This window comes from Bradyrhizobium sp. 956_D2_N1_4 (genome assembly GCF_052076025.1).
Taxonomy (GTDB): domain Bacteria; phylum Pseudomonadota; class Alphaproteobacteria; order Rhizobiales; family Xanthobacteraceae; genus Bradyrhizobium; species Bradyrhizobium barranii.
Genome location: NZ_CP197237.1, coordinates 2070594 through 2973590, shown reverse-complemented (window position 1 = coordinate 2973590; position 902997 = coordinate 2070594). Strand labels below are relative to the sequence as shown.

The 902997-nt window shown below is 63.7% G+C and carries 857 protein-coding genes, 1 tRNA gene and 10 pseudogenes; 390 read left to right on the top strand and 478 right to left on the bottom strand.

Annotated elements, in window-relative coordinates; all coding sequences use genetic code 11:
• Positions 1-9 precede the first annotated feature (9 nt).
• The 4 genes from AB7535_RS13625 to AB7535_RS13610 all read right to left on the bottom strand — a co-directional run bounded on the left by AB7535_RS13625 (position 10) and on the right by AB7535_RS13610 (position 3406).
• On the bottom strand, positions 10-597 hold the full coding sequence (locus tag AB7535_RS13625; protein WP_085401209.1) for a class I SAM-dependent methyltransferase: 588 nt from the start codon (positions 595-597) through the stop codon (positions 10-12).
• A 14-nt stretch (positions 598-611) separates the two neighbouring features.
• Positions 612-1658: an N-acetyl-gamma-glutamyl-phosphate reductase gene (argC, locus tag AB7535_RS13620; protein WP_208071604.1), complete on the bottom strand. Its 1047-nt coding sequence runs from the start codon at positions 1656-1658 to the stop codon at positions 612-614.
• Between the two features lie 96 nt (positions 1659-1754).
• Positions 1755-2741, bottom strand: coding sequence for an N-acetyl-gamma-glutamyl-phosphate reductase (argC, locus tag AB7535_RS13615; protein ID WP_208071606.1), 987 nt, complete (start codon positions 2739-2741; stop codon positions 1755-1757).
• Positions 2738-3406 carry an FMN-binding negative transcriptional regulator gene (locus AB7535_RS13610; RefSeq protein WP_063983505.1) on the bottom strand — a complete coding sequence of 223 codons (669 nt, stop codon included), beginning with the start codon at positions 3404-3406 and terminating at the stop codon, positions 2738-2740. The genes argC (AB7535_RS13615) and AB7535_RS13610 overlap by 4 nt, the downstream gene beginning before the upstream one ends.
• A 388-nt stretch (positions 3407-3794) precedes the next feature.
• On the opposite strand from AB7535_RS13610, the gene AB7535_RS13605 reads away from it, so the two are divergent.
• Positions 3795-4796: an MBL fold metallo-hydrolase gene (locus AB7535_RS13605; protein WP_085401206.1), complete on the top strand. Its 1002-nt coding sequence runs from the start codon at positions 3795-3797 to the stop codon at positions 4794-4796.
• A 40-nt stretch (positions 4797-4836) separates the two neighbouring features.
• On the opposite strand, the gene AB7535_RS13600 is transcribed toward AB7535_RS13605, so the two are convergent.
• Positions 4837-5367 carry a DedA family protein gene (locus tag AB7535_RS13600; protein WP_354113167.1) on the bottom strand — a complete coding sequence of 177 codons (531 nt, stop codon included), beginning with the start codon at positions 5365-5367 and terminating at the stop codon, positions 4837-4839.
• Positions 5368-5638: 271 nt separating this feature from the next.
• Between AB7535_RS13600 and parE the strand changes: the two genes are divergently transcribed.
• From parE to AB7535_RS13585, 3 genes are all read left to right on the top strand, one after another.
• Positions 5639-7684, top strand: coding sequence for a DNA topoisomerase IV subunit B (gene parE / locus AB7535_RS13595; protein WP_071914292.1), 2046 nt, complete (start codon positions 5639-5641; stop codon positions 7682-7684).
• Between the two features lie 428 nt (positions 7685-8112).
• A complete protein-coding gene (locus AB7535_RS13590; RefSeq protein WP_085401054.1) occupies positions 8113-8895 on the top strand; it encodes an outer membrane protein in 783 nt (260 codons plus the stop codon).
• Positions 8896-9173: 278 nt separating this feature from the next.
• Complete coding sequence (locus tag AB7535_RS13585) at positions 9174-9998, top strand: outer membrane protein (RefSeq protein ID WP_439036469.1); 825 nt, start codon at positions 9174-9176, stop codon at positions 9996-9998.
• Between the two features lie 92 nt (positions 9999-10090).
• Here the strand turns inward: AB7535_RS13585 and AB7535_RS13580 are convergent, their stop codons facing one another.
• Positions 10091-10741 (bottom strand): hypothetical protein, encoded by a 651-nt coding sequence (locus AB7535_RS13580; RefSeq protein ID WP_439036468.1) that lies wholly within the window; start codon positions 10739-10741, stop codon positions 10091-10093.
• A gap of 139 nt (positions 10742-10880) precedes the next feature.
• On the opposite strand from AB7535_RS13580, the gene AB7535_RS13575 reads away from it, so the two are divergent.
• Together AB7535_RS13575 and AB7535_RS13570 are read left to right on the top strand one after the other, a co-directional pair.
• Complete coding sequence (locus tag AB7535_RS13575) at positions 10881-11066, top strand: hypothetical protein (protein WP_007609848.1); 186 nt, start codon at positions 10881-10883, stop codon at positions 11064-11066.
• Between the two features lie 21 nt (positions 11067-11087).
• Positions 11088-11858, top strand: coding sequence for an SDR family NAD(P)-dependent oxidoreductase (locus tag AB7535_RS13570; protein WP_063983511.1), 771 nt, complete (start codon positions 11088-11090; stop codon positions 11856-11858).
• 366 nt (positions 11859-12224) lie between these two features.
• On the opposite strand, the gene AB7535_RS13565 is transcribed toward AB7535_RS13570, so the two are convergent.
• Together AB7535_RS13565 and AB7535_RS13560 are read right to left on the bottom strand one after the other, a co-directional pair.
• The gene (locus AB7535_RS13565; protein WP_071914298.1) at positions 12225-12992 is read right to left on the bottom strand and encodes an outer membrane protein; all 768 of its coding nucleotides are present in this window, start codon (positions 12990-12992) and stop codon (positions 12225-12227) included.
• Between the two features lie 179 nt (positions 12993-13171).
• Positions 13172-14431, bottom strand: coding sequence for an FAD-dependent oxidoreductase (locus AB7535_RS13560; RefSeq protein WP_439036467.1), 1260 nt, complete (start codon positions 14429-14431; stop codon positions 13172-13174).
• 121 nt (positions 14432-14552) lie between these two features.
• Here AB7535_RS13560 and AB7535_RS13555 point away from each other — a divergent pair, with 121 nt between their 5' ends.
• On the top strand, positions 14553-14837 hold the full coding sequence (locus AB7535_RS13555; RefSeq protein WP_028148780.1) for a hypothetical protein: 285 nt from the start codon (positions 14553-14555) through the stop codon (positions 14835-14837).
• 48 nt (positions 14838-14885) lie between these two features.
• Here the strand turns inward: AB7535_RS13555 and AB7535_RS13550 are convergent, their stop codons facing one another.
• On the bottom strand, positions 14886-16406 hold the full coding sequence (locus AB7535_RS13550; RefSeq protein WP_439036466.1) for a caspase family protein: 1521 nt from the start codon (positions 16404-16406) through the stop codon (positions 14886-14888).
• A 202-nt stretch (positions 16407-16608) separates the two neighbouring features.
• On the opposite strand from AB7535_RS13550, the gene AB7535_RS13545 reads away from it, so the two are divergent.
• The 4 genes from AB7535_RS13545 (at position 16609) to fabA (ending at position 21326) form a co-directional block, all read left to right on the top strand.
• Positions 16609-17619 (top strand): helix-turn-helix transcriptional regulator, encoded by a 1011-nt coding sequence (locus tag AB7535_RS13545; RefSeq protein ID WP_439036465.1) that lies wholly within the window; start codon positions 16609-16611, stop codon positions 17617-17619.
• Positions 17620-17919: 300 nt separating this feature from the next.
• Positions 17920-19458, top strand: coding sequence for a DEAD/DEAH box helicase (locus tag AB7535_RS13540; protein WP_063983517.1), 1539 nt, complete (start codon positions 17920-17922; stop codon positions 19456-19458).
• Between the two features lie 165 nt (positions 19459-19623).
• Positions 19624-20691 carry a GGDEF domain-containing protein gene (locus AB7535_RS13535; RefSeq protein WP_439036464.1) on the top strand — a complete coding sequence of 356 codons (1068 nt, stop codon included), beginning with the start codon at positions 19624-19626 and terminating at the stop codon, positions 20689-20691.
• A 104-nt stretch (positions 20692-20795) separates the two neighbouring features.
• Positions 20796-21326, top strand: coding sequence for a bifunctional 3-hydroxydecanoyl-ACP dehydratase/trans-2-decenoyl-ACP isomerase (gene fabA, locus AB7535_RS13530; RefSeq protein ID WP_439036463.1), 531 nt, complete (start codon positions 20796-20798; stop codon positions 21324-21326).
• 97 nt (positions 21327-21423) lie between these two features.
• Here fabA and AB7535_RS13525 read toward each other — a convergent pair whose 3' ends face one another.
• The 8 genes from AB7535_RS13525 to AB7535_RS13490 all read right to left on the bottom strand — a co-directional run bounded on the left by AB7535_RS13525 (position 21424) and on the right by AB7535_RS13490 (position 28985).
• Positions 21424-21861, bottom strand: a complete 438-nt coding sequence (locus tag AB7535_RS13525; protein WP_439036462.1) for a TfoX/Sxy family protein — start codon at positions 21859-21861, stop codon at positions 21424-21426.
• A gap of 181 nt (positions 21862-22042) precedes the next feature.
• The gene (locus AB7535_RS13520; protein WP_080586712.1) at positions 22043-22441 is read right to left on the bottom strand and encodes a HesB/IscA family protein; all 399 of its coding nucleotides are present in this window, start codon (positions 22439-22441) and stop codon (positions 22043-22045) included.
• A gap of 49 nt (positions 22442-22490) precedes the next feature.
• Complete coding sequence (locus AB7535_RS13515; RefSeq protein ID WP_063683732.1) at positions 22491-22862, bottom strand: SUF system Fe-S cluster assembly protein; 372 nt, start codon at positions 22860-22862, stop codon at positions 22491-22493.
• Positions 22859-24106 (bottom strand): cysteine desulfurase, encoded by a 1248-nt coding sequence (locus AB7535_RS13510; protein ID WP_439036461.1) that lies wholly within the window; start codon positions 24104-24106, stop codon positions 22859-22861. Before AB7535_RS13510 ends, AB7535_RS13515 begins: the two co-directional genes overlap by 4 nt.
• A complete protein-coding gene (sufD, locus tag AB7535_RS13505; protein WP_439036460.1) occupies positions 24103-25407 on the bottom strand; it encodes a Fe-S cluster assembly protein SufD in 1305 nt (434 codons plus the stop codon). Before sufD ends, AB7535_RS13510 begins: the two co-directional genes overlap by 4 nt.
• Positions 25408-25418: 11 nt before the next feature.
• Positions 25419-26171: a Fe-S cluster assembly ATPase SufC gene (gene sufC, locus AB7535_RS13500; RefSeq protein ID WP_439036459.1), complete on the bottom strand. Its 753-nt coding sequence runs from the start codon at positions 26169-26171 to the stop codon at positions 25419-25421.
• A 62-nt stretch (positions 26172-26233) separates the two neighbouring features.
• Positions 26234-27730, bottom strand: coding sequence for a Fe-S cluster assembly protein SufB (gene sufB, locus AB7535_RS13495; protein WP_063983522.1), 1497 nt, complete (start codon positions 27728-27730; stop codon positions 26234-26236).
• Positions 27731-27845: 115 nt separating this feature from the next.
• Positions 27846-28985 (bottom strand): cysteine desulfurase family protein, encoded by a 1140-nt coding sequence (locus tag AB7535_RS13490; RefSeq protein WP_439036458.1) that lies wholly within the window; start codon positions 28983-28985, stop codon positions 27846-27848.
• A gap of 345 nt (positions 28986-29330) precedes the next feature.
• Here AB7535_RS13490 and AB7535_RS13485 point away from each other — a divergent pair, with 345 nt between their 5' ends.
• Both AB7535_RS13485 and AB7535_RS13480 read left to right on the top strand, forming a co-directional pair.
• A complete protein-coding gene (locus AB7535_RS13485) occupies positions 29331-29978 on the top strand; it encodes an alpha/beta hydrolase (protein ID WP_014495555.1) in 648 nt (215 codons plus the stop codon).
• 8 nt (positions 29979-29986) lie between these two features.
• Entirely contained in the window at positions 29987-30499 is a 513-nt protein-coding gene (locus AB7535_RS13480; RefSeq protein WP_439036457.1) for a DUF1697 domain-containing protein, read from the top strand.
• Here the strand turns inward: AB7535_RS13480 and AB7535_RS13475 are convergent.
• The 3 genes from AB7535_RS13475 to AB7535_RS13465 form a co-directional block, all read right to left on the bottom strand.
• The gene (locus tag AB7535_RS13475; protein WP_028148768.1) at positions 30496-30819 is read right to left on the bottom strand and encodes a DMT family transporter; all 324 of its coding nucleotides are present in this window, start codon (positions 30817-30819) and stop codon (positions 30496-30498) included. The genes AB7535_RS13480 and AB7535_RS13475 overlap by 4 nt on opposite strands.
• A 10-nt stretch (positions 30820-30829) precedes the next feature.
• Positions 30830-31507 (bottom strand): glutathione S-transferase family protein, encoded by a 678-nt coding sequence (locus AB7535_RS13470; RefSeq protein ID WP_439036456.1) that lies wholly within the window; start codon positions 31505-31507, stop codon positions 30830-30832.
• Between the two features lie 111 nt (positions 31508-31618).
• Positions 31619-32722: an anhydro-N-acetylmuramic acid kinase gene (locus AB7535_RS13465; protein WP_439036455.1), complete on the bottom strand. Its 1104-nt coding sequence runs from the start codon at positions 32720-32722 to the stop codon at positions 31619-31621.
• Positions 32723-32886: 164 nt separating this feature from the next.
• On the opposite strand from AB7535_RS13465, the gene tyrS reads away from it, so the two are divergent.
• From tyrS to AB7535_RS13450, 3 genes are all read left to right on the top strand, one after another.
• Positions 32887-34140 carry a tyrosine--tRNA ligase gene (gene tyrS / locus AB7535_RS13460; protein WP_439036454.1) on the top strand — a complete coding sequence of 418 codons (1254 nt, stop codon included), beginning with the start codon at positions 32887-32889 and terminating at the stop codon, positions 34138-34140.
• A 56-nt stretch (positions 34141-34196) separates the two neighbouring features.
• Positions 34197-35456 (top strand): MFS transporter, encoded by a 1260-nt coding sequence (locus AB7535_RS13455; protein ID WP_071914326.1) that lies wholly within the window; start codon positions 34197-34199, stop codon positions 35454-35456.
• Between the two features lie 219 nt (positions 35457-35675).
• Positions 35676-36119 (top strand): DoxX family protein, encoded by a 444-nt coding sequence (locus AB7535_RS13450; RefSeq protein ID WP_439036453.1) that lies wholly within the window; start codon positions 35676-35678, stop codon positions 36117-36119.
• Between the two features lie 55 nt (positions 36120-36174).
• On the opposite strand, the gene AB7535_RS13445 is transcribed toward AB7535_RS13450, so the two are convergent.
• Complete coding sequence (locus tag AB7535_RS13445) at positions 36175-36318, bottom strand: hypothetical protein (protein ID WP_354121625.1); 144 nt, start codon at positions 36316-36318, stop codon at positions 36175-36177.
• Positions 36319-36479: 161 nt separating this feature from the next.
• On the opposite strand from AB7535_RS13445, the gene AB7535_RS13440 reads away from it, so the two are divergent.
• Complete coding sequence (locus tag AB7535_RS13440; protein WP_085401071.1) at positions 36480-38171, top strand: methyl-accepting chemotaxis protein; 1692 nt, start codon at positions 36480-36482, stop codon at positions 38169-38171.
• A gap of 159 nt (positions 38172-38330) precedes the next feature.
• On the opposite strand, the gene AB7535_RS13435 is transcribed toward AB7535_RS13440, so the two are convergent.
• On the bottom strand, positions 38331-42131 hold the full coding sequence (locus AB7535_RS13435) for an AsmA-like C-terminal region-containing protein (protein ID WP_247311539.1): 3801 nt from the start codon (positions 42129-42131) through the stop codon (positions 38331-38333).
• A 202-nt stretch (positions 42132-42333) separates the two neighbouring features.
• On the opposite strand from AB7535_RS13435, the gene AB7535_RS13430 reads away from it, so the two are divergent.
• Together AB7535_RS13430 and AB7535_RS13425 are read left to right on the top strand one after the other, a co-directional pair.
• Positions 42334-43023, top strand: coding sequence for a peroxiredoxin (locus AB7535_RS13430; protein WP_166096410.1), 690 nt, complete (start codon positions 42334-42336; stop codon positions 43021-43023).
• Between the two features lie 110 nt (positions 43024-43133).
• Positions 43134-44501, top strand: coding sequence for a peptidoglycan DD-metalloendopeptidase family protein (locus tag AB7535_RS13425; protein WP_439036452.1), 1368 nt, complete (start codon positions 43134-43136; stop codon positions 44499-44501).
• 32 nt (positions 44502-44533) lie between these two features.
• Here the strand turns inward: AB7535_RS13425 and AB7535_RS13420 are convergent, their stop codons facing one another.
• Positions 44534-45742 (bottom strand): DUF5666 domain-containing protein, encoded by a 1209-nt coding sequence (locus AB7535_RS13420; protein ID WP_439036451.1) that lies wholly within the window; start codon positions 45740-45742, stop codon positions 44534-44536.
• Positions 45739-46638, bottom strand: a complete 900-nt coding sequence (locus AB7535_RS13415; RefSeq protein ID WP_208086610.1) for a DUF6502 family protein — start codon at positions 46636-46638, stop codon at positions 45739-45741. The genes AB7535_RS13420 and AB7535_RS13415 overlap by 4 nt, the downstream gene beginning before the upstream one ends.
• A 126-nt stretch (positions 46639-46764) precedes the next feature.
• On the opposite strand from AB7535_RS13415, the gene AB7535_RS13410 reads away from it, so the two are divergent.
• Genes AB7535_RS13410 through AB7535_RS13390 form a run of 5 tightly spaced genes read left to right on the top strand, consistent with a single transcriptional unit; the run spans position 46765 to position 52353 of the window.
• Positions 46765-46926 carry a hypothetical protein gene (locus tag AB7535_RS13410; RefSeq protein WP_193375689.1) on the top strand — a complete coding sequence of 54 codons (162 nt, stop codon included), beginning with the start codon at positions 46765-46767 and terminating at the stop codon, positions 46924-46926.
• A gap of 7 nt (positions 46927-46933) precedes the next feature.
• Positions 46934-48862: a glycosyltransferase gene (locus AB7535_RS13405; protein ID WP_354123647.1), complete on the top strand. Its 1929-nt coding sequence runs from the start codon at positions 46934-46936 to the stop codon at positions 48860-48862.
• Positions 48863-48865: 3 nt separating this feature from the next.
• Positions 48866-49606, top strand: a complete 741-nt coding sequence (locus AB7535_RS13400; protein WP_354123646.1) for an ABC transporter ATP-binding protein — start codon at positions 48866-48868, stop codon at positions 49604-49606.
• A complete protein-coding gene (locus AB7535_RS13395) occupies positions 49603-50982 on the top strand; it encodes a glycosyltransferase family 4 protein (protein WP_354123645.1) in 1380 nt (459 codons plus the stop codon). Before AB7535_RS13400 ends, AB7535_RS13395 begins: the two co-directional genes overlap by 4 nt.
• Before the next feature lie 12 nt (positions 50983-50994).
• Entirely contained in the window at positions 50995-52353 is a 1359-nt protein-coding gene (locus AB7535_RS13390) for an O-antigen ligase family protein (protein ID WP_439036450.1), read from the top strand.
• Between the two features lie 5 nt (positions 52354-52358).
• On the opposite strand, the gene AB7535_RS13385 is transcribed toward AB7535_RS13390, so the two are convergent.
• From AB7535_RS13385 to AB7535_RS13350, 8 genes are all read right to left on the bottom strand, one after another.
• Positions 52359-54542 carry a hypothetical protein gene (locus AB7535_RS13385; RefSeq protein WP_354123643.1) on the bottom strand — a complete coding sequence of 728 codons (2184 nt, stop codon included), beginning with the start codon at positions 54540-54542 and terminating at the stop codon, positions 52359-52361.
• A gap of 237 nt (positions 54543-54779) precedes the next feature.
• Positions 54780-56015 carry an ABC transporter substrate-binding protein gene (locus AB7535_RS13380; RefSeq protein ID WP_354123642.1) on the bottom strand — a complete coding sequence of 412 codons (1236 nt, stop codon included), beginning with the start codon at positions 56013-56015 and terminating at the stop codon, positions 54780-54782.
• 109 nt (positions 56016-56124) lie between these two features.
• Positions 56125-57030, bottom strand: a complete 906-nt coding sequence (locus AB7535_RS13375) for a DMT family transporter (RefSeq protein WP_354113156.1) — start codon at positions 57028-57030, stop codon at positions 56125-56127.
• Positions 57031-57108: 78 nt separating this feature from the next.
• Complete coding sequence (locus tag AB7535_RS13370) at positions 57109-57828, bottom strand: DMT family transporter (protein ID WP_439036449.1); 720 nt, start codon at positions 57826-57828, stop codon at positions 57109-57111.
• Positions 57829-57997: 169 nt separating this feature from the next.
• The gene (locus AB7535_RS13365; RefSeq protein WP_283018754.1) at positions 57998-58879 is read right to left on the bottom strand and encodes an NAD(P)-dependent oxidoreductase; all 882 of its coding nucleotides are present in this window, start codon (positions 58877-58879) and stop codon (positions 57998-58000) included.
• Positions 58879-60010, bottom strand: a protein-coding gene (prfB, locus tag AB7535_RS13360; RefSeq protein WP_166341001.1) for a peptide chain release factor 2 whose coding sequence is annotated in 2 segments (ribosomal slippage) — positions 58879-59940 and positions 59942-60010 — 1131 coding nt in all. Because the reading frame shifts where the segments join, the coding sequence is not laid out codon by codon here. The genes AB7535_RS13365 and prfB overlap by 1 nt, the downstream gene beginning before the upstream one ends.
• 104 nt (positions 60011-60114) lie before the next feature.
• On the bottom strand, positions 60115-62625 hold the full coding sequence (locus AB7535_RS13355; RefSeq protein WP_071914354.1) for a penicillin-binding protein 1A: 2511 nt from the start codon (positions 62623-62625) through the stop codon (positions 60115-60117).
• A 263-nt stretch (positions 62626-62888) separates the two neighbouring features.
• Positions 62889-64184, bottom strand: coding sequence for an N-acetylmuramoyl-L-alanine amidase (locus AB7535_RS13350; RefSeq protein ID WP_354113154.1), 1296 nt, complete (start codon positions 64182-64184; stop codon positions 62889-62891).
• A 705-nt stretch (positions 64185-64889) separates the two neighbouring features.
• On the opposite strand from AB7535_RS13350, the gene AB7535_RS13345 reads away from it, so the two are divergent.
• Both AB7535_RS13345 and AB7535_RS13340 read left to right on the top strand, forming a co-directional pair.
• Positions 64890-67985: an Rne/Rng family ribonuclease gene (locus AB7535_RS13345; RefSeq protein WP_439036448.1), complete on the top strand. Its 3096-nt coding sequence runs from the start codon at positions 64890-64892 to the stop codon at positions 67983-67985.
• A 66-nt stretch (positions 67986-68051) separates the two neighbouring features.
• Entirely contained in the window at positions 68052-69284 is a 1233-nt protein-coding gene (locus tag AB7535_RS13340; RefSeq protein ID WP_085401089.1) for an NAD(P)/FAD-dependent oxidoreductase, read from the top strand.
• On the opposite strand, the gene AB7535_RS13335 is transcribed toward AB7535_RS13340, so the two are convergent.
• Entirely contained in the window at positions 69281-70120 is an 840-nt protein-coding gene (locus AB7535_RS13335) for a helix-turn-helix transcriptional regulator (protein WP_439036447.1), read from the bottom strand. The two genes, AB7535_RS13340 and AB7535_RS13335, sit on opposite strands and share 4 nt — an antisense overlap.
• A 91-nt stretch (positions 70121-70211) precedes the next feature.
• Here AB7535_RS13335 and AB7535_RS13330 point away from each other — a divergent pair, with 91 nt between their 5' ends.
• Positions 70212-71096, top strand: coding sequence for an SDR family oxidoreductase (locus AB7535_RS13330; protein WP_439036446.1), 885 nt, complete (start codon positions 70212-70214; stop codon positions 71094-71096).
• Positions 71097-71131: 35 nt separating this feature from the next.
• Here the strand turns inward: AB7535_RS13330 and AB7535_RS13325 are convergent, their stop codons facing one another.
• From AB7535_RS13325 to AB7535_RS13315, 3 genes are all read right to left on the bottom strand, one after another.
• On the bottom strand, positions 71132-72466 hold the full coding sequence (locus tag AB7535_RS13325; protein WP_135213481.1) for a dicarboxylate/amino acid:cation symporter: 1335 nt from the start codon (positions 72464-72466) through the stop codon (positions 71132-71134).
• An 83-nt stretch (positions 72467-72549) separates the two neighbouring features.
• Entirely contained in the window at positions 72550-73107 is a 558-nt protein-coding gene (locus AB7535_RS13320) for a biotin transporter BioY (RefSeq protein WP_439037342.1), read from the bottom strand.
• Positions 73108-73213: 106 nt separating this feature from the next.
• Positions 73214-74401, bottom strand: coding sequence for a pyridoxal phosphate-dependent aminotransferase (locus tag AB7535_RS13315; RefSeq protein WP_439036445.1), 1188 nt, complete (start codon positions 74399-74401; stop codon positions 73214-73216).
• A gap of 178 nt (positions 74402-74579) precedes the next feature.
• On the opposite strand from AB7535_RS13315, the gene AB7535_RS13310 reads away from it, so the two are divergent.
• The 10 genes from AB7535_RS13310 to aat all read left to right on the top strand — a co-directional run bounded on the left by AB7535_RS13310 (position 74580) and on the right by aat (position 84431).
• On the top strand, positions 74580-75983 hold the full coding sequence (locus tag AB7535_RS13310) for a M48 family metalloprotease (RefSeq protein ID WP_439036444.1): 1404 nt from the start codon (positions 74580-74582) through the stop codon (positions 75981-75983).
• 98 nt (positions 75984-76081) lie between these two features.
• Positions 76082-76849, top strand: a complete 768-nt coding sequence (locus tag AB7535_RS13305) for a DsbA family protein (RefSeq protein WP_439036443.1) — start codon at positions 76082-76084, stop codon at positions 76847-76849.
• 237 nt (positions 76850-77086) lie between these two features.
• Positions 77087-77881, top strand: a complete 795-nt coding sequence (locus tag AB7535_RS13300) for a DUF1236 domain-containing protein (protein WP_063983551.1) — start codon at positions 77087-77089, stop codon at positions 77879-77881.
• A gap of 257 nt (positions 77882-78138) precedes the next feature.
• Positions 78139-78606, top strand: coding sequence for a type II 3-dehydroquinate dehydratase (gene aroQ / locus AB7535_RS13295; RefSeq protein ID WP_135213477.1), 468 nt, complete (start codon positions 78139-78141; stop codon positions 78604-78606).
• A 35-nt stretch (positions 78607-78641) separates the two neighbouring features.
• Positions 78642-79130 (top strand): acetyl-CoA carboxylase biotin carboxyl carrier protein, encoded by a 489-nt coding sequence (accB, locus tag AB7535_RS13290; RefSeq protein WP_085401096.1) that lies wholly within the window; start codon positions 78642-78644, stop codon positions 79128-79130.
• A 59-nt stretch (positions 79131-79189) separates the two neighbouring features.
• Positions 79190-80545, top strand: coding sequence for an acetyl-CoA carboxylase biotin carboxylase subunit (gene accC, locus AB7535_RS13285; protein WP_354123637.1), 1356 nt, complete (start codon positions 79190-79192; stop codon positions 80543-80545).
• Between the two features lie 103 nt (positions 80546-80648).
• The gene (locus AB7535_RS13280) at positions 80649-82166 is read left to right on the top strand and encodes a sensor histidine kinase (protein ID WP_439036442.1); all 1518 of its coding nucleotides are present in this window, start codon (positions 80649-80651) and stop codon (positions 82164-82166) included.
• A complete protein-coding gene (locus AB7535_RS13275; RefSeq protein WP_063983554.1) occupies positions 82163-82603 on the top strand; it encodes a response regulator in 441 nt (146 codons plus the stop codon). The genes AB7535_RS13280 and AB7535_RS13275 overlap by 4 nt, the downstream gene beginning before the upstream one ends.
• On the top strand, positions 82600-83703 hold the full coding sequence (locus AB7535_RS13270; RefSeq protein WP_208086587.1) for a sensor histidine kinase: 1104 nt from the start codon (positions 82600-82602) through the stop codon (positions 83701-83703). The genes AB7535_RS13275 and AB7535_RS13270 overlap by 4 nt, the downstream gene beginning before the upstream one ends.
• A gap of 47 nt (positions 83704-83750) precedes the next feature.
• Positions 83751-84431: a leucyl/phenylalanyl-tRNA--protein transferase gene (gene aat, locus AB7535_RS13265; RefSeq protein WP_135213473.1), complete on the top strand. Its 681-nt coding sequence runs from the start codon at positions 83751-83753 to the stop codon at positions 84429-84431.
• A gap of 40 nt (positions 84432-84471) precedes the next feature.
• Here the strand turns inward: aat and AB7535_RS13260 are convergent, their stop codons facing one another.
• The gene (locus AB7535_RS13260; protein ID WP_439036441.1) at positions 84472-85521 is read right to left on the bottom strand and encodes a DUF2155 domain-containing protein; all 1050 of its coding nucleotides are present in this window, start codon (positions 85519-85521) and stop codon (positions 84472-84474) included.
• Between the two features lie 203 nt (positions 85522-85724).
• Between AB7535_RS13260 and AB7535_RS13255 the strand changes: the two genes are divergently transcribed.
• Together AB7535_RS13255 and AB7535_RS13250 are read left to right on the top strand one after the other, a co-directional pair.
• Positions 85725-86672 carry an alpha/beta hydrolase gene (locus AB7535_RS13255; protein WP_439036440.1) on the top strand — a complete coding sequence of 316 codons (948 nt, stop codon included), beginning with the start codon at positions 85725-85727 and terminating at the stop codon, positions 86670-86672.
• Between the two features lie 8 nt (positions 86673-86680).
• On the top strand, positions 86681-87688 hold the full coding sequence (locus tag AB7535_RS13250) for a Na+-dependent transporter (protein WP_439036439.1): 1008 nt from the start codon (positions 86681-86683) through the stop codon (positions 87686-87688).
• A 7-nt stretch (positions 87689-87695) separates the two neighbouring features.
• On the opposite strand, the gene AB7535_RS13245 is transcribed toward AB7535_RS13250, so the two are convergent.
• Together AB7535_RS13245 and AB7535_RS13240 are read right to left on the bottom strand one after the other, a co-directional pair.
• Positions 87696-88490: a methyltransferase domain-containing protein gene (locus tag AB7535_RS13245; protein ID WP_439036438.1), complete on the bottom strand. Its 795-nt coding sequence runs from the start codon at positions 88488-88490 to the stop codon at positions 87696-87698.
• Between the two features lie 35 nt (positions 88491-88525).
• The gene (locus AB7535_RS13240; protein WP_166096382.1) at positions 88526-89467 is read right to left on the bottom strand and encodes a GlxA family transcriptional regulator; all 942 of its coding nucleotides are present in this window, start codon (positions 89465-89467) and stop codon (positions 88526-88528) included.
• Between the two features lie 94 nt (positions 89468-89561).
• Here AB7535_RS13240 and AB7535_RS13235 point away from each other — a divergent pair.
• A pseudogene (locus AB7535_RS13235) lies at positions 89562-90244 on the top strand (DJ-1/PfpI family protein).
• A 178-nt stretch (positions 90245-90422) separates the two neighbouring features.
• Positions 90423-91070, top strand: a complete 648-nt coding sequence (locus AB7535_RS13230; protein WP_166096380.1) for a glutathione S-transferase family protein — start codon at positions 90423-90425, stop codon at positions 91068-91070.
• Between the two features lie 355 nt (positions 91071-91425).
• Here the strand turns inward: AB7535_RS13230 and AB7535_RS13225 are convergent, their stop codons facing one another.
• The gene (locus AB7535_RS13225; protein ID WP_028148726.1) at positions 91426-91833 is read right to left on the bottom strand and encodes an NADH:ubiquinone oxidoreductase subunit NDUFA12; all 408 of its coding nucleotides are present in this window, start codon (positions 91831-91833) and stop codon (positions 91426-91428) included.
• A 246-nt stretch (positions 91834-92079) separates the two neighbouring features.
• Between AB7535_RS13225 and AB7535_RS13220 the strand changes: the two genes are divergently transcribed.
• The 3 genes from AB7535_RS13220 (at position 92080) to AB7535_RS13210 (ending at position 95616) form a co-directional block, all read left to right on the top strand.
• Complete coding sequence (locus AB7535_RS13220) at positions 92080-92700, top strand: BA14K family protein (RefSeq protein WP_166096379.1); 621 nt, start codon at positions 92080-92082, stop codon at positions 92698-92700.
• A gap of 247 nt (positions 92701-92947) precedes the next feature.
• Positions 92948-93361: a response regulator gene (locus AB7535_RS13215; RefSeq protein WP_028148724.1), complete on the top strand. Its 414-nt coding sequence runs from the start codon at positions 92948-92950 to the stop codon at positions 93359-93361.
• Entirely contained in the window at positions 93358-95616 is a 2259-nt protein-coding gene (locus tag AB7535_RS13210) for a CHASE3 domain-containing protein (protein ID WP_439036437.1), read from the top strand. The genes AB7535_RS13215 and AB7535_RS13210 overlap by 4 nt, the downstream gene beginning before the upstream one ends.
• Position 95617: 1 nt before the next feature.
• Here the strand turns inward: AB7535_RS13210 and AB7535_RS13205 are convergent, their stop codons facing one another.
• Together AB7535_RS13205 and AB7535_RS13200 are read right to left on the bottom strand one after the other, a co-directional pair.
• Positions 95618-96793 (bottom strand): tetratricopeptide repeat protein, encoded by a 1176-nt coding sequence (locus AB7535_RS13205; RefSeq protein WP_439036436.1) that lies wholly within the window; start codon positions 96791-96793, stop codon positions 95618-95620.
• 76 nt (positions 96794-96869) lie between these two features.
• A pseudogene (locus tag AB7535_RS13200) lies at positions 96870-97091 on the bottom strand (EamA family transporter); the annotation flags it as partial.
• A 363-nt stretch (positions 97092-97454) separates the two neighbouring features.
• On the opposite strand from AB7535_RS13200, the gene AB7535_RS13195 reads away from it, so the two are divergent.
• Entirely contained in the window at positions 97455-101816 is a 4362-nt protein-coding gene (locus tag AB7535_RS13195; protein WP_439036435.1) for an autotransporter domain-containing protein, read from the top strand.
• Positions 101817-101831: 15 nt separating this feature from the next.
• Here the strand turns inward: AB7535_RS13195 and AB7535_RS13190 are convergent, their stop codons facing one another.
• On the bottom strand, positions 101832-102728 hold the full coding sequence (locus AB7535_RS13190; RefSeq protein ID WP_135216155.1) for a DMT family transporter: 897 nt from the start codon (positions 102726-102728) through the stop codon (positions 101832-101834).
• 745 nt (positions 102729-103473) lie between these two features.
• On the opposite strand from AB7535_RS13190, the gene AB7535_RS13185 reads away from it, so the two are divergent.
• From AB7535_RS13185 to AB7535_RS13160, 6 genes are all read left to right on the top strand, one after another.
• The gene (locus AB7535_RS13185; protein WP_354113141.1) at positions 103474-107238 is read left to right on the top strand and encodes a vitamin B12-dependent ribonucleotide reductase; all 3765 of its coding nucleotides are present in this window, start codon (positions 103474-103476) and stop codon (positions 107236-107238) included.
• Positions 107239-107360: 122 nt separating this feature from the next.
• Positions 107361-107588, top strand: coding sequence for a hypothetical protein (locus tag AB7535_RS13180; RefSeq protein WP_439036434.1), 228 nt, complete (start codon positions 107361-107363; stop codon positions 107586-107588).
• 321 nt (positions 107589-107909) lie between these two features.
• Positions 107910-108545 (top strand): DUF5343 domain-containing protein, encoded by a 636-nt coding sequence (locus AB7535_RS13175; protein ID WP_354130244.1) that lies wholly within the window; start codon positions 107910-107912, stop codon positions 108543-108545.
• Positions 108542-109120 carry a hypothetical protein gene (locus AB7535_RS13170; protein WP_439036433.1) on the top strand — a complete coding sequence of 193 codons (579 nt, stop codon included), beginning with the start codon at positions 108542-108544 and terminating at the stop codon, positions 109118-109120. Before AB7535_RS13175 ends, AB7535_RS13170 begins: the two co-directional genes overlap by 4 nt.
• Before the next feature lie 331 nt (positions 109121-109451).
• Complete coding sequence (locus tag AB7535_RS13165) at positions 109452-109967, top strand: ParB N-terminal domain-containing protein (RefSeq protein ID WP_354113137.1); 516 nt, start codon at positions 109452-109454, stop codon at positions 109965-109967.
• A 140-nt stretch (positions 109968-110107) separates the two neighbouring features.
• Positions 110108-110842, top strand: a complete 735-nt coding sequence (locus AB7535_RS13160) for a transglycosylase SLT domain-containing protein (protein ID WP_354113136.1) — start codon at positions 110108-110110, stop codon at positions 110840-110842.
• Positions 110843-110924: 82 nt separating this feature from the next.
• On the opposite strand, the gene AB7535_RS13155 is transcribed toward AB7535_RS13160, so the two are convergent.
• The gene (locus AB7535_RS13155) at positions 110925-111128 is read right to left on the bottom strand and encodes a hypothetical protein (protein ID WP_354113135.1); all 204 of its coding nucleotides are present in this window, start codon (positions 111126-111128) and stop codon (positions 110925-110927) included.
• Positions 111129-111516: 388 nt separating this feature from the next.
• On the opposite strand from AB7535_RS13155, the gene AB7535_RS13150 reads away from it, so the two are divergent.
• Both AB7535_RS13150 and AB7535_RS13145 read left to right on the top strand, forming a co-directional pair.
• Entirely contained in the window at positions 111517-111690 is a 174-nt protein-coding gene (locus AB7535_RS13150; protein ID WP_198518601.1) for a hypothetical protein, read from the top strand.
• Between the two features lie 143 nt (positions 111691-111833).
• The gene (locus AB7535_RS13145; RefSeq protein ID WP_354113134.1) at positions 111834-112526 is read left to right on the top strand and encodes a phasin family protein; all 693 of its coding nucleotides are present in this window, start codon (positions 111834-111836) and stop codon (positions 112524-112526) included.
• Between the two features lie 228 nt (positions 112527-112754).
• Here the strand turns inward: AB7535_RS13145 and AB7535_RS13140 are convergent, their stop codons facing one another.
• Positions 112755-112952, bottom strand: a complete 198-nt coding sequence (locus AB7535_RS13140) for a hypothetical protein (protein WP_014495617.1) — start codon at positions 112950-112952, stop codon at positions 112755-112757.
• A gap of 100 nt (positions 112953-113052) precedes the next feature.
• Positions 113053-113349, bottom strand: a complete 297-nt coding sequence (locus AB7535_RS13135) for a hypothetical protein (protein WP_014495618.1) — start codon at positions 113347-113349, stop codon at positions 113053-113055.
• A gap of 489 nt (positions 113350-113838) precedes the next feature.
• Between AB7535_RS13135 and AB7535_RS13130 the strand changes: the two genes are divergently transcribed.
• A complete protein-coding gene (locus tag AB7535_RS13130; protein ID WP_439037341.1) occupies positions 113839-114882 on the top strand; it encodes a hypothetical protein in 1044 nt (347 codons plus the stop codon).
• 161 nt (positions 114883-115043) lie between these two features.
• The gene (locus tag AB7535_RS13125) at positions 115044-115307 is read left to right on the top strand and encodes a GCG_CRPN prefix-to-repeats domain-containing protein (protein ID WP_071914415.1); all 264 of its coding nucleotides are present in this window, start codon (positions 115044-115046) and stop codon (positions 115305-115307) included.
• A gap of 68 nt (positions 115308-115375) precedes the next feature.
• On the opposite strand, the gene AB7535_RS13120 is transcribed toward AB7535_RS13125, so the two are convergent.
• Positions 115376-115882 carry a hypothetical protein gene (locus tag AB7535_RS13120; protein WP_071914417.1) on the bottom strand — a complete coding sequence of 169 codons (507 nt, stop codon included), beginning with the start codon at positions 115880-115882 and terminating at the stop codon, positions 115376-115378.
• A 347-nt stretch (positions 115883-116229) separates the two neighbouring features.
• Here AB7535_RS13120 and AB7535_RS13115 point away from each other — a divergent pair, with 347 nt between their 5' ends.
• Complete coding sequence (locus AB7535_RS13115) at positions 116230-117024, top strand: transglycosylase SLT domain-containing protein (RefSeq protein WP_439036432.1); 795 nt, start codon at positions 116230-116232, stop codon at positions 117022-117024.
• A 261-nt stretch (positions 117025-117285) separates the two neighbouring features.
• Here the strand turns inward: AB7535_RS13115 and AB7535_RS13110 are convergent, their stop codons facing one another.
• From AB7535_RS13110 to AB7535_RS13095, 4 genes are all read right to left on the bottom strand, one after another.
• Positions 117286-117573, bottom strand: a complete 288-nt coding sequence (locus tag AB7535_RS13110; protein WP_063983572.1) for a hypothetical protein — start codon at positions 117571-117573, stop codon at positions 117286-117288.
• A gap of 183 nt (positions 117574-117756) precedes the next feature.
• On the bottom strand, positions 117757-118038 hold the full coding sequence (locus AB7535_RS13105) for a hypothetical protein (protein ID WP_071914421.1): 282 nt from the start codon (positions 118036-118038) through the stop codon (positions 117757-117759).
• Positions 118039-118104: 66 nt separating this feature from the next.
• Entirely contained in the window at positions 118105-118752 is a 648-nt protein-coding gene (locus AB7535_RS13100; RefSeq protein ID WP_439036431.1) for a cell envelope biogenesis protein TolA, read from the bottom strand.
• Positions 118753-119006: 254 nt separating this feature from the next.
• Positions 119007-119540 carry a helix-turn-helix domain-containing protein gene (locus tag AB7535_RS13095; protein ID WP_439036430.1) on the bottom strand — a complete coding sequence of 178 codons (534 nt, stop codon included), beginning with the start codon at positions 119538-119540 and terminating at the stop codon, positions 119007-119009.
• Between the two features lie 287 nt (positions 119541-119827).
• Between AB7535_RS13095 and AB7535_RS13090 the strand changes: the two genes are divergently transcribed.
• On the top strand, positions 119828-120178 hold the full coding sequence (locus AB7535_RS13090) for a zinc ribbon domain-containing protein YjdM (RefSeq protein WP_439036429.1): 351 nt from the start codon (positions 119828-119830) through the stop codon (positions 120176-120178).
• Between the two features lie 20 nt (positions 120179-120198).
• Here the strand turns inward: AB7535_RS13090 and AB7535_RS13085 are convergent, their stop codons facing one another.
• The 3 genes from AB7535_RS13085 to AB7535_RS13075 all read right to left on the bottom strand — a co-directional run bounded on the left by AB7535_RS13085 (position 120199) and on the right by AB7535_RS13075 (position 122128).
• On the bottom strand, positions 120199-120600 hold the full coding sequence (locus AB7535_RS13085; protein ID WP_439036428.1) for a VOC family protein: 402 nt from the start codon (positions 120598-120600) through the stop codon (positions 120199-120201).
• Between the two features lie 98 nt (positions 120601-120698).
• On the bottom strand, positions 120699-121619 hold the full coding sequence (locus AB7535_RS13080; RefSeq protein ID WP_439036427.1) for a DMT family transporter: 921 nt from the start codon (positions 121617-121619) through the stop codon (positions 120699-120701).
• A 92-nt stretch (positions 121620-121711) separates the two neighbouring features.
• Complete coding sequence (locus AB7535_RS13075; RefSeq protein WP_439036426.1) at positions 121712-122128, bottom strand: nuclear transport factor 2 family protein; 417 nt, start codon at positions 122126-122128, stop codon at positions 121712-121714.
• A gap of 122 nt (positions 122129-122250) precedes the next feature.
• Here AB7535_RS13075 and AB7535_RS13070 point away from each other — a divergent pair, with 122 nt between their 5' ends.
• Complete coding sequence (locus AB7535_RS13070) at positions 122251-122832, top strand: bifunctional transcriptional activator/DNA repair enzyme AdaA (RefSeq protein ID WP_028151760.1); 582 nt, start codon at positions 122251-122253, stop codon at positions 122830-122832.
• A 25-nt stretch (positions 122833-122857) separates the two neighbouring features.
• Here the strand turns inward: AB7535_RS13070 and AB7535_RS13065 are convergent, their stop codons facing one another.
• The 3 genes from AB7535_RS13065 to AB7535_RS13055 form a co-directional block, all read right to left on the bottom strand.
• On the bottom strand, positions 122858-123004 hold the full coding sequence (locus AB7535_RS13065) for a hypothetical protein (RefSeq protein ID WP_166096368.1): 147 nt from the start codon (positions 123002-123004) through the stop codon (positions 122858-122860).
• Positions 123005-123286: 282 nt separating this feature from the next.
• Positions 123287-123541, bottom strand: a complete 255-nt coding sequence (locus AB7535_RS13060; RefSeq protein WP_028161188.1) for a hypothetical protein — start codon at positions 123539-123541, stop codon at positions 123287-123289.
• Positions 123542-123749: 208 nt separating this feature from the next.
• The gene (locus tag AB7535_RS13055; protein ID WP_439037340.1) at positions 123750-123914 is read right to left on the bottom strand and encodes a Flp family type IVb pilin; all 165 of its coding nucleotides are present in this window, start codon (positions 123912-123914) and stop codon (positions 123750-123752) included.
• A gap of 305 nt (positions 123915-124219) precedes the next feature.
• Here AB7535_RS13055 and AB7535_RS13050 point away from each other — a divergent pair, with 305 nt between their 5' ends.
• Positions 124220-125539 carry a hypothetical protein gene (locus AB7535_RS13050; RefSeq protein WP_439036425.1) on the top strand — a complete coding sequence of 440 codons (1320 nt, stop codon included), beginning with the start codon at positions 124220-124222 and terminating at the stop codon, positions 125537-125539.
• Positions 125540-125544: 5 nt separating this feature from the next.
• Here the strand turns inward: AB7535_RS13050 and pdxY are convergent, their stop codons facing one another.
• The 3 genes from pdxY to AB7535_RS13035 all read right to left on the bottom strand — a co-directional run bounded on the left by pdxY (position 125545) and on the right by AB7535_RS13035 (position 127889).
• Positions 125545-126363: a pyridoxal kinase gene (gene pdxY, locus AB7535_RS13045; protein ID WP_439036424.1), complete on the bottom strand. Its 819-nt coding sequence runs from the start codon at positions 126361-126363 to the stop codon at positions 125545-125547.
• Between the two features lie 144 nt (positions 126364-126507).
• Positions 126508-127149 (bottom strand): FMN-binding negative transcriptional regulator, encoded by a 642-nt coding sequence (locus tag AB7535_RS13040; protein ID WP_439036423.1) that lies wholly within the window; start codon positions 127147-127149, stop codon positions 126508-126510.
• Positions 127150-127256: 107 nt separating this feature from the next.
• A complete protein-coding gene (locus tag AB7535_RS13035) occupies positions 127257-127889 on the bottom strand; it encodes a TetR family transcriptional regulator (protein ID WP_085399039.1) in 633 nt (210 codons plus the stop codon).
• Between the two features lie 97 nt (positions 127890-127986).
• Between AB7535_RS13035 and AB7535_RS13030 the strand changes: the two genes are divergently transcribed.
• From AB7535_RS13030 to AB7535_RS13020, 3 genes are all read left to right on the top strand, one after another.
• On the top strand, positions 127987-128652 hold the full coding sequence (locus AB7535_RS13030) for an O-methyltransferase (protein WP_439036422.1): 666 nt from the start codon (positions 127987-127989) through the stop codon (positions 128650-128652).
• 222 nt (positions 128653-128874) lie between these two features.
• The gene (locus AB7535_RS13025; protein WP_014495640.1) at positions 128875-129219 is read left to right on the top strand and encodes a DMT family transporter; all 345 of its coding nucleotides are present in this window, start codon (positions 128875-128877) and stop codon (positions 129217-129219) included.
• Positions 129219-129788, top strand: coding sequence for a TetR/AcrR family transcriptional regulator (locus tag AB7535_RS13020; protein ID WP_071914440.1), 570 nt, complete (start codon positions 129219-129221; stop codon positions 129786-129788). Before AB7535_RS13025 ends, AB7535_RS13020 begins: the two co-directional genes overlap by 1 nt.
• Before the next feature lie 12 nt (positions 129789-129800).
• Here AB7535_RS13020 and AB7535_RS13015 read toward each other — a convergent pair whose 3' ends face one another.
• On the bottom strand, positions 129801-130163 hold the full coding sequence (locus AB7535_RS13015; RefSeq protein WP_208086558.1) for a hypothetical protein: 363 nt from the start codon (positions 130161-130163) through the stop codon (positions 129801-129803).
• An 88-nt stretch (positions 130164-130251) separates the two neighbouring features.
• Complete coding sequence (locus AB7535_RS13010; protein ID WP_439036421.1) at positions 130252-130458, bottom strand: hypothetical protein; 207 nt, start codon at positions 130456-130458, stop codon at positions 130252-130254.
• A gap of 112 nt (positions 130459-130570) precedes the next feature.
• On the opposite strand from AB7535_RS13010, the gene AB7535_RS13005 reads away from it, so the two are divergent.
• Positions 130571-130849 carry a DUF3551 domain-containing protein gene (locus tag AB7535_RS13005; protein WP_439036420.1) on the top strand — a complete coding sequence of 93 codons (279 nt, stop codon included), beginning with the start codon at positions 130571-130573 and terminating at the stop codon, positions 130847-130849.
• Between the two features lie 15 nt (positions 130850-130864).
• On the opposite strand, the gene AB7535_RS13000 is transcribed toward AB7535_RS13005, so the two are convergent.
• Together AB7535_RS13000 and AB7535_RS12995 are read right to left on the bottom strand one after the other, a co-directional pair.
• Positions 130865-131092: a hypothetical protein gene (locus AB7535_RS13000; protein ID WP_224580733.1), complete on the bottom strand. Its 228-nt coding sequence runs from the start codon at positions 131090-131092 to the stop codon at positions 130865-130867.
• Between the two features lie 239 nt (positions 131093-131331).
• Entirely contained in the window at positions 131332-133254 is a 1923-nt protein-coding gene (locus AB7535_RS12995; RefSeq protein WP_439036419.1) for an FAD-binding monooxygenase, read from the bottom strand.
• 102 nt (positions 133255-133356) lie between these two features.
• On the opposite strand from AB7535_RS12995, the gene AB7535_RS12990 reads away from it, so the two are divergent.
• A complete protein-coding gene (locus AB7535_RS12990; RefSeq protein WP_014495648.1) occupies positions 133357-133821 on the top strand; it encodes a MarR family winged helix-turn-helix transcriptional regulator in 465 nt (154 codons plus the stop codon).
• A gap of 121 nt (positions 133822-133942) precedes the next feature.
• Entirely contained in the window at positions 133943-134374 is a 432-nt protein-coding gene (locus AB7535_RS12985; RefSeq protein ID WP_085399034.1) for a COG4315 family predicted lipoprotein, read from the top strand.
• A gap of 67 nt (positions 134375-134441) precedes the next feature.
• On the opposite strand, the gene AB7535_RS12980 is transcribed toward AB7535_RS12985, so the two are convergent.
• Positions 134442-135059: a L,D-transpeptidase gene (locus AB7535_RS12980; RefSeq protein WP_166105773.1), complete on the bottom strand. Its 618-nt coding sequence runs from the start codon at positions 135057-135059 to the stop codon at positions 134442-134444.
• Between the two features lie 335 nt (positions 135060-135394).
• Between AB7535_RS12980 and AB7535_RS12975 the strand changes: the two genes are divergently transcribed.
• The gene (locus tag AB7535_RS12975; RefSeq protein WP_439036418.1) at positions 135395-136423 is read left to right on the top strand and encodes a hypothetical protein; all 1029 of its coding nucleotides are present in this window, start codon (positions 135395-135397) and stop codon (positions 136421-136423) included.
• A gap of 377 nt (positions 136424-136800) precedes the next feature.
• Positions 136801-137031 carry a DUF6894 family protein gene (locus AB7535_RS12970; RefSeq protein WP_027530842.1) on the top strand — a complete coding sequence of 77 codons (231 nt, stop codon included), beginning with the start codon at positions 136801-136803 and terminating at the stop codon, positions 137029-137031.
• 95 nt (positions 137032-137126) lie between these two features.
• Here the strand turns inward: AB7535_RS12970 and AB7535_RS12965 are convergent, their stop codons facing one another.
• The gene (locus tag AB7535_RS12965) at positions 137127-137909 is read right to left on the bottom strand and encodes an SDR family NAD(P)-dependent oxidoreductase (RefSeq protein WP_439036417.1); all 783 of its coding nucleotides are present in this window, start codon (positions 137907-137909) and stop codon (positions 137127-137129) included.
• Between the two features lie 129 nt (positions 137910-138038).
• Between AB7535_RS12965 and AB7535_RS12960 the strand changes: the two genes are divergently transcribed.
• Positions 138039-138428, top strand: a complete 390-nt coding sequence (locus AB7535_RS12960; RefSeq protein ID WP_063983589.1) for a hypothetical protein — start codon at positions 138039-138041, stop codon at positions 138426-138428.
• A gap of 110 nt (positions 138429-138538) precedes the next feature.
• On the top strand, positions 138539-138787 hold the full coding sequence (locus AB7535_RS12955) for a hypothetical protein (protein ID WP_231144930.1): 249 nt from the start codon (positions 138539-138541) through the stop codon (positions 138785-138787).
• A 16-nt stretch (positions 138788-138803) separates the two neighbouring features.
• Here the strand turns inward: AB7535_RS12955 and AB7535_RS12950 are convergent, their stop codons facing one another.
• The 4 genes from AB7535_RS12950 to minC form a co-directional block, all read right to left on the bottom strand.
• Positions 138804-138989 carry a hypothetical protein gene (locus tag AB7535_RS12950; protein WP_028161169.1) on the bottom strand — a complete coding sequence of 62 codons (186 nt, stop codon included), beginning with the start codon at positions 138987-138989 and terminating at the stop codon, positions 138804-138806.
• 212 nt (positions 138990-139201) lie between these two features.
• The gene (gene minE / locus AB7535_RS12945) at positions 139202-139483 is read right to left on the bottom strand and encodes a cell division topological specificity factor MinE (RefSeq protein ID WP_063983590.1); all 282 of its coding nucleotides are present in this window, start codon (positions 139481-139483) and stop codon (positions 139202-139204) included.
• Positions 139480-140295 carry a septum site-determining protein MinD gene (minD, locus tag AB7535_RS12940; protein WP_063983591.1) on the bottom strand — a complete coding sequence of 272 codons (816 nt, stop codon included), beginning with the start codon at positions 140293-140295 and terminating at the stop codon, positions 139480-139482. Before minD ends, minE begins: the two co-directional genes overlap by 4 nt.
• A gap of 21 nt (positions 140296-140316) precedes the next feature.
• Positions 140317-141015: a septum site-determining protein MinC gene (gene minC / locus AB7535_RS12935; protein WP_063983592.1), complete on the bottom strand. Its 699-nt coding sequence runs from the start codon at positions 141013-141015 to the stop codon at positions 140317-140319.
• Positions 141016-141385: 370 nt separating this feature from the next.
• Here minC and panB point away from each other — a divergent pair, with 370 nt between their 5' ends.
• Positions 141386-142207, top strand: a complete 822-nt coding sequence (panB, locus tag AB7535_RS12930) for a 3-methyl-2-oxobutanoate hydroxymethyltransferase (protein WP_135216169.1) — start codon at positions 141386-141388, stop codon at positions 142205-142207.
• Positions 142208-142326: 119 nt separating this feature from the next.
• Here panB and AB7535_RS12925 read toward each other — a convergent pair whose 3' ends face one another.
• Entirely contained in the window at positions 142327-143343 is a 1017-nt protein-coding gene (locus AB7535_RS12925; protein ID WP_439036416.1) for an ABC transporter substrate-binding protein, read from the bottom strand.
• Positions 143344-143442: 99 nt separating this feature from the next.
• Between AB7535_RS12925 and AB7535_RS12920 the strand changes: the two genes are divergently transcribed.
• From AB7535_RS12920 to AB7535_RS12895, 6 genes are all read left to right on the top strand, one after another.
• A complete protein-coding gene (locus AB7535_RS12920; protein WP_063983595.1) occupies positions 143443-144090 on the top strand; it encodes a TetR/AcrR family transcriptional regulator in 648 nt (215 codons plus the stop codon).
• 84 nt (positions 144091-144174) lie between these two features.
• Positions 144175-144945 (top strand): ABC transporter permease, encoded by a 771-nt coding sequence (locus AB7535_RS12915; protein ID WP_439036415.1) that lies wholly within the window; start codon positions 144175-144177, stop codon positions 144943-144945.
• Positions 144946-144961: 16 nt separating this feature from the next.
• Positions 144962-145999, top strand: a complete 1038-nt coding sequence (locus AB7535_RS12910; RefSeq protein WP_439036414.1) for an NAD-dependent epimerase/dehydratase family protein — start codon at positions 144962-144964, stop codon at positions 145997-145999.
• On the top strand, positions 145986-146807 hold the full coding sequence (locus AB7535_RS12905; protein ID WP_439036413.1) for a GNAT family N-acetyltransferase: 822 nt from the start codon (positions 145986-145988) through the stop codon (positions 146805-146807). Before AB7535_RS12910 ends, AB7535_RS12905 begins: the two co-directional genes overlap by 14 nt.
• Before the next feature lie 6 nt (positions 146808-146813).
• Positions 146814-147869 (top strand): dihydrodipicolinate synthase family protein, encoded by a 1056-nt coding sequence (locus tag AB7535_RS12900; protein WP_439036412.1) that lies wholly within the window; start codon positions 146814-146816, stop codon positions 147867-147869.
• Positions 147857-148639, top strand: coding sequence for an ABC transporter ATP-binding protein (locus tag AB7535_RS12895; protein WP_028151793.1), 783 nt, complete (start codon positions 147857-147859; stop codon positions 148637-148639). Before AB7535_RS12900 ends, AB7535_RS12895 begins: the two co-directional genes overlap by 13 nt.
• Positions 148640-148819: 180 nt before the next feature.
• On the opposite strand, the gene AB7535_RS12890 is transcribed toward AB7535_RS12895, so the two are convergent.
• The 3 genes from AB7535_RS12890 to AB7535_RS12880 form a co-directional block, all read right to left on the bottom strand.
• Complete coding sequence (locus AB7535_RS12890) at positions 148820-149911, bottom strand: TRAP transporter substrate-binding protein (RefSeq protein ID WP_063983601.1); 1092 nt, start codon at positions 149909-149911, stop codon at positions 148820-148822.
• Positions 149912-150088: 177 nt separating this feature from the next.
• Positions 150089-150346: a hypothetical protein gene (locus AB7535_RS12885; RefSeq protein WP_014495671.1), complete on the bottom strand. Its 258-nt coding sequence runs from the start codon at positions 150344-150346 to the stop codon at positions 150089-150091.
• Between the two features lie 64 nt (positions 150347-150410).
• On the bottom strand, positions 150411-151394 hold the full coding sequence (locus AB7535_RS12880; RefSeq protein WP_063986406.1) for a DUF2778 domain-containing protein: 984 nt from the start codon (positions 151392-151394) through the stop codon (positions 150411-150413).
• Between the two features lie 192 nt (positions 151395-151586).
• Between AB7535_RS12880 and AB7535_RS12875 the strand changes: the two genes are divergently transcribed.
• Entirely contained in the window at positions 151587-152027 is a 441-nt protein-coding gene (locus AB7535_RS12875; protein WP_063983602.1) for a DUF1810 domain-containing protein, read from the top strand.
• 134 nt (positions 152028-152161) lie between these two features.
• Entirely contained in the window at positions 152162-154243 is a 2082-nt protein-coding gene (locus AB7535_RS12870) for a methyl-accepting chemotaxis protein (protein WP_231144926.1), read from the top strand.
• A gap of 15 nt (positions 154244-154258) precedes the next feature.
• Here AB7535_RS12870 and AB7535_RS12865 read toward each other — a convergent pair whose 3' ends face one another.
• The 3 genes from AB7535_RS12865 to AB7535_RS12855 all read right to left on the bottom strand — a co-directional run bounded on the left by AB7535_RS12865 (position 154259) and on the right by AB7535_RS12855 (position 156909).
• Positions 154259-155224 carry an acyltransferase family protein gene (locus tag AB7535_RS12865; protein WP_161495764.1) on the bottom strand — a complete coding sequence of 322 codons (966 nt, stop codon included), beginning with the start codon at positions 155222-155224 and terminating at the stop codon, positions 154259-154261.
• 113 nt (positions 155225-155337) lie between these two features.
• Positions 155338-155928 (bottom strand): NADPH-dependent FMN reductase, encoded by a 591-nt coding sequence (locus AB7535_RS12860; protein WP_439036411.1) that lies wholly within the window; start codon positions 155926-155928, stop codon positions 155338-155340.
• A gap of 51 nt (positions 155929-155979) precedes the next feature.
• Positions 155980-156909 carry a helix-turn-helix domain-containing protein gene (locus tag AB7535_RS12855; RefSeq protein ID WP_439036410.1) on the bottom strand — a complete coding sequence of 310 codons (930 nt, stop codon included), beginning with the start codon at positions 156907-156909 and terminating at the stop codon, positions 155980-155982.
• 303 nt (positions 156910-157212) lie between these two features.
• Here AB7535_RS12855 and AB7535_RS12850 point away from each other — a divergent pair, with 303 nt between their 5' ends.
• From AB7535_RS12850 to AB7535_RS12840, 3 genes are read left to right on the top strand one after another with little or no spacing between them, the layout of a single operon-like run.
• Positions 157213-158319 carry a DUF2336 domain-containing protein gene (locus AB7535_RS12850; protein WP_439036409.1) on the top strand — a complete coding sequence of 369 codons (1107 nt, stop codon included), beginning with the start codon at positions 157213-157215 and terminating at the stop codon, positions 158317-158319.
• The gene (locus AB7535_RS12845) at positions 158316-158648 is read left to right on the top strand and encodes a PilZ domain-containing protein (protein ID WP_028152715.1); all 333 of its coding nucleotides are present in this window, start codon (positions 158316-158318) and stop codon (positions 158646-158648) included. The genes AB7535_RS12850 and AB7535_RS12845 overlap by 4 nt, the downstream gene beginning before the upstream one ends.
• Before the next feature lie 49 nt (positions 158649-158697).
• Entirely contained in the window at positions 158698-159819 is a 1122-nt protein-coding gene (locus AB7535_RS12840) for an HD-GYP domain-containing protein (protein WP_439036408.1), read from the top strand.
• Positions 159820-160271: 452 nt separating this feature from the next.
• Here the strand turns inward: AB7535_RS12840 and AB7535_RS12835 are convergent, their stop codons facing one another.
• Positions 160272-160949: a nitroreductase gene (locus AB7535_RS12835; RefSeq protein WP_208086504.1), complete on the bottom strand. Its 678-nt coding sequence runs from the start codon at positions 160947-160949 to the stop codon at positions 160272-160274.
• Between the two features lie 125 nt (positions 160950-161074).
• On the opposite strand from AB7535_RS12835, the gene AB7535_RS12830 reads away from it, so the two are divergent.
• The 4 genes from AB7535_RS12830 to AB7535_RS12815 all read left to right on the top strand — a co-directional run bounded on the left by AB7535_RS12830 (position 161075) and on the right by AB7535_RS12815 (position 164110).
• On the top strand, positions 161075-162037 hold the full coding sequence (locus AB7535_RS12830) for an alpha/beta hydrolase (protein ID WP_439036407.1): 963 nt from the start codon (positions 161075-161077) through the stop codon (positions 162035-162037).
• 116 nt (positions 162038-162153) lie between these two features.
• Positions 162154-162402 carry a hypothetical protein gene (locus tag AB7535_RS12825; RefSeq protein WP_135216116.1) on the top strand — a complete coding sequence of 83 codons (249 nt, stop codon included), beginning with the start codon at positions 162154-162156 and terminating at the stop codon, positions 162400-162402.
• 322 nt (positions 162403-162724) lie between these two features.
• Entirely contained in the window at positions 162725-163081 is a 357-nt protein-coding gene (locus AB7535_RS12820; protein ID WP_085399213.1) for a PilZ domain-containing protein, read from the top strand.
• A 54-nt stretch (positions 163082-163135) separates the two neighbouring features.
• On the top strand, positions 163136-164110 hold the full coding sequence (locus AB7535_RS12815; protein WP_439036406.1) for an ABC transporter substrate-binding protein: 975 nt from the start codon (positions 163136-163138) through the stop codon (positions 164108-164110).
• Between the two features lie 53 nt (positions 164111-164163).
• On the opposite strand, the gene AB7535_RS12810 is transcribed toward AB7535_RS12815, so the two are convergent.
• Positions 164164-164430, bottom strand: coding sequence for a DUF3551 domain-containing protein (locus AB7535_RS12810; RefSeq protein ID WP_439036405.1), 267 nt, complete (start codon positions 164428-164430; stop codon positions 164164-164166).
• 878 nt (positions 164431-165308) lie between these two features.
• Between AB7535_RS12810 and AB7535_RS12805 the strand changes: the two genes are divergently transcribed.
• The 3 genes from AB7535_RS12805 (at position 165309) to AB7535_RS12795 (ending at position 167995) form a co-directional block, all read left to right on the top strand.
• Positions 165309-166418, top strand: a complete 1110-nt coding sequence (locus tag AB7535_RS12805) for a DUF937 domain-containing protein (protein ID WP_439036404.1) — start codon at positions 165309-165311, stop codon at positions 166416-166418.
• A 94-nt stretch (positions 166419-166512) separates the two neighbouring features.
• The gene (locus tag AB7535_RS12800) at positions 166513-167007 is read left to right on the top strand and encodes a hypothetical protein (RefSeq protein ID WP_439036403.1); all 495 of its coding nucleotides are present in this window, start codon (positions 166513-166515) and stop codon (positions 167005-167007) included.
• Between the two features lie 364 nt (positions 167008-167371).
• Positions 167372-167995 carry a septal ring lytic transglycosylase RlpA family protein gene (locus AB7535_RS12795; RefSeq protein ID WP_439036402.1) on the top strand — a complete coding sequence of 208 codons (624 nt, stop codon included), beginning with the start codon at positions 167372-167374 and terminating at the stop codon, positions 167993-167995.
• Positions 167996-168074: 79 nt separating this feature from the next.
• Here the strand turns inward: AB7535_RS12795 and AB7535_RS12790 are convergent.
• A pseudogene (locus tag AB7535_RS12790) lies at positions 168075-168949 on the bottom strand (MBL fold metallo-hydrolase).
• Between the two features lie 149 nt (positions 168950-169098).
• Between AB7535_RS12790 and AB7535_RS12785 the strand changes: the two are divergent.
• Positions 169099-170082: a glycerophosphodiester phosphodiesterase family protein gene (locus tag AB7535_RS12785; protein ID WP_354179673.1), complete on the top strand. Its 984-nt coding sequence runs from the start codon at positions 169099-169101 to the stop codon at positions 170080-170082.
• On the opposite strand, the gene AB7535_RS12780 is transcribed toward AB7535_RS12785, so the two are convergent.
• Together AB7535_RS12780 and AB7535_RS12775 are read right to left on the bottom strand one after the other, a co-directional pair.
• The gene (locus AB7535_RS12780; protein WP_063983614.1) at positions 170079-171701 is read right to left on the bottom strand and encodes an ABC-F family ATP-binding cassette domain-containing protein; all 1623 of its coding nucleotides are present in this window, start codon (positions 171699-171701) and stop codon (positions 170079-170081) included. The two genes, AB7535_RS12785 and AB7535_RS12780, sit on opposite strands and share 4 nt — an antisense overlap.
• 346 nt (positions 171702-172047) lie before the next feature.
• Entirely contained in the window at positions 172048-172998 is a 951-nt protein-coding gene (locus AB7535_RS12775; RefSeq protein ID WP_439036401.1) for a helix-turn-helix transcriptional regulator, read from the bottom strand.
• Positions 172999-173235: 237 nt separating this feature from the next.
• Here AB7535_RS12775 and AB7535_RS12770 point away from each other — a divergent pair, with 237 nt between their 5' ends.
• The 5 genes from AB7535_RS12770 (at position 173236) to AB7535_RS12750 (ending at position 177136) form a co-directional block, all read left to right on the top strand.
• Positions 173236-174912: a winged helix-turn-helix domain-containing tetratricopeptide repeat protein gene (locus AB7535_RS12770; RefSeq protein WP_439036400.1), complete on the top strand. Its 1677-nt coding sequence runs from the start codon at positions 173236-173238 to the stop codon at positions 174910-174912.
• 59 nt (positions 174913-174971) lie between these two features.
• Positions 174972-175520, top strand: a complete 549-nt coding sequence (locus AB7535_RS12765) for an MBL fold metallo-hydrolase (RefSeq protein WP_439036399.1) — start codon at positions 174972-174974, stop codon at positions 175518-175520.
• The gene (locus AB7535_RS12760) at positions 175517-175954 is read left to right on the top strand and encodes a hypothetical protein (protein WP_439036398.1); all 438 of its coding nucleotides are present in this window, start codon (positions 175517-175519) and stop codon (positions 175952-175954) included. The genes AB7535_RS12765 and AB7535_RS12760 overlap by 4 nt, the downstream gene beginning before the upstream one ends.
• 197 nt (positions 175955-176151) lie before the next feature.
• Positions 176152-176577 (top strand): hypothetical protein, encoded by a 426-nt coding sequence (locus AB7535_RS12755; RefSeq protein WP_439036397.1) that lies wholly within the window; start codon positions 176152-176154, stop codon positions 176575-176577.
• Between the two features lie 364 nt (positions 176578-176941).
• On the top strand, positions 176942-177136 hold the full coding sequence (locus AB7535_RS12750) for a hypothetical protein (protein WP_439036396.1): 195 nt from the start codon (positions 176942-176944) through the stop codon (positions 177134-177136).
• Positions 177137-177252: 116 nt separating this feature from the next.
• Here the strand turns inward: AB7535_RS12750 and AB7535_RS12745 are convergent, their stop codons facing one another.
• The 3 genes from AB7535_RS12745 to AB7535_RS12735 form a co-directional block, all read right to left on the bottom strand.
• Positions 177253-177957, bottom strand: a complete 705-nt coding sequence (locus tag AB7535_RS12745) for a GrlR family regulatory protein (RefSeq protein WP_439036395.1) — start codon at positions 177955-177957, stop codon at positions 177253-177255.
• A gap of 164 nt (positions 177958-178121) precedes the next feature.
• Positions 178122-181619 carry an autotransporter domain-containing protein gene (locus AB7535_RS12740; RefSeq protein WP_441279792.1) on the bottom strand — a complete coding sequence of 1166 codons (3498 nt, stop codon included), beginning with the start codon at positions 181617-181619 and terminating at the stop codon, positions 178122-178124.
• Positions 181620-181878: 259 nt separating this feature from the next.
• The gene (locus AB7535_RS12735; protein ID WP_439036391.1) at positions 181879-185235 is read right to left on the bottom strand and encodes an autotransporter outer membrane beta-barrel domain-containing protein; all 3357 of its coding nucleotides are present in this window, start codon (positions 185233-185235) and stop codon (positions 181879-181881) included.
• A gap of 663 nt (positions 185236-185898) precedes the next feature.
• Between AB7535_RS12735 and AB7535_RS12730 the strand changes: the two genes are divergently transcribed.
• The gene (locus AB7535_RS12730; protein ID WP_439036390.1) at positions 185899-186357 is read left to right on the top strand and encodes a hypothetical protein; all 459 of its coding nucleotides are present in this window, start codon (positions 185899-185901) and stop codon (positions 186355-186357) included.
• Position 186358: 1 nt separating this feature from the next.
• Here AB7535_RS12730 and AB7535_RS12725 read toward each other — a convergent pair whose 3' ends face one another.
• The 4 genes and pseudogenes from AB7535_RS12725 to AB7535_RS12710 all read right to left on the bottom strand — a co-directional run bounded on the left by AB7535_RS12725 (position 186359) and on the right by AB7535_RS12710 (position 189847).
• Positions 186359-187180, bottom strand: a complete 822-nt coding sequence (locus AB7535_RS12725; protein ID WP_354179704.1) for a tetratricopeptide repeat protein — start codon at positions 187178-187180, stop codon at positions 186359-186361.
• A gap of 32 nt (positions 187181-187212) precedes the next feature.
• The gene (locus AB7535_RS12720; RefSeq protein WP_439036389.1) at positions 187213-187896 is read right to left on the bottom strand and encodes a substrate-binding domain-containing protein; all 684 of its coding nucleotides are present in this window, start codon (positions 187894-187896) and stop codon (positions 187213-187215) included.
• A gap of 18 nt (positions 187897-187914) precedes the next feature.
• Positions 187915-188615: pseudogene (locus tag AB7535_RS12715) on the bottom strand (GrlR family regulatory protein).
• 197 nt (positions 188616-188812) lie between these two features.
• Positions 188813-189847 carry a glutamine synthetase beta-grasp domain-containing protein gene (locus tag AB7535_RS12710; RefSeq protein WP_038943077.1) on the bottom strand — a complete coding sequence of 345 codons (1035 nt, stop codon included), beginning with the start codon at positions 189845-189847 and terminating at the stop codon, positions 188813-188815.
• Between the two features lie 535 nt (positions 189848-190382).
• Here AB7535_RS12710 and AB7535_RS12705 point away from each other — a divergent pair.
• The gene (locus tag AB7535_RS12705; protein ID WP_028147811.1) at positions 190383-190586 is read left to right on the top strand and encodes a DUF2735 domain-containing protein; all 204 of its coding nucleotides are present in this window, start codon (positions 190383-190385) and stop codon (positions 190584-190586) included.
• Between the two features lie 111 nt (positions 190587-190697).
• On the opposite strand, the gene AB7535_RS12700 is transcribed toward AB7535_RS12705, so the two are convergent.
• Positions 190698-191024: an MliC family protein gene (locus tag AB7535_RS12700; protein ID WP_166105761.1), complete on the bottom strand. Its 327-nt coding sequence runs from the start codon at positions 191022-191024 to the stop codon at positions 190698-190700.
• Between the two features lie 69 nt (positions 191025-191093).
• Between AB7535_RS12700 and AB7535_RS12695 the strand changes: the two genes are divergently transcribed.
• Together AB7535_RS12695 and AB7535_RS12690 are read left to right on the top strand one after the other, a co-directional pair.
• Entirely contained in the window at positions 191094-191837 is a 744-nt protein-coding gene (locus AB7535_RS12695) for a tyrosine-protein phosphatase (protein WP_439036388.1), read from the top strand.
• Between the two features lie 23 nt (positions 191838-191860).
• Complete coding sequence (locus AB7535_RS12690; protein WP_166096238.1) at positions 191861-192541, top strand: SDR family oxidoreductase; 681 nt, start codon at positions 191861-191863, stop codon at positions 192539-192541.
• On the opposite strand, the gene AB7535_RS12685 is transcribed toward AB7535_RS12690, so the two are convergent.
• Positions 192538-192885, bottom strand: a complete 348-nt coding sequence (locus AB7535_RS12685; RefSeq protein WP_354131230.1) for a GrlR family regulatory protein — start codon at positions 192883-192885, stop codon at positions 192538-192540. The genes AB7535_RS12690 and AB7535_RS12685 overlap by 4 nt on opposite strands.
• 143 nt (positions 192886-193028) lie before the next feature.
• Between AB7535_RS12685 and AB7535_RS12680 the strand changes: the two genes are divergently transcribed.
• The 3 genes from AB7535_RS12680 to AB7535_RS12670 all read left to right on the top strand — a co-directional run bounded on the left by AB7535_RS12680 (position 193029) and on the right by AB7535_RS12670 (position 194431).
• Positions 193029-193715, top strand: a complete 687-nt coding sequence (locus tag AB7535_RS12680) for a DUF2161 domain-containing phosphodiesterase (RefSeq protein ID WP_135216872.1) — start codon at positions 193029-193031, stop codon at positions 193713-193715.
• 25 nt (positions 193716-193740) lie between these two features.
• The gene (locus AB7535_RS12675; RefSeq protein ID WP_135216871.1) at positions 193741-194040 is read left to right on the top strand and encodes a putative quinol monooxygenase; all 300 of its coding nucleotides are present in this window, start codon (positions 193741-193743) and stop codon (positions 194038-194040) included.
• Positions 194041-194125: 85 nt separating this feature from the next.
• Entirely contained in the window at positions 194126-194431 is a 306-nt protein-coding gene (locus AB7535_RS12670) for a hypothetical protein (RefSeq protein ID WP_135216870.1), read from the top strand.
• Between the two features lie 78 nt (positions 194432-194509).
• On the opposite strand, the gene AB7535_RS12665 is transcribed toward AB7535_RS12670, so the two are convergent.
• Positions 194510-195121, bottom strand: a complete 612-nt coding sequence (locus AB7535_RS12665) for a GNAT family N-acetyltransferase (RefSeq protein WP_028147806.1) — start codon at positions 195119-195121, stop codon at positions 194510-194512.
• A 162-nt stretch (positions 195122-195283) separates the two neighbouring features.
• Positions 195284-195685, bottom strand: coding sequence for a PaaI family thioesterase (locus tag AB7535_RS12660; protein ID WP_028157491.1), 402 nt, complete (start codon positions 195683-195685; stop codon positions 195284-195286).
• 119 nt (positions 195686-195804) lie between these two features.
• Between AB7535_RS12660 and AB7535_RS12655 the strand changes: the two genes are divergently transcribed.
• A complete protein-coding gene (locus AB7535_RS12655; protein WP_439036387.1) occupies positions 195805-196593 on the top strand; it encodes a cobalamin-binding protein in 789 nt (262 codons plus the stop codon).
• A gap of 99 nt (positions 196594-196692) precedes the next feature.
• Here the strand turns inward: AB7535_RS12655 and kynU are convergent, their stop codons facing one another.
• The 5 genes from kynU to AB7535_RS12630 form a co-directional block, all read right to left on the bottom strand.
• A complete protein-coding gene (gene kynU / locus AB7535_RS12650) occupies positions 196693-197895 on the bottom strand; it encodes a kynureninase (protein ID WP_439036386.1) in 1203 nt (400 codons plus the stop codon).
• A 7-nt stretch (positions 197896-197902) separates the two neighbouring features.
• Complete coding sequence (kynA, locus tag AB7535_RS12645) at positions 197903-198742, bottom strand: tryptophan 2,3-dioxygenase (protein ID WP_014495717.1); 840 nt, start codon at positions 198740-198742, stop codon at positions 197903-197905.
• A 34-nt stretch (positions 198743-198776) separates the two neighbouring features.
• A complete protein-coding gene (locus tag AB7535_RS12640) occupies positions 198777-199586 on the bottom strand; it encodes an alpha/beta hydrolase (protein WP_439036385.1) in 810 nt (269 codons plus the stop codon).
• A 370-nt stretch (positions 199587-199956) separates the two neighbouring features.
• Positions 199957-201234 (bottom strand): ArgE/DapE family deacylase, encoded by a 1278-nt coding sequence (locus AB7535_RS12635; RefSeq protein ID WP_439036384.1) that lies wholly within the window; start codon positions 201232-201234, stop codon positions 199957-199959.
• Positions 201235-201286: 52 nt separating this feature from the next.
• On the bottom strand, positions 201287-202012 hold the full coding sequence (locus AB7535_RS12630; RefSeq protein ID WP_439036383.1) for a pyridoxamine 5'-phosphate oxidase family protein: 726 nt from the start codon (positions 202010-202012) through the stop codon (positions 201287-201289).
• Between the two features lie 75 nt (positions 202013-202087).
• Between AB7535_RS12630 and pdxR (AB7535_RS12625) the strand changes: the two genes are divergently transcribed.
• Both pdxR (AB7535_RS12625) and AB7535_RS12620 read left to right on the top strand, forming a co-directional pair.
• Positions 202088-203560 carry a MocR-like pyridoxine biosynthesis transcription factor PdxR gene (gene pdxR / locus AB7535_RS12625; protein WP_439036382.1) on the top strand — a complete coding sequence of 491 codons (1473 nt, stop codon included), beginning with the start codon at positions 202088-202090 and terminating at the stop codon, positions 203558-203560.
• A gap of 83 nt (positions 203561-203643) precedes the next feature.
• Positions 203644-203889 (top strand): DUF6719 family protein, encoded by a 246-nt coding sequence (locus AB7535_RS12620; protein WP_071914551.1) that lies wholly within the window; start codon positions 203644-203646, stop codon positions 203887-203889.
• Positions 203890-203892: 3 nt separating this feature from the next.
• On the opposite strand, the gene AB7535_RS12615 is transcribed toward AB7535_RS12620, so the two are convergent.
• Both AB7535_RS12615 and AB7535_RS12610 read right to left on the bottom strand, forming a co-directional pair.
• A complete protein-coding gene (locus AB7535_RS12615; protein ID WP_439036381.1) occupies positions 203893-204258 on the bottom strand; it encodes a hypothetical protein in 366 nt (121 codons plus the stop codon).
• 58 nt (positions 204259-204316) lie between these two features.
• On the bottom strand, positions 204317-204481 hold the full coding sequence (locus AB7535_RS12610; RefSeq protein ID WP_166096179.1) for a hypothetical protein: 165 nt from the start codon (positions 204479-204481) through the stop codon (positions 204317-204319).
• 413 nt (positions 204482-204894) lie between these two features.
• On the opposite strand from AB7535_RS12610, the gene AB7535_RS12605 reads away from it, so the two are divergent.
• On the top strand, positions 204895-205098 hold the full coding sequence (locus tag AB7535_RS12605; protein WP_071914555.1) for a hypothetical protein: 204 nt from the start codon (positions 204895-204897) through the stop codon (positions 205096-205098).
• 33 nt (positions 205099-205131) lie between these two features.
• Here the strand turns inward: AB7535_RS12605 and AB7535_RS12600 are convergent, their stop codons facing one another.
• Positions 205132-205680 (bottom strand): CreA family protein, encoded by a 549-nt coding sequence (locus AB7535_RS12600; RefSeq protein ID WP_439036380.1) that lies wholly within the window; start codon positions 205678-205680, stop codon positions 205132-205134.
• 208 nt (positions 205681-205888) lie between these two features.
• Here AB7535_RS12600 and AB7535_RS12595 point away from each other — a divergent pair, with 208 nt between their 5' ends.
• The 4 genes from AB7535_RS12595 (at position 205889) to AB7535_RS12580 (ending at position 209923) form a co-directional block, all read left to right on the top strand.
• On the top strand, positions 205889-207508 hold the full coding sequence (locus AB7535_RS12595) for a L,D-transpeptidase (RefSeq protein ID WP_439036379.1): 1620 nt from the start codon (positions 205889-205891) through the stop codon (positions 207506-207508).
• Positions 207509-207618: 110 nt separating this feature from the next.
• Entirely contained in the window at positions 207619-208185 is a 567-nt protein-coding gene (locus AB7535_RS12590; protein ID WP_439036378.1) for a glutathione peroxidase, read from the top strand.
• A gap of 165 nt (positions 208186-208350) precedes the next feature.
• Positions 208351-209364, top strand: a complete 1014-nt coding sequence (locus AB7535_RS12585; protein WP_354122109.1) for a polysaccharide deacetylase family protein — start codon at positions 208351-208353, stop codon at positions 209362-209364.
• A gap of 7 nt (positions 209365-209371) precedes the next feature.
• Positions 209372-209923, top strand: coding sequence for a dihydrofolate reductase (locus tag AB7535_RS12580; protein ID WP_028147792.1), 552 nt, complete (start codon positions 209372-209374; stop codon positions 209921-209923).
• A 182-nt stretch (positions 209924-210105) separates the two neighbouring features.
• On the opposite strand, the gene AB7535_RS12575 is transcribed toward AB7535_RS12580, so the two are convergent.
• The gene (locus tag AB7535_RS12575; protein WP_063983645.1) at positions 210106-210558 is read right to left on the bottom strand and encodes a DoxX family protein; all 453 of its coding nucleotides are present in this window, start codon (positions 210556-210558) and stop codon (positions 210106-210108) included.
• Positions 210559-210908: 350 nt separating this feature from the next.
• A complete protein-coding gene (locus AB7535_RS12570) occupies positions 210909-213218 on the bottom strand; it encodes an NADP-dependent malic enzyme (RefSeq protein ID WP_063983646.1) in 2310 nt (769 codons plus the stop codon).
• A 246-nt stretch (positions 213219-213464) separates the two neighbouring features.
• Here AB7535_RS12570 and AB7535_RS12565 point away from each other — a divergent pair, with 246 nt between their 5' ends.
• Positions 213465-215435, top strand: coding sequence for a hypothetical protein (locus AB7535_RS12565; RefSeq protein ID WP_439036377.1), 1971 nt, complete (start codon positions 213465-213467; stop codon positions 215433-215435).
• A 93-nt stretch (positions 215436-215528) separates the two neighbouring features.
• Here the strand turns inward: AB7535_RS12565 and aspS are convergent, their stop codons facing one another.
• Positions 215529-217301 (bottom strand): aspartate--tRNA ligase, encoded by a 1773-nt coding sequence (gene aspS / locus AB7535_RS12560; RefSeq protein ID WP_439036376.1) that lies wholly within the window; start codon positions 217299-217301, stop codon positions 215529-215531.
• Positions 217302-217498: 197 nt separating this feature from the next.
• On the opposite strand from aspS, the gene AB7535_RS12555 reads away from it, so the two are divergent.
• A complete protein-coding gene (locus AB7535_RS12555; RefSeq protein WP_439036375.1) occupies positions 217499-218977 on the top strand; it encodes a protein adenylyltransferase SelO in 1479 nt (492 codons plus the stop codon).
• Between the two features lie 120 nt (positions 218978-219097).
• Here AB7535_RS12555 and AB7535_RS12550 read toward each other — a convergent pair whose 3' ends face one another.
• Positions 219098-219631 (bottom strand): REP-associated tyrosine transposase, encoded by a 534-nt coding sequence (locus AB7535_RS12550; protein ID WP_135215315.1) that lies wholly within the window; start codon positions 219629-219631, stop codon positions 219098-219100.
• Between the two features lie 75 nt (positions 219632-219706).
• On the bottom strand, positions 219707-220717 hold the full coding sequence (locus AB7535_RS12545) for a M23 family metallopeptidase (RefSeq protein WP_439036374.1): 1011 nt from the start codon (positions 220715-220717) through the stop codon (positions 219707-219709).
• A gap of 260 nt (positions 220718-220977) precedes the next feature.
• Between AB7535_RS12545 and AB7535_RS12540 the strand changes: the two genes are divergently transcribed.
• Genes AB7535_RS12540 through AB7535_RS12525 form a run of 4 tightly spaced genes read left to right on the top strand, consistent with a single transcriptional unit; the run spans position 220978 to position 224990 of the window.
• Positions 220978-221829, top strand: coding sequence for a phosphodiesterase (locus AB7535_RS12540; RefSeq protein WP_135215313.1), 852 nt, complete (start codon positions 220978-220980; stop codon positions 221827-221829).
• 1 nt (position 221830) lies between these two features.
• Entirely contained in the window at positions 221831-222781 is a 951-nt protein-coding gene (locus AB7535_RS12535) for a carbohydrate ABC transporter permease (RefSeq protein ID WP_167768106.1), read from the top strand.
• A complete protein-coding gene (locus AB7535_RS12530) occupies positions 222778-223647 on the top strand; it encodes a carbohydrate ABC transporter permease (protein WP_135215311.1) in 870 nt (289 codons plus the stop codon). The genes AB7535_RS12535 and AB7535_RS12530 overlap by 4 nt, the downstream gene beginning before the upstream one ends.
• Before the next feature lie 11 nt (positions 223648-223658).
• Entirely contained in the window at positions 223659-224990 is a 1332-nt protein-coding gene (locus AB7535_RS12525; RefSeq protein ID WP_439036373.1) for an ABC transporter substrate-binding protein, read from the top strand.
• 75 nt (positions 224991-225065) lie between these two features.
• Here the strand turns inward: AB7535_RS12525 and AB7535_RS12520 are convergent, their stop codons facing one another.
• From AB7535_RS12520 to AB7535_RS12505, 4 genes are all read right to left on the bottom strand, one after another.
• Positions 225066-225887 (bottom strand): ABC transporter permease, encoded by an 822-nt coding sequence (locus AB7535_RS12520; protein WP_014495741.1) that lies wholly within the window; start codon positions 225885-225887, stop codon positions 225066-225068.
• 10 nt (positions 225888-225897) lie between these two features.
• Positions 225898-226782 (bottom strand): ABC transporter permease, encoded by an 885-nt coding sequence (locus AB7535_RS12515; protein ID WP_063983656.1) that lies wholly within the window; start codon positions 226780-226782, stop codon positions 225898-225900.
• Between the two features lie 11 nt (positions 226783-226793).
• Positions 226794-227858 carry an ABC transporter ATP-binding protein gene (locus tag AB7535_RS12510; protein WP_063983657.1) on the bottom strand — a complete coding sequence of 355 codons (1065 nt, stop codon included), beginning with the start codon at positions 227856-227858 and terminating at the stop codon, positions 226794-226796.
• A 66-nt stretch (positions 227859-227924) separates the two neighbouring features.
• On the bottom strand, positions 227925-229064 hold the full coding sequence (locus AB7535_RS12505) for an ABC transporter substrate-binding protein (protein WP_231144904.1): 1140 nt from the start codon (positions 229062-229064) through the stop codon (positions 227925-227927).
• 193 nt (positions 229065-229257) lie between these two features.
• On the opposite strand from AB7535_RS12505, the gene AB7535_RS12500 reads away from it, so the two are divergent.
• Positions 229258-229992, top strand: coding sequence for a FadR/GntR family transcriptional regulator (locus AB7535_RS12500; protein WP_199877100.1), 735 nt, complete (start codon positions 229258-229260; stop codon positions 229990-229992).
• A 32-nt stretch (positions 229993-230024) separates the two neighbouring features.
• On the opposite strand, the gene AB7535_RS12495 is transcribed toward AB7535_RS12500, so the two are convergent.
• Positions 230025-231014 carry a zinc-dependent alcohol dehydrogenase family protein gene (locus tag AB7535_RS12495; RefSeq protein WP_063983658.1) on the bottom strand — a complete coding sequence of 330 codons (990 nt, stop codon included), beginning with the start codon at positions 231012-231014 and terminating at the stop codon, positions 230025-230027.
• Positions 231015-231117: 103 nt separating this feature from the next.
• Here AB7535_RS12495 and AB7535_RS12490 point away from each other — a divergent pair, with 103 nt between their 5' ends.
• A complete protein-coding gene (locus AB7535_RS12490) occupies positions 231118-232014 on the top strand; it encodes a LysR family transcriptional regulator (RefSeq protein ID WP_439036372.1) in 897 nt (298 codons plus the stop codon).
• Between the two features lie 353 nt (positions 232015-232367).
• Positions 232368-233537 (top strand): ribonuclease D, encoded by a 1170-nt coding sequence (gene rnd, locus AB7535_RS12485; protein ID WP_063983660.1) that lies wholly within the window; start codon positions 232368-232370, stop codon positions 233535-233537.
• Positions 233538-233792: 255 nt separating this feature from the next.
• On the opposite strand, the gene AB7535_RS12480 is transcribed toward rnd, so the two are convergent.
• Both AB7535_RS12480 and AB7535_RS12475 read right to left on the bottom strand, forming a co-directional pair.
• A complete protein-coding gene (locus tag AB7535_RS12480) occupies positions 233793-235175 on the bottom strand; it encodes an aspartate aminotransferase family protein (protein WP_439036371.1) in 1383 nt (460 codons plus the stop codon).
• 197 nt (positions 235176-235372) lie between these two features.
• Entirely contained in the window at positions 235373-236704 is a 1332-nt protein-coding gene (locus AB7535_RS12475) for an MFS transporter (RefSeq protein WP_439036370.1), read from the bottom strand.
• Positions 236705-236859: 155 nt separating this feature from the next.
• On the opposite strand from AB7535_RS12475, the gene AB7535_RS12470 reads away from it, so the two are divergent.
• A complete protein-coding gene (locus AB7535_RS12470; protein WP_439036369.1) occupies positions 236860-237606 on the top strand; it encodes an IclR family transcriptional regulator in 747 nt (248 codons plus the stop codon).
• A 95-nt stretch (positions 237607-237701) separates the two neighbouring features.
• The gene (locus AB7535_RS12465) at positions 237702-239294 is read left to right on the top strand and encodes an FAD-dependent monooxygenase (protein ID WP_439036368.1); all 1593 of its coding nucleotides are present in this window, start codon (positions 237702-237704) and stop codon (positions 239292-239294) included.
• Positions 239295-239324: 30 nt separating this feature from the next.
• Here AB7535_RS12465 and AB7535_RS12460 read toward each other — a convergent pair whose 3' ends face one another.
• Genes AB7535_RS12460 through AB7535_RS12445 form a run of 4 tightly spaced genes read right to left on the bottom strand, consistent with a single transcriptional unit; the run spans position 239325 to position 241342 of the window.
• A complete protein-coding gene (locus tag AB7535_RS12460) occupies positions 239325-239495 on the bottom strand; it encodes a hypothetical protein (RefSeq protein WP_014495754.1) in 171 nt (56 codons plus the stop codon).
• 34 nt (positions 239496-239529) lie between these two features.
• The gene (locus tag AB7535_RS12455) at positions 239530-240093 is read right to left on the bottom strand and encodes an isochorismatase family protein (RefSeq protein ID WP_439036367.1); all 564 of its coding nucleotides are present in this window, start codon (positions 240091-240093) and stop codon (positions 239530-239532) included.
• 24 nt (positions 240094-240117) lie between these two features.
• On the bottom strand, positions 240118-240738 hold the full coding sequence (locus AB7535_RS12450) for a GNAT family N-acetyltransferase (protein WP_439036366.1): 621 nt from the start codon (positions 240736-240738) through the stop codon (positions 240118-240120).
• On the bottom strand, positions 240725-241342 hold the full coding sequence (locus AB7535_RS12445) for a hypothetical protein (protein ID WP_063983665.1): 618 nt from the start codon (positions 241340-241342) through the stop codon (positions 240725-240727). The genes AB7535_RS12450 and AB7535_RS12445 overlap by 14 nt, the downstream gene beginning before the upstream one ends.
• A 71-nt stretch (positions 241343-241413) precedes the next feature.
• Between AB7535_RS12445 and AB7535_RS12440 the strand changes: the two genes are divergently transcribed.
• Positions 241414-242454: a LysR family transcriptional regulator gene (locus AB7535_RS12440; RefSeq protein WP_071914600.1), complete on the top strand. Its 1041-nt coding sequence runs from the start codon at positions 241414-241416 to the stop codon at positions 242452-242454.
• A gap of 20 nt (positions 242455-242474) precedes the next feature.
• On the opposite strand, the gene AB7535_RS12435 is transcribed toward AB7535_RS12440, so the two are convergent.
• Positions 242475-243629 carry an autotransporter outer membrane beta-barrel domain-containing protein gene (locus tag AB7535_RS12435; protein ID WP_135215302.1) on the bottom strand — a complete coding sequence of 385 codons (1155 nt, stop codon included), beginning with the start codon at positions 243627-243629 and terminating at the stop codon, positions 242475-242477.
• A gap of 372 nt (positions 243630-244001) precedes the next feature.
• On the opposite strand from AB7535_RS12435, the gene AB7535_RS12430 reads away from it, so the two are divergent.
• Positions 244002-244208 carry a cold-shock protein gene (locus AB7535_RS12430; RefSeq protein ID WP_007591938.1) on the top strand — a complete coding sequence of 69 codons (207 nt, stop codon included), beginning with the start codon at positions 244002-244004 and terminating at the stop codon, positions 244206-244208.
• A 94-nt stretch (positions 244209-244302) separates the two neighbouring features.
• Here AB7535_RS12430 and purN read toward each other — a convergent pair whose 3' ends face one another.
• Positions 244303-244956 (bottom strand): phosphoribosylglycinamide formyltransferase, encoded by a 654-nt coding sequence (gene purN, locus AB7535_RS12425; RefSeq protein WP_166105757.1) that lies wholly within the window; start codon positions 244954-244956, stop codon positions 244303-244305.
• A gap of 29 nt (positions 244957-244985) precedes the next feature.
• On the bottom strand, positions 244986-246059 hold the full coding sequence (gene purM / locus AB7535_RS12420) for a phosphoribosylformylglycinamidine cyclo-ligase (RefSeq protein ID WP_166096086.1): 1074 nt from the start codon (positions 246057-246059) through the stop codon (positions 244986-244988).
• A gap of 154 nt (positions 246060-246213) precedes the next feature.
• On the opposite strand from purM, the gene AB7535_RS12415 reads away from it, so the two are divergent.
• From AB7535_RS12415 to ppx, 4 genes are all read left to right on the top strand, one after another.
• A complete protein-coding gene (locus tag AB7535_RS12415) occupies positions 246214-246756 on the top strand; it encodes a CDP-alcohol phosphatidyltransferase family protein (protein ID WP_063983669.1) in 543 nt (180 codons plus the stop codon).
• A gap of 112 nt (positions 246757-246868) precedes the next feature.
• On the top strand, positions 246869-247546 hold the full coding sequence (locus AB7535_RS12410; protein ID WP_439036365.1) for a chromosomal replication initiator DnaA: 678 nt from the start codon (positions 246869-246871) through the stop codon (positions 247544-247546).
• Positions 247547-247690: 144 nt separating this feature from the next.
• On the top strand, positions 247691-249883 hold the full coding sequence (locus AB7535_RS12405) for an RNA degradosome polyphosphate kinase (protein ID WP_439037339.1): 2193 nt from the start codon (positions 247691-247693) through the stop codon (positions 249881-249883).
• A 15-nt stretch (positions 249884-249898) separates the two neighbouring features.
• The gene (ppx, locus tag AB7535_RS12400; protein ID WP_439036364.1) at positions 249899-251401 is read left to right on the top strand and encodes an exopolyphosphatase; all 1503 of its coding nucleotides are present in this window, start codon (positions 249899-249901) and stop codon (positions 251399-251401) included.
• Here the strand turns inward: ppx and AB7535_RS12395 are convergent.
• The 4 genes from AB7535_RS12395 to ndk all read right to left on the bottom strand — a co-directional run bounded on the left by AB7535_RS12395 (position 251398) and on the right by ndk (position 256580).
• Complete coding sequence (locus AB7535_RS12395; RefSeq protein ID WP_439037338.1) at positions 251398-252546, bottom strand: PepSY-associated TM helix domain-containing protein; 1149 nt, start codon at positions 252544-252546, stop codon at positions 251398-251400. The two genes, ppx and AB7535_RS12395, sit on opposite strands and share 4 nt — an antisense overlap.
• A 30-nt stretch (positions 252547-252576) precedes the next feature.
• Positions 252577-254910 carry a TonB-dependent receptor gene (locus AB7535_RS12390; RefSeq protein WP_439036363.1) on the bottom strand — a complete coding sequence of 778 codons (2334 nt, stop codon included), beginning with the start codon at positions 254908-254910 and terminating at the stop codon, positions 252577-252579.
• A gap of 345 nt (positions 254911-255255) precedes the next feature.
• The gene (locus AB7535_RS12385) at positions 255256-256116 is read right to left on the bottom strand and encodes a TerC family protein (RefSeq protein WP_439036362.1); all 861 of its coding nucleotides are present in this window, start codon (positions 256114-256116) and stop codon (positions 255256-255258) included.
• 41 nt (positions 256117-256157) lie between these two features.
• The gene (gene ndk / locus AB7535_RS12380) at positions 256158-256580 is read right to left on the bottom strand and encodes a nucleoside-diphosphate kinase (RefSeq protein ID WP_027535388.1); all 423 of its coding nucleotides are present in this window, start codon (positions 256578-256580) and stop codon (positions 256158-256160) included.
• Between the two features lie 311 nt (positions 256581-256891).
• Between ndk and AB7535_RS12375 the strand changes: the two genes are divergently transcribed.
• The 3 genes from AB7535_RS12375 to AB7535_RS12365 all read left to right on the top strand — a co-directional run bounded on the left by AB7535_RS12375 (position 256892) and on the right by AB7535_RS12365 (position 259456).
• Positions 256892-257146: a hypothetical protein gene (locus AB7535_RS12375; protein WP_014495771.1), complete on the top strand. Its 255-nt coding sequence runs from the start codon at positions 256892-256894 to the stop codon at positions 257144-257146.
• A gap of 216 nt (positions 257147-257362) precedes the next feature.
• On the top strand, positions 257363-257536 hold the full coding sequence (locus AB7535_RS12370) for a hypothetical protein (RefSeq protein WP_166096073.1): 174 nt from the start codon (positions 257363-257365) through the stop codon (positions 257534-257536).
• Between the two features lie 57 nt (positions 257537-257593).
• A complete protein-coding gene (locus AB7535_RS12365) occupies positions 257594-259456 on the top strand; it encodes an ABC-F family ATP-binding cassette domain-containing protein (RefSeq protein WP_439036361.1) in 1863 nt (620 codons plus the stop codon).
• A gap of 83 nt (positions 259457-259539) precedes the next feature.
• Here AB7535_RS12365 and AB7535_RS12360 read toward each other — a convergent pair whose 3' ends face one another.
• The 7 genes from AB7535_RS12360 to AB7535_RS12330 form a co-directional block, all read right to left on the bottom strand.
• Positions 259540-260505, bottom strand: coding sequence for a tripartite tricarboxylate transporter substrate-binding protein (locus AB7535_RS12360; protein WP_071917504.1), 966 nt, complete (start codon positions 260503-260505; stop codon positions 259540-259542).
• A 177-nt stretch (positions 260506-260682) separates the two neighbouring features.
• Complete coding sequence (locus AB7535_RS12355; protein ID WP_166352775.1) at positions 260683-262131, bottom strand: HlyD family type I secretion periplasmic adaptor subunit; 1449 nt, start codon at positions 262129-262131, stop codon at positions 260683-260685.
• Positions 262118-264250: a type I secretion system permease/ATPase gene (locus tag AB7535_RS12350; protein WP_166352773.1), complete on the bottom strand. Its 2133-nt coding sequence runs from the start codon at positions 264248-264250 to the stop codon at positions 262118-262120. Before AB7535_RS12350 ends, AB7535_RS12355 begins: the two co-directional genes overlap by 14 nt.
• Positions 264251-264277: 27 nt before the next feature.
• Complete coding sequence (locus AB7535_RS12345) at positions 264278-267127, bottom strand: beta strand repeat-containing protein (RefSeq protein ID WP_439036360.1); 2850 nt, start codon at positions 267125-267127, stop codon at positions 264278-264280.
• A gap of 483 nt (positions 267128-267610) precedes the next feature.
• Positions 267611-268099, bottom strand: a complete 489-nt coding sequence (locus tag AB7535_RS12340; RefSeq protein WP_028147753.1) for a hypothetical protein — start codon at positions 268097-268099, stop codon at positions 267611-267613.
• A gap of 166 nt (positions 268100-268265) precedes the next feature.
• The gene (locus tag AB7535_RS12335; protein WP_014495779.1) at positions 268266-268718 is read right to left on the bottom strand and encodes a DNA polymerase III subunit chi; all 453 of its coding nucleotides are present in this window, start codon (positions 268716-268718) and stop codon (positions 268266-268268) included.
• Between the two features lie 6 nt (positions 268719-268724).
• Positions 268725-270224, bottom strand: coding sequence for a leucyl aminopeptidase (locus AB7535_RS12330; RefSeq protein ID WP_166352769.1), 1500 nt, complete (start codon positions 270222-270224; stop codon positions 268725-268727).
• A gap of 341 nt (positions 270225-270565) precedes the next feature.
• Here AB7535_RS12330 and lptF point away from each other — a divergent pair, with 341 nt between their 5' ends.
• The 17 genes and pseudogenes from lptF (at position 270566) to AB7535_RS12245 (ending at position 285404) form a co-directional block, all read left to right on the top strand.
• Positions 270566-271735 carry an LPS export ABC transporter permease LptF gene (lptF, locus tag AB7535_RS12325; protein WP_063983679.1) on the top strand — a complete coding sequence of 390 codons (1170 nt, stop codon included), beginning with the start codon at positions 270566-270568 and terminating at the stop codon, positions 271733-271735.
• Positions 271732-272829 (top strand): LPS export ABC transporter permease LptG, encoded by a 1098-nt coding sequence (gene lptG, locus AB7535_RS12320; protein ID WP_063983680.1) that lies wholly within the window; start codon positions 271732-271734, stop codon positions 272827-272829. Before lptF ends, lptG begins: the two co-directional genes overlap by 4 nt.
• Positions 272829-275315, top strand: a complete 2487-nt coding sequence (locus AB7535_RS12315) for an LPS-assembly protein LptD (RefSeq protein ID WP_166096043.1) — start codon at positions 272829-272831, stop codon at positions 275313-275315. The genes lptG and AB7535_RS12315 overlap by 1 nt, the downstream gene beginning before the upstream one ends.
• A 68-nt stretch (positions 275316-275383) precedes the next feature.
• Positions 275384-276319, top strand: a complete 936-nt coding sequence (locus tag AB7535_RS12310) for a peptidylprolyl isomerase (RefSeq protein ID WP_439034779.1) — start codon at positions 275384-275386, stop codon at positions 276317-276319.
• Positions 276319-277353, top strand: coding sequence for a 4-hydroxythreonine-4-phosphate dehydrogenase PdxA (pdxA, locus tag AB7535_RS12305; protein WP_439036359.1), 1035 nt, complete (start codon positions 276319-276321; stop codon positions 277351-277353). The genes AB7535_RS12310 and pdxA (AB7535_RS12305) overlap by 1 nt, the downstream gene beginning before the upstream one ends.
• The gene (gene rsmA, locus AB7535_RS12300; protein ID WP_085402860.1) at positions 277353-278210 is read left to right on the top strand and encodes a 16S rRNA (adenine(1518)-N(6)/adenine(1519)-N(6))-dimethyltransferase RsmA; all 858 of its coding nucleotides are present in this window, start codon (positions 277353-277355) and stop codon (positions 278208-278210) included. Before pdxA (AB7535_RS12305) ends, rsmA begins: the two co-directional genes overlap by 1 nt.
• Positions 278211-278232: 22 nt before the next feature.
• Complete coding sequence (locus AB7535_RS12295) at positions 278233-279291, top strand: alcohol dehydrogenase (RefSeq protein ID WP_063983685.1); 1059 nt, start codon at positions 278233-278235, stop codon at positions 279289-279291.
• A gap of 168 nt (positions 279292-279459) precedes the next feature.
• Positions 279460-279623: pseudogene (locus AB7535_RS12290) on the top strand (Flp family type IVb pilin).
• Between the two features lie 71 nt (positions 279624-279694).
• Entirely contained in the window at positions 279695-279931 is a 237-nt protein-coding gene (locus AB7535_RS12285) for a hypothetical protein (RefSeq protein ID WP_028157550.1), read from the top strand.
• A gap of 242 nt (positions 279932-280173) precedes the next feature.
• Positions 280174-280884: a Crp/Fnr family transcriptional regulator gene (locus AB7535_RS12280; RefSeq protein ID WP_439036358.1), complete on the top strand. Its 711-nt coding sequence runs from the start codon at positions 280174-280176 to the stop codon at positions 280882-280884.
• Between the two features lie 48 nt (positions 280885-280932).
• A complete protein-coding gene (locus tag AB7535_RS12275; protein WP_063983687.1) occupies positions 280933-281148 on the top strand; it encodes a DUF6894 family protein in 216 nt (71 codons plus the stop codon).
• Between the two features lie 106 nt (positions 281149-281254).
• Positions 281255-281446, top strand: a complete 192-nt coding sequence (locus tag AB7535_RS12270; RefSeq protein ID WP_439036357.1) for a hypothetical protein — start codon at positions 281255-281257, stop codon at positions 281444-281446.
• Positions 281447-281480: 34 nt separating this feature from the next.
• Entirely contained in the window at positions 281481-281657 is a 177-nt protein-coding gene (locus AB7535_RS12265; RefSeq protein WP_166095994.1) for a hypothetical protein, read from the top strand.
• Between the two features lie 61 nt (positions 281658-281718).
• On the top strand, positions 281719-281940 hold the full coding sequence (locus AB7535_RS12260; RefSeq protein ID WP_063983690.1) for a hypothetical protein: 222 nt from the start codon (positions 281719-281721) through the stop codon (positions 281938-281940).
• A 189-nt stretch (positions 281941-282129) separates the two neighbouring features.
• Positions 282130-283476 (top strand): caspase family protein, encoded by a 1347-nt coding sequence (locus tag AB7535_RS12255; RefSeq protein WP_439036356.1) that lies wholly within the window; start codon positions 282130-282132, stop codon positions 283474-283476.
• 28 nt (positions 283477-283504) lie between these two features.
• Positions 283505-284005 (top strand): hypothetical protein, encoded by a 501-nt coding sequence (locus tag AB7535_RS12250; protein WP_439036355.1) that lies wholly within the window; start codon positions 283505-283507, stop codon positions 284003-284005.
• Between the two features lie 151 nt (positions 284006-284156).
• Positions 284157-285404, top strand: coding sequence for a hypothetical protein (locus AB7535_RS12245; protein WP_439036354.1), 1248 nt, complete (start codon positions 284157-284159; stop codon positions 285402-285404).
• Here the strand turns inward: AB7535_RS12245 and gmk are convergent.
• The 9 genes from gmk to AB7535_RS12200 form a co-directional block, all read right to left on the bottom strand.
• Positions 285337-285996, bottom strand: coding sequence for a guanylate kinase (gmk, locus tag AB7535_RS12240; RefSeq protein WP_166352747.1), 660 nt, complete (start codon positions 285994-285996; stop codon positions 285337-285339). The two genes, AB7535_RS12245 and gmk, sit on opposite strands and share 68 nt — an antisense overlap.
• A 3-nt stretch (positions 285997-285999) precedes the next feature.
• The gene (locus AB7535_RS12235; RefSeq protein ID WP_439036353.1) at positions 286000-286887 is read right to left on the bottom strand and encodes a YicC/YloC family endoribonuclease; all 888 of its coding nucleotides are present in this window, start codon (positions 286885-286887) and stop codon (positions 286000-286002) included.
• A gap of 115 nt (positions 286888-287002) precedes the next feature.
• A complete protein-coding gene (mltG, locus tag AB7535_RS12230; RefSeq protein ID WP_071914663.1) occupies positions 287003-288280 on the bottom strand; it encodes an endolytic transglycosylase MltG in 1278 nt (425 codons plus the stop codon).
• A 125-nt stretch (positions 288281-288405) separates the two neighbouring features.
• Positions 288406-289671 (bottom strand): beta-ketoacyl-ACP synthase II, encoded by a 1266-nt coding sequence (fabF, locus tag AB7535_RS12225; protein WP_166095975.1) that lies wholly within the window; start codon positions 289669-289671, stop codon positions 288406-288408.
• A 108-nt stretch (positions 289672-289779) separates the two neighbouring features.
• Entirely contained in the window at positions 289780-290019 is a 240-nt protein-coding gene (locus tag AB7535_RS12220) for an acyl carrier protein (protein WP_008130699.1), read from the bottom strand.
• Positions 290020-290326: 307 nt separating this feature from the next.
• Positions 290327-291064, bottom strand: a complete 738-nt coding sequence (gene fabG / locus AB7535_RS12215; protein WP_028147729.1) for a 3-oxoacyl-[acyl-carrier-protein] reductase — start codon at positions 291062-291064, stop codon at positions 290327-290329.
• A 12-nt stretch (positions 291065-291076) separates the two neighbouring features.
• A complete protein-coding gene (gene fabD, locus AB7535_RS12210) occupies positions 291077-292036 on the bottom strand; it encodes an ACP S-malonyltransferase (protein ID WP_135215282.1) in 960 nt (319 codons plus the stop codon).
• Between the two features lie 172 nt (positions 292037-292208).
• A complete protein-coding gene (locus tag AB7535_RS12205) occupies positions 292209-293234 on the bottom strand; it encodes a fatty acid desaturase family protein (protein WP_439036352.1) in 1026 nt (341 codons plus the stop codon).
• A gap of 3 nt (positions 293235-293237) precedes the next feature.
• Positions 293238-293942 (bottom strand): TetR/AcrR family transcriptional regulator C-terminal domain-containing protein, encoded by a 705-nt coding sequence (locus AB7535_RS12200; protein ID WP_166095966.1) that lies wholly within the window; start codon positions 293940-293942, stop codon positions 293238-293240.
• 346 nt (positions 293943-294288) lie between these two features.
• On the opposite strand from AB7535_RS12200, the gene rpsF reads away from it, so the two are divergent.
• From rpsF to rplI, 4 genes are all read left to right on the top strand, one after another.
• Positions 294289-294795 (top strand): 30S ribosomal protein S6, encoded by a 507-nt coding sequence (rpsF, locus tag AB7535_RS12195; RefSeq protein ID WP_014495806.1) that lies wholly within the window; start codon positions 294289-294291, stop codon positions 294793-294795.
• A 5-nt stretch (positions 294796-294800) separates the two neighbouring features.
• Positions 294801-295040: a 30S ribosomal protein S18 gene (gene rpsR / locus AB7535_RS12190; protein WP_007592020.1), complete on the top strand. Its 240-nt coding sequence runs from the start codon at positions 294801-294803 to the stop codon at positions 295038-295040.
• Positions 295041-295167: 127 nt separating this feature from the next.
• On the top strand, positions 295168-296145 hold the full coding sequence (locus tag AB7535_RS12185) for a hypothetical protein (protein WP_166095958.1): 978 nt from the start codon (positions 295168-295170) through the stop codon (positions 296143-296145).
• 48 nt (positions 296146-296193) lie between these two features.
• Positions 296194-296796 carry a 50S ribosomal protein L9 gene (rplI, locus tag AB7535_RS12180; protein ID WP_439036351.1) on the top strand — a complete coding sequence of 201 codons (603 nt, stop codon included), beginning with the start codon at positions 296194-296196 and terminating at the stop codon, positions 296794-296796.
• 36 nt (positions 296797-296832) lie between these two features.
• On the opposite strand, the gene AB7535_RS12175 is transcribed toward rplI, so the two are convergent.
• The 4 genes from AB7535_RS12175 to AB7535_RS12160 form a co-directional block, all read right to left on the bottom strand.
• On the bottom strand, positions 296833-297300 hold the full coding sequence (locus AB7535_RS12175; protein ID WP_085402845.1) for a PaaI family thioesterase: 468 nt from the start codon (positions 297298-297300) through the stop codon (positions 296833-296835).
• 11 nt (positions 297301-297311) lie between these two features.
• A complete protein-coding gene (locus AB7535_RS12170; RefSeq protein WP_439036350.1) occupies positions 297312-297908 on the bottom strand; it encodes a TetR/AcrR family transcriptional regulator in 597 nt (198 codons plus the stop codon).
• 108 nt (positions 297909-298016) lie between these two features.
• A complete protein-coding gene (locus tag AB7535_RS12165) occupies positions 298017-298979 on the bottom strand; it encodes a hypothetical protein (RefSeq protein ID WP_439036349.1) in 963 nt (320 codons plus the stop codon).
• Positions 298980-299291: 312 nt separating this feature from the next.
• The gene (locus AB7535_RS12160; protein WP_223153592.1) at positions 299292-299594 is read right to left on the bottom strand and encodes a hypothetical protein; all 303 of its coding nucleotides are present in this window, start codon (positions 299592-299594) and stop codon (positions 299292-299294) included.
• 442 nt (positions 299595-300036) lie between these two features.
• On the opposite strand from AB7535_RS12160, the gene AB7535_RS12155 reads away from it, so the two are divergent.
• Both AB7535_RS12155 and alr read left to right on the top strand, forming a co-directional pair.
• On the top strand, positions 300037-301545 hold the full coding sequence (locus AB7535_RS12155) for a replicative DNA helicase (RefSeq protein ID WP_063983703.1): 1509 nt from the start codon (positions 300037-300039) through the stop codon (positions 301543-301545).
• 46 nt (positions 301546-301591) lie between these two features.
• The gene (gene alr / locus AB7535_RS12150; protein ID WP_439037337.1) at positions 301592-302869 is read left to right on the top strand and encodes an alanine racemase; all 1278 of its coding nucleotides are present in this window, start codon (positions 301592-301594) and stop codon (positions 302867-302869) included.
• 150 nt (positions 302870-303019) lie between these two features.
• On the opposite strand, the gene AB7535_RS12145 is transcribed toward alr, so the two are convergent.
• The gene (locus AB7535_RS12145) at positions 303020-303244 is read right to left on the bottom strand and encodes a cysteine rich repeat-containing protein (RefSeq protein ID WP_071914679.1); all 225 of its coding nucleotides are present in this window, start codon (positions 303242-303244) and stop codon (positions 303020-303022) included.
• 50 nt (positions 303245-303294) lie between these two features.
• Here AB7535_RS12145 and AB7535_RS12140 point away from each other — a divergent pair, with 50 nt between their 5' ends.
• Positions 303295-303675 (top strand): hypothetical protein, encoded by a 381-nt coding sequence (locus AB7535_RS12140; protein ID WP_439036348.1) that lies wholly within the window; start codon positions 303295-303297, stop codon positions 303673-303675.
• A gap of 68 nt (positions 303676-303743) precedes the next feature.
• Positions 303744-304520, top strand: a complete 777-nt coding sequence (locus AB7535_RS12135) for an exodeoxyribonuclease III (protein WP_439036347.1) — start codon at positions 303744-303746, stop codon at positions 304518-304520.
• A gap of 104 nt (positions 304521-304624) precedes the next feature.
• On the opposite strand, the gene AB7535_RS12130 is transcribed toward AB7535_RS12135, so the two are convergent.
• The 3 genes from AB7535_RS12130 to AB7535_RS12120 all read right to left on the bottom strand — a co-directional run bounded on the left by AB7535_RS12130 (position 304625) and on the right by AB7535_RS12120 (position 306303).
• Positions 304625-305440 carry a hypothetical protein gene (locus AB7535_RS12130; protein WP_439036346.1) on the bottom strand — a complete coding sequence of 272 codons (816 nt, stop codon included), beginning with the start codon at positions 305438-305440 and terminating at the stop codon, positions 304625-304627.
• Positions 305441-305539: 99 nt separating this feature from the next.
• Positions 305540-305908 (bottom strand): GFA family protein, encoded by a 369-nt coding sequence (locus tag AB7535_RS12125; protein WP_439036345.1) that lies wholly within the window; start codon positions 305906-305908, stop codon positions 305540-305542.
• 77 nt (positions 305909-305985) lie between these two features.
• Positions 305986-306303 (bottom strand): hypothetical protein, encoded by a 318-nt coding sequence (locus AB7535_RS12120; protein WP_354179828.1) that lies wholly within the window; start codon positions 306301-306303, stop codon positions 305986-305988.
• 180 nt (positions 306304-306483) lie between these two features.
• Here AB7535_RS12120 and AB7535_RS12115 point away from each other — a divergent pair, with 180 nt between their 5' ends.
• The 8 genes from AB7535_RS12115 to AB7535_RS12080 all read left to right on the top strand — a co-directional run bounded on the left by AB7535_RS12115 (position 306484) and on the right by AB7535_RS12080 (position 312466).
• Positions 306484-307224 (top strand): FadR/GntR family transcriptional regulator, encoded by a 741-nt coding sequence (locus AB7535_RS12115; protein ID WP_038942928.1) that lies wholly within the window; start codon positions 306484-306486, stop codon positions 307222-307224.
• Positions 307224-308177, top strand: a complete 954-nt coding sequence (locus AB7535_RS12110) for an NAD(P)-dependent oxidoreductase (RefSeq protein ID WP_439037336.1) — start codon at positions 307224-307226, stop codon at positions 308175-308177. Before AB7535_RS12115 ends, AB7535_RS12110 begins: the two co-directional genes overlap by 1 nt.
• 10 nt (positions 308178-308187) lie before the next feature.
• Positions 308188-308871 (top strand): amino acid ABC transporter permease, encoded by a 684-nt coding sequence (locus AB7535_RS12105; protein ID WP_071914692.1) that lies wholly within the window; start codon positions 308188-308190, stop codon positions 308869-308871.
• 7 nt (positions 308872-308878) lie between these two features.
• Entirely contained in the window at positions 308879-309547 is a 669-nt protein-coding gene (locus tag AB7535_RS12100; RefSeq protein ID WP_028169586.1) for an amino acid ABC transporter permease, read from the top strand.
• A 1-nt stretch (position 309548) separates the two neighbouring features.
• Positions 309549-310307, top strand: a complete 759-nt coding sequence (locus AB7535_RS12095) for an amino acid ABC transporter ATP-binding protein (RefSeq protein ID WP_439037335.1) — start codon at positions 309549-309551, stop codon at positions 310305-310307.
• Positions 310308-310326: 19 nt separating this feature from the next.
• Positions 310327-311121, top strand: coding sequence for a transporter substrate-binding domain-containing protein (locus tag AB7535_RS12090; RefSeq protein ID WP_439036344.1), 795 nt, complete (start codon positions 310327-310329; stop codon positions 311119-311121).
• 68 nt (positions 311122-311189) lie between these two features.
• Complete coding sequence (gene rpiB / locus AB7535_RS12085) at positions 311190-311636, top strand: ribose 5-phosphate isomerase B (protein ID WP_085402833.1); 447 nt, start codon at positions 311190-311192, stop codon at positions 311634-311636.
• A gap of 104 nt (positions 311637-311740) precedes the next feature.
• Positions 311741-312466 (top strand): sulfite exporter TauE/SafE family protein, encoded by a 726-nt coding sequence (locus tag AB7535_RS12080; protein ID WP_063986422.1) that lies wholly within the window; start codon positions 311741-311743, stop codon positions 312464-312466.
• 6 nt (positions 312467-312472) lie between these two features.
• On the opposite strand, the gene AB7535_RS12075 is transcribed toward AB7535_RS12080, so the two are convergent.
• Together AB7535_RS12075 and AB7535_RS12070 are read right to left on the bottom strand one after the other, a co-directional pair.
• A complete protein-coding gene (locus AB7535_RS12075; protein WP_439036343.1) occupies positions 312473-314551 on the bottom strand; it encodes a putative bifunctional diguanylate cyclase/phosphodiesterase in 2079 nt (692 codons plus the stop codon).
• Complete coding sequence (locus tag AB7535_RS12070; protein ID WP_439036342.1) at positions 314551-315708, bottom strand: ABC transporter substrate-binding protein; 1158 nt, start codon at positions 315706-315708, stop codon at positions 314551-314553. Before AB7535_RS12070 ends, AB7535_RS12075 begins: the two co-directional genes overlap by 1 nt.
• A gap of 201 nt (positions 315709-315909) precedes the next feature.
• Here AB7535_RS12070 and radA point away from each other — a divergent pair, with 201 nt between their 5' ends.
• The 7 genes from radA to AB7535_RS12035 all read left to right on the top strand — a co-directional run bounded on the left by radA (position 315910) and on the right by AB7535_RS12035 (position 323282).
• Entirely contained in the window at positions 315910-317358 is a 1449-nt protein-coding gene (gene radA / locus AB7535_RS12065) for a DNA repair protein RadA (RefSeq protein WP_439036341.1), read from the top strand.
• 166 nt (positions 317359-317524) lie between these two features.
• Complete coding sequence (locus AB7535_RS12060) at positions 317525-318154, top strand: CvpA family protein (RefSeq protein WP_071914705.1); 630 nt, start codon at positions 317525-317527, stop codon at positions 318152-318154.
• Between the two features lie 29 nt (positions 318155-318183).
• Positions 318184-319689: an amidophosphoribosyltransferase gene (purF, locus tag AB7535_RS12055; protein ID WP_063983721.1), complete on the top strand. Its 1506-nt coding sequence runs from the start codon at positions 318184-318186 to the stop codon at positions 319687-319689.
• Between the two features lie 15 nt (positions 319690-319704).
• On the top strand, positions 319705-319836 hold the full coding sequence (locus AB7535_RS12050; RefSeq protein WP_439036340.1) for a hypothetical protein: 132 nt from the start codon (positions 319705-319707) through the stop codon (positions 319834-319836).
• A 70-nt stretch (positions 319837-319906) separates the two neighbouring features.
• Positions 319907-320647, top strand: a complete 741-nt coding sequence (locus tag AB7535_RS12045) for an SDR family NAD(P)-dependent oxidoreductase (RefSeq protein ID WP_439036339.1) — start codon at positions 319907-319909, stop codon at positions 320645-320647.
• Between the two features lie 78 nt (positions 320648-320725).
• Positions 320726-321889 carry a hypothetical protein gene (locus AB7535_RS12040; protein ID WP_439036338.1) on the top strand — a complete coding sequence of 388 codons (1164 nt, stop codon included), beginning with the start codon at positions 320726-320728 and terminating at the stop codon, positions 321887-321889.
• A 166-nt stretch (positions 321890-322055) separates the two neighbouring features.
• A complete protein-coding gene (locus AB7535_RS12035) occupies positions 322056-323282 on the top strand; it encodes an ABC transporter substrate-binding protein (protein ID WP_063983724.1) in 1227 nt (408 codons plus the stop codon).
• A 172-nt stretch (positions 323283-323454) separates the two neighbouring features.
• On the opposite strand, the gene AB7535_RS12030 is transcribed toward AB7535_RS12035, so the two are convergent.
• The 8 genes from AB7535_RS12030 to AB7535_RS11995 form a co-directional block, all read right to left on the bottom strand.
• A complete protein-coding gene (locus tag AB7535_RS12030) occupies positions 323455-324711 on the bottom strand; it encodes a TCR/Tet family MFS transporter (protein WP_439036337.1) in 1257 nt (418 codons plus the stop codon).
• A complete protein-coding gene (gene der / locus AB7535_RS12025; RefSeq protein ID WP_439036336.1) occupies positions 324708-326090 on the bottom strand; it encodes a ribosome biogenesis GTPase Der in 1383 nt (460 codons plus the stop codon). The genes AB7535_RS12030 and der overlap by 4 nt, the downstream gene beginning before the upstream one ends.
• A gap of 49 nt (positions 326091-326139) precedes the next feature.
• Positions 326140-326694 carry a hypothetical protein gene (locus tag AB7535_RS12020; protein ID WP_439036335.1) on the bottom strand — a complete coding sequence of 185 codons (555 nt, stop codon included), beginning with the start codon at positions 326692-326694 and terminating at the stop codon, positions 326140-326142.
• A 44-nt stretch (positions 326695-326738) separates the two neighbouring features.
• A complete protein-coding gene (locus tag AB7535_RS12015) occupies positions 326739-327392 on the bottom strand; it encodes a tetratricopeptide repeat protein (protein WP_439036334.1) in 654 nt (217 codons plus the stop codon).
• A gap of 167 nt (positions 327393-327559) precedes the next feature.
• Positions 327560-329152, bottom strand: a complete 1593-nt coding sequence (locus AB7535_RS12010) for a class I adenylate-forming enzyme family protein (protein WP_439037334.1) — start codon at positions 329150-329152, stop codon at positions 327560-327562.
• Between the two features lie 77 nt (positions 329153-329229).
• Positions 329230-329814, bottom strand: coding sequence for an NnrU family protein (locus AB7535_RS12005; RefSeq protein WP_063983728.1), 585 nt, complete (start codon positions 329812-329814; stop codon positions 329230-329232).
• A gap of 168 nt (positions 329815-329982) precedes the next feature.
• Positions 329983-330561, bottom strand: a complete 579-nt coding sequence (locus AB7535_RS12000) for a hypothetical protein (RefSeq protein ID WP_166095795.1) — start codon at positions 330559-330561, stop codon at positions 329983-329985.
• Between the two features lie 232 nt (positions 330562-330793).
• Entirely contained in the window at positions 330794-332413 is a 1620-nt protein-coding gene (locus AB7535_RS11995; protein ID WP_439036333.1) for a peptide chain release factor 3, read from the bottom strand.
• A 158-nt stretch (positions 332414-332571) separates the two neighbouring features.
• Here AB7535_RS11995 and sugE point away from each other — a divergent pair, with 158 nt between their 5' ends.
• Positions 332572-332886: a quaternary ammonium compound efflux SMR transporter SugE gene (gene sugE, locus AB7535_RS11990; protein WP_439036332.1), complete on the top strand. Its 315-nt coding sequence runs from the start codon at positions 332572-332574 to the stop codon at positions 332884-332886.
• Here sugE and AB7535_RS11985 read toward each other — a convergent pair.
• From AB7535_RS11985 to AB7535_RS11955, 7 genes are all read right to left on the bottom strand, one after another.
• A complete protein-coding gene (locus AB7535_RS11985; protein WP_439036331.1) occupies positions 332879-333886 on the bottom strand; it encodes an inorganic phosphate transporter in 1008 nt (335 codons plus the stop codon). The genes sugE and AB7535_RS11985 overlap by 8 nt on opposite strands.
• Positions 333887-333901: 15 nt before the next feature.
• A complete protein-coding gene (locus AB7535_RS11980; RefSeq protein ID WP_014495845.1) occupies positions 333902-334546 on the bottom strand; it encodes a DUF47 domain-containing protein in 645 nt (214 codons plus the stop codon).
• A gap of 156 nt (positions 334547-334702) precedes the next feature.
• On the bottom strand, positions 334703-335671 hold the full coding sequence (locus AB7535_RS11975) for a branched-chain amino acid ABC transporter permease (protein WP_071914733.1): 969 nt from the start codon (positions 335669-335671) through the stop codon (positions 334703-334705).
• 1 nt (position 335672) lies between these two features.
• The gene (locus tag AB7535_RS11970) at positions 335673-336536 is read right to left on the bottom strand and encodes a branched-chain amino acid ABC transporter permease (protein ID WP_063983732.1); all 864 of its coding nucleotides are present in this window, start codon (positions 336534-336536) and stop codon (positions 335673-335675) included.
• Between the two features lie 72 nt (positions 336537-336608).
• Positions 336609-337829, bottom strand: coding sequence for an ABC transporter substrate-binding protein (locus AB7535_RS11965; RefSeq protein ID WP_071914736.1), 1221 nt, complete (start codon positions 337827-337829; stop codon positions 336609-336611).
• A 48-nt stretch (positions 337830-337877) separates the two neighbouring features.
• Entirely contained in the window at positions 337878-338624 is a 747-nt protein-coding gene (locus AB7535_RS11960) for an ABC transporter ATP-binding protein (protein WP_014495849.1), read from the bottom strand.
• Positions 338617-339372, bottom strand: coding sequence for an ABC transporter ATP-binding protein (locus AB7535_RS11955; RefSeq protein ID WP_063983735.1), 756 nt, complete (start codon positions 339370-339372; stop codon positions 338617-338619). Before AB7535_RS11955 ends, AB7535_RS11960 begins: the two co-directional genes overlap by 8 nt.
• Positions 339373-339674: 302 nt before the next feature.
• On the opposite strand from AB7535_RS11955, the gene AB7535_RS11950 reads away from it, so the two are divergent.
• Positions 339675-340367 carry a hypothetical protein gene (locus AB7535_RS11950; RefSeq protein WP_439036330.1) on the top strand — a complete coding sequence of 231 codons (693 nt, stop codon included), beginning with the start codon at positions 339675-339677 and terminating at the stop codon, positions 340365-340367.
• 24 nt (positions 340368-340391) lie between these two features.
• Here the strand turns inward: AB7535_RS11950 and AB7535_RS11945 are convergent, their stop codons facing one another.
• Positions 340392-340745 carry an ArsC family reductase gene (locus tag AB7535_RS11945; protein WP_014495852.1) on the bottom strand — a complete coding sequence of 118 codons (354 nt, stop codon included), beginning with the start codon at positions 340743-340745 and terminating at the stop codon, positions 340392-340394.
• 104 nt (positions 340746-340849) lie between these two features.
• On the opposite strand from AB7535_RS11945, the gene AB7535_RS11940 reads away from it, so the two are divergent.
• The 3 genes from AB7535_RS11940 to AB7535_RS11930 all read left to right on the top strand — a co-directional run bounded on the left by AB7535_RS11940 (position 340850) and on the right by AB7535_RS11930 (position 342853).
• Positions 340850-341221: a tRNA-binding protein gene (locus AB7535_RS11940; RefSeq protein ID WP_354117574.1), complete on the top strand. Its 372-nt coding sequence runs from the start codon at positions 340850-340852 to the stop codon at positions 341219-341221.
• Positions 341222-341434: 213 nt separating this feature from the next.
• Positions 341435-342067 (top strand): TetR/AcrR family transcriptional regulator, encoded by a 633-nt coding sequence (locus AB7535_RS11935; RefSeq protein WP_085402817.1) that lies wholly within the window; start codon positions 341435-341437, stop codon positions 342065-342067.
• A 3-nt stretch (positions 342068-342070) separates the two neighbouring features.
• Positions 342071-342853, top strand: coding sequence for a sulfite exporter TauE/SafE family protein (locus tag AB7535_RS11930; protein WP_439036329.1), 783 nt, complete (start codon positions 342071-342073; stop codon positions 342851-342853).
• A gap of 2 nt (positions 342854-342855) precedes the next feature.
• Here AB7535_RS11930 and AB7535_RS11925 read toward each other — a convergent pair whose 3' ends face one another.
• The 3 genes from AB7535_RS11925 to AB7535_RS11915 all read right to left on the bottom strand — a co-directional run bounded on the left by AB7535_RS11925 (position 342856) and on the right by AB7535_RS11915 (position 344580).
• Entirely contained in the window at positions 342856-343560 is a 705-nt protein-coding gene (locus AB7535_RS11925; RefSeq protein WP_439036328.1) for a glutathione S-transferase family protein, read from the bottom strand.
• Positions 343561-343652: 92 nt separating this feature from the next.
• A complete protein-coding gene (locus tag AB7535_RS11920; RefSeq protein WP_166095729.1) occupies positions 343653-343796 on the bottom strand; it encodes a hypothetical protein in 144 nt (47 codons plus the stop codon).
• Positions 343797-343914: 118 nt separating this feature from the next.
• Positions 343915-344580 (bottom strand): DUF429 domain-containing protein, encoded by a 666-nt coding sequence (locus tag AB7535_RS11915; RefSeq protein ID WP_439036327.1) that lies wholly within the window; start codon positions 344578-344580, stop codon positions 343915-343917.
• Between the two features lie 311 nt (positions 344581-344891).
• Here AB7535_RS11915 and AB7535_RS11910 point away from each other — a divergent pair, with 311 nt between their 5' ends.
• Positions 344892-346232: an RtcB family protein gene (locus tag AB7535_RS11910; protein ID WP_135215243.1), complete on the top strand. Its 1341-nt coding sequence runs from the start codon at positions 344892-344894 to the stop codon at positions 346230-346232.
• A gap of 42 nt (positions 346233-346274) precedes the next feature.
• Here the strand turns inward: AB7535_RS11910 and AB7535_RS11905 are convergent, their stop codons facing one another.
• The 8 genes from AB7535_RS11905 to AB7535_RS11870 form a co-directional block, all read right to left on the bottom strand.
• Entirely contained in the window at positions 346275-346622 is a 348-nt protein-coding gene (locus tag AB7535_RS11905; protein ID WP_135215242.1) for a carboxymuconolactone decarboxylase family protein, read from the bottom strand.
• 3 nt (positions 346623-346625) lie between these two features.
• On the bottom strand, positions 346626-347147 hold the full coding sequence (locus AB7535_RS11900) for an RNA polymerase sigma factor (RefSeq protein WP_135215241.1): 522 nt from the start codon (positions 347145-347147) through the stop codon (positions 346626-346628).
• On the bottom strand, positions 347144-347353 hold the full coding sequence (locus AB7535_RS11895) for a YgaP family membrane protein (RefSeq protein ID WP_166095708.1): 210 nt from the start codon (positions 347351-347353) through the stop codon (positions 347144-347146). Before AB7535_RS11895 ends, AB7535_RS11900 begins: the two co-directional genes overlap by 4 nt.
• Before the next feature lie 95 nt (positions 347354-347448).
• The gene (locus AB7535_RS11890) at positions 347449-348633 is read right to left on the bottom strand and encodes a serine hydrolase domain-containing protein (RefSeq protein ID WP_439036326.1); all 1185 of its coding nucleotides are present in this window, start codon (positions 348631-348633) and stop codon (positions 347449-347451) included.
• Positions 348634-348706: 73 nt separating this feature from the next.
• The gene (locus tag AB7535_RS11885) at positions 348707-349396 is read right to left on the bottom strand and encodes a GNAT family N-acetyltransferase (RefSeq protein ID WP_166095706.1); all 690 of its coding nucleotides are present in this window, start codon (positions 349394-349396) and stop codon (positions 348707-348709) included.
• A 4-nt stretch (positions 349397-349400) separates the two neighbouring features.
• Positions 349401-349748 carry a Lin0512 family protein gene (locus tag AB7535_RS11880; protein ID WP_063983745.1) on the bottom strand — a complete coding sequence of 116 codons (348 nt, stop codon included), beginning with the start codon at positions 349746-349748 and terminating at the stop codon, positions 349401-349403.
• Between the two features lie 180 nt (positions 349749-349928).
• On the bottom strand, positions 349929-351593 hold the full coding sequence (locus AB7535_RS11875; protein WP_135215238.1) for an acetolactate synthase large subunit: 1665 nt from the start codon (positions 351591-351593) through the stop codon (positions 349929-349931).
• A 250-nt stretch (positions 351594-351843) separates the two neighbouring features.
• On the bottom strand, positions 351844-352737 hold the full coding sequence (locus tag AB7535_RS11870) for a LysR family transcriptional regulator (protein WP_259257858.1): 894 nt from the start codon (positions 352735-352737) through the stop codon (positions 351844-351846).
• 117 nt (positions 352738-352854) lie between these two features.
• On the opposite strand from AB7535_RS11870, the gene AB7535_RS11865 reads away from it, so the two are divergent.
• Entirely contained in the window at positions 352855-353082 is a 228-nt protein-coding gene (locus AB7535_RS11865; RefSeq protein ID WP_014495867.1) for a tautomerase family protein, read from the top strand.
• Here AB7535_RS11865 and AB7535_RS11860 read toward each other — a convergent pair.
• From AB7535_RS11860 to AB7535_RS11850, 3 genes are all read right to left on the bottom strand, one after another.
• A complete protein-coding gene (locus tag AB7535_RS11860) occupies positions 353069-353713 on the bottom strand; it encodes an O-methyltransferase (RefSeq protein ID WP_354179888.1) in 645 nt (214 codons plus the stop codon). The genes AB7535_RS11865 and AB7535_RS11860 overlap by 14 nt on opposite strands.
• Before the next feature lie 19 nt (positions 353714-353732).
• On the bottom strand, positions 353733-354359 hold the full coding sequence (locus AB7535_RS11855; protein ID WP_439036325.1) for a PadR family transcriptional regulator: 627 nt from the start codon (positions 354357-354359) through the stop codon (positions 353733-353735).
• A gap of 127 nt (positions 354360-354486) precedes the next feature.
• Positions 354487-355038, bottom strand: coding sequence for a carboxymuconolactone decarboxylase family protein (locus AB7535_RS11850; protein WP_439036324.1), 552 nt, complete (start codon positions 355036-355038; stop codon positions 354487-354489).
• A 70-nt stretch (positions 355039-355108) separates the two neighbouring features.
• On the opposite strand from AB7535_RS11850, the gene AB7535_RS11845 reads away from it, so the two are divergent.
• Both AB7535_RS11845 and AB7535_RS11840 read left to right on the top strand, forming a co-directional pair.
• Positions 355109-355462: an MmcQ/YjbR family DNA-binding protein gene (locus AB7535_RS11845; RefSeq protein WP_071914769.1), complete on the top strand. Its 354-nt coding sequence runs from the start codon at positions 355109-355111 to the stop codon at positions 355460-355462.
• A gap of 100 nt (positions 355463-355562) precedes the next feature.
• On the top strand, positions 355563-355718 hold the full coding sequence (locus tag AB7535_RS11840; RefSeq protein ID WP_439036323.1) for a hypothetical protein: 156 nt from the start codon (positions 355563-355565) through the stop codon (positions 355716-355718).
• A gap of 78 nt (positions 355719-355796) precedes the next feature.
• On the opposite strand, the gene AB7535_RS11835 is transcribed toward AB7535_RS11840, so the two are convergent.
• On the bottom strand, positions 355797-356267 hold the full coding sequence (locus AB7535_RS11835; RefSeq protein WP_439036322.1) for a MarR family winged helix-turn-helix transcriptional regulator: 471 nt from the start codon (positions 356265-356267) through the stop codon (positions 355797-355799).
• A gap of 147 nt (positions 356268-356414) precedes the next feature.
• Here AB7535_RS11835 and AB7535_RS11830 point away from each other — a divergent pair, with 147 nt between their 5' ends.
• The 3 genes from AB7535_RS11830 to AB7535_RS11820 are packed head-to-tail and all read left to right on the top strand — an operon-like array spanning position 356415 to position 358192.
• Positions 356415-356816: an Ohr family peroxiredoxin gene (locus AB7535_RS11830; RefSeq protein WP_439036321.1), complete on the top strand. Its 402-nt coding sequence runs from the start codon at positions 356415-356417 to the stop codon at positions 356814-356816.
• Positions 356817-356847: 31 nt separating this feature from the next.
• A complete protein-coding gene (locus tag AB7535_RS11825) occupies positions 356848-357261 on the top strand; it encodes a cupin domain-containing protein (protein ID WP_439036320.1) in 414 nt (137 codons plus the stop codon).
• Between the two features lie 52 nt (positions 357262-357313).
• A complete protein-coding gene (locus AB7535_RS11820; RefSeq protein ID WP_439036319.1) occupies positions 357314-358192 on the top strand; it encodes a bifunctional helix-turn-helix transcriptional regulator/GNAT family N-acetyltransferase in 879 nt (292 codons plus the stop codon).
• 6 nt (positions 358193-358198) lie between these two features.
• Here the strand turns inward: AB7535_RS11820 and AB7535_RS11815 are convergent, their stop codons facing one another.
• The gene (locus tag AB7535_RS11815) at positions 358199-359419 is read right to left on the bottom strand and encodes an MFS transporter (RefSeq protein WP_439036318.1); all 1221 of its coding nucleotides are present in this window, start codon (positions 359417-359419) and stop codon (positions 358199-358201) included.
• A gap of 324 nt (positions 359420-359743) precedes the next feature.
• On the opposite strand from AB7535_RS11815, the gene AB7535_RS11810 reads away from it, so the two are divergent.
• A complete protein-coding gene (locus tag AB7535_RS11810) occupies positions 359744-360205 on the top strand; it encodes a cupin domain-containing protein (protein ID WP_439036317.1) in 462 nt (153 codons plus the stop codon).
• A 16-nt stretch (positions 360206-360221) separates the two neighbouring features.
• Here the strand turns inward: AB7535_RS11810 and AB7535_RS11805 are convergent, their stop codons facing one another.
• Positions 360222-360800 carry a DUF308 domain-containing protein gene (locus AB7535_RS11805; protein WP_439036316.1) on the bottom strand — a complete coding sequence of 193 codons (579 nt, stop codon included), beginning with the start codon at positions 360798-360800 and terminating at the stop codon, positions 360222-360224.
• 103 nt (positions 360801-360903) lie between these two features.
• Positions 360904-361488, bottom strand: a complete 585-nt coding sequence (locus tag AB7535_RS11800) for a TetR/AcrR family transcriptional regulator (RefSeq protein ID WP_063983759.1) — start codon at positions 361486-361488, stop codon at positions 360904-360906.
• Positions 361489-361566: 78 nt separating this feature from the next.
• On the opposite strand from AB7535_RS11800, the gene AB7535_RS11795 reads away from it, so the two are divergent.
• The 8 genes from AB7535_RS11795 (at position 361567) to AB7535_RS11760 (ending at position 372329) form a co-directional block, all read left to right on the top strand.
• The gene (locus AB7535_RS11795) at positions 361567-362064 is read left to right on the top strand and encodes a peptide deformylase (protein ID WP_231144870.1); all 498 of its coding nucleotides are present in this window, start codon (positions 361567-361569) and stop codon (positions 362062-362064) included.
• Between the two features lie 450 nt (positions 362065-362514).
• Positions 362515-364257: an adenylate/guanylate cyclase domain-containing protein gene (locus tag AB7535_RS11790; RefSeq protein WP_439036315.1), complete on the top strand. Its 1743-nt coding sequence runs from the start codon at positions 362515-362517 to the stop codon at positions 364255-364257.
• Positions 364258-364897: 640 nt separating this feature from the next.
• On the top strand, positions 364898-365959 hold the full coding sequence (locus AB7535_RS11785) for a transglycosylase SLT domain-containing protein (protein WP_439036314.1): 1062 nt from the start codon (positions 364898-364900) through the stop codon (positions 365957-365959).
• A 397-nt stretch (positions 365960-366356) separates the two neighbouring features.
• The gene (locus AB7535_RS11780; protein ID WP_135217354.1) at positions 366357-367358 is read left to right on the top strand and encodes an ABC transporter substrate-binding protein; all 1002 of its coding nucleotides are present in this window, start codon (positions 366357-366359) and stop codon (positions 367356-367358) included.
• Positions 367359-367654: 296 nt separating this feature from the next.
• Positions 367655-369328, top strand: a complete 1674-nt coding sequence (locus tag AB7535_RS11775; RefSeq protein ID WP_063983765.1) for an arylsulfatase — start codon at positions 367655-367657, stop codon at positions 369326-369328.
• 359 nt (positions 369329-369687) lie between these two features.
• Positions 369688-369951: a hypothetical protein gene (locus AB7535_RS11770; RefSeq protein WP_028157629.1), complete on the top strand. Its 264-nt coding sequence runs from the start codon at positions 369688-369690 to the stop codon at positions 369949-369951.
• Positions 369952-370253: 302 nt separating this feature from the next.
• Positions 370254-371582, top strand: coding sequence for a H(+)/Cl(-) exchange transporter ClcA (gene clcA / locus AB7535_RS11765; RefSeq protein ID WP_439036313.1), 1329 nt, complete (start codon positions 370254-370256; stop codon positions 371580-371582).
• A 360-nt stretch (positions 371583-371942) separates the two neighbouring features.
• The gene (locus tag AB7535_RS11760) at positions 371943-372329 is read left to right on the top strand and encodes a hypothetical protein (RefSeq protein ID WP_439036312.1); all 387 of its coding nucleotides are present in this window, start codon (positions 371943-371945) and stop codon (positions 372327-372329) included.
• 147 nt (positions 372330-372476) lie between these two features.
• Here the strand turns inward: AB7535_RS11760 and AB7535_RS11755 are convergent, their stop codons facing one another.
• The 3 genes from AB7535_RS11755 to AB7535_RS11745 are packed head-to-tail and all read right to left on the bottom strand — an operon-like array spanning position 372477 to position 373583.
• Entirely contained in the window at positions 372477-372995 is a 519-nt protein-coding gene (locus AB7535_RS11755) for a hypothetical protein (RefSeq protein WP_439036311.1), read from the bottom strand.
• A gap of 12 nt (positions 372996-373007) precedes the next feature.
• The gene (locus tag AB7535_RS11750; RefSeq protein ID WP_439036310.1) at positions 373008-373130 is read right to left on the bottom strand and encodes a hypothetical protein; all 123 of its coding nucleotides are present in this window, start codon (positions 373128-373130) and stop codon (positions 373008-373010) included.
• A gap of 27 nt (positions 373131-373157) precedes the next feature.
• Positions 373158-373583, bottom strand: coding sequence for a hypothetical protein (locus tag AB7535_RS11745; RefSeq protein ID WP_187387727.1), 426 nt, complete (start codon positions 373581-373583; stop codon positions 373158-373160).
• Positions 373584-373733: 150 nt separating this feature from the next.
• On the opposite strand from AB7535_RS11745, the gene AB7535_RS11740 reads away from it, so the two are divergent.
• Together AB7535_RS11740 and AB7535_RS11735 are read left to right on the top strand one after the other, a co-directional pair.
• The gene (locus tag AB7535_RS11740) at positions 373734-374705 is read left to right on the top strand and encodes a LysR family transcriptional regulator (RefSeq protein WP_439036309.1); all 972 of its coding nucleotides are present in this window, start codon (positions 373734-373736) and stop codon (positions 374703-374705) included.
• A 194-nt stretch (positions 374706-374899) separates the two neighbouring features.
• The gene (locus AB7535_RS11735) at positions 374900-375409 is read left to right on the top strand and encodes a GFA family protein (RefSeq protein ID WP_439036308.1); all 510 of its coding nucleotides are present in this window, start codon (positions 374900-374902) and stop codon (positions 375407-375409) included.
• Positions 375410-375504: 95 nt separating this feature from the next.
• Here the strand turns inward: AB7535_RS11735 and AB7535_RS11730 are convergent, their stop codons facing one another.
• From AB7535_RS11730 to AB7535_RS11690, 9 genes are all read right to left on the bottom strand, one after another.
• A complete protein-coding gene (locus AB7535_RS11730) occupies positions 375505-375867 on the bottom strand; it encodes an ArsR/SmtB family transcription factor (protein ID WP_135214285.1) in 363 nt (120 codons plus the stop codon).
• The gene (locus AB7535_RS11725; RefSeq protein WP_135214286.1) at positions 375867-376529 is read right to left on the bottom strand and encodes an SRPBCC family protein; all 663 of its coding nucleotides are present in this window, start codon (positions 376527-376529) and stop codon (positions 375867-375869) included. The genes AB7535_RS11730 and AB7535_RS11725 overlap by 1 nt, the downstream gene beginning before the upstream one ends.
• A gap of 169 nt (positions 376530-376698) precedes the next feature.
• Positions 376699-377577 carry an AraC family transcriptional regulator gene (locus tag AB7535_RS11720; protein ID WP_135214287.1) on the bottom strand — a complete coding sequence of 293 codons (879 nt, stop codon included), beginning with the start codon at positions 377575-377577 and terminating at the stop codon, positions 376699-376701.
• Positions 377578-377782: 205 nt separating this feature from the next.
• Positions 377783-379042 carry a serine hydrolase domain-containing protein gene (locus AB7535_RS11715; RefSeq protein WP_439037333.1) on the bottom strand — a complete coding sequence of 420 codons (1260 nt, stop codon included), beginning with the start codon at positions 379040-379042 and terminating at the stop codon, positions 377783-377785.
• Between the two features lie 192 nt (positions 379043-379234).
• The gene (locus AB7535_RS11710) at positions 379235-381154 is read right to left on the bottom strand and encodes a Vps62-related protein (protein ID WP_208071832.1); all 1920 of its coding nucleotides are present in this window, start codon (positions 381152-381154) and stop codon (positions 379235-379237) included.
• 256 nt (positions 381155-381410) lie between these two features.
• The gene (locus AB7535_RS11705; RefSeq protein WP_439036307.1) at positions 381411-382247 is read right to left on the bottom strand and encodes an APH(6)-I family aminoglycoside O-phosphotransferase; all 837 of its coding nucleotides are present in this window, start codon (positions 382245-382247) and stop codon (positions 381411-381413) included.
• Between the two features lie 241 nt (positions 382248-382488).
• Positions 382489-384774: a hypothetical protein gene (locus AB7535_RS11700; protein ID WP_439036306.1), complete on the bottom strand. Its 2286-nt coding sequence runs from the start codon at positions 384772-384774 to the stop codon at positions 382489-382491.
• A 101-nt stretch (positions 384775-384875) separates the two neighbouring features.
• Positions 384876-385172: a hypothetical protein gene (locus AB7535_RS11695; RefSeq protein ID WP_028150930.1), complete on the bottom strand. Its 297-nt coding sequence runs from the start codon at positions 385170-385172 to the stop codon at positions 384876-384878.
• 396 nt (positions 385173-385568) lie between these two features.
• Positions 385569-386528 (bottom strand): cupin domain-containing protein, encoded by a 960-nt coding sequence (locus tag AB7535_RS11690; RefSeq protein WP_439037332.1) that lies wholly within the window; start codon positions 386526-386528, stop codon positions 385569-385571.
• Here AB7535_RS11690 and AB7535_RS11685 point away from each other — a divergent pair.
• From AB7535_RS11685 to AB7535_RS11665, 5 genes are all read left to right on the top strand, one after another.
• On the top strand, positions 386472-386597 hold the full coding sequence (locus AB7535_RS11685) for a hypothetical protein (RefSeq protein WP_354117641.1): 126 nt from the start codon (positions 386472-386474) through the stop codon (positions 386595-386597). The two genes, AB7535_RS11690 and AB7535_RS11685, sit on opposite strands and share 57 nt — an antisense overlap.
• Before the next feature lie 166 nt (positions 386598-386763).
• Positions 386764-387534: an alpha/beta hydrolase gene (locus tag AB7535_RS11680; protein ID WP_063983778.1), complete on the top strand. Its 771-nt coding sequence runs from the start codon at positions 386764-386766 to the stop codon at positions 387532-387534.
• 175 nt (positions 387535-387709) lie between these two features.
• On the top strand, positions 387710-388585 hold the full coding sequence (locus tag AB7535_RS11675; RefSeq protein ID WP_439036305.1) for an alpha/beta fold hydrolase: 876 nt from the start codon (positions 387710-387712) through the stop codon (positions 388583-388585).
• 63 nt (positions 388586-388648) lie between these two features.
• Positions 388649-389143, top strand: a complete 495-nt coding sequence (locus AB7535_RS11670) for a DUF302 domain-containing protein (RefSeq protein ID WP_354237992.1) — start codon at positions 388649-388651, stop codon at positions 389141-389143.
• 355 nt (positions 389144-389498) lie between these two features.
• Positions 389499-390569 (top strand): phosphatase PAP2 family protein, encoded by a 1071-nt coding sequence (locus AB7535_RS11665; protein WP_439036304.1) that lies wholly within the window; start codon positions 389499-389501, stop codon positions 390567-390569.
• Between the two features lie 254 nt (positions 390570-390823).
• Here the strand turns inward: AB7535_RS11665 and AB7535_RS11660 are convergent, their stop codons facing one another.
• Positions 390824-391720, bottom strand: coding sequence for a LysR family transcriptional regulator (locus AB7535_RS11660; RefSeq protein ID WP_439036303.1), 897 nt, complete (start codon positions 391718-391720; stop codon positions 390824-390826).
• Positions 391721-392011: 291 nt separating this feature from the next.
• Here AB7535_RS11660 and AB7535_RS11655 point away from each other — a divergent pair, with 291 nt between their 5' ends.
• Together AB7535_RS11655 and AB7535_RS11650 are read left to right on the top strand one after the other, a co-directional pair.
• Entirely contained in the window at positions 392012-392746 is a 735-nt protein-coding gene (locus tag AB7535_RS11655) for an SDR family NAD(P)-dependent oxidoreductase (RefSeq protein ID WP_439037331.1), read from the top strand.
• A gap of 17 nt (positions 392747-392763) precedes the next feature.
• Positions 392764-393357, top strand: coding sequence for an NADPH-dependent F420 reductase (locus AB7535_RS11650; RefSeq protein ID WP_439036302.1), 594 nt, complete (start codon positions 392764-392766; stop codon positions 393355-393357).
• A gap of 440 nt (positions 393358-393797) precedes the next feature.
• On the opposite strand, the gene AB7535_RS11645 is transcribed toward AB7535_RS11650, so the two are convergent.
• From AB7535_RS11645 to guaA, 4 genes are all read right to left on the bottom strand, one after another.
• Complete coding sequence (locus AB7535_RS11645; protein WP_439036301.1) at positions 393798-394664, bottom strand: hypothetical protein; 867 nt, start codon at positions 394662-394664, stop codon at positions 393798-393800.
• A complete protein-coding gene (locus AB7535_RS11640; protein ID WP_439036300.1) occupies positions 394657-395238 on the bottom strand; it encodes an AAA family ATPase in 582 nt (193 codons plus the stop codon). The genes AB7535_RS11645 and AB7535_RS11640 overlap by 8 nt, the downstream gene beginning before the upstream one ends.
• 368 nt (positions 395239-395606) lie before the next feature.
• Entirely contained in the window at positions 395607-396311 is a 705-nt protein-coding gene (locus tag AB7535_RS11635; protein ID WP_439036299.1) for a hypothetical protein, read from the bottom strand.
• Between the two features lie 147 nt (positions 396312-396458).
• Entirely contained in the window at positions 396459-398057 is a 1599-nt protein-coding gene (guaA, locus tag AB7535_RS11630; protein ID WP_028150935.1) for a glutamine-hydrolyzing GMP synthase, read from the bottom strand.
• A 148-nt stretch (positions 398058-398205) separates the two neighbouring features.
• On the opposite strand from guaA, the gene AB7535_RS11625 reads away from it, so the two are divergent.
• The 3 genes from AB7535_RS11625 (at position 398206) to AB7535_RS11615 (ending at position 399638) form a co-directional block, all read left to right on the top strand.
• The gene (locus AB7535_RS11625) at positions 398206-398577 is read left to right on the top strand and encodes a nuclear transport factor 2 family protein (RefSeq protein WP_439036298.1); all 372 of its coding nucleotides are present in this window, start codon (positions 398206-398208) and stop codon (positions 398575-398577) included.
• Between the two features lie 253 nt (positions 398578-398830).
• Entirely contained in the window at positions 398831-399163 is a 333-nt protein-coding gene (locus tag AB7535_RS11620) for a DHCW motif cupin fold protein (RefSeq protein WP_063983785.1), read from the top strand.
• A 265-nt stretch (positions 399164-399428) separates the two neighbouring features.
• Positions 399429-399638 carry a cold-shock protein gene (locus AB7535_RS11615; protein ID WP_008141931.1) on the top strand — a complete coding sequence of 70 codons (210 nt, stop codon included), beginning with the start codon at positions 399429-399431 and terminating at the stop codon, positions 399636-399638.
• A 226-nt stretch (positions 399639-399864) separates the two neighbouring features.
• Here AB7535_RS11615 and AB7535_RS11610 read toward each other — a convergent pair whose 3' ends face one another.
• Both AB7535_RS11610 and AB7535_RS11605 read right to left on the bottom strand, forming a co-directional pair.
• Positions 399865-401163 carry an RsmB/NOP family class I SAM-dependent RNA methyltransferase gene (locus AB7535_RS11610; protein WP_166352603.1) on the bottom strand — a complete coding sequence of 433 codons (1299 nt, stop codon included), beginning with the start codon at positions 401161-401163 and terminating at the stop codon, positions 399865-399867.
• A 110-nt stretch (positions 401164-401273) separates the two neighbouring features.
• Positions 401274-401648 (bottom strand): MAPEG family protein, encoded by a 375-nt coding sequence (locus AB7535_RS11605; RefSeq protein WP_282522164.1) that lies wholly within the window; start codon positions 401646-401648, stop codon positions 401274-401276.
• A 166-nt stretch (positions 401649-401814) separates the two neighbouring features.
• On the opposite strand from AB7535_RS11605, the gene AB7535_RS11600 reads away from it, so the two are divergent.
• The 10 genes from AB7535_RS11600 (at position 401815) to AB7535_RS11555 (ending at position 410240) form a co-directional block, all read left to right on the top strand.
• The gene (locus AB7535_RS11600) at positions 401815-402417 is read left to right on the top strand and encodes an acriflavin resistance protein (RefSeq protein ID WP_439036297.1); all 603 of its coding nucleotides are present in this window, start codon (positions 401815-401817) and stop codon (positions 402415-402417) included.
• A 70-nt stretch (positions 402418-402487) separates the two neighbouring features.
• Positions 402488-403327, top strand: a complete 840-nt coding sequence (locus AB7535_RS11595) for a metallophosphoesterase family protein (RefSeq protein ID WP_439036296.1) — start codon at positions 402488-402490, stop codon at positions 403325-403327.
• Positions 403328-403468: 141 nt separating this feature from the next.
• A complete protein-coding gene (locus AB7535_RS11590; RefSeq protein ID WP_439036295.1) occupies positions 403469-404764 on the top strand; it encodes an amino acid deaminase in 1296 nt (431 codons plus the stop codon).
• An 11-nt stretch (positions 404765-404775) separates the two neighbouring features.
• Complete coding sequence (locus AB7535_RS11585) at positions 404776-405435, top strand: amino acid ABC transporter permease (RefSeq protein WP_063983789.1); 660 nt, start codon at positions 404776-404778, stop codon at positions 405433-405435.
• An 11-nt stretch (positions 405436-405446) separates the two neighbouring features.
• On the top strand, positions 405447-406097 hold the full coding sequence (locus AB7535_RS11580; RefSeq protein ID WP_071914840.1) for an amino acid ABC transporter permease: 651 nt from the start codon (positions 405447-405449) through the stop codon (positions 406095-406097).
• Positions 406084-406812, top strand: coding sequence for an amino acid ABC transporter ATP-binding protein (locus tag AB7535_RS11575; protein ID WP_071914842.1), 729 nt, complete (start codon positions 406084-406086; stop codon positions 406810-406812). Before AB7535_RS11580 ends, AB7535_RS11575 begins: the two co-directional genes overlap by 14 nt.
• Positions 406813-406843: 31 nt before the next feature.
• Positions 406844-407641, top strand: a complete 798-nt coding sequence (locus tag AB7535_RS11570) for a transporter substrate-binding domain-containing protein (protein WP_439036294.1) — start codon at positions 406844-406846, stop codon at positions 407639-407641.
• 58 nt (positions 407642-407699) lie between these two features.
• Positions 407700-408044, top strand: coding sequence for a RidA family protein (locus AB7535_RS11565; protein WP_018645782.1), 345 nt, complete (start codon positions 407700-407702; stop codon positions 408042-408044).
• Between the two features lie 61 nt (positions 408045-408105).
• On the top strand, positions 408106-409134 hold the full coding sequence (locus AB7535_RS11560; RefSeq protein ID WP_166352587.1) for a succinylglutamate desuccinylase/aspartoacylase family protein: 1029 nt from the start codon (positions 408106-408108) through the stop codon (positions 409132-409134).
• A 41-nt stretch (positions 409135-409175) separates the two neighbouring features.
• Complete coding sequence (locus AB7535_RS11555; protein WP_166352585.1) at positions 409176-410240, top strand: LacI family DNA-binding transcriptional regulator; 1065 nt, start codon at positions 409176-409178, stop codon at positions 410238-410240.
• 10 nt (positions 410241-410250) lie between these two features.
• Here the strand turns inward: AB7535_RS11555 and AB7535_RS11550 are convergent, their stop codons facing one another.
• The 3 genes from AB7535_RS11550 to guaB form a co-directional block, all read right to left on the bottom strand.
• Positions 410251-410547: a hypothetical protein gene (locus tag AB7535_RS11550; protein ID WP_085402226.1), complete on the bottom strand. Its 297-nt coding sequence runs from the start codon at positions 410545-410547 to the stop codon at positions 410251-410253.
• A 243-nt stretch (positions 410548-410790) separates the two neighbouring features.
• Positions 410791-411813 (bottom strand): NADP-dependent oxidoreductase, encoded by a 1023-nt coding sequence (locus AB7535_RS11545; RefSeq protein WP_166352583.1) that lies wholly within the window; start codon positions 411811-411813, stop codon positions 410791-410793.
• 225 nt (positions 411814-412038) lie between these two features.
• Entirely contained in the window at positions 412039-413532 is a 1494-nt protein-coding gene (guaB, locus tag AB7535_RS11540) for an IMP dehydrogenase (RefSeq protein ID WP_028150953.1), read from the bottom strand.
• A gap of 471 nt (positions 413533-414003) precedes the next feature.
• Between guaB and AB7535_RS11535 the strand changes: the two genes are divergently transcribed.
• The 3 genes from AB7535_RS11535 (at position 414004) to AB7535_RS11525 (ending at position 417290) form a co-directional block, all read left to right on the top strand.
• Positions 414004-415494, top strand: a complete 1491-nt coding sequence (locus AB7535_RS11535; protein ID WP_071914852.1) for an MFS transporter — start codon at positions 414004-414006, stop codon at positions 415492-415494.
• A gap of 173 nt (positions 415495-415667) precedes the next feature.
• Positions 415668-416351 carry a VIT1/CCC1 transporter family protein gene (locus tag AB7535_RS11530; protein WP_439036293.1) on the top strand — a complete coding sequence of 228 codons (684 nt, stop codon included), beginning with the start codon at positions 415668-415670 and terminating at the stop codon, positions 416349-416351.
• Positions 416352-416435: 84 nt separating this feature from the next.
• Entirely contained in the window at positions 416436-417290 is an 855-nt protein-coding gene (locus AB7535_RS11525) for a TorF family putative porin (RefSeq protein ID WP_439036292.1), read from the top strand.
• A gap of 1 nt (position 417291) precedes the next feature.
• On the opposite strand, the gene AB7535_RS11520 is transcribed toward AB7535_RS11525, so the two are convergent.
• From AB7535_RS11520 to AB7535_RS11510, 3 genes are all read right to left on the bottom strand, one after another.
• Positions 417292-419148, bottom strand: coding sequence for a hypothetical protein (locus tag AB7535_RS11520; protein WP_439036291.1), 1857 nt, complete (start codon positions 419146-419148; stop codon positions 417292-417294).
• Positions 419149-419264: 116 nt separating this feature from the next.
• Positions 419265-419957: an RlmE family RNA methyltransferase gene (locus AB7535_RS11515; RefSeq protein WP_439036290.1), complete on the bottom strand. Its 693-nt coding sequence runs from the start codon at positions 419955-419957 to the stop codon at positions 419265-419267.
• Position 419958: 1 nt separating this feature from the next.
• Positions 419959-421032: a Ppx/GppA phosphatase family protein gene (locus AB7535_RS11510; protein ID WP_439036289.1), complete on the bottom strand. Its 1074-nt coding sequence runs from the start codon at positions 421030-421032 to the stop codon at positions 419959-419961.
• A gap of 212 nt (positions 421033-421244) precedes the next feature.
• Between AB7535_RS11510 and AB7535_RS11505 the strand changes: the two genes are divergently transcribed.
• On the top strand, positions 421245-423617 hold the full coding sequence (locus AB7535_RS11505; protein ID WP_439036288.1) for a xanthine dehydrogenase family protein molybdopterin-binding subunit: 2373 nt from the start codon (positions 421245-421247) through the stop codon (positions 423615-423617).
• 55 nt (positions 423618-423672) lie between these two features.
• On the opposite strand, the gene AB7535_RS11500 is transcribed toward AB7535_RS11505, so the two are convergent.
• On the bottom strand, positions 423673-425097 hold the full coding sequence (locus tag AB7535_RS11500; RefSeq protein ID WP_439036287.1) for a DUF5107 domain-containing protein: 1425 nt from the start codon (positions 425095-425097) through the stop codon (positions 423673-423675).
• A gap of 18 nt (positions 425098-425115) precedes the next feature.
• Entirely contained in the window at positions 425116-425916 is an 801-nt protein-coding gene (locus AB7535_RS11495; RefSeq protein ID WP_439036286.1) for a hypothetical protein, read from the bottom strand.
• A 107-nt stretch (positions 425917-426023) separates the two neighbouring features.
• On the opposite strand from AB7535_RS11495, the gene AB7535_RS11490 reads away from it, so the two are divergent.
• From AB7535_RS11490 to AB7535_RS11480, 3 genes are read left to right on the top strand one after another with little or no spacing between them, the layout of a single operon-like run.
• On the top strand, positions 426024-426527 hold the full coding sequence (locus tag AB7535_RS11490; protein WP_439036285.1) for a YaiI/YqxD family protein: 504 nt from the start codon (positions 426024-426026) through the stop codon (positions 426525-426527).
• Between the two features lie 2 nt (positions 426528-426529).
• Complete coding sequence (locus AB7535_RS11485; protein WP_439036284.1) at positions 426530-428341, top strand: ABC-F family ATP-binding cassette domain-containing protein; 1812 nt, start codon at positions 426530-426532, stop codon at positions 428339-428341.
• 3 nt (positions 428342-428344) lie between these two features.
• Positions 428345-429424, top strand: coding sequence for a D-TA family PLP-dependent enzyme (locus tag AB7535_RS11480; RefSeq protein ID WP_439036283.1), 1080 nt, complete (start codon positions 428345-428347; stop codon positions 429422-429424).
• Here AB7535_RS11480 and AB7535_RS11475 read toward each other — a convergent pair.
• Positions 429421-430323 (bottom strand): LysR family transcriptional regulator, encoded by a 903-nt coding sequence (locus tag AB7535_RS11475; protein WP_135214319.1) that lies wholly within the window; start codon positions 430321-430323, stop codon positions 429421-429423. The genes AB7535_RS11480 and AB7535_RS11475 overlap by 4 nt on opposite strands.
• A 93-nt stretch (positions 430324-430416) precedes the next feature.
• Here AB7535_RS11475 and AB7535_RS11470 point away from each other — a divergent pair, with 93 nt between their 5' ends.
• Positions 430417-431634 (top strand): MFS transporter, encoded by a 1218-nt coding sequence (locus tag AB7535_RS11470; protein ID WP_439036282.1) that lies wholly within the window; start codon positions 430417-430419, stop codon positions 431632-431634.
• Here the strand turns inward: AB7535_RS11470 and AB7535_RS11465 are convergent, their stop codons facing one another.
• The 8 genes from AB7535_RS11465 to AB7535_RS11430 form a co-directional block, all read right to left on the bottom strand.
• Positions 431635-432855: an NAD(P)/FAD-dependent oxidoreductase gene (locus tag AB7535_RS11465; RefSeq protein ID WP_167767999.1), complete on the bottom strand. Its 1221-nt coding sequence runs from the start codon at positions 432853-432855 to the stop codon at positions 431635-431637.
• Positions 432852-433769, bottom strand: a complete 918-nt coding sequence (locus tag AB7535_RS11460) for an SDR family NAD(P)-dependent oxidoreductase (protein ID WP_071914878.1) — start codon at positions 433767-433769, stop codon at positions 432852-432854. Before AB7535_RS11460 ends, AB7535_RS11465 begins: the two co-directional genes overlap by 4 nt.
• Before the next feature lie 238 nt (positions 433770-434007).
• A complete protein-coding gene (locus AB7535_RS11455; protein ID WP_014495943.1) occupies positions 434008-434487 on the bottom strand; it encodes a MaoC family dehydratase in 480 nt (159 codons plus the stop codon).
• Positions 434488-436203, bottom strand: a complete 1716-nt coding sequence (locus AB7535_RS11450) for an AMP-binding protein (protein WP_135214322.1) — start codon at positions 436201-436203, stop codon at positions 434488-434490.
• Complete coding sequence (gene mmsB, locus AB7535_RS11445) at positions 436203-437099, bottom strand: 3-hydroxyisobutyrate dehydrogenase (RefSeq protein WP_275552104.1); 897 nt, start codon at positions 437097-437099, stop codon at positions 436203-436205. Before mmsB ends, AB7535_RS11450 begins: the two co-directional genes overlap by 1 nt.
• Before the next feature lie 24 nt (positions 437100-437123).
• The gene (locus tag AB7535_RS11440; protein WP_135214324.1) at positions 437124-438191 is read right to left on the bottom strand and encodes an enoyl-CoA hydratase/isomerase family protein; all 1068 of its coding nucleotides are present in this window, start codon (positions 438189-438191) and stop codon (positions 437124-437126) included.
• The gene (locus tag AB7535_RS11435) at positions 438188-439333 is read right to left on the bottom strand and encodes an isobutyryl-CoA dehydrogenase (protein WP_135214325.1); all 1146 of its coding nucleotides are present in this window, start codon (positions 439331-439333) and stop codon (positions 438188-438190) included. The genes AB7535_RS11440 and AB7535_RS11435 overlap by 4 nt, the downstream gene beginning before the upstream one ends.
• Positions 439334-439356: 23 nt before the next feature.
• Positions 439357-440853 (bottom strand): CoA-acylating methylmalonate-semialdehyde dehydrogenase, encoded by a 1497-nt coding sequence (locus AB7535_RS11430; protein WP_135214326.1) that lies wholly within the window; start codon positions 440851-440853, stop codon positions 439357-439359.
• A 101-nt stretch (positions 440854-440954) separates the two neighbouring features.
• Here AB7535_RS11430 and AB7535_RS11425 point away from each other — a divergent pair, with 101 nt between their 5' ends.
• Positions 440955-441863: a LysR family transcriptional regulator gene (locus tag AB7535_RS11425; protein WP_028157678.1), complete on the top strand. Its 909-nt coding sequence runs from the start codon at positions 440955-440957 to the stop codon at positions 441861-441863.
• Between the two features lie 238 nt (positions 441864-442101).
• Here the strand turns inward: AB7535_RS11425 and AB7535_RS11420 are convergent, their stop codons facing one another.
• Both AB7535_RS11420 and AB7535_RS11415 read right to left on the bottom strand, forming a co-directional pair.
• Positions 442102-442722: a TetR/AcrR family transcriptional regulator gene (locus AB7535_RS11420; RefSeq protein ID WP_135214327.1), complete on the bottom strand. Its 621-nt coding sequence runs from the start codon at positions 442720-442722 to the stop codon at positions 442102-442104.
• A gap of 69 nt (positions 442723-442791) precedes the next feature.
• Positions 442792-443322 carry a PaaI family thioesterase gene (locus AB7535_RS11415; protein WP_085402205.1) on the bottom strand — a complete coding sequence of 177 codons (531 nt, stop codon included), beginning with the start codon at positions 443320-443322 and terminating at the stop codon, positions 442792-442794.
• 153 nt (positions 443323-443475) lie between these two features.
• Here AB7535_RS11415 and AB7535_RS11410 point away from each other — a divergent pair, with 153 nt between their 5' ends.
• The 3 genes from AB7535_RS11410 (at position 443476) to AB7535_RS11400 (ending at position 447141) form a co-directional block, all read left to right on the top strand.
• Positions 443476-444246 carry an enoyl-CoA hydratase gene (locus tag AB7535_RS11410; RefSeq protein WP_135214329.1) on the top strand — a complete coding sequence of 257 codons (771 nt, stop codon included), beginning with the start codon at positions 443476-443478 and terminating at the stop codon, positions 444244-444246.
• Positions 444247-444535: 289 nt separating this feature from the next.
• Positions 444536-445732, top strand: a complete 1197-nt coding sequence (locus tag AB7535_RS11405; RefSeq protein ID WP_135214330.1) for an acetyl-CoA C-acyltransferase — start codon at positions 444536-444538, stop codon at positions 445730-445732.
• Positions 445733-445845: 113 nt separating this feature from the next.
• Entirely contained in the window at positions 445846-447141 is a 1296-nt protein-coding gene (locus AB7535_RS11400) for an MFS transporter (protein WP_354176746.1), read from the top strand.
• Here AB7535_RS11400 and AB7535_RS11395 read toward each other — a convergent pair.
• The 3 genes from AB7535_RS11395 to AB7535_RS11385 form a co-directional block, all read right to left on the bottom strand.
• Positions 447138-448541 (bottom strand): carbohydrate porin, encoded by a 1404-nt coding sequence (locus tag AB7535_RS11395; protein ID WP_439036281.1) that lies wholly within the window; start codon positions 448539-448541, stop codon positions 447138-447140. The genes AB7535_RS11400 and AB7535_RS11395 overlap by 4 nt on opposite strands.
• A gap of 21 nt (positions 448542-448562) precedes the next feature.
• Positions 448563-449579, bottom strand: a complete 1017-nt coding sequence (locus tag AB7535_RS11390) for a transporter (protein ID WP_028157684.1) — start codon at positions 449577-449579, stop codon at positions 448563-448565.
• A 113-nt stretch (positions 449580-449692) separates the two neighbouring features.
• Positions 449693-450475, bottom strand: coding sequence for an acetoacetate decarboxylase (locus AB7535_RS11385; RefSeq protein WP_063983825.1), 783 nt, complete (start codon positions 450473-450475; stop codon positions 449693-449695).
• 219 nt (positions 450476-450694) lie between these two features.
• Here AB7535_RS11385 and AB7535_RS11380 point away from each other — a divergent pair, with 219 nt between their 5' ends.
• Together AB7535_RS11380 and AB7535_RS11375 are read left to right on the top strand one after the other, a co-directional pair.
• Positions 450695-451870, top strand: coding sequence for a patatin-like phospholipase family protein (locus tag AB7535_RS11380; RefSeq protein WP_439036280.1), 1176 nt, complete (start codon positions 450695-450697; stop codon positions 451868-451870).
• Between the two features lie 467 nt (positions 451871-452337).
• Positions 452338-453138, top strand: coding sequence for a type 1 glutamine amidotransferase domain-containing protein (locus AB7535_RS11375; RefSeq protein ID WP_439036279.1), 801 nt, complete (start codon positions 452338-452340; stop codon positions 453136-453138).
• Positions 453139-453250: 112 nt separating this feature from the next.
• Here AB7535_RS11375 and AB7535_RS11370 read toward each other — a convergent pair whose 3' ends face one another.
• The 4 genes from AB7535_RS11370 to AB7535_RS11355 all read right to left on the bottom strand — a co-directional run bounded on the left by AB7535_RS11370 (position 453251) and on the right by AB7535_RS11355 (position 457071).
• On the bottom strand, positions 453251-453904 hold the full coding sequence (locus AB7535_RS11370) for a TadE/TadG family type IV pilus assembly protein (protein ID WP_028157690.1): 654 nt from the start codon (positions 453902-453904) through the stop codon (positions 453251-453253).
• Entirely contained in the window at positions 453904-454461 is a 558-nt protein-coding gene (locus AB7535_RS11365) for a TadE/TadG family type IV pilus assembly protein (protein WP_063983829.1), read from the bottom strand. Before AB7535_RS11365 ends, AB7535_RS11370 begins: the two co-directional genes overlap by 1 nt.
• A gap of 10 nt (positions 454462-454471) precedes the next feature.
• Positions 454472-455896: a TadE/TadG family type IV pilus assembly protein gene (locus AB7535_RS11360; protein WP_071917521.1), complete on the bottom strand. Its 1425-nt coding sequence runs from the start codon at positions 455894-455896 to the stop codon at positions 454472-454474.
• A 380-nt stretch (positions 455897-456276) separates the two neighbouring features.
• On the bottom strand, positions 456277-457071 hold the full coding sequence (locus AB7535_RS11355) for an IclR family transcriptional regulator (protein WP_063983830.1): 795 nt from the start codon (positions 457069-457071) through the stop codon (positions 456277-456279).
• 237 nt (positions 457072-457308) lie between these two features.
• Here AB7535_RS11355 and AB7535_RS11350 point away from each other — a divergent pair, with 237 nt between their 5' ends.
• The 7 genes from AB7535_RS11350 (at position 457309) to AB7535_RS11320 (ending at position 463889) form a co-directional block, all read left to right on the top strand.
• Positions 457309-458469: an aminotransferase class V-fold PLP-dependent enzyme gene (locus tag AB7535_RS11350; protein ID WP_175618070.1), complete on the top strand. Its 1161-nt coding sequence runs from the start codon at positions 457309-457311 to the stop codon at positions 458467-458469.
• 29 nt (positions 458470-458498) lie between these two features.
• Positions 458499-459395, top strand: coding sequence for an amino acid ABC transporter substrate-binding protein (locus AB7535_RS11345; protein ID WP_354117496.1), 897 nt, complete (start codon positions 458499-458501; stop codon positions 459393-459395).
• A 62-nt stretch (positions 459396-459457) separates the two neighbouring features.
• On the top strand, positions 459458-460252 hold the full coding sequence (locus AB7535_RS11340; RefSeq protein WP_439036278.1) for an amino acid ABC transporter permease: 795 nt from the start codon (positions 459458-459460) through the stop codon (positions 460250-460252).
• A complete protein-coding gene (locus AB7535_RS11335) occupies positions 460249-460941 on the top strand; it encodes an amino acid ABC transporter permease (protein WP_063983834.1) in 693 nt (230 codons plus the stop codon). Before AB7535_RS11340 ends, AB7535_RS11335 begins: the two co-directional genes overlap by 4 nt.
• Positions 460942-460981: 40 nt before the next feature.
• Positions 460982-461749 (top strand): amino acid ABC transporter ATP-binding protein, encoded by a 768-nt coding sequence (locus tag AB7535_RS11330; RefSeq protein ID WP_439036277.1) that lies wholly within the window; start codon positions 460982-460984, stop codon positions 461747-461749.
• Positions 461750-461918: 169 nt separating this feature from the next.
• A complete protein-coding gene (locus AB7535_RS11325; protein WP_208086274.1) occupies positions 461919-463394 on the top strand; it encodes an FAD-binding oxidoreductase in 1476 nt (491 codons plus the stop codon).
• Between the two features lie 219 nt (positions 463395-463613).
• On the top strand, positions 463614-463889 hold the full coding sequence (locus AB7535_RS11320; RefSeq protein WP_038941960.1) for a DUF3303 domain-containing protein: 276 nt from the start codon (positions 463614-463616) through the stop codon (positions 463887-463889).
• A gap of 477 nt (positions 463890-464366) precedes the next feature.
• On the opposite strand, the gene AB7535_RS11315 is transcribed toward AB7535_RS11320, so the two are convergent.
• Together AB7535_RS11315 and AB7535_RS11310 are read right to left on the bottom strand one after the other, a co-directional pair.
• Entirely contained in the window at positions 464367-465926 is a 1560-nt protein-coding gene (locus tag AB7535_RS11315) for an acyl-CoA carboxylase subunit beta (RefSeq protein WP_439036276.1), read from the bottom strand.
• Positions 465856-466830, bottom strand: coding sequence for an IclR family transcriptional regulator (locus AB7535_RS11310; RefSeq protein ID WP_208086270.1), 975 nt, complete (start codon positions 466828-466830; stop codon positions 465856-465858). Before AB7535_RS11310 ends, AB7535_RS11315 begins: the two co-directional genes overlap by 71 nt.
• 94 nt (positions 466831-466924) lie before the next feature.
• Between AB7535_RS11310 and AB7535_RS11305 the strand changes: the two genes are divergently transcribed.
• The 4 genes from AB7535_RS11305 (at position 466925) to glsA (ending at position 472588) form a co-directional block, all read left to right on the top strand.
• A complete protein-coding gene (locus AB7535_RS11305; protein ID WP_014495968.1) occupies positions 466925-467146 on the top strand; it encodes a biotin/lipoyl-containing protein in 222 nt (73 codons plus the stop codon).
• A 167-nt stretch (positions 467147-467313) separates the two neighbouring features.
• On the top strand, positions 467314-468477 hold the full coding sequence (locus AB7535_RS11300) for a TAXI family TRAP transporter solute-binding subunit (protein ID WP_166352510.1): 1164 nt from the start codon (positions 467314-467316) through the stop codon (positions 468475-468477).
• A gap of 42 nt (positions 468478-468519) precedes the next feature.
• Positions 468520-470718, top strand: coding sequence for a TRAP transporter permease (locus AB7535_RS11295; RefSeq protein WP_439036275.1), 2199 nt, complete (start codon positions 468520-468522; stop codon positions 470716-470718).
• Positions 470719-470740: 22 nt separating this feature from the next.
• Positions 470741-472588: a glutaminase A gene (gene glsA, locus AB7535_RS11290; protein ID WP_439036274.1), complete on the top strand. Its 1848-nt coding sequence runs from the start codon at positions 470741-470743 to the stop codon at positions 472586-472588.
• Between the two features lie 15 nt (positions 472589-472603).
• Here glsA and AB7535_RS11285 read toward each other — a convergent pair whose 3' ends face one another.
• From AB7535_RS11285 to AB7535_RS11265, 5 genes are read right to left on the bottom strand one after another with little or no spacing between them, the layout of a single operon-like run.
• A complete protein-coding gene (locus tag AB7535_RS11285; RefSeq protein ID WP_014495972.1) occupies positions 472604-472906 on the bottom strand; it encodes a nucleoside triphosphate pyrophosphohydrolase family protein in 303 nt (100 codons plus the stop codon).
• Between the two features lie 26 nt (positions 472907-472932).
• On the bottom strand, positions 472933-473460 hold the full coding sequence (locus AB7535_RS11280) for a carboxymuconolactone decarboxylase family protein (protein ID WP_028146557.1): 528 nt from the start codon (positions 473458-473460) through the stop codon (positions 472933-472935).
• Positions 473460-475793 carry a N,N-dimethylformamidase beta subunit family domain-containing protein gene (locus AB7535_RS11275; RefSeq protein ID WP_439036273.1) on the bottom strand — a complete coding sequence of 778 codons (2334 nt, stop codon included), beginning with the start codon at positions 475791-475793 and terminating at the stop codon, positions 473460-473462. Before AB7535_RS11275 ends, AB7535_RS11280 begins: the two co-directional genes overlap by 1 nt.
• A gap of 13 nt (positions 475794-475806) precedes the next feature.
• The gene (locus AB7535_RS11270; protein WP_439036272.1) at positions 475807-477411 is read right to left on the bottom strand and encodes an ABC transporter substrate-binding protein; all 1605 of its coding nucleotides are present in this window, start codon (positions 477409-477411) and stop codon (positions 475807-475809) included.
• A 20-nt stretch (positions 477412-477431) separates the two neighbouring features.
• Positions 477432-478823: an aspartate aminotransferase family protein gene (locus AB7535_RS11265; protein WP_439036271.1), complete on the bottom strand. Its 1392-nt coding sequence runs from the start codon at positions 478821-478823 to the stop codon at positions 477432-477434.
• A 127-nt stretch (positions 478824-478950) separates the two neighbouring features.
• Between AB7535_RS11265 and AB7535_RS11260 the strand changes: the two genes are divergently transcribed.
• Complete coding sequence (locus AB7535_RS11260; RefSeq protein ID WP_166095193.1) at positions 478951-479706, top strand: FadR/GntR family transcriptional regulator; 756 nt, start codon at positions 478951-478953, stop codon at positions 479704-479706.
• A 448-nt stretch (positions 479707-480154) separates the two neighbouring features.
• Here the strand turns inward: AB7535_RS11260 and AB7535_RS11255 are convergent, their stop codons facing one another.
• From AB7535_RS11255 to AB7535_RS11195, 13 genes are all read right to left on the bottom strand, one after another.
• On the bottom strand, positions 480155-480514 hold the full coding sequence (locus tag AB7535_RS11255) for a Zn-ribbon domain-containing OB-fold protein (RefSeq protein ID WP_166095188.1): 360 nt from the start codon (positions 480512-480514) through the stop codon (positions 480155-480157).
• Complete coding sequence (locus AB7535_RS11250) at positions 480511-481647, bottom strand: thiolase family protein (RefSeq protein WP_208071921.1); 1137 nt, start codon at positions 481645-481647, stop codon at positions 480511-480513. The genes AB7535_RS11255 and AB7535_RS11250 overlap by 4 nt, the downstream gene beginning before the upstream one ends.
• Positions 481648-481684: 37 nt before the next feature.
• Entirely contained in the window at positions 481685-482677 is a 993-nt protein-coding gene (locus AB7535_RS11245; RefSeq protein WP_166095172.1) for an OmpA family protein, read from the bottom strand.
• 122 nt (positions 482678-482799) lie between these two features.
• On the bottom strand, positions 482800-484002 hold the full coding sequence (locus AB7535_RS11240; RefSeq protein ID WP_208086259.1) for a CaiB/BaiF CoA transferase family protein: 1203 nt from the start codon (positions 484000-484002) through the stop codon (positions 482800-482802).
• A 119-nt stretch (positions 484003-484121) separates the two neighbouring features.
• Complete coding sequence (locus AB7535_RS11235; RefSeq protein ID WP_014495977.1) at positions 484122-484328, bottom strand: hypothetical protein; 207 nt, start codon at positions 484326-484328, stop codon at positions 484122-484124.
• Between the two features lie 123 nt (positions 484329-484451).
• Entirely contained in the window at positions 484452-485621 is a 1170-nt protein-coding gene (locus AB7535_RS11230) for an acetyl-CoA acetyltransferase (protein ID WP_439036270.1), read from the bottom strand.
• A 57-nt stretch (positions 485622-485678) separates the two neighbouring features.
• The gene (eda, locus tag AB7535_RS11225; RefSeq protein WP_028146563.1) at positions 485679-486329 is read right to left on the bottom strand and encodes a bifunctional 4-hydroxy-2-oxoglutarate aldolase/2-dehydro-3-deoxy-phosphogluconate aldolase; all 651 of its coding nucleotides are present in this window, start codon (positions 486327-486329) and stop codon (positions 485679-485681) included.
• Between the two features lie 13 nt (positions 486330-486342).
• The gene (locus tag AB7535_RS11220) at positions 486343-487329 is read right to left on the bottom strand and encodes a sugar kinase (RefSeq protein ID WP_439036269.1); all 987 of its coding nucleotides are present in this window, start codon (positions 487327-487329) and stop codon (positions 486343-486345) included.
• Between the two features lie 29 nt (positions 487330-487358).
• Positions 487359-488345, bottom strand: coding sequence for a D-erythronate dehydrogenase (denD, locus tag AB7535_RS11215; protein WP_071914932.1), 987 nt, complete (start codon positions 488343-488345; stop codon positions 487359-487361).
• A 79-nt stretch (positions 488346-488424) separates the two neighbouring features.
• A complete protein-coding gene (locus AB7535_RS11210; protein ID WP_014495982.1) occupies positions 488425-489300 on the bottom strand; it encodes a carbohydrate ABC transporter permease in 876 nt (291 codons plus the stop codon).
• 2 nt (positions 489301-489302) lie between these two features.
• The gene (locus AB7535_RS11205) at positions 489303-490250 is read right to left on the bottom strand and encodes a carbohydrate ABC transporter permease (RefSeq protein ID WP_063983847.1); all 948 of its coding nucleotides are present in this window, start codon (positions 490248-490250) and stop codon (positions 489303-489305) included.
• 67 nt (positions 490251-490317) lie between these two features.
• The gene (locus AB7535_RS11200) at positions 490318-491631 is read right to left on the bottom strand and encodes an ABC transporter substrate-binding protein (RefSeq protein ID WP_071914934.1); all 1314 of its coding nucleotides are present in this window, start codon (positions 491629-491631) and stop codon (positions 490318-490320) included.
• Between the two features lie 71 nt (positions 491632-491702).
• Positions 491703-492764, bottom strand: coding sequence for an ABC transporter ATP-binding protein (locus AB7535_RS11195; protein ID WP_063983849.1), 1062 nt, complete (start codon positions 492762-492764; stop codon positions 491703-491705).
• A 201-nt stretch (positions 492765-492965) separates the two neighbouring features.
• On the opposite strand from AB7535_RS11195, the gene AB7535_RS11190 reads away from it, so the two are divergent.
• From AB7535_RS11190 to AB7535_RS11165, 6 genes are all read left to right on the top strand, one after another.
• The gene (locus AB7535_RS11190) at positions 492966-494066 is read left to right on the top strand and encodes a LacI family DNA-binding transcriptional regulator (RefSeq protein ID WP_439036268.1); all 1101 of its coding nucleotides are present in this window, start codon (positions 492966-492968) and stop codon (positions 494064-494066) included.
• Between the two features lie 122 nt (positions 494067-494188).
• Entirely contained in the window at positions 494189-496018 is a 1830-nt protein-coding gene (locus tag AB7535_RS11185; protein ID WP_439036267.1) for an IlvD/Edd family dehydratase, read from the top strand.
• A 164-nt stretch (positions 496019-496182) separates the two neighbouring features.
• Positions 496183-496914, top strand: a complete 732-nt coding sequence (locus AB7535_RS11180; protein ID WP_014495988.1) for an SDR family oxidoreductase — start codon at positions 496183-496185, stop codon at positions 496912-496914.
• Between the two features lie 120 nt (positions 496915-497034).
• On the top strand, positions 497035-497781 hold the full coding sequence (locus AB7535_RS11175; protein WP_014495989.1) for an SDR family NAD(P)-dependent oxidoreductase: 747 nt from the start codon (positions 497035-497037) through the stop codon (positions 497779-497781).
• 69 nt (positions 497782-497850) lie between these two features.
• On the top strand, positions 497851-498984 hold the full coding sequence (locus AB7535_RS11170; protein WP_439036266.1) for a serine hydrolase domain-containing protein: 1134 nt from the start codon (positions 497851-497853) through the stop codon (positions 498982-498984).
• A gap of 3 nt (positions 498985-498987) precedes the next feature.
• Positions 498988-499380 carry a GFA family protein gene (locus AB7535_RS11165; RefSeq protein ID WP_014495990.1) on the top strand — a complete coding sequence of 131 codons (393 nt, stop codon included), beginning with the start codon at positions 498988-498990 and terminating at the stop codon, positions 499378-499380.
• 2 nt (positions 499381-499382) lie between these two features.
• Here the strand turns inward: AB7535_RS11165 and AB7535_RS11160 are convergent, their stop codons facing one another.
• Complete coding sequence (locus AB7535_RS11160; RefSeq protein WP_085401993.1) at positions 499383-500294, bottom strand: DMT family transporter; 912 nt, start codon at positions 500292-500294, stop codon at positions 499383-499385.
• Between the two features lie 90 nt (positions 500295-500384).
• Between AB7535_RS11160 and AB7535_RS11155 the strand changes: the two genes are divergently transcribed.
• The 4 genes from AB7535_RS11155 to AB7535_RS11140 all read left to right on the top strand — a co-directional run bounded on the left by AB7535_RS11155 (position 500385) and on the right by AB7535_RS11140 (position 502480).
• On the top strand, positions 500385-500810 hold the full coding sequence (locus AB7535_RS11155) for a LysR family transcriptional regulator (protein ID WP_439036265.1): 426 nt from the start codon (positions 500385-500387) through the stop codon (positions 500808-500810).
• Positions 500811-500823: 13 nt separating this feature from the next.
• Positions 500824-501246 (top strand): LysR substrate-binding domain-containing protein, encoded by a 423-nt coding sequence (locus AB7535_RS11150; protein ID WP_439036264.1) that lies wholly within the window; start codon positions 500824-500826, stop codon positions 501244-501246.
• A gap of 71 nt (positions 501247-501317) precedes the next feature.
• Entirely contained in the window at positions 501318-501998 is a 681-nt protein-coding gene (locus AB7535_RS11145; protein WP_063983857.1) for a site-2 protease family protein, read from the top strand.
• A gap of 62 nt (positions 501999-502060) precedes the next feature.
• Complete coding sequence (locus AB7535_RS11140; RefSeq protein ID WP_028146575.1) at positions 502061-502480, top strand: hypothetical protein; 420 nt, start codon at positions 502061-502063, stop codon at positions 502478-502480.
• Here AB7535_RS11140 and AB7535_RS11135 read toward each other — a convergent pair.
• The 6 genes from AB7535_RS11135 to AB7535_RS11110 form a co-directional block, all read right to left on the bottom strand.
• Positions 502468-503283, bottom strand: coding sequence for an energy transducer TonB family protein (locus AB7535_RS11135; RefSeq protein WP_071914947.1), 816 nt, complete (start codon positions 503281-503283; stop codon positions 502468-502470). The genes AB7535_RS11140 and AB7535_RS11135 overlap by 13 nt on opposite strands.
• Positions 503284-503292: 9 nt before the next feature.
• A complete protein-coding gene (gene exbD, locus AB7535_RS11130) occupies positions 503293-503748 on the bottom strand; it encodes a TonB system transport protein ExbD (RefSeq protein WP_014495997.1) in 456 nt (151 codons plus the stop codon).
• Positions 503749-503751: 3 nt separating this feature from the next.
• On the bottom strand, positions 503752-504660 hold the full coding sequence (gene exbB, locus AB7535_RS11125; protein WP_085401996.1) for a tonB-system energizer ExbB: 909 nt from the start codon (positions 504658-504660) through the stop codon (positions 503752-503754).
• On the bottom strand, positions 504657-505346 hold the full coding sequence (locus AB7535_RS11120) for a Fe2+-dependent dioxygenase (RefSeq protein WP_028146578.1): 690 nt from the start codon (positions 505344-505346) through the stop codon (positions 504657-504659). Before AB7535_RS11120 ends, exbB begins: the two co-directional genes overlap by 4 nt.
• Before the next feature lie 20 nt (positions 505347-505366).
• On the bottom strand, positions 505367-507916 hold the full coding sequence (locus tag AB7535_RS11115) for a TonB-dependent receptor (protein WP_354117475.1): 2550 nt from the start codon (positions 507914-507916) through the stop codon (positions 505367-505369).
• Positions 507917-508338: 422 nt separating this feature from the next.
• Complete coding sequence (locus AB7535_RS11110; protein ID WP_071914955.1) at positions 508339-508578, bottom strand: hypothetical protein; 240 nt, start codon at positions 508576-508578, stop codon at positions 508339-508341.
• Positions 508579-508975: 397 nt separating this feature from the next.
• Between AB7535_RS11110 and AB7535_RS11105 the strand changes: the two genes are divergently transcribed.
• The 3 genes from AB7535_RS11105 (at position 508976) to AB7535_RS11095 (ending at position 513922) form a co-directional block, all read left to right on the top strand.
• The gene (locus tag AB7535_RS11105) at positions 508976-510148 is read left to right on the top strand and encodes an efflux RND transporter periplasmic adaptor subunit (RefSeq protein ID WP_071914957.1); all 1173 of its coding nucleotides are present in this window, start codon (positions 508976-508978) and stop codon (positions 510146-510148) included.
• Complete coding sequence (locus AB7535_RS11100; protein ID WP_071914959.1) at positions 510145-513291, top strand: multidrug efflux RND transporter permease subunit; 3147 nt, start codon at positions 510145-510147, stop codon at positions 513289-513291. Before AB7535_RS11105 ends, AB7535_RS11100 begins: the two co-directional genes overlap by 4 nt.
• A 64-nt stretch (positions 513292-513355) precedes the next feature.
• Positions 513356-513922, top strand: coding sequence for an invasion associated locus B family protein (locus tag AB7535_RS11095; RefSeq protein ID WP_063983864.1), 567 nt, complete (start codon positions 513356-513358; stop codon positions 513920-513922).
• A gap of 85 nt (positions 513923-514007) precedes the next feature.
• On the opposite strand, the gene AB7535_RS11090 is transcribed toward AB7535_RS11095, so the two are convergent.
• Complete coding sequence (locus AB7535_RS11090) at positions 514008-516296, bottom strand: arylsulfatase (RefSeq protein ID WP_439036263.1); 2289 nt, start codon at positions 516294-516296, stop codon at positions 514008-514010.
• 105 nt (positions 516297-516401) lie between these two features.
• Between AB7535_RS11090 and AB7535_RS11085 the strand changes: the two genes are divergently transcribed.
• Positions 516402-517067 (top strand): TetR/AcrR family transcriptional regulator, encoded by a 666-nt coding sequence (locus tag AB7535_RS11085; RefSeq protein ID WP_439036262.1) that lies wholly within the window; start codon positions 516402-516404, stop codon positions 517065-517067.
• Here the strand turns inward: AB7535_RS11085 and AB7535_RS11080 are convergent.
• The 6 genes from AB7535_RS11080 to AB7535_RS11055 form a co-directional block, all read right to left on the bottom strand.
• Positions 517049-517768 (bottom strand): ABC transporter ATP-binding protein, encoded by a 720-nt coding sequence (locus AB7535_RS11080; RefSeq protein ID WP_166352472.1) that lies wholly within the window; start codon positions 517766-517768, stop codon positions 517049-517051. The genes AB7535_RS11085 and AB7535_RS11080 overlap by 19 nt on opposite strands.
• A complete protein-coding gene (locus AB7535_RS11075) occupies positions 517765-518532 on the bottom strand; it encodes an ABC transporter ATP-binding protein (protein ID WP_071914964.1) in 768 nt (255 codons plus the stop codon). The genes AB7535_RS11080 and AB7535_RS11075 overlap by 4 nt, the downstream gene beginning before the upstream one ends.
• Complete coding sequence (locus tag AB7535_RS11070; RefSeq protein WP_063983868.1) at positions 518522-519493, bottom strand: branched-chain amino acid ABC transporter permease; 972 nt, start codon at positions 519491-519493, stop codon at positions 518522-518524. The genes AB7535_RS11075 and AB7535_RS11070 overlap by 11 nt, the downstream gene beginning before the upstream one ends.
• Positions 519494-519506: 13 nt before the next feature.
• A complete protein-coding gene (locus AB7535_RS11065; protein WP_439036261.1) occupies positions 519507-520370 on the bottom strand; it encodes a branched-chain amino acid ABC transporter permease in 864 nt (287 codons plus the stop codon).
• Positions 520371-520433: 63 nt separating this feature from the next.
• Positions 520434-521687, bottom strand: coding sequence for an ABC transporter substrate-binding protein (locus tag AB7535_RS11060; RefSeq protein WP_439036260.1), 1254 nt, complete (start codon positions 521685-521687; stop codon positions 520434-520436).
• A gap of 368 nt (positions 521688-522055) precedes the next feature.
• Positions 522056-522418 (bottom strand): DUF1428 domain-containing protein, encoded by a 363-nt coding sequence (locus tag AB7535_RS11055; RefSeq protein ID WP_439034653.1) that lies wholly within the window; start codon positions 522416-522418, stop codon positions 522056-522058.
• Between the two features lie 205 nt (positions 522419-522623).
• Between AB7535_RS11055 and AB7535_RS11050 the strand changes: the two genes are divergently transcribed.
• On the top strand, positions 522624-524447 hold the full coding sequence (locus tag AB7535_RS11050) for a caspase family protein (protein ID WP_439036259.1): 1824 nt from the start codon (positions 522624-522626) through the stop codon (positions 524445-524447).
• Between the two features lie 162 nt (positions 524448-524609).
• Here AB7535_RS11050 and AB7535_RS11045 read toward each other — a convergent pair.
• The 11 genes from AB7535_RS11045 to AB7535_RS10995 all read right to left on the bottom strand — a co-directional run bounded on the left by AB7535_RS11045 (position 524610) and on the right by AB7535_RS10995 (position 534181).
• Positions 524610-524683 (bottom strand) — tRNA-Gln (locus tag AB7535_RS11045).
• A 403-nt stretch (positions 524684-525086) separates the two neighbouring features.
• On the bottom strand, positions 525087-525458 hold the full coding sequence (locus AB7535_RS11040; RefSeq protein ID WP_167767991.1) for a hypothetical protein: 372 nt from the start codon (positions 525456-525458) through the stop codon (positions 525087-525089).
• A 4-nt stretch (positions 525459-525462) separates the two neighbouring features.
• On the bottom strand, positions 525463-526476 hold the full coding sequence (locus tag AB7535_RS11035) for a DUF6056 family protein (protein ID WP_439036258.1): 1014 nt from the start codon (positions 526474-526476) through the stop codon (positions 525463-525465).
• Positions 526477-526619: 143 nt separating this feature from the next.
• Positions 526620-526940, bottom strand: coding sequence for a hypothetical protein (locus tag AB7535_RS11030; RefSeq protein WP_439036257.1), 321 nt, complete (start codon positions 526938-526940; stop codon positions 526620-526622).
• 152 nt (positions 526941-527092) lie between these two features.
• Positions 527093-527374, bottom strand: coding sequence for a hypothetical protein (locus AB7535_RS11025; protein ID WP_439036256.1), 282 nt, complete (start codon positions 527372-527374; stop codon positions 527093-527095).
• A gap of 102 nt (positions 527375-527476) precedes the next feature.
• Entirely contained in the window at positions 527477-528448 is a 972-nt protein-coding gene (locus AB7535_RS11020) for a Bug family tripartite tricarboxylate transporter substrate binding protein (RefSeq protein ID WP_439036255.1), read from the bottom strand.
• Positions 528449-528506: 58 nt separating this feature from the next.
• Complete coding sequence (locus AB7535_RS11015; protein WP_439036254.1) at positions 528507-529637, bottom strand: iron-containing alcohol dehydrogenase; 1131 nt, start codon at positions 529635-529637, stop codon at positions 528507-528509.
• 13 nt (positions 529638-529650) lie between these two features.
• Positions 529651-530688: a 4-hydroxythreonine-4-phosphate dehydrogenase PdxA gene (gene pdxA / locus AB7535_RS11010; protein ID WP_439036253.1), complete on the bottom strand. Its 1038-nt coding sequence runs from the start codon at positions 530686-530688 to the stop codon at positions 529651-529653.
• The gene (locus AB7535_RS11005; protein WP_439037330.1) at positions 530685-531791 is read right to left on the bottom strand and encodes a four-carbon acid sugar kinase family protein; all 1107 of its coding nucleotides are present in this window, start codon (positions 531789-531791) and stop codon (positions 530685-530687) included. The genes pdxA (AB7535_RS11010) and AB7535_RS11005 overlap by 4 nt, the downstream gene beginning before the upstream one ends.
• Positions 531792-531793: 2 nt before the next feature.
• On the bottom strand, positions 531794-533233 hold the full coding sequence (locus tag AB7535_RS11000; protein WP_439036252.1) for an FAD-binding oxidoreductase: 1440 nt from the start codon (positions 533231-533233) through the stop codon (positions 531794-531796).
• A gap of 27 nt (positions 533234-533260) precedes the next feature.
• Positions 533261-534181: a dihydrodipicolinate synthase family protein gene (locus AB7535_RS10995; protein ID WP_439036251.1), complete on the bottom strand. Its 921-nt coding sequence runs from the start codon at positions 534179-534181 to the stop codon at positions 533261-533263.
• Positions 534182-534304: 123 nt separating this feature from the next.
• On the opposite strand from AB7535_RS10995, the gene AB7535_RS10990 reads away from it, so the two are divergent.
• Positions 534305-535138 (top strand): IclR family transcriptional regulator, encoded by an 834-nt coding sequence (locus tag AB7535_RS10990; RefSeq protein ID WP_439036250.1) that lies wholly within the window; start codon positions 534305-534307, stop codon positions 535136-535138.
• Between the two features lie 15 nt (positions 535139-535153).
• Here AB7535_RS10990 and rnz read toward each other — a convergent pair whose 3' ends face one another.
• From rnz to AB7535_RS10965, 5 genes are all read right to left on the bottom strand, one after another.
• A complete protein-coding gene (gene rnz, locus AB7535_RS10985; protein WP_439036249.1) occupies positions 535154-536056 on the bottom strand; it encodes a ribonuclease Z in 903 nt (300 codons plus the stop codon).
• Positions 536057-536122: 66 nt separating this feature from the next.
• Entirely contained in the window at positions 536123-537106 is a 984-nt protein-coding gene (locus tag AB7535_RS10980) for an antibiotic biosynthesis monooxygenase (protein WP_439036248.1), read from the bottom strand.
• Between the two features lie 14 nt (positions 537107-537120).
• Complete coding sequence (gene guaD / locus AB7535_RS10975; RefSeq protein WP_439036247.1) at positions 537121-538518, bottom strand: guanine deaminase; 1398 nt, start codon at positions 538516-538518, stop codon at positions 537121-537123.
• Positions 538519-538533: 15 nt separating this feature from the next.
• The gene (locus AB7535_RS10970; RefSeq protein ID WP_354237913.1) at positions 538534-539751 is read right to left on the bottom strand and encodes a multidrug effflux MFS transporter; all 1218 of its coding nucleotides are present in this window, start codon (positions 539749-539751) and stop codon (positions 538534-538536) included.
• 398 nt (positions 539752-540149) lie between these two features.
• Positions 540150-540923, bottom strand: coding sequence for an alpha/beta fold hydrolase (locus AB7535_RS10965; RefSeq protein ID WP_166352435.1), 774 nt, complete (start codon positions 540921-540923; stop codon positions 540150-540152).
• A gap of 156 nt (positions 540924-541079) precedes the next feature.
• On the opposite strand from AB7535_RS10965, the gene AB7535_RS10960 reads away from it, so the two are divergent.
• The 4 genes from AB7535_RS10960 to AB7535_RS10945 all read left to right on the top strand — a co-directional run bounded on the left by AB7535_RS10960 (position 541080) and on the right by AB7535_RS10945 (position 546423).
• Entirely contained in the window at positions 541080-541730 is a 651-nt protein-coding gene (locus AB7535_RS10960) for a GntR family transcriptional regulator (RefSeq protein ID WP_028146609.1), read from the top strand.
• On the top strand, positions 541727-543256 hold the full coding sequence (locus AB7535_RS10955; RefSeq protein WP_166352433.1) for an aldehyde dehydrogenase: 1530 nt from the start codon (positions 541727-541729) through the stop codon (positions 543254-543256). Before AB7535_RS10960 ends, AB7535_RS10955 begins: the two co-directional genes overlap by 4 nt.
• A 76-nt stretch (positions 543257-543332) precedes the next feature.
• A complete protein-coding gene (locus AB7535_RS10950; protein WP_071915003.1) occupies positions 543333-544700 on the top strand; it encodes an MFS transporter in 1368 nt (455 codons plus the stop codon).
• A 235-nt stretch (positions 544701-544935) separates the two neighbouring features.
• A complete protein-coding gene (locus tag AB7535_RS10945; protein ID WP_224580710.1) occupies positions 544936-546423 on the top strand; it encodes an amidase in 1488 nt (495 codons plus the stop codon).
• 16 nt (positions 546424-546439) lie between these two features.
• Here the strand turns inward: AB7535_RS10945 and AB7535_RS10940 are convergent, their stop codons facing one another.
• Positions 546440-547045 (bottom strand): TetR/AcrR family transcriptional regulator, encoded by a 606-nt coding sequence (locus AB7535_RS10940; RefSeq protein WP_135214384.1) that lies wholly within the window; start codon positions 547043-547045, stop codon positions 546440-546442.
• A 201-nt stretch (positions 547046-547246) separates the two neighbouring features.
• Between AB7535_RS10940 and AB7535_RS10935 the strand changes: the two genes are divergently transcribed.
• Both AB7535_RS10935 and AB7535_RS10930 read left to right on the top strand, forming a co-directional pair.
• Positions 547247-548491 (top strand): efflux RND transporter periplasmic adaptor subunit, encoded by a 1245-nt coding sequence (locus AB7535_RS10935; RefSeq protein ID WP_071915009.1) that lies wholly within the window; start codon positions 547247-547249, stop codon positions 548489-548491.
• A 135-nt stretch (positions 548492-548626) separates the two neighbouring features.
• A complete protein-coding gene (locus AB7535_RS10930; RefSeq protein WP_439036246.1) occupies positions 548627-551830 on the top strand; it encodes an efflux RND transporter permease subunit in 3204 nt (1067 codons plus the stop codon).
• Here AB7535_RS10930 and AB7535_RS10925 read toward each other — a convergent pair.
• The 15 genes from AB7535_RS10925 to AB7535_RS10855 form a co-directional block, all read right to left on the bottom strand.
• Positions 551827-552555, bottom strand: coding sequence for a sulfite exporter TauE/SafE family protein (locus tag AB7535_RS10925; protein WP_063983902.1), 729 nt, complete (start codon positions 552553-552555; stop codon positions 551827-551829). The genes AB7535_RS10930 and AB7535_RS10925 overlap by 4 nt on opposite strands.
• Positions 552556-552748: 193 nt before the next feature.
• Complete coding sequence (locus AB7535_RS10920) at positions 552749-553003, bottom strand: hypothetical protein (protein ID WP_439036245.1); 255 nt, start codon at positions 553001-553003, stop codon at positions 552749-552751.
• A gap of 231 nt (positions 553004-553234) precedes the next feature.
• Positions 553235-554353 (bottom strand): helix-turn-helix transcriptional regulator, encoded by a 1119-nt coding sequence (locus AB7535_RS10915; RefSeq protein ID WP_439036244.1) that lies wholly within the window; start codon positions 554351-554353, stop codon positions 553235-553237.
• A gap of 108 nt (positions 554354-554461) precedes the next feature.
• On the bottom strand, positions 554462-555580 hold the full coding sequence (locus tag AB7535_RS10910; RefSeq protein WP_439036243.1) for a helix-turn-helix transcriptional regulator: 1119 nt from the start codon (positions 555578-555580) through the stop codon (positions 554462-554464).
• A 144-nt stretch (positions 555581-555724) separates the two neighbouring features.
• Positions 555725-555871 carry a hypothetical protein gene (locus AB7535_RS10905; protein WP_231144601.1) on the bottom strand — a complete coding sequence of 49 codons (147 nt, stop codon included), beginning with the start codon at positions 555869-555871 and terminating at the stop codon, positions 555725-555727.
• A 55-nt stretch (positions 555872-555926) separates the two neighbouring features.
• The gene (locus AB7535_RS10900) at positions 555927-556175 is read right to left on the bottom strand and encodes a DUF6894 family protein (protein WP_439036242.1); all 249 of its coding nucleotides are present in this window, start codon (positions 556173-556175) and stop codon (positions 555927-555929) included.
• A 134-nt stretch (positions 556176-556309) separates the two neighbouring features.
• On the bottom strand, positions 556310-557284 hold the full coding sequence (locus AB7535_RS10895) for an AraC family transcriptional regulator (protein WP_439036241.1): 975 nt from the start codon (positions 557282-557284) through the stop codon (positions 556310-556312).
• Positions 557285-557506: 222 nt separating this feature from the next.
• Positions 557507-558664: a helix-turn-helix transcriptional regulator gene (locus AB7535_RS10890; protein WP_439037329.1), complete on the bottom strand. Its 1158-nt coding sequence runs from the start codon at positions 558662-558664 to the stop codon at positions 557507-557509.
• A gap of 289 nt (positions 558665-558953) precedes the next feature.
• Positions 558954-559466 carry a hypothetical protein gene (locus AB7535_RS10885; RefSeq protein WP_439036240.1) on the bottom strand — a complete coding sequence of 171 codons (513 nt, stop codon included), beginning with the start codon at positions 559464-559466 and terminating at the stop codon, positions 558954-558956.
• A 100-nt stretch (positions 559467-559566) separates the two neighbouring features.
• Positions 559567-560013, bottom strand: coding sequence for a MaoC family dehydratase (locus AB7535_RS10880; protein ID WP_014496047.1), 447 nt, complete (start codon positions 560011-560013; stop codon positions 559567-559569).
• Between the two features lie 387 nt (positions 560014-560400).
• Positions 560401-560823, bottom strand: coding sequence for a hypothetical protein (locus AB7535_RS10875; RefSeq protein ID WP_063983909.1), 423 nt, complete (start codon positions 560821-560823; stop codon positions 560401-560403).
• Positions 560824-560835: 12 nt separating this feature from the next.
• Positions 560836-561057, bottom strand: coding sequence for a hypothetical protein (locus AB7535_RS10870; protein ID WP_028146622.1), 222 nt, complete (start codon positions 561055-561057; stop codon positions 560836-560838).
• A gap of 105 nt (positions 561058-561162) precedes the next feature.
• A complete protein-coding gene (locus AB7535_RS10865; protein WP_439036239.1) occupies positions 561163-561996 on the bottom strand; it encodes a lytic murein transglycosylase in 834 nt (277 codons plus the stop codon).
• A 119-nt stretch (positions 561997-562115) separates the two neighbouring features.
• A complete protein-coding gene (locus AB7535_RS10860) occupies positions 562116-562922 on the bottom strand; it encodes a shikimate dehydrogenase family protein (RefSeq protein WP_439036238.1) in 807 nt (268 codons plus the stop codon).
• Positions 562919-564781: a flavin-containing monooxygenase gene (locus AB7535_RS10855; RefSeq protein ID WP_439036237.1), complete on the bottom strand. Its 1863-nt coding sequence runs from the start codon at positions 564779-564781 to the stop codon at positions 562919-562921. Before AB7535_RS10855 ends, AB7535_RS10860 begins: the two co-directional genes overlap by 4 nt.
• Positions 564782-564945: 164 nt before the next feature.
• Here AB7535_RS10855 and AB7535_RS10850 point away from each other — a divergent pair, with 164 nt between their 5' ends.
• Positions 564946-566571, top strand: a complete 1626-nt coding sequence (locus tag AB7535_RS10850; protein WP_439036236.1) for a long-chain fatty acid--CoA ligase — start codon at positions 564946-564948, stop codon at positions 566569-566571.
• Positions 566572-566663: 92 nt separating this feature from the next.
• Positions 566664-567773 (top strand): glycoside hydrolase family 172 protein, encoded by a 1110-nt coding sequence (locus AB7535_RS10845; RefSeq protein ID WP_439036235.1) that lies wholly within the window; start codon positions 566664-566666, stop codon positions 567771-567773.
• Positions 567774-567856: 83 nt separating this feature from the next.
• Here AB7535_RS10845 and AB7535_RS10840 read toward each other — a convergent pair whose 3' ends face one another.
• The 4 genes from AB7535_RS10840 to AB7535_RS10825 are packed head-to-tail and all read right to left on the bottom strand — an operon-like array spanning position 567857 to position 570522.
• A complete protein-coding gene (locus AB7535_RS10840) occupies positions 567857-568390 on the bottom strand; it encodes a porin (RefSeq protein WP_245344258.1) in 534 nt (177 codons plus the stop codon).
• Positions 568391-568421: 31 nt separating this feature from the next.
• Positions 568422-569180: an outer membrane protein gene (locus AB7535_RS10835; RefSeq protein ID WP_135214398.1), complete on the bottom strand. Its 759-nt coding sequence runs from the start codon at positions 569178-569180 to the stop codon at positions 568422-568424.
• 52 nt (positions 569181-569232) lie between these two features.
• Positions 569233-569742 carry a porin gene (locus AB7535_RS10830; RefSeq protein WP_063983916.1) on the bottom strand — a complete coding sequence of 170 codons (510 nt, stop codon included), beginning with the start codon at positions 569740-569742 and terminating at the stop codon, positions 569233-569235.
• 51 nt (positions 569743-569793) lie between these two features.
• Positions 569794-570522, bottom strand: coding sequence for an outer membrane protein (locus AB7535_RS10825; RefSeq protein ID WP_167767995.1), 729 nt, complete (start codon positions 570520-570522; stop codon positions 569794-569796).
• Between the two features lie 568 nt (positions 570523-571090).
• Here AB7535_RS10825 and AB7535_RS10820 point away from each other — a divergent pair.
• Positions 571091-572302, top strand: a complete 1212-nt coding sequence (locus tag AB7535_RS10820; protein ID WP_135214400.1) for an acyl-CoA dehydrogenase family protein — start codon at positions 571091-571093, stop codon at positions 572300-572302.
• A gap of 659 nt (positions 572303-572961) precedes the next feature.
• Here the strand turns inward: AB7535_RS10820 and AB7535_RS10815 are convergent.
• The 4 genes from AB7535_RS10815 to AB7535_RS10800 are packed head-to-tail and all read right to left on the bottom strand — an operon-like array spanning position 572962 to position 576554.
• Positions 572962-573828, bottom strand: coding sequence for an efflux RND transporter periplasmic adaptor subunit (locus tag AB7535_RS10815; protein ID WP_439036234.1), 867 nt, complete (start codon positions 573826-573828; stop codon positions 572962-572964).
• Positions 573825-574031, bottom strand: coding sequence for a DUF1656 domain-containing protein (locus AB7535_RS10810; RefSeq protein WP_028146630.1), 207 nt, complete (start codon positions 574029-574031; stop codon positions 573825-573827). Before AB7535_RS10810 ends, AB7535_RS10815 begins: the two co-directional genes overlap by 4 nt.
• Positions 574028-576079, bottom strand: coding sequence for an FUSC family protein (locus AB7535_RS10805; RefSeq protein WP_439036233.1), 2052 nt, complete (start codon positions 576077-576079; stop codon positions 574028-574030). Before AB7535_RS10805 ends, AB7535_RS10810 begins: the two co-directional genes overlap by 4 nt.
• Position 576080: 1 nt before the next feature.
• The gene (locus AB7535_RS10800; protein WP_439036232.1) at positions 576081-576554 is read right to left on the bottom strand and encodes a MarR family winged helix-turn-helix transcriptional regulator; all 474 of its coding nucleotides are present in this window, start codon (positions 576552-576554) and stop codon (positions 576081-576083) included.
• Positions 576555-576646: 92 nt separating this feature from the next.
• On the opposite strand from AB7535_RS10800, the gene AB7535_RS10795 reads away from it, so the two are divergent.
• Entirely contained in the window at positions 576647-577873 is a 1227-nt protein-coding gene (locus AB7535_RS10795; protein ID WP_439036231.1) for an MFS transporter, read from the top strand.
• A gap of 9 nt (positions 577874-577882) precedes the next feature.
• Here the strand turns inward: AB7535_RS10795 and AB7535_RS10790 are convergent, their stop codons facing one another.
• A complete protein-coding gene (locus AB7535_RS10790; protein ID WP_439036230.1) occupies positions 577883-578791 on the bottom strand; it encodes an amino acid ABC transporter substrate-binding protein in 909 nt (302 codons plus the stop codon).
• 355 nt (positions 578792-579146) lie between these two features.
• Here AB7535_RS10790 and AB7535_RS10785 point away from each other — a divergent pair, with 355 nt between their 5' ends.
• From AB7535_RS10785 to AB7535_RS10765, 5 genes are read left to right on the top strand one after another with little or no spacing between them, the layout of a single operon-like run.
• Positions 579147-579941, top strand: a complete 795-nt coding sequence (locus tag AB7535_RS10785) for an ABC transporter ATP-binding protein (RefSeq protein ID WP_223153603.1) — start codon at positions 579147-579149, stop codon at positions 579939-579941.
• Complete coding sequence (locus AB7535_RS10780; RefSeq protein WP_439036229.1) at positions 579938-580681, top strand: ABC transporter ATP-binding protein; 744 nt, start codon at positions 579938-579940, stop codon at positions 580679-580681. Before AB7535_RS10785 ends, AB7535_RS10780 begins: the two co-directional genes overlap by 4 nt.
• Positions 580678-581532: a branched-chain amino acid ABC transporter permease gene (locus AB7535_RS10775; RefSeq protein ID WP_439036228.1), complete on the top strand. Its 855-nt coding sequence runs from the start codon at positions 580678-580680 to the stop codon at positions 581530-581532. The genes AB7535_RS10780 and AB7535_RS10775 overlap by 4 nt, the downstream gene beginning before the upstream one ends.
• Positions 581529-582506 carry a branched-chain amino acid ABC transporter permease gene (locus tag AB7535_RS10770; protein WP_439036227.1) on the top strand — a complete coding sequence of 326 codons (978 nt, stop codon included), beginning with the start codon at positions 581529-581531 and terminating at the stop codon, positions 582504-582506. Before AB7535_RS10775 ends, AB7535_RS10770 begins: the two co-directional genes overlap by 4 nt.
• A 20-nt stretch (positions 582507-582526) precedes the next feature.
• Positions 582527-583666 (top strand): ABC transporter substrate-binding protein, encoded by a 1140-nt coding sequence (locus AB7535_RS10765; RefSeq protein ID WP_041957648.1) that lies wholly within the window; start codon positions 582527-582529, stop codon positions 583664-583666.
• Between the two features lie 65 nt (positions 583667-583731).
• On the opposite strand, the gene AB7535_RS10760 is transcribed toward AB7535_RS10765, so the two are convergent.
• Genes AB7535_RS10760 through AB7535_RS10745 form a run of 4 tightly spaced genes read right to left on the bottom strand, consistent with a single transcriptional unit; the run spans position 583732 to position 587898 of the window.
• Complete coding sequence (locus AB7535_RS10760) at positions 583732-585171, bottom strand: amidohydrolase family protein (protein WP_439036226.1); 1440 nt, start codon at positions 585169-585171, stop codon at positions 583732-583734.
• A 27-nt stretch (positions 585172-585198) separates the two neighbouring features.
• Positions 585199-586224: an ABC transporter substrate-binding protein gene (locus tag AB7535_RS10755; protein ID WP_028146640.1), complete on the bottom strand. Its 1026-nt coding sequence runs from the start codon at positions 586222-586224 to the stop codon at positions 585199-585201.
• Between the two features lie 40 nt (positions 586225-586264).
• The gene (locus AB7535_RS10750) at positions 586265-587041 is read right to left on the bottom strand and encodes an ABC transporter permease (protein ID WP_439036225.1); all 777 of its coding nucleotides are present in this window, start codon (positions 587039-587041) and stop codon (positions 586265-586267) included.
• A complete protein-coding gene (locus tag AB7535_RS10745; RefSeq protein ID WP_439036224.1) occupies positions 587041-587898 on the bottom strand; it encodes an ABC transporter ATP-binding protein in 858 nt (285 codons plus the stop codon). Before AB7535_RS10745 ends, AB7535_RS10750 begins: the two co-directional genes overlap by 1 nt.
• 196 nt (positions 587899-588094) lie before the next feature.
• Here AB7535_RS10745 and AB7535_RS10740 point away from each other — a divergent pair, with 196 nt between their 5' ends.
• Positions 588095-588853: a GntR family transcriptional regulator gene (locus AB7535_RS10740; protein ID WP_439036223.1), complete on the top strand. Its 759-nt coding sequence runs from the start codon at positions 588095-588097 to the stop codon at positions 588851-588853.
• On the opposite strand, the gene AB7535_RS10735 is transcribed toward AB7535_RS10740, so the two are convergent.
• Entirely contained in the window at positions 588850-589266 is a 417-nt protein-coding gene (locus tag AB7535_RS10735) for a nuclear transport factor 2 family protein (protein WP_166352371.1), read from the bottom strand. The two genes, AB7535_RS10740 and AB7535_RS10735, sit on opposite strands and share 4 nt — an antisense overlap.
• Positions 589267-589414: 148 nt before the next feature.
• Between AB7535_RS10735 and AB7535_RS10730 the strand changes: the two genes are divergently transcribed.
• The 3 genes from AB7535_RS10730 to AB7535_RS10720 all read left to right on the top strand — a co-directional run bounded on the left by AB7535_RS10730 (position 589415) and on the right by AB7535_RS10720 (position 592397).
• Entirely contained in the window at positions 589415-590653 is a 1239-nt protein-coding gene (locus tag AB7535_RS10730; protein WP_439036222.1) for an amidohydrolase family protein, read from the top strand.
• Between the two features lie 73 nt (positions 590654-590726).
• The gene (locus AB7535_RS10725; protein ID WP_439037328.1) at positions 590727-591935 is read left to right on the top strand and encodes an amidohydrolase family protein; all 1209 of its coding nucleotides are present in this window, start codon (positions 590727-590729) and stop codon (positions 591933-591935) included.
• Between the two features lie 150 nt (positions 591936-592085).
• Positions 592086-592397, top strand: coding sequence for a hypothetical protein (locus AB7535_RS10720; RefSeq protein WP_439036221.1), 312 nt, complete (start codon positions 592086-592088; stop codon positions 592395-592397).
• Positions 592398-592416: 19 nt separating this feature from the next.
• Here the strand turns inward: AB7535_RS10720 and AB7535_RS10715 are convergent, their stop codons facing one another.
• The 6 genes from AB7535_RS10715 to AB7535_RS10690 are packed head-to-tail and all read right to left on the bottom strand — an operon-like array spanning position 592417 to position 597296.
• Complete coding sequence (locus AB7535_RS10715) at positions 592417-593334, bottom strand: DUF1932 domain-containing protein (RefSeq protein ID WP_439036220.1); 918 nt, start codon at positions 593332-593334, stop codon at positions 592417-592419.
• On the bottom strand, positions 593334-594203 hold the full coding sequence (locus AB7535_RS10710) for a hypothetical protein (RefSeq protein WP_439036219.1): 870 nt from the start codon (positions 594201-594203) through the stop codon (positions 593334-593336). The genes AB7535_RS10715 and AB7535_RS10710 overlap by 1 nt, the downstream gene beginning before the upstream one ends.
• Positions 594204-594224: 21 nt before the next feature.
• Positions 594225-594908, bottom strand: a complete 684-nt coding sequence (locus AB7535_RS10705; RefSeq protein WP_439036218.1) for a 4-carboxy-4-hydroxy-2-oxoadipate aldolase/oxaloacetate decarboxylase — start codon at positions 594906-594908, stop codon at positions 594225-594227.
• Positions 594905-595618 (bottom strand): PIG-L deacetylase family protein, encoded by a 714-nt coding sequence (locus AB7535_RS10700; protein ID WP_027517331.1) that lies wholly within the window; start codon positions 595616-595618, stop codon positions 594905-594907. Before AB7535_RS10700 ends, AB7535_RS10705 begins: the two co-directional genes overlap by 4 nt.
• Positions 595619-595670: 52 nt before the next feature.
• Positions 595671-596555: an amidohydrolase family protein gene (locus tag AB7535_RS10695; RefSeq protein WP_439036217.1), complete on the bottom strand. Its 885-nt coding sequence runs from the start codon at positions 596553-596555 to the stop codon at positions 595671-595673.
• Positions 596556-596585: 30 nt separating this feature from the next.
• Positions 596586-597296, bottom strand: a complete 711-nt coding sequence (locus AB7535_RS10690) for a TetR/AcrR family transcriptional regulator (RefSeq protein WP_166094647.1) — start codon at positions 597294-597296, stop codon at positions 596586-596588.
• Positions 597297-597410: 114 nt separating this feature from the next.
• Between AB7535_RS10690 and AB7535_RS10685 the strand changes: the two genes are divergently transcribed.
• From AB7535_RS10685 to AB7535_RS10675, 3 genes are all read left to right on the top strand, one after another.
• Positions 597411-598388: a tripartite tricarboxylate transporter substrate binding protein gene (locus AB7535_RS10685; RefSeq protein WP_439036216.1), complete on the top strand. Its 978-nt coding sequence runs from the start codon at positions 597411-597413 to the stop codon at positions 598386-598388.
• A 10-nt stretch (positions 598389-598398) separates the two neighbouring features.
• Positions 598399-599199, top strand: a complete 801-nt coding sequence (locus AB7535_RS10680) for an ABC transporter substrate-binding protein (protein ID WP_439036215.1) — start codon at positions 598399-598401, stop codon at positions 599197-599199.
• Positions 599200-599303: 104 nt separating this feature from the next.
• Complete coding sequence (locus tag AB7535_RS10675) at positions 599304-600554, top strand: DUF763 domain-containing protein (RefSeq protein ID WP_439036214.1); 1251 nt, start codon at positions 599304-599306, stop codon at positions 600552-600554.
• Here the strand turns inward: AB7535_RS10675 and AB7535_RS10670 are convergent.
• From AB7535_RS10670 to AB7535_RS10660, 3 genes are all read right to left on the bottom strand, one after another.
• Entirely contained in the window at positions 600455-601762 is a 1308-nt protein-coding gene (locus AB7535_RS10670) for a cytochrome P450 family protein (RefSeq protein WP_439036213.1), read from the bottom strand. The genes AB7535_RS10675 and AB7535_RS10670 overlap by 100 nt on opposite strands.
• Positions 601763-601851: 89 nt before the next feature.
• A complete protein-coding gene (locus tag AB7535_RS10665) occupies positions 601852-602178 on the bottom strand; it encodes a hypothetical protein (protein ID WP_439036212.1) in 327 nt (108 codons plus the stop codon).
• Positions 602179-602284: 106 nt separating this feature from the next.
• Positions 602285-603058 carry a ferredoxin--NADP reductase gene (locus AB7535_RS10660; protein WP_063983946.1) on the bottom strand — a complete coding sequence of 258 codons (774 nt, stop codon included), beginning with the start codon at positions 603056-603058 and terminating at the stop codon, positions 602285-602287.
• A gap of 157 nt (positions 603059-603215) precedes the next feature.
• Between AB7535_RS10660 and AB7535_RS10655 the strand changes: the two genes are divergently transcribed.
• Positions 603216-604412, top strand: coding sequence for an amidohydrolase family protein (locus AB7535_RS10655; RefSeq protein WP_439036211.1), 1197 nt, complete (start codon positions 603216-603218; stop codon positions 604410-604412).
• Between the two features lie 125 nt (positions 604413-604537).
• On the top strand, positions 604538-605221 hold the full coding sequence (locus AB7535_RS10650) for a hypothetical protein (RefSeq protein ID WP_439036210.1): 684 nt from the start codon (positions 604538-604540) through the stop codon (positions 605219-605221).
• Positions 605222-605225: 4 nt separating this feature from the next.
• Here AB7535_RS10650 and AB7535_RS10645 read toward each other — a convergent pair whose 3' ends face one another.
• The 9 genes from AB7535_RS10645 to AB7535_RS10605 form a co-directional block, all read right to left on the bottom strand.
• Complete coding sequence (locus AB7535_RS10645) at positions 605226-605615, bottom strand: hypothetical protein (RefSeq protein ID WP_439036209.1); 390 nt, start codon at positions 605613-605615, stop codon at positions 605226-605228.
• Positions 605616-605782: 167 nt separating this feature from the next.
• A complete protein-coding gene (locus AB7535_RS10640) occupies positions 605783-606238 on the bottom strand; it encodes a MarR family winged helix-turn-helix transcriptional regulator (protein ID WP_208086152.1) in 456 nt (151 codons plus the stop codon).
• A gap of 14 nt (positions 606239-606252) precedes the next feature.
• On the bottom strand, positions 606253-606957 hold the full coding sequence (locus AB7535_RS10635; RefSeq protein WP_085404805.1) for an ABC transporter ATP-binding protein: 705 nt from the start codon (positions 606955-606957) through the stop codon (positions 606253-606255).
• Complete coding sequence (locus tag AB7535_RS10630; protein ID WP_166352338.1) at positions 606954-607739, bottom strand: ABC transporter ATP-binding protein; 786 nt, start codon at positions 607737-607739, stop codon at positions 606954-606956. The genes AB7535_RS10635 and AB7535_RS10630 overlap by 4 nt, the downstream gene beginning before the upstream one ends.
• Entirely contained in the window at positions 607736-609625 is a 1890-nt protein-coding gene (locus AB7535_RS10625; protein ID WP_439036208.1) for an ABC transporter permease, read from the bottom strand. The genes AB7535_RS10630 and AB7535_RS10625 overlap by 4 nt, the downstream gene beginning before the upstream one ends.
• A gap of 152 nt (positions 609626-609777) precedes the next feature.
• The gene (locus AB7535_RS10620) at positions 609778-610980 is read right to left on the bottom strand and encodes an ABC transporter substrate-binding protein (RefSeq protein WP_439036207.1); all 1203 of its coding nucleotides are present in this window, start codon (positions 610978-610980) and stop codon (positions 609778-609780) included.
• A gap of 80 nt (positions 610981-611060) precedes the next feature.
• Positions 611061-611645 (bottom strand): amino acid synthesis family protein, encoded by a 585-nt coding sequence (locus AB7535_RS10615; protein ID WP_085404807.1) that lies wholly within the window; start codon positions 611643-611645, stop codon positions 611061-611063.
• Between the two features lie 15 nt (positions 611646-611660).
• Positions 611661-612557, bottom strand: a complete 897-nt coding sequence (locus AB7535_RS10610) for a UPF0280 family protein (RefSeq protein ID WP_439036206.1) — start codon at positions 612555-612557, stop codon at positions 611661-611663.
• Positions 612554-614011: a 6-hydroxynicotinate reductase gene (locus tag AB7535_RS10605; protein ID WP_439036205.1), complete on the bottom strand. Its 1458-nt coding sequence runs from the start codon at positions 614009-614011 to the stop codon at positions 612554-612556. Before AB7535_RS10605 ends, AB7535_RS10610 begins: the two co-directional genes overlap by 4 nt.
• A gap of 250 nt (positions 614012-614261) precedes the next feature.
• Between AB7535_RS10605 and AB7535_RS10600 the strand changes: the two genes are divergently transcribed.
• Together AB7535_RS10600 and AB7535_RS10595 are read left to right on the top strand one after the other, a co-directional pair.
• A complete protein-coding gene (locus AB7535_RS10600; protein ID WP_439036204.1) occupies positions 614262-614744 on the top strand; it encodes a (2Fe-2S)-binding protein in 483 nt (160 codons plus the stop codon).
• Positions 614744-618271 (top strand): molybdopterin cofactor-binding domain-containing protein, encoded by a 3528-nt coding sequence (locus tag AB7535_RS10595; protein WP_439036203.1) that lies wholly within the window; start codon positions 614744-614746, stop codon positions 618269-618271. Before AB7535_RS10600 ends, AB7535_RS10595 begins: the two co-directional genes overlap by 1 nt.
• 71 nt (positions 618272-618342) lie before the next feature.
• Here the strand turns inward: AB7535_RS10595 and AB7535_RS10590 are convergent, their stop codons facing one another.
• Complete coding sequence (locus AB7535_RS10590; protein ID WP_439036202.1) at positions 618343-619311, bottom strand: catechol 2,3-dioxygenase; 969 nt, start codon at positions 619309-619311, stop codon at positions 618343-618345.
• A gap of 419 nt (positions 619312-619730) precedes the next feature.
• Here AB7535_RS10590 and AB7535_RS10585 point away from each other — a divergent pair, with 419 nt between their 5' ends.
• The 5 genes from AB7535_RS10585 (at position 619731) to AB7535_RS10565 (ending at position 627867) form a co-directional block, all read left to right on the top strand.
• Entirely contained in the window at positions 619731-621485 is a 1755-nt protein-coding gene (locus AB7535_RS10585; protein WP_166352327.1) for an ATP-binding protein, read from the top strand.
• Positions 621486-621735: 250 nt separating this feature from the next.
• Positions 621736-624630, top strand: coding sequence for an ATP-binding protein (locus AB7535_RS10580; RefSeq protein WP_439036201.1), 2895 nt, complete (start codon positions 621736-621738; stop codon positions 624628-624630).
• A 274-nt stretch (positions 624631-624904) separates the two neighbouring features.
• The gene (locus AB7535_RS10575; protein WP_439036200.1) at positions 624905-626677 is read left to right on the top strand and encodes a di-heme-cytochrome C peroxidase; all 1773 of its coding nucleotides are present in this window, start codon (positions 624905-624907) and stop codon (positions 626675-626677) included.
• 114 nt (positions 626678-626791) lie between these two features.
• A complete protein-coding gene (locus tag AB7535_RS10570) occupies positions 626792-627373 on the top strand; it encodes a peroxidase-related enzyme (RefSeq protein ID WP_439036199.1) in 582 nt (193 codons plus the stop codon).
• On the top strand, positions 627370-627867 hold the full coding sequence (locus AB7535_RS10565) for an MgtC/SapB family protein (RefSeq protein WP_247307148.1): 498 nt from the start codon (positions 627370-627372) through the stop codon (positions 627865-627867). Before AB7535_RS10570 ends, AB7535_RS10565 begins: the two co-directional genes overlap by 4 nt.
• 32 nt (positions 627868-627899) lie before the next feature.
• Here AB7535_RS10565 and AB7535_RS10560 read toward each other — a convergent pair whose 3' ends face one another.
• Complete coding sequence (locus AB7535_RS10560) at positions 627900-628067, bottom strand: hypothetical protein (protein WP_247307146.1); 168 nt, start codon at positions 628065-628067, stop codon at positions 627900-627902.
• Positions 628068-628206: 139 nt separating this feature from the next.
• On the bottom strand, positions 628207-628938 hold the full coding sequence (locus tag AB7535_RS10555) for a Crp/Fnr family transcriptional regulator (protein WP_439036198.1): 732 nt from the start codon (positions 628936-628938) through the stop codon (positions 628207-628209).
• A gap of 162 nt (positions 628939-629100) precedes the next feature.
• Here AB7535_RS10555 and AB7535_RS10550 point away from each other — a divergent pair, with 162 nt between their 5' ends.
• A complete protein-coding gene (locus tag AB7535_RS10550; RefSeq protein WP_439036197.1) occupies positions 629101-629304 on the top strand; it encodes a hypothetical protein in 204 nt (67 codons plus the stop codon).
• 43 nt (positions 629305-629347) lie between these two features.
• Here the strand turns inward: AB7535_RS10550 and AB7535_RS10545 are convergent, their stop codons facing one another.
• Positions 629348-629491, bottom strand: a complete 144-nt coding sequence (locus AB7535_RS10545; protein ID WP_166094525.1) for a hypothetical protein — start codon at positions 629489-629491, stop codon at positions 629348-629350.
• Positions 629492-629767: 276 nt separating this feature from the next.
• Between AB7535_RS10545 and AB7535_RS10540 the strand changes: the two genes are divergently transcribed.
• Positions 629768-629923: a hypothetical protein gene (locus tag AB7535_RS10540; protein ID WP_166352319.1), complete on the top strand. Its 156-nt coding sequence runs from the start codon at positions 629768-629770 to the stop codon at positions 629921-629923.
• A gap of 15 nt (positions 629924-629938) precedes the next feature.
• Here AB7535_RS10540 and AB7535_RS10535 read toward each other — a convergent pair whose 3' ends face one another.
• A complete protein-coding gene (locus AB7535_RS10535) occupies positions 629939-630568 on the bottom strand; it encodes a ParB-like protein (protein ID WP_063983964.1) in 630 nt (209 codons plus the stop codon).
• Positions 630569-630904: 336 nt separating this feature from the next.
• On the opposite strand from AB7535_RS10535, the gene AB7535_RS10530 reads away from it, so the two are divergent.
• From AB7535_RS10530 to AB7535_RS10505, 6 genes are all read left to right on the top strand, one after another.
• Positions 630905-631246 carry a hypothetical protein gene (locus AB7535_RS10530; RefSeq protein WP_063983965.1) on the top strand — a complete coding sequence of 114 codons (342 nt, stop codon included), beginning with the start codon at positions 630905-630907 and terminating at the stop codon, positions 631244-631246.
• A 208-nt stretch (positions 631247-631454) separates the two neighbouring features.
• On the top strand, positions 631455-631742 hold the full coding sequence (locus AB7535_RS10525) for an acyl carrier protein (protein ID WP_007592476.1): 288 nt from the start codon (positions 631455-631457) through the stop codon (positions 631740-631742).
• A 10-nt stretch (positions 631743-631752) separates the two neighbouring features.
• A complete protein-coding gene (locus AB7535_RS10520; RefSeq protein WP_063983966.1) occupies positions 631753-632223 on the top strand; it encodes a 3-hydroxyacyl-ACP dehydratase FabZ family protein in 471 nt (156 codons plus the stop codon).
• Positions 632220-633425: a beta-ketoacyl-ACP synthase gene (locus tag AB7535_RS10515; RefSeq protein WP_063983967.1), complete on the top strand. Its 1206-nt coding sequence runs from the start codon at positions 632220-632222 to the stop codon at positions 633423-633425. The genes AB7535_RS10520 and AB7535_RS10515 overlap by 4 nt, the downstream gene beginning before the upstream one ends.
• A 47-nt stretch (positions 633426-633472) precedes the next feature.
• On the top strand, positions 633473-634750 hold the full coding sequence (locus tag AB7535_RS10510; protein WP_439036196.1) for a beta-ketoacyl-ACP synthase: 1278 nt from the start codon (positions 633473-633475) through the stop codon (positions 634748-634750).
• Between the two features lie 8 nt (positions 634751-634758).
• Positions 634759-635691, top strand: a complete 933-nt coding sequence (locus tag AB7535_RS10505) for a lipid A biosynthesis lauroyl acyltransferase (RefSeq protein WP_439036195.1) — start codon at positions 634759-634761, stop codon at positions 635689-635691.
• 226 nt (positions 635692-635917) lie between these two features.
• Here the strand turns inward: AB7535_RS10505 and AB7535_RS10500 are convergent, their stop codons facing one another.
• The 9 genes from AB7535_RS10500 to AB7535_RS10460 form a co-directional block, all read right to left on the bottom strand.
• On the bottom strand, positions 635918-636724 hold the full coding sequence (locus tag AB7535_RS10500) for an outer membrane protein (protein ID WP_439036194.1): 807 nt from the start codon (positions 636722-636724) through the stop codon (positions 635918-635920).
• 298 nt (positions 636725-637022) lie between these two features.
• On the bottom strand, positions 637023-638135 hold the full coding sequence (locus tag AB7535_RS10495; RefSeq protein WP_439036193.1) for a polyamine ABC transporter substrate-binding protein: 1113 nt from the start codon (positions 638133-638135) through the stop codon (positions 637023-637025).
• 5 nt (positions 638136-638140) lie between these two features.
• Positions 638141-639322, bottom strand: a complete 1182-nt coding sequence (locus tag AB7535_RS10490) for an aminotransferase (RefSeq protein ID WP_063986450.1) — start codon at positions 639320-639322, stop codon at positions 638141-638143.
• Between the two features lie 7 nt (positions 639323-639329).
• Positions 639330-639656, bottom strand: a complete 327-nt coding sequence (locus AB7535_RS10485; RefSeq protein WP_028170872.1) for a rhodanese-like domain-containing protein — start codon at positions 639654-639656, stop codon at positions 639330-639332.
• Positions 639657-639828: 172 nt separating this feature from the next.
• The gene (locus AB7535_RS10480; RefSeq protein WP_028146684.1) at positions 639829-641757 is read right to left on the bottom strand and encodes a potassium transporter Kup; all 1929 of its coding nucleotides are present in this window, start codon (positions 641755-641757) and stop codon (positions 639829-639831) included.
• A 140-nt stretch (positions 641758-641897) separates the two neighbouring features.
• Positions 641898-643796 (bottom strand): potassium transporter Kup, encoded by a 1899-nt coding sequence (locus AB7535_RS10475; RefSeq protein WP_439036192.1) that lies wholly within the window; start codon positions 643794-643796, stop codon positions 641898-641900.
• 273 nt (positions 643797-644069) lie between these two features.
• Positions 644070-644900: an OmpA/MotB family protein gene (locus tag AB7535_RS10470; protein WP_014496126.1), complete on the bottom strand. Its 831-nt coding sequence runs from the start codon at positions 644898-644900 to the stop codon at positions 644070-644072.
• A 24-nt stretch (positions 644901-644924) separates the two neighbouring features.
• Positions 644925-645698, bottom strand: coding sequence for a motility protein A (locus AB7535_RS10465; protein WP_439036191.1), 774 nt, complete (start codon positions 645696-645698; stop codon positions 644925-644927).
• Between the two features lie 226 nt (positions 645699-645924).
• Positions 645925-646749: an SDR family NAD(P)-dependent oxidoreductase gene (locus AB7535_RS10460; protein ID WP_166094418.1), complete on the bottom strand. Its 825-nt coding sequence runs from the start codon at positions 646747-646749 to the stop codon at positions 645925-645927.
• A 100-nt stretch (positions 646750-646849) separates the two neighbouring features.
• Between AB7535_RS10460 and AB7535_RS10455 the strand changes: the two genes are divergently transcribed.
• Positions 646850-647143, top strand: a complete 294-nt coding sequence (locus AB7535_RS10455) for a hypothetical protein (protein ID WP_166094405.1) — start codon at positions 646850-646852, stop codon at positions 647141-647143.
• Between the two features lie 16 nt (positions 647144-647159).
• Here the strand turns inward: AB7535_RS10455 and AB7535_RS10450 are convergent, their stop codons facing one another.
• From AB7535_RS10450 to AB7535_RS10435, 4 genes and pseudogenes are all read right to left on the bottom strand, one after another.
• Positions 647160-647879: an RraA family protein gene (locus AB7535_RS10450; RefSeq protein ID WP_166094401.1), complete on the bottom strand. Its 720-nt coding sequence runs from the start codon at positions 647877-647879 to the stop codon at positions 647160-647162.
• 222 nt (positions 647880-648101) lie between these two features.
• Entirely contained in the window at positions 648102-648986 is an 885-nt protein-coding gene (locus AB7535_RS10445) for a CDP-alcohol phosphatidyltransferase family protein (RefSeq protein WP_166094396.1), read from the bottom strand.
• A gap of 86 nt (positions 648987-649072) precedes the next feature.
• Positions 649073-649780, bottom strand: a pseudogene (locus tag AB7535_RS10440) (phosphatidylserine decarboxylase); the annotation flags it as partial.
• Between the two features lie 77 nt (positions 649781-649857).
• Complete coding sequence (locus AB7535_RS10435) at positions 649858-651816, bottom strand: ABCB family ABC transporter ATP-binding protein/permease (RefSeq protein ID WP_166094388.1); 1959 nt, start codon at positions 651814-651816, stop codon at positions 649858-649860.
• 201 nt (positions 651817-652017) lie between these two features.
• Here AB7535_RS10435 and AB7535_RS10430 point away from each other — a divergent pair, with 201 nt between their 5' ends.
• A complete protein-coding gene (locus AB7535_RS10430; RefSeq protein WP_071915130.1) occupies positions 652018-652623 on the top strand; it encodes a TIGR00730 family Rossman fold protein in 606 nt (201 codons plus the stop codon).
• A 4-nt stretch (positions 652624-652627) separates the two neighbouring features.
• Here the strand turns inward: AB7535_RS10430 and AB7535_RS10425 are convergent, their stop codons facing one another.
• From AB7535_RS10425 to cysS, 4 genes are all read right to left on the bottom strand, one after another.
• The gene (locus tag AB7535_RS10425) at positions 652628-653005 is read right to left on the bottom strand and encodes a VOC family protein (protein ID WP_247307112.1); all 378 of its coding nucleotides are present in this window, start codon (positions 653003-653005) and stop codon (positions 652628-652630) included.
• Positions 653006-653147: 142 nt separating this feature from the next.
• Complete coding sequence (cimA, locus tag AB7535_RS10420) at positions 653148-654746, bottom strand: citramalate synthase (RefSeq protein ID WP_439036190.1); 1599 nt, start codon at positions 654744-654746, stop codon at positions 653148-653150.
• Positions 654743-655234, bottom strand: coding sequence for a GNAT family N-acetyltransferase (locus AB7535_RS10415; RefSeq protein WP_063986451.1), 492 nt, complete (start codon positions 655232-655234; stop codon positions 654743-654745). The genes cimA and AB7535_RS10415 overlap by 4 nt, the downstream gene beginning before the upstream one ends.
• A 115-nt stretch (positions 655235-655349) precedes the next feature.
• Complete coding sequence (gene cysS / locus AB7535_RS10410; protein WP_439036189.1) at positions 655350-656732, bottom strand: cysteine--tRNA ligase; 1383 nt, start codon at positions 656730-656732, stop codon at positions 655350-655352.
• Between the two features lie 289 nt (positions 656733-657021).
• Between cysS and AB7535_RS10405 the strand changes: the two genes are divergently transcribed.
• Complete coding sequence (locus tag AB7535_RS10405; RefSeq protein WP_439036188.1) at positions 657022-657327, top strand: hypothetical protein; 306 nt, start codon at positions 657022-657024, stop codon at positions 657325-657327.
• Positions 657328-657457: 130 nt separating this feature from the next.
• Positions 657458-658645 carry a DUF2865 domain-containing protein gene (locus tag AB7535_RS10400; RefSeq protein ID WP_439036187.1) on the top strand — a complete coding sequence of 396 codons (1188 nt, stop codon included), beginning with the start codon at positions 657458-657460 and terminating at the stop codon, positions 658643-658645.
• Between the two features lie 54 nt (positions 658646-658699).
• Here AB7535_RS10400 and AB7535_RS10395 read toward each other — a convergent pair whose 3' ends face one another.
• The gene (locus AB7535_RS10395; RefSeq protein ID WP_063983984.1) at positions 658700-659608 is read right to left on the bottom strand and encodes a DUF2189 domain-containing protein; all 909 of its coding nucleotides are present in this window, start codon (positions 659606-659608) and stop codon (positions 658700-658702) included.
• A 545-nt stretch (positions 659609-660153) separates the two neighbouring features.
• On the opposite strand from AB7535_RS10395, the gene AB7535_RS10390 reads away from it, so the two are divergent.
• The 5 genes from AB7535_RS10390 to AB7535_RS10370 all read left to right on the top strand — a co-directional run bounded on the left by AB7535_RS10390 (position 660154) and on the right by AB7535_RS10370 (position 664680).
• On the top strand, positions 660154-660987 hold the full coding sequence (locus tag AB7535_RS10390; protein ID WP_071915136.1) for a cytochrome c oxidase subunit II: 834 nt from the start codon (positions 660154-660156) through the stop codon (positions 660985-660987).
• 74 nt (positions 660988-661061) lie between these two features.
• The gene (locus AB7535_RS10385; RefSeq protein WP_166094331.1) at positions 661062-662840 is read left to right on the top strand and encodes a cbb3-type cytochrome c oxidase subunit I; all 1779 of its coding nucleotides are present in this window, start codon (positions 661062-661064) and stop codon (positions 662838-662840) included.
• Complete coding sequence (locus tag AB7535_RS10380) at positions 662837-663541, top strand: cytochrome c oxidase subunit 3 (protein WP_085404835.1); 705 nt, start codon at positions 662837-662839, stop codon at positions 663539-663541. The genes AB7535_RS10385 and AB7535_RS10380 overlap by 4 nt, the downstream gene beginning before the upstream one ends.
• Before the next feature lie 14 nt (positions 663542-663555).
• Positions 663556-664278, top strand: coding sequence for a heme-copper oxidase subunit III family protein (locus AB7535_RS10375; protein ID WP_439036186.1), 723 nt, complete (start codon positions 663556-663558; stop codon positions 664276-664278).
• Positions 664279-664287: 9 nt separating this feature from the next.
• Positions 664288-664680, top strand: a complete 393-nt coding sequence (locus AB7535_RS10370) for a cytochrome C oxidase subunit IV family protein (protein WP_085404837.1) — start codon at positions 664288-664290, stop codon at positions 664678-664680.
• 163 nt (positions 664681-664843) lie between these two features.
• Here the strand turns inward: AB7535_RS10370 and AB7535_RS10365 are convergent, their stop codons facing one another.
• From AB7535_RS10365 to AB7535_RS10355, 3 genes are read right to left on the bottom strand one after another with little or no spacing between them, the layout of a single operon-like run.
• Positions 664844-666601, bottom strand: a complete 1758-nt coding sequence (locus AB7535_RS10365; protein WP_439036185.1) for an NAD+ synthase — start codon at positions 666599-666601, stop codon at positions 664844-664846.
• A gap of 17 nt (positions 666602-666618) precedes the next feature.
• Positions 666619-666972, bottom strand: a complete 354-nt coding sequence (locus AB7535_RS10360; RefSeq protein ID WP_014496149.1) for a diacylglycerol kinase — start codon at positions 666970-666972, stop codon at positions 666619-666621.
• A 4-nt stretch (positions 666973-666976) separates the two neighbouring features.
• Positions 666977-668365, bottom strand: coding sequence for a class II 3-deoxy-7-phosphoheptulonate synthase (locus AB7535_RS10355; RefSeq protein ID WP_439036184.1), 1389 nt, complete (start codon positions 668363-668365; stop codon positions 666977-666979).
• 182 nt (positions 668366-668547) lie between these two features.
• On the opposite strand from AB7535_RS10355, the gene AB7535_RS10350 reads away from it, so the two are divergent.
• Positions 668548-669471, top strand: a complete 924-nt coding sequence (locus AB7535_RS10350) for an alpha/beta hydrolase family protein (RefSeq protein WP_439036183.1) — start codon at positions 668548-668550, stop codon at positions 669469-669471.
• On the opposite strand, the gene AB7535_RS10345 is transcribed toward AB7535_RS10350, so the two are convergent.
• Together AB7535_RS10345 and AB7535_RS10340 are read right to left on the bottom strand one after the other, a co-directional pair.
• Positions 669446-670756: an ATP-binding protein gene (locus tag AB7535_RS10345; RefSeq protein WP_439036182.1), complete on the bottom strand. Its 1311-nt coding sequence runs from the start codon at positions 670754-670756 to the stop codon at positions 669446-669448. The two genes, AB7535_RS10350 and AB7535_RS10345, sit on opposite strands and share 26 nt — an antisense overlap.
• On the bottom strand, positions 670753-671415 hold the full coding sequence (locus AB7535_RS10340; RefSeq protein ID WP_439037327.1) for a response regulator transcription factor: 663 nt from the start codon (positions 671413-671415) through the stop codon (positions 670753-670755). Before AB7535_RS10340 ends, AB7535_RS10345 begins: the two co-directional genes overlap by 4 nt.
• A gap of 227 nt (positions 671416-671642) precedes the next feature.
• Between AB7535_RS10340 and AB7535_RS10335 the strand changes: the two genes are divergently transcribed.
• The 3 genes from AB7535_RS10335 to AB7535_RS10325 all read left to right on the top strand — a co-directional run bounded on the left by AB7535_RS10335 (position 671643) and on the right by AB7535_RS10325 (position 673713).
• Positions 671643-672392, top strand: a complete 750-nt coding sequence (locus AB7535_RS10335) for a COG4705 family protein (protein ID WP_247307291.1) — start codon at positions 671643-671645, stop codon at positions 672390-672392.
• Between the two features lie 121 nt (positions 672393-672513).
• Positions 672514-672852 carry a hypothetical protein gene (locus AB7535_RS10330; protein ID WP_439037326.1) on the top strand — a complete coding sequence of 113 codons (339 nt, stop codon included), beginning with the start codon at positions 672514-672516 and terminating at the stop codon, positions 672850-672852.
• Between the two features lie 69 nt (positions 672853-672921).
• On the top strand, positions 672922-673713 hold the full coding sequence (locus AB7535_RS10325) for a COG4705 family protein (RefSeq protein ID WP_439036181.1): 792 nt from the start codon (positions 672922-672924) through the stop codon (positions 673711-673713).
• An 11-nt stretch (positions 673714-673724) separates the two neighbouring features.
• Here the strand turns inward: AB7535_RS10325 and AB7535_RS10320 are convergent, their stop codons facing one another.
• Positions 673725-673988: a hypothetical protein gene (locus AB7535_RS10320; RefSeq protein ID WP_439036180.1), complete on the bottom strand. Its 264-nt coding sequence runs from the start codon at positions 673986-673988 to the stop codon at positions 673725-673727.
• 187 nt (positions 673989-674175) lie between these two features.
• The gene (locus AB7535_RS10315) at positions 674176-675660 is read right to left on the bottom strand and encodes an aldehyde dehydrogenase family protein (protein ID WP_071917543.1); all 1485 of its coding nucleotides are present in this window, start codon (positions 675658-675660) and stop codon (positions 674176-674178) included.
• 112 nt (positions 675661-675772) lie between these two features.
• On the opposite strand from AB7535_RS10315, the gene AB7535_RS10310 reads away from it, so the two are divergent.
• Positions 675773-676855, top strand: coding sequence for a substrate-binding domain-containing protein (locus AB7535_RS10310; protein ID WP_439036179.1), 1083 nt, complete (start codon positions 675773-675775; stop codon positions 676853-676855).
• A gap of 126 nt (positions 676856-676981) precedes the next feature.
• Here the strand turns inward: AB7535_RS10310 and AB7535_RS10305 are convergent, their stop codons facing one another.
• Positions 676982-677773 (bottom strand): response regulator transcription factor, encoded by a 792-nt coding sequence (locus AB7535_RS10305; RefSeq protein WP_155795275.1) that lies wholly within the window; start codon positions 677771-677773, stop codon positions 676982-676984.
• A 417-nt stretch (positions 677774-678190) separates the two neighbouring features.
• Here AB7535_RS10305 and AB7535_RS10300 point away from each other — a divergent pair, with 417 nt between their 5' ends.
• The 6 genes from AB7535_RS10300 to AB7535_RS10275 all read left to right on the top strand — a co-directional run bounded on the left by AB7535_RS10300 (position 678191) and on the right by AB7535_RS10275 (position 683162).
• Complete coding sequence (locus AB7535_RS10300) at positions 678191-679423, top strand: acyl-CoA dehydrogenase family protein (protein WP_439036178.1); 1233 nt, start codon at positions 678191-678193, stop codon at positions 679421-679423.
• Between the two features lie 28 nt (positions 679424-679451).
• The gene (locus AB7535_RS10295) at positions 679452-680000 is read left to right on the top strand and encodes an NAD(P)H-dependent oxidoreductase (RefSeq protein WP_354176906.1); all 549 of its coding nucleotides are present in this window, start codon (positions 679452-679454) and stop codon (positions 679998-680000) included.
• Positions 680001-680042: 42 nt separating this feature from the next.
• Positions 680043-680843, top strand: coding sequence for an alpha/beta fold hydrolase (locus AB7535_RS10290; protein WP_439034568.1), 801 nt, complete (start codon positions 680043-680045; stop codon positions 680841-680843).
• A 25-nt stretch (positions 680844-680868) separates the two neighbouring features.
• Positions 680869-681312, top strand: coding sequence for a cupin domain-containing protein (locus AB7535_RS10285; RefSeq protein WP_028159377.1), 444 nt, complete (start codon positions 680869-680871; stop codon positions 681310-681312).
• Between the two features lie 118 nt (positions 681313-681430).
• Positions 681431-682642 (top strand): MFS transporter, encoded by a 1212-nt coding sequence (locus tag AB7535_RS10280; RefSeq protein WP_166094212.1) that lies wholly within the window; start codon positions 681431-681433, stop codon positions 682640-682642.
• 145 nt (positions 682643-682787) lie between these two features.
• Entirely contained in the window at positions 682788-683162 is a 375-nt protein-coding gene (locus AB7535_RS10275) for a winged helix-turn-helix domain-containing protein (RefSeq protein ID WP_354117372.1), read from the top strand.
• A 28-nt stretch (positions 683163-683190) separates the two neighbouring features.
• On the opposite strand, the gene AB7535_RS10270 is transcribed toward AB7535_RS10275, so the two are convergent.
• Both AB7535_RS10270 and AB7535_RS10265 read right to left on the bottom strand, forming a co-directional pair.
• Positions 683191-684177 carry a cysteine synthase A gene (locus AB7535_RS10270; RefSeq protein ID WP_439037325.1) on the bottom strand — a complete coding sequence of 329 codons (987 nt, stop codon included), beginning with the start codon at positions 684175-684177 and terminating at the stop codon, positions 683191-683193.
• A 156-nt stretch (positions 684178-684333) separates the two neighbouring features.
• A complete protein-coding gene (locus AB7535_RS10265) occupies positions 684334-684711 on the bottom strand; it encodes a hypothetical protein (RefSeq protein ID WP_028159380.1) in 378 nt (125 codons plus the stop codon).
• 183 nt (positions 684712-684894) lie between these two features.
• Here AB7535_RS10265 and AB7535_RS10260 point away from each other — a divergent pair, with 183 nt between their 5' ends.
• The 3 genes from AB7535_RS10260 (at position 684895) to AB7535_RS10250 (ending at position 688077) form a co-directional block, all read left to right on the top strand.
• Positions 684895-686304 carry an aldehyde dehydrogenase family protein gene (locus tag AB7535_RS10260; RefSeq protein ID WP_085404849.1) on the top strand — a complete coding sequence of 470 codons (1410 nt, stop codon included), beginning with the start codon at positions 684895-684897 and terminating at the stop codon, positions 686302-686304.
• Between the two features lie 67 nt (positions 686305-686371).
• The gene (locus AB7535_RS10255; RefSeq protein WP_439036177.1) at positions 686372-686932 is read left to right on the top strand and encodes a DUF2478 domain-containing protein; all 561 of its coding nucleotides are present in this window, start codon (positions 686372-686374) and stop codon (positions 686930-686932) included.
• Positions 686933-687108: 176 nt separating this feature from the next.
• A complete protein-coding gene (locus AB7535_RS10250; protein WP_439036176.1) occupies positions 687109-688077 on the top strand; it encodes a helix-turn-helix domain-containing protein in 969 nt (322 codons plus the stop codon).
• Between the two features lie 16 nt (positions 688078-688093).
• On the opposite strand, the gene AB7535_RS10245 is transcribed toward AB7535_RS10250, so the two are convergent.
• The 5 genes from AB7535_RS10245 to AB7535_RS10225 form a co-directional block, all read right to left on the bottom strand.
• Positions 688094-688678, bottom strand: coding sequence for a TIGR00645 family protein (locus AB7535_RS10245; RefSeq protein WP_354117368.1), 585 nt, complete (start codon positions 688676-688678; stop codon positions 688094-688096).
• 34 nt (positions 688679-688712) lie between these two features.
• Positions 688713-689348, bottom strand: coding sequence for a TerC family protein (locus tag AB7535_RS10240; RefSeq protein ID WP_247307055.1), 636 nt, complete (start codon positions 689346-689348; stop codon positions 688713-688715).
• Positions 689345-689707, bottom strand: a complete 363-nt coding sequence (locus AB7535_RS10235) for a hypothetical protein (protein ID WP_028146728.1) — start codon at positions 689705-689707, stop codon at positions 689345-689347. Before AB7535_RS10235 ends, AB7535_RS10240 begins: the two co-directional genes overlap by 4 nt.
• A 2-nt stretch (positions 689708-689709) precedes the next feature.
• On the bottom strand, positions 689710-690183 hold the full coding sequence (locus AB7535_RS10230; protein WP_439036175.1) for a TerB family tellurite resistance protein: 474 nt from the start codon (positions 690181-690183) through the stop codon (positions 689710-689712).
• Positions 690184-690722: 539 nt separating this feature from the next.
• Positions 690723-691103: a nuclear transport factor 2 family protein gene (locus AB7535_RS10225; RefSeq protein WP_439036174.1), complete on the bottom strand. Its 381-nt coding sequence runs from the start codon at positions 691101-691103 to the stop codon at positions 690723-690725.
• A gap of 177 nt (positions 691104-691280) precedes the next feature.
• On the opposite strand from AB7535_RS10225, the gene AB7535_RS10220 reads away from it, so the two are divergent.
• The 4 genes from AB7535_RS10220 to AB7535_RS10205 all read left to right on the top strand — a co-directional run bounded on the left by AB7535_RS10220 (position 691281) and on the right by AB7535_RS10205 (position 695921).
• Complete coding sequence (locus tag AB7535_RS10220) at positions 691281-693038, top strand: MOSC domain-containing protein (RefSeq protein WP_439036173.1); 1758 nt, start codon at positions 691281-691283, stop codon at positions 693036-693038.
• A gap of 64 nt (positions 693039-693102) precedes the next feature.
• A complete protein-coding gene (locus tag AB7535_RS10215; RefSeq protein WP_439036172.1) occupies positions 693103-693699 on the top strand; it encodes a redoxin domain-containing protein in 597 nt (198 codons plus the stop codon).
• 51 nt (positions 693700-693750) lie between these two features.
• Positions 693751-695220 carry a MocR-like pyridoxine biosynthesis transcription factor PdxR gene (gene pdxR / locus AB7535_RS10210; protein ID WP_354112991.1) on the top strand — a complete coding sequence of 490 codons (1470 nt, stop codon included), beginning with the start codon at positions 693751-693753 and terminating at the stop codon, positions 695218-695220.
• 71 nt (positions 695221-695291) lie between these two features.
• Entirely contained in the window at positions 695292-695921 is a 630-nt protein-coding gene (locus tag AB7535_RS10205) for an FMN-binding negative transcriptional regulator (RefSeq protein WP_439036171.1), read from the top strand.
• A gap of 1 nt (position 695922) precedes the next feature.
• Here the strand turns inward: AB7535_RS10205 and AB7535_RS10200 are convergent, their stop codons facing one another.
• Together AB7535_RS10200 and AB7535_RS10195 are read right to left on the bottom strand one after the other, a co-directional pair.
• Positions 695923-696408 (bottom strand): hypothetical protein, encoded by a 486-nt coding sequence (locus AB7535_RS10200; protein WP_354112993.1) that lies wholly within the window; start codon positions 696406-696408, stop codon positions 695923-695925.
• The gene (locus tag AB7535_RS10195) at positions 696405-697001 is read right to left on the bottom strand and encodes a hypothetical protein (RefSeq protein WP_224581006.1); all 597 of its coding nucleotides are present in this window, start codon (positions 696999-697001) and stop codon (positions 696405-696407) included. Before AB7535_RS10195 ends, AB7535_RS10200 begins: the two co-directional genes overlap by 4 nt.
• Positions 697002-697203: 202 nt before the next feature.
• Between AB7535_RS10195 and AB7535_RS10190 the strand changes: the two genes are divergently transcribed.
• The 4 genes from AB7535_RS10190 (at position 697204) to AB7535_RS10175 (ending at position 701016) form a co-directional block, all read left to right on the top strand.
• A complete protein-coding gene (locus AB7535_RS10190; protein ID WP_354112995.1) occupies positions 697204-698034 on the top strand; it encodes a class II glutamine amidotransferase in 831 nt (276 codons plus the stop codon).
• A gap of 20 nt (positions 698035-698054) precedes the next feature.
• Positions 698055-699281 carry a carboxylate-amine ligase gene (locus AB7535_RS10185; RefSeq protein ID WP_354112996.1) on the top strand — a complete coding sequence of 409 codons (1227 nt, stop codon included), beginning with the start codon at positions 698055-698057 and terminating at the stop codon, positions 699279-699281.
• A 26-nt stretch (positions 699282-699307) separates the two neighbouring features.
• Positions 699308-699529 (top strand): hypothetical protein, encoded by a 222-nt coding sequence (locus tag AB7535_RS10180; RefSeq protein ID WP_175618061.1) that lies wholly within the window; start codon positions 699308-699310, stop codon positions 699527-699529.
• Positions 699530-699876: 347 nt separating this feature from the next.
• Positions 699877-701016, top strand: coding sequence for a hypothetical protein (locus AB7535_RS10175; RefSeq protein ID WP_354112997.1), 1140 nt, complete (start codon positions 699877-699879; stop codon positions 701014-701016).
• 59 nt (positions 701017-701075) lie between these two features.
• Here AB7535_RS10175 and AB7535_RS10170 read toward each other — a convergent pair whose 3' ends face one another.
• The 5 genes from AB7535_RS10170 to AB7535_RS10150 all read right to left on the bottom strand — a co-directional run bounded on the left by AB7535_RS10170 (position 701076) and on the right by AB7535_RS10150 (position 703136).
• Positions 701076-701696, bottom strand: a complete 621-nt coding sequence (locus AB7535_RS10170) for a hypothetical protein (protein WP_166094146.1) — start codon at positions 701694-701696, stop codon at positions 701076-701078.
• Positions 701697-701724: 28 nt separating this feature from the next.
• Complete coding sequence (locus AB7535_RS10165) at positions 701725-702060, bottom strand: hypothetical protein (RefSeq protein WP_063984016.1); 336 nt, start codon at positions 702058-702060, stop codon at positions 701725-701727.
• A gap of 85 nt (positions 702061-702145) precedes the next feature.
• Positions 702146-702382 carry a hypothetical protein gene (locus AB7535_RS10160; protein ID WP_166049614.1) on the bottom strand — a complete coding sequence of 79 codons (237 nt, stop codon included), beginning with the start codon at positions 702380-702382 and terminating at the stop codon, positions 702146-702148.
• 74 nt (positions 702383-702456) lie between these two features.
• A complete protein-coding gene (locus AB7535_RS10155; protein WP_063984017.1) occupies positions 702457-702660 on the bottom strand; it encodes a hypothetical protein in 204 nt (67 codons plus the stop codon).
• The gene (locus AB7535_RS10150; protein WP_155795277.1) at positions 702657-703136 is read right to left on the bottom strand and encodes a hypothetical protein; all 480 of its coding nucleotides are present in this window, start codon (positions 703134-703136) and stop codon (positions 702657-702659) included. The genes AB7535_RS10155 and AB7535_RS10150 overlap by 4 nt, the downstream gene beginning before the upstream one ends.
• 463 nt (positions 703137-703599) lie before the next feature.
• Here AB7535_RS10150 and AB7535_RS10145 point away from each other — a divergent pair, with 463 nt between their 5' ends.
• From AB7535_RS10145 to AB7535_RS10135, 3 genes are all read left to right on the top strand, one after another.
• Positions 703600-704607, top strand: a complete 1008-nt coding sequence (locus tag AB7535_RS10145; protein ID WP_063984018.1) for an alpha/beta fold hydrolase — start codon at positions 703600-703602, stop codon at positions 704605-704607.
• Positions 704608-704715: 108 nt separating this feature from the next.
• Positions 704716-706011: a DUF892 family protein gene (locus tag AB7535_RS10140; RefSeq protein WP_063984019.1), complete on the top strand. Its 1296-nt coding sequence runs from the start codon at positions 704716-704718 to the stop codon at positions 706009-706011.
• An 80-nt stretch (positions 706012-706091) separates the two neighbouring features.
• Positions 706092-706241 (top strand): hypothetical protein, encoded by a 150-nt coding sequence (locus tag AB7535_RS10135; protein ID WP_155255931.1) that lies wholly within the window; start codon positions 706092-706094, stop codon positions 706239-706241.
• Between the two features lie 39 nt (positions 706242-706280).
• On the opposite strand, the gene gor is transcribed toward AB7535_RS10135, so the two are convergent.
• From gor to rpiA, 3 genes are all read right to left on the bottom strand, one after another.
• Positions 706281-707669: a glutathione-disulfide reductase gene (gor, locus tag AB7535_RS10130; protein ID WP_439036170.1), complete on the bottom strand. Its 1389-nt coding sequence runs from the start codon at positions 707667-707669 to the stop codon at positions 706281-706283.
• 131 nt (positions 707670-707800) lie between these two features.
• Positions 707801-708349: a DUF2059 domain-containing protein gene (locus tag AB7535_RS10125; RefSeq protein ID WP_071915171.1), complete on the bottom strand. Its 549-nt coding sequence runs from the start codon at positions 708347-708349 to the stop codon at positions 707801-707803.
• A 2-nt stretch (positions 708350-708351) separates the two neighbouring features.
• On the bottom strand, positions 708352-709077 hold the full coding sequence (gene rpiA / locus AB7535_RS10120; protein ID WP_028146742.1) for a ribose-5-phosphate isomerase RpiA: 726 nt from the start codon (positions 709075-709077) through the stop codon (positions 708352-708354).
• Positions 709078-709242: 165 nt separating this feature from the next.
• Here rpiA and AB7535_RS10115 point away from each other — a divergent pair, with 165 nt between their 5' ends.
• The 6 genes from AB7535_RS10115 to AB7535_RS10090 all read left to right on the top strand — a co-directional run bounded on the left by AB7535_RS10115 (position 709243) and on the right by AB7535_RS10090 (position 715613).
• Complete coding sequence (locus AB7535_RS10115; RefSeq protein WP_354176930.1) at positions 709243-709917, top strand: HAD family hydrolase; 675 nt, start codon at positions 709243-709245, stop codon at positions 709915-709917.
• 153 nt (positions 709918-710070) lie between these two features.
• Entirely contained in the window at positions 710071-710583 is a 513-nt protein-coding gene (locus AB7535_RS10110; RefSeq protein ID WP_439036169.1) for a hypothetical protein, read from the top strand.
• A gap of 131 nt (positions 710584-710714) precedes the next feature.
• Entirely contained in the window at positions 710715-711767 is a 1053-nt protein-coding gene (moaA, locus tag AB7535_RS10105; RefSeq protein WP_085404869.1) for a GTP 3',8-cyclase MoaA, read from the top strand.
• A gap of 300 nt (positions 711768-712067) precedes the next feature.
• Positions 712068-712607, top strand: coding sequence for a TRAP transporter small permease subunit (locus tag AB7535_RS10100; protein ID WP_014496195.1), 540 nt, complete (start codon positions 712068-712070; stop codon positions 712605-712607).
• Positions 712604-714205 (top strand): TRAP transporter large permease, encoded by a 1602-nt coding sequence (locus AB7535_RS10095; protein ID WP_166352235.1) that lies wholly within the window; start codon positions 712604-712606, stop codon positions 714203-714205. The genes AB7535_RS10100 and AB7535_RS10095 overlap by 4 nt, the downstream gene beginning before the upstream one ends.
• 121 nt (positions 714206-714326) lie before the next feature.
• The gene (locus AB7535_RS10090) at positions 714327-715613 is read left to right on the top strand and encodes a M20/M25/M40 family metallo-hydrolase (RefSeq protein ID WP_439036168.1); all 1287 of its coding nucleotides are present in this window, start codon (positions 714327-714329) and stop codon (positions 715611-715613) included.
• A gap of 124 nt (positions 715614-715737) precedes the next feature.
• Here the strand turns inward: AB7535_RS10090 and AB7535_RS10085 are convergent, their stop codons facing one another.
• The 4 genes and pseudogenes from AB7535_RS10085 to AB7535_RS10070 form a co-directional block, all read right to left on the bottom strand.
• A complete protein-coding gene (locus AB7535_RS10085) occupies positions 715738-717138 on the bottom strand; it encodes a sensor histidine kinase (RefSeq protein WP_439036167.1) in 1401 nt (466 codons plus the stop codon).
• 1 nt (position 717139) lies between these two features.
• Positions 717140-717814, bottom strand: coding sequence for a response regulator transcription factor (locus AB7535_RS10080; protein WP_028146749.1), 675 nt, complete (start codon positions 717812-717814; stop codon positions 717140-717142).
• A gap of 161 nt (positions 717815-717975) precedes the next feature.
• A pseudogene (locus tag AB7535_RS10075) lies at positions 717976-718928 on the bottom strand (ABC transporter substrate-binding protein).
• 131 nt (positions 718929-719059) lie between these two features.
• Positions 719060-720823, bottom strand: a complete 1764-nt coding sequence (locus AB7535_RS10070; RefSeq protein ID WP_354112999.1) for a cache domain-containing protein — start codon at positions 720821-720823, stop codon at positions 719060-719062.
• A gap of 465 nt (positions 720824-721288) precedes the next feature.
• On the opposite strand from AB7535_RS10070, the gene AB7535_RS10065 reads away from it, so the two are divergent.
• The 3 genes from AB7535_RS10065 (at position 721289) to AB7535_RS10055 (ending at position 723332) form a co-directional block, all read left to right on the top strand.
• The gene (locus AB7535_RS10065) at positions 721289-722146 is read left to right on the top strand and encodes a hypothetical protein (protein ID WP_063984030.1); all 858 of its coding nucleotides are present in this window, start codon (positions 721289-721291) and stop codon (positions 722144-722146) included.
• A 296-nt stretch (positions 722147-722442) separates the two neighbouring features.
• Complete coding sequence (locus AB7535_RS10060; protein ID WP_354113000.1) at positions 722443-723048, top strand: hypothetical protein; 606 nt, start codon at positions 722443-722445, stop codon at positions 723046-723048.
• A complete protein-coding gene (locus AB7535_RS10055; protein WP_208086091.1) occupies positions 723045-723332 on the top strand; it encodes a hypothetical protein in 288 nt (95 codons plus the stop codon). Before AB7535_RS10060 ends, AB7535_RS10055 begins: the two co-directional genes overlap by 4 nt.
• Here AB7535_RS10055 and AB7535_RS10050 read toward each other — a convergent pair.
• The 4 genes from AB7535_RS10050 to AB7535_RS10035 all read right to left on the bottom strand — a co-directional run bounded on the left by AB7535_RS10050 (position 723281) and on the right by AB7535_RS10035 (position 727212).
• Positions 723281-723715, bottom strand: a complete 435-nt coding sequence (locus AB7535_RS10050) for a YunG family protein (RefSeq protein ID WP_354113001.1) — start codon at positions 723713-723715, stop codon at positions 723281-723283. The two genes, AB7535_RS10055 and AB7535_RS10050, sit on opposite strands and share 52 nt — an antisense overlap.
• A 523-nt stretch (positions 723716-724238) precedes the next feature.
• Entirely contained in the window at positions 724239-725330 is a 1092-nt protein-coding gene (locus AB7535_RS10045) for a TRAP transporter substrate-binding protein (RefSeq protein WP_014496209.1), read from the bottom strand.
• A 193-nt stretch (positions 725331-725523) separates the two neighbouring features.
• Positions 725524-726666, bottom strand: coding sequence for an Mrp/NBP35 family ATP-binding protein (locus AB7535_RS10040; protein ID WP_071915181.1), 1143 nt, complete (start codon positions 726664-726666; stop codon positions 725524-725526).
• A gap of 108 nt (positions 726667-726774) precedes the next feature.
• The gene (locus AB7535_RS10035; protein ID WP_028159844.1) at positions 726775-727212 is read right to left on the bottom strand and encodes a VOC family protein; all 438 of its coding nucleotides are present in this window, start codon (positions 727210-727212) and stop codon (positions 726775-726777) included.
• A gap of 188 nt (positions 727213-727400) precedes the next feature.
• On the opposite strand from AB7535_RS10035, the gene AB7535_RS10030 reads away from it, so the two are divergent.
• From AB7535_RS10030 to AB7535_RS10010, 5 genes are all read left to right on the top strand, one after another.
• Positions 727401-728273, top strand: a complete 873-nt coding sequence (locus AB7535_RS10030) for an NAD(P)-dependent oxidoreductase (RefSeq protein WP_259257962.1) — start codon at positions 727401-727403, stop codon at positions 728271-728273.
• Positions 728274-728295: 22 nt separating this feature from the next.
• Positions 728296-729573, top strand: coding sequence for a sodium:proton antiporter NhaD (nhaD, locus tag AB7535_RS10025; protein WP_354113002.1), 1278 nt, complete (start codon positions 728296-728298; stop codon positions 729571-729573).
• A 137-nt stretch (positions 729574-729710) separates the two neighbouring features.
• On the top strand, positions 729711-731306 hold the full coding sequence (locus AB7535_RS10020; protein WP_354113003.1) for a sensor histidine kinase: 1596 nt from the start codon (positions 729711-729713) through the stop codon (positions 731304-731306).
• 44 nt (positions 731307-731350) lie between these two features.
• On the top strand, positions 731351-731554 hold the full coding sequence (locus AB7535_RS10015) for a DUF1289 domain-containing protein (RefSeq protein ID WP_028146760.1): 204 nt from the start codon (positions 731351-731353) through the stop codon (positions 731552-731554).
• Positions 731555-731582: 28 nt separating this feature from the next.
• A complete protein-coding gene (locus AB7535_RS10010; RefSeq protein ID WP_063984038.1) occupies positions 731583-732122 on the top strand; it encodes a TIGR02281 family clan AA aspartic protease in 540 nt (179 codons plus the stop codon).
• A gap of 113 nt (positions 732123-732235) precedes the next feature.
• Here the strand turns inward: AB7535_RS10010 and AB7535_RS10005 are convergent, their stop codons facing one another.
• Positions 732236-732598: a hypothetical protein gene (locus AB7535_RS10005; RefSeq protein ID WP_354113004.1), complete on the bottom strand. Its 363-nt coding sequence runs from the start codon at positions 732596-732598 to the stop codon at positions 732236-732238.
• Between the two features lie 45 nt (positions 732599-732643).
• Positions 732644-734107 (bottom strand): hypothetical protein, encoded by a 1464-nt coding sequence (locus tag AB7535_RS10000; RefSeq protein ID WP_354113005.1) that lies wholly within the window; start codon positions 734105-734107, stop codon positions 732644-732646.
• A 488-nt stretch (positions 734108-734595) separates the two neighbouring features.
• Between AB7535_RS10000 and AB7535_RS09995 the strand changes: the two genes are divergently transcribed.
• A complete protein-coding gene (locus AB7535_RS09995) occupies positions 734596-735264 on the top strand; it encodes an outer membrane protein (RefSeq protein ID WP_038943855.1) in 669 nt (222 codons plus the stop codon).
• Positions 735265-735316: 52 nt separating this feature from the next.
• On the opposite strand, the gene dusA is transcribed toward AB7535_RS09995, so the two are convergent.
• On the bottom strand, positions 735317-736312 hold the full coding sequence (dusA, locus tag AB7535_RS09990; protein ID WP_354113006.1) for a tRNA dihydrouridine(20/20a) synthase DusA: 996 nt from the start codon (positions 736310-736312) through the stop codon (positions 735317-735319).
• A 134-nt stretch (positions 736313-736446) separates the two neighbouring features.
• Between dusA and AB7535_RS09985 the strand changes: the two genes are divergently transcribed.
• Entirely contained in the window at positions 736447-737574 is a 1128-nt protein-coding gene (locus tag AB7535_RS09985; protein WP_049826482.1) for a site-specific integrase, read from the top strand.
• A gap of 493 nt (positions 737575-738067) precedes the next feature.
• On the opposite strand, the gene AB7535_RS09980 is transcribed toward AB7535_RS09985, so the two are convergent.
• On the bottom strand, positions 738068-738520 hold the full coding sequence (locus AB7535_RS09980) for a hypothetical protein (RefSeq protein ID WP_155256144.1): 453 nt from the start codon (positions 738518-738520) through the stop codon (positions 738068-738070).
• Positions 738521-738972: 452 nt separating this feature from the next.
• On the opposite strand from AB7535_RS09980, the gene AB7535_RS09975 reads away from it, so the two are divergent.
• Positions 738973-740385, top strand: a complete 1413-nt coding sequence (locus AB7535_RS09975; RefSeq protein WP_196236581.1) for a sigma-54-dependent transcriptional regulator — start codon at positions 738973-738975, stop codon at positions 740383-740385.
• Here AB7535_RS09975 and AB7535_RS09970 read toward each other — a convergent pair.
• From AB7535_RS09970 to AB7535_RS09880, 19 genes are all read right to left on the bottom strand, one after another.
• Positions 740364-741131: an amidohydrolase family protein gene (locus AB7535_RS09970; protein ID WP_354113007.1), complete on the bottom strand. Its 768-nt coding sequence runs from the start codon at positions 741129-741131 to the stop codon at positions 740364-740366. The two genes, AB7535_RS09975 and AB7535_RS09970, sit on opposite strands and share 22 nt — an antisense overlap.
• 61 nt (positions 741132-741192) lie before the next feature.
• Complete coding sequence (locus tag AB7535_RS09965) at positions 741193-741822, bottom strand: hypothetical protein (protein WP_155256145.1); 630 nt, start codon at positions 741820-741822, stop codon at positions 741193-741195.
• Between the two features lie 80 nt (positions 741823-741902).
• The gene (locus tag AB7535_RS09960; protein ID WP_080669658.1) at positions 741903-742733 is read right to left on the bottom strand and encodes a peptidoglycan-binding protein; all 831 of its coding nucleotides are present in this window, start codon (positions 742731-742733) and stop codon (positions 741903-741905) included.
• Entirely contained in the window at positions 742730-743830 is a 1101-nt protein-coding gene (locus AB7535_RS09955; protein WP_049826461.1) for an aminotransferase class I/II-fold pyridoxal phosphate-dependent enzyme, read from the bottom strand. Before AB7535_RS09955 ends, AB7535_RS09960 begins: the two co-directional genes overlap by 4 nt.
• A gap of 15 nt (positions 743831-743845) precedes the next feature.
• Positions 743846-745978 carry a carboxypeptidase-like regulatory domain-containing protein gene (locus AB7535_RS09950; RefSeq protein ID WP_354113008.1) on the bottom strand — a complete coding sequence of 711 codons (2133 nt, stop codon included), beginning with the start codon at positions 745976-745978 and terminating at the stop codon, positions 743846-743848.
• 9 nt (positions 745979-745987) lie between these two features.
• Positions 745988-747334, bottom strand: a complete 1347-nt coding sequence (locus AB7535_RS09945) for a hypothetical protein (RefSeq protein ID WP_028159853.1) — start codon at positions 747332-747334, stop codon at positions 745988-745990.
• Positions 747335-747340: 6 nt separating this feature from the next.
• On the bottom strand, positions 747341-748024 hold the full coding sequence (locus AB7535_RS09940) for a hypothetical protein (RefSeq protein ID WP_028159854.1): 684 nt from the start codon (positions 748022-748024) through the stop codon (positions 747341-747343).
• 20 nt (positions 748025-748044) lie between these two features.
• The gene (locus AB7535_RS09935) at positions 748045-748647 is read right to left on the bottom strand and encodes a hypothetical protein (RefSeq protein ID WP_028159855.1); all 603 of its coding nucleotides are present in this window, start codon (positions 748645-748647) and stop codon (positions 748045-748047) included.
• 423 nt (positions 748648-749070) lie between these two features.
• A complete protein-coding gene (locus AB7535_RS09930) occupies positions 749071-749271 on the bottom strand; it encodes a DUF2274 domain-containing protein (protein WP_441279791.1) in 201 nt (66 codons plus the stop codon).
• Positions 749272-749556: 285 nt separating this feature from the next.
• Positions 749557-750516: an ArdC family protein gene (locus AB7535_RS09925; RefSeq protein ID WP_028159862.1), complete on the bottom strand. Its 960-nt coding sequence runs from the start codon at positions 750514-750516 to the stop codon at positions 749557-749559.
• 841 nt (positions 750517-751357) lie between these two features.
• On the bottom strand, positions 751358-751849 hold the full coding sequence (locus AB7535_RS09920; RefSeq protein WP_063624861.1) for a GlcG/HbpS family heme-binding protein: 492 nt from the start codon (positions 751847-751849) through the stop codon (positions 751358-751360).
• Complete coding sequence (locus tag AB7535_RS09915) at positions 751846-753033, bottom strand: amidase (RefSeq protein ID WP_354113021.1); 1188 nt, start codon at positions 753031-753033, stop codon at positions 751846-751848. The genes AB7535_RS09920 and AB7535_RS09915 overlap by 4 nt, the downstream gene beginning before the upstream one ends.
• Before the next feature lie 54 nt (positions 753034-753087).
• Positions 753088-754701, bottom strand: a complete 1614-nt coding sequence (locus tag AB7535_RS09910) for an ABC transporter substrate-binding protein (protein WP_028159863.1) — start codon at positions 754699-754701, stop codon at positions 753088-753090.
• A gap of 45 nt (positions 754702-754746) precedes the next feature.
• Positions 754747-756201, bottom strand: a complete 1455-nt coding sequence (locus AB7535_RS09905; RefSeq protein WP_354113022.1) for an amidase — start codon at positions 756199-756201, stop codon at positions 754747-754749.
• Positions 756191-757183, bottom strand: a complete 993-nt coding sequence (locus AB7535_RS09900) for an ABC transporter ATP-binding protein (protein ID WP_354113023.1) — start codon at positions 757181-757183, stop codon at positions 756191-756193. The genes AB7535_RS09905 and AB7535_RS09900 overlap by 11 nt, the downstream gene beginning before the upstream one ends.
• Positions 757180-758142 (bottom strand): ABC transporter ATP-binding protein, encoded by a 963-nt coding sequence (locus AB7535_RS09895; protein WP_354113024.1) that lies wholly within the window; start codon positions 758140-758142, stop codon positions 757180-757182. Before AB7535_RS09895 ends, AB7535_RS09900 begins: the two co-directional genes overlap by 4 nt.
• The gene (locus AB7535_RS09890; RefSeq protein WP_028159866.1) at positions 758142-758993 is read right to left on the bottom strand and encodes an ABC transporter permease; all 852 of its coding nucleotides are present in this window, start codon (positions 758991-758993) and stop codon (positions 758142-758144) included. Before AB7535_RS09890 ends, AB7535_RS09895 begins: the two co-directional genes overlap by 1 nt.
• 3 nt (positions 758994-758996) lie before the next feature.
• Positions 758997-760013: an ABC transporter permease gene (locus AB7535_RS09885; protein WP_049826468.1), complete on the bottom strand. Its 1017-nt coding sequence runs from the start codon at positions 760011-760013 to the stop codon at positions 758997-758999.
• 301 nt (positions 760014-760314) lie between these two features.
• Complete coding sequence (locus AB7535_RS09880; RefSeq protein WP_196236582.1) at positions 760315-760890, bottom strand: cupin domain-containing protein; 576 nt, start codon at positions 760888-760890, stop codon at positions 760315-760317.
• A 188-nt stretch (positions 760891-761078) separates the two neighbouring features.
• Here AB7535_RS09880 and AB7535_RS09875 point away from each other — a divergent pair.
• Positions 761079-761660, top strand: a pseudogene (locus tag AB7535_RS09875) (TonB-dependent receptor domain-containing protein); the annotation flags it as partial.
• Between the two features lie 231 nt (positions 761661-761891).
• Here AB7535_RS09875 and AB7535_RS09870 read toward each other — a convergent pair.
• From AB7535_RS09870 to AB7535_RS09860, 3 genes and pseudogenes are all read right to left on the bottom strand, one after another.
• A complete protein-coding gene (locus AB7535_RS09870) occupies positions 761892-762515 on the bottom strand; it encodes a Crp/Fnr family transcriptional regulator (RefSeq protein ID WP_049826470.1) in 624 nt (207 codons plus the stop codon).
• A gap of 197 nt (positions 762516-762712) precedes the next feature.
• On the bottom strand, positions 762713-764503 hold the full coding sequence (locus tag AB7535_RS09865; RefSeq protein WP_439036165.1) for an adenylate/guanylate cyclase domain-containing protein: 1791 nt from the start codon (positions 764501-764503) through the stop codon (positions 762713-762715).
• 619 nt (positions 764504-765122) lie between these two features.
• Positions 765123-766246 (bottom strand): annotated as a pseudogene (locus AB7535_RS09860) (metallophosphoesterase).
• Positions 766247-766437: 191 nt separating this feature from the next.
• On the opposite strand from AB7535_RS09860, the gene AB7535_RS09855 reads away from it, so the two are divergent.
• On the top strand, positions 766438-767574 hold the full coding sequence (locus AB7535_RS09855; protein ID WP_439036164.1) for a Bug family tripartite tricarboxylate transporter substrate binding protein: 1137 nt from the start codon (positions 766438-766440) through the stop codon (positions 767572-767574).
• Positions 767575-767802: 228 nt separating this feature from the next.
• On the opposite strand, the gene AB7535_RS09850 is transcribed toward AB7535_RS09855, so the two are convergent.
• From AB7535_RS09850 to AB7535_RS09835, 4 genes are all read right to left on the bottom strand, one after another.
• The gene (locus tag AB7535_RS09850) at positions 767803-768339 is read right to left on the bottom strand and encodes a hypothetical protein (RefSeq protein WP_354113026.1); all 537 of its coding nucleotides are present in this window, start codon (positions 768337-768339) and stop codon (positions 767803-767805) included.
• 34 nt (positions 768340-768373) lie between these two features.
• On the bottom strand, positions 768374-769012 hold the full coding sequence (locus AB7535_RS09845) for an acyl-homoserine-lactone synthase (RefSeq protein ID WP_063984057.1): 639 nt from the start codon (positions 769010-769012) through the stop codon (positions 768374-768376).
• Between the two features lie 192 nt (positions 769013-769204).
• Positions 769205-769933, bottom strand: coding sequence for an autoinducer binding domain-containing protein (locus AB7535_RS09840; RefSeq protein ID WP_063984058.1), 729 nt, complete (start codon positions 769931-769933; stop codon positions 769205-769207).
• Positions 769934-770094: 161 nt separating this feature from the next.
• Positions 770095-771618 (bottom strand): aldehyde dehydrogenase family protein, encoded by a 1524-nt coding sequence (locus AB7535_RS09835; protein WP_063984059.1) that lies wholly within the window; start codon positions 771616-771618, stop codon positions 770095-770097.
• 185 nt (positions 771619-771803) lie between these two features.
• Here AB7535_RS09835 and AB7535_RS09830 point away from each other — a divergent pair, with 185 nt between their 5' ends.
• The gene (locus AB7535_RS09830) at positions 771804-772868 is read left to right on the top strand and encodes an alcohol dehydrogenase (RefSeq protein WP_354113027.1); all 1065 of its coding nucleotides are present in this window, start codon (positions 771804-771806) and stop codon (positions 772866-772868) included.
• A 47-nt stretch (positions 772869-772915) separates the two neighbouring features.
• On the opposite strand, the gene AB7535_RS09825 is transcribed toward AB7535_RS09830, so the two are convergent.
• The 6 genes from AB7535_RS09825 to AB7535_RS09800 all read right to left on the bottom strand — a co-directional run bounded on the left by AB7535_RS09825 (position 772916) and on the right by AB7535_RS09800 (position 778372).
• Positions 772916-774091: an ABC transporter substrate-binding protein gene (locus tag AB7535_RS09825; protein ID WP_354113028.1), complete on the bottom strand. Its 1176-nt coding sequence runs from the start codon at positions 774089-774091 to the stop codon at positions 772916-772918.
• On the bottom strand, positions 774088-774861 hold the full coding sequence (locus AB7535_RS09820) for an ABC transporter ATP-binding protein (protein WP_439036163.1): 774 nt from the start codon (positions 774859-774861) through the stop codon (positions 774088-774090). The genes AB7535_RS09825 and AB7535_RS09820 overlap by 4 nt, the downstream gene beginning before the upstream one ends.
• The gene (locus AB7535_RS09815) at positions 774858-775619 is read right to left on the bottom strand and encodes an ABC transporter ATP-binding protein (protein ID WP_085404922.1); all 762 of its coding nucleotides are present in this window, start codon (positions 775617-775619) and stop codon (positions 774858-774860) included. The genes AB7535_RS09820 and AB7535_RS09815 overlap by 4 nt, the downstream gene beginning before the upstream one ends.
• Complete coding sequence (locus tag AB7535_RS09810; protein WP_354113029.1) at positions 775616-776467, bottom strand: branched-chain amino acid ABC transporter permease; 852 nt, start codon at positions 776465-776467, stop codon at positions 775616-775618. The genes AB7535_RS09815 and AB7535_RS09810 overlap by 4 nt, the downstream gene beginning before the upstream one ends.
• Positions 776467-777339: a branched-chain amino acid ABC transporter permease gene (locus AB7535_RS09805; protein WP_085404924.1), complete on the bottom strand. Its 873-nt coding sequence runs from the start codon at positions 777337-777339 to the stop codon at positions 776467-776469. Before AB7535_RS09805 ends, AB7535_RS09810 begins: the two co-directional genes overlap by 1 nt.
• 73 nt (positions 777340-777412) lie before the next feature.
• A complete protein-coding gene (locus AB7535_RS09800) occupies positions 777413-778372 on the bottom strand; it encodes a polysaccharide deacetylase family protein (protein WP_354113030.1) in 960 nt (319 codons plus the stop codon).
• Between the two features lie 84 nt (positions 778373-778456).
• Here AB7535_RS09800 and AB7535_RS09795 point away from each other — a divergent pair, with 84 nt between their 5' ends.
• From AB7535_RS09795 to AB7535_RS09770, 6 genes are all read left to right on the top strand, one after another.
• Positions 778457-779152, top strand: a complete 696-nt coding sequence (locus tag AB7535_RS09795; protein ID WP_028159881.1) for an isochorismatase family protein — start codon at positions 778457-778459, stop codon at positions 779150-779152.
• Positions 779142-779906: a maleate cis-trans isomerase family protein gene (locus AB7535_RS09790; protein WP_135216850.1), complete on the top strand. Its 765-nt coding sequence runs from the start codon at positions 779142-779144 to the stop codon at positions 779904-779906. Before AB7535_RS09795 ends, AB7535_RS09790 begins: the two co-directional genes overlap by 11 nt.
• Before the next feature lie 37 nt (positions 779907-779943).
• Positions 779944-780582, top strand: a complete 639-nt coding sequence (locus AB7535_RS09785; RefSeq protein WP_135216851.1) for a MarR family winged helix-turn-helix transcriptional regulator — start codon at positions 779944-779946, stop codon at positions 780580-780582.
• Between the two features lie 75 nt (positions 780583-780657).
• Positions 780658-782169 carry a 4-hydroxyphenylacetate 3-hydroxylase family protein gene (locus AB7535_RS09780; RefSeq protein ID WP_354113031.1) on the top strand — a complete coding sequence of 504 codons (1512 nt, stop codon included), beginning with the start codon at positions 780658-780660 and terminating at the stop codon, positions 782167-782169.
• A 101-nt stretch (positions 782170-782270) separates the two neighbouring features.
• Positions 782271-782768: a flavin reductase family protein gene (locus AB7535_RS09775; protein ID WP_354113032.1), complete on the top strand. Its 498-nt coding sequence runs from the start codon at positions 782271-782273 to the stop codon at positions 782766-782768.
• A gap of 12 nt (positions 782769-782780) precedes the next feature.
• Entirely contained in the window at positions 782781-783218 is a 438-nt protein-coding gene (locus AB7535_RS09770; RefSeq protein ID WP_354113033.1) for a site-2 protease family protein, read from the top strand.
• A 51-nt stretch (positions 783219-783269) separates the two neighbouring features.
• Here AB7535_RS09770 and AB7535_RS09765 read toward each other — a convergent pair whose 3' ends face one another.
• On the bottom strand, positions 783270-783536 hold the full coding sequence (locus tag AB7535_RS09765; protein WP_354113034.1) for a metal-sensing transcriptional repressor: 267 nt from the start codon (positions 783534-783536) through the stop codon (positions 783270-783272).
• Between the two features lie 829 nt (positions 783537-784365).
• Between AB7535_RS09765 and AB7535_RS09760 the strand changes: the two genes are divergently transcribed.
• The 8 genes from AB7535_RS09760 (at position 784366) to AB7535_RS09725 (ending at position 794364) form a co-directional block, all read left to right on the top strand.
• Positions 784366-786345, top strand: a complete 1980-nt coding sequence (locus AB7535_RS09760) for a carbohydrate porin (protein ID WP_354113035.1) — start codon at positions 784366-784368, stop codon at positions 786343-786345.
• A gap of 16 nt (positions 786346-786361) precedes the next feature.
• The gene (locus tag AB7535_RS09755) at positions 786362-788095 is read left to right on the top strand and encodes an ABC transporter permease (protein WP_441279790.1); all 1734 of its coding nucleotides are present in this window, start codon (positions 786362-786364) and stop codon (positions 788093-788095) included.
• 27 nt (positions 788096-788122) lie between these two features.
• The gene (locus tag AB7535_RS09750; protein WP_354113037.1) at positions 788123-789427 is read left to right on the top strand and encodes an ABC transporter ATP-binding protein; all 1305 of its coding nucleotides are present in this window, start codon (positions 788123-788125) and stop codon (positions 789425-789427) included.
• Between the two features lie 275 nt (positions 789428-789702).
• On the top strand, positions 789703-789975 hold the full coding sequence (locus AB7535_RS09745) for a hypothetical protein (protein ID WP_354237445.1): 273 nt from the start codon (positions 789703-789705) through the stop codon (positions 789973-789975).
• A gap of 147 nt (positions 789976-790122) precedes the next feature.
• Entirely contained in the window at positions 790123-790305 is a 183-nt protein-coding gene (locus AB7535_RS09740; RefSeq protein WP_439037377.1) for a hypothetical protein, read from the top strand.
• On the top strand, positions 790302-790598 hold the full coding sequence (locus AB7535_RS09735) for a hypothetical protein (RefSeq protein WP_354113040.1): 297 nt from the start codon (positions 790302-790304) through the stop codon (positions 790596-790598). The genes AB7535_RS09740 and AB7535_RS09735 overlap by 4 nt, the downstream gene beginning before the upstream one ends.
• An 898-nt stretch (positions 790599-791496) precedes the next feature.
• A complete protein-coding gene (locus AB7535_RS09730; RefSeq protein WP_354237447.1) occupies positions 791497-792813 on the top strand; it encodes an O-antigen ligase family protein in 1317 nt (438 codons plus the stop codon).
• A 216-nt stretch (positions 792814-793029) separates the two neighbouring features.
• Positions 793030-794364 carry a cellulase family glycosylhydrolase gene (locus AB7535_RS09725; protein WP_354113042.1) on the top strand — a complete coding sequence of 445 codons (1335 nt, stop codon included), beginning with the start codon at positions 793030-793032 and terminating at the stop codon, positions 794362-794364.
• 80 nt (positions 794365-794444) lie between these two features.
• On the opposite strand, the gene AB7535_RS09720 is transcribed toward AB7535_RS09725, so the two are convergent.
• The 4 genes from AB7535_RS09720 to AB7535_RS09705 form a co-directional block, all read right to left on the bottom strand.
• Complete coding sequence (locus tag AB7535_RS09720) at positions 794445-795998, bottom strand: hypothetical protein (RefSeq protein WP_354113043.1); 1554 nt, start codon at positions 795996-795998, stop codon at positions 794445-794447.
• Positions 795999-796521: 523 nt separating this feature from the next.
• Complete coding sequence (locus AB7535_RS09715; RefSeq protein WP_354113044.1) at positions 796522-797523, bottom strand: glycosyltransferase family 2 protein; 1002 nt, start codon at positions 797521-797523, stop codon at positions 796522-796524.
• A 152-nt stretch (positions 797524-797675) separates the two neighbouring features.
• Positions 797676-799154 carry an undecaprenyl-phosphate glucose phosphotransferase gene (locus tag AB7535_RS09710; protein WP_439037322.1) on the bottom strand — a complete coding sequence of 493 codons (1479 nt, stop codon included), beginning with the start codon at positions 799152-799154 and terminating at the stop codon, positions 797676-797678.
• A gap of 323 nt (positions 799155-799477) precedes the next feature.
• Positions 799478-800143: a transglutaminase-like cysteine peptidase gene (locus AB7535_RS09705; RefSeq protein WP_354113046.1), complete on the bottom strand. Its 666-nt coding sequence runs from the start codon at positions 800141-800143 to the stop codon at positions 799478-799480.
• A 437-nt stretch (positions 800144-800580) separates the two neighbouring features.
• Here AB7535_RS09705 and gmd point away from each other — a divergent pair, with 437 nt between their 5' ends.
• The 8 genes from gmd (at position 800581) to AB7535_RS09665 (ending at position 810277) form a co-directional block, all read left to right on the top strand.
• Positions 800581-801678 carry a GDP-mannose 4,6-dehydratase gene (gene gmd / locus AB7535_RS09700; RefSeq protein WP_354113047.1) on the top strand — a complete coding sequence of 366 codons (1098 nt, stop codon included), beginning with the start codon at positions 800581-800583 and terminating at the stop codon, positions 801676-801678.
• Positions 801659-802597, top strand: a complete 939-nt coding sequence (locus AB7535_RS09695; protein WP_439037321.1) for a GDP-L-fucose synthase family protein — start codon at positions 801659-801661, stop codon at positions 802595-802597. The genes gmd and AB7535_RS09695 overlap by 20 nt, the downstream gene beginning before the upstream one ends.
• 202 nt (positions 802598-802799) lie before the next feature.
• Entirely contained in the window at positions 802800-804098 is a 1299-nt protein-coding gene (locus AB7535_RS09690; RefSeq protein WP_354113049.1) for an O-antigen ligase family protein, read from the top strand.
• Between the two features lie 159 nt (positions 804099-804257).
• Complete coding sequence (locus AB7535_RS09685) at positions 804258-804902, top strand: hypothetical protein (protein ID WP_354113050.1); 645 nt, start codon at positions 804258-804260, stop codon at positions 804900-804902.
• 96 nt (positions 804903-804998) lie between these two features.
• A complete protein-coding gene (locus AB7535_RS09680) occupies positions 804999-807323 on the top strand; it encodes an AAA family ATPase (protein ID WP_439037320.1) in 2325 nt (774 codons plus the stop codon).
• 8 nt (positions 807324-807331) lie between these two features.
• Entirely contained in the window at positions 807332-808093 is a 762-nt protein-coding gene (locus AB7535_RS09675) for a hypothetical protein (protein WP_439037319.1), read from the top strand.
• A 66-nt stretch (positions 808094-808159) separates the two neighbouring features.
• Positions 808160-809296 (top strand): glycosyltransferase family 4 protein, encoded by a 1137-nt coding sequence (locus tag AB7535_RS09670; protein WP_085404110.1) that lies wholly within the window; start codon positions 808160-808162, stop codon positions 809294-809296.
• A gap of 177 nt (positions 809297-809473) precedes the next feature.
• Positions 809474-810277: a WecB/TagA/CpsF family glycosyltransferase gene (locus tag AB7535_RS09665; RefSeq protein ID WP_144030834.1), complete on the top strand. Its 804-nt coding sequence runs from the start codon at positions 809474-809476 to the stop codon at positions 810275-810277.
• 205 nt (positions 810278-810482) lie between these two features.
• Here the strand turns inward: AB7535_RS09665 and AB7535_RS09660 are convergent, their stop codons facing one another.
• Entirely contained in the window at positions 810483-810860 is a 378-nt protein-coding gene (locus AB7535_RS09660) for an H-NS histone family protein (protein WP_084795188.1), read from the bottom strand.
• A 1454-nt stretch (positions 810861-812314) separates the two neighbouring features.
• Between AB7535_RS09660 and AB7535_RS09655 the strand changes: the two genes are divergently transcribed.
• Entirely contained in the window at positions 812315-812527 is a 213-nt protein-coding gene (locus AB7535_RS09655) for a hypothetical protein (protein ID WP_144030835.1), read from the top strand.
• 173 nt (positions 812528-812700) lie between these two features.
• Here AB7535_RS09655 and AB7535_RS09650 read toward each other — a convergent pair whose 3' ends face one another.
• The 3 genes from AB7535_RS09650 to AB7535_RS09640 all read right to left on the bottom strand — a co-directional run bounded on the left by AB7535_RS09650 (position 812701) and on the right by AB7535_RS09640 (position 819427).
• The gene (locus tag AB7535_RS09650; RefSeq protein ID WP_063986471.1) at positions 812701-813852 is read right to left on the bottom strand and encodes an OpgC domain-containing protein; all 1152 of its coding nucleotides are present in this window, start codon (positions 813850-813852) and stop codon (positions 812701-812703) included.
• Between the two features lie 865 nt (positions 813853-814717).
• Positions 814718-816430 carry a thiamine pyrophosphate-dependent enzyme gene (locus AB7535_RS09645; RefSeq protein WP_063984090.1) on the bottom strand — a complete coding sequence of 571 codons (1713 nt, stop codon included), beginning with the start codon at positions 816428-816430 and terminating at the stop codon, positions 814718-814720.
• Positions 816431-816559: 129 nt separating this feature from the next.
• A complete protein-coding gene (locus tag AB7535_RS09640) occupies positions 816560-819427 on the bottom strand; it encodes an ATP-binding protein (RefSeq protein WP_354113054.1) in 2868 nt (955 codons plus the stop codon).
• Positions 819428-819686: 259 nt separating this feature from the next.
• Here AB7535_RS09640 and AB7535_RS09635 point away from each other — a divergent pair, with 259 nt between their 5' ends.
• Positions 819687-822437, top strand: a complete 2751-nt coding sequence (locus AB7535_RS09635) for a LuxR C-terminal-related transcriptional regulator (RefSeq protein WP_084795189.1) — start codon at positions 819687-819689, stop codon at positions 822435-822437.
• A 12-nt stretch (positions 822438-822449) separates the two neighbouring features.
• Here the strand turns inward: AB7535_RS09635 and AB7535_RS09630 are convergent, their stop codons facing one another.
• The 10 genes from AB7535_RS09630 to AB7535_RS09585 form a co-directional block, all read right to left on the bottom strand.
• Positions 822450-825329 carry an ATP-binding protein gene (locus AB7535_RS09630; RefSeq protein ID WP_354113055.1) on the bottom strand — a complete coding sequence of 960 codons (2880 nt, stop codon included), beginning with the start codon at positions 825327-825329 and terminating at the stop codon, positions 822450-822452.
• 111 nt (positions 825330-825440) lie between these two features.
• Positions 825441-828287: an ATP-binding protein gene (locus tag AB7535_RS09625; RefSeq protein WP_354113056.1), complete on the bottom strand. Its 2847-nt coding sequence runs from the start codon at positions 828285-828287 to the stop codon at positions 825441-825443.
• On the bottom strand, positions 828284-828871 hold the full coding sequence (locus tag AB7535_RS09620; protein ID WP_063984094.1) for a helix-turn-helix domain-containing protein: 588 nt from the start codon (positions 828869-828871) through the stop codon (positions 828284-828286). The genes AB7535_RS09625 and AB7535_RS09620 overlap by 4 nt, the downstream gene beginning before the upstream one ends.
• Positions 828872-829118: 247 nt before the next feature.
• Positions 829119-829919 carry an acetoacetate decarboxylase family protein gene (locus tag AB7535_RS09615; RefSeq protein ID WP_063986473.1) on the bottom strand — a complete coding sequence of 267 codons (801 nt, stop codon included), beginning with the start codon at positions 829917-829919 and terminating at the stop codon, positions 829119-829121.
• A gap of 129 nt (positions 829920-830048) precedes the next feature.
• Positions 830049-830849 carry an acetoacetate decarboxylase family protein gene (locus AB7535_RS09610; RefSeq protein WP_063984095.1) on the bottom strand — a complete coding sequence of 267 codons (801 nt, stop codon included), beginning with the start codon at positions 830847-830849 and terminating at the stop codon, positions 830049-830051.
• 777 nt (positions 830850-831626) lie between these two features.
• A complete protein-coding gene (gene cyoD, locus AB7535_RS09605; protein ID WP_439037318.1) occupies positions 831627-832022 on the bottom strand; it encodes a cytochrome o ubiquinol oxidase subunit IV in 396 nt (131 codons plus the stop codon).
• Positions 832019-832651 (bottom strand): cytochrome o ubiquinol oxidase subunit III, encoded by a 633-nt coding sequence (gene cyoC, locus AB7535_RS09600; RefSeq protein ID WP_231144552.1) that lies wholly within the window; start codon positions 832649-832651, stop codon positions 832019-832021. Before cyoC ends, cyoD begins: the two co-directional genes overlap by 4 nt.
• Complete coding sequence (cyoB, locus tag AB7535_RS09595; protein ID WP_354113058.1) at positions 832648-834636, bottom strand: cytochrome o ubiquinol oxidase subunit I; 1989 nt, start codon at positions 834634-834636, stop codon at positions 832648-832650. The genes cyoC and cyoB overlap by 4 nt, the downstream gene beginning before the upstream one ends.
• A complete protein-coding gene (cyoA, locus tag AB7535_RS09590) occupies positions 834633-835523 on the bottom strand; it encodes a ubiquinol oxidase subunit II (RefSeq protein WP_354113059.1) in 891 nt (296 codons plus the stop codon). Before cyoA ends, cyoB begins: the two co-directional genes overlap by 4 nt.
• Before the next feature lies 1 nt (position 835524).
• On the bottom strand, positions 835525-836568 hold the full coding sequence (locus AB7535_RS09585; RefSeq protein WP_354113060.1) for a heme o synthase: 1044 nt from the start codon (positions 836566-836568) through the stop codon (positions 835525-835527).
• A gap of 452 nt (positions 836569-837020) precedes the next feature.
• On the opposite strand from AB7535_RS09585, the gene AB7535_RS09580 reads away from it, so the two are divergent.
• The 3 genes from AB7535_RS09580 (at position 837021) to AB7535_RS09570 (ending at position 840469) form a co-directional block, all read left to right on the top strand.
• Positions 837021-838526 (top strand): threonine/serine ThrE exporter family protein, encoded by a 1506-nt coding sequence (locus tag AB7535_RS09580; protein WP_354113061.1) that lies wholly within the window; start codon positions 837021-837023, stop codon positions 838524-838526.
• A 105-nt stretch (positions 838527-838631) separates the two neighbouring features.
• Positions 838632-839963 (top strand): NAD(P)/FAD-dependent oxidoreductase, encoded by a 1332-nt coding sequence (locus AB7535_RS09575; RefSeq protein ID WP_084795194.1) that lies wholly within the window; start codon positions 838632-838634, stop codon positions 839961-839963.
• Positions 839888-840469: a hypothetical protein gene (locus AB7535_RS09570; protein WP_441254216.1), complete on the top strand. Its 582-nt coding sequence runs from the start codon at positions 839888-839890 to the stop codon at positions 840467-840469. The genes AB7535_RS09575 and AB7535_RS09570 overlap by 76 nt, the downstream gene beginning before the upstream one ends.
• Positions 840470-840535: 66 nt before the next feature.
• On the opposite strand, the gene AB7535_RS09565 is transcribed toward AB7535_RS09570, so the two are convergent.
• From AB7535_RS09565 to AB7535_RS09535, 7 genes are all read right to left on the bottom strand, one after another.
• The gene (locus AB7535_RS09565) at positions 840536-841087 is read right to left on the bottom strand and encodes an NADPH-dependent FMN reductase (RefSeq protein ID WP_063986477.1); all 552 of its coding nucleotides are present in this window, start codon (positions 841085-841087) and stop codon (positions 840536-840538) included.
• A 14-nt stretch (positions 841088-841101) separates the two neighbouring features.
• Positions 841102-841887 carry an enoyl-CoA hydratase gene (locus tag AB7535_RS09560; protein WP_063984103.1) on the bottom strand — a complete coding sequence of 262 codons (786 nt, stop codon included), beginning with the start codon at positions 841885-841887 and terminating at the stop codon, positions 841102-841104.
• An 83-nt stretch (positions 841888-841970) separates the two neighbouring features.
• Positions 841971-843197: a CaiB/BaiF CoA transferase family protein gene (locus AB7535_RS09555; RefSeq protein ID WP_354113062.1), complete on the bottom strand. Its 1227-nt coding sequence runs from the start codon at positions 843195-843197 to the stop codon at positions 841971-841973.
• 39 nt (positions 843198-843236) lie between these two features.
• Positions 843237-844088 carry an enoyl-CoA hydratase-related protein gene (locus AB7535_RS09550; protein WP_084795195.1) on the bottom strand — a complete coding sequence of 284 codons (852 nt, stop codon included), beginning with the start codon at positions 844086-844088 and terminating at the stop codon, positions 843237-843239.
• 55 nt (positions 844089-844143) lie between these two features.
• Complete coding sequence (locus AB7535_RS09545; protein WP_085404123.1) at positions 844144-845364, bottom strand: acyl-CoA dehydrogenase family protein; 1221 nt, start codon at positions 845362-845364, stop codon at positions 844144-844146.
• An 85-nt stretch (positions 845365-845449) separates the two neighbouring features.
• A complete protein-coding gene (locus AB7535_RS09540; protein ID WP_063986479.1) occupies positions 845450-846400 on the bottom strand; it encodes a 3-hydroxyacyl-CoA dehydrogenase NAD-binding domain-containing protein in 951 nt (316 codons plus the stop codon).
• A 22-nt stretch (positions 846401-846422) separates the two neighbouring features.
• On the bottom strand, positions 846423-847322 hold the full coding sequence (locus tag AB7535_RS09535) for a 3-hydroxyacyl-CoA dehydrogenase (RefSeq protein ID WP_085404124.1): 900 nt from the start codon (positions 847320-847322) through the stop codon (positions 846423-846425).
• 322 nt (positions 847323-847644) lie between these two features.
• Here AB7535_RS09535 and AB7535_RS09530 point away from each other — a divergent pair, with 322 nt between their 5' ends.
• From AB7535_RS09530 to AB7535_RS09520, 3 genes are read left to right on the top strand one after another with little or no spacing between them, the layout of a single operon-like run.
• Positions 847645-848706, top strand: a complete 1062-nt coding sequence (locus AB7535_RS09530; protein WP_439037317.1) for an HlyD family secretion protein — start codon at positions 847645-847647, stop codon at positions 848704-848706.
• Entirely contained in the window at positions 848703-851033 is a 2331-nt protein-coding gene (locus AB7535_RS09525; RefSeq protein ID WP_439037316.1) for an ABC transporter permease, read from the top strand. The genes AB7535_RS09530 and AB7535_RS09525 overlap by 4 nt, the downstream gene beginning before the upstream one ends.
• Positions 851020-851994, top strand: a complete 975-nt coding sequence (locus AB7535_RS09520) for an HlyD family secretion protein (RefSeq protein ID WP_354114259.1) — start codon at positions 851020-851022, stop codon at positions 851992-851994. Before AB7535_RS09525 ends, AB7535_RS09520 begins: the two co-directional genes overlap by 14 nt.
• A gap of 1012 nt (positions 851995-853006) precedes the next feature.
• On the opposite strand, the gene AB7535_RS09515 is transcribed toward AB7535_RS09520, so the two are convergent.
• From AB7535_RS09515 to AB7535_RS09480, 8 genes are all read right to left on the bottom strand, one after another.
• Positions 853007-853789: a creatininase family protein gene (locus AB7535_RS09515; protein ID WP_256376503.1), complete on the bottom strand. Its 783-nt coding sequence runs from the start codon at positions 853787-853789 to the stop codon at positions 853007-853009.
• 68 nt (positions 853790-853857) lie between these two features.
• Entirely contained in the window at positions 853858-854556 is a 699-nt protein-coding gene (locus tag AB7535_RS09510) for an ABC transporter ATP-binding protein (protein ID WP_063984112.1), read from the bottom strand.
• On the bottom strand, positions 854543-855301 hold the full coding sequence (locus AB7535_RS09505) for an ABC transporter ATP-binding protein (RefSeq protein ID WP_063984113.1): 759 nt from the start codon (positions 855299-855301) through the stop codon (positions 854543-854545). The genes AB7535_RS09510 and AB7535_RS09505 overlap by 14 nt, the downstream gene beginning before the upstream one ends.
• Positions 855298-856236: a branched-chain amino acid ABC transporter permease gene (locus tag AB7535_RS09500; RefSeq protein ID WP_084795382.1), complete on the bottom strand. Its 939-nt coding sequence runs from the start codon at positions 856234-856236 to the stop codon at positions 855298-855300. The genes AB7535_RS09505 and AB7535_RS09500 overlap by 4 nt, the downstream gene beginning before the upstream one ends.
• 8 nt (positions 856237-856244) lie before the next feature.
• The gene (locus AB7535_RS09495; protein ID WP_063984115.1) at positions 856245-857108 is read right to left on the bottom strand and encodes a branched-chain amino acid ABC transporter permease; all 864 of its coding nucleotides are present in this window, start codon (positions 857106-857108) and stop codon (positions 856245-856247) included.
• Positions 857109-857111: 3 nt separating this feature from the next.
• Positions 857112-858311, bottom strand: a complete 1200-nt coding sequence (locus AB7535_RS09490) for an ABC transporter substrate-binding protein (RefSeq protein ID WP_439037315.1) — start codon at positions 858309-858311, stop codon at positions 857112-857114.
• Positions 858312-858355: 44 nt separating this feature from the next.
• Complete coding sequence (locus tag AB7535_RS09485; protein WP_063984117.1) at positions 858356-859582, bottom strand: gallate dioxygenase; 1227 nt, start codon at positions 859580-859582, stop codon at positions 858356-858358.
• A gap of 53 nt (positions 859583-859635) precedes the next feature.
• A complete protein-coding gene (locus AB7535_RS09480; protein ID WP_063986481.1) occupies positions 859636-860328 on the bottom strand; it encodes an isochorismatase family protein in 693 nt (230 codons plus the stop codon).
• A 159-nt stretch (positions 860329-860487) separates the two neighbouring features.
• Here AB7535_RS09480 and AB7535_RS09475 point away from each other — a divergent pair, with 159 nt between their 5' ends.
• Positions 860488-861690 (top strand): LysR family transcriptional regulator, encoded by a 1203-nt coding sequence (locus AB7535_RS09475; RefSeq protein ID WP_084795197.1) that lies wholly within the window; start codon positions 860488-860490, stop codon positions 861688-861690.
• A 4-nt stretch (positions 861691-861694) separates the two neighbouring features.
• On the opposite strand, the gene AB7535_RS09470 is transcribed toward AB7535_RS09475, so the two are convergent.
• On the bottom strand, positions 861695-863038 hold the full coding sequence (locus tag AB7535_RS09470; protein WP_439037314.1) for a 4-hydroxybenzoate 3-monooxygenase: 1344 nt from the start codon (positions 863036-863038) through the stop codon (positions 861695-861697).
• Positions 863039-863115: 77 nt separating this feature from the next.
• Entirely contained in the window at positions 863116-864009 is an 894-nt protein-coding gene (locus AB7535_RS09465; RefSeq protein ID WP_439037313.1) for a LysR substrate-binding domain-containing protein, read from the bottom strand.
• A 103-nt stretch (positions 864010-864112) separates the two neighbouring features.
• Here AB7535_RS09465 and AB7535_RS09460 point away from each other — a divergent pair, with 103 nt between their 5' ends.
• Together AB7535_RS09460 and AB7535_RS09455 are read left to right on the top strand one after the other, a co-directional pair.
• Positions 864113-865015, top strand: a complete 903-nt coding sequence (locus AB7535_RS09460; protein WP_439037312.1) for an NmrA/HSCARG family protein — start codon at positions 864113-864115, stop codon at positions 865013-865015.
• Positions 865008-865277 carry a DUF2798 domain-containing protein gene (locus tag AB7535_RS09455; protein WP_084795198.1) on the top strand — a complete coding sequence of 90 codons (270 nt, stop codon included), beginning with the start codon at positions 865008-865010 and terminating at the stop codon, positions 865275-865277. The genes AB7535_RS09460 and AB7535_RS09455 overlap by 8 nt, the downstream gene beginning before the upstream one ends.
• Positions 865278-866165: 888 nt before the next feature.
• On the opposite strand, the gene AB7535_RS09450 is transcribed toward AB7535_RS09455, so the two are convergent.
• From AB7535_RS09450 to AB7535_RS09375, 16 genes and pseudogenes are all read right to left on the bottom strand, one after another.
• Positions 866166-866867, bottom strand: a complete 702-nt coding sequence (locus AB7535_RS09450) for an HpcH/HpaI aldolase family protein (protein WP_085404127.1) — start codon at positions 866865-866867, stop codon at positions 866166-866168.
• A gap of 16 nt (positions 866868-866883) precedes the next feature.
• Positions 866884-867687 (bottom strand): SDR family NAD(P)-dependent oxidoreductase, encoded by an 804-nt coding sequence (locus AB7535_RS09445; RefSeq protein WP_439037311.1) that lies wholly within the window; start codon positions 867685-867687, stop codon positions 866884-866886.
• A 7-nt stretch (positions 867688-867694) separates the two neighbouring features.
• Positions 867695-869377, bottom strand: a complete 1683-nt coding sequence (locus AB7535_RS09440; protein WP_439037310.1) for a hydantoinase B/oxoprolinase family protein — start codon at positions 869375-869377, stop codon at positions 867695-867697.
• Positions 869378-869390: 13 nt separating this feature from the next.
• A complete protein-coding gene (locus AB7535_RS09435) occupies positions 869391-871451 on the bottom strand; it encodes a hydantoinase/oxoprolinase family protein (RefSeq protein WP_439037309.1) in 2061 nt (686 codons plus the stop codon).
• A gap of 163 nt (positions 871452-871614) precedes the next feature.
• The gene (nac, locus tag AB7535_RS09430; RefSeq protein WP_231145246.1) at positions 871615-872553 is read right to left on the bottom strand and encodes a nitrogen assimilation transcriptional regulator NAC; all 939 of its coding nucleotides are present in this window, start codon (positions 872551-872553) and stop codon (positions 871615-871617) included.
• A 144-nt stretch (positions 872554-872697) separates the two neighbouring features.
• Positions 872698-873906 carry an aspartate transaminase gene (locus AB7535_RS09425; RefSeq protein ID WP_439037376.1) on the bottom strand — a complete coding sequence of 403 codons (1209 nt, stop codon included), beginning with the start codon at positions 873904-873906 and terminating at the stop codon, positions 872698-872700.
• Positions 873907-873961: 55 nt separating this feature from the next.
• Positions 873962-874702, bottom strand: coding sequence for a branched-chain amino acid ABC transporter ATP-binding protein (locus AB7535_RS09420; RefSeq protein ID WP_085404131.1), 741 nt, complete (start codon positions 874700-874702; stop codon positions 873962-873964).
• Positions 874695-875465, bottom strand: coding sequence for an ABC transporter ATP-binding protein (locus AB7535_RS09415; protein WP_085404132.1), 771 nt, complete (start codon positions 875463-875465; stop codon positions 874695-874697). Before AB7535_RS09415 ends, AB7535_RS09420 begins: the two co-directional genes overlap by 8 nt.
• A complete protein-coding gene (locus AB7535_RS09410) occupies positions 875462-876448 on the bottom strand; it encodes a branched-chain amino acid ABC transporter permease (RefSeq protein WP_439037375.1) in 987 nt (328 codons plus the stop codon). Before AB7535_RS09410 ends, AB7535_RS09415 begins: the two co-directional genes overlap by 4 nt.
• Before the next feature lie 43 nt (positions 876449-876491).
• Positions 876492-877364, bottom strand: a complete 873-nt coding sequence (locus AB7535_RS09405) for a branched-chain amino acid ABC transporter permease (RefSeq protein WP_439037308.1) — start codon at positions 877362-877364, stop codon at positions 876492-876494.
• 21 nt (positions 877365-877385) lie between these two features.
• A complete protein-coding gene (locus AB7535_RS09400) occupies positions 877386-878573 on the bottom strand; it encodes an ABC transporter substrate-binding protein (RefSeq protein WP_439037307.1) in 1188 nt (395 codons plus the stop codon).
• Between the two features lie 607 nt (positions 878574-879180).
• Positions 879181-879924 (bottom strand): SDR family NAD(P)-dependent oxidoreductase, encoded by a 744-nt coding sequence (locus AB7535_RS09395; protein ID WP_439037306.1) that lies wholly within the window; start codon positions 879922-879924, stop codon positions 879181-879183.
• Positions 879925-879966: 42 nt separating this feature from the next.
• On the bottom strand, positions 879967-880761 hold the full coding sequence (locus tag AB7535_RS09390) for an SDR family NAD(P)-dependent oxidoreductase (RefSeq protein WP_439037305.1): 795 nt from the start codon (positions 880759-880761) through the stop codon (positions 879967-879969).
• Between the two features lie 37 nt (positions 880762-880798).
• Positions 880799-881137, bottom strand: a complete 339-nt coding sequence (locus AB7535_RS09385) for an NIPSNAP family protein (protein WP_439037304.1) — start codon at positions 881135-881137, stop codon at positions 880799-880801.
• 24 nt (positions 881138-881161) lie between these two features.
• A pseudogene (locus tag AB7535_RS09380) lies at positions 881162-882393 on the bottom strand (ABC transporter substrate-binding protein).
• A 66-nt stretch (positions 882394-882459) separates the two neighbouring features.
• Entirely contained in the window at positions 882460-884163 is a 1704-nt protein-coding gene (locus tag AB7535_RS09375) for an FAD-dependent oxidoreductase (RefSeq protein WP_439037303.1), read from the bottom strand.
• Between the two features lie 183 nt (positions 884164-884346).
• Here AB7535_RS09375 and AB7535_RS09370 point away from each other — a divergent pair, with 183 nt between their 5' ends.
• Complete coding sequence (locus AB7535_RS09370) at positions 884347-885234, top strand: helix-turn-helix domain-containing protein (protein ID WP_439037302.1); 888 nt, start codon at positions 884347-884349, stop codon at positions 885232-885234.
• A gap of 29 nt (positions 885235-885263) precedes the next feature.
• On the opposite strand, the gene AB7535_RS09365 is transcribed toward AB7535_RS09370, so the two are convergent.
• The 4 genes from AB7535_RS09365 to AB7535_RS09350 are packed head-to-tail and all read right to left on the bottom strand — an operon-like array spanning position 885264 to position 888923.
• Positions 885264-886094 carry a sugar phosphate isomerase/epimerase family protein gene (locus tag AB7535_RS09365; RefSeq protein ID WP_439037301.1) on the bottom strand — a complete coding sequence of 277 codons (831 nt, stop codon included), beginning with the start codon at positions 886092-886094 and terminating at the stop codon, positions 885264-885266.
• Positions 886091-886984: an NAD-dependent epimerase/dehydratase family protein gene (locus AB7535_RS09360; RefSeq protein ID WP_439037300.1), complete on the bottom strand. Its 894-nt coding sequence runs from the start codon at positions 886982-886984 to the stop codon at positions 886091-886093. The genes AB7535_RS09365 and AB7535_RS09360 overlap by 4 nt, the downstream gene beginning before the upstream one ends.
• A 20-nt stretch (positions 886985-887004) precedes the next feature.
• The gene (locus AB7535_RS09355) at positions 887005-887871 is read right to left on the bottom strand and encodes an IclR family transcriptional regulator (protein ID WP_439037299.1); all 867 of its coding nucleotides are present in this window, start codon (positions 887869-887871) and stop codon (positions 887005-887007) included.
• A complete protein-coding gene (locus tag AB7535_RS09350) occupies positions 887868-888923 on the bottom strand; it encodes a Gfo/Idh/MocA family protein (protein ID WP_439037298.1) in 1056 nt (351 codons plus the stop codon). The genes AB7535_RS09355 and AB7535_RS09350 overlap by 4 nt, the downstream gene beginning before the upstream one ends.
• A gap of 194 nt (positions 888924-889117) precedes the next feature.
• On the opposite strand from AB7535_RS09350, the gene AB7535_RS09345 reads away from it, so the two are divergent.
• The 9 genes from AB7535_RS09345 to AB7535_RS09305 all read left to right on the top strand — a co-directional run bounded on the left by AB7535_RS09345 (position 889118) and on the right by AB7535_RS09305 (position 900336).
• Complete coding sequence (locus AB7535_RS09345) at positions 889118-890380, top strand: ABC transporter substrate-binding protein (protein WP_439037297.1); 1263 nt, start codon at positions 889118-889120, stop codon at positions 890378-890380.
• A gap of 78 nt (positions 890381-890458) precedes the next feature.
• Complete coding sequence (locus tag AB7535_RS09340; protein ID WP_439037296.1) at positions 890459-891328, top strand: branched-chain amino acid ABC transporter permease; 870 nt, start codon at positions 890459-890461, stop codon at positions 891326-891328.
• Complete coding sequence (locus AB7535_RS09335; RefSeq protein WP_439037295.1) at positions 891325-893856, top strand: branched-chain amino acid ABC transporter ATP-binding protein/permease; 2532 nt, start codon at positions 891325-891327, stop codon at positions 893854-893856. The genes AB7535_RS09340 and AB7535_RS09335 overlap by 4 nt, the downstream gene beginning before the upstream one ends.
• A gap of 16 nt (positions 893857-893872) precedes the next feature.
• Positions 893873-894682: a shikimate dehydrogenase family protein gene (locus AB7535_RS09330; RefSeq protein WP_439037294.1), complete on the top strand. Its 810-nt coding sequence runs from the start codon at positions 893873-893875 to the stop codon at positions 894680-894682.
• Between the two features lie 5 nt (positions 894683-894687).
• On the top strand, positions 894688-896412 hold the full coding sequence (locus tag AB7535_RS09325) for an FAD-dependent oxidoreductase (protein WP_439037293.1): 1725 nt from the start codon (positions 894688-894690) through the stop codon (positions 896410-896412).
• Positions 896413-896425: 13 nt separating this feature from the next.
• Positions 896426-898153 carry an FAD-dependent oxidoreductase gene (locus AB7535_RS09320; protein WP_439037292.1) on the top strand — a complete coding sequence of 576 codons (1728 nt, stop codon included), beginning with the start codon at positions 896426-896428 and terminating at the stop codon, positions 898151-898153.
• Between the two features lie 17 nt (positions 898154-898170).
• Positions 898171-898785 (top strand): NIPSNAP family protein, encoded by a 615-nt coding sequence (locus AB7535_RS09315; protein WP_439037291.1) that lies wholly within the window; start codon positions 898171-898173, stop codon positions 898783-898785.
• Positions 898786-898843: 58 nt separating this feature from the next.
• Positions 898844-899632 (top strand): sugar phosphate isomerase/epimerase family protein, encoded by a 789-nt coding sequence (locus AB7535_RS09310; protein ID WP_439037290.1) that lies wholly within the window; start codon positions 898844-898846, stop codon positions 899630-899632.
• Entirely contained in the window at positions 899629-900336 is a 708-nt protein-coding gene (locus tag AB7535_RS09305; RefSeq protein ID WP_439037289.1) for an SDR family oxidoreductase, read from the top strand. The genes AB7535_RS09310 and AB7535_RS09305 overlap by 4 nt, the downstream gene beginning before the upstream one ends.
• Before the next feature lie 721 nt (positions 900337-901057).
• Here the strand turns inward: AB7535_RS09305 and AB7535_RS09300 are convergent.
• From AB7535_RS09300 to AB7535_RS09290, 3 genes are read right to left on the bottom strand one after another with little or no spacing between them, the layout of a single operon-like run.
• Entirely contained in the window at positions 901058-902395 is a 1338-nt protein-coding gene (locus tag AB7535_RS09300; protein WP_439037288.1) for a TAXI family TRAP transporter solute-binding subunit, read from the bottom strand.
• Positions 902396-902399: 4 nt separating this feature from the next.
• The gene (locus tag AB7535_RS09295; RefSeq protein ID WP_439037287.1) at positions 902400-902549 is read right to left on the bottom strand and encodes a DUF992 domain-containing protein; all 150 of its coding nucleotides are present in this window, start codon (positions 902547-902549) and stop codon (positions 902400-902402) included.
• 51 nt (positions 902550-902600) lie between these two features.
• Complete coding sequence (locus AB7535_RS09290) at positions 902601-902927, bottom strand: HdeA/HdeB family chaperone (RefSeq protein ID WP_245344133.1); 327 nt, start codon at positions 902925-902927, stop codon at positions 902601-902603.
• Between the last annotated feature and the right edge of the window lie 70 nt (positions 902928-902997).

Here is a 902997-nt window from a genome sequence, read left to right as displayed (position 1 = left end):
TCTTAGGGATCAGGCCCTGCGTACGACGAGGTTCAGCATGTTGGCTGGCGTCTCGTCGAAACTCTGGATCACGTTGGTGTCCGACGACAGCGTGATCCACGAACCTGCGCTGGCGTAAGTCATCTCGAGCCACTCCCGCGAGACGTAGCTGTAGTACCGCCCGAGGCTGTCTCGCGCGTCGCCCTCGCCCATCTTGTAGCTGGCGTAGAACACGCCTGATGGCTTGAGTGCACGGTGGATCTTTCCAAGGATGCCGGCGAGCTCGTCGCGTGGCACATGCAGCAGACAGGCGCTCGCCCAGACGCCGTCATAGGCCTCGTGCCCATCCAGCTGGTCGAACCGCATCGCCTCGACGGGATGACCAAGCCGGCGCGAGGCGATCCCGGCCATTTCGGGCGAGCCATCGGTCGCACGCACTGAAAAACCTTCGGCGAGCATCACTGCGGAATGATTGCCGGCACCGCAACCGAGCTCGAGGATCGCGCCTCCCGGCGGCAGCAGGGCGAGAAAGCCCCGCAACCGCGTCGATGCGGCCTTCGCCCAGCCGGCATAGGCCTCGGCGTTCTGCCGGTAGAATTGCAAGGTCGCTTCGTCCACCGCAGTACCTCGTGTCATGGAAACAGCGCGATCTGCTCCAACCCCGCCGTCTCGGGCAGCCCGAACATCAGGTTCATGTTCTGGATCGCCTGCCCGGCCGACCCCTTCACCAGATTGTCGAGCGTGGAAATCACGATCGCCCGGTTCTTGATGCGGTCGGCGACGACGCCGATCTGCACATAGTTGGAGCCGCGCACATTCTGGGTCTGCGGCAGCACGCCCTTCCTGGCGACATGCACGAAGGGCTCGTTGGCATAAGCCTGCTCCAGCGCGCTTCGCAGATCGTCCGGCGTCGCGCCGTTGAGCTTGACGTAGGAGGTGCAGAGTTCGCCGCGCGCCATCGGAATAAGATGCGGCGTGAAGTTGATCGTCACTGCGGAACCGGCGGCGACGCCGACCTCCTGCTCGATCTCGGGCGCGTGCCGGTGGGTGCCGACCGAATAGGGCGACAGCCCCTCGCCCGCCTCGCTGAACAACGTGTTCTGTTTCAGCCCGCGGCCGGCGCCGGTGACGCCCGATTTCGCGTCGATGACGATGTCGTCGACGTCGATCAGCTTGGCTTTCGCAAGCGGCACCAGCGCGAGCAGCGCCGCCGTGGGATAGCAGCCGGGACAGGCGACCAGCCGCGCCGACGTGATCTTCTCGCGATAGAATTCGGTGAGACCGTAGACCGCTTCGCCCTGCAGTTCGAGCGCCCGGTGCTCATGGCCGTACCACTGCGCATAGGTGCTCTTGTCCCGCAGCCTGAAATCGGCGGACATGTCGAGGACCTTGATTTTGGGATTTGCCTTGAGGACCGCGGCGATGATTTCCTGCGTGGTGCCGTGCGGCAGTCCGCAGAACACCGCATCGAGCTTGCTCCAGTCGACCTTTTCCCATTCCACGAGTTTCGGCAGGTCCAGCATGAAACAATGCGGAAACACGTCGCCCATCGACTTGCCGGCATGGGTGTTGGCGGTGAGCGCGACGATCTCGGCATTCGGATGCCGGGCCAACAGGCGCACCGCATCGGCCCCGGTGTAACCGGAGGCGCCGAGAATGCCGATCTTCTTCGAGCTCATCACGCGTACCTTTCAGGCGTCATTTGATCGTCTTGCCGGGGTCGAAAGTCGCAGCGTCGCTTCGTCCACCGGGCTGGCCTCCCGAGCAACGTTCGATCAGCTATTGTCGGCAAGGCCCAGCATCAGCCGCATGTTCTGCACGGCCGCACCCGAGGCGCCCTTGCCGAGATTGTCGAGCCGGGCGACCAGTACCGCCTGGTGATATTTGTCGCTGGCGAAGACGTGGAGCTCGAGCGTGTTGGTCTCGTTGAGCGCCTCCGGCTCGAGCTTGCCGCCCTTGGTCGCCTCGTTCTGGAGCGGCATCACCGAGACATATTTCGAGCCGGCGTAACGCTTGGCCAGCGCGGCCTGGAGGTCCGCACCGCCAAGCTTGCCCGGCAGCGCGTCGAGCTGGAGCGGCACCGAGACCAGCATGCCCTGCCGGTAGTTGGCGACCGAGGGAATGAAGATCGGCCGCCGCGTCAGTTTCGAATAGAGCTGCATCTCCGGAAGATGCTTGTGCTCGAAGCCAAGGCCGTAGAGCTCGAAGGACGGCGCGCTGCCGTCTTCGAAGCTCGCGATCATCGACTTGCCGCCGCCGGAATAGCCGCTCACCGCGTTGACGGTGACGGGATAATCGGGCGGCAACAGACCGGCATCGACGATCGGCCGCAGCAGCGCGATCGCACCGGTCGGATAGCAGCCGGGATTGGAGACCTTCTTCGCGGCCTTGATCTTTGCGGCCTGGTCCGACGTCAGCTCCGGAAAGCCGTAGGCCCAGTCGGGCGCGACCCGGTACGCGGTGGAAGCGTCCAGCACCTTCGGCGCCGAAGCGCCCATGCTGTCGACCAGCGCCACTGTTTCCTTCGCGGCCTCGTCAGGCAGGCAGAGGATGACGAGATCGACCTCCTCCATCAGCGCCTTCTTGGCCGCGGGATCCTTGCGCTTGTCGTCGGAGATCGTCTTCACGGTGACGTCGCTCTGGAGCTTCAGCCGCTCGTTGATGCCGAGCCCGGTGGTGCCGGAGCCGCCGTCGACGAAGACGGTGGCGGGCTTCTTGGCGGCGCCGGTGGTCGGGGCCTTGGTGGTTTCCGTGAGGCTCATGGCGCGCTCCTTTCGAGCATGTTGGTTTCGTTCGCGAAGGCCTCCGGCCTCACGTCCTGCATCAATTGTGCAATCTCTCTGGCGTCGGCTGCGGGTTGCGCCCCGAGCGCGTTGGCGATCGCGGTATAGTCGGCGTCCGATTTGTGCTGGTTGAGCTTGAAGCTGCCTTCGACCTCTTCAACCGTCATGACCAGGCCCACGATCCCCTTCTTCAACGCTTCCAGCCGGCCTGCCGTCATCTTCGCCGATGTCCACGGCGCTTTCGGCAACAGCCAGCTCTCGAACTTGTCGCTCAGCGTGTCGATCTGCACCGCCAGCTGATCGTCCGACAAGAGGCGCACCGGCCCGCTCAGATGCACCGACTGGTAGAGCCAGGTCGGCACCTGATCCGGCGAGACGTACCAGTCGGGCGATACATAGGCATCGGGGCCGTTGACCGCGAGCAGCCAGGAGGTCGTCCCATCCGCCAGCTTTAGCAGCGGATTGTGACGGGCGACATGAAAGGCGGCCTGCGGCGTGCCGTCAGCGGCGTAAGTCAGGTAGAACGGCAGCGGCGAGGCGACCGGCTTGTGGCCGTCGAAGGCGCACATCGTGCCGAAGCCGCGCTCCTCGGCGAATTTCAGGCTCGCGGCGCGGTCCTGCTTGAAAAAGGGTGGCGTGTACATCGTGGTCTCCTGCTGGGCCTCCTTGAGGGGCCGCCGGATCAGATCGCGCTGACAGGAGAGAGAATGCCGCGGATAGGATCCAGCGGCAAAGACGATGATCTCAAACGCGATCGACCGCCCAAACCGCTAAAGAGCGGCGGCGGCGACGGGCGAACAGGATGGTCGCGGCGTTGATCATGGCGCGCGGCTATAAGGCCAGAGGGTTCCAGGGTCAAGTCCAAATCGATGGGGCGCGACGGCTGCCGCACCACGTGACGGCAGGATGCCGCACGGATGTCATCGGGTCGCAGCGGAATTTCTCCTAAGCTTGGGGGTTCCCGAGAAAGAAAGGCGCCACAACCCCGCCGGTTCGTGCCTTTCGTTCGCAACCCAGCCCCAGGACATCGCCATGACCGAGATCACCCGTCGCGCAACGCTAGCCGGCGCCGCCGCCTCGGCGCTCCTGCCCTTCGTGAAGACCTCGCCCGCGAGCGCCGCCGCGCCCCAGGCAGCGACCCAGAATGCGAGCTTCTACCGCTACAATGTCGGCACCCACCAGATCACCGTGGTCTGCGACGGCGTCGCGACCGTCAACCTGACGGACAATTACGCGGCCGGCGCCAGCAAGGACGACATCAACAAGATCTTCGCCGAGAACCATCTGCCGACCGACAAGGTCACCCACACCTTCAATCCGGTCGTCGTCAACACCGGGCCGAAGCTCGTCGTGATCGATACCGGTCTCGGGCCCGACCAGTTCACGCAGACCAAGGGCAAGGTCGGCCAGTTCCACAACAACCTTGCAGCGGCCAGCATCGACCGCGCGGCAGTCGACACCGTCATCATCTCGCACTTCCACGGCGACCACATCAACGGCCTGCTCGCGGCCGAGAACAAGCCGGCCTTCCCCAACGCCGAGATCATGGTTCCGGCAGTGGAATGGAAGTTCTGGATGGATGACGGCGAGATGAGCAAGGGTACCGGCAATCCGATCCTTGAGAGCAACTTCAAGAATATCCGCCGCGTGTTCGATGCGCTCGGCCGCAAGGTCACGCAATACGAGTCCGGCAAGGAAGTCGCGCCCGGCATCACCTCGGTGGCGAGCCCGGGCCACACGCCGGGACACAACTCCTTCATCGTCGCGTCCGGCGCGGAAAAGGTACTTGTGCAGGTCGACATCACCGCAGGCGCAGCGTTCCTGTTCGTGAAGCATCCTGAATGGAACATTGCCTCCGACGTCGACAAGCCGCTGGCGCAAGAGACGCGGCGGAAGCTCTACGACATGGCGATTGCCGAGAAGATGCCGATCCAGGCCTTCCATGCCGCCTTCCCCGGTCTCGTCCGCGTCGAGAAGGAGAAGGATGGTTCGGGCTATCGCTGGATTCCGTCGATCTGGAACGCCTCGCTTTAGGCTCTGCCGTATCCGCTGACCGGGCGGCCGAGCTGCCCGGTCAGATCACGCGCCAGATCCATTCCATGATCTTCGCGATCACGTCGCCAAAAAGCAGCAGCGCCGCGGACCAGACTAGCGCCGAGATGAAATTGGCGGCCTGAAAACTCCAATAGGGCATCTCGAAAATGCCAGCTGCGAGCGGCACCGAGGCGCGCAAAGGGCCGAAGAAGCGGCCGATGAAGATGCTGGGCACGCCCCAGCTCCGCACGAAGGCTTCGCCCCTGGGCAGCAGTTCCGGGTAACGCGACAGCGGCCACATCTGGGCGACCTGCTCCTTGTAGCGATAGCCGAACCAGTAGGAGACCCAGTCGCCGAGCGCAGCACCGATGCCGCCGGCGATCCAGACCGGATAGAAGCTGATGCCGCTCGCCCCGATCAGCGCGCCGATCGCAACCAGCGCTCCCCAGGCCGGGATCAGCAGCGAGACGAACGCCAGCGACTCCCCGAAGGCGAGCAGGAACACGATCGGGGCCGCCCAAGCCTGGTGAGCGCGCACGAAATCGGCCAGCGCGTGCGCGTACTGCTCCATTCCAGATTGCCTTCCCGCCCCGTCACGGTCCTGTCAGATAAAAGGACTGGTAAGCCAAGGACTTGTGTGACATCAAGTCACAAAGCCGGGCCTGAGCCGGGCCCAGGTGTCAAATTGCCGGGAATTGGTGGGGCCTGCGGCGTAAAATCGCCGGGATTGGCTCCCACCCACACCCGCCGGGCGGACCTGCGGTGACCTTTGCAGGCCAGCCGTGGCATAGTCGGCCCAACCGATTCGCCGCCATCGCGGCCATCAAAGTGCATCAAAATATATGTCCAAGCAGTTGAAGCCAAAAGCAAAAGACGATTTTTTCGGCGGCGATGAGCCGAAGTCGCGTGCGCCCGCCAAGGCGGCTTCGCGCGGAACGGGCGGCGAAGCCGACTACACTGCGGCCGATATCGAGGTGCTCGAAGGCCTGGAACCGGTGCGCCGCCGGCCCGGCATGTATATCGGCGGCACCGATGAGAAGGCGCTGCATCACCTCTTCGCCGAAGTCATCGACAACTCGATGGACGAGGCGCTGGCCGGGCACGCGACCTTCATCGGAGTCGAGCTCAGCGCCGACGGGTTCCTGACCGTCACCGACAACGGCCGCGGCATCCCGATCGATCCACATCCGAAGTTTCCGAAAAAGTCGGCGCTCGAAGTCATCATGTGCACGCTGCATTCGGGCGGCAAGTTCGACTCCAAGGTCTACGAGACTTCCGGCGGTCTGCACGGTGTCGGCATCTCCGTGGTGAACGCCCTATCCTCGCTGCTCGAGGTCGAGGTCGCACGCAGCCAGAAACTCTACCGCATGACGTTCGAGCGCGGGCACCCGAAGGGCAAGCTCGAGGATCTCGGCAAGATCAACAACCGCCGCGGCACCCGCGTGCGCTTCAAGCCCGACACCGACATTTTCGGCGCCAAGGCCGCGTTCAAGCCGCAGCGCCTGTTCAAGATGACGCGCTCGAAGGCGTATCTGTTCGGCGGCGTCGAGATCCGCTGGAACTGCGCGCCCGAGCTCCTGAAGGGCGTCGAGGACGTGCCGGCGGAAGCAACGTTCCATTTCCCCGGCGGACTCAAGGATTACCTCGCCGCTGCGATCCACGCCGACACGCTGGTGCATCCCGACATCTTCTCTGGCAAATCAGGCCGCAACGGCGCGCACGGCGCCTGCGAATGGGCTGTCGCCTGGACCGCGGATGCCGACGGCTTCCTGTCGTCCTACACCAACACCGTGCCGACGCCCGATGGCGGCACGCACGAATCCGGCCTGCGCAGCGCGCTGCTGCGCGGCCTGAAGGATCACGCCGAGCGCGTCGGTCAGGGCAAGCGCGCGTCATCCATTACGTCGGAAGACGTCATGGTGGGCGCGGCCGTGATGCTGTCGGTGTTCGTGCGCGAGCCTGAATTCCAGGGCCAGACCAAGGATCGTCTCGCCACCGCAGAAGCGCAGCGCATCGTCGAACAGGCGATGAAGGATCCGTTCGACCACTGGCTATCGGGCAATCCGAACATGGCCAACCGGCTGCTCGACTTCGTGATCGACCGCGCCGAGGAGCGGCTGCGCCGTCGCCAGGAAAAGGAAACGGCACGCAAGACCGCCGGCAAGAAGCTGCGCCTGCCCGGCAAGCTCGCCGACTGCACCGATGCCGGCACCGAGGGCTCCGAGCTCTTCATCGTCGAGGGTGACTCGGCAGGCGGCAGCGCCAAGCAGGCCCGTGATCGCAAGACGCAAGCGGTGCTGCCGCTGCGCGGCAAGATCCTCAACGTCGCCTCGGCCGGCAAGGACAAGCTGACGGCGAACGCGCAGCTCTCCGACCTCGTGCAGGCGATCGGCTGCGGCCAGCTTTTGCAATATCGCGAAGAGGATCTGCGCTATCAGCGCATCATCATCATGACCGACGCCGACGTCGACGGCGCCCACATCGCCTCGCTCCTGATCACCTTCTTCTACCGGCAGATGCCGCGGCTGATCGACGAGGGCCACCTCTTCCTCGCGGTGCCGCCGCTCTACAAGCTGACCCATGGCTCGAAGTCCGTCTACGCACGCGACGACAAGCACAAGGAGACGCTGCTCAAGAGCGAGTTCAACGCCAACGCCAAGGTCGAGGTGAACCGCTTCAAAGGTCTCGGTGAGATGATGCCGGCGCAGCTCAAGGAAACCACCATGGATCCGCGCAAGCGGACGTTGCTAAAGGTGGTGCTGCTTGCCGACGACCGCGACACCACGGCGGATTCGGTGGAGCGTCTGATGGGCACCAAGGCCGAGGCGCGCTTCGCGTTCATCTCGGACAAGGCGGAGTTTGCGAGCGAGGAGCTGCTGGACGTCTGAGGCAGTCTTCCGACGTCACGCACAAAGTCCCGGCCTCGGCCGGGGCTTTTTTGTTTGCGGCTGCTCGCGGAGGCGCCCGACCCAGACCGCGTCCGCTACCCGACTCATCTTGGGGCGGAACGACTCGGCCAACGACTCACCGGCGCCAAGGCTGAGGCAGGATTGCTACCATTTCGGACAGAGCCGGATTTGCTAACGAGAAGTTACCGGAATTCGATCTTCGGAAAATGACGCAACATATTGTAATAATAGAGATATTTTTGATTTCGGCGATCACGCCCGGAATCCTCGCCGAGCGGCGTTTCCCGGCGACTGTGCCTGTCCGGGAACAGCATTTCGGTGGAAAGCGGCTATAGTCCGGGCATCAGATCACTCGGACTTCAGTGCGCTCGCGCCTGCCGGACAGACCAAAGCTTGGGGATTTTAAGATGAAGAAGATTTTGCTCGCACTCACCGCGGTTGCCGCGATGACCGGCTCGGCGTCGGCGGCCGATCTGGCTGCCCGTCCCTACGTGAAGGCCCCGCTTCCGGCGCCCGTCGCCAACTGGACCGGCTTCTACATCTTCGGCGGTGGTGGTGGTGGCCTCTCGAACTCCGATCAGTCCGTCCAGACCACGGTCGGCGCGGTTCCGCTGACGATCGGCCAGCGCCAGGGTGGCTCGGGCTGGTTCGGCACCGTCGGTCTCGGCTACGACTGGCAGTTCAACAGCACTTGGGTCGCCGGCGTGTTCGCTGACGGTCAGTTCGGCAGCATCCGTGGCACGGTTCAGGATCCCTTCTTCGGCATCACCGGCTCGCAGAAGCTGGAAGACTCCTGGGCCGCTGGTGTGCGCCTCGGCTATCTGGTTGCTCCGAACGTTCTCTCCTACGTCAACGGCGGTTATTCCGGCGCTCACTTCGGCCAGACCAACTTCCTGACGCTGGCCGGCGTTCCCGCTGGTGCCCACCTCAACAGCTACAACCGCAATGGTTGGTTCGTTGGCGGCGGCGTCGAGAACAGCCTGAACATCTTCGGCATCTCTTCGCCCGGCTGGTTCATGAAGACCGAATATCGTTCGGCCTTCTACAACGCCAAGACCCAGGACGAACTGATCGACGGCACCAACCTCCCGACCGGCAACAGCATCCGCGCCAACAGCTGGAACCAGACGATCTCGACCTCGCTGGTCTACCGCTTCAACTGGACCGGTCCGGTCGTCGCGAAGTACTGATCTGTTCTGAAATTCAGACGTCAAAGCCCCGGCATTGTCCGGGGCTTTTTCGTTGCGGCTTCTGTTTTGCGGAGTTCAAGGCTCGATACATCGAGAGCTCCGGTGCGCGGTGCCCCAGCGGGTCGTGCCAGTCCGGAGGCGTCGCCCCAAGCTCTGCGTTCCCAATTCATATGTACCTGACCGGCAACAGCTTTTTGGCTGGAACCGCCTATAGCTTGGTCATCCGATGACTCGAAGTTCAGCGCGCTCGCCGAACAGACCAAGGTTGGGGTTTTATCATGAAGAAGTTTTTGCTCGCTCTGACGGCAGTGGCGGCGATGACCGGTTCGACCGCGGCGGCCGACCTTGGGGCCCGCCCCTATGTGAAGGCTCTGGCGCCCGCGCCAGTCCAAAGCTGGACCGGCTTCTACATCTTCGGCGGTGGCGGCGGCGGTCTGTGGTCCGCTGACAGCAACATCCAGAGCACCGGTGTTGCCGGAGGGTTCGGTGCCTTCGGACCTGCTGGCACCGCGATAACCCGCGATACGCGCCTGGGCGGCAGCGGCTGGTTTGGAACCGTCGGCGCCGGTTACGATTGGCAATTCAACGGCCGCTGGGTGGCCGGCGTCTTTGCTGACGGACAGTTCGGTGACATCAGTGGCTCGCTGACCGACCCCGCCTTCTGGCAAACTGAAGGCCGCCAAAAGCTCCGCACCAGCTACACGGCCGGCGCGCGGTTAGGCTATCTCGTTGCGCCCAATGTCCTGTCCTACGTCAACGCCGGTTACTCGGGTTCGGAATGGTCAGGTACGTCTCAGACGTTTCTGGGTGTGGGACCGGGCGCCAGTACCGCGACGCAGACGACCACTGGCTCCTTCCACCGCGATGGCTTTTTCGTTGGCGGTGGCGTCGAGAACAACCTCGACATTTTCGGAATTGCTGCGCCCGGCTGGTTCATGAAAACCGAATACCGTTCGGCGTACTATGACCGCATTTCCCGGCCCACGACGTTTGCTCCGGGCAATAATTTCGGCGCGCCGGCGGTGGGTCTGACGGGCACCGCAATTACCTTCAAGCCCTGGGTCCAGACCATCAGCACGTCGCTGGTCTACCGCTTCAACTGAAGCGGCCCAACTCCTGAGACAAATCCCGATCCAGTCTGGATATCAGACGTCAAAGCCCCGGCATCATCCGGGGCTTTTTCGTTGCCGGATTGTCAGCGGCCGACGCTCGCCTTCAGAGATCGGTATGCCTCTTCAAGCCGGTTCTCGATTCCCGCCCAGTCGGCCTCGGTGATCGCCTCGCCCCGCGCATCGCGAAACGCCATGGCCTCTGCCCGCGCGATGCCGAACTGCCTGATGCCGGAATCGTCCGCACTCTTGCCGTAGGTCAGCGCCGCCACGCGTGCGATGGTGAGGCCATAGTCGCGCGGGTCCACCGCCTCGCGCCGCGCCCGCCACCAGTCAAGCTCGAGACGGGCGGCCTCGTGCGCGTCGAATGCCGCGGGCGCGGCCGATGCAAGATCCCGGTAGTATCCAACGAGCGCTGGCAGGGCCGCATCGGCCTCCCGGCGTGACCGCGTCGGCTGGAACGTCCTGGCGGCCCCGGCGGCGCCGAACGCGATCTGCAAGCTTCCTAGCGGCGAAAAGCCGAACTGCGTCCGCGTCGATTCGTAGAGATGGTAGAACAGCGCGGCATAGCGCTTGTCGTAATAGTCGCGCCACATCGCTGTCTCGAGCCGCGCCATCTCGGCCGGATCGAACGCCCGCAGATCCGCACGACGCGGAATGACGGCATAGGCCGCCACCAGTGCGGCCGCAGCAGCGATGCCAAGGGTGCTACCAAGGATCATCTTCCGCACGGACATGGATCCTCCCAGCGGCCCTGCATCCGCAGCCATTGTATCCAAACCGAAGCTACGGCTAGTCTGGCGGGAAGTTTTCGTGACAAGCGGCGATCGTTGATGCCGTAGGCCACGACAGAGGCAAACCAACGGGGAGGAATGCATGCGCAGATTTCTGCTGATCGCAGGCCTGTTTGCCCTCGCCGTCGGGCTGCTCTGGATCGGACAGGGAACGGGCACCGTCGCCTGGCCGCGGTCGAGCTTCATGGTCAACCAGTTGCAATGGGCCGGCTATGGCGCAGCCATGGCCGGCTTCGGACTGGTCCTGATCTGGCAGAGCAACCAATAGAAGAAACCAGGGAATACAAATATGACATCCAACCGGTTCGATCTCCGCGGCAAAGTCGCGATCGTCACAGGGGGCAATGGCGGCATCGGTCTTGGCCTCGCCCACGGACTCGCCGATGCCGGCGCCGATATCGCCGTGGTCGCACGTAACGAAACCAAGTCGGCCGCTGCCGTTGCCGATCTCAGAGAGCGCGGCGTGAAGGCGATTGCCGTCACCACCGACGTCACCGACAAGGCGGCGGTCGCGGCCATGATCGACCGCGTCGTCAAGGAGCTCGGCCGGATCGACATCCTCATCAACAATGCCGGCATGAGCATCCGCAAGCCGCCGCACGAGCTCGAGCTCGACGAGTGGAACAAGGTGATCGACACCAACCTAACCAGCGCTTTCGTGTGCTCGAAGCTGGCCTATCCGGCGCTGAAGGCGTCGGGCAACGGCAAGGTGATCAATATCGGCTCGATGATGTCGATCTTCGGTGCGAGCTTCGCCACCGCCTATGCGGCAAGCAAGGGCGGCATCGTGCAGTACACGCGCGCGTGCGCCAATGCGTGGGCGCCCGACAACATCCAGGTCAACGCCATCCTGCCGGGCTGGATCGACACCGACCTCACCCGCGGCGCGCGGCAGCAGGTCTCGGGACTGCATGAGCGCGTGCTGGCGCGCACGCCCGCGGGACGCTGGGGCGATATCGACGACTTCGCCGGCATCGCCGTGTTCCTCGCCTCGCCCGCCTCGAACTTCGTCACGGGCACTGCGATCCCCGTCGACGGTGGATTCTCCGTGATGGCGTAAGCTTGCCCCGCGGTCGACGAAAAGGCCCCGGCAGATGCCGGGGCTTTGAAAGCTCTCACGTTCGGAGAGATCAGTACCTTGCGACGACGGCCGAGGGACCGAAGCGGTAGTTCACGCCGACGCGCACCGCATCAACGACATGGCTGAACGATACGTCGCTGAGTACGTGGGGCAGAAATAGGCAAGTGCTATTTACCTACTGCACCCTTATGCACCGTCACGGTCAGTTTCCGGAGATGACCATCCGCTGCGCCGTCCCGCCCGTGGCGACAACGACGCGCGAATCGGCAGAAGAAAGCCCCGGACGGAGCCGGGGCTTTCAGTTGTTGGCAGTACTTTTTTAGCTTCGGTCGTTCGTTGACGTGCTCAGTAGCGCGCGATGACCGGTGCGTCGAACTTGTAGCTCGCGCGCACGACGGCCCACTGGATGTCGCGCGGCTTGGCATCAAAGGTGTAGTTACCCGAGGTGCCGCCGAGCTGATAGGTCTGGCTGCCGAAGGCCGCGTAATTGTACTCGAGGCCGACGATCCAGTTGCGGGTGATGCCGTATTCCCAGCCGGCGCCGACGGTCCAGCCGTTGGCCCAGTGGGTCTGACCGCCCGAGCCGGTCGAGGGCGCAACGGTGTCGCTGACGTTGAGACGGTTGTTCACGCCGGCATAGCCGCCCTTGATGTAGAACAAATTGTTCTGCACGGCGAAGCCGGCGCGGCCGACGACGGTCGCGAGCACGTTGGCGCGCCAGGTGAAGATGTCGTCAGCGGCGCCGAAGGCGGTGTTGACGACCGTGCCCTTGTTGTCGAGGCCGGAGATCGTGCCTTCCATGCCGAACACGTAGTTGTTGGCCTGCCAGTTGTAGCCGATCTGGGCGCCGCCCATGATGCCGGCGCCACGCTGGCGATAGCCCTGGCCCGGAACGAGATCGCCGAACGGCGCGCCGGTCCCGTTGTTGATGAACTGCTCGTTGGTCCATGCGCCACCGATGTGGCCGCCGACATAGAAACCGGTCCAGTTGAACAGCGGCTCCGCATAGGCGGGCGCCTTCATGTAGCGCGCACCGAGATCGGCGGCTGAAGCGGCGCCGGTCGAAACCAGAGCGGTCGTGCAGGCGAAGGCGGCAATCAATTTGTTACGCATGGTACACCCCGTGTCCTTTGATGGGTGCACGGTCACACGCAGGTCTTACTCAAATTTGAATCAAGAAAGTTAAGACGCCGGATTGGCAAGCGGCGCGACGTGAATCCGTTTGCGCTGTTGCGCGCACGCAACGCGCGGCGCGCGATTTAACGCCGCGTTATCCCTACCGACCTCCTGCACTACGACGCCGGCGCGGCCTTGGATTGCACGTGCTCGGGCCGCACGCCGAGCGCAATCAGGCGCGCCGGAATACCCTGAAGCCATGGCAGCGCAGTGATCAGGCGCACGACCAGCGGCACCTTCAGCGGCCGATCGGCGCCCTGCAGGGCGCCGCTGATGATGTTGTTCTGCACGATCATCTGCATGCGCTGCGTCATCCTCACCGGGAATTCGCGGCGTCGGCGCACGGCATCGAGTTCAGTCTCGGTTGGGCAGCCGTGCCGAAGCTTGTCGGCCAGCAAATTGGCGGTCGCAACTGCATCCTGCACGGCGAGATTGACGCCGACGCCGCCGACCGGCGACATCGCATGCGCGGCATCGCCGATGAGAAGCAGGCCCGGCCGCGTCCAGCGCGCCAGGCGGTTGATCGCGACGGTGAGCAGCTTGACGTCGTCAAAGGTTTTCACATCGGCAATGCCGGATCGAAGGATCGGCGCCATGCGCACGACGTCGTCGAGCAGCGCCTGCAATCCCCTCGCCTTCACCGCCTCGTATTGTCCTTTCGCGATGACATAGGCGCACTGCCAATAGTCGCCGCGGTCGAACGTGACCATCATCTTTCCGGGCTCGACGCGCGCGAACAGGTTCTCGGTCTCGTCCGCCTTGCGGCCGACGCGGAACCACAGCACGTCCATCGGCGCGCCGATCTCCTCGACGCGGAGCCCCGCACGCTCGCGCACCGTCGAATGCCGGCCATCGCAGGCAATGGTGAGATCGGCTTCGATGTCGATCGGCCCCTCCGGCGTCATCGCACGCACGCCGGCGACGGTCTCGCCGCGGCGGATCAGATCGACGGCTTCCGTATTCATCATCACCTTGAGCGAGGCGAAGCGCTGGCCGGCCTCGCGCAGGAAATTCAGGAAGTCCCATTGCGGCATGAAGGCAATGAACGGGTACTTGGTGCGGAGCCGGCGGAGATCGGCAATCCGCACGGGCGTGCCGCCAAACAGGCCGTCCATCATCTGCAGGCGCTGGTGCGGCAGCTTCAGGAACCCATCGATCAGGCCGAGCTCGTCCATCACCTGGAGCGTCGAGGGATGCACGGTGTCGCCGCGAAAGTCGCGGAAGAAATCCGCATGCTTCTCCAGCACCACGACGTCGATGCCGGCGCGTCCCAGGAGATAGCCGAGCATCATGCCGGCCGGCCCGCCGCCGACGATGCAACATCGGGCTCTCACGGAGTGACGAACGGTGTGCTCTGGGGTATCAGATTCCGTCATCAACTCCTCGCTTACAACTTTAGTACTCTGTGCGGTGCAACAAGCCGGAATTGGTTTGCCGCAATGCCGAATGGCCGGTAGCGTTGCTGATAATTTCGATTGATTTCAGGATGATCCCGCGTTGCGCACCATACTGATAGTGCTTGGCATCTGGCTGCTGATCAACGTGCTTTTCGTCGTGATCATGCTGCCGCCGCGCAAGCCGCGGAAGCCGGATCCTCAGGAGGCGGGCACGCTCGCGCCGGCACGGATCGACCAGAACGGCTATCCGTTCGAGGAACAGGAGAAGGTCCTGCTTCGCCATGTCGTCATCTCGATCGCCATGGGGACGTTCTTCTCGCTTGCGCCGCCCTTGATGGAAGCAATCGACTCCATCAAGCGCTACATCGGAAAGCGTCGCGGCTAGTTCCGTGCGCCAACTGCGCTCGCCGCCCAACAATGGAACCGCAGACGCTCAGTTGTTGCTGCGGTTCGCGGCCCGAAAACTCTTGATCTCCGACACGCTGCCATCGCGGTAGGTCAGTTCCACCGAGACGAATTGCGTCGCCGGGGCAAGCTTCATGTAGAGCGGCATGCCGGCGCTGATCGCACTGGGATCGCGCATGTCGCAGCCCGGCATCTTCAACACCTGGTTCGGAACGGCGGTGTCGATGCCGATGCGCACCTCGCGGATGGCGCAGCGGTAGGACACGAGGTGCGTGTAGTAGACGAGCAGCCCGTTGAACTCGCGGAATGACAGCCAGCTCGTCGCGGTCATGTCGAGGATCTTGCGCTGGTCGCGGATCAGCGCGGCCTCGGGATCGAACCGGATCGGGAATGGCCCCTGCATGTCGCCGGACTGATCGACATAGCGGACCTCGATGGTGCCGGCCTGCGCATCCGGCGGCAATTCGATCGACGGGTTCGGCATCCGCTTGCGCGTGCGCGGATCGAGCGTGTCGATGAAGCCGGTTTCGCGGAAATCGCCATTGCCGGCCATGCGCCAGGAAATGCCGAGCGTCGGATCGGCGAAGGAGAACACCACGCTCCAGCCGCCATTGTGCCGCGAGAAGCTGGCGATCGGCGCGTTGGTGGTTTCCTCCTTCGGCACGCGCGGTACCGACACCGGCGGGAGGGCCGCGAGCTTCTGCGGCGCCGGATCGGCCGGGCGCGCAGCGGCGGTGGTGTCCTTGGCAACGCCGCTGAGAAAGACGTCGTCGACCATCTGGTCGAAATAGACCGGCACCTGCCTGTGCTTGACGGTGTCGGCCATCTCGCTGACGAGACGGCGGGTCCGCTGCGCCACCTGCACCAGATTCTCGCCGGGCTGGAGAAGCTCCTTGGCGAAGGTGCGTGTAAACACCGAATTGGGATTGGCGTCGTCGTTGGAGAGACGATCGAGTGCGGTCTGGCGGGGACCTGCGGAGAACACCGAGAACACGCCTTCGGGCAGCTGCACCATCGGCGCGAGGCCGCCGCCGCCGGCGACCGCGCGGGTGCCTTTGCGCTCGAACGGGTTGTTGCGGCAGGCGTCGAACACCAGGATCGACGTGCGCGCCTTCTTGTTCTGAAGGCGCTCGACGATGCGGTCGGCCAGGATGGAAGCGTCGCGCACCAGCTCTTCCTGCCCTTCGGTCGCGGCGGGCACGTCAGTCGGCAGCAGGTAGTTCTGGCCCGCGATCTCGAAGCCGTGGCCGGCGTAGAAGAAGAATGCGGTGTCGCCGGGCTCGATCGTCCTGTCGAACGCGAGCAGCGTCTCGGAGAATTGCTGCCGGCTCTGGTTCTCGGCGACCATCACCGAGAAGCCGAGCTGCTTCAGTGTATCGCCCATGGTACGGGCATCGTTGACCGCCTTGAGGAGCTTGGGGACGTTCCTGTAGTCGTTGTTGCCGACGACGAGCGCAACGCGTTTCTCGGCTTGTGCGGGCAGCGCGAAGCCGCTCAGGCTCACCGCAAGGCCAAGGGCCGCCAGAATTCTGAAAAGCCGACGCGTCATCGTAAAATTCCCGTTGCAGAACGGCGCTCCGCCGGCCCCCTCGAACAGCGATTCATTGGAACCCTCTGCCGTTGAGGATAGTCGGTCCAGCCATGTCGACGGTTCAACGCCGAGAGCCCACGTGTTCCGTCATCAGGACTATGGCAGATTCCTCCGGAATCTGCTTTTTCTAGGTAGCTGCGCGCTGCAAGCGGGGGCTGCCGTGTATCGATGGTGTACTGACGAGGTCGAGCCGCATGACCGGTTCGACTATTGGCGCGAGGTCCGGTCCAAGGGCCTGTTCGGCGTCACCGCCGAACTCGAGCGCGAGCGCCGCGCGGACTTCTACGGCGAATTCTCGCTGCGCCAGCTCGGCGGCGGTGGCCTCGTCGAGCTGAAGGCGTCGCACTACACGGTCGAGCGCAGCAACTCCGACATCGCCTACGCGCCCGGCGACAGCATCTGCGTCTACCAGCAGCTCGGCAGCGGCGGCTGGTTCGGCGGCATGCGCACCGGCGACTTTGCGATCGCCAACGGCAGCTTCGCCACCAGCCATACCGACCAGCCCTATCGCACCGCGCCGCTCGGCGCAGGCGGCTTCCACCTGCGCATCCTGAAGATCCCCGTGAGCAGGCTCTCCACGCAGGACAGGCGCATGCGCGAGCTTGCGCCCCGGACGTTCAACGATCCCGGCCTGGCGCCCCTGCTCGGCGCCTGCTTCGCCGACCTCGATGAGGCCGCCGCAGGCGATAACGGCGCCACTGATGCGACCTCAGTCGCCCAGACCTCCTTGGATCAGGCCTCCTTGGATCAAGTCTCGCTCGTCCAGGCCTTGGCCCATCTGGCCCTGATCGAGCGCGGCATCGTGCGGCCCGGCAGCCGCCGTGGGCAGGCCGCGCTGCGGACCGCCCGGCTCTCGCAGGCGCGTCGCCTGATCGCGCGCTATCTGCAAGACCCCGATCTGGCGCCGACGATGGTGGCCGACCAGCTCGGTGTGTCCGTGCGTCACCTGCACATGCTGTTCGAAACCGCGGCGAAGAGCTTTTCGCAGACCGTGACGGACGAACGCCTGAAACAGAGCCGCCGCCTGATGCGTGAGGCGCCGGATCGGCTGATCGCTGATATCGCGACCTCCTGCGGCTTTGAGAGCCTGGCGACCTACTACCGGGTCTTCAACGCCGCCTACGGAATGGCCCCCGGCGATTTCCGGGCCCGGGGCCCGGAAGGGCGTTAGCCGTCCCTCCGGCAGCTATCGCCCGGTTAACGGTGGAGGCGGAAAAGCCCAGCTGGGCCCGCTATTTGAGCAAAAACCTCAGGTTTTTTAGGATCTTCCCGCGCCCGCTCCATTGACTTTGGCCGATTCCCGCCTATGTTCCGGGGCGACGCGGCTCAGATCGAAGACCGATTCTTGAGCCTTGCGCTTTGTTCGCGTGAGTCAGCACCCCCAGCTTCTTTGAGAGCGCGCCGTTTCGGGGTGGAACGCGACAGCCTTAATTACCCTCGATTCCGAACGGCGGTTTCGACCAGAGGCTCAATGTCCTTTTCAAATCTCGGACTGTCCGAAAAAGTCCTCGCCGCAGTGGCGGCCACCGGTTACACCACCCCCACCCCCATTCAGGAACAGGCGATCCCCCACGTCCTCGCACGCAAGGATGTGCTCGGCATCGCCCAGACCGGCACCGGCAAGACCGCGGCCTTCGTGCTGCCGATGCTCACCATCCTCGAAAAGGGTCGCGCCCGCGCGCGCATGCCGCGCACGCTGATCCTGGAGCCGACCCGCGAGCTCGCGGCGCAGGTGAAGGAAAACTTCGACCGCTACGGCGCCGGCCAGAAGCTCAACGTCGCCCTGCTGATCGGCGGCGTCTCCTTCGGCGACCAGGATGCCAAGCTGACGCGCGGCGTCGACGTGCTGATCGCCACCCCCGGCCGCCTGCTCGACCACACCGAGCGCGGCGGCCTCCTGCTCACCGGCGTCGAGCTGCTCGTCATCGACGAAGCCGACCGCATGCTGGACATGGGCTTCATTCCCGACATCGAGCGCGTGTGCAAGCTCGTCCCGTTCACGCGGCAGACCCTGTTCTTCACCGCGACCATGCCGCCGGAAATCCGGCGCATCACCGAGACCTTCCTGCATAATCCGCAGAAGGTCGAGGTCTCCAAGCCCGCCACCACCGCCGTGACCGTCACGCAGTGTCAGGTCCCGGCCGGGCGCGAGGCGCATGAGAAGCGTGAATTGCTGCGACGCCTGCTGCGCGAGGCCAAGGATCTCCAGAACGCGATCATCTTCTGCAATCGCAAGCGCGAGGTCGCCGTCGTTCACAAATCACTGCAAAAGCATGGTTTCAGCGTCGGCGCCCTGCATGGCGACATGGACCAGTCGGCCCGCACGGCGGCGCTCGAACAGTTCCGCAAGGGCGAACTGCCGCTGCTGGTCGCCTCCGATGTTGCCGCCCGCGGCCTCGACATCCCTGAGGTCAGCCACGTCTTCAATTTCGACGTCCCCCACCACCCCGACGACTATGTTCACCGCGTCGGCCGCACCGGCCGCGCCGGCCGGTCCGGGATGGCGATCTCGCTCGTGACGCCGCTCGACCAGAAGTCGATGGTGGCGATCGAGAAGCTGATCGGCCAGAGCATTCCGCGCGCCGAGGGCGATTTCGAAGTGCCCGCGGACGCAGGCGAGCAGAGCGCACGTTCGCGCGAACCGCGCGGGCGCGACCGTGAACGTTCCCGCGGCGGACGCGGCAAGCCGCAGCGTGGCCGCGATCGTGAGCGCAGCCACGAGCCCCGCGAACCGCGCGGCGAGGCGAGGCCTTCCGCAGAGACACAGCCCGCTCCTGAAGCGAGACCTGCACGTGAGCCGAGGCCCGCACGGGAGGCGAGGCCTCCGCGTGAAGCGAAGCAATCATCCGAGCCGCGCGGTGGATCGCGCCAGCAAGCCAATCCATCGCATGTGCCGTCGATCGGCCGCCCCGAGCCGCGCCGCCAGCGCGAGGCCGATACCGAGCCCGGCGATCACTCGCACCTTCCGGCGTTTCTGCTCCGGCCAGTGCGTTCTCCCGCCGGCGCCTGACGCGCCGGCGCGACTCAGGTTCGGTTGAGCAGAGCCGCTTCACACTTATTCTGATGCATTCGCGAACGTCTGTTTACAGAGCGTTCACGATCGTCCGTTAGCCTGCGAACATAATTTAAGTATTGCTGCGGTCGATGGCGCGCCGACCGCTGTGGGGTATGTTCCGTGGTCAAGGTGCTCGACGAACACGAACGCACGATGGCGTTCGCCGAAGTGGCTCTCGGTCAGATCCGCTCGCTTCGACAGACTGCAATTCCCCGCAATTACGAGATCTGGTACGTCTACGCCACCGGCTATAACGCTCCGCTCAACAAGATCATCAACGAGACGCTGGCGCGCCACGGCAAGCTGACCGAAGGCGATCTCGAGCAGATCTACGAGACCTATCTTTCCCACATCAAGACCACCGACCGCATCGACAAGGTCGGCGCACGCGTCATCGGCGAGATCGACGACGTGATGACGGTGCTGAGCGAAGCGCTCGGGATGACCGGCTCCTACGATGCCAGCCTGTCGGGCGCGACCGAGCAACTGTCGTCGGCCAAGAGCCGCGACCAGATCAAGTCAGTCGTAGAGACGCTGCTGCGTTCGACCAGCGAGATGCGTGAGACCAACAAGGCGCTGGAAGACCGGCTGACCCTGTCCAAGAACGAGATCAGCAATCTCCAGCAGAGCCTGGAGGCGATCCGCGCCGAGAGCCTGACCGATCCGCTGACGGGGTTGGGCAATCGCAAATATTTCGATCGCATGATCGGCATGGCCGTGCAGAGCGCGCTCGCCTCGGGCGAGCCGCTGTCGCTGCTGCTGTTCGACATCGATCATTTCAAATCGTTCAACGATTCCTACGGCCATCTCACCGGCGACCAAGTGTTGCGGCTGGTCGGCCTGTCCATGAAGCAGACCATCAAGGGACAGGACATCACCGCGCGCTATGGCGGCGAGGAATTCGCGGTCCTGCTGCCCAACACGGCGCTGCGCCAGGCCCTCACCGTTGCGGATCACATCCGCCGCGCCGTGATGGCGAAGGAATTGAAGAAGAAATCGACCGGCGAGATCCTCGGCCGCGTCACCATCTCCGTCGGCGTCTCCATGCTCAAGCAGGGCGACGACCCCGACGCGTTGATCGAGCGTGCGGATGCCTGCCTCTACGCTGCCAAGCGCAACGGCCGAAACCGCGTCATCTGCGAAGCCGATCCGGAATTCGCGATCGAGTCACACAGCCGGGTGGCCTGACGCCGAAGCAGCGCGCCGAAGAGACGGCCGGCGCTTGACATTCCAATCCGCCGAACGACATCTTCCCCGCCGCCCGACTGCGAGCGTCGAGAGGACTTGTCGTCTTGCCCAATCCCCATGACTTTCACACACCGCAACCGTCCTACACCAGGGACGAACTGCTGAGATCGAGCGACGGCGGCTATTTCGGCCCGGGCAACGCGCAATTGCCGGCCCCGCCGATGCTCATGATGGATCGCATCACCGAGATCAGCCTGGACGGCGGCGAGTTCGGCAAGGGCCACATCGTCGGCGAGCTCGATATTTTGCCCGGCCATTGGTTCTTCGATTGCCACTATCGCGGTGACGCGATGATGCCGGGAAGTCTCGGCCTGGATGCGATGTGGCAGATGATCGGCTACTGGCTCGGCTGGTCGGGCTCACCAGGCAAGGGCCGCGCCATTGGCGTCGGCGAGGTCGAAGCTACGGGATTGGTCACATCGGAGACGCGACGCGTGCGCTACGAGGTCGCCATGCGCATGGTCCGCCGCGGCAAGCTGGTGCTCGGAATTGCCGACGGTCGCGTGCTGGCCGACGGCGTCTGCTTGTTCACGGCGAAGGATATGCGGGTCGGCCTGACCAAGGCCGTAGATTAATCCTCAGGTCCCGTAGGGTGGGCAAGGGCGCGCAGCGTCGTGCCCACCATCTCGGCATAACTATCTCTTGGGCACGCTTCCGCCTTCGCTCTACGAGCTACGGCGGACGAGTCGCTTTGCCCACCCTACGAACCGCTTTCTTGGCTGCTCGCTTCTTCACAGTCTTCTTCGCCGGCGTTTTCTTCGCCACCGCCTTCTTCGCCTTCGGCCGCTTCTTCACCTTGGCGCGCTGGGCGGCGGCGAGCGCTGCCCTCGCCCATTGCGCAAGCTCCTCGGAATCGTCGAACAGGCGCGCCGGCAATTCCCAATAGGAATTCACCAGCACGGTTTTGGCGCGGGTCGAATACTGGAACGGCTTCGAGCCTTCCGCTTCAAAGTCCGGGATGGTGACCTCGTCGGCGCGGAAGAACAGGCCCGCGCGCAAGGCGAGTGCGAAGTTGATGCCGTCGGCGGAGATGCCGTAGCCGGAGAACATTTTTCGGATGGCGACGGGGCCGAAATCGGCGAACAGGTCGATCAGGAATTCGCGGTCCATGGCCAAACTCTCTCCCAGCGTCGTCCCCGCGAACGCGGGGACCCATAACCACAGGGAAGAGTTTAGCGAAGACTGGCAGCCAAGAAAGCGTGGTACCGATACCGCACTTCACCGCCGGATCACGCGGTATGGGTCCCGGCGTGCGCCGGGACGACAAAGGAGTGTTTGGCGCGAACCCGACTTACCCGTCGATCTTCGCGGGCCGCAGCTCGACCGACTCGCCGCAGCCGCAGGCGGAGACCTGGTTGGGGTTGTTGAAGACGAACTGGGCCTGCATCTTGTCGGCCTTGTAGTCCATCTCGGTGCCGAGCAGGAACAGCACGGCCTTGGGATCGACCAGGATCTTGACGCCCTTGTCCTCGACGACCTCGTCGGTCGGGCGGACATCATGGGCGTATTCGACCGTATAGGACTGGCCGGCGCAGCCGCCGTTCTTCACGCCGACGCGCAGACCCACGATCTCGGAATCGGCGCGGCTCGTCAGCTCGCTGATGCGCTGGGCCGCGGCATCCGTCAGCCGCATCACCTGCGGGCGTGGCCGCCGGGGCTTTGGTGTCGAAGCTGGTGTTGCCTGGGTCATGTTATCTATGTGGTCCGTTGCGGAGCGAATTCAATGCGAGCTGAGACCGTCACCACATGTTGAGCACGAGGCGGGCCTCGTCGCTCATGCGTTCCGGCGACCACGGCGGCTCCCAGACGACTTTGACGTCGACCACGCCGACGCCGGGGACGCTGGCGACCGCGTTCTCGACCATGGTCGGGAGCTCGCCGGCAGCCGGGCAGTTCGGCGTCGTCAGCGTCATCTGGACGTCAACCGAGCGGTCGTCCTTGATCTCGACCTTGTAGATCAAGCCGAGTTCGTAGATGTCGGCCGGGATCTCCGGATCGAACACGGTCTTGAGGCCCGCGATGATCTCGGTGGTGAGACGCTCGGTCTCCTCCGGCGGCAACGCCGAATGGGTCTCCATCGGATTGGCTTTGATTTCGGCCGTGTCACTCATGAGAACAAATCCCGCGCCTTCAAAAGCGCCTGAGCCAGATGATCGACTTCTTCCCGCGTATTATACATGCCGAACGACGCCCGGCATGTGGCCGTCACGTTGAACCGCTCTAAAAGCGGCATCACGCAATGGGTGCCGGCGCGCACCGCGATGCCCTGGCGGTCGATCACGGTGGCGACGTCGTGGGCGTGTGCGCCCTTGAGCTCGAAGGAGATCACCGGGCCCTTGCCCCGGGCGGTGCCGATCAGCCGCAGCGAATTGATCTCGCGCAGCCGGTCCTGGGCATAGGTGGTGAGATCGTGCTCGTGGGCGGCGATGCGCTCCTTGCCGATCGAATTGACGTAGTCGATGGCCGCGCCAAGGCCCACGGCCTCGACGATCGCGGGCGTGCCGGCCTCGAACTTGTGCGGGGGATCGCCATAGGTGACGATGTCGCGCGAGACCTCGCGGATCATCTCGCCGCCGCCGTTATAGGGACGCATCGCGACGAGGTGGTCGTACTTGGCCCAGAGGATGCCGATGCCGGTCGGCCCGTAGACCTTGTGGCCGGTAAAGACATAGAAATCGCAGCCGAGATCCTGGACGTCGACAGGCAGATGCACTGCACCCTGGCTGCCGTCGACGAGCACGGGAATGCCGCGGGCGTGGGCGATTTTCACGACGTCCTTGATCGGCACAATGGTGCCGAGCGCGTTCGACATCTGCGTGATCGCGACCAGCTTGGTCTTCGACGTCAGCAGCTTCTCGAACTCGTCGATGAGGAAGTTACCCTCGTCGTCGACCGGCGCCCACTTGATCACGGCGCCATGGCGTTCCCTGAGGAAATGCCACGGCACGATGTTGGAGTGGTGCTCCATGATCGAGATGACGATCTCGTCGCCCTCTTTGATGTTCGGTTCGCCCCAGGACGACGCGACGAGGTTGATCGCCTCCGTCGCGTTGCGGGTGAAGATGACCTCTTCGGTCCGCGGCGCGTTGATGAACTGCGCAACCCTGCTGCGACCGCCCTCATAAGCCTCGGTGGCGGCATTGGCGAGGTAATGCAGGCCGCGATGCACGTTGGCGTATTCGGACGTATAGGCCTGCGTCATGCGGTCGAGCACGGCGCTCGGCTTCTGCGCCGAGGCGGCGTTGTCGAGATAGACCAGCGGCTTGCCGTAGACCTGCATGGCGAGCGCCGGAAAATCCTGGCGCACGCGTGCGACGTCGTAGGCACCGTTCTTGACTGCGGGATGCGTGCTCATTGGCGCCGCTCCAGCCAGCGCTCGGCGATACCGATCACGTGCTCGCGCAAACCGTCATCGGCGATCTGCTCGATCGCCTCACCCACGAAAGCCTGGATCAGCAGCGCCTGGGCCTGCTTCTCCGGGAGGCCGCGCGCCTTCAGGTAGAACAGCAGGCTGTCGTCGAGCGCGCCGGCAGTGGCGCCGTGGCCGCAGGAGACGTCATCGGCGAAGATCTCGAGCTCCGGCTTGTTGTCGGCCTCGGCTTCGTCCGAAAGCAGCAGCGCGCGGGTCATCATCTTGCCGTCGGTCTTCTGCGCGTCGGGACGGACGATGATGCGGCCCTGGAACACCGAATGGGCGCGATCGTCGATCACCGCGCGGAAGACCTCGCGGCTGACGCAGTTCGGCACGGCATGATCGACCACCAGCGTGGTGTCGCCGTGCTCGGTCTTCTGGAGCAGGTTCACGCCGTTGACGGAGAGGTCGCTGCCCTCGCCCGCCATCGTGATGAAGCCCTGGAGGCGGCTGACGGCAGCGCCAGTCGTCATGTTGAAGAAATTGAGCTTCGTGTTCGCGCCGACCGTGACGAACTGCGAGGTCACGTTCACTGCGTCGGGTGCATCGTCCAACAGGCGGATATGCGCGACGTCGGCATTGTCGCCGACCGAGAGGATGACGGCGTCGTTGACCTGGTAGGCCTTGGCACCGGCCGCAACAAAGCTCTCGATGATGGTGGCGCGAGCGCCGTTCCCGACCGCGATCCGCGAACGGCTGAAAGCCGACGCGGACGAAGCGGTCGCGATGTGGAAGATCTGGATCGGCGCGGACAGCTGCGCGCCGTCGGCGATCGACAACACGACGCCGTCGGTTGCCAGCGCCGCATTCAGCGCGATCACGGCATCGGTGGCCGCGGTCTTCAGGAGACCTGCGTCCTTCTCCAGCGCTTCCCGCAACGTCTTGAGGCCCGCCTCAGAGGCAAGCGCCTTGACGTCGGAGAGATCGGCCGCGAACACGCCGTCGACCAGCACCAGCTTGCGAGCACCGGCAATCGCGTGCGCCTTGACGGCATCCGCGGCACGCTTCAATGCGGCCGCATCGGGGCTGGCCGCAAGCGGCAGCACCTCGCCGACCAGCGCACGCAGGTCGGTGTATTTCCATTCCTCGATCCGGCGATGCGGCAGGCCGAGACGCTCATAGCTCTCGAACGCCTCGCGGCGTACCGCGATCACAGAAGGCGGACCCGGCAGGCGGCCTTCGGCGCTGGCGAAGAGATCGCTCACCGCGCGGCCGTTTCCGGTCTTTGCCACAGCAACGTTCATCCTAAAATTCCTTACGCGGCATCCTCGAACTGGGCGTAGCCGGACGCTTCCAGCTCCTGCGCCAAGTCCTTGCCGCCGCTCTTCACGACACGGCCCTTCGACATCACGTGCACGACGTCGGGCACGATGTAGTTCAGCAGCCGCTGATAATGGGTGATGACGACCATCGCGCGCTTCGGCGAGCGCAGCGCGTTGACGCCGTCGGCCGCAATGCGCAGCGCGTCGATGTCGAGGCCGGAATCCATCTCGTCGAGGATGCACAGGCTCGGCTCGAACAGCGCCATCTGCAGCACCTCGTTGCGCTTCTTCTCGCCGCCGGAGAAGCCGACATTGACGCCGCGCTTGAGCATGTCCTGCGGGATGTTCAGCGACTTCGAGACCTCGCGGACCTTCCTCAGGAAGTCCGGGGTCGAATATTCGCTCTCGCCGCGCGCCTTGCGCTGTGCGTTCAGTGCGGTGCGCAGGAAGGTCATGGTGGCGACGCCGGGGATCTCGACCGGATACTGGAACGCCAGGAACACGCCCTTCGCGGCGCGCTCGTTCGGATCCATCTCCAGCAGGTCCTCGCCCTTGAACAGGATCTGGCCGTCGGTGACCTCATAGCCGGGCTTGCCGGCGATGACATGGGAGAGCGTCGATTTTCCGGAGCCGTTCGGCCCCATGATTGCGTGAACCTCGCCCTCGTTCACAGTCAGCGTCAGCCCGTGGAGGATCTCACGCTCCTCGACACGAACCTTCAAATCCTTCACTTCAAGCAAAGCCATCTTGGTGTCCAGTCCATTCAAATGATGCATGGAGCGCCGTAGCGCACCGCGAGGGTCGGCGATTAGCCGACCGACCCTTCAAGCGAGATCGAGATCAGCTTCTGCGCTTCCACCGCGAATTCCATCGGCAGCTGCTGAAGCACGTCCTTGACGAAACCGTTGACGACGAGGCCGACGGCTTCTTCCTGGCTGAGGCCGCGCTGGATGCAATAGAACAGCACGTCCTCGGAGATTTTCGAGGTCGTCGCCTCGTGCTCGAACGTCGCCGAGGAGTTCTTGGCCTCGATGTACGGCACGGTGTGCGCGCCGCATTTGTCGCCGATCAACAGGGAATCGCACGCCGTGAAGTTGCGCGCGCCGGTCGCTTTCCGGTGCGCGGTGACGAGCCCGCGATAGGTGTTCTGCGACTTGCCGGCGGCGATGCCCTTCGAGATGATCCGGCTCGACGTGTTCTTGCCGAGGTGGATCATCTTGGTGCCCGAATCGACCTGCTGGAAACCGTTCGAGATCGCGATCGAGTAGAACTCACCGCTGGAATTGTCGCCACGCAGGATGCAGCTCGGGTACTTCCAGGTGATGGCGGAGCCAGTCTCGACCTGGGTCCAGGAAATCTTGGACCGGTCGCCACGGCAGTCGCCACGCTTGGTGACGAAATTGTAGATGCCGCCCTTGCCTTCCGAATTGCCGGGATACCAGTTCTGCACCGTCGAGTATTTGATCTCGGCATCATCGTGCGCAACGAGCTCGACCACGGCGGCGTGCAGCTGGTTCTCGTCGCGCTGCGGCGCGGTGCAGCCTTCGAGATAGGAGACGTAGGAGCCCTTGTCGGCGATGATCAGCGTGCGCTCGAACTGGCCGGTGTTCCGCTCGTTGATGCGGAAATAGGTCGACAGCTCCATCGGGCAGCGCACGCCCGGCGGCACGTAGACGAACGAGCCATCGGAGAACACCGCCGAGTTCAGCGTCGCGTAGAAATTGTCCGAGGTCGGAACCACCGATCCCAGATATTTCTGCACCAGCTCGGGATGCTCGCGGATCGCCTCCGAGATCGGCATGAAGATCACGCCGGCCTTCTTCAGCTCGGCCTTGAAGGTCGTCGCAACCGAGACCGAATCGAACACCGCGTCGACCGCGATCTTGCGCCGGGCCGGATCCTGATCGCCGGGCTTCGGCTCGACGCCCTCGAGCATCGCGACTTCCCGCAGGGGAATGCCGAGCTTCTCGTAGGTCTTCAGAATTTCGGGGTCGATCTCGTCGAGCGAGGTGACCGTCTTCTTCGGCTTCGGCGCCGCGTAATAATAGAGGTCCTGGAAGTCGATCTTGGGATAGTCGACGCGCGCCCAGGTCGGCTCAGTCATGGTCAGCCAGCGCCGATAGGCCTCGAGCCGCCACTGGAGCATCCAGGCGGGTTCGTTCTTCTTCTCGGAGATGAACTTGACGGTCTCTTCCGACAGTCCCTTGGGGGCCTTGTCGGACTCGATCAGGGTCTCAAACCCATAACGATACTGATCGACGTCGATGCGCTTCACGCGCTCGACCGTCTCTTGCACGGCTGGCATTCTATCCTCCGCTCGCGGTTTCAAGGACCGCGGTGGATCACAAACTTGGACGAGTATTACGATGTTTTTCCGCAGAAAGCACGCGCTTAGAACCGTTCAAGCCGTGTTTCGTCGCTTAGGCTCTAAGTAGGGTATTACCAAGCTTTCGCCAAGCCTCTAACGCCCTGTTGATGTCATCTGGTTCCGTGGACCAGCCCAGACTGAGACGCACCGCTCCCTGGGCGACGGTGGCATCATACCCCATCGCCGACAGCACGTGAGACGGCTGCACTTTGCCTGATGAACAGGCCGAGCCCGACGACACAGCCACGCCTTCGAGATCGAAGCCGATCACAGCGGTTTCGGCCTTCAGACCGGGGGCAGTGAAGAGGATGGTATTTGGCAACCGCTTGATGTCATCCGCGAAGACCATCGCCCCGGCAATCCCGCGGATACCATTTTCCAAGGAATCTCTGAGGGTTGCCATCCGCTCCGCATCCTCCGGCAGAGCCTGAAGGGCCGCTCTCACCGCCGCCCCGAAGCCGGCGATGCCGGCGACATTCTCGGTTCCCGCACGGCGGCTCAGCTCCTGTCCGCCGCCCCGCAGCACGGGTTCCAGTCCAGTAATCCCCTCCGCCAGGACCAGCGCGCCGACGCCCTTCGGGCCGCCGATCTTATGCGCGGAAAAGGTCGCAAGGTCTGCGTCCACAGCCTTGATATCGAACGGGATTTTCCCCAGCGCCTGGATTGCATCGACGTGCAGGAGCCCCCCCGCCTCGTGGATGATCCCCGCGGCCTCTGCGATCGGCTGAATTGCGCCGGTCTCGTTGTTCGCAGCCATGATGGAGGCCAGAGCCGGCGGGCCGTCGCCGAGCAACGCCTTCAGGCGGTCGAGGTCGATGACGCCGGAGCGTGTGACCGGGATCTGGCTGACCTTGTTCGCAGGGAACCGGCCGCCCGACAGCACCGACGCATGCTCGACGGCCGAGACCAACAGGCGCTCGACGGGGCCGCCGCACGCTCCCCGCAGACCGGGCGACAGCGCCAGCGCATTGGCCTCGGTTCCGGCTGAGGTGAAGACGACGTTCCGCGGCAATGCACCGACGGCGGCCGCGAGCGTGGCACGCGCTTCCTCGACCAGCCGGCGCGCCTCGCGCCCCTCGGCATGAACCGAGGACGGATTGCCGATCAGCTCCCAAGCTGCAAGCATTGCGGTTCGCACCTCGGCGCGGAGCGGCGTGGTCGCATTCCAGTCGAGATAGACGCGGATCGGCATGAGGTATTATATTACTCCGCGGATCGGACTGGCGTGCCCGTCCTGGAGCCCGACATGGGCCCCCATGGAGCGCTTGGCAACTCGATTCCGAATCCCCACCGCTCAATGACGCCTCCATGACGCGCTAACATCTTGAGCCCATTGCCGGATGTTCAAGATGCTTGCTTTTTGACCCTCGCCTCATGTTAGAACGCCCGCGTCAGTTCACCGCGCGCCGCTCGCGCACCATCCGAGGGCGCCGCTCCACTCTTCCATTCGCGGTTTGATCGGCACAGCAGTCGATGGAGTCCGCACAATCGGTTGATTGCTGAAGAGCGTCTTCAAGGGATCAATCAAGAGATCATCATGCCTGAAGTCATTTTCACCGGCCCTGCTGGCCGTCTCGAAGGCCGCTATCACCCGGCCAAGCAGAAGAACGCGCCGATCGCGATGATCCTGCATCCGCATCCGCAGTTTCACGGCACGATGAACCATCAGATCGTGTACCAGTGCTACTACGCCTTCGCGCATCGCGGCTTCTCAGTGCTGCGCTTCAACTTCCGCGGCGTCGGCCGCAGCCAGGGCTCGTTCGACCACGGCACCGGCGAATTGTCGGATGCGGCTGCAGCCCTCGACTGGGCGCAGACCATCAATCCCGAAGCACGCGCCTGCTGGGTCGCCGGCTTCTCGTTCGGCGCCTGGATCGGCATGCAGCTTTTGATGCGCCGTCCCGAGGTCGAGGGTTTCATCTCGATCGCGCCGCCGGCCAACCTCTACGACTTCTCGTTCCTGGCGCCCTGCCCGTCGTCGGGCCTGATCGTGCATGGCGAGAAGGATGCGGTGGTGCCGCCCAAGGACGTCAACACGCTGGTCGAGAAGCTGAAGACGCAGAAGGGCATCGTGATCGACCAGCAGGTCATCCCCGGCGCCAACCACTTCTTCGACGCCAAGCTCGAGCCGCTGATGGAAACCATCACGGCCTATCTCGACATGCGCCTCGCCAACGTGCGCTAAGGCCTCAAATGGGCTCCTTCGTCGCCTTGCTGCGTGCCGTCAATGTCGGCGGCACCGGCAAGCTGCCGATGAGCGAGCTCAAGGCCATGTGCGAGGAGCTCGGCTTCGCCGCCGTGCGCACCTATATTGCGAGCGGCAACGTCGTCTTCACGGGCCGCAAGTCGGAAGCTGCAATCAAGACCGCCCTCGAAAAGCGCCTGCACGCCTACGCCGGCGCGCCGGTCGGGGTGCTCGTGCGTAGCGCCGCCGAGATGGCGCAAGTCTCGGCCGACAATCCTTTTCCAAAGGCAGCGCCCAATCGCACCGTCGCGATCTTCCTCGACAGGGCGCCACCTGAAGACGCGCTTGCCAGCATCCGCGGCCAGAACAACGAAGAGCTCCGCCTCGGCCGCCGCGAGATTTACGTGCACTATGGCGACGGCATGGGGACATCGAAGCTCGTCATCCCCGCCGCCAAGACCGGCACCGCGCGCAACATGAATACCGTCGCAACGCTCGCGAAGATGGCCGCGGAGATCTAGGCCAGCTTGAGCGCGGCGATCCCCATCAGCACGAGCGCGATGCCGGCAAGCTTCATCGCACTCAAGGTCTCGCCGAACAGCACGACGCCCAGCAGGAAGGTGCCGGCCGCGCCGATGCCCGTCCACACCGAATAGGCGACGCCGACCTCCAGCACCTGCAAAGCGCGTCCGAGCAGGAAGACGAAGGCGGCGAGCAGCACGAGCGAGGCGATGCTCCAGCCTGCCCGCGTGTAGCCTTCCGCATATTTCATCGAGATCGCCCAGCCGACATCGAGCGCACCGGCGATCACCAGCATCAGCCAGGCCATGGATTGCGACATCGGCGTGCGCTCAGGCCGCAAGCTTCAGCAGATGCGCATCGTGGCGCACCAGGAAGGCACGCAGCAATTGCGGATAGTCCGCGCCAACCGCGGTGCGCACGCTCGGACGTCTCGCAAGCTCCGCTCGCCACGCGCGGACCTTCGGCAGATCGCTGAAGATGCCGTGCTCGGTCAATTCGTCGAACAGGTCGAAATAGCGGAAGATCGGGGCGAAGACCGCATCCACGAGGCTGAACGCATCACCTGTGAAGTAAGGCCCTGCACCTAGCGCCGCCTCCACGCGCGCGAATTTCGCCGCAACCGCCTGGCGCTTGCTTTCGAACGTCGCCGGATCGGTCGTGGTCTCCAGACCCCAGAGGTCACCGAGGATCGCCGAGCCGAACTCCATCCAGGCGCGATGTTCGGCGCGCTTCAACGGATCCGCCGGGTGCAGCTTGAGGCCCGCCTGCGTCTCCTCGATGTATTCGCAGATCACGTTGCTCTCGAACAGCGCGACCTCGCCCTTCTCCGTCGTCACCACCAGGACCGGCACCTTGCCGAGCGGCGAGAGTTTCAGAAACCAGTCGGGCTTGTTGGCGAGATCGATGTCGATCCGCTCGAACGGCACGCCCTTCTCGTTGAGCGCGATCACCGCGCGCTGCACATACGGGCAAAGCTTGTGGCTGATGAGTTTCAGTGAAGCGGTCATGGCAATGATCCCGGCGGTTTGATGCAACTGCATCCAATATAGATGCAATTGCATTCACTCGTCAAGATCGATGCATTTGCATCAACCGTCCCGGATCTTAAGGCCCGGACCTCAGGGCCGCGCCATTACGCCGCCCGTCATCGGCATCGGCACGCCCGTGGTGGCGGGGTAGGACAGCGGCAGCCCCTTGAGGCCGCGGGCGGCAAGGAAGCCAAAGGCCTGCGCCTCGATGGCGTCGGAGGCCCAGCCGAGCGTCTCGGCGGCTTCGACGGTGGCCGAGCCCACCCGCTCCCGCAGCATCCGCAGCATGGTGAGGTTGCGGGCGCCGCCGCCGCAGACGATCCAGCTCCGCGGCCGGCGCGGCAGGAGCGAGATGATCCGGGCGATCGCGGCCGCGGTGAAGGCGGTCAGGGTCGCGGCGCCGTCGGCCGGCGGGACGTCGCCGAGCTTCAGCGCGGCAAAGTCGTTGCGGTCGAGCGATTTCGGCGGCAGAGCCGCGAAGAACGGCAGTTCCAGTGCCCGCGCGATCCAGGCTTCGTCCGCCTTGCCGAGCGCTGCGAACTTTCCTTCCGCATCGAAGGACTGGTTCATGGTGCGGTACATGAAATCGTCGAGCAGCGCGTTGCCCGGTCCGGTGTCGCAGGCGATCAGCGTGTCGTTGCCGTCGATATAGGTGATGTTGGAGACGCCGCCGATATTGACGACGACGATCGGCCCTTCGCGCTCCAGCGAATGGACGAGCGCCCGGTGGTAGACCGGCACGAACGGCGCGCCCTGCCCGCCGGCCTCGACGTCGGCGGCGCGGAAGTCGTGCATCACGGGGATATGGATCGCCCTGGCCAGCGCCGGCGCATCGCCGATCTGGACCGTCAGCCGCTTCTCGGGGCGATGCAGCACCGTCTGGCCGTGGAAGCCGACGATGTCGACGTCCTCCGGCTTCATCCGGTTCTGGGCGATGAAGGCGGCCACGGCCTCGGCATGGGCCAGCGTCACCGCGCGCTCGGCCTCGGCCAGAACGCCCGGGCGGGCGTCGCGTCGCGGCAGGTGCACGGCCTCGCTCAGCGCCTGGCGCAGCAGATTGCGCTCCGCCGGGCTGTAGGCCCGGTAACCGGACGGCCCGAACGCCTTCACTTGCTTTCCGTCGGTTTCGATCAGCGCGACGTCCACCCCGTCCAGCGAGGTGCCGCTCATCAAACCGAGTGCCGTCAACATCATGGATCAGCGTCCTCAAGAGACCCCCTCCGGCATGCCGATCTTGTGCCAGAGGGACACATCTTATAATGCCACAGGCAAAGTGGCGGGTGGCAATCAAGTTCCCACGGGAGACCCTTAAATTGCACCCGAAACAGTAAACCAAGAATTGTCAGGCTCGCCGACAGATGACTGCATTTAAATCGGATTTCCTCAACACCCTGCAGCAACGTGGTTTCATCCATCAGTGCTCCGATTTCGAGGGGCTGGACGCGCTCGCCGCCAAGGGCGAAGCGACCACCTATGTCGGCTACGATTGCACCGCCCGCTCGCTGCACATCGGCAACTACCTGACCATGATGATGCTGCACTGGCTCCAGCAGTCCGGCAACAAGCCGATCACGCTGATGGGCGGCGGCACCACCATGGTCGGCGATCCCTCCGGCAAGGACGAGACCCGTGCCATGCGCACCGTCGCCGAGATCGAGGCGAACAAGGAATCGATCCGCGGCGTGTTCGCAAAGGTGCTGCGCTACGGCGACGGCAAGAGCGACGCAATCATGCTCGACAATGCGGAGTGGCTGACAAAACTCAACTGGATCGAGATGCTGCGTGACGTCGGCCGGCATTTCTCGGTCAACCGCATGCTGACCATGGACTCCGTGCGGCTGCGCCTCGAGCGCGAGCAGGAGATGAGCTTCATCGAGTTCAACTACATGGTCTGTCAGGCCTACGACTTCGTCGAACTCGCCAAGCGCACCGGTTGCAAATTGCAGATGGGCGGCTCGGACCAGTGGGGCAACATCATCATGGGCGTCGATCTCGGCCGCCGCATGGGCACCCACCAGCTGTTCGCGCTGACGACGCCGCTGCTGACGACCGCATCCGGTGCCAAGATGGGCAAGACCGCGCAGGGCGCGGTGTGGCTGAACGCCGACCAGTTCTCGCCGTATGACTTCTGGCAATACTGGCGCAACACCGAGGACGCCGACGTCGGCAAATTCCTGAAGCTGTTCACGACGCTGCCGATGAGCGAGATCAGGAAGCTCGAGGCGCTCGGCGGCTCCGAGATCAACGAGGCCAAGAAGGTGCTTGCGACCGAGGCGACCGCGCTCTTGCACGGCCGCGACGCGGCAAACCAAGCGGCTGAAACCGCGCGCCGCACCTTCGAGGAAGGCGCGCTGGCCGAAAGCCTGCCGACGGTGGAAATTCCGCGCGGCGAGCTGGACGCCGGCCTCGGCGTGCTCAACGCCTTCGTCAAGGCAGGCCTGGTTGCCTCCAATGGCGAGGCACGGCGCCAAATCAAGGGCGGCGGCCTGCGCGTCAACGACGAGTCCGTCAGCGACGAGAAGATGGCGCTGTCGGCGGCCAATCTGACGCCCGAGGGCGTGATCAAGCTGTCCTTCGGCAAGAAGAAGCACGTCCTGATCCGGCCTGCATAGGCTTATGAGCTTTTGATGCTTGTCAGGGCGCGCCGAAGCGCGCTCCCTGACCGGCAATGGATCAGAACACGCCCAGGGAAGCTTCGAGGGAACAAGACGAACGCACGCAGCGAGATGCGGTGCGCACCGCACTCGTCGTGCTCGCGCTGTGCTTCACGCTCGCCGTCCTCGGCCGCGGCCTCAGCGAGAGCTTCACTGTCTTCCTCAAGCCGATCTCCGAAAACTTCGGCTGGGACCGTGCGCAGGTCGTCTCGATCTACTCACTGACCTGGCTGATCAGCGGGCTGACCGCGCCACTGGTCGGGCGCCTGTTCGACCATTCCGGACCGCGCATCGTCTACGCACTCGGGCTTTTCCTGCTCGGCTCGGCCTTCCTGATCGCGGCGCACGCGCAGGCGCTCTGGCAATTTCAGCTCTCGATCGGCCTCTGCGTCGGCATTGGCGTCGCCTTCATCGGCATTGTGCCGAACTCGATCCTGCTCGGCCGCTGGTTCGGGCCACGGCTGCCGACCGCGATGGCGGTGGTCTATTCGGCAATGGGTGGCGGCGTGCTGGCGCTGCTCCCGACTTCGCAGCTCTTGATCGATCATCTCGGCTGGCGTGAAGCCTATCAGGTATACGGCTTCGCCGCGCTCGGCCTGCTCGTGCCGCTGCTGCTTCTGCCCTGGCGCATGTTCGCGCTCGGCTCGCCGCGTGTCAGCAAGAAGACCGATCCTGATTTCATCGACAACGGCTGGACGCTTGCGAGCGCGATGCGCCACCACGCCTTCTGGGCGCTGTTCTCGACCTTCTTCTTCACCGCGGTCGGCATGTATTCGATCGCCGCGCAGATCGTGGCCTATCTCATCGACGCCGGCTTTCCGCCGCTCCAGGCCGCGACCGCCTGGGGTTTTTCGGGCGTGGTGCTGGTGTTCGGCATGCTCGGCGTATCCGCGCTCGACGGGCTGATCGGGCGCCGGCCCTCGGTGCTGCTCAGCTACGCGATCTCGATCATCGGCATCGTCCTGCTCTGGCTCTTGCAGTATTATCCGAACATCATCCTGCTCACCGGCTTCGTCGTCTGTTTCGGCAGCATGATGGGCTCGCGCGGCCCGCTGATCACAGCGACCGCCATGAAGATTTTTCGCGGCAAGCGCGTCGGCACGATCTTCGGCACCATCTCGATCGGCAGCGGATTGGGTTCGGCGTTCGGCTCATGGAGCGGCGGCCTCATCCACGACTTCACGCACGGCTACAATCTCCTACTCGTCTTCGCACTTGCGAGCGTGATCCTCGGAATGATTCCATTTCTGATTGTCCCTGCCTTGCGGGAGTAGGTCTCCCCGACGTAACCTGCACCCCTCCGCGTCACCGGGAAATTACGGGCGACACACGCTGCACCGCGTGCGAAACCGTCGGGCGCAACCGGAGTTAAGGGACGAACTGCGATATTTTGTCCACATGACAAAAATGTCAGCGCCGAATTGACCTCGGGTGGCTTGCGAGGCCGAACTGAATACGGTCCAAGTCGCCCATTGGATGGAGGGCACAAACCAATGAACTTTTCCTATCTCACTCGCTTTGAACCGGTTCTCCTGAGCCTGTTCCGCTTCATCACCGGCCTGCTGCTGTTTCAGTTCGGCGTGGCCAAGCTTTTCAAGTTTCCGCCTTTGCCGATGTTCGCGAAAGTCGAACTGATGTCGCTTTACGGCGCGGCCGGCACGCTTGAACTGGTGCTTGGCGCGCTGCTGATCCTCGGCCTGTTCACCCGCCTCGCCGCTTTCATCCTCTCCGGTGAAATGGCCTTCGCCTACTTCATGGGACATATGCTCAAGGGCGAGACGCCGGTGCTCCTGCCGCTGCTCAACAACGGCACGCTCGCCATCCTGTTCTGCTTCGCCTGCCTCTATCTCTCGGCGGCCGGCAGCGGCCCGATCAGCGTCGATGCGGCGCTGGGCAACGAACGCGCCTCGACCGGCGGCGCATTTGCGCGACGCTGACGCGCGCAATTGACGCTCAAGTCACGGATGGCACCGGCAGCTTTGCCGGTGTCATCTACCGCGAGCCCAGCACGTTCCAGATCAGGACGAGGGCCGCGACGAGCAGCGCGGACATGATGAGGCGGTGAACGAATCGGTTCATTGCCGCTCCCGCCAGGCTCGATGACCACCGAAGTCCAGGATCGATCTTCTCCAGCATACGCGCTGACGTGCGCCGACGCATGTCGCTTTGCCTGCACGGTTGCGCATCAGGCTGCGAACGGTCACGCGCGCGGCCGGCGGCCGCATGCCTATGTTCATGATTGGTAAGAACTTCATGCTACCGATGCGAGCAATAACAACCATTTCGTAGAGGCTGCGATGAAGCTGCTGAGCCATCTGAAGATCCGCACCAAGCTTACCAGCATGGTCTGTCTTGCGGCTCTCACAGTCACAGCCATCATCGCGGTATCGGCCTTCCTCAGCAAGAGCCGCATGATGGAGGACCGGGTCCAGCAGATGAAGACCGCGGTCGACATGCTCTACAATCTCGCCCAGTCGGTCCAGGACGACGTCACCGCCGGCAAGCTGACGCAGGCCGAGGCCAAGGCCCAGTTCCACATGCGCGGACGGCGCATGACCTTCAACGGCAACCAGGGCTATCCGGTCGTCTACAACGCCGACACGTCCCTCCTCGTCAACGGCGCCAACCAGCAGCTCGAAGGCAAGATCACCGGCGCGATCGACGCCAACGGCGTCCTCATTGCCGACGCGATCCTCAAGGCCGGCGAACAGAATGGCGGCGGCGTGGCCTCCTATCTCTATCCCCGCCCCGGCCAGACCGAAGCGGTGCGCAAGACCGTGTTCGCGCGCAAGTTCGCCCCCTGGAACGCGACGATCAGCTATGGCCTCTATGTCGACGACATCGACGCCGATGTGCGCGCGCTGACGCTCGAGCTTGCCGCGGTCGGCTTCGGCCTGATGCTGCTGATGGCGACGTTGTCGTGGCTGATCGCCCGCGACGTGCTCGGCGCGCTCGATCGCCAGAAGACCCGCATGCAGGAGATTGCCGACGGTGCCATCGACAAGCCGGTCGAGGAGACCGGCCGCGGTGACGAGATCGGCCGCATGGCCGAGACCCTCGAAATGCTCAGGCAGACCGCTTTGACGGCGCGCACGCTGGAGTCCGAACAGGTCGCCGCCAAGAGCCGCAGCGAGCAGGAGAAGCGTGACGCGCTGATCTCGCTCGCCGACCGCTTCGATGCCTCGGTCGGCCAGCTCGTCGGCCTGATGGCCTCGGGCTCCGGCGAGCTCGAGACCACCGCCAAGTCGATGTCGTCCACGGCCGAGGGCACCAATCGCCGTGCCGCTGTGGTCGGCTCGGCCGCCACCGAAGCCAGCCAGCGCGTCCAGACAGTCGCGGCTGCCGCCGAAGAGCTCTCCTCTTCCATCACCGAGATCAGCCGCCAGGTCGCGCAATCCGCCGAAGTGACCGGCCGCGCCGTGGACAGCGCACGCCGCACCGACACCATCGTCCGCGCGCTCTCGGACGGCGCCCAGCAGATCGAGCATGTGGCCGAGCTGATCTCCAGCATCGCGGCACAGACCAATCTGCTCGCGCTCAACGCCACCATCGAGGCCGCGCGCGCCGGTGAAGCCGGCCGCGGCTTTGCCGTCGTCGCCTCCGAGGTGAAATCGCTCGCCAGCCAGACAGCGGAAGCCACCCGCGAGATCGGCGACAAGATTGCGCAGATCCAGGGCGCGACCAAGGAGGCCGTGGACGCCATCGGCGGCATCACCGCCACCATCGAGGAAGTCAGCCGTATCGCCACCTCGATCGGCGCGGCCATCGAGGAGCAAGGTGCCGCCACCGCCGAGATCGCCCGCAGCGTCTCGCAGACCGCGGAGGCGACCAAGGAAGTCACCACCAATATCGGCGGCGTCAGCACCGCAGCGAACGAAACCGGCAACGCCGCCGGCATGGTGCTCGCGGCCGCCAGCAATCTCTCCAAGCAGGCCGAGCAGCTCTCAGGCGAAGTCGGGACGTTCCTGGCGGGCGTGCGCGCGGCGTAAGCTTCCCGACGCCAATCCCTCCACATGCGTCATGGCCGGGCTTGTCCCGGCCATTCACGTTTTGCCGCGCGGCACGAAGGACGGTGGATGCCCAGGCCTTCGCCGCGCCGAAGCGGCTTCGGCCGCGCAGCCTGACGAGCACCTGCGAATTTTAGTGGGTTATCGCCGCGCGAGGGTGCAGCCGCTCGAGAGCTGGCGCGTCGATCCGGTCGAGCCGTCGTTCGACTGCGACGGGAATTCCTCGAACGGCGTGTTCTGCTTGCCGGTGTTGAATTCGAAGATCTTGCGGAACACACCCGGCACCATGGCCGAAACCGGATTGACGCGCATCACCGGCGCGGCCGGCGTGCCGACGACCTCGTAGGTCACGCCGATCAGGCCTTCCTTGTCGCCACCGCCCAGGAACAACCCGAGCACCGGAATCTGTCCGAACATGTTGTTCAAGCCGTACATCGGCACGAAGGTGCCGCTCATGCAGACCTGGTTGCCGGGATAGTCGATCGAGCCCTCGATGGTGGCGCCGATCATCGGGCCCTTGACGACGCCATCGCGGATCGTCAGCGCGCCGTTCTGGCGCGTGAACTCGGCGCGCAGCGCGCTGAAGGAGACGCCGTTCCCGGTGCCGTTGGGCGCGCCGGCGGCAACGCGTTCGAGTTGCGCCTCGCCCTTCACCGTGAAGTCGCGGACGTTGATGAGGCCCTCGCGCGTGGTGTTCGGCTCCGACGTCGGCGGCTCCATCGCCACCACCATCTGGCCGCCGCTCGCCTTGGTGTAGGTGTCGGTGAAGCGCAGCAACGCGCCGGCATCGTTGGTCTGGAGGTAGATCACCTCGCGATTGCCCTGGGCGCGGCCGCCGCGCAAATCGGCTGCCACCGGCGTGTCGCGGCCGATCTTCCCGTTCAGCGTGAAGGCTTTGACGGTGCCGTTGCGCCGCGACATCTTGCCGTCGACGCTGCGCATCGCCTCGCCGTTGAAGCCCGCGACGGCACCGAGCTTCACGTCGATGTCGAAATCGACGTTCTTCATCTTGTTCTTGGCGTCGTCCTTGGAATTGCCCGAGATCGCCGACTTCAGGAAACCGCGGCCGTCGAACACATCCCCGCGCATCGTGCCCCGCACCACCCCGTCCTGGCCACGCTCCACCTTCAACGAGGCCTTGTCGCCGTCGGACGGAGCGTAGGTCGGGAAGTTCGCGTTCATGAGGTCGCCGTTCGGATCGACCTCGAGCGAGCCCTTGATCGAGGCGCCGCCGCCTTCGACGACGATGTCCTCCAGACGCGTTGATTGCGCCGTCGGCACCACCTTGAAGCTGGCCTTGGCCGACTTGCCCGGCAGCTTGACCCAGCCGGGCAGGATGTTGTCGAGCTTGACCGAGGTCAGGTCCGCCTCGACACCGAGCTTCGTCGTCTGGTCGGGACCTCCGGCGATCTTGCCCGACAGCTTGATCGGCAGCGATCCGCTCACGGCAGGGCTGAGGTCGAACCCGAGACGCGCGCGGCTCGCATCGTCGAGCGTGGCCTGCAATTTGACGTCAGCGTCGCCCTCGGTCGGCTTGCGGTAGTCCAGCGAAGCCGCCTGCCCGTTGATCTTGACGTCGCCCTTGACCTGATAGCCCTGGTTGTTGGCTGATATCTTGAGGTTGTTGGCCTCCAGCTTCTGATTCATCACCAGCTTGTCGGCGGCAAAGCCGTTGAGGTCGGCGCTGACGGCGTAGCTGGTGTCGCCCTTGGTCAGCGCGCCCTTGACCGGCAAGCCGAGCTGGATGTTCGCCGAGAACGTTCCCTTGCTGGTGTTGGGATCGACGAACGTCGCCGACAGATCGCTGAGCCGATCATTGGAAAGGATTTCGGCGGCTGCCGCCACGGGGCCGTCGGCGCGGAACCTGGTCCGCGATGGCGACGGCTTGGGCGCCATATCCGGCACCTCGAAGACGAAGTCGGAGATCGTGACCTTGCGGCCCGCCGGCGTATCGGCAATGCCCTGCCCGATATTCACGGTCGCGGTGCGCCCGGTCACACGCGCCTTCAAATCGGCATCGTGCACCACCGGCATGCCATCCACGGGGCGGACCGCGACGCCACTCGCGACGATGTTGACCGACAGGCCATCGTCGGGAATGGGCGGGCCCTTGCGCGGGAGGTTCTTCGTCGGCGAATTGACGCCGATCTCGATGCGCTGGAGCGTGCCGCGCTCGATCCGCTCGATCACCCATTCGCGCAACTCGGGAACGACGAGCGTCGGCCACATCCGCTTGAGCGCGGAGGCCGACATCGGCGTTCCCGCAAAGCCCAGCGTCAACCGCGGCTCGCCCGAATAGTCGATGGCACCGGTGCCGGCGACGCCGATCTCGCCATTGCTGATATCGGCTTGCGTCAGCAGCATGCGCTTGTGGTCAGTATCGAAGCGGAAGCCGATCGCGATGCGGTTGAAGACCAGCGGGGGCTCGTTGTCGATGCCGCCCAGCAGGATCGAGCCGCCGCTGAAGCCAAGCTGCCAGTCGTTGGTGGTGCCGTTGGGCGGCTCGAGATGGGCCAGAAGCGTCAGGCGGTTCGCGCCCGAGAGAATCTTGAACGGAGCGACCAGCACCCGCCGGTTCGAATCCCACTCGACGTTGATCTCGGCCGAGTCGATCGCCATCGGATAGTCAGGCGTGTCGGTGTCGATGATGTTGCCCGCACCGACCGCGATCTTGCCGCGGAAGAAGGTCGGCACGCCGTCGCGGCCGAGCTCGCCCTTGAGCTCGCCGGTCAGCGGCAGGTCGGCGGTGTAGGTGAAGTCCTTCACCCGGAGCGCCAGCAGGATGTTGGCGGTGGAAAGCTTATCGGCGCGGATGTCGACCGAACGCACACCATTCTCGGCAGGGCCGATCGTGGCGCGCAGCGACCACGGGCGCGCGCCCTCCTCGCCTAGGCTGAGCGCGACGCCGCCATGGCTCGGCCGGCGCAGGCTGAGCGTGATGTTCTCAAAGCTCCATTTGCTGCCGCGCTGTTGATCGTCGACGATCAGATTGCCGTTCTTCAGACCGATCTCGTTGAGGTTCTGGCCGTCGAGGCCGGTCATGCTCAGACTGTCGAGCCAGTCGAGGCCCTGAAGAATGCCGCTCGGGGCAGCGGCCTGGGGAGCGGCCTGCGATGCGTCCGGGCTTGCAGGTCCGGTGGCGAATGGCGGCGGCGGGACACCGTTGCGCGGGAATGTCGGCGGCAGGCCCGCTTCCTTCTTGGATGCGACGCCGGTTGCCAGCGGCTTGGCGGTGTCGCCGGCGGATACGGTGACGGTGCCGTCGGGCGCGATGCGGATCGCGAGCTCCGCGTCCACGAGATTGAGGCTCTCGGCGCGCAGGTGCCCCATCAGGAGACCTGCCCCCGACAGCTTCACTTCGGCCTTCGGCGCGGTGGCGACGATGGCGTGGTCGTGGTCGCGGACGACGATGTCGCGGATGCGCACGGCGATGCGGATCCGCCCGGCCCGCTCGATCTGGGTGCCGCCGACCTCCACAGTGTTGCCGTGGCCGATATTGTCCTCGATGGCAGCAGCGAGCCAGGGTGTCGCGATGTCGAGATTGATGGGACCTGCACCAAGCCGCCACCACAGCGCGCCGAAACAGCCGATGAAAATGACGGCAAGGGCTCCGACCACGATGGCCAACCGTTTCAGCCAGCGATCAGCCGCCAGCCAGCGGCGCATTGACGCAAACCCGTCACCGAAACGATGGAAGCCTGAATTGGAACGCGACAACAGCCGGCGCGCCCGATAGCCCGCCGCTGCTTCCTGATCCGGATCCCAGTCGGCGTCGTCCCATTCCTGCGGCTGCTGTTGACCGCCGCGCCGATCGAAATCCCGATTGTAATCCTGGGGCGACGTATTCCTTGCCATTGCCTCTCGATACAGGCGCCCATCGTAGGATTGAGCACCGCCGGGACCGCAGCCGTCCGCGGGAAGCGAAGCTCCCCGCGCCGGCATTGCCGCCATACCTCGAATGTTCCTGCTGTTCGTCATTTCGCCCCGGGCGCGCGTTCAACGAGCAGTGGGGTGGTGCGTGGAATTCCTTGTAACCATACCCCGGCGTCGCCAGACTTGCCCAGACGAGGGCGATTCCGGCACACCGGACGAGAGCTGCAATACCGCTTTGGTTGACCCGCCGAAAGCGACGAAAGGAAGGCGTATGTCCAAGAAATCCCGAAAGAAATCGTCCAAAACGCCCTCCGGCATCGCAACGGCTAAAAAGAAGACCCCGACCAAGCGGGCAACGACTCAAACAAAGTCCGCAAAAACACAGCGGACGCAGGCGAGCAAATCAACCAGGACCGTAGCAAAAGCAGGATCACATAAGGCCGCATCGAAACAGTTAAATTCCTCCAAATCGGCCTCCGCGCCCGCGAAGGCGAAGCCGGCCCTGACCGAAGGCCAGAAGGCGCCCGCCTTCCGGCTGCCCCGCGACGGCGGCGATGTGGTCTCGCTCGCCGACTATGCCGGTCGGAAGCTCGTCCTGTTCTTCTACCCCCGCGCCGACACGCCCGGCTGCACCCGGGAGGCGATCGATTTCACGCGGCTGGCGGACGCTTTCAGCGCTGCCGGCACGGCCCTGCTCGGCATCTCCGCCGATCCGTTAAGGGCCCAGGAGAAGTTCCGCGACAAGCACAGCCTCGGCATGCCCCTCATCTCGGATGAGAAACACGAGATGCTGGAGGCGTACGGCGCGTGGGGCGAAAAATCCATGTATGGCAAGAGCTTCCTCGGAGTTCTTCGCACCACGATACTGCTTGGTGCCGACAGCAAGGTAGCCAGGGTCTGGCGCAATGTCCGCGTCGACGGCCACGCCGACGAGGTGCTGGAAGCGGCAAGAGGCCTTTAACCAATCCGTTAAATTCGAGTGGTTCCATTTCCGGAAAATTAACCATGACTGGCCCAGATTGCTGCGGCAATTAGGCCGTACGGACTCATCCGACCGGCGCGGGAGTGCCGATGTCGAAAAGTTCTGCCCAATATTCGCAGTACCCCCAACATCACGCGCACGACCACGGACGGCCCCTCCATCGCCGTACTGCCGCCGCCGTGGCTGCAGCCGCGATCCCCCTTCCCTCGACCGACGACGCCTACACCATCGTGCACCACGGCAAGCAGGTCCGCCTCGGACCTGTGGTGTTCTGGATCGTGGTCGGCACCGTCGTGCTGCTCGGACTCTGGTCGGCCGCGACCGCGACCTATTTCGCCTTCCGCGACGACGTCCTGACCCGGCTGATCGCGCGCCAGGCGGAGATGCAGTACGCCTACGAGGATCGCATTGCCGAGCTCCGTGCCAAGGTCGACCGCACCACCAGCCGGCAGCTACTCGACCAGGAACAGTTCGACCAGAAGCTCGACCAGATCATGAAGCGCCAGACGGCGCTGGAGTCCCGCGCCACGGCGCTCGGGGCCATGCCCGACGTGACCGGATCAATCCCCCGCACGGCTCCGCAGCGCGGCGATTCGAGCCAGGGCGCGACGCAGGGCACGCCGAAGCCGTCGCCGATCAGCGACACCGTGATCTTCGTGGCACCACCCGATCGCGAAGCGCGGCTTGAGTCGCGCGCGCCGACCGTCGCGGCGCCGCCGACCAGCCAATTCGCCAAGAACCAGGGTTTCGACAACGTCCTGGTCCGGCTCACGACCTCGCTTGACCAGGTCGAGCGTCGCCAGATGGCGACGCTCAGCGCCGTCGAGGAAGGCATGGATTCACGCATGCGCCGGATGCGCGGCGTCGTCAGCGACCTCGGCCTCAATCTCGCCAGCCTCGAAGCCGCCGTGCCGCGCTCCGCGATGGGCGGTCCTTTCGTGCCCGTCAAGCTGACGGCCAATGCCGGGCCGTTCGAGAAGCAGCTCAACCGCATCAATGTCACCCGCGCCGAGATGGACCGGCTCAATCGCACGCTGGCGCTGGTGCCCTATCGCAAGCCCGTCATCGGCGAGGTCGAATTCACCTCCGGCTTCGGCGTGCGCAGCGATCCCTTCCTCGGCCGGCCCGCGATGCATACCGGTCTCGATTTCCGCGCCGCGACCGGCGATCCCGCCCGCGTCACCGCCAACGGCAAGGTGGTCTCGGCCGGCTGGTCCGGTGGTTACGGCCGCATGGTCGAAGTCGATCACGGCAACGGGCTGTCGACCCGCTACGGCCATCTCTCCGAGATCAACGTCAAGGTCGGCGAGATCGTGAAGCTCGGCCAGGTCATCGGCCTCGTCGGCTCGACCGGCCGTTCCACCGGCCCGCACCTCCATTACGAAACCCGCATCGACGGCGAAGCGGTCGATCCGCAGAAGTTCTTGCGCGCCGGCGTGCGGCTCAGCGCGGGCTAAGCCCGCACCACGCGCTTTCAGCGTGGCCGCGCCTACCGCCGGCCGCCGCCCATCCCGCCTCCGGGACCTCCAAAGCCGCCACCGCCCATTCCACCGCCGGGTCCCATGGGCCCACCGCCGGGCGAACCAAATCCACCGGGGCCTGACGGGCCGCTCGGGCCCGTCGGCGCGGAGCCAGGATTCGCACTTGGGCCAGGTCCAGGGCCAGATCCCGGCGCAGGTCCACCACCGGGCGCGCCGGGCTGGCCGCCGCTCGGAGTGGTGGCGCTGCGGTTCGGATGCAGGATCGAGCCGCCGGGCGACCGATTGGGATTGCCGCCACCGGATGGAGGGGCTCCCGGCCCCTGGCCTATGGCCTGAGCCGACTCCACCTGGAAGCCGCGCGAGCGATCGAACACGCCGTTGACCACCATGCGGGCCTCGCCGGCCGCCGGGCCGAAGCGTGAACCGTCACGAGCCACGAAGCCGGAGCCGAGCTGGAGGTTCGATCCCACACGCTGCACATAGGCCTCGATCGAGAGGCGGCTTGCGCCGACGAGATCCGAGAAGTCGTCGATGCGCGTGCGCGCGGCCTGCATCGTGCCCTGGCTCGAACGGCCCTCGATCTGGGCGCGCTGGCCAACCAGCAGTGGATCGACCCCGCTCAGCCTCAGCCCGCCAATATGCAAGCCGTCAGGCCCGCGCTCGACGAGACCGGTGACACGCTCGGTCGCCTCGCGCCGCGGCTCGATCAGGCTTGCGACGATCACGCCGTCGGTCCGGCGCAGGCCATAGACGGCCACCTGCGTGCCCGCACGAAGCTTGCTCTCCTTGTCGCTTGTGACGATCTTCTGGCCGAGCACCGTCAGCTCGTTACCCTTCACGGCTTCGATCGGACCTGCGACCTCGCTCGCGATCGTGATGTTGCGCGTCACGAGCGTGCCGTCGGCCTGACGGGTCGCGACCACGCGCGCAAGCTGACCGATGCGCAGAGCCTTGGGGCTCGCGGCCTCGCCGTCGATCCGGACCGGCACGTCGCTCGCATAAGTGACGCGCTCGCCGTTGACATAGATGCTGCCAAAACGCTGGATCACGCCGACGATGCCGGTGCCGCCGATGCCGTGGTCGTCACCGCGCCTGATTCCGGTGCCGCCTATGCCCTGATCAGTGCCGCGCTTGACCTGCGCGTAGGCCATCGCCGTACCGGCGAGCCAAAATCCTGTCAGCAGCAGACGGCGGGAGATCAGCGGCGGCCGGCTCATGAAGAACCACCCTCCTTGCCGCTTTCCTTGCTGCTGTCCTTGCCGCCTTCCTTGGCCTCTGCCTCGCCATCTGCATCTTCGCTGTAGATGTAGATGCCGAAATTCCAGCGGGCGTCGCCGCCCTTGTCCTTGCCGAGCGCGCGGTTGGCCTCGCGGTTAGCGGTCTTCAGCGCGTCCATCGCGAGCTCGCGCGAGCGTGCCTCGAGGCGCCGCGCCAGCTTGGGCGAAATGTTGTTGTAGTGCACCGCGCGTTCGAGGAAGCGCGGCGCCGCGCCTGAGACGTTCTGCGCGGCGGCCGCGATATGGTCGTGCAGATTGCGGCCGAGATAGTGCCACTTGCTGTCGTCCTCGCCGCTCGGGACGAAGGCCGCCTCGACCAGCTCGATCTCGTCGGAATCGTTGATGGTGACGAGCTTGCGGTCGACCCATTCGTCGAGCACCGCGCGCGGCCGCACGTCCTTGGTCACCGAGGCGACCAGCTGCTCGAACGACGGCGCATCGCCCTCGGCCGTGCGCGGCAACGCCAGCGGCTCGCCCTTCGCATCGGTGAATTCGGGCGCAGCAAGCCAGCGCGCAATCACAGCGCTCGTCAGCGACACCGCGGCCGGCGCCTCGTGCACCGGCGCGCCGGCACCGCGCAGCCGCGCCACCTCCTTGCGATGGATTCCGGTGAGCAGGCTGACACGGCTGTCGGTCTGCTCCTTCCCCTCCAGCGCAAAATCGTGCTCGGCGACGTTGACGAACAGCTCGCGGAGCAATTGCGCCAATGCAGGAAAGGTCATGCCGCTGCGAATGCAGAGCCGCACGAGCGGGCGCAGCAGCCGCGCCAGCGGCGCGTGCAGCTTCGCGGCAGTCGGCTGCGGAGCCGCTGCTTTGGACCCGGACTTGGCATTCATGTCTGAATTGTACCCGCGCCCCACGTGGGACACAATCCCACTTTTTTCTCCCTTCCGATTGACGTGGTAAATTTTCCCACGTAAATGAGACGCCACTGAGGGCGCGACGTAAAGGGACTCACACCCATGGCTGACCGTTTGGTCCGCAATTCCAACTCACTGCGTGCTGTGCCGGCTCCTGACTGGGGGCGCGGCGCAATCGAGCCGATGCTGCCGGCGCTGTTGCGCGGCGTGATCTTCATCTCGGTGCTGGCCGCACCGTTCGTCGCGGCCCTTCTCGCAGGCTGACACCATCATGCATCACACCAGCGAAACTCAGCGCCGCCCGTCGGTGCTGCACATCTTCAAGATCTATTATCCCGATCTGTTCGGCGGCACGCTGACGGTGATCCGCGACATCTGCGCCAGCCTGAAGGACAGCTTCGCCTCCGCCGTGCTGGTCTGCTCGCAATCGGCCGAGCGGCGCGAGATCGTCGTCAATGACGTGCCGGTCGAGCGCGTTCGCTCCTTCGGCAATGTCCTGTCGCTTCCCACCGCTCCCACCTATCCCTGGCGGCTCTGGCGCAAGATTGCCGAGCACGATTTGCTCGCGCTCCATGCCCCCTTCCCGCTCGCCGACCTCGTTTTCGCCTTCGGCTTCGGCGCCAATCGCCCGCTGGTGGTGCACTGGCATGCCGACATCGTCACCCATGCCGGCCTTCGCTGGTTCATCGAACCGTTGATGCGGCGGACACTGCGCCGGGCGAAAGCGATCATCGTCTCGGACCACGCGCTGATCGAGAACACGCCGTTGCTGCGGGAATTCGTCGACAAATGCCACGTCGTGCCGTTCGGCATCGACACCTCGGGTTACGACTGGCCGAAGATCGAGCCTCACCACGTGAACGATCGCGGCCGGCTCGTGCTCGCCTGCGGCCGGCTCGTGCCCTACAAGGGCTTTGACGTCCTGATCCGCGCCGCCGTCAACCGCAAGTTCGAGGTCTGGATCATCGGCGAAGGCACCGAGCGTCCGCGGCTCGAGCAGCTGATCCGCGAGCTCGGCCTCGGTGACCGCGTCCGCCTGCTCGGTTCGGTGAACGACAGCGAGCGCATCAAGCTGATGTGCCTGTCCGACGTCTTCGTCATGCCGTCGGTGACCAATGCCGAGACCTTTGGCCTGGTCCAGCTCGAGGCCATGGCCGCCGGCCGCCCTGTTGTGAACACGGCGCTCGACACCGCGGTGCCGCGCGTCGCCCGCCATGGCATGGAGGCGATCACGGTGCCGCCTGGCGATGCCGAAAAGCTCGGCGATGCCATCGACACGCTGATCAGCGATCCCGAGCGCCGCCGCCGCATGGGACTGTCAGCCCGGACGCGCGCCCTCACCCGCTATTCCGCCCCAGCCTTCAGGGAAGGCATGCAGGCCGTCTACCGCGACGCCGTCACCGCGTCGTGCAGGGAACCCGCAACCGCCGCCGAGCTGCCGCAGGCGACCGGCTGGCTGGACACCGTCCGGATTGCGGCGGCACTGGCCTGGTCGGACATGCGCCACCGCTACGTGCGTTCGCTGCTCGGCCCGTTCTGGATGTCGCTTCAGATGGCGATCATGGTCGCCGTATTGGGCTCGGTGATCGGCCAGATGTCGAACGCCGACATGCTGGCGCGCCTGCCGATGCTGGCGCTGTCGATGACGGCCTGGACCTTCCTCAACAGCGTCGTGCTCGATGCGACCACGGCGCTTCAGAATTCCGCGAGCCTGATCCGCGACCGGGCGCTGCCGCCGGTGATCTTCCTGCTGCAATGCACCTTCCGCCAGGCGCTGTTCGCGCTGCATAACGCCTGCGTGCCGCTGGTGCTGTGGCTGATCCTCTCGCCCCACGACCTCTCTCACGCGCTGGCGGCGCTGCCCGGCCTCCTGCTGTTCATAGCCTGTACCTTCGCCCTGAGCCTCGTCCTCGGCGCGACGGCAACGCGCTATCGCGACCTCAAGCCGATCATCGAATCCACGCTGATGCTCGCCTTCCTCGCCTCGCCCGTGATCTGGTCGGCCGAGATGATCAATCACCGCTCGACGGTGATGCGGCTCAATCCGCTGACGCATCTGTTCGCGGTATGGCGCGAGCCACTTGCAGGCGGCCATATCGATCCCGCCAGCATCGTCTACGTCCTCATCACGCTGGCGCTGCTGATCTTTGCGAGCGTGCTGACGCTGGTCCACCTGCGCAAAGCCGCATTCTGGATTTGACGCATGGTCTCGATCAGCCTGCACGACGTCTGTCTCGACTATCCGCTCTACGGCGCCTACGACTTCTCGCTGAAGCGGCGGCTGCTCGGCCACCTCATCCGCGAACCGGGCAAGATGCGGATCATCCGCGCCGTCGACAACGTCTCGATCGAGGCCGAAGCCGGCGCCCGTATCGGGCTTGCCGGGCCTAACGGCTCCGGCAAGTCGACGCTGCTGCGCCTGATCGCCGGTGTCTATCCGCCGAGCAGTGGCCGCGTCACGGTCCGGGGCAACGTCGTGCCCCTGCTCGGCCTGAACGCCGGGGTCAATCTGGACTTCGTGGCGGAGGACAACATCGCGCTGCTGCTGCGGATCAGCGGTCGCAAGCCCACACGCAGCGTGATCGACGAGATATGGGCTTTCACCGAGCTCGAAGCGCGCATGCAGCGCCTGCCCCTGCGGATGTTCTCCTCGGGCATGCTGATGCGGGTGTTGTTCGCGACCGCCACCGCTTTCCCGGCCGACATCCTGCTGCTCGACGAATGGCTCAGCGTCGTCGACGAGCATTTTGCCGAGAAGGCCGAGAGACGGCTGCAAAACCTGGTCTCGCAGGCGGCGATCGTGATCATCGCCTCGCACGACCTGCCGCTGCTGCGCCGCACCTGCTCCAGCATCATCAACCTCGATCACGGCCGCATCGCCTCGACCATCGCGGTCGAGCCGCCCGTCACGCACACCTTTGAGCTCCGAGAGAAACGCGCATGAAACAGAACATCCTGGTCGTGTCCGAGTCGCTCGGACAACCCAATCACAAGCGCGGCATCTTCCACTTCACCCGGGAATTGGTACGGTCGCTCGCGTCGGAAGGTCACGAACTCACGTTGCTGGTGGAAACCTCAAAGCGTTACCGCAAGCTATGTCGGCGCGAGCGACGCACGAAGCTGTTTCCGGCGCAGTCACGCAACATCGAGCTGCTCGCTCTTTATCGCTTCCTCGACGAGGTCAACGTGAGCGGGCCGGTGATGCTCAGCGGCGCGCGTCGCAGGTTCGACTGGTTCCGCCACAAGGCCACCATGCTGCTGTCGCGGGACAATATCCTCTGCCTCCTGCGCGCGATCGGCCTGCTTGGCCTGCACGCCCGGCTGATCGAGAACCGGACCGCCGCGCTCGAATACATTCCGCCGGATATGCGCCATCTCGAACTGTTCAGCGAATTCCAGCTCGAGCCCGGATTCTTCAACTATCAGGACTCCTCGGCCTTCTTCCTGCTGCCGCCGCCGCGGATCGACGCGCGTGACTATGATCTCATCGTCGTGGACACCCCGACGCGGGTCGCGATCAGGCGCAAGCCGAACGCCAAGGTGATCTGCGTCGTCCACGATTTGCTGCCGCTCACCGACCTCAAGCTCAGCGACATCGCCACGCGGCAGTTCCTGGCGCGGATCGGCACCAGCCTGCGCCAGGCTGACGAGCTCGCCTTCGTTTCAAACTATAGCATGATGCGGTTCAGGGAACTGTTGCCGCAATTTGCGCACCTGCCGGCGCGGGTCGTGTATCCCCGCACCCGGTTCGACGCCCCGGATGTCCTCCACCTCCCAGCCCTGTCGGGGCGTCCGGGGCGGCCGAACTTCGTCATCATCGTGTCGAACGAGCCGCGCAAGAACGTCGCCACCGTCATTCGTGCCTTCCGCAACGTCCCTCAGGCCGATCTCGTGGTGATCGGTCATGCGGGCCAGATCAGCCGGATGCGCAACCTGCCGCCAAATGTCCGCTTCGCCGGCTATGTCGACGAGCATGAAAAGGCCGCCATGATCGCGGAGGCGCACGGGCTGATCATGCCGAGCCTGGCCGAAGGCTTCGGCATACCGATCATCGAGGCGCTGGCCGCGAACACACCGGTGCTATGCTCCGATATCGCGGTGTTCCGTGAGGTCGCAGGCGAGCTCGCCGACTATTTCGATCCGTTCTCGACCGATGCGATCGCAGCTTCAATCACCCGCGTGCTGACGCGGCAGGAGGAATGCCGCGGCCGCATCCGCGCGCGGCGACACGAGCTCGCCGAGCGCTTCGGCTACGAGACCCAGGCGCGCGACTTCCTCGGGCATGAGATGCCCCGGGAAAGCCTGGCCGCCGCGCAATAAGCGTCGTTGCACATGACTGCTGAAACCGCGGAATGGTCCGGCCCGGCCGGTCGACAAGCCTTGCGCGCCCGATGGCAGGCCATGGGCAAATCGCGCGCTCTGATCGGGGCCGCCGATGTGCTCGCTGTGTTGATCGCGGCGTCCCTGCCCTGGTCGACCACAGCGCCTTCGATCTTCGTCGGGCTCTGGCTGCTGGTGGTGACACCGACCATCGACTGGCGCGACTATGGACGCCAGCTCGCACGGCCTGCGTTCGCCCTGCCCTTTGTCTTGCTGCTGCTCGCGCTTCTCGGCACGCTCTGGTCGGACGGCGCGTGGGCCGACCGGGTGCATGCGATCAAGCCGGTCGCAAAGCTCGTGCTCATTCCAGCACTGCTCTATCACTTCAGCCGATCCGAACGCGGTTTCTGGGTTTTCCTTGGCTTTCTCGTATCCTGCGCGCTGCTTGCAGTCTACTCCTGGATCGTGCTGCACGATCCCGCCTGGAAGCTCACCGCGACCGCGTCGGCGGGCGTTCCTGTCAAGAACTACATCGACCAGAGCCAGGAATTCACGCTGTGCGCCTTTGCGCTCGCGCTGCCGGCGTTGACTTTTTGGCGCGGCGGAAACGTGGTCGCGACAGCCGTCTGTCTGGCATTGATCCTGCTGTTCGTCACCAACATGGTGTTCGTCGCCTTCGCGCGCACGGCGCTGCTGTGCATCGCGGTGCTGCTTGGACTGCTCGCCTGGAGGCATTTGAGCCGACGCGCGGCGCTGGTCCTGCTCGCAGGCACGATAGCCGCGAGCGCGCTGGCCTGGACGACATCGCCCTATCTGCGCCACCGCATTGCGGACATCGCCGTGGAATACCGCCACGGCCACGAGGACATCAGCCGAGCCTCGACCGCCCAACGCCTGACCTATTGGCGCAAGGCGCTTCACGCCATTGCCGAGGCGCCCCTGACCGGTCACGGCACCGGGTCGATCAAGCGCCAGTTCGAGCGCGCCGCCACCGGTGGAAGCCGCCTCGATGCGGAGATCGTCAGCAATCCCCACAACCAGACCCTCAATGTCGCAATGCAATGGGGCGTACTCGGCGTCGCCCTGCTCTACGCCATGTGGATCGCCCACCTTCGCCTGTTCCTTGACGAAGGCCTTGCGGCCTGGATCGGGCTCGTGGCCGTCGTACAGAACATCGCGAGCTCGCTTCTGAACTCGCATTTGTTCGATTTCCACGAAGGCTGGATGTATGTGCTGGGCGTTGGCGTCGCCGGCGGTATGGCGCTGAAGGCAAGAGCCGGACCGCATCTGCATTATGAGACCCGCATCGGGGGTGAAGCGGTCGATCCGCAGAGATTTCTGCGCGCCCGCGTGCGGCTCAGCGCCGACTAGGCCTTTTACTCCGCCGCCACGCAAGCCACCTGGGGGGGAGCCAACGCAAAGACGCCGAAATCGGGCACGACCATTTCGAGTTCGCGGCGATAGCTTTCGTAGCTGAGCGCTCCCGGCCGAATGAAGCCGAGTTGAAGCGTGTGATCGACCACACGCCTGAGAACGATCGGAGCGCTCGCCGGTGTAAACTGGGCGCCACCGGGATTGGACAGCGTCGTGATCAGACCGCGTGCGGGCTCGTTTCTCTTATCGGGACGTGACACCATGATCAGACGTATCGCTCCCTTTTCGAGGGTGACGAAGTTCAGGAACGGGCGTCCATCCGGGATGTAGACACGGCCCCTCTGCGTGTGCCCGGCATCAACACGCTCGCGTTCCTCGAACATGAGACAGGACTCGGTTTCGTCCCAATGAATGCCGATGATGTAGGCACTGATGATCTCGGGGTTGGAGAACGCGGGCCTGAAGCAGACGTAGTCCCCCTCGAAGGCCTCCACTCCCGCGCGATCGCGGTAACCAAGATCATCGGCGACGTCGAACCTAGACGTCGCTGGCGGAGGTTCGAGTCCGCCGGCAATCGACGGCGCATCATGCAATGGAAACTCCTTGTGCGGACTGGTGGCTATCCGCTCAGCAGTGACGTTGCGTATGCGCTCGGACTCATTGAAGACCGCGAGGACCATGCCGCCGACGATGAAGCCGGTTAAGCCAGTGCTTAACGCCACCAGTTGGATCGCATCCTGCGGATGTACATAGAACAGAGCCAGTACTTGCTGGCCGATCATATGCGCGACCAGCCACCCCGCACAGGTCAGCGCGGCGCCGTTCGCGAGAGCCCCGAGGGCCGCCACGCGGTACCAGCTCATCCGCGAACATCCCATGTAGGAACAAATGAGCCCGAGGGAAATCGTACAGATGAAAGGCGTGATGACGCCGTATAGCCGCTCGATGAACTGCCTAAGAACGTCCTGATATCCTCCTCCCTGCATCAGGGCGGACACTAGTGGAATGCCGATCCGGAGCCCAATCGACAGCCCCACGACGACGAGACCGGCGACAACCAACTCGGCGATAGGCGGATATCCGGGTGTGTTGCCTTCCTTGCGTCCGATGAAGCGTTGCGCCACGACGATCGCGCCCAGGACTGCGAAGCCGATCGAAGCGCCGAACGTGACCGCAATCGTCAGCACCTTGCCGACGTCGATCGGAAGTGTTCCCGGCATGAACACCATCATGCCAATGCTCCAGGCCGTCACGAGGAAGATCGTTGTCGCCCATTGATCCAGCCCAAAGGTCGGCCCCGGACTGTAGGCGAAGCCCATCCTCGCTAGCCGCTGCAATCGGCCGCTATGGGTCCGTTCGCAAAACAGGACATAGCGAGACACGAGGCCGCAAGTGAGGTTGGTGACCTCAGCAATGTTGCGGTTCAAAGCGTCCTTCAATTCCGGGGTTGGAAGCGACGACGTGAAAAAGGCAAGACCGGCGTGCATCATCTCTTCGTAACGGGCATCCGCACGAGCCGCCACCGCGTCGCCCAATTGCATGATCATGGCGTAGGCGGATCGGCCATAGCCATTTCCGGTGAAGTCGAGTGCCGCGGCATTCTGCCGGGGTCCGACGAACAGGTTGTAAAGGCCGATGGCTCTTGTGAAGCGGTCGGGAAGAGTACCGTCCCTGCTGAAACTCAACGCTTGCGGACCGATATTCTCCGAAACGATTTTGGTCACCTTGCTTCGAAGGTCGTCGCGCGGGACGAAACCCGTGGTTTGCGCGAGTTCAAATGCGAGTCGGTCGGCTTCACGCGGAATGGCGGCCAATCTGACACAAAATGCGCGCGCGGCCCGGTCGATCCGTGCCACCTGCCGGAATTGCGAAGCGACGACGATGATGAGCACGGCCACGATCGGAGCATATTGAGCCAGTTGCGCCTGCGCCTTTGGATCTACCGCCTTCACCTGGCCGACGATGAAGTCGAACCCGATGCTGCCCTGGACGAGTCCGATCATGACGACCAGCCAGAGCGGTATCATCAGGGCATAGTAGAATATCACCCCCCAAAAGAACAGCGCGAAGGTCGTACCGGACCGATTGGTGGGCGGAGAGTTGAAGCGAGCCCAGGCAACGACAAAGAGTGCCAAGATCGCAATAATCCATTGGCTCTTCGTAACGATCGCTTCAATGATGTCCATGTTACGCGCTCCCACATAGCAGGCGACGCTTGCATGAATGGCTCTGCCCTCGCCGAGGCAGGGCACAATTCAGATCAGGGACATCGTGGAGACGCAGCGCGCGTCGACACAGGTGCCCGAACAATAGGGAAGACTACGCTGGGCCGACCCGGCTGCAATGTGAAGTAGAACACACCCGGGAGGACATTTCTTTAGCGGAGTTGGACACCGCGACCGCTGTTGGCACATACAACCGAACTACGGACTCCGCTCGTGGCCGACCTCGCCGGTGATGACGTCGCCGAACAGCTCCCAGGCCTGCCCGTTGAAGCGCATCAACTGCATCTGCTCGATCGGGAAATAGTCGTCGGTGGAGGTGTTGACCATGATGCCTGGCAGCATCAGATCAGTGTGGAAATTCTTCAGGCTAGTGGCCTGCTTCATCACGTTCTCACGGGTGAGATTGTCACCGCACTGCTTCAACACCTGCGCCATCGCCTCGGCCTGCACATAGCCGTAGATGTTGTTGGCGTTGGCCTTGTCGCCATCGGGATAATATTTGTCCATGAATTCGCGCCACTTCACCACCGCCGGGTCCTTGTCCCAGGTCGGGTCGGTCGGATCCTTCAGATAGACGGTCGAGATGATATCCTTGGAATAGTCGAGCCCGGCGGGCTTGAGCACCGAGGCGACCGAGGTCGCGGTATTGGCGAGGAAGAATTTTGGTTTCCAGCCGAGCTCTCCGACCTTCCGGATTGCCTGCGCCGATCCCTTCGGGGCGGCCCATGAGAAGAAGATGTCGGCGCCCGAGTCATGCAGCGCCACGATCTGCGAGTCGATCGAGGGATCGCTGACCTCATAGGACTTGTCGGCGATGATCATGCCGGCCTTGTCGCCGAGCCCGTCCTTCAGGCCCTTGAACTGGTCCTTGCCGGCGTCGTCGTTCTGCCAGAACACGGCGATCTTGCTGTTGGGGAAATGATCGCGGATGTACTTTGCGTAGATCCGCCCCTCGCTCTGGTAGTTCGGCTGGAAACCCATGGTCCACGGGAAATTCTTGGGGTCCCCGAACTTGGTACCGCCGGAGGCGACGAACAGCTGCGGCACCTTCTTGGCGTTCATGTATTTCATGATCGCCGAGTTCGAGGGCGTGCCGAGCGGCTGGAAGATCAGCAGCACCTCGTCGCTCTCGACCAGCTTGCGCGCCTGCTCGATCGCCTTCGGCGGCGAATAGGCGTCGTCATAGCTGATGAAGTTGATCTTGCGGCCGTTGATTCCGCCCTGGTCGTTGATCATCCTGAAATAGGCGGCCTCGGTTTTGCCGATCACGCCATAGGACGACGCCGGCCCGCTATAGGGCATAATGTTGCCGATCTTGACTTCGGTGTCGGTGGCGCCGGGATCGTATTTCTTCTGCGCCAGAGCCGGTGCCGTGACGAGCACGCCGGCAGCAAGAATGGCGAGGGCAGCAAGGCTTTCGCGACGACCCGGCATCGTTCTCTCCCCTATGTTTTGTAGTCTTGTTTTGCGGAGAGTGTCGCAAGGCCGTTCGCCGCTGGCAAGCGCCGCGATTTTCCGCGCCGTGAAACGACGGACCCGGAACTTACGCGGTGCGCCGCAGCAGTCTCAGCGCGCGCCCGTCGATCACGAGCAATGCGCTACCGATGACGATGGCGCCCGCGATCTCGCGCGCGGAGATCGGCTCACCCAGCACCAGCCATCCCAGCAGGATGGCGGTGACGGGAATGAGCAGAGTCACCAGCATCACGTTGGTCGCGCCCGAACGCCGAATGATCTGAAAGAAGACGATGTAGGCGAGCGCCGTCGACAGGGCGGCAAGGCCAAGCACCGCGAGCCAGGTCGTCAGGCCCGGCATCGAAAGATGCCACGGCTGCTCCATGGCGCCGGCGACGATCGCCATCATCACAGTCGATGCCATCAGCTGAAACGTCGCCGTTCCCAGCGGAGGCGTGTCCTTCAGCAGCCGCCGCGCGGCCAGCGCCGCAAAGCCATAGCTGAATGCGCCGCCCAGGCAGAGCAGGATGCCGAGCCCCTGCCCCGGCCTCGTTTCCCATCCGCGCAGGATGATGACGCCGGCGAGCCCGAGCGCCACGCCGGCCACCCGACGCATCTGCAGGGCCTCTTCGCCGGCCGCCGCCATCACCATCACCGTGAACAGCGGCGTGGTCGCATTCAGGATCGAGGCCAGCCCACTCGGAATGTAGGTCTGGCCGAGCACGATCAGCGAGAACGGGATGACGTTGTTGAGCAGCCCAATCGCGACGAACGGCTTCCAGCCCGCCATGCCCTTGGGAAGACCGATACCCTGCATCCGCAGCAACGGCAGCAGAATGGCCGCCCCAAGCGCGACGCGCAGCAGCACCAGCGTCAGCGGCGGCAATTCCCGCAGCGCCGCGCCATTGAAGAAGAACGATCCGCCCCAGAGAACCGAGAGCACCGCGAGCAGCGACCAGTCTCGCGCGTCGATCCTGTTATCGTTCGGGGACATGTTGCTTCACCTCGGCGGCCGAGCCTGCCGCCTAGAACGGCGCGAGACAGGCCGCCACCCGATTTCCGACAAATTTGCTCAGGAGGGGCGCCGCGAGCGAGCGTCACCGGCAATATCGGCGACAACCGCTCCGATCACCAGCGCGCCGCCAATGAGCGCATGCACGGCGGGCAGTTCGCGAAAAGCGACCCAGATCCAGAACGGCATTAGCGGCGTTTCCAGCGTCGCGATCAGGGAAGCCTGCCCCGAAGGCAACAAGCGCGAGCCGAGCATGTAGAAGGTCAGGCCGAGCGCGACCTGGAGGCAGCCGAACATCGCGAGGATCGCAAGGCTGTTGCCGCCGACATGGGCGATGTCGTGGGCAAAGGGAAGACTGACGAGGCTCCCCATGAAGTTCGACAGCGCGGCCGCGGCCACCATCGACGTCTCGCGATGACGCCGGACCACGACCGTCATGGCGGAGATGGCGAGCACCATCAGGCAGCTCAGCGCGACGCCGCCGAGATCGGCGCCGGCCCGAACGCCGCCGACCGTGATCACCACGCCGGCAAAGGCGATCAGGCTCGCGGTCAGCGTACGCCACGTCGCGGCTTCGCCGAGCCACAGCCACGCCAGCGCAGCCGCAACGAAGGGCTGGGTGGCGATCAGCACCGCCACGTTCATGACCTTGGTCATCTGAAGCGCGGGAATGAACGAGACCATGCCGACCGCGGACAAGGACGCGACGAGCAGGCCGCCCTTCCCCGGCACTACCAATTGCCACAGTGCAGCGCGGCCCTGCATCACGACAAGAAACACGCTGATCAGGCTGCCCGCGAACAGGCCGCGCCAGAACAGGATGGTCAGGGATCGAACGGCAAGAGGCGCGTGAAGAACGGCGCCGTGCTCCAGGCAACTGCGGCAGCGATGACGAGGGCAATGCCGAGACCGCGATCCGAACGAGGCTGCCCCATGTTGATGCGTCCAGCTAGGTCGGCTTCTTCGGCCGCGACACCAGCTCGATCATCTTGCCTTCATCGTCGTCGGGCATTGCGGCCTTCGCCTGCGCGTAGGACTCGACCGCAGCGCGCGAGACCAGCGGCTTGTCGGCGAGCAGGCTTTCGGCGAGCTTCACGGCGTAGGCGGCATCCTTGTGCCGCAGCGCCGCCGTAAACGTCGCGCCGCTGAAATCGCGGGCGACCATGCGCTTGGAATGACGCTGCACCTGCGGGCTTGCCGCGACACCGGCCTGGATCGATTCCAGCACCAGGTTCATGTCGAGCCCGGCCTGTTCGGCGATGGCGAGGCCTTCGGCAAGGCCCGCGATCTGGATCGCACCCAGGAGATTGTTGATGAGCTTGTAGACGGTGCCGGAGCCGACCGCGCCGAAATGGCGGATGGTCGAGCCGATCGGTTCGAGGAACGGCCGCGCACGTTCGAGATCAGCTGCGTCAGCGCCGGCGAGCAGCGTCAGCTTTCCGGCCGCTGCCGCATCCGGCAATCCCGTCACGGGGCAGTCGATGTAGATCAGCCCGCGCGCGTTCAGTTCGCGGCCCATCTCGCGGGCGTGGTCATAGGAGACGGTGGAGCACTCGATCGCAATGGTGCCGGCCTTTGCCGTCTTGGCCGCGCCCTCAGGCCCGAGCCAGACCGCGCGCGAGGCTTCGTCGTCGGCGACCATGGTCACGACCGCATCGGCATCGATCGCGGCATCCTCAGGCGACGTCGCCCAATGCGCACCGCGCGCGATCAGGTCGTCCGCCTTTGCCTTGCTGCGATTCCACAACGTCACCGTGAAGCCGGCATCGAGATAGCGACCGGCCATGCCGTGGCCCATCCGCCCCAACCCGATGAAGGCGACGCGGGACATCAGTCGACGTCCTCGATGTCGGCGCCGGTGGTGCCGAAGGCGCGCTGCGCCAGGGTTGCGGCCATGAAGTCGTCGAGCTCGCCGTTCAGCACGCCCGACGTGTCGGACGTCTGCACGCCGGTGCGCAAATCCTTCACCATCTGGTAGGGCTGCAGCACGTAGGAGCGAATCTGGTGACCCCAGCCGATATCGGTCTTGGCGGCCTGGTCGGCGGCAGCCTTCTCCTCGCGCTTCTTCAGCTCGATCTCGTAAAGCCGCGCGCGCAGCATGTCCCACGCCTGCGCCCGGTTCTTGTGCTGGGACCGGCCGGCCTGGCAGACCACGGCAACGCCGGTCGGAATATGCGTCAGGCGCACCGCGGATTCGGTCTTGTTGACGTGCTGGCCGCCGGCGCCGCCCGAGCGCATGGTGTCGACGCGGACGTCGGCTTCCTTGATGTCGATCTTGATGCTGTCGTCGATGACGGGGAACACCTGCACGCTCGAAAACGAGGTGTGCCGCCGCGCGTTGGAATCGAACGGCGAGATGCGCACCAGCCGGTGCACGCCCGCCTCCGTCTTCAGCCAGCCATAGGCGTTGTGGCCCGAGACCTGGATCGTCGCGGACTTGATGCCGGCCTCTTCGCCCTCGGACTCTTCGAGGAATTCGACCTTGAAGCCGTGCGTCTCGGCCCAGCGCGTGTACATGCGCAGCAGCATCTGCGCCCAGTCCTGGCTCTCGGTGCCGCCGGCGCCGGCATGGACTTCGAGATAGGAATCGAAACGATCGGCCTCGCCCGACAGCAGCGCCTCGAGCTCGCGCCGTGCGACTTCCTTCTTGAGGTTCTTCAGCGCGGTTTCAGCCTCAGCGACGACGCCAGCATCGCCCTCGGCCTCGCCGAGCTCGATCATGCCGATGTCGTCTTCGAGCTCCTGCTCGACCTTGCCGATGCCCGAGAGCGAATCCTCAAGCGAGGTGCGCTCCTGCATCAGCTTCTGGGCTTTCTGGGGATCGTTCCAGAGGTTGGGATCTTCTGCGAGCTTGTTCAGCTCAGCGAGGCGCGCCGTCGATTTCTCGACGTCAAAGATGCCTCCTCAGCAGCCCGACTGACTGCTTGATCTCTTCTACCAACCGTTCGATTTCGGCGCGCATGTTGTTCTCTGATCTCGCGGAATCCCGCGTGCAATTCAGATCGGGATGTAGCGGCGGCGGCTGCAAAGCGCAACCGCCGGAACCGCGATCGTCCGTCTTATCCGCTAGTACAGCCCGCCGGTGCCCGGCCGCATGAAGAAGCCGGAATCCGGCTGCTGCTGCTGCGACGCCGGCACGCCGCCGCGCCCGTCGGCATCAGCAACGCCGATCACCGAATAGTTGTCCGGCGGCGCCGTGCCCGGCTTGAAGGCTTCCAAAATGGTTCCGCCGGTCTCGCCGGGACCGGCGCGCATGCCGGTCTTGGAGACGACGCGCACGAGCTTGATGCCGGCCGGCACCTTGAACGGAACGGCGGGCTTGTCGGCGAGCGCAAGCTTGAGGAAGTCGCGCGCGATGGGTGCGGCCAGATGGCCGCCGGTCGCGGCGTTGCCCCTACCGAGCGCGCGCGGCTTGTCGTAGCCCATATAGATCGCGACGGCGACGTCGGGCGAGAAGCCGACGAACCAGGCGTCCTTGGCCTCGTTGGTGGTGCCGGTCTTGCCGGCGATCGGCTTGCCGACCTCCTTGACCACGGTTGCGGTACCGGCCTGGACCACGCCTTCCATCAGCTCGGTGATCTGATAGGCGGTCATGGAATCCAGCACCTGCTCGCGGCGGTCGATCAGCTGCGGCTCGACCTGATTCTTCCAGCCGCCCGGCGCGTCGCAGCCGCGGCATTCACGCTGGTCGTGCTTGAAGATGGTGCGGCCGTAACGGTCCTGGATGCGGTCGATCAAGGTCGGCTTCACCCGGCGACCGCCATTGGCGAGCATCGAATAGGCCGTGACCATGCGCATCGCCGTGGTCTCGCCGGCGCCGAGCGCGTAGGACAGATAGTTCGGCAGTTCGTCATAGACGCCGAAGCGGCGCGCATATTCGCCGATCAGGGGCATGCCGATGTCCTGCGCGAGGCGCACCGTCACGGTGTTCAGCGACTGCCGCAGCGCGTTGCGCAGCGTGACGGGTCCCTGGAATTTGCCGGACGAGAAGTTTTCGGGCCGCCACACGCCGGCGCCCTGGCCCTGGTCGATTTCGATGGGCGCGTCGAGCACCACGGTCGAGGGCGTATAACCGTTGTCGAGCGCGGCCGAATAGACGATCGGCTTGAACGACGAGCCCGGCTGCCGGTAGGCCTGCGTGGCGCGGTTGAACTGGCTCTGGTCGAACGAGAAGCCGCCGACCATCGCGAGCACGCGGCCGGTCCAGGGATCCATCGCCACCATCGCACCGGACACTTCGGGGATCTGGCGCAGGCGGTACTGGCCTTCGACCGGCTGTCCCTCCTTGGTGTAGAGCGGATCGGCATAGATTACGTCGCCGGGCTGCAACACCTGCGCCACCGACGTCGGGGTCTTGCCCTTGGCATTGCCCTGGGCCGCCCTCGCCCAGCGCACGCCGTCGACCGTGACGATGCCGGTCTCGCGCTGCTTGCTGATGGCGCCGCCGAGCTCGCGGTTCGGCTGGAAGCCGATGCGCGCCGACTGGTCGCTGGTCTCCAGCACCACCGCCATGCGCCATGGCGAGATGTCGGAAAGCGACTTGATCTCGGCGAGCTTCACGCCCCAATCGCCCGAAATATCGAGCTTGCTCATCGCACCGCGATAGCCCTGCTGCTCATCATAGTTCACGAGGCCGGCGACCATGGCCTTGCGCGCCATGACCTGGATCTTCGGATCGAGCGTGGTGCGGACGGACAGACCGCCTTCGTAGAGCTTCTTCTCGCCGTAGCGCTCGAAGATGTCGCGGCGGACTTCCTCGGCGAAATATTCGCCGGCGAAGGTGTGGGCACCGTTGGAACGGTTGGTGACGGCCAGCGGCTCCTTGCGCGCCTTGTCGGCGTCGGCCTGCTTGATCCAGCCGTTCTCCAGCAGACGGTCGATGACGTAGTTGCGGCGCTCGATGGCGCGGTCGCGGTTGCGCACCGGATGCAGCGTCGCGGGCATCTTCGGCAACGCGGCCAGATAGGACGCTTCAGCGACCGTCAGCTCGTTCACCGACTTGTCGAAATACACCAGCGAAGCGGCCGCGATGCCGTAGGCGCCGAGGCCGAGATAGATCTCGTTCAGGTACAGCTCGAGGATCTTGTCCTTCGAGTAGGTCTTCTCGATGCGCATCGCCAGCAAGGCTTCCTTGATCTTGCGGGCGAAGGAGACCTCGTTGGTCAGAAGGAAGTTCTTGGCGACCTGCTGGGTGATCGTGGAGGCGCCCTGCGGACGCCGGTTCGAGCCGTAGTTCTGGATGAAGAGCACGCCGGCGCGCGCCATGCCGGTGTAGTCGATGCCGCCATGCTCGTAGAAATTCTTGTCCTCGGCCGCGAGGAAGGCGTTGATCACGAGCTTCGGCACCGCCTGGATCGGCAGGTACAGCCGGCGCTCCTTGGCGTATTCGCCGAGCAGCGAGCCGTCGACCGCGTGCACGCGGGTCATCACCGGCGGCTCGTAATCCTGAAGCTGAGAGTAGTCCGGCAAGTCCTTGGAGAAATGCCAGATCAGGCCTGCCACGGCCCCGACACCGACAAGGAACACCACCGTTCCCGCGGCGAACAGGAAGCCCATGAACCGCACCAGCAAGCGCATTATATGTTTATCCGTTCAAACTCTGGATCAGCTCAAGGCACCCAAAACAGGCGCCAACTCCACGTCGCGAATTTACCGGCCTACTCAATTACATCAGTGCCGGACCCAAGACGCTTGCCGAACGGGATTCTCGCCGATTCCGGAACCCCCTGCGGCATTTTTATAAAGCGCCCGCTGTGGCCAAACTAGGGCTTTTGCAACGGGACGGAAAATCCCTCTCAATTCGACGCCTCCCGGTCGTCAATTCGACGATCCCCCGGTCGTCAATTTGACGATCCGGCCGTGGCCATCCGCTTGGTCAGAAACCCGTCGATCGCCTGCGCCATCGAGCCCACGGCCTTGGACCGCCAGCCCTCGGAGACCAGATGCTCGAGGTCGCCCTTGTTGGAGACATAGCCGATCTCGACCAGCACCGACGGCACGTCCGGCGCCTTGAGGACCCGGAAGCCGGCCGACTTCAGGGGATGCTTGTGCATCCGCACCGACGACTTCATTTCGCCCATCAACAGGCGGGCAAAACGGCTTGAAAAGGTACGAGTTTCCCGCTGGGTGAGGTCGATCAGGATGTCCGCGACGTCGGTCGGCTCCTCCGCGAGATTGAAACCGGCGATCGCGTCCGCCCGGTTTTCCGCGTCCGCCAGTCGCTGCGCCTCGGCGTCGGAGGCCTTGTCGGACAGCGTATAGATAGTCGCGCCCTGCGCATCGCCCTCGGCCTTCGGCAGCGCGTCGGCGTGGATCGAGACGAACAAGGCGGCCTTGAGCCCGCGAGCGACTTTGACCCGGTCGTTGAGCGGAATGAAGGTATCGTCGTCCCGTGTCATCACCACGCGGAATTTGCCGGCCTTGTCCAGCCGGTCGCGCAGCGCCAGGCCGAAGGCCAGCACCAGGTTCTTCTCGCTCTCGCCGCCCGACTGCGTGCCGTTGTCGATGCCGCCATGGCCGGGATCGATCACGACGATCGGGCGTCCGTCGACCTTTTGCTGCCCGGCTTCCGGAGTTGCGGCGGCCGGAACCGTTGCCGGCGGCGCGTCGGCGATTGCCGGCCGCAGTTCGGGGCGTTTCTCGGGGACGAGCGACTGCACGAAGGCGGTCCGGTCGACCTCCTCCAGCTCAAGCACGAGCCGGGCCGGCTGGCCATTGGCGGCCTCCAGCACGTAGGACTTGGCGATCTTGGCCGGGCCTGTCAGGTCGAACACGATTCGCGAGCCGCCGGGCATGACCAGCCCGTAGCGGAAGGCCTTGACCAGTCCCCGCCCCTCGACCCCGGTGCCCGCAGGCAGTTGAAAATTGACTTGAGGCACATCGACCACCACCCGATACGGGTCGGCGAGCGTCACGGCGCGGAAGGTGACGGCCTGATCGATGTCGAGGATGAAGCGGGTCTGCTTGCCATCGCCGGCCAGCCGGGCGGCGGAGGCGGTGGGAAAATTCGCTACCGCAACAGAGGGTTGCGGCTGGCTTTCCGCCGCGCTCAGGCGCCAGGAATCAGCGCATACCAATGCTGCGGCGCACAGAAGCGCGCATCCCAGCAAAACCCTTTGATTTGTGCGGCTCGTCACCGATTCAGTGCCTCCGAGCGGCCCTTCTAACGCAATAGAACCACAGGGTTAATCGTCGCCTAATGACAGATATACGAAACTCCCCGACTGTGACCGCCGTGCGACGCTCCCTTGCACGGTTGGTCCATTCCACGTATGTACGGAGTGCTGACGGCCGATATTTCCGGTTGTGTCGCGTTCAGCCTCCCGGTGCAGCGCCGGAACTCTCAAGGTTTGGGAATTCCAGCGTTTTTCCGTTCCCCTCAAAGACCAGCGCGGTGCGCGGCAGCGAGGTGGAGCGGGTCAAGCCCCGGTGGCGGACGGTCCCTGGTTACCACCGCGTTTCCGGGACGGTTTTGACAGCGACGTGACTCGTTACCCGGTCCCTTAATCCCAAGGGAGCGGTTCGTAATCCCCAAGGCGAGCGCGCTCGCGCCATGCCTGGCCAGCAGCAACTGATTGAGGGGCGGCCCCGCCGCCCAATGTTTCATACGGGCCGACGCTTGATGCGCCAGACTGTGCCGACGAATTCTGAAGGACCGTTCGCGACGCTGCGGAGTGACAATCCCGCGCGCCGCTTCGGCCCTCCAGCTTCCGTTTCGGCAAGGCGCGAGAGACGGCGTTTCGGCCTTCCCCTCACCCCCGAATCAGGTGGACCGTCGCGGCACCCGGCAGCGCTAATCGCGCCCACGGTGAATCGCGCCCGCCGCCGCCAAGAGTTAAGACATGCCCAACAAGATGTTGATCGATGCCACCCACCCGGAGGAGACCCGGGTCGTCGTGGTCCGCGGCAATCGCGTCGAAGAGTTTGATTTCGAGACCGCACAACGCAAGCAACTGCGCGGGAATATCTACCTCGCCAAGGTCACCCGGGTGGAGCCTTCGCTCCAGGCCGCCTTTGTCGAATATGGCGGCAACCGCCACGGCTTCCTCGCCTTCAGCGAAATCCATCCCGATTACTACCAGATCCCGGTCGCCGACCGGCAGGCACTGATCGAGGCCGAGGAACAGGCCCATCGCGAGGCCGAGGAAGAGAGCGAGAACCGCTCCCACGGCCGCCGCCGCTCGCGCCACCGCAACTCCCGCCGCCGCAGTCAAGGCGAACGCGTCCGCAGCGACATCGTCGAGGGCCTCGAGGCCGGCGCCGATCCAGCGGCCCAGCCGGTCGAGAGCGACGCCCTGCACACCGAGGGTGCGTCGCACGAGGGCGAGCACCTGCACGCCGAGACGGAGCATCACGGCGAGCACGAAGGCCACGAGCATCAAGACCACGAACATGGCGATCATGATCACCACGATCATGACCACGAAGGCCATGATCATCTCGATCATGGGCACGACGACCATCATCACGATCATGACCACGGCCACGACGGCCAGCACGATCATCACGACCATGATCATGCCGACGAGACGCCCGCGCCTGTCGCAGCCTTCGGCGCCGAGCCCGTGGTCGCGACCGAGACCGCTGCCGAACCGCAGGAGGCTATCGCATCCGAGGCCCATGCCGAGGCTCTCGCCGAAGCCGTGACCGCCTCCGCCGAACCGGCCGACGCCGTCTACGCTGCCGGCGAAAGCACTGATGCTCGCCATCAGGAGTCCGAGGAGGAAGACGACGAGGACGAGGACGGCGAGGAAGCCGAAGAGGAACACGTCGAATCCGTCGGCGGCGACGACGTGATGGAGGAGGTGCCGGAGCGCACCTTCCGCCCGCGCCGCCAGTACAAGATCCAGGAAGTCATCAAGCGCCGCCAGGTGATGCTGGTGCAGGTCGTCAAGGAAGAGCGCGGCAACAAGGGCGCGGCGCTGACCACCTATCTCTCGCTCGCCGGCCGCTATGCCGTGTTGATGCCGAACACCGCGCGCGGCGGCGGCATCAGCCGCAAGATCACCAGCGCCCAGGATCGTTCCCGCCTGAAGGAAGTTGTGCAGGATCTCGACGTGCCCGAGGGCATGGGCATCATCCTGCGCACCGCCGGCGCCGCCCGTACCAAGCCCGAGATCAAGCGCGACTTCGAATACCTGATCCGGATGTGGGAGACGGTGCGCGACCTGACGCTGAAGTCGCAGGCCCCGACCCTGGTCTACGAGGAAGGCTCGCTGATCAAGCGCTCGCTGCGCGACCTCTACAACAAGGAGATCGACGAGATCTCGGTTGCCGGTGAGTCCGGCTACCGCGAAGCGCGCGACTTCATGAAGATGCTGATGCCCGCCAATGTCAGCGCGGTGAAGCAGTATCGCGACGGCCAGCCGCTGTTCTCGCGCATGGGCGTCGAGAGCCAGCTGGACGCGATGTTCTCTCCGACCGTGCAGTTGCGCTCCGGCGGCTACATCGTGATCAACCAGACCGAGGCGCTGGTCTCGATCGACGTCAACTCCGGACGATCGACCCGCGAGCACCATATCGAGGACACCGCGCTCAAGACCAATCTGGAAGCGGCCGAAGAGGTCGCCCGCCAGCTCCGCCTGCGCGACCTCGCCGGCCTGATCGTCATCGACTTCATCGACATGGACGAGAAGCGCAACAACCGCGCGGTCGAGCGCAAGCTGTCCGATTGCCTGCGGCAGGACCGCGCCCGCATCCAGGTCGGCCGCATCTCGCATTTCGGCCTGCTCGAGATGTCGCGCCAGCGCATCCGCGCCAGCGTGCTGGAATCCTCGACCGATCCATGCCCGCATTGCGGCGGCACCGGCCATGTCCGCTCGGTCTCCTCGGTTGCGCTCCAGCTGCTGCGCGGCCTCGAAGAGATCCTGATGAAGGGCGCGACCCACAATCTCGTGGTCCGCACCCGCACCGACGTCGCGCTCTATGTGCTGAACCACAAGCGCGGCCATCTGCGCGACCTCGAGAACGGCTTCAAGGTCACGCTGGCCGTCATCGCCGACCCCAGCGTCAGCGGACCGCAGGCCTATCTCATCGACCGCGGCGAGCAGGTGCATACGCTGGAAGCAGCGAAGGCGCTGCTGGCGGCACAGGCCGCCGCAAGCCCGCCGCCCGTAGCCGAAGAAGTCTATGACGACGAGGAATTCGATCCGGAGCTGGAATCCGAGGTCGAGACCGAAGAAACCGAAGGCCTCGCCGAGGAGCAGGCTGGCGGCGAAGCGGCTTCCGACCAGGATGGCCAGCGCCGCAAGCGCCGCCGGCGTCGGCGCGGCCGCGGTGCCCCGCGCGACGGCGAGTTGCGCGAGGATGGCGCTCCGGCGTCTTCCGAAGCGGCCGTGGCGGCCAGCGAAGGTGAAGAGGATTCCGAGTCCGAACAGGACGGCGAGGAAGGTGAGGACCAGGCGGCCCGCAGCGAGCAGCAGGGCAACGGCGATCGCCGTCGCCGGCGTGGTCGTCGCGGTGGACGCCGCCGTCGCGGTGGCAACGAGGAAGGTCTCGCCGGCTCCATCGGCGACGAGCTCGCAGCCAATGCGCCGTCGGAAGCGACCGATGCCGTCGCCGATTTCGACAGCTTTGGCGGCGAGGCTGCGCCCTCGATCGCGCAGGCCGAACACACCACCGCCGAGCCTCAGGTCAGCGAGCCCGAGCCGCGCGCCGAGGTGCAGATTGAGGCGCCGGCCCAGCCTGAGCCCGCTCCTGCCGCCGCGGACGAAGAGCCGGCCGACGACAAGGCTGCGCGTCGCCGCTCCACGGTCCGGGAAAAGGTGAGCTTCCTGTCGAGCAGCGCGAGCGAGCCGGCAACACCGGTTGCGGCAGCGCCTGAGCCGGTTGCCCCGCCCGCACCAGCCGCTGAACCCACGCCGGAAGCGGCAACCGAAACCCCGGCCGCCCCGCGTCGCGCCGGCTGGTGGTCTCGCCGGTTCGGCGGCGGCGAGTAGAGCGAACAAAGCAGTTGAAACCGCCCGGCCAAACCGGGCGGTTTTGATTTAGCGAGGTCAGTTTCGATGCAAAGCGCAATTGTTCTCGGCGGCGGCATGATCGGCGTGAGCGCGGCGCTGCACCTCCGGCAGCGCGGCTGGTCGGTCACGCTCGTCGACCGCAGGGAGCCGGGCCGCGAGACCAGCTATGGCAATGCCGGGATGATCCAGGCCGAAGCCGTGCGCCCCTATCCGATGCCGCGCGACCTCGCTTCGCTCCTGAAGATCGCGACCGGCCGCACCAACGACGTGCGCTACAGCCTGTCGTCGCTTCATCTCCATATCGAGCCCCTGCTCCGCTACTGGTGGCATTCGGCGCCGAAGCGGCATCGCGAGGCGATCGACGCCTGGGCGCGGCTGATCGCCTACGCGACGGCGGAGCACGACATCCTCATTCGCGAAGCCCATGCCGACAATCTAATCCGCCGCGCGGGCTACCGGCATCTGCATCGCGACGCAGCCTCCTTCGATCTCGCCGTCAAGGCGGCGGAACAAGACCAGCGCGAATTCGGCGTGAGGTTTCGCGCGCTCTCGGGGGCCGAGCTCGCCAAGGCCGAACCGATTCTGCGCGACGACCTGCCCGGCGCGATCCATTGGCTCGACACCTGGACCGTGTCCGATCCCGGCGCACTGGTCACGGCGTATGCCGAGCTGTTCGAGCGCCTCGGCGGCACCATCGTGCTCGGCGATGCCCAGACCTTGCGGCAGACCGCGACCGGCTGGTCGGTCGATACGGACCAGGGAACCATAGACGCTGCGGCCGCCGTCGTGACGCTCGGGCCCTGGTCGCCCAATCTGCTACACAAATTCGGCTATCGCATTCCGCTGGTGCGCAAGCGCGGCTACCACATGCATTACAGCGGCGGCGCATCACTCGATCTGCCGCTGGTCGACAAGGCCGGCGGCTACGCCATGGGTCCGATGGCGAAGGGCATCCGCATCACCACGGGTGCGGAATTGACCGGCATGGACGCGCTCGCAACGCCCGTGCAGCTCGCCAGTGCCGAAGCTTCCGCGCGAGAGCTGATCGACCTCGGCAAGCGGGTCGAGCCCGACCCGTGGTTCGGCACCCGCCCCTGCACGCCCGACATGCTGCCGGTGCTCGGGCAAGCGCCGCGTCACCCGGGCCTCTGGATGAATTTCGGCCACGGCCACCAGGGCTTTACGCTCGGGCCCGCGACCGGCCGCCTGCTCGCCGAGATGATGAGCGGCGAGACGCCGGCGATCGATCCGACGCCATACCGGCCTGAGCGCTTTTAGCTGTCGGCGCGCTCGGCCAGCATCTTCCTGATGCGGTCGGCGTCTTCAGGCGTCGCCGGATTGTAGACGATCATGCTGAGATCGGAGCGGCCCTCGACATTGAAGCTCGAATATTCGAACGACATCGTGCCGTGAACGGGATGCCGGAGCCGCTTGGTGCCGTCGCCATGATGGCGCACGTCGTTGTCGCGCCAGAGCGCCGCGAATTCCGGACTTGTCCGACAGAGCTCGTCGACGAAATCGGCGACATGCGAGACGGCGCCTGCCCGCGCTGCGTCTGCCCTGAATGCGGCCACCACGAAGCGTGCCACACTGTTCCAGTCGTATTGCGCGGCGCGCACGCGCGGATCGCAGAAGATGAAGCGCAGGATGTTGCGCTGTCCCGGCGGGATCGCACCGTAGTCGGTCAGCACGACGCTTGCGGCGCGATTCCAGGCGACGACGTCCCAGGTCGCGGTGCGTACCAGCGCCGGGCTGAATGAGAGCGCATCGAGCACGCGTTGCAGCCGCGGCGAGACGCCTTCGCTCGCCTGGTAGCGCACCTCGGGCGGGCGGCCGAGGCCGATCAGGAACAGGTGCTCGCGCTCGACATCGGTCAGCATCAACGCGCGCGCGATCCGGTCGAGCACGTCGGCCGATGGCGCCCCGCCGCGGCCCTGCTCCAGCCAAGTGTACCAGGTCGAGCTGATATTGGCGCGCTGGGCCACTTCCTCCCGGCGCAGACCCGGCGTGCGCCTGCGGCTGCCGGAGAAGCCGAACGCGGCTGCATCGAGCCGGGTGCGACGGTCCTTCAGATAGGCCCCCAGCAAGTTCTCGGCGGCAGCGCTCTCGCTCATCCTGTTAGCTATTATACCCTGATAAGGTCACTACTTTACCCGGATAACTGTAGCGCAGATGGTTCTCTCCACCAACACCAGGAGATTTCGCATGCGTGTTTTCGTTACCGGTGCCACCGGCTTCGTCGGTTCCGCCGTCGTTCGAGACCTGATGGCCGCCGGCCATAGCGTACTCGGCCTCGCCCGCTCCGATGCCGGCGCCGCAGCGCTCACCGCGATGGGCGCCGAGGTCCATCGTGGGTCGCTGGAGGATCATGCCTCCTTACGCGGCGGCGCCGCCGCTTCGGACGGTGTGCTGCATCTCGGCTTCAACCACGACTTCTCGAAATTCGCCGACAATTGCGAGCTCGACCGCCGCGCGATCCTCGCGCTCGGTGAGGAGCTCAAAGGCTCCGACCGCCCTCTCATCGTCACATCAGGTGTGGCGCTGCTGGCGCCCGGACGGCTCGCGACCGAAGACGATGCGGCGGCCCGCCACTTTCCGCGCGTCTCGGAAGCCAGTGCCGAAGACCTCGCAGAGCGCGGCGTCCGCACCGGCATCGTGCGGCTGCCGCCCACGACCCATGGCGAGGGCGACCACGGCTTCGTGCCGCGCCTGATCGCGCTCGCCCGGGAGAAAGGCGCCGCGGCCTATATCGGCGAAGGCCAAAACCGCTGGCCGGCCGCGCACCGCCTCGACGCCGCGCGCGTCTATCGTCTCGCGCTGGAGCAAGGTGCGACCGCGCGGCGCTATCATGCGATCGCCGAGGAATGCGTGCCGTTCAAGGCGATTGCAGAGGTGATCGGCCGACGGCTCGGCGTCCCCGTCGTGTCCAAATCGCCCGAGGAAGCGGCCGCGCATTTCGGCTGGTTCGCACAGTTCGCCGGCATCGACGTTCCGACCTCAAGCGCCAAGACGCGCGCTTTGCTCGGCTGGGCGCCGAAAGAAAAAGGGCTGATCGACGATCTCGACCAGCCCCATTATTTCGAGGTCTGACGGCGCCGCCCGCGCCGTCAGATTCCGCTTGCAGATCAGTCCGTCGTGACGGCCGTTTCCAAGTCGGTCGGATCGATCTGTCTGGCGAGGTTGGCGTTGAGCTTGTCGCGGTCGAGCTCACCCTCCCACCAGGCGACGATCACGCAGGCCACGCCGTTGCCACAGAGGTTGGTCAGCGCGCGGCACTCGCTCATGAACTTGTCGATGCCGAGCACGATCGCCATGCCCGGCACGAGGCGCGGATCGACCACGGCGAGCGTCGCGGCCAGCGTGATGAAGCCCGCGCCGGTGATGCCGGAGGCACCCTTCGAGGTCAGCATCGCCACCACCAGGATGGTGAGCTGCTGGCCGAAGGTGAGATCGAAGCCAAGCGCCTGCGCGATGAATAGCGTCGCCAGCGTCATATAGATGTTGGTGCCGTCGAGATTGAACGAATAGCCCGTGGGCACCACGAGGCCGACCACCGACTTCGAGCAGCCGAGGCGCTCGAGTTTCTCCATCAAGGACGGCAGCGCGCTTTCCGAGGACGAGGTGCCGAGCACGATCAGCAGCTCGTCCTTGATGTAGGCGAGGAACTTGAAGATGGAGAAGCCGGCGAGGCGCGCGATGGTTCCGAGCACGACGAATACGAACAGCGCCGCGGTGACGTAGAACGTCGCGATCAGGCCGACCAGGTTGAGGATCGCCCCGGTGCCGAACTTGCCGATGGTGTAGGCCATTGCGCCGAAGGCGCCGATCGGCGCCGCGCGCATCACGATGGAGATGACTCCGAACACCGCATGCGCGGCGTCATCGATGAAGCTGCGGATGGTATGGCCGCGCTCGCCGAGGCCCATGATGGCGAAGCCGAACAGCACCGAGAACAGCAACACCTGCAGGATCTCGCCTTGCGCGAAGGCGCCGACCACGGTGTCGGGGATGATGTGCAGGATGAAGTCGACCGACCTCTGGCCCTCGGCCTGCTTGGCGTAGTTGGCGACGGCCTGCGCGTTGGCGGCGGCGCTGCCGAAGCCCGCACCCGGCTTCACCAGGTTGCCGATGATGAGTCCGATCACCAGCGCGAAGGTCGAGACGACCTCGAAATAGACCAGCGCCTTGACGCCGATGCGGCCGACCTTCTTTGCGTCCTGGATATGCGCGATGCCGGAGACCACGGTGCAGAAGATGATCGGCGCAATCACCATCTTGATCAGCTTGATGAAGCCGTCGCCCATCGCCTTGATCCACTCGTTGGTGGCGAGCGACGGCCACAGCCAGCCGACCAAGGCGCCGAGCACGATGGCGATCAGCACCTGGACGTAGAGAACCTTGTACCAAGGCTTGGCGGCGGCCGGCGCGACCGGCGCCCCCGCCATCGTTGTCGTCGTCATTGTTTCACTCCCCCTCAAACTCAGAGCCAGCCAAGATCAACTTGGCCGGCTCTGTCAATCGGAACTGCTCGGAATGGTGCGCTTTACCCGCGTCGATCGACGATCCGACGGGCCGCCGGCATCAGCGCGGCGCCCAGCGCGTTCTTGACCACCGATGCCGCAATGAACGGCGCGACGCCGACCGCCCAAGCCTTGGTTGCGCCAAGGCCGATGACGTAGGCCAGCCAGCCGAAGCCGGCGATGAAGATGACGACATGGGCGAGCGCCATTGCTCCAAACAGGAACACGACGTTGCGATCCCAGCCGCGCTCGGCCAGCCAGCCGGTGATGAAGGCAGCCAGCACGAAGCCATACAGATAGCCGGCAGTCGGGCCGAGCAGCGGTGCAATTCCACCGACCGGACCGGCGAACACCGGCAGCCCCATCGCGCCTTCGGCGAGGTAGGCGATCATGGTTGCGCTGCCAAGGCGCCAGCCATAGGCGGCGCCGATCATCAGCACGACCAGCGTCTGCAGGGTCATGGGCACGTAAGGCAGTGGCAGATTCACCTTGGCTGATAGCGCCATCAAAGCGGTGCCGAGCGCAATCAGCACGACGGCGCGAAGTGCGCCGACGGTTTCACCCGGACGGGTCGGCCACATCAATGCGGCGAGAGGAGAATGCGGCGTGGCGACGGACGGGAGGGAACGGTCAGACAAAGTTGAACTCCGCAGGGCTGGTGTCGAAACGGCTGTCGAAAACTCGCGGCTATTTAAGCCAGTGAGCGATCCGGTCAACTGCCTCCCGCATCTCCGCTGCCGAACGCGCATAGGAAAGCCGTATGAACGAACGACCATGGATCGGATCGAAATCGAGACCCGGCGTGGCCGCAACGTGCGCCTGCTCCAGCATCTGCTTGGCAAACTCGAAACTGTCCGAGGTGAAGTCCGAGACGTCGGCATAGAGATAGAAGGCGCCGTCGGCAGGCAGGAACTTGCTGAGGCCCGCATTGGGCAATCCCTCGATCAGGATGCGCCGGTTTTCCTGATAGCCGTGCTTGATCTCCTCCATCTCGGCCGCGCCGTCGAAGGCCGCTTCGGCCGCGATTTGCGACAATGACGGCACCGAGATCGACAGGTTCTGCTGCAGCCGCTCGATCGGCCGCACCAGGATCTCGGGCACGACCATCCAGCCGACGCGCCAGCCCGTCATGCAAAAATATTTCGAGAACGAGTTGATCACGAGTGCGTGCTCCGACAGCGCCGCCGCCGTTGCCGCCGGAAACGCGTAGTCGAGCCCGTGATAGATTTCGTCCGAGATGAAGCAGATGCCGGCGTCTTCCGCCGCAGCGATCAGGCCGGCGAGCGCCTCGCGGGACATCATCGTCCCGGTCGGATTGGCCGGACTGCCGACCAGCACACCCTTCAGCGGCGCCTTGCGATGCGCCGCCAGCAGCGCCTCGCCGGTCAGCGCGTGGCGCGTGTCATTGGTGGTCTCGATCAGCACCGGCTCGCAACCGAGCGCGGTGAGGATGTGACGATAGGGCGGATAGCCCGGCACCGTCACGGCGACGCGGTCGCCGGGCGCGAACATCGACAGGAAGGCCAGGATGAAACCGCCGGAGGAGCCTGTCGTCACCACGATCCGCTCGGGGCTGACATCACAGCCATAGGCATCCCGATAGTGGCGCGCGATGCGTTCGCGCAATGAGGGGATGCCGAGCGCGGAGGTGTAATCGATCCGCCCCGCCTCGAGCGCCGCATGGGCGGCCGCGATCGCGGTCTTTGGGGCGCCGGTTGCGGGCTGGCCGACCTCCATGTGGATGACATGGCCGCCTGCCGCCTCGATTCGGGCCGCGGCGGCCATCACGTCCATCACCATGAACGGGGGAACATCGCTGCGGCGGGAGGGCTCGAGCCACTGCCCCACCCGGTTCCTCAATGTCGCATCGTGCATCGAATTCTGCTATTTCGCTGGCGAACCGGTTGGTTCGGTCCGGGAAACGGGGCGCTTGCGCCCCAGACTGGCCGCATTGTACGGCTCATAAGGGCATATCTCGTATCCGGTCCGCCGCCAATCGCCAAAAACCAATCACGAAACTGCTTGATCAAGACCGTTTGACCCAGACCGCCTGATGTTGCTCCAGATCGCATTGCGCAAGAAGGCCTCCTCCCTCACCGCCCTCGTCACTGCCGCGGCGATCGCGCTGTTGCCGACGCCGGCCGCGCATGCGCAGGCCAAGGGGCCGCCGATCCTGCGCGACACCGAAACCGAGCAGCTGCTGCGCGAATACACGCGCCCGATCCTGCGCGTTGCCGGTCTGGAAAAGCAGAACATCCAGATGGTGATCATCAACGAAAGCTCGTTCAACGCGTTCGTCGCGGACGGCCGCCGCATCTTCGTCAATTACGGCGCGATCATGCAGTCGGAGACGCCGAACCAGATCATCGGCGTGCTCGCGCACGAGACCGGGCATCTGGCCGGCGGCCATCTGTCCAAGCTGCGCGAACAGCTCGCCAACGCACAGACCCAGATGATCATCGCCATGCTGCTCGGGGCCGGCGCGATTGCCGTGGGTAGCACCCGAGGCAGCAACAGCGCCGGCAACAACGGCCTCGCCAATGCCGGTGCCGCCGCCATCGCCGGACCGCAGGAGATGATCCGCCGCACGCTGCTGTCCTATCAGCGCCAGCAGGAGGAGAACGCCGACCGCGCCGGCGTGAAATTCCTGACCGCGACCCAGCAGTCGCCGAAGGGCATGTACGAGACCTTCAAGCGCTTCACCAGCGAGAGCCTGTTCGCATCCCGCGGCGCCGATCCCTATCTCCAGTCGCATCCGATGCCCGCCGAGCGTGTCGCATCGCTTCAGGAGTTCGCCAGTTCCAGCCCCTATTGGGACAAGAAGGACGATCCCGCGCTCCAGCTCCGCCACGACATGGCGCGCGCCAAGATCTCCGCGTTCATGGAGCGGCCGGAGACGGTCTACCGCCGCTACCCCCAGACGAACGACAGCATGCCGGCGCGCTATGCCCGCGCCATCAGCACCTATCTACACGGCGATCTACGCAGCGCCCTGGCCCAGATCGACGCGCTGATCCAGGTCCAGCCGAACAACCCGTATTTCTACGAGGTGCGCGGCCAGGCACTGCTCGAGGGCGGCAAGCCGGCCGAGGCGATCCCTGCCCTGCGCAAGGCGGTGCAGCTGTCCAACAACGCGCCCCTCATCGAGATGTTACTTGGGCAGGCTCTGGTTGGATCGGATAATAAGGCCTACACCGATGATGCCGTTCGGATTCTCCGGGCCGCGGTGGCACGGGAACCGGAGGCTGCGCTCGGCTATATGCAACTCGCGATGGCTTATGGCCGGAAGGGCGACTATGCCGAGGCGGATCTGGCGTCGGCGCAGGCCGCTTATCTGCGCGGCGACAACAAGACCGCCCGCGAGCTCGCCACGCGCGCGAAAACCCGTTTCGCCGTCGGCACGCCCGGATGGGTCAAGGCCGACGATATCGTGGCGGCCAAGCCGCCGCGCAACTAACGCGACCAAGACGACGCCTGACACCACGACGTCACGACACCGAGCTTAAGTCCGCCGGGACGTTTTCCGAAACCAGCTTTCGATAAGAGGATTTGCCCATGCCTTCGCTGCGCCTGCTTGCTCCCGCGCTGTTCGCGCTCGCCCTGTTCGGCGCAGCCGCGCCCGCGTCGGCCGACAGCTTCTCCGATGCCCAGCGCACCGACATCGAGGCGATCATCAAGAACTATCTCGTCACCCATCCCGAGGTGCTCGAGGAAGCGATGACCGAGCTCACCAAGCGCCAGGCCGCGGCCGAAACGCAGAAGCACGAAGCCAGCATCGCGCAGAATTCGGATGCGATCTTCAACTCGCCGCGCCAGGTCGTGCTCGGCAACAAGGACGGCGACGTCACCTTCGTCGAGTTCTTCGATTACAATTGCGGCTACTGCAAGCGCGCGATGGGCGACATGCTCGACCTCATGAAGGCCGATCCGAAGCTGAAGGTCGTGCTGAAGGAGTTTCCGGTGCTGAGCCAGGGCTCGGTCGAAGCGGCGCAGGTCGCGGTCGCCGTGCGCATGCAGGATCCCACCGGCAAGAAGTATCTCGACTTCCACCAGAAGCTGCTCGGCGGCCGTGGCGCCGCCGACAAGGCGCGCGCGCTGCAGGCGGCCAAGGAAGCCGGCCTCGACACAGCGAAGATCGAGAAGGACATCGGCAGCCCCGAGGTGCGCGCCACCATCGAGGAGAATTTCAAGCTCGCCGAAGCGATGGGCATGAACGGCACGCCGAGCTACGTGATCGGCAAGCAGATCGTGATCGGCGCCGTCGGCCTCGAAGGCCTGAAGGAAAAGATCGGCGTTGCCCGTTGCGGCAAGGCGACTTGCTAACAAGGCGACCTGCTGATCCCGCATTTCACAATCTGCGCATGCGACGAGGCCGGCTGAACAGCCGGCCTTTTTCGTTGACCGCAGCTTTGCGTGAATTCTGGCGCGAATCCGGCGCGCGCATTCATCTCGCGTTTAAGAAACAAATACCCTGGAACCGCCGATGTTCCGGAACAACTCAAATCTCCTTTCGTTGGTGGCGCGGGCAATGACGCAAAGAAACACGTGAGGAGAAATTTGATGTCTAACCGCTTTATGATCTCGGTTGCCGCACTCGCGCTCGTGGCGGGCACCGGACTGGCGAACGCACAGGGCACCATGAACCGCGATAGCGGTGGCGGGGCCGGCGCGCAGCCGACGCAACATTCGCAACCCGCCGGCGGCGCAGCTGAGCGTGGCGCGATGGGCAAGGAAGCCGCTCCCGAGAGGGGCACCGTCGGCCAGGCTGGCGGCGCCATGAAGCCCGGCGGAGCAGCCGAGGAGAAGTCGTCTGGCGCGACGGAGAAATCCGGTGCGATGGAAAAGTCAGGCGGGATGGAAAAATCCGGCACGATGAACAAGAACGCGGCTGACGAGAAGGCCGGCGCGACGAAGGGTGAGCACGCCCAGGGCGCGCAGGACAAGTCCAAGAGCACGATGGACAAGTCCCAGATGGACAAGTCCAAGAGCACCGAGACTGACACCAAGAGCGGCAACATGAACGCCCAGACCAAGGGCGCGGACAGCAAGGCTGCCGACACCAAGTCTCAGACCACGACCGGCGCCGCGCCTGCGACCGCTGCGGCACCGCCTGCCGAGAAGCGGACCGAGATCTCAACGGCGATCAAGTCGACCAAGATCGAAGAGACCACCAACGTCAACTTCAACATCTCGGTCGGCGCCGCGATCCCGGCGTCCGTTCGCTTCCATCCGCTGCCGCCCCGGATCGTGGAAATCTATCCGGAGTGGCGCGGCTATGACGTGATCTACGTCCGCGGACAGTACATCATCGTCCGTCCGCAGACGCGCGAGATCGTGTACATCATCGAAGGCTAAGCCGCCTGGCTGACGCCCGATAAGCCCTTGCCGAGAGATCGGCAGGGGCTTTTGGCCTATTGGGCGGCCTCCCCTGCCTATCCCGCCCGGCAGCCACGATTAGAACTGGTTAACAAGCAATTTCCGTAACTTCCGCACAGGTTTTTGCACCCCGGATGAGCTGTTTGAAGCCCCCTGGGAGGTCCTTCAAGGCTTCCCCTAGGGCGCTTTGTTACCTATAACCCCCGCCACGCCGAAGCACCTCTTGCGGGATTGGAATGGCCGAACCAGCAACCGACACGATCCTCGTTCTCAACGGGCCGAACCTCAACATGTTGGGGACGCGCGAGCCCGAGAAGTATGGCCATGCGACGCTGGCCGACGTCGAAACGCTGTGCCGTGAAGCGGCGGCGGCATACGGCCTCAAGGCCGACTGCCGGCAGTCGAACCGCGAAGGCGAACTGATCGACTTCATCCACGAGGCGCATGCCCGCAAGATGAAGGGCATCATCATCAATGCCGGCGGCTATTCGCACACCTCGATCGCGCTGCACGACGCGCTGCTCGCGGTGCAGATCCCGACCGTCGAAGTGCACGTGACCAACATCCACGCCCGCGAGAGCTTCCGTCACCATTCCTACACCGCGCGCGCGGCCTTCGCCTCGCTCTGCGGTTTCGGCATCGAGGGCTACCGCCTCGCGATCCAGGGCCTTGCCGCCAAGCTCGGCATCAAGCCCAAAGCCTGACGCTCCCTCTTCACACAGAACATTCGGATCAGAACATGGCGCGCCAGCCAGACGACAAAGCAGCCGTAAAGTTTTCCAGCGAGGATTCCGCGCTCGTCCGCGAGCTCGCACTTCTGCTCGATGAGACCAGCCTCACCGAGATCGAGATCGAACGGGCCGGCCTTCGCCTGCGCGTCGCCCGCAACATCAGCGTCGCCGCCACCATGCCGATGCAGATGGCGGCCGCTCCCGCCATCCTGCCGGCGGCCGCAGCTGCCGCCGCGCCGGCCGCGGCCGACCTGTCGAAGCATCCGGGCGCGGTGATCTCGCCGATGGTCGGCACCGCCTATTGGGCGCCGGAGCCCGGCGCCAAGCCGTTCATCGAGGTCGGCAGCAAGGTCTCGGTCGGCCAGACGCTGCTGATCATCGAAGCCATGAAGACCATGAACCAGATCCCCTCGCCGCGCGCCGGCACGGTGACGCAGATCCTGGTCGAAGACGGCCAGCCGGTCGAGTACGGCGAGCCGCTCGTCATCATTGAGTAATGGTCGTGGGCGGTCAGCCGCCCTAGCCGCTTCCCGCGCGCCAGTCCCTTAAGGACACCATGTTCGACAAGATCCTCATAGCCAATCGCGGCGAGATCGCCCTTCGCATCCTGCGCGCCTGCAAGGAGCTCGGCATCGCGACCGTGGCCGTGCACTCCACTGCCGACGCCGACGCCATGCATGTGCGCCTGTCGGACGAGAGCGTCTGCATCGGGCCGCCGCCGTCCAAGGACAGCTATCTCAACGTGCCCGCGCTGCTCGCGGCCTGCGAGATCACCGGCGCGGATGCCGTGCATCCCGGCTACGGCTTCCTCTCCGAGAACGCGCGCTTCGCCGAAATCCTTGGCGAGCACAATCTGCATTTCATCGGCCCCAAGGCCGAGCACATCCGCCTGATGGGCGACAAGATCGAGGCCAAGAAAACGGCCAGGAAGCTCGGCATTCCCGTGGTGCCCGGCTCGGACGGCGCGGTCGGCCCCGAGGACGACGCGATGGCGATCGCCAGGAAGATCGGCTTCCCCGTGCTGGTCAAGGCAGCCGCCGGCGGCGGCGGCCGAGGCATGAAGGTCGCGCAGAGCGAGGCCGACCTCCAGGTGGCGCTGTCGACGGCAGCCAACGAGGCCAAGTCCGCCTTCGGTGACGCGTCCGTCTATCTCGAAAAATACCTCCAGAAGCCGCGTCACATAGAGATCCAGATCCTCGGTGACGGCCGCGGCGGCGCGATCCATCTCGGCGAGCGCGATTGCTCGCTGCAGCGCCGCCACCAGAAGGTCTGGGAGGAAGGTCCCTCGCCCGTCCTTGCCGCCGCTGCACGCGCCAAGATCGGCGAGACCTGCGCCAAGGCGATGCGCGAGATGAAATATCTCGGCGTCGGCACCATCGAATTCCTGTTCGAGGACGGCGAGTTCTACTTCATCGAGATGAATACCCGCATCCAGGTCGAGCATCCCGTCACCGAGAGCATCACCGACATCGACCTCGTGCTGGAGCAGATCCGCATCGCTGCCGGCGGCGATCTGCCGGCCAAGCAAAGCGAGATTCAGATCATCGGCCACGCGATCGAGTGCCGTATCAACGCCGAGAACCCGCAGAGCTTCCGTCCCTCGCCGGGCCGCATCACGCAATATCACCAGCCCGGCGGGCTCGGCGTGCGCATCGATTCTGCGGTCTATCAGGGCTACACCATCCCGCCCTATTACGACTCCCTCGTCGGCAAGCTCATCGTCCACGGCAAGACCCGCGCCGAATGCCTGATGCGGCTGCGCCGGGCACTGGACGAGATGGTGGTCGAGGGTATCGAGACGACGCTGCCGCTGTTCCGCGACCTGGTGCGCCAGGACGACATCATCAACGGCGACTATCATATCCACTGGCTGGAACAGTACCTCGCGGGCAAGGAACCGGTCGCGGGGTGACCCCTCTCCTCCCGTGGAACCCTTTGGCCCCCATCGCGTTCTGGACGGGGACAGTTCCGAGGGGGCCTTTTGAGTTCCGTTGACGTGACGAAGCGAGACCGTCGTGACGACTGAAGCGCAACGACGGCGCTCCATGTGGCAGATCCTGCTGTTCTCGGCGGGTCTTCTGGTGCTGACCGTGATCAGCGCCGGCTCCGTCTACCTGGTCAACAAGGCCAGAGACGATAGCAAATGGGTGATCCACACCATCGAGGCGGAGAATCAGATCAACGCCCTGCTGCTGGAAATCCGGCGTGCCGAGAGCGCCGCCCGCGGCTATCTCCTGACCCAAGGGACGGATTTCAAGGCCGACCATGAGAAAGCCGTGGCAGCGATCATACCTGCCCTCGACAAGCTCACGCGCCTGACCCGCGATAATCCGGACCAACGCGGCAACATCGAGAAGCTGAGCGCGGCCATCGAAATCCGGCTGGGACAATTCAAGCAGGAGCTGGACTTCATCGGCCAGAATCGGCCGGACAAGGCCATAGCGCAGGTCCGCGAGGCCGCCTCCACCGACACCACGGCCGAGATCAGCAAAGTCGCCGTCTCCATGATCCAGGAGGAGGAGCGTCTGTTCCGGCTCCGATCGGCCAATTCCGACCGCAGCCAGACGCTGGCGGCCTCGATGACCGGCATCGGTTCGGGCCTCGTGGTGCTGCTGACCCTGATCTCGATCTGGCTGGTGCGGCGCTCGGTGCTGGCCCGCGACGAGGCCGAGACGCGCCTGCGCGACGCCTACGCCAACCTCGAGACCGTGGTCGACGAACGCACGGCAGACCTGCGCGAGGCCAACAACGAGATTCAGCGCTTTGCCTATATCGTCAGTCACGATCTTCGCTCGCCACTCGTCAACATCATGGGCTTCACCAGCGAACTCGAAGAGCTCAGCGGCGACATTTTCCGCCGTATCGGCGGCCTTACCCATGTCCCGGCCGATGGCCCGCCGCTAGCTGACGGCGAGGTCACGCTCGAAGGCCCCGACAAGCAGCTTTCAACGGATTTTTCCGAAGCGCTCGGCTTCATCAAATCGTCGATCGCCAAGATGGACCGCCTGATCTCGGCGATCCTCAACCTCACCCGCGAGGGCCGGCGCGAATTCGTGCCCGAGAAGATCGACACCCGCGAGCTGATCGAAGCCATCGTCTCGACGCTGGCGCATCAGTCCGCCGAAGCGCAGGCCGAGATCCATGTCGCGCCGCTGCCGGATCTCGTCAGCGACCGCCTTGCGCTGGAGCAGATCTTCTCCAATCTGATCGACAACGCCATCAAATATCTCAAGGCCGGCGCCCCCGGCGAGATCAGAATCCGCGGGCGCACCAAGCTTGGCTACGCTATCTTCGAGATCAGCGATAATGGCCGCGGGATCGATCCGAAAGATCACCAGCGGATTTTCGACCTGTTTCGCCGGGCGGGAACCCAGGACAAGCCTGGTCAGGGCATCGGTCTTGCGCATGTGCGCGCACTTGTGCGCCGCCTCGGCGGTACCATGTCGGTATCATCGGAACTGAATACGGGCAGCACCTTCACCATCACGCTGCCCATCACCTGGAACGCAAGCAACCGGAACGCCGACCAATGACTCAACCCGTCACCATCATCATGATCGAGGACGACGAGGGCCACGCCCGGCTGATCGAGCGCAACATCCGCCGATCCGGCGTCAACAACGAGATCATCCCCTTCGCCAACGGCACGGACGCGGTGAAGCACCTGTTCGGCTCCGACGGCAGCGGGCTCGTGCAGAAGGGCAATGCGCTCCTGATCCTGCTCGATCTCAATCTCCCCGACATGACCGGGATCGACATCCTGAAGCAGATCAAGGAGAACAAATACCTGAAGGCCTCGCCCGTGGTGGTGCTGACCACCACCGACGACAGCCAGGAAATCAAGCGCTGCTACGAACTCGGCTGCAACGTCTACATCACCAAGCCCGTGAACTACGAGAATTTCGCCAATGCCATCCGGCAGCTCGGCCTGTTCTTCTCGGTCATCCAGGTCCCGCCCGCCGCCTCATGAACCAGCACCCGCCTACACTGCTCTACATCGACGACGACGCGGCCTTGGCCCGCCTGGTCGAGCGCGGCCTGACGCGACGCGGCTACAAGGTCATTCATGCCGCGAGCGGCGAGGAAGGCCTGGAGCGTATCCGCCGCGCGGAGACCGACGGCTGCATCGACGTCGTGGCGCTCGACCAGTACATGCCCGGCCTCGACGGGCTGGAGACGCTCGAGCAGATCATGGCGATACCAGGCGCGCCGCCCGTGGTGTTCGTCACCGCGTCGCAGGATTCCAGCATCGCGGTCACCGCGCTGAAGGCGGGCGCGGCCGATTATCTCGTCAAGGACGTCAAGGGCGATTTCATCCCCCTGCTCCACGTCGCCGCCGACGGCGCACTGCGCCAGGCCGAATTGCAGAAGGCGCGCGAGGAAGCCGAAGCCGAGATCCACGCATCGCGCGACCGCTACGCCGCACTCGCCGCCGAACGCGAGCTGCTGCTGCGCGAGGTCAATCACCGCGTCGGCAACTCGCTCCAGATCATCGCTTCGCTGCTGCATCTGCAGGCGAACTCCGCAGGCCAGGAAGAGGTCAAGGCGGCGCTGACCAACGCGATGGGCCGCGTCGCCGCGGTCGCGCAGGTGCACCGCCGGCTCTACACCTCGCAGGACCTGAAGAGCGTGGTGCTGAACCAGTATCTGGATTCGCTGCTCGAGGATCTCAGGCGCTCGGCCGAAGGCAACCGGATGTCGCGGCTGACGGTGAAGGCCGAGCCGATCGAGATCGATCCGGACCGCGCCGTCGCCGTCGGCATCATCGTCAACGAGCTGGTGATGAACGCGGTGAAATACGCCTATCCGGACGGCGCCGGCCCCATCCATGTCGAGCTGACCTCGCAGGGCGAGGATCTGTTGCTGGCGATCACCGACGACGGCGTCGGCGACAAGGTCAAGGCGGATCCGCGCTCGACCGGCATGGGCCAGCGCATCGTCGCGGCGATGGCCACCAAGCTCGACGCCACCGTCGAGCGCGACCCCGCCCATTCCGGAACTCGCGTCATGCTGAGGTTCCGCCGCACGCCCGCGGCCCCCGACAAGACCAACAACGCCGCCGCAGGCTGACCCTCGCCCCCTTCGCAACACCTCCACGATCCTGCTATTGTTGCGCCATGACTTCGCGCGACTCCGCTTCGTCTGAAATCACGCCGGCCGTGCTGTTGCGTGCCTATGCCTGCGGCATTTTTCCGATGGCCGAGAGCGCCGACGATCCGACCCTGTTCTGGGTCGAGCCGGAATTGCGCGGCGTGATCCCGCTCGAGGGATTTCGCGTGGCCTCGCGGCTCGCGCGCACCGTCCGTACGGACGCCTTTCGCGTCACCGTCAACACGGCGTTCAAGGCAACGATCGCCGGCTGCGCCGCGCCGCAGGCGGGGCGCGAGGACACCTGGATCAACAAGCGGATTCGCGACCTCTATGGCGGCCTCTACGAGCTCGGCCATTGCCACAGCGTCGAGGCCTGGCAGGGCGACGACCTCGTCGGCGGGCTCTACGGCGTCAGCCTCGGACGCGCCTTCTTCGGCGAGAGCATGTTTCACACCGCGCGCGATGCCTCGAAGGTCGCGCTGGTGCACCTGGTCGCGCGGCTGATCCATGGCGGCTTCGAGCTGCTCGACACGCAATACGTCACTGATCATTTGAAGAGTTTTGGCGCGGTCGAGATTTCGCGTCGGCGCTACACCGCACTGCTCGACAAGGCCCTCGCCGGCGACCCCGGCGATTTCCTGAGGCTGTCAGCCGGTGACGCGATCCCGGGCGCGCGCGCGCTCGACATCGTCGCCTCGCGGCCATAATCGGTGATGGGGCCTAGCGCCCGAACCCGGGGGATTTGGTCTAACGCCCAAACCCCGGGATACCGAACAGGCCCGGCCGCTGCTCCGGCGGCGGTGGCGGCGCCGGCTGCTGCTGGATCGGCGGCAAGGGCTGCGGCGGGCGCTGCTGCACGGCCTGCTTGGGTGGCGCCGCCTTCTTCTGCGCGGGCGGCGGAGCCGGCGGCTTTGCCGCGGTCGGATCGGGCGCCGCGGTCGCAATGGTCTGCTGCGGCTCTTTGCAGTCGGTGAGCCAGATGTCGTAGATCGGATGCTCGACGCCGTGCAGGCCGGGGCTCGCCGCATACATCCAGCCCGAGAAGATGCGCTTCACCTCGCCCTGCAAGGTGATCTCGTCGACCTCGACGAAGGCGTCGGTATTGGTGGCTTCCGTCGCCGGCCGCGTATAGCAGGCGTCGGTTTTGACCCGCAGCGCGCCGAACTGGACGGTCTCGCCGATGTCCTCGTCGAAATTGATGATGCGCCCGGTGATCTTGTCGAGGCCGGAGAAGGTCGCCTTCTTGTTCACGATCTTCTGGGCCGGCGGCTCGGTCACGACCTCGTCGCCCGGCTGGAGGCTCGCCGGGGTCTGCGGGACAGGGCCGCCCGGCCCGCCCTTCTGCTGGGGCTGGCGCTGACCGGGCGCACCCGGGGCGGCTTGCGGATTGGGCGGAGCGACCGCCACGGACGGCGGCTGGTTTGGCGGAGCGACGGTTGAGCCCGGCGGCGGCGCCAGGGGCTGGGATTCGACCGGCCCCGGCATCACGTTACCTTGCCGGCCCGGCGGCGGCGCCATCGGGCGCGATGGCAGCACGCGGCCCTGCGGCGGCAGCTCGGGGACCTCTTCATCGTCATCGGGGATCTGAGGCTGCGGCTGACCACGCGGAATCGAACCCGGCGGCCGCGGCGGCGGGTCGGAGAAGATCGTGCCGATCTGCGCCTGCGCGGGCGTCGCAACCGTCAATGCGGTGGCGGCCAGAAGCGCCGCAAGACCTGGCAGGGCAAGTCTTGTAAGGGTAAAGGTTCGAACCATCTTCTCGCGCGGCTTCAACAGCGAATCGGGCTTGCTGGACATTCTACAGGGGATACCGCCGCTCGCAGGCCATCCGGTTAACACGGCGAATACGGCGGGGGAAGGGCGGCATCCCTGCCCTGCCCGTCGCCCGCTGGCCAGACCGGCGGCCGGATGGGATAGTTGACCGGCCCCTCCCCGGGGCCGAGGCGGGCAGCGCCCCCGAAACGACGTCCAACGACAACAGAAAGCCCAAGGTCGCTCCCATGTCCGTCGTGCTCGATCCCGATGCCGCCGCCGTTTACAAGGCCTTCCAGGAGGCCGGCCGCCCCGCCTACGAGACCCTGACCGCGCCGGAAGCCCGCGCCTATTACGGGCAGGCCCGCTTTGCCACCAACCCCGAGCCGCCGGAACTGGCGCGCGTCGCGGCGCTGGCGATCCCGGCGCCGCACGGCGCGATCCCCGCCCGCATCTACGTGCCAAAGGAGCCGCGCCTTCAGGACGGGTTGTCGCCGGCGCTGGTGTTCTTCCATGGCGGCGGGTGGGTGATCGGCGATCTCGACTCCCACGACGTCGTCTGCCGCCAGCTCGCCGTTTCAGGCGCGCTGATCGCGATCTCGGTCGATTACCGCCTCGCGCCCGAGCACAAGTTTCCCGCCGCCGCCGATGACGCGATCGCCGCCACAAAATGGATTGCCGCGAATGCGCGCGAGCTCGGCATCGACGCTGCGCGCCTTTCGATCGGCGGCGACAGCGCCGGCGGCAATCTCGCCGCTGTGGTCGCACTCACCGCACGCGACGGCAACGGTCCGAAGATCGCGGGTCAGGTCCTGATCTACCCCGCGACCGATTTCGCCATGACGCACGGCTCGCACAGCGAGCCCGAGACCAGCGTGCTGCTGACGCATTCGGTGATCCGCTGGTTCCGCGATCACTATCTCAACGGTACCGCCGACATCCACGACTGGCGCGCCTCGCCGGCGCGCGCGAAGAGCCTTGCCGGTCTGCCGCCGGCCTATGTGCTCACGGCCGGGGCCGATCCGCTGCGCGACGAAGGCGACGACTATGCCGAGCGCCTCAGGCAGGCCGGCGTGCCCGTCGCGTACAAGCACTATCCCGGCCAGTTCCACGGCTTCTTCACGATGGGCAAATTGCTCCAGCAGGCCAATGTCGCGGTGCGCGAGATCGGCGCCTGGTTGAAGGAGCTGGGCTGACGCCTCCCATGCCCTTCGTTCTTCAAACCGTCTTCGCCCTCCCCCTGCGCGCGCTGACATGGCTCGGCAGCCAGGGCACCCGCGGGGTCGCGGCGGTCGTGTTCGTCGCCGCCGCCGTGCCGCCGCTCGGCGCGCTGCTGCGGCCCTACATCACCGAAGCGATCCTCGTCCTGCTCTGCATCTCCTTCATGCGAGTCGATCTCGCGGCGCTGTACGGTCACCTACGCCGCCCGGCGCTGATTGCGACCGCAACCGCCTGGACTACGATGGGCGTGCCGCTGATCGTCGGACTGATCATCTACGCAACAGGGCTCAACGACCGCTCGCCCGGCCTTTCCGTTGCCCTGATGCTCCAGAGCATGGCCTCGCCCATGATGGCGTCTCCGGCGCTCGCCGCGCTGATGGGCCTCGATGCCACGCTCGTGCTGGTCACGCTGGTGACCTCCACCGCGCTGGTCCCCTTCACAGCGTCGCTGTTCGCAAGCCTGTTCCTCGACGGCATGCTCAGCGTCACGCCGGCGACGCTCGGCCTGAAGCTGCTCGGCATCCTCGCGGCGTCGCTGCTGGCCGCAACCATCATCCGTTGGGTGTTCGGCGCAGAAGCGATCCAGCGCCACAGGAAGCCGATCGACGGCTTCAACATCATCATCCTCCTGATCTTCGCAGCCGCGATCATGGGCGATGTCGTGAGCGACCTCGTGGCCCAGCCGCTCTTCACGATCGGCCTGGCGGCTCTGTCCTTCGCGAGCTATTTCACGCTGCTCGCCGTGACCACGCTGCTGTTCCGCCGCATCGGCTATGAGCGCGCGCTGGCGCTCGGGCTGATGGTGTCACAGCGCAATCTGGGCCTGATGCTGGCCGCGACCGCTGGCGCGCTGCCGCCCACCACCTGGCTCTATTTCGCGATGACGCAATTTCCGATCCACCTCGCGCCCTACATGCTGACGCCGATCGCGCGCCGCCTGGTGGCCCGCGCGGATGGCGCCGGCGAGGCAGCTGCAGGCAAGGCGACCTAGGACGCAGTCATAGCGACGTCGCAGCCGGCTTCGAGGCCCTGAAGAGATAGCGGTTGGTGCTGAAGAAGTATTGTCCCGCTCCGCTGAGACGCCCGAACTCGCTGTGCCATGCTTCGAGATCATCGGCTGAAACGTCGTTCCTGCGGGCCACGAAGTCCCGAATGCCCTGGGCCAGCCCCTTGCTGTAGCTATCGTCATCGTACTGCAAATTCAGGATTGGAAAGACCGACGCTCCGTCCAGGTGAAGTCCCGCATTCGCCAATCTGCGGGCCATCGACCTTGGGAGACGCGGGTGAGCGCAATGCGCTTCCCATGATTTCATGACCGCGGCCATACGTTCCGGGTTTTCGGAATGCCACACCACCGCGTCCCAGTCCGTTGCGACAAAAATCGTGCGGCCCCCTGGCTTGAGCACGCGAAATGTCTCTGCGAGGACGCGGTCAACATCAGGCACGTACTCGGCAACCTGTGTGCACACGACGACATCGAACGACGCATCGGATTGACCCAATTCCGTGGCGTTGCCGATCGCATATGAAATCCAGGCGGAAGCCTTCTGCCGGTTGCAGACCTCGATCAGGTCAGTCGACACATCGATACCGACGACAGCACCGTCGGGCCCAACGATCTGCGCCATGCTCTCGCAGAGATAGCCAGGACCACATCCGATATCGAGAACGCTCTCGCCGGCAGACAGATTGAGCTGCCGAATTGTCTCCGCGCGCTGGGCGGTCACGTCCCCTGTGAGATAAAGTCTTTGGAGCCGTTTCGCGTTCTCGTTGCTGTACTCCATCCCGCCCATCTTCGCCTCCACGCTCGAGTGCCAGGTCAGATTGCCTAGCCCGCCCGCGCCGCGCGCCGCAGCGCCTGGGGCGGCTGGCCGAAGGCGCGGATGAAGGCGCGCCGCATGCGCTCGGGGTCGCCAAATCCGGTCGCCTCCGCGACGAGCTCGATCGCCTCCCGCGAGGACTGCACGCGCTCGCGCGCGACCTCGATCCGTAAGCGCTCGATCGCCTTCGACGGCGTCGTGCCGGTCTCGGCGGCAAAGGCGCGGGCAAAATGCCGTGCGCTCATGCCGGCACGATCGGCGAGATCTTCGACCGTCAGCCGGGCATCGAGGTTCTCGCGCGCCCAGGACAGCAGCGCGCCGAACCGGCCGTTCGGTGTCTTCAATTCCAGCAGTGAGGAGAACTGCGACTGGCCGCCGCTGCGGCGATGATACAGCACGAGCTGGCGGGCGGCCTGTTGCGCGATCTCCTCGCCATGGTCCTCGGTGACCATCGCGAGCGCGAGGTCGATGCCCGCCGTGATGCCCGCCGACGTCCACACATTGCCGTCATGCGTGAAGATCTGGTCCGGCTCGAACTTCACCTTGGGATAGCGCGCGACGAAATCCCGTGTGCGGCCCCAATGCGTGGTGGCGCGTCGTCCATCGAGCAGGCCCGCCTCGGCCAGCACATAGGCGCCCGAGCAGACGCTGGCGACCCGCACACCGCGTCGCGCCAGCCGCTGCACGAAGGCGCGCGTGACCTCGCAGCGTGCGGCGTCCGTTACGCCTGCGCCACCTGCGATGACCAGGGTGGTGATCGCGTTCGCCGACTTGAAGTCGCGCGCCATCATTTCCACGCCGGACGAGCTGCGCACGGGCCCCGCGTTCAGTGCCAGCACGCGGATTCCGGTGCTCGTCTTGCCGGTGGCGCGCGCCGCGATCTCGAACACCGAGATCGGGCCGGCCGCATCGAGCAACTGGAAATCGGGGAAGATCAGGATGCCGATCATGGTTATGTCCGAAAGCGAGGGAATTACGCCATTTTGGACAGAAGGGCATCATGAGAGGCTGCGTCCGTCAAGCTCATCTTTGGAGGACCTGCCCATGTCGTCACCGCTCCAGATCGGTCTTTTGGTGTTTCCGCGCGTCACCCAGCTCGACTTCACCGGTCCCTTGCAGGTGTTCTCCTCCGTCCCCGGCGCGAAGCTGCACCTGATCTGGAAACGGATCGAGCCGGTGCCGAGCGATTCCGTGCTGACGCTGACGCCGACCACGACATTCGCCGACTGTCCGCAGCTCGACGTGATCTGCGTGCCCGGCGGCGGCGGCACCAACGACCTGCTCAATGACGAAGAGGTGCTGGATTTCCTGCGCAGGCAGGCCGAAGGCGCCAAGTACGTCACCTCGGTCTGCACGGGGGCGCTGGCGCTCGGCGCTGCCGGCCTGCTCAAGGGCTACCGCGCTGCCACCATTGGAGCGCGATGGAGATGCTCGGCCAGTTCGGCGCGACGCCGACCAAGACGCGCGTCTGCATCGACCGCAACCGCGTCACCGGCGGCGGCGTCACCGCCGGGATCGATTTCGCGCTGACGCTGGTGTCGATCCTGGTCGACCGCACCACGGCGGAAGCGATCCAGCTCCAGATCGAATACAACCCGGCCCCGCCGTTCAATTCAGGCTCGCCCGACACCGCGCCGGCCGAAGTGCTGGCCTTGCTGAGAGAGCGCGGCGCCGCAAACCAGGCCCGCCGCCTCGAGGCGGTCAAGCGCGCGGCTGAGCGGGTGTAGAGCAGAGGCTTTGCTCACGCGCCCCGAACGCAGCGCAGCACTTCCCGGGCAATGCAAAGCATCGTCCGGAAGCTCCGCACTGCTGACATGACGCTGTCAGGAGCCTGTCGCGACAATCTGGATCGCGCCCAACGCCCACGGACGCTTCCCGGTCGAGTGCGCACAGGAGGATCTGACCATGGCGCGATACCGGCTGCACTGCATCGGAGCTTCGGGCAATTCGTTCAAGGTCGCGCTATTCCTCAACTGCGCCGGGCTCGACTGGGAGCCGGTCGGCCTCGACTTCGCCGGCGGCGAGACCCGCACGCCTGACTGGCGGGCCGCCACCAATGTCATGGGCGAAGTCCCTGTCCTCGAGGTCGATGGCCGGCACATGAGCCAGTCCGGTGCGATCCTGCTGTGGCTCGCCGGGACCCACGGCGTGTTCGGTCCGACGCCCGAGGAGACGTTCGAAGCCACGCGCTGGCTGCTGTTCGACAACCACAAGTTCACCGCGAACTTTGCCCAGCACCGGTTTCAACGCTGCTTCATGCCGGAGCCCGCCCATCCCGCTGTGCTCGCTTACTTGCGCGCGCGGACCGACAGCGCCTTCTCGATCGTCGACAGACACCTCTCCCACCGCAGCTTCATGCTGGGCGATCGGCCGACGATCGTCGATTTCTCAATGTTGGGCTATCTGTACTATCCGACCGAGGAGACGGGCTTTGATCTTGCCGCGACTTTCCCGGCGATTGATGCCTGGCGCCGGCGTGTCGCCGAACTGCCGGGCTGGAAGCCGCCCTATGAGATGATGCCGGTCGGCAACTCACCGACGCTCCATCTCTGAGAAGCGAGCAGAGCAACAGATCAAAGAAAAAGGCCGCTCGGTTTCCCAAGCGGCTTTTCCTGTCTTACGGTGGCTGCACATTCCATCGGGCGATTTCGAACTTCCAGACCGGGGGCCTATCTCCCGATCGAGTCCTCGTCGGCGGCCGCTGCATCTCGGGACAGTCGCGAACTGTTGCCCGAACCGAACGCGATGGTCTCCCATCTCCGTAAGATGGGACCATTGAGCCGCATCGCTCGCGTAGCTGCAACGCCCGCGCAGGCGCTGTCCCCGCTGTTCCCGTTGTCCACAGCAAGGTGAGGCGGATGCTGATGCATCCACCCCCACGGCAAGGATTCGGACGGAGATCGGAAAGCTAGCCGGGCGTCCAGGGCTGGTAGTCGCCGGTCGCCTTGGGACGCTTGCCGCTGGCAAGCGTCGAGCCGGAGGGCCGATAGGCGTTCGGCGTGCCGGTGGGGTTCGGCTGGTGCGGTTTTTGCCACTCGCGCGGCTGGTAGTTCTCTTCGGTCGGCGGCACATCGACGACGTGATGCATCCAGCCGTGCCAACCCGTCGGGATGCGGCTTGCCTCGGCGTAGCCGTTATAAATGACCCAGCGCCGCTCGAATCCGAGCGTCGGATCAATCGCCCCGCCGCGGGTCCGATAATAGCGGTTTCCCTGCTCGTCCTGGCCGACCAGCTCGCCGTACCGCTTGGTCCAGAGCTGGGTGCCAAAGGTCTGGCCACTCCACCAGGTGAAGAACTTGAGGAAGAACTGTTTCATACGGCTAGGGCCCTGCTTCGTGAGGCCCTGATGCCATCCGGGCGGCGAAATGTCCAGTTCCGCGGGGGCGGCGGTGCCCCCCGCAAAATGTGGTGCCCGGCGCAAGCACTGCCGCAAATCGGACGCGATCCGTTCATGCCGGGTACAGCGGCCGCATGGAAACCTGCGCCACACGCGCACACCGGCGTGAACCCTGGAACCGCGGGCCCTTCAAGAGGTTTGCTTCAGGGAATAAGGAGTTTGAACATGAAAAGTCTGAGAATTTTGAGCGTCGCGGCAGCGGTCGCGTTGGTCCTTCCGTTGGCGACGCCGAGCTTCGCCCAGGGCCGTGGCGGCCACGGCGGTGGCGGCGGTGGTCATTTTGGCGGTGGTGGCGGCGCCCATTTCGGCGGTGGCGGCGCCCGCATGGGCGGCGGCAGCTTTGGCGGCGCGCGGTTCGGTGGCGGCGGCGGCAATTTCGCTGCCGGAGCCATGCGCCCGAGCGCCGGCCTAGCCATGCGTCCGACCGCAGGAGCCACGTTTAGTGGTGGCGGCGGCCGTCCCCTCGCAGTCGCGGGTAACAACTGGCGCGGCGGCGGTGGCAACTGGCACGGTGGCGGCTGGCGTCGTCATGGTGGCGGTTTCTGGCCGGGCGTCGCAGCCGGTGCTGCGATCGGCGGGCTCGGCTCCTACGCCTACTACGGTGGCGGGTACTACAACGATCCCTACTACTATGGCGACGACAGCTATTATGACGAACCGTCGGTCGCGGTGGTGCCGGATAGCGGTGGTGACTCGTCGGCTTATTGCGCGCAGCGATACAGATCATACGATCCGGGTTCGGGCACGTATCTTGGCTATGACGGCCAGCGTCATCCCTGCCCGTAAGCAGATCGACAACGCTTGATGGAAGAGGCGTCGCATCGGTGCGGCGCCTCTTTCGTTTGTCGCGCGCTCATCGCCAGTTTCGCGCGCAGCCCGCGCATCGCGTGCGACGATCTATACATGCGAGGCGCGAGGGACCTCTATTCACCGCACCGTGCATATCTACAATGATCCAATCCCAAATTGACCCGTCCCGCGATTCGCCTATATCACCGATGAATGTTGGGACTTCGATCTACTGGGAAATGTCATGCCGCGTATCCTCGTGGTAGATGACGATCCGATGGTCGGCGCGACCATCGAGGTCCTGCTCCAACGTCAGGGCTTCGATGTCACGATGGCTGACGGCGGCGAAACGGGACTGGCTGCGCTCGAAGCGCAGACGTTTGACGTGATGCTGGTCGACATCTTCATGCCGCACATGCGCGGCTTCGAATCCATCCGCATCTTTCACGAGCGCGCGCCGGCGATCCCTCTGATCGCGATGTCCGGCTACGCCTTCGCCTCGTCCGCCTCGCCCTCCCCCGATTTCCTCCGCATGGCACTGGAACTCGGCGCGACACGCTGCCTGCGCAAGCCGTTCACGCCGGACGCACTCCTGACCACGATCCGGGAATGCCTTGGCGAGGCCGCGCAGCCGAAGGACAAGAAAGAAGCCCCTTGATCCCAACGCAGCGCGTCATTCTCGGTGCTGGACTTGCAATCCTCCTGATCATCACCGCCGCCTCGATCGGACTCGACGTCAAGTCGCGGTACGATGCCGCCTGGGTCAATCACACCATCGAGACGCAGAAGAAGATCTCCGATCTGCGCGTGCTGATGCGGCGCGCCGAGAGCGCCGCGCGCGGCTACGAGATCTATCGCAACCCGAGCTTCAGCGACGAGTTTCAGGCGGTGCACGCCCAGATCGCGCCGGCGCTCGCTGATCTCAAGCGCAGCCTGCGTGACAATCCCGATCAGGTCGCGCTCATCGAGGGCACCGAGCCGCTGGCGCTGCGCCGGGTCGAGATCGCCGCAGAGGTGATGCGCCTCCGCGCCGAGAACGACCAGGCCGGCGTTGCCGCGCTCCAGGGCAAGGGCGAGGGTCGCGGCCTGATGGACACGGTGATGGGCAATCTCGATCAGCTGAGCGCGGAGGAAGAGCGATTGCTCGCCGCCCGCGCCCAGAGTTCCCGGCGCACCGGCATCGTCCTGCTCGGCATCGACGTGATCGGCGCGCTGGTGATCCTGCTGCTGGTCGCAATGCTGATGCGCGAGAGCCAGCGCACCACGGTCGCGCTGAAGAGCACGCTGCTGGAGACCACGGCGGCGAAGGAGCAACTCGAGGCGGCCGTCGCCGAGCGCACCGAGCATCTCGTCAACGCGCATGACGAGCTGCGGCTGTCGGTCAACGTGCTCCAGAGCACGTTCCACAGCATGGCCGAGGCTGTGCTGGTGATCGACGCCGAGGGCACTGTCCTTCTGTCCAATCCGGCCGCGGAGCGCATCTTGCTGCATCGCGCCGGCATGAGCCTGCGCAATCTGCGCGCCCTGTCCGACGTGTTTCACGGCGACGGCGTCACGCCGCTCAGGGCGGACGAACTGCCCTCGACGCGCGTGCTGCGCGGCGAGCAGTTCGAGAATCTGGAGATGATCGTCCGCCCGCATAACGGCAACGATCCCCGCCATCTGATGATCAGCGGCCGGCCGATGCGCGACGGACAAGGCAACGTCTCCGGCGCCGTGCTGGTCTATCACGACGCGACCACGTCGCGCGAAACCGAGCGGCAGCTGCACCAGTCGCAGAAGCTGGATGCGATCGGCAAGCTGACCGGCGGCGTCGCGCACGACTTCAACAACATGCTCACGGTGATATCAGGCAATACCGAGACGCTGGTGGCGAGCCTGAAGCAGCAGCCCGAGCTCCAGCGCGTGGCGCGGCTGATCGACGATGCCGCCGAGCGCTGCGCCGAGCTGATCCAGCATCTGCTCGCCTTCGCGCGCCGGCAGCCGCTCCAGCCGCGCAATGTCGAGATCAACGGCGCGATCGCCGATATCGCCAAGCTGCTGCGCCCCACCCTCGGCGAGCAGATCCAGATCGAGACCGTGCTGGAACAGGGACCGATGACCGCGCACATCGATCCGTCCCGCCTCACCAATGCCGTGCTCAACATGGCGATCAACGCCCGCGACGCCATGCCGAACGGCGGCAAGCTGCTGCTCGAGACCCACCACGTCGTGCTCGACGAGGCCTATGCACAGGCCCACGCGGAGGTGCAGCCCGGTCCCTACGTGATGCTCGCGGTCAGCGACACCGGCACCGGCATGACGGCGGACATCCAGCAGAAGGCCTTCGAGCCGTTCTTCACCACCAAGGAGGTCGGCGAGGGCTCGGGCCTCGGCCTCTCCATGGTCTACGGGTTCGTCAAGCAGTCCGGCGGCCACATCAAGATCTACAGCGAGGAAGGCCACGGCACCACGATCAAGCTCTATCTGCCGCCGGGCGACGGCATGACGGACGCGGCGGCCCCAGTGGCGCCGCAGGCCGAAGGCGGCGCCGAGACAATTTTCGTGGTCGAGGACGACACGCTGGTGCGCAACTTCGTCACCGCGCAGCTGCAGAGCCTCGGCTACGACACGGTCGCCGCGCCCGACAGCCGGGCCGCGCTGGACATGATCGAGGCAGGCCAGGACTTCGACCTCCTGTTCACCGACGTCGTCATCCCCGGCGGCATGAGCGGCCGCGAGCTCGCCGAAGAGGTGGCCAAGCGCCGGCCGGGCGTGAGGGTGCTCTACACCTCCGGCTACACCGACAACGCCATCGTCCATCACGGCAAGCTCGACGACGGGGTGCTGCTGCTGACAAAACCCTACCGCCGCAACCAGCTCGCCGAGATGATCAGGAAGGCGCTGAACGGCGGCGGTATGACGGCGGGCTAGTTCAAGGATTGTTCTGCGGCGGCTTCCGCCGCTTTGTTTCGAACACCTTCGCAACATCCGGAGGCATCGCCCCAGGCGCACGCGATCGCGCGCCTTCTATCGCCCATGCCTTTTCGAAATCGGCGCTCGCAGCGGCAGCGTCCTGCTTCTTCTCGTAGGCCGCGCTGCGTGCGCGATAGGCTTGTTCATTGTCCGGATCGAGCTCGATCTGCTTTGTGAAGTCGGCAATGGCCCGGTCCTGATCGTCCTCGAGCGCGTAGGCGCGGCCGCGAAGCCCGTAGACGTATCCGATCCTGGCGTCGGCTGCGATGCTGGCGTCGAAATCGGCGATGGCTGCGTCGAGATCGCGCGTGTGCAGATAGGCCGAGCCACGGATGCTGAACGGATACGAACGCTTCGGATTCAGCTCGAGCGCCTTGCTGGCGTCGGCAATCGCATGCGCGAAGTCATCCTGGCGTAAACGAGCGTCGGCGCGACTCTCGTAAGCCGCCGCACTGCCCGGATTCATGCTGATCCAGCGATCGATGTCGGCAATGGCGTGGCCGTAGTTCTTCTTTCGCCTGAACGCCACAGCCCGGTATCGATATCCATCGAAACCGCCGTCCGGTTCGATGCCAAGCGCGCTGGCAAGATCGGATGACGCGCCGGCGCGGTCGCCGATGTGATTGCGGCTGTCTTGCCGGGCAAGATAGGCCGCGATCCATCTCGGGTTGATCTCGATCGCCCTGGATTCGTCCGCGATGGCACCGCGCCGATCGCCCTTCTTCGCGCGGGCGATACCCCGGTTGGTGTAGGCGCGAAAATTCTGCGGATCGATCTCGATGGCTTTCGCCGAGTCGGCGATCGACTGATCGACATTGCCGTCGTCGAAATTGGCTGCACCCCGCCTCATATAGGCGTCGGCGAAGGCTGGATTGATGGCGATGGCCTCGCTCTCATCGGCGACGGCCGCCTTGTAGTCGCCGCTGCGCCAGTGGGCGTTGCCCCGATCATGAAAAAAGCCCGCACGTTCATCGTGGCCTGGCGTGCCGGCCTCGATCAGGCGCGTGCAGGCCGAAATCACGGCCGCTTCCGGAGCATCGTTGGATGCATTGCAAGATAACCGGTCCTGATCGGCTTGAGCCAATCCAAGGGACGAGATCAGGCCGAGCACGACGGCCAGCGCGATGACTCTCATGCGTTGCCCCTGGAGCGAGGTGAATTGCGGGAGACTATCTAGAGGTGCAGCGCAGCTTCGCGCAAGAGACCGCTGTCTAGCGCGTCGCCAGCACCACGGCCGCCAGCGTGAAGACCAGCGCGGCGATCTGCCCCGGGCCCAACGGCTCGTGCAGCGCCAGTGCCAAGGCGACGACGCCGATCACGGGTACCGCCATGGTGCCGATCGCGGCGACCGAGGCCGGCAGGCGCGCTAACGCTGCGAACCAGCTGACATAGGCGATGCAGAACTGCACCACGGTCGAATAGACGGCTGCCCAGCCGAGCGTCGTCACCTGCTCCGGATGCGAGGCCTGGCACGGCTTCGAAAGCGCGCAGATTGTGTGTGCGCTCGGCTGAGAACTGCACTGAATTACGAATGCTCACTGACGTCATCGGCGGTCTCGCAGCGGGCGTCGATGTTGTTTCCGGGTGACAGGCGACCGAAATCAAACGGTATTCCTGGCAGGCAAGACCATTCTCGTTGAGCCGCTTCGGCGAGCGAATATGTTGCGGTCTGTTTCTGAGGATTTCACCTCGGAATGGCCTGCGGGTCGGTGCCAAGGCTGACGGTAATACAATTGATAATTGAATCGAGAATTGGTTCTTGTCCGACCCGGCGCCGTCTCAGGCTCCCCACATTGTTGGCGAGCACGGCTGTCGCACTGGCGCTGACGATCATGTCGGCGCGCGCCGACGGCGGCGCTGGCGGAGCCGGTGGCAATGGCACGGGCGGCGGCGGTGGCGCTGCGGGTACCAGCGCCTCTGCTAACGGTGGAAATGGCGGTGACAACGCGATCGGACAAGGCGCGGGCGGCGGCGGCGGCGCTGCCGCAGGCGGCACCGGAGGCTCCGGGGGCGCGGCGACCTCAGGCGGCAACGGCGGACTTGGCGGTGACGGCGGCAACGTTGTCGGTGGCAGCGGCGGCAATGGCGGCAACGGCAACTCAGCTCTGACTACGGGTAGTGGCGGTGGCGGCGGTGGAGGCGGCGAAGGTGCGCTCGGTGCCGGCTCCGGTGGAGCGGGTGGCGCTGGCGGTCACGGCGGCGCCAGTGCGAGCGGCGCCGATGGTTCTGCTGTCATTGGCGGCCTTGATGCGAGCGCCGGAGGGGGCAGCGGCGGCATCGGTGGCGGCGGCGGTGCGGGTGGCACCGGCGTAGAGGTCAGCGTCGGCGGCAGCACGCTTTCGATAGCGGTGACCGGCGGCGCGGGTGGGGTTGGTGGCAGTGGCGGCGCCGGCGGGAACGGCGGCAATGGAGCCAGTGCTCTCTCCCTGGGCGTCGCTGGTGTGACCGGCGGGACCGGTGGCGACGTCCTCGGCAGCGGGGGCGCTGCCGGCGGCGGCGGCAATGGCGGCACCGCCGTGCACGTCACCAGCGCAGGCACCACGACGGTCCAGCAAACGGTCGCCGGCGGCGATGGCGGCAGCGGCGGGCGCGGCGGTACAGCGGGTCACGGCGGGAGCGGTGGTGCGGGCGCTTCCGGCGCCAATGTTCTCGGCGCGCTCGATGGCGGGACCGGTGGAAACGGCGGCAATAGCGGGGTTGGTGTCGGCGGCAATGGTGCGATCGGCGGCAGCGGTGGCGACGGCATCCAGGTCACGGGTGGCGGCACCGTGACGATTTTGCAAAGCGTCACGGCAGGTACCGGCGGCAGCGGTGGCGCTGGCGGTGCAGGCAGCGCCGGCGGCATGGCCGGCAACGGCGGCAACGCGGGATCCAGCATCGGGCTCGGCGTAGCCGGCGGGCGCGGTGGCAATGGTGGCACCGGCGGCAGCGCCAGCGCCCACGCAGGCGATGGCGCCAATGGTGCCGACGGTGGCGTTGGTCTGCAGGTGACGAGCGGTGGCACGCTCTCAATTTCCCAAACGATCATGGGAGGCGCCGGTGGCAATGGCGGCGCTGGCGGCAACGGCGCCAATGGCGGCGCAAGCGGGATCGGCGGCGCCGGCGGCACAGGCGACAATGGCGCCAACGGGTCCTCCGGCTCCGGCTTTCTCAATGGCAACAACGGTCTGGTTGGTGGCGCTGGCGGCAACGGCGGGAATGGTGGCGCCGGCGGAAATGGCGGCATTGGCGGTAGCGGATCCAGCGGCGGCGATGGTGTCCAGCTCACGAACGGCGGGACCGTTACAGTTTCGGGCAACATCGCTGGTGGCGCCGGCGGGATTGGCGGCTCCGGCGGCAATGCCGGCAACGGCGCCGCCGGGGGCAACGGCAGTGACGCCGGCACAGCGGGCACCGGCGGTGCTGGCGCGAGTGCCCTTCTCCCGGCCGTCGCTGGCGGCAGCGGCGGCAGCGGCGCCGCCGGCGGAATGGGTGGCAACGGCGGGAGCGGAGGAAGCGCCGGCGATGCCGGCGTAGGTGGTCATGGCGGCGCCGGCGGCGCCGGCGCGACCATTTCAAACGGTGGCACGCTGACCAATCAAGGCATCATCACCGGCGGCGATGGCGGCCGCGGCGGCACCGCAGGCAGTGGCGGCAACGGCGGCACCGGTGGCAACGCGGGCAACGGCGGTGTCGGCGGCGTTGGCGGCGCTGGCGGCAACGGCACCGCTGGCGTCAACGTGGTCGGCTCGACCGATGGCGGCAATGGCGGCAACGGCGGGACCGGCGGATTTGGCGGTGCCGGCGGCAATGCCGGCAACGGTGGCAGCGCCTCGAGCCGCGGCGGCGATGGCGGCTATGGTGGCACCGGCGGCGTTGGCGCCGCCTTCTCCAACGGCGGCACGCTGATCAATCGCGGCACGATCACCGGCGGCAATGGCGGCATCGCCGGGGCCGCGGGCGTGGGTGGCCTCGGCGGCACCGCGGGCAGCGCCGGCAGCGGTGGTGTCGGCGGCTCCGGCGGCGTCGGCGGCGCCGGGGCCTTGGCCGCCAGCGGCGGCACGAACGGCACCACGGGGACGAACGGCTTCTCCGGCGTGAGCGGCAGCGCCGGCGCGAGCGGTAGCTCCGGCAGCAGCACCGTCACCGCCGGGGTCTCCGGCGCGGTCGGTGCAGGCGGCGCCGGCGTCATCGGCACCAATCTCAGCATCATCAACAGCGGATCGATTTCAGGCGGTCTCGCCGGCGACGGCGTCACGCGTGCCAACGCCATCACCTTCACCGGCGGCGCGAACACGCTGCAGCTTCAGGCCGGCTACAGCTTCAGCGGCAACGTCGTCGATCAGACGGGCAACGGCGCCTTGCAGTTCGGCGGCAACACCAACCCCACTGCGTCTTTCGACGTTTCGCTGATCGGCGCCGCTGCGCAGTATCGGGGCTTCGCGAGCTTCGAGAAGACGGGCGCTTCGACCTGGACGCTAAGCGGCACCAATAGCGCTGCATTGCCGTGGTCGATCGCCGCCGGCACGCTGCTGGTGAACGGCTCGCTGGCCAATTCGACCATGACCGTGAACGCCGGCGGCACGCTTGGCGGCACGGGCACTATCGGCGCAACGACGATCAATGCCGGTGGCACGTTCATGCCTGGAGCCGTCAACACGCCGGGGACGTCGACGACGGTCGCCGGCAATCTGGCCTTCCAATCGGGCGCGCTCTACGTCGTTGCGGTCAATCCATCGACGTCGAGCTTCGCCAATGTCACGGGCGCGGCGACGTTGACAGGCGCGACCGTGGTCGCGAATTTCCTGCCCGGCAGCTATGTCTCGAAGACATACACGATCCTGACCGCGGCCGGCGGACGTGGCGGCACGACGTTCGCGGGCATCACCAATGTCGGACTGCCGACGGGCGCGAGCGATACACTGAGCTATGACGCCAACAACGCCTATCTGAACCTGACGGCCGCCTTCACCAATTACACCGGCCTCAACGTCAACCAGCAGAACGTCGCCAACGCGCTGACCTACGCCTTCAACAATAACGGCGGCCTTCCGATGGGCTTCTTCGGGCTCGATCCCGCCGACTTGACCCAGGTCTCCGGCGAGAGCGCCACCGGCTCTCAGCAGACGACGTTCAACGCGATGAACCAGTTCATCGGCGTGATGACGGATCCATTCATCTCCGGTCGCGGAGGTCCCGTCAGCGCCGGCGGCCCGCCGAATGGGTATGCCGAGGACAGCTCGGCCTACGCGGCACGCGGTCGAACTGTTGGCGAGCGCGACGCTTATGCGGCGATGTCCACCAAGGCGCTGGCAGTCCCGACCTTCGAACAGCGCTGGAGCGTGTGGGCCGCCGGCTTCGGCGGGTCGCAGACCACGGCCGGCAACGCCATCATCGGCTCGAACAACAGCGCGAGCAGCATCTACGGCATCGCGGTCGGTGCGGACTATCGGGTCTCGCCGGACACGCTCGCGGGGTTTGCGCTGGCGGGCGGCCGCACTGGCTTCAACGTCAACGGCCTCGGCTATGGCGGCTCCGACCTGTTCCAGGCCGGCGCCTTCGTTCGCCATAATATCGGTGCGGCCTACATCACTGCTGCGCTGGCTTATGGCTGGCAGGACATCACGACCAACCGCATCGTCACGGTCGCCGGCATCGACCACCTGCGCGCCGAGTTCAATGCGAACGCGTATTCGGGTCGCGTGGAGAGTGGCTACCGCTTCGTCATGCCGACGCTGGCCGGTCTCGGCATCACCCCTTACGCCGCAGGGCAATTCACCACATTTGACCTGCCGGCCTATGCCGAAAGTGTCGTCGCCGGTTCGCTGTTGTTTGCACAGACCTATGCCGCCAAGAGCGTGACCGACACGCGCAGCGAGCTCGGCATTCGCACCGACAAATCATTCGCCATGCAGAACGGCATCGTCACGCTGCACGGCCGCCTTGCGTGGGCGCATGATTTTAATCCGGATCGTTCGATTGCCCCGACCTTCCAGTCGCTGCCGGGCGCAAGCTTCGTCGTCAACGGTGCAGCGCAGGCGACCGACTCCGCGCTGACCACAGCCTCGGCCGAATGGCAGTGGACTAACGGCTGGTCTGCCGCCGCGACGTTCGAGAGCGAGTTCTCGAATGTCACGCAAGGCTATGCCGGCAAGGGCGCGATCCGCTACGCATGGTGATGCCTGGTTCTCGAGCTAGCGCGTCGCCAGCACCACGGCCGCCAGCGTGAAGATCAGCGCGGCGATTTGGCCCGGCCCCAGCGGCTCGCCCAGCGCGAGCGCGGAGGCGACCACGCCGATGACAGGCACGGCCATGGTGCCGATCGCGGCCACTGACGCCGGCAGCCGCGCCAATGCTGCGAACCAGCTGACATAGGCAATGCAGAACTGCACCACGGTGGAATAGACCAGCAGCCACCAGCCGACCGGCGTCACCAGCGAAAGATGCGTGGTCTCGACCAAGAGGCCGATGATCGAGATCGGCAGGCAGCCGATCCCGATCTGCCAGGCCGCAGCCGTGATCGGCGGCAGATGGATCGGGTACTTCTTCGAGAACACCGTGCCGATGGCGAAGCCGAGCGCGCCGGCCAGCGCCATGATGATGCCAGGCAGCTTCTCCACGCTCGCGGCAAAGCCGTTGCCGCCCATGATCGAGGCCAGGCCGACGAAAGCCATCACCAGCCCCAGCGTGCGCAGCACGGTCGGCCGCTCGCCCAGCACCGGCCAGGCGATCAGCGAGGCCCAGACCGGCATGGTGTAGGCGATCAGCGCCGCCTCGCTGGCCGGCAGCCAGAGCAGCGCCAGGCCCATCAGCACCATCCAGCCGGTGACGTTGAGGACGGCGGCGGTCAGTAAGCGCGGCCAGATCCCCGGCCCCACCTTGAGGCTCTGCCGGCGGATCAGCGCGAGGGCGGCGAGCAGCACCGCGCCCAGCACGCCGGTCACCCCGCGCAGCGTCAGCGGCGGCAGCTCGGACAGCAGGAACTTCGTCACCGGCCAGTTGAAGCCCCAGCCGATCGAGGTGATGGCGAGGAACATCAGGCCGGCCGGGGCGATGCGCGGTCGCGCATCCCGGCGAGTCGAATCAAGCATGTGGGGTACCCGGCGAAATCGCGGTCAGCTTGGCGCGGATTCGCACGCACCACCACCACCCCGGCGGGCATGCCTGCCCTCACCTTCCGTAGCCCTACGTGAGTCCCGCTGAGGCAACCCCGGTCCCGAAAAATATACCTGCCCTGTGAACAGCGGGGTGAAGGGTCCGTATCGTCACGGGATGCAAATTTTTTTGGTTGGGAATCCCTGAGGACTCACTGATACTTGGCTCAACAACAGGCGCGGGCTTGCCCCCTGTTATCCCCCGCAATCCACCATATTTAGTATTTGATTCAGGAACTCGCACTAGTTCTTGACGGGCGCAACGGAGAGTCCTAGCTTTCGGTCCGTTCGGCGCGAGTGAGTTTGCGTCCCGCCGGCACTCCCCCAAAGGGTCTCGCAAATCGCCACTCCGCCAAGCCAGCCAAAGGCCGCGGATGAGGGCTTGTCTGCCCTCGAAATGCAGACCTTCGGGCGCCAGAACGGGCCGGCAACAGGCTCGGATGGCATTGGTTGAAGTGGCGTGTGGGGCGTTGAACGCATGTCGCGCACATCCCCTTGGGGGCGGATGGGTGTGGACATGCCGGCGGATGAGAACCATCGCGCCGGGAGAAACTGGGCCGGATCCACCGGCTGAACTGCGAAGCCTTTGGGCCGATGAGGCCCTCGGAGGAATCGCGAACCGAAATAGCGACCCGGGCGCCTTGCGGAGGCAGTCCGGCAGATAAAAGGACGGGGCAAGACCATGCGGATTGAGCGGCGCCACACCACTTCGGGACAGTCACCTTACGCCGGGATCGATTTCCGGCTGACCACGTCGGAGATCCGGAATCCCGACGGCTCGGTCGTGTTCAAGCTTGAGAACGTCGAGGTGCCGACCGAGTGGTCGCAGGTCGCCTCCGACGTGCTCGCCCAGAAGTACTTTCGCAAAGCGGGAGTCGCCGCGCGCCTGAAGAAGGTCGAGGAGGAATCCGTCCCCTCCTTCCTGTGGCGCTCCGTGCCCGACACCGAGGCGCTCGCCGCTCTCCCTGAGAAAGAGCGCTTCGTCAGCGAGCTCAGCGCAAAGCAGGTGTTCGACCGGCTGGCCGGCTGCTGGACCTATTGGGGCTGGAAGGGCAACTACTTCTCCTCCGACGAGGACGCCCAGACCTTCTATGACGAGATCCGCTACATGCTCGCCATGCAGATGGTCGCGCCGAACTCGCCGCAATGGTTCAACACCGGTCTGCACTGGGCCTATGGCATCGACGGCCCCGGCCAGGGCCACTATTACGTCGACCCCTTCACCGGCAAGCTGACCAAGTCCAAGTCGGCCTACGAGCACCCGCAGCCGCACGCCTGCTTCATCCAGGGCGTCGGTGACGACCTCGTCAACGAGGGCGGCATCATGGACCTCTGGGTCCGCGAAGCGCGCCTGTTCAAGTATGGCTCCGGCACCGGCTCCAACTTCTCCCGCCTGCGCGGCGAAGGCGAAAAGCTCTCCGGCGGCGGCCGCTCGTCCGGCCTGATGAGCTTCCTCAAGATCGGCGACCGGGCAGCCGGCGCGATCAAGTCGGGCGGCACCACGCGCCGCGCGGCCAAGATGGTCGTGGTCGACGTCGATCACCCCGACATCGAGACCTATATCGACTGGAAGGTGAAGGAGGAGCAGAAGGTCGCCGCTCTCGTCACCGGCTCCAAGATCAACCAGAAGCACCTCAAGGCGGTGCTGAAGGCCTGCGTGAACTGCGAAGGTTCGGGCGACGATTGCTTCGACCCCGAGAAGAACCCGGCGCTCCGCCGCGAGATCAAGCTCGCGCGCCGCAGCCTCGTGCCTGACAATTACATCAAGCGCGTGATGCAGTTCGCCAAGCAGGGCTACAAGGACATCCAGTTCGACGTCTATGACACCGACTGGGATTCGGAAGCCTACCTCACGGTATCAGGCCAGAACTCCAACAACTCGGTCTCGCTGAAGGACGACTTCCTCCGCGCCGTGGAAACGGATGGCGACTGGAATCTCGTCGGACGCACCACCAAGAAGATCACCAAGACGCTGAAGGCGCGCGACCTCTGGGAGAAGATCGGCTACGCCGCCTGGGCGTCGGCCGATCCCGGCCTGCACTTCAACACCACCATGAACGACTGGCACACCTGCAAGGCGTCCGGCGACATCCGCGCGTCCAATCCGTGCTCGGAATACATGTTCCTGGACGACACCGCCTGTAACCTGGCGTCTGCGAACCTGCTGACGTTCTACAACACCGAGACCAAGCAGTTCGACGTCGCCGGCTACGAGCACCTCTGCCAGCTCTGGACCATCGTGCTCGAAATCTCCGTGATGATGGCGCAGTTCCCGTCGCGCGCGATCGCCGAACTCTCCTACGAGTTCCGCACGCTCGGCCTCGGCTATGCCAACATCGGCGGCCTCTTGATGACCATGGGCCTGTCCTATGACAGCAAGGAAGGCCGCGCGCTCTGCGGCGCCCTCACCGCTGTGATGACCGGCATCACCTACAAGACCTCCGCGGAAATGGCTGCTGAACTGGGCACCTTCCCGGGCTACAAGAAGAACGCCGCGCACATGCTGCGCGTGATCCGCAACCACCGCCGCGCCGCCCACGGCCAGTCCAACGGCTACGAGGCGCTCTCGGTGAACCCGGTGCCGATGGACCTCGTGTCCTGCCCGCAGGCTGACATCGTCAGCCACGCGCAGGCAGCCTGGGATGCGGCGCTCGAGCTCGGCGAGAAGCACGGCTATCGCAATGCCCAGACCACGGTGATCGCGCCGACCGGCACCATCGGCCTCGTCATGGATTGCGACACCACCGGCATCGAGCCCGACTTCGCCCTGGTGAAGTTCAAGAAGCTCGCCGGCGGCGGCTACTTCAAGATCATCAACCGCGCGGTCCCCGCGGCGCTGCGCGCGCTCGGCTATCGCGAGAGCGAGATCGCGGAGATCGAAGCCTACGCCGTCGGCCACGGCTCGCTCTCCAACGCGCCGGCCATCAACGCCTCGACGCTGAAGGCCAAGGGCTTCACCGATGAAGCCATCGCCAAGGTCGAAAAGGCCCTGCCGACCGCCTTCGACATCAAGTTCGCCTTCAACAAGTGGACCTTTGGCGAAGATTTCATCCGCGACCAGCTCGGCATCGGTGCCGAGGCGATCGCCGCCCCCGGCTTCGACCTGCTCCAGGCCGTGGGCTTCACCAAGCGCGAGATCGAGGCGGCCAACGTCCACATCTGCGGCGCGATGACGGTGGAAGGTGCCCCGCACCTCAAGGCCGAGCACTATTCGGTGTTCGACTGCGCCAACCCCTGCGGCAAGATCGGCAAGCGCTATCTGTCGGTCGAGAGCCACATCCGCATGATGGCGGCGGCCCAGCCCTTCATCTCGGGTGCGATCTCCAAGACCATCAACATGCCGAACGACGCCACGGTGGAGGACTGCAAGTCCGCCTACATGCTGTCGTGGAAGCTGGCGCTGAAGGCCAACGCACTCTATCGCGACGGCTCCAAGCTCTCCCAGCCGCTCAACTCGCAGCTCATCGCCGACGATGAGGACGAGGAGGATGCGGTCGAGTCACTCTACGAGAAGCCGATGGCGGCGCGTGCCACCCAGGTCTCGGAAAAGATCGTCGAGAAGCTGGTCGAGCGCATCATCGTGATGCGCGAGCGCGAGAAGATGCCGGATCGCCGCAAGGGCTACACCCAGAAGGCAGTCGTCGGCGGCCACAAGGTTTACCTGCGCACCGGCGAGTATGACGACGGCCGTCTCGGCGAGATCTTCATCGACATGCACAAGGAAGGCGCGGCGCTCCGCTCCTTCATCAACAACTTCGCCATCGCGGTGTCGCTGGGCCTCCAGTACGGCGTGCCGCTCGACGAATATGTCGACGCCTTCACCTTCACCCGCTTCGAGCCGGCGGGACCCGTGCAGGGCAACGACAGCATCAAGTACGCGACCTCGATCCTCGACTACGTCTTCCGCGAGCTCGCGGTGAGCTACATGTCGCGCTTCGATCTCGCCCATGTCGATCCGACCGAGTCGAACTTCGACGCACTCGGCAAGGGCGTCGAGGAAGGCAAGGAGCCGGACGAGACCCAGCACGCGACCAAGCTGGTCTCGCGCGGCCTCACCCGCTCCCGCACCGACAACCTCGTCGTGATGCGCGGCGGCTCCGCCGCGGTCGCCCAGGGCAACGACAGCGCCCCGACCGGTGGCAGCAAGGTCACGGCGCTGGCCTCGCACGGCGCAAGCGCGCGGGTCGGCGATGCCCTGGAAGGCGCGGTCGCGCTGAAGCAGGAAGTAAGCCACGACCTCTCGCCGACCGAGAAGCTCGAGCAGCTCCAGTGGAGCAAATCCGGCACCGCGCAGACCCTGGTCCCCTCCAAGGCCGAGCGCCGCGCGGAAGCGAAGGCCAAGGGCTACGAAGGCGAGATGTGCTCGGAGTGCGGCAACTTCACGCTGGTGCGGAATGGCACGTGCATGAAGTGCGATACTTGCGGGTCCACGACGGGGTGTTCGTAACCTAGAGGAGCAGATTGCGGTGGCGGGAAAATTTCTTGGCGTGGATGGAAAGTATCACCCCATGGGGTCATTCCTTGGGGTCGATGGCAAGTATCATCCCAAGGGATATTTTCTCGGCGCCGATGGCAGATATCATCCAGCAGGGTCGTTTCTTGGCTCGGATGGTCGATACCATCGCAGAGGAGAATTTGTCGGCGGCGATGGACGCTACCATCCCGCCGGCCAATTCCAGGGGACCGACGGAAAGTATCATCCAGCAGGCTCGTTCCTTGGGACAGATGGACGATATCACGCGCAAGGAGCGTTTCTCGGTCGAGACGGCCAATATCATCCTCACGGATCGTTCTTAGGCTCTGACGGTCGATACCATCTCCCCGGATCATTCCTGGGATCCGATGGCGTCTATCATCTACCCGGCTCCTTCCTTGGCTCTGATGGCCAATATCATCCCCGAGGATCGTTCTTGGGGGTATATGGTCGTTATGAGGAACCCGAAGATGCTGCCGGAGAAGAAAAGAGCAATCGGGGCAACGTAACCGCCTGATTAGCCGCCTGTTAACGAGCCAGAATAGATCCAGTCTTATCGGCCTTTAGTTGTGGATATAAAGACCACTGCTGTTGATTGAAAAGAACAGATCATGCACATCTCTACTTTCAATTAGGGGTAGAGTATGGCGCTTCCTCGCAGCTATTTAACTTCGGCAAAAAACCTCGGTGCGATTTTGGAGGCAATGAAGGCCGCTCAAGCACCCTCCAAATTCACGATCAAATTCCTAGAGTCACTGGACTTCAAATCCACCGCGGACCGGTTGATTGTTGGCGTACTTAAGTCGGTCGGTTTGATTGGACCAGACGGATCACCCACAGAGCGCTATTTTCGTTTTCTAGACCAAACACAGTCTGCCGTGGTGCTCGCAGAAGGTATCCGAGATGCCTATCGTGACCTGTTTCAGGTCAATACAAGCGCCCAGAACATGACGAAAACTGACGTCATGAATAAAATGAAAACCCTAGGCCAAGGGCAATTTTCGGAATCTGTCATCGATAAGATGGCGATGACGTTTTTAGAACTCTGCAAGCTTGCTGACTTCAAAAAACAAGCGTCCCTCTCGGACGCCGTTTTGAGTGCGCAAGTGGATGAGCGACCCCAGAGTTTACCGACGATGCCACAAGCAAATGGCGCAACGGCCTCCCCTCCGAGTTTTGGCGGCCTCAACTACGTAATCCAAGTCGTCTTACCTGAAACCAGAGATCCGAAGATTTACGACAGCATCTTCCGAAGTCTGCGGGAGCATCTCATCGGATGACCCCCTCGGATAGAATCTACAGCTTTGTCTTTAGAGGCCTGCTCGCCAAAGAGGCGATCGATTCCGTAATTGCGGAATCTTCTGAGCCTAACGACCAAGCCACGGAAGACGTCGAAGCATTGCTAGCTCTTGATGCCCTTGACGAGCGGTTCGTTCAGGAGGCACGCCAGATGGCACAAGTTTACGTTCTGATTGCGGCCTTTGAAAACTCCGTCAGGGAGTTGATCTCTTCGACGCTCAAGGAGGAAGTCGGAGAAAATTGGTGGGCTACGTGTGTGTCAGACAAAATTCGTCAGCAAGCTGCTCAGCGCATGGAGGAGGAAGAGAAGATACGCTGGCACACGCCGAGGGGTAACGATCCTATCAATTTTACGATGCTTCCGAACCTCTTAAATATCATTCGCCAGAATCAGGATCGCTTTCCTTTGCTCCCCAATATCGAATGGGCATCAAACATTTTCGAAGTAATCGAACGTTCTCGCAACGTGATCATGCATTCTGGACGAGTCTCGAAACGCGACATGGCAAGACTTGGGACGTTCATTCGCGACTGGGCTGCACAAGTATATTCTTAAGGTACCGCCCCACTGATGAAATGCAGCAATCCGTAGAGTTACGGTGACAGTGCACAAAACCCATGATGCACGATGGCTTGGCGGCAAGAGCTGATCATGGAATTACGGTGACAGCGCACTAAATTCACTCGCTCCGATCTGCGGGTTCGGATCGCTTTTAGTGCGCGACCTCGATTGATTGCACTGTCACCGTCATCGCAGATTGGTTCCGGCTTCGATGCTCATCAACACCCTGCCGCCGAAATTGCCTTTGCCGTCGAACCCTTCTCTCCTAAACTCCCAACACCACCGGCATGGGTTCCGACGGGCCCGGTAGAAGCGGAGTCGAGTTATGCCCACATCGGAAAGCTTCCCGATCGAGAAGATTTTCGTTCCCACGAAAATGAAGAAGGCCATCAAGCCCGAGATCGTCGGGGAGATCGCCGAAAGTATTCTGGACATCGGACAACAGGCCCCCATTTTCGTTCGGCCCGACGGAGACCGCCTCGTTCTGGTCGAGGGACTGCATCGGCTCGAAGCCTGCAAGGCGCTCGGCGAGACAACCATTATCGGTGTCATGGTCCCGGCGGAGTTGGCTCAACACAAGCCGCTGCTGTCCGACGGACCCGAAGTCGAGGCAGAGCGCATCAAGATGGCGCGATTGAAACAGTTGCGGCTCGAGAAGGAAGCCGCAGAGGCATCGACGGCTGCCTTGAAGAGCGTCAACGCAACGGAATCGCCGCGCACCCGTTCGACGAAAGGCGTCCGCGACAATCCGAAGGCATCACCGGGCCGGACTGCGGGATCGACACCGAAAACATTGTCGGACTGGATCACGCAGCAAAAGGGCACCGGCGGCCGCTATTGATGGCCGGCTCCAGCTCTTGAGATTTCAGCGTCTTGAGATCACAGCTCGAATTGCGGTGACAGTGCTGCGCAAGCGCAATGTCAGGAAAACGCAGCCACCCTCTCCCTCGCTTTCGCAACCTCCGAAGAGGCGCTCGGCGGATGCGAAAGGCGTTCGCCCACGCACCGCGGATCGTCCGGATCGCGCTCAGCGTAACAGTCTTGCTTGCGGCCCTCGCCCTCCTCGACATCGCCTATCAAATCATCCGCAAACCAACCGAGCTCTTCGCCTTTGTCGGCCACTCCCTCGACAAGGACCCCGCCGAGATCTGGCGCCAATACGGCCCCCTCTTCCGCACCTATTCCACCGCGACGATCACGCCCGAATTGCTGGCCGCGCTGGCGCAGGTCGAGAGCTCTGGCAATCCGGTGGCGCGCACCTATTGGCGCTGGCGATGGAGCCTCAATCCGCTCGCGATTTACCGGCCCGCCTCCAGCGCCGTCGGCCTCTACCAGATGACCGATCCGGCCCTCAGCGACGCCGCACGGTTCTGTGTCCGCGGCAACGCGGTCACGGAGACCGGCTGCGGGTCGACCTTCCTCTACACCCGCGCGATCCCGAGCCTCGCCATCGAGCTGGCATCGGTGTATCTGGACCGCAATGTGGCCGACGTTCTCGCCCGCGCGGGCGATGTGAAGGCAAGCCGCGAGCAGAAGCAGGATCTGGCCGCCTTCATCCATCTCTGCGGCGCCGGTCCCGCCACGGCCTACGCACGCCGCCACTTTCAGCTGACGGCCGGCGAGCGCTGCGGCGATCATCTCGTCGCAAGCTATATCTCTGGGGTCAATGCGATGAAGCGGCAATTTCAGCGCCTGGCGGCGGATGACGGCGGTTAGCTTGTCCGTAGGATGGGTAGAGCACTTGCGAAACCCATCGTGCCATGACGGCTGTTGATGGGTTTCGCTTCGCCCAGAGACCTCACGGCTCATCATTCGCCGGCGCGTTGCGGCGTGCTTGCCTTGCGGCTTGTCTTTCGTCTTTTCTGGCAACCCAGTGCGCGCGAAATCGCTTCGCGGCATGAAACGCCCGCGGCGCCACGACCTGAAACGCCATGGAGGCAACGCCAGCGACAAATCCCTTCACCACGTCAAAAGCGAAATCGGGTCCAAAATACTCCCACATGACCCTGCATCCTTCTTCGCGAAGGCACCGCCGGGCAGTCGTGGGCTGACATGAAAAATGGAAAGGCCCCGTCCGTCACCGGCGGGGCCTCAAGAAAAATCCCTGCACGCGCCGTTGCGCGCACGCGAAACTCTCTCGGTTCACCCGCTCATGGTGGACTCGATGAAAGAGCTGCAAAGCATGGCCGTGCGATTGAAAACGCCCATAGCGATCATCCCGAAATTGCCAAATGCCGACCCGCCGGTGCGCATCGCCGAGCAAGCGCACGAGGTGTAGTGTCGGCGCCACAGAAGCAGACCCGAGGGCTGCCGTCTGTGTGCCATTTCACAATTACCGGAAGACTTTTATAAGGCATGATGAGCAAGCGTGGCCCGCAGGAAGGACCGCCATGAACGGCAATCGCTACTACGGGGTTCGGGTCGAGGGCGCCAAATACGGCGTGGGTTTTGGCTCCGCACTCGCCATCGCAATCTCGTACACCAACAATCATTCGATCCTGTGGGCGATCATCCACGGCATCTTAGGCTGGCTCTACGTGATCTATGTCGCCCTGTTCGGGTGACGACGAACGCGCGAGGACCGGGACGCCCGTCATTGCGAGCCACCGGGTCCGCGCGGAGCGCGGCCCGATGACAGGCTCCGCGAAGCAGTCGAGGCCGTCACCCGCGAATTGCGCCTTGCCGATGCCCGGCAAAATCTCACCACATGGCCGCCACGCAAGCGACAACCCACAATCGCGATTTCAGCGCAAACACGACGGAGGCTTGCGGCTTCAGCGATATTCAGGAGTTATTTGCAATGTTGAGTGCGGGCGAAAATAAGACAACGGGAAAATCCGGCCGGCGCGGCGCGAAGAAGAAGGCCGGGCAACGGACCAGGGCCGGCGAGCAACACGCAACTGCGGCCCATCAATTGCCGGATGCCTCGGCGGAGATCAGCCAAGAGAACAAGCAAGAGAGCACCCAAGAGAACAGGCAAGAGGCCGAGCAAGAGATAAGGCAAGAGACGAGCCGAGAGATCAGTGCCCAGATACCCTCGGCTGCAGCCTTGCCAGGCGAGGCTTCCGGGATGGAGATCGCTGCAAGCGCGCCCGTCGCACCGGTGGAACCCTCCCAGGCCAGCCCGCAGGCGATTGCCGATGCCTATAGCGACTACACGAGGACGTCGCTTGAGCACGCCTGGAACTTCCTGGGAAAGCTCGCGGCGGCGCGCTCACCCGTCGAGGCCTTTGAGCTTCAGATGGAGTACGCGAAACAGGTGTGCGGATCGTTGATCGCCGAATCCCAGAAGATCGCCGAGTTGCATGGACAATTGACCAGACAAAGGGTCATGCATTTTGAGGGATTCGTGGCCAAGCTCACCCAGACGACGCTCGAAATCCGCGCGACACGTCACTAATGACAACTGCGTATTCCGACACAGCGGGGGGAGCGAGCGTAGCCCGGATGGAGCGACTTGTCCGCCGTAGCTCGAAGAGCGAAGGCGGAAGCGAAATCCGGGCTACCTGCCGCGGTCTCGGCATCGGCTAACGCATGATCCGGAAAAGTGCGAAGCGGTTTTCCGAAAAGATCATGCTCAAACAACAACCTAAAGCGCGATGACGATTCATCTCAATCTCATCGCGCTTTAGCCGGTTGTCTTGGCCCGCTGCACTTCGTGCGGGTGGCGACGATCGCCGCGCCGATTTGACTTGCGAACGTAGGTGACGAGTGCCTCGGGGTTCTCGAGCTTGATCTTCAGCGCCGCGACCAATGCGTCCTCGGCTTCGATCGTGAGCACCTTGGCACGCACCCCGAGCTTCAACCCGACAGTATATGACGTCATGGCAGACTCCACGGGTCCAGGCTTCCACCGTACCTCAATCGGCGTCTCTTCGGAACAGCCCTGCTCAACACATCCCCTTTCGCCGCCGAATAAAGCCGGATCACGACCGCTCTATCAGGATCGGTGAACCGAGCTCTTCGAAATGAAAGAGCTGAAAGACCCGCTGGCCGTTGAAGTCGAGCACTCTCAAATCATCGGTCTCGTGCAGATTGCTTTCGACCGCGTGAAAGTGCCCGCCGTAGCGCTCTCTGGCGAGCGACAAGGGAACCTCGAACGCGACGAACTTGCCGATGCCTTTTTGCCTGAGCACCCCAAGGAGCTTCTGGTCGTCCAGGGACTGGTGCGAGGTGAGAATGAGCAGCGGACCGCTCGCCGTGAGCAGCAGAAGCGATTTCATTGGATCCTCCTTTGCGCCCCTCCCTACCTGATCTTCGCCGGGACTCCTTCAGGCGCTCCAGCTCCGTACGAACCTGCGCCTCCATGGCGTCTTGCAATGCGAGTATGCCCCTGCTGGACAATTCTGCGGAGGCCTTTCTGTCCAGATTCTGCTTCCAATCCCGGATGGCTTGCTTGGTGGCCTTTTGGGCCTCCGACGTCGTCTTAACGTACTCCATCATGCAGGCGTCGGCCATTGAGCATGTCTGGCACTCCTGGGGCCGCGGCCGGACCTGAAAGAAGCAGAGCGAGTGTCGCGGTGGAGACCCTCATGGCGCTTCCTCCCGCTATAGCACAGCACGTCGCAGGGATGCCCCGGGGAGCAGCGCCCGGCTGCTTCAGCAACCGTAGCCCGCCATAATTTCTCCTTCGCTCGCGCGTTGTGTTGGACAACGGTGAGGCCTATCCTTCCGACGATCGGACTGCCGCACTCCCATTGACGCCCGACTGGATGGAGCGCGCATCGGTGCCTGAAGCGAACGACCCCAAGCCTGATACCGACAAGCCTGAGGCCCAAAAGCCTGAGGCCGCCAAGCCGGACGAGGTGCGCGCCGATGGCGGGCTGGCGCGGGCCTATGACCAGATCAAGAGCGCAGAGCAAGACCTTGCGCGGCTGGACCGGCTGGTTTCCGGAATGGAACGCGGCAACGAAGCCCCGCGGACCTCGCAGGCCAGCGCCGGAGCGAAGGCAGCCGAGGGTCCCAAGGACAAGGTGCCGGCACCGGTTAGCAAGGTGGGCAATCGAGGCCTGAAGGGAGATCGGACCATGCTGCGTGCCCTGGTTGGCCTCGTGTTGGCGATCGGCCTTCTCGGCGCCGCCTTCGCTTCGCAATATCGCGATGAGGCCAAGTCGATGACCAGGTCCATCATGGCGCGATGGGCTCCGCCGGCCGCGAGCGAGCCCGCGAAAGCGTCCGCGGTCGAAAGTCCGGCGCCGCCGCCGGCCGTGCAACTGGCTGCCGCGGATGGGCCTAGTCCGGTGCCGCCGCCGCTCGGCAAGGAAACGGAAAGCGCTCCAAGAACTGACTCTCCAAGAGCTGAGGCTCCAAAACCTGACGCTGCAAGACCTGACGCGCCAAGAACCGGCGCCACGGCGCCTGATCCGTCATCGTCCGATCTCGCGCAATCGCTCAAGACCATCACCAGCGAGCTTGCGAGCATCAACGGAAAGCTCGAGCAACTGAAAAGCCGCAACGAGCAGACGCTGCGCGAGCAGGCCGACACCATTCAACAGCTCAAGGCGGCGCAGGAGAAGGATGCCGCGGACAATGCGCGCCTCGCCGCACAGGTCCAGGCGCTGCAAACGCAACTGACGACGTCAGCCGCGCCTGCACCCGCGAAACCGGTCGTGCGGAGCGCGACGAGCAACGAGACGGCTGCGCCTGCACGGCCGCACGTGCAAGCGACCGCCCCCCGGCGGCCCAGGCCACCGCCGCCGCGAGGACGCTGGATGCCCCCGCCCTATATGGCCGACCCCTACGATCCGGATTGGTAAGCCGTCAGCGTTCTCGGCCAAGAGGCTTGGTGCCAAGAGCCTTGGTGCCAAGAACCTTGGTGCCAAGAACCTTGGTGCTATGCTGCGCGGTGATCGGCCGGCAGGCCCTCGGCCAAATCTGTGCGACGTCACGACGGGCCTCGGCATGAAGGAGCAAGCCCATGACCAGGCACCTTTCACGCGTCCTGTTGACCCCAATGATGCTTCTGTTTGCAGTCTGCGCGGCCAGCGCCGCAGACGGCTGCGGCACCGGTTGCCACGCCACCGTTTCCGGCGCGTGCGTGGTCGATGGCTGGGCAACGGGTGCGCGGGTCTGGAATCAATGTCCGGCCACGTCGCGTGCGCGTCCGCCTTGCGGCGGTTCGGATTACGTCTGGGACTCTCGCAAACGGGCTTGTTTCCCGTCGACGCGCGATTGGCTTTGAAGCCCAGCCCGCAGGATGGGGGCGCGCGAGCGCTCACCCCATCCTGCGAACGACGCTCTACGCCCGCCTCACCGTACCTCGCACACCGACACCTTGGCTTCGATCCCGGTCGGCTCGAGCTCTTCGGTCGCAAGCTCCTCGCTGCAGTACTCGCCGACCGAGACGTCCTTCATCCTGCGCTTGACCTGCTCGCACGTCTTGCGGACGTCTTCCGTGAAGAGCGCGCATTCCTCGATGCGCTTGAAGATCTTCCGCCCCTCGTCGCGATACCCCGCTGCCGTCTCGCGCATGAAGGCGATCGCATCATGGACCTGGGCTGTCAGCGCCTCGCATTTTCGCGCGGCATCGATCAGCTCGGCGCCCATGGCCTCGATCTCTTTCGCAGCGGACTCATAGTCACGAATGACCGCCTCTGCACTGAGCGCGCCCACGCGCGTGACCCCCTCGGTGTGCTCGACGTAATCGGGCAGCGCAATTGAAGCAATCGAGCTTCCCGTGCGCACCGATGCAATGTCCGCCTCGAGCTGGACCAAGTTTACGCCTTCACGTCTGCGCAATTGTTCGACACTTGCCATGATTGACCCTCCCAATACGCTCCCCGTACCCCAAACGGCGCTGAGTGTATTACGTGGATAAGCGACCTTACTAATCAGATATATCGTTGACAGTCGCAGCTTTGCCATTTTTGTGCAGTTTCCGCCGCGGCACGCAGCGATGATGGATGTCATCAACGCTCAACCTCTCATAGTTGCGGTTCGAATTGCGGTGACGGTGCACCCAACTCTCAGAGGACAGGGACGAATCGTTGCAGTGATACCCCCACACGATCCATAGGATGGGTGGAGCGAGTCGATCCCCATCGACCCCGTCGGGTGATGGATTTCGCAAAGCCTCAACTCATCCACGCGCTCCCACCAGACCCATGCCACGAAAAAGCAAACGCCTCCTCCCCCGCCTTCGCAGCGTCCGGCGAGGCGCCCGGTGGATGCGAAAGAGGTTCGCGCGCGCACCGCGGATGGTTCGGATCGCAGGCAGCGTGGCGATCCTGCTTGCGGTCGCAGCGTTTGTGAACATCGTCTATCACGTCATCCGCAAGCCGACCGAGCTGTTCGTCCTTGTCGGCAACGCGCTCGACAAGGAGCCGGCCGAGAACTGGCGGCAATACGGGCCGCTGTTCCGAAGCTTTTCCACCGCGACGATCACGCCCGAATTGCTGGCGGCGCTGGCACAAGTCGAGAGTTCGGGCAATCCGGTGGCGCGCACCTACTGGCGCTGGCGATTGAGCCTCAATCCGCTCGCGATCTACCGGCCCGCCTCCAGCGCCGTCGGCCTCTACCAGATGACCGATCCCGCCTACGCCGACGCCGCACGGTTCTGTGTCCGCGGCAACGCGGTCACGGAGACCGGTTGCGGGTTCACTGGCCTCTATAGCCGCGCGATCCCGAGCCACGCCATCGAGCTGGCATCGGTGTATCTGGACCGCAACGTGGCTGACGTTCTCGCCCGCGCGGGCGATGTGAAGGCAAGCCGCGAGCAGAAGCAGGATCTGGCCGCCTTCATCCATCTCTGCGGCGCCGGTCCCGCCACAGCCTACGCGCGCCGCAAGTTTCAGATGATCGCCGACGAACGCTGCGGCGATCACTCGGTTGCAAGCTATGTCGCCAGGGTCAACGCGATGAAGCGGCAGTTCCTGCGACTATCGGCGGATGACCCGTAGGGTGGGTTTGCCTGCGGCCGCGAAGCGCAGTGCACCAGCCTAGACATTCATAGTCGCGAGGGCGCGTGCTTCAGCGGGCTGGCCGGCGCTTTGAGGCGCGTTGATATCCTTCCAACACTCATCGCTTTCCTAACGCGCGCTTATGCGAGGCTTGCCGCGAAGAAGGCGCAACCAGTGCCTTGCCAGCCACGAAGATCATGCGTTTTGGCAAAGGCTCAACCCGTCCCTATATGCGGGTGCTTTCCGCCGCGCGCTTGCGCCCTACCTGATCTTCGCCAGGCACTCCTTCAGCCGCTCCAGCTCGGAACGAACCTGCGCCTCCATCGCGTCCTGCAATGCGAGTATGCCCCTGCTGGACAGTTCGGCGGAGGCCTTTCTGTCCAGATTCTGCTTCCAGTCCCGGATTGCTTGCTTCGTGGCCCTTTGGGCCTCCAACGTCGCCTTAGAGTACTCCTTCATGCAGGCGTCGGCCATTGAGCATGTCTGGCACTCCTGGGCGGCGGCCGGGCTCGAAAGAAGCAGGGCGAGTATCGCGGTAGGGACTCTCATGCTGATTCCTCCCGCCCAGGAGCATAGCACGTCTCGGGGATGCCTCGAGGAGCAGCACGTAGGATGGGAGGAGCGCTTGCGAAACCCATCGTGCCGCGACAGCTATCGATGGGTTTCGCTTCCGCCTTCGCTCTTCGAGCTACGGCGGACAAGTCGCTCTACCCATCCTACGCATCTATTCTTCTACCACCAGTACGGCCACCGCCATCCCTCATAGCGGACCCATGACGACACATAGGGCGGGCCGTTCGGATCGACTCGGTCGTCTTCAGGGCGATAACGATATCGTGGAACAATGTAGTAATCCCACGGCGTCGGCCTGAGCACGGGCGCCGTGACGATAAGCCTCTGCTGTGGTTCGCGAACCACCTGGGCCTTCCGCGTCCGGGCTTCAGCGCCTGATATCCCGAGGTTGCACAGCACCAGGGCCGTTCCGAGCGCACACGCGGCGGTGATGATCTTCATGCGTTGGTCTCCTTCCCTGGAAGAGTGCAAAAGGACGCAAGGCAAGGCAAGCTAAATTCGCTCGCGCTACGTGCGCGCGCGGCGCAGAGCCTCCTCGAGCTTTTTCCTTTGCTTGTCCCACCGGCCCTGCTCGGCCTCGGCGCGTTCGTAGAGCGCGGCCCGCTCGGCTTCGATCGCCTCCGCCTTCGCATCGTACTGCCGCCTCGCATTGTCCAACGCCGCCTGGGCCGTGGCGACCGCCTTGTCGCGGCGCGCGCGCTGCTTAGCGTGGGCGGCCTCTTCCTTGCGTCGCTCGGCGTCTCGCCGCCGCTCTTCCTTCTCGAACGCCGCGGCGGCTTTGCGCGCGTCCTGATCGTCAATCTTGCGTGACTGTTTTGTTACGCCCTCGGCCGGACGCTGCTTCGACTCGGATTTGGACTTGGATTTGGATTTTGGCTTGGCCTCATCGTCGGCGAGATCGGTCGGCAGCGCGGCGCTCTCGGTGAACGGGCCGCCGGAGCCGACCGGGCGCCGGAGCACGACGCCCGGGCTTGCCATGGTCGCCGCGACGATGTCGGGGTCGTTGGTCTCCTTCGCGGCGCCCTGATGGAAGAGGTTGGAGCTGGCGCCCCAGGCCTCCAGCGCCGCCTTCATCGAGGGTGCGGCGACCGCCTGGTCGTAGAAGCCGAGCGAGGTCTGGTAGGTCTTCAGTCTTCTCGTCAGGTTTTTCGGCATGTCGCCCCGCGGCCCCGGCGACGCACCTCTCCCTCGCACCGGCGCCACCACGCCATAGTGTCCCTGTTTTGCCCGACGAGTCAAATTTTATTCGGGATCACCGAAATTTATCCGAGGCAAGCAACGACCGGCATTGCCGACGGAGCAGCACAATATTCGGTCCCGCAGACCCCTGAAATCACGCGAGTTTTCTACGGTGCATGGGGTTGTTTTCGACATTTTTGTTGGCCGAACGGTTCCGCGAGGTGTGCCCCCTACGCGTCGACGTCCTCAGGCGCCGGACCTGCCACGAGCCCGTCGAGGCCGACCATCAGCAAATCGGCGATGTGCATCAGCTGGTAGAGCGGAATGTCGGCCTCGCCGTTCTCGGCCAGCGCCAGGAAGGCGGGCGTGACGCCGATGCGCTCGGCGAGCTGGACTTCGGTGTAGCCGCGGGTCTCGCGCGCCGCTCTGACGCGCGCACCGATCCCGAGCCGGTGCCGGGACTGCTCGTCCGCGGTCATCATGACGGCCTGTTCGTCCGGGCTCGCATAACCGTCGGCGAACGCGGTGCCGATCAGTCTCCCCTTGCACCAGGCGACCCGGCAGTTCTTGCGCAGTCCGCTGCTGAAGACCAGCGTGAACTGCTCGGCGACCCATAGTGACGAGTTGAGCTGCAGGCGGGCGCCGGTGCCGGAGACATCGCGGATCGTGCAGGGCACGCTGATGAGGCTGCCGGTGCCGTTGTCGAACTCGACAATCCCGGTTCGCAACGTCTGATGTCTGGCAGCGGCACGATGCTCGCTCATGACCTGGACTCCCAAAGCTTGCGGCAGCGTCGAACGGCGTAGCCGACGCATCCGTATGATCAGGACATGGATACCGCGGAATTTTTCCCGAACTCCTAAGGCTCCGGCACTTCAACCGGGACCGGACGCCATGGTAAAGGATTTGCTCCCAATCCATCTTTTCCGGCGGAATGCGTGCGGCGCGCCCGTGAGAGCGTTTTCGAGCGAAGTGGATACCGGTTCGCGTAAAGAAAACGCGCCAAAACAAAAACCTGGAGCAAAGGCTCTAGGGGGTGACGAGGCAAGCAATGACCGAACCGATGAAATGCCCGAACTGCCAGTCCGAGCACGCCTATCAGGACCGCGATCTCTGGGTCTGTCCGGAATGCGCCCATGAATGGCGCGCTGGGGGCGATGCGGCCACTCCGGTCGCGCAGGAGGCCGGCGTGTGCGATGCGCATGGCAATGCGCTCGCCGATGGCGACAGCGTCATCGTGATGAAGGACCTCAAGGTCAAGGGGTCGTCGTCGGTCGTCAAGGGCGGCACCAAGGTCAGGAACATCCGCCTCCAGGAGGCCACCGACGGCCACAACATCGCCTGCAAGATCGACGGCATCGGCGCGATGAATTTGAAATCGGAGTTCGTGAAGAAGGCCTGAGCCGCCCGCGTCCGCTCGCGCTATTCCTCCAGCAGCGCCTCATACCCTTTCGCGCTGAATGCCAGCAGACAAAACCCGTGCCCGAACGGATCGGCCAGCATAGCGATCCGGCCATAGGACGCATCGCGCGCGGGCGCCTCGAGGATCGCACCGGCGGCAAGTGCGCGCGCGACGGCGGCATCGACATCGTCGACGACGACGTCGACATGCAGCGGCGTCCAGTGCCGCTCGTAGCGGCGGCGGTCGCTGCCCGCGCCCGGTGTGCCGGACTGCTTGGTCAGAAGATACACCGGCGCCGGCCAGCCCAGCAGCTCGACGAAGTCGGTGCCGAAGCGGCGGCCGACCGTCAGGCCGAAGGCGGCGGTGTAGAAGGTGGTCGCTTGCGCTGCGTCGGGAACGTCGATGTTGAGCAGGATGGTCATGACGGGCAGCGTAACCCGGACGGAGCGGACGCATAATCCGGAATGTTGCCGCACCTTTCGATCCCGGATTTCGGTTCCGCTCCATCCGGGCTACGCGATCACCGCTGCCGTTGCGCCAGATAAAAACCGCACAGCACCGTGACCAGACCCGCCACCTGCAACATCGTCGGCGGCTCGCCGAGCAGCAGCCAGCCGACCAGGAGCGTCAGCGCCGGCACGCAGGCCGGGATCACGGCGGCGCGGGCGACGCCGAGGCGCTGGACCGAGACGGCGAACAGATAAAGCGCGGCGGGGCCGGCGAGCACGCCCTGCGCCAGCGCCTGAATGGCATTCTCGGTCACACCGATCGCCGCGACATGGGCGAGACCGACGGTGGCGAGATAGATCGGCAACAGCAGCAGCGACAGCACGTTGATGACGAGCGCGGCCGACACGGCGGAGACGCGCCAGTGCCGCAGCAGCGCGCCAAAACCGGCGAACATGAATCCGGTGAGCACGAAGATCAGATCGCCGAGCACGCCGTCGGCTCCGATATGCCCGATCGATTCCGCGCCGATCACGCAGAGGCCGCCGACGATGACCAGAGCGCCGGCAAGGCGCGAAGCGGAGATGTGCTCCTTCAGCACGACTGCCGCGAGCAGGAGGCCGCCGAGCGTCGCGCAGGACGGCTGGATCACGCTGCCGTGGCCGAGCGGCACGAACAGGAATCCGGTGTAGGAGATCAGCGACATCACGGGACCGCCGAGCACCATCAGCACAAGGCCCCTGCCCCAGCCGATGCCGCAGAGATCACCGATGCCGGCGCGCGCGACCAGCGGCAGGAACGCGATGCCCGACCAGACATAGCGATGCACGAGCAGATCGACCGGGGTGAAACCGATCTTGAGGCCGTGCCGCGTCCCCGCAAAGCCCAGCGCCCAGAACAGCGCAGCCGACAGGCCGCAGACGACGCCGAGCAACGCCGGCGCCGCATCGTTCTTCTGAATGAGAGCGTCAGCGCCGCTCGTTCGCTGATCCATGGGCAAGCCTTATGTCAGCGCGTGAGCCGCCTCAACCCACGCCGTTGCAGGTCTGGCACGCGGCGAGATTCCGTAGCCCGGATATCCAACCATCATGCCTCCTCGCCGAACACCATCCGCCATCCCTTGCGCGTATCCATGTATTCCCGCACCTCGCGAATACGGTCCCCGGCCACCGTGAACACGAAGCAATAGTCGTTCTCGTAGGGCTTGCCGCCAGGGAGCGTGGCACGCATCCGCTCTTCCACGATCACGACATCGCCGTCGGCGTAGACGCCGCGGAAGGCGATATCGACCTCGGAAAACATCCTGTGCATCTCCTGCGCGATGAAGCGCGCGATCGCTTGCGCGCCCACCATGTGATCGGTGTGATCGAGCGCGACGGCGGTGGCGTTGCCCTTCGGCGCGATCCATTCGGCATCGTCGGTAAAGAGCGCGGCGATGCGATCGGCATCGCGAGACGAAAAGGTCTTCCAGGCGTTGAGAACGATGTCTTTCGGGCTGGTCACGGCGCGCTCCAGAACTGGCATTGAGGGGGCTTGCATCAAGGGCCGCCTTCTAGGCCGCCATGCGCGTTGCGGCTCGCCACAATCGGACTCGGTCATCCCGCGGCCCTTCCGCCCGCGCGGGCATGCGCTATCATCCGGCCATGCTGAGTTTTGACGACTGCAACGCCGCGCGCCTGCGCAGGGATCCCCGCTATGACGGCCGCTTCTTCACGGCAGTGAAGACCACGGGCATCTATTGCCGCCCGGTCTGTCCGGCCAAGCAGCCGTTGACGCGCAACGTCGTCTATTACCCGACGGCGGCTGCGGCCGAAGCCTCGGGGTTCCGGCCCTGCCTGCGCTGCCGCCCCGAAACCGCACCGTTCTGCCCGGCCTGGAACGGCACGCGTTCGACGGTTGCGCGCGCGGTGAAGCTGATCAACGAGGGCGCGCTCGATGAAGATTCGGTGGTGACGCTCGCGATGCGGCTCGGCATCTCCTCGCGTCACCTGGCGCGCTTGTTCGAGCGCCATGTCGGCGCGACGCCGCAGCAGCTTGCCAAGACGCTGCGCGTCCAGCGCGCAAAACGCCTGCTCGATGCCGGCGAACACACCATGACCGACATCGCGTTCCAGGCCGGCTTCGGCAGCCTGCGGAGATTCAACGCCGCGTTCGCCGAGCTCTATGGAAGATCGCCGTCCAGTCTGCGCTCATCGAAGCATGCGTAGCACGAATCGAGCTGCGCAAGTTCGCTCAGAAAAATCCGGGGCTGAGATCGAGTCCATAGGTCAGGCTCAGCACGAACACGAACAGCGCGGCGGCTGCGAACAATGCAATATGTCTGAGAATAAACGCGCGCGGCGAGGTGGTGGCAATAACTGCTTTTTGCGCAACGGGCATGACGGCTCCATTATGAAAACGGTTTTTGGCCGCCACTAAGCGGCGCCCGCATCAGGCGCCGCGATCTGCAAAGCAACTATTAAAGAGATCACACTCGTCTTGAACGGCCGTACACAACCGGCGCGCGACGGCGATTTTTCTTGCCGCAACTTTCTCAACCCGCGCACGGCCGCGCCAGAACGTGGCTCGCTTCTCAAAAAAAGACCGCGCTCCTGAACGGGAACGCGGTCCATGCAGGCTCGGGAGGAGACGAGCCTGTTTCATGTCTTCAAGCGATTGAGATCAGCGGGCCGTGCCCGTCGTGACGTCCGCGGTCTTGACCTTGCGCGGCGTCAGCACGCGGGCCTGGTGGACCGAAGCGACCGTGGTCGGCACGGTTGCCTGCTGCTCGACATGCGCGGCACCAAGCACGCGCACCTGCAGGGGGGAGACCGGAAAACCGTTGGCCTCATAGGTCGGCAGCTCGGCGGCGAAGGCCGCGGTGCTGCCCGCGATCGTCAGGATGGCGGCGGCGATCGACAGAGTCTTCTTGTTCATTGGTGATGCTCCTGAGTGGAAGGTTCGGAGCACATTTAAGCGCGTTTTGCTGCATTGCGACATACTCTGTTGCATTGCAACAGCGCGCCCGCTGCATGGCAATATGTTTAATGCGCACAAGCGCTTGGTCGAAGCCGCGCCAGACGCGACATGACACTTTTATGGGCGGCGGTCAGGCACCGAGCACATGCCCCCGCGTCCACGCGGCTTATTTCAACGCCGTCGCCAGCGATTGCAGCTTTGCGACGAGATTGGTGCCGAGCGCATAGATGATCTCGATGATCGCCAGCGCGATACCGGCTGCAATCAGACCGTATTCGATCGCGGTGGCGCCGGATTCATCGGCGGCAAATTCGATCAACAGGTATTTCAATTTCACAACTCGCATCCTTCCAACTCTACCGCACGTTGCCGGCACGGGAGAGATACCAAGTCGCAATCCAAGATTGAGTAAATTCAATCCCTTCAATTTGATGACAATGAATGGCTGCCGCTTTTCAGCCACTTGCCGCCCTAAACCGCAGGGAACTCGCGTTGCACCTCGGCAACACCCGCCCGAAAAGCCCCATTTCGCCCATTTGCGCCATTGCGCCGCCACACCATCCTCCGAACAATTGACGCGTCGCGTGCCTGGCTGTGCAAGATTGGTTCAAATAGAACCGTTTGGAGGCAGGGATCATGAATGATCGGCGGTCTCTTCTGGTGGCGGTCTCGTGCCCCTCGGCCGTTCTCGCCGGCTGGCTGGCGCTCTCCCTGTCGGCCTACGCTCCGGCCCTCATCGAGAAAAGCAGCGCCAATGCTTCCGCGGTGTCGCGCGCGAAAGATCTTGGCCGGCTCGAGCTCGCCGACGTCCCGCATGCTGCGGCCATCGAGGATGGCGTCGCCCTGACCGCCGATATCGCGGCCGCTGTCGCTGTGACACCGAATCCGGATCCGGCCCCCGAGGCCGCAACAGCCGAGATGCCCGCCGCCGTCAAGCTCGCCTCGGCCGATTCGGCGCTGATCTTGCCGGCGGAAGCGCCGCCGGCGCTACAGATTTCGCCTGAACCGGCGCCCGTCCTCAGCGAGGCTGCACCAGCAGAAGCCGCACCGGCGCCGGAGCCCGTGATCAAACTCGCATCCGCCGATCCCACCGAGATCGTGACGACAGATGAGCTGTCGCCCGCGGCGATCGCGACCGGCCCAGCGCCTGCCGCGAGCAAGCCGTCGCCGCCGGCCGACACCGTCGCCGTGCTCGATGAGTGCTTTGTCATGGACGCCTGCATCGACCGCTACCTCTGGGCGCTCTACCAGCGCACGGCCAAGGAGGACTCGATCAAGGTCGAGGACCGCCGCGCCGTTACCGTCAAGCGTAGGGGCAAGATGGTCACGGTGATGCGCAGCTTCACAAAGCTGGTCGATCAGGATTTTGGCTGGAAGGATCCGAAAGCGGCCGAGCGCGCCAGCATGCCGATGATGGATTACGTCATCGGCGGCATGGACAAGAGCTTCAAGCGAAAGCTGTTTCGCATGCTGCTCGCAGCCGAGGCCGCCGGCCTGTCGCCGGGCATCACCAGCGCGTTCCGCGACGACTACCGCCAGTCGATCGCGAGCGGCCTGAAGGCCGCCTCCGACCGCTCCTATCATGGCGGCAGCACGCGCGGTGGCTACGGCCACGGCATGGCGGCCGACATCGTCAGCACCCAGGGCAACAACCGCGCGCAGCGCTGGGTCTCGACCGAAATCCTGTGGAAGTGGGTTGACGCCAACGGCAAGGCATTCGGCATTGGCCGGCCCTATCTCGGCCGCGATCCGCCGCATGTCGGCCCGGTCGACGGCCAGGAATACATCTCGAAGCGTGGCACGGGAGACCGCAAGGAAGCGACCAACGTGAGGTCCAAGAAGGTGATGCGGGCCGCGGCCCACGCAAAGCTGCGAAAGACACACGCCGCACGCGAGCAGAAGAGTTTGGCCAAGCCGCAGAAGTCGGCCCAATCGGCCGGCAAGCGCGCGACCTGACCCTGTTACGGCTTCCGCCCGGGGATCGGCAGCGGTACGAGGCGCATCTCGGCGGTGCCTGCGTCTTGCGTGCGCACCAGCACCGCAAAGATGGTTTCGACCGCGAGCCGTACGGCCGCCTGCATCGCCTTGCCCTTGGCCAGATGCGCCGCAATCAGGCCGGTAAGGAGATCGCCGGTGCCTGAGGGGCGGATCGGCAACCGCGGCGTCGCAAAGCGCGACAGCTGGCCGTCGGCGCACAGGATCGTCTCCACCTGCCCTTCTGCCGTGTCAGCGAGCGTGCAGCCGGTAGCGACGACATCGATGCGACGTTGCCCCGCCAGCGCCGCGCAGGCCGTGCGCAGGCTCTGAGTGTCCGCGATCGTGACGCCCGACAGCAGCTCGAGCTCGAACTGGTTCGGCGTGGTCAGGTTGGCGGCCGGCAGCAGCTGGTGCTGCACCACGTCCAGAATGCCGTCGGCAACATAGACGCGGCCGTCATCGCCGATCACGGGATCGCAGAGATAGACCAGCTTCGAATTCCGCGTCAGCGCCCGCTCGACGAAGTCGGCGATCACAGCCGCGTTGCCCGGCGAGCCGAGATAGCCGGTGACCAGCACCGCGGCCTCGTCGACGAGGTCGCGCTCCTCGACGCCTTTCAGGAGATCGGCGACGAGCTCGGTCTCCAGCACCCGCCCGCGCAACGTCGGATAACGCGGATGGTTCGACAGCAGCGTCGTCGGCACCGCCGCGACGTTCACGCCCTCCGCTTGCATGGCATAGGCGGCCGCGCTGTTGCCGACATGGCCGTGGACCACCTGGCTTTGAATGGAGATGACGAGCATTGAGAGGTCCGTAAGATCAAATGCTGAGCGAAGCAAGCGTAGCAGGAACGGCTGGCGTAGCCCGGATGGAGCGAAGCGCAATCCGGGGTTCTCAGATCGCGGCATGAATCCCGGATTACGCTGCGCTCCATCCGGGCTACAAGTTTAGAGCATCTCATACCCCAGCCCCGGCCGCAGCGCCTGCATCTTCCGCGCCAGCCGCCGGTGCCCCGTCTCCTCCGACCGCGCCAGCCGGTCGGCGATCGCGACATGGTCCGTATCGCTCTTGTGCTGATTGAGCTTGGCCTGCCCCTCGACGGTGTCGACCACGAGATCGACGACCCGGATCGCAGCCAGCATGCTCTCGCGCTTGCCCGGCTCCATTTGCGCGAGGTCCCAGGGCTGCTTCGGCAACCGCGCCTCGGACACCGCAAGCAGCGCATCGCCATGCCCGCGGTTCTCGTCCAGTCCGCGCAGATGCGCCACGCCCGACAGGTGCACGGCCTCGTAGAGCCAGGTCGAGACATTGTCGCGCGAAGAGTACCAGTCGTTGGAGATGTAGGCGTCGTCGCCGGCAACGATCAGCAGGAAGCGCCGCGTGCCGTCCGCAAGCGACACGAGCGGATTCTTGGCGGTGAAATGGATCTGCACGATCACCTGCCCGTTGCGCCAGTCCAGCACGAACGGCACGTGCGAGGCCCGCGGACCGTGCTCGTCCGCCGCGACGATCATGCCGAAGCCGCGCTGCCCCGCAAATTCCAGCGCACGCTGCTCCTCGATGCGAAACTGGGGGCGAAGCACATGCATGGCACGGGTCTCAATGGCTCGAATAGGGAACGGCGAGCGAAGGCTAACCCATGACCCGGCAAACTCTGAAGAATAATCGGCCCGCAAACGCCGATGTCAGCAATGCCTCAGCGCCGCGCCAGCGTCGCAAGATAGGCGCAGAACATGTCGGCCATGGCATCGGCATAGGCTGCGATCTCCGTCTCGCTCCGCGTCTCTTCCGAAAAACTCTTGCCGACCTCGCTCAGCGTCGCCGTGATCAGCTCGCCGGCAAGGATACGCGTCGCATCCGAGGCTTTCGGCAGCGCCTCCCGCATGAACGCGGCGACGATCCCCTCGCCGGCTGCCCGGGCGTCCTGCGCCTCGGGCGCGTCGCGATACAGCGGTGCAGCGTCACTGAGTGCGACGCGGATCGCGGCCTCCTCGCACTCGGAACGAATGAAGGCGTGGACCAGCGCGCGCAGCCGCGCCGGTGGCGGCTTCGCCGCATCCGCGAGGATCCCGCGCAACAGCTCGCTCGTGCGCCGCCACTCGTCGCTCTGGAGGCGGAACAGGATCGCCGCCTTGTTCGGAAAATATTGGTAGAGCGATCCGACGCTCACACCGGCCCGCTCCGCCACCCGCGCCGTAGTGAAACGCTGCGCTCCCTCCTTGGCCAGGACCTGAACAGCGGCATCCAGAATCGCGGCCACCAGCCCGCTCGATCGGGCCTGTTGCGGCTGTTTTCGTGAGGAAATTGAACGGCTTCGGCGGTCGGCCATGGCGTGCTCGGGCAATGCGAATAGGAAATGCGACGAATTAGTCGTATTTCAATCCCTGCGCAAGCACGCGCTTCTTCGCGAACTCCGGAGACATAAAATGACCACCCCGACCATCACAACGCTTGCGCCGCTGCTGGATCGCCTGTTTGACGAGGCCGAAGCAACCAGGGGTGCAACACACGCCGCCGTCGCCGATTTGTCCGACGCAGACCGGGCGCGGATGATGCGGAGCAAAACCGATTACCGCGACCTCTACGCACGCTTGAAGGACGCACCGCTGGCGGTCTCTCGCGAGACAGGTCACCTGCTCTACATGCTGGCGCGCAGTTCGCGCGCCAAGGCGATCGTCGAGTTCGGGACCTCGTTCGGCATCTCGACCCTGCACCTTGCCGCAGGCTTGCGCGACAATGGCGGCGGCCGTCTCATCACCAGCGAGTTCGAGCCGTCCAAGGCGGCACGGGCACGGGACAATCTTTCGGCTGGTGGGCTGATCGATCTCGTCGAAATCCGCGAGGGCGATGCGCTGAAGACGCTCAGCGCCGATCTGCCCGACACGATCGACCTCGTGCTGCTCGACGGCGCCAAGGCGCTCTACCCGGAGATCCTGGATCTGGTCGAAGGCCATCTCAAGCCGGGCGCGATCATCGTCGCCGACAATGCCGACGACAGCCCCGACTATCTCGCGCGCGTACGCAGGCCCGCAAGCGGTTACATGTCCACGCCCTTCGCCGAAGACGTCGAGCTCTCCGTGCGGATCAGCTGACGTTGCATAAAATCGACACTCCGAGCTGTCGTGCGATCTGTCGCGCGGCGGCTTCGTCTTTTCGGCGAAACAGCCAAAACTCCGGCAAACCGCCGCGAACAGGCTCCGGCCTGTCGCAGGCTCGTCACTCACACGTGATACCTCCACCCGCCAAAAGCCATGTTCCGCGTGCTAAACATACCTACCGCGCGGTATCTTTCGCGCGCCACATCTGAGCTCGCCATGACCTCCGCCTTCAATGCCTACGCAGCGCTTGCCCTCGCCATCGTCTTCGAGGTGACCGCGTCCGCCTTCCTGCAGCAGTCCGCGCAGTTCACGCGGCCATGGCCGACGCTGGCCATGGTGCTGTTCTACGTCGCCTCGTTCTACGCGCTGTCGGTGGCGATCCGGGTCATTCCGCTCAGCATCGCCTACGCGATCTGGGGCGGCGTCGGCATTATTCTGACCGCGACCGTCTCCTTCGTGCTGTTCCGCCAGATGCTGGACGCCGCAGCCTTCGTCGGCATCGGACTGATCGTGTCAGGGGTCGTGGTCATCAACCTGTTCTCGCAGACGACGGCGCATTGATGCCGGCCAGCGCCTACACCCGCGCCAAGCAGCCCGAGCAGGTCCGGCGCGCCCTGCTCGACCATGCCGCGGCGATCGCCATGGATCACGGCGTATCGGGGATCACGGTGCAGGCGGTGGCGGCGGCGGCCGGCGTCACCAAGGGCGGGCTGTTCCATCATTTCGGCAGCAAGCAGGCGCTGATCGAGGGCCTGTTCGCCGATCTTCTCGCCCGCGTCGATGCCGAGATCGACGCCGCTATCGAAGCGGACCCGAAGCCGCGCGGCAGCTTTACGCGGGCCTATGTCAATGCGGTCTTCACCGGCAAGGCCTTCGGCTTTGCGACGCCCTGGGCGGCGCTGAGCATGGTCGTGGTCACCGATCCGTCCCTGCGCCGGCTCTGGAACGACTGGATGAAGGCGCGCCTGAAGCGTCACCGTACGACCGACGCGGCGCCCGAACTCCACGTCGTGCGCCTCGCCGCCGACGGCGCCTGGCTGTCATACATCACGACGGGACAGACGCGCATGGGCGCGGACTTGCGTGCCGTGCACGACCGCCTGATCGCACAGACCTATCGGCGCGGATAGCCGGAACGACGGCTATTGGCTCTGCACCGCCTTGGGCGGACGCGGCGCGGATTTGGCCGGCTTTGCACCGGACTTGGCCGCCGCGCGCGGCGGCGGTTCGTCGACGGACACCAGATAGGCGGCGAGCGCCTTGGCGGAGTCGGGGCTGGTTACGTAATGGTCCTTCAGGAACCAGGCGAGCGTCAGGCTAAAGCGCCCTTTCGCCAATCCCCGCGGGCTGCGATGGCAGGTCGCGCAGCCGTCCGCGAAGAGCTTTGCGGCCGGCTTGCCGGCATCGAGATTTTGCGCGGACGCGACCGTCACCGTCAGCGCCGCGGCTGCGAGAGTCACCAGGGGCGCGATCACGTCGCGCCCCGGTCGAAACAGCGAAATCAATGTCGCCCCCTAGAGCGTTTTCGAGCGAAGTGGATTCCGGTTCGCGTAAAGAAAACGCGTCAAAAGAAGAATCGGCCCCGTCGCGCGGTCACGCCGCCAACAGCTGATCGAATTCGGGCGGAGTGTAGGCCTTGCCGTCCGGGTCGGTGATGACGACCTTCCATCCCTCGCTCGCCCATACTTTTGCCTTCGCCACGATGAGCAACCGGCTCTCGCGGGCAAAACTGCACTTCTCATTGTCGCGTTCTGCGACCATTTTATAGGCCAATGCGCATCCCCTTGCCTCGCCCTGCACCAGCTCCCCTCGTGGCAGCGGGCTTTGGCGGCAATTCGCCGGGAGCGTGGCAATTTGGTGCCATCGACGGCAGCATTGTGCCCTGGTTCCAACTGAGCGACGGAGATTGATCGTGCGCAGCATCAAAAATGCGATTCTGCTTGCCGCGGGCTTGCCTGGCGTGGCGCTGCTTGCCACCGGACCTGCGCGGGCGCAGACTTACGATCCGCGCTATCCCGTCTGCATCGAAATCTACACCATCGACGGCAGCAGCATCGATTGCAGCTTCACGTCGATCGCGCAGTGCGCCGCGACTGCTTCCGGGCAGTCTGCCCAGTGCTACGCCAACCCTTATGCCCTGCGGAGCCGGCCACCGGGCCCTGGTCCATCGCCGCCGCGACGGAACCGTTAGGGGATCGCGATCCGCTTAGTGGACGCGGATGATATGGGGACGGCCGAGATCGATCAGCCCCTGCACCGCCGAGAGACGGTCGTCCAACGCTGCGATGGTCAGCAACAGGTTGTTGCGGCGCTCGTCGAGCATGCCCATCTCGGCACCGGTGAGCTTCGTGCTCGTCCGCTCCTTGTGAATTCCGTCGAGGGATTTGCGCAGCCCGGCGATCAGGCTGGACAGCTGTTTGGCCTCCTTGGTCATCGACCGCTTCGCGACATTTTGGCGGCGTGTCTCCGCCTGGCTCTGTCTCATCGTCATCCTCCCGTTGCCCCGCTGCCCCGAGTGGATGCTTACAGCTTTGAGTACACATATTACGATCGATGAAATCTGCCCGCGAAGAACTTTCTTAAATTGGACAAGCCGGGAACCTGACTCGAACCAAACGGAAAGCCCGGCGCGAGGACCGGGCTTTCGTTGGCAACGCCAGGGCTGTTTGAGCGTCAGCTCGCTTGCAGCATGAACCCGTCGAAGTACGCCGCGAGCGCAGAAAAAGCGTCGATCGGAAGGACCTGCGCGACATATTGGTCGGGGCGCACCACGACGATGCAGCCAGCCCTCCGATCGATACCGCGCATGGTGAAAACGTCCTGGCCGCTCTTGAGGTCCGGACAGAACATCTTCTCGTAGTCGATCAAGCCGTGTCGCCCCTTGCGCGGCAGCAGCAGCGCCGGCATCGCCTCCACGGCGAGCGCGCGATGATCCTGCTGGAAGACGGCACGCAGGTCGATCACGCTGTCGATGTCGGCTCCAGCGGGCGTATGGCGACGGACCGGCGATTCACGGGCCTCTGCGAGAAAATCACACAGCGCGCGGATCGCCGATCCCGCGGCGGCGGGATCCTCCGCGGGCGAAAACGCGTAGACGCGGAAGCGGCCATCGGCCTGCGCGGCATGGCCGAGATGCACCGGCTTGGCGTCCGCAAGCCGGATCACCGGCGCGGAATGGAAGCGCGTGCCGATGACGAGGCCTTCGGCAAGATGCTGGTGTGATGTCGCGCCAGTGAGGGGCGACGGCCGGTAATGCGTCGCCGTGCCCGCGGTATAGCGCCCGTGCCTGACGAAATAGTCCTGCGTCCTGGCCGCATCGGCACCACCGGCCTTGGCGGCGGAGGCGAGAATGCCCGCCCATTCGCGGTCGAAATCGATCAGCTCCTTCGCCACCGCCTGGCGCTCGGCCGAATAGGAATGCAAGAGGCCCGATGCACACTGCCCCCGGAGGACGGCGGCGAGCTTCCAGCCGAGATTGAAAGCGTCCTGCATCGAGACGTTCATGCCCTGCCCCGCCTTCGGGCTGTGGGTATGGCAGGCATCGCCGGCGATGAAGATGCGCGGGAGGCGCGAGGCGATCTCGGCCTCCGGAACGTCGTCGAACTTGTCGGTCAGGCGCTGGCCGATCTCGTAGACCGACCACCAGGCGATCTCCTTCACATCCAACGTGTGCGGCTTCAGGATCCGCCGCGCTTTCGCGATCACGTCATCGGCGGTGATGTTTCGATTGGCGACGCGCTCGCCGACATCGAGCTTTGCGAGCTCGACATAGAGGCGGACCATGTAGCCGCCTTCGCGCGGAATGATCAGCAGGCTGCCGTCCTTCGCCGACTGGATCAGGGCCTTGAAGCGGATGTCGGGAAAATCGGTCACCGCCAGCACGTCCATCACGCCCCAGGCGTGGTTGGCGGAATCGCCATGCAGCTCGCGGCCGATCGATTTGCGCACCGTGCTGCGCGCGCCGTCGCAGCCGACGACGTAGCGCGCCCTGATCGTCTCCACCTTCCCCTCATTGCCGGCATCGGCACGTTCGAGGCGCACCGTCACGGCATGGTTGGCGGGACCTGCCGCCGGATCGACCTCGAGGTCGAGCAGGCGCCGGTTGTAATGCGGTTCGAGCTTGGCCGGCGATTTGCGCATGAGATCGAGAAAGCCGTCATGGATGCGCGCCTGGTTGAGGATGACATGCGGGAATTCAGACAGCCCGTCCTCGACATCCTGCACACGCCCGCTGCGGACGATCGTCTCGGGCTTCCGTTCGTCCGGCTTCCAGAACGTGGTCTCGTTAACCCAATAGGCTTCCTTCAGCACGCGCTCGCTAAACCCATAGGCGTGGAACATCTCCATGGTGCGGCAGGCGATGCCGTCGGCCTGCCCGACCAGCAAACGGCCCGGCTTCTGCTCGACGATGCAGGTCTTGATGTCGCCGAATTGCGCAAGCTGGGCCGCGAGCGTCAGGCCCGCAGGGCCGCAGCCGACGATGAGGACATCGACCTCTTCAGGCACGGCCCCGGCTGCGCCCGAAGCCTGAATACGTTCGGCGGGATCGGCGATTTCAGGATCGCCCGGCTGAAATCCATTGAGATGGAATTGCATGAGCACCTCTCCCGTCAACGTCTTCTTCGATATTGCTCAGTATGCTGACTATCAGTATACTTGTCAACGATCCGCGCATTCCCTGCCGCAACGGAGAATTCGGTGAAAGACAACAACGACATGCCCGGGCACCTGGCGCGCCGGTTCCAGCAGATCGCGGTGGCGGTGTTTCTGGCCGAAGTCGGCGAAGCCGGCTTCGACCTCACGCCGGTGCAATACGCGGCCCTTGCGACCATCAAGGCCAATCCGGGGCTCGACCAGGTGACGCTCGCAGGATTGATCGCCTACGACCGCACCACCATCACCGGGGTCATCGACCGCCTCGTCCAGAAAGGCCTTGCCGAGCGCCGCGCCTCCAGCCGCGACCGCCGCGCCCGCGAGCTCGAAATCACCGACGAGGGCCGACGCACGCTGCGCAAGATCACTCCGGCGGTGGAGTCCGCCCAGCGCGTCATGCTGCGCGGCCTCAGCGCGAAGGAAGGTGAAGAGCTGATGCGGCTGCTGCGCAAGGCCATTGCCGCCGGCAATGAGCTCAGTCGCGCCCCGCTGCGCGAGCTGGAGGCATGAACCCCGTATTTCCATCCGTAATTGTCGCAGTGCCGCGAAACCTGGAACTAACCTTCGGCTGCTAGGGTCGGCAACATTCGGCGTTTAACGCGCGATTTACTTTGCCGCTCGGGAGTTTCGGATGTTCAGGTTCCTCATTGCGGCGACGGCCATCGCGCTCTCGGCCGGCCCAGCGCTTGCTAACGGCCATGGCGGCGGCGACCCTGCTCCGCCGAAGCCCGAGGCCACGACCGCACCGGCAAAGGTGGTCCTGACCAAGCAGGGCCCCACGCTCGTCGACCTCAAGGGCATGACGCTCTACACTTACGAGCGCGACACCACCGGCAAGACGTCGAACTGCAACGGCAAGTGTACCGAAAGCTGGGTCCCGCTATCCGCTACGGTCGACGCCAAGGCCATCGGCGACTTCACCGTGATCAGCCGCAACGACGGCAGCAAGATGTGGGCGTACCGCTATCGTCCGCTCTACACCTCGCCGGCCGACAAGGCGCCAGGCGATGCCAACGGCAATGCCACGACGCTGCAATGGCGCGTCGCCCGGCCTGAGAACTAGGTCTCAACCGGCAGCCCTGCCCACGACGAAAGCCTCGTGAGCAGTGGAATAACCGATCGCACCGCGCTTAGCCGCGCCAGCTAGACCCCGCGTCGACCCGTGCATTCTGCCCGGGCGGCAGCACCACCACCGTGGCATTCAGCTTCACCCGGTCGAACAGATCGATCACGTCCTCGTTGCGCATCCGGATGCAGCCGGACGAGATCGCCTGCCCGATATATTCCGGCTGGTTGGTGCCGTGGATACGGTAGAGCGTGTCCTTGTTGCCGAGGTAGAGGTAGATGCCCCGCGCGCCCAGCGGATTGGCGGGGCCACCGGCGACGCGCGCCGGATACGGTCCGAGCCGCGCCTGGATCTCCGCTGTCGGAACCCAGTCGGGCCATTCCGCCAGACGGCCAACGCGCGCGACGCCGGAGAAGGCCATGGCTTCCTCGCCGACCGCGACGCCGTAGCGGATCGCCTTGCCTTCGGGCAGCACGAAATAGAGGTAGCGCGCATCGGTATCGACCAGGATCGTGCCCGGCTGCTCCTTGCGCGGGTAGTCGACGATATGACGGAGATATTGCTCAGGCACGTTCGCCTGCGCGTAGGGCGTGTGCGCAAGCAACTGCCGGTCGCGCGGCGTCATGCTCGCGTCCGTCGATGGAGAAAGCGTCGTCTGCATGCAGCCGGCGAGCGGAAGCATGGCAATGACGAACAATACGATTCGAGATTTTGGCACCACCGGCCCCCCGATAGCGGATAGCAGCACCCCCAGCGCCGCTAGATGCTGCCCAAATCGTGCTGAAAAAAAGGCAATGCGGAACACGTGCACGTGTTTGGCCGCCCCGGTTCCATCACCACAAACGGCGAAGAAGCGTCGCACAGTCTCCATCCCCTCGCCTTGCTTTGGTCAAACCCGGCTGGACTCGTGGGTCATCGTGCGGACTCATCGGATTTGGGATGGGTTCACCTCGACAGATCGGCTCGCGCCAATGCGGACGCCCATACTTTAAACACTCGGACTTCAAAGGAGCTGCGATGCTCGCGACGCTGAACTCTAGGCAAATCGTCGATGAGATCGTGAAGGACACGGTCAAGGACAACGATCCGCACGACGCCGTTGAGATTTCACCCGACATGGTGCTGGCTTCGCGCCCCATCAGTGGTGCGCCCGCGTTGGCCCCTGAGATCGCAACCCGTCCAGAGCCGAAAATAGATCCGAAGTTCACGCCGGAGCGCACCGTCAATCCGGAGCCGAAGTTCAGTCCCGTCCTGGAGCCGCAGACGGCAGCCCCCTCGGTCGACACCGCCGTGCGCGTCGCGGCCAGCGATGGTCGCAACCGGCAGAAGCGATCCTCCGCCGGCAAATGGCTGCGCGGCGCGTTCATCATGATCTTGTTTGCGGGCGGAAGCGCGGCCGTCGCCTGGGAGAAACATGGCGACACGGCCAGGCAGATGCTCGACGAATGGAAACCAGCATTGACTGCGTTGACCTCGCTGCTGCCTTCGACATCGCGAACGGCGGCACCGGTGACCGCCGCGCCCGTCACCGCCGCGCAGGCCGCGCCGCCCGCGGAGCCAGCCGTAACGGATCAAGCGACCGATCAATCTGCTCAACCTGCGCCGCCGCCTCCGGTTCAGGTTGCAGCAGCAGCACCTGTCGCAACACAGCCCGATCCCGCGCAATCGGTCCAATCGATGACGCGCGATCTCGCAGCGATGGCGCAGCAGATCGAAGCGCTCAAGGCCAACATTGCCGAGTTGAAGGCCGGGCAGGAGCAGATCGCGCGCGAGATGGCGAAACCGCCCGCGCCAAAGCCGGTGGCTGAGGCCAAGCGGGTCGATTCGCGCGCGCGCGTGTCCACGCTCCCGCCGCGATCTCCGGCGCCTCCGGTTCGCAAGCCGAAGCCTGTCGTGTCGCAAACCTACATGCCGGCCTATTCGCCCGCGCCGCCTGCACCTTCGCAGGCTGCCGCGGTCGCGCCGACGGCAGCACCGGTCGCCACGACGCAAGCCGTTGCCGATGACGACGGACCTGTCGTGCGTCCGCCGATGCCGCTGCGCTAGATCAGGCGCCGACGCAGCGTCGCTGTCGCGACGTCGTCCAAGCTGTCCGAGTCGATGCGACGCGTTGAGTCCGGGCAATTACGGAGACCGATATTTCGATCGTCTTCCGTCAAGAGAAAAGGCCGTCGGGATTTATGCCGCCGGCCTTCTCTTGCAGCTGCCGGTTCCCGGAGCCCGGTTCTGCTGCAATTTCATGCCTTATGATCACGTCGACATATTTAATAAAATCTTAACGCCCGCGAATGCTGCACATGATTTCTGCGCCATAAGCACAGAGATTGCGCGACCCGTTCATTCGAAAATATCGACTCAGTGGTATCATCCGAGCTGTGTTGAGACTTCCACTGAAGCTCACGTCGTCACACCGGGGAAATCGAATGCCCTACTATTCCTTCGATCTCGTGGTTGGTGAAGAGTTCAAGAACCAGGGTGGAATCATCCTCGAAGACATCGAGGTCGCTTCCGATCGCGCCGTTCAATTGGCTACCGAGCTGTCGCAGGTGAAGCCGGAGCTGCAACGGAAGGGTTGCGCGGTGCGCGTCACCGATCGCGATCACAACGAGGTCTATCGCACGCCGCTCGATCCCGTGCCGGCCTGGCGACGCTAGGCCACAGCGTTTTCGAGCGATTTGGAAACCGGTTCGCGTAAAAGCGCGTCGAACCGTGACTCAAAAGCATCGTTCCTATTCATCGGAACGGGGCCTTAGTCGTCCAGCTCCGGCGGCTCGAACCAGTTCGTCAGCGACAATCCGCCGTCGACGACGAAGGCTGCGCCGGTGACGTAACCCGAGAGCTTGTTCGACAGCACCGCAAGCGCCATCGGCGCGAGGTCCTTGGCCTCGCCGAGACGCCCGAGCGGAATGTGCTTCGCCAGCGAGGCATCGGCAACGAACCCGCCCGCCGCGATCGCGCCGGGCACCAGCGCGTTGACGCGGATGTCGTGACGCCCGAGCGTCTTCGCGAGCTCCTTCACCAGCATCGCCATTCCCGCCTTCGCCGTCGAATAATGCGGCAGGTTGCGCGGCGTGCCCGCGTGCAGCGAGGTGAGAAACAGGAACGAGCCCGGCCGTTTCGCCGCGATCAGCCGTTTTGCCAGCCCGCGCGCCAGATGGAATCCGGCATCGAGATTGACGGCATGCATCTCCTGCCAGGTCTTGCGATCGACCGCGAGCGCATGATCGGCCTCGCGCCGCGGCGGCGATGCACTGTGCACGAAATGCGAGACCTCGCCGAGCCCCTCTGCGGCGGCCAGCAGGGCATCGCAAGCGTCTGACCTGGCGAGATCGCCGACCCACGGCACCGCCAGTTCAGGCCTGCAGCTCGCGCTGATCGCCGCGCTCACCCGTTCCAGGCTCACATCGGCGAACACGGTCCGAACGCCCTCGCCGACCAGCGCCTGCGCAATCGCGCGGCCGATGCCGTTGCCTGCGCCGGTGACGAGGGCCGTATCGCGTGCGGGGTCGAACGGCGTGCTCAACAGGCTCATGTCGCTCTCCGTGGCCAGGACGGGCTGACGATAGCGCACCGCACCGGGGAGCGACAAATACGTCCCGGCACCATTGCGGAGTGGCTTGCCGGACGCTAGCCTCCCAAAAAAACGGAGGAGATACCAAGGATGCGCACCGGTTTCCTGATCGCAGGTCTGTTACTGCTCGCCGCGCCGGCCCAAGCGGCGGACCGTGCACGCTCGACCTATGTGACGATGGTCTTGCAGGCCTTCGCCGCCAAGGTGGAATGTCCGAACACCGATCTCGTCTATCAGGACCTCGTGCAGAAGGCGCAGCAGATGCAGCTGCCGGACGGCACCACCGAGAAGGTGCGCAAGGCGATCGCCTGGATGCACACCGGCGGCAAGATGGGCGAGAAGCAGGACGATGATTTGATGGCCGAGGTCGCGGTCGCGACGCAGGCGACCGACATGGACCAGCGCCGCCTCGGCATGCCCGGCTGGTGCGAGGCCCAGAAGACCAACCTCGCCGGCCTGATCCGCAGCAAGGGCGGCTAGGCGCTCTCTCGCGGCGTTAAGCACGCCGTGGCGGAACCGTCGCGGCGGCCAACTATCGTCATAATCCTCGACACCATGCGGCCTCTTCGAATTCGGACAGGAGAGCCCACATGCGGAGTATCCATTTTGTTTTCGCCGGCGCATTTGCGGCCGCCGCTGTGCTGACCGCGCCCGCCCTGGCGAAGAACTCCGATGCCCAGAAAGGCGAGGAAAAATCCACCTCGTCATCCTGCAGTGCTTACCAGCAGGCACCCGACGGCTCGTGGGAACCGCTGCCCTGCAAAGAGACAGGCGAGCGTCCCCAGCCGCAGACACAAAATCGCACTACGCAGCCGGGCGCCGACCGCGGGGAGCGCTGAGCGCGCTGGCCGCGGATCAGCTCTGGTGCGGGCCGCGGATGATCTTCATGGCGTCCTCGATGTGACGCCACTCCTTGGCCTCATCGGCCTCGCCGCGGCCCTCACAGGCCTGCGCCTGCTCGGCGGCCTTCGCAATCGCAGCGAAACCATGTTTTTCCAGCATCTGGCGCGCGATGGTGTGGACCTGGATCTCGGATATCATGGGCGCTCTCCTGTTCAGGAAACCGCAGCGCCTGGCTTGGCGCTCCGCGGCCTCTGACAACGATTTCGCCGCAGGTCCCGTTCCGCCCACGACCGATCACATCGGCAGGCCTGGAATTTGACGTGACGAGCAAGCAAGACAAAGGCGGTCCGCTATGCCCAGCGGACCGCCTTCTCACCCACCCCAAATTTGCAGTGTACCGGCCGGATCCCCTACCCGACCGCCGCGCGCTTGCGCTCCAAATCGTTCGGCACCTCGATATCGACCTCCAGGGTCGATACCTCGTCGCCGCGCTCGAGCCGGACGATAACCTTGGTCGGGTCCAGCGTGACGTGCCTGGACACGACAGCAAGAATTTCCTCGCGCAGCACGCCGAGCAGATCGGGCTGGCCGCGCAATCCGCGTTCATGGGCAAGCAGGATCTGCAGCCGTTCGCGTGCGACGGGTGCCGAGGCCTTCTTGCCGCGGAGAAGCCGAAGCAGACCCATGCTCATGCAGCCCTCCGTCGCAGCAGACGATCCATGAAGCGCCTGCGCTCGGCCGGAACCTGCATCGCAACGGTGTCGCCGCACAGCCGCCGCGCCGCGTCGATATAGGCCCGTGCGGGTGCGCCGTCCACATTCGACAGCGTCACCGGCGTGCCGACATTGGAGGCCTTCAACACGTCCTGGCTCTCGGGGATGATGCCGAGCAAGGGCGTTGCGAGGATTTCGAGGATGTCGTCGATGGTCAGCATCTCGCCGCGCGCGGCGCGCGAGGCATCGTAGCGGGTGATGAGAATGTGCTTCTGGACATGCTCGCCCTTCTCGGCCCGCACCGTCTTGGAATCGAGCATGCCGATGATGCGGTCGGAATCGCGCACCGAGGAGACTTCCGGATTGGTGACGATCACGGCCTCGTCCGCAAAGCGCATCGCCATGGAGGCGCCGCGCTCGATGCCGGCCGGGCTGTCGCAGATCACCCAGTCGAAGCGGTCGCGCAAATCGTCGATGACCTTGCCGACGCCCTCTTCCGTCAGCGCGTCCTTGTCGCGGGTTTGCGAGGCCGGCAGCAGCCAGAGATTCTCCAGCCGCTTGTCGCGGATCAGCGCCTGCGGGAGCTTTGCAACGCCCTGCACCACGTTGATGAGGTCGAACACGACGCGGCGTTCGGCGCCCATGACGAGATCGAGGTTGCGCAGGCCGACGTCGAAATCGACGACGACGACCTTGTCGCCGCGTTGCGCCAGCGCAGCCCCCAACGCGGCGGTCGTCGTGGTCTTGCCGACCCCGCCCTTGCCTGATGTCACGACCAGTACCTTACTCATCTGAAATGTCTCCTTTGCTGGTCAGTTCAGTGCTGTAATTCGCATGGTATTCCCCTGCAGCCAGGCCTGCGCCGGCTTGCCGCGCAAAGCGGCGTCGATGTCGTCCGCAGTCTGGTAAAATCCATCAATTGCAAGCAGTTCAGCCTCGATCTTCTGACAATAGATGCGGGCGCTCGTGTGCCCATTGACCCCCGCCATGGCACGGCCGCGGAGCGCGCCGTAGATGTGGATGGAACCGCCGGCGACGACTTCGGCGCCGGAGCCGACCGAGCCCAGAATGGTGACGTCGCCCTCCGGGAAGATCACGGTCTGGCCCGAGCGCACCGGGCTATCGAGCAGGAGCGAGGTCGGCTTGGTTACGGCCTTCGCCTCGGCCTTCTTCGGCGCGCTCGGCTCGACCACGCAGCTGCGCCCTCCCGAGAGCAGCGGCGGCATGGTCGGCGTCAGCCGGCCCTCCTCCACCCCCTCGATCCCGAGCACCCGGATGTTGCGATCCTGGAGGCTCGTGAGCAGATGGGCGATGCCGGACTGGCTGAGATCGACCGAGGACAGATCGATCACCACGGGCCGGCCGGCGAAGAAACCCGGCGAGCGCGCAATCGTGGCGTCGATCTCCTGCAGCCAGTCCTGGATCGGAACCGTCGGCACGAACACGAAGGCCACGTAGGAGCGCCCGCGCAGGCGAACCATTTGGCGTTGGACTTTTGCTGCAGCCTCCATAGCGGCCGACTCGATCCCTGTTATTGAATGGTTAACGATGCGGCGAATTTGGTTAATGGCTGGTTAATTTATCCTGGGGCACGTGGGGGTGTGGACGGGCTGGGCCTGCGGAAGGGCTTGGGCGAGCGCTTCCGCGCAACACACCGCTGTCATGCCCCGGCTTGACCGGGGCATCCAGTACGCCGCGGCTTATCCGCATCATGGCACGGCCTCTGGAATACTGGATCGCCCGCCTACGCGGGCGATGACACTGAGAATGTCGAGACAGTGGGCCCTCACGCCGTCCATTGTGATCGCAGGCCCGACCATCCGGATTGACATGCTCATGGCATCTGGTTTCGATCCGCCTCCCCCGTGGACGGAGCCGATCATGTCAATTCAGTCTTCCATCAGGCGCAAGACCGCGCCGGACATCCGTGCACGCAAGCGGGGCGAACCGATCGTGATGCTGACCTCCTATCACGCGCATACGGCCGCACTGGTGGATCGGCATTGCGACGTCATTCTGGTCGGCGATTCCCTTGGTAACGTCATGCACGGCTTCGAGACGACGGTGCCTGTTACGCTCGACATGATGATCCTTCAGGGCGCCGCGGTGATGCGGGGCTCGAAGCAGGCGCTGGTCGTCGTCGACATGCCGTTCGGCTCGTATGAAGCTTCCAGGGAGCAGGCGTTCAACTCCGCGGTGCGGATCATGAAGGAAACGCAATGCGGCGCGGTGAAGCTCGAAGGCGGCGTTCGCATGGCGGAGACGATTGCATTCCTGTCCGGGCGCGGCATCCCGGTGATGGGCCACATTGGTCTGACACCGCAATCCATCAACACGCTCGGTTCGTTTCGTGCCCAGGGGCGCAACGAGGTGGACTGGGGCCCGATCGAGGACGATGCGAAGGCCGTCGCCGATGCCGGTGCATTCTCGGTCGTCGTCGAAGCCGTGGCCGAACCGTTGGCGCGCAGGATTACGGAGACGATTGCGATCCCCACCATAGGCATCGGCGCGAGCGCTGCCTGCGACGGTCAGGTGCTCGTGCTCGAGGACATGCTCGGGCTGTCGCCGCGAACCCCGAAATTCGTCCGGCGGTACGGCAATCTTGGTCCGGCCATCGAAGCGGCGATCGAAGGCTATGCCGCCGACGTGCGGTCACGCACCTTTCCCGGGCCCGAACACGTCTACGAGATGAAAAAGAGCTGAGGGTGGCACCGTAGCCCGGATGGAGCGCAGCGAAATCCGGGACAGCGCATCCTCAGCGGCAGGTTTCCCGGATTGCGCTTCGCTCCATCCGGGCTACAAGCGGAAGCGTACCGCTCCCCCTACTTCTTCACCTTGCTCGCATCCATCTTGACGGCGGGATCCAGCATCTTCGTCGTGAACGCCGTCGTCACGTCGAACGGCTTCTCCATACCGAGATAGGTCTGGACCAGCTCATAGTCCTTCTTCATCCGCTCGCCGTCGATCCAGCCGAGACCCTTGGTGGTCGTGAACTCGTCGGTCATCAAATACTTGATGCGCTCCCACTGCCGCTCCTGGTTCTCCCTGTCGTGGCCGGAGACCTGGTCGAGCAGCGCCTTCAGGCACGGCGTGACGTCGGCGACACAGGCCGCAAAGGCCTTCTGCGAGATGCGGACGAACTCCTCGACCAGCTTCGGGTTCTTCTGCAGATAGGCGCCGTTGACGATCAGCGAATTGCCGTAGGGGTTGAGCCCGATGTCCTTCCAGTTGACGAAGCCGAGATCGCTTCCGAACTCCGTCACCTTCAGATCGTGCTCGTTGTAGAAATCGCTGATGATGTCGACGGTATGGCTCTTCAGCGCGGCGATCTTCGCGGTCGGGCCGATATTGACGAAGCTGACGGCATCAGGCGCGATGCCTGCGGCCTTGGCAAAGGCCGGCCACATCACGCGCGAGGCGTCGCCGGGCGGGTTGCCGATCTTGTGGCTCGGAAAATCCTTGACGCCATTCACGCCGTAGCTCTTCAGCCAATAAAACGTCTGGCCGGTGTTGGCGTAGATGCTCATCAGCGCGACATCGTCCGCGCCCTTGCTTTTCGCGACCAGCATCGTGGCGAGATCGGCGATGCCGAAGGCTGAGCCGCCCGAGCCGACCTTGGCGGCGGAGACGCCGGAGCCCTTGCCGACCTCGATGGTGAGGTCGATGCCGGCCTTCTCGAACCAGCCCTGCGCCTTGGCGTAATAGAACGGCGAATGGTCGGCCGTCGGCGTCCAGTTCAGGATCAGATTGACCGCCTCGCCCGCGCTCGCCGGCACCGCCGGCACACCGAGCATCAGGGCCAAAGCCAAAGCCGAGCCCGCAGCCTGCAAACGCTTCATCGCATCCCTCCTCATTGCCGCGACCCGGCTTGTCGCTCTCCCCATGTGAGGATACCAATGCAACAAGCCGCCCTCGACTTGTCAACTGTCTGGTTGGAAATGCCCGCAAAACGTTCAGGCGACACCGTGCCGCAGCGGCGCGATCCCGTCGCCACCCGCAAGAAGCTGCTCACCGCGGCGCGCCTGGAGTTCGCCCGGCACGGCTTTGCCGGCGCCCGCGTCGACGAGATCGCGGAGCGCGCCGGCGTCAACAAGCAGCTCGTCTACCACTACTTCGGCGACAAGGACGCGCTCTATCTCGCCGTGCTCGAATGGGTCTACGCCGACATCCGCGAGCAGGAGCGCCAGCTCAACCTCGAAGGCCTGCCGCCGGAAAAGGCGATCCGGAAGCTGATCGAGGCCTCGTTCGATTACCTCGCGACAAACCCCGATTTCATCGTGCTTCTGAACGACGAGAACCGCGGCGGCGCCCGCCATGTCCGCGGCTCGACCCGGCTAGAGGCGATGCATTCGCCGCTGGTGAAGAGCGTGTCCCACATCCTCCACGAGGGCGTCCGCACCGGCGTGTTCCGCAAGGGGATCGATCCGATCCAGCTCTATATCTCGATCGCGGGCCTCAGCTATTTCTATCTCTCCAACACGCCGACGCTGTCGGCGATCTTCGGCAAGGACCTGTCGAGCCGGGCGGCAAGGCGCGCCCGCCGCAGGCATGTCGTCGACCTCTTGCTGCATTCGCTCCGACCCTAATCAACCAACTGGTTGAAACTTACCGCAAGGCCGGTTAGGCTGACGGACGGCGGCAAGGTGGCCGCTGGCAACAGGGAGCAACCGGTGACCGGAGACGGCGCACGCACCTCGCGCAGCTTTGCGATCATCCTGATCGTGCATCTCGCCGTGCTCGTGCTCTGGCAGGTCGCGGTCGATGCTTTCCACGTGCCGAAATTCATCCTGCCCTCCCCGCTCGCGACGGTGCAGACGCTGGGCACCGCGAGCTATGCCTGGGGCGCCAACACGCTGGTCACGGCGATCGAGATCCTCGGCGGTTTCGCGCTCGGCGCGTTCGTCGGCGTCGCGCTGGCGGTGATTTTCAGCTGGGCACCGCTGCTGAGCCTCGTGCTGCTGCCACTGTTCGTGACGATGAACATGATCCCGAAGGTCGCGCTCGGCCCGCTCTTCATCGTCTGGTTCTCCTACGGCATCGTGCCGAACATCTTGATCGCCTTCAGCATCTGCTTCTTCCCGATCCTGCTGACCACCGCGCGCGGCCTGCGCGAGGTCGAGCCTGACCTGCTCGACCTCGTCAAATCGCTGCGCGGCTCGCGCTGGACGCTGTTCCGCAAGATCCAGTTGCCGGGATCGCTGCCTTACGTGTTCTCCGGCATGAAGGTCGGCGCCATCCTCGCGGTGGCCGGCGCCATCGTCGGCGAGTTCATCGCCTCCGAGCGCGGGCTCGGCTATCTCATGATCCAGGTTCAGTCGTCGCTCGACACGCCCGCGATGGTGATGGCCGTCGTGCTGCTGACCCTGCTCGGCGTCGCTCTCTACGGCCTGGTCCTCGCCCTCGAACGCAGGTTCGTGGTCGGCGATGCCAGGCAGAACTAACGACAAGGACCGATCCATGCTGCTCACCCGCCAGACGCTGCCGAAGACGATCCCGGATATCGCAGCCCTCGACGATCTCCTGTGCCGGCCGACCCAGGCGCTGATCGACGACCTCAAGAAGGTCGAGGGCGACATCATGATCCTCGGCGTCGCCGGCAAGATGGGACCGACGCTGGCGGGGCTCGCGAAAGCCGCCGCCCCCGATCGCCGCGTCATCGGCGTCGCCCGCTTCAGCGACGCGAGCGTTAAGGACTGGCTGCACGCGCGCGGCGTCGAGACGATCAATTGCGACCTGATGGACGAGAGCGCGATTCACGCATTGCCGAAGGCGCCGAACATCGTCTTCATGGCCGGCCGCAAGTTCGGCGCCGAGGGCGACCTGTCGCTGACCTGGGCGATGAACGCGCATGTCCCGGCGCTGGTCGCACAGGCCTTCCCGACGTCGCGTATCGTGGCGTTCTCGACCGGCTGCATCTATCCCTTCGTCCCCGTCGACGGCAAAGGCGCGACCGAGGACATGGCCCCGAACCCGCCCGGCGAATACGCCCAGTCCTGCGTCGGCCGCGAGCGCATGTTTGAGTATTTTTCGCGCAAGTTCGGAACCCCGGGCCGGCTGTTCCGGCTCAATTACGCGATCGACATGCGCTATGGCGTGCTGCACGACATCGCGACAAAGGTGCTCACGGGCACCCCGATCGACGTCAGTCTCGGCCACGTCAATTTCATCTGGCAGGGCGATGCGTCCGCGCAGGCGCTGCGCTGCCTTGCGCATTGCACCGCGCCGACCTCGCCGATCAATGTCAGCGGCCACGAGATCTTGGCGGTGCGAGATCTCGCAGCAAAATTCGGCGCGCGCTTCGGCCGCGCGCCGGTGCTGACAGGCAAGGAAGAGCCGACGGCCTGGCTGACCGACACGTCCAGGGCGGTCGAGCTGTTCGGCCTGTCGGTGGTCGACACCGAGCAGTTGATCGCCTGGACCGCGGACTGGGTCTCGCGTTCCATGCCAAGCCTCGGCAAGCCCACCAAATACGAGGTGCGCGATGGACGCTACTGACGGTCCGCCCATCCTCAAGCTCGCCGTCGACGACGCGATCGCCGGGCTGGTGCTGTCGACGGAAGCGCACTGGAACCAGACCGAGGAGGACTGGCGAATCTTCCTGCACGAGGGCGTGGTGTTCGGTATTCGCGACGGCCTACGGCTGGTCGCGACCGCGGCGCTGCTGCCCTATTCCGGCAACAACGCCTGGATCAGCATGGTGCTGGTATCGGGCACGCATCGCCGCCGCGGCCTCGCCACCCGTCTCGTCGATGCCTGCCTGGAAACCGCGCGCAAGAACGGGCTGACGAGCTGGCTCGACGCGACGCCCGACGGCGCCGCCGTCTACGGCCCGCTCGGCTTCACGCCGACGCTGCAATTGCGCCGGCTGAAGCTGGTGAAATCCGGGCGAGCCGAAGCCCCACCGCCTTCATCGGCGACCATCGATGCGCTGCGAGCGCGGGACCGGCGCGCCTCCGGTTTCGACCGCACCGCGCTCCTCGCCGCCATCGCCCTGCGCTCCGGCTCGCGCATCGTCGCCGCGCATGGCGCCATCGCGCTGGTTCGCGACGGCCGAACCGCGCGCCATATCGGACCGTTGCTTGCCAACAATGCCGCGCCAGCGCTGGCCCTGGTTCATGCGATCGTGCGCTCCGAGACCGGCCCGATTCTGATCGATGCCGTTGCGCCGCAAGCCGCGTTCCTGGACGGATTGACCGCCTCGGGCTGGACCATCGAGCGGCCGTTCCAGCGCATGCGGTTCGGCCCCGCCACCACCGCTGCCAAGGATACGCCGTTCGCCGTCGCCGGCCCTGAATTCGGATAGGACATCATGCACCACAGCCAGATCAACAGCGACGTCCGCAAGCTGATCGCCGACGGCACCGTGCTGCCGGCGCACCCCCTCGCGCTCACGGCGGAGCGCCAGCTCGACAAGAAGCATCAGCGTGCGCTGACGCGCTACTACATCGACGCCGGCTCGGGCGGCCTTGCGGTCGGCGTGCACACCACGCAGTTCGCGATCCGTGACGTCGGTCTCTATCGCCCGGTGCTCGAACTCGCCGCCGAGACCGCAGCCAACTGGACCAGGCGACCGCTTGCGATGGTCGCGGGGCTCGCCGGTCCAACAAGCCAGGCAACGGCTGAGGCCCGCACCGCGCGCGATATCGGCTATCACGCAGGGCTTCTCAGCCTCGCCGCGATGAAGAGCGCCTCCGAGGATGAGATCATTGCGCATTGCACGGCGGTCGCCGCCGAGATCCCGCTGGTCGGCTTCTATCTCCAGCCGGCCGTCGGTGGGGTCATCCTGTCCAGCCGGTTCTGGCAGCGCTTCGCCGCGATCGACAATGTGATCGCGATCAAGATCGCGCCGTTCAACCGCTATCGCACGCTCGACGTGCTGCGCGGCGTCGCAGCCGCCGGTGCGCTCGACCGCGTCGCGCTCTACACCGGCAACGACGACCACATCCTGCTCGACCTGATGCTGCCGTTCGATCTGCGCGACAACGGCATCACCACGCGCACCTACTTCAAAGGCGGTCTGCTCGGCCATTGGTCGGTATGGACCGCGAGCGCCATCAAACAGTTCGAGAGATGCAAGGCGGCGCGGCACAAGGAGGCCGTGCCGGCCGATCTGCTCGCCCTCGATGCCCGCGTCACCGATTGCAACAGCGCCTTCTTCGACGTCGCCAACAATTTTCACGGCTGCATCGCCGGTTGCCACGAAGTGCTGCGGCGTCAGGGCCTGATGCAGGGCCTGTGGTGCCTCGACCCGAACGAGGGCCTCAGCCCCGGCCAGAAAGAGGAGATCGACCGCGTCACTCGCGAGCACGCCGACCTCGGCGACGATGCGTTCGTCGCCTCCAATCTGGACAAATGGCTGGCATGAGCGCCGAGCCCTTCATCAGCCTGAGCGGCGTCCGAAAGGTCTATCGCAGCGGCGGCGCCGAGTTCCTGGCGGTGTCCGACGTCACGATGGACGTGCAGGAAGGTGAGCTCGTCTCGCTGGTCGGCCCCTCCGGCTGCGGCAAGACCACGGTGATGAAGATCCTGGCCGGCCTGCACGGCGCCGACGGCGGCACCGTCAGAATTGGCAATGCCAAAAGCCCGTTCGATCCGACCCGCGACATCGGCATGGTGTTCCAGCAGGCGCTGCTGCTGAAGTGGCGCACCATCCTGGACAACGTACTCTTGCCGGCCGAGATCGTTGGCCTGCCGATCAAGGCCGCACGCGAGCGGGCGCGCGATCTGCTCAACCTGGTCGGGCTTGCCGGCTACGAGCAGAAATATCCGCGAGAGCTCTCAGGCGGCATGCAGCAGCGCACCGCGATCGCGCGGGCCTTCATTCACGATCCAAAACTGATCCTGATGGACGAGCCGTTCGGGGCGCTGGACGCCTTGACGCGCGAGCAGATGAATCTGGAGATGCTGCGGATCTGGCGCGAGAGCGGCAAGACCATCATCTTCGTCACGCACTCGATCCAGGAAGCCGTGTTCCTGTCCTCGCACTGCGCCGTGCTGACGGCGGGCCCTGCGAAGATGGCCGACTACTTCCCGATCGACCTGCCCTTCCCGCGCGACCTTCCGCTCAAGACGACCGACGCGTTCGGCGCCTATGCAAGGCGGATCTATGCGAAGCTGGGGCTGGGTGCGGCGTAAGGCGCCACACGACAGGTGCCGTAGGGTGGGCAAAGCGACTTGTCCGCCGTAGCTCGAAGAGCGAAGGCGGAAGCGTGCCCACCATTGCACGTGACGCAAAGAACGTGGGCACGGCGCAAGTGCGCCTTTGCCCACCCTACGAGAGCGGGGCGCGGCGTAGTCATCGCGCCCCGCTCGTCATCAAGTCTTATTCCGCATCTTGCTGAGCAGATAGTTGTCGTAGAAGTTTTCCGCGATCTGCGTGTAGAACAGCAGCTCCTTCATATAGGCGTCGTGGCTTTCCTTGGTGCGCTTGAACAAATCGCTCTTGGCGGCGAGCTCGTTCAGATGCTCCTGGGTCGCGTTGTAGCAGGCTTCCAGCACCGGCTGCGGGAACGCCTTCAGCTCCGCGCCGTTGGCGATCAGCCGCTTCAGCGCTGCCGGATTCACGCTGTCGTATTTCTCCAGCATCCAGGCACCGGCCGCCGAGGCAGCCTGATTGACGATCGCCTGGTACTGCTTCGGCAAGCTCGCCCACTTCTCGTCATTGACGATCATGTGCAGCATCGCGCCGCCTTCCCACCAGCCGGGGAAGTAATAGTACTTGGCGACCTTCTGGAAACCGAGCTTCTCGTCGTCATAGGGACCGACGAATTCAGCGGCGTCGATCGAGCCCTTCTCCAGCGCCGCATAGACGTCGCCGCCGGCGAGTTGCTGCGGCACGATGCCGAGTCTGGCCAGCACGTGGCCGCCCATGCCGGCGATGCGGAATTTGAGGCCCTTGAGATCGTCGACGGTCTTGATCTCCTTGCGGAACCAGCCGCCCATCTGGGTGCCGGAATTGCCGCAGAGGATGGCGTGCGTCTTGAACGGCTTCAGCGCCTCGTTGGTGAGTTCGGCGCCGCCGCCGAAATACCACCAGGATTCCTGGTGGCGATGGTTCATGCCGAACGGCGCGCCGGTGGCGTAGGCCAGCGCCGGCTCCTTGCCGATGTAGAAATACAGCGGCGTCTGCGCCATCTCGACGGACGCGACGCTGACGGCATCGAGCGCCTGGAGGCCGGGGACGAGCTCGCCGGCCGCAAAGGTCTGGATCTGGAATTTGTTGTCGGTGGCTTCCGCGACGTATTTCGCAAAGGTCTGCGCCGTGCCGTAGATGGTGTCGAGCGACTTGGGGAAGCTCGAGGTCAGGCGCCATTTGATCTCGGGCGCGCCTTGCGCAATCGCAGGTGCAGCAACCAGCGTCGTCGCGCCGGCGACCGCGCCGCCCTTGAGGAATGTACGGCGTTTCATGTTGGGGTCTCTCCCTGCAGGTAAGTTTCAAACATATCGGGGTCTGGCCACGGTCTTCGCGGACCGTTTGCCCGTTCCTATAGCGGAGTTCAAGCTGAGAGCGGAAGGCCTGCCGGCGTCCATAGCCCGGATGGAGCGCAGCGCAATCCGGGCTACGAGAGCGCGTTGAAAGGCCGCTCAGAGCAGCTTCGCGCTCACGAACAGCGCGCGCACGGCGTTGGTCGCCTGCACCGCGAGCATGGCGTTGTCGGCGGCGCCCTCGAGCGCCGCGACCGCCTCTTCATGGAGCGAGCGGAATTCCATCCACTCGACCGATTTGAAGTTGGTGAGGAATTGATAGGCCTGGCCGACGGTCGCAATCGCCAGCGTGTCGCCGTTCAGCTTGATCTTGAACGTCGTACGCAGCGGGGTCTCGGAACTTTGGGGATCACTCATGGGCTGCTTCTGGACGAGGTCGGCTTAACGAAGGGGAAACGGCAGCCCCGCCGTCCAGCAAATATCAGGAGTCGGTGCTCGCGCGCTGCGAGACGGTCGCCGATCCGCGCAGGCTAGGCACGACGACCAGGCGGTTGAACTCGCCATTGTCCCAGGACTTCAGGAAGCGATCATAGTCCTTGATCGAGACGCAGCCATTGGAGTCGCCGCGTGGCCCGAGCATGTAGTTATGGGTGAGCAGGCCGACGCGGCCGAGCGCACTGGTGCCGTCAGTGGGCGTCAAGCGCAGGGCACGGACGCCGTGGAACAGCTTTTCGCGCGGCTTCAAATCGTAAGTCGCCGGCGGGGTCGCGCCAACCATGCGCTGGTCGACATGGTCGGGGTCGTCCATTAGCGCGCCCATGCCCGAATGCGCTTCCAGCGCGATGCCGCTCGGCAGGTAAAGCGCCTTGGCCTTGATGTCATAGACCGCCGTGCGTGAATCGTAGCCGAGCGCGGCGAGATCAGGCGCCCTGCTGAGCAGGCCGTCGCCGGGAGTCAGCGAGGCCAGCTTGATCTTGTCGGTGAATTTTTCGAAGAAATTGCGGTTGTCGACCCTGGGATTGGTCTCGGCGTAGGCCTGGCTCGAGGCGATCTGGGACGCGAGGTCTGCCTGGGCCGGGCGCGAGCGCGGCACCGGGATGGCGTCGGCGCGCTGCGACGGCCTCGTCTCGTCAACCACGTGCCGGTCGTCATCGGTCAGGGTCGAGCCGGTCAGGGTCGAGCGCCAGTCGTCGCCCTGGAGTTTTTGGGCCAGCATCGCCTTGGCGTCGCGCAGCTTGAGCTGGACCACGCTCACCGCGGAGCGCTCCAGCGTCCGCAGGCCGAAGTCACGGGCCGGCGGGCTGCTGGATACTGAAGCGAAACGGTCGTCAAACGAAGGGCCATTGGCCGGAGGCAGTGCGGTGGCCGGAGGCAGTGAGGCGGTGACCAGCGGCGTCGAATCGCCCATGTCAGCGACCCAGGCGGCCGCTCCCAGTGCCAGCGCGACGGCTGCCAAAGACAGCAGTATCGTCTCCGCTCGCCCAATACGGCGGCGCGACAACAGCCTTTCGGCGCTTGCGCGGTCGGAAACCATCAGATCCCCAAATCAACCCCCGGAGGGGCCCAACCCCCGTCCGGAGACTCTATACCAGCTATCGCATTGGGAGCCAAAACTTAGGCATAATCGCGGCCGGCAAGCCCCCCCTTGAGGTATCCAATGACCGATCCTTTCGACCTAGAGCGCTTTGTCGGGGCCCAGGACCCGGTTTTTCACGACGTCCAGGGGGAGCTGGCCCGGGGCCGGAAACAGACTCACTGGATGTGGTTCGTCTTCCCGCAGATCGCCGGCCTCGGCTTCAGCACCATGTCGCAGCGCTACGCCATCGGCTCGCGCGCCGAGGCCAGAGCCTACCTCGCCCACCCCGTACTCGGTCCGCGACTCATTGAATGCACCACGCTCGTGCTTGCCGTCGAGGGACGAACCATCAACGCGATCCTCGGCGCGCCCGATGACGCCAAATTCCGCTCGTCGATGACGTTGTTCGGCGCGGTCTCCGACGAACCCGTCTTCGACCAGGCGCTTGCCCGATATTTCGCAGGCGAGCGCGACGGTGCCACGCTGGAGATGCTCGCCAGGCTCGATCGGCCGGCGCGCTAGCGCGACCTACGCCTAGACGAATGGACGCATGCAGGCGGAGCATGGCGGCCGGCAGCGTAAACTCCGGATTAACACCGGCTGCCTATCGTTTGCGCAGAATAATTTTCTTCCCCGCGCCAATTGCCGGACAGATCATGAAAATCGGTACGCTGCTGACCACCGCCATCGTCTCGCTCTCGACAGTCGGCGGCGGCCTCGCCGTCTACGTCGCCGTGACGAAGTACCAGACGATGGACAGGATCGCTGAAGCGCAGGGACGACTCGCGATCGTCCGCGCCGCCAGCGACATCCCGCGCTACCTCAACCCCGAGCGCGGCTTCGCCACCAACATCCTCTACGGGCCAGCGACGGTCGATCCGGCGCAGCTCACCGAGCACGACAAGCTGCGCAAGCAGACCGACGGCGCCCGCGACCGGATGAACGCGCTGCGCAAGGAGCTGCCTGGCCCGTTCGACGACGGTGCCACCATCGGCAGCAACATCGACGCGATCAATTCGAAATTCACCGCGCTCCGCGAGGCCATCGACAAGGCGATCGCAGGACCTGCGGATGCCCGCAAGGACGCCGCCAAAAAGGTCGTCGCCGACAATGCCGTGCTCAATGCCGGCGTCACCGCGCTGCTCAACGAGCAGGTCCGCCGCATGGCGATCCTGAATGGGGACGCCTACCGCCAGTCCAACTACGCCAACATCGCCATGACGCTGCGCGACGTCGGCGGCCTCAATTCCAGCGTGCACAAGAACCTCGTCGGCGCGAAGAAAGTGGCCAACGACGCCGAGAAGGCCGACATGGCCCGCATGCAGGGCCGCAACGACCAGATCGTGATGTCGCTGATGGAATTGCGTGGCAATGCGGCAACCCCGGCTAACGTCGCCGCGGCGCTGGAGACGATGAACTCGAACTATGTCGAGGAATTCGGCCGCGAGATGAAGCTCGTCAAGGACGGCGCCGTCAGCGGCAAATACGAACACGATGTCGAGACCTTCTACGTAGCGTCCCAGAAGGGCCTCGGGTCCATTATCGGCGTCCGCGACGCCTTCTACGACAACGCCGAGCAGATCCTCGCCGGCGCTTCCTCCGCCGCGCGCACCAGCTTCACCATCGCGCTGGCCGGCCTCCTCGCCGTGCTGATCGCCAGCGCCGGCCTGATCGTGATGGTCCGCCGCCGCGTCTGCGCTCCGATCGTCAGCCTGACGACGCGGATGTCGCGCCTTGCCGACGGCGACGTTGCGGACGAGATCCCCGGTGCCGAGCGTTCCGACGAGATCGGGGCGATGGCTTCCGCCGTCCAGGTGTTCAAGGACAACATGATCCGGGCCGACCGGCTCGCGGCGGAGAAGCAGGCCGAGAACGACGGCAAGATGCGCCGCGCCCAGGCGCTCGACGGGCTCACCCGTGCATTCGAGGCCAAGGTCACCGAGCTCGTCGGCGGCCTCTCCCGCGCCTCCTCCACCATGGAAAGCACGGCGCAGTCGATGACCTCGACGGCGGCCCAGACCAACAGCCAGGCCGCGGTCGTTGCCGCCGCCTCGCAGCAGACCTCGACCAACGTGCAGACGGTCGCTAGCGCGACCGAAGAGCTGACCTCCTCGATCTCCGAGATCGGCCGGCAGGTGGCACAAAGCACCGAGATCGCGGCCCGCGCCGTCGACAACGCCCGCCGCACCGGCGACACGGCGCGCGCGCTCGCCGAGGGCGCCCAGAAGATCGGCGACGTCGTCACGCTGATCCAGAGCATCGCCGAGCAGACCAATCTGCTGGCGCTCAACGCGACCATCGAAGCCGCCCGCGCCGGCGACGCCGGCCGCGGCTTTGCGGTCGTCGCATCCGAGGTGAAGTCGCTGGCGGGCCAGACCGCCAAGGCCACCACCGAAATCTCCGAGCAGATCACCGCGATCCAGTCCGCAAGCGACGAGACCGTGAACGCGATCCGCAACGTCGCCGACGTCATCGCCGAGATCGACCAGATCGGCACCGCGATTGCGGCTGCGATCGAAGAACAGGGCTCGGCAACCCGGGAGATCTCCCGCAGCGTGCAGGAGGCCGCGCGCGGCACCCAGGAGGTCAACACCAACATATCGGGCGTGCAGCGCGCCGCCGACGACACCGGTGCGGCCGCGAGGGAAGTGCTGGGCGCCGCCGAGCAGCTCTCGACCCAGTCGCGCGATCTCGCCGGCCAGTTCGACCGCTTCCTCGGTGAGGTCAGGGCCGCCTAAGAGCGGCCGGCGGCATCAGGCCGCTCTTGTCACGATCCGCCTGCGTCCCAGGTCAATGAATGGCACTTCGACGAAGCGACACATCAGCCAGGCCGCCGGCGTCGTGATCAGCAACGCTGCCAGGAACAGGACCGCTGCGCGGATGACCGGATCCAGCTCGACCGGCAGCAGACGAGTCGCGATCGCAAGCCCGATCATGTGCAGCAGATAGAAGCTGTACGATATTCGTCCAAAGAACCGGGCGATATCGAGATCCAGCGGCCGCAGTGCGACGAGCTTGCCGGGGCTGAAGGCGGCAAGCCAAATCAGAACGGACGCGCAGAGCGTTTCAAACGCGATCGTTACGGCGGTCTGCTTGCGAACCGCCACTATGACCAGGACAACAAGAGCGATGGCTGCGATCGTCGCTGCCCAAGGTGGTTGCGATCCCCTGGTCAGCGTGGTCCGGCTTGATTGTACGAGCAAGCCAACGACGAACGCGTAGAGCGGCGCAAGATTGGTGAAGCCGCCCAGCAAGTGAACATAGGGTCCCCAGAACGCAATTGCGAAGAGAAAGGTGACCAGGAGCCACACCGGGGTCGTGCCATGACGCCTCAGCAGAGCGTGGGATATCAGGATCACCGGAACTGCGACGCACTCCACGGTCAGGGACCACATCACGCCGTTGATGTCGCTCTTGATGAGGAGCGCATTGAGGACGACGTTGAACGGGTCGAACGAGGGCAGAAAGCCGATATAGAAGCCGAAGGTTTGATAGGCTAGCGTCAGCAGGAGCACCGTCGCGACAGCGGCAGGGAGCAGCCTGAACAGGCGATGACGCACGAAGGTGACCGGATCGGGATCTCGATCCAGCGATCGCGCGAGAAGGAAGCCGCTGAGCACGAAGAAGACGACGACCGGCGCCATTCCGGTCGCGACCATGTCCCAAGACAGCATGCAGGCGTGAAACGCAAGCACCGACAGGGCCGCATAGCCACGCATGGCCTCAAGTCGCGGCAGAAACGCCGAATTCTCACGCAATTCCATTGGGCTGAATGGTTGGCGCGGCAGATCGCTGACGGCAACCGTCCCCCTGCGCGGAACAGCATACGGCATCAGTACGGCGGCGCCTTGCGCGTCCGCTGCGCCTTGGCGGCCTCGATCCACCACAGCAGGTCGTCGGCAAAGCGCGGGAACGAGCGCTCCAGTGCCTTGCCGCCCTCGCCGATCGGCTCGCTCTCGGCCGACAGCGTCTGCGCGATCGGGCCGACGCCGATGGTGCTCGACACCACGACCATGCCCATCTCCGACAGCGTGCCATGCCAGGCGGTCGAGGCGCGTGCGCCGGACAGTCGGCCGGCCGAATAGCTCACGATCGCGGCCGGGCGCCAGAACCACTCTTCCAGGAAGTGATCGGTGAGGTTCTTCAGGCCAGGCTGGATGCCCCAATTGTATTCGCCGGTGACGAAGACGAAGCCGTCGGCGCCGCGGATCTGCCCCGCCAGCTTCTCGAGCGCCTCGGGTGCCGTCCCCTTGGGATATTCCTTGTACATGCGGTCGAGCATCGGCAGGCCGATCGCCTTGGCGTCGATGAACTCGACCTCCTCGCCGCGCTGGCGCAGGCGATCGATGACGAAATTCGCAAGGCGGACGCCCATGCGGTCGGAACGGTAGGAGCCGTAGAGGACGAGGATGCGATTGCTCATGGCCGGGACGCTAGCACGAAACGGCGGTACGGCCTCAACCGATTTGCCGCGCTACCGTTGTCGTCCGAGCTCCAGCGTTTGCGACGGCGTCTCGCCGAACTGGTCGCGATAGCTTCTGGAGAAGTCGCTGAGATGCCAGAAGCCGAACGCCAGTGCGACGGCCTTGACGCTGTCGGCACCGGCGAGCAGGCGCTGACGCACCAGCCACAACCGGCGCAGGCGCAAATAGCGATGCAGGCTCATGCCGCGATAGCGGCGGACGACGTCGTGCAGGGTGCGGACGGACAGGTTGAGCTTGCGCGCGATCTCCTCGCTGTAGATCGGCTGCGAGAGGTCGTCGGACAGAAGCGCGCGGATCTCCCGGAAGATCCTGAAATTGCGTTCGTCATTGGGACGCAGGGTCCATCGCGCGGCAACGACGCTTTCGAATGCGTCGTCGACGGCGCCAAGCAGGGACTCCTTCATGGCTGCAGCCTTCAGCGGCACGTCCGCGGCTCCGATCGGCTCCGACGCAGCAGCCAGCACCTCCTGGACCAGGCTGCGCAGCCGGTTCAGGCTCGCGGCCGTCGTTTCAAATATTTTGAAGCTGGATGTCGCGTGCGGCCAGCCGCGATCCGTCACCCCCGGCCTGAACACCACCGAGGCAATTTGCCGCTCCACCTCCTCGATGGTGGTGTAGGCGGCGCCGCCGCTGCCGATGACGATGACCGGTCGGGCCCGCTGCGAGCCGTTGAAGCGGATGGGCACGTTGAGCTCATCCATCGTGAATCCGATGGCGGTGCAATTCTCGACGAGCTGCGCGTCGACGACGCGGGGAAACGCCCGCGTGAAATTCACGTCGCAACCGGGCAGCGACAGAATGGTCTGCTCGGCCGAAATCCTCCGTACGAAGGGCGTGAACTCGAAATTCAGGCCTCGTATGGCATTTCGAAATTCATCGACGTCGGAGAAGCGAAATACCCTGGGCGCAATATCGTTCATGGCAATGTGAAACGTCGCGTCGTAACCAACGCGCGTCCGGCGGCGATGCCGGCCCGAGTTTCCCCCTTTCGGTTGTCCCGTTCGACCGAAAGAATCATCCTAATTCGTCTCGTTCAGTTGGCGAGGGTCCCGTTCAAAGGACAAGTCGCCGCATCGAGTCTCGCCGAATTTCGATAGCGTTTCCAGCGCCGCCAGCGGTGCGCTGATACCCCGTCGATCAAGCTCTAAATTTCAAATTAACGCATGTCAGGCGGAATGAAGGTCATTGGATAGTCGCGATTTTTTTTGAGTCAGGCCCCTGCCATGATGGCAAATTTGCCTGCTGATATTCTGGTTGAGCTGGAACAGGCGGTCGCTAGTTGCCCGCCGGACCGCTGTGCACGCATCCTATCCGGCATTGTGCAGTTGCTCACCGGTAGCCGCGACCGGCCTCAGGAATTGCTCGCCGGCGTGGTTGACGGCGTTCTGCTGCGATTGACGGAACGCGTCGAGGCCAAGGCGCTCGTCCAACTCAGCACGGCGCTTGCCGAGCTCAAGGTGGCCCCGCCCGAGACATTGCAGCGCCTTGCCTCGCACGACGACCCGGACGTGGCCTGTCCTGTCCTCCTCAAATCGCAGGCAGTCTCCGCCGCCGATCTCGCGGCGATCGCGGCCTCGTGCGGCGAGCGGCACCAACGCGCGATCGCCGCGCGCAACTCGATCGAGCCTGAAGTGGCCGAGGCGCTGATCAAGCGCGGCGGCCCGATCTGCCTTGCGCTGATCGAGAACCCGGGAACCCAATTCTCCGAGGCAGCTTACACCGCGTTGATCGCCAGGGCCGATCCGGACGGCGAGATTGCAAAGGCGCTGGTGCTGCGGCCCGGCACGCCCGACCTGGTCGTCCGGAAACTGCTCTCCGTGTCACCTGCCCCGAAGGCGCCGGCCAAGGCCAACGCATCCGCCATTCCACCCGCACGACAAGCCGCGCCGGTTCCGCCCAAGCTGCCCTGCCCGGCCGACTATGCGAGCGCGAGGCCGGAGATCGTCGCCCTCAGCCGAGTCGGCAAGCTCAACGATTCCACCGTCAACCGCTTCACGATCCGCGGCGAGACGGCCAATCTGTTCACGGCGCTCTCGGTGCTCTCCGGCGCGCCGATCGAGATCGTGGAGCATGTCATGACCGATGACGATTGCGAGGGCCTCGTCATGGCCTGCCGGGCCGCACGGCTGAACTGGGCCACCACGCTTGCGATCCTGAGCAACCGCAGCGGCTCACGGCTCTCCTTCGTCGAGCGCGAACGGGCGCAGCAGATTTTCGAAGCGCTTCTCTTGTCGACCAGCCAATGGACAGTGCGCTGGGGGGAAATTGCAGCGAGTGCCAACCCAAGCGATGCGGGACATCGCGGCACAAAAATGGGGGTTAACCGATGAGGTTCGACGGTCGAAAGGCGCTTCGCGTACGGATGGATCACAAGCAGGCTGTCAATCTGATGGGCTCCGACGGCACCTGGCGACGCAGTTGCTTCCTGCTCGACGTGTCGCAAAGTGGCGCCAAGATCGAGGTCGAAGGGACGCTCGACGTACTCCAGGCCAAGGAGTTCTTCATGCTGCTGTCATCGACGGGTCTTGCCTACCGGCGGTGCGAACTGGTGTGGATCGACGGCACCATGGCCGGCGTGCACTTCATCACCGCAGACGGCAAGAAGAAGCCGGCGAGCGCGAAAGCGGCTGCCGCGCCAAACTCCACGCCGAGCAAATAGGCTCCAGAATTCATCGAGCTCATTCAATGTCATCATAGTCCGGTCCGCCGTGCAGAGTGCCCGAACCATATCCAGCCCCGCCAAAAACGACGGCGGCGTCCGAACGACGGAAGCGGTTCGCCCGTTTGTGCATGTGCTGGCCGATTCGTCCGACAAGCTGGCGGGCGTCTGCTCGGCCCTCGAACGGCAATTTACCGTCGCTGGCGAACGACTCGATGCGGAAGCCAGGCTGTCACAAGTGCCATTCGCGGTCGTCGTTCGCGCGGAGCTGCGTGACGTCGGCACCATCGCGGCCATCAAGAAGCGCGCCGGCAAGCTGGCGAAAGCCACGAAGCGCATCTTCCTCGTCGAGCACTCGTCTCACGTCGGCATTTCGCAGGCCTACGCACTCGGCGCCACCCTCGTTCTTCCCGGGGCGCTCAACAAGAGCAAGCTGCTGGCAGCGCTGGCTGACCCGGCCGAGCTGGCCTCTGCTGGCTCAAGTGACGCACCGCAACCGGACAACGCCGTCGAAGCCGCGGCAACCGCCATCGCTTCGATGTTCACGGCCGTCACGCTCGGCGAGCCCCTCGACGTCGACGGCACGAAGGAAGCGGGCCGCAGGATCGCCGACCGCATCACCGAGCACGGCCTGTCCGAATGGCTTGCCACGGTGCGGCGTCACCATGAGGGAACCTACCAGCATTGCCTGCTCGTGACCGGCGTGGCGATCGACTTCGGACTGAGCCTCGGCGTCGGGCGAGCCGATCTTGAGCGGCTGTATTCCGCAGCAATGTTCCACGACATCGGCAAGGCGCAGATTCCGCTTGCGATCCTCGACAAGCCCGGCCGCCTCGACACCGACGAACGCGTCATGATCGAGAAGCATCCGGCAGCGGGTTACGAGTTTCTGAAGGATCACGAGAAAATCTCGCCCGAGATTCTCGACGCCGTGCGGCATCATCACGAATATCTCGACGGAAGCGGTTATCCCGACGCGCTGTGCGGCGAGAGCATCAACGACATCGTCCGCATTCTGACGATCTCGGACATCTTCGCCGCGCTGATCGAACACCGGCACTACAAGCCGACGATGCCGCGCACCGAGGCCTACAACATTCTTTGCGGGATGACCGGAAAACTCGAGAAGGCCCTCGTAACCTCGTTCAAGGAGGTTGCGCTCACGCGATGACCGCGCAGGCTGGGCGATCCCGCAGCGAGGACCTCGTCACGAACCGCGCTTAGTGCGTGGCCCGGTATTTGGCGCGGTGCGAAATCGACCGGGAGGCCAGTCCTTCCGCAAGCAGCTTCATGTCCTCGCGTCTGCCACTCCGGATCAGCTTGCCGAGCTCATCGGGTGTGAAGGGCAGATTTGGATCATCATCAATCGGATACCGCGGTCGCGGACCGAAGAACCGTCGAACCAGGCTAGCCAGCCGCCGCATGTCGATTCCCTCGCGCCAGCAACAAACCTTTCACTCCGCGTATTGTTCCTCCCGCGCGATCGAGATTGCAAGAGGCCACCAACGGCTCAGCATCAAAAAAATCGACGAGAGAATAATCTCCTCTCCTCCACCTCAGCCGGCTCTCCGCGTTAGTCGGCTCGCAGCGTCAGCCGGCTCTGCGCATCAGTGACTTCCCGCACTAGTCGGCAAAGCCGACATAACGCACGAAATCGTCGTTGCCCTCGCGATCGGAGCGAACGGCGTTCGCGGCGAAGCTGTCGTCGGGATACCCCATCGCCACACATGTCATGATGACTTCGTCCTCCGGAATCTTCGCGACCTCGCGCACGATGTCGGAGCGCATGATGCCCTGCCCGTTGATCACCGAACCGAGACCGCGGTCCCAGGCCGCGAGCACGATGCCGTAGCAGAGCGCGCCGAGATCGAAATGGCAGACCGCGCCGGGATCCAGCACGCGGTCATAGGTCAGCACCAGCGAGACCGGCGCGTCGAACTGGCGGAAGCCGCGCAGCACCCAGTCCTGCCGCATCGGCTTGTCGTCGCGCGCGATCCCCATCGCGCCGAACAGCTTCTTGGCGATGTCGACCTGCCGGGTGCGATGAATGCCCTGGTATTCGCCGTGGCTGATGATGTCGCGCTTGACCTTGGCGCCGCCGACCATCTCCTCCATGTTGCGGCGGCGCAGCTCTTCAAGCGGAGGGCCTGTGAGCACATGCACATGCCAGGGCTGGGTGTTCATCGACGACGGCGCGCGCTTGGCGCTCCCGATGATCGCCTCGATCACCGCGCGCGGCACCGGCTGCTGCTTGAAACCGCGCACGCTGCGGCGCGACTGGACCAGCGTTTCGAATTCCAACTCTTGACCTCCCTGACCGTTCATTCCGCGGCATTGCAATTGTAACGCGTAACCGGTTGCCGATGCGGTACGCCAAATCTATGCTACCCCGCAAGCAAGACCAAGAACCCAGCGAGGACCCGCAAATGCCCGCACCGCTCGATCCCGTCATCGCCCAGATCATTCCGCTGCTGCCGCTGCGCGATCCCACCACGATGACGCCACAGAGCGCGCGCGATGCCTTGCGCGCACTGGCTGCCTCGCGTGCGGATGTGCCGCCGCCCCCCGTCGACACGGTGCAGGATATCAAGGTGAAAGGCGGCGCCGGGCCGCTCGATGCACGTGTCTATCGCGTCGGCCCCAATCCTGCGCCAACCGTAGTCTTCTTCCACGGCGGCGGCTGGGTCGCGGGCGATCTCGAAACCCACGACCGGCAGGCGCGCAATCTCGCGATCGAAACCGGCGCGGTCGTCGTCTCCGTCGATTATCGGCGCCCGCCGGAAACGCGCTTTCCCGGCGCCTTCGAGGACGCGTTCGCCGCCGCAAGTGACATCTTCAACCGCGTCGCGGAATTTGGCGGCGATGCAAAGCGTCTCGGCGTTGCCGGCGACAGCGCCGGCGGCAATCTCGCAGCCGCCACCGCGATCGCCTGCCGCGATGCCGGCATCAAGCTGGCCGCACAATTGCTGGTCTATCCCGTGGCCGACGTCGTCGGGGGCTACGCGGATGCGCGCGAGAACGCGCCCTATCCGTCACGCACCGAGAATGCCGACGGCTATTTTCTGACACGCGCGACGATGGAATGGTTTTGCGGCCACTATCTCGCCGATCCCAAGGATGCCGCCGACTGGCGGGTCTCGCCGCTCCGCGCCGCTTCGCTCAAAGGGCTCGCGCCCGCGATCGTCACCACCGCATGGTTCGATCCGTTGCGCGACGAAGGCGCGGCCTATGCACGGGCGCTGGAAGCCGCCGGCGTCCGCGTCAAGCACCATGAGGGCCCCGGCCTGATCCACGGCTATTTCGGCCTTGGCGATGCTTCCGCGGCCGCGAAGGCCGAGGCGCAGCGCGCGCGAGCCGATTTCAAGACACTGCTCGCGCGCGGAATCTGAACCGCAGATGAATGGAAAAATCCGCGACATCGGTCGTGGCGCGCATCGATCTTGCTTGATTGCGCCACGATTCGCGGTTCCAATCCGCTTGGTAATTTTGTCCTAGGGAGACACCCATGATGAAGCGGATTTTTCTCGCAGCGATCGTCGCCACCTTTGCAGCGGGCTCGGCCCTCGCGGACGACACCTGCGAGAGCAAGGCGGTCGGCAAGGACGGCAAGGCGCTCGCCGGCGCCGCCAAGACCTCGTTCATGAAGAAGTGCAAGGCCGACGCTTGCACGCCCAAGGCCGTCAGCGCCGACGGCAAGCCGCTTGCCGGTGCCGCCAAGAACAGCTTCATGAAGAAGTGCGAGGTCGGCGCCTGATCGCTGCTGGTTCACCACTGCTGCACGGACACTCTGCAACTCCGTCGTGCCCGGGCCTGTCCCGGGCATCCGCATATGTGTGTCCGTGCGGCACAGATCAGATGGCCGGGCCAAGTCGAAAGCACGAACGTCCTCTAGTAAAATCGTCGTCAAGCCGTTCGAATTAACCACCAATTCGATCCAATTTTAATAAGACAACAACGCTGCTTGTTAGCGTGAGCCGCACAGATCAACGTGCGGGAATTGCCGTTTTCCGGATATCGGCGGGACCGGGAAAGTGACTTCGTCGAGTGCGATCGTCTTTCATTGGGAGCATCTCGCCATGATCGAACGTCGTGCAATGAAGCGCATACCGATCAACCGGGCCGCGCGGCTATCGTTTGGTGAAATTCACGGGACTCATCCGTGCCTGGTGCGCGATATCAACGCCTTGGGTGCCCGCATTTCCACGCCTTACTACATATTTGCCGACGAGTTTGTGTTGTCGTTCGACGGCCATTCCGGAATTTTCTACTGCCGCGTCGTATGGAAAAAGGAGACGCTCTGCGGCGTTTTATTCCTCCTGCGTCGTCGCGCGCCAAAGGCAGCGAACGATTCCGGCGCGCCCGCAAATGTGGTGCGACTTGATCGCCGGCTCGTGTGCCGCGGCGGGGTCTTTAGCCCGGAAGTATCGACCTGACTCCTCGCCCGCGCGGGTGCATATTGCAGCGGTAGGGCGTCGCGAGGTGACCGAATGAAACGCCGCAATTTTGTCGCGCTTCTCGGCGCTGCGGTGACCGTCATGCCCCTCGCGGCCCACGCGCAGCAACCCGCGGTGCCGCGGGTTGGCTATGTCTGGGGTGGCGTCCGCGGGACGGACTTGTACTACCAGACCGGCTTCCGTCAGGGACTTGCGGACCTGGGATATGTCGTGGGGCGCAACCTGCTGCTCGAAGAACGCTACGCCGACGGAGAGCCGGAGCGCGTTCCCGCATTGATCGCTGAACTCCTCACGCTCAACGTCGATGTTCTCGTGACTCCAGGCACACCAATTTCGCAGGCTGCGCAACGTGCAACGTCCACGGTGCCGATCGTCTGCATGAGCGGAGATCCGGTCAGAGCCGGTCTTGTGGCAAGCCTTGCCCGACCAGGCGGCAATATCACCGGGCTGTCGCAGCTCTCGGGCGAATACGGTGTCAAGTGGGTGGAACTGCTGAAGGAGGCGGCACCGAAAGTGCACCGTGTCGCAGTGTTGTGGAATCCTGACAATCCGACGACCGCCAACCAAGTCGAACTCATGCAGAAGGCGGCGCCCGGTCTCGGTATCGAGCTGACGGCTCTCTCGATACGGCGCGCGGACATCGACAACAGCTTCGCCGCGCTTGGGGAGAGAGGCTTCGATGGTCTCGTCGTCACCGACGATCCATCGCTGATACCCCTCGTTCCCCGCCTAATCGAGTTCACTGCAGAGCGGCGCTTGCCGGCGATCTATCCATTCCGCGACTCGGCTCAGAGAGGAGGATTGATGTCGTACTCGGCCAACCTTTTCAAACTATGGCAACGCGCTGCAGGCTATGTTGATCGCATTCTGAAAGGGGCCCGTCCGGCGGAGCTTCCCGTCCAGCAGACGACGGATGTGATCCTGAATATCAACCTCAAGACCGCCAAGGCTCTTGGTCTCGACATTCCCATGACGCTGTCCGCCCGAGCCGACGAGGTGATCGAATAGCAACGGAAATGCTGCGCGCGAAAATTGCGCTTGGGAGACTGTCGCCGGGCGCATCAGTATGGGGTTGATGAACGCAAGCGGCCGCCTGATAGCCTCGCCTGCGGTCGCTGCCAATACGGGTTGTCCACGCACATCGCGGAAAGTCCGATCGCAGACGCTCGGCATTGATCCCATGACGTATAAGCGCATTCGAAATAGGTGCTGCCTCCCCACTCCCATCTCTGAAGGCAGACGGGTGGCTGGGATCGTAGGTTTGGGCTGTAGCCGAGGCGATCGCCAGGATCGCCGCACCGCCCAGGATTAGCCAACGGAGCATCCACATCGCCGTCTCCTCCAAATGGATCATCCAAGCTTTCCGGTTTGACCGCCGCTCATGTGGAGACAGGAGATGCCTTGCGACGCTTCATAGCTCCTGCGTCGTCGCTCGACGAAAGCGGGGAACGATTCCGTCGCGCCCATATCGGCACCTCAGCGCTCGCCCCGGGCCGGCGGACATAGCTCATCCGATAAGTGGCCCTGAGCCTTGCTCGGAAAGCCCCTGCAGCCGCCATCCTGCAATATCACTGGTCTTTCCGCATTGCTCGCAAATCAGGTGAGAGCATCCCCTAGCTCGTCCCCGCTGAACGTTCTCGCGGGAGGCTTCACATCCGCAGCGCGGGCAAGCTAGCGCCGCGCGCCCGCATCCAGGGCTTGCGAGCAAGAAACTGGCGAAGTTCGATACGCGGTCGACGATCCTTCTGATCAATTTGGATGATCCAAACGACGGCCCCGGACTTGGGTTGAGTGTGAGGTTCCGGGACCGTCATCGAGGCGCGGACCGCAGCCCACCCGCGCACTGCCAGTAACGTAGATGTCCGTGCGACGGACAATTGTCTTCTGGTACAATCCCACTGCGTGTCATCATGCCCGCTAGCGGGCATTGCGGTGCTCGGAGCCGATAGCCAATCCTGGCCCGTCAGCGAAACATCGATGCCTCTCAACCAGGTCCGCCTGATGGGCCGCAGCGCACTGGATATCTCGCGCCGAACTCTTCGCATTTGCCCTGTACCGAAGACCTTTGATCTGGATCAAGGAGTCGAACTATCGATGCAATCTCAACTTGGGCGATAGGCGACGTTCGGAACCATCGACGCCTGTCACATCAAATTCGCGAATTAGGGGGCAACCAACAGACCTGCAACGTAGTGGAGAGACCGCCATGGCCGTCAATCTCATTTCAGCTGCACAACAGCTCCTGACCCCTGAAGTCATTGCGCAGATTTCCTCCTTTCTTGGGATGGACCGAAGCGCGACGCAGAAGGCCGCAATAGCGGCCATCCCGACCATACTGGCCAGCCTGTCGGATCTGGTCGGAACCCCGGCCGGTGCCAATCAACTGTCAAAACTGCTGTCACAACAGCAAGGCACCAATCCCATGGATATATTGCGCAACGCCGGCGCCCCGGACCTGGCTCAGACGGGTTCGAGCATGTTGTCCGGACTGCTTGGAGGCCGAACCTTGGATACCATGGCCCAGGCGATCGGCAGTTTCGCGGGAATGGGCGCTGGCGGCGGCAAGTCGTTACTCGCCGTGGTCGGGCCGCTGGTCCTGGGTATGCTCGGCAAGCAGCAGAATGACGCCGGGATGGATGCAAACGGACTGGCGTCGCTTCTGCGCTCGCAGAAAGATCAGATCATGGCGGCGATTCCATCGGGCCTCAGTGATCAACTCGGCGCCGCGGGCCTGATCGACAAGGCACGCAGTGGAATGGCCACGGCCGCCGCCACAGGGAGCCGGATCGCCGGCGTTTCCGGCGCTACTGGCGCGAGCCAGGCCGCCATGGCCGCCGGCCGGACGCAATGGCCATATTGGCTCGCCGCGCTCGTTATCGTTGCCGGACTTGCCATATATGCGCTTCAGCGTCCGACCGAGCCGACGGTCGCTCAGAGTACAAACATTACGCGGCCCTCAACCGGAACTGTGGGCATGGCGCCCGCGGACCTGACCGTTGACGGCGTGAATCTGGCGAACCAGGTCAATTCGTCCCTTGGTACGCTGCAGGCTCAACTGCCGACCATCACCGATGAAGCCAGCGCGCAGGCGGCCCTGCCGAAGATCAACGACGCCATCTCACAGCTGGATGGCGTTACGGCGCGAGCCGCCAAGCTTTCTCCGGAAGCACGACGCACGCTTGCCAAGCTGATCGTCGCGGCGGCGCCGGCCATCAATCAGATGTGCGACAAGGTCTCGGCGACACCGGCCGGCACGATCGCAAAGCCAGTGATCGACAATCTTCGTGCCAAGCTCGACCAGTTGGCGAAAGCCTGAAAGCCAGAGACGTCACACGCAATAAACTCGCCACACTTCAGGACGGGACGTGTTTCCCAGCCTCCCGTCCTGCAAGATGAAAGGAGAAGACTCCATGGCCGACAAGACCAATTTCACCAAGGATGAATGGGCGCTCCTCCTGAGAAGCCCGATGAATGCTGGAATGGCCATTACGGCTGCCGAACCGAGCGGATTGTTCGGCCTTCTGAAGGAATCATTTGCTGGCGGCACCGCGCTCGCCCAGGCGGCCACCGATCCCAATGCCAACCCCTTGGTCAGGGCTGTGGTCGCCGACTTCCAGACGAGCGACGGCCGGGCGGCGGCTCATGACGGGTTGAAGGCAGAGCTCGGCAAGAGCACGCCGGCCGAGATCAAGACCAAGACGATCGCATCGTTGCATGAAGTCACGGCGCTGCTTGCTGCGAAAGCACCGGGTGATGCCGCGGCTTTCAAGGGCTGGCTGCGTCAGATTAGTCAAAAGACGGCTGAGGCTGCATCGGAAGGCGGAGGGTTGTTCGGCGGGGGTGTTCAGGTCAGTGACGCCGAGAAAGCAACCCTCGGCGAAATCTCCAGCGCGCTTGGCGTCTGATCTCGGTGGGCTGCACGGCCCACCTCTACGCGCCCTGCACCATTGGTTGCTGGATGACGGACCCGTCGAATGACGGATTGTCCAGGTTTGATCTGAATCAGACGCGTACCTTGGCCTGGATTGAGAGTTTGCATAGCACCCACTATGCACAATGCCCCTACCAGAGCCGCTGGCTTCCCCCCAAGGCCAGCGGCTCTTCTTTGCGACGATGTGCGGGCAGTTGGGCAAATTCTCGTTGCGCGTCGGCTGGGCGCTGACCGAAATGGCAACTCCGCTGCCTTCCACGGCAACGTTGACATATGTCAAAGCCGGCAATTCCTGGAACCGAACTACTCCAACCAGCTGAGGCGCTGGGGGGGCCATCATGAAACGATGGAGCGGTCAACCTGCACTGCTCGCTGCTACCGCGATTGCTGCATCATGCATCGCACTCGATGGTGGAATTGAATTTGCGCATGCGAAGTTCAGTCGAATGACGAAGTCGGCGATTGTCCCTGGCGCAACGCCGCGGGACGTGCATGACCATACCCGCGACGCAAACGGTTCGCCAAACGCCAACGACCTCTCCTCGCTCGCCACGAAATCACCCCGACGGCGTCAGCGCGCAGCAGGGCAAGGCCCGAAAGCGCACGGCGACATTCGGCGCGCAACGCATCGGAAGAGCAACCATCAGCATGCATTTCATAAAAAACATCCTAGAAGGGAAACCCCACTGTTTGGGCTTGCGAGTTTCTACTCGGAAGATCGGATGACCGCGAGCGGCGAGAGGTTCAACAAGCATGCGCTGCATGCGGCGCATCCGTCCTTGCCTTTCGGAACGCGCCTGCGCGTGACTAATGTCTTGAACAAAAAGTCCGTGATCGTGAGAGTCAACGACCGTGGTCCATTTGTTCATGGACGCATCATCGACGTTACATCGGGTGCGGCCCAGGCCCTTGGAATGATCAAGATCGGCGTGGTCAATGATACGCTTGAAATCGTTCGATGATGGCCGCCCATTTCATATATCGACGGCGGCCAGGCCGTGATCAATACGGCGGGAAAGGACTGATTTGGGCGTACACGGCCTAGTCCCGCTTGAACCGATAGTCGAACGCCCCACCCAGCGGCTTGATCAGCCCGACCGTCGGCGCCGGAAAATGGATCGGCAGGATCAGCGTGTCGGTGTCCGCAACGGAGGCGAAGAACTTTCGCCGCGAGACCGCCGATTGCTTGGCATCCCAATCCGGCTTCGCCGACCAGTCCGGCTCGCGGCACTGGATCTGGTGATGCATGAGATCGCCCGCGACCACTGCGCGGCGCCCGTTCGAAAAGATATTCACGCAGCAATGACAGGGTGAGTGCCCCGGCGTCGGCGTCAGCGTGACGGTGTCATCGAGCGCGTAGTCGTCGTCGACCAGCAGCGCCTGCCCGGCCTCGACGATCGGCAGGCAATTGTCGCGGAAGACGGTGCCGGGCGGATTGTTGCCTTTGGCATTCTCCGCCTCCCAGGCAGCGTACTCGCCCTTGTGAAAGACGTACTTTGCATTCGGAAACGTCGGCACCCAGCGGCCGTCGCGCAAGGTCGTATTCCAGCCGGTGTGGTCGATGTGCAGATGCGTGCAGAAGACGTAGTCGATCTGCTCGAAAGAGATGCCGAGCGCGAACAATTCGTTGCGCCAGCGCTCCTTGCCGGGAAAGTCGAACGGCGGCGGATGGCCCTTGTCCTCGCCGGTACAGGTGTCGACGAGAATGGTGTAGCGCGGCGTGCGCACGACAAATGTCTGGTAGGTGATGACCATCATGCCGCGCGCGGCATCGAACACCTCCGCTCCATCGTCGGCAGATGACGGGCGAACACGCCCTCGTCATAGGCCGGGAAGAAATCCTGCGGCCGCCGCCACGGCCCTTCCCGCTCGATCACCGCATCGATGGTGATGTCGCCGATCCGCAGTTGCTTCATGGTTGTTCGCTCCCTTTTTTTTGGGAGGGAACGTAGCGGGCGACATAGGACCGTTCAAGCCGCGAGGCGTACAGGCCTCCCATGCACCCCGATTGCCGCAAATCAACCTCAAACGCCGCCGACGATAACCCTGGAATGGGGAATATCTGGTGGGCAGGAAACTCAGAGTCGTCACGGCAGTCCTGATTGCCGTGGCCGCGGGCGTCTACATCAACAACACCGATCTGCTGGCGCCGCATCGCGACGGCAAACCGGTGCTGCTCGCGCATCGCGGTATGGCACAACGGTTTGACGAGCGCGATGTGAGGAACGACACCTGCACCGCCGCGCGAATGTTGCCGCCGGCGCATGACTACCTCGAGAACACCCTCCGTTCGATGCATGCGAGCTTCGACGCCGGCGCCGATGCGGTCGAGCTCGACGTGCACCCGACGACCGACGGCGAATTCGCCGTTTTCCATGACTGGACTCTCGACTGCCGTACCGACGGCCAAGGCGTCACGCGCGAACAGAGCATGGCGAAACTGAAAATGCTTGACATCGGCTACGGCTACACGGCCGACGGCGGCAAGACATTCCCGTTTCGCGGTAAAGGCATCGGGATGATGCCGACATTGTCGGAGGTGTTCGCCGCCTTCCCTGACAAGAAACTCCTGATCAACGTGAAGAGCCGAGACCCAAACGAAGGCGAGAAACTTGCCGCCGTGCTGAACGCGCTCCCGGCCGAGCGGCGCCGGACGATCATGGTCTATGGCGGCGACGAGCCCATAGACGTGATCCGTGGCCTCACCCCTGATGTCCGCACCATTTCGCGCGGGGCCATCCGGAGCTGCCTGATCCGCTATATCGGCTATGGCTGGACCGGCCTGATGCCAGCCGCCTGCCGCAACGCGATGGTGCTGGTACCGATCAACGCCGCGCCCTGGCTATGGGGCTGGCCCGATCGCTTCCTCAATCGCATGACCGACGCCAACAGCGCGGTCTTCGTGCTCGGCCCCTACAGCGGCGGCGAGTTCTCCACCGGCATCGATACGCCCGAATTGTTCGCCCGGCTGCCGCAAGCCTATTCCGGCGGGATCTGGACCAACGAGATCGAGGCGATCGCCACGATCTCGCGCAAGAGCAAAAACTAGCTCCGCAGCCCCGGCGCTTCCTGCCCGGTGCGCGCGACATATTCCGTGTAGCCGCCACCGAACTGGTGGATGCCTTCCGGCGTCAGTTCCAGCACGCGGTTCGACAGCGTCGCCAGGAAGTGGCGGTCATGCGAGACGAACAGCATGGTGCCCTCGAAATCCGCCAGCGCCGTGATCAGCATCTCCTTGGTGGCGAGGTCGAGATGGTTGGTCGGCTCGTCCAGCACCAGGAAGTTCGGCGGGTCGAACAGCATCTTGGCCATCACGAGGCGCGCCTTCTCGCCGCCCGACAGCACGCGGCAGCGCTTCTCGACATCGTCGCCGGAGAAGCCGAAACAGCCGGCGAGCGCGCGCAACGACCCCTGCCCCGCGGTCGGAAACTGGTCTTCGAGCGACTGAAACACGGTGCGCTCACCGTCGAGCAGATCCATCGCGTGCTGAGCGAAATAGCCCATCTTGACGCTGCCGCCGACTGCCACCGTGCCCTCGTCCGGCTCGCTCGCACCGGCGATGAGCTTGAGCAGCGTCGACTTGCCGGCGCCGTTGACGCCCATCACGCACCAGCGCTCCCTGCGGCGGATCATGAAATCGAGGCCGTCATAGATGCGCTTGCTGCCGTACCCCTTGTAGACGTTCTTGAGCGCCACGACGTCCTCGCCCGAGCGCGGCGCCGGCGGAAAATCGAATGCCACGGTCTGGCGGCGGCGCGGCGGCTCGACCCGCTCGATCTTGTCGAGCTTCTTCACCCGGCTCTGCACCTGGGCGGCATGAGACGCGCGCGCCTTGAAACGCTCGATGAACTTGATCTCCTTGGCGAGCATGGCCTGCTGGCGCTCGAACTGCGCCTGCTGCTGCTTCTCGTTCTGCGCCCGCTGCTGCTCGTAGAACTCGTAATCGCCGGTATAGGTCGTGAGCGATCCGGAATCGATCTCGATCACCTTGGAGATCACGCGGTTGATGAACTCGCGATCATGCGAGGTCATCAGCAGCGTGCCTTCGAAATCGTGCAGGAATTTTTCCAGCCAGATCAGGCTTTCGAGATCGAGATGGTTGCTCGGCTCGTCGAGCAGCATGACGTCGGGGCGCATCAAAAGAATACGCGCCAGCGCCACGCGCATCTTCCAGCCGCCGGAAAGCTTGCCGACGTCGCCGTCCATCATCTCCTGGCTGAAGCCGAGGCCGGACAGCGCCTCGCGCGCGCGGCCGTCGAGCGCGTAGCCGTCGAGCTCCTCGAACGCGTGCTGCACCTCGCCATAGCGCGCGATGATCTCGTCCATCTGGTCGGCCTTGTCGGGGTCGGCCATCGCGGCCTCGAGCTCGCGCAACTCGGCTGCGACCTCGCTCACGGGACCTGCGCCATCCATCACCTCGGCCACGGCGCTGCGGCCGCTCATTTCGCCGACGTCCTGGTTGAAATAGCCGATGGTAATGCCACGATCGGTCGAAACCTGCCCTTCATCGGGCAGTTCCTCACCGGCGATCATCCGGAACAGCGTGGTCTTTCCCGCGCCGTTCGGGCCGACGAGGCCGATCTTCTCGCCCTTGTTGAGGGCGGCGGAGGCTTCGATGAACAGGATCTGGTGGCCGGCTTGCTTGCTGACGTTGTCGAGGCGGATCATGGGGTCTTTTTGGGGGGAATGTTGCGTTGCAGCGTCATAGGCCATACGGGCCGCCAGGGGAAGCCCGGCCGGGCCCGGATTCCACCCCGCCAGACGCCGGCTTCCTGTAATTCATCCCGACGCGACGCTTCGCGCCCGCTGCCTGCCGTCTCGCTGTCCGCTTCCAGCCGAAGCGCGCTGTCCGAGCGGCAAGGCGTGACGTCCGCCAATGTCCCATCTAGCGGACTTGCCGCTACCGCCCGTCAGGCGTCGGCTTGTGACCCATAGCGGTCATGGGACCTTCTTTGCCCGCCTGCATCCGGGAGCCTTTCTCGCAATGATGCTGTTCCCCGCATAGGCGATGCTGTCAACGTGCACGCCGTCGCCAATTGCTCGGGGTATCCCCGGTCAGCTTCCTGAAGGCGGCGGCGAACGCGGTCTGGGAAGAATAGCCGAGCGCGACCGCGATCGAGATGACCGACGCGTCGGTGTCGCGCAGCATGTTTTTGGCCTCCTCGAGCCGTTGCTGGCGCCGCCAGGCATGTGGGGAAAGCCCGGTGCTCTTCTTGAAAGCGCGGCAGAAGTGGAAGCGCGACAGACCGGCATCCGAGGCGAGCGTGGCCAGGGAGACGTCAGCGTCGATGTCCGAGTGCAGGCGCTCGATGGCGCGGCGCAATACGACCGGTGAGAGGCCGCCCCGCGTCGGCTGGAACGTGGACGGCGCGCCGACATGCGCCGCCAGCAGGCGCGTGGCCAAGAGGTCCATCAGCTGATGCCTGAACAGTGTATCCACGACGACATTGCCCACCACGGCGTCGGTCGCGGTCAGGAGCAATCGGGATGTAATGGGGTCGGGATGCGCCGTTCGCTCCAGCAGATCGGTCGAGGTGGCGCTGTCGACCTCGCCTGCAACCCGCTCGAGCGTGGCGTGCGGAAGATAGAGTTGGATGACATCGACAGGTTTCGGAATATCCCACCCGGAGCTCGATCCTTCGGGGATGATGATCACGACTCCGGGACGAAACGTACCGATCGCAACCGCGCTTCCCATCCGCCGCTCCATCCGCTGCACCGTGCCGTTGTAAGCCATGATGACGTGATGGCTCATGGGCGCGACGACGTCGTGCAGCGGGTCATGCTTCCAGTGGGCGATTCCGGCGCCGGAGGAATCCAAAGCCATGTGAAATGGCGTGGTCCCGAGCACCCGCGCCATTTCTGCACCGGCGGGAGGGCGCTCGGCATGAGCCGGAGTGACCTGGCACGCCTCAGGCGCAACTGACGCGTCCTCCAGGGAAGCGCGCAAGATATGCTTGTTCATGAACGTATCCTCGCACTCGGGAGGCGATGCAGGTGGTAAGCCGTGCCTCGGCTCGGCCAGGTTTGTTGCGTTGATTGCGAACGTCAGTGCGCGTCGAGTGCAGGCGGGCCAACCATTTCTCGAACCCTCGTTCCCGAAGGGTGAGAAAATGTGTACTGTTTCGAACGGAAAAGACCTTGCAGCCGGCCTGAATTGCGATCGAGTTTTCCTTGGCTTCTTGTCCAGGAAGGATCACAAGTGTCGTTTCTATTCGAAGATTATTGTCTCGATGCCAACCGGCGCGAGCTCAAGCGAGGCTCCGAGCTCATCCCCATCGGACCGAAGGTGTTCGACCTGCTGCTCTTCCTGGTCCGAAACCGGGAACAGGTCGTGACAAGGGACGATCTTCTGAAGGCGGTGTGGGAAGGACGGATCGTGTCCGAATCCACGCTGACCAGCCACGTCAATGCCGTGCGCAAGGCAATCGGGGATACCGGCAAGGAGCAACGCCTGATCCGGACGGTTTCTCGCAGAGGCTTCCGGTTTGTTGGCGAGATCACCGAGGAAGAATTGCCCGCGCGAGCCTCGGTCACAGACCCAGGTCCGGATCTTGGCGTTCAACATGTAAAGAACATTCAGGAGCCAATCAGGGCCTTTGAGGTCGATGCGCCGACGGAAACGCGAGAGGCTGCGCCAGTTTTTGCTGCCGAGGCCGGGAGTCCGCCTCCGCTGCCCGACAAGCCTTCCATTGCGGTGCTTCCGTTTCAGAATATGTCTGGCGATGTCGAACAGGAATACTTTGCCGATGGAATGGCCGAGGACATCATCACGGCGCTGTCCCGTTTCAAGGCGCCATTTGTCATCGCCCGAAACTCCAGCTTCACCTACAAGGCGCGCGCTGTCGACGTGAAGCAGGTGGGGCGCGAGCTTGGGGTGCGCTACGTGTTGGAAGGGAGCGTTCGCAAGGCGGCAAACCGAGTGCGCATTACGGGACAACTCGTCGATACCGCTACTGGAGCACATATTTGGGCCGATCGGTTTGATGGCGAGCTCGGCGACATCTTCGATTTGCAGGACCAGGTGACTGAAAGCGTTGTCGGGGCGATCGCGCCTGCGGTGGAGAAAGCTGAGATCGAGCGCGCCAAACGCAAGCCGACCGCTAGTCTCGACGCCTATGCCCACTATTTGCGCGGTCTGGCCCGGCTTCATCAGTTTGGTAACCGGCAAGCGAACGACGAGGCATTGCGTCTGTTCAACCGCGCGATCGAGCTCGACCCGGAATTTGCCACCGCCTACGGTCGCGCAGCCTTTTGCTACCTCATTGCCAGGATCAATGGCTGGATTCCGGACACGGCGAACGCGATTGCCGAAGTGAAGAAGCTCACCCAACGGGCAGTTGAGTTGGGCAAGGATGACGCGAACGCGCTCTCCGCTGGCGGGAATGCGTTAGCGTTTGTTGTTGGGGATCTCGGGGTAGGTGCCGGCTTAGTTGATCGCGCGATCGCGCTTAATTCCAATTTGGCTGAGGCATGGAATTTCGGCGGCTGGGTAAAACTCTGGCTCGGCGAGCCGGAATCGGCGATCGAGCGCTTCGCACGAGCCATTCGCCTGAGCCCACTTGATCCGTGGCTGATGGGCATGCGAGCCGGGACCGCGTATGCACATTTCTTTTTGGACCGCTATGACGAAGCGGCATCATGGGCGGCAATGGCATTGCAGTGCAGCCCGGACTATCGGCCTGGATTACGGATCACCGCCGCAAGCAACGCAATGGCCGGTCGGCCGGAGCAAGCACACAAGGCCGTGGCTCGGCTGCGAGAACTCAGCCCCACGCTGCGCGTTTCCAATCTCAAAGATGTGCTTGGCCCTTATCGACGTGCTGAGGACGTCGCGCGATATGAGGAAGGATTGCGGCAAGCAGGGCTGCCCGAATGACCATCTCGGCCCTGTCGTGAAATTTGCAAGACCGATTTGATAGACTCTGTTTGAACAACATGGGTGTCTTCATGGTTCGGCTTCCGGTTATTTTCTTGCTGGGAATTTTCTGTGCGTCACTGAGCAGTTTGAGCGCTTTCGGACAGAGTTGCGGTACAACGCCGCTCGACGTGCAAATCCTCGGTTCCGGTGGCCCCAGAATGAATCCCACTCGGGCATCGACGAGTTATCTGGTCTGGATCGAGGGGCGCGCAAGAATACTCATCGACATGGGCGGTGGTGCTCAACACCGCTTTGGTGAATCGCAAGCCAAACTCGAAGACTTGTGGATGGTCGGAATAAGCCATCTTCATCCAGATCACGTTTCCGACTTGCCAGCGTTCCTTTGGCTGAGCCACGAGGTCCGCAAGGAACCTCTCAAGGTTTTCGGTCCTACAGGCAACGATGCGGCCCCTGACTTTGCGATTTTCCTCAACAGGCTTTTTGACGAGAAGACTGGCGCATTTCCAGTGCTCGGATCGGCGTTAGGCGGCTCATACGGGGGCAGCGGCGTGCGGCCCGATATGGGCGCGTTGTGGCGGGTGGCGTTCGACTTGATGTCGGAGTGATTGACGCTGTCAAAAGCGATCCATCCGTGGTTTTGCAGCGCGAGGGAACGACAGTCACGGCACGGAAAATCCCGCATGGAAATATGCCAACCTTGGCCTATCGCGTGCAGACCGGAAATGTGTCGATCGTGTTTAGCTCCGACCAAAACGGCACCGATCCAGGCTTCGTCGAATTCGCAAAGGGCGCGAACCTCCTGATCATGCATCTTGCGATCGCGCCCGGTGCGAATGTTCCCTTGCACGCAACACCGGCAGTCGTCGGACGCGTTGCCCAAGAGGCTGCGGTCAAGCAGCTCATCGTCAGTCATTTCGGTCTGTTTGAACTCGATGCGGCCATCGCTGATTTGCGAACTGCCTACAACGGGCCGCTCATCGTCGGAGCAGACATGCAGTGTACGCCAGTGCTGCGAGACCCACGGTCCTTCGCCGGTTGATGTCCGGTTATGGCCCACAGCGGACCTGCCGCTGCCACCCGTCAGGCGTCAGCCTGCGCCCCCTTGGTTGACTTTGCTCAGTGTGTTTCCCGCACCGGCAACTGCCCCCTTGAGCAAAACCAGCTGCGGCTCTTCCACCGGTTGTTGAAAATCGCGGGAGCAACCAATTTACAGATTGTTAGTAGATTCTATCGTAAATGGTTCAAGAAGATAACAACAACCATACCGGGTTCCATTACCCGACCAAATCCATGAATGCATCTGCTTTCCTGATCGCGACGGCCTTTGGCGCAGCATTCCTTGCTGTGGAGTACAAGTGGTACTACCAGCCCGACATGTTCAATCCGGATGTCGTGCTCAGCATCTTCTCTAACGAGCACATGAAAGCTCGCGCAGCAGTTCGGCACGTGCTGATCGATCCGGACTCGGCCAAATTCAGCGCATTGCGTTCAGTCGAGGCCGACGCGGCGCGATATGTCTGCGGCGCCGTCAACGCCAGAGACAAATCCGGCCAATCCATCGATGCCGCTTTCGTCTACACTGTGGCCGTTGACTTTGCCCGCATCGACGACGACGGCCGGATCACGCAGCTGCGCTCGGGATTTCGGCCTTTGCCCCACTGAAAATGACAAGCTCGCGCAGCAGAAGCCTGCTCTTTCGCCTGGCATGCTGTCCGTTGCGCAAACCGTTCAGAAGGTTGCTCCGCAGGCCGGCACCTCAACTGTGTCAGGTCTGACGACGCGTGCACCTGCGGCAGGCGCAACGGCGTCCGGCGGGACCATGGAGCAGCAGCTCCGCGAGCTGGGCGCACGGACTGTCCCGCCTCAATCGGCCAATGGAGCCCAGGCAAACTTGCCGGGAGAGCGTGGGACCGGCAAGGAGAGTGAGTGGCGAGCCGATCAGCCTCCCGTCGCATGGCCCAAATTCCCTCCGGATCACCCTTTGGCGAGGTCAACCCGGAAACGGAGCCCCTCCGAAGCACTCGCCTTGGCGAACGGCGTCGAGGAACGCTGGAACCAAGCCAAGTTGTCCGGAAACGTCGCGATGCGTCCCTCGTCGGAAGAAATCAAAGAGGCGTGTCGCGCCTTGCTTGGGATCGATCCCACAGACAGCGAATATCGAAAAGCCTGGGCGACTTTCGTGCACCTGCAAGACATCGACCGCGATGTCGCGATGAAATGAAGCGGGAACGGTAGAAAGAACTGGCCTTCCCGCCTCTGGCCCAAGGACGACATCCGTCCAGACCACTTCGATGTCACTTTTGGCGCAAGCCGGCGCGGCTTCTATGAGGATACGTCCTAGGCCCGCCGCATCAGCTTGAGCGAGGCTGCAAGGCGCAGGCTGCGCTTGCCGGCGAGCGCGATGCCTTCGAGCTCGCCGGCAAGCGCAGTGCAGGTTCCGGAGAAGCCGATCCCGACCTCATAGCCGCCAAACACGGGGTTTTCGCCCTTCGCCGGCGTGTGCTCCTGGTTCAGCATCTCGCCCTTCCAGCGGCCGTCCGCCGAGGAATAGGAGCCGAGATAGTAGAAGAACGCATCGCCGCCGAGGATGCGGCCGTCGATCAGGAGCATCACGCCCGATAATCCGGCATCGACACCGTCAAGCGCGCGCAGGCTCATCCCATAGAGTCCGTTGGCGATGCCGCCCGGACCGACCGCACCACTCGGAGGCAACCCCTCGTCGTCGAGCCGGGTGAGATTGGCCCAGAATTTCGCGCCCGGCATGGTGTCCGCGCCACCCTCGAGACGGATCTGGTTGCCGTGCAGCCGCCCGCGCGCACCGATCGAGGCGATATCGGCTCCCATCAGCGGCTTGTGATTGGGATCCTCGTTGTGCCGTTCGGTGATCACCTCGGCGACGATCTCGCCGTCGCGCTCGACATAGGTTCCAAGGTGCGCGAAGGCCGAATTGCCGCCCAGCATCTTACCGTCATGCAGGCACATGATGCTGCGGCCGAACGCATCGTTGACGCCGTATTCAACCTTGTAGAGTCCATCCAGCAACGTCTTGAGCCCACAAAATCAGAAAAGAATCGCGGGCTACCTAGGCCGTGATCCCATAAATCAGCCGATCGGTCGGCTTGCCAGAGTCCGCTATGCCCCCGATAGCTACCAAATTCCGCAGCACAGCGAAATGATGCGAAGGGCCAAAACCGGAAATCGTCAACTTACCAGGAATACCGCACCACGCCCTTGCCGGCGTAGCTGGTGGTGAGTTGAGAGAACTCGCCTTCGAAGGTGGCGGCGGCGGACCAGCCGTTCAGCCATTTCTTCTCGACGGAGACGGTGACGAGCGCGGAGTCGCTGGCTTGCGCGGCGCCGCCAACGACAAAGGATGCGCCCGGCAATGTCTGGAACGTCGCACCGATATTGCGGCCGGGGTTGAAATCATGCGCCCATGCCAGGCGCCCTCGCAGCGTGAAGATTCCGTCCGCCATCGCATATGATTTGTCGCTGCGAAGGCCGAGCTCGCTGCGCGTATCAGTGACACTCTTCGAGGCGTAGGCGAGCGCAAAGGTATTGACGCCGGTTACCGCCTGCTCGGCATAGGCAGGCAGGTCGAAGGTGGTGAACTGTCCTGCGGCATAAGGCGTGATGCCCACCCCGCCCATCCATGGGCTGACAAAACGATAGCCGCCTTCGACGCGACCGGACCACGCATTGGCGTTGAACTGCGCGCGCAACTGGTCGATGCCGGCCACCGTCACGGTGCGGTTGGTGGTGATGTCCTGCCAGCCATAGGCCAGTGCGCCGGAGAGATACGCCGCACCGGCATTGTGCCGGATGAAGGCGCCGGCCTGGAACATATCGGATCGGCCAGAGCCGCTATTGACGACGCTGAAGTTCGTACCACCGCCGGCCAGCGCAAAGCCTGCCAGCGTATTCGGCGAGATACGGTAATCGGCGCCGACCGCGGTGCCTGCGATGCGGCTGGTCGTGTTGTTGGAGCCGAGTGTCGTGTTGCCGTCGGTGGTCTGCGAGCCGCCATAGCCCGCCGCCCACACGCTCCAGCGCTGCGCGAACGGATCGGCCATGACGACCGCCTTGGTGAACATCGCATGGGCGTCCCGCGCCGCACCGGAGCGTGGCATGTCCGGTGAGGCGTAGGCCGATGCGCCCGCCGATGATCCCGCTGAAACGCCATCGCCGCGACCGTCGATGAAGGGATCGGTCAGCAATCCCATGAACTGGTTCATCGCGTTGAAGGTCGTCTGCTGCGAGCCGGTCGCGGTCTCGCCCGAGATCTGGATCAGTCCCGCCGGCGTCAGCCCGCCGAACGCCAGCGGAATACCGCCGTTGGAGTTGAAGAAATTGACGATCGGGTCGGCGATGTTCCGTTGGTTGTTGTTGAGACCCGTCCCGGGCGGCGGCACGAAACTGAGAACGAGATTGAGATACGCATTGTTGGCGTCATAGCTCAGGCTCGACGCGAATCCACCCGGCAAGTTGGTGTTGACGATCGAGCCGAACGTGCTGGTGCCGATACCGCCGGTGGCGTTGAGGATGGTGTATTGCTTTGCGACATAGGCCCCGGCTGCGAAAGATGCTTTGACGGTGGCGCCGCCGAACGTCGCCACGCCGGTGACGTTGGTGCGGTCGGCCGCCGAAGGCGACACCTCGACCATGTAGCTCGATGCGGCCGTCAACACGAGATTGCCCTGCACGGTCAACGTACCGATCGAATTGCCGGGCGCCAGCGTGCCGCCATTGATGGTCGTGTTGCCGACCGTGCCGTTGCCGCCGAGCGTGCCGCCGGCATTCACCGTCACCGCGCTGGCCGTGCTCGTGCCGTTGACCGAGAGCAGGCCGCCGTTGACCGTGGTCGCGCCTGTGAAGGTGTTGGTGCCCGTCACATTGGTCGCGCCACTATTCGCCGTCAGCGTCATGCCGCCGCCGAGGCTGTTCAGCGTGCCGCCGCTTGAGGTCACTGCGCCGGTCAACGCGCCGTTGGCCAACGTGCCGCCCGATAGCGAAACGATATTGATCGTTTGTCCCAGCAAACCGAGATCGAGCGTGCCACCGGTGTTGATTGTCGTCGCACTCGTAGCGCTGAATGTGTTCGCCGCAGCGCCCCTTAGCGTGCCGGCATTGATCGTCGTAGCTCCAGTATAAGTGTTGGCGCCAGAAAAGCTGAGCGTGCCGATGCCGCTCTTGGTAATGGCGCTCGATCCACCGGTGCCGCCGAGGCCGTCCGAGGCCGCGGAGCCGCCGGAACCGTTCTGATCGGCGATGGCGTCCGACACCGTGTAGCTGCCGCTGCCACCGAAGGTCAGCGTCGAGCCCTGCACAAAGAAGCCCGTGCCTAAGGCCGAGCCCGCACCGCCGCCGTTGGAGCCGGTGCCGCCGGCTACGCTGCCGCCCGAGGTCGAGCCGTTGCCGTTGATGGTGAGCGAGCCGCCCTTGACCACGAACACCGCCCCGCCCATGCCGCCGCCGCCGCCGTTCCCGCCACTGGTGCCGTCGCCGCCGCCAAAGCCACCCGCACCGCCGGCCCCCCCGCCGCCGCCCCCACCGCCAAACCCACCCGCGCCGCCGCCGCCGCCACCGCCGCCGCCAAAGCCGCCCGCACCGCCGCCACCGCCGCCGCCGCCACCGAAGCCACCGGCGCCGCCAGGGCCGCTGAAACCACCGCCGCCGCCGCCGAAACCACCGCCGCCGCCGCCGTTCAAGCCGGTGCCGCCGCCGCCGCCGAAACCACCCGCCCCGCCGGTCGAGCCGGAACTGCTTGCGCCGCCGAAGCCGCCACCCCCGCCCGCATTTCCGATACCGCCGCCGCCGCCGCCATTCGCACCACCGGTGGTGCCACCACCAAATCCGGCGCCGCCGGCGCCGTTGAGGCCAGCAATCGACAGGAGGCCCGCGGTGCCGTTCGCGCCGCTTCCACCGGCGCCGCTATAGCCGCCGCCGCCGGCGCCAGCGGAACCGCCGAAAATGCCGCCGCCGGCGCCGGAGGAGCCGCTGCCGAAAATGCCGCCGGCGCCGCTGCCGCCGCTGCTGCCGCCGAGGCCGCCGCCGCCGCGAAACGTGTTGATTGTTGCGTTGCCGCCCTTCGCGTTGTTGTTGGCGAAGCTGACGTTGCTCAGCGTCACGTCGGCCGACTGGTTGACGAACAGTGCGCCGCCCGCCCCCATGCCGCCGCCGGCGCCGTTGCCGCCGCCCTGGGCGAGGCCCGCGGACAGGATGACGTTGCTGATCGCCACCTGAGGGCGGTCCGCGATGATCGAGCCCGCCACCCCCGCGCTGGTCTGCGTCGCGGTGTCGACGCCGACCATGAAGATGCGCTGCGAATTGTTGCCGCTGATGGTGAAGCCGTTGCCGTTGATGCTCACCGAGTTGAAGATCGGCGACAGCGGCCCCGACAGCGTGACATTGGTCTGCAGGTTGATGATGAAGCCGCCGGGGGGCGTGGAAGCATTGATCTGCGCGAGCGCGGCGCTAAGCGTGCCGGCGCCGCCAGTCGAGCCCCCCGAGGTGGTGCCGGTGTCGTTGGCGACCGTGACGTTGATCACCGTCTGGGCCCGCGCTCCGGTCACGAGCGCGCCGAGCAAGACGCCGGCGAACAGCGCCGCGCGCATGGTCGCCGCAAAGCGGCTAATCGATCGCTTGCGCCCAACAACGGCCGCGCCGGTTCCCAGCGCGCCTTCAGACGCTACAAAATAAGACAACCCAAACCTCCCCGCAGCCCAAATAGCGACCGTTGAAATACCATTGCGCCGTTGCGGCGCCGGTCGCGCATGGACCCGTTAAGCGGGGCTCTGTGGAATCAGGTTTAGCGGGGGAACATCGCGGTGTCCGACCAATATCGGTCATCCGACAAAGCGCGCCGCCCTATTTGGCCGACTGCGTGATTAATATCACAGGAGGAACGCGGATATCGACATCACCAGTTGGCATTGGAGAGGCGTCGTTCGGGAAGTCGCCACCTCACCACGCATACCGCACGACGCCCTTGCCGGCGTAGCTCCTGGTGAGCTGAGAGAACTCGCCTTCGAAAGTGCCGGCGGCGGACCAGCCGTTCAGCCATTTCTTTTCGGCAGAAGCGGTGACGAGCGCGGAGTCGCTGGCTTGCGCGGCGCCGCCAACGACAAAGGATGCGCCCGGCAGCGTCTGGAACGTCGCGCCGATATTGCGGTCGGGATTGAAATCATGCGCCCATGCCAGGCGCCCTCGCAGCGTGAAGATTCCGTCCGCCATCGCATATGATTTGTCGCTGCGAAGGCCGAGCTCGCTGCGCGTATCAGTGACACTCTTCGAGGCGTAGGCGAGCGCAAAGGTGTTGACGCCGGTTACCGCCTGCTCGGCATAGGCCGGCAGGTCGAAGGTGGTGAACTGTCCTGCCGCGTAGGGCGTGATGCCGATGCCGCCCATCCACGGGCTGACAAAGCGATAGCCGCCTTCGACGCGACCCGAGAAGGCATTGGCGTTGAACTGCGCGCGCAACTGGTCGATGCCGGCCACCGTCACGGTGCGGTTGGTGGTGATGTCCTGCCAGCCATAGGCCAGCGCGCCGGAGAGATACGCCGCACCCGCATTGTGCCGGACGAAGGCGCCGGCCTGGAACAGGTCAGATCGGCCAGAGCCGCCATTGACGACGCTGAAGTTCGTACCACCGCCGGCGAGCGCAAAGCCCGCCAGCGTATTCGGCGAGATACGGTAATCGGCGCCGACCGCGATGCCTGCGATGCGGCTGGTCGTGTTGTTGGAGCCGAGTGTCGTGTTGCCGTCCGTGGTCTGCGAGCCGCCATAGCCTGCCGCCCACACGCTCCAGCGCTGCGCGAACGGATCGGCCATGACGGGCGCCTTGGTGAACATCGCATTGGCGTCCCGCGCCGCACCGGAACGCGGTCTGTCCGGCGAGGCGTAGGCCGACGCGCCCGCGGATGATCCCGCTGAAACGCCATCGCCGCGACCGTCGATGAAGGGATCGGTCAGCACCCCCATGAACTGGTTCATTGCGTTGAAGGTCGTCTGCTGCGAGCCGGTCGCGGTCTCGCCGGAGGTTTGCGACAGCGCGGCTGAAAGATTGCTGCCGGTGAGACCAAACAGCGCGACAAAGCCCGGCGGCAGCGCGCCGCCATTGTTGAAGAAGTTGTTGAGCGTGGATGTGACGGTCTGCCCATTGCCCGGCAGCGAGGTGCCGGCGCCGAGCGAGGCCGTGAGGTTCAGCAACACATCGGACAGCGTGTAGCTCAGGCCGACAGTGAAACCGGGCAGGCTGCTGCTCACGCCGCTGAAGGTGGTGCCGCCGAGGCCGCCGGCCGCCGACAGGATGGTGTAGCTCTTGCGGACATAGGTTCCGGGCAGGAAGCTCGTCTGCACGGTGCCGCCGGTCAGGCTCGCGATGCCCGTGACATTGGCGCGGTCGGCGGCCGATGGCGAGACCTCGACGCGGTAGATGCTGCCGGCGCCGAACGCCAGATCGCCGCCGACCGTCAGCGTGCCGATCGAATTGCCGGGCGCGAGCACGCCGCCGGCGTTGACGGTGGTATTGCCGACGGTGCCGTTGCCGCCGAGCGTGCCACCGGCATTGACCGTCACCGCCGAATTGGCGATGGAGCCGTTGACCGCCAGCGTGCCGCCATTGACCGTGGTCGGCCCGCTATAGGTGTTGGTCGCGGTCAGGATGGTGGTGCCGTTCTCCACCGTCACCGACCCCGCGCCAGAAATGACCGGGGCGAATGTGTAGTTCGAGGCGGTGTGGTTGAAGACGATGCTGCCGGTGCCTGCCCCGAACACGACCGAGGGCGTGGTCAGCGTGCCCGGCGCGGCCGCGGCCTGACCGGAGGCGGCGCCGATATTGAGCGTGCCGGTCGAGCCGAGGTTAAGGGCGATTTGCATGGCCGAAGCCGCCGAGACGGCGCCGCCATTGGCGATCGTCAGCGTGCCGGTGCCGGAATAGCCAACAAAGAGCGAGCCGGAATTGGTCCAGGACGAGCCGGCGCCATCAACCGTCACGGTGCCGGTCGAATAGTAGCCGAGGAAGCCGTAGTTGTTGCTCACCGTGCCGCCGTTCTGGATCGTCAGCGTGCCGGCGCCGGAATAGCCAACAAAGAGCGAGCCGGAATTGGTCCAGGCCGAGCCGACGCCATCAACCGTCGCTGCGCCGGTCGAGCCGGCATTGAAGCCGAGAACGCCGGTGACGTTGCTCACCTTGCCGCCGTTCCGGATCGCCAGCGTGCCGGTGCCGGACCCGCCGACCACGAGGCCGGAATTGGTCCAGGAGGAGCCGGCACCGTCAACCGTCACGGTTCCGGTCGAGCCGACATTGTTGCCGAGATAGCCGGTGTTGCTGCTCACCGTGCCGCCGTTCCGGATCGTCAGCGTGCCGGTGCCGGAATTGCCGACAGAAAGATCGCCGGAATTGGTCCAGGACGAGCCGACGCCATCGACCGTCACGGTGCCGGTCGAGCCGGTATTGATGCCGAGACCGCCGGTGACGTTGCTCACCTTGCCGCCGTTCCGGATCGTCAGCGTGCCGGCGCCGACATAGCCGACCTCGAGGTCGCTGGAATTGGTCCAGGACGAGCCGGCGCCATCCACCGTTACGGTACCGGTCGAACCGAAATTTTGGCCGAGAACGCCGGAGGCGCTGCTCACCGTGCCGCCGTTCCGGATCGTCAGCGTGCCGGTGCCGGAATTGCCGACAGCGAGGTTGGTGGAATTGGTCCAGGCCGAGCCAGCGCCATCGACCGTCACGGTACCGGTCGAGCCGACATTGGACCCGATCAAGCCGATGTTGGTGTTGCTTACCGTGCCGCCGTTCTGGATCGTCAGCGTGCCGGTGCCGTAATAGCCGACAGCGAACAAGTTGGAGGCGGTCCAGGCCGAGCCGGCGCCATCAATCGTCGCGGTGCCGGTCGAGCCGGCATTGAAGCCGACATAGCCGTTGAAGTCGCTCAAGTTGCCGCCGCTCTGGATTGTCAGCGTGCCGGTGCCGGAAATGCCGACAAAGACAGTGTTCGCTTGCGCGCCGGCCGCTCCGACCACTGTGGCATTGGGCGCGACCGTGTCGATATTCGCGTCGACCGCGCTGGTTGGAACGCCGGCCGACCAGTTGGTGGCGGTGAACCAGTCGGTTGAGGTGCCGCCGGTCCAGTCGATGGCGCGCGATGGCGTCGATGTTGCCAGGACCAGTCCGAGCGCCACCATGGAGCTGGTGCCCAGCAGGCGGCGGGACAACGCGGCCAAGGTCAGCGCCGCAAAGCGGCTAATCGATCGCTTGCGCGCAACAACGGCCGCGCCGGTTTCCAGCGCGCCTTCAGACGCTTCAAAATAAGACAAACAAATCTCCCCGCAGCCCAAATAGCGACGTTTGAAATTCCGTTGCGCCTTTGTGGCGCCGGTCGCGCATGGACCCGTTAAGCGGGGCTCTGCGGTATCAGGTCTAGCGGGGGAACATCGCGGAGTCCGACGAATATCGGTCATCCGACAAAGCGCGCGCCATATTTGGCCGATTGCGTCATTAATATCACAGGAGGAACGCGGACAGGAATATGACCGTCACCAGTTGCCTAAGAGGCGAGGTCCGTTGCGGGTCATTCGCGACCGGGTCGAACAAGTTAGCGGCGCCTCGCAGGGCCAATGCGGCTTGATGGTATCACCGCGGACATGATTCAAGCTCCGAAACTGGAGCCTCGAATCATGCACTACGAACTCAGACGCACCGAGGTCATCCGGCTTTTCAGCGCAGGGCCGGGAGCGGAGCCCACTCGCCGCATGATGCCATCATGCCCCTGTTTTGCCCGACGGGTCAATTGATTTTCGTAAAATACGAACTTAGTGATTTCGACGACTTGGCTACTGTGCATGGGGTTGTTTTTGACTTTTTTGTTTCGTGCGATCCCGGGCGGCCCTCCTCATGTTGTGATTCAACGGCCCGTGCCGGAGCTGGTTCATCCTTGAGGCCCCTTCGAACCCGCCGGAGTGAGCGCACGACAAAGCGGCATGAACCAGACAGAGCCTTCAGCCGAAGCGCAGATCGCAGCGATCATCGCCAGCGCTGCAAAGCAGCCGCTGCTCGATGCGGCCTTCGAGCTGTGGTGCCGGCGCTACCGGCTCGACACGCTCGACGGACGCCCGAGCGACGAAGAGGTTCGCGTCAATCGCACGCTCACGCCGGAGCAGTTCCGCGCGAAGTACCGCTACGACCGCGACCACGCCCATGAAGGGCCGATGTTCGGTTATGTGAAGCGCGCCCATCCACGCGCCGATGACGCAGCAATCCGGCAGGCCATCATCACCGCCGTGAAGTTCGAAGATGCCACCTTCGAGCACTTCAACTGGAATGGCGATTTCTGGGAGTGCGTCGTGCGCGCCGTCGCGCGCGCGGCCGCTCAATATCCGGACTTTCTCGATACGACTTATCGCGACGCCCGCAACAACGTCGCCTACTACTACAAGTGAGCTAGAAGCACAGCGTGGTGACGAGCTTGCCCTGCTTGTCCTTGATCGCATAGGGGCAGCGCAGCCGCTCCAGCGCCTTCTTGGCGTCCTCGTCGCCGAGCGCGGCGGCACGTTCGTAGTAGGTCTTTGCGGCGTCCTTGTCCTTGGCACCGCCGCGGCCTTCCTGCGCGAAGGCGCCCATCCGCTCCAGCGCGCCGGGATGGTTTTGCGCCGCCGCCTTCTCGAACATCGCGCGCGCCGCGACGTCGTCCCGCTCGCCGCCGTTGCCGTTGGACAGCATCAGGCCAAGCTGGTACTGCGCCTCCGCATTGGTCTCGGCCGCCCTGCCGAGCAGCGCGCGCGCCTGTGCGGGGTCGGCCGGCGCAGCACCGCCGGCGCCGCCGAGCGCAGCAAGATTGCTGACACCGCGAGGATTGCCGGCCTGCGCCGCGCGCTCGAACAGCTTGCGCGCTTGTGCTTCGTCCTTCGCGACACCGGAGCCGGTGCCGTAGGCGACGCCGAGTTCGACCATCGCCGCGCTCGATCCCTTGTCGGCCGCCTTGCGCCAGGCGGCGATCGCCTCCGCCGTCTGCCGGTTGGCGGCATAGGCACGACCAAGCGCGAACATCGCGCGCCGCGACGACGGTGCGGCCTGCTTGCAGAATTTGACGGCGGTCGCAATGTCGGATGCAGCAAGCTCCGTCACGCCCTTCACATCCGCCGGCTTGTCGGGATCGCTGGGATCGGCGGCCAGCCGGTCGCACAGGACGAGATCGGCCGATTGGGCATGCGCCGATAACGGCGCGGCAAGCGAGAGGAGAATGGCAAGGAGACAAGTCCGCATGGGCACCACGTTGCGTCTCTGCTCCGGCAAATTCAAGGCTCGAGTCCCGATTGGCGCAGCACCGGGACGACCTCCGGCGATGCCAGATAGCGCAGCAGCCGATCGGCCGCTTCGGCATGTCTGGCGTTGGCCATGCGGCCGGCGGAAAACACGGCCGGTGTCTGCAAATCGTGCGGGATCGGGCCGACGACCTCGATGCCCTCGACCTGCTTCAGCTCGCTGATCTGCTGCACGGCGAGGTCGGCCTCGCCGCTGACGAGCCGCTCCGCCGTAAAGCCCTGCTCGACGATGGTGGCCTTGGCGTTGATCTCGGCTGCGATGCCCCATCGCTGGATCAATTGGGCGAAATAGACACCGCTCGCGCCCAGCCGCGAATAGGCGACGGATCGCGCCGCGAGCAGCGTCTTGCGCAATGCAGCTTCGCTGGAGATGTCGGGATGCGCCTGCCCTGCCCGCACGGCCACGCCGACGAAGGAGCGCGCCAGATCGGCTGCGCTACCTGCGGCCACGCGGCCATCGCCGATCATCTCGTCGAGCCCCTCACGGGTCAGGATGACGAGATCGGCGGGCTCGCCGTCGCGCAGACGTTTCAGCAGTGCCAGGGTTGGCGCGAAGTCGGCATCGACATGGATGCCGTGAGCGGCCTCGAAGGCGGAGGACAGGCTGCGCATCGCGCCCATCAGGCCGAGCGTCGAGAGCATGCGAATGTTTTCCATGGGCTATTCCTGTCGCGATCAGGCGCGGTGCATCAGCTTGAGCGCGGCGGTCAGGCGCAGGCTGCGCTTGCCGGCGAGCGCCGTTGCCTCCAGCACTGCCTGCTCCGCGTCATAGGTGCCGGAGAAACCGATGCCGACCTCATGGCCGCCGAAGATCGGATCGTCCTTGGCCGGCGTGTGCTCCTGGTTGAGGATCTGACCCTTCCAGCGCCCCTTGGCCGCGGTGTAGCTGCCGAGATAGTAGAACGAGGCATCGCCGCCGAGGATGCGGCCTGGTTGAGCAACATCACGCCGGTCAGGCCGCCATCGACGCCGTCGAGCATGCGAAGGTGGATCGAATAGAGCCCGTCGGCGATGCCGGCCTCCCCGACGCCGCCCGCGATCGGCACCTCGTCTTCGGTGATCGGCGTCATCACCGACTGGAAGGGCACGCCGGGCAGCTCTTTCAGCTCGCCCTTGAAGCGATAGAGATCGCCGTCGGCCCAGCCTTTCGCAAGCAAGGTCGCATCGTCGGTGCCGGCCATGGCGCGGTAGTTCGGGTCCGGGTTGTGGCGGACCGTCTTGATGACGATGTCGACGCCGGCTTCGGTCCTCTCATAGGTGCCGATATGAGCGAAGGCCGAATTGCCGCTGAGCATCTTGCCATTGCCGACATGCATCACGCTCCGGCCGACCGCGTCGCCGAGCTGAAATCGCACCTTGTAGAAGCCTTCAAACACCAGCCGTGTCCCCGGCCCCGCGCATCCCGGGGCATTCTATCCCGGTTTCGCCGGCGATGGACAGACTTCAAGCCGGCATGGCCGGCAGACCCACAACAACGGCTGTCATCGGAATGCAAAAATCCGCCGGAGCCTTTTCGGCTCCGGCGGATTGAAGACCAACCCGGGCCAGCCCCCCGGCCCGGGCCGGGAGGATCTTAGGCCGCGGCCTTCTTGTCGGCCGGCACGGACGCGATCGTCTTCAGGATCTGCGAAGCGATCTGGTATGGGTCGCCCTGCGAGTTCGGACGGCGGTCTTCCAGATAGCCCTTGTAGCCGTTGTTGACGAAGGAGTGCGGAACGCGGATCGACGCGCCGCGATCGGCAACGCCGTAGCTGAACTTGTTCCACGGCGCGGTCTCGTGCTTGCCGGTCAGACGCTTGTCGTTGTCCGGGCCGTAGACGGCGATGTGGTCCATCAGGTTCTTGTCGAAGGCCGCCATCAGCGCCTCGAAGTACTCCTTGCCGCCGACCGTACGCATGTACTCGGTGGAGAAGTTGGCGTGCATGCCCGAGCCGTTCCAGTCGGTGTCGCCGAGCGGCTTGCAGTGGAACTCGATGTCGATGCCGTACTTTTCGGTCAGGCGCAGCATCAGGTAGCGGGCCATCCACATTTCGTCAGCGGCCTTCTTGGAGCCCTTGCCGAAGATCTGGAATTCCCACTGGCCCTTCGCGACTTCCGCGTTGATGCCTTCATGGTTGATGCCGGCAGCCAGGCAGAGGTCGAGATGCTCTTCGACGATCTTGCGGGCGACGTCGCCGACGTTCGAGAAGCCGACGCCGGTGTAGTACGGGCCCTGCGGCGCCGGATAGCCGGAGGCCGGGAAGCCGAGCGGACGGCCGTCCTTGTAGAAGAAGTATTCCTGCTCGAAGCCGAACCATGCGCCGGCGTCATCGAGGATGGTGGCGCGCTTGTTGGAGGCGTGCGGGGTCTTGCCATCGGGCATCATGACTTCGCACATCACGAGCACGCCGTTGGTGCGCGCGGCGTCCGGGAACACGGCGACCGGCTTCAGCACGCAATCGGAGCTGTGGCCTTCGGCCTGCTGCGTGGAGGAGCCATCGAAGCCCCAGAGCGGAAGCTGCTCGAGCGTCGGGAACGACGCGAATTCCTTGATCTGTGTTTTGCCGCGCAAGTTCGGAGTCGGCGTATATCCGTCGAGCCAAATGTACTCGAGCTTATACTTGGTCATTGAGCCTCTCTGTAGATGATGCGAAAGGTGGGGTTGAGAGCCCCCGCACGTTTGTACCCGGCCATCATCGGCCGACCCTCTACAAGCATTTTGCGTGCCAAAAGGCCGCAGCGCGGGAGGTTTTCCACCGCGGCCGGGATCGGCCCCCGACGGCAAACCGTCCCCGGCGGCGTGCGTCATAGCCGCGCACCTTCGCGTGAAGCTGCACTGCAAAAATCCCGCGGAAAACGCCTGATTCTGGAGCAGACGCACCGTTGCCGGAGGTTGCCGATGAAACGCGCATCAACGTCCAGCAACTTTCGCAAAGTCCTGCGCCTCTGCCTAGCAACCTTTGGAATGGCCCAGGCGTTAGCCACCGACACGGTGCCTTAGGGGGTGCAGAGGGTCACCTGCCTACAGATTGGGCAGCAACTGATTTCCTTTTCAGCACTTTCCAATTCGGGATGCGCGGCCGATATGGGGAATCCAGTAACCACAATCGAACGAGTCGGGCGCACCATGGAGGCCAAGGCGCTTCGACCCAGGAGCAATCGCAATGATGAATAATGGTCTGAATCACGGATCTGCAACGATCTACCAATTCCCTGTCGGGGGCCGCGCGGCTCTCGCCGGACGCCGCTATGGCGACACCCGTCTTCCCGCCGATCATGCTTCGCTTCCTGCGAACGTCTCGATCTGCAGCGACAGCTGGTACCACCAGGATGCGGTCGACGAAGCAAAGCCCAAATGGGAACGCTAATGTTTGTGTTTGGTATGATACCGCCGCGCGCGCGCAAGCGTCCGACGGAAGTTTGAAAAAGGGTCGAAACAACGAGGTTTCGGCCCTTTTTGATTCCTGCTGGACTTCCGGTTAGAGCGCGGGCTTTTCGATCACCGTGCAGGAAGTGACCGGCCGCTTCAGATGCTGGACCGTGGTCGCTCCGGTCTTGCCGATCCTCAGTGTGATCCCTGCCCCCGAATAGCGGGTGCCAGAAAGCGCCAGCCGCTTCTTCAGCGTGACAGGTTCGCCGTCGATCTGGAGGAAGGCGCGTTTGTCATCGTCATAAAATCCCACGATGAACTGCGTACCATCGGCGCAGCGATAGGTCCGGAACGTCTGCGCGTCCGCCTGTCCCGCACCGATAATTCCGCCCGACAGCATGGTGATCGCCAAAACAATGGCCTTGTGCCGGCTCATGATTGCCCCCTTGAATGCACTCAAGGACGCCGTAGTGCGTCCAGTGGAAACATAACCCAAGCTGATCTCATGCCAGATTCCCCTGCCCGCCACCTCGCCCTGCAAGGCGCCAGCAATTTTCGCGACCTCGGCGGCTATCCGACTTCGGATGGCCGCACCACGCGCTGGCGCCACATCTTCCGCTCCAACCATCTCGGCCAGCTCACGCCCGCCGACGTCGAGATCGTCTGTGCGCTGGGCGTGCGCAGCGCCTTCGATTTTCGCGGCGTCGAGGAGCGCGCGGCCGGCGTCTGCGTCGTGAACGAGATCACCGTGCATTCGCTGCCGATCGAGCCGACGGTCGTCGCCGCGCTGCGCGCCGAGCTTGCTGAGGGCAGGCTCACCGCGCCGGTCGCGCTCGAGCTCATGCGGGAGTCCTACCGCAACTATGTCCGCCACAACACGCACAGTTTTCGCGCGCTGTTCGGCCATCTCCTGGAAGACCGCGCGCCGCTGGTGATCCACTGCACCGCCGGCAAGGACCGCACCGGCTTTGCAAGCGCGCTGATCCTGCATGCGCTCGGCGTGACCGACGAGGTCATTGCCGAGGACTACCTGTTGACCAACCAGCACTACAAGCGGGACGCATCGAACGCTTCCGATCTTCCCGCCGACGTCCTCGATGCGATCGGCAGCGTCGAAGCCTCATATCTTGGTGCTGCCTTCGAGGCCGTCTCCAACGAATATGGCGATCTCGAAACCTACTTGCGCGACGGCCTCAAGCTCGGCACACCGGAGCAAACGGCGCTGAAGGCGCGCTATCTGCAATCGTAAGCGGCCGTGCCGGGAGAACGACGATGCAAGGCAAGGTTCTGATCGTGACGGGCGCGCTCGGCGCACTTGGCAAGGTTGTCGCCGAGACAGCGTTGGCGCGCGGCGCGCGTGTGGCCGGCATCGATCACGCACCCTCGCAGATGTCGGCAACGCCCGAGCGCATCGAGATCGGCGGCGTCGATCTGTCCGACCCAGCGCAAGCGAAGACGGCGGTCGAGGCGGCGGCAAAGCAGTTCGGCAGGCTGGATGCGCTGATCAACATCGCCGGCGGCTTCGCGTTCGAGACCGTGGGCGACGGCGACATCAAGACGTGGCAGCGCATGCATGCGCTCAACGTGCTGACGGCCCTCAACACCTCGCACGCGGCGCTGCCGCATCTCGCCGCATCCGGGGCCGGCCGCATCGTCAATATCGGCGCCATGGGCGCGCTTCAGGCAGGTTCCGGCATGGGCCCCTATGCGGCGTCGAAAGCCGGCGTGCATCGCCTCACCGAGGCGCTTGCCAACGAGTGGAAGGGCAAGGTGACCGTGAATGCGGTGCTGCCGTCGATCATCGACACCAAGGCCAACCGCGCCGACATGCCGAAAGCGGATTTCTCCAAATGGGTGACACCGCAGGAACTCGCCGAGGTGATCCTCTTCCTCGCCAGCGAGGCCGCGAGCGGCGTCACCGGCGCGCTGATCCCGGTGAGCGGCCGCGTCTAGTCCGGCACTAATAGCCGCAGATTGCCTTTGAAGCGGATGCTCTGCTTGCCGGCGAGCGCAATGCCTTCGCCATAGGCGGTCTCGTCGGCGTAGGTGCCGCTGAATCCGATGGTCACGACCTTGCGGCCCCACACCGGGCGCTCGTCGAACGAAGGCGAATGCTCCTCGTTGGTCAGCTCGCCCTTCCACTTGCCGTCGGCCGAGGTGTAGGTGCCGTAAGCGAAAAAGAATGAATCGCCACCTCGCATGGTGCCGTCGCGCAGGACCATGACGCCCTGGTTGCCGCCCTGGACGGCATCCAGCATCTCGATGCGAATGTGATAGAGGCCATTCCTGATCGTCATCTTCGTAAAGCGCCCGACTGTCCCGGTCGCAGGATAACCGCACCATCGGTTCCCGATCAAATGGCGCAGAGCCACAACTGCGTTCCGGGCTAGACTGGCCGCGACTGATTCTCGGATCGGAACGCAAGACCCGGACGCTTTCCTTGGAAACCGCGCTTTATCTACCCGTCAAACGCTTCCTCGAAGAGCTCGGCTTCACGGTCAAGGGCGAGATCGGCGGCTGCGACCTCGTCGGTCTCAGCGCCGGTGATCCGCCTGTGGTGGTGATCGGCGAGCTCAAGCTCGCCTTCAATCTCGAGCTGATCCTCCAGGCGGTCGATCGTGCATCGGCAGCCGACGAGGTCTGGATCGCCGCAAAAATGTCGATCCGCGGCAAGGGGCGCGAGAGCGATGCGCGTTATCGCAATCTCTGCCGCCGCCTCGGCTTCGGTATGCTTGGGGTGACTGACCGCGGCCAGGTCGAGGTGCTGGTGAAGCCGCCGACGGCAGCGCCGCGCCGCGAGCCGAAGGTCCGTTCGCGCTTGGTCGCCGAACATCAGCGCCGCCAGGGCGATCCCGTGCTCGGTGGCAGCACCCGCGCGCCGATCATGACGGCCTATCGCCAGCAGGCGCTGGCCTGCGCCTCGGCGCTCGCGGGAGGTCCGCGGCGCGTGAGCGAACTGCGCGAACGCTGTCCCGATGCCGGCAAGATCTTGCTTAGCAATGTGTATGGCTGGTTCGAACGCGTTGAGCGGGGAATCTACGGGCTGACCGAGGCCGGACACGCGGCGCTGACACGCTGGCCGCAGGCACCGATGAAAGAGACGCCCCGCGAGGCATCGCCGCCCTAGCGGAAATCACGTCGGGAGACATCGCATGATCGTTGTGACTGGCAGCGTAACGGTCCGCACCGAAACGTTCGACGAGGCGCGCCGCCTGAGCCTCGAGCATGTTCATCGGTCGCGACAGGAACCCGGCTGCATCTCACATGCAGTGCATGTCGACTGCGAGAACCCGCTCAGGCTGGTGTTCTTCGAGCAATGGGCCGACCGCACCGCGCTCGCCGCCCACTTTGCGGTACCTGCATCCGGCGAGTTCGTGCGCACCTTGCGCTCGCTGGCCACGGGGCCGACCACGCTCGACCTCTATGAGGCCGACAGGCTCGAAAAGCTGTGAGCGCATAGCTGTGATGCCACACCAAATTCATATTGCAATGCAACATCTCCGGCACTAGGTATCCCGGCATCAAACCGAGGCCGTTATGAGCGCAGACTGGAACACCAAATATGGCACGCGGCGCGTGCGCCACGATCCGCCGACCCTGGACGAGGCGATCTTCGCCGCCGTCGGCATCACCGACGATCACGAGCAGCAGGCGGAGATCGCGGCAGCGCTGATGGGGATGCCGCTCGAAATCGTGCAGGCCGAGGTGAAGAAGCAGGCCCGCACCAACGGCCGCATCACCGCCACGCGCGTGATCGCAGGCGAACAGGGTGCGCAGCGCTCGGTGGTGGTCGAACGCCGTGTCGTCCGCCGCTTCGGCAACGACAAGCGCACCGGTACCTGAGCGCTCAATTCCCCATCTCAAATACGAAAGCGGACCGGTTTTGCCGGTCCGCTTTTTGATTCCAGTCCGCTTTTAGATTTAGGCGGCGCGATTGCCGTACATGCTGGAGATGATCTTCCAGCAGGTCGAGTTGAAGCTGAGAAGAGCGCGGCCGGCCGTGAAGGGCGAGGCCGCGAGTTCAGCGAGCTCGGCCTCGGGCGTCTTGGCGAGATCGATCGTGCCGGTCGATTCGCCATGACGGAATTGCAGATTCGCCCCGAACTTCCTGGCGAGCGCCCGCATGGCGTGATTCTCGGCGCCGGTCGTGATGCGCAGGCGCTTGTAGCCTTTCCAGCGCGCTTCCGCGATCAGCCGGCTGAACAAGATGGTGCCGACATTCTGGCGCCGTGCCGAGGCTTCCACGCTGAAGGCGACCTCCGGCAACGAATCGTCCTCCGGCGGATGCAGCTCGGCCGCACCGCGGACCACGCCGTCGACGATGTAGGCGACAATCACGGTGCCGTCCTCGGCGCAGCGGGCGGCGTAACGCTCGATGAAGCTGTCGTCGAGAAAGCCGTTGAAACGGTCGTGCCGGCTTGCGGAATCAAGCCTCAGGAGGTGATCGCGCAGAAGCGGCAATTCTTCCTGCTGGCTCAAGGTCCGCACATAGCCCGGAACGGGCGTCGTGCGGGTCGTGTCTTCAAGTACCACGTCAAGTACCACGTCAAAACTCCTCTTGGTGTCCCTCGAGGAGGCGTTCGAATCCCTAGGCCCCCAATATTGTGCGTCGCAGCATATTTTTCAAGACGGGAACCTGCCCAAGTTTCAGGCATCGAAAGCGACCAATTCGTTAATAAAATCAAGCCCCCGTAGTCATACGAGGACCAGCTGGGTCTGGGTCACCACGGCAACCAGCTTGCCGTCCTCGGTCTCCAGCCGGGTGCTCCAGACCTGGGTCCGCCGTCCCCGATGGACCGGTGTAGCCGTGGCGATAACAGTGGTTCCCTCCTTCGCCCCGCCGATGAAGTTGGTCTTGCTCTCGAGCGTCGTGGTGCCCTTGGCATCCTCCGGGAGATTGATCACGGTCGCGGCGGCACCGACGGAATCGGCGAGCGCCATCACCGCCCCGCCGTGGATGGTGTGGTGGAGTGTGCAGAGGTCGGGCCTGACCGTCATCCGCGCCACCACGCGGTCCTTCTCGGCCTCGACGAATTCGACGCCCTTGAGCTCGGCAAACGGCATCTTCATCGCTTTAAGTTTCTCGAGCGGCGTCATCGGATCTCCTCCCAATTCTTTGTTGTTTCAGCGTGAATTGCTTCGGGCGGCAAAGCAATGACGTCCGAGGTAATGGCCCTGCTGACATCGGCGGCGGCATTTGCGCATATGCTCTTCCCATGCGCCACTTCCCGCCCCGCCGCATCGTCTGCCTGACCGAAGAGACGGTCGAAACGCTGTACCTGCTCGGCGAGCAGGACCGCATCGTCGGTGTCTCCGGTTACGCCGTCCGCCCGCCCCAGGTGCGGCGGGAGAAGCCGCGGGTGTCGGCCTTCGTCTCCGCAGACATCCCGAAGATCCTCGCGCTGGAACCGGAGCTGGTGTTGGCCTTCTCCGACCTCCAGGCCGGCATCGTCGCCGACCTCGTGCGCGCGGGCGTCGACGTCCATGTTTTCAACCAGCGCGACATCGCCGGAATCCTGGCGATGGTCCGCACACTCGGCGCGCTGGTCGGCGCAGCTCAGCCCGCCGAGGTACTCGCTCACGGGCTTGAACGGCGCCTCGCAGAGATAGCGGCAACACCTCGCCCATCGGCGCGGCCAAAGGTCTATTTCGAGGAATGGGACGATCCGTTGATCTCCGGCATCGGCTGGGTGTCCGAGTTGATCGAGATCGCCGGCGGTCAGGATGTGTTTCAGGAATTGCGACATCGGCAGGCGGCAAAGGATCGCATCGTCTCGGCGGAGGCGGTGCGCGAGGCAGCGCCCGACGTGATCCTTGCCTCCTGGTGCGGCAAGAAGGTCGTCCCTGCCCGCATCCGCGCGCGCGATTGCTGGAACGAGATCCCCGCCGTGCGCGACGACCGCATCGTCGAGATCAAGTCGCCGATCATCTTGCAGCCGGGGCCGGCGGCGCTGACGGATGGGCTCGATGCGATCGTGACGGCGTTGTGGGGTAGACTCAAATAGCTTGATCGCGGCTCTCGTGTCCCGGGCGCGCTGCAACGCGTCAGCGTTGCTGCGCAGAGCCAAGAGGCGCTGCGCCGCGTCCGGGGCACGAGACCTTCTTCAGGTCACCGCGTTCACGACCTGATATTCCGGCCGACGCCAGACCTCGCCTGCAATCACCTCCTCGATGATCTCGGCTGCTCGCATGATCTCGCTGTCCCCAATGTAGAGCGGTGTAATCCCGAACCTCATAATGTCGGGCGCGCGGAAATCGCCGATGAGGCCACGGGCGATCAGGGCCTGCATGGCGGCGTAGCCGCCGTCGAAGGCGAAGGAGACTTGTGAGCCGCGGTGCTCGTGCGCGCGCGGGGTGACGAGCTTGAGCTCGGGGCAGCGGCGTTCGACCTCGGCGATCAGGAGATCGCCGAGCGCCAGTGAACGCGCACGGACCTCACGAATGTCGACCCTGTCCCAGATGTCGAGCGAGGCCTCCAGCGCCGCCATTGCAAGCACCGGCGGGGTGCCGACGCGCATGCGCTCGACGCCGCCGGCCGCCGCGTAGGCAAGCTCGAACGCAAACGGCTTGGCGTGGCCCATCCACCCCGACAGCGCGGCGCGCACGCCGTCGGCGTGGCGCGGCGCGACGTAGAGGAAGGCCGGCGCCCCGGGTCCGGCGTTGATGTATTTGTAGGTGCAGCCGGCGGCGAAATCGGCGCCGCAGCCAGCGAGATCGACCGGCAGCGCGCCGGCCGAATGCGCGAGGTCCCAGACTGTGACGATGCCGAGCGCATGCGCCTTCGCCGTCAGCGTCGCCATGTCGTGGCGCCGTCCGGTGCGATAGTCGACCTCGGTGATGTAGAGGACCGCAATCTCCTCCGACAACGCGGCCTCGATCTCCTCCGGCGCCACCAGGCGCAACTGATGGCCGCGGCCGAGCGTCGCGATCAGGCCCTCGGCCATGTAGAGATCGGTCGGAAAGTTTCCGGTGTCCGATAGCACCACCTTGCGCGATGCGTTCATGTCGAGCGCGGCCGCGAGGGCCTGGTAGACCTTGAGCGACAGCGTGTCTCCGACCATCACGGAGCCGGCTTCCGCACCGACCAATCGCGCGATGCGATCGCCGACATGGCGCGGCTGGGCATACCAGCCCGCACTATTCCAGGCGCGGATCAGCTCGTTGCCCCACTCGGCCGTGATGACGTTGCCGACGCGCTCGGCGACGCCCAGCGGCAACGCGCCGAGCGAATTGCCGTCGAGATAGATCACGTCCTCAGGCAAATGGAACAAGGCCCTGGTGTCGTCATAGACGCGAAGCTTGGTCATGGGATCTCTACAGAATCGTGCGGACGCGCCACAGCTCGGGGAACAGCTCGACCTCCAGCATGCGCTTGAGATAGCTGACGCCGCCGGTGCCGCCGGTGCCGCGCTTGAAGCCGATGACGCGCTCGACCGTCGTGACATGGTTGAAGCGCCAGCGCCGGAAGTAGTCCTCGAAGTCGACCAGCTTCTCGGCAAGCTCGTAGAGCATCCAATGCGTCTCCGGCGCTTCGTAGACGATCCGCCAGGCCTGGAGCACGCCCTCGTTGAAGCTGTGGGTCTCGCGAACGTCGCGCGCCAGCACGGACGCGGGCATCTTGAGCCCGTTGCGGTCGGCGAGCCGCAGCACCTCGTCGTACAGGCTCGGCGTGGCAAGCTCGCCTTCGAGCAGCCTGGTCGTTTCCACATCATGCGCGTGCGGCTTGAGCATGGCGTGGTTGCGGTTGCCGACCAGAAATTCGATCAGCCGGTACTGACGCGACTGGAAGCCCGAGGACTGGCCAAGCTGCGAGCGGAAACGCGTATACTCGCTGGGCGTCATGGTGCGCAGCACGTCCCAGGCACCGTTGAGCTGCTCGAAGATGCGCGACATCCGCGCCAGCATCTTCATCGCGGGCTGCACCTCGTCCCTGGCGATGGCGCGGCGCGCGGCGCTGAGCTCGTGGATAGCCAGCCGCATCCACAGCTCCGTGGTCTGATGCTGGATGATGAACAGCATCTCGTCATGGGCTTCCGAGAGCGGATGCTGCGCGCCGAGGATCGCATCCAGCGCCAGATAGTCGCCGTAGGACATGCGCCGGGCGAAATCGGTCTCGGCGCCTTCGCTCGTGGGATCGTAATCGCTGGACGTCATGGCAGGCCCTTTCGATCGATCAATCCTCGCCGCGTCAGTCGAGGCCGATCAGGCGCGCGGTGATCGGGGACGACGGATCCTTCAGTCCGTCGACCACCGTAAAATGGTTGAGCCCGGGATCGACGACGAGGCGCGTCGGCACGTCGAAGCCGGTCCAGACATTGGCGATCAGATCGGACTGACGCATGAATTCGGGCCGTTCGCCGCCGCCGACCCACGCCGTGACCGGCGAATGTCCCCGCGGCAGGTGCAGCGCCGCGCTTTCAAGCGTCGCCTCCTCCATGGTCATGCGCAGCGTCTCGTTCATCTTCGTCTTCAGCAGCGGTCGCAGATCATGCAGCCCGCTGATCGAGAGCGTGCCGGCGATGCGGTTGTAGACGGCAGGCTCGAGCCGGCTGTCGTTGCACAGCATGCGCGTGACGAGATGGCCGCCCGCGGAATGGCCGGCGAGCCGGATCGGGCCGGAGACGAGCGAAGCCGCCTTGGCGACCGCGGCGGTGATCTCTGCGGTGATGTCGGAGATGCGCGCGGCCGGCGTCAGCGTGTAGCTCGGCAGCGCCACCGTCCAGCCGTGATGCCGCGCGCCTTCGGCAAGATCGGTCCAGGTCGACTTGTCGAAGCGCATCCAGTAGCCGCCGTGGACGAAGACGACGAGGCCCTTGCTGTCGCCGTCAGGCAGGATCAGGTCGAGACGCTGGCGTTCGCCCGGGCCGTAGGCGACGTCCGCGCGGAAGTCTTTCAGGCCGGCGCGGTAAGCCGCCGCCCGCTCCGCCCATTGGGCCGGCATCTTGTCCGAGCCCGGGATATGGGCCGAATTGGCATAAGCATCATCCCAATCTCGCATCGTGACACCCAAGGATTCGGCCGTCGAACTGGGGCCAGTCTGCCACCAGTAAGGACGGCGTCCTAGTCTTTCTTTTAAGCTTAAAGTATTTGATCGCGCCCGTGTTTCGGGCAGCGGTCGCCTCAGCCGAGATGCCGTAGGGTGGGCCAAGCGACTTGTCCGCCGTAGCTCGAAGAGCGAAGGCGGAAGCGTGCCCACCACTTCGTTCGGGGTAGAAGAGAGATGGTGGGCACGGCGCAAGGGCGCCTTTGCCCACCCTACAGGACCGTCCGCCCGCGCTGCGAGCGCAGCGAAGCAATCCAGTCTGCTTCCGCAGCGACGGTCTGGATTGCTTCGTCGCAAGGGCTCCTCGCAATGACGGCGGAGAGACCTACGCCTTCTCCACCCCGCACCAATCCGCGATGAACAGGGCCATCGCCTTGGTCGACTTCTTCAGCGACTCCAGGTCGACGAATTCGTTGAAGCCGTGCATCTCGCCGCCGCTCGCGCCGAAGCAGAGGCTCGGGATACCGTGATTGAGACCGTAGAAGCGGGTGTCGGTGAGCGCGGTGAAGACGAGGTCTTGGATTTCGCCGCCATAGACGGTGTTGAAGGCCTTGCCGAACGCGGCCTCGGGCGCCGCGGAGTCGGTCAGTTCATATCCCTCCGACAGGAAGCCCGACCATTCGACCTCCGGCGGATTGTTGGCGAGGAAGCGGTGGTTGCGCGCGGCAGCCGCAACGCAGGCCATGATCTCCTTCTGGTGATCGGCGATCGACCAGCCCGGCAGGACCGCGATACGGCAATCGACGTCGCACCAGGCCGGCACGCTGGAGGCCCAGTCGCCGCCCTTGATGATGCCGGGGTTGAAGTTGATGGGATGGTTCAGCGTCTTGAAGTGCCGATCGGCTTTCGCGCGCTCGTTCCACTCGACCTCGAGTTTTTGCAGCGCCTGGATCAAATGATAGGCCGCCATGATTGCGTTGGCGCCGGAGCCGGCGAAGGCAACGTGGGTCGGATGGCCCTTCACGCGCAGGCGAAACCAGATCACGCCGACCTGCGAGCGCACCATCTTGCCGCCGGTCGGCTCCGGGATGAAGCATGCGTCGGCACGATAGCCGCGCTGCAATGTCGAGAGCGCGCCGACGCCGGTGCTCTCCTCCTCGATCACGGACTGGAAGTGGATCCGCGCCGTCGGCTTGAAACCCGCCGCCTTGATCGCGTCCAGCGCGTAGAGCGCGCCGATCGTGCCCGACTTCATGTCGCAGGCGCCGCGGCCGAACATCTTCCCGTCCTTGATGACGGGCGAGAATGGCGGCGTGTCCCACAGTTCCAGCGGCCCCGCGGGCACCACGTCGCAGTGCCCCTGGAGGATCAGCGATTTGCCGCGATTCGTTTGCGGGCGGTAGGTGCCCACCACCGTGCGCGCCTTGGAGAAATCGTGCTCGATCGGACCGAAACCGCGCAGATCCTTGAGGTCATCGACATCGATGTGCCAGTCGTCGACCTCGTAGCCGCGTTCGCGCAGGAGGTCGCCGATCATGTCCTGGCACGGCCCCTCGGCCCCGCGGGTCGAAGGGATCGCAACGAAATCGCTTGTGGTCGCAAGCTGGGCTTCGAAGCCGACATCGACGGCGTCAAGAATCCTCTGCTGCGTTTCGGCATTCATCGGGCAACTCCAGGCATCCAATTGGTCAATGGTGCGCGCAAGCTAGCCGATTTCAGCCGTTCGGGTACTCCACAAAATAAGCATCCCGCAATGCATCTTCGAGCAGCCGGCCTTCCGAATAGCCATTCAGCGTCGCAGGCCGGGTTACACCATCCAGCAGGCGCGGGCACGGCTCCGGCGCGCCCAAGACGGTGCGCACGGGGATGCGCTCGGCATAGATCGGCAATTCGTAGTCCTCGTCGTCATCGGCGACACCCTTGGCGCGGACTTTGGCCGAGGCTTCCTCGATCTCCATCGCGATGAAGGAGGTCGCCTTGATCTCCTGCGCGCTGCTCTGACGCAGGCTCGCGGTGCGGTCCGGGAAGAAGCGATCGACCATGGCGATCACCGCCCGCTCCTTCTCCTCGGGGTCGGTGACGAGATAGGCGGTGCCGAACGCCATCACCGCGCGGTAGTCGGCGGAATGATTGAAGCCGCAGCGCGCCAGTACGAGGCTGTCGAGATGGGCGACCGTGAGGCAGACGCGCTCGCCCCTGGTCTGGTTGCGCAGCATGCGGCTCGCGCTCGAGCCGTGCCAATAGAGTTTTGTCCCTTCGCGCCAGAAGAAGGTCGGCGTGCAATAGGGCTGGCCGTCGATGACATAGGAGACGTGACAGAGCATCGAGGAATCCAGGATGCGGTGAACCGTCCCGTGATCGTAGAAGCCGCGGTCGTGACGGCGCTTGACCTGATTGCGCGCTGACGTCGGATAGGAATTCTGGCTTTCAGTCTGGCTCACGGCCGCTCCTGTCGGGCTTGGAACAATTCCAGGAGAGTTGTAGCCGCGGATTTGGTCTGCGATAGTGCCAATTCCATGCGAAAAATTCCGACCAATTTAGTCCCCTCGCCCGCCAAGGCCGAACTGCCGCTCGACCTGACCGGCCCGCACATCACCGCGGGCGCGTCATCGGCGCACCGGCTGTACCAGGCGCTGTGCGAGATGATTGTCGGCGGCCTGGTCAAACCCGGTGAGCCGCTGCCGCCGTCGCGGACACTGGCCAAGCAGACCGGCTTCCGCCGCAACGCCGTCGTCACTGCCTATGAACGGCTGATCGCCGACGGCTTTGCCGACGCGACCGTTGGCTCCGGCACTTTCGTCGCCGCGCGTATTCCGGCGCCTGCGGCCGAACCGAAGAAGCCGAAGGCCGTGGTCGAAGCGCCGCGGCAGGGCGCGTTCTCGCTCGGCTGTACCCATATCGACGAGCGCGCGCTGCAGCGCTTCCGTGCCTTCGTCGGGCGGCGCATGCGCGCGTTCGGGCCCGTGCATCTGCACTATGGCGATCCGCGCGGTAGCCGCGAGCTGCGCGCCGCGATCGCCGATCATCTGCTGTCGGCACGTGGACTGCGCTGCGACCCGGATCAGATCATGCTGACCTCGGGCACGCTGCACGCGTTGCGCATCGTGCTGAGCGCGATCCTGAAGCCCAACGACCAGGTCTGGTGCGAGGACCCGGGTTACCCCGCCGCGCGAAACACCATTTCGCATTGCGGTTATCGCGCCGTGCCCGTCCCCGTCGACGAGCACGGGATACGTGTCGCCAAGGGCCGCACCGCCGCATCGTCCGCACGCGCGGCCTATGTGACGCCATCGCACCAGTTTCCGCTGGGCGTGCAGATGTCGATGCCGCGACGGCTGGAGCTGCTGGATTGGGCGAGGCAGGCCGGCGCCTTCGTGCTGGAGGACGATTACGACAGCGAGTTCCGCTATGACGGCGCGCCGTTGATGTCGCTTGCCGGCATCGATCATCTCCAGCGCGTGATCTACATGGGCACGTTCGCCAAGACGCTGTTTCCGGGCCTGCGCATCGGCTATTGCGCGCTGCCCGAGCGCCTGATCGCGGACGTCACGGCCGCGCGCGCCGCGCTCGACCGCTTTCCCGGCACGCTGATGGAGGGCGCGGTGGCCGACATGCTCAATTCCGGCGCGTTCGCCGCCAACCTGAAGCGGGTACGAAAGCTTTATCGCGAGGCGCGCGATGCGCTGGCTGAGACGCTGGAAGCAGCATCCGACGGCGCGCTGTCGGTGCCGGTACCGTCGCAAGGACTGCACCTCGTCGCCCGGTTCGATCCGTCGGTCGAGCTTACGGTCGCGGCGCAGGCGAAGCAGGCGGCAGGCGCGGAAGGCTGGCTACTGGCCGACACCTATTCGCGCGCGCGTCCCCTGCCCGGGTTCGTGCTGGGATTTTCCGGCCACGCGGTTCCGCAACTCGTGGCCTCCGCCGAACGGCTCGCGCTGGCGTCGCGCGGCGCCTTGCGCGCGAGGAGCAAATCGGCCCGGCGGGCGTGACGAACGTTCACTATGAGAAACGTTCGCTATGAGAATCGCCTGCCGCTCCCTACATTGCGGCATCGATGCTGGGACCTCACATCATGCTGCTGCGCCGCGCGACCTGCCTCTCGCTGCTGATCTCGGTCGCCCTCGCGACGGCGGCGCATGCCGTCACTGTCGGACGTGAACAGGACATCACCGATCTCAAGCTCGGCCAGCGCGTGCAAGTGGATGACGGAACCTGCCCCGCCGGGCAGGTCAAGGAAGTGCGCGGTGCGAGAATGACCGACAAGGGCGTGGCGCGGACCATCGCCTGCGTTCCGCGCTTCGGTCCGAAATCGAAGTGATGGTTACGACTTCGCCGGGTCGAACATGCACTGCAAGGTCGGTTTGGCGATCTTGGTGAAGGTCGAGCCGATCTCACCCTGCTTGGACGCGGGCACCCAATCAGTCTCGATCGTTGGCACGCCGGTCTCGCTGATGCCGCGCAACAGCGCCTCGCGCAGATCGCGGTCCTCGACGGCAGCAACGGCGTGATCATGCAGGCAGCCGCAGACCTCCTCGGGATGCTCCCAGCGCCCGAGCATCCGCGGCGCACACTGACGCATGAACTCGCTGCGGGGATCCGGTAGCCTCGAAGGAGCGCGAACCTGCGCGTAGGCAGCGCTGATCGTCAGAACGGAAACGAACGCTGCGGCGCAGAACCGGACAATCATGATGGCCTTTACCGGCTGGTTTTTCTTGTGATTTTCTTGTGATTTTCTTGGCTGTCGATCAGAAACGCGCAGCGACCACGATCGGCTGCGGCGCCGTGGTGGTGACCGGCGAGCCGCTGTACTGGAAGGTGCCGACACCCGGGAGATTGCCGTCCGGCGCCCCCGCGAACGAAGAGCCGGCGAGCACGAAAGCGAAGGCAAGGATGAAGCTGAGCGTGCGCATGATCTCGTGTCCCAATTCCGTGGCCGGCGGTGCGTCGTCGTTGTGAAGCTGATAACCATGCGTCGTTTCGCGCGTGATGCGCCAAAAGCGGAAAATGGTTTCGTCTTTGTGAGAATTGTTTCGTCACGCGCCAGGCGACGAAACATTCAGCGGAAAATCCCAGTCTTTTCAGAGGGGTCGCGCGGCGCCTGAAAGTGGTCTTGCAGGCTCTGTTCGCGCTTGGAAGCGGGCCCACACTGCGCGCCGTCACACGCGCGCCTTCCGCACTTCACATGCATTTTACGTTTTTCTGCTGAAGAGAAGCCCGAACGAGGGCTGGGTTCCGTCGAACCGGCGGCGATTCGACTGCGACCCAAGCCATCGAAACCGAGAAGTCCGGAACCACCGGGCGCGTTCAGTTGAGGGATGCCATCATGACGGCGCAAGATCGCGCGACGCCGCGCGACGCGGACCTGCGGACGGACCGCGCCGACCAGCAACCCAGCCGCGTCGCTTCAATCGGGGCAATGTCGCTGCAGTCGGACCGCGGCCACGAGGCCGCACCACAAGCATTCGTGCGGCTGACCGGCTCGCATCTCGCAAAGCCGCGCGCCAGCCGCACTCTCGTCACTGAGTGAACGCAAGAGCGTCACTGAGTGAACGCACGCGCGTCACTGAGTGAAGAACTCGCCGCACTTCTGGACGTTTGCGTCAGCCGGTCCCCACGGCATGACCGGTACCGTCGAGGTCGAGTTCTTCGGTGAGCCCTCGATCAGCCGGTCCGAATAGACCATGTAGACCAGCACATTGCGTTTGGCGTCACAGCCGCGCACGATCTGCATCTTCTTGAAGAACAGCGAGCGGCGCTGGCGGAACATGTCGTCGCCCTGCTCCATCTTGTTCTTGAACTTGATCGGACCGACCTGGCGGCAGGCCAGCGAGATATCCGAGACCTCCTCGGCAAGGCCGAGCCAGCCCTTGAAGCCGCCCTTCTCCGGCACCGTGAAATGACAGGCCACGCCCTCGACCTCGGGGTCGTCGAGGCCGTAGGTCGCGAGCTTGTCATTCGGGCTCATCCATTTGAATACCGTCGAGCGGCGGAAGATCAGATCCGGCTCGTCGGCGGCGATTGCAGAACTCGCTGGGACAGCCAGCAACAGGAGGAATAAAGCAAGGTCTTTCAAGCGGATGCCGGAAAGACCGGGGAAACGAGATGACATGAAGTTCTCCGGTAACAAGTCCCGGCAATGTAGGCATGCGACAGCCGGTCAGGAAGACGACCGGCAGCCGTCGCGGCCGCCGTTTACCGCTCCGTGAGGCTTTTTTGCTACGTCATGGACAAAATTCGCTGACGGCAGAACTGCCGTGCTAGTGAACGCGTATCCCCTCTGCGAGACTAATTTCTGAGTTGGATTGTGGATTCGAGGAATGAATAGCGTGAACGGGGCCAGTTTTTCTGCCAGGCCGGCCCGGCTGTGGCAGGTCGCCATTTTGACGGCGGCGGGTGCGATTGGCTTGACCAGCCAGGCGGACGCGGCGTTCTACTACTGGAGCGACTACTCCGACGGGTCCTACGCCGCCCGGCAGGAGCGCTATCCCGACATTCCCCGACAGAAGCCCCAGAAGCGCAGTACGGCTGGCAAGAAAGCGGTCGTCGCCGAGAAGGAAGCCGGCACGAAGCCGCAAGGTCCGCTCGTGATCGTCGTGTCGATCGATCGGCAGAAGGTGACGGTCTACGACACCAACGGCGTGTTCGCGGAATCCGCGGTGTCGACAGGCATGAAGGGCCACTCGACGCCGATGGGCGTGTTCAGCGTGATCCAGAAGCACAAATTCCACCAGTCCAACATCTATAGCGGCGCGCCGATGCCATACATGCAGCGGATCACCTGGTCCGGCATCGCCATGCATGCCGGCGTGCTGCCGGGCTATCCGGCGTCGCACGGTTGCATCCGCATGCCGATGGCGTTCGCGGTGAAGATGTGGAACTGGACCAGGATGGGCGCGCGCGTGATCGTCTCGCCCGGCCAGATGTCGCCGCAAAATTTCTCGCATCCCCTGCTCGCCTCGGTGCGCGTGCCGCCGCAGCCCGCCGCCAGCCTGGAGCCGCAGACCAATGTCGGCGACAAGGCCGACAAGGGCGCCGCACCAACCAAAGTCAGCGAAGCAAAACCCGTCGAGACGAAGACCGCCAGCGCGGAGAGCGCGCTCGAGCTGCGTTCGTCGCTCGGCCATACCGTGATGTCGGATGCGACCACCGGCAATGCACCGGCGCGCGCGGAAGCAGCCGCACCAGCCGACAAGGTTGAGGCCAAGTCTGAAAAGAGCGCCGAGGCATCTGCCCCGGTCAAGCCGCAGTCGGAAGAAGCAGCCAAGCCCGCAAGCACCGACGCAAAGCCCGTCGAGGCCGCAGAAGCGCCCAAGACTGCAGAAGCGCCCAAGGCTGAAGCCGCCGAGCCCGCGAAGAAACCCGATGCGCCCGCTGCCGCACCGGCGCTCACCGCCTCGCCCGACGCCAAGAAAGACGAGACCCGCGTCGCTGATCCTGCGCCTGCCGCGAAGCCGGAGACGCCCAAACGGGCCGGCCAGATCGCGGTGTTCATCAGCCGCAAGGATTCCAAGCTCTACGTACGGCAGAACTTTGCGCCGCTGTTCGAGGTTCCCGTCACGATCGCTGCGAGCGAGCGGTCGCTCGGCACCCACGTCTTCACCGCCGAGGTCGACAAGACCGACACCAACGCGCTGCATTGGTCGGTGGTATCGCTGCCGGTCTCCGCCCGCGCCGCCGCGCGCGAGGATGACAGCCGCGTGACACTCCGCCAGCGCGGCGCCGCCGTGATCCCCGTCGCCGCCAAGCCCGTTACAGCCAAGCCCGTGGTCATGCCGGACAGCCCGGCCGAGGCACTCGACCGTATCTCGATCCCGGCCGACACCATGGCCAAGATCAACGAGATGCTGACATCGGGCGGCTCGATCATCGTCTCCGACCAGGGCATCAACCAGGGCGAGACCGGCGAAGGCACCGACTTCATCGTCCGCCTCTACTAGAGCGCTTTCGAGCAAAGCGGCGCCTTGCCGCGTCCGATAACGCGGTGTTGACCAGGCGCGTCGCGCCGACGCAGTAAGGTGCGTCCCGGATCACGTCGGGGGACGTTGCCATGCTGAACCGCAGGACCATGCTCGCCGCGCTTGTCGCGACGACCGCGTCTGCTGGACGCAGCCGTGCTGATGGCGGCATGAGCCGGATCTCAGCCTATGCGTTCTCCTTCCCTGCATTGTCCGGCGACGACATCCGCCTTGCCGCGTTCACGGGCAAGCCGCTGCTGGTGGTCAACACCGCTTCGCTGTGCGGTTACACTCCGCAATATGCCGGCCTGCAGGAGCTCTGGAGCGAGTTTCGCGAGCGCGGGCTCACCGTGATCGGCGTGCCCTCCAACGATTTCGGCGGCCAGGAGCCCGGCGGCACCAGCGAGATCACGGAGACCGCGCATCACCAATACGGCGTTACCTTCCCGATCGCGGCCAAGGCCGTGGTGGTCGGCGCCAAGGCGCATCCGTTCTACAAATGGGCGGCCGAGGCGCGCCCACGCGACGTTCTGCGCTGGAACTTCCACAAATACCTGATCGGGCGCGACGGCTACATTGCCGAGGTGTATCCGTCTGCGGTCGATCCGACGGACACACGGGTCAAGACGGCGATTGCGAAGGCGCTGGCCGACAGCTGACACCCGCAGCCCGCATCCGGTTGGGCACAATTGTGGCGGGGTGCCAAACAGCCGTTGCAATGACGAGGGCCCACCATCTAGGCTAGGACTATCAAGGGGCAGGATGGTTTTGCCAGAGGCGAAAAGCTGCGGCGGAACAACGGGATCAATCTCGAGGACAACACCATGCGTGTGGCGGCAGGACTGATTTTGGCAAGCGCGATGTCGGTTGCGATGGCAGGCGCAGCGTGGTCGCAGACCCCGGCCGCAAAGCCCGCAGCCGCCACCCAAGCGGCACCGGCTGCAGCCCCCGCCGCAGCACCGGCGCCCGCTCCCGCGGCGGCAGCCGCTGCGCCGACGCAACCGGCCTTCCCGCCCCCGCCGAAACAGGCGCCCCAGCCCGCCCGCGCGGCCTGCAACACGCCCGGCGCGCTCGGCGTCGCCCGCACCGTCGAGATCGACACCACGGGTGGTCCGGGCTTCGGCTTCGAGCATTTCAAGGAGCTCGACTTCCTGCGCGACAAGGAGGTCGTGCTGACCTTCGACGACGGCCCCTGGCCGAAGAACACGCCCGCGGTGCTGAAGGCGCTCGCCGACGAATGCACCACCGGCATCTTCTTCTCGATCGGCAAGCACGCGACCTATGAGCCGGAGATCCTGAAGCAGGTCTATGCGGCCGGCCACACCGTCGGCGCCCACACCTGGTCGCACGCCAACCTCAACAACAAGAAGCTCACGGAAGCGCAGCGCAAGGAAGAGATCGAGAAGGGATTCTCGGCGGTGAAGTGGGCGCTCGGCGGCATCTCGCCCTCGCCGTTCTTCCGCTTCCCGGCGCTCCAGCACCCGCCGGAGATGGTCACCTATCTCGGCAACCGCAACGTCGCGATCTTCTCCTGCGATATCGACTCCTTCGACTTCAAGGCGTCGAAGCCCGAGAAGGTGATCGAGACCGTGATGAAGAAGCTCGACACCAAGGGCAAGGGCATCATCCTGATGCACGATTTCCAGAAGCACACGGCGGAAGCCCTGCCCGAGCTGCTCAAGCGCCTGAAGGCCGGCGGCTACAAGGTGGTGGCGATGCGCGCCAAATTCCCGGCCTCAACGCTGCCGGAATACGACCAGGAGCTACTCAAGGACGTCAAACTGCCGACGGTGAGCACACGCCCGGTCAACAGCGTCGTAACGACGGTCTCGGAATAGACCGCAATTGTCTTTCCGGTTTGAAGGTTACGTCATCATATCGGCGGACGGCATGCTTGCCGATCCGTCGCACATCATGCCCTCAACGCTGGTGTTCGAAGGCGACAAGCGCTTTTTCGAGCAAGCGCTCGATCGAGCCGCGGTCGTCGTGCACGGCGGACACTCGCACGAGCAGCAGCCGAATTCGCCGAAGCGCAAGCGGCTGATCCTCACGCGCAAGATCAAGGCGCTCACCGTCGACCCGGAGATGCCGAACGCGACGTTGTGGAATCCCGAGCATGCGAGCTTCGAGGAGGCCTGCGCTTTCGCCGATGTCGCCTCCGGCACGGTCGCAATCATCGGCGGCCCCGTCGTGTTCGACATGTTCATGGACCGCTACGACACGTTCTGGCTGTCGGAAGCCCCGCATGTGCGGCTGCCCGGCGGCGAAGGCTGTTTCGTCGGCGTGCCGGAGCGGACGCCGCATGAGGTGCTGGCGTCACACGGGATGAAGCCTGGGGCGCCGTATCTGCTCGACGCGGCGCATGACGTCACGGTGACGCCGTGGCGTCGAGTCTAGCACAGGCGATCTGCGCTACGGCGCCGGAAGGTGATAGGCCAGCACACCGCGCAGCGTGTGCACCGTGCCGCCCGCGCTCAGGCTGGTCATGAAATCAGACGCCAGATCGTCTCGCGCCCCGAGATGCGTGACGCGATATTCGGCGCGGGCGGAGATGCTGTCGAACGAGCCATCAACTCGCTTTACACGTCCCCGTAGGCCGTCTCGGCCGAGCGCGTAGCGCGGCCGTAGCCCATGATCATGAACAGCGCGCCGATGATCGAGAGATTCTTCAGCGCGTCGACCACCATCCTGGCGTTGTCGGGCGCGGCCTGATTCCAGAAATCGGAGAACAGGACGGTCGAGACCGCGATGTAGATGATCATGAGCAATGCGAAAAAGCGCGCGCCGAAGTTCAGCGCAATCATCAGGCCTGCAATGATCTCGAGCCCGCCGCCCGCGATCGCCAGCAGTTGCGGCGTGGTCATGGCGGTCGCCGTCTCGATCTGCTTGGTGTAGGACTCGATGACCTCAGGCACCACCACCTTGGTGGCGATGAAATCGGCCGTCGCCTGGAGGGGAAAGAACTTGGTCGCGCCCGTGTAGATGAACAGCACGGCGAACAGGATTCGCCCGAAAGTCACGAACGCTGGCATGATCGGCCTCTTGGCTCAGGCTTTTTGAAAAAGGCGTCTTGACGAGAGTACCGGGCGATTATGAAGAGTCGTGCGCCGGTTTACAAACGGGGAAATGGCGAACTGCGAGCAATTCAAAGTTGGCGACGCGGGCGGTGCACCTTCTCCCCTTGCGGAAGAAGGTGGCATAGGCGGCCTGCGGCCGCCGTTCTTAAGAACGCCGAAGCGAAGCTTCGGCTATGGCGCCGGATGAGGGGTATCTCTCCGCGAGCTCAATAGCGGTGGGACTCGTGGATAGAGACCCCTCACCCGTCTCGCCGCTAACGCCGCGATCCACCCTCTCCCACAGGGGGAGAGGGTAAGACGGCATCTTACGTAAACAACGTCGGCTGCTGCCGTGCAGCGCGCTCCTGCGCTTCCACGACCGCAACGGCCGTCATGTTGAGGATGCCGCGCGCGGTCACCGAGGGCGTGAGGATATGGGCGGGGCGCGCCGGGCCGATCAGGATCGGGCCGACAGGGAGCGCATCCGCCAGCGACTTGATCATCTGATAGGCGACGTTGGCGGTGTCGAGGCTCGGCATGATCATGATGTTGGCCTCGCCCTCGAGCTTGGAGTGCGGCAGCACCATTTTCCGCGCAGCAGCTGAAAGTGCCGTGTCGCCCTGCATCTCGCCGTCGGCCTCGATCTCCGGATGCTTCTCCTTCAACAGCTGGGTCGCCCGACGCATCTTGCGCGAGGACTCGGTGTCGTAGCTGCCGAAATCCGAGTGCGAGACGAAGGCGATCTTCGGCTTGATGTTGAAGCGCTGGACGTGGACCGCCGCCAGCGAGGCGATCTCGGCGAGCTCCTCGGCGCTCGGATTGGGCCGAACCTGCGTGTCGGCGATGAAGAAGGCGCCCTTGCTGGTGATCAGCAGCGCCAGTGCCGCATAGTCGATGATCCCCGCGGAGAAGCCGATGATCTCGCGGACATGGCGGAGGTGGTGCATGTAGCGGCCTTCGACGCCGCAAAGCATGGCATCCGCCTCCCCGCGCATGACCGCGAGCGCGGCGATCACCGTGTTGTTGGTGCGCACCACCGTGCGCGCCGCATCCGGCGTCACGCCGCGGCGGCCGGCGACCTCGACATAGGACTGGACATAGGAGCGGTAGCGCGGATCGTCCTCGGGATTGACGAGGTCGAAATCCTTGCCTGCCTTGATCGACAGGCCGAAGCGCTTGATGCGCGCCTCGACGACCGACGGACGCCCGACCAGGATCGGCGTCGCCAGCTTCTCCTCCAGCACCACTTGCGTGGCGCGCAGCACGCGCTCGTCCTCGCCTTCGGCGTAGATCACGCGCACCGGCTGGGTCTTGGCCTTGGCGAACATCGGCTTCATGACGAGGCCGGAGCGGAAGGCGAAGCGCTCGAGCAGCGCGGTGTATTCGTCAAAGTTGGTGATGGGGCGCGTCGCGACGCCCGACTCCATCGCCGCCTTGGCGACGGCGGGCGCGATGCGCAGAATCAACCTGGGATCAAAGGGGCTCGGGATCAGCGAGCCCGGGCCAAAGCCCTGCGTTTCGCCGGTGTCAAAGCCCTGCGCGACCGCATCCGACGGCGCCTCGCGCGCGAGCTGCGCGATGGCCTCGACGGCGGCGTGCTTCATCTCCTCGTTGATGGCGCTGGCGCCGACGTCGAGCGCGCCGCGGAAGATGAAGGGGAAGCAGAGGACGTTGTTGACCTGGTTCGGATAGTCGGAGCGGCCGGTGCAGATCATGGCGTCGGGGCGCACCTTGCGCGCCTCCTCCGGCATGATCTCCGGGGTCGGATTGGCGAGCGCCATGATCAGGGGCTTGTCGCCCATCGCCTTGGCCATCTCCGGCTTGAGCACCCCTGGTGCCGACAGCCCGATGAAGATGTCGGCGCCGCCGATGACGTCGCCCAGCGTGCGCTTGTCGGTCTTCTGCGCGTAGACCGCCTTCCAGCGGTCCATCGTGGTGTTGCGGCCTTCATGCACGAGACCGTCGATGTCGCAGACCCAGATGTTCTTGCGCTGCGCGCCCATCGACACCAGAAGGTTGAGCGTCGCGATCGCGGCGGCCCCTGCCCCCGACGCGACGATCTTGACGTCGGACAGCTTCTTGCCGTTCAGCCTGAGACCATTGGTGATGGCGGCGGCGACGATGATGGCGGTGCCGTGCTGGTCGTCATGAAAAACCGGGATCTTCATGCGCTCCTTCAGCTGCGCCTCGATCTCAAAACATTCCGGTCCGCGGATGTCCTCGAGATTGATGCCGCCGAAGGTCGGCTCGAGCGCCGCCACGGTCTCGACCACGCGCTCGATGGTGTCGGCGGCGATCTCGATGTCGAACACGTCGATGCCGGCGAATTTCTTGAACAGGACGGCCTTGCCCTCCATCACCGGCTTGGAGGCCAGCGGGCCGATATTGCCGAGGCCGAGCACCGCGGTGCCGTTCGAGACCACCGCGACCAGATTGGCGCGGGTGGTGAGCGTGGCGGCCTCCGCCGGGTTCTTGGCGATCTCGGTACAGGCGGCGGCAACGCCCGGAGAATAGGCAAGCGCGAGGTCGCGCTGGTTGGCGAGCGGCTTGCTCGCCTGGATCTCGAGCTTTCCGGGGCGCGGCAAACGGTGATAGGCCAGCGCCGCCTGGTGGAGATCATCAGAATAAGACGACATGCGGTGTCTCGCCTCGCGTTACCGGCTTCAAAATGCCTCATCCGGAGCCGCCGCCCAAGCGGACGGTATTTCCGGGTCATGGAAACGGGATGAAGCACGGCGGGCGCCCCGGTGGCAACATCCGATTACGGCCCCATCAACAGGGCGCATGGTCAAATACCTGATAGCGCTAGCTTTCCCTGGACCGCGCGGCATTTCCCGAATATGGCAGGTTGCGCAGTGCAAAACGGGCAACTGGAGCTGGGAATGAAGCGGATCCTGATCGGCCCGATCGTGGCAGCCGTGCTTGCCGCGGGCGGATGGTTCGGCTTCAACTTCTATGTCCAGCACCGCGCGACCAGCGAGGTCGAGGCGGCGTTCGAGCAGATGCGCCAACAGGGCGGCAAGGCGAGCCACGGCAAGATCACGTTCGAGCTCGCGACCCGGACGCTGACGATCGAGGATATCGCGGTCACTCCCGGCAACCTGCCGCAGGCGCAGATCAAGATCGCCGGCATCAAAGGGACGGGCGTTCGCCTGGTCGACGATATCAGGTTTTCGGCCGACAGCATCGACATCACCGGTGTTGAGGTCGCACTGGACCAGGCTCCCCCGGCAAAACTGAAAGTCTCCTACAAGATCCCGCAATTGACGATGCGCGACTACGCCGGTCCCGTTCACGCCGCGGCTGCGCCAGCGGACAACTCCCTGATCGAGATGTACCGCTATGCGCTCAGCCAGTACACGGGCGTCACGGCCTCGTCGCTTACGGCCCCGACACTGACGATGAGCTTCGATTCCGGCAACGCTGCCGCCGGCAGCGGCGAGTTCACCTATACCGGGCTGGCGATCCAGAACCTCAAGCACGGCAAGATCGATGCGATGAAGGCCGACCGCGCCGTCATCTCGGTCGAGGTGAAGCAGCCAGGCAAGCCGGACAAGCTGACAGGCGAGCTGTCGAACATCATCGTCAACGATTTCGATGCCACCGCGATCCTCGCGGCGCTCGATCCGCAGACGAGCGGCGACGACAACTATCGCCGGGTCTACCGGCAAGTCTCGGCAGGCCCGTACACGCTCAAATCGGCACAGGCGATTCGCGTCGATATCGACGGCTTCGCCATCGAGGACATCGCCGTGCAGCCGTCGAAATTCCGGCTGGCCGACGTGCTCGCCGCGCTGCCGCAGGATCAATCGGCGCCCCAGACGCCGGCGCAGGCGCGCGAGCTGCTGGAGAAGCTCGCCGGGGTCTACGAGGGTGTTCGCATCGGCAAGGCCGAGATGGGCAAGACGTCGATCGGGACGCCGCAGGGAACAGCCAAGATCAATGCGGTCAGGTACCGCGAGGGCGAGTTCGCCGTCGAGGGCGTCGATACGCCGTCGCCGCAAGGGCAGTTCAAGATGGAGCGCTTCGCGCTCAAATCGTTCAGCATTACGAACCTGATGCGCTGGGCCGCTGGCCTTAGCAATCCCGGGCAGGCGCCCTCGCCCGACCAGATGCTGGGCTTGTTCCGGGTGCTCGAAGGCGCCGAGATCAAGGGCGTGGTCTCGCCCTACAAGAACACGCGGCAGCTCATCACCGTCGACACGATCAGCCTGAATTGGGGCCAGCTAATCGGATCGATCCCGAGCAAGGCCAATCTGGTCGTGAAGATGGTCACGCCGACCGATCCCTCCAATCCGGCGCAGCGGCCGCTGATCATGGCGGGCGTGGACAAGCTCGCGATCGACCTCGATCTCGGTGCCGCCTGGACGGAGTCCTCGGGCGCGTTTGCGCTCGCGCCTGCCACGATCGATCTCGGCAACCTTGCGAAAGCTCAGGCCCGCTTCGCGCTCACCAACGTGCCGCGCGGTCTGTTCACGACCGACCCGGCGCAGGCCATGGGCCAGGCCGCGCAGGTCGAGACCGGTACGATCGAGCTCTCCTTGCGCGACAGCGGCGTCGTCGATCTCGTCGTGGCGCAGTTCTCGCGCATGCAGAATGTCAGCCGCGACGCCGCCCGCAGTACCATCGCCGAGATGATCCGCGCGCAGGGCGAGAAGGTCACCGCCGCCAATCTCGATGCCAAAGCGGCGGTCGATGCACTCGCCGGCTTCGTCGAGACCTCAGGTCAGACGCTCACCATCAAGCTCACGCCGCTCGGCAAGCTGCCCGTGCTTCAGCTCGTGGACGCGCTGAACAGCGAGCCGATCGTCGCGCTGGCGCAGTTCAGGATCGAGGCGTCGACGGGGCTGTAGGGGCGAGCGGTGGTCTTCTGTCTCGGACGCTCTGCGCGCACCGCTGAAGTCGCGCTGCGCTGCGTCCGGCACGAGACCGAAAACCGGCTCAGATCACTTCTGCGGCAGGTTCACCCGCACATGCAGCTCGCGGAGTTGCTTGGTGCTGGGCTCCGACGGTGCACCCATCAGCAGATCCATGGCCTGCTGGTTCATCGGGAACAGCGAGATCTCGCGCAGATTGTTGGTGCCGCACAGAAGCATCACGATGCGGTCGACGCCCGCGGCCATGCCGCCATGCGGCGGCGCGCCGTACTGGAAGGCGCGGTACATGCCGCCGAACCGGTCGACCACTTCCTGCTCGCCGTAACCTGCGATCTCGAACGCCTTCACCATCGCTTCCGGCACGTGGTTGCGGATGCCGCCCGAGGCGATCTCGTAGCCGTTGCAGGTGATGTCGTACTGGAACGCCTTGATGGTCAGCGGGTCCTGGCCCTTCAGCGCGTCGAGACCGCCCTGCGGCATCGAGAACGGGTTGTGCGAGAAGTCGACCTTCTTGTCGTCCTCGTTGTACTCGTACATCGGGAAGTCGACGATCCAGGCGAGCTCGAACCGCTCCTTGTCGGTGAGGTTCAATTCCTCGCCGACCTTGTTGCGGGCAAGACCTGAGAATTTCCAGAACTTGTCGGGGTCGCCGGCGACGAAGAAGGCGGCATCGCCTTCCTTGACGCCGATCTGCGCGCGGATCGCAGCGGTGCGCTCTGGCCCGATGTTGTTCGCGAGCGGACCGGCACCCTCGCCGCCCTCGCGCCACATGATGTAGCCGAGACCGGGCTGGCCTTCGCCCTGCGCCCACGAGTTCATGCGGTCGCAGAAGGCGCGGCTGCCGCCGCCCGGTGCCGGGATCGCCCAGACCTGGTTCTTGGGGTCTTCGAGCATGCGCGCGAACACCTTGAAACCGGAGCCGCGGAAATGCTCGGAGACGTCCTGCATCTCGATCGGGTTGCGCAGGTCCGGCTTGTCGCTGCCGTATTTGCGCAGCGCTTCGGCGAACGGGATGCGGCGCCAGTTCTTGCTCACCGGCTTGCCCTTGGCGAACTCCTCGAACACGCCGGTGATGACCGGCTCCATCGCCGCGAAGACGTCTTCCTGCGTGACGAAGCTCATCTCGACGTCGAGCTGGTAGAACTCGCCCGGCAGACGGTCGGCGCGCGGATCCTCGTCGCGGAAGCAGGGCGCGATCTGGAAATAGCGGTCGAAGCCCGACATCATCAACAGCTGCTTGTACTGCTGCGGTGCCTGCGGCAGCGCATAGAACTTGCCGGGGTGGATGCGCGACGGCACCAGGAAGTCACGCGCGCCTTCCGGCGAGGACGCGGTCAGAATCGGGGTGTTGAACTCGAAGAAGCCCTGCCCCTCCATCCGCCGACGCATCGACTTGATGATGTCGACGCGCGTCATGATGTTCTGGTGCAGCTTCTCGCGACGCAAATCGAGGAAGCGATACTTCAGGCGGATGTCTTCGGGATATTCCTGATCGCCGAACACCGGCAGCGGCAGGTCGCCGGACGGACCGAGCACCTCGATCTCGCTGACATAGATCTCGATCTTGCCGGTCGGCAGATCGTCATTGTCGGTCCCCTCGGGGCGGCGGCGGACCTTGCCGTCCATCTTGACCACGAATTCCGAGCGCAGCTTTTCGGCCAGCGCGAACGCCGGCGAGTCCGGATCAACCACGCACTGGGTCAGGCCGTAATGGTCGCGCAGGTCGATGAACAGCACGCCGCCATGGTCGCGAACGCGATGGACCCAGCCCGAGAGGCGAACTGTTTCGCCGATGTTGCTCTCGCGGAGCGCGCCGCATGTATGTGACCGGTAGCGATGCATGGTCGTCCCAAAATCAATGTCGGAGGGGTCGAATCGGACGGCCTGAAACGACCGGTCCGAAGTTGCGGCAGGGTTTACCCGACGAGGCCGGAGGCGGCAACCAAGGGAACGGGCTGTTTTGGGGCCGAAGCGCCCATTTTTGGCCGATTGGGCCTCAAGCCTTTGCCATCAGGCGTTCCCCGCCTATCTTTACCTCCATGACCGTCCATTTCCCCTTCCAGAACTCGTATTCGGCACTGCCGGACAGCTTCTTTGCCCGGGTCGCGCCAACTCCTGTGGCCGCCCCCCGGCTGATCAAGCTGAACCGCCCGCTGGCGGTCCAGCTCGGGCTCGACCCGGACCTGCTGGAGACCCCTGAGGGTGCCGAAATCCTGGCCGGCAAGACGGTTCCCGTCGGCGCCGATCCCATCGCCATGGCCTATGCCGGCCACCAGTTCGGGCAATTCGTGCCCCAGCTCGGCGACGGCCGGGCGATCCTGCTCGGCGAGGTCATCGACAGAGACGGCACCCGCCGCGACATCCAGCTCAAGGGCTCGGGCCCCACCCCGTTCTCCCGCCGCGGCGACGGCCGCGCCGCGCTCGGGCCGGTGCTGCGCGAATACATCGTCAGCGAAGCCATGTTCGCGCTGGGCATCCCGACCACGCGCTCGCTCGCCGCGGTCGTCACCGGCGAGCACGTCATCCGCGAGACCGCGCTGCCCGGCGCCGTGCTGACGCGCGTCGCCGCGAGCCACATCCGCGTCGGCACCTTCCAGTTCTTCGCCGTCCGCCGCGACACCGGCGCGATCCGCCGGCTCGCCGATCACGTCATCGCCCGCCACTATCCGGATCTGCTCCAGGCAGAGCGCCCCTATCACGCCCTGCTCGCCGGCGTCGTCGCGCGTCAGGCCGATCTCATCGCGCGCTGGCTGCTGGTCGGCTTCATCCACGGCGTGATGAACACCGACAACAGCTCCATCTCCGGCGAGACCATCGATTACGGCCCCTGCGCCTTCATGGACGCCTACAACCCCGCGCAGGTGTTTTCGTCGATCGACGAGATGGGCCGCTACGCCTATGCCAACCAGCCACGCATCGCGCTGTGGAATCTGACCCGGCTCGCCGAATGCCTTTTGCCGCTGTTCTCCGACGACCAGGAAAAGGCAGTCGCCGAAGCCCAGGACATTCTTGGCGCCTTCGCCGAGACGTTCAGCAACGCCTATCAAGCAGGCCTGCGCAAGAAGGTCGGCCTGTTCACGGAACGCGACGGCGACGAGGCGCTGATCCAGGACCTGCTGGACGCCATGGCCAAGAACCAGGCCGACTTCACCCTCACCTTCCGCAAGCTCGGTGACGCCGCAGGCGACGAGGCCGCCGCTGCCGACGTCCGCGCGCAGTTCATGGACCCCTCAGCCCTCGACGACTGGGCCAGACGCTGGCGCGAGCGCACCGCGCTGGAGCCGCAGGCCGCAGCCGAGCGGCAGGCCGCCATGCACGCCGTCAACCCGATCTTCATCCCGCGCAACCACCGCGTCGAGGCCGTGATCCAGGCCGCGGTGAACAACGACGACTACGCGCCGTTCGAAGAGCTGGTGAAGGTGCTGGCCAAGCCGTTCGAGGAGCAGCCGGACTATGCCGCCTACGCCGATCCGCCGCTGCCGGACCAGCGAGTGCTGCAGACGTTCTGCGGGACATAGCAACAAACTCGGTGCGTAGGGTGGATTAGCCGAAGGCGTAATCCACCGCTTCTCTCAACCAGACGAGAGTACAGAGGTGGATTACGCTTCGCTAATCCACCCTACGAGCTAACGCGATCGTCACGCCCGCTCACCGAATTCGCCCGCGATCTTGGCGTCACCGCCCGAATCCTCGGGAAATAATCCAGCCCGCACATCGCGGTGAAATGACGAGTACCGCCAATCGCAAACCTTCGAGACATGACCGTGCTTGACGGGATTGTAATAGCAATATTCGACGTGGCGGGCGTAGTCGGCCTCGTCACGGATCAGATGCTCCCAGAACCGGCGTTGCCAGATGCCGCGTTCGTTCCGCGCCGCACGGACAACGCTCAGCCGCTCATTCGCTGGGAGTGCTTTGGCAAATCGCGTCTTGATCAGCCTCCAGCGGACCGAAAAATTGGCATCGTCCGGTGGCAGCTTCCAGATCGCGTGGAGATGATCCGGTAAAACTACGAAAGCATCGATCTCGAAAGGATGGCTCCGGCGCGTTGCGGCGACCGCGTCCCGTAAGATTTCGATGTGGTGGGTCAAAAGAGCTTTCCGCCGATCGAGCAGGTTCACGGTGAAGAACCAGCCCCCTCCGGGGATGAATGCGCGGCGGTAGTCGGACATATCACCGATAACACAACTTGAAGTTGGCTCACAGTGGTGGATTACGCCTTCGGCTAATCCACCCTACGCACCTTCTTACTTCGTCGCCTTCCTGATCCCGCCGAACGACGCCGCGTCGAACTTCTGCGGATCGACGGGATCGTAGCGGGACCACTCCATGTCGGGCACGTTGGCATACCGCTCGGCCCAGGCCTTGTTCGTCGTCGTCGTTCCGGGCGCGACGGGGCGGATCTCGAAATGCAGCACCTTGTTCGGGTCGATCTCGCCGATCGTGTCCTTTGCCTTGACGCTCGCGCCCACCGCAAGCGCCTCTCCCTTCGGCCCGACAATGCGGCCAAGCTGGACGTAGCGCGTGTAGATGACGCCGCCGTTGGGATAGGTGTGCTTGAGCACGACATAGCGGCCGCAACCGCCGATCACGGGCAGGTCGGCCGGCGCCTGCTCGCTGGTCTCGATCTTGACGACGACGCCGTCCGCCATCGCCGCCACCGGACCGCCTGCCTTGTCGGAGGTGAAATCGACGCCGGGATGCTCGTCCTGGGTCCAGCATCCACAGGAGGTCATCGTCTTGTCTGCCGGCTTGTCGGCGCGCGGAAAGCTGCGCTGGGTGAGGAATTCATTGACCAGCAGCCCCGGCCCTTCGGGGGACGTGAAGGCATGGATCGCATAGAGCGAGAGCTTGTCCCCGACCGGCACCTCCGCCGGCAAGAAGCCGTAGACCACATCCTGGATGAAGACCTTGAGCTCGCGCCCCTTGGCGGAGCGGACCGTGATGCAGTTGGTCGCCTGCAAGGCGTCGGCGTCGGTCTTGGGCATGCCGCTCATGATCAGCGATCGCTTGAGCGCGCCGCTTGCGCACGGCTCGCCGTGGGAGGCCAGCGTGACGTCGAGCTTCAGCGGCGACATCGGGTAGACGTCGAGGCCGGTGGCCGGTCGCCGCCGTGCCAGGAACTCGTCGAGATCGGTCTCCTTGTAACGGGCGAAATTGAATTCGGCGCGCGCCGCATCGGGGACGGCGGAGAGGACGACAAGCAGCAGGGAGACGGCAAGCAAACCCAGCTTGGGGAGGCCACGCGGCGGCAACATTCGGAGGTCTCGTGATGCAAATTCGGTGAGCAGCATGAGCAAACCACGACCGCATCTTCGCGGCAAGGTAGACCGCATCTTGCGCCTCAATCGTGAGAGGTCATTCGGCCCCAGAGTACGCTCGCCCGGTCGTCCCAAGCATGTCCACATCTTCCACGCGCCGCAGGAACCGCTGTCATCAAACTGAAACACTGGCACTCTAACGGCCTATCAGGGACGTCCTGCCGGAGGCGCCCATCCTCCAACAGTCCTGACGCGCCATGCCCTTCAAATTCATCCACATCACCGACACGCATCTCGCGAACCCCGGACTGAAGCTCTATGGCCTCGATCCGCGCGCCCGGCTGGACGCGGCGGTTGCCAACATCAACAAGCACCAGTCCGACGCTGCCTTCGCAGTCGTGACCGGCGACCTCACCCATTGGGGCGAGCCTGAATCCTACATCAATTTCGCCGAGGCGATGGGCGCGCTGAAAATCCCTTATATCGCCATGGTCGGCAATCACGACAAGCGCGTGGCCTGCCTCGACGGCCTGAAGGCCGCGCCGCGCGACCCGAACGGCTTCGTCCAGGGCACCCGCACCACCGAGCACGGCCTGTTCGTCTTCCTCGACACGCTGGACGAGACCAGCCACGCCGGCGAGATGTGCGCCAAGCGCCTCGGCTGGCTCGCGAGCACGCTGGCCGCAGCGCCCGCCGACATGCCGTTCGTCGTCTTCATGCATCATCCGCCCTTCCCGGTCGGCGTCCACGCGATGGACGAGATCGCACTGGCGCAGAGCGCCGAATTCGCCGAGGTGATCGCGCCCTATCGCGCACGCATCCGCCACCTCTTCTTCGGCCACGTGCACCGGCCGATCTTCGGCAGCTACGGCAAGATCCCGTTCTCGACGCTCCGCGGCACCAACCACCAGGTCTGGTTCGAGCTCGACGCTGCCGCGACCGACCATCTCGCCAGCCATGAGCCGCCGGCCTATGGCGTGGTGCTCATCGACAGCGAGAACCTGGTCGTGCACAGCCACGACTTCCTCGACACCAGTCTGCGCTTTCCATTCGCCGCACCGACGGGAATGAACGACCGCGACTATGCGCTCAATTTCCCGGCGCGATGAGATGAGCCTCGCTGAACCCGCGGCTCTCCCGGTCGCGACTTCGGCGGCACCGCGTCTGCACGTCCTGAAGCGGTTTGTAGGCCGCTTCAACGCCTCGCTGCCTGCCTATCTGTTGCTTCTGCCATCACTGGTCTTCCTCGCACTGTTCACCTATGGCGCGATGGGCCGCGTGCTGATCGACGCGCTCTACCAGCGCGCGACGCCGAAGGCACCGGTCCGCTTCGTCGGCCTCGACAATGTCAGTGCCGTGCTTGCCGATCCCGCCTTCACCGGCGCGGTCGTCAACAATCTCGTCTACGCCATCGGCACGGCGATCCCGAGCATCGGACTTGCACTGCTGTTCGCGCTGGCGCTGTCGCGCACCAATGCGGTGAGCAGCGCGCTGCGCGCGGCGCTGTTCCTGCCGGTGCTGATCCCGATGGTCGCGGCCTCCGCGCTGTTCCTGTTCATCTTCCTGCCCAATGTCGGCCTGCTCGACTACTACATCGGCCGCCTGCTTCCGGTGGTGCCGAACTGGCTCGGCGACCCCGACATCGCGCTCTATGCGATCATGGTGATCACCATCTGGAAGAACGCCGGCTACTACATGCTGTTCTTCCTCGCTGGCCTCCAGGCCGTGCCCGAGGATGTCATGGAAGCCGCGCATCTCGATGGCGCCGGCCCGTTCATGCGGCTGCGCTACATCATCCTGCCCGAGCTCAAGCCGACCTTCCTGTTCGTCATTGTCATCGCCACGCTCAACGCGGTCACGCAGGTCGACCACGTCTTCGTCATGACCAAGGGCGGGCCGTCCAACTCGACCAATCTTGTGCTGTTCTACATCTACCAGCAGGCGGTCGAGCATTACGACATCGGCAAGGCCTCGGCAGCGACACTGCTGACGCTTGCGGCGCTGATGGGCCTCACCGCGCTCTCCTTCCGGACGATGGCAAACCGCGAGGGCGGGCCATGACGCTGATCGACCGCCTGCTCAAGGATGCCCCGCTCGCCACCCGCCGCGAGATCACGCCCAAGCTCGGCTTCGTGTTGACGATCTTGCTCGCCATCGTCTGGCTGATCCCGTTCCTGTGGATGGGCGTGGCGACGCTGCGCCCGGCGTCCGACGGCATCAACGTGATGGCCGAGCTGATGCCGAGCCTGAAGCCGACCCTCGACAATGTCAGGGATGCCTGGGAGATCGGCGATTTCCCGCGCTACACCCTCAACACCACGATCATCTGCACCGGCATTCTGCTGGTGCAGTTCGTCACGATCACGCTGGCGGGCTTTGCCTTTGCGCGGCTCGAATTCGCCGGCAAGACGCTGATCTTCTATTTGTTCCTGATGCAGCTGATGCTGGTGCCGGTGCTGCTGATCGTGCCGAATTTGAGCCTGGTGGCGCAGCTCGGGCTCTACGACACGCTCGCCGGCGTGATGATGCCGTTCTTCGCCTCGGCCTTCGGCACCTTCCTGATGCGGCAGGCTTTTGAAGCCATTCCGACCGAGCTGGAAGACGCCGCCCTGATCGACGGCGCCAGCCTTCTCCAGCGCATCCGCCACATCTACGTGCCGCTGTCGATGCCGAGCTTCTCGGCCTTCGCCATCATCTCCGTCACCAGCCACTGGAACGACTTCCTGTGGCCGCTGATGGTGATCAATTCGCCGGACAAGCGGCCGCTCACGGTCGGTCTGTCCGTCTTCACCGCGACCGCCGAAGGCACGCAGGCCTGGGGCACGATTGCCGCCGGCACGCTGATGGTGATCGCGCCGCTGCTCATCACCTTCCTGATCTTCCAGAAACGCTTCATCAGCTCTTTCGTCACCTCAGGCATCAAATAGGAGATTTTTCGATGCTGTTTACCCGCAGGCTCATGCTTGGCCTCGCCATGGCAGGCTCTATGGCAGGCGCCCTCGCCTTCCCGGCAATGGCCGAAGGTCCGACCGAGATCGACCTGTTCTTCCCCGTTCCCGTCGACGGCAAGCTCGCCCGCGACATGGGCACCTTGATCAAGGAGTTCAACGAGACCCATCCCGCCATCAAGGCGACCGCGGTCTACACCGGCTCCTATGACGACACGCTGATCAAGACGCGCGCGGCCATCAAGGCCGGCAAGCCGCCGGCCGCCGTGATCATGTCCGCGAACTTCCTGCTCGACATGCAGATCGAGAACGAGCTCACCAATCTCGACAGCCTGATCGCCGCCGACGGCTCCACCAAGGAAAAGTTCTTGGGCCAGTTCTTCCCGGCGCTGCAGGGCAACGCGGTGATCGACCGCTCGGTCTACGGCGTGCCGTTCCACAATTCGACGCCGCTGCTCTACATCAACGCCGACAAGGCCAAGGAAGCCGGCCTTGATCCGAGCAAGCCGCCGCAGACCTGGGCCGAGCTCACCGACTGGGCCAAGAAGCTCACCAAGCGCGAGGGCGACAAGGTGACCCAATGGGGCATCGCGATCCCCTGCGCCTATGACTATTGCGGCTGGATGATGGAAACGCTCACCATGACCAATGGCGGGCGCTACTACAACGAGGAATTCGGCGGCGAAGTCTATTACGACACGCCCTCGATGCTGGGCGCGCTGACCTGGTGGAACGACCTCGTCTACAAGCACAAGGTCCACGCCCCGGGCGCCACGCCCGGCCCGGCCGTCAGCACCTCCTTCATCTCCGGCAATGCCGCGATGATGATGCTCTCGACGGGCTCGCTGACCTATGTGCGCGACAACGCCAAGTTCAACTACAAGGTCGCGTTCATCCCGCGCAACGTCCGCAACGCCGTGCCGATCGGCGGCGCCTCGCTGATCGTTCCGGCCGGTCTCGAAGCCGACAAGCAGAAGGCCGCCTGGACGTTGATCAAGTGGATGACCTCGCCTGAGAAGAGCGCCTGGTGGAGCCGCGCCACCGGCTATTTCGCGCCCAACATGGCCGCCTACAAGACGCCTGACATGGTCGACTTCCTCAACAAGAACCCGGACGCCAAGACCGCCGTCGAGCAGCTCGACGTCGCAAAACCCTGGTTCGCGACCTACAAGACCGTGCCGGTCCGCAAGACGCTGGAGGACGAGGTCATGCTGGTCCTCAACGGCAAGAAGCAGCCGAAGGAAGCACTGGTCGCCGCCCAGAAGGCCGCCGACGAGACGCTGAAGCCTTACAACGCGGAGACCTCGCTGAAGCTGCCGTAAGGCCAACGATCAGCCAAACAACCTCGGCGCTCCACGGTGTGGGGCGCCGAAATCATTTCAGGGGCCGTGATTGCGTCAGTTGCGCCTGCCATCGAGCCTGAACACCATCTGCGTCGGACGCACGAACCGCAATGCGACCAGCAGCACCGCCATGACGGTGCACATGTAGATCACAGCCATCGCATCGATCGAATAGACCGGCCGCACACCGCCAGCAAAGACGTTGTAATAGAGCGCCACGACCAGGGTCTGCGATCCCCCGCCCGCAAGCAGAAACGCCAGCTCGAAGTTCGAGATCGTATTTACGAGAACCAGCAGGCCCGCTGTCAAAATGCCGGGCAGCATCAGCGGCAACAGGATGCGGCGGAATATCTGCAGCCGGCTCGCGCCGAGCATCTGCGCCGACCATTCAAGGTTCAAGCTGATCTGCTCGAAGAACGGCAACAGGATGAAGACGGCAAGAGGAACCATCGGGACGAGCACGGCGAGAATGACGCCAATGACCGTCCCGCCAACACCAAACCCATAAAGCGTCGTGGCAAGCGGAATGCCGTAGGTCATCTGCGGGATCAGCAGCGGCAGGAAGTAGAGCAGCAGCAGGACCGGCTTGGCGTTGAAATTCCGCCGCGCCAGCACGTAGGCGGCCGGAAATCCGATCGCGAGCGCGATGAACACCACGGCCAGCGCGATGAACAGCGTGATGAAGAGCACATGGGAGAGCTCGAACTCCCGCCAGGCGTAGGTAAACCAATCCGTCGTGAACGCCGGCGGCAACGGCTTGCCGAACCAGCGTTTTGCGAACGAGCTGACCACGACATGCGTCACGATGCCGAGCAGGTTCAGGATGAACCCCAGCAGGAACAGGTAGATCGCCAATTTCCACATCCGTCCGCGCATCTGCTTCCCCTCAGCGTTTGCCGACGCCCATGGTTGTTGCAATCGTCATGCGGCGGCGCACCAGCACGATGACCACCAGCGCCGCGAGCTGGCAGAGCCCCATGATGACCGCGATCGCGGATGCGTAGGACATGTCATATTGCTCGAAGGCCTGCTGGTAGGCCGCGATCGAGATCGTCCGCGTCGAACCGGCCGGCTGGCCAACCATCACCGCGGATGGAAACACGGCAAAGCTCATCACGAAGACGAGGGCAAACGCGATGATCAGGCCCGGTGCGATCAACGGGAACATGACGCGCCGGAAGATGGTCCAGGGACCGGCGCCCAGCATGCGTGCGGAGCTTTCCAGGCTCGGGTCGATGCCGGAGATGTAACCGAGCAACATCAGGAAGCAGAACGGAAAGTTCTGCATGAACAGCGAGAAGGTGACGCCGATCGAATTATGCGTCAGCTCGAGCGGATTCTGGATCAATCCGACCGCAAGCAGCAACTGGTTGAGCCAGCCATTGTGGCCGTAGAAGCCGAGGATCCCTTCCGACAGGAAGACGACACCGAGCGAGATCGGAAGCACGAGAATGGTCGTGATGGTGCGCTCGAACCAGATGCCGCGCCGCATGCCGTATGCGAGGAACAGCGCAACCAACACGACCGCGACCGTCGTCGGCAACGCCAACATGAAGGTCGTCTTGATCGTATTGTACTGGTAGGCGTCGTTGAAGAACGCGACATAGTTCGAGAATATCCCGGCGTCGCGCTTCTTCGGCTGCAAGCTGATGTAGATCCCGTAGAGGAACGGGTAGACGAACATCGCGAGCACGTAGAGCAGCGACGGCGCAAGACAGAGGATCGCGACGAGGTCCAGTTCGCTGCGAGAATCAGAGCGGATGCGAGCCACGATCTGTCCCCTCACTCGCGACGCAGCAGGACGAATTTGTCCGCCGGCAAGGTCAGATCCAGCATCTCGCCCAATACGAGCTTCTCGTGCGAGCGGACCCAGAGCCTTGCGTCGCCATTGAGCGCGATCTCGGCCTCCTGCTCGCGTCCGAGATACTCGACCAGCTCGACCTTGCCGCGCAGCACATTGACGCCATCACCAGACTTGCCGAGACGCACATCTTCCGGCCGGATGGCCAGAACGGCGTGCTCGCCCGGGCGGAAGCTATCCCTGGCCCTGGCCTGCAGGATTTGCCCCTTGAAACCGGCTTCGATCATACCGCCCGCTTCCTTGCCGAGCGTCACATCGAGGAAATTTCGGAAGCCCATGAAATCCGCCACGAAGACGTTCTTGGGACGGTCGTGGATTTCCTGCGGCGTCCCGACCTGCATGAGCACACCTTCGCGCAGCACGACGATGCGGTCGGAGAGCGAGAGAGCTTCGGCCTGGTCGTGGGTGACGTAGATGGAGGTCAGGCCGAGCTGTGCGTGCAGCTGCTTGATCTCGGCGCGCATCTCGACGCGGAGCTTTGCGTCAAGGTTGGACAACGGCTCGTCGAACAGCATCAACCGAGGGTGCAGCACAAGCGCGCGCGCGATGGCGACACGCTGCTGCTGTCCGCCCGAGAGCTGACCGGGATAGCGGTCTTCATAACCGGCAAGACGTACCAGACCGAGCATGCCCCGCACGCGCTGCTCGATTTCCGCAGACGGCCGCTTCTGGAGAGAGAGGCCGAAGGCGACGTTGCCGAACACAGTCAGATGCGGAAACAGCGCGTAGTTCTGGAACACCATGCCGAACCCGCGCTTTTCGGGCGAGACATCGTCAATCCGTCGTCCATTGAGATGGATCTCGCCGTCGCTCGGCGGCACGAGGCCCGCGATGATGCCGAGCGCCGTAGACTTTCCGCAGCCGCTCGGCCCCAGGAAGGTGACGAACTCGCGGCCGCCGACCTCCAGCGGAAAGTGGTCGAGCACCACCTTGCCGCCATAACGCTTGGTGATCGACATCTGCAGCTTATCGATAGAGTCGGCCATTCCCCGCCCCGCATACGCGCGCGAGGGCCGCACCTGCGCGCCCTCGCATCTTGGTCCCGGTTCTTGTTATTTCTTGACCTGATCGGCGCCGACCTCACGGTCCCACCGTTCCATCGCGTAGCTCAGCTCGGTCACGCCCAGCGGAGGCGATACTTTCCATTTGGTCCCGATCTGATCATATTCAGGACGCCAGAATTCCTTCACCTCGTCCTGGATTTCCTTGGGCGCCGATGCGAGGGCTGCGGCCTTCACGACCGGCCCGATGAAGGCTTTCCAGGTGAGCGCCTGCTGCTCCGGCTTCCACATGAACTTCATGAGGTCGACGATGACATCGACCTGTTCCTGCGGCACGCCCTTCGGGATGCACCAATAGTGACCGTCCACCACGAACGTGGTGTTCTCCAAGATTGCGATCTTCGAGTCCGGCGGGATTACGCTCTGCGCGCGCGGCTTCATGTCCCATTCCATGATCCCGGCGATCATCCAGCGCTGCCCCTGGGCGAATTCCTTCAACGTGATCGCGGTACCGGTCGGATAATATTCGACGGACTTGCCGAGCTCTTTCAGGAAATCCCAGCTCTTGTCCCAGCCCTTTTCGGGGTCGAGCGGCTTGGAGTCCCCGAGAATGAAGGCAAAGCCCTGGAGGATCGCGCGGCCCGGCCCGCTGTTCGCCGGACGCGCATACATGAATTTGCCCGGGTTCGCCTTCACCCAAGTCAGCAATTCCTGCGCGGTCTTCGGCGGGCTCGGCACCTTCGCCGGATTGTAGATCAGCACCGGTCCACCGGCATTGCCGACTGACGGAATGAGGACGCCCTTGCCCTCGTCGTAAAGCGCCTTGCCCGCATCGGTGAGGCCGTCGCGCGGAAAGCTCTTCTGATAATCGGGGATGGCGATGAGCTGGCCGTTCTGGGCCAGCAGTGCGCCGCCATCCTGCCCGGTCAGCACCAGATTGATATCGAGGCGTCCGGCGTCCTGCTGCGCCTTGATCTTGGCCGGAAGCTCCGGCGCGGGCGCGCGTTGGATTCTGATCTCGCTGACCTTGTCCGGATTCGCCTTCTTGTAGTTCTCGATGATGGTCTGCACCGAGGCCAGGTCACCGCCGGTATCGATGATCGAAAGACTGATCGGAGCGGCAAGGGCTCCGCTGCATAGACACGCCCCCAGCAGGACGGCGACCATTGGGGTTGCTGACCTCGGTTTCATTCTCGCCTCCCACGCGCTTTATTTTTTGCGCAACTTGTTATTTATTTGTAAGGCAAGCATCGACGAAATCTTCGCTGGTTGTCAAGCGGTCTGTTCTGTAGCTGTTTTGAGCTGGCGGCCGAGCGCCTTGTGCACGGACTGAAATGTCAAAAACTTGTTTGGAAGCCGAACGCAAAACCGGACGGAGCCGGACTTGAAAAAGCCTGCGATGAAATCCGCGGAGTTGCCGCTGTCGTCCTCGACGGGACGATTGAGCGACCGGATCTACGACCATGTGCTGGGTCAGATCGCGATCGGCATCCTTCCCGTGAACTGCCGGTTACCGCCCGAGAATGGCCTTGCCGAACTCCTGGGCGTTTCGCGGCCCGTCGTTCGCGAGGCGCTGACGCGATTGCGCGACGACGGGCTGATTGCATCACGCCAGGGCGCGGGCTGGTTCGTGACCCGGCGTCCGGCCGCCAATGCCTTCGACTTCGCGCCTGTCAGTAGCATCCCCGACATCCAGCGCTGCTTCGTGTTCCGGATGGCCGTCGAGGGCGATGCCGCGGCCCTCGCCGCCCGCAACCGGGACAGGCAAAGCCTGCGCCGCATTCAGCAGGTGCTGACCAGGCTGGATACGATGGTCGCCCAAGGGCGCGAGGGCGGCCTTGGTGTCGAGGAAGATCTCCTCTTCCACCGCACGATTGCGGAGGCGAGCGGCAACCGGTTCTTTGTCGAGACGCTGACCTCGTTGAGGGAGCAGATCGCCATTGGCGTCAATCTCAACCGCAACCTGTCGCTCATTCAGCCGCGCGGCCGCATTCTCAGGGGACAGCAGGAGCATCGCCGCGTGTTCGAGGCCATCGAGGCACAAGACGAGGACGGCGCCCGCCGCGCCATGCGCACGCATGTCGAAAATGCCCGCAAGAGAATATTCGAGGGGGGCTGATCGCCGCGACGTGAGCCACGCGCCGCGCGCGGTTAGATCGTCACAACGATCTTGCCGAACTGATTGTTCGACTCCAGGAAGCGATGCGCCTCGACGATCTCCTCGAACGGGAACGTTCTGGCGATCACCGGCTTCAAGCTGCCGTCTGACAACCCGTCGAGGATGAACGCCTTTGCTTTCGCAAGGCGCACGGGATCGCGGATGATCTCGTGCACGAGGTAGCCGCGCAGGACCAGGCTCTTGGTCAACACGTTGAAGAGCGGGAACGGCGTCGGCGCGGGGCTCAGCCCACCATACTCGATCAGGATTCCGCCCCGTGACATCGCCGCGGTCAGCGGCTCGAATGCGGGACCGCCGACGGCGTCAAACACCACGCGGACGCCGCTCGCACCGGCGATCACTGCCAGCCGCGCTTCGATGTCCTCCTCGTCCAAGGCGATCACGTGGGCGGCGCCGGCCTCGCGCAAGGCGCGCTGCTTGGCCGAGGTCCGCGTCAGGGCGACCGGGAAAGCGCCGATCCGGTTCGCGATCTGGATGGCCGCAAGCCCGACACTGCTCGATGCCGCCGTGATGGCGACGACGTCCCCTCGCCCAAGTCCGGCGATGTCGACCAGCGCGCCGTAGGCCGTCAGATACTGCATCCACACCGCGGCCGCCGCCTCGAAGCCAAGCTCGGGCGGATGCTTCACGACGAGCTCGGCCGGAAACGTCGCGAGCTCGGCATAGGCCGGCCATCGCACCATCGACAGCGGCGGCACGATGCTGACCGCCTCTCCCGGTGCAAAGCCGGCCACGCCTTCGCCGATGGCCTCGACGATACCTCCCGCCTCCAGACCAAGGCCGGACGGAAATGTCGCGGTCTCGATATAGGTGCCCGTCCGCAACAGCGCCTCCGCACGGTTGAGACCGAGCGCCCTGACCCGGATCTGCACCTCGCCCTTTGCCGGCGGTGGAACGTCGACGGTCTCGATGCACAGCACTTCGGGACCGCCATGCCGGTGAAAGCGAACGACGCGGGTCATGGATACACTCCAAAACAATTGAACTGAATGGAGCTATGCCGATCCCACCGAAGTGGATAAATGGCCCGAATACGCGAACAGTCGAAACCAGGAGTTTTCAATCATGGACCGCCTGACCAGCATGGCCGTATTCGTCCGGGCCGTCGATCTCGGTTCGTTCGCGGCCGCGGCCGACGCCCTGGAGATGTCGGGGCCGATGGTCGGCAAGCATGTGCGCTTCCTCGAAGAACGTCTCGGCGTCCGCCTCCTCAACCGCACCACGCGGCGCCAGAGCCTGACCGAGGCTGGCCAGGCCTACTACGAGCGCTGCCGCGCGGTACTCAGCGAGGCCGAAGCCGCCGACGCCGTCGTGGCCGATGAACTCTCCGCGCCGCGCGGCAGGCTGCGCGTGACCATGCCTGCCCTGCTCGGACGGCACTGCATCGCCCCTCTGTTGATGAAGCTCGCGCGAAAATATCCGCATCTCGAGCTCGACCTCTCCTTCGGCGATCCCATCGCTGACATCATCGAGGCCGGCTACGATCTTGCGATCCGGACCGGCGATCTCGACGACCAGTCCGGTCTGATCACGCGGCGCATCGCAAGCCAGCGCATGGTGGTGTGCGGCGCGCGGTCCTATTTACGCGCCAACGGCAAACCAAAATCGCTCGACGATCTCGCCGCGCATCAGGCGATCATCTATCGCCGCTCTGGACGCGTCCGGCCATGGCTGTTTCCACAAGCCGACCAGCCGGCACGCGAGATCATGCCGTCAGGCAGGCTGAGGCTCGACGATATGGAGGCGATCGCGGACGCCGCCGCACAGGGCATGGGGCTCGCCTGGCTGCCTTATTGGCTGGTCCGCGAGCGTCTCAACAGCGGCGCGCTGGTCGGCCTCCTCGAAGGCCAGCCCGAATTCCTCTACGACTGCCACGCGCTGTGGCCCCGTTCGCCCTGGATTCCGCCAAAAGTGCGTGCCGCCGTGGACGCGCTCGCCGCCTTGCCGAAGCTCATGGGGTGATGGTCGAGCCCGCCCCCGTTAACTCCCCGTCCACCATCCGGCTTGCCGGGCGGCCGGTAACCACGAGCATTAACAGACCCTCAACGTACCCCCGACAAATCTATCAATGTTTCTGGAGATTTCGCCGTGGATCTGTTGGTTTTCGAGTTCCTGGGGCTGGCGCTGGTCGCCATGTGCGTGGTCGTGGTGGCGCTGCCCTGCCCGCGCAAATCCTCGCACCGGATCCGTTACGAATAGGAATTTCGTCGGAAAGAGACGATTCCGGCCCGATGCAATGCTCGAATTCGCTTAGAGCCCCTTGACATCACAGCGCTTTCGGCAGAACGGCTGATACCAAGTGTCATGGGCCGTTCATGGATTTGATTACCACCACCGCTGACCTCGCGGCTGCCTGCAGCCGGCTGGCCAAGCACCCCGTTATTACAGTCGATACCGAGTTCCTGCGCGAAACCACCTACTACCCGCTGCTGTGCGTGGTGCAGATGGCCAGCCCCGAGGAAGCGATCGTCATCGACACCCTGGCCGAGGGGATCGACCTCAAGCCGTTCTTCGACCTGATGGGCAACGAGGGCGTGCTGAAGGTATTCCATGCCGCCCGCCAGGACATCGAGATCATCTGGCACCAGGCCAACATCATCCCGCACCCGGTGTTCGACACCCAGGTCGCGGCCATGGTGCTCGGCTACGGCGACAGCATCGCCTATGACGCGCTGGTCGAGAAGGTCACGGGCCACCGGCCCGACAAGACCCACCGCTTCACCGACTGGTCGCGCCGGCCGCTGACGAAAGAGCAGATGCACTACGCGGTGTCCGACGTCACGCACCTGCGCGACGTGTTCGCCGCGCTCGATGCCGATCTCAAGAAGCGGCGCCGCAGCGAATGGGTCTCCATCGAGATGGAGGTCCTGACCTCGCCCAGGACCTACGACTTCCATCCCGAGCGCGCCTGGGAACGGCTGAAGACGCGGGTCCGCAAGCCCAAGGATCTCGCGGTCCTGATGGAGGTCGCGGCCTGGCGCGAGCAGGAAGCGCAGAGCCGCGACGTGCCGCGCGGCCGCGTGCTGCGCGATGAAGCCATCAGCGACATCGCGACCCACGCGCCGAACACGCTGGAGAAGCTCGCCCATCTGCGCTCGGTGCCGAAGGGGTTCGAGAAATCCAAATGGGGCGCGGACATCGTCGCCGCGGTCGAGCGCGGGCTGGCGCGGGATTTTGCGACGCTGCCGAAGCTGGAGAAGCCGCGCAACAACAACAATGGCGCCGCCATCGTCGAGCTGTTGAAGGTCCTGCTGCGCATGACCGCGGAGCGCCACGCGGTCGCCAGCAAGGTGATCGCCACCGTCGACGATCTCGAAGAGATCGCAGCCGACGACGAGGCCGACGTCCCGGCCTTGCGCGGCTGGCGCCGCGAGTTGTTCGGCGACGCCGCCTTGAAGCTCAAGCGCGGCGAGCTGGCGCTCGCGATCGAGAAAGGCCGCGTGATCGGGGTCCAACGGGTGGAGCCGGTTAAACCGTCATCCTGAGGCGCGAGGCGTGAGCCTCGAAGGATGAGCGGCCCCCGCTGCGGCCAGTCGGCCGTCGCCCTTCGAGGCTCGCCGAAGAGGCGAGCACCTCAGGGTGACGGTGATAAATCGAGGCTCACTGCATCAACGCCGTCATTGCGAGCGAAGCGAAGCAATCCAGAATCTTTCCGCGGAGACGGTCTGGATTGCTTCGTCGCCAGCGCAAAATTGCTTCGCAATTTTGTTGCGGGCTTCTCGCAATGACGAGGAGAGAGCCTACGCCGGCGTCAGCTTCGCCACTTCCGGCTTCATGTCGTTCAGCACGCCCGTGATCGCCGCGACCAGCTCGTCGATCTGGGCCTTGGTGACGATCAGCGGCGGGCAGATGGCGATGGCATCCAGCATGTTGCGCGAGATCACGCCGCGCTCCTGGAGCATGCGGCTGGCGATGCCGCCGACGGCGCCGGGCGTGCTGGCGGCCGTCTTGCGTCCCTTGTCGAGCACGAGCTCGATCGCCGCGATCATGCCGACGCCGCGGACCTCGCCGACCAGCGGATCGCTGGTGAGCTCGCGCAGCTTGCCCTGCATGTAGCCGCCGAGCTCGGCGGCGTGCGCGACCAGGCCGCGCTCCTCGATGATCTTGAGGTTCTCCAGCGCAATGGCCGAGCCGACGGGATGGCCGCCCGCGGTGAAACCGTGGCCGAGCACGCCGATCTTGTTGCTCTCGTCCGCGATCGGCTCGAACATGCGATCGTTCAGGATGATCGCCGACAGCGGGAAATAGCTCGAGGTGATCTGCTTGGAGACCACCATCACGTCCGGCTTGATGCCGTAGGTCTCGCAGCCGAACATCTTGCCGGTGCGGCCGAAGCCGCAGATGACCTCATCTGCGACCAGCAGGATGTCGTACTTCTTCAGGACGGCCTGGATCTTCTCCCAATAGGTCGCCGGCGGCACGACGACGCCGCCCGCGCCCATCACCGGCTCGCCGAAGAAGGCCGCGATCGTATCCGGGCCTTCCTTCTGGATCAGCGCGTCGAGTTCCTCGGCCCGGCGCGTCGCGAACGCCTCCTCGCTCTCACCGGGGGCGCCGTCCTTGTAGAAATGCGGCGAGCCCGTGTGCAGGATGTTGGGCAGCGGCAGATCGAACGAGCGGTGGTTGTTCGGCAGGCCGGTGAGGCTGGCGGACGCAATGGTGACGCCGTGATAGGCGCGCATCCGGCTGATGATCTTCTTGCGCTGCGGCTGGCCAAGCGAATTGGAGCGATAGGCGATCAGCTTGAGGACGGTGTCGTTCGCCTCCGAGCCGGAATTGGTGAAGAACACCTTGCTCATCGGCACCGGCGCGAGCGCCACCAGCTTCTCGGCGAGGTCGATCGAGGGCCCGTGCGATTTGGCGGAGAACGTATGGTAGAATGGCAGCGCCAGCATCTGCTTGTGCGCCGCCTCGACCAGCCGCTTCTCGTTGAAGCCGAGCCCGACGCTCCACAGGCCGGCCATGGCCTCGAAATAGCGCTTGCCCGACGCGTCGAACACGTAAGGGCCCTCGCCGCGCTCGATCACCAGCGGACCGGCCTGCTGATGCGCGCGCGCGTTGGTATAGGAATGGAGCTGGTAGGCCACATCCCGGGCCTCTTGCGAATTGGGCAGCATGGACATTGCGGGATTCCTCAACGGTGCGTCATTGGAGGTCATGACGCAGACCTGTCCAAACGACGAGCTTGTCCAAAGAAAACGTCGACATCTTGGCTATTGCGGCAGGCCGCAACTTGCAACGTCATTTCGTTGGCAACAAGCGCACACGAGCGTTGCAGGAAAGCAGCGCTGGCACTTCGGCACAGGAGATATCGCCTCGGCTAGCCTCGCCGTGCCAGCACGAAGGCCGCCGCCGCGGCGATCAATGCCGGGACGGCCGCAGCGCCAAACAGCGGCTGCGGTCCCATGTCGCGGGCCAGCATGACGCCGCCGATCAGAGGCCCCACGATCGAGCCGATGCGGCCGATGCCCAGCGCCCAGCCCACGCCGGTCGACCTGATCGCCGTCGGATAGAAGGTCGCCGTCAGCGCGTTCGAGGCGATCTGTCCCCCGACGATGCAAAATCCCGACGCGAAGATCGCGATCGTGACCAGGACGATCGAATGGCTGGCCATGCCGACGGCCGCAACCGCGACCGCCGCCACGAGATAGGTCAGCGACAACGCGCGAAACGAGAAACGGTCGATGAACTGGCCGAGCGTGAAGGTGCCGACCACGCCGCCGACCTGGAGCATCGCACCAATCGCGGCCGCGCCCGAAACCGAGACGCCGAGATCGTTCAGCACGGTGGGCAGCCAGTTCGACAGCAAATAGAGGTCGAGCAGGCTCATGAAGAACACGACCCAGAGCAGGACCGTCACCGGTGCGCGGCCCTCCGCAAACAAATGCGCGACGGGCAATCCCGACAATTTGGGCTCCTGGACTACGAATTTGGCGTTGCCGGCGATGGATACCCCCGGGGCTAGCTTTTGCAGGAGGTTCGCCACCTCGCGGTCGCGGCCGCCCATCATCGCCAGGAACCGGATCGACTCCGGCAACGCCTTGAAGAGCAAAGGCAGAAGCAGCAGCGGCACGAGGCCGCCGACGAGGAACACCGAGCGCCAGCCGAAAGCCGGGATCATGGCGGCCGCCAGCAACCCGCCCAGGGCCGCACCGATCGAAAAGCCTGCGAACATGATCATGACCATGGTAGCGCGGCGGCGATGCGGGCTGAACTCGGAGGTCAGCGCAATCGCATTGGGCATTGCACCGCCGAGACCAAGGCCGGTCAGAACGCGCAACGCGATCAGCCAGGTCGTATCCACCGCGAACACGGTGAGCAGCGTCCCGATGCCGAACACCAGCGTGCTTGCGAGGATGATACGGCGGCGACCGATCCTGTCGGCCATCGGACCGAAGATCAGGGCGCCGATCATGAGGCCCAGAAGCCCCGCGCTGAACACCGGACCGAGGCTGCCACGCGCCAGCTTCCATTCCTGCGCGACTGCAGGCGCGACATAACCGATGGCCTGGGTGTCGAAGCCGTCGATGAACAGCACCGCGGCGCAGACGAGCAGAACCCGGATCTGAAAGGCGCCAACCGGCTGACGATCGACATAGGCGGGAACGTCGACCGTGCCCGACACGATCTCATCCGTAGCTGTGACAGCCATGCCCAACCTCTCCCCGGCAGCTCATGCACTATTATTCTTCTTAAAATCTCTTATAGTGAGATTATAACGAAGGCAAGCCGCTACCGTGCTGCCGTTTTGCGGCCGGCGCGAATGCGGGTATCACGGCGAATACGCGAAGCTGGATCGAATCTCACTTGGTCAAAGCAAACAGTCAGGATCGGGTCCTTGCCGTGCTCGATCTCTTCACCGAGGCACGGCCGCAATGGTCGCCCGAAGAGCTCATGAAGGAGCTCGGCTACACGAGGCCGACGCTGTATCGCTATCTGAAGAGCTTGAAGGACAGCGGCTTCGTGATGCCGACGCGCGGCGGCCGGTTCGCGCTTGGCCCGCGCGTGGTCGAGATGGACTATCTCAGCCGCCGTTCCGATCCGCTGATCGCAGCAGCCACCCCGCATCTGGAGCGGCTGTCGGCCGCGCACCCCTGCACGGCCCTGGTCGTGCGCTGGTACGGCGAAAAGATGCTGTGCGTGGCTTCAATCGCCTCCGTCGTGAATCCCGTCAGCAGCTATCCGCGCGGCCGACCGATGCCGATGGGCCGCGGCGCAATCGCGCGCTCGATCATGGCCTTTCTTCCTAAGCAACGCGTGATGCCACTGGTGACGCGCTATGCCGCCGATCTGCGTAGTGTCGGCGTCGGCGACACGTCCGACGAAATCCTGGCAGCGCTGAAACGCGTGCGGCGCGCCGGCGTCGCCGTTGCCTTTGGCGAAGTGACACCGGGTGCGGTCGGGATCGCCGCGCCGATCCTCGATGCGGGCTACCCGATCGCAAGCCTCTGCATCACGATCGCCGGACCACATGCCAAGGGCGAGTTGATCGATCGCATCAGCGCGGAGGTCAGCGAAGCGGCCCGGCAAATCTCCGAGGTAACGACATCATAATCTCATTATTTGAGATTTTACTTGACGAAATCCGTGCGACATCTCATGAGGACGAGCGATCGCGCCTCGCGCGATGACAATCGTGGGGAAGCGATGTGAGGCAGGCTTCAGCGGATAGCGACGCGCCCGTCGTGATCGTCGGCGGCGGACCGGTCGGGATGGGTCTGGCGATCGGCCTTGGCCAGCGCGGCATCAAGACCATCGTCGTGGAACGCCACGAACAGCCGCAGCCGATCCCCAAGGGACAGAACCTCACGCAGCGGACGATGGAGCATTTCCATTTCTGGGGCGCGGAGGCAGCGCTGCGCGCGGCCCGCACCATTCCTCCCGACTACGGCATCGGCGGAATGACCAGCTACGGGACGCTGCTCAGCGGCTACAATTACAACTGGCTGCAGCGCGAACTCGTCCGCCCCTTCTATTTCACCGACAACGAACGCCTGCCGCAATACGCGACCGAAGCCGTGTTGCGGCAACGGGCGGCACAGCTTCCCTCCATTGACCTGCGATACGGCTGGACCTGCCGGGATGTCCGGCCTGACGCCGAGGGCGTGGGCCTCGACATCGAAAATCGCGACGGGATGATACAGAGCCTTCGCGCCGACTACGTGATCGGCTGCGATGGCAGCCGATCGATCGTGCGCGAACGCGCCGGCATCACCCAGACCCGCTCCGACCACGACCGGCTGATGGTGCTGCTGGTGTTTCGTTCCGTCGAATTGCATCGGCTGCTCGAGGCCTTTCCAGGCAAGTCGTTCTACAGCGTGTTGCATCCGGACCTCGAGGGCTATTGGAAGTTCTTCGGCCGGGTCGATCTCGGCAGCACCTGGTTCTTCCATGCCCCCGTTCCCGCTGACACCACCGCCGACAATTTCGATTTCCGACGCTTGCTGCACGATGCCGCCGGCGCACAATTCGACATCGAATTCGAGCACATCGGATTCTGGGATCTTCGCTTCACGGTCGCGGACAGCTACCGCGCAGGCCGCGTCTTCGTCGCCGGAGATGCCGCGCACAGCCATCCGCCCTATGGCGGCTATGGCATCAACACCGGCTTCGAGGACGCCGCAAATCTGGCGTGGAAGCTCGCCGCGACGCTGCAAGGCTGGGCGCCAGCCGGTCTGCTCGACAGCTACGATGCCGAGCGGCGTCCGGTGTTTGCGTCCACTGCGCGCGATTTCATCGAGACGCCGATCTTCCGCGACCGCGATTTTCTTCGCCGGCACGATCCGGCGCGCGATCGGGCGGATTTCGAGGCCGCCTGGCACGAGCGGCACTCCGGCGCGCGCGCCGAGGTCAACGCCTTCGAGCCGAATTACGAGGGGTCACCAATCGTCTTTGGTCCGGCCGGCGCTGTCTGCAGCGCGATCGGCTCGCACGCCTATCCGGCGCGCGCAGGTCATCATCTCACGCCGCAACCTCTGTCGTCAGGCAAAAACGTGTTCGAGGAATTGGGCGACGGCTTCACCTTGATCGATCTGACGGACGGCGGCGCGGCTACAGCTCTTGAGCAAGCCGCCGCGCGGCTTGGCATCCCGCTGAGGGTGATCAGGGACACCGCATCAGGCGGCCGCGAGAAATACGAGGCGCGACTGATCCTGGTGCGGCCCGATCAATTCGTTGCCTACGCGGGCGACAGCGCTGATGACGCATCCGATATCCTGATGCGCGCCATCGGCCGATCCTGAGAGAAACGCCTTCGCCGCAGGCCCGAAACCCTACGCCGCGCCGTCGTCATCCTCTTCGGCGGCAGCGCGAGCGGCTTCCTTCACCTCCACCAGCGCCATCGAGAGCAGATAGACGGTCGTGGGCAAGCCGACGCGGCGCGCCATCTCTACGGCACGCGACAAATCGCTCGCCAGCTCCTTGAGCTCGTCCCCCCGTGACAATGTCCCACCCCATCCATCCGCCGACCACGGCCGCCTAGACCGCGATGGCGCCGCTGGTTCTGATCAGTTCGGCGCTGGCATGGACTGTAGCAAAATTCCCGATCACATTCACCACCGACTGTTTGTAGACGGCGGCATCGCCCGTGCCCGGCTGCCGGCAGGCGACGGCGTCAGTGACGATCTGGTAGCGATGGCTGCGGTGAAACCCGTCGACGGCGGTAGCCAGGATGGTTTCGTCGAGGGAAAAGCCGACCAGAATGCAGCGTACATTGCGGATATTGGACATGTAGTCCACGAACCGCGCGGAGCTGTAGGCCGACGGCAGCGGGTGCTCGAACGTCATTTCACCCGGCCGCGGCTTCGCCTCCGCGATCCAGTCGGTCAGCCTGGATGCCGGATTGAACCAGGCCGCCTGGGCGATGCGCTTCAGATGCATCACCGGCCAGAGATTGGTGCGCCACAGCGTCAAGAGCTCCATGCAGCGCACGGTGGCGGCTTCGCCGTCGAGGATGACATGGCGACGCCCGGGGGTCAGATATTCGACCTGGAGATCCGCACAGACCAGGATCGGCGGATCATCGGTAATGGAAGCCAGCATTGTCTTGGCAGAGCTGCACCAGTTTCAGTGATCGGCGAGTGCGAGGTCCCGTAGCGGCGCGGTCACCGCCCGCCCCGCGGATGCGTCGAGCACGCCGGGCCGGTCCCAATCGCCCTCGGGGCGAATGATCACATAGGGATCGCTGTCCAGCGTGATGGCGTCCGGCCCCGGCTCGATCTCCAGCAGCATCTCCGTGTAGGAGAAATCCGAGAAGGTGATCTTGCGGTTGTGACCGAGCGGCTTGGCGCCGAAATGAGCCCAGAAATCGACCAGCCGGTCCTGTGCCTGGCCGTAGATCTTGCGAAAGCCCTTGCGCTTCACATAGTCGACGCTCGCCTGGACCAGCTTGAACGAGACGCGCGAGCGCCGATATTGATGACGCACCGCGAGCCGCTCCACCTTGGCGAAATCCCCGAAGAAGCGTACCCGCAGGCAACCCGCAGGCTCGTTGCCGACGTAACCGATGAAGTGCGCTGCGACCATGTCGTTGCCGTCGAACTCCTCGTCGAACGGACAATCCTGCTCGGCGAGATAGACCGCCGCGCGAATGGCGGTGACCAGCATGAGGTCGTTGGGATCGCGCGCGAGGCGAATGGTGATGGCGCGGGAGTCGGGCTTGGCGAGGGGAATCCTAGTGCCGTGCATCTGCAAAACTCCTTGTTTGGATGATCGCGCCCGGCATCCGCATCGGCTGCCGATGCCAGGGCCGCTCGTAACACCAGAGATCGGGCTGGAAGCTCGGGACGGGGTCGAATCCCGTCGCCTTCATGATGTCGCGTCCGGCCACGGTTGACGGCTGCGCATAGCAATCCGCGCCGCGAAACCTTACCTGACGTAGATGAGCCGCGGCCTTGCCGAGACCGGCGATACCGCGGCCCGTCGCCGCGATCGCCCAGATGTAGATCGCTGCAACGTCTTCCTTCGCGGAAGCGAGATAGCGCGTCTCGGGTGCGGTCAGGCAGATCTCGTCGAGCAGCAGCGCATCATGTCCGCGGTCGTTGAGGAACAAGAAGGCCATGCCGCCGACCAGATTGCCCTTGCGACTGAACGTCAGGATGCTCTGAGGATCGAACGTGAAATATCGTGCAAGCTCTGCCGTTCCGATCTGCACACCCGGCACCAGCCGGTGCGCCATGTCGGAAAGCGCAGCAATTTCGGAAGATTGCGCACATCGGACATCGACGTCCGGACTGAGCGGCAATGCATCGAAATCATGCCTTGCGGCAAAGGAGCCCCTTTCCATACTCATGTCACCCCTCTATCGTCCGAGGATTTAGTGCCCCGCTATGACGATGACCTTAGCGGTTGGGGATCTGGCGTATGCAGCAGTTATTGCACCGGGGTGCTGCTTTGATGCAGCACCGTGAAGAAGCCCTGGACGCGTCCTGGGACGATTTGAAACTCTTTTTAGCGTGCGCAAAATATAAAAGTTTCCGCAACGCGGCCGAAGAACTCGGCCTCACCTCCACCACGCTGATGCGCAGGATCGACCGGCTCGAAGAGAGCATCGACTGCAAGCTGTTCCTGCGCGACCAGAGCGGACTGACGCTCAGCGATGAAGGCGCCGCGATGATCGCCGACGTCGCGCATATGGAGCGTCATGCCTTCAACGTCTTCCGGCGTGCCTCGCGATCGTCGAACGACACGTCAGGCACCGTGCGCGTCGCGGTGACGGAAGGCCCCGGCAATTTCTGGATCCTGCCGCGGCTGATCGATTTCCAGAAGACCTATCGCAAGATCACCGTCGATCTGCGCTGCGCGATGGAGCAGGCCGACGTCGCCCGGCTTGAATCCGACATCGCGATCCAGCTCGAGCCGCCGACCAATCCCGACCTGATCGTCGCCAAGCTCGGCCGCCTGCACATCTATCCCTTCGTCTCCAGGGAATACGAGAACCTCTACGGCGTGCCGGCGTCCCTCGCCGAGTTGAAGAACCATCGCATCATCAAGCAGAGCGCGCCGCAGGTCGACGACGGCGCCTACGCCCGCGTGCTTGGACTGAAGTCGCTCGAAGGCATCGTCGGGATCAAGACCAACTCCTCGGTCGGCGTGCTCTATGCGGTGGAGCGCGGCGCCGGCATCGGCTTCCTGCCGACCGTGTCGATCGCGCTCGGCGCACCGCTCGTTGCCGTCGATCTCGGTGTCAGCCACCACGCCGATCTCTGGCTCACCTATCACAAGGAATTCCGCAACTCCGAGCGCCACAAGATCGTGGTCGACTGGCTGAAGAAGATCTTCGATGCCAAGACCTATCCCTGCTTCCGCGACGAGTTCATCCATCCGAATGCGCTGGTGCCAATGATGACGGCCGCGCGCGAGGGCTTTGGGCTAACGGGTTATGTCGCGGCAACGCCAACTTAGGCGAAGGGGGCACTTCGCCCTCACCATCTGTATTCGAAGCCGACCGTGCCTTGGTGCGACGTCAGCTCGTTGCGGAACTTACCATCATAGTTGATGTAGAGCCGCGCGACGCTGGTGAGGCTGAGCGAGGCCGAGGCGCCGGCATCCATGCCGTAACGGCTCTCCCCGATGCCGGGAACGACGATGCTCTGGGTGCCCAGGCTGACCTGCACCGATCCCAGGTTCTGGTAGAAATTGTCGACGAACTTGCCGTAGGCCGACAGGTCCAGGATCTTCTGGTCGTAGATGAAGTAGCGCCCGATCTCCGCGCCGATCATTACGCGTGCGCGTGAGAGTGCCGAGGAGCCGACGTTCAATGGATCGAGCCCTCCGGCCTCCTGGAACGCAGCGCTGGTGGCGCGCACATATTCGAGCGCGCCCTTGGGCACGATGCGCATCTGGTCCTTGGTCCAGTAGTAGCTGATCTCGGTCAGGCCACCGTCGATCGCAGCACGATAACCCGCGGTCGCAAGACCAACGCCGGTGTCCCTGCTGGAACGGACCTTGCCGAAACCGTGCACCACCGCGAACGCCCAGGTCCACGGTCCCTTGTCGACCGAGCCGTTGAAACCGATTTGCGTCAGGTCGAGCGTCGCCGATTGGAGCGCCAGCGGCACGTCGATGTCGGTATGGCTCTGGTCGAAGGAGAAGCCGAGATTGACGCCCGGCGCGACCCGCGCGCCGAAGCCGGCGACACCGCCAAACGTCTTGCGCTTGTCGCCAAGGAAATCGCCCTGCGCGTCGGTCCGGACCGAGATGCCATAGCCTTCGAACCAGGTGCGGTAGAGCGGATCCTCCGTGCTCGCCGAGGCGCCGCCCCCACCGGGATTGGTGCGCGATGCACGGTTGACGCCGCTAGAGGCCTGGTTGCCGAGCCGCTCCAGGAAATTGGAGCCAAGATTGAGCGCACTGTTGCCGGCCGACTGGTCGTAATTGGTCGCGGTCGGCATGGGGGTCGGTGACGGCGCGGGTGTCGGGGTCGGGGTCGGCGTGGGCGTCGGGCTCTGCGCAAACGCTGATGTCGCCGACATCATCACGACGAGTCCAAACGCCATGACGAGCGCAGCCGCGATCCGGCGGACACGGCCCAGCCCGACCGTCTGCCGTGTCCCGGAGAGCTGCAGGGCGCAGCGCATAACGACCAATCCCGAAGCAAAGTGGCGGAGCGCAAAAATGCAACACGAACGGCGCGCGCTTGCGGCGATTTGTGCCGAACTGCCACGCAGGGTCAACCGGTTGGCGCGCTGGAGCGGGGCTATTGCCTCGATTGTGGTTCCCTTGCCACAGGTCGCAAATAGCAGACAGCGACACCCGCCGCGATCTTGAAAGCCGTGCACCGCTTGCTAACGCGCGAATTTCATGTTGCAATATTGGACACAATCGGAATTGGCCGCTCGGCTGTGCGTTTCGCGACATTGAGACTCGAACAGACTACCGGAAGCCCGTTTGTGGCGTGGCACGCGAAACTGCGGCTGCGTCTTTTTTGTATCTAGTGGAGGAGATGAGCGATGCCGCAAAAGGGCACCGTCAAATGGTTCAACCCGACCAAGGGCTATGGGTTCATCAAGCCGAACGGCAGCGATAAGGACGTGTTCGTCCATATCTCGGCCGTCGAGCGTGCCGGACTCTCGACCCTTAATGAGAACCAGGTGGTTGAATACGACCTCGTGGAGAACCGCGGCAAAGCATCCGCGGAGAACCTCAAGGTCTCCTGATTTCTCTCAAAGCCTCGCGCGAGAGATCATGACGATGCCCCCGGCTCTGCCGGGGGATTTTGTTTGCGAAGACGAAACACGGTGCGACGGCGCTTCAGCGCACCACCGGCGATACCAGGAAATTCTCCGAGGGCCCGCTTCCGTCCGTCCTGCACACATCGCCCTCGATCCGAACCTTGCCGGTCGCAAGCAGCCGCAGCGCTTCGGGATAGATGCGATGCTCCACCTCGAGAATGCGCTCCGACAGCGTAGCGCCCGTGTCGTGGTCGCTGACGGGAACCGCGCCCTGCATCACGATCGGGCCGGCATCGGTCTCGGGGATGACGAAGTGCACTGTCGCACCAGACAGTTTGACGCCGGCGCGCAAAGCCTGACCGTGCGGGTCCAAACCCGGGAACGACGGCAGCAGCGAGGGATGGATGTTGAGCATCCGACCGTACCAGGCCTTGGTGAACTCGGCCGTGAACAGGCGCATGAAGCCACCGAGACAGATCAGCTCGATGCCGTGCTGGTCGAGCGCGGCCTGCAGCAGCTTTTCGAAGCCGGCCCGGTCCTTGCCGAACGGTTTGCTCTCGATCACCAGCGTGTTCACGCCGCTCGCCTTGGCGCGTTCGAGCCCTAGAGCGTCGGCCTTGTTCGAGATGACGAGCGAGATTTCCGCCGGAAAATCCGGTGCAGCAGCGGCCCTGATCAGCGCGGACATGTTGGAGCCGCGGCCGGAGATCAGGATGGCGACGCGGCGCTTCATCACAGCGCCAGTCATCACGGTGCCAGTCATCACTGTGCCAGGTCGAGGTGGCCGTTATAGACGACGCGGTGCTCGCCCTCGACCGGAATCACGGTACCGAGCTGCGCCACCGTCTCACCGGCATCGCTGAAGACCTGCACGACCTGATCGACCTTGTCGGGCTCGACGATCGCGATCATGCCGATGCCGCAGTTGAAGGTGCGCAGCATCTCGAGCTCGGCGATGCCGGCTTGGGCAGCCAGCCATTTGAACACCGGCAGCAGCGGCAGGCGCGCCAGATCGATGCCGACGCCGAGATCTTTCGGCAGGACGCGCGGAATGTTGTCGGTGAAACCGCCGCCGGTGATGTGGGCAAGCCCCTTCACCGCGCCGGTCTCGCGGATCGCACGCAGGCAGGATTTGACGTAGAGCCGCGTCGGCGTCAGCAGCGCGCCGCCGAGCGTCATGACCGGCGCGAACGGGGCCGGCGCCTCGAAGCTGAGGCCGGACTGCTCGACGATCTTGCGCACCAGCGAGAAGCCGTTGGAGTGCACGCCAGACGAGGCAAGGCCGATCACTGCATCGCCCGCGGCGATGTCCTTCCGCGGCAACAAGGTACCGCGCTCGGCGGCGCCGACGGCAAAGCCGCCGAGGTCGTAGTCGCCGTCCTTGTAGAGGCCGGGCATCTCGGCGGTCTCGCCCCCGATCAGGGCGCAGCCGGATTCGCGGCAGCCTTCGGCGACACCGGCGACGATCGAGGCGGTCGCCTCCGGGTCGAGCTTGCCGCAGGCGAAATAGTCGAGGAAGAACAACGGCTCGGCGCCCTGCACCACGAGGTCGTTGACGCTCATGGCGACGAGGTCGATGCCGATCCCGCCATGCAGGCCGGTCTCGATCGCGATCTTGACCTTGGTGCCGACCCCGTCGGTGGCGGCAACCAGGACGGGGTCCTTGAAACCGGCCGCCTTGAGGTCGAACAGGCCGCCGAATCCGCCTATCTCGGCGTCGGCGCCTGGCCGCGCGGTGGCGCGCACCATCGGCTTGATCAGATCGACCAGGCGGTTGCCCGCGTCGATATCGACGCCTGAATCGGCGTAAGTGAGGCCGTTTTTGCGGTCGGTCATGCCCGATTTCCAGTGGGTTTGCGGCTGGTTACGTCGAATTCCGGGGACGCGCAATGGCAAGCGTGGCGCCCCGCCCTATACTATGTAGATATCAACCGGTTCAGCCTTCAAACGGGCCGGATTCGAGATCAGGCCGGGTGCCAGGAAGCGCCGCGTGAGTATTCCGAATATCATTACCCTGGGCCGCATCATGCTGGTCCCAATCATCGTCTGGGCCATCGTGTCGAGCCAAATGGAGGTTGCGTTCGCCGTCTTCCTCATTGCCGGCGTGAGCGACGCGGTCGACGGCTTCCTCGCCAAGCGCTTCAACATGACGAGCGAGCTCGGCGCCCTGCTCGATCCGCTCGCGGACAAGGCGCTGCTGGTCTCGATCTATCTGGCACTGGGGATCTGGGGCGACATCCCGCGCTGGATCGTGATCCTGGTGGTGTCGCGCGACATCATGATCGTCGCCGCCGTGATCGTGTCCTGGCTGTTCGACAAGCCGGTCGAGATGAAGCCGTCGAAGGTGTCGAAGCTCAACACCGCCGCCCAGGTGGCCTACGCGGCGCTGGTGCTGGCCTCCCTCGCTTTCGGCTTCAAACCGGCGCCCTATGATATGATCCTGATGGGCCTCGTCACGGTCTTCACGCTCTCTTCCGTGTCGCTCTATCTCGTCGAGTGGCTGCGGCACATGAGCACGATCGAGGCCAAGTAGCACGATCGAGGCCAAATGAGCCGGGATGCGGCCCCGCAAAAGGCCAACTCCCGCTCGATGACGTCGAATCTCTTCAAACGAAGCCGGCGCGCCGGCACGGAGCACAGCAAGCGTGGCAGGCCGCGTTCATCCCCGACAATTGGCATTCTCGCTTCCGCACGCGGAAAGCCTCAGCCGGGACAATTTTCTCGAAGGCCCCGCCAACGAAGCCGGTCTTGCCCTCATCGATGCCTGGCCTGAATGGCCGAACCGGATCATGTGGCTGGCCGGCCCGGAAGGAAGCGGCAAGAGCCATCTCGCCGCGATCTGGGCCGAGGCTTCCGGCGCCCGCTCGACCACAGCCAATGGGTTGACCGCCGAAAACGTCCCGGGCGCGCTCGCCACCGGCGCGCTGGTGGTCGAGGATCTCAGGGCAAAACAGTTCGACGAGCGGGCCCTGTTTCATCTGATGAACCTCGCGCGCGAGGATGGGGCCTACCTGCTCTTCACCGGCCGCGAGGTACCGGCGTCGATCGAGATCGAGCTGCGCGACCTGCGCTCGCGGCTGCGCGCGGTGCCTGTGATCTCGCTGCTGCCGCCCGACGACCAGCTCTTCCGCGGCCTGATCGTCAAGTTCTGCGCCGACCGCCAGCTCACCGTGGATGAGAGCGTGGTCAGCTACCTCGCTACCCGCCTGGAGCGGTCCTCGGCGGCCGCGCGGGAGGCCGTGCAGCTGCTCGACAGCGAGGCCCTGCGCCTCGGTCGCCCCGTCACGCGGGCGCTGGCCGCCGAGCTGCTTCGGGACGCCTGACCCTTCCGCCTTGGCTCCAAGGCCGCTTGACGCGGCGCAGCGGCGGAACATCAATGTCATCGAAACGTCATCGGACTAACACATGCTCCCGCCGGTTTTGCGCATAAGTCGCAAATTGAGGCGAACTGGATGGATCGACTTCTGATGGACTCTGCGCAAGCTGTTGAAATTAAAGAAAAAGCCCCGGAGACCGAGGGCCTGCCGGCGATTGCCTCAAGTCCCGAGCGCTTCATCAATCGCGAGCTCTCCTGGCTGCACTTCAACCGCCGCGTCCTCGAGGAAGCGGTCAATCCCAGCCACCCCATGCTGGAGCGGGTGCGTTTCTTGTCGATTTCAGCGAATAACCTCGACGAATTCTTCATGGTCCGCGTCGCCGGCATCAAGGCCCAGATCCGCGAGGGCATCGCCGAGCGCAGCCCCGACGGCCTGACGCCGTCCGAGCAGCTCGCGCTGATCAACCGCACCGTCTCGCAGCTTGCCTCTGACCAGCAGGCGATCTGGCGCGACCTGCGCGGCACGCTGGCCGACGTCGGCATCGTGCTGGTCGACGGCAAGGACGTCACCAAGGCGGAACGAACCTGGGTCGAGGACTACTTCCTCAACAACGTGTTTCCGCTGTTGACCCCGCTCGCGATCGACCCGGCTCACCCCTTCCCGTTCATTCCGAGCCTCGGCTTCACCATCGCGCTCCAGCTCACGCGCGCCGCCGACGGCAAGCAGATGAACGCGCTGATTCGTATGCCCGGCAAGATCGACCGCTTCATCCGGTTGCCGGCCGAGGGCAAGGTCGTGCGGCTGATCTCGCTCGAGCAGGCGACCGGGCTGTTCATCAACCGCCTGTTCCCCGGCTACAATCTCCACGGCCAGGGCGCCTTCCGCATCATCCGCGACTCCGAGCTCGAAATCGAGGAAGAGGCCGAAGACCTCGTCCGCCTGTTCGAGACCGCTCTGAAGCGCCGCCGCCGCGGGTCCGTGATCCGGCTCGAGATCGACGGCAAGATGCCGGAGGAGCTGCGCAGCTTCGTGCAGCATGCGCTGTCGGCCGCCGACGACGAGGTCTTCCTGGTCGACGGCGTGCTCGCCATGAACGAGCTCTCGCAGCTCACCCGCCTCGACCGGCCCGATCTCGAATTCACCCCTTACGTACCGCGCCATCCCGAGCGCGTGCGCGAGCATGGCGGCGACATCTTTGCCGCGATCCGGCAGAAGGACCTCGTCGTCCATCATCCCTACGAATCCTTCGACGTGGTGGTGCAGTTCCTGCAGCAGGCCGCCCGCGATCCCGATGTCGTCGCGATCAAGCAGACGCTCTACCGCACCTCCAACAACTCCCCGATTGTGCGCACGCTGGCGGAAGCCGCCGAAGCCGGCAAGTCCGTCACCGCGCTGATCGAATTGAAGGCGCGCTTCGACGAGGAGGCCAACATCCGCTGGGCCCGCGACCTCGAACGCGCCGGCGTGCAGGTCGTCTACGGCTTCCTCGAACTGAAGACGCACGCGAAGCTCTCGATGGTGGTGCGCCGCGAGGGCGGCGGCCTCACCACTTACGTCCACACCGGCACCGGCAATTATCACCCCGTCACCGCACGCATCTACACCGACCTCTCCTACTTCACCTCGGATCCGACCATCGGCCGCGACGCCGCGCGCGTGTTCAACTTCATCACCGGTTATGCCGCGCCGAGCGATCTGGAAAAGATGGCGGTGTCGCCGCTGACGTTGCGCAAGCGCATCATCGAGCACATCCAGGGCGAGACCGCGCATGCGCGGCATGGCCGCCCCGGCGCGGTCTGGATGAAGATGAATGCGCTGGTCGACCCCGACATCATCGACGCGCTCTACGAGGCCTCACAAGCCGGCGTCCAGGTCGAGCTCGTGGTGCGCGGCATCTGCTGCCTCAGGCCCGGCATTCCAGGCCTGTCGGAGAACATCCGCGTCAAGTCGATCATCGGGCGCTTCCTGGAACACGGCCGAATCTACTGTTTCGGCATGGGCCAGGGCCTGCCGAGCGCGAAAGCGGCTGTGTATATCTCCTCGGCCGACATGATGCCGCGCAACCTCGACCGCCGCGTCGAGGTGCTGTGTCCGCTGCAAAATCCCACGGTGCATCAGCAGGTTCTCGAACAGATCATGGTCGCGAATCTGAAGGACAATGAGCAGAGCTGGCAATTGTTGCCGGACGGGTCCTCGACGCGTATGAAGACCGCGAAGGGCGAGGAGCCTTTCAACGTCCACAACTACTTCATGACAAATCCGAGTCTATCTGGCCGTGGAAAGTCGCTCAAGGAATCCTCGCCGCGCCGTCTCACGCGCCGTAATGAACGTCATCAATCTTGATCCGGGATCGAGGACGTGAAGCGGCCGCGTAAGCGCGGCCCGAGCGTCGCGGTCATCGATATCGGTTCCAACTCGGTCCGTCTCGTCGTCTACGAGGGACTGACGCGGAGCCTCATTCCGATCTTCAACGAGAAGACGCTGTGCGGCCTCGGGCGCGAGGTGCAGAGCACGGGCCTGCTTGCGCCCGACGCCGTCGACAAGGCGCTGACCTCGCTGAAGCGGTTCCGGGCCCTGTGCCGCGTCATGCAGGTCGGTCGCGTGTTTGCGATTGCGACCGCAGCCTGCCGTGACGCCTCCAACGGCCCCGACTTCATCGCGAAAGCCGAGCGCATCTGCGCCGTGAAAATCGAGATCCTGTCGGGCCCGCGCGAGGCACGGCTGTCGGCGCTCGGCGTGATCTCCGGCATCCATCATCCCGACGGCATCGTCGGCGATCTCGGCGGAGGCTCGCTCGAGCTGATCGACGTGCGCAAGAACAGCGTGCGCAGCGGCGTGACGCTGCCGCTCGGTGGCCTCGCGCTCCAGGACCTCGCGCACAAATCGCTCAAGCGCGCCGACCGCATCGTGCGCGAGGAGCTCGACGAGGTGCCGCAGCTCACCGCCGGCCGCGGCCGCACCTTCTACGCCGTCGGCGGCACCTGGCGCGCGCTCGCGCGCATCCACATCATCCAGAGCGGCTATCCGCTCCAGGTAATGCACGGCTACTCCATTTCCGCAGCTGAAGCGCTCGACTTTTCGCGTCGGCTCCGCCGGCTTGCGGCCGCCGACATGCTGGCCGACATCGAGATCGTCGCGGATGCCAGGCGCCCGCTCCTCACCTATGCGGCGCTGGTGCTCGAGCACATCATCCGCGTGGCGAAACCCAAGTCCATCGTGTTCTCGACCTTCGGCGTGCGCGAGGGCCTCTTGCACGAGAAGCTGTCGGAATCCGAGCGCAACAAGGACGGGCTGATCTGCGCCGCGGAAGAGCTCAATCAGCTGCTGTCGCGTTCGGCAAAGCACGCCCGCGAGCTGATCGCCTGGACCGACCGCCTCGCGCGCGTGGTGAAGCTGCGCGAGACCGAAGAGGACCGCCGCTTGCGCCACACCGCGTGCCTGCTCTCCGACATCGGCTGGCGCGTGCATCCCGACCATCGCGGCGAGCAGACGCTGAGCCTGGTCGTCAACGGCAATTTCGGCGCAATCACCCACACCGAGCGCGCCTTCGTCGGCCTGTCCGTGTTCTACCGCTATGCCGGCCTGAGCGAGGAGAACCAGCCGCCGGTGACCATGCAGGAACTGCTGACACCGGCCCAGCTCGAACGTGCCCGTCTGCTGGGCGCGGCGTTCCGCGTCGCCCATCTGATCTCGGCAGCACGCCCGGGTGTGCTGCCGGCTACGCATTTCCGCAGCCAGGGCCGCAATCTGATGCTGGTGTTCGAGCACCGGCTCGTCGACCTCGTCGCCGACCGCGTCGGCAGCCGCTTCCGCGCCCTCGCCCGCCTGATCGGCCGCTCCGGCTCGATCGTGCGGCGCTAGACTCGCCGGCCGGTCCTGATCCTTCCCGGACGCTTCTTGAGCCACATGATCGCGCCGCTGATGAACAGGGCGAGAGGTGCGAAGCCGGTTGCGAACACGAACAGGCGCCCGATCAGCCCGAACGTCGCGCCGTTATGGATCCAGAGCTGTTCGGCCAGATAGCGATCCCCCATCGACATCGCGGCCGAAGTGCGATCGTGCACCACTGCGCCACTCCATGGATCGAGCCAGATCGCCCCCCGGGCACGTACCGCGGGATCAACACCCGCGGCCCGGAACTGCACCCGCCACGTGTTGCGCGTTTCGGTGGGCGGGCTCAGCATGGCAACCGCCATGCCCGGCTTGGCCGCTTGCGCGCTCCGCATGATCGCATCGGGTGATAGCGGCGGTGTCCCCGTGGGGGGCGGCGCTTCGATCCGCGGCGACGGATCGGCTGTCGGTTGCGACACAAGGCCAACGATGGGACGCACGACGTCGGGAAAAATGATCCCGACGCCGGTCATCGAGATCACCGTGAGCGCGAGCAGCGCCCAAAAGCCGGCCGTGCCGTGGAGGTCGAAAACAAATCGAAGCAGCGAAACGTCCTTCCGGACCGACACCGATCGCCAGAATCGACCCGGCCTCGGCCACCACAAGATGAGGCCTGACATGGCCAGGCCGAGCAGCATGAACCCGACAACGCCGACCAGCTCTTTGCCCCACCACTCGTAGAGCAGCAGCGTGTAGTGCAGACGATAAACCTTGAGGGAAAACGCGTTGATGTAGTCACGCCGCCCGAGCACCTTCCCGTTCGAAGGATCGACCATGGTCGTCCAGCGATTCGGGTAGCGGCCTTTCGCAGTTTCATGCGCATGTATCACGACCCAGACCGGCCAGGTCCGATCCGGCGCGAGGATCGTGGCTATCGGCGCGGGATCCGCTGCCGCGGCGGCGCGCATCACCTCGCTCAGCGTAGCCTCTCGTTCCCGACCGGCGGGAGTGTAAAGCGCCGGGTTCAGGGCGGCGTCGATTTCCCGATAGAAGACGATGAAGCTACCCGTGAGGCCGATCAGCACCACGACGATGCCGCCGAGCAATCCGAGCCATCGATGAGCCCACAGAAGCCCGCGCCGTGCGCGTCCGGTGAGGTTCGGGGCCGGCAACATCGCCGTTGCACGCGTCAAAGCCGACCCGCCTCAGAAATCCGTCGACATCGACAATAGCAGGGTTCGCGGTACACCTTGCGACAATGCGGAGAAGCTCGCCACGCCAGCCCAGTAATTGGTATCGAACACGTTCTGAACCAGGGCCCGAAGCGTCACCGGCCGGTTGTTGATCCGCGTGTTGAAGCGGGCACCCAGGTCGAGCCTCGTCCAGGCCGGAACGACCTGCGTGTTCGCCGCATCCAGATATTGGTGTCCCGTATAGATGGTATTGGCGACCAGCGTCAGTCCAGGTGCGAACGGCGTGTCCCATTCGGCGGACAGGTTTGCCTGCACCTGAGGCACACCGATCGGCGTCTTGCCGAGATTGGTTGGCGTGCTTGTCTTTGTCAGTTCTGCATCGATCAACGTCACGCCGCCAAGGACTCGTATGCCCGGCTGCACCTCTCCGAATACGGTGAACTCCAGGCCGCGATTGCGCTGTTCGGCGTCGGCCCGGAAGATCTTGTCGACACCCAATTGTCCCGACGGCTTGGTGATCTGGAACACGCTGATCGTGGTGGCCAGCATTCCGAAGTCGACCTTGACGCCTGCCTCGTGCTGCTTGCTGAAGTAAGGCGCAAGAACTTCCCCCTGATTGCTCGCGGTCGTCGGTGCGACGTCGCCCTTGCTGAGCCCTTCGATGTAGTTGGTGTAGAGCGAAACGTTGCTCCAGGGCTTGACGACGAGGCCGACCATCGGCGTGAGCGCCGTCTGGTCATAGGAGGACGTGACCGCTCCCGTGGTGGTATTGAAGTTGTTGGACTTCACCCCCTGCTGGCGCACGCCGACGGTCAGCTGAAGGCGCTCCTGAAAAACCGACAAAGTGTCAGCCAGCGCCAGGCCGGTCAATTCGGTATCCGAAAGCTTCGGAACAGTCGCGGGAGCAGCAACGAGCTGCTCAGGACGGGCGATCGGCGCATAGATGTTGGACAGAACCGACGTTCCGGACACAGAGCCCCGTGAGATCTGATCCGTGTAGTAGCTGCCCTGGAAACTCACGGCGTGACTGATCGCGCCGGTTTCAAACCGGGCGCGCACACCGGCGTCGGCGACATTCCTGTCGATATCGAATTTGAATCGTCCCGGTGTCGACGTGGTGTTGCCGGCAGCGTTCAGGATCGTCGGCGTGCCGAACAAGCGATCGACCTGGGTCCTGCCGCCACCGCCGTCGGCGAACACCGTCACGGACTCCGTCACATCGTATTCGGCGCGCGCCAGCAGCGAGTTGTCGTGAACCTTGGCCCATTCCCAGGCCTGCGTGACGTTGCGCCTCCCGACCGGCGCGGTCGGGACAGCTACGCCTGTTGCGACCAGAAACGGTCTCGTGGGCGCGTCGAACTTTTCTTCCTGATCGATGAAGTCGAGCGATGCTCTGAATTTCTCACCGCGATAATCGAATGCGGCGGCGCCGACATGCGCCTCCCGGTTCTGGTTGTCCAGCGGCGTATCACCATTGTGATAGCTGCCATTGACGCGAATTCCGAATTCGCGGTTCTCGCCGAACCGTCGGCTGACGTCGAGATGCGTGCCGAACTGGCTGTTCGTCGCGTAGTCGGTCGTAACCCGTGTGAGATCGACATCAGAGGCACGCTTCGGGACGATATTGATGGTGCCCCCGACGCTGCTGTTCGGGGCCATCCCGTAAAGTAGCGCGGTCGGGCCCTTGATGATCTCGATCCGTTCGACGTAGTCGGTGAAGACACGGTAGTTCGGTGCAACACCGTAGACACCGTTGAAGGCAATTTCTCCGACATTCCCCTCGCCGATAGGAAAGCCGCGGATGAAGAAGGAGTCGAGAATGCCGCCGGTCTGGCCGGTGAAACGGACCGAAGGGTCGTTGCTGACAACGTCGGCTATCGTGCTGGCCTGTTGATCTTCGATTTTCTTCGCCGTGTAACTGGTGATGTTGAACGGCGTGTCCATGAAATCCCTGTTGCCCAGCAAGCCGATCTGGCCTCCGCGGGCGACCTGCCCACCTGAGTAGGAGGGCGGGAGTGCGCCGGGCCTTGCGGCAGCGGGCTTCGCTTCCGCCTGCATCCTGGCCCGCTCACTCGCGGGCGCGCTTTGACGGCCCCCCCTTCGACTTGGGTTCAAACGCGGGCGTGCACGCTGCTTCGGCACGTCGGCGGTGACGGTCACCGCCGGCAAGGCCGTCGCCGTCTCCGGCGCAGCGCCTTGCGCGCTGGTGCGGTGAAGGAAGCCGTCGCCGAACAAGGCGATGGAGACCAGAGAGGCCGCGAAGGCCGTCGGTCTGGAGAACTTCGGATGGGATTTGACGGTAGCGGCAAGAATAGCAACAGGGCGGCAGGTGGCTCTCGAAGACATTTCTCAACAGCTTCCGGTTTGACAGGAATAAATACCGGAGCGACGTGCCGCGGCATGAGCCGCCAAGTCAATAAAAACGCCTTTATTTTCAGTAGTTTATAATAAGTCAAAGTCTAAATCGCGCAGAGGTTGAGAGCGCTGTGGGTCACCCACGAAGTGCCGGACCGCACTGTGCGTGACCGCCTGACGCGCGAGTTCGCCATAAGGCGGCAATGCTCCCGGCGTGCGGACTATGATGACCGGTTCAGTGGGGAAGGCGACCGTCGGAACCCCTGTCAGAATGATCGCGCGCAAGACCTCTCCCCGCCGGGAAGAGGCAAGCAAAACCAGATCATGCCGTAGAGATTACTCCGCCGAGGCCTTGGCGTGGCGCTCTGAGGACTCCAGCGCGGCCGCGCTCAGGCTGCGCCGGCGCCAGATGCTGCCGACGACCAGCACGACGACGACACCGAGAGCTGCGCAGAGATATTCGCCGCCTCCGCCACCATGGGCGAATTGGGGCGGGATGCGAAGTGCGCCGAGCATGCTGTCCAGCGAGGCACCGAGCGGGCCGTCGAACAGCGTGTGCAGCTTCGGCGCGATGCCGGGATCGGTCGCGATCACCTCGCCCGAGATCCAGCCGAGCAGTGCTGCACCCGCCCAGACCAGGACCGGCAGCTTTGCGAGCAGCGCCATGATCAGGGCCGCACCGGCGACGATCAGCGGCACGCTGATGGCAAGGCCGAGGATCAGCAGCGGCACGCTGCCATTGGCGGCGGCGGCCACCGCAATGACGTTGTCGAGACTCATGACGATGTCGGCGACGACGACGATCTGCACCGCCTGCCACAGATGCGAAGCGGACTCGACGCCCTCCTCGTCCTCGTTCTCCGGCACCAGGAGCTTCGCCGCGATCACGATCAGCGCGAGACCGCCGACGAGCTTGAGATACGGCAGCTCCATCAAGCTCGCGACGATGCCGGTGAAGATGATCCGCAGCAGCACGGCTGCGCCGGCGCCGAAGATCATGCCCCACAGCCGGTGTCGCGGCTTGAGGCCGCGGCAGGCGAGCGCGATCACCAGCGCGTTGTCGCCGGAGAGCAGGATGTTGATCCAGATGATCTTGGCGACCGCAACCCAGAAGGTCGGTTCGGCCATCTCGTTGCGAAACTGGGTGAAGAATGCCCCGATCGTAGCGGGATCGAAGATCTGCCAGAGCCAGTTCACAATACGTCCTTTCGCCCCGTCGATATTAACCTATCGGCTGATCAGCCGACGATCTCGTTGCCCGAGAAGAACTGCGCGATTTCGATCGCAGCGGTCTCCGGCGCATCCGACCCGTGAGCGGAATTCTCGCCGATCGACTTTGCGTAGAGCTTGCGGATGGTGCCGTCGGCGGCCTTGGACGGATCGGTCGCACCCATCGCGTCGCGGTACTTGGCAATGGCGCCCTCGGCTTCCAGCACCTGGACCACCACCGGGCCCGAGGTCATGAACTCGACGAGCTCGCCGAAGAACGGGCGCGCCTTGTGCACGGCATAAAAGGTCTCGGCCTGTTCCTTGGTCATGCGGATGCGCTTCTGCGCGACGATGCGCAGGCCCGCCTTCTCGATCACGGCGTTGACCGCACCGGTCAGGTTACGCGCGGTCGCATCGGGCTTGATGATCGAGAAAGTGCGTTCGATGGCCATAATCTTGTCCTTGAGAAGAAAGCGGTGGTTCGGAGTTGCCGGGCTTATATCGGCGCCTTTGCCGGACGGCAAGCGACCGCCAAAACCGCCCCCGGACGCTTCGCCGCAGGCTGCCCCGCCGGATCTAGTCATGGATTACCGAGATTTCACCCAGATGAACCCAATCTGAAGGCTCCGTTCAGGGCTTGGTTCAGCTTCGCCAGCGTAAGGTCGGGCCTATCGAAACCGAAAGCCCGATCATCAGGCAGACCGTTTCGGCGGCCTTTCCATCGACGCGATAGCCCCGCGCCGGCAGTCTTTAGGAGATCACCATGTTGAGGAAACTTTCGCTTGCCGCTGTCGCCGCGGTTGCGCTGGGTGCCGCGCTGGCGCCGACCTCCGCCTCCGCTCACTGGCATGGCGGCTGGGGCTGGCACGGCGGTGGCGGTGGCTGGCACCACGGCTGGGGTGGACCGCGCTTCTATGCCGGCGGCCCCGTCTCCTACGGTTATGGCGGCTGCTACGTGCGCCGGCTGGTCCCGACCCCCTGGGGACCCCGCTGGCGGCTGATCAACCGCTGCTACTGAGCCCGTCAGCACCTTCCTGAGGTACCTAGGCCCCCCAGGTACCTTCCAAGCGAAGCCCCGGCGTTCCCCTGCGCCGGGGCTTTGTACTTGGGCGGCTATTGCCCGACTTCATGCAATTTTTACTGGAGAGCCGGGCAATGTCCGCGAGCGGCGAAACCATTTGGGGGGCCAAGGACTTGGTACCGTGTCATCACCTTGAGAACACGGAACCCCACAATGGCTGGCCTTTTTGCCAATGACAGCGAACAGATCGACCGGCGCACCAGCCGCTCGATTTGCGATGCGGTGGGCGAACGGCTTCAGCAGAGCCTGCGCCCCGAACCACGGCTCCCGACGCATCTCGAACAGCTCCTCGACGAGTTGAAGCAGCGCGACCGCGATTCGCACTGACGTGAGGCTCACGCAAAAACGGGTTGCGTTCGACGCGCCTTGCGGTGACAAGGCCGCATGCTTGCTATCACCGACCTCTCCATCCGCCTTGCCGGACGCCTTCTGATTGACCAGAGTTCCGTGCAGATCACGCCCGGCGCGCGCGTCGGCATGGTCGGGCGCAACGGCACCGGCAAGTCGACCCTGTTCAAGGTGATCCGCGGCGAGCTGGCGGCCGAGCACGGCACGGTCACCCTGCCGCCACGCTGGCGCGTCGGCAGCCTCGCGCAGGAGGCCCCTAACGGCCCCGAAAGCCTGATCTCCGTCGTGCTCAAGGCCGACCTCGAACGCGACGCGCTGCTTCACGAAGCGGAGAGCGCGACCGACCCGCACCGGATCGCCGAGATCCAGACCCGCCTCGTCGACATCGACGCCCATTCGGCGCCGAGCCGCGCGGCCGCGATCCTGTCCGGCCTCGGCTTCTCCGCCACCGACCAGCTCCGCCCTTGCGCCGAATTCTCCGGCGGCTGGCGCATGCGCGTTGCGCTCGCAGCCACGCTGTTCGCCGCGCCTGACCTCCTGCTGCTCGACGAGCCCACCAACTATCTCGACCTCGAAGGCACGCTGTGGCTCGAGGATCACCTTGCGCATTATCCGCGCACGGTGATCGTGATCAGCCATGACCGCGACCTGCTGGAAAGCTCGGTCGACCAGATCCTGCATCTGGAGCGCGGCAAGCTCACTCTCTACAAAGGCACCTATTCCTCCTTCGAGGAGCAACGGGCCATGCGCGAGCTGCTCGATGCCAAGGCGGTCAAGCGCCAGGAAGCCGAACGCGCGCGGCTGCAGGCCTTCGTCGACCGCTTCAAGGCGAAAGCCTCGAAAGCCCGCCAGGCGCAATCTCGTGTAAAAATGCTGGAGCGGCTGAAGCCGATCACGGCGCTGGTCACCCAGGACGTGCGCGAAATCAGCTTTCCCGCGCCGGAGAAAATCCTGTCGCCGCCGATCATCGCCGCCGACAACGTCGTGGTCGGCTACGATCCGAACACGCCCGTGCTTAACCGCGTCACCTTGCGCGTCGACAATGACGACCGCATCGCGCTCCTTGGTTCCAACGGCAACGGCAAGTCGACGCTGGTGAAACTGCTCGCGGGCCGCCTCGCACCGTTCTCGGGCAAGGTGACGCGTGCCGACAAGCTCTCGATTGCCTATTTCGCCCAGCACCAGCTCGACGAATTGAACGAGGATGCCTCGATCTACGACCACGTCCGCAAGCTTATGGGTGAAGCGCCCGAGGCCAAGGTGCGCGCACGCGCCGGCGCGATCGGCTTCTCCGGCAAGGCGGCCGACACCAAGGTCGCAAAGCTCTCGGGCGGCGAGAAGGCGCGCTTGCTGCTGGGGCTGGCGACCTTCTTCGGCCCCAACATGATCATTCTGGACGAGCCGACCAACCATCTCGACATCGACAGCCGCGCTGCGCTTGCGGAGGCGATCAACGAATTCCCCGGCGCCGTCATCATGGTTTCGCACGACCGCTATCTGATTGAGTCCTGCGCCGACCAACTCTGGATCGTCGCCGACCGGACCGTGACCAATTACGACGGCGACCTCGACGAGTACCGCCGCCTGGTGCTGTCGGCGCGCAACGGCGAGCCCGCCCCGCGCGAGCGTAGCGCTGCGAGCGAGAAGCCGCAGCGCCCGAGATCGGACAATCGCGGCTCGCTGAAGAAGCGCATCGCGGAAGCCGAGAGCGAGATCGCCCGCGTCAGCGAGATCATCACCAAGATCGACACCGCACTCGCCCTGCCCGACATCTTCACCAGGGATCCCAAGCAGGCCGCGCAACTGTCGAAGGCCCGCGCCAACGCTGCCGACGCGCTGGCGCGTGCGGAGGAACAGTGGCTGGAGGCGAGCACGCAGTTCGACGAAGCGGCGGGCTAGACTCAAAATCTGAAAAACAACCCCATGCACAGTACGGGTAACAAATTACCTACCTGCAAGCCACTGAGCAGTTGGCCCTTTACTCAATCGGCATACTGCCCCGCCGCCTTGATGATCGGGGCCCAGCGATCGACCTCGCTCGTCAGCATCGCACCGAGCGCCTCCGGCGTCGCCTTGTCCTGCGGGACCGGCTCGGTGTTGATGTCGTTGAACCGGGCGATCAATGTGGAATCCGTCAGCGCGGCCTGAAGCGCCGCCGTCAGCTTCTGAACGACCGCGGGCGGCGTGCCCTTGGGGGCATAGAGGCCGTGCCAGACGCCGAGCTCGAAACCCTTCAGGCCGGCCTCGTCGGCGGTCGGCAGATCAGGCAGGCTCTTCAGCCGCTCCTTGGTCGTGATCGCGTAGGCCTTGACCTGCTTGGCGGTGATCGGGCCGGTGGTGTTCGTTGCCTGGTCGCAGGTGAGATCGATCTGCTTGCCGAGCAGATCGTTCATGATCGGACCGTTGCCCTTGTAGGGCACCGTGGTGAGCTGCTTCTGGATCGCCGTCATGAACAGCATGCCGCACAGATGCGATGCCGCGCCTAACCCGGCATTGGCATAGGTCAGCTTGTCCCCCTGCTGCTGGGCGTAGGCGACCAGTTCCTTGAGCGTGTCGGCCGGGAAATCGGAACGCGCGATGATGGTCATCGGCGCGTTGGTCACAAGCCCGATCGGCGCAAAGGCGGTCTTCGTGTCGTAGCTCAGATTGCGATACAGCGTGGCCGCGGTCGAGATGCCGACATGATGGACCAGCAGCGTGTAGCCGTCCGGCTGGGCGCGCGCGGCGCGGGTCGTGCCGATCGTACCGCCGGCGCCGGTCGCGTTCTCGACGATCATCTGCTGCCCGAGGGATTTCGCCATGCTTGCTGCGGTCAGGCGCGCGATGGTGTCGGTCGGTCCGCCGGCGGCGTATGGCACCAGCACGGTGATGGGCCTCGTCGGATAGTCTTGGGCGACAGCCGGGCCGAGCGACAGAAGCAGAGCCGACACGATCGTGATGAAACGCATGTTCCCTCCAAGATTCTTTATCGCGCCATAAAAGCGCATCCCCGGCCGCACGGCCATCAGGAAAGCGACCTCTGCAAAAGTGTCGCAATCACGATGATCCGCGCCGAGAATGGCGACGTCGCCGGCGAGACGAATGGTGGGCAGGCGTGATACGGCTCCGCTGGAGCAAAATGGGATCTACCGCTCCCGCATGATCTCCTGTCGGTAGCGCTGAAGCGGAGATAACAGGTAGCTCAAAATGGTGCGCGAGCCAGTCCTGATCTCCACTGTCACGGCCATTCCCGGTGACAGGCTGACGAGGCGATCGTCCACCTGCATTTGCGTGCGATCGAGCGAGATGCGTGCGCTGTAGCTCAACTCCTGCCCGTTAGGCTCGCTGCTGTCGCGCGGCGTCCCGAGCGCGCGGTCGCTTCCCGGCGGACGGTCGCGGATGATGGCGTCCTGCGAGACGCTCAGCACCCGCCCCTCCAGCAGGCCGTAGCGGGTGAAGTTGAAGGTGTCGATCTTGACGGCGGCATCCTGCCCGACCTCGACGAAGCCGATGTCGCGGTTGGAGATCATCGCCTCGACCTCGAGCCGCGTATCTGATGGCACGATCACCAGCAGCGATTGCGCGGGCGTGACCACACCGCCCACGGTGTGGACTGCAAGCTGCTGTACCACGCCGTCGACCGGCGAGGTCAGCTGCTGCAGCCGGGTCCGCTGCTGCGCCTTGATCAGATCCCGCGCGACGCCATTGGCTTTCTGCTCGCTCTTGGCGAGTTCGTCGGACAGGCTCTTGCGATACTCCGCCACGGCCTGGGTGCGGGTCTCCCGGATCGCGGCGACGGCCGCCTCGGCTTCCTTCAGATGGCTGCTCTGGACGCGAAGCTCCTCCTGCTGCTCGATCAGAAGCTGAAGGGTCTCGTAATAGGTCAGCTTCGAGCCGATTTCCTTCTCCATCAGAATCTTGCGGATATCGACGCGCTGCTGGGTGACGGGGAGCAACGCATCCAGCTTGTGGATCGTCGCCGCAATGGTCTGATGCTCGGCCTCCTTCTGCGCCTGCTGGCGCGCAAGCGACGCCAATTTGGCGCGATGCTCGCTGACCTGATTGGCAAGAAGCTGCCGCTGTGTCGCGACCAGCGAGGGATCGGCATCCGCAGGCGGGACGAGATCGGTGGAGGCATCTTCGCCGCTTGCCAATGCGGCGCGGAGACGCGCCATATTGAGCCGTTCGGCCATGAGATCGTCATGCAGGTGATCGCGCTCCGCGGCATTCACGGTCGGATCGAGCTCGATCAGCACGTCGCCCGATTTGACCGCCTGCCCGTCCTGCACGTGGATGGCGCGCACCACCCCGGTCTCGAACGGCTGGACCACCTTGCTTCGCCCGCTCGACACCACCTTCCCGGTTGCGGACGCCACGATGTCGATCGTGCCCCATGCCGCCCACGCGAGTGCCGCGCAGACAAGGAGCATCAGGGCGATCGCGATGGCCCGGCCGATCGGTGACGGTGGCGCCTCGGCAATCTCCAGCGCCGCGGGCAGGAAGGCGATCTCTTCAGTGCGCCGCCCCTTCGCTTTCCGGAAGGGAACGACGGTCTGCTCCGGCCGCGGGGCCGGCACCGCGCTAGCCGACCTCATAGATCCCTCCCTGGAGACGATGCAGGGCCGCGTATCGGCCACCGGTCTTGATCAACGCGTCATGCGTGCCGTCCTCGACCAGACGGCCGCGCTCGAGCGTGAAGATGCGATCGGCGCCGCGAACGGTGGACAGCCGATGCGCGATGATCAGAACGGTGCGGCCCCTCGCGATCTCCTTCATATTCTCATGGATGATCCGCTCGCTTTCATAGTCGAGCGCGCTGGTCGCTTCATCGAAGATCAAGATGCGGGGATTGGTCACCAACGCGCGGGCGATCGCGATGCGCTGACGCTGCCCGCCCGAGAGCGTCGAGCCGCGCTCGCCGACGACAGTGTCGTAGCCTTCGGGAAGCTCCAGAATGAAATCATGCGCGCCAGCAAGTTTTGCTGCGTCCATGACGCGGTCCATCGGCAGGGTCGGATCGGCCAGCGCGATGTTGTCGCGCACCGAGCGGTTGAACAGCATGTTGTCCTGGAGCACCACGCCGATCTGACGGCGGAGCCAGGCCGGATCGGTCATCACAAGATCCATTCCGTCGATCAGCACGCGGCCGCCTTGCGGAACGTAGAGCCGCTGCACCAGCTTGGCGAACGTGCTCTTGCCCGAGCCCGACGATCCGACGATGCCGACGGTTTGCCCGGCCGGAACATCGAACGAGACGTCATGCAGGATTTCCGGCCCATCGAGCCGGTAGCGGAACAACACGTGCTCGAACCGGATATTGCCCCGGATCGGCGGCAGCCCCGCACGCGCCGCCGAATAAGCCGGCTCTGCCGCGCTGTTGAGGATGTCGCCAAGCCGCGCGATCGAGAGCCGCGCCTGATGAAAATCCTGCCAGACCTGGGCCAGCCGCAGCACGGGCGCCGAAACGCGCCCCGCAAAAATGTTGAAGGCTACGAGCTCGCCGACGGTCAATGCGTCGCCGATCACGAGGCGCGCGCCGACATAGAGAATGGCGGCGGTCACGACCTTGCTGACGAACTGGACGAGCTGGCTTGCGGTGTTGCCAAGGCTGGTGACACCAAAACTCGCCGAGACATAGCCGGCGAGCTGTTCTTCCCACCGGCGCTGCATCTGCGGCTCGACCGCCATCGCCTTCAGCGTCTCGATGCCGCTGACGCTCTCGACCAGAAAAGCCTGGTTCTCGGCGCCACGGCGGAATTTCTCGTCCAGCCTGCGGCGAAACAGCGGCGTCGCCACCGCCGAGATCGCGATGTAGAACGGGAACGATGCCAGCACGATGCAGCTCATCAGCGGCGAATAGGCGAACATCACCGCCAGGAATACCGAGGTGAAGAACAGGTCGATGAGCAGCGTCAGCGACGAGCTGGTGATGAAATTGCGGATGTTCTCGAGCTCGCGAACCCGCGCCACGGAATCGCCGACGCGCCGCGCCTGAAACCAGGCCATCGGCAATGCCAGAAGGTGGTGGAACAGCCGCGCCCCCAGCTCCACGTCGATGCGGTTGGTCGTATGCGCAAACAGATAATTACGCAGGATACCCAGCACCGTGTCGAACAGCGAGACGACGACGAGACCGATGACGAGCACGTCGAGCGTGGACAGCGAGCGGTGGACCAGCACCTTGTCGATCACGACCTGGAAGAACAGCGGTGAGACCAGCGCGAAGAGCTGGAGGAAGAACGAGGCGGCCAGCACCTCGCCGAACAGCCGCCGGTATTTGCCGATCGCGCCGATGAACCAGGTGATATCGAAATGGCGCCCGAGGTCGGAGAGCCCGGCGCGCCGGGCCATCAGGATCAGTCCGCCGTCCCAGATCGCGCACAGCTCGTCGCGCTCCATCAGCACCGGGCGCTGGGCCTGCGGCGATTGCACCAGCACCTTGTCAGCGGAGGCCTTTGCGATGACCATGAAGCTGCCGTCGCGCAGCACTGCGATCGCCGGCAGCGGGCTGCCTGACAGACGACTCCACTGCGTTCGATAGGTTCGTGCCTTGAGGCCGAGAGATTTGGCGCAGCGGATGATCTCCGCTGCGCCAAAGATAGCCGTTCCGGTCCGGTGCCTGAGCTGGTCGCGGTCGGCCGCAACACCCTGCAAATGCAGCAGGGTGAGCAGCGCGTCCAACCCCGTATCGGTCGAGACCGCGTTCGTGGTCATGGGCGTTCTCCGGGCCGGAGTTAAGCGTCAGGCGTGCTGCGGCGGTGCGAGGGTCTGGCTCTGTGCCGCGTGCGGATCGGGCAATGGCATCTCGCCGTGACCGTCACCTGCCGGAACGAGGTTTGCCGCCATGGCCTGGTTGAGCAGCATCGCGGCCGCCATCGCCCCGCCCCCGTTGATGACGACGTTGTTGCCGGGGCCACCGTCGAGGACGTCCTGTCCGCCGCCACCGATCAGCACGTCGTCACCCGCACCGCCCGCGAGCGTGTCGTTGCCGGGGCTGCCGATCAGGACGTCATCGCCATTGCCGCCATTGGCGACGAGCTGGATGCCTCCGTGCAGACCGGAGGCCGTGATGACGTCGTCGCCATCGAGGCCGTTGATCACGATCCTGTCGCCTGTGCCGGCATCGGTGATGTTGATGTCCTGGCCAAGCCCCGACACCGTAATGATGCCGTCGTGCTCGGTCACCGTGATGACGTCGCTGCCGCTGGTTCCGTTGATCGTCACCGTATCCGCGGCGCCGTCATTGGCGCCGAGGTCGAGGTTGACCTGATTCACGCCGGTCCCGGAGAGGTCGCCAACCGTGATGTTGTCGGCACCACCGAGGGCGTTGAAGTTGATATGCTCGACGCCGTTCAGGTCCATCGCGATGGCAGCAACATCGCGGGTGAACAGCACCCGGCCGCCATTGGCCGAGATGTTGATGTTCTCGTTGATGTTGGCGCCGTTGAACAACAGCGTATCGGTGCCCTTGCCGCCTTCGACAATGTCGCTGCCGTCGCCGGGATTCCAGACGAAGGTATCATCGCCGGCGCCGAGATTGGCAACGTCGTTGCCACGGCCGCCGTTCACAATGTCATTGCCGGCACTGCCGGTGATGGTGTCGTTGCCGTCACCGCCGTTGATGTTGAGGCTGAACGGCTGCCCCGCCTTGATGGACGAGGCATTGATGACGTCGTTACCGCCTCCGCCGTTGACGGTCAGGACGTCACCGGCATCGGCGTGAGCGATGGTCACCTGCGCCGCAAGGCCGTTGACAACGATCGATCCGCCAGAGGTCGTGATCGAGATGTTGTCATCGCCTGCGGTGCCGTTCACGGTCACACGATCTGCCGCACCGTCACCACTCTGGCTGCCGGGGCCGGCACTGAGGTCGATCGCCACCTGCGTGACGCCGGTGCCGGAGAGATCGTTGACGGTGATGTTGTCGGCGCCGCCGGCGGCAGCGATCTGCACATGCTCGACGCCGTTGAGATCCATGGTGATGGCGCCGACGTCGCGGGTGAGAAGCGCGCGGCCGCCATTCGCCGAGATCGACATGTTCTCGGCGACGTTGGAGCCGTTGAACACCAGCGTATCCGTTCCCGCGCCACCTTCGACGGTGTCGCTACCATCACCGGGATTCCACGTGAAGAGGTCGTCGCCTGCGCCGAGAAGAGCGACGTCGTTGCCGCGGCCACCGGTGACCTTATCGTTTCCGTCGCCGCCGATCAGGGTGTCGGCGCCCTGACTGCCGGTGATGGTATCGTTGCCCGCGCCGCCGTCGATGGTCAGCCCAATCGCCGCAGCAAGTAGCGATGCATCGATGACGTCGTTGCCGCCGAGCGCCTGGATCACCAGCCGGTCGTTGGCAGCTTCCGCATTCGCGATCGTCACGACTTCGGGCAGGCCCGTCACCGTCACGGTCGTCCCGTTGGACGTGACCTCGATGTGCTGGCCGCCGTTAGTGCCGTTGACGGTCACCGTGTCGGCCGCGCCGTCGCCTTGCGTGCCGCCGGGAACGGCTCCGAGATCGACCAGCACCTGCTTGACGCCGGTCCCGGAGAGATCGCCGACGGTGATGTTGTCGGCGCCGCCGCGTGCATCGAATTCGATCTGCTCGATGCTGTTGAGGTCCATCGTGATGTTGGCGACGTCGCGGGTGAAGCGCACCCGGCCACCATTGGCCGAGATGTCGATGGTCTCGTTGATGTTGGCTCCGTTGAACAGCAGCTTGTCGTTGCCCGATCCGCCTTCGACCGTGTCGCTGCCGTCGCCGGGATTCCAGATGAAGGTGTCGTCGCCCGTCCCTAATTGCGCGACGTCGTTGCCGCGTCCGCCATTGACGATGTCGTCGCCGCTGCCGCCGATCAGGAGGTCGTTGCCGTCGCCCCCGGTGATCCTGTCGTTGCCGGCGCCGCCGTCGAGCGTCAGCGAGATCAGGCTGGCGAGTCCATTGCTTGCGGTGATGACGTCGTCGCCGCCGCCGGCGTGCAGCACAAGATTCTCCGTCGTGCCGATGTCGAGCGAAAATGGCGCGGCGCCTGTCCCGTCGAATCGCACGCGCGTGCCGTTCGCCGTGATCGTGAACGTCTCCGGGTCATTGCTTCCGTTGACCTGCGCGGTGTCGTTGCCGTCACCGCCCTCGAACAGGTTGGTGCCGCCCCCCGGATTCCAGATCATGAGGTCGTTGCCCGCTTCGCCGAACAACTGGTTGTCGCCGCTGCCGCCGTCCAGCGTGTCGTTCCCCGCGCCGCCAAACAGCAGATCGTTGCCGCCGCCGCCCTTGATCGTGTCGTCGCCGGCCTGCCCAAACAGCAAATCGGCACCTGAGCCGCCCGTGATCCTGTCATTGCCGTCGCCGCCGAAAATGTGCACCGCGGGCATCGGGCCGTTGGATTCGTTAACGGTGATCGTGTCGTCGCCGCCCTGACCGAAGATGTCGATCTCATTGGTGTTGGCCACAGTGGGATCGCCACCGATCGTCTTCACCTGCCCGTTATTGATGAGAACGCGGCCCGACTTGTCGCGGCTGATCACGACGCCGTTATTGGCGCTATCGCCGAAAATGGTGAGCTGGCCCGTAACCGGGGAGAAAACAGAGGTAGTAGACATCCAAATATTCCTTCGATCGATCTAGCCCCTCCTCTCGATGCGTAGCAGTGGTGCGGATGTCTTACTTGAAGCACTGCTTTAGACACGCGTGATTATTCTGGAGATTTCCTCCAGTTTTCCTCCGGGCTGATTTCGACAGCGGATGCAAACGCTCTCACATCACGAATTGCCGATCACGTATAACGGCAGCGTGACTTTCGAAGGCGCGCGCGAGTCCCACCAACACATTGATGCGCGCGCAGAAGCCACAGCTCGAAGTGACGACGCATTCGTTTTGATGAGATGGCGAATTCGATCGTTGCTCTCGTGCCCCGGACACAGCGCAGCACGATAGTGGTGCGCTGTTGAGCCGGGGCTCATGATCGAGAGAGACTGGATCGAGAGAGACCAGGTCCCGGCTCTGCGCAGCAGCGCATAGCGCGCCGAAGACGCGTGTGGACGCGCTGATGGCGCTGCAGCGCGTCCGGGACGCGAGAGTTCGGCTTACGCCGACTTCTTCTTCGGCTTCGGCTTGGTCGCCTTCGGCATGACAGGCGCTTCCGGCGTGCCCTCGATCGAGGACAGACGGCCGGACGTGAAGGTGTAGATGCCCGCGCGCGGACCGGTGCTCCAGGTGACCACGGCAACGCGCCGACCGGCGGCATCACTGGAGAGGTTGACGGTCGAGGGCGCCCCGATGCCGCGCACCACATCGCATTCGGTGTGACCGAGGGCGACCGTGCCGCCCATGGGCGCCGGCGCCGTCGTCGAAGCATTGGCGTCAGCCGGCCCGGGGGGCGGCGTCATGCCGGGACAGGCGCCGTCGGCGCTGACCAGATCCTCGGCCGTCACGGGCTTGTCGGGGGTCAATGGTGGTGATTCGATTGAGATGCTCTTGATGAACAGGCGGCTCGGCGTGTTGAACCACTGGGCATCCTTGGACAACAGGTCGGTCCCCGAGCAGCCCGCGAGCAGCGGTGCTACGGCAGCCAACGCAACTATGAGCGAGCTGGGAAGCTTTTGATGTCGCACGATAAACTAAATTCCCCGCATGAAGGACCGGCCCTAAGCGATTGTCCCAACATCACTTTGCGGCACGAAGGTGACAAAAGCCAGCATCGCCCGAAAAGTGCAAATTATCATTAATTGCAAACGACCGCTAATTTCGGCGCTGCCAACGGCCCCGTTCGTCGGCCTGCCAATAGGTGACATCAAATCCCCGCGCCTTGCAATCCGTCCAGGCGCTCCGGGCAAACGCCAGCGCATCCGGATCGTCGCCGTTGAACAGCAGCACCATGCGTTCATAGCCCTGCGCGTCCTGCGGCAGCGCGGCGTTGTCGACCAGGAAGCGGACATTGGCGCCGTTGGGATTGTCCTCCTCGATCGCCAGCACGATCGGCTGATCGGCGGCATCGTTCACGCGCCATGTCGCGTGCGGCAGGAAGGAATCGTCGCGGTAGGTCCATAAGTGCGCGTCGAGCGCGTCGGCGCGCTCCGGCGAGGTCGACTGCACCACGACGCGCCAGCCGCGCTCGAGCGATTTCTCGAGAAGCGGCGGCAACACGTTCTCCACCGTCATGTTTTGCAGATGGTAGAAAAGGACTTCGGTCATCTCAGATCATTTGCGCTCGTAGTGGTCGGCGACCAGACGGTCGAGCAAACGCACACCGTAACCGCTTCCCCAGCTCTGGTTGATGTCGGTCTTCGGCGCGCCCATCGCGGTGCCGGCGATGTCGAGATGCGCCCAGGGCGTGCCGTCGACGAAGCGCTGCAGGAACTGCGCCGCGGTGATCGAGCCGCCATGGCGGCCGCCGGTGTTCTTCATGTCGGCGAACTGGGAATCGATCAGCTTGTCGTATTCGGGGCCGAGCGGCATGCGCCAGACCTTCTCCCCGCTCTCGATGCCGGCCGCGAGCAGACGGTCGGCGAGTTCGTCATTGTTGGAGAACATGCCGGCATGCTCGGTGCCGAGCGCGACCATGATCGCGCCGGTCAGCGTCGCCAGATCCACCATGAATTTCGGCTTGGTCTTTTTCGCGACGTACCAGAGCACGTCGGCCAGCACGAGGCGGCCTTCGGCGTCGGTGTTGATGATCTCGATGGTCTGGCCCGACATCGAGGTGACGATGTCACCCGGCCGCTGCGCATTGCCGTCGGGCATGTTCTCGACGAGGCCGATGGCGCCGACGACGTTGGCCTTGGCCTTTCGCGCGGCGAGCGCGTGCATCAGGCCGACGACGCAGGCGGCACCGCCCATGTCGCCCTTCATATCTTCCATGCTGCCGGCCGGCTTGATCGAAATGCCGCCGGTGTCGAAGCAGACGCCCTTGCCGACGAAGGCGACCGGCGCCTCGCCCTTCTTGCCGCCGTCCCAGCGCATGATCACGGTGCGGCTCGGCCGCGACGAGCCCTGGCCGACACCGAGCAGCGCGCCCATGCCGAGCTTGTCCATCGCCTTGACGTCGAGCACCTCGACCTTGACGCCGAGCTTGCGGAGCTGACTGGCGCGGCGTGCGAACTCCTCGGGGAAAAGCACGTTCGGCGGCTCGTTGACGAGGTCGCGCGCGATGATCACGCCGTCGACGACATGGCCGGCCGAGGCAAACGCCTTCTTCGCCGCGGTGGCATCGCCGACCGCAAGCGAGACGTCGGCGCGCAAGCCGCCCTCCTCGCCGTCTTTCTTTTTCGTCTTGTAGCGATCGAACTTGTAGGCGCGCAGCCGCAGGCCAGAGGCGATCGCAACCGCCTGCTCGCTGGTCATGGCGCCATCGGGAAGTTCCGCCATGATGGTCATGGCAGCGGCCGCGGCCGAAAGCTTGCTCGCCGCCACGCCGCCGAATTTGAGGAAGTCGTTCGCCTTCAGGCTCGCCGCCTTGCCGGCGCCGATCACGACCAGGCGGGTGGCCTTCAGCCCCTCCGGTGCCAGGACGTCCAGCGCGGCGCCGCTTTTGCCCTTGAAGCCGGCGGCGGAGGCCGCCCGCTTGACCAGCTCAGTGGCGCCGCCGAGTGCCTTGGCCGTCGCCGGACCGAGCTTCAGAGTGTCGTCGCAGAACACGACCAGGATGCCACGGGCGGCAGCAGACAGCGGGACAAAGCCGACCTTGATGGCATCGGACATGGGTAACTCCTTCAAAACATCGGGCTTTTCGTCGCTGGGCGGACCCGGCCACGGGCCGGAGCTGAACGACGATTCACTGGACTTTCCCCACTATGGGCCACCGGCGCGGTGGCTGCCAAGCACCCCCGTGGCCGCCGGGCCACAACGAGGGAAATATTAACCATATATTGACGGCGCCACGGGGCAGCCATTTTGTTGATGGATCAAAGGGATGGTAGTGAGAGAGTAAGCCGGTGGAAGAGGTGGTTGGCCGACCTTGGGGATCCCCTGATCGGGGATTGGTTGGGCAGCCGGACTTCCGGCCTGGATTGGGGTGCTGGTGGGGATTCGTGCGGTAGCGCATGGGGTCAATCGATAGGTATATCTTCCGCACGACGCTGGCGTCGTTTGCGCTGGTCCTGGTCAGCCTCACCGGCGTGATCTGGATTACGCAGGCGTTGCGCGGCATCGACCTGATGACGAGCCAGGGTCAGACCATCCTGACCTTCCTCGGCATCACCAGCCTCGTCGTGCCGGCACTGGTCCTGATCATCTCGCCGATCGCGCTGATGATCGCGATCTCGCACACGCTGAACAAGCTCGCGACCGATTCCGAGATCATCGTGATGAATGCCGCCGGCTTCTCGCCGTTCCGGCTGTTCTATCCGTTCTTCTACGCCACCTGTGTCGTGGCGCTGCTGGTCGCCTTCATCGCGGCCTATCTCGCCCCCGACGGCATGCGGCGGATCAAGCAGTGGGACGCCGAGATCACCGCCGACGTGCTCACCAACATCCTCCAGCCCGGCCGCTTCGCCCAGCTCGACAAGAACCTGACGATCCGGATCCGCGAACGCCAGCCCGGCGGCATCCTCGCCGGGATCTTCATCGACGATCGCCGCGATCCCAACGAGCGCGTCTCGATCGTCGCCGAGCATGGCGAGGTCGTGAAGAACGACAACGGCTCGTTCCTGGTGCTCAAGGACGGCAATCTCCAGCGCTTCGAGGCCGGCAAGCGCGATCCCGCGCTGGTGGCGTTCGGCCGCTACGGCTTCGACATGTCGAAATTCTCGGGCCAGGGTCACGACGTCACCCTCGGCATCCGCGAGCGCTATCTCTGGGAGCTGTTCTCGCCGTCCGAGGACGATCCGGTCTACAAGCAGATTCCCGGACAGTTCCGCTCGGCTCTGCACGACAGCCTGCTGGCGCCGATCTATCCCTTCGCCTTTGCCGTGCTGACCTTCGCCTTCCTCGGCGCGCCGCGCACCACGCGCCAAAGCCGCAACTTCTCGATCGGCGGCTCGGTGATCGCCGTGTTCGGCCTGCGCATGGCAGGATTCGCCTGCTCGGTGATGGCGGTAAAGTCGCCTGGCCCGGTGCTGTTCCAGTACGCGATGGTCCTTGGCGCCATCGGCGTCGGGCTGTGGTTGATCATCGGCGGCATCGTGGTCGAGCCGCCGCCCCGCCTCATGGAGGCCATCAACAGGTCGAACGCGCGCATCGCGCGGCTGTTCGGACGGCCGGCCGCCGCATGAGCATGCTCACCAACACCCTCGGGCGCTATTTCGCCGGACGCTTCGTCGTCGCGGCGCTCGGCGTGTTCGCGGGCATCTTCCTGCTGCTGGTGCTGGTCGACTACATCGAGATGGTGCGCAAGACCTCAGGGCTCGCATCCGCCTCCGCGATCATGGTGGCCGAGACCTCGCTGTTCCGGGTCCCGCAATTGCTGGAGAAGCTGACGCCGTTCTGCATGCTGATCGGCGCCATGACCTGCTATCTCGCCCTCTCCCGCCGGCTCGAGCTCGTGGTCGCGCGCGCCGCCGGAATCTCCGCGTGGCAATTCATCTCGCCGGCCCTCGGCAGCGCGCTCCTGATCGGGGTGATCGCCACCGTCGCCTACAATCCGATGTCGGCGAACCTGCGCGAGCTGTCCAAGCGCATGGAAGCCGAGCTGTTCGGCTCGGCCCCCGGCGGCGGCATCCAGGACGCCTCCGGCTTCTGGCTCAACCAGGTCACCAATGACGGCCAGGTCATCATCAACGCGGCGCGCAGCGAGCAGCAGGGCGTCCGGCTGACCGGCCTGACCCTGTTCCGATTCGATACGGACTGGCATTTCAAGGAGCGGATCGAGGCGCGCGAGGCGGCGCTGGAGTCCGGTCACTGGCTGTTCAAATCGGTGCGCCGCTTCTCGCTGGATTCGCCGCCGATCGACCAGGCGACGTTGGAGATTCCGACGACGCTGACGGAAGCCCAGATCCGCAACAGCTTTTCCACACCCGAGACTGTGTCCTTTTGGCAACTACCGAGCTACATCCGCTCCTCGGAGAGCTCGGGCTTCGCGACAGCCGGCTATCGACTCCAGTATCACAAGCTCCTGGCACAGCCGTTTTTGCTGGCCGCCATGGTGATGCTGGCGGCTTCCGTGTCGTTGCGTTTCTTCCGGATGGGCGGCGTGCAGAAGATGGTTTTGAGTGGCGTGGGCGCAGGCTTTCTGCTCTACGTTTTGTCGAAAGTGACTGAAGACTTGAGCAAGGCTGAGTTGATGCATCCGATCGCTGCGGCGTGGTTGCCCGCGGTGGTGGGCGGCCTCACCGGCTTTTTGGCCTTGTTGTATCAGGAGGACGGTTAGTGACTGCCGTCCATCGAGGGCTCGTGTCTCGTTTGACGCAGCGTACTGTGGTGCGCGCGAACGGATACGGCTTGTCCATTCGCAGGCTCCTGCTGGCTGTCGCCGCCGTGGCGTCGCTCGGCGGGCTGATGGACGTTGCCGCCGTGACGCCGGCCTCCGCTCAGAGCTTCACCTACAATCCGCTGCCGCCGCGTGCGAAGCCGCCGAAGGTCGCCAACGACAACCAGATGCTGGTTCAGGCGACCGAGGTCGACTACGACTACAACAATTCGCGCGTCTCCGCGGTCGGTAACGTCCAGCTGTTCTACAACGGCACGAGCGTCGAGGCCGACAAGGTCATCTACGACCAGAAGACCAAGCGGCTGCATGCCGAAGGCAACGTCCGCATGACGGACGCCGACGGCAAGATCACCTATGCCGAGATCCTGGATCTCTCCGACGACTACCGCGACGGTTTCGTCGATTCGCTGCGCGTCGACACCGCCGACCAGACCCGCATGGCCGCGAGCCGCGCCGACCGCTCCAGCGGCAACTACACGGTGTTCGAGAACGGCGTCTACACGGCCTGCGCGCCGTGTAAGGACGATCCGAAGAAGCCGCCGCTGTGGCAGGTCAAGGGTGCGCGCATCATCCACGACCAGCAGGAGAAGATGCTGTATTTCGAGACGGCGCAGCTCGAATTCTTCGGCGTGCCGATCGCCTACATGCCCTATTTCTCGACGCCCGACCCGACCGTGAAGCGCAAGACCGGCTTCCTGATGCCGGGCTTCACGTCGAACACGCCGTTCGGCTACGGTGTCGAAGTTCCGTTCTACTGGGCGATCGCGCCCGATATGGACATGACCTTCAGCCCGCGCATCACCTCCAAGCAGGGCGTGCTGTTCCAGGCCGAGTACCGCCAGCGCCTGATGGACGGCGCCTACCAGATCCGAGTCTACGGCATCGACCAACTCGACCCCGGCGCACTCGCCGGCCAGCCCGGCGACCGCCAGTTCCGCGGCGCCGTCGACACCAAGGGTCAGTTCGCGCTGAACGACAAGTGGGTCTGGGGCTGGGACGGCGTCGTCATGTCCGACTACTACTTCTTCTCGGACTACCGCTTGTCGCAATACCGCGATCCGCTGGGCTCGTTCCTGTATCTGCCGACCGACGCATTGTCGCAGCTCTATCTGACCGGCGTCGGCAATCGCAGCTTCTTCGATGCGCGCACGATGTACTGGCTGAGCTACTCGGGCAACCAGAGCCAGGTGCCGATCGTCTATCCCGTGATCGACTATTCGAACGTGCTCAACTATCCGGTGTTCGGCGGCGAGTTCAGCTACAAGACCAACTTCACCAACCTGTCGCGTGACACGGCGGTGTTCGATCCGATCACCACGCTCGCCAATACCGCCAGCCTGTGCACGACGACGTCGGCCGATCCGCTCGCGCGCACGCCGTCGCAGTGCTTGCTGCGCGGCGTCCCCGGCACCTACACCCGCCTCACGGCGGAAGCGCAGTGGCGCAAGTCCTACACCGACCCGTTCGGCGAGATCTGGACACCGTTCGCCAGCCTCCGCGCCGACGCGATCAACGCCTCGATCTCCAACCAGCCGGGCGTGTCGAACTACCTGCCGGTCGGCGACACCCAGGCGTTCCGCCTGATGCCGACCGTCGGCCTCGAATACCGCTATCCCTTCATCAACGTTCAGCCCTGGGGCTCGACCACCATCGAGCCGATCGCGCAGGTCATCATCCGGCCGAACGAGCCCTATGCCGGCAAGTTCCCGAACGAGGACGCCCAGAGCATGGTGTTCGACACCTCGAACCTGTTCAGCGTCGACAAGTTCTCCGGTTACGACCGCGTCGAGGGCGGCGGCCGCGCCAATGTCGGCGTGCAGTCCACCACGCAGTTCGACAAGGGCGGCGCCGTCAAGGTGCTGTTCGGCCAGTCCTACCAGCTGTTCGGCCTGAACTCCTACACGGTCCAGGACACCATCAACACCGGCCTTGATTCCGGCCTCGACAAGCCGCGCTCGGATTACGTGGCGAGCGCCAGCTACTCACCCAACAGCACCTACACGTTCAGCGTCCGCTCCCGCATGGACGAGCAGACCTGGAACGTTCAGCGCTTCGAGGCGGAAGGCCGCGCCAACTTCAATCGCTGGTCGGTCAGCATGATGTACGGCAATTACGCCGAGCAGCCGGAGCTCGGCTATCTGACGCGGCGCGAGGGCATCCTGACCTCGGGCTCGATCAAGGTCGCGGCCAATTGGGTGGTGACCGGCTCGGCGCGCTGGGACCTCGAGGCCAACAAGATCAACCAGTATGTGCTCGGAGCGGGCTATGTCGACGATTGCTTCGTGCTCGGCGTGAACTATGTAACTTCGTATAGTTACTCTGCGGGCACGGCGCCGCCCGTGCTGAACCACGCGTTCATGTTCCAGATCGGCCTGCGCACGCTGGCGACCTCGACGGGGTCCAGCTCGTCCGCCGGCTACCAATGAACCGTCTGAAATGACGGCCGGGCTCTCCCGAGAGCGAGCTCATCCCGGCTGACATGCGAGCGATAATCATGACGACCCAATTGCCTGTTTTTCGCCTCCTCCTCGCCATCGGTGCCGGGTTGATCCTCACCGGCCTGCCCGCGCCGTCGCGCGCGCAGAACATCGTCGTGATGGTCAACGGCGACCCGATCACCGATTTCGACATCGAGCAGCGCTCCAAGCTCGACCAGCTGACCACGCAGAAGACCCCGAGCCGGCAGGAGGTCATCAACGAGCTGATCGACGACAAGGTGAAGCTCAAGGAAGGCAAGAAATACGGCGTCGACCCCGGCATCTCCGACATCAACCAGTCCTACGAGGGCATGGCGCAGCGCATGCGCATCACGCCGGATCAGCTCACCAAGTCGCTCGAGGTCAAGGGCGTCCGCCCCGAGACGCTGAAGGGCCGCATGAAGGCCGAGATGGTCTGGACCAGCCTCGTACGCGGCCGCTTCAAGGAGAAGCTGATGGTCGGCGAGCGCGACGTCGCGCAGGCCGTGCAGGCCCAGACCGGCGACAAGCTCCAGATCGAGGGCACCGAGTACAAGATGCAGCCGATCGTGCTGATCGTGCCGCGCGGCTCCTCCCCGGCGTTCCTGGAGACGCGGCAGAAGGAAGCCGAGACCTATCGCTCGCGTGTCGGAAGCTGCGAGGAAGCCAATTCGCTGTTCCGCTCAACGCCGAACGCCACCATCCGCGACACCGTCACCAAGACCACCGCGGAACTGCCCGAGGCGCTTCGCAAGGTGCTCGACGACACCCAGATCGGCCACCTGACCGCGCCGGAGGTCACCAAGGCGGGCATCGAGATGGTCGTGCTGTGCTCGCGCAAGCCGACCATGATCGACACGCCGAAAAAGCGCGAGGTCCGCGAGAAGATGTATTCGGAGAAGTACGAGAAGACCCAGAAGGCCTATCTCGATGATCTCCGGAAAGCGGCGATGATCGAATATCGCAACCGCTGATGGCCAACTTCGCCTTAGAACCTTCCATCAAGCCTTCGAAGCCCCTCGCCCTGACCCTGGGAGAGCCCGCCGGCATCGGCCCCGACATCACGATCGCAGCCTGGCTCAGACGCCGCGAACTGAACCTGCCCGCCTTCTATCTGCTCGGCGACGAGGCCTTCGTCGCTCGCCGCGCCAAGGCCCTCGGCGCCGATATCCGGATTGCCTCGGTAAGCGCCGGCGAGGCCGCAGCCGCGTTCACCGAGGCCCTGCCCGTGGTCGCAACGGGCGAGAGTGCAACAGCCGAGCCCGGCAAGCCCGATGAAGCGAGCGCGCCGGCCGCGCTCGCTTCGATCCGGCAGGCGGTCGCCGACGTCCGTGAAGGCCGCGCCGGCGCCGTCGTCACCAACCCGATCGCCAAGAGCGTGCTCTACCGCTCAGGCTTCCGCCATCCCGGCCACACCGAATACCTCGCCGAGCTTGCCGCAGAGAACGGCCGCGTGCCGCAGCCGGTGATGATGCTGTGGTCGCCGCGGCTCGCCGTGGTGCCCGTGACCATCCACGTCTCCTTGCGCGATGCGCTGGCCCAGCTCACCAGCGAGCTCATTGTCTCGACCGTGCGCATCGTCGCGACCGAGCTAAAATCCCGCTTCGGCATCGAAAGGCCGCGCATCGCGATCTCCGGCCTCAACCCGCATGCCGGAGAGGACGGCTCGCTCGGCCACGAGGAGCAGACCGTGATTGCACCAGCGCTCAAGGCGTTGCGTAGCGACGGCATCGAGGCGAAGGGACCGCTCCCTGCCGACACCATGTTCCACGAGGCCGCACGCAACACCTATGACTGCGCCGTCTGCATGTACCACGACCAGGCGCTGATCCCAATCAAGACGGTCGCCTTCGACGACGCGGTCAATGTCACGCTCGGCCTGCCCTTCATCCGCACCTCGCCCGATCACGGCACCGCCTTCGACATCGCCGGCACGGCCAAGGCCAATCCGGCAAGCCTGATCGCGGCGCTCAAGCTCGCAAGCCGCATGGCGGCTGCGCAAAGCTGATGAGCGCGATCGACGACCTCCCGCCGCTTCGCGAGGTCATTCGCCAGCACGCGCTGTCGGCACGCAAATCGCTGGGCCAGAACTTCCTGCTCGACCTCAATCTCACCGCGCGCATCGCGCGTGCCGCCGCGCCGCTCGAGGACTCCACCATCGTCGAGATCGGTCCCGGCCCGGGCGGGTTGACGCGCGCGTTGCTCGCGCTCGGCGCCAAACGCGTCATCGCCATCGAGCATGACGAGCGCGCGATCCCTGCCTTGCAGGATATTTCCGCGCGCTACCCTGATAGGCTCGAGATTGTGCATGGCGATGCCATGACCTTCGACCCGCGTCCGCTGCTCAATGGCGAACGAGCCAAGATCGTCGCGAACCTGCCTTACAACATCGCGACCCAGCTCCTGATCGGCTGGCTCACGACCGACCCCTGGCCGCCCTGGTACGACATGATGGTGCTGATGTTCCAGCGCGAGGTCGGTGAGCGCATCGTGGCACGCGAGGACGAGGAGGCCTATGGCCGCCTCGGCGTGCTCGCCAACTGGCGCTGCGAGACGAAGATCCTGTTCGACATTTCGCCCTCGGCCTTCGTGCCGCCGCCGAAGGTCACCTCCTCCGTCGTGCGGCTGGTGCCGCGCGCAGAGCCTCTGCCTTGCGATCGCAAGCTGCTCGAACAGGTCGCAGCCGCCGCTTTCGGGCAGCGCCGAAAAATGCTGCGGCAAAGCCTGAAATCGCTTCAAGCGGATCCCGCTCGCCTTGCCGCGGCCGCAGGTGTCGATGCGACGCGCCGTGCCGAGACCATTCCGATATCAGGCTTTGTTGCCATGGCACGTGAATTGGCGGATATACGAAAGCAAGCTGGATAACAGGAATTTCGGAGGAAGGAATATGGCGTTGATGCGTCGGCAGTCCCTGGTCAAGTTCGATGCGCCATTGTGCGAGACCATCGTCGACACGCCGAAGCCGAAAGGCGCCGAGGTGCTGGTGCGCATCGAGCGCTGCGGCCTCTGCCATTCCGACTTGCACATCCAGGACGGCTATGCCGATCTCGGCGGCGGCAAGAAGCTCGACACCACGCGCGGCATGACGCTGCCGTTTACGCTCGGCCACGAGATCGCGGGCGTGGTCGACGAAGTCGGCTCGGACGTGCCGGCGAACCTCGTCGGAGCCAAGAAGGCGGTGTTCCCGTGGATCGGCTGCGGCCAGTGCCGCGACTGCGCCAATGGCGACGAAAACCTTTGCGCGAAGCAGCGCTTCCTCGGCGTCTCCATCGATGGCGGCTTCGCCACCCACGTACTGGTGCCCGACGCGAAGTACCTGCTCGACTACGATCCCCTGCCCGTCAACCAGGCCGCGACGCTGATGTGCTCCGGCGTGACCGCCTACGGCGCGCTCAAGCGCCTGGTCGACCGTCCGCGCCAGCGCAATCTGCTGCTGATCGGCCTTGGCGGCGTCGGCATGATGGGCCTGTCGTTTGCGCAGGCGATGTTCAAGCAGCCGATCACGGTGGCCGATCTCTCGCCGGCCGCACGCGAGACCGCGCTGAAGAACGGCGCAGCCGTCGCCTACGATCCGTCCGAGCCCGACGTGATCAAGCGCATCCTGAAGGAAACCGAGGGCGGCTTCGACGAGGTGGTCGATTTCGCCGGCAATGAGAAGTCGATGGCCTTTGCCGTGGCGGTCGCCGCGCGCGGCGGCAAGGTCGTCGTCTCCGGCCTGATGGGCGGCCAGTTCACCCTACCGATGGTGCAATGGGTCTACAAGCGCCTGACCGTCGAGGGCTTCATGGTCGGCACGCTCGCGGAAGCCCAGGAGCTGATGGCGCTCGCCCGCGCCGGCAAGATCAAGCCGACGCCGATGCGCGAGGAGCCGATGGGCGACGTCCAGAAATGGATCGACGAGTTGCGCGCCGGCAAGGTCGTCGGCCGCATCGTGCTGAAGAACTGATGCGCAGGAAAATCTGGACAGGCTTGGCGGCGGGATGAGATCTCGCCGCCGCGTTTTCCTCCGTCGAATTAACCCGGAATTGACGCAAGCCCCGGTTCCAAATAGGGGAACCGGCAAGCCGCGAACTAAAGTCCTCACCAGCTTTCTCTTTGGAATTCTGGTGAGGCCATGCAGACCATCCGCCGCTTCCTGGTCGATGAAACCCCGCAGCCACTGCGATCGAATACGGCCTGATCGCAGCCGGCATCGCGCTCGCGATCATCGCCGTGGTCAACAATCTCGGCTCGTCGTTGAAGTTGAAGTTCGGCTCGATCAGCACCTCGCTGAAGTAGCGCGAAAACCTGCGCGCGCTGAAGGCACGTCGCCGCGCGGAACGGCTGCGGCCACACCGCGTTGGCAGCGCATGTCCATTCGTTGCACCGTCGAAAGCGCATTCTTCATCGCCTGGAGCTTCCTGGAGCAGAGCGGCGAGCTCGGGCCTCCGGACGAGACCGCGAACACCATTCTGGATGCCATCGAAGCGCAACTCAGGACCGGAGAGCGCCGGCAGTTGATGCTCGCCAACAAGGCGATCGGTGCCTACCGCAAGCAGGTCGCCCAAAGCCGCCTCCTGGCCGAACGCCAGATCCGTCTCGGATAAGAGCCCGCGGCGCCCCACAAGCGCTGGCTCATTTGGAATTTCCGTAGTTCTCCGGATGAGAACAAAGTTCGCAGCGTGTCCTGCGGGCAACGCCGGACGGCGCGACGCCTCGCTGCTGCGAACTTTTCGGTTTCCCGCAAACATTTGTGTTCACTTTGGAACTGTCGGTTCCTGCGCGGAAACGTAGGGTTTTTCCTGGAGACGCCGATTCCCGGCCAACGAAGAGCCCAGAGACAAGAAGCGTGACCGGCCGGCCCAGGAACGATCTGCTGCGAAGGCTCAGCGCCCAGGATTTCGAGCTGCTCGCGCCGCACCTGCAATCGGTCGAGGTCGCCGCGAACCACGTTCTGCATCACGCCGGCGACGGCATCTCCGTGGTCCACTTCCCCTGCGGCCCTGCGTTCGTGTCGTTCGCGGTGCCGGTTGAGGATGACCGCGAGGTCGAAAGTCTCCTGGTGGGCCGCGAGGGCGGGGTCGGTCTTTCCGCAGGCCGCAGCCCGTCGCTGGCCTTTTCCCGCGTCGTCGTGAAGGTCGGCGGCACGCTGGTCCGCCTGCCGCTGCGCGCGCTCGAGCAGGCGCAGCAGCGATCGCCCGGCATGCATGAGCTTTTTTCGCGCTACGCAGCCTGCCAGTTCGCACAGCTGCTCCAGACCGCGGCCTGCAACGCGGCGCATTCGATCGAGCAACGCGCGGCCAAATGGATCATCGCGGCCCGAGAGCATATCGGCAGCGACGAAATCCGCCTCACCCATGAGCAGCTCGCCGGCATGCTCGGCGTCTCCCGCAGCTATGCCAGCCGCGTCATCCAGACGTTCAAGGCCAGGCGCATCCTCGCGACCCGCCGCGGCGCCATCCTGATTCTCGATGCGCCGGCACTCGAGACAAGCGCCTGCACCTGCAACGGCGCGGTGAAGAAGCACTTTCGCGAAGGGCTGGGACGCGCGGCGGGCTAGAACGATCCGCGCAGCCGGAACATATTCGCGTGGCCCGCATTGCCCGACATGGCGCGGTACTTCTTTCATTTCGAGGGCCAGCAACCTCACACCGACACGACCGGTGAAACGCTCCTCGACGACGATGCCGCCTGGCGCGAAGCCGTCCGCCTCTCCCGCGACGTCGAGCATGCGCTGCGCCCCGGCGACAGCTGGACGCTCAGCGTGTTTGACGGAAGCGAGCCTGTCTTCGTGCTTGCAATGGTGACACGGCGGTTTCGCTGACAGCCCTTCCCGTCGCCTCCGCACCGATCACATCAGACCACCAATTGGAACGCCGCGAATGTCCCATGCGTTGGCATCTCGTGAGGCAACGACGGAGTCAAAGCCCATGACGAAGCCGCTGACGAAAACGGTCAAGCCTGTTCCCGCGGAGAACCAGAGCCACAAGGGTCCCGGCAGCACGCCGTCAATTCCGCTCGACACCACCGAGGGCCATCGCGACGACGAGAAGCAGAACATTCGCGAACAGGCCGAGCACGGCAACATCACCCAGAACACCACGAACAGGCGCATGGGCTAAAAGACCAGGGGGATCGAAGAGAGGAGACACGAACTTGGTCGATCTCGGCAAATGGTACGATCCGATATCCGAGCGCTGGATCGCACCACGTGAATCACGATTGGAAGAAAAATCCTCTCATGCAAGCGAGAACCACGTCCTTGAGCTGCAGCGGACCATCGAAGTTCAGCGCATCTGGCGCGCACTTGTCGATTGCTGCGCCCGCGACTGATGATCTTGCGCGCACGCCGCGGCGGATCGACCCGCCGCCGGCCGCGCCGTTGTAACCCTGCATGAACGATCCTGCTTCATCCGCAAGGCCCGTCGCAACCGCGATATGCTATCTGTCTATCATCGTTGGCTGCGCCTGCCTGCTGCTGGCCGCAATCTGCATCGCCATCGCCTGCCAGGTCTTTATCCAGACCGGCGTGTTCGCCCAGTCCTACGCGCTGGTGGGACTCATCAGCACTGCGCTGGGATGTCTGGCGCTGACGCTGGCGCGGGTGTGGAAGTAAACACCGATCCATCCCTCATCATTCCGGCGTGCGTGGCCCGGGGTGGATGCCCGGGATAAGCCCGGGCATGACGGCCTGTAACGCTCCCATGCGATTGCCCTGCACAGAATGTCGCACCGCTTTTCGCCGGCGCGCCGGGCTGGTAGATTGGCGTCATTGCCTTGAAGAATTTTCGCTTTGGGGGTTTTCATGCGCGCGAGGATTTTCAATCGCGTCGTGGGGCTGGCGGCGCTGGCCGCAGCCCTGCTTATCGCCGGGGCGGCGCCGGCCTCGGCCGAGAAGCGCATTGCGCTGGTCGTCGGCAACTCCGCCTACAAGAACATCACGCCGCTCGACAACCCGTCCAAGGACGCGAGCCTGATGGCGGAGACGCTTGCCGCGCTCGGCTTCACACTGGTCGGCGGGCGCGCCCAGCTCGATCTCGACAAGGGCGCGATGGACATCGCGGTGCAGAGCTTTGGCCGGCAGGTCCAGGGCGCCGACGTCGCGCTGTTCTATTATGCCGGTCACGGCGTGCAGGTCGCCGGCTCCAACTATCTCGTGCCTGTCGGCGCCAATCCGACGCGCGAGGCCGATGTCGATTTCCAGATGACCGACGTCAACCTCGTGCTGCGGCAGATGCAGGGATCGGGTACGCGCCTCAACCTCGTGATCCTCGACGCCTGCCGCAACAACCCGTTTGGCTCGCGCGGCCTTCGATCCTCCGACGGCGGCCTTGCGCAGATGCGCGCGCCGGAGGGCACGCTGATCTCCTACGCGACGCAGCCCGGCAACGTCGCGCAGGACGGCAGCGACGGCCACAGCCCCTACACCAAGGCGCTGGCGGCGACGGTCCGGACCGCGGGCCTCGACGTGTTCCAGACCTTCAACCAGGTCGGCCTCGCCGTGAAGCGCGCCACATCAGGCACGCAGCAGCCCTGGGTGTCGTCCTCGCCGATCGACGGCACCTTCTATTTCGTGCCGCCGACGCAAAGCCCGCCGCCGCAGGTCGCCGCGATGCAGCCCGATCCGCTGCCGGCGGATCGGCTGCGCGCCGATCCCGATCGCGTGCCGCTGCGCGATGCCGCGCTGCTGAGCGAATTGAGCGAGCGGCTCTACGAGCTCAATTTCGATCCTGACACGCCCGATGGACTGACCCGTGCGATCACCAAGCTCCAGCAGCGGATCTCGATGGCGCCGACGGGCGAGGCAACCGAAGGCCTGCTGCTGCGGATGCGCAAGATGGAGGATCTGAAGCCGTGGGGCTCGATCGTGTACGGTCCCGACAGCAGCAAATGGGGCATATCGTGGAACCACGCCTCGCGGCGCGCGGCGGTGGCGGATGCGCGCGGCAATTGCGCCGGCGCCAAATGTCCGATCGAGCTCTCCTTCTACGGCAACCGCTGCGGCGCGTTCGCGATATCAGACAAATCCTGGTCGCTGGTCCAGCGCGACAGCATCCAGCACGCCAGGGATGCCGCGCTTGACGAATGCGGCAAGGCTGGCAAAGCTTGCCGCATTATCGGATCCGTCTGCGCCGACGGCTCCGGCCGCTGATACCTTTTTCATTTCGGATTGTTTCCTCATGCCCAATGCCGTCGTCCGTACGATCGCCCTTGCGTCCCTCCTCAACCTCGCCCTCGCCTCGTCGTCCGCCTTCGCGCAGTCCGGCAGCGCCGGCGGCTCGATCGGCAACGACGAAAAGTCGCTGTCCGGCTCGCGCCAGGATACTTCTTCAGGCCGCTCGGCCGAACCGGCCGCGCCCTCACGCCGGAGCAAGCCGGCGACCGAGGAACGCTCGTCGCCTCGGCGAAGCGGAGGTGGCGGCGGTGGTTTCGACGGTGCCTGGGCGGTCGTCAGCGTTGGTTGCGGCGGCAGCACGAGCGGCGCTGTCGTCGTGAGCTCGGGCAAGATCATCGGCGAAGGCGTTCGCGGAACCGTCAGCACGGGCGGCTCGGTCAGCACGTTCGGCCAGGGCCAAGGCGTGACCTTTACCAGCACGGGCCGGCTCTCGGGCCGCAGTGGTTCCGGAACGTGGCGCCGCTCCGACGGCTGCGGCGGAACCTGGAGTTCGGCGAAGCAATAGCCCTCGAAAACGCCTGAATTCGCGGCGGAACGAACACCGCGCAGGCCCGATTCAAGCCACATCCTCTCCGGATTTGCGGCTCATTGCCACCCAAGTCTTTGATGACAAAGGGAACGTAAAGAGTTGCGTTATGCGTAATCGGGAGACCAGGATGGGCAACCGCACCGCGAAGTTCATATCTGCGCTTGTCGGCAGCATCATCGCCGGCGCACCACTGGCCGCCGTGTCGCAGAATGCGCCGGAGGCAACGAGCTCGGCAAATGCCGCCAGCGACTGCCTCGCCTCGCCAAAGGGCGTCGCGCCGCAGGGGCAGCATTGGTACTATCGCCTGGAGCGCGGGAGCAAGCGGCAATGCTGGTATCTGCGCGCCGAAGGCAGCAAGGACAGCGCCAAGGCCGTGCAGACCGCGCAGGCTGCGCCCGATGCACCGACGGCAGATTCAGCAGCGCCGCAGCAGCAGCACCCAGTGCAGGACGCACGCGCCGAATATCTGACGCCGCAGGGCAATACCGCGCCGACGACGCCGAATGCGCCCGCACCAGCGAAACCGGCGCCGATGCAACAAGCTGCCACTCCCTCCGCCGACAGCAACGCGCAGCAGCCCCCGGTCGCCACGCGCTGGCCCGATGCCTCCGCCGCGGCTCCGTCGCCCGCACCGCAGGCTGCGCCCGCTCCTGTCGCCTCGCCCGCACCGCCGAGCGCGAAGCCGTCAAAATCCCCTGCCCCGGTCGCGCTTGCCGCAGCAGATGCCACCACCGATAAAGCGACCGGCTCGCTCCAGACGCTGCTGCTCGTGATCGGTGGCGCGCTGGCGCTCGCCGGCCTCCTCGCCAGCATCATCTATCGCTTCGCAGGCGGACGACGCGTCCGCGTCCAGGATCGTCGCGTCAATTGGGACAATCGGGAGCCGCACGACGACGGTCGCGCGCCCTGGCTCGAGGCGATGCCGACTGCCGCGCCGCGTGCGCAGCAGCCGCGCCCGGTGGATTTCGATGCCGCCCGTCCCCAGGCGGCCGCGCGTCGCCAAGCCCCCCAACGCGAAGCCACTCAGCGCGAAGCCGCGCAGCTCGAGGCGATCGATCACGCAATCGATGCCGTCGATCAGCGGGCGCCCCAAGCCCGCCACGAGGTCGCAGAGCTCGACGAGGCCAACATGTTCAACGGAGAGTTCGAGATCGAGGCATCGGCCCCCCGGCTCGCGGCCAACGACATCAATGGCAAAGAGTCGGCCAATCGCGATGACGATGTGCAGATCGAGGACGCCGTCGACGTCGACGTGATCACGGCGATGCTGGAACGGCTGGCGCAGGAAGGACCGCGTCTCGCGAATCCTAACCTTGAAGCTGGCCTTGCAAACCTCGTACGAAACCAACGAGGCCAGTCCGCCGCTCGCGCTTGAGGCGCTCGGCCTTCAGGATCGACTGCACTTCGGCAAACGCCTCGTCGACCGCGTGGTTGATGACGATGTAGTCGTACTCGGCCCAGTGGCTCATCTCGTGGCTGGCGCGGCTCATGCGCTTGCGGATCACCTCGTCGGAATCCTGCGCGCGCGAATGCAGCCGCTTCTCGAGATCGGCGGCCGAGGGCGGTAAAATGAACACGCTGACGACGTCCGCGCGCGCCTTCTCGCGGAGCTGCTGCGTGCCCTGCCAATCGATGTCGAACAGCACGTCCTGCCCGGCCGACAGCGCCGCCTCGACCGGCGCACGCGGCGTGCCGTAGCTGTTGTCGAACACCGTCGCCCATTCCAGCAGTTCGTCGCCCTTCACCATCGCGTCGAACCTGGCCTTGTCGACGAACAGGTAGTCGCGGCCGTCGACCTCGCCGGGCCGCATCGCCCGCGTGGTCGCGGAGACCGACATCCGCAGGCCGGGCATGCGGTCGATCAGCAGACGCGACAGCGTCGTCTTGCCCGCGCCCGACGGCGAGGACAGCACGAACATCAAACCACGCCGCTCGACACCGTCAGTTCCGTGACCGCCCGTCGTCATCGATCACTCCAAATTCTGGACCTGTTCGCGGAATTGCTCGACCACGTTCTTCATGGCCAGGCCCGTATTGGTCAGATCGATGTCGTTCGACTTCGAGCAGCAGGTGTTGACCTCGCGATGAAACTCCTGCGCCAGGAAGTCGAGCTTGCGGCCGATCGGGCCGCCCTTGCCGATCAGCTCGCGCGCCTGCGCGATGTGGGAGGCGATGCGGTCGAGCTCCTCGCGGATGTCGGCCCTGGTGGCGATCAGGATCGCCTCCTGCATCAGGCGGTCGGAATCGAAACGGTCGGAGGTGTCGAGCAGGGTTGCGATCTGCTCGGCGAGTCTCGCCTTGATCGCCTCGGGCTTGCGGCCCGGCGCAGCTTCCGCCTTCCTCGCCAGCACCTCGACCTCGGCGACCCGCTGGGTCAGGATCTGCCCGAGCGACGTGCCCTCGCGCTTGCGCATCTCGACGAGATCGGCGAGCGCCTTGTCGAAGGCCTCCGCGGCGGCGGCACGCGCGGCCTTGTCCTCCTCCTCGTCACCCTCGGGCTCGGCGACCTCGACGACGCCCTTGATGGCGAGCAGGCCGTCGACGCTCGGCGCGACCGCATCGACCTTGCCGGCGATCATCGCGGCCGCCTTCAGGACAGCATTGAGCACGTCCTCGTTGACGCGGACGGAAGCTGCGGCGTTGGCGCGCTTGACGTTGAGATTGGCGTAGACGGTGCCGCGCGACAAAAGCTCGCCGGCGCGCTTCTTGGCGTGGGCCTCGAGCTCGTCGAACCCCTGCGGCAACCGCACCCTGAGGTCAAAGCCCTTGGCGTTGACCGACTTCAATTCCCATTCGAACGTATACGGCCCGCTAGCGCCGTGGCTTCGGGCAAAGCCGGTCATGGACGACAGCGCCATCAGGTCAATTTCTCCGGAAACTCAGGATTCGCGAGGCCCATCAGGCCACGCGAATCTTAAGACTATTTTGCAGGAAAGTGGAATCCGCAAAGTCCCGCAGGCAGGTCTGCGCGAACTAGCGCTGGACCACCGGCGGCGACGGCTGCACCGCGCCCTGGCGGGCGGGCGCGGGACCAGCGGGGCGAGCGGCTGGCGGCTTTTTCTGCTGATTGGGCCGCGTCGGCGTGGTCGCGGTCGGCGGATCCGCGGCAGCGCCGGGCGCGGCGGCCGCCGGCGGCTGCGCATCCTCGGCCGGCTCGACCGTGTCGTTCTGGATCTGCTTCTCCATCGCGCGCAGCTTGGCGACGTTCTTCTGGTGCGCGTCGTAGGTTTCGGTGAAGGCATGCCCGCCGGTGCCGTCGGCGACGAAATAGAGGTCGCGGGTGCGGGCCGGGTTGGCGGTGGCTTCCAGCGAGGCGCGGCCGGGGTTGGAGATCGGGCCGGGCGGCAGTCCCTCGATCACATAGGTGTTGTAGGGCGAAGGCTGCGTGATCTCGCTGCGCTTGATCGGACGGCCGAGCGTACCCTTGCCGCCGACAAGGCCGTAGATGATGGTCGGATCGGACTGCAGCTTGATTTTCTGCTTGAGCCGGTTGGCGAATACGGCAGCGACACGGCTGCGCTCGTCCGGCTTGCCGGTTTCCTTCTCGACGATCGAGGCCAGCGTCACCAGTTGCTCCGGCGATTTCACCGGAATGTCCTGGCTGCGGCGCTCCCAGATCTCGGCCAGCACGCGCTTGTGGGCCTGTTGCATGCGCTGGATCACCTGATCGCGCGGGGTCCCGCGCGGGAACTTGTAGGTCTCGGGCAGCAGCGTGCCTTCACGCGGCAATTCGCGGACGCTGCCGGTGAAGATGTCGTTGTCGGACAGCCGCGCCACGATCTGCTCGGAAGTGAGGCCTTCCGGGATCGTAACGGAATGCTGCACCACCTTGCCCTCGACGATAGTGGCGATGACGTCGCGCAAGGAGGCGTTCTTCTGGAACGAATATTCACCTGGCTTCAGGTCCGAGCTCGCCTTCAGCGCGGCGACGCTGGCGATGAACACCCAGGGATTGACGTCGGCCACGCCTTCCCGGTTCAGCGTCTCGGCGATGTCGCGCTTGCCGGCCCGCTGCGGGATGTTGACGATCTTGTCTTCCTTCAGCGGCCCCGGCGCCTCGAGCAATTGCCGGCCGTAATAGTAGACGCCGCCGGCGCCGAGCATGGCGATCAGCAGAAGGGTGATGATGGCGTTGCCGACGATCACGAAGGGATTGCGCGCCCGGTCCGATCGCCTCGGCGGCGGCGGAACCTGCTCGGGCTCCAGCGCTGCCCGCGGACTCCGGGGCGAAATGGGCGGCCTTTCACTCATCGAAGCAACCTGAATCCTGCCGGTTCAATCGCGGCCAGACAATCGCTTGTCGAGCCAATGCACGCGCCCACGGGGTATGACTATCGCCGAATACGGCAAAACGGTGGATTCGTTTCAAACGCAAACTAATGAACCAGGCGGCGGAAGATCACCGACGCGTTGGTACCGCCAAAACCGAAAGAATTCGACAACGCGACGTTGACCTCGCGCTTCTTCGCAATGTGCGGCACGAGATCGATCGCAGTCTCGACCGACGGATTGTCCAGGTTGATGGTCGGCGGCACGACATTATCGCGAATCGCGAGAATGGCGAAGATTGCCTCGATCGCGCCGGCGGCACCGAGGAGATGGCCGGTCGAGGATTTGGTCGAGGACATCGCGACCTTGGAAGCGGTGTTGCCGAGCAGCCGCTCGACCGCACCGAGCTCGATCTCGTCGCCGAGCGGTGTCGAGGTGCCGTGGGCGTTGATGTAGTCGAGATCGGATGCCGTGAGGCCGGCGCGCTTGAGCGCTGCCGCCATGCTGCGGAAGCCGCCATCGCCATCGGGCGACGGCGAGGTGATGTGATAGGCATCGCCCGAAAGGCCGTAGCCGATCACCTCGGCGTAGATCTTGGCGCCGCGGCGCTGAGCGTGCTCGAGTTCTTCCAGGACGAGGACACCGGCGCCCTCGCCCATCACGAAGCCGTCGCGGTCCTTGTCGTAGGGACGCGATGCCTTCTCGGGCGTTTCGTTGAAGCCGGTCGAGAGCGCGCGCGCGGCGTTGAAGCCGGCAATGCCGATACGGCTGATCGGCGACTCGGCGCCACCGGCAACCATGACGTCGGCATCGGCCAGCGCAATCAGACGGGCGGCGTCGCCCACCGCATGTGCACCGGTCGAGCAGGCCGTGACCACCGAATGGTTCGGCCCCTTCAGGCCGTGCGCGATCGAGACGTAGCCGGAGGCAAGATTGATGAGGCGGCCCGGAATGAAGAACGGCGACACCCGGCGCGGTCCGCGCTCCTTCAGGAGGATCGCGGTTTCGGCAATGCCGGTGAGGCCGCCGATGCCGGAACCGATCATGGTGCCGGTCGCACACTTGTCCTCTTCGGTCTCGGGATGCCAGTTGGCATCATCGAGCGCCTGGCCGGCTGCGGCCATGCCGAAGATGATGAAGTCGTCGACCTTGCGCTGGTCCTTCGGCTCCATCCAGGTATCGGGATTGAAAGTATCGTTCGTGCCGTCGCCGCGCACGACGGTGCAGGCGTATTTGGTCTGAAGATCGGAGACATCGAAGCTCTCGATCCTGCGTGCGCCGCTTTCGCCGTTGAGGATGCGTTTCCAGGTCGGTTCGACGCCGCAGCCGAGCGGCGACACCATGCCGAGACCAGTGACGACAACCCGCCTCATGTTCGAAAACTCCGCATCGAAAGATTCACGGCCAATAACAAGAAACCGGCTGACCGCTGGTCAGCGGCCCGTCCGGTTTCAATGTTGTCCCCGCGAAAATGAAGAGCCTTAGCTCTTCGCGTTCTTCTCGAGAAACTTCGTGGCGTCGCCGACGGTGAGAATCGTCTCCGCGGCGTCGTCCGGAATCTCGCAACCGAATTCTTCTTCGAACGCCATCACCAGCTCGACGGTGTCCAGACTGTCGGCGCCGAGGTCGTCGATGAAGCTCGCAGCGTCGACAACCTTCTCGGGTTCAACACCAAGGTGTTCGACCACGATCTTCTTAACCCGCTCGCCAATGTCACTCATTGCATAACCTCGTGTTGTTCCCTGTAGACCCGACCCCCCGGGACGATACGAGCCGTCGTGGTCGTTGACTGCCTTCGCTTACGAACTTTGATTGGCCCCATCTTAACCGATGCAGGCCCGGCGAGACGGCCAAGGCTCCGCATCGCCAATATACAGGGTTTCAAAAACCTGCAATGGCGTTCTTTGCCCATCCGTTGAGCGTCCGGTTATCATACTTCAACTGCCTTGACTACAAGCCTCATTTCGCACCGGAAACGGCCGTTTGCCGCATCCCGCACCGCCCTTGTGGGCAGTGCGGAAGGAGACGTCAGATCATGGCCATGCCGCCGTTGACGTGGATGGTTTGTCCCGTGACGTAGGCCGCTTCGTTCGAACTCAGGTAGACGGCGGCGGCTGCGATGTCCTCCGGCGTCCCCAGGCGGGCAGCCGGAACCTTGGCCAGAATCGTCTCGCGCTGCTTGTCGTTGAGCGCATCGGTCATCGGCGTCTTGATGAAGCCCGGCGCGATGCAGTTCGCGGTCACGCCGCGCTTGGCGTATTCGGCACCGAGCGTCTTGATCATGCCGATCAGGCCGGCCTTCGATGCCGTGTAGTTGCCCTGCCCGGGATTGCCGGTGACGCCGACGATCGACGTGATGGCAATGATACGGCCGAAGCGCTTGCGCATCATCAGCTTGGTCGCGGCGCGCGCCAGGCGGAAGGTCGAGGTCAGATTGATGTTGATGACCTCCTCCCAGTCCTCGTCACGGAGCTGGACGAAGAGATTGTCGCGGGTGATGCCGGCATTGGCGACGAGAATGTCGACCTGCCCCATCGCGGCTTCCGCGGCGGGCACCAGCGCCTCGACCTCGTCGGCCTTGGAGAGATTGCAGGGCAGCACGTGGGTACGCTCGCCGAGCTTGCCGGCGAGCTCATCCAGCACTTCCTTGCGCGTTCCGGAGATCGCAACGGTAGCACCCTGCGCGTGCAGCGCCTGCGCGATCGCGCCGCCGATGCCGCCGGTCGCGCCGGTGACGAGCGCCTTTTTGCCAGTCAGATCGAACATTGAAAAACTCCTTCAGGCCTGCTTCGCAGCGGCCAATGCATCCTTGGCGGCGGCAATGTCGTTGGGACCACCGACCGACACGCCGACGGCGCCATCCGCAATGCGCTTGACGAGACCAGACAGCACCTTGCCAGCGCCGATCTCGAAGAAGCGGTTGACGCCCTGCCCTGCCATATAGGCAACCGACTCGCGCCAGCGCACCGTGCCGGTGACCTGCTCGACCAGGCGGCGACGGATCTCGTCGGGATCGCTGATGGCGCTCGCCAGCACGTTCGACACCAGCGGCGCCGCCGGCGCCCTGATCGTGACCTTCGCCAGCGCCTCCGCCATGGCGTCGGCGGCGGGCTGCATCAACTTGCAATGGAACGGTGCGGACACCGGCAGCAGCATTGCGCGCTTAGCGCCCTTGGTCTTGGCAATCTCGACGGCGCGATCGACCGCAGCCTTGTCGCCGGAGACGACCACCTGCCCGCCGCCATTGTCGTTGGCGGCCTGGCAGACCTGGCCCTGTGCCGCCTCGCCTGCGACCTCCATGGCGGCCTCGTAGTCGAGACCAAGGAGAGCGGCCATCGCGCCGGCGCCGACCGGCACGGCTTTTTGCATTGCGAGACCGCGGGTGCGAAGCAACCGCGCGGTATCCGAGATCGTCAGGCTGCCGGCCGCAGCCAGCGCCGAATATTCACCGAGCGAGTGGCCGGCGACGAAGGCCGCATCCCGTCCCACGGAAAACCCGGCTTCGGCCTCCAGCACGCGCAGGGTGGCGACAGAGACCGCCATCAGCGCCGGCTGGGCGTTTTGGGTGAGCTGGAGAGTTTCTGCCGGACCATCCCAGATGATCGCCGTCAGCTTCTCCCCAAGCGCGGCATCGACCTCGTCGAACACGGCGCGCGCCACCGGAAAGGCGTCGGCCAGGGCCTTGCCCATGCCAACCGCCTGGGACCCCTGCCCTGGAAATGTGAATGCTGCCGTCATCGGCGCTCCCTGCTTGTCGGGCGTGATCCCTGCGAGAACCGGCAGCCGATGACGCACGGCCTTAGGCCATGGTTCCGGATCATGCTCCAAAGGGGGCCGTAGACACTGTCCGGGGCCGGAATGTCAAGCCAAGATAGGAACTTCGCCCGGGATTCAACGGGGAATGCTGGCCCTAGAATCCACCATTGGTCTGATTGGCGTCGACCGCCGCCCCTGCCTGCGCGCGGCGCGCGCTGTTCACGAGTTGCCCCGGCCGGTCATCCCGGTCCGGTTTCGCGGTCGCCAACCGCAGCACCGCGGCGTAGCCCGGCTGCACCTCCATGCGATCTGCGTGCCGGCTCGCACTCAGCAGCCGATGCACCTTCGGCAGATTGTAGCAGGGCACGTAGAACAAGAGATGATGCTCGAGGTGATAGTTCACGTAGTACGGCGCGATGAACAGCCGCTCGAGGAAATTCGCATGCGTGGTGCGGGTGTTGCGCAAGGGATCGCTGCTGTCGGGCACGACAGCGTGCTCGGCGATGTTGCGGATGCGGGTGATGACCATCATCCAGGTCAACAGCGGCACCAGCCATAGCAGCGGATAGGCCCACCACACGCCGGCTGCCGCGAGCGCTGCGAACATCGCGGCATTGGCGAGGCATTGCGGGCCGAGTTTCTCCCAGAAATGCGCCGCGCGCTGCCGCAACGTCCAGTCCTTCGGCCCGAGCGCATTGAGCAGTTGCGCCTTGCGCTGCTGGTAGCCGGTCTGCCCGGTGATGTCGCGAATGAACTTGCGGCGATAGCTCAGCCTGGTGATCGGAAACGGCGCCGACAGTACGAGATCGGGGTCGTCCTCCTGCTGGGTGCGCGCGTGATGCTGAAGGTGATAGCGCCGATAGCTGCGCGTCTCCGCGAAGAGAGGATAGGCGCAGAACCATTGGCTCAGGGTCAGATTGGTCTTCTCGTCAGCGGACAGGCAGCCATGCGCGCCGTCATGCATCAGGATCGCGAGCCCGAGCTGGCGCGAACCGATGATGGCAACGGCGAGAATGTAGGTGATCGGGTTGGGCCACCACGCCACCAAAGCGATCGCTGCGACAATGAGTGCCCAGGCGTGGGCGATCAGCGCGACGCCTTTCCAGGTCACGCGCTGGCGCACGTCGGCGAGCTGGTCGTCGGTCAGGAAATCGCGGGCACGCATGCGAAGTGCGATCATGGCCTAACCCTCCTCATTCGAACTGCCAGATGCGTCGCGCTCGTCGACCAGACGGAGCCGCGCCGTGTCGCTGGTTGATTTCGCCTGCTCGCCGAGCACACGCAGCATCTCGGCGCACAATTCATCCGGCGACCGGCCCATCGCGTACCCCTCGAGAATGACGCCGATGGCGACGGCCCAAAACCGCCGCGAGCTTTCGTCGGGCGCACGCAGGGAGCGCCAGCCGTGCCGCGCGACCTGGCTCGCATAGGCGCGCGCGCCTTCACCGTGCAGGCGCTCGATGGTGCGCTCGACCAGCGGCGCAAGATCCTGGCGCCGCCGGGTCAGCGTCAGCGCCTCTGCGAAGAACGCGACCGAATCGCTCGCCGTCACGGTCTCGGCCAGCGCGCGGGTATAGTCCCGCGGCGTGCGCGCTTTGAGCGCTGCCTGCTCCGTCGCCCGCGCCAGATACAGCAGCTCGCGGCAGGCGCATTCGACGAACAGCGCCTCCTTGGTGCGGAAGTAATAGGTGATCTGGCTCGGGAACGCGTCCGCGGCGGCGGCGATGTCGGTGATGGCCGTGCCGGACAGCCCCCGCTCCCTGAACAGCGGGCTCGCCGCATCCAGCAGCAGCGACCGCATCTTGCGGCCGGCCGAACGTGTAGCCCGGGCAGCATGCTTGGGGTCGCCAGCCGCCTCTAACGGCTCATGGACCGACTTTTCCGCCATTGGGGTCCTCTGCGTTGATTTATTTGTATGCTATACAAACAAATAAATCAAGCTGGTATGGTCCGTAAGGACCAGTCCGGCTGCCCCCACCGGAACCATCCGGGGCCGAAAACACGGCCCTCCAACCTTGCAAAGCCGGCCAAAATCCGTATAAGCGCGCCATCCGCAGACCCCGGCCGGGAGCTGAACGGACGGTCTCAGCAAATCATTCGTGATTTTGGTGTGCCAGGGCCAGTCGGCCCGTCGTCCCGTGTTTCCGCCTTCTGAGCTTAATCCCAGAGTCCTTTCCGAAGGCCTCTTAAGGGCTTGACGCCGGGCGATGCGCCAACATGAGGAAAGGACGATTATGGCTCTCTATGAGCATGTTTTTCTCGCGCGCCAAGACGCGAGCACGCAGCAGGTCGAAGAGCTGACTGCGCAGATGACCGGCATCGTCGAGGGTCTCGGCGGCAAGGTCACCAAGACCGAGAATTGGGGCGTTCGCTCCCTCACCTACCGCATGAACAAGAACCGCAAGGCGCACTTCGTGCTGCTCAACATCGACGCGCCGTCCGCGGCGATCGCCGAGATCGAGCGCCAGGAGCGCATCAGCGAAGACGTGATCCGCTATCTCAGCGTCCGCGTCGAGGAGCTCGAGGAAGGCCCGTCGGCGATGATGCGCAAGGCCGACCGCGACCGCGAGCGTGACGACCGTGGCGGCGGCTTCCGCGGCGATCGCGAAGGCGGTGGCTTCCGTGGCGACCGCGAGGGTGGTTTCCGTGGCGGCGATCGCGACGGTGGTGGCTTCCGCGGTGACCGCGGTCCGCGCCGTCCGCGCGACGAAGCTGAAACGACAACGCCGGATGCGGAGTAAGATCAATGGCTGAAGCTGGTGCACGCCGTCCGTTTTTCCGTCGTCGCAAGAGCTGCCCGTTCACGGGCGCAAACGCTCCGAAGATCGACTACAAGGACTCCAAGCTCTTGATGCGCTACGTCTCCGAGCGCGGCAAGATCGTGCCGAGCCGCATCACCGCGGTGTCGGCCAAGAAGCAGCGTGAGCTTGCCCGCGCCATCAAGCGCGCGCGCTTCCTGGGCCTGCTGCCCTACGTCATTCGCTAAGACGAATTCGGCCGGCGGCGACATCGCCGCCGGCCGCGCTTTTTGGTTTCATAAGGCTTCCGGGTCGTCCGGTCGCCGATGGTTGGGGCGAGATGCCTCTAACCGCTCGAAGGGAGCGGGACAGCTGATGATGACTCTTGGACTGATAGCCCTGATCGCCGGCGCTGCGTCGGCCCTGATGTTCGCCTCGATCGTATCGGGCGCGCTGATCTCGCTCGTCCTGTTCTATCTCGCGCCGCTGCCGCTGATGGTCGCCTCGATCGGCTGGGGCCCGCTTTGCGCGAGCCTCGGCGGCATCGCCGCTGCGATCGGCCTCGGGGCCCTGTTCGGCCTGCCCTACTGCATCGCCTTTGCCGTCACCGTCGCGCTGCCCGCGTGGTGGCTCGGCCATCTCGTCCTGCTCAGCCGGCGCCTTGGACCCGTCGCGCCGGAAGCCGCCACCGAGCCGCCGGCCGAGCCCGAGCTCGAATGGTATCCGGTCGGCCGCATCCTGCTGTGGATCGCGGGCTTCGCCGCGCTGACCACGATCGCCGCCCTGCTCACGCTCGGCACCGATGCCGAGACCATCACCGGCACGCTGCGGCGCGGCTTGATGCGCCTGCTCCGCACCGCCGACCCGCAGACGTCAGGCGAAGCCGGTCAGTTCGTCGACGCACTGGTGCTGATCGCCCCGGCCGCCGCCACCATCGTCGCGATGATGACGCTCACCCTCAATCTCTGGCTCAGCGGCAAGATAACGGCGACATCGGGCCGCCTGCTGCGTCCGTGGCCGGACATGATGACGGCCGAGCTGCCGCCGATGACGCTGGTGGCGCTCTGCATCGCGCTCGCGTTCTGCTTCACCGGCGGGTTGCTCGCGATGGTCGCGCAGATCACGACGGCAGCGCTGATGATGGGCTATGCGCTGACCGGTTTTGCCGTTCTGCACACGCTGACGCTGGCGCTGAAGAGCCGCACCTTCTGGCTCGGCTCGACCTATGCCGTCGTCGTGGTGTTCGGCTGGCCCGTCATCGCGATGGTGATCCTCGGCCTTGCGGATGCCGTGTTCGGCTTCCGCGAGCGCTTCCTGCGCAGCCGCCAGCCACCGCCGCTGCCGACCTCTTAAGTTCAACCCCAAAACCCAACTCACTCAACACTTCAAAGGAGAACGAATATGGAAGTCATTTTGCTGGAACGCGTGAGCAAGCTCGGCCAGATGGGCGAAGTCGTGAAGGTTCGCGACGGCTATGCCCGCAATTTCCTGCTCAAGCGCGGCAAGGCGCTGCGCGCCACCGCCGACAACCGCGCCAAGTACGACGGCATGAAGGCCGATCTCGAGGCTCGCAACCTCCAGTCCAAGGGCGAGGCGTCCAAGGTCGCCGAGAAGATCCAAGGCAAGAACATCATCGTGATCCGTCAGGCTTCCGAAGCCGGCCAGCTGTTCGGCTCGGTCACGGTGCGCGACGTCGTCATTGCGTTCGAAGCCGACGGTGTCTCGCTTGAGCGCCCGCAAGTGCAGCTCGACGCGCCGATCAAGACCATCGGCAAGCACACCATCACCGTCGCCGTTCACCCCGAGGTCGAGGTCGAGGTTTCCGTCACGGTTGCGCGCAGCCAGGACGAGGCCGAGCGCATCAACCGCGGCGAGGACATCTCGACCCGCAACGAGGACCGCGATGCGGCCGCCGAAGCGATCGCCGCCGCCGGCGAGTTCTTCGATCCGGAAGCCCAGCAGGACGACGAGCCGGCGCCGGCTGTGGACGAGACCGAGAAGTAAGACCCGCGTTCGCGCAGGTTGCGACGCCCGGCCGCCTCAGGCGGCCGGGCTTTTCGTTTTCGCGGCGACGTCCTCGCTCAGCATCGCGATCGAGGCGAGCGCAGTTGCCGTGTGCTTCTCGACACCGTCGTTGACGCAAAACACGTCGGCCGCGACCACCGAGACCTGGCGGCCCGGCTTGATCACCCTGGCCCGGCAGATCAGCTTCTCGCCGACCGCCGGCGACAACAGATTGAGCTTGTATTCCGCCGTCAACGCCGGCTGGCCGCGCGAGGTGGCCGCTGCGATCGTCGTGGCGTTGTCGACCAGGAAGGCGGTGACGCCGCCATGGAAGAAGCCGTGCTGCTGGAGCAGCTCGGGCCGGCGCGCGACCGCAATCGTGCAGGTGCCGCGCGACAATTCCGAGAGCTCGGCGCCCACCAGGTTCATAAAACCCTGCCGGCCGACATTGGCGTGGATGCGCTCGGCGATCGGACCGAATTCGGGATCTGCTTCGGCTCGCATGCGGCTTCTCCTTATTGCGTGTGGATGCGATCGGGCGGGCGCAGCGCACGGTTGGCGCAGGTGACAAGCGTGTCGGCTTCGCTGCGCGGATCGGCGCGGTCACGTCCCGAGAGAAAGGCGCGGCAGAAGATCTGGGCAGGGCCGATGAGCTGGCTGACGAACATCACAGGCGTCATCGGCAAAAGCTCGCCGCCGGCAACCAACGGCGCGCGCCAGCGCTCGATGCCTTCGGCAAGGCGCGCGTTCTGCGCGCGCTGGGCGTCGCGGACGTCCTCGCCCCATTCGCTGCGCGAGATCTCGAAGAGATAGCGGGCCTCGCGCCGGCTCGACACCACCCAGTCGAGATGGGCCCGGATCAGCCGATCGATGCCCTGCCCGGCATTGGGCATCGGATCGAGCGCGGCCAGCACTGCGGCGTGATAGTGCCGCAGCACCTCCAGGAACAGCGCACCGGCCAGTTCCTTCTTCGATCCGAAGACATGAAAGAAGCTGCCGTTGGAGGCGCGTGCCCGGGCGCGGATCGCGGCCACCGTCGCAGCTTCGAAGCCGACCCGGTCGAATACGAAAAGCCCGGCCGCCAACAGGTCGTCACGCACGCTCGTCGTCATCGACGCCTCCTGGAGCATCACTCTAGAGTAACGCTCTAATTGCGGTCAAGACGATGCGAAGGCCGCGATGCGTGCGGCCTTCGCAAATCGACGGAAAATCTGGCTCGCTTAGCGCGAAATCGGCGGTGTGGGCGGACCGGACGAGTCGGCTGGCGCCGCGGGCGGGGCCGCAGCGGTCGCGGGCGGTGCAGGCTCCTGCGGCTTGGCTGCCGGTTCGGAGCTCGCGGCCGGCTTGGGAGCAGCCTCCTCCGCCGGCTTGGCCTCGGCGGGCTTCGCGGCGGCAGACGGTGCAGCAGGCGTGACCTGCGGTACCGGATCGGGCCGCAGCGCCGGAGTATCGCTGCCGCGCGGCTCGACCTTGGCACTATCCGGCCTGGCCTCAGCCGGCTTCTCCGCCGGCTTGTTCTCGGGCTTCGCCTCGTCACGGCCGGGCTCGACCTTGGCCGCGTCGGGCTTGGTCTCGGCCTTCGGCTCGCTCTTCTTGTCTTCAATGGCCGGCGCGGCGGCGTCGACCTTCGGGGCTTCCTCGGTCCCGGGCTTGCCGCGACGCTTAGCTTTGCGTCCATCGGGCGCTGCCTGGCCCTCGGGCCTCGCACCTTCCTTCGATCCCTCCTCGGGTGGCCGTGCCACGCGCTTCTGACGCGCGCCCTCGGACGCGGGAGCGGCAGCCTCGCCGTCCGGCTTGGCGGCGTCTTGGGAGCGCTGACGGCGCCCCTGATGGTCCGGCGCGGTATTGGCTTCCTTCTCCTTGGCGCCGTCCTTTTTGTCCTTGCCGTCCTTGGCCTGGTAGCGGGTGTCGGTGGCACCGTTGGAGACGAGATAGGACGCGAGCACGCCGGCCATGTCGGAGCTGGTCGTGTAGTGCTGACGCAGGAAGCCCGGCAGCGAGCCCGGCGCCACCGTCTTCAACAGACCGCGCGGGCTCTTGTGGCAGGCACTGCAGGTCTGCGCGAAAAGCTGGGATGGGGCCTTGCCGGCCTCGAGGTTCGTCGCCTGCGCAAGGACGGTATCGGTCGCGCCGAAGCCGATCAGAAGCAATACCGTCGCGAGGCTGAGCGCTCGGCTCGACATTCCCATCATCTCCATTGAATTTACGCGAATGCAGCCGGCATAAGGCGCGGCGGCGGGTCACCTTTTAGCGGATTGAGCCGCGAATGGAAGCAGCCTCCACACGCAAGGATGTGATTAAGCGCTTTTGGAATATCGGCTGTGATCACAGCGCAATAGCGCTGCAGCTTGTTCGAGTGCCGGAGGCCTCGTGAGACGACGCGTCGCCTGTCGGAAGCGGCACATCGTCGCAAAGTCACGACGCCGCAGACACCCGTCATCGTGCGCGCGAAGGCGGCGCCGGACCCGGGCCTGACGCTGGTTGGTGAATGAATCCTAATGACGCAGGGTCGAGATCTGGGACGATCGGAAAGAGGCTGTTAACGCCAGTTGCGCCCGCAGGTCCGCGAGAGTCTCGGGCGAGACCGGCTCGCGCCGCACTTCGGGCCGCTCGGCGTGCTGCATGGCCGCGATGAGGCCCGACAGCCAAAGCCGGCTGGCCGCCTCGCTTCGCCAATTCTGCTGCCGTTCTGGCCGCATCGCTCGCCTCGTTCCCTGGTGGCGGGAGACAACCCCCCGCCCGCCTTCCTGTTCCGGGTCGTACCCCGAAAGAATCCGGGGAGATGTGATCTGTTTCACATAAGTCTCGTCGGGCCCGGCTTAGACCGTCGCCATGAGCAAGCGGACCCAAACCTCATTCGACGTGCAGGACGACCTCCGCACCGATTACGCCCTGATCGCCACCGGCGTCGGAGCGGCCCTGGTTGCGCTGGTCTACCTCCTGCTGGTCTGAATCCGAGCCCAAAGCTCCCGGCGTGCGTCATTTCGCGCGCTTCTTGATACGTCTGCGCGCCAATCCATTAGGTTCATGTCACCCGGAGTTTTCCGTGGCGCGGTCACGGCCGCTTCCGGGACGGGCGAGTTCCGCAAAAACCGTCAAGCGCGGCGCGTGCCGCGGCTGCCAGTCATCCACCATTTTAACTGAGCGGTTGATAGCGGTCAGCTTTTGCTTCCGCTTTGGCCTGAGGCGGCGCTTTATCCCGGCCCCGTATCCGCCCCAGAAAATTGCTAACGCTCGACCATGGCCCTGACTGATTCGAACGTCCTCAAACTCGCGCCCGAGCCCGGAACTCCGGCGTATCGGAGCGCGCCGCATAATATCGAGGCGGAACAGAGCCTTCTCGGCGCGATCCTGGTCAACAACGACGCCTTCTACCGCGTCTCCGACTTCCTCGAGCCGAAGCATTATTTCGAGCCGCTGCATCAGACCATCTACGAGACGGCCAGCAGCCTGATCCGGATGGGCAAGATCGCCACGCCCGTCACGCTGAAGACGTTCCTCCCGGCCGACACCGATGTCGGCGGCATGACCATCGGGCAATATCTGGCGCGGCTCGCGGCGGAAGCGACCACCATCATCAACGCCCAGGACTACGGCCGCACCATCTATGATCTGGCGCTGCGACGCGACCTGATCGGCATCGGCGAGGACATGGTCAATGTCGCCTATGACGCGCCGGTCGACTTCGCGCCGCGGGCGCAGATCGAGGACGCCGAGCGCCGCCTGTACGAACTCGCCGAATCCGGCCGTTATGACGGCGGCTTCCAGAAATTCTCGCAGGCGTTGGCGGTCGCGGTCGATCTCGCGGCCAAAGCGTTCCAGCGCGATGGAAAGCTGTCCGGCATCTCGACCGGCATGCGCGACCTCGACACCAAGATGGGCGGCCTCCAGCACTCCGACCTCATCATTGTGGCCGGACGCCCGGGCATGGGCAAGACTTCGCTGGCGACCAACGTCGCCTACAACGTCGCCAAGGCCTATGTCGGCGAGGTCCAGGCTGACGGTACCATGAAGGCCGCCAATGGCGGCGTGATCGGCTTCTTCTCCTGCGAAATGTCGGCCGACCAGCTCGCCACGCGTATCGTCGCCGAGCGCACCGGCATTCCCTCCTCCCACATCCGCCGCGGCGGCATCTCGGAAGCCGATTTCGACAAGATCCGGGAAGTCTCGATCGAGCTGCAGTCGCTGCCGTTCTATGTCGACGCGACCGGCGGCCTGTCGATCGCGCAGCTGATGGCACGCGCGCGCCGGCTGAAGCGGCAGAAGGGCCTCGATCTCCTCGTGATCGACTACATCCAGTTGCTCTCCGGATCCGGCAAGCGGAGTGACAACCGAGTACAGGAAATCACGGAGATCACGACCAGCCTGAAGGCGCTGGCCAAGGAGCTCAACGTTCCCGTGATCGCGCTGTCCCAGCTCTCACGCCAAGTCGAATCCCGCGACGACAAACGGCCGCAGCTCTCCGACTTGCGTGAATCCGGATCAATCGAGCAGGACGCCGACGTCGTCCTGTTCGTTTACCGCGAGGAATATTACCTCGCGATGAAGGAGCCCCGCCCAGGCACGCCTGAACACGAGAAGTGGCAGCTTGACATGAGTCTTGCGCACGGAAAAGCCGAGGTCATCATCGGCAAGCAGCGCCACGGCCCGACCGGCACCGTCGATTTGGCGTTCGAAGCCTCGGTCACTAGGTTCGGCGACCTCGCGCCTGACAGTCAGTTGCCGGTTCGCAGCGGCAACGACTACTGAGTTCCTTGAACCAGACCGGCCTCTTGCGTAAAACGGCGCCATGACAATGGCGTCCGACCCGAAAATGATCCCGCAATCCGGCCTCCTCTCCGCGGAGGCCAATCAGGCTGCCGCGCTCGCAGCCTATGGCGGCGTGCTCACCGTCGATCTCGACGCCATCATCGCCAATTGGCGCAAGCTCGAGAAGACGGCCGTGCCGGCCGAATGCTCGGCCGTCATCAAGGCCGATGCCTATGGCTGCGGCGCCGCGCAGGTCTCGCGGGCCCTTAGCAAGGCCGGTTGCAAGACCTTCTTCGTCGCCACCATCGAGGAAGCGCGCACTGTGCGCGAAGCCGTGCCGGAAGCCGCGATCTACGTGCTCGGCGGCTATTTCCAGAACACCGGCGAGCACTACGCCAGGATCAATTGCCGGCCGGTGATCGGCGATCTCAATGAGCTTGCCGAATGGGACGTGTTCTGCCGCCGCACCGGCTGGACCGGAGGCGCCGCTGTTCACATCGACACCGGCATGAACCGGCTCGGGCTGACGCTTGCGGACGCGCAGGCCATCATCCCCCGCATCAACGCCGGCGATCACGGCATCACGCTGGTGATGAGCCATCTGGTCTCGGCCGAGCAGCTCAACAGTCCCGTGAATGCAAAACAGCTGGCAACCTTCCGCAGTATCGCCAGCGAATTTTCCGGCGTGCCGGCTGCGCTTGCCAATTCCTCCGGAATCTTCCTCGGCGCGCCCTTCCAGTTCGACCTGGTGCGGCCGGGCGCAGCGCTCTACGGCGTCAACCCGACGCCTGAGGCCGACAACCCGATGCAGCCCGTGGTCGACCTCAAGGCGCGCATCGTGCAGACCCGCAATGTCGAGCGCGGCGAGAGCGTCGGCTATGGCGGCACCTGGACCGCGCGGCGGCCGACAAAACTCGCGATCATCGCGGTCGGCTATGCCGACGGCTATTTCCGCGCCGCCAGCTCCAATGACGGCACCCGCGGCGCCGAGGTCGTTGTCGCCGGCAAGCGCTGCCCGGTCGCGGGCCGCGTTTCGATGGACCTGATCGCGATCGACATCACCGATTTGGCCCCGAATGCGGCGCGGCGCGGCCACATGGTGACGCTGCTCGGCGAGGGCATCACCGTCGACGAGCTCGCGCATCATTTCGGCACCATTGGCTACGAGGTGCTGACCAGCCTCGGCCACCGCTACGCCCGCGTCTACAAGGGCGGCAATGAGGTGGAGCCGCTGGTCAAGCCGGAGCCCGCGCCGACGGCCGAGCAGTCGCCCTCCCCGCCGCCGATCGAGCAGCCCGCGAGCCCGCCGCCGCTGCCGAGTTAGGGACGCGCCCGTTCTTCGGGCGCGGCGCAGCGCTCCTTCAGCAATGCGCTGCAGAGCCGGGGCCATCTCCCCGCACCGTACTGTGTCGCTTTCTGGGTCCCGGCTCTGCGGAGCAGCGTCACACGCTGCGCCGCGTCCGGGACACGAGACTTACTTCTTCCGGCTGTCGAGCGCCGTCTTGCAGGACGCGCTGAGCTGATCGCGCTTGGCGTTGAGGCAGGCGATGATCTTGCCACCACCGGGCGCGATGCCGGCGCAGAATTTGTCATAGTCCGCCTTGCACGCGCCGCGTGGATCGGACGATTGTGCCGACGAGACACCGGAGAACGCGACGACGAATGCGACGATGGCGAGGCTCAGACTGGACTTCAACATGGATTTGGATCTCCGGTGGCGGCGCAAACGACCGCGGCCGCAATCTCTACATGAAGATTGCGGCACTCAACGTCAACCGAATCTGTCCGACGACCGCGCGGCGAAGCCTGATGTCGCTAGGGGCGATGACGCTTCGTCGATCTCATCGCGCTCGATTATCCGCGCACCTTGTTATCGATAACCCACGCATCCATGCTCTCTTTGCACGCGTTGCCGATATGGCTCCTGTACCTGTTCAGGCAAGCAACAATGCGCCCGCCCCCCGGCACGACACTGGGGCAGTATTTGAAATATTCCACCCTACAGGCGATTTCCATTTTCTCGGCAGCAAGAGCCACTCCGGAAAATGCGGTTGCGGCCACGACTACGGCAAGGCAAAGCTTGGTCATCGTCAAACCTCCATCGTGTCGATCGGCAATTTTTGGTTGTAAGCATACATCGTGGAACGCCGATGACAACGGTTGCGAGTCATTTCTGAAGATTTCCAGTCGTTGGGCCCATGAGGATCGCGACGTTCAACATCAACAATGTCAACCGCCGCCTGCCCAACCTGTTGCGTTGGCTGAGCGCGGCGAAGCCTGATGTCGTCGCGCTCCAGGAACTGAAGGCAGCCGACGGCGAATTTCCGGCGGCAGCCATCGAAAAGGCCGGCTACGGCGCGGTGTGGCGTGGACAGAAGACCTGGAACGGCGTCGCCATCCTCGCCCGCAATGCCGAGCCCATTCTCACGCGCGACCGCTTGCCGGGAAAACCAGGCGATCACGAGGCCCGCTATATCGAGGCCGCCGTGCGCGGAATCATCGTTACCAGCATTTATCTGCCGAACGGCAATCCGCAGCCGGGGCCGAAATTCGACTTCAAGCTCGACTGGTTCGCGCGCCTCAGGCGCCACGCCAAGACCTTCATCAAGCAGGATCTGCCCGTGGTGCTCGCCGGCGACTACAACGTCGCGCCTGATGAGATCGACATCTATCCGACGCGGTCATGGGACAAGGATGCGCTGATCCAGCCGAAGAGCCGCGCGGCGTTTGCCTCGCTCATTGAACAGGGTTGGTGTGATGCGATCCGCGAACTGAATCCGGAGAAACGCATCTACACGTTCTGGGACTACAAGCGAAACCGCTGGCCGCGCGATGCGGGTCTCAGACTCGATCATCTCCTGCTCAGCCCTGCCCTCGTCTCGCGGCTGGCCAAGGTGGGTGTCGACAAGAAGGTGCGCGGCGAAGATGGGGCGAGCGATCACGCGCCGGCGTGGGTGGTTCTGAAGGAGCGATGAAGGTGCCGTAGGGTGGGCAAAGCGAAGCGTGCCCACCAAAGCCGCTTGAACTTGGGGAGAAATGGTGGGCACGGCGCGAGCGCGCCTTTGCCCACCCTACGAGATCAGCGCCCGTAATAGTCCTGCACCGTATCCCACGCCGCCTTTTGCAGCAGCTGGGTCGTCTCCGCATCCAGTCCCATGTTGTAGGAACTGCCGACCGGCGAGCGCCCGGTCAGCGCGGCGAGCGTCACGCAGGTTGCCAGGTACGTGCCCGCCGGACTCGGGTGTCGCTTGTCCGGCGCATACAGATTGAGCTCCGGCTGGAGCTTGCGCACGCGCGCGAAGGCGAGGCCTGCGGGGATCACGAGCGCATCATTGGCATTGCCCGCGGTCGTATAGGCCTCGGCCAGAGCCTCGGTCATCTCCGGCTTGTCGGCATAGGCCCAGGACATAAAGAACACCGGCCGCATGCCGTGGGCACGGACGATCTCGCTGTCCTTCTTGGCGAAGGTCGCGAACGCGTCCTTCAATTGCGGATGGATCGGGCACTGGCTGCAATCCATCATGACGACGGCATCGAACTGCCTGCCCGGCTTGTTGAAGACGACGTTGTTCTGCTCGTCGAAGGAATAGGCGCCGATGCCGCCCGGCCGCAGCAGATTGTCCATGTCATGCCAATCGAGGCCGGAGCCGCCGATCGTGGCCATGGTGTTGCGGTACGCCGCCTTGTTGTCAGCATCAGCCGCGCGCTCCATGAAGGAGAGATGCCCGGGCATGCCGTTGTTGTAGTAGAAGAAGCTGTTGCCGACGAACAGCGCGGCCTTGGGGAAGTCAGGTCCCGATGTCGTGACCTTCGGTTTGGTCTGCGCCTGCGCATTGAAGCCGGCTGCAACGGCCAGACACATTGCGAGCATCACTCGCGCAAAAAGACGCATCATGGCTTCCCCCCTTTTTCTCTGGGGCCGGACCAAATCAGCTTTTCAAAAACGCCTCAAGAGCACCGGCCTGCAGCGGAGACATGCGTGAACCTTGCATGCTCACCACAAATTCCTGCCGTCGATCATGTTCACCGGCACGGCATCGAGATCGAAATCGTCGAACAGGCGCGCATTCACGGCAACCCTGGGATTGTCGAAATCGGGCTTGCCGGTCGACCAGTCCGGCGACTCTGAATAGGTGCCGCAGCCGCAGCTCGCGCAGAAATGATGTTTGACCGTGCGGCTGCCCCAGAGATAGGTCGTGACATTTTCCGGCGGCGACAGCAGGCGAAATTGCGCCGGCGTGTAATAGGCCCACAACGCGCCCCGCTTGGCGCAGAGTGAGCAGGTGCAGCGCGTCACGCTCGCCGGCACCTCCGTCACCTCGAACACCGTCTCACCGCAATGACAGCTTGCCTCGATCGGCATGGACCCGCTCCCCGTTTTGTCAGGAGATGGTCGTAGCCTGCCCCTGCTGCCAACATGCTGTCAGCAGCGCAACTCCGTCACGGAGCCTCGTTCGCGGACAGCCGCCTGGCGTTCGCGGCCACGTGCTCACGATAGCGCTGCACGATCGCGGCCGGCGTTGCTCCCGCAAGCAGGCTCGCGGCCGCCTCGAAAGCCGCGGCGATCTTCTCGCTGACCATCAGCACCGCCTCCTGCCCGGCGGCCTCGTCGCCGTGGCTGAGCTTCTCGCAGCGCAGCCGCACCACTTCGCTTGCTTCGACCGCGAGCATCGCGCCCGCATACCAGGGAAAGCCGTTATCGGATCCGCTGAGCGCCGCATGGCGGTCGAGGGCGGAGAAAGAATGATGATCGGGCATCGCGGACCTCAAGTTCTTTGAGTGAACGCTCCGATCAATACGCCTCAAATTTGAAGGATCCGGCCGGGGAACTGATCGGATTGGCCGCGCCTGCGACACCCGCAATTAACCAAGGCTCTTGACGCCGACGCTCTGGTTAGCCTACTGGTCTGACCAAGATCAGACCAAGAAGAGACCGGGATGGAAGTGAAGCGGGCCACTGAGGGCGAAAAAGGGTTCGAGAAGGTGTTCGCCTTCCTGCGCGAACGCCTGCTTGCGGGCTCGCTCAAGCCCGGCGACCGCCTGATTTCCGAGCGCGAGCTGGCGACCCTCCTTGGCGTCAGCCGGCCGATCGTCCGCGAGGCGCTGCGCGCCCTCACCGTGCTCGGCATCGTCGAAATCCGCGACCGCATCGGCACCGTGGTGACGCAGCCGGACGTCTCGGTGCTGAACGACTTCTTCACCTTCGCGCTCGCTCAGCAGGCGGACATGCTCGATGACGTCATGCAGGCGCGCGTCGCGATCGAGTGTCAGGCGATCCGGCTCGCCTGCGAGCGCGCCAACATCGCCGATTTCGAACGCCTGCAGCGTGCGCTCGCGAAGATCGGAGAGACGATCGACGAGGCGGATGCCGGCGGCATGGCCGACTTCGAATTCCATCGCGCCATCGTCGTGGCCTCGCATTCGGAAACATTGACGGTCTTGCACGGTTCGCTGGCGGGACTGCTGACGCATTCGCATCGCAGCCGCCGCGAGCTGGTGCAGGCCTTCCCGTCGATGAAGACGTACCTGATCGACGACCATCGGCGCATCTTCGACGCGATCATCGCGCGCGACCCCGAGCGAGCGGATGCGACGCTGCGCAAGCATTTTGCCATTGGCGACGAATACCGCAGGCGCGCCGTCGTCGGCGACATCGACAAGACCAGCGCCTCAGGCTGATCGCGGCAGGCCAACAAGCAAGAAACCAATCAACCAAGAAACGGACGACTGACATGGGACGGAACGACAAGGGCAATGTCGGCTTCATCGGCATCGGTACGATGGGCCGCGAGATGGTGCGCAACCTCCTGGTGGCCGGGCATGCGGTTCGCGTCTTCGATCTCAACGAAGCCGCCTTGGCCGACAGCGTCAAGGAAGGCGCGGCCGGCGCCAACAGCCCCGCTGACGCAGCGCAAGGCGCCGACATCGTCATCACCATGCTGCCCGATACACCCCACGTCGAGGCGACCGTTTACGGAGAGCACGGCCTGCTGAAATCTCCCCCGCCCGGCAAGCTCATCGTCGACATGAGCACGATCTCCCCGGTCGCGGTCCGCCGCATCCACGCCGACCTGCAGAAGGTCGGCGTCAGCTTCATCGACGCGCCGGTCTCGGGTGGACCAGTGGGCGCCAAGAACGCCGCGCTCTCGATCATGGCGGGCGGTGATGCGGCCGCTTTCGCCCAGGCCGAGCCGTTCTTCCGCGCGATGGGCACGACCATCACGCATGTCGGCGCATCCGGCGCCGGTCAGACCATCAAGCTCTGCAATCAGCTGATCTGCGGTATCAACATCCAGGCGATCTGCGAGGCGCTGGCGCTCGGGCGCGCGTCTGGCATCGATCTCAATCTGCTGCGTCGCGTTCTGCTCGGTGGCTCCGCCGCCTCCTGGATGCTCGACAAGCTCGGCCCCGCAATGATCGCGGGCGACGTCTCCGCCGGCTTCCGGATCGATCTCCAGCTCAAGGATCTCCGCCTGGTGCAGGAGCACGCACAGGCGCTGAGCGTGCCGCTGCCCGGCACCGCGCTCGTCACCAGCCAGTATGTGGACGCACGCGCGCATGGCGAAGGTAGCAACGGCAACCAGGCGCTATTCCGCGTCTATGACCGCATGACCAACCAGGTGACGGGCTGAAGCCGATACGATGAGCCTCCAACTCGACTTTCCCGCGGTGCTGGAGCGTTGGCCGAATTTTCTGGCCGGCGCGGCGCTGACGCTGGAGTTGGCGGCCTTTGCGACGGTGCTCGGCGCCCTGTTCGGCACGCTCGCGGCCGTCGGCCGCGGCTCACGAAGCCCGCTGATCGCGGGCGCCTGCAAAGTCTATGTCGAGACCATCCGCAACACGCCGCTGCTGGTCCAGATCTTCCTGGTCTATTTCGGCCTCGCCAGCCTCGGCCTGAAATTCTCCGCCTTCACCGTGGCGGTGGCCGCGTTGACGATCAATGTCGGCGCCTACACCGCCGAGATCATGCGCGCCGGCTTCGAAGCCATCCCGCGCGGACAGATCGAGGCCGCCGAGGGGCTGGCGCTGTCGCGACTGCAGATCTACTGGCACATCATCCTGCTGCCGGCGATCGAGAAGGTCTATCCGGCGCTGACCAGCCAGTTCGTGCTGTTGATGCTGGCCTCCTCGGTCTGCTCGCAAATCTCGGCGGAAGAACTCACCGCCGTCGCCAACTACATCCAGTCGGACACCTATCGCGCGTTCGAGACCTACATCATCGTCGCCGTGCTCTACGTCATCCTGTCGCTGGTGATGCGCGCGGGCTTCTGGGGCCTCGGCCTCGTGCTGTTTCCGCGCCGGCGCCGGCTCGGCACGCCGTTGTGAGATGACCATGGGCGGACATCTCAACATCAATCATCTGATGTTCCTCGGCCAGGGCGCGCTGTGGACCATTGGCCTGTCCGTGATCGCGCTGATCGGCGGCGGCATCGTCGGCTTCGTGATCGCGCTTGCGCGCATCTCGCCGCTCAAATCGGTGCGGATCGCCAGCGGCGTCTACGTCCAGCTGATCCAGGGCACGCCGCTGCTCGTCATCCTGTTCCTCGGCTATTTCGGCCTCGCCGCGATCGGCCTCAAGGTCTCGCCGTTAGCTGCCGCCGGCGCTTCGCTCACGCTCTATGTCTCGGCCTATCTCGGCGAGATCTGGCGCGGCTGCATCCAGTCGGTGCCGAAGCCGCAATGGGAGGCCGCCGAAGGCCTCGCGCTGAGCCGGACCCAGCGCATGATGAAGGTGATCCTGCCGCAGGCGATCCGCATCGCGACGCCGCCGACCGTCGGCTTCATGGTGCAGATCATCAAGAACACCTCGCTCGCCTCCGTGGTCGGCTTCGTCGAGCTGATGCGGTCGGGCCAGATCGTCAACAACTCGCTGTTCGAGCCGTTCGCCATCTACGCGATCATCGCCGTCGTCTATTTCGCCATGTGCTATCCCCTGTCCCTGTTCAGCCAGAAGCTGGAACGGCGGATGGGGCGTGGCAGGTCCAACCTCGCACCAGCCTGACATGCAGCAAAACCCCTCCTCCTCCGAACCGATCGTGTCGCTCCGCGACGTGCAGAAGAGCTTTGGCCCGCTCCGGGTGCTCGATGGCGTCTCCTTTGCCGTCGAACGCGGCGAGGTGCTGGCACTGATCGGCCGCTCCGGCTCCGGCAAGAGCACCGCGCTGCGCTGCATCGACCGCTTCGAGAAGGTCGACGGCGGCGAGATCGTCGTGTGCGGACATCGCGTCGACCGCCCTGATGTCGATCTGCGCGCGCTGCGCCAGGACGTCGGCATCGTGTTCCAGAGCTACAATCTGTTTCCTCACCTCACGATCGAACAGAACATCACGCTCGCCCCCTGCGCCGTGAAGGGCATGGCGACCTCGCAGGCCAGGGACCTCGCCCGAAAAGTGCTCGCGCAGGTCGGGCTCGAGGAGAAGCTGCACGCCTATCCCGAGCAGCTCTCGGGCGGACAGCAGCAGCGCGCGGCCATCGCCCGCTCGCTCGCGATGCAGCCGAAAGTGATGCTGTTCGACGAGGTCACCTCCGCGCTCGATCCCGAACTTACCGGCGAGGTGCTGAAGGTGATCGAGCAATTGGCGGCGGACGGCATGACCATGGTGATGGTCACCCATGAGATGGGTTTTGCCAAAGGCATCGCCGACCGGATCGTCTTCATGCATCGCGGCAAGGTCCACGAGACCGGCCCCGCCTCGATCCTGACGTCGCCGGGGACGCCCGAACTCACGCAATTCGTGGGCACTGGAAACTTAAAATCATAACAGGAGAGGAGAACCAAGGATGACAAACAAGACATTGCTGGGGACCGCCACCGCGCTGTTCGGCCTCGTCATGATATCAGCCACGCCGGCATCGGCCGACCTGCTCGACGACATCACGCAGGCCAAGAAGATCCGCATCTCGACGGACGTCGCCATTCCGCCCTCGGGCATGATGGACAGCAGCATGAAGCCGACCGGCTCCGACGTCGAAGTGGCGCAACTGCTCGCCAAGGATTGGGGGCTCGAGCTCGAATTCATCCAGACCACCGGCGCGACACGCATCCCCAACGTCCTGACCGGCAAGGCCGACATCATCATCTCGACCTTGTCGGTGACGCCCGATCGCGCCAAGGTCATCGACTTCACCAAGCGCTATGCGACGCTGCAGTCCGACGTCGGCTGCCTCAAATCCTCGACCGTCAAGGACTGGCCCGACCTGAAGGACAAGTCGATCGGCGTCTCCCGCGGCACCACGCAGGACACCACCCTGTCCAACATGAAGGACAAGGACCTCAAGATCTCGCGCTACGACGACGACGCCACGATGGTGACGGCGGCCGTCTCCGGCCAGGTCGACTGCGTCGCCTCGTCGGCGACGATCATCAACCAGATCGGGGTGAAGAACCCGTCGCGCGTGTTCGAATCCCGGATCCCGCTGGCGACCTTCGACCTCGCGATCGGCCTGAAGAAGGGCGAGCAGCGCCTGATGGACAAGCTCAACGGCTGGATCACCGAGAACGTCAAGAACGGCAAGCTCAACGCGATCTACAAGAAATTCCACGGGGTCGAGCTGCCGCCCGACATGCGCAGCTGAAACCAGGGAAAATCGTGGCAGCCGCGAAGCGGCTGTCACGACCAACATAAAATCAAGAAGGACATCACATGCGTCTCGTCATCGGATCCGACCACGCCGGCTGGCCGCTCAAGCAGACCGTTATCGATCACATCCGCAGCCTCGGCCACGACATCGTCGATGTCGGCTCCCATGACGACAAGCCGGTGGACTTCCCCGACATCGCGCGGGCCGTGGCTCAGAAGGTGACGTCGGGCGAAGCCGCACGCGGCATCATGGTGTGCGGCACCGGCGTCGGCGCCTCGATCGCGGCCAACAAGATGAAGGGCATCCGCGCCGCGGTCTGCCACGACGTTCATTCCGCCCATCAGAGCGTCGAGCATGACGACGTCAACGTCATGTGCATCGGCGCGCAGATCGTCGGCGCCTGGCTCGCCGTGGATCTGGTCTCGTCCTACCTTTCCGCCGAATTCTCGACGGACGAGGATTTTCGCCGCCGCGTCGAGAAGCTGCGCATCATGGACGAGCAAGGCTGACGGCCGGCCCGGACCGCATGCGCTGAGCGATCGGTTCCCTCGCCTGGAATGGATCGCCCACATCGCCGGCCACGGCTAAACTCTCCCGATTCGTGGAGAGCACCTTGGCCTTTCTCTTCGTCCTCATCGTCGGCCTGATCGCCGGCACCGTCTCAGGCATCGTCGGCACGGGGTCGTCGATCATGCTGATGCCGGTGCTGGTCTATGCCTATGGGCCGAAGGAAGCCGTGCCGATCATGGCGGTCGCCTCCGTGATGGCGAATTTCTCGCGGATCCTGGCCTGGTGGCGCGAGGTCGACTGGCGGGCCTGCGCGGCCTATTCGGTGACGGGCATTCCGGCCGCCGTGCTGGGCGCGCGCACGCTGCTCGCGCTCCCCTCGCACGCCGTCGATCTCGCCATCGGCGTCTTCCTGATCGCGATGGTGCCGGTGCGGCACTGGCTGGCGCGGCACGACCTCAAGGCCAATCTCTGGCACCTCGCGATCGGCGGGGCGATCATCGGCTATCTCACCGGCATCGTGGTCTCGACCGGCCCGCTCAGCGTGCCGCTGTTCCTGTTCTACGGCCTGTCCAAGGGCGCCTTCCTCGCCACCGAGGCGGCCTCCTCACTCGGCCTCTATTTCGCGAAGTCCGTGACCTTCGAACGTTTCGGCGCGCTGACGCAGGACGTCTTCATCAAGGGCCTGGTCGCAGGCTCCTCGCTGATGTCGGGCGCCTTCATCGCAAAACGCTTCGTGCTGCATCTCAAGCCGGAGATGTTCCGCCTGGTGATGGACGCGATCATGATCGCTGCGGGCCTCTCCATGCTCTGGAACGCAACGCAGTCGTAATCGCGCTCAGGCGGCGAATTCGGGCGCGATCGACGGGCTGCCGGCGAGGACGCGGCTTGTCTCAGTGGGTACCGCCTGCTTTTCGAGCCATTGCAGCACGGCGTCGAGCGGCTGCGGCCGATGGTAGTGATAACCCTGCCCGAGCATCACGCCCATCTCGCGCATGGCGTCGGCCTGCTCGGGCCGCTCGATGCCCTCCGCGACGAGCGTCAGCCCCAGCGTGCCGGCGAGCGAGGCGATGACGCCGACGATCGCCTTGTCTTCCGCGCTGTCAGGGATCTCGCTGATGAAGGCTTTGTCGATCTTGACCTTGTCGAGCGGGAAACGCCGGAGATGAGCGAGCGAGCTATAGCCGGTGCCGAAATCGTCGAGCGCGATGGTTGCGCCCAGGCGCCGCAGGCGGTGCAGCGTCTCGGAGGCGCTGGCGATGTTGTTGATCAGCGAGCCCTCGGTGATCTCGAGTTCCAGCAATGATGCCGCGACATCGAAACGCGCGCAGGTCGCGCGCAGCTCGGCAGCCAGCGAATGGTCGGCAAGCTCGGACGGTGGCAGGTTGATCGCGATCCGGATCTGCGGCCTGCCGGCGGATGCCAGTCGCTGCAGCGCGCGACAGGCATCGGTCAGCACGTAGCGCGTCAGCCGCGCATTGTTGCCGCTGCGCTCAATCAGCGGCAGGAATTCGCCGGGACCGATCAAGCCAAGCTCGGGATGGCGCCAGCGGATCAGCGCCTCGAGGCCGACAACGGCCTGGCTCTCGAGGTCGACCTGGCTTTGATACCAGACCTCGAACTGCCCCTCGGCGAAGCCTGCGGGGATGGCGAGCTCGAGATCCCGGCGGCGGCGATAGTCGCGCTGAAGCGCTTCGTCGAGCACGGCGACCGTGCCGGGAGCCTTGCTCTTGGCATGGTAGAGCGCGATGTCGGCAAGCGCCGGCAAATGCGACAGCTCGGGATCGCCGGCGCGGCGCACGGCAAGGCCGATGCTGGCGCGCGGCACGACCTGCTTGTCGTGCAGCCGGATCGGCTCGGAAATCGCATCGAGCAGCTGGCGCGCGAACGCCTGGGCGGTCGCCTCATTGCTGACCTCGGGGCGGATGACGACGAATTCGTCGCCGCCGAGCCGGGCGACCCAATCCTGCGGTTCGACCGCATCACGAAGGCGCTCGGAGATGTGCACCAGGAACTTGTCGCCGGCATCATGGCCGAAGGTGTCGTTGATGCCCTTGAAGTCGTCGAGATCGATGAAGCAGAAGGCGATCAGCGAGTCCGGCGAACCGGCATCGCCGCTCAGGGTCACCAGATGCTCGGACAGCGAGCGACGATTGGGCAGGCCCGTGAGCGGATCGTGCGCGGCCATGTGCCCAAGCCGGTCGAGCGCCCCCGACGTCGTGTGCTGCATGGCGTTGAAGGCACGCGCGAGCTGGCCGAATTCGTTCGTCGATTTGATGTCGGCCGGATAGGCTCGCCCGTCCTGCTTGCTGCGCTGGATCGCCGACATGATCGCGGTCAGCGGCTTGCCGATGAAGATGTTGGCCGAGATCCGCATCGCGATCAGGGTGGCAAATGTTGCGAGCAGGCCGACCACCAGCAGCAGCATCAGCCGGCTGCCCGTGTCCGTGTAGACCGTCGCATAGGAATAGGCGATCGCGATACGACCGGCCTGCACGGCGATGTTGCCGTTGCTGTAGCGGATCGGACGCGAGACTTCCGATACCGCCTGGTCCGCCGGCCGCGCCACCACCCGCGCGATCGCGACGCCGGTGTCGTCATAAACGGCCGCCGCGGCAATGGTCTCGTCGTGCATGATCTCGTTGAGGACGCTCGTGACCTGATCGTAGCGCATCTTCCAGAGCGGCTCGGCGATCAGCTCGGCGCGGCTCTCGGCCGTACGGGCAATGCGCGCGTCGAGCTGCCTGATCTGCGACCAGAAGCTCGATGCCTCGACGCCGGCGGAGGCGAGCAGCTGCACCACGAGCAGCACCGGCACGGTGGCCCAGATCATCGCACGGACCACCGAGCGCGAGCGCGACGGCGCCGTCGCCTGCTGCTTGCGATCCCGATCGGTCATGTCGTCACCGTTTCGCATCAGTCAGCAGCGCCTTCCGGAAGCGTCAGCGAAGAGATGAGCGCATCGATGGAGAAATCGTACTGGCCGCAGCGCCCTGCCCTCGCCCTGAAGCGCGCGAAATCGATCCGATCGAAGGCGCGCGTCTTGATGAGGTCTCCGACCGAAGCGAGATTGTCGCGCGTGATCGCAGACGTCCTGGCCTCGACGCGGGGCGATGCGGTCGCGAAGTCGCAGCCGTCGGCGTAGTCGCGCAGGAGGACGACCGACCAGCCGCCGAGCAGGAAATGTCCGCCATCGGTCATGAGCAGACGGCCCGCCTTGATCTCGCGCAGCGCGTCCTCCGACCAGTTGAGGCCGACCAGCTGGATGTTCCGGCCGGGCGTGAGGCCGGCCGCGACCACCGCGCGAAGCGCGCCGAGCGCCATCGGATCGTTTCCGGCCCAGATGCCGGCAGGCCGGATCTCCTTGCGCGCGGCCCAGCTCAGATAATTCCTGGTGACCTGCTCCGCCTCCGACTGGGTCCAGTTGGCGAACAGCATCCGGTCCACCACCACGTCGGGCGCGGCGTCCACCGCGAGCTTGAGACCGGCGTTGCGGGCGATCGAGGCCGGCGTGATCTCGTCGCCGCCGATGCCGAGAATGTGGATCTTGCCGTCCGGGCTCTGCCATTTCTCGGCGCGCGCCACTTTGATCAAGGCATTGGCCATCCTCGCACCCGCGGTCTGGAGATCCGTCGTGATGTCGCCGAGCCAGGTCTTGAGCTTTTGCCGGGGCGGTCCGAGGCGCGCGGCGTCGTCGCCGATCAGCGTGTTCGAGAGCAGCAGCGTCTTGACCCCGGCGGCCTCGGCCGCTTCCAGGATGGGAACGGCAGCGGATTCCTCGTTCGACAGGATGAGGAAGTCCGGCTTGTCGGCGCGTGCCACCACGCCGAAGCCAAGCTCCTGCATGGTGCGGTAATTTCGTTCGCTGGTCAGCACCTCGACATGCGCGTCGAGCTTGCGGCCCGCGGCCTGCATGGTCTGCGCGACCATGTCCCAGTAGACCTCGCCGGTCTTGCCGGGGTTGACGAAAACGATGTTGAGACGCCCGGCGTCGGCCGCAACGGCGCCGCCTACCGGCAGAAGAAGGCCGCAGGCCATGCCCACGGCGAGCATTATCCGCAAGACTACCGTCATTCGTTTCGCCATCCCGTATCGGTTTCGAAACTGGACCCGCGTCCGCTAACATTTGGCAAAGTCCGGAACGGCGCGGCGGCGTAGAGCTAACAAAGGGTGTATCGGCTGCGGTGAATTGGGCTAATGGGGGTGCCGGCGATCGCCGTCTCGCCCGTCATTCCGTGCTATCAGCAAACCTGAAAACCCCGACTCGCTGTCCCCATGGCCAAGAACACGCTTTCCTTCGTCTGCCAGAACTGCGGCGCGGCCTATAACCGCTGGCAGGGCAAGTGCGAGTCTTGCGGCGAGTGGAACACGCTTGCCGAGGAGGACACGACCGGCAGCGTGCCGGTCTCGATCCGCTCCAAGCGCAAGGGACGGACGTTTGCGCTGGAGAGCCTGTCGGGGAAGACCCAGGACGCTCCTCGCCTGTCCTCGGGCATGACCGAGCTCGACCGCGTCACCGGTGGCGGCTTCGTCCGCGGCTCGGTGCTGCTGGTCGGCGGCGATCCCGGCATCGGCAAGTCGACGCTGCTGACGCAGGCCACCAGCATGATGGCGCGCGCCGGCCACCGCATCGTCTACATCTCCGGTGAAGAGGCGGTCGCCCAGGTGCGGCTGCGCGCCGAGCGGCTCGGCCTGTCGGACGCGCCGGTGCAGCTCGCGGCCGAGACCTCTGTCGAGGATATCGTCTCGACGCTGTCGGAAGGCGCGGTGCCGCGGCTGATCGTGATCGATTCGATCCAGACCATGTGGACCGACACGGTGGAATCCGCGCCCGGCACGGTCACTCAGGTGCGCGCCTCGGCGCAGGCGCTGATCCGCTTCGCCAAGAAGACCGGTGCGGCCATCATCCTGGTCGGCCATGTCACCAAGGACGGCCAGATCGCCGGCCCCCGCGTGGTCGAGCACATGGTCGATGCGGTGCTGTCCTTCGAGGGCGAAGGCTCGCAGCAATTCCGCATCCTGCGCGCCGTGAAAAACCGATTCGGCCCGACCGACGAGATCGGCGTGTTCGAGATGACCGGCCTTGGCCTGCGCGAGGTCACCAATCCGTCCGAGCTGTTCCTGTCCGAGCGCGATCTGGGCACGCCGGGCACCGCAGTCTTTGCGGGCATCGAGGGCACAAGGCCCGTTCTGGTCGAATTGCAGGCCTTGGTGGCCCCCACCTCGCTCGGCACCCCGCGCCGGGCCGTGGTCGGCTGGGATCAGAGCAGGCTCTCCATGGTGCTGGCGGTGCTGGAGGCCCATTGCGGGGTCAAGCTGTCCGGCCACGACGTCTATCTGAACGTCGCGGGCGGCCTGCGCATCCACGAGCCGGCGGCCGATATGGCCGCCGCGGCCGCACTGGTTTCATCCCTGGTTAATGCGCAGTTACCTACCGATGCTGTCTATTTCGGCGAGATTTCGCTCTCCGGCGTCATCCGCCCGGTGGCGCAGACCCCGGCCCGGCTCAAGGAAGCGGTCAAGCTCGGCTTCAAGCGCGCCGTGCTGCCCGAATCGGCCCGGGGCGGCGATGCTGGCGGCGACGCCGCACTGTCCCTGAACGCAATCAACAGCCTGACGACACTGGTGGCCGAGATCGCGGCCCGGGGCTCCCGCCGCGGCGACTCGAGCCCGCCGGCGGAGAAAAATGCCACACCGGCAAGATTCCGCCGTGGAGAGGGTTAGGTGGAGGTGACGTCCTCCGCCCCCACCGCTATACAGCCGTCACAAAAGCAGCATGGGATTGCGTGGTTGCGGCCTTGCCGGGAACGCCGTCTGGCCCTCACTTAGGGCCACGGCCAAGCACCGATTCGCTGAGCACCTTTGAAGTACGAGCGGACCCGACCAGCCGATGCCAGTAACACTCCTCGACCTGATCCTGCTCGGTGTGATGCTGATCTCGGGCCTGCTCGCCATGGTCCGCGGCTTCATGCGCGAAATCCTGTCGATCGCGGCCTGGGGCGCAGCGGCGATCGTGACGCTGTACTCGTTCTCGAAGCTGCTGCCGACCGCAAAGACCTATTTCAACAACGACACGGTGGCGAGCGTCGTCGTGGTCGCCGGTGTGTTCGTCGGCACCCTGGTCGTGGTTTCCGTGATCACGGTCCGGATCTCCGACATGATCCTGGATTCGCGCATCGGCGCGCTGGACCGCACCCTGGGCTTCCTGTTTGGCCTCGCTCGCGGGCTTTTGATCGTCGTGGTCGCGTTCCTGTTCTTCACCTGGCTGGTGCCGGACAAGCAGCGCCCGGACTGGGTCACGGGGGCCAAATCTCGCGTGGTGCTCCAGGGAACCGGGGATTGGCTGATGGCCCTCTTGCCTGACGACCCCGAGAACACCATCTTGAAGAGATTCAAGAAAAACAAACCAGATGATGATCAAGCTGATTCCGAACAGCAGCCTTCGGGCACTGGCGACGGATACAGCAAACCGGCTCGTGACAGCCTCAAGAAGCTGATCGAGAAACCTGCGGCGCGTTGATTAGGCCCTAAAAGAGAGGCGCGGACGAGATGCGACACCCTGACCAGGACGCCCAACTTGATCTCGGCCCAGCCGCGCTAGAGCTTCAGGACGACCTGGAGGGCGATACGCTCCGCGAGGAATGCGGCGTCTTCGGCATCTATGGCCACCCTGACGCCGCCGCCATTACCGCGCTCGGCCTCCACGCCCTCCAGCATCGCGGCCAGGAGGCCGCCGGCATCGTCTCCTACGACGGCAGCCGCTTTCACTCGGAACGCCGCCTCGGCCTCGTCGGCGACACCTTCTCCCGCCGCGAGGTGATCGACCGCCTGCCCGGCAACATGGCCGTCGGCCATGTCCGCTACTCCACCACCGGCGCCACCATCCTGCGCAACGTGCAGCCGCTGTTCGCCGAGCTCAATGCCGGCGGCCTTGCGGTCGCCCACAACGGCAACCTCACCAACGGCCTGACGCTGCGCCGCGAGCTCGTGAAGAACGGCGCGATGATGCAGTCGACCACCGACACCGAGGTGATCCTGCATCTCGTCGCGCGCTCCAGGCGCAGCCGCTTCATCGAGCGCTACATCGACGCCTTGCGCGAGATCGAGGGCGCCTATGCGCTGGTTTCGCTGACCAACAAGAAGCTGGTCGGCGCGCGCGATCCACGCGGCATCCGCCCGCTGGTGCTCGGCGAGCTCGACGGTTGTCCGATCCTGACCTCGGAGACCTGCGCGCTCGACATCATCGGCGCGCGCTTCATTCGCGACATCGAGCCCGGCGAAGTCATCGTGTTCGACGAGAACGGCCAGGACATCCACAAGCCGTTCCCGCCGATGGCGCCACGCCCCTGCATCTTCGAATACATCTATTTCTCTCGTCCGGACTCCATCGTTCACGGCCGCTCGGTCTACGAGGTGCGCAAGGCCTTTGGTGCGCAGCTCGCGCGCGAGAGCCATGTGCCGATCGACGTCGTCGTCCCGGTGCCGGATTCCGGCGTGCCCGCCGCGGTCGGCTACAGCCAGCATTCCGGCGTGCCGTTCGAGCTCGGCATCATCCGCAACCACTATGTCGGCCGCACCTTCATCCAGCCGACGCAGGCGATCCGCGAGTCCGGCGTGCGCATGAAGCATTCGGCCAACCGCGCCGCGATCGAAGGCAAGCGCATCATCCTGATCGACGACTCGCTGGTGCGCGGCACCACCTCGAAGAAGATCGTGCGCATGATGCGCGATGCGGGCGCCAAGGAAGTGCATTTCCGCCTCGCCTCGCCGCCGATCCTCTATCCCGATTATTACGGCATCGACCTGCCGGATCGGGGCGGCCTCCTGGCCGCGACGCATTCGCTGGAGGAGATGCGCGAGATCATCGGCGCCGACTCGCTCGCCTTCCTGTCGATCGACGGCATGTATCGCGCCATGGGCGAGCCCGGCCGCGACCCCGCCAATCCGAAATTCTCGGATCATTGCTTCACCGGGGCGTATCCGACCCATCTCACCGACCAGACCCAGACCGAGCAGCAGCCGCGGCAATTGTCGTTGCTGGCGGAGGCGAGCTGACGAAAGACCGCGACGATGCAGCTGGCCATCGCCATTCTCTGCGGAGGGCTTTTGGTCGGCTTCATCGTCTTCGCCTTCAGGCAGGGCATGAAGGTGCCGCCTGACAGCTCGGCGAACGGCCCGAACAATAGTACCAATATCCAGTAGGGCTGCGGCGGGAGCTCGAGGGCAGAAATTCCGGGCTTGTCCCGGCCATCCACGCCTGTAAAACCCCGCCATGACAAATCCCCTCGCCAACCGCATCGCTCTCGTCACCGGCGCCTCGCGCGGCATCGGCTTCGCCACGGCCAGGGCGCTGGCCAAGGCCGGCGCGCATATCGTTGCGACGGCGCGCACGCAGGGCGGGCTGGAAGAGCTCGATGACGAGATCCGGAAAGACGGCGGCAGCGCCACGCTGGTGCCGCTCAATCTCACCGATTCCGACGGCATCGCGCGGCTCGGGGCCGGCCTGCACGAACGTTATGGCAAGCTCGACATCCTCGTCGGCAATGCCGGCGTGCTCGGCCCCTCCTCGCCGGTCGGCCACATCGAACTGAAAACTTTCACCGACGTGATGGCCGTCAACGTCTCGGCGAACTTCCAGCTGATCCGCTGCATGGAGCCGCTGCTGCGGCAGTCCGATGCCGGCCGCGCCGTGTTCATCACCTCAGGCGCCGCCAACAAGGCCACCGCCTATGTCAGCCCCTATGCCGCCTCCAAGGCCGCGCTGGAAACACTGGCCCGCGCCTGGGCGCAGGAAACCACGAACACGCCGCTCCGTGTCAACCTGTTCAACCCGGGCCCGATCCGCACCCGGATGCGCGCCACATTGATGCCGGGCGAAGATCCGGCGACGCTGGAGACACCCGAGCAGGTCGCCGAATTCATCGTGCCGATGTGCGCGCCGGACTGGACCGAAACCGGCAAGTTCTACGACTACAAGACCCGCACGCTGATGAGCTTCCGCTCGCCGGCCTGATTGACTCGCGTGCCTCCCCGCGATTGACTGCCCGTGCTCAAGCGGCAGCAAGCCGCAAGCCAAAAAAGGGAGGTTGCCATGGCGCCGTGGCATGATCGCGCAGGGCTTGTCTGTACAAGGCTCGGCCGTGCGCTCGTACGAGTCTCTCACGCCTTCTCCATCCTGATTGCAGCCATCGCGTTCGTGCTTCCAGGCACGGCGACTGCGGGTGACGTCCCGACCTTCGCGGTCGATGCCTCCTGGCCAAAACAGCTGCCGAACAACTGGATCCTCGGCCAGGTCGGCGGCATCACCGTCGACTGGCAGGGCCATATCTGGGTGATCCATCGCCCGCGCTCGCTCACCGATGACGAGAAAGGCGCGAGCCTCAACCCGCCGCGCTCGAAGTGCTGCGTCTCGGCGCCGCCCGTGCTCGAATTCGACACCGACGGCAATCTGCTGCGGTCGTGGGGCGGTCCGGGCGAAGGCTATGAATGGGTCGGCCGCGAGCACGGCATCGAGGTCGACGAGCGCGGCTTCGTCTGGGTCGGCGGCAACGCCGACAACGACAATGCCATTTTGAAATTCACGCTCGACGGCAAGTTCGTCGCCCAGATCGGAAAGATCGCGCCGAGCCTCGGCAGCAACGACACCACGCAGCTCGGCAAGCCCGCCGAAACCGCGATCGACAGGGCGGCGAACGAAATCTACGTCGCCGACGGTTATGGCAACCGCCGCGTCATCGTGTTCGATGCGACGACGCTCGCTTACAAGCGGCACTGGGGCGCCTATGGCAACAAGCCCGATGACAACAAGCAGGCGGCGTATGATCCCAAGGCGCCCGTCTCCCAACAATTCGGAAATCCCGTCCATTGCGTGAAGCTCGCCAATGACGGTCTCGTCTACGTCTGCGACCGCATCAACAATCGCATCCAGGTGTTCAAAAAGGATGGCACCTTCGTGAAGGAGTTCTTCTTCGAGAAGAACACCCTCGGCAACGGCGCGGTGTGGGACATCGCGATCTGGCCCGATCCGAAGCAGACCTATTTGCTCAGCGCCGACGGCGAGAACAACGAGATCCGGGTGATCAAGCGCGAGGACGGCAGCGTGGCCGGCAGCTTCGGCCACAACGGCCGCAATGCCGGGCAGTTCCACTGGGTGCATGCCATGGCGATAGACGCCAAGGGTAACGTCTATACCGCCGAGGTCGACACCGGTAAGCGCATCCAGAAATTCAAGCTGACCTCGGACGCGCTCAAATAGCGTCTCAACACACTTTGCCCAAAGGTTAACCGACGGATGACGCTACGCCGCAGCGTCATCCGGCTTTAGGCGCATTGCCGCCAGCCGTGGGACACGGTAGAGCGATCAGCCGGAACAAGGCTCCGCAAGAGAGCCGTCCGCATATTGAAAATGGAGGAGACCTTTTATGACGACGACGCTCGCGCGCCGCTATGCGGCCCTTCTGGCCTGTGCCGCCTTCGGTTTTGCAACATCCGCTTACGCGCAGGACAAGACCGTCAAGATCGGCGTCTTGAATGACATGTCGAGCCTTTATGCCGATATCGGCGGCCCGAACTCCGTGGTCGCGATCAAGATGGCCGTCGAGGATTCCGGCCTGCTCAAGAAGGGCTGGAAGATCGACGTTCTGAGCGGCGATCACCAGAACAAGCCGGACGTCGGCGTCAATATCGCTCGGCAGTGGATCGACAACGAGAAGGTCGATGCGATCGCTGATACGCCGAACTCCGGCGTCGCGCTTGCGGTCAGCAACCTCGTCAAGGAAAAGAATTCGGTGTTGCTGAATTCCGGCGCCGCCTCTGCCGACTTGACCGGCAAGGCCTGCACGCCGAACACGATCTCCTACACTTACGACACCTACATGCTCGCCAACGGCACCGGCAAGGCGCTGACCAAGGCCGGCGGCGACACCTGGTTCTTTCTTACCGCGGATTATGCATTCGGCCACGCGCTGGAACGCGACACCACGGCCGTCGTGACGGCAAACGGCGGCAAGGTGCTGGGCAGCGTCAAGCACCCGATCAACAGCTCGGACTTCTCGTCCTTCCTGCTGCAGGCCCAATCGTCCAAGGCCAAGGTGGTCGGCCTCGCCAATGCCGGCGGCGACACCACGAACTCGATCAAGCAGGCGGCCGAATTCGGCATCGTATCGGGCGGCCAGAAGCTCGCGGCGCTGCTGCTGTTCATCAACGACGTGCATTCGCTGGGGTTAAAGACCGCGCACGGCCTGACCTTCACCGAGTCCTTCTACTGGGACATGAACGAGCAGACCCGCGCCTGGTCGAAGCGCTTCGCTGCCCTGGCCAGCAAGAACGCGATGCCGTCGATGACCCAGGCCGGCAACTACGCGATGGTGCTGCACTATCTCAAGGCGATGGAAGCGCTCGGCGGCAACCCGCATGACGGCGCCAAGGTCGTCGCCAAGATGAAGGAGCTGCCGACCGACGATCCGCTGTTCGGCAATGGCCCGCTGCGCCAGGACGGACGCCGTCTCATCCCGGCCTATCTGTTCGAGGTGAAGAAGCCCGAGGAGTCGAAGGGTCCGTGGGACTACTACAAGCAGATCGCCACGATCGCGGCGGAGGACGCGGCCAAGCCGCTCAAGGACAGCGAGTGCCCGCTGGTGAAGAAGTAAGCGCGTAGCGGTCATACACAACCTCCACGACGTCATGCCCGGGCTTGTCCCGGGCATTCTCGTTCTTAGCCTAGGAAAAGGCTGCCGTAGGGTGGGCAAAGCGGAGCGTGCCCACCGTTTCTTGAAATCGTGGAGAGATGGTGGGCACGGCGCTTACGCGCCTTTGCCCACCCTACGAGACCGTCTTTGTAGTCGCCAGCGACCGCATCGCGATCGCCACGCACACCACCATTAGCACCGCCGCAAGCAGGAATGGCGCGCCGGGCAAATGCCACGGCGCGCTGGCGCCGATGAAATAGGAAAACGTCAGCGTGAACAGGAACGGCCCGACGAGCTGCGAGACGCTCTGCACACTCGCGGTCGCGCCCTGCAACTGGCCCTGCTGATCGGGCGCGACCAGTCGCGTCATCAGCGATTGCATGGCGGCGCCCGAGATGCCCCACAGCGACATCACGGGAATGCCGATCCAGAACAGCGGGCCGGTCGGCGCCGCGCCGAAGATCACGAAGCCGATCGCGCCACAGCACAGACCGAGCACCAGCGCATTCCGCTCGCCGAGCACGCGCACGATCGGGCCGATCGCGAGCCCCTGCACCACCATGGCGCAGATACCGACCATCGCGAGCGTCAGACCCACGGTCTTGGAATCCCAGCCGTAGCGATAGGTCGCATAGAGCACGAAGGTCGAGGGCAGCACGACATGCGCGACCTGTGCGATGAAGTTGACGATGGATAACGCGGCCAGCGCCGCGTTGGAACGCAGCAAGTGCAGCGCTCCGACCGGATTGGCGCTGGTCCAGCGGAACGGCGCGCGCCGCTCCGGCGCCAGCGATTCCGGCAGGACGAAGAGCCCATAGAGCGCATTGGCAAAGCTCAAAGCCGCCGACGCCCAGAACGGCAGCCGCGGATCGATGTCGCCGAGCAGGCCGCCGAGCGCCGGGCCCAGGATGAAGCCGGCGCCGAAGGCAGCTCCAATCCTGCCGAAGACGGCCGCGCGCCGCTCCGGCGGCGTGATGTCGGCGATATAGGCAAAGGCGGTCGAAATGCTCGCCGAGGTGATGCCCGAGATCACGCGGCCGATGAACAACCAGACGAGCGACGGCGCGAGCGCCATCAACACATAGTCGGCGGCGAGCCCGAAATTCGACAGCAGCACCACCGGCCGCCGTCCGAAGCGATCCGACAGCGCGCCGAGCACCGGCGAGAACACGAACTGCATCAGCGCCCAGGCGGTGCCGAACAGGCCGAAGATACGGGCCGCATGCGCGGTGTCGTTGTCGACGAAGCTGTCGATCAGCTTCGGCAGGATCGGCATGATCACGCCGAGCGCGAGCATGTCGAGCAGGATGGTGACGAAGATGAAGGCGACGGCACCACGCCGGACCGGCGCAGCGCTTCGCGCCGTCGCCTCGCCGGCATCGTTGCTCACGACGGCCGCTTGCGCTTGTGGGCGAAGGGGTTGGCCTTTTCGCGCAAGGTGATGCGCACCGGCGTACCCGGCAGCTCAAAGGTCTCGCGCATGGAATTGGTCAGGTAGCGCAAATAGGACTGCGGCACCGCGTCCGCGCGCGAGCAGAACAGCACGAAGCTCGGCGGACGCGCCTTGTTCTGCGTGATGTAATTGAGCTTGAGCCGTCGGCCGGACACCGCCGGCGGCGGATTGGCCTGCACGGCCTGCTCGAACCAGCGATTGAGCGCGGATGTCGGCACACGCCTGTTCCAGACCGCGTAGGCGTCCTGGATCGCCTGCATCAGACGATCGATGCCCTCGCCCATCAGACCTGATACGGCGACGATCGGCACGCCCTTGATCTGCGGCAGCCAATGGTCGGCATCCCGGCGCAGGCCCGAGACGGCGCCGCCGCCCTTGGTCTCCATCAGATCCCATTTGTTGACGGCGAGCACGACCGCGCGGCCTTCGCGCTCGATCAGATCGGCGATGCGCAGATCCTGCTCCTCGAAGCGGTTCTGCGTATCCATCATCATCACGACGACTTCGGCAAAGCGGACCGCACGCAACGCGTCGGCGACCGAGAGCTTCTCCAGCTTTTCCTCGATGCGCGAGCGACGGCGCAGGCCGGCGGTATCGAACACGCGAAAATCGCGGCCCTTCCAGTTGATCTCGACCGCGATGGAATCGCGCGTGGTGCCGGCCTCCGGGCTCGTCAGCAGGCGCTCCTCGCCGAGCAGATGATTGATCAGCGTCGACTTGCCGGCATTGGGCCGGCCGACGATGGCGACGCGGATCGGACGCGTCGCGGCCTCCTCCTCCGTCAGCGGCTCGTCGTCCTCGGCTTCATCTTCGTCGACAGGCTCCGGCATCAACTCGCGGAGCGCGTCATACAGCTCGCCCATGCCCTCGCCGTGCTCGGCCGAGACCTGGATCGGATCGCCGAGGCCGAGCGCAAAGGCCTCCATCGCGCCGGCATCGCCATGCTTGCCTTCGCTCTTGTTGGCGACCAGCAGCACCGGCTTGTCGGCCTTGCGGGCGAAATCGGCGAAGGCGCGGTCGGTGGGCGTGAGGCCGATGCGGGCATCGATGACGAAGAACAGCGCGTCGGCCTGTGCGATTGCGGCCTCGGTCTGCTCCTGCATGCGCGCGGTCAGCGAGCCCTTGGCGCCCTCGTCGAGGCCGGCGGTGTCGATGATGGTGAATTCGAGATCGCCGAGCCTGGCCTCACCTTCGCGGCGGTCGCGGGTGACGCCCGGCAGGTCATCGACGAGCGCGAGCTTCTGCCCAACCAGGCGGTTGAACAGCGTCGATTTGCCGACATTGGGCCGGCCGATAATAGCAATCGTGAAGGACATCGGTCATTCGTGCGCTGCGAAGGCCGCGCCTGTCAATGTAATGAAGTGATCAGCGCGAAAAGCTGCCGCTCGGCATCGGTGCCGGGAAAGCTCCCTGCGATTGCTGCTGGGTGGTCTGGGTCGGTTGCGCCTGCTGGACGGGTTGATCCGGCGGCGGCGGGGCGGTGGTGCGCTTGCGCACGATCTTCTGCTTGGGCGGCGGAGCGGCCGTGGGCGGCGCGGCCTCGGGCTGGGCCTCGCCGTCAACCTCGCCCGCCGGCGCCTCAGCGGGCGCGGTGGCGGCGCTGGCAGGCTGTTTGGTCTTCTTCGCCTTGGCACCCTTTGCCGGCTTGGCCTCGGGCGGCGGCTCGGCGGGCAGAGCCGCGACGGCCGGTGCGTTCGGATCCGGCTGCTGCTGTGCTGCGCCCTTGTACATCTCCCGCGGCACGCCCTGCTCGAGGCCCGGAACGCCCTCCGGGAAGACCGGCTTGCGGTCGCCCGGCAGCTTCTTCTTGGTGTCGAGGAAGTCGAGCATGTCGCTTGGATCGAAGCTGGAGCAGCCGCCCAGGATGCCCGTGAAGGCGATCAGGACGGCGGCTGCGATCAAGCGTGGCGTGCGGCGCATCTTGTGTCTCGTCTACGTCAGAGAGCCCGAAGGTCAGCTCTTGGTCAGCTTTTGGCGACGGGCGGCAGCAGGGCCTGGAGCGCCTCGGCGCGTGAGCGCAAACCGGGCGGCGTTTCGCCGTCCTCGGCAATCGCGTCGAGCCATTTGCGGGCCGCGGTCATGTCGTTGTTGCGCCAGGCCGATAGCGCCAGCAACTCGCGGGCGCTGTGGCGGAACGTGGATTTGGGCGCGGCGGAGGACTCCAGCCGCTGCTGCATGTCGGCATAGGACGCGCTGTCGACCAGCAATCCGGCGGCGCGGAGCTTCGCCAGATCCTGCCACTCGCCACCGATGCTGCGATCGGCGGCGATGTCGTCAAACATCTTGGCGGCCGCCTTGGGATCGCGGGGCGCCGCCTCGGCCGCGGCACGCAGCCGCGCCAGGGTGCGATAGCCCGAGGGAGCCTTGGCGGCGAGCGCGGTGAAAGCGGCCTCGGCCTCCGCGTGCTTGTCCTGGTCGGACAGCTCAGCGGCCTTCTCGAAGGCGGCGCCGGCCTCGGCGGCCTTCTTGCCCTCCAGGTACTGGTAGCCGCGCCAGCCGCCCACAGCAGCCACGATCAGCACAATCAGGGCAATGAAGACGATCGAATACTTGTCCCACAGCTTCTTGAGCTGTTCGCGACGTACTTCCTCGTCGACTTCGTCAAATAATTCAGACACTTATGTTAATCCCATGCCCGTCCGGGTGCGCGCGCCAATGCGTTCGCGTCAGGAATCCCCGTCCCCCACGTGGCGGCGGGGTACCCTAACGATATGGCGGTGGCAAGGCAAAGCGAGCCCAATCAAGGCGTTAACCACCCGGAACAGCCCGGACCGGCCTGTCCGGCTCAGGTTCCCAGGAGCTCCCGCAGCTGCCGCTTCAGCACCTTGCCGTTGGCATTGCGCGGCAGCGGCTCGGGGGTGATCGCCATGGTTTCGGGGACCTTGTAGTCGGACAGCCGCTCCGCGCACCAGGCGCGCAAGGCCTCGCCGGTCACCGGGGCGCGCGTCACCACCACGGCGTGGACGCGCTCACCCAGCACCGGGCAGGCCTTGGCAATGATCGCGCTCTCGACCACGGCGGGGTGGCCGGCCAGCACGGACTCGACCTCGGCCGAATAGATCTTCAGGCCGCCGCGATTGATCATGTCTTTCTGCCGGTCGAACACGCGGGCAAACCCCTCCGCGTCGACCGAGCCGAGATCGCCGGAATGCCAGAAGCCACCCGTGAAGCTTTCGGCCGTGGCCTTCGGGTTATTCCAGTAGCCCTTGATGACGGAGGCGCTCTGGATCCAGAGCTCGCCGATCTCGCCAGGGGGCAGCTCGCGCCCGTCCGCCCCCATCGCGACGATGCGGGCACCAGGACACGGCAGGCCGACACTGTCGATGTGGCTCGCGGTCAGCTCGCCCGGCATGATCGTCGAGGGCGACGTCGTCTCGGTCGAGCCGTAGCAGTTCGCGAGCTTCAGGCCGGGAATCGTCGCCTTGAGCTTCTCGATGGTCGCGACCGGCATCGGCGCGCCGCCAAAGCCGCCGATGCGCCAGCTCGAGAGATCGTAGCTCTCGAAATCGGGCTGGAGCAGGCACAGATTGTACATCGTCGGCACCATCACCGTGTAAGTGACGCGCTCGCGCGCGGCGAGCTTGAGATAATCGGCGGCCTTGAACTCCGGCATGATGATCAGCGCGCCGCCGCAGCGGATCATCGTCGTGATGTTGGCGACGACGCCGGTAACGTGGCCGAGCGGCACCGCCGCGATCGAGCGGTCTGCTTCCGTCAATTGCAGGCAGGAGACGAACACCATCGAGGAATGGACGATGTTGCAATGGGCGAGCATCGCGCCCTTCGGCTTGCCCGTCGTGCCCGAGGTGTAGAGGATCATCGCGGTGTCCTCCTCGTCGATCTCGACCGGCGCCGATGCCGGGACGTTGTCGGCGAGCACGGCGAAACGCGACAGGGCCTGATTGCTGTCGACGGCGATGCGGTGGATGACAGCGGGGACATCAAGCGCATCGGGCAGCCGCCCGGTGAGCCCCGCTTCATGGATAAGGATCTTGGCGCCGCAATCGGCGAGGACATAGGCGATCTCGGGCTTCTGCTGGCGCGTGCCGAGCAGCACCGTCACCAGCCCCTCATGCGCGGCGGCAAACAGCAGCAGCGGAAATTCGATACGATTGCCGAGCAGGATCGCGACGCGATCGCCGCGCTGCAGGCCGAGCTTGCGAAAGCCGGCCGCGATCCGCGCGGCCTGCTCCACCGCCTGCCGCCAGCTCAACCGGACATCGCCTGCGACCAGCGCTTCGCCATCCGGATTGCGGGCGCAGGCGTCCGCGATCATCGCCCACAGGCTCGCCGGCCGGTCGCAGAAGGCCGGCACCACCCGATCACCAAAACGCGCCTCGAATCGCATCGGAGGGATCTGAGATTGCGACCAGTCCATCGGAATGCCCTCGGCTTGTTGCCTTGTCACGTTCCGCGCACGGCTGCGCGGAACGGTCTTGCGCTGATCGGCTGTCGTCAGCCTCCCATGACGGGAACGCCGATCACAACCGGGTGGAATGCGAAGGCCAGCGCGAGATAAGCGACGACACCGACTGCAACGGCGATCAGATCATTGGTGACCCCGCCCACCGGAATCGGCGGGCCGCCGCCATCGGTGCGATGCTTCAGCGAGATGCGGTCATACACGGCCCAGCCCAGGAACGAGCCAAACAGGATGATGGAGCCGAGATCGCCATTGGCGAGCAGATGCGCGGCCGCCCACAATTTGATGCCCGCCAGCATCGGATGCTTCAGCGTCGCATAGATGCGCCCGCGCAAGTAGGAGGCCACCACCAGGATGACAGCGGGCAGCATCAGCGCCACTGTAATGTGCTTGAATGCGACCGGCGGCTCCCAAACCGGGATCATTCCGGCAGCGCGATAATGGGCAAAGCCCCAGATGATCAGCGCCAGTCCCGCAAGCGAGACGGCCGCATAGAGGATCTTGTAGGTCCCCTCGCCCAGTCTCGCGATCGCTTGCGCGCGCGCCTCTCGTTTCGTTGTGAAAACATGGGCCGCAAAAAACAGCATCAGCCCCAGGATCATGACCAGCAGACCCACGACATCCTCCCCTCAACCAGCGCCCCCGCCCATGGCGTATCATCGATTGGGCGCGGGTCGCAACTCTCGCGCCTCATGGTCAGGCGTGAAGGCCCGGCCGCTGCAACGGCCGCAGCCTTCATCCTGCGAGACGCGCGCAAGCGCGGTCCTCAAGATGCAGGGATAGAACTATTTTCCAAGCTCGCGATTATCGACATAGCGGATCGCGATCGGACGCCCAGCCAGCGCGCCCCCGAGGCCGCTGGTGAATTTGAGCGGCAGGCAGGCTTTCAGCGATGAATTGATCGCATTGAGATAGGTCGTTCGGGTATCGGCCGGGACGCCCGCGGTCGCATAGGTCAGCTGCGGCGGACCGATCATGCCGCCCGCCTTGTTGAAGCTGAAGCGCACCGCCATCTGCATGCCCGCGCGCGCATTGTCCGATGGCGGCGACCAGCAAGTGCGCAGCTCGGCGAAGAGATCGCCGATCGTATCGAGATCGTGATCCGGCCTCTGATATTTCGAGCGATCTGCCTCCGCCGGCACGGTTTCGATCGTGAGCTGGAGATTCTGGCCGTAGGGGTAGTCGATCTCGGGAATGCAGGGGCCGGGCTCGAGCGGGCTGCAATAGTACGGCGTGCAGGGCCGGCCGGCGAGCACGCTGCACGGCTCATGCGAAAACGGGATCGGATTGATCTGGCGGCGCTGCGCATCGGCGGCAACCGTCGATATCGCCAACAGGAGGAAAACGAGGATGCCGCGCCACATGATGCGAGCTCACAATGTCACACGCACAAACGTGGCATTGCCAACGAACGCGTCAAGCCTGCCGCTGTTCACATGCTCGCGTTTAGCTCCGGTGTCGTCGCCCGGCGCGACCGGGCGACCCAGTAATCCGAGACGGCGGTGATGGAATCGAGAGGCTGCGGCGTACTGGATTCCCCGCCTTCGCGGGGAATGACAGCGGAGTGTGGCCACGCAGCAGTGCGCGGAGAGCACCCTACCCCTTCTTCTTGACGTCCTTGACGTTCGTGAACTCGATGCCCTCGGCGCGCTCCCTGGCGTAGCCGAGATAGAACTCGTTTCTCGCCAGATACACGGGATCGCCGTCGACATCGTCGGCGATGCTCGAGGTGTTGGCGGCGATGAAAGTGTCGAGCTTCTTGCGATCTTCGGATGAGACCCAGCGGGCGAGCTGGAACTCGCTGACCTCGAACTCGACGGGCAGCGAATATTCCGCCTCGAGCCGTGCCTTCAGCACGTCAAGCTGCAGCGCCCCGACCACGCCGACCAGCGCCGGTGCGCCGTCGCGCGGGCGGAACACCTGCACCACGCCCTCTTCCGACATCTGCTGAAGCGCTTCCTTCAGCTTCTTCGCCTTCATCGCGTCGGTGAGACGCACGCGGCGGACGATTTCCGGCGCGAAGCTCGGCACGCCAACGAAGGTGAAATCCTCGCCCTCGGTCAGGGTGTCGCCGATGCGCAGCGTGCCGTGATTGGGAATACCGACGACGTCGCCGGCGAAGGCTTCGTCCGCCACCGACCGGTCCTGCGCGAAGAAGAATTGCGGGCTCGACAGCGGCATGCTCTTGCCGGTGCGCACCAGCTTCGCCTTCATGCCGCGGCTGAGCTTGCCGGAGCACAGGCGCGCAAAAGCAATGCGGTCGCGGTGGTTCGGATCCATGTTCGCCTGGATCTTGAACACGAAGGCGCTCATGCGCGGGTCGGTCGCCTCGATCTTGCGCTGGTCGCTCTCCTGCGCGCGCGGCTCCGGCGCGAACTTGCCGAGACCTTCCAGGAGGTCGCCGACGCCGAAATTGCGCAGCGCGCTGCCGAAATAGACCGGCGTCAGATGGCCCTCGCGAAAGGCGGCGAGCTCGAACGGTTTTGAAGCCTCGGTGACGAGCTCGAGCTCGTCCTTCACCGCGGAGACGTCGAGATTGGCGTTGAGCTTGGCCAGTTCCGCAATCTCGATCTGCTGGGCCGCGCCGGTCTTGGCGCCGCCGCCTTCGAGCAGGCGTACGCCGCCATTGGCGACGTCATAGGTGCCGAGGAAATCGCGGCCGCGGCCGACCGGCCAAGTCATCGGCGTGGTGTCGAGCGCCAGCGTCTTCTCGATCTCGTCGAGCAGCTCGAAGACGTCGCGGCTCTCGCGGTCCATCTTGTTGATGAAGGTGATGATCGGAATGTCGCGCAGGCGGCAGACCTCGAACAGCTTTCGGGTGCGCGCCTCGATGCCCTTGGCGGCGTCGATCACCATGACGGCGGAGTCGACCGCCGTGAGCGTACGGTAGGTGTCCTCCGAAAAGTCCTCATGGCCCGGCGTGTCCAGCAGATTGAACACAAGACCCTCGAACTCGAAGGTCATGACCGAGGTCACGACCGAGATGCCGCGCTCGCGCTCGATCTTCATCCAGTCCGAACGGGTGTTGCGCCGCTCGCCCTTGGCCTTGACCTGGCCGGCGAGATTGATGGCACCGCCGAACAGCAGCAGCTTCTCGGTCAGCGTGGTTTTGCCCGCGTCCGGGTGGGAGATGATCGCGAAGGTGCGCCGCCGCGCCACCTCGATGGCAAGCGGGGAACGGGCCGGCGAGTCGGCTGATATGGCGATGTCGGACATGGCGGGAGCGTTTGGCAGGGAAAATGGGCCTGATCAAGCCTCATGTGGTGATTGCGGAGCCCCTCGGCCAGCCCCATATCCGCTCCCGGGGAGGACGGCCTCCCCCCTCATCAGCATATCCGCCGCGGGGACGACCCTGCCTTGAATGGAGGGTCGTCATGGCCTGGAGCATCCTGTTCGTCGCCGGTCTTCTCGAGATTACCTGGGCGATCGGCTTAAAATACACCGAGGGCTTTACCAAGCTTGTTCCGTCCGTCATCACGCTCGTGGCGATGGCCGGCAGCGTCATCCTGCTCGGAATGGCGCTCAAATCGCTGCCCGTCGGAACCGCCTATGCGGTCTGGACCGGCATCGGCGCGGTCGGTACCGCCACGCTTGGCATCATCCTGTTCGGCGAGCCGGCCACCGCGTTCCGTCTCGCCAGCATCGGGCTGATCGTCGCCGGCATCGCCGGGCTGAAATTCGTCACCTGACGAAAATCTGGACCGCCCACCAGGTCAGCGCCGCGACAATGGCCGAGGCCGGGATCGTGATCACCCAGGCATAAACGATCGAGCTCGCGACGTTCCAGCGGACCGCCGAGACGCGGCGGGCCGCGCCGACGCCGACGATCGCGCCGGTAATGGTGTGGGTGGTCGAGACGGGAACGCCGAGGAAGGTCGCCATGAACAGCGTCGCGGCGCCGCCGGTTTCGGCGCAAAAGCCCTGCATGGGCGTCAGCTTGGTGATGCGCAGGCCCATGGTGCGGACGATACGCCAGCCGCCCATCAGCGTGCCCAGCGCCATCGCGGCCTGACAGGACAGCACCACCCAGAACGGCACCGAGAACTCGCCGCCGAGATGCCCCTGCGAATAGAGCAGCACGGCGATGATGCCCATGGTCTTCTGGGCGTCATTGCCGCCATGGCCGAGCGAATAGAGCGAGGCGGAGGCGAATTGCAGGATGCGGAAGGCGCGATCGACCGCGAACGGCGTCGAGCGCACCGAGAGCCAGGACACGATCGCGACCAGCATCATCGCGAGCAGGAAACCGACCAGCGGCGACAGCACGATCGCCAGCACCGCCTTGGACAGGCCGCTCCACACCGCCGCCGAGATCCCCGCCTTGGCCATGCCGCCGCCGACAAGGCCACCGATCAGCGCATGCGAGGAGGAGGATGGGATGCCGAGCCACCAGGTCACCAGGTTCCAGACGATCGCGCCGACGAGCGCCGCGAAGATCACCTGGGCGTCGACCACCGCGGGATCGATGATGCCGGTGCCGATGGTCTGGGCAACATGCAGCCCGAACACCATGAAGGCGATGAAATTGAAGAACGCGGCCCAGAGCACCGCGAATTGCGGCCGCAGCACGCGGGTCGAAACGATGGTCGCGATCGAATTGGCGGCGTCGTGCAGGCCGTTCAGGAAGTCGAACAGCAGCGCGACGGCGATCAAGCCGACGAGGACAGGAAGTCCGAGCGCAGCATCCACGGCGCGACCCCTGCCCTAAACTTGCTCGATGACGATGCTGTTGATCTCGTTCGCGACGTCGTCGAAACGGTCGGCCACCTTTTCGAGATGGTCGTAGATCTCGACGCCGACGATGAAATCCATCGCGCTGCCATCACGGTGCTTGAGAAACAGCTCCTTCAGCCCGATGTCATGGAGATCGTCGACCCGTCCCTCCAGCTTGCCCAGCTCCTCCGTGATCGCGGTCAGCATCGCGACGTTCGGGCCGATCGACTGCATCAGCGGCAACGCGCGCCCCACGAGATTGGCGCATTCGATCAGGAGCCCGCCAATCTCCCGCATCGGCGGCTCGAAGGTGCGGACCTCGAACAGCATCACGGCCTTGGCCGTCTGCTGCATCTGGTCGATGGCATCGTCCATCGAGGTGATGAGATTTTTGATGTCGCCACGGTCAAAGGGGGTGATGAAGGTACGGCGCACCGCCGTCAGCACCTCACGGGTGATGTTGTCGGCGTCGTTCTCGAACTGGTTGACACGCTGGCAGTAGACCGGCGTCTCCTCGCCCCCGTTGAGCATGCCCTGGAGTGCGATCGAGCCCTGGATCACGGTCTGTGCATGGCGGTCGAACAGGTCGAAGAACCGTTCTTCCTTGGGCAGGAAAGCGCGAAACCATCGCATCATGGGGATAGGCTACCGGTTGGAAATGGCCCGGCCCGAACGGACCGTCATGAAACTGTCATAGACCATTTCCACCCCGCGCGCGTGTCATCTCACGCCCGCGAAGCAGGATCATCCACCGGATTATCGCGCCAATGAAATTGACGCGATATCAATGGCTTAGAGCGAGCGCCGGAAGTAATGAGCGATTTCGCCGATGACGCCGCGGCGGAAGGTGAGCACGCAGACCACGAAGATCGAGCCCTGGATCACTGTCACCCATTGGCCAAAACCCGCCAGATATTGCTGCATGGCGATGATCGCGAAGGCACCAACCACGGGGCCGAAGATGGTGCCGAGACCGCCAACCAGCGTCATCAGCACGACCTCGCCCGACATCGTCCAGTGCACGTCGGTGAGCGAGGCATTCTGCGCCACGAACACCTTCAGCGATCCGGCAAAGCCGGCCAGCGTGCCGGACAGGACGAAAGCCAGGAATTTATATTGGTCGGTCCGGTAGCCGAGCGAGATCGCGCGCGGCTCGTTCTCGCGGATCGACTTCAGCACTTCACCGAACGGCGAGTTGATGATGCGGTAGATCAGCAGGAAGCCGGCGAGGAAGCCGGCCAGCACGACGTAATAAAGCACCGTCGGCTTGGAGAGATCGAGCAAGCCGAACATCCGCCCCTGCGGAATGCCCTGAATGCCGTCCTCACCATGGGTGAACGGCGCCTGGAGGTAGATGAAGTACAGGAGCTGCGACAGCGCCAGCGTGATCATCGAGAAATAGATGCCCTGGCGGCGGATCGAGATATAGCCGGTGATGAGCGACAGCCCGAACGCCGCGACGATTCCAACGAGGATGCCGAGCTCCGGCGGCAACGCCCACACTTTCAGCGCGTGCGCGCTGCAATAGCCGGCGGTGCCCATGAACATTGCGTGGCCGAACGACAACAGGCCGCCATAGCCGATCAGCAGGTTGAAGGCGCAGGCAAGCAGCGCAAAGCACAGCGCCTGCATCACGAAGAACGGATAGACGCCCGTGAAGGGCACCGACGCCAGCAGCAGCGCCATCACCACGAACACGACCATCTCGTCACGCATCGCGCGCGGGGTTACCGGCAGCGTGTCGTCCGTCAAGGCTGTCATATCAGGCCGCCCTTCCCGTCAGTCCCGTTGGCTTCACCAAGAGCACCAGCACCATCAGCACGAACACGACGGTGTTGGAGGCCTCGGGGTAGAAATACTTGGTCAGGCCCTCGATCACACCGAGCGCAAAGCCGGTGATGATGGAGCCCATGATCGATCCCATGCCGCCGATCACGACCACCGCGAACACGACGATGATGAGGTCGGCGCCCATCAACGGCCGCACCTGGTTGATCGGCGCCGAGAGCACACCGGCGAGCGCGGCAAGGCCGACGCCAAGACCGTAGGTCAGCGTAATCATGCGCGGCACGTTGATGCCGAAAGCGCGCACCAGCGTCGGATTTTCAGTGGCAGCGCGCAGGTTAGCACCGAGCCGCGTCTTCTCGATCAGGAACCAGGTGGCGATACACACCACCAGCGAGAAGATGACGACCCAGCCGCGATAGATCGGCAGGAACATGAAGCCGAGATTCATGCCGCCCTTGAGCTGGTCCGGAATCGCATAAGGCAGACCGGAGGAGCCGAAATAGTTCTGGAACACGCCCTGCACGATCAGCGCGATGCCGAAGGTCAGGAGCAGGCCGTAGAGGTGGTCGAGCCCCGTCAGCCATTGCAGCATGGTCCGTTCCAGGATCATGCCGAAGATGCCGACGATAACAGGCGCGATCAGCAGCGCCCACCAGTAGTTGATGCCGCCGAGGCTCAGCAGGAAATAGGCAACGAACGCGCCCATCATGTAGAGCGCGCCGTGGGCGAAATTGATGATGTTGAGCATGCCGAAGATCACGGCAAGCCCGAGACTGAGCAGCGCGTAGAACGAGCCGTTGATCAATCCCACCAGTAGCTGAGCGTAAAGAGCCTGCATCGATCCCGCACCCGGTCCCTTCGGCGTTGCCTGAAAATCGCCCGCAGGCCTGACGGCCTGCGGGCGGTTATCTTACTTCTTCAAGAGCGCGCACTTGCTCTCGGACAGCGGCGTGAAAGCCTGGTCTCCCGGCACGGTGCCGACCAGCTTGTAGAAGTCCCACGGCCCCTTGGACTCCGAGGGCTTCTTCACCTCGAACAGGTAGGCGCTGTGGATGGTGCGGCCGTTCGGCTGGATCTCGCCCTTGCCGAACAGGTCGTCCTCCGTCGGCAACGACTTCATCTTCTCGACGACCTTGACGCCGTCATGGGGATTGCCGCCGAGCGCTTCCAGCGTCTTGAGATAGTGACGCACGCCCGCATAGACGCCGGCCTGCACCATGGTGGGCGGCGCGTTGTTCTTCATCTTGTCGGAGAAGCGCTTGGAGAAGGCCCGGGTCTTGTCGTCCATGTCCCAATAGAACGTCTCGGTGAAGTTGAGGCCTTGCGCGGTCTCGAGACCGATCGCCTTGACGTCGGTCAGGAACAGCAGCAGCGCCGCGAGCTTCTGTCCGCCCTTGACGATGCCGAACTCGGCCGCCTGCTTGATCGAGTTGGTGGTGTCGCCGCCGGCATTGGCAAGGCCGATGATCTTGGCCTTGGACGCCTGCGCCTGCAGCAGGAACGAGGAGAAGTCCGGCGTGTTGAGCGGATGCTTGACGCCGCCGACCACCTTGCCGCCGTTGGCGGTGACCACGGCCGTGGTGTCGCGCTCGAGCGCCGCACCGAAGGCGTAGTCCGCGGTCAGGAAGAACCAGCTGTCGCCACCGGCCTTCACCAGCGCCTGCCCCGTGGTGTGGGCCAGCATGTAGGTGTCGTAGGTCCAGTGCACCGTGTTGGGCGAGCACTGCGCGTTGGTGAGGTCCGAGGTCGCGGCGCCCGAGTTGATGTAGACGCCATTCTTTTCCTTGATGACGTTGTTGACGGCGAGCGCCACGCCGGAGTTCGGCACGTCGACGATGATGTCGACCTTGTCGACGTCGAACCATTGCCGCGCGATCGCGGTGCCGATGTCGGGCTTGTTCTGGTGATCGCCGGAGATGATGTCGATCTTCCAGCCCTTCGCCGCAAGGCCGGAATCTTCGACGGCCATCTGGGCGGCGAGCGTCGAGCCGGGACCGCCGAGGTCGGCGTAGAGGCCGGACTGATCGGACAGCGCGCCGATCTTGACGGTCTTGTCCTGCGCAAAGGCTACGCCAGCCGTGGTGACGGCCAACGCCGTGCCGAGCAGAAACGACGCAATCGACTTTTTCATGCTACTTCCCTCGTGAATTTTCTCGTGGCCGTTTGACGCTTGGCCGTCTTAGACGCCGAGATAGGTGTGGAGCTTGTCCATGTTGGCGGCAAGCTCCGAATTGGAAAATCCGTCAATGATCTTGCCGTGCTCGACCACGTAGTAGCGGTCGGCGACGGTGGATGCGAACCGGAAGTTCTGCTCGACCAGGAGGATGGTAAAACCCTCCTTCTTGAGCCGTGCAATGGTGTGGCCGATCTGCTGGATAATGACAGGCGCAAGACCTTCGGTCGGCTCGTCCAGCATCAGGAAGCTCGCGCCGGTACGCAGGATGCGCGCGATCGCGAGCATCTGCTGCTCACCGCCGGAGAGCTTGGTGCCCTGGCTGTTGAGACGTTCCTTCAGATTCGGAAACAGATCGAAGATCTGCTCGAGCGGCAATCCGCCCGGGCGAACCACCGGCGGCAGCAGCAAATTCTCCCGCACGTCGAGACTGGAGAAAATGCCGCGTTCCTCCGGGCAGAACGCGATGCCCATCCGCGCGATCTTGTCGGAGGTTGCGCGGATGATGTCCTGGTTGTTGAACTTCACCGAGCCGGTCCGCTTGCCGATGATGCCCATGATCGACTTCAGCGTGGTCGTCTTGCCGGCGCCGTTGCGGCCGAGCAGCGTAACCACCTCGCCCGCGTTCACGTCGAAATTGATCCCGTGCAGGATGTGGGACTCGCCGTACCATGCTTCCAGGTTGCGGACCTGGAGGATGTTGCCGCCGGTTGCGGCTTTTGCGGGAGCGTCCGCGGTTGCAGTCTCAGGCATGACCGGCTCCCAGATAGGCTTCCTTGACGCGCTCGTCCTTGGTGAGCTCGCTGTAATGGCCTTGCGCCAACACCTGCCCGCGCGTCAGCACGGTGATGATGTCGGAGAGATTGGCCACGACGCTTAGATTATGCTCGACCATCAGGATGGTGTACTTGGCGGAGATGCGCTTGATCAGCGCCGCGATCTTGTCGATGTCCTCGTGGCCCATGCCGGCCATCGGCTCGTCCAGCAACATCATCTCGGGGTCGAGCGCGAGCGTCGTTGCGATCTCGAGCGCGCGCTTGCGGCCGTAGGCCATCTCGACCGCGGGCGTATTGGCAAACTCGCTGAGGCCGACATCGTTCAACAGTTCACGCGCGCGATCGTTGAAGCGGTTGAGCACGGACTTGGAGCGCCAGAAATCGAAGGAACTGCCGTGCTGGCGCTGAAGCGCGACGCGGACGTTTTCCAGCGCGGTGAGATGCGGAAATACCGCCGAGATCTGGAATGAACGGACCAGTCCCAGGCGCGCCACATCGGCCGGCGCCATCGCCGTGATGTCCTGCCCCTTGTACAGAATTTTGCCGGCGGACGGTTTGAGGAACTTGGTCAAAAGATTGAAGCACGTCGTCTTGCCCGCCCCGTTCGGGCCGATCAACGCGTGAATGCTCCCACGGCGAACCTTGAGCGCAACGTCGCGGACGGCGAAGAAGCCCGCGAACTCCTTGGTCAAGCCTTCCGTTTCGAGAATGAACTCATCGGCCAAACAGATTTCCCCCTGCCCGCACAATACGCGTGGCTGTCCTTAGTTACTTCGGCTTTCCGGGGGCCTTGGAGCCTGTCCCGGAACGTCGCCTCCGGGCGCGGAATATGCCGGAGGTGACGGGGGTTAGGCAAGGCGGAAAGCTGAGCAGATCAGGTCTCCGGCCGGGAGGCTTATGCTCCCTTAGTCGGACGCGTTTTGATGTCGCCTGCCCGGCCTCCCGGTTCGCAAGGCACCGGTCATCAAGCCGTCGTTAACGGTCTTTCATCCCGCGCGCCAGCCTTCATAGAAAATTTTCCCGCCGCATGGATCATGCGCGGGTTTTATGCGTCGGGAATATTGTCTTGGAAATTGTCTTGGATTTTGCAAGCGCCGCTCCTTCTGTCGTCAAGTCGATCAGGCAGCGTGATCTCCTGAACACGTGGCTGCGACTTTATGCGCGCGGGCAGATGGTGCCGGCGATCTGGGAGTATCAGCCCGCGCGGCTCGAGGAAGAGCTGTCCGATCTCATCTATTATACCGTTGACATCTCGGCGCCGACGCCGCGCCTCATCATCCAGAGCGAAGGCACGCGCATCTCGCGCGCCTATGGACAGACCGGCAAAGGCGTTCTGCTCGACGACTACATCGGGCCGCGCCTCGCACCCTTCGTGATGCCAATCTATCATGAATGCGTGGCGCGCGGCCTTCCGGTCTACAGCGTGGCCGACGTCGACGACATCTACGGCCGCGTGGTTGCCTATGAACGGCTGCTGCTGCCGTTCCAGACCGACGGCAAGGTCTGCCACGTCATCGCGTCGCTCAAGACATTCTGCGAGGACGGCGGCTTCGAGATCAAGAATCTGATGCGCGGAAATGACGCGCTGCCGCGCCCGAAACTGCGCGCGGTGATCGACCGCGATCTCTTCCATCGCGCCCCCGGCCGGATCGCTGCCGCCGACGTCGTCGAGTTCGCCGATCAGCTTGGCGTCACCACCGAGATCGTCGAGCTGAATTAGAGGCCAGCGCGATCTGGCGCCGACCTACTTGGCCTTGACTTCCTTGGCATAGATGTCCGGCTTGAAGCCGACCAGAAGCTTGCCGCCGACTTCGAGCACCGGCCGCTTGATCATCGATGGTTGCGCTAGCATCAGCGCTAGCGCCTTCTTCTCGGTGAGACCTTCCTTGTCGGAATCCGGCAGCTTCTTGAAGGTCGTGCCGGCGCGATTGAGCAGCGTCTCCCAGCCAGCCTTGTCGCTCCACTGCTTGAGCTTGTCCTTCTCGACGCCCGCCGCCTTGTAGTCGTGGAACTCGTAGGCGACGCCATGGGTGTCGAGCCAGGCGCGCGCCTTCTTCATGGTGTCGCAGTTCTTGATGCCGTAGATGATGTTGGGCAAGACCTTCCTCGCGCATGCGTCATTGGATGACTGCAGCGTTGTACGAAACTCCGGTTCGCTCGACAACATTGCGAACGAACCTCGCTCTCCGAACGGATACATCAATGCACGTCACTCACGATCCCGCCGCGGCCGTGTCGCCAACCATCGACTTCAACAGCTTCCTCGCGGTCGATATCCGCGTCGGCACCATCGTCGATGCAAAACCGTTCCCGGAGGCGCGCAAGCCGGCCTGGCGGCTGTGGATCGACTTCGGTCCCGCGATCGGCGTGCGCAAGAGCTCGGCCCAGATCACCGAAAATCATCCGCTCGAGACGCTGGTGGGGCAGCAGGTCGCGGCCGTCGTGAACTTCCCGCCGCGACAGATCGGCCCGGTCGTCTCCGAGGTGTTGACGCTCGGCTTCCCCGATGCCGAGGGCAAGGTCGTGCTGGTGCAGCCGAGCAAGCCTGTGCCGAACGGCGGACGGCTGTTCTAGCCGCGCGATTGCCGGCCGGGCCGCCGTCACCTCCGCCATAGCCCCCGGTAACGGTTGATCCTCCTGTTCCCGGACCGCCTGGGCTTGACCAAGGTCGCCGTTGAGAATAAAAATGACTGACTGATCGTTTTTTATTATTGCCCGGCTTTATAGGGGCCGCATCAGGCAAATGGTCAAAACGACCGATCTGTCAGTTATTTATGGACGGCCAGAATGCCCAAGATCAGCGACAAGCAACGCGAAGGAAGGCGGCAGCAGATCCTCGAAGCGGCCCTCGCCTGCTTCGCCGAGCAAGGCTTCCACCAGACCGGCATGGCCGACATCGTCAAACGGTCGGGCTTGAGCCACGGCGCGGTCTATCTCTACTTCCAGAGCAAGGACGATTTGATCGAGGCGCTCGCCGACGACCGGCATCGTCGCGAGGCCGTGCTCAACTCGGTTGCGCAGGGATCGGGTGATCCGATCGAAGGACTTCACGCGCTGATCCGCGTCTACGCGCAATGGCTCACCGATCCCGCCGGCGAAGCGCGGCGTCGCGTCGGCATCCACGGCTGGGCGGAGGCCTTGCGCAACCGCCGCGTCCGCACCAGCGTCGTCGAAGGCATCGACATGCCGCGCGCGCTGATCGTGGCGCTGGTCGAGCGCGGCCAGCATGACGGCCTGATCAAGCGCGACCTCGGCGCCGATGCGATCGCGCGCGTGCTCATCGCGATCTTCCAGGGCTTCGTGCTGCAGAAATGCTGGGGTGAGGATTTTGACGTTGAGGCCTGCATGATGGCCGTGGGCGGCGTGATCGAGGGATTTCGCACGACCAGGCCTGACATCAAGCGACGGACCAGGACGTAAGCGATGTCCTGGATTCACGATCTCCTCGCAGGCATCGGCGTCGGTCTCGTCGGCGGGCTGACATCGGGCTTCATGGGAACGAGCCCGGGCGGCGGGCTTGTCGTCTTCACCGTGCTGCTGCTCGGCGCGGAGCAGCATGTCGCCCAGGGGACGTCGCTGATCACGCAGGTCCCTCCCACTGGCCTCGCCGGCGTACGCCGCTACTGGCAGAGCGGCAATCGCAGCCCGCTGCAATGGATCGCCTGGATCGGCCTCGGATTTCTCATCGGCGGTGCGGGCGGCGGTTACGCCGCGGCGGCGGTCTCCGACTCGGTGCTGCAATGGACCTACGTCGTCTATCTCGTCGCGCTGATCGCCCTCCTGATCCTGCGCCGCGACCGCAAGGACGGGAGCCACGCGGCCGTTGACCGAGACGAACTGCCTTGGCTCCCCCTGCTCCTTATCGGTGCGCTTGCCGGATTTTCCTCCGGCTTCATGGGCATCGGCGGCGGGCTCGCGATCACCGTCGGCCTCGCCGCGGGCCTACGCGTCCCGCAGCATCAGGCGCAACTCGTCAGCCTCATCTTCTCGGTCATCCCGACCAACATTCCGGCGGCCTGGATCTACTGGAGCAAGGGGCTCATGGTCGGCTGGCCGGCCATCATCGGGATTCTCGCCGGCCTCTGGATCGGAACCGATCTCGGCGCACGCGCGGCCAACGGCGTCAGCAAAGCGGTGCTGCACAGGGTCATGATCGCCCTCATCTCCGTGATGGCGCTCTACATGACGCATAAGGCGCTGACCTGATTCTACGGCCGCTTCGGAATGTTCAGGCCGCGCTGCACGGCAGGACGCGCCAGCCCCCGTTCGAGCCAGGCACCGACCGACTTGAACTGGCTGAACTCGACGAGATCGCCGGCGCCGTAGAAGCCGATGAGATTGCGCACCCAACCGAGCATGGAGATATCGGCGATGGTGTAGTCGTCATCCAAGAACCACTGCCGGCCGGAAAGATGCGCTTCCATCACGCCGAGCAGACGCTTGGCCTCGCTGACATAGCGGTCGAGCGGACGCTTGTCCTCGAAATCCTTGCCGGCGAATTTGTGGAAGAAGCCGACCTGGCCGAACATCGGCCCGATGCCGCCCATCTGGAAATGCACCCACTGGATGGCCTGGTAGCGGCGCGCGGCGTCCTCCGGCAGAAGCTTGCCGGTCTTCTCGGCGAGGTATTGCAGGATCGCCCCGGACTCGAACAGCGGCAGCGGCCGGCCGCCGGGACCGTTGGGATCGAGGATCGCCGGGATCTTGCCGTTCGGATTGAGCGAGAGGAATTCCGCCGTCTTCTGGTCGTCCTTGCCGAAGTCGACGAGGTGGACCTCGTAAGGCAGACCGATCTCCTCCAGCATGATCGACACCTTGACGCCGTTCGGCGTCGGCAGCGAATAAAGCTGAAGCAACTCCGGATGCCTGGCAGGCCAGCGCTTGGTGATGGGAAAGGCGGACAGATCAGGCATCGGGACCCCGGCTTCGTTCGTGAGATGCCGCCTAATCTAGGCGAGCCGTCGAACGGCGCAAGGCCGAGCAGTGATCATGCATCGAAGCCGGACTACAGGGGCCGCAGCAGATGCCTGGCCGCGTACGCGATATCGCGCTGCGCGCGTTGCTCGATGAAGAGCTGCCCGGTGACGAGCAGCGCCCCGGTGAAAACGAGCGCGAGCATCGCGGTCGCGAACTGACTGGCATCCTTCATCGCACGAGCTTCTCCGTCATCGGTTCGCACGGGGAACGCGGGCCGACCGTCGACAGTTCCTGCACGCTTCAAATAAATTGCCACTTTATCCCGAATCGAGACGCGCGAGGCCGCGACCTCAATAATTGATCTCCATCCGCAGCCCGCGCGGATCGACCTCCTCGCCGCCGACACGCTGTGTGCTGTCGCGGGCCGCGACCGCGCAGGCACAGGCATCGATGAGATCGTCGCGGCCGATGCCGGTGCCATGACGCTGCGTCAGCCATGTCTCCAAACGCGTGAAGCCGCGATGCGCCAGCAGCGAGATGCGCTGCTCACGACCTTGCGCCGACGTCTTCTTCGGAAGAAGGACTTGCCCTGCCAGATTCCAGAAAATCAACTCCGGATGCGCTTCGCCAATTGTCGTCTGCCGCGCCGGCGTCATGATCTCGTCGACGTCCCTGATCTTGTCCCTGATGTTCCAGAGCTGCGCCGACACGCCCCTGCCCTTGCCTTCCCGCTCCCAATAGTGGCGATTGGCCGTCGCCATGTCAGGAAATGTCCAGAGATCGCGGCGCGCGCCAAGAAACACGGCAGGGCCGGCCAGCTCGCGTGCACGCAAGTCGCAGACTCGATAGCCGCTCGGATTCAATCCGATCGGCATGTCGATCATCGCACGCGCATGCGGCAACGCAAGCAAGCGCGTCAGGCCCGGCGAATAATCGAAGCCGTGATCGCCGCGCTCGTCGATCCAGGCTGCGACCCAGCCGAAGCGAAACCCATCGAGACCGAGATAGTTTGGCAAATCATGCGTCCATCATTTTCAATCTTCACACGCGCGTCGCTTGACATCCGTAAGTTGCGAGAGTATTTCCCGCGCCCTCACGAACACTTCCGTTCGTGACACACATCATGAACCGAGCAATGCCGCACCGCTACGCAATCCTGGTCCGCCCGTCGAATGACCTACGGTCAATCGATTGCGCACGCTTGGCTCATGGGAGAGGTCTTGCCTGATAGCGAGATCAAAAGTCCAGGTATCACGGACCCTCCCGAGCCAACGCTCCGGAGGGTTTTTTGTTGTTCAAAGCAATATGTTAAGCAGGACACATGACCATGCGACGATCTGATCCCTACATGGAACGCGCCCGAGAGCTCTGCCTCGCCGCCGGCGTCGATCCGGACTCGCGCGTCGGTGAAGGACGCGGCCAGCCGGCCTGGTGCCTGTACAAGGACGCCGCGCGCAAGGAGCATCTGGCACGCGAGGCCAATGCGACGGCCGACGCGATCGCGCAGCTCCATCCGCAGGAGGCCCGCTTTCAGAATGCGCCGCTGAAGATTTTTGGCCCGCATGAGGAAGCGACCATCGCGCAGATGCGCAACTGCATGGCGGTCGGCAATGTCGTGTCCGGCGTGATCTGCGCCGACGGCCATCTCGGCTACGCCCAGCCGGTCGGCGGGGTCATCGCCTACGAGAAGCAGATCAGCATCTCCGGCGTCGGCTTCGACATCGGCTGCGGCAACATGGCCGCACGGCTCGACACGCGCTTCGACGACATTGCGGCGATCGTGCCCACGATCATCCGCGACGTCGCCAAGGTCATCTCGTTCGGTGTTGGTCGCGCCAACGCCGAACGGGCCGAGCACGAGCTGTTCGACGACGGTGACGCCTGGCGCGAGAGCGACATGGAAGCCTACCGTCAGAAGGCGGTGGCGCAGCTCGGCACGGTCGGGTCGGGCAACCACTATGTCGACCTCATGCGCGACGAGGAAGGTTTTGTCTGGATCGGCGTCCACTTCGGAAGCCGTGGTCTCGGGCATACTTCCGCGACGCGCTACCTCAAGGCCGCCGGCGGCAAGGACGGCATGAACGTCCCGCCCGCCGTCGTCGACGAGGAGTCCGAGCTCGGCCGCCGCTACATCGCGGCGATGCAGCTCGCCGGGCGTTATGCCTATGCGGGCCGGGAGTGGGTTGTCGAACGCGTCCGCCAGATCATCGGCGGCAGCGTGACCGAGAGCGTGCACAACCACCACAACTACGCCTGGCGTGAGACCCACGACGGGCGTGATCTGTGGGTGGTGCGCAAGGGCGCGACGCCGGCGTTTCCCGGCCAGAAGGGATTCGTCGGCGGCTCGATGGGCGACGACGCCGTCATTCTCGAAGGCGTCGACAGTCCGGAAGCCAGGGCTTCGCTCTACTCGACAGTACACGGCGCCGGCCGCATGTTCGGACGAAAGGAGGCGAAGCGGCGCTTCTCGCGTGCGGAGATGGACCACTGGCTCAACGAGCGTGGTGTCACCTTGATCGGTGCCGACCTCGACGAGAGCCCGATGGCCTATCGCCGCCTGCCCGACGTGCTCGCGCAGCACGCCGGCACCGTGCGGGTGCTGCACACGCTGCGGCCGTTCGCCGTCGCCATGGCTGGCGAAGGCGAGTTCGACCCCTGGAAGGACTGACGCGAACCGCAGGCGGGAGGCATCACCTCCCGCCTGCATCATCTATGTTTTCGTTTCACTACGATGCTGCTCGAATAGCCGCTGCGCCAGCAGCGCATGGCCGAGCGTGCCGCCGGCGCGCACAGCGGCCGCGATCAACGCGGCTTCGGCGACTTCCTCGCGCGTCGCGCCGGCTTTCGCTGCCTGCGCCGTATGCACGTCCAGGCAATAGGCGCATTGCGTGGTGAGTGCCACCGCGAGCGAGATCAGCTCGCGGTATTTCGGCGGGATCGAACCGTCCTTGCGCTCGACCGCGTGGTTGAACGCAAGGAACGCGTTGGCCTCCACCGGCGCCAACGCCACGAAAGCGGGGACAGACTTCAGATCGTCAGGCGTTTGATAATTGGTCATGTCTCACCTCGTCAAATACTCGCGCATCAAGGCGCGGGCGCGATGCAGGCGCGCCTTCACGGTCTGCCTGGACGCTCCGAGCGCGGCGGCGATTTCGTCGATGGTCATTTCCTTGACGTCCCGCATCAGCGCGACATCGCGATAGTGCGCTGGCAACGCTTCAAACGCAGCCGCCACGTCAAGACGCAAATCCACTTCGGAGCGCGACAGCAGCAGAGCCTCCGCCTCGCCGTCGTCGATCGATGGCGCAAGGCCCGCCTTGCGCGCGAGCCGCAGACATTCGCGGCGGACCACGCTGAACAGCCACGCGGAAAACGCGACGAGCGAGCGGATCGTACCGACATGGCGGAACAGGATCCACATCGCCTCCTGGGTTGCATCCTCGGCATCCGCCGAGCTGCGGCAGGTGGCGCGTGCGTAGCGGCGGATATCCGGCTGCGCCGTCTCGAGCAGAGACGCGATCGCCTGGGGATCGCCGAGCCGGGCCGCCTCGAACAGGCTTGACGAGATCGCCGCCGCACTCACGACACGCCTCCTCGTCCGATCCCGGCCATCGCGCACATCGGGCAATAGCCGACGAGCCCCGTCAATGCGAAGCCTGCGCCCCCGAGCGCCACCAGCCACGCCGCGACGCCGGCGAGATACACGAATGCGGCAATCGCAACCGCAATTCCGAGCGCAACCCGCACCGCCTGATGCAGACCGCCGATATTCTTCCTGTAGAATGCCATCACATCCTCCGACATGAGCCGAAGCAAAATGCCTCGACCATCAAGAGGGCGCGAAGGCCGGAAAGGATTCGCGGACGCCGGCAATTTCTTCGCGATCAGCCCCCGACCGCCTGGTAGGCCAGGCGCTTGAACTCGAAGAAGAACGGGTTCCAGAAGCCCATATGGCGCTGGGCCATCAGCACGCCGGCGGTGTTGGCCTGCGGACAAATCCACCAATGGGTGCCGGCAAGCCCGCCCCACTGGAATTCGCCGGTCGAATTCGGGGGATCGAACGGCGTCGGCGCAAAGGTGACGGCGCCGCCGAGACCAAAGCCCTTGCCGGGAATCGGCCCGAGATTGGCAAATCGGATGGTCTGGCCCGCGGGCAACTGGTTCGTCATCATCTGCTGCAGCGTGTCCGGCTTCAGCAGCGCATCCGGACCGGGTCGCAGCGCGCGTACCAGCGCGAGCATGTCGGGCAAGGTCGAGACCAGACCGCCGCCGCCCGAGAGCCGCGGAAACGGCCGCCGATAGGCCTGCGGATAAGGCAGATTGTCGGCCCGCGTCAGGCCCGGCTTCATCGGATCAAGCACGTCGGCGCCGGTGTAGAGCGCAACCAGCCTGCCCTGCTGCGCCTCGGGCACTGAGAAGCCCGTATCGACCATGCCGAGGCGATCGAAGATGCGCGCCTTGAGGAAGGTGTCGAGCGCATGGCCGGAGACAACCTCGACCACGCGGCCGAGCACGTCGGTCGCGACCGAATATTCCCAGCCCGCGCCGGGATGATAGGACAGCGGCAGATCGGCGAGCTTGTCGATCATGTCGGAGAGCGGCGTCAACGGATTGAGCACGCGCGCCTCGTTATAGCCTTTGAACAGCACAGTGCCGGGATCGAAGATGCCGTAGCTGAGGCCCGAGCTGTGGGTCAGCAGCTGGCGGATCGTGATCGAGCTCTTCGCCGGCTCGACATCGGCAAGGCTCGCGGCACCCTGCTTCAGCACCTTGCGATTGCCGAGCTGCGGCAGGAATTTTTCGACGGGATCATCAAGCCCGATGCGGCCCTCCTCGACCAGCAGCATGATCGAGCACGTCACGAAGATCTTGGTATTGGAAAACGCGCGGAAAATATGGTCAGACCGGAGCGCCGTCTTCGCCTCGCGATCGGCAAAGCCGACGCATTGCTGGTCAACCACCTCATGACCACGGAGCACGGCCCAGGACACACCCGGAATGATCTCCTGATCGACATAGCGTTCCATCGCCGTCCGTGCGGCGGAAAAATCCGTTGTCCTGACGTCCATGTGTTTCCCCCAAATTATGGTTGGGATGGATATAGCGCGCTTTCGCGGGAAATGAAGACCGTCCGATCGGCCCTCAAATCTTCATCAGCGCCGTGACGTGCAGCCGGCGACGGATCTTCATGCCCTGCCGTTCGTACAGCGCAATCGCCGAGGCGTTATGAGAAAACACGTGCAGGAACGGAATTTCGCCGCGCGCCTCGATCCGGCGCGCGACCGCCGCGAGCAGCGCCTGCGCGTAGCCGCGCCCACGATAGTCCGGATGCACGCAGACGGCCGTCATCTCGACGAACTTTCCCGGCTTCATCCGCTCGCCCGTCATCGCAACCAATTCTCCACCAACGCGAATGCCAAGGAAGGTGCCGAGCTCATGGGTGCGCAACGCGAACGGACCAGGCTTGGTCAGCTCCGTCAGCGCCATCATGGCGGCGACGTCGGCCGCGCCCAATTTGACGATCTCGGCATCGCGAAGCGGACTGTCGGCCGGCGAGCCGATCATCTGCTCGCCGGTCTCGGCGAGCACGACCTTGAAGCCGGCGGGAACGTCGACCGGCTCCGGCGTGAACAGCGCGGCGACCTGCGAGCCCGCCAGGAGATCACCGAGCGCGGCGAAGCTTGCCTCAGACATGTCGACCATGTCGGCAAACGGCGTCATGTCCACGGGATAGCGCCGCGCGCGCGGGCCGCCCTCCGCCAGATGCTTCTGGCTCGTCGTCAGCGCACTCCAGATCGGACGATCCAGTAGCCGCTCATCGCCGTCGGACACCGGCCTAGTCCTTGTCGAAGCTGACGATGACGGCGGCGTTGGCGATGAGGATGGGATCGTTGGCCACTTCCGTGGCCGAGGGAATCTCCAGCCCGCCCTTGACCGCAGTCACGGTCACCGTGCCGTAAGGCAGCTCCTTCGCAACGGCGTCCTTGTCCACCGCCTCAGGGTTGGGCACCGCAATCGTGACGTCGACGAACATATCGTTCGCGGTCTTGCCGATCATCCGGAAGAATCCGAGGCTCGAATGCCTGATGGCATCCGATACGGCACGCTTCGCCGCCTTGGTGGCGTCCCTGCCGTGAACGTCGACGCCCATGCCCATCTCGGTGATACAGCGAACGCGAGTCATGTCTTATTCCTGTGGTTGGTTGAGCTACGTTGATGCAGGTTGTTATCGGATTTTGGCTGATCAGCATACTCCGTCATTGTGAGGAGCAAAGCGACGAAGCAATCCAGACTGCCTCCGCGGAAAGATTCTGGATTGCTTCGCTGCGCTCGCAATGACGATGTGGCGAGAGCATCGACCACATCACGCCTTCGACTTCTCGTGCGCCCGCAGTTCATCTACCAGCACGCGCACATTCTCCGAATAGTCGATCGGGATCACGACCAGATGCACGCCACCCTCCTTGAAGGCCGCATCGAGCGTCGGGCCGAAGCTGTCGATGCTCTCGATGCGATGTCCCTTGGCACCGTAGGCCTTCGCGTAAAGGACGAAATCGGGATTGCCAAAGGTCATGCCGTAATCGGCGAAGTGATCGACGGCCTGCTTCCAGCGGATCATGCCGTAGGCGTTGTCCTCGAGCACCAGCACGACCAAATTGAGCTTGAGGCGGACGGCGGTCTCCATCTCCTGGCTGTTCATCATGAAGCCGCCGTCGCCGGCAACCGCGAGCACGCGGCGCTCGGGATAGAGCATCGCAGCCATCATGGCCGACGGCAGGCCGGCTCCCATCGTCGCCAGCGCATTGTCGAGCAGCAGCGTGTTGGCGACGCGGGTTCGGTAGTTGCGCGCGAACCAGATCTTGTACATGCCGTTGTCGAGCGCGACGATGCCGTTCTCCGGGATCACCTGCCGGATGTCGTGCACGATGCGCTGCGGTGTCGGCGGCCAGCGCGCCTCGGTCGCGCGGTCGGCGAGGTGCCTGAGGATCTCCTCGCGCAACGGCAAGAGTGCTGGCGCCTGCGGCAGCTTGCCTTCGAGCCGGTCGGCGAGCAGCTCCAGGCTCGGGCCGACGTCGCCGACGACCTCGGCATCGGGGAAATAGACCAGCTCGACGCTCGCCGGCGTGTAGCTGACGTGAATGACCTTCGGTCCCGACGGCCCCATGATGAAGGGCGGCTTCTCGATCGGATCATGGCCGATCGCCACGATCAAATCGGCTGCATCGATCGCATCATGGACGTAGTCGCGCTCGGACAGCGCCGCCGTGCCCATGTAGAGATTGGTGCCGCCGGGCACCGTGCCCTTCCCCATCTGTGTCGTGAAAAACGGAATGCCGGTTCGCCGAACGAAGCTGGCGATGCCGTGGGTCGAGCTCGGCCGGCTGGTCGCAGCTCCCATCATCACCAAGGGACGTTTTGCGGCCAAGATCATCTCGGCCGCGCGGTCGAGCGCGGCGCGATGGGCGACCGGAATTTCAATCGGATGGACCGGGATCACGGGGACGGCCGGCACTTCGTCGCCCGCGATGTCCTCGGGCAGCTCGAGATGCACCGGCCCCGGCCGTTCCTCCATCGCCACGCGAAAGGCATCGCGCACCACGGTCGGAATGCTGGAGGCGCTGATGATCTGCCGAGAGAGCTTCGTCAGCGGCTTCATGGTCGCAACCACGTCCACGATCTGGAAGCGCGCCTGCCGGCTGCTCATGATCGGTTTCTGGCCGGTGATCAAGATCATCGGCATCGCGCCGAGATGTGCATAGGCGGCGCCCGTGGACAGGTTGAGCGCGCCCGGGCCGAGCGTCGAGAGACACACTCCCGGCTTGCCGGTGAGCCGACCGTGCGTGGCGGCCATGAAGGCCGCGGCCTGCTCGTGACGGGTCAGGACCAGCTCGATCTTGGAGGTGCGCAGTGATTCGACCAGGTCGAGATTTTCCTCTCCGGGGATACCGAAGATGCGATCGACGCCCTCGTTCTCCAGCGCCGCGACAAACAGGTCCGATCCTTTTGCCTTGCGTTCCTGCCCGCTCATGTCGCCTCCGCTCGCTGTGCGTCCCGTGGTCGGGAGCGGTCACATGGTAGCGGCTCGTGGCGCAGGCACAACTCACAAAGAGGCGGGCGATTGTTCCAACATCGTCAATACGATCGCAGCGAAGCAATCCAGAATCTTTCCGCGGATATTTCTGGATTGCTCCGCCGCGCTCGCAACGACGCCGTTTCCGAATTCCGGTAGAGTGGATTGACCGACTGTTCGGGTGTTTTGCCTGTCGGGCTACGAAGCTCTACAACTTCGCCTCAGCAAAGATGCCTGATATCCAGTCGAGGAAGACGCGCAGGCGGAGCGCGAGCTGGCGGTTTTGCGGATAGAGCGCGGAGAGCGGCGTCGGCGACGGTGGATAGCCAGCCAGTACCTCGACCAGCGCACCGCTGGCGAGATCCGCCGCGAAGCGATAGCGGGGCGCCTGCGTCAGGCCGAAGCCGAGCCGCGCGAGATCTGCCATGGTGTCGGAATTATTGACGCGAACCCGGCTCGGCAACACGACATTGCGCAGCGCGCCGGCGACGGAAAACTCCAGCGGCAAAACATCGCCGGTGCGCGAGGAGATGAACGCGACCATCTGATGGCCGTCGAGCGCATCCGGCGTCGCGGGCATGCCGTGGCTGGCGAGATAGGCCGGGCTCGCCACCGTGATTTCCTCGACCGTCCCGAGACGGCGCAAAATCATCCCGCTGTCCTCGGGCTCTCCCGACCGGATCGCGCAATCGATGCCCTCGCGCACGAGATCGACCAGCCGATCGCCCTGCCCGATCTGCAAGTCGAGTTGCGGATGGCGCGCCAGGAATTCCGGCAGGTGCGGCAAGATGAAGGTGCGGGTCAGCAAAGGATGTGCGTCGATGCGCAGCAAGCCACGCGGTCGCGCATCGCGCATCGTGGTTTCGGCTTCCTCGACCTCCGCGAGGATGGCGACGCAGCGGCGGTAATAGTCCTCGCCGTCGAGCGTCGGCGTGACATGCCGTGTCGTCCGTTCGAGCAGGCGCGCGCCCAGCCGCGCCTCGAGCCCGCGCAAAACCTCGCTCGCCGTCGAGCGGGGAATGCCGAGGTCGGCAGCCGCAGCCGTAAAGCTCTGCCGTTCGACGAGGCGGACGAACAGGCGCATGGCGTCAAACCGGTCCATAGCCGATTGTTCACCACAGCCGACAAGTGATGACAAGTTTTTCGCGATTATCCGGTCGCGGCGATCGGGCATTCTCGAACAGGAGCAACCACACCCCATCACACGGAGAGACCCATCATGCCTTTCGCCAATATCAAGATCCCCCAGGCCGCCTTATCGCGGGCGCAGAAGGCGGAGATCGTGCACAACCTCACCGCGTTGTTCGCGCACTATTTCGGCGAAGCGGCGCGGACGCACACCATGGTGCTGATCGAGGAAGTGCCTGATGGCGGTTATGGCCGCGCCGACGAGGTGTTCGTGGTTCCCGACGCCTATCGCGCAAGCGACGCCGCTACCTCACCTTGAGGCTGAGCTCGGTGCCGCCCTTGAGCGGCAGCGTCATCGATACGAAGCCGTTGTCGGGATCGCGGATGAAATCGAGATAGTCGGGCTCGGCATTGTCGTTCATGACGTAGCCGCCGACGCGAAGCTGCGGCGCGACGATCCCGATCACCTCGCGCGCCAGCGAGGGACCGCTCTCACCCGGCCAGCCGTCGATCAGAACGAAGTCGACGGGACCGCCGAGATCGCGCAAGGTTTTTCGCGCATCGCCCTCGCGGATCTCGGCATAGTCGGCAAGGCCGGCCTCGGCGAGATTGCGTTTGGCGGTCTCGACCTTGGCCGGCACGATCTCCGAGCCGATCACGGTGCCGCCGCCATTGTCGCGGATAGCGGCCGCGAAATAGAGCGTGGACATGCCGACCGAGGTGGCGAACTCGGCCACGCGCGTAGCACGCAAGCCACGGCACAGCAGGTAGATCAGTTCGCCCTGCTCGGAATGAATCGAAAAGCCCTGCTCGGCATAGGCGTGGGGATCACGGCTGTTGAAGGAGCCGCGCGGCCCGCCGCCGGCCGGCCGCTGCCGCGCGCCTTGGAGGCGCGCGAGGACGGCGTTGACGCGTGGGTCTTGAATCGGGCTGTGGGGCCGATCATTCATGTGTTGCTTCGCCTCTTAGTTATTTGCCGAGGATTTCCGCGGCGGCACGATCCAGGATCGCCGCGATGCGGCGCGCCTCGGCGGGGTCGCTGCCAAGCCTGGAACGCAGCGCGCGCTTGAGGTTGTGGCGGGCACTGTGCAATTCGTCGGAGGCGTCGGCATCGAGATCGCTGACGCCGGCAAAGGCCTCGCGCACCTCGTCCATGCGGCGTCCGATCCGCGACAGCGCTTGCAGGATTGCATCCGCAGTGGCGCGGTTCTCGGCGAGATGCGCCTCGCCCTGCGGCGTGATGCTGTAGAGCTTTCGACCGCCATCCTGCTCGACGCTGCTGTGGCCGACCTCTTCCAGATAGGTCAGCGCCGGATAAATCACGCCCGGGCTCGGCGTGTAGAAGCCGTCGGACCGCTCCTCGATAATCTTGATCAGCTCGTATCCATGAGCCGGCTTTTCGGCGAGCAACGCCAGGATCACGAGTTGGAGGTCCTGCGAGGACAGCCGCCTCGCGCCGGGGAAATCGCCCCCTGGGCCGCGCCCGAAGAAGCCATGCCCGCCGCGGCCGAAGCGCCGTCCGCCGCCGTGCCGGCCCATGACGAAATGGGCGAAATGCCCAAAATGGAAGTCTTTGTGGTCTCGTCCGTGGTGCATATCGTACGTCCTTCTGTAAAACATATCTTACGATATAGCTTGCGATAGACGACCCGCAACCCACAAGTCTGTGATCGGCGCCTTGGCGCTGGTCCCGGCTCGGGGGACCAGCACCGCCGGCGACCGATTACTCCGCGGCTTCGCTGTGAGGAACGCCCTGCTCGACCTCGAGCTGAAGGATGTCGTTGAAGCGGTTGAAGGCACCGCAGAGCGCGATGCGCCAGGTCAGCTCGACGATCTGGGCTTCCGAGAAATGCGCGCGCAGGCGGGCGAAGAGCTCGTCGCGGGTCTTGTTCCAATTGTTGGTGACGGCGATGGAATATTCGACGACGAGCTTGTCGAGCTCATCGAGCTCGGGGTGGTCCTTGTAATCGACGAGGCGCGCGGCGCCCTCCTCCGACACGCCCTGCACCGCCAACTTCGGCGCATGATGCGAGACGCAATAGTCGCATTTGTTGAGCAGCGAGACCGTGACCAGCGCGAGCTCCAGATGGCGCTTCGAGACATTGGCTTCTTCAGCAAGATCGACCAGCAGCGACCACATATGCTTGAAGATCGGCAGGCGGTGCGCCATGACACCGGCCTGGTTCTCGAACGCGCCGTAGGTCGTCATCTTGTCCCACAACGGCCTCAGCGCCTCCGGCAGATCGTCCCTGGTCTTGATCGAAACGCGCGACATCGCAAATTCATCCCTTGTTGGAAGATGCATGTTGCCATAACGGCAGGGCTTTCGTCTCAATTGCGAGCGCATGACACCCAAGACATTCGAAGCCCGCTGTTTGCGCCTGCCCGCAGCCACCAAGGTGGTGCAGTGGGAAGGCACCTCCGTGTTCAAGGTCGGCGGCAAGATGTTCGCGCTCGGCGGCGGCTTTGCCGCGGGCTCCGGCGGCTACATGTTCAAGGTCTCGGATATGGCCTATGCGATGCTGATCGAGCATGGCGTGGCACGACCGGCGCCTTATCTGGCGCGCGCCAAATGGGTGCAGCTCACCAGCAACAACGCACTTCCCGATGCGGAACTCACCGCCTATCTGGCGCAGGCCCATGCCCTGATCGTCGCAAAGCTCACGCGCAAATTGCGCAAGGCGCTCGGGCTGGACTGAGCACTCTCCACAACGTGATGAGCTGATCATCATACTCCCATTGGACTTTTGTTGCACCGCACCTAGCTCGAAGCAAAGCCCATTCGAGATGGAGTGCTCCATGAGCAAGCCCAACACCACTGCAGCCAACACTTATCGCTATGAACTCGTGCATGATGATGATGACGCCGACTTCGTCGCTTACCAGCGCCGTCGCGAAGACGGGTTCTGGCAGACTTTTGCGACTTGGATGATTCCGCGCACGATCTGCAACTAGAGCCGCGCGCTTTTCCTTCGTGCTTGTATCGGAGGCGGACGCCGCCTCCGACTTTCCCAGCGGGACGACGCTGCCCGCTCAGCGTTTCTTCTCTCCGTCCGCCTGGGTCGCGCGCAGCAGATTGTCGCGCAGCCGGCTCACCGTCTTCTGCACCACCGGGAATTCGTCGCCGAGGCCGGTCGCCTCGATCACGGACTCGCCGAGATCCTGTTCGATCAGTTTTCGGCCGCCCGGCGTCAGGCTTACCCGCACCTGCCGCTCGTCGGCGGGATCGCGGTGGCGCTTGATGTAACCGATCCGCTCGAGCTTCTTCAGGATCGGCGTCAGCGTGTTGGATTCCAGGAACAGCTTTTCGCCGAGCGCGCTGACGGTCTGCTCATCCTCGTCCAACAGCGCCACCATGGCGATGTACTGGGTGTAGGTCAGCCCGACCTTGTCCAGCAGGGGCTTGTAGGCGCGGCCGAAGGCCAGATTGGCCGAATAGACGGCAAAGCACAGGAAATTCGACAGTTTTCGGCCTTTGCCGGCGGCTTTGGCGGGACGGGACACGTGAACCTCCGCAATTCGTGATCTCCGCGTCAATATAAATCGCATCCGATTAAATCGGAAGAGCTTGACCGGACAGAGCGACGGGTTTATTTCAGAACGCATCCGATTAGATCGGATACGATCTAAGTCGAGCCAAAAGGATCTGCCATGACCACCGCTGCAAAGCTTCTCTTCACCGGCACGACCCACGTCACCTCCGGCCCCGACGGCGCCGCGCACGCGAAGGACGGCTCTCTCGATATCAAGCTGGCCCAGCCGCACCCGGCCGCCGAGAACCTGTTCGCCGCCGCCTGGTCGGCCTGCTACCTCGGCGCGATCGGCCTCGCCGCCGCCCAACGCAAGGTCAAGTTGCCGAGCGAACCGTCGGTCGACACCACGATCGACCTGAGCAACGCCAACGGCGCCTACTTCCTGCGCGCCCGTCTCGACGTCAGCGTTCCCGGCGTCGATCGCTCGGTCGCCCAGGAGTTGATCGAGGCGGCGCACGGCATCTGCCCCTACTCCAAGGCCGTCCACGGCAACATCGAGGTGACCACCACCCTCGTCTGACCCGCCATCAAGCGAACATCAGGAGCCGACCATGAGCGCCTATCCATTACGAACCCTGCGCGTGCTTGCGAGCGCTGCCGTGCTCGCCACCAACCTTCTCACCCTGCCGGCGGCAGCCCAACCGGCCGGCGTCGCGCGCACCGACCTCCAGCGCCATGATCTCAGCGCGCCCGGTCGCGAGGCGGTCCAGGTCCGCGTCGACCTCGCGCCCGGAGTTGCGTTCGGCCGGCACACGCATCCAGGCGAGGAGATTATCTATGTGCTGACAGGCGCCATCGAATACGACGTCGAAGGCAAGCCCCCGGTGACGCTTAGGGCAGGCGACGTGCTGTTCATTCCAGCGGGAGCGGTTCATGCGGCGAAGAACGTCGGCCCGGACACCGCAAGCGAGCTTGCAACCTATATCGTCGCCAAGGACAAGCCGCTGCTGACGCTGGTGAAGTGAGACCGGCCGTCTCGATTGACCCGCACACAATACCTGACTAAAGTCAGGTATCATGCTCGATCCCGTCTCCCGCGTCCGCCGCTTCAATCGCGCCGTGACTTCCGCCGTCGGCGCGCTCGACACTTCGTTCCTCGGGCGCGGCCGGCCGCTTGGGGCGGCGCGCGTGCTCAATGCGATCGGACATGGGCGCTCGGACGTGGCGGAGATTCGCGACTATCTCGGACTCGATTCCGGATTGATGAGCCGGCTGCTCCGCAGCCTCGAAGACGAAGGGCTGGTCGAGACCACGACGCATGAGGACGATGCGCGCCGCCGTGTCGCGACGTTGACGCGTGCGGGACGGCGCGAGTTCGCGGCCTACGAGGCGCTGTCCAATACGCAGGCCGAAGGCTTCCTGGTGCAGCATTCGCAGCGCGAGGCGCTGCTGGCGGCGATGGACCTGATCGCCTCCGCATTGACGCGCGAGCGCGTCGCGCTGGAGGAGATGGATCCGCGGAGCGAAGCAGCACGCTATTGCCTGCGCGAGTACTACTCCGAGCTCGGCCGCCGCTTCAAGCAGGGTTTTGACGTCTCGCTGTCGCGCGATCCTGACGCCAAGGACATGCGCCGGCCGCGCGGCACCTTCATCGTGGCGATGTCCGACACGCTGCCGATCGGCTGCGTCGGATTGAAGGGAACGGATCACGGCTATGCCGAGATCAAGCGTCTCTGGGTCGCCCCCGCAGCGCGCGGATTGCGGCTCGGCCGGCGCCTGATGGACGCGGCCGAGAATGCCGCACGCGACCTCGGCATCGCGCTGCTGCGGCTCGACACCAACAGCGCGCTCGCCGAAGCCGGCCAGCTCTACCGCACCACGGGCTGGCGCGAGATCCCCCGCTTCAACGATGATCCCTACCCGGATCTCTTTTTCGAAAAGCACATCCAGTCGTAGACCTCGTCACGCCGCCGCTGCCGCGGCCTCGCCTTGCGGCTTCGCGAATGGCCTGAAATTCATCGCCATCAGGAAGGCGCCGAGGCCCATCGCCCAGGAGGCGATATAGAGCCAGGCGTAGCTGGAGAACGCGTCGTAGATCAGGCCGCCGGCGAGCGGGCCGGTCGCCATGCCGAGGCTGCCGGCCATCGCCGTGCCGCCGATCACCGTGCCCATCATGCGCAGCGGAAAGTTTTCGCGCACCAGCACGGCGTAGAGCGGCATGGTGCCGGCATAGATGAAGCCGAAGACGGCGCCGACCGCGTAGAACGTCGCGAGCTGCTGCGCGAAGACATAGGCGAGCGCGCCGAACGCCTGCAACAGCAACCCCGTCACCAGCACCCTCTTGGCGCCGAAACGATCGCCGAGCAGCCCGAAGGCGATACGGCCGCCCATGCCGGCAAAACCCTCGATGCTGTAGATCGTCACCGCCGCGATCAGCGGGATGCCGCAGCTCACGGCATAGCTGACGGTGTGGATGATCGGGCCGGAATGGGTGGCGCAACAGAAGAAGTTGGTGGCGAGCAGGATCATGAATTGCGGCGAGCGCAGCGCCTCGCCCAGCGACATCTCCCCTTGCGGCGCGCTCTCGCCCGCAGGCGCGGCCACGGCATGCGCCAGCGCGGGCGGGCGTCGCACCAGGAACGAGACCGGGATCATGATGGCGCCGACCACGAGCGCCACGATCTGCATCGAGGTGCGCCAGTCGTGGCCGGAGACCAGCCAGGCCGCAAGCGGCGCCATCGTCATCGGCGCCATGCCCATGCCGGCCGACACCAGCGAGACCGCGAGGCTGCGATGGGTGTCGAACCAGCCAGTGACGGTCGCCATCATCGGCGCGAAGATCGCCGCGCAGGAGGCGCCGACCAGAAGGCCGAACATGACCTGGAACGCCAGCAGCGAAGTCGCATGACTTGCGGCGAACAGGCTGAGCGACAGCACTATCGATCCCGTCAGCACCACCGGCAGCGGCCCGAATCTGTCGGTGGCCGTGCCCCAGGCCATGCTGGTGAAGGCCATTGCCAGGAAGCCGATTGTCATCGCGCTGGAAATGCCGGTCACCGACCAGCCGGTGTCCTTGGCGATCGGCTGGAGGAACACCGGCAGCGAAAACATGCCGCCGATCGCGACGCAGCCGAGCAAGCCGCCGGCGGCAACGATCACCCAGCGATAGTTGGAAGAGTTCATTTTGGTCTCCCGTCAGGTCTGTCTGGGTGGAAGACGAATGGGAACTGCGCCTGCCGACAACGGCATCGAGGACACCAGATTTTTTTGGCGCCGCCAAACAAAAATCCCGAAAACAACCCCATGCACAGTAGCCGGCCGCTGCCGGATCAAGGACTTACCAACGACCCGCAACGCGAGGGGCGCGTTTGACACGTCGGGCAAAACACCGGCACAATGTCATCATCCCGCCAACGCGATCTGATCACGCTCCGGACGCCGCCGATCGGCGCGCACGCCACCGATCCGGTACGCTGTCAATGCTCCGATTTCGGAGGGAATGCTTGCATGCCGAAGATTGATATCGCCACCGTGCCGGGCCGGAAAGGCTCCGGTTATCCCGCGCCGCTCGGCGCGCCCTGCGCCGAGCGCATCCGGCAACGACTCGGCAACGCCGGAAAGCTGACGGATTTCGGCGTCAACCTGATGCGTCTGCCGCCAGGCAGCTGGTCGAGCCAGCGCCACTGGCATTCGCATGAGGACGAGTTCGTCTATGTGCTCGAAGGCGAGCTGACGCTTGTCGAGGACGAGGGCGAAACCGTGCTGAGCGCCGGCGACTGCGCCGCCTTCCCGAAGGGAAGCGGCAACGGCCATCACATGATCAACCGGTCTGATGCGACGGCCGTCTACCTCGAAGTCGGCTCGCGCTCGCCCGATGACCTCATCACCTGCTCCGACGTTGACATGATGAGCCCGGCTTCCAGCGGCCGGTTCCTGCACAAGGACGGCACGCCTTATCCGCACGAATGAACGGCCCGGCGACGCCTTACATGGCTGCGCCACGCCGCCACTCGGTCACGCTCAGCCATACCGCCGAGACCAGGAAGTAGATCGCGCCGACTGCAGCGTAGCCCGCGACATTCGCGATCGTTGGAGACATCGGCGTCGTGGCCTGAAAGATGAAGAAGCCGCCGGCCAGGGCTGACTGGCCACCGCTGAGCACCATGGCCCACTGCGCGCCAAAACTTCTCCAGCGGCGAATCGCGGTCCCCAGCTGGAGCAATCCGGACAGGATCGCCCAGGCCCCGAAGACGCCGAGCACCCCGTTCATGCTCATCTGCAAGGCGACGAGGACCGCGACAGTGGTCACCAGGCTGACCAGAACGTTCAGCGCCTGCGTGCGATTTTGAGCGAGCCCGCCACTGCGCAACGCGTCGACGAAGTTCGCTCCGGCGTCCCATGCCGGGTAGAGCACGAGCAAGGCTCCGGCGATCGCCGCGGATGACGGCCCGACGGCAAACGCAGCAACGACCCAGGCGACGGAGAACACCGCCCGGATGAAGTAGTAGAATTTCAGCCATTGCTCGCGGTCGGCCCGAACGAGATCCAATTGATGATGCGTCACTGCACTCTCTCCTTTACCTACTAGTTGGTAGTTTTCGCACAACAAGTCACCCTCGCCCGCAAGCTCACCTGCGGGCGTGTCGTTGTCGTCTCGTCGATATGTTTCAGTGCCTGGCGGACAACCGATCCAGCAGCGGCCCGGTGATCACACCGAACATCTTTGGATCGCCATAGGCTCGCGCCGACAGCATCGCGCCGTGAACGGTCGCCATGAAGCCTTCAGCCTCGATCTTCGCTGCGCTGGAGAGATGCAGCTGCCCCTTCCGCTTGCCGCGCTCCATCACCGAGGTCAGCCACGACGCCAGCGAACGGAAATGCGCGCGGACCTCAAGCGCCACCTGCTCCGGCAGGATCGGTAGCTCGCAGGCAAGCAGCGCACACACGCAGAAAGGCGCCGTCGCATCATTGATGCACGCCTCCCAATACCGGACATAGCTTTTGAGCTGGTCGCGGGGGTCCGCGACATTGCGTTCGAGCGCGGACAGTCCCGCCTCGGCTTCCGCGCGATAGCGCGACACGAGGGTTCGGACCAGATCGACCTTGCTGGCGAAATGGTGGTGGATGCTCGGCTTGCGGATACCGACGATTTCGGCCACGTCGGCATAGCTGAAGCCGTTATAGCCGCCCGCGATGATCAGGGTACGCGCGCAGGCCAGGATGTCGTCGGCCGTCGAGGAAACGTTGGTCATGGCGGATTAACTACCTTCCAGTTGGTAGGCAGTCAAGAACGGGATGCTTCAACCATCCGTGAGTGGTAGGGAGCCTGCATGACCATTCGTCCCCTCCTCCGCTATCCCGATCGCCGGCTCGCGACGCCGGCCCATCCCGTCACCGCATTCGACGGCGCGTTGCGCGAGCTTGCAGCCGACCTGCTCGACACCATGCGCGCCGCGCCCGGCATCGGCATCACGGCGCCGCATATCGGCGTGCCCTTGCGCGTCGTCGTGCTCGAGCTCGACGCCAAGGCGGGTCCGCAAACCTACGTCAATCCGGAGATCGAGTGGGCTTCGCCCGAGATGATCCTGCACAAGGAAGGCAGCGTCTCGATGCCCGGCGTCAACGACGAGGTCCAGCGCCACGCAAGGGTGCGGATCAGCTACTGGGATCTCGACGGCAACATGCACAGCGAGGAGTCGGATGGCTTACGCGCCGTTTGTCACCAGCACGAGATCGACCAGCTCGACGGCATGTTCTGGATCCAGCGGCTGTCGCGGCTGAAGCGGGAACGGCTGGTGAAGAAGTTCGAGAAGATGTCGCGGGATTGAGCGCGTCGCACAACCAATGCAGGCTCGCCGACAGGCCGGGTTGTGTAAATGCGCTTTGCAACTTTGCGATGTTCATGGATTTCGGTAGAGGTCGGCACTGGGTCTCGGCATACAGAGCGAGATTTCAGAGAGAACTCCCGCCACTGCAGCTCCAGGTTTGCACGAAATTCAAGCCGATTGGCGTTGTGCTTCCAGAGGGCGTGTACTCATTGAGGCGAGATGTCCGCTTTCGGATGCGAAGCAGAACTCACGTGCTCGATCCAAGCCTTACCGGTCGTGACCCAACTCGGACCATCCGAGTTGCCGCACGCTTACTGCCACCGTGCAACAGCAAATGCCGCCTCGGGGCAACAGGGCCCTCCCGCGATTACCGCTCACAGGTCCGCAACAAAGTGCTAGGCTCCTCCTGGCCCCAGCGACGAATTTTTGGCTGGCCGTTCGGAGAGCGCTGTGACGGAGCAGCGGGTTCAAAGGCGATTAGCGGCGATTTTGGCTGCCGACGTGGTCGGTTACTCTGCGTTGATGCAACGCGCTGAGGAAGCTACCTATGCCGAGTTCGAGCGGCTCAAGCGAGAACTGATCGAGCCGAGCCTCTCCCGCCACGATGGCCGTCTAATCAAGACAACGGGTGATGGCGCACTCGCCGAGTTCGCCAGTCCCCTGGCCGCCATGAGATGCGCGGTTGAGATACAGGATCATCTCGCCGAGGGTAGCGGTCCATTCAAGCTACGCATCGGGCTCAACCTTGGTGACGTGATCGTTGGACAGGACGACGACCTCTACGGCGACGGGATCAACATTGCTGTTCGGCTGGAGGGGATCGCCGATCCGGGCGGTATCCTGATTTCCGACAAGGTCTACAACGAAGTCGAGGGCAAGCTAGACGCTGGCTTCGAGGATCGTGGCGAGCAGCAGCTCAAGAACATCTCCAAGCCGGTCCGCGCCTACGCTGTCCGCGCCGGAGCGCCAGGGGCGCTGACAGAGGGGCTGAGTGCGGCCCCGCCACACCCGGACAAGCCTTCCATCGCCGTACTGCCGTTCGAGAACATGAGCGGCGATCCCGAACAGGAATACTTTGCGGACGGAATGGTCGAGGAGATCATCACCGCGCTGTCGCGCTTCAAGTCGCTGTTCGTGATCGCGCGCAATTCGAGCTTCACCTTCAAGGGGCGAGCGGTCGATATCAAGGAAGTCGGGCGAAGGCTCGGCGTGCGCTATGTCCTCGAGGGGTCTGTGCGGAAGGCGTCGGGGAAAGTTCGCATCACAGGGCAGTTGATCGATGCGGTTACAGGCGCGCACATCTGGGTGGACAGGTTTGAGCGTGACCTGACCGACGTTTTTGCTCTTCAGGACGAAGTAACGCTCGCCGTTGTGTCGGCCATTGAGCCAAAGATGCTTCAAACAGAAATTGAATTGGCGACGCGGCGGCGGCCAGAGAACCTCACCGCGTATGATTTTTATCTCCGTGCCATGCCGCAGTTCTACCTAAGGACCCGCGAAGGGTTGGCCGAGGCAATCCGACTGTTCCACCGCGCCTTGGAGCTCGACCCTCGGTTCGGCGCTGTCGCGGCTCTGGCAGGTGTCTGCCACATGCTCAACGTCCTTCTGGGCTATGCCAACGATCCTCAGTTCGACCGCAAGGAAGCGATTCGGCTTGCTCGTTTGGCATTGAGCATCGACGATGGCGATCCGGACACGTTAGCGAGGGCTGCCGTAATCTCGGCGTTCATGGTCGGCGATCGTGAAGCCGAGATCGAAATGGCTGACCGGGCGGTCGGGCTCAACCCAAATTCATGGCTCACATGGAGCTGCAGAGGCCATGTCTATAGAATTGCGGGGCTGCCGGAGGAAGCGATCTGGAGCTTTGAACGTGCCGTTCGCATGAGCCCAGTAGACCCGCTACTATACATGACGCTTACCGGCATTGGGCAGGCCCTTATCGAGCTTCGCCGCTTTGACGAAGCCATCGTCGTATTGAAGAAAGCCCTTCGTCAGAACCTTTATTTGGCAACTTACCAATGGCTCGCGTCCGCCTTCGCCCATCTCGGACGTGACGCTGAGGCGCACGACGCGGCGGCGCGTGTGCTTGAGATCGATCCCGCCTTTACAATATCGGCGCTTATCGCCCGGGCCGGACTATCAAACGCAAAGCTGTTTATTGAGGGTCTTCGGAAAGCGGGGTTGCCCGATTAGCTCTCCATCCCATGAGGCGATTGAATAGCGGCACTCTGCTGCGACGCATGAGTCCGGTTATGGCCCATCGCTTCAGTTTGCGACATGTCCGGAGCGGGGAGTAGACCGGAAGTCGTCGAGCTACGGGCCAAGCGACGCGATTGACCCAACTGAGACATTGGCGCACTAGTTTACTGTTGCGCAAGAATGCGGCAGGCGCTGTGGTGAGCTGCAACGCTCCGGCCCGAGCGGAGACAACGGTCACGGCAGACCTGAGCTTGGCTAGACCGGCTCCGCTGAGACCGACGCTAGCGGCCATAAAGCGGATCGCGATTGTCCATTCCCAGCGAACCGTCCTCGGGTCTTGCGACGTCGCGGCCTCGAGATGCTTGGGAGCGGCGTGCGCGCGGGCGCCGGTCTCGATGCGCTAACGCACGAAGATGCCTTGTTTAGCGATGGTTGCGCGATATGGCGCCCGTCCTGTTCCTCGGCGGGAGGCGCATCACGACCGCAACTTTCAATTTAGGCAATCTTGGCGACGCGACCGAGACCGGCCGCACCTGCGCCACAGGTGCGCCCCATTGTCATCCCCTCACCTCCTTAATCTGCGTGCCAAGTCGGGGACGTGAATGGGGGGACCGCGGCCGCGCGGCTGGCGACATTGAAGATTTGGCAAACAAGCTGTATTGCCGGCGCGCTGACAGCGACTTCGCTTGTCGCGATTGGTCAGATCGCGGTACCGCGCCCAAGCATCGCAACGCCGAATGCAAGAGTGGCTGATGCATTCAGCGGCATCCCGCTGAATGTGACGACGGTTCTGTCAAATGCTGGCGCCGCGTTTCCGGCCCCGGCGATCGAGACGAAATTCGATACAGGATTATCGGCTAATGCGATCGTTGCGGCGGGATTCAGCGCCGCGGCGCCGGACTCGGTGCCGCCGTCCGATGTAACCACTTCGCAAGAGCCAATGGTGCAGGTCGCCAGCCTTGAGGCAGCGTCGCCCGAGAACTCGGCAACGCTACAGCAGGACCGTCCGCCCGTTGCTTCGCCCAATCCGGGCGAAGGCAAACCGTCGTATCTCAAATACTACGTCTACTCGGAAATTCCGCCGCCGGAAAAACCCGCAAAGATCGCCTTGTCGGCGTTGAGCGACGTTCCGCTCGGAACGCCCGTCCAGGAGATCGAACGTGCAGCCGAAGCGTTCGGTGTCGATGTCAACTTCATGAAGGCGGTCGCCAAAATCGAATCCGATTTCAATCCCAAGCAACGCACCGGCTCCTATATCGGCCTGTTCCAGCTGAGCAAGTTTGAGTTCAGCAAATACGGATCGGGCGACATCCTCAATCCTCGCGACAACGCTGTAGGTGCCGCCTACAAGTTTCTCAGCGAGGCTGCGCTATTCGAAATATTGACGCAGGAAAAGCCGACCCTTTCCGACCTCTACCTGATCCACCAGCAGGGCTGGGAAGGAGCCGCCCAACACATCAGCCGTCCGCAGCGGATTGCCTGGAAGTCGATGTGCGCAACCCGGGAGGGCTCGGCAAAGGGCGAGCGATGGTGCAAGCGCGCTATCTGGGGCAATACGCTGCCTGCGGTCAAACGCGAATGGAAGTCGGTCGATGATCTCACCTCGGGTGCGTTCGTGGCGATGTGGCGGGACCGCGTCGACACGCTCTATGCCCGCTATCCTGTGCTAACGGCGGCGGCCGAACGCTCGAGATAGAACGGCTTGCGACTGCGCACACGCACACCTCTGGGTCGACATTCGTTTCGTCGAGAAGCTGTGTCGGCAATCTAGTTTCCGGCGCCAGGTAAGTTTGCGTTCCGCTTAGAGACTGGGTGGTTGTTCGGCTCCCGCGGCCGGATTGCCCCAATCCCTCGACCAGTGCCGCTCTGCGGCCCGGACTCCTGGATTATTCACAGGCAATCACGTCGGCTGATGACCCATCAGCGAAGTGACGACACTCCTCGTTGAGGTCCGCTTAGTGGGGTGAAGCGGACTGGATTTGCTCACTCTGAGTTCTTCGCATTTTGACCCAAAGCAGACTTTCACCGGCCTGATTACACTTCCAAGGCGCCACCTTTTGTCTGTACGATAGTTCGGCTTGGCTGAGGGCCGCATGAAACGGCGCAAGTTCATCACGGTTGTTGGGGGTATGGCTGCAACGTGGCCGTTCGCAGGTCATGCTCAGCAATCGACCAAGCTTCATCAGATCGGCGTGCTTTCACTCGGCCGCGGTGACAAGTCCGACGCAAGTCTAAAGACTCTCGATGCGTTTGTGCCGGCATTGCGTGTGCTCGGCTATACTGAAGGAAAGAATGTCGCGTTTTACCGTAAATTCGCAGACGGCGATGAGGACAAGCTCAACGAGTACGCGCAGGAATTCGTGACGCACCGCGTCGACGCAATTGTTGCTTTGGCTACCCCGGCCGTCCGCGCAGCCAAGAAAGCGACTTCCACCATTCCGATTGTCGGCATAGGCATGGCAGATCCCGTCGACGACGAACTCGCTTCCAGTCTGGCGCGGCCGGGCGGCAATGTCACCGGGACGGCATTTCTCGGCCCGGAGTTGGTGTCCAAACGGCTTCAACTGCTTAAGGAGATCGTTCCCGGTCTCTCTCACGTTGTCGTTTTGTGGCACCCTCGTGCATACGGTGAGCGCACAATGAAGGGGATGCTGAACGAGATTGAGAGCGCCGCCCGATCTCTCGGAGCAAGCCTTCAACTTGTGCCGGCGGATAGCCCCGCCGATCTCGAAAGCGCGTTTGCGGAGTTGGCCAAAGCGCGAGCGGATGGTCTCGTCGTGTTTCCTAGTCCGATGCTGTACAGCCAGTACTCTCGGATTGTACCCTTTGCCGAGAAGAACCGCCTCCCGACGATCTACGCCGCCAGAGAGGGCGTGGAGCTCGGTGGCCTTGTCTCTTACGGAGTCAACCTGCCTGACCTGTCACGCGCGACCGCTATCTATCTGGACAGAATACTCAAAGGCGCAACGCCAGCCGAGTTGCCGATACAGCAGCCAACCAAGTTCGAGCTGGTTGTAAACCTTAAGGCGGCCAAGGCGCTTGGTTTGGCGGCTGGTCGAGACTCTCTCCTGACCGCCGACGAAGTGATCGAATGAGCAGGCAGAATGTCTGCGATTGGCCCTTTTGAGACATGCCGCCCCTCACGATGAATGTCGGTTTTCGGGGGTAAAGCGGAAGTAGCGCGGACATCGCCAAACCGTCGCTTTTGACCCAAAGCTGACATCGTGGAGCGACGCCTAGCAAGCGGCATAGACCCGTCACAATCGGTGTCTTGATCTAAATCAAACAATCGCACATTGAACACGCTGTGGCGCAGAGCTAAAAAGCACGACTGCGACATATCCATTCGTTTGGCACAAGTGACCGACCTTTGAAATCGGAGGAAGCAGTCATGAGTATCCGAAAGAGTGTTGCGCACGGCATGTTCGCACTGTTCGGCGCGATGTTGGTTGCGGTACCTCAAGCGACCGCACAGCAGCAGAAGCGGCCAAATGTCGTCATGCTAATGACGGATGACACTGGATGGAACGATTTCGGCGCCTATAGCGGGGGTGGCGCCGCGCTCGGCCATCCAACACCAAACATCGACCGGATCGCTAAGGAAGGCGCGACGTTCACGAACTGGTACGGGCAAGCAAGCTGCACGGCAGGCCGCGCCTCGTTTATAACCGGACGTATTCCGATCCGTTCGGCGCTCTCCATCGTGGTCGCTCCGGGCGATGAGAATGCGCTCAAAAAGGAGACGCCGACCATAGCCGAATTTTTTCAAAAGAACGGCTACTCCACCTACTTTTCTGGCAAGTGGCATCTCGGTGATAAGCCGGAGTCCTATCCGATCGAGCACGGGTTCGACGAGATGAAGGCGTTCGCCGCATACTATCCGGGCGTCTACACCTATGCCGATACGTCCAAGTGGTTTCATCCATGGTTTCCCTCGTACAACCCAGAGATCGCGAAAGCCTATTTTGATGTCGTAAACATGTACGAGTGGGAGGGAGTTGCTGGACAACCGGCGAAGAGAGGCGAGTACATTACGTACGATTACCTCGCCAACTTTGACGTCCGGCAGGCTGATTACGCAATCGATTACATCAAGAAGCACGCCAAGGACGCCAAGCCATTCTTCATGGACGTCAATTTCATGAAGATGCACAACCCGACCAACGCATCATCAAAATTCGCCGGGAAGTCGCGGTTGGGCGATTACTCGGACTCGGTGATAGAACTCGATGACGACATCGGCCGGGTCATGGACGCGATCCGTGCCGAAGCGCCGAATACGATTGTGATCGTGACGGCAGACAACGGGGCGTGGCAGGATGCTTATCCTGATGCGGGCACCACGCCTTTCCGCGGCGAAAAGGGTTCAGCATTTGAAGGAGGCTGGCGCGTACCCGGGTTAATGTGGTGGCCCGAACATATTCCCGCCGGTGCAAATTACCATGAAATGATGTCCCATATCGACTGCTGGGCAACGCTCGCCAAGATGGTCGGCCTGAGCCCGCCGCCGCACGGCGCATGGACCGACGATAATGGCAGGCCAATCTACTTCGACAGCATCGACAACAGCGAGTACATCCTCGGCCGCGCGAAGCACTCGGCACGAAGGTCGTGGATTTACATCGACGGCGAAAGCTTCATGGGAGCGCGGGCGGATGTCGGCGGTGATCCAACCAACCCCGATCTCAGCATCGCGTGGAAGTATCTCTGGACGGCCAAGGACACTTGGCTCGGTCCGGAGCAAAATCTCGGCGCGATTGGCTCGGTCTACAATCTGACGATGGACCCATTCGAGAAATACGACATGGTGTTCAACGGCGCGATGTCGGCACGTATGCCATTGCAGTCGCCGGGCAAGTACACCGGACAGGACAACGGCTGGGTCTTGGCACTAATCTTCCCGGTCGTGATGGAATTCAACAAATCGATTGCCGACTATCCAAGCATCAAGCGTAAGCCGGGCGGAGCCTCGAACGATTGGAGACCGGATCTGCAGCGCCCGGAAAACCCGGTCCCGATGCTCGACATGAAAAACCTGCCGAATATCAAGGGGAGCGGTGGGTAATATCGCGACGTCCCGTGAAGCCATTGGCTGACGGGCTGCATCAAGCGCATACGGCGGGTCGGCTTTCACGAGCGGCTCGCCGTCGCGCATCGAGTGCTTGCCCGGCGGGAGCCAACGTCGCCTTTTGGCCCATCAGCGAAGTGACGACACCTTTCATTGAGGTCCGCTTGGTGGGGTAGAGCGGACTGACTTTGCTCACTCTGTGTTCTTCGCATTTTGACCCGAAGGCGACATCCGAGGAGGTCGCCAGACAATAGCCTTGCTGAGATCACTCTCCTTGACATTTCAGCTTGTCGACGCTGACGCTGCATTGCTCGGCGATCGTCTTGCAGCCTTCGCAGCGTTGGAAAGGTATCACCATGAGGAAGACGTTGTTGGCTCTCGCTGCCGTCGCGACTTTGGTCGTTTCAGCAGCCTCGCCCGCTTATGCTGGTCCGCGCTATGATTACGGCCCCGGCGGCAATCCGTATCCGCGCACTTATCCCGGACCCGGCGGCTATCCGTACTGGTCGGGCTATGTCGATGCCCCGGTTGGAGAGCCGATCCCGCCCTGCCACTGGATAACCCAGCGCTTCTGGGACGGGCATGGCTGGCGCGAGCGCCGCGTGCGCATCTGCGGCTGATCAGGTCGCGGCTGTTTCAGTTGTCTGTTTTTGGCCCGTGGCTGACCTCTGCTCAGAGGGCTGCAATGTCTGCTTTCAGGAGATAAGTGAACCAGGTCAAGCAGGTTGTCGAAGTCAGCCTGTGACCCAAAGCGGGGCCTTGGTTCGGCGCACCTTATCGTTGGGACGTGCGGTGAGGTCCCTAGCATATCGGTCGGAGAGGCAGTTGTTCGGTCAAGTTGGAAGCATTCTTTTCCGGGACATTCGCCAGCGATTTTGGCAAAGATTATCCCTTGCGAAGGCCTCGGGATCATCGACCAGCCGTGGACCATAACCCTGACGACGACCGGCAAGTCGCAGACGAACGTCGCAGCCTGTTGGGGCTCGCGGCGATGGCTCTCATCGTAGGAGCGGCGACTGGATGTGTTGGGGCGATCTTCCGGCTTTTGCTCGCGCATGCCGATCGTCTGCGCGATGCGATGATCGCCTGGGCCCATGGCCACGCAATCTGGGGGTTCTTGACTGTCGTCGGCGCGTGCGGTGTCGCGACCCTGGTTGCCGCGTGGATGGTGCGGCAATTCTCGCCACACGCTTCGGGCAGCGGCATTCCGCATGTCGAAGCTGTTCTGCGCGAAGAGATCCCGCCGGCTCCGTTTGGCCTGGTGCCAGTGAAATTCTTCGGCGGAATACTGGCGATCGGCTCCGGGCTGGCGCTGGGCCGTGAGGGGCCGACCGTCCAGATGGGCGCCGGTATCGCGGTTTTCGCTGCGCGCGTCTGCCGGTTGTGTTGGGCGGACTCGCGAGTGCTTCTGGCGGCCGGCGCCGGCGCCGGCCTTGCAACGGCCTTCAATGCGCCGATTGCCGGGCTCGTGTTCGTGCTGGAGGAACTGGTGCAGAGGTTCGAACACCGTGTTGCCATCGCCGCCCTTGCAGCACTGGCGACGGCGATCCCGGTCGCAAGGCTGCTTCTCGGTGACGCGCCCGACTTTCACATCGGGCCGCTGAGCTATCCCAGCGCTGAGTCCGCCCCGCTGTTCCTTACTCTGGGTGGCATCGCAGGCCTGCTGGCCGTCGCATACAATCGCACCCTGCTCGCGACCATCGCAGTTCGCGACCGATTTGGAGGGCTACCGATCGAGCTACGCGCCGGATTGATCGGCGCAAGCGCCGGTATGTTGGCCTGGTTCGCGCCCGAACTGGTCGGTGGCGGAGATCAGATCACGCAGCGGGCGCTGATCGGCCACGAGAGTGTGGGGATCCTGGGGGGCGCATTCCTGATCCGATTCGGACTCGGCGCTCTCTCATACGCTGCCGGCACGCCCGGCGGCCTGTTCGCCCCCTTGCTCGTGCTGGGAGCCCAGTCTGGGTTGCTGTTCGGGGCGGCTTGCCGTCTTGCATTCCCGGCGCTCTCTATCCAGCCGGAAGCATTTGCTTTGGTGGGCATGGCCGCTCTCTTCACCGGCGTTGTGCGCGCGCCGGTGACCGGCATCGTTCTCGTCGCTGAAATGACCGGTAACGTGACGATGCTGCTGCCGATGCTGGGAGCTTGCTTCATGGCGATGCTGCTGCCCATGCTGCTGGGCAATGCGCCGATTTACGATTCCCTGCGTGAGCATACGCTGCGCTTGGAGCGGCAAATCAGACAGAGATGAGATCGGTGTCACCCACCCCAACGACGCCGATGCGTTGCAACATTTTGGGCGTTCGACTTCCCCATCGCAAATTCTGTTCTTGAGCAGCGTTTCTTTCCGCTTGTGGGCCCCTGGCGGACGCTTTGTGGCCTTTGCTCAGATGTCGGCTTGTGACCTAGCGCGGACGTAACCGCTGTGCCCACGCGGGAACCAGGACCTCCCTCAATGCGACGAAACAAAATCTGCCGGGATGAAACCATTTTCCGGCGTTCACGAAGGAATGGTGAAACCGCCGGCCATTAGAAGGCGACCACAGGAAGCGATGGGCCGAGGGGGCGCTGCGTAAGGAACGACAATCGCCATCGGGCGAGGAGCGAAGCCATGTCACAGATTCGCAAAGCTCTTCTAGGCGCTGTCGCTACCGCGTTGACGCTCGGTGCAGTGCAGTACGCTTCAGGTCACGACCTCGTAAACCGCTGGCAGGCGGTCTCCGAACAGTCAAGCCACATCGTCAATCGCGCCGGCAAGGCAGATCATCTTGCCGACCGCAAGCCTTTCGCAGTTCCGACGAAAACGGTTTCGCTGCGCTTGAACGATCTCGCCGATACCTCGGTCTTGCTGCGTATTCCGGCTGCGCAGGCCCGCACCACCAAGCCGCCGACGCTGCTGCGGAATCAGAGCCGTAAGCCGACACTTGCCTGCGAGCCCGTGGTCAGCGCGCTCACGGAAGTCGCAAGGCTTCTGCAGCCCGGCCGTTGCGTGACCTGATCGGCTCAATCCTCACCGTTCATACGCGGACCGGAACGCAAACGGCCGCGCGTTGCCTTCATGCGCCAACGGCTGCTCGAGGCAGCCGCCGATTGGTAGGGAGGGCGAGGCCTCTGTCGGAGCGTCCTACTACTTGAGCGGTCCGTCTCAGCCCGCGCCGGCCAGTGCCGCGGCATCGGCGCCGAGCCGAGGGCGTGCCAGAAAATAGAATGCGGTGACGTGCGTGATCATCAGCAGCGGCACGTAGATGATCGGGATCGCGTAGGTTGAGCCAAGCCACTCCGCATGCGCGGGAAGGCCGACCTGGATGGCGTCATAGTAGTCGACGACGAGATCGACCGTGCCAGCGAGATTGAAGGCGACGACGAACAGCCAGAAGAGAGCGCGTATCCTCACCGTGAGAAGCGCCAGCATGGCCAGCACCCCGGTCGCGAAGTCGCCCCAGGCGGCGAACACCGCGAATCCAGCCGGCAAGTCCGGACTCACGACGCCAGGAAGGATGAAGACGAGCCCGAAGAAGCGGAAGCTGTGCAGCGTGGCGATGGCACGGTGCGCGTCGCGCCCGTCCATCGACCTGAGCCAGGGCCAGACATACGTGCCGAAGCAGAGCAGCCACGCGACATAACCGAGGACAAGATGTATCTGGAACAGCGTTTCTGTCGTCATTTTGGCCTCCGATCAGATCGCGACTAGCGCGTAGAGCAACCAGGTCCACAGTGCCGCGAATGGGAGGGTCCAAAGCAGGCCATGCCAGGCCCGAAGCGGCGCGACGATCGCAGCGGGAGCAGCATCAGTGGTCATCGGCCGCCCTCCATCCGAGTCTCGCCCTTATTGCCGACGCTCGGGATTGGCCATGAGCAAGCGGAGCGGCAAAAGCGGACCGATTGCGATATACTCGTGGTCCATCAGATCTTGCCTGGCCAATGGGAGATCCCCCATGATCGCCTGCGCCCCGGCGACATCCCCGGCATCGACGAGGAAGATCGCTCCGCGCCCATCGCCACGCGAATACCACTCGCGAATTTTCCCATTGAGATAGAGCTGCACCGTCTGCTGGATTTCAGCGGGCATGACGGCCATGACCTGCTCGCGCGTGACACCCGCCTTCACGGTCAGGATGACCATCACCCCGGTGGTTGTGGGCGACATGGCTTGTGAGATGGCTTGTGTTTGGGCAACGGATGGATCGGTCATGGAAGTCGCTCCCATCAGGGTTAGGGTGAGCATGACGACAAATTTACGGATGACTTTCATCGGTCTCGTTTCCCGGAGCACGGCGGTCTCCTTTGTTCTCTGAGATCACGCTGACGTCGCAGATGTCCGACATCAGCGATGCTTCCGATCTGCGAGCAAGACATACGATCGATTGGCGCGAGCGACTATTCGGGATAATGTTGATGGGCTATGAAGCAGAACTTCACAGTCAGACAAGGCGCGCTCGATGGCGTGGAAGCGTTCCTGCGCGTCGCCCAGTACCGCAGTTTCCGCCGCGCAGCCGCGGAGCTCGGGGTCACGCCATCGGCCATCAGCCAGGCGGTCCGTGCGCTCGAGGGGCGTGTCGGCGCAGCCTTGTTCATACGCACGACACGCAGTGTCGGCCTGACCGAGGCCGGCGCGCGGTTCCTCTCGCGCGCAAAGCCCGCTTTCGAGGAGCTCGTCGCCGCAAGCGAGGTTGCGCGCGATCTTGGGCAGCGGCCGACTGGACTGTTGCGCCTCACCGTGCCGCGCGCCGTGGTACCGATCCTGCTGGAGCCGCTGATCGCATCCTTCTGCCAGGCCTATCCCGAGGTCGAAGTGGAGATCGCCGCCGGCGAGGAATTGGTCGACCTCGCGGCCAAGGGGTTTGATGCCGGCGTCCGGATGGGCCAGTTCATCGCCACCGACATGGTCGCGGTCCGGCTGACGCCCCCCTTCCCGTTCGTGGTCGTCGGCAGCCCCGACTATCTAAGCCGGCACGGGCGACCCGAGCGTATCGACGACCTGCGTCGGCACGCATGCCTGCGCATTCGCCGCAGCAACGGATCGATCGCGCCATGGTCTCTCGTCGATGGCAACAAGACAGTCGAAGCGATCGTCTCGGGGCCGCTGATTGCCCACGACTTTCCCACCATGCTCGGCGCCGCCGTGGAAGGCATGGGACTTGCTCAAGTGCCCGCGCCGATCGCCACCAGCCTGGTGAAGACGGGAAAGCTCGTACAGGTCCTGAAGTCTTTCGCGCCAATGGCGCCGGGCGTGTTTCTCTACTATCCGAGCCGCCATCAAACGATGCCGAAACTGAGAGCCTTCATCGACCACGTGAAGGGTCGTCAGGTTGCTGCCGGCAAAACGCGCGTTCACGTTGATGACAAGCGAGCGCGCGGGACGAAAATGCGCTGATATCGAAAGCGCGGAACGGTTGATCGAGCAGTTCGAGAAGATGTCGCGGGGGTGAGGGAGACACCGCAGCAAAGCGAAGTCACCGCTTTCGCTTGCGTGCTTTGCCGTATGATGCGAGGAACCTGCGCGTACCGGCTTCCGCGTAACGCCAGAGTTCCGCAACGGCGAGAACAACCCATGGTGATTGCAGGCAGATGACCCACTCCCCCGTCATGATCGCGTCGTGCGCCTGCGGCAGCGTCGAAGTCAAAGCGCTCGGCAAGCCGATTGTCAGCGCCGCCTGCTATTGCGACGACTGCCAGAAGGGTGCGGCGCAGCTCGAGGCGCTGCCGAACGCGCCTGCCGTCCGCGATCCCGGCGGCGGCACGGCCTATGTGCTTTATCGCAAGGACCGCTTCGCATGCTCCAAGGGGGCCGAGCTCCTGAAGCCTCATAAGCTCAAGGACATTTCGCCGACCAACAGGGTTGTCGCGACCTGCTGCAATTCGGCGATGTTCGTCAGTTTCGATCGCGGTCCGCATTGGGTCTCGGCCTACCGAGCGCGATTTCACGGCGAGCTCCCTACCCTGCAGGCCCGGATCTGCACGAAGTTCAAACTGGAAGGCGTCGTGCTGTCGGACGATGTGCCGAGCTATCGAAGCTATCCGCCCGGTCTCATGGTCAAGCTTCTGGCCTCGCGCATCGCGATGGCGCTGGGAAGATGAGCGCGTGGAATGGGTAGAGCGCAGCGAAACCCATCGGGTTCAACGCGCGGTATTGATGGGTTTCGCTTCGCTCTACCCATCCTACATCGTGGAGCTCACGCCCTCTTCCCGCTCCGTTTGGTCATCGGCGCGTGACGTCGCTCCCGTTTGCCGCGCGCGATCTCCGTCGCCAGCGCGTCCAGCTTCGGCTCCCAGAAATTCCTGAACTGACCGATCCACGCATCCACCGACCGAAGCCCCGCACCGTCGACCGAATAGAGTCGTCTTTGCGCCTCCGCCCGAACCGTCGCAAAGCCGCTCTCGCGCAGCACCTTGAGATGCTGCGACACGGCCGCCTGCGTGATCCCGAACTCGGCCCCGATCGCTTCAACGACCTCACCGGACGCCATCTCCCCCGGGGCGAGCAGCTCGAGGATGCGACGGCGCACGGGATCGGCGAGGACCTCGAAGACGTGCATCAGCTTCCTGTGCCCGGATGTGCGACGTCAGGCGGCATCTCGCCGCGGTAGAAGGCGATGGTGCGGTCGGAGCGCTGCTTCGCCGTATCAGGATCGACCCCGCTTGCGACATGCGCCGCGCACCAATATTCACCGCTTGTCGTCATGAATTCCTTACCGGCAGGAGAGCCCATCCAAGCCTCGGCCGTCTCGTGGTCGACCGATGCGCCGGTCGCAACATATCGTTCCAATCCCGCGATGGCGAGATCCCAACCGATACCCACCGCACCAGGACCGAACTGATTCCAATGGTCCTCGATAATTGCGGTGTGCTCCAGCGTCAGACGCGCCTGATCTCGTTCTGCCGCCAGCTTGACGTCGATCCAGCTTATCCCGCCGCCGAATTCCCACGTCGCTGCAAAATGCGTCGGCGGCGCACATGCCGTAATGGTGCCGCCCGCGTTCCCCTTCAGCTGGTACCTTCCGCCCAGCTGGAGGTCTCCCTCGACCGGCAGGAACCAGCGCGGAATGCGTTGCCGGCTGGTCACTGCGTCCCAGAGATCGTCGACACTGGTCTCGTAAAGCCGCGTCAGCGTCACCGTGCTGGCTGCTTTTCCATCCTTCTCGAAATTCTTCACCGAACGCGTGACAAGCCCCAAGACCCTGGCGACGTCGATTTCCATTGCATCCCTCCGTATCGTTTCGCGCAATGGCGAATATCGGCCTTCACTAATATAAGTCAACTCTTATATTAGTGAGACCGTGCCGCTGTGGCTGGCGCTCCGGGCAGACCGTACGACGCATGGAGCGCGCGATATTGATTGATGCCAGTTCGTCCGCCGTCGGAGGGCGCTATTTCAGCGGCAGGAACACGTCCGCAACCGTCTCATGCTCCGGCACCTCCGGGAAGAAACTCAGCCGCTGGCAATAGATCGGGAAGTCGCGTGCTTCCTCGCCGCTGGCCGGAAGCCAGTCGCGATAAAGGTAGAGCGCGGCGGGCTCCAGATTGTCGGTGTAGCCGACGACCCGCAGCACCGCGCAGCGTCCGCCGGGGATCTCGCCGGCCTTGATCTCTTCGCCATTCGCCTCGATCGGCTGGTCGGTCCCGACACAGAGGTCCGTGCTGTAAGTGGCGGGCGAGGAAGGACGCCGTTCGGACCGCCAGACATTGAAGGTCGGACTTGTCCTGGGGTGCAGGCCGGCTGCCTTGCGCCACGCGATGAACCGCCGGATGGTGTCGCCGAGCGTCGCCGGGTCGCCCCGATGCTCCATGATCGCCACCCTCGTGGAGGGCACATCGCGTATCGTCACGTCGTCGGTGGTAAAAGTCTTCATGAGCTTGCTCCTCGCGTTGTCGAGAGGCCCGAAGGCCACAAGCCACGGCTCCCAGTCGGGAGAATTGCGGAACGACGACGGTGATTGCCCGAACCGTTGCCGAAAGGCGCGGGCAAAGGCGTCCGGTGCATCGTAACCGGCGTCCATCGCGATGTCAGTGACACCAAGGGCGTCACTGTAGGCCAGCATGTAGGAAGCGCGCTTCATACGGGCCAGCTGGACATAGCGATGCACTGACAACCCGAAGGTCGCCGTAAACTGCCGGTGGAAATGAAATTTCGAGAAGGCCGCAACGCTGCTCAGCGTTTCCAGGTCCAGATCGCTGTCGAGATGCCGGTCGATATGGTCCAGCACCCGCCGCATCCGGTTCTGATAGTTTTGCAGCGCCGCCTTCATCGTCCCTCCTCCGTGGCGGCTCCAGATAGCCGCTGACGGCGATCATTTGCTCGACCGATCTTGCGGTTTGGAAGTTGTCGCGAATTCGTCGGCCCCGTAGGGCGGATTAGCGAAGCGTAATCCGCCATCTTCAACGCGGCTCGATGACAGATGGTGGATTACGCCTTCGGCTAATCCACCCTACGCCATCAGCCCCCGCCTCGCCCTACCCGCCGGCCATCAGCTCCTTTGCCAGCGCCATATAGGCCGGCAGCGTCACGGGGTCGTTGGCGGCGTTGCCCGCTACGGGGTGCGACGCGTAGCGCGCGATCACCATCTCGGCCTTGGGATCGACATAGATGCCCTGGCCGTGAACGCCGCGCGCCATATAGGCGCCGTGGGCGTTGTGTGTGACCCACCATTGATTGCGATAGGACGCGCCGGGCAGCGTGGTGTAGCCGGCCGGCTTGAACTTCTCGGGATCGCCGCCGTGCGCGATGTCCTCGACGACGGACGACGGCACGATCTGGCGGCCGTTGAAGCGGCCGTGATTGCGCATGGTCTCGCCGAAGCGGGCGAGATCGCGCAACGTGGTCGAGAGGCCGCCACCGCCGCTCTCGGTGCCGATGCGATCGACGTGATAATGCGCGTCCTCCTCCGCCCCCATCGGCGTCCAGATGCGCTCGGAGAGAAGGTCGGACAATGTCATGCCGCTGGCACGCCGGCAGATCCAGGCGAGCACATCGGTGTTGACGGTCTTGTAGGCAAAGGCCTTGCCGTGCTCACCCTGCTTCTTCTGCGCGACGAGGAAATCGAAGATATTGGTCGGGCCGCTATAGTCAGGCGGAATCGGCGCCATGCCGTTGGCACGCCGCAAGCCCCACACGTGGGAGTTCTTGTCGGTATAGACTTCGGTGTATTCGAGCCCCGTGGTCATATCCATGACCTCGTGCACGCGCGCATCGCCGAACGCGCTGGCTTTCAGCTCCGGCACATAATCCGTGACCTGTGCCTGCGGATCGACCTTGCCCTCGGTGACGAGAATGCCGGCCAGCACTCCCGTGAACGACTTCGTCACCGACATCGCGATATGCGGCTTGTGCGGCTTCAGCGCGCCGAAATAGCGCTCATAGATCAGCTTGCCCCGATGCAGCACGGCGATGCCGTCGGTATAAGTCTCCTCCAGCATCTTCGCGAACGTCATGGGCCGGCCGTCCATGGTGGTCGAGGCGACCGCGCCGATGTCGTGGTCTTCCCGCGGCAACACGGACGCGGGCCCTGCCCCGCGCCAGACATTCACGGTCGGCACCAGCTGGCGGACGTTGCTCCAGGCCCAGCGCAATTCGGGGAAATTGCGGAACGAGCCGTTCTGGAAGGTGATCGTGCGGTCGGGCGCTGGCGGGAAGCCCTTCATCCAGCCGAGCGCTTCGGCATCGGTCTCGGTGGAAGTTGCGGGCTGTTGGTTCGGGGCAGTTGCGGCGGACATGAACACGAACTCCGGAAGCAGCGGTGCGGATGGCGTATCATGGGATGGCATGATCCACATCCGGCGTTTGCGCCGAGGTGCCGTGCAGTGATCGGGGCGGCGGCGCCCCTTCGCCGCCTGCCCCTGCTTGGTCAATCACACGCCGATCGACGTCGTCAACATCGACGCCTGCATCCGACAGCGCATCGCGCCTTACTCGAAGGTCGCGCTGTTCCAGTACACCGTCGGTGACGACTTGCCGGGATGCACGACGAGAAAGCCGCCCTGCCAGGGGACCACGCTAGGCGTCCGCTGGGTGAACGCGCCAGCGATCGTGCCTGAATCGCTCCAGTCCGCGCCGTCGCTGGTGACCGAGTAACGCACCTTCTTGTTGCCGTCGGCATAGAAACAATAGAGCGTCCCGTTCGGCCCTCCGGCGAGCGCGCCGCTGGTGTTCGAACAGAGCGACATGCTCGGCAGCAGATTGGGGCCGGTCCAGTTCGAACCGTCGGACGACACATAGGCGCCGAGCACCGTCGGCATCCCCTTTTCGAGCCCGGCGATCGGCGCCACGATCACCAGCGCGCCCCCGCAGCTCTCCACCGCAGGCGCCACCAGCGCACCGCCCGCGATCGTCGCAGGCACCGGGCCGTCGACGCTGGGAATCATCACGCTTTGCGGAGACCCGAAATGCACCCAGTCGGTCGTGCTGAGATACTGGATGCTGCCGTCGGCGCCGCCCCAGGCAATATACCAGACGCCGTTGAGCTGGCCGATGCTGGCCCCGGTCGTGGCCGGCGGTGCGGGCCAGAGCCCCGCTGCGCTCCACGGCCCTCCGGACGCCCCAGAGGACGAGATGAAGGCGAGAAGGCTGGTCTTGCCCAGACCGAGCAGCGCCAGTCCGCCCGAGGGCGTCGCGCAGGCGGCCAGTCCGCCGAACGGGCTCATGGTAGGCGACTTCGCACTGGACCATTTACCCTGATTGAGGCTCCACGCACGCATCGCCGGCGGCAAGGGACTCCCCATTCCGATGCAGAGGATTTGCGATCCCGGCATCGTCGCGAGCGCCACCGGAACGAGACTGACGCTCGAAGCGATCGGCGCGTCGGTGCCGAACGGCAGGAAGGTCGGCGTGACGGCCCAGGAGCCCTTCTGCGATGGTCCCGTTGGGCCGGTCAGGTCGCCCTTCGCGATCGGCAGGATCACTTCCGAGAGCCAGGCCTGCAGCGTGGTCGAGCCTGCCACGTACTGCACGGCGTCCTCGACCAGCACGTTCAGTTGCATGCCGCTGGCGGCGGCGGCGACCAATGAGCCTATCTCCGCGTCGGTCAGCGTGGGCTCGATCGGCTGTCCCCAGCGTCCCCTGAAGGCGAGCCAGGGTGGCGAGGTGACGGGCGTGGGAAGGATCGCCTGCGCATCGTTCTGGATCACGACCGGCGGATTGGGCGCGAACAGATTGACGGTCGGACCGCCGCCGCGCGCGTAGTCGGCCACCGCGAAGCGCACATCCCACACATCGACGCCGCCGATCTCGTAGGTGCTGTTGCTGGCGGCCGGATAGTTGGCATGCGACCCGCTCGCGACATAGACGTTCGGGTGCGTGCCGCTCAGCGACAGGAAGCCGTCGTTCGGCGAGCACCATTGTCCGCCCGAATGCTGCGAGAAGAACACGCCGACGACCTGCTGGTCGATATTGACGCGCACCGTGACGCATTCCCAGTCGCCCCAATGGATCGAGAGCGGCATCAGCGCCTGACCGGTGGTGCCGGTCCAGCCGGTGACCTCGAAGGTCTCCTGCCCGTTATAGGGATAGAACAGCCAGTACTGGAGATCGACCATGTCGGTGCGGTCGTCGACCGGCAGGACGTGAACATAGCTGGTGGCGCTGGGGAGATAGCCCTTCATGAGCGAGGCCCAGATGGCCTGCGGCGCGACCAGATAGTCGTCGGGGCTGCTCTGCTCGACCGTCCCCCAATTCCACTGACCGGGACCGGAATAGATGCCGCCGGCGGCCTGGTAGCCGACCTGGCCGATGTACCAGTCGGTCGACGAGGGCAGATTGACCTCATCCTTGTCGAGATGAAGGATCGGCGCGAAGTTCGAGACGAGTTCGGCAAGCGTAGGCCAGGCCATGATTTGCTCCCTGCTGGTCGTAGATCGACGGTCGGGAGCTTCGAACAACCGATATTGGACGCGAGCCAGCCCCTGCGCGATAGTCTACAACAATACACGCTTAAAGCGAGATCACATCATGCTGAAACTGAGCGCGGACGAAACAGCGCGGCAGCGATGGAGAATTTCACACTGCTGTCATTCGTCTGTGAAGCTTGCGCCCTGGCGCGGCCGCTCGCGCGGGTCCGCGTCATGAGCGAGCACTCGCGCGCCGAGGCTAAGCGAGCAGGCGGCGAGCTATTGTATTGATGGTAAGGTCGATGGCAGCGCCCTGCTCGTCGCCGTCGCCAATGAACCAGGCTGCCGACAACCCCGTCCACGCAACGATCCAGCGAAGCAGCCGCTCGGGCTGAAGGCCCGTCACGGCGACCACGGTATCCAGCCGGGCCTCCAGTCGACCCGGCAGGATCGCAAGCGGCCGGCTCGGATCGCTGAGGTCAGGGTTCGTGAAGATGTTGGCATAGTCGAATGTTCGTTCGCCGATCAGCCCATGCGGGTCGATCGCCAGCCATCCGCGCTCACCGAAGTCGAGCACATTCTCGTGGTGCAGGTCGCCGTGCAGCGGACCGATGGCGTGTGGCGCGGCCAGGAGTTGGCGGGCGATGTCGGCGGCGGGCGCGAGTGCCGCGTGGTCCGGGGCGAGCTGGAAGAGCGGCTGAAACCAGTCCTCCAGCGGATGCAGGTCGGGAAGCGGGCCGGACCGCGTTGCGTGCAGCCGAGCCGCCGTGTCGCAGAGGATCCGGCATGCCTCGTCGTCCCGGCCCGACCAGGCCATCTGCGCGAGATCACCGGCTCCCGAGGCCCGTTCCATCAGCAGAGCGTCCGCACTCGAGGCAAAGACCCTGGCCGCGCCCTGACCGTCCCACCAGGTCAGAAGACGATAGCCCGCCCCCTCATCGGGAATACGGGCAACCTTGAGCATTGCAGGCCGGCCCTCATGCCGGACCGGCAGGACCCAGCTGGAATGGGTGGTCAGCAGTGCCCCGTCCGGAACCAGACGCCATCGCTCAAGCCAAATTGCGACTGGCGCTGGAATATGGGGATGCGAGTCCATGGGGTCATCACCTGGGATCATGTCCGGCGCTCTGTCTGCCGGGACTTGATCAATCATGCGGCCGGCCGCCACCGTTTCGTTGCAGCGATACCCTTTCCACGTTTTCGTTTTCCTTTCCCGTGGCCAAAGAGTCGCGCTTTCGCGTCGCGGTCGGCGAAGGTGACGGCGCACCTGCGACGACACGGTCGCAGGTGCGCTCGCCCATGACACCGATGGTCTTCACCGGACTCTGGCGAAACCGTTACCGCTTTCGCCCAGCGCGCCCCTTTGCCTTCGCCGCGCGTTTGCGGCCTGGGGCGGCTGCTCGCGCCGGTCCGCGTGGCGTACGGCCGCCGGTCTCAGTGGACAGTTCGGGACGTAACCTGGCGAGCTTGGCGCGATCGGGCAGCATGTCGGCAAAACCGTCGATCGCGCGCGGCGCGGTCGTATCGTCGCCGGCCGCAGCCGTTGCAGCGCGCGCACCTGACGGCCCTGCGGTCTGGCTGAGCGCCTGCAATCGCCGGCACGCTTCACCGAGGTGATAGGCATCGCCGCCGAGCGCCACCCATTTGCCGACCTCGGGATGCAGCACGAGATTGGCCGAATGGTTGTCGCTCGCGCTGGTCGGATAGTCGACGAACACGTCGATCCCCGACTGCACGCCCACCATCACGCCCTGCGCCGACCACGACACCGCGACGTCGACGCGGTAGCGGCCCGGTTTCTCGAAGGCGAAGCCCGCGGTGCTCCAAAACACCTTGGCTGACGCCGTGACGCTCTTGCCGGGCTCGAGCTCGCCAAGCTTCGCGTGCTCGCACAGGATCACGAAGGGCCTGACCGGACGCTCGTGCCCCTCGCCGTCGGTGACGGTGATCGATGCGAACAGGGCCTCGGTGCTGACGTCGTTCGGCGCGCGCAGCGACACGCCGCTCGTGTTCGTCATCGTCCAGGTCAGATCCAGCGGCTGGCCGAGCGCGACGCGGTCGGTCGTGGCCGTGACCGTCAGCGCCAGCTCGGAAGGTTCGAAGTCGTGCCGGTCGGCGGCTTGCGGCGCACCGGTCGGGAACCAGCTTGCGAACGGCCATCCGCCCGGACGAATGACCGGATCCGGCATGTGGTTGAGGTGATGACGGACGTTGGTGTTGTGCGCGAGCGCGATCTGGTCCGGGAACACGCCGGGTGCGCCGGTCGCGGGACCGCCGAGCACGTCCGCGACACTCGGCGTCGTGGTCATGATCGAGTTGTCGGCCGCCGTCTCCTGCTCCTGATGGATCTGGTTCAGCGTATGCGTCAGCTCGTGGGTCGCGCTGCGCAGGAACGCTCGCGGCACGTCGCGTTGCTTCTTGTTCGCGGCGAGACCGAAGTTCGAGGAGTCCGAGACGGGATAGCCGTCATCGGAGAAGCTGGCGCAGCCTTCGCGGGGTACGCCGATCTGGTCGTACATGATGCCGCGCGAGCAGCCGAGCTTGGCGGGCACCACGATCATGTGCACGCGCCATTCGGTGTCCAGATTCGTCGCGGGATTGCGTACGGTCGTCATCAGCGCATGCAGATCCGCTGAGCTCCAGCAATTGGTCGCCACCACGCCTGATGGCACCGGAACGTTGAGCTGGTCCTGCACCACCGACAGCTGCCAGCCGGTCTTCGCAAAGACCGTGTCGAAGAACTCGGTGCCACCGGCACCGTCAGGCACCGGCGCGGGCCGGACGGCTCCGACCAGCGTGTCGATCTCCAGCGTGGCGCGGCGGAAGAATTTCGACACCCAGGCGAGCGTGACGCTGCCCTTGTCCACGCCGCCTTCGAACAGCCGGCCCTGGTAGAACGGCCCGCCGGTCAGGGAGAACGGAAACGGCGCTGGCAACTTTGAAAGCTTCATCGTCACGGTGCGCGACGGCGAAGCCGGGAACGTGCCCTTGAACTGGCCGGCCGGCGGCTGCGTGTGATTGAACTGCTCGGCGACAATCGTCAGCTCGCACTTCTTCGGCGGCGGGACCGCGACCGGCGCGGACACGCTGGTCACCCTGAGATAGGAATGATAGCGCGCGCGGGGGAAGATGGGGATCCGCGGCCTGCGGATCGGAAACGGAATCAGGGGGTCATCGAGCGCACTGAGCGAACCGGCCAGGCTCGTCAATCCCGAGCCCGCCGCCGCTTCATCTTCGTCCGCGTCGCCCACCGGCACCACGGGCCCCACCGGCGGGATCGGACCGATCACCGGCCGGCGCGAGTAGAGATCGCCGCTGACGATCAGATGGTCGGCGCCGCCGTCGGGTGCCGAGCGATCGACGCGCAGCGTGCCTTCAAAGGTCACGAAGCCCGCGGTCGGCCTGAAGTTGATCTGGTAGCAGCCTTCGCGGAAGTCGAGCCTGCAGAGCCTGAACGGCGGAAACGGCTGCAGATCGGTCGAGGCCGGCTGATCGCCGGACTCCTCGTCGCTGAAGCTGATCTGGCGCGACAGCGGGACTTGCGGCTTCATCGCGGGCTCGACCGATGCCGCGGTCATCTTGGAAAGGCTGCCACTCGATTCATGCTCTGAGCAATTGCACATGTCGTCTTCTCCTCGTTGAAAGGGTGAGACGATCGACGTGAGCATCGGGCTCGTTCGCGGGTACAGCCGCGTTATTTCGGTCAGCTGTGGCGTGCGCAGTCCTACGCGCGCCGATAGGTCACGACACAGCCCTCTGAATCCGTAAACTCAAATCGGTCGGCCTTGAGTGAAATGCGATAGGTCACAAGTTCATCAGTCGCCGTCCCGACGACGAGTGTGTTGGAATCTTCGAGACGGTAGATTCCCGCGTCCCACCACACCATGCCCTGCCCTGGTCCGCGCATGCCGCGGTAGGTGCCGGTCGAGAATGTGAGAGTGGCGGGGTACTTGTCCGCACACGCAGCCGACGTGGATTTGGTCCACGTACCAACCATGCTCTGTTCGTGTTTGTCAGCCATAGTGTCTCCATAGCTCTCATCGGCCGAGCGGCCGATTGGAGGCTATTTCAACATGCCGTTCTGGCGTGTGCAGCTCATTTGAGGCTGATGTGATGGCGGGTGTGCCAAATCGACTAAATTCACCTCGTTCAATCACAACAGGTACTCTATCGCAGCATTGACGCAAGCGTGCGTGTGAGATGCTTCACACCGAAGGTGCGACAATTGAGCACCGGCGATGAGAGCGAGATGACAGCGCGGCGGAGAAGCAGCTCAGTCTGCATCTTGCGAGAGCGGGCTCAAATCAGAACCGGCGTTCGTGAACAGGACATTGGATGGCGCGGTTCGCAGAGACGTGGTCGCGTTGCAGGTTGGCAGCACGCCTGACATTCACGGTGAGCACCAACTGACGCAAATTCAATCGGAGACTTTCACTTCCGAACCGTGCACTTCCGAACCGTGCGGTTGACCTTGGTGTCCATCAAGGCGCTGAGAGGTCCGGTAGCGGCCGGGCGACATGCCATGATGTCGATGAAAGAGTTTCGAAAACGCCGCCGCTGTCTCGTACCCGACCTGGCTCGCGATCCGTGCGATGGGCTCATCGCTGGTTTCGAGCAGGAACGCCGCTTCCGCCATCCGGCGTTCGATCACATAGCGGTGCATCGACTGGCCGACGAGCTTGGTGAAGCGGGCCGAGAATACGGAGCGGCCGAGCCCCACGCGATGGCCGAGGTCGCTCAGGGTCCAGGGCCGCTCCGGGTTTTCGTGGATCAACTTGAGCGCCGGTCCGATATGCGGGTCCGATATGGCCCCGAGCCAGCCGCCTTGTCCGGGACTGAGAGACGCGATCCAGCTTCGGAGCACCTCGACAAACAGCACTTCCGTCAGTCGTGAGAGCGCGACGCGCTGGCCGGGACGCTCGTGCGCGGACTCACTCACCATGCGCCGCAGGATGGCTTCGAGCCAGCCACCGTCCGCCGTCGGCTTCAGCAGAAGCACGGGCGGAAGCATTTCCAGCACGCTGCTGAACGAGGGCCGCGACACGGTGAAATTGCCGCAGATCATGGTCGAGAGCGGCTTGGCACGGCCGCCGTGACGAACGACGCCAAGACGTGCCGACGATCGATCGAGGTCCACAATCTGCAAAGGCTTGGCCCGGCGATCCGAATAAAACACATGGGGCTCGCCGCGCGTGATGACGACAAAATCGCCCTCGGTCATCTGGATTTCCTGTCCGAGTTCGAGCGCGAGGGTCGCGGAGCCCCGACTGAGATAGTGAAACAGCGCGTAGGGGCGCGCCGGCAGCGCCAGATTCCAGGGGTGACCGAGCTCGAAGTGGAACAGCAGCGTCCCGCCGAGACGAACGCGATCGAGCACTTGGGCAAGGATGTCCATGCCGCCGAAGTTAGTCCGGTGGACGGTCGGACACAACATCCGGACGATTGATCCCTACCGTCCGAAAAGCCCGCGAACTAGGTCATGTCGCGGCGGGCCGACGTCATGTGCGGCAACCATTTCGCCAACGGCGGATGGAAGAAACCGCGACCAGGCAGGAAACGCCTGTCCATTCCCCCGGACCTTATTCCGTCCGACATATCAACAGGAACGATCAATGCTAAATATCCTTCTCTCAGCCGCCACCGTACTCCTGGCCGGAACGGCATGGGTCGGCCCCGCCCATTCCGCTGAGTTGCCCAAGGGAGCAGCCCACAACATCGTGCTCGTGCACGGCGCTTTCGTGGACCAGACGAGCTGGCAGCCCGTTGCCGATATTCTCTCGAAGAAGGGCTACAACGTCACGCTCGTGGAAAATCCGCTCACTTCGCTCGCCGCTGACGTCGATGCCACCAAGCAGGCGCTCGCGAAACAGGACGGCAGGACCGTTCTGGTCGGTCATTCATGGGGCGGCGTGGTGATCACGCAAGCCGGCAATGATCCCAAGGTCTCGGCGCTGGTCTATGTCTCCGCCTTCGCACCGGAGGTCGGTCAATCCCTGGCGTTGCTGGCCAAAGACGGCCCGCAGACCGAAGGCGTCAAGGCGATCCATCCCGACGCGAAGGGCAATCTGTATATCGATCCCAAGCTGTTTCCGTCAGCCGTCGCGGCTGACCTTCCTCCTGAGATCGCCGAGCACCTGGCCAACTCGCAGCTTCCGCTGAGCCTCGCTGCGTTCGAGGCGCCTGTCAGCATTGCGGCCTGGCGCGACAAGCCGACGTTCTACGTCATCACCACGAAGGACAAAGTCATCGCGCCCGAGGTCCAGAAGTTGTTCGCAGCCAGGATGAAGGCTCAGACGACGGAAGTCGCCGGCAGCCATGCCTCGCTCGTGGTCCATGCGAAGGAAGTCGCCGAGGTCATCGAAAAGGCCGCGCTCGCGAAGTGACGAACCTGCTCCCGGCGCTGTCGCGCCGGGAGCGCACACGCTCGCTCGGAGGAATGCGGAACGCCTCGGACCGCGATGGCGCGAAGCGCCAGCGACTTCCTGGAGGAAGGTTTCGGTCGCCGCGCTACGTGCGTCACCCGCTCGATCATTTCATGCCAAGCATCCGGAGTACGATATGACTCAACTCGACATCGCGAACCAGGACGCCCTCTCACTCGAAACGGTGCCAACCCGTTACATCGAAGGCCACGGAATCCGCTTCGCCTATCGCCGTCTCGGCCCCGCGACTGGAACTCCGCTGGTTCTTCTGCAGCACTTCTCGGGAAACATCGACGGATGGGATCCCGCCGTCGTCAACGCTCTGGCCGCTGATCGCCCCGTGATCGCCTTTGACAACGCAGGGGTCGGCCGGTCGACCGGTCAAACGCCCGACAACGTCGCGACGATGGCACGAGACGCCGTGGATTTCATCGACTTGCTCGGCCTCCTCGAAGTGGACCTGCTTGGCTTTTCTCTCGGCGGCTGCGTCGCTCAGCAGATCGCCGCCGAACACGGACAGCTGGTCCGGAAGCTCATACTCGTCGGTACCGCGCCGAAAGGCGGAGAGGAACACCTGTTGGCGGTTCTGCAGGAAGCGTTTTCCCAAACCGATGTGCCGGACCCCCGCCTGCCGCTGTTCTTCACGAATTCATCCGCCAGCCGGTCTTCCGGCTTGGCCTTCCTGAAGAGGACCAAGGTGCGCAAGGATGATCGGGACACCGATAACGGCAACGCGGTAACCGATCCACAGGCCAAGGCGCTGATCACCTGGTGCGCCACACCTGATCCCGGGCACGCCATTCTGCGCGCTATCCGCCAGCCCGTTCTTGTGGTCAGCGGCAGCCACGACACCATGCTGCCTGCGAACAACGCTTACGCAATGTCTAGGGAACTGAGTAACGCTCAGTTGGTCCTCTATCCCGATTCAGGGCACGGCGCGCTGTTTCAGCACCACGACATCTTCGTCAGCCACGTCCGGACCTTCCTGGATGCCCAACCCGCGGCCGCATGACACAAGGCGCGTTCTGACGGGATCAGGCGCACTTTATCCATGAGAGTTGTTACAGAGGACAAAATGACAATCGCTAAAATCGAAGTAGAGCGCTTCAGCCTCACGAGCTTAAAATCATTCGACACTATTGTGGCGGCGCTCAAGTCGGCGGTCGGGCAGCCCAACATGGTCGAATTTTTCAAGGAAACGAGGGCGACAAATTCCTTCCCGGATTTGGAGCGCGTTGTACGAAGCGGCCTCGGCCGAACGGACCTTATGCTCTTCGCGGAATTTGACTTGGGCGACATTCTGCGTCGCGAAGCCGGATCCAAGACGCCTAAAATCATACGGCTTGTGATCGGCAATCCACTCATCATGAAAGAAATGGTCAAGCACGTGCCCGATGCTGGATCTTACGCTCCAGTCACGGTGCTCATTGATGAGCGTTCCGATGGCGTGCATGTCTCTTACGACAAAATGGAGAGTTTTCTGCTGCCTTATGGCAATTCGGACGCACTCTCCGTCGCCCGAAATCTTGATACGAAAATCACAACCTTGCTACGCGAATGTGCAAGCTGAACGCCCTCGACGTAGTGCACTGTCACCGTAATCGCGAGTTCGGTCGAGAGGCCGGCGGCGTCGCCCGTCATGATGGCCCGCACAGCACGCGCGAAGGCAAATCCCAGCGCGGCGCACCAGCAATGCCGGTTCGCTTTGCGCCCAGAATCCGCCCTCCTCGTCGGTTCGCTTTGTGAATGGTCCTGATGGGCGCTCGACAAACGAGGATAACGACTCTCGTTCACCCGCCGTTAACCTGGAACTTCTTTCGATTGTGCGGCACGTCTTGCGCAACCCCTGATTATGATCGACTTTAGGTTGATCATGACGCTCATGCGAACCCATCGGTTCGTTTTGATTGCAAGGTTCGCTGGGAATGAAATCCGACGCAAGAATGACGGCGGTCAAGGGGAGCGCCGAGCCGCCGAGAAACTCACATAAAATCGACGAGGATCCTCAAGCCGCCTGGCAGCTGTTCAACGCAAACTGGTTGATCATTGCCGTTATGGGGAGTCTGCTCGCGTTAGGGCTGACGTCCACCAATCTTCGTCTCGAACCGATCGCGTTTGGCACAACGCTGGCGATCGCGGCGGCACTGCTCGCTGTCTCTTATCATCATCGGCTGACCAGGAGTGATCGCACCGATCCGAAGCTCTTTTTCTCGCTCGGAACGATTGGACAGGTCATTCTCACCTGCGCCATCGTAGGACCGCTTAGTTATGTCGCGGGAGCAATAGGGTATCCTCTCCAGGATCAGGCGCTGCTTTCTGTGGATCGCGCACTTGGTTTGGATCCCGAGCCCATCATTCGGTACGTCAACGACCACCCATGGCTTGCGATCATCTTGTCGCGCGCATATGGGCTGATCAAATGGCCACTGCTCGGCATTCCCATTGTGCTCGTCCTCGCGGCGCGGTACGCACGGCTGCAATTGTTCGTGCTCGCAATGAGTGTTGCGCTCGCGGTCGCAATTGCCATCTCTGTTTTCGTGCCTGCCATCGGCACCTACTACGGATTGCAGCTGCCACCGGCTCGGTACCCGAACATCGACACATCGGTCTATGCTGGACAATTGCGGGACATCCTGGCCTTGCGTGACGGCAGCCTGCGCGAACTCGGACTTTTCAAGCTGGCCGGTATCGTTTCATTCCCGAGCTTCCATGCCGCGTCAGCCGTGCTCTACATGTGGGCGTTGTGGCCGGTACGCGCCGTGGGAGGCATCGCGGCAACTATCAATATCCTGATGATCGCGGCGACCCCCGTGATCGGCGCACATTATTTGATCGATCTTGTTGGCGGCATTCTGCTCGCCGTAGCATCAATCCTGGCGGCGACGAGTTATCTCAAATGGCTCAAGCGGACCCAGAGGACATCCGCCGCGTCGGCACCCGACTGGCCGCAAAAGCTCGTCAATTGTGCGAACGGCAGCCAGACACTCTCGCATTAAGTTGGAAGTTGGTGGTGCGTTTCTTCAAGGCCTGGCTTGCCAACATGTCGGCAGCGATGGCTTCATCACAGAAATATCGAAATGCAGCTGACCTGTCGACGGTCTCTGCAAGGACCGCTTCTGACCGTTCTGCGACATTTGCATCCGGTTGCGGTACGGCGCAACATTTCGCGGATTGAACGACGCCGCTTCAAGCGATCGCAGCTCGGCTTCCGACCGGATTGCAGCAAGCGTCGCCGGCGGCCTGACGCACATCAGTCGCCCGATATGGACAGCCCCGCGAGAAGCGGAGCGTACGCGGCGAGCCTGCGGGACACGAACTCGGTGAAGATCCGCACGCGCTTCGTCTTGCGTGTCTCCCCCTGTGTGAGAAGCCAGAGCGTTCCGTACATGTGCAGGGCGGTGCCCGGCACCCTCACCAGCAGGGGGTCGGCATCTCCGACGAAGCACGGCAGCGTCGTGATCCCGAGCCCCTGCCGTACAGCAACGATCTGCGCCCCGGCATCTGTGACCCTGAACGGAACCTCGGCGGTGCGAACCTCACCCTCGCTGGCCCAATCCGGAATTCCATGAATGCTGATGACGATCCACCGGATGGGATCAGGCACGCCCGCACGCCACGCGGCTAGTCGATCCCTGGACATGTAGACGCCGCCAAACAGCTCCGGTCCCTTCACGCCGTGAAGATTGAGCGGCAGGGTTTTGCGGTCGTAGACGACGCGGATCGCGACGTCGGCCTCCCGGTTGGTCAGATTTGCCAGCTCGCCGAACGACAAGATGTCCATCTCAATGTCCGGATGCAGACGCGCGAAATCGGCGAAGTCCGGCATGAGCAGGTGTGTCGCCAGCGGCGGTGCCAGCGTCACCCGCAGAAGCCCGCGCACGCTCTGGTCGCGCCCGAAGACGCGCGTCTCCAGCTGGTGCGACGACGCTTCCATCTGGTCCGCGAGCTCGAGGACCTCCTCCCCTGCGGCCGTCAGGCGGTAGCCCGACGGCAGCTTCTCGAACATGAGCGCCCCGAGCCGTTCCTCCAGCTGGGCGACCCGTCGCAGCACGGTCGAGTGGTTCACCCCGAGGCGCTCGGCGGCGGCCCGCACCGAGCCTCCGCGCGCGACGGCCAGAAAGTAGCGAACGTCATCCCAGTCGATCATGGTGCATTTCGGCACCGCGGGGTGCGCCTTCCAGAGCCCGTGTCCAACACATCGAACATCCTCTCGAATGTGGGGTAGCACGGGCGGTGATCATAGCCCATGCCGGCAAGCACGGCCCAATTCCAAACGGCGGACACCGATCGTCGCGGCTGGCGTCAATTGTCCAGCCGGATCGATTTCGCACCACGGCTGTGCGCGCTTCCGCACTCAACGCCTGACGACGACGGACCTATGTCGAGGTCCTCGGGGGCCTCCCCGAACGACCAAAGACGGAGTCTCAAAGGAGAAGTCATGGGAAAGCTTGAAGGTAAGGTTGCAGTCGTCACGGGTGGATCGAGCGGTATGGCGCTGGCGAGCGCCAGGCGGTTCGTTGAAGAAGGCGCCTATGTCTTCATCACGGGCCGAAGGCAGGAGGCGCTCGACGAGGCCGTCAGGCTGATCGGCCGGAACGTGACCGGCGTGCGCGGCGACGCGGCCAATCTCGACGACCTCGACCGTCTGTTCGGCACGGTCAAGCGGGAAAAGGGCAGGATCGACGTCCTGTACGCGAGCGCCGGCATGGGCGAAGCCGTCCCTCTGGGCGAGATTACCGAGCAGCATTTCGATGCGGCCTTCGGCCTGAATACGCGCGGCACGCTGTTCACGGTTCAGAAGGCGTTGCCACTGTTCCGCGATGGCGGATCGATCTTCATGACCGGGTCCGTTGCGTCGGTGAAAGGCTTTCCCGGTTACGGCGTGTATGCGGCGAGCAAGGCGGCGTTGCGCTCATTCGCGCGCACGTGGCTCAACGAACTGAAGGGCAGGAATATCCGGGTGAATGTGCTGAGCCCGGGGCCGATCGCCACGCCGATGCAGGACCAGGTTCTCACCGAGGAGGCGAAGCGGATGTTCGAATCCCTGATCCCGCGGGGAAAGATGGGCCGTCCCGAGGAAATTGCGGCGGTCGCGCTGTTTCTTGCGTCAGACGATTCGAGCTTCGTGAATGGTGTGGAGTTGTCTGTCGACGGCGGCTTCTCGGCCATCTGAAAAATCGGAGACGCACTATGAGCTACGCAATTATAGGATTCGGCAAGGTAGGCCAGGCCCTCGCCCATGCCTTCGCCCGCAAGAACATCGAGGTAACAGTCGCGAGCCGCCGGCCGCCCGAGGCGTTGGCGCCGCAGGCTCGGGCGATTGGTCCCACGGTCGTCGCCAGGTCGCTGCGGGAAGCACTCGAGGCCGACACGATCATCCTGGCGGTCCCGTTCGGGGAGCATCGCGAGGTTGCGAAGGCCCTGCCGAGCTGGACAGGCAAGACGATCATCGACACGATGAACGCGTTTGGAGAAGAGCTGGACGGCCTTCTGTCCTCCGCCGTCGTCGCGAAGGCGTTCACCGGCGCGAAGCTCGTGAAAGCTTTCAATCACCTGGTTGCGGCCAAACTGGCTGCCGATCCGACCGTCGAGGGCGGCCACCGGGTCGTCTTTCTGTCCAGCGACGACGACGACGCGACCGCTCCCGTGGCGGCCTTGGCCAAGCAACTCGGCTTCGCACCCGTCAAGCTGGGAAAGCTCAACGAGGGTGGCGCGCTGGTGCACGCACGCGGCCGCATCTGGGGCCAACTCATCTTCCAGGATTTGTTCAGGAAGGAGCAGTAATCGATCTACGACCGTGTGATTTGGCCCGAGAAGTAAAATCCCAAAACGTCGAATTACGGTGACAGTGCCTTCAACTCGCAAGCCTTCTTTGGCGAGCGATAGTTAAATGCGCTGTCACTGTAGTCCCGTGCGTGTGAAACAGATCACAGCGACGATGCGATCGAGCGCCGAGGATGAGGACGAAACGACATAATGGTGTTGAGCAAATCAGGCCACGTCTTGCGGGAGTTGGTGCGCTAGCGTTGCAGATTGGTCGCAAGCGAAGACAAGAGCGCAACAACTCCATCGGATTGGCTCGACATATTCGCGACTTGCATCTCCTCATTTGACAGTCAGCTCAATCGACCGCGCGGAATTACGCCCGTCGACGCGCATCTAATTGATGCAAAAATTGAATTAACGGCAGTACGCGCCCGGTGAGTTGGTAAGCAAGGCCGCAACTAGCCCAACGGACTATCGGCAACCCTACCCGGAACAGAGAATCTTCCAATCAACCAAATCAAAACATGGGGCTCGAGCAAACCAGATATGAACACCGAATTCCAATTGTTCTTACTCTTGTGCAAATCGTCCAATGCCTCGCGCTCTTTCTCCAGTATCTCTTCGAGCTCAAACCCCGACGTTACATTTTGCTCCAACGCGCGGACCACAAGACTCGGCTTGCGAAAGAAAGCGCTCCACCGGTCCGCCAAGTACCGCACGATCGCTGATTTTTGCACAACGGATCCGACGTGGAAATTTACGGCCGGATAATCCGCATGAGTATTTGCGATCGCCAGAACGATCGAAACTCGCGGAACGTCCCCGATATCATCGAAGCGCGCTTTTATTAGGCGCTCGCCTAGGCAGTTGTCGAAGTAAGGGTGCAAGACGCGTTCATCTTGATTCGCGCCCGCATACACGTCGTTCCGCTTGGTATTGCATTTGCAAGCCGGAACGAGATTTTGCGAAAAGAGCGCAAAGACCGGGAAAACACTTTTCGGAAGGTAGTGATCAAGCGTCCCACTATGCATCGACCCACACATGGGACAGACGAGATGTTCCGTTGAAGCACGCATATCGCGAATATAGGCGACATTGCGCGGCGGAGACGCGTAGTGGTTTCGCAAATACTCCGCGATTTGAGCTGGCAAAACCAAATTTTGAACCAACGCGGGATTTCCGCCAACCGCGATATACGCGGCGTAGCAATTCAGCACATTCTGAACGAATGCCTGAAGCTGAGGATAGCTCTTCAAATACTGATTATTTGACAGAGAGAGAAATGCTGCCGAATCATTGAAGGCTGGGGCGAGAATCCTATTCACCTATCCCCTCGCTCTCGATTGCGGCACGTAGAGTATTTAGCATTTCGAGCGACAACTCGTCTTTATAGAGCTCATACACTTCGGGCCACGACAACTTTCTCGCAATCAACCTGTCCTCAACCTCCGATGCGAGCTTGGACAGCTCATCCTCTCCAAACACAAAATAAGAGATCGCACCCACGTCCGCACCAAACGTCCGCAGAGTCGGCCGCTGCGCCAACACCATACCTTCGCTATTTGCGCTCAGCACCGTGACCTGCTCGCGGAAGACCTCGCGAACAAAATATGCTGAATGGGTCGCAATAATAGCCGCCGAGCCCGTCGATTCCAGAAGACTGTCCAACAAAGCGACGAAGCGACTAATGAAATTTGGATGCAGATGGGTTTCCGGCTCGTCCAGCAGCAGGAGCGAACCATTCTCGATATGTAGACTGGCCTGAGCAGCAAATTTCAGAAATGAGAGTTCGCCACTACTTAGCGGATAACCTCGACCATCAATCATGCGAACAGGCTCTTGCCTGACATTGATCGCGGCAAACTTCTCCAGAGAAAGTTTTTCTGGTCCGACCGTCAATCTACCCAACGAGACATACGGCTCTGACGATAAGGAACTTATCAAATGAATCTGCCGAGGCTCGGCAAGCGCGCCTAGCGCATCGATAAGAATATCCCATCGAGACTCGAGGCGATCAGTTGTGTCGATCTCGCAACCTGAACAATTAGATCGGATACATAGTCGCCCCGCCTAGATCGACGCGAACGGTTCATTGAATACCGCTGATACCAAATCCGAAGTCGCTTCCTCTTGTCGGAGGGAAAGACTGATTCGGCTTCATTTGTGGGTGCGAACGCCAAGAGGCGATTCATCAACGGACGACCACCATCTCCATCGGTGAGCGAGGGCGCACCGTCAATCGCCGCACGCGCTATACGACCTAACGCTTAACTTTTGCCCACTCCATTTTTCCCGATGATGACCGCAATGCGCTTCGGAAGGTCGGCATGATGATCAAAATGAAACTTGAGGTCATGCTCGTTCGTTCGCCCCGGCAGCTGAAATCGAATAGCAAGAGTCGGAGACAACCTGCCGAGCTCTTCGCTCGACAACCCACGAAGAATTGGCCCCGCGTTCTTGAACGCAAAGAATGTGTCGGAGCTTCGCATGAACGATAGAGAGAATACCTCAGTCTCGACCGCCCGCTGCAAGATATCCGACGTTGGCTCGAATTCGCCCAGAGCTACGAGATCATGCGCCGCCAGCAACGCATTCGCAGCATCGTCGGCGCCCAGTGCTTGAACCAGGCGACGATAAGCGTCCATGTTTGGCAACATAGTGAAGAAAAGCGGCGGAGACTTCGCTGACCCGGCACCGTGGCTCGTGCTTGAAGCCAATTCGGCTAGCAACGCTCTGTCGCTGCGCCCCTCGGAAGAAATGAATCCGATATATCCGGAGACCTCAATCGAATGATCCGTGCCTCGAACACGGAATTCGTAGTCGATGCCTGTTTGGTGCCCAAAGTCATTCCAATTGTCAGCGGCTGATACTATCCAAACAATATTTAGAGACGAATCTTCACTGGTTGCAGAGCGCGGACCAAATAGGACGCGCCAAGTCGGACTATTGCTACCAGCTTCGTTCTGCTCCATGAGATCTATCTTACCGCAGACGGCCTGTCGCCTGATCGCATCGTCGGCAGCAGCTAGACTTCGCGTTGGAGAGGTGAACGCACGTCAAGGCTCCGTTCGACATTTGTGTCCGCAGATAATCTTGCAGTCGTGTGATCGCCGCCCCCCCTACTCCCACTCAATCGTCCCGGGCGGCTTGCTGGTCACATCGTACACCACCCGGTTCACGCCCTTCACCTCGTTGATGATGCGCGTGGCGGTCTCGCCCAAAAACTTCATGTCGAACTGGTAGAAGTCCGCGGTCATGCCGTCGGTGGAGGTGACGGCGCGGAGGCCCACGACGTAGTCGTAAGTGCGTCCGTCGCCCATGACGCCGACCGTCTTCACCGGGAGCAGCACGGCAAAGGCCTGCCAGATGTCGTCGTAGAGGCCGTGCTTGCGGATCTGGTCGATGTAGACGGCATCGGCCTTGCGCAGGATATCGAGCTTGTCGCGCGTGATGTCGCCGGGGCAGCGGATGGCAAGGCCCGGCCCGGGGAACGGGTGGCGGCCGACGAAGATTTCGGGGAGGCCGAGCTCGCGGCCGAGCTTGCGCACCTCGTCCTTGAACAGCTCGCGCAGCGGCTCGACGAGCTTCATGTTCATGCGCTCGGGCAGACCGCCGACATTGTGGTGCGACTTGATCGTCACCGAGGGGCCGCCGGTGAAGGAGACGCTCTCGATCACATCAGGGTAGAGCGTGCCTTGCGCCAGGAAGTCGGCGCCGCCGATCTTCTTGGCCTCCGCCTCGAACACCTCGATGAAGAGGCGGCCGATGGTCTTGCGCTTGGTCTCGGGGTCGGTGACGCCTTCGAGCTCGCCGAGGAATTGCTTCGAGGCATCCACGTGCACGAGCGGGATGTTGTAGTGGTGGCGGAACAAATCGACCACGGTCTTGGCTTCGTCGAGGCGCAGCATGCCGTGATCGACGAACACGCAGGTGAGCTGGTCGCCGATGGCTTCGTGGATCAGCACCGCCGCGACGGCCGAATCGACGCCGCCGGAGAGGCCGCAGAGCACCTTGCCCTTGCCGACCTGGGCGCGGATCTTCGCGATCTCCTCCTCGCGGAAGGCGCGCATGGTCCAGTCGCCGGAGAGGCCGGCGATCTTGCGCACGAAATTGCGGATCAGCTTGGCGCCGTCGGGCGTGTGCACCACTTCGGGGTGGAACATCAGGCCGTAGTACTTGCGCGTCTCGTCCTGGATGATCGCGAACGGCGCGTTCGGCGAGGTGCCGGCCACCGAGAAGCCCGGCGGCATCTTGGTGATGCGGTCGCCATGGCTCATCCAGACCTGGTTCTTGCCGCCCGGCGACCAGACGTCCTCGAACAGCTTGCTCGGCGCCTTCACCTCGACATCGGCGCGGCCGAATTCGCGGTGATGGCCGCCCTCGACGGTGCCGCCGAGCTGCTCCGCCATGGTCATCTGGCCGTAGCAGATGCCGAGCACGGGCACGCCGGAGGCGAAGATCAATTGCGGGGCGCGCGGCGAGCCGGCCTCATGCACCGACTCAGGCCCGCCGGAGAGGATCACCGCTTTCGGCTTCATCTCCTTGAAGGCTTCTTCGGCCTTGTTGAACGGGACGATCTCGCAATAGACGCCGTCCTCGCGCACGCGACGCGCGATCAGCTGCGTCACCTGGCTGCCGAAGTCGACGATGAGAATCTTGTCGTGCGCCGAGGCCACGGAGGGCGTCGACGCGGAGCGGTCGTTCTGTGCTGCTGTCATGGCCAGCAAATACGCGACCGTGCCCCTGCCCGCAACCGCGCGATGCGCGCGCCCACATTCTTCTTTGGGCATGGACAAACGGATATAGGTAAGTATTATTGACCTAATATGTCCTCACGCCAAAACAGGGGACATCAGGGAGAACGCCATGCCACAGCACCATCAGCCATCGACGCTTGCCGCGCTCGGCCGGACCTGGGTCGAGGCCTGGAACGCGCGCGATCTCGAGTGCGTGCTGACGCTCTACGCCGAGGACACCGTGATGACCTCGGACCGCATCCCCGCGATGGGATTCGACGCTAGCGGCACCGTGCACGGCAAGGACGCTTTGCGGGCGTATTGGGGCAAGGCGCTCGCCCTGTTGCCGGAGCTGCATTTTACGCTGATCGACCTGTTCGTCAGCCCGGATAGCGTCGTGGTGTTTTACGAGAACGAGCGGGGCAAGCGGATCTGCGAGTATTTGCGGGTGAATGATGCGGGGCTGATCGTGCAGGGATCAGCGAACCATTTGGCGCAGTGACGCTTGCGCGCATTGCTGTCGGCCACGCGCTTATCGAGTGCAGACGGTGCCGCCCCATCCACCGCTGTCATTCCCCGCGCCAGCGGGGAATCCAGTACGCCGCGGCTTTTCCGCATCACGGCGCGGCCTCTGGAATACTGGATCGCCCGATCAAGTCGGGCGATGACACCGAGTATCGCTCGCAATGACGGAGACTGCCGGACGAGCGTGCGCTAACACTGCGCCCGCCGGCTCTGAAACAGGATCACCACCGATGAAACTCCCCGCCTCCCCCTTCACCGTCACCGACTGGAGCAAGGTCGAGGCCACCACGCATCCCGGCGAGACCGGGCAAGCCAAGTGGCGGACGCTCAACATCGGCGATCTCCGGGTGCGGATGGTCGAGTATTCGCCGGGCTATCTCGCCGACCATTGGTGCGACCGCGGCCACGTGCTCTACGTGCTCGAGGGCGAGCTCGACAGCGAGCTGCGCGACGGGCGGAAATTCAAGCTCACCGCGGGGATGAGCTACCAGGTCTCGGACTTCGGCGACGCCGCGCACCGGTCCTCGACGGCCACGGGGGCGACGCTTTTCATCGTGGATTGAGGGCTGTCGGGCGGCTCATTTGCACCGCAAAATAGCAAAGCCGCGCCACATGCCGGCCCACGGGTGGTGCCTTGAAGTAGCCCCAAATTCTCGCTATATTGTGATCATCGATACTTGGCCGAACGACTGGGCCGCTTCGCTTCGTTGCAGACGGGCGCGCACGCTTCAGATGACTTCCCCAAACATCGACTGAACAGGATCATGGGCGCAATTTCGCGTACCGGTCCACGTGCGTATCCTCTCTAACTAACTAAAGGAAATTCCCATGGCTATGGGCACCGTGAAGTGGTTCAACACCCAAAAGGGTTATGGTTTCATCCAGCCGGATGACGGCCAGAAGGACGTGTTCGTTCACATCAGCGCCGTCGAGCGCGCTGGCCTCTCCTCCCTCAACGAGGGTCAGAAGGTCTCGTTCGACATCGTCGCCGACCGCCGCAGCGGCAAGTCGTCGGCGGACAATCTCCGCGTCGGCTAACGCCCACGCACCGTTCTGACCACGGACGTACCGGCAGAACGTCGAGTTAGAAAGCCCCGCGAGCTTCGGTTCGCGGGGTTTTTGTTTTGGGGGAACTGCGGCGCGGCACACGCGGTGCCGTAGGGTGGGCAAAGGCGCGCTCTTCGCGCGCCGTGCCCACCATCTTTCACACTACGAATGGTGGGCACGCTTCGCTTTGCCCACCCTACGAGGGTCACTACGAGAGCTACGTCTTCTTCAGCACCGAGACGAAGAACCCGTCCGTCCCCGTTCGCCGCGGCGTCATCAGCCAGCCTTCATCCGACTGCAGCGCGGCCTTTGCAAAATCCTCCGCCTTGTCCCAGAGCACGCTTGCGGTCTGCTCCGGCGGCACGACCGCGAATTCGGGATGGCGGGCGGTGAACGCCCTCACCTGCTCGCCGTTCTCTTCCGCCAGCACCGAACAGGTGATGTAGGCGATGCGGCCGCCGGCCTTGACTAGCGGCACGGCGCGCTCCAGCACCTCGGCCTGATCACGCAGGCGGATCTCCAGCGCGCCGGGGCGCATGCGCCATTTGGCGTCCGGATTGCGGCGCCAGGTGCCGGTTCCCGTGCAGGGCGCATCGATCACGACGAGGTCGGCGGTGCCGCTGATGTCGGCCAGTGGATCGGCCTCGCCCTTGGGCGTGCGGACATCGGCATTGTGGACGCCGGCGCGCGACAGGCGTTCGTGGATCGGGGCAAGCTGGCGCTTGTCGCTGTCGGTCGCGATCAGCCGGCCCTTGCCCTGCATCATGGCTGCGAGCGCCAGCGTCTTGCCGCCGGCGCCGGCGCAGAGATCGATCACCTGCTCGCCGGGCTTTGCCGCGGTGAAGCTGGCCGCAAGCTGCGATCCCTCATCCTGAACTTCAACGGCGCCCTTGATGAAATCCTCCTCCGCCTGGAGGCCGGGATTGCGCGCATCGGCCGAAAGCTCGATGCGCAGGCCGTTTGCGGACCATGGCGTCGGTTCCGCATGAAGATGAGCAAGCCCGCGCAGCACCTTGTCGCGATTGGATTTTAGCGTGTTGACGCGCAAATCGAGCGGCGCACGGCTCGCCATCGCGGCCGCCTCCGCGGCGCGCTCCTCGCCGAACACTTTCGCAAAGTACGGGTCGAGCCAATCCGGATAGTCGCCGGCGATCGCAGCCGGCGCGTCCTTGAGGGAACGCGAGGCCAGCGCGGCCTGCTCGGCCTCGGTCAGCGGCGCCGGTGCAAACCGGCTGCCGTCGAACAGCGCGCCCATGGTGGCCGCGTCCATGTTGCGCTCGAGGCGGAGCATGCCGATCAGCCGGGCGCGCGCGGTATCGGCATCCATCAGGAAGGCGCTCGAGGCATAGCGGCGCAGCACGTCCCAGACGAGGCCCGCGATGGCGGCGCGGTCGCCGGAGCCGGCGAAGCGGTGCGCGGTGCCCCACTCCTTGAGCGCCTTGGCCGCCGGCACGCGGTCCTTCTCGATGGTGTCGATCAGTTCGATGGCTGCGGACAGCCGGGCAGCGGGAGTCATTTGAATCTTTCAGGTCAGGATTGGCTATTTTTGTTTTGCGCATGATCTTGTCGGAAACCCGGTATCCACTTTGCGCTAACGCGGCCCTCCGGGTCCGGATCATGCGTGCATCAGATCAACAACAGCATCTTCAGCGCGAAGTAGATCCACATCGCGAGCAGCACAAGCACACCCGCGAGCCAGATCGTGGAGCGCCGGCCGAGATCGTTGGAGGAGACGAACACGCCGGCATGGGCGAAGCGCGTCACCACAAACACCCAGGACATCAGCACGATGAAGAGATCGGCATGGCGCAACGGCAGCGCCAGCGCGATCAGCGCGTAGAACAGCACCGGTAATTCGAACTGCTCACCCAGCGCAATGTCGCGGCTCTTGGTCTCGCCGGAGACCGGCGAGCGCCGGCGCGCCAGCGCCATTCCGATCAGGAGTGCGAAGGTGAGACCGACCTGCACGAAGACAGGCAGCAAAACCATTTGGATGGACATCGGAACTTTCCCGTCAGGCGGAACACCGCGGACCGTCATTAGCCGCGACTGCTGGCGCTGACAATCAACGAGTTGAACCGGTGTTCCCGGTCCCGCGACCAAAGGCCGATAGTTAAAGCGATTTCGGCCCCTGGGCCGCAAGGCGAGCGAGCGCCAAGAGACTGACATGAACACCCTCACCAGCCTTTTGACCGACTCCGCGGACGGCCGGCTCGGCATCCTGATGTCGGCGCTGTCAGGCATGGCGGGGGCGCTGGCGATGACGGTGTACTTCCGCCTGAGCTACCGCAGCTGGCGCGACGTCGTCAGGCATCGCCTCGCCACTTTGGCCGCCCTCGCCCTGTTCGCCTTCGCCGCCTACGACATGCGCCACGCCGCGCTGGCCTATCTCGGCCTCAACCCGTCCAAGCTGGCGGTCGAGTTCGAGATCCGGATGCCCAGGGAAACGCTCACAGCGGTGTCCGACAGCCAGATCGAGCTGCACACCGACCGCAACCAGACGCTGGCGCTGGTCGACGGCGTGCGCGAGCTCGGTGATGGCCGCTCCGTGCTGCGCGGCGCGGTGGCGCTCAACCACCGCACCGCCGACCGCGTGCTGGTCGTGAACCTGCCCGGCAAGGGCACGTTCGAATTCCGCCTTCGCCTGCCCGCCGAGCCGCACCGGTCCGAGCAGTTCGGACCCTGGCACCTCGCCGACCGCATCGCCTCGCCGGCCACCGGCATCGGCGCGCCGCAGGACGCCTACACGATCCGCTATCGCGTGCTTTAAACTTTGTTTCATCGCAATGCATGCGCGCGCCGTCATCGTTCCGACGTGCGACAACGCGTATGCTGATGCCATGTCCGAATTTCGCCTCACGCAGATTTCCGACACCCATCTCGGCCGGCGCTTCCCCGGCCTGATCGCAAATTTCGATCGCGTCAGCGAACACATCGACGCTGATCGACCCGACCTCGTCGTCAACACCGGCGACGTCTCCTTCGGGCCGACAAGTCGCGACGACGTCGAATTCGCCAAGAGCCGGCACGACGCCCTGCCCGTCGCCTGCCGCTACCTTCCCGGCAATCACGACATCGGCGACAATCCAACCGCGATCGGGCCTGCGCCCAAGCCGCCGGTCGAGGAAAAGCACCGCCAACAATTCCGCGACATCATCGGCGAGGACCATTGGTCGTTCGAAGCGGCCGGCTGGCACTTCATCGGCCTCAACTCGCTGGTGATGAATTCCGGGCTCGCCTTCGAGGCTGAGCAGTTCGACTGGTTGTCCCGGGAAATGGCGCGCATCAACGGCAGGCCGATCGCGCTGTTCGTGCACAAGCCTATGTTTCTCAACCTGCCCGACGACCCCGAGACGCCGGAGACCTCGATCCGCTACGTGCCGCAGCCGGCACGCGCGCGCCTGATCGAGATGTTCTCGACTGTGGACCTGCGGCTCATCGCCAGTGGGCACGTGCACCAGCGGCGCGACTTCACCTACCGCCACACCCGCCATGTCTGGGCGCCGTCGGCCGGCTTCAGGATCAACGACGCGCGCCAGGACCGGATCGCGATCAAGGAAGTCGGGCTCGTCGAATATCGCTTCCGTCCGAGCAGTCTTGAAGTTCGTCACGTCAGGGCCGCGGGCCAGGTCGATGTCGATATCGAGGAGCTGCTCGCCCAGATGGGCGGCGAGCACTAGCCCAATTCACGGACACGCCACCTTACCTAATTACCTAATTGTATCGAATTCGCGCCGGAGTTGGCTAAAATACCCTAATGACAACGTTGTCATTCCGACATATCGTTCCCGAGCGGTCGAGGAGCCGCTGAGGGAGCGACGATGCAGTTCTTGTCCCGGTGGGAGAGCCAACGTCTTTCAACGACCACGCGGGGCATCCCCCTGGTCGATGGCCTGCCGATCGAGGAGATTGCCGGCCAGGATTGGCAGCCTTGCCGCGGCGATCTCGCCCTGCCCGCCCTCACCCTCGATGAAGCCGCCTTCGCGGCCAACCGCGACCTCTTCCTGCGCTGGTGCAGGAGCGCCGGCGTTGCCGTTGCGCCCCACGCCAAGACGCCGATGTCGCCGGAGCTCGCGCGGTCGCTGCGCGAGGCCGGCGCCTGGGGCACGACGGTTGCCAACATCCAGCAGGCCGCCGTGCTGCTCGCGAGCGGGGAGCGGCGCCTGCTGCTGGCCAACGAAATCGGCGGCCTCGCGGCCGGCCGGCGGCTAGGCGCGTTGCTCGGCGCCTATCCCGGCGTCGAATTTCACGCCTTCGCGGATTCACCGGCGGCGGTCGCAGCGCTGGCGGAAGCGGCCCGGATAGCGGGCCGCCGCGAATTGTCCGTGCTGGTCGAGCTCGGCGCGGGCCGGACCGGCGCGCGCGATCGCGCCGCGGTCGAAGCGACGATCGCGGCCGTGCTCGCGGCCGACGGCCTCCTGCTCGGCGGCGTCGCCACTTACGAAGGCGCGGTCGCGACGCCTGATGCCGACGAGACGATGCGCGCGATTGCGGCGCTGATGGAGCGCACCATCGAGGCCTTCGCGCTGGTACGTCATGCTGCTCCGGGCCGGCCGCTGATCATCAGCGCCGGCGGCTCGGCCTATTTCGACGTCGTCGCCCGCGCGCTCGCGCCAAGCGCGCAGGCAGACGGCAACGCCAGCGTCCTCTTGCGCTCAGGCGCGCTGTTCTTCGCCGATCACGGCATTTACGCGCGCGCCTTCGCCGAACTCGACCGTCGCGGCGGTCTCGTCATCGACGGCGCGCGGCACTCGGCGGCCGAGGGTTTCCAACCTGCGCTGAAACTTTGGGCCGAGGTGCTGTCGCGGCCGGAGGCAGGCCTCGCGATCGCCGGCTTCGGCATGCGCGATGCTTCCTTCGATCAGGGATTGCCGCTGCCGCTGCGCGTCTTCCGCGACGGCGTCGCGCAGCAAGGGCTCGCCGAGACCTTGTCGGTCACCCGTCTCAATGACCAGCATGCATTCCTGTCCGTTGCGCCCGATGGCACGCTTGCGGTCGGCGACATCATCGCCTTCGGCATCTCGCATCCCTGCACCTGCCTCGACCGCTGGCGCGTGATCCTCGGCCTCGACGCCGGCGGCATCGTCACGCGCGCCCTGCCCACCCAGTTCGGCTGAGGCGGCGCGCGATGAATTTCCTGCCGCTGTGGCGCTATCAGAACCAGCTCATCGACGGCGCCATCGTCACGCTCGAGTTGACGGTGATCGCTGCGCTGGCCGGGCTCCTGATCGGCGTTGCCGGCGCGGTCGCGCTAAACGGCCGCATCACGCCGCTGCGCTGGCTGGTGCGCGGCTACATCGAGCTGTTCCGCAACACGCCGTCGCTGATCCAGATCTTCATCGTCTTCTTCGTGCTGCCGAACTTCGGCCTGAAGCTGCCGGCGTTCGAAGCCGCCGCCGTCGCGCTGTCGCTCTATTTCGGCGCCTACTCGGTCGAGATCATCCGCGCAGGTCTCGATTCCGTGCCGAAGAACCAGATCGAGGCCGGCCAGTGCCTTGGGCTGTCAGGCTGGCAGGTGTTCCGTCACATCCTGCTGCCGCCGGCGCTGCGCAACGCCTATCCGGCCGTGACCAGCCAGTTCGTCCTGCTGCTGCTCGGCACCTCGCTCGCTTCGCAGGTCGCGGCCGACGAGCTGTTCCACGTCGCGGGCTTCATCGAGAGCCGCACCTATCGCAGCTTCGAGGTCTATGCGGTGATCTGCGTGGTCTATTTCGCGATGGCGATGTCGTTCAAAGCGCTGTTCGCCATTATCGGTCTGGCGGCCTTCCGCTGGCCGCGGCGGCGCTGAGGGACAAGCCGATGCGATCCTTCACCCTCATCGATTTCGTCTCGCTGTTCGCGGCGCTGCGCTGGACAGTTGCGCTCGTCGTGCTCGCGCTCGCCTTCGGTGCGCCGCTGGCGCTGGCGCTCGCCACGGGCCGCATCAGCCGCTTCGCTGGGCTCCGCTGGACGATGGCGGCGTGCATCCAGATCGTCCAAAGCGTGCCGCTGCTCGGGCTGCTGTTCTTCTTCTATTTCGGCATGCCGATGTTCCTGGGCATCCAGGTGCCGGCCCTCGTTGCCGTCACCGTCGCCTACACGCTCTACACCGCCGCCTTCCTCGGCGAGATCTGGCGCGGCGGGCTGGAAGCCGTGAAGCAGGCGCAATGGGAGGCAGGCAGCTGTCTCGGCCTCTCCGCCTGGCAGCAATTCCGCCACATCATCGCGCCGCAAGCACTGCGGCTGTCGCTGCCGCCGACCGTCGGCTTCCTGGTGCAGCTGATCAAGGGCACCTCGCTCGCCTCGATCCTCGGCTTCGTCGAGCTTGCCCGCGCCGGCCAGGTGGTGAGCGCGGCGACGTTCCAGCCGCTGCTCACCTACGCGCTGGTCGCCGCGATCTATTTCGCGCTGTGCCTGCCGCTCACGCTCTGGTCCCGCTCCCTGGAGGCCCGCCTCGATGGCTCTCGTTGAAATCCGCGACGTGCACAAGACATTCGGCAAGGTCGAGGTGCTCAAGGGCGTCTCGCTCGACGTCGAGGAAGGCGAGATCGTCACGATCATCGGCCGCTCCGGCTCGGGCAAGTCGACCCTGCTCCGCTGCATCAATGCACTGGAGAGCGTCGATTCCGGCGAGATCCGCGTCGAGGGCGAGAAGGTCCACGCCAGAATGCCTGACCTGAAGGCATTCCGTCAGCGCGTCGGCATCGTGTTCCAGGCTTTCAATCTGTTTCCGCACCTGAAGGTCGAGCGCAACATCACGCTGGCTCCGCTCCTCACCGGCCGCATCGACAAGGCCCGCGCGCGGGCGCTGGCCGAGGACGTGCTGACCAGGGTCGGCCTCGCCGACAAGATCGACGCCTGGCCGGAGCAGCTCTCCGGCGGCCAGCAGCAACGCGTCGCCATCGCGCGCTGCCTCGCCATGGCCCCTCACCTCATGCTGTTCGACGAGGTGACCTCCGCGCTCGATCCCGAACTCGTCGGCGAAGTGTTGAAGGTGATGGAGGCGATGGCGAAGCAGGGTATGACCATGATCCTCGTCACCCACGAGATGGGCTTTGCCCGCAACGTCGCCAACCGCATCGTCTTCATGCATCAGGGCCGCGTCTGGGAACAGGGACCGCCGGCAAAACTGTTCGCCAATCCTGAAACCCCCGAGCTCGCCAGCTTCATCGCGTCCGCCAAATAACCATCCACCAATCCCCGATCAGGAGAGAGCCATGAGACCACTGAAATCCCTCTTTGCGATCGCAGCCACGGCGCTCGCCGTGCTCGCTGCCCCCACCCTCGCGCAGGCCGACAAGCTCCAGGACGTGCTCGGCGCGGGCAAGCTGCGCGTCGGCCTGCTGACCGATGCCGCGCCGTGGGGCTTCAAGGACGACAAGGGCGAGATCGCGGGTCTCGATGCCGACCTCGCCCGGCTGATCGCCGCCGACATGGGCGTCAAGCTCGAGCTCGTGCCGGTGACGGGCGCAGCGCGCATCCCGAGCCTGCTCTCCGACAAGATCGACATCCTGATCGCGGGCCTCGGCGCGACGCCCGAGCGCGCCCAGCAGGTGATGTTCTCGCAGCCCTATGCGGTGGTGAATCTCGGCGTCTACGGCGCCAAGGCAATTCCGGCCGCGACCGGCAAGAAGCCCGACAATCTCGACGGCCGCAGCGTCGCCGTGTCCAAGGGCTCGACGCTCGACGTCTGGCTCACCGACAACGCGCCGAAGGTGAAGCTGGTGCGTTTCGAGGATACGCCGGCCGCGCTCGCCGCGTTTCTCGCAGGACAAGCCGACACCTTTGCCGAGAACAGCGCCATCGCGTTGAAGGTTCAGGACCAGAACCCGACCAAGGAGGTCGAGCTGAAGTTCCTGATCCGCCAGTCGCCGGCTCATGTCGGCGTGCGCCAGAGCGAGCAGAACCTGCTCAACTGGATCAACACCGACATCTTCTTCAACAAGCTCAACGGCAAGCTCGGCGCACTTCAGCTGAAATGGTTCAAGGAAGAGCAGACGCTGCCGACACTGTGAACCAGCACACGGCTCCCGCACCAATGCGGGAGCCAACCTTCACGAGGAGAATTTCGAGATGATCAAACGTTACGTCGTCGGCTCGCGCATGAGCCAGGCCGTCGCCGCAGGCGGCATGGTGCACATCGCCGGCCAGGTCGCTGATGACCGCAAGGCCGGGATCGTGTCGCAGACCCAGCAGGTGCTCGCCAAGATCGACGCGTTGCTGAAGGAAGCCGGCTCCGACCGCTCCAAGCTGATCGCGGTCAACGTCTTCCTGCCTCATATCACCGACTTCGACACCATGAACTCGGTCTACGATGCCTGGATCGATCCGGCCAACCCGCCGGCGCGCGCCTGCGTCGAAGCCCGCCTCGCCGATCCCGACCTGCGCGTCGAGATGACCGCGGTCGCCTTGCTCTAGGGCGCCGCCATCCTTTCAACCTTTGGCCGGCGCCGGCGACGGCGCGGCCGCGAGGCAAGCCATGCATACCGGACTTTTCCACGAGATCGATTTCGAGAAGGACCAGAAATGGTCGGGCCATCTCGGCATTCCCTTCTCGATTGATCGCTCGCCCTACTACCAGCTCAAGATCCCGATCTTCCGGATCAAGAACGGCGCCGGGCCAAAACTGCTTTTGATGGCCGGCAATCACGGCGACGAATATGAGGGCGAGATCGCGCTGACGCGGCTGTATCGCCGGCTCGATGCAAAGGACGTCAAAGGCGAGATCACCATCCTGCCCTTCGCCAATTGGCCAGCCGTGATGGCGGCACGCCGCCGCTCGCCGCTCGACGAAGGCAACCTCAACCGCGCCTTCCCCGGCGATGCCGCGGGCACGCCGACGTTCCGGCTTGCGCACTTCCTCGAGCACGAGCTGTTTCCGCGGCACGACGTCGTCTTCGACATCCATTCCGGCGGCACCTCGATGGCGCATGTGCCTTGCGCGCTGATCGAGCGGCAGGGCACGCCCGAGATGTTCGCCCACGCGCTGCGCCTGATGGAGGGGTTGGGGATGCCCTTCGCCTTCGTCGCCGAAAACGGCGCGACCGCTCCGACCTCGATGGCCGCGGCTGCACGCGCCGGCGCGATCGGGCTCTCCGGTGAATTCGGCGGCGGCGGCACCGTTACGCCGCAGACGATGGCACTCACGGCACGCGCCGTCGATCGGCTGCTGCTCGCACTCGGCCTCGTCCAGGCGCCGGTGCTGGGCCCTCACGCGCCGGTCGAGCGCGCCACCGAATTGCTGGCGCTGCAAAGCCATGCGCAGGCGGTGTTCGCGACCCGCCGCGGCTGGTTCGAGCCCGCCGTCATGGTCGGCACGCGCGTTGCGGCCGGCGACGTCGCCGGCTGGTACCATGATTTCGAGCGCCCGGAGCTGCCGGAAGAGGTGCTGCGCTTCCCCGCCGACGGCATCGTGATCTCGCAACGCCTGCACACCGACAGCCAGAGCGGCGACTGCCTGGTCCAGGTCGGCCGCGCGCTGTCACGAGACGAGCTGCCGGCGCGCTGAGTTTTGGAGACGATACCGACTGCGATTACACTCGGGATTCGATGACCGATCCGGCAAAGCCAACCTATGACGACGTTGTGCGCATTCCAGCGCCGCCCGGCCGCGCCAGCGCGAGCGGGCGGCCGCCGCGCATCGAGGAAGTCGCGGAGCGCGCGGGCGTCGCGCCGATCACGGTGTCGCGGGTGTTGCGTCACCCCGAGAAGGTCAATCGCGAGACTCGCGAGCGCATCCTCGAAGTGATCGAGGCGACCGGTTACGCCTCCAACCCGCATGCGCGCGCGCTGCGCTCGGGGCGCTCGAACGTGGTGATGGCCTTCGTCTCCAACATTCTCAGCCAGCAGTTCGGCCTTGCGGTGCGCAGCTTCGCCGCCACGCTTGAGCCGGAAGGCTTCGAGGTGCTGGTCGGCCAGACCTCCTACTCCTATGCCAAGGAAGTCGCGATGATCCAGTCGCTGCGCGGCATCCGCCCCGCAGCAGTGATGTTCACCGGCGTGATCGAGCTCGAGGAGAATCGTGCCGCGCTGCTCGAGCTCGGCATTCCCGTGATCGAGACCTGGGCGTTTCCGCGCGACCCCATCGACATGCTGGTCGGCCTGCCCAATGCCGATGCTGGCGCGATGGCGGCGCGCAGGCTGGCTGAAGCCGGGCATCGCCGCGTCGCCTTCATCGGACGCGGCAGCGGCCGTGGCGCACTGCGCCGCGACGGTTTTCGGAGCGCAGCGGCAAAGCTCGGCCTCGAGATCGTCCACGAGATCGGCGTCGGTGAGATCACGGGCCTCGTCGACGGCCGCGCCGCTTTCACCACCCTGCTCGAACGCGGCGGCGACGTCGATGCGGTGTTCTGCGCCAACGATCTGCTCGCGACCGGCGCGCTGATCGAGGCCCGCGCCCGCGGCCTCTCGGTACCGCGCGATCTGGCGCTGCTCGGCTTCGGCGACAACGACGTCGCCGATCAGATCACGCCCGGTCTCACCACCATCTCGTTCGACGCAGCGGCCGTGGGGCGGATCGCGGGCGAACTGCTACTGGCGCGGCTATCCGGCACACCGCTCGCCGAGCAGCGGCTCGCCGTCGAGCTGTTCCTGGTCAAGCGCGGCAGCGTCTGAGGATCGCGGATCAGGCGATGGTCTTGAGATCCTGCTGGATAGCAGCCAGCAGCGATTGCAGCGCATCGCTGTTCACCGGCCTCGCCTCCGCCTTCGCAGGCTGGACCTTGTCAGGCTGCGCAGCTTTGCCCGGACGTTTCGGGAATGGCGGTGGTGGCGCCGGCATCGCGGCTGGCGTGAAATCGCCCTCCTCGTCGACGTGGACGAACTTGCCATGGATGACGTCGTCGCGACGGCCCATGACGAACAAGGTCGCCCAATAGCCGGCAGCCAGAAGGATTACGCTGAAAATACCAATCTCTAACATCGCAGCACCTAAAATATGCGCGATGATTCAATGCCTTCGCTCAGCCGTCAATGAACCGACGGTCACACCTGCGGCTTTTGCGAGCAGGTGTGGCCGACCGGTCACTCTTTGTTAACCATCGATGTCCGGGGTGTGACGCCTTTGCAACTAGGCCTTGCAGCTAGAGCCCCGTTCCGGGGCTCTAGAGTCTCGTTTGGCGCGTTTTCTTCACGCGAACCGGTACCCACTTCGCTCGAAAACGCTTTACGCCTTATCTTGCCCGACCCGCACCAGCTGCTTGCCGAAATTGGCGCCCTTCAGGAGCCCCATGAACGCGCCGGGTGCGCTGTCCAGGCCCTCGGTGACGAACTCCTTGTACTTGACCTTGCCGTCGCGGACCCAGGTAGACATGTCGCGCAGGAAGTCGCCATGGCGGTTGGCGAAGTCGGAGACGATGAAGCCGCGGAAGGTGAGCCGCTTGGTCAGGGTCGCGCGCATCATGCTGGCAGCCCATTTCGGCGGCTTGGCCTCGGTGTCGTTGTAATGGGCGATCAGACCGCAGACCGGCACGCGCGCGAACGGATTGAGCAGCGGGAACACCGCCTCGAACACGGCGCCGCCGACATTCTCGAAATAGACGTCGATGCCCTTCGGGCAGGCAAACTTCAGCTTCGCGGCGAAATCGGTTTCGCGATGATCGAGGCAGGCATCAAAGCCGAGCTCCTTCACCACGTAGTCGCACTTGTCCTTGCCGCCGGCGATGCCGACTGCACGCGCGCCCTTGATCTTCGCGATCTGGCCGACGGCCGAGCCGACCGCACCGGAGGCACCGGCGACGACGACGGTCTCGCCTTCCTGCGGCTTGCCGATGTCGAGCAGGCCCGTATAGGCGGTCATGCCGGGCATGCCGAGCACGCCGATGGAGGTCGAGATCGGACCGAGCTTCGGATCGACCTTGATCAAGCCCTTGCCGTTGGAGATTGCGTGCGACTGCCATCCGGTACGGGCTCGCACGATGTCGCCCTTGGCGAAATCAGGATTGTTGGAGGCCGCGACCTCGCTGACCGCCTCGCCCTCCATCACGCCGCCGACCGGCACAGGTGCTGCGTAGGACGGACCGTCGCTCATGCGTCCACGCATATAGGGATCGAGCGAGAGCCAGATCGTGCGCAGCAGGACTTCACCCGCGCCGGGCGCCGGAATCGCGAATTCCTCCAGACGAAAATCGGACGGCTTTGGCTCGCCGACGGGACGCGCGGCGAGAACGATGCGTTTGGCTTGGGACATGGCTTCCTCCTGACTACTTGGTGCAGTCATTTAGGAGGTACGTGGGAATGAAGCAAATCCCAACACTCGCTGTCATCGCCCGCGAAAGCGGGCGATCCAGTATTCCAGAGGCGGCTGTGATTGAACCGAGAAGCCGCGGCGTACTGGATTCCCCGCTTCCGCGGGGAATGACACCGTCATCGAGGCGAGCGCGCCGAAACCGACGCGCAGCCGAATGCGGAGCGCCTAACCCGCGCCCGGATAGTTCGGGCTCTCGCGCGTGATCGTGACGTCGTGGACGTGGCTTTCGCGCAGGCCCGCGCCGGTGATGCGGACGAACTGGGCCTTGTCGTGCAGGTCCTTCATGTCCTTTGCGCCGACATAGCCCATCGCGGCGCGCAAGCCGCCGGCGAGCTGGTGCATGACGTTGCCGACCGGGCCCTTGTAGGGCACCTGGCCCTCGATGCCTTCAGGCACGAGCTTGAGCGTGTCCTTGATGTCCTGCTGGAAGTAGCGGTCGGCCGAACCGCGCGCCATCGCGCCGACCGAGCCCATGCCGCGATAGGCCTTGTAGGAACGGCCCTGCCACAAGAACACTTCGCCGGGGGTCTCGTCGGTGCCGGCGAGCAGCGAGCCGACCATGGCGATGTCGGCGCCGGCGGCGAGCGCTTTCGCAAGGTCGCCGGAGAACTTGATGCCGCCGTCGGCAATGACGGGAATGTCGGACTTCTTTGCAGCTTCCACCGCATCCATGATCGCGGTGAGCTGGGGAACGCCGACGCCGGCGACGATGCGCGTGGTGCAGATCGAGCCCGGGCCGATGCCGACCTTGATGCAGTCCGCGCCCGCATCGATCAGCGCCTGCGCGCCCTCGGTGGTGGCGACGTTGCCGGCAACGACCTGGACGGAGTTGGACAGGCGCTTGATGCGATTGACCGCATGCAGCACGTGGCGGGAATGGCCGTGCGCGGTGTCGACGACGACGAGATCTACGCCGGCATCGATCAGCCGTTCGGTGCGCTCGAAGCCGGTGTCGCCGACGGTGGTGGCGGCGGCGACGCGCAGGCGGCCCTGCGCGTCCTTGCAGGCGAGCGGATGGGCGACCGCCTTCTCCATGTCCTTCACGGTGATCAGGCCGACGCAGCGATATTGCTCGTCGACCACGAGCAGCTTCTCGATGCGATGCTGGTGCAGCATCCGCCGCGCCTCGTCCTGGCTGACATTCTCGCGGACCGTGACGAGGCCATCATGCGTCATCAGCTCGGAGACTTTTTGCCGGCGGTCGGTGGCAAACCGCACGTCGCGGTTGGTGAGGATGCCGACCAGCTTGCCGGGCGTATTCTTGCTCGCGCCGGTGACGACGGGAATGCCGGAGATGCCGTGGTCGCTCATCAGCTTGAGCGCATCGTCGAGCGTGGCCTCGGGGCTGATGGTGAGCGGGTTCACCACCATGCCCGACTCGTAGCGCTTGACCTGCCGGACCTGGGCGGCCTGCCCTTCGGGATCGAAATTGCGGTGGATGACGCCAAGGCCGCCGGCCTGCGCCATGGCGATCGCCATGCGGGCTTCGGTGACCGTGTCCATGGCGGACGCCATGATCGGGATGTTGAGCGGAATGGCGCGGGTGACGCGGGAGCGGATGTCGACCTCGCCCGGCATGACGTCCGACAGGCCCGGCTTCAACAGCACGTCGTCGAACGTAAAGGCTTCGCGAATGCCTTGAAGTTGCACCGTGGCCATCTGCCAACTCCTTCCTGCGGCCCTGCCGCAAATAGCTATGGATGAGCGCCGCCCTCAGCGTGCCTTGCGGCATCGCCGGAGAATCGGAGCCCATCGGTGGGGTTGACGCGGGTCGATAGCACGGCCACGCGACGAATCAAAGCAAATCGGACCGCCGGCCAGCCATGCACAGGCTTTTTAAGTAAATTCGGCGTGGATGGCCGGGTGGCGGCCCCCCTCGTCATTCCCCGGCGCGACGAAGTCGCGAGCCCGGAATCCGTCTCGCAGCGGTCTCTGGGGCCCGATCGATTCCGGGCCCGCGCCAAGGGGCGCGCCCCGGAATGACGCGGGAGCACGTGCACCCGCCGTCGAGGGTCACACCGTTGTTACGCAGGATTTAGGTGCTATGCGTTGATCCGCAATGGTCCCGGCGGAGCGGCGGTGATAAGCCGCAAGTCCACCTTTCCTTCTGATTTTCATTACCAATCCGTCATGGTCGACAAGCAACGCGTCATCCCGCTGATCGTGGCCACCGCTCTCTTCATGGAGAACATGGATTCGACGGTGATCGCCACCTCGCTGCCCGCGATCGCGGCCGACATCGGCACGAGCCCGCTGACGCTCAAGCTTGCCATCACCTCCTATCTGCTGTCGCTCGCGGTGTTCATCCCGGCGAGCGGCTGGACTGCGGACCGTTTCGGCGCGCGCATGGTGTTCGCGATCGCGGTCGGCGTGTTCATGGTCGGCTCGATCGGCTGCGCACTCTCGACCTCCGTCACCGATTTCGTATTCGCGCGCATCCTTCAGGGCATGGGCGGGGCGATGATGACGCCGGTCGGACGCCTCGTGCTGCTGCGCTCGGTCGACAAGAGCGCGCTGGTCAACGCCATGGCATGGGTGACGGTCCCTGCCCTCATTGGTCCCGTGATCGGCCCGCCGCTCGGCGGCTTCATCACGACCTACGCGTCGTGGCACTGGATCTTCCTGATCAACATTCCGATCGGGCTGCTCGGCATCTTCATGGCCTTGCGTTTCATCGATCCGATCAAGAGCGAGACGCGGGAACCGTTCGATCTTTACGGCATGGTGCTCGCGGGCGTTGGCCTCGCCGGCATCGCGTTCGGTCTGTCCGTCGCCGGGCTCAACCTTCTGCCCTGGAGCACGGTCGCGGCCCTGGTCGTGGGCGGCGCGATCTCGATGACACTGTATGTCCTGCACGCGCGGCGGACGGGTTCGCCGGTGCTGGATTTTTCGCTGCTGAAGCTGCCGACGCTGCGCGCGGCCGTTTTCGGCGGCTTCATGTTCCGGCTCGGCATCGGCGCGCTACCGTTCCTGCTTCCACTGCTGATGCAGATCGGATTCGGGCTGTCGCCCTTCCATTCCGGCCTCGTCACCTTCGGCTCCTCGCTCGGCGCCATGGGCATGAAGACGCTGGCCGCGCGCATCATCCGCACCTTCGGCTTCCGCAATTTGATGACGGTGAACGCGATCGTCAGCGCGTTCTTCCTCGGCGTCTGCGCGCTGTTCACGGTGACGACGCCGCTGCTCATCATCTTGGTGATCCTGGTGGTCGGCGGCTTCTTCCGCTCGCTGGAGTTCACCGCGATCAACACGGTGGCCTATGCCGACGTCGAGACCGCGCAGATGAGCCGCGCCACCACGCTGGTCAGCGTCAACCAGCAGCTCGCGGTCTCCGCCGGCGTCGCGGTCGGCGCGGCCTGCGTGGAAACGACGATGTGGTTCAACCATGTCAGCGAGATCGACGCCACCGTGTTCGCGCCGGCCTTCGTCGTGATCGCGCTGACCTCGGCGGCGTCGAGCTGGTTCTTCTGGCAGATGCCGGCCGATGCCGGCCACGAGATCTCCGGCCGCAAGGCGGTCGAGATCGCCAGCCGCAAGGGTGCCGCAAAGAGCGCGGCGACCGCCGCCGTCAAGACGGCGACGGAAGATACGCAGGACGTGCGGGACCAGCGGCTGGGGTAAAGCGCTATCAGGCCCGAGCGACGTCGGTCAGAACCCGACGTCGTAAAATCGTCCACGATGTGGCGGGCACGGGCGGCCTCCGCCGGCCGGTCGGCCCAGCACTCGTGCCCAGCCGCCTTGACCTAGCTCAAGGAGCGAAAGCCGGACATGAGCCTCGATGACACCTGCAAACGGTGATCGAAGACCAAGCCATGGCTCTATTGGGACCGGATACTCCGTTCGGGAGCATACTTGATCCGATGGAACGGATCTCGGAGACTTTGTTCGGGCTGATCATGGCCCTTACCTTCATCTGCTCGCTTGGTGTCGCGACCGGGACCAATATCAATATTCAAACAATGCTGATCGGCGCACTCGGCTGCAATCTCGCATGGGGCATCGTTGACGGCGGTCTTTATCTGCTGGCGCGCATCAATGACCGGGGAAACAAGGTTCTGACCCTCCGCGCGATACGGAAGGCGCCGGATCCCGAAGCAGCGCGCCGCGTCATTGCCGACGCGCTGCCGCCGGAATTGTCGGCCATGCTGCCCGTAGAGCAGTTGGAATCGATGCGGCAACGGTTGCAACAATTGCCTGAGCCGGCTCCCGGTCCGGGGCTGATGAAGCGCGACTGGATCGGAGCGCTCGGCCTTTGCCTGCTGAGCTTCCTGTCGACCTTCCCGGTGGTCATCCCGTTCCTGTTCCTGAGCGACGCCAGACTGGCGCTGCGCGTCTCCTACGCCATCGCCATCGTGATGCTGTTCTGTTGCGGTTACGTCTTCGGGGTTCGTAGCGGGCTGCGGCCTTCATTGGCGGGACTTGCGATGGTGGCTGTCGGTAGTACGCTGGTTGGCATCGCGGTCGCTCTGGGAGGATGATCGACTTTGCGGCGACACGAAACATCGTTTCGGGGTGCAAGCGGCGCCTTATTTGCCGCGCTGGCCGGATTATGGCTTGCACCCATGACCGGCGGTTTGGCGCTGGCCCAATCCCCGGCCGGGGCGCTCGGCCTCGGCAACCGCGGTTGGTCGACGGCCGACACCACCCACGCAACGCCTGCCGACGAGCTCGAATTCAGCGCTCGCGCGGGGCTTGCATCCGACTACATCTATCGCGGGACCACGCTGTCCGATCATGGCCCCGCAGCCGGCGCCGCCTTCGAGACGAGATGGGGCCCGCTCTACGCCGGCACGACGGTCGCCACCGTCAAGCTGCCGACCCAACCGGCCGCCGAACTCACCTTTGCCGCCGGCATGCGCCCGCAGATTGCGACGATCGATTTTGATCTTGGGGCGACCTATTTCGCCTATCCCGGTGAAAGACTTCCTGGCGAGACCAACGGCATCAATTATTGGGAGATCGTTGTCCGCGGCGATCGACGCATCGGCGATCAGATCCGCGTCGCCGGCGGTTACGCCTATTCTCCGAACGTCTCGAACACCGGCGCCTGGAGCCAATATGTGGCGGCCGGCCTCGGCTTCGACGTGCCGGAGCGGTTTCTGCTGCAGAACCTGACCGTGTCGTTCACCACCGCCGCCGGCTATTCCTGGTTTGGCAACCAGACCTCGCAACTCGGCGGCTTCCCGCTGCCTGCCTATCTCAACTGGCAGGCCGGCGTGACGTTCACGCACAAGGCGCTCAACCTGGATCTGCGCTACTACGACACCAATCTGTCGAAGGAAAATTGCTTCGTCTTTACAGGCGATCCAAATGCGCGGCCGGGCGGCCGCGCCAATCCGATCACCAACCCGGACGGCCTGGTCTCGAACTGGTGCGGCGCGACATTCGTCGCCAAGATCTGGTTTGCGTTCAACTAACTTAGGGAACCACCGTCGGCGGCAATATTCGGTAGAGCACGACACCCAGCCCGAGCGCGTCGCCCGTCAGGACGAGCTTTCCGCTATTGATCGTTCGCTGCAGCAATATCCTCTGCAGGTTGGGATCGGGGTGGGTCGGATCGGAATAGAACTTCGCCAGGTTGCTGGTATTCGCATCGATCAGGTAGCGCTCAATCGTCACGGTCGAGCCGTCGCTGAACGGCAGGTTGTCGACCTCAAGCGAAATCCCCTCCGGCGTCTCGGTCGAAATGTTGTTGCCGAAGACACGGGTCGGATCATAGTTGTAGACCATGATGTTCGCGGTCGAGTTAGCGCCATCCCAGGTCGCGAACGCGTTGAGGTGGGAGCCCGCCCCGCCGGTGAGCGCAGCCTGCACCCGCTGGCCTGACATCTTGTTGTACATCTTGAAGAGGTTCGCGACCGGCTTCGGGTAGTAGTCGGCCGGCTTGTCGCCGTGCGGCACCTTGTGCAGCAGGCTGGCCTGGCCGAGGAAAGGTGTGATGTTCGGATCCCCCTGGCCGTCGCCGATAATGAGGTACGACCCCATTGATATCTTCTTTTTCACGGCTTCGGACAGGAACGCCGCCGTCCACGCCGCCCCCTTGTGCGAGTAATTGACGTCAGTCGCCTCATAGGCCGTAGGGCCCCATTCCGACAGGAACAGCTTCACGTCGGGCATGTTGGCATTGTTCTTCTTCAAGGCGTCCAGCTTGGCCTGGGCCTTGTCGACCAGATTGTCGAAGAACGCGAAACCGCCGGTGCCGTCTGTCGAGCCGTAATAGTGGAACGAAAAACGATCGAGCCGCGCGTTGAATTTTGCCAAGTAGGTGTCTGCCAGCGGATTGAAGGTCTGGTCGAGGAAGACTTCCTCCAGCGTCGGAAGATTCTCCGCCGGATAATAGTTGAAGCTCAGTCCGACCAGGGCCGGCCCGGCCATTTCCAGCGTCTTGCCGTTATACCTCTGGTTGGCGGCGAGTTCGTTTCTGATGTTCACGATCGCCTGCGAGAAGACCTTCTGAACCGGCAAGAGCTGCCTGGGCAGACGGCGCGCATCGAGCCCGTAAGGGTACGACAAGGTCGGATCTTCGGCCTTGGACATCACGTGGGTCTGCAGCGGGGTCCACTGCTTGAGGACATACTTGGCCGGATCCATCCACCACAGCCAACGGCCCCATGACCCCAATGGCTTGAGCCTGTAGGCGGATGGATTGGTGTCACTCCAGTTCTCCGGGGCTGAATCGGCGATATCAGCCTCGTTGCTGACCTCGAAGATGACGGATGACGCCCCGCCGTCGAACGATTTCTTCGCGATATAGCGCACGAGAGCGTTGGCGTATTTCTGGAAAAGTGCCGGAGCCGGCCCGTTCCGATTCCAACTCTCGCCAGGTCCGTATTGCACCAGGCGCGGCGGCATGAAGGCCGCGACCGCCACGTGAGGCGAGAGCCCGCGACCCAGGGCCCACTCAAGATGCCAGGCCAGAGGCTGGCAGTCGCCCGGATGGAAAACGCCGTCCTGCGTGTACCCGAACACATCGCCGGTCTGATCGACATCGCAATAGACATCGCTGAGCAGCAGGCGCGTCCGCTTCATGCCGGTATCGGTGATGATCTGGTTGAACTGGTCGAGAGCCTGCTCGGACGGGCTGTTCGCGCTCTGGTAGATCTTCTTGAGATCACCGAGATCGTCGTTGCCGCTGAGGCCGATATTGTAAGGCCTCTGGGTGCTGATCGTGATCGACGTCCCTGCACGCGACGTCGTCGCCGAAGCAAAGCCGAGCGACGCCAACGCCAGAAAGGAGACCGAGGCAAGGGACAGGCGATGCTTGCAAACGCGCAAGCATTGTCGATGAAGGCACGGCATGGATTGATCTCACCCGCTGGAATTGCAGATGATGGATCTATCAGCTCAAGATATTATCGATGTGAATGTCATGCTGATGTGAGCGTGACACGTCAGCCCGGGTCCGGCTGCCCGCCGCGAAACCCCGTCGCCAGCACATAGCGCTCGGAGGAATCCTGTCTGCTGGCCGCGGGCTTCACATGCCGCACTGTCGCAAAATCGCGCTTGAGCTGGGCCAGCAGATCGGCGTCGGCGCCGCTCTGGAACGTCTTGGCCAGGAATGCCCCGCCCGGTTTCAGCACGTCGCACGCGAATGCGGCCGCCGTCTCGATCAGGCCGACGATGCGGAGCTGGTCGGTCTTGCGGTGGCCGGTGGTGTTGGCGGCCATGTCGGACATCACGACGTCGGCGCCGCCGCCGAGCATCGCGGTGAGCTTCGCGGGTGCGTCGTTGTCCATGAAGTCGAGCTGCGCGAAGTCGACGCCGGCAATCTCGGGCATGTCCAACAGGTCGATCGCGACGACCTTGCCCTTGCCGTCGACCGAGCCGACGCGCTTGGCGGCGATCTGGCTCCAGCCGCCCGGCGCAGCGCCGAGATCGACCACGGCCATGCCGTGTTTCAGCAGGCGGTACTTGTCGTCGATCTCGAGCAGCTTGAACGCGGCACGCGAACGATAGCCGAGCGCCTTCGCCTTGACGACATAGGGATCGTTGAGCTGCCGCTCCAGCCACAGCTTCGACGACAATTTGCGCTTGCCGCCGGTCTTGACCTGGACGTGCAAGCGGCCGGTGGTGTCCTTGGCCATCTCACCAGCTCCTGAGTGCGCCGTCCTCGCGCATCATCTCGACCAGCATGCCTTCGCGCAGGCCCCGGTCGGCGACGCGCAGGCGCGGCAGCGGAAAGGCGCGGCGGATGGCATCGAGGATGGCGCAGCCGGCCAGCACGAGATCGGCGCGCTCGACGCTGATGCAGCTGTTGTTGGCGCGTTCCTCGTAGCTCATGCCGAGCAGCTTGCTGATGGTCGCGGTGATGTCGGAATCGTTCATCCAGATGCTGTCGATGCGGCGGCGGTCGTAGCGCGCGAGGTTGAGATGGATGCCGGCGAGCGTCGTCACCGTGCCTGAGGTGCCGAGCAGGTGCATGTCGGCGAGATCGCCGCCGTGCGCTTCGGCGAACGGTGCGACGTGGTTGGCGACCTCCTGCTCCATCGCGGCATAGATTTCCGGCGTGACGTCACGGCCGCCGAATTGCTCGGCCAGCGTCACGACGCCGAGCGGGATCGACATCCAGGCCTTGATGCGCGGTTCCGGATTTTGCGGATCGCGCTCGATCCGCACCAGTTCGGTCGAGCCGCCGCCGATGTCGAACAGGATCGCGCCCCGGCCCCGGGGGTCGACCAGCGGCGCGCAGCCGAGCACGGCGAGCGAGGCCTCGGTCTCGCGGTCGATTACCTCGAGCTCGATGCCGGTCTCGGCCGCGACGCGGCTGCGGAAACCTTCCGCATTCGAGGCGGCCCGGCAGGCTTCGGTCGCGATCAGCCGCAGCCGCTTGGCTTTGCGCAGATTGATCTTGTCGCGGCAGATGCTGAGCGCGGCGACGGCGCGCTCGATCGCAGCCTCGCTGATGCAGCCGGTCGCCGAGACGCCCTCGCCGAGCCGGATGATGCGCGAGAAGGAATCGACCACGCGAAAGCCGTCGCTGGTCGGACAAGCGATCAGGAGCCTGCAATTGTTGGTGCCGAGGTCCAGCGCCGCATAGACGCCGGTTCCCGGCGCTTGCGCGGCGACGGCCGGTTCGGGGGCCAACGCCACCGCCGCCATCGACCCATCCAGCCCACCGTGCGGCGCATGGCCGTCGCGGAGCCGCGTGTGGTCATTCATACAAATTGTCTTTCCGCGGCCCGATGGGGCCGATCTGGAATTGCTTTTTCGCCTGAAACATTAGCAGCGCGGCAAGCCTGCGCAACAACGCATCACATGGGACCATGCCCATTCGTGCGTTGTCGTGAACGGGACCGTGGGTTATTTTTGGAGGGTCCGGTCCTCCAGGCGCCCCCCAAAACGCGCGATTGCCGGCTTTTCAGGTCAATTCCATGCAAGAACACACCAAATCGTCCACGCTCGAAAACGCTATTGCACTGCAAAAATACGGCGTCGGGCAGCCGGTCCGCCGCAAGGAAGACGATACGCTGGTGCGCGGCAAGGGCCGCTACACCGACGATTTCAACCTGCCCGGCCAGGCCCATGCCGTGGTCGTCCGCTCCACCCATGCCCATGGGCTCATTCGCGGCATCGGCACCGACGCCGCCAGGGCGATGCCCGGCGTGCTGGGGGTGTGGACCGGCAAGGACCTCGATGCCGCCGGATACGGCCCCTTCACCTGCGGCCTGCCGCTGAAGAGCCGCGACGGCTCCCCCCTGCTCCAGACCAACCGGCAACCGCTGGCGACCGACAAGGTCCGTTTCGTCGGCGATCCCGTCGCCTTCGTGGTCGCCGACACGCTGGCGCAGGCGCGCGACGCCGCCGAAGCCGTCGAGCTCGATATCGAGCCGCTGCCGGCGGTGACCGATCCCGAGGAAGCGGCCAGGCCCGGTGCGCCGCTGCTCTATGACCACATCCCGAACAATGTCGCACTCGACTACCACTATGGCGACATGGACAAGGTGAACGCGGCCTTCGCCAGTGCCGCCCACGTCACCAAGGTCGACATCGAGAACACCCGCGTCGCCGTCGTCTCGATGGAGCCGCGCGTGGGGCTCGCCTCCTACGACAAGAAGACCGAGCGCTACACCATCCAGATGCCGACACAGGGCGTTGCGGGCAACCGCGCCAACCTCGCCAAGAACCTGAAGGTGCCGAACGAGAAGGTGCGGGTCCTCACCGCCAATGTCGGCGGCTCCTTCGGCATGAAGAACGTCAATTACCCCGAATACATGTGCATCCTGTACGCGGCCAAGGAGCTTGGCCGCCCGGTGAAATGGCTCGATGAGCGCTCGACCAGCTTCCTCTCCGACAGCCATGGCCGTGCGCAGAAAATCCATGCCGAACTGGCGCTCGACGCCGAAGGGCACTTCCTCGCGGCAAAGCTTGAAGGCTACGGCAATCTCGGTGCCTACATCACCGGCGTCGCGCCAGGACCGCTCTCGCTCAACACCGGCAAGAACTTTTCGAGCGTCTACCGCACGCCGCTGATGGCCGTCGACATCAAGACGGTGCTCACCAACACCACGTTGATGGGCGCCTATCGCGGCGCCGGCCGGCCCGAGGCGAACTATTACATGGAGCGGCTGATCGACCGCGCCGCCGACGAGATGGGCATCAACCGGCTGACCTTGCGCAAGCGCAACTTCATCAAGCCGAACCAGATGCCATTCCCGGCCTCCTCCGGCGTCACCTATGACGGCGGCGACTTCCAGGCGGTGTTCAACAAGGCGCTCGAAATCTCCGACCACGAGAACTTCACCAAGCGCAAGAAAGAGAGCAAGAAGATCGGCAAGCTGCGCGGCATCGCCGTCGGCTCCTATCTCGAGGTCACCGCGCCGCCGAGCCCCGAACTCGGCAAGATCGTGTTCGATCCCGATGGCTCGGTACAGCTCATCACCGGCACACTCGATTACGGCCAGGGCCACGCATCAGCATTCGCGCAGGTGCTGTGCGCGCAGTTAGGGGTGCCGTTCGACAGCGTGAAGCTGGAGCAAGGCGACAGCGACATCGTCCACACCGGTAACGGCACCGGCGGTTCGCGCTCGATCACGGCGAGCGGCATGGCCATCGTGGGCGCCGCCAAGCTCGTCATCGAGAAGGGCAAGCGCGCCGCCGCGCACATGCTGGAAGCCTCCGAGGCCGACATCGAGTTCGCCGACGGCAGCTTCACCATCGCCGGCACCGACCGCAGCATCGACATCATGGAGCTCGCCAGGAAGCTGCATGACGGCAAGGTGCCGGACGGCGTGCCTGACAGCCTCGACGTCGACCATACCAGCGAGCCGGTGCCCTCGGCGTTCCCGAACGGCTGCCACGTCGCCGAGGTCGAGATCGATCCTGAGACCGGCGTGGTGCAGATCGTGCGCTACAGCGCCGTCAACGATTTCGGCACGGTGATCAACCCGCTGCTGGTCGCGGGCCAGCTTCATGGCGGCGTCGTCCAGGGCATCGGCCAGGCGCTGATGGAGCATGTCCGCTACGACGAGAGCGGCCAGCCGATCACGGGCTCGCTGATGGACTACGCGCTGCCGCGCGCGGAGGACGTTCCGAACATGACGGTCGGCGATCACCCGGTACCGGCCACGACCAATCCGCTCGGCAGCAAGGGCTGCGGCGAAGCCGGCTGCGCCGGCAGCCTGTCGACGGTGGTAAACGCGGTGCTCGACGCCCTCTCCGACTACGGCATCAAGCACATCGATATGCCGCTGACCCCGGAGCGGGTGTGGCGTGCGATCCAGGATGCTAAGGGTAACGCGGCGTAGGGGGAGTTCCGCGATCGTGACAACGCCGGGGGTTCGACCGGCATTCCGAAAGAGATCACTTGATCGCCGTTTCGGCGGCGATCAACTCCTTTCCCTCCGTGGTCGTGATCGTTAGCCGTATCTTTTGCCCGCTGCGGCCGTCGGCAATCGCTGCCGAAATGCGATTTCCGTTGTTCGGATCGGCGCTCACGACCCCGCTGAACAGAGCCGTGTCACCCCGTTTCAACGTGACAAGCAACGGGATGGCCGGTTCGATGCTGAAGAACTCGAGCACGGCGCGAGACGCCTCGGCCGAGAAATTGATCAGCATATTCTCGTTCGCATGCGTCACGTTGCTCATGCCGACGGTCGGGCTGTAGGTTTCCGGAATAGACACCTCACTGCGTGCGGGAAAGTCTGCGCTGTGGAAAAACTGGTCTGACACGCCCGCCCATAATTCCACATACGGCCGCCACTCGTTCGGATCCTTCCGGGCATCGGTTTCGCCGGTGAGCGACGGAAACCCCCACGTCCACATTTTCAAGCCCCGCGTGAGGGTATTGTCCGCAATGCGAATAATTCCTTCTGCATTGTCATGGTTGATGACGCCCCAGAAATTCCCGCCCTGCATATCTGGTGCAGCATAGGCGATGCCCATCGTTGGCCAGTTCTTGAAGTAACGCAGGTTTTCGAAGCGCCGCCAGCCCATACCCGCGCTCTCGTCGCCGTCTGCCAGATTGGCCGACCAGGCAGGCGTCGTGTAGGTTCGGATCGGCGCGATGATTTCGGCGCCGCCTGTTGCCCTGGGATTTTTCGGCTCCGATCCCGGAGCGAGCGTCGTGCACGTCCAGTACTCGTATTGGACAGCCTCGTCGTTCGGATTCTTCAGCACCACGCGCGCATCGAGTGCGGCACGATCGGCCTTCAGCGTGACGTAGTAGTTCGCCTCGATGCCGGTCGCGCCCCTGAACTTGCTCGGCCGCGCGGAATAGTCGAAGTCATCCCGGAATGACATCACGACCGTGACTTCGTCGGCGCCCTCCTTCACCACCCGGAAAGCCCACGGCTTCAGCCAAGTCTTGCCGTGCTCGGCATCCGGGAACGTTGGGAAGATTCCGCCGTACACCATCAGCCAGTCGTAGTAGAAATTTCCGGCCTTCATGCCGTAGGGCACTCCGACTTCCGTTCGATAAAGCTGCTCGTGGCCGGTCGGCTTGTAGACCATGGAAAGAATACGCCCTCCGAATTCGGGCACGAGCGTTACCCTCAGATATCGATTTTCAAGCACGTAGGATTTGAAACTGCGTTCGACGATCACGCTCTTGTCGAGCGACCCGCTGACAAAGCCATTCTCCGCATCGACGGCGAACTTGACGGTGCTCCACGTGGTCGTCTGCTCGCTGAGCGACACACTATCGGACACCGGTGCGGCGGCATGCACGACGCAAGGCGCATGGAGCGACAAAAGGAGTGCTATTTCAAAACAAACGAGGGCGCGCAAGGAGACCTCAACTGGCTTTCAGGCCGCCGCCTGCTCGCGCGGCTGGTAGATCGCAGTATGCTGGCAGTGCGCCAGCGGCGTCGTGCCGTTGGCGACGACCAGCGCGTCGAGCTCGACGAAGCGGTGGCCCTTCTTCTCGTAGTTCGCGGTGACTTTTGCCCGCGCGGTGATCTCGTCGCCGGCGCGCGCGGCCGACAGCAGTTGCATGCGGCTGCCGACATGGATCCACGGGCCCAAAATCGTGTTGTCGACGAGGACGCGATTCATCACGCGCTGGATCAGGCCGGGATGGCCGAGCCCCTCGCGCGCAAAAATCGGATCGGTTTCCCTGACGTCGGCGAGATAGTCGGTCGCGTCCTGCCCGGCCCAGCGGCGCGGCGTCGTGCCCAGCCATTTGCCCACCTCGAACGCCGCCGGGCTCACAGGCTTGCGCTCGGCAATGGCCGCGACCTCGACAAAGTCGTTCAGCGACACCACAGGCGCGGCCACCGGCAGGGAGGCCGTGCCCGTGGCACAGAGCTCGGTGCGGCTGAACACCTCGATCGTGAGCAGGCCGTTGTGCTCGGTCGCATCGACATCGGCGGTCTCGCCATCATAGACCGGCTTGATGAAGCGGGCCTCGACCAGCCCGCGCGACAGGAAATCGTGGCCCCAGCGCGCCACCGGCACGTGCATCATGTAGGCGAAGACGTCGACGCCCGGGACCAGCCCGCCGGAAAAGCCGAAGCGGCGCGCCACCGTGTCGTCATGCATCTTGTTTTCGGACTGTTTGGCGGTGTTGTAGGCCTCGACGCGGTAGGTTTCGAGCCGGTTCGGCATGGCGGGCCTTTCCCTGAATTCTTGTTGTTTCAGGGTTGATCGTAGGCCCCCGGGAACACCGGTCAATCCCCTCGCCTTTGCGGCCCGAATGGGGTACCACGCGGCGAATGACTGATACCCCCACCCGCATCTATGTCGACGCCGACGCCTGTCCGGTGAAGGACGAGATCTACCGTGTCGCGCTCCGGCACGGCGTGCCCGTGAGCGTGGTTGCCGGCAATTTTATTCGCGTTCCCCAGGATCCGTTCATTGAGCGGATTGCAGCGGGCGCCGGCATGGATGCCGCCGACGACTGGATCGCGGAGCGGGCCAAGCCGGGCGACGTCGTCGTGACATCGGACATTCCGCTGGCGAGCCGTTGCGTGAAAGCGGGCGCCGACGTGATCGCACCGAACGGCAAGCCGTTCACGGAAGAGTCGATCGGGATGACGCTGGCGGTGCGCAATCTGATGACGGATCTGCGCTCGGCCGGCGAAGTCACCGGCGGGCCGCGCTCGTTCGCGCCGCGCGACCGCTCCGCGTTCCTCTCCGCGCTCGACCAGACGCTGCGCCGGATCCAGCGCCGTCGTGCCGACCAGGCCGCGACGAGCCAGACTTTGAATCAAGGCTAGTCATGGCGCCGCCCCTGATCCAACTCAAAGACATCAAGCTCACCTTTGGCGGCACGCCGCTGCTGAGCGGCGTCGAGCTCAACGTCGCGCCGAGCGAGCGCGTCTGCCTGATCGGCCGCAACGGCTCGGGCAAGTCGACGCTGCTGAAGATCGCAGCCGGCCTCGTCGAGCCCGACGGCGGCACGCGCTTCGTGCAGCCCGGCGCCACCGTTCGCTATCTGCCGCAGGAGCCTGACTTCGGCGAGCACAAGACCACGCTCGCCTATGTCGAGGCGGGCCTCGCGCCCGGCGACGACCCGTACCAGGCACGCTACCTCGTGGAGCAGCTCGGGCTCACCGGCAACGAGAACCCGGCCAACGTCTCCGGCGGCGAGGCCCGCCGTGCCGCGCTGGCACGCGTGCTGGCGCCCTCGCCCGACATATTGCTGCTGGACGAGCCGACCAACCATCTGGACCTCTCCACCATCGAATGGCTGGAAAAGGAGCTCGACAGCCGCCGCGGCGCGCTGGTGATCATCAGCCATGACCGCCGCTTCCTCACCAATCTCTCGCGCTCGACCGCATGGCTCGACCGCGGCAAGATCAAGCAGATCGACCGTGGCTTCGCCTCGTTCGAGAGCTGGCGCGACGAGGTGCTCGCCGAGGAAGAGCGCGACCAGCACAAGCTCGACCGCAAGATCGTCGACGAGGAGCACTGGCTGCGCCACGGCGTCTCCGGACGCCGCAAGCGCAACGTCAAGCGGCTCGGCAACCTGCACGCACTGCGCGACCAGCGGCGCAATTATCGCGGCACGGCCGGCACCGCCAGTCTCGCCGCATCCGAAGCGGAGCAATCCGGCAAGCTCGTGATCGAGGCCAAGGGCGTCACCAAGGCCTTCGGCGACCGCGTGATCGTCGACAATTTCTCGACCCGCATCCAGCGCGGCGACCGGCTCGGCATCGTCGGACCGAACGGCGCCGGCAAGACCACGCTGGTCAACCTGCTCACCGGCGGCGCGGAGCCTGATTCCGGCATCGTGCGGCTCGGCGCCAATCTTGAGACGGCCACGCTCGACCAGCACCGCGAAAGCCTCGATCCCAAGTCGACGCTGGCCGAGGCGCTAACCGGCGGCCGTGGCGACCAGATCATGGTCGGCGGCAAACCGAAGCACGTCGTCGGCTACATGAAGGACTTCCTGTTCGCCCAGGAGCAGCGCGGCACGCCTGTCGAGGTGCTCTCGGGCGGCGAGCGCGGCCGGCTGATGCTGGCCCGCGCGCTGGCAAAACCCTCGAACCTGCTGGTGCTGGACGAGCCGACCAACGATCTCGACCTCGAGACGCTCGACGTGCTCGAGGACATGCTCGGCGACTACGAGGGCACCGTGATCCTGATCAGCCACGACCGCGACTTCCTCGACCGCGTCGTCACGTCCGTGATCGCACCCGAAGGCAACGGCAAGTGGACCGAATATGCCGGCGGCTACAGCGACATGCTGGCGCAGCGCGGTGCCGATCTCAAGCGCGACACGACGAAGGCGCAAGCCCCCGCGGAGAAGAAAGAGGAGCGGCTGGCTGCTCCGCCCGCCACGGCAAAGCGGCGGCTGAGCTTCAACGAGAAGCACGCGCTGGAAACGTTGCCGAAGAAGATCGAGACCCTGCACGCCGACATTGCCAAGCTGCAGCGCTTCCTCGATGATCCCAATCTCTACACCAAAGACCGCAAGAAATTCGACGACACCTCCACCGCCATCGCCAAGGCGCATGACGAATTGTCCGCCGCCGAAGAGCGCTGGCTCGAACTGGAAATGCTCCGCGAAGAGATTGAACAGGCTTAACTCATGACCACTCCCCTCGCCGCCAAGATCGCCCGTGAATATGGCACTCCCTGCGCCGTCATCGACATGGACCGGGTCGAGCGCAACATCGCGCGGATCCAGAAGGCCTGCGACGATGCAGGTGTCGCCAACCGGCCGCACATCAAGACGCACAAGAACCCGACGATCGCGAAGCTGCAGGTCGCGGCGGGCGCGAAGGGCATCACCTGCCAGAAGCTCGGCGAAGCCGAGATCATGGCCAATGCCGGCATCGACGACATCCTGATCAGCTACAATCTGCTCGGCGAAGAGAAGATGGCACGCCTGGGCGCGCTGCAGGCGAAGGCGAACATGACGGTCGCCGCCGACAATTCGACGGTCGTCGCCGGCCTGCCCAAGGCAGCCGTAGCCTCGGGTCGTCCGCTCTCGGTCGTGGTCGAATGCGACACGGGGCGCAAGCGCGCGGGCGTCGAGACCCCGGCAGAGGCGATTGCGCTGGCCCGCGAGATCGCCGGGTCCAAGGGGCTCGAATTCGCCGGTTTCATGCTGTACCCGACCGAGACCGGTTGGGCCGACGCGCAGAAATTCTACGACGAGGCGCTGGCCGGCGTGCGCGCGCACGGATTGGACGCCAAGATCGTCTCGACCGGCGGCACGCCGAACCTGAAGAATCTCGGCAAGCTCAAGGGCGGCACCGAACATCGCTTCGGCACCTATATCTACAACGACCGCATGCAGGTCGCGGCCGGCTCCGCCACCTGGGATGATTGCGCGCTGCACATCTATTCGACGGTGGTGAGCCGTGCCGCGCCCGAGCGCGGCATTCTGGACGCCGGCTCGAAGACGCTGACGACGGACACCGGCGGGCTCGACGGCCACGGCCTGATCCTGGAGCACCCCGAGGCCAAAATTGCGCGCTTCGCGGAAGAACACGGCTTCCTCGACCTCTCACGCAGCAACACGCGTCCCAATGTCGGCGACGTCGTGCGGATCGTGCCGAACCACGTCTGCGTCGTCGTCAACATGATGGACGAGGTGGTGATGGTGCGCGGCGAGGAGATCATCGGCACGCTGCCGGTGGCGGCGCGCGGGAAGCTGCGCTAGGCGCGAATTAGAGCTTGCAGCTCCCGATCCAGTCCGTCGCGGAACAGGTTGATCGGGCGAGTCAGTCGCCCGGCCGGCGGGCGATGCACCAGCCATGCGCGCACGGCGGGATTGAACTCCCGCGCAGCGACCGGCTTGAGCTTGTCGCGAAATGCGCTGCGCTTCAGCCCGATCGGCGTGACCAGGCCGACGCCCAGGCCGCGTGACACCAGCGACAGCCGAAGCTCGCTGTCCAGCGCCTCCACAGCGACGGTGAACGGTAAATGCTCTGCATCGAAGCGGCGCTTGAGTGTGTCGCGAAATCCGCAACCGTCCTGGTTGATCACCCACGAGAGCTGCGACAGGCGCTCCAGGTCGACGGTGCGCGGAATCTTCATGTCGCGCGCGACGACGAACACCACCGGCTGCGACCCGAGATCGTCGGCGACGAGATCGGCAGGCGGCGTTGCCCCGTCAGGCAGGCAGATCGCGGCGGCATCCAGCTCGTTGCGGCTGACCCGCTCGACTTGGTTGGGCGACCAGCCCGAGACGACGCGCACGCTCAGTGCCGGAAATTCGGCACGCACCGCGTCGAGCGGCGCGCTGAGTCCGGCCTCGGAGAGAAACGGCGTGAGGCCGAGCCTGAACTCGCCGCGTACAACGCCGTCATTGGCGACGCCTGACTTGAGGTCGTCCAGCATCCGAAGAAGGCGCCGGCCCTGCTCATAGGCCTCACGACCTGCGGCCGTGGGCTTCAACGGTTTCGACAGGCGGTCCAACAACTGCGCGCCCAGCATCTCCTCGAGATTCTGGATGCGCCGGGTTACGCCAGGCTGCGTGAGATTGAGGCGCGTCGAGGCGGCAACGATTGATCCGGTCTCGACCACAGCGACGAAGGCGACAAGGTCATGAGTATTCATAACGAACTCGCATATTCTTTATAGGATTAATTGAATTGTAGCATATTAGTCACCCCGCTTAAAGGGGACCTCGTACCCTGCCCGCGAGGTCCCATGACCATCTCCGAAACCACCAAGCACGCATCCCCGAAGCAACTTGCCGAGCGATCCCTGATCTGGCTCGGCGCCATCACCACCGGCGTCGTCGTCACCAATTTGTTCGCGCCGCAGATCCTCGTTGGACTGATCGGCCCGTCGCTGGTCATGACCGCCTGGCAGGCTGGCCTCGTCAGCACGCTAACGCTGCTCGGCTATGCGCTCGGCCTGTTGTTGCTGGTGCCGCTGGTCGATCTCATCGAGAACCGGCGCCTGATCCTGCGCACGCTCGGCTGCGCGATCTTCGCGGCGCTGGCAACGGCGCTCGCGCCGACGCCGTCGCTGCTATTGCTCGCCACGTTCATTCTCGGCGCCTCCTGCGCCGCGATCCAGATGATGGTTCCGCTCGTGGCTTCGATGGTGGCGCCCGAGCGTCGCGGCCAGGCCATCGGTGAAGTCATGAGCGGATTGATGATCGGCATCCTGCTGTCGCGGCCGGCAGCGAGCCTGATCGCAGATCTCTGGAGCTGGCGTGCCTATTATCTCGCCTCAGCCATCCTGATGACGTTCCTCGCAGGTGCGCTCGGCCGTTATCTGCCGACGCTGCGACCGGCAGCCCGCGTCGGCTACGGCGAATTGCTCCGCTCGTTCCCAAAGCTGTTGCGGGAAGAACCTGTGCTGCGCGTGCGGGCCTGGACCGCATCGCTGGTCATGGCCTCCTTCACCGCCTTCTGGTCGGCGGTCGCGCTGCGCCTGCCGGAGGCGCCATTCGGCCTCGACTCCAAGGGCATCGCGGCCTTCGCGCTGATCGGCGTCGCAGGCGCCGCGGCGACACCGCTCGCTGGCCGCTGGGGCGATAAGGGCTGGGCGCGCCCGCTGTTTCTTGTGGCGCATCTGCTCATCATCGGCTCGCTCGCGCTCTGCGCCGTGGCCGGTGCGATGGAGTCCCGCATGGCGGCTCTGCTGGTATTGAGCCTCGGCACGATCCTGCTCGACGTCGGCATCACCGCCGACCAGACGCTCGGCCGCCGCGCCATCAATCTGCTGCACCCCGAGGCGCGCGGCCGCATCAACGGCCTGTTCGTTGCGCTGTTCTTCATCGGCGGCGGCGTCGGCTCCGCAGCGGCCTCGCTGGCCTGGAGTTTTGGCGGCTGGACCGCTGTCTGCGTGGTCGCGGCGAGCTTTGGTGTGCTAGGTCTTCTCACCGATCTTCTGACCAGGACCGGCACGTCGTGATCAGGACGACGCGAGCCATCGCAACACGCCCCTTCCGGCCACCGCCCCCGTCGCAAACGACGCCTGCAACAGATAGCCGCCGGTCGGCGCCTCCCAGTCCAGCATCTCGCCGGCGGCGAATACGCCCGGCAGCTTGCGCAGCATGAAGTGGTCGTCGAGCTCGTCGAAGGTCACCCCGCCCGCCGTCGAGATGGCGCGCTCGATCGGTGCAACGCCGGTGAGCTGAACGGGAATGGCGTTGATCAGCTTCGCAAGCTCCGCCGGCGAGAACGTCGCCAGCGGCCGGCCGGATGCGATGGCGGCCTCCTGCATCAGGCCGATGCCCACCGGCGACAATTGCGCCGCCTTGCGCAGGAAATTTGCGAGCGATTGCTTGCCGCGCGTGCCCGACAGGCGCGTGGTCAGCGCGGCCACGTCGAGCTCGGGCCGCAATGCGATCGTCAACGTCGCCTGCCCGAGACCCAGCACCGCCTCGCGCAGCTCGGCCGACAACGCGTAGATGGCGCCACCTTCGATGCCGCTGCGCGTGATCATGGCTTCGCCGCGGACCGTATGCGCCCCGATCGTCAGCGCCACGCCCTTGAGCGGCTGGCCCTCAAAGCGGTCGCGGAACACGTCGGACCATGCGACGGTGAAGCCGGAATTAGCCGGCCGCAGCTTCGAGATCGCAACGCCTTTGGACGCAAGGATATCGGCCCAGCCGCCGTCGGAGCCCAGCCGCGGCCAGCTTGCGCCGCCGAGCGCCAGCACAGTGGCTTTGGCTTCGATCGGCCTTTGCCCATCGTTGGTGCGAAATAGCAACCGCCCCTCACCGTCCCAGCCGATCCAGCGATGACGAAAGGCAAAGCGTACCCCCGCGGCATCGAGCCGCCGCAGCCAGGCGCGCAACAACGGCGAGGCCTTGAATGCCTTCGGAAACACACGGCCGCTAGTGCCGACAAAGGTCGGCTCGCCCAGTGCTTCGCTCCAGACCCGTAGCGCCTCAGGGGAAAACGCCTCGATTGCCGCTCGCAGCCTTGGTGCTGCCTCGCGGTAGCGTGCCATGAACTCCGGCAGCGGCTCGCTGTGGGTGAGGTTGAGCCCGCCCCGACCGGCCATCAGGAATTTGCGGCCCGCGGACGGCATGCCATCGTAGACAGTGACGCGGGCGCCGCCCTGCGCCAGCACCTCCGCCGCCATCAGCCCGGCGGGACCGGCACCGATGACGGCGACGTCAGTCAGAGCTTGATCCCCGCTCGTGCCGCGGCCTGCGCCACGTATTTCTGCGTCTGCTCGAACGCGCCCTGCAGCGCCTTCGCCTTCGACATGTCGCTGATCTCGGCGAAATGCGCGGCGACCGCATCCGGCGTCCATTCGGATTCCGGCAGGTTGATGCCTTCGCTCTCCACAATCTTGATCACGGCGAAGGAGCCGGCACCGGCGCCCATGATGGTGCGGGTCGGTGCGTCCTCGCTCAGCATGTATTCGACAGCGGGCGTGATCGCGTTCGGCTTCATCAGTTGCAGCGCCTGTGGCGGCAGCAGCTCTTCCGTCATGCGGGTCGCCGCGGTCGGCGAGATGATGTTGACGCGGATGTCGGTCTTGCGGCCTTCCTCGGCCAGCACGTTCATCAGGCCGACCATGCCGGACTTGGCCGCGCCGTAATTGGCCTGGCCGAAATTGCCGTAGAGGCCGGAGGACGAGGTCGTCAGCACGATGCGCCCGTAATTGCGGTCGCGCATGCCGGCCCAGGCCGCCTTGCAGCAATAGAAGGTGCCGACGAGATGCACGTCGAGCACCTTCTGGAAATCGGCGGCCTCCATCTTGCCGAACGACTTGTCGCGCAGGATGCCTGCGTTGGCGCACATCAGGTCAACGCTGCCCCACTCCTTGGTGGCGCGCTCGACCATGGCGGTGACCTGCTCGAAATTGGAGACGTCGGCGCCGTCGGCCATCGCGGTGCCGCCGGCTTTGCGGATCTCCTCGACGACGGCTTCGGCCGGCGACAACGAGCCGCCGCTGCCGTCACGCGCGCCGCCGAAATCGTTGACGACGACCTTCGCGCCGCGGCTGGCCAGCCCCAGCGCATGCGCGCGTCCGAGGCCATTACCCGCGCCGGTGACGATGGCGACACGTCCGTCGAACCTAATTGCCATTGTGCTTCCTTGTGCTTTCTTCCCTTCTCCCCTTGTGGGAGAAGGTGGCGCGAAGCGCCGGATGAGGGGTCTCTCTCGGCAGATGAGCGTGTGGAGAGATACCCCTCACCCGGCTTCATCTCGCTCCGCTCGATTTCGCCACCCTCTCCCACAAGGGGAGAGGGTGCACCGAGCGCGATTTGGACAGCTTTTGAGCAGCGATGGGTTGCCGGGTCAAGCCCGGCAACGACGCATCGGGTCAGGCGAAATAGATCAACCCCAGCCAGTCGGCGACCAGCGCCGGCTTGTCCTCGCCCTCGATCTCCACCGTGACGTTGGTGCGGGACTGCAACTCGTTGGGCTTGCGCAGCTTGGCTTCCGCCAGCACGAAACGGCCGCGGACGCGTTTGCCTGAGCGCACCGGCGAGATGAAGCGCAGCTTGTCGAAGCCGTAATTGACGCCCATCGTGGTGCCGGCGATGACCGGCATCACCTCATAGGACATGATCGACAGCAGCGACATCGTCAGGAAGCCGTGGGCGATGGTGGTGCCGAAGGCGGTCTCTTTCTTCGCGCGCTCCGGATCGACATGGATGAACTGGTGATCCTCGATCACGTCGGCATACGTGTCGATGCGGGGCTGATCGACCAGGTGCCACGACGACACGCCGATCTCCTTGCCGACCATGGCCTGATAGGCTTCGAGGGAAATCGGCGGCTTCTTCCAGACTTCGTTCACTTAAGTCTCACTCCGTGTTTTCGGCAGCTCCGGAAAATCCTCTTCCCGGAATTCGCGACCGCGCAGGGGATCGTTGCGGTCGTCGTCGCGCTCCAGTCGTCTGAGCTGCACGCGGCGGATCTTGCCCGAGATCGTCTTCGGCAGCTCGGTGACGATTTCAAGGCGGCGGATGCGCTTGAACGGTGCAAGGCGCGTATGCAGATGCCTGAAGATCGAGAGCGCGGTCTCGGGCGAGCGCTCCGCACCTGATGTCAGCAGCACAAAGGCCTTGGGGATCGCGAGCCGGATCGGGTCCGGGCTCGGCACCACCGCAGCTTCTGCGACGAGCTCATGCTCGAGCAGCACGCTCTCGAGCTCGAACGGGCTGATGCGATAATCGGAGGATTTGAACACGTCGTCGGAACGGCCAACGAAGGTGAGATAGCCATCCTCGTCCGCGAACACGACGTCACCGCTGCGGTAGAGCGCGCCTTCCGCGCCCGAGAGCTTGCCGTTGTCGCCCTGATAGCCCTGCATCAGGCCGGCCGGACGGTCAGCCCCCAGCACCAGGGCCACCTCGCCTTCCTTCGCCGGATGGCCGTCGGCGTCGCTGACCTGCACGCGATAGCCCGGCAGCGGCCGGCCCATCGAGCCGACCTTGATCTTTTGCCCCGGCGAGTTGCCGGCCAGTGCGGTGGTCTCGGTCTGGCCGTAGCCGTCGCGGATGGTGAGACCCCAGGCGGCCTGCACCTGGTCGATCACTTCCGGATTGAGCGGCTCGCCGGCGCCGCAGACCTCGCGCAAGCTCACCTTGAACGCCGCAAGGTTCTCCTGGATGAACAGCCGCCACACCGTCGGCGGCGCGCACAGCGTGGTGACGCCGCAGCGGCCGATGGTGGCGAGCAGACCCTTGGCATCGAAGCGCGGCTGGTTGACCACGAACACGGTCGCACCCGCATTCCACGGCGCGAAGAAGCAGCTCCAGGCGTGCTTGGCCCAGCCGGGCGATGAGATGTTGAGGTGGACGTCGCCCGGCTTCAGCCCGATCCAATACATGGTCGAGAGATGGCCGACGGGATAACTGCGCTGGCTGTGCAGCACCAGCTTTGGTTTCGCCGTGGTGCCCGAGGTGAAATAGAGCAGCATCGGGTCGTCGGCATTGGTCGGACCGTCAGCCGTAAAGCTCTCCGAAGCCTTCGCTGCCTCGTCATAGGCAAGCCAGCCATCGGAGGCCGCACCGACGACGATGCGGACGATATTCTCAGCACCGAGGCTTGCGAATTTCGCGACCTGGTCTTGCGCTGCCACCACCGCCTTCGCCTTGCCGCGATCGAGCCGGTCGCGCAGCTCGTCCGCGGTGAGCAGCGTGGTGGCGGGAATCACGACGACGCCGAGCTTCATCGCCGCCAGCATCGTCTCCCACAACGGCACCACATTGCCGAGCAGCAGCAGCAGGTGGTCGCCGCGCTTCAGACCCTGCGCGCGCAGGAAGTTGGCGACCTGGTTGGAGCGCTGCGAGAGCGCCGCGAAAGACAGCTTGGTTTGCTTGTCCTGTGCGGCATCGACGATCCAGAGCGCGGGCCGGTCCTTGGTGTCCGCATCCTTCGCGAGCTCGTCGAACCAGTCGAGCGCCCAATTGAAGGGAACCGGATCGGGCCAGCGGAAGTCTTTGACCGCTGTCTCGTAATCCGTGCGGTGTTTAAGCAGAAACGCGCGCGCGTCCTGAAATGTCGTCATTAGGCTTTCCCGGCTAGCCCCCTAACGTGCTTGATAATTCCAGAAAAATCCACCCCGCCCTGCCCGGCGGCATCGAAGGACTGATAGATCTCCTGCGCATGCTTGCCGAGCGGCGTGGCCGCTCCCGCGGCCTTGGCGGCGTCCTGCGCCAGCGTCAGATCCTTCACCATCAGCGCCGAGGCAAAGCCCGGCTTGTAATCGTTGTTGGCGGGCGAGGTCGGCACCGGGCCCGGCACCGGGCAATAGGTCGTCAGCGACCAGCATTGGCCCGACGAGGTCGAGGCAACGTCGAACAGCGCCTGATGCGAGAGGCCGAGCTTCTCACCGAGCGCAAAGGCCTCGCTCACCGCGATCATGGAGATGCCGAGGATCATGTTGTTGCAAATCTTTGCCGCCTGACCGGCGCCGGCGCCGCCGCAATGCACGATCTTCTTGCCCATCTTCTCCAGCACCGGCTTTGCCGCCGCAAACGCACTCTCCTCGCCGCCGCACATGAAGGTGAGCGTCGCGCCCTTGGCACCCCCCGTGCCGCCGGACACCGGCGCATCGACCGAGAGCACGCCATGCTTGGCCGCCAGCGCATGCGCCTGACGCGCGCTCTCGACGTCGATGGTGGAGCTGTCGATGATCAGCGCTCCCTTGGCCATGGCCGGAACAACCTCGCTCCAGACGCCGAGCACGTGCTTGCCGGCCGGCAGCATGGTGACGACGACATCGGCTCCCTTCACCGCACCAGTGGCGCTATCGGCGATGCCGGCCCCATCGGCCTTGGCCTGATTGCGGGAGGCTTCGACGAGATCGAACGCCACCACCTTGTGGCCGGCCTTGACCAGATTGGCCGCCATCGGGCCGCCCATGTTGCCGAGACCGATGAATGCGATCGTGGCCATATCGATATCCTCCGCTAGACGTTTCGTTGATTAGTTGAACTTCAGTTCGTCGGCGCCGATCTCGGCGAAATACGGCGCAATCATCGCCGGCGTCACGTCCTCGATGCGCGGCGGCGACCAGGTCGGATTGCGGTCCTTGTCGATCACAGCCGCGCGCACGCCTTCGCGGAAATCGTCGCTGCGGAAGACCTCCAGCGCAGCGCGATATTCGCGCACCAGGCACTCTTCCAGGTTCGATGCAGTGCGCGCGAGCCGCAGCAGCTTCAACGTCACCACCATGCCGCGCGGCGATTTCTCGTTGAGCGTCTTCAGCGTGGCCTGCGCGAACTCGGAGCCGTCGCGCTTGAGCGCAGCGACGATGTCCTCCATGCGGTCGAAGCCGAACAGCGCGTCGATAACAGGCTCTTTCGCGGCGACCGGCCCCGCGGCCTCTCCGGTCGCAAAGCCGTTAATGAGCTTGCTGACATCGGCCGCAGTCGCCCCCTGACCAACCTTCGTCAGCGCGTTGCGCAGCTCCGGCCATTTGGCGGCCGGCACCACGGCATCGGCGAACCTCGCGTGGATCGCATCGGGCCCGTTCATGGTCTGGCCGGTCAGGCCGAAATACGTGCCGATCTCGCCCGGCGAGCGCGACAACAGAAAGGTGCCGCCGACATCCGGGAAGAAGCCGAGCCCGACCTCGGGCATCGCGAGCCTGGTGCGGTCGGTGACGACGCGGTGGCTGGCGTGGGCGGAGAGCCCGACACCGCCGCCCATCACGATGCCGTCCATGAACGCGACATACGGTTTCGGAAACTTCTTGATCCGGGCGTTGAGGATGTATTCCTCGCGCCACAGGATCTTGCCGAGGTCGCCGTTGACCTTCGAGCTTTCCCAGAGCGTGCGGATGTCGCCGCCGGCGCACAAGCCGCGCTCGCCGGCCCCCTCCAGCAGGATCACGGCGACAGCCGGATCAGCCTCGAAGCGGTCGAGCGCCTTTTCGATGTCGCGAAACATCTCCAGCGTCACGGCGTTGATGGCCTTGGGGCGATTGAGCCGGATCACGCCGGCTGCGCCCTCGACACGGGCGACCAGATCGCCCTCCTCCACTGAACTCATCGCGCGCCCTCGATCAATTTGCGCGCCACGATGAGCCGCATGATTTCATTGGTGCCTTCGAGGATCTGGTGCACGCGCAGATCGCGCACGATCTTCTCGATGCCGTATTCGCTGAGATAGCCGTAGCCGCCATGGAGCTGGAGCGCCTGGTTGGCGACCTCGAAACCGACATCGGTGCCGAAGCGCTTTGCCATCGCGCACAGCATGGTGGCATCGGGGTCCTTGCGGTCGAGCGCAGCCGCTGCGCGCCACAGGAAGGTGCGCGCGGCCTCGAGCTCGATCGCCATATCGGCGAGCCGGAATTGCAATGCCTGGAATTCGTCGAGACGTTTTCCAAAAGCCTTGCGCTCCTTCATGTAGGTGCGCGCCTTGTCGAGCGCGGTCTGCGCGCCGCCGAGCGAGCATGCGGTGATGTTGAGGCGGCCGCCGTCGAGGCCGGCCATCGCGATCTTGAAGCCGATGCCCTCCTCGCCCAGCCGGTTGGCAACCGGCACGCGGGCGTTCTCGAACATCACGGCGCGGGTCGGCTGCGCATTCCAGCCCATCTTGCGCTCATTGGCGCCGTAGGAGACGCCGGGCGTGTTGCCGTCGATCACGACGGTCGAGATGCCGCCGGGGCCGTCACCGCCAGTTCGGACCATGGCGACAAGGAGATCCGTGCCGCCGGCGCCGGAGATGAACTGCTTCTGGCCGTTGAGGACGTAATGATCGCCGTCGCGCACCGCGCGCGTGCGCAGCGCCGCGGCGTCCGAGCCGGCACCCGGCTCGGTCAGGCAGTAGCTCGCAATCAGCTCCATCGAGCAGAGTTTCGGCAACCATTTGTGGCGCTGGGTGTCGCTGCCGAAGCCATCGATCATCCAGGACGCCATGTTGTGGATGGAGATGAAGGCCGAGGTGGTCGGACAGCCCGTCGCCAGCGCCTCGAAGATCAGCGCCGCGTCGAACCGCGTCATGGCGGAACCACCGACATCCTCGCGGATGTAGATGCCGCCCATGCCGAGGGTCGCCGCCTCGCGCATCACGTCGACGGGGAAATGCTTTTCCTCGTCCCAGCGCAACGCGTGCGGCGCGATCTTCTCGGCCGCAAACGCCAACGCCATGTCGCGAACCGCGACCTGATCCTCGTTCAGAGCGAACTGCATCCCCGGCCTCGCTCTTGAGAGGGTTACTTCATCAGCGGGATCGAGAACTCCGCACCTTCCTTGACGCCAGACGGCCAGCGCGAGGTCACCGTCTTGGTCTTGGTGTAGAAGCGGACCGAGTCCGGGCCGTGCTGGTTGAGATCGCCGAAGCCCGACTTCTTCCAGCCGCCGAAGGTGTAGTAGGCGATCGGCACCGGGATCGGCACGTTGACGCCGACCATGCCGACATTGACCTTGGCCGCGAAGTCGCGCGCGGCATCGCCGTCGCGGGTGAAGATGGCGACACCGTTGCCGTAGTCATGGTCCGACGGCAGCGCCAGCGCTTCCTTGTAGTCGTGCGCGCGCACGACCGAGAGCACGGGCCCAAAGATTTCTTCCTTGTAGATCCGCATCTCCTTGGTGACGTTGTCGAACAGCGAACCGCCGAGATAGAACCCCTTCTCGTAGCCCTGCATCTTGAAGCCGCGGCCGTCGACGGCGAGCGTCGCGCCTTCCTTGATGCCGATGTCGATGTAGCTCTTGACCTTCTCGACCGCCTCGCGCGTGACCAGCGGACCGTAGTCGGCGGACGGATCGATCGAGGTGCCGATCTTGAGCGACTCGACGCGCGGGATCAGCTTTTCCATCAGCCGGTCGGCGGTGGACTTGCCGACGGGAACGGCGACGGAGACGGCCATGCAGCGCTCGCCGGCCGAGCCGTAGCCGGCGCCGATCAGTGCATCGACCGCCTGGTCCATGTCCGCGTCGGGCATGATGATGGCGTGGTTCTTGGCGCCGCCAAAACACTGGCAGCGCTTGCCGGTCTGGGCTGCGCGCTCGTAGATGTATTGCGCGATCGGCGTGGAGCCGACGAAGCCGATGGCCTTGACGTCGGGATCGTCCAGGATGGCGTCGACCGCTTCCTTGTCGCCGTTGACGACGTTGAGGATGCCGGCCGGCAGGCCCGCCTCGATCATCAGCTCGGCGAGCATCATCGGCACGCCGGGGTCGCGCTCGGACGGCTTCAGGATGAAGGCATTGCCGCAGGCGATGGCGGGGGCGAACTTCCACATCGGGATCATCGCCGGGAAATTGAACGGCGTGATGCCGGCGACGACGCCGAGCGGCTGGCGCATGGAATAGATATCGATGCCGGGGCCGGCGCCTTCGGTGTATTCGCCCTTCATCAGATGCGGGATGCCGCAGGCGAACTCCGCGACTTCGAGGCCGCGCTGAATGTCGCCCTTGGCATCCGGCACGGTCTTGCCATGCTCACGCGCGAGCAGCTCGGCGAGCTTGTCGTAGTCGCGCTGCACCAGTTCCACGAATTTCATCATGACGCGGGCCCGGCGCTGCGGGTTGGTCGCAGCCCATTCCGGCTGGGCGGCACGGGCGTTCTCCACGGCAGCGCGGACCTCGGCCTTGGACGCCAGCGCCACCTTGGCCTGGACGTCACCGGTCATCGGCTCGAATACGTCCGCCGTCCGGCCTGAGGTGCCCTTGACCTCCTTGCCACCGATGAAATGTCCGATTGAACGCATGGAATGATCTCCTGAGGTCGAGCGTGAACGCTTTGACAAATCCTATCGACCTGCATTTTATAGGATTCAAGTCTGAGATAATGCACCATAGATGTGCGAAAATGCTGGATCAAGGTAGCATCGACTGGGACGACTTCCGCTTCGTGCTGGCCATCGTGCGGGGCGGCTCGGTTTCGGCTGCTGCTAAACAGCTCGGAGTGGACCACGCCACCGTGATCCGCCGTGTCGACCGGCTGGAGAGACACCTCTCGGCAAAGCTGTTTGACCGGCGCAAGACCGGCTATCTCCTCACCGAGGCCGGCCAGCGCGTCGCCGACAGCGCGGAAGCCATGGAATCGACCATCGTCGCCAACCAGGAGCAGGTCGGCGGCTCGGTGGCACGGCTGACCGGAACGGTGCGGATCGGCGCGCCCGACGGGTTCGGTACCGCCTTCCTGGCGCCGCGGCTGGCGCCGTTCGCCGACCGCTACCCCGACCTCGATCTGCAACTTGTGGCCACCGCGCGGCTGTTCAGTCTCTCCAAGCGCGAGGCCGATATCGCGATCAGCCTGACCATGCCGAAGGAAGGCCGCATCGTCGGCCGCAAGCTCCTGGACTACCGCCTCGGGCTTTATGCGGCGCCGGCCTATCTCGACCGCTTCCCGAAGATCACCTCGCGGCAGGACCTGCCGCAGCATCGCTTCGTCGGCTATATCGAGGAGCTCCTGTTCACGCCCGAGCTCGATTACCTCCCGCAGGTATCGCCGCGGATTTCGGCGCGCTTCCGCAGCGCCAATCTGATCGCGCAGCTCAACTCCACGCTCGCGGGCTTCGGCATCGCCGTGCTGCCACACTTCATGGCGAGTGATTATCCGCAACTGGTGGCCGTGCTGCCGGAGGAGATATCGATCACGCGGACGTTCTGGATGCTGATGCACGCGGACAGCAAGGATCTCGCGCGGATCCGCGCGGTGGCCGATTACATCGGCGAGATCGTGGAGCGCGAGCGGGCGTTGTTTGCGGGAAGGTAACGACGGTCTCGTAGGGTGGGCAAAGGCGCCCTAGCGCCGTGCCCACCATCTCTCCACACTCGCGGCTGCATGGTGGGCACGCTTCGCTTTGCCCACCCTACGGCACTGCCAAACCCTCATGGTGGGGAAGCGCGAAGCGCCGTCTCGAACCATGCAGGCCGACATCTCGCCCGCAGCCATCCTTCGAGACGACCGCTTCGCGGTCTCCTCAGGATGAGGTTCTGAGAGCGTAGTTGGCCTAATTCTGCTTCACCTTTTTCGCCGCAGCCGCCTTCGGCTCGCGCTTCGCGCCATCGAGCGCGCTGTCCTTGCCCGCCTTCAGCACCTCGTCCGACAGCTCGCTCGATCCTGCGATGCGCGCCAGCAACATGGTGCCGGCCATCGTGGCCAATGTCGCGATCGCCTGCTTGCGCGCGGCCTTGCGCGGCAGGTTGGGGATGAAATCGGTCATCATCTCGACCATCTCGTCGAGCTTTCCGGCAAAGGCCTTGCGCGTCTTCGGGCTCTCGCGGGCGATCTCGGCGCCGAGCGCGGGAATCGAGCAGCCGTGGCCGGGATTGTCCCGATGCAGCGCCGAGAGATAGGTCTCGACGATCTGGGTCAGTTGCTTTTCGGGCGCGACCTGATCGGACTGCTTGCGCCAGTGCTCCATCGAGCGGTCCATGGCGTAGGCAAAGGCCTCGATCACCAGCGCCTCGCGCGAGTCGAAATGCGCGTAGAAGCCGCCGTGGGTCAGGCCCGCCTCCTTCATGAGGTCGGCGACGCCGATGCCGTGAGCGCCTTTTTCGCGCAGCCGCACGGAGGCCTTCTTCACGATTCGGTCGTGGGTTTCCTGCTTGTGTTCCCGGGAATAGCGCATGCGGGTCTCATTGAATGTCGGAGATCATCTCATAACACAGAAATGGACCAGGCGGTGCATTAATTCATGTTAAGTTGTCGCGCCGATCATGGAAAAGGTTGCAGTTGCATGGACTGCGAGCGCACCCTTGCCGTCGCGCACGAAGCCTTCCGTGTAGCTGGCCTGACGCCCCAGCTTGATGATCTTGCCTTCGGCCGAGATTAGCCCGGAACGGACCGACAGCGGGCGCAGGAACGTCATTTTCAGGTCGAGGGTCACGGACGATTGCCCGGGCTCCAGCCGCGTCGAAATCGCGCAGCCCATGGCGGTATCAATCAGCGCCGCGGCGGTCGCGCCGTGCAGGAGGCCAATGGTATTTTCGAGATCCTCGCGCGGCTCAAGTTCCATCACGATCCGGCCCGGCTCGACCACGGCCATGGTGAAACCGATCAATTTTGCGAAGGGCGGCGGCGGCAACCGGCCGTCGCGGATTCCCAGCATCGCGTCCATGCCTGAAAGCCCCATCGCTGCTTTTGCAACCGGCGCAGGCACCTGCCAGTCCACCACGCGCTCACGCCGCTGCGCGGGCGAAAACAGGTCGAGTTGATCGTTACAGGTCATGGCGGCCCCTTTGTATGATATATGTCATACTATGTCACGAACTTCGCCATGGCAACTCCGTCTCCCACCCGCTTGACAAGCAGAGCGTTTCGGCACCGAAGTGATCCCGACCCGCGCGCCTCGCGCATGTCCACGAAACTCCGAGATGCTCCGATGGAAATGCTCAACAATCACTGCGGCGTGACGCGCGATGCGCGCGGCGTCGTCCATGTCGCGATCTGCAACGCCGGCCCGCTGAACATTCTGGGCTCGCCCGTCACCGATGCCGTGAGCGAAGGCCTGCAGACCCTCGCGACTGACCGCAGCATCCGCGTCGTGGTGCTGCGCGGCCAGAGCGAGAAGAGCATGATCGGCGGCGCCGACATCAAGGAGATGGCCAAGCTCGACCAGAGGTCAGCCGAAGCCTTCATCAGCCGCCTGCGTGATCTCTGCGAGGCCGTCCGCCAATTCCCGGCCCCCGTGATCGCGCGGATGCCGGGCTGGTGCCTCGGCGGCGGCCTCGAAGTCGCCGCCGCCTGCGATTTCAGAATCGCTGCACACGATGCGCATTTCGGCATGCCGGAGGTCCGCGTCGGCATCCCCTCGGTGATCCACGCCGCCCTGCTTCCGCGCCTGATCGGCTGGGCCCGCGCCCGCTGGCTGGTGATGACGGCGGAGAACATCGACGCGCCGACGGCGCTGGCCTGGGGACTGATCGACAAGGTCGCACCGGAGGGTGGATTGGATGCCGAGGTCGAACACGTCGTGAAGGCGCTGCTCGAATGCGGCCCGGAGGCGCTGCGGTCGCAAAAGGCGCTGCTGCGGCAATGGGAGGAATTACCGCTGACGGAGTCGGTAAATCTCAGCGTCAAGGTGTTCGGCGAGTCGTTCCTGACGGACGAGCCGACGCGGCTGATGCAGGCTTTCGTAAACAGGAAGAGATAATCCAAAGACAGTGTCATGCCCCGCGAAGGCGGGGCATCCAGTACGCCGCGGCCCCTCGATTCATCACAGCTGCCTCGGAGTACTGGATCGCCCGCCTTCGCGGGCGATGACAGTGTTTGGTGTGGCGGCTACCGCCCCCCTAGCCGCAGCCCAAGCCGCACCCCTCCTCCAATCGAACGACCAAATCTCATCCGAACCACGACAATTTCTCATGCCGGCCGCGGTTGCATTTTTTGCGCCGCATCATATGATGACCATAATCTTTTCCGTCATCGCTGGGAGTTTCATCATGGCCGAAGCCGCCGATCCCGTCGTCATCGTCTCCGCCGCCCGCACCCCGCTCGGCCGCTTCATGGGCGAGCTGTCGCCGCTAGCGGCACACAAGCTCGGATCGCATGTGATCAACGCCGCGCTGGAGCGCGCCAAGCTTGCGCCCGAGAAGGTGGATGAAGTTTTCATGGGCTGTGTGCTGCCGGCCGGACAAGGCCAGGCGCCGGCTCGCCAGGCGGCGCGCGCGGCCGGCCTGCCCGACGCCACGGGCGCCACCACCGTCAACAAGGTCTGCGGCTCCGGCATGAAGGCGACCATGCTGGCGCACGACATCATCCGCGCAGGCTCGGCCGAGATCGTCGTTTCCGGCGGCATGGAGAGCATGAGCAACGCGCCCTATCTGCTCGCCAAGGCCCGCGGTGGCTACCGCGCCGGGCACGACCGCATCATCGACCACATGATGATGGACGGGCTGGAGGATGCCTACGAGACCGGCCGTTCCATGGGCGATTTCGGCGAGGCCACCGCGGAAGCCTATCAGTTCACCCGCAAGGACCAGGATGCCTATGCGATGGAGACGCTGAGCCGTGCGCGCAAGGCGGTCGAGAGCGGCGCGTTCAAGGCCGAGATCGCGCCGCTCACGCTGACCGAGAAAGCAGGCCCGCGCATCGTCGCCAATGACGAGCATCCGCTGAAGGTCGATCCTGCGAAAATCCCCGGATTGAAGCCGGCGTTCCGCGCCAACGGCACCATCACGCCGGCCGCCTCCTCCGCCAATGCCGACGGCGCCGCGGCGCTGGTGCTGACGAAGCGCTCGCTGGCTGATCGCAACGGCCTGCCGGCAATCGCCGAGATCAAGGGCCACGCCACCCACAGCCAGGAGCCGCAATGGTTCACGACGGCTCCGATCCCGGCGATCCGCAAGCTGCTCGACAAGGTCGGCTGGAGCGCCGGCGACGTCGACCTGTTCGAGATCAACGAGGCCTTCGCCGTGGTGGCGATGGCGGCGCAGCGCGACCTCGGCATCCCGCGCGAGAAGCTGAACATCAACGGCGGCGCCTGCGCGCTCGGCCATCCCATCGGTGCCACCGGCGCGCGGCTGATCGTGACGCTGCTGCACGCGCTCGAGGCGCAAAACCTCAAGCGCGGCGTTGCGGCACTCTGCATTGGCGGCGGTGAAGCCACGGCCATCGCCGTGGAGCGTCTGACGCACTGACCTAGAAACGTCCGAAAATGAGGGAACTCTGTCATTTTCGACAGACACGTCCCGTGCCATTCTACAAGCTCGTGCAGGTGTCTCAAAGCCTGCCCATCAAACATTGAGGCCCAATGATCTCGAACTGGCTCGCGGCGACACTCGGCCGCCGCAATATCCACTACGGCTGGGTGATGGTCGGCGTGACCTTCCTCACCGCGCTGATCAGCGCCGGCACGGTCGGCGCGCCCGGCGTCTTCATCGTCCCGCTTCAGCACGAGTTCGGCTGGAGCACGGCGCAGATTTCCTCAGCGCTGTCGATCCGCTTCATCCTGTTCGGGCTGATGGCTCCGTTCGCGGCCGCCCTGCTCAATCGCTACGGCCTGCGCAACGTCACGCTGACGGCCCAGCTCATCGTCGTCTCGGCGCTTGTGGCTTCGCTCGGCATGACGCAAGTCTGGCAGCTCGTGTTGCTGTGGGGCGTCGTGATCGGCATCGGCACCGGCATGACCGCGCTGGTGCTGGGCGCCACCATCGCGACGCGCTGGTTCGCCGCGCGGCGTGGCCTCGTCGTCGGCATCATGACCGCGAGCGTCGCCACCGGCCAGCTCGTATTCCTGCCGCTGCTCGCAAGCCTGACCGAACGTTACGGCTGGCGGCTCGCGCTCGGCTTCGTCTGCATCGCGCTCGGCGTCTCCGCCGTGGCGGTTCTCCTCGCGATGCGCGACCGGCCGAGCGATGTGGGCCTGCGCCCGTTCGGCGACGAAGGCACCGAGCCCCTGCCGGCCCCGCCGGTCAGCCATGGCTCGATTACGGGCGTGGCGCTCGGCACGCTGCGCGACGCCTCGAAGTCGCGCGCGTTCTGGATCCTGTTTGCGACCTTCTTCGTCTGCGGCGCGTCGACCAACGGCCTCGTCCAGGTGCACCTGATCCCGATGTGCCTCGATTTCGGCATCCCGCAGGTACAGGCGGCAGGCCTGCTCGCCGCGATGGGTATCTTCGACTTCTTCGGCACCATCATGTCGGGCTGGCTGTCGGACCGCTACGACAACCGCTACCTCCTGTTCTGGTACTACGGCCTGCGCGGGCTCTCGCTGATCTTCCTGCCCTTCAGCGACTTCTCGTTCTACGGGCTATCGATCTTCGCGATGTTCTACGGCCTCGACTGGATCGCCACGGTGCCGCCGACGGTGCGGCTCACCGCGCAGAAGTTCGGGCCCGAGCGCGCCAATCTGGTGTTCGGCTGGATCTTTGCTGGCCATCAGCTCGGCGCAGGCACCGCGGCGTTCGGCGCCGGTTTCTCGCGGACGGTCTATGAGAGCTACCTGCCCGCGTTCTTCATCGCCGGCGCGCTCTGCGTGTTCGCCTCGCTGATCGTTCTGGCGCTGTCGCGGCAACCAAAGGCCGAGCCGAAGCCGGCGATGGCCTAATACCTGATCGTGATGGTGACGCCGAAGACTGCGGCGTCACCGATCCGCGAAACGCCGGTCGGATCGTTCGGATTGGGGATGCCGCCGGAGGGGCGGAACACGTATTGAAAGTAAGGCGCGATCAGCCAGCCCGGCTTGATATGCGCCTCGTAGATCATCTCGATCAGCGTCTCGTTGCTGCGCACCGGGCTTTGGATGCCGCTGAAGGCCTGCGTATCGAGATCAAGATTGCGCGCGGTGTTCGAAATCCGCATATAGGCCATCGCCACGCCGAAGCGGTCGAGCGGACGACCTGGCGTGAAGCCGACGAAGCCGATGCCGCCGTCCACATAAAGGTCAATCAGATTGCGGTCCGGCGCGCTGTAGGCAATGCGGCCGAACGCGGTGACGCCCGGGATCGAGGCTGACGTGGTGTTGTCCTTCACCTCCGGCGGGCGATAGAGCACCTGCTCGATGACGGCGAAGATACCGTAATTGCCGCGAAGTCTTGCAGGCACACCGCTTCCGCCGGGATCGGCGATCGACAGCCCCTCCGCCGTAAAACGCTGGCTGTCGAACGAGCCGTAATGCTTCCAGGCGCCCGGCGTGAAATTGCCGGCGAGCGGCCGGCCGCCGATATCGATGTCGTAGTTGAATCGGACCTGCCCGATCACCCACGGCGGATCGTTGACGCGGAACGCCAGGCCATGATGGTCGCGCAGCTGCGGATCCGCCTCGCCCGGGCCAGACGGATCGCCGTTGAACACCGCACCGAACGCGGTGATGTTCTCGGTCAGCGCCGCCTTGATGCGGATGCCCGGCACCGCGATCGGCGGTGCCGGGCCGCCGGCGGGAAGATTGCTCGCCTTGATCGCGGGCCAGCCGAAGGTGCCGTTGATGAAGAGGTCGTCGGTCTGGCTGTCGAAGAATTCGACGTCGGCGGCCTGCTGGCCGGCCCTGATGTTCAGGCGGTCGCCGAAGAAGCTCTGCTCGAAATAGGCGTTGTAGAGCCGCTGGTCCGGCAATGCCTCGATCTCGCTGATGGTGGCGAGGTTCATCACGTAGTTGCGGGAGAGCCCCTGGCCGTAGATCACGAACGCATTGGCGTAGAAGCGGCCACCGGTCCAGCCCACGAGCTTGTCGAGATCGGCATCGACCGAGAGATCGAGGCGCCCGAAATGGATGGCGCCACGCTTCACGCCGCCGGAGACGTTGGCGATGTTGTCGGCGATATAGGTGGCGCCGAAATTCAGGCCCTTGTTGGCGAGCCCGTCATGCCATTCGTTGAACCATTTTGGCGCCAGCCATGCGGCCGCGCTTTCGTCCTTGGCGCCGGCGAGCGCGCCGGTGCTCGCCACCGTTGAGGCCAGCACGATCGCGGCCGCATTTCGCAGCGGAAATCTGTGGGACGTCCCGATCACGGCTGATACCGGCTGCGTACGCTACCTGAAGATACCCGTGCGCCGCATGAACAGATAGGCCGCCCCCACCGACGAGGCCATCAACAGCGCCGCCCAGAGAAATCCGCTCTCGACATCGGTGAGCGGCAGGCCCTTGGTGTTCATGCCGAAGATGCCGGTGATCAGGGTCGGCGGCAGCAGCAGCGAGGTCACGATGGAGAGCGTGTGGAGGTGGTGGTTGCTCTCCTCCTCGTTCTTGAAGCGCAGCTCCTCCTCGAGCAGGCGGCTGCGTTCGCGGAGCTCGACGATGTCGTGATCGAGCCCGTCCAGCCGCTGCGCCAGCTTGCCGGCGTGAATGCGTAAGGCCGGCGCGAGATGATCGGTGTTCTTCTGATCGAGCCGGTGGAACAGCACGCGCAGGCCGGTGAGCTGGCGATGCAACCTGACGCAGGTCCGGCGCAGCCGGCCGAGATTGCGGCGCATCTCCGGCTTGGCGTCGTCGGCCAAAATCCGTTCCTCGATGTCGTCGATCTCCTGGCCGAGCTTGTCCGCCATCCGGTCCAGCGTGTCGGCGACCTCGTCGACGATCTTTTCCAGGAGATGGGCGACGTTGTCGACGCGGTAGCCGCCTTCGAGCACGCGGCGCGTCGCATCGGCCGAGCACAGCGCCTGATGCCGGCCGCTGACGAGAAGATGCTCGGTCATGGCGAAACGCAGGAACGCGGTCTCCTCCGTCGCGCTGTCGATGTCGCGCACGAGATCGGAGAAGACGCCGTAGACGCAATGGTCGATGACGTGAAGCTGCTGGAAAGTGTCGTTGGACAGCAGGAGGTCGCGCGCGAGCGGCGGCAGCTGTGACGCCGCGATCCAGGGCCGTGCGCGCGCATCGGTCAGGTTGAAATGCAACCAGAGCCGGCCGTCGTGGCTGAACTCGATCGGCTGGTCGATCGGCAGCGCCTCGGCGCTGCCATCGCCGTGCAGCCGGAACGCCCAGACCAGGCCGGGAATGGCGGGCACGGAATCCGATATCGCGCTGACAAGCTTCGCCGGCTCAGCCATGGCCAACCCCAACCGTCAACAAATGCCCCGTTTCCGGAAGATGGCTGACGGCATCTTCCGGACCTCTCACGGGTACTCAATTACGGCTTTGTTACAGTTTGATGATGGCCGCCCTACTCCGCGGCCAGCCCCGTCGCGGCCATCGCCTCGGCCTCCTTGACGTAGTCGTGCACGACGCGGCCGAACGGCAGCGTGAGATCGGCGATGTAGTGGTGCGCGCCCAGGCAGCGGCGAACCGGGAAATCCGCGACCGGCGCGTTGACGTGCGGCACCAGATGCAGCCGGCCGGGCCCCATCCAGGAGCCCTTCGGCACGATGTCGATGAGGTTGATCGCGACGAGCTGACAGACTTCGAGACGGCCGTCGACGCCCGGGATCATCTTCAGATTGATCTGCGTCTTCGACAGCGTCGCGCGGGTGCGATCGCCGTTGCCGGCCATGCTCTCGTGCTTGTAGCCCATCGTGCCCATGGCGACGAGCTGGCCGGCATATTCCAGCGTGCCCGTCAGCGTGTCCTTGACGATTTCTAGTTTCGGATGGGCGTACTTCTTGGGAAAGCCCCAGATCTCGCGACCCGCCGCGATCGGCGGATCATCATCCAGATACATCTGCGAGACGAAATTGACCTCCTCGCCGTTGAGGCGCGCGGGGATGACGAGGCCGGATTCGGTGTAGCTGCCGAAGCCTGAGGAGTCCGGCATCTTGATCCATTCGTAATGCACGATCGGCTGGTCGATCGGCTCCAGCGGCTCAGGCAGGCCGGCGCGGATCAGCTCCGGATCGGTCTCGTAGGTGATGACGAGGAATTCGCGGTTGACGAAGCGATAGGGCCCGGCCGGATAGCTCGGCCCCGCCGCCGGCATGGACGGAAGTCTCAGCACGTCTTCCCTGCGCATCCTGATCTCCTGTGTGTGATGCCCGCCCGGCGGCGTCAGGCCTGGACCCAAATTGCTAGCCGCCGTCATTGACCGCGATGTGAAGGATTTCCGTCAGGCGCACGACCTCCCGCCATTCCCGCTGCGGTCGGCCTGCATGCGGACGATGCATCGGCGCTGAAATTGTCATCACGCCGTCACTGCCGGACGCAATCGTTTGGTCCACGCTAGGAGGCACCCATGGACGCCCGCACGTCGCAACCGGCTCATCAGACGCATCAGCCTCCCGCACGGGGCTGGCGCCCCGAACGCTGCGACCGCGTCGCGCTGGTGCTGCAAGGTGGCGGCGCGCTCGGCGCCTACCAGGCCGGCGTCTACCAGGCGCTGCACGAAGCCGGCATCGAGCCCGACTGGGTCTGCGGTGTCTCGATCGGTGCAATCAATTCCGCCATCATCGCCGGCAACAAGCCGGAGAAGCGGCTGGAGGCGCTGCGCATCTTCTGGGAGCGCATCACCAACCGCAAGATCTGGCATTACACGCCCGACGGCGACATCTTCCGCCAGTGGCGCAATCTCACCAGTGCGTGGATGGCGTCGGCGATGGGCCAGCCCGGCTTCTTCACCCCGCACCAGGTCAATCCCTGGTTCAGCCCGGTCGGCGCGCGCACCGCAACCAGCTATTACGACACGATGCCGCTGAAGGAGAGCCTGCTGGAGCTCGTCGACTTCGACCTCATCAACGAGAAGAAGGTCCGTTTCGCGGTCGGCGCGGTCAACGTGCTCTCGGGCAACTTCATCTATTTCGACAACTCCCATGACGAGATCGAGCCGGAGCACATCATGGCCTCCGGCGCCCTGCCCCCGGCGCTGCCGATGGTGCGGATCGGCACCGATCATTTCTGGGACGGCGGCATCGTCTCCAACACGCCGCTCCAGCATCTGCTCGACCAGGAGGACGCGCTCAACTCGCTGGTGTTCCAGGTCGACCTGTTCAGCGCGCGGGGCGTGCTGCCGCGCTCAATCCAGGACGTGATGGCCCGCCACAAGGACATCATGTATTCCTCGCGCACGCGCCACAACACCGATGTCTACCGCCGCACCCACAACCTCAAGGTTCTGCTCTACAAGGCGCTGGCGAAAGTCCCGGACGAGCAACTCTCCGACGAGGATCGTAGCCTCAAGTCGAGCCTGCGCCGCATGCCGGAGATCGCGATCCTGCACCTGATCTACCAGCAGAAGGCCTATGAGGGCGACGCCAAGGACCATGAGTTCTCGGGCACCTCGATGCGCGAGCACTGGACGAGCGGCTACGAGGACACCAAGCGCACGCTGAAGCGCCGCGACTGGATCAAGATGCCGGACGAAGGCATGGGCCTCGTGGTGCACGACGTGCACCGGGAGACGGAGAGCGCGTAAAGCACCCCGCGCGGGCTGCTCCAAACAAAAACTGCGAAAACAACCCCATGCACAGTAGCCGGCGCGTGGCGGATCAATGACTTACGTTTTACCGAAGTAAACTTGACTCGTCGGGCAAAACAGGAGCATGATGGCATCATTGCAAAATCGCACGATGCATCCGCTCAAGGCCGATCGCGCCACATGGTCAGACTGCGCCGCATCCCCTAAATTGCGCGCGGAATGACGTTGGGAGGCTGGCTTGCGCGCTATCAGCGAAGCCGCTTACTTCTTCGGCAGCGACAGATTATTCCCTCCGCAGGAGCCTTCGGGGCGAGCTTGCGGAGCGAAGCGGCGTGCTCCGCCCGATCTGCTCCAGTCGTTGCTTGAAACGCCAGAACGGTCGTCGCGTCAGGTTGCCGTTCGCGTCGGCCGGATTGTTATGAAGTTCTAACCGCAAGACGATCAAGCAAATCGCAGGAGACACCATGTCCAAAGGAAAAGTGCTCGTTGTCGGCTCCAATGCCACCCGTATCGAAATCCAGGGCGGCGGCACCGGACCGACCGGCCAGTACCTCAATGAAACCGTCGTGCCGGCGATGGCCGTGATCGATGCCGGCTACGAGGTGGTGCTGGCGACGCCGAACGGCAAGCAACCGTACATCGATCCGGCCTCCGATCATGCGGCTCATTTTGACGGCGACGAGAAGGCCTACCGGCGGGGACGCGACTTCTTCGACAAGGCCCCGGCGATGACCAACGTCCATACGTTGCGCGCGATCGTGGACGGAGGACTGGATCAATACGCCGCCGTTTTTGTCCCCGGCGGGCAGGGCCCGGTCGTCGACCTCATGCAGGATCCCGAGCTCGGCAAGATTCTGCGATATTTCCACGAACGGAAGAAGATCACGGCGCTGCTCTGCCACGGGCCGATCGCAACTCTGGCCGCCCTGCCCGACGCCAAGGCCTATCGCGCCGCCCTGATCGCCGGCGACAAGGCCAAGGTCGCGGAGCTGGGCAAGGGCTGGCAATATGCGGGATACAAGATGACGGTGTTCACCGCCTCGGAAGAGATACCGATCGAGGAGCAGTTCCTGCACGGCAAGATCTACTTCACCATGCCGGACGCGCTGGGAGCTGCGGGTGCCGAGGTCAGCCGAAGCGCCGTCGACTTCGAGCCTTACGTCGTCGAGGACCGCGAGCTGATCACCGGCCAGAATCCGCGGTCCGACCATCCCATCGCGGCAAAGCTGATCGCAGCGCTCGACCGCGCCACTGTGGCGGCGTAAGCGTTTACTCCAATGTCATCCGGCCCGGTGCGCAATTGCGCTCAGGGGAGGAAATCGGGACAGAAGCGTGCCTCAGCGGCATCCGGCTTCTTTCGGACCGCGTTCCGTGAAACTAACAGGTCTTCTGCTGCAAGTGCTGCACGCAGGTGCAGGTCTTCGCCGCCGGATATTTCACGTCGTAATAGGGAAAACTCGACGTGGCGGGGGTGTTCGTCGAGCAGCGGGGGAACAGGTAATAGCTGTCGGACAGCTTCACCGTGCCGGCGATCGTGAAGCCGAGGTTGGGCGCGTAGTCGTAGGACACCTCGCTCAGGATGAGCGAGATGTTGGCATTGCTGGTGCCGCCCGGCGCGGTAAAGGACGACAAGGTCATCTGCTGACCGGCGGCCCTCGCCCCCGACGTACTGGTCGACTTGCTCCATTGCACCGTCGCGTTGCCATTGCTGTCGGTCGAGACCTCGGAGACCGTGATCGTCATCAGCGAGGTGCTGCCGTTCTTGATGGGATAGGGAGCCATGATGGAGCTCGCCGCAGCGAGAATGCCGTCCATCTGGGTCGACGTGACGGCCGTGTTCTGCGAGATCATGTCGGCAACGCTGTGCGCAGTCGCGCTGACCTTGACGTTCATGGCGAGCCCGTTCCCGAGCTCGACGCCGCCGACATAGAGCACCAGCATGAACGGCGTCACGATGGCGAACTCCGTCGCTGCAACAGCGCGTACATCGGTCAACATCTGCCGAGCGCGAGACGACAGGGCGGAGATCATCAGGTAGCTCCTGGCTCGTTCTGGAACGCGGCGGACGACATGAGCAGCCGGTTGCCATTGCTAAGGTTCGAGAGATTGAAGCCGAGCGGCCCGAGCACGACCGGCCAGACATACATGACGCGGAGAACGACGATATCGCCGGAATCGCCCGGATTGTATTGCCAGCTGTTGGTCACATTGCCCGAGCCGTCGAAGGTCAGCGTGGGCGTCGCCGTGTTCGCGGAAGACCAGGACGTTGCGACCTGCATGTCGACCATCAGACCGCTGCAATTGAACAGGATCACGATCTGATCGCAGACCTTCTGCTTGAAAACCGCCTGGTTCATCTGCGCCGACTGAACCTGCCCCGTCATGACGAGACGCGCCGACTGGCGCACCACGGTTTCAAGCATCTGCTGGGCAAAGAAAACCAGAAACGTCTGGATGAGCGCGATGATGAGGGCGAGAAACGGCGCGGCAACGAGCGCGAATTCGACGGCCGTGGCTCCGCGGCTATCGCCGGCGAAGGCGGCCCAGCGGTTGCGGCATCTTTTCGTTGTCGTGACCTGTCGGGTCATGGCGCCTTCCCTACTGCACGAGGCTGGCCGTGCTGGATGCAACCTTGATGAACAGGTTGGTCAGCGCCGCGGAAATGTCGCCACCTGTCTGCACGCTCGCATACAGACCGGGCGATGCGCACGATTGCAGCCGTGTCGCGATCGTGCCGGTTGACGAGGATGGATTGTTGAACTGCGAGATGCGGCTCGTGTACCAGCTGTCGCTCAGCTGCAGATACTCGGTGTAGAGGACCGCGATGCGAATGCCGCGGTTCTTGATCGTCGTGCAGACCGTCGTGTCGAGCGGTTGCTGGCACCGCAAGGTCGTCGAGTTGGCTGTCGGAAGCGCATAGGTGGCATTGGGGTCGCAGGAGCCCCCCGTCTTCGGGATGAGCTTGTCCTCGACGCCGTCGGTGACGAGGAAGACCACTTCCTGCGGCGTATCGCCCGCCTGATTGGTGCCGGTGCCTGGCGCAGGCATCACGGTGTTGACGCCCGTGAGCCCGCCCGAGATATCCGTGCCGTAGTCGGTGGTGTAGGTGCAGTTGCCCTTGCTATCGACAATGGGGCAGTTCTGGTGGTCGACCGTCAGGAGCTGAATGTTGTTGATCTTCGTGGCGGCGGTGTCCGGCGTGGTCAGCACCTGAATCGTGTTGAGGGCGTAGTCGAAGGTGTAGATGGCGGCCTTGTAGGTCGTGTTGTTGAGCGCCGACATGCACTGCATGACGCCGCCCGTCACACCCGCCTGCGGGCACGTCCAGGGTCCCTTCAGCAATTGCGTAACGGCGTTGGTCACGAGATCGATGCGCAGCGTGATGTTGTTTGCGCGTGCGACGGTGAGATTGTCCTTGTTCGTCGAGCTGGCAGTTGCGTTGTTGGGACGCGCCTCATGGCAGGCGAACGAGCAATTCTTCGCGTAGCTGGGCTGGTTCTTCGTGGCCGCGATCATGTTGGTGATGTCGGCCTGCGTCGCGGCAAGCGCCATCGACGGCGAGTCGTCCAGCAGCAGGTAGAAATTCATGTTGGGCGCACTCGACGCCTTCGCCGTTGAGGAGCCAGAGACGTCCCAGGTCTGCTTGCCGAGAACGCTGGGGAAATTATTGACGGACTGCGCGGTGTACGAAACCGTGATGCTTCGTGCGAGGCCGGAATCCGTGACGGTGATGGTCGGCGTCGGCGTCGCCGTCAGACCGGGAAGATTCGCCTTCGCTGCAAAGACGGCTGCGGCGGTCGCCTGGACGACCGTCTTGTCGGTCTGGGTCAGCATCGCCGGCCGCACGGCTGCGATCGCGGCCGCGTCGGCGGCTGCGTTCAATTGTTCCCGCTTGCGGACGGCCTGCGTGTAGTCGAGCGTCATGCCCAGGAGAAAGACGATCGGCACCATCGTGAGGGCGAAGATAACGGCGATGTTGGCCTTCCGGTCTCTTGCGAAACGCAGCACTACCCGGCGGAGCATGACCTTCATCCTGATTGCCGTCGTGGCGGCAGAGAGCAATTCCTAAAGTCTTTTGATCGGGGCAACCGGTGGGATTACCGCTGCCGGTCAGCCCGCCAATCGCAGGCTGGAATATGGATATGGCCTTCTTAATCAACACTTACGGGCAATCCACAAACCGGGAGTGCAACGGAGTGAGATGTTCCATATCGAGAAGACATCATTAACGTCGGTTAAACGCGATCGCAGAGATTGAGGGGTAAGCGGCCTCAGGTGCGGTCGATACGGCCTCAACGCCGGCGCTGGCGGGTGCGTCCGGTGGGCTGTGCAGCATCACCGCGCAGCAGGCACGTCGGTCTGGTTAAGGACGGCTATGGCACAGAGGCCAAGGCATCATGCCGTCATTGGGCATCTGCGCCATCGTCGTCTTCAACTTGCAGAATGGTGTCGGATAGCAGAGCGGCGGCCTTTTGAAGCGGCGCTATGAACCGGTCCAGTTCGGCGAAGCTCACGCGGGCCACCGGTACAGAGACGCCGAGGCAAGCGATCAATTCCCGATCCGGTGACAGAATGGGGACGGCGCACCCCACCACCCCCTTGACGTACTCTTCGTTTGTCTTGGCCCAGCCGCGTTGTCGCGTCTCCTCGAGAACCTTCATCAGCGCGTGGACATCGACGATCGTCGTTTCGGTGAATTTGGTCAGGGGTAGCGCGCGGCACAGCTTCGCCCGGATCCGCTCGGGCAGTCTGCTCATATAGATCTTTCCGGTCGACGTGCAGTGTAACGGCGCCGCTTCCCCCGGATTGAACTGAAGACCTTGCGGCTCCGAAACGCGAACGCTGTCGACATAGGCAACGACGTTGTCGCGTACGACGCCGATCTCACACTGTTCGCCGATTTCTCCCGCGACCGCCCGAAGCACCGCATGCCGCCGCGCAGTACGAAACGCAGCGCCGATGACGGTGGCCGACAGTGTGACGAGCTGGTTGCCCACAACGTACCGCTTGGTACCCAACGCCTTCTGAAGCAATCCGCGGTCTTCGAGGTTTCCGATCAACCTGTGTGCCGTTGGAAGCGGCAGCGAAAGAGCCTTTGCGATCTCCGCGGCCGAGACGGCTTTGCGCTGGTCGGCAACATGCCGAACGATCGCGAAAGCCCGATCCAACGGTCCTTCCTTCCCAATTCGCTTCGTCATTTCCCACCCGGCCAAAACTGGAAGTGAAATCAAGATCAACGCCGAGTATTATCATTTTTCGGAATAAAACCTATTGAAATTCGACATAATCGATTGTCGAAATCCTGAAAGCTCATATTCTTGGCGTCACCGGCGATTGACCAGAAATTGTGCAGTGCGGTCTCGCCGTTTTGAAAATCGCGCTCCGCCGCTTGGCCGGGAGCCAAGTTCTGCCGGCGCGCTCAACAGGAGATGTGCATGTCTCGTCATTACGACGTGGACGCCGTGAGGAAGGAATTCCCCGCCGTCGAACGGATGGTCTATCTAGATTCCGGGTTTCAAACGCCGCTCGCGCGTCCCGTGAAGGCCGCGATCGAGCTTTTCCTTCGCGAGGGCTTCGAGACAGCCGGTCCGAAGAGCATCTGGCTCGATCGGGTCGAGCAGACCCGTGCCAAGGTCGCCCGCTTTCTCGGCGTGACGGCGGATGAGATTGCCTTCACGAAAAACACGTCGGAAAGCATGAACATTGCGGCAAACGCACTGCCGCTACAGGCCGGCGACAATGTCCTGATGATCCACGGCGATCACCCGAACAACGCCTACGCGTTCCTCAATCTGCAACGGAAAGGCGTCGAGGTCCGCTTCATCCCAATGACGGAAGTCGTCGACGCCGACAGCTTTGCTCCCTTCATCGACGAAAGGACGCGTGCGATCTCGATGTCGCATGTGACTTTTCACGCCGGTCACCGCTTTGACATCGAGAGCGTCGGCGCGATGTGCGTCAGGAACAAGCTCCACTTCGTGGTGGACGTGATGCAGGCCATCGGAGTCGTGCCTGTTGACGCCAAGGCGATCGGCGCAAGCTTCATCGGCTCCGGCAGCCACAAGGGATTACTGGTTCCGCAAGGGCTCGGGCTGCTCTATTGGGACAAGACGCTCAAAGAGCTCGAGCCGACCTATTTGGCGGCTGCGAGCCTCGCCGAGATCCCGAGCGATCTCATCGCGCGTGCCGACGGGATGGCGCCCTCGCCGGCCGCCAGGCGCTTCGAGCTCGGCAACTTCAATCTGCCCGCAGTCCACGCCCTCGGTGCTTCGCTCGACATGATCGAGCAGATCGGGGTGCAGAACATCCAGAACCACTGCTTCGATCTCGGCGATCACCTGATTGCGCGCCTGGACGAGCTGGGCGTCCGCCTCGTTGGTCCGCGCGAGCGCAAGCATCGCGCTCCGCACATCTACGTCATCGCCCTGCCCGCGGCAGACTGGCTCGGCCATTTCGAGGAGAACGGCGTGCGCGTGTCGCCCGAACGAGATGGCATTCGCGTCTCGCTCGGCATGTTCAACACCGCCACCGACATCGATCGCCTGATCGACGTCATCCGCCGGCGAGGGCTCGGACGCCCGTCCGTCGCAGCTTGAATCTGACAAACGATGGGAAGGCAAAGACCATGAAGAAGCTCGTTCAGGTATTGGGACTTCTCCCGGCGCTCCTGGCTGTCAACGCAAGCCCGTCCGCGGCAGCCGACAGCCCGACGCTCGACAAGATCAAATCCAGCGGTTCGATCACGATCGGCTACCGTGAGGCTTCGATACCGTTCTCATACCTCGGGCCGGATCAGAAGCCGATCGGATTCTCGCTCGATCTCTGCGCGGCGATCGTCGATCGCATCAAGGATGAGCTGAAGTTGCCCAGTCTGAAGGTCAACTACACGCCGGTAAACTCCTCGAACCGGATTCCCCTGATCCAGAGCGGGACTGTCGACATCGAATGCGGCGGCACCGCCAACGACAAGAAGCGGCAGGAACAGGTCTCGTTCTCGGTCGCAACGTTCGTCAGCCAGCCGCGCTGGCTCGTCAAGGCCGCCAGCGGCGTGAAGACCGCCGGCGACCTGAAAGGCAAGACGGTTGTCGCCACGCAAGGCTCCAACGCGGTAGGTTTCGCGCAAAGCGTCAACGTCAAGGAGCAGCTCGGCCTCAACATCGTCCAGGCCAAGGACCATGCGGAGTCCTTCCTGATGCTAAATACCGGCCGTGCCGTCGCCTTCATGGAGGACGATATCCTTCTCGCCGGGCTCAAGGCTGCGGCGCCGAATCCGGACGCGCTCCTGTTCCTTTCCGAGGGTTACGCGAAGATCTACTATGGGCTGATGTTCACCAAGGGCGATGCCGGCTTCAAGAGGCTCGTCGACGACGTTCTCTCCAAGCAGATGGCATCCGGCCAATTCGAGAAGACCTACGCGAAATGGTTCACCAGGCCGATCCCGCCCAAGGGTGAGAACCTCGCATTCCCGCTCACCGACGAGTTGATGGAGCGGATCGCACATCCCAGCGATGCCGTCGACTGATTGACGGAGCTGATCGTCCCGGAAAGTCATCCTCGTCCGCACCTGCAACCCGGAGGCTCGCGATGTTCGGAGTGCTTTTTGAACAGGCGGCAGACGGCCAGCGCTATATCGACTGGCTTCTGTCGGGTCTCGGTTGGACCCTGGCTCTTGCCTTCTTCGGCTGGTGGATCGCCTTCGGCATCGGCGTGTTCGTCGGCGTGGGCCGCACAGTCCAGAATCGTTTCGTATCGATTCCGGCCCGGCTCTACGTCGAGATATTCCGAAACATCCCTGTCCTGGTGCAGATGTTCCTCTGGTACTTCGTTTTCCCGGAGGTGGTGCCGACCGCGCTCGGAAATGCCATCAAGCAGATGCCGCCGCCTTGGGCATCGTTCTTCCCGGCACTCCTTTGCCTCGGACTCTACACGGCGTCTCGGATAGCCGAGCAGGTCCGGGCCGGCATCGAAGCGCTTCCGAAGGGGCAGATCGAGGCCGCCAACGCTCTCGGCCTCAGCGGCTACCTTACCTATCGCTACGTCGTCGTGCCGCAGGCTTTGCGCCTGATCGTGCCGAGCCTCACCAGCGAGGTGATGGGAATATACAAGAACACATCCGTCGCACTCACGATCGGCTTGATGGAGCTCACCGCACAGGCGCGCCAGATCAGCGAGGCAACGTTCCAGACATTCTCGGCCTTCGGCGCGGCGACGATCATCTATCTTTGCCTGGCGCTGGTTGCGTATCAGATCATGACGCTCATCGACAAGGCCTTCAGGATTCCGGGTAGCGCCCCGGTGAAGCTCACTGCTGAACAGGATCTCGCCGCCGACATGCAGCAAGGCAGCGCTCTGCCTGGCGCCATGGAGACCGTGAAATGAATACCCTCGATTTCTCGATCGTCGCGCAGTCGTGGCCTTATCTCTGGTCGGGCCTGCTCTTCTCGCTCTCGCTCACGGCGGCCGCATTCGCCATCGGCATGGTCCTCGGAACCTGTCTTGCGCTGGTACAGCACTTCGAGGTCCCGGTGTTCGCGCAGATCGTCCGCGGCTACGTTGCGATCATCCGGTCGATCCCGTTGATCCTCGTCCTCTTCTGGTTCTTCTTCCTGGTGCCGATCGTGCTTGGGCACCTGAGCGGCAACGGCCGCCCGATTCCGATCGGGGCGACCTACACGGCGTTCATCACCTTTGGCTTGTTTGAAGCCGCCTATTACTCCGAGATCATCCGCGTCGGACTGCGGGCCGTGAACAAGGGGCAGTTCGAGGCCTGCCAGGCGCTCGCGCTGTCGACCTACGACACCTACCGCCATGTCGTTCTGCCGCAAGTCCTTCGCGTGGCGAGCCCGATCATCCTGAGCCAGACGATCATCCTGTTTCAGGACACGTCTCTCGTTTACGTGCTGTCGTTGACGGATCTTCTGGGCGCGGCTTCCAAGCTCGCACAGCTCAATGGACGTCTCGTCGAGATGTACCTCGTCGTCGCGGTGGCCTACCTCGTCATCAGCTCGGTGGCTTCCCAGTGCGTCGCCACCCTTCGCAAGCGATATGGCCTTGCCACAGCAAGATGATCATCGGGATACCAAACGGCCTCGTATTCGGGAGACGAACATGCCTCAAGCGACTGTCAGCAATGCCACGCAGCCAAGTGCAATCGTCCTCGTCGAGAACGTGATGAAGCGATTCGGCGCATTCAATGCGCTGAACGACGTCAATCTCAGGGTCGGCAAGGGCGAGAAGATCGTCCTCTGCGGACCTTCGGGCTCCGGCAAGTCGACGCTCATCCGGTGCATCAACCATATCGAGAAACACGACGGCGGCAGGATCGTCGTCGACGGTGTCGAATTGAGCAACCGCATGGCCGACATCAACAGCGTGCGCTGCGAGGTCGGGATGGTCTTTCAGAGCTTCAACCTCTTTCCGCACCTCACGGTCGCCGAGAACTGCATGCTGGCTCCGATCAAGGTTCGCGGCATCTCGCAAGTGGAAGCGCGCGATCGCGCACTCGGCTTGCTGCGGAAGGTCCGCATCCAGGATCAGGCGGACAAGTATCCCGCGCAATTGTCGGGTGGCCAGCAGCAACGCGTCGCCATCGCGCGGGCGCTGTGCATGCAGCCCAAGATCATGCTGTTCGACGAACCGACGTCCGCTCTCGACCCCGAGATGGTCAAGGAAGTGCTGGACACCATGGTCGAGCTGGCGCGAGATGGAATGACGATGGTCTGCGTGACGCACGAGATGGGATTCGCCCGCGAGGTCGCCGATCGGGTCGTCTTCATGGATCGCGGAAGCATCGTGGAGGAAGCGGATCCGGAGACATTCTTCCGGGCTCCGCGCACGGAACGGGCGAAGGGCTTCCTGAACCAGATCATCCACTAGGATTCCGCCCGGCCGAGACCAAGCGCCGTCGGTGACGGCAGCTGCGACGCGTTCGTCCACGGTCCCCCGCTTCGAGACATATTGCCATTAGACTCCCCGCCGCAAACGTGGAGAATACCCCCGCACGTTACGTGCGCAGTGCACACCAAGATGCGCCAGGGGAAACAAAATGCCGGCTGCCTTCCCGTCCTCCCTACCCACCATCCCGACCGCTCCTTTGACCGCCCGGATGCGCGATGCGCTGCGCGCGATCGTCGGCGAGAAGGGCCTGATCGAGGACGAGCACGGCAAGCAGCCGTTCGTGACGGATTGGCGCGGATTGCTGGTTGGCGGCGCGGGCGCCGTCGTTCGTCCTGGCAGCACCGAGGAAGTCTCCAAAGTCGTCCGGCTTTGCCATGAGCACGGTGTCGCGATCGTGCCGCAGGGTGGCAACACCGGCCTGATGGGCGGGGCCACGCCCTGGCCGGCGCACACCGGCATCGTGCTGTCGCTCGGCCGCATGAACCGCGTGCTGGACGTCGATGCCGTCGGTTACGCGATGACGGTCGAGGCCGGCTGCGTTCTCCAGACGCTTCAGGAGACCGCAAGCCGTCACGACAGGTTCCTGCCGCTCAGCCTTGGCGCCCAGGGCTCATGCATGATCGGCGGCAATCTCTCGACCAACGCCGGCGGCGTGCAGGTGCTCCGCTATGGCAATGCCCGCAATCTCGTCTTGGGGCTCGAAGTCGTCCTGGCCAACGGGGATGTCTGGGACGGACTGCGTGCGCTCAAGAAGGACAACACGGGCTACGACCTCAAGCACCTTTTCATGGGCGCCGAGGGAACGCTGGGCATCATCACGAAGGCCGTCCTCAAGCTATGGCCGGCGCCGAAGGACGTCTGCACGGCGTGGCTGGCGATCCGCGATCCGCGCGCGGCGCTGGAGATCCTGTCGGAAGCGCATGCGGCATCAGGGGACAATGTCGGCTCCTGCGAGCTGATGAGCCGCAGCGCCATCGACATGGTGCTGCGCCATATCCCCGGCACCCAGGATCCTCTCAAGGCGGACACGCCATGGTACCTCCTGCTTGAATGGTCGTCCTCGCGGGCCCGACAGGACGGGACCGAGGGCATGACCGAGAAGCTGGAGCAGTTTCTCGCCGATCAGCTCGAGGCCGGCCGCGTGCTCGACGCGGCATTGGCGCAGACGGTCGGTCAATCGCGCAACATGTGGCGCATCCGGGAAAGCGTCGCCGAGGCCTCCCGTGCCGAGGGGCCGGGACTGAGCTACGACGTGTCGGTGGCGATCTCCAGGATTCCCGGGTTCATCGACCAGGGGCTCAAGGCCGTGTTCGACATTCTCCCGACCATTCGCCCCTATCCTTTGGGGCACATCGGCGACGGCAATCTGCATTTCTCGTTCATGGGCCCTAAAGGCATGGATCAGCAGACGCTGACCCAATATTCGTCCGCCATCACGCGGGCCGTGAACGATCTCATCACCTCGATGGGCGGCTCGATCTCGGCGGAGCACGGCATCGGCATCGACAAGCTCGACGAGCTCAGTCACTACCGCTCGAAGACCGAGCTCGACATCATGCGCACCATCAAGCGCGCGCTCGATCCGCAAAACATCATGAATCCGGGCAAGGTGCTGCGGCTGTGATGAGGTGACGCTTCGCCGCCTTGTCTTCGGCTGCGTCGATGTCAGAGCGGTAGCAGAACACGAATACTCGCCTTGGACGCACGACCAAGTCCGTTTCGCCTTCCGCATCGCACTAACCCACGGCTTCATTCGCCGTTGTTATTCGACACGCCAGCGCTATTGTGCGCGGGCGGCGCAGCCGCGGCATTCATCCAATAATTCAGATTATGGGAGAATCGCATGAAATTCATTACAACCTGGAGTGTACCTCAAGGCACCTTCAATGCGGCCGTCAGCCGTTTTCTGGAAACCGGCGGAGCGCCACCCGAAGGCGTCAAGATGCTGGGCCGGTGGCATGGCATGAACGGACAGGGATTTGCGATCTCTGAATCGAGCGATCCAAAGGCGATGTATCGCTGGCTAGCACAGTGGGCTGACCTGCTCCCATTGACCGTCACACCCTGTCTGGAGGATGGCGACGCGGGCGAAGTGATGGCCTCGCTGCCCAAGCGCTAATCGTCAATCCTCATGTCGCTGCCGCTGAAGACCGGCGGCAGTGACATCCCCGGCAGGTCTAAAATGTCGATCTGTCCGGCCGAAGGCGTGGCGGCTTACAACGAATGTGTTTAGGGGTATTTCGATAGGGCCGTCAGTGACGGCCGCTGTTCCTTTAGCGCTCAGGTGGCGGGCGTGGAATCACCCATTGCTCGAGGCGATCGATTGATGCCTCCCGTTCATGCTGGCCCAGCCAAATCGTAAAGAGAACCAGCGCGGCGGCGAGAGCCCCGATGCCGAAATACAGGTTCCTCATGCGCGTTTGAATGCACAGCGCTAGAAATGGTTCCACGCATCACGACTTGCACCGCGCCGCTCCACGAGGAGCGAAGCGACGAAGCAATCCAGACGGCCTCCGCGGGTAAAGTCTGGATTGCTTCGCGGAGCCCGTCATCGGGACTTCGCTTCGCGCGCCCGGTTGCTCGCCATGACCGCAACCTACGGCCTGATCGTCATGTTCTCCGGCGGCCCCGCCTTCCGCAACGGCTCGGCCAGCCTTGCGAACTCGCACAGCAGCGACCTTGTCTTCCTGGGATCGATGATCTCCTCGACCCAGAATTTTTCGGCGGAGCGGAACGGCGAGCGTAGCTTGTTCAGCCGTTCCTGGATCTCGTTGAGCTTGCCCGCCTTGTCCTCGGCCGCATCGATGTCGGCGCGGTAGGCGGCTTCGATTCCGCCTTCGAGCGGCAGCGAACCCCAATAGGCTGACGGCCAGGCGTAGCGGATCGAGAAGCGGTCGGCCGGCTGATGCACCACGCCGGCGACACCGAAGGCGTTGCGCAGGATCACGGTGCACCAGGGCACGGTGGTCTGGTTGACCGCGGCCATGGCGCGGACGCCGTGGCGGATGGTGGCCGCCTTTTCGGCATCGAGGCCGATCATGAAGCCCGGGCAGTCCATGAGATAGACGATCGGCAGGTGGAAGGTTTCGGCGAAGTCGACCCAGCGCACCACCTTCTGGCACGCATCCGCGGTCCACGAGCCGCCATAGTGAAAGCTGTCGCTCGCAAGCACCATCACCGCCCTGCCCTCGAGCCGGGCGAGACCGACGATGACAGGCTTGCCGAAATTCTTGGCGACCTCGAAGAACGAGCCCTTGTCGACGACCTGCTCGACGATCGGCCGCATCTTGTAGACCTGCTTGCGGTTGCGCGGCACCGCATTCATCAGCGCTTCTTCGGTGCGCTCCGGATTGTCGGTGCAGGGCAAGGTCGGCGGCAGCTCATAGACCGATGACGGCAGATAAGAGAGGAAACGTCGCGCGCAGGCGAACGCCTCTTCTTCCGTATCGACGGCGTGATCGACCGCGCCGGCGCGAGTCTGGATGTCGGCGCCGCCGAGCTCCTCCTTGGTGAGGTCCTGCCCCAGCGCCTTCACCACCGGCGGCCCCGCGACGAACATCGCGGACTTCCGGGTCATGATGGAATAGTGGCTGGCGGCAAGGCGTGCCGCGCCAAGGCCAGCGACCGAGCCGAGGCCGAGCGCGACGACCGGCACGCGCGACAAATTCTCCGTCGTGAAGCGATACCAGCGCGTGCCGCCAATGCCGCCCGGCAGATTGGCCGCGCCCTTGGTCTCGATGGTCTTGACCGAGCCGCCGCCGCCGGACCCCTCGATGATGCGGACGATGGGCAGGCGGAAATCATGCGCCATCTCCTCCGCCATCAACGGCTTTGCCGAGATCGACGCATCGGCCGAGCCGCCGCGCACGGTAAAATCGTCGCCGACGACCACCACGGTGCGGCCGTCGACACGCGCGCGGCCGAACACGCAGTTCGCCGGCGTCAATTTCTGCAGCTCGCCGCTGGAATCGTACTCACCGATTCCGGAGACGGCACCGATTTCGTGAAAGCTGCCCTTGTCGATCAGCTTGTCGATACGCTCCCGAACAGTCAGTCGGCCCTGGTCATGCTGACGCTTGACCTTGTCAACGCCGCCCATCTCCCGCGCGAAGGCTTCGCGCCGGGCGAGCTCGTCGAGTTCCGGCTTCCAGTTCATTCACTCCCTCCGAATTGATCGGCTTGTTATTGTTGTGCACGGCCATTGCGACCGGTTTACGCGAGATACGGTTGTTGAAGACGTCACCTTCCGCGCCCTCCATCAGGCTTCCGAGCGAGCGGCCGAGCGCGACCATCAACGGCGCGACTTCAGCATGCAGACGCTGCTCGTCATACATCGACGACAGCAGCCCGATCGTGATGACGACGAAGGTCTGGTATTGCGGCGACCAGATCGGCACCGCGAGGCCGTTGATGTGCGGGCTCCACAGGCCGCAGGCCGTGACATAACCGCGCTCGAGCAACGACTGCCTGTTGGCCTCGATGCGGGGCCGCAGGATCTTTGCAGCTTCGGGCGCTTCCCGTTCCATGTCTGTAATGAAGGCATCGCCGACTTCAGGCGCCAGCGCCGCGGTGTAGGCCGCGCCCGCGGCCGTCGAGGCCATCGAGATGCGGCTGCCGGTGCCCTCATGCAGGCCGAGCGCAGTCGCCGACCGCGCGAACTGGAGATAGACCAGATGGAAGCGATCGGGGACGACGAAGCCGACAGTGCCAGGCAATTGCTCGGCGACTTCCTGGAGCCGCTGCCGGATCATGCTGCGCAGCTGCGCGCCCTTCATCATCGAGGCGCTCATCGCCACGGCGCTCGGACCGATGCGATATTTCTGGTCGCGCGGCAGGTACACGAGTTGCCCCATCCGCGTCAGCGTGTGCGTAAGCCGCGACACCGTCGAGCGCGGCAGGCCGCAGCGATTTGAAATCTCGAGATTGCCGAGTCGGGCCTCATGGCCCTCGAAGCATCGCAACACGTCGAACGCGCGCGACACCACCTGGATGACATCACCCTCGCCGGCATCGCCAGCGAGCGCACCTTGCCTGCTTAACCGCTCCGATCGTCGTCCCATGTTCCCTACCGTTCGTTCCGCTCTGCGGAATTAAATTCCACTTGCAGACGACGCTACCTCAGGCATTTTGCGACGACAACAAAAAGGCGATGGCATGCCAGAAATTAAGATCGTCACGGAGGTCGCGGGTCGCATCTGCGCAACTCCCGTGCAAGTTGGAGGAACCGTTGCGGATGGCGATGACGTTGTAGTCGTCGAAGCCATGAAGATGGAGATACCTGTGCCCTCGCCCGCGAGCGGCACGATCACATCGCTGCTCGTCAAGCTCGACGATGTCGTCGCCGAAGGACAGGCGATCGCGATCGTCGCGAACTGACTGCATTATCCGTGGCTTCCGCGACAATCTGTCTGCCTCATCGCCGCGTTCGCGGTACGGCGTTGCCATCGCCTGATCGCGATGACATGATCCGTTTCAAACAAAAAACTGTTTCAAACAAAGAATGAAACTCTTCGCGGCAAACGCGAGGATCATTGGAGGGAAACATGCTTCGTGGGCTGACCATGCTCGCGCCTGCCTTGGTTGCGGGCATTTCTTTTGCGTCTACAAGCTATGCAATCGCCGAAGACATCAAGCTGCCGGCGACATTGACGTTCACCGCCTATGACACCGGCACCGCCGGCTTCAACATCGCGGTCGGCGTCGGCAAGATGATGAAGGACAAATACGGCACCGATGTGCGCGTGCTGCCCGCAGGCAACGACGTCGCGCGGCTTGCACCATTGCGCGCCAAGCGCGCGGCGTCATCGGCGATGGGATCGGGTACCTATTTCGCGCAGGAAGGCGTGTTCGAGTTCGGCTCGAAGGAATGGGGCCCGCAGCCGCTCCAGATCATGCTCTCGAGCGTCGATTGCAATTGCGGTTCGCTTGGGGTCGCAGCCGATAGCGGCGTGAAAGATCTGAAAGACCTGAAAGGCAAGCGCGTCGGCTTCGTCGTCGGCTCGCCCGCGCTGAACCAGAACTCGCTCGCAGTGCTCGCCTTCGCAGGCCTGACGCAGAAGGATGTCAAGGTCGTCGAGTTCGCGAGCTACGGCGCGATGTGGAAGGGCCTGATCAACAACGACACCGACGCCGCCTTCGGCACCACCATCACCGGCCCCGCCAAGGAAGCCGAGACCTCGCCGCGCGGTCTGGTCTGGCCGCCGCTGCCCGCCAAGGACAAGGAAGGCTGGGCGCGAATGCAGAAGGTCGGCTCGTTCTTCTTCCCGCAGACGGCAACCTGCGGCGCCGGCATCACACCGGACAAGCCGATCGAGCTCGGCAACTACCCCTATCCGATCTTCGTCGCCTATGCCTCGCAACCGGCAGACCAGGTCTATGCGATGACCAAGGCGATGATCGTCAGCTACGACGCCTACAAGGATTCCGCACCCGGCGCCGGCGGGCTCGCTGCCGACCGGCAGACAAAGAACTGGGTGGTGCCGGTGCATCCCGGCGCGGTGAAGGCCTTGAAAGAAGCCGGGCAATGGTCTGACGCGCAGGACACCCACAACAACAAGCTGTTCAAGCGACAGGACGTGCTTGGTGCGGCGTGGGCGGATTACGGCAAGTCCAATCCGCCGTCGGACGAAAAGGCCTTCCTCGAGGGCTGGATGAAGGCGCGCGCCACGGCGCTGGCCAAGGCCGACATGCCGAACGGGTTTGACTGACCGTCAAGCTGACTGCCGCAGAACTGTTTGAGGAGAGCGCCGATGTCAGAGACTGCGGCAGCGCCGGCGACGAAGGTTGAGTTCGCAGATCCGCATCTCGGCGCCGCCGCCGATCTGCAGGAAGCCGAGGTCACGCGCGTCCGCACATTGAAGGGCGCGTGGCGCTGGGTGCTGATGGCGGCCACCGCGGCCACCATTCTGTTGTGTGTGAACCAGCAATTTTCGCTGCGGTTCTTCATCGACTACACCCAGCTCAACACCGAATATTTCTACCTGCTGATCGCGTTGATGCTCCCGTTCACCTTCCTGATCTTTCCGGGATCGGAGAAGGCGCCGCTCGACCGCATACCCTGGTACGACCTGCTGCTGTTCGCGGCGACCTTCGGCTCGGCGATCTGGCTGATGCTCAACATCCGCAAGGCCGCGCAATTCGGCTGGGAGTTCGATGGCGCGCCTAGCAGCGTCATCGCCGCCGGACTGGTGATGTGGTTCGTGCTGATGGAGGCGCTGCGGCGCACCGGCGGCTGGAGCCTGCTGCTCAGCGTGCTGCCCTTCACGCTCTATCCGCTGTTTGCGGACTCTTCCTGGCTCGGGCCGTTCCGCGGCACGCAATCGACGCTGCAGCAAACCACGTCCTATCACATGCTCTCCGGTGAGAGCCTGCTCGGGATTCCGATCCAGGCCTTTGCTGACACCGTGATCGGCTTCCTCGTCTTCGGCACCGCGCTGATGATGACGGGCGCGGGCAAATTCTTCATCAACATCGCCTTCGCGATGTGCGGCACCTTCCGCGGCGGCGCGGCAAAGGTCTGCGTGTTTGCCTCCGGCCTGCTCGGCACCGTCGGCGGCAGCATCGTCTCGAACGTGCTGACCGCCGGAACGATGACGATCCCTGCGATGAAGAAGACGGGGTTCACGCCGTCCTATTCCGGCGCGATCGAGGCCTGCGCCTCGACCGGCGCCGTGCTGGCGCCGCCGGTGCTGGGCGCCACCGCCTTCGTCATGGCGCAGTTCATGAACACGGGCTATGCCGACGTCGCGCTCGCCGCCACCATCCCCTCGATCCTCTATTATGTCGGCCTGTTCGCGCAGGTCGACGCCTATGCCGCCCGCCACAAGCTGAAGGGCCTGCCGCGCGCCGAACTGCCGCGCTTCTGGGACGCTTTCAAAGAGGGCTGGTATTATCTCTTCGTAATCGTCGTGCTCGTGGTGATGCTGCTCTACTTCAAGCGCGAGAGCCACGCGCCGTTCTATGCCTCCGTGCTGCTCGTGATCCTGCATCAATGGTCCGGGCCGGCGCGCTGGAGGCTCGGCAACACGCTGGTGCTCGCCGGTTCGATCGCGGCAACGGCTGCGATGTTCTGGTTCGGCGTGCTCAATGCCGCGCTGTGGGGCATGTGCCTGCTGGCGGCGCTGAACGAGTTCTTCCCCGGCAAGAACTGGGGCGGCGCGCGCTGGCTGCATTTCCTCGAACTCAACGGCAAGACCTTCGTCGAGCTGATCGCGATCCTCGCCGGCTGTGGCCTCTTGATCGGTGCCTTCTCGCTCACCGGCGTGATCTCGAGCCTCGCCAACGACCTGCTCAGCATTGCAGGCGGCGATGCCTTCCTGCTGCTGATCATGTGCGCCATCACCAGCCTGATCCTCGGGCTCGGGCTGACCACGACCTCCTGCTACATCTTCCTGGCCATTCTGGTGGCGCCGGCGCTGGAGAAGCTCGGGCTGAACAAGATGGCCGTGCACATGTTCATCTTCTACTGGGGCATGCTGTCCTCGATCACGCCCCCGGTGGCGATCGCCTCCTTCGCGGCGGCCGGCATCGCCGGTGCGCCCGCGATGAAGACGGGCTGGGAGAGCATGTGGGTCGGCAGCATCATCTATTTCATCCCGTTCTTCTTCGTGCTCAATCCGGCGCTGCTGCTTCAGGGCAGCAACCCGTATCTGGAGGCATTCGGGCTGACCGGACTTGCCTGCTTCGGCATCGTCTTCATCTGTGGCGGCATCCAGGGCTACCAGGCTTTTGTCGGCGACCTTCGCGGCGCGGGCCTGATGGAGTGGCCTTTGCGGGTGCTGCTGGTGATCGGCGGCTTTGTCGTGGCCACCCCGGGCGGCGGGATCATGCCGCTGTCGCAGATGCAGGTCACGCTGCTGGGCCTCGCGATCCTCGTGCCCACGGTTTTGATCGCCCTGCTGCTGGTCCGGCGGCAGGCTGTGGTGCCGGACGGGTTGCGCGTGCCCTGATTGCGTTGCACAAAGACAGGCGATGACAACGCTTTCGCCTCTCGCCTCCGCCTGGACCCGCTCGAAGCCGCCCTTGCTGCGGTTTCTGGGCAATTGTCTCAACGAATTCTCGGCCGAGACCTCCGGCGTCGTTGCCGACTACATCCCCGAGCTGAGCAAGGCCGACCCTGCCCATTTTGGCATCAGCCTCGCGACCCTGGACGGCCACGTCTACGAGGTCGGCGACAGCCGGGTGCCCTTCACCATCCAGTCGATGTCGAAGCCCTTCGTGTTCGCGCTGGCCCTGGACCTCCTGGGCGCCGGCCGCGTCGAGAGCGCGATCGGCGTCGAGCCCTCGGGCGATCCCTTCAACTCGATCCGGCTCAATTCCGACAACCATCCGTTCAACCCGATGGTCAATGCCGGCGCGATCGCCTGCACCGGGCTGATCTATGACAGCAAGGGCCCGGACGCCTTCGAGCAGATCCGGCTCGCGCTCAGCCGCTTTGCGGGGCGCGATCTCGCCGTGGACGAGGCCGTTTACAGCTCGGAGAGCCAGACCGGCGACCGCAACCGCGCCATCGGCTACCTCCTCAAGACCAATGCGGTGATCTCGGACAATGTCGCCGGCGTGCTCGACGTCTATTTCCGGCAATGCGCGGTGCTGGTCACGGCGCGCGACATCGCGGTGATGGCGGCAACGCTCGCCAATCGCGGCGTCAATCCCGTGACGGGCGAGCAGGTGCTGACGCCCTACGCGATCTCGCGCACGCTCTCGGTGATGACGTCGTCGGGGATGTACGACTACGCCGGCGAATGGATCTACCGGATCGGCATCCCCGCCAAGAGCGGCGTCGGCGGCGGCATCCTGGCCGCACTCCCTGCCCGCCTCGGCCTCGGCAGCTATTCGCCGAAGCTCGACAAGCACGGCAACAGCGTGCGCGGCATCAAGGTCTGCGAGGCGCTGTCCTCGCATTACGACCTGCACATGCTCAACCGCAGCGACGACGCGCGCAACGCCGTCATCGCCGACTACGACATTGGCAAGAGCCCGTCGCGGCGCGTGCGCCGGCCGCAGGAGCGCGAGATTCTGGCCGGGCATGAGCAGGATGTGCGGGTCATCGAGCTGGTCGGCACGCTGTCGCTGTCGGCGGTCGACTATGTCTCGCGCAGGCTGGCCGGACAGCCGCGGCCGCAAATCGTGATCTTCGATCTCCACCGCGTCACCTCCACCACGCGCGCCGGGGCGCGGCTCGTTGCCGAGGCGTTCGAGGAGCTGGCGGCGCTGAACGTGACCGTCGTACTGTCGGGGGTCAGGCGTGCGTCGAAGGAATGGGACAGCCTGCGGGAATGGACGGCGGAGCTGAAGAACGTCCGCGACTTCTATTTGCTCGACACCGCGATCGAATGGGCGGAAGACCAGATCGTCTACCGCTACGGCGGCTCGATCGATTTCCACGAGACCACCGAGCTTGCCGAACAGCCGCTGCTATCAGGCATGAGCGAGGAAGAGCTGACCGACCTCGCCTCGATCTGCACGATCCGGACCTTTCCATCCGGGGCAAAGATCATCACGACAGGCGACCCCGCCGATTTCCTGTTCTTCCTGCGCAGCGGCGCCGTGCATGTCACCCTGCCCGACGGCGTGCGGCTGGCGACGCTGACCGCCGGCATGGCCTTCGGCGAGATGGCGCTGCTGGAGCCGACGCGTTCGGCTGACGTGTTCGCGGACATGGCGGCGACCGCATTCGAGGTACCGCTGAAGGATTTCGAGCGCTTCCGCAAGCAGCACCCGCGCGCTTCCGAGCGCATCATGCGCAATCTGGCGCAGCTGCTCGCCGACCGCCTGATCGTCGCCAATGCCAAGGTCGACATTCTGACGTCGGCGTGAGCGCGCTGATCAGGGTCAGCGGCTCGCGGCTTCGCTCAGCCGTCGCTTGATCTTGGCAGCGCTCGCCTTGAGCAATTCGGACGGCTGCTGGCCGGTCGCGGCGCACAGGCACGCCCAGTAGTAGATGACGTCGCCGAGCTCATCGACGAGGCCCGCCTTGTCGAGCCAGTCATCGCGCAGCAGCTTCTTGATGTGGTCGGCGACCTCGCCGGATTCGCCGGCGAGGCCGAGCCCGAGATAGGACAGCCGCTCGTTGGACGGATGCTCATCGACTTTCGCAATGCTCGCGGCCCAGACCGCGTATTCATCGATCGTCATCGGCAGACCTCGCCACAGTTTTTGGATCAGCCCACCACTTCCGTGACGGGCTGGAGATCGATTTCAAAAGTCTCCAGAAATTTCGAGGTCATGATGTAGAAGCCGACCGAAAGCTGGAGCTCGACCAGCGCGGCCGGTGTCAGCTTCGATGCGATCGCCTTGAACGTCGCATCCGTCGGCTTCTTCAGCTTCACGATCTCGTCGGTGAAGGCGAGTGCGGCGCGCTGCACCTCGTTGAAGCAGGTCGCGGCCTGCCAATTCTCCAGCGCTTCGTTCTGCTCGTCGGTGACGCCGACATTCTTGCCGATGCGCTTGTGCGCGACGATCTCATACGGCGCTTCGCACAAAATGCCGGTGCGGGTGATTGCGAGCTCGCGAACGATGGGATCGAGCTCGCCCTTGTGGCGGATGGCTCCGCCGAGCCGGCAGTACTGCTCAAAATAGCTCGGCGAGTGCGCCATCATGCGGAAGATGTTGGCGTTGCGGTTCTTGTCGAGAATTTCGCGGGTGCGGTCGGACGCCTTGAACGGGTCGCTGTAGTTGATACGGGCCATCAGTCACCTTGGGTCTTGGTCTTGTTGTCGTTTTTTCGAGCAGAGGTCCCAAGAGTATTCTCGCACCGGCCCAAGAGCAACATCGTCGCGTGAGGCCATCCCCCTTGTGCGGGGGCCTTCGGCACCGGGAATGGCGTCGAATCGGCGAAGCGCCTGACGATGTTGGTCACCAGCAGGGCTGCCACGTTGTTGTAGCCGTCGACCGCCAACGCGCCGATGAAATTCATCGAGCCGACGGAGAACACCGCACCGCCATTCGGCGTCTCGAAAAAGGTCAGGTCGGAGCGGATGATGTCCTCGCGCGATGCCGGCCAGGTATGGTCGTAGCGCTCTTCGTTGACGGGCTGATAGGTCGGATCAGTGAGGACTGCGCGGCCGACGATGATCGCATGATGCGGGGTGCCAAGGCGCGTGTCCGCCCGATCCAGCTCGTGACCCGCCGCGCCGCCGCCCATGAAGCCGCGCTCGCCAAGCTTGGCACCGGGCTTCGCCAGATCCTCGATTCCCTCGCGCATGAAGGCGACGCGGGAATCGAGAATGCCGTCGAGGAAGGTGTAGGGGAAACCCATATACTCCCCTTGCGTGCTGAAGCCGACGCCGACCAGCGCCTGCGGCGGGCGGCCGAGCCGCCGCCAGAGGCCGCCATAGGACCCGTCGAACGCGTGATAGCTCTCGCCGGGCAGCGTTTCCCAGAGCCGGATGCCGCCCTCGGCGCGGCGCAGCTCGAAAGCCCAGGTGCCTGTCGCATGCGGCACCACTTTCCAGTAGAAGCCGTTGCCGCCGAGATACATGAAGCGGCCGCCATTGCCGAGATAGGCGCCGAGCGCGTCGAGCGTCTCATGGGTGTGATATTCCGGATGCTGCCCGGTCAGAACCACAGAATACTTCGACAGCAGATCGACGCCTTCGGCATGGACGTCGTGATCGGTGATGACTTCGAAGTCGATACCCTTGCGGGTCAGCAGATCGGTGATGGCGCTGTCGGCGGAGATCCAGTAGAGGCCGGAACCGTAGTCGCTGGGATCGATCAGATGGATCTGGTTCACACGCTTGTCGATCAGCGGCCGGCGCATCGTCGAGATCACCACGCCGCTGCCGTCAGAGTGGAAGTTGTAGGGCGAGACGCCGTACTCGGGATGACCGTCCGGCGCCTGCGCCAGCGCGCCCCAGGCCAGCGAGCGCTCCGTGATCAGGGCTTGCCTGCCCTTCTTCTGATACTGGCTATAGACCGTGTAACTGAAGGTCGGCGCGAGAAAAGCCACCTTGGCCTGCGATCCCGGTATCCGGGCGCGGACATAGAAGACGATGTTGTCGCGCGTGCCACCCTTTTCGAGATGCAGTGCGTAGACGCCGCTCTTCCAATCCTCCGGCACGGTGAAGGTCAGCGACGGCTGCCAGCCGGAATCGCCGATATCGTCGTCGTGAAAATGGATCGCACCCCAGAGCTTGGGTTCTTCTGTCCAGCGATGCGTCACGCCGCCGGTCCAGCGCGACCCCGTCATCGCGCGCGTCGGCAAATTGATGCAGGTGCCGTGCGCCTTGGCAGCGCCGATATCGGTCGCGGAGTCGGTCGGAATGCCGATGGAAAAATCCCATTCGGCGATGGACGGAGCCGCCGTTCCAGAAGCCTGCACGGCGATGGTGCCGTCAAGGCCGGTGCTGCCATCGGTGATGCGCGGCCGCTCGATCTTGCCGTTGAAATGGTGGACTACGCCCCGGCCTGCGCGCTCCGCTGCAATCGCCGCCGCCCCCGTGCCGGCCAACGCGGCCTTTGGCGCGCTCAGCGATTTCGTCGCGCGCTCGTCGCGATCGAGCCTGATCTTGCGCGGTGCCTGTGCGATCGCCAACGATCCGGTTGCCGGGTCGAACACGCACGCGATGTCGTGCCATGCCCGCTCGGTGAGCCCGACGCCGGTCTCGATCTCGATGGTGCCCCCGCCGGTCACGAGCCGGACGAAAGCGCCCGCCTTGCCGACGCCGAGCGTCATTGAGCCGCCTGCGCCAGCCCAATTCAGCACGGCCTGCTGGCCCGCGGAGAGCAAGGTCGGCCAGACAGTCGCGGCAAAGGCGATCGGGCCCGCCGGCAGCGCCAGTGCTGATACATCGACCCATGAGCCCTTGGCGATGGTCTGCTCGATGCCATCGTGCTGGCCTTCCAGGTCCCACTTGACCGGAATCTCGCGATAGCCTGGTCCCCTGGGATTCGGGTCGCCACAGATGATGCGGGCGATCCGCGCCGAATAGCGGCCGCCGCCCTTGACCGCAATCATGAAGTTGATGTCGTCGCCGGAGCGCACGCTCCAGCGGTCCGCATAACCGGTGATCGGAAGCATCGAAAATCCCTCTTCAGGCGCCGCGCACGTTCCAGAACAACGGCAGGCCCTTGAGCATGCCCGTCAGGCTCTTCTTGTAAGCCGTCGGCTGATAGAAGACACCAAGCGGAACATAGGGAACATCGATGAAGCACTGCTTCTGCATCTCGACGCCAATCTTCGTCTGCGTGGCGGCATCGGGCGCGGCGAACCAGGCATCCCGGAGCTGCTCCAGCTTCTCGCTCTTTGCCCAGCCGAAGGTCGCCTTGTCACCGCTGCCGCGGATGAAGTTATGCGCCGAGGGGTTCAGCTGCGTGACGCCCGCAGAATAAGTGCAGAACGCGCTATATCCGCCCTTGTCCGGTGTCTCGCGGTTGCCCATGCGCCGCAGCATCGAGCCCCAGTCCATCGCCGCGTAGTCGACATTGAAACCGAGCTTGCGGAACAGATCGGCTGCGACTTCGCTCATCTGCCCGATGACAGGGAAATCGCCCGGCGCCATCAGCAGCACTTTCTCGCCTTTGTAGCCGGCGTCCTTGATGGCTTTGGCCGCGGCGGCGATATCCCGGGGGCCGTTCAGCGCGTCCATGCCGGCATCGTTCGCCATGATGCCGCCGGGCGCGAAGAAGCCGACCTTGTCGCGCCAGAGACTGGTGTCGTCGCCCGCGACCGCGGACATGAATTCCTTCTGGCTGATGGCGGAGAGCACCGCGCGGCGGATGGCCGGGTTGTCGAACGGCGGCTGCGTATGGTTGAAGCGCAGCACGCCGACATTGCCGATGGGGTCGAGCAGTTCGACGGTCAGCGTCTTGTTGCCCTTCAGCTTCGGCAACAGGTCGACGATGGGCTGATCCCACCAGTCGATCTCGCCCTGCTGAAGCGCAGCCGCGGCCGTCGCGGGGTCCGGGATGACCTGCCACTCGACCCGGTCGAAATGCGCGATCTTCGGACCGGCGAGCAGGCTCGGCGTCCCCTCGGGGCGCGGCACATAGCCATCGAAACGCGTATACACCAGGCGCGCGCCGGGCACGTGCTGATCGGCCTGGAATTTGAACGGACCGGAACCGATCAGCTCCTTGACCGGCGTGACGCTATCGGTCTGCGCAAGACGTTCCGGCATGATGAAGGCGATGATGGCACCGACCTTGCCGAGCGCTTCCGGCAACAGCGGAAACGGTGACTTCAGGCGCCAGCGCACGGTCTTGTCATCAGGCGCCGAGAGTTCATCCACCAAATTGAAGAGCGAATTGCCGAAGGCATCGCGCGCGGCCCAACGTTTCAGGCTCGCCACCACATCGCGCCCGCGTACGGGCTCTCCGTCGTGGAATTTCAAGCCGTCGCGCAACGTCATCGTCCAGAGCTTGCCGTCGTTCTCGACGGTATGGCCGGCGACCATCTGCGGCTGAACCTGGAATTTCTCATCGACGCCGTAGAGCGTGTCCCAGATCAGGAAGCCGTGGTTGCGGTTGACGAGGCCGGTCGTGATCATCGGATCGAGGATGGCCGCATCGGCCTGCGGCACGAAGCGCAGCACGCGGGAACCTTGCGCGCGGGCCAGCCGCGGCATCGCAAGACTCGAGCCCAGGGCGACGCCGAGACCGGCGCCCAGTGTGGATCGGAGCAGGTCTCGACGGCGCATGCTATGGTCTCCTCAAGGGGTTACGCAGATGGACGTGTCTCGGCAAGGTTGGCTTCGGCGCTGAGCAAGGTCCGCGCGAACAGGTCGAGCGCCTCGTCAACTCCGGCTTCGTCGATGATCAGCGGCGGGCAGAACCCGATCGTGTCGCCCATCGCGCGGATGATCAGGCCATTCTCGATTGCGAGCGCATCGAACATCGCGCCGACCTTCAGCGCGGGATCGAAGGCCTGCCGCGTCGCGGGGTCCGCGACCAGCTCGACCCCGATCATCAGTCCCTCGCCCCTCACCTGGCCGACGATGCGCGAATCCCGCGCGATCTGCTCCAGCCCGGTGCGGAGCCTCGAGCCCATGCGGCGGACGTGCGGCACCACATCCATCTCGTGATAGATCTTCAGCGTTTCGAGCGCGATCGCCGCGCCGACCGGGTGCCCGGAATTGGTGAAACCGTGCCCGAACAGCTCGCCGCCCTTGTTCATCTCGCTGAGCGCGTCCCGGATCGGACGGCCCAGCAACACGGCCGACATCGGGAAATAGGACGAGGTGATGCCCTTGGCGAGCGCCACCATGTCCGGCTTCATGCCGACCGTCTGGCAGCCGAACCAGTTGCCGGTGCGGCCGAAGCCGCAGACCACCTCGTCACCAAGCACCAGGATGTCGTGACGGCGCAGCACGGCCTCGATCTCAGCGAAATATCCCTTCGGCGGCACGACGATGCCGCCGCCGGCGTTGATCGGCTCGGCGATGAAAGCTGCGATCGTATCGGGTCCCTCGGCCATGATCAGTGCTTCGAGATCGGCTGCGAGGCGGTCGACAAACGCCGCCTCGCTCTCACCGGGCCTCGTGCCGCGATAGGCATCCGGGCAATGCGTGTGCAGGAAGCCTTCGAGCGGAAGACCGAATTCGCGGTGCATGCGGGGCAGACCGCACATCGAAGCAGCAACGATCGTCGAGCCATGGAACCCGCGATCGCGGGCGATGATCTTGCGCTTTCCGGGCTTGCCGTGAACCGCGTGATACACCCAGGCGAGCTTCACCATCGTCTCGGTGGCTTCCGAGCCTGACGTTGCGAAATATGCTTGAGCATCCGGGATCGGCGAGATCTCGACCAGCTTCTCGGCGAGATCGATCGTGTTGTCCGGCGTCTTGTGATTGAAGCTGTGATAGAAGCCGAATTTGTCGTAGGCCGCCGCTGCTGCCGCTTTCAGGCGCGTCTCGGAAAAGCCGAGCGAGGTACACCAGAGCCCGGCCATCGCTTCCAGATAACGCTTGCCGTTCGCGTCAAAGACATGGACGCCCTCGCCGCGCGCCATGATCAGCGGTCCGATTTCTGCATGTCGCTGAGGGTTGGTCTGCGAGTGCAGATGGAACGCGATGTCACGCGCCTCGGCTGAATTCGGCTTGCTGTCGAACACGCGCGCAGCCTCCATCGTCCCACCGACAGAGTATTCCCAACCCCGGTCGCGCGAAACTGGTCAGTCCAAATTGGTCTGACCAACTTGGCTTTCGCGCGGCAGCTTGTCAAACTCAAAAAAAGGACTGATGAGCACGAAGATGTTGCACGATCCCCCGTCCAAGCCTGAACGCAGCTTCGAGATCGTTGCCCGGCGCATTGCTGCGATGATCCAGGCGAGTTACCGGATCGGCCAGCGCCTGCCGGCAGAGCGCGATCTCGCGAAGACGTTTGGCGTGTCGAGGCCGACGGTGCGCGAGGCCATCCTGTCGCTGGCAATGGCCGGCATGCTGAAGGTGCGCAGTAACAGCGGCGTCTATGTGATCAGTCGTCAGGAGGCACCTGACGTGCACGTGCTCGAAGGTTTTGGGCCATTCGAGAACCTGGAGGCGCGCCAGCTGATCGAACCGCAGATCGCCGCGATCGCGGCGCAGCGCGGCTCCGAGGCCGCCTTCGCGCAGCTCGCCGAAGCGCTCGCGATGATGCGCTGGGAACATGCGCAGGGACGCGAGGCCGACACGTCCGACCACCGCTTCCACATGGTGCTGGCCGAGGCGACCGGGAACGGCGCGCTGGTGTCGATCAGCGACTCGCTGTGGCGCGCACAGACCGAGTCCGGCATCTGGCAGGAGATTCACAACCACATGCAGATGGAGGACTACCGGCCCGTGTGGCGCAGGGATCACGAGGCCATCTTCGAAGCCGTTCAAGCGAGGAACCCGCGCAAGGCGAGCCACGCCATGACGCGTCACCTCACCAACATCAGGGATGCGCTGATGGAGGCTTCGAAAGCCAAATCGATGGCCACAACGAAGCCCGCGAACTCTCGCGGGAAACTCCGATGATTTGTCGCGGTTGAAGAAAGTTGCCGCAAACCCTGCGCTGCTCGACCGCAACAGCAACATCATCGAGTCAAAATGCCGCCGCATTGCTGATCGACCTTGGCACAGTCGATATTCGCCGTGTGGGGACAAATCACGGTGAATACTCGCAAGGGGTGTTCCGAGTAAAAACAATTGACCGTCGGGTGCGCAGTGCGCGCAACGATGAGTCACGCCCAAGTCTAGGGAGAATAGGCATGAAGGAAGCCACCAAGGGGGCGGCCTCGGGAGCGCTCGCGCACATGCTGGCGGTGACGGCGATGCTCGTCATCGCCAGCATCTTGTTCTACGGGCGTTAGCAAAAGAGTTGCGTAGAGTGTTTTCGTCATTCCGGGGTGGCTCTCGCACAAGCCAGGCCCAGAATCCCGTTCCAGGCTCGGTCCCTTGGACCGCCCCCGAATGACGAATCCTACTATTTCCTTTTGCTGAAAAACGGCACGAGCTTGCCGGCGAACGTCGGGAAGCTCGCGGTGACCTCATCGCCGATAGCTAGATTCGTCTCGCCGTGCGCCATCATGCGAAATCCCTCGACGCAATCGACCAGCAGGATGTTGTAGGGCACGTGCGCCCGCGTCTCGGGCGTGGCGGCGCGGCAGACCAGCGAGGTCGCATAGACCCTGCCCTTGCCGCTGGCGCGCGCATCGCGCGGATCGGGCGCACCGCAGGCCGCGCAGAAGGCGCGATGGAAATACTGCACATGGCCGCATGCGCCACAGGTCTGGTAGGTGATGGCCTGCTCACCCTTGGTCCAGTCCGCGATTCGTTCGCTCATCGCACGCGCTCCAGAAACATGCTCACGTGGGACGACAGCACGCCGCCGTCGCCGTGCAGCAGCGCGATCGATGCGTCGCGCACCTGGCGGCTAGCCGCCCGCCCCGTCATCTGCAAATGCGCCTCGACCAGATGCGCCATGGCGCCGCCGACGCCGCAATGGCCATAGCTGAGCAGGCCGCCATGGGTGTTGAGCGGCTTCGCGCCGTCGCGGCTGAAATGGCCTGATCGCACGCGCGCAGCCGCCTCGCCGCGGCCGGCAAGGCCGAGGTCTTCCAGCAGCATGGCGAGCGTGATCGTAAAGCTGTCGTAGATCGCGGCGTAGCGCACGTCGGAGATCGCAAGGCCGGTGGCCTCCTTGGCGCGGGCGATGGAGATTTCAGCACCGAGCTCGCTGAGCGCGGGCGCGGCCGTCACGTGCTGATGGGTATGCGCCTGGGCGCAGCCGCGGATGCGCACGCCGGCCTCGCCGGTCCGCTCACGGCTGATGACGAAGGCCGCGCCGCCGTCTGACACCGGGCAACAGTCTAGCAGCTTGAGCGGCATTGCCACCGGCTTGGACGCCATGACATCGGCGACCGTGATGGGATCGTGGAATTGCGCGCCGGGATGGGTGCAGGCATGCGCCCGCATCAGCACAGCGAATTCGGCGAGGTCCTCTTCCGTCACGCCGTATTCGTGCATGTAGCGCGTGGCGACCAGGCCGTAATAGGCGGGAATGGTCGGGCCGAGCGGCACCTCGTAGTCGGGATGACCGACCTGCGCCAAAGCCTGGATCGAAGCGTCGCGGCTCTGCCCGGTGAGCCGGTTCTCGCCGGCAACGACGAGGACGTTGCGCGCGACGCCCGCCTCGACGAGGTGATGTGCCAGCATGGTCATAGCAAGGCCCGTCGCGCCGCCGACCTGCACGGCATGCGCGTAGGACGGGCGGATGCCAAAATGCTCGGCGAAGACGGTCGCCAGCATGATGTGCGGCGACACGGTGGAGTAGCCGCAGAGGATGCCGTCGATGTCCGAACGCTTCAGCCCGGCATCGTCGAGCGCGGCTTGCGCGGCCCGGCTCATCAGGTCGAGCGAGGACGAGCCTTCGTGCTTGCCGTAGGGTGTGAGGCCGACGCCGGTGATGAAGCTCATGGTGACGTTCGTGCTCCTGCGATCTGGTAGCGGCGCGCTACTGCAACACCATCTCTACCCGGCGGTTCCGCGTACGGCCCGCGTCGCTTGCGTTGTTACCGAGCGGCGCATAGTTGGCGACGCCGGCCGCCGACAGCCGCTTCGGATCGACCTTGTACGTCGTCGCCAGGGCATCCACGACCGATTGCGCCCGTGCTTTCGACAGGGCCAGATTGGCGTCCAGCGCGCCCTGGTTGTCGGTGTGCCCGACAATATGGACCTTGAGAGATACATCGGACTGGAGCAATTGTGCCATCTGGTCGAGTTGAGCTTTCGACTCCGGCTTGATGACGGATTTACCCGTATCGAAGTACAGGCCGTACAGCGCCACCTTGCCCTCGGCCTGCAAGCCCTTCGTCAGGGCCCTCACGTCCACCACCACCTTGTCGGACTCCATCGCCTTGGCCTCGACGATCTCCACGATGGTGGCCACGTACTTGCCGGACAGTGCAACCGTTCCCGGCTTCGCCGTGACAATCGCGACATGCAGCATTGCACCGGATGCGTTCACGGTCCCGTACCAGTAGCGCTCGGTCCCGGGTTCCTGCCATTGCTGGAGCAAGGTGATGGGGGTCCACCCTTCAAGCTGGGCCTTTGGCAGCGACGGGTTAGCCGGCAGCCTGCGAAGCTGGCCGAAGTCGCGCGCCCCGCAGTCCTCGGCGCAGCCATCCTGCCTGGCCGCGCCAGCGCGCTCCAACGCCTGCTCGTAGTTGCGCTGAACCTCCAGCGCCGATTTGCCGGCCGGGGCAAGGTAGAACAAGCGAGTGACACGGCCCTCGACTTTCACGACCTCGCCATTCTGGCTCCCGCGCGGCATCCCGACCTGATCGAAGCCCTGGACGTCCCGCGCCACCAGCCAGGAGCCGGCATAGCGACTGATCAGCGCGTGGTCGCGGGCATCGGGCGCATCGGCCGGCATCGCAGCACGAGCGACGGCAGGCGCGAGCACGATGCTGCACGCAATCATGAGCAGACGGGTGAAGATGATCATGAGAAGGTCCGTTTTACGAGTTCGGGGAGCGGCGCTTTGATGCAGGCCCACGGATCTTGTCCAACAATGGATACATTTTCACGACTGCGCCGCCGCAGGGCACGAATCGACATAGCCAATCCCTACTGGCCGGCAATAGCCCCGGTGACACCGTCGCGCACCATGGCGGCGATCTCGTCCGGGGAGTAGCCGACCTCACGCAGAATCTCCGCGCCGTGCTCGTTCAGCCGCGGCGCGAGTCGCACCGGCTCCGCCTCGGTCTCCGACCAGGTCGCCGTCACCTTCATGCTGCGGATCGGGCCTTCGGTCGGATGGTTCACGACCGGGAAGAAGCCGGTGGCTTCCAGATGCTCATCGTGCAGGATGGACGCGAGGTCGTGCATCGGCATCACGGGCACGTCGGCCTTGGTCAGCAAATCGATCCACTCGGCCGTGGTGCGCGTCTCGAAGATGCGCGCGAGCTCGGCATAGACGACGTCGATATTGGCGGCACGGCCGGCGAAGGTCGCGAATTTGGGGTCGGCGCGCAGATCGTCGCGGCTCGTTGCCTTGAAGAAGTTCTCCCACTGCTTGTCGTTGTAGACGATGACGCTGAGATAGCCGTCCGAGGTCTTGTAGGGCCGGCGGTCGCGCGAGAGGTGGCGGGCATAGCCGCCCTTATCGAGCGGCGGCTCGTAGGTGAGCCCGCCCATGTGGTCGCCCATGACGAACCCGGCCATGGTCTCGAACATCGGGATGTCGACGCGCTGGCCGCGGCCGGTGCGATCCCGATGCACGAGGCTGGCGCAGATCGCGCCGACCGCAGTGAGACCGACGATGCGGTCGACCAGCGCGTTGGGCACATAGCGCGGCACGCCGTCACCGGTCTGCGCCATCAAGGCGGGGAGCGCGGTCGCACCCTGGATCAAATCGTCATAGGCGGGCTTTGCCGCATAGGGCCCGTCCTGGCCAAAGCCGAACACCCCGGCATAGACGAGGCGCGGGTTGATTGCGGAGACGACGTCGTAGCCGAGCTGAAGCCGCGCCATCGCCTGCGGGCGGACATTGTAGACGAGAACGTCGGCGTCCTTCAGCAGCCGCAGCACAGCCTCGCGGCCAGCGGGCTTCTTCAGGTCGAGGCAGATCGAGCGCTTGCTGCGGTTGGTGTTGAGGAACACCGGGCCCATGCCGGCATGGCGCATCGGGCCGATCAGGCGGGTGACGTCGCCGTCGAGCGATTCCACCTTGATCACGTCGGCACCGTAATCGCCGAGCATCTGGGTCGCATAGGGACCCATCAGCACGGTGGTCATATCCACGACCTTGATGCCCTTCAGCGGCCCCATCCGTTCGCTCCCGATTGCGCGGGCTCAACCTGGCCCTGCGATTTCGGTCCAGCTAAGGGCAGCGACGCCGCGCGCGCAAGGGCGGCCGGGGTATGGCCGCATGCGCGGTGCCGCGGCCGCTATTTCTTCTGGCGGGATTCGCGGATCTTGATGAGACGGTCGAGCTCATCGTTCTGCTGGTTGATCCGGTCGGCGATCCGCGACTCGTTCTGCTCGCCGGAGGCGGCCGCGGCCTGCTCGATGAGCTGCCGGATATTGTCCTCGAGGATCGCGATGCGATCGTTGAGTGCGTCTATCGACAGCGAGTCTTCGTAGTCATTGCCCATGATGCATTCCCTGCCAATCAATGAAGAGCCGCAGGATGGGCAAAGCGTAGCGTGCCCACCATGATCTAGCGCAACAAAAAGGTGGGCACGGCGCAAACGCGCCTTTGCCCACCCTACGAGAACTTACTTCAGCGGCTCCAGCACGGAAACGTAATTCGCGACCGCTGCGCCGCCCATGTTGAAGATGCCGCCAAGCTTGGCGTTCTTGAGCTGCATGCCCTCGGGCGCCTGGCCAGCGAGCTGCATCGCGGTCATCACGTGCATGGAGACGCCGGTGGCGCCGATCGGGTGGCCCTTGGCCTTCAGGCCGCCGGACGGATTGACCGGCAGCTTGCCGTCCTTGAGGGTCCAGCCTTCCTTGATGGCGCGGGCACCCTGCCCCTTCGACGTCAGGCCCATCGCTTCGTACTCGATCAGCTCGGCGACGGTGAAGCAGTCATGGGTCTCGACGAAGGAGAGATCGGTGAGCGCAACGCCCGCCTTCTCCAGCGCGCGCTGCCAGGCGACCGTGCAGCCCTCGAACTGGAGGATGTCGCGCTTGGACATCGGCAGGAAGTCCTGGGCGTGCGCGGTGGCGCGGAAGCCGATCGACTTGCTCATGCCCTTGGCGGTCTCGGCATCGGCCAGCACCAGCGCCGCGGCGCCGTCGGAGACCAGCGAGCAGTCGGTACGCTTCAGGGGACCCGCGACATAGGGGTTCTTCTCGCTCTCGGCGCGGCAGAACTCGAAGCCAAAGTCCTTGCGCATCTGGGCGAAGGGGTTGGCGACGCCGTTCTTGTGGTTCTTGGCCGCGATCAGCGCCAGCGCATCGGACTGGTCGCCGTATTTCTGGAAATAGGAGCTGGCGATCTTGCCGAACACGCCGGCGAAGCCGCCGACGGTGTCGCCGTCTTCCGGCAGATAGGACGCCTTGAGCAAGTTCTTGCCGATCTCCGGACCCGGGGTGCGGGTCATCTGCTCGACGCCGACGACGAGCACGATCCTGGCCGCGCCTGCGTCGATCGCACGCAGGCCCTGATGGACCGCGGCGGAGCCGGTGGCGCAGGCGTTCTCGACGCGGGTCGTCGGCTTGAAGCGCAGCTTCGGGTCGGCCTGGAGCACCAGCGAGGCGGTAAAATCCTGCGGCGAGAAGCCGGCGTTGAAATGGCCGAGCACGATCTCGTCGACGTCGGACGCGGAAATGCCGGCATCGGCCATCGCCTCATTGGCCACGCGGGTGACGAGGCTTTCGACGGTCTCGGTGTCGAACTTGCCGAACGGCGTATGCGCCCATCCGACGATGCTGGCGGTCATGGTCATCTCCCTGGGGTCTCTTACTGACCTAAGTCTTAGCCCACCAACCGCAAGACTTCACGTGGCTTTCAGGGCCTTGAGGGTGCGCTGGCAGATGGCAGTTATGCCGGCCCAGTTCCCGGCCTTGATCTCCGCCGTCGGGCATAGCCAGGAACCGCCGACCGCGACCACGTTGGGCTCGGCAAGCCAGGTCGCCGCATTGGCCTCGCCCACACCGCCGGTCGGGCAGAACCGCACATTCGGGAATGGCCCGCCCAGCGCGCGCAGGCCCTTGATGCCGCCGGCCTGCTCGGCCGGGAAGAATTTTGCGACGTCGAGGCCGTAGGACAGCGCCAGCATTAGTTCGGAGGCGGTGGCGATGCCTGGGGCGAACGGCAAGGAGCTGTCGGCGGCGACCTTCAGCAGATCGGGGGTCAGGCCCGGGCTGATGCCGAAGGCGACGCCCAACTTCTCGACACGGACGAAATCGGCCGGCTTGAGGATCGTGCCGATGCCGACGACCGCCTCGGGCACCTCGGCCATCATCGCCCTCGCCGCCTCGATCGCAACGGGGGTGCGCATGGTCACCTCCAGCGTGCGGACGCCGCCGGCCACCAGCGCTTTCGCCAGCGGCACGGCATCCTGGATCCGCTCGATGGTGAGGACGGGAATGACGGTCGCGGCCTTGAACAGCGCGACGAGGTGGTTCTGTTGGGCAGTCGTGGTCATCTTGGCTTTCGTTTCACTTGGTCGCTTGACGCGTGGTCGCCGGCCGGTGCCGCTTCTTCGGCGGCATGGCATAGCCCGGAATAATGGCGCCGGCATAGCAGATCACGAGGCTGGCGAGGCGGTGCCCGGCCTGGGCCGCCTCGACCGGATCGGAGCCGCCGAGCCGGGCCGCGATATAGGCCGCGGCAAAGCTGTCGCCCGCCGCCGTGGTGTCAACGACCGGCTTGGTCATCGGTTCGGCGCGGACCTCGCTGGTGCCGCCGGGAAAGCGCAGCAGGCTGACGGGCTCGGCGAGACGGAACACCAGCTCGGGCGTGGGAATGCGCGCCATCAACTGCTCGTGGCTTTCGCCGGGATAGAGCGCGAGCAGATCCTCGGTCGAGGTCAGCACGATGTCGGCGGTCGCAAACGCCGTGGCAAAGACCTCGCGGGCGACGTCGCGGTCCGGCCATCCCCGCGCGCGGAAATTGGTGTCGAACACGAAGCGGGTGCCGAGCAGGCGCGCCCGCTTGATCGCCGCGAACAGGCGCTCGCGCCCGGGCGCATCGTAGATCGAGAGCGTGATCGCCGAGAGATAGACGATGTCGTAGCTCATCAGCGAGTTGAGCAGCTCATCCGTCTCCGGCAGGCTCATCAATTGGCGCGCCGCCGCACTGTCGCGCCAGTGGAAGAACTGGCGCTCGCCCTTCGCATCCGTCTGGATCATGTAGAGGCCGGGCAGCTTGCCCGGCAGCCGGGAGACGCGGCGGGTCCCGACGCCCTCCGCATTCCAGGCCGCGATCATCTCGTCGCTCAGGGCATCATCGCCGAGGGCGGTGAGATAGTCGACCTTGACCTCGAGCCGCGCCAGATACACCGCCGTGTTGAGGGTGTCGCCACCGAAGCCGCGCGAATACAGGCCGCCGCCCTGGCCATGCCCGCTGGACTGTCCAGCGGACTGTCCACCCTGGGCCTGCCGGAGCTCGACCATGCATTCACCGATGCAAGCAACGCTCGCCATCGTCATATCCACGCTGTTCATCAGTTCGATCAGGCGACGAAGTTGCCGCCGAGCTCGTCTTCGATGTGAATGCGGATGATGTCGTCAAAAGTCTTTTCTTCGGTGGTGAAGCCGAGCTCGCGCGCCCGCTTCGCCTCGAAATTGCGCGGCCAGCCGCCGACGATGCCGACGATGAACGGATCCAGCTCGTGCTTGATGCGCGCGGCGACCTTGTCGCCGGCCACCCGTTTGAGCGCGGCGATCTGCTCACCGACGGTGGCCGAGAAGCCGGGCATGGTCAGGTTGCGGCGCGGACCGACCTTGGCGAGGTCCATCGTGCCGGCATGGAGCAGGAAGCCGACGGCGGAACGCGGCGTGGCGTGCCAGTGGCGGACGTCCTCGGAGACCGGGAGGATCGCTTCCTTGCCGGCCAGCGGCTCGCGCAGGATGTTGGAGAAGAAGCCCGATGCCGCCTTATTGGGCAGGCCGGGCCGGATGCAGATGGTCGGCAGACGGATGCCGATGCCGTCGAGGAAGCCGCGGCGCGAATAGTCGGCGAGCAGCAATTCACCGATCGCCTTCTGGGTGCCGTAGCTGAGCAGCGGGGTGTGGAAGAACTCGTCGCCGATCGCATCCGGGAACGGCGCGCCGAACACCGCGATTGACGAAGTGAAGACCACGCGCGGCTTGTAGCCGCCGCCGACGAGCCTGACGGCATCGAGCAGCATCCGCGTGCCGTCGAGATTGATGCGGTAGCCCTTGTCGAAATCGAGCTCGGCTTCGCCGGAGACGATCGCGGCGAGATGGAAGATCACGTCGGGGCGGCCGGCGATCAGCTTTTCGGCTGCGCCCGGCACGGCGAAATCGCCTGACACGGTCTCGACGGGGAAACCGGCCTTTTCCGGCTTCTTGGGCTCGACCACGTCGTGCATGGTCAGCTTGGTGATGTCGCTCTTGCCGAGCCGGCCGTCGCGCAACAGCCGTTCACACAATTTACGGCCGACCATGCCGGCGGCGCCCAGAACCAGAATGTGCAAGAGCCTACTCCTTCTTATTGGCCGGAGCGCGCCGCTCCTGACACGTTCTCCTGGCACGCTCTCAAGGCAGGCCCCGCGATCATTCCTTCACGGCGCCGGTCATCGCCGACACATAGTACTCCACGAAGAAGGAATAAAGGATAACTACGGGGACCGAGCCGATCAGGGCCGCCGCCATCAGCGCGCCCCAATGGTAGACGTCGCCGCTGACGAGCTCGGTGATGGCGCCGACGGGAATCGTCTTGTTCTCCGACGAGGAGATAAAGGTCAGCGCGTAAATGAACTCATTCCAGGACAACGTGAAGGCGAAGATGCCGGCCGAGATCACCCCCGGGAGCGACAGCGGCAGCGTGATCTTGACCAGGATCTGGAGCCGCGTCGCCCCGTCGATCAGCGCGCATTCCTCGAGCTCGTAGGGAATGGTGCGGAAATAGCCCATCAGGAGCCAGGTGCAGAACGGGATCAGGAAGGTCGGATAGGTCAGGATTAGCGCCAGATTGCCATCGAACAGGCCGAGCTGGAACACGATCGCCGCCAGCGGAATGAACAGGATCGAGGGCGGCACGAGATAGCCGAGGAAGATCGCTAGCCCCACATAGCGCGAGCCCTTGTAGCGGAGACGTTCGATCGCGTAGGCGGCGCAGACGCTGGCGAACAGCGAGATGAAGGTGGAGGACACCGAGACGATCACGGTGTTCCACATCCAGAGCGGATAGTCGGTTTCGACCAACAGCTTCTTGATGTGCTCGATGGTCGGATTCACGATCCAGAACGGATTGTACTTCTCGTAATCGTACATCTCCGCGTCCGGCTTGAACGTCGCGACCGCCATCCAATAGAACGGGAACAGCAGGAAGAAGATGATCAGGCCGAGCGGAAAGTAGACGCGCAAGAACTTCCGCGGGAAGCTCTCGAGATAATCCATTCCGACGCTTTGGTCGTCTGCGGTGCTCATGGTCAGTCCCTCCCGCCCTGCTGCCAGCGGGAGCGCTGAAGCCCGAAGAAGCTGAGCAGGATCGCTGCGACCAGGAACGGGATCATCGCGTTCGAGATCGCTGCGCCCTCCCCGAGATTGCCGCCGGTGATGGCGCGCTGGAACGACAGCGTCGCCATCAGATGCGTGGCATTGATCGGCCCGCCCCGCGTGATGGTGTAGATCAGCTGGAAGTCGGTGAACGTCATCAGCACCGAGAATGTCATCACGACCGCGATGATCGGCGACAGCATCGGCAGCGTGATGTGGCGGAAGCGCTGCATGTTGGTGGCGCCATCGAGATTGGCGGCCTCGTAGAGCGAGGGCGAAATCGTCTGCAATCCCGCCAGCAGCGTGATCGCCACGAAGGGCACGCCGCGCCAGATATTGGCGGCGACGACCGACAAGCGCGCATTCCAGGGATCGCCGAGGAAGTCGATGTAGCGCGTGATCAGGCCGGCCTTGATCAGTACCCAGGAGATGATCGAGAACTGGCTGTCATAGATCCACCAGAACGCGATCGCGGACAGCACCGTCGGTACCACGAAGGGCAGCAGCACGATGGCGCGGATCATCGACTTGAACGGCAGCCGCTCGTTGAGCAGCAGCGCGAGGTAAAGGCCGATGGCGAATTTCACGATGCTCGCGGTGAACGTATAGAAGATGGTGTTGAAGACCGAGAGCCAGAACACCGAATCCTTGGAGAGCGAGACGAAGTTCGCAAAGCCGATATAGCGCCCGGCCCCGCCGATCTTGGTGTCGGTCATGCCGAGCCAGAAGCCCAGCGCCAGCGGATAAGCCAGAAACAGGATGAGGATCGCGATCGCCGGCACCATGAACATCGCGCCGAGCCAATTCCGGCTCTCGAATGCTCTGGTCCAGAGGCTGGCGCGCTTGACCTGCGCGACAGCGGACTCGGCCATGACTGCCATGTCGGATTCCCCTCGGGAGAAAAGTCACGGCGTCCGGCGAACCGGACGCCGCGCAGATTGGCGTTGATCAGACCTGATAGTAGCGCTTGGCGCGCTCGGCGGCGCGCGCCGCCGCCTGCTTCGGCGTCGCCGAGCCGGAGGCTGCTTCCGCGAACATGTCGACGACGACGAAGTCGCCCATCACCGCGGCGGAGGCATAGCCGAGATCGCCGGCAAAGCCGTTGTCGCGGCAGCGCTTCAGGCAGTCGCGGTACGGGGTGATCTTCGGATCCGACGTCCACACCGGATTGTCGTTGTAGGCCGGCAGCGGCGGCGACACGTAGCCGTTGGAAGCGACCTCCCAGGCGTCGTAATTCTCCTTGTCCATCATGAACTTGATGAATTCCTTGACCGCCTTGGGATACTTCGAGTGCTTGTAGCCGTAGTAGACCAGCACGTTCTGCTGCTCGGTCGACACGCCCACGGGGCCGATCGGCATCGGCGCGTGGTTCATGTCCTTGGCGATCTCCTGCTGCTTCGCATCGGTGGAGTTCTTGCCGACGGTCCAGATTGAGATGCCGTTCAGCGTCAGGCTGAGTTCGCCGTTCAGGAACGCCTTGTTGTTGTTCGAGTCATTCCACGACAGCACGCCCGGGATGAAGGTCTCGTAGAGCTGCTTGACGTATTCGAGCGCGGCGATCGTCTCCGGCGAGTCGATCACGACCTCGTTCTTGTCGTTGACGACCTTGCCGCCGAACGCCCAGAGCGCCCACTGGCACCAGCCATTGGCATCGCCCGTGGCATGGCCGAGCGCGAAGCCGGCCGGCGTGTTGTTCTTCTTCAACGCCTGGCAGAGCTTGAGGAAGCCGGCGGTGTCCTTGGGGAATTCCTCGAAGCCCGCAGCCTTCACGTGGCTGATGCGGTAGTTCAGGCAGCCGCCGGTCGCGCCCTGCGGAATGGCGATCCAGCTGTTGCCCTTCTTGCCGTAACGTTCGGCAACCGGATACCAGCCGCCATACTGCGCGCCGAGATAGTCGGCGACATCAGTCATATCGATCAGCTTTTCCGGGAATTTGTGGGGATCGTCGAGCGTGCCGATGATGAGGTCGGGGCCGGCGCCGACATTGGCGGCCACCGCGGCCTTGGGGCGGATGTCTTCCCAGCTCTCGGCCTCGAGCTTGATCTTGACGCCGGTCTTCTCGGAGAACTTCTTGGTCTGCTCGGCGAACTTGTCGAACTCGGCCTGGATGAACTGCTTCCAGCGCAAGACGCGGATGGACGCGTTCGGTTCGGGCGTGTTGGTCCACTCCGCGGCGCGGACCGGCACGATGCCCGGGCCGGCCAGCAACGCTGCGCCGCCCAGGCCGGCCTTAAGCACACTTCGCCTGTCGAAATTGCTCATCGTTCTCTCCCTGAATTTTATATTTGTATTGGGTCGTTCTTGAACAGTCGTTGGGCAATCCTTCGGCGCGGCTACATGCGTTTGCCCGTCGCCTCGTCGAACAGGTGAACCAGTGACGGGTCAGGCTTCAGCTTGACCTTGTCGCCCGGATTGAACTGGTGACGCTCGCGGAAGACCGCGACGACCTGCTCGCCCCCCACCTTCGCGAACACCTGCGTCTCCGAGCCGGTCGGCTCGACCACGATGATCTCGGCATCGGCGCCGTCGTCCGCGATGGTGAAATGCTCGGGTCGCACACCGTAGACGACAGGACGACCGTCGGACGCCGCCGGCGCGTTCTTGAGCGGCAGCTTGACGCCGTTCGGCCCCTCGAAGGTCGCAACGCCGTTGACGCGCACATGGCCTTTCAGGAAGTTCATGGCCGGCGAGCCGATGAAGCCGGCGACGAACTGGTTGTCGGGCTTGTCGTAGAGCTCCAGCGGGGTGCCCATCTGCTCGACGATGCCGTCATGCATGACGACGATCTTGTCGGCCATGGTCATGGCCTCGATCTGGTCGTGGGTGACGTAGACGGTCGTCGTCTTCAGCCGCTGGTGCAGCTCCTTGATCTCGGTGCGCATGGCGACGCGCAGCTTGGCGTCGAGGTTCGACAAGGGCTCGTCGAACAGGAACACCTGCGGATCGCGCACGATGGCGCGGCCCATCGCGACGCGCTGGCGCTGGCCGCCGGAGAGCTGGCGCGGATAGCGCTCGAGCAGCGGCGACAGCGCGAGAATTTCGGCAGCGCGCTTGACACGCTTGTTGATCTCGTCGGAGCTCGCGTTCCGCAGCTTCAGCGAGAAGCCCATGTTCTCGCCGACGGTCATGTGCGGATAGAGCGCGTAGTTCTGGAACACCATCGCAATATCCCGCTCCTTGGGCTGGATATTGTTGACGACGCGGTCGCCGATCGAGATCGTGCCGGAGGTGATGTTCTCGAGGCCTGCAAGCATGCGCAGAAGCGTCGACTTGCCGCAGCCGGAGGGGCCAACCAGGACGACAAACTGGCCGTCCTCGATCGGAATCGAAACGCCGTGCAGGACTTCAAAATTGCCGAACGATTTCCGCACGTCGCGGATTTGCACAGACGACATCTAGCTCCCTCCTCGAAAGTCCACGACGCCTCACGCGCCGCGACCGTCTTGTTTTTCAGACTTCACCGAACGAAGCCCGATCTTAGCGAGCGACATTGTCGGCAGTTTGTGCGGTTTTGGCAATTTGTCTTTGGTTAGTCGTTGCTGGTAGCGCTGTCAACGTTCCTTTGTTTGCCGGACCGACTGTGATAAGAGCAGCAAATGGGTCGAAAACGCACCAAGTCAGGTAAAATCCGGCTGGCGGAAGTTGCCGAGCTTGCCGGCGTCAGCCCGATCACGGCGTCCCGGTTCTTCCGCAATCCGGAGGCCCTGTCGGTCGCCAAGCGGACGCGGGTCGAGAGCGCGGCCAACGAACTCGGCTATGTGCCGAACCTGGCGGCGCGGGCACTGGCCTCGCAGCGCACCGAAGTGATCGGCGTCTTGATCCCGTCACTGACCAACAACGTGTTTTCCGACGTGCTGCGCGGCATCTACGACGCCTCCGAAGGCAGCCGGTACTCGATCCAGTTGTCCAACACACGCTACAGTATTCTCCAGGAGGAGAAGCTGCTGCGCCTGTTTCTCGCGCAGAAGCCGGCCGGACTGATCGTCACCGGCATCGACCAGACCGCGGAATCGCGCGCGATGCTGGAGGCCGCCGACTGCCCGATCGTGCAGATCATGGAGATCGGGCCCAATCCGGTCGACATGATGATCGGCTTTTCGCACTATGATGCGGCCCGCGCGGCGATCGCCCACCTGTTCGCGCAAGGCCATCGCAAGATCGGCTTTGTCGGCGCGCGCATGGATCCGCGGGTGCAGCGGCGGCTGGACGGATATGTCTCGGCCATGAAGGACGCCGCGCTGTTCGAGCAGCGCCTCGTCGTCACGACGGCGACACCGACCTCGGTGACGCTCGGCGGCACCCTGTTCACCGATCTGCTGGCGCGCGAGCCCGATATCGACTCGGTGTTCTGCGCCAATGACGACCTCGCGCTCGGCGTGCTGTTCGAATGCCGGCGCCGGGAGATCGCGGTCCCCGAGCAGATCGCGATCGTCGGATTCAACGACCTCGAATTCATGGCCTCCGCGGTACCCACCCTCACCAGCGTGCGCACCAACCGCTACGAGATGGGCAACACGGCCGCCACCATGCTGATCGAAGCGATCGACGGACGCCGCCCCAAGCAGCCGGTGCTCGATCTCGGCTTCAAGGTGATCGAGCGGCAAAGCTCGTCGTCGCGGCGTTCGGACGACAAGCCTGCCGCATCAGGCGCGGGCGCCGCGAACAAAATGATAGCGTTACCAAGTGGCCAAGACTAGTATCGCGCTTGTGAGGGAATGACCCGCCAACGGGCCTTTGAACCATGGATCGCGCCGTTGGGCATCGCACCAGCCGAAGCTGAGCTCCCGACGCCAGTGCGTTTGCATTGCAGGAGAAACCAATGACAAAAAAACCAACCAATGGGCATGCGCCCGCCAGCAACGGCGCTCGCCGCCACCTCCGCTCGCAGGAATGGTTCAACAATCCGCATAATCCGGGCATGACGGCGCTCTATATGGAGCGCTACCTGAATTACGGCCTCACCCGGGCCGAGCTTCAGTCCGGCAAGCCGATCATCGGCATCGCCCAGACCGGCAACGACCTTTCACCCTGCAACCGCCACCATATCGAGCTGGCGCACCGCGTCCGCGAAGGCATCCGCGAGGCCGGCGGCATTGCGATGGAATTCCCGACCCATCCGATCCAGGAGACCGGCAAGCGCCCGACCGCGGCGCTCGACCGCAACCTCGCCTATCTCGGCCTCGTCGAGATCCTCTACGGCTATCCGCTCGACGGCGTGGTGCTGACCACCGGCTGCGACAAGACCACGCCTGCCTGCATGATGGCTGCGGCGACCGTGAACCTGCCCGCGATCGTGCTGTCGGGCGGCCCGATGCTGAACGGCTGGCATGCCGGCGAGCGCACCGGCTCCGGCACCATCGTCTGGAAGTCGCGCGAGCGGCTCGCCGCCGGCGAGATCGACTATGAAGAATTCATGGAGATCGTGGCGTCCTCGGCGCCGTCGGTCGGCCATTGCAACACCATGGGCACCGCCTCGACCATGAACGGGCTTGCCGAAGCGCTCGGCTTCTCGCTGCCGGGCTGCGCGGCGATCCCCGCCCCCTATCGCGAGCGCGGCCAGATCGCCTACGAGACCGGCAAGCGCGCCGTCGAGATGGTCTGGGAAGACCTCAAGCCGTCGGACATCCTGACCCGCAAGGCGTTCGAGAACTGCATCGTGATCAACTCGGCGATCGGCGGCTCGACCAACGCGCCGATCCACATCAACGCGCTGGCCCGCCACATCGGCGTCGAGCTCTCGATCGACGACTGGCAGAAATTCGGCCACGACGTGCCGCTGCTGGTCAACATGCAGCCGGCCGGCTTCTATCTCGGCGAGGAATTCCACCGCGCCGGCGGCGTGCCGGCCGTGGTGCGCGAGCTGATGAAGCACAAGCGCATCCACGAGGACGCGGTCACGGTGAACGGCCGCGGCATCGGCGAGAACTGCGCCAATGCGCCCGCGCCCGACAATGACGTGATCCGGGCCTACGACAAGCCGCTGGTGAAGGACGCCGGCTTCCTGGTCCTGAAGGGCAATTTGTTCGATTCCGCGATCATGAAGACCAGCGTGATCTCCAAGGAATTCCGCGACCGCTATCTCAGCAACCCGAAGGACCCTGGCGCATTCGAGGGCCGCGCCATCGTGTTCGAGGGCCCGGAGGATTATCACGAGCGGATCGACGATCCTTCACTCGACATCGACGAGAATTGCATGCTGTTCGTCCGCGGCACCGGCCCGATCGGCTACCCCGGTGGCGCCGAGGTCGTGAACATGCAGCCGCCGGCTGCGCTGATCAAACGCGGCATTCTCGCCCTGCCCTGCATCGGCGACGGCCGCCAGTCCGGCACCTCGGGCTCGCCGTCGATCCTGAACGCCTCGCCGGAAGCTGCCGCCAATGGCGGGCTCGCGATCCTCAAGACCGGCGACAAGGTACGCATCGACCTCAACAAGGGCAGCGCCAATATTCTCATTTCGGACGACGAGGTGAAGAAGCGCCACGCCGAGCTGATGGCCAATGGCGGCTTCAAGCATCCGGCGAACCAGACGCCGTGGCAGGAGATCTACCGCAACACGGTGGGCCAGCAATCGACCGGCGCATGCATGGAGCTCGCCACAAGGTATCAGAACGTCGCCGGCACGTTTGGTGTCGCCAGAGACAATCACTAACAGCCACGTCGTCATTGCGAGCGAAGCGAAGCAATCCAGAGATATCTCCAAGGAGACAGTCTGGATTGCTTCGTCGCAACAGTGCAAAATTGCTGCGCAATTTTGTCACGAGCACCTCGCAATGACGAGCCGATAGACAAATTCAAGCCAAGGAGAAAAACAACATGGCAGACCGCCTCAAGGGAAAGCGCGCCGTCGTCACGGCTGCAGCGGCAGGCATCGGGCGCGCATGCGCCATCGCATTCGCGCGTGAAGGCGCAACCGTCATCGCCACCGACATCAACGAGGCCGGCATCGCGGGCCTGACCAAGGAAGGCATCGCCGAGGTCGCCAAGCTCGACGTCCGCAACACCGCCGACGTCAACGCCTTCGCCAAGCGCGTCGGCAAGGTCGACATCCTGCTCAACGCGGCGGGCTTCGTGCATCACGGCACCATCCTGGAGTGCTCGGAAGAGGATTTTGACTTCTCGTTCGACCTGAACGTCAAGTCGATGCACCGGACCATCCGGGCCTTCCTGCCCGAGATGCTGGCGGGCGGCGGCGGCAGCATCGTCAACATCTCGTCCTGCGCGGCGCTGCGGCCGCCGGCCAACCGCTACGTCTACAGTGCGTCGAAGGCCGCGGTGTCGCTGCTGACGCGCGCGGTCGCGCTCGACTTCATCACCAAGGGCATCCGCTGCAACAGCATCTGCCCCGGCACCGTCGAGACGCCCTCGATGCTCGACCGCGCCGCCGCCCAGGGGCCGCAGGGCAAGGAGATGTTCGTCTCCCGCCAGAAGATGGGCCGGCTCGGCACCGCCGACGAAATCGCATCCATGGCGGTCTATCTCGGCAGCGACGAAAGCGCATTCACCACCGGCGTCGACCTTGTCGTCGACGGCGGCTACATGCTCTGATCGCTCCTCATCCTGAGGAGGCGCGACAGCGCCCTCTCGAGGGATGGGCCACGGGCTTATGGTTCGAGGCGCGCGCAAGTGCGCGCTCCTCACCATGAGGGATAGACAAGGGAGTTCTCGATGAACAAGATCGATCTCAACGGCCGCATTGCCGTCGTCACCGGCGGCGCGCAGGGCTTTGGCCGTGCCATCACCCGGCGTTTCATCGACTCCGGCGCCAAGGTCGCGATCTGGGATTTCGACTCGGCTCTCGCCGAGAAGACCGCGAATGAAGTCGGCGGCGAGACAAAAGTCTTCAAGGTCGACGTCACCGACCCCGCCGCCGTCGAGCAGGCGCGCGATGCCACGCTTGCCGCCTTCGGCAAGATCGACATCCTCGTCAACAATGCCGGCATCGCCGGCGTCAACAAGCCGGTCTGGGAGACCGATCTCGAGGAGTGGCGCAAGGTCCTGCGCATCAATCTCGACGGCCCTTTCATCGTCTGCAAGGCGATCGTGCCGACGATGCTCAAGCAGAAATACGGGCGGATCGTGAACATCGCCTCGATCGCCGGCAAGGAAGGCAATCCCAACGCCTCGCATTACTCGGCCTCCAAGGCCGGACTGATCGCGCTGACGAAATCGCTCGGCAAGGAATTGGCGGCACATGACATCCTCGTGAATGCGGTGACGCCGGCCGCGGCGAAGACCGCGATCTTCGACCAGATGACGCAGCAGCATATCGACTTCATGCTGTCGAAAATCCCCAAGGCACGCTTCGTGCTGGTGGAAGAGCTCGCCGCGATGGTGAGCTGGCTCGCATCCCAAGATTGTGCCTTCTCCACCGGCGCGGTGTTTGATATTTCCGGCGGACGGGCGACCTACTGAAGCTTTGGCCGCCCCTTGAAGGGGTGGACCATGCGGCTTGGACGTCGGGATTTTGGGCGTCGGGATTTCGTGAAGCTCGCAGCGGGCGCAGGCGCGCTGCCGCTGCTGTCGCGGGTTGCGCCCGCGCAACTGGCGCCCAGCCCGCCGAGCATCCGCCCGCCCTCGCCGGCCGAGCGCGGCGCCATGGCGCGGCTCGCGCGCAGCTTCATGGACAAATACGACGTGCCGGCGCTGTCCTTTGCGATCGGCTATGCCGGCACTGTTGTCCACGAGGACGCCTTCGGTCTTGCCGATCGCGAGCGGAACGAGGCCGTGACGCCGCGGCATCTGTTCCGGATCGCCAGCGTCAGCAAGATGATCACCTCGGTCACGATCTTCCGCCTGATCGAGGAGAACCGCCTCAAGCTCACGGATCGCGTGTTCGGCCCCGGTGCACTGCTCGGCACCGATTACGGGTCACCGCCCTACCCTGCCGGCATCGACCAGATCACGCTCGAGCATCTGCTGACGCACGCCGCCGGCGGCTGGAGCAACGACAACCGCGATCCCATGTTCACGCATCCGCGGATGGATCATGCCGAGCTGATCGCCTGGACGCTCGCCAACCGGCCGCTGGACCGGCCGCCGGGCCAGCACTACGCTTATTCCAATTTCGGCTATTGCGTGCTGGGCCGCGTGATCGAGAAGCTCACCGGCCAGGCCTATGCCGAGCACGTCCGCACCGAGGTGCTGGCGCGCTGCGGCGTCACCGACATGAGCGTCGCCGGCAACACGCGCGAGCAGCGCCAGGCCGGCGAAGTCGTCTATTACGGTCAGGCCGAAAATCCCTACAGCATGAATGTCCGGCGGATGGATTCCCATGGTGGCTGGATCGCGACGCCGGCGGATCTGGTTCAGTTCCTGATGCATGTCGACGGCTACACGAGGCCCGCGGACATCCTGCGGCCGCGCACCATAGAGGTCATGACCACCGCGCCCAGTTACAGCCCGAACTACGCCAAGGGCTTCTGTGTCAACAAATTCGACAATTGGTGGCACAATGGCAGCCTGCCGGGCACGAGCACGATTGCCGTGCGCACCCATGGCGGCTTCTGCTGGGCCGCCTTCACCAACACCAGACGCGGGAATTCCAACATGGATGGCGATCTCGACAATCTCAACTGGAGCATGGCGCGCCAGGTCGGCGAATGGCGGGTGGCCTGAGCCATGATCCGCGAAGGTGGATGCTTGTGCGGCGCGGTGCGGTTCAAGGCGGAGGGTGAGCCGCTCAACGTCCGCATCTGCCATTGCCGCCTGTGCCAGAAGGCGATGGGCTCACCCTATTTTGCTCGCGCGCAATTCGATCAACGCGCGCTGACCGTCGAGGGCGACACCGGCCGCTATGCCTCGTCCGAGAACATCGATCGCGTGTTCTGCAAGCGCTGCGGCACGCGCCTGTTCTCCTGGCGGCGCAACGGCACGCTGGCGGGCGTTTCGCTCACGACCTTCGACGATCGCAACGCCTTCGCGCCGACCGAGCACATCTGGGTCTCGGAGAAGGTCGCATGGCTGAAGCTCGACGACGGCCTGACGCAATATCAGGGCACCATCCCGGCGTGACGTCAGGCTTGCCCTGACGCAGGCACTCTCGCCGCCTGGGCGCGCCGTCCCGTCGTCGTCGCGATCCAGATCCCGGCAAACACCGCGACGATGCCGGCCGCCAGATTCCAGTGCAGCGGCTCGTTCAGCAGCCAGGCGCCGACCAGCGAGGCCGTGATCGGGTTGACCGTCACCGAGATCGCGACGCGCGTCGGCGTGGTCCGCTCCAGCGCGAAGGCCCAGAGATAGAAGGTCAGCGCTGCGCCAAAGGCGCCGAGATAGAAAGCCGCTAGCCATTGCGGCGCGCCGAAGCCGGCGACGGGCGCAAAACTGCCGCGGACATACGAGAGCAGGATGAGGCAGGCCGCCCCGGCCGCCATGCTCATGGTCGTGAAGGCGATCGGGCCGGAGCGCCGGATCAGCGGCTTCGACCAGATGCCGTACAGCGCCATGCACAGCGCGGCCGCCATCATCAGGAGATCGCCGCGCCAGGCGCCGGATGGTGCCGAGGTCAGGTCGGAGAGCAGCGCGACGGCAACGCCAAATGTCGCGATCACGACACCGATCGATTTGCGCCAGCTCAGGGCTTCGGCGCCGAGCGCGGCGCCGATCACGAGCGACAGCAGCGGAAGCGTCGACAAGGCGAGCGCGCCGCGCGCGGCGGTCGTGAAGATCAGCGATGCGTTGAACAGGATCGGAAACAGCGCAAAGAACAGGATGCCGAGCCCGGTCGCGGCGGCCCAGTCCCCTCGCCCCGGCCAGCGGTCACCGCGGAGCAGCGTGAGGGGTAACAGCAGCAAGAAGCCGATGCCGAACCGGAACGAGCCGATCGCCAGCGGATCGAGGCTGCCCACCAGATAGCGCGTGGCGCCGATCGAGGTGCCGCCGAGGCCGCTCGACAGCACCGCGGCCAGAACGCCGGAGATTTCGCCCACACTCCCTCCCTTGACGAGCCCTGAACGCAGCATACGAGGCGCGCCGAAACAGGGAATGGAGTTTCCGTCATGCTGGGATAAGTTTTCGTCATGACCACGCCTGTTCTCGATCCCGATCTGCTGAAGGCCTTTCTCGCCGTCGCCGAGCATCGCTCGTTCACGCGCGCAGCCCAATTGCTCAACCGGACCCAGTCGGCGGTCAGCGTCCAGATCAGGCGACTGGAAGAGCGGATCGGCACCAAGCTGTTTCAGCGCACCAGGGCCGGCGTCGCGCTGACCGCGGCGGGCGATGAGCTCCTCGTTTATGCGAGGCGGCTTCTCGACCTCAATGCAGAGGCGATCGATGTGCTCCGCGCACGCAAGCGCGACGCCGTGGTCCGCCTCGGCGTGATGGACGATTACGGCACGATCGTCATTCCGCCCTTGCTGGCGCGCTTTGCCCAAAACCATCCGGAGATCCGGGTCGAGATCGAGACCGGCCTGACCGCGACGATGCCGGCTCGGCGAGGCCTATGACCTCGTCATCGCCATGCATCCGGAAGGACGCGGCGATGGCGAACTGCTCCGACGCGAGCAGGCGGTCTGGGCTGCGGCCAGGACGTATCGAGCCGAAGCACAGGACACGCTGCCCGTCGCGCTCTACCCGCCGGGCTGCCTGTTCCGGCAATGGGCCGCGGACGCCCTCGATGCCGCCGGCCGGCCCTGGCGCCTTGCCTTCGTCAGTCGGACCCTTGCGGCGGTGGAAGCGATCGCGGCGGAGGGCCTTGCGATCACGGTCGTGAAGGCCGGCACCCTGCCCTCCCGCCTGCGCGCCCTGTCGAACGGCCTGCCGCCGCTGCCGGCTGCCGACATCCGCCTGCACCGCGCGCGCAACCTGTCGCAGCCGGCGGCGCTGCTGGCGGATCATTTACGGCTTGGGATTTCGGAACCCGCGTCCCATATCCTGACCTGACGCGTTGCCCCATCACCGGATCGGCCGGGTTGGCTGCAAGGCCACGAGGCACAAACCGGGACGGACGAGCCGTGAACATTTCCCTCTATGAGCTTTCCGTATGGGTGCTACCGCTGCTGCTCGCCATCACCTTCCACGAGGCCGCGCACGCTTTCGTCGCGTACCGTCTCGGTGACAACACGGCCTGGCAGCTCGGCCGCGTCAGCTTCAACCCTATCAAGCATATCGATCCGTTCGGCACCCTGATCCTGCCGGCGATGCTGCTGTTCGCGCACTCGCCGTTCCTATTCGGCTATGCCAAGCCGGTTCCCGTCAATTTCCGCAAGCTCAACCATCCCAGGCTCGACATGGTCTGGGTGGCCCTTGCCGGACCCGCCACCAACATCCTGCTGGCGCTCGCGGCGGCTCTTGCCCTGCATGCCCTGCCCCTAGCACCGGCGGCCTCGGCCCAGTGGATCTTCGACAACCTCAAGAATGCGCTGGTGATCAACGCGGTGCTGGCGGTGTTCAACATGATGCCGATCCCGCCGCTCGACGGCGGGCGCGTCGCGGTCGGGCTGTTGCCTCGGGCCCTCGCCATGCCGCTGGCCCGGCTCGAGCCATTCGGGATGCTGATCCTGATTGGTCTTCTGATCCTGCTGCCGCTCGCGGGCTCGCAGTTCGGTCTAAATCTTGATGTTATTTCAGGAATACTGCGAACGTTGACCGGTTATGTGATTCAGGCTGTTCTCTTCCTGACCGGCAACGCGTAGTTCAACAGAACACCCGAACATAAGCCGAAGGGCTCGAGGCCGACTTGGTCAAAGCTGCCGATATGCTGATCGCGCGACGCGCGGACACCCGCGCCCGCGCCGATTTTGCCACCTGGAAGATGATGGCCAAGCTCAACGGGGCCTCCGCGCTGCCTGCCGAGGCGCAGGAGTTCCTGGTCAGCTACAAGAACCTACTGGCGCGGATGAGCGAGGGCGAGGCCACCGAGGCCACGATCGGCGCGATCTACAAGGCCTACTATGCCGAGATGGGCGGCGCGGGAACTCCGCCCGACGTCCGCACCCGTCCGCCCGAGCCGGCGGCGGACAATGTTACCGCTTTCCGCCGCCCGCCTCCGAAACCGACGAAGACGGCCTCCTTCACGGCGGCGTTTAGCGGAGCCCAGAAACGGCCGCTCCCGGTGGCGCTGATCTTCGTCTGCCTGGTCGTGGTCTATGTCGGGATCCGGCTCTACTGGCGCTGAGCCGATTTCTTCTTTTTCTTCTCGTCCGGCGGCGTGAAGATGATGTCGACGGTCCGCTCGAACCGGTCTTCGGTCAGTCCGGCCGGGGGCTGCGGGATGGGATCGGACTTGCGGACAATCGAGAGCGCGGCCGCATCGTAGGCCACATCCCCCGATGACTCCACGACGTCGACGGACAGCACATTGCCCCTGCGGTTGATCGCGAAGCTGACCTTCACCTTCTGATTATTGGGCTGCTTGCCCTCCGGGTTGACCTTGTGGGCCGTGAGGTGCGCGCTGATCTTGCGATTCCAGTCGGTCGTAATCCTGAGGATGTCCTTGCCGAGGCCAAGCACCGGCGCCAGGGCCTTCTCGGCCTCGCGCGCGTCCTCGTCGAGGGTCTGCCGCGCCGTTGCAACCGACTGCGGCGAAGCCTCGGCAGCGGGTGTCTCGACCGCCGCGATCTTGGGATCCTCGTCCTGCGGCTTCTTCGAGATGTTTTCGGTGACGACCCGATCGGGATCGTCGACCTGTTGCGACTGGTCCTTTGGAAGCTCGGTTTCCTTGGTCTCGGCCTTTTGCTCGGGAAGCGCCTGCTGCTCCTGCATCGCTTCGCTGTCCGGTCCCGGCGGAAGGTCGGTCTCAGGCGCCTTGGGCGAGGCCATTTCGACGGCGAACTCCGCGCCGGACGCGCCCAGGCCATCGTCGTCGTCATCGGTCCGCAGATGGGCCAGGGCGAGCGCGGCCCCGCCCAGATGGAGCGCGAGCGCCGCCACCGCTGCCAAAATCCAGAGCTTCCGGGATGGTCTGGCTTCGTCCGACATCGTGCGCCTCTAAGGCTGACCGGCGCCTGCCGCGGGCGCTCCGGGAGCGCCCTCCAGCGCAACCAGCTTCACCCGGGAATAGCCGCCTGAGCGCAAGAGCTCCATGACACTCATCAATTCGCCATAAGGCACCGAGCGATCGGCGCGCAGGAAGACATACTTGTCCTTGCTCATGTCGGACAGGCCGTCGAGGGTCCCGATCAACTCGGCGCGGTGGACCGGGTTCTCGCCGATCGCAAGCGTCAGGTCGGGCTTGATGCTGAGATAGGTCGGCTTGTCCGGCTTCTTCTGCGGAGTCGCGCTCGAGGTCGGCAGATCGATCGGCAGGTCGACCGTGGAGAGCGGAGCTGCGACCATGAAGATGATCAGCAGCACCAGGATGACGTCGATGAACGGCGTGACGTTGATGTCATGCGTCTCGCCGAAATCGTCGTCGTCATCATTGTCTGCGAGCGAAACGCCCATGGTTCACTCCGCCGCGCGCGAATGCGCGCTGCCGTGGCTGCGGTCGAGATCGCGCGAGAGCAGCCGCGCCGCCGCGCCCGAGGCACGGCTGACGAGCTCGAGATAGCTTTTCGTCATGCGCGAGAAGTGGTTGTAGATGATGACGGCGGGAATGGCGGCGACGAGGCCGATCGCGGTCGCAAGCAGCGCCTCGGCGATGCCGGGCGCGACGACGGCGAGGTTCGTGGTCTGCGACTTCGAGATGCCGATGAAGCTGTTCATGATGCCCCAGACCGTGCCGAACAGGCCGACGAAGGGCGACGTGGAGCCGATGGTCGCGAGCACACCCATGCCGACGCGGATGCGCCGTGCCTCCGCGCGCACGATTTCGGAAAAGCTCGAGGCCGCGCGCTCCTTGATGCCGGCATCGCTGGACAGGCCGGCCGACATCCGCGCCTCACGCAGCGCTGCCGCCAGGAAGGACGGCAGAATGCCCTGCTTGGCGCCGAGCGCCATCTGCGCTTCCGCGAGCGAGCGCGCCTCCGAGATCTTCTTCAGTGCCGAACGAAGCTTGCCGGACGCGACCGACAGCTCGATCGACTTGGCGATCAGGACGGTCCAGGTCATCAGCGATGCAAAGGCAAGCCCGATCATCACCGCCTTCACGATGACGTCCGCCGACATGAACATCACCCAGGGGGACAGCTCCTTCATGGCCGGCGCGATGGCGGCCGCGTCGGGCTTCGCCGCAGGCGCCACCACCGCCGGAGCGGCAGCCGGAGCCGGGCTGGCGGTGGCCGGCTGAGCCGTCGCCTGTGCCGGTGCAGGTGCCGCCGGCGGGGTCTGTGTCTGGGCAGAAACAGGGGATACGAGCCAGGCGGCCGCCAGCATCAAGGCGGCGGCAAGGCTTGCTTGGAAGGACATGATCTTCATACTTCGGCCCAGTAGCGAATGAGGTTGTGATAGATACCCGTCAATTTGACCGTTTCGGGATCGTCACGCCCGAGCCGTTCCACCAGCGCCTGTATCGCGGTGTCGAGGTCAAAGATCATGCTCCGGGCTTGATCGTCCCGTATCATGCTCTGAAGCCAGAAGAAAGACGCAACCCGCGTCCCCCTCGTCACCGGCGTGACGAGATGGAGGCTGGTCGAGGGATAGAGCACGCAGTCCCCGGCTTGCAACTTCACTTCGTGCGAACCGTAGGTGTCCTCGATCACAAGTTCGCCACCGTCATACTCTTCCGGCTCGGCCAGGAACAGCGTGACAGACAGGTCTGTGCGGATGCGAAGGCCGGTCAGGCGGTCGCCGCGGATCGCATTGTCGACATGCAGCCCGAAATGATGGCCGCTGTTCGCCGCATAGCGGTTGAACAGCGGCGGGAAGATCTGCAGTGGGATCGCCGCTGCCAGGAAACGCGGGTTCGACGTCAACGCCGAGATGATGCGGTTGCCGAGCTTGCGCGCGACCTCGCTGTCAGGCGGCAACTGCTCATTGCGCTTGACCATTGCTGACTGCGCGCCCGCGGTGGAACGGCCGTCTTCCCATTCGCTGGCGTCCATGATGCGGCGGAATTCCGCCACATCATCCTTGCTCAGGACGCCGTCTATGCATGTCAGCATGGCACCTCGTCGTTACTCCATCAGTAGCGCGCCGAGATCACCAGATAGGCGGCGCGTCCCGGTGCTTCCAGCACGAAGGGCGCGGCGCTCTGGTACAGCGCGTCATAGTAGCGTTTGTCGAAAATGTTGTTCACGAACAGCTTCAACTGCCAGTTCTTGTTGATCTTGGCTTCCGCGAACACATCGAAGCGCCAGTAGCTCGGAAGCGACGTGCCTGCGTTGGCCGCAAGCAACGAGCCACCGTAGATCTTCGAGCGGTAGACGGCCTGCCCGCCCAGTTCCCAGATATCGTTGAACTGGTACTTCGACAGCATGCTGAACGACTGATGGGCAACGTTGGCCAGAGGAAGCCCGACATTGGTGGTGTAGAGAAGCGGCGCGGGCATGTTCGCGGGCTTCACGTTGGACGCCGTAACCTCCGACTGCATCAGGACGAGACCGCCGAACACACTCCATTTGTCGGTGATCTTGCCGCTCACGCCGAGATCGATGCCGCGAATACGATAAGCGGAACCTGCGGTGATACACGATATGTTGCCGGTCGTGCCGGCGGGATAGACGCATCCCAACGCGGACGCCGTGGCCACACTATTGACGTTCTGTGCCTCGCGCGCATTGTCCTTGGTGGTCTGAAACAGCGCAGCCGTCAGGAGCAGGTGGCGGTCGAACAGCTCCCACTTGGTGCCGAGTTCGATGGCCGTGTTCTTCTCCGGCCCGAAGATCTGATTGTTGCCGCCGGCCAGAGCGGGATTGACGCCGCCATACGCGGTGCTGGTGCCGTCGAACTCGGCGCCCACCGGGTTCGCTGAGGTCGCGTAGGCCACGTACACGCTGCCGTTTGGCGCCGGCTTCAAGGTCAAACCGAGATTGAAGTTGGGAATCAGGAAGTTTGCCGATTGCTGCTTGAGAGCGTTGCCCGCCCCGTATGCAGACGTATCGAGGTTGTAGTTGTCGTAGCGGAAGCCGCCATTGAGGATCAGGAGGTCACGATAGTTCGCACTGTCCATGACGTAGCCGCTGACAGTGTCGATGCCGATCTTGGCCGGCAGACCGGCCAGTGCGAGCGCCTTCCCGGGCAAGAACGTGTCCTGAGGGAAGAAGACGCTGACACCTGTCGGCGAGCCGCCTGGAGTGATCGGAACTCCGTTCCCTTCCGAGGTGAGCCCGAGATACTTGTCGATCGACGACCGCTCGCGATCGACTTCGATCCCGGCCAGCGCGGTGTGCTTGAAGCCGGCCCAGTCCTGGAACTTGTAGGTCGCTTCCGTCTGGTTGGCGAGCACGTCAGTGATCTGGAGACGGCTCTGCGGATTCATCGTGAGCGTCGAATTCGAAAGCGGGTTGGCGATCACCGGCTGCTCAGGCAGCGTTCCGACATAGTTCTGGGTCGAACGAGATACGCGGAACTTGTTGCTGACCATCAAGTCGGGCGTGATCTGCACTTCCGCGTTTAACGAGCCGATGTCCTGGCCGGTCCGGTAGAAGTCGCGGTTGATCTGGCCATACCAGTTGTTGCGGTTGGAGCCGAAGTCCGGGAACGGCCCACCGGCGGTCGTTGCCGTGCTCGGCCGGTAGTAGGGCACGCCGAAGTCCGGCACGCCGGTCAACTCGGTGTGGATGTAACCCCCGGTCACCCTGATCGTGTCGGTCGGCTTCCAGGTCGTGGCGACGAACGCGCCGTTGCGATTATCCTTGACGAAATCGCGACCGGCGACATCGGCGTCCTGGAACAGACCGCCGGCACGAACGGCCAGCGTCGGGTTGATCACCTGGTTGACGTCGAGCACCACACGCTTGGTCTGGTCGGTGCCAAACGTCGTGTCCATGTTGTAGAAACTGTTCTGCGTCGTCGCCTGCTTGGTGACGATGTTGATCGCACCACCGGCGACACCGCGGCCCGCGAAAGTTGAGCCCGGACCACGCAGAATTTCGACCTGCTCGGTGAAGAAGTTTTCACGGACGCTGACGCCCGCGTCGCGCACGCCGTCGATGAAGATGTCGTTGCGGGCATCGAAGCCGCGAATGAAGAAGCGGTCACCGAAGGCATTGCCGCCCTCACCCGTTCCGAGCGTCACGCCTGCCGTGCTCAGGATCGCCTGCTTCAGCGTCGTGGCGTTCTTGTCCGCGAGCACATCCTTTGTAAGCACGGTGATCGATTTTGGCGTGTTGAGGATTGGCTCAGGGAATTTACCCGACGCTTGCACTCGGGTGGCCATATAAGGCGCGGCGGGATTTGCGTACGGATCACGATCGGCAGGACCAGGGCTCGGATTGGCGACAGGCGCTTGTGCGGCCTGCTGCCGCTGCGCCGCGCGCCGCAGCGCGTTGCGCGCGCGAATCTGATCGGCGGTGGGCTTCGAAGCGGTCGGACGCGGACGCTGCTGAGGCGCATCGACGTTCACGGGGGGCAGATTGGTCTGCTGCGCCTGTGCGCCGGTCGAGACCGTCGCGACCGCGATCAGACTGGCGACCGTGGACACAGTCTTGCCGGTCGCAGTGTCGAAATTGTTGCCGAAGGATTTCCGATCCGCGACCGAACGCAACGATCGCGGTGTCTTCATCATGCCCATCACACGCCCCACAGTGCTTATGCTTCCATTGGTCGCGTTGCGACAACGCGACGCATTGGTGCTATCGGGCGTGTTCATGGGGGTCAACGCGATCTCTGCAACACTCCGTTTGAATCCGACCATTTCAAAGCAATTCTAAACTCGGTTGAGTGCGCCGCAGTTTTAAATGGTTCTAAACTTGAACCGTTCTAATCTGGACATTGATCGCTGCGATCTTCGTACCGCATCAACCTTCGAGCTGATGCGCTTCGTCGATGCAGAAACGCGAACGATGGGGCGGTGCTATCGGTCGGAGAAAAGCAGGTCAATGCGATTGATCTGCCTGCACATTTGAATTCATCCAGATCGGACTCGGTGCAGATTTCAATCTGGAAACATGGGCGCATGCGAGAGCTGCGCAGGCGCGAGCAGCGGCGCCGCTCTCAATCGCTGCTCGGCGGCTTCATCAGCGAGAACAATTCGTCGACGGTTTTCTGCGCGACGGCACGCACACGATCGGAGTTGTCCATGCCGGCGATGTTGACGCCGCTAACGACGGCTTTGATCTCGTCGCGGAAGTCGGTCAGAAATCGCAAGGGATCGCGCTGCTCGTTGGCGACGCGCGCGATCAGTCCCGTGATCAGAATCTGGCACGCGATCAGCTTGCCGTTCAGTTCGTCCATCCTGCGCTCCCGTTGTGGCGGGGCCGATATGACCGATGCCGGATTTCCTGACAACCGAAACGCCGTGCAGGCGAATTAGAACCGTTCTCACGGGAGTTGTTTCCGGCTCACTTCGCAGCGCTGCCGGGGCGCCCTTGCGGACAGCTCTGCAGGCCGCCCACACCGGCTCCGGGCATTGCCCAAGATTTGCGCGCGGATCGTTCGCGCCGGGAAAATGCAGCACTGCACACCGTAGTGTCACGGAGCTGCCTAGACAGTGCAAAGCTTTCCAATTGTTTAGGATTCCGAACCGATAGTGCTGTTTACACTGGAACTTGGCGTGTATTATACAAGCGCGCTGGAACCCTATGATTGCTCCACAATTCGTAGTTTTGGGCGTAAGAGCCAACGAGCCGACATGAAAAAAACACGGCCGATCCTCTGGATTCTGATCATCGCGGCCGTGGCCTCCGCGGGTTACTATGGCTGGCAGAAATTCGGCTCGCCCGAGGCCGGAAAAACCCAGACGGCTCAGAAGGGTCCGGCGCGTCCGCCCGCCATCCCCGTCAGCGTTTCGCCGGTCCAGAAGGCCGACTTTCCGGTTTACCTGACCGGTCTCGGCACGGTTCAGGGCTTCAATACGGTACAGGTCCGGAGCCGGGTTGACGGCCAGATCGACAAGATCGCCTTCAGCGAAGGCCAGATGGTCAAGCAGGACGAGCTTCTGGTCTCGATCGATCCCCGGCCCTATCAAGCCACGCTCGACCAGGCCAAGGCCAAGAAGGCGCAGGACGAGGCGAATCTCGCCAACGCCAACCTCGAGCTCCAGCGCGCCATGAAGCTTGGCGAGTTCGCAACCGCGCAGCGGGTCGACACCCAGCGTTCCACCGTCGCGCAGCTGACCGCCCAGATCGCCGCCGACGAAGCCGCCATCTCCAACGCCCAGACCCAGCTCGACTACACCCAGATCAAGGCGCCGTTCACCGGCGTGGCCGGGCTGCGCCTGGTCGACGTCGGCAACATCGTCAACGCCTCCACGCAGACGGGAATCGTGACGATCTCGCAGGTCGAGCCGATCTCGGTGATCTTCACCGCGCCGGAAGATCAGCTGCCCTATATCAGCGAAGGCCAGAAGGCCGGTGCGCTCAAGGTGATCGCGTTCACCACCGACGGCAAGAAAACGCTGGCCGAGGGCAAGCTCGCGGTCATCAACAACCAGGTCGACACGACCAGCGGGACTATTCGGCTCAAGGCGGTGTTCGACAACAAGGAACACACGCTGTGGCCGGGCCAGTCGGTTTCGACGCGCCTTCTGGTACGCACCCTGAAGGACGCGACCGTGGTTCCGGATGACGCGGTTCAGCATTCGACCAACGGCCTCTACGCCTATACCGTCAATCAGGACAACAAGGCGGAAGTGCACAAGATCAAGGTCAGCTACGCCATCGACGGCCGTTCGGTCGTGGACGAAGGCTTGAGCCCGGGTCAACAGGTGATCACCGGCGGCCAGTTCAAGGTCCAGCCCGGGAGCCTGGTCTCGACGGCCGTAGCAAGCTCGGATCCGAGCCAGAACAAGGTACGACAGGAATGACCGAGGGCGGGATTTCGGCACCTTTCATCCGTTATCCCATCGGCACCTCGCTGCTGATGGCCGGCATTCTGTTCGTCGGTCTCGTCGCCTATCCCCTGCTGCCGGTCGCACCGCTGCCGCAGGTGGACTTCCCGACCATCCAGATCACGGCCAATTTGCCGGGCGGCAGCCCCGAGACGATGGCCTCGTCGGTGGCCCAGCCGCTCGAGCGGCAATTCGCCCAGATCCCCGGCATCGCCCAGATGACCTCGACGAGTTATCTCGGCACCGCCTCGATCACCATCCAGTTCGACCTCAACCGCAGCATCGACGGCGCCGCCAACGATGTGCAGGGCGCCATCAACGCTGCAAGCGGCCAGCTGCCGAAGAACCTGCCCTCGCCGCCGACCTACCGCAAGGTCAACCCGGCCGACGCGCCGATCCTGCTGCTCTCGGCAACATCCGATACTCTGCCGCTGACCACCGTCAGCGATGCCGTCGACGCCCAGCTTGCCCAGCAGATCAGCCAGCTCTCGGGCGTCGCGCAGGTCTTCATCGGCGGCCAGCAGAAGCCCTCCATCCGCATTCAGATCGACCCGGCGAAACTCGTCGCCAAGGGCCTGTCGCTGGAGGACGTGCGCAGCCAGATCGCGATCACCACGGTCGACAGCCCCAAGGGCAATATCGACGGGCCGAAGCGCGCCTACACGATCTACGCCAACGACCAGCTCACCCAGTCCAAGGACTGGAACGACGTCGTCATCGCCTATCGCAATGGCGGTCCGCTTCGAATCCGCGACATCGGACAGGCGGTGAGCGGCGCCGAGGACGCCAAGCAGGCAGCCTGGGCCAACGGCAAGCGTGGCGTGTTCCTGGTGGTGTTCAAGCAGCCGGGCGCCAACGTCATCGAGACCGTCGACCGGATCAAGGCCACCCTGCCCCGCCTCGTCGCGGCGATTCCGCCCGCGATCAAGATCGAGTTGATCAGCGACCGCACCACGACCATCCGCGCCGCGGTCGAGGACGTCCAGTTCACGCTGCTGCTAACCATTGCCCTCGTGGTCATGGTCATCTTCGTCTTCCTGCGCAGCTTCTGGGCGACGGTCATTCCCACCATCACGGTTCCGCTGGCGCTACTGGGCGCGTGCGCCCTGATGTGGGTGGTTGGCTATTCGCTCGACAATCTGTCGCTGATGGCGCTCACCATCGCGGTCGGATTCGTCGTCGACGACGCCATCGTGATGCTCGAGAATATCACGCGCTACATCGAGGAAGGCGAATCGCCCATGGCGGCCGCCTTCAAGGGCTCCAAGGAAATCGGCTTCACCATCGTCTCGATCAGCATCTCGCTGGTCGCGGTGCTGATCCCGCTGCTGCTGATGGGCGGCATCATAGGACGCCTGTTCCGCGAGTTCGCCGTCGTGCTGGCGATGACCATCTTCGTCTCGATGTTCGTGTCGCTAACGCTGACGCCGATGATGGCCTCGCGCTTCCTGCGCGCCCATGGCGAGGTGACCCACGGCAAGTTCTACCAGTGGAGCGAACGCGCCTTCGACGGCATGCTGCGCGGCTACGAGTACGTTCTCGATCATGCCCTGGCCTGGCGCCGCACCACGCTCCTGATCTTCTTCGCCACGCTCGGCCTGTCGATCTATTTGTTCATCCTGATCCCGAAGGGCTTCTTCCCGCAGCAGGACGTCGGCCTGATCACCGCGACATCCGAAGCGTCCCAGGACATCTCCTTCGCCGAGATGCAGCGCCGCCAGGTCGAGCTCGGCAAGATCGTGATGGACGATCCCGACGTCGCCACGATCGCGATGAACATCGGCGGCAGCGGCCGCGCCGGCAACAACGGCAATTTGTTCATCACGCTGAAGCCGCGTAACGAGCGCAATGCGTCGGCGCAGGAGATCATTGCCCGGCTGCGTCCCAAGCTCGAGAAGGTGTCGGGCGCCCGCCTCTACATGCAGGCGGCCCAGGACGTCCGGCTCGGCGGCCGGCCGACGCGCACGCAGTTTGAATTCACGCTACAGGATGCCGATCTCACCGAGCTCAACGACTGGGCGCCGAAAATCCTCGCCAAGATGCAGACGCTGCCGCAGCTGCGCGACGTCGCGACCGACCAGCAGACGCAGGGCACCACGGTCCAGCTCAAGATCAACCGCGACACCGCATCGCGCTACGGCATCCAGCCGCAGCTGATCGACGACACGCTGTATGACGCCTTCGGACAGCGGCAGGTCACGCAATATTTCACCCAGCTCAACACCTACAAGGTGATCCTCGAGATCCTGCCGGAGATGCAGGGCAGTCTCGACAGCCTGAACAAGCTCTATCTGAAATCGCCGCTGACCGGCGACCAGGTGCCGTTGTCGACCTTTGCGACCTGGACCACCGATCCGGTCCGCCCGCTCTCGATCAGCCACCAGGGCCAGTTCCCGGCGATCACGATCAGCTTCAACCTCGCCCAGGGCGTCGCGCTCGGCCAGGCCACCGAGGCCGTGCAGAAGGCGATGGCCGATCTCGGCGCACCCCCGACCCTGAATTCGAGCTTCCAGGGCACCGCGCAGGCGTTCCAGCAGTCGCTCGGCACCGTGCCGCTGCTGATCCTCGCAGCCCTCGTCGTGGTCTATCTGATCCTCGGCATTCTCTACGAGAGCTACATCCACCCGATTACGATTCTGTCGACCCTGCCCTCGGCCGGCGTCGGCGCGCTCCTGATCCTGATGGCGGCCGGCTTCGACTTCAGTTTGATCGCGCTGATCGGAATCATTCTCCTGATCGGCATCGTGAAGAAGAACGGCATCATGATGGTCGACTTCGCCATCGCGGCCGAGCGCGACGAGCACAAGACGCCGGAGGAATCGATCCGTCAGGCCGCGCTGCTGCGCTTCCGGCCGATCATGATGACGACGATGGCCGCCCTGCTCGGCGGCGTGCCGCTGATGCTCGGCCACGGCACCGGCGCCGAGATCCGCCAGCCGCTCGGCTACGCCATGGTCGGCGGCCTGATCGTCAGCCAGGCGCTGACGCTGTTCACCACCCCGGTGGTCTATCTCTATCTCGACGAGCTCAACAACTGGTTCTCGGGCTGGGGCCGTTCGGGTGACGGCAAAGGTCACGAGGCGCCCGAGCACAGCACCGTCAAGCAGGCCGCCGAGTAAGCTTGCACCGCGGCTTCCGCGACGCTACAGCGAGGCCCTCGGTTCACGCCAACGCGGTTTCGCCATGTCCATGCAATCCAGACTTGTCGCCCTCGCCGCCGCCCTTCTGCTGTCGACAGGCGGCGCGTATGCCCAGCAGAGCGCCAAAAAGAACGCCGCTTCCCCTGCACCGGCCGCACAGCCCGCGCCAGCTCCGACCCAGCCGCAGGCTGACGGTGCGCAGCAAGCCGGATGGGTCGTGCGCTGCACCAGCGTCAGCCGCGACGCGCCGCTGGAATGCGCGATGGAGCAGAACGCCGTGCTGACCAAGACCGGTCAGACCATCGTCCTGATCAACATCCGCATCGCGCCCGACACCCGTACGCCGGTGGCGCTGCTGCAATTGCCGCTCGGCCTCAACCTGCCCGTCGGGGCCAAGCTCCAGGTCGACGAGGGCAAGACATTCGACCTTCAGATCCAGACCTGCGAGAACCGCGGCTGCTACGCCTCGACGCCGATCGCGGCGGACCTGCTCGCCGCCTTGCGGTCGGGCAAGCAGCTGAAGGTCTCCTTCCAGAACATGGCCAAGGAGGCGATCGCGATCCCGATGCCGCTGGGCGATTTCGCGGCGGCCTACGACAAGATCAAGTAAGGCCCACACTGTCATCGCCCGCCTTGTGCGCGATTGCGCACTAGGCGGGACATGACACCGGTGCTCGCCGCCCAACCTCCCGTCCCTACTGCCGCGCCATCTGCGCGTTGCCGACGGCATCGCCGTCGAGCTTCTGGTCGTCGTGCATGGTGACGGTGACGCGCAGCAATCGCCCCTCGAACTCGAACGGCGCCTCGTAATGCGACACGGGGCTGCCGCGGTCGCGGCCGATGTCGAGGCCGGACCACGAGATCAGCGTGTGGAAGCCGAGCTGGGTCTGGAGCGACCCCGCCGGCCCGCCGTCGATCAGCAGCGTATATTCGGTGACGCCGGTGCGCGCCCCCTTGGCCGGCGGCTCCTTGCGCACGAGCCGCTCGACATACACGCCGAGCCGCCGCGCGCCTGACGGCACCTTGCGGTCCGACCGCACGATCTGGTGGCTGCCGCCGATGTTGAGGTCGTGCACGAGATGGCCATCCCTGACGTAGAGGCTGTAGCCTGACGTCGCATCGCCATGCGAGATCAGCACGCCATCGGCGCCCTGCCCGTCGATCTCGACATGCGCCTCGATCGTATAGCTGCGGCTGCGCACGTCAGGCGCGACATCGGTCGGCACGTGGCCCATGCCGGCGTGGAAGACGAAATGGTGGCGTGCACCGTGGAAGCGCGCTGCGTTCTCGGCAAAACGCGGCCCGAAACGGTCGTCGAGCGGCAGCACCTTGTGCCTCTCGGCCTCCGCCCACCAGGTCGCGATCATTGCTGCCAGACGCTCCGGCTCCTTTGCGGCGAGATCGTCGGTCTCGGAGAAATCCTGGTCGAGATGAAACAGCTCCCATTTGTCGTTCTCGAACGGCGTGCCCGAGGGATGGAAGGCGACCGCCTTCCAGCCGCCCTGCCAGAGGCCGCGATGGCCGAACATCTCGAAATATTGCGGCGAGCTTTTTGAGGGCGCGGACGCATCCGCGATCGAGCGCGCAAAGCTCTCGCCTTCCAGCGGCATCTGCGGGCACCCCGCGATCGTGCTGGGCGACTCGACGCCGATCAGCTCGAGCAGCGTCGGCGTGAGGTCGCAGGCGTGGACGAACTGGTGCCGCAGCTCGCCTTTGCCTGCGATCGTCTTCGGCCAATTGATGACGAAGGGATCGCGGATGCCGCCGCCATGGGTGTTCTGCTTGTAGCGCCGCAGCGGCGTGTTCGACGCCATCGCCCAGCCATGCGGGAAATTGCTGTGGGTGTCGGGCCCGCCGATGTCGTCGATGCGGCCGAGCTTCTCCGCAATCGGCTCCGGCTTGAAGTTGAACGGCCCCATTGCGTTGACGAAGCCGAGCGGCCCGCCCTCCTGGCTCGCACCGTTGTCGGACATCACGATGATCACGGTGTTGTCGCGAATGCCGGCCGTTTCCAGGAACGAGACAAGTCGTGCAAGATGCCGATCGGAATGATCGAGCATACCGGCGAAGGCCGCCTGCAGGCGGGTGAAGACGCGGCGCTCATCGGTCGAGTGCTCCTCCCACGGCTTCACACCGTCGTTGCGCGCCGGCATCCGCGTTCCCTCAGGCACCAGCCCCATCGCCTTCTGGCGTGCCAGACGCCGTTCGCGCTCGACGTCCCAGCCGTGCGCGAATTCGGCATCATAGCTCATGATGATATCGGCCGGCGCCTGATGCGGCGCGTGGCAGGCGCCAAGTGCGACCCAGGTGAGCCAGGGAACGTCAGGACGGTCAGCGACATGGTCGCCGATGAAGCGGATCGACTGGTCGATCAGATCTTCGGTCAGATGATAGCCGTCCGCATACGTGCCCGGTGGATCGATATGCGTGTTGTCGGAGACGAGCTCCGGCGCGTACTGGTCGGTCTCGGCATCGAGGAAGCCGTAGAAGCGGTCGAAGCCGCGGCCGAGCGGCCAGCCGTCGAACGGGCCGGTGGCTCCGCTTTCGGTCAGCGGCGTGACGTGCCATTTGCCGACCATGTAGTTGCGATAGCCATGGTGGCGCAGCATCTCGGCCAGCGTCCCCGCCTCGCGCGCGATCTTACCGCGGTACCCGGGATAGCCGGAATCGAAATTGGCAAGGCAGCCGACGCCGACCGAGTGATGATTGCGTCCTGTCAGCAGCGCGGCGCGCGTCGTCGAGCACATTGCCGTGGTGTGGAATCCGGAGTAGCGCAGCCCCTCCGCGGCGAGCCGGTCGATGGTCGGCGTCTTGATTGTCGAGCCATAGCAGCCGAAATCGGAGAAGCCGACGTCGTCGAACAGCACGACCAGGATGTTCGGCGCGCCCTCGGGCGGCCTTGGCGCCTCCGGCCACCAGGGTTTCGACTCCGCGACCGTCTTGCCGACGGTGCCGCGGAACGGCGTGCCGCTGTTTGCGCTCATCTGCTCCTCCCGATGTTGCCCGGCGGCTGCGGTTGACCCGCGGCTCGGCCACGCCTAAATTATAATCCGAATTATGATTACTGTTTTTGACGGATGCAAGGGCGGATGCGACCAAGCTCGGACGAACCGGATTTCGACCTGCCCGGCGTTGCCCCGTCGCGCCAGAAGCGCAGCCGCGAGACGACCCTGGCGCTGCTGCGCGCCGGCGCCGACATGCTGCGCACGCGCAGCCTTGCCGAGCTGTCCATCGAGGCGCTCTGCACCGAGGTCGGCGCCACCGTCGGCGCCTTCTACAGCCGCTTCGAGAGCAAGGAGGCCTATTTCAACGCACTGATGGCGCTGGCTGCGCGCGACGGCGAACAGCGGCTGGGCGACATGCGGCGACCGTCACCGGATACGGACCTCGACAAGCTCTGCCACACCATCGTCAGCGGGATCATCGCCTGGATGCGCAACCACGAGGGCGTGCTGCGCGCCGCGCTTCAGCACGATGACACCCGTCCGGACAAATGGACGCCGTTCAAGGCCCTCGCGAAGGCAACGACGGAACGCGCGACCCCTCTCCTGCTCCCGGCCATGGGCAAGGGACGCAACGCCGCCAAGATCCGCACGATCGCCTTCGGCTTTCAGGTCGTGCTGGGCACGCTGGTGAACGCGATCCTCAACGATCCCGGGCCGCTGTCGCTTGGATCAAAAGAGATGGAGACGCGGCTGGCCGGTTGCCTGTTGCTGTTGCTCCAGGCGGAGATCAATCAGTCGACGCCGAGATAGGCCTTCTGCACCTGCGGGTCCTGTGCGAGCGCCGCGGCCGTGCCGGACAGCACGCTCTTGCCGACCTGGAGCACGGTCGCGAAGTCCGAGACTTCCAGCGCGAGCTCGATCGACTGCTCGGCGAGCAGGATGGTCAGGCCCTCGCGATGCAGGCGGCCGAAGGTCTCGTACATGGATTCGACGACCGCCGGCGCGAGGCCGAGCGACGGTTCGTCCAGCATCAATAGCTTCGGATCGCTCATCAGCGCGCGGCCGACCGCGAGCATCTGCCGCTCGCCGCCGGACATCGTGCCGGCGCGCTGGTTGCGGCGCTCCTTCAGGCGCGGGAAGATTTCGTAGACGCGTTCGAGCAAATTGGCCTGGCGCGACTTGTCGTGCAGCGGCGTCGCGCCGAGCAGGAGGTTGTTCTCGACGCTCTGCTGCACGAACAGCCGCCAGCCCTCCGGCGAGAGCGCCAGCCCCTTGCGCACGATCGCAAAGGCCTTCTGGCCGGCGATGTCCTCGCCGCGAAAGCTGATCGATCCGGAATGCACGGGAATGAGACCCGCGATTGCGTTCAGCGTCGTGGTCTTGCCGCCGCCATTGGAGCCGAGCAGCGCGACGACGCTGCCCTCCGGCACCTCCAGCGAGACGTCGGAGACACCGATGAGGTCGCCATAGCGCACCTCGAGGTGCTCGATCCGAAGAAGCGCGCCGCTCATAGGTCCCGCCCGCCCATCAGCTCGACCGGCGTATGGCCGGCCGCGGCCTTCGCCGCGCGTTTGCCGAGATAGGCTTCGATCACCGCCGGGTTCGAGGTGACCTCGCGCGGCGAGCCGCGGGCGATCTCCTTGCCCTGGTGAAACACCATCACGCGGCTCGCGAGCGACATGATCACTTCCATGATGTGCTCGACGATGACGAGCGTGATGCCGGAACGGTGGATGTCGCGCACGAGATCGATGGCGAGCCTCACCTCGTGGGCGTTGAGCCCGGCCATGGCCTCGTCGAGCAGTAGCACCTTCGGCTCGGTCGCAAGTGCGCGGGCGATCTCCAGCCGCTTGCGGCCGGGCGTGCCCAGCGAGCGCGCCGGCGCATCCGCAAGCCTGCTCATGCCGACGCGCTCCAGCACCGCGCGCGCCCTGGTCTCGGCCTCGTGGCGATGCGAGGTGCGCAGGAAGGCGCCGATCATGACGTTCTCGAGCACCGTCATGCCTTCAAAGGTCTGCGGCACCTGGAAGGTGCGCGCAAGCCCGAGCCCGGCGCGCTGCTCCGGCGCGAAGTCGGTGATGTCGGTCCCCTCGAACAGCACGCGGCCCGAGGTGGTCTTGAGGTCGCCGGTGAGGCAATTGAAGAAGGTGGATTTGCCGGCGCCGTTCGGGCCGATCAGGCCGAGAATATCGCCCTGCTCCAGCGTGACGGACGCATCGTCCACCGCCTTGAAGCTGCCGAACGCCTTTGTGATCCCGCGCGCCTCAAGGAGCATGGCCGGCTCCCTTATCTGCGCCGGGCTTGCGTCGTCCCATGAACAGGCTGAGCAGGCCGCCGGGCTGGAAGCGCGCGATCAGCACGATGATCGCGCCATACAGGACGAAGGTGAGGCCGGCCCCCTTGCCGCCAAGCCAGCTGTTGGAGATCTCCTCCAGCGGCACGAGGATCGCGGCTCCCACCAGCGGACCGAACAGCAACCCCGCCCCGCCCAGCGCCGCCATGATCAGGATCTTGACCGAGATCAGGATGCCGAGCCCGGACTCGGGATCGACGAAGCCGAACATCATCGCATAGAGCGCGCCGGCAACGCTCGTCAGCGCCGCGCTCAGCATGTAGGCGTAGAGCTTGGTCCGGCTCGCGGGTGCGCCCAGGGAACGTGCGGCCCTCTCGGAATCCTTGATCGCGCGCAGATAGAATCCCATGCGGCTGTTGGTCATCCACCAGGTGATGAACAGCGTGATCACGAGGACGACCAGGAAGAGGTAGTAGTACGGCAGCGACGACAGGAACGAGAGATCGAAGATGTTGCGGGGGACCGTTGGACCGGAAAGACCCACGGCCGCGCCGAGCCAGTCGGTGTTGGTGACGATCAGCCGCACGGTCTCGGCGACCGCGATCGTCGCCATGCTGAAATAGTGACCCGACAGCCGCAGCGTCGGCACGCCGATGATCGCGGCTAAGCCCACCGCCAGCACGATGCCGCCGGGGATGCCGAACAGCGGCGACAGCCCGAACTTGGCGTAAGATCCCATCGCGGCATAGGCGCCGCAGCCGAAGAACACGACATGGCCGACCGAGACCTGGCCGGCATAGCCGCCGACGATGTTCCAGGCCGACGCGGCGATGGCATAGAGCAGCACCAGCGCGCCCAGGCGCTGCTGGAACGGCGAGGACAGCAGCAACGGATAGGCAATTGCCAGTGCTGCGACGATCGAGAGCCAGATCAAGCGCCGCATTGCAGCTTTCTCATCAGAGCTTGCCCATCAGGCCTTGCGGCCGGAACCAGAGGAAGAACAGGAACAGGACATAGACGACGATGTCCTTGTAGACCGCACCGATCAGATAACCGGAGAGCGACTCGATCACGCCGATCAACAGGCCCGCGACGAGCGCGCCGGGCACGCTGCCGAAGCCGCCGAGGGACACCGTGACGAAGGCGACGATGCCGAGTGTCTCGCCGACCGTCGGCACGATGTAGAAGAAGTTCGCGATCAGCGCGCCGGCAAGGCCGGTGGCCCCGGCCGCTATGGCCCAGGCGATCGCCTGCATGGTATCGGGCCTGATGCCCATGAGCTGAGCCGCGGTCTGATCCTCCGCCACCGCCAGCATTTTTGAACCAAGCGATGTGCGCGTCAGGAGCAGATGGAGACCGAGTGTCACCAACAGCGCGACGACACCGGCAAGCAGCCGCGAGGCTTCGATGCGCAGGCCCGCAAACGCATAGGTGCCGCCGACGATATTCGACGGCATCGACAGGAAGTTGGCGCCGAACCACCAGAACACGGAATAGCGCAGCAGCAGCGCGAGCCCGAACGTGCCGAGGATCTGCGCCAGCATCGGCCCCTTCATGATGTCGCGGATCAGGGCGAAATAGACCACGACCCCGACGGTCGCGAGCACCAGTGTCGCCAGCGGCGCACCGAGGATGGGCCCTCCCCCCATCAGCGTATAGACGACATAGGCGACGTACATGCCGAGCATGACGAAGTCGCCATGCGCGAAATTGACGATGTTCATCATGCCCCACACCAGCGTGAGGCCAGAGGAAAACAGGGCGTAGACGGCGCCAAGCAGAAGCCCGCCGACAATCACCTGCACGAGTACGAAGGACATGAGCTGCGTTGCTCTGATCAAAACATTCTGGGAAAGGCGGGACGCGCGGTCCCGCCGTCAATCTCACCAGCCCTTGTAGGGCAGCACCGGCGCCTTCTCGGCATTGGCCTTCGGCCATACCGCGACGTAGTTCTCGCCATCCTGGAGCTGGATGATGGCGCCGGAAGCCAGGATGTTCTGGCCCTTGTCGTCGAACTTCACGCCCTTGTAGCCGATCATGAGCTGCTCGGGCTTCAGGTCCGTCGCCTTCAGCGCGGCCTGGATCTTTGCAGGCTCGGTCGAGCCGGCGCGGTCGATGGCATCGGCCAGCACGAAGAAGCCCTGCATCTGCCGGGCGACCGTGTCGTCCATCTCCTCGCCGCTCTTCTTCTTGTACATGTCGGCGATGATGGCGGACGCCGAGCCCGGCGGTCCCACGACCCAGGACGAGCGGTTGAAGACGCCTTGCGAGATCTTGCCGACCGCCTTGGTGAAGGACGGATCGGAGTAGCCGGCATCGTCGGCCAGCAGCACGGCCGGCTTGTAGTCGAGCGACTGCATGGTCTTGGCGAACAGGATCGCATCCGACGTGTAGCTGATCATGATGACGACGTCGGGCTTCTTGTCCTTGAGCTGGAGCACCTGGCCCTGCAAGTCGGTCGCATTGACGGGATAGGCGATGTCGAGCGCGATCGGCTGGCCCTTTTCCTTGAAGGCGCCGGCGATCGTGTTGGCGACCGAGGTGCCGTATTCGGTGTTGTCATGGACCACCGCGACGCTGTCGGTCTTGGCACCCTGCGCCTTGATGTCGGCGAGGAAGTCGACATAGATCTTGGCGAAATCGGTCGCGATCGGCGTGGTGCGGAAGAACCATTTGAAGCCGCGCTCGGTGAGATTGGCGGCGACCGATTCCGAGTTCAGGAAGGGAACGCCGTATTTCTCGGCGATCGCGCTCGACGTCAGCGTGACGCCGGACTGGTAGGAGCCGAACACGGCCGCCACCTTCTCTTCCGTGATCAGGCGCAGCGCCTGATTCTGGCCCGTCGCCGGGTTGCCCTGGTTGTCGGCGAACACAGCCTCGATCTTGGCGCCGCCGAGGCCGGCAAGGCCGGCGTTCTTCGCCAGCGGCAGATTGCCAAGCTCAGGATGGGCGTTGTTGATGATATCCATGGCGACTTCGAGCGCCGCCTTGGCGTGCGCACCGATCGAGGCAGTGCCGCCGGACATCGGCATGATGACGCCGATCTTGACGACCTTGTCCTGGGCCTGCGCGCCGGAGCCCAGCGCAAGGAACATCGCGGCTGCGCAAAACAGCCCGGTGACGTGCTTGAAATTCATCAAATCAGACCTCCCAAAGGGTTTCCCCGACCAAGCTATTTTGGAAGCTGCAGGCTAAGCGCCCGCTTCCGTTTGTTTATGCCTGGTGGATCTAGGATGGCATGCCAGCCGAACACCGGCAAGACGAAACGGACTTGCGCAATGCTGCATGGGAGGCAGCGAACGCGCCGGCGCGGGCGGCGTTCAAATCCGGCGTCGCCCGGCGCGAACGCGGTAACCCGAACGGCGGACGTCATTGCCATCTGCAGGGATGGGTTAACACTGCGACTGCGCCAAGCGCAGTCCGCTGGCGTAACCCGGCCCCCGTCTGTTTCCGCGAACGCAGAGGCGGTGGGTGAGGCTGTCGCCAACCCACCCTGCGAACGCCGTCAGCCGACGACGTCGCTCGCCCGCAGCAGCGTCGTGAAGCCGCCATAGATCATGCGCTTGCCGTCGAAGGGCATGTCGGCGCCCTTGAGCCGCTCATCGGCCATCACCTTCTTGTTGACGGCATCGCGGGTCTCCCGGTCACGGTAGACGATCCAGGAGAACACCACGACCTCGTCCTCCTTCGCGATCACCGCACGCGGAAATGAGGTCAATTCGCCATAGGGCACGTCGTCGCCGATGCACTCGACGTAGTCGAGCGCGCCGTGCTCCATCCATATGGTGCAGGCGTTTCGCGCCAGCGCCTTGTAGGCCTCGATCTTGTCCTTCGGCACGGCCAGCACGAAACCATCGACATAGGGCATCACGGGATCTCCTTTGGGTTGCCTGCCCCAAGGACGTAGCGGCGCACGGCGATCCGACTCGTCATCCCACCCGCAAGGTGAGGCAAACTGTCGCGAGGATTTCGTGCGCTACTTCACATTTGAAGCTCGCCGCGCCGTGACATCATCCCGGACGTTTGCGCTCGCACATCGGCTACTTCAGATTGCAGTTGAGAAGGCAGCTTTCATGAGCACCCGCCTGTCATTGCTTTGTGTCCACGGCGTCGGTCACGCGGAGATCGACGCCGAGTTTCGAAAGTCATGGTCCGAGGCGATCATACGCGCCGTCCAGTCCGTCGATCAGAGCCTCAACCCGGCCATCGACTTCCTCTCGTATGACGACCTGTTCGACAAGAGCCCGCCCAACCTCGTCACCTATGGCATCGCGCTGGCGAAACTGCTGGCGAGCGCGACAGTCCATGGGATCGGTGATCTGCTCTCGGGCACGCGCGGCCTCGAAGATGTACCAACCCTGATTAGATGGACCGCGGGCATGGTCGCCCAGTGGTCGGTGGATGAGCAGCTGCAGGCCGCGCTGCGCAGCGCAGTCCTCGACAAGCTGAAGAGCGGCAATTACGACGTTGTCCTGGCTCACAGCCTCGGCTCGCTGATCTGCTACGACACGTTCGTGCGCAACCCCGCTGCGATCAGGGACAAGGTCTTCGTCACGTTCGGCTCGCAGATCGGCAATCCCGCGGTGCGCGACGTCTTCGCAGGCCGCATTCAGGACCTTCCCTGCCGGAAATGGTACCATCTGTTCAACCGGGAAGATCACGTTCTCACCTATCCGCTCGAGATCGCCGCAGACAATTTTCAGCAGGTACTGACACCGTTCGATGTCCCCAACGATCTCCTGAATCACAACGCGACCTGGTACCTGTCGCGCCCCGAGACCGTCGCCACCGTCTGGCACGACGTGGTCCCGGTGCCGACGTCCCGCTCCATCGTCAGCGCCGCGCGGGGGATTGCCCGCATTGACACCCGGCCGACCCGCCGCGCCCTGCTGATCGGCATCAACGACTATCCCAAACCCGCGGACAGGCTCGAAGGATGCGTCAACGACGTATTCCTCATGAGCTCGGTGCTACAGGAAAGCGGCTTCAAGGCGGACGAAATACGCGTCGTGCTCAATGAGCGGGCGACGGCGCAGGGCATCATGGAAAGGCTTCACTGGCTGCTCGAGGGCGTCCGCGACGGCGACGAGCGTATGCTGTTCTACTCGGGCCATGGCGCCCAGATTCCCAGGTACAGCCCGAGCGGCGCACCGGATAGCGTCGACGAGTGCCTGGTCCCCTATGATTTCGACTGGACGCCCGAGCACGCGATTCTCGACCGCCAGTTCAGCCAGCTCTACTCGCAGCTTCCGTACGACTGCTATTTCGTCGCAATGCTCGACTGCTGCCATTCCGGCGGCATGACACGTGACGGTGGTCCGCGCATCCGCGGCCTGACGCCGCCCGACGATATCCGCCACCGGGCGCTGCGGTGGGAGGCAAGCGAAGGCATGTGGGTGCCGCGCGAGTTCCCTCCCCTCAACGAGAGCCTGAGCAAGAGCAAGAACGGCGCCGACTATCTCGGCGACAACGGCGCCACGGAGCGGCTCGGGCGCAGCATGGCGCTCCGCACCCAGCCCGACAAGGCATACAACAAGACGCGGGCCGAACTCGGGCATCACGGTCCTTATCTGCCGATTCTCCTCGAGGCCTGCCAGGAGCAGGAGCTGTCCTATGAATATCGTGACGGCGTCACGTCGTATGGCGCCTACACGTTCTGCATGGCGAAGGTGCTGCGCGAACAACGAGACCGCGGCGCCAATCCGTCGTTCCAGGAGCTGAGCGAGCTCGTCACGGCCAAACTCCGTCGCCTCAAATACAACCAGACGCCCAATCTCGTCGGCGCCAAGACCCGCGTCAGCGCGAAAATTCCATGGGGCGCGGCAGATGCAGGTCGCGGCCAGCGACGGGCGACGAAAAAGCGTGCCGCCAAGACAGGCCGGAAGAAGCGCCGCTAGTCATTTCGCCTTGCATCGCCGCGCGGCGCATCGCGGGCACCATGAGTCCGGCCAACGCGCCGAGGCCGGACCGACCAAAGGCGCGGACTGCCGACGGCACGTCAGGCTCGCGGCGCGGGCCCGATTCAGAGCAGGTTATGATCTGGGTAAATCGCCCGGAACTGGCTGGGGAACCTGGATTCGAACCAAGACAAACAGAGTCAGAGTCTGTTGTGCTACCGTTACACCATTCCCCACCGAAGTGCTTGATATCACAAGACTTTCTTCGGAAATTTTGCAAGCCGCAGCAAAAGTTTTGCAAATCAGCGGCGCGCTGGCGCTCATATAGCCGCGCCGGCGTTCGCGGTCTAGCCCCTCTGTAAGCATCGCAGCTTGTTCTCGCTGCGTTCGCGCCGTAGCGGCATGTCCGCCCTCACCCGCGGCCGGCTCCGGCAATCAGCACCAGGAGACCTGCCACGCCTGCCTCGACGACGTCCACATGCCACGATCAACGGGCGCGCCGGCGTGCCGCTTCACGTCGATCAATGGGCATGGTCTGTCGGCTTTACCCAGGCATGATGCGCGCGCTCGACGCCGGCACGCCGCAGCCGGCGATCGCCCCAACGAAGCGCGGGAGGGTTTACAGGCTGATCCGCTGACCTAGTCGCCCAAGACCACGGATCGCTTGCCATAGAATTCACCGACACAATCATTCGGCAGCTGGCCCGGATTTTTGGTTAGCTCACCGTCCATCAGCATGGACGGCTTGACCGATCTCTTGGGGACGACAACATCCAGGTCCTTCGTCGTCCGAAGAAATTGATGCCTCTGGACACTCTCGCTCCAGAAGGTCGCGAATTGCGACTCCTCGGCGCGGACGTATCCCAGCGCGACGCTATCGAGGAGCAAAAAAGAAAGGAGCCCGCAGGCCACCAGGGCCGTCATGCGAACATGGGCATGATGGCCCAGGGAGGGAAGGAAGCGGGCAGCCAGGGCGACGACGCAGCCCCCTCCGGCAAGAAGAAAAACCACCACCTCATTCCGCCCTCGCGTCGCGAGATCCTCCGCCGTCGCAAAATAGGCAATGACATAAGCGGTGTAGAGACCAGCGAGCACCGCCGCCACGAGCCCGACGATCAAGACCAGCAGCCGCGCCGCCGGCCTCGGTTGCGAAGGCACCACGAAGACCGAAAACAACGCCACGAAACCGAGCCAGGCCCACGTCGCAGATTCGGTGTAGTGCCGAACCAGCTCGAGCCACAGATAGTACAACCCCATCGAGAAAGAAGCGGCGATCTTCCCCCCCCTCCGGATATGCCGCCATCCGGACCGCATTCCCCGGTGACAAAAGCAGGATCGCAAGTCCGATGAAGGTCGCCGTCAGCATCGCTGCATGGCCCGCCAGTTGCGGGCGAGGATGGTAGAACGCGCGATAAAGGGCAGAACCGGCGACGAGGGCTACGATCCAAAATGGCGTGAACTCGTTGGCCAGAGCACCCAGGAAGCCGATTGCGGAGAGAACGACGATTTGGCCGGTCGAGAGCACGGTCTCGTTCGCTGCGGACCGCACCAGCTCGACGAGGATGATGATCACGAAGAGGGCGGGAACCATGTAGGACGCACTGCCCGAGATCCAGTAAAGCATCTCCCGCAGACTGATCGCCAGAACGAAGCTCGCCGCGCAGAGCATTGCACCCGCCAAAAATCTCTCTGGCCACGACAGGCCGGTCCACATTCGACCGGCCCAATAAACACTGACTGCCAAGAAGATGGCCATGCCGCAAATGAGTATGACCGGATAGACGACCACGTAATCGACGCCTGTCACCTTGCTGACAACGGCGGGGGCGGCGATCGCCACAAGCGAGGTCAGTCGGCCCATCTGGTGCAAATAATAGGATTTGACCATTCCGACGAGACCCATGCTGTTGACGCGGTTCGTCACGCAATAATCGTCGGATTCAGGCATCGCATAGAGCGCGATGGACGCGAGCCAGAGCAGGATGAAGAGAGCGACAGAAGCGGCCACGATAGGCATCACGTCCGGCATGCGGCTTCCGAGGCGCACAGGAAATCCCCCAAATCGACAGAACAAAGCGGCAGCAACGAGAGAGCGAACAGCCCCGAATGCAACCCTCGTTATGCAACGCGGCACAGAAGATCACAAGGTTCCGCGGGCAAACAATCGAAAGGCTAGTTCGAGCCGCAGACTCGAACCACGATCTCAGCCTTGCCGTTCGCGATCATCACCTGGCCGTATTCGTCCTGCGGCGGGCTCTCCTCGTAGCGGAGCGGGATCGTGGTGATCGCTTCCTGCGCTTCGCCGCCCGGCTGCTGCGTCTTCACGTCGAGGATCAGGATCTTCGGATTGATCCCCTGCGGCGAGCGCCTGGTCAGCCGGGCCTGCCAGCCATCGCTCGGTACCCTCACGTCGCCGACCATGACCAGCTTGGGCGGCGCGCCCGGCGCCCGGTCGATCCAGGCCTTGAAGGTGTTTCTCAGCAGGACAGTCATGACACGTCTCTCCTTTGCCAAGCTGCGAATTGTCCGCCCCTCGTCCCGACGCGCGGCGCCGGCCTTTCGCCTGTGAAATCGGCGCAGCCGGACGGACCGACATCAGGCCCCACCAAACCACCCGATCACCGCCTCACCCTCCGACCAGACTTTCAAGTCTCGGCTGCCGCCTTGGCGCGGATCGCGTTAGCGACGGCCGGAGCCTCACCGCCAAGCGCCTTCACGGCCGGCAAGTTTTCCGGCCCGCCGACGGCCTTGGAGGCTTCCGCAACCTTGTTGATGTCGGGGACGCTCTTCTTCACGAACGCGTCGATGAAGTCAGCGCCAGCGTACCCGGCCGCCAGGACGCTCAGGAGAAATTGCCGGCCGATTTCCTTCGGCTCGACCATAAGCCCCGCGGAGATCCCCGCCACGCAGCCGATCACTATCGACACCAGAAACGCCGACCCGTCGAACACGTCCTTGAAGCGGCGGGGGCTCGTGAGGAAGCCGAGCCGACAGCGACCCGATCGTCATCTCCGGATAAGCTACCACCCCTATTCCAGCTTGATATTCGCCGCTTCGATCACCTTCTTCCACCGCTCGGTCTCGGAAGCGATGTAGATCTTGAACGGTTCAGAATCCACCGCAACCGCGGCCGCGCCGAGCTCGGCCATCTTCTGCACCGTCTCCGGCTGCTGCATGAAGGCGCGGATCTCGCCCGACAGCTTTTCGACGATGGGCTTCGGCGTGGCCGCGGGAACGAAGAAGCCGTGCCAGGCCACCGCTTCGAAGCCCGGCAGGAATTCGGCGACGGCCGGGACTTCCGGATCGAAGGCGGCGCGCTTTGGCGTTGCAGTGGCGAGCATCGCGAGCTGGCCGGTCTTCACCTGCGGCAGCAGCAGTGGCACGTTGTCGAAGGCAAGATCGATCTGGCCGCTCAACAGATCCGTCAGCATCTGACTGGAGCCCTTGTAGGGCACATGCACCATCTTGGTGCCGGTCATCTGTTGAAACAGTTCGGCGGCAAGATGCTGCGAGGTGCCGACGCCGGCCGAGCCGAACGAGACCTTGTCCGGGTTCGCCTTCAGATAGGCGATCAGCTCCGGCACGGTGCGCGCCTTGATCTTGTTGGGGTTCACGACGAGTACGTTCGGCACGACGCTGATCTGGGCGACCGGCACGAGGTCCCTGTCCGGCTGGTAGCTGAGCTTGGGCCCGTAGAGCGTGGGGTTGATCGCGAGCGCGGAGGTGCTGGCAAGCCCGAGCGTAATGCCGTCAGGCGCCGATTTCGCCAGCCGCGTCACGCCGAGGATCGAGCCGGCGCCGCCGACATTCTCGACCACGAACGGCTTGCCCAGCTTCACTTGCAGATGGTTCGACACCATGCGCGCGAAGATGTCGGCGGTACCGCCGGCGGCGAAGGGGACGATCACCGTCACCTGCTTGGCCGGATAGCCGTCCTGCGCCTTTGCCGGCAACGTCGCCAGCAGCACGGCTGACACAAGACCAAGCCACATCGATCTCATCGAAGTTTCCTCTACTGCTACTGTTTTGTTGATTGGGTGCCGCGCGCGGCGGAGGTGACTAGAACGCGACCTCGTACATGTTCAGGATCGCATCCCGGCCGAGGTCTCGCGGATTATTGTCGAGCAGGCGGCGAATGGCATGGGCCTCGTCGGCCATGACGCCGAGGTCGTCCTTGGGCACGCCGAGCGCGGACAGACGCATCTCGATGCCGAGGTTCTTGCAGAACTCGTAAGTGGCGTCGAATGCGAGCTTCGCATCGTTCTGCGCCGGCAGGCCGAGCGCCGCCAGCACCACGACCGTCTTCGCCTCGACTGCCGGCATGTTGAAGGCCAGCGTGTGCGGGAAGATCAAGGCACAGGCGAGCCCATGCGCGACATGATGGCGCGTGCCCAGCGGATAAGCGACAGCATGCCCGGCGGTGGTGTTCACCGGTCCAAGGCAATAGCCGCCATAGAGCGAGGCCAGGGAGAGACCCGCGCGCGCCTCGCGATCGCCGCCGTCGGCGACCGCCCGCTTGAGATATTGCCCGACCAGCCGCGCGCCCTCGAGCGCATAAAGGTCGATCATCGGATGCGCCTTGCGGCTGGTGTAGGCCTCGACGCAATGCGCCAGCGCATCGACGCCGGTGGCCGCAGTGACCTCCTTCGGAACGGTCATTGTGAGATCAGGATCGACGATGGCGATATCAGCAAGCATGAAGCGGCTCTGCACCGCCTGCTTGTTCTGGCTGACGGGATCGGTGACGAGCGCGCGGGTGCCGGCCTCGCTGCCGGTGCCCGACGTGGTCGGGATCTGCATCAGCGGCACGCTGCGGCCGGCGACTTTTTCCGGCCCAACGATATCGGCAAAGGCCACGTCGCTGGTGCAGAGCACCGCGACCAGCTTGGCGAGATCCATCGCGCTGCCGCCGCCGAAGCCGACGACGAGATCAGGCGCGACCTCTTTCGCCATCGCCACCGCCTTCTCCAGATTAGGCAGGTCCGGTTCAGGCTTGACGTCGCCAAACACTTTCACTGCGCCCGGCAGCGCCAGCGCATCGACGCGGCGCGCATTGAACGGATCGGAAATCACCAGCGGCCGCCTGGCGCCGATCCGCTCGGCGAAGCGCGCAGCAGCCGTGATGGTGCCGTTGCCGAATTCCAGGATGGTGGGACGTTGGATTTCGATGGGCGTGAAGGCGTTGGTCATCGTGCGCTAGATCTCATGACTTGGAGGCGGAGACGCCGGCGGAGAGCCGCTCGGCATAGTCGATGGCCTCGATCAGGCTGTGCTCGTTGGCAATGCCCTTGCCGGCAATGTCGAAGGCGGTGCCGTGATCGACGGAGGTGCGGATGATCGGCAGGCCCAGCGTGATGTTGACGCCGGAGAGCTCCTGCCAGCGCCCGGTCGCGGGATCGACCTGGAAGCCCAGCAGTTTGACCGGGATGTGCCCCTGGTCGTGATACATCGCGACCGCAGCATCGTACTGGCCGGCGCGCAGCTTGACGAAGATGGTGTCGCCGGGCACCGGGCCGACGACGTCGAGGCCATCGGCGACGGCCTTGGCAATCGTCGGTGCCGAAACGTCGATATCCTGCCGGCCGAACAGACCGCCCTCGCCGGCATGCGGATTGAGCGCGGCGATCGCAATCTTCGGCTTGGCGATACCGAGCCGCAGCAAGGCCTCGTTGGTGAGATCGATCACCATGCGCAGACGCTCCGGCGTCAGACGCTTCGGCACGTCTTCCAGCGCCACGTGGGTCGAGACATGGCTGACGCGCATGTTGCCGTGGGCGAGCAGCATCACCGACCCGCGCACGCCGGTGAGGTGCGCCAGCATCTCGGTATGGCCAGGGAAGTGATAGCCGGCCTTGTTGAGTGCTTCCTTGTTGAGCGGCGCGGTGACAATCGCGGAGGTCCGCCCGGCCTGCGTCAGACGCACGCCCTGCTCGATCGCCTTGTAGGCAAAGCGGCCGCCGTCGGCGCTCAAGACGCCGGGCTTGATCGGGGTGCCCTCGACATCCGCCTGGAGGAAACAGAGGTTCGGCCAGTCAGCATCGTCAGCTCTCACCTCCGGAATCGCAACGGCAGCGCCGAGCGCGGCCTTGGCACCATCGAGCGCGGCGCCGCTGCCGATGATCAGGATGCGCAGATCGCCTGTCGCGATCCGGTCCTTCAGCCCGACGCAGGCCTTGACGATGATCTCCGGGCCGATCCCGGCCGGATCGCCCATGGTGATGGCAAGATGACGAGAGGTCATGTCGGGCTCCCCGTATTGAGCAAATGATTGTCCCGGAGCAGATCGCGCCACAGCTCGCTGGGGCCGAACGCGCCGGACTTCGAGATGATGCCGACGCCGGCCCAGCGGCCGCCTTGCAGCACCGAGCGCGGCAGCCCCGGCACGATACGCCCCGTCACCTGGAGCGCATGCGCGCCGAGCGCAACGCATACGGCCTTCAAGGTCTCGCCGCCAGCAACGATCAAGGTTCCGGGCGGATCGAGCGCCGAAATCAGCGTTGTCAGCTCGCGCGCGATCCGCTGGGCGGCCTCAGCGCGCGAAAGGCCATCCGCGAGCGTGAATTTCACCAGCGCCACGCCATCGTCAGCCAGCTTGCGTTGAACGCCTGCGCCCCCCTCACCTTCGGCCAACGCGATGGTGGCTTCGCCACATGCTGCGAGCTGGGAGGCGGTGGCGGCCTGGTCGGAACCGAACAGCCCAAGCACCGGCCGCTTCAGCCGGCTCGGCGCATCGGCGCGATGGCCGCGGGAGAGCGCGCCGGCCAGCCCGCCGCTTCCGCACCAGAGCACCGGCCCCGGCATACGCTGCGCCATGTCGACGACGCGATCGAGGTCGATGTCGCTCTCGGCATCGAACACCTGAACGCCGCCTTGCGCGAGCGTGTCAGGGCCGCCCTGCCGCGCCTCGATACCTTCCAGTTTCAATTGGTCCAGCAGGTTGCCGCCGACGCGATGCCAGTCACCCTGTACAGTGCGCGCGAATTGCTGGCCGCCGACGGTGCGGCGTCCCTGATAGTCGAAGGCAGGCGCGACCACACACGAGGCCCAATCGCCGCCGCGCAGGCAGGCGCCGAGCTCGGCCGCCCAGGCACCGCGGAGCAGGCTGTCGACCTTCTTGTAGGCGATCGTCCCACCCTGAAGCTGCGGCGCCAGCCGTCCGACGATCTCGACGCTGTCGGCTTTCGACCGCTCGCGGGTGCCGCTGTCGATCGCGAGGCTTTGCGCGTCCGGAGTCGCGGGCGAATCCGCCCAGGTGACGTCGAACGGTCCGCACAGGCCGACGAACTCCGCCGCGGTGTCGAGCGCGCCGGTGAGATCGTCGGCAAGCAGGCGCACGACCGTCATCGTCATGCTGCTCCCGCGCCAAAGATCTTGCCGGGGTTCATCAGGCCGTTCGGATCGAGCAAGTGCTTGATGCCGCGCATCAGCTCGATATCGAGCGGATCGGCGACACGGGCCAGCCGGACGCGATTGGTGATCCCGATGCCGTGCTCGGCACTGATCGCCCCGCCCTGCGCTGCGGTCTCATCGTCGACGATCTCATTGATTTGCGCCACCAGGGCGGCGGTCGTCGCCGGCTCCTGACAATGCGCACGGTCGATCAGGGCGATCACGTGGATGTTGCCGTCGCCGATATGGCCATGCATCACCACGCGGGCATGCGGCACGGCGACCATGATCCGCGCCTCGACATTGGTGACGAAGTCCGCCTGGCGCTCCAGCGGCACAACGCTGTCGTGCGAGACGACATAACCGCTGCGCTTGTTGCCTTCGGACACGCTGTGCCTGACGGCCCAGATCGCTTTCGCCTGCGCGAGGTTGGAGGCCAGGATGACGTCTTCGGCGATGCCGGCCTCCATCGCATCCGCCAGCGCCGTGGCGAGCGGCTCGTCGAGATCGACGCCCGCGAGCGTGTCCGTCAACTCGACGATCAGGTACCACGGCGTCGTCAGCTCGAACAAAATGGTGACATGCGGCACGGTCTCGGCGATCGCCTCGATCTGCGAACGCGACATGATTTCGAGGCTGCCGAGCCGGTCGCCGACCATACCGCGCAGGCGCTGCATGATCTCGAGTGCCTGCGCGACACCCTGCAATTTCACCAGCGCCAGCGCCGAGCTGCGCGGCGGCGAGAACAGTTTCAGCACCGCCGCGGTGACGATGCCGAGCGTGCCTTCCGCGCCGATGAAGAGCTGCTTGAGCGCGTAACCCGTGTTGTCCTTGCGCAGCGCGCGCAGGCCGTTGAAGATACGCCCGTCGGGCAACACGGCTTCGAGCCCGAGCACGAGATCGCGCGTCGGGCCGTAGCGCAGCACGGCCGTGCCGCCGGCATTGGTCGAGATGTTGCCGCCGATCTGGCAGGAACCCTCAGCACCCAGGCTCAAGGGAAAGTAGCGATCGACGCTACGCGCCGCATTCTGGACCTCGGCGAGAATGCAGCCGGCCTCGACTGTGATCGTATTGGCGAGCGGACTGACGTCGCGCACGGCTCGCATGCGGTCGAGCCGGATCACGACATTGCCCGCGTGATCGTCCGGCGTCGCGGCTCCGCACATGCCGGTGTTGCCGCCTTGCGGCACGATCGCAAGGCGCCTGTCGGCGCAGTATTTGACGACGAAGGCGACCTCGGCGGTCGAGCCGGGCTTCACCACCGCGACCGCGCGGCCGCGATAGCGCCCGCGCCAGTCCACCACATAAGGCTCCTGGTCGGCTCCGGACGCGATGACGTGCTTGTCGCCGACGATCGCGGCGAGCCCGGCCAATGCATCCTGGAATGAGTCGGACATCAGATCGCCTCGTCGTCCGTACCGAGCCTAGGCCGAGGCTGCGAATGCCGCAGCATTCGCAAGCAGCTCTTTCAGCTGGTTCGGCGGCAAGGACTCCAGCGGCGGCCGCAGCCGCTGCCATCCGGCATGCTTGGTGCGATCGGCCGCCAGCGCCTTCAGCGAGGCCATCTGCGGAAATTGCGAGACCAGCTCGCGCGCCTTCACGATGCGCGCCTGCGCCGCCTTGAGCGCCGGATCGTCGTCGCTGTCGCCAAAGTGCTTGAAGACATAGGCAAGACTGCGCGCGACGACATTGGAGGTCGCGGTGATGCAGCCCGCGCCGCCCTTGCGCAGCAGCGGCAGCATCAACGGATCGGCGCCGCCGAGGACCGCGAAGCCGGGGAAGCGCTCCACCATCGCGGTCATGTTGGCGAAGTCACCGGACGAATCCTTGATGCCGGTGAACGTGGCCGGATAGGCCTTGCGCAGCCGCTCGATCAGTGCATGCGAGATCGGTTGCGCCGACATCTGCGGGTAGTGATAGAGGACGACTTTCAGACGCGCATCACCGATACGCTGAACCACCTCGCTGTAGGAGGCGAAGATGCCGTCATCGGTGACGTTCTTGTAGTAGAACGGCGGCAGCATCACCACGGTGTCGACGCCGACCGAGAGTGCGTGGCGCGTCAGCGCGATGGTGTCGCTGAGCGCGGCAACGCCGGTGCCGGGCAAAAGCCGCCGCGGCGCGATGCCGGCAGCCACCACCGCCTCGAGCAGCGCGGTGCGTTCGGCCACCGAAAAGGAGTTCGCCTCACCCGTCGTGCCCAGCATCGCGATGCCGTCGCAGCCTTCGTCGAGCAGATAGCGACAATGGTCCACAAAGCGCGCATGATCGGGAGCAAGCTCGGCGTCGAGCGGCGTCAACGCGGCGGAGAACACGCCATGAGGGTGCAGCGATGATGTCGACAAAACTTCCTCCGATCGTCAGAACGATGTTGTTCGGAATGCGAACATTTGTTATTTGCTGGTGCAGTCGTAAAATCAGCTCGGCCCGACGTCAAGGGCATGGCTGTCATGGCGGGGCATTCGAGCATGACCAAGGCTGCAGGGAAGGCCGCGAAGCGCGTATCGGAAACTAGCGCCAAAAATCCCAAGAATTATGTCGCCTCCGTCGGCAAGGCCTTTGCCGTGCTCAAGAGTTTCACCAGCGAAACCTTCGAGCTGACCCTGAGTGAGATTGCCGCGCGGGCTGATCTCGATCGCGGGACGGCGTTCCGCCTGATTCAGACACTGACCGAGCTCGGCTATCTCCAGGCCATTCCGCAAAGCCGCCGGTTCCGTCTCGGCGTCGCCTGTCTCGACCTCGGCTACACCGTGCTGTCGCGCGGCTCGTTGCGGCCGATCGTCGAGCCGCTGCTGCGCGACCTCGTCCCTGATGTCGGCGATGCGGCCTCGCTCGGCATTCTCGATGGCGGCGACGTGGTCTATCTCGCGCGCGTCGGTGCCGGCCTCGACCGTCACAAGATGGACCGCCGGCCGGGCACGCGCATCCCCGCCTACAGCGCCGCGCTCGGCCATGTCATGCTGGCGCATCTGCCACGCGACCAGCAGATCGAGCGGCTCGAGTTGCGTCCTCGAGTAAAGCTGTCGGAGCGAACGCTGACCGATCTCGATGCACTGCTCGCCCGGCTCGATCAGGTGAAGAAGAAAGGCCATGCGGTCTCCGACGGCGAGAATGCCTATGGCCTGCGCACGCTGGCAACGCCGATCTTCGACGCTCAGGGTTTTGTGATCGGCGGCCTGAGCGTCACGGTCGATGCGATGCGCATGGACATGGCGGCCTTCCGCGACCAGGCGCTGCCGCGGCTCATGCAGGCGACGGCCCAAGTCCAGGATCTCGCGATCAAGTCCGGATTGACGATCTGAGTGCGGTGACGGCGATTAGATCGCGATGCGATCGAAGTCGGCGGCGATCCGCGTGTTCGGAAACACCTTTGTCGCCTCCGCCAAGATCTCTTCATCCTCGTATCGTCCCGACATGTGGACCAGCACGAGCTGCTTGACGTTGTTGGCGGCGGCAAACGAAGCGGCTTCGGTTGCCGTGAGATGGCCGTAGTCCCGCGCGGTCGCGGCGTCACGATCGAGGAACGTCGCCTCGATCACCAGCATGTCGGCGTCGGCGACATGTCGGGATAGACCATCAGTGGCTTCAGTGTCGCCGACCACGACGAGCTTCCTGCCGCCGCCCGGCGGGCCCAGGACGTCCTCCGGATCGATGGTTCGGCCGGCGATCACGACCGGTCGTCCGGCGGACAGCTCTCCGCGCATTGGCCCGTCCGGAACACTGAGAGACGCGAGGCGCTCGGGCAGAAGGTGGCGGCGCGCGGGACTTTGGAAAGAGAAGCCAAAGCTGTCGGTGTCGCGGTGGCGAACCGGAAAGCAGTCGATTGTGAAGTCACCGGCATCGATGACTTGCCCCTCGGTCAGCGGTGCGAACGCCACAGGGATCGGCGCCCTGCCCGCCCCCCACAAGCCGGCGAGCATGCGAACGACGATGTCGAGCGTGCCCGGGCCCGCATGAACGGTCATCACGTCGGAGGTCTGCCGCAACCCCAGCGTCGAGAAGAGACCGGGGATGCCGAGCACGTGATCGAGATGCCCGTGCGTCAGCAGGATGCGGTCGAGCCGGCGAAAGCCGGCGCCGCTGCGCAGCAACTGGCGCTGCGTGCCCTCTCCGCAATCAACCAGGATGCGCTTGCCCGCGGCCTCCACCAGGAGGGCCGGATGGTTGCGCTCCACTGAGGGAACGCTTGCCGAGGTGCCGAGGAATGTCAGGGCGAACATGGTCGTCAGCGTCCAGAGACCGACCTCTCCCCGACAGCACCGCAACGGTCCGCACGGTGGATGGCCTCACCGTCCCCAATGCCATGCGAGCAGCAGCGCGTACAGGCCCATCGAGCCCGCATAGAGCGCGGCGAGCAGTGCATATCCCGCGATCTGGCGGCCGAGCGCTGCCTTCGGCTTGATCCACCAGTCGAGCGCCCTGAAGGCGGCCGGCACGAGAAACCAGCCGAGCAGCTGGGTACTCACGAGATTGCCGACGAACAGCGACAGCCAGACCGGCACGCCGTGGCTGTCGATCAGCGGCGCGCTGACGAAATAGCCCCAGAGATAGACCACGGGATAGAGCACCAGCAGGACGATGAGGTTGCTCTTCCAGATCAGGCCAGGCCCTTGCTCCGGAGCCTGCGTCTTGCCGGCCGGGAACCAGAAATTGAAGCCGTAGCTTGCCCGCTTCACGTTCATGCCGGCGTTGAAGCGCGCGCCTTCCTCAAGCAGCGTCTGCCGCAAGGGCGAGTCCAGCCACGCGTTGAGGTTGGCATCGCTGTCGAACGACAGGATGACGATCCACTCGTCGTGCAGGCCCGGGATCGGCCGCTCGATCTTGTGGCGCAGGAACCCCCTGAACTCGGCCTCCGCGGCCTGGATGCGCTGTTGCCATTTGAGGAACGCATCCTCGAGTCCATCCGGGACCTTGAAGGAGATGACGGCGGAGACCGCGCTGTCGCGCTGAACGCCGGTGACGGGAAGGATATGGACGTCCTCCGACCCGACGAAGAAGCGCTGCACGTCCGCGATCAGCCGCGCCCGTACATCGCTCTGAAGCCAGGCGCGGGCAGCGGCCGGGTTCGCGAAACGCAGGATGGTCACCCAGTCCACATGCGCTGGCGGCTGCGGCGGCACGACCTCCTGACTGAGGAAGCCGGGCCACGCCTTCAGCGCCTCGCCGACCTCGCCGTTCCACCGCGCGAACGCGGCAAAGCCGTCGTCGGCGATGCGACGCTGGATGACGAGGGCGACCGCCTGGGCCGCTGGATCCGGAGATGCGCTCATCGCGACCGTTCGCTTCAGCTCTGCTTGTAGAGACGCTTGCCCATCACCCAGGTCTCGTCGACGCAGCGATCGTCGCCGACCATCATGACGGCGAACAGCATGTTCGCGGCGTCGTCGACCGTGCGCGGACCAGCACCGTCGGCGATCAGCGACTGGTGCCAGGGTTGCGCCAGCTGGCCACCATTCGGATCGAGCGCGACGAAATCGGCTTCCTTGCCGGGTTCGAAATTGCCGAGCTTGTCGTCGATATAGAGGCCCTCGGCACCGCCGAGCGTGACCGACCAGAAGCCGCGATAGGGCGAGAGCTTGTTGCGCTCGGCTTCCGCAAGATCCTTACGCCCCGGATCGATGCTGCCGTCGAGCATTGTGTTGTTGCACATGCCGACCTTGTAGGCGTCGTCGAGCACGGAGATCATCGAGAAGCGGTTGCCACCGCCGACGTCGGTGCCGAACGACATCTTCACGCGATGCTCGGGATCGGTGGCGCGGCCGAGGCGGAACAGGCCGCTGCCGAGGAACAGGTTCGAGCAGGGGCAGAACACCACCGCGGCGCCCTTCTTGGACATGCGGCGGAACTCGTTGTTCGAGAGATAGACACCGTGGCCGCCGGAGAACTTTGGCCCGACCAGGTCGAACTTCTCGTAGACACCGAGATAATCCTGGCAGTCCGGATGCTCGACCAGCACGCCGCTGCATTCGGCCGGATTCTCGGAGATGTGGGTGTTGACCCAGCAGTCCGGATGCTCGTGCTTGAGGCGCTGACATGCCTTGAGCAGCTCCGGCGAAGCGCCGAAGGCGAAGCGCGGCGTGATCGCGTAGAGGTTGCGGCCCTTGTTGTGGTACTGCGCGATCAGACGCTTGCTGTCGCGATAGAAGTTTTCGGGCGTGTCGATGAACTCGGCCGGCGCGTTGCGGTCGATCCCGGTGAGGCCCGCGATCACGCGCATGTTGCGCCGCGCCGCCTCCTCGAACAGCTCTTCGGTCGCGACCGGCGAGGAGCTGGTGAAGGCCTGGCAGGTGGTGGTGCCGGCGGCGAGCAGTGCGTCGAGAAAACGCTTCACGCCGTCGCGCGCGTAGTTGCGATCCTTGTACTTGATCTCCTCGGGGTAGATCGATTTCTGGAGCCACGGCAGTAGCTGCTCGCCATAGGCGCCGAGCACGCGGGTCTGCGGCAGATGGATGTGGCCGTCGATGAAGCCCGGGACGATGATGCGGTCCTTGATATGGGTGATCTCGACGCCCGGATGCGCGGCGGCAATCTTGTCATGGGGACCGAAGGCCTTGATGACGCCGTCCGTGACGACCATGAGGCCGTCCTGGTGAAAGCGCGCGGCAGCCTGCTCGTTACCGATGTGCTTCCAGGGATCGTCGACGAAGTCGAAGAACGTGCCGCGAATACCGACGGTGGTCATGAATGGGTTCCTTCCTTAGGTCTGTGTGGCGTGGCGCGCCGAAGGCAGCGAGATCGCAAGCAGCGTCCCTGCGACGGCGCAGAGGCCGAGATAGAGCCAGCCGATCGGCGCCTGGGTCGCTTCGGGCAACACCGCCGCGATCGCCATGGCGCCGCTCACCGCGAGATAGCAGAGCGCGCTGATGAGGCCGCCGATCAGGCCGTGGTCGCGCTCGAACAGGCCGAGCGCCATGCCGTACATCATCGGGCACAGCACGCCGCAACCGCCGAGCACCAGCGCACCGCCGATCGTGATCGACATGAAATCGAGACCAAGCGTCATGCCGGTCGCGGTGAGGACCGCGGCACCCGCGACAAACAGCGCGAACGCGCCAAAGCCCATCACGCGGGCCGGCATGAAGCGTGCGAAATGCGCGCAGCCGAGCTCGCCCGCGAGATTCACGCCGCCAAGACCGAGCGCGACGAGACCGTAGATGGCCGCGGAATAGCCGAGGCCGGTCTGATAGAAGAACGGCGCGACGACGCCGAACGCCAGTTGCGCGCTGGCCGCGGCGGCGAACACCAGCACGAAGGCCAGGAAACCCGGACGGACGAGCGCTTCGCGGAGAATGCTCGCCGTGCGGCGCGGATCGAACGGCGCACGTCGCTCGGCCGGCAGCGTCTCGGGCAGAAGCAACACGACGATCGCAGCGACGATGGCCGCAGCGATGGCGATGATGACGAAGACCCCGCGCCAGGACGTCAGCTCGACGATGAAGCCGCCGGCCGCCGGTGCGAGCACGGGTGCAAGCCCCCAGGCGGCGCCAAGCAGTCCGGAGATCGCCGTGAGCTCGCGGCCGCGAAAGCAGTCGGCCGCAACCGCATAGGCGACGACGAGGCAGGTGCAGCCGCCGACGCCCTGCAGGAAGCGCAGCGCGAGCAGCAGCGATGCGCTGGTGGCGAGCGCACAGGCGATGCTCATCGCGATGAGAACCGATAGCCCCGCAAGCAGAACGTTACGGCGGCCGAGCGTGTCGGAGGCGATGCCGACAGGCACCAGCGCCAGACTCATGCCAAGCATGTAGGCGGTGACGGTGTTCTGCATCGACGCGGAATCGGTTGCGAGATCCACCACCATCTGCGGCAGGCCCGGCGTATAGGCATCGAGCGGAATCTGGCTGAACGGCACCACGCATAGCAGGATCGGCACGATCCCGCCCTTCGCGCGACCAGCGTCCGAAGCAACTGCAGTCATGGCTCACGCCCCCTCGATGCCCGCGGGTCCCGTCTTTTCGCGCGCGCAATGAGGGGCGACGATGCAGGTTGCGGATATTGACGCGCGGAGCGTGCCAGAACTGTGTATAAAAACTCTTAGGAGGCCCGCTTCAATGCGGGCGGCTGATGCTCTGGTCCTCGCTGCCTGGGGCTGCTCCAATAAAAAATGCGAAAACAACCCCATGCACAGTACAAATCATTGAAGAATTTTGCTCCGGCATGGCGGGAGCGTGGCCCCCGAGGACGTTTGACACGTCGGGCAACACAGGCGCAGGACTGCACCATCCCCGCTTGTGAATTCGCCGTCGCACAGACGCCATTAACCGTTCGGAAGGCATCGCCGTTTCGAGCGCAGGATCGGCATCGGCCAGGCGCAGATCAAAGCAGGAAGCCCTTGAGAGCTCCGAGAAACTGCCGCGGCGACTGAAGCTGCGGCACGTGCGCGCAGCCTGGAATGACCTTGAGTTCGGCGCGCGGCAAACCGGCGGCCAGCTCGTGCGACATTGGCGGAGGCGTCGCTTCGTCGTGCTCACCGACCAGAACGAGGGCAGGAACTTTCACCGCGGCAAGTTCGGCGCGGAGATCGAGGTTTGCCAACGCGTCGCATGCGCTGCGAAACACATCGGGATCCGTCTGCAGAAAAGCTTCACGACGATCCCGCATCAGTTCGGGATGCCGCTCCTGAAACTCGGGCGCAAACAAGCGTCGCATCGCAACGTCAGTGATCGCCTCGAGTCCCTTGTCCCGCGAGACCCTCGCCATGTTGCGAAACGCCTCGCGGCCGGGCTCCGAGAACGCCGCGCCGCAATCGGCGAGAACGAGCTTGCTGGCGATCTCCGGGTGCCGGATCGCCATCTGCAAGGCGACGAAGCCGCCATAGCCATTGCCGAGCACGATCGCCGGCGCACCGCCCGCAGCCTCCTTCACGGCCTCCGCCATCCTGTCCGCGACAGCGACGAGCCCGCCCTCGACCGCGCGTGAACGGCCGAACCCCGGCAACTCCGGCACGATGGTGCGAAACGATCCCTCAAGCTCGGGCACGATCGCATCGAAGCTCGCACGGTCCGACAACAGCGAGTGGAAGAGAAACAGCGGCGGCCCATCGCCCGATTGCGCGGCGTTGACGGTCCCGTTGGCAAGAAGCCTGTCCATGTCCGGTCTTTCCTTAACTTCGTCGACGGGATCACGCCCGTTTGCGTGCCGTGGAGGCCCCCGATTGATAAATCAACTGTCAGGGAATTCAAGCATTTGGCTCTTGACGTGAAATATCAGGATTGCCAAATTGAAGCCAACGAGGTCCCTAGAATCATGCTTTTGCGCGAAAATATCTACGATCTTCTCCGATCTGATATTTTAGCCTGCCGCTTCGCTCCGGGCGATGAAATGCGGGAGCAGGATCTGGCCGAACGCTATTCGGTGAGCCGCCAACCGGTTCGGGATGCGCTTTTGAGGCTGCAGCGCGAACACCTGGTCACGGTGCAGCCGCGCCAGGGCTACCGGGTCACGCCGATCTCGCTGTCGGACGCCCGCGACCTCCTGCGCTTCCGTCTTGCGCTGGAGCCGGCCTGCGTCGCCGAGGCGATCGAGAGCGCTCCCGACAGCGTCCTGAAATCGCTCGATGAATTTCGCCGCTTCTCCGGCAACCACGAGGACTTCATCGCCTACAACCGCGGCTTCCATTCCGCGCTAGCTCATGCGTCCGGCAATCGCCGCATGGCGACGGCGCTGTGCGACCTGATCGGCCAGGCCGACCGGCTGGTCCGCGTCAGCGTGTCCAATCTGAAGGGTCACGATCCGGCAAAGCTCGTCGCCGAGCACGTCGCCCTGATCGACGCCATGCAGAGCCGCGAAACGCGAACCGCGGCGCGCATCATCAAGGCCCATATCGGGGCCACCGAAAAACGCGTTCTGCCGGCGCTCAAGCGCAACGCCGTCATCGTCGAGGAGAGATCATCATGAACATTCCATCGAAACCCGCGTCGATCGACGTCGAAACCCATGGCAATTTCATCGACGGACGTGAAGTCGAAGCCGGCAACGGCGCGATGCTCGACGTCCGCAATCCCGCGACCGGCGACGTCATCGCCCGCATCCCCAATTCGACCGCCGAGGACATCGACCGCGCGATGAAGAGCGCCCGCGCGGCGTTCGAAGGCAAAGCCTGGGGCGGCATGGACACGCGCGCGCGTGCCAGACTGGTCAACAAGCTCGCCGATGCTTTCGAGGCCAATCTCGACAGCCTGTACCGGCTGGAAACCCTCAACAACGGCCGGCCGGTCAACGAGACCCGCGCCCAGCTCTCCCGCCTGCCCGACTTCTTCCGCTACTTTGCCGGTGTTGCGCTGGCGCGTCGCGACTCCGTCATCCCCGTCGAGGGCGCCTATCTGAACTATACGCTTCGCACGCCGATCGGCATCGTCGCCAATTGCACGCCGTTCAATCATCCCTTGATGATCCTGTGCAAGTCGCTGGCCGTGGTGCTGGCGACCGGATGTGTCACCGTGGTCAAGCCGTCCGAATACACGCCGCTGACGACGCTGAAGCTCGCGCAGATCTTCACCGAAGCCGGCCTTCCGCCCGGCGTCTTCAACATCGTGCTCGGCCTCGGCCAGAGCGCGGGCAAGATGCTGTCCGAGCACGGCGACATCAACAAGCTGGTCCTGACCGGCGGCACCGAAGCGGGCCGCATCGCCGGCAGCGCGGCCGCAAAAGTCTTTGCGCACCAGACCATGGAGCTCGGCGGCAAGACGCCGGTGATGGTGTTCGACGATTTCGACGTCGACCGCGCCGTCAACTACGCCGCATTCGGCGCCTTCATCGGCGCGGGACAGACCTGCGTCTGCGCCTCGCGCCACATCGTCCAGGCCTCGATCTACGACGAATTCGTCGAGAAACTGCAGGCCAAGACCCGCACGATCCGCGTCGGCGATCCCTTCGATGCGAACACCCAAATGGGCCCCGTGATCTCCGCTCGGCAGCGCGACCGCGTTCTCACCTACGTAGGCTACGGCCACGAGGACGGCGCGCGTCTGGTCAACGGCGGCGTTGCCGCGAAGGTGCCGGGTCACGACAACGGCTATTTCGTCGAGCCGACCGTGTTCGCCGACGTCACATCCGACATGCGCATCTTCCAGGAGGAAGTGTTCGGTCCCTTCACCTCGGTGACGCCGTTCAAGGACGAGGCCGATGCGCTGCGGCTTGCCAACAACTCGCCGTTCGGCCTTGCTGCGGCCATCCGCACCCGTGACGTCGCCCGCGCGCACCGCGTCGCCGCCTCCGTCAAGGCCGGCATCGTCTGGATCAATGATCACCACCGTCTCGACCCGGCCTCGCCCTGGGGTGGCGTCGATGATTCCGGCATTGGCCGCGAATGCGGCACCGAGAGCTTCAACGACCACTTCAACACCAAGAGCGTGATGGTCGCGACCCACGAGCAGCCGTTCGACTGGTATCGGGACACAGCCAACCAACAGCGCCTGAACTAGCAACAAACGACGAGCGGCCGACCGCCCATAGAAGGCGGGCCGCATCGACCAGAACAACAGTCAGGGGAGAGCGTATATGTCGACATTGGTGAACGCAGGCAGCCGTCTGGATCGGCTGCCGATCGGGCCATTCCACCGCCGCATCATGCTGCTGATCGGCATCGGAATGTTTTTCGACGGTTTCGACATCTATATCGCCGGGACCGTGCTCAGCGTCACGCTGAAGACAGGCTTTTCAACCCTCGCCCAGAACGCGGTTTTCATCTCCGCGACCTTCGTCGGCATGATGCTGGGATCATTCGGCACCGGCTTCCTCGGCGACCGCTACGGACGCCGCTTCACCTATCAATTCAATTTGCTCCTTTTCGGCGTTGCCTCCCTGGCCGCGGCGTTCTCACCGAACATGGCCTTCCTGATCGCCTGCCGCTTCGTGATGGGCGTTGGGCTCGGGGCGGAGAACGTCGTCGGCTATTCGACGATGACGGAATTCGTGCCCGCGCGCACCCGTGGCAAATGGCTCGGCTTCACGACCGTGTGCGTCGTCACCGGTCTGCCCGTGGCGCTATTGATCGCGTCCGTGGTGGTGCCGCAATTCGGCTGGCGCTCCATGTTCGTGCTCGGCGGCGTCGGCGCGCTCGTGGTGTGGTACATGCGCAAGTCGCTGCCGGAATCGCCGCGCTGGCTGGAAGCTGTGGGACGCACCGCCGAGGCGGAAGCGCTGATGCAAGCCATCGAGAAGGAAGCCGCGCAGGGTCAGCCTCTGCCTCCTCCCGCGGCCACGACACCGGTCCCGGCATCTGCGGATCTCGGCACGCTGTTCACCGCGCCCTTGCTGTCGCGGATGATCGTCGGCGCCGTCTGCCTGATCACCATCAACACCCTGCTCTATGGCTTCGTGACCTGGCTGCCCGTGTTCTTCGTCAAGCAGGGCCTCTCGATCGCGACCTCGTTCGGCTATTCGCTGCTGATGGCGCTCGGCGCGCCCGTCGGCTCGGCCATCGGCGCGCTGACCGCCGACCGCTGGGGCCGCAAGCCGACCATCATCGGCGCATCCCTGATCACGGTGGCGCTCGGAATCCTCTACCCGATGATCTCCGACCCGATCCTGCTGCCGGCTGTCGGCTTCGCGCTGACGGTACCGATCTACGTCCTGGTCGCCCTTCTGTTCGGCATCTATATCCCCGAGCTGTTTCCGACCGAGGTCCGCCTGCGCGCCTCCGGCATCGTCAACACGCTGGGGCGCGGCGCCACGATCGTCACACCGTTCCTCGTCGTGTCGCTGTTCGAGACGCGCGGCGTGGCCGGCGTGATGGCGCTGATGATCGGACTGCTGGTGGTGCAGATCATCACGGTCTGGGCGCTGGGCATCGAGCCGCGGCATCGCAGCCTCGAGGAGCTCAAGGCGGAGGAATCTGCCGCGCCGGTGCTGAAGGAGGCTTCCTGAGGCTCTCCACCGCGTCATGGCCGGGCTTGTCCCGGCCATCCACGCCTTGCGACGCCGCACTGAGAACGTGGATGCCCGGGACAAGCCCGGGCATGACGACCAGATGCGATAGCGTCGTCGCCCGGATGAAGCGATAGCGTAATCCGGGTCATGCATCCGCGTCGGGATATCTCCTGGATTGCGCTGCGCTCCATCCGGGCTACAAGGTCTCAGTCGGGATACAATGGAGCTCGTGATGACCGCAGATGCCGCTGAGCTGGACTACGGCTCGATCAGCACACTTCTGACCGCCCTGCACGCTCGCAAAGTGTCCGCGTCCGACTTGCTCGCGCATACGATCGCGCGCATCGAGGCGCTGGACGGGCGCATCAACGCGATCATCGTTCGCGATTTCGATCGTGCGAGAGAGGCCGCACGCGCCGCCGATGCCGCGCTTGGTCGCGGCGAGCGGCTGCCGCTGCTCGGCATCCCCGTGACCCTCAAGGAACCGTTCAACGTCGCCGGCCTGCCGACGACATGGGGCTTCCCGCATTTCAAGGACTTCCAACCGGCGGAAGACGCCCTTGTCGTCGCGCGGTTGAAGGCGGCAGGCGCCATCATCATCGGCAAGACCAATATCCCGATCGGCTTGCGGGACTTCCAAAGTTACAACGACATCCACGGGACGACGAACAACCCGTGGGACCTCGGCCGGTCACCCGGTGGCTCCTCGGGCGGATCGGGCGCGGCGCTGGCGGCTGGTTTCGGTCCGCTTTCGATCGGCTCGGACATCGGCGGCTCGATCCGGGTGCCCGCGCATTTCTGCGGTGTGTTCGGACACAAGCCGAGCCTCGGCCTGGTGCCGCTGCGCGGCTACAGCCTGCCGCCTGCACTACCCGTCCCCGGCCAGGGCGATCTGGCTGTCGTCGGGCCGATGGCGCGCACTGCCTCAGACCTCGCGCTGGCGCTCGACGTGATTGCCGGCCCCGACGAGACGCGCGACGGGATCGGCTATCGCCTTGCGCTACCTGCCCCGCGGCACAACGATCTCAAGGATTTCAGGATCCTCGTGATCGATACCCATCCGCTGATGCCGACGGGTGATGCCGTGCGTTCAGCCATCGGGCGATTGGCCGACCGGCTCGACAAATCTGGCGCGCGGGTCGCGCGCGCGAGCACCTCGCTGCCTGATCTCGCCGACTCCGCGCGGCTCTACATGAAGCTGTTGAACGCAGCGCGAAGTCCGCGCCTGACACCGGCCGCTCTCGCAGAGGCGCAAGGAGTTGCCGCGGCACTCTCGCCCGACGACCGCAGCCTGCAGGCCGAGCGCGCCCGCGGCTGGGGCATGATCCATCGCGAATGGCTGGCGACCGACGCGGCGCGCTTGCAGTTGCAGCAGCGGTGGCAGCAGTTCTTCCGCGAGTTCGACGCCGTGATCTACCCGGCCGCCGCCGTGCCGGCCTTTCCGCACGACCAGTCCGAACCGTTCGACGCGCGGCAACTGGACATCGACGGAAAGCTGCACCCTTACGCCGATGCGTGCTTCATCTGGGCGGACCCGGCCTCGACCTGCGGACTGCCGGCGACCGCCGTCCCGGTCGAACGAACGCCGTCGGGCCTTCCAGTCGGGGTTCAGATCATCGGGCCTTATCTCGAGGACCGCACGACGATTGCGCTGGCCGGGTTGATTGAACGCGAGTTCGGTGGCTTCGTCGCGCCGCCGGCGCTGCAATCGTCAAATTGACAACGGCGGGCGGCCGTCACGTTCTGTCGGCCGACTGCGCCTCGACCGCCTGCACGGCAACGCTCGCGACCTGACGCAGCGCCTCGCGGTCGGAGCCTGAGGACGCCATCACGCCCATGCCGACCGAGACGGCCGAGACGTAGCGCGCGAGCGCGGCGGGATCAGAGCTCGGCTTGAGATCGCCTTCGGCCTTGGCGCGAACAAAGCGCTCGCGGAGCTGGTCTTCGTTCTCAGCGCGGCGGGCGGCGAGCTCGAACGGGACGTTCTCGGAGCCGCTGCCGCAGGCGATGCCGCCCTGCACGAGCAGGCAGCCGGGCGGGTTGGCGGGATCGGTCTGCTTGTCGGCGATGCCCGTCAGCATCCGCTCGGCGACGTCGCGGGCGGTCGGTGCGGCGACCACCTCGTTCATCCAGACGCCACGCAATTTGGTGTAACGGTCGAGCGCGGCCTTGAGCAGGCCTTCCTTGTTGCCGAAGCAGGCGTAAAGGCTCGGCGGATTGATGCCCATGGCCTCGGTGAGCTGGGCAATGGTGGCGCCCTCATAGCCATGGCGCCAAAACACTTCCATCGCCTGGTCCAACGCCGTTTCGGCGTCGAATTCGCGGGGGCGTCCCATGCCCATGTGCCTGTCTCCTCGGAATTCACGTTCTGCCTGAAGCTTAACGCCGAATCCTATCTATTTGTTCTAGCTTTATTTTCTCTGCCGTCTTCCAATTCTTGCGGTATGCCGCTACAATTTTCTTAGTGAATGGTACATAAGTATCTTGCACTGCGACATCCAGCTCCACATCTGTAGTGAACACTACATATCTGGAGCGCGCAAATGCATCCCTCGCAAAACTCCCCCCGCACCGGCCGTTTCCGCCGCCTCCTCGGCGGCGTTGCCATCGTGGGCGCCCTCGCCGTGGCCGGCTCGATCGCGACCGGCCATTACTTACGTGCCGCGCAGGCGACCGCAACGGCTGCGGCAGCTGAGCAGGCCGTCCCTGTCACGGTCGCGCTGATCGAACCGAAGCAGACCGTGCTGTGGGACGATTTCTCCGGCCGGCTCGAGGCCATCAACCGTGTCGAGCTTCGTCCCCGCGTCGCGGGTGCGATCCTTGCGACCAACTTCACCGAAGGCGCGCTGGTGAAGGCCGGCGACGTGCTGTTCAAGATCGATCCGGCGCCTTACGCAGCAGAGGTCGACAAGGCCAACGCCCAGCTCGAGGCTGCCAAGGCGCGCGTCGTGTTCACCCAGAGCGAGCTCGAGCGCGGCGCGCAGCTGGTCGGCAATGCCGTGGTCACTCGGCGTGACTACGACCAGCGCGACAACGCCAATCGCGAAGCCATCGCCAATGTGAAGGCGGCCGAAGCGACGCTCCAGACCGCAAAGCTCAATCTCGACTACACCGAGGTGCGCGCGCCCGTGGACGGCCGCGTCGGCAAGTTCGAGATCACGGTCGGCAATCTCGTCGCCGCCGGCACCGCCTCCCCCGTCCTGACCTCGCTGGTGTCGGTCAATCCGATCTACGCCTCGTTCGATGCGGATGAAGAGGTCGTGCTGCGCGCGCTGAACTCGATCGCGGATGCCTCCGGCAAGCGCGGCAATCTCGACCAGATCCCGGTGGAAATGACGACATCCGGCGGCCTCTCGGCGAGAGGTCATATCCAGCTGATCGACAACCAGGTCAACGGCCAGAGCGGCACCATCCGGGTCCGCGCGGTGTTTCGGAACGAGGACGGCCGTCTCATCCCCGGCCAGTTCGCCCGCGTACGCATGGGCCAGCCGAAGCAGCAGACGCTGGTGATGATCGACGAGCGCGCGATCGGCACCGACCAGGACAAGAAGTTCGTGATGGGGGTCGGCGACGACAGCCGCGCGGTCTACCGGCCGATCACGCTCGGCGGCTCGGTCGACGGCCTTCGCATCGTGACGGCGGGACTGAAGCCCGGTGATCGCATCATCGTCAATGGCCTGCAACGCGTGCGTCCCGGTGCGCTCCTCAAGACGGAGGTCGCGGCGATGGGTGCGCGCGGGCCGCAGCAGGCCTCCAACCACAGCAACCAGGACGTGGTGCAACGCTAGTTACATCATTCCGGACCGCGTGCCCGGAATAACGACGTCATAGAGCTACCAAGACATCGCATCTCGATTCCGGGCTTGCGGGCGTTTCCCGCGTCCCGGTAACGGGAGAGCTGTCTCTCTTGCAGGGGCAAGGCCATGAATCTCTCAAAGTTCTTTATCGACCGTCCGATCTTCGCCGGCGTGCTATCCGTCCTGATCTTCCTCGCAGGCCTGATCTCGCTGTTCGCGATGCCGATCTCCGAATATCCGGACGTGGTGCCGCCCTCGGTGCTGGTGCGCGCGACTTATCCCGGCGCCAACCCCAAGGTGATCGCCGAGACGGTGGCGACCCCGATCGAGGAGCAGATCAACGGCGTCGAAGGCATGCTCTACATGTCGAGCCAGGCGACCACTGACGGCGCCATGACGCTGACGGTGACGTTCCGGCTCGGCACCGACCCCGACAAGGCGACACAGCTGGTGCAGAACCGCGTGCAGCAGGCCGAGCCGCGCCTGCCGGCCGTGGTGCGCCAGCTCGGCATCATCACCAAGAAATCGTCCCCCGACCTCACCATGGTCGTGCATCTGCTGTCGCCGAACAACCGCTACGACATGACGTATTTGCGCAACTATGCCGTTCTCAACGTCAAGGACCGGCTGGCGCGCATCGACGGTGTCGGCGACGTCCAGCTCTACGGCGCCGGCGATTATTCGATGCGGGTCTGGGTCGATCCGCAAAAGGCGGCCGAGCATGGTCTGACCGCAAGCGACATCGTCAAGTCGATCCAGGCGCAGAACGTCGAAGCCGCCGCCGGCGTGGTCGGCTCCTCCCCCAACGTCAGGGGTATCGACCTGCAAATGTCCGTCAATGCCGAAGGCCGGCTCGCCAACGAAGAGCAGTTCGGCGACATCGTGGTCAAGACCGGCACCCGCGGCGAAGTGGTGCGGCTGCGCGACGTCGCCCGCATCGAGCTTGGAGCGTCCGAATACGGCCTGCGTTCGCTGCTCGACAACAAGCAGGCGGTGGCGATCCCGATCTTCCAGGCGCCGGGCTCCAACGCGCTCGAGATTTCCGACCACGTCCGCGCCACCATGGCCGAGATCAAGAAGAACATGCCGGAGGGCGTGTCCTACCAGATCGTCTACGATCCGACCCAGTTCGTGCGCTCCTCGATCGAGGCCGTCATCCACACGCTGCTGGAGGCGATCGCGCTGGTGGTGCTGGTGGTGATCCTGTTCCTCCAGACCTGGCGCGCCTCGATCATCCCGCTGCTTGCGGTGCCGGTGTCGATCGTCGGCACCTTCGCGGTGATGCATCTGTTCGGCTTCTCCATCAACGCGCTCAGCCTGTTCGGCCTCGTACTCGCGATCGGCATCGTCGTCGACGACGCCATCGTCGTGGTCGAGAATGTCGAGCGCAACATCGAGGGCGGACTGTCGCCGCGCGACGCCACCTACCAGGCCATGCGCGAGGTGTCGGGACCGATCATCGCGATCGCGATGGTGCTGATCGCGGTGTTCGTGCCGCTCGCCTTCATCTCCGGCCTGACCGGGCAGTTCTATAAGCAGTTCGCGCTGACCATCGCGATCTCGACCGTGATCTCCGCCGTCAACTCGCTGACGCTCTCGCCGGCCCTGTCGGCGCTGCTGCTTAGGGGTCACAACGAGCCGAAGGACCGGCTGACGATCATCATGGAAAAGAGCCTCGGCTGGTTCTTCCGCGGCTTCAACAAGGCCTTCACGCGTTCGTCGGAGAACTACAGCGGCACCGTCACCAAGGTGATCTCGGGCAAGGCCGCGGTGATGGGCCTCTATGTGGTGCTGGTCGGCGTGACCGCCCTCCTGTTCCAGCAGGTGCCGAGTGGCTTCGTGCCGGGTCAGGACAAGCAATATCTCGTCGGCTTCTCACGACTGCCCGATGGTGCGGCGCTCGATCGGACCGAAGAGGTGATCCGCAAGATGAGCGACATCGCGCTGACCCAGCCCGGTGTCGAGAGCTCGGTCGCGTTTCCGGGTCTGTCGATCGCCGGCTTCACCAACTCGTCCAATGCCGGCATCGTGTTCTCGACGCTGAAACCGTTCGACGAACGCAAGGGTCCGGCCCTGAGCGGGAACGCGATCGCGGCCGATCTGAACAAGAAATATTCCGGCATCCAGGAAGCCTTCATCGCCATGTTCCCGCCGCCGCCGGTCAACGGCCTCGGCACCATCGGCGGCTTCAAGCTCCAGATCGAGGACCGTGCCGGTCTCGGCTATGAAGCGCTGAACGAGGCGACCAAGGCGTTCATGGCGGCGATGCAGAAGGCGCCGGAGATTGCCGGCGTGTTCTCGAGCTTCCAGGTCAACGTGCCCCAACTGTTCGCCGACATCGACCGCACCAAGGCGCTTCAGTTGGGCGTGCCCGTGACGGAGGTGTTCAACACGCTGCAGATCTACCTCGGTTCCTACTACGTCAACGACTTCAACAAGTTTGGTCGCACCTACTCCGTCTATGTCCAGGCCGACGCGCCGTTCCGCGCCCGCGCCGACGACATCAGGCAGTTGAAGGTGCGCTCGTCCTCCGGCGACATGGTGCCGCTGTCGGCGCTGCTGACGATCCGCCAGAGCGCCGGACCGGAGCGCGCGATCCGCTACAACGGCTTTTTGTCGTCCGACATCAACGCGGCCGCTGCGCCCGGCTTTTCATCGGGCCAGGCACAGGAGGTCGCGACGCGGATCGCGGCGGAGACGTTGCCGCCCGGCTTTGCCTTCGAATGGACCGACCTGACCTATCAGGAGTTCATCGCCGGCAATTCCGGTCTCTGGGTGTTTCCGCTGGCGATCCTGCTGGTGTTCCTGGTGCTGGCGGCGCTCTACGAGAGCCTGACCTTGCCGCTCTCGATCATCATGATCGTGCCGATGGGCCTGTTGGCGGCGATGTTCGGGGTCTGGATCTCGAAGGGCGACAACAACGTCTTCACCCAGATCGGATTGATCGTGCTGGTCGGCCTCTCCGCCAAGAACGCCATCCTGATCGTCGAGTTCGCGCGTGAGCTCGAATTCGCGGGACGCACGCCGATCCGGGCCGCGATCGAGGCGAGCCGCTTGCGGCTGCGTCCGATCCTGATGACGTCGATGGCGTTCATCATGGGCGTCTTGCCGCTCGTGCTCTCGACCGGCGCGGGCTCGGAGATGCGGCGCGCGATGGGCGTCGCGGTGTTCTCCGGCATGATCGGCGTCACCGTGTTCGGCCTGTTCCTGACGCCGGTGTTCTATGTGCTGCTGCGGACCGTCACCGGCAACAAGCCGCTGGTGCATCACAGCAGCGACACCAGCGCGGCGCCGGTCCAGGGTCTCAAGCACGAAGGCGCAGGCCACTAGATCAGGGAGATCCCCGAGAGCAGCAACAGAACGAGCACGGTCTTGCGAAAGACCGTCTCGTTGACCCGGTGAAAGGCGATCACGCCGAGCGCTGAGCCTGCGAACAGCGCAGGCAGGCTGATCGCGAGGTCGACGAACACCTTGGACGACAGGTCCTGGTGTCCGACCAGCAGCGCGATCGCGAAGACCTGCATCGCGGCGATGAAGGGCTGCACCAGGCCGCGCTGCTCGCTCTTGGGCATGCCGCGCATGTCGCACCAGATCGTGGGGATCGCGCCAGGCATCGCGGTCAGGCCGCCGACCAGCCCTCCCCCGAACCCGATCAACGCGACCCAGGGCCGGCCGACGGCTTCGCCCGCCGTCACAAGCGTCGGCCGCAGCAGCATGTACGCCGCATAGAGCGCCACGATGATGCCGAAGCCGCGGCGGAGCAGATGCGTGTCCGTGGATTGCAACAGCGACACCGCGATGGGAACGCCGATCAATCCGCCGACGATCAGCAGCAGACTGCCTTCCCACCGGATGCTGCGCCGAAGCGCCCACAGATTGGTGGCCTGCACCCCGATGCTGCACGCCATCATCAGCGGCACGGCCTCCAGCGGCTGAAACACGCGGAGCAGGATAGCGCCCGCCACGGCCGAGAACGCGAAGCCCGAGAGCCCCGAGACGAAGGCGCCGGCGAACACGGCGACGCTCACGAGAAGGCTGGTCGTGATATCAGGCACGATGCATTCTCCGGGTCAGTCGTAGGGTGTCTGCGTCGTCGGGACATCGGCAGTCCCGGTGCAGAGCTCCGCATCGTGCGAATTCAGGAGAGGCCGAGAGACCGGCTGCGCGTGCGAACGCTCCAGCATTGCCAGCCCGACCAGTTGAAGCGTGACGAGCGCCGCCGTCAGCGCGGCGGCGACAATGTTGACGTTACGCGCGTTCGAACCTGGTGCGGCCGGCCGCGCGCTCGCGCGGATCAACTCTATTGGCATTTTCAAAAGTATCCTCATTGCAGACTGGAATCATTTCATTCAAACGCGACGTTTCATGCGACTGCTCCAGCAAATGGCTGTAGCGCCGCAACGCGCGCTTCGCGTCGATCTCGCGCTGCGCGCGGAATGCCGCGCCGATGCGCGCGACGATGTCGCGGAACTTGCCGGCCGGAGCTGGTGACGCCTTTCGCATGACAATTTCCTCTCAACTTGCGCGAGAGATTGATGAGGTTCACTTCCGCTTGCTGTGAGTTGCTTCACACGAAGATCGAACGCGTCGAGCAAGAAAACGTGTGAATTCTCGTAGAAGAGAGCGCGGAGAATCGCGTCATTCGATCGAACGACCCGCGATAACTTTCTAATGATGCTGCTGTTTGAACCTATCGCGAGCCGGAGCGACTCGCTTGCGCCTTCGGAAAGCGCGTCAGTGCAGAACCGGATTGGAGAATCCAGCCGCGAGCTTGACGAGGTCCGCCTGTCGCGAGACGCCGGTCTTCGCGAACACCCGATGCAGATGCGTCTTCACCGTCGTCTCCGCGATGCCGAGCGCCACGGCCGTCTCCGGCACACCGCCGACCTCGACGATCGATTGCATGACCCTCAGCTCCGCAGGGGTCAACTCGAACGCGCGGTCGATGAGGCCGGCGCATGAGCGACCGTCGAGTTCCGCCTTCCAGATGAACAAGGCGCCGACCGCCGACGTGCGCTCCGCCGCGCCTTCACGCAACAACGACGGCAGCGCGATGACGTGCGCGACGTAGTAGGAGCCGTCATGCGACATCAGCGGAATCTTTCGCCCGGCGGCCGCGGCGACGGCAACCTCGCCTGCGTCACGGAAGATATCGCGCAGCGCCGAATTTGCCGCGGAAGATCGCGCCGCCAGCCGGCCCGCGACAGAGCGCAGGACATCATCGGCGGCGAGCAACGTGTCGGCGGCAGGATTGCTGTGGACGATGTTGCAGGCCGTATCGAGCAGGATGACGCCGGCATTCAGCCGATCCACGACATCGGCGAGCGCGATCGCCCGCTGCTGCTTCCGCTCGATCGCCCGGTTGATCAGCAGCGCCCGGCTCGCATGCGGAACCAGGAATTGCATCCGCGCCCGTTGCTCAGCATCGAGCATCCCCTTGCCGGGGATCACGGTGATCAGCATCGGACACGGCGACTTCGACTGTTCCAGAACCACGCTGGCGACATCGACGGAACCCTGGGGCCGCAGCCATTCCTGATAGAACCGCCCGCGGCGATATTCGTCGAAATCCACGAGATCGGGGATGTTACGAACCTCGCCATAGCGAGGCAGCCGTGCCAGCGGATCGTACTGGGCGTAGGTCTCGGCATAGAGCTGGATGTAGTGCGGATCGACACCGCAGTAATAATGCGTCGCGCCGGACTTGCTGACCGGATCCTTCGAAATCAGCCCGCAAGCCTGGCTGCCGATGAACGCATTGAGCTTGACGACAACATCGCTCCACAACTCAGGGTGGAGACCCGCGTCATATATGTTCTCGATCAACTCGGACTGTTTGGGAGGTCGGGACATCAGAACAGCCAATGGTGAGTTGGAGATCGCGAAATGTTCGTCATGCCCGGCGGCACAATTGAGTCTATCGTGGGAGCAAAAGGTTCAACCCCGACAGCGATTGACCGATCAGTTGACGAGCGGATTGGAGAATCCCGCCGCGAGCTTGACGAGATCGGCCTGACGCGAAACGCCGGTCTTGGCGAACACCCGATGCAAATGCGTCTTCGCCGTGGTTTCTGCGATACCGAGCGCTGCCGCCGTTTCCGGGACGCCACCGACCTCGACGATCGACAGGAACACGCGCAGCTCGGCCGGCGTGAGGTCGAAGGTCCGTGCGATCAGCTCGCCATAGGACTGCCCGCCAAGCGACACCTTGCGCAGGAGCAGCGCACCGGCGGCATCGACCACCCGCTCGCTGCCATTTCGCAGCACGGACGACAGTGGCAGGATGTGCGCGACGTAACGTTCGCCGCTGGGTGACAACAGCGGAATCGCACGGTCCCTCGCGGCAAGCAGGACAACGTCATTGCGGCTCGCCAATGCCTCGCGCAGCGTCTGATTGGCCTCCGCGCTGCTGGTTACGAGCTGCCCGGCAATGGACCGAACCACGTCGGCGGCGACAAACAAGGCGTGGCCGGCCGAATTCGCATGCACCACCCGGCAAAAGGCATCGAGCAGGAAGATACCGGACGCCAGATTGTCCAGAACATCCACCAGCGCCGTCGCCAGCGTCAGTTGCGAGGTGATGGCGCGATTGATCAGCAGCGCGCGGCTGGCGTGCGGTACGATCAGCGAGAGCCGACGCTTCATCGCCGGGTCCACCATGCGCCGGCCCGACAGCACCGTCATCATCACCGGGCAGCTCGCATGCGATGTCTCAAGCACGACATTGGCCGCGTCGCTGCAACCCTGTGGCTGCATCCACTCCTGGTAAAAGCGCCCTTTCCGGTATTCATCGAAATTGACGAGATCGGGGATGCTGACGATCTCGCCATGCGGCGGCAGCACCGTCAGCGGATCGAACTTCGAATGGGTCTCTGAATAGAGCCGGATATAGTGCGGGTCGGCGCCGCAATAATAATGGGTGACGCCGAATTTGCTGATCGAATCCTTGGAAAACAGCCCGCAGGCCTGCCCGCCGACGAAATCGCGAACGCCGGCGACGACGTGGTTCCACAGCGAAGGATCGAGCCCCGCGTCATAGATGGACTCGACCAGTTCGGGCAGCTTCGGTGGTCGATGCATGGCTATAAATGGCCTGAGTGATCAATATCACCAAGAATACCATAACCACGGCATGCGACGTCCTCCGATCGGAGGAGGCGCCGGCCGGGCGGATGGGGCCCGGCCGGCGGGCATCGCATTCGAGCCGCCAGGGCTGATGCCGGCTCAGAACGCGACGCGAACGCCACCCTTCGCTGTGCCGGTGCGGCTCCGGTCGGACATCATCATGCCCTCGACCGCGCCGAACACGGACACGTTGCGGCTGGCGCGGTAGTCGAAGCCGAAGCCAGCCACCGCAGCATTGTTGAGCACTTGGCGCCGCGACCGGTTGTCGGCGTTGCCGCCCAGGAGGGTGAAGTCGGAACGGTCATGCCTGGTCCCAGCCGACCTTCTCGACATTTTCTGACCAGACCGCGGCGCGATAGACCTCTCGCCCACCCGCATCCCTGACGCGGATCCAGGCGTCGCGATCACGCAGATCGTCACGCCAGACGAACAGATGCCTCGCCATCTCGTCGGCCACGACGAACGTGGCCTTGGCCTGCTCGAAGACCATGCCGCCCGGATCGATCTTCACGAAATTGTCGACCAGGAGATCAAAGAAGAAGCGGCGCATTCACAACTCCAACCGCCGGCGCCGTCCGAAACACAGCGTCATCGTTCTACTCCGCGCGCTTAGAAGACGTAGTCGGCCGAACGCGCGCGCTGCGATAGGCACCCGCCTGGTCGCACGAACCGCGCACCGCGCGGTCACAGCGCTTCGCCGCTCCTGACGCCGCTGGGCGTCGCGCCATAGGCCCGCCGGAAACAACGATTGAAATAAGAGAGATCGCCGAAGCCCACGTCGTAGGCGATCGAGCTCACCGGCCGCCCGGCGAAGTCAGGCTCGCGCAGCATGCGATGCGCGCGTTTGAGGCGCTGCCCGGTCAGGAAGGACGAGAACGTCTTGCCGTCGGCTTCGAACAGCCGCTGGAGATAACGTGTGGTCACGCCGAATTCCTGCGCCACGGTCGCGACCGAGAGGTCCTGATGCCAGCAATTGTTGACGATGAAGGACTTCACCTTCCGCAGCCGCGCGGCCCGGACGCCTCGGCGCCCGGCCAGCTCGTGAACCTCATCCGTCGCGCCGAGAACACGCGCCATCAGATCATGGAGATGTGCAACAGCGAGCTGGCGCAATACGGGCACCGCGAACGCGCGCTCGCGCACCAGAGACGTCGCGTAGTCGACCAGCAGGCGAAGTCCGGTGGCGCGCTCCGGAATGATTCGCATCACGGCGTCGTCGATGTCCACGATCATGGGCGCCAGCACCCGCCGCGGCACGCGCAGCGACAGACAATTTCCAAGCGAGAGGCGTTCGTAGATCGTCGCGTCCTCCGCGCTCGTCAGAACCGCGTCACCGGGATGAAGCCTCAGATCTCGTCCTCGCGCAGATACTTCGACGATGCCGGATCGGTTGATCATCAGGCCAAGGCTGTCGTTGCCGTCGACGACCAGTTGTTTGGTACGGATGACCCGAGCTCCGACCAGCCCGCCGATCACCAGCTGGACGTCCGGCAAGCCATGGGATGTGAGGCTCGCGGCGAACGGCTTTTCGTCCGTCGGCTCGACCTCCGCCTTGAGCACGCCGCGGCAATAGAATTCGCGCAGCAGCGGCACACGCTCGTCTTCGGGAATGTGGTCCGTCGAAACATTGAGAATGGAAAATTCGTCCTTGCCGCTCACTGCAATTTCTCCAACCGACAGGCAAGCTCGCTCACGCGCTGTCGTCTCCCGCGTCCGGTGCCGGCGCGCATTGTTCCGTGGCGCACGCTGCCCTTCTCGTTCAAGAGGCGCCATATACGAAAGTATCAAATGACGCGCGTCGTACGTTCGGAGGACCTGACGATCCTGCTCATCACAATGGATTGAGATTGCATCGCCGCGCGGCTCGCGCCGTGAAATGAATCACATGGTGTCGTCGTCGCGGCGCGTTCGCTGTACAAACGGCGCGGTGAAGCCGGCCGCGATCTTCACGAGGTCGGCCTGCCTGCCGGCACCGGTCTTCTCGAACAGGCGACCGAGATGCGTCTTCACCGTGGTCTCGGCAATGCCGAGCTTTGCCGCGATATCGGGAACGCCGCCGACCTCGACGATGGCCATCAGCACGCGCAATTCGGACCGCGTCAGCCTGAAGGCCGCAGCAATGGCGTCGGGCACGAGCGATGGCACCATCGCGGCCTTCTGTACGAGGAGCACCGTGGCCGCGACGTCTCGCGGCAGGCTGCACTCCCGCTTCAACGGAAGGACATGGACGAGATAGTGCTGACCGTCCGCCGACGTCGCGAGCTCGATGCGGCGGCGACCGGCCGGCTGAGCTTCGCTATCCGCAACAACTTCGAACAGGCCGCGGAATAATTTGTCGGTCTGAGTGTTACGCGCCACGATCCGGTCGCCGACCATCGCGAGCAGGCTTGCATCGACGAACAGCTGCCGGCACGCCGCGTTGGCGTGGACGACCCGGCCATCCGCATCGAGCAGGCAGATCGCCGTGCTCAGGCCGTCGAGCACATCGGCAAGGTCGTCCACGGTATGCGAGCGCGCCCTGATCTGCCGGCCCATGATCCTGGAACGCTGGATGTGGGGTGCGAGCAGCCGCATGCGTTCGCGCATCGCCTCGTCGACGGTTCCGCGGGATCGATGGCGTAACACCTGCAACACCGTGGTACGCGCGTCCGATCTCTCGAGCGCGACGGTCGCGAGGTCGATCGCGCCCTGCGGCTCGACCCACTCGCGATAGAAGCTCGTCGCCACGAAGTCCGCGTGCGGCATGATATCGGTCACGCCGATGGCGTGCCCGGCCGCAAAAGCGAGATGACGATCGAGCAGAGGATCCTGCTCGACATATCTGTCGCGATAGAGCTGGCGAAAGCGGGATTCGGTGCCAAAATGCTGGTGAATCTCGATCGAGAGCCTTGCCGCATCGCGGGACAGGATGGTCGCGGCACACCCGCCGACGAAATGAGAAACCTGTTCCAGCGCGCCGCTGCGCAGCGCAGGATCGACCGCAGCATCGTAGATCTCGCCGACGAGAGACGAGAACCGGTTTGCCTGGAGGATCGTCATCGGAACGACGATGCGATCGGCGTGCGGCCCCGGTGACGAAGGGAGCTTGCGCATTGGACATTGGCAGAGGCGACGGAGCGGTCGATCGTCGCCTTCGGCGTGGAAAAGGCAGTGCAGCGAGATGCTAAAATATCGAACATCGTCCTTGCGTAACGTCAACCGCAGGGTGCGGCTTGGACGTTTTCGCCAAAGACTAGGATAAAAGCGAACAGCGCGCGGGCTGTGTGCTGTGGGTCACGCGCCCTCGCGCTGCTTGCTCGATCGCGCGCACTGTGCGCGGCGCAGCACTTTACTTCCGGTTCTCCTCGCAGAACTTCAGCGCGGCCAGCGCCTCGCCGGCGCGCGGGATCTGCATCTCGATGCTGTCCTCGTCATCGTCCTCGAAATCGAGCGAGAGACGCCTGGCCTTCGACAGCCGGTCCATGATCGACTGGTCGTATTCGAAGATGCCGCGCACGGTGGTCTTGTCCATGACCTCCCACTTCGCCTTCTTCATGATGTCGGCGTCATCGGTGCCGACGTCGGCCCGGAGGATCTCGCCGACCTTGTCCCATTCCCAACCGTCATAGATCATCACGATCACGATGGCCTTCTCGGAATAGGTGATCACGATGACGTAGTTGCGGTTCTCGTCTTCCTTGTCCTTGTAGCCGCGGCTCGCATTGCAATGCGTGTCCTGCGCGCGCTTCTCGATGGTCCAGTCGCCGACCCTGGATTGCTGCGCGAACGCCGGCCCTGTGCTCGAGACGGCTGCGCCCAGGGCGCCCGCGGTCAGCAAAGCGGCAAGAAGGAATCGTCTCATGTCAGCCTCCAGCGTTCCCCATGCGGAGATGACCACCTCAGCCTGCGGCCCGCAAGGGCTCGAGAAGGTTGATCCGGGCCGATGCTGAACGTCGCCGGCCTTACACCCGCCTGGGGATGATGGCGATCGGGGTGAAGGTGTAAACCTCCTCGCCGTTCTGGTTGAACATGGTCCATTTCACCAGCGCGATGCCCTGCGGCTTCGACTTCGACGGCGTCAGGCTCATGACCTCGCCGACCAGATGCAGGCGGTCATTGGGCCGTACCGGGATGGTCCAGCGCAGACCGTCGACGCCCGCGCCGATCAGCGGATGCGGGCCGAACGGGCGGGCCTGGATCGCGAGGTTCATGGCGATCGCGGCGGTGTGCCATCCTGATGCGGCCAGGCCGTTGAACAAGGTCTGCTTGGCGGCCTCATGGTCGAGATGCATCGGCTGCGGATCGAACTCGGCTGCAAAGCGCTTGATGTCGGCTTCGGTGACTTGCACCTCGGGGGATTTGAACCGCATTCCGATGGTGAGATCGTCGAACCACTCGACCTGCGCCATGATTTTGCCTCGCAATATGACTTGCCGCCCACTGGAAAGGCGCGGCTGAAGGACTAAGCAGCGCGGGATGTAGCGGGTCTGCGGTGCACAAACCAGCCCCGGGTTCCCCGCGAAACCCGTTTCCCAAAACGACGAAACACGCCTGAAACAGATGGCCGGTTAACTGGTTGTCAAAATCATACAGGGACGGCCACCATGCAATTCTTCCTCGACCTCATCCTGGATTATGCCTGCTGCCAAAATCTCGTCTCCCAGCCGCTGCGGGAGGATGAGCTATGATCGAGCTGATCTCAGCCGTGCTCGCCCTTTGCAGCGTCGCTGTGTTCGCGGCGCATGCGCTGGATGCCTACCGCACAACGCACTCCTGATCTGCACGCCCTCCGGCCGCTAGAACGGGCGCCGGTAAAAGTGCTCCGAGTGCGTAGCCGGCGGAAACCGGTTAGCGAGCGCGATTGCCGCGTTCTCGTCGGTCTCGAGCGCGACCTTCTGCGCCAGCATCACGTCGCCGGGCACGAGAAAGCCTGACGGGACGAAGCACCATCCCATCGCCGCACGCCCCTCATCGTCGATCTCATGGACATTGGCGGCCGTGCCGTAGTGGATGCGATACCTCTTGCCGGTATCGCAGCCGATGACATCGAAATACCGATGCTGCTCGAATTGCGCGCGCTGCGCCGGCGACAGCCATTCGGCCAAAAGCCGGCGGCCGCGGGCATCCGGCGTGTTCTCGCCGAAGAAGCGCCGATAGAGCTCGCGCAGCGCATGCAGACGCGCACGCGCCGGCGCACGGAGCCAAATTGCCGCGATCATGAGCAGCTCAGATCAACCGCCGACCAGGCGGGGATAGAACAGCGTTTCGTGCGCGGTCGGATCGAATGACTTGATGCGGGTGACTTCACCGGGTCCGGTACGATAGGCGGCGGTGAAGCCAGCTCCGGTCAGCTCACGAAAGCGCCGTTCGGCTCGCGCCAGCGCTTCGGCATTGTCAGGATCAAACTCGTGGCGCGTGTCGCCCGTCTGGTCCATCACGATCTGGGTAGCCATATTGAGTCTCCTCATGCCAGCCCTGCCCCCGATCAAAGCAAACCTCGTGCCGTCAGTTCCTCAACGCAAGAACTTTCTCGTGCGCGGCCGAGCCTTCATGCGGCCTCAACGCAACGCGGCCGCCCCTCCTCCCTCGTCGATCTGCCGTCCCATCAGGGCGATTGCCTTCTGATAGACGCCGGCAGCATTCCAAGCCTCGATAGCGGCAAAATTCGGTTCGCCCAGCTGGTAACCGGCTCCTGCGCGCCAGCCATGAGCTTTCAGGAAATTCGCCGTCGAGTTCAGCGCATTGGCGGCAACCTCGAGATTGCCGGTGCCATAGGCCAGGATGTTCTTGGGCATGAACTGGGTCTGGCCGACCTCGCCGTGCATGGAGCCGCGGGTCGCCCCCGACAGCGTGCCGCGGTCGATCAGCTTGAGGGCGGCATAGAGCTGGTCGGTGAAGAATTCGGGACGGCGGCAGTCATAGGCAAGGGTCGCGATCGACGACAGCATGTTCTGGTTGCCGCGCTGGCTGCCGAACCCGGTCTCCATGCCCCAGATCGCGATCAGCGGCCCGGGCGGGACGCCGTAGCGCTGCTGGATCGAGGCGAACAAGGCGGCCTGCGACTGCTTGAGCTGCCGCCCCTTGGCCACGATGGTGGTGGCGCCGCGCTTGGCGAGGAACTGGTCGAGCGTCAGCGAGAAGCTGCGCTGGCCGCGGTCGGCTGCGATCGTGGCACCGGCGTAATTGGTCTGCATCAGCGCCGAGAGCGCGGTCTGGCCGACGCCCTTGCCCTGCGCCTCCGCGCCGAACTCGCGCTTCCAGGCCTCAAAGCCCGCCGGCGAGCTGCCGCATGTGGCGGCGTGGGCCATGGATATCAGGGACATGGGCGCCAGCGAGAGAAGCAGCGCTGCAGCGCCGATCATGGCCGTCGCAACGGTCCTGCCCTTGGTCATTCCCTGGTCCTCTCACATAAACGTGCGCGACCGGCTCGCGCCGGCCCATGATCCTACGTCGGCCCTGATCGCTCAAGCCCCATCCGGCGCAACCTGTGCCTTGACACCGGGGCGACCGCCTACCCTGCCCCGTCGCGGCCGAGCAGGAAATCCACCATGATGCTCTGGTGCTGCTCGTACATGTCCGTACCGGTCCCGGTCACGCAGCCGATCCTGCGGGCGGCAGCGATGAATGGCGAGACTTCGGGTTTTGTGATGACGCAGCCGCAATAGGCCGTCGGCGCGAGCCGCGCGACATCGACCGGCAGCGGATCGCCCTCCTTCATCCCGGCGGGTGTCGCATTGGCGACGAAATCGAAGCCCGCGGGATCCCTGGTGCCGACCCGCACGGGCGTTCTGCCGAGCCCGTTGAGCCGGCCGATCAGTGCGTCGCGGCGCTCGGGCGCGCTGTCGTGAATCGCGAGATCGCTCACGCCGGCCTCGACCAGCGCCAGCGCGATCGCCGATCCTGCGCCGCCGGCGCCGACCAGCAGCGCCCGCATGCCCCGGGGATCGATCCCCTTCGCCCGCGCCGCACCGACGAAGCCGAGGCCGTCCACCATGTCGCCATGCCATGAGCGGTCGGCGCGTCGGCGCATCAGGTTAGCGGTGCGCAGGAAATGTGCGCGCTCGGTCGCACTGGCGCAGGCCTGGTAGCAGGCAAATTTGTGCGGGATGGTCACGACGATGCCGTCGAGGTTCTTCAGCCGCGTCGCCACCGAGAGGAAGTCAGCGAGGTCAGCAGACGAAACCTGGACCGGCACGAGAATGCCGTCATGGCCACGCGCGGCGAAGGCGGCCGTTACGCCTGCCGGCGAGCGCACCTGCGCGATGGGATCGCCGACGATGACATGGAGCCGCGTCGCGCCTGATGGGGCCGGGATCATGCCGTTGAGGCCGGAACCTGAGAGCCGCCCGCCTCGATCCCGTGGGTCAATTCCAGGCCATCCAGATTGCCTTCCTTGCGCCATTTGTCGAGCAGCCGCAGGAACGCCACCGGCCCGCGCCAATACTGGCTGTTTCTTGCCGCGATCGGATCGAACACGCCCTCGTTGTTGTAGTAGCCCGGCGTGCACTCGGCCAGATAGGTCTGACGGCCGAGCGCGGCCTTGACGACTTCGTCGACCCAGGCGTTCTCGGCGGCGAGCGTCGGCTCCAGCGTCCGCGCCTTGCGCTTGCGCGCCTCCGCGATCACATAGGCGATGTGCTGCGACTGCTCGTCGATGATGTGCGGAAAATTGGCGCTCTGACCGGCCTGCACCGTGACGATCAGGAAGCAATTCGGGAAGCCACGGCTGTAAAAGCCATGCAGCGTCTTGACGCCATCGCGCCATCGCTCGGACAGGCTCACGCCGTCACGGCCGTAAACCTCGAAGCCCATGCGGCGGGCGTAATCGGTGCCGACCTCGAAGCCGCTGGCATAGATCAGGCAGTCGAGCTCATAGGCCTTGCCGTCAACCACGACGGCGTTCTCGGTGATCCGCTCGACGCCCTGCCCTTTGGTGTCGACCAGATGCACGTTGGGACGATTGAAGGTGTCGAGATATTCGTCGTGGAAGCATGGCCGCTTGCAGAACGCCTTGTACCAGGGCTTGAGCGCCGCCGCGGCGGCTTCGTCCTTCACGACGGTATCGACGCGCGCGCGGATCTCTTCCATCTTGCGGTAGTCGGCCTGCTCGATGACCTTCAGCGCCTCTTCGAGCGAGGTCACCGGCTGCGGCTGGCGGCGCGGCGCAAGCAGGATCTCGCCAAGCAGGCCGGTCCAGCCGTCCTGCACCAGGTCCCGTTCGAACGGCTCGCCGGAGATCACCGCGGTGAAATTGTCCATGCGCTCGCGCTGCCAGCCGGGCCCGAGGCTCTGCGCCCAGCTTGCGTCCGTCGGACGGTCGTCGCGCACGCCGATCGCCGATGGCGTGCGCTGGAAGACATAGAGCTCTTTCGCCGATCGGCCGAGATGCGGCACGCATTGCACGGCGGTCGCGCCGGTCCCGATGATGCCGACGCGCTTGTCGGCGAGAGCGGTGAGACCGCCTTCAGCCGTGCCGCCGGTGTAGCCATAATCCCAGCGGCTGGTGTGGAAGCTGTGTCCCCTAAAGGTCTCGATGCCGGGAATACCCGGCAGCTTTGGACGGCTCAGCGGGCCACCGGCGAGAATGACGAAGCGCGCGCGGATGCAATCGCCACGATCGGTCTCGACCAGCCAGCGTCCCTCCTGCTCCTGCCATTCCATCCGCGAGATGATTGTCTGAAACAGCGCGCGCTCGTAGAGGCCGAAATGACGGCCGATGCGGCGGGAGTGTTCGTAGATCTCAGGCGCCCGCGCATATTTGCGCACCGGCATGTAGCCAGTCTCTTCCAGCAGCGGCAGATAGATGTAGCTCTCGGTATCGCAGGCCGCACCGGGATAACGATTCCAGTACCAGGTGCCGCCGAAATCGGCGGCCTTTTCCACGATACGAAAATCCTCGATGCCGGCCTCGCGCAGACGCGCGCCACAGAGCAGGCCGCCGAAGCCGCCGCCGACGATGAGAACTTCGGTCTCCTCGCTGACAGCTGCGCGCGCAAATCCGGGATCGGCCCAGGGATCGTCGAGATAGCGGCCGAAATCGCCTGCGACCTCGACATATTGCGCCTTGCCCTCGGCGCGCAAACGCCGGTCGCGCTCGTCGCGATAGCGCGCGCGGAGTGAGGAAATATCGACCGTAGATTCGCCGGCTGCACCGGTCTTGTGTCTTTCCGCTGACATCGATTTCCTCCACGGCGGACGCTGCTTCGGATCAGTTAGCCCCGAAAAAGTGACGCATGCAATCGCGTCCCTCGCTTTTTGCGTGAACGTCCCGTGACGTTCCGCTAACCTCGCACGAAAATCACAAACATACGCCACGCAACGACGTGGCTGCGGAGGAGACCATGCAGGGACTGATGATGGATATGCCGCTCCTGATCAGCGGCCTGATCCAGTATGCCGCGGACTATCACGGCGAAGCCGAGATCGTCGCGCGCGAGATCGAGGGCGACATCTATCGCTACACCTACGCCGACGCCCATCCACGCATCAAGCGCATGGCGCTGGCTGTGAAGCGGCTCGGCATGAAGCAAGGCGACCGCGTCGGCACCCTGGCCTGGAATACGCACCGGCATTTCGAGATGTTCTATGCCGCGCCCGGCATGGGCTACGTGCTGCACACCATCAATCCGCGGCTGTTCCCCGAGCAGCTCGTCTACATCATCAATCACGCCGAGGACCGGCTGCTGTTCATCGACCGCGCCACGCTGCCGCTGGTCGAGGCGATCGCGCCGCAGCTGAAGACGATCGAGGCCTATGTCGTGATGTCCTCGCGCGAGCGGATGCCGGAGACCAAGCTTGCGAACGTGCATTGCTATGAGGATCTCCTCGCCAGCGAGAACGACGCCGGTTTCGTCTGGCCGGAGTTCGACGAAAAATCCGCCTCCACCATCTGCTACACGTCGGGCACGACCGGCAATCCGAAGGGCGTGATCTACTCGCACCGCGCCGCCATCCTGCAAACCATGACCTGCTGCAATTTCGACTTCCTGCCCGGCCATGTCGAGGGCGTGCGCGAGGTGATGATGCCGATGGCGCCGCTCTTCCACGGCAACGGCTGGAACATGCCGTTCACCGCGCCTTACACGGGATCGAAGCTGGTGCTACCCGGCCGCAACTATGAGCCCGACAAGCTCTATGAGCTGCTCGAAGGCGAGAAGGTGACGCTTTCCGCTGGCGTGCCGAGCTTCTGGCTGATCCTGCTCGACTGGCTGGGACGCACCGGCAATAAATTCTCGACGCTGCGCGCGACGCTGTCGTCCGGCTCGGCGCCGCCGCGTGCGATGGTCGAGAAGCTCAAGCGCGACTATGACATCGACTACATCCAGGCCTGGGGCATGACCGAGGCCCTGGGCTGCTCGATGCCGGGCTTGCGGCCCGGCTCCGAGCATCTCGGCGACAAGGAGAAATTCGACCGGCGCCAGGTGTCGGGCCGCGCCTGCTTCGGCACAGCCTTGCGCATCGTAGACGACGGCGGCAACGAGCTGCCGCGCGACGGCAAGACCGTCGGCCATTTGCGCGCCCGTGGCCCCTGGGTCGCCTCGGGCTACATGAAGCTTAACGAGGGCCTCGACCGTGATGGCTGGCTGATCACCGGCGACATGGCGGTGATCGACAGCCAAGGCCACGTCACGCTGACCGATCGCTCCAAGGACGTGATCAAGTCCGGTGGCGAATGGATCTCCTCGATCCAGCTCGAGGACGTCGCCTTGTCCCACCCCGATGTGCTTCAGGCCGCGGTGGTCGCGATCAACCACGAGAAATGGCAGGAGCGTCCGCTGCTCCTCGTCGTCCGCAAGAAAGGCGCGACCGTCGACGGCAAGACCCTGCTCGACCACATGCGCCCGAAGATCGCGAGCTGGTGGATGCCGGATGCGGTCGAATTCCTGGACGAATTTCCGATGACCGGCACCGGCAAGGTGCTCAAATCCGCGCTGCGCGAGAAGTTCAGGGAGTACCGCGTCGCCTGACGTACGCGCACCCTGCGTGCGCGGTCTTCATCTTTTGGTAGATTCGACGGCGATATATCGAGGTGTCGCTAACTCCAGGGATAGAGGACAGCATGGCGTTTTCCGGATTGGGCCTGCATCTCGGCAATCTGTCGCGCCTGTCGAATGCGCAGACGCGCTCGATCAGCCCCGAGAATTTCACCGGCGAGAAGGGCAAGGGCGGCATGTCGGTCGACGGACCCGCCGCACGCCAGGCTCGCGATCTCGGTCAGGGCTGGAAGATCTCGCCCTATGTCGTCATCGAGCCCGGCGCGACCTTTACGCTCGCCGAGATTCAGGGCCAGGGCGCGATCCAGCAGATCTGGATGACGCTGGCGCGCGGGCGGCTTCGTCACTCGATCCTGCGCATCTACTGGGACGACCAAACGCAGCCAAGCGTGGAATGCCCGGCCGGCGATTTCTTCGCCTGCGGATGGGAGGAATTCGCGCAGGTGTCCTCGCTCGCGGTCTGCGTCAATCCCGGCCGCGCCTTCAACTGCTACTGGGAAATGCCGTTCCGCAAGCGCGCGCGCTTCACGCTGGAGAACCGCAGCGAGGAGCAACTCACGGTCTACTACCAGATCAACTATGCGCTGACCGACGTGCCCGAGGACTGCGCCTATTTCCATGCGCAATTCCGGCGTACCAATCCGCTGCCGTACAAAGAGGTCTACATCATCCTCGATGGCGTCAGCGGCGCGGGCCATTATGTCGGCACCTATATGGCCTGGGGCGTCAACAACAACGGCTGGTGGGGCGAAGGCGAGATCAAGTTCTTCATCGACGGCGACGGTGCATTCCCGACCATCTGCGGCACCGGCACCGAGGATTATTTCTGCGGCGCCTATAATTTCGATCCCTATGTCGCGCATGCCGGCCAGGGGCAATCACGCTACCAGGAATTCACCACGCCCTATGCCGGCCTGCCGCAGGTGATCCATCCCGATGGCGTCTACAAGTCACAGCAACGCTTCGGCCTGTACCGCTGGCACATCCCCGATCCCGTGCGCTTCCGCTCCGATCTGCGCGTGACGATCCAGGCACTGGGCTGGCTGCCGGGCGTCAAGGAGGCGAAGTATCTTCCATTGCAGGACGACATCGCCTCGGTCGCGTTCTGGTACCAGACGCTGCCGACCCCGCCCTTCCCGACATTGCCCGGCCCGGATTATCTCGAAATCGGCTAGCCGCCCTTCCCTGCGCTCACAGCATTTGCGCCGCCCGGACGTCGTGAAGATCGTCCGGGCGGCGCCTTCGTGTTCGGCGCCGGCTACCAGGAATACTGGAGCCCCACGCGTCCAAGGGCGCGCACGTCGCTCCACGACTGCGCCGGAAGCGCCACGCCAAACTCCGTCGCGGTCCGGTTGGACGTGGACGTCAAGCTGCCGCGATCGAGACCGAACGCGATGCCCATGGTCAGTGACAGGTTTCCCTGGATCCTGATCATTCCGACCACACCGGCGGCATGCTGCCCGTCGAAGACGGCCCAGTGCGTCGAGATCGCATAGTTGGTCCCGTCGGGCAGGAACGGATTGACGAGCGAAGTCGCCATGGCCGTTCCCGTCGCTGCACGGGTAATCTGGCGTGCGAGATCGAACTGGCTCTGCACCGTCTGCCCCGCGTTCACGCAGGTGTCAGTACCCGGTATGTAGAAGAAGTTGGCACCGTAGACCGAGCAGATCTTTTCGTACTCGACCGCAGCATGGCCGGGCATCGGGATCGCCAGAACCAGAGCGGCAGTCGCAAGGATAGCGCGCAGGTGACGTCGGAAGACGTCTCGTGCCGCGTTGATTTGCTTCCACATGTTTGTCTCCAATCAGTGACGTTGGCGCGGCTCAGTAACGAGCAACGATGGCATCGCCGTTGAAGCGGTAGTTCACGCCGAGCTTCACGAGATGAAGGTCATGGTCGACGTTCTGGGTGCTGATCCGTGTGCTCAGCGCGATCGCGGCCGGACCGAAATACAGGTAGTCGTACTCCAGTCGCGCCGAGAGATTGCTCGTCAGCGCGTATTCAAGGCCGACGCCGCCGGTCAAGCCGGTCCGCTGGTGGTTCACGTCGAGCGGAGCAACCGTGCCGACATAGGCCTGGTAGGCGACATTTGCCCAGGCAACCCCGCCTTTGGCGTAAGCCAGTACGTTATCAAACGCGTAGCCGATGCGACCGGTGCCCGTCGCCAGTGCCTGGTACGACACTGAAAGCCCGGACAAGATGGGGTTCGCGGGATCGAACGGCCGATTGCCCTTGATCGACGCCCAGGAGAGATCGAGCTCGGCACCGACCACGATGTTGTCGAACTGCCAGTTGCCGCCAACCTGCGCACCTGCGAGCGCGCCCTTTGTGTCCATCGTGAAGCGATCTTGCGCGAATGCGAAGCTCGGGTCGACGAGCCGGCTGCTGCCCATGCCATAACCGCCATGAGCACCAATGTAGAAGCCGTTCCAGAGCGGCACCGGAGCGACGACCGGAGCCTTCACGGTCATGTCGGCCGCGTTCGCGGATGTGGCGGTGAGCGGCATGGCCGCGAGAAGCGGCGTGACGGCAGCAACGCAGGAGAGGAAGCGGCGCGCCGATCGCGAGAGAGAGATTGTCATGGGATGATCTTTCAAATGTCAGAATGAATCTTAGGAGCGAGCGTCGCGTGCATCACCAGGCGTACATGAAGCCCGCGCGGCCGAGGCCACGGACGTCACTCCACGATTGCGCCGGGATCGCCGTGCCGAATTCCGTCTGCGTGCGGTTGGTGAGGGACGTGAGGCTTCCCTTGTCGAGGCCGAGCGAGAAGCCGCCCGAGAACACGAAATTGCCGGAGACCCGCACGAGCCCTGAGAAGCCCGCTGCGTGCTGGCCGTCATAGGTCGCCCAGTGGGTCGAGACCGCGTAATTGGTGCCGGTCGGAAGCCACGGCGCGACGAGCGACGCGGCCATCGCGGTGCCGGTCGAAGCGCGGGTCTGCGCACGCGCGAGATCGAACTGGTTCGTCGCGATCTGGTTGGCGTTGGTGCAGGTGTCGGTGCCCGGAATGTAGAAGAAGCCGGCGCCGTACAAGGAGCAGACCTTGACGTACTCGACTGGAGCGGCGGCGTGGCTTGGTGCGGCGATCATGGCGCCGAGGCCGGCGGTGACGACTGCGGCGATCTTGGACATGGTGGACATGATGTTGTCTCCGAGGATTTCTGTTGAATGTTGTTTCGATGTGCCGGGGAATTAACGCGGGAGGCCGCCGTCGCCGTTGAAACGGACGTTGATGCCGGCCTTCACCACCTGGACGAAATGCTTGATCTCGGAGGTCGTGTCCTGGCTCACCCAATGCAGCGTTTCGGTGGGGAGAAAGATCGCGTTGTATTCGACCTTGGCGGAGACGTTGCGCAGGAAGGCCACTTCCAGGCCGACGCCGCCGACGGCACCGAACAGCTCGCGGTTGTAGTTGGTGATCTCCGGGGTGAACCGCGACGAAAGCTCCATGCGGGCATAGGCGGCACCGCCCTTGGCATAGGCGAGCCATTGGCCCGATGCATAGCCGACACGGCCCGTCGCGGTCGCGAGGGCGGTGTAGCCGACCCCGTTGGTGGTGCTCGACGTGAGAAGGGGCGAGGTGCTGGTGTTGCCCTTCACGAAGGACCAGGAGCCGTCGACCTCGGCACCAAGGACATAGTTGCCCAGCTGCCAATTGTAGCCGAGCTGCCCGCCCGCGAGCGGTCCGTTGTAGTAGGCAAAGAACGGATTGTTGGCGGGGCTGTTGAGGGGATCGCGAAACTCCGACTTCCCCCATCCCCAGCCGCCATGGACACCGGCGTAGAATCCAGACCAGGAGACGACGGGTGCAGGCAGCGGACCGCCGGCGAAAGCAGGTGAAGTGATAGTCGCGCTCACCGCTGCAACGGCGGCGGCGAGTCTGATGCGGTGAGTGACGGAACGTCCTGATTGCGTGTGCATGTCGATGTCCATTTCCTTTTCGAATCCAAGATTGATGTTCTTATATTTCTCTATTTTAGATTGTGCTTTGAGACGCAACGTTTGGATCAAGCCCTTGCTTGCTTTTGAACGAACGAAACCGGCGACCGCGCAGCTTGCGGATCGACGGGACGAACTATCGGTTGTTGGAAGAACCCGCGCGCAGTCTAGGACAATGCGCTCCGCGTCCTATCGACTGGCGAACTAGGGGCGCGCGATCCGTAAGGATGTGCTTCCGTAGTCCCCTTGTGTTGTCATGACTGCTGCCCCCACTTTTGATTGAGGCCGATCTTAGGCACGACCTTTCGGATTGCCAGTCGCGTCAAAGTCACAGTTGCTGATTGTTTCCCACGCGCTTCTCATTCGGTGCACAAACGCAAGACAACGCATGAATGGACGTTAATATCGCTACGCAACAGGTGAGCTCTGACGCGATTTGCGCAGAGCCGCGCCGATGAAAATGCGATGAGGCAAGCGCCGCTATCGCCGACTCGATTCTGATGCAGGCCGGCCCCGCGTGCAGGCGCTGCTTGATCTACAGGAGGTCCAGATGCTCTACCCGATGTCGCCCAAAGTCGTCGAACTCAAGCGCAAGCTCGAAAGTTTCATGGACCGGCACATCTATCCGAACGAGGAGCGCTTCTATCGCGAAGCGGAGGAGCTCGGACCGTGGAAGGTCTATCCGGTCGTCGAGGAGCTGAAGCCGCTGGCGCGCGCCGAAAGTCTCTGGAATTTGTTCCTGCCGGAGTCCGGCCACGGCGCGGGTCTCACCAATCTCGAATATGCCCCGCTCTGCGAGGTGATGGGGCGCACGCATCTGGCGCCCGAAGTGTTCAACTGCTCGGCGCCCGACACCGGCAACATGGAGGTGCTGGAGCGCTATGGCACGGAGAAGGACAAGGAGCGCTGGTTGAAGCCGCTGCTCGCCGGCGAAATCCGCTCCTGCTTCGCCATGACCGAGCCCGCGGTCGCATCATCCGATGCGACGAACATCGAAAGCTCGATCGTGCGCGACGGCGACCATTACGTCATCAACGGGCGGAAATGGTACACGACCAACGCAACCGATCCGCGCTGCAAGATCTGCATCTTCATGGGCAAGACCGATCCGGACAATCCCGACCGCCACAAGCAGCAATCCATGATCCTCGTGCCGATGGACACGCCGGGCATCGAGGTCAAGCGTCCGCTGCCCGTGTTCGGCTTCTACGGCGTGCCCGACCGCGCTTCCGAGGTCGTCTTCACCAATGTGCGCGTGCCCAAGGAGAACATGCTGCTGGGCGAAGGCCGCGGCTTCGAGATCGCACAGGGCCGCCTCGGCCCAGGCCGCATCCATCACTGCATGCGGCTGATCGGCCTTGCCGAGCGCACACTGGAAAAGATGTGCCGCCGCGTGCGCAGCCGCGTCGCCTTCGGCAAGCCGGTCTCGGAGCAGACCGTGACACAGGAGCGAATCGCGGAAGCCCGCATCATGATCGAGCAGGCCCGGCTGCTGACGCTTAACGCCGCCTATGCGATGGACACGGTCGGCAACAAGGTCGCGAAGGCTGAGATCGCGATGATCAAGGTCGCCGTGCCCAACATGGCCTGCCAGATCATCGACTGGGCCATCCAGGCGCACGGCGGCGGCGGCACCTCGAACGATTTCGGTCTGACCCAGGCCTACGCGACCGCGCGCCTGCTGCGGCTTGCCGATGGGCCGGATGAGGTGCACCGAAACCAGATCGCGCGGTTCGAGCTGAAGAAATACTCGAATGCCTGAGCAGACGCTGGTTCGTCAGTCCCGAGCCGACGCCTGAGCGTCGAAGTTTAATCGATGCTTGGCGGCTCCTGGATGGGTGCAGAGACATTTTGCTTCGAAATCGCTTCGAGCATCGCTCCGAAAATGATGATCGGCAGATAGAACGCAAGCATGATCGTATTCCTCCTGCTGTGACAACCTTGGCCTGCAGGACCAGGTTCCTCAAATTGACACTCGCCCGCCTCGGAACAATTTCGTCGCTTACCGAGCTACCGACGAAACCGAGTCGCAGGCAGTATCAGGAACGCATCGCGTCAATCGCATGGGCGATCAGAACGACTGCGCTCGCGGCAATGAGAAACACAAACAACCAGCTCATGTCCGCCTCCGATCCCGGAAGTGAACGCGGTCATCCATGCACAGTCAAAAACCATCGGTCTGGAACCGCTATTCAACGGCTGGCTGATGCTTCGCAGCAACATTTGCGTCCGCTCGCGGCTCTATCGGCAGAATGCCAAAAGGAGCAACGCGCCGACGACGCAGGCTGCCAGGACTAGAAACCAAACGCCCATACGGTCCCCCGACTCACACAAGCGCGTCAGGATTAGCCCTGCGATTTGGCATTGAAACGCCTGTTGGTGGTTTTCCCCAAGCCAGGCGCGATCCATGGGCTCGTTGCGTTAGTCCAATACCTCTACCGTCGCGGAGCGGCCGGCGACGAGCGAGATGGTGTCGGGGACATTGTCCAACGCGATGCGCACGGGGACGCGCTGGGCGAGCCGCACCCAGCTGAAGGTCGGGTTGACATTGGCAAGCAGGTTCGCGCCCTCAGCGCGGTCGCGGTCCTCGATGCCGGCAGCGATGCTCTCGACATGGCCCGACAGCGTGACCGTTTCGCCCATCAGGCGGACCCGCACCTTGTCGCCGGTGCGGATGCGCGCGAGCTTTGTCTCTTCGAAATAGCCCTCCACATGCAACGTGTCCGTGTCGACCAGCGCCATCACGCCCCTGCCGGCCGTGACGTAAGCGCCGGGACGCAGATCCATATTGGTGATGACACCGTTCACGGAGGCGTGGACCTCGCTGCGATCGAGGTTGAGCTGGGCGACCGCGCGGTCGGCGACGGCCTGATCGAACGCCGCCTTGGCCTGGAGCTGGGTGGCCAACACCTGCTCCTGCTTCTGCTGCGATACCGCATCGGTGGTCAGCGCGCTGTAGCGCTTCAAATCGGAATTGGCCTGGTCGAGCGTGGCCTGATGCCCCGCCACCGATGCATCGGCTTGCCGCAAGGCCAGCGCGAAACGTTCGCGATCAATCCGGAACAGCACATCGCCGCGATGGACTTTCTGGTTGTCCTTGACCAGCACCTCCGTGACGAACCCGGAGACGTCAGGCGCGACCTGCACCACATCGGCGCGGACGCGACCGTCGCGGGTCCAGGGCTGCTCCATGTAATAGACCCAAAGTTCACGGCCGACCGCGAGCGCGGCGACGACGGCGAGAACGGTCAGCGCAAGGCGGCCAAACCAGGCGAAATTCCCCTTCATGGCAAAAACTCCGAGAGATAGACGACGCCGCCGAGAAGACAGACGAAAATCGCGAAATCGAACAGCGCACGGTGCCAGACCAGCCGGTAGAGGTCGAAGCGCTGCATGAGCCGGCGCAGGATCGCGCTCAGGACATAGGCGACGATGATCCACAGCAGCAGCGCCGGTACGAGCACGCCATAGATGTCGATCACGTATCTCATGCTGCAACACTCGCGCCTGTACGCGGCCGGTAGGCCGGTGCGTCCGGGAACAGGCCGCGGCGGATGCCGACGAGGCCGATCAGAGCGTCTTCGCGCGCGCGGTCATTGGAATCCGTCACCGCCTTGGCCAGCGCCCGATCGACGCTGGTCAACAGCTCGGTCGGCATTGCTCCACCGGCATGGCTGCGGCAAGCGATCGCGAGCTGATCAAGCATGTCGTCGATGACGGCAATGGTGGTTGCGGCAAGCCCATAGCGGGCGCGGCGCAGGTCGATGATATTGATCCCGATTCGAAGCTGCACGAGGCTGTCGGCATCGTGGCGATCGCTCTCGGAGAGGAAGGCGATCCGCTGCACCAGAAGGCCCAGACGATGCAGCATGAGGCCCGCAAACTCCGCCCGATCATGCTTGCCACGGCGCTCGGCCGCGACCGCGAGCGTCTTCCAGCTCGACAGCACCAGGCGATGGGCGACCCACTCCGCGCCCACGCCGCGCGCGATCCGCGTCACGAGCTCGGCGATGACGACGCCGACGAAGAAGGCGACGGCGGAATTGGCATAGGATGCGAAATCCGCGCTGTAGGTCGATTGCAGCGCCAGCAGCGTTGCGGTGTTGGCGGCGAGCGCCATGCCTGTTCCCGCCGTTGCCGGCCGTCCGATCAGGAAGCCGTAGAGCAGAAAGGTCGGCGCCAGCGCGACGATCAGAACCTCGATATGAGAGATCGCGGGCACCAGCGCGAACAGATAGATCGCGACGACCACGATGGCGACCAGCGACCACAGGCCGAAACTGCGGATGAAACGTGCGGGCTCGTCCTGCGCGGCAAAGAAGGAGCAAGCGACCGCCGCCATCATCGGCGCCGAGGCGCCGTCCGGCCAGCCGGTCCCGATCCAGAACGCGCAGCAGATCAGGATGGCCGTGGCCGCGCCGGCCGCCGACCACAAGGCAAGGCCGCGGTCGCGATGGCGCACCGGCGCGGCGCCGGCCTCGGAACGGAAGGCCAGATCGAGCGTCGAAACATTGCGGCTCTCGGCGATGGCCTCGCTGAGCACGCGGCAGTCGCGCGAGAGGTCGACCAACTCGCGCAGCCGCAACAGCAGGCTCGTGGTGATGATCCGCTCCCATGAGGCGCTGTCATCGAGCACCGCCTGTCGCTCTGCGATCATGGCGCGGATCGGCTCGGCCGGTTGCCGCGCGCCGACATCGCTCGCAATCCATTGCGCAAGATCCTCCAGCAGCCGCTTCAGCTCGGGCTGCCGGCGCAACGCCTCCTCCCCCAGCGCAGCCAGCCGATCCTCCAGCGAGGCGATCACCGGCAACAGCATCAGCATGCGCAGCCGGATCTCGCCGAGACCAGTCACCGCATTGCGATCGGTCAGCCGGTCATACGCAAGATGAGTGGAAAGCGTGTCGATCTCGACGATGTCGGTCGCAAGCTTGAGTCGCCTGCCACGGCGCGTTTCACTCGTTCCCTGACGAAGCAGCACCGCCTGGCTCAGGCGCTGCGCATCCGACAGCCATGCGTCGACGCGGTTGGCGACGGCTGGCGCGACGCTGCGGGGAAGGACGATGGTGGAGACGAGGCTCGCGCAGATGATGCCGAGGGAAATCTCCTCCACCCGCGCAATGGCGGTATCGAAGATGGCGCCGGGCTCGGAGACGGAGGGAAACCCGATCAATGCGACCGTGTATCCCGCCAGCATGAAGACGTAGCTGCGCGGCGTGCCGTCGAGCAGCGACAGATAGAGGCAGAGCCCGACCCAGAGCGCGATCGCGAGGCAAAGCAATTCCGGCGCATCGATCAGGTTCGGCACCAGCGCCACCGTCATGGTGGCGCCGACCAGCGTGCCCATGACGCGGAAGAACGCCTTTGAGCTGGTTGCCCCCGCCAGCGGCTGCGAGGTGATGTAGACCGTCGCCATCGCCCAATAGGGCCGCGGCAGGTCCATGGCGAATGCGATGACGAGCGCCAGCATCGACGCGGCAAACGTCTTCAACGCAAAAATGACGTCCGCGTGGCGGACCAGGAACGGCTCGTCTGCGCGCATGCTATTTCGTCTCTGGACCGGTCTTGGTGTCCTGCAGGCGACTGGCCCGCTGTTCGATGCGCTGAAGAGTTTCGAAGGTTATCGCAAGTTCGTCCGCGCCGATATCCTTGAGCAGGCTCGACCGGACCCGGCGCAGCACCCGGTTGGTCTCTTCGACCTTCGCCTCGCCCGCCTTGGTCAGATGTAACGTTTTGGCACGGCGGTCGCTCGGATCCTCGCGGCGTTCAACCAGCCCCTCGGCCTCGAGCAGATCGATCAACCGGACCAGCGACGGCCCCTCGATGCCGAGCTCGTCGGCGAGCACGCCCTGTCGCACGTTCTCGCCCTGCCGCGACAGCACCAGCAGCGGAATCGCGGTCGCATAGGACAGGCCGTGATCGGACAGCGCCTGATCCGACTCGCGGCGCCAGATGCGGGCCAGTCGCGCGATCAGCCGGCCGATCTCGCCGTGGATACGAGCCTGCGAGGGAGCCATGCAAATTAGATAGGACGCGAACTATTAGCCTGCAACTATATAATCCAGCGTATCGCAATCGATCACGCAAATGCGAACGAGGACAGCGCCGGATGGGACCGGGTTCCGCGACCGAGGCAAGGGAGACGATAGCGGGCGAGAGCACGCTGACGCTGGTCCCGACCTTCGTGGTCGTCGCTGTCGACGCCACGGGCATGGGAATCATCCTGCCGTTGCTGCCGTTCTACTCGCAGCGGCTCGGCGCGACGCCGTTCCTGCTCGGCGCGCTGATCTCGGTCTATGCCGTCTGTCAGCTCGTTGCCGGCCCTGTGGTGGGCATGCTCTCGGATCGCTACGGCCGGCGGAAGGTTCTGGTGGTCAGCCAGATCGGGACTTTCATCGGCTTCATCCTGCTCGCATTGGCGGGCAACCTGACGCTGGTGTTCCTGGCACGCATCATCGACGGCCTGACATCAGGCAACATCTCGGTCGCTCACGCCTATGCCGCCGAGCACAGCGCGCCGGCAACGCGCAAACAGGCACTCGGCATGACCAGCGGTGCGATCGGAACCGGGCTGCTGCTCGGCCCTGCTCTCTCGAGCTTCCTCGTGCATTACGGCCAGACCGCGCCAGTGTGGGCCGCGGCCGCGCTCTCGCTGATCAGCATCGTTGCGACGATCGCCCTGCTCCCGCCTGATCACCCGGCATCCGAGCCGCTCTACCAGCATCGCGTGCCCGAGCCGACGCTGACCCGCAGCCTGCTCGGCATGCGCTATGCCTGGCGGCTGCTCGGCCTGCTCATCGTGTTCTTCTTCGTCAACTCGATGTTCCTGTCGCAGATCGGCCTGTTCCTGTCGGCGCGGTTCTCCTGGGACGGACATCCCTTCGGGGCGCGCGAGCTGGGCTGGATGTTCGCCTATGCCGGCTTCATCAACATGGTGGTTCAGGGACTGCTCATCACACGTGTGAGCATCATCGCGTCAGACCGCGGCATCGTGATGGCCGCGTTCGCTTGCATGGGTCTCGGATTTGCCGGACTTGCGGCCCGCGACAATGTCGGCCTGCTCGCGATCAACCTGACACTGATCATCGTCGGCACCATGTTCGCCCGCAGCACGCTGACGGCGGAGCTGTCGCGCTCGACCGCGATCAACCGCCAGGGCATGATCATGGGCCTCAACCAGTCCCTGATGTCGGGCGCGAATATCAGCGCACCGCTCCTGAGCGGCGCGCTGATCGGTCATCGGCTGTTCGTTCCGTGGGCGCTTGCTATGGCCGCCATCGCGGCGATCGGCGCGGCGCTGGCTGGCCAGCTGCTGGATGCACCGCGGACGCGCTAGCTCCTCGCCTCACTTCACCAGATAGACGTCGGGGTCAGCGCTCGAGCTCGGCGACTTGAAAGCATTGCGCAGGGCCGCCGACATCGGAACGTTGTAGTTGATATTATTCGGCGGCGTCGGCGATTCCAGCCAGCGCTTGTAGAGCACCTCGATCTCCGGGCTCGCGTAAAGCTCCGCGGTCGCACGATCGGCCAGCGCCTTGAACGGCGCATCCTCCCGCCGCAGCATGATCCCGAAGGGCTCGGCCTTCGAGAACGTCTCTTCGCTGATCATGAACAGCGCCGGCTCCTTCGAGCGCGCAATCGCGACCGCAAGCTGGACGTCGTCGAGCGCATAAGCCTGGGCGCGGTCGGTTTCCAGCAGCAGGAACGCTTCGGCTTGATCCACGGCCGGCATTATTCTGATACCGAGATTTCGCTCGGTGTTGACCTTGGCGAGCTGATTCAGATTGACCGAGCCTGCCACCGCCGTGACGGCCTTGCCCTTGAGATCGTCGATGGTGTTGATCTTCGCGGCTTTCTTGGCTGCAAACCGGGTCGCGCTGAGGAAATGCGTGTTGGTGAAGGCGACCTGCTTCTGGCGGTCGGCGTTGTTTGTTGTCGCCGAGCAGTGCAGATCGAGGGTGCCGTTGACCATCAGCGGAATCCGGTTTGACGACGTCACGGCGAGCGTGTCGACGGCGATGTCGGGCATGCCGAGCTGCTTCTTCACGGCATCCACGATCTTGAGGCAGATATCCATCGCAAAGCCGATCGGCTTCTGGTTGCCGTCGAGATAGCTGAACGGAACCGAGGCCTCCTGATAGCCCAGCGTGATCTTCTTGGTCTCCTTGACCTTCTGGAGCGTGCCGGACAGGTCCTCGGCCGAAGCTGCGCCCGCAAGACATGTGACGGCCAGGATAATTGTGGGAAGACGCATCGCAGGGCTCCTCAAGGGGGTCATGGGCTGCGCCGCGGCGCAACTCCAGGGTTCATAGCCCACAGCCTGGATGATCGCCAGATGAGGTTCCGTCTATCAGCTATTGCGGTTTTGTATGTACCACTGCGGGAGAAAATACCGTGCCGCGCCGTCAGGGTTGAGCGCGCTGCAGCGCAGGCCTCTCTGGTCTGACAACCAGTCAGCACAAGTTTTCAGAGTTGGCGCGCAATACCTTGCCTCTCGCGAGGCTGCCTCTCTCCTGCGATTTGATCCCACATCGATTGCCGTGCGCTGCCTCGCCAAAAAGGACCGGTTGCCGTAAGCGCGGCCGGGACAACAAGGGATGGACGGCCGGGTGGCAAGTTCCGGGGAAACGCGTCGCGGCGCGAGCGAGGTGCTGCGCGTCGAAGGGCTGACCGTGCAGTATGGCGCGCTCGTCGCCCTGCGCGACGTGAGCTGGTCAGTCCATAACGACGAGATCCTCGGCATCATCGGCCCGAACGGCGCGGGAAAAAGCAGCTGCTTTGCCGCCGTCACCAATGCCGTCACCCATCGCGGCCGCACATTCCTCGACAAGGCCGACGTCTCGGCGCTCCGGACGTTCGACCTCGCCGGCCGCGGCCTGCGCCGCACCTTTCAGCAGAACTCGTTCTTCGGCGAACTGACCGTCCTGCAGAACGCGGTCTCGGCCATCTTCCGCGATTTCTCGACCGATCTCGCCACATCCCTGTTCGCGCCCTGGCGCGAGGCCACCACGCGCCGCGCAGCCGAACTGGCGGCTGCACAACTGCTCGACTTCTTCGGCATCGCCCGGCAGTACCATGACCAGCTTCCCGGCGACATTCCCTACGGCGTGCAGCGCCTGCTCTCGGTCGCACTCGCCTATGGCACCGGCGCAAAGGTGCTCCTGCTCGATGAACCCGCGGCCGGCCTCAGCGGCGGCGACATGAAGAAGCTCGCCGACGTCCTGATTGGCCTGCGCAAGCGTAACCTCGCCCTCGTCGTCATCGAGCACCACATGGACCTCATCATGTCGATTGCCGATCGCATCGTCATGATCGACCAGGGTGCGATGCTGGCGACGGGAACGCCTGTTGACATCCAGCGCGATCCCCGCGTGCGCGAAGCCTATCTGGGACGCGACGAATGAGCGGCGTACTCCAGAGCGACGGTCTCTCGGTCCGCTACGCAGGCAATGTCGCGGTGTCAGGCGTCAATATCGGCGTGCCCGCCGGGCGAATGGTCGGCCTCGTCGGCGCCAACGGCGCCGGCAAGACCACGCTGGTCAATGCGCTCGCCGGCTGGTCCCGTGGGCGCGCCGTGGTCACCGGCAGCGTCCAGCTCGAAGGACGCAGCATCGAGAAACTCGCCGCGCACGAGCGGGTGACGCGCGGCCTTACGCTGGTGCCGGAAGGCAAGAACATCTTTGCGGAGCTGACCGTCGACGAGAACCTGGCACTGGTGCGGCCGCCCGCGGACACGATCGGCCGGCATCTCTTCACCATCCCCGAGGTTTTCGAGTTCTTCCCGCGCCTCGCCGAGCGTCGCTCGCACAAGGGCGCGGCGCTCTCCGGCGGCGAGCGGCAGATGCTCGCGGTCGGGCGCGCCTTGCTCGCCGGTCCGCGCGTGCTCATGCTGGACGAGCCTTCCGCAGGCCTCGCGCCCCGGCTGATCACCGACCTGCTCTCCCGCATCCGCCTGCTGGTCGACCGCGGCCTGCCGGTGCTGCTGGTCGAGCAGAACGTCAAGGCGGCGCTGAAGGTGGTCGATCACCTCTACCTGCTCGAACGCGGCAAGATCGTCGGCGAAGGTCCTGCCGACGTCATGGCCGCGGACCATCGCATCATCGAGGCCTATCTCGGCACCATCGCCGATGGAACGCCGGCATGAATATCGCGCAGCAGGTCATCAACGGCATCGTGCTTGGCTCCGGTTATGCCTGCATCGCGCTGGGCTGGACCATTTTGCTCGGCGTCGCGCGGCTGGTGAATTTCGCCCATGGCCAGCTCTACATGCTCGGCGCCTTCGTCACCTGGTACGCCATCACCAAACTGGGCCTGCCCTACCCGCTCGCCATTCTGGTGGCGATCATCGTGCTCGGCGTCATCGGCCTCCTGATGCAGAGCGCGATGATGCGCCTGGTCATGACGCAGAACCTCACCAGCCTGATGATCGTGACGCTCGGTCTCGGCTACGTCCTGCAGGGCAGCAGCGCGCTGATCTTCGGCGGCAATCCGCAGACGCTGCCCGGAACATTGGCGCGCGCCAAAATCGACATCGGTCCGCTCTGGTTCACCTGGCAGGACGTGCTGGTGCTGGTCGTTACCCTTCTTCTTTATGGCGCAGTCTGGCTGTTCACCCAGCGAACCCGCTTCGGCTCGGTCATCCGCGCCGTCGCCGAGGACCCGAAGCTCGCAGAGCTGTTCGGGATCAACGCAAAGTTCGTCTATCTCGGCGTCTTCGTGTTCGAATGTTCCGCTGTCGCGCTGGGGGCGGCGCTGGTGGCGCCCCGCTCGCCGATCCTGACCAGCATGGGTTTCAACGAGGTCATCATGACCTTTGTCGTGGTCGTGCTCGGCGGCATCGGCTCGATCGGCGGCGCGCTCGCAGCCGGGCTCGGGCTCGGCCTATTCACCGCCTTCTTCGGCGCGTTCGTCGCGCCGGCCTATACGACGGCGGCGGCCTTTGCGCTGTTGCTGGCGCTGCTCGTGATCCGTCCCGCGGGGCTTGCAACCAAATGACCGCGATCGAATCCCCGCAGCCCGCCTCGATCCCGTTCCTGCGCCTCACCCTAGTTGCGGCCTTCGTCGTGATCGGCTTCTTCCTGCCGCGCCTGCTCGGCGGTACCTCGGTCGCCTATTCCACGCTGACCACGATCGCGATCTTCGCGGTGATGTGCTACGGCGCCGACATCGTGCTGTCCTATCTCGGCGAGGTCAGCCTCGGCCACACCGTGTTCTGGGCCATCGGCGGCTATGCGGCCGCGAACCTCTCGGTCAAATACGGCCTGAACGGCTGGGCGACGGCGGCCGCGACGATCGCGCTGTGCCTCGCGGCCGCGGCCTTCCTCGGCGCCGTCACCTTGCGGACCCGCGAGTTCGTGTTCTCCCTCGTCACCTATGCGGCCGCCGTGGTCGCCTACGAGATCGCGTTCAACTGGGACGCCGTCGGTGGGTCCGACGGCATCGTCGGCATTCCGCCGCTGAAACTCCCATTGCTCGTGATCAACTTCTCCGGCGCGATGCAGGAAGATCTCTGGCCGATCGCCTTCGCGCTGCTGCTGCTCACCCTCGCCTTCATCGCGCGCTTCCGCCGCTCGCGGCTGGGCACCACCGCGCTGATGGTGCAGATGAACCCCGCGCTGGCCGCAAGCCTCGGCGTCGATCCGCGCCGGATCAGGCTCGCCGTGTTCGTGATCTCGGCACCGATCACCGGACTTGCCGGCTGGCTTTACGCCTATCAGCGCGCCTATGTCGGCCCCGACATGTTCGAGTCCTACTTCCTCGTCATGATGCTCACCGCGATCGTGCTGGTCGGGCGCCGTATCCTGCTCGGCCCCTTGATCGGCACCGCCCTCCTGATTGCCCAGCAGAACTTGCTGTCGCTCGGCGGCGACTGGAACAAGATCGTGTTGGGATCGGTGCTGGCGCTCGTCCTGATCTTCTGGCCCGCCGGGCTCGTGGGCCTCTACCACCGTATCACCAAGAAGACGTAGAACGCATTGGGAGGAAGCGCATGCACAAGACGAAACTGGCTCTCGCGCTATTGTTGGGTCTCGCATCTGTGCCAGCCGTGGCGCAGGACATCAAGGTCGGCACCATCTTTCCGCTCAGCGGCGGCGCCGGCCCTGATGGCCAGACCGTGACCAACGCCGTCAAGCTGATGGTCCAACAGATCAACGACAAGGGCGGCCTGCTCGGCCGCAAGCTGACGGTGATCTCCAAGGACGACGAGAGCACGCCCGCGGTCGGCGTCAGCCGCGCCAACGAGATGGTTGCCGAGAAGGCGGACATTGTCATCGAAGGCTGGAACTCACCGGTCACGTTGGCGATGCAGCCGATTCTTGCCCGCGGCAACATTCTCGACTTCACCGCGGTCTCGAAGTCGGATCTGATCCTCAGCGGCGAGACGAACCCTTACGCGATGCGCATCAACAGCTCGAACGGCTTCGACGCGGAAGTCATCGCAAAATACGTCGCCCAGACGATGAAGGCGAAGAAAATCGCGTTCCTTACCCAGAACGACGTCTATGGCAACGGCTTTCAGACCGCCGTCGAGGCCGAATTCAAGAAGATGAACTTTTCGGGCGAAGTCATCATGACCGAAAAGTTCGCGTTCAAGGACACCGATTTCCGCGTCCAGCTGACCAATATCAAGGGCGCCAATCCAGACGCCGTCATCGTCACTAGTTCGTCGAATTCCTCAGGCCTTCCCGCGCTGGTCGACCAGTATCGCCAGGCCGGCATAAAATCCACCTTCGTCGGCGCCGTCGGCATCATGCTGAGCACCGTGTACAAGGTCGCCGGCGACGCCAACAACGGCGTGATATCGGCCGACATCTTTTTCCCCGATCTGCCGCCGTTCACGACGCAGCCGGAGAGCGTAGCGTTCGTCGCCGCCTACAAGAAGGCCTACGGCGTTGATCCGGACAAGAGCGCCGCGCTCGGCGCCGCCGCCGTGCAGGTGTGGGCGCAGGCGGTCGAACAGACCAAGTCGCTCGATCGCAAGACCGTGGCAGAGGCGATCCGCGGCAAGCCCGTCAAGGGCACCGTGTTCGGCGACGTCCAGTTCCTACCGAACGGCCAGATGCAGCCTCGCTATGTCGTTTTCGAGGTGGTCGACGGCAAGAGCGCCAAGCTCAAGGCATTGCAGTAACGACGGCATTCGAGCCTTTGGGAGCGCGCGCCTGGTCGTCAGGCGGTCGTTTCCCTGGTCGCCTCCTACTCGCAAGTGAGCTGCTGCGCGAACCAACCGGAGACGCGCTCCGATAGGGACGGCCACATGCGCTGAAAACTTCCGAGCTTGCCGACATTGGCGCGGTACATCGCCCGCAATTCCTGCTCGATGGCCGGCAGGTCAACGCCCATGCAGGCCCCGTCGTTCGCGATCGTCTTGCCGGCGACGACGACCTCCTTCACCAGCGACGCATTGCCCCGCGCGAACAGAAGCGCCATGGGGTCGACGGGCATGATCTGATCTCGATCCAGCCGGTCGAGGTCGATCACGACGAAATCGGCGGGATTGCCTGCGACGAGTTCGCCGCTCCCGGGCGCGCCGGTGGCACGGCGCCCGTTGCGGACAGCAAGCGCGAACATCTCGGCCGGCGTCCATGTCGCCTTGAAGCCGAGGCCGCCATGGGCCATCTGCACCAGCCGCATCTCGCGCAGGATGTCGTCGTCCTCGTCCAGCGCCAACCCGTCGACGCCGACCGCGATGGCGCAGCCACATGTGTGTGCGGCGGCGATCGGGGCGAGCCCCGAGCGCAGATGCATGTTCGAGCTGAAATTGGTGACGATGCGCGCGCCGGAGGCCGCGATCATCTCCAGCTCATCGGGACGGGCGTGGATGCAGTGCGCCAGCGTCAGCCGCTCCGAGACGAAGCCGATATCGCGCAGCCAGCGCACCATGTCCGGAAAGTTTTGGTCTGCCCAAGCGCGCTGATAGACGGTCTCCAGCAGATGCATGTGAATGCGGCGGCCCGTCTGCGCCGAGTTCTCCGCCACCGCCTCCAACAGCGGCTTCGAACACCATTGCAAGCCGGCAGGTCCAAGCTGCACGTCGACCATCGGGCCGGAGATGGCGGCGGCAATCGCATCGGTCAGCTCGATATAGGCCTTCGGAGACATCGGCGCGCGGACAAAGAGGTCTTCGATGGTCTTGCGGTCGTCACTGGGGAGGCCGGAGAGAACCGGCTCGGCATCGCCATAAACGATCGGATTCTGGTCCCGCACCGCGAGGGCAAATGCCACGCGGATGCCGACATCGGATGCCGCCCTCGCAATCGCCTTGGCTTCATCGAGCAACGGCATCGTCCCGCTTGGGCGGGTGTAGTGCACCATCATCGCCGCGCAACCAGCCCTGGCGGAACGTGCCAGTGCGGAGGCCGCGGTCAGATAGGGGTCGATGGGCGAACCGAGCGCGGTGCGCAGGATCCAGCTTTCGAGGGGCATACCGACCGCCCCGAAGGACGACGCGGTCGCGCGCGCATGATCATGGGCGTTGACGAAGGCAGGAATGACGAAGGAGCGAGGCCCGCCAGCAGGCCCCGCTCCTTCAAGAATGTCGGTGATGATACCGTTATCGTGCCGCAGCACGACATTGTCGGTCACACCGAGATCAAGGCCACGGAACAGGCTGGTTGCCGCAATCTCCGTGGCCATGACGGTCTCTCCAAAGATCTGTGAAGATCAGTTGGCAGTATACACCAGCTCCCGTTCCGCGCGCGGCGGCAGGAACTCGCGCGAGAACACCTCTGCGGGCGTCGGCGCGCGGGCGAGCTGATAGCCCTCGACCACGATGCCGATGGCGCGCGTCATGCGGTCATCCTTGATGTCGCCGATGCCGATCTCCTTCATCTCCGGCGAGACGATCAGCTTGTCGAAGGAATATTGCAGCCGGCGTTTCTCGACGGCGACGTCGATCAGATTGTCGTAGTTCAGCGCCGCCTTCATGCCGGCGTTCTGGTCCTTGGCCACCGCGATCGCGCCCTTGTTGATGGCGCGCACGAGCCCGGCCACGGCCTTCGGGTTCGACGCGATCAGCTTCTTCGAGACCATCACGCCGTTGGAGTAGAGGTCGAGGCCGTACTCACCGAACGAGAACCATTTGAAATCCTTGTCCGGGTCCTGGCGGTTCAGCACCAGGTTGAAATAGCTGGTGATGTTGAACACGAGCGCAGCATCGATGTCGCCCTTGATCAGCATCGGCTCCTGGAGGTTCGGGGCCATGTTGGAGATCTTGATCTTCTCGCCGTCGAGCCCGTTCTTGCGGGTGAACACCGGCAACAGCCGCGTCGTCGGCGTGCCCTGCGCGCCGCCCAGCGTGTGGCCTTCAAAATCTTTGATAGTGTTGATGCCGCTGGTCTTCTTGGCGACGATCGCGAAGGGCGGCTGGTTCCACATCATGTAGACCATGACGGGCGCCTCCTGCGGTTTGGTCGAGGCGTTCTGGATGATGGCGTTGACGTCGCCGAAGCCGGCGTCATAAGCCCCCGACATCACGCGCGTGACGGTGGCGCCGGAGCCTTCGCCCTGGTCGATGACAACGTTGAGGCCTTCCTCTTTGAAATAGCCGTTGTCCTTGGCGTAGAAGAATGCGGCATCGCTGCCTTGCGTCTTCCAGCCCAGCGTGAACTTGATCGTGGTGTCCTCGGCCGTGGCAGCGCCCGCGGACAGGGCCAATCCCAGCAGCGCGACAGTTACTTTTCTCAACATCGAGACCTCCTCAAGCTTCGTTGCGTGACGGTTCAGAAATTCAGGTGGCGATCACGTCGTTCTTGCGCGTAGCCCAGCCGGTGACACGGCCTTCAATCAGCGAGAACACGGCGTAGAGCGCGACACCGAGGCCGGCGAGCACAAACAGGCCGGCGAACACCAGCGGCACGTTGAAATTCGAGGACGCGGTCATCATGACGTTGCCGATGCCGCGGTTGGAGGCGACCGTCTCCGACAGCACCGCACCGACGAAGGCATAGGAGATCGCGACCTTCAGCGAGGCGAAGAAGAACGGCATGGTCCTGGGCAGACCGACGTTCCAGAGGATGTCAAACTTGCTGGCGCCGAGCGCCTTCAACACGTCTTCCAGCTCGGGCTCGGTGGTCGCAAGGCCCGTGGCGATATTGACGACAATCGGGAAGAAGCAGATCGACAGCGCCGTCAGCACCGCCGGCACCGTGCCGGAGCCGAACCACAGCACGAAGATCGGCACCACCGCGACCTTGGGGATCGAGGAGAAGCCGATCAGCAACGGATAGCAGGTGTCATAAGCCGTCTTGGAAACGCCGATGACGGCGCCGAGGGCGACACCCAGCGCGACGCCGAGGACGAAGCCGAACATGGTGGTCGCGAGCGTCTGCACGATGTGCGGCCACAGCACCGGAAAGCGCTGGACCAGCGTGACAAAAACCTGCGACGGCCGCGGCAGCACCAGGTCGGACATGCCCGTCATCAAGCAGAACAGCTCCCAGGCGACGAAGAACAGCACGATCAGTCCCGCCGACCATGCCTTCTGCCTGATATCGATCCCGAACATCAGCCTATCCCCTGTTGCGCCGCACTGCGCGCATCCTCGATGAAGGCGCGCAGCTTCTGGTTCAGCGCGACGAAATCCGGCTCGAAGGTCATGGCAACGGTGCGCGGCCGCGCGAACTCCACACGGCTGTCATCGAGGATGCGGCCGGGACGCGCGCTCATCACGCAGATGCGGCTGGCGAGGAAACCGGCTTCACGCAAATCGTGCGTCACCAGCAGCACGGTCGGCTTGTGCGTCATCCAGAGGTTCTGGAGGATCGCCCACAGCTCCTCGCGGGTGAACTGGTCGAGCGCGCCGAACGGCTCATCCAGCAGCAGCATCCGCGGCTCATGGATCAGCGCACGGCAGAGATTGGCACGTTGGAGCATGCCGCCGGATAGCTGCCAGGGATAGCGACTGCCAAATCCCCTAAGGCCGACCTGCTCCAGCAGCGCATTGGCCTTGTCGCGAAACTCGGTCTTACGCAGCTTGCGGAAGTTCGAGCGGAACGGCTCGACGATCTTCAGCGGCAACATGATGTTCCGCTCGATCGTCATCCACGGCAGCATGGTCGGGTTCTGAAAGGCCATGCCGACCCGCAGCGCCCGCGCCGCGACCTCGCGGCCGCCGACGATGACGACGCCGCTGGTCGGCTGCACCAGGCCGCTGACGAGACGCAAAATGGTCGATTTGCCGCATCCGGACGGGCCGACCAGTGCGACAAACTCGCCGTCGGCGATCCGCAACGTCGTCTTCGACAGAGCGGGCACGGCGCGGTCGCCGCGCCCGAAGGTCACGGAGGCCTCGGACAGCTCGATGGCAACAGGGCCGGAGCCTTCGGGAACAGGCTGACCGTCAAATTGGGCGTTCGGTTGCATGCGCATCACAGCCAAAGTGCATGCAAGCTGGGTGCCAATCGACCGGCCCCGCAAAATCAACGATTTGGCCAAGCGACGCACCAAACGACCGGATTCGATTTAGGCAATCCGGACGCCAAACTGCATGCAATTGGAGCGCTGGATTGGCGCGGGGTTGTGCTAAAGGGTCTTCGACCCACCCCTCAAGGATTCGCCGATGGCGGCGCGCACCACCAGCAAGACCTCTGAATCATCGGACAAGGTCGGCGTGATCTGCCGCGCGCTCAGGCGCGCGATCATCGAGCAGGCGCTGGAGCCCGGCGCAAAGCTGCCCGAGGATGCGCTAGGCGAACGTTTCGGCGTCAGCCGCACCATCGCACGCCACGCGCTGGGGCAGCTTGCTGCCGAAGGCCTCGTCGAGCTCCGCCGCAACCGGATCGCGGTGGTGGCAACGCCGAGCTGGCAGGAGGCGCGCGATGCATTTGATATCCGCATCCAGCTCGAGGGCCTTGTCGTCCGCCAGCTCGCGGGCAAGCTGAGCAAGAGCCAGATCGCCGAGCTGAATGCCCATGTCGATGCCGAGGACCGCGCGCGCGGCGGCACGGACGCGGTTTCGATCCGGCTCGCCACCGAATTCCACATCCTGCTCGCGCACATGACGAACAGCCCGATCCTGGTGCGCTATGTCAGCGAGGTCGCCTATCGCTGCTGCCTGACGCTGTCGCTCTACAGCCGACCGCATTCCACCGAATGCGCGATCAACGAGCACCGCGCCATCATCGCATCGCTCGCCAAGGGCGACGAAGCCAAGGTGATGCAATTGATGCATCATCATCTGGATTCCGTGGCCAATCGTGCATTGGTGGCCCCCACCCCGCAACGTGGCCGCGACCTGCTCGATATTCTCGCGCCCTATGCGGACGAGCTGACGAGTGACCGCGTCGTCAAGCTACCGAAGATCGCCCGCAGGGGCTAAGCCTCGATACCGCGCTGAACCAGGATACGCTCGGCACTGTCGTTCCAGACATCCATCTTCACGATCTGGCCGCCCCTCACCACGAAACGATCGACGTAGCGATTGCCCTCGAACGGCGTGCCGTCCATCCACTCGCCATAGAGCGTGCCGACGCTGTAGACGACGGTCTCGTCCGCGCCCGGGCAGACGTCGAACCGGTCCATCTTCTTCTTGACCCAGCGATAGCGCTTCGCATTGAAGCCGGTCGGCCCCCGCGGGTGATCGAACTCGCGCCCGCCGGTAAACGTGATCACGGTGCCCGGCTTCATATAAGCCGCGGCGGCGTCGGGATCGGGTATCATCGAGGCCGTGAGATAGGCCTCCACGATCTCGGCGTCGGTCATCGGGCGTTCGGCTTTTGCGGGGACAGACATGGTGGGCTCTCCGAGGTGCCAGCATTCTACAATTCATGCCCCAAAGTGCATGCACATTTTTTGAACAATTTGGTGGCATAACTGCACACAATCTGGAGCTGCCAGCTTCTACAGCTTCCGCTAGGCTACCACAGCTGAATCCGACGCCATGACCGCCCAACCCGCCTTCGACCTGATCTTCCGCAACGCGCTGTTGCGATCATCCGCCGCACCCGTCGATATCGGCGTGAAGGGCGGCCGCATCGCCGCGATCGAGCCACGGCTTGCCTGCGAGACCGTCGAGGTCGATGTCGGCAGGCGCCTCGCCCTGCCCGGCTTCGTCGACACCCACATCCATCTCGACAAGGCCTGCCTGCTCGGCCGCTGCGGGCACAATCACGGCAGCGTCTCGGACGCGATCCGCGCCGTGGCCGGGATGAAGAAGGACTTTACGGTCGAGGACGTCTACGCGCGCGGCGCAAAAGTGCTCGAACGCGCCATCGTGCATGGCACGACGCGCATGCGGACCCATGTCGAGATCGACCCCCGCATCGCCTTGCGCGGCTTCGAGGCGGTCAAGGCGCTGAAGCGCGACTATGCCTGGGCGATCGACCTGTCGCTCTGTGTCTTCCCGCAGGAAGGCCTGACCAACGACCCCGGCAGCGAAGAGCTGCTGGTGCAGGCGCTGCGCGACGGCGGCGAAGCAATCGGCGGCTGTCCCTATATGGACACCGACCCGAACGCGCATCTCGAACGCATCTTCGATCTCGCGCAGGAATTCGACGTCGACGTCGACCTCCATCTCGATTTCGATCTCGATCCCTCCTGGTGGCACCTCGACGAGGTCTGCCGGCAGACCGAGCGGCGCAACTACGGGGGACGCGTGGCGATCGGTCATGCCACAAAGCTCTCGGCGCTGCCGCCGGAGCGGATGAAGGCGGCCACCGCGCAACTGGCGACATCAGGCGTTGCCGTCACCGTGCTGCCCGCAACCGATCTCTATCTGATGGGCCGCGAAGCCACCCACAACGTGCCGCGCGGGCTGACGCTTGCGCACAAGCTCGCCGGCGACGGCGTGCTGTGCTCGGTCGCCACCAACAACGTGCTCAACCCGTTCACGCCGTTCGGCGACGCGTCGCTGCTGCGGATGGCAAACTTCTATGCCAACGTCGCGCACGCTTCGGTCAGCGACTTCGATACCTGCCTCGATCTCGTGACCGAACTGCCGGCGCGGCTGATGAACCTCGGCGATTACGGCATCAAGGTCGGCAACCCCGCCGATCTCGTCGTGCTCGATACCAAAGACAGCCGCTTCGCCATCGCCGAGTTGCCGGACATCGTGATGGGCTTCAAGGCTGGCCGGCAGACGTTTGAGCGGCAGCGGCCCACTTTGTTCGGGCCTAGCTGACCGAGTTTCCGCGCCTTGCGCCCGACCCGCAGCTTGCGCGATGATCATGACAATCGACCAACGGAGCAACCGGATGGCCTTCGACACGATCTTCCTGAACGCGCGCTTCGACGGCGGAGCCCGGCATCACATCGCCGTCGCCGACGGCCGCATCGCCGCGATCACGTCCGTCGATGAACGTCCCGCCGCAAACGAGACCATCGACCTCGGCAACGTCCTCGTCGTTCCCGGCTTCGTCGAAGGCCACATCCATCTCGACACCAGCTTCTATGGCGACGCCTGGCGTCCGCACAAGCCATGCACCAACGGGTTCGACGTGCATGAGCGCGTCGCCTTCCAGGCCCAGAACATGGCCGTATCAGCGCCGATGGATGTGCGCGCACGCAACCAGCTCGACCTCTGCATCGGCCACGGCACCACGCAGATGCGCAGCCACGTCATGGTTGACGGCTCGGTTGGCCTGAAATCGCTCGAAACGATTTTGCGCGTGCGCGAGGAATACAAGGACCTGATCGACATCCAGCTCGTCGCCTTCCCCCAGAGCGGCATCCTGATGAGCCCGGGCACGCCGCAATTGCTGGACGAGGCCATCGGGCTCGGCGCCGATCTCGTCGGCGGGCTCGATCCCGCAAGCTTCGATCGCGACATCGAGAAGCATCTCGACGTCGTGTTCGGCGTGGCCGGCAAGCACGGCGTCGACGTCGACATCCATCTGCATGACATGGGCACGCTGGGCGCGTTCGAAATCGAGCAGATCGCGGCGCGCACGCGCGCGCTCGGCATGGAGGGACGCGTTGCCGTCAGCCATGCCTACGGGCTCGGCGACATCCCCATGGATCAGCTCAAGAAGATCGCCGACACCCTCGCCCGCTCGGGCGTCGCGATCATGACCAATGCGCCGGGCGCCCGGCCCTTCCCGCCGATCCTGGCCCTGCGCAATGCTGGCGTCACCGTCTTCAGCGGCAACGACAACATCCGCGATTCCTGGTGGCCCTATGGCGACGGCGACATGCTGCGCCGGGCCACGACGCTCGGCTATCGCTCGGGCTTCAATATCGACGAAGAACTGCGCGTCGCGTTCGATGTCGTCACCGTATCCGGCGCAACGGCGCTGCGGCTCGAAGGCTATGGCCTGCGCGTCGGCGCCAAGGCCGATTTCGTGACATTGAATGCCGAGCATATTCCTGAAGCCGTTGTCGGAGTGCCGCAAGGGCGCTCCGTGTACAAGGAAGGCAAGCTCGTCGCATGCGACGGTAAGATTGTCGGGAAGCGCGGCCAATGATCGGATCTTTTCCGTTCGATTATACCGCTAGCTTTCCTCACTCCCCAATCCGGTAGAATCCCTGACCGTAAATACGCGCATTGCACGACGGGCCAAGGAGATCATACTAAGACCCGCACTGACATCTGCGTTCTCTTGGGGAAGTATGGAATGTTCAGCGCATTCAGCAGCATCGATTACCATTCCATTCGGGCCAACACGCCCGCCGAGATGGCCATCAAGCGACTGACCGGCATCGGCGAAGTCCTGTCGGGCATCGACATATCGGCAATCCACACGCAGGACGACATGGCCCGCGCGCTGTTGACGCTCGATACGGCCGACAAATGCATTCGCACGATTCTCACCGAGTTCCGCACCGAGCGCACCACGGAAGTCGTCCGCGAAGCCACGAGCCTGATCAGCCTGATCGAGCTCGCGCGCGACGAACTCGCGGACTACGCGGCGGCAGCAGAGTCTTGAGCTGAATGCGCGCTGGATCTCAGCGCTTGATCTTCGCCAGAATGCGATCCGCCTCGGTGCGCCAATCGGCGCTGCGGGCAAATTCCTTCGTCCCCTTGATGCCGAACAGGCCTTCATCAGCGAGATCGGCGACCCAGGCCTGCCGCTCGGCGGTGCCCTGCGCCGACCACGGCGTCAGTCCGACCTCGCGCACGGTCTCCGCGACTTCACGCACCTCCTCGGCGCGGCGACGGCCGTGCTCGATCACGCGCTGGAAGCAATAGGCGCCCTGCTTCTCCCAGTCGATCGCCGGAAACGTCTCCGCGAGCGAGGCCAGCACCGCATCCTCGACGCCATAGGCGCGCGCGGTGGTGAAGCTCTCGATGACCATGGCCTCAAGGCCCTTGATCATGATGCTGCGGCACATCTTCACGGCCGACGACACGCCGAGCTTGTCGCTCGCAACCTTGGCCGCGAACCCGATTGCATTCAGCAGCGGCTCGAGCTCCCTCGCGCCGGGGCCGCCGAGCAGCAGCGGCACCTTGATGCGATAAGGCGGCACCGAGGTCATCACGGCCCCCTCGACATAGCGTCCGTCAGCGCCGTCGATCAGAGCGGCGGCGCGCTGCTTGGCACCCGGCGAGGCCGAATTGAAATCGAGGAACCAGGTGCCCTGGTTGATCGCAGCCGCGCAGGCTTTTGCAACAGGCACGGCCTGGCTCGCCGTGACCGCGGAGATGATGAAATCGGATTTCGCGGTCAGCTCGGCGTGAGACACGGCCAGCGTCACGCCGAACTTCGCCGCATGCTCCTTCAGCGGAGCGCCGTGCTCGCCTGCGAGCTTGATGTCGTAAGCGGCTACCTGGATATCCTGCTGCCGCAAATCCTCAGCCAGGATCCTGCCGACCTCGCCGTAGCCGACGAGCCCGATCTGCCAGCGCCTGGGATCACCTGCCATCAATTCAATCCTCGTGTCGTCGCGTCGAACAGCTCCTCGACCGCATAGCGGCGCGGGATCAGCGCCTGCTGGAATGCGTAGTCGACGATCCGCTCCAACGGTTTTCTGTTCGCATCGATCCCGAACGGAACGAGGTCGGGCGTTGCCGCGGGTCCCACCTGCTCCTTGCTCCGCTTAAGCAGATCATAAACGCCTGTGACTACGTCGGGGCGCAATTTCGCAAGCTGCTCGGTCACGACCACGAGATGATTGACCGGGACGACGCCACGACGGGTGTACCATTTGGCAGCCTCTGCGGCAGGATCGGAGAATAGCGGCTTCAACGTGGGATGATCAGAGGCCTCGCCGAGGACGGCGTCGAGCTCGCCATCGATCAGCATCTGCAAGATCTTCTTGTCCTTCGGCGCGCGCTCGGTGGTGTCGACATATTCGGCAACGTGCGGATCCTCGAAGGTGACCCAGTTGATCTTGTCGAGATTGACGCCGTAATCATTGGCGAGGATGCCCCTGATCCAGGCGCCGGTCGTGGTCGTGAACGAGCGGATGCCGACGCGCTTGCCTTCGAGATCGGATGGCCCGAGCACTCCCCTTGCAGGGTTGTAGAGCGCGTAGGAATGCTGAAAGCGGCCGAGCATGGTCGCCGGTAGCAGCACCAGCGGCTTGCCATGCGCCTTCGCCATCAGATAGGTGACGATCGCCATCTCGCAGACGTCGAACGCCTGCTCCCGCACCATCGGCTTGAAAGCCGTGTTGGTCGGCGTGTACGCGATGAAGTCGAGGTCGAACAGGTCCGAGCGGAGCTCGCCGCTCTTCACCGCCTGGACATGGGGGTGACTGCCGAGCACAGCCTTCAACTTGAGACGATCCATCCGCCCGCTCCGCTGATTGCCTTAGACGTCCTCGGGATTGTCGACATAGACGAGCCCGGCCTTCGCCAGCGCCTCGCGCATGCTGTACATATCGAGGCCCAATTCGCCCGAGGCCAGCCGCCTGCGCTTGCCGCCCTCGTCCGCGTTGCGCTTCTTCGCCTTCTCGGCGACTTCAGGCGCATAGCGCTTGGGCACCACGACGACGCCGTCGTCATCGGCCACGATCATGTCGCCCGGATCGACGTTGACCCCGGCACAGACCACGGGGATGTTGACCGAGCCGAGCGTCGCCTTGACCGTGCCCTTGGCCGAGACGGCGCGCGACCACACCGGAAAATTCATCTCGTGCAGCACTTTGACGTCGCGGCAGCCGGCGTCGATGATCAGCCCCTGCACGCCGCGCGCCTGCAGCGACGTCGCGAGCAGCTCGCCGAACATGCCGTCGGTGTTATCAGTGGTGCAGCCGACGACGAGGATGTCGCCCTTCCTGCACTGCTCGACCGCGACATGGATCATCCAGTTGTCGCCAGGCTGTGCCAGCACGGTGATGGCAGGGCCAGCGATCGACGCGCCGGCCCAAACGGGCCGCAAGTAAGGCTTCATCAGGCCGAGGCGACCGTAAGCCTCGTGCACGGTCGAAACGCCGTATTCCGCCATTCCTGCTGGATCGGCTCGTTCAATGTTGCGAACGACGACGGGCTTCATGCCAATTCCTCCGCAACCGTCGGGAACAGCCGCTGATAGGCCTCGCCGTAGGTCATGGGCACGCCGGTGTTGCGGCTGCCCTGGATGCCGCGGTTGAGCGCAACGCGCTCGTAATAGCCCCAGAGATGTTTTTGCGCGGCGAGGATCTGGAACGCCTCGTACTTCTCCTTCCAGACCTCGTCGATCTTGAGGAGCAGGTCCGGCTTGTAGTTGCACTGCTCGGGCTGGTGCGGCTCGAACAGGAACACCGGGGGCGCCGAATATTTGTACTGCGCGCCGGGCTTGTGGCCCATCGCCTGCGCGACCACGCGGGTCTCCTGCGCGAAATGCGCCGCGTTCGGGTGGTCGAAATTATAGGGGTCTTCCAGCGCGTGCGTCAGCACGAAGCTCGGATTGAGCTCGCGGTAGATGTCGACCATGCGATCGAAATGCGCTTCCGTCAGCTTCAGCGGATAGTCGCCGCAGTCGAAGAACTCGATCTCGGCGCCGAGCAGCTTCGCCGCCCGCTCCGCCTCGTCCTTGCGGCCGGCCTTGACTGATTCCAGCGTCGCGCCTTTTTCCTTCCAGGCGAACTGGCTCTCGCCGCGCTCGCCGAAGGACATGCAAACGATCTTCATGCGATAGCCCTTCTTCGCATGCAGTGCGATGGCGCCGCCGGCGCGCCAGACGAAATCGCCGGGATGGGCGGTGATCACGAGACCTGTTTTCATGGGACGAACTCCCCTCTTTCCTTGATAAGCAACGTGTCGATCGCGAGCACCGTCATTCGTCGAACCCGAACAAACGCGCGGGATTGTCGACCAGGATCTTCTGCTGGAATTCCGGCTCCGGCGCGAACAGCGGGATCAGGTCGACCAGGTCGCCGTCATTCGGCATCACCTTGACGTTGGGATGCGGCCAGTCGGTGCCCCAGATGACACGGTCAGGCGCGGTCTCGACGATCTTGCGCGCGAACGGCACCGCGTCCGTGAACGGCGGTCCGGCCGAGGACACCCGCTCCGAGCCGCAGATCTTGACCCAGCACTTCTCGTCGCGCTGCATCAGCTCGATCAGGATCTTGAACGGCAGCTGGTCGAGCCCCTCGGACGCCTTCACCCGCCCCATGTGGTCGATGGTGTAGCTCAGCGGCAGCTTGGCCAGCATGTCGGCATATTCGGGCAGGTCGATCGCGTCGAAATGCAGATCGATGTGCCAGCCGAGCGGCGCGACCATCGCGATGACGCGGTTGAACACGCTCTTGTCGGGGACGCCGCCGAGATGGCGCACGAAATTGAAGCGGCAGCCGCGGAAACCTCCCTCGTGCAGCACCTGGAGCCCACGCTCGGTGATGGTGTCGTCGATATTGGCAACCGCGCGATAGGCGCCATTGCTCTGCGCGATCGCATCGAGCGCGACCGTGTTGTCGGTGCCGTGCACGCTGGCATTGACGATGACGGCCCGCTCGACGCCGAGCTTGACATGCAGCGCGCGAAAATCCTCCAGCGGCGCATCCGGCGGCGTGTAGGAACGGTCAGGCGCGTAAGGGTATTTCGCGCCGGGCCCGAAGATGTGGCAATGCGCGTCGCAGGACAGCTTTGGCAGCTTGAACTTCGGCGTGCGCGTGTTCGGATCGGGCGGCGGAATGGTCGGCGTGTACATCATCGTCATCAGGTGAACCGCCGAGCGAAATCGCTTCCTTCAAGTCTTGCTGCTGACGACCGGCCGCCGCCGTACCGGCGCGGCCTGATCGAGCGCCGGCGCCTGGAACGCGGCGACGGTGGCCTGCACCAATTGCTCGATGGCGCTGGCGGCATCGCTGCCGTCGGCCTCGCCGCGCGACAGGCGCGAGACGCGATCCGGCGTCACCAGCGAGTAGTAAAGTGCGCCGAGCAGGAAGTGGCTGCGCCAGACGATGTCGGTGCGCGGAATGTGCGGCAGGCTCTCGTGGACTGCGTCGATGAAGGCATGGCTGGTGTCGTCAAAGGTCTGCGCGATGATTTTTCGCACGACCTCGTTGCCTTCGGCGGACATCACGGCGCGCAGCCGCGTGAAGCGCGCCCCGCCCCCGGCGAGATCGCTGCCCGAGGTGAAGGCCGGCACCACATAGGCGCGCACGATCGCCTCCAGCCGGTCCTGGAGGTCGCGCACGCGCTTGGCTGCGGCGAGCAGCTCGGAACGGCGCAAATTCATCGGCCCGCAATGGCGCTGGTAGATCTCCAGCAGCAGACCGTCCTTGGTCTTGAAATGATAGGTCACACTGCCGGGATTGGCGCCGGCGGCCTGCGCGATGTCGCGCACCGAAACGGCATTGAAACCGTTGGTGGCGAACAGCTCTTCGGCCGCGGCGAGGATCGCCTCGCGCATGTTCGGCTTGCGGGCCGTTTCCTTGCTGGTGGGCTTGCGTACCATGTGATTTGTACTATCGTACAAAAGATCAGGTCTCGTCAACAAGAACCATGGGCGGCGTCCGGACGGCTCGGAACACCGAGGCAGGATGCGAAAGCCCGCAAGGAGTGCTGGAAAATGCTGGGTTTGAACAAGACAATCGGCGGTTTGATGCTGGGTGCCGGTCTGCTGCTGGGCGGCGCCGCGCAGGCCGCCGACAATTACCCGAGCAAGCCGGTCCATATCCTTGTGCCCTATGCGGCGGGCGGCGCCGTCGACGTGCTCGCGCGTACGCTCGGCCAGGCGCTGGCGAAGACCTGGGGCCAGCAGCCGGTGATCGACAACCGTCCGGGCGCCGGCGGCATCGTCGCCTCGCAAGCGCTGACGCAGGCCGCCCCCGACGGCTACACGCTGATCCTGGTCGCGAGCGGCCATCCGCTCAACCAGTTCATCTATCCGAGCGTGCCCTACGACACGTTCCGGGATTTCACCGCGATCACCGAAGTCGCCTCCTCGCCGCTCGCGATCGTCGTGGCGAAGGACAGCCCCTACAAGACGCTCGGCGATCTCCTCGCCGCCGCAAAGAAGGAGCCGGACAAGCTCTCCTACGGCATGTCCGGCAACGGCACCTCGGCGCATCTCGCCGGCGAGCTGCTCAAATACATGTCCGGCAGCAAGATCGTCGCGATCCCCTACAAAGGCGGCGCGCCGGCTCTGACCGCCGTGATCGCAGGCGAGATCCCTCTCAGCATCAATCCGCTCGCGGAAGCGATCGGCCAGCTCGAAGGCGGCCCGGTGCGCGCGCTCGCGGTGACCTCGGCCGAACGCTCCAAGGCGCTGCCGAATGTGCCGACCGTCGCGGAATCAGGCGTTCCCGGCTACGACGTCTCGGTCTGGTGGGGCGTTCTTGGACCTGCCAAGATGCCGCCGGAGATCGTGGCGAAGCTCGAGACCGATCTGAAGGCGGCGCTGCAGGACCCGAACGTGCTGTCGACGCTCGGCAAGATCGGCGCCTCGCCGGTCGGCTCTTCCGCCAAGGACTTCGACGCCTACATGCACGCCGAGGCGACCAAATGGGAGCCGGTGCTGAAGGCCGCCGACATCCGCGCGCAGTGAGGCTCGTCACATGAGGACCTATTCCCGGCGATTTGCGCGCACCGCCCTGCTCGCATTGGCAACGACCGGCCTGCTCGGCGCGCCCGCGCGCGCCGATGGCGAAGCCAGGCTGCTGGCGCCGAGCGGCAGCTTGCGTGTCGGCATCTATCCGGGCAGCCCGACCTCGATGGTGACGGATGCGGCCGGCAAGCCGCATGGCCTCGCCTACGATCTCGGCGGCGAGCTGGCCAAACGGCTCGGCGTTGGCATCGACTATGTCAGGTTTCAGCGCGTCGCCGACATCGTCACCGCGATCCATGACGGCCAGGTCGATTTCACCGTGACCAACGCCACGCCGGCCCGCGCCAACGAGGTCAGCTTCAGCCAGCCCGTGCTGGCGATCGAGCTCGGCTATCTCGTCCCGGCGAACTCGCCGATCGGCAGGATCGAGGACATCGACAGGCCGGGCGTGAAGATCGGCGTCACCAAGGGCTCGACCTCGGAACGGACATTGCCGGCGAAGTTTGGGAATGCGACCATCGTTCCCGCTGAAAGCGTCAAGGTCGCCATCGCCATGTTCGGCCGCGGCGAGATCGACCTTTACGCCACCAACAAGCCGACGCTTTTCGAGATGTCCGACCAGATGCCGGGCGCGAGAATCCTCGACGGCAATTGGGGCGCCGAGCATATGGCCATTGCGATCCCCAAGGGGCGTGAGGATGCCCTTCCCCTGCTCAACCGCTTCGTGACGGACGAGCAGTCGTCCGGCGCGCTGGACACGATCCAGCAGCAAGCGGGCCTGCGCGGCGCAACCAAGGCGACGCGCGAGTAGCTCGCGGACTTGGGTGCCGACTTGGGTGACGTGTCCTCCCGCCCGGCCCAATACAGTATTCCCTCGATGCAACCGTCGCCGAACTGCGCTAATTTGCGTCGATCATGACTCGACGTACCGGCAGCGCCGATCTTCCTCTCCACACCGGGCGGGTTCCGCCATGGCTTGCGAGCCGCATGTCGTCACTGGGCGCGATCGTCACACAGGCGATCGTGCATCATTATGGACGCGACGCCTTCCTCCAGCGGCTGTCGCATCCGTTCTGGTTCCAGTCATTCGGCGCCGTGATGGGGATGGACTGGCATTCCTCGGGCATCACGACCTCCGTGATCGGCGCCCTGAAGCGCGGGCTAGGCCCGCTCCAGGACGAGCTCGGCATCTATGTCTGCGGCGGCCGCGGCCAGCATTCGCGCAAGACGCCAGACGAGCTGTTGCAGCTCGGCGATCGCGTCGGCTTCGACGGCGCGAGCCTCACGCGGGCCAGTCGCCTGGTCGCAAAGGTCGACAGCGCCGCGGTCCAGGACGGGTTTGACCTTTATCTGCACGGCTTCTTCGTCACCGCCGACGGCAAGTGGACGGTGGTGCAACAGGGCATGAACGGCGACAAGCGGCAGGCCCGCCGCTATCACTGGCATTCGGAAGCACTGAAGAGTTTTGTCGACACGCCGCACAGCGCGATCGACGGCCCGCAGCAGGGCGAGATCGTCAATCTCACCGATCACCGCGCCGATGTCTCGCGCGCCGCGCAGCTCGAGCTGTTGAGCGGCCTCGGCCCCGATCGCATCCTCACTGAATTCGAGCGGCTCACCGGCACTGCGCCCGAGCCGGCGCAGGCGATGCTGCCGCATCTGATCATGCCCGCGCATCATGATGTCAGGCCCAAGGACGTGTTCGCGCGCCGGCTCCATGGCACTCTCGCCGCAGCGGCCGAACGTGGTCCGGTCGACTTCCCGGAACTGCTGCTGACGCCCGGCGTCGGTGCGCGCACCGTGCGCTCGCTGGCGATGGTCGCCGAGGTCGTGCATGGCGCGCCTTATCGCTTCAACGATCCCGCGCGCTTCTCGCTCGCCCATGGCGGCAAGGACCGGCACCCCTACCCCGTCCCGATCAAGGTCTATGACGAGACCATCCGCGTGCTGAAGGGCGCGATCCAGAACGCCAAGCTCGGACGCGAAGAGGAGATGCAGGCGATCAGGCGCCTCGACGACCAGGCGCGGCGGCTGGAGCGGACTGCCAGCGGTCCGTCGGTCGAGGCCTACATCGCCGGAGAGCGTGAAGCCTCTCCCGATCTCGACGGCCGATCCGTGTTCGGCTGGGAACGCGATGTCGTGGCATCACGGAAATCGACGGGCTGACTGTCCACCGCGACGACCGGCAACTCCGCGATGGCACGCATGCCCGGCCGCTTGCGCCAGTGGATTTGCGCGGGATCGACGGCGAGACCGAGCCTAGGCCATCGCGCAAACAACGCCTCCAGCGCACAGGCCGCCTCGATGCGTGCGAGCTGATGGCCGAGACAGAAGTGAATTCCCGTTCCGAACGAGATGTGGCGGTTCGGCTTGCGCGTGAGGTCGGGCCGCTCGGGCTGGTCATGCACCGCCGGATCCATGTTCGCCGCGGCGAGCATGACCATGACGCGATCGCCCTTTTTCAGCGGCACGCCCGCAAGCTCGATATCCCGCCGCACATAGCGCGGCTTGGAAAACTGCACCGGTGACACGAAGCGCAAAAACTCCTCGACAGCGAGCCCGACACGGCTTCGGTCTTGCTCCAGCCAATCGCGCAAGCCCGGATTTCTGAGGAGCTCGTAGACCGAGCCGCTGATCAGATGCGTCGTGGTCTCCGATCCTGCCGCGAGCAACAAGAACACCATCGACACCATTTCGTCCGGCGTGATCTGGCCGCCCTCTCGCTCGACCTGAACCAGCTCCGCAATCAGGCCCTCACCGCCCTGCACGCGTGCGACCTGCAACTGCTGTTCGAGATAGGCGCGCATCTTGCGAAACGCGAGCAGCAGGCGGAAGAAGCTGACGACATTCGTCAGCGACGACATCTTGTTGGCCCAGGCGATGAATCGCGGACGATCGGCCGCAGGCAGGCCCAGCAATTCGCAGATCACCGACACCGGCAGGATGCGGGCGTAACGCTGAACGAGGTCGGCGGGGCTGCCATCGGCAAACAGGTCGTTCGCCAAGCCGTCGGCGATGACGCGAATGCGTGGCTCCATCGCCACGATCGCGCGGCGGCGAAAAGCCTCGTCGACGATGCTGCGCAGCCTCGTGTGATCAGGCTCGTCCATCGTCAGCATGTTGTTGGCGATGGTGGTGACCAGCTTTGGCATCCACCAGCGCAGGCCGGCGACTTTGCCGTCCCCCTTGCGCAGCGTGAAGGTGGTGCCGTCCTTCAGGACTTGCGCTGTGGCGTCATGGGTCGTGGTGACCCAGACATCGCCGACCAGAGGAAATCGCGTCGCGATCACGGGGCCGGACGCGCGCAGCGCCGCGATCGCCTTGGGCGGATCGCGGAAGAAGGCCTCGCTGGTGAAATCGAGGCGCGGTGTCATGGGTTCACCGTACTGCTTGATGACGCCTCAACCAGATGGTGTGTACGAGGCGACGCGCAAGGGCCGGAACCGCGCGAGAAGAAGCGAGCCTATCCGCGCCCCGGCGAGCGTTGGCCGGTCTTGCGCTGCTGCCGGCCGGTGTAGGCGTCCCAATGGCTCCAGCTACCGTTGCTGAGGCTTTGCAGATCGGTGCCGAGGGGACGGCGTGTGCGCTTGTCGTGATCGGCGATCACGCGCTCGGATTGCGCGATCTTGCGCTTGAGCTCCGCAATCGCCTTCTGGGTCTGCCCGTCCCGCTTCGAAGACGCGATCTCGCCCATCGTGAAGCGCGCGGTCTCGAGCGCCTTCAAGTCGGCGCGGTTCCTCTTCAACTGAACCCGGTGCCAGGCGATGTTGCTGTCGCTGTCCGCAACCATGTGGGAACTCCGCTGATTCGTTCCCACAGTGTATCGCGCGCGGAATCGGCGCCGCAACGCCCGCCGAACGGCGAAAATACGGTCTTATTGCGCGAAAAATCCGCGATCAGCGCTCGGCAAAGGCCTTTTCGACCACGAATTGGGCCGGCTCGCCGTGATTGCCCTCAATGAGGCCGCGCTCGCCCAGGAGCACGCGGGTGTCAGCGACCAAGGCCGGGCTGCCGCAGATCATGACCCGATCATGGGCGGCTTCCAGCGGCGGCAGGCCGATATCGGCGAACAGCTTGCCGGACGTGATGAGGTCGGTGATGCGGCCGCGGTTGCGGAAGGGATCGCGGGTCACGGTCGGGTAATAGATCAGCTGATCGCGGATGTACTCGCCGATCAGTTCGTCCTTCGGCAGCGTCTCGGTGATCATCTCGCCATAGGCGAGCTCCTTCACATGCCGGCAGCCGTGCAGCAGCACGACCTTCTCGAACCGCTCATAGGTCTCGGGGTCCTTGATCACGCTCAGGAACGGCGCGAGGCCCGTGCCGGTGCCGATGAGGTAGAGGTTGCGGCCCTCTTCGAGATTGTCGATCACCAGCGTGCCGGTGGCCTTGCGGCTGACGATGATCTCGTCGCCTTCTTTCAGATGCTGGAGGCGCGAGGTCAGCGGACCGTCCGGCACCTTGATCGAGAAGAACTCCAGCGTGTCCTCGTAATTGGCGCTGGCGACGCTGTAGGCCCGCAGCAGCGGCTTCTCGCCGACCTTGAGCCCGATCATGGTGAATTCGCCGTTGCGGAAACGGAAGGTCGGGCTGCGGGTGGTCTTGAAAGAGAACAGCGTGTCGGTCCAGTGGTGGACGCTCAAAACGCTTTCCTGATTGAAATTGCTCATCTCACCTTCCCTGTCGCTTCCAATGCGGTTCCGAGGCGGGCAGCTATGCGTCGTTTGTACACGATCATTCGTGTACTAATGAATAATCCTGCTTGCTCCCGGGGTCAAGGCTGCCCAAGATCGCGAGCGTTGCAGTTAGGAACAAGGAGCCCCTTCCATGGCGCATGACGCACCCCAGGCCACCGGACCCTCGAAGCTCGTGATCCGGAATATCGGCCTGATCCTGTCCGGCGCCCTGGAAAAGCCGATCCTGGACGGTGACACCATCGTCGCCGAGAACGGCAAGATCACTGCGATCGGCCGCTTCAAGGACCTCAACACCGAAGGCGCGACCACCATCGTCGAGGCCAACGGCACCACGGTCGCGCCCGGCCTGATCGACAGCCATGTCCACCCTGTGGCGGGCGACTGGACGCCGCGCCAGAACCAGATCGGCTGGATCGACAGCAATTTGCATGGCGGCGTCACCACCATGATCTCGGCCGGCGAGGTACACATGCCCGGCCGCCCGCGCGACGTCGTCGGGCTGAAGGCGATGGCGATCTTCGCACAGCGCGCATTCTGGAATCTGCGCCCGGGCGGTGTGAAGGTTCACGCCGGCGCACCGGTGATCGAATGCGAGATGGTCGAGGAGGACTTCAAGGAGTTGGCCGCCGCCGGCGTCAAGCTGCTCGGCGAGGTCGGCCTCGGCGGCGTCAAGGACGGCCCGACGGCGCGCAAGATGGTCGGCTGGGCCCGCAAATACGGCATCCAGAGCACGATCCACACCGGCGGCCCTTCGATCCCCGGCTCCGGCCTGATCGACAAGGACGTGGTGCTGGAGGCCGACACCGACGTGGTCGGCCACATCAACGGCGGCCACACGGCGCTGCCCGACGACCAGATCCGCTGCATCTGCGAGGGCTGCAAGCGCGGCCTCGAGCTCGTTCACAACGGCAATGAGCGCTCGGCCCTGTTCACGCTGCGCATCTCGCGCGAGATGAACGATCTGCACAGGGTGATCCTCGGCACCGACGCGCCGGCCGGCTCCGGCGTGCAGCCGCTCGGCATCTTGCGGATGGTCTCGATGCTGTCCTCGCTCGGCGATTTGCCGGCCGAGCTCGCCTTCTGTCTTGCCACCGGCAATACCGCGCGAATGCGTCAGCTCGATTGCGGCCTGATCGAGGTCGGCCGCTCCGCCGATTTCGTCATCATGGACAAGGCCCAGCACTCGCCCGGCAAGACCATCCTGGAGAGCGTCCAGCTCGGCGACCTCCCCGGCATCGGCATGACCATCATCGACGGCATCGTGCGCACCCAGCGCAGCCGCAACACGCCGCCGGCCGGCCGGGTGCCGGAAGTGGTGGCGAAGTGACGCAGCCGGAGCAGCTCGCCGCTTCGCGTCGCGCCTCGAAGGCATTGAACAAGTCTGCTGCCTGCTGCGTCTAACGCAGGCAGCCCTCGGCGGCGGCAGTTCATTGCTGGACCATCGAGGGAGACATGAAAAGTTCGCTGCGGATTGCCGCCGGCATCGCCGGTGCGGTGGCAGGCTTCATCGCCACGATCGGGCTGCTCGAGCTGACCGGCTTCGGCAATCGTGCAGACCCGATCACGACGGGGCTGGTCGCCCTGTTCGCCATCGCCCCCATCGGCGCAGTGATCGGCCTGGTGCTCGCCACCAAGCTGGCGACACGCAAGGACGACAATAGCGGCGGCCTCGCACGCAACAGCCTGAAGTCACTCGGCGTCGTCGTCCTGCTCTGCCTCGCCGCCGGTGTCACTTACGCCGTCTACGCGTATACGACCGCCACGCCCTGGCTCAATCCGAACGCCAGCAATCCACTGCTTGTGTTCGAGGTTCGCTTTCCGGCCGGCGTCGTGGTGCCGACGTCACCGCAGGGCATCGCAATCGAATTGCAGACCGACCTCAACACCATGCCGGGCGAAGTGACCCCCGCGGCCTTCTATCGTGATGGTGAGCAGCCTGTCATCGCAGGCGAAGTCGAGCTTGCTTTTAGAACCTCGCACCGGCAGCTCACCGTCAACATCCAGGGCCAGCCGAGCCGGATCTATCCGATCGACTTGACGGCCCGGGCGCCGCATACGCCGGAGTTCGGCACGTGGCAGCGGCTCGCCGATGGCAGCGAAATCCGCTACCGCGCCAAATGGCCGGGGAAGACGTAAGGGATCAGCGCTTCCTTGCGACCTCACAGCGCACGTAGGTCTGGCGCTTGGCCTGGCCGACCGGGCCATTCTCGATCACCAGCCGGCCATCCGCCGCAACGGAGACTTGGGGATTGGAGCGAAACTTTTCACCCTCGCCTTCGCAGGCAAGCCGCATCTTCCAGCTTTGCTTGCCGTCTGCGGTGATCTCGCCGGCGCGGCAGCGCGTCTCGTACCAATAGAGGCGGTTGCCGCCTTCGATGCTCATCCGGCTGGCGCTGTCCTGATCGCGGCAATCCTTCTTGGTCGACGCCCAGAAGCCCTCGTAGGGCTGTGCCGCCCAGGCAGGAGCGCATTCGCCCGCCAGCGTCGCACCAAGACCCAAAATCAGTGTGAACCGCGTCGCCGCTCTCATATCGGAAGACCTCGACAAACCCTTCATCGAGGTTAGTCGCCAGTCCCCGCAGCTTGTTCAACTGCCGTAGGGTGGGCAAAGCGTAAGCGTGCCCACCGTTCTTCGCCAAGCCGCAGAGATGGTGGGCACGGCGCTTACGCGCCTTTGCCCACCCTACGGCACCTTACTCACCGCAGCTTGTTCAACAGCGCCATCAGCATCTCGCGCTCCCTGGCATCGAGCGGCGCAAGCGTTTCCCGGGTGATCGCGAGCGCACTCGGCGCGACCTTCTCCGCAAGCTGCTGACCGGCGCGCGTCAGGCTGACCAGAAGCCGCCGTCCGTCCTCGGGATCCTGGCTGGTCTCGGTCAGGCCTCGTGCGGTCAGGCGATCGATCACGCCCTTGATGGTCGCGACATCCATCGCCGTCAGCCGCCCGAGCTGGTTCTGCGAGCATGGCCCGGTCTCGGCCAGCTTCGACAATGCCGCCCATTGCGTCGGCGTGAGATTGGTGCCGATGTCGCGCGAGAAGATCGAGCTGTGGCGCTGCCAGACCTGACGCAGGATGAAGCCGACCTGCTCGTCGAGCACGTAAGACAATTTTGCCGGTTTGACGCTTTTCTTCGCCGCAACGCTTCTCGCCATCCGCTCCCCGCCCCTCACAACGACAGATGCGCGTCGCGGACATCCGGACGCGCGTCGAGCTCGGCCATGGTGCCGCCGAAGCAGATGCGGCCGCGCTCGATGATATAGGCGCGGTCGGAGATCAGCCGCGCAAAATGCAAATTCTGCTCGGACACGACGATGCTGACGCCTTCCTTCTTCATGGTCAGGATGGCATCGACCATCTGCTCCACGATCTTCGGCGACAGGCCTTCCGAGGGCTCGTCGAGCAGCACCAGCGACGGATTGCCCATCAGCGTGCGCGCGATGGTGAGCATCTGCTGCTCGCCACCGCTCATGCGGCCGCCCGGTCGGTTCTTCATCTCACCCAAATTTGGAAACAGCGCGAACAGTTTTTCGCGGGTCCAGTGCGGGGCGTTCGGACGCTTCGGCTGCCGGCCGACCTCGAGATTCTCCTCCACCGTCAAATCAGTGAAGATGCGCCGCTCCTCGGGCACGTAACCAAGCCCGTCGCGCACGATCTCATGCGTCGGGCGCGCCGAGACATCCTTGCCCTCGAACATGATGCGCCCCGAGCGCTGGGCAACGAGCCCGACGATCGAGCGGAACGTCGTCGACTTGCCGGCGCCGTTGCGGCCGAGCAACGCCACCACCTCGCCCTCGCCGACCTCGAAACCGATGTCGAACAGGATATGCGCCGGGCCGTAATGGCTGTTGAGGTCTTGCACCGTGAGCTTCATGCGGAGGCTCCATGCCCGGCATCGTAAAGCAGGCCCTCGCCGAGATAGACGGCCTGCACCTGCGGATTGCCGCGCACCTCGGCCGGCGATCCTTCGGCGATCAGCGTGCCGCGGTTGAGTACGATAATGCGGTCGGCATGTTCGAACACCACGTCCATGTCGTGCTCGGTGAAGAGCACGCCGATCGATTTTTCCCGCGCGATCTGCGCCGTCAGCCGCATCAGATCGACGCGCTCACGCGGCGCCATGCCGGCGGTCGGCTCGTCCATCAGCAGCAGCTTGGGATCGTTGGCAAGCGCCACCGCAAGCTCGAGCCGCTTGAGGTCGCCATAGGCGAGCTCGCCGCAGGGACGATCGGCGTAGCCGCCCATGCCGACGAGCTCGAGCAGCCGGCCCGCCTCTCCGCGGTCGAAATTTGGGGCCGAGCCGAAGAGATTGAACAGCTGCTTGCCATGCGAGATCAGCGCGACCTGCACGTTCTCGCGCACGGTCATCGTCGCGAAGGTCGCGGTGATCTGGAAAGTGCGTCCGACGCCGAGCCGCCAGATCTCGCGCGGCTTCTTGCCGGTGGTCTCCTCGCCCAGCAGGCGGACATGGCCGGTATCAGGCTTGTTCTGGCCGTTGAGCATGTCGAAACAGGTGCTCTTGCCCGCGCCGTTCGGGCCGATCAACGCCAGAATTTCGCCTGATCGCAGCGAGAACGAGACGCCGCGCACGGCATGGATGCCGCCATAGGATTTGGACAGGCCTTCAACCGCGAGAAGTGGGGGTGCGACGCTCATTCGACGGACTCGATCGGCTTGGCAAGCAAGGGAGATCCCGGCGGCGATGTCTTCCTGCGCCGCTGCGCCAGCATCTCCAGCGTGCCGACGATGCCCTTGGGGAAGACGACGACGATCAGCACGATGAAGCCGCCGAGTACGAGCTTCGACAGATCGGTCTGGCTGACCAGCCAGATGTTGAGCGCCTTGTAGACGATGGCGCCGATCACCGCACCCGACACCGTCTCGACGCCGCCGAGCAGCACCATGACGAGTGCGTCGACCGACAGCGAGATCCCAAGATTGTCGGGGAAGACGCTGCCCTTGAGGTAGGCGAACAGCGCGCCGCCGATGCCGGCGGTCGTGCCTGCGATCACGAACGCCGTCCACTGGATGCGCTTGGCATTGATGCCGACCGCCTCGCTGCGCAGAGGCGAGTCGCGCGTGGCCCTGAGTGCGTAGCCGAACGGCGAGAATACCATGGCCCGAAGCGCGACCGTCACGAGTGCCGCAACGCCGAGCGCCAACCAATAGAAATGCCCCGGGCTCGCCGCCCAACTTGACGGCCAGACGCCGAGTATGCCGTTGTCGCCGCCCGTGACACTCACCCACTGGAACGCGATCGACCAGACAATCTGCGCAAACGCAAGCGTCAGCATCGCGAAATAGACGCCGGAAAGCTGCACCGCGAAGAAACCGAACACGGCAGCGCCCATGCAGCCCAGCAGCGGCCCGAGCAGCAGGCACACGACCATCGGCAGCCCGGCCATCTTGGCGAGGAAGGCGACGCCGTAGGCGCCGAGACCGAAATAAGCGGCATGCCCGAAGGACGCGAGCCCACCGACCGACATCAGGAAATGCAGGCTGACGGCGAAGATCACGAAGATCGCAATCTCCGAACCGACTGTGAGAACATAATTGCCGGCGAACAGCGGCAACGTCGCCGCGATGACGAGCGCGGCCAGCGCCGCGAGCCGCTCGTTCGACGTCAGCGGCCGCCAGGGATTGACGGTGAGGCCTGGTGTCTTGCGCGCGGGCGCCTCGGGCTTGCCGAAGAGACCCCAGGGCCGGACGATCAGCACCACCGCCATCACCAGGAAGACCAGGATGATGGAGATCTTCGGGAAGATCAGGATGCCGAAGGCGTTGAGCTCGGAGACCAGCACCGCCGCAACGAAGGCGCCGACGATGCTGCCGAGGCCGCCGATCACGACCACGACGAAGACCTCGACGATGATCCGCAGATCCATGGCGTGATGCACGGCATCGCGCGGGATCTGGAGCGCGCCGCCGAGTGCGGCAAGGAAGACGCCGACCGCGAACACGGATGTGAACAGCCATTTCTGGTTGACGCCGAGCGCTGCGACCATGTCGCGGTCCTGCGTCGCCGCGCGCACCAGCACGCCCCAGCGCGTGCGCTGGAACAGCAGCCAGAGAATGCCGAGCACGACCGGGCTGAGCACGATCAGGAACAAATCGTAGCTCGGGATGTTCTGACCGAAGAAATCGATGGCGCCCTTGAAGCCCGGCGCGCGGCGGCCGACGAGATCGTCGGGGCCCCAGATCAGCACGACGAGATCCTCGACCATCAAGGTCAGGCCGAAGGTCGCAAGCAGCTGGAACAGCTCGGGCGCGTGATAGATGCGGCGCAGCAGCACCATCTCGACGATGACGCCGATCAAGGCCACGGCAAACGCGGCCATGACGATCCCGCCCCAGAAGCCGAACGCGCCCGAAAGCCGCTCGGTGAGCGTGAAGGCGACGTAGGCGCCGATCATGTAGAAGGCGCCGTGCGCGAAATTCACGATCCGCGTCACGCCGAAGATGATCGACAGGCCCGAGGCCACCAGGAACAGCGACGCTGCGCTGGCGAGACCGGTCAGAAACTGTACGACATAAAAGGCCATCGGCGGTCCGGGTTAAGAATAAGTCTCAGTATGGGGCTTCATCCTTCGAGACGGCGCTACGCGCCTCCTCAGGATGAGGTCCGGGACCCTCATGGTGAGGAGCGCGGCAACGCCGCGCGTCTCGAACCACGAGGCCCCGGTTCCTCTTCACATCAGTCCTTCGGACGCAGCTTATCGACTTCGGCGTCGCTCGGCAGATAGTCCGAGCCCTTCTTGTAAGAAGAATCCACCATCACGCCCTTGCCGTCCTTCAGCGCGGTCTTGCCGACATAGGCACCGAGCGTCGACTGGTGGTCGATCTTGCGGAAGGTGATCTCGCCGAACGGCGACGGCAACGACAGCCCCTCCGCCGCGGCGATCAATTTCTCCGGATCGGTCGAGCCGGCCTTCGCAAGGATCGCAGCAGCCGCCTTGATGGTCTGGTAACCGACGATCGAGCCCAGCCGCGGATAATCGTTGTACTTGGCCTGGTAGGCCTTCAGGAACGCGTCATGCTCGGGCGTCTTGATCGAGTACCAGGGATAGCCGGTGACGATCCAGCCCTCCGGCGTCTCGTCCTTGAGCGGATCGAGGTATTCGGGCTCGCCGGTCAGGAACGAGACGACCTCGCGCCCCTTGAACAGGCCACGGGTGTTGCCTTCACGCACGAGCTTCACGAGGTCGGCGCCGAAGGTGACGTTGAGGATCGCTTCGGGATTGGCTGCGGCAACCGCCTGCACCACCGGACCCGCGTCGATCTTGCCCTGCGGCGGCCACTGCTCGTCGACCCACTGGATGTCAGGGCGCTTCTCCGACATCAGCTTCTTGAACACCGCGACCGCGGACTGGCCATATTCATAGTTCGGCGCGATGGTCGCCCAGCGCTTGGCCGGCAGCTTGCTGGCTGCTTCCACCAGCATCGCCGCCTGCATGTAGTTGGAGGGACGCAGGCGGAAGGTGTACTTGTTGCCCTTGGACCAGGTGATGGCATCCGTCAGCGGCTCGGCCGCGAGGAAGAACACCTTCTTCTGGTTGGCGAAGTCGCTGACGGCGAGGCCGATGTTCGACAGGAACGTCCCCGTCAGCATCGCAACCCCCTCGCTGGAGACGAGCTCGTTGGCAGCGGTCTGCGCATCGGCCGGCTTGCCGCCGTCGTCCTTGGAGACGACGACGAGCTTCTTGCCGTTGATGCCGCCGGCCGCGTTGACCTGTTCGACTGCGAGCTGCCAGCCCTTGCGATAGGGCTCGGTGAACGCCGGCAACAGCGAGTAGCTGTTGATCTCGCCGATCTTGATCTCCTGCGCCACGGCCGAATGAGCCATGCCGCCCGCCAGCAGCGCGAAGGCCGCGCCCACAAAAGTGTTTCTCGCTCGCATCCCAACCTCCAGTTTTGAACTCTCTACGTCTTCAGCGTGATCTTGTCGGAGAAGCCATGCCCGCCTCCCCGGTTCAAACTCTATTTCAAACCGTCTTCACCCTTCACTTCCGCAACCGTCAGCCCGCCGACACGCGGCAAGGGTCGGCCGCTATCGGTGACGGCGACCGCGACCATGATCTCGTTGGCGCGCGGCGCATCGTTGATCTGCACCTCCATGCCGTCAAAATGGCTGCGCACGAAGGCGGCGTCCTTGTGCCCGAGCGGAATGTCCAGCGTCGTGCCCGGGCCGCTGCGCTTCTTCGACGACGGGATCAGCGCCGCGCCCTTGCTCAGGACCTTGCGCACCGGAGCGCCCATCTTCGGATGCAGGATAGCCGCCGCATGCTCCAGCTCGCCGTTCTCGCCGACCGCCGCGGCCTTGCCGTAGCTCTGCGCCTTCGCGCCATCGATGCCCAGCGCCGCCACCGCGCGCTTCGCCAGGAGATCGCCGAGCTCCTCGCCGATGGCGATCAGGGGCGAGAGATCCTCGACATATTTGCCGGCAAAGGGATTTTCGATCACGGCGATCGCCGCGGCGCGCCGCGTCGGCGGCGAGACCTGGCGGCCCATTTCCATCTGCGTCTCTTCGACGACCGTGACGATCTTGCGGATGATCGCGCTCATGTTTCGCTTCCCTGTTCAGGCATAGACCGCGTTCTCCAGCATGAGCGGGCGCGTTCGTTGCTCTTCCATATCCTTGGTTCCGATGACAAGCATATCACCACAAAGCTGCAACACGGCACCCTCGATCAATCCGCGATCGAACGATTGCCGTGCACATTCCGCGCCAGATTCCAGTGCGGCCGCGACCTCGTTCTGCGACAATTCACCGACATCGCGGGTGACGAGACGCGCGCCGAGATCGCTGTCGGGCTGAAGCTCGTTCGCAGGCTTTCTGATGATGCCGGGATGCCCGGGCAGATCGACGGCATTGGCGATGACCGTCGCGGCCGCATCGGCCTGCGATGCGGTGGCAGCCAGCACCGTGACCGCGTCGGCAATGCCGAGCGAAAAGCTGCGGCCGTGACGCCCGCTGGTCGCGATGCCGCGCACGGGATCACCTGAGTAGACCCTCATCTTGCGCAGCACGCCGTCACGATCAGGCCGATCCATCAAGCCGACCGAAAAATGCTCGCCCTCGCCGAGATGCAGCGCGATATCGCCGCCATTGTTGACATAGGCCTGATCGAGCGCCGCAGCGCCCAGCATGGCGCCAAGAATCTCCTCTGCAACGCTGCCGGCAACCGCGGCCATCGGCGTAATGAAGCAATCGGCGGCATAGGGTGCGACAGCAGCGTGCATCCGACGCGCCACCACGCCCTTCAGCGAAGTCTGCTTCTCAGCAGCCGTCCGCAGTTCCGGCAATTCCGCGCAGAGTTCGTCGAGCAGTCCGGTGAAACGCCGCGCCGCCGCCTCATAGGCCGCGCGCACTGCGTCCGCGTGCCCCCTCGCCTCCACGATCAGATCAATCGGTCCATCCTGCAAATGCAGCCGCCGGCCACCAGACAGCAATGCGATTTGCGGGAGCCTGGTCATGCCCGGCGTCCCGGAATCGGGTTCTGCCAGGGCAACTGGCGAACATCTTCGCCGTTCTGCACCTCGGAGAGCGGTTTGACGTAATCCATGTGCCCGCCGAGCGCGGCGTAGTCCGACAGCTTCATCGTGAATTCGATCGGCGCGACCAGCGCCGGCGTCGGAACATAACCGAACGCGCCCGAAGGCATCTGCGTCACATCGACCATGTAGGTGATGCCGCCGCCCGGCCAGACATAAACAGGCGCGCCGCCGCTGGTGACGCGCGTCAGCGCGTCCTTCACCGAACGCGTCAGCCGTACCGGATTGTCGGTGACGCCCGCGCGCAAGGAGCCGCCGGCCCCCGCCATGAACAACACCGTGCACAGCGCCGGCTCGCAATTCTCCTGGATGCGCTCGACCGAGAACTTCAGGTCATCAGGCATCTCGGTCTCGACCGGCCTCAGGGCCTCGTCGAGCACATAGTAAGACGAGTGCTCGCCGGTCGTGGAGACCATCAGCATGGAGAGACCAGGCTTGGCTTCCTTGGCGTCGAACGGCCCGAGGATCGCCAGCGGATCGGAAATGTTGGTGCCGCCCCAGCCCGTGCCGGGATCGGCGACCTGGAAATAGCGGCCTGGCGTCGAGCGGCGGCCCTTCATCTTGATGCCGGTGTCGGCGATGTCGAGCAGCTTGCCGGCCTGGTGCTCCGAGAGCACGCCGGTGATGTGGTCGTCGACGACGACGACCTCGTCGACCTTACCGTGCCATTGCTTGGCGAACATGCCGATCGTCGCCGAGCCGCAGCCGACGCGCATGCGCTCTTCTTTCATGCCGTTGACGATCGGCGGCTGGCCGGCCTGCACCACCACGCTCGCGCCGCCGTCGATGGTGAGCTCCACCGCCTTGCAATTGGCGAGATCCATCAGCGTGTCGCAGGTGACGCGGCCCTCTTTCTTGGAGCCGCCGGTGAGATGATGCACGCCGCCGAGCGACAGCATCTGCGAGCCATATTCGCTGGTCGTGACGTGGCCGACCGCCTCGCCTTGCGCGCGAACGGTCGCGGTTTCCGGGCCGAGATAGCGGTCGGTGTCGATCTTCACCTTGATGCCGCAATAGGAGAAGATGCCCTCGGTGACGACAGTCACCATGTCGACGCCATCGATCTCGGACGAGACGATGAAGGGCGCCGGCTTGTAGTCGGGATAGGTCGTGCCCGCACCGATCGCGGTGACAAAGGTTGAGGGCTCGTGGACGATCTTGCCGTCCCAGTCTTCGGTGCGGCTGAACGGAACGAGCTTGCCGCCATGCGAGACGGTGCGCTCCAGGATCACGTGCGGGTCGACGCGGACGAGCTTGCCGTCGTGGTTGGCATAGCGGTCGCAGGCGCCCGCCGCGCCCGGCTTGATGTAGCACATCACCGGACAGGCATCGCAACGGATCTTGTCGATGGCGGCGCTCGTCGTTTCAGTCACCATGTCCAAAGCCAGTCGACTGCGGTTATCATTCGTATACGAACGATGTTGCGCGCCCTCCCGAAGGCTGTCAAGCGGCGGTGCGGCGCAAAAGATGTGGCTGCCGCATAAAACCCCATTTGCCTATCCGCTCTGTCCACAAAGAAGGCAGTCGCGCTGCAGTGCGGCATGCGCGGCTTGCACGTTTGTGTACAAACGGTATCGTCGCGACGTAGGTTTTGACGAGCACTTGGCCACGCGCTTGGGAACGAGGATGACGCAGACACCGATCCGCCTCACCGTGAACGGCAGGATCCACGAGATCACGGCAGCGCCGCAGACGCCGCTGCTCTATGTGCTGCGCAACGACCTCGCGCTCAACGGTCCGAAATATGGCTGCGGCCTCGGCGAGTGCGGCACCTGTACTGTCCTGATCGACGGCGCCGCCGCGCGCTCCTGCGTGATTCCCGTCAGCGGCTGCGCAGGCCGTGACATCCTGACGCTCGAAGGGCTCGGCACGCGCGACGAGCCGGATGTGGTGCAGCAGGCCTTCATCGACGAGCAGGCCGCACAATGCGGCTATTGCCTCAACGGCATGATCATGACCACCAAGGCGTTGCTTGCGATCAACCCGCAGCCGACCGAGCAGGAGGCGCTGGCGGCGCTGCGCTACAATCTTTGCCGCTGCGGCACCCATGTCGAAATCCTGCGCGCGGTGATGCGCGCATCCGGCCAGATCACTGAGGCCGTTGATTGATGGCCTCCCCTGTTTCGAACGGAGCTGAGCGGCAATCCGGTTCGCTCGTCGTCGTCCGCACCGTGGACGAGGTCACATCCGAGACCTTCATCCGTATCACCACGGATGGATCGGTCACGGCCTATAACGGCCACGTCGATCTCGGCACCGGGGTCCGCACCGCGCTCGGCCAGATCGTCGCCGAAGAATTGGATGTGTCCTTTGCACGCGTCGTCGTGGTGCTCGGCGATACCGCCGTGGTGCCGAACCAGGGCGCGACGATCGCGAGCGAGACCATCCAGATCACCGCCGTCCCCCTGCGCAAGGCCGCAGCGCAGGCGCGGCACTTCCTGATCGCGCGCGCTGCCGAGCGGCTGGAGCTGCCGGCCAGTGAGCTCAAGATCGAAGACGGCCTCGTCCGCGGGCACAACCGCAGCGTCAGCTATGGCGAACTGATCGGCGGCGAGACCATTCGCCTCGAGCTTGCCGACGACGTCGCTGTGAAGCCTGTCGGCGATTACGCCATCGTCGGCCAGTCGACGCCCCGCGTCGACCTGCCCGCCAAGGCGACGGGCGAGCTGACCTTCGTGCACGACATCCGCCTGCCCGGCATGCTGCACGGCCGGGTGGTGCGTCCGCCCTATGCCGGCGTCGATGCCGGCCCGTTCGTCGGCACCAGCCTGATCGCGGTGGATGAATCCTCGGTACGTGACATTCCCGGCATCATTGCCGTCGTGAGCATCGGCGATTTCGTCGGCGTGGTCGCCGAGCGCGAGGAGAACGCGATCCGCGCGGCGGAGCAGCTCGCGGTGAGCTGGAAGCCGACGCCTCATCTGACCGATCTCGCCGACGTCGAGACCGCGCTGCGCGCCAATCCATCGACGCCGCGCACGCTGATCGACAAGGGCGACGTCGATAAGGCGATATCAGGCGCGGCCAAGCCGATGCAGCGCACTTATGTGTGGCCGTATCAGATGCATGCCTCGATCGGGCCGTCCTGCGCAGTCGCCGATGTCCAGGACGGCAACATCCGCGTCTGGTCCGGCACGCAGAACCCGCATGTCCTGCGCAGCGATTTGGCGCTCCTGATCGAGCGTCCCGAGAGCGAGATCGAGGTGATCCGCTTGGAGGCCGCCGGCTGCTACGGCCGCAACTGCGCCGATGACGTCACCGCGGATGCGCTGCTGCTGTCGCGCGCCGTCGGCCGGCCCGTGCGCGTGCAGCTGACGCGCGAGCAGGAGCATGCCTGGGAGCCCAAGGGCACCGCGCAGCTCATCGACGTCAATGGTGGGCTCGACGCTGACGGCGGCATCGCTGCTTACGATCTCGCCACGCGCTATCCCTCGAACGCGGCGCCAACGCTGGCGCTGCTTCTGACGGGCCGGATTTCGCCGGAGCCCGCGGTACTCCAGATGGGCGACCGCACCGCGATCCCGCCGTACGACTACGACCACATGCGCGTCGTCGCCCATGACATGGCGCCGATCGTGCGCGCGTCCTGGTTTCGCGGTGTCTCGGCCCTGCCGAACACTTTTGCGCATGAATCCTATATCGACGAGGCCGCGACCGAGGCCGGGGTCGATCCGATCGAATACCGCCTGCGTTACCTGAAGGACCAGCGCGCCGTCGATCTCGTCAATGCGGTGGCCGAGCGCGCGGGCTGGACGCCCCGGCCGGCCCGCGAAGAGAAAGACGGCGAGGTCGTGCACGGGCGCGGCTTTGCCTATGCGCTCTATGTCCACAGCAAGTTTCCGGGCTACGGCGCCGCGTGGTCGGCCTGGGTCGCCGACGTTGCGGTGAACAAGTCCACCGGCGATGTCAGCGTCACGCGCGTCGTCGCCGGGCAGGACTCCGGCCTGATGATCAATCCGGACGGCGTGCGCCACCAGATCCACGGCAACGTCATCCAGTCCACCAGCCGCGCGCTGATGGAGGAGGTATCGTTCGAGCGCGGCGCGGTGACGGCGCGCGAATGGGGCGCCTATCCGATCATCCCCTTCCCCGACGTCCCCAAGATCGACGTGCTGATGTTGCCGCGTCAGGACCAGCCGCCGCTCGGCGTCGGCGAATCCGCCTCGGTGCCGAGCGCGGCGGCGATTGCCAACGCGATCTTCGATGCCACCGGCGTGCGCTTCCGCGAGCCGCCGTTCACGCCGGAACGCATCCTGAAGGGATTGCACGGTGAAACATCGCCCGTGCCGCAAGCTCTGCCCGCGCCCGCAGCGCCGCCGCCGTCCCGCATCTGGGAGAATCCGTTCGCCAAGCGCGCCGGCATCTTCGCGACGATCGCGGCCGTCTGCACCGCCGCGATCGGCGTCGGCGCAGCACTCCTGCCCGGACGCGCCATCGCGCCGATCGCGCGGCCTGATGCCTCGGTCTATTCCGCGGCGACGATCGCGCGCGGAGAGCAACTCGCAGCACTCGGCAATTGCGCGAAGTGCCACACCAGCCTCAATGGCGTGCTCAACGCCGGCGGCCGCGCGCTGGAGACGCCGTTCGGCACGATCTACTCAACCAACATCACGCCCGACGTCGAAACCGGCATTGGTGCCTGGTCCTATCCCGCCTTCGAGCGCGCGATGCGCGACGGGCTGCACCGCGACGGACGGCAGCTCTACCCCGCCTTCCCCTACACCCACTTCGCCAAGACCAGCGACGCCGACATGCAGGCGCTCTACGCCTACCTGATGAACCAGCCTTCGGTTCGCGCCACGGCGCCGGCGAATGCACTCGCCTTCCCGTTCAACCTCCGCCCGCTGCTTGCGGGCTGGAATGCGCTGTTTCATCAGACTCAAGAATTCAAGCCCGATCCCGCCAAATCCGAGCAGTGGAATCGCGGCGCCTATCTCGTCGAGAGCCTCGGCCATTGCAGCGCCTGCCATTCGCCGCGCAACGCGCTCGGCGCGGAGCAACGCGAAGCCTATCTCGCCGGCGGCTTTGCCGAGGGCTGGGAAGCGCCGGCGCTGACCTCGCTCTCACGCGCGCCGATCCCGTGGAGCGAGGACGAGCTGTTCGCCTATTTGCGCACCGGCCATTCGCGCTTTCACGGCATCGCGGCTGGTCCGATGGCGCCGATCGTCAAGGACCTCAAAGCCCTGCCCGACCCCGACATCCGCGCGATGGCGGTCTATCTCAATTCGTTCAACGACACCGCGATCGATACGCGGGGCCAGGATGCACTTGCCGCAAAGCTTGAAGGCTCAACGCAGGTCACGGTGGTGCCGTCCATCGGCGCGCGGCTCTATCAGGGCGCTTGCGCCGTCTGCCACGAGGTCGGCGGCCTGCCGCTGTTCGGAACTCGGCCCTCGCTCGCGCTCAACAGCAATCTGCACAGCGCGACATCGGACAATCTCGTGCAGGTCGTCCTGCACGGGGTCAATGAGCCCGTCTCCAGCGACCTCGGCTACATGCCCGCCTTCAAGAACAGCATGAGCGACGCGCAAGTCGAAGAGCTCGTCACCTTCCTGCGCCGGCAGTTCGCGCCGGACAAGCCGGCCTGGACCGGCGTCCGCGAGACGATCGCGCGCGTGCGCACCTCAACGCATTGATGGAGCACGACCTAATCGGAAAGCCGCTTCACACTTTGCGCTAACGCGGCCCTTCGGGTCCGGGTCATGCTCTAGCCGTGCTTCTTCGCCTCCACCGGCGGTGTGCCGTGGGTGTGGAACGACTCGATCGTCTTCAATCCCCACGCCTGGCCCTTCTTGCGCTCCTCCTCGGTCCACACGATCGGCTTCCAGTCGGGGGCGAGGATGAGGCGCGCGCCGGCATTGGCGACCTCGACGCGGTTGCCGCCAGGCTCGTAGACATAGAGGAAGAACGTCTGCTGGATCGCGTGCTTGTGCGGGCCGGTCTCGATGTGCACGCCGTTCTCCAGGAAAATATCGGCGGCGCGCAAAATCTCCTCGCGGCTGTCGAGCGCGTAGGTGACATGGTGAAAGCGGCCGGGCGTACCGGAATGGTCGAGCGAATAGGCAAAATCGTAGCTCTTGTTCGACATCGTCAGCCACATCGCCGCTTCCCGCCCGTCGTTGAGCACGATCTGCTCGGTGAGGCGGCAGCCGAGATAGTTTTCGAAGAACTCGCGGTTGGCCTTGATGTCGACGGCGAGGCAGTTGAGGTGGTCGAGGCGGCGGACATTGACGCCGCGCGCGGGAAAGCGTTGAGCCTGGTTCTTCAGCGCAGGTCTAAGCTCCGGCGGCGCCTGGTACCATTCGGTCTCGTAATAGAGCTCGACGATATGGCCATCAGGGTCGCGGCAGCGGAAGGTCGGCCCCTGCCCCATGTCGCCGTCGATCCAGCCGATGTCGAAGCAGGAGCCTTTCAGCGCGGCGACGCGGCGCTCAAGCGCCTGCTGGCTGCGCGCGCGCAGCGCCATATGCTCCATGCCTGATGTCTTCGACGCCGTCAGCTTGAGCGAATAGCGCTCGTAATCGTCCCAGCCGCGCAGGTAAACCGACTCGCCCTTCTGCCCGCTCACCGTCATGCCCATGACGTCGACGAAGAATTTCAGGCTCTCGTCGGGCTTCGGCGTCAGCAGCTCCATGTGGCCGAGATGAGCAAGATCAAGGATCGGTTCGGGCTGCATGCTTTCCTCCAAGGGTGGCTGCGATCCGCCGGACCGGATCGCGCAACCGGACGCAAGGCTGCAAACGCGCTCGAGCGTACGGGGGCGGCATCCAGGCCGCAGGTTCATTTGTACTAATGTACAAATGATTAGGTCCCGTCAACAAATCAAACATGGCCGCCCAGATCGAGTGACGCGCCAGCCGGGATGACCTCCATCCCCGAACGGCGGACCGACTGGCCGAATGGTAAAATCTTCCTTAAGCGCTGTCGGGCCTATCGGCCTAGAAAAGCGGCATCCCCCTACCGATTCCGCCCGCAAGTATGCATTAGGAGCAAATCTCTCAACCGAATTGTCGCAGATTTAACAAAGCCCCCGCGCCTGCCGTTTAACCGTTTGTCCAGCCGCGGCACGCATAGTCAGGGTTAAACCTCTTGCTCATGCCAGGTTCATTCATCGTGACATCCTTTGGACGCGTGATTTCGGTACGCGGGTCGCTCGCCCGGGTCGGGCTGCTGGCGGCAAGCCAGATGCCGGTCTCGGAAATTCGGGCCACCGTCGGCCGTTTCGTCAGCATCCGCTGCGCCAGCTCGGTGATCGTCGCCATGATCACCGAGGTGTCCTGCGAGAACCTCTCGAACTCCGACTACATCGCCATCGCGTCGGTCGACCTGCTCGGCGAAATCCACAATGCCGCCGACAAGGCCAAGTTTCAGCGCGGCGTCACCAACTATCCGACCATCGGCGATTCCGTCGACCTGATCACGAGCCAGGAGCTGCGCACGATCTACGCGCCGACCGGATCGGACCAGATCAATGTCGGCTTCCTCCAGCAGGATCGCTCCGTCGTCGCCTATGTCGACGTCGAGGAAATGCTCTCCAAGCATTTCGCGGTGCTGGGATCGACCGGCGTCGGCAAATCCACCGGCGTGTCGCTGCTGCTCAACGAGATCCTGAAATCACGCCCGAACCTGCGCATATTCCTGCTCGACGTGCACAACGAATATGGCCGCTGCTTCGGCGACCGCGCGCTGGTGCTCAACCCGCGGAACCTGAAGCTGCCGTTCTGGCTGTTCAACTTCGAAGAAATCGTCGACGTGCTGTTCGGCGGCCGCGCCGGCGTGCCCGAGGAGCTTGACGTCCTCGCCGAGGTGATCCCGATCGCCAAGGGCATCTACACCCAGTATCAGAACACCGATCGGCTCGGCCTGAAGCGCATCGATCCCAAGCAGGTCGGCTTCACCGTCGACACGCCGGTACCATACCGCCTGGTCGATCTGATCTCGCTGATCGACGAGCGCATGGGCAAGCTGGAAAACCGCTCCTCGCGCATCATCTATCACAAGCTGATCTCGCGCATCGAGGCCGTCCGCAACGACCCGCGCTACGCCTTCATGTTCGACAACGCCAATGTCGGCGGCGACACCATGGCCGAGGTGATCAGCCATCTGTTCCGCCTGCCCGCCAACGGCAAGCCGATGACGGTGATGCAGCTCGCCGGCTTCCCGGCCGAGGTCATCGATTCCGTCGTCTCGGTGCTCTGCCGCATGGCCTTCGACTTCGGCCTGTGGAGCGACGGCGTGTCGCCGATGCTGTTCGTCTGCGAAGAGGCGCACCGCTACGCCTCCGCCGACCGCAACGTCGGCTTCGGGCCGACCCGCAAGGCGGTGTCGCGCATCGCCAAGGAAGGCCGCAAATACGGCGTCTATCTCGGCCTCATCACGCAGCGCCCCGCAGAGCTCGACGCGACCATCATCTCCCAGTGCAACACGCTGTTCACGATGCGTCTGGCCAACGAGCGCGACCAGGCGCTGCTGCGCGCCGCGGTGTCGGATGCGGCCGCGAACCTGCTGTCCTTCGTGCCATCGCTCGGCACCCGCGAAGTCCTGGCGTTCGGCGAAGGCGTCGCGCTGCCGACCCGCCTGCGCTTCAAGGAGGTGCCGCCGCACCAATTGCCGCGCGGCGAAGCCACCATCTCAAGCGTGCCGTCGGTCACCTCCGGTCACGACATGCATTTCGTCGGCGCCGTGCTCGAGCGCTGGCGCGGCGCCACCTCGCAACGCGACGTGCCGAACGACCCGGTGTTCTCGCAGCCGCCCGCAAAGACGCTCGCGACCGCCGAAGCGCCGATGCTGCAGCCCTCGATGGGGCTGGACCCGGATCGCTTCTCGCTGCTGAAGAAGCCGCTGCGGTAAGGAACGGACACCGCTTCGGCAAATTCCGCTGTCATGCCCCGGCTTGACCGGAGCATCCAGTACGCCGCGGCCCCTCGATTCAATCACGATCGCCTCCGGAATTTCCCGAACAGCGGACAGTCGTGAAAGACGGGGGATGCCCCCGGATATCGCGGCTCAAGGCCGCGTCTCGCGGATAGCCCAAGGCTTGTCCTTCGTGCTACCCTTGCCTTTTAGAGCCGGTTTGAGCACGCGGGGCGCGAAGATGTCCGTGGGCGGTGCCAATATTGCGGATCGCAACATCATAACGGTGCTCGCCGTCGACATGGTGGGTTCAACTCGCCACATCGCGGCTTGCGATCCCGATGAAGCTCAAGCGTTTTTGGACCAGTGGCTGGATCACATCCGCAACTCCGTGGAGCGTCTCGGGGGACAGATTGTCCACTATGCGGGAGACGGTGGCATTGCCATATTCGGCTGGCCAACCGCATATGAGGATCATGCGGATCGTGCGTGCATCGCAGCCTGGGACATTCAGAGTCATAGCCAGTCGACCGGCCCCAGGGGAGATCCGGTCAATTTTCGCGTCGGACTTCACTCCGGCCTGGTCGGCCTACGCATAGGCGGCAAAAACGCCATCGCCCGCTTCGACGTTGCCGGAGCGACCGTGCACGTTGCTGCCAAGCTGCAGCAGGAAGCAGCGGCAGGCGAGATCAGGGTTAGCGCCGAAACCGCAAAGCTGTGCCGATCGCCACTCGGCCTTACGGCGCACAAGACGACTTCGGGAATCGCCGATCGGGTCATCGAGGCCTACACGCTGAATGCCCGGCCGGACGATGTCGATCACAACGAAATCGCCAGCCGCTATCAAAATCCGATCGTGAATCGGGTCGACGAACTTGCGGCGCTTCGGGAGCTCCTCCCGCGCCCGGGCGCCAAAAGCTGCTCCGTCACGCTGCTGGGCGAACCAGGTATCGGCAAGAGCCGCCTTGCGACAGCCGTAATGACCGAGGCACTGACATCCGACGTGAGATGCTGCGTCTTTTATGGCGGCGTACAGAAACGTGCCACCGCGTTCGCCGCCGCCCGCACCTTGGTGGGCGACATGCTCGCTGCAAACAGCTCATCTTCGGATGCACATATTCGTGAGGCTCTCGCGGAACTGCACATCGAGGCAGCCGATCGCAGAAAGCTCGAAGCCCTATTCATCGCCGGAAAAGCGTCCTCTCGCCAACGATTGACCGACAATACGCAAACGCAAATTGCACGTGCACTTGTCAATGCCTTCCTCGCATTGGCGCTTGATAGACCAACTCTCTTGCTGATCGAAGACCTCCAGTGGATCGATCCGGAAAGCCGCCATTTCCTGAAATTGCTTGCTCGCGCAAGTACCCCACAGCCGCTTTGCATATTGCTGACCGGACGTCCGGAATCATCAGACCAGTCCATGGAGATTGCGGGCTCGCTCATTCATCTGCAACCGCTGTCGCGGGCCTGCATGGAGGCTTTGGGACGCCAATTGTGGCCGAAAACTCGATCCCCGACCGTGTTTGCGAGAGCAATCGATCGCGCCGACGGCGTCCCCTTCGTATTGGAAGAGTTCTTGCGTTCGGCGGACGCGACGAACGCAACGAGCGAACATTCGCTGCCTCAGAGCGTCGAGTCCGTGATTCATGCGCGGCTGCAACGGCTTTCTCCGAAGTTGAAGGCATTCGTGCAGACGCTCAGCCTGCTGGGAGAGGAGGTCGAAATCCAATTGGCCACGACGGTGCTCGGCGTGGACGTAGGCGAGCTGCTGACTGCGTTGTTCGAGCTTGCCCGATTTGCTTTTGTCCATCCGCTTGCGGGTAACTCCGTGCGTTTCCGGCATCAGATCATCGCCGAGGCCTGTGCAAACACGATACCGCGTGGCCGGCGTCTGGAAATCCACCAGGCCGCTGTCCAGGCGATCATTCGGCGCTACCCGAATCTGGATGGTCGTTACGAACAGTTGGCCTTTCATGCAGAGGAAGCCGGAGATGCTGATGCTGCACTTGGCTATCTCTGGGAGGCCGCCGTCGAAGCGCGCCGGAACGCCGCAGCCTCATCGCTCAGCTTGATATACGACCGGGCGCTCAAGCTCATCGAGCGTCTTGGGGAAGCCGCCGAAGAAAAATATGTCGACTTCGGTCGAATGAGCTTCGCTTCGATGCTGCAACTCGGCGAATTCAAAAAAGTAAATATGCATTTGCCGCGAACGTTGGAGCTGGCGCGGCGCCAAGGCAGGATTGCTCACGTGTGCAGCGTCCAGTCGCAACTCGGGATGGTCTACTGGTTTGAGGGCCGGTATGAAGAAGGGCTGCAAATAACGAGCGAGGGATTGAGAACGGCTCGAGCGCTGAAATCGACCGCACTCATATTTTCAAATCAGACTATCATGGCAAATGTGTTGCACAGCATGGGCCACGTCCATCGCGCGATTGCGGCGATGGACGAACTGAATGAAATGCTCACAGGAGAACTCGAGACTGCCCGTCTCGGGACACCGGCCGGTCCAAAATGCACGGTTTTGGCATTCAGGAGCTGGTTCATGAATGCAACAGGTCAATATGCGGAGGCGCTCGGATTCGCATTGCGTGCATTGGAGATCGCAGTTCGTGAACAGGATTCATATGGGCAAGTGCTCGCCCGCATTACGATGGGACGAAATCTCCTCATGCTCCATCGAAATGACCAGGCTGTGGAATGCCTGTCGATTGCAAGGGAGATCGTCGAACGTAACGGCTACGATGCCAGCAAGGCCAACCTGACCGGAGCAATGGCGACCGCTCTGGCACGAACAGGCCAGGCACATCAGGCCGTCGACCTGATAGACGCTTGTATGGAGAGCGGCACGCATCTGCGGACAGGCCAGATCGAGCTCTGCCTTCTCTATGCCGGTTACGCTGAGGCTCTCGTTCGGGACGGGAAATCCGAACGTGGCCTGAGCGCCCTGGATGCTGCTCTTTCCATCGCCAGGACCATCAGGAATCCATGGCTGATTGTCGAATGTCTTGGTTTGAGGGCGCGACTGCTCGCCGAGGCGAAGCCTGGCACCGCCCGCGTCGCTGAGGATCTCGCCGAGATGCACGCGATTTGCGATCAGTTTGGCATTGTTGCCTGGGACGGATCCCGGCTCGCGGTTTAGCAAGGCCGCTCGTGTCGAGACACACCAGTTCACAGGAACCCGTGTCGCGGGCTCGCCGCGCTCAACGGGCGTGGCATGCAATCCGGAGCTTCGACTCGGAGCAACGACCTTGACGGGACTTTGCCAAGAAGTACAATCTCGAGCATCCGGCGGCTATTTCTGACAGCTCTCGTCGCTACCGGGCGAGCTGCGTCTCGCCCAGCTCCGCATATCTGCACAGATTCTGGTTTCGAGAAAACGGGTGGTTCAATTGTAGTTCATGGAGGGTCATGCGATGCGTCGTATCGCTTTCCTCATTGGCTTTGCGCTGGTCGCCGCCGCAAGTTCGGGAATTGAGACCGCTCTCGGCGATCCCATTTATGTCGACCAAGGCCCGACATGGACAGCGGAAGACAGGGCCGACTACTACACGCGCGACCAAGGCTCCCGCTTGATCAACCTCACCTGGTTACGGGCATTGAAAGCGAAGGACGGACAACCGTTCCTCTCGGATGGTCTTACCCGATACGGCTTTCTCCCAAATCCGGGCAATAATACCAACCTCCCCGTCGGCCTCCACACCACAGGTCCCGCAGAGTCCCCGATGGTCGGGATAACATGCTCCGCGTGCCACACGCGGCAGGTTCAAGTGGGGGGCAAGACGTACCGCATTGATGGCGGTCCGGCCTTTATGGATTTCCAGGAGTTCCTGAGCGACCTGGACAAGGCGGTAGGAGACGCGACCGCCAGCGAGACGGCATTCGCTGCATTTGCTGCGGCCGTTTCCGAACCTGCGACACCTTCTGCTGCCGATATTGCCGCACTACGGCAGAGGGTTGATGCATGGCACCGGCGCGTTCATGCATTCGTGGCCGGTACATTGCCGCCAGTTGGCTGGGGGCCTGGGCGGCTGGACGCCATCGGGATCATCTTCAACCGCATATCCGGCACCGACGTTGGGCCGCCGCCTGATTTCTTGATCCCGGAGAACATGAAGATTGGCGATGCTCCGGTGCGCTATCCTTTCCTGTGGAATTCACCGATGCAGAACCAGACCGACTGGGCCGGTTTTGTGTTGAATGGAAACCGCGTTTTTGCACTTGCCCGGAACACGGGACAGGCTCTCGCATTCGGCAACTTCGAACCAAGGCGCTCGTTCGGCCCGTTCTTCAACTATGCCAACTCCATCAACTTCGATGGACTGAAACGACTTGAGGAATTGCTCCTGAAGATGGGCCCGCCAAAATGGCCATCAGATTGGCCTATCGACTCGAAGCTGGCTAAAGACGGTCAAAAAATCTTCGAGAGGCAGTGCAGCAAGGGGTGTCACGAGAAGAAGGAAGTCCGTGCCCTGCGCGACCTGTTTGTTACGACGTGGGTGACGCCGGTTCAGAACGTCGGCACCGACACACGTCAATTCGACGAGCTTGGTTGGAGGGTAAAGACCGGCGCGCTGAAGGGAGCAGGTATCCCGTTGATCGCCAGGCACCTCGAGGAGGAGGATTATGCCGTCCACATGATGTTCAGTGCAGTCGCCGGAGCGATCCTCGACAATAAGCTGTATCTGGGGAGCGACGTCGGCTCCGGTGACGGCTTTGGCTCCTCGTTGCCTCCCAACGCCCAAAAGGCGCCCTCCACATCCCTCTCTCTGTCACCGGCTCCGGTCAAGGCGTCCATCGCGCCGCCCAGCAGCGCGCAACCTCCGAACCAGCCAGAAAGCCTGACGATCGAACCTGGGACGCTTCTTGAGCGGACCCTCAACAGAGGCGAGTATGAAGCTCGCGTGCTGGAGGGAATTTGGGCCGCGGCGCCTTACTTGCACAACGGCTCGGTGCCGACATTGGCGGAATTGCTCGTACCGCCTGCGAAGCGCATGTCACAATTCAAAGTTGGCGCGAGATACGACATCAAAAATGTTGGTCTTGACGTCACACAAGAGGGGCCAAATCGTCCGGTCACCGATTGCAATGACCTCAATTCAGGAAACAGCCGATGCGGGCATGACTATGGCACGCGCTTGCGCGACGACGAAAAGAAGGCACTCCTCGAATATTTGAAGACTCTTTGAGAGCCTCGGCTCTGTCTGCGCTAGCCAGGATGTAGTCCGCGCATGCGCTTTGCGCTAAGGACTGCGATCGACTATGTTCCGCGCTTCCCCGAGAGCCCCATCCGGAACATCGTCATGCCCCTTCCTCCTTCACAACGCTTCCCCGCACCCGCCCTCGACACGCTCCCCGACGACATCCGCACGCGCCTGCTCGCCGTGCAGGAGAAGAGCGGCTTCGTGCCGAACGTGTTCCTGACGCTGGCGTACCGGCCCGACGAGTTCCGCGCGTTCTTCGCCTATCACGACGCGCTGATGGAGAAGGACGGCGGCCTCACCAAGGCCGAACGCGAGATGATCGTGGTCGCGACCTCGGCGGCCAACCAGTGCCAGTATTGCGTGATCGCGCACGGCGCGATCCTGCGCATCCGCGCCAAGAACCCGCTGATCGCCGACCAGGTCGCGGTAAACTATCGCAAGGCCGACATCACGCCGCGGCAGAAGGCGATGCTCGATTTCGCGATGAAGGTCTCGGCCGACGCGCAGCGCGTCTCCGAGGAAGACTTCGCGGCCCTCGCGCCGCACGGCTTCAGCGACGACGACATCTGGGACATTGCCGCAATCTCCGCCTTCTTCGCGCTGTCCAACCGGCTGGCAAACTTCACCGGCATGAGGCCGAACGAGGAGTTTTACCTGATGGGGCGCTTGCCGAAAAAATGACGGAGCTCGACTGGCCCGAAATCCTTGCTCGTCTCGGTGCCGCGACCGTCGCCGCCGGCGCGATCGGCCTCGACCGCGACCTGCACGGCAAGCCGATCGGGCTGAAGACGCTCGGCATCGTCGGGCTCTCCACGGCGACCGTGGTTCTGCTCGCCCTGCAGCTCGCCGAGCCAACCAAGGTCGCCGATGCCACCAGCCGCGTCATCCAGGGCATCCTGACCGGCATCGGCTTTCTCGGTGCCGGCGTCATCGTGCATCAGAGCATGGGATTTCGCGTCCGCGGGCTGACCAGCGCCGCCTGCACCTTTCTCGCGGCCTGCATCGGCATCGTCTGCGGTGCCGGACAGTGGAAGATCGTCGCCGTCGCGCTGGCGCTCGCCTTCGTGCTGCTGACGGTGGGCCGCCACATCGAGCGACGGTTGCACCGCGTGCTCGGCGGGAAGGAGGATGCGCACACCGCTGAGACGTCTCCGGACGCGCCGCCGCGGACCTAGCCGGCTGCGCCAGCACGCGGCTCTCACATCCGTCACGTTTTCCGTCGCTGGCTCCAGAAGCTTCCGATACCGACGATGGCGGTGACGAGCAGAACGGCAACGAAGGTCTGGATGATCGTGAAATTCAGGGCATCGCGCGCGACGAACAGCGCGGTGATGGCACCGGCAACGATGAAGAGAATGCGAAAGATTGCGCTCACGGTGATGCCTCCGGGTCAGCATGACTCGGAGCCACCTGCGCCCTCGACATTCAGGCAACACCGGTTCGGCAATCATGCCGATGGACCATAGCGCCCTGCACCGATACGAATTTGCGGTAGGTCAAGTCGCCTGCGCGCCTCAAAGCGTTGGCGACTGATGCAGGTAACGGCCGTCGAAATCGGCAAGTTCCAAAAATTTCCGCTCGTCCAGCACCGTGACGCGGCCGCGGTGCAGCTCGACGATGCCCTCCTGCCGCAACTGCTTGATCACGCGGTTGGCGTGCACCCCGGTGATTCCCAGGGCTTCGCCGATCTGCTCCTGGGTCAGCGGCATCTCGAAGCTGTTGCCGTCAAGACGCTCGATGACCCGGAGGCGTTCGCGCAGCTCGATCATGACATGGGCAAGCCTTGCGGGCGCGGGACGCTGGCCGACATTGACGATCCATTCGCGAAACATGGCGGCGTCGATCAGGGTGTCTCGCCAGAACATCTCGGCGACGCTTGGACTGCGCTGGTGCAATTTTCGCAGCGTTTCGTGACTGATGAAGCCGAGCGTGCATGGCGTCAGCGTCGACAAGTCGTGATCCATCACATGCAGGAACAGGCTCATCAGGTCAGGGATCTCGCCGGGGATGTGGATGGAGAGGATCTGACGCTTGCCGCTTGCTATCGTCTTGGAACGCGCACAGAAGCCATCTGCGATCAGGCAGCAATCGGTTGCGCGCTCGCCGTCGCGCACCACGGGCGCCTCCGCCGAATATTGACGAACCGCAATCGGGAGCGCCTCGATCTCCTTCACGTCGTCGTCCGAGATGCCGGAAGATGTACGCAAACGCCTGACAAGCGCAGCACGGATCGTATCGCTGGGCACGCGAGCTAGCTCCGGTTGGCATGAGATGGGACCTGTACTGCAATCCCTGGCGCAGAGGCGCCGCTGCAATGAAAAACCCGCGATCCACGCCCCCGGTTCCAACAAAAGTTAAGGACGCCACTCGCCTCCCCATGGTTGGCTTCGCGCCGGAAAGGTCCAGCCATGACCAAGAAACGCAACCGCGCGCGACCGGCCCTGTCACTCCAGGAGCGCCTGAACAAGTTCACGCAGGACGCCCGGGCCGCGGCCAAGAAGCTGCCAGCCGGCACCGAACGCCACACACTGTTGCAGAAGGCGCGCAACGGCGAGGCAGCCGCCGAGATCGAACGCCTTCTGTCCTCACCCGGCCCGCAGCACCAGAAGTGATCGTCCCACCGTTGCGTAGCGGCGACTGCGAGGCACTACACCGCTAGCGCTGCGCCATCAACTCGAGCGCCGGAGCAAAGCGCTCGGAGAATGTCAGCGTCTTGGCGTGGCGAACTGCGGCAAACGATGCCGAGATTCCTGCTGTGGCGACTGCGAGCAAGGCGATTACGAAAACCAGACGGCGCATTTCGGCCTCCTGTGTGAGCTCGACTACCCCACAGAGATGGGGTGGCTCTGTTTCAGGACGGTTTCATCCCTGCGGAAAATGACTTCGCTCAAGCGGCTGTGATGAGATCCGGCTTCTCGGGCCGCCGCGCCGTAACCAACTAATAATCGTCGTCGTTGTCTTGCGACGGTCGCGAGCGGTACCGGGAATTTCGCGCCGGCGGCCACGATCATGAATCGCAAGACTGCCGCGATAAGCAGTATTCGCAGCAATGCGGAGTCATCGAGGATTGCTCAAATGAACGTCGTTATCCGGAAGCTCAATGGTCTGTGGCACCTCGTCGTCGGCTCGTGCCAGATCCGAACGCCCTTCCTGGCAACCCAGGACCGCGCGCTGGTCGTGAGCTACGCCCGGCGCGTCTACCCCGGCGCCAAGATCTTTCAGCGCGACTGATGCGAGCGGTTGCGCCTAATCGTCATCCGCCGGCCCGCACCAGCCGGGCAGATAGATAGCGTCCTTGCTCTTGGCCGCGGACAGGGCCTTCTCGAGCGCCTTGTCGAAATTGGCATCGACTGCCTTGCGCGTCAGTTTCCGGCGCAGAAAGTCGGCCCACAGGAATTCCGAGAACGGCGTGGTGTCCTTGGCGAAGCCGCCCATGCGGCGGAGCTCGCCGGCAAGACTGCGGAAGGGATCATCCTTGAGATCGACGACCGATTTCGGCAAGTCGCGGAACGGACGCCGCTCGCCCTTGGAATCGTAAGGATAGACCCAGCGCTTGTTGTCCATCACGCCCCAGAAAGCCTCGCGCTCGACCATTCTGAGGTCGCCGACCACGGTCACCAGCACTTCCTTGACGCCCTCGTCGTGCAATGCGCGGCCGAGATGATGATGGTCGATCACGTAGTAGCGCTGGTCCGGTCCGTAGACGACGGGGATCATGTGATTGCCGAGCAGGTCGGCCTGCTTCTTCTTGCCGTGCTCGCGCCAGCGCTTGCGCTTCTCCTTGACCTCGCGCATGCCGACCGTCATCTGCGTCGGCCGGAGTGATAGGATCGGCACCGGATGCACTCTCGGTTCGCGCGCGTTGGTGGTGGTCATGATGAAGGCCCCTCACATGGTTGCAACCGGTGGTCCGGTTCCCTTGATTATGCCACGGGCCCCGCGGTGGCAAAATGCGTTCGATCCGGCCGCGGAGATCACAAGCAGATGTTCACGAGAGCCAGCGATGCATGCTTCGGGGTTGTTGCTGCGACGCAACCTCCGCTTCCTGTCACCGACCTGACAGCCGGCGCCGCGTTCGCGCGCGCCGTTCCGGAAATATGCCATGCAAGATAGTGCGAAAGCGCAATGCACGTGTGCGTTGAGAAGATTTTCTGCAAGGCATTCACGACGTATGCTATCTAAAAATCGCTGCTTCGGAGTGATCCCCGCACCATGAAAACACAGCGGCCCATCAGCTCGGATGACGAGCACCGGGTGCTCCAGTTCAGGCCGCGCAACGCGTCTCCCCCGCCGGTCCAACGGGGCAGCGGTACCGTCCAGCCGCTGCGCGTCGCGCCCGAGCCGCTCGACCTGTCGCGCTACGAGAAGCCCCGCCCGGAACCGGACAATTTCCGCCACCGCATGCTCGCCAATATTGCGGCGCTCGCCTTCACCATCGCGCTGACCGCAATCGGGATCTGGCTCGCGGTGAGCATTGCCGACCTGCGCCGCACCCAGGATTGCGTGCTGATGGGCCGCCGCGACTGCGCCAAGATCACGACGCCCCATATCTAGGCACCCCCCGGGTGAAAAGGCCGCCGACGGCATCCCCAGCCCTGTCGCCGGGGCCGCCCGGCTCCATTGAACTCAGGGCGGCGCTCCGATATACGGGCTTTCGACCCGGCCAGAGGGGGGGTTGAGGGCATCATCGGGGCGCGATGCCCACCCACCGTTCCACTCTGGAACCTCAGACAAATATCAGCAATATATCAAAGGCTTAGTGATGTCCTCCACATTCGATCAGGTCGCTACGATCATCGCTGAAACCTGCGACATCCCGCGCGACACGATCACGCCGGATAGCCACGCCATCGATGACCTCGGCATCGACAGCCTCGATTTCCTGGACATCGCGTTCGCGATCGACAAGCAGTTCGGCATCAAGCTGCCGCTGGAAAAGTGGACCCAGGAGGTCAACGACGGCAAGGCGACCACCGAGCAGTATTTCGTGCTGAAAAATCTGTGCGCCCGCATCGACGAACTGGTTGCGGCCAAGGGCGCGAGCGCCTAAGCGCGCGGTCATGCAACTCGAATACTTCCACATGATCGATCGCGTCGTCGACCTCAACGTCGACGCGAAGACGATTGTCGTCGAAGCCCTGGTCCCCAAGGAGAGCACGATCTTCGAGGGGCACTTCCCGGGCTATCCCCTGATGCCCGGCGTGCTCCTGATCGAATCGATGGCCCAGGCCTCGGGCTGGCTTCAGCTCGGCGTGCTCAAGTTCGAGCGCATGCCGATCCTGGCCGCCGTCAAGGAGGCCAAGGTCCGCGGCTCGGTCTTCCCCGGCGATCTCATGACCATCGAGGCGACCCTGTCGCATCAGGGCTCGGGCTATGCGGTGACCGAGGCCAAGATCAAGGTCGGCGGTAAGCTGCGCGCGAATTCGACGCTCACCTTCACGCAGATCCCCTTCCCCAATGCGGATATGCGCGGCTTCATGGACGCGGTCGCCAAACGCGTCGGCTTCCCGCAACAGGCCGGATCGCCATGACTGACACTGCTTCGAAGCCCGGCCAGACGGAAGTCTGGATCACCGGCATTGGCCTTGCCACCTCGCTCGGCGAAGGCCTGGACGCCAACTGGGCCGCGCTTCAGGACAAGCGCATCAATGTCGACGAGAAGGGCTTTGCGCCCTGCATCGTGCATCCCCTGATGCCTGTGACCTTCGACAGCCAGATCCCGAAGAAGGGCGACCAGCGCCAGATGGAAGCCTGGCAGCGCATCGGCACCTATGCCGCGGGCCTTGCGCTCGATTCCGCCGGGATCAAGGGCAACAAGGACATCCTGTCGAAGATCGACATGGTGGTGGCCGCCGGCGGCGGCGAGCGCGACCTCAATGTCGACTCCGGCGTGCTCACGGCCGAGGTCAAGGGCGCCAATGCGCCCGGCTTCCTCAACGAACGGCTGATGAGCGATCTCAGGCCGACGCTGTTCCTGGCCCAGCTCTCGAACCTGCTCGCCGGCAACATCGCCATCGTGCACGGTCTCGGCGGCACCTCGCGCACTTTCATGGGTGAAGAGGTCGCGGGTGCCGATGCGGCGCGCATTGCGCTCGCGCGCATCGCCTCGGGCGAGAGCGACATCGCGCTGATCGGCGGCTCCCACAATGGCGAGCGCAAGGACCTGATGGTCCTCTACGAATTCGGCGACTTCAACCTGAAAGACAAGTTTGCTCCGGTGTGGGCGCGCAAGGATCACCCCGGTTTCGCGTTGGGATCTGCCGGCGCGTTCCTGGTGCTGGAATCGAAGGCGCACGCGGAAGCGCGCGGCGCAAAGCCGTTCGCAAAGCTGTCGAGCGTCGTTGCCGACCTCGCCCGGCGCAAGCAACCCGGCGACACGGCCGCGACGCTGGAGAAGCTTTGGGAAAAGCTGCCCAGGCGCGAGGGCAAGGGCGCGATCATATCGGGCGCGACCGGCGCGGAGCCCGCGACGTCAGAGGAGCGCGGCTTCCTGAAGGGCCATGCTGACTTCCCGGTGCGTTCGACCGGCACGATGTTCGGCCACGCCATGGAAACGCAATTCCCGCTTGGCATCGCGCTCGCGGCGCTGTCGATCTCGCGCGGTGCGCTGTTCCCGCCGAACGATTCCACCGGGACCGAGATTGAAATGCAGGGCGCGCCCACCCAGATTGTGGTGGTGGGGGCCGGACACTGGCGCGGCGAGGGCATGGCTCTGGTCGAGGCCGTAAGCTGAAGCGCGTCGCGCTTTGGCGGATGCTCTAGCTCAATCGGGGGATCGACATGACTGCACCACGCGACAAACTCGGGCGTCCCGTCGTCGTCGTCACCGGCATGGGCATCATGACCTCGCTCGGCAACGGCAAGGCCGACAATTGGGCGAAGCTCGTGGCCGGCGAATCCGGCATCCGCACCATCACGCGCTTTCCGGTCGACGGCCTGAGGACGACGATGGCCGGCACGGTCGATTTCGTCAGCGTCGATCCGTTCTCCTCCACCGGCCTGTCCGAGCGGATGGCTGAGCTCGTCACGCAGGAAGCGCTCGCGCAGGCCGGCATCGGCGCCAAGGCCGATTTCCCCGGTCCGCTCTTCCTTGCGGTTGCACCGGTCGAAGTCGAGTGGCCGCAGCGCCGTGAGCTCGGCCGTGCCGTCGGCGCGCAGGATATCACCTATGACGATCTGCTGCGCATCTCCGGCGGCGGCAAGTACAGCGCCTATCACCACCGCTTCATGTTCGGCTCGGTAGCAGCTTATCTCGCCGAGACCTTCGGCACCAAGGGCTCGCCGATCTCGCTGTCGACGGCCTGCGCCTCGGGCGCGACCTCGATCCAGCTCGGCGTCGAGGCGATCCGCCGCGGCGAGACCGATGCCGCGCTGTGCGTGGCAACCGACGGCACTGTGAACCCCGAAGCTCTCGTGCGTTTCTCGCTGCTCTCGGCGCTGTCGACCCAGAACGATCCGCCGCAGGCCGCCTCCCGCCCCTTCTCCAAGAACCGCGACGGTTTCGTCATGGCCGAGGGCGCCGGCGCGCTCGTCCTGGAGAGCTACGAGGCCGCTACCGCGCGCGGCGCAAAAATCCTCGGCGTGATCGCCGGCTGCGGCGAGCTCACCGATTCCTTCCACCGCACCCGCTCTTCGCCCGATGGCAAGCCGATCATCGGCTGCATGAACAAGACGCTGGCCGATGCCGGCATGACGCCGGACCAGATCGACCACATCAACGCGCACGGCACCGCGACGCCCGAAAACGACAAGATGGAATTCAACACGACGTCGGCCGTGTTCGGCGAGCTCGCGCAGAAGATCCCGGTCACCTCCAACAAGTCGATGGTCGGCCACACCATCTCGGCCGCCGGCGCGGTGGAGGCGATCTTCTCGCTGCTCACCCTCGAGCATCAGCGCATTCCGCCGACGATCAACTACGACACTCCGGATCCCACGATCCTGTTCGACGTCGTCGGCAACAAGGCGCGCGATGCCCGCGTCACCGCGGTGATGTCGAACTCGTTCGGCTTCGGCGGCCAGAACGCCTCGCTGATCCTGACCCGCGAACCGGCCTGACCGGACGCATGGCGCTGTTACCTGCGAGCATCAAGGCCCGCGCGCGGGAGGCTGCCAAGTCGCTCGGCGGAAGCCTGATCGGGGCCACCACCGTCGGCATGCTGCGCACCACGCGCTATTTCGATCCGGCCAAGACCTCGGACTTCTTCTCCCGCGTGGTGAAGACGATCGGCCCGCGCCTGCGCGAGCACCGCATCGGCCGCGCCAACCTCACCGCGGCATTTCCGGAGAAGTCGCCGGAAGAAATCGAAACCATCCTGATGGGCGTGTGGGACAATCTCGGCCGCGTCGGTGCCGAATTCGCCCATATGGACCAAGTCTGGGATTACGACCGCGATCATCCGGAAAAGAGCCGGATCGAATTGCCGCCGCGCAGCATCGAGCTATTCGACCAGATCCGCGACGACGGCAAGCCGGCGCTGATCTTTGCAGCCCATCTCGCCAATTGGGAATTGCCGGCGCTCGCCGCCGTCGCACACGGGCTGGATGCCGCGATCCTCTACCGCCGCCCGAACATCGCGTCTGCCGACCGCATCATCCAGGAGATGCGCCAGGTCAACATGGGCACGCTGATCCCCGCGGGGCGCGATGCGCCGCTGCGGCTCGCGCAGGCGCTGAAGGACGGCAAGCACGTCGCCATGCTGATCGACCAGTACCTGACCGGCGGCGTCGAGGTCACCTTCTTCGGCCGCAAGACCCGCGCCAACCCGATGCTGGCCCGCCTGCTCCGCCAGGTCGAATGCCCGATCCACGGCGTCCGCATCATCCGCCTGCCCGGCAACCGTTTCCGCGGCGAGCTGACCGAGGAGATCAAGCCGGTGCGCGACGCCGACGGCAAGATCGACATCCAGGGCACGACGCAGGCGATCACGAGCGTGGTGGAAAGCTGGGTGCGCGAGCATCCCGAGCAGTGGCTGTGGCTGCACAGAAGGTGGCGGTAGCGAGCCGTCAAACGGCTAACGCGGTTACCTATTCCTCATCCTGAGGAGCGCGGAATGCGCGTCTTGAAGGATGACGGCCCGGCCGGTGGCCTCGCCCTTCGAGACGCGCGCGAAGAGCGCGCTCCTCAGGGTGAGGGTCTGGCCTTCTCTCTGCCGAAAGACTTCGTCCCAAACAAAAAGGCCCCGGCGCATGACCGGGGCCTTCGCGTTCAAGCTCTCGAACCGTTCAGTACTTCGCGACCACCGGTCCACCGAACGTGTAGTTCACGCGCACCGTGCCGATGTCGATGTCCTGGCTGATGCGGTGGGTGCTTGGCGGCGCGGCGAAGGGGGCAATGGTGTTCGTGGTCACGTCCCGGCTGCCCATGAACAGATGATCGTATTCGACAGCGACAGACCAGCCCGGCGCGAAGCCGAACTCGATTCCCGCTCCGACGGTCCCTCCCCAACGCGTCTCGGAGCCGACGGCACCGGTCTGGCCGGCGACGACGGCGAAGAACGGCGCGAGAGCGGCCGCGCCGGCCGGCGTCAGCGTGAGCGAGTATTTGTCGTGAACGACGGCCGCACCGCCCTTGGCATAGAGCAGCACGTTGTTGAAGGCGTATCCGACCTGCCCCGTGAACAGGCCGAAGGCGTCGACCTTGGTGACGTCGTTGAGGAGAGAGGTGGTACCAAAGACGGCATACTGGCTCGCGTTGCTGCCCCTAAAATCGGCCCAGTTGCCCTGCGCCTCCAGGCCAAACACCCAGTTGGTCGCCTGCCAGCGATAGCCGATCTGTCCACCGACGGTGGCGCCTGTCGCGTTGTGGCACCCCTCGGGAACTGACGGCACGATCGGGAAGCCGGAATCGTTGAAGATGTCCCAGCAAGAGTGCGCAGAACCGCCGCCACCGTTGATACCGAGATAGAGACCGCCCCAATTGTAGACCGGCACCACGACAGGAGCCTTGGTGTAACGCGGGGCCATGTCAGCCGCCGACGCAGCGGTGACGAACAGCAACGAGCCAGCCGCAGCCAGAACAACTTTCTTCATTGGGGCAATTCCTATGAGCGAATATATTCCGGTTCCATACACCGGAACCGCGCCGGACGCTGTCACCCCAAGGACACATCCGGATACCATCGCAACGACGTCAGGTTGTATGCGCAATCTGAGAAGACCGGCCGCAGATCGGCACCGCGCGCTGCTTCAGGTCATTGCGTCCGCGCGTCGATGAAGCCAGGCGTCACCGCGACTTAGGCACCGCCACCGCCGGCGACCCGCAGGTGACGCTTCTACTGTGCATGGGGTTGTTTTGCAGATTTTGGCTTCCGGGCGGTTCCCAGAGCGACTACCGCCCTGTCTTCACCTTGGTCCAGAGCCGGTTGATGATCCGCTGTGTCGCCGGCTCGCGCGCCGTGATGACGAACAGTTTTGCCAGCGTCGCCTCGTCCGGATAGATGTTCTTGTCACCAAGGATCTTCGGATCGACCAGCTTCTGGCTGGCGAGGTTGCCGTTGGCGTAGGACAGGAAGTCCGAATTCTTGGCGGCGACATCAGGACGGTAGAGATAGTTGATCAGCTCGTAGGCTTCCTTGACGTTCTTGGCGTCCGCGGGGATCGCGAGATTGTCGAAGAACATCTGCGCGCCCTCCTTCGGGATGGCGTAGCCGATCTCGATGCCACCCTTCGCTTCGGCGGCGCGTGCGCGCGCCTGCATGATGTCGCCGGACCAGCCGACCACGAAGCAGATCTCGCCGGTGGCGAGCGCGCTGAGATATTCGGACGAATGAAACTTGCGCACGGAAGGGCGGACCTTCGCGACGATTTCGGCGGCCTTCTCGAGGTCGGCCTGCTTGGTCGAGTTCGGATCGAGCCCGAGATAGTTCAGCGCCGCGGGGAAGATGTCGTCGGCGGAGTCGAGCATGTGGACGCCGCAGTCCTTGAACCTCGCCAAATTCTCCGGCTTGAAGACGATGTCCCAGCTGTCGATCTTCGCGTCGGGCCCGAGGATCTGCTTCACCTTGGCGACGTTGTAGCCGATGCCCGTCGTGCCCCACATGTAGTTGGCGGCGTAGACATTGCCAGGATCGTAAATGCCAAGGCGCTCGGTCACCACCGGCCAGGCATTGGAGAGGTTCGGCAGCTTCGACTTGTCGAGCTTCTGGAGGATGTTGGCCTTGATCTGGCGCTGGAGGAAATAGGCGGTCGGCACCACGACGTCATAGCCGGACTTGCCGGCCATCAGGCGCGTCTCCAGCGTCTCGTTGGCATCGAACGTGTCGTAGACCACCTTGATGCCGGTCTCCTTGGTGAAGGCATCAAGGACGTCAGGCGCCATGTAGTTGGACCAGTTGTAGAAGTTGACGACCCGCTCCTCGGCCCCTGCGGGGCCAGAAAGCAACGTCAGCGCCGCGGCGATTGCAAAACCAAGGCAAAGCCTGGAGCGGCCGACGTTCGTCATCTTTCCTACCTCTTGCGTCCGCGCACCGCGTCCGACAACCGCTCCAGCGCGGTGTCGAGCGTCTCGTCCTTCTTGGCAAAGCAGAAGCGGACCACGGAGGTCACCGCGTCCTGCTCGTAGAAGGCCGACACCGGGATCGCCGCGACCTTGTAGTCTTTCACGATCCGCCAGCAGAACTCGGTGTCGCTCTCGTTCAGCCCGAGCGGCGACAGGTCGACGGTGAGGAAGTAGGTGCCCTGCGACTTCAGCACGGGGAAGCCGAGGCTCTCCAGTCCCCTGGTCAGGCGGTCCCTGCTCCGCGTCAGGTCCTTCCGCATCGACAGGAAGTAGTCGTCGGACTTGCCGAGCCCATAGGCGACGGCGGCCTGGAGGTTCGGCGCGGTGGTGAAGGTCAGGAACTGGTGCACCTTGGCGGCCACCCGCAGCAGCGGCGGCGCGGCGCAGACGAAGCCGATCTTCCAGCCGGTCAGCGAGAAGATCTTTCCGGCCGAGCCGACCTTGATGGTGCGGTCGCGCATGCCGGGGATGGTGATCAGCGGGACGTGCTTGTGCTCGTCGAAGGTGACGTGCTCCCAGACCTCGTCGCAGATCGCGATGACGTCGAACTCCTGGCAGTAGCGGGCGAGCAGCTCGAGGTCCTCGCGCGGATAGACCACTGCGGAGGGATTCAGGGGATTGTTGAAGAGCACCGCCTTGGTCTTTGAATTGAAGACGCTTTTCAGCATGTCCTCATTCAGCCGCCAGTGCGGCGGCTCGAGGCGGACCAGGCGCGGAATGCCGCCGGCCTGGCGGATGATCGGCAGGTAGGAATCATAGACCGGCTGGAAGCAGACCACCTCGTCGCCGGGCTGGACCACCGCGAGGATCGCCGAGGTCAGCGCCTCGGTGCCGCCGGAGGTCACCATCACCTCGCTCATCGGATCGAGCTTGAGGCCGTGCCAGTGACCGTAATGGGTCGCGATCGCCTGGCGCAGCTCCGGCAGGCCCATCATCGAGGGGTACTGGTTGTAGCCGTTCAGCGAGGCATCGGCCGCGGCGCGGCGGATGTCCTCAGGCCCGGGATCATCAGGAAAGCCCTGGCCGAGATTGATGGCGTTGTTGTCGCGCGCGGCCTGCGACATCGCCTCGAAGATGGTGACGGGAAGGTCGGCAAAGACCTTGTTCAGCGAGGAGCTCTTGGTCGTCATCGCGAGGTCAGCCACCGACCTTGCTGGGAAGACCCGCCGCCTTCCACCCCAGCATGCCGCCGGCCAGATGCTTGTCGTAAGGCAGCCCCGCCGCCTGCGCCGCGAGCGAGGCCGTCACCGAGCGTTTTCCGGAGCGGCAGGCGAACACGACCTCCTTGCCCTGGGGATCGGGGATCGCCTTGGGATCGAAGGTCGAGAGCGGCACGACAACGCCGTAAGGATAGGCCTCGGCGTCGACCTCGTTCGGCTCGCGCACGTCGACAAGGAGATAGCGCCCTTCCGCGACACCCTTGGAGACCTCGTCCGGGGTCAGATCCTGTACTTGGTTTGCCACATCATCCTCCAACGTCACGAGCCGCCTGCCGGGGCGATCCCGGCGGGCGGCAACCTCGCCTCTCGGCAGCCGAAAATCAAGCGCTACAAAGGCTTGAGCTGCATGCCGCAAGTTAAAGCTAAATCGCAGCGACTTGAAGTGCGCTTTGAATCCCGCCTCAAATCGTGACTTGTCAAATCGTGACCTGGGTGCCGACCTCGACCACGCGGCCGGAGGGGATCTGGAAATAGTCGGTGGCGTCGTTGGCGGAGCGGCTGAGCGAGATGAACAACCGGTCCTGCCAGCGCGGCATGCCGGAATGGGCGGCGGGCTTGAGCGCCCTGCGCGACAGGAAGAACGAGGTCGACATGATGTCGAACTGCCAGCCAAGCTTGCGGGCGATCGCCAGCGCCTTCGGCACATTGGGCGATTCCATGAAGCCGAACTTCAGCGTCACCTTGGAGAAGGTCGGTGAGATCTGCTCCAGCCTCACCCGCTCGGCCGGATCGATCCGCGGTGTCTGCGCGGTCTCGATGGTGAGAATGACATTCTTCTCGTGCAGCACTTTGTAGTGTTTCAGACTATGCATCAGCGCGGTCGGGGCGCTGAGCGGGTCCGAGGTCAGGAACACCGCGGTGCCGGGCACGCGCTGCGGCGGCCGCTTCTCCAGCATCGCCACGAGGTCGGCGAGCGGGAATTCGAGCTTGCGCGACTTCTCGAACAGCAGCCGGCTGCCGCGCCGCCACGTGTACATCAGGATGATCATCAGCGCGCCGAGCGCCAGCGGCACCCAGCCGCCCTCGAACACCTTGAGCAGGTTGGCGGCGAGGAAGGTCAGGTCGAGGAACAGGAACGGCACGATCAGGGCGGCGGCAGCGAACGGCGACCACTTCCAGACCTTCCAGATCACGACGAAACCCATCATCGCTGTGACCACCATGGTTCCGGTGACGGAGATGCCATAGGCCGACGCCAGCGCGCTGGAGGAACGGAACAGCAGCACCAGCAGCACCACCGCGACCAGCAGAAGCTGGTTGATGCGCGGGATGAAGATCTGGCCCGAATGGGCTTCAGAGGTATGGCGAATTTCGAAGCGCGGCAGCAACCCGAGCTGAATCGCCTGGCGCGTCAGCGAATAGGCACCGGTGATGACGGCCTGGCTCGCGATCACCGTCGCGGCGGTGGCTAGAACGACCATGCAGCCGCGGAAAAAGCCTTGCGGGAACAGCTGGAAGAACGGGCTCACGATCGCGCCGGGATCGCCGAGGACGAGAGCGCCCTGCCCCAGATAGTTCAGCGCCAGCGACGGCAGCACGATGAACAGCCAGGCGGTCTGGATCGGCCGCTTGCCGAAATGGCCGAGGTCGGCATAGAGCGCCTCGGCACCGGTGACCGCCAGGAACACGGCGCCCAACGTCACGAAGCCGATGATGCCGTGGTGGAACATGAAGGACACGGCGTAGAGCGGGTTCAGCGCGAACAGCACCTGCGGCTGCTCGATGATCGGGTGGATTGCCGCGATCGCGATCACCGCGAACCAGACGCACATCACCGGACCGAAGAACGCGGCGACGCGGGCGGTGCCACGCGACTGCACGGCGAACAGGCCGACCAGGATGATCACGGTCAACGGAACGATGTAGGGCTCGAAGTGCAGGGTGACGTCCTTCATGCCTTCGATGGCCGACAGCACCGAAAGCGCCGGCGTGATCACGGCGTCGCCGTAGAACAGGGCGCCGGAAATGATGCCGAGCAGGACGATGGTCGCCCCGCCGGTGCCGACCGCGCGCTGGGCCAGCGCCATCAGCGCCAGCGTGCCGCCCTCGCCATTGTTGTCGGCACGGAGCAGGATCACGACGTATTTGAGCGTCACCACGACGATGAGCGCCCACAGGATCAGCGAGAGCACGCCGAGCACGGCCGCCGGCGTAGGCACCCCCTCCGCGCCCGAGGCCGCCATCACCGCCTCGCGGAACGCGTAGAGCGGGCTGGTGCCGATATCACCGTAGACGACGCCGATGCTGCCGAGCGTCAGCGCACCGAAACGGGCGGTGGTGTGGGCTTCGCCATGCCCATTGGCCGCCGCCGTTTCCGGGGCGGAAATCGCTACGTCACTTGTCATGGGAGAGCCCAGTGGCCTCTAGAATGCTTCACTGCACAACGGCGGAAGAGCGCGCGGCTTATAGTCCTGCGCTGCCGGCATAGCCTAGCCCGATTTTGGGCCCTTGCCATGCGAAATTTGCATGACTTGGCCAATTGCGTTCAGATGGTGACTTGGGTGCCGACTTCAACCACCCGCCCGGTCGGAATCTGGAAATAGTCGGTGGCGTCGTTGGCGGACCGGCTCAGCGCGATGAAGAGATGGTCCTGCCACAGCGGCATGCCCGACTGGGCCGAGGCCTTGAGCGACCTTCGCGACACGAAGAACGAGGTCGACATGATGTCGAACTGCCAGCCCTGCTTGCGCGCGATCGCCAGCGCTTTCGGCACGTTCGGCTGCTCCATGTAGCCGAAGCGCAGCCTGACCTTGGAGAACTTGTCGCTGATCTTCTCCATGCGGAACCGCTCGGACAGCTCGACCCGCGGCGTGTGCGCGGTCTCGATGGTCAGGACCACGTTGTGCTCATGCAGCACCTTGTTGTGCTTGAGATTGTGCAGCAGCGCGGTCGGCACGAAGGCCGGATCGCTGGTCAGGAACACCGCGGTGCCCTTGACGATGTGCGGCGGGCGCTTCTCGAGGCTGCGGATCAGGTCGTCGAGCGGCACCTCGATCCGGCGCGTCTTCTGGAGCAGGATCCCCGTCCCCTTGCGCCAGGTCCAGATGGTCCCGGCCATGACCGCGCCGAACAGCAGCGGCACCCAGGCGCCCTCGAGCAATTTGAGCAGATTGGCGCTGAAGAAGCTGATGTCGACCACGACGAAGGGCACGATCACCGCCGCAGCCGTCGCGGCGCGCCAGTTCCACAGTTTCCAGATCACGACGAAGCCCATGACGCCGTCGGCGACCATCGTGGTGGAGACCGCGATGCCGTAGGCCGAAGCCAGATTGCTGGGGGTGTGGAACAACAGCACCAGCAGCATCACGCCGATCAGCAGCAGCCGGTTCACACGCGGCAGATAGATCTGGCCGGCATGGGTCTCGGAGGTGTAGCGCACCTCGAAGCGCGGCAGGAGGCCAAGCTGCACCGCCTGATAGACCAGCGAATAGGCGCCGGTGATCACGGCCTGGCTCGCGATCACGGTCGCCGCGGTCGCAAGTCCAACCAGCGGCAGCACCAGACTCTCCGGCACCATGCGATAGAACGAATGCTCGATCGCGCTGGGATCGGACAGCACCAGCGCGCCCTGCCCGAAATAGTTGATCAGGAGCGCGGGCAGCACGAAGAACATCCAGGCCGACTGGATCGGCTTGCGGCCGAAATGGCCGAGATCGGCGTAGAGCGCCTCGCCGCCCGTCACCGCCAGGAACACGGCGCCGAGCGTCACCAGGCCGATCGTGCCGTGCGACAGCAGGAATTGCAGCGCGTAATAGGGATTGATGGCCGCCAGCACCGACGGATCGTCGGCGATGTGCACGGCGCCCATCACCGCAAGAACGGTGAACCAGACCACCATCACCGGCCCGAAGGCCGAGGCCACCAGCGCCGTCCCCTTGCTCTGGACCGCGAACAGCAACACCAGGATGATGACGGTGAGTGGTACGACATAGTGGTCGAAGGCGGGGGTCACGAGCTTCAGACCCTCGACCGCCGACAGCACCGAGATTGCCGGCGTGATCATGGAATCGCCGATGAACATGGAGGCGCCGACCACGCCGAGCGCGAGCAGGAACCAGCTTCGCCGCCCGAGCGCGCGCTGGCCGAGCGCCATCAGCGAGAGCGTGCCGCCCTCCCCGTTATTGTCGGCGCGCAGCAGCAGCAGGACGTATTTGGCGGTGACGACGATAAAGAGCGCCCAGAGGATCAGCGAGAGCACGCCGAGCACCATGACCCGCGAGACCGGCTCGCCATGGGCCGCGCCCCTGACCGCCTCGTGGAATGCGTACAGCGGCGAGGTGCCGATATCGCCGAAGACAACACCGATGCTTCCGAGCGTCAGGCCCCAGAAACCCGAGGTGACCGGCCCGTCCTGAGCGTCGGTCGATGTGATGCTCGCCGTCATGTGAGATGAGAAACGCTTCTTCCCGAGAATTGATCCGGCGCCTTTTGACCGTTCCGGCGCGCCTGTCAATCGGCACACCACCATAGCAGCCGCCGGGGCGGATGCTGTGACGGCGCAGCAACGATCGTTGTTAGCGCGACGACATGCCTCAGGTAAGATGGTAGCGCAAGTGCCTGGAGCCGTCCGCTCCAAGGGAAGCGGAACGCGGCTCGAGATTCCGGGTTAGACGCGTTTTCTTCACGCGAAACCGGCGGCCGCTTCGCGTGAAACGCTCTACGGCTTCAAATTCGGCGGCAGCGGCGGATCCTCGCGCATCAGCGTGATCGTCACCCGCCGGTTGGCCGCGAGCGAGGGATCGTCCGGAAACAGCGGCTGAGTGTCCGCCTTGCCGGCGACGGCGAAGATGTGAGACGGCGGCAGGCCCTCGCGTTCGAGGATCTGACGCACGGCATTGGCGCGATCGGCCGACAGGTCGAAGGCGCCATAGTCGCTGCGGGTCGGCACGAATCCGGCGGCGGTGTGGCCGGCGATGGAGACACGGAGCGGCGTTGCCTTCAGCGGGATCGCGAGCTTCTCGATCAGGCGGCGGGTGCGGTCATACGGCACCTTGGAGCCGTCGGCGAACATCGAGCGGCCATCCTGGTCGACGATCTCCAGGTTGAGCCCCTGCTTGGTCTCCTCGAACATGATGTGCTTGGACATCTCGGTCAGTTCCGGCATGTCCTGCAACGCTTGGCGCAGCGAGGCCGCGGCGAGCGCAAAGTTGCGGTCGACCTTGATCTTCGCGCCCGACGTGCGGTCGCGGTCCTCCTGATCCGGCGTCGGCGTGTTGGAGGCGTCCTCGGGCTGGATGTGGTCGACGTTCTTCAGCCGCGGGCGGGTCGGCAGGCCGTCGGACTCGACGATGCCGGCGTAGCGCGCTTCGCTCTGCACGCCGAATGCGTCGCGCATGGAGCCGGCGACGATCTTCAGCTTGTTGGCGTCCTGGGTCGAGAACGCCACGAGCATCACGAAGAAGCTCATCATCAGGCCCATCAGGTCGGCGAAGGTCACGAACCAGCCGTGACCGCCACCGTGAGCATCGCCGCGCTTCTTCTTGGCCATCTCTCGAGATCCCGGGCGGCGGCTTTACGCCGGCACCGGCTCGCCCTCGGCGTGACGATGCTTCTCCGGCAAATAGGCCAGCAGCATTTCGCGCACGAGCGTCGGGCTCTTGGAGTCACGGATCATCAGGATGCCGTCGATGATCAGCGTGCGGTTGGTTTCCTCGTCGAGCAGCTTGCCGTGCAGCTTGTCGGCGATCGGCAGACAGAACAGGTTCGCGACGAGCGCACCGTACAGGGTCGCGAGCAGCGCGGTCGCCATGAACGGACCGAGCTTGGAGGGATCGGTCATGTTGGCGAACATCTGCACCATGCCGATCAGGGTGCCGATCATGCCGAAGGCCGGGGCGCAGTCGCCGATGGCGCGGTAGATCTTGCTGCCTTCGTCGAGGTGCATGAGGAAGTTGTCGCGGTCGCGCTCGAGATTGTCGCGGATGAAGTCGAGGTCGTAGCCGTCGGCGACGTAGCGGATGCCCTTGGCCAGGAACGGCTCGTCGGTCTCGACCTTTTCGAGGCCGACCGGGCCCTGCTTGCGAGCGATCTCGGCGATGCGGGCGAGCTCGTCGACGAGGTCGTGCGCCGACAGGCGGCTCATGGCGAAAGCGAACTTGGCGCCGAGCGGAAGGCCGTGCAGGAGCGCGCTGAGCGGAAAGCGGATCATGGTGGCCGAGACCGAGCCGCCGAAGATGATGATCATGGCATGTTCGGAGATGAACATGTGGAGGTCGCCGCCCATGAAGATCATCGCCGTAATGACGATGATGCCCGCAATGAGCCCGACGCTCGTCATGATATCCATGGGACACTCCAACGCGAACGCAACAACGGCCGTCCTGGCCGCTGGCGCGGCCCAACCCCGAACCGCATCGGAAACCCTAGAGTGCCCCCCTTAAAGCCGCGTAAAGGTTAAGTTGAGCCGGGGCGCCAGACCGACGCAGCGCGCTGACAGGGCGCCGGCTTTGCCCGCGACCGACGGGAATCTCAACACTTCGCTAACCATGGTTGCGTTGCGCCAGGACGGCAGCTCAGGACGAAAGCCCGGTCAGTTCGAGGCTGAGTGCGCGCAGGAGCCTGCGTGCGCCGGCATCGTAGGCCTGCGGATTGGCGCGGGTCTCGTTCATGCCGTTGAAGAACAGTCCGCTCTTGCCGGCGACGTCGTCGCCTTCGACGAGGTGCAGGATCGCCGCACCGCCCTGCTCCACCGTCGAGATCGGCGTGATGCCGCCGGCGCGCACCATCGTGGTGTTCATGTAGGTCGCCGGATGCAGCGCGTTGACGGTGATGCCCATGCGCTTCAATTCCTCCGCGAAGTCGATGGTGAACATGATCTGCGCGAGCTTGCTCTGGGCGTAGGCGCGCGAGCCGCTGTAGCCCTTGCTGATCATGACGTCGTCGAAATCGATCGGATGCTGACCGAGAGAGGCAACATTGACGACACGCGAAGGTGCCGCGGACTTCAGCAGCGGCAGCAGCAAGTGCGCAAGCAGGAAGCCCGAGAGATAGTTCACCGCAAAGCGCAGTTCGTAGCCGTCCGGACTCTCCTGCCGTTGCGGTCCGTCGTTCTGCGAGCCGATGCCGGCGTTGCTGACGAACACATCGAGACGGTGGTGATCGCGGAGAACGGCCGCAGCGAGCTCTCGCGTGCCTGACATCGACGACAAGTCGGCCTGGTAGAATGTCGGCGCGGCGTGGCCGGCCTGCACGATCTGGTCGATCAGCGCTTTCGCGCGCACGGCATCGCGGCCGTGGATCAGGACCCTCGCACCTGCTTCGGCCAGCCGGCGCGCGACGTGACGGCCGACGCCGTCCGTCGAACCGGTGATCAGGACGGTTTTGCCAGTCATCTTCATTGTGCGTCCTCCGACTGCGGCCCTGCGCCACATCCGCGACGAGAGATCATGCAGTATTCTATCGCCGGGCGGCATGCTCCATTGCAGGAGCCGTTTTGCCATGTTGACGCTGTTCGGTCTTCTCACCGCGCTGCCGGCGGTGCTGGCGCTCCACCTGCTCGAGCCAGGGCTCGTCCTGCCGGCGTTCAGCGTCTTGCTGTTTGTCGAGGCGGGCTTTGCCGTGATCGCAGCGCGCTTGATTCACGTCCCTGATAATGCCGACGACATCACCCTCTGGGATCTCGCCGGCGGCTTCACCCTGATCGGATGCGCCGCCGCAGTCTTCGGCGAGCCGGATCAGGCCGCCCTGTTTCTGACGGAACAGGGCGGCCCACGGCCGGCAACGCGGCCGTAAGTCGTTCGGTCGCCCGTTAGTGAATCTCCGCCGAGCGCTTCAGCGCGGCCTTCAGCTTCTCCAGCGAGAAGTCGGGGCTGCGCGCGATCTCCAGGATCGGCGTCTCGCGGCGGCCACAGAGTTCGGCAGCCTCGGGAAGCTTTGCGGCGATGTCGAGCGGGATCACGATCGCGCCGTGCTGGTCGGCGTGGATCAGGTCGTCGGATTTCACGGTCATGCCGGCAACGCGGACCTCGCCACCGAAGCTTTCCGCATGCACCCAGGCATGCGACGGGCCGATCGAGCCGGCCAGCGCCTGGAAGCCAGGGGCCCATTGCGGGATGTCGCGGATCGAGCCGTCGGTGATGACACCGAGGCAACCGAGCGCCTTGTGCACGTTGCTCTGCACCTCGCCCCAGAACGCGCCGTAGCCGACGTCGGGACCGTCGATGTCCTGGATCACCGAGATACGCGGACCGTGGCCGGTGCCGACATATTCGTAATATTCGATGCGGCGCTTGGACTGCTCTTCGGCCGGCAGCGAGGACTTCAGCACCGAGCGGATCGCAACCGTGCGGGCATAACCGACGATCGGCGGCAGGTCGGGAAATGGGCAGACCAGTTGCTTGGTGGTGTAGCCGATCAACCGGCGCTCGGGCGCCACGATCTCCATGGCATTGCAGATCGTCGGCGTGTCATAGCGGCCCAGCGCTTCGAGGACGGCAGCGGGCAGCAGCCCGGTCGCGGTATCAGTCACGGCGTTCTCTCCCAGATTGGCGGCCGCTGTTGGCGCGGTGCCGCCGGCACAGGGCGATATAGCCGAGATCGGGCTTCAACCCAACTCGGCCGCCTTCATGGCAGATATCCGCGAAAACCGCTCAGTGCATGATCCGGAAAAGTGCGCAGCGGTTTTCCGAAAAGATCATGCTCAAACAACGACCTAAAGCGCGATGACGATTCAGCCAAATCTCATCGCGCTTTAGTGCAGCCGTCCGGGCCGGTCGTCGTCGTCGTGTGGCGGCTCCGACAAATTGGCCAGCGTCGGCGCCGAAGGCGGCGACGGGACCTCGCCTCCCGACGGCGCGGTGGCCGCCATCGCGCGCGCCTGGTCGCGATAGGATTTGTAGCCGAGCGGCAGACCGAGCAGATACAGCACCGTGCCGATCGACAGCACGTGCCAGGGATAGGCGATCAGGATAGCGATGAACACGATCACCGCGACGAACGCCGGCAGCACCAGCTCGGGCGGCACGCGCATGCGCTTGGTCTTGCCAGAGAATACCGGCAGACGCGACACCATCAGGAAGGCGATCAAGAGCGTATAGGCCGCCGTCACCGCCGCGGGCAGCCGGCCGAGATCGAGAAACGCGACGTAGATCGGCAGCAGCACGGTGATCGCGCCGGCCGGCGCCGGCACGCCGGTGAAGAAATTGGCGGCGAAGGCCGGCTTGTTCGGATCGTCCATGGTGGCGTTGAAGCGCGCGAGCCTCAAGCCTCCGGAGATCGCGAACACCATGGCGGCGATCCAGCCGGCATTGCCGAGCTCGTGCAACTGCCAGAAGTACAGCATCAGGCCGGGCGCGACGCCGAAATTGACGAAGTCGGCGAGGCTGTCGAGCTCGGCGCCGAACTTGGACTGGCCCTTGATCATGCGCGCGACGCGACCATCGATGCCGTCGAGCGCGGCCGCGAACACGATGGCGTAGACCGCGAGCGTCATCCGCCCCTCGATCGACAGCCGGATCGAGGTCAGGCCGGCGCAGATCGCCAGCAGCGTGATGACGTTGGGCACCAGCATCCGCACCGGAATCGGGCGGAACCGCCGGCGGCGGACGTCGGGATCCTTGAAGTCGTAGGGCGTCATGGCTCGTCCTTATCTCAATGCGAGATATAGCAAGCCCTGTTCCCCTCCGCCATTGCGGCGGAAGGCCCCTTTGGACCGACTATTGGTTAATTGGCGCGGTAGGCGCGGCTTGGGTCGTCCCCGGCAAGATCGGCCAAAATCGTCTCCCCGGCGATCGCCGTCTGCCCTTCCGACACCAGCGCCTTGGTACCCAGGGGCAAATAGACGTCGAGGCGCGAGCCGAAGCGGATCAGGCCAAACCGCTCGCCCGCCCCGATCGCCTGCCCTTCCCTGACGAAGCAGACGATGCGCTTGGCGACGAGCCCCGCGATCTGGACCACGCCGATCCGCGCCGTCGGCGTCGTGATCACGAGCGAGTTGCGCTCATTGTCCTCGCTCGCCTTGTCGAGCTCGGCGTTGATGAACAGGCCGGGCCGGTAGGCGATGCGGTCCACCCTGCCCGCGATCGGGCTGCGGTTCACATGGCAGTTGAACACGCTCATGAACACCGAGATGCGCGGCAGCGGCCGGTCGCCGAGCCCGAGCTCGGCCGGCGGCAGCGCCATGGTGATCATCGAGACGCGGCCGTCGGCCGGCGACACCACGAGCCCCTCGCGCACCGGCGTCACGCGCACGGGGTCGCGGAAGAACAGTGCGCACCACACGGTCAGGATCGTGCCGATCCACCCGAGCGGCGACCACAGCCAGAACAGGATCAGGCTTGCCAGCGCAAAGCCGCCAATGAAGGGATAGCCCTCCTTGTGGATCGGCGGGATCTGACGCTGGATCGAATCGAGGATGGACATCGCTATCTGCCGCCTGGAAGTTGATGGCGCCGGGTCGTCCCCGCGCGGTGGAGTTGTTTAGGCCAGAGTTGGGACCCGAGACAAGGTCACTCCGCGGCCGCTGACGTCGCGAGGGCGTCGTCGACCGGCGGCGGCTCCCGGTTGGGCGCCTCGCTGGAATCCGCCATCTTGGCCAGTTTCTCGCGTGCCGCCTCGGCCTCGCGCTGCCTGTTCCACATGCTGGCATAGAGGCCGCCCTGCACGAGCAGCTTGGCGTGGGTGCCCCGCTCGGCGATGCGGCCCTGGTCCAGCACGATGATCTCGTCGGCGCCGACGATGGTGGAAAGCCGGTGCGCGATCACCAGCGAGGTGCGGTTCTTCGCCACGCGGTCGAGCGCGCCCTGGATCTCGTGCTCGGTGTGGGTATCGAGCGCCGAGGTCGCCTCGTCCAGCACCAGGATCGGCGGCGCCTTGAGCACGGTGCGCGCGATGGCGACGCGCTGCTTCTCGCCGCCCGAGAGCTTCAGGCCGCGCTCGCCGACCTGGGTCTCGTAACCCATCGGCGCCATGCGGATGAAATGATCGATCTGCGCCAGCCGCGCCGCCTCTTCGACCTCGGCATCATCAGCATCCCAGCGGCCGTAGCGGATGTTGTAGCGGATGGTATCGTTGAACAGCACCGTATCCTGCGGCACCATTCCGATCGAGGCGCGCAGTGAATCCTGCGTGACCTCGCGGATGTCCTGGCCGTCGATCAGGATCTTGCCGCCGGACACGTCGTAGAGGCGGAACAGAAGCCGCGAGATGGTCGACTTGCCCGCCCCGGACGGGCCGACGATCGCGACCGTCTTGCCGGCCGGCACCTCGAAGCTGATGCCTTTGAGAATCGGCCGCGTCGGCTCATAGGCAAATCGCACGTCATCGAAACGCAGATTGCCGGCCGAGATCACCAGCGGCTGCGCATCGGGCGCATCCTTGATCTCGGCCTCGCGGCCGAGCACGCCAAACATCTTCTCGATGTCGATGATGGCCTGCTTGATCTCGCGATAGACCATGCCCATGAAATTCAGCGGCTGGTAGAGCTGGATCATCATGGCATTGACCAGCACGAAATCGCCGACCGTGTTGGTGCCGTTGCGCACGCCGATCGCGCACATCAGCATGGTCGCGGTCAGCCCGAACGTGAAGATCACGGCCTGGCCGGTGTTGAGCACCGCGAGCGACGTATAGGCCTGGACGCTCGACTCCTCGTAGCGCGCGACCGAGCGGTCGTAGCGCTGCGCCTCGCGCGCCTCGGCGCTGAAATATTTCACCGTCTCGTAGTTGAGCAGCGAGTCGATCGCCTTGGTGTTCGCCTCGGTGTCGGAATCGTTCATCTTGCGGCGGATCCCGATCCGCCACTCGGTCGCGATGTAGGTGTAGTACATGTAGACCGCGACCGTGATCAGCGTCGCGACCACGTAGCGCCAGTCGAACTGCCACAGCAGCACCGCCAGCAGCAGCGTGACCTCGACGATGGTCGGGATCAGCTGCAGGATCACCATGCGCACGATGACCTCGATACCCTCGCGGCCGCGCTCGAGCACGCGGGTCAGGCCGCCGGTCTTGCGCTCGAGGTGAAAGCGCAGCGACAGCTCGTGCATGTGGATGAAGGTGATGGTGGCGAGCTTGCGCACCGCATGCATGGCGACGCGAGCGAAGATGCCGTCGCGCCATTGCGTCAGCACCGCCATCAGGATGCGCGTCACGCCATAGCTTGCGGTCAGCAGCAATGGCGAGGCGATCACCCAGAGGTGCCAGTTGTCGGGCTGCACCGGTGCGGTGTTGGCGCCGGTCAGCGCATCCGTCGCCCATTTGAAGCTGAACGGCACGGTCAGCGTGATCAGCTTGGCGGCGAGCAGCAGCACCATCGACCAGACCACCCGCATCTTCAGGTCGAAACGGTCGCCCGGCCAGATATAGGGCCACAGATGCGCCAGCGTGCCCATCAGCGTGGCTCGCTCCAGCGCTCCCCCTGCGGGAGGATCGGGAACGTCTGCGCCGTCGAACGATTGAGGTTGGTCCATCAAGAAGCCTGAAAGCCCGCCGGGTGCGGGCAGCGTTACGATTTGCGGTTTTCGCCCGTCATATAGAGCCTTCCCGATGCCAGCGCACCCCGCCAGATGGCGAATCTTTGATTGTTTGTCGCCATTTACCGGTAGATTTCCGGGTGATCCGAATCACCGATTGGGCTTGACGCCCCTGCGCTGCAATGCATCATGGCACCAATGAGCACGATCAAAACTGTCTGCGTCTATTGCGGCTCCGGCCCAGGAACCAATCCCAGCTTCACCGAAGGCGCCAAGGCGTTCGGCAAGGCTCTCGCCGAGAACAACGTCCGCCTGGTCTATGGCGGCGGCTCGCTCGGCCTGATGGGCTCGGTCGCGACCTCCGTGCTCGATCACGGCGGCACCGTCACCGGCATCATTCCTGAATTCCTCCGGAAGCGCGAGAACGCGCTGACCCGCGTGCAGGAGATGATCGTCACCCCCGACATGCACGAGCGCAAGCGGCTGATGTTCGAGCGCTCCGACGCCTTCGTGGCGCTGCCGGGCGGCGTTGGCACGCTCGAAGAGCTGGTGGAGCAGCTGACCTGGAAACAGCTCGGCCGTCACGCCAAGCCGGTGCTGCTAGCCAACATCGACAATTTCTGGGAGCCGCTGTTCTCGCTGCTGTCGCACATGCGCCAGACCGAGTTCATCCGCGCCGGCCTTTCGGTCGACATCCTCAAGGCCGATCGCGTCGAGGATATTCTGCCGAAGCTGAAAGCGGCAGCGGCACAGATCGCCGAATCTGAAACGCAGCTCGCCCCGGAAGTGGCGCGCAAGCTCTAGCGCCTTACTCCGCCGGAAACGTCACCGCCTCGATCCGGTTGCCATCGGGATCGGTCACGAAGGCCGCGTAGTAGCGCACGCGGTCATGCGGACGGATGCCCGGCGCGCCGTCGGACGCACCGCCGGCGGACAGCGCCGCGGCGTGAAACGCATCGACCTCGGCCGTCGTCTTCGCCCGCAGGCAGATGTGCACGCCGCTCTCCGCTGCCACGCGCGGCATCCCCTCGCGTAAGTTGATCCAGAACTCGGGATAGGTCTTGCCGAAGCCGACCGTCCGCGGCCGCACGACGAGGCGCGCGAGCCCGAGGGCCGCGAGCGTGGTCTCGTAGAATTTTGCAGAGCGATCGAGATCGGTGACGCCGACGGAGATGTGGTCGATCATATGCCGTGCTCCCTCCCCTCGTCATTGCGAGCGAAGCGAAGCAATCCAGAGCCCCTCCGCGGAACGATTCTGGATTGCTTCGTCGCTTCGCTCCTCGCAATGACGGCGTTTGTGGCCGCGCCGTCCCTTACATTGCCGTCCCCTACGCCGGCGCCCCCGACTTCACCAGCTTGTAGATCACCGAATCCATCAGCGCCTGGAACGAGGCGTCGATGATGTTCGGGGACACGCCGACCGTGGTCCAGCGATCGCCGTTCTCGTCCTCGCTCTCGATCAGCACGCGCGTGACCGCGCCGGTGCCGCCGTTGAGGATACGGACGCGGTAGTCGATCAGCGTCAGGCCCTCGATGTACTTCTGGTACTTGCCGAGATCCTTGCGCAGCGCGACGTCGAGCGCGTTGACGGGACCGTTGCCTTCCGCGGCCGAGATCAAACGCTCGCCGGCGACGTCGACCTTGACCACGGCAAGCGCGACGGTGACGCGCTCACCGTGCGAATTGTAGCGCTGCTCGACGTTGACGTCGAACTGCTCGACCTCGAAATAATGCGGCACCTTGCCGAGCGTGCGCCGCGCCAAGAGGTCGAACGAGGCGTTGGCGGATTCATAGGCGTAGCCCGCCGCCTCGCGCTCCTTCAATTCCTCGACCAGCCGCGTCAGCTTGGGATCGCTCTTCTCGTAGGCAATGCCGGCCCGGTCCAGCTCCGCGATGACGTTGGAGCGTCCGGCCTGGTCTGACACCAGCACCTTGCGATGATTGCCGACCAATTCCGGCAGCACATGCTCATACGTCTGCGGGTCCTTCAGCACGGCGGAAGCATGAATGCCGGTCTTGGTGACGAAGGCGCTCTCGCCGACATAGGCCGCATGCCGGTTCGGCACGCGGTTGAGCATGTCGTCGAGGGTGCGCGAGACCTTGACGAGAGTTGCGAGCTTTTCGGGCGTGACGCCGATCTCGAAGGCGTCGGAAAACTCCTTCTTGAGCTTCAGCGTCGGGATCAGCGAGCACAGATTGGCGTTGCCGCAGCGCTCGCCGAGACCATTCAGCGTGCCCTGGATCTGCCGCGCGCCGGCCCGCACCGCGGCCAGCGAATTGGCCACGGCCTGCTCGGTGTCGTTATGGGCGTGGATGCCGACATGGTCGCCCGGGATGTGCTTCGTCACCTCGGTGACGATGGCCTCGATCTCGTTCGGCATGGTGCCGCCATTGGTGTCGCACAGCACCACCCAGCGCGCGCCGGCCTCATAGGCGGCCTTGGCGCAGGCGAGCGCGAAGGTTGAATCCTCCTTGTAGCCGTCGAAGAAGTGCTCGCAGTCGAGCATGACCTCGCGGCCCGCTGCCTTCGCCGCCGCGACGCTGTCGCGGATCGACGCCAGATTTTCTTCCTTCGTCGTCTCCAGCGCGACGCGCACCTGATAGGCCGAGGACTTCGCCACGAAGCAGATCGCATCGGCCTTCGCTTCAAGGAGCCCGGCCACGCCGGGATCGTTGGAGACCGAACGCCCTGCCCGGCGCGTCATGCCGAAGGCGGTGAAGCGCGCATGCTTGAGCTTGGGCTTGGTGCCGAAGAACTCGGTGTCGGTCGGATTGGCGCCGGGATAGCCGCCCTCGACATAGTCGATGCCGAGATCGTCGAGCATCGCCGCGATGACCTGCTTGTCGGTCAGGGTGAAATCGACGCCGTTGGTCTGCGCCCCGTCGCGCAGCGTGGTGTCGAACAGATAGAGACGCTCCTTGCTCATTGCGCAGCTCCGAGCGTCTTCTTCATCGTGGTGTTGGCGAGCCACTCGTCGTTGATGGTGATACTGTTGCGCTGCATGGCGACATAGCCGCGCTTGGCGAAGAAGTTTTGCGCGGTGTCGCTGGCATCGACCGACAGGCTGGTCGCGCCACGGCCGCCGGCGAGCTTTTCCAGCGCGTCCACCAGCATGGTCGCGATGCCCTGACCGGTCACGGCGGGATGCACATAGAGCATATGGATGTGATCGGCCCCGCGCAGCGAGGCGAAGCCGACGGGCGAGCCCTCCAGCGTCGCGACCAGCGTCAGGTCGGCCGCGAGCCGCTTGCCGAACTCTTCGGTTTCCGCCGCTTCCATCCAGGCCTGCTGCTGCGCCTCGTTGTAGTCTTCGCCGGTCAGCTCCTCGATGCTTGCCGTGAAGATCGCGGCGAGAACCGGCACGTCATCAGGCAGGAACGGCCGCAAGCCGGGTTTTGGCAAAGTCTGTCCCATCGTCTTCACCACATCCCATAGAGTTTCAGCGCCAGCGCCACGGCGGCCACGAGCAGCAGGATCTTCAGCGCGATGTAATAGAGCCAGTGCCGCGGAAAAGGCGTGTCGGGCCGCTTCATCGCGCGACCTCCCACGTCGTCCCGTCCTTGGAGTCCTTGATCGCAACGCCCATCGCGGCAAGCAGATCGCGAATACGGTCGGACTCTTTGAAGTCCTTGCGGCTACGGGCGGCCGTCCGCTCCGAGATCAGGCGCTCGACTTCCCTGGCATCGACCCCGCTGGCCTGCTGCTTGCGCCCTTCCCACTGCGCAGCGCTTTCGGAGAGGAAGCCGAGCAGGCGCAACGAGCCCGCCAGCGCGCTCACGTCGATGCCACGCAGGCCGTGCAGCGCCGCGATCGCCAGCGGCGTGTTGAGGTCATCGAGCAGCGGCTCGACCACGGACGCGGCCGGCTGGCCGGGCTCGGCGTCGGCCGCGACCCGATACCAGTCGTCGAGCGTCCTGGCGCTCTCCTCCAGCGACTTCAGGGTCCAGTCGATCGGCGAGCGGTAATGCGTCTTCAGCATGTTCAAGCGCAGCACCTCGCCCGGCCAGTCGGCGAGGAGCTCGTGGATGGTGACGAAGTTGCCGAGCGACTTCGACATCTTCTCACTCTCGACCTGGAGGAAGCCGTTGTGCATCCAGTAGTTCGCCATACGCTGCTGATGAAAGGCGCAGCAGGTTTGCGCGACCTCGTTCTCGTGATGCGGAAACACGAGGTCGATACCGCCGCCGTGGATGTCGAAATACTCGCCGAGATGCTTCCAGGCCATGGCCGAGCACTCGATGTGCCAGCCCGGGCGTCCCTGCGCGGTGATCCCGGCCGGCGACGGCCATGCCGGCTCACCCGGCTTGGACGGCTTCCACAGCACGAAGTCGGTGTTGTCCTTCTTGTAGGGCGCGACATCGACGCGAGCGCCGGCGATCATCTCGTCCAGCGAGCGATTGGACAGCGCGCCATAGCGCGGCAGGCCGGAATTGGCCGCGTTCATCGCCTGCGGCGAGAACAGCACGTGATCCTCGGCTGCATAGGCAAAGCCGCCCTTGATGAGCCTTTCGATGATCTCGCGCATCTCGCCGATATGCTCGGTCGCGCGCGGCTCGACGCTCGGCCGAAGCGCCCCGAGCGCGTCGACGTCGGCGTGAAACTGCGTGCCGGTCTGCTCGGTGACCTTGCGGATCGCCTCGTTGAGCGGGAGCCCTGGAAAATCGCGCGCGGCGCGGTCGTTGATCTTGTCGTCGACGTCGGTGATGTTGCGGACATACGTCACGTGCGCCTCGCCATAGAGATGGCGCAGCAGCCGAAACAGCACGTCGAACACGATCACCGGCCGCGCATTGCCGATATGGGCGAAGTCGTAGACGGTCGGTCCGCAGACATACATGCGGACGTTCTTCGCATCGAGCGGCACGAAGGTGCGCTTGTCCCGGCTCAGCGTATCGTAAAGGCGCAATTCCATATGGATACCCGTCGGCTGTTGGCCGGGCGTCCGAGGCTCTCAATGTTTTTGAGAAAAGACGGCTCCAGCCAGCGAATCGCTAGCTCGTAATCTCGCGGCAAATGCCACAAATGGCGAGGAGACCGTACATGTGGCCACATATGGGCTATCAGGCGCCCCCGCGTCAAGAGAGCCGCGAAAACGCCGTTTTATCTCCGCAAAGCGCGGCCGCCCCGCCTTGATGGTTCATCATCCTTAACCTTTTGAGTTTACTTGGAACCCGGCGGTTCCCTAAAGCCCCGGTGCACCCATGCGATCCCTGCTCGCGCTCGTCTCTTGTGCCTCCATCATCGCGGCATCCAGCGCGTTCGCCGAGACCCGCGTCTTCATCATCGCCAACCAGGCGGATGGCTACGGTGTCGACCAGTGCCTCGCCAAGGGTGAGAAATGCGGCGCACAGGTCGCGCGCACCTATTGCCAGTCACGCGATTTTGCCCTGGCCTCGGCCTACCGCCGGGTCGATCCCGACGAAATTACCGGCTCTGTCCCCAAAACTGGCGCAAACTGCTCCCATGGCCATTGCGACGAATATGTCGCAATCACCTGCCAGCGCTGAATTCCCTCGGAGCTGGGGGACCTTAGGACCAGTTTTCGGCCCCTGAAACGACGTGACGATGCCGCAGGAAGCGGCTATTGGAGGGCGCGCGTCGGCCCCCAAAATCACGCCGGGCCGTGACCTCGCTAGAATGGCGGATATGCCTGAATTTTTGTCTCTCTCCCGTGCTCGCTCCATCCTTGCCTGCACCGTGCTTCTGAGCACGGTCGTGCTCGCCAACGGTGCTTTCGCGCAAGCCGGCCCGCCGCCTCAGCCCGGCCAGAACGGGCTTGGCCCCAATCCGATGTGCGTGCGGCTGGAAGGCCAGCTCGCCGGGCTCGATCGTGGCGGCGGCGGTGGCGACCCCGCGCGCGAAGACCAGATCCGCCGCTACCAGGATTCCCAGGCCAAGCAGCAGGCCGAGCTCGACCGGGTCACCATGCAGGCCAAGCGCATGGGCTGCGATTCCTCCGGCTTCTTCTCGCTGTTCAACGGCCAGTCGGCGCAATGCGGTCCGGTTAACACCCAGATCCAGCAGATGCGCGCCAATCTGGACCAGATCACCGGCAATCTCGAACGCCTGCGCGGCGGCGGCCCCGGCGGCTTCAGCCCGGAGCGCGACAACCAGCGCCGCTCGGTGCTGGCGGCGCTGGCGCAGAACAATTGCGGCCCGCAATATGCCAACGCCGCGCAATCGCAAGGCGGCGGCAACTTCCTGAACAATCTGTTCGGCGGCGGCGGCAACAACCCCAACAATCCGCAAGGCGTGCCGCCCTCCGATCTCGGACCGCAATCTGGCACCTACCGCACCGTGTGCGTGCGCACCTGCGATGGCGCCTACTTCCCGGTCTCGTTTGCCACCGTGCCGGCGCGCTTCCCCGACGACGAGAAGACCTGCAAGGCGCTGTGCCCGGCCGCGGAAGCCGTGCTCTACACTCATCGCAATCCCGGCGAGGACATGAACTCCGCGGTCTCCACCAGCGGCCAGCCCTACACGGCGCTGCCGACCGCGTTCAAATTCCGCAGCGAGTTCAACCCGTCCTGCTCCTGCAAGGCCGCAGGCCAGACCTGGGCCGACGCGCTGAAATCCGCCGACGACAAGGCGGCGGCCGAGCAGCAGGGTGACATCATCGTCACCGAGGAGAGCGCCAAGAAGATGCAGCAGCAGCGGCTCAACAAGGGCACGCCTGCGACTGCCAAGAAGGGCGCGGCCCCCGCGCCGACGACGGCCAGCGCACCGGCTGCGGCAGCGCCTGCGGATACCGGCACGGCCACCAATTCGTCGGAGAACAAGCCGATCCGCTCGGTCGGCCCGACGTTCCTGCCGCAGCAGAAGTAGGCTCTAACCCGTCATGCCCCGCGAAGGCGGCCGCCAGGTGCGGCCGTTTCGCTGTTACTGCTTACCCTCGCGGCTCCACGGGAAGAGATTGGCCGGAAAGTCCGCTGCGTAGCGCTTTCCCTTCGGGGGCGGCGGCGGCTCGTCCGGTGGATTCGGATTCGGCTCGACCACCCGCCGATAGAGGTGCCAGGTGGCATGACCGAGCACCGGCAGGACGACAGCGAGACCGACGAAGAACGGCAGCGAGCCGATCACGAGCAGCGCCGCGACGATGAGGCCCCATCCGGCCATCGCAACCGGATTCGCGGCCACCGCTCGGAGCGACGTGCGGATCGCGTCGATCGCAGTCGCATGCCGGTCGAGCATCAACGGAAACGACACGACGCTGACGCACAGGGCCACAACCGCAAACAGGAAGCCACAACCGCAACCGACGATGACGAGCGACCAGCCCTCCGGCGTCGTCAGCACGCGCGTTGCGAAGTCGGGAATGCTTGCGGCCGCCGCGTGACCGAAGATCGTGACATAGATTGCGTTCGCGACACCGATCCAGGCCCCGAACAGGACCAGCAGGAGCACGCCGAGCTCGACCATGGCGCCGAACGACGGTGCGCGCAGCACCTTGATCGCATCCCATGCATCGACCTCCTCGCCGCGCTCGCGACGCCGGCTGAGTTCATAGAGACCGATCGCGGCAAAAGGGCCGATCAAGGCAAAGCCGGCAGCCAGCGGAAACAGGAGCGGCAGCACCGAATAGCCGAGAACCATCCTGAACAGGACGAGACCGAGAACGGGATAAATCACGCACACGACGATCGCGTGGCTCGGCATCGCCTGGAAATCCTCCCAACCCAGGCGTAGGGCCTCGGTCAGGTCGGACAAGCTGATCTTGCGAATGGGGTAGGAGGCCGCTTCGCCGAACAGGTGCCGCTTTATGATGTTGTCGGGATAAAGAGTGGCCATGGACACACCCTCCTCTGCTGAAAGTCGCGGCGGCAAACGGCGCGCTTTCCGGCCGCGCGTATCCGCCCTTATGTGCGGGAGACGCGATCGAGCCGAGTACGGCAGTTCCAGGCTCAACGAGGAAGGAGCTTAGCCGGACGAAACCCGTCGCGACCTGCGCCCCGAGCTTAGCGCGCGCGATCTGGAATGACCAGCGCTCCCGGCGGGGTGAATTGTGCGTCGCATATTTTGTGCGATGCATCACATCGAGAATGCGACTGACGCTCGCCAGCTCGCACGGCAACATCGATCGCCCACGCCGCGTAAGCGTGTTGACATGCTATTGACGCCGGGTTCGCGGGGGATCATTTTAAATGCCTGGACGCCCCCAGCGGTCGCGGTCTTCCTCTTGAATATCGCGACTGGTTGAATGGGCGAGGCAAGAGGCGCGGTGATGGCGCATATGTCAGCATAGATGTCCGCGTAGAGAAAGTCCGCCATCGCGACAGACGTGAGCTCCGCCCTGGATTCGTATCCGTAGCCTTCGATGGCAAGGATGGATCAGGATGGCTGTCGCACTGATACTGCTTCTGGTCGCGATCGGCTCGGTGCTGTTTCACCTCTACAGCCCGTGGTGGTGGACGCCGATCGCCACGAACTGGGCCTATATCGACCACACCATCAGCATCACGTTCTGGATCACGGGATTCGTTTTCGTCGCGGTCATCGCCTTCATGGCCTATTGCGTCTTCCGCTTTCACCACAAAGAGGGAAGACGGGCCGACTACAATCCGGAAAACAAAAAGCTCGAATGGTGGCTGAGCGTCGGGACCGGCGTCGGAGTCGCGGCCATGCTGGCGCCTGGTCTCGTGGTCTGGCACCAGTTCGTGACGGTGCCTGCGGATGCCACCGAAGTCGAGGTCATGGGCCAGCAATGGCAATGGAGCTTCCGCCTTCCAGGCAAGGATGGGCGGTTGGGCACATCCGATGTCCGCAACATCGCTTCCGACAATCCGATGGGACTCAATCGTGACGACCCGCACGCGCAGGACGACGTCGTAATCGAGAACGGCGACCTGCACCTTCAAATGGGAAAGCCGGTCAAGGTTCTCCTCCGCTCGGTTGATGTCCTGCACGATTTCTACGTGCCCGAATTCCGCGCCAAGATGGACATGGTCCCTGGCATGGTGACCTACTTCTGGATAACGCCGATCCGAACCGGAACGTTCGATGTTCTATGTGCGGAGCTCTGTGGCGCTGCTCATTATCAGATGCGGGCCAAGGTCATCGTCGACGAAGAGCGTGAATATCACGCTTGGCTTGAGCAACAAAAGACGTTTGCCGAATTGTCGCCGGCAAGAGCTGTCGTGAAGGCGACGTACCAATCCGGTGGCAAGTAGCAGGCTGCCGCTGCGAAGATCGGGTGCACGAGGCCAATGCCTCACCCCCGATGGAAACGACCGAGGAGGTTTCTATGGTCGATATTCCATATGAAGGGATCGCAGGCATCCCGCCTGCCGAAGTACCTGAAGTCGAGCTCTATCATCCAAGGAGCTGGTGGACACGGTATGTCTTCTCGCAGGACGCCAAGGTGATCGCCATTCAGTATTCGCTGACGGCCTCGGCCATCGGGCTGGTGGCCCTGGTGCTGTCGTGGCTGATGCGACTGCAACTGGGATTCCCCGGCACCTTCTCTTTCATCGATGCCAACCAGTACCTCCAGTTCATCACCATGCACGGCATGATCATGGTGATCTATCTACTCACCGCATTGTTCCTCGGCGGCTTCGGCAACTACCTGATCCCGCTGATGGTCGGCGCCCGGGACATGGTCTTCCCCTATGTGAACATGCTGAGCTACTGGGTCTACCTGCTCGCAGTCCTGGTGCTGGCTTCGACATTCTTCGTGCCCGGCGGCCCCACCGGCGCCGGCTGGACGCTATACCCGCCACAAGCCATCCTCTCCGGAACGCCCGGGCAGGATTGGGGCATCATTCTCATGATGTCGTCCCTGATCCTGTTCATCATCGGCTTCACCATGGGCGGGCTCAATTACGTGGTCACGGTGCTGCAGGCGCGCACCCGCGGCATGACGTTGATGCGCCTGCCCCTCACGGTGTGGGGCATTTTCACGGCGACCGTCATGGCGCTGCTGGCATTCCCTGCGCTCTTCGTTGCCTCGGTCATGCTGCTGCTCGACCGTCTCCTGGGAACCAGCTTCTTCATGCCCTCCCTCGTCGAGATGGGCACGCTTTCGAAATATGGCGGCGGCAGCCCGCTGCTCTTCCAGCACCTGTTCTGGTTCTTCGGCCACCCCGAGGTCTACATCGTCGCCCTGCCCGCCTTCGGCATCGTCTCGGATCTGATCAGCACGCATGCGCGCAAGAACATCTTCGGTTACCGCATGATGGTCTGGGCGATCGTGGGGATTGGTGCGCTCAGCTTCGTCGTGTGGGCGCACCACATGTATGTGAGCGGCATGTTCCCGCAATTCGGGTACTTCTTCGCCACCACGACGCTCATCATAGCCATCCCCACCGCGATCAAGGTCTACAACTGGGTGCTGACGCTGTGGCGCGGCGACATTCATCTCAGGGTGCCGATGCTGTTCGCCCTCGGCTTCATCATCACCTTCGTGAATGGCGGCCTCACCGGCCTCTTCCTCGGCAACGTCGTCGTGGACGTGCCCCTCTCGGACACCATGTTCGTGGTCGCGCATTTCCACATGGTGATGGGCGTGGCGCCGATCATGGTCGTGCTCGGCGCGATCTATCATTGGTACCCCAAGGTCACGGGACGGATGCTGAACGACCTCCTCGGCAAGTTTCACTTCTGGGTCACCTTCCTCGGCGCCTACCTGATCTTCTTCCCCATGCACTATCTTGGACTGCTCGGGGTTCCGCGCCGGTATTTCGAACTCGGCGACACGGCGTTCATCCCGTCCTCGGCCCATACACTGAACGCCTTCATCTCCGTGGTGGCCTTGACCGTCGGCTTCAGCCAGATGGTGTTCCTGTTCAATCTTGCCTGGAGCCTGTTCAAGGGTGAGGCCTCAGGCGGCAATCCGTGGCGGGCGACGACGCTGGAGTGGCAGACGCCGGAGACGCCCCCCGGGCACGGCAACTGGGGCAAGGAGCTCCCGGTCGTGTACCGCTGGGCCTATGACTACAGTGTGCCCGGTGCTGCGGAGGACTTCATTCCGCAGAACCAGCCGCCACGCGCGACGCAGCTCGTTCAGGGAGCTGCTTCGTGAGCGCCATCATCCTGTTCCTGGCTGTGCTTGCGGTGATCGCCGGATGGTGGCTGTCGCAGCAGCGGCTGATGGCCAAGCCCTGGCTGGAGGAAGGCTCGGTCGGTGATTTCCCCGGCGGCGATAGCATGACCTGGCCGGCAGCGAAGGTCGGACTTGGCGTGTTTCTCGCTGTCGCGAGCACACTGTTCGTCCTCTTCATCAGCGCCTACTCGATGCGCATGAGCGTGGTGGACTGGCGGCCGCTGCCGGTCCCGCGGCTGCTGTGGGTCAACACGGGCGTCCTGGTCCTGAGCAGTGTCGCGCTGCAATGGTCGTACGTGGCTGCTGGGCGACACGATACCGAGAGCGTCAAGATCGGTCTGCTCGCCGGCGGAGCATCTGCCGTGATCTTCCTCGCCGGACAGCTCCTGGCCTGGCAACGGCTCGGGGCTGCCGGATATTTCATGGCATCCAATCCGGCCAATTCCTTCTTCTACCTGTTGACTGCGGTGCACGGGCTGCATCTGACGGGCGGCCTGGTGGCCCTCGGGCGAACCTCGGCCAAGGTGTGGCGCGGCACCGAGATCGCCGACATGCGCTTGAGCGTGGAGCTGTGCGCCATCTACTGGCACTTCCTGCTGTTGGTCTGGCTTGTCCTGCTCGGTCTTCTCACGGGCTGGACCGACGATTTCGTCAACATCTGCCGTCAATTGCTGAGCTAGGGAGGCGAGACCAGATGGCTGAAACCGTGCTGACACATTCGGGCCAATCGCCTGCGCGGCTTGAAGGCTGGCGCGGCATCGCCGCCGACTGGGCGTCCGATCAGCGCGCCTTCAAGAACGTGTCCTGGGGCAAGGCCATGATGTGGATCTTCCTCCTCAGCGACACCTTCATCTTCAGTTGCTTCCTGCTCTCCTACATGACGGCGCGCATGTCCACGACCGTGCCGTGGCCGAATCCCAGCGAAGTCTTCGCCCTCAATATCGGGGGCAACCACATCCCGCTGATCCTGATCGCCATCATGACCTTCGTCCTGATCAGCAGCAGCGGAACAATGGCGATGGCCGTCAATTTCGGCTACCGCCGCGATCGCGTGAGAACCGCAATCCTGATGCTAGTCACGGCGGCCTTCGGCGCAACCTTCGTCGGAATGCAGGCGTTCGAATGGACCAAGCTGATCGTGGAGGGCGTTCGACCCTGGGGCAATCCATGGGGCGCGGCGCAGTTTGGCTCAAGCTTTTTCATGATCACGGGTTTCCACGGCACCCACGTGACGATCGGCGTGATCTTCCTGATCGCGATCGCGCGAAAGGTCTGGCGTGGAGACTTCGACGTCGAGAGGCGCGGCTTCTTCACAAGCCGCAAGGGCTATTACGAGATCGTCGAGATCATGGGCCTGTACTGGCACTTCGTCGATCTCGTGTGGGTGTTCATCTTTGCATTGTTCTATCTTTGGTGAGGTCGGCGCATGACAAACGCGGCGGTACACATGGAAGGCCAGCTCCACGCTCCGGCGCACGGCGCAGTCGCAACAGCAGCCGTGCACGCCAAAGGGCAACAGCACCCGATCAAGCTCTACCTCGTGGTCTGGGGCTGGTTGTTCGTCCTCAGCACATGCTCCTACCTTGTCGACTACTTTGGCCTACACGGCTACCTCAGGTGGTCGCTGATCCTGCTGTTCATGGTGTTGAAGGCCGGCCTGATCGTCGCCGTCTTCATGCACATGGCCTGGGAGCGGCTGGCCCTCACCTATGCCATCCTGCTGCCGCCGATCGCGGTAATGGTGTTTGTGACCATCATGGTGCTCGAATCCGAATACACCCACTTGCTTCGGGTGATGTTTTTCGCAACCCCGTCGTAGCGGCAAGCTGATTTGCACTGTCATGCCCCGGGAAGGCGGGGCATCCAGTAACCCGTGTCAGCAGTCGGTTCCTACAATGCCCGCCACGGAGTACTGGATCATCCGCCTTCGCGGATGATGACAGGGGTGGGGCCCCATCGCCTGACCCGCCGCGCGGCTCGCATCAGCCCTCGAACGCGTCGATCGACGCCTTGCTGCCGCGCGAGACCAGCGTCTCGTCCGCCGCAGGCGACGGCTCGCCCTTGTCGCGAAAGCGGTTGGTGATGGGATAACGGCGGTCGCGGCCGAAATTCCTGGCCGTCACCTTCACGCCCGGTGCGGCCTGGCGGCGCTTGTATTCGGCGACGTTGAGCAGATGATCGATGCGGGTGACCGTCTCGCGGTCGAAGCCGGCGGCGATGATCTTGTCGAGCGGCTCCTCGCGCTCGATCAGACGCTCCAGGATGGCATCGAGCACGTCGTAAGGCGGCAGCGAGTCCTGGTCGGTCTGGTTCTCGCGCAGCTCCGCCGTCGGCGGACGCGTGATGATATCGGGCGGAATGACCTCGCCCGCGGGCCCGAGCGCGCCGTCGGGCTTCCAGTGGTTGCGCAGCGCGGCCAGCCGAAACACCTGCGTCTTGTAGATGTCCTTGATCGGATTGAAGCCGCCGTTCATGTCGCCATAGAGCGTGGCGTAGCCGACCGACATTTCCGACTTGTTGCCGGTCGTCACCACCATCAGCCCGGTCTTGTTGGAGATCGCCATCAGCAGCGTGCCGCGGGTGCGGGCCTGCAGGTTTTCCTCGGTGATATCGGGCGGCAGATTCTTGAAGATGCCGGACAGGATGGTCTCGAAGCCGGTCACGGCTTCAGCGATCGGCAGCACCTCGTAGCGGATTCCGAGATGCCCGGCGAGCTCGCCCGCATCCGCGATCGAGCTCGCCGCGGTGTAGCGGTAAGGCAGCATCACGCCATGCACCTGGTCGGCACCGAGCGCATCGACCGCGATCGCCGCGCAGAGAGCGGAGTCGATGCCGCCGGAAATGCCGAGCAGCACGCCGGGAAAGCCGTTCTTGGCGACATAGTCGCGCAAGCCCAGCACGCAGGCGGCGTAGTCGGCGTGGTCGCCCTCGGGCTGCGCGGCAATCGGCCCGGCGCAGCGCCAATCCTCGCCGTTCCTGGTGAAGCGCAATGTGGTGACGCTCTCTTCGAACGCCGGCAATTGCGCCGCGAGCGAGAGATCGCCGTTGAGCGCGAAGGAACCGCCGTCGAACACCAGCTCGTCCTGGCCGCAAACCTGGTTGAGATAGACCAGCGGCAGACCGCTCTCGGTGACACGCGCCACGGCGACAGAGAGGCGCACGTCGCTCTTGTCGCGGGCATAGGGCGAGCCGTTCGGCACCAGGATGATCTCGGCGCCGGTCTCGGCCAGCGTCTCGACCACGTTCTCGTAATCCTCGGACTCCTCCAGCCAGATGTCCTCGCAGATCGGCACGCCGATGCGCACGCCGCGTACGGTCACGGGACCTGCGGCAGGGCCGCGCGAAAACAGCCGCTTCTCGTCGAACACGCCGTAATTCGGCAGATTGCACTTGAAACGCAAGGCTGCGATTTTTCCGCCATCGAGCAGCGCGCAGGCATTATGGAGCCTGCCGTCCTCGACCCAGGGCGTGCCGACCAGCATCGCCGGGCCGCCATCGGCGGTCTCGCGCGCGAGCGCCTCGATCGCGGCGCGGCAGGCGTCCTGAAACGCCGGCTTCTGCACCAGATCTTCCGGCGGGTAGCCCGCGATGAACAATTCCGGAAACAGCACGAGATCGGCGCCGTCGGACCTGGCTTGCGCGCGCGCGGCACGCACTTTCGCGGCATTGCCCTCGATGTCGCCCATGGTCGGATTGAGCTGGGCGAGCGTGACCGCGAATACGTTGAGACGTTCGGTCATGGCCGCCGCACTCCGCTTCAGAGGAACCCCAATCGCTCGACGATGGCGATGATCCAGAACGCGCCGGCCATCAGCAGCGCAACGCCGACCGCGGCCGAGCCCATGTCCTTGACCCGGCCGATCTGCTTGTCGTGATCCATGGTCAGGCGGTCGGCAAGCTTCTCGATCGCGGTGTTGAGCAGCTCGACCGTCAGCACGAACGCAACCGAACAGACCAGCTCGACCGCCCGCAGCGCCGTCGCGGCGACGAACCATGCCAGCGGCACCGACAGGATGAGCGCAAAAATCTCCTCGCGAACGGCCTGCTCCGACCGGAACGCGAAGGCCAGACCGTTGCGTGAATTGATCGTCGCCTTCCAGATCCGCAGCAAGGTGTTAGAGCCCCGCGGCGACCGGCATCGGCCTGGCCTTGCCGGCGCGTTCCTGCTTGAGGAGCTCCGCGATCAGGAAAGCCATGTCGATCGATTGCTCGGCATTGAGGCGGGGATCGCAGACCGTGTGGTAGCGGTCGTTGAGATCCTCGTCGGTGATCGCACGGGCGCCGCCGATACACTCGGTGACGTCCTGGCCGGTCATCTCCAGATGCACGCCGCCGGCGTGCGTGCCTTCCGCCGCGTGGATGGTGAAGAACGACTTCACCTCCGACAGGACGCGGTCGAACGGGCGCGTCTTGTAGCCTGACGTCGAGGTGATGGTGTTGCCGTGCATGGGATCGCACGACCAGACCACAACCCTGCCCTCGCGCTTCACGGCGCGGATCAGTCCCGGCAGATGGTCGGCGACCTTGTCGGAGCCGAACCGGTTGATCAGCGTCAGCCGGCCCGGCTCGTTGTCGGGGTTGAGCACGTCGATCAACTTCAGCAGCTCGTCGGGCTTGAGCGACGGGCCGCACTTCAGGCCGATCGGGTTCTTGATGCCGCGGAAATATTCGATATGGCCGTGATCGAGCTGACGGGTGCGGTCGCCGATCCAGATCATGTGGCCCGAGGTCGCGTACCAGTCGCCGGTGGTGGAATCGACGCGGGTCATGGCCTGCTCGTAGCCGAGCAGCAGTGCCTCATGGCTGGTGTAGAAATCGGTCGCGCGCAGCTCCGGATGGCTCTCGAGGTCGAGGCCGCAGGCCTGCATGAAGTTGAGTGCGTCGGAGATACGGTCAGCCAGCTCCTTGTAGCGGCGGGACTGCGGCGAGTCCTTCAGGAAGCCGAGCATCCATTGATGCACGCTGCCGAGATTGGCAAAGCCGCCGGTCGCGAACGCCCGCAGCAGGTTCAGCGTCGCAGCCGACTGGCGATAAGCCATCAGCTGGCGCTGCGGGTCCGGCACGCGCGCTTCCTTGGTGAAGGCGATGTCGTTGACGATGTCGCCGCGATAGCTCGGCAGCTCGACGCCGTTCATCTTCTCGGTCGGCGACGACCGCGGTTTTGCGAACTGGCCGGCAATGCGGCCAACCTTCACCACCGGCACCGCGCCGGCATAGGTCAGCACCACCGCCATCTGGAGCAGCACGCGGAAGAAATCGCGGATGTTGTTGGCGCCGTGCTCGGCAAAGCTCTCGGCGCAGTCGCCGCCCTGGAGCAGGAAGGCCTCGCCGGCCGCAACGCGGGCCAGCGACTTCTTCAGATTGCGCGCCTCGCCCGCGAACACCAGCGGCGGAAAGGTCGCAAGCTGCGCCTCGACGTCGGCCAGGGCCTTGGCGTCGGGATAATCGGGCACCTGTAGCACCGGCTTGCTGCGCCAGGACTCGGGCGTCCACCGCTCGGACATCGCAATCTCTCCGTGAAGTAAAAAAGCACAACCTGATCTGTGGGTTGCGAGGGCCGCCTTATACACAGCCCGGTCCCCGGCCGCCAGTTGTAAATCCATTTCGCACTGCAAACCCTTGCGGGGAAAGCCGAATTCGCATTTGCTGAGGGCTGGCAAGGAAACTGGCAGGACATCGGCTGCCCATGGACGCGGCGCGCGACGACGTTTTCATCGACGAGATCACCTTCCCAGCAACGGACGGGTATCCGCTGGCAGGCACCCTGTTCCTGCCGCGCGGCACCAAACGCCATGCCGTGCTGATCAACTCCGCCACCGCCGTCCCGCGAAAGATCTATCGCGGCTTTGCCTCCTACCTCGCCCATCGCGGCTGCGCGGTCCTGACCTACGATTATCGCGGCATCGGCGATTCCCGGCAGCCGGCGATGGTCGGCTACAACCAGCCGAAATCGCTGGTCGGATTCAAGGCCTCGATGTCGGACTGGGCCGCGCAGGACGTCACCGCCGCGGTGCGCTGGATGCGCGAGCGCTACACCACCCTGCCGCTCGCCTATGTCGGCCACTCCTTCGGCGGCCAGGCGCTGGGGCTGATCGACAACAACAGCGATATTTCACGCGCCGCCTTCGTGGCCTCGCAGGCCGCGACCTGGCGGCTGATGGCGTCGCCGGAAAAATATCGCGTCTACACCTTCATGAATTTCGTCGGCGTGCCGCTCGTCCACGCGCTCGGCTACGCGCCGGGCTGGGCCGGCATCGGCGAGGATCTGCCCAAGGGCGTCTTCCTGCAATGGGCCGACTGGGTCTCCAGCCCGCGCTATCTGTTCGACTCCAAATTACCGGCGCTGGAGAACTTCGCAAAGTTCAAGGGCGAGCTGCGCGCGCTCTGCTTCTCCGACGATCCCTGGGCGACGCGGCCCGCGGTCGAGCTGCTCGCGAGCGGCTTCTCCGCGATCAAGCCGGAGGTGCTGACGGTGAAGCCGTCCGACGTCGGCGCCAAGGCGATCGGCCATTTCGGCTTCTTCCGCCCCGAGCACCGCGACACGCTGTGGCGCGGCGTGGCGGAATGGATCCAGGGGAGTGAGACTACGGGGCCGCCGCGGGCAGTTTGATGACGATCCGCAATCCGCTTCGTTCGCCCTCCGTGATGTTCGCAGCGTCGATCGATCCCCCAAGTCGATCGACAATCCGCTTGACGATCGAGAGGCCTAGACCGACGCCCTCGCCTTCCGGCCGCTGCCCACGGAAGAACGGCTCGAATATCCGGCCGATCTCTTCGGGGGACACGCCCGGCCCATTGTCCTCGATCCGAAGCACAGCCATGGCACAGTCCCGGTAAATCGCCACATCGATCCTGCCGCCCGCCGGCGTGAAACGGAGCGCGTTATCGAGAAGATTGCGGATCATGGCTGCGAGCATGACCGGCTCGCCGCACACCGGAGCTGACTCGGCCCGTTCGAAACCAAGATCGACGCCGCGGCTGATCGCCTCCCGCAAGAGATCGGCGATGACGCTCTTCGCCGCGAGGTCGAGCTCCACAACCTCCCATTGCCCGCAATCGGTGGACTCAGCGTCGTGTCGTGCCAGCGCAAGCAACTGCTCCAGAAGATGCTTGCTGCGACTCATGCCCTGCCGAAGCGCTGCAAGGCGCTCGCGCGCGGCCGGTGGCAATTCGACGTGATCGAGATTCTCAGCCTGTACGCTCAACGCCGTAAGCGGTGTGCGCAGTTCGTGCGCGGCGTCCGCAATAAACCTTCGCTGCTGCCCTATCATCTCGTGCATGCGCTGCAACAGGCCGTTGATGGAAGACACGAACGGATTCAGTTCGCTTGGGAGGTCGCGAAGCGGCAAGGCCGTCATGTCATCCGCACGCCGTGCGTTGAGTTCGTCCGCCAACCGGACCATGGGTCGAAGCGATCCGGCAATGACCAAGGCGATCACCAGCATCAGGCAAGGGATCAGCGCGGCGATTGGAAGCACGGTGCGGAGCGCCATGTCACTTGCGATCTCATCCCTGACCCCCGTGCTCTGGGCCACGGCAAACCGGCTGCCGTCGGATCGCGTCTTCAGCACCACCCGGACCGGCTTTCCCTGTCGCGTTGCATCGCGCATCCCATCCTGAAGCCGCCACAACTGGCGCTCCTCGGGTGTGCCTTGCGGCGCCCTGCCCAGCTCCATCAGCCAGACTTCGGAGTTTTCATCGACCCCATGGAGGTCCTGAGCTCCGGTGAAGCCACCGCTCTGAACGAGGCCCGCGATCTGGATCAGCACGGAGTCCTGCGTCTCGATCGCCTCATCGAATGCCCACCGGTGTGCGAAGACGCCTCCGACGAGGCCGGTTACCAGCACGATCGTCGTCAAGCTGATGAACAGCCGGCCGCGCAGCGAGTTGATCATGTCGCGCGATCCACCATCCACCCCATCCCGCGCACGTTGCGGATCGCCTCCGTGCCGAGCTTCTTTCGGATGGTGTGGATCAGGAATTCGACCGCGTTGCTTTCGACCTCCTCGTTCCAGCCGTAAAGCTGCCGCTCGAGTTCGCTCCGCGACAGGATGGTGCCGGGGCGCGTCAACAAAGCTTGGAGCAGCGCGAACTCGCGCGCGGTCAGGAGGGCCGTTTGGCCACACAGCGACGCCTCGCGGGTCGCAGGATCGAGACTGAGCCTGCCGTTGCCAAGTACGGCGGGCGCACCGCTGCCTTCGCGGCGGAGCACCGCCCGCATCCGTGCCAGCAATTCACGTATCTCGAACGGCTTGACCAGATAATCGTCGGCGCCGAGATCGAGGCCTTCGATCCTGTGATCGACGCCATCCCGTGCGGTGACGATAATGACCGGGCACCTGCAGCCGTTGGCGCGCAACTGCCGCAGGATATCCCGACCGTCCGCGTTCGGCAGTCCGAGATCGAGCAGCAGCACCTCGTAAGACTCGGCTGAGGCGGCAAGCAGCGCGGACTCGCCATCCCTCACCCAGTCGACGGCGTAGGCAGCATCCTTGAGCGCCTGTTCGACGGCGGCCCCAACCATCCTGTCGTCTTCGATCAGCAAAACCCGCAAAGCTCGATCCTCGAAACCGCCGGGCCATCCGGCCGTCAAAATCATGACCGTTCCGACTTAGCGCAGAGTTAGGGAGCGCCAGCAGGCCCAAAATGCGGCGAAGGCCGCCCCGCATTGAAAATTCTCGTCCCTAAGCCCGGCCTAAGTCGCCTGCGCGACGGTCTCGCATCGCTTCGGCTTTGGGAGATTTGGGCGTGTCGCAATATTCAGGTTTTGGCGCAGGACGGATGCTGAACAAGGTTCCGGAGGTCACGGCAATCTTCTGGGCCATCAAGATTCTCTCGACCACGGTTGGCGAGACCGGCGCCGACTATCTCGCGGTGCATGTCGGCCTCGGCGCCAGCCTGACCGCGATCTGCATGAGCGGCCTGCTGGTCGCTGCCCTGCTGCTGCAACTGAACCGCCGCGTCTACGTGCCCTGGATCTACTGGCTGACCGTCGTTCTCGTCAGCATCGTCGGCACGCAGCTCACGGATCTCCTGACCGACAAGCTCGAGATCAGCCTCTACATCAGCACCGCGGCGTTCGCTTGCGCGCTCGCCGCGACCTTCGCGGTCTGGTACGGCGTCGAGCGCACGCTGTCGATCCACAGCATCGTGACGACGCGGCGCGAGCTGTTTTATTGGACGGCAATCCTGTTCACCTTCGCGCTCGGCACGGCCGCAGGCGATCTTGCCACCGAAGCACTTGGTCTCGGTTTCCAGCTCGGCGTTGCCGCCTTCGGCATGCTGATCGCGGCGGTGATGATGGCCTATTACTTCGGCGCCAATCCCGTCCTCACCTTCTGGCTTGCCTACATTCTTACCCGTCCGCTTGGCGCCTCGCTCGGCGATCTGCTCTCGCAATCGCGCGAGTACGGCGGCATCGGACTCGGCACGATCCAGACCAGCATCGCCTTCCTGACCGTGATCGTCGGCCTCGTCGCCTGGGTGACCTTCGAGGGCGACGGCAGGCGCCGCGCCGATCCGGCGCAATAGCTTCAACCGCGAAATCCCGCTCTCTGCATGAAGCAGGAGCTCCACCAGGAGAAACCACATGATGAAACTGATTTCCGCCGTCGCCGTCTGCCTGCTGACGACCTTCACGGGCGAACCGCACATGCACGCGAGCCAGCACTTCACCTTCGTGCCGCTCGCGGAAGCCGCGACCGCAAAGCTCGGCGATCTCACGCCATTCCGGAGCATCGTGGTCGACGTCGCCGCGCTGATCGACAAGGGCGACCTCCCCGCTGCCAAGACAAGGATCAAGGACCTCGAGACCAAATGGGACGAGGCCGAAGCCGGATTGAAGCCGCGCGCGGCAGCCGATTGGCACACCGTCGACAAGGCGATCGACCGCGCGCTGGAGGCGCTGCGCGCGGGCGCGCCGGATGCGGCGAAGTGCAAACAGGCGATCGCTGATCTGATCGCGGCCATGGATACCGCCGCGAAGTCCTGACGCCTCTGCGCGCCATCATCCCGTCAGCCACGGATCCCGGTCCGCGGCTGACGCATCAACGAGGACACAATGGAAGATCAGACCAAAAGCAATGTCACCAGCGAGAGCAAGGTCCCCGAGGTCACGCTCGGTTTCTGGATCATCAAGATCGCCGCCACCACGCTCGGCGAGACCGGCGGTGACACCGTCACCATGACGCTGAACTGGGGCTATCTGGCCGGGACCTACCTGTTCCTCGCGGCCATGATCGTCCTGGTCGCGGCGCAGGTTCGCGCGCGCAAATTTCATCCGGCACTGTATTGGGCCACCATCGTCGCATCGACCACCTTCGGCACCACGATGGCTGACTTCGCCGACCGCTCGCTTGGCATCGGCTATACCGGCGGCTCGACGCTGCTACTCACTTGTCTCGTGCTGGTGCTCGGCCTCTGGTATCGCGCCGAGGGAACGATCTCGGTCAACAGCGTCAGCACACCGCGCGTTGAGGCGTTCTATTGGGGCGCGATCACCTTTTCGCAAACACTGGGTACTGCACTCGGCGACTGGATCGCGGATACCGGCGATATGGGCTATCGCGGTGGCGCATTGATCTTCGCGGCCGGACTCGCCGTTGTCGCAGCACTTTACTTCTGGACTCGCGTCTCACGCGTCACGCTGTTCTGGGCCGCCTTCATCTTGACGCGTCCGCTGGGTGCGACCGTCGGCGACTTTCTCGACAAGCCGCTCGACCACGGCGGCCTGGCGCTGAGCCGGCCGCTGGCCTCGGTCGTGATCGCAGCTGTTATGCTGGTGTGCCTGCTGCTGATCCCGCAACGCGCGGGGCAGCATCCCGGTGACGCCCCGGCGCCGGAGCAAGCCTGAATGGCCGAACGTTAGCGAATGATCGTCGTCAGAGACGAGTAGCGCCGGTTCGGCTTGGCCTCGCCCGGCGCAAACTGCGCGAAGGCCTCGCTGACGCGGACCGCCGGCGGCGTGTCGCTGGCGAAGCGGAATTCCTTCGGCCGCGGCGCGTAGAAGCTGGCGCTGTAATAGGCGTCGTCGAGACGCGCCTCGCCGACGCCGAACAATGCGTCGCAGACGAACAGGAGCGCGTAGACTCCCGCAACCGCCGCAACGATCTCCCTGAGAACAGACATGCCGATGCCCCAACCTTCTGCAGGCAGGATGCACGCCGGTTCCAAAGCGGAGGTTTAAGGCAGCAGCCTTCTTGTCCGCAGGGTTTTCCGCCACTGAGCGGAATGCAGACAATTTTATCGATGTCGAAAAGAGAGCCCGCCTGACCGGATGATCAGGCGGGCCCAGGATTGGCCGATCGGGAGGTTATCAGACGGCCAGATTCATCCAGACAGCCTTGGGCTCGGTGAAATTGTCGAGCGCGGCGGTGCCGTGCTCACGGCCGAGGCCGGAGTCGCGCTCGCCGCCCCAGGGCAGGCGCACGTCGGTGTAGCCATAGGTGTTCATCCAGACCGTGCCCGCGCGCGCCCGCTTGGCGAAGCGCTGGAGCTTGCCGATATCGCGGCTCCACACGCCGGCGGCAAGGCTGTAGGCGGTGCCGTTGGCGATCCTGAGCGCATCGGCCTCGTCCTTGAACTTGATGACGCTGACGACGGGGCCAAAAATCTCCTCCTGCGAAATACGCATCTCGTGTGCGACGCCTGCGAACACCGCGGGGCTGATGAAATAGCCGCGATCGCCGACTTTCTCGCCGCCGGTGACGAGGGTCGCGCCCTCCTTCTGGCCGATGTCGACATAGTCGAGGATCGACTTCATCTGCTTCTCGGAGATGACGGGGCCGAGCACCGTCTTGCGATCGAGCGGATCGCCGATCCTGAGCGACTTTGCGCGCGCGGCCAGCCGCTCGACGACCTCGTCATAAGCCTTCTCCTGCACAAGCACGCGGGAGCCGGCCGAGCACACCTGGCCGGCATTGAAGAAGATGCCTGAGGCCGCAGCCTTGGACGCCGCTTCGAGATCGGCATCGTCAAAGATGACGTTGGCCGACTTGCCGCCGAGCTCGAGCGAGACGCGCTTGAAGTTGCTGGCCGCGCCCTTCATGATTCCACGGCCGACGCCGGGCGAGCCGGTGAAGGTGACCTTGTCGACATCGGGGTGATTGACCAGCGCGTCGCCGACGACCCGGCCCGGACCGGTGACGACGTTGAAGACGCCCGCCGGCAGGCCCGCTTCGAGCGCGAGCTCGGCGATGCGCAGCGCCGACAGCGAGGTCAGCTCGGCCGGCTTCATCACGATGGTGCAGCCGCAGGCTAGCGCCGGCGCCAGCTTCCACATGCCGATCATCAGCGGGAAATTCCACGGCACGATCGCCGCGACCACGCCGACCGGCTCGCGCACGGTGTAGGTCAGGGCATCGTCGCGCACCGGCACGACGTCGCCGCTGATCTTGTCGGCCCAGCCGGCGTAGTAGATCAGCGTGTCGACCGCGGCCGGAAAATCCTGGCGCGTCGTCGCGGAAATCGGCTTGCCGGCATCGATCGACTCGAGCTCGATGATTTCTTCGGAGTGCTGCTTGAGCAGGTCCGCCCAGCGCAGCAGGATCTGGCCGCGCTCCGACGCCCGCATCGTGCGCCACGGGCCTTCGAAGGCGCGCCGCGCGGCTGCCACGGCGTGCTCGACATCGGCCTCGTTACCCTCGGCGACGACGGCGATGACCTGCCCGGTGGCGGGATTGAGGGATTTGAAGGTACGGCCGGAGCTGGCGGGGACGCGGCGGCCGTCGATGAGCAGATGCTGCGGCCGGGCCATGAATTCGGTGGCCGGAGAGTGCGCAAAGTCATATGCAACGGACATCATATTTCTCCTGTTCTGGTATACCAGACTAGGCGCCTATTGGCTGGAGTAAATATGATATGGTTTGCAAATGGACGTCCCATATATGAAGCGAAGTTCATAAGGAAGACCCATGCTTCAGATCGAGATCGAGGCTGTATGGCGGTTTCGCCGGGAAGGCAATCCGCGCACCGTGGTGGTCATGCTCGGCGTCCTCAACGAAATCCGGAAGACGGGCAAGATCACGAGTGCGGCCAGCGATGCGCACCTGTCCTACCGGCACGTCTGGAATCTGATCGAGCAATGGTCGGCCTTCTTCGGAACCCCTCTAGTCGAAACCCAGCGCGGCAAGGGCTCGAAGCTCACGCCGTTCGGCGAGCGGCTGGTGTGGGCCGGCGAACGCATGCAGGCCCGGCTCGGGCCACAGCTCGAAAATCTGGCGCAGGAGCTGGCGAGCGAGATCAAGCCGTTCCTCGAACAGCGCCCTTCGGTGATCCGCGTTCATGCCAGCCACGGCTTTGCCGTGGCAAAACTGCGCGAATTCCTCGATCGCGAGCCCGGCATCGGCGTCGATTTGCGCTATGTGAGCAACCAGCATTCGCTGGTCGCGCTGGCGCAAGGCGCCTGCGATCTCTCGGGCCTGCATCTGCCACACGGCGCGTTGCGCGCGCAAGGCATCAAGGCGGCGCGCGAATGGCTGGACCCGCGCGAGGATCGCATCATCAGTTTCGTCACGCGCGAGATGGGCCTGATGGTCGCGCGCGGCAATCCGCTGCGCATCGCTTCGCTTCATGACCTCACCGGACCAAAAGTCCGCTTCGTCAACCGCGACCATGATTCCGGCACGCGCCTGTTGTTCGACCAGCTGCTTGCCGCGAACGCCATCGACGAGAGCAAGATCAACGGCGCGCAGCAGATCGAATTCACCCACGCCGCCGTCGCGGCCTATGTTGCAAGCGGCATGGCGGATGCGAGTTTTGGTGTCGAGGCGGCCGCCCGCCACTTCGGCCTCGATTTCATCCGCATCCTCACCGAGGATTATTTCTTCGTCTGCAAGCGCGCCTTCCTCGATACCGGGCCGATGCAGCGCATCCTGGAGATCATGCGTAGCGCCGATTTCCGCGCCGCCGTCGCCACCCTGCCCGGCTACGTGCCGTCGGATACCGGCAACGTAACCGGCGTGAAAGCGTTTCTGGAGCTGCACGCCGTGCGATGATGCTCGGCTCGGCAACGATCTCACGTCCGGCCGCTGGGACGCGCGGTACGGGCACTATCGGCAGCGTCCGACCTTCGTCGGCTCGCTCAAGCTGATCGTCAACCACATCTGACCCGGCGCGGCACCTTATTGCCGAGCGCTCGGACTCAGCAGGCAGGCCGCAAGCTCGGTGCGGTTGTGCACGCCGAAGCGTCGGCACAGGTTCGCGACGTGCTCCTTCACGGTCTGATCGGAAATCCCCATCTCGCGGGCGATTTCCTTGTTGGTCTGGCCGCGGCAGACCCGGATGGCGACGTCCGCGGACCGTGGCGGAAGCGATGCCGAGAGCGTCGCCACCGGCGTCGCTGCCGGCTCAGGGACCCGGATTGCGGCAGGATGGGCGTCGATCGCGCCCGCATTCGTCATGTTGGTCAAAGCGAGCGAGCCGGCCCGACACAGCATCTCCATGCGCTGCCGCGACCGCATCGTGTAGGGCGCGTCCGTATCGGTCGTCGCCGTAAACAGCACGCCGACGATCTTCTGCCCGCACCACAACGGGCCGCCCATGTTGTATGCAAAGCCCCACTCGTGCAGCATCTCGAAGGACGGACTGTGCCGCCATTGCTGCGGACCGATCACCGTTTCGCCGTCGACCGCGCGGCCTTGGGTCATGATGCAGTCGAGCACGGGGTCGCGCTTCCAGAAGCCGGCCCTGTAATTGTCGAGCAGGCCTTCTGCGACGTGCCGGCTGTAGACCAGTTCCGGTTCGAGCCCGTCGAGCAAATAGAGGCCGACGGTCGGCGACCCCGTCAATTCCGTGATCGCCGAGCAGCAGGCAATGCCAAGGGCGCGCACCGAGCGGCTCTCGGCGATGGACATCAGCCGATCTGCGAGCTGGCGCTCGGGCAGACCATCCAAATGCTCCTGCTCGGCTCTCACCGCCACTCCTCGCGCGAACGCGCGGTGCCCTCGGACACACGCGCGTCATTGCCGATTATTATAGGCTTAAAATTTCTGCCTCGCCTGACCTTTGGTCAAGCGAAAAGAAGCGGCAAAACACTGCTCTCCCGGCCCAGCTTTGCGGCAGAGCAGCATGGCCCCCCCCCATGATGGGGGATTGCTGCTTTAGCCGCCTCATCTCTAGCATCCTGGCCATCGGGATCGCGTAACGACGTTCGCGCGGTTCCGACGGGGACATCTCGACACCAACGCGAGCCGTTCGTCGCGCGCACCAACAGTCTTTGGCGCGTGTGGGCGGAGTCTTGCCCGCGACCGGCGTCTGTTCCGCCCGACCCAGATCTTCGCGTCCAGCAGCGTTGCGCGAAGAACCAACAGCCCGACGTGGAGACACCGACCATGAGCCCTTCCGTGCAACTCGCCGTAAAGCCTTCCGCGACCCCGACGGTGGCCGAGTTCCATGCGCGCCTCGACGCGCTGCTACCGCTGGTCGAATCCAGGGCCGCGGAGGCTGAGACACAGGGCTATCTGACTGACGATGTGGTAGCGGCGCTGCGCAACGCCGGCATCTACACCATGCTGTTCCCGAAGGAGGTCGGCGGCGCCGAGCTTCTGCCTTACGACGCCATGACCGTGATCGAGCGGCTCGCTTACGCACACGCCTCCGCCGGCTGGTGCGCCATCGGCAACAACATGGAAGGCACGACGCTCGCCATCTACATCGAGGACGAAGGCATCAAGAAAGTCTTCGCGGGCGGCCCCGACATTACGATTGCCGGCAACGGCGTGCCGCGCGGCTTCGCCCGACCGGTCGATGGCGGTTACATGATCCGCGGTAACTGGGCCTATGGCAGCGGCATTCAGCACGCCGAGTGGGTCCATTCAGGCTGCTTCGTCACCGACGCATCCGGCAAGGACATGGTGTTCGGCCCGAACGGCCAGCCGAAGATCGTCGTCACCCACCATCCGCGCGCGACCATCAAGTTGATGGGCAATTGGGACGTGCTCGGCCTGCGCGCGACGGGAAGTTTCGACTACACTTTGAGCGAGGGCGACGAGTTGTTCGTGCCCACGCACATGACCTACGATTTTGACATTGGTGCGCCGCGCCGAGGTGGCGTGCAGGGTGCACTGGGGCTGGCAGGCTACAGCGCCTGGGCGCATTCCGCCTGGGCCGTCGGTGTCGGCCGCCGCATGCTCGACGAACTCGTCAAGGTAATCGTCCAGCGCCAGGATCCATTCGGCAAGTCGCGCGACAGCGCGAGCTTCAAGTTCCAGTTCGCGCAGGCCGAAGCTCGTTTCCGCGCAGCACGTGCGTTGGTCCACGAAACCTGGAAGGACGTCTCGGGGACTTGTGCCGGCGGTGAAAGTCCGTCGCTGGAGCAGATGACGATGATCAAGCTGTCACTGCGCCACGTCCACGACGTTCTGTCGGATGTCGCCACCTTCGCGCATCGCGCCGCGCGCGGCGCCTCACTGCACAACACGCCGATGCAGCGGTTCTATCGCGACATCCATTCGGGCACGCAGCACATCCTGATGGCCGACCAGATCGTCGAAGAGTGCGGCCGTGCGTTGCTCGGCCTCCCCGGCCCTGGTGCGCAATGGACGGTCTTCGGGGTGACGGGCTGAGCAAGCGACCAGACACGAGGGCGTCGACGTGAGGACATCCCGCATCGTTGGCTTCTGCGGCAATAGTTGGCGCCCGGCGAAGTCGCGCATGCTGGTGGAAGCCGTCACCGCCGATCTTCAGGCGCAGCATGGACTGAAGACCACCGTCCTCGACCTTGTCGATGCCGGTTGCGGCATCGCCGGCTTCACCCGGACCGCACTCGATGACAATGCGCGCGCCGTCGTCGAGGCCATCGAACAGGCCGATGGCCTCGTGATAGGATGCCCGGTGTTCCAGGGCTCTTATCCCGGATTGTTCAAGCACGTATTCGACTTGATCGAACCCAGCGTGCTGCGCAACCGCCCGGTGCTGCTGACCGCGGTCGGCGGCGGCCTGCGCCACTCGCTGGTGGTCGAGCACCAGCTCCGCCCGCTGTTCGGCTTCTTCGAAGCCTGCACCGTTTCGACGGCGATCTACACCAGCAGCGGCGAGATCGTACCAGGCGAGCCGCTCGCACCAATGACGGCCGCGCGGCTCGCCAACGCCGTCGAACAATTCGCCTCACTTCTCAGCGGTCGCCAGGAAGCCGCCGCATGACTCACCAACGCCCGGCTCTGCCGCCTTCAACCGGAGACGACCATGCTTGATACCGTCAAACCCTCGCCCGATCTCACCGGCTTCTCCCGCGCGGAACATACGATCAACGGCGTGCGGACCGTCGTTCACAGCATCGGAAGCGGCCCGGCGCTGGTGTTCCTGCACGGCACCGGCACCTTCACCGGCTTCGAGATGGCGCGCGATTGGGCGAAGCGGCACACGGTCATCATCCCCTATCATGCGGGCTTTGGCGACTCCGGCGACGCCGAGACGATCGACACCGTCGAGGATCACGTCCTTCACTACATGGATCTGTTCGACAAGCTTCGCCTTGAGCAGTTCGACCTCGCCGGGTTCTCGCTCGGCGGATGGCTTGCCGCGGAGTTCGCGATCCGTCAGCCGCATCGGGTCCGCAAGCTGGTGCTGGTTGCGCCCGCCGGTCTTGTGGTCGGAAGCGCGCCTGCGCCCGGATTGTTCGAGATCGCACCACAAGAACTGCCAGCCTATCTCGCGCACGATCCGGCCGCGGCACTCCGTTACTTTCCCAAGGCGCCAGATCCGGCCTTCGACGCCCGGCTTGGACGCGAGGTCACGGGCTTTGCCAAGCTGATCCGCAGCGAACCGCAGGGCAATCCCAAGCTCGCGCACTGGCTGCATCGGATCACGATGCCGACGCTGGTGCTGTGGGGGGCCGCAGATCGCTTGCGCCCGACCGCCCAGGCAGATGCCTGGAAAGCAGGGCTCCCCGACGCACGCGTGACGCTGGTGCCGGCGACCGGTCATCTCGTGTTCGAGGAAACGCCGTCTTCCGCACACTACGTCACCGATTTTCTCGCCGATTGATCCGCACACAACAGAGGACACCACCATGATCGAGATGCCTCCGGGCGTGACCCCTGCCAAAGAAGGCTTTGGCAACGTCATCTGGAACATTCTGGGCCAGACCTACACGCTGAAGCAGCATTCCGAGGCGTCGATGGCCTGGCATGCCGTGTTTCCGGATGGCACCTTCGTGCCGCCGCACGTGCATCCGACCCAGGATGAATTCGTCTATGTGCTGAGCGGCCGCTACGACCTCTGGCTCGACGGCAAGGACTTTGTCGCCAAGGCCGGCGACCTCGTCCGCATGCCCAAGGGCATCCCCCACGGCATTTTCAACAAGTCGGGTGAAACCGCCACCAGCCTGTTCTGGGTCGCACCGACGCGGTCGCTGAAAGAGCTGTTCGAGCGCATCCACAATCTCCCCGATCCGCAGGAGGTCGTGCGACGTGCCGCCGAACACGAGGTCAACTTCCTGCCGCCGCCCGCCTGAGGCCACGCCGATTCCGTCGACACGCAAACCGCGAGAACCGATGATGACCATGCTGACAACAACTTGGACGTCCATCTCCGAGAACGACCGCCGTCGGATAGCCCGGTGGCAAAAAGGCATGCTGGCGCTCGCCATCCTCTGCGAGATCTTTCTCGCCGCCGACTGGTATGCCTTCGCGGCCGTACTGCCATTCGTCTCCGAGAGCCTCAAGCTCAATCCCGCCGAGGCGGGACTCGCCCAAGGCATCTTTGCGCTGACCTACGGCATCGGCATGGTCGTCTGGTCGCCGGTCAGCCGGTCGATGACGGCGCGCAACATGCTGCTGATCGGGCTTGCGGGCACTGGTATCGGCATGGTGCTCCAGGTATTCGTGCAAAGTTACACACAGCTCGTGATGCTCCGGCTCGTGATCGGCTTCTTCGACGCCGGCATCTTCATCGGCAACATGAAGCTGATCTTCGGCTGGTTTCCGCAAAGTCGGCGTGGCTCGGTGGTAGGCATCATCCTCGCCGCCTACAGCCTCGCCATCACCATGGATTTCGCGCTCGGCATTCCCCTGACGATTGCGACCGGTTGGCGGACCTTCTTCGCCGTGCTGGCAATCGGCACGCTGCTCGTTGCAGCCGTCGACGCACTCGTCGTCCGCAACGATCCGCGCGAGCTCGGTATCGACGGTTTCACCTGGGGCAACGAAACACCGCAGGAGCACCTGCCGCTCGGCGAGATCTTCCGCTCGAAATGGATCGCGGTCGGCGGCTTCGGCATCGTGGCCTGCACCTTCGCGATCGCCGGCACCGCAACCTGGGTGGTGCCGGCCTTCATCACAGTACAGCACATGCCGCCGGAGGCCGGCGCTGTCATCGGCACCGTCATGGGGTTGTCGCAGGTGCTATTCTTGGTGATTGGCGGCTACATGTCCGATCGGCTCGGCAAGCCCTTCATGATCAAACTCACCGCATGTCTCGCTTTCCTGACCGCGTTGATGTTCCTGTGGAGTGTGGTCACACCGATGTCGTTCTCGATGCTGGTGCTGTTTGCAGCACTCAGCGGTATCGCGCTTCTCGGCGGCGGCGCTATCTTCGCCCTGCTCAGCGAAAAATACTCCGACGCGCTCGCACCGGCCGCGATTGGATACGCCGAGGTATTTGGCATCTTCTCGGCCTTCGTGGCGCCCTGGATGATGGGCGCCATCATCAACGCCTCGGCCGGCTCGTTCACCGGCGCCTTCATTGCTTTCGCGGTGGTCGAGCTCATCATCGTCGGCCTTTTGATGATCCTCGCCCGCGAGGACGTCAGTCAGGGCGCGGTGGTCGGAAGCCCCGCGGAATAAGATGCCGCGATCAAGGGCACGGGGCTGAGCCCGTGCTCTGGGGACCTCGACAAAGGACCATCTTTTGGGAAATCAGGCGCCCTCACCTTGTCCGCGACGGGCAAGAGTGGCAATCTCGCATACAAGTGCCCCAAGAGACCCCGTCATGCCGCGCGCGAGCGCCAAATCGCTTCCCCAGCTCAGTCTGCGCATCGACCTCGATGGCGAGGATCGGATCGGGCCCGGCAAGATCGAGCTTTTGGAGCAGATCCGCGAGCAAGGCTCGATCTCGGCGGCCGGCCGCGCCATGGACATGTCCTACAAGCGTGCCTGGGATCTCGTGGACGAGATCAACCGCATTTGCGGACATCCCGTGGTCGAGCCGCAGGCCGGCGGCAAGAACGGCGGCGGCGCGATGCTCACTCCCTTCGGCGAAAAGCTTGTCGCGCGCTACCGCAAGATCGAACGCGACGCCGCGCGCGCCGTGCACAAGGAGCTGGAAGCGCTTAAGAGCGACATCGGCCGTTCGCGGAAATCGTGAACGGACGGGCGCGCATCCTGGCGGCTCGCTATCGCATCCAGCGTGGCAGGGGCAGATTTTTCTTGCGCAGGAACTCCGGGTTGAACAGCTTGGATTGATAGCGCTGTCCGCCATCCGCTAGGATGGTCACGATGGTTTTGCCCGGACCGAGGTCGCGCGCAAGTCGCATGGCTCCAACGATATTGATCGCGCTTGAGCCGCCCAGCACCAGCCCTTCGTGCTCGATCAGGTCGAACAGAACGGGCAGCGCTTCCTCGTCCGTAATCTGATATGCCGCATCGATGGGCGTGCCTTCCAGGTTCCTGGTGACACGGACTTGCCCGATCCCTTCGGTGATGGAGTCTCCTTCCGTCGTGAGCTCGCCTTTGGTGAACCAATTATAGAGCGCGGCCCCCATGGGATCGCTGAGCGCAATCTTGATGCCGGGATTTCGTTCCTTGAGGGCTCGCGCGACCCCGCCCAAGGTACCGCCGCTCCCAACGGCACATGTGAAGCCGTCGATTCTTCCATCCGTTTGCCGCCAAATCTCAGGACCGGTCGTTCGATAGTGCCCCTCCCGATTGGCGACATTGTCGAACTGATTGGCCCAGAAAGCACCGAGCTCCTCGGCGAGCTGGCCGGAATAGCGCGCGTAATGACCCGGATTGGAATAGGGTACGGCCGGCACCAGGCGCAGGTCGGCACCGCACAGCCGCAACATGTCCTTCTTCTCCTGACTTTGCGTGTCAGGCATCACGATCACGCTTCGATAGCCGCGTGCATTCGCCACGAGCGCTATGCCGATTCCGACATTGCCGGCCGTTCCTTCGACGATCATGCCTCCTGGCTCAAGCTTGCCGCATCGCTCGGCATCGTCGATCATGGCCAGCGCCGCACGATCCTTGATCGAGCCGCCGGGATTGAGAAATTCGGCCTTGCCATAGATCTCGCAACCCGTGGCCTCCGACGGCATTCGCAGCCTGATCAATGGCGTGTTGCCGATAGCGTCCAGGAAACCCGTTCGAACATCGCTCATCGCTTGCCACCTCTGCCCGCCCGCAACTTTAGGCTGGCGAACAGGCAAAGCGATTCTCTAGTTCAGGCGACGCGTGCAACATTTCCGGCGTTCGACCGGCCCAATCGGCAATTTCATTCTTAGGCGGTGTTTTGTTTGCGCCTTTGGCCCAAGCCGCTAGTTCGGCCGCACCGACATTTCCGGCATCGGCTGGGTCAGCGCTTCGCCGAGCAGGCTCTGCTCGGCTTTCGGGATCGAGAAGCGCACCTTGAAGCCGTCCTCGGTTTGAAGCGTAATGATGCGCTGGGTCGTATCGGTCGCCTGCTCGATCGCCCAGGACGCCAGCGGATAGGCGTAGCGCAGGCTCTGGTCGCCGTAGCGGGCCTTCAGCGCCGCCTCGAGCAGCCCGGGCAGCGTCATGATGAGGGCGCCGACCTGGTTGAGCGAGACACTGACCGCGGCGGGGTTGCCCGCCAGATCCTCGAAGCCCAGCGAGATCGCGCCGCCGTCGGACGCCACCTCGCAGGTCGTGAGCTGCCTCACCTTGATTTCCATCGTCAGTCCCGGAACACGGTTCGCTATATTCATCACGATATATCGATATGTCCACCCGCGTCCAGCCCTGCTTTTCTGGAATTGATCGAACCGGCTGCCATGGTCGGCCCGGCCAAGTCGTGATATATAGTTCGATATAACGAGGCCCCGAACGGCCCGTTTCTGCAAGGGAGCGCAAAGCCAATGAGTGACTACAATCTTCTCATCGACGGCAAGATGGTGCCCGGCGACCAGACCATGCCGGTTCTCAATCCCGCGACCGAAGAGGTGCTGGCGCAGTGTCCGCGTGCCTCGAAGGCGCAGCTTGATGCCGCCGTCGCCGCGGCGAAGGCCGCCTTCCCGGCCTGGGCCGCGACCCCGATGGCGGAACGCCGCAAGCTCGTGAACGAGATGGCCGACGTGATCGAGGCCAATTCGGGCGAGCTCGCCCACATCCTCACCAGCGAGCAAGGCAAGCCGCTTGGCGACGCCACCGGCGAAGTTTTGGGGATGGCCGCGTTCTTCCGCTACCTCAGCTCGCTCGAATTGCCGATGAAGGTGATCGAGGATTCCGGTGACCGCAAGGTGGAAGCCTATCGCCGCCCGCTCGGCGTCGTCGGTGCCATCATTCCCTGGAACTATCCGCTGCTCATCCTCAGCTTCAAGCTGCCGTCGGCCCTGCTCGCCGGCAACACGCTGGTGGTGAAGCCGGCGCCGACCACGCCGCTCGCGACCCTGCGCTTCGCCGAGTTGATCAAGGACGTCCTGCCGAAGGGCGTTCTCAACTTCATCACCGACGCCAACGACCTCGGCGGCGAGATGACCAAGCATCCTGATATCCGCAAGATCTCGTTCACCGGCTCTTCCGCCACGGGGCAGAAGGTGATGGCGAGCGCAGCGCAGACGCTCAAGCGCATCACGCTCGAGCTCGGCGGCAACGACGCCGGTATTGTGCTCGACGATGTCGACCCGAAAAAGGTCGCTCCCGGCATCTTCGAGGGCGCGTTCCAGAACTCCGGCCAGGTCTGCCTCGCCATCAAGCGGCTCTACGTCCACGAGTCCGTCTATGACGAGCTCTGCAACGAACTGGTCGCGATCGCCAAGAGCACGGTGGTCGACGACGGCGCCAAGCAGGGCACCAAGCTCGGGCCGCTGCAGAACAAGATGCAGTACGAGAAGGTGAAGACGTTCCTCGAGGACGCCCGCAAGAACGGCAAGGTGGTCGCCGGCGGTTCGGCGATGGACCGTCCCGGCTATTTCATCGAGCCGACCATCGTGCGCGACATCCAGGAAGGCTCGAAACTGGTCGACGAGGAGCAGTTCGGCCCGGTGCTGCCGCTGATCAAGTATTCCGACAAGAACGACGCGATCCGCCGCGCCAACGCCACCACCTACGGCCTCGGCGCGTCGGTCTGGTCGTCCGACATCAAGCGCGCACACGAGGTCGCAACGCAGCTCGAGTCCGGCACGGTCTGGATCAACAAGCACCTCGACATGGCCCCGCACATCCCGTTCGGCGGCGCCAAGCAGTCGGGCATCGGCACTGAATTCGCCGAGGAAGGTCTCGCCGAGTTCACACAGCTGCAGATCATCAACGGCCCGCCCGCGGCCTGATCGGAAAACCGGGGCCGCGGCGGAAACGTCGCGGCCCCAATTCTTTGCCGTCAAACGGAGGCCGACCATGTTCGATGCGCAATGCGACCTCGCCGCCCTCGTCTACGAGGCGCATCAGGACCCCGACGAGGTCCTGCGCAGCTTCGCGGCGGATCTGAATGCGCGCGGCGGTCGCGTCGTCGGCATGGTTCAGGCCGGCCAATGCGCGGATTCGAGCCTGTCGGCCGTGCTGCTTCACAGCGGCGAGACGCTTCTGCTCGCGCAGGATTTCGATCCGGCCGCGCGCGGCTGCCGTCTCGATCTCGCGCGGCTGCAAAATGCGGGGATGCGGATCGCGGACGCTCTCTCGCATGGCGCCGATCTCCTCATCATCAACCGCTTCGGCAAGCGCGAGCGCGACGGCAAGGGTCTGTCCCACCTGATCGAACGCGCGCTCGACGCCGACATTCCCGTGGTGATCGCGGTTGGCGGAGACCATTTCGCCGACTGGATCAAGTTCGCCGGCGGCATGAGCGTCAGACTCGGCTGCGAGCGCGACGCGCTGGAGGCGTGGTGGCGGAGCATCTCCACAAGCAACGCGCGGCATGACGTCGGATCACATCCTACGGTGTGCGAAATTCTGAAGTGAACGATCTGAGCCTGCCGGACTCGCGTACTTGTCCGTGAAGTCCTCACAGCGGCGCGCCGACTTCCCCTGTCGCCGCCGCGCAGGCAGTAGTTTCCCGGAATATGGCCGACGGTCGGGCCTCTGATACGCTTGTGCGGATTCCACCCGCTCCCCCCGACATGCCCTGGGTTCCCGAAATGCCGGTCCGTCGGCTAAAACCATCGCGCGTCCTCGGCGTCGAGCGCTGCTCGGACTTCGACGAGTTTCGCGCCAACGAGGTGCTCGGACTCGGCACCAGCACGCCGCTCCGTCCACGGGAATTCTCGTTGTCTCGCGCCATCCTGCCGCTCCGCGACGGGCTCTTCGTGCTCCAGCGCTCCTTTGCACGGCGGTTTGAGGCCGAGATCGGCACGGACAACGGCGTCGGCCTCGTTGTTCCCCTCACCTTTCACTCCATCGCCAATGGCCGCGAGGTCGATAGTTCGATGATCGCCGTCATGCGCGGCAAAGCCCCCGTCAAAGCGATCGAGCATCACCCCAACACTTACCTGATGCTGCGCTTCAACTCGGACATGCGCCATCGCGGCTGGGCGGATTTCGACACCGTCCTCTCCTATGTGCGCACGCAGGACGATCCGATGGCGCGCCTGCGCGCGGCTATCCTGGAGATGTTCTCGCTGGCTTCGGCGTGCAACGATCCCCGGCAGTTCGAGGCGCTCTACCGCCCGGTCCAGGAAACGCTGCTCGCCGGCCTCGACGCCACCCTGCTGCCGGCAGGCGCACGCAGCGCCCGCCCCGGTTCATTCGACAAGCACCGCAAGCTGATCGCGCATCTCGACGACGTCGTTGCGCTGTTCGGCAGCAAGCCGCTCTACAGCGACGACCTCGCCGCCGCGCTCGGCGTGTCCGTGCGCACGCTCCAGGTCGCGACGCACGCGGTGCACGGCGTGAGCCTGCACCACTATCTGCGCCTCAAACGGTTGTGGGCCGTTCGCGTCCAGCTCATGACCGGGGGCGATGGCTTGACCGTCAAGGCCGCCGCGCTCGGCAACGGCTTCTGGCACCTGGGCGACTTCTCAAGGAGCTACAGACTGGCCTTCGGCGAAGCGCCGTCCGAGACGCTGGCACGCGGACGGCGTCCGTTGCATCTGGCCATCGGCGCCTGAGAGTGCGGATCGCCCCTCAGGCGTGACCGTTCTGCTTGCGGTGCCCGCTCTCGCTGATGCGGTCGACCCAGGCGATACCGATTGCGGAAATGATGAAGGTCAGGTGGATCAGCACCTGCCACATCACGCCGGACTCGGTGAAATTGCTGCGCGTGGTGCCGAGATTCCCGGCCTCGATGAAGGTCCTGAGCAACGAGATTGAGGAAATGCCGATGATCGCCATCGCGAGCTTGATCTTCAGCACGCTGGCGTTGACGTGGCTCAGCCATTCCGGCTCGTCCGGATGGCCGTTCAGGTTCAGGCGCGAGACGAAGGTCTCGTAGCCGCCGACGATCACCATGACCAGCAGGTTCGAGATCATGACGACGTCGATCAGTCCGAGCACGACCAGCATGATCTGCTGCTCGCTGGCGTCGAACGAGTGCGCGACCAGGTGCCAGAGCTCTTTCAGGAACAGCAGCACATAGACGCCCTGCGCGACGATGAGGCCGACATAGAGCGGCACTTGCAGCCAGCGCGAGCCAAAGATGAGCTGGGCGAATGGGCCGATTTTCGGTCGCGGCCCGGCGTGCGCCGAAGGTGCTTTGGGTTCAGGCGTCATGGATCACTCCGGATTGCAGGCAGGAATTGTCGCCTCAGAGGCTCGCGATGACGGGCGCGAGCTCGAGCGAACCGCGATAGATCATCTCGAAGGCGACGTAAACGATGATGGCGAGACCGACATAGGCGATCCAGCGCTGCTTCTGCAACACCCGGCCGAGCAGGTCGGCGGCGACGCCCATCATCGCGACCGACAGCAACAGTCCGAACGCGAGGATGTAGGGATGCTCGCGCGCGGCGCCTGCGACCGCGAGCACGTTGTCCAGCGACATCGAGACGTCGGCGGCGACGATCTGCAACGCCGCCTGCCCGAAGGTCTTGCGCGACGCCGGTGCGCTGCCCGCGCTGCCGCCATGGCTCAACGCGAGCTCGGTGTGCGCGGACTGCTCGCGCAGCTCGCGCCACATCTTCCAGCACACCCATAGCAACAGCACGCCGCCGGCGAGCAGCAGGCCGATCACCTGCAGGAGCTGGGTCGCGACGCCGGCGAAGACGATGCGCAAGGCTGTGGCGGCGACGATGCCGACGATAATGGCGCGGCGGCGCTGCTCGGCCGGCAGGCCGGCGGCGGCAAGGCCGATGACGACGGCGTTGTCGCCGGCGAGCACGAGGTCGATCAGGATGACCTGGAGCAGCGCGGTCAGCGCGTCGGCGGTGATGAATTCAGTCATGATTGATCATTTTTCGATGCGGACGGATCGAGCCATTGCGGCTTCTTCCGCTCGACCCAATCCAGGACCTTGGAGCGCGAGGCGCGCAACGCCGGGACGTCCTCGGCGAGCAGTGCGAGGCCGAGCGGCAGCATCCAGACTCCGAGCACCGGCAGGAAGGAGAGCACGCCGCCAACGATGAGCAGCGCGCCCGACGGGATCCTCACCCAGCGGCTGGACGGTTTGAGCAGATAGGCGACGGTGTCGCCCATGCGCGGCGGCAGGCGACGGACGAGCTTGTCGAGGCGCGGGTCGCCACCGGCCATCTGGCCGGTGGTGACCAGATTTCCTGTCGTCCGCTCGTCCGATGCTGTGCTCATGCTCACTCCTGCGCGCCGGCGCGCCGTTCAGTGCCTGCGCTGCCCGGCGCCACCGGCTTTGCGCGCGGCAGCACCAGCGTCAGCAGGCGCAACAGCTTGATCGCCTGTACCTCATGGGGATGCACGTCCTCGTCCGCAGCCGCGACGCGCTCCGACAGTTCCATCAAATGGGCCGACAGCGGCAGGTCCGAGACCGGACGCAACGTGTCGATCACCACATTGGCAAAGTCAGGCTCCTCGAGTCGTTCCGCCAGTTCGTCGAATATCGCAAACAGCCGCTCGTCACTCATGTGCGGTGCCAGTCCGCGATCCCTGATGAAGCGGATCACCTCGTCGCGCTCGACCGGCGAAACGCGCCGGTCTGCGACGGCGACGAGCGCGCCGGCGATCACCAATGCGACCGCAGCCTGCTCGTTCAGCCTGGACGGTTCCGTGATCTCGATCTCGGTCGGATTTGAAGTGGCGGCGTCGGACATCGTAGCTCCCTTACGTTGCGAAATGACCGCGCGGGGCTGAGATGGGGACGATTGAGTCGGAGAGAACTCGAGAAGGCCCGACGATCGGCCGATCCATCGCATTCGCGCGGGACAGGTCATCCGACATCGCGAGGTTTTGCCGACATGGTCGGCGTCCTCGCCAGAGGGGCCCGGATTCTTGTTCGCTCCAGACATAAAGATGGGTGGGCCGGAATCAAGGCGAGCGGAGTGCGACCAGCCGCCGCATCGGGTTCCATGTCAGTGGATTTGGTTAAGCAGCGATGCACGTGTCCCGGACGCGCTGCAGCGCTCTTCGCGTTGCTGCGCCGAGCCGGAACCCAGAAAGCCACGCATTCCGCTGCAACATCGGCCCCGGCTCAGCAGCGCACCGCCAAGAGGCGCTGCTGAGCCGGGGCACGACCGTTTGGCGCGCAGCTTAATCAACATCGTCATTGCGAGCGTAGCGAAGCAATCCAGAATCGTTCCGCGGAGACAGACTGGATTGCTTCGCTGCGCTCGCAATGACGGAGGACGCGGACCTACCCTACCAACTCGACAAGATGCGCGCGCGACGGGGCGGGATCGAACTTCTCGCCGAAATATTGCGTTTCGTGCGCCACCAGTCCTTCGCGAAACTCCATGATGCTGACGACATAGGACGGCACGCCGTCATAGGCCAGCACGAACTCGCTCACCCAGAGATCGCCGCCGCCGACGATCCGGCGGACCGTGAAGCGCTTCTTGTTGGGCTGCACGAACCGGCTCTTCTGAATCGTCCCGCGGCCGCGGATGCGCTCGCCGGACTGCGGATAGTCGAGCACGGCGTCCTCGCGGTAGATGTCGTGCTCGGCCTCGAAATCATTCGCGTCCGACGCAGCCCAATGGCGCTGAAGGGCCGCCAGTATCGCCTGATCATCCATCGCGATCTCCCGTCTTGCGGTGTCTGCTCCCCAGATCGGGGCGCAGACAGCCGGCGACAAGACCGGCTAGCAACGTCTAACAACGACTAACGGGCCAAAAATCCGACATGGATGCAGATTGGCATTGCAGCGACCTGGAAACCGCCAGAGCCGCGCCCGTCACACCGGGGAACCCCCATGGCCCGCTTGCTCTCCCTCAATGTCGGCCTGCCGCGCAACATCGCTTGGCAAGGCAGGACCGTGCATACCGGAATCTGGAAGTCGCCCGTCAGTGGTCCGCGCAGGGTGCGCCGGCTCAACATCGACGGCGATGGCCAGGGCGATACCGCCGGTCATGGCGGCGAGCAGCGTGCCGTCTACGTCTACCAGCAGGAGTCCTATCAATACTGGCAGGAGCACCTCGGCCGAGCGAACCTCGTCCACGGTCAATTCGGCGAGAATTTTACCGTCGAGGGCCTCGCCGACAGGGACGTCTGCATCGGAGACCATTACAAAATCGGCTCTGCCCTGCTCGAGGTGACGCAGCCGCGCGTCACCTGCTACCGGCTCGGCATTCGCATGGAGGAGCCGGACATGGCCGCGCTGCTCGTCAGGCACGGCCGGCCCGGCTTCTATTTTCGGGTGATCGAGGAAGGCGACGTCGAGGCCGGCGACGAGATCGTGCAGGTCGCCAGCGGGCCCGAGCGCATGAGCGTGTCCGAGATCAATGCGCTGCTGTATCTGCCCCCTCACCCGCGCGACCGCCTGGAGCGCGCGCTGAAAATTCCGGCGCTGAGTGGTGGCTGGCGTCATTCCTTCGAGGCGCTGCTCGAGCAGCAGCGCAAGGATACGACGGCGGGAAACGCCGGGCTCGGCCCGGCGTCGAGCCCGCCTCCGGCCTGGCGCGGCTTCCGGCCGTTTCGCGTGGCGCGCAAGATCGCCGAAAGCGGCAACGTGACGTCGCTGATCCTCGAACCCACAGACGGACATCCCGTCGCCACCGCCCTGCCCGGGCAGTTCGTCGTCGTGCGGCTCGGCGCCTCCGCTGCAGCGGCGATGACGCGCAGCTATTCGCTGTCCAGCCGCTCCGATGCCGCGTCCTGGCGCATCAGCATCAAAAGGGAAGCCCACGGCGCGGCAAGCCAATATATCGCTGACGAGGTCAAAATTGGCGACGCTGTGCAGATCGGCGCGCCGCGCGGAAGTTTCACGCTACGGCAAGATGCGCGGCCCGTCGTCTTGCTGAGTGCCGGCATCGGCGTAACGCCGGTGCTTGCGATGCTGCACGCGCTCGCCGCGGAAACATCGACGCGAGAGGTCTGGTGGCTGCACGGCGCCCGCAACGGTCGCGAACATGCGTTCGCCGCCGAGGTGCGCGGGCTGCTGGCTGGGCTGGCCCACCATCACAGCCATGTCTGCTACAGCGCGCCCGATCCGGGCGATCGCCTCAATGTGGATTTTGACACGATCGGACATCTGGACCTCCGGGTGCTTCAAACCGTCGGCGTCCCACGCGACGGCGATTTCTATCTGTGCGGGCCGGCACCGTTCATGACCGATCTCTCGCGCGGGCTTGCCGCATTCGGTGTCGCACCGGATCGCGTTCACACCGAGATGTTTGGCGCCGGACCATCCCTGACACCCGGCATAGCGGCCTCCCCGCAGAAGCGGGCGCACTTGCCGGCCGGCGCAACCGGCCCGGGTCCGATGGTCTCGTTCGCCCGCAGCGGCCTCAATGTCTGCTGGGGACCGTCATATGCCAGCCTGCTCGAACTGGCCGAAGCCTGCGACGTTCCCGTGCGCTGGTCGTGCCGCACCGGGGTCTGCCACAACTGCGAGAGCGGGCTCGTGGCCGGATCTGTCAGCTACGCGCCGGACCCGCTCGACGCACCGGCGGACGGCAATGTCCTGATCTGCTGTTCAAGGCCCCAGGGCGACGTCGTGATCGATCTGTGAGTGTCAGCACCCACGCCAGACATGCGAGAAGACATGCGAGAGTTCGAAGACATGGGAGAGTCCAATGCGACCTGACATGATGCCGGGAGTAACCTTCCCCGATTACGAGCTCAGCGACCACACCGGCAAGCACCGGAAGCTCTCCGAGCTCCAGGGTGGCGATCCGATGGTGCTCGTTCTCGGCCGCGGCGGCTTCTGTCCGAAGGACCGACGCCAGGCCGAAGGCCTGCTGCAACTCCATCGCGAGATGGAGGTCGGCTACTGCCGGCTGGTCACGATCACCACCGACAACATCACCCAGACCAACGAATATCGCAGCGGCGTCGGGGCGCACTGGCCTTTCCTGTCGGATTCGCGGCGGATCGTTCAGAAGGATCTCGACATCGCCGAATACACCGATCCCGTCCACAATCCGATGATCCCGCATGTCATCGTGCTGGAGCCGGGCCTGCGCGTTCACAAGATCTATAACGGCTATTGGTTCTTCGGACGCCCGACCATCGAAGAGCTGCGCCAGGATCTCCGAGCCGTCAGCATGAATTGCCGTCCGGACTGGGACATCACCGCGCCCGGGCTGAAGGCCCTCTGGGATCAGGGCCGCAAGGAGCATTTTTACCCCTACGGCAAGGCTTACGTCGAAACTCTCGGCGAACGGGACTAGAACCACATTCCGGCATCGTCCGTTCGGACGAATGCCGAGCCAGGAATGTGGATGGTCCAGATGAAGACGACTCCCGGCGATCGCGCCGGCCGCATGGGCGCGCGCCAGATCTACGAAGCCCTGAGGGATCAGATTCTGACGCGGGTCTACGGCATCGACGGCCTGCTGCCGTCGTCGCGGGCGCTTGCCGGCGAGATGGGCGTGGCGCGTTCGACCGTGACCGTCGCCTATGAACAGCTCGCCGCCGAAGGTTTCGTCGAGACACGCCATGGCGCGCGGCCGCGCGTTGCCCGCGCCGTCGTCGAACGCGGACGCGCGCGCGCCGCATCCCGGCCTTCGGCGCGCAAGCCGCTTCTGTCGGCCTTCGGCGAGCGGCTGCGATCGGACCCGCCGCGCTGGATCGAGCCGCCGCGCGGGCTCATCGCGAACTTCCGCTATGGCGAGCTCTCGCCGTCAGATTTCCCGGTGCTGGCATGGAAGAAGGCCGTGACGGCGGCGATGGCGCGCAAGCCCGAGCGGCTCGCCTATGACGACCCCTGCGGCGCATTGCGGCTGCGGACCGCGCTTCAGGGCTATCTGTGGCGATCGCGCAGCGTCCGCTGCGAGGTCGATCAGATCGTTGTCGTGAACGGCTCGCAGCAGGGCCTCGACATCTGCGCGCGCCTCCTGCTCGACGCCGGCGACCGCTTCGTGATGGAGGATCCCGGCTACCAGATGGCGCGGCACACGCTCGCGGCGACGGGCGCCGAGACGGTGCCGATCCCCGTTGACGCGGACGGACTGGAGACAGCGCGGCTCGACGGCATCGAGGCCCGGCTCGCCTATGTGACGCCGTCGCATCAATATCCGCTCGGCGGCGTCATGCCGATCGGACGCCGGCACCAATTGCTCGCCTGGGCACGCAAGCACGACGCCTACGTGATCGAGGACGATTACGACAGCGAGTATCGCTACGATACAAAACCGATTCCGCCGCTGCATGCGCTGGAGGGCAGCGACAACGTGATCTATCTCGGCACCGTCTCCAAGACGCTCTCCCCGACCTTGCGGATCGGCTACCTGGTCGTGCCCGCCGGGCTGCGATCTCTGTTCGCCGCCGCCAAGCAGATCATGGACCGGCACACGCCGCTGATCGAACAGCACGCGCTCGCTTCGATGCTCGAAAGCGGCGCCTATGACAGCCACGTCAGGCGCGTGCGCCGGCGCAACGCCGAGCGTCAGCAGGCACTGATCGGCGCGTTGCGCCGCCGGTTCGGAGATCGTGTCCGGATCGAGGGCACGGCGGCGGGCCTGCACGTGGTGGCGTGGCTCGACGATCTGCCGCAGAAGCGCGAGGATGCATTGATCCAGGCGGCTCGCGCGAAGGGCGTCGGCATCTATCCGGTCTCGGCGTTGCTGGTCGGCCCAAGCCGGACGCCGAAGACCGTCGGTCTCGTCATGGGCTATTCGGCACTGGAGATCGCTCAGATCGCGAGAGGCTGCAAGCTCCTCGCCCAGGCCGCCGCCGAACTGGACCGATGAAATCACGTGAAACTGGCTGTTTCGTATAAGCCAGATTCCAGCTATCTCCGCGTCGAGAACGGAGACACGCCATGTACATCCCGCCCGCCTTCAAGGACGACGACATCGAGAGCATCCGCGCGACCATCCGCGGCGCCCGGCTCGCCAGCCTGGTGACGGCCACCGCCGACGGCCCGGTCGCAACGCCCCTGCCGCTCTTCCTCGACGAGAGCGAAGGCGAGCACGGCGTGCTCTATGGGCATGTCGCCAGGGCCAACCCGCAATGGAAGCTGCCACCGATCGGCGATGCGCTCGCCATCTTCAACGGCCCCGACGCCTATGTGACGCCGTCCTGGTATGCGACCAAGCAGGAGACCGGCAAGGTGGTGCCGACCTGGAATTACGTCGCCGTGCACGCCTACGGCCCGGTAGAATTCTTCCAGGAGCCGGAGCGCCTGCTCGACGCCATGACGCGGCTGACGAACAGGCACGAGGGCCCGCGCGCCAAGCCGTGGGCCGTCAGTGACGCTCCCGCCGATTTCATCGCCGCACAATTGCGCGGGATCGTGGGCGTGCGCATCCCCGTGGTGCGGTTCGAAGGTAAGCGCAAGATGAGCCAGAACCGGCCCGAGGCCGATCGGGTCGGCGTCGCGCAGGGTCTCGCCGCAAGCGAGAACCACGGCGATCGCGAGGTCGCAGCGCTGATCCCGCTGCCAACCTGAGTCAGCTTGCGCAGGAATGCGCGACGACGCGCTCGCCCCTGACAACGGCTTCCGCCAGTTTGCGCCCGACGTCACCGAAATCCGATAGAGCAAGATAGCCTTGCGCGTAGGCTTCCTGCGTCAGGCGTTCGAAGCGCTTGTCGTCTCCGGTCGACCATTGCTTGGCGATGTAGTTTGCCCCGGGCTTCCCGAAAATCTTGGGGTAGTGTTCCATGTCGTTCTGACGACGATAATAGTAGTAGTCGATATGGGCGACGAATTGCTTCCGCCCCTCTCCCGCGCAACGCGATCCATAAGGGCGCTCGAACGCCAGAGCGGTCTCGCGGCGTAAGCCTGCGCGACCGTCCACGAAGATCTCTTCGTTGGAGCCATAACCCGGACCATCGACCGGTGCTGCTGGTTGCTGGGCTGTCTTCTGCGTAGCGAATGCCCAGGCGGCGACCTGCCAGATGACAAGCGCCCAGACGATGGACCAGGCGCGGCTCATTTGAAGCTCGCCGACGCCTGCTGCCGTGGCAGGCATACCGGAGACGGATCAAACAACATACCAGGCCCGGTGAACCAGAGAACGACGTCGCGGATATCCTCCGGGAAGTCTTCCTTGACGATGCCCTTTTGTTTGAACGCCTCGGCCAGTTGCGCCTTGACGCGAACGTCCAGCGGCGTGGAATACGCGGCGTTCGCCCGATCGCGCTTCTCTTCACTGCAGAACATGCCCATTCTCGGATTTGGGCAGTCGTAGATCTTCACCCAGCCCCGCGCATAGGCCTCCGTAGCCGCCCTCAGGTTCGCCTTCATGGTGTCGTCGCACGGCGACATCGCGTAAGCGGTGCTTGCCTGCAATGCGTCCATCCGCAGTGCGTCTTGCTTCGGGTCCTTGTCGCTTTGCAGGGTGTGCTCCGCTTCCCAATCCTTCCGCTGCTTGGCCTTTGAATGCTCATCGCCGAACGAGGAACTGAGCGTGGGCCTCAATTCACCGACCAGCGAAACGTGCGACACCGGAAATCCGCGCATCGCCCAGGAGACACCCACGAACGTGGAGACGAACGCCATGCAGGTGAAAAGAACAAATCGGCTCATGATGCGCACTCATAATTCGCGCGCAACCTAACCGTGTCGGCGTTAAGAGATGTATTAATGCGCGGGTTCCCGCAATGCAGGGTAAATGAACGTCTAAAACACGCCGCAGAAATGATCCGGACTTTGCAGAACTCATCGTCGGGAACCCAACACAGGCGATCTTGTTGGTGAACCTTACGCCACATCCTGACAGGAAGGCCGCATGTGCCGCTGGATCGCATACCGGGGCGAGACCACCTCGTTCGAGCCCTACGTCACCGAGCCCGAGCATTCGCTGATCGCACAGAGCATCCGCTCGCTGCAGTCGACGGCGGGATCAAACGGCGACGGCTTTGGTCTCGGCTGGTATGGTGAGCATCCGGAGCCCGGCCTTTACCGCGAGACCCGTCCGGCCTGGTCGGACGAAAACCTGCGCTACCTCTGCCGCCATCTGCGCTCGCATCTGTTCTTCGCCCATGTGCGCGCCGCCACCGGCACGGCGGTAACGCGGCAGAATTGTCATCCGTTCGCCTGCGGCCAGTGGATGTTCATGCACAACGGCTTCGTCGGCAGCTGGAATCGCCTGCGGCGCAAGGTCGAGGCGCTGATCCCCGATGCCTACTACCCCTCGCGGCTTGGCACGACCGATTCGGAAGCCGTGTTCCTCGCCTTGATGGGCGCGGGAATCGACAGCGATCCCCTTGGCGCAACGCAAGCCGTGCTGCAATCGCTGGTCGGCCTGGTCAACGAGGGCGAGCTTCGTGAGCGCCTGCGCTTCACCAGCGCGATCGCCAACGGCCGGGATCTCTACGCGTTTCGCGTCGCGGTCAACGATGCCGCCAACACGCTCTACTATCGCGAGGCCGGCGGCGGCCAGGTCGTCGTCGTGTCCGAGCCGTTCGACAAGGAAACGGACTGGACCGAAGTTCCGCCGAATCACGCGCTGGTCGCGCGCGCGTCCGAAAACGTGAAAATTGTTCCGTTCGACCTTGCAATTTCCAGTGGGTCAGACGCGGAACCGGCCCGTGTCAGGCGGATTATTGCCCGCAGGTAATACCACTGCCGGGTGGCCCTATGACATTTGCTTCGGATGTTTTGAAACTGCTGCGCCTCGATTCCTCCGATGACAAGCAGCACCTCGTCATCCGCTCTGCCGGCGGACGCGGCAAGGCGGCTGAATATTCCTTCGGCATCGAGGAGGAATACTTCCTCGCCGATCGCCGCAGCCTCGAGGTCGCGATCGAAACGCCCAACGCGCTGTTCGAGTCGGTGAACTGGTCCACCGGCGGCCAGGCGATGCGGGAGATGCTGCAATCCCAGCTCGAGGTCGCCACCAACGTTCACGTCGATGTCAATGACGCCCGGGAAGAGCTGCGGTTCCTCCGCCGCGAGGTCGCCAATGTCGCTGCGCAATACGGCTTCGTCATCATGGCCTGCGGCACGCATCCGACCGCGGTCTGGCGCATGTCGCAGCCGAGTCCGAAGCCGCGCTACGAGGAGATGATCGAGGATCTGCGCAGCATCGGCCACCGCAACATGATGTGCGGCATGCATGTGCACGTCCAGCTGCCCGATCCCGAGAAGCGGATGGCGGTGATGCGGGCGATGCTGCCGCATCTGCCGCTGTTCATCGCGCTGTCGGCCTCCTCCCCGTTCTGGAATTCCCACAAGACCGGGCTGAAGGGCTACCGGCTTGCCGCCTATTCCGAGCTGCCGCGCACCGGCTTGCCCGAACTGTTCGAAACCAGGCACGACTACGACGAATATGTCGGCGCGCTGCAACGCTCCGGCGTGATTCCCGACGAGAGCCATATCTGGTGGGCGATGCGGCCGTCCATGAGGCATCCGACCCTCGAGCTTCGCGCGCCCGACACCTGCACTTTCATCGACGACGCCGTTGCCATCGCCTCGCTCTATCGCTGCCTGACGCGCCATCTTTATCTGCGGCCGCATCGGTCGAAGGAGGTCACAGTGGTCGAGCGCGCGATTGCGGTCGAGAACAAATGGCGGGCCCAGCGCTACGGCACCGATTGCATCTTTGCCTCGAAGGATGGGCCGGTCACCATCTCGGAGCAGCTCGCCCGGATCATCGACGACGTCGCCGGGGACGCAGCCGCGCTGAACTGCGCCGCCGAGGTCGAGCACTGCCGGACCATCGTGGAGCGCGGCAGCTCGGCGGAATTCCAGCTTCGCGCCTATCGCGAGAATGTGGAGGACATCGGGGCGGTCTCGCGCTGGATCGCAGCCTCGACGATCTCGGGCGCGAGCGCTCCGATCGGAAGCGTTCGTGCGCCGTCATAGCGCCCGCGCAAGCTTGGCGAACGACAATGTCGCTCCTGAATTCGGTGATCGTGGAGGAACGCGTGAATCGCGTCACGTCTTGCGCTGGCTGCGGCCACGGACTTGTACCGCTGCTTTCGGCCAAGGGCCGCGCGGAGCTCAGCTGCCTCTGGTGCGAAGGCATCGACGCGCGAACGGTGGACATGGCGAAGTGGGCGGACAGCCCGATCGGCAAGCCCGAACGGATCACCCGTCAGCCGTTCGAATGAGCGGTTTCACATGCCCGGCCGCCGGCCTTTGCTGATCGACGCGACCTGCGCGGCTGCACGCCTGCGCCGGGGCTTGCCGACAAATTAGACAAACCGCGCCCCGTCGCCGGGGTTGCGGGCTCCGCGACGAGGCCCAGGTAAGCCAGCCTAACGCGCCGTCTAACCTCAGGTGCAATCTCGATTTTTCATCGCGCCGCGCGGGGCCGCCGGGCCCGCGCATCGTGCTGCATCTCGACTGGCCCAGAATTCGCAAGGCAGCGTCAGGCCTGATTCCCTGCTCCCACGAATTGGCGCAGCAAGATGCGTGCGCCCGGAGACCGGATGAGCGGCAAAGATCGGAGAGTGCCATGAACGTGCATGCCGCCGGCGATCTCAAATTTACCGGCCTCACCCATCCGAACGGCGCGCCGCTACGCCTCAACGCTCAGGATTTCGTGGCGATCGATCGCGACAGGAATGCCAGGTTCGAGCCGACGTACCGGCCGCAAGCCCTCTACAACCGTGCGAACGAGGGCTTCCACGCCAATAACGAAACCTTCCTCCTGCACGAAGTCGCGACGAACCTCCCGATCTACCGCCCGGACACCGGCCCCACCGATTTCCATCTTCATCTTCCACCGGGCGGCTTTCAGCTCGTGCTGGTCACCTCGGGCGCCTTCACCTTCGACTACGACGGGCGCTTCTACAATGTCGGCCCCGGCGCGGTGATGCTGCAAAGCGCGATCGTCCACCGTCAGCTGTTCTACACCTGGTCGGGACTGTCGACCGAAGAAAACCTGAAGACGCCGCAGACCGTGGTGCCCGACCCGATCTCGATGGGCTATTCCGGCAAATTCCTCGAAGCCTTCGTGACCGATCCGACGACCTTTCCGAACCCGACGATCGTCGGTCCGGACCAGATCAACGAGGCCGAGACGCCGCGCGTGGCCTGGAGCCACCCGCTGCACAACCGGCCGGCCGACGCGGGCTTCTGGCTTCAGGATCCCCTCGCGCTGGATGCGTTGTTCAAGCCGCTCACCGGCAGTCCGATCAAATCGGCCATGCCCGTGTACGTGCGCGATATCGGGATCGAAGTGCCGAGCGGCCATCTCGTCACCGGCCACATCATCGCAACCGACCCGCGTGGACATTCACTCCTGCCGAAGACCACATCGACGGCAGCAGACGCCAGCTGCTTCGCCAAAGGCGAGGTCGCAATCTACCGCGTCATTCGCGGCACGGCCGAATTCAAGAACAAGGCCGGTGAGGCGATCGAGCTTGCGGCTGGCGATGTGGTGACGGCGGGCAAGAGCTCGATCAGCCTCGTCGGCCTCGGCGAGAACACGCAAGTGCTCCGCCTCGGTCTTCTAAAGGGCATGTACGACCTTTGCAGCTGGACGCCGACCCAGCGCGACGAGATCGACGGCCTCGCCGGCCAGATCATCACGCAGAAGGACATCCGCCCCCTGCGCACCGAGGGCAAGCCGGTTGGATATCTGTACGCGTAGCCGCACGAAAAGACGGCCCGCCGAAGCGGGCCGTCGCGATCTCATTGGCGCAATGATCCTTAACGCACTGATCCACCGTAGAGCTGCCGCTCCTTGCGAACTTCGTCCGCACCGTAGGGCTTGCTGGCGGGATCGAACGACTTCCATCCGGTCTTCTGCCAGGCGGCGCTGCGGTCACGCAAATTGACCGACGACTCGTTCAGGACTGCGTCAAGGCGGGATCGATCGGCATCTGCGACCCGCGCCGACACCAGCGTGCCTCCCCGACGCACGCCCTCGGCGTAGGAGTCCGCATCTTCCCGCGAAATGCCGGCCTCAGTCATCGCTCCGACGACACCGCCGGTTGCGGCTCCGGCGGCCGCGCCGACCGCGGTTGCGGCGAGCCAACCGGCCGCAACGACGGGTCCGAGGCCGGGGATTGCGAGGAGGCCGAGACCGGCGAGAAGGCCGGCAGTGCCACCCACGCCCGCACCGATGCCGGCGCCCTTGCCGGCACCTTCGGCGCGATCGTCGACGCCATCGCGGTCACGGTCCACCTTCTTGTCGGTGTTGAACCAGCTGTCCGAATTATTGGCGACGATGCTGATGTCCGAATGCGGCACGCCGGCAGCTTCGAGACGCTGAACCGCCTGCTGCCCAGTGCTGTAGCTGTCGTAAAGACGAGAAATTGTAACGGTCATTGTGTGTCCTTCTTACTTGCTTATTGGCTTACTTGGCCGAATTGACGTTGCCTTGAAAGTCGACGCTGACCGCGGTGGCAGATCCACCCTTGCTGGCATGGCCGCGCCAAACACCGTTGTCGTCCTTCTTCAGTTCGGTGACGTTGGCGTAGCCGGCATCCTCGATCTTCGACTTGGCTTGTCCTTCGGTGAAACTGTTGCGACCTGCGACAGGAGCGTCGGAGTTGTTTTGCCCCGCGCTGTTGACCGCGCTGTTGTTCGGTCCGGACTGCGCCGGTGGATTTTGTGCCGAGGCCGGAGCAGCTGCGAAGGCGGTGGCCGCCGCGAATAAAGAAATGCAAACGATAAACGATGGGCGCTTCATGATGGTCTCCAGTGTCTAAGGAGTGATCCAAGCCCCCATCAGAGCTTTAGTTCCTACGTCTCGCGCTGTGACATCTCCTTCACGCTCAGGTTCTGAAGAATATCATCCACGTCATCACCATGAGGATGACTGCAAGTCCCACACTCACACCCAGCAGCATCAACACGCTGGGACCGAGCTCGCCTTGGCGCGCTTCGAGCGCAGTCTCAACGATGCGGCCGCTCTTGTCTCGATCCATGTCATCTGGTCCTTGCATTCCGGGGAAAGGTCGACCGTTTTCCTGCGTCAGACCCGGCAGTGCTGCCCACGCCAAATCGTCCATGGATCTCAATCGGACCCTTGGTGGTTCGTTACTATTGGCAAACGGTGAAAGCTCGGGCTCGAGATCTGCGCTGGCTATCCAGGCAAGCGGCGTCCCGGAGCGGTCAGACAGGAGTTGATATCGGCAGCCATCTTGTTCCGGTGTGCCTTGCTCAGCAGCGCATCCCGCTCTGGGCCGGGTTCAAGGTGCGAGGCCTCTTCACGCAGCCTCAGTGCATCGGCTGCGAGACGCTCGGCAAGTGAATCCGCCTGACGCACGCGGTTGCGCTTCTCATTCATGACGAACGCCCCTGCGTTGGCATCGGAATCAAATCAGCGCTTTGCGGCTGCGGTCGCGAGACCGGCGGCGTCGCACCATCGAGCCACTCCTGCGTCTCCGCGAGAGCGAGCCAGGCATCGCCCATGCTCCTGAACTGCTTGCGCGCCGCGTCGTTGGCAGCGGTGTCTTCCAGCGTCAGGCAGTGCCCGGCATTCTGCCGAAGATGCTCGGACTGGCTCAATTGGATATCAGTGCTGCTCGTGGCATCGGCAGAGGTCTGCCAGGAGTTCTTGCACACAGGGCACCGCCACTGATTGACGAAGTTCCCGGTGGGCAAGTAGGTCGCATGCAAGGGAGCCGCCACTATTCGCCCGCAGGCGGTACAGCCGTTGGGCCGTTGTGACGGGGATTGCTGTGTCTCGTCCTGAACCGCTTTCGCGCTCCAGCGGCGATCGAACTTGCGGCAGAGATGCAGGGGATAGGAGATAACGTTCAATGCGCGCCTCCGGTTGTGGCGGGAGCGCGGCAGCGTCTCTCTGTCACCGGCGCCTGTCATGTCTGTGCGGGTGATATCCTGGATATGGTGTCGCAAATGACATTCACCAGTGCGCGGCCCCGAGGAACCACGCCTTTACCTCCGATCTACGGCATTTTCCGACTGCTGGCTGCATCGATTGGATTAGGAACATCTCTCCGTCCCTCCTGTTGCGTCTGCACGACATGATCCGTGAATGCGCATGCCGGGAGGTCCGGACCAGCACTGTTCCGGGTCCCAAGAAGGCGAAATCGATCCCTGCTCGATGGTGCTGATCCGGTCTCCGAACCGCACCCGCGACGCACGGAAATCTCCTCCAGCAAGAATCCGGCGCCATCGCGGTCGTGATGCGACCAAGGGCGTCAATGCGGAAGCGTCCCTTCCCCACTCTCCAACAGCTGGCCGCAGTCAGCGAAAGTGTCACATGCGCATACTGAAAAAACGTTCGCCATCTTTGGCGGCCACGGCCCTTCATGCTCTCGCAGAACATCCCTTGGCCTCCACGATTGCCGCGACGGCCGGCCTGCTCGCAGCGGCCGCGTTCGTCAATCGGCGCCTTGCCGACAAGGCGCAGCGTGATAATCCGCCCCAAGGGCGGTTCATCGACATCGACGGTGTTCGGCTGCACTATGTCGAGCGCGGGTCCGGACGCCCGCTGGTTCTGCTCCATGGCAATGGCAGCATGATCCAGGATTTCGAGTCGAGTGGCCTGATCGATCTTGCAGCCAAGGACTATCGGGTCATCGTGTTCGACCGTCCCGGCTTCGGGCACAGTCTGAGGCCGCGCAACGTGGTGTGGACGCCGGCCGCCCAAGCCGACCTTTTCAAAGACGCGCTTGCGCACCTTGGCGTCGACAAGGCGATCGTGCTCGGACATTCCTGGGGCGCATCGGTTGCGATCGCCCTGGCAAGCAGGCACCCCTCATTGGTCGAAGCCTTGATACTGGCGTCGGGCTATTATTTCCCGACGGCCCGCACCGACGCGATGATGGCGATGGCCGGGCCGGCGATACCAGGGTTTGGCGACATCCTCAGTCACACGATCTCGCCGATCCTCAGCCGCCTGATGTGGCCGACGATGCTGCGGCAGCTGTTCGGGCCCAAATCCGTCCCGGAAAAATTCGACGGCTTCCCCAAATCACTGGCGGTGCGTCCGTCGCAGCTTCGTGCGGGTGCCGCGGAAGCGGCGTTGATGGTCCCTTCTGCGATGCTGTCGGCGAAGACTTACGGCGAATTGGCCATGCCGGTCACCATCCTGGCCGGCGAGGACGACCGCCTCATCGACATCGACGAACAGTCCGGCAGGCTGCATGACGAGATCAAGCACAGCAAGATGCGTCGCGTCCCGAATGCGGGTCACATGATCCAGCAATCGGATACGGCTGACCTGATGGCCGCTGTCGACGAAGCCGCGGCGGAAACGCTGCATTGAGCCACCTGATTCTCCCGAGAAGCATCTGGTCGCGGCACGATCCGAATTAGGAACGTCCAACACAGCGCTCAGTTGGCCCCGGTATCTCCTGTAGTCAAAGGTCTTTCCATGTATCATCACGTCAAAAAGCTCATGTTCACAGTCCGGGTCGACGAGCCCGATCCCCGGTTCGGCAATATGCTGCTGGAGCAATTCGGTGGCGCCAACGGCGAGCTTGCGGCCGCCATGCAGTATTCCATTCAGGGTCTCAACTGCGAGGATCCCGACCGTAAGGATCTCCTCATGGATATTGGAACCGAGGAGTTGAGCCACCTTGAGGTCGTCGGATCGCTCGCGCGGCTGCACTTGAAACCCATGAAGTTCGATCGCGAAGCGGCGGAAGCCGATCCCTTGATCGCGATTGCCGGAGGCGGCGGTGTCAATCTGTTCAACTCGCAAGGCAGTGCCTGGACGGCGGACTATCTCAAGATCACCGGAGAACTCGACGTCGATCTGCGCAGCAACATCGCCGCAGAAGCTCGGGCCAAGATCGTCTATGAGCGCCTGATCAATTTCTGTGATGACGCCGGCACCAAGGACGCCTTGCAATTCCTGATGACACGGGAAATCACCCACATGAAGGCGTTCTCACGCGCACTGGAAAGCATGAACAAGCCCACGTTCAGCATCGGCCGCATCGCTCCGACGCCCGGTCTCGTGGACCAGTTCTTCAACGATTCGACAGGGTCCGGCGACAATGGAGAAATCGACACAAGAGGTCCCTGGAATGAAGGCGAGGACTGGGTGTTCATGGAATCACCGGCACTCCAGAGCGGCGATCCCGGCGCAGCGCCTTCCATCGTTGCCGAAAGCTCGCCATCGGAACCGTCCGTTGGCCTTGACGACCTGCTGATCGATCAGCTGCGGGATCTCCTGCACGCGGAGAAGCAGTTGACCAAGGCATTGCCTCAGATGATCGAGGCTGCCCGCTACGACCAGCTCTCCGAGCTGTTCACCGTTCACCTGGCCGAAACCGAAGCGCAGATCGAGCGTCTCGACGAGTGCTTCGAACTTCTTGGGAAGAAGCCGCGCGCCAAGGCTTGCAAGGGCATGCAGGGGCTTGTCGAGGAAGGCGACGAAGTGATCAAGGAGGGCGCCAGGAAGGACGATGCCGCTGCGGATCTCGCGTTGATCGGTGCGGCACAGCGTGTCGAGCACTACGAGATTGCCGGCTACGCGACCGCCCGCAACCTGGCGCAGCAGTTGCGTCACACCGCCGTCGTCGCGCTGCTTTCCAAGAATCTGGCGGAGGAAGAGAACGCGGACCAGTTGCTCAATCAGGTCGCACGTTCGTTGATGTCGGTTGCGAAGATGCCCGCCGCCATCGAGCAGACCTTCGCCGAGGATGAGCCCGCCGGAGGCTAGGCCGGCCTTGAACCATTGACCACAAGGCAAGGCGGCCCCTGCAGGGGCCGCTGCGCCACCACAGCCGGAAAGGATCTAGCATGCGCCCGAAGATCAAAGAACATACCTGCCCGCTGTGCAACGGAACCGGCTTTCCCAAGTCCAAGGAGCCAGCGCACCCGGGCCGCAAGATCTATCCGGTCAAATGCGAGTCCTGCCAGGGCAAGGGCAAGATATCGGAGATGACGTGACGTGATCTCAGTGCTTTGAGGTCGCGCTGAAGGCCGGTCCTACTCCGCCGCCTGACGCACATGGCACGCCGTCGGCGTGCGCATGGTGACGAGCTCTTCGGCCGCGGTCGGATGCAGCGCGATCGTCGCGTCGAAGTCGGCCTTGGTCGCCTTCATCTTCACCGCGATCGCGACCACCTGGGTGACCTCGGCGGCACAATCGCCGACGATGTGGCAGCCGAGGACGCGGTCGGTCGAGCCATCGACGACGAGCTTCATCAGCACGCGGGTGTCGCGGCCGGACATGGTCGCCTTGATCGGCCGGAACGTCGTCTTGTAGATGTCGACGTGGCTGAATTGCGCACGCGCCTCGATTTCCGTCAGACCGACCGTGCCGACCTCCGGCTGCGAGAACACCGCGGTCGGGATGTAGGAATGATCGACCTGCACCTCGCGCTTGCCGAACACGGTGTCGGCAAACGCATGCCCCTCGCGGATCGCAACCGGCGTCAGATTGTGCCGGTGGGTGACGTCGCCGATAGCATAGATGCTGTCGACCGAGCTCTTCGAGAAATGGTCCACCGCGATGCCGCCATTCTCGGGGTTGATGGCGACGCCGGCCTTCTCCAGGCCGAGATTGGCGACCGACGGATGGCGGCCGATCGCGAACATCACCTGGTCGGAGGCAAGGCTCGAGCCGTTCGACAGATGCGTGGTGAATTCCTCGCCGTGCCGATCGACCTTCGCCACCGTGCAGCCGGTGAGAATGGTGATGCCCTGCTTTTCCATCTCGCTGCGGACGTGGGCGCGAACGTCCTCATCGAAACCACGCAGGATGTTGTCGCCGCGGTAAACCACGGTAACGTCGGAGCCGTAGCCGGCGAAGATGCCGGCGAATTCCAGCGCGATGTAGCCGCCGCCCTGGATCACGATCCGCTTCGGCAGCTTCTTCAGATGGAACGCCTCGTTGGAGGAGATCACGTGCTCGATGCCGGGGATCGAGGCGCCGTGGTTGGGCGCGCCGCCGGTGGCGATCAGGATGTATTTTGCGGTGATCTTCCGGTCGTTCTCGAGCAGGCGGACGGTGTGCTTGTCCTCGATCACCGCGCGACTCTTGACGACCTGCGCACCCGACTTCTCGACATTCGTCGTGTAGGCCGCTTCCAGCCGCGCGATCTCCTTGTCCTTGTTGGCGATCAGCGTCGGCCAGTCGAAGGTCGCGGGCGGAACGGTCCAGCCGAAACCGGCGGCATCTTCCAGCTCGTGACGGACATGCGAGCCGATCACGAACAGCTTCTTCGGCACGCAGCCGCGGATCACGCAGGTCCCGCCCATGCGGTACTCTTCCGCGATCATCACGCGCGCACCGTGACCGGCCGCGATGCGGGCGGCACGCACGCCGCCCGAGCCGCCGCCGATGACAAAGAGGTCGACGTCGAATTCAGCCATTGTCCACTCCGACCTCTTCTTTCAGCGCATGATCCGGAGAAGTGTGCAGCGGTTCTCCGATAGGACCATGCGCAAATAACATCCTAAAGCGCGATGACGCGCTTTAGGGATTTCTGATCAGATAGGTACTGTCAGATTTCCTTGCCACGCTTGCGCATCTCGGCACGGAAGGCACCCATCACGGTCTCGGAGAAGTTCTGGGCCCAGGAGTTCATGAAGGCCATGCTGAGGCCGATGGCGCGCGGCTCGGCGTCGATCAGCTTCTTGCCCAGCGGCGACTTGTAGAAGGTGACGAGGTCCTTCAGCTCCTGCTCGGTGAACTCGCTGGCATAGATCTGCGCCATGCCTTCGCCGATCTCGTTCTGGCGGCCGTTGAGCTGCTGGGCCACGATCGGCGCGACCTCGCTGAGCTCCTTCTGGTAGTTGAGATTCTGCTGGATCAGCGTGATCTTGGTCTTCTCGACCATGCCAGGCACGGCGCCCTGATACATCGCGGTGGCGTTCTTGATCTGCAGGATCTCCTTGGCCGCCGCAATCGCCGCAGGCGAGGCTTTCGGCGGGGCCGGCGCGGGAGCAGCCTTCTGGGCCGGCGCGGCCTGCTGCGCGATCGCCGGGACCGCCGAGACGGCCAGTCCAGCAGCAAGCGTCGCAGCCGGCAAGAATCTCAATACGCTCTTCATTCCTAGTCTCCTTTCGGCTTACGCCGTTCAATCACGCGAATTCCCTCGCCGCCCGCCAAAACGGCCGAGCTGGCCAAGCCGATAAACAAGCCATGCTCGACCACGCCGGGGATCGAGCTCAACGCCTTGGCGAGGCCAGGCGGATCCACGATGCGTCCGAGCTGAGCATCGAGAATCCAGTGGCCGCCATCGGTGACGAAAACGTGGCCATCCTTGTCGCCGCCTTTGGCTTTGCGGACCGCCATTTGCCCGGAAACGCCGCATTCGGCAAATGCCTTCTCGATCGCGCGGCGCGTCGCGCCGAGCCCGAACGGGATGACCTCGATCGGCAGCGGAAAGCGGCCGAGCGTCGGCACCCATTTGCTGTCGTCGGCAATCACGATCATGCGATCCGAGGCGGCCGCCACGATCTTCTCGCGCAGCAGCGCGCCGCCGCCGCCCTTGATCAGGTTGAAGTCGGGATCGATCTCGTCGGCGCCGTCGACGGTGAGGTCGAGATGATCGATCTCGTCCAGCGTCGTCAGCTTCACACCGCAGCGCTCGGCATCGAGGCGCGTCGCCTCCGAGGTCGGCACGCCGATCACTTTCAACCCGGCCTGTACGCGCTCGCCGAGCAGCTCGACGAAATGTTTGGCGGTCGAGCCGGTGCCGAGCCCGAGCTGCATGCCGTCACGCACCTCCTCGAGGGCGCGCGCCGCAGCCTGCCGCTTCAACTGGTCCATGTTCACGATGCGCCCGCCCCTGAATTTTAGAGTGTGCCGCCGATAGGTTGCTTGCGGCGGCCTATGTAGCCTCGTTTTTCCTGCCGGAACAGGCCTCCGGGCCGATCTTATAAGGTGAACTTATGGCTTCGGCCCTTGCGCCGATCCGGCCGGCCCGATAGCGCTGGGACCATGACCTCCTCTTACACCCTCGTCTTCGATCTCGACGGCACGCTTGTGGATACGGCGCCCGACCTGATCACCGCGCTGAATTTCGTGCTCGACCGCGAAGGGCTGCCGCCCGTGCCGATGGCCTCGGCCCGCAACATGATCGGCGCCGGCGCCCGCAAGCTGATCGAACGAGGGCTGGAGGCTGAGGGCCGCATGGTCACGCCGGCTGACATGGACCGGATGACGGCGGATTTCATCGCCTATTATGCCGACCATATCGCGGTCGAATCCCGTCCGTTCGAGGGGCTCGAGGCCGCACTCGACCAGTTTGCCGCCCAGGGCCACCGGCTGGCGGTCTGCACCAACAAGCTGGAATGGCTGTCGAAGCGGCTTTTGGACCAGCTCGACCTCACCCGCCGCTTTGCCGCGATCTGCGGCGCGGACACCTTTGGCGTCCAGAAGCCCGATCCGACCATTTTCCGCGAGACCGTGGCGCGCGCCGGCGGAGCGGTCAAAGCCAGCATCATGGTCGGCGATGCCGGAACCGACGTCGGCGTCGCCCGGCGCGCCGGGGTGCCCGTGATCGGGGTCAGCTTCGGCTACACGGACGTGCCGATCGCCGAGCTGAAGCCGGACCGGCTGATCCATCACATGCGCGACCTGCCGGCCGCGGCCCACAGCCTGATGACCACCTAGGAGCCACAAGCCTCTGAGATAACTGGCATATTCTACGGAACCCTGCGTTAACCATCTATTAACTATGCGCAGCGCGCCGGTTGCTTGCTTGGAACGACGCTCGTAGGTTCGCCCGGGGATGTGGCGGTTCGTCGCAGTTAGAAGTGGGTGGTCATGCGTCGTGTCATCGCGATTGCGCTAGCGGGAGCGAGCCTTGGTGGCTGCTCCTCGATGTCTTGGGACATGTTCAAATCGGCGCCGCCGACCGTCCAGGTCCGGCTCGAATCCAATCCTCCGGGGGCTGACGCCACGACCTCGCTGGGTGCTGGTTGCAAGACCCCCTGCTCCGTCTCAGTTCCCGCGCCCGACGCGCCGTTCACCGTCGCTTTCGCGCTGCCGAAATATCAGCCGGCCAGCGTGCCGGTGAACGTGATCAAGAATCCCGGGGATTTCACCACGCCTGCCTCGGTCACCACCGACCCGAATCCGGTGTTCGCGGAACTCCAGCCGGCAGTGCCGCCCAAGCCTGTGAAGAAGCCGCACCGGCCGAAGAAGCCGAAGCCGGCCGCAGCCGCCGCGGCGCCTGCGGATGCCGCACCCGCTGCGGCCCCTGCGGCCCCTGCGGATGCTGCACCTGCTGCGGTGGCGGCCTCGCCGTTTCCCGATCCGAACGCAGGAAAGCGCTGATCCAGGCGCTGATTACGTATACCACCCGATTGTCCTAGCCGCGTCCGATGCTTAGATTGCTTCCAGAGCACCACTGAAGCAAAGGTGCGCCCGTCGCCGTAAGTGACAAGGCATTTGGCAAGGCATCTGGTATGAACGGACCTTCCGCGAGCCCTCTCGCAGCAGCGAGCCCCCGCGACGCGCTGTCGAGCGCGATGACCGATCCGTTCGGGCGGACCATCTCGTATTTGCGCGTATCCGTCACCGACCGCTGCGATCTGCGCTGCTTCTATTGCATGTCGGAAGACATGACGTTCCTGCCCAAGGCGGACCTGCTGACGCTGGAGGAGCTCGACCGGCTCTGCACGGCCTTCATCGCCAAGGGCGTGAAGAAGCTGCGGCTCACCGGCGGCGAGCCGCTGGTCCGCCGTAACGTGATGACGCTGGTGCGCTCGCTGTCCCGCCACCTTTCGAGCGGTGCCTTGAGCGAGCTGACCCTGACCACCAACGGCACCCAGCTTGCGAAACACGCCCGGGAGCTCGCCGATTGCGGCGTCCGCCGCATCAACGTCTCGCTCGACACGCTCGATCCCAAGAAATTTCGCGAGATCACCCGCTGGGGCGAGATCGACAAGGTGCTGGAGGGCATCGAAGCCGCGCGCGCCGCTGGGCTTGGCGTGAAGATCAACGCGGTGGCGCTGAAGAACCTCAACGAGGACGAGCTTCCCGACCTGATGCGCTGGGCGCACGGCAAGGGCATGGGCCTGACGCTGATCGAGGTCATGCCGATGGGCGAGATCGGCTCGGGCCGTATCGACCAGTACCTGCCGCTGTCGCTGGTGCGCGCGCGGCTCGCCCAGCAATTCACGTTGACCGATCTGGCCGAGAGCACCGGCGGGCCGGCGCGCTATGTCAGCGTTGCCGAGACCGGCGGCAAGCTCGGCTTCATCACGCCGATGACCCATAATTTCTGCGAATCCTGCAACCGGGTGCGCATCACCTGCACGGGCACGCTGCACACCTGCCTCGGCCACGAGGATGCTTCAGATTTGCGCAAACCCCTGCGTGCATCTGACGACGACATGCTGCTTGCGGATGCGATCGACCGCGCCATCGGGCTGAAGCCCAAGGGCCACGATTTCATCATCGACCGCCGCCACGACCGCCCCAGCGTCTCCAGGCACATGAGCGTCACGGGCGGCTGAGGGATTCGCGCCCTCCCCGCCATAAGCTTTTGACTCGGCGTCAATTTGCCCATTTTCCGATTGACGGCGCACAAGCCCACTGGTTTGGTGCAGCCGCCTTTGCTTGCCCGGCAGCAATAAGCCGGCCGCGCCCCTTTGGCGGTCGCGGTCAAGACGGCAAGGCACGAGGGGAGGACTGACGCCGCAATCGCTCCGGAATATTGTCCGTGCGGTCGCGTGCTTTTCGCACGCCGGCCAAGCGATGCGTGCTGAAGCCTCCCGTAAAGTGTTGTGCCGCGACGGCGACGGAGAGAAGGTAAGATGCGTCCATTGCTGGCGGTGAGCAACGCCATCGACGCCCTCAATGAAAAGATTGGGTACGTCTGTAACATCCTGGTCCTGCTGGCGTGCCTGGTCAGCGCGGCCAATGCCATGATCCGCTATGCCTTCAGCAACTCCTCGAACGGCTGGCTGGAGCTGCAATGGTACATGTTCGCCATCCTGGTGATGTTCGGCGCGTCCTACACCTTCAAGCGCAACGAGCATGTCCGCGTCGAGATCTTCTACCTCACGCTCTCGGAACGCGGCCAGCTCTGGCTCGACATGATCGGCACGCTCTGCTTCCTGATCCCCTCCTGCCTCCTGCTCGCCTATCTGTCCTGGCCGTTCTTCATGCAGGCCTATAACGTCGGCGAGATGTCGGGCAACGCAGGCGGCCTGATCCGCTGGCCCATCAAGTTCGTGATCCCCGCCGGCTTCGTATTGCTGGCGCTTCAGGGTGTTTCCGAAGTCATCAAGCGTATCGCGGCTCTCCAGGGCTATGTGACGATCGACGCCAAGTACGAGAGGCCGACCCAATGATTACGCTGGAAATGATGCCGCCGCTGATGTTCGGCGGCCTGGTTCTGGCGATGCTGATCGGCTTCCCCGTCGCGTTCACGCTCGCGGCGGTCGGCTTATCCTTCGGCTTCCTGTCCATTTATCTCGGATTCTTCGACCTCAACTTCCTGCAGGCGATCCCCGGCCGCGTGTTCGGCAGCGTGCTTTCCAACGAGCTGCTGCTCGCGATCCCGTTCTTCACCTTCATGGGCGCCATATTAGAGAGATGTGGACTGGCCGAAGACATGCTGGACTCGATGGGCCAGCTGTTCGGCCCGGTCCGCGGCGGCCTCGGCTATTCCGTGATCATCGTCGGTTTCATCCTCGGCGCCATCACCGGCACGGTGGCGGCGCAGGTCATCGCCATGGCGCTGATCTCGATGCCGGTGATGATCCGCTACGGCTACAACATGCGCTATATCACCGGCGTGCTCGCGGCCTCCGGTACGATCACGCAGCTGGTGCCGCCCTCGCTGGTGCTGATCGTGCTCGCCGACCAGCTCGGCAAGTCGGTCGGCGACATGTATCTCGGCGCCTGGGGCCCCTCGGTGTTCCAGATCATGCTGTTCGCCGGCTACACCTTCATCCTCGGCCTGATCAAGCCGAGCCACGTGCCGCCGGTGCCGAAGGAAGCGCGCACGCTGACCGGTTGGGCGCTGTGGAAGAAGTGCCTGATGGGCATCATCCCCTCGGCCGTGCTGATCTTCGTCGTGCTCGGCACCATGATGATGGGTCTTGCGACCCCGACGGAAGCCGGCGCGATGGGCGCTGTCGGCGCCATCGTGCTCGCCGCGATCCATCACAAGGACTTCACCTCGAAGGACCGCATGATCCTGATCGGCGGCGTGATCGCCGCCGGCGTCGGCACCATCGTCGCGATGCTGTTCACCGAGAACCTGGTCTTCAGGCTCTCGTTCGCCGTCACCTATCTCGCCGTGGCGTGGATCTGCATCCAGGCGGCACGCATCCCCGAACTGCGCGACCTGATCAAGCAGGGCTACGAGTCCACCATGCGCCTCACCTGCATGGTCACCTTCATCCTGATCGGCTCGACCTGCTTCTCGGTGGTGTTCCTTGGCGTCTCCGGCGGCGTCTGGCTCGAGCATCTGCTGACCTCGCTGCCCGGCGGCGTGTGGGGTTTCCTGATCTTCATCAACCTCTTCATCTTCTTCCTGGCGTTCTTCCTCGACTTCTTCGAGATCGCCTTCATCATCCTGCCGATGATCGCGCCGATCGCGCAGAAGGTCCTCGCCCCGGTGGTGGGACCGGACGCGGCGCTGATCTGGTTCGGCGTGATGCTGTGCGTGAACATGCAGACCTCGTTCCTGCATCCCCCGTTCGGCTTCGCGCTGTTCTATCTGCGCGGCGTGGCGCCGAAGGAAGTGAAGAGCTCCGACATCTATTGGGGCGCAATCCCCTGGATCGGCCTGCAGCTGATCATGGTGCTGCTCGTGATCATCTTCCCGATCACGGTGACGGGCCTGCTCGACAAGCCGCTCAACGTCGACCTCGACAAGGTCAAGATCGAAGTGCCGCAGATCGACCTGCCGCCACTGGATCTCGGACCGCCGCAGAAATAGCGGCCATAACCATCGTCGTCATGTTCCGCCTCGGCGGTTCATGACGCGCGCGCCCGCGCGCGTGACAAGCAACGCAAACACGGGCATACCGGGCCATCCTCCAACTGATGGACCGCCGCGCATGTCCCGATCGCTCCCTGCTCCGTCGCTCGCTCCCTTGATTGCATCGCTCTGGCTGGCATGTGCCGCAACGTTTGCGCATGCGGAACCGATGACCGATGTCCATGCGCTGGCGCAAAAGGAGCAGCAGCCGCTGCTCGACACGCTGCGCGATCTCGTCAGCATCGAATCCGGCAGCAAGGACATCGACGGCCTGAACCAGATCGCCGAGCGCGTTGCCGGCCAGCTCAAGCAGCTCGGCGGCACGGTGGAGATCTTGCACCCCACCGACGTCTATCGCCTCGACGACACGCCCGAGACGATCGGCCCGGCCGTGCACGCCGTGTTCAAGGGCACCGGCAGCAAGAAGATCATGCTGATCGCCCACATGGACACGGTGTACCTGAAGGGCATGCTGAAGGACCAGCCGTTCCGCGTCGACGGCGACAAGGCCTACGGCCTCGGCATTGCCGACGACAAGCAGGGCGTCGCGCTCATTCTCCATACCGTGGCGATGCTCCAGAAACTCAATTTTAGGGATTACGGCACGCTCACGGTGCTCACCAATGGCGACGAGGAGATCTCCTCGCCCGGCTGGCGCAGCACCATCACCAAATTCGCCGCGGATCAGGACGTGGTGTTCTCGTTCGAGGGCGGCGGCACCGACGGCACGCTGCGCCTTGCCACCAGCGGCATCGGCTCGGCCTATCTCACGGTGCACGGCAAGTCCTCGCACGCCGGCGCGCGGCCCGAGGGCGGCGTCAACGCGCTGTACGAGCTCTCGCACCAGGTGCTGCAGATGAAGGACCTGTCCAAGCCCGAGCAGGGCCTGAAGCTGAACTGGACGGTCTCGAAGGCCGGCACCAACCGCAACGTGATCCCGGCCGACGCCTCGGCCCAGGCCGATGCGCGTGCGCTCAAGGTCGCCGATTTCGACGAGTTGCAGAAGGCGCTGCAGGAGAAGATCAAGAATCGCCTGCTGCCCGACTCCAGGGTCGAGCTGAAATTCGAGGTGCGCCGCCCGCCGCTGGAGGCCAACGACGCCTCGCGCCGCGTCGCGGCCTACGGCAAGACGATCTATGGGGAGATCGGACTGTCCCTCAAGGTCGACGAGAAGGCGACCGGCGGCGGCACCGACGCCGCATTTGCCGCGCTCAAGACCAGCGGCGCCGTGGTGGAAGGCATGGGCCTGTCAGGCTTCGGCGCGCACTCCAACGATGCCGAATATGTGCAGATCAACAGCATCGTGCCGCGGCTTTATTTGGCCACGCGCATGATCATGGACCTGTCCACGGGCAAGCTGAAATAGCGGCCGCTTTCTTCCCTTCTCCCCTTGTGGGAGAAGGTGGCGCGGAGCGCCGGATGAGGGGTTCTCTCCGCGCGCTTGACTAAGAGTTGGATTCGCGGAGAGAACCCCTCACCCGTCTCGCCGCTTATCGCGGCGAGCCACCCTCTCCCACAAGGGGAGAGGGTGAAGAAGCCGTCTTCTCCGCCAGCCGAAACCGCAGCGTGAACTCCGCGCCGCCGCCGGGAAGATTTTCCACCGCCACCGTCGCGGCATGATCGTCCGCGACCCCGCGCACGATCGAGAGCCCGAGTCCCGCGCCGTCGCTGCGCTGGCGGTCGGCGCGCCAGAAGCGCTGGAAGATCAGCTCGCGCTCGGTCTCCGCGATGCCGGGGCCGCAATCGCGCACGCGCACCGAACCGTCCTCGCGCACCTCGACGTCGACGGCGGTATCCTTCGCCGTGAACTTGATGGCGTTTTCGGCGAGGTTGAAGATCGCGCGCTGGAGCATCTCCGCATTGCCGTGGATCAGCACCGGCGCGTCGGCGCCCTTCAGCGCGATGTCCTTGTGCTGCGCGATCGCGAACGGCGCGATGGAGCCGACCACCTCGGCGCAGACGGCGCGCAGGTCCGCGGTCTCGCCGGGATCGAGCACCAGGGTGTCGAGCTCGGCGATCTCCAGCAGCTGGGCGACGATGCGGCTCATGCCTTCGATGTCGTCGTGCAGCGCCTGCCTTGCGGCGCCATCGCCCAGCGTCTCGATCCGCGTGCGCAGGATCGTGAGCGGCGTGCGCAATTGATGCGCGGCATCCGCCGTGAACTGCCGCTGCACCCGAAAACCGTCCTCGAGCCGGTCGAGCGCCTGGTTCACGGCGGTGACCAGCGGCATGATCTCGCGCGGGATCTGCTCCGTCGGCAGGCGGATGTCGGTGCGCGCCGGCCCGATATTGCTGGCCTCCTCCGACGCCTTCCACAATGGCGCGATGGCGCGGCGGAAGATGATGATGTCGGCGGCGAGCAGGATCAGCAGGATCGGAATGGTGATCCACCCGACCCGGCGGAAGAAGTTCGAGATGATGTCGTCGATGATGACGTCGCGATGCGCCAGATCCTCGGCCACGCGGATGCGCACGATCTTGCCGTCGATGATGCGGGTGACGCCGGCGCCGGAAATCGTCTCGGAAAGTGTCGGCGGCGCCGACGCTGCCGCTCCCGTCTTGCGGCGGGACGAGAACAGCAAACGGCCGTCGGCATCGCGGATATCGTAGAGATAGCGGCCGTAGGCTTCCGAATAGAGGCCCCGCAGGCTGTCCGGCAGGTTGAACGTCAGCAGGCCGTCCGGCGCGGCGACAATGCGCTCGGCCAGCACCTCGGCCTGCGCGCGCATGGCTTCGCGGTGCAGCTGGTCGACTTCGGAATTGAGCAGCCAGAACAGCACCAGCGGCAGGAAGATCGCGACGACCGCGACCGCCACGATGTGCATGAACACGATGCGCCAGATCAACGATTTGAATGTCGGCGATCTGCCATAGGCCCCGGCGGCCGCCACGCTATTTCTCCTCGGACATGAGATAGCCGACGCCGCGGATGGTGTGGATCACGACCTTGGCGCCGTGCTCGGTGAGCTGCTTGCGCAGCCGCGAGACGTAGACCTCGACCGCGTTGGAGGCGACCTCGCCTTCGAGCCCGAAGATGTGGTCCTCGACGTTCTTCTTCGGCACCACCCGCCCCTGCCGGCGCAGCAAAATTTCCAGCACCGAGGTCTCGCGCGCGGAGATGATCCGCGGCTGGTCGTCGACGAAGATCTGGCGGCTTTCGGTGTCGTAGACGAGATTGGCGAGGCGCAGCGAACGGCCGAGCAGCTGGCCGGGCCGGCGCAGGATCGCCTCCAGCCGCGCCACCAGCTCCTCCATGGCGAACGGCTTTGCCAGATAGTCGTCGGCGCCGCTGCGCAGGCCGCTGACGCGGTCCTGCAAGCCGCCGCGCGCGGTCAGCACCAGCACCGGCAGCGGCTCCATCTGCCGCCGCAGCTCGCGCAGCACCGACAGGCCGTCGCCGTCGGGAAGGCCGAGGTCGAGGATCATCGCAGCGTAGCTGACGCTGCTGACCGCCTCGCGCGCCTCGGCCGCGGTGCTCACGATGTCGCTCTGGTAGCCGGCGGCCGACAGCCCGGCGGCAACGAGCCGCGACAGCTCGACATTGTCCTCGACGATCAGAAGGCGCATCGCAGTCCCGCCGGATATTCCGGTGCAATCACGGCTCGCGCCGCATCTTCGCTCTCTTCCACCATTCCGGCCGCCTCGGCCAGCGAAAAAGCGCGTGGCAGGCTCGCCCGCGCCCCCTGTCAGGTTCGTGTAAGCCGATCTGGGCGCGTTCCCATGATGGTTTACTCGATCACCTCGTCCGCGCCGGCAATGACTGCCGCGGAGAACGGATGGCCGAGCAGTTTCGCTGCCTTCAAATTGACAACGAGCTCCACCTTCGTGACGAGCTGAACCGGAAGATCGGAGGCTTCTCGCCCGACAGAATGCGTCCGGCATAGATACCCGCGCGACGGTGCGACTGCACGAAATCTCCTCCGTAGCTCATCAAACCTCCAGCCACGGGAAAGTCTCGGGTCTGCGTGATTGCGGGCAATTGATATTTCATCGCGAGAGCCGCCAGTCGGGCACTGCGAAATGCAAAATAAGGGTCGGAGGTAAACACAACTCCGCTTGGCCCGTCCCTGGCAACGGCCGCGAACACGGATTCAAATTCATCCTCCTTGCTTGCGCTATAGATCTGCAGTTGAACCCGCAGGGTTTCTGCGGCCGCCTGAAGCTTCTGCAATTGTGATGGTGCGGTCGGACTTGTCGGGTTGGCGACCACCGCCAATCTGGTCGCCGTGGGCAACAGGTCGCGCATCAGCTCAAGCCGCTTTGGCGACACATCGACGCTCAGGCTCGATACCCCCGTGATATTTCCGCCCGGCCGCGACAGGCTGTCCACCACGCGTAGCTGAACGGGGTCGCCGCCCATCTCGAACACGATGGTCTTGGTCGTACCCGTACCCTTCGCGGCAAGTGCCACGGGAGCCCCGCCAGGAGCCACGATCAGGTCTACATTTCTGGCGACCAATTCGGCAGCCAGGGCTGGCAATCGAGAATATTGTCCGGCGGCCCACTGAAAGTCGATCGCCACATTGCGCCCCTCGACGAAGCCGGCTTCCTCCAGTCCCTGTCGGAAAGCCTCAAGTCGACTGCCAAAGAGCTCGGGTGACTCCGGGCAAAGATATCCGATGACCGGCATGGAGGGCTTCTGCCCATACGAGACGGTCGTCCACGTCGCGGCGCCTGCCATCCAAAGAAGAAAATCACGCCGTCTGGCGCGTCTGCGTAGCGTTGCTGCTTCAGGGTTGGCGCACCTCATGCCCACGGACCCGCTGCCGTCAGCCGTTTGCCGGAGCATAGCCCCGGATACGCGGACAGTCTCTAGCGGATTGTGCCGGGCATCCCGCGGCCACTCGGCTCGAGAGCCTCGAAGGATATTCCGAAGACTGGAATGGCTTCGTCAAATCCTTTGATCTCGCGGCCCCCGAGATCCTCAACGGGCCGCCTGCCCTTGACGTCGGCGGCGACTTTGGCGTCGATCAGGATTTCCTTGTCTGCGGCAGATGCGCACAGCCGGGCCGCAAGATTCACGACGCTTCCAATGGCGGTGTAGTCGAGCCGGTCCTCGTATCCGATCCGGCCGACAGTCGCCGGCCCGCTGGCAAGGCCGATTCCGAAACCAATGTGGTAGCCACGCGATCGCCAGCCGGCGATGAGGGCTTGCACGTTCGTCTGCATGTCGACGGCGAGATCGATGGCTCTCAATGCAGGCTCTTCGACCGGGACAGGTGCGTTCACCAGCACCATCAGTCCGTCGCCGGAGAAATTGATCAGCGTTGCCTCGAATTTCGTGATGACCCTGCCAAGGCTTTCATAATATTCCGACAATACGCTCATGACGTCCTCGGGCGCGGCGCCTGCTGAAAACGCGGTGAACCCCCTCAAATCGCAGAAGACAACGACGACTTCCGTACGGCGGCCGTCCAGCACGCTGTCATCGCCGGCTCGATCGACGAGATCGGCGACCTGGGGGGCAAGGAACCGCTTGAGCTTGGCGATGCGCTCCTGGTGCTGCTGCGCCAGCGCCAGCTCGGACGCCATTCTGTTGAAACTGTTTGCAAGACGCTGGAACTCGTCCCCGGTGTGGATCGAGATGCGGTGGTCAAAGGACCCGGCACCAATCCTCTCCGTGCCCTCCTCGAGCAGCTTGATCGGCTCCGTCATCCGGTGCGCCAATGCATAGGCAAGAATGCCTGCGAGCATGGTGCTGATTGCGAGAAGCATTGCCGTCCGCCACAGGGCGGAATAGATCGGCGCGTAAGCTTCGGATAGCGGCTGCACGACCACGACTGTCCAGTCGGGGCCCTGTACGGGAGCAGCGCTGGCGGCAACATAGTGTCCTTGCGCATCCCGGCTCGTTGCGAAGCCCGCTTTCGACCCTATCGCGTCCCGCACAGCCCGAAATGGCTTGGAGGTTGCTTCCTCCGCCCCGCGGAGCACGAGGCTGATGTCGGGATGGGCGATCAGGCGACCCGATCGGTCCAGGACGAAGGCGGAGCCGGTCTTTCCGACCTTGATCGCCGAGATCACGTCCCAAATCAGCTTGAGGTTCACTTCGGCTATGACTGCGCCGACAGCCGGTCGGTTGCCGGCAATCCCGACCGTCAAGTACGGTTCGGAGCCTCGATTGTAGCTGACGTCGCTGAACCAGATCTGAGCTGCGCGGGCACCAACCAAGGCGGGATCGGCTGATCGGTCCGTGCGGCTCTCGATCCGATTGAGGCCGATCCGCGAGATGTAGAGACGCTCCAGGCCATTGCCGTCGAGGAGTGTGAGACTGACGATGGCGGGCGCTTGTCGAAGCAGGCGCAACGCGTCGGTCCGCCGGCGTTCGTCGAACTCGTCACTCCATGGAAGCTGAACCAGCCAGCCAAGCTGACTCGTGATGCCGTGGATGAAATCGTGAATTTCGGCGGCCGCGGATGCGGACTGGAGGCTAAGCCACTGGTCGAGCCTCGCGCGCTGATCGCGATAGCCGAACCACGCTTCAATAACGCCGTTGAAAGCAAGTGGGATCGCGACAGCCACGAAAAGCGCGAACAGATATTTATGAAAAAGGCCGCGAAACCGATCCTGAGGAATCATGATCCGGTCTCCTGATAATCACATAAATACAATGACCCAGAATAACATGTCGCTCCGCCGTCGGGTGGGGTTCATTCGAACCCGAGCGTACCGGTGCACCCTTCGCGCTTTCTAGGGCGGACCAGCCACGCGGTCTGGCGACAAATTGGCGCCATGGCTGAATTGTCGGCCGATGTCAGCCTCCGGCTGACTGGCCTTCGCGCCGCACGCCGGCTTTTGACCACCCTGAATGGGCGTTGCTGCCGGGCAGACGTAGCATGCGCCGCAGCCACGTTGATCTAGGTCAAGCATCACCCCCGCCTTTGGCCTCACGTCATGTTCAGCCCCATTTCAGGCGGCGACGTCGCCTTTCAGTTCGCTGGCGCCCGGCAACTTCCGGCTCGGCGTCGCATTCTTCCAGTGGCCTCCTCTCCCTCCTGATCCTGCAGCAGGCTTACTGGGGGTTCGTCGACGAGGACCTTGCTCATGATAACAATTCCAGAACTGACGTCCCAGGCGCTCGGTGCGTTCCTCATCTCGGAGACAAAAGGCCGCTTCGGCTCATCGCATGCCAGCTTGCCGGAATTGCTCCCTTACGCGGCGAAGCTGGCCCTGGAATGTATCGGCAATAGCGATGCATTGTATCACAACGTGGAGCACACCCTGTTGGTCACGCTGGTGGGGCACGACATCCTGATCGGCCGCTCACTTCTGAGGCAAACCACGGCCAGCGATTACGCTCACTTTATCCTGGCCTGTCTGATCCACGACATCGGCTACGTTCGGGGCGTCATCTACGGAGACCAGGAGGGCGCCTATGTCGTTGATGGTACCGGCCGAACGGTTGAGTTGCCGGTCGGCTCCTCCGATGCAGCGCTTGCGCCCTATCACGTCGATCGCTCAAAATTGTTCGCGGTGGAGCGCCTCGACGCAGTCGACCAGATCGACGCCGCGCGCGTTGCCCAGGCCATCGAATATACCCGCTTTCCCTATACAGACGCACCAACGAGCGAACTCAAGGATGATCTGGACGAGGAAGAAGGTTTGTTGCTGCGCGCCGCTGATCTGATCGGCCAGCTCGGCGATCCGAACTACATGAAGAAATCAAATGCGCTCTTCTATGAATTCGAAGAGATAGGGCTCAACAAATCGCTCGGATACGCCACACCCGCGGACGTGGTGCACAAATATCCGCAGTTCTACTGGACCAAGGTCGCACCGCAAGTCCCGACGGCGATCCGTTATTTGAACGTAACCTCGAGCGGAAGACAATGGATCAGCAACCTGTATGGCAATGTCTTCCGCGCCGAGCGAGAGGTTAGACTGTCTGGTCCGCAGCTGTAGATCGGCGTTCACCGCCTTGGCCTTCCGCCGAAAACATCTGGCGGGCCCGCGTCGGCCATGGCCTCGCGATTACAGTACGCATCGTCAAAACCTCATGTTCAGGGAGGGCGACAGCATGGCAAGAGCTCGCAGGATGACGCGGCGCCCTACCATCCTGCGCCCGCTTCATTCAAAGTTGAGCATTCCGCGCATTATCGGTTGTTTCAATTCCATTTACAACCTAGTCACGCTTGAGCGGTTCATCATCGACGGGCGCGCCGCGCGGAAGTCCGCTGCGGCACCGGGGATCCAGTCACATGAAGCGAAAGCTTGTTTGGAGCAGCGCGCTGAGCCGGATCGTTTTTGCTCTCGCCGCAACGATTTTCATCGCATCGGAGAGCCATGCGCAGTCCGGACAATCGAAGAGTACCGGTGCGATTTTGCCGGATGTCGCGATGCTGCTTCATGGACCGTTCGGTGAGGACTCGTACAAGCTGACCAGTACAGCGGATGATTCCGTCACACTCGAAGAGTTTGGCGACCGGCGCATGCGTCTTGAGATACGTCAGATTCCAGACAAGAAATGCGTCTTTCTTTCCACAAGTCAGGAGAAGGATGGGTTCAACGTCGTGCAATTGGATTTTACGAAGTTCGACGGGACTTATCAGCTGTGGGAAGCTTGCCGCGGGCCGGCCGATGCTCCGCCTGACAACAGGTGCACCTATTCTCTTCATTTCAGTTCGCAGAAGCGGGCATTCTGTAATTCGCGGCGTCCACAGTTGGACTCCGACGTGAGCAAGATGCCGTTTCCCGATGAAGCCTGCCAGCCGTACGCGCTCGGTGCGCGAGCAAAGAAATTCTACACCAAATACATCGATGCCTTCGAGCGCATCAAGGAGCAGTGCGGGGGTAACAGCCGATGACCGACGGCGAACAGAAGCTCCTGATCGCGCTTGTTCTGATGGTCAACCAGCATCTGGACGAGTACGGCGACGAAGTGGACTCCATTTCGGTGTCTGCTGGCGAACATGCGATTGAAGCGTTGGCGGATTATGGCCTGATGGAGGTCGTCAACACGCGGTTCGGCCGATGGACGGATGCGGGTAAGCAGTTTCGCCGAGACGTCGCGGGAATACGCGATCCGCAGCCGATCGATTATCCGGGGCAGATACGATTGGTCGGGAAGTCGGACCCGGAGGCCGACTGATGGACGCCGGGCAAGCCCGCCGTCCCACCAGCCGGGATAGTACTAGTACAGTGCCGCAGAAAAGCGGCCCTGAGCTCAGCCAGTTGGTCGCTCGTTGCTCCCAGCTCTGCGTCGGCTCGATCCGTGAGCAAGTCGACGTAGGCAATCGGCTGATCGAACTGGCTCGCCGTGAAGTCATACCGCCGGCCTTCGATCCGATTGTAGAAATGATCGGCCGCCGGCAGAGGCGTTTTCAGCAGCTCGCCGCCGAAGAGTTCGTGAACGAGCAGCGCCGTGACGTTGCACTGCCCTGCCGCCGGATTGTTCGGCGTCCATTGGCTGGAAGTCGACAGCGACCATGCCTCGCGCAGCGCGCGTTGAACCTCATCGGGATCGAAGCTCATCGTCACCTCACGGGATCGGCACCGAAGCGCCAATTTCGGATTATGCGATTATTGCTTTTTGCCACTGTTTTGCCCGACGTGTCAAACGGGTTCGTTGCCGGGTCGAGCCTCAACTCCATCCACCCGTCATTGCGAGCGTAGCGACTTGTCCGCCGAAGCCTCGGCGAAGGCGGAAGCAATCCAGCAACCCTCCGCGGTCACGGTCTGGATTGCTTCGTCGCAAGGGCTCCTCGCAATGACAATGCGGGAACGGACGCGCGGCAAATGACGATGTCATTCCAGATGCCGCGATCAGGCAAAATCGCCGCGCTGGCCCCGGCTGCGCGACGATTGCCCCTTCCTGCTGATTTACCCCAACGGTCCAAATGGTTGGCAGCATTCATAGGGCGGCCTGCCCTCGCCCCGCTTCTACTGTGCATGGGGTTGTTTTTCATATTTTTGTTTGGGCGGCCGCAGGCGGCAAAGAAAAAGCCCGGCCTCGCGAACGAGGCCGGGCTCTGTCGTCTTGCGACGTTTCGAAAGGTCAGCCGCGGGTGCGCGAGCGGATCATGAAGCTGTCGTAGGTGTATTCGGCGACCTGCCACCACAGATATTCGTCGGAGCGGTAGGCCTGCATGGCGTCGATCGACTTCTTGAAGTCGGGGTTCTTGGCCGAGATCTCGCCCCACAGCTCGTTGGTCGACTTGAGGCAGGCCTCGAGCACTTCGTTGGTGAAGGGACGAAGCTGGGTGCCGCCGGCGACCAGACGCTTCAGCGCCGCCGGGTTCTGCATGTCGTAGCGCGCGGCCATCCAGCTGTTGGCGTTGGCCATCGCGTTGGTGAGGATCGCCTGGTAGTTCTTCGGCAGCGAATTCCACTTGTCCAAATTGGTGAAGGCGTGGACGGTCGGACCGCCTTCCCAGAAGCCGGGATAGTAGTAGTACTTGGCGACCTTGGCGAAGCCGAGCTTCTCGTCATCGTAGGGGCCGACCCACTCAGCGGCGTCGATGGTGCCCTTCTCCAGCGCCGGATAGATGTCGCCGCCGGCGAGCTGCTGCGGCACGACGCCGACCTTCTGGAGCACCTGGCCGGCGATGCCGCCGATGCGCATCTTGAGGCCGGAGAGGTCCGCAACGGTCTTGATCTCCTTGCGGAACCAGCCGCCCATCTGGGTGCCGGTGTTGCCGCAGGGCTGACCGATCACGTTCGACTTCTTGAAGAACTCGTTGCCGAGTTGCTCGCCGCCGCCCTGGTACCACCAGGAGTTCTGCTGGCGCGCGTTGAGGCCGAACGGCACCGAGGCGTAGATCGCCCAGGTCGGGTCCTTGCCGACATAGTAGTAGGAGACGGTGTGGCACATCTCGACCGTGCCGTTCGAGGTCGCATCGAGCGCCTGGAGGCCGGGGACGATTTCGCCGGCGGCGAACACCTGGATCTGGAATTTGTTGTCGGTCATCTCGGCGACGTACTTCGCCAGCTGCTCGCCACCGCCATAGATGGTGTCGAGCGACTTCGGGAAGCTCGACGTCAGGCGCCACTTGATCTCGGGCATGGATTGCGCGATCGCCGGCGAGGCCACCGCGGCGGTCGCCGCCGCGCCTGCTGCCGACACTTTCAGGAAATCACGACGCTTCATCTTCAGGTCTCTCCTTGTTGGGGCGTTTCCCCTAAACTTCCTCGTTGTCGCCGCTCGTTCCGGCGACGCGTTTTTGTCGCGTCGAACCGAAGGGGCTTGACTGCCGTGGCCTTTAACACGGAAGCCCCGCTTTCGGAACGCGACAATGGCATGACGGGGCTCTACGAAAGTCGCATGTCCCCAAAAGACCGGCTCAGGCCGCGGCGATAACGCCTTTGAGCTGGTCCCGGACCTGCCCCGCAATGGCGCGATAGATCGCCGCATGAGGGCCGTCCGGCTCGCTGTCGACCACGGGATTGCCGGCATCCGAGGTGGCGCGAATCGCCATGTGCAGGGGGATCTCGCCCAAGAACGGTACCCCGAGCTTCTCGGCCTCGTGGCGCGCGCCGCCATGGCCGAAAATATCCGATTTCGTGCCGCAATGCGGGCACTGGAAGTAGCTCATGTTCTCGACGATGCCGAGCACGGGCACGTTGACCTTCCTGAACATCGCAAGCCCCCGCCTTGCATCGATCAGGGACAGGTCCTGCGGGGTCGAGACGATCACGGCGCCCTTGAGCGGCACGTTCTGCGCGAGCGTGAGCTGGGCATCGCCGGTACCGGGCGGCATGTCGACCACGAGTACGTCGAGGCTCCCCCATGCGACGTCGCGCAGCATCTGCGTCACCGCCGACATCACCATCGGACCGCGCCAGATCATCGCGGTCTCTTCCTCCACCAGGAAGCCGATCGACATGATGGCGAGGCCAAAACGCTTGAGCGGAATCATCTTGCGCTCGCCGTCCAGCGCCGGCTTCTCGTGGAGGCCCGTCAACCGCGGCACGGAGGGGCCGTAGATGTCGGCATCGAGCAGCCCGACCCTGAGGCCGAGGTCGCGCAGGCCCAGCGCCAGGTTGAGCGCGGTGGTCGACTTGCCGACGCCGCCCTTGCCCGAGGCGACCGCGATCACGGCAGCGACACCCGGAATCTCGGACTGGCGAGCCATCGGCGATTGGGCGCCGCCCTGCGGCGGTGGCTTGTGGGCGTGGACCGGCTGCACGCCCGGCGTGCCGCGGCTCGGCGTTGGCGGCGGAGGTGGCGCGGCGCCCGGCTTGCGCTCGGCGGTCAGCGCCACCATCACGGTGGTGACGCCGGGAATGGCGCGCACCGCGGCCTCGGCCTCGGCCCGGACGGATTCCCAGGCCCGCGCCTCGGCGGCATCGACGTTGATCGAGAAGAACACCTTGCCGTCGGCCGCGCTGATCGCGCTCAGCACATTGGCATTGGTGAGCGCGACCCCGCGGGGCGACTTGATCCTGGCGAGGCTGTCGAGAACCTGTTGCTGCGTCACGCTCAAAGCGCATCTCCTGAACAGAGCATGATCCGGAAAAGTGTGGAGCGGCTTTCCGATCAGATCACGCTCAAGGCTTGAGGATGCCCCATTAGAGCGGAAACGGCCAAAAGGCTACTGCCTGCCGATATCGTCAGCCATCTCCGCGGGGGCAGCCCCCTGCTCCGCAGCGGCCTCGTAATTGAGCTCGATCATGACCCCGTTGGGGTCGTGGACGAAGATCTGCCAGAGGTCGCCGCCGGGCACCTGGCGGGAGTCGAATTTCATGCCCTTGGACGTCAACCGCTGCTTCATGCCGTCGAACCCGCGGCTGACGAAGGCGACATGGTGGACAACGCCGGAATCCGGCTTTTGTGGCTCCGAGGTCGGGGAAATATCGACGAGGTGCACCACCGCCTTGCCCTCGCTGTACATCCAGGCCCCCGGGAAGGCGAAATCGGGCCGCGCGCCTTTTTCCAGGCCCAGCACGTCCTCATAGAAGCGGACCGTCTCGGCCAGATTCCGGGTCCGGATGTTGAAATGATCGAGGACACCAACGCTCACGCCACCCATGCTTTCGCTCCCTTTTTTATGTAGGACCTTAAGTCCCGCCATCCTAGCACAGGCGGCTGCCAAACGAAGCCGTTGCCCTCTGGCCTCAAGGGTTTATGGTGCGCTCCTAATCCGCCCTCATAGCGGAACCAGGCGCCACCTCGCCCGGCAATAACCGTAAAACCCAAACTACGGACAAGGTACCACACATGGCTAAAGTCGCTTTCCTCGGTCTCGGCGTGATGGGCTTCCCCATGGCCGGACACCTCGTGAAAAAAGGGGGCCATGAGGTCACCGTCTATAACCGCACCGCGGCCAAGGCGAAGGAATGGGCGGACAAGTTCGGCGGCAAGACCGCGGCGACCCCGAAGGCGGCAGCCGAAGGCCAGGACTTCGTGATGTGCTGCGTCGGCAACGACAATGATCTGCGCGCGGTCACGATCGGCCCCGACGGCGCGTTCGCCGGCATGAAGAAGGGCGCGACCTTCGTCGACCACACCACCGCCTCCGCCGAGGTCGCACGCGAGCTCGACGCTGCCGCCACCAAGGCCGGCTTCAAGTTCATCGACGCCCCCGTCTCGGGCGGCCAGGCCGGCGCCGAGAACGGCGTGCTGACGGTGATGTGCGGCGGCGCCGAGGGCGCCTATGCCGGCGCCGAGCCGGTCATCACAGGCGCCTATGCGCGGATGTGCAAGCTGCTCGGGCCCGCCGGCTCCGGCCAGCTGACCAAGATGGTCAACCAGATCTGCATCGCGGGCCTGGTCCAGGGCCTCTCCGAGGGTATCCACTTCGCCAAGAAGAGTGGCCTCGACGTCGCCGCCGTGATCGAGACCATCTCCAAGGGCGCAGCGCAGTCCTGGCAGATGGAGAACCGCTACAAGACCATGAACGAGGACAAGTACGATTTCGGCTTCGCGGTCGAATGGATGCGCAAGGACCTCTCGATCTCGCTGGCCGAAGCCCGCCGCAACGGCGCCAATCTGCCGGTGACCGCTCTGGTCGACCAGTTCTACGCCGAGGTCGAGAAGATGGGCGGCAAGCGCTGGGATACGTCGAGCCTGCTCGCGCGCCTTAACCGCTGACACCTGTCGAACTGATCCCGCCTTGCTGATCGCGATCGCCGTCATCTTCGTTCTGGCCTATGCGGCGATCGCGCTCGAACACCCGCTCCGGATCAGCAAGAGTGCCACGGCGCTGATCGGCGCCGGGCTGCTCTGGGCGATCTACGCGGCCACGATCGGCGACCACGCCATGGTCGGCCGGCAGATCGACGAATCCGTCGTTTCCACCGCGCAGATCGTGTTCTTCCTGATCGGCGCGATGACCATCGTCGAGGTGATCGACGCCCACGACGGTTTCGAGGTCATCACCTCCCGCATCAGCACGACGAGCCAGGTCCGCCTGATGTGGCTGATCGGCTTCGTGACCTTCTTCCTCAGCGCGATCCTGGACAATCTGACCACCACAATCGTGATGGTCTCGCTGATCCAACGGCTGATCGCCAGGCGCGACGACCGCCTGCTGTTCGCCTCCCTCATCGTCATCGCCGCCAATGCCGGCGGCGCCTGGACCGTGATCGGCGACGTCACCACGACCATGCTGTGGATCGGCGGGCAGATCACGCCGCTGAAGATCATGGGCTCGGTGTTCCTGCCCTCGCTGGTCAATCTGCTCGTGCCGCTCGCCTTCATCAGCCTTCTGGTGAAAGGCAAGACCATCGCGCCGCCACCCAAGGACGACGGAGTTCAGCTCGTCGGGTCGTTCGAGCGCAATCTGATGTTCTATCTCGGGCTCGGTGTATTGATCGCCGTGCCCGCCTTCAAGGCGGTCACGCATCTGCCGCCCTTCATGGGCGTGCTGCTCGGCCTCGGCATCGTCTGGCTGGTCGGCGAGGTCGTTCACCGCGACAAGGACGAGCATGTTCGCCGTCCGCTGACGCTCGCGCATGCGCTGACGCGGATCGACATGAGCTCGATCGTGTTCTTCCTCGGCATTCTGCTGGCGGTCGCCTGCCTCGAGCATGCGGGCCTCCTGTCGATGCTGGCGCGCTGGCTGGAGGCGACGATTGGCCGCCAGGACGCCATCGTCGTCGTGCTCGGCCTGCTCAGCGCTGTGATCGACAACGTGCCGCTGGTTGCGGCGACCATGGGCATGTACGACCTCGGCCACTACCCGCCCGACAGCTTCCTCTGGGAGTTCATCGCCTATTGCGCCGGCACCGGCGGCTCGATCCTGATCATCGGCTCGGCCGCGGGCGTCGCCGCCATGGGGCTCGAGCGGATCGAGTTCCTCTGGTACGCCCGCCGCATCGCCATTCCCGCGCTCGCGGGCTATCTGGCGGGCGCGGTGGCCTACGTCGCCCAGCATGCGGTGCTGCACTGACCGGCACTGCGCGCGTTCAAAATTAACGCCGGGTTAACGTAATTCTTTAGCTCCTTAAGTCACCTCTTAAGGATTTCTTGCCAGAGATAGACAATGCAGAAGGCCCGCCTTTGCGCGGGCAGGAATGTTGTTGTTCGATGAGTAAACCCGCTGAAAAGCCAGAGGTCGTACAGCTTCCGGCCGAGCCGGTGAGCGCGCCATCGGCGAGCAGCCGCCGGGCTGCGTCGCAGCGGGTACGCGAGGCGCGCGACAAGTTAACGTCGACCAGCGGAACCCGGCCGGCTTTCGACGCCGAGATGCTGCGCCAATATGCCCAGACCCGGCTGTCGGCCTCCTATGTCGTGATGCTGCTGGTGGTCGCCACCGGCGTGCTGTTCGGGCTGTGGATGCAACCGATCCCGGCCGCGGCCTGGACCGCCGGCATGCTCTGTATCCACGCCGCGATGATCCGCAGCTGCCACCGCTTCCTGGCTGAGGCCTCCTCGCCCGCGGCGACACGCGCATGGCGGACGCACTTCGTCGTACTCGACCTGCTCTATGGCCTGTGCTGGATGGCGATCCTGATCCATCCCGTGCTCGACATGGTCACGGAAACGCTGATGATGTTCCTGATGCTGCTGGTGATCGCAGTGTCGAGCATGCTGGCCGCCAATCTGCCGATCGCCGCCCTTGCCGCCACGGCGCCCGTCGCGGTCGCGATGGCGCTGAGCTTTGCAATCACCGGCGCGCTCGACAATTACATCCTGGCGGCGCTCGCGCTCGCAGCCGAAGGCTATTTCGTGCTGCTGGCGCACCGCCTGCACTCCTCGACCTTCGCCACGCTCGAGGCACGCGCCGAGAAGGACGCGTTGATCGGCGAGCTCGAACAGGCCAAGGCGATCTCGGACGAAGCGCGCCACCGCGCCGAATCCGCCAACGTCGCAAAATCACGCTTCCTCGCGCAGATGAGCCACGAGCTGCGCACGCCGCTGAACGCGATCCTCGGCTTCTCCGAGGTGATGAAGAGCGAAATTTTTGGCGCGCACGCGGTGCCGGTCTACAAGGAATATTCCGCCGACATCCATAATTCCGGCGTGCACCTGCTCAACCTCATCAACGAGATCCTCGATCTGTCGCGGATCGAGGCTGGCCGTTACGAGCTCAACGAGGAAGCGGTGTCGCTGGTCGGCATCGTCGCCGACTGCCATCATTTGATGAAGCTGCGCGCCTCGAGCCGCGGCATCACCATCCACGAGGTATTCGAGCAGGCCATGCCGCGGCTCTGGGCCGACGAGCGGGCGATCCGCCAGGTCGTGCTCAACCTGCTCTCCAACTCGATCAAGTTCACCCCGCAAGGCGGCGAGATCTGGCTCAAGGCCGGCTGGACCGCTTCGGGCGGGCAATATCTCTCGGTGAGGGATTCCGGCTCCGGCATCCCCGAGGACGAGATCCCGATCGTGCTCGCCTCGTTCGGCCAGGGCTCCAACTCGATCAAGTCGGCCGAACAGGGCGCAGGGCTCGGCCTGCCCATCGCCAAGAACCTGATCGACCTGCATGGCGGCACATTCACGCTGAAATCGAAGCTGCGCATCGGCACAGAAGTGATCGTCACCTTCCCGCCGGAGCGCGTGATGAGTGCGCTGGCGCCGATGTCGGACGATTCTCCGCCGCTCCAGCCGGACAGTTCCGCTGTGCCCGACGAGAAGCGCCGGCCGCGCCACAAGCCGATCATGAGCGCTGGTACGGGCTCTTAACGAGATGCTTGCAGACATGCCCGACGATCCCCCACTATGGCCACATGAGCAAAGAAACGCCGTGCGTCGCCGTCTGCATGATCGATCCCAAGACGAGGCTGTGCTTCGGCTGCGGCCGGACCTTGCCGGAGATCGCGCGCTGGCACGCCATGGAGAGCACGGAACGGCTCGCGGTGATGGCGCTGTTGCCGGCACGCATGGCGGACGCGGGTTTGCAGCCGATCGCGGGATCGCCGAAACGCGCCTGACCGCCCTGCGTCGCCTCGGAGGCGCGCAATGATCCGCTTCCTGCTCGTTCTCGTCATGCTCGCCGGCACGGCCGGTGCCGTCGTCGCCTATGGCGATCCCGACCGGATCGCGCGCGCGAGCAACAAGGTCTCGCACATGTTTCGCGCGCAGATTGCCTCCCCGGCCCCGGCCGTGCAGATCCAGCGCGGCCAGGGCGGCGAATTCGCGCTACGTGCGAAGATCAACGGCGTCGCCGCACCGATGGTGATCGATACCGGTGCGACCTCCGTGGTCCTGACCTGGGAAACCGCGAAAGCGATCGGACTGCCGCTCGAGATGCTCGAATACGACGTCGATCTCGAAACCGCGGGTGGCCACACCAAGGCAGCCCGCCTTACGCTCGACCGTCTCTCCGTCGGCCACCTCGTCGAAAAGTCGGTGCCGGCCCTCGTCGTGCCGCGCGGGCAGATGAAGACCAATCTGCTCGGCATGAGCTTCCTCGACCGCCTGGAGAGCTGGGGTGTGCGCGCCGACAAGCTGATGCTCACAGGCTACCCGGAATTGCCCGATCGCCGCGCGCTCCGATAATTCGCTTCGCTGCGCGCCTCATGCGCACGATCAAGGCCCAATCAGCCGGGACTGCCTGAGCCGCACAACGCGATCGGCGCTTGTCAGATCGCCCTTGGCCGCTCTGGCGCCAGTCAAACTGACGGCGCCACTCCATCCAGGCAGCCCCGCTTGATCCAGTCCGCGATCTCATCGATATCGGCATCGGCAAAGAAAGAATTCGCGTTGAGCGGCATCCGGCCGAACCGCGCATTCGGGTCGTTTGCATCGAAATCCGGCGTGTCGCCCCGTAGGGCGTGAATCATGATCGAGTTGTCGGGATCGCCAACGACGACGACACGCTGCCCCTTTACCGTGCCGTCGGTAATGAACGTGGTGTGGGTCATCTCGCGCCACCAGCGGCCATGGCCCGACAGGTCCGGGTCTGCGCCCACCTTGGTACAACAGGCGTCCATGAAATTCTGGAAATCTGCATAGGTCGTGATTTTGCCTGCCATGTCCGATCTCCCAACTGCTTCGTCACTTCAATTCGGAACCAGACATCACTGACGTTGAAGCACGCGGGCCAATGCCTGCACCATCGGGTCATTGTCGAGGGCGGTCCTCGCCGGCGACGCAGCCTCATTGGTTTTTCGTGATGCCGTCTTGGCGCTGGCCCCTGCCGATAAGGGCGCCGCAATCCGCCGGAAGGCTGCGGATGCCAGCATTTGCTGCGCTGGGTCGTGTGCATCGAGTGCCATGAACGCGACAAAGTCCCGGCCGAGCTGATTTGACACGGCCTGATGGCATTCCATGCAGCTGGAGCCGTTCCGCTGCTGGTAGGTTTCCATCGTCGTGTTCGCCAGGGTCGAACCAACTCCCAGCGGGAACGGTCCTCCTGCATTGGTCGGACTTGGTGTCCCCGGCGCGCTTGGCCATTGCGTCATGATCAGCATGTAGTTGGCCCAGACCGTTCCCTTGATCTCGGGGAGATTCCAATACGCCTGGTTCATCTGCATCGTATCGGGCTGGATCGGTTGCAGGCGAACGACCTGCATCGGGTCCGGGTTATCGCTTGGAGGATTATCGTCGGAAATCATCTTGGGGGCCGGCGTCGGCGCGAGCCCCGGGGGCGGAGATCCGGAGTTGAACGAGTAAGGAACCTGGGCCGCCCTAGCGTCCGGCTCATCATTTTTGGGTGGAACGTTATCGATGTGCTCGAACGAGCTCCAGATCCATTGCGGCCGGAGCTTCGTCTTGATCACGATATGGAGGCCGACGAGCGCGATGTCCCGCTCGTTGCAAACGATGCTTCCGCCGCGCGTCGTCGCGACCGGATCAAAGACCATGGCTTTGGCGATGTAATAGCGGCTGCGGTCGATCCCATCGTTTGGCTTGAGCACGCGCCAAGCAGCTTTCAGTTCAATTGAACCATCCCGAAACGCCCCGGGTTTCGCTGCAGTGGGCAGGTTCTGCTTGATGTACCATTTGTTGTTGTCATCGACGATTGTATCGAACTGCTCGCGGCTAAAGCGAACCTCGTAGCGGGTGTACATCCGGCCCTGATCAATCAACGGATTGGCAAGGCGGGCCAGCGTGAAGGCGGCCTGATTGAAATCCGCGAAATGGCTGAATGCGCTGAGCGTCTTGGTCTGGTTGGTGACAGCGCCTCCGCACGGGTTCGCGCCGTCGTAGCTGGTCCATGACGCCGGTTTCGGCGCGCCCGGCGCAAAGACCTCGTAGCGCGCCTTGTAGGTCTCCCAGACGCGGGGGCCCGCGTCGCCGAGCTTCTTGGTCCGATCGGGCTGCCCGCGGTTTGGGGCGCCATCCATAGCCGGCCAGTTCAACGCGACGAAGGCGCGCCAGCTGAAATTGTCAAACCGCGGAAACGGATTGCCAGGCGCATCCGGGACATCATCGATGCGGTCTGGCAGCGCCTGCGGCGTCACATCCTGCGCCGACGCATTGCGCGGACCGAAAAATATCGAGACGCTCACCAGAATTACTATGGCCATGAAAATTGGCATCGCTGGTCCCTCATCAAATCGACCCACATGAAGGGCCCGAACCCAACGTCTCCGACGCGAAAACAACCGCGAACGTCACCGCATGAAATGCTGCGAGGGCCGAAGGATCGTCGGACGAGTAAATAACAGATCAATAAACAATCTTAGATTGCAGAACGCATCCTGTCTAATGCTTTATTGTCGCAAACCCTCTCGATCCACCCATCATTGCGATGTCGAGCATGCGCGACGCCAGAGGCATGTCGGCTCGTCATCATGACGGACAGCGGCCGATCTGGCGTCTCGTAAGGCCACCTTTGCGACAGCGCGCTGCGCAACATCGGCGCGGCTGCCGGCCAACCGCCTAACCCGAGCCCCCGCGAACAATCCATCGATGTGGCATTTCCTCTGTTTACAAACCGCCCAGTCGGTTTATAACAATCCCATTCCCGGATCGGGGTTGGACAAGGCTGCTCCGTGAGGTGCGGCCAAGTGGGAGATTGAGAATCATGACTGCCAGAGCCGCCTTACGCCGCACGATGCGCGCCCTGCCCTTTGCCGCGGTGTTCGCCGCGAGCAGCGCCTGCGCTGCCGACCTGTCGCCGCGCTACGCCGCGCCCTCCTCCGCCTACACGGCGCCGCAGCCGGTGTATTCGTGGACAGGTCTCTATGCGGGCTTCAACGCCGGCTACGCAGAGAGCGGCGACGACGCGTTCAATAATCTCGTCGGCATCAGCGGCGGCAAGGTCAAGGGCGCCGTCGGCGGCGTGCAGATCGGCTACAACTACCAGCTCTCGCCGATGTTCGTGGTCGGCATCGAGAATGACTTCGAGGGCGGCGACATCAAGAACCACGACGCGCTCAACAGCGCCGCGGTGAGCATCCCCTGGTACATGACCGGCCGCGCCCGCGCCGGCATCGCGACGATGGATTCACGGCTGCTGTTCTTCGGGACCGCGGGTCTTGCCACCGGCGAGTTGAAGGACGGGCCGATCAACAAGATGAAGATGGGCTGGACCGCGGGCGGCGGCGTCGAATGGGCGTTCCTGCCGAAATGGTCGGCCAAGGCCGAATATCTCTACACCGAGTTCAAGCACGACGATCTGCCGGACTGGAACGCCGCCAAATTCCACACCTTCCGCGTCGGCGTGAACTATCATTTCGATCTGCTCCGCTGAGGCGGATCGACGAGGAGCCGGATTTTGCGATCCGGCTCTTCACCCGCTTGGGCTAGGCCGCGGCCTCCGCCGGAGCGCGCGCACCGACACGCGCGATCGCATCGCGCAGCACGTCCACACCGGCGCCCGGCTTCACCCCCTGCTCGGCAAGATGGCGGCGGAAGGCGCGCGCGCCGGGCACGGCGTGGAACGCCCCGACGAAATGCCGCGTGATCGCATGCAGCCGCGTGCCCCGCGCGAGCTGCTGCTCGATATAGGGCATCATCGCTTCGAGCGCGTCCTGCATCGTCGCATGCGGCGCCGCTTCGCCGAAGATGTCTTGATCGACGGAGAGCAGCCGCCATGGCTCCTGATAGGCGGCGCGGCCGAGCATCACGCCGTCGACGTGCTCGAGATGCGCTTTCGCCTCGTCGATACCGGGGATGCCGCCGTTGATGATGATGGGCACATCAGGCATCGCGCGCTTGAGGCGATAGACGCGGTCGTAGTCGAGCGGCGGGATGTCGCGGTTCTCCTTCGGCGACAGACCGTTGAGCCAGGCCTTGCGGGCATGCACGATCAGCGCATCGCAGCCTGAGGCGACCACTCCGCGCGCAAGCGTATCGAGCGCGACCTCCGGATCCTGATCGTCGATGCCGATGCGGCATTTGACGGTGACGGGAATGGAAACCGCGCCCTTCATCGCGTCGACACATCGCGCCACAAGCTCCGGCTCCGCCATGAGGCAGGCTCCAAAGCGGCCATCCTTCACACGATCTGACGGGCAGCCGACATTGAGGTTGATCTCGTCATAGCCGAACTCTTCGCCGATCCGCGCGGCCTGTGCGAGCTCGCGCGGGTCCGACCCGCCAAGCTGAAGCGCCACCGGATGCTCGACCACGTCGAACCCGAGCAGCCGCTCCCGGTCGCCATGAATGATGGCGCCGGTCGTCAGCATCTCCGTATAGAGCAGCGCCCGCCGCGTCAGGTGACGGTGGAACACCCGGCAATGCCGATCGGTCCAATCCATCATCGGCGCCACAGAAAAGCGATAGTGTTGCGATTTCAATTATTTACCTTATGCTTCAACAGGATGAAACATGAACGTGTGCACTCCAAACTAGTCGAAATTGCACACGTTTGTACCCGCTTTGACCTCTTAGTGCACACGTAGCGCACACGGTTTGGGGAGTGCACACGACCGTGGCCAGCTTCACTCAGTTGCCGTCCGGGAACTGGCGCGTCCAAGTACGCCGCAAGAACCGCTACGTGGCAGAGACCTTTCGTCGGCGCAAGGACGGTGAGGAATGGGCGCTCGATATGGAGTGCAATATTGATCGTAGCGGGTCGCCGAAGCCCCGCGCCGCGGTAAGAGCGAAAACCTTTGGCGATATTATCGATCTCCATGTCGAAGACATGCTCGAGGTTGGCCGCCCTCCCCGTAGATCCAAGGCAGCCGTCATGGAGGCACTGAAGGAGGACCTTGGATCAACGAAGCTTCCTCGGCTCAACCGCGAACGGTTGATCGAATATGGCCGCAAGCGAGCGAAGGAAGGTGCAGGACCAGCTACGCTTGCGATCGACATGTCCTTCATCGGAACCGTGGCAACTCACGCAGCTGCCGTTCACGGCATCGAGGTTTCTGCCGAAGAGGTTCGCCTGGCACGCGTGGCGTTGAAGTATTTAGGTCTCGTTGGAAAGTCCGATGAGCGAGACCGGCGACCAACTCAGGATGAGCTTGACGAGCTCATTGAATACTTCGAATCCAATAATCGGCAAGCCATCCCAATGGGCCGCATCGTCCGATACGCGGTCGCAACGACCATGAGGCAGGAGGAGATTTGCCGGCCCGACTGGCCGGACGTCGACATGAAGAAGCGGATCATATTGATACGAGACCGCAAAGATCCGAGGGAAAAGGATGGCAACGACCAACAAGTGCCACTCCTGAACCTCACAGGCTATGACGCCTGGGAGCTCCTGCTCCAGCAGCGGATCATCACCAGGGGTCTGGGTCGAGTATTCCCGTACAATCACCGTTCAGTGAGCGCGGCATTCACGCGCGCTTGCGACAAGCTGAAGATCGAAGATCTCCATTTCCATGACCTGCGGCACGAAGGCACTAGCCGCCTCTTCGAAGCAGGATTGACGATCGAGAAAGTAGCGCTTGTAACCGGTCATAAAGATTGGCGTACGCTACGGCGATACACAAAGCTAAAACCCGAAGAGCTTCATAAGCTGCAAACCGTGCCTCAGCCGTCACTGGAAGAATTCATGGAAGAGCTTGACGCAGGGACGTCGCATAGCTTCCCTAGCGCCCGTTGTGATTGAAGAACCTTCGATGGCGACTTTCCATCTGGGCAAACCAAACACTATTTTTTGTCGCCTCGCGTTGACACGTCACATACTCATTGATGCGAGTATCGCAACGGTATTCGCTTGTCCGACCGATAAGTTTTCCGACCAAAGCTTATCAGTCAACTAACCGAGCCCCACTCTTTGGGCCTTTACTCTCAATCGATGTCACCTTTGGCACTGGCACCGGACATTGCGCGCGGCCGTGATCGCGACGCTTATTTTCGATTCCGCGACGCCGTCGCCTCTAAATGTCTCACGACGATCATTTCGCACATTGCCACTCGCTTTATACGAGTATCACGTTTTAATCTACGCGTTACTACCTCCGGTTAGTAAGAACTGCTGACCAGAGTTCATGCGTTCGTTGATCCCTTTTTGGCAATCACCTGCCCGCGATATCGTCGCGACATGACGAACAGGTCCATCGCAGCGAAAATCTTAACGTCTCGGATTGCGGAACCCGGGCCTACAAACATAAGCGGAGCTGATTAATCTCATCACTGACCGCGTCGGGTGCTCCGTCTCGGGCCGCATTATGCGCCTGTTGGACGCGCGCCAGGCCCTGATAGATCAACTGCCTGATCTTCAGCTCGCGTTCGTGAGCTTGCCTGGCGGCGGCGCGAGCAGTGTCCGCGTGGCGCTCGGCGGGCACCCGTCCGAAATAGTAGCCGGTCACGGTCCCCAGGAGTCCGAGAGCCAGAGAAAGGATTTCTTTCTGACGATCAAAGGTATCCGCCGTTGTCTTGGCCCCACAATAAACATCCCAGAGGAGAAGTAGAGCGAGGCCCACGATTAGCAGACTGATCACTGTCGTGACGAGTTCGCGAAGAATCTCGCTCCAGTTCTGGCACCTACAAGTACGGACAATCCCGTTCGGGGCTGGCACGGCATCATTCGATGCATTTGGCGGGACCGACATAGTTCCTCCTTGTCGCAAGATGAACGCGGCGGGGTTAGTTCACTTCATCGGACATTTGCGCTGCCCGATCGAACCGTTGAATCATACCATCCGCAATACCCGTATCGGTTGCATATCCACTAATCTACCCGAGTGAGGCGGCGCGTTTGCGTGTTGCTCGAGACGAGGTTCACACGCAGCTGCATTCACACGTGTTGCTGCTGTTGCCCCAGGGAAAAGGAGACTGGCCGGCGAAGTGTCGAGGCTCACTTCTTCATTTGTGATGGAGCCATTCTCGGAATTGGAGTATAGTCGAACGATTTCGCCGACTGCGAGAATTCAAGATAATTGCAGGAACGGCAGCGCTTCTCACAAAATCATGCTGCAGTTCGGACGATTGCGAACTCAGCTGCGGTAGGAAGAAGCGCGTCAGCTGACTACGAGCTAACTCCGCGAACGCCGGGGGCGTGGTTGTGACGCTGTCGATTTGGTTCAAGAGTTTTTCTGGGGAAGCCGCGGTGGCCACAGCGGTCACCAAAAGGCTCGCGCATTTTGGATTGACCGTTCGATCGAACGAATCCTTTTTTCATGACGGCGACTGTTGCCTTGCGGCTGTTTCAGCCGTTGATGCGACCGTGATCGCCGATCTCGAGAAGCTGTCGCGCTCATTCCATGTCGTGGTGCTGTCCGTTCCAAAATCGTTACCTCGGGAGTCGCGATGGCAGCTGCTCCACGCAGGTGTAGCCGACGTCCTTGACTGGACCGATGACCGTATCTTCGCTGAACAGATCGTGGCTCGTGTTCATCGTCACCTGGAAATCGAGCGGCTCGCCAATGACGACTCTATCCGCAATCTACTGGTTGGGGACTCTCCGGCCTGGCGCGAACTGGTGCGAAGGCTAGTGGAAATCGCCAGCTTTTCCGGCGGCACTTTGTTGGTCGTTGGTGAAACCGGAACCGGGAAAGAGCAGATCGCGAGGGCCCTTCACCTCCTCGACAGGCGCGACCATAAGCCCGACCTTGTCATCGTCGATTGCACGACCTTGTCGCCGGAATTGTCGGGCAGCGAGTTGTTTGGTCACGAACGCGGTGCCTTTACCGGGGCGGTTGCCGCGCGCGACGGCGCCTTCGCGCTCGCAGACGGCGGCACATTACTGCTCGATGAGATCGGTGAATTGCCGATGCCGCTGCAGGCTCAGCTGTTGCGTGTCATTCAGGAGCACACCTACAAGCGCGTCGGCGGCAACGTGTGGCACAATACCGAGTTCCGTCTGATATGCGCGACCAACCGAGATCTCGAGCAATGCGTGAGGAATGCTACATTTCGCGCGGATCTTTATTATCGCCTGGCGGACTGGATTTTGCGGCCACCGCCGCTGCGCGAGCGGCGCGAGGATATTCCGTTGCTGGTCCGACACTTTCTCGAGCACGCCGCGAATGGCGGCTCCAAAGTCGAGGTCGACCCGTCGCTTGCCGATTTTCTCCTTTGCCGCGACTACCCGGGCAACGTACGAGACCTCAAGCGGATCGTGATGCGCCTTCACGCGCGTCACGTGGGACCAGGACCAATCACAATTGGTGCGCTGCCGGCCGACGACCGACCCGATGGCGCCACACTTATCGAACCGTGGGCGGAGCCCGGACTTCTGCTGGCTCTCCAGCGTGCGCTGGACCAGGGCATCGCCCTCAAAGAAATCGGCCGGGCCGTCACCAATGTTGCGATACGCATGTCGCTCGCACAGGAGAATGGCAATCTCCAGCGCGCGGCGAAACGCCTGGGCGTAACGGACCGCGCATTGCAGATGCGACGCGCGAGCCATGGCGGCCTTACCTCGGATTTAGCCACCCGCTACGACAACGTCGTTCAGCGCGACGGCGGGGGATGAGCCAGACGTGCTTCTGTGCGTTGATAGCGGAGCACTCGAATCAAGTTGCCTCCGAGAATCGCGGCCTGGTCGCCGGGGTTCAGATTGAGGGCATAGATTTTCGCAATCTCCACTGCCGGGTGCAGCCAGGGCCCATCGGTGCCGAACAGAACCTTGCGGGCACCTGCCCGCCTCACGGCTTGCTCAAGGATATCAAAGCGGCGCACGCCTGCGGTGTCCGTGAAGATATTCGGGTGGCGTACCAGATGATCGACGAACGCGGTCTGTGCGTGCCAGTCGTCCGCGAAGCTTCCGAGGTGCGGGATGATAAAGGCAACATCGGGATATTCCTCGGCCAGCATTTCCGCCACGGACACCTCGCCCATCACATCATAGAGGATTGGCACGCGATAGCGGCGCGCGGCTTCGCAAATTTCGCGCGTGATCCGGCCGTCGTGTCGGTGGACCTTGATGCCTACGAGCCCGAGATCGGTGACGGCCTCGCGGACCATGGCATCGACGCGCCCCTTGTCGGCGAGCGGATGAAGAAAGGCGAAGCCGAGAAGCCGTTGGGGATTGCGAGCAACGATTCGGGCGACCTCTCGGTTGGCACGAAGATAGCCCTCCGAGAACGCGGCAAATATGACGGTCCGATCGATACCCGCGGCGCGCGCGCGCTTGAGATATTCGTCGAGCGGGGCGGCCGTGTCGGCCGGTTGGGTGAGCCCATCGCCTTTTCCGGCGTGACAATGGCAGTCGATGATCATGGCGCGCCCCGTCTTTCACCCTCGGATCCTTCTGACCGCTCGCGGGCTCCGGCGGCTCCGCTCAGACGCCATCGAGCACAATCGTGTTGCCGCGGCGCCACCAGCGGCCGCCTCCTGTTGAGGCAGGAAGCAATGTCTGTTCGCTTAGCGTGGGAAGTGTTGCACTTGGAATGTTGCGACGAACCGCCGACGCCAGGGCCGCCCGCGCGGCCACTTCCGGCGACGCGGCTCCGAGCGTCTGGGTTAGATTCAGGATTGCGCTACTGAGGACGCGGACAATTCGGCGCGCCTTCTCGATGTTGGCTTGTGCGGGATCCATACCCGTGTATTCCAGTTCGAGCGCGTCGGCGGCCGCGCGGCCAAGCGCTCCCCCGATCATGGTGCCGACTCCGGGGATCGGAATGAACGAGCCGAGAGCTCTTCCGGCAATCGGAAGGGCAACCTTGGCCAGTGACCTCAGCGCTGGCAACGCGATCCTGCCGACCGACTTGAGGCCGCGGCCGATGCTCTTTGCGAGGTTGCCGAGGAACTGCTCCATCTCATATTCGTTGTTGACGGAGAGCAGCTCCGTGGCGAGCTCCAGCTCCTCCTGTTCGGACATTTCACCGCTCTCGAACGATTCGTATTCGAGCTCGAACTCGCCTGTCCTTCCAGACATGCAGTTTGGACATGTGCAACTTACCGGATGCATGGTCGCCTCCATCGTTGGATACAGGTCGTCAGTTTCTGCAATTGTCTCGACGCGATTTGCACTGTCGCCGGAGCAAGCCGTCAGAGCCTGCTCAATTGGATAAACTCCAGTTCGGTGGTCCTGTTCAGCCGAAGGCTGTTGTTCTTGTGGTACCTATTGATCGCAGCCTCGATGCTGCGAATCTGCTCGCTGGTCTTGCCCGGCATTCGGCAGAGTACGAGCCGATGGTTTTTGGTCTCCATGCCGAAATGCGAGAGGCACCACAGGTGCTGGATGATGCGTCGACGAAGATCGGTCGCCATACCGGTGTAGAACCGTCCATCGGCGGCAAAGAAGCGATAGAGCCCAGGGACCGGTGGTCGTCCAAGTGCCTTGAGGACAAACCGGATGGGCAGCGCTTTGCTCCGCGACAGTGCGGCATCCACCGCTAGAACATCGTCGCCCGATCCGGTCTCCCGTTCGAACTCGGGTTGTTCGCTTTCGGAGCCGGCTCCTACGCGCCGCAGGGCCGCTTCGGTGTCCGGACCGATATAGCCGCTCGCGGGCAGCTGGTTGTTGCGCTGAAACTCTCGGATCGCATCGCGCACGGCCGGGGACATGACGCCATCCATCGGGAGGGTCCCGCCAATCGCGCGATTGAGCGTAGCTTGCAGCCAGCGGACATATTCCGGCGATCCGGCCGATGGCGGCGGCTCGGGCTCCGCCTGCGGTTCTGCGGCGCTGTCGGGCGCCGCTCCTCCCCATCCGCCGTAAATCGATGGGGTGCGTAGAATGCGTCGCTTTCGGAATGACGGCCACGGCTTGGAAACTGGACGTCGCGACATGCTCCGCACGCCGCGAGCGGATCGCGCCCCGGCCTCAAGCTCGTGCCGGAAGGGTTCGACCTCGAACATTTCGGCTGTCATACTCATGCGGCCTCCACTCTCTGATGATAAGCCCGCGAGGCTGCGTCCATGGCACGGGCAAGCCCCGCCGCGGCGCGGGAAATGTTGGCAGTCGTGTGGCGCGCTGTGATCAACAAGGTAAGACTCGGCAGGCCGCCCAGGCACGATCTGGTCACGAGCCCGTAGATGCAGCCTTCGTCCAGGGACGCGAGCACCGCTTTGGCCACGCGAAGGGACGGCATCGCGATTGCCTGCACGGGAATCGGTAGCTCGCTGCGCGACTGCAGGCCCAGTTTCTCCAGCTCCTTCCGCAATTGCTCCACGAGACGCACGACGCGCGCGCGCCGCCCCTCCCCCTGCGCTCGATTGATGGTGACCGCGTTTTGCCCCGCTGCGACATCCGCTGCCGACGCCGCGCTTGTATGGATGCGTGTCTGCCCTTCGCGCGCAAGCTGCTTCATGATTGTCGACGCGCCGCTCACGATCGCGAACGGTGCGCCGAACGCCTTGGCGAGCGATGCTCCCACGATCGTGGCCTGAGAGCGAAGGCCATACCACGCGAGTGTTCCGCCACCGCCGATGCCGAGCGGCGCTATCGGCGAAGGCTCGCGTCCGAGCACGCCAATTGCCTGGGTGTCATCGATCACGAGACGCCCGCCGGCGTCGGCGGCAAGACGCGCAAGCGCGGGCAATTGCGCCGGCCGGCCGCAGGACGGGCAGAGGCCGTCGACCACGATCAGCGGCCGTTGCCCCGCGCGTCGCGCCTGTCGCACGCGCCGTTCCAGCGCAATCAGATCACGATGTGGGAAAGTCTCGATCGGAATTCCATTGACTGCCGCGCCATCCGCGCCCCAGCGCGCGATCGGATAAGATGCCCCGTCGAACAAGATCAGCGTGCCCTTTGGGGCTGCGACCTGGAACAAATCCCGAAACAGATGCAACGTCGATGGATACAGAAGGCCGGCTTCACCGCCGATGAGCCGCGTCAATTCCTGCGCCAACGCTCGGCCACCAGCCGACTCTGCGAGCGCGGCTGGACGACCAAGGGTCAATGCTTCCCAGGGCGGGAGCGAGGCGCTCGGATGGGCGAATCCGAGATACAGCGCCGAGGTGAAGTCCGGCATGGCACATCCCCGGCATTAGACTCTTTGACGCTGCTCTGACAAGCGCTTCACGAGATGCACCGATGGCATCGTGGTGTCGATCCGCGCATTGGTAACATCGACAGAGAGATCGACTCCGGTAACCGAGCGGTAGGCGTGAAGGTATCCCTGGACTTGCGGGCGCCAGTATCGCGCCCAGTTCACCGCACTCACCGGTTCGTAGATGCTGTTCCAGTTGCCATAGCGAACCCCGAGGACGATCTCCTCGCCGAAAATCGCCAGGTTGCGGAAATGCAGCACGCTGGTGTCGGTCCAGCCCTGCAGCTTCTTCATGGCATCGACCCGATCCATCCACGGCTCCGGGTAGGCGACCATGATCCGCGTCGGAATGAACTCGCGGAATTCCGGGCGCGCCAGGATCCACTGTAGCATCAGCATCTCGATGCGCGCGGTCGACGGCAGGTCGCCGAACTGGTTGTGCGCGCCCTGCGACAGGATTAAGTGCGCCTCCTTGAGCGCGTTGAGCACCGGGAATCCGTCGGCCACCATCGTGGTGTCGTCGTCCCGCTTGTAGAAGGCCGCAAGCGTACTCAGGAGCGTGTGGAACGCTTCCAGAAACTTCGACCGGCTGTCCGCCGTGCGCGCATTGTTGACCGCCTTGCCGGCCAGCCGCAGCCCATATTGGTGATCGTACTCGTAATTGCGGCGGACCACGCTCAGCCGATGCTGCTCATCCTGTATCCAACCCCAGATCAAGTTGTTCAACGGCCGCAGCGGATCGACCTCGAGATTGGCGAGCGGATCGTTTGGCAGCGGACCTCGCATGTTCTGGAACCGACGGGTGATTGCGTTGATCGTCTGGACCAGCATGCCCTCCTCGTTCCAGTACGACCAGATCAGCTCATGCAGGCACGGGCAGGTGAGTTTCTCCCGCAGGACGCCGTAACAGGCGGCTACAGGATCGCTGCCGGTACCATGGGGCGGCCATGTGCTCTTGTTGCGAAGCCGCAAGTCGCCGATATCCGAGTTCTTGAGTCTTTCATCCACGAGCTTGGCCCGTATCACCGCCAGGTACGGAAGAAACCCGTCCGGCTTGGTGTAGTCGGTGAGCAACGCCATAGGATCCGTTGTCAGATCGACGGCGACGTGATCCGCGATATACGACGCCTCGTCCGTCTCAAGGTCGTAGATACAGCAATTGGCCATCACGAATGCTTCGGTGGCCGCCTTGATGTTTCGATAGCCGTCGGTATCGGTGAACGGCAGGAAGCGTCTGCGGTCGAGCTGAGCCAGCTTCGAACTATAAGACGTCGTGAGAGCGCTGTCGTTTCTTCCATCGCCGCAAAATATCCAGTTCATGAAGTCCATGTAGCGATCGAACGAGAGGGCATCGGAAGCCCGGCGGATCATGGACGAAAGCGCGAGATCACTGGTTTGGGAGCTGGCGGAGCGCTTCAAGGAAATGGAAAGGTCGCCTTGCACAGACGTGATGGGCGGCGGCTTAACAGATGGCGCGAGGACTCCTGGACGAGACTGTAGACTGGTCAGAGCCGGAGCCGAACCGGTGGATGCAGCCCCGAGCAGGTACGCAAATTGCGATGCTGTGGGAAGCACAGCAGCATAATACTCATGATCTTGGACGCTCGCTCCTGGCGGCGGAGGCGCAGGGCTGACTGTTGCGCCGCTCGCGAAAACGGCGACCGTCGTCACGGGGCTACCGGAGGGCCAGGTGACTCTGAACCACGTCGGTTTCCCGAAGTGCAGGTTGCAGAGACTACCTTCCGCGTAATCAGCTCGACAATGCGTCTCTGAGACGGCGACCTTGAACCCCGCCAGTTGCGGCACTTGCACCGTCGCTTCGATCGTGTCGTCTCCGCAGATGTGGAATGGAGTCGACGAGACTTCTTTTCCTCCTGCGAACGTTGCGCGCGCCTGGTAGGTTCCTGCTGGCAGGGGAGTGCTGTAACGTCCGTCACTATCTGTCGTCCCTTTGCTAATGCATTCTCCCTGGGGTGGTTTCTTGGAGACTCTGCTGGGGGATGGTCCGGTGGCATCGGCCGCCCCGTCGGCGATCTTGAAGATCTCAACATCCGCCTCGACCAGCGCGAAGGGAAAGGAGTCGACGGTGCCGAGCACGTAAATGATCACGTTTCCTTGTTTCTCGCTCATCTCATCCTCCTAGTGGATGGTCAGACTGTGGGATTGGTGTTGACGGGCGGCCGCACGCGATTGCCGCAAACGCCCGCTCATCAGGGCGCATTCGTAGCTGGTGTCGAGCACCGTCTTGAGCGCCCAGAATGTGAGCAGCTTGCCGATCAGCACACTCTCGTCTTCGGGCGAAAGACGGCCGTCGGCGCGCGCCTGTCCGAGCACTGCGAAGACCAGCGTCGGGCGTGCGCGATACATTTCAGCCGGCGCCTCGGACCATGCTGAGAACAATCGCGTGAGTTCGGTCGGAGCACGGCTCGAAACCGTCAATACTTCCGGCAGTGTGCGGCCGCGGAGCTTGGCGGGACGGTGGCCCGCAAGCAGCGCGACGAATGCCGGCATGAGTGCTTCGAGGCGCTCGAATAGCGCCCCGCGTTCAGGATCGAGCCCCTTGCGAGGATAAAGCTCCTCCCAAAGCGCCGCGAGACGCGCCCATTGCGGATCCGGGTAGAGCGCCTGTCCCATCGCCGCGCTGAGCTTGACGCGCAGCCATGGCGAAGGGTGAGGATCGTTGAGATCGACGCGGAAGACGAACGCACGCGGCAGGCTGACGACGCCGATGAGTCCGAGTGTCGCGATGACGCCGACGCACGCGACCGACCAGAAATCCGCGACGATCTCGGAAATCCAGCGCTCCCATACCGCCCACATGTCGCGATTGGCAGTGTCCGTGCGTTGCAATCCCTGCAGCGCGCCCCGAAGCGACGGTACGAGATCGAGCAGGGCGGCGCCCTGATGGCCCACCTCGTGGATAAGTGAAGCTGCAATCCCGCTCCCCACCATGCGCTCGCGGGGCACCTTGATGAGGGCAACCGGATTCCAGTAGCCCCCCGGAAGTCGCGTGCGAGCGCGCCGAATGGCTGCTCCCGGGCCGCGGTCGAGATAGCAGATGATCGGCGGCAACTCGTAGAATTGACCAGGCATGCTGAGAGCATCAGCGGCGACGATGTCGAGACCGGAGAGCCACGTTCCGTTGTCCTGTTCGCTCCTCTGCGTAATCGCGTCGCTGAACATGTCGAACTCGTTGAGCACAGCGTGAAACCGCAAGCGCAGAATCGCGAGACGGCGCTGTGCCTGTTCGGCCGTTGCAACCGATTTCGATCTTCCAAGCCAGGCGAGGAAGCCGCGGATGAGACGCCGCAGCTCTCGCCGCCCTTCGACCATGGCCTGCTCGATCGCCGATTGCGCATTTGGATAAAGGCTGGCTGCCGGAACCATCGGCTCGAGCAACGCGAAAGGCTTGATGCGATCGAGGCGAGTCATGAGCGCGCGAGCCTCTTCTTCGAGCAACCGGGCGGCGAGCGGAACGATGGTCATGACGCCTCACACCCCGAACAGCACGATCTGGTGGCCGCGACGCAGCCAGCGGCCCGACTTTGGTCGATGTCCCATAAGGGGCGCTGCCATACCCACGACACCGCCCGTGCCTGGACTCCAACCGACGAGGCCGGGAGCAAATTTGCGAGCGGCCGCAAGCGCTGCACTTTGTGCGGCAAGGCGTGGATCGGCGCCGGCCGCAGCAGCGGCGGCAGCCTGCCGGGCAGTGTTGGAGGCCAGGCGAACGAACTGCCGCGCGCCGGCGAATTCTAATTCCTCGCTCTCGCCGAATTCCTGCTCGAGTCCGATCGCCTTGCCCGCGGCGTTGGCCAGTCCGTTGCCGATCTTTGCACCGAGCGGTCCGCCGATGTAGCCGCCGAGCGCCGCTCCCGCCATCGGCAGGGCCTTCCTGGCAACGCTCTTGAGCACGCCCCCGATCGCCTGACCGATGGGCGACTTGGCAATCTGGCCTACCGTGCTCACGGCGCGCCTGATGAAACTTCCGAGAAACTGCTCGAGCTCCTGCTCGTTGTTCACGGCCAGAAGCTCGTGCGCGAGCTGGATCTCCTCTTGCTCGCTCATCTCGCCAGCCATCGCTCCTAACTCGAACTCCTGGAGCTCGAATTCCTCCTGCTGGAATGGACCCGCCTCTTGGCTGTATTCGAGCTGCGTGCGATCGATGTCGTGCATGGTGATCTCCTCAGTTGGCATCATACGAAGGTACGACGAACGGCCCGACGCAATCTGAAGCCGGGATAGTTCGGTTTGACTGTGCCGATCAGGCCTGGTGCGTAGCGGCGCGCGGCAGTCCGCTCGGCGAAGGCCGCGACGACAGCGGGGCTGTGCCCAGGACGCGCTCTAGCCGCAACGCGCGCAGCTTCCAGCGCAAACCGCACGAAGAGACGCGCGGTCTCGAATTCCTGATCCTCACCGCTCAAGCCCTCGAGTTCGGCGCCGAAGATGCGTTCGGCGCTTTCGGCCGCCAATTCGGCTTGACTGCCAGGCAGAATGATTTCGTGAGTGCTCAGTAGTCCCCGGATCGCCGACGCCTTGGGAACAAGACGTGTGCCAAGAGCGCGAGCAAGTTGATCGCGGATCGGATTTCCGGCTTTGATACTCCCATATCGGATCAGTCGATCTATCAGCACGCCAAGTTCGGTAGGATTGCCTGCGTCCAGAAATGCGCTCGCAAGCTCGAGCTCGGCAAATTCCGCTGATCCGACTGTAGGCCGGCGCTGGATAGCGCCGAAGAGCAGCGCTTCGCCTTCAGTGCCATAACCTTCTGGGTTGTAATCAATGAGCCGGCGGTTCATGCGCGCGCTCCAACTTGCCCATGGTCAGCTGGCGACCTATCTTTGTGGATAGTGGAGCAAGCGGCGTGCCAGATCGGAGTGAATGAAATACTGCGGCTTTCGGCAGTGAGAGGCGAAGCGAATTTCGCGCGCGGCAAGAAAGATCGTGTTTTGGCGAAACCGGATTCGCTTATGAAGCGTGCTCGGTGCGGGGTTCGATCCCTTGTGCGCCCACCATAGATTTCAATGGGTTACTCCCAGTGGCACGTTCCCAGAATTCTGACTCACGGCACCCTGACAGCACAGACCCATCCGGTGCAGCGATTGTCACCGCAAGAAGTCTGAACTTGAAGAGTTGCTGCAGGAACTTGAAAATGGAGCCACGAGCGTCAGATCGGCGCTTGCATTCCTCGAGCGTCGGGCTCGTCATTCAACGAACGGCAACTAGGCATCACTCTTAATTCGCTTGAAGGCTTTATCCCTATCAAGAAATGCCTCGAGGATGAACGGTATCAAGTCGGCCACCTCCTCCCTGTTGCCGTAGGTTTCCGCATAGAAGTTGGCATACTCTCGTAGCCTCACCGCATGCGGTTCGGGAAACGCCTTGAAGGGATCAACCATGGCCGGCTCCATGATGCGCTGCACGCGCTCTGCTTGGACCCTCCAATAGGCTGAGTCGTCAGAATCGCTTCCGGCTAAATTTCCACCTCGCCCGATTGACTCCAAGGCGACTCGGACACCGAAGAATTCGGGCGCAAATTGCGTCCTTGCGCCCGAATCGAGAGCGTCAAGGGCCGGTAAACAAAGGGTTAATCATCTCGCAGGCGCGGGCCAGAGAGAGCGATTTTTCAACGTCGTAATGGCCGATCGGAAACGCCATGTAGCGCGGCACACAGGCGGCGGCCGCACGCGGCTCATCGAGGGCGCGGCTCAGGGCGCCCTCGCCTTCGCTGCGGCCGCTCGGTTGTCTTCGCTGAACGTGAGCAGAAAATCGGCGGCCTTGGAGGCTTTGCTTGCGGCCCGAAAAATTGCGCGGCTGTCGTTGCGGAGCACGTCCAGCCATGAACCGAGATAGTCGGCATGCCGGACCGTCGGCTTGATGGAGAGCGCGGCGCAGACAAAGGCGGCGGTCAACTCGGCGACCAATTCCTCATGGGCGTAAGGTTTCGAGCCGAATGCACCCGTGAGGTCGCGGTTCAACCGGTTGGGATGGCCGGTCCAGTGTCCGAGTTCATGAAAGAGCGTCCGATAGAAGTTGATCTGCTCGAAGAATGCCGGCTGTGGCGGGATGTGAACGGTATCTGCCAGCGGCAGATAGAATGCGTCCGCGCCGCCGATGCGGATATCGGCAAGCGTTGCCTTGGCGAGCGCCTCGGCCTGCGGCACGAGCTGCCGCTCGGGCAATTCGGGTGATGCGAGGCTGAGATCGGCCGGCAATTGTTCGCACTGATCCAGATTGAAAACCGTGTAGCGGCGCAGGAAGGGAATACTTGCCTCACCCTCCTCCGCCTGCCCCTCTGTGCCTCGGCGCGCAGGATCATGCGCGCGCTTGGGAACGAAGCGGTCGGCATAACAGACCGTCGTGCCATGCTCTCCTTTGCGTACGGTGCCGCCGAGGGCTGATGCCTGATTGAAGGTGAGCCACCTTTGAGAGGTGAGGCCGCATTCAAACATCTTGCCCCACAGGATGAGGATATTGATCCCGGAATAGGGATTGCCGGTCGCGGCATTGCTGGGCAAGGCAAACGCCTTGCTCTCACCACTCGCGCCCCACGGTCGCGCCCATGGGAAGGTGCCGGCCTCCAGGTCGGCGATGATGTGCGAGGTGATTTCTTCGTAAAGGCTCGGTTTTGTCGTCGTCGTGCAATCAAGCTTGCGACCCTTGGTCATGATGATCTCCGTCTCTTCTTCCGCAACCTGCCCCCGGAAGGCGGGGTGGGCGGCGAAGAGCGACCGGAAAGCCCCGAAACACTTGAGGTGGGCCGCACCGGAACGGCCGGAGCGCGAGCGGAGGACCGCGCCATGAACATGATCGTTATTGGGGAACAGAGACGAGCGCGGTTGCGGCTCACCGGTTCGGGGCTATGCGGGAGCGCCGCCCACCTCGCCTTCGGGGGCTAAAACAAGCGCCGGCCGCTTGCGGCCGGCTTCATCAAAGAGCGTCTCCGGCGACAATTCTGCTGTGTTGATTATCGCATCAGGTCACTCGTCAGATTTGGAGATATCGGACGACGATTCCATCATGGTCCTACGCCAGGGATCGAAGCCGGCAGGCCGAGACCGAAAGGGCTCGGTTCACGAGAGCGCGGCCCGCAAGCATCAGCTTGCGGGTGGCGCCGACCGGGGCTTGTCATCACAGCAATGTCCGCTGCTCCGAAACCGGTACGAAAAGCAATGATTTCAGATGGCACGTGAAGGATAGAGGAAAGGCATGCACGAAGTGGAGAGAACGCAACGAGGTCAGCTTTGCATTGAACAGCAGTCGGCCGCGCGATCGATGAAGAAGACGATGGCGAACTCTTGCCGCCAACCGATCATCAGCTCAAGGCACCAATCTGAACACGAAAGAAGCCATTCACTTCCGCCATCTGGGGAAAATCTTACGCTACGTATCGTTGGGCGGATCGCCGCTCTTGCCCCATTGCGGGCATTGCTCGACCGAACCCCGCAATCACTCTTGCCCCTCTTCCGACCCTTGGCTGGGTCGTCGTGCGCAAACCGTCCGCTGGCTTCAAATCCTCGGCTGAGGAGTTGGCCCCCTGATGATCCCGGTATCTTCCGCGCCCATCGGCTTGAAATCGACGCACATGTCGGCTCCCGGGATTGCGGCCGCACCGGCCCGGGCGACAGCGAGATCCTGCGTGCCTGATCCGGAGCCCGCCGCCACTGCGCCAAGGATGAAGCCATCGACGCGGATCGGGAGACCACCGATCAGATTGGTCCAGCGATTTTCATGCGCGAGAGTGACCTGGATTTCCACGTCTGCGTGAGCGCCGCCGGTCGGCGAGCCAGACAGCGCCGACGTCCGTGCCTTGTTGATGGACGAGGTCACGCTAAGTCCCTTCGAGCCGTCCATGCGCCCGAACGCCAGCAGATTGCCGCCGGTATCCACCACCGCGATGCACATCGGCTGTCCAATGCGGGTCGCCTCGCCGATTGCCGCGTTGAGCACCTTGAGCGCGCCTTCGAGGGTCAGCGTCCGTACTTCCTTGATGTCGGTCATGCCAGTCCAATCGAGAATTCCCGCGCCAGGGTGCGCGCTGCTGCGACCAATGCCGCATCGCCGCCGCGCCAGCCAATGAGGGACAGCCCGACCGGAATAGAGCCGGATGTAGCGACGGGCAGGCTGACCTGTGGAAGGCCCGTCAGGCCCGCGATACCGGTCAGGTCGACAATCCGCTGTACTGCCGCGCGAATGTCCGACAGGCGCGCGTCGCGGCCTATCGGCAGAATGGGCGAGGTCGGCAGGCACAGCATGCGGCGCCTCTCGAGCAAATCGTTGAGCCGCTTCGATGCGCACTCGCGGAAAGCCTTGGCGGCCGAGAGGTCACTCGATTCAATGCGGCCTTCGTCGGCAAACGCGCCGGCTACCTCCGACGAGAAGCGCGGGTTCACGCGATCGATCCAATCCCGAAACGTGGCGTGGAATTCACACTTCTGCAGGATGCGCTGGTGGCGCGCCCAGTCGAGGAGCGCGCCTTCGGTCAATGGCGACGCGGTGATCGCCACTGCATCGCGCATCCGATCAACAACCGGCTGCAAGGCGCGCCTTACCGGCTCGTCGGCGATGGCAAAACAGTCGGCCGCAACGACGATCTCGCTGGGCAAGACATCGGGCGCCTGCTCTCCGAGCAGCACCGCGCCGACCCGGCCGAAAGTCAGGGCATCGCGAGTGAAATAGCCAACGGTATCGAATGATGGCGCCTGGGGCATCATGCCGGCGATGGAGATACGACCATGAGTCGGACGCAGGCCGTAAATTCCGCAGAAACTCGCGGGGATGCGCACTGAGCCGCCGGAGTCGGTACCCAAGGCAAAATCAGCCAGGCCGCCGGCAACAGCGGACGCGGAGCCGCTCGACGAGCCGCCCGGTACACGGTCCGGCGCGCGCGGGTTCAGCGGCGTGCCGTAGAACTTGTTGATGCCAAGCAGCCCGAGCGAGATCTCGTCGGTGATGGTCTTGCCCGTCAGCGAGGCGCCGGCGCCCAGCAGAGCGTCGACGGCCCAGGCGTCGGCCTTTGCGATCTCGTGGGTGGCAGCCCAGTCCGGATTGCCGCAGCCGGTCACGCCGCCTGCAACATCGAACAGGTCCTTGACCGCGAAGCTCAAGCCCGAAAGTGGCCCTGAGCCGTGCGGCGCCCGTTGGATGATGGGGCCTGGAACGAAAGCGCCGAGCGTGTCTTGCACGGTGTTTCCCCGATGAATGGCAAGCGCCCCCGTTCGAGCGCGCTTGCCGTCCTCTCATTCCTTGTAGAGTTTGCGGAAATCCGGATGCGTGTGAAACCAATACTCAAAACCCTTGACGTTCTTCTGCACCGCATAGTCGGCAAACCGCGTGTAGAGCGGGATGCGAGGCAAGTCGGTCATGACGATGTCGACCATCTTGTTCAGGCTTGTCTTGTAGATCTCGGGATCGCGGGTGAAGCGCGCCTGGTCAATCACCTTGTCGAGGTCGGGATTGACGTAGTTGGCAGTGTTGAACACGGAGTTGTTGCCGCCGTGGAAGGTCCAGAAGAAGAAATAGTCGGGGTAATCGAGCCAGCCATAGAATTCGGCGATGACCATCGGCATCGTCTTGCTGGCCATCTGGGCAAACCAGTTCGAGCCCGGGACCTTCTCGATCGTGAGTTCGACGCCGATCGTCTTGAGCGCCTCCTGGATCAAGATGGCAGTCGGCTCGCGCACGGTGGATTCGCTGAGATCGATCGACAGCGTGGTCTTGAAGCCGTTGGGGAACCCGGCCTCGGTCAACAGCTGCTTGGCCTTCGCAAGATCCTGGCCATGCTTGATCGGAACGGGCCACGTCGCGTCGGGATAGGGTTTGTCAGGGTCACCACCGAACATCGGCTTGGCGCGGTTATAGAGCGCGGAGCTGACGATCTCCTTGTAGGGGATGGCGTAGGAGATCGCTTCACGCACCTTGGGATTGTCGAACGGTGCGATCTTCACATTCATATCGACGAACACGAGGTCGTTCTGCACCGGCACGCCGATGATCGTCACCTTCCCCTGCTCTGCCAGTTCGGCATAGTCCTTCGGCGGAAGGCCGACCGACATATCGACGTCGCCCTTCTCCAGCAGCGCGCGACGCGTACCGGCCGAGGCGATCTGCCGATAGACGACGCGCTTGAGTTGGGGCAGCGGGCCGGACTTCCAGGCGTCGAAGCGGGTAAAAACAGTCTGCTGGCCGGGCGACCAGGACTCCACCTTGTAGGCACCGCCGCCGCAATCGTTGCGTGACACCCACTCGAACGCCCACGGGTCTTGCGCTGTCGCGTGCTTCTTGGCCAGCTCGGAATTGACGATGACGGGCACCGGCACGACGAGGTCAGGCATCGTCAGCTTGTTGAACTGATCGAACGTCGCCTTGAAGGTGTGATCGTCGACCACCGTGAACTGTTCGGGCTTGACCAGGGATCCCGCCGCCATTTGCACCGCCGGAAAGCCGCCGGCGGCGATGGCGCGATCGAACGACCATTTGACGTCCTTGGCGGTGACCGGGCTGCCATCGTGGAACGTCGCGTCCTTGCGCAGATGGAAAATGTAGGTCTTGCCGTCCTCGCTGGCTTCCCAGCTCTCGGCCAGCTCTGGCGTCATGACCTTGGCGTCGTAAGATACCGTGCCGTCGGCCAGCTTTTTCTCGCCGTGGCTGACGAGCCGGTCGTAGGCCTGCCACACCACCATGCGGCTGTGATCGTTGGCGGTCGGCACCATCGTGTCGAGACCGTTGGGGCCCATTTCGGACACGATCACCATCGTGTCCTTGGCAATTTCGGCCGCGCGTGCGGAAGCGCCGGGCCAGACAACGGACGCTGTGAGCAGCGCCGCTGTAGCGAGACTACGATCGAACTTCATATCGTGCGTCCTTTCTGGATTTCGGTTGAAAAAGTCGAGGCAGCGTCAGAGGCCGAGATCGCCCAGCAGTGTCGGCCATTTGTGAGCCCACGGACGCGCTTGTTCGAAGGCGCCGGAGGCGGCGAGCACGGTACGATCTGCCAGATGGCGGCCAATGATTTGCATGCCGACAGGCAAACCGGTTTTGGTGAAGCCGGCGGGAATGGTCGCTGCTGGCTGGCCGGTCAAATTGCAGATGAAGGTGAAGCAGAGCCAATCGCCGGTAGAGACCATCTTCTCTTCGATGATCTCGGGCCCCTGCATGTAGAGCGGGAATGCCGGCACCGCGAGCGTTGGCGTGATCAGGAGGTCGTAGTTGGCCATGAACCGCCACATGCGGTTGCAGACCATCTGCCGGATCATCTTGGCGTCAGTGAATTCTTCGGCCGTCCATTGCCGCTGCAACAAGCCGACAAGGTGCGGCGACATTTCCTTTTCATGCCCCTTCATCATGCGGCGCATGCCGGTGAGGTCGGTGTCACCGGCGACCATGGTCCAGAAATGCGGAAACGGATCTTCCCATCCCGGATTGGCGCGCTCGACCGTGCAGCCGAGATCGGTCTCGAACACGCGCACCGCTTCAGACACGACGCGGCGGACTTCCGGGTCGACCGGCGCGTAGCCCCAATCTTCGCTATAGGCGATGCGAATGCCCTTGATGCTCTCCTTCACGGCGCCGACATAGTCGAAGTCGGCAGCCGGGATGGAATAGCGATCGCGCGGATCGGGTCCGGTGATCACCTTCAGCATCAGCGCCGAGTCGGTCACGGTGCGGCTCATCGGGCCGACGTGCTCGAGCGATTCCCAGCTCGAGACGCCGGGATAGCGTTCATCCCGGCAACCCGGGTAGAGCGGCACCCGCCCCATCGAAGCTTTGATTCCGTAGAGCCCGCAAAGCGCGGAAGGAATGCGGATCGATCCGCCGCCATCGGAGCCGATTGCGAAAGGTGCGACGCCGGCCGCGACCGAAGCTCCGGAGCCAGCGCTCGATCCGCCGGATGTCATGTCGAGATTCCAGGGATTGCGCGTCGCCGGAAAAACCGGGTTGTGGCCGACGCCGCTGTAGCCGAATTCCGGCACGTTGGTCTTGCCGATGATGACTGCGCCGGCGTCTTTCAGCCGCTCGACGACGATGTCGTCCTCATCCGGCACGAAGTCCCGGTAGAGCGGAGAACCCATCACCGTCAGGATGTCCTTGGTGGCGACGAGATCCTTGATTCCGATCGGTACGCCCGCCAGCAGGCCGGGATCCTTGCCGGCTGCGATCTTGGCGTCGACTGCCGCGGCCGCAGCGCGCGCCACATCGGGCGTCGGTGTGCAGAAGGCATGGATGTGCGGTTCGAGCTTCTCCATGCGGCGCAGAACGGCTTCGGTGACCTCGGCGGCGGATAGCTCCTTGTTCCTGACCTTAGCCGCGACGGTCGCGGCGTCCATGCGGCAGATCTGATTGTCAGCGCTCATCGGTTCCTCCATCGGGTGAAAGAGCGAAGTGGCAGGCGGCGAAATGGTCCGGGCCAACCGCGCGAAGCGGCGGCATGGCCTTGGTGCAGATGTCGGCCCCCTTGGGACAGCGGCCGTAGAAGCGGCAGACGTTGGGGTCCGGATCGATCGGGCTGCTCGGACTGCCGTCGAGTCGGGGCCGCGCTTCACCGCGCCGTGCCGGATCCGGGATCGCGGCGACCAGCGCCTGCGCATAGGGGTGACGGGGCGCGGTGAACAGCGCCTCCGCCGGCGCGATCTCGACGATCTTGCCGAGATACATCACGACCACGCGCGAACAGAGAAGCCGCACCACGTTGAGATCGTGCGACACGAACAAGTAGCTCATCGCCAGTCGCGCGCGCAGGTCGGCGAGCAGCCGCAAGATCACGGCTTGCACCGACACGTCGAGCGCCGAGGTCGGCTCGTCGAGGATCAGCAGCGACGGCTCGACCGCAACGGCGCGCGCGATGCCCACCCGTGCGCGCTGGCCGCCCGACAATTGATGCGGGTAGCGCTGCAGCAGTTCTTCTGGCAGTCCAACCAGCGCGGCGGTGGCGCGAACGCGGCTGTCCAGCTCGGCACCGTTATTCATGCCGAGTAGCCGTTTCAAGGGATCGGCGATCGCCTGGAAAGCGCGGAACGATGGATTCAGGCTTTCGGTCGCGTCCTGGAACACCACCTGAATACGCCGCCGGCTTGCCGAGGACGCGAACTTCGCCTGCGCAATCGCGGTGAGATCCTCACCGCCGAGCAGTATCTGGCCCGCCGTGGGATCGATCAGCCGGCCAAGCAGGCGAACCATGGTGGATTTGCCGCAGCCGGATTCGCCGACCAGGCCGACGCTTTCACCGGTGCCGATCATCAGATCCACATCGTCGACCGCGTGGAGCCGGGCGCCGCGCGATGCCCGCTTGATCGGGTATAATTTGGACAGCGACCTGACTTCGAGCAGCGGCGTCATGACAGGGGAAACCGACAGCGCACGACATGCGCGGGCGACAATTCGGTCCAGGGCAGCTCCGCCTCGTCGCAGATTAGCTGCCGCCGCTCGCAGCGTCCGCTGAAGCGGCACGGCGGCAACGCGCCGCGCAGATCGGGCAAATGGCCGGGAATGGAGTTGAGGTCGTCGAGACGCGATTCCGGGACGGGCGTGGCGGCGAGCAACTGGCGTGTATAGGGATGGGCCGGATGATCGAGCAGCGCCTCGGTCGACGCGATCTCGACGATGTGCCCGGCATGCATGACGGCGATCCGGTCGCAATATTCGCCGGCGAGTCCGAGATCGTGAGTGATCAGCAGCGTCGACATCCGCGTCGAGCGGCTCATGTCCCTGATCAGGTCCATGATCACCGCCTGGGTTGTCACGTCGAGCCCCGTCGTGGGCTCGTCCGCGATCAGGACCGACGGTGTGCAGGCCAGCGCCATGGCGATCATCACGCGCTGGCACATGCCGCCCGAGAGCTCGAACGGATAGGCTTCCGCCCGGCGTTCGGGATCGGGAATGCGGACTCGCGCCAGTGCTGCGATTGCCGCTTTCCTGAGATCACGACTCGGCAGCCCGGCATGCTCCTGCAGCACGTCCTCGACCTGCTTGCCGACCTTACGGATCGGATTGAGCGCTGTGCGGGGGCTCTGGAAGATCATCGCCATCTCGCGTCCGCGCAGTTCGCGCATCGCTTCCGGGCGTGCCGCCAGAAGATCGATGCCGCCCATCGTGATGTTGCCTTTGGTGATCTGCGCCGCCTCATCGTTGAGGCCCATGACGGTGTAGGCCGTGACCGACTTTCCGGATCCACTTTCACCGACCACGCCGACGATCTCGCCGCGGCCGACCGACAAGCTCACGTCGTCCAGCGCCCGCACCACGCCGTGACGGGTGCGAAACTCCACTGACAGATTGTCGATCTCGAGCTGCGCCATTACACGCGTTTCCTCGGATCGAGCAGATCGCGCAGTCCGTCGCCCAGCATGTTGAAGGAGAACACCGCGAGCACGAGAGCGGCGCCCGGGAACATGAAGGCCCACCACTCGCCGGAAATGATGTAGCTGGCGCCTTCCGAGACCATGATGCCCCATTCCGGCGTCGGTGGCCGGACTCCGAGCCCGATGAAGGACAGGCCGGCGGCATTGAGAATCGCCCATCCCATGTTGAGCGAAGCCTGCACCATCATCGGCGGCAGGACGTTCGGGACGATATGGTTGAGCAGGACGCGCAGCGAGCCGTTGCCGCCCATGCGCGCCGCCTCAACATAGCCGAGCTCGCGCCGCACATTCACCTCGGCGCGGGCGAAGCGGCAATAGAACGGCAGATTGATGATCATCGTGGCGATGATGATGTTGGCGACGCTGTTGCCGAGTGCCACCACGATGCCCATGGCCAGCACAAACAGCGGGAACGCCATGATGGTATCCATGGCGCGGCCGATGATGCGGTCGGTCCAGCCGCCGAAATAGCCGGCGAGCGAGCCGAGCGCCAGGCCAACCACGAACGACAGCGCCACCGCCGAGACTGCCATCCCGAGGTCGAGGCGCGTCGCGACGATGACACGGCTGAGAATGTCGCGTCCGAGCGCGTCGGTCCCGAACGGATGCAGGGCACTGGGCCGCGCCAGTTTGGTGGTGGCGGAGGTGACCAGAGGATCGTACGGCGCGATGTAAGGTCCGAAGATCGCGCACAGCGCCAGCAGCACCAAGATGATCACGGCCATCAGCGTCAGGCGGTTTTCGCCAAAGGCATAACCTGTGTTGCGGGCGAGCGTGACTATACTCATCGCTCAGCCCTCGAACCGGACGCGGGGATCGACCAGCGTCGCGAAGATGTCGACGGCGAGATTCAGCAGCACGTAAAGCACCGCCATCATCAAGACGAAGCCCTGAACCGCTGCGTAATCGGATGCGATGACGGCCGAAACCGCGTAGGCGCCGACACCCTGCCAGCCGAACACCTGTTCGATCAAGACGTTGGACCCCAGCAGGAAGGAGAACACCATACCGAGCACGCTGCTGACCGGCAGCAGCACGTTGCGGAATGCGTAGGTCATCAGGATCTTGCGCACCGGCAAGCCGCTGGCGCGCGCAGTACGGACGAAGTCGCTGCCGAGCGCCTCCAACATGGCCGCGCGCGTGATGCGCGCGATCGGCGCCAGCGCGAACAAGCCGAGCGATATCGCGGGCAGGATCAGCTGGGACAACGACGCGCGGAGCACCGGCCAATCGCCCGCGATGAGTGCGTCGATGGTGTAGGCCCCGGTGACGTGCGGTGGCGGCGAGAAGACGATCTCGTTCAGACGGCCGAGCGGCTGCGGCGCCCAGCCGAGCAGGAAATAGAAGATGTAGACGAACAGCAGCCCGACGAAGAACGTTGGGAAGGCGGCGCTCACGGTGACCAGCGCACGGCAGGTGTGATCGACGCTTCCGTTGATGCGGGTCGCGGCCCACACCCCCATCGGGACGGCGATGCTGATCGCGAACAAAAGCGCAAAGGACGACAATTCCAGCGATGCAGGCAGCCGCTCGAGCAGATCGGTCAACACCGGCTGTCCCGTGGTGAGCGAACGGCCGAGGTTACCCTGCGCGAGGTCACCGACATAGTGCACGAACTGCACTGGAAGCGGGCGATCGAGGCCCAGCGTGGCGCGGATGTTCTCGATCGATGCGGCGTTCGCGGCGGGGCCGGCGAAATACGCCGCCGGGTCACCCGGCAGGGCGTGGGAGATGAAAAAGGTCAGGACGACGACGCCGATCAGACTCGGGATGGTGCCTAGCAAACGTTTCCAAACGAAAGCCATCAGCGGTTCGCCTGCCGTTATTCGCCGGTGCGACGGCCATGCCGGAGCGCATCAACGTGGTCGGGCCCCATCGACATCTGATACAGCCAGGGGCAGTTGGCATGCATCACAGTCATGCCCGGGTTTAAGCAAGCGTTATGCCAGCTCGTCTTTCGGAACCTTTGGTGCAGAGCCAGCGGATCAGCGCGCTTTACTGCGAAGCTACCTCGCGCCTCCACCAAGAAATAAAGTGGTTTCGAAGCGCAGCTGCTTTAGTTCGCGCCACATGCATTAAATTCATGCACCGTGAGCCTGAACGCTCGGCTCAGTGAACCTGGGGGGTATTGACCCAGACGATCTGCGCTTCGTCCGGCCCGACGTTGCGATAGCTGTTGGTTAGATACGCCTTGAAGAAAAAGGAATCGCCTGCAGTCATCAGATAGGTGGTGTTGTCGATGGTGAGCTCGATGGTTCCGGACACGAGGTAGCCGACGGCCTCGCCCTGATGGGTAATCAGATCGATCTTCTCGCCTCCCGGGGCCACCACGTGAACATTGGCTTCGAGCAGATTTCCGGCGGCTACCGGCACCAGCCGCTCATACACAACGCCCGTGCCACCGCGCAGCGCATCAACAGGCACCTTGAGCCGATCCTCGGGCTTCTGCACCAGCTTGTAGTCGTCGATCCGCAGGCCAAAGAACGAGGCCATGTCGCGGTCGAGCGCGTCGACCATCTTGGCGAGCATCGGCAGCGACGGCATGACCTTCCCGGCCTCGATCTTGGAGATCATGCTCTCGTCGCATCCGACGACCTGCGCCAGGTCTCGCATTCGCAGCCCCTTGGACAAGCGGGCACGCCGGATACGCGGACCAATTTTCAAGGTGTTGTTTTCAGAGCTCACGCAACATTTTCCAGCCAGTTGGACGGGAAGTGTATGCATTATAATCACATGATTTACCAGCATGCTGGGGCAAATCTAAATGGAATGGGCAAACCGAACTCTTCGCCCGCCTACGGGCGAGGCTCGCCCCCGACCTGACAAGCGAGAGCCGTTGGCTTCTACAGTCCAGGCGACCTTGGGGTCTCGCCCACGCCCGTGAGTCGCGTAACATCACGGTTGCTACCGCCACGGCCGCATGTCCCTATCCTGCAGGCACGACCGGCACCGTTTCCTGCATCACCGCAGGTTCGGCCTATCGCATCCGCGGCATCGATCTCGGGGTGAGCGGCAAAGTCACCGACAGATGGAGCATCTTCGGCGGTTTGGTCTTGATGCAATCGGAAGTGACGAAGTCACTCATTCCGCCTGGCAACACCGCTCTCTACACCACGAACGTTGGCCTTCCGCTTTCGAACGTCGCGCACCAATCCTTCAGCCTGCTCGGCAAGTACCAGGTGAACGACATGTGGGAGCTCGGCGGCCAAGCGGTCTACCGGTCGAAGGTCTACGGCGGCACGTTCCTTGCCGCCAACCAGGTTAACTCGATCCCCAGCTGCTGGTGCTTCGATGCCTCTGCGGAAGCCAAGATCGACCGGCACTGGAAGCTGAAGCTGTTGGTCAACAACATCTTCGACAAGCGCTACTACGACGCCCTCTACCAGAGCGCGGCGCCGTTCGTGTTGGAAGCACCGGGTCGCGCCGCGCACCTAGTCATTTCGGCCCGTTACTAAGTCAGGCGCCGGGAGCAATGCCCATTGCTCTCGCCAACTGACCCTTGCGGTCGGCTGGAACGGTGTTCCATCATCAACCTCCAGCAGCCGACCGCAATACGATCAACAAAAAAGGCGCTATTACTTCCGGCCATGGCCCATCAGCGAATTGGCGACGCGCCTCAATGAAGTTCGTTCAATGGGCATAGCGGACTGAATCTGGACTTTCAGCAGCCGATCCGATCCAGGACCTCAGTTGGAGTTCCTGCTGACGGCGATAGGAGCCAGCCGGGAGGCATTTTGCGTCATTCGAGTAGCCGTCAGTCGTAGGAAGTACAAGGATAAGCCAGGATTGCGCTCGCATAGCTTTTTCAAAGCTTCATCGCTGATGCAAAGCAAATCCACATGAGTTGCTGCCACTGCGGTCTGCGTGCGCCGCCGCTCTAAAGAAAACAATCCAATCTCTCCGAAAAGATCCCCTGCCGAAAGTCGCTGGTCAATCTCCGGAAGCCCGACTTCACCCGATACGATCATATAGAGCAGATCGGCGTGCTGGCCTTTTCTGAAAATTGTTTCTCCCGCCTTGAAATGCTTCGGCCACATGAATGGTTGCATCCATAATGGCGAAAGATCCGTGGCCGCGGCCAGCTTCGCTTTCCGAAGCAAATTCATCATGCGAACGAGCAGTACTATGTTTAAAGGAAGCAAGACGACGTGCAGAATAAGGACAGGGTATAGCGCGGCGCCGAAACCGTAGCTGATGAACGCAAGGTTACTGCAAATTGCCACCGCACGCAGGCTCAACATGGTGCTCATGCAGAACGTGAGCAGGACAAGAGCCGACGCCAAATAGCCGATAGCTTCAATCAAGGTCATTTCGGCGCCCGATCGCAGCAATCAATTGCAGAAAGAATGCTGCTAGCATCGCTTGCGGTATCGGGCAGAAATGAGGCTCGCGGAGAGCCTTGTGGCCTGCTCCCGGCCCTCACCATCATCCTGGACACCTGCTTCTTTCCCAAAGCTGAAATGTCGTGGCCGTTGGTCCGGGGTCGACTTTTGCCCCAGAGGCGACGTCACTGCTCCGGCACCCCAGCCAAGCTCAGCCCCTCATACAGGTGAGCGCGTCCGGCGAGGTAGATCGGGTTGTCGCTTGGCAAGTGGAAGCGCACGCGGCGTATGGAGAAACTTGGTTTCAGGGCAAGTGCCGCCCGCGCCGCGCGCTTAGCCTCCTCGATCGCACCGAGCCGCGCCAACGCAGCTGCCAGCCAAAAATGCGCGAGCGGATGATTTCGATTGGCCTCAATGCTACGGCGTAAGCAAAATACCGCCTCTCCATATGCGCCAAGGTGAAACTTGGCCATTCCGACGATCATCAGCCAAATATAAGAACGGGTATCGCGAGGAGACAAACGAAGAGCCTCCTGCACATCGGCTTCGGTCTCGCCTGCACGGCCGATATACACCTTGGCGAGACCGATCCAAGCGTATGCATGGGCCAAATTGCGATCCAGCGCCAAGGCCCGTTCGCATTCAGCAATACCCTCAGGCACGCGGTTCGTAAGAACTTGGACGACGCCCAATCGCAAGTGCGCCAACGCATGCTGTGGAGCCCGCGACAAGACCTCATTTATAGTCGCCTCGGCCATCGCAAGGCGCGGAGCGGGCTCGTCTGTTAACAATGCGGCGACCGCTGCTTCATCCAGGCCTGCGCGTCCGACCAGCGCCTCGATGCAGCCCGGGTCTAACACCAAGGCTCGTTCGAAAAAGCCGCGCGCCTGCGTCAGGTGCTCTGACGTAGTCCCTCTGTTCGCGATAGCGACACCCTGGAAATAAAGATCCATAGCGTCTGGATCTACGGAGCGTTGGGCTCGCCGCGCCTCTGCCGCAATGAGCTCAGCATTTAGCGCACCAGCCAACCGAGCGACGATCTCGTCCTGCATATCGAACAGATCAGCAAGAGGTTTATCAAACCGTTCGGCCCAAAGGTGACTGCCACTTTCGCTGTCGACAAGTTGAGCGTTCACCCGAAGCCGATTGCCACTTCGCTGGACAGATCCTTCAAGCACGTAGCGCACGTTCAATTCGCGCCCAATCCTCTTTAAGTCGATCGTTGCACCTTTGTACGTGAATGCGGTGTGTCGGCCGATTACAAAAGCGCCGGATATGCGCGACATGTCTGTGGTCAGTGCCTCTGTGACGCCGTCCACGAAATACTCTTGCTCCGGACCACCACCGAGATTGGCAAAAGGCAGCACAACAATGGAAAGACGAGGTGGAGAGGATGAAGGCCGGAGCGCCCGCTGTGCCGGCGACGATGTGCTCAGGTCATCCCAGATTACAGCGTAGGACCGCACAGCCCGATCAATGTTCTTGAGAGGTCGCTCGCCCAGATCGATGAAGTCGACCCCAGCTTTGCCGCGGACATAATCGTACGCAGAAGACGAGATACAGATGCCGCCTGGTTGCGCCAAGCTCTCAAGCCGCGATGCGATGTTGACGCCGTCTCCGAAGATGTCATGTGGCTCAACAATTACGTCACTAATGTTGATACCAACCCGGAACGCAATGCGCCGTTCTTCCGCGTCACTAGAGGTCAGCTCCTTGACGCGGCTCTGGAACAGCACCGCAGCTCGAACCGCTTCGACGGCGCTCGGAAACTCGGCCAAGAACCCGTCGCCGGTATTCTTGACGATCCGGCCGCTGTGGTTGGTGATTGCTGGATCAACAGCCTCTGCCAATAGCGCTGTTAGCTTGGTGTGCGTCGCCTCTTCGTCATGATGCATCAGCCTCGAATAACCGGCCACGTCGGCGGCCAATATAGCCGCCAACCTGCGCTCGACCCGCCCTAGCCGCTCCTGCGCCATGGCCCGCGATCCACTTTGGATGCCATTGTACGACGGATCAGATGGAATGCCCATCCGGACCGATGTCGTCTATTGGCCGACTTTTCAGCCCTTAGCCGACAAAGCCGCGCTCCGAAATCAGACAGAGATGAGATCGGTCACCCCCCAACTACGCCGATGCGCCGGCTTCCAGATAATTGGAGACGAACTTAGCGCCGTTTCGATCGATGAGACGGGCGCAAGCGCCCCGGAGCGGAAGTCGCAGACCGGGACGGTCCGAACCTCTGGCACGGACACCAGCCAGCGAATCCGGCGGTGGCGCAAATGCGAAGTGCCGCGGCGTCTACCAAGGCGACCCTCGCAAATATCTCCGCTCGCACACGAGCACGACATCCCTGAACGTACGGCCTTATCCGCCCGAGAAATCCACCCCGTTAGAGGCTACGGGCGAGATCCTAAAGCGCCAGGTCTTCGCGGTATCAATCCCGATCTGGCCCGGGCCGCCAAGCGCCATCCGATAGGCGGGTCTCTAGCTGATGGGAGCTAGTCCTTTACGTGCTGCGATGCAGCGGTCCGGTGTTGGCCCATAGCTGACCTCACGCCCTTGGCTTGCCGTCAGTTTTTGGACCCAAAGTCGACCTCACGTGGCACTCGTCTGGCGCAGCGTGATCCGCGTCAATTCAGACGGACGACCGAGCCGCAGCGCGAAGCCCGGCCATAGGGCCGTGCCGTTATTCACGTAGAGCATCATCCCGTCGACGTCGTACCGACCTGAAACGTAGCCGGCGTTGGCGCGCGCGGCCAACCTGTCGAGCCCTAGAATCAGTCCTCCGTGCGTATGTCCGGACAGTTGCAGAGCCACGCCAAGCGCCGCGGCGTTTCGTGCGTCGCCTGGCTGGTGGTCGAGCAGAATGAGAGGAGCGCCTTCTGGAGCGCCTTCTAGGACCGCAGCGAGATCGCGGTCGGGATGTCCTCTATGGCGCGATGCCCGGTCGGTGATGCCAGCGAGGACCAACTTACCGCCATTGCGCTCGAGAACGATGTGCCTGTTCTCGAGCGAGAGCAGTCCCAACGCGGCGAAGTGTGCCATCCATGTGCTGTAGCCAAAAATGTATTCGTGATTCCCGGAGATCACGTAGACGCCGTCGGGCGCCCTCAAGTCCCGCAACGGCCCGATGTCGGCGCGTCGCGCTTCAAGCGTGCCATCGATCAGATCTCCGTGATCGCGATCAGGTCCACGCCGAGTTTGTTTGATCGCTCGACAACAGCGCGCGCCCATGATGCTGGAAAGAGGCGGCTGATGTGAAGATCGGTGAGTTGCAGAATGGTATAACCGTCGAATTGCAGCGGAAGTCCGGGGATGCGGACTTCGACGTCCTTCAGCGGCGGAATCCTCATTGCCTGATGGACGCCGGTCGCAGCCGCAATCGATGCTAACCCGGCCAACCCGTAGCGGACACCGTCGGGAGCACTCAGGGGGCCGCCGTGGATCAGCAAGCCGAATAGAAGTCCGGCATCGAGCATCAGTTGAAGCAGCGCCAGCAGGACGAGCGCGCCGAAAGCCCAGTTGAAGATAGCGACAACCGGTCGCGGGAATTCCGGAGAGAACACGGAGCCTGACGAGAGCTTGCTCCACCGGTGAAACTGCAATGCGACCAATGCAAGCGCGGCAACCACGATCTTCACCGAGAGCGGCAACTGCAGCGGCCAGATAAAGCGGGTCAGGATAAGCAGGTAGACCAGGCCGAATATAAGCTGAGGAATGTATTCACTCCAAATTTGATCCGTGTGGCAAGCGGCGCGATAGCGGCGACCTATAGCCCCAAGAGGGTCAAGTTAGCCCGAGACGCCCAGGTCCGTCATAGTGCTCCTGTTCGGAACCAGAGCCGGCCAAATCCCCCCCTGTCAACAGGGAAAGGCGCTTTTTCTCGCGGTCGCGCATTGGACAGAGGAGATTGACCATCGATCGCCTCTCATTAGGAAAGCGGTTCCATTGCCGCGAGTTCGGCCGAACAGCATTTATTGAGTCTTCAGCGCCAAGTTGCGAGAAGACGTTTCCGAGAGAACGTGCGCGCAACAGGCCAAACGCAACTGAGGATTTTGCCGTGCGCCCCGCCCGACTTTTTCGCTTCTTCGCCGCATCGATCTTAGCCGCATCCCTATTCACCGGCGCGAGCGCCGCGATGGCAAGTGAATGGCCAAGCCGCTCCATCAAACTGGTCGTACCGTTTCCCCCCGGTGGTGCCGCGGACACGGTCGCTCGCATCTACGCCGACAAACTGACCGTGGCGCTGAAGCAACCCGTCGTGATCGAAAACAAGGCCGGCGCAGGCACTGCCATCGCCGCCGAAGCCGTGGCCAGCGCGGATCCCGACGGTTACACGTTGTCTCTGGCTCCCGCTGGCCAGCTGGCCATCCTGCCGCACATCAACAAGGAGATCCGGTATGATCCCTTCAAGAGCTTCGTACCGATCTCAAACCTCGCCACGGTCCCTTATGTGCTAGCAGCGGCCCCGGATACGCCGGTTGCGAACGCCAAAGAGCTGATTGCCGCGGCGAAGAAAGATCCCGGCAAGTTGACATATTCGTCGTGCGGTCCGGGAACGCTCTGTCACCTGAGCGGCGAACTTTTCGAGACCCAGACCGGCACGAGCCTGCTGCACGTGCCCTTTAAGGGCAGCGCGCCTGCGGTGAACGCTCTGCTTGGCAACGTTGTGAACTTATCGTTCGACACTCTGACCGTGCTTGCGCCGCAGATCCGCGACGGCAAGATTAAGGGACTTCTCGTCACCAGCCGCGAGCGTTCGCCTCAACTTCCAGACGTGCCCACGGCTGCGGAAGCTGGCGTAACCGACTTCGTCGTCGATTCCTGGTTCGGCCTCGTCGCGCCGGCAGGTACGCCGGTCGAAATTATCCAGCGTCTTAACGCCGAAATCGTCCGCATCGGAGCCCTGCCCGACGTGCAAGCCCGCCTTGACGCCCAGGGACTGCGCGTCACCACCTCGACGCCTGAGGGCTTCACGGACACCATCAAGGCCGACTACGGTCGCTGGGGCAAGGTCATCAAGGACTCCGGCGTTCGGGCGTTCTAGACATCGCGAGCATTGGGTCGTCTCACGCAAGAACTTGCGGCATCCAGCTTCCTTTCCCGCATTCTCCGTTTCGCGGGCATCGTTCGAGAACGTCTGTTAACGCAGGCTTCGCGCGCATCTGGTTGGCTTGGTCCTTTGCGTCAGGGATCGAAGCCGGAAGGCCGAGAACGGACAGGGCTCGGTTCACGAGAGCCCGGCCAGCAAGCGAACGCTTGCGGGGGCGCCCAATCAAGGCAGCAACTGCCGGATCCTGTGTGTCATCGCCGGATCATCGAGAACCACCGCCCATTCGAACAAGGCTTGGCGAATTGTGGTGGTAACGATGCCATGGTGTGCCAACCGGTTTACGACAAGCTGACGGTCCGTTTCCCGTCGCGCAAACGCGAGATCCGAGAGCAGTCGCATTTCGTAACCCCGTTTAGCACCCTCAAGCGCTGCGATCAGCACCTCTTCCTCCAGAAACCCGCCACCGAGAAAAATGATACCGACGTCTGCCTCCGCAAAGTGAGCGGAAAATCCTGGGTCGCGCCACGGCGACAGAGCGTCGGACTTGAGGTGTTCGATCGAAGCCGCGACCTCCACCGGCAGCAGGTCTGTCAGATATTCGCCGACTGCGATCGACTTTGCGCCAAGAATTTCGTGACAGACCGGGAGCAGCGTCAGGCTTCCACCGCAGCGGACAGGGAAACGCTCTGCTGCTCCCGCCGTACTGCCGCGCGCGAGGTTTAGCAAGACAACGCGACTCTGGCGGGGGTCTGCCAGCACAAGCGGGCTCCTTGACGCGCGGTGCCGCGCCCGATCACGCGGCCTTGCGGCCTTCGGGCTGATTGCGCACGACGGGCCCTTCGAGCCCTGCTTGGCGGTACATCGCCTCAAGCGCCAAATCGGAGTCCCGGAGATATCCCGCAAGCGCGGTTGTCTGGCCGAGCTTGCGCGGCTCCGTCAGCCTTTCCAGCGGCCAGCCGGCGCGTCTCAAGATGCGCTCCATCCGCACATCCGTAACGGTCACGATTGCGTTTGCCCCTTTCGCCCGCATCGTTTCGAGCATTGCCGCGAACAGTACGAACGTCGCACGATTGATTCCGTGTGGGCCAAGCTCAACGGCTCGATCGGTATCCACACAAAACCGCGAGCTCTCCAGGATGAGCTCGCTCCTCGGCGCCTCTTTGTCGCCAAGCAATATTGGAAACGTGTCCGCGAGCATGGTGGGACCGGTGGTCGAAAGCAGCCTCACACACCCCAGGACGTCATAGTCGTCGGAGACGACCAAGACATAGGTCGGTGCCAGCGCATCGTAGATGTCGATCTCCAGATCTCCGGAGACTGAGACCGTCCAATCCAGACGATCCCTGAAAACACGACGGCGCAGGCGGAACATCTGCACCAAGAGGTCGAGTTGGGATCCGGTTTGACGATGATCGAGAGTAACAGCGTGCATGGCAAGCTCCGTTGAGGGAAAGCCCACCAGACCAGAGAGCGGCGCAAGCAGCGCCTGTGTTATTTGACAGGTTCACAACCAAACAGAAGCTTACGCCAGCGAGAGCCAACTCAGCGTCAATTTTTCCACAAGATAGCGGATTGCGATACGCGCTGGCGCGTCAACACAGGGATCTGAAGATGTCTCGTTGCGTCAGGGCAACAGCCGTCGCCGGATCGCCAGCGCAACGCAATGGGTGATCGAAACCGCGTCGAGCTTGCGGCGTGCGTTTTCGAGATGAAATGCCACTGTGCGCGCGGTGACGCCGACAAGCACGGCTGTCTCGGACACTGTCTTGCCGAGAGCGGCCCACGCAAGGCATTGGCGCTCGCGCTGGCTGAGGATCTGGCCCTCCCGCCGTGTCTGGTTCGCGGGGGCTCGCCCACGCAGATGCGTATGGAAATAGAGCCCGAGCAGTTGCACGATGTCATTCGACGTCGCAAGCAGGAGGTCCGGCTCCATCAGGGCATCATCGGTCGCGACCGTAAAGGCCGCCATGCGGCCGAACCCTGCCCTGATCGGCACCGTTATTCCGGACTTGATCCCGAATCCCGTTGCTTCCTCAAAGAAGCGGGATTGCTCACGGTTTCTTGGACGGGTTGACCCGGACGATGCTCCCCAGGTGAACATCGCGTGTTCGGCTCTTGCGCGGAGCACGACCGGATCGAGCCGATGATAGCGGTGGCGCAGATATCGGCTCGTCCAGGATTTCGGGTAGGACGAGATCAATTTTTGCGAGCTGTCGACAATACTGAGATAGGCAAACCAGCGAAAGCCGAGACCATGGGATGCTCGCGTGGCGATCCGCTCGAATTCGTCCTCATCCATGGCCGTCTGAAGGGCGTCAATAAACTCCTGAAAGATGTTCTCCGTCCAGTTCATGATGGGCTGGATCCGACTGTTGCGCTGACGCGACCGGTTGATCCCTCAGGGATCGTCTTTGAGCCCGAAACTCGGTCTGCGCGCATACGAGCCACGGCCTCAAGCCGCGACGGCTTGAGGCCAATTCTTGACGTCAACGCAGCCCAAGTCGGCTTGCTAATTTAGAGACGGATGCAGGCATCCCAGGGAGACAGCCCTCCCCAATTGACACACACGCTCTGTCTTCGCATGTAGCCCTTCCATGCATCCGAGCCGGCAGTGCGTCCGCCGCCTGTCTCCTTCTCGCCGCCAAACGCAGCGCCGATGTCGGCGCCGGTCGTCCCCATATTGACCCTTGCGATGCCGCAGTCGCTTCCCGCGGCAGACAGGAACAGCTCGATATTGGATAGATCCGTGCTGTGAATGCCTGACGAGAGCCCCTGAGGTACGCTGTTGTTGATATGAATGGCCTCCTCAAGCGTATCGTAGATAAAGACATAGAGGATCGGAGCAAAGGTTTCCTTCTGAACAGAAGGCAAGTCGTGAGGCAGGTCTGTAATCAGCGTTGGCTCGACATAGTAGCCGGGACGATCGATACGCTTTCCACCAAAGATGACCTTTCCTCCAGCATCCCTTGCGTTTCGAACGGCCCTTTCAAAAAGCATCACTGCGTCGCGGTCCACCAGGGGGCCGACAATCGTTCCCTCCTCCCTGGGATCGCCGACCGTGATCTGACCAAAGGCCTGCTTCAAGAGCTCGATCAGAGGTTTCGCGACCGAACGTTGGACAATGACGCGTCTTGTGCTCGTGCAGCGTTGGCCGGTCGTGCCGACGGCACCGAAGGCGATGCTCCGCGCGGCCAGCGCGAGGTCAGCGGTCTGGTCAACGATACATCCGTTATTGCCTGAGCATTCGAGCAGGTAGCGGCGGCCCAATGTGCTGCCCACGACGTCTGCAACCCTCCGGCCAACGGCACTTGATCCGGTGAACGATACCAAAGCGATGCGCTTATCGTGGATGAGCAGCTCCGCTACGCTGTTATCGCCGGGCATGAAAAGCGAGAAGACACCGTCGAGCTCGAGCTCGTTCATCGCCATATTGCAGATCTGCTGCAGGCCAAGCGCGGTGAGTGGCACTTTTGGACTAGGTTTCCAGATGACCGTATTGCCTCCGATGGCAGCAAGGAAGGCATTCTGGGCCCAGACCGATGCCGGGAAGTTGTAGGCTGTGATGACGCCGACGACGCCCAGCGGCAGCCATTGATCGTACATTCGGTGCTTGCTGCGCTGCGATTGTTGAACGAAACCATACATCATGCGCGATTGACCCGCCGCCATCGCAGCCATGTCGATGACTTCGCGGATTTCGGCCTTGGCCTCGCCAATCGCCTTGCCTGTGTCGAGGACGATGAGCGCAGCAAGGTCGTCAAGGTACTCTGCAGCAAGTGAACCTATCCGCCCGACCAGTTCTCCTCGCCTCGGAGCAGGAACGGTTGCCCACTCGGTTTGCGCGGCCTGAGCGCAGCGAATGACGCGCTCGTAGTCGCGCTCGTTGGCACCAGCGATTTGGGCTACGACCTTGTCTTGAGCCGGGTCGACCGCATCGAACGGGATCCTGCCATCGGTCGGGCTCCATCCGTCGCCATGCGCGTACGTCCCGGAATTCAGAAAGCCGATATCGAAATTCTTCAGTGCCCTCTCAAACATCTCAGCCTCATTTAGTTATTTAACCAACCTAACTATATTGCTATAGATGCGTCACCTGGATGTCAATCGGACCGCGACTCGCATCACGACGTCAAAGGTGAAATCGAAAGCACGAAGATCGACGCGCGGCGGCTGAAGGCAAAAGGGCAAGGCGTCGTTCAGGCTCACTCACAACGGAGGAACATTTGAAAAGTCTCGCGCTCACCCGATACCGGGCTCCCCTCGAATGCGTCGAAACATCTACGCCCGTCCCGAAGGGCAACGAAGTCCTTCTCAGGGTCAACGCCTGTGGCGTTTGCCATACCGACCTTCATATCTGGGAAGGCGGCTATGACCTGGGCGGGGGCAAGATGATGAAGATGTCCGACCGGGGACAAAAGCTGCCGCACACCATGGGCCACGAGGTCGTTGGCACGGTGGTTGCGGCGGGCGAAGACGCCATGCGTCTCGCTGAAATGGGCAGAACCTATTTGGTCTATCCTTGGTTTGGATGTGGAGAGTGCCAGGTCTGCAAGAGTTCCGACGAGCATCTGTGTCCGACTCCGCAATATCTAGGCGTATTGCGCCCAGGCGGCTATGCCGACCACGTCCTGGTCCCCCACCCCCGATACCTCATCGATATTCCTGCGATCCCGCCGGAGCAGGCTGCGCCCTATGCGTGCTCGGGGCTGACGGCGTATTCCGCCCTGAAGAAGCTCGGCCCCGACCGCCTGGGAAAGCCAATCCTGATTGTCGGGGCCGGCGGGCTCGGCCTGATGTGCCTTTCTCTGTTGAAGGCGATGGGGCGGTCCGGCGCGATCGTTGCGGACATTGATCCCGATAAGCGCAGTGCGGCGCTGGCAGCAGGTGCCATTGCAGCTCTTGATCCTACGAAAGATGACTTTGCCAAACTCCTTGCCGAGAGCGCCCAGGGAGGCATTCATGCGATCATCGACTTCGTCGGATCGCCGGCTTCATGGGATCTCGCCATGGCGACCCTCGCCAAGGGCGCAATCTATGTAATCGTCGGTCTCTTTGGCGGCGAGCGCACGCTATCGCTGGCAACAATGCCCTTAAGGGCCATTACGGTGTCCGGCTCATTCGTTGGTAGCCGACGAGATCTGATCGAGCTGATGAGTCTGGTGCGGACAGGCGTGGACCAGATGCCGATTGTGACCAGGCCGCTTGATCGGGCTCATGAGACACTGTCCGATCTCAGGGAGGGCCGCGTTGTCGGACGAGCTGTCCTGGTGCCGGATCATCCGTCGTAATGGCAGTGGCTGGACGGTGCCGATGATCCGGCACCGTCCAGCCGTGTTCAATCTCCGGTACGCTGATCAAACAGAGTCCAGTGTCCGCCTTTGGCCTCAAGTACGTAAATGGGCTTGATCGCGTCACCATTCTCCCGAAATGTGATTTTCCCACCAAGAGCCGGGTAATCCTTCATTTTCCGCAATTCGTCCCTGACAGCGGTGCGCTCAGCAGCGATTTTGGACGGCTCGCCCGTCACGCCAGCGCGCTTCATGGCCTCCGCATAGAGGTAGACGATATCGTAGCTGGATATATCAGTCTGATTTGGCACCGTCCGGCCGATTTTGGCGGCTTCTGCCCGGGTCGCAAACGACCTTGCAAAGGCCCGGACGGCATCGTTGAGATCGCTATAGAAGGGTGAGCCAATGATCGTCCCCTCGCCCGCATCTCCAAACCGGACCGGCAAGTCGGGATCGCCGACCGTCGTGCCCGCGAACAGGCGAGCGCTAACGCCCTGCCGTTTCATCTCCTTGGCCAGATTGATCATGGCCTCGGGGGGAGCCCCAACGCCGACGATATCGGGCTTCAGCTGGGCGAGCTTCGAGACCTGAGCCGACATGTCGAACGCCTTGTACGGAAAATCGACGAATCCGCCGACGGGGACTTCGACTTTAATCAGCGCCTCCGGCAGCACCGTGGTGCCGACCGCCTTGGATACGGCGTCGTCGGTCGCGTAAGCAATCGCCGCAGTCCCCATGCTGAGATTCTTGGCGCGCATGGCCTTGAGAACCATCTCGATGACCAGGCCTTCATCGACAGTATTCCGGAAAGCATACTTGAATGGGGCCGCTACTCCAGGTGCGGAAGATGACATCGACATCTGGACGATCCCGAGCCGTTCTCCGGCCGAAAATGCCACGCGCGCCTCGCTCGACGAGAATGGGCCGACGATGGCAAGGGCCCCGTTGTCACGAGCGAACTGCTCCACCGCGAGCACCGATTGCTTGGGGTCACCGGCCGTATCGAATTTCACGAGCCGGATTGCGGATCCGTTGACGCCGCCGGCGCGATTAATCTCGTCAACGGCCATATCGACGGAAATTTCGTTTGCGTTCGCCACACTTACGAACGTACCGGTCCTGGCCATCGACAACCCGATGACCAACTCCCTTTCGTGCCCATACGCCGCCGACGCAAGCGCGCTTGCAATTGCGATTCCCGCGAGAATTCTTCTGCATTTCATGAACGCCTCCCTGCTGACTTCCTCTTGTGATCAATCTCCGTAACCTCGCGAGCCGCGCCCCCGAGATAGGCTTCCTGAAGGCGAGCGCTGCCAGCGATGGCGGCAGCATTCCCCTCGAGGGCCACTCGGCCCAATTCCAGCACTGTCGCGCGGTGAGCGATCCTCAGAGCATTTGCGGTGTTCTGCTCAATCAACAGCACGCTGAGCCCCTTGCGATTGTATTCCCGGATGAGCTCGAACAGCTTCGAGACAAACAAGGGTGACAGGCCGAGGGATGGTTCATCCATCATCAGGAGTTGTGGTTTCGCCAGCATTGCGCGGCCGAGCGCAAGCATCTGCTGTTCCCCACCAGATAAGCATGATGCATCATGATTTCGGCGCTGCGCGAGATTTGGAAACCGATCATAGATGCCATCGATCTCACGCCGTACGGCAGTCTTGTCCTGCCGCATATGGGCGCCAAGAAGCAGGTTTTCTTCGATCGTCATGGACACCAGGATCCGCCGGCCCTCCGGCACGAGAACGAGCCCGGTGTCGATGCGACGGTGAATCGGCCAGCGGGTGATGTCCGCGCCGGCGAAAGTAATCCTGCCATTCGCTGGCGAGACCATTCCGAGAATTGAATGGAGCAGAGTGCTCTTGCCGGCCCCATTTGCACCGACAACGGTCACGATCTCACCATGCGCGACTTGCAGCGAAACACCGATGAGCGCCTCGACCCGCCCGTAACACGCCGACATTTGCTCAATGTCGAGGATCAATCCGCTCATGCCGCCTGCTCCGCCCCAAGATAAGCTTCACGAACTTGCTCATCCGTCCTCACCTGGTCGAATGATCCTTCTGCGATTTTGCAGCCAAAGTTCAGCACGACAATTTTCTCGCAGACCGATCGGATGAACTGCATGTCGTGCTCGATCACGAGAAGGGTTACTCCCCGCTCCTTCAGAGTATCGAGATGGCTATGCAATTCGCGTGTTTCCGATGCATTGAGACCCGCAGCCGGCTCGTCGAGCATCAAAACCGAGGGCGACGACAGGGTTGCCCGGATGAGATCCACGCGCTTGCGGATCCCGTAAGGGAGCAGACCTACGGGTTCATCGGCATACTGACCTAGACCGAACGCCGAAAGCTCGGCCTTGGCCGCGCAGATCCACTCGTGATCCCGAACCAATCGAAATGGCCGCATCACATCGAAAGGCCGCGTCAGTGTGACGTGCTGGCCGATGAGCAGATTATCGATCACTGACAGACGGGGGATCAGGCGGATATTCTGAAAGCTGCGGGCGATTCCGCGCTTGATCCGATAGCGTGACGGAAGATTCACGATATCCGAGCCGCGAAACCGAATGCTTCCCGAAGTGACCGGGTACACACCACTGATGAGGTTGAAGACGGTCGTCTTCCCGGCACCATTGGGACCGATCAGTGCGGTTGCTGTTCGCTCCGGCACGTCGAAGGAGAGTTCGCGAACGACTTCGAGACCGCCGAATGCTTTTGATAGATTTTGCATCGAAAGGAGCATGGTCATGACGCGGTTGTTCCGCCCTGTACTGCTGCCTGCGCGCGCCGACGCGTCAGTCCACGAGTGATCAGCCCTTGCGGGCGCAGGGCCATGAAGAGGATGATGAAAAGTGCAAAGATCGCATATCGCCACTGCGAGCTGGACCTCAGTGCTTCCGGTACAATCGTGAAGATCGCGGCACCGACGAGAGGCCCCAAAACCGATTGGGTCCCACCGAGCAGTACGTAGAGCACGGTGTAGGTGCTCAGCATCACGCCGAAGTACTGCGCCTCGACGTAATTGAAGTAGTGCGCATATAGTGCCCCACCTACGCCGGCGATGGTCGCGCCAGCAGTCAGTGCGGCGACACCAAGGGCCTTGACATTCAGGCCCAGGAGGTCGGCGACCAATGGATCATTCTTCACGGCCGCGAGATAGATCGGCACTCGTGTCGTCGACATCAGATATACGAGCGAGACGACTACCACCGTCACGGCGACGACCGTAGAGGCCTCGATGTGGGTCGAGACGGGATAGCCGGCGGCACCGCCGACAACTTCCAGATTAAGCAATATCGCGCAGATGACCTGTCCCAAAGCAAAGGTCGCAAGGGACAGATAAATGCCCTGGGTCCTTAGGATTGGCATCGCAACCACGAACGCCAGAATTGCCGCTGTCCCCCCGCCAGCCGCTATAGCGGCAAGGGCCGGCCATCCGCACACGTTGGTGAGATATGCAGAGGCGTAGGCCCCGATCGCCATGAATCCCGCGATTCCGAGATTGAGCTGTCCCGCGGCCATCGGCAGGTAGACGCCGTAAGCGGCGATTGCGTTGAGGGCAAGAAGCACGATGAGCCCGGTCAGATAGCCCGACATCAGAGCTTCTCCCTGGCGACAGCCATGCCAAAAAGCCCTTCAGGCTTTATGATCAGCAAAGCCAGGAGCAAGCCGTAGACACCGATATTGACGAAGTCGGCACCAAGGAACTGCGTCGACAATATCTCGACGAGCCCGATCAGCAGGCCGCCAGCGACCGCTCCCCAGATGTTGCCCATGCCGCCGATGATCATTGCGCTGATACCCTTGAACCCGATGCTCTCCCCCATGGACGAGGACACCTGCAGGTAGCTAATCGCGAAGAGGATGCCACCGGCGCCTGTAAACAGCGCACTCAGCACGAACACTCTAGGGACGACGGAGCCGACATTCACACCGAGGATCGATGCCGTGCGGCGGCTTTCGGCGATCGCCCTGACCTGACGCCCGAGGTTCGTGAACCGCAACGACAGGGACAGTGCGATCACAAACGCGAGCGAAAGTGCCAGACTTAGAAACTGAGCTCCGCCGACGATGATTGAGCCCGCTCTGAAATTAAAATCCGCAATGATCGCGGGATAGGATTGTTGATCAGATCCCAACCACAAGACGATCAGGTTCTCGAGGAGAACCAGGAATCCCAATGAGCTGACGAGAGGAACCTCCGGGTCGCTGTCGCTGCTCGGTCGATAAGTCAGGAAATAGACGGCGACTCCCACGACGGCGCTCGCCATTAGCGCGAAGCCGAACGCGAGCAGCCAGTGCTGGCCGCTCTTAAGCGCGGCCCACGAAACCATTCCTGCAACCATGAAGATGCCAGGAATAGAAAAATTGAGGAAGTTGAGAACACCGATCGCCAGCGTAAAGGCGACGGCGACCATCACGTACACGCCCCCGAGCATGAGGCCATTAACAATTTGCTGAGCAATCATGGCCGCTCCGCTATTTCGATCGAGGCAGACTTATCGAGATATCGCTTCACCATATCGAGCATCTCCCGGGAGATCAGACGCCGCTTGCGCGATGCGATGAATGCTCAGGCGAAATGTCCGTCCCTGCGATCTCGGGGCTGAGAAGCGTCCCCTTGGGCAGCGAGAGCGCATGAGCGGCTATCTTGCCGGCCGTCGTGATCCAGACCTTGTCGCGGTGGGAGGCGATGTGCGCGAGCGCGCGCCGCAACTTTCGGGTTCGGTGCGGCTGGCCCATGACAAAGGTGTGGAGTGCGGCCGAGAAGACGAGCGGATATTTCTCGGAGTCCTGCAATTGCTGATCGAAAGCATCGACCAGAAGATCGGCAAACTCGGCGTCGCTGACCCTTCTATTGAAGACGGCCGGCAGATCATTCAGCTCCATGGATGGATACGGCACGCTGAGAATGGGGCCGAGATCCGTTCTGAACAGCTGCGGCTGCTCGTCGTAGAACCAATCGAGCATGTAGCCGAAGCCTTGCTCGACCAGCAGCTCTGGAGTTTTCGTGCTCTGCGAGATGAAGGGTCCGAGCCACCCCTGCGGCGCCGCCCCCTCTTCCTTTTCGAAGCGGAGCCGAACCTCTCTCAGCATGTCGCGTTCCTCGGCCTCGGTCATGTCGATCTGCCGCTCCGAATTGGTGCGACCGTGACCGACGAACTCGTCGCCCCGCCGTCGAAACGCAGCCATGAGCTCGGGATAGGCATCGTAGACGGCGGTATTGGCGAGCACCGAGAGCGGAATGTCGAACTCCTTGAAGAGATCGATCAGGCGCCAGATCCCAACCCGATTACCAAAGTCCCGGTAAGCATAGCCGCGATGAAACGGCGGAGCCGGCATGGTCGTGAAGTCCGGTCCAGGGTTTCGGCCGAACTCGAATGCTTCGATATTGATTGCAAAATAAACGGCAAGTCTCCTGCCACCGGGCCAATCGTAGGTCGGCCGCTGTGTGATTGGCACGAACGGATAACGATCCATCTTTGTATCAAACTTGGCCATGGGCCCTCCTCGCTTCCTCTATTGACCGCCACGCTATCCGACGATATTTAATTTTGCAAACTAATTTTATAAAGGAGATCTGACGTGCGACCGTGGGACGGCATCATCACTGACGAAGATCGACGAGCTTACGATGCAGCCGGATTCGGCCGCTCGGCGGGCATGGGGCGCAGGCCTGCGCTTCTCATTATCGACGTGCAGTATCGAACGACCGGCTCGTTGCCGTTGCCGTTTTGGCAAGCGGTCGAGGAATATCCGACGTCATGCGGCGAGGTCGCATGGCAGGCCGTTAAGCACATCAGCACAGTGCTGGAACTATTTAGAAGGAAACGTTGGCCCGTCCTCTTTCCACATGTCGCGCCGAAGGTCCTGCAGGACGGCGGCCGGCTTGCGGCAAAAGTCCCCTCGATCATGACGATTCCGCCCGTCGGCTACCGCTTTGTCCGGGAAGTCGCGCCGATCGACGGCGATATACTGATACCGAAGAAACACCCCAGCGCCTTCTTTGGCACCACTCTGGTGAGCCATCTCGTGGACCTCAAGGTCGACAGCCTCATCATGACGGGTTGCACGACGTCAGGCTGCGTCCGCGCCAGCGTGGTCGACGCCTTCTCCTACAATTTTCACGTCGCCGTGCCGCAGGAGTGTGTCTACGACCGCAGCTCGATCGCTCATGGTGTGAACCTGTTCGACATGGCCCAGAAGTACGCTGACGTACTTCCAACCAGCGACCTGCTTAAATCCCTTGAGAAGCTGATGGAGCGCGACGATGTCCAATGATTTTGAGTACGGATCCGGCGGCATTGTTGGCTTCGCCCCGCCACAGTCCAATCCGACCGTAGAGCCTGAAATGGCCGCACTTATGCCACCGGACGTGCTGAGCCTCACCACACGGCTCCGCGGTGATCCCGTCGACGCCCGGAAGAGGTTTTCAGACTATTTGTTCAATCTGGGGGAGAGCCTCGAGGGGTTTGGCGCAATCAGGCTCGGAGCCTTTGGCTTCGCCTGCACCGCAACGACCTACCTGCTGGGTCATGACGAGGTGCGCCGGGAGTTCGAGCAGCTCTCCCGGCTATATGGCTACCCTATTCTCTCTTCGGCCGAAGCCATTGAGCTTGCTCTCGCCGAGCTCGGGGCGCGGCGCATTGCCCTCTTTGGACCCTATCCGGGCTGGCTGCAGGAGGCATCATTCTCGTTCTGGTCACAGGCCGGCTTTGATCTGACGGCGAAAGGGGGAATTGACCTCGGCTCCAGTGACACGCTTAACATATATAAGCTACGCGCCTCCAAGGTTGTCGAAGCGGTCCTGCGCCTGGACTGGCACTCGGCCGACGCGATTGTCCTGACCGGCACTGGCGCCCCGACCTTGCGGGCCATACCAGACATCGTCCGCGCCACAGGCAAGCCGGTGCTTTCCTCCAATCTTTGCCTCGGCTGGGCGGTCCTCAAGGCGATTGGCCACAAGGCCGCTCTCCCTGTTGGCATGGGCCAAAGCATGCTAATCGACGATTGGCCCGCGCGGGCGGCACGATAGCGATTCGTACGCTACGGCCTTCTGAGGAACAGTTGAGATGACAAAGTCGAGGGAGCGCGTATCGAAGGCCAAGCCAGGTGCGGCAGTCACCCGGCCTCGCGCCCCCAAACTACCGCCGACGATTTCCCGCGCCACGCTCATGGTCGATGGGACTGACATGCTGGTGCGGAGGATCACCCACCAGCATTTCGTGCTTTCCAGCCTGCTTGAGACCGTTCGTAGCGGATTTGCCTCTCTGGTCGGCCTTTCCACTTTTCAGTATGTGCTCATGCAGGCCGTGGGACGTCTGACTGATAAGCAGCAATGGACCGTCAGATCGACAGCGCGCGAGATGCATGTGACGGACGCCTATGCAAGCGTTGAGATCGCCGACCTCGTCGAGCAGGGTTATCTGGCCAAGGTCGTCAATCCAGAGGATAGGCGGGTCAGCTTTCTCGAACTTACCGATAAGGGCGTGTCCTCGCTTTCGGCGATTGCGCCCATACAGCAAATGGTCAATGACGCGCTCTACGGGCACCTCGATAGCAATAGCGCCCTCACCTATTCCAACGAGCTAAGCGTCTTGATCTCTCGTGCCGAGAGCGCGATTTCGGTCCTGAACGATGTCGCCGCAGACCAACGTGAGGCTGCGCTGCGCCAGCCGACCAAGCGTCGGCGACGGACAGCAGCGCGATAACCCCAAGGAAGCCTGCTTGACTCCAAGGCCCCATCTCTTTATTTAGTTTACCTAACTAACCTTGGAGAGATGAAAATGCTTCGGACCGGCGCCAATTATCTTCGATCGCTGAGAGACGGCCGCAAGATCTACCTCGGTGGCCACCTCGTTGATGACGTGACCACCCATCCTGCCTTCCGCAATTCGGCTCAAAGCTTCGCGCGCCTGTTCGATCTGAAATGCAATCCGGATCATTTCGATCGACTTTCCTTCTCGGAAGACGGTCAGCGTCATAGTTTCTATTTTAAGCAGCCGCGTAGCCGCCAAGACCTCGAATTCCGCACGGCCGGGCACAAAGCGTGGGCCGATGCCAGCTACGGACTGTTCGGTCGATCCCCAGATCACGTTGGATCTTTCATTACCGGGATGACCTGTCGGCCCGAAGTGTTCGACGTTCCGAACCACGGCTTCAAACAAAACCTTCTCGACTATTACACCTACATCCGCGACAACGATCTCTATGTCAGCTATGCGACCCACCCTCCACAGGGCGCGCGCAACTACTCATCTGACGCCGGCTCGTCGTTCTTCAAGTCGCCGGCACTTCATGTTTCGGCCATGGACGACGAGGGGATCACTCTCCACGGCATGAAGACACTCGCGACCGGAGGCGCGTTTTGCGACGAGATCTGGATCGGTAACCTGACGCCGCTAGCGCCTGACCGGATCAAGGAAGCCGTGACCTGTGCGGTACCGGCCAATGCGCCGGGACTATCGCTCTGGTCACGACGATCGATGGAGCAGGCCGCACCGAACACGTTCGACTACCCCCTCTCCTCTCGCTTCGACGAGAGCGATTGCATGCTCGTCTGCGACAACGTGAAGGTCCCATGGTCACGCGTCTTCACGATCGGAAACGTCGACCTCAGTCGCGCGATCTACATGGAAACGGGTGGGCACTACTTCGGAAATCATCAATCGAACGTACGCTTCTGGGCAAAGCTTCAATTGATCGTCGGGCTTGCGAACAAGATTGCAAAATCTGCCGGCGTCCGCGGAATTCCCGCCGTTCAGGAGACACTCGGAAAACTTGCGGCCATGGAGGCGACGATCGCCGGCTTGATCGCTGGCCAGGTCGCCGATCATCAGCCCGTTGGCGACGGGTATGTCGTGGTCAATCAGCGTTACATGTACGCCGCTCTCAGCTGGTGCCAGGACAATTATGGGCTGATCTGCGCGACGGTAAGAGAGTTGATGGGCGGCGCCATCTTCCAGATGCCAGCCGACATCTCAATTGTCGGAAACGATCAAATGAACGCTCTTTTTGAGACTTATTGGTCGACTGAGCATGAGAGCGCGCTGGATCGGATGAAGCTCTACAAGCTGGCCTGGGATCTACTGGCCTCGGAGTTCGGCGCCCGACACGTTCAATATGAGAACTTCTATGCGGGGCCGCCATTCCTCGTTCGGGCCCATAGCATGAGGCTCGCACCCTGGGCATCGCTTGATCAGACCGTCGACAAGCTGATGGCTAGCTACGATCTGCCCGCGAACAGCGCGTCATTTCACCATACCCAGAAAATCGAAGCCGCGATCCCTGCTGAATAGCAGGAGCCTGATCTGCCACGTCCTCAAGGCGATTCGAAGCAAGATACGAGCCACGCTTGCCAAGCGCAGACACCTGCAGCCGACTGAGAGAGCACATAGCCATGACTTTCAACAATCGACAGTTCCGTGATGCGCTTGGCTACTTCCCGACCGGAGTCATCGTTGTAACCGCAACGACCGACGAGGGCGAGCGACTGGGCATGACCATGAGTTCGTTTAACTCGGTATCGCTAACTCCTCCTCTCGTAGCCTTCAGCATTCACCTCGAAGCGGCGAGCCTGGTGAAATGGCGGTTATGCCGTCGGTACGCCATAAACGTACTCGGCGAAGAGCAGGGCCATCTGTCCGATCGCTTTGCGCGCGCAAGATCCGGCAAATGGGACGACATATCTGCGACCGACGGACAGTTCGGTACCCCACTCCTTCCCGACGTGCTGGTCGCGCTGGAGTGCGAACAATATGCCCGACACGACGGCGGGGACCACGAACTCTTCATCTCTCGGGTGCTCGCCATTCACGAAAGCCCGAGAACTTCACGACACCCCCTGGTCTTTCAGAGAGGCCGTTATTGGTCACTTCAAAAAGACCAATGCGCGTAGAAGGCGATCAGCATGTGGCAGATCCCTTTGCTTGCTATTGGCGGCTACTGCGCCCTGGTCGTCTATGAGCTTGGCCATCTGCTTGCTGCCCGCGCCTTCGGCATCAATGCAGTGGTCGTGACTATTGGACTGGGTCCAACGATCGGTCGACTTTCCGATGGATCAGGCACGATTTTGGCCTTCAGGGTTCTGCCTGTTCGGTCAACGTGCGGCTTCTATGACGGACCCGAGTCTCTCAAGCCAACAAAGCCGAACACTCGCCCCTCAATCGGTCGCCTCTCGATTCCACGGCGTGCAGCCATTCTAATCGCGGGGCCGTTCTCAAACGTAGCGTTCGCGTGCGCCCTGTTGCTGGTCACCCATGCTTGGGATCCAGACTTCGCCGCTCCTAACCTTGGGAAAACCGGCAGCGAAATAGCGAGTGCTCTCTTCGTTGTCGCGCTCAAATAGCCGATGAGGCCCGCATGGGGAGTTCACGTTGCGAAGGATCGGTCAACGGCCTCAGAGGTATTTCGCCAGCAGCTTGAACTCCTTGAGCGTCGCCCTGCCCTTCGACCCCGCGGCGGGGAAGGATCGTTCAAGACTATGACTGAGATGATCGTGGACCAGCATCTTTTTGGCGTTCTCGATCGCTCCTTCCACCGCCTGCAATTGTTGGGCGATCTGGGCGCAAGGGCGCTCCTGTTCGATCATCTCTATGATCGTTTCGAGATGGCCGTGTGCGCGTTTCAGGCGGCGGGCAATCGAGCTGTGAGCATGATCTTTCATGGCGTCTCCTATCCTCCCAGGGAGGATACGTCATATCCTCCCAGGAGGATAGAATGATGTGCTTGACTCCACGCGATCGCAGGCATATTGGGCCAGTCACCGTCTGGAACATTCCGTTCCCGACGGATCACAACCAGACGAAGAGCTATGGGCAGTACCACCTATGGCGCCGCGCTCCCCGAAGGAGCAACGCAGCCGCAGAACATAAGCGTCCGCGAAAGCGGCGGCAGCGATAGGAATTACGGCCGCAAATAGGCGGTCTCGTTCCGCTCACTGACCTGCCGCGTCATGCGGAGGTGGAGGTGAGCGATGTTGAAGGTAATCGCACGAATTCAGTTGCGCGGACTTTGCCGCTTTGCGCGCAGAGCAAGCGGTCCCTTTCCCGCCAACGACAATCTACGCGTCCACAACGTTGGCCGATCGATCCGCCCGCGGCTTTTCTGCCGCTGGTCGACGGACGACGATGGACTGGTCTGCCATTGGTCCGAGGAGATGACCGTGGCACCAGGATTGCCGCGCCAATGGTCGGCGTCTGAGCCGCTTCAGACATCCTGGATTGGATCTGGCGCGTAAGCCGTCGCCGATGGTGAGCCCGATGATCAAGGCACTTTTCGCACGACTGCGACGCCTAGTGGCGGCGGCCATCCTTCGGATGGCCAGCCGAACTCTGCATTGCGCCATGATCCTCCACGGTCAGCGACGGATTTCCCATCAAGGTCTTCGAGCGGTCCTGTCCGGAACACGCTGGCTGGGACGACTAGGCGCCTGGCTCGCTTTGGGACAGCGGCGCAAGCAGTGATCGGCGGCTGCCGATGCACGGAGGTTTGGAATGAAGCGATTTCTTGCCATTGGAAGCGTACTCACGGGCTTGGGATGCCCCCAGCCGCATGCCCCCGATCTGCCGCTGAAGGCACGAACGGCGAAGACCCTCTACGGCTGGACCGGCTTCTATGTCGGCGGCCATTTCGGCTACGGCGATGCGAGCTTTGGACCCGGCACCAACCCGCTGCCCGAGCAGGGAATGATCCTGCCGTCCAGCGCGACCGGCCTCTCCGGCGGCTACCAGCTTGGCTACAATCGCCAACTCGCAAACCGTGTCGTGCTCGGCATCGAGGCAGACTCCACGTTCACCGGTCCGCGCGACGTCGTCGCACATGAACGCTCACCGACCCCCTTCAACACCACGATCGACTATGTCGGCACCGTGCGCGGCCGCATCGGTTATGCCTTCGACCGCTTCATGCCTTTCGTCACCGGCGGTTTCGCCTGGGGCCATACGCATATCAACATCAACGATGCCGACGGTGTCTCGGAGCTGTTTCCGGTCGGAAAGTATCAAACCGGGTGGACGGCGGGCCTCGGCCTTGAATTCGCTGTCAGCGGCAATTGGACCGCAAAGGCCGAATACGACTACGTCGCGCTGTCGCGGCGAACCTACGACCTCAGCGGCTTTGGCCTCGCCAATGTCGATGTCGAACCACGCGTCCACCTGTTCAAGCTCGGCCTCAACTACCACTTCGGCGATACGCCCTGGATGGCGCCGATCAACGGCAAGACGAAACTGCCGGAGTCCGGCGACTGGAATGTCCACGCCCAGACAACCGTGCTGCCGCAGGGCTACGGGCCGATCCACTCGCCCTATGCGAGCCCGCAGAGCCTGCCCGGCAGCGGCCAGTTTCAGGCGACGTGGACGACCACGGCGTTTCTGGGTGCGCGGCTGTGGGACGGCGGCGAATTCTACTTCAATCCCGAGCTGGCGCAGGGCTTTGGTCTCAACGGCACGCTCGGACTTGCCGGCTTCTCCAACGGCGAAGCCCAGAAGGCCGGCGCGCCGTTCCCGAAAATCCGTCCGCAGCGCTACTACTTCAAGCAGACCTTCGGCCTCGGCGGCGAGCAGGAAGAGGTGGCCGACGCGCCCAACCAGCTCGCCGGCAAGCGCGACATCGACCGCGTGACCGTGATCGTCGGCCGCTTTGCCGTCGGCGACTTCTTCGACGGAAATTCATATGCAAAAGACCCGCGCGCCGACTTCATGAACTGGGCGATGTGGTCGTCGGGGGCGTACGATTTCCCCGCCGACCTGCCCGGCTATACGCGCGGCGCCGTGGTCGAGCTCAATCGCAAGGACTGGGCGGTGCGCGGCGGACTGTTCCAGGTCCCCGATGCGCCCAACAGCGATACACTGGTCTACAAGATGGGCGGCGCGGTCGTCGAATTCGAAGAGCGCCATTCGATCTTCGAGCAGCCGGGCAAATTGCGTGTCGGCGTCTTTGCCAATGGCGGCAACACCGCGAACTATCGCGAAGTCCTGACACTGGCGGCCGCCAACCCTGCGCTCAACATCAACGACATCGCCACCGCAACCCAGCGCATCCGCTCCAAATACGGCTTCTATGTCAATCTCGAGCAACAGATCGTCAACGACGTCGGGCTATTCGCCCGCGCGAGTTGGAACGACGGCCAGAACCAGATTCTGTCATTCACCGACATTGACCGCAGCATCTCCGCCGGCCTCTCGATCAAGGGCAGCCGCTGGGGACGGCCGGACGACACGGTCGGCATCGGCGGCGCCATCAACGGCTTGTCGGCCGGGCATCGCGACTTCCTTGCCGCCGGCGGCATCGGCCTCCTGATCGGCGACGGCCAGCTCAACTATCGCACCGAACGGATCCTCGAAGCCTACTACGCCTATTCGGTGATCAAGGGCGTGACGATGACCGCCGACTATCAGCTCGTCGTCAATCCCGCCTACAACGCCGATCGCGGCCCGGTCTCGATCTTCTCGGGCCGCTTGCACGCGGAATTCTGACTGAGAGGACCGCATCTTGAGGCTACAGGATATTCGCAGAACCACAATCGCATTGGCAGCACGTCCCAATATCTGGGACGTAGTGATGCTCACTCTCGTCATCGGCGCCATGGTGCTGATCGTCTATGGCGGCAAGCAGACCGTCGCGCCCCTGTCCGAGCTGGAGCGCGCGCCGGTCTCGCTCGATCCGGCAAACCTGCCGCTCTACGCCTTGCGCACCGTCTTACGGATGCTGCTCGCCATCGTCTGTTCGACGGTCTTCACCTTCATCTACGCGGCGATCGCAGCCAAGAGCCGGCGAGCCGAATTGGTGATGATCCCGCTGCTGGATATTTTGCAATCCGTCCCGATCCTGGGCTTCCTCACCTTCACCGTCGTGTTCTTCATGAATTTGTTTCCGGGGCAGGTGCTCGGCGCCGAGCTCGCCTCGGTGTTCGCGATCTTCACCAGCCAGGCCTGGAACATGACGTTCAGCCTGTACCAGTCGATCCGCAACGTTCCGAAGGATCTGGAAGAGGCCACGCAAAGCTTCCATTTGTCCGGCTGGCAGCGCTTCTGGCGCCTCGACGTCCCCTTCGCGATGCCCGGCCTGATCTGGAACGCGATGATGTCGATGTCGGGCGGCTGGTTCTTCGTGGTGGCCTCGGAGGCGATCACGGTCGGCAACACCACGGTGACGCTGCCGGGCATCGGCTCCTATGTCGCGATGGCAATTCAGCAGCAGGATTTGCCGGCGATCCTCTACGCCATGCTGGCGATGCTCCTCGTGATCATCGCCTATGATCAGCTGCTGTTCCGCCCCATCGTCGCCTGGGCCGACAAATTCCGCTTCGAGCAGACCGCCTCAGGCGAGGCGCCGGCCTCCTGGATGCTCGACCTGTTCCGCCGGACCCGCGCGCTGCGTGCGCTGACCCTTCCTTTCGCGGCGCTGAACCGCGCGATCTCGAACTTGCGCATTCCGCTGCCGAAGCTGCCGCCCGCGGCACCAGGAAAAGACCAGACGTCACGCCTCGTCGATACGGTCTGGATCGCATTGATCCTCGCCGGCACGGCCTATGCCGCCTGGCTGACCTATCGCTATCTCTCGGCCAGCCTCGGAATGTCCGACGTTCTCGTCGTCATCAGGGACGGGCTCATCACGTTGTTGCGTGTCGCCATCCTGATCAGCCTCGCCACGCTGATCTGGGTGCCGGTTGGCGTGTGGATCGGGCTACGCCCGAAGCTCGCCGAACGAATCCAGCCGCTGGCCCAGTTTCTGGCGGCCTTCCCGGCCAATCTCGCCTTCCCCGTCTTTGTCGTCGCCATTGTCAGCTTCAAGCTCAATCCAGACATCTGGCTGAGCCCGCTGATGATCCTGGGCACGCAGTGGTACATCCTGTTCAACGTGATCGCGGGCGCGAGCGCCTTTCCGACCGATCTGCGCGAAGCCGCCGGCAGCTTCCATCTCCGGGGATGGCGATGGTGGTTCAAGGTGATACTGCCCGGCGTCTTTCCCTATTACATCACCGGCGCGATCACCGCGTCCGGCGGCTCCTGGAATGCGTCGATCGTCGCGGAGGTCGCAAGCTGGGGCGACACGCATCTGAAGGCCACCGGGCTCGGTGCCTATATTGCTTCCGCCACGGAAGCCGGTGACTTCCCGCGCGTCGTGCTCGGAATTGCCACGATGTGTATTCTGGTGACGTTGTTCAATCGACTGATCTGGCGGCCGCTCTACGCGTTCGGCGAGCGGCGTCTGCGCCTTGGCTAACGAGACTTGAGTAGAGGAGAGCCTATGATGCTCGACCAAACTGCCACATTGATCGATATCCGCTGCGTCTGCCGCTCCTTTCCAAAGGGTAGCGGCGATGAATTGCTGGTGCTTGAGAACGTCGACCTAACGATCCGGCCAGGAGAGATTGTTGGACTGCTCGGCCGCTCCGGGTCCGGCAAATCGACACTTCTACGGATCATCGCCGGACTGGTCAGCCCTTCGTCAGGCGAGGCAACGTGCCGCGACCAAACCATCATTGGTCCACCGAACGGCGTTGCCATGGTGTTTCAATCATTCGCACTGTTTCCCTGGCTGACGGTTCTGCAAAATGTCGAGCTTGGACTGGAAGCGCTAGGCGCCGATGCCGCCGAACGCCGCAAGCGTGCTCTGGCGGCGATCGACCTGATCGGCCTCGACGGCTTCGAGTCGGCCTTCCCGAAAGAACTGTCGGGAGGCATGCGCCAACGCGTGGGCTTTGCTCGCGCTCTTGTTGTGCACCCCGACTTGTTGTTGATGGACGAACCCTTTTCGGCACTCGACGTCCTCACCGCCGAGACGCTGCGGACCGATCTGATCGATCTCTGGATCGAGGGTCGACTACCCATCAAGTCGATCCTGATGGTGACGCACAATATCGAGGAGGCAGTCCTGATGTGCGATCGCATCCTGATATTTTCATCCAATCCAGGGCGTGTCGCCGCCGAGATCAAAGTCGACCTGCCTCATCCACGCAACCGGCTTGATCCGCATTTCCGCCAGCTTGTCGACAGCATCTATGCCCGCATGACCCAGCGCGCCGAGCCGAAGGCATCTTCGATCGAAGGCATTTCCGGGACCGGTATCGGCATGACTCTGCATCACGTCTCATCCAACGTGCTGTCCGGCCTGATCGAGACGCTGGCGGGACCGCCCTATCACGGACACGCCGACCTGCCCGTGCTCGCAAGCCAGCTCCAGCTCGAAGCAGACGAAATCCTGCATCTCGGCGAATCTCTTCAGCTTCTGCGGTTGGCCCAACTCAGCGAAGGGGACTTGATGCTGACGGAAGCAGGCAAGCGTTTCGCTCATCTCGAGACCGACGCACGCAAAAGGTTGTTCGCCGAACATCTCGTCGCATACGTTCCGGTGATGGGATTGATCCGCCGCGTGCTCGACGAACGTCCCTCGCACACTGCGCCCGTGGCGCGGTTCCGCAACGAGCTCGAAGACTATATGTCCGAGGATTATGCGGACGAAACGCTCAAGACGGTGGTGTCCTGGGGCCGTTATGCCGAGCTGTTCGCCTATAACGAGCAGTCCGAGACTTTTAGCCTTGAAAATCCGGGCTAATAAGCTGCTGGGGTCGATCTCGGCGCGCGGGTGTTCGAAGCCAGCAAAGCGCCGCTGGGCGCATCTCGATCAACGGAAAGGCGGGCCTTGCCGCCAGGCTGCCGCAACAGCATCCGGAGAGTCTCGAGCGCCTCAAGCGCGGATCGATGGTCTGACGATGTGCGGCTATCGGATATTGAGTCGAAATTCGTCTGTCAGGCTTGCGGCAGAAGAGGCGCCGATGTCCGACCAGACTTCGATTGGAATACGCCGACAGTGCCAGCTATGGGGTACCGATGAAACCCGCCACCGAACGATCCTTCGCCAACCCGGAAGTCGCGACTCGCAAGCTGGTAGAACTCGCGACGTCTATTGAAGCGGTCGAGGACGGCCGCATCCACATTGAGAAGATAAACGCGCCCTTCCTTTACACGCTAAAAGCCAGTGGCTCGGAGTTTGGGGCCGGCATCAAGTATGCAGTTGAATGCGGCTGGCTCGAGCTGCATGAGAGCGGGACCTATGTCCGGCTGATCGGCACCAGCGCAAAAGCGGCCCCAGCAAAAGACTAAATTGCCGGGGCCGTTTGAAGGTACCTTGGCGGTAATGGGGTCGCCAGGTGGCCATGAGCATAGGAAAAAACGGCAATCAAATCTGCCTGCTTTTGCACAAAGCGTTATAGTTCCAGATCGGGAACGGAACCGATCACCGTGAAAGACATGCAGCCTCAGTTGGAAAAGCTGCGCACGGATGCTGCCGAGTGCGCCTTGATTCGTGATCTGGCAACTGAGCCCAGGAAGCGAGAACTGTTCACCAAGCTGGCCGAGCATCTGACAATCCTGGCCGATGAGGTTGAACGCGCCATTGGTGCCGCGGGACATGATCTGAAGCGGAAGGAATGACCGAACGAGGCTGGGGTCGGCGTTTCAAGGATCCGGTCACGATCGGCAATCACGTACTGGTGACGCTGCTCGACGCCGGCGAGTACATCGCCACGCTGCCGAAGAAAGAGCACGCCGTACCGGAGTGGCAAGCGGCGATGGAAGCCTTGATCGTGGTGGCGGAAGGTGGCGGCCCGACGATGTTTGCCCGCATCGGGGTCATGCGGGCATTGAACCGCCACTATGTCCCGGAGCTTAGCCCGAAGGGCAAAGAGCCTCATTGGGGCCGGCGAAAGCTGAAGAGGGATCAATAAGAGGCCGTCTCAGTTGGCGGCCTCAAAGCTTGAACAACAAGATTGCCACTAGAACGACGGGGAAAAGCCCGACCAAGCAAATGAAAAACCGAAACGCCCATTCCTCACGCATCACCTTAGCGTAGCTGGGGCTTTCTTCCTTGGCATGCAGTCTGTGCCACCGGCCGCCAGGTGGCAGCTCGAACCCTCGCGAAATCGGAAAAGCCGCAGCGTGGTTCCAGCCCCCACTGCGGCATTCCCGGAATAACGAAAAAACTTGGTGCTCAAATCGCGCCGGTGTTCCTTCAGTAGAACACCCCGTTCCGAAAATGGAGTCCGGACAACTACCGGACTCCGGTTTTCTACGCATTGTCACTTGGAGGGCCAACATGGCACGCCATGGCAATTCCAGCCCCAATGCTCCCGGCTGCCGATCCAATTGCGGATTAGAGCGCCGGGAGTGCTAGGCCCGCCAGCGCTCGAAAGCTTCGCAGGAAACTCAACTGAGGCCGCCAGCTGAGGCTGCCTACGTCACGCTTGCGGTGGCGAACCATCTCCCAGAGATTGCCACGAGTAGACCGCCTAAAACGGTTCGAGGGTGACGGCGGGACAAAAGACCGACCGCGGCAACTCGGCCATTTTAAGCTTGTTTCGCAAATACTTAATTATTTATTTCCCTGGTATTTAAAATGTGCTGTAGCAATATTCGGGGAATCCTCGTCGTTTACGATTTGTCGCCCACTGAGACATTCGCGTCCTGACGACCTCTCAGCGTTCGTCGCGCAAGACCAGTTGGATCATGCAACGAAATTCGGTTTTTCAAAAACGCAACTTCTATCGGCTCAAGCTTCAGCGACCTACAGAAAATTCGGGACCGCCCTCGGTTCCGTTGCCGGTCACGATCATTTCCGGAATTTGCATGATCGCGATGATCGGCGGATTTGCGCTGCAGATTGCCGGCATCGACACTGGCCGTCCGATGGACCTCGGTGCAGATGGCTCCCTTCGCAGCCAAATCGTGCTGAGCTTGTGCTATTTGGTTGCGATTCTTCTCCTGATCTCGTCCAATTTCTGGACAACCGTTCGTCATAGCTGGCCTGTATTTATCCTCCCTCTGCTGGGCTTCCTATCAATGTTGTGGTCGCCAGACCCGCTGTTGACTCTGCGAAAGAGCGTTGCCCTGTCCGGGACCGTACTTTTTGGAATTGCCATTTGCTCAAAGTTTGGAACGGTGGGCTCGCTGCGTTTATTCCTCTGGACGCTGTCCTCTATTATCGTTGCAAGCTTTGTCTGGGTCTTTGTTTTTCCTTATCAGGGTGTCCATCAGGCCACAGATGTTTTTCCTTTTGAGGCGGTCCACGCGGGTTCCTGGCGCGGGGTGATTGGCCATCGGACCGCCTTGGGGCAGCTGGCCGCGCTGTCGTTCGTACTCGTGCTCTTTTATGGTCGCGTTGCCTTCACAAGTTATGCAGTTCGCGTTGCCATCATCACTATCAGTCTGGTGTGCCTGTACGGAGCCAACTCCGGTGCCGCCTACGCCGTAGCGGGTTTCATGCCCGTCCTGCTGGCCACGCTGATGCTCGTGGGTCGATGCTCATTTCAAATACGAATAGCCGCATTGCCGTTCCTGACGCTTGCGCTTCTGATGATCGCATTATTCGGCGGCGATCTTGCAACGCTCACACTTAATGCTCTTGGAAAGGAGCCCGATTTGACGGGCCGCGTTCCGCTGTGGGGCTACCTGATTGGGCTAGCCGACCAGCGCCCGCTCCTTGGCTACGGTCTCGCAGCAGGTTTTACCAAGATAATATCACCTCAGATCGAAGGAATAGGATACGGTCAGTTCCTCAACGCGCATAATGGCTTTATGGAGATACTAATTTCGTTCGGGTATGTTGGTCTCGCATTATGCTTGGTCCTGCTCGCCTGGCAATTTTGGATTGCGGCGCGACTTCTGATATCTGGGGATGAAGAGAAGTCGCACATCAACGCGTTTCCGTTGGCGATTTTCATTTATATGATTGGGGCCAACGTTGTAGAGTCGGCGTTTCTAGCGCCAAATAGCTGGTATGCGGTCTTGCCGGCGATGGCGATGGTGACCGCGAGCTCCGAGCTTTCCGCATTGAGACGCTTGGGCGCGCGTTCTAGATCGCTCAACAGTCCCCCCGGACTGCCCAAGCGCCAGTACAGGCGAGAGCCTAAACGACGATTGGGAGTTAGCTCCAACCGCGCCTAGCCGACCGCGCCGGCTCCAATCAACTCCTAACGCCCGGAAGGTCCGCCGAGATTGTCCAGCGGCCGTTAGAAATCAAATTTGTCTACGCCGAAATGTTCTCCGCTGGCCGCAAGATATCAAAGCGGAGGGAGGTCAGACATCCACGGAGTCGTCGATAACCTAAGATTGGGCATTCCGTTGAACGCTTGTCACTTTCGAGAACTACGGACGATGGCGATGGCCACAGCTCTTGCCATCTGCTGCTCGGGCCTTCCCTCTCACGCGTCAATGCAGAAACCGCAACTGAGCGATGGCCCTGCCTTCTCCGATAATCACAAGACCCTGGTCTGCTTAAACACATTTCAGCCGTTCGGATACGGCTTGTCGATCGGCCCCCCAGGATCGGCTGCTTACGACGAGGATCCCTTTCGAAACGGCGGCTCCGACCAAGCAGTCATGCCGAAATCGCGGCTCGCTTTGATCAACTCGTCTGGCTTTGACTGCCTCAGAATGGTGATAGACGTTGGCGCGTTGATGTCGGCTCGCTCCGAAAACTTACTTGATGCATTAGTTGCGCAGATAATGATCGGCATTTCCCGGAGAGTAGACAGTGGACTGAGGGTCATAGTGGATATTCATCCCTTCCCTCGAGGAGCTCACCCGGTCTCCGGCTTCGCGGATGTCGATCTGCTGGATGGCGAGACCGGGGAAAAGTTTCAGCGCTTGATCCACGTCGTCAGCAAGCTTGCCATTTCCATCGGGGCGCGCTTTCCGCCAGCTCTGGTTGCTATCGAGCTTTTCAACGAACCCCCGTCACCCACTTCATTCAACGGTCAGCGCCCCTGGAACGAGCAAATCGAATTCTACTGGAAGCAGATCCGCCTGATCCTGCCAACTCACACATTGATCGTGGCCGGAACCGGCTTCGCGGAGCTCGACGGATCGGTCAGCGGGGACTCGTCAGCGGGTGTTGTCAATTTAAGACCCGACCGCTTTGACGCGAATACCGGCTATGCGATCCACCCTTACGAGTCCGCCACCTTCACGCATCAAGGGTATGCTGGATTCTTCTCTCATGTCGGCGGCCTTGAGTTTCCTGCTGCAATGGACAGAGATGGTAAGCTCGCCGCAGAAAATACCTTTCGAAGAAACGTGGCGGCAGATCCAAATCTGACCCACTCGGCAAAATCGCAACTAATCTACGACTTTCTGTATCGAACGGTTCACAGCTACAGCTTCGAAAAGTACAGGACAACCTTTGGCAATGCGGAGTTGTTGCTGAAGCGAATGAATGTCGTAAACACCTGGGCCGACCTTCATCACTTGTCACGCAAGCAAATCATGAACACGGAGTTTGGCGTAAATCGCGACCAAGCTGGTTGCGTCGGAAAGGCTCCCTCGAAAAGCGCCTTCAATTTCGTCCGGGCGATACGGGACAACTCATTTGCAAGCGGTATAGGACTGATCACTATCCATCAGATGCAAGGCGATTGTTTTGCGATCTCCTCTGCAGCTCCTCCGTTCGCATTTGAGGCGGATATGCTGGAGGCCCTGAGGCTGCCCGGAAGGTAGGTTCTCGAAGAGCACTTTCACTTTAAGCGACCGAAGCCATGGCTCGATCAAACGGCGCCTGAGGGCGAGCCCACCTATCCCTATCGGGCCCAACGCGTGATCGCGCGACTCAGGGACTGCAGGGACGACGGCATGGTCAGACTGAGACTCGTGACCTCATCCTTACGCAGTGGGCGTACAACAAACACCGTCAAGAAGAAGAGACCTGTAGCCAGCACGGCCAAGGTTAGGTTTCCGACGTCTGGTCGGGCGTAGCGAGCAAGCAAAGCAAATAGAACGGAGCCGCCTGCCGCTGTTCCGACCTGGAGCGAGCGAACGGGGTCTATTGCCCGCCATGTCTCGACGCGTCGATGGGCAAGCATGATGATTCCGATACGGATTGCACTTTCTGTGAGCGGAATGAACAGGACTGCGAGAAGGCCCCAACGATCTGCAGTCAAGTAGAGAGCTGCGACCCCCAGCAGCGATACCGGCCAGAGCGCCAGGAAGACGGTGTGCTTAAGCTGAACGCTCGTAACAATCTCGCATATCCGGTAAATGGTCTGAAACAAGAGGATCAACATGACCAACGGGAGCAAGTAGTAGTACGGAGCATACTCCGGCCGTGATACAAGCGCGATGATCTCTCGTCCCGCGAGGCCAGTAAGAATTGAGAAAGCCAAAAAGCAGACCAACTCAAGCTTGAACACCAGCGAAAGCGAGGAAAACACTCGCGCAGGCGCCATCGTGAACCTGGCGAACAAGGGCTCCAGACTTGGGAGGATCATCAGACCGGGAAACGCCCTTTGAATCGAAACGCAAAGCCCTTGCACAAACGAAAATGCGGAAAACGTAACAATATCGAGCCCGCCTTTGGCAAATATCCTGACAACCGAGGGACTGGTAATCAACCAACCAATGTTGGACGCGTAGATTGATGCGGCGAAAAGCGGAGCATCCTTCGCGCTCAGGCGGGGCAGTCGCTGCTCGTTGGTCGCGATCAGAAGACTTGAGATATGCGGCCTGAGCCGGATCAATTTTAAGAGTATGATGATCACCGCAACAAACGTCGTCACAGCCGATATTGCGATCACTGTAGCACCGCTGATTTCATGACCGGAAAGTGCAAGAAGGAGTACGCACGCGCTTCGCAAAAGGACATCGATCGTTCCCGATATCGCGGTCGTCGCGTGCACGATCCAGCTTTGCGCCAACATCTCCAAATCGGTCGTCACCGCATAGCCCGCATACCAAACAGCGAACGCGCAGATCGTAAGTATCCCTTCGCCCATCAGCAACGTGTCTCGCGCGAACGTCGCGAGCAGACCAATTGCACCCAGCGCCACCAGGATAGATCCCCCCCTTACGAGAGCCACCCTCTTCAACAGAGCCGCGAGGCCTTGATAGTCACCATCCGCTGTAAGCGATGGAACATAACGCAGCAACGTACGATCAATGCCGAACGAAAGTAGCCGCTCCATCGTCAAAAGGATTGCAAGGAAGATCGCATAGGTCGCGTAGCCGCTCGGCGGTAGCGTTTTCACCACAAGGATCTGAAAGAAGAATCCCAGGAACAGATTGATGAACTTGAACGCGTAGTGGATCTGGAACGCGCGATGAATATTGATGTGCTTATGTGGTCCTTCGGTATTCACGGCCTGTCGAATCCGCACAGAGACTCCCGATCGAGGTCACAGGCATCGCGAGCGTTCATGTCGATCGCCACCTTCGACCTTTCACTCTCCGTCGTGAGCGACAGAGCGCGCACTCTGGCTCCATCTGGAATGCTTACCCCGCCGAAAACCACTGCATAGCAACCAAACTCGACGCCGTTTCCCACTGAAGGGACCACACTTGAGCTCTCACCCTTGTTTCCCAACGTCACTCCGTGCCGCAAAATGCAATCGTCGCCGATCCGAACGTCAGGGTGAATGCATATGCAAAAGGGATGAAATATCCGCAAGCCCCAACCAATCCGTGTTCGCGCCAAGATATCGATCTTGAAGAAGAAGCAGACCGTTTTGTAAATACAGTTGGACAGAGCGTAGAGGACACGCGTCTTGTCAAACTCAAAGAAAAAATTAGTTAGACGAAAGCCGGCAATAAACACCTTTACTCGGATCGAGTTATTTCTCCGCAGCTCCCTTCGCAAATTAACAAGGAACATTTTTTCCCTCATTATCGCGACAACCGTAGCGTTTCGACCGTGAGCGGCTTGAGGGGAGAGATTCTAGGCCTGAAGAGCCCGAAGAGCATGCCTATCGTGAAAACATGCCAGCCAATAACCATATAGGTTCCATTCGAAAAGGATTTTTTCCAAACTGTTAGGGCCACGATGATGGCGGCAACTCCAAGAAGAGCCAAGGCGGCAAACGCTGCTCCGTAGGACGTGAACAAAGTAAGCAACGCGAAGGCAGACCAGTATCCAAGCACAGCGACCCAGAGCTTAAATTCGCGAAGCGATCGTATCACACGCGCGAAGTAGCCAGCGTTGATCGATGCACGCAGCATTTCGCCTGGTGCGAAAATGTATCCCATCTTCACACGGTGAAAGAGCAAGCGATATGTGCTACTAGTATGACCAAAGTGCTTGGCGGCCGGGACATTCAACCGCACAAGTTTCCAACCGCTAGACCGAAGTCGCGCTCCAAGGTCGAACTCCTCGTACCCGTGTAGATTTCGATCCGTTAAGTAGCCGAGTTCATCGATCGCGCTCCGTCGATAGAGCCCCCCGCCTGCAAGGCGATCAACCTCACCTAATGGATTCAAGTGAGAAAGATTCCGTGCGCGGTTCTTGAATTCGATATTCTCCGTCGACATTTCGTCGATCCTGCCCCCTACCCCAGCCACGTCGGGATGGTCGTTGAGGAAGGCTAGAGCAGTCTTTATAAACTCCTTGTCCAGAACCATATCTCCATCCATGAGACAGAGAAAGTCGCCTTTGGCGTGTGCATAACCGATCTGCGGACCTGCTCCACAACATCGCTCACTGGCGTTCGCGATCCTGAAAATCGAGATTGGATAAGGGAGGGCGCACTCAAGCGTCTTGTCTACAGAAGCGCTATCTACGAGCACCACCTCGCCTTCCGGGCTCGGAAGCGCCGCCAAGGCGCTCTCGATTGCCGAAGCGATATGCACTTCCTCATTGTAGGCTTTAATAATAATACTGACGCGGGTCACGAGAAACTCACCTGATTCAGCGTATCGGAGAACTACGAAGCGTTCGCGGCTTTCAAAATGCAAGAAGCCACAGACTGCGTCGAACGCGGTTGCGGTGTGCCGCCAATTTAACGTTTGATTACGAAATGGCGAGTCCCGGAGCGTCGGGATGCTTAATAGGCGTTTCGCGCGCTCGCAACCTCAATGCACGTCCTCAACAGGATCTTCAGATCCAACAACAGGCTCCAGTTGTTGATATACCAGAGATCGAGCTCCACCCGGCGCTGCATTTGTTCGACTTGACGTGTCTCGCCCCGGAATCCGTTCACTTGGGCCCAGCCAGTGATGCCCGGCTTGACGTGATGGCGAAATGCGTAGTCCGACATTATTTCCCCATACTGGATGTCATGCACCAATGCATGCGGTCGCGGACCAACCAGCGACATATCACCCTTCAGGACGTTAAAGAGTTGCGGAAGCTCATCGACGCTCAAGCGGCGCAAGTGACGACCTACTCGTGTTACTCTCCGATCGAAGCGCGTCGCTTGGACAACCTTGTCAGCGTCTTCGGTTACGGTCATGGTACGGAATTTTAGAATCCTGAACTGCTTGGCGTTGAAGCCGTTTCGTCGCTGACGGAACAGGACCGGTCCCGCGGAATCCAACTTGATTGCAATCGCGGCAATGAGAATCGGCGGCCAGAGTAGAAGGAGGAGCACCAAGGCACCAACGACGTCAAACACACGTTTCAAAAGATGCTCGACGCGGGAGAGCGGACCGCGCTTGATTTCGATCGCAAAATTTGGCTGCCAAGCAAATGTGAGATTTCGCGTCAGACCCCGAACAGTCCGATCCGGTAGCAATTGAACTGGAAGTGGCGAAGCCCGCATGCTTTCGCGTATGAGTTCCAGCCTCCGCGACTCACTCCAGGAAACTGCCAATACGATCGCTTCGGCCCCTTCTTGCCTTGCGCTATCCATAGCTAGATTGAGCACGCTCAGTTCGCTGCGGGTCAGCTGCATGGTCGACAGGCTTGGAAGAGTTAAGCGGTCGATTTCGCTCAGGCCGAAATCTCCCAATAACTGCTCGCCGTCCAACGCCGCCAACTCATCCCGCGATCCAACGAGGACGGCTCGACGACCAGCCAGCAGTCCTTCGGAAACGACAACTTTAATGGCGCGCGTGACGGCCCACCGCGCGACCAGCAATAACGTGGCTGTCAGAGCGACAAAAGTGACAATCGAACCACGCGAAAAGATCGCGCCAACCTTGAGCAGGAAAGCCAGCAGGGCCAGTAAAAGACCAACGACAAGCCAACGATTGATGATTTTCCGGTAAACGGCATGTGACGAGACAATGGAGCCGAATTGGTAGAATCCCGCCGCGTGCGCCATCCACAAGTAAAGGATCGCGGCGACGCTTCCCGACAGCGCAAAGGCATCAAAATTACTAACAACCAGGCCTGAAAACGCTTGATAGATAGAGCAACCTAGAATGCTCGACACGATAATGACGAGAAAATCGACCCCGGCGCAAAAGTACCCAGCCATCGCGTGAGGAAATCGGAGCCGCGACTCCTTCCTTGCCGAGCCGACGCTGTCACGAGAGAGGATCGCCTCGCTCGACGCCAACTCGCCGCTACTGTTTGGCATGAAATCACTCAAAAATATGTGGTTCGAAAATTCGCCCGTTAAACAAGCGTGCTTTGAGCATATTTTTGATTGACTGTTAAATTAACTTTCGATTAATTCTGATTTAATTTTGAACGCGACATGCCGCAGCGCGCCCTTTACGTCGGCTTCTACCTCAAATGGATGTTGGCGCCGCTTCTCCGTTAGGGTTGTAATCGCGACAACTGAGCCAGCGCGGCTTGACCGCATTCGATTGCGACTGCGGAATGGTGGACTTCCGCGTTCCAAGGAGCCGGGCATCAATTCCGCGCTGAGACTTGCGGCCATGGCACCAGATGGAGATATTAATCGAGGCCAACCTTAGCGGCCTCGAGACTTGCCGTCCGCTCAGGTCTTGAGCTCCACCACACGATGGTAGCCCAAAGCCTAGCATTTCCTGGTGTTTGCATGCGGGCGAACCGATAAGGCGTCTTCGACCAAACTCGGATTTCGGCGGTTAGGTTATCGAGAACGAGGTCTGCCGACGCCGTCCGCACCACCAGAACAAGGTGATGCTCGCCTGAGGAAGTAATCACCTCGCTCAAAAGCAAGGCGCGCGCCGGCCAACCTCGCGCCAGTAGCTCATGCCGCTTAGTCACCGCATAGTCGTTACAGTCGCCAGTTCGGGGGCCAACGATCCAGGTTTCAGTTGCAAGGCCGCCGAGGTTGGCCGTTGGCACAATCGTGCCATTTACAGTGTTGTTGACTTGGACGACATCGGACCATCGCGACGAAGTCAGCTTAACGGGCCCGCCGCGAAAGATCAGTCTTCGAACTGTGCATTCTGCAGGGTAATCCATGCAGAACCTCACATGAGCCATCGGCGCCAACGCCGGCACGCTGAGCTGAATTCGTTCCAATTGCGCCCGCAAGCCGCGCGACATATTGGAAATTCCCGCATTTGCTCCATCGGAGATTGCGGCGGATAGCAGCGCAATCATCACCGCGGTAATTTTTGGAATCTCACGCATGTCGAATTGCTCCCCCGCATTACCGAGAGCATCATGCGCATGGGCAATTTGAGAATTGGCCCTACTTTGTCGAAGCTTTTTACTCAACTGTCGCGAACTTTATTAACCAACCGCCTCGCCTGCTACACCCGCGCTTGCGATGGCTACAGCGAATGTCGCTCCGCATGCAGCGAGCCGACACCGAGAGGAAGATGCCTTGTGCAGCGCGCGGCTGGCGAAAGGTGCTTGACCGAGGCTGAACACTTCAAGCTGCCGCAGTTTCCAGCGGCACCCTTCCTCAAATACCGGCAGCATTTAATTTGAGGCGGCGCCGCTGAGGGCGCATTGAAATTCGCCGTTGAGAATTAAGTATTTTGGTCGATTTGACGCAAAATAGAACTATACCCCGCTATGTTGATCTACGGACATGAGGTTGCGAAGAAATTACGAGGAGATGAATGCTCTCGGGAACTACACCCAAGGCCTCGAAACAACGTGTTGCGTTGATTAGCGGCATTACTGGACAGGATGGAGCCTATCTGGCCGACTACCTTCTAGGCCTCGGCTACACCGTGCACGGCATCAAGCGGCGGTCGTCCTCGTTCAATACCGCGCGGATCGATCACCTCTACAAGGATCCGCACCACGGCAACGTGCCGTTCTTGCTGCACTATGGTGACATGACGGATTCGACCAACCTGATCCGGCTCATGCAGCAGGTCAGGCCGACCGAGATCTACAACCTCGCGGCCCAGAGCCATGTCAGCGTCAGTTTCGAAAGTCCAGAATACACGGCAAATGCCGACGGGATCGGGGTTTTGCGTATGCTGGAAGCGATTCGGATTCTCGGCATGGAGAAGGAAACGCGATTCTATCAGGCATCGACCTCAGAGCTTTACGGCCTGGTACAGGAAGTGCCGCAAAGGGAAACGACGCCGTTCTATCCCCGATCGCCCTATGGTGTCGCCAAGCTATATGGCTATTGGATCACGGTGAACTACCGAGAGGCGTACGGCATGTATGCTGCGAACGGCATCCTGTTCAACCACGAGAGCCCGATACGCGGCGAGACCTTCGTAACGCGCAAGATCACGACCGGCGTGGCTCGTATCGAGGTCGGCCTCGAAGGCACGCTCTATCTCGGCAACCTCGAGGCCAAGCGCGACTGGGGCCATGCGCGCGATTACGTCGAAGGCATGCACCGGATACTGCAGGCAGACGCGCCTGACGACTTCGTGTTGGCGACCGGAGAGACGCGCTCGGTTCGCGAATTCGTTGAACTGGCCTTTGCGGAGGTCGGCCGTGCAATCGAATGGCGCGGCAGAGGCGTCGAAGAAACTGGTGTAGACCGAACTTCGGGCAAGACCGTCGTGCGGATCGACCCCAGGTATTTTCGCCCGACAGAAGTCGACCTCTTGATCGGAGACGCAAGCAAGGCGCGCGAAAAGCTGGGATGGCAACCAAAGATCCCGTTCGCTCAGCTGGTGAAGGAGATGATGGCAAGCGATCTAGCGATCGCCAAGCGGGAGGTCGCCAATGGCAGACATCCCGTTTGAGCTCCAGGGCCGGCGCGTCTTCGTCGCCGGCCACCGTGGGATGGTCGGATCTGCGCTAGTGCGCCGGCTGGCGCGCGAAAATGTGGAACTGCTGACCCTGCCCCGCAGCGAGGTCGACCTGCGCGATCAGACCACGGTAAATGCCTGGTTCGCCCGCAAACGCCCGCACGTAGTGTTTCTAGCGGCAGCGAAAGTCGGCGGTATCGCTGCCAACGACAAGCTGCGCGCGGAATTCCTTTACGACAATCTGGCGATCGCAGCCAACGTGATACACGCGGCCTACGTCGGTGGGGCCGACAAGCTGATGTTCCTCGGCTCGTCGTGCATCTATCCCCGGCTGGCGCCGCAGCCGTTGCGCGAGGACTCGATACTGACCGGTCCGCTTGAGCACACCAACGAGCCTTATGCGATTGCCAAGATCGCTGGCATCAAGATGGTCGAGGCCTACCGTAGCCAGTACGGCGCCGACTTCATCAGCGTGATGCCAACCAATCTCTATGGCGTCGGCGACAATTATCATCCTGAATACAGCCACGTGGTGGCCGCTCTAATCCGCCGCTTCCACGAGGCGAAGGTCTCCGGTGCAAAGAACGTTGTGGTCTGGGGGACGGGCGCACCGCGCCGGGAATTCCTTTGTGTCGACGATCTTGCGGACGCCTGCATTCACCTCATGAAGACCTACTCCGGCGATGAACCGGTCAATATCGGCACCGGCGAGGACATCACCATCTCTGACTTCGCCCGCCTGGTCGCCACCGTGGTCGGCTATATAGGCGGGATCAACTTCGACCCATCAAAACCCGACGGCACGCCACGCAAACTGCTCGATATTGAAAAGATCACCAAACTCGGCTGGCGCGCTGTCACTCCGCTTGCTGAGGGTATCGCGCTCGCCTACCGGGCGCATCTCGATCGGTAACGACGAACGCATATATTCTCAAGTCGGCGAAAAGAGGTACGACCAATTTCGTCGTGTAATGAGCCAACGACGAGGTTAAAGCGGAATTCTATTGACGTCGCATCAGGGGGAGATCGTCACGTTTGCATTGATGTCGCAGACTCGAGTTTCAGCGCGGATACTATTCCTTGTCGTAGCTCTAGCACCCCTGCCGTTCGGGTCGATGGATGCTTGGGTCGAGGCGCTTTGGTGTATCGTTCTCGGCGTCGCCGCAATTGCAGCCTCCCCCGACCGCCTCCGGCGCCATCATGCCCCCATCTTTTTCGTCCTCGGGATTGTTGTTGTTGCCTACGCAATGGTTCTGCATGAACAACTTGCACTATCCCCCTGGTTTGGTGCTTCGCGTCCCTCGCCCTTGTGGACGCGAACCAGCGAGCTGCTGGGTGTTCCGTTGGCTTCCACGGTATCTATTGCACGCCATCAACCGATCTATGCACTTGGAGCTCCCTTTATCGTTATTCTCACCATCATCTGCGGCATCATCGTCGGGAGCGACCGAAGCTTGGCGACCCAACTACTCAAAGTTGTCGCCTGGTCCGGAGCTACGTACGCGATATTCGGCCTTGCGTCGTTCCTGATTGATCCGACAAAGGTGCTGTGGGTCGAGAAAGAGGCTCATCTCAGTTACTTGACTGCTACGTTCACCAACCGGAACACTGCAGCCGTGTATTTCGGCAGCTGCTCGATTGTATGGCTTCTATTTACGTCCGAAAGCATTCGTACTTTCGTTAAACACAACGGGTTCGCTTGGGGGCAGGTCTTTTCTCGGATTCTCTCGGAGGCACCTCGCGACGTCCTGCTACCGTTCTTCATGTTGTCACTTTGCGTAACAGCGATGTTCATGACGGGCTCCAGGGCTGGGATTGTTCTCTCCCTCGCCGGCCTCGTCCTCGCGCTGCTCCTGTACTTCTATCGAGATCTACCGGGGCGGTCCGGAGCCCTCATTGCCTTCGCTATCAGCCTCGGTGTGGTGATCGCCCTCTTCCAGATCCTGGGGGCCAGCGTAAGCGGACGATTCAGCGCCGAAGGGCTTTCTGATGCGATGCGGCTCGATACCTACCGGTCAACCGTAGCGAGTATCGCGGATCATCCCTGGCTGGGTACCGGCATTGGAACCTTTCCTTCGATGTTTCCTGCTTATCGGTCCCTGCACGGATCGATGTGGGGGACGTGGGACCGCGCTCACAACACGCTGCTGGAGCTTGCCTCTGAAGGAGGTCTCCCGCTTACGATGACGATCGTTGCAGCCTGGGGTTTGGCGCTCGCTGTCCTGATCAGAGGGATAAAGGTGCGCAGGCGAGATCGTATCGTTCCCATTGCCGCATTGTCGATTTCAGCGGTCGCTTTGGCTCATTCCCTGGTGGATTTCTCGATCCAGGTACCCGGATTTGCAATCACGGTATTTGGGCTTCTCGGCGTGGGACTGAGCCAATCGTTCCCGAGCGGCAATCGGATTCAATGAGCCCCGCGCTCCCGGCCCAGCACCTATCTGGCAGGATTTACGATATTTAAACTTCAACCGCCCGCCGAGCGATCGGGCGCGCGGACCAATTGTGTCTGCCTCCCCACCGTGATATTGACTTTTAATTAAACTTTTTCGTAAGTTAATGGGAGATTTAACATGCCATTTGATTTTTGTCGCAAATGTGCATTTGCCGCCACTGGCTGGATCCTGTTACTGGCTGCCGTGGGGCTCTCCACGCATGGAGCTATGGCACAGCCGTCCCTGACCTCGGCCGATTTTCAGAGCAATCCCGGAAGCGTACTGGAGCGAAACAAGGATGGAGGCGCCATCCTGCTGACATTAATTCGAAATCTCGCGGTCGACGATCCGGCGACGCTAGCATCGATTTTAAATCTGCTGTCGACCGCCAACAAGGATCAAAAATTGGCGATCGGTGGCGGGCTCGCTCAAGCAGCCAAGATCGTTATCGTCTCTAATCCAACCTACGCCAACGAAATTCAACAGGCGATAATCCGGACAAAGGATCAGGACGTCGTTCTCGCTTTTGCAGCCACATCCGGAGATCAGCCGACTGGCGAAACGGGTGCGGGTGGCGGCGCGGGCGACACCGGCGCCGGATCGGGTGGCGGATCTGGCGGGCAGACCGGCTCCACGAGCTCTAGGTTCGGGACGCCGTCTGCGCCATCGATCGGACAAGGTGGTGTGACGATCGGAAACTTCTCAATCTCATCGACCGCATCCAGCGCGTCAGCCCCCAGTTCAAACACGACAAATAGGATATCGAACAGTGTAAGCCCCTAGCCCCGCACTGACTCCCGATGGCCAGCATTCCTCGATTAAGCGCTACGCTCGTCGAATATTCGGCGACGAGATTTCCCATTGGAACGACGGCGCGCCTTGACGCAACACGTCGATCATCCGAAAGTCCCCATGCTATATTCTGAAAAGTCACGGGTCGATTTTGAGTTGCCGCGACCGCCCGAATCGGCGGCAGAAGGCCTCAATCGCCTTGTTGGATTCTTGCAACGCCAGTACTTGATCATATTGATCACAGCGCTCTCGATCCTTGCTCTCGGCCTCGTGTACGTGGTGACTGCGCCCCCTCGTTTCACAGCCCAGACCACCCTGATCATAGACACCCGCAAGGTTCAGCTCTTTCAACAGCAGTCCATTCTGGGAGACATCCCGATCGACTCGGCGTCAGTGGAGAGCCAAATCGAAATATTGAAGTCGGAAAAGGTAGCTCTCTCCGTAATTAAAACACTTCATTTGATCGAGGATCCGGAATTTTCCGGATCACGATCCGGACTTTTTTCCTCGGCTTTTGGTTTGGTGTCCGCCGTTCTCGGCTCAAGGGACACCGCCTCAAACTTTGAGCTTACGCGGTCGGCGATCCGGACCTTTCAGTCTCAACTCACCATTAAGCGGATTGGCCTGTCATATGTGATTGAGATCAGCTTCAAGTCGCTGAGTCGCGATCGCGCTGCGGAGATCGCCAACGCCGTAGCCGAAGCCTATATCGTCGACCAGTTGGAGGCGAAGGACCAAGCAACCCGACGGGCAAGTGCCTGGCTGCAGGACCGCATCGGTGAACTACGCAATCAGGCAACCTTGGCGGAGCGTGCGGTTGTCGACTTCAAGGCAAAGAACAACATCGTAAACACCGGTGGCTCCGGCGGGCGGCTCGTCACAGAGCAACAGGTATCCGAACTCAACAGTCAGGTCGTGGTCGCGCGGGCGCAAACCTCGGAAGCCAAGGCCCGGCTTGATCGGATCGAAGCGGTATTGCGAGCCGACTCTCCCAATTCAACGGTCAACTCAACGGTAGCAGACGCCCTCAAGAGCGAAGTGGTGACAAAGCTGCGTTCGCAGTACCTGGACATCGCAAATCGCGAAGCGGATTGGGCACGCCGGTACGGAACGGGTCACGAGGCAGCCGTCAACCTTCGAAGTCAAATGGCTGAGATTCAGAACTCAATTCTCAACGAACTTCAGCGCCTCGCCGAAACCTACAAAAGTGACTTTGAAATCGCCAAGCAACGCGAGGTCGGCGTTCAACGTGAGTTGGAGAATGCGGTCAGCCAATCGAAGGCGACGAACCAGGCCCAGGTGTCATTGAAAGAGCTAGAGAGCGCTTCCCAAACCTACCGAACTCTCTATGACAACTTTCTGCAGCGCTACATGGAATCAATTCAGCAGCAATCCTTTCCAATCAGTGAAGCGCGCGTAATCTCTCAGGCAGCACCTCCGACGCAGAAAAGCGATCCAAAGCCAGCGCTAGCGCTCGGTCTCTCCGGAATCGGAGGACTGATTCTAGGACTTGGCCTGGCGATCTTGCGCGATCTTTCGGATCGGGTGTTCCGAACCGCCGAACAAGTCGAGGCGGAACTCAACGCCACATGTATTTCACTCGTTCCAAAGATCAGCGCCGGAAAGACCCCTCGCGATACTTTGGATAATCGGGTGGGAACAAGCGATCGCGCCAACCGAACAATCACGAGAAATCGAGGCTTGATTTGGACCGCTTCGAACAATCCATTCTCGCAGTTCTCGGAAGCGGTCCGCGCAATTAAGCTGGCTATTGATGTAAGTTGGGATGCGAAATCCTCCAAAGTTATCGGAATAACCTCGGCGATTCCTAACGAAGGCAAATCGACGTTGTCGGCGTCGCTCGCACAGCTCATCGCCCAAACCGGAGCTAAGGTCTTATTGGTTGACTGCGATTTGCGAAACAGTGCGCTCTCCAACCGCATCGCTCCGGCAGCCGAATTTGGGATCATCGATGGGATAATGGGCAGAAAGCCGCTTTCCGAGCTTCTGTGGCGGGATTCGAAGACGAATATGTCTTTTCTGCCGGGCGCTGTCAGCTGGGACAATGAAGTGCATCCCAATGAGCTTCTGAATTCGAGTGAAGCCAGGCAATTCTTCGACGTCCTCCGCAAGAACTACGATTACGTTGTGGTCGATCTTTCGCCGCTTGCGCCGATCGTCGATGTACGTGCGACCACACAACTCATGGATGCCTATGTTCTTGCGATTAAGTGGGCGCATACGAAATTTGATGTCGTCGCCCAAGCGCTCAGGTCGGCGCCTACGATTCAAGATAACATGCTCGGAGTAGTGTTGACGCAGGCTGACGCTAAAGTGCTGCAACTCTATTCGGGATACGGGAATGTCTATTACGGCGAGAGGCCGGCCTCGTCAGTTTCCACTGCACGATAAAGATTTGAATGCTCGAACTGTCTAGAACACAGGTGTCTTTGCTTGTGCGCGCCTTCGTTGGCGGCTTTGCCCTGATCGCGATACTTTGGGGATGTTGGACGCTCCCGCTGTTTTGGAATCAAGGCTTCGATGAATCGGTCGCGCGCGGAATAATTTCTGGTCGCGCGTTTCGGCCCGAAATCCTTTCACCGCTCAAGTCGGACCTCAATGCGATCGAGCAGTTGCCGTTCTGCAGAGCTTCCGCCACGAGAAGCGCAGCAATCATTCGACTGAGGATTGCCGAGCAGACGCTCTCGGTAGGCAGGCCCGAGACCATCGATCAGGAGTTCGATGCGCTGCGGAGGGCCCTCGTCACCACACTGTCCTGCTCGCCAGCCGACCCATTCTCATGGCTCGCACTCTTTTGGCTAAGCAACAACCAGATTGGGTTCAAGTCCGAAAACCTCCAGTACCTGCGTCTGTCTTACGAGCTTGGTCCTAGTGAAGGATGGATTGCGCTGAAGCGCAATCATATCGCATTTTCCATTTTCGAGGCGTTGGATCCCGCGTTGGCGAAGACGGCGATCAGAGAATTTATTCAGATTTTGAATACCGGTCTCTACATGGAAGCCGTTGAGATATTCACCGGTCCAGCGTGGCGCGTTCGCGATCAGATATTGCCACTGCTAACCGAAGTTCCGATACGCAACCGCGAAATCTTCGGGGATGCACTTCGCAATCGGGGCTCCGAAGTCATTGTGCCGGGCGTATCCGACCGACGGCATCCTTGAACCTCACGCGGATCGATTTGACATGCGGAGACCAATTTGATTTCGCCCTCGACCCAAGATGATTCAATGCTCCGCAGCGGCGAAGAACGTAGTTTGCACCTGATTGAAGGACGACTTCGCGTCGCTGTTGCCACGCCGCTTGGTCTCGATGGGCGCGGTGGTATCGATCGCTTAAACGACAGCATATTTGAGACCATTGAGCAGCAACAACCCCACTTGAACGTTGAGGCAAGTCGCCTAGTCACGCGAGGTCAGCGCGGACTCATTGTGGCTCAATTTGTTTTCGCCATTGCTTTGTTGAAATTCGCGTGGCTGGTCCTCTTTCGACGAATTGACGTGCTGCACATACACCTATCGAACTGGGGAAGTAGCTATCGAAAGACGGTTATGGGGGCAGCAGCTCGCCTCTTGAGGGTCCCCTACGTGGTCCACTTGCACGGATCTGGATTTGACGAATTTCTGGCGGTTGCCCCAACCAGGTTGGCGAGAGCCGTTGACCTTCTCTTTCTGAAGAGTGTGCAGATCGTCGTACTGGGCGAGTATTGGGCTCACGCCGTTCTGATGCGTGTGCCTCAGGTTCGCGACAAGATTACAGTTCTGCCCAATGCCACGAAGCTAAGTTCGAAACCGCAACTTCAAGCCCCTGATTCCCGGATAAGAATCACGTGCTTGGGGCAACTCGGCGAGCGCAAAGGTACCCCGCAGCTGATAGCTGCATTGCAGATGTTGTCGCAGAGACAGGACTGGACGGCAACGATTGCAGGCGACGGCTCCGTTGAAGAAAGCCGCAGGGCTGTGGCGAAACACGGTCTCGTCGGCAGGGTGCTTATTCCGGGCTGGTTGAGCTCTGAGCAAGCCGACGATCTTCTTTGCAAGACCGATATCCTGGCGCTCCCCTCGTACGCCGAAAACCTCCCCATGGTGATATTGGAAGCATTCGCCCACGGCGTGCCCGTGATATCTACCCCCGTTGGCGCAATTCCGGAAGTCATTGCCCCTGAACGAAACGGCTTCCTGGTGCCGGCGGGTGATGTGTCGGCCTTGAGCAGAGCGATCGAACGATTGATCGAAGATCCCGAGCTACGGTTGCGATTGGGAAGCACCGCTCGCGAAGATCAAGCTCAACGATACGAAATCAACTCCTACGTCGAGAAACTAACCGTCGTCTGGCGGAAAGCGTCCTTTATTCGCAAGTCCATGTGACCGCAACAACACCGAGAATAGTGGTCAACCGGCGGCCCGCACAATTTTAGATTGTCCAGTAAAGCCACCCTCCCCTTTGGCGTTAAATCCAAGCAAATCAAACCACGCATCTAAAGTCTATTTATCTTCCTCATTAAATATGCATTAAATCAGATATATAAATTGCGGATTTATATCTTGGGTGTTTTCGTGAATATTAATGTTGATGTGTCAGCGGCGAATTGCGTACCACTATCTCAGGCATTGCTGGTAGGCACTCCCGTCTCGACAATCAGTCTGAACCAACTCCTCGCCGCTTTTGAGACATGGACCCTGGACTCGCAGGACCGATATGTGGTCTTTCGCGATGTGCACGGCATCATCGCAGCCCGCAACAATGCTCAGTTGGATCTTGCTCACCAAACCGCCGATATTGTTGCACCTGATGGAATGCCGTTGGTTTGGGCCCTTCGAGCGGCGGGAGATGGTCCAGTGTATCGCGTCTGCGGCCCGGATGTGCTGCCCGCGGTCTGCCAGCACGGATTGTCGCGAGGCTGGCGTCACTATTTCTACGGAGGCGCCGAGGGCGTCGCAGATCTCCTTGCTGAAGCACTCGTCAAGAAATACCCCAACCTAAAGATTGCAGGAACGCAATGTCCACCTTTCCGGCCTCTCACCCCTGAGGAGGATGAGATCGCTTGCGCGAAAATCCGAGCTGCTGCGCCTGACTTCGTCTGGGTAGGACTTGGAACGCCAAAGCAAGAGATCTGGATGGGCCAAAACAAGGGGCGATGCGGTGGCGCAACTATGCTCGGCGTTGGTGCAGCGTTTGATTTCCATGCCAATCTGGTTCGGCGGGCGCCATCTTGGATGCAACGGAGTGGGCTGGAGTGGGCCTATCGCCTTTTCACCGAGCCAAAGAGGCTTTGGAAAAGATACCTGGTAATGGCGCCCATATTCGTGGTGTTGGCGGCGCACGAGATAATCAGAAGGCGATGGTAGTCAGGAAAGATCAGGGACCACGATCGCGCCATGCACAGCAAGCCAATGCTTCTTCTAAGGACCGCTCGTAGCCGGCTGCGATAGCACCTGGGTCAACTTACAGGCTACAGCAGCTCGACAGACGCACACTCGCGCTGACCATTGAGAGCCCATGGCCTACGTCGAAACTCGCACAGCGCTCTGCGTCAACCGCAGATCCAAATCGTCAAGCGGATTTACGACGCCCAGTTGCATTGCGCTTGTTTGTGCTGATTAGAAAATCAACCAACTTCCGACCTGCCTTGAGATGAGGAACCAACCACTTTGGTTGCTTACCGCGACCGGACCACGTCTCGGATGGGTCGTTGGGATTTTGGTACTTGGGAAGCACCGGCGGATACTTCCGGCGATCGTTGGCCTTCAGCGGCCTGCCTGAGATCCTAGGCTTTTCGATCTGGGCGCCGCCACTAAGCTTCGCGAGACGCTCTTCTAACCCCTGCTTTTCAAGCAAGATCCGGTCAGACAAAATACTGCAAACTTCCTCGTGAAGTTTCCAGAGTTCGTCGATAGATAGTGATTTCAAATCGAACGTGCTTGGCCGCATTTTTCGCTCACAATTGATGAAACAAACTTCGTTCCACCAAATCCCGTAATAGTGGTTCGATCTGTTCCGGCAACGCACCAGAAGTTGCAGCGTTCCTACTGCCCGTCCATCTTATGTAAACAGCAGGCGATTCGGGCAATATTGCGCATGCGCGAATTGGAATACTCTGCCGTTCGGAAATAAATTGGTAAATTCTCTTCCTTGAATTGATGCGATCGCTTGGGCGAATGCTTCTGCTGCCTAAAATGTCCCCACGCCCTGATTAAACCTTGCGCAATCAGCTGGCACCCAATGAAGCGCGGGATTGCCGGTACAACCGCATTCGAATTTCCGAATTTTTCGCTACAGCAATAATCTATTTAAAGTATCCCGGCGACAACAATTAAATGGATCGATACCACTTCTTTGGAGTACCCCGTTCTCGCAGGTCTGCAACGGTTGGCGTTCCGCTGCTGAGACGACATAACTTCGGCAAATATCTGCGACGACCCAAAGGGCGGCGGCCTATCTTGCGAGCGCCAATTGAACGGTACCATGCTGCTCAGGCGACAGGTGGCTGTCGGCTCGGGGTAAGGTTGACTTATTAGCTTAACGTATGAATTTAATTGCGTTGCCGCTCGAATATATTATCGGTCGGTGGGAGACAATTGCCACCTCGACTTCAACATTGGCAAAGCACGCAACTGCATATTTGGCTCGGCCTTACAGCCAGCTATCAGAAGAAAAGAAAACGGTTTGGAATCGCATGGAACACATTGATTTAGCGCAACAATTTCGAGAGTTAGTCGATTTGCGAAGGAGGGTTGGTGAAGCGGAAGCGAATAAACTCAGGCAATCTTCTCAATTGAGGCGCAACGTTCTTCAGAAGCCAAATCGGGGCCCTTCAAGACGCGTAAAACGGCCGAGCAGCCGACGCTAGCGTACCAGCAGATGATTACCGTAAAAACACGGGAATCAAAATCTTGCAAGCGCTGCATTAAATTGAGAGCTACCCGGAAGAACGCTGCGCCAAGCAGGGGAGCCGAGGCTTAAGTCCGGCTACCCCAACCGCAGGGCACGTATATACTCCATTTAATTGCATTCGCTCATTTGAGAACCTCAGAATCGTGTGGCTGTTAATTGGCTTGTCGCTCACCTTACTGGTCTTCGTTGCAGCCGCTTTCGTCGTATACGTCGCGTTTAATCTTCCTGAAGATATCTATTTCGACGAGGATTAGAGAGGAGGCCAGCTACGCGAAGCTGTTCACCTATCCAGCGCGCTACCTTCAGCAAACGCTGTCCTGGATTATTCGTCTCACCTTTCCTGCGGTCGGCTGCACTTCCGTTGACGTTATGCAAATCACTCATCGCAAATTGACGAGGGTTACCCTTGCTTGCCGATGCGCGTTGTTGGTTGCGAGCGTCCGGCGTCGGCATAAGAGCCGCTCGCCTGGGCCGGAGCCAGTCCAAGCCACGTGATCGAGGTCGAATTGGGCGCGGTCATGGCTAGACCAAAACAGCGGCGCATGGTCGCCGATCACCGGGCGGTCGGCTGTCGCCCTGGCAGGGTCGCGCGCTATCTTCGCGACGACAGCAAATGCGTCGTGCCAAAGTTCATCCATCCGGCAAACCTTGGGTCGCCCAAAGACGCCGCCGTCGATCCCGCAACGAAAATCCGTCAGAGCTGACTAGGCGCGACCGGAATATGTGTATTCAACGTGAGCTTATAGATACTGCCCCGAAGCTCACTACATACGGGGGCCGGGCCCGAAATGGCGAGAGAAGCGCGGTCTGGATCAATCCATGAAATCGTGAGCGCTTCATCGCAGATCGTGTTTCCGAACTCCTCCCCGCGCGACGCTCAACCCGCCGCTACAACAGCCGGCTTGGCCTTCGGCGCCTTGTCGACGCGCTTCGACCAGGAGCGGTAGTACGCCAGCACGGTCATCATCAGGATGCCGACAATGCTGACGACGATCTGCATCCAGATCGCGCCGGAGACCTCAACCAGCGCGACATGTGCAGCAAAGGACAGGAATATGCCGGAGCAAAAGACTTCGAGCGACTGCTGACCACATTTGATCGCGGGCCGAAAGATCGCCCATTCCAGCCCCGGCCAATCGCGTGGCAGCAGACGAACGACGAAGAACGCGAACACGACGAAGTGCAGCAGGCGATAAGGCGCAAGATTGGTCTTGTCGTTCGGATTGAAGGCGCCGTAGACCTCAGGCGGAATCAGTTCGCGCAGTTCGTCAAACCGGGCCGCCATTGTCATCACCAGAGCGAACAGAAGATAGCTGATGCCGAGCACCAACGCGGTACGCGACCGGATGAACGGCATCGCCTGTGCCGATCCGCCAAGCGCGAACCAGGCTCCGAATGTGAACAGAAATTGCCACGCGAATGGATTGAAATACCAGAGGCCAGTTGGATAGGCCGAGAGGTTCCATCCGAAGCGCCTGGCCATGACATAGAGCAACGCCGAAGCAGTCAGCGTCATGTTGGGTCTGCGCAGCATCAGCCAGAGTATCGGCGGGAATACGCCCATCAGCACGATGTAAAGCGGCAGCACATCCATGTTCACCGGCTTGAAGCGCAATATCAGCCCTTCGAACAGGAACTGCGCCGGATTTGCCAGGAAGCCCCGGATGTTGAAGTCATCGGTGAAACCAGAGTTGCCGGAGCGCTGCGCGACATATCCGATTTCGGCGAGATAGAGCACGAAGAGGAAGACGTGGGCGACGTAGATCTGCCAGACGCGCTTCAGAAGCCTCGTCGCGCCAATGACAAACCCGCGTTCGAGCATCATCCGCGCGAAGACGAAGGCAACGGTGTAGCCGGAAATGAATATGAAGAGATCCGCAGCATCGCTGAAACCGTAGTTGCGCGTTGTGACCCAGTTCACGATGTTGTTGGGGATATGGTCGAGGAAGATTCCCCAATTTGCCACACCTCGGAACAGGTCCAGCCGGAGATCCCGGCCTTTCGTCGGCAGCGTAGCGAGAATCTTCATCGTCAACGCACCGAAGCCTTGCCCATCTCTTCCATCGACGATTTGCCTGCACAGCGCCCGGATACGGCGTCTAGAGCCCGCCCCCAAGCATTGCGACATAGTCGCCGTCAGCGTAGCGGCCCCATGACTGCTCGTATTGGACAATCATGCGCATGTTGGATGTGAGGTCGGCAGAACAAGGACGAGGCTGGCAGAGCAGCTCCAACTTTCAATTTGCCTCCGGGAAATGCCAGCCTGTCCATGAGTCGCGACGCGCCACGCGACTGCGCGAGGCAGGCCTCGATCGTACCCGCCTGTCCATCGGCTCGAACCAGCAGCACTCCGCACTCAATCCCTGGAGCTCGTTGGGACTACGGGTTCTCGCCACATGGGCTGATGAACCGGCCCGAGCTCTCTTACGCTTGCCGCGCATAGGCGGATGCTCGGCAATGATCGGCCGCGCCAGGGGCTTCGATTCCGCCACGAAGTCAGCTGAGGAATCAGCGTGCATTTGATCAGTCCTCTCATCAGGCAGCTGCTCGGCCAATTCCTGGATCGGTATCGCCTCGAGGGACGATGGCGGCATTGCCGGCTGGCTGGTATCCAGGACGACCTTTTCCGGCCATTTGCGCGCGGATGAGATCCGGATGGTGGCTGCGTCGATACCATTCGCCCGATCAGGAAATCTGTCCGGCAGCTTCGGCAGAGACCAGCCAATTATCAGCAGAAGAGCAGCGAGTGCGCCGCCGACAACGGCAAAGTACCTTGCCATGGGCAGAGCCGATGGCTCCGGCAATTTCGCCAATCTCGATCTACCCATCACAGCAATGCTTGGCCACTCTCGCGCAGCACGGCATGCCATGCCCCCGCTGGAGGGACGACCCGACTAGAGGAAATTTTCCTTCACCATCTCCCAGACGTCGCCTCCGCGACCGTGCAGGACGGCGCGGGCGGAATAGAGCGCCATCCCGATTGCAGGTTCGACCTGCATGAATGGCGGCATGACGAGCTGCATCGGGTTGACATGCACGTGCAGAAGCGCGGGTCCCGGTTGCGCCAGCCAGTCCTTGACCGCGGTCTCCAATTCGCTCGCGTTCGAAACGGTCTGGCCCCAGAGACCCAGCGCGCGCGCAACGCCTGCAAAATTCGGGTTCTTCAGCTTCGTGAAGGTATCGAGCATGCCCTCGGCCTTTTGCTCGATCTCCACGAAGCCAAGCTTGCCGTTGTCGTAGACGGCGATCTTGACGGGCAACTCCTGTTGGACGATCGTCATCAGATCTCCGAACAGCATCGAGATTCCACCGTCGCCGGCCATGCACACGACCTGCCGGCCGGGTTCTGCCTTTTGGAGCCCAATGGACGACGGCATGCCATTGGCCATCGTTCCATGAAGCAGGCTTGCGAAAATACGGCGCTGGCCGTTTGCCTCGATGTGGCGATAGGCCCAGGCGGCCGGGGTGCCGTCGTCGGCCGTGAACAACGCATCCTTCGCCGCATGGCGGCTGATCACCTGTGTCAGATAGCTTCCGGGAATATTGCCATCGTGACCGGCAGCGACCTTGGCCCGCTCTGTTTCCCGATATTTCGCATAGCGCTGGAGATATGCGCCTCGGAATGAGGCGTCGGTGCGCCCGGCGAGCTTCGGCAGCAAGGCCTCCAACGTCGCCTTCACATCGCCGACGACACCCTTCGTGATCGGATGCCGTCGCCCCAGATGGGTCGGGTCGATATCGACCTGCACGATCTTTGCCTTGTCCGGGTAGAATTGCCGCCAGGCAAAGTCGGCGCCCAGCATCAACAACGCATCACAATCCAACAGGGCATGATACCCGGCCTCGTTGCCGAGCATCCCGGTCATTCCAATGTTGTAGGGATTGTCAAACTCGAGGAAGTCCTTTGCGCGCGACGTATGCGCGATCGGCGCCTTCAGCCTGTCGGCGACCGCGAGAATTTCCTGATGGGCTCCTTTACAGCCCGATCCGCCATACACGACAACATTTTCGCTGCTGTTGAGGATATCCGCGATCTCGTTGATATCCGCATCGCTCGGTCGCGTGACGGGTCTGGCGACGTGCACCGCATAGGGGATGTTATCATCCACGACCGAGGCGGAGATATCCGCCGGTACGATCAAGACAGCAACACCGCGTTTCGTCAGAGCCGTTTGGCAGGCGATCACCGTTTTCCGGCGCGCCTGTTCCGGGGTATGGATCATATCGCAGAAGACGCTACAGTCTCGGTAGACCTGCTTGAAGTCGACCTCCTGGATGAATTCGAAGCCAAGTTCGTCGCGAATGATCTGACTTGCGATCAGGATGACGGGTGCACGGTTGCGATTGGCTTCGAATATCCCGTTGATGAAATGCAAGCTTCCGGGACCACAACTGCCGGCAACAGCGGTCAGGCGATCTGCGACCTGCGCCTCCGCCTGCGCGGCGAACGCCCCCGCCTCCTCGTGTCTCATCGATATCCACTCGATCTCGCTTTTTTCGAGCGAGCGGGCGATCAGATTGAGGGTGTCGCCGACGACGCCGTAACAATGCTTGACGCCTGCGCTCTGCAAGGTCTCCACAATGATATCCGCGACCAGCTTGCCCATGACATTCAACCGTGGCTATGACCGTTCCTGCCACAGCGTGCGCCCAACTGTGCTGTCAGGGCTTGGATCAAAATGCGAGGACTTGAACCCAACTGCGCAGACGGCGCACGGCTTCGGATGGCGCACCTTTCAACCGACGTCCTCGGCTGCGGATCGGAGTTGGCCGAGCATTTGCACCGCGCGGTTGCGGGCAGGAAATGATATCCCGGCCGGCACGCGATCAAGACTCGCGCTGAGATATTCGTGAGCTTCCGGCAAGCGATCCTGTTTCAGCAACAGCCCGGCCAGGTCCGTCGCGGCCGTCAATTCGAACAGGGTGGCGAACTGGCGTTTGGCCCAGTCGATTGCCGACAGCAGGCTTTCTTCGGCGTCGAAGCGATCCTCCGCAGATCGAGACGCCAGGATGAGCCCTTTCATCCTGAACAAGGCAGACATGTGCAACAATTTTCCGGCACGCTGCTGTTGCTCGATCGCATTCACCGTGAGGGTCAGCGCCTGCTCATGCTCACCGAGGTCCATAAGCGCCGCGGCCAGATCGCAGGTAAAATCCATGTTCAGCATCTCGTGGCGCTGGACGTGAAGCTCTTCCAGGGCTCGCTTCAGCAATTGTATCGCTTCGATGCGATTGTCTTGAAGAAGCAACCATCGCCCCTTCAAGCCCGTCGCTATGGCGCGATAAGGCATCAGGGAATGCGCGACAGAGAGCTCACTCAGCTCACCAATGTACTGGTCCGATTGGCTCAGATCCGCCATGGCCAGAAACACGGGAAGGACCAAAGCCAGGGACCGGCACAACGTGGCGGGGTTGCCCGACCTCTTGGCTTCCGCTCTGGCGCGCCTTGCATAGTCCAGCGATTGGTCGAGCAAGCCCCGGTACAGGAGAGAACGTGCCATGCCGACGAGCAGGAAGCTCGTATAATGAAAGAGATATGGTTCGGTTCGAGAGCGCGGTCGGGACGCCAGGTGCCGGAGACCCGCTTCGCAATGCAGTTGTGTGGCGAGGTGATTTCCCGACAGATGTTCGGAAGCCGCCAGCATTGCTTCCGCCAGCGCCATGTCGTCGTGACTCCCCGTTCCCAAAGCCAGTTTCTTGCTCCGGGTGGCGATCTCGCTCGCACCCCGGATGTCCATGGTCCAGTGCGAATACATGAAAAGTCCGCTTAGAACCCGCAGCTCGTGGGCGAGATCGCCCTGTTCGATTGCAATATCCAGCGCGTTTGCGAAAGCGGTCCGGACGCGTTGATCGTTGCCTTCCGTATGCATCAAGGCCAGCGGGATCGTTGCAGAGATCTCCAAGGCGCGGCGGGAGTATTGATGCGGATTTCCCAGGCCCGCCATCGCGCGTTCGGCCCATGCCTGGCATTCGATCAGCAGCGACAGCTCCAGAAACACCTGCGTGGCGGCGGCGGCCAGTCTCGTTGCCGTCGCGGCATCGCCGCACGGCCCAAAGCTCCATTCGAGGGCCGCACGGACGTTGCTCAATTGGTCGGAATAGGCCGCAGCTCTCTCTGCGCCTGGCAGGCTCGATAGAGCCTCCCTCAGCGTTTCGAGATGTCCGGCGAGGTATTCCGCATGCCGGCCGAAGACCATATCGACTTCGTCATGCTCCTCCAGTTTTGCCAGTGCGTATGCCCGGGTCGTGTTGGGCAGCCGATATTGCGCCTGCACGACATCAATCCGGGTTGCTATCAACGACTTCTCGACCAGCCCTGCGACGGCGTCGAAAATGTCCTCGACTCCCGCACCGGGTTCACCGGCGACAGACCGCGCGCCATCGAGGGTGAAACGTCCAACGAAGGGAGCTAAGCGTCGAAACACGATCCTCTCTGCGTCAGACAGTAGATCGTAGCTCCAATCCAGCGTCGCCTTGAGCGTCCGATGCCTGGCGACTGCCGTCCGATGGCTCAGTCTCAGCAATTCCAGCCGGGACACCAGGAGGTCAACCGTGTTCTCAAGGCCAAGGGAGGCGACCTGACCCGCGGCCAACTCGATCGCGAGTGGTATCCCATCCAGCTTTCGGCATATGTCCGCGACGAATGGCGCCTCCTTGTCGGTGAGAACGATGCGACCCGCTCGCGTGGCCACGCGCCGTACGAACAGCTGCACCGCCGGATACCGCAGAATTGCATTTGCCGTCTGCTCCGAGTCGTCTGGCGGAAAATCGAGAGGAGGAACCCGGCAGCAATGCTCACCCTCAACTTTCAGCAATTCCCGGCTCGTGGTCAGAAGATGAATCTGTTCCGTTTGCTGGTAGAGTTGTTCGGCAAGCGACGCGACCGCCTCGATCACATGCTCGCAGCTGTCGAGTATGATGAGGAGCTTCCGCGACCGGATGAGGTCGACCAGCTCCGGGCCGGGATCTTTCGATTTGAGTGAGAACCCCAGGGAGGTCGCAACGGCCGCAGCAACATGGTGCGGATCGGTGAGGCTTTCCAGATCGACAAAATAGATCTCGCCGCCGATCGCCTGGGCGACGACGCGGCCGACGGCCAGAGCGATGGTTGTCTTGCCGATGCCGCCGGGGCCGAGCAGTGTCACGAACCGGTCATTTCGAAGCCTGTCGCCGACCTCGGTGACGAACGTCTCGCGTCCGATCATCATGATCGGTCGCACCGGAAGCCTGCCTTGCCGCCAGGACCTGGCGGTCCTGCTTTCCGTGGCGCCCCCAAGGGAGGCCAATGCGCCGACGAACGAGTAGCCCCGTCCCTTGATGTTTGCGATGTAGCGGTTGCCGAATTGGCCGTCACCAAGCGCCTTGCGAATCGCCGCCACGTGGACCCGGATGCTCCCCTCTTCGACCGTCACGTCCGGCCAGACGTGATCGATCAATTCCTGCTTTGCGATCACCTTGCCAGGACGCTCGGCAAGGTAGATCAGGATGTCGAGGGCCCTGCTGCCGAGGGGCAGCGCCACGCCGTCGCGCCACAGCGCCCTTTCTTTGCTCGAAAGCTCAAAGGGGCCGAATAGCAGATTTCCGCGAGGCTCATCGTCAGCCATGGCTCTTGGCACCGGCTTGGGGTGCTTTTCCCGGATGTTCAGTGGTCCGCGCGAAACCCAAGCGTGCGTTCTCGATAGACATCGGCTGGCTTCCGGCTCCTCGCGTGGACTTTCAGGGATCAGCACGCAGCGACCGGCATGCGGCCTGCATACAACTGACAATGCCCGGCGCTTCCCTCTCGCTGACAGAGATCGTACAATTTCACCATGGTTTGCATCCCCCGAATGGGGGGAGGACTGACGTGGTTAGGGGGAGCCTTTGATCCAGCCGCACTCCAGCCATCCGACTCATGGAACGGGTCCGTCGCCCGGCGGAGGACAGCTGCCATTTCTCGCGACCAAGATCCTGCCGGCACGATTCGGCGGGCTGGTCGCGCGCCCCCGACTGCTCGCGATCTTGTCGGACCTCCCGGCCAAGCGACTGGGTGTCATCAAGGCGCCGGCGGGCTTCGGCAAGAGCTCATTGGCAGCCACCTGGGCCGAGACGCTCGAGCAAGACGGCAATGCCGTTGCGTGGCTGACGATCGATCCGGACGACGACGAGGCCACGCGGTTTCTGTTTTACGTTTCCCAGGCCCTGCATCACGCCTGCCCGGACGTCGGCGCCGGCGCGATCGGGCTGATCCTCGAGAACAATTTGATCGACCCAACGGCGATCCTGTCGAGCCTGATCAACGATCTGGCGGAGATGGAGGACGACGTTTACCTGTTTCTCGAGGACTATCACTGGGTCAGCGCTTCTCGCATCCATCAGACCGTCGCGTATTTTTTGAAGCACGCACCGTCCCACTGTCACGTGGTGCTGACGACGCGTACCGAACCTCCCCTGCCGCTCGCGACCTTGCGAGCCCAGAACCAGCTGATCGAGATCGATGCCGAAGCCCTGCGGTTCGACATGCTGGAGACACAGGCGTTTCTGGACGGCACCAAACCCGGAGTGCTGGAATTCCCCGACGTGCAACTCTTGCAGCGCAAGACCGAAGGCTGGCCGGCCGCGTTGCGGATCATTTCATCCATGCCTTCGCAGTCTGGATCCGGCCTGAAGGAATATGTCCACAATCTCTCGGGCTCGCAGCGTCCAATTGCCGCCTACCTGACCGAGATGCTGGATGGGCTCCCGGTCGAACTGGTCGACTTCATGCTGCGAACGGCCGTTCTCGACCGGCTCTCCGGCGCCCTCTGCGAGGCCGTAACGGGTTTGGGCGCGAGCCGCACCATCCTGGCATCGCTTGCCCAGCGCCAGATGCTACTCACGCCGCTCGACAACGACGGCGTTTGGTTTCGCTATCACACGCTGCTTGCCGAATATCTGCGACAGCGGCTCGAGGCGGACCGTGGCATTGAAGTTCCCGAACTGCACGGGCGTGCGGCTCTTTGGTATGCCTCCCACGAATTATGGACTGAAGCGGTCCAGCACGCGATCGCGGCCGGCGCTCCTGACCGCGCGATCGGCTGGATCAAAAATTGCGCGATGTCCTTGATCAAGAGAGGCGATCTCTTCACCTTGCTGGAGTGGCAACGCCAGTTTCCCGACGAACTCATGCGAGGTCAGTGCGAGGTCCGATTGGCGATCGGATGGGGATTGGCGCTTGCGCTTCGCTTTGACGAGGCCCTGAAGCTTGCAACCGACATCGAAGGCGACATCGCCGCAATGCCTCTGCCTGATGGCAACCTGCTGTGTGAATGCCAGGCGATCCGCTCCGTTGCCATCGCGCTGAAGGATGACAGCGAAAGCGCGCTGCCTCTGGCACAGGATTGCGTCGACCGTTCATCCGATCCTTGGACCGCGAACGTAGCATCAAACGTCGTTCGCTTCAGCCACATGAAGGCGGGCAGCCTCAAGCAATTCCATGCGACGCCATGGATTCCCTATTCGGTCGAGGAGGATCGCAGGAACGTATTTGCCTCGGTGTATCGACACTGCCTCAACGGGCTTACAGAAGAGCGGCAGATACGCCTCGCGGCGGCAGATAAGCACTACCGCGAGGGCTTCCGGGTCGCCGAGCAGGATGTCGGGCCGAATTCGATTGCAGCGGCCTTGCCAGCAAGTCTGATCGCGCGAATCAAGTACGAGCAAGGCCTGCTCGATGAGGCGGAAGCCTGGGTCATCGATCGCCTCCCGCTGATTAACTCGGGGACAATGCTCGACTGCGTGTGGAGCACTTATTTCGTGATCTCCCGGGTCGCCGCTGCACGGATGAACTTCGAGCGGGCCCGCACTCTGTTGGAACGAGCTGAAAATCTCGGCGTCGCGCGGGATTGGGGACGACTCTCGGCCGGCGTGATCGCGGAGCAGGCGCGGCTCTACCTGAACGACGGCCGGTTGGATGAAGCCGCCGCATGCGTCGATCGCCTGGAACGCCTTGCACGGAAATACCCGGCACCGAGGCCTGGCGCCTGGTCGGAGATCGGATGGTACCACAAACTGGCCCGCGCTCATTTGCTGGGCCTGCAGGCTCAATCGGACGAGGCCGCTTCAATCCTTCAACAATTGCAGCACGAAGCCGAAGCGATGGAGCACCGTCAGTTCCTGATCTGCATTGCGATTCGTCAGTCGACAGTTCAGCTCAGCGCGGGCAAGGCCGCGGAGGCGGTGAGCCGGTTTAGTCGCGTGCTTGCCGCGTGTGCGGCGGCCGGTCTCTATCAGACCGTCCTCGACGAGGGGCCAGCCATTTCAGAGCTTCTCCGGGCGACACGGGAGGGAGGAAACCTCAAGGCGGATCTGATCCCCTACGTCGATCGTCTCGCGGCGGGTCTGCAGCGAGCACGACAGGATCGCTCGGCTACGGACTCAAGCGCACGGATTCTCAGCGCATTGAGCCGTCGCGAGACCGATATTCTCACGCGGATCGCGGATGGATTGTCCAACAAGGAAATCGCCCGAAGCCTTGATATCGGTCCCGAGACGGTGAAGTCGCATCTCAAGAGCGTTTTCACCAAGCTGGGTGTGGAGAAGCGCGCGCAGGCCGTGTCACGCGCGCAGACCCTCGGCATTGTCACCACGCGGTGAAGCTTCGCCCCGTCATCCGGCTTGTCGCGCACGAACGCGGGTCCGCTCGAGGACCAGCCTCGCCGACATGAGATCCGGCGTTTCGAAGCCCTCGGTAAACCGGCCGTAGATGGCTCCGATGAGATCGTGGGCCTTTCGGGTTTGACCCCGATCAATCCAAATCCGCGCAAGCTCCAATCCCGCCCGCAGCTCGAACGAAAGCGCCGATTGTTGCCCGGCCAGGGTCATCGCTTCCCCGAAACACTCCGCGGCCAGACCAAGCTGTTGAGGCTCTCGGCACACAAAGGCCGCGCCTTTCGCCAGCAACAGCGCCGGAAGGTGAAGAGGCCTGTTCGATCCGAGCTGCGTGGCGATCGAACCGTCAATGAGAGCCAGCGCTTCCGCGCGCTCGTTCTGTTTCGCCAGGCCGAGCGCCAACTCGGAGACGAAATCCGTTACAAGCATTTCGTATCGCAGGATCCGCAGTTTTTCCAGGCCGTCTCGCAGATGACGCATGCCATCTTCCGTCTGGCCGACACGGACCAGATAGCGCCCCCTAAGTCCTGTGGCGACAGCCCGGAATGGCTCCAGCGAATACTTCTCCGCAGTCAGCTCGAGCGCGGAGAGGTTCGGTTCGACCTGCCCCAAATCGTCAATCCAGAAATAGAAAGGCATCGTCAGCATGAGAGCTCGACACAGAGCGACCGGATGATCCGATCTCTCAGCCTCCTCGATGGTTCTTTCGGCATAATCCGCCGCCCTATCGAGATTGCCAGCAAACCAATGTGACCGGGTCAGGTTGAACAGCGAGGTGGTTCGCAGATCGAACAGATATTGAGTTGCGTTGAACCGTCGGGACGCCGGCGACCTGTGCAGAGCCCGTTCGAGGTATTTTGGCGCGCGGACGTGGTCCGCAAGGATATAATAGGCGGCCCCCAGCATCGAATCCGCAAGCGCCGCATCTTCCGGATTTCCGGTCTTGTTCGCGATCGACTCCGCGCGTCGCGCAACTTCAAGGCTGCCCGCCGCGTCGATCGTACGATGAAGATACATCGACAGCCCGCTGAGAAGACGCAGTTGCTGGTAGGCATCGTCGTGCCGCTCCGCGAATGCCAACGCCGTATTGAAGGCATCGCGAACCCTCTCACTGTTCCCGGCGGTAAACATCAGCGACAAGGCAAGCGAAGCGTGGACCTCCATCTGGTCGCGCGGGTCGCAGTCCGCAGCTATCCGATTGATCGCCTTCTCCATCCAGTCCCGGCACTCCACGAAAAGCGACTTGGCCAGAAACAGACGCGAGGCCGCCGCCGCCAGTCGTATGGCCGCGCTGCCGTTTCCACGGGGGCCAAAGCTCCATTCAAGCGCGGCTCGGACGTCTCCCAGATAGTGCTGTATCGCGCTCCCCGGAGGCCGTCCGGACTCCAGGTCGAAAAGATTGTCGCGGCTGTCCTCCAATGACCGGCTCAAATGGATCGCGTGGCGCGCCGCCATGGAATTGTGTTCGCCGCTCGCAGCGAGTTTCTCCAGGGCATAGGAGCGTGTCGTGTCGAGCAATCGATAAAGCATCTGTCGATAGCTGGGCCACGCCACGATGAGCGATTTGTTGACAAGGTTTGCGATCGTTCCCTCGATCTCGGACCGGTCAGTACCCTCCTGCTCTGCAACCGTACACGCCGCTTCCAATGAAAAGGGTCCGATAAAGATTGCGACTCGTCGCAGCACAATCCGTTCGGCCTCGGACAGGTGATCGTGGCTCCAGTCCAGCGTCGCCTTGAGCGTCTGATGCCGAGGATTCGCCGTCCGGCGACCGAACTTCAGGAGATCGATGCGCGAACCCAACCTTGCCACGGTATTCCCGACGCCGAAGACAGCGGCCCTTCCGGCGGCGAGTTCGATAGCGAGCGCAATGCCGTCAAGCTTGCGGCAAATCTCGGCAACCATAGGAGCTTCGTCGTCACTAAGCGAAAAGCTGCCGCGGCGAGCACTGACGCGTTCGGCGAACAACCGTGCGGCCGGATAAGCAAGCACCTCTGACGCAGTCGGCTGCGGCTGCTCCGGCGGGCAGTCCAGTGGACAAAGACGAAATACGCGTTCGCCAGGAACGCGCAAGGTTTCCCTGCTGGTCGCGAGTATGTAGACGGCCGGGGTATTCCGGACAATATAGTCGACTATCTCCGCGGATCTCTCGATGAGATGTTCGCAGCTATCGAGAACGATAAGCGCCTTGCGAGCGCTCAGGAAATTGAGCAGCGCCTCCTTCGGATCGGCTGGCTGCGGGACGAGCCCGACCGCGGAAGCGACAGCACCGATGACTTGCTCGTTGTCGGTCACCGTTGAAAGATCGACAAAGAATACCGCCCCGGAGAAATCAGCAAGCGCCGCGTGCCCAACCGACAGGGCAACCGTGGTCTTGCCTATGCCGCCGGCGCCCAAAATAGTCGTGAGGCGCTGGTCAGTCTGGAGCAAACGCTGAATCTCAAGGACGACCTTGCTGCGGCCAACCATGCGGCCCAATGCCGGCGGCAAGCTGGACAATCCCGAAGATGCGTTACCGCTGTCGAGGGCTGCGGGAAGTGGCGTGACCGGCGCAATGAATCTATACCCACGGCCCTGGATATTCGCGATGTACTTGTCACCAAATTGACCATCGCCCAGTGTCTTGCGCAACGCCGATAGATGGACACGAAGACTGCCTTCCTCGACGGTTACGTCAGGCCATACCCTGGCGATCAGTTCGGACTTGGGGACGACCTCACCGGCATTTTCGAGCAGAGCTATCAGAATGTCGTAGGCTCTGCCGCCCAGTGGAAGGATCTGGCCCGCCTTGCTCAGAGAGCGCTCGGATACATTCAGCTCGAATGGGCCAAACCGAAACCGGATTGCACACGATGAGCCAATTGGTTGGACGGACATAACCTATTCCGCCAAAAGCACGACGTCGGCAATTGCACCGTTCGTCGTCGGTCTTGGGCAAATACACCCGGGCCTCCGAGGGTTACCCCAAACCTTCTCCAGCGACAAGCCTCAGTGCATCGAGTTGGCGGCGCCATCGTGCAAATGTGAAACGGCTAGTACCTGCTTGGCCAACCGTAGGTCGACGGTCTCATGGCCTTCTCGGAATTTTGCGTGGGTGAACTGCAAGGTCTGCCACGCGCGCTCCTTCAGCTCGGCTGATTCTTCTGCAATGGCCAGGCTGGTCGCGGCCCTGAGCTCCCACGATAAGCTGGCTTGACTGGCGGCGAGTCCGAGCGCCGACAGAAAATACTGTCTGGCAACTTCAAGCCCCTCGTCGTTGTACACGGCCAGTTCGCCTCTGATGCGGCGCAATTCCGCGGCGTACCAGTGGGTCTCGTCAAGATTGATCTTGGCCCGTTCGAAGACGGCAAGCCCCAGCTGCGGATGCCCCGCGACGGCCGTGCATCTTGCGAACTCTGCTTGCAGAAACCAATTGAAGACTCCATATCGCGCCGCGGACAACTTCTCCAAACCTCGGTAGAGCGTCGCAGTAGCTGCATCGCCCTCCCCCCGCCTGACGCCGTAGAGAGCCTGCATGCCGAGGCCGAACCCCTGGTAGCTCTCCACATTGTATTTTCCGGCGTGGTCGACAAGTTCGTTGGCAAGCGATTCGGTCTCGGGATCGTCCGGGCTTGCCAGATAAGTATTGAAGCTTGCCCAAGCCAGCGCCACGCAGAGCGGTACCGCGTGATCCAACTCGCGTGCCTCAGCGATCGACGTCAGTTTGAGGCGTCGCGCCTGATCAGGACAGCCCCGGAGCCAGGTCACATTGGCCAGTACGGCCAGGGCATCTACTTTCCGATCGTAGCCAAACCGGGTGATGAGAGACCGACGGGACGCTTCGTCGTCGCGGTGCAGGGACAACTCAAAGCAAGCTTCAGCCTGTGATATTCGCCCACTGTGGTGGTACGTTACGCCACGCATGTAGTTGGCCATTGCGATCGCGCCACGATTGCCGCTCAAAGCAGCGACATCACCGCATCGATCTGCCAATTCCGTCGCCTCGGCATAATTTGGAAGCCGGATCTGGTGGGCCCAAAGAACAAGCAGGGAATCGAGCTGGCATTCGGTGTCGTCAAGGCACTCGGCCAGAAGGCGCGCTTTTTCCCAGCTTGCGTACGACTCTTCGGTCATGCCATCCGTGAACATCATGCAACTGGCGAGCGCGGACTGAACGATCATTTCTTGGCGCGAGCCGGCACTCGCATTGTCGAGCCGGCCGATGGCCTTCGTCATCCAATCCCGGCATTCGGTAAGAAGGGCCATTGCCATCCAGGTGCTTGCTGAGGCGGCGGCAAGTTCAACGCCAATTTTCGCATCACCTTCGACCGAGAAAGCCCAGTTCAGAGCCGCTCTGACATTGCCGACCTCGACCCCGAGCGCCTGGATCCTCTCAGGAATGTCCATTGAAGCACCCTGTTTGAACAAGTCGCCGAAGTAGAGGGCGTGACGGCGGCGCAAACCGACCTCCTCGGCGCTTTCGGCCAGCCGTTGGGACGCAAAGGCATGAGTGGTGTCGAGCAAGCGGAGCCTCGCGCTCTGTCCCTGAGCGGCAATCATCGATTTCGAGCGGAGCTCCCAAATGCAATCCGAGACGTTTGCTTCATCGATCGTTTCGTCAGCGACCACGGCGACCGCTGCTTCGAACGTAAATCCGCCGGCGAAAACACTGAGCCGGCTCAGGACGCGCTTCTCGGTCACGCCAAGCAAGTCGTAGCTCCATTCCAGCGCGGCGTTCAAGGTCTGGTGCTTCGGCAACGCCGTTCTGCGCCCCACCCATGACAGGTTTAGTCGGTCGTCGAGTAAGCTTGCCGCCTTGCTAAGGCCAAATATGTCAACTCTGCCGGCGGCGAGTTCGATTGCCAATGGAATTCCGTCAAGCCGCCGACAGATCCTTGCCGCAATCGGCGCATCCGCATCTGTTAGCTCGAAGTCACCGCGTACGGCCCGCACGCGATCGACCAGCAGTTGGACCGCGGGATATTGCAGCACGTCGTGCGCCGACTTGTTGTCTTCCCCAGGGCATTCGAGCGCGCAGAGTTCGTAGATCTGTTCACCTTCGACTCGCATCGCCTCCCGGCTGGTCGCGAGCAGATGCAGTGTCGGGACACGGCAGATCAGTTCTTCCGCCACGGCCGACGCCTCATCGATAAGGTGTTCGCAACAGTCGAGAATGATGAGTGTTGACCTTCCCTGCAGCCGATCAATCAGGGCTGGTACGACATTGCTCGTTTGTACCGACACGCCTAGTGCTGCCGCTATTGCTGGAGCTACGCGCGAAGCGCCGCCCAGAGCACTCAGGTCGACAAAATAGATCTGGCCATTGAAGGTGGCGCTCATTTCGTGGGCAACCGCCACCGCTACGGTGGTTTTACCAATCCCGCCGGGGCCGACGATCGTAACAAATTTCTGCTCGGCCAGCTTCATCTGGATCGTGGCGAGCGCCTCTCTTCGTCCGAGCATCCGAACCAGGCGCGCAGGCAGTCGGGGCCTCGAAGATGGATTGAGATCCCCCGACATTGGCAGGGAAGCTGACGTTACCGGTACGACGAAGCTGTACCCTCGCCCGGGCACGTTCGCGATATACCGCCGACCGGGGTCACTCCGATTGAGGGCCTTGCGGAGCGCCGAGATATGAACGCGCAGGCTGACTTGTTCAACTCCGCTCTCCGGCCAAACGCGCTCGATCAGGGTTCTCCTGCCGACGACCTTGTTGGCTTGCTCCACCAGGACAATGAGAAGGTCCATGGCGCGCGCGCCAAGCGATACGGTCTCTGCGCCATTCGTTAGAATCCTGCCCCCGATCGACAGCTCGAAAGGGCCGAAGCTCAGCACTTTGCCGCGCTGATCGCTCATGGGATATTCTCGTCCAAGCCGGGTCTTAAGCTGACCTCGTCAGGGATGCCGCGCTCGCGTCGCCAATTGGCCGGGCTCCGGCCAAAAGCGTGCCTGAAGAGCCTACATAGGTGCGCCTGATCGGAAAAGCCAACGTTCAGGGCTATTTCGCTCAGCGAGGCCGCACTGGTCATCATCAGGTGGCAGGCTCGCTCCAGGCGCCTTCGCACCACATAGGCATGCGGCGACTCCCCAACAGCCAGTTTGAACTTCCGGGAAAAGTGCGCCGGGCTTCGACGTGCGACCGCACTGAGATCCCGAATGTGAATGGTACGGTGCAGATTGCTGTCGATGTAAGCTCGCACGCGCAAGATCTGCCAGGCCGCTAGACCGCCCCTTGTGGAGCCGCTAGCGCCCGAACATCGCTCGATCTCCGCTTGCAGGATGTGGGATGCCGTCGCCAGCGACACCCTCGCCGCATCTCGATCACGCTCCAGCTCTCGCCTCGCCGTTTCAAGCAGCGTGGCCAGGCTACTCGCAACCAAGTTGAATTGTTGGTCGGATGCGAGGGAAGATTCTGGGGCGGTAGCCGGAAGTCCTGTCATATTCGTTCCCTCGACGCTTAGCCCGACCGCCCGGATCGGCGAGAGAGTGCAGCAAGGGAAGCCCCTTGGCTTGTTAAGTAACGTTCTGAACAGTTAAATTCGGGCAAATGCTCTTTTGCTGAGCAAACGTTCGATGACGCGAAAGAGTTGTTTATTTTCAACAATATAGCCGCCGATAGCGGCCCTGCGACGGACCTCCTAGCGAAGCGGCGGCTGTGCACTTCGCCGTCCGGGCGCGAGAGGTCACTTATAAAGCACGGTCTTCGAGGATTTTCAGATCGCTGGTCGAATAGGAAAGCGAGTACCGGAAGCCCGACTCGATCCGACGCGGCGCGAGCGAGTGGAGCTCCTCACCGTTCGCATCCGGAAAATTGAGCTCTCCTGTTCCGATCCATGCACCGGCAACGGTGAGATTGTCGGTGACTGACATCGCCAGCTCGTCGACGGCAGGCTTGTCCCGGCGGCCGGCCACTAGGCTCGGAAAGTAGCGCAGCAGGACCGTGGGGCGGCCGAGCAGAGACAATCCGTCTTCGACCGGCTCGCGCAAGGTGACGCACGCTTCCGCAAGACGCTGGCCATGCGCCGAAAGGCTGGCGCCAAACCGGCTGCCTGACGCCATCGGCGCCGCGGCGGGCCCAGGAGCCACAAAGGAGCGTGTCTGAAAGATGCTCCCCGTCTTCTTGGGAAATCCCTGTGTCCAGCCGCGCGCCAGCGCAGCGTCATTGTCGACATAGATGTACGGACACCACATGACCGGGATGTCTACATACATTGCGTCGACCAGGACAAACGCCTCGCGATATTGATAGCGAGCCGGTTCGAGGTATTCGTCGTCCTGGGCGGTGAATTGCCAATCCAGAAACAGCATGACGGCGTGACCGTTTGACTCAGGATCCGGCGAAAGACCATTCGGCAATGTCGCTGCTGTCGCGTCGGGGTCGGTCCAGAATTCGACTCCGACAGCATCGCCAGCGTAGTGCCAGGGTGGCGGCGGAGTGAGAGCGGCCTGGCCGAATGGCGACTTCGGAACTGTAAAGCCCTTCAGCATTCCCGTGTCCTGATGCATCGCTTTCGGCATAGAGGCTACCGGAACCAGCCCCGCTTGATTTGATTGAAATGCGCCGGTTTGTTGATTCCTGCCGCAATCCGGAACACGTCTGTTGGCATCAGCCGGCCGCTACGCTGTCAGGTCTGCCAGAACTTCGATGTCGGTGACGGAATAGGAGAACGAGAACCGATATGCGCGTCCAACCTTGAGCGGACCCAGCATCTCCAATTCCTCTCCGTAGGCCTCCGGAAAATTGAGGTCACCCTCGCCGATCCAGATGTTTGTGACCAGGGAATGATCCGAGATACATCGAACGAGTTCGTCCACAGCCGGCTTGTCGTGCATGCCCGCCGAAAGCCGCGGAAAATACCGCCGCCCCACAATCCGGCGATCGAGAAGCCCGACAAGACGGTCAGCCTTTTCGCGCAAAACGACGCTCGCCCGCACCAGCAAGCGGCCGTGAGCAGACATGCAGGCCGAAAATCTGCTATCATTGGCGAGAGGCGCCGAAGCCATGCTCGCTGCGGCAAAGGTGCGGGTCAGGTGCACAGTGCCGAACTTTCTCGGATAGCCCTGAATCCAGCCTCTCATCAATGCAGCGTCGTTGTCCACATAGCAGTATGGGCACCACGCTATTGGGGTCCCCTTCCACATCGCGTCGAGGAGAACGCTGAACCCGCGGCACTGATATCTGGCCGGGTCCAGATATTCCTCGTTCTGCGCCGTGAACTGATAGTCCGTGAAGAGTGCGACCGAGCGGCCTCGACGTCGCTCATCAAGCTCCACGCCAGAGGGGAATATCTGGACCGATACATCGGGATCATTCCAGAATTCCACCGCGAGCACGTCACCAGCGAAGTGCCAGGGTGGCGGTGGGACCAATGCAGCAATCCCCCGAGGCGACCGAGGAGCCGTAAATCCCTTGAGCATGTCCTCGCCCCGCCAGCAGTCGGTGTCAGGCGCATCATTCCAGGATCGAACACTAGCGCCCGTATCAGGCGCGACGCTTGGACGAACGTGTGACGCCTTGGCGGTTCATGCGCACTCGCGGTTGCTACAGACCGGCCCGAACCGGGCAGATGCATATTGCCCGTTCCCCCACAAGGCCGTTCCAGGACGCGGTGGGCCGCGGCAGGGTCGAAAGCTACAAACGCTGACATTTTGCGACAAGCCCGTGCTCCGACGAGAGCGTATCGGTGTCAGCCTGACGAGGTCGAGTATCGGCCTCGATTGATCAGCACGAGATTCCAGATGAAAACGAAAAGTTCAAACAAGCGGATGCCACGGCGGTCGATATCCCCGGCGTGGGGTGTGTCCCTGTGCCTGCTGCTCGCCACCGCCTGGTCCGCGCCCTCGTTCTCGCAAGGAACACCGGAACAGCGCGCGGCATGCACGCCCGATGTGTTCCGACTTTGCAGTGCGTTCATCCCCAATGCGGACGACATAACGATTTGTCTCAGAGAGCGGAGCTCCGAACTCAGCGATACCTGCAGGCAGGTAATCCAGGTGGATATCCCGCAAATCCCCGGCGCCAGGGACAGCAATAGCACTCGCAAACGCCCCACAAGATAGTCGGCCCGTCACAGCATTACGACGCGATGGGCGCCGTCGAGCGCCTTCCGATCGATGTGGCCGACCAAAGCTGACGAACACGCACTGCGCGAGGACGGCATGCTCGAACGACAGCAGCCATCCCCGCGACGCCCTTCAGCGTTGCATCCTCATGCCCATCGGCATGCTCGACGGCATCATCATGTTCGTGTTCATGTCTGCCACGATCCACATCGTGCCGGCGATCACGACGAATACGATGAGAGCGCCAAAGGCGAGCGCGAGCACGTTGTTGGTGCTCTCCGGCCCGCTGGTGATCTGCAGGAAAAACACCAGGTGAATGCCCATCTGGGCAATGGCGAGGACGGCGAGACCGAGGACTACGCCGCCTGGCCAGAGCAGCGTCGTATTTGCAACCCAGAATGACGTAGCCGTGAGAAGAACCGCCACAAGCAGGCCGATCGTGTAGACGAGAAGCTCGGATGGAGCCGATGCGTCCATCTCGCGGCTCGGCCTGTCTCCGGGTGCGCGTTCGTGTCGAACCTCGGTCATGAGCTCACTCCCATCAGATAAACCACCGTCAGTACCCCGACCCAAACGATATCGAGGGCGTGCCAGAACAAGGAGAAGCAGAGCAGGCGATGCTGCACCCTCGCGGCGAATCCAAATACCGCAACCTGCACCATCATCACGGTCAGCCAGACCAGTCCGAGCGTAACGTGCAGCCCGTGGCATCCGACCAGCGTGAAGAATGCGGACAGAAACGCACTCCGCTGCGGCCCTGCGCCGATGGCGATCATGCTCAGGAATTCGCGGATCTCGAGAGCAAGGAATATGGCTCCGAGCACGAAGGTGATCAACGCTCCCAAATAGGTCCTGAAATAGCGGCGCGAATTCACCGCCAAGGACATCAGCCCGCAAGTGTAGCTCGAAAAGAGAAGGCAGGCTGTCTCGATCGCGACCGTCGTCTGGTTGAACAGCTGGGCGCCGGTCGGGCCGCCGGCCGTGGAGCGCACGAGGACCGCGTAGCTCGCGAACAGCGCGGCGAACATGATGATGTCGCTCAGCAGGAAGATCCAGAAGCCATAGGCGACCACGATCCTCTTTGGAGCAGGTCCCGCTTCACTCGCACTTGGCAGTGCCTCTTGCGGAATCTGATCGATTGCGACGGCGATATTCATGCTGCAACTCCAGCCTGGTGGGCCTGCACGAACCGGGCGATCTCCTCGGCCGGCACCTCAATTTCGTTGTGTCGGCGGAATGAGAAGGTAAGTAGCGTCGCGAATGCGCCGAACATCCCGACGCCGGCCAGCCACCAGATGTGCCAGATCAGCGCAAAGCCGATGACGACCGCGAAGAAGGCCGTAACAAAGCCGGTGGCGCTGTTCTTCGGCATTTCGACGGGCTCGTAATTACGCGCCGGCGCTGGCTCGTCCCTTGTCGCCAGTGCGCGGCTTTTGCTGCTCCAGAACGCATCCAGTCCGGCGACCTTGGGTTGGAACGCAAAGTTCCATGCCGGCGGCGGGGACGCCGTCACCCATTCGAGCGTGCGGCCGTTCCAGGGATCACCGGTCACGTCCCGCAATTCTTCGCGATTGCGGATCGACACAACGAGTTGGACGATCTGGCAAGCGACGCCGACCAGGATGATAGCGGTGCCGAATGCCGCCGCTATCAACCACGGCTGCCAGGACAAATTGTCGTAATGTTGCATGCGCCGGGTCATGCCCATCAGGCCGAGCACGTAGAGCGGCATGAAGGCGACATAGAAGCCGACGAACCAGCACCAGAAAGAGGCTCTGCCCCAGCGTTCGTCGAGCTTGAACCCGAACGCCTTGGGAAACCAATAATTGTACCCCGCCATCACTCCGAACACGACGCCGCCAATGGCGACATTGTGGAAGTGCGCGACCAGGAACACGCTGTTGTGCAGCTGGAAGTCGGCCGGGGGCACCGCCATGAGCACACCGGTCATGCCGCCGATGACGAAAGTCACCATGAAGCCAATCGACCACAGCACCGGCACCGAGAAACGAACCCGGCCGCCGTACATCGTGAACAGCCAGTTGAAGATCTTCGCGCCCGTCGGCAAGGCGATGATCATGCTCATGACGCCGAAGAAGCCGTTGACGTTCGCGCTGGCACCCATTGTGAAGAAGTGGTGCAGCCAGACCAGGAAGGAGAGGATACAGATGGCCATCGTCGCGGCGACCATCGAGCGATAGCCGAACAACGGCTTGCCGGAGAAGGTCGCCATCACTTCCGAGAAGACGCCGAACGCCGGCAGGATCAGGATGTAGACTTCGGGGTGCCCCCATACCCAGAACAGGTTGGAGTACAGCATCTGATTGCCCTGGCCTTCGAGCGTGAAGAAGTGAAAGCCGAGATAGCGATCCAGCGCCAGCATCGCGAGCGTCGCGGTCAGGACCGGAAAAGCCGCGACAATGAGCAGGTTGGCGGCAAGCGCGGTCCAGCAGAAGACCGGCATCCGCATATAGCCCATCCCCGGTGCCCGCAATTTGAGGATGGTCGTGACGAAATTTATTCCCGCCAGCAGGGTACCGATACCCGATATCTGCAGAGACCAGAGATAGTAGTCGACGCCGACACCGGGCGAGTATTGCAATTCGCTCAGTGGCGGATACCCCCACCAACCTGCTTTCGAGAACTCGCCGACCGCCAGCGAAATGTTGACCAACAACGCGCCCGAGGCGGTCAGCCAGAAGCTGACGGAATTGAGCGTCGGGAATGCCACATCGCGAACACCGAGTTGCAGCGGTACTGCGAAGTTCATGAGCCCGACCACGAACGGCATTGCCATGAACAAGATCATAATCGTGCCGTGCGCCGAGAAAATCTGATTGAAATGTTCGGGCGGCAGATAACCTTGTGCACCGCCGGCTGCGAGCGCCTGCTGCGCGCGAATCATGATCGCATCGCTGAAGCCGCGCAGCATCATGACGAGCGCCAGTATGCAATACATGGCGCCTATCCGCTTGTGGTCGACCGAGGTGAGCCACTCGCGCCATAGATAGGGCCAAGCTCCCTTCGCCGTGATAAATCCGAGAACGACCAGCACGACCAGGACCATGAAGCCCGTTGCACCCATGATGATCGGCTCATGGAGAGGAATCGCGCTCCAATCGAGCTTTCCGAGGAGATTCATCGCTCTGCCCTCTGCGAGGTTGAACAAACTGATAGAGAAGAGTCTTGATGGGAGTCTTGGGTGCCCATCCCAGCATTTACGATGCTGCTGAACAGATCGGAGACGACGCCACGATAGGTGAACGGCGCGACCGCCTTGCTCGGCTTGACCAGATCGGCGTAAGCTTGCTTATCGAGGATCGAACCGGTTTCGCCGGTCTGCCGAACCCATTGCGCAAATCCACCGTCGGTCACTGCTTCGACCGTGAAGTGCATGTAGGGAAAGCCCTCGCCGCTGAACATGGCGGAGATCCCTGGATAGGTTCCGAGATGGTCCGCCTGCAGGTGGAGGCGGGTCGCCATTCCCGACATGGTGTAGATCTGGCTCCCGAGCTGAGGCACGAAGAAGCTGTTCATGACGCTCGATGAGGTCAGTTCAAAGCTGATCGGCGTCCCCACCGGCACGACCAGCTTGTTGACGCTCGCGATGCCCTGCTCGGGATAGATGAACAGCCATTTCCAGTCGAGCGAGACGACTTCAACGTTGACAGGCTTGACCGTCGAGCTAATCGGCTTGCCCGGATCGAGATCGTGTGCGCCGATCCATGCGACGCCGCCGACCAGGAGCACCGTCATTGCGGGGATGGACCAGACCAGCAGTTCAAGACGTCCGGAATATGTGAAATCCGGCCGATAGCGCGCACGCTCGTTCGATGCACGAAACCAGAAGGCGAAGCCAAGTATCGCAAGGATCACTGGGATCACGATCGCAAGCATGATGCCGAGCGCGTTAAACAGAATTTGCCGCTCGGCCAGCGCGATCGGCCCTTTCGGATCGAGCACGCCTTCGGTGCAGCTGCCGAGCATCATGGCCCCGGTCAGGAGGGCTGCCAGTAAGCCGTATCGCATGTTAGAGCTCCCTGGGATTGTTGGTGCGCCATGCGCTCCGGGCGACCTCCGGCAGGCGATCAGCATGCACCGACGTGGCAATGCCCGCATGCGAGGCACGCGTGCGCCGGAATGACTCGCCGCCATGGTCAACCAGGAACGCTGCGAACAACGCGAACAGATAGAAGATGGAGAACACGAACAGCCTGTGGGCGGGACGGCGATCAGGCCCGATGCTTCTGTCCAGCAGAAATGCAAGCATGAGGAAAAGCGCCCCGCAGATCGCAACGGTGACGCCGTAGATCACGCCTGCGAACCCCAGTGCCCAGGGCAGCTCCGAACCGAGAGCCAGGAGACCGCTGTAGATCAATATCTGCCGTGTTGTGACCGAGCGTCCCGCAACAACCGGCAGCATCGGTACGCCCGCGCCGGCGTAATCCTCGGTGCGGTTGAGTGCCAGCGCCCAGAAATGGGGCGGCGTCCAGAGAAAGATGATGAGGAACAGCGCAAGCGGCTCCAGCCCGATATCGCCTGTTGCCGCGGCCCATCCGATCACCGGCGGCAGCGCGCCGGCAGCGCCGCCGATGACGATGTTCTGCCGCGTGGACCGCTTCAGCCACGCCGTGTACACCACGACATAAAAGAGGATAGCGCCCGCCAGTAACGCGGCTGCCACGAGGTTCGTCGCCAGGGCGAGAGCCACCACGGAGAACCCGCCAAGAAGGAGTCCAAGGACAAGCGCCGCGAACCGGGAGATCTTGCCGAGCGGAATTGGCCGCATGGCGGTGCGGCTCATGACCGCATCGATATCGGCGTCGTACCACATGTTGAGGACACCGGCGGCTCCGGCTCCCGCTGCAATGGCAAGAACTGCCGCAAGGGTCGTTAGCGGATCAAGGCGAACCGGAGCGGAGCTCAATCCGACGAGCGCGGTGAAGACCGCGAGCATCATCACGCGCGGCTTTGTGAGGGCGACGAAGTCAGACACATTCCAATGGTCAGCCAGCGAATGAGGGGTACGAGCGCGTCTTTCCCCAAGCTGGCCAGCAATGGACTTGACGTTCATCTCGCGGCTCCAGGTTCATTCTGAATGCGACCTGTCGTGCTCCGTTCGAACAGCGACAGTGCGTGCGTTCAGTATGTCTGCCCAGCGGTGGCCGCGATTGAATATGGCTGCTCGATTGGAGCCAATCCTGCTCAAAACAATTGGCTGGGCGTCTGGTCGCGCCTGCATCTTTCGTGAACGCACGATTCAAAGTGATCTGAGCACTTTTCAACAAGCGCTTTGCGCCAATTCTTCCTAGAGCAGCCCTATATCTGTGACGCTCGATCCCTGGTTTGAACATCGGCGAAATTCGTTCCGTCTCCGTGGAAACGTTCGCCGAGCCTAGGAGAACTATCGATGAAGATGCCTTTGCTCTGGACGATTGCAGCTGTTTGCCTGATGGCCCCGGCCGCGCAGGCACGATCCGCCTATGACGGCTCCTGGGATCTCGTCTTCGTGACGCAAGGCGGCGCATGCGATCCCAGCTACAACTTCACCGTCAATATTTCCGACGGAATAGTCACGCATCCCAATCTCGTGAAATTCAGGGGCTACGTCGCGAAATCCGGTTCGGTCCGCGCTTCGGTAGAGGTTCACGACAAATTCGCGTCCGGCACGGGCAGACTTTCCGGGAACTCGGGTCGCGGAAGGTGGAGCGGCTATTCGGGAAGCTCACGATGCTCGGGCTACTGGACCGCGCAACGCAATTGACCGAGCGAAAGCCGGAGAGCTCGCGCGCCGAACCGCCGTCTTGCGAAACGGCGCTGAGCACGACCGTGCTGGCGGCCGCTCTTCTGTTTGCTCACGGTCAGACCACGGAACGGACGGTTGTCGCTGCCACGCGTCTTGGGCGCGCGCTCGGCGTCGCGGTGAAGGTGCTCCCGCAATGGGACGAACTGATCATCGAATTGGATGGCTCGCGCGTCTCGCAAGCTGTGCCCGCCAGGCCGCTCGGCGTCGACATGGGCAGGGTACTCGCCGTTACGACGGTGATAGATCAGATCTGCGACGGCACATTGCCGGCCGGTGCCGCGCAATCCGCACTTGAGTCGGCCGGTCGTCTACCGCCCGCTTCCACGCCACGCTTCACCTTGTTCGCAGCCGTTGGTGCGGCCTCGCTTGGCGTCATCTTCGGCGCGCTCGATGCGATGAGCCTGCTCCTGATCGCAATGAGCGCAGCCGCCGGCGCGCTCATCAGGCGCAGGCTGTCCGGCTTCAGCCATAACCCGCTCCTCCAGCCACTTTGCGCCGCGCTGGTCGCCGGTGCTGTAGCTGCTGTTGCCAGCCGATTTCGACTGTCGGATGCAATTGCGCTGGTCGCCTTCTGTCCCTGCATGGTGCTTGTCCCCGGTCCGCATATCCTCAACGGTGCCATGGACCTCGCTCGCACGCGCATCGCACTGGGCATGACCCGCCTGGCCTATGCCGGCATCATCGTGCTGCTGATCTGCGCCGGCGGTCTGTTCGGGTACACGGCCGCCGGCGGGCAACTCGCGATAGCCGGGCCATCTCCGCCCCTGCCGTTGATCATCGATGTGATCGCAGCAGGATGCGCAGTCGCCTCATTCGGTACTTTCTTCTCAATGCCATGGCGTCTGCTGCCTCTCCCGATTGCAGTCGGCATGCTTGCACATGCCGCACACTGGGCGGTGATCTCCGCCGGCGGAAGTGCTCCGGCCGGAACACTCGTCGCCTGCATGTTTGCCAGCGCCCTCACGGCTCCCGTGGTCGATCGCCTGCATCTGCCCTTCGCGGCGGTCGCGTTCTCCGCCGTTGTCTCGTTGATGCCTGGTTTCTTCCTGTTCAACACTGCGACGGGCCTCGTCGAACTGGTCTCAATCGGCCCGGGCGCACCGGCGGCTCTGGTCACCAGTATCGCTGCGAGCAGTGCCACGGCGCTTTTGATCATCACGGCGATGGCCTTCGGGCTGATCCTCCCGCGCATGCTGTACGAGCGGCTCAGACCCTTCCCCGGATGATCAGGCACGGTCGTTCAATGCACCGCAGCGCCATCCAAGATTAATCCGGAGCTCCGCTGTATCTGACCCTGGGGGGGCGGCTGGCCCTGGAGAGTCGGTGTACCCATGACGACAATTCTCACCAAATCGTTCCCGCAAGAAAAGCCGCCGTCGACAAAGGCGGCCCCAGGCAAAAAAAGCGTCCTGATCGTCGGCGGTGGCTTTGCCGGTATCGCGGCGGCACGGGCTCTGAAGCGAGCCGATGTCGAGATCACGCTGGTCGACCGCCGCAATCACCATATCTTTCAGCCGCTCCTGTACCAGGTCGCCACCGCTGTTCTGGCGCCATCCGAGATCGCGGCACCGATCCGGCAACTCGAGGCAAAGCAGAAAAATCTCAGCGTCATGCTGGCCGAGGTCAAGGGCGTCAACCTGGGAGCACGCACCGTCGAGGCCATCTGCCCGGAGATTGGCAGTCGAAAGCTCGAGTACGATTTCCTGGTGATCGCGACCGGAATGCGTCCGAGCTATTTCGGTCATGACGAGTTCGCGCGGTTCGCACCGGGCCTCAAGAGCCTGAGCGACGCCGAAACGATCCGGACCAAGATCTTGAGCGCATTTGAACTGGCTGAAGCAACCGATGACGAGAACGAGCGCGCTCGCCAAATGACCTTCGTTCTCGTGGGCGCCGGTCCGACCGGCGTCGAGCTTGCCGCTTCGATCGCTCAACTGGTCTCGGTGACCCTGCGTAACAATTTCCGCAAGATCGACCCCGCCAAGAGCCGGATTGTTCTGCTGGATGGCGGCACTCGCATCCTGCCGACCTTTGCGGAATCGCTGTCGCGAAAGGCGGCCAAGCGACTGACGAAACTCGGAGTCGAGGTCTCGACGGGCGTAAAGGTCGAGAAGGTTGACGATCAGGGCGTGATCGCGGCCGGCGTCCGCATTCCCAGCGCCACCGTACTTTGGACGGCAGGCGTCAGCGCTTCCCCGGTCGTGAAGATGCTGGCGACCCGGACAGACCGCGCCGGGCGCGCATTCGTGGGCGCCTTCATGGACATTCCCGATGCGCCCAACGTCTTTGTTGCAGGGGATGCGGCCACGATGACCCAGGATGGTCACCCCGTCCCCGGGGTCGCGCAGGCAGCCATTCAGCAGGGACGATTTGTCGGTCAGGTCATCGCCAGCCGCGTCAAGGGACACAAGGATGGCCGACCGTTTCGGTATCGCGACAAGGGCAACATGGCGGTGGTCGGCAAGAATTTTGCGATTCTCGAGTCCGGCCATTTGCGCAGCAGCGGCTTTTTGACCTGGTGGGTGTGGGCCGCGTTGCATGTGCTCGCCCTGCCGCAACTCCAGAACAGGTTTCGAGTCCAGACCCAGTGGTTCTGGTCGTATCTGTCGGGGCAAAGGAGCTCACGGCTGATTTCCGAGGGACCGAGATCGTCCTCGTCATAGTTGCGGCCAATCAAGACCTTGCAAGCATTCCCGGAAATTCGTTAAGGACTGCACCTGTGGACGCTTCCATCATATCCGCGCTCGCCGCTCTCACCGGTGCAGCCGTGGGCGGCCTGACAAGCGGAATAGCCAATTGGCGGAGCCAGCGAAGCCAGGTCCGCGCGCAGTGGGTCCTTCACGAGGAGACTCGGCGGCAGACCCTGTACAGGGATTTCATCGAGGACGCCGCCAAATGTTACATCGATGCGCTCCAGCACGATAAAGCCGACATTCCGAGCCTGGTCAGCCTTTACGCCAAGATGAGCGCGATGCGGGCGATATCTTCAAAGCCGGTGGTCCATCATGCCGAGGACGTCACCCGAAAAATCCTGGACACCTATCTGGAGCCGGACAAGAGCTTTGTCCAACTGCGCGAAATGGCCATCGATGGCACGATCGATCTGCTGCATGACTTCAGCCGCGCGTGCCGCGACGAATTCGAGCAAATGCGGCCGATCCATTTTTGAGCGCGACGCTGCGATTTCAGCCCGCTCTTGCCGCGAGGGGGCAGACGCGCTGCCCCCGAGATCGGATCATTTGGGCCGAACCGTCTCGGCCCAATTGGCGAACGCCTGCATGAACGCCTGGAGGAATTTGCTGGTGCCGTCGCCAGCGAGCTTGCCGTGCTCATCGAACAGCTTGTCGACATGCCCGAGATAGGCCTCAGGCTGCTGCAGGGTCGGCACGTTCAGAAACACGAGCGATTGCCTGAGATGATGATTGGCGCCGAAGCCTCCGATCGCCCCGGGCGAGCCGCTGACGATCGCACCCGGCTTGCGGTCCCAGACGCTGCGTCCATACGGCCTGGAACCGACATCCAGCGCGTTCTTGAGCACGGCAGGCACTGACCGGTTATATTCCGGCGTGACGAACAGAACGGCGTCGGCGGCCTTCATGCGCTGGCGGAACGCGGTCCATTGCGCGGGCGGAGCTGCGGTATCGAGATCTTCATTGTAAAATGGCAATCCTCCGATCTCGACGATGTCGAGCCTCATCGAGGACGGCGCCAGCGAGATCAGTGCATTCGCCAGCATCCCGTTGAACGAAGCCTTCCGCAGGCTTCCAACCAATACGCATACGTACATCGGCTTTTCCTTGGTCATGCAGTCGCTTGAGACTTGATGTTTCGCGTGAAGTCGGGCTTGCGCCTTTCCACGAAAGCCGTGAACGCTTCCCTTGCATCTTCGGAGCGGACTTGCGTGCTGAATTCTTCGTTCTCGGCCTTCATCGCGGCCTTGATCTGCTCGCGAAATGGCTGCTTCATGAGCCGCTTGCTGGCCTGTAACGCAGCCGCGGGCTTCGCTGCCAACTTCCGGGCCGTGTCGGTTGCCTTCGCCCGGAGATCGTTGTCGGGGACAACTTCGGTCACCAGTCCCAGCTCCGCCGCACGCCGGGCATCGAATGGAGATCCCATCAAGATCAGCTCGGCTGCACGGACGTGACCGATCCGCGCCGGCACTGAGCAGCTCGATCCGAACTCCGGAACGAGCGCCAGATTGATGAAGGGCATCTGGAATTTTGCGCTCTCGCCCGCGTAGATGAAGTCGCAGTGCGTCAGCATGGTCGTGCCGCCGCCGATCGCAGCGCCGTGGACTGCCGCGACCAGTGGCTTGTCGAAGTCAACCAGTGCATGCATGAGGCCCGCTTGTGGCGATTCACCCGGTCCTGGAGGATTCTTGAGAAAGTCATCGATGTCATTGCCGGCGCAGAACGAATCTCCCGCGCCATGCCAGAGAATGACACGCGTACCCTCGTCATTCGCCGCCGCGTTGAAGATATCAGCGAGAGCCACGTACATGGCCGATGTCATCGCGTTCCGCTTTGTCGGGCGGTTCAACTGGATACGCAAGATGCCCGCGGCATGTTCGGTCACGATCTCATCCATGGTCGAACTCCTGAACCCTTTGCTGAGTTTGACCGCAACGCAGGGTCGCGGCGGCTAGCGCCGCCACACCCCCTGTCATCGCGCTAGGCCGCTTGGCCCTTTGCCTTCGGAACGGTACCGCTCGCGTGCAGACCATCAATCTCGGCCGCGCTGAATCCCAGCTGCCGGAGAACCTCGTCGTTATGCTCTCCGATCTTCGGCGCGCGCTTCGCGGGCACCTTGGTGACACCATGCACCTGAAGCGGGCTGGAGATCGTGGACGTCAGCTTGCCGCCCGCCCCCTCGAGGGGCACGATGATGTCGTTGGCCCGGAGCTGGGGGTCGTTGATCACCTCCTGTGGCCCGCGTACTGCTCCGAACGTCACGTGAACGCCGTTGAATACCTCGTACCAATGTGCCATCGGCTCGGCACAGAAGGTCTCGTCGAGAATCGCCGTGAGCTCCGTCATGTTCGCCGTCAGCTTCGCCGGGTCGGAGAACCGCGGATCAGTCAGGAGATCGGGGCGGCCGATCGCCTTCGCCACGGCCTCCACCTTGTCGGGCGTGATGATGAGAACGAACCAGGTATCATCCTTGGCGCGATACACGTTCATGGCCGCATTTGCGGGGTGCATGCGATCATGCAGCCCGAAGAATTTCGCATCGCACAGCGCGGCCTGGATCGAGACGCTGGCAGACCACACGCCCTCGGCGAGAAGCGAGGTGGTGACATGCGCTCCCTCCCCGGTCCGTTCACGGCGATACAGGGCCGTGACGATCGCCGAATAGAGCCCAACGGCGGTGGCGTTGTCGCCGCTGCCGGCCACCGGCCAGGTCGGCGGCGCACCGGCATCGCGCGTCATCGACAGCAATCCGCTGCGGGCCCAGTAGGACGTGATGTCGAAGCCGGGAAGATTCGCGTCCGGTCCCTTGTCGCCGAAGCCCGTGATGTCGGCGTAGATCAGGCGCGGATTCCACCCCACCACATCCTCATATTCGAGCTTCAGTTTCTTGCGCGCCGGATGCGGCGTGTTGACGATGAGCACGTCGGCCCATTTGACCAGTTTCTCGAGAACCTGATGGGCCTCCGGAGATTTCAGGTCGAGTGCCATGCCGCGCTTGTTGCGGTTGGCCAGGTGCCAGGGATAGGCATCGTCGGCGACCGGCTGCGGCGGGAGGTGGTGCGCATGTCGCCACAGCTCGCCGCTCGGCGGCTCCACCTTGATCACGTCGGCGCCAAAGTCGGACAGGATCACGGCGGCGCTCGGGCCCGCGATGAAGCTCGCGAGGTCCACCACCTTCAGTCCGGAGAAAATGTTGTCGTTTGCCATGGGCGTCCTTTCCAGATCCTCGTAGACAGCGGCATCGTTTCAGCGACCGCGAAACTGCGGCGCACGTTTCTCGAGGAAGGCTGCGGTGCCTTCCTTCTTGTCTTCGGTGGCGGCGCAAATGCCGAAGAACGAGGCTTCCAGCACAAGGCCTTCGCTTTGGCTCGTGTCCATGCCCTTATTGGCCGCTTCCAGCGAGAACTTCACGGCGATCGGCGCGTTGGCCATGATCTGCTTCAGGACCGTCTCGGCGCGATCGATCAGACTGCTGGCAGCAACGACTTCGTTGACGAGGCCGATGCGATAGGCTTCCTGCGCGGAAATCGTCTCGCCGGTGAGGATCAGCTGCAACGCACGCCCCTTTCCCACCAGGCGCGGCAGGCGTTGCGTTCCGCCACCGCCGGGCAACAGGCCGAGCTTGACCTCGGGCTGACCGAATTTGGCATGCTCGGCCGCAATCCTGATCGTGCAGGCCATCGCCGTCTCGCAGCCGCCGCCCAGCGCAAAGCCGTTGATCGCCGCGATCACCGGCTTGCCGAGATTTTCGATGAGGTCCAGCACACCCTGGCCGAACCGGCTGGACTCCTCGGCGTCGTAAGCATCGACATGGGCGAGTTCACTGATGTCGGCGCCGGCGATGAACGCCTTGTCGCCAGCGCCGGTGAGGATGACGCCGCGCACGGACGCGTCCGCTTTGGCATCCTCGAATGCCGCGTGCAAATCGGTCCAGGTCGGCGTATTGAGTGCATTGAGCACTTTAGGCCGATTGACCGTCACGTAGGCGATCGGGCCCTTTTTCTCGTACTGGACGTTCGCAAGGGCCAGCGCCGCTCTCGGTGCTGAGCTTGGTGCTGTTGCAGGCGAAGGGGTGAACGGTGCAGTTCCCGAAACCATGGTCGTGTCTCCTGAGTAGGGCAGCCGGCGCCGATGCGCCGGCCCCGCTGAAAGGTCAGAGGAAAGCGCCGTGACCGGTGATGGCCTTGCCGACGATCAGATTCTGCATCTGATAGGTGCCTTCGTAGGAGTAGAGCGCCTCGGCGTCGGCGAAGAAGCGCGCGACGTTGTAGTCGGCGACGATCCCGTTGCCGCCCAGCACCTCGCGGCCCCATGAGACCGTCTCGCGCGACTTCGCCGTGCAGAATGCCTTCGCCAGTGCCGCGTGATGGTCGCCGAGCTTGCCTTCGTCATCGAGCTGCGCCAGGCGGAGCATCAGGCACTGGCACGCGGTCAGATTGCCGAGCATCTTGGCGAGCAGATCCTGGATCAGCTGAAACGAGGCGATCGGCTTGCCGAATTGCAATCGTTCCAGGGCATATTTGAGGGTGGCCTCGTATGCGCCCATCTGGATGCCGGTCGATGCCCAGCCCACCATGTAGCGCGTCATCCGCAGCACGCGCGCGGTGTCGCGAAAGGAATTGCCGCCCTGGAGGCGGTTCGCTTCAGGCACCCGCACGTCCTTCAGCGTGATCTGGCCGTTCTGGACCACCTTGAGCGCGATCTTGTGCTCGATCTTCTCGACGCTGAACCCGGGCGTCGACTTGTTCTCGACGATGAATCCCTTGACCTGATTGTCGGCAAGGTCGCGCGCCCAGATGATGGAGATGTCGCACCAAGGCGCATTGCCGATCCATCGCTTCTGTCCGTTGAGAATCCAGGTATCGCCTTCCCGCTTGGCCGTCGTGGTCAGGCCGCCGCTCGTTCCGGAGCCGACCAGCGGCTCGGTGAGGCCGAAGCAGCCGATCTTTTCCCAGCGCGCCATCGCCGGCAGCCATTTCTGCTTCTGCTCCTCGGAGCCGTCGAGATAGATCGAGCCCATGGCGAGGCCGCTATGCACGCCGAAGAACGTGCAGAACGAGGCGTCGGTGCGCGCCAGCTCCATCGCCACGAAGCCGAACAGCTTCTGGCTGCCGCCCGCGCAGCCATAGCCCTTGAAGCCGAGCCCACCGAGGCCAAGCTCCTTGAACGACGGCAGCAGTTCGAACGGAAACGCGTCGTCGGACCAGTACTTGTTGATGACCGGCTGGACCTTGGTCTCCATGTAGGTCCGCACCTTCTTGACGAGCGCCTTTTCGTCCGGGGTGAGGAGGTCGACCAGTTGGTAGAAATCGCCATTGGGTGCCGGCGGTGACTTCGGCGCGGCGGTCTTGCCTGCTGTGTTTGCGGTGGACATTTGCGATATCTCCTCGCTGCGGCTCGGAAGCCTGAAAAGTGAAGGGTTGAAGGTATGATTGATCTCGCGGACGCTGCCGATTGCGTCAGCTCGGCTTCGCAGCCTTCTTGCGCAGCTCGATCAGGCCGAGCAGAATTTCGTCGCGCTCCGCCTCCAGCTCCGCGATGGTGCGCGATCCGGCCTCGGCATGGACGCTGTCGATGAGTTTCTTTTGCACGTCCGGCGTCAGCACGGGCGAGCCGAGGGTCTTCCACCAGGCCGTCATCGGGCCGGTGAACTGCTGGAAGAAGTGCTCGATGCCGCCCGGACCGCCACCGAGATGGTTCAGCATCAGGCTGCCCATGACGCCCCAGCGCAAACCCGGGCCCCAGCTCAGGGCGGTGTCGACGTCGGCGGCGCTCACCACGCCCTCGGCCACGAGGTAATAGACTTCGCGGCTCAGCGCCGCCTGCAGGCGGTTGGCGACGTGCCCCGGCATTTCCTTGTTGAGGCGCACCGTCCGTTGCCCGATCGACGTGTAGAATTCCGTTGCGCGCCGGATCGTGGCTTCCGAGGTCTTTGCCCCGCCGACGATCTCCGTCAGCGGGATCAGATGGGGCGGATTGAACGGATGGGCGATGACGCAGCGCTCGGGATGGGATGCGGCACCCTTCTGGATTTCGCTCATGGTGAGCCCCGACGAGCTCGATGCGATGATCACGTCGGGCGGCAACAGCTCGTCGAGCTGGCCATAGAGCTTCTGCTTGAATTCGATCCGCTCGGGCCCGTTCTCCTGGACGAGGTCGGAGCCGGCGAGTGCCTGCGCGATGTCGGGCGTGAACGTGAGGTTCGACTGCGAAGCTCCGGGCGACAAGCCCAATCGCTTGAGCGCCGGCCAGGCCGTCTCGACGAACTTCCTTAGTGCTGCTTCCGCGTTCGGCGCGATATCGGTCGCAACGACCTGCAATCCCTTGGCGAGAAATAGCGAGCTCCAGCTCGCGCCGATCACGCCGGTGCCGATGATGGCGATACGGCGAATGGGCTTGGTGTCGGTCATGTCGTTCTCTCCAATGCGTTGGTCAGACTTCGGCATAGGCAATGCCGGTGAGATTGCCCTGGGCGTAGAGGAAGTTGCGCTCGCCGGACCCGTCGAGCCGCGCGGAGTAGACCGAGCCCGCGAAATCGGTCACGAACATGCGATCGTTGGGAACGTCGAGCGCGATACCGATCCCCTCCATGAGATGGGTCACCACGATCTCCGGCTCGGCAGGCTTGTTGTCGAGCGAGGCCCGGTTCACCGTGTTGCCGCGCGGAGGATCACCGCGATCGGTCCAGTAGAGAATTCGACTCTGGTGATCGATCTCCAGATCAATCGGCTCCGGCAGACCGTCGTAGAATATCTCGATGTCGGATCTCATGGCTGCGGTCTGGCCGGCGGGGATTTCGACATTGGCGCGGAAGATGCGACCGAGCCCTGCATTATCAGGCCCCTTTTGCGTCCAGTAGATACGACCGAATTTCGGGTCGATCGCCAGCCCGACGCACCATCGCATCTGGTCCTTGCGATCGGCTTCGCCGTGGCCCGCTTCGATGAGCGTCTCCAGCCGCGAGCCCTCGAGGTTACAGCGCATGACGCGCATACCCTCGCGATCGCACCAGTAGAGCTTGCCGCCCTTCTTATCGAGGATGATCTGCTTCGGCGTGTGGGTGTGTCCCCGCGGGACGATGGTCTTGCGGTTCTTGCCGTCGATGTCGGCGCGCTCGATGGACCCGTCATCCAGGCTCGGGATGCCCATGTTGGTCCAGTAGATATGGCCAGCCTCGACATCCACGACGATGCCATCCGGAAGGTGGCAGCCGGTGACGATGGTCGTGCGGTCGGAGCCATCCGCATTCATCAGGTGAATGCAGCCCGCGTTCAATTCGAGGACGAAGAGACGAGGGATCGTGGGGCTTGATTTCGTGACGGCGTTTGGCATGTCGCACCTGCATCCTGGCCCGACCACGGACCGGGTCAGGTGACGCGACTATGACGCGATCGCCGTCATTCATCTTGGACAGGAATGTCATCGCTGGGATGGGTCTGCTGCTTGATCACCTGGCGCCCCCCGGGACGTCGGGACGAGCACCACTGCGAGAGCAGCAGCTTTCAACAAGTCAGGGATCAAACATCCAAGCGTGGGTAACGGACAGGTTACATGGTCGGCTCCGACTCAAAAACATTCATCGCCTCGCGATTGCGGCTGGGCCTCACAACCGAATAAACTAGAGGCCATCCGGCCATCAGAAAGGGAGTCAGGCATGGACGTGCCGAGCTCTGACAAGGACGTTCAAAGCACGCCCGACGTGCCGGGTAACGGACCGGCGAAAGCCGCGCACAACCCGACACGCACGCCCTCTATCATCGTCGGTGTCGTGGCGGCTGCTGTCGTCGGGCTTTCCGTCTTCTATCTGTTGCGCCCGGAGCCCTTGCTGGTTCAGGGCGAGGTCGATGCAACGCGGCTCGATATCGCGGCGCGCGTGGACGGACGGGTCGGCAAGATTCCCGTCGAGCGCGGCCAGAACGTGGCTGCGGGCGCAGTGCTGGTCCAGATCGACAATCCGGAAACGCTGGCCAAACACGACCAGATGAAGGCGGCCAAGGCCGTTGCGGACGCCCAGCTTGCCAACGTACTCGTCGGAACGCGGGTGGAAGTGATCGCGGCACGGAAGGCGGAAATGGAGCGCGCCCAAGCGGCACTGGTGCTGGCGCAAAAGACCTTTGACCGCACACACACCTTGACCGAGCAAGGCAATGCGCCGCAAGCCCGCCTCGATCAGGCCACCGATGCGCTGCACGAAAGCGAGCGCGCCGTCGACCAGGCCAAATCGGCCTATGACCAGGCGGTCAATGGCTACACCAAGGAGGAGCGGGCCATTGCCAATACCAATGTCGAAAAGGCCAGTGCCGATATCCAGAGTGTCCAGTCGATCATCGACCAGCTCGTGGTCTATGCGCCCGTAGCCTCGCAGATCTATCAGCGTAATGTGGAACCCGGCGAATACGTCTCGCCGGGCGTCCCGCTCGTCACCTTGATCAATCTCGCGGACCTCTGGGTGCATTTCGATCTGCGAGAGGATCTCGTCAAAGGCCTCAAGGTCGGCGATCGCTTCGATGTCCGCATTCCCGCCCTCAGCGACCGCTCGGTGACAGTCGAGGTCAAGCTCATCGCGACCAAGGGCGAATATGCAAGCTGGCGGGCCACGCGTGCTTCGGGTGATTTCGACCTGCGAACGTTTTCGATCCGTGCCTATCCGGTGCAACCGGTGCCCGAGCTGCGACCGGGAATGAGCGCCTATCTGGATTGGCGGTCACGGCCATGAGGCCGGCGCCCAAGCCCGGATTTCTGCTGGTCGCGCGGCGCGAGTGCCGCTGGCTGTTTCACGATCGCGTGGCGCTGCTCCTGATCTTCGGCGTGCCGCTGTTCGCGTTCGTGGTTCTCACCACGGTCTTTAGCCATCCGGTCATCCGCGGGCTCGGCGTGACTGTCGTCGACGAGGACAAGTCGGACGCGTCGCGCGCCCTGGTGGAATACATTGCGGCGTCGCCAAGCCTGAAGATCGTCGACCGCTCCGGCACGCTGTCCACGGCCGTGCAGGACATACGCTCCGGCAAGTCGATTTCGGCCGTCCACATCCCGCCGGATTTCGAGCGCGACCTGAAGGCCGCGCGCCGCCCTCAGATCGTCGGATTTTATAACCAGCAGTTTTTGACTCCCTCCGGCATCGCATCCTCGGGTCTGAGCGATTCACTTTCCGCAGCGGCAGCGGTGGCCGCTCCCGCCAGTCGCGCGGCACCTGCGCCAGCGTCCCTGGGTGCGCTCAAAGCGGAGACCATGGCGCTCGTCAATCCGCAGAAGAACTACGCGCAGTTCCTGCTGCGCGCGCTGCTGCCGACCATCATCCATGTGGTGATGACCCTTGCCGCCGGCTATTCCGTCGGCTCCGAATTCCGCCGCCGCGACGCGCGGGCGTGGCTCGAAAGCGCCGGCGGCGATCCGCTTGTCGCGCTGGCCGGCAAGCTCGCGCCGCTGTTCTGCATCTTCATTTTGATCATGCTGGCCGAGCCGCTGTTCCTGGAGGGTGTGCTGGAGATTCCCTTCAAGGGCGACTTGCCGTTGATGATCGCTGCGGCCTCGCTGCTGATCATCGCCTATCTGTCGCTCGGCGCCCTGCTCCAGCTTCTGGTCGGCGATCTCGCCACCGGACTCGGGCTTGCGGGCCTCATTGCCTCGCCCGCATTCGGCTATGCCGGCGTCGGCTTTCCCACCATCGGCATGAATGCCTTTGCGCAGACATGGAGCGCGATCCTGCCGCTTCGCTGGTACATGGCCGTCCTGCTGGGACAAGCCGCGCGGGGATTGCCGGTCGCGGATTCCGCTATTCCCTTCGCTGCACTTGCCGGCCTGGCGCTGGTCTTTGCCGGCCTGGCGTGGATGCGCATGGCGAACGTCACCCGCAAGGGCTGGTTCGCAACAGCGCGGCCTGCCGAGCCACACGAGGTCATCTCCACACCGCGCGGCGTCGGCGGCGCCTTCGTGGCGGAGTGGCGGCGCGTGCTGGGAACGCGGGGCGCCTTCGCTCTGCTGTTTCTCGCTCCCCTGGTCTACGGCATCTACTATCCGCAGCCCTATCTGAACCAGATCCTTCGCAAGCTTCCGATTGCGGTCGTCGATAACGATCTCAGCAATCTCAGCCGGCAGATCGTCGAGACGCTGGACGCGAGCGGCGCATTAAGCGTGACGGTTCGCGCCCGAACGCTCGCCGAGGCGCACAGCGCGATCGATCGCGGGCAGGCCTTTGCCGCCGTCGAGATTCCACCCGACACCGAACGCGACGTGCTCAAGGGCATCACCGCCCACATACCCGTCTATGCGGACGCAACCTATCTGTTCATCTTCAGATCGAGCGCCAGCGGGGTCGCCACCGCCATCGGAACCTTGACGTCCGAGCTGGTTTCGCGCGGCGCGCGCTCGGATGGCAGCCTCGTCAAGGCGAAGCTCGCGACGTCGAGCCCGGCCGACGTGTTGCTGCAGCCGATCTTCAACCCGGTGGGCGGCTATGCGAGCTACGTCGTTCCGGCGGCGTTCATCCTGATCCTGCAGCAGACCCTGCTGATCGGCGCAGCGATGCTGACCGGCACCGCGCTGGCGAGCGGAGGCGCAGCCTTTGCCGGCGTGCTCGGCCGCGGCATCGCGCATCTGACCGTCTACCTTCCTGCGCTCGCGCTCTATCTCATCGTGCTGCCGCGGATCTACGGTTTTTCGACACTCGGCCATCTTCCGCAGATCCTCGCGCTCGCGAGTGTCTTTCTGCTGGCAACGAGCTTCATGGGGCAGGCTGTCGGGGCCTGGTTCACGCGGCCGGAGAACGCAACCATCCTGCTGCTGGCGACGAGCCTGCCGCAGTTCTTCATGGCCGGCTTCGCGTGGCCGCGCGAAGCAATTCCGGACGTGGCCCTTGCGTTCGGCCGGTTATTCCCGGCCGACTCCGCGATCGACGGCCTCGTGCGCGTCAACCAGCTCGGCGCCGGTATCTGGGAGGTTGCGCATGACTGGCTCGCATTGTGGTGCCTGGCGCTCGGCTACTTCGCGCTCGCGGTGATCTCGGCATTTGCCGTCAGGAGGAGACAGGGACATGTCCAACCTTAGACCTGCCGCCTTCGTCGCGATTCCGCTCGCGCTGGTCGCGGCGGGCGCGCTGCTCTATGTCATGCGCCACGCGGCACCGCCCGCCGCCATCGTCGGCGTCGTGCGCGCGACCGAGATCAGGGTCGAGCCGGAGGTCAACGGCCAACTGGTCTCGATTGCGGTCGAGAAGGGTGCCTCTGTGAAGGCCGCCGACGTCGTGGCGCGGCTCTCGGCGGTGGAGTTGACGGCGCAGGCGGACCAGGCGCGTGCCGTGCTCGCGTCCGCCGTCGCAAGCCGCAACAACGTCTATGCCGGCGTGCGCCGCGAACAGGTCGATTCGCTGAAAGCCGCCATCGCCAAGGCCGGCGCCCGCCTCGACTACGTGCAGGCCCAGCTCACCCGGACCAGCACGCTGGCGCGCCAGAGCTTTGAATCCCAGCAGTCGCTCGACCAGGCCGAGAACGACGTCGCCAGCGCACGCGCCGGCGTGGCCGAGGCCCAGGCCAATTACGATGCGGCCGTGGCGGGCCCGACCCGGGAAGAGCGCGCTATCGCCGACACGCAGGTGCAGGCCGCGGCCGCCGCGGTCACCGTGCTCGAGCGCCGCCTCGACAAGATGGTGTTGCGCGCGCCGGCCGACGGCGTGGTCAGCGTCATCGCCGCCGAGGTCGGCGAGAACGTTCGCGCGGGCCAGCCGATCCTGATGGTCGAGGCCGCAGGCAGGCAATGGCTCTCCTTCAACGTGCGCGAGGACCATCTCGATCGTCTCGCGATGGGAGAAACCGCGAATGTGATGCGGAACGGTGCCAATAGCGCGACGAAGGCGGTCATCACCGAGCTGCGGCCGCTCGGCGTGTTTGCCACCTGGCAGGCAGAGCGTGTGATTGGCGATCATGACCGCAACACGCTTCGCCTTCGCCTCGATCCCAAGGGAGAGATGGCCGGCATTGAGCCGGGCATGACCGTCTGGATCGACCGCTAGGACCCCAGCGATTGAAATCGCAGAGCTACACTATACCGACCATTTGCAAACGGTGTGCGCACCAAGCTCCGACCTGGGACCCGATGATTGAGAGCCAGTTGCTTCCCATCCCAGGATGCTCATCGTTGATCGAATAAGCCGCAGATAGCTGCGCGAATATGCGGCGAAGAAGTGACGCTTTCCCCGCGGTCGCTCGCCCATTTCAGAAGCTTGCTTACGTCGGCTATCGCAAGATTTTTCTTGATCTCCCGGTGCACACGTCGTGCACACGCGGCCCTCTACCCAATTGAAAGAATTAAACTCTCGTTCCAATCCATCATGGGGAAGTTTGAGCCAGGTCCAGGCGGCGAGAACTACTCAGATCTAACATCGAGGCGGTCTCTGATCGCGGAAACAGACGCGAACGGTCGGTCGACCACGGACATCTTGATAAGCTTGGTCGCGATTTTTGCGGACAAGCCTAACTGATCGCCTCTCCTAGCATCCCGGGCGCTGCGATGTAGCCGCTGACCGCCAGCCGTATGCTATTTTGCCGACGCAAACCTTCCGACCTCGTCGATCAGTTTCCGGAAGGGCTCTCGAACTTCGCCGAGCCCATCGATTCGTAGGGTGGCGTGACAACCCTTTACGGCTACGACTATACGGTCTGGGCATTCGACCACAATTCTTCGATGGTGAAGCCGGCCCTCTCCGCTATCTTTCGAAATGTACTCTCGTCCGCTCGCGATGATCTAAAGCAAAAGATGCGGTAACTGCACAACCGATCTGTCTCAGCAATTGGTCCAGACCTGAGCTCAGTCGGGCTGAAACGATAAAAACCCAAGACGCTCTTGCTCCGGCTCGCCAGCCCTGAAACGAGACGGGCTTGGTCAGATCAAGAATTCCATATCTACCACCAAAAGACCCACATCCATTGAAGATTGCTCTTGCGCCGGCCGTCGGGAGGTAGTCCCGCAATCTCAGTTTAGCCTCCACCCGCTCGCCTCCATCGCTGAAATTTCCAAGCAAGCAACTACCTGGCGATAGCCTCAGCCATAATTTTGGCCGTTTCGTCGTAGAAGCGCCAGAGGTCGGGATCGACCGGATTGGGCGCGCCGAAATAACCATTCGGCGTCAATCGCCGGGCCGCCTCACCGCCCTGTCGCCAGACGGCGAGATCGTCAACGGTGAGCTTGGTCGGCTCCAGGCCGCGCAACGCTTCAAAATCGACGGTCTCAGGATAGTGGCGGACGATCGCCGCAGTCTCGTATTCGTCCGCATGGACACCAAACACGCCAGTGACCTTGAAGTCGTCGAGCGCGGGATCATGATCCCAACGCACCCAGATCGGCTCCTCGCCGGTCTGTCCGAGGCGTTTGATCATATTCCATCGCGTCGGCGCATATAGCCAGCGCGCGCCGGCCTGGCCGCGCAGATGCGCCTTCTGCAACACATCCAGGATCATGTCGTTGTGGGCTCGGTCACCGTGATGGCTGACGACGAAAACGTCGGGAAACCCGTTGGCCACCAAGGAATCGATGACGTCCGTCAGCAAGGCGGCGGCCGTCTCAGTCCGAATGCGAAAGCTCCCCACGAATTCGCCGAGCACGCCGTTGATCCCCCAATAATAGGGCGGCGCAATAACCGTCTCCTTGCCGCGTGCGGCCGCGTATTTCTGCGTCGCCCGGCAGAGCTGCAGCGCGATGAAGGCGTCGGTGCCAATCGGCAGATGCGGCCCATGCGCTTCCATGACTCCGGCCGGCAGCAGCACCGCGGCCTTGCGGCTGGCTGCCTCTGCAACCGCATTGGCCGTCATCTCAGCCATGGTGCTGGAGAACAGATTTTCGCTGGTCATGGGAAACTCCGGGATAAGTCAGTGCCGGCCTAGACCGACAGCCAACGATGAACCTGTTCGAAATCGGCGAGCAATTCCGCGGATTTCCCTTCGAGCACGATCTTGCCGCGATCCAGCACGATGGCGCGGTCGCTGAGCCGCAGGACATCCTCGGCGCGCTGCTCGACGATGATGATCGCAAAACCGCTGTCGCGCCGCAGGCGCATCAACGTCTCCTCGAGCTCCTCGACGATCACAGGCGCCAGCCCCTCGAACGGTTCGTCCAGCAGCAACAGGCGCGGGCTCGTCATCAGCGTGCGCCCGATCGCCAGCATCTGCTGCTCGCCGCCGGACAGCTTGTCGCCCATGTTGCGCCGACGTTGCTTCAGCCGCGGAAACACCTCGTAGATTCCATTGAGGTCGAAGCGGCCGCCTCGACGATGCGCAACAAGCAGGTTTTCCTCCACCGTCAGCGACGGAAAGATCTCGCGTTCCTGCGGCACCCAGCCAAGTCCGAGCCCGACCCGCTGGTTGGTGCTGAGCGTGCTGAAATCGTGGCCATCCCAGCGCAGCCTGCCGGCAAAGCGCGCGGCGTGCGCCATGATCGCCAGCATCAGCGTGCTCTTGCCGACGCCATTCCTGCCGAGCACGGCCAGGCATTCGCCTTCCGACACCGACAGGCTCATCTCCTCCAGCACCACGGCCTCCCCATAGCCGGCCGTGAGCCTCTCGATCTCAAGCAGGGACATGGGCCCCCCTGCGTCCGAGATAGACTTCGCGCACGCGCTCGTTGCCGGAGATCTCGGCCGGCGTGCCCTCCGTGATGATGCGGCCTTCGACCAGCACGGTGATCCGATCGGCAAAGCGGAAGACTAGGTTCATGTCGTGCTCCACGAACAGGAGCGTCAGATCGCGCGGCAGTGCGTGGATGCGCTCGAAGATAGCCTCGCTCTGCGCCGCAGGAACGCCTGCGGCGGGCTCGTCGAGGACCAGGATCCGAGGCCTTGCGGCCAGCGCCACCGCGATTTCAAGCAGGCGTTGCAACCCGTAGGGCAATTCATGAACCGGCCTGTCCGCGTGAGCGATCAGGTTGACGAAGGCAAGATGCTCACGGGCTTCCTCGATGGTCGCATTGTCGTGCGCGGCGCGGCGCCAGAACACCCGGGTCAATTGCTTGCGCTCGAGCACGGCCAGCACCACGTTGTCGAGCACGCTGAGGCCGCGAAACAATTGGTTGATCTGGTAGGTCCGCGACAGCCCGCGCCGCACCCGCGCGCTCTCGCCCAGCCGCGTGACGTCGTCTCCACTGATCAGGATCATTCCCGAGGAGGCCGCGACCCCGCCGGTCAGCGCATGGACCAATGTGGTCTTTCCCGCGCCATTGGGGCCGATCAGCGCATGCCGCGATCCCGCGGCGATGGCGAGCGAGACGCCGGACACCGCAGCGAAGTGACCAAAGCGGATGCTGAGATCCCGTGTTTCGATGGCGGTCATGACGGCCGCCCGAAACGCCGGCGCAGGCTGTCAGCCACGCCTGCAATGCCATTGGGAATCACGAACACCGACAGCATCAGCACGATGCCGATGCCAAGGTGCCAGTACTTCGGACTGACCGTCGACAGATAATCCTTCATGAAGCCGAACGCCGCTGCCCCCATCACGACACCGGGGATGCTGCCGGAGCCGCCGATGGTGGTCATCATCATCACCTCCGCCGAGCGATCGAAGCCGAGCATGTCGAGTGAGGCGAAGTGACTGGTCTGCGCGAGCACCGCGCCGGCCAAGCCCGCAATCGCGCCCGACATCGTATAGGCCATGGCAAGATGGCGTGCGACCGGCGCGCCGATCGCGGGCATGCGCTGCGTGTTCTCGCGAATGCCCTTCAGGGCCAGACCGAACGGCGATTCCGTGACCCGTTTGAGAAAGACGAAGACAATCGCCAGAACGCACAGCGCGTAGAAGAAGGCCGTCTTGCCGAGAAAATCGAAAGGAAACAGCCCGAGGACGGGCCCGATCGTGAAGTCGGGAAAGCCGTCCGCGCCGCCCGTAAGCCAGCGCGCGCTGTTGGCGGCCTCATAGAGCAGGAAGCCCATGCCGAGCGTCACCAGCAGCCGCGTAAAATCGTTGCCGCGCACGACGATGGGCGTCACGCAGAATGCAGCTGCCGCGCTCACCAGCATCGCGCCGGCAAGACCTGCGACCGGTTCCGTGATGCCGGCACGCGCCAGGATAGCCGCAGCGTAAGCGCCGAGGCCGAAGAACGCCGCGTGCCCCAACGAGACGATGCCGGCGTGCCCCTGGAGCAGATCGTAGGCGAGCGCAAAGATCGCCAGCACGAACAGGCTGCTGAGTAGCAACAGATAGTCCGGAAACAGGACATAGCTCGCCAAGGTCGCAAGCAGGAGCGCAACGCCGGGACCGCTATTCATGATCGTCCTCACGCGGCCCGTCCGGCAAGACCCCTGGGCAGGAAGATCATGGTGAGGACCAACAGGCCATACACCACGAACGACCCGACCGCGGGCAGATAGTATTTGAACAAGGCGTCGACAACGCCGAGTAACAGCGCGGCAACCACCGATCCGCCGATCGAGCCGGGGCCGCCGATCGCCACCACCATCAGGAGGATGGTGAGGTACTTGAAAGGAAATGTCGGATCGAGGCCGAGAAACCCGACCGATAGCGCACCGCCAAGCCCCGCCAGCCCTGCCCCAAGGCCGAATGTCAGCGCGAACAAGCGATCGACGTTAATGCCGATGCCTTCGGCGGTCCGGCGATTGTCGACCGAAGCGCGGATCTTCGCGCCGAACAAGGTGTGATTGAACAGCAGCATGAGGCAGACCGCCGTCACGAGGCCGGCAACAACCAGAAACAGGCGATAGCTGCCGAAGCGAATGCCGATGATATCGATATGGCCGGCGAGCCAGTCGGGCAGCAGCACGGCCTGCTGCTGCGGACCGAAGATGATGGTCGCGAGCGCGCTGGCGGCAAAGGCCAGACCAATGGAAAACAGCACCTGCTGAAGCGCCGGCATGGCGTAGACGTAACGGATCACCGATCGTTCGATCAGCACGCCGACTAAGGCCGTTGCCAGGAAGGCCGCTGGCAGGATCAGCAGAAACGGCAGATGCGCGGATTGCAGCAACGTAGTCGCAACATAACCGCCGCACATCGCAAAGGCGCCGTGCGCCAGATTGATGAAGCGCATCAGCCCCAGCGTCACCGACAGACCGACCGAGAACAGCAGGAGCAGCATGCCGTAGGCAACACCATCGGCGACGACTGAGGCAATCCCGTTCATCGACTACTTCGCTGGGTCCTTGACAGCCTCGATCGTGTCGAATGCGATGTTGTGCCAGCCGCCGTCCTTCTGCTCGCCCTTGCGGATGTAGATGTTCTCGACGACATCGCGCGTGGCGGGATCGATCTGCACGGGCCCGCGCGGGCTATCGAGCTTCGTGCCCTTGAAGGCCGCCATCAGCGCATCGCCGTCGAGATTGCCGTTGGTCTTCTCGACCGCCTTGTAGATCAGCGCCATGGCATCATAGGCCTGCACGGTGCGGACGCTCGGGACCGCGTTGGCACCAAACATCTCCTTGTAGCCCTTCAAAAACCCTGCATTGGCTTTGTTGTCGAGCTCGACCTGGTAATGCATCGACGAGATCACCCCATCGACCGCATCGCCCATCGCAGCCAGCATGTAGTCGTCGACGACATCTCCGGTCACCAACAGCTTGATGCCGGACTTGACGAGGCCGCGCTCCTTGGCCGCCTTCATGAAGGCGACCGAGACATCGCCGCCGGGATTGAACGCGAACACCGCGTCGGGCTTGGCTTCCATGGCGCGCTGGAGAAACGGCGAGTATTCCATGGCCGCGACCGGGGTCCGTGCGTCGCCGATCACCTTGCCGCCGCCTGCCTCAAAGCTCTTCTTGAACCAGGTTTCGGCGTCGATGCCCGGCGCGTAGTCGGAGACGATTGTATAGGCCGTCTTGATGTTGTTCTTGGCAGCCCACGCGCCGAGCGTGGCTGCCAACTGCGGCAGCGTGAACGACACACGGACAAAATAAGGTGACTTTTCGGTGATGATCGAGGTCGCCGCGTTAACGATGACCGCAGGCTTCCTGGCTTCCGTCAGCAAGGTCGCCGCCGACATTGCATTCGGCGTGAAACTGTAGCCGAGGATCACGTCGGCTTTGTTGCGGACGATCAACTCCTGGGTCAGGCGCCGCGCGAGGTCACCCGAGCCCGGTCCCTGATCGTCCCGCAACACCGTCTCGACGGTTAGTCCTGCGACCGTCGATCCGTGCAGCTTCTGATACAGTTTGACGCCGTTCTCGTAATACTGGCCCTGATCGGCGAAAGCGCCGGACATCGGCAACACCAGTCCGATGGTCAGCTTGCCGCTGGCGGCCTGCGCCATGCCCGACAGCATCGCGGTTATCGTCGCAGCAGTGGCGACACGCTTCAGCACGGCGGACATCAGGAACGGTCGAACAGTCATCACGTCACTCCGAAGGGACAGGGAAAGGCACGCATGCGCGGCGATTAGCGGGCGTCCGGCACCTGGCGCGTTGCAAGAAACTCATCGAAGGTCTCGCCGCGCATCGATGCATAGACCTCGAGATTGGTCTCTCCCACCAACCGCGCGAACTTCTCCAGCACAAAGAAATTCGCGCCGTACTGGATCAGTCCCAGCCAGTTGCGGTCCCGTACAAGCGTGGTCTCCTGATCGGTCAGACCCGCGTTGCGACATGCCGCAGCCTCGTCGCGTTCGAATTCCGCGCGGCTCGCCGGCGTCCTCATGTTCCAGAAGAACCGGTTCAAACGAATGCATTTCGTGCCGGTCTTGATGTCGAAGGCATAGGTGCCCGCGATATCCTCGATCCCGGACAGTTGCGGGTTCTGCGAGACGCCTTCGACCTTCTTCGGAGTCTGGTCGTTCTCCTCGAACACCAGGACCGTCATCGCCGTCGTCGTCGCCAGATAGTAATTCTGGTGAACCTTCTTGATGTCGTCGCTAAGCGCGCCGCGCATGGCCAACCACATGATGACCTCGACGCTCTCGGCGCCGCCGAGGCGGATGTAGTCGACGTGTTTCATCTTCGCGAGCGTCATCGGATCCTTTTCGATCAGATCGATGAAGCGCATGTCCCACTCGGTATCGTTGTAGCCGGTCCGTTCGCCGTGGATCTGGTGCGAAAGACCGCCGGTGCCTACCACCACGACGGACAGGTCTTCGGTATAGGATTCGATCGCGCGACGGAGCGCCTGCCCGAGCCGATAGCAGCGCATCGCTGTCGGCAGCGGATATTGAACGACGTTGACCTCGACGGGGATGACGGCGCCAGGCCAGCCGCCCTTGTGCGGCCACAGCAGCGGGAGCGGCGAAAACACACCGTGGTCGAGCGGACGATCCTGGAACACGGTCAGGTCGAACTCGTCGTTGATAACGCTTTCTGCAATATGGCGCGCGAGTCCGGGGTGACCGGGCAAGGTCGGCAGCGGACGGAGCCCAGCGCCCTCGTCGGCGACGTCGTAGCTGGGCGCCACGCCGAGCGCGAATGTCGGATAGAGATCGTAGAAGAATGCGTTCAAGTGGTCGTTGTAAAAGAACACCAGCACGTCCGGCTTCTTCTCCTCCAGCCATTTGGCCGCCGGCTCGAAGCCTTTGAACAGCGGCGCCCAAGCGGGCACATCCTGCTTGTTCTTGTCATAGGCGACACCGATCGTCGGCACATGGGAGGCGCCAATGCCTCCGATAATCCTCGCCATCTACTTGCTCCCTGCTCGCTGCCGTTCAGAAATTGACTAATCGCCGTGCGGCCCTATTTCCGCGACGTGCCTTCTAGGACGAGATCGTCGATGACCTCGTCGGTCGTCAAAACGTCGCCAAAGCTCTGGAAAACGGTCGAAAATCCGATGTTGTGGTCCTCGATGAAACGGGCCGCGTTGGCGTCGCTCACCATCACCACGCGAAAGTCCAGCATCATGGCGTCGCGCGCCGATGTCTCGCAACACATGTTGGTCAGCATGCCCACGATCACGACATTGGTGATCCCTGCCGCTGTCAATTTTTCGGGGAGGTCCGAGCGGGACGGAATGAATGCGCTGAAGCGAGACTTGGTCGCCATGATATCCCCCGGCTGCACATCGAGCGTGGGATAGATCCGGTGCCCGTCAGCCCCCGCGGTCAGGTTATCGCGATGGCGGGCAGCGTTCTCCTTGGTGAAGAAATAATCGTGGTAGATCGGCCACAGGCTCCTGCCGTTGTCTCCAGCCGTCATACTGACCCAAGCAACATGCCCACCCCGCGCGCGAAACGTTGCTGCAAGCTTGTTGATATGGGGCACGATGGCAACCGCGGGCGGGACATCAGACACGTAGAATTTCTGCATATCGATCACCACCAGCGCGGTCTCGCGCGGCTCGAACCGCTCGAATACACGCAAGCGCCCGCGCTTCTTCATGACGCGGTCGATGACATAAGGCGGCATTTCGTAGGGCGACGGTGATGTCATCAGGTTATCCAGCCTCGGGCTCATCGTTCGGACGCAGTTCGCCGGTGACGGAAAATTAGCTTGCTCTTCGGCGCTGCCTAGGCGCAAATCCCGCGGGATGCTATCTAAATTCGTTATGTCTTCCCGAGACGGACACCCCGCAATGAGGCTCGCGCAGACTTGCTGAATATCAGGAACCTTCGCGCTTTCGTGGCCGTGGCCCACTCCGGAAGCGTCATCAAATCGAGCCGGCTGGTTCGCCGCGCGCAGTCCGCCGTGACGCGCTCGATCAAGGAGCTGGAGGCCGATGTTGGCGTCCAGCTGTTCGAACGCAGATCGCAAGGCATGCTGCTGACTGAATTCGGACGAGCCTTGCTCGCTCGGGTCGAACGCGCGTTCGCAGAGATGGAAACTGCACGGTCGGCCTTCAAGACCGCCCAGCTGTCGGCAAGCCTGGTCGACAAGGCGCCCATCTTCTCCCTGTCCATCAGCCGCCAGCGTCTGCTCGTCTTTGCCGAACTGGTGGAGCAACACCACGTGGGCGCGGTGGCGGACAGCTTGGGAATATCCCAGCCCGCCGCCAGTCAGTCGCTACGTGAGATCGAAACAAGCATCGGTGCCAAATTGTTCATCCGCGGCGCCGGCGGCATGCAGCCTTCGCCATTGGGCGCCCTGCTCGGTGTGCATATCAGGCGGGCACTTGCCGAAATCCGCGCCGGCGAAGTCGAAATCCAATCGCTTCGCGGTGCGATCACCGGCAGGGTGATCGTTGGGTCGCTGTCGCTTGGCCGGACCCGGTTGCTTCCGAAGGCGATCATCGAGCTCACCAGAAATCATCCCAACCTGACGGTCACCACGGTCGAGGGGACATTCGAGCATCTGGCCACGCGGCTGCGCGCGGGCGATATCGATTTCATGCTCGGCGCACTCCGTCCCCCGGAACACACGATCGGCTTGGCGCGCGAGGTGGTGACCCAGGATGTCCTGTCGGTCGTCGCAGGCGGGGCACATCCGCTGGCGCGCAAGCGAAAACTGACTTTCGCGGATCTCGCCTCGGCCGATTGGGTGCTGCCACCTCACGGCGCCCCAACGCGGGAGCTCCTGGAAAACACCTTGAGAAACCACGGGCTCGGCGAGACCCGCGTGGTGGTCGAGACTGCCGATCTCGCCATTACCCGAGGAATCCTGATCGGCAGCAACATGCTGACCGCGGCTTCCGCACACCTGTTCCACGAGGACATCGCGACCAGGACGCTGGTCGTGCTTCCCCTGACGCTGCCGGAAACCAGCCGTCCGATCGGGATATTGCAACGGCAGGCGAGCAGTCCGTCGCTTGCCGCCCAGTTGCTGATGGCCAACATCAGGGCAATCGGACAGCTCTGACGGGTCAGGTCAGGTCCAGAGGCGTGCCGACATATTGCTCGGCGATGGTGGTCTGGGCAGCCCGCGAGCCCAGGATGTACTCCAGCTCTGTAAGCTGAAGGTTTCGCTCAAAGGCCGAATGCTCCGGAAATCTGTGCAGCAGGCTGGTGAGCATGGTCGCGAACCGGACCGTCCTCCAGACGCGATCCAGGCACTTCTCGGAATAGCCGTTGAGCCTGCCCTTGTTGCCGGTCCGGTAGAACTCGATCAGTGCAGCCGCCATCACGCGGACATCGGCCACCGCCAGATTGAGCCCCTTGGCACCCGCGGGCGGCGTAATATGGACCGCATCGCCGGCGAGCAGCAGCCTGCCATATTGCATCGGCGAGGCAACGAACGAGCGCAGCCGCGCGATATCGCGCTGGAAGATCTCGCCCTCGACGATCTCGGTCCGGTCCTCGTCGAACATACGCGCGTGCAGTTCACCCCAAAACCGGTCGTCGGACCATGATGTGTGATCGTCGTTGGCATCGATTTGCAGATACAGGCGAGAGACCGCGTTCGAACGCCGGCTGCACAGCGCGAAGCCACGATCGCTGTTCGAATAGGTCATATCGCCGAGTGGCCTCGACCGCGACAACACGCCGAGCCAGGCAAAATCGTAAACGCGCTCATAATTGATGATGTGGCCTGGCGGCGGCGCCTGCCGGCTCACGCCATGAAAACCATCGCAGCCGGCGATGTAATCGCACTCCAAGACCTCGTCACGGCCATCATGGCTGAAGTGGATCTTCGGCCGGTCGCCGTCGAGATCCGACAGCCGCGAGACCTTCGCCTCGAACAACAGCGGCTGCGACGCCTCAAGCCGGGCCCCGATCAGGTCCTTAACCACTTCCTGCTGACCGTAGATCATCACCCGCTTGCCGGTCAGGCCGGGAAGATCGAGATGGATGCTCTTGCCGCGAAAGCGAATGTCGAGGCCTTCATCAACCATGCCCTCTCGCCGCATCCGCGCGTCCAGTCCGAGCATTTCAAGAGTCTCCATCGTGCCCGGCTCGAGCACGCCGGCGCGCACACGCCCTTCGACATAAGGGCGGCTCTGGGCCTCGACGACGACACATTCTATTCCGGCCCGGTGCAGCAGATGCGACAGGAAAAGCCCGGCCGGTCCGGCACCAATGATTCCAACTTGCGTTCGCATCTTCAGACTTCTCACCGCATTCATCGAACCACCGACCAAATGCACAGCTTGGTGGAACAACCACCGGTGCAGATTTGTTCGAGAAGGACCCACGGCACAAGGCGCAAAGATCAAATACGCCGATCTAACTACATTATTGCAAGGCGACGCCCCAGTTTCCGCAGGCAACGTCTCGCATAAATTCCAAGGTCCTCAGCGTAGGTCGCGCAGACCGTCGGCAGGCTGCGATCACCGCCACGAATTCTCTAAAGATCGTCCAGTTTCAATCGCAAAGCCAGCAAATCCGTGAATGCTCGTACCTTTGCGGGCGCAAGTCTGTTTTCCAACCAGAGAGCATGAATGGGAACGGGCTTCGGTTCGAAGTTTTCCAACACGACTTTCAGCTTCGATGTCGCGACCAGGTGCTTTATTTGCCAAAGCGGTGAATAGCCGAGCCCCAGGCCGCTGGTTGCCGCAGCGTAAATGGCTGCCATCGTATTCGACCGAAACGTGCCTTGAACTCTGACGAGGCGAGTCCTTCCGTCGATTTGAAACGACCATTGTCCGACCTGTTGATCTATCGTCCGGACAAGACAGTTGTGTTGTCGCAGGTCTTGAGGATGCTTGGGCCGACCGCGCCGGGCAAAATAGGATGGCGCTCCGAAGACCACACGGCGCAGCGTGCCCAGCAGTTTGCTCTGCAAACCAGAGTCCGGGAGGTCCGCGATGCGGATCGCGAGGTCGAGCCGCTCGACCGCCAGATCGCTAAACCCGTCGAAAAGTTGAAGATCAATCTCCGTCTGTGGAAACTCTTTCATATATTCCGCAATGATCGGGACCAGAAAGTCTGGTCCGAACAGTACGGGAGCGCCAATTCGCAATATCCCAGAGGGCTCCAGCCGCCGACTGGCCGCTTGTTCCCGGGCTTCCCGTATTTCCGCAATTGCTGGCTGAACCCTTCTATAAAATTCGCCGCCAGCCTCGCTGGGGCTACAGTGTCTCGTCGTCCTGTGGATCAGGACAACACCGACATCCTCCTCCAAAGAAGCGAGCGAACGGCTGATGGCTTGAAGCGATCGGCCGAGGCGAAGCGCCGCCTCTGTCAAGCTGCCATGATCGACGACTGAGAGAAACGCTTCCAGGTCTTCCAAACGCGTCATGATTATCTCGCATCTCAAGAGAGAGAGTCACTCTTAACGCATATGGTTTCGACATTCGAGACAACGTAACTTCGTCTGGAAAGAAATTGAAGGAAGAATTCGCATGACAAAAACCGTGCCCGTTGTTCTCGTGGTCGGCGCCACCGGCAAATTTGCCCGGCTGGTGATCCCGGAACTCTTGAGGCGAAATTCAATTGTTCGCGCCTTGGTGAGAGATGCCGAGCGCGGCAAGGTCGCGCGGCTCGGTGGTGCAGCGCAAATCGCAATTGGCGATTTGCGAAATGCGGAAAGTTTGAACAAGGCAGCCGAAGGCGTTGACGGCATTTTCCACATTGGGCCGGCGTTCGCGCCCGATGAGGCTGCGATGGGCGTTGCGCTGGTTGAAGCCGGCGAGCGAGCCGGCGTGCGCAAATTCGTGTTCTCATCGGTTATCCAGCCGACGAACACGGGCCTCAAGAACCACGCAAGCAAGATTCCTGTCGAAGACGCGTTGTATTCCTCGCGGCTCAACTATACGATCCTGCATCCCGCAAATTTTATGCAGAACATCGGCTTCGCATGGCCGACGATCCTCAGGGAGGGCAAGTTTGCGGAGCCGTTTCCGAAGGAAAAGCGGATTGCGAGAGTCGACTATCGCGATGTCGCGGAGATCGCGGCCACCGCACTCACGGACTCGAAGCTGGACTATGCGACGTTGGAGCTTTGCGCGGGCATGTTCAGCCGTATTGATATCGTGTCGATCATGTCCCGGAAACTTGGGCGGCCAGTCACAGCTGAGGAGCCCAACTTTGAAGAATGGGCAAAGGTTACGCGCCTACCCTACGACGATCACCAGCTCGAGCTTCTATCGAAAGTCCATAATCATTATCGACAATATGGGTTGGGAGGGAACAGTCTTTTGTTATCCGCCGCGCTCGGTCGTGAGCCGCGCTCGATGGAGCAATATATCGGCGATCTCGTGCATCAATCCGCTTCCGAGAACCCGGCGGAGGCAAGCAATGTCTAGAGCACGGCATCCGCTCCTGCAGCTGAGGAAACTTCCACCCTCCTATGGGCGCCTCGTCACGCCCCTGGTTTTGTCTATCTTCATGTCAGGCATCGTCTCAGCGGTCGTCACCGTCAAAGGACTGGGCCTGGGTCCTGGATTCCTCACCAATTGGCTCAGCGCATGGTTTGCCTCCTGGCTGATCGCATTTCCCAGTCTCATGCTCATTTTGCCGATCGTCCGGCGGATAGTATCCACTATCGTCGAACCATCCGCTCGCTGAGCCGGGATCCCAGGTGCGATGCACCTCCGGGGTCGAAGAGGCCTCGTCTCACAGACAAGAACGCACGCCCGATTGGTCTAGCAGGGCGCCTCGCGAAGCACCAGAGAGGAGGAGACGCCCATCGGCAAACGCGACGGGAAAAGAAAAGCCCGTATGCGGCGGTTCGACGGGCACTTATCCGGAGCGACGTGATTTGGATTGTTGCGTTTCAACGCACGATCAGCTCTTCACCCGCGCCATTGCCGCTTATCGTCCATAGCCTCGCCTGCTTCGTCGTCGTTCACTGGCAGGTGCAGTTTTACGTTGAGACGTCGAGCACAGCACTATTCAATGTCGACGTCGTCGGGACTGATCGATGGCATGACGAAAACTGGGCTGCTGCCGCGACAGCCGCTGCCTCGGCTTGTTGGAATGACAACTCCGCGAGCCGCTGGAGGTGTGTGATTGTCCGAGTGGTGTGGGCACACCAAGGCTCGAACCCGGGACCCGCTGATTGAGAATCCGCGGCTGTTCGGCGAACTTCGCATGGTGAATCAGATGCGCCGGGAGAACACGAGGCGCCCCAAGACTATTCTTGTCCTCGCTGCAGCTCACACATCTCCTCATGATCGGCCGACCTCTGAGTTCTGCTGGAGGGAGCGCTTTCAAGCGCCCTCACGCGAGTTCTCCGCTCCTGCGGAGACACACACATGCAGTTGCTCTTGTGGACGTCACATCGATCCAAAGAGAGCCTGCCCACACTTGCCTCACATAGATTTTTCATGATCTCTCGGTGCACACGGCGCGCACACGCCGCCTTCTAACTATCTGAAAAACCTGAACTCTCGCTCCAGTCCATCATGGGGAAGTTTAAGCTAGCTTCAGCCACCGAACGCCAACGCGATCCCATCACCGACCGAGCATCCGTTTGACGCCCATCAGTCCGACGCGAAGAAACGGATCCGAGTGGATGTAGAAATACCGTACCCCATGCTCGAGCCAGGACGGCAATTCGTCCGAGGTCACGAGCGTACCGGCGATCTTGCCGGAAGCGCGGATCTTCTTCACTGCAAGCGCGACCCGCTCCATCACGGCCTGCGGCCGCGGCTGACCGAACGGCGGCGCCGGGGGATAGCCCATGTTCTGCGAGAGGTCGCCGGGCCCGATGAAGAAGACATCAATTCCTTCCACCGCGGTCAGTTCTTCGATGTTGTCGATCGCCTGCGGCGTCTCGATCATGGCGATGACCAGCCGCTTCTCGTAGTCGGCAGGACAGGCGTAGCGCACCGCGTCGACGATGGCCCGGGCCTGGTCGGCGGTATCGACCATCGGCACCATCAGCCCATCGGCACCCGCGTTGAGGTAGCGGATCAGGAGAGGCCGTTCATGCGAGTGCGGCCGGACGATCGCCGCGCCACCCGCGCCGCGAATGGCCTGGGCGGTCACGCGGACATCCTCAAAGCTCCAGGTGCCGTGCTCGCAATCGACAAAGATCGCATCGGCCCCGAGCTCTACCAGGCGGACCGCCAGCCCCGACGAGGCGTGATGCGGTGTGAGCATGGTGACCGCCTCGCCCTTGGCGAGGCGCTCGCGCAATTTAGCTCCGTTCATGGGAGATCCTTCTCTGTCAGGTCTTCGGCTTGTCGCTGAGGCCTTCGGGCGCGCCGACCCAGCGGGCGACCTCGATATCGGCCGAGGTGTCGCGCATGAAGGTCGGGCAGATGTGCAGTTCGGGGATCACGGCGCCCTTTTGCAGGCTGGCGCAGAGCAGAACCGCGCGCGCAACGTCGTGCGGATGGAGCATCACGGCCCGCTCGCCCTCGAGCGGCGGCCGGGCGCGATTGTCCATGATCGGCGTATCGGTCTCGCCGGGCAGGATGGTCGTCGCACGGATGCCCTGGTTGCGATATGTGTTGTGTAGGAAGCTCATGAAGTTCTTCACGCCGGCCTTGGCTGCACCATAGGCGGCGCCGCCGAGCAGATTCGGATTGACCACGGCCAGCGACGACACGGTGATCACTGTGCCTTCCTTCCTGGCTATCATGTCCTCCAGCACGGCCTGGGTCAGGTTGAACACCGCGGTGAGGTTGACATTCACCGTGGCATTCCACTCGGCTTCGCTGATGAAGCGCGCGTTCAGCACCTTGCTGGCGCTGCCGGCATTGTTGACGAGGATATCGATCGTCCCGACGTTGCGCTTGACCCAGCCGACCGTCTCCAGAATCGCATCGCGCGATGCGACATCCAATGCGCGGGCAACGGCCTTGCCGCCGGCCTTCTCGATGTCAGCCACGACGTCCCGCAACGGATTGATCCGGCGGCCAGTCAGGACGATTGTTGCGCCTTCCTGCGCGAGCAGGATCGCAGTCTCGCGCCCAATCCCGGTCCCGGCACCGGTGACGAGCGCTATCTTTCCATCGAGCAGACCCATGATGCTCCTATTCGGCGGCGGTCGCCGCCACGTTTGAGCGCTGATAGCCGTAAATCTGCCTCGCGGCCGCCTGCGTAATCAACCCCTCGGCTAGATCGAGCTCGATTGCGGCCGCCGAGCGCTGGGACGTCCGTCCCCATCCGCCACCGCCGGGCGTCTCCACCTCCAGACGGTCACCCGTCTTCAGGACCACCTTTCCCTTGGGAAATTGCGGATCCCCGTTCTTGTACACCTTGCCGGCACTGCCGGACTTGCCGTCGACGACACCGAAGCAGGGATGACGCACGCGCTCAGACGCCAGATAGATGTTCATCGGATTGCGCCCGAGATTGCGCAGCACGACGCGCTGGCCGAGGCCGCCACGGCACTTTCCGGCACCGCCGGAGTCAGGAATCAGCTCCTTGCACTCGGTGAGCGCGGGGACGGCGATTTCGAACATCTCGATCGCTGTGACCTTGCAATTAGATGGGAAGCTCAGGGTGTCGAGACCATCGAGTTCGGCGCGGGCGCCCTGCCCGCCGTGAAAGTTCTGCACCGAACCATACTGCGTACCGTCATCACGCCGTCCCACGCAGTTGGCGGCCCAGATCGGCGCGCCGCCGCTATCGCCCATCACCTTCTCCGGCACGACGCCTTCCAACGCCTTGAAAATCAGCGATGGGATGACATGCCCGATCAGGTTACGCGAATTTCCCGCCGTCCATTCCTCTGGATTGAGAATCGAGCCGAGCGGCGCCTCGTCCGTGATCGGCGTGATGCAGCCTTCATTGTTCGGCGTGTCCGGGTCGAGCAGGCATTTCAGCGCGTAGACCGAATGGGCGTAGCGATAATTGGTCCGGCAGTTGATCGAGTGAAGAATTTGCGCGGATGTTCCGGTGTAGTCGACGTGAATGGAATCGTCGCGGACGATCACGGCCGCCTTCAGCGTCACATCGGTGTCGTAGCCGTCGAGCAGCACCTCGGCACTATAGGTGCCATTCGGCCATTGCCGGATGGCGCGGCGGGTCTGCGTTTCGGAGCGGGTGTGGATCGCGTCGGCCAGCTCGTCGATGCCATCGAGATCATATTCGTCGAGGAATTTCACCAGTTCGCGGCCCATGACATTGTTGGCCGCGACCATGGATTCGAGATCGCCCATCACCTCGGTCGGAAGGCGAACGGAGGCGGCAATGATGTCGAGCACGTCCTGGTTGGGAACTCCGGCCTTGTGCAGCTTCACGATCGGGAAACGGATGCCCTCCTCGAAGATGTCGCTGGCTTCGGAATGCAAGGGAGCGCCACCGATATCCGGCAGATGCGCGATCGAGCCGGCATAGGCCACGACCTTCCCCTTCTTGAAGATCGGCGTGATCATCGTCACGTCGGGCAGGTGCCCGGTGCCGATCTCCGGATCGTTGGTGGCGAGCACGTCACCGTCTTGCAGGGTCCCGGCCGGAAACTTCGGCAGGAAATACTTCTGTGCGGCAACCGGCAGCGAGGTGATGAATACCGGGATCGACCACGTGCATTGCGCCAGCGCGCGGCCGCGGCTGTCGAGCAGCACGGTCACGTAGTCGTGGTTCTCGCGCACGATCGGCGAAAATGCGGTGCGGCCGAGCACGATGTCGGCCTGGTCGGCGATGAAGATCAGGCGATTCCACATCACCTGCAAGTTGATGGGATCGTTGAAATCGGCGGCGTTCACGGACATGGGTGCGTCGTCCTCAGGCGATGTTGATCACGAGATTGCCGTTGATGTCGACGCGAGCCGTGCCGCTCGGTCCGACGACCGCGGTGGATTCCCGCTGCTCGACAATGGCCGGACCCTTGATCTCTTCGCCGACCGGCAGCTTGTAGTGATCGTAGACCGGCGTTTCGACAAAGCCGCCGCTTTCGCTGAAATAGACCGAACGGTTACCTTTCTTGGCCTCGGCAGCATGCCGCGTGTGCGGACGGGTCACCTGATCCTTCTGACCACTGGAGCGCAGGCGCCAGGTGATCACCTCGACCGATGAACCCGAGACCGTGCGGCCGAACAACTCGCGGTACAGCTTGTAGAAATTGGCGAGAAGCTCTTCGTGGAACTGCTTCGGCGACAGGCTGCGATCCGGCAGCGCGACCGTGATCTCGTGGCCCTGACCGACGTGACGCATGTCGACGGTGTAGGTGTTGGTGATCGTCTCCGGCGCAACCCCTGCAGCACGGACGACATCTGCCCCATGCGCTGCGAGATCGCCGAGCAGGCGATCCATCGCGACAAAATCCCAACTGTCGACCTGCATCGGAAAGCTCGCGGAGAGATCGACAGCCACCGGCGCGATCAGCAGGCCGATCGCCGAGGTGACGCCGGCGCCGGTCGGACAGATGATGCGCTTGATGCCGAGCTTGCGCGCGATGCCGTAGGCATGCACCGGGCCCGCGCCGCCGAAGGCGACCATCGGCAGGCTGCGCGGATCGACGCCGAGGTCGGTCGCGTGCACCGCCGCCGCTTTGCTCATGGATTCATTAACGAGATCGTGGATGCCGAAGGCGCAGCGGGGCACGCCGACGTCGAGCGAAGCCGCCAGCTTTGTCATCGCCGCGAGTGCGGCGTCCTTCGACACCTTGAACGAGCCGCCGACGAAGGATTCGGTGCCCATATAGCCGAGCAGGATATCGGCATCAGTCACAGTCGGTTCGGTTCCGCCGCGCTGATAGGCGGCCGGCCCCGGCATCGCGCCCGCCGAGCGTGGCCCGACATCGAGCAGGCCCAGCGGGTTCTTCGCCGCGATCGAGCCGCCGCCGGCGCCGATCTCGATCATGCGGATCGACTGGATTTTCAGCGGGAAGCCCGAGCCCTTGCGAAAGCGATGATAATGCGCGACCTCGAGATCGGTGCCGACCGCCGGCTCGCCGTTCGGGATCAGGCACAATTTGGCGGTGGTCCCGCCCATGTCGAAGGACAGCACGCTGCCCTCGCCGGCGATGTGGCCGAATTCGGCCGCAGCGACGGCGCCTGCGGCCGGACCCGACTCAATCAGGCGCACCGGCAACTCCGCGGCGCGGCTGCTTGGCACGAGGCCGCCCGACGAAGTCATCCACAGCACCTGCCGACTGATCCCCTTGGCGGCGAACTCACGCTCGAGATGTGCGACGTGTCCCGACATCTGCGGCCGCGTATAGGCGTTGACGACGGTAGTCGAGGCCCGGTCGAATTCGCGCACCTCCGGGCAGACTTCGGAGGATAGCGACACAAAGATATCGGGGTCTTCTTCACGCAGCAGTGCGGCGATGCGCTGCTCATGATCAGGATATTTGTAGGCGTGCAGCAGGCAGACGGCGACGGATTTGATGCCCTCCTCGCGCAGCCGGTCGGCGATCTCGCGGACCGTCTCCTCATCCAGCGCCGTGATGACCTCGCCATCGGCAGCGATACGCTCGACCGCGCCAAAGCTGTTGGCGCGCGTCACCAGCGGGTCGGGATATTTCAGGTTCAGATCATAGAGATCGTAACGGCCTTCGTTACGAATACGCAGCATGTCCTGGAAGCCGGCGGTCGAGATGAAGCCGGTCTTGACGCCCTTGCGCTCCAGCACGGCATTGGTGACCACGGTGGTGGCGCCGAGCACCTGAAGCCCGTCGAGAGCGACTCCGAATTGTTCGAGCAGCTCGGACACGCCACGAACCACGGCCTCGGCTGGGTTGGCCGGCGTGCTCAGCACCTTGTGGAGATGCAATTCGCCCTTGTCGTCGAGCAGCGCGAAATCGGTGAAGGTTCCCCCGGTATCGAATGCGAGCTTGGCCATCTTTGTCCTCGAAGCGATTGCCTTCGAAGGTAGAAAATGCGGTTGCGGCCGACCACCACAACTCCCGTCTGCCGCCATAGGTTTTGTTTATGGCCTGACGAAACCGGCGCGATGCAGCCGCCGCGCACGGCGTTGCCCGGACTCTGGCCTGCAGCCGTGTTGCCTAGACCGCTTTGATGCCCTGCGGGTGGCTGCGCATCAGCTTCTCGACCACGGTCAGAAGCACCGAGCGCGTGGCGAGCGCGGGCTCCGACAGCGGCAGATGGTCCGAAATACACAGGGAGACGGTCGCCTCGATCGCGGGACGTACCAGCCGCCGCACTTCGACCCCGCCAAAGCTCGACGCGGTCGCTGCGACCGAGGCCGGCAGGATGGTCGAGCCGAGGCCCTCGGTCACGGCCGCACCGAGCGCGGAGACGGATTCGATCTCGGAGGCGACATTCGGCTTCACCCGTGCCCGCGCCAGCGATTCATCGATCAAGCGCCGCAGGAAATGCCCCTGGCTCGGCAGCAACAGCTTTACGTCGGCCAGCGCGGACAGCGGCAGCGGCTCGTCGGTCGGCTTTTTCGCGACAGGCCCCGCCGGCGAAACGAGATACAACTCCTCACGGAACAGCGGCTGCAGCTTCACGCCTTTGATCGGGCCGGAGCCGTAGATCATGGCCATGTCCATCCTGCCGGTCATGATCAGCTCGCTCAACACATGGCCAAAGCTGTCGTTGATATGGACGATGATCTGCGGATGCAGCGTCGACATCTCCTTCAAGATCGGCAGCGACAACGTGCTCGATGCCGAATAGGTCGCAAGCCCGATCGACACCCGCCCGGCCAGCGCCTTGGTCGATTGATCGATGTCGATCTGTGCCTGCTCGATCTGCTTCAGCAGCAATTGCGCGTGGCGGTAGAGGATGAGGCCGGCCTCGGTCGGGACGATGCCGTGATTGCTGCGCAGCAACAGCTTGTGCTTGAAGTGAGTTTCAAGGGCTGCGATCTGCTGCGACAGCGCCGGCTGAGCCGTGCGGAGCAGCCCGGCGGCGCGCGAGACGCTGCCGGCATCGACCACCTTGACGAAGCTCTTCAGCTTCCTGAAATCGACGCTCATCTGTGTCGAACGCTGGTCCTGAACCGGACGGGCAACGCCCGCGCGGCCGTTCATGAAAACACGATCTGGATCGACACTATCCTTTATCTACGCCGTTGATTTCAATCGGTTTCGTCGCCTGCGCGCCGATTTGCTTGATTGCCCTCAGCGCAGCGCCCGGCAGGCCTTCTCAATGCGGTCACAGGCGTCCTTGATCGCCCCCATCGAGGTCGCGATCGACAGGCGGAAATACGGCGAGAGCCCATAGGCAGCGCCCTGCACCGCGGCTACGCCGACATCGTCGAGCAGATAGAGCACGAAATCGAGATCACTCTCGATGAGCTTACCATCAGGCGTCGTCTTGCCGATCACCCCAGCGCATCCGGGATAGAGATAGAAGGCGCCATCAGGCACCAGGCAGGACAGGCCGGCGATCGCGTTCAACCGCGCGCAGGCATAGTCGCGGCGCTCCTTGTAGAGCTTGACGCTATCGCGAACGAACGACTGGTCGCTGGTCAGCGCATGCGCGGCGGCCGCCTGGCTGATCGACGAGGGACAAGATGACATCTGCGACTGCAGCTTGTTGATGGCGGCGACCAGTGGCGCAGGACCCGCGGCATAGCCGATCCGCCAGCCGGTCATTGCGTAGGTCTTGGACACGCCATTGGCGAGCAAGACGCGGTCCTTCAGAGCCGGCACCACGGCGGCAAGGGTAGTCGCAGGCTCGTCGCGGTACCAGATCTGGTCGTAGATGTCGTCCGACAACACGAGAACATTGGGATGGCGGAGCAGCACGTCGCCGATCGCCTTGAGGTCTTCGCGGGAATAGGCCGCGCCGGTCGGGTTCGAGGGCGCATTGAGGATCAGCCAGCGCGTGCGCGGCGTGATCGCAGCCTCCAGTGCCTCCGCCGTCAGCTTGAACCCCTGATTCTCGGAGCAGCGGACGATGACAGGCTCGCCGTCATTGGCGATGACCATGTCGGGATACGAGACCCAATACGGCGCGGGAATGATGACCTCGGCCCCCTCCTCCACGCTCGCCATCAGCGCGAGAAACAGAATCTGCTTGGCGCCGCCGCCGACGCAGATCTCGTTGTCCGAATAGCCAAGACCAAGGCGGCGCTTGTAGTCCGCGATAATCGCGTTTCGTAGCGCGACGGTGCCATTGACCGCGGTGTATTTCGTCTCGCCGCGATCGATCGCCTCATGCGCCGCCGCCTTGACGTGATCGGGCGTGTCGAAGTCGGGTTCGCCGATCGCCATGTCGACGATGTCGCGGCCGGCGGCCTTCAGCTCGCGCACGCGCGCGGACGCGGCCGTGGTCGGGGATATCTTGATGCGCGAGACGCGCGCGGCCGGCACGAAGATCGTCACTGTGGTCGTCCTTTGCGTTTTCGATGGTCCACGCCCGTCAAGCAGGCGCTCCTTGTCAATGTTCGACATCGGTCTCGCCGCGCATGCGGCCGGTGAGGAAGAGTTCGCCGAGCTCGTCGTGGGTGATGTCGGCGGGACGGCCGTCCCAGATCACCTTGCCGAGCCGCAGGATGACGGCGCGCTGCGCCACCGCCATCGCTTTCTTGGTGTTCTGCTCGACGAGCAAAATGGTCTGGCCGGCCGCGTTGATCCGCAACAGCTCATCGAAGACGATTCCGATCGCGGTCGGCGACAGACCGACAGAGGGCTCGTCGACCAGAAGGATCTTTGGCCGCTGCAGCACCGCCATCGCAACCTCGAGCAACTGCTGCTCGCCGCCGGACATGTTGCCGGCCAGCGAGTTGCGACGTGTCTTCAGGATCGGAAAGAGATCGTAGACATAGTCGCGCTCGGCCTTCACCCTGCTGTCGCGCAGCGTATAGGCCGCCATCTGAAGGTTCTCGTCGACCGTCATGACCGGGAAGTTGCAGCGGCCCTGCGGTACCCAGGAGATGCCTTCGGCGAGGATCGCGCGAGATTTCAGGGCAGTGATGTCCTTGCCCTGCCAGTCGATGCTGCCGCCCTTGACGGTGGTCATACCATAGAGCGTCTTCAGCAGCGTCGACTTGCCGGCACCGTTCGGCCCCATCAGGGCGACGAACTGCCCCTGGGGCACGTCGAGATCGACGCCATTGAGGATGTCGAGCGAGCCGTAACCCGCGCGCAGGCCTTTAATTGAGAGAGAAGGTTCAGCCACCGAGATAGGCCTCCCGCACCGCCTGGTTCTGGACGATTTCGTCGGGTGTTCCTTCCGCGAGCTTACGCCCCTGGTCGAGCACGACCACGCGCTTGCACAGGCTCGTGACCACGTCGATGTTATGCTCGATGATCAGGAAGCTGACGCCGAAGGAGGTATTGGCGAGGCGGATGCTCTCGACCACACGCTCGATCAGCTTCGGATTGATGCCGGCCATCGGCTCGTCGAGCAGGATGAGCTTCGGTTCCGGCATCAGCATCGAGGCGAACTGGATCAGCTTCTGCTGGCCGCCGGAGAGCTTGCCCGCGGGCTGGAACCGCACGTCCCAGAGCCCTGCGATCTTGATCAGCTCGCGCGCTCGCTCGCGCAGCGCCGCGACGCGATTGCGGGCCGCGGCGCCGATTCCGAAGGTCGACAAGATACCGGGGAAGGTGAACATCTGGCCGGCGATCACGAGGTTCTCCTCGATGTCGAGCGCAGAGAACACCACGGTCTTCTGGAACGAGCGCAGCATGCGCCCCTCCCGCGCGATGTCGTTCAGCGACCAGCCGGTGATGTCCTGACCGTCGAGCTTCACCGCGCCCGCACTCGGCCTCGCGAGCCCGGTCACGCAATCGAAGAAGGTGGACTTGCCCGAGCCGTTCGGGCCGATGAGACCGCAGATCTCACCGCGATCGACGTGCAGGTCGACGCCATCGACCGCGCGCACTGCGCCGTAGGATTTGCAGAGGCCAGAGATATCGAGAATTGGCAGGCCGGTCATTTGCGCCTCTCGAGGAATGACCAGAACCGGCCGATCAATGGCGCGAATCCGCTCGGGAACCAGAACACGAGCCCGAGCAAAAAGAAGCCACAGGCAATCATGCGCAATTCCGGCGCCACGCGTAGGGCTTCCGTCAGGCCGACAAACATCAAGCTGCCGAAAATGACGCCCGAGATTGTCCCCGCACCTCCGCCGAGCACGATGATCAGCATCGTCGTCGAGTAGTACATCTGGAAGGTCAGCGGGCTGACGACCGTCAGGTAATGCGCATAGAGGCTGCCGCCGAGGCCGGCGAAGGCGGCGCTGATCATGAATACGACGAGCTTGTAGTGCCAGGTCGGGATGCCCACGGATTCAGCGAGCGTCTCGTTCTCGCGAATGGCGATCATGTTGCGGCCGGCCGGCGATCGCACGATCAGATAGATCGCCAGTGTCGCCAGGGCAGCGATGACGAGGACAAGATAATAGAAGCCGACGGTTCCGGAGACCGTGAACGAGGCCGGCCCCAGCGCGAAGTAAGGCTTGGGAATTGCCGCCAGCCCCATATCGCCGCGCGTCAGGCTGATCCAGTTCTTGGCGATGGCCTGCCCGATGATGACGAAGCCGAGCGTGCACATCACGAACGACGTCGCACGCAGCCTCAGGGCTGGAATTCCGAGTGGCGCCGCAACCGCGCCGGTCACGAGGCCGGCGGCGAGGAAATTCAGATAGAACGGCGTGCCGAAATGGACTGCCAGCAGCGCCGAAGTATAGGCCCCGATGCCGAAGAACGCCGCCTGCGCCAATGACAGAAGACCGGTGTAGCCGAGCAGCAGATTGAGACCATGGGCCGGCAACAGGAAGATCAACGCAATGATGATCGCATGCATCGGATAATTCCCGAGGAACAGCGGCGCGACGCAGGCCAGCGCGATGAGCGCGAGGCCAAACGGAATACGGAGATCCCGCCCCGTGGCCGCAACCGGGCTTTCGGCTGGTGTCATGGTCTGCTCTCGGACGATCTCAGTCATGTCACATCCATGGCGATCAGAAGCGCGCCTGCGCGGAGAACAGCCCATGCGGACGCCACATCAGCACCAGCATCAGGGTCGCAAAGCCCACGGTGTCGCGGAACTGCAGTCCGACATAAGTCGCGACCAGGCTCTCCGCGATGCCGAGGATCATCGCCGCCACGAACGTGCCGCGGACGTTACCCAACCCGCCCATGATAATGATCGGCAGCGTCTTGAACGTGATGAGCTCCCCCATGCCGCCGTAGACGCTGACGTTCACGGGCGCTGTGAGCACGCCTGACAGGCCGGCCAGCGCCGCGCCGAGGATGAAGGTCCAGAGCGCGATATGGCGGACGTCGATGCCGACCACCGCGCAGCACTCGATGTTCTGCGAGACCGCCCGCATCGCCTTGCCCATCCGGCTATAGGTGACCATCAGCTCGAGGCCGACGAACACGATCAGGCCGATGACGATGATCAGGATGCGCTGCTCGACCAAAGTGAAGCCGAACAGAGTCACCGGCTCGATATAGCCGCCGGAGAAGAACTTGTAGCCGCCGCCAAAGACCAGGATGACGGTGTTCTGCAGGATCAGGGCGACGCCCAGCGTCGCGAGCACGCCGGCCTCGGCCGGCGCCCCCACGATCCGCTGCATCACGAAGTTGCCGACCACCACGGCGATCATCGCGGTGGCAACCACGCCGATCACGACCGCCACCGGATACGGCAGATCGAAATACTCGATCGCGAACCAGGCCCCGAAGGTGCCGAGCATGTAATATTCGCCATGTGCAAAATTGATGGCGCGCAGCACGCCGAAGATCATCGTCATGCCGACGGCAACGATCGCATAAACCGATCCGGATACGATGCCGTTAACAATCTGCTCGATGATCGTATAGAACATGTGGTCTGCCGTCCCGTTGCCTTACTTGGGATAGTCGATCTCGGCCGAATAGGCTCCTTTGATGGCCGGCTTGCCGTTCTCGATCTCGAGCAGGATCATCGGCAGGCGCGCCTGATTGTGGTCGTCGAAGGTGACTTCGCCGACCGCGCTCGCATAGTGGATATTGGAGAGCGCGGTACGAACCTTCTCGCGGTCGATGCTCTGTGCCTGCTCGATTGCCTTGGCCAGAAGATGCGTCGTCTCCCAGTGCACATAGGCGTGATTGTTGGGCGCTTCGCGATACTCGGCGGTGAACTTGTCGACGAAGGCCTTGCTCTTCTCGGACTCATAGGCCGGAAGCCAGGCCGCGGCCTCGATTGCTCCCTCGAGCGCCTTCGGCGCCGCCTTGATGGAGCTCGCTGTATTGAACTCGGCGTTGCCGATCAGGGGGATCTTGCCGGCAATCCCGGTTTCGATCATTTGACGACCGACGATGGGTGTAGAATCGGCATTGCCATACATGATGATGGCCTGGGCGCCGGAATCGCGAATCTTGGACAGGACGCTGCGGAAATCGACCTCGCCTTCCTTGTAATAGTCTTCCGTCAAGATCTGACTCTTGAAGCGCGGCAGGTACTTCTTGGTAAACTCAATGGCCGCACGCCCGTAGTCGGTGTCGACCGATAGCACGGCGTATTTGGTAAATCCCTTCTTCTCGGCGGCGTATTGCAGCACGACGAGGGCGCGGTTTTCGTCGGTCGGATAATTACGATAGGTCCATTTGAATCCGCCGACGCCCGCCTTGTAGGTGATCTTCGGATTCGACGAGGCGGCATTGAGGAGAAGCACACCGGCGTCCTCCGCGACCGGCTGCATCGCGAGCGTTACCGAGCTCGAGACGTCGCCAATGATGAAGTCGACCTGGTCCTGATCGATGAGGCGCCGGGTTGCCGAAACACCCTCGACCGGGGTGCCTTGGCTGTCGCCGGCCAGGATGTTGATCTTGCGCCCGCCGACGCCGCCAGCGCCGTTGATTTCCTTCGCCGCCATCTGGGCACCGCGCATCGAGAAGGCGCCGTACCGGGCATTGGGTCCGCTCATCGGCGCGACGAGACCGAGCCTAACCGTCCCATCTTCGCTTCGCGCCGCGAAGGCGCTGGAGGAAGCGGTCTGTAGTCCAATCAGGGCGGTTCCGATGCAAAATCCTCGTCGGCTCAACTCGATGGTCATTTGCCCGCTCCGTTGCTGCTACAAAATGATGCGCCCGCGAACGCCGCCACTTCTGTGGTCTTGCCCTTGGAATTTTTTGCTGCGGCCGACGGTAAAAAATAGATTTACGTTCGATGACAGGGGAAGCACGACTGTCCTCTGCCGCCATAGTGAATTCTTATGGCGCCCCTGAGTTCTGTCGATTTGCCGCGCTCGATATGCAGCTAGCGCGCGCGAGAGGGACCGCTAACAAATGCCCGCTTGAATCACGTTCGCCGTGTGCTCAGTTCCGAACGGCCCCTCTCGCCCCGCGCGCGAACCGGCGCGAACGGCGCTTCTGCTACCCCGCGCCTCGACCGAAATCGTCGAACAGTAAAGGCGGACGAGCAGTCCAGCGCCCCGGTGCGGCGCCACCCGCATCGGAAGGCCTGATCACGTAGCTGTGATGAGATTTTTCTTGATCTCCCGGTGCACACGTCGCGCACACGGCGCCTCCTAACGCATTGAAAAACTTGAACTCTCGCTCCAATCCGTCACGGGCCAGCTTGAGCTAATTTGGGCGTGCGTAACCCAAGCTGATCTACGATCGTCAGCTTTGCCCACAACTCTGCCGGTTCAAGCCGATGGCCTAAATTGCCGTATAGCCACCATCGGCATTGATACATGCGCCGGTGATGATCGAGGCCCTCTCGCTGGCAAGAAAGGCCACGACCTGGGCAATCTCGTCGGGCCGGCCAAGGCGCCCAATCGGCTGGCGCACCAGCATCGCCTGCCGAACCGCTTCGGGGAGTTGAGCCAGTAGCGGTGTGTCGATATAGCCCGGCGAGACGCAATTTGCCCTTATACCTTGCTGCGCGTAAGTCAGTGCGACGGAGCGGGTGAGATTGACGACGCCGGCCTTCGCAGCCGAGTAGGCATTGCTGTTCTCCTGGCCCACATGGGCGAGGATTGAAGCCATGTTGACGATCGCGCCGCCGCCCGTTGCGAGCATAGTGCCGACGGCGAATTTGTTGCAGAGCGCAACACCGGTGAGATCCACATCAATCACGCGTCGCCAATCGGCGAGATCAAGCTCGTGGATAGGCGACTTGCGTTCGGGAATGCCGGCGTTGGCAACGAGAATGTCCATCCGGCCGAAACGTGCAACCGCGACTTGCATTAGTGCCGCAACGTCGGCCTCACGGGTGACGTCGACACGGTGAAACGCAGTCTCGAAGCCGTCAGCGGCAAGTTCGGCCGCGAGTACTGCGCCGCTTTCGACGAAATCGCCGAGCACGACTTTCGCACCCTCGATAACGAACAGGCGCGCGATTGCCGCTCCGATCCCGGAGCCGGCGCCTGTGACGACGGCAACCTTTCCCTGCAGCAGCATCGATCCCTCCTGCCCGGCCAGATAGATTCTCGCCGGCCTCTTTCAGTTCTTCTCAAAACCCGGGCGCGGAATCACGCCCATGATGGTCCTGGTAAAGCCGCCGTCGACGACAATCTCTTCACCGGTGATATAGCCTGCGCGCTCGCTGGCAAGGAACACGGCCGCATCGGCGATATCCGCCGGCTGGCCGATGCGCTGCGCAGGCACCAGTGCGCGCCGTGCGTCGTGGACGCCCGGAGCCTGATAGATCGTTTCGGTCATTGGCGTACGGATCATGCCCGGGCTGACCACATTGCTGCGCACGCCGCGCGGCCCCCATTCCACAGCGAGTTGACGGGACAACATGACGACGCCCGCCTTGGTCACGCTGTAGGCCCCGCTGTAGCTCTGAGGGAAAGACGCTGAAATCGACGCGACGTGGACTATGGCGCCTCCGCCCCGCTCCAGCATCGACTCCCCGAACACCCGCGCGCAGCGCAAATAACCCGTCAGATTGAGCGACAGGATGCGGTCCCAGTCCGTCATAGTCACGATATCGAGGCCGCCGGGCAACATTGTGCCGGCATTGTTGATGAGGATCGCGGCCAGGCCGACCTCCGTGGCCATCTGCTCGGCGACGCGCGCGACGCTGTCATCACTGGTGACATCGCAGGCGAAAAATTCCGCGCGTCCGCCGCTGCCGCGAATTTCCGCCGTGACGGCCGAGCCGGCTTCATCCCGATCGAGCACGACCACGTTTGCGCCGACCGCTGCCAGGCCAAGGGCAATACCGCGCCCGATACCGGCGCCGCCGCCAGTGACCACCGCGACTTTCGACGAAAGATCGATCCAGCTCATACAAGGCTCCGCAGGTTAAACGATGACTGCCTGCGTATCAGGACGGCAGGACAGCCAGGTACGGCAATTCGATCCTGCGGATCAGCCGGTTCTCCTGCGCGACGATGAGATGTTCGGAGGCCTTAAGGTAGGCGGGCCAGTCCGAATCCTTGTCGCGCGCGGCGTGCCGGCGCTCGAACTCGCCCATGTCGGGAAAGCCCCAGAGGTGCACGAACTGATTCAGCGGCCCGACCGCGCTCGTGAATATGCCGAGCGGCCGTCCTAGATATTTGAGCTGGACCGGCATCGCGAGCCGATCGAATACATCGATGAACTCTGCCATCTTTCGCAGCCTTATGGTGTAAACGCGCAAATCAACAATGGCATGGTCGGTCATCGGATCCTCCTCCCCGCAGGGCGATCAGCTACGCACAAGTGCGCAGCTTCCTTCCTCGATGGGCCGGAACGCCTCGGCTGCGCTGAGCGTCGAGACCAGCCTGTAGACGTCTCCGGTCGATTTGCTGTCCGCGGGATTCTTCACCTCGAAGAGATAGGCCGGATGGATCTTGCGCCCGTCGGCGCGGATCGTGCCCTGGCCGAAGCAATCATCGTCGGTCGGCCTCTTCTTCATCAGTTCGACCACCTCGCGACCATTGCGCTTGGCGCGTTCGACGCCGAGTTCCCTCACCGCCTTGAGGTAGTGCAGCACCGAGGCGTAGTCGCCGGCCTGGCTCATATTGGGATAGACATCGGCTGTCAGGCGCGGCTTGACCCGCTTCATGAAGGCGCGAGTGCGGTCGTTCAGATCCCAGTAGAAGGTCTCCGTCAACGAGAGCCCCTTCGCCGTCGACAGGCCCATGCCCATGACATCGGTGACGTAGCCGACAAGGGCCGCCATGCGGGTGTCGCCATGGTCGAGGCCAAACTCCTGCGCCTGCTTCAGACAGTTGATCAGCTCGTTGCCGGAATTTGCAAAGGCGATGACGTTGGCGCCGCTCGACTGTGCCTGCAGCAGGAACGACGAGAAGTCCGACGTCGAACCGAAGGGATAGCGCACCGAGCCAAGCACCGTGCCGCCGGCCGCCTTGACGAATTTTGCCGCATCGCTTCGGCCGCGTGGCCGAAGGCATAATCGGCGGTGACGAAGAACCATTTCGATCCGCCAGTGCGCACCAGCGAGGTCGCGGTGGAGTGGGCGAGACACCAGGAGTCCCATGACCAGTGCACGAGGTTCGCACTGCAGCTCTTGCCGGTCAGATCGGACGAGCCGGCGGTGGTGATCAGCGCAACCTTGTTCTTGTCCTCGATCAGGTATTTCGCGCCGAGCGCGATCGAGCTGTTACCGACATTCTCGATGACGTCGACACCGTCCTGATCGAACCATTTGCGGATGATCGCGAGCCCGACGTCGGCCTTGTTCTGATGGTCGGCCACCAGGATCTCGACCTTGATGGACGGATTGGCCTCCATGAATTCGGCCGCAGCCTGCTGCGCGCATGCGACCGTGGTCGGCCCCGACACGTCGCGATAGATGCCGGACATGTCGGTGATGACGCCGATACGAATGGTTTTGTCGGACTGCGCCCGCGCCAGGCGCGGCGCCAACGTTGCCGCGAGACCTGCACCGACAAAGCCGCGTCGCGTGATATTCATGTCGTTTCTCCCTCAGTCGCCGCACCTTGCAGGCGGGCTCTCGTTGGTCCAGATGGACGATGTGGCTCAGGCTTGCTGGCCGGCCAGATGACGGCCCGTGATGTAGCCGAAGGTCATGATCGGTCCGAGCGTGATGCCGGCGCCGGGATAGTTGCCGCCCATGATCGAGGCGCGATCGTTGCCGACGGCGTACAGTCCGCCGATCGCCGTACCGTCGTGGCGCACCACGCGGCCGACTACGTCGGTGGTCAATCCATCGAAAGTGCCGAGATCGCCCATGATGATTTTCAGCGCGTAGTAGGGCCCGGCGCCGATGGAGGCGACATTTGGATTGGGCTTGTGCTCGGCATCGCCGAGATAACGATTGAAAGCCGTGCTTCCGCGGTTGAACGCAGTATCTACACCATGAACCGCCCCCTGGTTGTACTCGCGAACCGTTCCTTCCAGGCCGTCGGCATCGATGCCCGCATTCGCGGCAAGCTCGCGCAGGGTCGTCCCGCGGGCCAGATAGCCGTTGCGCACGAAGATGCCGACCGGCACCGGCGCCGGCTTGGCGTAACCGAGACCGTATTTCCGGATGGTCGCGTGATCGCAGATCAGCCAGGCCGAGGTTTCCTTGCCGTCGGCGCCATCGGCAATCATCGCAGCGCCAACGTCGTGGTAGGACTCCGACTCGTTGGTGAAGCGGTGTCCCTTCCGGTTCACCGCGATCACGCCGGGCTTGTACCGATCCACGAGATGCGGAAATGCGCCGGTGCGATTGCCGAGCGGCACGCGTGACACCGGCATCCAGGCGGCGGCATTCGAAAAGCGGATATCGCAGTTGCCGCCGACCTCCTCCGCCATGCGGATGCCGTCGCCGGTATTGGCCTCGGGCGTCGGCGACAGATGTTCGCCGCCCCGGGCGAGGTGCGGATAGGCGCGGGCAATTCGTGCCTGATCGTGGGGAAATCCACCACTCGCCAGCACCACCGCGCGACGCGCCGTGATCCGGTACTCGCCATGCTCGCCGCTCACGACCGCGCCCGTAATGCCACCGTTCTGGCTGACCAGCCGCTGCGCCGGCGTTGCCGTGAGCAGCGGAATGCCGAGGTCGAACACGGTCTTGGCAAGACGAGCCGCCAATGCGTTGCCGCTCGTGATCTTGACACCGCGGCGATAGAGGGCGAGATCCTTGATGTGGCTCGCAAGCCGTTTGGCCACGTAGATCGCCGAGGCCAGCGAGCTCGTCACGCGGAAGAAGTGCTTCAATTCGTCGTTCGACGAGTTGAACATCATCCCGATGAAGGTGATGGTCTCGAGCGGCGGCCGCAGCCTGCGGATCTCCTCGCCGAGCGCACGGGCGTCATAGGGCGCCGCCGTGACCGAGCGGCCCAGAATCGCGCCGCCCTCGACGTCCGGATGATAGTCGGGATAGGCGGACAGAACGAACTTTGCTTCGGTCTCCCGCTCGAAGAAATCGAGCATGCGTGGGCCGACGTCGAGAAAGGCGTCGATCGCGGCATCGTCGAAATGATTGCCGGTCTCGTGCTTGAGATAGGTGCGCGCCGCCTCACGGCTGTCCGTGACGCCCGCGTCGCATGCATGCCTGTTGCCGGGAATCCAGAGCACGCCGCCGGAAAACGCGGTGGTGCCGCCGAAATAGCGATCCTTCTCAATGATGATGACGTCGAGCCCGGATTTCTTGGCCGTGATCGCGGTGGACAATCCGCCGGCGCCAGAGCCCACGACCAACACGTCGCACGACAGATCGCGCTGCTGTCCTGGCATTGACGTCTCCTCCGGTGTGGCCTGCTGCCGCTGTCCCGTTGTTGCGTCGGGTCATGCGCAAGCATCTGGATAAGGGCGGACACGACTGCCGCCAATGGACGAAACTCCGTTTGTATTGTACTTTTCATAAGTGCAGGCAACGATTGGCCGTCACTGGCGGGCGTCGCCAAGGGAATTGCCGGCATGATCCCGCACTACTTTTTGTACGAGGAAGCGGTTCCGAAGGTCGAGCCGTCATTCCTTCATATCGAGCCGATCCCGGTGCGCAGCGGTCGCCACGATTGGACAATCCGGACTCATACGCACCCCGATCACCACCAGATTCTGGTGATCAGCAAGGGCGGCGGCGCCATCGAGGTCGAAGGCGTGAGCTGGGACGTGTCGCCACCGTCCCTGGTCATCATCCCGGCGCTCACGATCCACGCCATTCGCTTCAAGCCCAATACCGACGGCTACGTCATCACCGTGGCCCCGCCCTTCCTGCAATCCGCGCTCGACCACGATGCCGACCTCGTCGAAGGCTTCCGCATACCGGTCCGCTTTCTCCCGCTGCAAATCGGCAGCGACATCGACCTTGTCGGCCTGTTCGCCTCGCTCGAGCATGAATTCGTCTGGTCGGCCCCGGGCCGCCGCACGGCCATCAAGGCCTATCTGCAGCTGCTCGCGGTGACCGTGCGCCGATTGCTCGAGCAGGAGCGCACGGGCCCGGTGTCCCGCGCGCGTGACGCCGACACGGTGATGCGCTTTCGCGAGCTGGTCGAACGGCACTATCGCAATCACCCGCCGCTCGATTTCTACGCGTCCAAGCTCGGCGTGACGGCGGCGCGCCTCAATGCCTGTTGCCGCGTCACGACAGGCAAGTCGTCGCTGGCGCTGATCAATGACCGGCTGCTCACCGAGGCCAAACGCAACCTGCTCTATTCCGACATGACCGTAAACGAGATTGGCGCGACGCTCGGCTATGCCGACCCGGCCTATTTCAACCGGTTCTTCTCCCGCAATGTCGGCTTGTCGCCCGGCCGCTTCCGCGACCGCCTGCTGCCGGGCGGGACCCGCGTGGTCGCCGGTTGAACCTCTCGCGGGCAAGCTGCGCTGCGCGATCAGCCATCGCGCGTAAAGGCCAGTCCCTGCCGGCGTAGCGCTTCGGCACCCTCGCCGATGTCCTGAAGCGGCCGCTCCGACAGGATTTCGAGAACGATCTTGCCCCCGTAGGCACGCTGTCTCAGCTCTGCCGCGAGGGCGGCAAAGTCAATCTCGCCGGAGCCGATCGGATCGTGTCGCCATTGCCCTTTCGGACTGTCGGACAGATGGACGATACCGAGATGGCGCCACAGGGTCCTGAGACCCTCGACCGGATCCTCGCCGACCGCAACGGCGTTGGCGACATCGTAGATCACCGGCATGTCAGCATAGCCTTCGGCGTCCAGGAAGCGAACGATATCGGCGGCGCTGGCGAGAAGCCCCTGCGGATGGTTTTCGAGGATGATCGGCACGCCGGCACGCGTCGCCTTGTCATGAATGCGGGCAATGGCATCGCGAAAGCTCGGCATCAGGCGAGCATTCGCCTTGGCGAGCAGCGCGTGCCGGCGTCCGGAACCGACGCAGATCCAGCGGGCGCCGAGCTCGGCCGCACGATCGATGGCGGCCGCATAGGCCTCGACCGCGAAATCGACCACATGCGGCGCCGGGCTTGCGAGATTGATGTCGCTGCTGGCGAGATCGAGTGCCAGCAGGGACAGGCCGTGGCGCTCGATGAGGGCGCGGATCCGCTGCGTCCGCGCGGCGTCCTCAAGCCAGGGATCGAAATGCGGCGGCGTCGCCATCAACTGAATGGTGCGATAGCCGGCAGCAGCGAGCTGTTCGATGGCCTCTTCGGCCGCGCAATCCCAGGCGAAGCCGAAGGTATGGGCACCGAGCACCGGAAGCGTCATCGGTTCATCCGATAGAGCTCGATGGTGCGGCGAATGCCGTCGCGCAACGAGGTGGCGGGCAGGTCGGAAAATACCCGCCGCAGGTCCCCCTCGCCGATGTCCTCGGCGAACGGGAGCACCGGCCCATCGATAGTGATCTTCGCATCGGGGACGACTGCGCGTATGGCCTCGACGATATCGTTGTTCGACGCCACCGCACCGGGCAAATTGAAGACATGCGCACCATCGGGCTCGCGGTGCAGGGCTGCCTCATAGGCGGCGACCACGTCGTCGACAAATACGAGGCCTGCTGTGCTGACATAGGGAAGCACATAGCTCTCGCCCCGTGCCGCCGCTCGGCAGGCGAGCGAGGGACCCGCGGTCAGTCCGGTTTCGCGGCCAAAGCCGTAGACGATGTAAGGCCGGAAGCCGACGCTGGCGATGCCGTGATCCCCCCAGTAAGCGCGCGCGCTGCCCTCGCACGCCAGCTTGAACGCGCCATAATGCGTGACCGGACGCGGCGCCGTGTCGTCGTCGGGGCCGTAGACACCGGCGCTTGAGGTGTACACGATGCGCCGGATGCCGAGCGACTGCGCGGCGTTGAAGACGTTCAGCGTTCCGACCAGGTTGATCATCGCACCTCGCACCGGATCGTCCTTGCACGCCGGCGTCAGGACGCCCGCGAGATGAACGATCGCATCGCAACCTTCCGCGGCGGCCCTCACAGCTTGTGCATCGGCGATATCACCGATGGACCATTGCACCGACGCCGCGGCAGGCCCGACGATCCCGTTGAACTGCGCCGCTCGCGCAACCGGCTCGAAGACGCGAAGCTGATGCCCGCTCTCGGCGAGACGGCGCGCCAGCCACGCGCCGATAAAGCCACCACCACCCGTGATGAGAATCCGCATCGTATTGAAACTCGCGTTGTTCAGGATGCATTCGTGTCGAAGAAGCTGCCATGAGGCCGCCCACTCTGAAGACCAGGCGAGGCGAGCGTCGCCATCGAGAGCTCTTGCGCGGTCTGAAGCAGCGCCGGCGCAAGCTCGAGCATGCGCTCTTCGGTCAGGCGGATGTGCGGACCGGCGATCACCACTGCTCCGGTCACTTCCTTGGTTTTGGGGTGGCGGATCGGCGCCGCGGTCGCACTCATCCAGGGCGTGTAGGTCTGCATGCAGACGCTGACCCCGCGCTTGCGGGTCTGGCGCAGGCATTTCTGCAACGCCGGCCAGTTCTCCGGCGCGCGCGGGCCATAATCCTTGCGCGACCCATAGCCCTGCTTCTCGACGAGCGCCTTCGCCTCGTCGTCCGTGAGACACGACAGCCAGGCCTGACCGCTGGCCGAGCAGGACAGTCGACCGACCTGCCCCATGTCCGGGTCGTACCGGAGACCGGCGGGCGAGCCTTGGGCCTTGGCGACCCAAACAAGCTCCCGCCCGTCGATCATCGCAAGCCGCACCAGTTCGCCGCTCTCCCGCGCCAGGCGATCGAGCAGCGGCTGCGCGAAGTCGGTGATGCCGCTGCCGGCGAGGAACGTGAAGGCGAGCGAGGCAATCTTGGCCGTGAGCTGATAGGCGCCCTGCTCGCGTTCCTGCTTGACGTAGCCGTGCTCGATCAGGCTGGTGAGTACGCGATGTGTGGCACTGCGCGGGATGTGCAGGGAATCGGCGATCTCAAACAACAGCATGCCACGTGCGTTGGTCGCGAGCAGCTCGAGCACACCGAGGGTGCGCTCCAGAAGGCCACTCGGCGCCTCGACGAGATCCGAATTCTTCAGCACCAAGACATCCTGAATCACGATTCCATCTCCTGGTCAGGCCGCACTATCTGACCGGTTTTGGCGGCTTTGTGAACAGCCATTGTGGCCCGCAAGGTCAGCGCACCGTCGCGCGCGGTAATCAACGGCGGTTCCTCGCCACGGACCACCCGCGCCAGATGATCGAGCTGCGCACTGTAGGGATCGCCGCGTTCGAGCTTCACGCTGTCGCGGGTGATCGGGGCGAACCAGCTCTTGCCGGACGTGTAGTGCCAATGGTCGAGCGTCGGCAGCGTGAGCGAGCCTTCGGTGCCGCTCAGGAAATGCGTCTGCACCGCCATAGGCTGCGACGGATAGTTCGGGCTCTCACCGCTGGCAAGATCCCAGCTCCAGGGCGTCGCCGCAGTGTCGCTGAGGTTCAGCGTCACCAACGCACCATTGACCAGGCGCAGCAGGACGGCCGCGCTGTCCTCGACCGCAAAACCGCGCACCGCGCTGGACGCGATGGCTTGAACCGACGCGATCTCGCCGCAGAGATGGCGGATCAGATCGATCTCGTGAATGAGGTTGATAAGCACCGGTCCGCCTCCGGCCTCGCGCCGCCATGCCATCTCGAAATAGTCGGCAGGCTTGTAGAAGGTGTAGAGCACGGTTGCGTTGGTCAGGCGGCCGAGCGCGCCCTCGGCAATCATTGCCCGTGCCCGCCGGATGATCGGATTGTGCCGTCGATGATGCCCGACCAGGACGGGCACGTTGGCACGTTCCGACGACGCCGCGATCGCCGCGGCATCTTCGAGCGTACTCGCGATCGGCTTCTCGACCAGCGGCACGATCCCGCGCTCGATGCATGCGATTGCGAGCTCGCGATGGGTCGCATTCGGGGTGGCGATGATCGCCGCCTCCGGCCTCACCTCACGCAAGAGATCGAGTGGGTCGGCGTACCAGCGCACGCCGAGGCCTTCGGCATAAACCCTTCCTGCTGCTGCAGGCTCGGCGATCGCCGCGAGCGCGCAGGTATCCGACCGGCGCATGGTTTCGACGTGAGCCCGCCCGATCGCGCCGGCGCCGATCACAGCCACGGCGGTCCTGGTCATTACTGTGTCCTCCCACGATTTGGCGCTGCTCCCGCGCGGCTTGTACCACGCACCACTCAAAATTGGAATTGGATTCCACTTTCTGAATTTTGATATTGGAATCCAATTCCAGTCATGCTAGGGGCTGCCCTGCAAGAGCCGCATGTACGGCCCGCCGGCAACGACTGGCTCAATATGAAAAGGGGAGGCTTGAAATGACGGAACCAACAAAGTCACGCGCGGCGACGGGCCTGCGCATCGGCCGGCGCAGCCTTCTGCTGGGTGCGACGTCACTCGCCGCCTCACGCCTCGGCATGCCCTATATCGGCAACGCCGCGGCGGCCGAGCCGATCAAGATCGGGATGATCTGGGCCAAGACCGGCTCGATCGTCGATCAGGCGGAATATCTGGCACAAGGCGGCATGCTGGCGCTGGAGCAGCGCAACAACACGCTGCTGGGACGGCCTGCGGAGATCGTCTGGCTGGACGAACCCAATCCGCAAGGTGCGCAGCAGAGCGCCGAACGGCTCGTCGGCGAGCAGAAGGTCGTCGGCATGGTCGGCGGCGCGCTATCCTCGTTCGCGCTCGCCATTTCGTCGGTCGCCAAGAAGGCCAAGATCCCGTACGTCGCGGCCAACGCAGCCACCGGCGACCTGACCGGAAAATCCTGCAACAAGTACACGTTCCGCCTGCAGCCGCCGGTCGACGTCCATGCCCGCATTCTCGCGCCCTATTGCGCGTCGATCGGCAAGAAGTGGTACCTGCTGACGGCGTCCTACGCGTTCGGCCAGGACATCAAGCGCGCCTTCACCGACTACATCACCGCCAATGGCGGCACGGTGGTCGGCGCCGACGAAGTCCCGGTCGGAACGCCCGACTATTCCTCGTTCATCCTGAAGATCCGCGCAGCCAAGCCCGACGTCGTGATCGGCGGCATCGCCGCCAGCGATCTGACCACCTTCCTCAAGCAGTGGAATGAGCTCGGCATGAAGGGCAAGATTCCCTTCGCCGAGATCTCGGTCGGCAACACCGATCTGTGGGGCGTCGGCCCCGAGGCGGCCGACGGGCTCTACACCATCACCTGGTGGTACAAGAACCCGAACAATTCGCCGGAAGAGCAGGCGATGGCGGCGGCCTATGGGAAGAAGCACAACAGGCCCGCCGCCGACAAGGCCTGGATGGGCTGGCTCGGCATGAAGAGCCTGCTCGATTCCATCGAGATGGCGAAGTCGACCGAACCTGGCGCGATCGTGCAGGCGCTCGAGGCCTGGAAGTATCGCCGCGGCGACATGGATATCGGCTATCGCGACTTCGACCATCAGATGACCAGTCGCCTGCTGGTGGCGGGCATCCATCCGAAGATCACCGACAAGTGGGACTATTTCGACGTCAAGGCCGAACTGCCGAAGACGCCGGACGATATCGCCAAGGCCTTCGGCGCGAAGGCCGACGGCGTCTGCAAGATGGACACGCTCTGACGTCGTTTACCGGCGATGCGCGATGCCTGCGGGCGATAGCCCCTGCGTCGCGCATCGCAACCAACAGCGGATGACGCCATGCTCGATATGATCCTGTCGCAGGCCGTCAATGGCCTGGTGCTGGGCTTTCTCTATGTGCTGATCGCGATCGGTCTCTCAATCATCTTCGGGATGCTCGGCATCGTCAATTTCGCCCACGGCGCTTTCTTCGCGGTCGGCGCCTATCTCGCCTTTGCGCTCGGTAAGGAATTCGGCTGGTGGGCCGCGCTCGCGGCGCCCCTGCTGACTGGCGCGATCGGCGTGGTCGTCGAGACGGTCCTGATCCGGCATCTCTACGGCAAGGAGCCGCTGCTCGGTCTGATCCTGACCTTTGCGCTGGCGCTGCTCGCAGAAGCAGTGTTGCGGCTGATCTTCGGCGGCGCGCCGGTGCCGTTTGCCGCGCCAAAATTCCTCTCGGGCTTCGTCGAATACGGCCCGATCCTGATCACCAGGTACCGGATGTTCGTGCTGGTCACGACCGCCCTCGTGCTCGTGCTGTTCTGGGCGTTCCTCGCTTACACACCGTACGGCCGGATCATCCGCGCCGGATCGCGCGATCCGGAGATGGTCGGACTGCTCGGCATCAACCTGCAGATCGTCTTCACCGGCGTGTTCAGCATCGGCTGTCTTCTCGCCGGCCTGGGCGGACTGCTGGCGGCGCCGCTCTGGACCATCACGCCGTCGATGGCCGCCGGCGCCATCATGCCGGCCTTCGTGATCGTGACCATCGGCGGCCTCGGCTCCTTCCTCGGCGCCATCGTGGCAGGCCTCCTGGTCGGCATCACCACCGCCATGACCATCCAGTTCCAACCGGAATGGTCGGGCGCGGCCATGTACATCCTGATGGCCGCCATCCTCCTCATCCGCCCGCGCGGGCTGTTCGGTGAACGCTGGGAGCGATTCGAGTGACCCATCTCGCTGCACTACGTCATCCGGCATTCGTCGCCGCGCTCGTTCTCGCCGCGCTGACCGCAGTCTGGTCGCTGCTCGGCGCGCCGATCTCGCTGATCACGCAGATCGCGATCTACACGCTCTACGGCGCCGGCGTGAACCTGCTGGTCGGCTATACCGGCCTCGTGCCGTTCGGGGCCTCGGTATTCTTCGGCTGCGCGAGCTATGCGGCCGCGTTCTTCGTTCTCGGCCGTTACGGCAACGATCTCGTGTCGCTGCTGTTCGCAACGGTGTTCTCGGCCCTGCTCGCGCTCGCGATCGGCGCCATCATCCTGCGTCGCAAGGGATTGTACTTCTCGCTGCTGACGCTGGCCTTCTCCCAGATTGCCTTCGAGATTGCGTTCAAATGGACCGCTGTGACCGGCGGAGAGAACGGATTGCAGGGTGTTCACCGCACGACTTTCGCCAGCGCGTGGTCGTTTCACGTCTTCGTCGTTCTGGTCACCGTGGCCTGCATCTGGCTGTTGTGGCGCATCGCGCATTCGCCGTTCGGCCGCGTCTTGCAGGCGATACGGGACAATGAGCAGCGTGCCAGCAGCCTCGGCTACGACGTCCACCGCTTCCGGCACGGTGCGCTGATCCTGACCGGCACCTTCGTCGGCCTCGGCGGCGCGTTGCTGACCCTCATGCTGGAAGGCGTCTATGCCAACAATCTGAGCTGGCAGCATGCCGGCGACTCCCTGCTGATGACCGTGCTCGGCGGCGTGCATCATGTGCTCGGGCCATTGTGGGGTGCGATCGCCTTCATCATGCTCGAGGATCGCCTGTCCGCCGTTACCGAAAACTGGTGGCTGATCTTCGCGCCGATCCTGATGCTGTTCGCACTGACCTCTCCGGAAGGGATGCAGGGGCTCTGGCAACGGCTGCTCGGCCAGCAGCGCTGGACCCTGGTGCGTCCCGACATCCCGCCGCGACCTGCCGTCATCGCGCCGTTTGCAAGCAGCGCCGCCGGCCTCGACCGTGGCAAGCTGCTGTTGCAGACCTTTGCGCTGAGCAAGAATTTCGGCAGCCTGGTGACCGCGAAGAGCATCGACCTCGAGGTTCGCAGCGGCGTGCTTCACAGCATCATCGGGCCGAACGGGGCCGGCAAGACCACGTTCTTCAACATGCTGTCCGGCGCGCTGAAGCCGAGCGGCGGACGCATCGTGTTCGACGGCACCGACGTGACGCGGGTAGCGATGCATGTTCGTGCCCGCCTCGGCATCGGTCGCTCGTTCCAGATCCTCTCGATCTTCCCGAACCTCACCGTGTTCGAGAATGTCCGTGTGGCGGTGCAGGCCCAGCGCAAGGGATCGGGCCGGCTGATTGCCGATGCCTACGCCATGGACGCAATCAACGCGCGGACCTGGTCGATCCTCGATGCCGTCGGGCTTGCCGACGTCGCGGCCGACCAGTGCGTCAATCTTCCACACGGCGCGAAGCGGCTGCTCGAGATCGGGATTACGCTCGCGATCGACTCCAAATTGCTGCTGCTCGACGAGCCACTGGCAGGGCTCGCCGAAGCCGACCGTGTCATCGTCGCCGACCTCATCAGGAAGCTCGCACAGACCCACGGCGTGCTGCTGATCGAACATGACATCGACCGCGTGCTGGCAATTTCCGACCGCATCTCGGTGCTGCACCAGGGACGCATGATCGCCGACGGCAAGCCTTCGGAGGTCGCAGCGAACCCCGACGTGGTCGCGGCCTATCTCGGAGCTGCCAAGGACGGCGCGCAGGCCCCGCCTCCGGCGATCGAGCGCATCGCCCATGCCCGCGCCGCGGTCCTGCTCGAGGCCACCAGCGTCTCCGCCGGCTATGGCGGCAGCACGGTCCTCGAATCCGTCGATCTCACCGTGCACGCCGGCGAAGCCATTGCGCTGCTCGGCCGCAACGGCGTCGGCAAGACGACCCTGCTGCGCAGCCTCAGCGGGACTCTGACCATCAGCAATGGCGACGTCGTGTTCGAAGGTCGCTCCCTCGCGCGCCTCAAGCCCTACGAGATCAACCGGCTCGGCATTTCGCTCGTCCCCGAGGGACGCAGGCTCTTCCCGAACCTGACGGTCACCGAGAATTTGCAGCTCGCAGCGCGTCCGCGCGGCATCGGGCTGGACGGCGCGTTCGAGCTGTTCCCGCGCCTGCGCGAACGCCGTTCTGCCAAGGCCGAGAGCCTGTCGGGCGGCGAACGGCAGATGGTCGCGATCGCACGTGCGCTCATGGTGCCGAGCAAGCTGATCCTGCTCGACGAGCCGTTCGAGGGCCTGGCACCGGCCGTCGTCAAGGAAGTCATGGACGCGCTCATCAAGCTGCGCGGCAAGGTGGCCATGGTCATCGTCGAGCATCACGCGGAGCTCGTCCTGCCTATCGTCGATCGCGCCTATGTGCTGGTGAACGGCCGGATCGCCTTCACCGGCGACGCTGTGATCCTCGAACGAGACCACGAATTGCAGGCCCGGCTGCTCGGCGTCGTCCAGGCCGAAGCAGCCGAGGCACGCGGAGCGGCCTAACAAGAAGAGAACAAGAATGATCAGCCTGAACCTGACCGGCGCGACCCGCCTCAATATCATTGTCGGCGATCCCATCGCGCAGGTGAAGTCGCCTGGCGGGGTCACCAAAGCCTTCACCGATCGCGGCCACGACGCGATCCTCGTGCCGGTGCAGATCGACGGCGCCCATCTCGAGGCCTTCCTGACGGCCGCAACAGTGGTGCGCAATCTCGACGGCATCATCGTCACGGTCCCGCACAAATTCGCCTGCTTCGCGTTCTGCGCCAGCACGACCGAGCGGTCCCGCCTGCTCGGCTCCGTCAACATCATGCGCCGGCGCGCTGAAGGCGGCTGGCACGGCGACATCGTCGACGGGCTCGGCTTCGTCGACGCGGTGCGCGCCAACGGCGGCGATCCCGCCGGCAAGCGCGCGTTGCAGGTCGGCGCGGGCGGTGCCGGTTCAGCCATCGCCATGGCGTTGGTCGAGGCGGGCGTACGCTCGCTTGCGATCCACGACACGGACGTGGCGCGCCGGGATCAACTGATCGCCAAGCTGAAAACCCTTGGCCGGGCCGAGATTCATGCGGGCACGGCGGATCCCTCCGGTTTCGATCTGATCGCTAATGCGACACCGCTCGGCATGAAGGCGGGCGATCCGCTTCCGGTCGACGTGTCGAAGCTCACATTCGGCACGTTCGTCGGCTGTGTCATCACCAGCCCCGCGGTCTCACCGCTCATCGAGGCGGCCCGACGCCTGGGATGCCCGACCTCGACCGGCACCGACATGTATAATGCGCTGCAAAGCTCGATGCTCGATTTCCTGCTGGCGCGCAACGGATCGAGGTAACGGCCATGTTCAAAAACATCGACGCGATTTCGGAAGGTACCCGTTACGACATCATCGTGATCGGCTCGGGAGCCGCCGGCATGGCGGCTGCCCTGTTTGCGGCGATCGAAGGCCGCAAGGTCCTCGTCGTCGAACGCACCGAATATGTCGGCGGCACCAGCGCGCTGTCGGCTGCGACCACATGGATGCCGAATTCGCACCATTCCAAGACCGTCAATCCCGACGACAGCCGGGAGAAGGTCCGCCAATTCCTCGACGGCGTGGTCGGCAACCATTCTCCGGTGGCGATGCGCGAGGCTTTTCTCGACAGCGCGCCAGAGGCGGTCGCGACGCTCGAGGCCAACAGCGAGGTCAAGTTCCGCCCCTACGCAACCCACCCCGATTACGAGCAGCAGTTCGAAGGCGCGACCATGCGCGGTCGTGCGCTGGAGCCCGTGCCGTTCGATGGCCGCGCGCTCGGCACCGATCTCGACAAGATCCGCCCGCCTATACCGGAGTTCACCATCTTCGGCGGCATGATGGTCGATCGCACCGATATCGGCCACCTCCTCGCCATCAAGAAGTCGAGGCGCTCCTTTGCGTACGCGCTGAAGATCCTCGCGCACTATGCCGGCGACAGGCTGAAAGGCCGGCGCGGATCGCGGCTCGTCATGGGCAACGCGCTGATCGGCCGCTTCCTGGCCTCGCTCAACGCGCGCGGTGTGGACATCTTGCTTCGCACCGAGGTTCTGGATCTCGCCACCGAGAACGGCGCCGTCACCGGCGCGGTGTTCAAGTCCGGCTCGACCACGCGGCACGTGACCGCAGCGCTGGGCGTCGTGCTCGCCGCCGGAGGCTTCAATCGGCATCCCGAGCGACGCGGCGAATTGCTGCCGAGGGGCGAGACCCATAGCCCATCGGCACCGGGCCACACCGGCGCGATGCAGGACATTGCCCTCAAGCTTGGCGCGCGGCTCGGCGAAGGCAATTTTGACAACGCGTTCTGGGCTCCGGTCTCGATCCGGCGGCGCGCCGACGGCAGCACCGCGAGCTTTCCGCATTTCGTCATGGACCGAAGCAAGCCCGGCACCGTCTGCGTCGACCAGACAGGGCGGCGCTTCGTCAACGAATCCGTCTCCTACCATGTGTTCGGGCGCGCGATGTTCGAGCACAACAAGCAGGTGCCCTGCATCCCCTGCTTTATCATCACCGATGCGGTGGGCCTGAAGAAATACGGCCTCGGCATGGTGCGCATGGGGACGGGCAACCTCGCTCCCTATCTCGCCGACCGCTATCTGACCGAGGGTGCGACCGTCGCGGAGCTCGCGCGCAAGATCGGCGTGCCGGCAGCCAGTCTCCAAACCACCATCGCTGCGATGAACGGCTATGCCGCGAGCGGCGTCGACACCGAATTCGGCCGCGGCACTACGCCCTATCATCGCGTCAACGGCGACGCATCGGTTGGGCCCAATCCGACGCTCGGTCCGATCGCAGCTGCGCCCTATTATGCCGTGCGTCTCTATCCCGGCGATATCGGCGCCGCGACCGGCCTGGTCGTGAACGAATGGGCCCAGGTGCTCCGAGCCGACAACAGCCCGATCGCGGGTCTCTATGCCTGCGGCAACGAGGCCAACTCGATCATGGGCGGGACCTATCCGGGTCCGGGCATCACCATCGGACCGGCGATTACGTTCGGCTACCGCGCGGTCCGTCATGCGCTCGGCGAAACACGAGCACGCCGTGCGGCGTGAGCTTGAGACTTCCATGGCTGAGAACAACACCGCCGACTGCGACCTGCTCGTGATCGGCTCGGGCGCGGGCGGGCTGTCGGCGGCGGTCACCGCCGCCTCGCTCGGGCTCGACGTCGTCCTGATCGAGAAGGAGGCGCAACTTGGTGGCACCACGGCGTGGTCCGGCGGCTGGATGTGGATCCCGCGCAACCCGCTGGCGCAGGCAGCGGGCATTGTCGAAACTCCGGAGCAACCAAAACTCTATCTGCGCCACGAGCTCGCCGATGGCTACGACCATGCCCATATCGACATGTTTCTCGATCAGGGCCCGCGCATGGTCGAGTTCTTCCAGCGCGAGACCCACCTGGCCTTCATCGACGGCAACCTGATTCCCGATTTCCATGGCAAGAGCCCGGGCGCCGTCACGGGTGGGCGCTCGGTCTGCGCGGCACCATTCGACGGCCGCCAGCTCGGTCCACGTATCCGCGATCTCAAGCAGCCGCTGGAGGAAGTTTCGCCCTTTGGCATGGGCATCGCGTCGGGAGCCGATCTACGGCACTTCCTCAATGCTCGTTCGTCGCTGACCTCCTTCCTGCATGTCGCGCGACGACTGACGCGGCATTTCCTCGACCTACTGCGCTTCGGTCGTGGCATGCATCTGGCCAACGGCAACGCGCTCGTGGCGCGACTTCTGAAATCGGCCGACGAGCTTGGCGTCAAAATCATGCCGGCAACGCCTGCGCAATCGCTGTTGACGCAGGGATCGCGCGTGGTTGGCGCGCGCGTCGGACGTCGCGGCGAAACACTGGAAATCCGCGCGCGCCGCGGCGTCGTACTCGCCTGCGGCGGCTTTCCGCACGATGTCGCACGAAAGGCCGCGCTGTTTGCTCATGCACCGACCGGGCGTGAGCACTGGTCGGCAGCCCCGGAGGGCAACACCGGCGACGGCATCCGCCTCGGGGAGACCGCCGGTGGACGGATGCGAACCGATCTCTCCGACAACGGCGCCTGGGCCCCCGTGTCATTGGTGCCGCATCGCGACGGCTCGGTGGGACGCTTCCCACACCTGATCGAACGCGCCAAGCCGGGGCTGATCATGGTCCGCAGCGACGGACAGCGCTTCGCCAACGAGGCCGACTCCTATCACGACGTAATGAAGGCGCTGTTCGCAGCCACGCCCCGAGGTGAAGCGGCGGAAGCCTGGGCGATCTGCGACACCAAATTCCTCAAGCACTACGGCCTGGGCCGGGTTCGCCCCAGGCCGTTCCCGATCACACCCTGGCTGCGCAACGGCTATCTGAAGCGAGGCGCGAGCATCGAAGCGCTCGCGCTCGCCTGCGGCATCTCCGCGGCAGGACTGCGGGCGACGATCGAGCATTACAACCGCTTCGCCGCGCGCGGCGAGGACCCCGCCTTCGGGCGCGGTGACACGCCCTACAACCGCATACAAGGCGACATGGCGCGTCGTCCCAACCCATGCGTCGCGCCCATTGAATACGGTCCATTCTACGCGGTGAAGATTGTCGCCGGCAGTCTCGGCACCTTCACAGGCCTCGACACCGATGAGCACGCACGCGTGCTCGACGCCGAGAGCAAGCCCATCGACGGCCTCTACGCCGTCGGAAACGACATGGCGAGCATCATGGCCGGTCGCTATCCGTCCGGTGGCATCACGCTCGGTCCCGCCATGACCTTCGGCTACATCGCCGCGCATCACGCCGGCGGGATTCCGCTTGAGAACAACAGGTCGGCAGCCGCATGACCGCAAGGAGAGACGACATGCTGTACGAGATCGCAACGCTGGCGGTGAAGCTCGGCACCGCGGCCAAAGCCGTAGCCGGGATCGGCGAATATATCAGGGCATCGGAGACCAAGGGTACCCTGCTCGGCTGCTGGTCCAGCGAGATCGGCGAGCTCAATCAACTTCTGGTGCTGCGCTCCTTTGCGGATCACGAGGAATGGCGCGCCGAGCGCGAGCGGGCGCTGCGCACGGACAATCCCTTCAATGCAGGTGACGCCATCACGCAGATGAGCTTCGACACCTATGCGCCGTTTCCGTTCCTGCCGCCAATCGTGCCGGGCAAGTACGGCAGCGTCTACGAAATCCGCACCTATCGCCTCAAGCATGGCGGCGTTCCTGCGACGATCGCGGCGTGGGAAGCTGCGATACCTGAACGTGGCAAGCTGTCGCCACTCTCGATCGCGATGTATGCGCTCGACGGGCCGCCTCGCTTCACCCATATCTGGCCATTTGCGAGCCTCGACGCCCGCGCGGCGGTGCGCGCCGAGTCCGTTGCCAAGGGCGTCTGGCCGCCGAAAGGCGGGCCCGACTGGCTGACCGGCGACATGCGCTCGACCATCGCGCTGCCGACGGCGATCTCGCCGCTGGCTTAATGCGAGGACGCTCATCATGGCCCACATTTATTCCCTCGCCTATCTCACCTCGGCGCCAATGGCGCCTCCGGACGCGCTGGAACTGGCTGGGAAGCTTGGTTACCAGGCGATCGGGGTTCGCATCGCGCCTGCGGCGCCCGGCGGCGACTTCTCGCCTCTGACCACAGACCAGGCCATGTTGCGGGACACCATCCGTCGCATTGGCGATACGGGTGTGTCGGTGTTCGATGTCGAAATCGCGCGGCTCGGAGCAGATTTCAAGTCCGAGCGCTTCGCAGCGTTCCTCGATACGGCAGGCAGGCTGAAGGCGCGCGCCATCCTGGTCGCCGGCGATGACCCCGACGAAGCCCGCCTGACGGACTCCTTCGCGAAGTTCTGTCGCGCGGCTGCGCCCTATGGTCTCACGGCGGATCTCGAATTCATGCCGTGGACAGCGGTGAAGAATGCCAACGCCGCCCTGCGCATCGTGACCAACGCCGCGGAATCGAACGGCCGCGTGCTGGTGGATGCGCTGCATGCCGCACGCTCGGCAACAACGCTCGGCGACATCGCAAATTTAGCCCGGCACCTCCTCAGCTATGCGCAGCTCTGCGACGCGCCCGCAGGCGTTCCCGCGACCCATGAGGAACTGATCCACACCGCCCGATGCGCCCGGCTTCTCCCGGGGGACGGCGGCACCGATCTCCGCGGCTTGGTGCGTGCATTGCCGGACGATCTGCCGCTGAGTCTGGAAATCCCGAATGACGAATGGCTGCCTAGACTTGGCGCGGAAGAATGGGGCCGGCGTGCACTTGCCGCGGCTCGCCGGATCGTCGCCGAGGCCTCAGATGGAAGAGCAACAGCATGACCAGCCTCGATTTCTCGGAGCATATCGTCGTCATTGCGGGAGGCTGCGGCGGCATCGGCGAAGCGGTTCGCTTGCGGCTGGCCTCTACCGGGTCAACCGTGATCGTCTGGGACATAGCTGACGGCGCCGACGAGCGGATCGATCTCACCGGCGAAAACGCCGTCAGTGAAGCGATGGCCCGACTTCTCGATCGTTTTGGCCGTATCGACGTACTGGTCAATGCCGTAGGCATTACCGGCCCGACAGTCAACATCGAGCAGTACAGCTTTGCGGAGTGGAGGCGCGTCCTCGACGTCAACCTCACCAGCACGTTTCTCTGCTGCAAGGCTGCCATCGCACCGATGCGACGGCAGAACGCCGGACGCATTGTCAATCTGGCCTCGATCGCTGGCAAAGAGGGCAATGCCGGCATGACCGGCTATTCCGCGGCAAAGGCCGGCGTGATCGCCCTGACGAAATCTCTCGGCAAGGAACTGGCGGCGACCGAAATCCGAGTGAATGCCATCGCACCTGCGGTGATCGCCACCGATCTCGTCAAGCAGATGTCGGACGACGCGTACCGAAATGTGCTGGCAAAGATCCCGCTCGGCCGCGCCGGCCGCCCCGAAGAAGTCGCCGCTATGGTCGCGTGGCTCGCCTCCGACGAATGCTCATTCTCGACTGGCGCGGTGTTTGACCTGTCTGGTGGGAGGGCAACGTATTAGACGAAGGATCATCAAGATGAGATGTCGCGGCTTCTCTGTTTGTACACATCGCTCGGCCTGGTACCGACGTCACATCACACCTCACAAGGGGTGATGATGTTGCCCGTTATAGGATTTTCTGGGATCTCTCGGTGCACACGTCGTGCACACACCTCATTCTATCCTGTTGAAAACGCTCAACTATCTCTCCAATCCATCATGGGCAAGTTTGAGCTAGTTTCAGGAAGTGTCATCGGACGTCGTACTATATCACGTAGGTCCACCGACGAGACGGCCGCGATAGGTTCGAATCCTGGACCTGCAACCATCTCAAATTACTCTTCGAGTCAGCGGCTTGAGACCCCTACGACTTGCGATATTCAGCTTGGAAGTCTTCGAATTTCCAGGGTGCTTTCAGCACTCATTCGGACGTTTTGCCTGCTTTTCGGGCGATTGAGATCACTACAGAATTTCTCTTTGTCGGAATGCCTTTATCGATCGTCCATCAAACGCTGAAGATACCGCCGCTTTTTCGGAACGGACGGTCATCTATGGACGGGATCGATCCCACGCTTGATGGCCGGAACGGCGAAGCGATCCCTATTGCACGGACGGGGAAGTATGCCTGGCACGGCTCGTGCATCGAGCAAGCCGACAAGGCGGCCGGAGTATAGTCGCCGCCCGCGCTGATCCAGATCAAGGATGCGGCGCTTGCCCAGCAGCGTGAGTGTTCGTGCACGCGCTAGTTGCTCGCCGGGCGAGCCAATGTGTGGCCGAGCCGGGTCCGGCAATGGCTCATCAGATATTGGAGCCGTTGAGAGGCAAGACCTAGCGCGGCCATCTCGGCGCCGTCGGCGCCCTCACCGCCAGCATTTCTGGCGAGTTCAGCCTTGAGGATGCTGTCAATTCTCCGTTCGATTTGGTCCAGTTCGGCCTCGCTCTTCGCCATCCTGATTTCGTTGCCAAGCTCGTAAAGCGGCTCCAGCATACTTTCCGGTCCGCGGCCTGAGCGGGCGAAACGCCAGGCTGCCACGAGGATGGAGATCAGAGAGCCGAGCAGCAGCGACCCGTAGTAAAGCTTGTCATCGTATTTGTCGAAGAAGCTCTGCTGGTTGCCATTGTAATAGGTCGCAGCCCCCGGATGGATCGGGATCAACGCGTCCGCATCCGTGCTCGGCGCCGCGGCCTGGGCCAATATCGGAAACTGTGACAGCAGATCCCGTTTTGCATCGACCAGCGACTGCGCCAGATCGGTAATGGCGTCGGCATTGACTGACTTGTTGGCGACGAGAAAATACGACAAGCGCAGCGACGTCAGGTCATCGGACGGAACCGGCGGAGCGCCCCGCAAGGTGCCCTTCGGGATGTCATAGCTCTCGTAATACTGCGCGACGTTGGCGACCGCGCCAGCCGACTCGATTTCGATCAGTTTTAGCCCCGCCCCTTTGGCGCGTTCCTGGTGAAAGAATTGCCTAACTTTGGCGAGGTATTTCTCCGTTAGCGGAACAACGGCCAGCAACGCGTGAACTTTTCCTGATGCGAGCGACGCCGCAGTGTCGTTGATGGCAACATTCTTAAAGGTGACCTTGGCGCGGTCGAATTGATACACCTGCTTGAGGGCCTCAACTGTCGGAGCGTTGATGGCGCCGCCGACGACGCCAATGGTTGTATCGTGTAGGTCACCGAGGCTGTCGGCGCTGACAGCCGCGGGCGTCACGATCAGGACCACCCCATGGGTCAGGAGCAGAACGCTCCGCGCGTCCGCCAGGCCTCTGGTGTCGCCGCGAACGACTGCAAGATCGGCCTTGCCCGCCGCCAACAATTCGGCGGCCTTCGCTGAACTTCCGGCATCGCTGACCTTCAACAGGACATGAGAGTTCGACGCCGACAGGCGCGCTGATATCGCCGAGATCAGCGCCAGCGACTCGCCATCGGCCGACCCGGCAGCCACGGTGAGCACAACAGGCTTTGCGAAGTAGCGATATGCGAACCATCCGCTGCCAATCGCCGTGGCCGTGGCTGCTCCGACAATCAATATCCTGAGCCATCGTGGCCACAGATTGATTGCGGGGGTGCTCATGGCATCACGATACGAACGCCGGGATCAGGCCGCATACCCCCAAGGAAACATTGATGCCCGCCTGCCCCTCCACCGAGAGTGGCTGCAGTGCAATGGTGCGGTTTGAACCACCAAACAGCACGTTGGCAACTGTACGCTTCGCAATGGGCAACATCAGCAGGTCTCCTATCATCGAACACCAGACCTAACGAATGGCGCTCTTCTCTCAATCGGCCTTCATCCGAATTCCCAGTTTCGCCCGCTCATCCTTGAATACGACAGCGATGGCTTCGATGATGAGTTTGTCAGGATTTGCCTTGCAGTACTGGATCACCTCATGCTCCACGACCTTTCCCTTCCTGAGATCCAGGTAGTGCTTCTTGGCCAGACCGTTGTACCAACCGCTGTACCAGGACGTCAGAGCGTCCGCGTCTTCCTGGTAGGTACCCGCGAGTTGGGCGCATGTCAGCTTCTGCACATCGATGAAGCCGTTGCTGTCGACGTAGGTCGACAGCGGCGTCTGGGCGAGAGCGCCGGAGCAAGCGGTTGTCATGGCAACTGCAAGAAGGTAACAATACCGCATTATAAATCCTCTATCTCTTGTTCGACTTGGGTGTTCCGCG

What these genes read in the sequence shown, in the direction of transcription:
- AB7535_RS10165 (WP_063984016.1), bottom strand. Translation starts at nt 702,060, where the DNA reads ATGAAGCGCCCATCGTTTATCGTTTGCATTTCTTTATTCGCGGCGGCC.
- AB7535_RS13085 (WP_439036428.1), bottom strand. Translation starts at nt 120,600, where the DNA reads ATGACCATCCTGCTCAACATCGACGTTCCCGACGCAGCGCAAGCGACC.
- AB7535_RS13130 (WP_439037341.1), top strand. Translation starts at nt 113,839, where the DNA reads ATGGAGCGCGCATCGGTGCCTGAAGCGAACGACCCCAAGCCTGATACC.
- AB7535_RS12985 (WP_085399034.1), top strand. Translation starts at nt 133,943, where the DNA reads ATGTTCAGGTTCCTCATTGCGGCGACGGCCATCGCGCTCTCGGCCGGC.
- sugE (WP_439036332.1), top strand. Translation starts at nt 332,572, where the DNA reads ATGGCCTGGAGCATCCTGTTCGTCGCCGGTCTTCTCGAGATTACCTGG.
- AB7535_RS10770 (WP_439036227.1), top strand. Translation starts at nt 581,529, where the DNA reads ATGACCGCGATCGAATCCCCGCAGCCCGCCTCGATCCCGTTCCTGCGC.
- AB7535_RS10530 (WP_063983965.1), top strand. Translation starts at nt 630,905, where the DNA reads ATGAAAACACAGCGGCCCATCAGCTCGGATGACGAGCACCGGGTGCTC.
- AB7535_RS13070 (WP_028151760.1), top strand. Translation starts at nt 122,251, where the DNA reads ATGCGCTATCATCCGGCCATGCTGAGTTTTGACGACTGCAACGCCGCG.
- AB7535_RS11415 (WP_085402205.1), bottom strand. Translation starts at nt 443,322, where the DNA reads ATGACCTGTAACGATCAACTCGACCTGTTTTCGCCCGCGCAGCGGCGT.
- AB7535_RS10690 (WP_166094647.1), bottom strand. Translation starts at nt 597,296, where the DNA reads ATGGTACGCAAGCCCACCAGCAAGGAAACGGCCCGCAAGCCGAACATG.
- AB7535_RS12905 (WP_439036413.1), top strand. Translation starts at nt 145,986, where the DNA reads ATGGACGCTACTGACGGTCCGCCCATCCTCAAGCTCGCCGTCGACGAC.
- AB7535_RS10400 (WP_439036187.1), top strand. Translation starts at nt 657,458, where the DNA reads ATGGCGGATATGCCTGAATTTTTGTCTCTCTCCCGTGCTCGCTCCATC.
- AB7535_RS10845 (WP_439036235.1), top strand. Translation starts at nt 566,664, where the DNA reads ATGGCGTTTTCCGGATTGGGCCTGCATCTCGGCAATCTGTCGCGCCTG.
- AB7535_RS09515 (WP_256376503.1), bottom strand. Translation starts at nt 853,789, where the DNA reads ATGACGGCCAATGCGGTTGCAGAGGCAGCCAGCCGCAAGGCCGCGGTG.
- AB7535_RS13570 (WP_063983511.1), top strand. Translation starts at nt 11,088, where the DNA reads ATGACATCCAACCGGTTCGATCTCCGCGGCAAAGTCGCGATCGTCACA.
- AB7535_RS12360 (WP_071917504.1), bottom strand. Translation starts at nt 260,505, where the DNA reads ATGCGTTTCATCACGATCGTGTCGGCTCTGCTTCTGTCGCTCGGCCCG.
- AB7535_RS12980 (WP_166105773.1), bottom strand. Translation starts at nt 135,059, where the DNA reads ATGCTTCCGCTCGCCGGCTGCATGCAGACGACGCTTTCTCCATCGACG.
- eda (WP_028146563.1), bottom strand. Translation starts at nt 486,329, where the DNA reads ATGACCACGACTGCCCAACAGAACCACCTCGTCGCGCTGTTCAAGGCC.
- der (WP_439036336.1), bottom strand. Translation starts at nt 326,090, where the DNA reads ATGTCCTTCACGATTGCTATTATCGGCCGGCCCAATGTCGGCAAATCG.
- AB7535_RS10425 (WP_247307112.1), bottom strand. Translation starts at nt 653,005, where the DNA reads ATGATCGACCACATCTCCGTCGGCGTCACCGATCTCGATCGCTCTGCA.
- AB7535_RS11080 (WP_166352472.1), bottom strand. Translation starts at nt 517,768, where the DNA reads ATGAGCGGCGCGCTTCTTCGGATCGAGCACCTCGAGGTGCGCTATGGC.
- rplI (WP_439036351.1), top strand. Translation starts at nt 296,194, where the DNA reads ATGGAAGTCATTTTGCTGGAACGCGTGAGCAAGCTCGGCCAGATGGGC.
- AB7535_RS11620 (WP_063983785.1), top strand. Translation starts at nt 398,831, where the DNA reads ATGAAACTCCCCGCCTCCCCCTTCACCGTCACCGACTGGAGCAAGGTC.
- AB7535_RS12690 (WP_166096238.1), top strand. Translation starts at nt 191,861, where the DNA reads ATGCAAGGCAAGGTTCTGATCGTGACGGGCGCGCTCGGCGCACTTGGC.
- AB7535_RS11390 (WP_028157684.1), bottom strand. Translation starts at nt 449,579, where the DNA reads ATGGCTGAGCCGGCGAAGCTTGTCAGCGCGATATCGGATTCCGTGCCC.
- AB7535_RS12200 (WP_166095966.1), bottom strand. Translation starts at nt 293,942, where the DNA reads ATGGCGGAAAAGTCGGTCCATGAGCCGTTAGAGGCGGCTGGCGACCCC.
- AB7535_RS10335 (WP_247307291.1), top strand. Translation starts at nt 671,643, where the DNA reads ATGCTGAACAAGGTTCCGGAGGTCACGGCAATCTTCTGGGCCATCAAG.
- AB7535_RS12655 (WP_439036387.1), top strand. Translation starts at nt 195,805, where the DNA reads ATGCGCCACTTCCCGCCCCGCCGCATCGTCTGCCTGACCGAAGAGACG.
- AB7535_RS11245 (WP_166095172.1), bottom strand. Translation starts at nt 482,677, where the DNA reads ATGATCATCTTCACCCGTCTGCTCATGATTGCGTGCAGCATCGTGCTC.
- AB7535_RS10625 (WP_439036208.1), bottom strand. Translation starts at nt 609,625, where the DNA reads ATGGCCTTTTATGTCGTACAGTTTCTGACCGGTCTCGCCAGCGCAGCG.
- AB7535_RS12615 (WP_439036381.1), bottom strand. Translation starts at nt 204,258, where the DNA reads ATGATTGTCCGGTTCTGCGCCGCAGCGTTCGTTTCCGTTCTGACGATC.
- AB7535_RS09385 (WP_439037304.1), bottom strand. Translation starts at nt 881,137, where the DNA reads ATGACCGACCATGCCATTGTTGATTTGCGCGTTTACACCATAAGGCTG.
- AB7535_RS09490 (WP_439037315.1), bottom strand. Translation starts at nt 858,311, where the DNA reads ATGACTGTTCGACCGTTCCTGATGTCCGCCGTGCTGAAGCGTGTCGCC.
- AB7535_RS10055 (WP_208086091.1), top strand. Translation starts at nt 723,045, where the DNA reads ATGACCGACGGCGAACAGAAGCTCCTGATCGCGCTTGTTCTGATGGTC.
- AB7535_RS12330 (WP_166352769.1), bottom strand. Translation starts at nt 270,224, where the DNA reads ATGTCCGATGCCATCAAGGTCGGCTTTGTCCCGCTGTCTGCTGCCGCC.
- AB7535_RS09935 (WP_028159855.1), bottom strand. Translation starts at nt 748,647, where the DNA reads ATGAACCGCCGGCTCATTGATTACAACCCAGAAGGTTATGGCACTGAA.
- AB7535_RS10240 (WP_247307055.1), bottom strand. Translation starts at nt 689,348, where the DNA reads ATGACTGAATTCATCACCGCCGACGCGCTGACCGCGCTGCTCCAGGTC.
- AB7535_RS09320 (WP_439037292.1), top strand. Translation starts at nt 896,426, where the DNA reads ATGGCTGAGAACAACACCGCCGACTGCGACCTGCTCGTGATCGGCTCG.
- lptF (WP_063983679.1), top strand. Translation starts at nt 270,566, where the DNA reads ATGGGGTCAATCGATAGGTATATCTTCCGCACGACGCTGGCGTCGTTT.
- AB7535_RS09645 (WP_063984090.1), bottom strand. Translation starts at nt 816,430, where the DNA reads ATGGGCAAGCTGGTCGCGGATATCATTGTGGAGACCTTGCAGAGCGCA.
- AB7535_RS13145 (WP_354113134.1), top strand. Translation starts at nt 111,834, where the DNA reads ATGGCCGCCACGCAAGCGACAACCCACAATCGCGATTTCAGCGCAAAC.
- AB7535_RS11295 (WP_439036275.1), top strand. Translation starts at nt 468,520, where the DNA reads ATGTCAGAGACTGCGGCAGCGCCGGCGACGAAGGTTGAGTTCGCAGAT.
- AB7535_RS11820 (WP_439036319.1), top strand. Translation starts at nt 357,314, where the DNA reads ATGCTCGATCCCGTCTCCCGCGTCCGCCGCTTCAATCGCGCCGTGACT.
- AB7535_RS11055 (WP_439034653.1), bottom strand. Translation starts at nt 522,418, where the DNA reads ATGCCCTATGTCGATGGTTTCGTGCTGGCCGTGCCGAAGGACAAGATC.
- AB7535_RS12545 (WP_439036374.1), bottom strand. Translation starts at nt 220,717, where the DNA reads ATGTTGCCGCCGCGTGGCCTCCCCAAGCTGGGTTTGCTTGCCGTCTCC.
- exbB (WP_085401996.1), bottom strand. Translation starts at nt 504,660, where the DNA reads ATGAAGATCATGTCCTTCCAAGCAAGCCTTGCCGCCGCCTTGATGCTG.
- AB7535_RS09820 (WP_439036163.1), bottom strand. Translation starts at nt 774,861, where the DNA reads ATGAGCGGATTGATCCTCGACATTGAGCAAATGTCGGCGTGTTACGGG.
- AB7535_RS11920 (WP_166095729.1), bottom strand. Translation starts at nt 343,796, where the DNA reads ATGAAGGATGCCAGTCAGTTCGCGACCGCGATGCTCGCGCTCGTTTTC.
- AB7535_RS09375 (WP_439037303.1), bottom strand. Translation starts at nt 884,163, where the DNA reads ATGCCAGGACAGCAGCGCGATCTGTCGTGCGACGTGTTGGTCGTGGGC.
- AB7535_RS10000 (WP_354113005.1), bottom strand. Translation starts at nt 734,107, where the DNA reads ATGCCAATTTTCATGGCCATAGTAATTCTGGTGAGCGTCTCGATATTT.
- AB7535_RS13550 (WP_439036466.1), bottom strand. Translation starts at nt 16,406, where the DNA reads ATGACGCGTCGGCTTTTCAGAATTCTGGCGGCCCTTGGCCTTGCGGTG.
- AB7535_RS12950 (WP_028161169.1), bottom strand. Translation starts at nt 138,989, where the DNA reads ATGATATCCGAGATCCAGGTCCACACCATCGCGCGCCAGATGCTGGAA.
- AB7535_RS11075 (WP_071914964.1), bottom strand. Translation starts at nt 518,532, where the DNA reads ATGCTCCTTGAGGCGCGCGGGATCACAAAGGCGTTCGGCAGCTTCAAG.
- AB7535_RS09585 (WP_354113060.1), bottom strand. Translation starts at nt 836,568, where the DNA reads ATGAACGTCAAGTCCATTGCTGGCCAGCTTGGGGAAAGACGCGCTCGT.
- AB7535_RS10435 (WP_166094388.1), bottom strand. Translation starts at nt 651,816, where the DNA reads ATGGACCAACCTCAATCGTTCGACGGCGCAGACGTTCCCGATCCTCCC.
- AB7535_RS13610 (WP_063983505.1), bottom strand. Translation starts at nt 3,406, where the DNA reads ATGTACACGCCACCCTTTTTCAAGCAGGACCGCGCCGCGAGCCTGAAA.
- AB7535_RS12245 (WP_439036354.1), top strand. Translation starts at nt 284,157, where the DNA reads ATGGGCAACCGCACCGCGAAGTTCATATCTGCGCTTGTCGGCAGCATC.
- AB7535_RS10235 (WP_028146728.1), bottom strand. Translation starts at nt 689,707, where the DNA reads ATGAGCACAGCATCGGACGAGCGGACGACAGGAAATCTGGTCACCACC.
- AB7535_RS13020 (WP_071914440.1), top strand. Translation starts at nt 129,219, where the DNA reads ATGCCGGCCAGCGCCTACACCCGCGCCAAGCAGCCCGAGCAGGTCCGG.
- AB7535_RS12185 (WP_166095958.1), top strand. Translation starts at nt 295,168, where the DNA reads ATGATGACTCTTGGACTGATAGCCCTGATCGCCGGCGCTGCGTCGGCC.
- AB7535_RS12430 (WP_007591938.1), top strand. Translation starts at nt 244,002, where the DNA reads ATGCCGCAAAAGGGCACCGTCAAATGGTTCAACCCGACCAAGGGCTAT.
- AB7535_RS12455 (WP_439036367.1), bottom strand. Translation starts at nt 240,093, where the DNA reads ATGCTGGCTTCCATTACCGATGATCCGCCGATCCTGGTCTGTGCGGAT.
- AB7535_RS09625 (WP_354113056.1), bottom strand. Translation starts at nt 828,287, where the DNA reads ATGAGCGATCAGCGCGGCAAAGTGCTGAGCTTCGGCCCTTTCGAGCTG.
- AB7535_RS11470 (WP_439036282.1), top strand. Translation starts at nt 430,417, where the DNA reads ATGACCATCTCCGAAACCACCAAGCACGCATCCCCGAAGCAACTTGCC.
- AB7535_RS10315 (WP_071917543.1), bottom strand. Translation starts at nt 675,660, where the DNA reads ATGTCCGTTGCATATGACTTTGCGCACTCTCCGGCCACCGAATTCATG.
- AB7535_RS10670 (WP_439036213.1), bottom strand. Translation starts at nt 601,762, where the DNA reads ATGACACCGCGCCTCGATTTCACCAGCGAGGCCTTCTTCCGCGATCCG.
- AB7535_RS10980 (WP_439036248.1), bottom strand. Translation starts at nt 537,106, where the DNA reads ATGAGCGCATCTCCGGATCCAGCGGCCCAGGCGGTCGCCCTCGTCATC.
- AB7535_RS10310 (WP_439036179.1), top strand. Translation starts at nt 675,773, where the DNA reads ATGCTTCAGATCGAGATCGAGGCTGTATGGCGGTTTCGCCGGGAAGGC.
- AB7535_RS10405 (WP_439036188.1), top strand. Translation starts at nt 657,022, where the DNA reads ATGCGATCCCTGCTCGCGCTCGTCTCTTGTGCCTCCATCATCGCGGCA.
- AB7535_RS10045 (WP_014496209.1), bottom strand. Translation starts at nt 725,330, where the DNA reads ATGAAGCGTCGTGATTTCCTGAAAGTGTCGGCAGCAGGCGCGGCGGCG.
- AB7535_RS10730 (WP_439036222.1), top strand. Translation starts at nt 589,415, where the DNA reads ATGACCGCCCAACCCGCCTTCGACCTGATCTTCCGCAACGCGCTGTTG.
- AB7535_RS13225 (WP_028148726.1), bottom strand. Translation starts at nt 91,833, where the DNA reads ATGAAACAGTTCTTCCTCAAGTTCTTCACCTGGTGGAGTGGCCAGACC.
- AB7535_RS09505 (WP_063984113.1), bottom strand. Translation starts at nt 855,301, where the DNA reads ATGACCGCCATCGAAACACGGGATCTCAGCATCCGCTTTGGTCACTTC.
- AB7535_RS12620 (WP_071914551.1), top strand. Translation starts at nt 203,644, where the DNA reads ATGCTGCTGCGCCGCGCGACCTGCCTCTCGCTGCTGATCTCGGTCGCC.
- AB7535_RS12640 (WP_439036385.1), bottom strand. Translation starts at nt 199,586, where the DNA reads ATGCGAGATTGGGATGATGCTTATGCCAATTCGGCCCATATCCCGGGC.
- AB7535_RS11495 (WP_439036286.1), bottom strand. Translation starts at nt 425,916, where the DNA reads ATGCCGAACCGGCTCGAAACCTACCGCGTCGAGGCCTACAACACCGCC.
- AB7535_RS09890 (WP_028159866.1), bottom strand. Translation starts at nt 758,993, where the DNA reads ATGAGTATAGTCACGCTCGCCCGCAACACAGGTTATGCCTTTGGCGAA.
- AB7535_RS11600 (WP_439036297.1), top strand. Translation starts at nt 401,815, where the DNA reads ATGAACACCCTCACCAGCCTTTTGACCGACTCCGCGGACGGCCGGCTC.
- AB7535_RS12685 (WP_354131230.1), bottom strand. Translation starts at nt 192,885, where the DNA reads ATGACGATCAGGAATGGCCTCTATCACATTCGCATCGAGATGCTGGAT.
- AB7535_RS10755 (WP_028146640.1), bottom strand. Translation starts at nt 586,224, where the DNA reads ATGTTGAGAAAAGTAACTGTCGCGCTGCTGGGATTGGCCCTGTCCGCG.
- AB7535_RS12480 (WP_439036371.1), bottom strand. Translation starts at nt 235,175, where the DNA reads ATGTCCATGCTGCCCAATTCGCAAGAGGCCCGGGATGTGGCCTACCAG.
- AB7535_RS12345 (WP_439036360.1), bottom strand. Translation starts at nt 267,127, where the DNA reads ATGTCTACTACCTCTGTTTTCTCCCCGGTTACGGGCCAGCTCACCATT.
- guaB (WP_028150953.1), bottom strand. Translation starts at nt 413,532, where the DNA reads ATGGCCACGGTGCAACTTCAAGGCATTCGCGAAGCCTTTACGTTCGAC.
- AB7535_RS09765 (WP_354113034.1), bottom strand. Translation starts at nt 783,536, where the DNA reads ATGAAAGATCATGCTCACAGCTCGATTGCCCGCCGCCTGAAACGCGCA.
- AB7535_RS11960 (WP_014495849.1), bottom strand. Translation starts at nt 338,624, where the DNA reads ATGCCTGAGACTGCAACCGCGGACGCTCCCGCAAAAGCCGCAACCGGC.
- AB7535_RS11250 (WP_208071921.1), bottom strand. Translation starts at nt 481,647, where the DNA reads ATGAGCTTCATCACCGGCGTCGGCCTCACACCCTACGGCAAGCACGAA.
- AB7535_RS10870 (WP_028146622.1), bottom strand. Translation starts at nt 561,057, where the DNA reads ATGGCTACCCAGATCGTGATGGACCAGACGGGCGACACGCGCCACGAG.
- AB7535_RS13520 (WP_080586712.1), bottom strand. Translation starts at nt 22,441, where the DNA reads ATGACCCAGGCAACACCAGCTTCGACACCAAAGCCCCGGCGGCCACGC.
- AB7535_RS10540 (WP_166352319.1), top strand. Translation starts at nt 629,768, where the DNA reads ATGAACGTCGTTATCCGGAAGCTCAATGGTCTGTGGCACCTCGTCGTC.
- AB7535_RS10155 (WP_063984017.1), bottom strand. Translation starts at nt 702,660, where the DNA reads ATGAATGAGAAGCGCAACCGCGTGCGTCAGGCGGATTCACTTGCCGAG.
- AB7535_RS11580 (WP_071914840.1), top strand. Translation starts at nt 405,447, where the DNA reads ATGCGATCCTTCACCCTCATCGATTTCGTCTCGCTGTTCGCGGCGCTG.
- AB7535_RS09815 (WP_085404922.1), bottom strand. Translation starts at nt 775,619, where the DNA reads ATGACCATGCTCCTTTCGATGCAAAATCTATCAAAAGCATTCGGCGGT.
- AB7535_RS10290 (WP_439034568.1), top strand. Translation starts at nt 680,043, where the DNA reads ATGCTTGATACCGTCAAACCCTCGCCCGATCTCACCGGCTTCTCCCGC.
- AB7535_RS12045 (WP_439036339.1), top strand. Translation starts at nt 319,907, where the DNA reads ATGACAAATCCCCTCGCCAACCGCATCGCTCTCGTCACCGGCGCCTCG.
- AB7535_RS11880 (WP_063983745.1), bottom strand. Translation starts at nt 349,748, where the DNA reads ATGACTCGCGTTCGCTGTATCACCGAGATGGGCATGGGCGTCGACGTT.
- AB7535_RS11095 (WP_063983864.1), top strand. Translation starts at nt 513,356, where the DNA reads ATGTCCATGCAATCCAGACTTGTCGCCCTCGCCGCCGCCCTTCTGCTG.
- AB7535_RS10780 (WP_439036229.1), top strand. Translation starts at nt 579,938, where the DNA reads ATGAGCGGCGTACTCCAGAGCGACGGTCTCTCGGTCCGCTACGCAGGC.
- AB7535_RS12900 (WP_439036412.1), top strand. Translation starts at nt 146,814, where the DNA reads ATGCACCACAGCCAGATCAACAGCGACGTCCGCAAGCTGATCGCCGAC.
- AB7535_RS10390 (WP_071915136.1), top strand. Translation starts at nt 660,154, where the DNA reads ATGGCTGTCGCACTGATACTGCTTCTGGTCGCGATCGGCTCGGTGCTG.
- AB7535_RS10285 (WP_028159377.1), top strand. Translation starts at nt 680,869, where the DNA reads ATGATCGAGATGCCTCCGGGCGTGACCCCTGCCAAAGAAGGCTTTGGC.
- AB7535_RS11840 (WP_439036323.1), top strand. Translation starts at nt 355,563, where the DNA reads ATGAGCAAGCCCAACACCACTGCAGCCAACACTTATCGCTATGAACTC.
- AB7535_RS11770 (WP_028157629.1), top strand. Translation starts at nt 369,688, where the DNA reads ATGAGGAAGACGTTGTTGGCTCTCGCTGCCGTCGCGACTTTGGTCGTT.
- AB7535_RS10220 (WP_439036173.1), top strand. Translation starts at nt 691,281, where the DNA reads ATGGCCCGCTTGCTCTCCCTCAATGTCGGCCTGCCGCGCAACATCGCT.
- AB7535_RS10830 (WP_063983916.1), bottom strand. Translation starts at nt 569,742, where the DNA reads ATGTCCACCATGTCCAAGATCGCCGCAGTCGTCACCGCCGGCCTCGGC.
- AB7535_RS12525 (WP_439036373.1), top strand. Translation starts at nt 223,659, where the DNA reads ATGCTGTTTACCCGCAGGCTCATGCTTGGCCTCGCCATGGCAGGCTCT.
- AB7535_RS09520 (WP_354114259.1), top strand. Translation starts at nt 851,020, where the DNA reads ATGTCCAACCTTAGACCTGCCGCCTTCGTCGCGATTCCGCTCGCGCTG.
- AB7535_RS12010 (WP_439037334.1), bottom strand. Translation starts at nt 329,152, where the DNA reads ATGGACTGGTCGCAATCTCAGATCCCTCCGATGCGATTCGAGGCGCGT.
- AB7535_RS09435 (WP_439037309.1), bottom strand. Translation starts at nt 871,451, where the DNA reads ATGGCCAAGCTCGCATTCGATACCGGGGGAACCTTCACCGATTTCGCG.
- AB7535_RS09825 (WP_354113028.1), bottom strand. Translation starts at nt 774,091, where the DNA reads ATGAAATGCAGAAGAATTCTCGCGGGAATCGCAATTGCAAGCGCGCTT.
- AB7535_RS13305 (WP_439036443.1), top strand. Translation starts at nt 76,082, where the DNA reads ATGCCTTCGCTGCGCCTGCTTGCTCCCGCGCTGTTCGCGCTCGCCCTG.
- AB7535_RS10705 (WP_439036218.1), bottom strand. Translation starts at nt 594,908, where the DNA reads ATGAAGCCCGTCGTCGTTCGCAACATTGAACGAGCCGATCCAGCAGGA.
- AB7535_RS09870 (WP_049826470.1), bottom strand. Translation starts at nt 762,515, where the DNA reads ATGACCTTGATTGAAGCTATCGGCTATTTGGCGTCGGCTCTTGTCCTG.
- AB7535_RS13345 (WP_439036448.1), top strand. Translation starts at nt 64,890, where the DNA reads ATGCCCAACAAGATGTTGATCGATGCCACCCACCCGGAGGAGACCCGG.
- guaD (WP_439036247.1), bottom strand. Translation starts at nt 538,518, where the DNA reads ATGACCACCGTCGGTATTCGCGGCACGTTCTTCGACTTCGTCGACGAT.
- AB7535_RS10030 (WP_259257962.1), top strand. Translation starts at nt 727,401, where the DNA reads ATGGCTAAAGTCGCTTTCCTCGGTCTCGGCGTGATGGGCTTCCCCATG.
- AB7535_RS13240 (WP_166096382.1), bottom strand. Translation starts at nt 89,467, where the DNA reads ATGATCGGCATCCTGATCTTCCCCGATTTCCAGTTGCTCGATGCGGCC.
- AB7535_RS09705 (WP_354113046.1), bottom strand. Translation starts at nt 800,143, where the DNA reads ATGCGTGAGATTCCAAAAATTACCGCGGTGATGATTGCGCTGCTATCC.
- AB7535_RS13540 (WP_063983517.1), top strand. Translation starts at nt 17,920, where the DNA reads ATGTCCTTTTCAAATCTCGGACTGTCCGAAAAAGTCCTCGCCGCAGTG.
- AB7535_RS12370 (WP_166096073.1), top strand. Translation starts at nt 257,363, where the DNA reads ATGGCTGGCCTTTTTGCCAATGACAGCGAACAGATCGACCGGCGCACC.
- minC (WP_063983592.1), bottom strand. Translation starts at nt 141,015, where the DNA reads ATGGAGGCTGCAGCAAAAGTCCAACGCCAAATGGTTCGCCTGCGCGGG.
- AB7535_RS12390 (WP_439036363.1), bottom strand. Translation starts at nt 254,910, where the DNA reads ATGTCTTCGAGAGCCACCTGCCGCCCTGTTGCTATTCTTGCCGCTACC.
- AB7535_RS10365 (WP_439036185.1), bottom strand. Translation starts at nt 666,601, where the DNA reads ATGACCGAACGTCTCAACGTATTCGCGGTCACGCTCGCCCAGCTCAAT.
- AB7535_RS11815 (WP_439036318.1), bottom strand. Translation starts at nt 359,419, where the DNA reads ATGAACTCTTCCAACTATCGCTGGGTGATCGTTGCCGCCGGCGGCTTG.
- AB7535_RS11035 (WP_439036258.1), bottom strand. Translation starts at nt 526,476, where the DNA reads ATGCCGGACGTGATGCCTATCGTGGCCGCTTCTGTCGCTCTCTTCATC.
- cyoA (WP_354113059.1), bottom strand. Translation starts at nt 835,523, where the DNA reads ATGCGATACGGCTTACTGGCAGCCCTCCTGACCGGGGCCATGATGCTC.
- AB7535_RS09775 (WP_354113032.1), top strand. Translation starts at nt 782,271, where the DNA reads ATGACTTTCAACAATCGACAGTTCCGTGATGCGCTTGGCTACTTCCCG.
- AB7535_RS13110 (WP_063983572.1), bottom strand. Translation starts at nt 117,573, where the DNA reads ATGAGAGTCCCTACCGCGATACTCGCCCTGCTTCTTTCGAGCCCGGCC.
- AB7535_RS10955 (WP_166352433.1), top strand. Translation starts at nt 541,727, where the DNA reads ATGAACATTCCATCGAAACCCGCGTCGATCGACGTCGAAACCCATGGC.
- accC (WP_354123637.1), top strand. Translation starts at nt 79,190, where the DNA reads ATGTTCGACAAGATCCTCATAGCCAATCGCGGCGAGATCGCCCTTCGC.
- AB7535_RS11180 (WP_014495988.1), top strand. Translation starts at nt 496,183, where the DNA reads ATGGCAGACCGCCTCAAGGGAAAGCGCGCCGTCGTCACGGCTGCAGCG.
- AB7535_RS11365 (WP_063983829.1), bottom strand. Translation starts at nt 454,461, where the DNA reads ATGACCCGACAGGTCACGACAACGAAAAGATGCCGCAACCGCTGGGCC.
- sufB (WP_063983522.1), bottom strand. Translation starts at nt 27,730, where the DNA reads ATGCCAGCCGTGCAAGAGACGGTCGAGCGCGTGAAGCGCATCGACGTC.
- AB7535_RS13125 (WP_071914415.1), top strand. Translation starts at nt 115,044, where the DNA reads ATGACCAGGCACCTTTCACGCGTCCTGTTGACCCCAATGATGCTTCTG.
- AB7535_RS11905 (WP_135215242.1), bottom strand. Translation starts at nt 346,622, where the DNA reads ATGACCAATTATCAAACGCCTGACGATCTGAAGTCTGTCCCCGCTTTC.
- AB7535_RS12275 (WP_063983687.1), top strand. Translation starts at nt 280,933, where the DNA reads ATGGCGCGGTACTTCTTTCATTTCGAGGGCCAGCAACCTCACACCGAC.
- AB7535_RS11555 (WP_166352585.1), top strand. Translation starts at nt 409,176, where the DNA reads ATGACCGATCCGGCAAAGCCAACCTATGACGACGTTGTGCGCATTCCA.
- AB7535_RS13175 (WP_354130244.1), top strand. Translation starts at nt 107,910, where the DNA reads ATGGCGCTTCCTCGCAGCTATTTAACTTCGGCAAAAAACCTCGGTGCG.
- AB7535_RS09865 (WP_439036165.1), bottom strand. Translation starts at nt 764,503, where the DNA reads ATGGCGCAGGAGCGGCTAGGGCGGGTCGAGCGCAGGTTGGCGGCTATA.
- AB7535_RS09735 (WP_354113040.1), top strand. Translation starts at nt 790,302, where the DNA reads ATGACCGAACGAGGCTGGGGTCGGCGTTTCAAGGATCCGGTCACGATC.
- AB7535_RS13485 (WP_014495555.1), top strand. Translation starts at nt 29,331, where the DNA reads ATGCCTGAAGTCATTTTCACCGGCCCTGCTGGCCGTCTCGAAGGCCGC.
- AB7535_RS13170 (WP_439036433.1), top strand. Translation starts at nt 108,542, where the DNA reads ATGACCCCCTCGGATAGAATCTACAGCTTTGTCTTTAGAGGCCTGCTC.
- AB7535_RS12355 (WP_166352775.1), bottom strand. Translation starts at nt 262,131, where the DNA reads ATGAGGTCGGCTAGCGCGGTGCCGGCCCCGCGGCCGGAGCAGACCGTC.
- AB7535_RS10840 (WP_245344258.1), bottom strand. Translation starts at nt 568,390, where the DNA reads ATGTGGAAGCAAATCAACGCGGCACGAGACGTCTTCCGACGTCACCTG.
- pdxA (WP_439036253.1), bottom strand. Translation starts at nt 530,688, where the DNA reads ATGACCTCTCGTCATCTTGCCATCACCATGGGCGATCCGGCCGGGATC.
- AB7535_RS12540 (WP_135215313.1), top strand. Translation starts at nt 220,978, where the DNA reads ATGCCCTTCAAATTCATCCACATCACCGACACGCATCTCGCGAACCCC.
- AB7535_RS12310 (WP_439034779.1), top strand. Translation starts at nt 275,384, where the DNA reads ATGACGACCCAATTGCCTGTTTTTCGCCTCCTCCTCGCCATCGGTGCC.
- AB7535_RS12780 (WP_063983614.1), bottom strand. Translation starts at nt 171,701, where the DNA reads ATGATCCGCCTCGACAACGTCAGCAAGCAAGCCGGCCACCAGATCCTG.
- AB7535_RS10230 (WP_439036175.1), bottom strand. Translation starts at nt 690,183, where the DNA reads ATGTCCGACGCCGCCACTTCAAATCCGACCGAGATCGAGATCACGGAA.
- fabG (WP_028147729.1), bottom strand. Translation starts at nt 291,064, where the DNA reads ATGTTCGATCTGACTGGCAAAAAGGCGCTCGTCACCGGCGCGACCGGC.
- AB7535_RS13470 (WP_439036456.1), bottom strand. Translation starts at nt 31,507, where the DNA reads ATGACCGCTTCACTGAAACTCATCAGCCACAAGCTTTGCCCGTATGTG.
- AB7535_RS12445 (WP_063983665.1), bottom strand. Translation starts at nt 241,342, where the DNA reads ATGAGTATGGAAAGGGGCTCCTTTGCCGCAAGGCATGATTTCGATGCA.
- AB7535_RS13340 (WP_085401089.1), top strand. Translation starts at nt 68,052, where the DNA reads ATGCAAAGCGCAATTGTTCTCGGCGGCGGCATGATCGGCGTGAGCGCG.
- AB7535_RS11735 (WP_439036308.1), top strand. Translation starts at nt 374,900, where the DNA reads ATGACCCACTCCCCCGTCATGATCGCGTCGTGCGCCTGCGGCAGCGTC.
- AB7535_RS11715 (WP_439037333.1), bottom strand. Translation starts at nt 379,042, where the DNA reads ATGTCCGCCGCAACTGCCCCGAACCAACAGCCCGCAACTTCCACCGAG.
- AB7535_RS10020 (WP_354113003.1), top strand. Translation starts at nt 729,711, where the DNA reads ATGAGTAAACCCGCTGAAAAGCCAGAGGTCGTACAGCTTCCGGCCGAG.
- AB7535_RS11000 (WP_439036252.1), bottom strand. Translation starts at nt 533,233, where the DNA reads ATGTCCGACTCATTCCAGGATGCATTGGCCGGGCTCGCCGCGATCGTC.
- AB7535_RS11090 (WP_439036263.1), bottom strand. Translation starts at nt 516,296, where the DNA reads ATGAGCGCAAACAGCGGCACGCCGTTCCGCGGCACCGTCGGCAAGACG.
- kynA (WP_014495717.1), bottom strand. Translation starts at nt 198,742, where the DNA reads ATGACGTCCAGCGATTACGATCCCACGAGCGAAGGCGCCGAGACCGAT.
- AB7535_RS09300 (WP_439037288.1), bottom strand. Translation starts at nt 902,395, where the DNA reads ATGAGCACCCCCGCAATCAATCTGTGGCCACGATGGCTCAGGATATTG.
- AB7535_RS12335 (WP_014495779.1), bottom strand. Translation starts at nt 268,718, where the DNA reads ATGACCGAAGTCCTTTTCTACCATCTGCAAAACATGACGGTGGAGAAC.
- AB7535_RS13420 (WP_439036451.1), bottom strand. Translation starts at nt 45,742, where the DNA reads ATGAGCCGGCCGCCGCTGATCTCCCGCCGTCTGCTGCTGACAGGATTT.
- AB7535_RS12960 (WP_063983589.1), top strand. Translation starts at nt 138,039, where the DNA reads ATGCGCACCGGTTTCCTGATCGCAGGTCTGTTACTGCTCGCCGCGCCG.
- AB7535_RS09560 (WP_063984103.1), bottom strand. Translation starts at nt 841,887, where the DNA reads ATGGATGAGATCGTGACCGAACATGCCGCGGGCATCTTGCGTATCCAG.
- AB7535_RS11150 (WP_439036264.1), top strand. Translation starts at nt 500,824, where the DNA reads ATGCATCCGGAAGGACGCGGCGATGGCGAACTGCTCCGACGCGAGCAG.
- AB7535_RS09960 (WP_080669658.1), bottom strand. Translation starts at nt 742,733, where the DNA reads ATGAGTATGACAGCCGAAATGTTCGAGGTCGAACCCTTCCGGCACGAG.
- purM (WP_166096086.1), bottom strand. Translation starts at nt 246,059, where the DNA reads ATGACCGACCGCAAAAACGGCCTCACTTACGCCGATTCAGGCGTCGAT.
- AB7535_RS13605 (WP_085401206.1), top strand. Translation starts at nt 3,795, where the DNA reads ATGACCGAGATCACCCGTCGCGCAACGCTAGCCGGCGCCGCCGCCTCG.
- AB7535_RS12605 (WP_071914555.1), top strand. Translation starts at nt 204,895, where the DNA reads ATGACGGCGCAAGATCGCGCGACGCCGCGCGACGCGGACCTGCGGACG.
- AB7535_RS11515 (WP_439036290.1), bottom strand. Translation starts at nt 419,957, where the DNA reads ATGGCCAAGGACACCACCGGCCGCTTGCACGTCCAGGTCAAGACCGGC.
- AB7535_RS12800 (WP_439036403.1), top strand. Translation starts at nt 166,513, where the DNA reads ATGGCCGACAAGACCAATTTCACCAAGGATGAATGGGCGCTCCTCCTG.
- AB7535_RS10665 (WP_439036212.1), bottom strand. Translation starts at nt 602,178, where the DNA reads ATGGTTGCGGACAGCGACAGCAACATCGCCTGGCACCGGGTTCAGTTG.
- AB7535_RS11310 (WP_208086270.1), bottom strand. Translation starts at nt 466,830, where the DNA reads ATGGGACGACGATCGGAGCGGTTAAGCAGGCAAGGTGCGCTCGCTGGC.
- AB7535_RS10490 (WP_063986450.1), bottom strand. Translation starts at nt 639,322, where the DNA reads ATGACGACCAAGAGCTCCTCGCTGAACAAGGTCTTTGCCGACCTTCCC.
- AB7535_RS12250 (WP_439036355.1), top strand. Translation starts at nt 283,505, where the DNA reads ATGCCCAATGCCGTCGTCCGTACGATCGCCCTTGCGTCCCTCCTCAAC.
- AB7535_RS09410 (WP_439037375.1), bottom strand. Translation starts at nt 876,448, where the DNA reads ATGACACCAGCCGAAAGCCCGGTTGCGGCCACGGGGCGGGATCTCCGT.
- AB7535_RS12435 (WP_135215302.1), bottom strand. Translation starts at nt 243,629, where the DNA reads ATGCGCTGCGCCCTGCAGCTCTCCGGGACACGGCAGACGGTCGGGCTG.
- AB7535_RS12815 (WP_439036406.1), top strand. Translation starts at nt 163,136, where the DNA reads ATGAAACGCCGCAATTTTGTCGCGCTTCTCGGCGCTGCGGTGACCGTC.
- AB7535_RS12490 (WP_439036372.1), top strand. Translation starts at nt 231,118, where the DNA reads ATGGACCGCCTGACCAGCATGGCCGTATTCGTCCGGGCCGTCGATCTC.
- AB7535_RS12450 (WP_439036366.1), bottom strand. Translation starts at nt 240,738, where the DNA reads ATGCACGGCACTAGGATTCCCCTCGCCAAGCCCGACTCCCGCGCCATC.
- AB7535_RS11675 (WP_439036305.1), top strand. Translation starts at nt 387,710, where the DNA reads ATGACTCAACTCGACATCGCGAACCAGGACGCCCTCTCACTCGAAACG.
- argC (WP_208071606.1), bottom strand. Translation starts at nt 2,741, where the DNA reads ATGAGCCTCACGGAAACCACCAAGGCCCCGACCACCGGCGCCGCCAAG.
- AB7535_RS11230 (WP_439036270.1), bottom strand. Translation starts at nt 485,621, where the DNA reads ATGACCGCCAGCATCGTCGGATGGGCGCATACGCCGTTCGGCAAGTTC.
- AB7535_RS13445 (WP_354121625.1), bottom strand. Translation starts at nt 36,318, where the DNA reads ATGCTGGAGAAGATCGATCCTGGACTTCGGTGGTCATCGAGCCTGGCG.
- AB7535_RS10990 (WP_439036250.1), top strand. Translation starts at nt 534,305, where the DNA reads ATGACCAAGGCTGCAGGGAAGGCCGCGAAGCGCGTATCGGAAACTAGC.
- AB7535_RS10660 (WP_063983946.1), bottom strand. Translation starts at nt 603,058, where the DNA reads ATGAGCAATTTCAATCAGGAAAGCGTTTTGAGCGTCCACCACTGGACC.
- AB7535_RS11370 (WP_028157690.1), bottom strand. Translation starts at nt 453,904, where the DNA reads ATGATCTCCGCCCTGTCGTCTCGCGCTCGGCAGATGTTGACCGATGTA.
- AB7535_RS10370 (WP_085404837.1), top strand. Translation starts at nt 664,288, where the DNA reads ATGACAAACGCGGCGGTACACATGGAAGGCCAGCTCCACGCTCCGGCG.
- AB7535_RS11165 (WP_014495990.1), top strand. Translation starts at nt 498,988, where the DNA reads ATGATCCGCGAAGGTGGATGCTTGTGCGGCGCGGTGCGGTTCAAGGCG.
- AB7535_RS13395 (WP_354123645.1), top strand. Translation starts at nt 49,603, where the DNA reads ATGAAACAGAACATCCTGGTCGTGTCCGAGTCGCTCGGACAACCCAAT.
- AB7535_RS10140 (WP_063984019.1), top strand. Translation starts at nt 704,716, where the DNA reads ATGTATCATCACGTCAAAAAGCTCATGTTCACAGTCCGGGTCGACGAG.
- AB7535_RS11375 (WP_439036279.1), top strand. Translation starts at nt 452,338, where the DNA reads ATGTCCAAAGGAAAAGTGCTCGTTGTCGGCTCCAATGCCACCCGTATC.
- AB7535_RS12060 (WP_071914705.1), top strand. Translation starts at nt 317,525, where the DNA reads ATGCCAGTAACACTCCTCGACCTGATCCTGCTCGGTGTGATGCTGATC.
- AB7535_RS11550 (WP_085402226.1), bottom strand. Translation starts at nt 410,547, where the DNA reads ATGTTAGAGATTGGTATTTTCAGCGTAATCCTTCTGGCTGCCGGCTAT.
- AB7535_RS12075 (WP_439036343.1), bottom strand. Translation starts at nt 314,551, where the DNA reads ATGCGAAACGGTGACGACATGACCGATCGGGATCGCAAGCAGCAGGCG.
- AB7535_RS11480 (WP_439036283.1), top strand. Translation starts at nt 428,345, where the DNA reads ATGACCACTCCCCTCGCCGCCAAGATCGCCCGTGAATATGGCACTCCC.
- AB7535_RS11525 (WP_439036292.1), top strand. Translation starts at nt 416,436, where the DNA reads ATGACCGGCGGTTTGGCGCTGGCCCAATCCCCGGCCGGGGCGCTCGGC.
- AB7535_RS11410 (WP_135214329.1), top strand. Translation starts at nt 443,476, where the DNA reads ATGGAAATGCTCAACAATCACTGCGGCGTGACGCGCGATGCGCGCGGC.
- gmd (WP_354113047.1), top strand. Translation starts at nt 800,581, where the DNA reads ATGCTCTCGGGAACTACACCCAAGGCCTCGAAACAACGTGTTGCGTTG.
- AB7535_RS10185 (WP_354112996.1), top strand. Translation starts at nt 698,055, where the DNA reads ATGACATTTGCTTCGGATGTTTTGAAACTGCTGCGCCTCGATTCCTCC.
- AB7535_RS12205 (WP_439036352.1), bottom strand. Translation starts at nt 293,234, where the DNA reads ATGATCGCACTTCGCATGCGTGCCCGCGATTTCCTGACCGACGACCAG.
- AB7535_RS13025 (WP_014495640.1), top strand. Translation starts at nt 128,875, where the DNA reads ATGACCTCCGCCTTCAATGCCTACGCAGCGCTTGCCCTCGCCATCGTC.
- AB7535_RS12975 (WP_439036418.1), top strand. Translation starts at nt 135,395, where the DNA reads ATGCTCGCGACGCTGAACTCTAGGCAAATCGTCGATGAGATCGTGAAG.
- AB7535_RS10850 (WP_439036236.1), top strand. Translation starts at nt 564,946, where the DNA reads ATGCAGGGACTGATGATGGATATGCCGCTCCTGATCAGCGGCCTGATC.
- AB7535_RS13315 (WP_439036445.1), bottom strand. Translation starts at nt 74,401, where the DNA reads ATGCACGATGCGACATTGAGGAACCGGGTGGGGCAGTGGCTCGAGCCC.
- AB7535_RS11565 (WP_018645782.1), top strand. Translation starts at nt 407,700, where the DNA reads ATGATCAAACGTTACGTCGTCGGCTCGCGCATGAGCCAGGCCGTCGCC.
- AB7535_RS10590 (WP_439036202.1), bottom strand. Translation starts at nt 619,311, where the DNA reads ATGCAGCCCGAACCGATCCTTGATCTTGCTCATCTCGGCCACATGGAG.
- AB7535_RS11460 (WP_071914878.1), bottom strand. Translation starts at nt 433,769, where the DNA reads ATGGCAATTAGGTTCGACGGACGTGTCGCCATCGTCACCGGCGCGGGT.
- AB7535_RS11355 (WP_063983830.1), bottom strand. Translation starts at nt 457,071, where the DNA reads ATGACGAAGCGAATTGGGAAGGAAGGACCGTTGGATCGGGCTTTCGCG.
- AB7535_RS13465 (WP_439036455.1), bottom strand. Translation starts at nt 32,722, where the DNA reads ATGATGTTGACGGCACTCGGTTTGATGAGCGGCACCTCGCTGGACGGG.
- AB7535_RS13115 (WP_439036432.1), top strand. Translation starts at nt 116,230, where the DNA reads ATGCCACGAAAAAGCAAACGCCTCCTCCCCCGCCTTCGCAGCGTCCGG.
- AB7535_RS12130 (WP_439036346.1), bottom strand. Translation starts at nt 305,440, where the DNA reads ATGATGCGTCTTTTTGCGCGAGTGATGCTCGCAATGTGTCTGGCCGTT.
- AB7535_RS12875 (WP_063983602.1), top strand. Translation starts at nt 151,587, where the DNA reads ATGACCGATCCTTTCGACCTAGAGCGCTTTGTCGGGGCCCAGGACCCG.
- AB7535_RS11155 (WP_439036265.1), top strand. Translation starts at nt 500,385, where the DNA reads ATGACCACGCCTGTTCTCGATCCCGATCTGCTGAAGGCCTTTCTCGCC.
- AB7535_RS11590 (WP_439036295.1), top strand. Translation starts at nt 403,469, where the DNA reads ATGCAGTTCTTGTCCCGGTGGGAGAGCCAACGTCTTTCAACGACCACG.
- AB7535_RS11240 (WP_208086259.1), bottom strand. Translation starts at nt 484,002, where the DNA reads ATGGGGCCGCTGAAGGGCATCAAGGTCGTGGATATGACCACCGTGCTG.
- AB7535_RS10190 (WP_354112995.1), top strand. Translation starts at nt 697,204, where the DNA reads ATGTGCCGCTGGATCGCATACCGGGGCGAGACCACCTCGTTCGAGCCC.
- cysS (WP_439036189.1), bottom strand. Translation starts at nt 656,732, where the DNA reads ATGGAATTGCGCCTTTACGATACGCTGAGCCGGGACAAGCGCACCTTC.
- gor (WP_439036170.1), bottom strand. Translation starts at nt 707,669, where the DNA reads ATGGCTGAATTCGACGTCGACCTCTTTGTCATCGGCGGCGGCTCGGGC.
- AB7535_RS13450 (WP_439036453.1), top strand. Translation starts at nt 35,676, where the DNA reads ATGAACTTTTCCTATCTCACTCGCTTTGAACCGGTTCTCCTGAGCCTG.
- AB7535_RS12295 (WP_063983685.1), top strand. Translation starts at nt 278,233, where the DNA reads ATGGCGTTGATGCGTCGGCAGTCCCTGGTCAAGTTCGATGCGCCATTG.
- AB7535_RS09920 (WP_063624861.1), bottom strand. Translation starts at nt 751,849, where the DNA reads ATGACCGACATCAAGGAAGTACGGACGCTGACCCTCGAAGGCGCGCTC.
- AB7535_RS11065 (WP_439036261.1), bottom strand. Translation starts at nt 520,370, where the DNA reads ATGTCCTTCGTACTCGTGCAGGTGATTGTCGGCGGGCTTCTGCTTGGC.
- AB7535_RS10655 (WP_439036211.1), top strand. Translation starts at nt 603,216, where the DNA reads ATGGCGCATGACGCACCCCAGGCCACCGGACCCTCGAAGCTCGTGATC.
- AB7535_RS10065 (WP_063984030.1), top strand. Translation starts at nt 721,289, where the DNA reads ATGATAACAATTCCAGAACTGACGTCCCAGGCGCTCGGTGCGTTCCTC.
- AB7535_RS10695 (WP_439036217.1), bottom strand. Translation starts at nt 596,555, where the DNA reads ATGACGATGATGTACACGCCGACCATTCCGCCGCCCGATCCGAACACG.
- AB7535_RS10505 (WP_439036195.1), top strand. Translation starts at nt 634,759, where the DNA reads ATGGCGCTGTTACCTGCGAGCATCAAGGCCCGCGCGCGGGAGGCTGCC.
- AB7535_RS11660 (WP_439036303.1), bottom strand. Translation starts at nt 391,720, where the DNA reads ATGATCGACTGGGATGACGTTCGCTACTTTCTGGCCGTCGCGCGCGGA.
- AB7535_RS12705 (WP_028147811.1), top strand. Translation starts at nt 190,383, where the DNA reads ATGATGAATAATGGTCTGAATCACGGATCTGCAACGATCTACCAATTC.
- AB7535_RS11105 (WP_071914957.1), top strand. Translation starts at nt 508,976, where the DNA reads ATGAAAAAAACACGGCCGATCCTCTGGATTCTGATCATCGCGGCCGTG.
- AB7535_RS12775 (WP_439036401.1), bottom strand. Translation starts at nt 172,998, where the DNA reads ATGAACAAGCATATCTTGCGCGCTTCCCTGGAGGACGCGTCAGTTGCG.
- AB7535_RS11285 (WP_014495972.1), bottom strand. Translation starts at nt 472,906, where the DNA reads ATGACGATCGATGAATACGCGGTCTGGGCCGCGAGCATTGCGAAAGTC.
- AB7535_RS12565 (WP_439036377.1), top strand. Translation starts at nt 213,465, where the DNA reads ATGAAGCGGATCCTGATCGGCCCGATCGTGGCAGCCGTGCTTGCCGCG.
- AB7535_RS09675 (WP_439037319.1), top strand. Translation starts at nt 807,332, where the DNA reads ATGCTCGAACTGTCTAGAACACAGGTGTCTTTGCTTGTGCGCGCCTTC.
- AB7535_RS11825 (WP_439036320.1), top strand. Translation starts at nt 356,848, where the DNA reads ATGAGCGCCTATCCATTACGAACCCTGCGCGTGCTTGCGAGCGCTGCC.
- gmk (WP_166352747.1), bottom strand. Translation starts at nt 285,996, where the DNA reads ATGACGACGGGCGGTCACGGAACTGACGGTGTCGAGCGGCGTGGTTTG.
- mltG (WP_071914663.1), bottom strand. Translation starts at nt 288,280, where the DNA reads ATGAGTGAAAGGCCGCCCATTTCGCCCCGGAGTCCGCGGGCAGCGCTG.
- AB7535_RS11890 (WP_439036326.1), bottom strand. Translation starts at nt 348,633, where the DNA reads ATGGACGTCAGGACAACGGATTTTTCCGCCGCACGGACGGCGATGGAA.
- AB7535_RS12595 (WP_439036379.1), top strand. Translation starts at nt 205,889, where the DNA reads ATGAATAGCGTGAACGGGGCCAGTTTTTCTGCCAGGCCGGCCCGGCTG.
- AB7535_RS12550 (WP_135215315.1), bottom strand. Translation starts at nt 219,631, where the DNA reads ATGTCCGACTACCGCCGCGCATTCATCCCCGGAGGGGGCTGGTTCTTC.
- AB7535_RS12520 (WP_014495741.1), bottom strand. Translation starts at nt 225,887, where the DNA reads ATGCGCGGACGGATGTGGAAATTGGCGATCTACCTGTTCCTGCTGGGG.
- argC (WP_208071604.1), bottom strand. Translation starts at nt 1,658, where the DNA reads ATGAGCTCGAAGAAGATCGGCATTCTCGGCGCCTCCGGTTACACCGGG.
- AB7535_RS11680 (WP_063983778.1), top strand. Translation starts at nt 386,764, where the DNA reads ATGCTAAATATCCTTCTCTCAGCCGCCACCGTACTCCTGGCCGGAACG.
- AB7535_RS10175 (WP_354112997.1), top strand. Translation starts at nt 699,877, where the DNA reads ATGAACGTGCATGCCGCCGGCGATCTCAAATTTACCGGCCTCACCCAT.
- AB7535_RS12890 (WP_063983601.1), bottom strand. Translation starts at nt 149,911, where the DNA reads ATGAAACGCCGTACATTCCTCAAGGGCGGCGCGGTCGCCGGCGCGACG.
- AB7535_RS10735 (WP_166352371.1), bottom strand. Translation starts at nt 589,266, where the DNA reads ATGTCTGTCCCCGCAAAAGCCGAACGCCCGATGACCGACGCCGAGATC.
- AB7535_RS10745 (WP_439036224.1), bottom strand. Translation starts at nt 587,898, where the DNA reads ATGCAACCGAACGCCCAATTTGACGGTCAGCCTGTTCCCGAAGGCTCC.
- AB7535_RS10885 (WP_439036240.1), bottom strand. Translation starts at nt 559,466, where the DNA reads ATGAGACGATTCCTTCTTGCCGCTTTGCTGACCGCGGGCGCCCTGGGC.
- AB7535_RS10550 (WP_439036197.1), top strand. Translation starts at nt 629,101, where the DNA reads ATGACCAAGAAACGCAACCGCGCGCGACCGGCCCTGTCACTCCAGGAG.
- AB7535_RS10605 (WP_439036205.1), bottom strand. Translation starts at nt 614,011, where the DNA reads ATGGTGACTGAAACGACGAGCGCCGCCATCGACAAGATCCGTTGCGAT.
- AB7535_RS11570 (WP_439036294.1), top strand. Translation starts at nt 406,844, where the DNA reads ATGAGACCACTGAAATCCCTCTTTGCGATCGCAGCCACGGCGCTCGCC.
- AB7535_RS13410 (WP_193375689.1), top strand. Translation starts at nt 46,765, where the DNA reads ATGGCTGACCGTTTGGTCCGCAATTCCAACTCACTGCGTGCTGTGCCG.
- AB7535_RS12140 (WP_439036348.1), top strand. Translation starts at nt 303,295, where the DNA reads ATGAAGATTGCGGCACTCAACGTCAACCGAATCTGTCCGACGACCGCG.
- AB7535_RS09465 (WP_439037313.1), bottom strand. Translation starts at nt 864,009, where the DNA reads ATGACGCGTTTGGAAGACCTGGAAGCGTTTCTCTCAGTCGTCGATCAT.
- AB7535_RS10205 (WP_439036171.1), top strand. Translation starts at nt 695,292, where the DNA reads ATGTACATCCCGCCCGCCTTCAAGGACGACGACATCGAGAGCATCCGC.
- AB7535_RS09805 (WP_085404924.1), bottom strand. Translation starts at nt 777,339, where the DNA reads ATGATTGCTCAGCAAATTGTTAATGGCCTCATGCTCGGGGGCGTGTAC.
- lptG (WP_063983680.1), top strand. Translation starts at nt 271,732, where the DNA reads ATGAGCATGCTCACCAACACCCTCGGGCGCTATTTCGCCGGACGCTTC.
- AB7535_RS09445 (WP_439037311.1), bottom strand. Translation starts at nt 867,687, where the DNA reads ATGGGTCTGCTCGATGGAAAGATAGCGCTCGTCACCGGTGCCGGGACC.
- AB7535_RS11020 (WP_439036255.1), bottom strand. Translation starts at nt 528,448, where the DNA reads ATGAGATCGATGTGGCTTGGTCTTGTGTCAGCCGTGCTGCTGGCGACG.
- AB7535_RS12860 (WP_439036411.1), bottom strand. Translation starts at nt 155,928, where the DNA reads ATGAGCAATCGCATCCTCGTCCTCTACGGCTCCTACCGTTCCGACCGC.
- AB7535_RS12925 (WP_439036416.1), bottom strand. Translation starts at nt 143,343, where the DNA reads ATGAAGCGTTTGCAGGCTGCGGGCTCGGCTTTGGCTTTGGCCCTGATG.
- AB7535_RS11855 (WP_439036325.1), bottom strand. Translation starts at nt 354,359, where the DNA reads ATGCACCACGGACGAGACCACAAAGACTTCCATTTTGGGCATTTCGCC.
- cimA (WP_439036190.1), bottom strand. Translation starts at nt 654,746, where the DNA reads ATGAGCAAGGAGCGTCTCTATCTGTTCGACACCACGCTGCGCGACGGG.
- AB7535_RS12145 (WP_071914679.1), bottom strand. Translation starts at nt 303,244, where the DNA reads ATGTTGAAGTCCAGTCTGAGCCTCGCCATCGTCGCATTCGTCGTCGCG.
- AB7535_RS10270 (WP_439037325.1), bottom strand. Translation starts at nt 684,177, where the DNA reads ATGAGCGATGTTCGAACGGGTTTCCTGGACGCTATCGGCAACACGCCA.
- AB7535_RS10200 (WP_354112993.1), bottom strand. Translation starts at nt 696,408, where the DNA reads ATGAGCCGCGCCTGGTCCATCGTCTGGGCGCTTGTCATCTGGCAGGTC.
- AB7535_RS13155 (WP_354113135.1), bottom strand. Translation starts at nt 111,128, where the DNA reads ATGTGGGAGTATTTTGGACCCGATTTCGCTTTTGACGTGGTGAAGGGA.
- AB7535_RS09730 (WP_354237447.1), top strand. Translation starts at nt 791,497, where the DNA reads ATGATCGCGATGATCGGCGGATTTGCGCTGCAGATTGCCGGCATCGAC.
- AB7535_RS11725 (WP_135214286.1), bottom strand. Translation starts at nt 376,529, where the DNA reads ATGGAAATCGACGTCGCCAGGGTCTTGGGGCTTGTCACGCGTTCGGTG.
- AB7535_RS11800 (WP_063983759.1), bottom strand. Translation starts at nt 361,488, where the DNA reads ATGACCAACGTTTCCTCGACGGCCGACGACATCCTGGCCTGCGCGCGT.
- AB7535_RS09580 (WP_354113061.1), top strand. Translation starts at nt 837,021, where the DNA reads ATGCGATCCCAGCTACAACTTCACCGTCAATATTTCCGACGGAATAGT.
- exbD (WP_014495997.1), bottom strand. Translation starts at nt 503,748, where the DNA reads ATGGGCGTTTCGCTCGCAGACAATGATGACGACGACGATTTCGGCGAG.
- AB7535_RS11325 (WP_208086274.1), top strand. Translation starts at nt 461,919, where the DNA reads ATGCCGGCTGCCTTCCCGTCCTCCCTACCCACCATCCCGACCGCTCCT.
- AB7535_RS09535 (WP_085404124.1), bottom strand. Translation starts at nt 847,322, where the DNA reads ATGCCAAACGCCGTCACGAAATCAAGCCCCACGATCCCTCGTCTCTTC.
- AB7535_RS10610 (WP_439036206.1), bottom strand. Translation starts at nt 612,557, where the DNA reads ATGACCAGGCTCCCGCAAATCGCATTGCTGTCTGGTGGCCGGCGGCTG.
- AB7535_RS11400 (WP_354176746.1), top strand. Translation starts at nt 445,846, where the DNA reads ATGATCTCGAACTGGCTCGCGGCGACACTCGGCCGCCGCAATATCCAC.
- AB7535_RS09350 (WP_439037298.1), bottom strand. Translation starts at nt 888,923, where the DNA reads ATGACCAGGACCGCCGTGGCTGTGATCGGCGCCGGCGCGATCGGGCGG.
- AB7535_RS11345 (WP_354117496.1), top strand. Translation starts at nt 458,499, where the DNA reads ATGAAGAAGCTCGTTCAGGTATTGGGACTTCTCCCGGCGCTCCTGGCT.
- AB7535_RS10455 (WP_166094405.1), top strand. Translation starts at nt 646,850, where the DNA reads ATGTTGACGCTGTTCGGTCTTCTCACCGCGCTGCCGGCGGTGCTGGCG.
- rsmA (WP_085402860.1), top strand. Translation starts at nt 277,353, where the DNA reads ATGAGCGCGATCGACGACCTCCCGCCGCTTCGCGAGGTCATTCGCCAG.
- AB7535_RS11865 (WP_014495867.1), top strand. Translation starts at nt 352,855, where the DNA reads ATGCCTTTCGCCAATATCAAGATCCCCCAGGCCGCCTTATCGCGGGCG.
- AB7535_RS12070 (WP_439036342.1), bottom strand. Translation starts at nt 315,708, where the DNA reads ATGACGGTAGTCTTGCGGATAATGCTCGCCGTGGGCATGGCCTGCGGC.
- AB7535_RS11060 (WP_439036260.1), bottom strand. Translation starts at nt 521,687, where the DNA reads ATGAATTTCAAGCACGTCACCGGGCTGTTTTGCGCAGCCGCGATGTTC.
- AB7535_RS11845 (WP_071914769.1), top strand. Translation starts at nt 355,109, where the DNA reads ATGACACCCAAGACATTCGAAGCCCGCTGTTTGCGCCTGCCCGCAGCC.
- AB7535_RS13390 (WP_439036450.1), top strand. Translation starts at nt 50,995, where the DNA reads ATGACTGCTGAAACCGCGGAATGGTCCGGCCCGGCCGGTCGACAAGCC.
- AB7535_RS12350 (WP_166352773.1), bottom strand. Translation starts at nt 264,250, where the DNA reads ATGACCACGAACGCGGTCTCGACCGATACGGGGTTGGACGCGCTGCTC.
- AB7535_RS12405 (WP_439037339.1), top strand. Translation starts at nt 247,691, where the DNA reads ATGGACTCTGCGCAAGCTGTTGAAATTAAAGAAAAAGCCCCGGAGACC.
- AB7535_RS13600 (WP_354113167.1), bottom strand. Translation starts at nt 5,367, where the DNA reads ATGGAGCAGTACGCGCACGCGCTGGCCGATTTCGTGCGCGCTCACCAG.
- AB7535_RS11700 (WP_439036306.1), bottom strand. Translation starts at nt 384,774, where the DNA reads ATGTGCAATTGCTCAGAGCATGAATCGAGTGGCAGCCTTTCCAAGATG.
- AB7535_RS09940 (WP_028159854.1), bottom strand. Translation starts at nt 748,024, where the DNA reads ATGCACGACATCGATCGCACGCAGCTCGAATACAGCCAAGAGGCGGGT.
- AB7535_RS11435 (WP_135214325.1), bottom strand. Translation starts at nt 439,333, where the DNA reads ATGCAGTTCGCTCTGAACGAGGATCAGGTCGCGGTTCGCGACATGGCG.
- AB7535_RS10345 (WP_439036182.1), bottom strand. Translation starts at nt 670,756, where the DNA reads ATGATCAACTCGCTGCGCGGCCGGCTGTTCATCAGCTTGACGACGATC.
- AB7535_RS10880 (WP_014496047.1), bottom strand. Translation starts at nt 560,013, where the DNA reads ATGGCGCAGGTCGAGTGGTTCGACGATCTCACCATCGGAATGCGGTTC.
- AB7535_RS11625 (WP_439036298.1), top strand. Translation starts at nt 398,206, where the DNA reads ATGCCACAGCACCATCAGCCATCGACGCTTGCCGCGCTCGGCCGGACC.
- AB7535_RS12670 (WP_135216870.1), top strand. Translation starts at nt 194,126, where the DNA reads ATGAGCGCAGACTGGAACACCAAATATGGCACGCGGCGCGTGCGCCAC.
- AB7535_RS12495 (WP_063983658.1), bottom strand. Translation starts at nt 231,014, where the DNA reads ATGACCCGCGTCGTTCGCTTTCACCGGCATGGCGGTCCCGAAGTGCTG.
- AB7535_RS11475 (WP_135214319.1), bottom strand. Translation starts at nt 430,323, where the DNA reads ATGAATACTCATGACCTTGTCGCCTTCGTCGCTGTGGTCGAGACCGGA.
- AB7535_RS10810 (WP_028146630.1), bottom strand. Translation starts at nt 574,031, where the DNA reads ATGAGATACGTGATCGACATCTATGGCGTGCTCGTACCGGCGCTGCTG.
- AB7535_RS10775 (WP_439036228.1), top strand. Translation starts at nt 580,678, where the DNA reads ATGAATATCGCGCAGCAGGTCATCAACGGCATCGTGCTTGGCTCCGGT.
- AB7535_RS09615 (WP_063986473.1), bottom strand. Translation starts at nt 829,919, where the DNA reads ATGCTGAAGGGCTTTACAGTTCCGAAGTCGCCATTCGGCCAGGCCGCT.
- AB7535_RS11340 (WP_439036278.1), top strand. Translation starts at nt 459,458, where the DNA reads ATGTTCGGAGTGCTTTTTGAACAGGCGGCAGACGGCCAGCGCTATATC.
- AB7535_RS10545 (WP_166094525.1), bottom strand. Translation starts at nt 629,491, where the DNA reads ATGCGCCGTCTGGTTTTCGTAATCGCCTTGCTCGCAGTCGCCACAGCA.
- AB7535_RS09565 (WP_063986477.1), bottom strand. Translation starts at nt 841,087, where the DNA reads ATGTACGTATGCGTATTGGTTGGAAGCCTGCGGAAGGCTTCGTTCAAC.
- AB7535_RS10245 (WP_354117368.1), bottom strand. Translation starts at nt 688,678, where the DNA reads ATGACGCCTGAACCCAAAGCACCTTCGGCGCACGCCGGGCCGCGACCG.
- AB7535_RS13230 (WP_166096380.1), top strand. Translation starts at nt 90,423, where the DNA reads ATGGCGCGATACCGGCTGCACTGCATCGGAGCTTCGGGCAATTCGTTC.
- AB7535_RS09660 (WP_084795188.1), bottom strand. Translation starts at nt 810,860, where the DNA reads ATGCGGCCAAGCACGTTCGATTTGAAATCACTATCTATCGACGAACTC.
- AB7535_RS12910 (WP_439036414.1), top strand. Translation starts at nt 144,962, where the DNA reads ATGCTGCTCACCCGCCAGACGCTGCCGAAGACGATCCCGGATATCGCA.
- AB7535_RS09530 (WP_439037317.1), top strand. Translation starts at nt 847,645, where the DNA reads ATGGACGTGCCGAGCTCTGACAAGGACGTTCAAAGCACGCCCGACGTG.
- AB7535_RS13120 (WP_071914417.1), bottom strand. Translation starts at nt 115,882, where the DNA reads ATGGCAAGTGTCGAACAATTGCGCAGACGTGAAGGCGTAAACTTGGTC.
- AB7535_RS13365 (WP_283018754.1), bottom strand. Translation starts at nt 58,879, where the DNA reads ATGTCCCGCGTCGCCTTCATCGGGTTGGGGCGGATGGGCCACGGCATG.
- AB7535_RS11280 (WP_028146557.1), bottom strand. Translation starts at nt 473,460, where the DNA reads ATGGCCCGTATCAACTACAGCGACCCGTTCAAGGCGTCCGACCGCACC.
- AB7535_RS10060 (WP_354113000.1), top strand. Translation starts at nt 722,443, where the DNA reads ATGAAGCGAAAGCTTGTTTGGAGCAGCGCGCTGAGCCGGATCGTTTTT.
- AB7535_RS10035 (WP_028159844.1), bottom strand. Translation starts at nt 727,212, where the DNA reads ATGGGTGGCGTGAGCGTTGGTGTCCTCGATCATTTCAACATCCGGACC.
- AB7535_RS10970 (WP_354237913.1), bottom strand. Translation starts at nt 539,751, where the DNA reads ATGACTGCAGTTGCTTCGGACGCTGGTCGCGCGAAGGGCGGGATCGTG.
- AB7535_RS09455 (WP_084795198.1), top strand. Translation starts at nt 865,008, where the DNA reads ATGTCTAGAGCACGGCATCCGCTCCTGCAGCTGAGGAAACTTCCACCC.
- AB7535_RS10940 (WP_135214384.1), bottom strand. Translation starts at nt 547,045, where the DNA reads ATGGGCATGGGACGCCCCCGCGAATTCGACGCCGAAACGGCGTTGGAC.
- AB7535_RS11255 (WP_166095188.1), bottom strand. Translation starts at nt 480,514, where the DNA reads ATGAGCGAACGAATCGCGGACTGGACCAAGGGTGAGCAGGCCATCACC.
- AB7535_RS10855 (WP_439036237.1), bottom strand. Translation starts at nt 564,781, where the DNA reads ATGTCAGCGGAAAGACACAAGACCGGTGCAGCCGGCGAATCTACGGTC.
- AB7535_RS11860 (WP_354179888.1), bottom strand. Translation starts at nt 353,713, where the DNA reads ATGAATGATCGGCCCCACAGCCCGATTCAAGACCCACGCGTCAACGCC.
- AB7535_RS09485 (WP_063984117.1), bottom strand. Translation starts at nt 859,582, where the DNA reads ATGGCGAGGATTATCGGAGGCATTGGCGCCTCCCATGTGCCGACGATC.
- AB7535_RS12000 (WP_166095795.1), bottom strand. Translation starts at nt 330,561, where the DNA reads ATGTGGCGCGGCATCCTCGTTTTCCTCCTGTTGGCGATATCGACGGTT.
- AB7535_RS10325 (WP_439036181.1), top strand. Translation starts at nt 672,922, where the DNA reads ATGGAAGATCAGACCAAAAGCAATGTCACCAGCGAGAGCAAGGTCCCC.
- AB7535_RS10860 (WP_439036238.1), bottom strand. Translation starts at nt 562,922, where the DNA reads ATGATCCCGGCCCCATCAGGCGCGACGCGGCTCCATGTCATCGTCGGC.
- AB7535_RS12885 (WP_014495671.1), bottom strand. Translation starts at nt 150,346, where the DNA reads ATGAGTGATCCCCAAAGTTCCGAGACCCCGCTGCGTACGACGTTCAAG.
- AB7535_RS10800 (WP_439036232.1), bottom strand. Translation starts at nt 576,554, where the DNA reads ATGGCTCCCTCGCAGGCTCGTATCCACGGCGAGATCGGCCGGCTGATC.
- AB7535_RS11995 (WP_439036333.1), bottom strand. Translation starts at nt 332,413, where the DNA reads ATGTCCGACATCGCCATATCAGCCGACTCGCCGGCCCGTTCCCCGCTT.
- AB7535_RS12865 (WP_161495764.1), bottom strand. Translation starts at nt 155,224, where the DNA reads ATGCGTGGCTATGCGGCCCTGTCGGTGCTTGCGTTTCACGCCTGCATG.
- AB7535_RS10255 (WP_439036177.1), top strand. Translation starts at nt 686,372, where the DNA reads ATGTTCGATGCGCAATGCGACCTCGCCGCCCTCGTCTACGAGGCGCAT.
- AB7535_RS13205 (WP_439036436.1), bottom strand. Translation starts at nt 96,793, where the DNA reads ATGAGAGTCATCGCGCTGGCCGTCGTGCTCGGCCTGATCTCGTCCCTT.
- AB7535_RS12955 (WP_231144930.1), top strand. Translation starts at nt 138,539, where the DNA reads ATGCGGAGTATCCATTTTGTTTTCGCCGGCGCATTTGCGGCCGCCGCT.
- AB7535_RS11450 (WP_135214322.1), bottom strand. Translation starts at nt 436,203, where the DNA reads ATGACGACATTTCAGGACGCGCGCGCGTTTCTGCTTAAACACCGCACG.
- AB7535_RS09690 (WP_354113049.1), top strand. Translation starts at nt 802,800, where the DNA reads ATGGATGCTTGGGTCGAGGCGCTTTGGTGTATCGTTCTCGGCGTCGCC.
- ndk (WP_027535388.1), bottom strand. Translation starts at nt 256,580, where the DNA reads ATGGCCATCGAACGCACTTTCTCGATCATCAAGCCCGATGCGACCGCG.
- AB7535_RS11940 (WP_354117574.1), top strand. Translation starts at nt 340,850, where the DNA reads ATGCACGTCACTCACGATCCCGCCGCGGCCGTGTCGCCAACCATCGAC.
- AB7535_RS12765 (WP_439036399.1), top strand. Translation starts at nt 174,972, where the DNA reads ATGGGTGTCTTCATGGTTCGGCTTCCGGTTATTTTCTTGCTGGGAATT.
- AB7535_RS10445 (WP_166094396.1), bottom strand. Translation starts at nt 648,986, where the DNA reads ATGACGCCCTACGACTTCAAGGATCCCGACGTCCGCCGCCGGCGGTTC.
- AB7535_RS10965 (WP_166352435.1), bottom strand. Translation starts at nt 540,923, where the DNA reads ATGGACAGGCTTCTTGCCAACGGGACCGTCAACGCCGCGCAATCGGGC.
- AB7535_RS11695 (WP_028150930.1), bottom strand. Translation starts at nt 385,172, where the DNA reads ATGGCTGACAAACACGAACAGAGCATGGTTGGTACGTGGACCAAATCC.
- AB7535_RS11235 (WP_014495977.1), bottom strand. Translation starts at nt 484,328, where the DNA reads ATGGGCAATGACTACGAAGACTCGCTGTCGATAGACGCACTCAACGAT.
- AB7535_RS10330 (WP_439037326.1), top strand. Translation starts at nt 672,514, where the DNA reads ATGCACGCGAGCCAGCACTTCACCTTCGTGCCGCTCGCGGAAGCCGCG.
- AB7535_RS10395 (WP_063983984.1), bottom strand. Translation starts at nt 659,608, where the DNA reads ATGGCCACTCTTTATCCCGACAACATCATAAAGCGGCACCTGTTCGGC.
- AB7535_RS13185 (WP_354113141.1), top strand. Translation starts at nt 103,474, where the DNA reads ATGCGGATTGAGCGGCGCCACACCACTTCGGGACAGTCACCTTACGCC.
- AB7535_RS10875 (WP_063983909.1), bottom strand. Translation starts at nt 560,823, where the DNA reads ATGATCGCGGCAATTTGGCTCCGTGCGCCGGCGCGTGCGCGTCTGCAT.
- AB7535_RS11335 (WP_063983834.1), top strand. Translation starts at nt 460,249, where the DNA reads ATGAATACCCTCGATTTCTCGATCGTCGCGCAGTCGTGGCCTTATCTC.
- AB7535_RS12995 (WP_439036419.1), bottom strand. Translation starts at nt 133,254, where the DNA reads ATGCAATTCCATCTCAATGGATTTCAGCCGGGCGATCCTGAAATCGCC.
- AB7535_RS12375 (WP_014495771.1), top strand. Translation starts at nt 256,892, where the DNA reads ATGTTGAGGAAACTTTCGCTTGCCGCTGTCGCCGCGGTTGCGCTGGGT.
- AB7535_RS10900 (WP_439036242.1), bottom strand. Translation starts at nt 556,175, where the DNA reads ATGCGCCGCTTCTTCTTTGATCTCCTGGTCGACAATTTCGTGAAGATC.
- AB7535_RS09295 (WP_439037287.1), bottom strand. Translation starts at nt 902,549, where the DNA reads ATGTTGCCCATTGCGAAGCGTACAGTTGCCAACGTGCTGTTTGGTGGT.
- AB7535_RS12050 (WP_439036340.1), top strand. Translation starts at nt 319,705, where the DNA reads ATGCAGCTGGCCATCGCCATTCTCTGCGGAGGGCTTTTGGTCGGCTTC.
- AB7535_RS11050 (WP_439036259.1), top strand. Translation starts at nt 522,624, where the DNA reads ATGAGCACCCGCCTGTCATTGCTTTGTGTCCACGGCGTCGGTCACGCG.
- AB7535_RS13490 (WP_439036458.1), bottom strand. Translation starts at nt 28,985, where the DNA reads ATGCCGATCCGCGTCTATCTCGACTGGAATGCGACCACGCCGCTCCGC.
- AB7535_RS12120 (WP_354179828.1), bottom strand. Translation starts at nt 306,303, where the DNA reads ATGCCCGATCATCATTCTTTCTCCGCCCTCGACCGCCATGCGGCGCTC.
- AB7535_RS10650 (WP_439036210.1), top strand. Translation starts at nt 604,538, where the DNA reads ATGAAAAGTTCGCTGCGGATTGCCGCCGGCATCGCCGGTGCGGTGGCA.
- AB7535_RS11005 (WP_439037330.1), bottom strand. Translation starts at nt 531,791, where the DNA reads ATGACGGTCGTGCGCCTGCTTGCCGACGATCTCACCGGCGCGCTCGAC.
- AB7535_RS10480 (WP_028146684.1), bottom strand. Translation starts at nt 641,757, where the DNA reads ATGACAAGTGACGTAGCGATTTCCGCCCCGGAAACGGCGGCGGCCAAT.
- AB7535_RS10825 (WP_167767995.1), bottom strand. Translation starts at nt 570,522, where the DNA reads ATGCACACGCAATCAGGACGTTCCGTCACTCACCGCATCAGACTCGCC.
- panB (WP_135216169.1), top strand. Translation starts at nt 141,386, where the DNA reads ATGTCAATTCAGTCTTCCATCAGGCGCAAGACCGCGCCGGACATCCGT.
- AB7535_RS10100 (WP_014496195.1), top strand. Translation starts at nt 712,068, where the DNA reads ATGCGTCCATTGCTGGCGGTGAGCAACGCCATCGACGCCCTCAATGAA.
- AB7535_RS11135 (WP_071914947.1), bottom strand. Translation starts at nt 503,283, where the DNA reads ATGTCGGACGAAGCCAGACCATCCCGGAAGCTCTGGATTTTGGCAGCG.
- AB7535_RS09290 (WP_245344133.1), bottom strand. Translation starts at nt 902,927, where the DNA reads ATGACAACCGCTTGCTCCGGCGCTCTCGCCCAGACGCCGCTGTCGACC.
- AB7535_RS13050 (WP_439036425.1), top strand. Translation starts at nt 124,220, where the DNA reads ATGAATGATCGGCGGTCTCTTCTGGTGGCGGTCTCGTGCCCCTCGGCC.
- AB7535_RS11330 (WP_439036277.1), top strand. Translation starts at nt 460,982, where the DNA reads ATGCCTCAAGCGACTGTCAGCAATGCCACGCAGCCAAGTGCAATCGTC.
- rnz (WP_439036249.1), bottom strand. Translation starts at nt 536,056, where the DNA reads ATGTTCGCCCTGACATTCCTCGGCACCTCGGCAAGCGTTCCCTCAGTG.
- AB7535_RS10815 (WP_439036234.1), bottom strand. Translation starts at nt 573,828, where the DNA reads ATGAAGGGGAATTTCGCCTGGTTTGGCCGCCTTGCGCTGACCGTTCTC.
- AB7535_RS10385 (WP_166094331.1), top strand. Translation starts at nt 661,062, where the DNA reads ATGGTCGATATTCCATATGAAGGGATCGCAGGCATCCCGCCTGCCGAA.
- AB7535_RS11760 (WP_439036312.1), top strand. Translation starts at nt 371,943, where the DNA reads ATGTCACAGATTCGCAAAGCTCTTCTAGGCGCTGTCGCTACCGCGTTG.
- AB7535_RS13425 (WP_439036452.1), top strand. Translation starts at nt 43,134, where the DNA reads ATGTCGAAAAGTTCTGCCCAATATTCGCAGTACCCCCAACATCACGCG.
- AB7535_RS10945 (WP_224580710.1), top strand. Translation starts at nt 544,936, where the DNA reads ATGACCGCAGATGCCGCTGAGCTGGACTACGGCTCGATCAGCACACTT.
- pdxR (WP_354112991.1), top strand. Translation starts at nt 693,751, where the DNA reads ATGGTCCAGATGAAGACGACTCCCGGCGATCGCGCCGGCCGCATGGGC.
- AB7535_RS13585 (WP_439036469.1), top strand. Translation starts at nt 9,174, where the DNA reads ATGAAGAAGTTTTTGCTCGCTCTGACGGCAGTGGCGGCGATGACCGGT.
- AB7535_RS10565 (WP_247307148.1), top strand. Translation starts at nt 627,370, where the DNA reads ATGACGGAGCTCGACTGGCCCGAAATCCTTGCTCGTCTCGGTGCCGCG.
- AB7535_RS09800 (WP_354113030.1), bottom strand. Translation starts at nt 778,372, where the DNA reads ATGGCCAAGTTTGATACAAAGATGGATCGTTATCCGTTCGTGCCAATC.
- AB7535_RS09310 (WP_439037290.1), top strand. Translation starts at nt 898,844, where the DNA reads ATGGCGCCTCCGGACGCGCTGGAACTGGCTGGGAAGCTTGGTTACCAG.
- AB7535_RS09415 (WP_085404132.1), bottom strand. Translation starts at nt 875,465, where the DNA reads ATGACCGGCCTGCCAATTCTCGATATCTCTGGCCTCTGCAAATCCTAC.
- AB7535_RS10620 (WP_439036207.1), bottom strand. Translation starts at nt 610,980, where the DNA reads ATGCGAGCGAGAAACACTTTTGTGGGCGCGGCCTTCGCGCTGCTGGCG.
- AB7535_RS09905 (WP_354113022.1), bottom strand. Translation starts at nt 756,201, where the DNA reads ATGAGCGCTGACAATCAGATCTGCCGCATGGACGCCGCGACCGTCGCG.
- AB7535_RS10890 (WP_439037329.1), bottom strand. Translation starts at nt 558,664, where the DNA reads ATGACGATCCTCCAGGCAAACCGGTTCTCGTCTCTCGTCGGCGAGATC.
- rpsR (WP_007592020.1), top strand. Translation starts at nt 294,801, where the DNA reads ATGGCTGAAGCTGGTGCACGCCGTCCGTTTTTCCGTCGTCGCAAGAGC.
- AB7535_RS10275 (WP_354117372.1), top strand. Translation starts at nt 682,788, where the DNA reads ATGCCGCGCGCGAGCGCCAAATCGCTTCCCCAGCTCAGTCTGCGCATC.
- AB7535_RS10835 (WP_135214398.1), bottom strand. Translation starts at nt 569,180, where the DNA reads ATGACAATCTCTCTCTCGCGATCGGCGCGCCGCTTCCTCTCCTGCGTT.
- AB7535_RS13325 (WP_135213481.1), bottom strand. Translation starts at nt 72,466, where the DNA reads ATGACGACGACAACGATGGCGGGGGCGCCGGTCGCGCCGGCCGCCGCC.
- AB7535_RS10415 (WP_063986451.1), bottom strand. Translation starts at nt 655,234, where the DNA reads ATGGGACAGACTTTGCCAAAACCCGGCTTGCGGCCGTTCCTGCCTGAT.
- AB7535_RS12555 (WP_439036375.1), top strand. Translation starts at nt 217,499, where the DNA reads ATGACCGTCCATTTCCCCTTCCAGAACTCGTATTCGGCACTGCCGGAC.
- AB7535_RS11305 (WP_014495968.1), top strand. Translation starts at nt 466,925, where the DNA reads ATGCCAGAAATTAAGATCGTCACGGAGGTCGCGGGTCGCATCTGCGCA.
- AB7535_RS10595 (WP_439036203.1), top strand. Translation starts at nt 614,744, where the DNA reads ATGGCCTCCCCTGTTTCGAACGGAGCTGAGCGGCAATCCGGTTCGCTC.
- AB7535_RS11895 (WP_166095708.1), bottom strand. Translation starts at nt 347,353, where the DNA reads ATGGCATTCTACAGGAAGAATATCGGCGGTCTGCATCAGGCGGTGCGG.
- minD (WP_063983591.1), bottom strand. Translation starts at nt 140,295, where the DNA reads ATGAGTAAGGTACTGGTCGTGACATCAGGCAAGGGCGGGGTCGGCAAG.
- AB7535_RS12660 (WP_028157491.1), bottom strand. Translation starts at nt 195,685, where the DNA reads ATGACGCCGCTCGAGAAACTTAAAGCGATGAAGATGCCGTTTGCCGAG.
- kynU (WP_439036386.1), bottom strand. Translation starts at nt 197,895, where the DNA reads ATGACCAAGCTTCGCGTCTATGACGACACCAGGGCCTTGTTCCATTTG.
- AB7535_RS12820 (WP_085399213.1), top strand. Translation starts at nt 162,725, where the DNA reads ATGATCGAACGTCGTGCAATGAAGCGCATACCGATCAACCGGGCCGCG.
- fabF (WP_166095975.1), bottom strand. Translation starts at nt 289,671, where the DNA reads ATGAGGCGGGTTGTCGTCACTGGTCTCGGCATGGTGTCGCCGCTCGGC.
- AB7535_RS13065 (WP_166096368.1), bottom strand. Translation starts at nt 123,004, where the DNA reads ATGCCCGTTGCGCAAAAAGCAGTTATTGCCACCACCTCGCCGCGCGCG.
- AB7535_RS10600 (WP_439036204.1), top strand. Translation starts at nt 614,262, where the DNA reads ATGACGCAGACACCGATCCGCCTCACCGTGAACGGCAGGATCCACGAG.
- AB7535_RS12135 (WP_439036347.1), top strand. Translation starts at nt 303,744, where the DNA reads ATGAGGATCGCGACGTTCAACATCAACAATGTCAACCGCCGCCTGCCC.
- AB7535_RS11775 (WP_063983765.1), top strand. Translation starts at nt 367,655, where the DNA reads ATGAGTATCCGAAAGAGTGTTGCGCACGGCATGTTCGCACTGTTCGGC.
- AB7535_RS11300 (WP_166352510.1), top strand. Translation starts at nt 467,314, where the DNA reads ATGCTTCGTGGGCTGACCATGCTCGCGCCTGCCTTGGTTGCGGGCATT.
- AB7535_RS12040 (WP_439036338.1), top strand. Translation starts at nt 320,726, where the DNA reads ATGGCGCCGTGGCATGATCGCGCAGGGCTTGTCTGTACAAGGCTCGGC.
- AB7535_RS10515 (WP_063983967.1), top strand. Translation starts at nt 632,220, where the DNA reads ATGACTGACACTGCTTCGAAGCCCGGCCAGACGGAAGTCTGGATCACC.
- AB7535_RS13430 (WP_166096410.1), top strand. Translation starts at nt 42,334, where the DNA reads ATGTCCAAGAAATCCCGAAAGAAATCGTCCAAAACGCCCTCCGGCATC.
- AB7535_RS10720 (WP_439036221.1), top strand. Translation starts at nt 592,086, where the DNA reads ATGTTCAGCGCATTCAGCAGCATCGATTACCATTCCATTCGGGCCAAC.
- purF (WP_063983721.1), top strand. Translation starts at nt 318,184, where the DNA reads ATGCGACACCCTGACCAGGACGCCCAACTTGATCTCGGCCCAGCCGCG.
- AB7535_RS09460 (WP_439037312.1), top strand. Translation starts at nt 864,113, where the DNA reads ATGACAAAAACCGTGCCCGTTGTTCTCGTGGTCGGCGCCACCGGCAAA.
- cyoB (WP_354113058.1), bottom strand. Translation starts at nt 834,636, where the DNA reads ATGAATCTCCTCGGAAAGCTCGATTGGAGCGCGATTCCTCTCCATGAG.
- AB7535_RS11610 (WP_166352603.1), bottom strand. Translation starts at nt 401,163, where the DNA reads ATGACTCCCGCTGCCCGGCTGTCCGCAGCCATCGAACTGATCGACACC.
- AB7535_RS10645 (WP_439036209.1), bottom strand. Translation starts at nt 605,615, where the DNA reads ATGAGAGCGGCGACGCGGTTCACACTGATTTTGGGTCTTGGTGCGACG.
- AB7535_RS12505 (WP_231144904.1), bottom strand. Translation starts at nt 229,064, where the DNA reads ATGAAACCGAGGTCAGCAACCCCAATGGTCGCCGTCCTGCTGGGGGCG.
- AB7535_RS10265 (WP_028159380.1), bottom strand. Translation starts at nt 684,711, where the DNA reads ATGGAAATCAAGGTGAGGCAGCTCACGACCTGCGAGGTGGCGTCCGAC.
- AB7535_RS13030 (WP_439036422.1), top strand. Translation starts at nt 127,987, where the DNA reads ATGACCACCCCGACCATCACAACGCTTGCGCCGCTGCTGGATCGCCTG.
- AB7535_RS09780 (WP_354113031.1), top strand. Translation starts at nt 780,658, where the DNA reads ATGCTTCGGACCGGCGCCAATTATCTTCGATCGCTGAGAGACGGCCGC.
- AB7535_RS10740 (WP_439036223.1), top strand. Translation starts at nt 588,095, where the DNA reads ATGGCGGCGCGCACCACCAGCAAGACCTCTGAATCATCGGACAAGGTC.
- AB7535_RS11210 (WP_014495982.1), bottom strand. Translation starts at nt 489,300, where the DNA reads ATGAGCACCGCAGACGACCAAAGCGTCGGAATGGATTATCTCGAGAGC.
- AB7535_RS13380 (WP_354123642.1), bottom strand. Translation starts at nt 56,015, where the DNA reads ATGCCGGGTCGTCGCGAAAGCCTTGCTGCCCTCGCCATTCTTGCTGCC.
- AB7535_RS12695 (WP_439036388.1), top strand. Translation starts at nt 191,094, where the DNA reads ATGCCAGATTCCCCTGCCCGCCACCTCGCCCTGCAAGGCGCCAGCAAT.
- AB7535_RS11440 (WP_135214324.1), bottom strand. Translation starts at nt 438,191, where the DNA reads ATGAGTTCAGTGGAGGAGGGCGATCTGGTCGCCCGTGTCGAGGGCGCA.
- AB7535_RS13000 (WP_224580733.1), bottom strand. Translation starts at nt 131,092, where the DNA reads ATGACCAAGGAGGCCAAACAGCTGTCCAGCCTGATCGCCGGGCTGCGC.
- AB7535_RS12285 (WP_028157550.1), top strand. Translation starts at nt 279,695, where the DNA reads ATGTCCATTCGTTGCACCGTCGAAAGCGCATTCTTCATCGCCTGGAGC.
- AB7535_RS13140 (WP_014495617.1), bottom strand. Translation starts at nt 112,952, where the DNA reads ATGACGTCATATACTGTCGGGTTGAAGCTCGGGGTGCGTGCCAAGGTG.
- AB7535_RS11740 (WP_439036309.1), top strand. Translation starts at nt 373,734, where the DNA reads ATGAAGCAGAACTTCACAGTCAGACAAGGCGCGCTCGATGGCGTGGAA.
- AB7535_RS09725 (WP_354113042.1), top strand. Translation starts at nt 793,030, where the DNA reads ATGGCCACAGCTCTTGCCATCTGCTGCTCGGGCCTTCCCTCTCACGCG.
- AB7535_RS12220 (WP_008130699.1), bottom strand. Translation starts at nt 290,019, where the DNA reads ATGAGTGACATTGGCGAGCGGGTTAAGAAGATCGTGGTCGAACACCTT.
- AB7535_RS10500 (WP_439036194.1), bottom strand. Translation starts at nt 636,724, where the DNA reads ATGAAGAAAGTTGTTCTGGCTGCGGCTGGCTCGTTGCTGTTCGTCACC.
- AB7535_RS13480 (WP_439036457.1), top strand. Translation starts at nt 29,987, where the DNA reads ATGGGCTCCTTCGTCGCCTTGCTGCGTGCCGTCAATGTCGGCGGCACC.
- AB7535_RS11650 (WP_439036302.1), top strand. Translation starts at nt 392,764, where the DNA reads ATGAGCTACGCAATTATAGGATTCGGCAAGGTAGGCCAGGCCCTCGCC.
- AB7535_RS13135 (WP_014495618.1), bottom strand. Translation starts at nt 113,349, where the DNA reads ATGAAATCGCTTCTGCTGCTCACGGCGAGCGGTCCGCTGCTCATTCTC.
- AB7535_RS11405 (WP_135214330.1), top strand. Translation starts at nt 444,536, where the DNA reads ATGGCCGAAGCCGCCGATCCCGTCGTCATCGTCTCCGCCGCCCGCACC.
- AB7535_RS10260 (WP_085404849.1), top strand. Translation starts at nt 684,895, where the DNA reads ATGAGTGACTACAATCTTCTCATCGACGGCAAGATGGTGCCCGGCGAC.
- AB7535_RS09345 (WP_439037297.1), top strand. Translation starts at nt 889,118, where the DNA reads ATGACGGAACCAACAAAGTCACGCGCGGCGACGGGCCTGCGCATCGGC.
- AB7535_RS10520 (WP_063983966.1), top strand. Translation starts at nt 631,753, where the DNA reads ATGCAACTCGAATACTTCCACATGATCGATCGCGTCGTCGACCTCAAC.
- AB7535_RS09695 (WP_439037321.1), top strand. Translation starts at nt 801,659, where the DNA reads ATGGCAGACATCCCGTTTGAGCTCCAGGGCCGGCGCGTCTTCGTCGCC.
- AB7535_RS10680 (WP_439036215.1), top strand. Translation starts at nt 598,399, where the DNA reads ATGAGGACCTATTCCCGGCGATTTGCGCGCACCGCCCTGCTCGCATTG.
- AB7535_RS11975 (WP_071914733.1), bottom strand. Translation starts at nt 335,671, where the DNA reads ATGACAGCCTTGACGGACGACACGCTGCCGGTAACCCCGCGCGCGATG.
- AB7535_RS13105 (WP_071914421.1), bottom strand. Translation starts at nt 118,038, where the DNA reads ATGAAGATCATCACCGCCGCGTGTGCGCTCGGAACGGCCCTGGTGCTG.
- rpsF (WP_014495806.1), top strand. Translation starts at nt 294,289, where the DNA reads ATGGCTCTCTATGAGCATGTTTTTCTCGCGCGCCAAGACGCGAGCACG.
- AB7535_RS09740 (WP_439037377.1), top strand. Translation starts at nt 790,123, where the DNA reads ATGCAGCCTCAGTTGGAAAAGCTGCGCACGGATGCTGCCGAGTGCGCC.
- AB7535_RS12635 (WP_439036384.1), bottom strand. Translation starts at nt 201,234, where the DNA reads ATGAATGCCGAAACGCAGCAGAGGATTCTTGACGCCGTCGATGTCGGC.
- AB7535_RS11710 (WP_208071832.1), bottom strand. Translation starts at nt 381,154, where the DNA reads ATGGCCTGGCCTACGCTTGCCGAACTCGTCTCGAACTTCGCGCCGATC.
- AB7535_RS11490 (WP_439036285.1), top strand. Translation starts at nt 426,024, where the DNA reads ATGACTGATACCCCCACCCGCATCTATGTCGACGCCGACGCCTGTCCG.
- AB7535_RS12510 (WP_063983657.1), bottom strand. Translation starts at nt 227,858, where the DNA reads ATGGCCGACTCTATCGATAAGCTGCAGATGTCGATCACCAAGCGTTAT.
- AB7535_RS11120 (WP_028146578.1), bottom strand. Translation starts at nt 505,346, where the DNA reads ATGCTGACATGCATAGACGGCGTCCTGAGCAAGGATGATGTGGCGGAA.
- AB7535_RS10535 (WP_063983964.1), bottom strand. Translation starts at nt 630,568, where the DNA reads ATGACCACCACCAACGCGCGCGAACCGAGAGTGCATCCGGTGCCGATC.
- AB7535_RS11670 (WP_354237992.1), top strand. Translation starts at nt 388,649, where the DNA reads ATGACAATCGCTAAAATCGAAGTAGAGCGCTTCAGCCTCACGAGCTTA.
- AB7535_RS12720 (WP_439036389.1), bottom strand. Translation starts at nt 187,896, where the DNA reads ATGGAAAACATTCGCATGCTCTCGACGCTCGGCCTGATGGGCGCGATG.
- AB7535_RS09315 (WP_439037291.1), top strand. Translation starts at nt 898,171, where the DNA reads ATGCTGTACGAGATCGCAACGCTGGCGGTGAAGCTCGGCACCGCGGCC.
- AB7535_RS11810 (WP_439036317.1), top strand. Translation starts at nt 359,744, where the DNA reads ATGCCGAAGATTGATATCGCCACCGTGCCGGGCCGGAAAGGCTCCGGT.
- AB7535_RS12920 (WP_063983595.1), top strand. Translation starts at nt 143,443, where the DNA reads ATGCCCGCAAAACGTTCAGGCGACACCGTGCCGCAGCGGCGCGATCCC.
- AB7535_RS11795 (WP_231144870.1), top strand. Translation starts at nt 361,567, where the DNA reads ATGACCATTCGTCCCCTCCTCCGCTATCCCGATCGCCGGCTCGCGACG.
- AB7535_RS13575 (WP_007609848.1), top strand. Translation starts at nt 10,881, where the DNA reads ATGCGCAGATTTCTGCTGATCGCAGGCCTGTTTGCCCTCGCCGTCGGG.
- AB7535_RS11850 (WP_439036324.1), bottom strand. Translation starts at nt 355,038, where the DNA reads ATGTCGCGCGTTTCGATCAAGACCAGGGACGATCTGCCGGAGGCGCTG.
- AB7535_RS09980 (WP_155256144.1), bottom strand. Translation starts at nt 738,520, where the DNA reads ATGTCGGTCCCGCCAAATGCATCGAATGATGCCGTGCCAGCCCCGAAC.
- AB7535_RS10950 (WP_071915003.1), top strand. Translation starts at nt 543,333, where the DNA reads ATGTCGACATTGGTGAACGCAGGCAGCCGTCTGGATCGGCTGCCGATC.
- AB7535_RS12125 (WP_439036345.1), bottom strand. Translation starts at nt 305,908, where the DNA reads ATGCCGATCGAGGCAAGCTGTCATTGCGGTGAGACGGTGTTCGAGGTG.
- AB7535_RS12115 (WP_038942928.1), top strand. Translation starts at nt 306,484, where the DNA reads ATGGAAGTGAAGCGGGCCACTGAGGGCGAAAAAGGGTTCGAGAAGGTG.
- AB7535_RS09360 (WP_439037300.1), bottom strand. Translation starts at nt 886,984, where the DNA reads ATGCGGATTCTCATCACGGGTGGTGGTGGCTTTATCGGCGCGTGGCTG.
- AB7535_RS11085 (WP_439036262.1), top strand. Translation starts at nt 516,402, where the DNA reads ATGCGACCAAGCTCGGACGAACCGGATTTCGACCTGCCCGGCGTTGCC.
- parE (WP_071914292.1), top strand. Translation starts at nt 5,639, where the DNA reads ATGTCCAAGCAGTTGAAGCCAAAAGCAAAAGACGATTTTTTCGGCGGC.
- AB7535_RS10570 (WP_439036199.1), top strand. Translation starts at nt 626,792, where the DNA reads ATGCCCCTTCCTCCTTCACAACGCTTCCCCGCACCCGCCCTCGACACG.
- AB7535_RS09790 (WP_135216850.1), top strand. Translation starts at nt 779,142, where the DNA reads ATGTCCAATGATTTTGAGTACGGATCCGGCGGCATTGTTGGCTTCGCC.
- AB7535_RS11970 (WP_063983732.1), bottom strand. Translation starts at nt 336,536, where the DNA reads ATGCAGGCTCTTTACGCTCAGCTACTGGTGGGATTGATCAACGGCTCG.
- AB7535_RS09540 (WP_063986479.1), bottom strand. Translation starts at nt 846,400, where the DNA reads ATGACCGACACCAAGCCCATTCGCCGTATCGCCATCATCGGCACCGGC.
- AB7535_RS11605 (WP_282522164.1), bottom strand. Translation starts at nt 401,648, where the DNA reads ATGTCCATCCAAATGGTTTTGCTGCCTGTCTTCGTGCAGGTCGGTCTC.
- AB7535_RS13590 (WP_085401054.1), top strand. Translation starts at nt 8,113, where the DNA reads ATGAAGAAGATTTTGCTCGCACTCACCGCGGTTGCCGCGATGACCGGC.
- AB7535_RS11780 (WP_135217354.1), top strand. Translation starts at nt 366,357, where the DNA reads ATGAAACGGCGCAAGTTCATCACGGTTGTTGGGGGTATGGCTGCAACG.
- AB7535_RS13165 (WP_354113137.1), top strand. Translation starts at nt 109,452, where the DNA reads ATGCCCACATCGGAAAGCTTCCCGATCGAGAAGATTTTCGTTCCCACG.
- AB7535_RS10300 (WP_439036178.1), top strand. Translation starts at nt 678,191, where the DNA reads ATGAGCCCTTCCGTGCAACTCGCCGTAAAGCCTTCCGCGACCCCGACG.
- AB7535_RS12585 (WP_354122109.1), top strand. Translation starts at nt 208,351, where the DNA reads ATGCGTGTGGCGGCAGGACTGATTTTGGCAAGCGCGATGTCGGTTGCG.
- AB7535_RS12710 (WP_038943077.1), bottom strand. Translation starts at nt 189,847, where the DNA reads ATGACCAAGTATAAGCTCGAGTACATTTGGCTCGACGGATATACGCCG.
- AB7535_RS13080 (WP_439036427.1), bottom strand. Translation starts at nt 121,619, where the DNA reads ATGGATCAGCGAACGAGCGGCGCTGACGCTCTCATTCAGAAGAACGAT.
- AB7535_RS09450 (WP_085404127.1), bottom strand. Translation starts at nt 866,867, where the DNA reads ATGAACGGAGCTAAATTGCGCGAGCGCCTCGCCAAGGGCGAGGCGGTC.
- AB7535_RS10805 (WP_439036233.1), bottom strand. Translation starts at nt 576,079, where the DNA reads ATGCGCGCAGACGAGCCGTTCCTGGTCCGCCACGCGGACGTCATTTTT.
- AB7535_RS10460 (WP_166094418.1), bottom strand. Translation starts at nt 646,749, where the DNA reads ATGAAGATGACTGGCAAAACCGTCCTGATCACCGGTTCGACGGACGGC.
- AB7535_RS10495 (WP_439036193.1), bottom strand. Translation starts at nt 638,135, where the DNA reads ATGACGAACGTCGGCCGCTCCAGGCTTTGCCTTGGTTTTGCAATCGCC.
- AB7535_RS10250 (WP_439036176.1), top strand. Translation starts at nt 687,109, where the DNA reads ATGCCGGTCCGTCGGCTAAAACCATCGCGCGTCCTCGGCGTCGAGCGC.
- AB7535_RS13355 (WP_071914354.1), bottom strand. Translation starts at nt 62,625, where the DNA reads ATGCGCTTGCTGGTGCGGTTCATGGGCTTCCTGTTCGCCGCGGGAACG.
- AB7535_RS10820 (WP_135214400.1), top strand. Translation starts at nt 571,091, where the DNA reads ATGCTCTACCCGATGTCGCCCAAAGTCGTCGAACTCAAGCGCAAGCTC.
- AB7535_RS09575 (WP_084795194.1), top strand. Translation starts at nt 838,632, where the DNA reads ATGACGACAATTCTCACCAAATCGTTCCCGCAAGAAAAGCCGCCGTCG.
- AB7535_RS11830 (WP_439036321.1), top strand. Translation starts at nt 356,415, where the DNA reads ATGACCACCGCTGCAAAGCTTCTCTTCACCGGCACGACCCACGTCACC.
- AB7535_RS11360 (WP_071917521.1), bottom strand. Translation starts at nt 455,896, where the DNA reads ATGCTCCGCCGGGTAGTGCTGCGTTTCGCAAGAGACCGGAAGGCCAAC.
- AB7535_RS10635 (WP_085404805.1), bottom strand. Translation starts at nt 606,957, where the DNA reads ATGAAGCTCACGGTGCAAGACCTCAACAGCCATTACGGCCCGGCGCAT.
- AB7535_RS10575 (WP_439036200.1), top strand. Translation starts at nt 624,905, where the DNA reads ATGCGTCGTATCGCTTTCCTCATTGGCTTTGCGCTGGTCGCCGCCGCA.
- AB7535_RS13300 (WP_063983551.1), top strand. Translation starts at nt 77,087, where the DNA reads ATGTCTAACCGCTTTATGATCTCGGTTGCCGCACTCGCGCTCGTGGCG.
- moaA (WP_085404869.1), top strand. Translation starts at nt 710,715, where the DNA reads ATGAACGGACCTTCCGCGAGCCCTCTCGCAGCAGCGAGCCCCCGCGAC.
- AB7535_RS10915 (WP_439036244.1), bottom strand. Translation starts at nt 554,353, where the DNA reads ATGTCCCGACCTCCCAAACAGTCCGAGTTGATCGAGAACATATATGAC.
- AB7535_RS13260 (WP_439036441.1), bottom strand. Translation starts at nt 85,521, where the DNA reads ATGTCCAGCAAGCCCGATTCGCTGTTGAAGCCGCGCGAGAAGATGGTT.
- AB7535_RS11350 (WP_175618070.1), top strand. Translation starts at nt 457,309, where the DNA reads ATGTCTCGTCATTACGACGTGGACGCCGTGAGGAAGGAATTCCCCGCC.
- AB7535_RS13035 (WP_085399039.1), bottom strand. Translation starts at nt 127,889, where the DNA reads ATGGCCGACCGCCGAAGCCGTTCAATTTCCTCACGAAAACAGCCGCAA.
- AB7535_RS11315 (WP_439036276.1), bottom strand. Translation starts at nt 465,926, where the DNA reads ATGAACTGGAAGCCGGAACTCGACGAGCTCGCCCGGCGCGAAGCCTTC.
- AB7535_RS09495 (WP_063984115.1), bottom strand. Translation starts at nt 857,108, where the DNA reads ATGAACGGGATTGCCTCAGTCGTCGCCGATGGTGTTGCCTACGGCATG.
- radA (WP_439036341.1), top strand. Translation starts at nt 315,910, where the DNA reads ATGGCCAAGAACACGCTTTCCTTCGTCTGCCAGAACTGCGGCGCGGCC.
- AB7535_RS11730 (WP_135214285.1), bottom strand. Translation starts at nt 375,867, where the DNA reads ATGCACGTCTTCGAGGTCCTCGCCGATCCCGTGCGCCGTCGCATCCTC.
- AB7535_RS10630 (WP_166352338.1), bottom strand. Translation starts at nt 607,739, where the DNA reads ATGAGCGTCGCACCCCCACTTCTCGCGGTTGAAGGCCTGTCCAAATCC.
- AB7535_RS11575 (WP_071914842.1), top strand. Translation starts at nt 406,084, where the DNA reads ATGGCTCTCGTTGAAATCCGCGACGTGCACAAGACATTCGGCAAGGTC.
- AB7535_RS13415 (WP_208086610.1), bottom strand. Translation starts at nt 46,638, where the DNA reads ATGAATGCCAAGTCCGGGTCCAAAGCAGCGGCTCCGCAGCCGACTGCC.
- AB7535_RS10675 (WP_439036214.1), top strand. Translation starts at nt 599,304, where the DNA reads ATGACTCGACGTACCGGCAGCGCCGATCTTCCTCTCCACACCGGGCGG.
- AB7535_RS09370 (WP_439037302.1), top strand. Translation starts at nt 884,347, where the DNA reads ATGATCCCGCACTACTTTTTGTACGAGGAAGCGGTTCCGAAGGTCGAG.
- AB7535_RS10005 (WP_354113004.1), bottom strand. Translation starts at nt 732,598, where the DNA reads ATGGCAGGCAAAATCACGACCTATGCAGATTTCCAGAATTTCATGGAC.
- AB7535_RS11380 (WP_439036280.1), top strand. Translation starts at nt 450,695, where the DNA reads ATGGACGCCCGCACGTCGCAACCGGCTCATCAGACGCATCAGCCTCCC.
- AB7535_RS09910 (WP_028159863.1), bottom strand. Translation starts at nt 754,701, where the DNA reads ATGAAGTTCGATCGTAGTCTCGCTACAGCGGCGCTGCTCACAGCGTCC.
- AB7535_RS13040 (WP_439036423.1), bottom strand. Translation starts at nt 127,149, where the DNA reads ATGCATGTGCTTCGCCCCCAGTTTCGCATCGAGGAGCAGCGTGCGCTG.
- AB7535_RS12795 (WP_439036402.1), top strand. Translation starts at nt 167,372, where the DNA reads ATGAAACGATGGAGCGGTCAACCTGCACTGCTCGCTGCTACCGCGATT.
- AB7535_RS11270 (WP_439036272.1), bottom strand. Translation starts at nt 477,411, where the DNA reads ATGCGCCGTCGAGACCTGCTCCGATCCACACTGGGCGCCGGTCTCGGC.
- pdxA (WP_439036359.1), top strand. Translation starts at nt 276,319, where the DNA reads ATGGCCAACTTCGCCTTAGAACCTTCCATCAAGCCTTCGAAGCCCCTC.
- AB7535_RS09770 (WP_354113033.1), top strand. Translation starts at nt 782,781, where the DNA reads ATGTGGCAGATCCCTTTGCTTGCTATTGGCGGCTACTGCGCCCTGGTC.
- AB7535_RS09835 (WP_063984059.1), bottom strand. Translation starts at nt 771,618, where the DNA reads ATGTTTGAGAGGGCACTGAAGAATTTCGATATCGGCTTTCTGAATTCC.
- AB7535_RS10080 (WP_028146749.1), bottom strand. Translation starts at nt 717,814, where the DNA reads ATGCGCCTTCTGATCGTCGAGGACAATGTCGAGCTGTCGCGGCTCGTT.
- AB7535_RS09950 (WP_354113008.1), bottom strand. Translation starts at nt 745,978, where the DNA reads ATGAGCGAGAAACAAGGAAACGTGATCATTTACGTGCTCGGCACCGTC.
- AB7535_RS11750 (WP_439036310.1), bottom strand. Translation starts at nt 373,130, where the DNA reads ATGACCACTGATGCTGCTCCCGCTGCGATCGTCGCGCCGCTTCGGGCC.
- tyrS (WP_439036454.1), top strand. Translation starts at nt 32,887, where the DNA reads ATGACTGCATTTAAATCGGATTTCCTCAACACCCTGCAGCAACGTGGT.
- AB7535_RS12255 (WP_439036356.1), top strand. Translation starts at nt 282,130, where the DNA reads ATGCGCGCGAGGATTTTCAATCGCGTCGTGGGGCTGGCGGCGCTGGCC.
- AB7535_RS10795 (WP_439036231.1), top strand. Translation starts at nt 576,647, where the DNA reads ATGGGACCGGGTTCCGCGACCGAGGCAAGGGAGACGATAGCGGGCGAG.
- AB7535_RS11510 (WP_439036289.1), bottom strand. Translation starts at nt 421,032, where the DNA reads ATGAATGACCACACGCGGCTCCGCGACGGCCATGCGCCGCACGGTGGG.
- AB7535_RS11200 (WP_071914934.1), bottom strand. Translation starts at nt 491,631, where the DNA reads ATGAGCAATTTCGACAGGCGAAGTGTGCTTAAGGCCGGCCTGGGCGGC.
- AB7535_RS09895 (WP_354113024.1), bottom strand. Translation starts at nt 758,142, where the DNA reads ATGGCGCAGCTCGAGATCGACAATCTGTCAGTGGAGTTTCGCACCCGT.
- glsA (WP_439036274.1), top strand. Translation starts at nt 470,741, where the DNA reads ATGACAACGCTTTCGCCTCTCGCCTCCGCCTGGACCCGCTCGAAGCCG.
- AB7535_RS10135 (WP_155255931.1), top strand. Translation starts at nt 706,092, where the DNA reads ATGCGCCCGAAGATCAAAGAACATACCTGCCCGCTGTGCAACGGAACC.
- rpiB (WP_085402833.1), top strand. Translation starts at nt 311,190, where the DNA reads ATGCGTCTCGTCATCGGATCCGACCACGCCGGCTGGCCGCTCAAGCAG.
- AB7535_RS10195 (WP_224581006.1), bottom strand. Translation starts at nt 697,001, where the DNA reads ATGAGCCGATTTGTTCTTTTCACCTGCATGGCGTTCGTCTCCACGTTC.
- AB7535_RS10930 (WP_439036246.1), top strand. Translation starts at nt 548,627, where the DNA reads ATGAATCTCTCAAAGTTCTTTATCGACCGTCCGATCTTCGCCGGCGTG.
- AB7535_RS13220 (WP_166096379.1), top strand. Translation starts at nt 92,080, where the DNA reads ATGAAAAGTCTGAGAATTTTGAGCGTCGCGGCAGCGGTCGCGTTGGTC.
- AB7535_RS13190 (WP_135216155.1), bottom strand. Translation starts at nt 102,728, where the DNA reads ATGCTTGATTCGACTCGCCGGGATGCGCGACCGCGCATCGCCCCGGCC.
- AB7535_RS11275 (WP_439036273.1), bottom strand. Translation starts at nt 475,793, where the DNA reads ATGCTTCCGATCACCGGTTATGCGGACCGCTGGAGCGTGCGCTCCGGC.
- AB7535_RS12440 (WP_071914600.1), top strand. Translation starts at nt 241,414, where the DNA reads ATGCAGCAGTTATTGCACCGGGGTGCTGCTTTGATGCAGCACCGTGAA.
- AB7535_RS13245 (WP_439036438.1), bottom strand. Translation starts at nt 88,490, where the DNA reads ATGGGCGGGATGGAGTACAGCAACGAGAACGCGAAACGGCTCCAAAGA.
- AB7535_RS09845 (WP_063984057.1), bottom strand. Translation starts at nt 769,012, where the DNA reads ATGCACGCTGTTACTCTCGATCATCGTCAAACCGGATCCCAACTCGAC.
- AB7535_RS12260 (WP_063983690.1), top strand. Translation starts at nt 281,719, where the DNA reads ATGAACGATCCTGCTTCATCCGCAAGGCCCGTCGCAACCGCGATATGC.
- AB7535_RS09945 (WP_028159853.1), bottom strand. Translation starts at nt 747,334, where the DNA reads ATGACCATCGTTCCGCTCGCCGCCCGGTTGCTCGAAGAAGAGGCTCGC.
- AB7535_RS13580 (WP_439036468.1), bottom strand. Translation starts at nt 10,741, where the DNA reads ATGTCCGTGCGGAAGATGATCCTTGGTAGCACCCTTGGCATCGCTGCT.
- AB7535_RS13255 (WP_439036440.1), top strand. Translation starts at nt 85,725, where the DNA reads ATGTCCGTCGTGCTCGATCCCGATGCCGCCGCCGTTTACAAGGCCTTC.
- AB7535_RS10760 (WP_439036226.1), bottom strand. Translation starts at nt 585,171, where the DNA reads ATGGCCACGGAGATTGCGGCAACCAGCCTGTTCCGTGGCCTTGATCTC.
- AB7535_RS10015 (WP_028146760.1), top strand. Translation starts at nt 731,351, where the DNA reads ATGAGCAAAGAAACGCCGTGCGTCGCCGTCTGCATGATCGATCCCAAG.
- AB7535_RS10050 (WP_354113001.1), bottom strand. Translation starts at nt 723,715, where the DNA reads ATGAGCTTCGATCCCGATGAGGTTCAACGCGCGCTGCGCGAGGCATGG.
- AB7535_RS09810 (WP_354113029.1), bottom strand. Translation starts at nt 776,467, where the DNA reads ATGTCGGGCTATCTGACCGGGCTCATCGTGCTTCTTGCCCTCAACGCA.
- AB7535_RS12475 (WP_439036370.1), bottom strand. Translation starts at nt 236,704, where the DNA reads ATGGCTGTCACAGCTACGGATGAGATCGTGTCGGGCACGGTCGACGTT.
- AB7535_RS12535 (WP_167768106.1), top strand. Translation starts at nt 221,831, where the DNA reads ATGAGCCTCGCTGAACCCGCGGCTCTCCCGGTCGCGACTTCGGCGGCA.
- AB7535_RS10700 (WP_027517331.1), bottom strand. Translation starts at nt 595,618, where the DNA reads ATGAAAACAGGTCTCGTGATCACCGCCCATCCCGGCGATTTCGTCTGG.
- AB7535_RS12610 (WP_166096179.1), bottom strand. Translation starts at nt 204,481, where the DNA reads ATGCGCACGCTCAGCTTCATCCTTGCCTTCGCTTTCGTGCTCGCCGGC.
- AB7535_RS13335 (WP_439036447.1), bottom strand. Translation starts at nt 70,120, where the DNA reads ATGAGCGAGAGCGCTGCCGCCGAGAACTTGCTGGGGGCCTATCTGAAG.
- AB7535_RS09760 (WP_354113035.1), top strand. Translation starts at nt 784,366, where the DNA reads ATGAAGCGATTTCTTGCCATTGGAAGCGTACTCACGGGCTTGGGATGC.
- AB7535_RS12395 (WP_439037338.1), bottom strand. Translation starts at nt 252,546, where the DNA reads ATGTTGCCGGCCCCGAACCTCACCGGACGCGCACGGCGCGGGCTTCTG.
- AB7535_RS12725 (WP_354179704.1), bottom strand. Translation starts at nt 187,180, where the DNA reads ATGCGGACTTGTCTCCTTGCCATTCTCCTCTCGCTTGCCGCGCCGTTA.
- purN (WP_166105757.1), bottom strand. Translation starts at nt 244,956, where the DNA reads ATGAAGCGCCGCGTCGCCATCCTGATCTCCGGCCGCGGCTCCAACATG.
- AB7535_RS11110 (WP_071914955.1), bottom strand. Translation starts at nt 508,578, where the DNA reads ATGGACGAACTGAACGGCAAGCTGATCGCGTGCCAGATTCTGATCACG.
- AB7535_RS11070 (WP_063983868.1), bottom strand. Translation starts at nt 519,493, where the DNA reads ATGCGGCGCTTGATCTGGCTCTCGATCGTCGCAGCACTGGCAATTGCC.
- AB7535_RS10180 (WP_175618061.1), top strand. Translation starts at nt 699,308, where the DNA reads ATGTCGCTCCTGAATTCGGTGATCGTGGAGGAACGCGTGAATCGCGTC.
- cyoD (WP_439037318.1), bottom strand. Translation starts at nt 832,022, where the DNA reads ATGACCGAGGTTCGACACGAACGCGCACCCGGAGACAGGCCGAGCCGC.
- AB7535_RS11260 (WP_166095193.1), top strand. Translation starts at nt 478,951, where the DNA reads ATGAGCACGAAGATGTTGCACGATCCCCCGTCCAAGCCTGAACGCAGC.
- AB7535_RS13275 (WP_063983554.1), top strand. Translation starts at nt 82,163, where the DNA reads ATGACTCAACCCGTCACCATCATCATGATCGAGGACGACGAGGGCCAC.
- AB7535_RS10475 (WP_439036192.1), bottom strand. Translation starts at nt 643,796, where the DNA reads ATGACGGCGAGCATCACATCGACCGACGCTCAGGACGGGCCGGTCACC.
- AB7535_RS13515 (WP_063683732.1), bottom strand. Translation starts at nt 22,862, where the DNA reads ATGAGTGACACGGCCGAAATCAAAGCCAATCCGATGGAGACCCATTCG.
- AB7535_RS11910 (WP_135215243.1), top strand. Translation starts at nt 344,892, where the DNA reads ATGCGACGATCTGATCCCTACATGGAACGCGCCCGAGAGCTCTGCCTC.
- AB7535_RS11950 (WP_439036330.1), top strand. Translation starts at nt 339,675, where the DNA reads ATGGATCATGCGCGGGTTTTATGCGTCGGGAATATTGTCTTGGAAATT.
- AB7535_RS12830 (WP_439036407.1), top strand. Translation starts at nt 161,075, where the DNA reads ATGCCCGCACCGCTCGATCCCGTCATCGCCCAGATCATTCCGCTGCTG.
- AB7535_RS10115 (WP_354176930.1), top strand. Translation starts at nt 709,243, where the DNA reads ATGACCTCCTCTTACACCCTCGTCTTCGATCTCGACGGCACGCTTGTG.
- AB7535_RS12095 (WP_439037335.1), top strand. Translation starts at nt 309,549, where the DNA reads ATGCAGCAAAACCCCTCCTCCTCCGAACCGATCGTGTCGCTCCGCGAC.
- AB7535_RS12590 (WP_439036378.1), top strand. Translation starts at nt 207,619, where the DNA reads ATGCTGAACCGCAGGACCATGCTCGCCGCGCTTGTCGCGACGACCGCG.
- AB7535_RS09330 (WP_439037294.1), top strand. Translation starts at nt 893,873, where the DNA reads ATGATCAGCCTGAACCTGACCGGCGCGACCCGCCTCAATATCATTGTC.
- AB7535_RS13250 (WP_439036439.1), top strand. Translation starts at nt 86,681, where the DNA reads ATGCCCTTCGTTCTTCAAACCGTCTTCGCCCTCCCCCTGCGCGCGCTG.
- AB7535_RS11195 (WP_063983849.1), bottom strand. Translation starts at nt 492,764, where the DNA reads ATGTCGTCTGTGCAAATCCGCGACGTGCGGAAATCGTTCGGCAATTTT.
- AB7535_RS11485 (WP_439036284.1), top strand. Translation starts at nt 426,530, where the DNA reads ATGGCGCCGCCCCTGATCCAACTCAAAGACATCAAGCTCACCTTTGGC.
- AB7535_RS11705 (WP_439036307.1), bottom strand. Translation starts at nt 382,247, where the DNA reads ATGGACTCGCATCCCCATATTCCAGCGCCAGTCGCAATTTGGCTTGAG.
- AB7535_RS11870 (WP_259257858.1), bottom strand. Translation starts at nt 352,737, where the DNA reads ATGGACCGGTTTGACGCCATGCGCCTGTTCGTCCGCCTCGTCGAACGG.
- AB7535_RS11560 (WP_166352587.1), top strand. Translation starts at nt 408,106, where the DNA reads ATGCATACCGGACTTTTCCACGAGATCGATTTCGAGAAGGACCAGAAA.
- AB7535_RS13310 (WP_439036444.1), top strand. Translation starts at nt 74,580, where the DNA reads ATGTTGCTCCAGATCGCATTGCGCAAGAAGGCCTCCTCCCTCACCGCC.
- AB7535_RS09745 (WP_354237445.1), top strand. Translation starts at nt 789,703, where the DNA reads ATGAAACCCGCCACCGAACGATCCTTCGCCAACCCGGAAGTCGCGACT.
- AB7535_RS09620 (WP_063984094.1), bottom strand. Translation starts at nt 828,871, where the DNA reads ATGACAGGACTTCCGGCTACCGCCCCAGAATCTTCCCTCGCATCCGAC.
- AB7535_RS13160 (WP_354113136.1), top strand. Translation starts at nt 110,108, where the DNA reads ATGCGAAAGGCGTTCGCCCACGCACCGCGGATCGTCCGGATCGCGCTC.
- AB7535_RS13215 (WP_028148724.1), top strand. Translation starts at nt 92,948, where the DNA reads ATGCCGCGTATCCTCGTGGTAGATGACGATCCGATGGTCGGCGCGACC.
- AB7535_RS13270 (WP_208086587.1), top strand. Translation starts at nt 82,600, where the DNA reads ATGAACCAGCACCCGCCTACACTGCTCTACATCGACGACGACGCGGCC.
- AB7535_RS10685 (WP_439036216.1), top strand. Translation starts at nt 597,411, where the DNA reads ATGCTGGGTTTGAACAAGACAATCGGCGGTTTGATGCTGGGTGCCGGT.
- AB7535_RS10350 (WP_439036183.1), top strand. Translation starts at nt 668,548, where the DNA reads ATGGACGCGGCGCGCGACGACGTTTTCATCGACGAGATCACCTTCCCA.
- AB7535_RS11925 (WP_439036328.1), bottom strand. Translation starts at nt 343,560, where the DNA reads ATGCCTGATCTGTCCGCCTTTCCCATCACCAAGCGCTGGCCTGCCAGG.
- aat (WP_135213473.1), top strand. Translation starts at nt 83,751, where the DNA reads ATGACTTCGCGCGACTCCGCTTCGTCTGAAATCACGCCGGCCGTGCTG.
- AB7535_RS09510 (WP_063984112.1), bottom strand. Translation starts at nt 854,556, where the DNA reads ATGTCCCTGCTTGAGATCGAGAGGCTCACGGCCGGCTATGGGGAGGCC.
- AB7535_RS09555 (WP_354113062.1), bottom strand. Translation starts at nt 843,197, where the DNA reads ATGGCAAACGACAACATTTTCTCCGGACTGAAGGTGGTGGACCTCGCG.
- AB7535_RS10355 (WP_439036184.1), bottom strand. Translation starts at nt 668,365, where the DNA reads ATGTCCGAGCGGTGGACGCCCGAGTCCTGGCGCAGCAAGCCGGTGCTA.
- AB7535_RS10090 (WP_439036168.1), top strand. Translation starts at nt 714,327, where the DNA reads ATGTCCCGATCGCTCCCTGCTCCGTCGCTCGCTCCCTTGATTGCATCG.
- AB7535_RS11420 (WP_135214327.1), bottom strand. Translation starts at nt 442,722, where the DNA reads ATGCGCTATTCCCGGGAACACAAGCAGGAAACCCACGACCGAATCGTG.
- cyoC (WP_231144552.1), bottom strand. Translation starts at nt 832,651, where the DNA reads ATGAATATCGCCGTCGCAATCGATCAGATTCCGCAAGAGGCACTGCCA.
- AB7535_RS10430 (WP_071915130.1), top strand. Translation starts at nt 652,018, where the DNA reads ATGAGCACGATCAAAACTGTCTGCGTCTATTGCGGCTCCGGCCCAGGA.
- pdxR (WP_439036382.1), top strand. Translation starts at nt 202,088, where the DNA reads ATGCGAAAAATTCCGACCAATTTAGTCCCCTCGCCCGCCAAGGCCGAA.
- AB7535_RS13475 (WP_028148768.1), bottom strand. Translation starts at nt 30,819, where the DNA reads ATGTCGCAATCCATGGCCTGGCTGATGCTGGTGATCGCCGGTGCGCTC.
- AB7535_RS13095 (WP_439036430.1), bottom strand. Translation starts at nt 119,540, where the DNA reads ATGAGCGAGCATCGTGCCGCTGCCAGACATCAGACGTTGCGAACCGGG.
- AB7535_RS10865 (WP_439036239.1), bottom strand. Translation starts at nt 561,996, where the DNA reads ATGACCAAGGGCAGGACCGTTGCGACGGCCATGATCGGCGCTGCAGCG.
- AB7535_RS09710 (WP_439037322.1), bottom strand. Translation starts at nt 799,154, where the DNA reads ATGCCAAACAGTAGCGGCGAGTTGGCGTCGAGCGAGGCGATCCTCTCT.
- AB7535_RS10470 (WP_014496126.1), bottom strand. Translation starts at nt 644,900, where the DNA reads ATGGCCAAGAAGAAGCGCGGCGATGCTCACGGTGGCGGTCACGGCTGG.
- AB7535_RS12845 (WP_028152715.1), top strand. Translation starts at nt 158,316, where the DNA reads ATGAGGTTCGACGGTCGAAAGGCGCTTCGCGTACGGATGGATCACAAG.
- AB7535_RS10920 (WP_439036245.1), bottom strand. Translation starts at nt 553,003, where the DNA reads ATGCGAAAGGCGTCACCAGCTCCGGCCGGCAAGTTCCGCGACATCGTC.
- AB7535_RS11965 (WP_071914736.1), bottom strand. Translation starts at nt 337,829, where the DNA reads ATGAAAAAGTCGATTGCGTCGTTTCTGCTCGGCACGGCGTTGGCCGTC.
- AB7535_RS12270 (WP_439036357.1), top strand. Translation starts at nt 281,255, where the DNA reads ATGACGAAGCCGCTGACGAAAACGGTCAAGCCTGTTCCCGCGGAGAAC.
- AB7535_RS11115 (WP_354117475.1), bottom strand. Translation starts at nt 507,916, where the DNA reads ATGGGCATGATGAAGACACCGCGATCGTTGCGTTCGGTCGCGGATCGG.
- AB7535_RS09965 (WP_155256145.1), bottom strand. Translation starts at nt 741,822, where the DNA reads ATGCATCCGGTAAGTTGCACATGTCCAAACTGCATGTCTGGAAGGACA.
- AB7535_RS13385 (WP_354123643.1), bottom strand. Translation starts at nt 54,542, where the DNA reads ATGGACATCATTGAAGCGATCGTTACGAAGAGCCAATGGATTATTGCG.
- sufD (WP_439036460.1), bottom strand. Translation starts at nt 25,407, where the DNA reads ATGAACGTTGCTGTGGCAAAGACCGGAAACGGCCGCGCGGTGAGCGAT.
- AB7535_RS11175 (WP_014495989.1), top strand. Translation starts at nt 497,035, where the DNA reads ATGAACAAGATCGATCTCAACGGCCGCATTGCCGTCGTCACCGGCGGC.
- AB7535_RS10960 (WP_028146609.1), top strand. Translation starts at nt 541,080, where the DNA reads ATGCTTTTGCGCGAAAATATCTACGATCTTCTCCGATCTGATATTTTA.
- AB7535_RS11430 (WP_135214326.1), bottom strand. Translation starts at nt 440,853, where the DNA reads ATGCGTTCAATCGGACATTTCATCGGTGGCAAGGAGGTCAAGGGCACC.
- AB7535_RS11720 (WP_135214287.1), bottom strand. Translation starts at nt 377,577, where the DNA reads ATGAAGGCGGCGCTGCAAAACTATCAGAACCGGATGCGGCGGGTGCTG.
- AB7535_RS10070 (WP_354112999.1), bottom strand. Translation starts at nt 720,823, where the DNA reads ATGATTCCTCAGGATCGGTTTCGCGGCCTTTTTCATAAATATCTGTTC.
- AB7535_RS13100 (WP_439036431.1), bottom strand. Translation starts at nt 118,752, where the DNA reads ATGCCGAAAAACCTGACGAGAAGACTGAAGACCTACCAGACCTCGCTC.
- AB7535_RS12675 (WP_135216871.1), top strand. Translation starts at nt 193,741, where the DNA reads ATGATCGTTGTGACTGGCAGCGTAACGGTCCGCACCGAAACGTTCGAC.
- AB7535_RS12530 (WP_135215311.1), top strand. Translation starts at nt 222,778, where the DNA reads ATGACGCTGATCGACCGCCTGCTCAAGGATGCCCCGCTCGCCACCCGC.
- AB7535_RS12570 (WP_063983646.1), bottom strand. Translation starts at nt 213,218, where the DNA reads ATGTCGTCTTATTCTGATGATCTCCACCAGGCGGCGCTGGCCTATCAC.
- AB7535_RS09305 (WP_439037289.1), top strand. Translation starts at nt 899,629, where the DNA reads ATGACCAGCCTCGATTTCTCGGAGCATATCGTCGTCATTGCGGGAGGC.
- AB7535_RS09545 (WP_085404123.1), bottom strand. Translation starts at nt 845,364, where the DNA reads ATGTCCACCGCAAACACAGCAGGCAAGACCGCCGCGCCGAAGTCACCG.
- minE (WP_063983590.1), bottom strand. Translation starts at nt 139,483, where the DNA reads ATGAGCATGGGTCTGCTTCGGCTTCTCCGCGGCAAGAAGGCCTCGGCA.
- AB7535_RS13455 (WP_071914326.1), top strand. Translation starts at nt 34,197, where the DNA reads ATGGATCAGAACACGCCCAGGGAAGCTTCGAGGGAACAAGACGAACGC.
- AB7535_RS12165 (WP_439036349.1), bottom strand. Translation starts at nt 298,979, where the DNA reads ATGTCGAGCCGAGCGCTCAGCCTCGCGACGGTATTGCTTCTGATCGGC.
- AB7535_RS10935 (WP_071915009.1), top strand. Translation starts at nt 547,247, where the DNA reads ATGCATCCCTCGCAAAACTCCCCCCGCACCGGCCGTTTCCGCCGCCTC.
- AB7535_RS10465 (WP_439036191.1), bottom strand. Translation starts at nt 645,698, where the DNA reads ATGGATATCATGACGAGCGTCGGGCTCATTGCGGGCATCATCGTCATT.
- AB7535_RS11930 (WP_439036329.1), top strand. Translation starts at nt 342,071, where the DNA reads ATGTCCTGGATTCACGATCTCCTCGCAGGCATCGGCGTCGGTCTCGTC.
- AB7535_RS11320 (WP_038941960.1), top strand. Translation starts at nt 463,614, where the DNA reads ATGAAATTCATTACAACCTGGAGTGTACCTCAAGGCACCTTCAATGCG.
- AB7535_RS11425 (WP_028157678.1), top strand. Translation starts at nt 440,955, where the DNA reads ATGCTGGATCAAGGTAGCATCGACTGGGACGACTTCCGCTTCGTGCTG.
- AB7535_RS11875 (WP_135215238.1), bottom strand. Translation starts at nt 351,593, where the DNA reads ATGAGCGGGCAGGAACGCAAGGCAAAAGGATCGGACCTGTTTGTCGCG.
- AB7535_RS11595 (WP_439036296.1), top strand. Translation starts at nt 402,488, where the DNA reads ATGTCCGAATTTCGCCTCACGCAGATTTCCGACACCCATCTCGGCCGG.
- AB7535_RS09405 (WP_439037308.1), bottom strand. Translation starts at nt 877,364, where the DNA reads ATGTTCTATACGATCATCGAGCAGATTGTTAACGGCATCGTATCCGGA.
- AB7535_RS10225 (WP_439036174.1), bottom strand. Translation starts at nt 691,103, where the DNA reads ATGGATGATCAGGCGATACTGGCGGCCCTTCAGCGCCATTGGGCTGCG.
- AB7535_RS10110 (WP_439036169.1), top strand. Translation starts at nt 710,071, where the DNA reads ATGCGTCGTGTCATCGCGATTGCGCTAGCGGGAGCGAGCCTTGGTGGC.
- AB7535_RS11505 (WP_439036288.1), top strand. Translation starts at nt 421,245, where the DNA reads ATGCAAGAACACACCAAATCGTCCACGCTCGAAAACGCTATTGCACTG.
- AB7535_RS10640 (WP_208086152.1), bottom strand. Translation starts at nt 606,238, where the DNA reads ATGGCGAGAAGCGTTGCGGCGAAGAAAAGCGTCAAACCGGCAAAATTG.
- AB7535_RS11190 (WP_439036268.1), top strand. Translation starts at nt 492,966, where the DNA reads ATGGGTCGAAAACGCACCAAGTCAGGTAAAATCCGGCTGGCGGAAGTT.
- AB7535_RS09610 (WP_063984095.1), bottom strand. Translation starts at nt 830,849, where the DNA reads ATGCTCAAGGGATTTACGGCTCCTCGGTCGCCTCGGGGGATTGCTGCA.
- AB7535_RS09325 (WP_439037293.1), top strand. Translation starts at nt 894,688, where the DNA reads ATGTTCAAAAACATCGACGCGATTTCGGAAGGTACCCGTTACGACATC.
- AB7535_RS12575 (WP_063983645.1), bottom strand. Translation starts at nt 210,558, where the DNA reads ATGCCAGCGTTCGTGACTTTCGGGCGAATCCTGTTCGCCGTGCTGTTC.
- AB7535_RS10095 (WP_166352235.1), top strand. Translation starts at nt 712,604, where the DNA reads ATGATTACGCTGGAAATGATGCCGCCGCTGATGTTCGGCGGCCTGGTT.
- AB7535_RS12105 (WP_071914692.1), top strand. Translation starts at nt 308,188, where the DNA reads ATGAGCCTCCAACTCGACTTTCCCGCGGTGCTGGAGCGTTGGCCGAAT.
- AB7535_RS09390 (WP_439037305.1), bottom strand. Translation starts at nt 880,761, where the DNA reads ATGAGCTGGATCGATCTTTCGTCGAAAGTCGCGGTGGTCACTGGCGGC.
- AB7535_RS10170 (WP_166094146.1), bottom strand. Translation starts at nt 701,696, where the DNA reads ATGACCGTTACAATTTCTCGTCTTTACGACAGCTACAGCACTGGGCAG.
- AB7535_RS09400 (WP_439037307.1), bottom strand. Translation starts at nt 878,573, where the DNA reads ATGACCATCGAGTTGAGCCGACGAGGATTTTGCATCGGAACCGCCCTG.
- AB7535_RS11665 (WP_439036304.1), top strand. Translation starts at nt 389,499, where the DNA reads ATGAAATCCGACGCAAGAATGACGGCGGTCAAGGGGAGCGCCGAGCCG.
- AB7535_RS11140 (WP_028146575.1), top strand. Translation starts at nt 502,061, where the DNA reads ATGCTGATCGCGCGACGCGCGGACACCCGCGCCCGCGCCGATTTTGCC.
- AB7535_RS09840 (WP_063984058.1), bottom strand. Translation starts at nt 769,933, where the DNA reads ATGAACTGGACGGAGAACATCTTTCAGGAGTTTATTGACGCCCTTCAG.
- AB7535_RS09995 (WP_038943855.1), top strand. Translation starts at nt 734,596, where the DNA reads ATGACTGCCAGAGCCGCCTTACGCCGCACGATGCGCGCCCTGCCCTTT.
- aroQ (WP_135213477.1), top strand. Translation starts at nt 78,139, where the DNA reads ATGGCCGAACCAGCAACCGACACGATCCTCGTTCTCAACGGGCCGAAC.
- AB7535_RS13090 (WP_439036429.1), top strand. Translation starts at nt 119,828, where the DNA reads ATGACCGAACCGATGAAATGCCCGAACTGCCAGTCCGAGCACGCCTAT.
- AB7535_RS10525 (WP_007592476.1), top strand. Translation starts at nt 631,455, where the DNA reads ATGTCCTCCACATTCGATCAGGTCGCTACGATCATCGCTGAAACCTGC.
- AB7535_RS10585 (WP_166352327.1), top strand. Translation starts at nt 619,731, where the DNA reads ATGCCAGGTTCATTCATCGTGACATCCTTTGGACGCGTGATTTCGGTA.
- AB7535_RS12965 (WP_439036417.1), bottom strand. Translation starts at nt 137,909, where the DNA reads ATGAGCCTGTTGAGCACGCCGTTCGACCCCGCACGCGATACGGCCCTC.
- AB7535_RS12730 (WP_439036390.1), top strand. Translation starts at nt 185,899, where the DNA reads ATGAACCAGACAGAGCCTTCAGCCGAAGCGCAGATCGCAGCGATCATC.
- AB7535_RS09365 (WP_439037301.1), bottom strand. Translation starts at nt 886,094, where the DNA reads ATGACGCTTCCGGTGCTCGGTGCCCATACCTTCGGCTTCGCCTGGGAT.
- AB7535_RS10765 (WP_041957648.1), top strand. Translation starts at nt 582,527, where the DNA reads ATGCACAAGACGAAACTGGCTCTCGCGCTATTGTTGGGTCTCGCATCT.
- AB7535_RS10615 (WP_085404807.1), bottom strand. Translation starts at nt 611,645, where the DNA reads ATGAGCGCGATCATCCGCAAGATCGTCACGGTCGTCGAAGAGACGCAG.
- AB7535_RS09500 (WP_084795382.1), bottom strand. Translation starts at nt 856,236, where the DNA reads ATGAATAGCGGTCCCGGCGTTGCGCTCCTGCTTGCGACCTTGGCGAGC.
- AB7535_RS09340 (WP_439037296.1), top strand. Translation starts at nt 890,459, where the DNA reads ATGCTCGATATGATCCTGTCGCAGGCCGTCAATGGCCTGGTGCTGGGC.
- AB7535_RS12235 (WP_439036353.1), bottom strand. Translation starts at nt 286,887, where the DNA reads ATGGCGCTGTCGTCCATGACCGGCTTTGCCCGAAGCCACGGCGCTAGC.
- AB7535_RS09640 (WP_354113054.1), bottom strand. Translation starts at nt 819,427, where the DNA reads ATGGCTGACGATGAGCCTCGCGGAAATCTGCTATTCGGCCCCTTTGAG.
- AB7535_RS10710 (WP_439036219.1), bottom strand. Translation starts at nt 594,203, where the DNA reads ATGGATCGTCTCAAGTTGAAGGCTGTGCTCGGCAGTCACCCCCATGTC.
- AB7535_RS12895 (WP_028151793.1), top strand. Translation starts at nt 147,857, where the DNA reads ATGGCTGGCATGAGCGCCGAGCCCTTCATCAGCCTGAGCGGCGTCCGA.
- AB7535_RS11615 (WP_008141931.1), top strand. Translation starts at nt 399,429, where the DNA reads ATGGCTATGGGCACCGTGAAGTGGTTCAACACCCAAAAGGGTTATGGT.
- AB7535_RS12155 (WP_063983703.1), top strand. Translation starts at nt 300,037, where the DNA reads ATGGCCCTGACTGATTCGAACGTCCTCAAACTCGCGCCCGAGCCCGGA.
- AB7535_RS12855 (WP_439036410.1), bottom strand. Translation starts at nt 156,909, where the DNA reads ATGAACGATATTGCGCCCAGGGTATTTCGCTTCTCCGACGTCGATGAA.
- AB7535_RS11585 (WP_063983789.1), top strand. Translation starts at nt 404,776, where the DNA reads ATGAATTTCCTGCCGCTGTGGCGCTATCAGAACCAGCTCATCGACGGC.
- AB7535_RS09480 (WP_063986481.1), bottom strand. Translation starts at nt 860,328, where the DNA reads ATGACATCACCGTCGCCCTACGAAATGCCGCCTTATGTCATCGACCGC.
- AB7535_RS12100 (WP_028169586.1), top strand. Translation starts at nt 308,879, where the DNA reads ATGGGCGGACATCTCAACATCAATCATCTGATGTTCCTCGGCCAGGGC.
- AB7535_RS11030 (WP_439036257.1), bottom strand. Translation starts at nt 526,940, where the DNA reads ATGACTGTCCTGCTGAGAAACACCTTCAAGGCCTGGATCGACCGGGCG.
- alr (WP_439037337.1), top strand. Translation starts at nt 301,592, where the DNA reads ATGGCGTCCGACCCGAAAATGATCCCGCAATCCGGCCTCCTCTCCGCG.
- AB7535_RS11220 (WP_439036269.1), bottom strand. Translation starts at nt 487,329, where the DNA reads ATGGCGAGCGTTGCTTGCATCGGTGAATGCATGGTCGAGCTCCGGCAG.
- AB7535_RS09395 (WP_439037306.1), bottom strand. Translation starts at nt 879,924, where the DNA reads ATGCTGCTGCAGGGAAAGGTTGCCGTCGTCACAGGCGCCGGCTCCGGG.
- AB7535_RS10725 (WP_439037328.1), top strand. Translation starts at nt 590,727, where the DNA reads ATGGCCTTCGACACGATCTTCCTGAACGCGCGCTTCGACGGCGGAGCC.
- AB7535_RS11635 (WP_439036299.1), bottom strand. Translation starts at nt 396,311, where the DNA reads ATGGAGCAGAACGAAGCTGGTAGCAATAGTCCGACTTGGCGCGTCCTA.
- AB7535_RS13400 (WP_354123646.1), top strand. Translation starts at nt 48,866, where the DNA reads ATGGTCTCGATCAGCCTGCACGACGTCTGTCTCGACTATCCGCTCTAC.
- accB (WP_085401096.1), top strand. Translation starts at nt 78,642, where the DNA reads ATGGCGCGCCAGCCAGACGACAAAGCAGCCGTAAAGTTTTCCAGCGAG.
- AB7535_RS10510 (WP_439036196.1), top strand. Translation starts at nt 633,473, where the DNA reads ATGACTGCACCACGCGACAAACTCGGGCGTCCCGTCGTCGTCGTCACC.
- AB7535_RS12365 (WP_439036361.1), top strand. Translation starts at nt 257,594, where the DNA reads ATGCTTGCTATCACCGACCTCTCCATCCGCCTTGCCGGACGCCTTCTG.
- AB7535_RS11205 (WP_063983847.1), bottom strand. Translation starts at nt 490,250, where the DNA reads ATGGCAGTCATGGCCGAGTCCGCTGTCGCGCAGGTCAAGCGCGCCAGC.
- AB7535_RS11935 (WP_085402817.1), top strand. Translation starts at nt 341,435, where the DNA reads ATGCCCAAGATCAGCGACAAGCAACGCGAAGGAAGGCGGCAGCAGATC.
- AB7535_RS10280 (WP_166094212.1), top strand. Translation starts at nt 681,431, where the DNA reads ATGCTGGCGCTCGCCATCCTCTGCGAGATCTTTCTCGCCGCCGACTGG.
- AB7535_RS13060 (WP_028161188.1), bottom strand. Translation starts at nt 123,541, where the DNA reads ATGAACAAGAAGACTCTGTCGATCGCCGCCGCCATCCTGACGATCGCG.
- AB7535_RS12090 (WP_439036344.1), top strand. Translation starts at nt 310,327, where the DNA reads ATGACAAACAAGACATTGCTGGGGACCGCCACCGCGCTGTTCGGCCTC.
- fabD (WP_135215282.1), bottom strand. Translation starts at nt 292,036, where the DNA reads ATGACGGCAGCATTCACATTTCCAGGGCAGGGGTCCCAGGCGGTTGGC.
- aspS (WP_439036376.1), bottom strand. Translation starts at nt 217,301, where the DNA reads ATGCATCGCTACCGGTCACATACATGCGGCGCGCTCCGCGAGAGCAAC.
- AB7535_RS09525 (WP_439037316.1), top strand. Translation starts at nt 848,703, where the DNA reads ATGAGGCCGGCGCCCAAGCCCGGATTTCTGCTGGTCGCGCGGCGCGAG.
- AB7535_RS09440 (WP_439037310.1), bottom strand. Translation starts at nt 869,377, where the DNA reads ATGTCCGTGAACGCCGCCGATTTCAACGATCCCATCAACTTGCAGGTG.
- nac (WP_231145246.1), bottom strand. Translation starts at nt 872,553, where the DNA reads ATGAGCGTCGATTTCAGGAAGCTGAAGAGCTTCGTCAAGGTGGTCGAT.
- sufC (WP_439036459.1), bottom strand. Translation starts at nt 26,171, where the DNA reads ATGGCTTTGCTTGAAGTGAAGGATTTGAAGGTTCGTGTCGAGGAGCGT.
- AB7535_RS11100 (WP_071914959.1), top strand. Translation starts at nt 510,145, where the DNA reads ATGACCGAGGGCGGGATTTCGGCACCTTTCATCCGTTATCCCATCGGC.
- AB7535_RS11015 (WP_439036254.1), bottom strand. Translation starts at nt 529,637, where the DNA reads ATGACCAACGCCTTCACGCCCATCGAAATCCAACGTCCCACCATCCTG.
- AB7535_RS11980 (WP_014495845.1), bottom strand. Translation starts at nt 334,546, where the DNA reads ATGATGCGATGGTTTCGCGCTTTCCTGCCCAAGGAAGAACGGTTCTTC.
- AB7535_RS10145 (WP_063984018.1), top strand. Translation starts at nt 703,600, where the DNA reads ATGCGCATACTGAAAAAACGTTCGCCATCTTTGGCGGCCACGGCCCTT.
- AB7535_RS12825 (WP_135216116.1), top strand. Translation starts at nt 162,154, where the DNA reads ATGATGAAGCGGATTTTTCTCGCAGCGATCGTCGCCACCTTTGCAGCG.
- AB7535_RS13435 (WP_247311539.1), bottom strand. Translation starts at nt 42,131, where the DNA reads ATGCCGGCGCGGGGAGCTTCGCTTCCCGCGGACGGCTGCGGTCCCGGC.
- AB7535_RS10125 (WP_071915171.1), bottom strand. Translation starts at nt 708,349, where the DNA reads ATGAAGAGCGTATTGAGATTCTTGCCGGCTGCGACGCTTGCTGCTGGA.
- AB7535_RS11545 (WP_166352583.1), bottom strand. Translation starts at nt 411,813, where the DNA reads ATGTCCCAAGCCAAACGCATCGTTCTCGCCGCGCGTCCCGTCGGCGAG.
- AB7535_RS10215 (WP_439036172.1), top strand. Translation starts at nt 693,103, where the DNA reads ATGCGACCTGACATGATGCCGGGAGTAACCTTCCCCGATTACGAGCTC.
- AB7535_RS13150 (WP_198518601.1), top strand. Translation starts at nt 111,517, where the DNA reads ATGAACGGCAATCGCTACTACGGGGTTCGGGTCGAGGGCGCCAAATAC.
- guaA (WP_028150935.1), bottom strand. Translation starts at nt 398,057, where the DNA reads ATGACAGCAGCACAGAACGACCGCTCCGCGTCGACGCCCTCCGTGGCC.
- AB7535_RS09550 (WP_084795195.1), bottom strand. Translation starts at nt 844,088, where the DNA reads ATGGTTTCGGGAACTGCACCGTTCACCCCTTCGCCTGCAACAGCACCA.
- AB7535_RS13375 (WP_354113156.1), bottom strand. Translation starts at nt 57,030, where the DNA reads ATGTCCCCGAACGATAACAGGATCGACGCGCGAGACTGGTCGCTGCTC.
- AB7535_RS12850 (WP_439036409.1), top strand. Translation starts at nt 157,213, where the DNA reads ATGATGGCAAATTTGCCTGCTGATATTCTGGTTGAGCTGGAACAGGCG.
- AB7535_RS12805 (WP_439036404.1), top strand. Translation starts at nt 165,309, where the DNA reads ATGGCCGTCAATCTCATTTCAGCTGCACAACAGCTCCTGACCCCTGAA.
- AB7535_RS11745 (WP_187387727.1), bottom strand. Translation starts at nt 373,583, where the DNA reads ATGAAAGTCATCCGTAAATTTGTCGTCATGCTCACCCTAACCCTGATG.
- pdxY (WP_439036424.1), bottom strand. Translation starts at nt 126,363, where the DNA reads ATGCTCGTCATCTCCATTCAAAGCCAGGTGGTCCACGGCCATGTCGGC.
- AB7535_RS10910 (WP_439036243.1), bottom strand. Translation starts at nt 555,580, where the DNA reads ATGCATCGACCACCGAAGCTGCCCGAACTGGTCGAGTCCATCTATGAC.
- AB7535_RS13510 (WP_439036461.1), bottom strand. Translation starts at nt 24,106, where the DNA reads ATGAGCACGCATCCCGCAGTCAAGAACGGTGCCTACGACGTCGCACGC.
- AB7535_RS13525 (WP_439036462.1), bottom strand. Translation starts at nt 21,861, where the DNA reads ATGGACCGCGAATTCCTGATCGACCTGTTCGCCGATTTCGGCCCCGTC.
- rnd (WP_063983660.1), top strand. Translation starts at nt 232,368, where the DNA reads ATGGATTTGATTACCACCACCGCTGACCTCGCGGCTGCCTGCAGCCGG.
- AB7535_RS12020 (WP_439036335.1), bottom strand. Translation starts at nt 326,694, where the DNA reads ATGCGCCGCACGCCACGCTTGATCGCAGCCGCCGTCCTGATCGCCTTC.
- AB7535_RS11755 (WP_439036311.1), bottom strand. Translation starts at nt 372,995, where the DNA reads ATGACGACAGAAACGCTGTTCCAGATACATCTTGTCCTCGGTTATGTC.
- AB7535_RS12870 (WP_231144926.1), top strand. Translation starts at nt 152,162, where the DNA reads ATGAAAATCGGTACGCTGCTGACCACCGCCATCGTCTCGCTCTCGACA.
- AB7535_RS09785 (WP_135216851.1), top strand. Translation starts at nt 779,944, where the DNA reads ATGACAAAGTCGAGGGAGCGCGTATCGAAGGCCAAGCCAGGTGCGGCA.
- AB7535_RS11655 (WP_439037331.1), top strand. Translation starts at nt 392,012, where the DNA reads ATGGGAAAGCTTGAAGGTAAGGTTGCAGTCGTCACGGGTGGATCGAGC.
- AB7535_RS09970 (WP_354113007.1), bottom strand. Translation starts at nt 741,131, where the DNA reads ATGATCATCGACTGCCATTGTCACGCCGGAAAAGGCGATGGGCTCACC.
- AB7535_RS13565 (WP_071914298.1), bottom strand. Translation starts at nt 12,992, where the DNA reads ATGCGTAACAAATTGATTGCCGCCTTCGCCTGCACGACCGCTCTGGTT.
- AB7535_RS09750 (WP_354113037.1), top strand. Translation starts at nt 788,123, where the DNA reads ATGCTCGACCAAACTGCCACATTGATCGATATCCGCTGCGTCTGCCGC.
- AB7535_RS10715 (WP_439036220.1), bottom strand. Translation starts at nt 593,334, where the DNA reads ATGGCAGGTGATCCCAGGCGCTGGCAGATCGGGCTCGTCGGCTACGGC.
- AB7535_RS12970 (WP_027530842.1), top strand. Translation starts at nt 136,801, where the DNA reads ATGCCCTACTATTCCTTCGATCTCGTGGTTGGTGAAGAGTTCAAGAAC.
- AB7535_RS10010 (WP_063984038.1), top strand. Translation starts at nt 731,583, where the DNA reads ATGATCCGCTTCCTGCTCGTTCTCGTCATGCTCGCCGGCACGGCCGGT.
- AB7535_RS10375 (WP_439036186.1), top strand. Translation starts at nt 663,556, where the DNA reads ATGGCTGAAACCGTGCTGACACATTCGGGCCAATCGCCTGCGCGGCTT.
- AB7535_RS13440 (WP_085401071.1), top strand. Translation starts at nt 36,480, where the DNA reads ATGAAGCTGCTGAGCCATCTGAAGATCCGCACCAAGCTTACCAGCATG.
- AB7535_RS11385 (WP_063983825.1), bottom strand. Translation starts at nt 450,475, where the DNA reads ATGCGCAGGGAAGACGTGCTGAGACTTCCGTCCATGCCGGCGGCGGGG.
- AB7535_RS13180 (WP_439036434.1), top strand. Translation starts at nt 107,361, where the DNA reads ATGGCAGATATCATCCAGCAGGGTCGTTTCTTGGCTCGGATGGTCGAT.
- AB7535_RS12170 (WP_439036350.1), bottom strand. Translation starts at nt 297,908, where the DNA reads ATGACGACGAGCGTGCGTGACGACCTGTTGGCGGCCGGGCTTTTCGTA.
- AB7535_RS09955 (WP_049826461.1), bottom strand. Translation starts at nt 743,830, where the DNA reads ATGCCGGACTTCACCTCGGCGCTGTATCTCGGATTCGCCCATCCGAGC.
- AB7535_RS09900 (WP_354113023.1), bottom strand. Translation starts at nt 757,183, where the DNA reads ATGACGCCGCTGCTCGAAGTCAGGTCGCTGTCCAAATTATACCCGATC.
- AB7535_RS13405 (WP_354123647.1), top strand. Translation starts at nt 46,934, where the DNA reads ATGCATCACACCAGCGAAACTCAGCGCCGCCCGTCGGTGCTGCACATC.
- AB7535_RS12755 (WP_439036397.1), top strand. Translation starts at nt 176,152, where the DNA reads ATGGTTCAAGAAGATAACAACAACCATACCGGGTTCCATTACCCGACC.
- AB7535_RS13320 (WP_439037342.1), bottom strand. Translation starts at nt 73,107, where the DNA reads ATGTGGCCGACCCGTCCGGGTGAAACCGTCGGCGCACTTCGCGCCGTC.
- AB7535_RS09925 (WP_028159862.1), bottom strand. Translation starts at nt 750,516, where the DNA reads ATGACCAAGGGTCGCAAGCTTGATTGCACGACGACGACAAAACCGAGC.
- AB7535_RS12175 (WP_085402845.1), bottom strand. Translation starts at nt 297,300, where the DNA reads ATGCGAGCCGAAGCAGATCCCGAATTCGGTCCGATCGCCGAGCGCATC.
- AB7535_RS12600 (WP_439036380.1), bottom strand. Translation starts at nt 205,680, where the DNA reads ATGTCATCTCGTTTCCCCGGTCTTTCCGGCATCCGCTTGAAAGACCTT.
- AB7535_RS10750 (WP_439036225.1), bottom strand. Translation starts at nt 587,041, where the DNA reads ATGTTCGGGATCGATATCAGGCAGAAGGCATGGTCGGCGGGACTGATC.
- AB7535_RS09630 (WP_354113055.1), bottom strand. Translation starts at nt 825,329, where the DNA reads ATGTCCGTCCAACCAATTGGCTCATCGTGTGCAATCCGGTTTCGGTTT.
- AB7535_RS13330 (WP_439036446.1), top strand. Translation starts at nt 70,212, where the DNA reads ATGCGTGTTTTCGTTACCGGTGCCACCGGCTTCGTCGGTTCCGCCGTC.
- AB7535_RS13560 (WP_439036467.1), bottom strand. Translation starts at nt 14,431, where the DNA reads ATGACGGAATCTGATACCCCAGAGCACACCGTTCGTCACTCCGTGAGA.
- AB7535_RS09685 (WP_354113050.1), top strand. Translation starts at nt 804,258, where the DNA reads ATGCCATTTGATTTTTGTCGCAAATGTGCATTTGCCGCCACTGGCTGG.
- AB7535_RS12700 (WP_166105761.1), bottom strand. Translation starts at nt 191,024, where the DNA reads ATGAGCCGGCACAAGGCCATTGTTTTGGCGATCACCATGCTGTCGGGC.
- AB7535_RS11535 (WP_071914852.1), top strand. Translation starts at nt 414,004, where the DNA reads ATGGTCGACAAGCAACGCGTCATCCCGCTGATCGTGGCCACCGCTCTC.
- AB7535_RS10320 (WP_439036180.1), bottom strand. Translation starts at nt 673,988, where the DNA reads ATGTCTGTTCTCAGGGAGATCGTTGCGGCGGTTGCGGGAGTCTACGCG.
- AB7535_RS10160 (WP_166049614.1), bottom strand. Translation starts at nt 702,382, where the DNA reads ATGGACGATTTGGCGTGGGCAGCACTGCCGGGTCTGACGCAGGAAAAC.
- AB7535_RS12035 (WP_063983724.1), top strand. Translation starts at nt 322,056, where the DNA reads ATGACGACGACGCTCGCGCGCCGCTATGCGGCCCTTCTGGCCTGTGCC.
- AB7535_RS09670 (WP_085404110.1), top strand. Translation starts at nt 808,160, where the DNA reads ATGCTCCGCAGCGGCGAAGAACGTAGTTTGCACCTGATTGAAGGACGA.
- AB7535_RS09650 (WP_063986471.1), bottom strand. Translation starts at nt 813,852, where the DNA reads ATGAAGATTCTCGCTACGCTGCCGACGAAAGGCCGGGATCTCCGGCTG.
- AB7535_RS11185 (WP_439036267.1), top strand. Translation starts at nt 494,189, where the DNA reads ATGACAAAAAAACCAACCAATGGGCATGCGCCCGCCAGCAACGGCGCT.
- AB7535_RS10790 (WP_439036230.1), bottom strand. Translation starts at nt 578,791, where the DNA reads ATGCGTCTTCCCACAATTATCCTGGCCGTCACATGTCTTGCGGGCGCA.